Origin of the sequence: Amycolatopsis endophytica (assembly GCF_013410405.1) — a bacterium.
Taxonomy (GTDB): domain Bacteria; phylum Actinomycetota; class Actinomycetes; order Mycobacteriales; family Pseudonocardiaceae; genus Amycolatopsis_E; species Amycolatopsis_E endophytica.
On sequence record NZ_JACCFK010000001.1, the window covers coordinates 2,372,965 to 3,274,493 of the forward strand.

The window sequence follows — 901,529 nt, forward strand, 5'->3', positions numbered from 1 at the left end:
TGAACCTGGCTCCCGGCGGTGCCTGGTGAACCGCGCCGAGTTCTTCACGCCGTTGACCTTCGACTTCCTGTGGGAGGCCGCGGGGATCGGCGAGCTGCCGTACCCGCTGCAGGTGCGTTCGCACGGCGCGACCATGGACGAGCGCGCGACGCTGCGGCAGCGGGCGCACGACGAGCTGCGGGCCCGCGGCGTCCGTGATCACTACGGTCGCCTGGAACCGCAGGTCGAGGACTGGTTCCGGGTCCTGTCGCAGCCGAGTTCGAGCGTCGACGCGGTGCACATCCCGGACTTCCGGGTGCCGCCGGTGTCGATCCTCGCGGCCACCGACGGCACGCTGGGCGTCGTGGCGATCCAGGACGCCGACGGCATCTGGATCCGGCCGACCTTCGCCGAGGGGCTGGCCTCCACGGTCGTCGACCTGCTGCCGCCGGGCACCCGCGGCACCGAGGCTTCGATCACACTCCCGGTCGACGAGGCCCTGCGCATCCCGCCCACCCGGGCGGCCGTTCCGGTCGGCGCGGACGACCCGAAGCCGCGTCGACGGTCGCTGAGCGAAGCGCCGTCCGACCCGCGCGAGGCGTACGCGCGCCTGTCCGGTCAGCCCCGGCTGCGCGGTGGTCAGCTCGCCGCGAACAGCCGCTCCGAGGTGGTCGGCCGCCGCAGGTCACCGGTGCTGGGCTGGTTCGACACGGCCAGCGGCCGCTACCTGAGCCTGTCCCGGCCGGGCGCGGACGGCCGGGAGTGGGTCACCGTCTCCTCGGCGGACGCGAAAACCCTGCGTACGAGGCTTTCGGAGATGGTGGCGAGCGTCACGGCCGACCCCGGCCACTGACCTGCGCCACTTCGGGGAACCAGACCGCGGCATCGGCCGTTGACCTGCTTGAGACTCGTGCAGGTGCCCATGTCGGCCGGGCTGTACCCTGGATTGACGGGGTGTTCCTCGCACACCGCAAGTTGTTGTCTACACCGTGACGGCGGATGTGACATCTACCGCCTAGCCAGGGAGGGTCGAGGCCGAACGGCCGAGGCATATGGACCGGAAGCGCCTGCTCAGGAACCCGCTGCTGTGGATCGTCGCGGTTGTGTTGATCTTCCTCGCGGTCAACACCCTCTTCGACAGCGATCGCGGTTATACCCAGGTCCCCACTTCACAGGCGATTGCCCAGATCGACGGCAACAACGTGAAGGAAGCCAACCTGGAGGACAAGGAGCAACAGCTCAAGCTGTCGCTCACGAACAAGATCGATGTCGACGGCCAGCAGGTCGACCAGGTCATCACGTCGTTCCCCGGCGGGGCGACCGACCGGATCTACGCCAGCCTGGCCGACAAGCCGAACATCAAGTTCAGCACCACGGTGACGCAGCAGGGTTTCTTCACGCAGATCCTGTACTACATCATTCCGCTCGGCCTGCTGCTCCTGCTGCTGATGTGGATGATGAACAACGCGCAGGGCGGCGGCAACCGCGTCCTGAACTTCGGCAAGTCCAAGGCGAAGCAGCTGAACAAGGACATGCCGAAGACGACGTTCAACGACGTCGCGGGTGCCGACGAGGCGGTCGAAGAGCTCTACGAGATCAAGGACTTCCTGCAGAACCCGGCGCGCTACCAGGCGCTGGGCGCGAAGATCCCGAAGGGCGTGCTGCTGTACGGCCCGCCCGGTACCGGTAAGACGCTGCTCGCGCGTGCCGTCGCCGGTGAGGCGGCCGTGCCGTTCTACACGATCTCCGGGTCCGACTTCGTCGAGATGTTCGTCGGTGTCGGTGCCTCCCGGGTGCGTGACCTGTTCGAGCAGGCCAAGCAGAACGCGCCGTGCATCATTTTCGTCGACGAGATCGACGCGGTCGGCCGCCAGCGCGGCGCCGGCCTCGGCGGTGGTCACGACGAGCGCGAGCAGACGCTGAACCAGCTGCTCGTCGAGATGGACGGCTTCGACTCGCGCGGCGGCATCATCCTGATCGCGGCAACCAACCGGCCGGACATCCTCGACCCGGCGCTGCTGCGCCCCGGCCGCTTCGACCGGCAGATCCCGGTGTCCGCGCCGGACCTCGCCGGCCGCCGCCAGATCCTCGAGGTGCACTCGAAGGGCAAGCCGCTGGCGCAGGGTGTCGACCTGCACGCGCTGGCCAAGCGCACCGTGGGCATGTCCGGTGCCGACCTGGCCAACGTCATCAACGAGGCCGCGCTGCTCACCGCGCGCCAGAACGGGCACGTGATCACCGATTCGGCGCTGGAGGAGTCGGTCGACCGCGTGATCGGCGGCCCGGCCCGCAAGAGCCGGATCATCTCCGAGCAGGAGAAGAAGATCACCGCCTACCACGAGGGCGGGCACGCGCTGGCCGCGTGGGCGATGCCGGACCTGGAGCCGGTGTACAAGCTGACGATCCTGCCGCGTGGCCGGACGGGTGGGCACGCGCTGGTCGTCCCCGAGGACGACAAGCAGCTGATGACCCGGTCCGAGATGATCGCCCGGCTGGTGTTCGCCATGGGTGGCCGCACCGCCGAGGAACTGGTCTTCCACGAGCCGACCACGGGCGCGTCGTCCGACATCGAGCAGGCGACCAAGATCGCCAAGGCGATGGTCATGGAGTACGGCATGAGCGCCCGCCTCGGCGCCGTGAAGTACGGCCAGGACCAGGGCGACCCGTTCCTGGGCCGCTCGGCGGGCCGCCAGGCGGACTACTCGCTCGAAGTCGCGCACGAGATCGACGAAGAGGTCCGCAAGCTCATCGAGACCGCGCACACCGAGGCGTGGGAGGTGCTCAACACCTACCGCGACGTGCTCGACGACCTGGTGCTGGAGCTCCTGGAGAAGGAGACGCTGAGCCGCAAGGATCTCGAGCGGATCTTCGCCTCCGTCGAGAAGCGCCCGCACATCACCGTCTTCAACGAGTTCGGTGAGCGCACCCCGTCGGACAAGCCGCCGATCAAGACCCCGGGTGAGCTGGCGATGGAGCGCGGTGAGCCGTGGCCGCCGCCGGAGAAGAAGCCGGCGCCGCGTCAGGTGCCGACCCCGGTCGGGACCGCGCCGGGCGGTGGCGACCTGCCCGGTGGTCCGCCGTACAGCCAGCCGGAGCCGCCGTCGAACCCGTACGCGCCGCCGTCGCCCGGCGGGTCGAACGGGGGCCGTCCGTACGGCCCGAACGGCACCGGGCAGTGGCCGCAGCCCTACAACGGTGACAACCAGTCGGGCCCGCCGAACTACGGTGCGCCTCCGGGCTGGACCCCGGCGACTCAGCCGGGTGGTCAGACCCCGTGGCGCCCCGGCCAGGGCGAGCAGCCGCGGCAGGGCGACTGGTTCGGTGGCCGCGACGAGGGCCAGGGCCAGCACCGGCGGAATCCCGACGAGCAGGACGGTCAAGATCGACAGTGAGCTGACGCCCGAGGAGGGACCGGTCTTCGACCAGGCGCGTGCCGAGAAGGCGGTGCGTGAGCTGCTGGAGGCCGTGGGCGAGAACCCGGACCGGGAGGGTCTGCGCGACACTCCCGCCCGGGTGGCCCGTGCCTACCGGGAGATGTTCGCCGGGCTCTACACCGATCCCGCCTCGGTGCTGGCACGCACCTTCGACGAGTCGCACGAAGAGCTGGTGCTGGTCACCGACATCCCGATGTACAGCACGTGTGAGCACCACCTGGTGCCGTTCCACGGGGTTGCGCACGTCGGGTACATCCCGAACAGCCAGGGCAAGGTCACCGGCTTGTCGAAGCTTGCGCGGCTGGTCGACCTCTACGCGAAGCGCCCGCAGGTGCAGGAACGGCTGACCTCGCAGATCGCGGACGCGCTGGTGCGCAAGCTCGAACCGCGGGGCGTGATCGTCGTGGTCGAGGCCGAGCACCTGTGCATGTCGATGCGGGGCATCCGCAAGCCCGGTGCCCGCACCACGACTTCGGCGGTGCGGGGCATGCTGCAGTCGTCGGCGACGTCGCGGGCGGAGGCGCTGGAACTGATCAAGGGCCGTCGATGAGTTCGCCGGACCGGTGTCTGGTGATGGGCGTCCTGAACGTCACGCCGGACTCGTTTTCGGACGGTGGCCGTTATTTCGGCCTGGATGGCGCGCTGGCGCACGCCCATGAGATGTGGGAGCGCGGCGCGGACATCATCGACGTGGGTGGCGAGTCGACGCGGCCCGGTTCGTCCCGGGTGGACGCGGAGACCGAGATCGCCAGGGTGCTGCCGGTCGTGCGCGCGCTCGCGGCGGACGGTCTGCGGATTTCGGTGGACACCACGCGCGCGGCGGTCGCCGAGGCGACGCTCGATGCGGGGGCCGAGATCATCAACGACGTGTCCGGTGGTCTCGCGGACCCGGCCATGGCGAAGGTGGCCGCGACGAGTCAGGCGCCGTGGGTGCTGATGCACTGGCGCGGGCACAGCAAGGACATGAACGCGCTCGCCACGTACGACGATGTGGTCGCCGATGTGCGGGACGAGCTGGGGTCGCGGGTGGAGGCGGCGCTCGCGGCGGGTGTCGCGCCGGAGAAGATCATCCTCGATCCCGGCCTGGGTTTCGCGAAGCGCGGCGAGCACGACTGGGCGCTGCTGAACCGGCTGGACGTTTTTCAGGACATGGGTTTCCCGGTGCTGGTGGGGGCTTCGCGCAAGCGGTTCCTGGGCACGCTGCTGGCGTCGGACGGTGTGCCACGACCCCCGGCAGGCCGTGAAGACGCGACCGCGGCCGTTTCGGCGATCGCCGCGGTGCAGGGGGCATGGGGCGTGCGGGTGCACAACGTCGGCGCGTCGCTGGACGCGGTCGCGGTCGCCGCGGCGTGGAGGCGTGGACGTGCCTGACCGGATCACGCTCACCGGGCTGCGGGTGTTCGGGCGGCACGGGGTTTTCGAGCACGAGAAGCGGGACGGGCAGGAGTTCGTGGTCGACGTCGTCGCGTGGCTGGACCTGGCGCCCGCCGCCGCTTCGGACGATCTGCGGGAGACGTTGCACTACGGCGAGCTGGCGCAGCTGGCGGCGGACATCGTCGGCGGCGAGCCGTACGATCTGATCGAAAGCGTCGCGGGCCGGATCGCCGGCGAGGTGCTGGCGAAGGATCCCCGCTTGTCCGCTGTGGAGGTCACGGTGCACAAACCGTCCGCGCCGATCCCGCTGACCTTCGCCGACGTGGCGGTCACCGTGCACCGGACCCGCACGTGAGGGCGGTCCTGTCACTCGGCTCGAACCTCGGCGATCGCCTGGCTCACCTGCGCTCCGTCGTGGACGGTCTGGGACCGGCGGTGGTCGCGGTGTCCAGTGTGTACGAAACGGAACCGTGGGGCGTCGAAGACCAGCCCGACTTCCTCAACGCGGTGTGCATTGTGGACGATCCCGCGCGCGACGAGTGGGCGTGGCTGCGCGCAGGCCAGTCCCTCGAACGCGACGCACACCGAGTCCGTGAGCTGCGCTGGGGCCCCCGCACGCTGGACGTCGACATCGTGACGGTGGACGACGTACGCTCGGATGATCCGGAGCTGCTGCTGCCGCACCCCGGAACCCCCGAACGTGCCAGCGTGCTGATCCCGTGGCTGGAAATCGACCCGAACGCCATACTTCCCGGCCACGGCCCGGTCCGCGACCTGCTGGCCACGCGTCCCGAGTCGGACCGCAAGTCGGTGCGCCTCCTGCAGCCCTTCCCACGGTAAGGCGAGCGCCAGCGAGCCTGCACTAAAACGAGCTGGGTGGTCATCCCGTCGCCTGAGGCCGTCAGATCACTGTGAGCCAGGCCCGCACACTTCCAGCCCTGCCGCAGCCTAGAGATCAAAAGCGTGCGGGCCTGGCTCACAGTGATAGGCCTCAATCAGGCGACGGGATGACCACCCAGCGACCACCCACCCGAGGTGAGCCGGACTGCGAAAGCCCTGGTCATCCCGGAGCCAGCCCGTCCGGCGAGGACTCTTTTGATCTTTAAAACCGAGCGCTGCGCGCTAAAAGAACCCTGACCTGGGCTTTCCCCCGATGCGCGATCGTCTAACGGTCGAGCCACCGCGTCAAGCCGGGAAAGCGTGGCTTGACCCGGTGTCTCGACCGTTAGGGCGGCTGTGTATCGGGGGGCCGGGGGAGGTGGGGGTGAGGTGGTGGTTCCGTTGTGCGCCAGGCCGCCGGTTTTGGGGCACGGGCGCGGAGGTCTCGGCGGGGTGATTCCGTTTCGCTTCCCGGTCACCACCACACCGAAAATCCCTTCCCCTCACACGCGCAGTGCTGCCGTCAGCCACTCCACCGCCGGTACCCGAGTGGGAATGGCGCCCCACCCATTGATCGTCGCCATCAGTTGCCAGTAGCGCTCGGCCCGGTGGTCGGTGCCCACGGCGATCCGGTCGGCCACGAAGGCGCGGAAGGTGCGATCGGCCGGGTCCTGACCCTCACCGGCCCAGGTACGGGCGACGTCGTCCGCCAGTGCGCGGCCCTCCGCCGAGTCCGGGGCCAGTCCGGCGTCGAGCGCCGTCTGGGCCCGTTCGCTCCAGTCGGCCCAAGCTTCCTGCGCCGGAATGACTTCCTCACCCGCGGTCCACGTGTCCGCATGGCTCTCGCCCATTCGCCGGATCGCCGCGCGGAAATCGGCGTCCTGGATCAGCTCCGCGAGCTCGATCCACGCCTCCAGCTGCTCGGGCGAAGGGTCGTCCGGCAGGTGCGGTTTGGCCGAACTCATCCGGGCGTAGAACTCCGGATCGACCTCCAGCCCGTCGGTCACCTCCTGCCAGAACTCGTCCACCAGCCTGGCCCGCTCATCGTCGGACATCGAGGCGAGTTTGTTCATCAGTTTCACTTCCTCCAGTTCGGACTCCCGCTTCACGACCGCCCGCAACACCGCCCGCCGCAGCCGCAACCTGCGGATCTGCTCGTCGAGCGCGTCGATGTGCCGGTGTGCCAGCCGGGACACACTTGTCTCCCGCGCCAGCACCGCCGACACGTCGGCCAGACCGAGACCCAGCTCGCGCAGGGTCTTGATCAGTTCGAGCCGGGCCAGGGCCGTCACGTCGTACAGCCGGTAGCCCGAACTCGTGCGATCGGTGGGCGGGAGCAGATCCTCGTCGGAGTAGAACCGGATCGTCTTGACCGGCAGACCGGTCCGCCTGCTCAACTCCCCGATGGTGAAAGTCCCGCCCACACGAGCCATCCTGAACCCTCCAGTCACTGGAGAGTCAACTGTCGCACAACCGCGTCGGTACCGTGGCCCTATGCACTTCACCCGGCCTCGTGAGCTGGTGATCGCCGGGCTGATCGGGCTCGTCGCCGCGTACCTGCTGTTCGAGTTCGCCTACGGCGACCTGCCCCGGTTGCCCCGGCTGGCCGGCGTTTCGCTGCTCGTGCTCGCGGTGATCGAGGTCGCACTGGCGTTTTCGATGCGGTCCCGGATCAAGTCGCGGCGGGTGGTCAACGCTGTCTCGGCGGCGCGCACCGTCGCGCTCGCCAAGGCGTCCTCGCTCCTCGGCGCGATCATGCTCGGCGCGTGGGCCGGGATCACGGCCGCGCTGCTTCCCCGCGCGTCGGAGCTGGCCGCGGCGTCGAGTGATCTCCGCAGCGTCGCCATCGGGGCGGTGTGCGCGGTGGCGCTGATCGCGGCGGCGCTGTGGCTCGAGCACTGCTGCCGGACGCCCGAGGACGACGAACGTGACCCTGATCATCACCCGACCGGTTAACGCTGAGAACCGACCGCTCGAAGTACCAACCAGGTCTCAGACGGATAACTAGCGGGTACGGTGTGGTTCATGACTGGCGAGGGTGACGAGACGCGCGGCCGCGTCGTGGGCAGGCCGTGGTTTCTCATCGGCCTGGCCCTCGCGGTCGCCGCCACGATTCCGCTGGTGCTCGCCGACGACGTCCGGTATATGCGACTGGGCATCGTCGCCGCGTTGTGGGCGGCGCTGATCGGCGCTTTCCTCGCGGTGCGGTACCGGCGCCAGGCGACCAGCACCGAAGAGGTCGTCGCGCAGGCGCAGGAGGTCTACGAGCTGGAGCTCGAACGCGAGATCGCCGCGCGGCGCGAGTTCGAGCTGGAGGTCGAGGCCGAGACGCGGCAACGGGTCGAGTCCGAGTCCCGCAGCGAGCTGGACGCCCTGCGCGCCGAAATCGCGTCACTGCGCGAAAACCTGCAGGGCCTCTTCGGCGGCGAGGTGCTGCTCGAACGCGTCGCGCTGACCGCGCAGGCCACCCGGATGCGGGCGCTGCGCGAGGAGCAGAAGTTCGTCGAGTCGGGCACGAGCAAACCCGCGCAGCTCACCGCGGCGAAGAAGGAAGCCACCGACCGGCCGACCGAGTTCATCGAGCGGGTGCGGGAGAAGGAGCCGGTGCGCACCGGCGTCCGCGCCACCGCCCCCGAACCGCGTCGCCCGGAACGGTCCATGGACCTGCCGCTGCGCCGGGTCGCCAACGCCGAGCCCGCCGATCCGGAGCGGACACGGGTCCAGCCCGCCGCGAAGAAGCCGGAACGCCCGCAGGCCCGTCCCGTCGAACCGAGCCGCCCCGCGCCCAGCCGTCCCGAGCGCGTCCGCCCGGCGGCCGCGGTCCCGCCCGTGAAGCGCAAGCCGGACCCGGTGGAGCAGCCGACGCAGGTCGCGAAGGCCCTCGAACCGGACTGGACGCCGCGGGCCGAACGGTCGGCCACCGACCTCTCCGCCGCGTTCCCCACCCGCACCACCCGCCCGGTGAAGCCCGAACCCGTCCGCGCCGAGCCCCGATGGACCGAGCCGGTGCCTGCCGAGCCCGCCCGCGCCGAGCCGCGGTGGGCCGAGCCGGTGCCCGCGGAGCCGGAGTCGTCGGTCGCCGTGCCGGAGGATCACCCGGTGGTCAACGAGACGTTGCCGGTCGAGGTCCGGCGGCTGGCCCAGCAGGGCAGGCCGGGCGGACGGCGTCGGCGCGCGGAGGAGGACGAGGCGCCCGCGGGCCGCCGTCACCGCCCGGACGCGGACGAGGCGCCGCCCGGGACGCGAGTACCCGACGCCGACGAGGCGCCCCCCGGGTTGCCGCGCCTGTCGGTCGCCGGAGACGACGAGCCCGACAGCCGCCGCCCGGCCGCCGGAGCCGCGATCTCCGGTCGCCGAGCCGCCGAGCCGAACGGGCACCGCGCCGCTGACGAGGCCCGGCCCGGCGGACCGAGCGGCCGCCGGGCAGGCGAGTCGAGTGGTTTCCGCGCCGCGGCCCGCTCCGGTGAACAGCGCGGCACCCGCGCCGACGCTGAGCCGAACGGCCACCGAGCCGCGGAGGAGGCGTCGTCGGGCCGCCGTCGCCGTCCGGAAGGCGAGGCGCCGTCCTGGGTGAGCACGGGCCGCCGCGCGAAGCCCGAGCCCGAGTCCCCGCGCACGAACAGCCGCGAGACACCGGCCGAAGACACCGGTTCCCACTCCGCGGGCCGCTCGGTGAACGAACTCCTCGCCGCGAACGGCAAGACCACCACTCCACGCCGCCGCCGCCGCGCCGAGGACTGACCGGCCACCGCAGTCCCCCAATGCCACATCGGGGGAACGTCCGGCACCGCGCGGTACGTGGGTGGGGCGTGAACCAGTCACCGTAGAGTGCCGGGCTGTGACGGCACCACCTCGCAGGCTCACCGTGCTCCTGCCCGTGTTCGGCCTCGTCGTCCTGGCCGTGTGCGGGCTGACCCTGCTCGGCCTGGCCACCGTGCGGGTCGGGCCGATGGCGGTGGCCATCGGCGTCGCCGCGGCGCTCGTGCCCGTCGCGGTCGTCGTGGCGACCATCCTGTGGGTCGACCGCTGGGAGCCGGAACCCGCGAAGTTCCTGCTGGTCGCCTTCTTCTGGGGCGCGTGCCTCGCCGCGATCACCGCACTGCTGATCAACAACACCGCCGAAACGGTCGGCGACCTGCTCCTCGGCGAGGGCGGCGGCAGCAAGCTCAGCGCCCTCCTGTCCGCGCCGCTCGTCGAAGAGGCGGCGAAAGCTTCGTTCGTGCTGGCCGTGCTGGTGCGCCGCGCCGACGAGTTCGACGGGGTCATCGACGGCATCGTCTACGCCGGCTTCACCGCGGCCGGCTTCGCGTTCACGGAGAACATCTACTACTTCGGCCGCGCCTTCTCCGACTACGGTTTCGGCGACCCCACCAGCACCGGGGTGATCGCCGCGTTCGTGCTGCGCGGGGTCATGTCGCCGTTCACGCACCCGCTGTTCGCCGCGCTGACCGGCATCGGCATCGGCTACGCGGCCCGCGCGGACAGCCGCGCCGTCAAGGTCCTCGCCCCGATCGGCGGTTACCTCGCCGCCGTCCTGCTGCACGCGTTGTGGAACGGCGCGGCGGTACTCGGCGGGGCGCAGACGTTCCTCAACGTCTACTTCCTGATCATGGTCCCGATCTTCATCGCGGTCGTGCTGCTCGTGCTGCTGCAGCGTCGCCGCGAACAGCGGATCGTCGAGGCAGCCCTGCCGTCCATGGTGCGGGCGCGCTGGATCGCGCCGTCGGAGGTCGAGCTGCTGTCGACGCTGGCCGGCCGTCGCGAGTGGCGGCGGGAGGCGCGGCAGCAGTCCGGGCGAGCGGCGGCGAAGGCCGTCGCCCGCTACCAGGCGAGCGTCACCGAACTCGCGTTCCTGCGTCGCCGCACCGCCACCGCCGGACACGAGAAACGCAGGCGGGAACTGCTGACCACCCTGCGCACCGCGCGCGCCGACGCCGTCCGGCTGGCCGGTGAAGGCAGTCAAACCGGATGAACCGGGTCGGGTGAAGCTGGTCACCCGCCCCCGCGCCGGGCCGCTTCCGCGAGCTACCCTCGCCCCGTCGTCCGGTACCCGCGACCAGAGCGGGACTGGAACGAGTCGAGGAGTTCTGCTGCCATGAGCGTCCACAGGGGCACGCCGTGAGTCGTCCGGCCAGGCTCGGCGTCGGGGTCATCTCCGCCGGCCGCGTGGGCAGCGTGGTCGGCGCCGCGCTCGCCTGCACGGGACACACCGTGGTCGCCGCGTCGGGCATTTCCGCCGCTTCACGGTCCCGCGCGGAACGCATGCTGCCCGGTGTCCCGCTGAACCCGCCGGACCGGGTCGCGACCGCCGCCGACCTCGTACTCCTGGCCGTGCCCGACGACGAACTGGCCGCGCTGGTTCGCGGTCTGGCCGCCACCGGTTCGTGGCGTCCCGGCCAGATCGTCATCCACACCTCCGGCGCACACGGCCTCGACGTGCTGGCCCCCGCGGCCGAAGCCGGTGCGCTGCCGCTGGCCCTGCACCCGGTCATGACCTTCACCGGCCGCTCCGAGGACCTGGACCGGCTGGCCGCGTGCAGCGTCGGCGTCACCGCCGCGGCGGACGACGAGATGGCGTGGAGCGTCGGCGAAGCGCTGACGGTGGAGATGGGCGCCGAACCGGTCCGCGTGCCGGAAGCGGCCCGTCCGCTCTACCACGCGGCGCTCGCGCACGGCGCCAACCACCTGATCACACTGGTCGACGACTGCGTGGACCTGTTGCGGGGCGCGGGAATCGCCAACGCCGAGCGCATGATCGGCCCGTTGCTGTCGGCCGCGCTGGACAACGCGCTGCGGCACGGCGACCGCGCGCTGACCGGTCCGGTCGCCCGCGGCGACACCGGTACGCTGCGTAAGCACCTCACCGTGCTCGAAGCCACCGAGCCCGCGGTCGTGCCCGCCTACGTCTCGCTCGCCCGGCGCACCGCGCGGCGAGCCGAATCGGCGGGGCTGCTCGAACCGGGCGCCGCCGCCGAGATCACCGAACTCCTGGAAGGGCCGGGAAACCCGTGACCACACCGAAGTTCAGCCGCGGGACGCTGAACACGTACCAGACGCCCGGCGACATCCACCGGGTCACCGCCGCGCTGCACGCGGTCGGCCGCAAGGTCGCGCTGGTGCCCACGATGGGCGCGCTGCACGCCGGGCACCGTGAGCTGATCCGCCGCGCGAAGCGGCTGCCGAACACGGTCGTCGCCGTGTCGATCTTCGTCAATCCGTTGCAGTTCGGGGAGGGCGAGGACTTCGAGGCATATCCGCGTCCGCTGGAGCGGGACCTGGCGATCCTGGCCGAGGACGGGGTGGAAATCGCTTTCGTGCCGAAGGTCGGTGACCTCTACGCCGAGGGTCACGCGGTCACCCTGCACCCGGGACCGCTCGGCGACGAGCTGGAGGGCGCGCACCGCCCTGGCCACTTCGGGGGCATGCTCACGGTGGTGGCGAAGCTGTTCCACATCGTCACCCCCGACCACGCGTTCTTCGGCGAGAAGGACTACCAGCAGCTGGTGCTGGTCAAGCGGATGGTGCGGGATCTCGACCTCGACGTGCGCGTGATCGGCGTGCCGACGGTGCGCGAGTCCGACGGGCTCGCCCTGTCCTCGCGCAACGTCTACCTCTCGCCCGAGGAGCGGGAGTCGGCGATGGTGCTGTCCGCGGCGCTGGTCGCCGGCGCGCACTCCGGTCCGAAGGGGGCCGACGCGGTCCTCGCCGCCGCGCGGTCGACGTTGGACGCCCGTCCGGAAGTCGCCGTGGATTATCTCGATCTGCGGGGAACCGATCTTGGTCCCGCGCCCGTCGATGGGGAAGCACGGTTGCTGGTGGCCGCCCACGTGGGGCGGACCCGGCTGATCGACAACGTCCCGGTGACGCTGGGCGCGTCGGAGGAAGTGAGCTGACCATGTACCGCACGATGCTGAAATCGAAGATCCACCGCGCGACGGTCACCCAGGCCAACCTGCACTACGTCGGGTCGGTCACGATCGACGAGGCGCTGATGGAGGCGGCGGACCTGTTGCCGGGCGAGCAGGTGTCCATTGTGGATATCACGAACGGCGCCCGGCTGGAGACCTACGTGATCCCGGGCGAGCGGGACAGCGGGGTCATCGGGATCAACGGCGCGGCCGCCCACCTGGTGCACCCGGCCGACCTGGTCATCCTGATCTCCTACGGGCAGATGGATTCCGCCGAGGCCGCCTCGTTCCAGCCGCGGATCGTGTTCGTCGACGACGAGAACCGGATCAAGCACGAGGGCGCCGATCCCGGCCACGCACCGGCTGGCTCCGGCCTGCTCAGCGGCGCGGTGCCGGTGGTGACGCCGGACCGGGAGAACCCGTTCCCGGTGGCCGAAACCGTCGACGCGGCGAAGCTCGACGCGTTGCTGCAGGCCGAAAGCTGACGCGCGTTGCTCCTGGCGATCGACGTCGGCAACACGAACATCGTGCTCGGCCTATACGAAGGCCGCGGGGACGAGGCACGGCTCGTCGGCGACTGGCGGATGCGGACCGACGCGCAGATGACCGCCGACGAGCTGGCCCTGACCATGCGTGGCCTGCTCGGGGCGCACGCCGACGCGGTCACCGGGATCAGTGCCCTGTCCACTGTGCCCGCGGTGCTGCGCGAGATGCGGGTGATGCTCGGCCGCTACTACGCGGACGTGCCCAAGGTCGTGGTCGAACCCGGCGTCCGCACCGGTGTGCCGCTGCTGGTCGACAACCCGCGCGAGGTGGGCGCGGACCGGCTGGTGAACACGCTCGCCGCGCACCACCTGCACCGCACGGCGTGCGTCGTGGTCGATTTCGGCACCTCGACCAACGTCGATGTCATCTCGGCGAAGGGCGAGTTCCTCGGCGGCGCCTTCGCTCCTGGTATCGAGATCTCGGTGGACGCGCTCGCCTCACGTGCGGCGGCGCTGCGCAAGGTCGAACTGGCGCGGCCGCGCTCGGTGATCGGGAAGAACACCGTGGAATGCCTGCAGTCCGGCATCGTCTTCGGGTTCGCCGGCCAGGTCGACGGTCTGGTGCGGCGGATCGTGGCGGAGCTGACCGCGCGCACCCACGAGCCGGTGACCGTGCTCGCCACGGGCGGACTGGCGCCACTGGTGATCGGCGAATCGGAGACGATCACCGAGCACGTCCCCGATCTCACGCTGCTCGGTCTGCGCCTGGCCTTCGAACGGCAGACCCGCTAACGGCGTTCGCCGCGCAGCACGGTGGTCAGGAGCGGCACGTCGAATTCGCCGCCCGCCGTGGCCGGGTTCGTCGTGAGGAATTCCAGGACACGTGTCCGTGTCCGCGCGCGTTCCTCCTTGTCCGCCACGAGCAGGTGGGAATGCGTGGCGATCGTTTCGACCAGGCTTTCGGGCGTGCGCCGGTGGGTGTGCCGGAAAGTCCGCTCCGCGAACGGGCCGAAAGCGGGGTGCTCGGTCAGCTTGGCGACCGAGCTGCCGCGCTGCGTGAAACCGGAGATCCGCGCGAATTCGGCCACCCACGGCACCGACTCGTCGTTGCCGTTCCACAGCCCGGCGACCGTGCCACCGGGCCGCAGCACGCGCGCGATCTCGGTCAGCGCGGCGCCGACGTCGAACCAGTGGAACGCCTGACCCACCAGCACCGCGTCGGCGGCGGCACCGGGCAGTGGGATGCGTTCGGCCGTGCCGTCGAGGATCGGGACGTCCGGGTGGTGCCTGCCGAACTCGGCTCGCATCTGCGCGTCGGGTTCGACTGCGGTCACCTCGACGTCGAGCGCGAGCAGGCCGTCGGTGAGTTTTCCGGTGCCCGCGGCGAGATCCACCACCCGGGTCGCGCCGGGTGGCAGCGCCCAGCGCAGAGCGTCGAGCGGGTAGTCCGGACGGTGTCGCGCGTATTCCGCGGCCCGTCCCCCGAACGAACGTGACCGGCGGGACCAGAGTTCACGTTCCGCTGCCGAAGTGGCTTCGCTCACTCGGTCGATGCTATCCGGGACATCCGCAGGTCGGTACAGGTAATCCGGTTGGCCTAGTCACCGCGCGGGTTCGTACCCTGTCCGCATGACGGATTCCCCCTCCCCGGATCGCCCGGTGCCCGTTGACGACCTGCCCGAACAGATGCGGGTCCGGCGTGCCAAGCGCGATCGGCTGCTCGCGGAGGGTGCGGAACCGTATCCGGTCGACGTGCCGCGCACCCACACGCTCGCGGAAGTGCGTGCCGCGCACCCCGATCTGCCCGCCGACACGGCCACCGGCGAGATCGTCGGCGTGACCGGTCGCGTGATGGCTCAGCGCATCACCGGCAAGCTGTGCTTCGCCACACTGCGCGAGGGCGACGGCACCGAGCTGCAGGCGATGATCAGCCTCGCGAACGTCGGCGAGGAGGCGCTGGCCGCTTTCAAGGCGAACGTCGACCTCGGTGATCACCTGTTCGTCCACGGCGAGGTCATCACCTCCAAGCGCGGCGAACTGTCGATCATGGCCGACGAGTGGCGCATGGCCGCGAAGGCGCTGCGCCCGCTCCCGGTCGCGCACAAGGAGCTGGCCGAGGAGACCCGCGTCCGGCAGCGCTACGTCGATCTGATCATGCGCCCGCAGGCACGCGACGTGGTGCGCACCCGTGCCGAGGTGGTGCGCTCGGTGCGGGAATCGTTCCACCGCCGAGGCTTCACGGAGGTGGAAACGCCGATGCTGCAGACGCTGCACGGGGGCGCCTCGGCCCGGCCGTTCGTCACGCATTCGAACGCCTTCGACATCGACCTGTATCTGCGGATCGCACCGGAGCTGTTCCTCAAGCGGTGCGTCGTCGGCGGCATCGAGAAGGTCTTCGAGATCAACCGCAACTTCCGCAACGAGGGCAGCGACTCCTCGCATTCGCCCGAATTCGCGATGCTGGAGTACTACGAGGCCTACGCCACCTACGACACCAACGCGGTGATGACGCGCGAGCTGATCCAGGAAGCCGCGCAGACCGTTTTCGGTGGTCTCGAGGTGACGCTCTCCGACGGCTCGCCCTACGACCTGTCCGGTGAATGGACGTCGCTGAGCATGTACGACTCGTTGTCGGACGCGCTCGGTGAGGAAGTGACCCCGGAAACACCCGCGGGCAAGCTGCTCGGGTTCGCCGCCGCCCGCGGTCTCGAGGTCGATCCGAAACTCGGTCACGGAAAACTCGTCGAGGAACTGTGGGAGCACCTTGTCGGTGACCACCTGCACGAGCCGACTTTCGTGCGTGATTTCCCCATCGAGACCTCGCCGCTGACCCGGCAGCACCGCAGCAAGCCCGGTGTGGCCGAGAAGTGGGACCTCTACGTCCGCGGATTCGAGTTGGCCACCGGATACTCCGAGCTGGTCGACCCGGTGATCGAGCGGGAAAGATTGCTGGATCAGGCCCGCCAGGCCGCGGCGGGCGATAGCGAAGCGATGCGTCTCGACGAAGATTTCCTGCGTGCGCTCGAGTACGGAATGCCGCCGAGTGGTGGCGTGGGAATGGGCATCGATCGCCTGCTGATGGCCTTGACCGGTCTCGGCATCCGCGAGACCATCCTCTTCCCCCTCGTCCGCCCCGAATAACTTCCCGGAGACTAGTCACGGTATCGGTAACGTGATTTGCATGCTGCCGTGATTCCGGGTATTAATGTCCTAGTCAATGGCTTCTGGTCAGGGCGCCTGCCCCTGTCCGATCATTCGCGGCCGGCCTAAAACAGGAGGAAACACATGGCACAGAAGGTGCTGGTGTCGCTCATCGACGACATCGACGGCTCGGAGGCGGACGAGACCGTCGAGTTCGGACTTGACGGCGTCTCGTACCAGATCGACCTGTCGGCGGACAACGCCGAGGAGCTCCGTGACGCGCTGGCCCAGTACGTCGAGCACGCGCGGCGTGCCGGTGGCCGCAAGCGTGGCGCTCCGGGGCGTCCGCCGTCGGGCAAGGCGGCCGGTCGTTCCGCGTCGGTGGACCGCGAACAGAACCAGGCCATTCGCGCCTGGGCGCGCAAGAACGGGTACCAGGTTTCCGACCGCGGGCGCATCCCGTCCGAGGTCGTGGAGGCCTACCACAAGAAGAACTGAGCGCGGTTCGGGTAAAGAGGGCGGGAGAGGGCCGCCGGGGATTCCCGGCGGCTTTTTTCATTGACCAGCAGGTTGAACATAGTTCTATCTGGAGGAGCCATTCGCGAGCCGCTGTCGCTTTTGTTCAAGACGGCGGCCGCCTCCATTCGGCTGAATGGAGGCATGACCGACCTTCGACCGATGCTGTCCACCGCGGCGGGCGAGTTCACCGCGCTCCTCCGCGTCATCGAACCTGCGCAACTCGGCAACCGGACTCCGTGCACCGAATACGACGTCCGCGGCCTGCTCAACCACCTTCTCTATTGGGGGCCGTGGCTCGAAGCGGCCCTCCGGCGCGAGCCCGCGCCGGCCGTCTCCGGCGGCGAGCGGGACGCCGATCTCACGCAGGGTGACTGGCTGGGTGAGCTGTGCACGCTTGTGGATGGACTTGTGGATGCCTGCTCCCAGCCGGGTGCGCTGGAGGGAACGGTGAAGTTCGGACCGTCCGAGTTGCCGGCCACGTCCGTCGCGGAGATGGTGCTCGGCGAGTGGGTCGTCCACGGCTGGGACCTCGCGCGGGCGATCGGGCGGCCGTTGAACGTCGATCCGGCCACGGCGGGAGCGATGTTCACCTCGGCGCGGGCGACTGCTGAGCAGGCGCGGGAGGCCAAGGTCTACGGCCCCGAGGTGTCCTGCCCCGAGGACGCCCCCACGTTCGACCGCCTCCTCGCCCTCACCGGCCGCGACCCCGCCTGGATGGCTTGACGGCCGGCTGTGGTGAAAGTCACCGACGGCAGGTGCGGGGGCAGCCGTCGCACAGGGGCTGGTCCGGCAGCAGGTACGAGAAGCAGCAGCTCTCCCGCCGCCGGGCCCAGCCGTCGTCCGTCCTGCGCAGGCGGGTCGAGGTGGTCAGCGGCGGATAGTGCTCGCCGAGCACCAGCGCGGCGTCGGTGACACCGGCCTCCTCGTCGCCCGCGAACAACCCGGCCCACCACAGGGTGCTGTCCAGCGCATCCGTCGCCGCGGCCCACAGCATCCGGCGGCCCAGACGGCTGAGCGGGGCGTAGGCCTGCACGAACCGCGTGGCGTGCGCCGTGTAGCGGGCGCGGAGCACGGCGGCGAGTGCCTTCTCGTCGGCGACGACCGTCGCCTCGGGCAGGCCCGCCGCCGGATCGCCGGGCAGGCAGTAGAACTCCCGGCCCAGTATGGCGATCCCTTCCGGGTGCGGCCGGTCGGCGCAGAGGCGGAAGGCGAGTTCACCCGGCCGGAGCATGGGTACTCGCCGTTCGTGGTGGAGCAGCAACGCGCCGGTGAACGCCGGAACGTGCAGGTACCACGACATCACGAAGCCGGCCGTCGTCCGTTCGGGTGCCTCGCCGAAGTTGGCCCGGAGCCACTCGCCGAGCAGCTTGCGCCACACGTCGAACCGCGCGGTGTCGTCCAGGAGGTCGGAGCAGTGCTGCCAGCTCCCGGTCGCGGGCACGTCCGTGCGCACCTCCATGCGGTGCTGCAGCGCGGCGACCCGGGTGACGGACGCGTCGAGAGCGCCCAGCGCGGTGTCGATGGCGAACCTCCCTGCTCCATCCGGGTGGTTAGGTTGGCCTTACCTTACTCACTCCGGGTGAAAGCACCAGTCCGGTCCCCGGATCGGGGTGTTCGCGGTGAGCGGACAAACAGGCTCTTGCGGAATCGCCGGGAGAAGTCCCGCGTTGGACCATTACGTCAGCTACCAGCGCAGACGTCCCGCCGGAAGTCTCCGGCACTTACACCAGCTGTGACCTGAACCGCCCCAGTGGTAGTCCGGTGCGACCGCATGGCTACTACAGTGGACTCACGGTGCTGAACCCGTCGCGAGGCGATGGGTGCTCACCGCCGGCGCAGCAGTCGAGGGAGTGGGAATGTTCGAGAGGTTCACCGACCGCGCGAGGCGGGTGGTCGTCCTGGCCCAGGAAGAGGCCCGGATGCTCAACCACAACTACATCGGCACCGAGCACATCCTCCTGGGCCTGATCCACGAGGGTGAGGGTGTCGCCGCCAAGGCGCTCGAATCGTTGGGTATCGCGCTGGAAGGCGTCCGCCAGCAGGTCGAGGAGATCATCGGCCAGGGTCAGCAGGCGCCGAGCGGGCACATCCCGTTCACCCCGCGTGCGAAGAAGGTGCTCGAGCTGTCGCTGCGTGAAGCGCTGCAGCTGGGCCACAACTACATCGGCACCGAGCACATCCTGCTGGGCCTGATCCGCGAAGGCGAAGGCGTGGCCGCGCAGGTGCTGGTCAAGCTGGGCGCGGACCTGAACCGGGTTCGCCAGCAGGTGCTGCAGCTGCTCTCGGGTTACCAGGGCAAGGAGCCAGCCGAGGCCGGTGCCGGCCGCGGCGAGGGCACCCCGTCGTCCTCGCTGGTGCTCGACCAGTTCGGCCGCAACCTCACCCAGTCGGCGCGTGAGGGCAAGCTGGACCCGGTGATCGGGCGCGGCAAGGAGATCGAGCGGGTCATGCAGGTGCTGTCGCGGCGCACCAAGAACAACCCGGTGCTGATCGGCGAGCCCGGTGTCGGCAAGACCGCCGTGGTGGAGGGCCTGGCCCAGAACATCGTCAAGGGTGAAGTGCCCGAGACGTTGAAGGACAAGCAGCTCTACACGCTGGACCTGGGTTCGCTGGTCGCCGGGTCGCGCTACCGCGGTGACTTCGAAGAGCGCTTGAAGAAGGTGCTCAAGGAGATCAAGACCCGCGGCGACATCATCCTGTTCATCGACGAGCTGCACACGCTCGTCGGCGCGGGTGCCGCCGAGGGCGCGATCGACGCCGCCTCGATCCTGAAGCCGATGCTGGCCCGTGGCGAGCTGCAGACCATCGGTGCGACCACGCTCGAGGAGTACCGCAAGTACATCGAGAAGGACGCCGCGCTGGAGCGCCGCTTCCAGCCGATCCAGGTCGGTGAGCCCTCGCTGGAACACACCATCGAGATCCTCAAGGGCCTGCGGGACCGCTACGAGGCGCACCACCGCGTGTCGATCACCGACTCGGCGCTGGTCGCCGCGGCCACCCTGGCCGACCGCTACATCAACGACCGGTTCCTGCCGGACAAGGCGATCGACCTGATCGACGAGGCCGGTGCCCGCATGCGCATCCGCCGCATGACCGCGCCGCCGGACCTGCGCGAGTTCGACGAGAAGATCGCCAACGTGCGCCGCGACAAGGAGTCCGCGATCGACGCGCAGGACTTCGAGCGCGCCGCCCGGCTGCGGGACGAGGAGAAGAACCTCCTCGCGCAGAAGTCCGAGCGGGAGAAGCAGTGGAAGGACGGCGACCTCGACGTCGTCGCCGAGGTCGACGACGAGCAGATCGCCGAGGTCCTGGCCAACTGGACCGGCATCCCGGTGTTCAAGCTCACCGAGGAGGAGACCACCCGTCTGCTCCGCATGGAGGACGAGCTGCACAAGCGGATCATCGGCCAGGAAGACGCCGTCAAGGCCGTCTCCCAGGCGATCCGCCGCACCCGCGCCGGCCTGAAGGACCCCAAGCGCCCGTCCGGTTCGTTCATCTTCGCCGGCCCCTCCGGTGTCGGTAAGACCGAGCTGTCCAAGGCGCTGGCGAACTTCCTGTTCGGCGAGGACGACGCGCTCATCCAGATCGACATGGGCGAGTTCCACGACCGCTACACCGCCTCGCGGCTCTTCGGTGCCCCTCCCGGGTACGTCGGCTACGAGGAGGGTGGCCAGCTGACCGAGAAGGTCCGCCGCAAGCCCTTCTCCGTGGTCCTGTTCGACGAGATCGAGAAGGCCCACCAGGAGATCTACAACACGCTCCTGCAGGTGCTGGAGGACGGGCGGCTCACCGACGGTCAGGGCCGCACGGTCGACTTCAAGAACACGGTGCTGATCTTCACCTCGAACCTGGGCACCTCCGACATCTCCAAGACCGTCAGCCTGGGCTTCTCTTCCGGTAACGACGAGGGATCGCGTTACGAGAAGATGAAGCAGAAGGTCAACGAGGAGATGAAGAAGCACTTCCGGCCCGAGTTCCTCAACCGGATCGACGACATCATCGTCTTCCACCAGCTCACCCAGGATCAGATCATCCAGATGGTCGACCTGATGGCGACGCGGGTGGAGACCCAGCTCAAGGCCAAGGACATGGCTCTGGAGCTGACCGGCAAGGCGAAGGCGCTGCTGGCCAAGCGCGGCTTCGACCCGGTGCTCGGCGCCCGTCCGCTGCGCCGGACCATCCAGCGGGAGATCGAGGACCAGCTGTCCGAGAAGATCCTGTTCGGCGAGGTCGAGCCGGGCCAGATCGTGATCGTCGACGTTGAAGGCTGGAGCGGCAACCCCGAAGACCGCGACGACGAAGCCCGCTTCGTCTTCCGCGGCGAGGTCAAGCCCGCCGACGTCCCGGACGCCCCGCCGGTCTCGATCGGCGCGGGTTCGCACGAGGACGACGCCGAGGGCGAGCGCTGATCTCGTAGGCAGCCGAAGCGGGTGCCCCCAGGGACTGGTTCCCTGGGGGCACTTCGCGTTTTTCGGGGCAACCGCACCGGGCGGTGGACGAGTGGTTCGTGGCGTTGTGCCGAACCGACCCGCGCACCTGGTGGAAGCGGCCGTTGACGGGCGATACTGCTCGTCGCCGGGGACAAGGCCGGTAGCTGGAAGCGTTGGTACGACATGGCGGGGCGCGACGTGGAGGTGGTCCACGCGGAGGCGGCCGGGGCCTTCGGCGACCGCGACGTGACCGTGGCGGTGAGTGAACCGGCCAGCCGCTCCGCCTGAGCGCCGCAACGTCCGCGCCTCCGGTCACGACTTCCCTGGGGGCGTTCGTCCGCCCGAACCTCCTGCGCGGCGGGAGCTGACGTGGCTCGACCTCGCCGGGAGCGGCCGCCACCGCGGGACGGTCGGTTACTTCGAGCGGAGCCTCAAGCCCGCCGCCTGATCTGGAACAGTGGTACCCGTGCGGGTGACACTGCTCGGCCCGGTCCGGGCCCAGGCTGACGACGGCACGCCGATCGACATCGGTGGTGCCCGCCTGCGCATGCTCCTGGCCCGGCTCGCGCTCGACTGCGGCCGCCCGGTCGGCACCGACGCGCTGATCGACGGCCTGTGGGGTGCCGAGTCGCCGGCGGACGCGGCGAACGCGCTGCAGTCGCTGGTCTCCCGGCTGCGCCGCACCCTGGGCGGCGCCGCGATGATCAGCTCGGCCTCGGGCGGCTACACCCTCGACGCGGAGGTCGACGCCCGGCGGTTCGAGGAGCTGTCCGCGCGGGGCAGACGGGAGCTGGTGGCGGGCCGGTGCGGCGAGGCCGCCGCGCTGCTCACCGAAGCGCTCGCGCTGTGGCGGGGCGACGCGCTGGCCGACGTGCGCGACGCGCCGTTCGCGCAGGCGCCCGCCACCCGGTTGGAGGACCTGCGGTTCGCCGCGCTGGAGGACCGCTTCGACGCCGAACTGGCGCTCGGGCGGCACGCCGACGTCCTCGCGGACCTGGAGGCGGCGGGCGAGGCGCATCCGCTGCGGGAGCGACTCGCGGCGCTGCGGATGCGGGCGTTGTCCGCGGCCGGTCGCCAGGCCGACGCGCTGGCCTTGTTCGAACGCACTCGCGCCACGCTGGCCGACGAGCTGGGCGTCGACCCGTCCGCCGAACTCCGGGACGCGCACCTGGCTGTCCTGCGCGGGGAGACGGCGCCGCCGCGGGCCGAGTCGGTCCTGCCGGTCCGGTTGACCAGCTTCGTCGGGCGGGACCGGGAACTGGAGCGGGTCGCCCAGGCGCTGTCGTCGTCGCGGCTGGTCACGCTCGTCGGGCCGGGCGGCGCGGGCAAGACGCGTCTCGCGACCGAGGCCGCGGAACGCCATCCGGGGCGGGCGTGGTTCGTCGCGCTCGCCGGTGTCCGCGACGCCGGGGACGTCGCGGGCGCGATCCTGGGCGCACTGGGCTCGCTCGACTTTCACATGGCGAACGCGCGGGTGCCGCCACCGGACGCGCTGGGCCGGGTCGTGGAGCTGCTCGGCGGCGAATCGCTGCTGGTGCTGGACAACTGCGAACACGTCGTCGACACGGTCGCCGACGTGGCGTTCGAGCTGCTCGCCCGCGTGCCGGGCCTGCGGATACTGGCCACCAGCAGGGAACCGCTCGCGATCACCGGCGAGTCGCTGTGCCCGGTCGGTCCGCTGGAGGTCGCCGAGGCGGTCCGGTTGTTCACCGACCGCGCGCTCGCCGTCCGGCCGGGTTTCACGCTCGACGGGTCCACTTCGGACGCGGTCGCGGAGATCTGCGAGCGCCTGGACGGGATGCCGCTCGCGCTGGAGCTGGCCGCGGCGAAGCTGCGGTCGATGACGGCGGAGCAGATCGCGCGCAAGCTCGACGACCGCTTCCGGCTCCTCAGTTCCGGCAGCCGCACCGCGATGCCACGGCAGCGCACGCTACGTGCCGTCGTCGAGTGGAGCTGGGACCTGCTGGAGAAACCGGAACGGATCCTCGCCCGGCGGCTCGCGGTGTTCACCGGTGGCGCGACGGTGGCCGCGGCCGAAGCCGTGTGCGCCGACGAGCTGTTGCCGGCCGAGGACGTCCTCTACGTGCTGGGGTCGCTGGTCGAGAAGTCCATTGTGGATGCGGTGTCCGCGGGTGGGGAACCGCGCTACCGGATGCTGGAGACGATCCGCGTCTACGGCGCCGAACGGCTCGACGAGGCCGGGGAACGGGACGAGGTGGCGCAGCGGTTCACGGCGTACTTCCTCGCACTGGCCGAGGAGAACGAGCCGCGGATCCGCACCGGTGACCAGCTCCACGCGATCGAGGTGTTCGCCGTCGAGCAGGACAACCTGATGACGGCCCTGCGCGGCGCGCTCGACGCCCGGGACGCCGTCACCGCGAGCAGGCTGATCCTCGCCGACCTCTGGTACTGGGTGATCCGGTCCTACCACCGCGAACCGGCGCCGTTGCTGGAAGAGGTGCTGAGCCTCGGTGACGCCCTGCCCGCCGACGTGCGCGCGTGCCTGAACCTCATGTACACGATCATGAGCAGCGTTCCGCTGGTCCGGCGGCCCGATCTGGCCTCGGTGGTGGACGAGTGCGAGCGCACCGGCGCGCTGGAGCGGTTCCCGATGCTGGCGCTGGCCGTGCCGATGGTCTGTTTCCTCGGCGGGGAGGTGGAGCTGGCGAAGGAGAAGATCGAGCGGACTCTGCGGCACTCGGACCCGTGGGCCGCCGCGTGCGCGCGCTGGGCCGAGGGCTTCATGGCCGACCAGAACGGTGACCTGGTCCGCGGTGAGCGGGCGCGGGAGCTGGCGCTGGCGGGGTTCCGGGAGTGCGGCGACCGGTGGGGCACGGCGATGACGCTCTCGATGCAGGCGGAGTCGCGTTCCCTGCGGGGCGACCACGCGGCGGCCATCGCCGGATTCGAGGAGGGCCTGGCGATGGCGCGTGAGCTGGCGTCCACCGAAGACACCGTGCAGCAGTTGACACAACTGGCCGACGAGCGGATGCGGATCGGGGACACCGAGGGCGCCTGGCGGGACGTCACGGAGGCCGACCGGGTCGCGGGGGACAAGATCGACCAGCGTGCGATGGTGGCCCTGCGCCGGTGCGATCTGGCGCGCCGGAGCGGGAACTTCGCGCTGGCGCACGAGGAGCTCGACTGGCTCAGGGACAACACCCCGCGGATCCCGTTTCCGGTCGACATGGCGGGGGAGCTCATCGCGGTCAAGGGTGCGTCGCTGCTGGCGTCCGAGGGGCGGCCCGCGGAAGCCTGGCCGCTGTTGCCGCGGGCGCTGCGCTCGTCCGCCGAGCGGCGGGACCTGCCGGACGTCGCGAACATGACCGCGGTGGTGGCCCGTGTCTTCCACGCGGAGGGCGATCCGGAGCGCGCCGCGTGGGCGCTCGGGCTGACCGAAGCGGTTCGCCGCGTCTTCGACCGGGGTGACCCGGAACTGCGGGCGATGATCGCTTCGCTGCGCGCCGAACTCGGTGACGACGCGTACGAGGCGGCCTATCAGCGCGGCTCGGCCCTCACCACGGACGAGGCGATCGAGGCGGTCAAGGCCGCGATAGCCGATCGAGCCCGGTGAGTTCGGCGGAGAGCGTCCACAGCCGGGCGGCCTGCTCCGGATCGATGGCGTGCTCGCGGACGCCGGTCCACTCGCCCTCCGCCGGTGCCGGTTCGGCGATGTCGCAGTCCTCGCAGTAGAGCCCGCCCATACCGTCCAGTCGCGGTGAGGTGGCCGCCCACACCTGTGTCGCGGCGCCCTGCTCCGGCGACCGGTAGCCGGCGTCGTCGCCATCGAACCCGGCGAAATCCTCGCGGGTGAGGTGCCGCCCGAGTTCGGTGCGGATCCGCCCTGGGTGCACGGCGAACGCCCGCACGCCCCGGTCCCGCGCGAGCGTGTCCAGGTGCACGGCGAAGAGCACGTTGGCGGTTTTGGCCTGGCCGTAGGCCAGCCACTTGTCGTAGCCGTGCTCGAAGTGCACGTCGTCCCACCGGATCCCGGAGAAGTGGTGGCCGCGTGAGGAAACCATCACCACTCGCGCTCCCGGGCGGACCGCGGGCCACAGCAGGTTGACCAGTGCGTGGTGGCCGAGGTGGTTGATGGCGAACTGTGCCTCCCACCCCGGGCCGACGCGGGTCTCCGGGCAGGCCATGATCCCGGCGTTGCCGATCAGGAGGTCGATGCCGCGGCCCGACGCGAGGAAGTCTTCGGCGAAGGTGCGGACGCTGTCCTGGTCGGCCAGGTCGAGCCGTCCGACCTCGACCCCGGGCAACGCCTTCGCGGCCACTTCCGGGCGCCGTGCCGGCACCACGACGTGCGCGCCGACGGCGGAAAGCGCTTTCGTGGTCTCCAGTCCGAGGCCGGAGTAGCCGCCGGTGACGAGCGCGAGTTTGCCGCGCAGATCCACCCCGGCCAGCACGTCCGAGGCGGTGCTGCCCGCGTCGAAACCCGAGCCGATCCTGCGCTGTCCGGTCATGATCGCCAGAGTAGGAGCTGGAGTGCGCTCCAGCGCAAGCGAAAAGGGCTCCGCCGGACCCCCTGGTACCGGCGGAGCCCCCGCCCCGCGTCAGGCCACGCGCCGCTTGTAGGCGCTCATCGCCAGCGGGAAGAACACCGCGACGATCCCGGCCAGCCACGCCAGCGCCCCCAGCAGCGGCCCGGCCACCGCGCCGCCGTTGAGCAGCCCGCGCATGGTGTCGGCGAGCAGGCTCACCGGGCTGATGTCCGACCACGCCCGAAGCCAGGCGGGCATCGTGTCGGACGGGACGAACACGTTGCTGCCGAAGGTGATCGGCATCATGATCGCCACCATCACGCCCTGCACGGCGCCGGGACTGCGCATCAGCATCCCGACGAACACCGCGATCCAGCAGAAGCACAGCCCCGCCAGCAGCATCAGCGCGACGCCGACCAGCAGCGAACCGACGTCGGTGTGCAGGCGGTACCCCATGGCCATGCCGGCGACCAGCAGCACCGTGAGCGCCACCGCGTACCGCACGACGTCCGACACCACCGAACCGACCAGCGGCGCGGACCGGGCGATCGGCATGGCGCGGAACCGGTCGAACACGCCCTTCGTGACGTCGGTGTTGAGCGAGGTCCCGGTCGCCAGGCTCGCGAACACCGTGTTCTGCACCATCAGCGCGGGCACCAGCACCTCGATGTAGGCGCTGGTGTTCCCGGCGATCGCGCCGCCGAAGAGGTAGCCGAACATCAGCAGGAACAGGATCGGCTGGATCGTCACGTCGGCCAGCTGTTCCGGGTTCTTGCGGATTTTCAGCACACCGCGCCAGGCCAGGGTGAACCCGTCCTGCAGCGCCTTGGCCGGGCTGATGCGCCGGGGGAGATCGAGAACGGCGGCGGTCACACCAGGCTCCCTTCGGGTGCGGTTTCCTCGGCCGGTTTGCCGGTCAGCGCCAGGAACACCTCGTCGAGGCTGGGCAGGCGCAGTGCGAGCTCGTCCGCCGTGATGCCCGCTTCGTCGAGCTTGCGGACCAGGGTGGACATCAGGACGGGATCGCCGACGGGCGCGGTGAGCAGCCCGACGTCGGTGTCGCGCACCGGCTCCATCCCGGTCAGGGTGGTCAAGATCCGGGCCACCGCGTCGAAATCGGCCCGCGACGTCGGCCTGACCTGCACGGTCTGGCCGCCCACGCGGCGCTTCAGCTCGTCCGGACGGCCTTCCGCGACGACCCGCCCGTGGTCGACCACCGTGATGGTGTCGGCGAGCTGGTCGGCCTCGTCGAGGTACTGGGTGGTGAGCAGCACCGTCGCGCCGTCGGCGACGAGCCGCCGCACCACGTGCCACACCTCGTTGCGGGCGTGCGGGTCCAGTCCGGTGGTCGGCTCGTCCAGGTACAGCAGCTTCGGACGGCCGACCAGGCTCGCCGCCAGGTCGAGCCGCCGCCGCATACCGCCCGAGTACGTCTTCGCGGCGCGCCCGGCGGCCTCGGTCAGCTCGAACTGTTCCAGCAGCTCCGCCGCGCGGGCCCGCGCGGCGGCCCGCCGCAGCCCGAGCAGACGGCCCAGCAGCACCAGGTTCTCCGTACCGGACAGGTCCTCGTCCACCGACGCGTACTGGCCGGTCAGCCCGATCAGCGCCCGCACCCGCACCGGGTCGTCCACGACGTCGAAGCCCCCGACCGTCGCGCGCCCCTCGTCCGGACGCAGCAGGGTGGCCAGTATCCGCACCATCGTGGTCTTGCCCGCGCCGTTCGGGCCGAGCACGCCGACCACCTTGCCGGTCGGCACCTCGAGATCGACCCCGTTCAGCGCGGTGGTTCCCCCGAACCGCTTGACCAGGCCCTCCGCCTGGATCGCCAAGGTCATGAAATCCTCCTCCTGTGTCGGAACCGACTCTCCCGGGTGAACCTGACAGCGCCCGCACAGATGACTGTCAGCCGCTGTCACGGCCTGGCAGGAAGACTGGGCGCGTGGTGTTCTTCGCCCTGCTCGCCGCCGTGTTCGCGGTGTTCGCCGCGATGCGCCTGATCGGTCTGGACGGCGGGCGCCTGACGTCGGCGCTGATCGCGCTGACCCCGTACTGGGTGGTGTGCGGCCTGCTGCTCGCGGCGCTCACGCTCGCGCTGCGGCACTGGTGGATCGGCGGGATCGTGCTGGTTCTGGCGCTCGCGGTGGGCGGTGTGGTCGTGCCGCGCGCGTTCTCCTCGGAGCAGCCGGCCGTGCACGGCCGGACCCTGCACGTGATGTCGTCGAACATGTACTACGGCGAGGCCGATCCGCAGACCCTCGTGCGGCTGGTGCGGGAGAACCAGGTCGACGTGCTGAACCTGCTGGAGCTGACGCAGCAGGGGGTGGACGCGCTGGAGGGCGCCGGGCTGTTCGACCTGCTGCCCTACCGCGTGCTGCAACCCGCGCGGCGGGGAGCCGGTTCCGGGCTGGTGTCCCGGTACCCGGTGACCGAGCTGTCGCTGGCCGGGCCGTCGGAGTTCGCGCAACCCAGCGCCAGGGTGGACCTCGGTGGCGTCTCGGTCGAGGTCGTGGCGGTGCACCCGACGGCGGGTGTGGCGGACGCGGGGGCGTGGAAGGCGGAGATCGCCGGCCTGCCGCACCCCGATCCGGACGGTCCGGTGCGTGTTCTGGCGGGCGACTTCAACGCGACGCTGGACCACGCCACCCTGCGGGACCTGATCTCCACCGGCTACACCGACGCGGGCAGCGCGCTGGGTGAGGGGTTCACCTCGACCTGGCCGTCGAAGCTGCTGCCGCCGCCGGTGACCATCGACCACATCCTGGTGGACGGGCGCGCCGCGGTGACGGACTACCGGGTGTTCCCGATGCCGAACTCCGACCACAAGGCGGTGTTCGCGTCGATCACGCTTCCGTGAGCTGGACCTGTTCGGTGGCGTGCCGGACGAAGCGGGCCACGTCGGGGGACGTCGTGTTCGACGGCCAGGCGATCCGCGGCTCGCTGGCGGACAGACCGGTCACCGCCACGACGCTGACGCCGGCGGGCGGCAGGTCGGGCACCAGCGTGCGGGGCACGAAACCGATCGCCTGGCCGAGCCGGACCGCGGCCGCGTACTGGGCCGCGTCGCGCACCGTCGGGCCCGCGCGCCAGTCGTGGTGGGCGAGGTCGGTGCCGGTCCAGTACGCGGCCTCGGCCGGCGTCAGGTCCACCCACTGCGGCAGGGCCTCGCCGGCCGGCTCGGCCCGGTCGACCACCTCCCGCCCGGCCAGTGGGGGGCCTGACGCAGCACGGCCACGCGCTCGTCACGGCGGACCGTCGCTGTCCAGGCCCCGCTCGTCGAACGGTGCCAGTCGGCGACCGCCGCGCGGGCAGGCAATCCGCCCGGCGGCGGTGAAGGTGTCCTCCGACGCCACGGCCAGGAAGTAGCGCAGGTGCTTCAGATCCATTCCGCCAGCTGCCATGCCGTGACGGTATGAACTCATGTCAGCGGGGCTTTGGACGGTTTCCCGCTGCTCCGCTGAGCTGTGCGGCATGGCGGTGTCGGGCCGGGCGAAGCTGGCGTACAACCGGGAGCTGGCGGCGCGCGTCACGGGCGTCACGGTGCTCGCGGCGGACCCCGGCGCGGCGGCGACGCCCAACGCGGCCGAGATGACGCCGGAGATCCTGCCGCCCGCGCTGCGCCCGCGATCTCACGCCGTCGGCGCTGACGGACGCGCTGACCGATGAGCTGATGGCGTCGGCCCGTGCGCTGACCGAGCGGGTTCTGGGGAAGTAGCCACCTGCCTCGCTTCGCGAGCCGCGTGAACATTCCCTTGAGGCGCGTACCGGATCCGGCCGCTCGGGGGGCGTGACGGCCGGATCCGGTATGCCGGACGGCTGGACCACACGGTGGCGCCCGTGTGACCGCAGTCGTCAGATGAGAGGGTCGGAAGGTGCCGCTGGGACGCGTGGCCTCCGGGGTTCCACCCGATCGAGTGGCGACGTCAGTAGTCCTTGATCGTGTACGAGCCCACGACCTGCGCGAAATCCGCCATGCCGGATTCGACGAGTGCCTCGGCGGATTCGCTCTCCTCGGCCGCCTGCATGGTCCCGGCGCGGCGCATCTCCATGTTCGCGATGGCCATGTCCTGGTTGGCCTGGACGTAGCCGCGGAGTTCCTTCTCGTAGGCGGCGAAGGCGGCACGGTGGTCGCCGCCGGCCGCGGCCAGTTCGCCCGCCAGCACGTAGGCGCCGACCAGCGCCATGCTGGTGCCCTGGCCGGACATCGGGGATCCGCAGTAGCCGGCATCGCCGAGCAGGACGACCCGGCCGCGGGACCACGAGTCCATCCGGATCTGGGCCGCGGAGTCGAAGTGGAAGTCGCTCGCGGTCCGGGCGTACTCCAGCAGCTGGGGGATCACCCAGCTGTCGCCGGCCAGTTTCTCGGCCAGCAGTGCCTTCTGGCCCTCGATGTCGCGGTAGTCGTAGTCGACCGGCTCTTCGGAATCGAACATCAGGTACGCGCGGGCCTCGGTGTTGTGGCGGGCGCTCATCACCATGCCGCCACGCATGCCTTCGCCCGGCATCTGGTGCATGACCTGCCAGTTCTTCAGGTCGAGGAAGTTCGGCACGGTGTAGACGGCCATGTAGGTGCCCAGGTGGCTGATGAACTGCCCGGCCGGGCCGAAGACCAGGCGCCGGGTGTTCGAGTGCAGGCCGTCCGCGCCGACCACCAGATCGAAGCTGCGCCGCAGTCCGCTGTCGAACACGACCCGGACCTCGTCATCGTCCTGGTCCAGTTCCGCGATCGAATCGTCGAACAAGTACTCGATCTCCTCGCCCGCGGCTTCGGTGATGATCGCGGTGAGGTCGTCGCGGAGGATCTCGACGTCGGGGCTGTCCAGGTCGCCGCCGGTGACCGTGTGCTCGACGTTGCGGTAGACCTCGGTGCCGTCGGCGTCGACGACGGACATGCCCCCCATTTCGGTACTGGCGGCGCGCAGTTTCTCCAGCACGCCCATGCGTTCGGCCACCTCGAGCGCCGGTCCGCGCACGTCGATCGCCTGCCCGCCGGGACGGATGCCGGGGCAGCGTTCGACGACGGTGACGGAGAAGCCGTGGCGGGAGAGCCAGTAGGCGAGGGCGGGGCCGGCGATGCTGGCGCCGGAGATGAGGACCTTGTTTTTCGTCATGCCCTGACCATGCTCGGCGCCGCTTACCGGTGGCTGACCGAGCGCTGTCAGTCGCCGAGCAGGGCGGTCAGCGCCGGAAGCGCCGTGCGGGGCAGGGAAATGCCGCGGTTGTGCCGGATCTCCGGTTCACGCGGGTTGATGCGGATCAGCGAGCCGGTCGCGGCGGAGGCGAGTTCGGCGTAGCGCCGCACCGTCGGCACCGCGCGTCCCGCACCCACCTCGACGACCACCGCGTGCCGGTTCGCGCGCCGCCACTCGTTGAGCGCCCGCATCTGCGTGTCGGTGCGGTGAGGTACCCAGTCGAAGTCGCCGAACATCTGGATGTTCGGGCGGGCCAGGCTCCCGCAGTGCGGGCAGGACGGCAGCGGAGGGAGCGCGCGCAGGGACTCGTCGAGCGTCGGGGCCACGTCGTCGGCACGCCAGATGTCCGGTCCACACGGGACGGTGCACTGCAGGTGGTGGATCGATCCGTGTGCCTCGGCCACGAGTCCGAAGCCCGCGCGCTGGAACTGCCCGTCCACATTGGAGGTGAACACGGCGGTGCCGCCGGGCAGCCGGGAGCCGTGACGCAGCAGCAGGCCGAACCCGGCGTGTGGTTCGGTCCGGCGGTACATGTCCAGCCGGTGCCCGTAGAACCCCCAGGCCAGCTCGGGGTCCTCGGCGAAGTGGCGGGGGTCGGCGATCTCGGCGAAGCTCAGGCCGAGCCGCGCGTACGGCGGGTACGCCCGCCAGAAGCCCTCGTCACCGCGGAAGTCCGGCAGCCCGGAGTCGACGCCCATGCCGGCGCCCGCGCACACGAGGAGCGCGGAGGCGCCGGCGAGCATCTCGGCGGCCTTCGCCAGGCCGTCGTCGGTCACCGGTTCAGTCGAACGTGACGACCTCGAACTCCAGCAGGTTCGCCCCGCTGGCCACCGGTTTCGCGCGCTGGCCCGCGTGGGCCTCCTTGGCGGGGCCGTTCGCCCACGCCTGGTATGCCTCTTCGGACTCCCACTTCGTGTAGACGAAGTAGCGGTTCTCGCCTGCGACCGGGCGCAGCAGCTCGAAACCGAGGAAGCCGGGCTGGCCGTCCACGGAGTGGGCGCGGTTGGCGAAGCGCTTCTCCAGCTCGGGGCCTGCGCCTTCGGGTACCTCGATCGCGTTGATCTTCACGACTGCCATGGGCCCAGCCTACCGACCGGTTCTCGCTACGCTGGGATGTAATGGGGATCACAACGGAAGAAGAGCGCGTGCTCGCCCGGACTCTCGCCGGGGATCTGCGGAAGATCGTCCGCGCGGCGGCTGCCGTCGTCGACGGGGGCAACCCGGACGCCGAGCCGATCGGCAAGATCTCCGGGCACCTCGGCGTCGAGTTCCAGCACGTCGTACTGGTCGCGCAGGAGTCCCCGGCGTGGGAACACGTCAACCTGCACCGCGGGGTCGAGGCATACCTGGCCGAGCGCGGCGGCCCGGCATGTACGAACTGGGCGAGGACGACATGGCGACCGTCGCCATCGGTCCGGACGAGGCCGTGGAGGTCATCCAGTTCGGACTGGTGCTGACAGCGCGCCGGATGGTGCGCCGGTGATCGTCGCCGTCCGCGGGCTCGCCGCCCAGCACGGGCCGGTCGCGGTGTCGTCGTTCGAGGTGCCGGCCGCCGACCGGGAGGCGGCGTGTGCGCCCCGTGCGACAGCACGGTGATCATCCTGACCGGCGCGGCGATGCGGTTCATCAGCAAGGCCGCCGAGCTGGCCCGCAGGTTGCAGCCGTCGATACTGGTTGCTGTTCAGCCTCCTGGACGCGATGGACGGGATCGGCGCGGACGCCGATGTGACGTTCGTGCTGACCACCAACCGGCCGGAGGCGCTGGAGGTGGCGTTGCGGGACCGGCCGGGGCGCGCCGATCTGGAGCCGGTGATCGCCGAGACCGAGGGTGTCACCGCGTCGTTCGTGAAGGAACTGCTGCGCCGGGCGGTGCTGCACGAGGTGCGGGCCGGCGCGGAGGGCGACCCGTTGCCGGTGGGCGACAAGGCATTGGCCGCGGCGTTGCGGGACTTGCAGGATTCGCGGAACTCGCTGACCCGGTCGTTGCTGGGAAGCTGATTGAATGACGCCGTGAGCGTCGTGGATTTCGGTGGTGAGGGCAGGCCCATCGTCCTGTTGCACGGTTTGATGGGCCGGGCCCGCACCTGGTGGCGGGTGGCGCAGTGGCTGCGCCCGTACGGCCATGTCCTCGGGCTCGACGCACGCGGGCACGGCCGCGCGGCGCGGACCGGCCCGTGGACGACGGAACAGTTCGTGGCCGACGCCGCCGCCCTGGTGGAACCGCTGGGTGAACCGGCAGTCCTGATCGGACACTCAATGGGCGCCCTGCACGCCTGGTCCCTGGCGGCGGCGCACCCTGAGCTGGCTCACGCCGTGGTGGTCGAAGACATGGCGCCCGACCAGCGCGGTAGAACGGTCGAAACGTGGCGCGGCTACTTCGATTCCTGGCCGATGCCCTTCCAATCGCTCGCCCACGTCCGCGATTTCTTCGGCAGCACCGGCGACTACTTCACGGAATGCATGACCGAACGCGACGATGGTTACCATTTGATGGCAAACTTCGAGAACCTGTACGAGATCGCGGCAGAATGGGGCAGGCGCGACTACTGGCCCCTGGTGGAGTCCGTGCGATGTCCGATGCTCATCATCGAAGCCGAAAACACTTTGATGCCAGCCGGTCAGCAAGCCGAGATGGCCACACGGGCGCCCAACGCCCGCCACCTGCTGATCCCCAACTCGAACCACGTCGTCCACGACTCCGCACCAGAAACCTACCGCGGCGCAGTAGAAGCATTCCTCTCCGAAGTACTGATCCGCTGACACCCGCAACGTACGCCAGCACACGACCGCCCCAGACCTCCCCGCCCCTCATCCCCAGCCCGTCTGCCCAAGGCGCGGGTTCAAAGATCAAGGGATAGTCCTCGCCGCACGGGTCCTTTAGGGCGCTCGCCTCGGCTAATGCTCCCCGGGCAACGAAAACCGCCCGTCCCGGGTCTGCTCCACGAGCCCATCCACCAGCAGCGAATCCAGACACCGATCCCGCTGCCCGGCATCCGACCACACCACATCGAGTTTCGACTTCCACACCGGCCCCGGCGTGCCTCGCAGAACATCCAGCAACAGACCACGCACATGCCGGTCCGTCCCGGCGTACTTCTGCGTCGCCTTCGCCGGGCCGGTGTAGGCGGGACGCCCGGCTTTCTGCCAGGCGCAGTCGTCATAAATCGGGCAGTCGGCGCAGCGTGGGGAGCGGGCCGTGCAGGTCACCGCGCCCAGTTCCATCAGCGCGGCCGAGAAGCGCGCCGCCCGCGATTCGTCGTCGGGCAGCATCATCGCAACGTCCGCCATGTCCCGCGTGGTCGACGGTGGGCCCGCGTCCCCGGCCCCGTGCACCGCCCGGGCCACCACGCGCCGGACGTTCGTGTCCACCACCGGGGCTCGCTTGCCGTACGCGAAGGCCGCCACGGCGCGGGCGGTGTAGGCCCCGATGCCCGGCAACGCCAGCAGCGTGTCCACATCGGACGGCACAACGTCGTCGTGCTCGGTGGCGATCGCCGTGGCGGCGGCGTGCAGACGCAGTGCGCGGCGTGGGTAGCCGAGCTTGCCCCACGCCCGCAGCACCTCACCCTGGCTCGCGGCCGCCAGCGCCGAGGGCACCGGCCACCGCGAAAGCCACTCGTGCCAGATCGGCTCGACCCTGGCGACCGGTGTCTGCTGCAACATGATCTCGCTGACCAGCACGCCCCACGCCGTGCACTCCGGGCGCCGCCACGGCAGGTCCCTGGCGCACGAGTCGAACCAGTCGATCAGCAGGTCGGAGTCGATGGGCACCGGCCCAGGGTAGTCACTGGACTTCCGTGATCTTCCCGGTGTGCACGTCGTAGACGAACCCGCGCACCTTGTCCACGTGCGGCAGGTACGGGCTCCGCTTCACGCGCCGCACCGAACGGCGCACACTGTCCTCGACGTCCCGGAAAGCCTCGACCGACCACGTCGGGCGCACCCCGCAGTCCGCTTCCAGCTCGTCCTTGAAGTCGTCCTCGGTCACCGACGACACACCGCAACTCGTGTGCTGCATGATCAGCACCTCCTCGGTGCCGAGCTTGCGCTGCGACAGGGCCAGCGACCGGATCACGTCATCGGTCACCACACCGCCCCCGTTGCGGAGGATGTGCGCCTCGCCCTCCGCGAGCCCGAACACCTCGGGCACCCGGATCCGGGCATCCATGCAGGTCAGCACCGCGACCTTCAGGGCGGGCCGGGACTCCGACCGGTCTCCGACGGTTTCGGCGTTGTCCTTGTTGCGCTGCAGCAACGTGTCGATCGCGGTCAAGAATGCCTCCCGGGGTTCGTCCGGATTTCATTCCACCGGACCCATCAACGCCCCGCAATGAGAGAGATCACGGTCCGAACCAGTGCTGCTCCATCGTGCGTGGCGGCGCGGACGTCGTGCCCATCCGCAGCTGCGTGTTCAGCGTGATGATTCGCGGCTTGACGTGGTCACCGGAGGACAGCAGCAGCTTGCCCGCGGCGCGGCCCTTCTCCAGGACCGGCTGGTGCACCGTGGTCAGCCCGGCGCGCTCGGCTTCGGCGATGCCGTCGAACCCGGTCACCGTCAGATCCGCGGGTACCCGCAGCCCGCGCCGGCTCGCCTCGGCCAGCGCGCCCAGCGCGAGGATGTCCGAGGTGCACAGCAGTGCCGTGACCTGAGGATTCGCGTCGAGGAGTTGACGGGCCGCGGCGGCACCGTCGTCGACGTTGTGTTCGAAACGTTCCACGACCGGCACCGTCGACCAGTCGACACCGACCTTGGCGAACGCCTTCGACAGCGCCTCCAGCCGGGAGCGCTGCACGTGGAAGTGCGCGCTCTGCTGCCGGTCGAGGTAGGCGAACCCGTCGTTGCGGTCGCGTGCCAACCGCATGCACAGCACGCCGATCTGGCGATGGCCCAGGCCGATGATGTGCTCGGCCAGCGCGGTGACGGCCGTGGTGTCGTCCGGGCCGACGCGGTCCACGCCCTCGATGCGGGGCTGGTCGATGATCACCGTCGGCACCGGCCGCGCCAGCACGGCGCCCAGGTGCGGATCGTCGTCCGGCACCGAGTAGACGACGAACCCGTCGACACCCGCCCGGTGCACGGCGGCCACGTCGTCCCGGCCGGGGCTCGCGGGCACCAGGTGCAGGCCGACGCCGGCGTCCTCACAGGCCAGTGCGAGACCTTCGAGCACGCCGATCGCGGCCGGGTCGCGGAAGGCGTAGGACAGGTTCTCGGTGAGCAGCAGCCCGACCGCGCCGGCCTTGCGCGTGCGCAGCGAACGCGCCACCGGATCGGGTCCGGGGTAGCCCAGGCGGCGGGCCGTCTCCAGGACCCGCTTGCGTAGTTCGGGTGAAAGCTGATCCGGGCGGTTGTACGCGTTGGACACGGTGGTCCGCGACACGCCGAGCTCCGCGGCGAGCGACGCCAACGTCGCCTGTCGCCTCATGCGCATAGGACGCCCCATGAGGGAACCGTAACGGTTCAGAACGGAGTCGTGAAGTCGAACGCCGTCCGTGCGGCGTGTGCCACTGCGCAAGGTGACGTTCAGGCAGGAGTAACCGAGCCGGTGAGCAGTTCACTCGTTAGGGTAAGGTGATAGCGAAAACCGTTTCCAATAAAGCTGACGCTGCTTTCCACCTCGTACTTCAGGAGTGCTCGCGATGAGTTTCCCTCGCCTCCTCGGCCTCGCGTCCGCCGCGACGGCCCTCGTTCTCGGTCTCACCGCCTGTGGCGGGACTAACACCGCGAGTGAGAGCGACGACGGCAAGATCAACGTCGTCGCCTCGACGAACGTGTGGGGCAGCGTCGCCTCCGCCGTCGGCGGCGACGAGGTGGCGGTCACCTCGATCATCGACGACCCGAGCGCCGACCCGCACTCCTACGAGACCACCCCCGAGGACGCGGTCGCCGCGCAGAACGCGCAGCTGACCCTGGCCAACGGCGGCGGCTACGACGACTTCTTCGGCAAGCTCGCCGACCAGGCTGCCGACGCACGCAAGCTCGACGCCTACGAGATCGGCGCGACCGGCGACGAGAACGAGCACGTCTGGTACAGCTTCGCGACCGTCGCCAAGGTCGCCGACCAGGTCGCCACCGAGCTCGGCCAGATCAAGCCGGACGCGGCGCAGACCTTCACCACCAACGCCACGAACTTCAAGTCCCAGCTCGACCAGCTGACCCAGAAGGCCGGGCAGATCGGCACCAGCCACCCGGACACCAAGGTCCTGGTCACCGAACCGGTCGCGCACTACCTGATCGACGCCGCGAAGGTCACCGACGCCACTCCGGAGGAGTTCTCCGAGGCCGTCGAGGAGGAGACCGACGTTCCGCCCGCCGCGCTCGCCGAGGTCAACGACCTGCTGAACACCAAGCAGGTCAAGACTCTGATCAACAACGAGCAGACCACCACGCCGGTCACCGAGCAGGTCGTCGCGACGGCGAACACGGCCGGGATCCCCGTGGTCGGTGTGACCGAAACGCTGCCCGCCGGGACGAGCGACTACATTGCCTGGATGACCAGCGAAGTCGACGACCTGGCGAAGGCCCTGAACTCTTGAGCCCTGCGGTACAGATCTCCGGTGCGACCCTCGCGTTCGGTTCGCGCACCCTGTGGTCCGATCTGGACCTGTCGGTCGAGCGCGGCGAATTCGTTGCCGTGCTCGGCCCCAACGGGTCCGGCAAGACCAGCCTGCTGAAGGTGCTGCTCGGTCTGCAGCACCTGTCGCGGGGCAGCGTGCGCATCAACAGCGATCAGCCGGTCGGCTACGTCCCGCAGCAGCGGGCGATGGCCGAGGCGCTGACGTTGCGCGGGGTCGATCTGGTCGGGCTCGGGCTCGACGGGCACCGGTGGGGTACCGGGCTGCGTGGTCTGGCCGAGCGACGGCGGCGGGTGTCCGTCGCCGTCGAGGCGGTCGGCGCCGGGTCCTACGCGAAGCAGCCGGTCGGCAAGCTCTCCGGTGGCGAGCAGCAACGGCTCCGTGTCGCGCAGGCCCTGGTCGGGGAGCCGGACGTGCTGCTGTGCGACGAGCCGCTGCTCTCGCTCGACCTCGCGCACCAGCGCGCGGTCAGTGAGCTGATCGACGCCCGCCGCCGCGAGGCGGGCACCGCGGTGCTGTTCGTGACCCACGAGATCAACCCGATCCTGCCCTATGTGGACCGGGTGCTGTACCTGGTCGACGGCCGGTTCCGGATCGGGCCGCCGGGCGCGGTGATGACGTCGGAGACGTTGTCCGAGCTGTACCGGGCACGCGTCGAGGTGGTCCGCGTCGGCGGCCAGATCCACGTCGCCGGCGCGCGCAGCGCGGTCTGCGAGGACGAACCCCACCACCTGGACGAGCGCGTTTCGTGAGTACCGAAGGTCACCGCTGAACATGGACAAGCTCTTCGACTTCGGTCTGACGGGACAGCTGCTCGGGCTGTCGTTCGTGCAGACCGCCCTGCTCGCCGCGGCCGTGCTCGGTCTCGTCGCGGGTGTGCTCGGGCCGCTGATCGTGACCAGGCGGATGTCCTTCGCCGTGCACGGCACCGCCGAGCTGGCCTTCACCGGCGCGGCCGGGGCGTTGCTGCTCGGCGTCGGTGTCGAATTCGGCGCGCTCGCCGGTGCGGTGATCGCCGCGTTGCTGCTCGGCCTGCTCGGCGGGCGCGAGTCCGATCGCGACTCGGTGATCGGCGCGATCCTGTCCTTCGGGCTCGGCCTCGGCGTGCTGTTCCTGTGGTTCTACCCCGGTCGCGCGGCCAACAAGTTCGGCATCCTGGTCGGCCAGATCGTGTCCATCGAGACGACCAACCTGATCGTGCTGGTCATCGCCGCGCTGGTGGTACTGGCGGTGCTGGCCGTCATCTACCGGCCGCTGTTGTTCGCCAGCGTCGACCCGCACGTCGCCGCGGCCCGCGGGGTTCCGGCCCGCACGTTGTCCGTCGTGTTCGCCGTCCTCGTCGGCGTCGCGACCGCGCTCGGGGTGCAGATCGTCGGTGCGCTGCTGGTGGTCTCGATGATGGTGACGCCGGCGGCCGCGGCCGCGCGGCTGACGGCGAGCCCGTGGAAGGTGACGGTGCTGGCGGTCGTGTTCGCCGAAACCGCCGCGCTGGGCGGGATCATCCTGTCGCTGGCGCCGGGCGCGCCGGTCAGCGCGTTCGTCACCACCATCGCGTTCACCATCTACCTGGTGTGCCGCGTGATCGCCTACGTGCGTGATCGGGCGGCCCGCGTCACCGAGGATTCGCCTGCAGTTGCGCCTGCAGCGCCGTGAGGAACTTGTCGTCCAGGAACGGCAGCTGACCGCTGGAGACGCTGCGTTCCACGGTCTCCAGCACGACGACGTCGGAATTGACGAACATCCCGATCGCCTGCGCCTGATCGGTCTTCGGCGTGAAGTAGGCGAGCATCGTCAGGTTCGCGAACCCGGCCGCCAGGTAGCGCGAGGACGCCTTGGTGAACGAGTCGCCGTAGAACAGGGTCTTTTCGTTCACGGTCGAGGACATCGGCGAGGCGAAGCGGTAGGACGGCGTCTCGATGTCGGTGATGGTCTGCCCCGCCCTGTCGACGATTCCGTCCGGGCGCAGGTCGTACAGCACGTTCGTCTTGTCGGCCTTCTTGCCCAGCAGCGGCGGCAGGTCCGCGGCCACCGTGTAGGTGCCGACCTGCTTGCTCTGCCACGTCGCGGTGACGCCCGGCTGCACGGCCTCCGCGACCGCGCGGGTCATCGCGAGCGATCCCTCGTCGGTCCAGTGCGTGTCGTTGGACGGGTAGACCGGGCGGCCCACCCGCTGCGCCGCCGCGGTCAGCTCCGGCCGCAGGTCCAGCGCCCCGGCGTTGTCGATCTGCTGCCACGTCGGCGCTTCCGCGGCCTGGTGGCAGTCCCTGCCGGGGTAGCTGCTGGGCAGGTTCTCCGGGACCATTGTGGACTTGTCGGGCGCGACGACCCACACGAACTTGCGGCCGGACCCCTCGATCATCTCGCGCAGCCGTTGCATCCGGACCAGCGTGTCCGGCAGCACCCGGACCGGATCGCATTTGGCCTCGGCGTCGTAACCGAAGTACAGCCAGCCCGACCTGCCCTCGATCACCTGCCGGTAACCGGCCTGGTCCAGCGGGCCGGACGTGGTCGGCTCGTCGGCGCCGTCCTGCGTCTGGGCGGGCGGCGGGCTGCCCGGCAGCGGACCGGTGCCGGTCGTCCCGCCCTGGTCGCGCGGCGGGGTCTCGCCGAAGAAGGTGCGGCTGACCCAGTCCGCGGCCTCGATGGCGGCGCCGCGGAAGGTCAGCTGGTCGGTGGCCCAGCCCGGGAGGCTGGTGAAGAACGCCCAGCCGTCGCCCATGCTGGGGAACCCGGCGAGGTGCCGGTTCTCGATCTCGGCCGGGCGCGCGCCGAACACCCACAGCAGCGCCGGGGTCGTGAAGAACACGAGCGCGCAGATCAACGCGGTGAGCTGACGGCCACCGTGCCGGGGCCGGTGCAGGGAGTGCTCGCGGGGAAGCCACGCCTCGTGCACCGCGGGGAGCTGCTGCGGTTCTCGCACCCGCCCACGTTAACGGTTCACCTAGTGCAGCATCAGCAGAACCTGCAACTCACCGACGCCGAAGCCGATCACGCCGCCGACCGCGATCAGCTTCCACTCCTCCTGCCGGAAGGCCGGGCGCAGCAGGTTCTCGTACTCCTCCGGCGTCAGCGCGAGCATCCGCTGCTCGACCATGTTCGCCAGGTCCATCGCCTCGACCAGGTAGGGCTCGGCGTGCCGCAGCAGGTACGGCATCTGCGTGAGCGCCCCGGTCGCGGCCGTTTCGGTCATCTCGCGCAGCCGCTCACCGCCGACGGTCGCGGACACCAGCGGCCGGATCAGGCCGACCTGCTCGTCCACGGCCCGCGCCACCACGCGCCGCACGAGCGCGGCCAGCTTGTCCGCGCGCGGGCCGGTCAGCAGCTCGTCCAGGATGTTCGGCACGGTCAGCACCTCGCGCGCGATGATCTCGCCGTACTGGCGGGCCACCTCGGCCTTGCGGCGCTGGAACTTGCCGTGCAACGTGACCGGCCCGATCTTCACCGGACGGCGCGGCAGGAAGATCATCTTGATGGCGAGCCAGTCGGTGAACAGGCCGATGCACCCGCCGAAGGCAGGCAGTACCCACGGGTTCTTCGTCAGCGCCCACACGACGGCCTGGACGATGCCCAGGACGAACCCGAAGTAGATCCCGCACCGCGCGATGAACGCCATTTCGGGCCGGGACGTCTCGCGGATCAGCCGCACCAGCAGGGCCCGGTCGCGGGTGAGACGCTCGACGGTCATGTGCTTGACGTCGAGCACGCCGTCGAGGTTCGCGCGGATCTCGTCGAGCAGTTCCCGCACCAGCCGCGGCGAACCGGCCTGCAACTGCTTGACGATGAGGTCCTGTGCCATCGGCGGCAGCGACTCCCACAACCGCGGATGGTGCCGGGCGAGCACATCGCGGGCCAGGTCGTCGATCGTGCGCAGCAACGGCTGCTCGATCTCGCGCACGAGCCGGTCGGGCTGGACTCTCGCGAACACCTCACCGAGGTCGATCAGGTTCGCCGTCAGCAGGTCCGTCGCGATCGCCGCCATCCGGCCGCCGTGCTTGGGCACCACGCCCTGCCAGCCGAAGGCCGGGCGGATGCCGACGAACTCCAGCGGTCGGAACATCATCTCGATGGCGACGCGCTTGGTCACGTAGCCGATCACGGCGGCGATGAACGGGATCGCGGTGTAGAGCGGCCAGTGCTGCGCGAAATCGGCCAGAACCGCGTCCATCCGCCACCCCCTCCCGGCGCGAGATTAGTGGAGGAGCACGATCGCCTGCAGCTCACCCACGAGCCCGCCGATGATCGCACCGACGGCGATCAGCTTCCACTCGTCCTGCCGGAAGGCCGGGCGCAGCAGTTCCTCGAACTCGATCGGGGACAGCTGCCGCATCCGCTCGACGATCGTGTTCCGCACGTCGAGCGCGTTCACCGCGTAGTCCTCGGCGTGGCGGATGGTGTCCGGCACCCGCTCGGCCGCCTTCGCGGCGGCGACCTGCTTCATCTCCTGCCACTTGCGGGTGCCCACGGCGGCGGCGACGAGCGGTTTCACCACGCCGGCCTGCGTGTCGATGGTGCGCTGCACCTCGCGGCTGATCAGGTGGAACAGGCGGTCCGACTTGGGGCCGTTGAGGATGGCTTCGAGGAGGTTCGGGATGGTGATGATCTCCCGCGCGATCATGTCGCCGTAGTCGGCGGCCACCTGGTCGCGCCGTTTCTGGAACACGCCCTGCCAGGTGTAGAGGCCGAAGAACTCCCGCGGCTCCCGTGGCAGGAAGATCATCTTCAAGGCGAGCCAGTCGGTGAACCACCCGATGCCGAGCCCGAACAGCGGCATCACGATCGGCGACTTCGTCAGCGCCCACACGCCCAGTTGCACGCAGCCGAGTGCGAAACCGAACACCAGGCCCGAGTTGGCGATGAACCGCATTTCCGGGCGGGAGATGTCCCGGATGAGCCGGTTCAGCAGGCTCTTGTCCCGGACGAGGTTCGTCACGACCATGGTTTTGAGGTCGAGGACGTCCTCGATGTTCTCCGAGAGTTCCCGCATGATCTTCGCGATCATCCGCGGCGATTCGGCCCGGATGCGGCGCATGAGCAGTTCCTTGGCGCCCGCGGGCAGCGCTTCCCACAGCCGCGGCTGGTACTGCTCCATGACCTCCTCGGTGATCTCCTCGACCACCTGCAGGAGGGGCTGCTCGATTTCCTTGGCGAGCTGGTCCGGATCGAGCCGGGCGAAGATCTCCTTCGGATCGACCAGGTTGTTCGTGAGCATGTCGGTGGCGGTGGCCGCCATTCGCTCCGCGTTCGCCGGCAGGACACCTTGCCAGCCGAACACCGGACGGATGCCGACGAACTCGATCGGCCGGAACATCATCTCGATGGCGACGCGTTTGGTGACGTAGCCGATCAGGGCGGCGATGAACGGCATCGTGACGTAGAGCGGCCAGTGTTCGGCCAGGTCGGCCACGATCTCCTGCAGTTCCACCCGGCCCTCCTCACGGCTCCCGCCGAACCGTATCCCAGTGCCGGGCGCGGCAGTCCGGACCGGATCTTTATGATCTCGGGTAAGCGTCACCCGAAAGTATGGAAACCCAGGTCCAATAGCACTAAGGTGCCCGCATGCCTCCTGCCGAGTCCCAAGAAGCCATCCCCGGAAATCCCCTCTTCCCCCTCGTGTTCCGCGGCTACGACCGTCCCCCGGTCGACGAGCGGTTCGCCCAGCTGAACGCCGAGCTCAAAGAGACGGCCGTGTCCCGCGACGACGCGCTGTCGTCGGTCGCCGAACTGACCCGCGCCCTCAGCTATGCCCAGCAGGAGCTGAGCGAAGCCAAGCAGGCGCTGTCCCGCATGGCCAGCGACCCGTCGAGCGCCTCGACGATGACCGAACGCGTGCGCACGATGATGGCGCTCGCCGAAGAGGAGATCGCCGAGCTCAAGAACCGCGCCGACGCGCAGGCCGACGACATCCGCGCCGCGGCCGACAAGTACGACCTCGACACCCGCAAGGCCACCGACAAGATGGTCGCCGAGCGCGAAGCCGAGCTGGCCAAGCGGCGTGACGACCTCGAACTGGAGTTCCAGGAGCGGCACACCGCGCTCACCGCCGAGCACGAGAACCTGATGGCCGAGGGCCGCGCCGAGATCGCCCGCCTGAACGACGAGGCCGCCGACGAGCGTGCCCGTCTCGACGCCGAAGCCGCCGACGCGCGCGCCAAGGCCGAGAAGGCGAGCGAGGAAGAGCTGGCCCGCAAGACCGAAGAGGTCGACACGGCGCTGGCGCAGAAGACCAACGCGGTCGAGACCGCCCTGGCGCAGAAGACCGAAGAGGTCGAAACCGCCCTGGCGCGGAAGACCCAGGAGGTCGAGGCCCGCCTCGAGAAGGACACCCGGGAAACCGAGGAGCGCCTGGCGAAGATCACGGCCGACACCGAGGCCAAGATCGCCAAGGACACCGAGGAGACCGAGAGCCGCCTGGCGAGGATCACCTCGGAGACCGAGGCCCGTCTGGCCAAGCAGACCTCCGAGGCGGAAAGCCGCGCGTCGACCCTGGTCGCCGAGGCGGAGCGTCAGCAGTCCGAGGCGACGCAGGCCCGCACCGAGGCATTCGAGTTCCGCCGCGAGGTCACCGAGCGCCTCACGGCCACGCACTCGGCCCTGCAGGAGGCTCTGGACACCCTCGTCCCGGCCGACGACAGGGCCCCGGTCGCCTGAGAAGCCCACTGAACGTGAAGGCGTCGGCGCAACGGTGCGCCGGCGCCTTTTCCGTTCCGGTATGGGAAATCAGAGCCAGCCGCGCGTCACCAGTTCTTCCCGGAACCGTTGGTAGGAATTCTCCAGCGCTTCCGATTCGCGTGCATCCGGTTCGACAATGGTGCCCTCGCCGCGGACCCATTCGCCCGCTTCGGTCAGCCCGCCGGGCACTGTCGCCGCCGCAGCGAGCATCGCGGCTCCGTAACCGGTCTCGGCCTGGGGCGACACCGTCAGCTCCAGCCCGGTGACCGTCGCGCGGATCTTCGTCCACAACGGACTCCTGCTGCCCCCGCCCGCGGCGACGAGCGGCCCGCGCACCTCGATCCCCAGCGCCGCCAGCCGCTCCAGCGCCAGCCGCTCGACGAAGGCGACTCCTTCGAGACGGGCGCGGTGCAGATCGGCCTCGTCCCGCGGCTCACCGAGCACGAAACCCCTGGCGTCGGGTGTGACGAACGGAAAGCGCTCTCCGGACCGCCGCAGCGGGTAGGCCACCACGCTCGCCGGTCCGCGAGCGGCCGCCGCCGCGTCGAGCGCGGCCAGGTCCGCTGTTCCGGACACCGCTTCGCCACCGGTGTTCGAGGCGCCGCCCGGCAACCACCAGCCGTCGGGGTGCCGGTGGCTGTACATCGCGCCGGACGGGTCGCGCACCAGGCGTTCGGTGACGCCCTTGAGGACGTACGTCGTGCCCAGGATGCCCGCGAAACTGCCGGGCGTGACGGCCCCGGTGGCGAGTTGCCCGGCGCACCCGTCGGTCATGCCCGCGACCACCAGGCAGCCCGCGGGCAGCCCGGCCACCGGCCGGGGCAGCTCGCCCAGGACGGTCGTCGGGCGGACCACCTCGGGCAGCCAGGCCACGTCGAAGTCGAAGACCTCGGCCGCCCATTCCCCGCGCAACGGGTCGTACCCGCTTTTCAGAGCGTGCGAGGAGTCGGTCGCCACCGGGCGGCCGAGGAGCTTCTCGCAGATCACATCGGGCGTGTGCCGGATGCCCGCGGCGTCCGGGAACGCGCGGCGCAGCCACGTGATCCGGCCCAGCGCGGCGGTCGGGGACACGCCCATACCCAGCTCGTCCCACCGCGGCGCGCCGACCTCCGCCGCCTTCGCGTTGTCGTCCGCGCCCCGGCGGTCGTCGTACATCAGCGCCGGGCCGAGCGGTTCCCCGTGTGCGCCGACCGCGACGATCGTGCCCGACGTGGCCGACACGGCGACTGCCCGTACCGGCTCCGGCAGCGACGCGGTGACCTCCTCGAGCACCGCCTCGACCGCGGGCCACCAGGACCGCGCATCCTGCTCGCTGCGCCCGGACTCGTCCCGGACCGGGGCGGGCAACGGCCGCGAAGCCGTCGCCCGGACCGAACCGTCGCCGCCGACCGCGAAGGCACGCACTCCCGCGGTCGCGACGTCCACACCGACAACCGTCACGGGCGAGCCGCCGTCACGTCCTGCAGGCTCACGTCGTCCTTGATCGCCTTCTCGGTGGTTTCCGGCAGCTTGAGGAACCGGGTCAGCACCGCGGCCACGACGTAGAGGCCGGCGAAAATGATCACCACACCCGCCGCGCCGGCCGGGCCGAGGAACAACGACACGATCGCGGGCCCGACGAACGCCGCCGCGCCGGCGCCGAGGTTCAGCAACGCCATCGCGCCACCCTTGTTCTCCGGCGCGAGCGAGGGCAGCAGCGCCGAGATCGGGACGAACCCGGCGAGCGTGGCGCCGTAGAGCGCACCGACGAGCAGGGCCACCCAGTAGTAGTCCGCGCCCAGCGCGGTCGGCACGAAGTACAGCAGCAGGATCGAGATCGCGCATCCGATCGCGCCGAACCAGAAGATCGTCCGCTGCCAGCCGAGCTTGTCGGAGGCCACGCCGAAGATCAGGTTGAAGAAGATGTTCGTGCCGTAGATGACCGACACCAGCAGCAGCCACCTGCCCTCGCCGAAGCCGATGTCGTCGGCGAAGATCGTCGGGAAGAACACCAGCATGCCGAACTCGGGCGCGGTGTTGATGACGCGGACGAGCATGCCGACGCCGACCCGCGGGTTCTTCCACGCGATCGACACGCTGGACACCAGGCTCTGCACGGGCTTCACGCCCTCCGGTGCGAGCCGCGTGAACCCGGTCCGCTCCCGCACGCCGAGCACGCACAGCAGACCGCCGGCGAGCAGGACACCGACCGACAGCCACAGCGTGCCGTAGTGGCCGAGCACCGGGTTGGTGAAGCTCGCGACCAGCGAGCCGAGCGTCGGCAGGCCGCCGGTGAACGCGAAGTAGAACCAGCCGACCGCGGCGCCGAGCCGGGCGACCGGCGCGACCGCGGTGATCCACACCAGGAACCCGAACGCGAACATCGGGTAGCCGAAGCCGCGGATGCCGTACGTGATCAGCATCAGCGTGTAGTTCTCACTGGGCACGGCGATCGCGAGGAACAACGCGTCGAAGACGACCCAGATCGTCAGGCCGATCCACATGACCCTGCGTGGGCCCCAGAGTTCCGACAGCGCGCCGGACAGCCAGGACGCGAGCATCACGGCCACGCCGTACACGGTGATCACGTACGACGCGTGGATCTCGGTGCCCGCGCCGTTGTCCGCCATGAACGGGGCGATGAACCCGGACTCGACGCCGTCGCCGACCATGAACAGCAACAGGCCGACGTACCCGAGGAACAGTGGGGCGGGCAGCCCCCACTTGGCGAGAAGCCCGCCGAAACCCCTCTTCGGCTGGGACAACCTCGATGTTGCCGTCTGCGTCATCACGCCTCCATGAATCCGGGAACCAAAATATCATGGAGCATGTGAAATTCACACGCAAGAGTGTGAATCACTCAGACGGACGCAACATCCACCTCGGTCTCGTCCTGCAGCTCGGCGAGCAGGTAGCCGGACACGTCCGAGTCGACGATCAGCCGGTGGTAGTCGGCCACCTCCTGCAGCCGGTACAGCGCGGTGCGCGGCATCTTGCTGGAGTCCATGAGCAGCACCCGGGTTCCCGCGCTGGCCAGCATCGCGCGCTTGACCATCACGATCTCCGGTTCCTGGTGGAAGGTCATCTCCGCGTTCATCGCCGAGGTCGACACGAACGTCGCGTCCACGGTCAGCCGCTCGACCGCTTCCAGGCACGGCATGCCGAGGAACGAGTCGTGGGTGGGCGAGTAGTCGCCGCCGAGACAGATCAGGCGCAGGTCCTCGACGTTCTTGAGCACCTCGATGGCCGGCAGGTAGTTCGTCGCCACGGTCAGCGGCGTGACCTGCGGCAACAGCCGGGCGAGCGCCAATGCGGTGGTGGAGTCGTCGAGCAGGATCGACATGCCCGGTTCGACGTGGGTGAGCGCCTGCCGCGCGATCGCGGCCTTGGCCTCCACGTGCGCGTTGAGCCGGTACTCGCTGTTGCTCTCGAACACCGTCGAGGGCTGCGCGGACACCCCGCCGCGGTACTTGCGCAGCAGGCCGCGGCGGGCCAGTTCGTCCAGGTCGCGGTGCACCGTCATCACGCTGACGCCGGTCAGGTCGGCCAGTTCCGCCGCCGACGCCTGGCCCTTCCCGACCACGTAGTCGGTGATGCGCTGCTGCCGGATGTTGCGTGAACGGGCGCTGCCGCTGGACTTGTCTTCCACAAGGCCAGGTTAGGACGTGGACAGGTTGAACCGGTGCAGGCTCGTCGCGCCGCCCTCGATGCCGATCTCGGTGATCGCCGCGTTCTCCAGGCGCGGGAACACCGTGCGGTAGCCGCGGACCGGGATGCCGAGCAGCTCGCACAACGTGACCCTGATCAGCGTGTTGTGGGCGACGACCAGTACGCGACCGCCGTCCTCCGCCGCGGCGACGTGCCGTAGTGCCGCGGCACCGCGACGTGCGGCGGCATCCGTCGCCTCGGCCCCGGGGAAGGCGCCGGCCACCGGATCGGCCCGGAACGCGGCCACCACCCGTGGGTCCAGCTCGGACAGCACGCGGCCCTCGGCGATCCCGAAGTGCACCTCGCGCAGGTCCTCGCGCACCACGGGATCGAGCCCGAGTGCCCGCGCGGACGGCGCGGCGGTGACCTCGGCCCGGCCCTGCGGCGACCGGTACAGCGCGGTGACCTGCTCGCTCTCGCGCAGGTATGCGGCCAGCCGCTCCGCCTGCCACAGCCCCCGCTCCGTGAGGCCCACCTCGCTGGAGCCCGCGTAGCGGTTCTCCGCGTGCCATTCGGTCTCGCCGTGGCGGACCAGCAGCAGCCGCGCGCCCATGCACCCTCCCGTGACAAATCTCGGATCCGGTGTTAATTTAACACCAACGGCGTGAAAGGGGTTGTTCGATGGGTTTCGCCGCGGTGGTGTTCGACCTCGACGGGGTCCTGGTCGAGAGTGAACACCTCTGGGAGGAGAACTGGGTGGCGTACGCCGCTGCCCACGGTGTCGAGTGGACGCCTGCTGACACCGGGACCGTCCAGGGCATGAGCGCGCCCGAATGGGCCGCGTACCTGGCGGAGCGCAGCGGCACCCCGGAAACCCCGGAGCAGGTCGAGAAGGCCGTGGTCGACGGCATGATCGCCTCGATCGCGGCCGGCGAGGCCCCGCTGCTCGACGGTGCGGAGGCGATGGTGCGTGACGTCGCCGCCCGCGTCCCGGTCGCGCTCGCGTCCTCCGCCGCGCGCCGGGTCATCGACGCGGTGCTGGAGACGCACGGGCTGACCGGGGAGTTCCAGGCCACCGTGTCCAGCGCGGAGGTCCCGCGCGGCAAACCCAGCCCGGACGTCTACGCCGAGGCCGCGTCCCGCCTCGGCTTCCGCGGCGAGCAGTGCCTCGGCGTCGAGGACTCCAGCAACGGCATCCGCGCCGCCGCGGCCGCCGGGCTCACGGTGATCGCGCTGCCCAACCCGACGTACCCGCCGAAGCCGGACGCGCTGGAGCTGGCCGCGCGGGTCGCGGAGTCCAACCACGACGTCCGGAAGCTGCTGCTGGCCTACCTCGCCGGGGAGCTGGTGCGCTCATGACCACGCTGGGAACGGCCGCGACGTTCAAACGGGACTGGCTGGACGGCTTCGTCACCGCCTACGGCCGTGAGGTTCGCAAGGTGCCCGGCGCCTACGGCGTGCTCGGCCGCGGTGTACCCCGCCAGGGCAAGGTCGCGGTGGTCATCGGCGGTGGCTGCGGGCACTACCCGGCCTTCGCCGGGCTGGTCGGTCCCGGGCTGGCCGACGCGGCGGTGGTCGGTGACGTGTTCACCAGCCCGAGTGCCGAGCAGGTCTACCGCACCGCACGGGCCGCCGAGGCGGGCGCCGGAGTCCTGTTCGCCTACGGCAACTACGCGGGCGACGTCCTGCACTTCGGTCTCGCCGCGCGCCGCCTGGCCGCAGAGGGCATCCAGAGCCGCACCATCCTGGTCACCGACGACATCGCCAGCGGTCCGGCCGACGCGCCGGAGAAACGCCGTGGCGTGGCCGGTGACTTCATCGTCTTCAAGGTCGCCGGTGCCGCGGCCGAGCGCGGTGACGACCTCGCCGGGGTGCACGCGGCGGCGGTCAGGGCCAACGCGAACACCCGCACGTTCGGTGTCGCCTTCGGCGGCTGCACGCTGCCGGGCGCGGAGCAGCCGCTGTTCACGGTCGGTGAGTCCGAAATGGAGCTGGGGCTGGGCATCCATGGTGAGCCGGGCGTCCGCACGGTCGGCCGCCTCGGCGCCGCGGAGCTGGCCGACGAGCTGGTCGACGGTCTGCTGCCCGAGCTGCCGCCGGGCGACGGCCGGGTCGCGGTGCTGGTCAACGGGCTGGGCCGGACGAAGTACGAAGAGATGTTCGTGACCTACGGCCGCATCCACGAGCGCCTGGCCGCCGCGGGCCACACCCCGGTGCACACGGAGGTCGGCGAGTTCGTCACGTCGCTGGACATGGCCGGGGTGTCGCTGTCGGTCCTGGTGCTGGACGACGAGCTGGCCGAACTGTACGGAGCACCGTGCGACACCCCCGGCTACCGCAGCGGCGGCGCCATCTTCGAGCCGGTCGCCCTGTCGTCCACTGTGGACAAGCAGCTGGACCGGCCGGAGGGCGACGGCATCGAGGTCGTCGACCGCGTGCTGACCGCGGCCATGCGCAGCATCGAGGAGAACGAGCACGAGCTGGGCCGCCTGGACGCGGTCGCCGCGGACGGTGACCACGGGCTGGGCATGACCCGCGGGATCCGGGCCGCCGTCTCGGCCGCGCGCGAAGCGGCCGGTTCCCCGGTCGCCGACACGTTGCTGGCCGCCGGAACCGCTCTCGCCGATGCCGCGGGCGGTGCGTCGGGGGCCCTGTACGGAGTCCTGCTCGCCGAAACGGGCGCCGGGCTGCGGGCCGACGAGATCACGACGGCCGTCGTCGCCGACGCCGTGGACGGTGCGGTGCGGGCGTTCACCGAGCTGGGCAAGGCCGAGCTGGGCGAGAAAACCATGCTCGACGCGATCGAGCCGTTCCGGCAGGCGCTGCGCAAGCAGGCCGAAGCCGGTGCCGCGCTGCCGGACGCGTGGCGCAAGGCCGCGCAGGCGGCCACGCTCGCCGCCGAGGAGACCGCGAACCTGGTGCCCGCCAAGGGACGCGCGGCCCGGCTGGCGCAGCGCAGCAAGGGGCACGCCGACCCGGGCGCGACCTCGTTCGCCCTGATCGTCACGGCGATCGGGGAAGCACTGGACAAGGAGGGGAACTGATGCGGGTCGTGGTGGCCGCGGACAACGCGGGCGTGCTGCTGAAGAACGAAGTGCGGGAGCTGCTGCGTGCCGACGAGCGGGTCACCGAGGTGATCGACCTCGGGGTCGACAGCCCGGACGACGACCGCGCGTACCCGATCTTCGGCCTGGCCGCGGCGGAGAAGATCGCGAACGGCGAGGCCGAGCGCGGCGTCCTGGTCTGCGGCACCGGTATCGGCGTGGCGATCTCGGCGAACAAGGTGCCGGGTGTGCGCGCGACCGTCGCGCACGATTCATACTCTGCCGAGCGGTCCGTGAAGTCGAACAACTGCCAGATCATCACGTTCGGCGCCCGGGTCATCGGAGCCGAACTGGCGAAGAAGATCGTCACCGAATGGCTGGGATACGAGTTCGACCCCGGTTCGCCCAGCGCGGCCAAGGTCGCCCACATCACCGACTACGAGAAGGTCCACGCGGCCAGCTGAGGCCCGGCGGGTTCAAGGAGGAGCCAAAGTGCGCGTTCTGTGCGCGGGAGACGAGTTCGTCGGCAACAACCTGCTGGCCGACGCGGTCCGGGCCGAGGTGCCTGCCGAGCCCGAGTTCGCCGAGCTGTCGCTGCCGTGGCCGGTCGAGCCGTTCGGGCCGGTCGGCGGGGTGCACGAGGCCAGCGGCACCGAGGACCAGGTCATCGAGGCCCTCGCCGGTGCCGAGGTCGCGGTCACCCAGATGGCGCCGTTCACCAAGAAGGTCTTCGCCGCCGCGCCCGGCCTCAAGCTGGTCTCGGTATGCCGGGGCGGGCCGGTGAACGTCGACCTCCCGGCAGCCACCGAGGCGGGCGTCGCGGTCACGTACGCGCCGGGGCGCAACGCGACCGCCGCCGCCGAGTTCGCGATCGGCATGATCCTCGCCGCCATGCGCCGCATCTCGACATCGTCGGCGGAGCTGCTGGGCGGCACCTGGCGCGGCGACTACTACGCCTACCCGAACGCCGGTCTGGAGCTGGAGGGCACCACCGTCGGCCTGGTCGGTTACGGCGCCATCGGCTCGCGCGTGGCCAAGGTGCTGGTGGCGTTCGGGTCGAAGGTGCTGGTCGCGGACCCGTACGCGCAGCGCGAACAGATCGCCGCGGACGGCGCCGAACTGGTCGAGCTGGAGGACCTGTTGCGCCGCTGCTCCGTGGTGAGCCTGCACGCGAGGCTGACCGACGAGACGCGCCACCTGATCAACGGCGAGCGTCTGGCGCTGCTGCCCGAAGGCGCGGTGCTGGTCAACTCCGCTCGTGGCGGGCTGTTGGACTACGCGCCGCTGCCCGGTCTGCTCAAGTCCGGACGACTGGGTGCGCTCGCCCTCGACGTGTACGACGTCGAGCCGCCGCCCGCGGACTGGGCGCTACGTGACGCCCCGAACGTCATCGCGACACCGCACCTCGCGGGCGCCAGCCGCCAGACCGCGGAGCGTGCCGCGCGGATCGTCGCCGCCGAGGTCGGCCGCTACGCGCGTGGGGAGCAGCTGGCCAACGTCGCCAACCCGGATGTGCTGCGATGATCATCGGCGTCGACATCGGTACTTCACTGACGAAGGCCGTCGTCTTCGACGAGGTCGGGGTGTCGCTGCACCAGGCATGCACGCCGTCCGAGGTGCACCACCTGCCGGGCGGCCTGGTCGAGCAGGACCTCGACCAGGTCATCGGCACGGTCGCGACCGTCGTGCGCGAGGTCGCGGCGCGGCTGGACGCGCCGGTCACCGCGCTCGCGCTGACGGGACAGGGCGACGGCGTGTGGCTGCGCGACGAGGACGGCAACGCCGTGCGGCCCGCCATCTCCTGGCTCGACGGCCGGGCCAACGCGCTGCTCGCGAAGTGGCAGGCCGACGGGGTGTCCCGCGAGGTGTTCCGGCGCACCGGCTCCGGCATGTTCCCGGGCTGCGCCGCGGCGATTCTGTCCTATCTGGACACCCATGAGCCGGAGGTGCTGGACCGCGCCGTGGTCGCGGGATACTGCGTCGACGCCGTCGTGCAGCGGCTGACGGGCGCGATCACGGTCGACGTGTCGGATGCGTCCCTGCCGTTCCTCGACCCGAAGACGCGGCGGTACGACGAGGGCGCGATCGCGGCGGTCGGGCTGTCGCACCGGCGTGGCCTGCTGGCCGAGCCGGCCGCGCCGAAGGCGGTGTTCTCCCTGAACCGCCACGGCGCCGAGCTGCTCGGGCTGCCGGAAGGGCTGCCGGTGACGGCCGGTCCGTTCGACCTGCCCGCGAGCGCGATCGGCGCGGGCGTGCGCGAGCCGGGTGACGGCATCCTCACCGCGGGCACGACTCTGGCCTGCCAGGTGCTCACGGACAGCGCCGAGTTCGACGGCGAGGGCGAGCCCGCCGGGATGTTCCTGTCCACGCCGACGCCCGGCGAGTACCTGCACGCGATGCCTGCCATGGTCGGCACCGCGAGCATCGACTGGATCTGCCGCCTGCTCGGCATCGAGGTCACCGGGATCGGGCCGCTGCTCGCGCAGAGCCCACCCGGCGCGGCCGGTGTGCGGGCGTTGCCGTTCCTGTCCGCGTCGGGGGAGCGGGCGCCGTTCGTCGACGCCAGCGCGCGGGCGCAGTTCGCCGGGCTGAGCCTGGAACACGGGCGGGCGGACGTGGTGCGGGCGCTGTGTGAGTCGATCGCCTACGCGGCACGGCACTGCTTCGAGGCCGCCGGGCTGTCCGGGCGGCTCTACGCGTGCGGCGGTGGCGTGCGGTCCGCCGAGTGGACGCAGATCTTCGCCGACGTGCTCGGGCGCCCGATCGTGATCCCGAGCGATCCGGGTGTCGGGGCGCGGGGTGCCGTCCTGGTCGCGGCCGAGGCGCTGAACCAGCCGTACGACCGGGACCTGTGGGCGAGCAGCTCCCGTACCGTGTCGTTCGTGCCCGAAAACGCCGAGTTCTACCAGCGCGGTTACGCCGACTACCAGGCGTCGTTGACCGCGGCACGAGGGTTGTGGCGCCTGTGATGCTGGCCGACGAACGGGCAGCGGTGTGCGAGTACGCGCGGCGGCTGTCTTCCGACGGGCTCGTGGTGGGCACGTCCGGCAACATCTCCGCGCGATCGGGCGAGCTGATCGCGGTGACGCCGACCGGGGTCGACTACGGAGTCCTGACGCCCGAGGACATCCCGGTGGTGTCACTCGACGGGTCCCTTGTGGAGGGCCAGCTCCGCCCGACGAGCGAGATGCCGATGCACCTGGCGGTGTACACGAAGGCGACCGACCCGGACGGTGCGCCGGTCACCGCGGTGGTCCACACGCACTCGGTGCACGCCACCGCGGTATCCACGTTGGTCGACGAGGTTCCCGCGGTGCACTACATGCTGGCGACCATCGGCCCATCCGCACGCGTGGCCGGCTACGCGACGTACGGCACCGAGGAGCTGGCGTCGTCGATGCTCGCCGCACTGGAGGGCCGCCGGGGTTGTCTGCTGGGCAACCACGGCACCATCACTTACGGCGAGGGGCTCGCGGCCGCGTACAGCCGGGCCGAGCAGTTGGAGTGGCTGTGCCACGTGTGGCTGCTGGCGCGTTCGGCGGGCACTCCCCGGGTGCTGCCGCCCTGGGAGATCGCCCACGTGGTCGAGAAGTTACGAGGGTACGGGCAGAAGTAGCTGGCATGCTGGGCCGTGTGGAAGAACTCGTCACGCACGTCGAAATGGCCAGCCGTGGTGACCTGCTCCCGGCCCCGGCCGTCCCCGGTCTGTCACTGGATGTTCTGCCCGCCGGTTCGCCGCTGATCCGTACCACCACGGTCCGGATCGGCAGCCCGTACCACTGGCCGAGCACCACCTGGTCCGACGACGAGTGGGCGGACTACCTGACCCGCCCCGGACTCGCCGCCCGCCTCTTCCGGTACGGCACGGACATCGCCGGCCTGGCGGACTACCTGGTGTCCCCGTCGGGCTCCGTGGAGATCACCACGTTCGGCCTCGTACCGGAATTCGTGGGCAAGGGCCTCGGCGGCTACGCACTGACCCTGGCGGTCACCGAGGCATGGAACCTCACCCCGAACGTCCGCCGAGTCTGGCTGCACACCTCGAACCTCGACCACCCGCACGCGCTGCCGAACTACGAGCACCGCGGCTTCCGGCGGTTCCGCACCACCCAGGGACAGCGCTAGCCACTCGCGATCTTCGTTAACTCACACAGACCATCAATACCTCTTTTCGAGTAGCTTCCGGTGACTTACCGAAGTTCGCCGAATCAGCGGTACTTCGCATCACGAACCGCCGCGAAAATTTGGTAAACGGTTCACGTGCGCTCGGGTCTGGGGGCTCTGTGCGAAGAACAAGCCATTATCCGAACTGTGAGAATGCGACGAGCCGTACGTGTCGTTGTGCTTGGTGCGCCGGTACTCGACACGGTTGGGAAGGTGCTGTCCGGATCGTCGTCAAGCAGGATCCGAAGGATCTCGACGATCTCCGTCGTGGCATCGAGAAACGATGGCGGGCGGAGGTCGCGAAACGCGAAGAGAGAGGAACGAAGAAGCCGACGCGGGGGTTCAAGGCGGCGCTCGCGAATCTCTGCAAGGTTCAACTCATGTCCTGGTTGCGAGAGGACGCGGCACGGAAGCATCAGCTTGTGGCGGAGGACGACCTTCCGCGCCGGGCGCACAAGCGGGACAGCCGGCCCGTGGAGCAGCGGGAACCCAGGGAACAGCGGGAGTCGGAGGCGTCCCCCGGCCCGGCTTCCACACGACGTGATTCGCCGGAGGCCCCCGAACAGGTGTCGGCCAAAGGGTTTGGCCGAGCTGACAGGCCAGCCCGGGGCGAGAAAGGCGATGACCCCGGAGACGGACCTGAGGAGCAACCGGGCGCGTCTCAGGTCAGGCCCGCCGTTGCGCACCAGGTTGACCGTCTCGGTAAGAACTTGCACGAAAGCGTCCTGAAGGATGTCGAGAAGGACGTCGGTGACGCCCTCGATGAGAACGCTCGTCGGGCGATGGCGGATCACTTCTGGTGTGAGGTTTTCGCTCAGCTGGCCCACGCCGTGGACGAGGGGCTCAAGCTCGTGGACAAGGTGCCGGACTGGGTTGCGGAGGCGGTCATCAAAGCTCGTCAAGATGCGAACCGGATGCCGCTCGAACCCGTGATCGTGAAGTCCGTCGTGAAGAACCTCTGGAAACACGTGAAGTTGATGACAATTGCGGGGCTGATCGCCAAGGGCAAAACGATGGTTCTCGTGTTTCGGGTTCTCGCAGTTCTGATCTGCAAGAGCCCCGATCACCACCGCGCGGTCGTGGAATACTGTGTGAATCCGCTGGGTGACAAGTTGCTGGCGGATACGCGACAGCGCTTGGCTGAAGCTTTCCAGGAGTGGCTCGTCCCTGTGCGAGAGCCTTCGGCGGCGATCGGCCGGATCGGCGACCCGACAACGGCCTGAACGACACCGTCAACCCCTCGACGGCGGTTCCCCGCGCTTCCGGCGCGGGCGTCCCCTCAGAATTGGTAGTACAGGAACGGGCTGAACGTCCCGTTCGCGACCAGAATCGCCGCGTACAGGGCCCCCGCTGTCATCACTCCGATGCGCAGGCCGACCGCTCCCCGGGATCTCGCGGACTCCAGCAGTGGTCCGGTCACCGGCGTGGCAGGGAGGGCGAAGATCGCCAGTGCGCCCAGCAGGATCACCACCCGCTGGTTGGTCAGCGCCGCCTCGACGATGTCGGTCAGGCCGTCGAAGTCGGGGACGAACATGTGGCCGATCATGGTGAACGCGTGCCCGATGTCGGCCGATTTGAAGAACACCCAGCCGAACACGACGAGCACCAGCGTCAGGAACCGGCGGCCCACCCTGGAGGCCACCGCGGACGGGGTGCGGTCCCAGCCGAACCGGCGTTCGATGATCAGCAGCAGCCCGTGGTAGCAGCCCCACACCAGGAAGGTCCAGTTCGCGCCGTGCCAGAAGCCGGTCAGCACGAACACGATGCACAGGTTCCGGTACGTCTTCGCGGCGCCTGAGCGGTTACCGCCGAGCGGGATGTAGACGTAGTCGCGGAACCAGCGGGACAGCGACATGTGCCAGCGCCGCCAGAACTCGGTCACCGTCACCGACGAGTACGGCCGCGCGAAGTTCTCCGGCAGCCGGAACCCCAGCATCCGGCCCAGGCCGATCGCCATGTCCGAATATCCCGAAAAATCGAAGTACAGCTGCAGCGTGTACCCCACCGCGCCGAGCCACGCGATCGCGAACGTCATGTCCTCCGACGACGTCGCGAAACACGCCTCGACCATCGGGCTCAGCGAATCCGCGATGATCGCCTTCTTGCACAGGCCCAGCGCGAACCGTGGGAAACCGGCGGCGAGGTCGTCGAGCCGGTGTGACCGGTGCTGCGGCAACTGGTCGGCGATCTCCCGGTACCGGACGATCGGGCCCGCCACCAGCTGCGGGAACATTGCGATGTAGGTCACGAACGACACCGGGTTCCGCAGCGCCCGCCGCTCACCGCGGTAGATGTCGACGACGTAGGAGATGTGGTGGAACGTGAAGAACGAGATCCCGATCGGCAACGCCAAGTGCGCGACCGGGAACGAGCCGCCGAACAGCTGGGTGAAGTAGTCGATCTGCTGTGTCGCGAACCCGGCGTACTTCCAGACCACCAGGATGCCGACGTCGAAGCAGATCACGCCGATCAGCAGCGAACGCTTCCCGGATGACCGCTGCCGCTGCCACGGGTTCGGTTCGAGCGCCGTCCCGGCCGCGAAGTTGACCACCATGCAGGCCAGCAGCAACAGGGTGAACGCGCCGGCGCCGCTGGCGTAGAAGACCAGGCTGGCGACCGCGATGATGCCGTTCCGCCAGCTCCTGGGCAACACCAGCACGGCGAGCAGGACCGCCGGCAGGAAGTACCACAGGAACAACGGTGAAGCGAACGACATCGACCTGGAGTCCCCCCGAGTAACCGGCTCAGCGTGCTGACCTTAGCCGACGCCGTTGGCCCGAAGGAGTGAAACTCACCGCTTCGTCGCGAGGCGTGTGAGCGAGCGGCGGAGCGGCTCAGATGCGGCCGGTGACGCGGCGGCGGCGGGCGACCTCCGCCAGCAGTACCGCGGCCGCGACCGAGGCGTTCAGCGACTCCACTCCGGCGGCCATCGGGATGGACACCGTTTCGTCGCAGGTTTCACGCACCAGCCGGGACAGGCCGCGGCCCTCCGAACCGACCACGACGACCAGCGGGTCCGTCGCCAGTGACAGATTGTCGATGTCGACGGAGCCGTCGGCGTCGAGGCCCGCGATCATCACGCCCTCCTCCGCCCACAGCTTCAGCTGCCGCGTCAGGTTGGTCGCGATCGCGATCGGCATCTTCGCCGCCGTGCCGGCACTCGTCCGCCACGCGACGGCCGTGATGCCCGCGCTGCGACGGGAGGGCAGCAGCACGCCGTGCGCCCCGAACGCCGCCGCGGACCGGACGATCGCGCCCAGGTTCCGCGGGTCCGTCACCCCGTCCAGCGCCACCAGCAGCGGCGGGTCGCCGGAGTCCTTCGCGATGGCCAGCAGGTCGTCCGGGTGCTGGTACTCGAACGGCGGCACCTGCAGCCCGAGCCCCTGGTGCACCGCGCGGTTGGTCTTGCGGTCCAGCTCCTCGCGCGGGATCTCCAGGATCGAGATCCCCTTGTCCGCGGCCAGGCGCACCGCCTCGGTCACGCGGTCGTCGGCGTCGACGTTCAACGCCACGAACAGCGTCGTGCCAGGGACACCGGCCCGCAGCGCTTCGACGACCGGGTTGCGGCCGGCGATGATCTCCGGCCCCTCCTTGCGGTCACGGGCCTTCTCGGCGCGCTTCGCGGCGGCTGCGGCCTGGCGCTGCTTCGGATGCCCTGGACGCATTTCCGCACGGGGTGTCGGGCCCTTGCCCTCAAGCCCCCGGCGGCGCTGACCGCCCGAACCGACTACCGCGCCCTTCTTGGTGCCCTCCTTGCGGATCGCACCACGACGCTTCGAATTGCCAGCCATCTAAGCTTCTTTCACGGTCCACACCGGACCATCGGGAGTATCTTCGACCGTGATTCCCACCTGGAGCAGGCGGTCGCGCACGGCGTCGGCACGGGCGAAGTCACGCGCGGCGCGCGCTTCCTGGCGCTCCACGAGCATCGCCTCGACCAACTCGGCCAGTGCGACCCTCGCCGGCGTCTCCGCCGTCGAGCTCTCCGCCCATTCCGGTGCGAGCGGGTCCAGCCCGAGCACACCCATCATCGCGCGCACCGAGCCGGCGGCCGCGCGCGCCTTGTCGTCATCGCCCGAATCCAGTGCCGCGTTACCCTCGCGCACCAGGTTGTGCACGGCCGCGACCGCCGCGGGCGTGGACAGGTCGTCGTCCATCGCGGTGACGAACTCCGGAGCCAATTCACCGGGCTCGACCGCGCCGGTCCGCTGCGCCGCGCGACGCAGGAAACCTTCGATCCGCCGGTAGCCCTGCGCGGCCTCGGACAACGCGCCGTCGGAGTACTCGATCGTGGACCGGTAGTGCGGCTGCACCAGGTAGTACCGCAGCTCGGCCGCCCGGTAGTTGCGCAGCATCGCCTCGATCGACACCACGTTGCCCAGCGACTTCGACATCTTCTCGCCGGACAGCGTCACCCACGCGTTGTGCAGCCAGAACCGCGCGAACCCGTCACCGGCGGCGTTCGACTGCGCCCGCTCGTTCTCGTGGTGCGGGAAGACCAGGTCGACGCCGCCGCCGTGGATGTCGAACTCGGACCCGAGGTAGGTGGTCGCCATGGCCGAGCATTCCAGGTGCCAGCCCGGCCTGCCCTCGCCCCATGGCGTCGGCCACGACGGCTCGCCCGGCTTCGCGCTCTTCCACAGCGTGAAGTCCCGCGGGTCGCGCTTGGCCTCGGCGAGCGTCTCACCCTGCTGCACCTCGTCGAGCTTCTGGCGGGACAGCTCGCCGTAACCGGGGAAGGTCGACACGGCGAAGTAGACGTCGCCGCCGGAGGCGTAGGCGTGGCCGCCGTCGATGAGGCGCTGTATCAGCTCCACCATCTGCGTGACGTGCCCGGTCGCGCGGGGCGCGATGGACGGCGGCAGGCAGCCGAGGACCTCGTAGGCTTCCTCGAAGGCGCGCTCGTGCGTCGCAGCCCATTCCCACCACGGCCGGTCGGCGTCGGCGGCCTTGGTGAGGATCTTGTCGTCGATGTCGGTGACGTTGCGGACGAACAGCACGTCGAGTCCACTGTGGAGCAGCCAGCGACGCAGGACGTCGTAGTTCAGGGCGCCGCGGACGTGCCCGATGTGCGGGATGCCCTGCACGGTGGCCCCACACACGTACATGGACGCCGTTCCGCTACGGGCGGGATGGAATTCCCGCACGCTCCTGCTCGCGGTGTCGTACAGATGAAGGGCCACCCTGAAATGGTACGGGTCACCTTGACGCCGGTGAGGGGGTGTCCTCGGAGTCCGGCCGATGGGCTTGAAGAGCGCGGCCTGGGGCTCCGAGGACACCCCCTACACCACCCCGTAGGAACGCAGGGCCGTGAGCAGGCCGTCCGGGCGCTCGGTGGTCGGCAGCGGGTCGACGAGGGCGAACTCGCACCCGAGCGCCTTCGCCCCGCCGTCGGCCTCCTCGCTGTCGCCGACCATCAACGTGTTCTCCGGCGCGACCCCGAGCTTGTCCATGAGCAGCTGGAAGACCTGGGGCTGCGGCTTGATGAAGCCCTCCTCGAAGGAGAGCAGGAACGCGTCGATGAACTCGGTCAGGCCACGCATGGCGAACGCGGGCCGGATGTCGAAGGCGATGTTGCTCAGCACGCCGACCTTGACGCCCTTGGCGGCGGTGTCCTTGATCGCGGCCTCGGTGTCCGGGTACGGCGTCCACTCGGCGGGGTCGATCAGGCGGTCGTAGAGCGCCTCGGCCTGCCGCGGGTCGGCGATGTCGGACTTGCGCAGCACCTCAAGGTAGATCTTGCGGTGCAGCGCCGGGTCGAGGTCCCGGTTCTCCCACGCGTACTGGTACTCCGCGGACAGTTCGACGACCTGCCCGGTCGGGGCGGTCATGCGGCGCATCAGCTCGGTCTGGGCCTCGACGTCGAGCGGGGCGCCGTCCGGGGTCGTGAGTTCGGAGAGCCAGCTGGAGTTCTGCTCCAGCCGGAACAGCGTGCCGGAAAAGTCGAACATCACCGCCTGAATCGTCACAGACCTCAGGCTACCGGCGCGGCGGTCCCGTCGGCTGTGACTTCATCCGGCGGGCAGCAACAACGCCGTGGCCACCGCCGCGATGCCCTCGCCGCGACCGGTCAGGCCCAGCCCGTCGGTGGTCGTGCCGCTGACGCTGACCGCGCCGCCCGCGGCCTTGCTCAGCACGTCCCGGGCCTCGTCACGGCGCTTGCCGATACGCGGCTCGTTGCCGATGACCTGCACCGACGCGTTGCCCAGCCGCCAGCCTTCGGCCTCCACGAGCCGCCGCGCCTCGGCGACGAACTCCGCGCCGTGCGCGCCCGCCCAGCGCGGGTCGCTGGTGCCGAAGACCGCGCCCAGGTCGCCGAGACCCGCGGCGGACAGCATCGCGTCGCACAGCGCGTGCGCCGCCACATCGCCGTCGGAGTGGCCCGCGCACCCGGACACGCCCTCCCACAGCAGACCGGCGATCCAGCACTCGCGGCCTTCTTCGATCGGATGGACGTCGACCCCGGTCCCGATCCTCAACCCTGCTCCCTGAGTAGTGCCTCCGCGACGGCCACGTCGAAGGCGGTGGTGAGCCGGAGCGCGGTTGGGTGCCCGGCCACGGTCCGCACCGTACCGGGCAGGTCGATGAGGGGGTCGGCGCCGTGCGCGCAGAGCCTGGCGAGCAGGTCGGGACGGTAGCCGACGGGCGCCTGCAGCACCCGCAGCCCGTCACGGTCCGACGTTCCGGCGATCACGCCGCGCTCGACGAGTTTGACGGTGTCGGTGACGGGTAGCACCGGGATGATCGCCTCTGCCCCGGCGAACACCGCCTCGGCCACCGCGCGGACGGTGGCGGGCGGGACGAACGGACGTGCGACGTCGTGCACCAGGACGACGTCGGCGGGTCCGGCGGCCTCGATGGCCTGCCGGAGGTCCCGGTCGGGACCACAAGCCAGTACCCGGCACCGGGAACCGGCGCCGGGTACGGACCTGATGATCAGTTCACAGTCCCCGAGCAGGGACTGGGGGACCGCCGCCACCAGGCGGTCCGCGGCCCCGAGCAGACCGAGTGCGGCGTGCCGCAGCAGCGGCGCACCGTGCACGGACGCGCGTGGATCCGGCCCCTCGGGGTCGGCGATGAGGAGCGCTGCGACCTTCATCGCCGGGTGCTCACTTCGCGCGACGAGCCGCGTCCGCACAGACGTGTGCGCATCTCGCGAGGTCAGCCCGGTGCTCTAGACGGCCGCTGTTTCCAGGACCTCGTCGAGCAGTGTCTCAGCCTTGCCCTCGTCGGTGCCCTCCGCCAGGGCGAGTTCGCTGACCAGTATCTGCCGGGCCTTGGCCAGCATCCGCTTCTCGCCGGCGGACAGGCCGCGATCCTTCTCGCGCCGCCAGAGGTCGCGCACCACTTCGGCCACCTTGTTCACATCGCCCGAGGCGAGCTTCTCCAGGTTGGCCTTGTACCGACGAGACCAGTTCGTGGGCTCTTCGGTGTGCGGCGCTCGCAGCACGTCGAAAACCCGGTTCAGACCATCCTGGCCCACGACGTCCCGCACGCCGACGATCTCGGCGTTGTCTGCGGGCACGCGAACCGTGAGGTCCCCTTGCGCGACCTTGAGGACGAGGTACTGCTTCTCCTCGCCCTTGATCACACGGGTCTCGATCGCTTCGATGAGTGCGGCACCGTGGTGCGGGTAGACGACGGTCTCTCCGACCTTGAAAACCATGTGTCCTCTGCCCCTTTCGCTGCGTCCATCTTAGCACGCAGCGAGGGGGCCCACCTAGCGGGCCGAGATCGTCGTCGCAGGTCAGGGGCCATCCGGGGGGTTGACAAACCGATAAAGTGCATGCTCATGCAGGTGGCGGGGAACCCTGTCGACATTCGGGATCCGATCCACTGTGGACGGTTTTTCGGCCCCTCGGCGCACCCTCGGTGGCGGCCTTCCGCGCCACGGCTAGGTCCCGCCCGCCTGCCCACCACCACCCTCAACGGAGCCGCTTCGCGCCACAGCTAGGATCGGGCCGTACCGCTCTAGGGAGGACTGAGACCGTGAGGCTGCAGAATCGTCGTGTGGTCGGCGCGAGCGTGGTCGCCGCCGGTGCCGCTCTGGCTCTCGCCGGGTGCGGGGCCGGGCAGATCACCCAGACCGCCACCATGCTGCCCGCGGTCAACGGCGCGATGGCGCAGGTCGGCAAGCTCAACCTGCGGGACGCCGGCCTGGTCAACCGCAACGACTGCCAGCAGGCCTACGCCTCCGGGTCGAACGCGCCGCTCGCGCTGGTGATCGCCAACGACGGCGTGTCCGACGACCAGCTGGTCAGTGTGAGCAGCCCGAGCGCCGCGACCGCGACCATCGACGGTCAGCAGAACATCGTGGCGGGCAGCACGCTGGTCATCGGCCCGGCGAACACGAGCGAGTCGATCGAGCAGTCCTCCAGTTCCGCACCCACCTCCACGTCGGGTTCGGCCACGTCGTCGCCGACCTCGTCCGCCGCCGCGGGCCCGACCGGTGACGCAGCCCAGGTCGGCTTCGGATCGGTCGTGCTGCAGGGCATCAAGAGCGTCGTGTGGCCGGGCCAGAACGTGCCGGTCACCTTCACCTTCCGCGACGCCGGCCCGGTGACCGTGCAGATGCCGGTCCACGCGCCCACCGTCGAGCTGAGCTGCCAGGCGCCCGCCTCGCAGGAAAGCGGCGGTCACTAGTCCCGTTCGACGAGCGTCTGGGTGCCGAGAACGACGGCGAGCGCGAGGCGCTCGGCGTCCTCCGTACCGGGCTCGGCGGTGTAGACCGTGATGCGCAGATCGTCCAGGGCGACGATGAGCGTGTCGCAGTCGAGCGTGATCCGGCCGACCGCTGGGTGGTCGATGACCTTCCGCTTCGACGGGTCCGGCACCGGAGCCGGGGCGTCGGAATCCCAGAGTTCGGCGAAGCGCGGGCTCTTGTCCGCGAGCTCGCCGATGAGCCGCCGGATCGCTCGGTCGGCGGGATACCGGGAGGCGGTCAGACGCAGGTCACCGACGAGAAGCGCCTCGTGGTCGGCCTGCTCTGCCGCGGTGTGCACGGTGCGGATGCCGAGTCCGGCGAGATTGCGCCAGATGGCGTTGCGCTCGATCCCGCGCCAGGTCGACGTCTCGCCCATGAGCGCGTCGTAAGGCGCGTTGGCGAGGACGAGCGTCCAGGTGGCGTCATACACGACGACCGGGGTGTTCGCCAGCCGGTCGAGCAGCCGCTGCACGCTCGGGGTGACGCGCGAGGGAACGACGTCGAGTCCGGGCGCGGCGTGGCCGGCCAGCCGGTAGAGGAGGTCGCGCTCGGTGTCGGACAGGCGCAGCCCTCGTGCGAGCGCCTCCACCACCTGCGCCGAGGGCGCGGTTGCGCGCCCCTGCTCCAGCCGGGTCAGGTAGTCGGCCGAGATCCCGGCGAGCCCGGCCAGCTCCTCGCGTCGGAGCCCGCTCGCCCGGCGGCGACGTCCGACCGGAACGCCGACGGTCTCGGGCGCCACGCGATCACGCCACCGGCGCACCGTCCGGCCGAACTCCCACGACTCCACGGGTTCAGTGTGCGCGCCGGCCGCGGTCGTTGTCCTGGCCCCGGCATTCCCAGGACAAGGGGACGGCTGGCTGACCGTCCGCCGTGCTCGGAAGCTCGACCCATGACCACCACACTGATCACCGGGCCGACCCGGGGCCTTGGCCGGGCTGCCACCCTCGCCATGGCGGACCGCCCCGACGACGAACGCCCCGACCTGCTGTTGGTTGGCCGTGGCGGAACGGCGCTCACGGAAGTCGCCGACGAGGCCCGCGCACGCGGGGCGAAGGTCCACGAGATCGGCTGCGACCTGTCCCGGCTCGCCGACGCGCGGGCCGCGGCGGCAGCCGTGCGGGACTTGCTCGGTTCCGGAGCGGTACGGCCCCTGCGAGCACTGATCGCCAACGCCGGATGCATGTCGACCGACACCCGCGTCGCCTCCGCCGACGGCTACGAGATGACCTTCGCCGTGAACTACCTGGCGCACGCCCGTCTCATCGGCGATCTGCTCGGCTCACTCACCGGGCCCGCTCGCGTCGTCCTGCTCGGTTCGAACGTCTACAGCGCCAACCTCGGCCGGCGGATCCTGGGCGTGCCCGGCGCGAAGTGGCGCGACCCCGTCGAGATCGCCCGGCCCGCGACCGGAGAGAGGAATCCGGGCTTCACCGCCGCGGGTGTCGCTTACGCCAATGCCAAGCTGGCGATCCTGTACTACGCCCACGAGCTCCAGCGCCACGCCGGGCCGGGCATCAACGTGTCGGTGTTCGAACCAGGCTGGATGCCGGGCACCGGACTGGGCCGGGGCGCGCCCCCAGCGCTGCAGGCGATCGGGCGCGGCTTGGCGCGCCTGCCAGGGGTCGCCACCCCGGAACGCTCCGGGCCCGCACTGGCCTCGGTCGCGCTCGACGACAAGTGGGCGAACCTGCGCGACGGTGCGTTCGTGGTGATCGACAGGGTGACCGAGGTGCGGCCCGTCGCCCACGACCGCGACCGGGAACGCCGTCTGTGGGCGGCTACCGCCCAGCTCCTCGACGGAGCGGGCACGCCTGGCTGATCAGGGGACTGCACCGGAACTGTCGGGGGTGACCGCTAGCGTGCGGTGCATGGTCAAGAAGGGCACCAGCTACCGCTGCGGTGAGTGCGGGTACGAGGCCGCCAAGTGGGTGGGCCGCTGCCCGGAATGTCAGGCGTGGGGCACGCTCGAGGAGCGCGGTGACGCACGTCCGGCGATAGCCAGGGTGGCCGCCGGTGCGCCCAGTGCCCCGGCGCGGCCCATCGGGCAGGTCGACATCGAGGCCGCGCGGGCGCGCACCACGGGTGTCGGCGAGCTGGACCGGGTCCTGGGCGGCGGGCTCGTGCCGGGGGCGGTCGTGCTGCTGGCCGGGGAGCCCGGTGTCGGCAAGTCGACGTTGCTGCTCGAAGTGGCCTATCAGTGGGCGCGTGGCGGGTCCGGGCCCGCGTTGTACGTCACCGGTGAGGAATCCGCGGGCCAGGTCCGGCTGCGGGCCGAGCGCACCCAGAACGTCCACGAACGGATGTTTCTCGCCGCCGAAAGCGATCTCTCCGCGATCCTCGGGCACGTCGACGCCGTCAAACCGGGGGTGCTGATCGTCGACTCGGTGCAGACGATGGCCTCGCCGCAGGTCGAGGGAGCGCCGGGCAACGTCACGCAGGTCCGTGCCGTGACGGCCGGCCTGGTGGCGCTCGCCAAGGAGCGCGGGCTGCCGGTCGTGCTGGTGGGGCACGTCACGAAGGACGGATCGGTCGCCGGGCCGCGGGTGCTGGAGCACCTGGTCGACGTCGTGCTGCACTTCGAGGGCGACCGGCATTCGACGCTGCGGATGGTGCGTGGCGTCAAGAACCGGTTCGGTCCCGCGGACGAGATCGGGTGTTTCGAACTGCGCGAGGACGGCATCGTCGGCGTGCCCGATCCGTCCGGGCTGTTCCTGAACCGGCGCGAGGACGCCGTGCCGGGCACCGCGGTGACGGTCACGGTCGAGGGCAAGCGACCGCTGCTGTGCGAGGTGCAGGCGCTCGTCGGCGCCGCCGGCGCGCCGCAGCCCAGGCGTGCCGTGAGCGGGCTGGACTCCGCGCGGGTGGCGATGATCCTCGCCGTGCTGGAGAAGCGCGGAGGGATCAAGCTGGGCGATCGGGACGTGTACTCGGCGACGGTCGGCGGCATGAAGGTCACCGAGCCCGCCGTGGACCTCTCCGTGCTGCTGGCGCTCTGGTCGTCGGTGCGGGACACGGCGTTGTCGCCACGGCTGGTGGTCGTAGGCGAGGTCGGGCTCGCGGGAGAGGTCCGGCGGGTCAGCGGCGCGGGCAGGCGGCTGGCGGAGGCGGCGCGGCTGGGGTTCACCCACGCGCTGGTGCCGCCGGATCCGGGGAAGCTGCCGGACGGGATCCGGGTGCTGGAGGTGGACTCGGTGGCGGCGGCGCTGCACGCGGCGAACTACGCGTGACTTGACCTCCAGTGCACTGGAGGGACGAGGCTGCCGGCATGGAGCACATCGAGATCAGCGCACTCGTCAGCCGCCTTTTCCGGGCGCTGGACGAGCGGAAGTTCGACGGTGACTGGCACCGGGACTACTTCACCGACGAGGTGCGGATGGTGACCCCGCTCGGGGTGTCCGAGGGCGCCGAAGCCGTGCGGCACACGGCGGATTCCGTCGGACGGTTCGTCCGCACCCAGCACCTGGCCACCGACCTGCTGACCGACATCGACGGCAACGCGGCGACGGCCTCGTGGAACGCCCTGATGGTCCACGTTCACCGGGAGGCGACGCTCGAACGGCGCGGCGCGGACGCGAACCCGGTCTTCACCGTGGGCGGCCACTACGACGCGGACCTGCGGCGCACGCCCGACGGGTGGCGCTTCGACCGGATGTCCATCAGGGCGATCTGGACGACGGGACAGCCGCCGATCCTGCCGCCCGAGATCCAGCCGGTCGTCTGAACCGGAAGCGGCCCCCTCCGGACCAGCCGGAGGGGGCCGCGGCCGTCGTCGGTCAGGCGCCGGACAGCAGCTTCGCGCAGCGGATCAGGCCCAGGTGCGAGTACGCCTGCGGGTGGTTGCCCAGCGAGCGTTCCGCGACCGGGTCGTACTGCTCCGGCAGCAGACCGGTCGGGCCCGCCGCGTCGACCAGCTGCTCGAACAGCTCTTCCGCCTCGGTGCGGCGGCCGGTCAGCAAGTACGACTCGATCAGCCACGCGGCGCACAGGTGGAAGCCGCCCTCGCCGCCGGGCAGGCCGTCGTCGCGGCGGTAGCGGTACACCGTCGAACCGCTGCGCAGCTCGGCCTCGATCGCGGTCACCGTCGACTGGAACCGGTCGTCGGAGGGGTCGATCAGCCCGGCCAGGCCGACGAACAGCGAAGCCGCGTCCAGGTCGGTGCCGTCGTAGGCCGTGGTGAACGCCTGGACCTCGTCGTTCCAGCCCTGCGTCAGCACGTCCGTCGCGATCTCCTCGCGCAGCTCGTGCCAGCCCGCCGGGATCTCGCGCCCGTAGACCTCACCGAGCCTGATCGCGCGGTCGACCGTCACCCAGCACATGACACGCGAGTACACGCGGTGCCGCGGCACGTGCCGCTCTTCCCAGATGCCGTGGTCGGGCTCCGACCAGCGCCGCGTGACGGCTTCGGCCATCGCGCGCACCAGCTGCCAGTCCTCGTCCCGCAGCTCGCCGCGCACCTGCGCCAGCTCACGCACCAGCTCGACGACCGGGCCGAACACGTCCAGCTGCACCTGGTGGTTCGCCAGGTTGCCGACCCGCACGGGCCGCGACCCGGCGTATCCGGGCAGCGAGTCGATCACGGCCTCGGCACCGAGCTGGGTGCCGTTGATCGTGTACAGCGGGTGCAGCCGCTCCGGGCCCGCCAGCGTCGACAGCACGCCGTGCAGCCACCGCAGGTAGCCCTCGGCCTCGACGAGCGAACCCAGCCCGACCAGCTCGCGCACGGTGAACGCCGCGTCGCGCACCCAGCAGTAGCGGTAGTCCCAGTTCCGCACGCCGCCGATCTCCTCCGGCAGCGACGTGGTGGCGGCCGCGAGGACCGCGCCGGTGTCGGCGTTGCACAGGCCACGCAGCGTCAGGGCCGAGCGCGCGACCAGCTCCGGCTCCACGTTCGGCAACTTGAGGGTGGTGGCCCAGTCGCTCCAGTAGGCACCGGCCCGCGCGCGACGGTCCGGCTCGGACAGATCGTGCTCGGTCAGATCCGTGGTGCCGCACCGCAGTTCGAGCACGACCGGCGCGTCCTGGGCAGGCTGGACCAGCGCGGTGGCGGTGTCGTGCAGGCCGTCCGAAGTGATCTCCCACGCCACCCCTGGCGAGCGCAGCACGAACGGCTCGGACGTGCCCAGCACGCGCAGGCCCTCGGGATCCGGCACCAGTCGCACCGGCACCCCGCCGAACTCGGGCCGCGGCGCGAACACCACGGACGCGGCGGCGGTGCCCGACACCACGCGCACCAGGTCGGTGCGGTGCGGCGGGCCCTCGGGCTCCAGGTAGTCGGTGACCAGCAGTCGTGACCAGCGGGTCTCGACCGTCATCGTGTTCGGCAGGTACCGCTGGCCCAGCGGCAGGCCGTTGTGGTGCGGTTTGATCGAGAAGTGTCCCGCGCTGTTGCCGCCGAGCAGGTCGGCGAACACGGCGGGCGCGTCCGGGCCGGGGTGACACATCCAGGTCAGCCGGGCGTCCGGGGTGACCAGCGCGACCGCCCGCTCGTTGGACAGCATCGACATCCGCTCGATCGGCGGGGCCTGCTCGCCGTAGAGCCAGTTGCGCCGCTCCTCCAGCATGAAGGCGAGCACCGTCGCGACGTCCTCGGTTCCGGGCACCGCGTACGTCGCCAGCGTCTCGCCGTCGCCGACCTTCACGCCGAGGTCGGGGCCGGCCAGCCGCGCGAACGCCTTCTCGTCGGTGACGTCGTCGCCGAGGAAGATCGCCGCGGTGGCGCCCACCTGGTGGCGCAGCGTGTCCAGCGCGCGGCCCTTGTCGGTCTGCACGACCGCCAGCTCGACGACCTCCTTGCCGTCGGTCGTCGTCACACCCTCCCAGGTGCACGGTCCACTGTGGACCTCGTCGAGCACGCGGGCGGCGGCGTCGCGCTCGGCGCGGCGGACGTGCACGGCGATGCTGGCGGGCTTGACCTCCAGCGACACACCCGGCACGGCGCCGGCGATGCGCTCCAGCTCCTGCTCGACCCGCCGGTGCAGGTCGCGGGCCTGTGCGTCCAGTTCGTGCACGAAGCCGATGTCGAACTCGGAACCGTGGCTGCCCACGAGGTGCACCTCGTGCGGCAGTCGCGACAGGATGGCGAGGTCGCGCAACGCGCGGCCGGAGATGACCGCGGTGGTCGTCTCGTGCAGCCCGGCCAGCGAGCGCAGCGCGCCCACCGACTCGGATCGCGGGCGCGCCTCGTCCGGATTGGTCACGATCGGAGCCAAGGTCCCGTCGTAGTCGCATGCGACCAGCAATCGCGGCGTGCGAGCGATCTGCACGATCGCACGGCGCAGCTCAGCGGGCAGGGACTCGGCGGTCACCACTCCTCCTTAAGGAGCTCAGAAGCTTGGGGCCAGTCAGGCGGCCGGTTCGGACCCGAGCGCCTCGAGGAACGACCGTGCCCACCTGTCGACGTCGTGGGTGAGGACCTGACGCCGCAACGCACGCATCCGGCGTCTGCCCTCGGCAGGGTCGAGCGTAATGGCCGCCTCCAGCGCGTTCTTCACCCCGTCGAGATCATGCGGGTTGACGAGAAAAGCGCTGGTCAGCTCGGCGGCGGCGCCGGCGAACTCGGAGAGCACCAGTGAACCGCCGAGATCATGGCGGCACGCCACGTACTCCTTGCAGACCAGATTCATCCCATCGCGCAACGGCGTGACGACCATGACGTCGGCCGCGCTGTAGAACGCGGCGAGCTCCCGCCGGTCCACCGACTGGTGCAGGTAGTGCACCACCGGGTGTCCGACGCGGGCGAACTCGCCGTTGATCCGGCCCACCATCTGCTCGATCTCGGTGCGCATCCGCTGGTAGTGCTCGACGCGTTCCCGGCTCGGGGTCGCCAGCTGGACGAAGGTGACGTCCTCGGGCTGGACACGGCCCTCCTGGAGCAGTTCGTGCAGTGCCTGCAGCCGCAGGTCGATGCCCTTGGTGTAGTCGAGGCGGTCGACCCCGAGCAGGACGGTTTTCGGGTTGCCCAGGTCGCGGCGGATCTGGGCGGCCCGCTCCGACACCTCCTTGGTGCGGGCGAGCGTGTCGAGGCCGGCGGCGTCGATCGAGATCGGGAACGCCCCGACCCGGACCGTGCGGTTGCCGACCTGCATCATGCCGGGCCGCGACCGCACGCCGACCGCGCCGCGGCTCGGCTCCAGGCCGAGCAGGGTGCGGGCCAGCCACAGGAAGTTCTGCGCGCCGCCCGGCCGGTGGAAGCCGACCAGGTCGGCGCCGATCAGGCCACGCACGATCTCGGCCCGCCACGGCAGCTGCATGAACAGCTCGACCGGCGGGAACGGGATGTGCAGGAAGAAGCCGATACGCAGGTCCGGCCGCAGCTCGCGGAGCATGCTCGGGACCAGCTGCAGCTGGTAGTCCTGCACCCACACCGTGGCGCCCTCGGCCGAAACCTCGGCGCTGGCCTCGGCGAAGCGGCGGTTGACCTGGACGTAGCTCTCCCACCAGCCGCGGTCGAACACCGGCGGCGCGACCACGTCGTGGTAGAGCGGCCACAGCGTGGCGTTGGAGAAGCCCTCGTAGTAGTCGCGGACCTCTTCGGTGGACAGCGAGACCGGGTAGAGGACCAGGCCCTCGTCGCTGAACGGGTCGACGTCGACACCGGGCACGCCCGGCCAGCCGACCCACGCGCCCTTGCGGGAACGCAGGAACGGTTCCAGCGCGGAGACCAGGCCACCAGGGCTGGCCGTCCAGCGCTGGTTGCCGTCGGCCGTCCGTTCGAGGTCGACCGGCAGCCGGTTGGCGACGACGACGAAGTCCGCCGCACCGATTCCTGGTTCGCTCACGTAGCACCGCTCCCTTGCTCGCCTGAACACTATCTCGCGACAGCGAACCAAGATCCACCGCGCGGTGGCCGAGGACGGCTACTCCAGTCGGCGCTCGGTCGTCCGCAGCGGACCCGCCATCCGGGGGCCCGCGAGCTTCCGTTCGAGCCTGCCGAGACCGGTGCGGACCGGCTGTGCGAGGTATTCCCCGAGTACCACGCCCGCGGCCAGTGCAAGCCCGATCGCGACCGCTTTGATCAGGGTCGAGAGGTTGCCGTTGCTCTGGGTGGCCAGTTCGTAGAGGCCACGGTACGTGGACAGACCGGGCAGCAGCGGGGTGATCCCGGACACGGCCACGACCAGCGGGGTCACCTTCAGACGGCGGGCGAGCACACCCCCGGAGAAGCCGACCACGATGGCCGCCACCGCCGAGGAGGTGATGGCGTCGAAGCGGCCGACGATCAGCAGCGTCCCGTAGACACCGGCGCCGATCGCGCCCGCGGCGGCGGCCACGAGCATCGAGCGCAGCATCGAATAGCTCGCGATGGCGAAGCAGGCGGCCGCGGCCGCGCCCGCGGGCACGATCACCAGCAGGCTGTCGGCGGTCTGCGCGGGCAGGACCGGTTCGGCCGGGGTGAACCCGAGCGCCTTGGCGATGTTCAGCGCGAGCGCCACACCGGTGATCAGGCCCGCGGACATCAGGATCGTTTCCATCGTGCGGCCCGCGGCGGTGACGTTGTAGCCGGTGATCGCGTCCTGCACGGCCGAGACGGTGGACAGCCCGGACAGCAGCACGGTGATGGCCGCGGCGGCGACCAGCGTGGAGAACTTGGCGGGGACGAGGTCGGTGTTCACCGCGAACGTGGCCATCCCGGTGGCCAGCAGGCCGCCGACGACCTGCTGGAAGAAGAACGGCAGCGCGACCCGGTTCAGCAGGCGGCCGAGCCGGTCGATGAGCGCGGAGATGATCAGCGCGCCGAGCGCCACGTCCAGGGTGCCGCTGAGCAGCAGGGTGATGAAGAAAGCCATGCCGCCCCAGGCCAGCGTGGCGAACCAGCGCGGGTAGGGGTGCGGGGCCGTCGTGATCTTGTGCAGCTCGCCGTATGCCTCTTCGGCGCCGAGGTGGCCGCGCATGATCCGCTGGACCAGTATCTCCGTCTGGGACAGGCGTGTGTAGTCCAGGCTGCGCGAGCGCACCACGCGCAGCGCGGTGATCGGGTTCGCGTCGGTCCCCCGGTGGCAGGTCACCGTGATGGACGTGAAGATGACGTCCACCTCGCAGTGCGGCAGGCCGAGCGCCTCCGTCAGGGACAGGATCGTCGCGGTCACGTCGGACGCGCCCGCGCCGCTGGCCATCTGCACCTCGCCGATGCGCAGGACCAGGTCGAGGACGAAGTTGACCGTCGCCTCGTCCGGCAGGGCCGGACCGAGTTCCGTGGTGGCGTCCGGTGCCGGCTGCTCACCGGTCGGCGCCTCCAGGATGTGCCACGCCCGCCGGCGCGGCTCGGTGCTCCGCCGCCTCCGGTTGGCCTTGTCGACGCCGGGATCCGCCGGCGCCTCGAGAATGTGCCAGCCGCGCCTGCGGGTCACCGGGCCCCGGACGCGCTGGGTGCTGTTCATACGGCCGTCACCTCCTTGAATGACCTCCCGGCTGGCCCATCGCGCTGATCACGCCTACCGTTGCAAAGGGGCAACCGTGGCGTGCGCCACTTCGCCGATCATCCACGAAATCCAGGGGCCCGGCAGGGGTTGCTAGGATGACCGCGATCAGGCCGACTTAGCTCAGCTGGTAGAGCAGCTGTCTTGTAAACAGCAGGTCAGGGGTTCGAGCCCCCTAGTCGGCTCTCGTTGTGGCCGGAGTGTTCGCTTGTGGTCCGGAACACCTTGGACCGGAGCGGCCGTCGGTCCCGCCCGGATCCGTCCAGCCGCCGTGCCTCACGTACCCCGGCTGCCTTGGGGACGTCCTTCCACTCGCCGTCGTGACCGAAGCGGTGTGGCCTCCCTGCTCGGGGTCACCAGGGAGCGTTCAACGGTCTGCAGGGAACGCGTGGAACTCGCTGACGAGCGCCGCGTACTGGGAATCCTCGAAGCAACGCCGGGCTTAGCGGACTCCCTCGGTGTTCAGCCGGTCCGCCCGGTGCACCTGTTCGACCGCCTGCACCAGCTCGGTGAGGTCGGGCAGTACCGCGTCGGCGATGGACGGGTCGTCGGGCTCGGCGAGGCGGTTGATCCACACCCGTGGGATGCCGAGTTCGTGGGCTGGCCGGATGTCGTGGAAGTAGCTCTGCGCCACGTGCACCCAGTTGTCCCGGGTGGCGCCGAAGGAGTCCGCGAAGCGGTGGAAGTGGTTGTGGTGCGGCTTGTAGCTGCCCACGTCCTCGGCGGTCACCACGGCGTCGACCGCAACGGCCAGCCGTCGCTGGGTCTCGCCGATGACGTCGCGGTCGCAGTTGGTCAGCAGGGCGATCCGCCAGCCCGCGGCACGCAGATCGGCCAGCGCCAGGCGGGTGTCCGGGAACACCGGCCAGAACGGGATGCTTACCGCGAGCACCCTGGCGTCATCTTCCAGCAGGTCGAGCCCGGCTTCCCCGGCGGTGCGCCGGAGAGCTTCGGTCAGCACGTCGCGGTAGCGCATCGCCGGGAACTCCCGCTGCACCTGCGGCTCGTGCCGGTTGTAGACGTCGAGCAGTTCGGCGCCGCGGCCGGGGAACAGCAGCTCCGCGCCGGTGGCGATGCCGTGCCGCCAGTCGACCAGTGTGCCGAAACAGTCGAACGTCGCCCACCGGACCCGCGCATCCACAGTCATGACATCCAGTTGTACAGGTCACGCCGTGAAGAAGTCCCGGTTCCGCTCCGCCCACTCCACGTAGTTCGCGACCTGGGCAGGCAGCGGCCCGCAGCGCCAGCCGGCCTCGGCGACCCGCTCCGGCGACACCACCGCGTTCTTGCCGTGGTCCTCATCCGGGGCCATGTCGAACGCCGCCGCTTCGGCCACCTCGACCACGTCCTCCCCGAACAGGGACACCAGTTCGGGGACGGTGGTGCGCACGCCGGAGGCCACGTTGTACACGCCGCTCACGTCAACCAGCAGTCGCAGGGCCTCCGCCGCCTCCGTCGCGCTGAGCCAGTCTCCGGTCGCGCGCATCGTCCGCTCGGTCACCGTGAGCTTGCGGCCGCCGACGAGGGCCGCCGCGAGGTGGTAGGGCAGGGACATCGCCCGGCGCCCCAGGGTCGGGCGCTCCATCGGGCCGAACATCTTCGTCAGCCGCACGATCGACAGCGGCAGGTCGAACAGCTCGCTGTACCGCAGGGCGGCCCGTTCGGCGGCCCACTTGCTGATGCCGTACATCTCGTCCGGCGACGGTGGCGTCTCCTCGGTGACCACCCGCTCCGGGCTGTCGCCGTACACCGCGGCGCTGCTGACCAGGATGAACCGCCGGGCGTCCCGCGCCGCTTCCAGCAGGTGAGCGGTGCCCAGGACGTTCACGTCCAGGAACCGGCCGGGGTTCTCGCGTTCGGACACCGGATCGTGGGTGACCGTGGCGCCGTGCACGACCACGTCCGGCGAGACCGACCGCACCAGGTCGCGCACCGCCGGAGCGTCCCGGACGTCCACAGTGGCCAGACGCAGCCGGTCACGCACCTCCCGGAAGTGGCCTTCCAGCACGGCATCGGTGCTGTGCAGGTCCACCCCGGTCACGGTGGCGTCCGGATCGTCGCGCAGCAAGCGCTCGATGAACACGCTCATCACGAAGCCACCGGTGCCCGTCACCAGATAACGCATTTCGCCCCTCTCACACCGCCGCGCGCAGTTCGCGCACGGCATCGTCCACGGTGATGGCCCCCGGCAAGCCCAGTGCCGCGGTGAGGACCGCGGCCTGCGGCGGCCGGATGTTGGTGCCGCGCAGCACTTCCTGCTGGGCGAACACCTCACGCGGGGTGCCGTCGGCGAGCACCCGCCCCTGCCGCATCGCGATGACGCGGGTCGCGTACTCGGCCACCAGCGCCATGTCGTGCGAGATGATCACCACCGTGTGGCCGGCCGACCGGTACCGGGCCAGGCATTCCAGGATCAGCCTGGCCTCGTCCGGGTCCTGCCCCGTGGTCGGCTCGTCGATGACCACCGCGTCGGACTCCATGACCAGCACCGACGCGATCGCGAGCCGCTGCCGTTCCCCACGCGAAAGCTGGACGGGGTTGTCCTCCTCGCGCCCGGCGAGACCGACCAGCGCCAAGGTTTCGGACACGCGCCGCGCCGTCGTCGCCGGGTCCACCCCGAGGTTCGCGGGGCCGAACTCCAGCTCCTCGCGGCAGGTGTCGTGGAAGATCTGCCGGTCCGGGTTCTGGAAGACGTAGCCGACCGACGGGACCAGCTGGTGCAGCTTGAACCGGCGCGGATCGGCGAGCCCGTTCGCGGTGCGCACCCGGACCCGTCCGGCCGGGTTGGTCGGACGCAGCAGCCCGTTGAAGTGCTTGGCGAGTGTGGTCTTCCCGGAGCCGTTCTTGCCGATGACGGCCACGAACTCGCCGCGGTGCACGGACAGGCTCACCCCGTCCAGCGCCGGTTTCCCACTTCCGTAGTCGTGGACGACGTCGCTGAGCTCGATGACGACCTCGGTCACGATGCCAGTCCTTTCGCGCGCTCGTCCGACCACACCCGCACCGCGTCCGGCACGGACAGTGGCAGTTCACCCGGCCAGTACCCCTCCTCACGCAGGCGCAGCGCCACTTCGAGAACCTGCGGCCGGTACGGCGCGTGGCCGCCGACCAGCACCTCCCTCGGCGTGCCGACCTGCCGCACCACGCCTTCGTCCATGACGACCAGCCGGTCGGCGTACACCGCGAGCTCCTCCACCTTGTGCTCGACCACGATCACCGTGACCCCCTCGTCCGCGAGCACCCTGACCGCGTTCATCACGCTCTCCGTGCCCGCCGGGTCGAGCTCGGACGTGGGTTCGTCGAGCAGCATGATCCGCGGGCTCAGGCAGAAGATCGACGCGACGACGACCCGCTGCTTCTCGCCGCCGGACAGGGCGTGCGTGAACCGGTCGAGCAGCGCCTCGATACCGAACAGCTCGACCGCGCGGGCCATCCGGCGTTCGATCTCCGGCACCGGCAGGCCCCGGTTTTCCATGCCCCAGGCCAGTTCCTCGCGCACGGTCGTGTTCACCAGCTGCAGTTCCGGGTCCTGCATGACGAGCCCGACCTGCTCGGTGATGGCCGCCAGGCTCGGGAACTGTCCGAGGTCGACGCCGAAGATCTCGATCCGCCCCTTCGCCGCCGCCTCGTCGTCGTGCCGTGGAATGACGCCGGACAGGCATTTCAGCAACGTCGACTTCCCGGCGCCGGTGGGGCCGAGGATGCCGACGATTTCGCCGGGCGCGACCTCCAGATCGACCGAGTCGACGGCGCGTCGCGGCGCGCCGGTGTAGCGGGCGCTCAGCTCGTGGACCGCGAGAGCCGGGGTTGTCATGACGGGGTTCCTTCCACGAGCAGGTCGGGGGTGACCAGCGGCAACGTGACCAACGCGGCGGTGACGAGCACGACGACCACGACCACCACCGCGTCGCTGGGACGGAACCGCAGCGAGCGCAGGTACGTGCGGCGCCCCTTGAGCGCGTAGCCGCGCAACTCCATGGACAGCGCGATGTCGCCACTGCGTTTGATGGAGCCGACGAGCATCGGGAACACCATCCGCACCAGCGCGCGCCCGCGCCGGAACGGATTGGCGGTGCTGTTCTCCGAAGACCCGCGCAGTGCCATCGCGGTGAGCAGCGTCTGCGCCTCGTCCTGCAGCAGCGGCAGGAAGCGGAACGCGAAACTGGTCAGGTACGCGAACCGGTAGGGCACACCGATCCGGTTGAGCCCCAGTGCGATGTCGCTCGGGCTGGTGGTCACCGAGAACCCGTAGAAGCAGATACCCATGGCGAACAGCCGCAGGCCGATGCCGAGCCCGAGCAGCACGCCTTCGCGGGAGAGTTCGAGTCCGCCGATCGTGACGAGCGCCGGACCCTCCTGGACGAGGCTCTGCAACAGGGTCAGCAGGACGATCAACGGGATGATCAGCAGCAGCGCCTTGCCGTAGCTGCGTGGCGTGATGCGCGCGAACACGGCCAGCGCGAGCACGACGAGCACGGTCAGCACGACGAGGACGTCGATGCGGGTGGTCGACAACGCGACCACCAGCACCCCGAGGATCAGCAGGAACTTCGCCCGCGGATCGGTCCGGTGCAGGAACGACGTGCCGGGGCGGTACAGCATGGTCGCGCTCATGATCGGCCCTCCCGCCGCTTGCGCTCAGACTTCATCGATCCGCACCTTCCCGGCGCGCTCCTTCGGCGCGAGACGCGCCTGCACCAGCCGCCGCATCAGGCCGTAGGTGATCACGCTGCCCGCGAGGTAACACGGCTGCAGCACCAGGATCTGGAAGGTGATGAAATCCCACGGCAGGTGCAGGATGAGCCGGTTGCCGATGCCGAACACGACCGCGTCCGCGAGACCGCCGACCTGGCCGATCACCAGCAGTTGTGCCAGGTTCAGCCCGCGCTTGCGGGATTTCACCAGCCACACCAGCAACGCGACCGGCACGGTGTGCGCCGCGTTGGTGAGGAACAGGAACGGCGCCATCGGCTGCGAGGCGGTGAGATTGGAGATGACCGGGTTGATCCACGCGGTGATCAGCGCGCCGGTGAGCCCGTAGAACGCGGCCGAGGGAACCCAGATGAGGCAGACGACCACCGACGACACGATCGCGATCGACCCGCCGGTGAGCGCCAGGTCGAGCCGCTCCGTGATCTGCAGGACGACCGCCATGGTGAGGCCAAGGAACACGCAGGTGATGATCGTGCGCGTGTCGCGCGGCAGGATCTGGTAGCCCCAGTTGGGCAGCACGCTCCACCAGGACCGGGTGGCGGCGCGCGGCGTGGCGGTCGTCATGGGCGGTCCTCCACCGGCAGGGCCAGCGCACGGTTGACCAAAGTGGACTTCCGGACCGGCGCGCCGTCGAGGATCTCGTCCTCGGTGCAGCGAGCCAGGTAGATGCCGCGGTCGCCGAAGCGGTCGTGGTCGTACACCACGAAGATCTCGCCGTCGTCGCCGAGCGCGACATCGGGGTAGGAGATGTCCTCGCGGTCGTCGAGGAGCAGCCGGTGGGGCCAGGTCGCTCCGTCGTCGTCGCTGAGGAAGGCGGTCAGGTTGGTGCGGCCCTTCCACTCCTTGACGTCACCCTGCTGTTCGAGTTCCTCGATCGTCCGGCGTTCGCCGAAGTCGGCGTGGTTGACCAGCAGCAGACGGCCCGAGGGCAGGCGGCGGATGTGGAAGCGGGAGCACGGGCCGTCGATGTGGCTGCGCCGTCCCGGCGACCAGGTCGCCCCGCCGTCGGCCGAGAAGCTTTCGCCGATGCCGTCGAAGCACCGCACGAGCATCCACAGTGTCCCGTCGCGCTTCTCGACGACCATGTGCTCGTCGAAGCTGCGGTTGGGCACGTCGGCGCTGCCGAGCAGCGCGAACGTCTCGCCGTGGTCGTGCGTGACGTGGACGTTGGAGAACTGCTCGGCCTCCAGGCCGTGCCGCTCGGTCGGCGGGTGGCAGGCCCAGATCGCCGCCGGGAACAGCCAGGCGCCGTCGCCGCGGACGGTCGGCTTGTTCATCATCAGGCCGTTGGCCAGCCGCCGCGGCTCACTCCACTTCGGATCGTCGTCGTCCGGGTTCTCGGTGACCGCGGCCCAGACCCCGACACGAGCGTCGAAGAAGCCGCGGCTCTGGTTCCAGGTCAGCCACAGGCGATCCAGCGGATCACGCCACAGGCACGGGTCGTACACCCGGACCTCGGGGTCGTCGTGTTCCACCACGAACCGGACGCCGCTCCACGTGTCACCGTCGTCGTCGCTGGTGGTCACCACGACGAAGTTGCCGCCGGTTTCGGTGTCCATTCCGGAGTACCAGTCCACGTACAGGCGGCCGCCCGCGGTCCGTTCGATCGACGGAATGCCCTGCCACTTGCGGTGCCGGTCGGAGTAGACGGCTTCGGTGGGCCGGGACAGGATTCGTGCCGCGGTCATCGTTCCGCGAGAAGGCATGTAAGTCGCTCCCGTTGCCTCTGAGCCCGGGGCGGGTGGGCCGCCCGGATGGTGGCAACAGTCTGCGAGCCGGAAGAACGTTTGTCAATATTGACAGAGGGTCACTCGGACGGTGCGGGATGTCCGCCCGCCTCGATCCAGTCCAGCAGCCGCTGGATCAGCTGGTCGTCGCGTCCCACGACACTGGCCTCCGCGGCTGCGATCATGCTCGCGAAGTGCTCGTTCATGGCCTGCTCGGCCCCGGCCGGATCGCCGTCCGCGATGCAGGCGAGCACGCGTTCGTGCTCGTCGACCACCTCGTCCTGGGCCGGGCGGACGGCCAGGTCGAGCACCGATTCGACCCGGTCGAGGTGGGGTGCGAGCAGCATGTCCGCGGCCAGTTTCAGCATGCGGTTGGTGGCCATCGCGGCGATCTTGCGGTGGAACATCAGGCCGGGCTGGGCGATCATCGCCGCGCTGCCGACCGCGCCGCGGTGGGAGTCGTGGATCCGGCGCAGCGCCCGCAGGTCGTCCGGGTTCGCCGCCCTGGCCGCGTCGCCGGCGATCGCGCTCTCCACCGCCTGCCGCGCACGCAGCAGGTCGAGCAGGTCCTTGACGTCCCGCACGGCGACGGCCCTGGTCACGGACTCCGAACCACGGCGGGCCAGCACCGCCTCCGCCGCGCGGCGGCGTCCCTCGGCCGCGAGCACCCGCCCCTTCGTCTCGACCGACTGGGTCCACCCGCGCCGGTCCATCTCGCGCAGCAGTCGTGAGATGGAGGACTCGCTCAGGTCGTAGCCGTGTCTGCCCAGTTCGCGACGGGCGTGCCGGGTGCCCATCGGGCCTGGTGAGACGGAAAAGATCTCCACCAGCGCCAGCATGGCGCCCTCGCGGTCGTTCATCGCCCCCTCCTCGGTGACAGGGGATAGGCTATCGTTCGTCAAAACTGACAAACACCTGCCAGAGGGGACCGTGTGATGACTGACCGCTCCGGATACCCGCGCGACCTGCGCGGCTACGGCGCCACCCCGCCGAATCCGCATTGGCCGGGAGGGGCGAAGGTCGCCGTGTCGTTCGTGGTCAACGTCGAAGAGGGCGGCGAGAACAACGTCCTGCACGGCGACGCCGCGTCCGAGGCGTTCCTCACCGAGGAGCCGACGACAGCGCTGACCGGGCAGCGCAACGTCAACGTCGAATCGCAGTACGAGTACGGGACGCGGGCCGGGTTCTGGCGGCTGCACCGGCTGTTCACCGGGCGCGGCCTGCCGGTCACGGTGTTCGGGATCGCGGAGTCGTTGCGGCGCAACCCGGACATCGTCGCGGCGGCCACGGGGTCCGGCTGGGAGATCGCCTCACATTCGCTACGCTGGATCAACTACGCCGAACTCGGGGAAGACGTCGAACGCGACCACATCCGGCGTGCGGTCGAGATCCACACCGAGGTGTGCGGCGAGCGCCCGCTCGGCTGGTACACCGGACGCAACAGCGTCGACACGCGCCGGCTGGTCGTGGAGCACGGCGGGTTCCTCTACGATTCGGACTCTTTCAGCGACGACCTGCCGTACTGGGTGGACGTCGACGGGACCGCGCAGCTGGTCCTGCCGTACACATTGGACAACAACGACGGCCGGTTCGTGAACGGCTACGGCTTCGGCGCCGACTCGTTCGCCACCTACCTGGGGCGCGCCCTCGACCTGCTGCTCGACGAGGGCGCGGAGCAGCCGAAGATGATGAGCGTCGGACTGCACCTGCGCCTGTCCGGACGCCCCGGCCGGGCCGCGGACCTGCGCCGGTTCCTCGACGTGGTGGCGGCGCACCCCGACGTGTGGGTTGCCCGGCGTGCGGATATCGCCCGGCATTGGCGCGAGGTTCATCCGGCGGTGGAGGTTCTGCCCGGTTCGGTCGATCCTTTGGCGCGCTGATCAGGAGCCGGGTGGCTGGGGCTGCGGCACCTGGGTAGCAGGCGGTAGCGACTCCGGCGGGATGACCGTCCGCCACGAGGCGGCCATCCTGGCCGAATCGCGCAGCATGAGGACGGCGCGCCGCGCGGGCCGGAGGGACCTCTTCAGGATCAGGCTGATGCTCTCCGCGGTCGCGATCTGACGCGCGAGGTCGTCCATGAGCTGAGCGACACCATCGATCTCGCCCACTCCGTTGAGCGAAGCGGCGAAACTGGCACGAATCTCGTCCAGGAGAGGCGACTGGACAGCGCGGTCCAGTACGTCTTTGATCTCCCGAATCAACTGGTCGGTCTCCGTGATGTCTCGCTGGGCTCCGCTGGCGCTGGCTTCCAGTTTCCGCGCGGGCTCGCCGAGCTCCTCGGCCATCGTCAGTATGGCCGCTTTGTACGCGACGGGATCGTTTCCCTGCTCGCCCACGCGCTCGCCGTGCTCGGCCATCAACTGTGAGACGACGGTGAAATCGGCGACTGCTTTCTGCAGCGTGACCGCGGTGCTTTCCAGTGACGGCGTCAACTTCTCGACGAGTTCGAGCATGCCTGGAGAATCGGTGACCTCGTCGGAATCGAGGTCGTGCGCGGCGGGGTCGGTGACGACTGTCTCCACTGCGCGCACGATCTCCCCGGAGAGGATTTGGGGAAGCTTTTCTTCCACTCGCCGTTGCGCGTGAATCAACCGCTGGACGAGGCGGTGTATGCCCTCCATCCACTGCTGGCTGTCCCTGCCGCAGCGAATGACCTCGTGGAACGGCTCGTAGATTGCGGCGGCGATGATCCTGATAACCTCGTCCGGATCGTCCTTCGAGATGCGTTCTGGATTCGCGACGACGATGGGAAGGATGAGTTCCTTCACCCCGCGGGCCTGGCAGACCGCGTTGAACTTGAGGATCTCGTCGCGGCATGATGTGCTCTTCGTGTAGTTGGGTGTGACGATCGGGATGAAGAAGGCGGTTCTGCCGACCCCGATGTCGAGAGTTTCCTGCCAGTCCTGGCCCCAGCCGATGTCTTCCCCGTCGACGAATATCCGGAGTTCCTCGCCGGTCTCCAGTGAGTACTGAGCAGCCAAATCCTGTCGCATGTGGTCGATTCGGCCGCGCAGGTTGTCGTTGTCGCTTCGGACGTAGCTCCAGAAGCAGTCGGACCATTGCTCGGGCAGGGACATCTGCCGGCACCATCCTTCCTCGGAAGATCGATGCCGAACGAGTCGTTCCGGGCGCCATCGTTGTTACTGTGCTTCGACCACCGTGGACTCGTGTTCGTGCGTCGCGCGGTCCGTGGCCGATCGCCTCGTTCGGTTCCCACGCCGGACCCGACCCCCGCCCATGGCGGTGCAGCCGGAGCCGCTGCCGCTCAGGCGAGCACGAAGTACCGCAGCCAGAGGTAGGGAGCCGCTAGCGCCACGGTGATCAGCGTGACCACCGCGCCCTTGCGGGTGAACTCCCAGAACGTGATGGGAGTGCCCTCGCGGGCGGCGATTCCGAGCATGACGACGTTCGCGCTGGCGCCGACCGCGGTCAGGTTGCCGCCGAAGTCGGCGCCCAGCGCGAGCGCCCACCACAGCGATTGGCCCTGGCCGGGGTCCGGCAGGTCGGCCACCAGCCCGGCGACCAGCGGGCTCATCGTGGCGACGTAGGGGATGTTGTCGATCACGCCGGACAGCAGCGCCGACACCAGCAGGATCAGCATCACCGCGAGGAGGGCGTTGCCGCCGGTCGCGTCCGCCGCCCACTCGGCGAGCTGGCCGATGACGCCGGTGTGCACGAGGGCGCCGATCATGATGAACAGGCCCGCGAAGAACAGCAGGGTCTCCCATTCGACGGCTGCCAGGTAGGTTTTCGGGGTGGCGCCGGAGATCAGCACGAGCACGCCCGCGCCGAGCAGGGCCACCACCGACGGGTCGAGGTGGAACACCGAGTGGCCGATGAAGCCCGCGAACACCAGCGCCAGCACCACACCGCACTTGATCAGCAGTTTCGTGTCGCGGATGGCTTCGCGTTCGTTGAGCGTCATCACGTCGGCGATGCGTTGCGGGTCGGCGTCGAAGGAGCCGCGGAACAGCCAGCGCAGCAGCAAGGCGAAGACGGCGACCTCGATGACGACGATCGGGGCCATGTGCACGAGGAAGTCGTTGAACGTGAGGCCGGCGCGGCTGCCGATGATGATGTTCGGCGGGTCGCCGATGAGGGTGGCCGCGCCGCCGATGTTGGACGCGAACACCTCGGCGATCAGGAACGGCACGGCGCTGATGCCGAGCCGGTCGCACACGAGCAGCGTCACCGGGGCGATGAGGAGCACGGTGGTGACGTTGTCCAGGAACGCCGACGCGATCGCCGTGATCAGCACCAGCAGGACCATCACACGCAGTGGAGATCCCTTGGCGCGTTTGGCGGCCCAGATCGCGGTGAACTCGAAGACCCCGGTGCGGCGCAGGATGCCGACGATGACCATCATCCCGAGCAGCAGGAAGATGACGTCCCAGTCGACGCCGGTGTCGTGGGAGAAGAACGCCTCGTCCGAGCCGACGACGCCCGCCGCGAGCACGACACCGGCGCCGCCCAGGGCGGCGGTCGTCTTCGGGATGCGTTCGGTGGCGATGAGAGCGTAGGCGACGACGAAGACGACGATCGCGAGAACGGTCACGACTGCTCGCGCAGAGCCAGTTCGAGCAGCCGGGACGCGGTGATCACACCTTGGATGTGATCCTTCGTGGCGACCGCGACGAGCGGGCAGCGAAGCCGGGCCATGACCGCGGCGACCTCGACGATCGTGTCGTCCGGCTCGACGACCGGTAGCTCGGCGCGGTCCTCGGGCAGGAGCGCGCGCACGGTTTTGTCACGCAGCTTGGCGGCCGCGGTGTCGGCCATCGACTCCGACAGCACACCCGCGAGCGACGGGTCATCCTGGATATAACGTGGAACGAGGAAGCGAACCACCTGGGAGGCAGGCAAAATCGCCGACGGCCGATTGTCGGCCCCCGTGACGACCAACCCCGGCAACCGATTCGCGGCGAGCAACCGAGCGGCCTCCAGAGCCCCCGACTCCTCCGCGACCACCGGAAACTCCTCAACGATCTCCGACGCACGCATGCCCGCAGCGTACGACGCCTGCCCGCAAGCCGCTCGACGGTCGGTGCGTTCCCGTCAATGGCGGGTCCGGTAACGGGCGCGGGTCGTCAGGCCGTCTGGGTCTCGGCGCGCTTGAGCACCAGCCGGGCCCGTTCGAGGATCGGTTTGTCGATCATGTCCCCGCGGTCGCTGATGGTGGCGCCGTCCGTGGCCGCGTCGAGCACCGAGCGCGCCCACGCGAGAGCCTCCTCGGTCGGGGTCAGTACTTCGTGGATAACCGAGATTTGGGCCGGATGGATACACAACCGCCCGGTGAAACCGAGCCGGACCGCATGCTCGGTGTCCTCCACGAGTTTCTTCCTGTCCCTGACGGCGATGGTCACTCCGTCGAGCGGAGGCGCGGCCCCCGCGGCGGCCGAGGCGAGCACGACGGCCGAGCGGGCGTGCGCGAGCGCTACGAGATCGCCGAGATCGACGCCGAGTTCCTGGGACAGGTCGCCGTTGCCGAACGCGACTCGGACGACGCCGGGAACCTCGCAGATGGCGCGGGCATCGAGGATGCCCGCCGCGGTCTCCAGTGTCGGTACGACGCACGACCCCTCCGGTAGGCGATCGAGCAGGTCGCGAACCTGATCCGGCCCCGTCACCTTCGGCGCGAGGACGGAGCAGGGGTCGCCCTTGAGTGAGGCTACGTCGTCCTCGAACCACGGGGTGGTGGCGTCGTTGACACGCACCAGACCCGGCCCACCGGCTGAGCGCCACTGTCGGACGTTCTCCCGCGCGGCGTCCTTGTGGCCGGGCCCGACCGCGTCCTCCAGATCGAGCACGATCAGGTCTGCGCCGCTCGTGGCGGCCTTGCCGAACCGGTCGGGGCGGTCTCCGGGGACGAAGAGGACCGTGCGTGCGCGCGCGATCCGCTCGAACTCCTGCGAAACACTCTTGGCCTGGTGCGCGCCCATCTGCCGCCTTCCAAAAATGGACTGATCATGCCGCTCAATGAAACCATGATAGGTGGCAGGGACGAGGCAGGACAAGCGCCGTCCGTGTGGCCGATTATCGACGTGCGCCCGCAAACCTTTTCCGAGAGGAGCCGTGCGAATTCCGGGAGTTCGGACGGTTGAAATAGGAGCAGCCGGACCGGCGTCTCCGACCTGGGCGGACAACGCTGGTGGGGCCAGAACGAACTCGGCTGCGTATTCGGCGAAACGCCGCCGATGGCAGTGTCCGGTATCAGCAGAAAACCCGACGGAGGGTGTTGTGATGACGGCGACGTCCGAACTGCTCGCGCGGGCTCGATCAGCGCTCTTCGTCCCCGGGCGCCGACCGGATCGGTTCGAGAAGGCCGCGGCCGCGACGCCCCGGGCAGGTCGTCGACGTGGTGCGCGCGCTGGCACCAGGTTCGTGTGTGATCGCAGTTCTGGAGACAGCCGCGGGAGTTCTCAACGCTCAAACCATTTGTGCGGTTCCAGGTGTGATCAGAGCGGTGTTCGGTAACGCGGACCTCGGTCGTGAACTCGGACTGGATCCAGCGAACCGAACCTCGCTGGTCCACGCTCGGGCGCAGGCTGTACTCGGTTCCTCGTCGGCCGGGATCGTGCCGCCGCTCGACGGCGCGACGCTTGCCTTGACGGACCTGGACGTTCCGACAGCTGACGCCGCGCACGCGGCGGAGCTGGGCTTCACGGGAAAGGTCTGCCTGCATCCCCGGCAGATCGAGGTGGTCAACACCGTCTTCTCACCGTCTCCGCGGGACGTCGAGTGGGCTCGCAAGGTGGTTGCCGCCGCGAACAGCAACGGCTCGATCAAGGCGGTGGACAACCAAATCGTCGGCAAACCCATCATCGAGCGGGCGAAGCGACTGCTGGCGCGGGCGGACCGCTGACCATCCACGCTAGACGGGGCGAGAGGAGAACCTGTGCTTCAAGGCGTGTTCGATCGGCGGTCAGGTCACGAGCAGGTGGTGTTCTGCCAGGACGTCGAGGTGGGCTTGCGCGCGATCATCGCGATCTACTCGACGGCGCTCCTGCGGTCGTACGGTCGGTTCGTGGAAAGCCTCAACGGCAACTACATCACCGCCTGCGACGTGGGTACCTCGGTGCGGGACATGGATGTCGCGGCCAGCGAGAGCCAGTACGTCACAGGACGTTCACGTGCGGACGGGGGTGCCGGCGACTCGTCGGTGCTGACCGCGTTGGGTGTGTACCGGGCGATGCTCGCGTGTGTCGACTATCGCCGGGACCCCCGTCGATCAAGGGCCTCAGGGTCGCGGTTTCCGGGGTCGGCAAGGTCGGGTCGTTGCCGGCCAGGCTGCTCGTCGAACAGGGTGCTTGGGTCGTTGTGCACGACGTCGACGACGACCCGGTGCGGCGGCTTCGGCTGACGCGCCCGGAAGTTCGGGTCGCCCTCGACGGGCGAGCGCTCCTCCGGAAGAAGGTGGACATCTTCGCTCCCTGCGCGCTCGGTGGAGCACTCGACGAGCACGCCGTAGGACAGCTCGCTGCGGACATCGTCTGTGGTTCCGCCAACAACCAGCTGGCGAAGCCGGAGATCCGAGGACGAGGGCGTGCCGCCCGCGGTGGCGGCGGACCGGTTGGCGGAGCGCAGGATGACCGAAGCGTGGAGTCGTGCCGACCGTGTGGGGGAGCGGGCGCCGACTGGGTGACGGTGCGCGCCGCCCTTCTGCGGGTGTGCCCCGCACGACCGCGAACCCTGCGTGCGGCGCAGCGCCACCAACGAAGCCGCGTTCACCCTACCCAGCGAGCTGGACGCGCGATTTCCGCGCGCGGTGCGATAAGGAGTCCCCTGAGTGATGACCGGCTGACTCTGGTCTAGATCAGCCGCACCAAGGCCTGTACCGGTACGTGGTCCGACGGGTAGCGGCCGTCCACGCGGAAGGTGTTGATCGCCGCGGCCAGGACTGACACGCGTGGGTTCGTCAGGATCCAGTCGATGCGGTTCGCGTTCAGCACCGGCTCGCGGTAGTTCGGGAAGGTGCCCCACTCCGGCGTGAGCTGCTTCGCCGCGGTTCGCCATGCGTCGGACAGTCCGCTGTCGGTCAGGGTGCGGTACGAGACCGAGTCCGCGGGCGTGTTGAAGTCGCCGGTAAGCACCACCGGCAGTGCCGGGTCGAAGCCGGAGATCCGGTCGCGCACCAGGGTCGCGCTGCGCTGCCGCGAAGGTTCCGACTGGTGGTCGAAGTGGGTGTTGACGTGCACGAACTCCTTGCCGGTGCGGGAGTCCCGGAACCGGACCCAGGTGACCATCCGGACGACCGTGTTGCCCCACGAGGCCGACCCGATCACGTACGGGGTGTCCGACAGCCAGAAGTGGTCGTAGTCCAGCGGCTCGACTCGCCGGGTGTCGTAGTAGATCGTCATGAACTCGCCGCGCCCGCCACCCTCGCGGCCGAGCCCGATCCACTCGTAGTGCTTCGGCAGGTCCGCCGCGACCTGCTTGACCTGGTGGTACAGGCCCTCCTGGATGCCGAGCACGGTCGGCTGCTCGATCTCCAGGAACCGCGCCAGCACCGGGCGCCGGTCGGTCCACGAGTCGGGCGTGCCGGGCGCCGCGCCCGCGTCCATCCGGATGTTGAACGTCGTGACGTGCAGGGTGTCGCCGCCCGCCCGGCCGATGAGCGCCTTGCCGCCCGGCTGCGCCTGCGCCCCGCCCGCGGCCATCAACGTCACCGCGCCCGCGCCCGCGATGCCGAGCGCCCCTCTCCGAGTCATGTCAGACATACGCGTACTTTGTCCGTTGCGCGTGTGCCGGTGCCGACCGTCAGGCGACCTCCATGCGAACAGAGCGCGTCGATCTCACCCCAGCTCGTTGCCGCGCGTCTCCTTCAGGAACCAGACGCACACCGCGCAGATGATCGCGATCAACGCGAGATACCCGGACACCGGCAGGGACGACCCGGTCGCGGCGATGAGTTGCGTCGCGAGGATCGGGCTCACCCCGCCGCCGATCACCCCGCTCGCGTTGTACGCGATCGACGCGCCGGTGTAGCGGTAGCGCGTGGCGAACAGCTCCGGCAGGAACGCGCCCATCGGGGCGAACAACGCGGCGAACGCGATCATCCCGACGGACATCGCGAGCGCGATCAGCACCGGGTTACCGGTGTTGACCAGCGCGAAGAGCGGGAACGCCCAGACGACCGCGAGCACCGCCGCCCCGAGGCACACGCGTTTGCGGCCGATCCGGTCCGACCAGATGGCCAGCAGCGGGGTCGCCAGGCCCATGATGAGCGCGCTGATCATGGCGCAGATCAGCAGCATGTCCTTGTCCAGGTCGAGCACCGTCGTGCCGTAGGACAGCGAGAACGTGGTGATCGTGTAGAAGAGCGTGTGCGCCAGGATGAACGCGCACGTCGACAACAGCAGCGTTTTCGGCTGGCGCTTGACGACCTCGACGATCGGCACCTTCGCCTTGTCGTGCTCGGCCATCGCGCGCTCGAAGACCGGCGTCTCGGCGATCTTCATCCGGATGTAGTAGCCGATGATCACCAGCAGCGCGCTGGCCAGGAACGGGATCCGCCATCCCCAGTTGTCGAAGGACTGCTCCGACATCGTCTGGCCCAGCACCAGGAACGCGGCGCCCGCGATGATGAACCCGATCGCCGGGCCCATCTGCGGGAAGCTCGACCACAGGCCACGCCGGTTCTTCGGCGCGTACTCGGTGGCCAGCAGCACCGCGCCACCCCATTCGCCGCCGAGCCCGAACCCCTGCAGGAACCGGCACAGCACCAGCAGGATGGGCGCGCCGATGCCGATCGCGCTGTAGGTCGGCAGCGCGCCGATCGCGACCGTGCCGGTGCCCATGACCAGCAGCGACACCACCAGCATCGCCTTGCGTCCGACCCGGTCGCCGAAGTGTCCGAACACCACGGCACCCACCGGCCGCGCGATGAACCCGACGCCGAAGGTGGCGAACGCGGCCAGCGTGCCGGCGAGCGCGGAGAACGTCGGGAAGAACTGGTGCCCGAACACCAGTGCCGCGGCCGTGCCGTAGAGGTAGAAGTCGTAGAACTCGATGGCCGTGCCGATGAAACTGGCGATCGCGATCCGCGAAGCCGACACGGGGGCGGCGGACGTCTGCGCGACGGTACTCAAGCGGCTGCTCCTTCGAGGCCTGGTGGTTCGGGTCGGAGTATCGGCCCGGGTTCCTCCGGTGACGACCTACCGTGGTCGGGTTTTCCCCGCCCCGATTCCTCATTCTGTCGAAAAGGCCAGTTCAGCCGTTCACCAGGGGGAGCAGTCGCAGCCCGAGGTGCAGGGCCAGCCGGTGTTCGCCGTCGGCCAGGTCGAGTCCGGTGATCTCCTCGATCCGGTGCAGCCGGTAGTACAGCGAGGTCCGGTGGATGTGCAGCGCGGCGGCGGTGTCCAGGCTGGACCCGCCGTGGTCGAGGTAGGCGGCCAGCGTCTCCACGAGTCGTCCGCCCGTGTCGTGGTCGAGCAGGGCGCGCAGCGGATCGGGCAGGTCCGCCCGCGTCGGCTCGGGAATCCGCAGGAGCAGCGCATACGCGCCGAGGTCGGCCCAGTGCGCGATGCCGCCGAACCGGGGCAGCGTGGTCGCGGCCCGGACGGCGGTCGCGGCGCGTTCGCGGGCCGTCCACGGACGGTCGGGGTGGCTGCCGACGCCGACCACGCAGCGGGCGGAGCCCAGCACGTCCTCGACCTGCCGGATGATCGCCGCCGGGTCGCCGCCGCCGAGCAGGACGCCCTGGCGTCCGCGGACGTAGAAGGACGGCTCGCGTCCGCGTGTGGCGGCCTCCAGCGCGGTGCGCAGTGCGACTTCGACCCGGGCGTTGTCGCCGTCGGTGACCTCCGCGATCAGAACCGTGTCCGGCCAGTCGTGGGTGGCCGGTCGCTCGGCCGGGTTGCCGCTGAGCAGCCTCTGCAGTGCTCGTTCGCGGGCGGCGCGTTCCTCGTCGGCGGCCAGGAAGTCCCGGTACAGCAGCGCCGCCATCGGTTCGGCCGCGACCCTGATCGCGTCCAGCTGGGCCTCGGTCAGCGAACCGTCCGGGTCGATGACCATCAGCAGGCCGAGCAGGGTGCCGCGCCAGCGCAGCGGAACGCTCACGCGCGCCAGCATCTCCAGGTCGGGCCGCGGCGGGATGACGCCCGGGCCGGACCAGCGCGTCACGCCCTGAGCCAGGATGTGCCCGATCGCCTCGCTGCCCGCGCTGCGCTGCAGCATCGCCCGGACCCGCACGGTGTCCTCGTCGCCGAAGTGCCTGCTCGCGCAGAGCAGCCGGACCGACGGATCGTTGATGGCCACCGACCGGCCGAGATCCTCCGCCAGCGCGTCGACCCTTCGCTGCAGTTCGCTCTCGACCATGTCCCCATCATCTACCAGGCCGTTTCTCTCGTTTTCGGAATGCCCGCCGCGCGGTCTTCGACGTCGTGCGGTTCCGCCGGTCCCGGTGCGCTCCGGATACTGCGCCGCATGGGGAGACTGGCCGGGAAGGTGGCGCTCGTCTTCGGCGCGGGGTCGAGCGGCGACGGGATGAGCAACGGCAAGGCGGCCGCGCTCGCCTACGCCCGCGAGGGCGCGCGGGTCGCGGCGATCGACATCAAGCCGGACGAGGCTTCGCGCACTGCCTCGGCGATCGTCGAGGAGGGTGGTTCGGCGGTCGCGTTGACGGCGGATGCCACCGACGAGGACCAGATCGCCCAGGTCGTCGCCGCGGCCGCGGAATCACTGGGCGCGCCGACGGTGCTGCACAACAACGTCGGCGCCACCGTGGTCGGGGACGTGGTCGGCCTGACGCTGTCCGAATGGGATGGCGCGCTGGCGGTCAACCTCACCCCGGTGTTCCTGACCTGCAAACACGTCCTGCCGCGGATGCTCGCGGCAGGGGGCGGTTCGGTGGTGAACGTGTCGTCGATCGCGTCGATCCGCGACACCGGTTACGTGTATCCGGGGTACAGCGCGGCGAAGGCGGCGGTGAACCAGCTGACCGTTTCGCTCGCCCTGCGGTACGCACCGCAGGGCGTCCGGGTCAACGCGATCCTGCCGGGCCTGATCGAAACACCCCTGGTCACACGCGGTATCGCGGCCAGCCCCGGAGAGCTGGAGCGGCGGCACGCGGCCAGCCCCACCGGCCGGATGGGCAGCCCGTGGGATGTTGCGGCGGCGGCGGTGTTCCTGGCTTCCGACGAGGCGGCTTATGTGAACGGGGTGTGTTTGCCGGTGGATGGGGGGCTTACGGCTCGTTGTGCTTGATCGGCTTGCGTAGCCGCTACGCGGCGCGCTGCGCGGGTTTCTCAAGCGCCGGGCTCGCAAGCTCGCAATGGATCGGTTGGGGAGAGGAACGGCCGGTAGGCAAGGTGCCGGGCTGCCTGTCGTTGCCGGGCGCCGCCCCGGAGCGGCCAACACGGCGCCCGGAGCGGCCAACACGGCGCCCGGAGCGGCCAACACGGCGCCCGGAGCGGCCAACACGGCGCGCCGCGCCGTGTTTGCTCTTCCGGCTGGCGTGTTTGCTCTTCCGGCTGGCGTGTTGGCCCTTCCGGGACACCATTCACCCGCACAACGGCGGCCCGGCAACGGAACGCGACCCACCTGCCGCCCAGTCCTCCCCCGCACCCCGATCCTCAGCCCCTGCTCGGCCGTAGAAACGATGAAAAATCCGGGGCGGCCCCATCGACTGCGAGCTTGCGAGCCCGGCGCTTTCAGCCGCGCGCAGCGCGGAACCCGCGTAGCGAGCAGTGCCTACTTCCTGATCTGTCCCAGCGCGCGCACGACCGCGATGCAGCGATCCTCCACGTAATCCAGGCTCCCGGCCTCCGCGATCCGGCGTGCCTCGGCGGACGCGATTCCCTGCTGCAGCCACAGGGCTTTCGCCCCGATCGCGACCGCCTGCCCGGCGATGCCCGGCGCTTCGGGTGCGGGCCGGAACACGTCGACGATGTCCACCGGCTCGGGGATGTCCGCGAGGGTGCGATGGGCCTTCTCGCCCAGGATCTCGTCGGCCGAGGGGTGTACGGGGATGACGCGGAACCCGGCGGCCTGCATCGCGGCCGGGACCGAGTGCGCGGCCTTCGCCGGGTCACGGCTCAGGCCCACGACGGCGATCGTGCGGGCGGCTTTCAGGACTTCTTCGGCGTGGTCGGCCATACTCGGTCAAACCACCGCCGACCAGCCACTATTCCGTCACCAGCCCGCGCGGAAAACCGGCCGTCACCGCACCACGACGACGTGCTCGCCGCGGGGAACGAACTCGCCGATCACCGGGGCGCCCGGGATCTCGCCCGCCAGCAGGAGACCGCCCGAGGTCTGGGCGTCGGCGAGCAGCAGGGCTTCGTCCTCGGACACCGCGGACAGGTCGGTGCGCGGCCGGACCCAGTCGAGGTTGCGCCGCGTGCCGCCGCTGACGTGGCCCGCCGCGAGAGCCGCCCGTGCTCCTTCCACATAGGACACCGCGGCCGCGTCGACCACGGCGGTGACCCCGCTCGCGCGCGCCATCTTGTACAGGTGCCCGAGCAGGCCGAAGCCGGTCACGTCGGTCGCGGCGGTGATACCGGCGTCGAGCGCGGCCCGCGCGGCCGGGGCGTTCAACGTCGTCATCACCTCGATCGCTTCACCGAAGCGCTCCCCGGTCGCCTTGTGCCGCGAGTTGAGCACGCCGATCCCGAGCGGCTTGGTCAGCGACAACGGCCGCCCGGCCTGCGCGGAATCGTTGCGCAGCAAGCGGTCCGGATCACCGACGCCGGTGACCGCGAGGCCGTACTTGGGTTCGGGATCGTCGACGCTGTGCCCACCGGCGAGGTGACATCCGGCGTCCGCGCACACCTCGGCCCCGCCCCGCAGCGCCTCCGCGGCCAGCTCGAACGGCAGCACCTCACGCGGCCAGCCGAGCAGGTTCACCGCCACCACCGGCCGGCCGCCCATCGCGTAGACGTCGGAGAGCGCGTTGGCCGCCGCGATCCGGCCCCAGTCGTACGCGTCGTCCACGACCGGGGTGAAGAAGTCGGTCGTCGCGATCAGCGCCAGCCCGTCCCGGATCCGCACGGCCGCCGCGTCGTCGCCGTCGTCGAGGCCGACCAGCAGTTCGCCCGCCGGGTCGGCCGGCGTCCGGCCGACCAGACCGCGCACCACGTCCTCCAGCTCGCCGGGCGGGATCTTGCAGGCGCATCCGCCGCCGTGCGCGTACTGAGTCAGTCGGTAGCCCATGCCCACATCGTGCCCCGTGAACGCTGCGGCGGCTGGCCGGAGTTGCGATCATGGGTGGGTGGGAGACCCGCGCCGCCGCGTGCCGCGGACCGACGTGCTGCTCGCGCATCCGCGCCTCGCCGAGGCGGAGCGCGTGCTCGGTCGTGCCCTGGTGAAGGCCGTGGTCACGGACGCGCAGGACCGCGCGCGGGCCGGGGAGATCGAGCCGGAGCAGGTCGCCGAGCACGCCATCGCCGCGTTGCCGACGGCGGCGACCACCCTGCGGCCGGTGGTCAACGCGACCGGCGTCGTCGTGCACACCAACCTCGGCCGGGCGCCGTTGTCACGAGCAGCGCTGGACGCCGTGGTGACCGCCGGGCGAGCCACCGACGTCGAGTTCGACCTCGCCACCGGACGACGCGCCCGCCGTGGCCGCGGGGCGATGGCGGCTCTCGCCGACGCCGTGCCCGCGGCGGGCGGGGTGCACGTGGTCAACAACAATGCCGCCGCCCTGCTGCTGTGCGCGCTCACGCTGGCGCCCGGCAGGGAGATCGTGATCAGCCGGGGTGAACTGGTCGAGATCGGTGACGGGTTCCGCATCCCGGAGCTGCTGGAGTCGGCGGGCGCGCGGTTGCGGGAGGTCGGCACGACGAACCGGACGAGCCTGCGCGACTACTCCTCGGCGCTCGGGCCGGACACCGGGTTCGTGCTCAAGGTGCACCCGTCGAACTTCCAGGTCACCGGCTTCACCGCGGACGTCCCGATCCGTGAGCTCGCCACACTCGACGTGCCGGTGGTGGCCGACATCGGCTCCGGCCTGCTGGCCCCGCACCCGGTGCTGCCCGACGAGCCGGACGCCACGACCGCCCTGCGCGACGGCGCGGACCTGGTGACCGCGAGCGGCGACAAACTGCTCGGCGGCCCGCAGGCCGGGTTGCTGCTGGGCTCGGCGGATCTGGTGGAGAAGCTGCGCCGCCATCCGGCCGCGCGTGCGCTGCGGGTGGACAAGTTGACCCTGGCGGCGCTGGAGGCGACCCTGCGCGGACCCGAACCGCCGGTCGCGCGGGCGCTGGGCGCGGACGTGGCGGAGCTGCGCCGACGTGCGGAAGCGCTGGCCGCGCGGGTACCGGGCGCCGAGGTGGTGGCGTGTGCCGCGGCAGTCGGCGGTGGCGGGGCGCCGGGTGTCGAGCTGCCGTCGGTCGCGGTCAGCCTGCCCGAGTCGTGCGCGGAGCCGCTGCGGTCCGGCAGCCCGGCGGTGGTGGGGCGGGTCGAGCGCGGCCGGTGCCTGCTGGACCTGCGGACCGTGGACCCGGCCGACGACGAACTGCTGCTCGCGGCGGTGCGCGCATGCATGTCGTAGCGACCGCGGGACACGTCGACCACGGCAAGTCGACCCTGGTCGAGCGGCTCACCGGCACCTGGCCCGACCGGCTCGCCGAGGAGCGCCGCCGCGGCCTGACCATCGAGCTGGGTTTCGCGTGGACCGAGATCGACGGGCGGCGGCTCGCGTTCGTCGACGTGCCCGGGCACGAGCGGTTCGTGCCGAACATGCTCGCCGGGGTCGGGCCGGTGCCCGCCGTGGTGTTCGTGGTCGCGGCGGACGAGGGGTGGATGCCGCAGTCGGCCGAGCACCTGGCCGCGCTCGACGCTCTGGGCGTCCGGCATGCGCTGCTCGTCGTGACGAAGGCGGACCTGGCCGATCCCGGGCCCGCCGCGCGGGAAGCGCTTTCCCAGCTGTCCGCGACCTCGCTGGGGACGCCGGAAGTCGTGCCGATCGGACGCGGTGGCGAGCTCGAACCGGTGCGGCGGGCGCTGTGTTCGCTCGCCGACCGGTTGCCCGCGCCGGATCCGTCGGCGGACGTGCGGTTGTGGGTCGACCGCGCGTTCACCGTGCGCGGCGCAGGAACGGTGGTCACCGGAACGCTCGTGGGCGGGACCCTGCGGGCGGGGGACGAGCTGGAACTGGCCGGGCAGCGGGTGGGTGTGCGGGGCCTGCAGTCACTGGGTGCGGACGAGACCGAGGTCGCGGCGGTCGCGCGGGTGGCCGTCAACCTGCGTGGGGTGGACCGGCAGCGGGTGCGGCGCGGTGATGCGTTGCTGACGCCGGGCGCGTGGGTGCACACGTCGGAGGTCGACGTCGCGGTGCGGTCGGCGGGGGAGCTGCACCGGGAGCTGGTCCTGCACCTCGGTGCGGCGGCGGTTCCGGTGTCTGTCCGTCCATTCGGGACTGACGCGGCGCGGTTGAGGTTGCGCTCGCCGTTGCCGCTGCGGATCGGGGACACCGGGCTGCTGCGCGATCCGGGCGAGCACCGCATCGCCGCCGGGATCGAGGTGCTGGACGTGCGGCCACCGGCCCTGACCCGGCGTGGTGCCGCGCGGGCGCGGGCGGTGGAGCTGGCCGCCGGACGGGTCGTGCCGCCCCCGTTCGCGCGGGCCGGCGAGCTGCATGCGATGGGTTTTCCGTTGGCGGGCAAGCGGATCGGTGAGTGGGTCGTCGACGACGATGCCCTCGCGCGCGCCCGCGAGACGGCACTTTCGCGGTTCGACGAGTGGACGCGTCACAATCCGGTGGCGGCCGGGATGCCGATGGAAGTGCTGCGGCGGGCCGTGGACCTGCCGTCGGCCGAGCTGGTGCCCGCCGCGCTGGACGGCACGGGCCTGGAGGTCGCGGACGGGCTGGTGCGGCGGCCGGGCACCGGGTTGCCGCCGAGGCTGGAGTCGGCGCTGCGGGAGCTGGCGGACCGCTTCACCGAGCAGCCGTTCCGCGCGCCCGACGCCGACGATCTGGCCTCGCTCGGACTGGGCACGCGCGAACTCGCGGCCGGGGTGCGGGCGGGCAGGCTGATCAAGCTCGCGGACGGGGTGTTCCTCGGTCCGGACGCGGTGCCGCTCGCCGCGGCGGCCTTGGCTGAGCTGCCGCAACCGTTCACGGTCAGCGAAGCCCGGCGGGCGTTGAACACCACCCGCCGGGTCGCCGTGCCGCTGTTGGAACTACTGGACACCCGCGGCGTGACCGTCCGCGAGGCGGACACCCGACGCCGTCTGGCGTGACCTTCGGTCCGTTTTGTGAGCGGCGGAGCCGCTTGCGGTGGGCCGTGCGCTGGCACCGCTACCCGCGCCGCTCCCGAACACCACTTTCGATCAGTACTGGTCGGTGGAGTAGGGGGTGCCGTGTTCGATGCTGGGGCTGACGCGGGGGTCGCGCCCGTCCTGGCCGGGCACCGGCGAGACCACCGGGTCGTTGAGCGAATGGTCCGCGGGGCGCGGCTGGTTCATCCGCGTGTTGATCTGCTCGACGACCTGTTCCTCACGCTGCCGCGCGAGCACGGCGATGGTGATGCCGTGGGCCAGTGCCAGCACCAGCAGGAACACGCCGATGCGGCCCACGATGGCCGTCGGTGTCGTGCCGCCGGGGAAGTCGATCGTCGAGATGAGCGCGAGCACCCCCAGCGTGGCGATGTGGAACAGCACCGCCACGAGCCGGGCCATGGACGATCCGGATTCGGATTCGCCCTGCCCGTTCGCCAGGTATCGCTTCCCGCTGTGGTAGACGAACTGACCGTCGATCACGACGATGAGCGCGCCCACCACGAGGAAGGTCACATAGGCGTTCGTGTCCATGATCGAACTCCTCTCCTCACCGTGAGTCGAGTACCCGTCACGCTTCCGAGCGAAACGCCGACGGGGCCCCGGGTCGGGCTCAGAGGTCCGCGGCGCAGCGGAAGCCGAGGTTGCCGCTGGAGCTGTCCGGGCTGTTGGACGTCCGTGCCGCGACCCGGTAGCGGTTGCAGTAGGAGTCGTGACACAGGTAGGACCCGCCGCGCATCACGCGGCCTTCCGAGCGGGCGTCGAACCAGTCCGCGCACCATTCCCACACGTTGCCGGACACGTTGTAGAGCCCGAAGCCGTTCGGCTCGTAGGCGTCGACCGGGGCGGTGCCCGAGTAGCCGTCGGACGCGTCATCGCGCACCGGAAAGCGGCCCTGCCAGATGTTGCACCGGTGCCGCCCGCCGGGCGTCAGCTCGTCGCCCCACGGGTAGCGGGCCTGGTCGAGCCCGCCGCGCGCCGCGTACTCCCACTCGGTCTCGGTCGGCAACCGTCGCCCGGCCCAGGCGCAGTAGGCGGACGCGTCACGCCACGAGATGTGCACCACCGGGTGGTCCCAGCGGTCGTCCACCGCACTGCCCGGACCCTCCGGCGCCCGCCAGTACGCCCCGGAAACCCCGCACCACCAGGGCGTCTGCCGCGGACGCGGCGAAGCCCCGCGCAGCGAGCCCGGCAGGAACCTGGCGAACACGTACGTCCAGCCGAACGATTCCGCGTCGGTGGCGTATCCGGTCGCGTCCACGAACTCGGCGAACCGCGCGTTGGTCACGGCATACGGGTCGACCGCGAACGGACCGACGGTGACCTCACGAACGGGCCCTTCGTGGTCGTCCGGGAACCCGTCCGGATCGTCGGTCCCCATCCGGAACGTGCCGCCCCGCAGCACGACCATCCCACTCGTGTCGGCTGCTTTCCCACCGGGAACGGACACGGCGGAACCACCACCGGACCGCGACGGCGGGCAACAACCGGACACAGATCCCCTTCCAGCGGTTCAGGAGCAGATGGCGCCCTGCGCGGCGGACCCGACCAGCCGGGCGTACTTGGCCAGCACGCCCGTCCGGCGCGGTGGCGGCGGCATCTCCCAGCCAGCGCTCCGCGCCTCCAACTCCCCGGCGGTGATCCCCACGTCGAGCGTACGTGTCTCCATGTCGAGGACGATCGGGTCGCCGTCACGCACGAACGCGATCGGCCCGCCGTGCGCGGCCTCCGGCGCGACGTGCCCGATGCACAGCCCGGTCGTCCCGCCGGAGAACCGCCCATCCGTCAGGAGCAGGACGTCCTTGCCCAGTCCGGCGCCCTTGATCGCGCCGGTCACGGCCAGCATCTCGCGCATCCCCGGCCCGCCGCGCGGCCCCTCGTACCGGATCACCACGACGTCGCCGGGTTGCAGCGTCGGCAGCGCGTCCATCGCCGCCTGCTCGCCGTCGAACACACGCGCGGTGCCCTCGAACCGTGACGAGTCGAACCCCGCGCTCTTCACCACCGCGCCCTCCGGCGCGAGACTGCCGTGCAGGATCGTCAGTCCGCCGGTCGGGTGAATCGGGTTCGACAGCTTCCGCACGACCTCGCCGTCCAGCTCCGGCGGCGCCAGTTCGGCCAGGTTCTCGGCCAGCGTCCTGCCGGTGACAGTGAGGCAGTCGCCGTTCAACAGACCCGCGTCGAGCAGGGCCTTCATCACCACCGGCACGCCACCCACCCGGTCGACCGCGGTCATCACGTGCCGCCCGAACGGCTTGACGTCGGCCAGGTGCGGCACGCGGTCACCGATGCGGGTGAAATCGTCGAGGGTCAGCTCGACCTGCGCCTCGTGCGCGATCGCCAGCAGGTGCAGCACCGCGTTGGTCGACCCGCCGAGCGCCATCACGACGGCGATCGCGTTCTCGAACGCCTCCCGCGTCATCACGTCCCGCGCGGTGATTCCGGCGCCGATCATCGAGACCACGGCCTCGCCGCTCTCCCGCGCGAACCGGTCGCGCCGCCGGTCCACCGACGGCGGGCTCGCCGAACCGGGCAGCGACATGCCCAGCGCCTCGGCCGCGCAGGCCATCGTGTTCGCCGTGTACATCCCACCGCAGGCGCCCTCACCAGGGCAGATGGCCCGCTCGATCCGGTCGACCTCGTCCCGGGAAATGAGCCCGCGCGCACACGCGCCGACCGCCTCGAAGGCGTCGATGATCGTCACCTCACGGCCGTCGACGGTGCCCGGCAGGATCGACCCCGCGTAGAGGAACACCGACGCGACGTCCAGGCGCGCCGCGGCCATCAGCATGCCGGGCAGGCTCTTGTCGCAGCCGGCGAGCAGCACCGAACCGTCGAGCCGCTCGGCCTCCATCACCGTCTCGACCGAGTCGGCGATGATCTCGCGCGACACCAGCGAGAAGTGCATGCCCTCGTGGCCCATCGAAATCCCGTCGGACACCGAGATCGTGCCGAACTCCATCGGGAAGCCGCCGCCGGCGTGCACGCCCTGTTTGCTGGCCTGCGCCAGCCGTTGCAGCGACAGGTTGCACGGTGTTATCTCGTTCCATGAGGACGCGATGCCGATCTGGGGTTTGGCGAAGTCCTCGTCGCCCATGCCGACGGCACGCAGCATGCCGCGCGCCGCCGCGCGCTCCAGTCCGTCCGTCACGTCCCGGGATCGCGGTTTGAGGTCAGCCATGGGGAGCACGATAGGCCGGAGATCCACTCTCTACACAACATTGACGACCGAGAAGAACTTGTAGAGAATCAGGTCATGACGATGGTGTCATTCGATCGGCGGCCGGAGGACTACCGGCACTGGCGGCTCCGGATCGAACCGCCGCTGGCCTGGCTGGAAATGGACGTCGACGAGAACGGCGGCCTCGTCGAGGGGTACGAGCTCAAGCTCAACTCCTACGACCTCGGCGTCGACATCGAGCTGTACGACGCCGTCCAGCGGCTGCGCTTCGAACACCCCGAGGTGCGTGCCGTGATCCTCACCAGCGCCAAGGACAAGGTCTTCTGCGCGGGCGCGAACATCCGCATGCTGGCCGGCTCCCCGCACGAGTGGAAGGTGAACTTCTGCAAGTTCACCAACGAGACCCGCAACGGGATCGAGGACGCGACCGAGAACTCCGGGCAGATCTACCTCGCGGCGGTCAACGGCAGCTGCGCCGGTGGCGGCTACGAGATCGCACTGGCCTGCGAGAAGATCCTGCTGGTCGACGACAACTCCTCGACCGTCGCGCTGCCCGAGGTGCCGCTGCTCGGTGTGCTGCCCGGCACCGGCGGGCTCACCCGCGTCACCGACAAGCGCCGCGTCCGCAAGGACCGCGCCGACGTGTTCGCCACCCGCCCGGACGGCGTCAAGGGCCGCACCGCCGTCGACTGGCGGCTGGTCGACGAACTGGTCCCGCGCCAGGAGTTCCGGCAGGTCGTCGAGCAGCGGGCCCGCGAACTCGCCGCCCGGAGCAGCAGGCCCGAGGGCACGCAGGGCATCCGGCTCGACCCGCTGGACCGCACCGTCGAGGACGACCGCATCAGCTACCCGAACGTCATCGCCGAGCTGGACCGGACCGCGGGCGTCGTCACGATCACCGTGCGCGGACCACAGGGCGACGGCTGGCTGCTCGCCATGACCCGCGAGCTGGACGACCTGATCCTGCGCCTGCGCACCAACGAACCCGAGCTCGGCACCTGGGTGCTGCGCACCGAGGGCGATCCGGACGCCGTGCTCACCGCCGAACGGGAGGTGCTCACCGGAACCGACTGGCTGTCCAACGAGATCCTGCACTACTACAAGCGCACGCTGAAACGGCTCGACGTCACCAGCCGCAGCCTCATCGCCCTGATCGAACCGGGCAGCTGCTTCGCCGGGGTGCTGCTGGAACTGGCGCTGGCCTGCGACCGGCAGTACATGTTGGACGGTCCTCCGATCGACGACGAGGACAGCGAGGAGCGCGCCACGCTCGTGATGTCCGAGGCCAACTTCGGCGCCTTCCCGATGGGCAACGGACTGTCCAGAGTGGAATCCCGCTTCTACGGCGAGCACGACCACCTCGACTGGCTCAAGCGGGAACGCGACCGGCACCTGTCCGCCGAGGAGGCCGTCGAGCTGGGCCTGGTCACCGAGGCGCCGGACGACATCGACTGGGAGGACGAGATCCGGATCGTGCTGGAGGGCCGCGCCGCGCTGTCGCCGGACGCGCTCACCGGCATGGAGGCCAACCACCGGTTCGTCGGCCCGGAGACGATCGAGACCAAGATCTTCGGCCGCCTGACGGCCTGGCAGAACTGGATCTTCACGAGACCGAACGCCTCCGGACCGGACGGTGCGCTGCGCCGTTACGGCACCGGCCAGAAGGCGACCTACGACCGCAAGCGGGTGTGAGATGCCGACCAGGATCGACTACGACGCCAAGATCCCGAACAACGTGGAGCTGTCGGACAACCGCCGCCTGCAGCGGGCGCTGGAGGGCTGGCAGCCGAAGTTCATGAACTGGTGGGCCGAGATGGGCCCGACGCTGGAGACACAGGGCGTGTACCTGCGCACGGCGGTGTCCGTCGGTCGCGAGGGCTGGGCGCACTTCGGCCACGTCGTGCCGCACGACTACCGGTGGGGAATCTTTCTGTCCGAGCGCGATCCGGATCGCCGGATCGCGTTCGGTGAGCACCAGGGCGAACCCGCGTGGCAGCAGGTGCCCGGCGAGTACCGCGCCGACCTGCAACGGCTGATCGTCATCCAGGGCGACACCGAACCGGCTTCGGTGGAACAGCAGAAGCTGCTCGGCCTGACCGCACCCAGCCTGTACGACCTGCGCAACCTGTTCCAGGTCAACGTCGAGGAGGGCCGTCACCTGTGGGCGATGGTCTACCTGCTGCACGCCTACTTCGGCAAGGAGGGTCGCGAGGAGGCGGAGGGCCTGCTGTTCCGCAACTCCGGCAGCCCGGACACGCCGCGTATCCTCGGCGCGTTCAACGAGGAGACCGCCGACTGGCTCGCGTTCTACATGTTCACCTACTTCACCGACCGCGACGGCAAGTACCAGCTGGGCACGCTCAAGGAGTCGGCGTTCGATCCGCTGTCGCGCACCTGCGAGTTCATGCTCAAGGAGGAGGCGCACCACATGTTCGTCGGCACCACCGGTGTCGACCGGGTGGTGACACGCAGTGCCGAGCTGATCCGCGAGCACGACACGATGGACATCGCCGCGCACGGCGGCATCCCGCTCGACCTGATCCAGCGCTACCTCAACTTCCACTACACCGTCTCGCTCGACCTGTTCGGCAGCGAAACGTCCACGAACGCGGCCAACTACTACACCTCGGGCCTCAAGGGCCGCTGGATGGAGACCCGTCGCAAGGACGACCACCAGCTCACCGAGGACGCCGCGATGCTCGACAAGCCGCAGCCGGACGGGACGTGGGCGAGCGAGGAGATGCAGCGGATCCTGCTGCTCAACCTCGACCTGCGCGGCGAGTACATCGCGGACTGCGAGTCCGGGGCCAAGCGGTGGAACAAGATCCTCACCGAAGCGGGTATCGACTTCTCCTTCCGGCTGCCGCACCCTGGTTTCAACCGGAAAGTGGGCATAAACTCCGGCCACCACATCACGCCGGACGGGACGATCGTGGACGCAGCGACCTGGGAACGCGGCCGGAAGCACTGGCTGCCGAGCGACGAGGACCTGGCGTTCGTGCGGTCGCTCATGCACCCCGTGTACGAACGGGGCAAGATCGCGAGCTGGGTCGCCCCGCCGCGCCAGGGCATCAACGGCAAGCCGTCCGACTACGAGTACGTGTACCTGTAACCGGCGAAGGGCGGGCGCGATGACCGAGTTCAACGCTGCGGACTACCTGGTCGATCGGCACGTCCGGGACGGTGACGGCGACCGCACGGCGGTCGTCGCGGTCTCACGCACGCTCACCTACGCCGAGCTCTCCGACGCGATGCACCGCGTCGCGGGCGGCTTCGCGGACATCGGCGTGCGTCCCGAGGAACGGGTCATGCTGTGCATGGTCGACGGGGTGGAGATGCTGACCGGCATCCTGGGCGCGATGTGTGCCGGCGCGGTGCCGGTGCCCGTGTCGACGATGCTGACCGGCCCGGAGCTGGGCCGGGTACTGGCGGACTCACGGGCGCGGGTGCTGTGCGTATCGGACGAGTTCACGGCCGCCGCGATGGAGGCGGTCGAGCTGGCGCCGGAGGTGACCGACGTCGTGCTGGACCGCGCCGACCCGGTCCACTTCGGACGAACGGTGACGCACGACTGGGGCAAGATCGCCACCGCGGAGCCGCGGGAAGTGTCGGGGACCTGGGAAGATTCGCCCGCGTTGTGGCTGTACACGTCCGGCACGACGGGACAGCCGAAGGGTGCGATGCACCGGCACGCGAGCATCCGGGCGGTGTGCGAGACCTACGGGCGTCAGGTGCTCGGGATCCGGCCGGAGGACCGGTGTTTTTCGGTCGCCAAGCTGTTCTTCGCCTACGGGATCGGCAACTCCGCGTTCTTCCCGTTGTCGGTGGGCGCGTCGACGGTGCTCGAACCGGGACGCCCGTCACCGCAACTGGTCGCCGAACGGGTGCGGGCGGAGCGGCCGACGTTGTTCTTCGGGGTGCCGACGTTCTACTCCGCGCTGCTGGCCTCGGACCTGCCCGCGGACACGTTTTCCTCGGTGCGGCAGGCGGTTTCGGCGGGCGAGCCGTTGCCCGCGGTGTTGTTCGAGCGGTTCCGCGACCGGTTCGGTGTCGAGATCCTGGACGGGATCGGGTCGACCGAGGCGCTGCACATCTTCCTGTCGAACCGGCCGGGCGAGGTGGCGCCCGGCACGACCGGGGTGGCGGTGCCGGGCTACGACGTGGAGATCCGCGACGCGCTGGGCGCGTTGATCGAGTCGACCGGTGAGCCGGGCGAGCTGTACGTGCGTGGCCCGTCGACGGCGTTCGGTTACTGGAGCCGGTACGAGACGTCGAAGCAGGTGTTCCAGGGCGAGTGGTTGCGGACGGGGGACAGTTACGTGCGCAACCCGGACGGCACCTACACGTGTCTTGGTAGGTTCAACGACATGCTGAAGGCGGGCGGGATCTGGGTCTCGCCGTCGGAGGTCGAGCAGCGGTTGCTGCAGCACCCGGACGTGGCCGAGGTGGCGGTGGTGGCGGCGCCGGACGCCGACGGCATCGAAAAGCCGGTGGCGTGCGTGGTGCCCGCGGCCGGAAGAGTGGTGGACTCGGACGCGCTGATCGATTTCTGCCGCGCGGAACTCGCCGCGTTCAAACGCCCTCGTGCGGTGGTGGGTGTCGAGGAGCTGCCGAAGACGGCGACGGGCAAGATCCGCCGGAACGTGATCCGCGAGCTGGTCCGCGACTCGCTGCGGCCGGGGGCGCTCACGTGATCGACGGGTACCCGGTGGTCGATGCCCATGTCCACGCTCCTCGGTTGCCGACGCTGAAACCGGCGTGGCTGGAGTGGGCCGAACGCTTCTCGGGCCCGCACGACTGGCGTTCGGCCTATGACACGGAGGGGACTGTCGTACCCTCGCGACTGGACGCTCTGTTGGAGTCCGAGGGCGTCGACCGGGCCCTGTTGTTCTGCGAGTACAGCCCCCGTGCGACCGGCATCCAGCCGATCGAGGACAACCTGCCCCTGGTGGCGGGAAACCCGGAACGCTTCCGACTGGTGGCGAACGTCAATCCTTGTCTGCACCACCCGGTGGCGGCCGAGGTCGAACGTCAGCTTGACCTGGGCGCGGTCGCCCTGAAGATCCACCCCGTGCACGGTGCGTTCTCCCCGGCGGACAAGGAGCTGTACACGGCGTACCAGGTCTGCGCCGAACGCGGGGTCCCGGTGATCATCCACTCGGGCACGAGCAGCTTCCCCGGCGCCCGTGCGAGCTTCGGCAACCCGGAACTGATGTCCGACGTCGTCGAGGACTTCCCGAGCGTGCAGTTCGTGTTCGCCCACGGCGGCCGCGGCTGGTGGTACGACGTGGCAGCATTCCTGGCTCTGGCACGCGACAACGTGTGGCTCGACCTGTCCGGACTGCCACCGAAGAAGCTGCCGGAGTACTACGCCCGGTTCGACTTCGTACGCCTGGCGTCCCGCTTCATCTTCGGCACGGACTGGCCCGGTGTCCCCGGCGCAGGCCGGAATGTTCGCGCGCTGATCGACCTGCAGCTACCGGACGAAGTGCTGCGAGACGTGCTGTCGGGCAACGCCGCGAAGGTCTATCCAGGGCTGAACATCTGAGACCGCCACCCGGCAACGCAAGCCGCCCCTCATCCCCAGCCTGCTTCGCCAGCGCTCCGGGCGGATCGCGGACCAGGCGGACGAGCTTCTGCGCGAGGGCTTCGGCCGGTAGTGATCATCTGCGACACTGGGAGCGGGCCGCTTCGGCGCAGGCAACTTATGCGCAGCCGTGAGTAGTTCTCCCCTTCACCTCCCGTATCGACGAGTTGGCGGGGCAGGTCATGTGGGCCTGCGAGGGGTTCGTGCTTCTCCGGATCGGCGAGCCCGAAGAGCGGGAACACCACAACCGGCTCCACGCCGAACTCGCCATCACCCCGTGTTCGCCCCGATGGGCTGCGGGTTCAGCTGGTGCCGTTGACCTCGCGCAACGTGCGCATCGCGTCGGCCAGTGCCGCCGACGCTTCCGGGCCCAGGGGTTCCATCACCCGGCGTCGCAGGATTTCCGCGCACGCCTGCCGCGCCTTTTCCGCCACCTCGCGGCCGTGCTCGGTCAGGCACGCGAACGTCACCCGTCGGTCGTCCGGGCTCGGCTTCCGCGTGATCAGCCCCGCCGCCACCAGCCGGTCGGCGACCTTCGTGAATCCGCCGCTCGACAACGCCGCCTCGGTGGCCAGACGGGTCATCGGCATGCGGTGGCCGGGCGTGCGCACCAAGCGCAACAGGATGTCGAACGGCGCCGGCGCGAGCCCGAACCGTTCGGCGATCTCGCCCATGAGTCGATCCTGCGTCGCGAGGTACCCCTCGATCACGAGGCCCCACCAGGTCACGATCTCGTCATCGCCGGGAGTGGTCACAACCCGATTATACCGCCAGTAACTCTTCCTGGATTATTTCTTGCTGACGAGAGGTCATCTCGGTGCCCGGCGGCAACCTGCTCAGAACTCGGTGGGCCGCAGCAACGCGTCAGAACCACCGTCGATCAGGAACTGCGCGCCGTGGATGTAGCCCGCGTCCGGGCCGAGCAGGTAGCGGATCAGCGAGGCGATCTCGTCCGGTCGGCCGTGCCGTGAGATCGGCGCCCGGTAGTTGCGGATCGCATCGCCGAACCGGGAGCCCAGGCCCGCCTGCAGCAGCGGGGTGTCGACCGCGCCGGGCGCCACCGTGTTCAGCCGGACACCCGCCGCGCCCCACTGCGAAACCCGCTGCCGCACCGCGACGGTCAGCGCGTTCTTCGACCACGAGTATGCCAGGTGCCCCGCGTACTGACCTGCCTCCGCGAGCGCGGCCGCCTCCTCGCCGCGGGAGATCGGGTTCTCCGCCCACTTCGTCATCGTCGACGCGGACGACGACACAGCCACCGCCGCCCCGCGCAGCGCGGGAAACAACCCGTCCAGTACCGCGATCGCTCCGCGGTAGTTCACCTCGACGATCATCATCGGATCCGGCACGTGCGGCCCGACCCCGGCGCACACCACCAGCCCGTCCAGCTCGCCCGACCGCTCCAGTACCCCGGAAACCGCCGCCTTCCGTCCATCCACGGCAGACAGGTCGGCGCACACCTCCGCGTCCCGCAGGTCGACGCCGATCACCTCGTGTCCGATCGCACGCAACGAAGAAGCCACGGCGGCGCCGATGCCCGAAGCGGAACCCGTCACCGCGATCACGTCAGCACACATCGCGTCCCCCGGTAGATCGTCGGCATACACTTGTTGCAGTGCACGCACAACGAGCGTGCACCGTCGCGCAACCGTCGTGGCAGGTCGGGTTCCCGCAACAGCGCCCGCGCCATCGCGACGAACGCGAAACCCTCCGCCATCGCCTGATCCATCGTCTCCCGCCGCGTGATGCCACCCAGCAGGATCAGCGGCAGGTCCACCGCCGCCCGGAACTGCCGGGCCCGGTCGAGCAGGTATGCCTCCTGGAACGGGTAGCTCTTCAGAAACGCCGCGCCCGCCGCGCGAATCCCGAGGCGCACCGGCTGCGGGAACGCGGCGGCGAACTCCCGCAGCGGCGCGTCGCCGGTGAACAGGTACATCGGGTTCAACAATGAACTCCCGGCGGTCAGCTCCAGCGCGTCGACGGTCCCGTCGGCCTCCAGCCACCGTGTGACCTGCACGCTTTCGTCGAGCCAGAACCCGCCCGGAACACCGTCGTCCATGTTGAGCTTCGCCGTCACGGCGATCCGGTCGCCCACCGCGTCCCGGACCGCCCGCGCGATGTCCAGAGCCAGCCGGGCGCGGTTCTCCAGCGACCCGCCGTAGGAATCCTTGCGCCGGTTCAGCTTCGGGCTCAGGAACGAACTGACCAGGTAATTGTGTCCGAAGTGGATCTCCACTGCGTCGAACCCGGACTCGATCGCCAGTCGCGCGGCCGTGGCGTGTGCCCGCACGAGGCGGTCCAGATCGTCCACAGTGGCCGCTCGCGTCATCCGCATCCCGAGCGGGTTGGGAAACCGTCCCGGCGCCAGCGCGGGCATCCGGTTGGACGCCGCGTTCGCGACCGGCCCCGCGTGCCCGATCTGCGCGCTCACCGCGGCACCTTCGGCGTGCACGGCGTCGGTCAGGCGGCGCAGCCCGGGCACCGCCTCGTCCCGCATCCAGATCTGGTGCCGGTCGGTGCGGCCCTCCGGGGACACCGCGCAGTACGCCACCGTCGTCATCCCCACGCCACCACGGGCGGGCCGCCGGTGGAACTCGATGAGCCGGTCGGTGACCAGCGCGTGCGGGGTGGCGCCCTCGAACGTCGCGGCCTTGATGATCCGGTTGCGCAGCTGGACCGGGCCCAGTCGCGCGGGCGCGAAGACGTCGGTCATGAGCCCGCCAATCCCGCGGCGACGAACGCGCGCACCGTCTCGACAGGCACCTCGCCCGGCGTGCCCTCGGCGAAGAACTGCAGCACCAGCCCGAACGCGAGCAGCCAGCGGTGCGCGGCGCCGGACTTCGACAGTTCCGGCCGCGCGTCCCGCAGCAGCTCGATCCACGGCCCCAGCCCGAACCACCGCGAAGTCCACGCCGGTTCCCGACGTGCCAGTACGAACCGCGCCAGCAGCCGTAACCGCAACTGCCCGACCGGGTCCGCCGCCAGCTCCGCGAGCGGGGTCACCACCACGTCGACCAGCTCGGGCACGGTCGGCACCCAGCCACCGCGCCGCCGCTGCGTGACCTCGTCCAGCCGCCGCTGCCATACCGGCGCGAGCCGGGCCTCCAGCAGCGCCGCGATCAACGCGTCCTTCGAACCGAAGTGGTAATGCACGGCCGCCGGGTTCATGCCTGCCGCGCTGTTGATCGCGCGCACGGAGACCGCGTCGTAGCCGTTTTCCAGGAGCAGCCGCTCGGCGACGGTCAGCAGTCGCTCGCGGGTGGTGGCATCGGTGCTCGGCACCCCTCCAGCAGACCACATTCCCATCACCGAATCAATCACTGATTGAAAGGCATGATGGGCGCATGGCAGACGCGTTGAGCCGGTGGGCCGGGCAGCTGGCGGCCTGGGCGATCCCGGACCACATCCTCGAAGCCGCTCCCGAATCGCCCTGGGTGCTCCCGCAGCGCGTGTTCACCCGCCGTGTCGACCGGCAGCTCACCGCACCCGCGACACCGACGCACGAGTCCGTGCTGAGCGGGTTGCCGGGCTCGGTGCTGGACGTCGGCGCGGGCGCCGGCGCCGCGAGCCTGCCGTGTGCGCAGGTGATCAGCCGGGTGACGGCGGTCGACACGAGCACCGGGCTGCTGGATGAGTTCTCCCGGCGTGCCCGGTCGCTGGGCCTGCCACACCGCGTCGTCGAGGGCCGATGGCCGGACGTCGACGTCGAACCGGCCGACGTTGTGGTCTGCGCCCACGTCCTCTACAACGCTCCCGATCTGGAGCGGTTCGTGACCGCGCTGACCGCGCACGCCCGGCGGCGGGTCGTCGTCGAGGTCGCCGAGGCGCACCCGCTGACCACGCTCAACCCGTTGTGGCGCCACTTCCACGGCATCGAGCGCCCGACCGGGCCGACGGCCGACGACGCCGCCGCCGCGTTGCGTGAGCTGGGCCTCGACCCCGAGGTGGTGCGCTGGCGCAAGGAAGCGAAGCCCGAGTACGCGCATTTCGACGAGCTGGTCGATGTCACCCGGCGCAGGCTGTGCCTTCCTCCGGAACGGGCCGACGACGTCGCCGACGCGCTCCGCGGACTGGGCGTGGACGAGGGGACACCACCCGATCTGGGGTCATCGGGTCGCGAAGTGGTCACGCTGAGCTGGAGCGTTAGCCGAAGCGAGTGACATGGGCGCGCGAAATCGGACTCCGCCGCGCACAATCACTCATATGACTCACGCGCAGGGGGACGAGCCGGTCACCGGCACCCCACCCCAGCAGCCCGTGACCGAGCCGACCGCCCCGACCCGGCCGGTCAAGATCAACCGCACCCGGGTCAGTGGCACCTGGATCGCGGTCATCGTCGCGCTGATCGTCCTGATCTTCCTGCTCATCTTCATCCTGCAGAACCTGGAGTCGACGACGATCCACTTCCTCGGGATGGAAGGCAGCATGCCGCTCGCCGTGACCATGCTGTTCTCCGCCATCGGCGGCGCGCTCCTGGTGGCGCTGGTCGGCGGCGCGCGCATCGTCCAGCTGCGCAAGGCGACCCGGAAGGCGAACAAGGCGTTGCGCTGACCCGGCCGTACCATTCCCCCGGGAACGGGGTGATGTGGTTGACCAGCGAGAACCTGCCGGATTCGCCGGACGGCGGCGACGAGAACCTGCTGCGCCGCGCCGGGCGGCTCGCCGGGTGGGCGGCGCGCACCGGCTTCACGATCGGGCGCAGGCTCCCGCTGCCCGGCATCGAACTGGCTGGTGAGGGCCTCCGGCAGGTCGAACGGCAGGTTCTGACCGGGCTGCGCCGGCGCCTCGACGAGGTCGACGACCCCTACGTCGTCGCGCTCAGCGCCGCGGGCGCCGAGCACACCCCCAACGGTGACGGTGGGCTGGTCCCGGCGCGTGAGCCGTTGCGCGCGGCGATGAAGGAACTGCTCGACCGGTCCGTCGGGTTCGGCCGCGACCAGGCCCGCGAGTACCTCTACGCGACCGTGCTGCGGCAGCTCACCCCGGACGAGGCCCGCATCGTGGCCATCCTCGCCACCGGCACCGCCTATCCTGTGATCGACGTCATGGAGCGGGCTTTCCGGGGTAGCCGGACCGTCCTGCGTAATGCGTCGACGGTCGGCAAGGCGGCCGGCGTGACCCTGGCCGACGAGGTGCCCGGCTACCTGACCCGCCTGGCCGGGTTGGGGCTGGTCGAGCTGGACGGGGAGACCCCCGAGCTGGAATCGCAGTACGAGATCCTGGCGACCGAGGACCTGGTCTCCACGGCCGTGAAATCGGCTCGCCGCGCACGGCTGGTCCGGCGGACGGTCCGGCTGTCGCGATTCGGCGTGCGCTTCTGGGCCGCTTGCGATCCCGGCGAGTGGACTCGCATCCTGTGAGGGCTGCCACTACCGTGTAACGCACAGCGCCCGAAGCGCGCTGTTACGTGATAGGACCCGTCATGGCGGGCCCATACCACACGTGGGCTCGTGAACGCCAGGGATCTGTTGCCATTATCACGTGTGTTTCCGGGTTGTTGCAGGTAGTTAGCCTGTACGCGAAGCGCTGCGCTGAACGACCTAATCATCTCTGTTAGGTTGTTTTGACATGTCCGGAAAGCACTTGATCGAAAATCCGACCAAGGCCGACGGGGCGTCGCTTTGGCGAATCGCTCGCGATTCGCAGAAGCTCGATCTCAACTCGCCTTATGCCTATCTGTTGTGGTGCCGCGATTTCGCCGACACCTCGGTGGTGGCGCGGGTGGACGGCAATGCGGTCGGTTTCGTGATCGCCTACCGCCGTCCGTCGGCGCCGGACACCGCGCTCGTCTGGCAGGTCGCCGTCGACGCGTCGCAACGAGGGCAAGGGCTGGCCGGTGCCCTGCTCGACAACCTGTTCACGCGGCTGGTGGCCGGTGGCGTGCGCCACCTGGAGACCACCATCACGCCCGACAACAAAGCGTCGATCCGCCTGTTCACCTCCTTTGCGGAGCGGTGGCGGGCACAGCTGGAGAGCACCGAGCTGTTCGGCTCCGCGGACTTCCCGGACGACGGCACGCAGCACGAGCGGGAAGATCTTTACCGAATCGGCCCGCTGCATCCGAGATAACGCCGGAATTGGGCGAGGACGCCCGTGCGAATAGCTGTCGGCAAGCACAAGTGAGGGGAAAAACCCAAAGTGAGCATCTTCGAAAAGCTCGAATCCGAAGTGCGCAGCTACAGCCGGGGATGGCCGGTCGTGTTCGACCGCGCGCAGGGCAGCCACCTCTACGGCGAGGACGGACGCCCGTACCTCGACTTCTTCGCCGGCGCCGGAGCGCTGAACTACGGGCACAACAACCCCGTTCTGAAGAAGGCGCTGATCGACTACATCGAGCGCGACGGCGTCACGCACGCGCTCGACATGTTCACCGTCGCCAAGCGTGACCTGCTGGAGACCCTCGACGCGAAGATCCTCCAGCCGCGTGAGCTGGAGTACAAGGTCATCTTCCCCGGTCCCGGCGGCGCCAACGCCGTCGAAGCGGCCCTGAAACTGGCCCGCAAGGTCACCGGCCGCGAGTCGGTCATCAACTTCACCAACGCCTTCCACGGCATGACCATCGGCGCGCTGTCGGTCACCGGTAACTCGATGAAGCGCCACGGCGCCGGTATCCCGCTGGTCCACGCCACGCCGATGCCCTACGACCAGTACTTCGACGGCGTGTACCCGGACTTCCTGTACTTCGAGCGGCTGCTCGAGGACTCCGGAAGTGGCCTCAACGAGCCCGCCGCGGTCATCGTCGAGACCGTGCAGGGCGAGGGCGGCATCAACGCGGCCGGTCTCGAATGGCTGCGCGGCCTGTCCGACCTGTGCAAGCGGCACAACATCCTGCTGATCGTCGACGACGTCCAGATGGGCTGCGGCCGCACCGGCCCGTTCTTCAGCTTCGAGGAAGCCGGTATCAAGCCGGACATGGTGTGCCTGTCCAAGTCGCTGTCCGGCTACGGCATCCCGATGGCGCTCACGCTCATCCGCCCCGACCTGGACGTGTGGGAGCCGGGCGAGCACAACGGCACCTTCCGCGGCATCAGCCCCGCGTTCGTCACCGCCGCCGAGGCGATGCGCACGTTCTGGAGCGATGACGAGCTGGAGAAGTCGGTCCGTGCGAAGGGCGAGCGCATCGGCGCCGCGCTGCAGGGCCTGGCCGACGCCTACCCGGACGCGCAGCTGACCGCCAAGGGCCGCGGCCTGGCCCGTGGTTTGGAGTTCCAGAGCGGGGAACTCGCCGGCAAGGTCTGCGCGGCCGCGTTCGAACGCGGTCTGCTCATGGAGACCTCCGGGCCGGACAGCGAGGTGATGAAGCTGCTGCCGCCGCTGACGCTCAGCGACGCCGAGGTCGGCGAGGGGCTGGAGATCATCGACGCCTCCGTGAAGGCCGTGCTCGGAAAGTAGAAGAACGAGAAGGGGAGAAGTTTTGATCGTCCGCACCCTCGACGAGATCACCGACACCGAATCCGACATCAAGACGCCGAACTGGCGCTCGAAGCGGATCATCCTGGCCAAGGAAGGTGTCGGGTTCTCGGTCCACGAGACCACGCTGTACGCGGGGACCGTCAACGACTTCTGGTACGCCAACCACATCGAGGCGGTCTTCGTCTTCGAGGGCGAAGGCGAGATCGAGAACAAGGCGACCGGTGAGGTCCACCAGCTCAAGCCCGGTTCGCTGTACCTGCTGAACGACCACGACAAGCACCAGGTCCGCCCGAAGACAGACATGCGGACGGTATGTGTGTTCAACCCGCCCGTCACCGGCCGGGAGGTGCACGACGAAAACGGCGTGTACCCCCTCGTGGTCGAGGACGACGCGGAGAAGACTGCCTGACCCACCACGAACGAGGCCCCTACCGAAAGGCAAAACGCATACAAGGAGGCGAACCGTTTTGACGATCATGGAAACCGGTGTCGAGGACAGTTACCCGACCAGGGTCACTGCGAACACCGAACCCTTCGACCGTCCGGATCCCACCGTCTGGGGCGGTGAGAACGACGGTCCCGGCGACGCGGCCACACTGGCGTCGCACGACGCGAAGGGTTACCACATCGTCGAGGGCCTGCTGTCGCCCGCGGAAGTGCAGGGCTACTGGCAGGAGCTCGTCCGGCTGTCCAGCGACGAAGAGCTGAAGGCCGACGAGCGGGTCATCACCGAGAAGGCGACCGGGAGCGTCCGGTCGATCTTCGAGGTGCACAAGATCAGCGAGCTGATCGCCGAACTCGTGCGCGACCCCCGCGTCCTCGACCGTGCCCGGCAGATCCTCGGTTCCGAGGTGTACGTCCACCAGAGCCGGGTGAACTACATGCCGGGGTTCAAGGGCACCGGATTCTACTGGCACTCCGACTTCGAGACCTGGCACGCCGAGGACGGCATGCCCAAGCCTCGGGCGGTGAGCTGCTCGATCGCGCTGACCGACAACTACCCCTTCAACGGCGGCCTGATGGTCATGCCGGGTTCGCAGCGGACTTTCGTGCCCTGCGTCGGTGAGACCCCGGACGACTACTACAAGTCGTCGCTGAAGGAGCAGGAGATCGGGGTCCCCAGCGAGAACGACATCACCAAGCTCGCCGCGGAGTACGGGATCGACCAGTTCACCGGGCCGGCAGGCTCGGCACTGTGGTTCGACTCCAACATCATGCACGGGTCCGGCAACAACATCACGCCGTACCCGCGATCGAACATCTTCCTGGTGTTCAACAGCGTGGACAACGCGCTCGTCGAGCCGTTCGCCGCGGCGAAGCCCCGTCCGACCTTCATCGGCAGCCGGGACTTCACGCCTGTGACGCGGTAGACACCGGGAGAAGTGCGGGTCGGGTGTAGCCGGTTCATCGCGCTTTGTTACAGTGCCGCCACCGCGAACGGCGGCAGCATGGGTCTTCCTTGCTCGGGGTGAATCCCGTGTGACGTCGGTAGCGAAGACGTGGCGCACCCGGCCCCGTCACTTTGTTTCACCGAGTGCGGCCCCGCACCATCAGATCGGGACTGATGGTGCGGGGCCGTACTCGTTCCATGGCGCGGCGCTCGGGGAGGGGCGTGTGCTCGAGGAACCACGCATCCAGCTGCTGGGACCGGTACAGCTGTTCGCCGGTGACCGGACGGCGCCGATCGGCGGGCCCGGCGTCCGCGGGCTGCTCGCGCTGCTGGCGCTGAGCCCGAACCGGATCATCGCTCTCGACGAGCTGATCGACGTGCTGTGGAACCACGACCCGCCGCCGACGGCGCGGACGATCGTGCACGGCAACGTCTCGCAGCTGCGCCGGATCCTGCGGTCGTTCGACCCGGCGCGGATCAGGATCGACACCGCGGCGCCCGGCTACCGGCTGGTGGTCGACCCGGCGCGGGTGGATGCCCACCACGCCCGCGCGTTGTTCGAGCGGGCCAGGACGGCGCCACCCGCCGAGCGCGCCGATCTGCTGGCGCGCGCGTGTTCGCTGTGGCAGGGGCCGGAACTGGGTGGCGTGCCGGAGACGGTGCGGGCGCCCGAGCTCGCCGACCTGCGGATCGCGGTGCACGGCGCGCGGGTCGACGCCGACCTCGCGCTCGGCAGGCACGCCGATCTCATCGCCGAGCTGACCCGGATCGTGCACGAAGATCCCCGGCGTGAACGCACGACTGGTCAGTTGATGCGCGCCCTCTACTACTCCGGACGGCGCGCCGACGCCCTGGAGGTGTACCGGTCCGCGGCGCGGTTCGCGTCGGATCGGCTCGGTCTCGATCCCGGCCCGGAGCTGCGGGCGCTGCACGAACGCGTGCTCAACGACGACCTCGCGCCGGCCGCGGTGCCGGTCGACGTGACCAGGGTGGTTCCGCGGCAGCTGCCGCCCGCGGTGCCGTCGTTGTCCGGGCGATCGGCGGATCTGGCGTGGCTGGAGAGCCTCGGCGCGGGCGCTGCGGGCGCGGGCACGGATGCGGGCGCGGGTGCCGCGCGCGTGGCCGCGGGTGCCGCTGTCGCGGTGATCACCGGGCCGCCGGGGATCGGCAAGAGCGCGCTCGCCGTGTCGTGGGCGCACGGGGCTGTCGAGCGGTTCCCGGACGGGGCGCTGTTCGCCACGTTGCGCGGGTTCGACTCGCCCGTGCCGGTGGCGGAGGTGCTGGCGCAGTTCCTGCTCGGGCTCGGGGTGGCGCCCGCCGACCTGCCGGAGTCCGAACGGGAACGGCTCGCGCTGTACCGGTCGCTGATCGGCGGGCGCCGGATACTGGTCGTGCTGGACGACGCCCGGTCGGCCGAGCAGGTGCGGCCGTTGCTGCCGCCCGGGCCGGGGTCGGTGACCGTGGTGACGAGCCGGGCGCGGCTGGATGGGCTGGCGGTTTCACACGGGGCACGGGTCCGGCGGCTGGAGCCGCTGGCCCGGCCGGACTCGGTGCGGTTGATCGCGGACGTGGCGGGTCGTGGCGCGGCCGAACACCACGAGCAGCTGGCGCGGTTGTGCGGAGATCTGCCGCTCGCGCTGCGGATCGCCGGGGCGCGGCTCGCGGCGGGTCCGGCGTGGACGGTGACGGAGTTCGTGGCCGAGCTGGAGGGGGAGCGGACGCGGCTCGCGGCGCTGGACGTGGACGACGCCGGGGTGCGAGCGGCGCTGGACGTGTCGTACCGCGGGCTGCCGTCCGACGTGGCTTCGATGTTCCGGGTGCTGGGGGCCTTTCCCGGGCCCACGGTTGGTCCGTTCGTGGCGGCGGCGTTGTGCGGGGTGCCCGTGGCGGAGGCGCGGCGGCGGCTGCGCGTGCTGGCGGCGCACAACCTGCTGGCCGAAAGCGGCCCGGAGGTGTTCACGCGGCACGATCTGGTGCGGCTGTACCAGCGTGAGCTGGCTGGCGGGCTCCCGGTGCCGGGCAGGGCGATGACGTACTACCAGGCGGCGGCCGACCAGGCGCGACGCCGTTTGCTGCGGATCGTCGACCCGGTGGACTTCTCGGGCGCGCCGGTCGAGTTGCCGCCGCCGGGCGGGTTCGACGAGGCACTGGCGTGGTTCGCGGCTGAGTGGCTGAACCTCTTGGCCGTGGTGGAGGCCGCGCACGAGTCGGGCCACTGGGACGACGTGTGGCGGCTCGCGCGGGTGGCCCACACGTACCGGGTGGTGCGTCCACTGTGGGACGAGTGGCGGCGGTTGGTGTCGCTGGGCATGGCGGCGGCGGAGGCATCGGGTGATCCCGAGGCGCGGTTCTGGATGCTGATCTCGCGCTGTGCCATGTCGTTGACGTTCGACTTGGGAGGGGAGAGCCTGGCGGACGCGTCGGCCGCGGTGGCGGTCGCCGCGGACTCCCGCCGGGAGGTGATCGCGAAGATCCACCTGGGTTGTGCGCTGGACTGCTGCGGCAGGCACGAGGAGGCGATCTCGTGCCTGGTCGAGGCGGTGGAGGCGGCGTCGATGACCGGTGAGGACGAACTGCGGGGCCAGGCGCTGGCGAACTGCGCCGAAGCGTTGAAGGCGGCGGGGCGCTACGCCGAGGCGATCTCGCACCAGCTGGAGTCGTTGAAGATCGACAAGCGTCTCGGCGACGAGAGCTATGTCGTCGTGTCACTGAACAACCTCGCCGAGTCGTACTTCAGCCTCGGCGACGACGCGACGGCCGCCGACTACGCCTCGGAAGCGGTGGAGCTGGCCTCGCGGCGCGGTTTCCTGCTGCAGGAGGCCGTCGGACGCGCCTCGCTGGGCCGGATCATGCGCCGCCGCGGCGACGACGAGGGAGCGCGCCTGCAACTCGGCCTGGCGGTCGATCTGCACCGGCGGGTCAGCCCCCGGCCGGCGCCGGAGGTGGTGGCGGAGCTGGCCGCGCTCGGGGTGGAGTCGCCGGACGAACCCGGGTCGCCGGGCGCTTAGCGGATCCTTAGCGGTGGATCTTGTGCGCGGCGTAGGGTGCCGCTTGGCCGTCTGGCGCAGTGGGGGAGCGTCAGACGGCCGTCCCAGGTTGCGCTGCCCGGCCGATGGACAGCTCCACGCGTTGCGCTCCCACGTCCGATCTCCGCACAGCGATGAACGGTCCGTTCATCGCTGTGCGAGGTCGCCTCTTGCTCCGGTGGTGAGTGGTCCGTTCATCGCCGGTTGAAAGGTCCGTTCATCGCCGTGCCGGGGGCGCCTCTTGCTCCGGCGATGAATGGCCCGTTCATCGAGCGCTGAGTGGTCCGTTCATCGCGCGCTGAGTGGTCCGTTCGTCGCCGGTGTGCCACTCCACTCCTCGGTGGTGAGTGGTCCGTTCGTCGCGCCCTGAGTGGTCCCTTCATCGCCGGTTGAAAGGTCCGTTCAACCAAGCCATTCCGTGCCCCGCTCCAGTGGCACCTCAGCGAGATGTCCGTTCGTGCCGACCGGCCAGTCACACCAGCTGACCGGTCGGCCCGTCACACCAGCCAGCCGACCAGCCCGTCACCCCAGCCCGTCACACCAGCCGACGTGGCCACTTCGACAGACGGCGTGCACGAGTCCATCACTGGTCGAACAGGCTGACCTCGGGCGTGATCTCCAGCAGTTCGTGCACCGGGCGACCGCGGCGGCCGTCGATCGTCGTGGTGCGGACGACGCGCAGGCGGGCCGTCACGGGGCGGTCCAGGTTCTCCTTGATCTGGTCCAGCAGATCCGGCGCGACGGCCCCCTGGATCGTTCCCCCGGACTCGCGTTCCAGGTAGAAGATCCGGCGTCGGGTGCGCACACCGTCGAGGCGCCCGGTGACCGTCTCGTAGCCGATCTCCTCGCGGGACTCGCGCAGGCTGCTGTGCAGCACCTTCGCCTGGTCGGTCGTCATGCTGCGCGTCAGGTCCTCGCCGGCCGTCGGGGTCAGCGCCAGACCGATGCCGGTGTTCTTCACGACCGCGCTGACGATGTCGCTCACCGCGTTGCGCACCGTGTCCCGCTGCAGCAGCACGGCGTCCAGCGCGCCGTCGTCGGAGCCGTTCGCGGGCAGGAAATCGCACAATTCTTTCACCGCGCGCTCGGACAGCGTCTCGATCCCGTCGTGGATCAGGGCGTCGTCCGGCGCGGGCTCGGGGAAACCGAAGAAGATCGTGTTGCCGGCCTGCCCGCGCTGGATCAACGGCGCCTTGTCGCGATCCGCCTGCTGCACGTAGGTGATCTCGCCCTGCGGGTTGCGGATGATGTGCCCGACCTTCGCGGTCGCGTCCTGCAGCGCGCGGCTGATGTCGGAGAACGTGTACGCGTCCAGGTTCGTCGGCCCCATCACCGACACCCGCAGCAACGGCGACCTCGCCGTGCGCTCGAACTTCCAGTGCGCGGCCATCGCCGACGCCCGCGCCAGGTCGTCCAGCCACGTGCCACCCGGGATCTCGTCGGCGATCCGCCGGAAGTCCATCATCACCACACCACCTCGGGGAAGCCGCGACGGCCCCCGTACGACCAGGTGTCGGCCCACGTCTCCTCGTCGCCGGGGAAACACAGGAACCCGTCCAGCAGACCACCGACCGGTTGTACCTGATCGAGGTACATCGCAGGCTGCCCGACGATGACCCCGCGCAGGGTCAGCAACCCGTACAGCGAGTCACGCACCCGGCCCGTCATGCGCTTGAGCCCGCCCCAGTCGTCGGGAAGGAGCACGACGTCGAGGCCGCCGGGAATGTCCGGGGTGCGGGTGATGAACTGCCCGCCGACCCAGGCGCGGCCGCTCGGGATGGTCCGGGCGACCGCGCCGAGATAGCTGTTCAGAGCGCTGAACAGGATCTCGCGGGCGTTCTGGTGCGGCGCGTCGAAGACGAGACGTTCGTAGATGTCGGCCACGTCCGCCGGAAGCCGCCCGGGCGGAAGGACCCCGTCCGGGGTCCAGTGAGGCAGCGGCATGCCGGAAAACGTACCAATGGAGCAGCGTGACTCAGCTCGCCGGGGCGCGGTGCTCCGACCTCGCGCCCGCCCGGTCGTCCACCACCGGAGCGGGGGCCGCGACGAACGGCGTGAGCTGCGGCCGCTTCGGCGACAGACCGTCCCCCATGGACTCGCCCCGCAGGTGACGGCGGATCCACGGCAGCAGGTGCGTCCTGGTCCACGCCAGGTCCGACCGGCGCATCGCGATCCAGTCGGCGCGGGAGTCGGTGAGCGGCCACGGCTCGCGCCAGTCGTCGGCCGTCGGCACGCCCAGCACCTCGGCCGCGCGCAACGCGATCCGCCGGTGCCCCTCCGCCGTGAAGTGCAGCCTGTCGTCGCTCCACGCGCGTGGGTCGTGCAGCGGGTCCATCGCCCACAGGTCGACGATCTTCGCGCCGTGCCGGGCCGCGCTGGTCCACAGGTGCGCGTTGTAGATGCCGATCTTGCCGCGCAGCACGCTCATCACCGGCAGGTGCTTGGTGTCCGGTCCGTTGAACACGAGCACGTCGATGCCCGCCGCCCGCAGCTTGCCGATCACCTCGTCGAGCTGCGCCGCGATGTCGTCGACGTCGGAACCGGGCACGATCACGTCGTTGCCGCCCGCGCACAGGGTCACCAGGTCCGGCTTGATCTCGAGGGCGATCGGGACCTGCTCCTCGATGATCTCCGCGAGCATCTTGCCGCGCAGCGCGAGGTTGGCGTACTGGAAGCCAGGCCCGCCCTCGGCCAGGATCTCGGCGAGCCGGTCGGCCCACCCGCGGAAAGTCCCGTCCGGGTTCTCGTCGTTCAGACCTTCGGTGAAGCTGTCACCGAGAGCGACATAGCTGTCGTAACCCCGCACGCTGCCGTCCCCTTTCGCCAGCACCTGCTGATTTAGTTCGCCCCTCTAACAACTCAGCAGGATGCACCCGTAATCCCGACTTGCGCCACCGCCGCTTCAGCGGAAGGTCACAGTCTCTTACGTTGTCGGCCTTCTGAGCTTCTCCATTACCGCCCTTCCCCCGGTTCCCTGTGGCGAAGATCTCGATGGTAGCTGCCGGTTACGACAGTTTTGGGGCAGGCTGTAGGGGTGACCGAACAAGCTGTTCCCGAGCGGGAGTCCCTGGGCAGCATCCTGGGTGGTCGCAAGGGGGCCATCGACGCGAGCCTGCCGCCGCTGGCCTTCGTGGTCGGCTGGCTGGCCGCGGGCTCGTCGATCGCGTGGGGGTCGGTGGCGGCGATCGCCGTCGCCCTGGTCGTCGGGGTCGTCCGGCTGGTGCGCGGGGACAAGGCGCGGGCCGTCGTGGTCAGCCTCGCGGCGGTGATCGTGGCCGCGCTGATCGCGCTGCACACCGGGCGGGCCCAGGACTTCTTCCTCATCCAGGTGCTGTCGAACGTCGCGAGCGCGTTGCTGTGGGTGACGAGCGTGGTCGTGCGATGGCCGCTTCTGGGTGTCGTGGTCGGGGTGCTGCTCGGGCAGAAGACCCGCTGGCGCAGGGACCCCGAGCTGATGCGCGCCTACTCGCGGGCCAGCCTGGTCTGGTCGCTCCAGTACGTGCTGCGCGTGGTCGTCTACCTGCCGCTGTGGTGGGCGGGTGAACTCGTGGCGCTGGGCGTGGCGCGCACGGTGATGACGTGGCCGTTGCAGGCCGTGACGATCGCGGTCAGCGGCTGGGTGCTGTACCGGACGTTGCCGAAGGAGCACCCGGGCCTGCGCGTGGTGCAGGACTCCGGCCGCAAGTAGGAGCCCCCGGCGAGGGGGAGGTCCGGGGGCCGGGCCCAACATACGCCCGCACGCCCGGTTCACACTCGTGCCGCGGGCACGAAGAACGTCCGGGTTTTTGGTTCCGCCGGTCAGCCCGCCCGGCGGGCCGTGGCTTCGCCGAAGGCTTCGACCGCGGCGAGCCAGGCGGCGCCGTAGACGCCGTCGGAGCTGGTGCGGACGTCGAGTCCGGTCAGTTTCGCGCGCACCCGCTCGCCGATCCGGGTGTCCGGGCCGAGCACGCTGCCGACCAGCACGACCGGCGTTTCCTCGTCCGGCTCACGGGTCGCCAGTGCCGTGCGGACCAGCAGATCCGCGCCGCGTTCGACGATGTCCGTCGCGACCGGGTCCGTCACCGCGACCAGCGGTGCGAAGCGGGCCAGGCGGATCGGCGCCTCGGCGTTGGCGACCGTGATCAGCCGCCGCCACGCGTAGCGGCGGTCGGTGCCGTCGATACCGGCTTCGGCGAGCACAGCGGTGGCCAGCGGGCCGAGTTCCCCGTCGTGGCCGAGCGCGGCCAGCGTCGCGCGCACCGCCTCCCTGCCGAGCCAGAACCCCGAGCCCTCGTCGCCGAGCAGCCAGCCGTAACCGCCCTGCGTCGCCACCATGCGCCGCTTGCGGATCCGCCCCGCGATCGAGCCGGTGCCCGCGATCAGGACCGTCCCGTCCGGTGCGTCGGTCGCGGAGGCGAAGGCGACCTCCGCGTCGGTCAGGATCACGACCCGGTCCAGGCCGAGGTCCCGCCAGCCGCGCTCGAACAACGCCGCGAACGCCGGATCGGTGAGCTTCGACGTGCCCGCCATCCCGACGACGCAAGCGCTTGCCCGCTCCGGGAACGGGACAGCCGCGCGGATGGCCGCCGCCAGGTTCGCGACCGCTTCCTCCGGTGGGTGCGAGTTCGGGTTCGCGCCGCCGGCCCGGCCGGTGCCCAGGACGGCGCCGTCCACGCCGACGGCCAGCGCGCGCGTGGACGTGCCGCCCGCGTCGACGCCGAGGACGAACGCCGTCATCGCGTCCTGGTCACCTTGTTCAGGCCGCGCGGCCGGTCCGGGTCGAAGCCACGGGCCAGCGCCAGTCCCAACGCGATCCGCTGCACCGGCAGCACCTCCAGCACGGGGGCGAGTTCCTCGGCAACGGACGGTACCGGGACGCGGACGGCGGCCGGGACATCCCCGGCGGACGAGCCCAGCGCCAGCACGTCGGCACCGCGTTCGGCGACCGCGCTCAGCACGTCCCGCAACGCCGCACCGCCCTTGCCCGCGCCGGTGATCGCGAGTACGCCGGTCTCCTCGTCGACCGCGGCCACCGGACCGTGCAGCAGGTCCGCGCCGCTGTACGCGCGCGCGGCGAGGTAGCTGGTCTCGGCGAGCTTGAGCGCCGATTCGAGCGCGGTCGCGTAGGAGTAGCCGCGGCCGGTCGTGATGATCCGGTCGACGAAGCGGTACCGGTCGACCGCGCGCTGCACGTCGGTGTCGAGGGCCTGCTGGGCCAGTGGACCGATCTCGGCGGCCGCCGAGGAGCCACCGCCGCGGACGGCGTCGACCAGCAGGTACAGCGCGAGCAGCGTCGCCGAGTAGGTCTTCGTCGCGGCCACCGCGGTCTCGGTGCCCGCGCCGATGTCGACGGACAGTTCCGCGGCGCCAGCCAGCGGCGACGCGGGCGTGTTGGTCACCGCGACCGTGCGCGCGCCCTGCTTGCGCGCGGTCTCGGTGAACTCGAACAGGTCAGGGGAGCCGCCGCTCTGGCTGACCGACACCAGCAGCACGTCCCGCAGGTCGGGGCGGGCGCCGTAGAGGGTGACCGTGGACGGCGAGACGAGCCCCGCGGGCAGCCCGAGCAGCACCTCGATGAGGTACTTCGCGTACAGCGCCGCGTGATCGCTGGAGCCGCGCGCGGCGAGGAGGGCGAACCTCGGTGGTCGCCGGGCGATCGCGGCGGCCACCTCGGCGATCTCCGCGCGGCGGGCCACCAGTCCGCCGAGGACGGCGGGCTGCTCGGCGATTTCGGCGGCCATGTGCTGTCCGGGGTTGCTCATCCCTGATTCCCTTCGAAGGTCTAGACCAATGCTACCCCGGGCGCGTCCACATCCGGAAAGGGTAGTTTCATCCTGCGCCAGGGGCGCGGTTCGAGGAGGAGTCGGTCATGTTGGAGTCAGCCACGCGCGGTCAGCGCGAACCGAAGTACTGGGCGTTGAAGCAGCACCTGCTCGACCTGCTCGAGACGATGCCGCCGGGGTCGCCGATTCCCACCGAACGCGCGCTGGCCACCGAGTTCGCGGTCTCCCGCACCACCGTGCGGCAGGCGCTCGCGGACCTGACCGCCGAGGGCCGGCTGCACCGGGTGCAGGGCAAGGGCACGTTCGCGGCCGAGCCGAAGCTGGCGCAGCGGCTGCAGCTGTCGTCCTACACGGAGGACATGCGGGCGAAGGGGCGCGAGCCGTCGTCCCGGTTGCTGGAGGTCGAGGAGCTGACGGCGGAGCCAGAGCTGGCCAAGTTGCTCGGCGTCCGCAACGGCGCGAAGGTGCTGCGGATGCGCCGTCTCCGGCTCGCCGACGGGGAACCGATGGCGCTGGAGACCACGCACCTGCCGCTGGGCCGGTTCCGCGGCCTGCGCAAGCACGTGTCCGCCGGGGGCTCCCTGTACGCGGTGTTGCGGGAGCACTACGGAGTGGAAATGGACAGTGCCGAGGAGACGATCGAAACGGCGCTCGCGGGACCGCAGGAGGCGGATCTGCTCGGAGCCGACGTCGGCACTCCGATGTTGTTGCTGTCCCGGCATTCGTTCGCCGCCGACGGCAAACCGGTCGAATTCGTGCGGTCCATCTACCGCGGCGACCGGTACAAGTTCGTGACGACGCTCTCGCGTCCGTAGCTCCCCAAGATCCCTTGATGTCAAGGGATTGTGAACCCTGATTTGTCCAATGTGGACGATGTAGAGTGGCCTGCGTCACCTTCCGGCAACGCTGGGAGCATCTCAATCGACAAACACGTTGGACACGATGGGGTCACATCGAGAGGGAGAGCGAACACACCGCGATCATGAGCGAGGCGAAGGAAGAGAGCAGCGAGAAGAAGGCTGGGTTGTCTCCGGCGCAGGTGCTGGCGTCGGCGCTGGCGGCCGTGACGGCTGCCTTCCTGGGCTCCACGCTGGGTGTGGCGGGAACGGTCATCGGTGCCGGGGTCGCGAGCATCGTGACGACGGTGGGCGGTGAGTTGTACCTGCGGTCGTTGCGGCGCACGCGCGCGGCGGCGCGCAAGACGGCCGAGTTGCTGGCCGTGTCGGAGAACCGGCAGCAGACGCGGATCATCCCGCCGACAGCCGCGCCGCGCTCGACGCACCCGCTCATCAGGTATCAGCAGAACGGGGCGCCGCAGCGCAGACCGGCGACGCAGCTGACGGACGTGCAACGGCCGGACGTGCAACGGACGCGGATCGTGCACCCGGTTTCGGCGCCGCTGTCCGGCACCACGCGCCGCATTCCGATGGCCGGGCAGGGCGGCTCCGGGAGTGGTGAGAAGACGGTCTTCATCCCGAAACCGCAGGATGCCGGGCCGGAGACGCTGGCGGTGGGCGGTGATCTGGAGGAACCGCCGTCCGACGGGAAGAAGCCCTGGTGGAAGAACCGGTGGACCCTGATCGGGGCCACGAGTGTCGTCGCGTTCGTGGTGGGGATGCTGGCGATCACCGGCTTCGAGGCGGCGACCGGGAGCACCGTGTCCGGCGGGGACGGCACCACACTGGGCCGGGTGGTCGGCGGATCGGGCAAAAGCGTGGAGACGACGTCGACCCAGGTGACGACCGTGACGGAAAGCTCATCCGCCGACGACGAACAGGCCCCCGCGACCACCAGTGCGACGCCGACGGAGTCGTCGAGCACGGAGGAAACCGAGTCCCCCGTGACGACGACCGCCCCGAGCACGAGCGTGCCCGAAGAGCCTTCGGGCGCTTCGGAGACGGTCACCACGGCGCCGAGCAGCCCCTGAGCCGAGTGCGTGGACCGGCGCTGTGGGTAGTGGGCGCCGGTGGGATTGGGCCGTGGGAACGGGTCCTTCGCGGTTTCGGTCGCGAAGGACCCGTTTTTGTTTGTGAGTCCCGACTTCGCCCCTGGCCCCGACTTCGGCCAGCGAGCCCCCTCACAGGGCGTGGGCGGGCGCGCTTCGCGAGCGAGCGGGACCGGGCGCGGTGGGAGGTGGAGTGCTTGGCGATCTTGTCGATGAACGGTCCGTTCATCGCTCGGTGAGCGTCCCATTCAACCGGCAACGGAACCGGGCCGGGCGCCGACTCAGACGAGTCGGCGCCCGGCCGTCACCCCAGTTGGGTCCGCAACCCCCGCGCAGCTGCCTCCGGATCGGCTGCTTCCGTGATCGCCCGCACCACGACCACCCGTGAAGCCCCGGCCGCCAGCACCTCCGGCAACCGCTCGCCGTCGATGCCTCCGATGGCGAACCACGGCCGCGCGACGCCGGACTCCGCGGTCGCGCGCACCAGTTCCAACCCCGGCGCCGGGCGGCCCGGTTTCGTGGGCGTCGGCCAGCAGGGGCCGGTGCAGAAGTAGTCCACGCCCGCCTCGACCGACGCCGCGCGGGCCTGGTCCACGTCGTGCGTCGAGCGGCCGATCACCGGCTCCTCGCCGACGATGCGGCGTGCGACCGGCACCGGCAGATCGTCCTGGCCCAGATGCAGCACATCCGCCTCGACCGCGAGCGCGATGTCCGCCCGGTCGTTCACCGCCAGCAGGGCCCCGTGCCGGGCGCACGCCTCGGCCAGGATTTCCAGCGCCGCGAGTTCCTGACGGGCCTCCAGCGGGGCCCCCTCGCGCTTGTCCCGCAGCTGAACGATGTCCACCCCGCCCGCGAGCGCGGCATCGGCGAACTCGGCCAGGTCCGGCCGGTCCCCGGTACACAGGTAGAGCCGTGCCACGTCGAGGCGCTTCCTGATCTCGTCACCACTGAGCCCTGGCATGGCCCCGACCCTATCTCGCACGTTAGGGTGGAGGTGTCCGCACGGGAGCCCGAGCCACGGGCTGAGAGGGAGCTGCCAGCGCTCCGACCGTGGAACCTGATCCGGATCATGCCGGCGCAGGGAGCGTGATCTTCATGAGCAACCATCATGTGGCGGTCGTCGGCGGCGGGGTCATCGGCCTGTCCGTGGCCTGGCGCGCCGCGGCAGCCGGGCACCGGGTGACGGTCGTCGACCCCGCGCCCGGCCGCGGCGCGTCCTGGGTGGCCGGCGGCATGCTGGCCCCACTCGCCGAAGCCTGGCCCGGCGAAGAAGCAGCCCTCGCCCTCGGGGAGGAGTCCCTCAACCGCTGGCCGGAGTTCGCGCAAGCGCTTGCGGCGGACGGTGGCAACCCCGGTCTGTCGCAGGCGGGCACTGTCGTCGTGGCCCTGGACCGCGCCGACGCGGACCAGCTCGACATCCAGGCCGCGTACCTGCGCTCGGTCGGCCGCGAGGTCGAGCAGGTCACCGGCAGGTCCCTCCGCTCCCTCGAACCCGGTCTGGGCGCGGTCCGCGGCGGTCTGCTCGTGCCCGGCGACCTGGCCGTCGACAACCGCAAGCTCCTGCGCTCCCTCGAAACCGCCGCACTACGTCACGGTGCGGAGTTCACCGGCGACCGGGCGGTCGCCGTCCAACCCGGCTGCGTGCGCACGGCGCACTGCGAAGTCCGGTGCGACGCCGTCGTGGTCGCCGCGGGCGCCCGCAGCGCGGAACTGCACCCCGTGCTCGCGCGCGGTGTCCGTCCGCTCAAGGGCGAGATCCTCCGTCTGCGGGCGAGGCGCACGAGCCTGCCACCTCCCACGCGCACGGTTCGCGCTGTCGTCGAGGGGCGACCGGTGTACCTCGTGCCGCGCGAGGACGGCGAACTCGTCCTCGGCGCGACCCAGTACGAGGCGGGCTTCGACGAGACCGTCAGTGCCAAGGGCGTGCGGGAACTCATCGAGGCCGCCGAACGGATCTTCCCGAGCGTCGGCGAGTACGAGCTCACGGAAACGGCGGCGGGACTGCGTTCGGCGAGCGCGGACACGCTCCCGTTCATCGGTGACCTGGGTGACGGCGTCCTCGCCGCGACCGGGCACCACCGCAACGGTCTGCTCATGGCGCCGGTCACCGCCGACGCCGTGCTGGCCTGGCTGGCCGGGGAAAAACCGCCCGAGGAGGCGCTCGCGGCGGACCCGGCCCGCCTGGAAACCGGAGGAGTCTGATGGAAGTGCAGGTCAACGGGGCCTGGCAGGCGGTCCCCGACAACGCGACGGTGGCCGACGTGCTCAAGGCGGTCGACGCACCCGATCGCGGTGTGGCGGTCGCGCTGAACGGCGAAGTCGTCCGGCGCGGCGCGTGGCCGGAGACGGTGGTGCGCGCGGGCGCGAGGCTCGAGATCCTGACGGCGGTACAAGGTGGGTGAGATCATGTTCGACGGCGACCAGCTGGTGATCGGGGAACACAAGCTCGACTCCCGGCTGATCATCGGAACCGGGGGCGCGGCGAACCTGTCCGTGCTGGAACGGGCGCTCGTCGCGTCCGGCACCGAGCTGACGACGGTCGCGTTGCGCCGCGCCGACGCCGAAGGTGGCTCGGGTGTGCTCGACCTGCTGCGCCGCCTGGGCATCAGGCTCCTGCCGAACACCGCGGGCTGCCGCAGCGCGGCCGAAGCCGTGCTCACCGCGCGCCTGGCGCGCGAGGCGCTGGAGACCGACCTGATCAAGCTCGAGGTGCACGCCGACGAGCGCACGCTCCTGCCCGATCCGGTCGACACCCTCGACGCGGCCGAGCAGCTCGTCGCCGACGGGTTCACGGTGTTCGCCTACACCAACGACGACCCGGTGCTCGCGCTGCGGCTGGAGGAGGCCGGGTGCGCGGCGGTCATGCCCCTCGGTGCGCCGATCGGGACCGGGCTGGGCATCCGTAATCCGCACAACATCGAGCTGATCGTGGCCCGCGCGGGTGTGCCGATCATCCTCGACGCGGGTATCGGCACGGCTTCCGACGCGGCGCTGGCGATGGAACTGGGCTGTGACGGAGTGCTGCTGTCCACCGCGGTCACGCGCGCGCAGGACCCGGAACGGATGGCGTACGCGATGCGCTCGGCGGTGGTCGCGGGGCGGCTGGCGCGCGCGGCGGGCCGCATCCCGCAGCGGTTCTGGGCCCACGCGTCCAGCCCGCCGCGCTGAACCGCGCGACTTCACCACGGTTTACCGGACCGAACACGTATCGTTTAGCGCACCGCGAGCGTCGGCGAGGTGAAGGAGCCCGAGAGTGGTTGAGTCATCCGAGGATGTCGCCGGGCGGCTGTTCCTGGCCGTCGGCAGGCTGTCCCGGTCGCTGCGGCAGGCGGGCACGCCCGGTCCGGGCCACGGCTCCATCTCCGCGCTGTCGACGCTGCTCGCCCTGGGGCCGATGCGCCTGGGCGATCTGGCGGCGAAGGAGGGCGTGGCGGCGGCGACGATGTCGCGGATCGTGGCCTCGCTGGTCGACGCGGGCTGGGCCAGCCGCGAACCGGATCCGATCGACCGCCGCGCGTGGTTGGCCACCGCCACCCCCGAGGGTGAGCGCATGCTGCTCGACCTGCGGTCCACGCGGGTGCACGAGCTGCAGAAGCGCATCGACCGGCTTCCGCCCGAGCACCAGGCCGCGCTCGGGCAGTCGCTCCCGGCGCTGGAGGCCCTGCTGGCGGGCGACGAGAGCTGAACTCGCGCACGGGAGCGTGGGACTCGCGGGTCAGCGGTGCTCGGGAGCCAGGCGCCAGAAGGCGGAGACCGGGCCGACCTTCGCGCCCATCGGGTAGGAGTTCGCGACCGCGTTGCTCACGAACCATTTCCCGAACCGCGCGGCTTCCGGCATCGCCATACCGCGTGCCAGTCCCGCGGTCAGCGCGGACGCCATCGCGTCGCCGGCGCCGTGCGTGTGCGGGGTGGAGAACCGCGGCCCGGGCAGCTCGACGAACGTGCGGCCGTCGTAGAGCAGGTCGACGCACTCCGGGTCGCTCGTCAGGTGACCGCTCTTGACCAGCACGTACTTCGGGCCCAGCTCCTTCAGCGCGACGGCCGCGTCGTGCATGCCCGCGCGATCGGTCACCGAGAGCCCGGTCAGCAGCCGCACCTCGTCGAGGTTCGGGGTGATCACCGCGGCCCGCGGCAGCAGCAGGTCACGCAGGGCGGCCAGCCCCGCCTCGTCGAACAGCGGGTGACCGTGCATCGAAGCCGCCACCGGGTCGACCACGAACGGCACCTTCGTGTCCCGCCCGATCTCCGCCCGGTCACACGCGGCGGCGACCGCCTCGATGATCTCCGCGGAGGCGAGCATCCCGGTTTTCGCGGCCTGCACACCCATGTCCGCGGCGACGGCCTCGATCTGCCCGGCCACGATCCGCGGCGGGATGTCGGACCGGTCGTGCACACCGAGCGTGTTCTGCACGGTGACCGCGGTGACCGCGACCAGACCGTGCACACCGCAGGTCAGGAACGTGCGCAGGTCCGCTTGCAGCCCCGCCGCGCCACCGGAGTCGGATCCGGCGATGGTCAGGGCGGCAGGCGGACTCGCGTTCTGGCTCATGACCCCAGTGTCGCAAACCGCCCGGCTACCCGAGCCGCCAGAACGGGGACACCGGCCCGACGCCCTTGCCCAGCGGGTACGCCTCCGCCACGCAGCGTTCGATGAACCGCTTGCCCTCGTCGACGGCGTCCGGCACGCCCAGTCCCTTGGCCAGCGACGCGGTGATCGCCGAGGCGAGCGTGTCACCGCCGCCGTGGGTGTGCTCGGTGTCCATCCGCCGTCCGGTCAGCTCGATGTGCTGGATGCCGTCGGAGAGCAGGTCGACGCACTCCGGATCGTCGTAGAGGTGCCCGCCCTTGACGAGCGCCCACATCGGACCCAGGTCCAGCAAGGCCCGCGCGGCGTCCCGCTGGCTGTCCCTGCCGGTGACCTCGACGCCGGTGAGCAGCCGGACCTCGTCGAGGTTCGGCGTCACCAGCGTCGCGCGCGGGAACAGCTCGGTGCGGATCGCTTCCAGCGCCTCCTCGCGCAGCAACGCGTCACCGGTCATCGACGCCGCCACCGGGTCGACCACGAACGGCACGTCGGCGTCCCGTCCGATGTGGACCTCATCGAGCGCACTGGCCACCGCGGTGATGATCTCCGCGGTGGCCAGCATTCCCGTCTTGGCGGCGTCGACGCCCATATCGTCCGCCACCGCCTTGATCTGGGCCGACACGACGTCCGGCGGGATCTCGGTGAACCCCTGCACGCCCAGCGAGTTCTGCACCGTCACCGCGGTGACCGCGGTCATGCCGTGCACCCCGCAGGCGAAGAACGTGCGCAGATCGGCCTGGATCCCCGCGCCACCGCCGGAATCGCTTCCGGCGATGGTCAGCGCGGTCTTCGGGGTCACGCTCATTACGGCTGGACCACCGGGAGGTAGACCTGGTTGCCGTGGCTGGCGAATTCGGCGGACTTCTCCTGCATCCCGGCCTCGATCGCTTCCACAGTGGACAGTCCGTGTTCCTCGGCGTACTTGCGGACGTCCTGCGTGATCCGCATGGAGCAGAACTTCGGCCCGCACATCGAGCAGAAGTGCGCGGTCTTGGCCGGTTCGGCGGGCAGGGTCTCGTCGTGGAAGGACCGCGCGGTGTCCGGGTCCAGCGAGAGGTTGAACTGGTCGTTCCAGCGGAACTCGAAGCGGGCCTTCGACAGCTCGTCGTCCCAGTCCTGCGCGTACTGGTGGCCCTTGGCCAGGTCCGCGGCGTGCGCGGCGATCTTGTACGTGATCACGCCGGTCTTGACGTCGTCCCGGTTGGGCAGGCCCAGGTGCTCCTTCGGCGTGACGTAGCACAGCATCGCCGTGCCGTACCAGCCGATCTGCGCGGCACCGATGGCCGAGGTGATGTGGTCGTAGGCCGGGGCGATGTCCGTCGCGAGTGGACCGAGTGTGTAGAACGGGGCTTCGCCGCAGAGCCGTTCCTCCAGCTCCACGTTCTCCTTGATCTTGTGCATCGGCACGTGGCCGGGGCCCTCGATCATCACCTGCACGTCGTGCTCGCGCGCGATGTGGGTCAGCTCGCCGAGGGTTTCCAGCTCCGCGAACTGGGCGCGGTCGTTGGCGTCGGCGATCGAGCCGGGCCGCAGGCCGTCACCGAGGGAGAAGGTGACGTCGTAGTCGCGCAGGATCTCGCACAGTTCCCGGAAATGCGTGTACAGGAACGACTCCTGGTGGTGGGCCAGGCACCACGCGGCCATGATCGAACCGCCGCGCGAGACGATTCCGGTGACCCGCTTCGCCGTCAGCGGGATGTAGCGCAGCAGCACGCCGGCGTGCACGGTCATGTAGTCCACGCCCTGCTCGCACTGCTCGATCACGGTGTCCCGGTAGACCTCCCAGGACAGCTTCTCCGGATCGCCGTCGACCTTCTCCAGCGCCTGGTAGATCGGCACGGTCCCGACCGGGACGGGGGAGTTGCGCAGGATCCACTCGCGCGTCTCGTGGATCCGCTTGCCGGTGGAGAGGTCCATGATCGTGTCGGCGCCCCAGCGGGTCGCCCACACCATCTTGTCGACCTCCTCCTCGACCGAGGACCACACGGCCGAGTTGCCCATGTTCGCGTTGACCTTCACCAGGAAGTTCTTCCCGATGATCGCGGGTTCGCTCTCCGGGTGCCTGTGGTTGACGGGGATGACCGCGCGTCCCGCGGCGACCTCGTCGCGCACGAACTCGGGCGTGACCCGCTCGCGCGCGGCGATGAACTCCATCTCGCGGGTGATCACGCCCGCTTTGGCGAAGCCCAGCTGCGTGTTGTCGTCCCTGGACACGATCCAGTCCGCACGCAGCGGTGCAAGTCCATTGTGGACGTCGATCGTCACGTCGGGATCGGTGTACGGGCCGGAGGTGTCGTAGACGTCGAAGTGATCGCCGTTGGTCAGCTCGATACGACGGGCCGGAACCCGGAGCCCGTTCTCGGTGTGGTGGTAGACCTTCCGCGATCCGGTGATCGGCCCGGTGGTCACGGTCGGGGCGACGTTCGTGCCGTTTTCCAGCATCGTCACTGAAATTCCACTCCCTACGCCGGCATTACCCGGTCAGGTTCAGCGGTCGGTGACGCCGGGTCCCCACGGACACCAGTCACCCTCTCAGCCCGCCAAGGCGCGAGCTCCCGCGTTGTTCGGTTGTCCTGCCGACCATGCCACGCCGCGCGGCAGACCTCAAGGGCGCGACCGTGAAACCGCTCACCCGGGCCGGCGTTTCACACCGGTGTGAGGGCTTAGGTTGACGATCATGCGAACCTCCGCCGCGCTGATCGCGCTGGGTGCCTGCCTGTTCGTGGTCGTCACGGCCGAGACGCTCGTGATCGGGTTGCTGCCCGCGTTGTCGGCGGACCTCGCGGTGCCGGTGCCGTCGGCCGGGTTGCTGGTGGCGGGGTACGCGCTGACGGTGACCGTCGGCGGGCCGCTCGTCACGGCGGCGACCCTGCGGGTGCCGCGCAAGGCCGCGCTGCTCGGGCTGGTCGTGGTGTTCGCGGCGGGCAACGTGCTGGCCGCGACGGCTCACGGTTTCGGGGTGCTGCTCGCCGCACGGGTGATCACGGCGCTCACGCACAGCACGTTCTTCGCGATCGCGCTCGTGCTGGCCGCGTCGATGGTCCACCCGTCGAGGCGCGGATGGGCCATCGCGTTCGTCTCGACCGGCCTGAACCTGGCGACCGTCCTCGGCGCACCACTGGGCACTCTCGTCGGGCAGGCGTATGGATGGCGGATGTCGTTCTGGCTGCTGGCGGCGGTGGCGTTGCTCGCGATGGCCGCGGTGGCGCTGCTGGTGCCCGACGCCCGGACCGCGGCCCCGCGGCTGGGGCCGGAGCTGCGGGCGCTGGTGACCCGGCCGGTGCTGGTGCTGCTGGGGGTGACGCTGGTGACCGAGACCGGGTTCTTCGTGGCGTACACGTACCTGTCACCGATCCTCGGGCGGATCTTCCCGCCGGGCGGGGTGGTCGTGCTGCTGATGGTGTTCGGGGCCGGGGCGCTGTGCGGGAACCTGGTCGGCGGGCGGCTGGCGGACCGGTGGCCGTGGGCGTCGCTGCGGGCGCTGATCCTGGTGCTGGCGGTGGCCATGACGGTGTTCGCCGCCGTCGCCTCGCTGCGGGTGGGAGCGGTCGTCGGCGTGTTCGGGCTGGGGGCGGTGGCCTACGCGCTGGTGCCCGGACTGCAGACGCGGGTGGTGGTCGCGGCGGCCGGGGCGCCGACGCTGGCGGTCGCGGTCTACACGTCGATCTTCAACCTGGGCATCAGCGCGGGCGCGTGGCTCGGCGGACGGGCGCTGTCGGCCGGTGCCGGGCTGGGCGCGTTGCCGGTGCTGGGGGCGGCCGGAGTGCTCGGGGGACTGGCGGTGTCGGCACTCCACCGCCGCGACGGACGTGCCGGGGACCATGTGGCTGCCGCGGAAGACCGCGGTTGACCACGGAAAACGCCCTCCTGAGCTGCTGTTCCCATGACGGATGCCGCTCTTCTGGGGAAGCCGAGCGAGGAGGTGGGGCAGGTGAGCAGTGCCATGGTCGGTTACGGCTGGGAATGGGAAGCCCTGCTGCGTACCTGGCAGCAGCTCGACGTGCCGGAAGGGTGGCGTGCGGAGATCACCGAGGGGGGAGTGACGATGACGCCGCCGCCCGGCAACGGGCACAACAAGATCGCTAACCGGATCGACCGTGCTCTGCACCGCACGGTTCCGGATGACTGGGCCGTCCTGCAGGAACTCGGTATCGCCATCCGCGGGCTGAGCAGGCTCTAGAGCCGGACCTCGTCGTAGTGCGGGAGCAGGAGCTGTCGAACCGACCGGACAACGAGCCCGTTCCGGCCGAGACCGCCGAGCTGGTGGTGGAGATCGTCTCGAAGGGCAACGCCCGCACCGACCGGGTCGAGAAGCTGTGGGCCTACGCCCAGGCGCCGGTCCCGCTGTACCTCCTGATCGACCGCTACGCCGACCCGAAGCCGTCGCTCACCCTGTTCTCCGATCCGGTCGACGGGCACTACCGCCGGTCCGAGCAGGTCGCCTTCGGGGAGACCATCCACCTGCCCGAACCGTTCGACCTGAAACTCGGCACCGCTGCCTTCTAACCCGCCAGCTCGCTCGGCGTCGCGAACACGTCGACCATCGCGCCGTTGCGCAGCACCGTGATCGCCAGCCTCGTGCCGATCACCTCGCCGAACAGTTGTCTCTGGATGTCCTGCGCGTCGGCGATGCGTTCGCGGCCCACGGTCAGCACCAGGTCTCCCGGCCGCAGGCCCGCGTGGTCGGCCGGTCCGCCGCGCACCACCTCGACGATCCGCAGCCCGGCGCGCTGCCCGGTGTGCTCGGCGACGTCGTCCGGCAACGGCGCGGGCACTCCGACCACCCCGAGGTAGGCCCGCCGCACCCGCCCCTCCACCAGGAGCGTGTCGATGATCCGGCGGGTCGTCTCGTTCACCGGCACCGCCAGTCCCAGCCCGAAACCCGCGACCGCCGTGTTCACCCCCACGACCCGGCCCGTCGAATCCGCGAGTGCGCCGCCCGAGTTGCCCGGGTTCAGGGCCGCGTCGGTCTGGATCACGTTCTCGATCACCCGCCCGGCGCTGCGGGTGCGCACCGGCAGGGACCGGCCCAGAGCACTGACCACCCCGGCGGTCACCGAGCCCGCGAGCCCGAGCGGGCTGCCGATCGCCACCACGAGTTGCCCGACGACGAGTTTGTCCGCGTCACCCAGCCGGGCCGCGGCGGGTGCGTCCGAAGCGCGCAGCACAGCCAGATCGGACAGCGGATCCGCGCCGACCACCGTGAACCGCGCTTCGGTGCCGTCCGCATACGTCGCCACCCCGTGCGAGCCGCCGCCGACGACGTGCGCGTTCGTCACCAGGTGGCCGTCCTCCGCGAACACCACCGCCGAACCGCTGCCCCGGGGCATCCGCACGCTCGCCACGTGCGGGGTCACCTCGGCGGCCACCGAACTCACCGAACGCGAGTACGCGTCGAGGGCCTCCGTGTCGTCCACCACGACCACCACCCGTCACATCCGTGACCAGTGTGCGCTCGCGGGCACGCGGAAGCCGCTCCGTTCACCGAGGGCGAAAGCTCACTCCGAGCCGGGCAGCCAGGACAGCCCCGGCACACCCCACTTGTTGCGCTTGAGCATGCGCTTCGCCTCGCGCGCGTGACGGCCGACGAGCCGGTCGAGGTAGATGTAGCCGTTCAGGTGATCCGTCTCGTGCTGCAGGCACCGCGCGAAGTAGCCGGTGCCCTCGACCTCGACGGGGTTGCCGTCCAGATCGGACCCGGTGACCTTCGCCCACGACGCCCGCCCGGTCGGGTACGACTCGCCGGGCGCGGACAGGCAGCCCTCCCAGTCGTCGTCCGGATCCGGCATGGTTTCCGGGATCTCGGACGTCACCAGCTCCGGGTTGACGATCAGCCCCTTGTGCCGCTCGCCCTGGTCGTCCGGGCAGTCGTAGACGAAGACCCGCAGGTCGATCCCGATCTGGTTGGCCGCGAGCCCCACCCCTTCGGCCGCGTACATCGTCTCGAACATGTCGTCGGTGAGCGTGCGCAGCTCGTCGTCGAACTTCTCCACCTCGCGGGTGGGGTTGTGCAGCACGGGGTCGCCGGCGATCCGGATGGGGTGGATGGTCACAATCGGCGATCGTACCCAGCACACGACCCGTGACGCGCCGGGCCATGATCCCACAACCGCACCCTCGACCCGTGGTTGAATGGCGCCCGCGGGATCACAACCGTGTGGTTTGCGATTTGAGGAGTCAGATGGACGCCGCGTCGATGGCCGAGGGCGACCGGCCGTCGCCCGAGCCCGCCGGCGACGGGGGTGGGCTCACGCCCCGCGAACTCAAGGTGCTGGCGTTCGAACGCCAGTGGTGGCGCTACGCGGGGGCCAAGGAGCAGGCCGTCCGCGAGGAGTTCGGCCTCTCGCCCACCCGGTACTACCAGCTGCTCAACCAGCTCCTCGACAAAGAGGAAGCGATGCGCGCCGACCCGATGCTGGTCAAGCGGCTGCGCAAGATGCGCACCGCGCGGCAGCGCAAACGGGTCGCCCGGCGACTGGGGATCGAAGCGCTATGAACTTCTTGCAGGGTCTGTCCCGCCCGCTGCGCCTGGCCGGCGTGGTGCTGATCGGGGTCGCTCTCGTGGCGGTCGTCATCGGCGGCATCACCATGCTGGACGGCAACGGCGACAACGGCCAGACCGCGGCGCCGAGCCCGACGACGACCGGTGGGACGTCCGAGCCGACCGAGACCACCAGCCCGGCCGAGCCGACGCCGACGAGCCCCGCCGAGCCGACCGGCACCGGGACCGCGCCGGGCCAGGAGCCCACCGGCACCGCCACCGCGGGCGCGCCGGGCGGCACGGCGACCCAGCCGGGCGGCACCGCGGGCGGGCCCGGGCAGGGGCAGGACGGCGGCGTGCCCGCCGACGCGGCCGCGGCCCAGTGGGTGCCGGTGCGCGTCTACAACAACAGCACCATCCACGGCCTCGCCGCCCGCGCCGCCGACGAGCTCAAGGCGAACGGCTGGAACGTCGTCGAGGTCGGCAACTACCCGAGCGGCATCATCCCGACGACCACGGCCTACTACACGCCGGGCACCGACGAGGAGACCGCCGCGCGAGCGCTCGCGACGGCGTTCGGCATGAAGGTGGAGCCGCGGTTCCAGGGCATCGAGGACGCCAGCCCCGGCGTCATCGTCATCGTCACCAACGACTACCAGGGCTCCCAGGTCAAGGGTTCCTGACCCCCGGTGGCCGGGGTCCTCAGGTGCGGGTTTTCGCGTAGTTCTCCAGTGCCGCGAGCTGTGCCGGGTCCAGTGACGGGCGGACCGTGGTCCTGGCCGTCTCCAGGTGCGCCGCCGTGACCTCGCTGGCCTCCAGTGATTCGCGCATCGCGGTCAGCGCCGCTTCGCGGATCAGTGCGGCGCAGTCCGCGGCCGAGTAGCCGCCCAGGCCCGCCGCGACCTCGTCGAGGTCCACATCGGACGCCAGCGGCGTGTGCCTGGCCGTGGCGCGCAGGATGTCGGCCCTGGCTTCGGCGTCCGGCGGTGGCACGTACACCAGCCGCTCCAGCCGTCCGGGCCGCAGCAGGGCCGGGTCGACCAGCTCGGGACGGTTGGTCGCGCCGAGCACGACCACGTCCCGCATCGGCTCGACGCCGTCCAGTTCGGTCAGCAACGCGGCGACCACCCGGTCGGACACGCCGGAGTCGCCGGACTGACCCCGGCGCGGCGCGAGCGCGTCGATCTCGTCGAGGAACACCAGCGACGGCGCGGCGTCGGCGGCCTTGCGGAACAGTTCCCGCACCGCCCGCTCCGACTCGCCGACCCACTTGTCCAGCAGTTCGGCGCCCTTGACGGCGAACACGTTCAGGGCGCCGGTGCCCGCGAGCGCCCGCACCAGGAACGTCTTGCCACCGCCGGGCGGGCCGTAGAGCAGGACCCCGCGCGGCGGTGCGACGCCCAGCCGCGCGAACGAGTCCGGGTAGCGCAGCGGCCACAGGACGGCCTCGGTCAGCGACTGCTTGACCTCGGCCATGTCGCCGACGTCTGCCAGCGACAACCCGCCGGTCGCGAGGCTGTCCGAAGTGGACATCGAGATCGGGCGGACGGACTGGAGCGCGTCGAGCAGGTCCTGCTGCGCGATGCGTGGTTCGTCGACCTCACGCTGGCGCAGCGCGGCCCGCACAGCGGCGTCACGGCGCAGGGCCAGCAGGTCCGCCGCGACGAAACCTGGTGTGCGATCCGCGATCCCGCCCAGGTCCACAGTGGATTCCAGTGGCACGTCCCGCAGCAGCACGCGCAGCAGTTCGGTGCGCACGCGGGCGTCCGGCTGCGGGATCGCCAGCTCGCGGTCGAGCAGGTCGGCGGCCCGCAGCCGTGGGTCGCACGCCTCCGGCCGGGCCGTGGTGGCGACGACCGCGAGGTCCGGCCGGGTGAGCGCGCCGCGCAGTTCGTCCAGCACCACGGTGGCGACGGGCGGCGGCTGGGTGGCGGGCAGCAGCGTGTCGATGTCGGTGATCAGCAGCACCGCGGGCCCGCCGGAGTCCGCCTGGTCGATCGCTTCACGCAGACGGGTGGCGATCGTGTTCGGGTCCAGCACCGCGATCGACGGCGCGGCCAGCGTGACCAGGCGGAGGTTCTCGGCCGCGGCGACCGAGCGCACCAGCGTCGTCTTGCCGACGCCTTCGGCGCCGGACAGCAGCACGCCGAGCCGGGCGGAGGTGCCCAGCCGGGCGAGCAGGTCCGGGCGCTTGAACGTGAGATCCACCCATTCGGCGAGCGTGCGGGCCTGGTCGTGCGCGCCGCACAGGTCGCTCACCGGCGGCGCGGGCTCTTCGGGTTCCGAGACGACCTCGGGCTCGACGCGCGGCGGTGCCGCGGCCACGGCGGGCGCACCGGTGCTCGCGCCCTCCCGCCAGCTGACCACAGTGGACGGTCCGATGACGACCGGTCCGCCGGGCTCGGTCGAGGTGACCGTGAGCAGCTCGGTGGTCCAGCCGGCGCCGATCGCGCGGGACAGCTGACCACGCACGGTGGTGGCGTCGGAACCGGGCGCGGGGGCGAGGTCCTGCGGGAGCAGCGACACGGCGTCACCGACCGTCAGGACCTTGCCGGTCAGCGCGAGCCGCAGCGTGTTCGGCGACAGCGACGCACTGGCCAGCCTCGATCCGGCGACGGTGACCGAGCGGGCCTGCGTGACGTCCGCGGGCGCGACGACGACCTCCGAGCCCTCGGTGACGCCGAGGTTGGACAGTGTCACGTCATCCGCGTGGATCACCCCGGGCGTGCCGCCCGCGTCCCCTGGCGCGGCGAGCGCGGCGCTGACCCTGGCGCCGGTCAGGTGCACGGCGTCCCACGCGCGCAGGCCGAGCGCGTCGAGCACCTCCGGGTGCAGGCGGACGATGCCGCGCCGCGTGTCGAGGGCCGACGGGGTGTGCCGGATGGTCAGCGTGATCTGGGGTGCGCTCACGCCTTCACTCTAGGGAAACCACGGCCGGGATGGCGGCGAAGGCGCGCTCGACCAGGACCGGCAGCCGCTCGCGGTCGCCGGACGGGCTCCACTCGGCGAGCGCGACGTGCCACGCGCCGACCGCGATCTCGACCAGCAGGCGCCGTTCGAGCGTGGGTTCGCCGGGCAGCAGGCGGACCATCTCCTCCTGGATCCCGGTGCAGTAGCGCAGCGAGTACCCCTGCAGCGCGGGGTGCGTCTCGACCAGCCGGACGGCGGGCAGGAACTGCCGGTACCAGTAGTCGTCCATCCGGTCGATCGCGGTGAGCAGCGCGTCCTTCAGCCCGTCCAGCCGGGGCGACGGGCGCTCGGCCACCACCTCGAGGACGGTGTCCCACAGCTGTTTGACCGCCGTCGTCGCGACGTCCTCTTTGGACGCGAAGTTGCGGAAGAAGGTCCGCTTGGAGACCTCGACCGCCTCGACCAGCTCGTCGAGCGTGGTCGAGTCGAAGCCGCGCTCGGTGAACATGGCGACCGCGGTCTCGGCCAGCGCCTGGCGGGTGCGCAGCTTCTTGCGTTCGCGCAGGGGCAGCGGCTCCTCGGTGGTCGTCATCGCGGCCAGTGTAGCGGGTGCCACTTGAAGGCAAGTGCCACTCAGTGGCACGATGGCGGAACAAGATCACGACGGAGGAGAGAACATGCGTGCGCTGGTCGTCGACCGTTCCGCGGAGTCCCGCTTGGCGCTGGCGGAGGTGCCCGATCCCGAGCCCGCGCCCTACGAGGCGCTGGTCCGGGTCGAGGCGATCTCGCTCAACTACGGAGAGACGTTCATGGTGAGCACGGGCCAGCTGCCCGACGGGACCGTGCCGGGCTGGGACGCGACCGGCGTGGTGGTGCGGGCCGCCGCCGATGGATCCGGCCCGGCCGTCGGCACGCGCGTGGTCACGCTCGGCATGACCGGCGCGTGGGCGGAGCTGCGGGCGGTGCCGACCGCGACGATCGGCACTGTGCCGGAGGGGGCGGACGGCGGTGCGATCAGCACGATCCCGGTCGCCGCGCTGACCGCGCTGCACGTCCTGCGGCGGTTCGGGCAGACGCTGGGGCGGCGGATCATGATCACCGGGGCGTCCGGTGGCGTCGGCCGCTTCGCCGTGCAGCTCGCGGTACGGGCCGGTGCCGAGGTCGTGGCCGTCAGCGCGGACCCGGCGCAGGTGGCGGTGCTCGAAGCGCTCGGCGCGCACGAGGTGGTCAAGCACCCGGCCGAGGTGAGCCGTCCCGTGCACGGGGTGCTGGACAACGTGGAGGGCGAGCAGATGGTCGCCGCGTTCGGGGCGCTGGCCGCGGGCGGATCGCTGGTCAGCGTCGGGCACTCCGCGAACCAGGACGTGGTGTTCCCGGTCGGCTCCTTCATCCCGGTCGACGGGCGCCACGACCGGTCGATCAGCACGTTCTTCCTGCTGGCCGACCCACACGCCGACGTGAGCGCCGACCTCACCTGGCTGGCGGGCGAAGTGGCCGCCGGCCGCCTCGACCCGGGCATCACGTGGCGCGGCGACTGGACCCGCCACCACGAGGCGACGGCAACACTGCTGGGCCGCCGCCTGCGCGGCAAGGCGGTGCTGGAAGTCAGCTGACGCGCTCACCCCACCGGTCGAGGTAGGTGATGTCCTCGACCGGTGGCCGCGCGGCCGGGCGGAAGTCCCGCTGGGTGGTGTAGGCGACCGGCAGCAGGGCGACCTGGGTGGAGTCCGCCGGGATGCCGACCACCCGCGCGACCTCCTCCTCGTGCCCGAACAGGTGGTAGCCGGTGATCGTGCTGCCCAGGCCGCGGGCGCGCAGCGCGAGCTGGAAGCTCCAGATCGCCGGGTAGATCGAGCCGTAGAACCCGGTCATCTCGGCGTTGCCACCCCCCGGACGCCCGGCCAGGCAGGCCAGCACGAGCGCGGGGACGCGGTGGATGTTGTCCAGCAGGAACTTCGCCGACTCCAGCGAGCGTGGCGCGACGAGGTGCCCGTACTCGCGCTGGGCGGCCTCGCCGACCTTGCGGATCGGCTCGGCGATTCGGGCCTTCAGCTCGGGGTCGCGGACCACGAGCCAGCGGATGGCGCCCAGCCGGTTGCCTGCGATCGGCGCTTGCATCGCGATCCGCAGGCACTCGGTGATCACCTCCGGCTCGACCGGCCGGTCCAGGTCCAGCTTGCGCCGCACCGAGCGGGTGGTGGTCAGCAACGTGTTCGCGTCCATTCGCGTCCTCTCCGAGACTTACGCTGTAAGTACTTACACTGTAAGGCGTGGCTCTGACGCGAGAAAGAGTGCTCGACACGGCACTGCGGCTGGTCGGGGAGAACGGCCTGAACGGCCTGTCGATGCGCAAGCTCGCGGCCGAACTGGGCGTGGAGGCGATGTCGCTCTACAACCACGTCGCGAACAAGCAGGACCTGCTGGACGGCGTCGCGGCGCGGGTCTTCGAGCAGGTCGCGCTACCGGATCCGCGGCTGCCGTGGGACGAGCGGCTGCGCGCGCTCGGGCTGAGCGCGTTCGAGACGCTCAACCGGCACCCCGCCGTGGTTCGCGCGCTGACCGCCGAGCGGGCCAACCCGCTGTCCGAGGGTTCGGTCCGGCTGATGGACGCCATCCTCGGCGCGCTGCTGGACGCCGGGCTCGACGAGTACCACGCGGCCCGCGGCTACCGGTCGCTGATCGGCATGGTGTTCGGTGCGGTGCTCGTCGGCGCGGGAGGGCTGGCGCCGGAACGGGACGAGCCCGCCGTCGGCTGGTTCCGCCGCACGGTCAGCCCGCGGCGGCACCCGAACCTGCACCGGGTCCTGCCCGCACTGGCCGGGATCGACTGTGTCCAGGACTTCCGCTACCAGCTCGACCTGTTCATCAGGGGCCTGTCTTAGCGGTTGCGCTGCCGGAGCCCGAGCCGCCGCCAGCTGCGCCGCCGGGAGCGGTCCTGGCTGTCCGACGGGTAGGTGCGCACGCCGCGCACCACGTGCCCCGAGGTCCGGCGCACGGCCAGCCGCTGGTTGCCCGCGACCCGCGGGAACCTCGGCCGCCGCAGGCGCAGGCGGCTCGTGCTGCGCCGGATCGCCCGGCGCTCGCGCAGCGGCACACCCCACGCCTCGGGGTGGTTGGCCAGCCAGTGGTAGCGCCGCACGGCGTAGGGGATGTGCACCAGGTAGACCAGCAGCGCGACGGCCAGCGCGACCAGCGGGTACTGGATGATCGCGGCCGCCGCGAGGCCGACGCCCACCAGCAGCGGCGCGGCGGCCTTCGCCGGGACCCGGACCGTTTTCAGCGACAGCGTCGGGATCCGGCTGATCAGCAGCAGCGCGACGGCCACCGTCCACAGCCAGACGACGACGTCGGAGGACCACCAGCCCTCGCCGAACTCCAGTGTCAGGATCAGCGGCAACAGGGCGCAGAGACCACCCGCCGGAGCGGGCACACCGACGAAGAACTCCTTCGCGTACGGCGGCTGCTCGACGTCCAGCAACGTGTTGAACCGGGCCAGCCGCAGCACGATGCAGACCGCGAAGGTCAACGAGGCGATCCAGCCGAAGCCGGACGTGTCGCCGAGCCAGATGTAGAGCACCAGCGCGGGTGAGACACCGAAGGAGATGGCGTCGGACAGCGAGTCCAGTTCGGCGCCCATCTTCGACGTCGCGTCGAGCAGGCGCGCGATCCGGCCGTCCAGGCTGTCCAGCACGGCGGCGACGCCGATCGCGCCGATCGCCAGCACGAACTGGCGGTTGAGCGCGAACTGCGCGGCCGACAGCCCCGCGCACAGCGCCAGTACCGTGATCGCGTTCGGCAGCAGCCGCACCGACGGTGTCATCACGCGGACCATTGTCAGGCTCCCCGCTCCGGCAGCGCAGCCAGCGGTGTTTCGCCGCCGATCGTCCGCTGACCCGTGCGGACCAGCACCTCGCTGCCCGGGGGCAGATAGATGTCGACGCGCGAGCCGAAGCGGATCAGGCCGTAGGTGTCGCCGGCCGCGACCTTCTCGCCGTCGGCGACCTGGCACAGGATCCGCCGCGCGACCAGGCCGGCGATCTGCACGACCACCAGCTCGTGCCCGGACTCGGTGCGCAGCAGCACCGAGTTGCGCTCGTTGTCGTCGCTGGCCTTGTCCAGGTCGGCGGAGAGGAACTTGCCGGGCCGGTAGGCGACCCGTTCGACGACCCCGCTCGCGGGCACGCGCTGGACGTGCACGTCGAAGACCGACAGGAACACGCTGACCCGCATCCGCGGCTCGGCGGGCAGGCCCAGCTCGGGCGGCGGCGCGGCCTCCTCGATGAGCGACACGAGCCCGTCGGCGGCGGCGAGCACCAGGCCCGCCCGTTCCGGCGGCACCCGCTTCGGCTCGCGGAAGAACGCCGCGGTGGCCAGCGTCGCCAGCGCGCCGACGGCGCCCAGCGGCTTCCAGACCCGCCGCAGCAGCAGCGTGGCCGCCACCCCGGCGGCGACGAACGGCCGCCCCGCGGGGTGCATCGGCGGCAGTGTGTCGCGGGCCAGGTTCAGGGCATGGGTGATCGGATTGCTCGCCTCGTCCGGCGCAGTGCTGCTCATCGAATCGGAGTCCCGGGTCTTTCGTGTCCAGAGTGTGACCGGTCCGTGATGCCAGGCCAGGCGTGGCGAATCACCGATCCGGGTAACCACGCTACCGCCAGGTCCGCGCGGGCCGTTCCGCGTCCCGTCGAAACCGCCACCTGCCGCTCGCGCAGTGCCGCGAAGGCGGCCGCGGACCGTAGTGACAGCAGAAAGGACAACGGTCATGCCGGCCCCGGAGCGCATCCGTGAAGAGCGCCTTTCCGAGCTGTTCCAGGCATGGCGCGACGACGTGAACAGTGTCCCGTTACCCCGTCTGGTGTCGCCCGAAACCGCGGTGGCCCTGGTGCGGTGCACGAAAGCGGCCGGTGCTTCGCGCCGGGCCGCTGAACCCCCCGACGGCCCAGCGGCCCGGCGCGGGCGGGTGACGCAAGGGGATGAATTTTAGCTTCCGCAAGCGAATTTGTAACCAGCCGTAGGGCAACTGTTACAAGAAGTCACGCTGAAGCACCATCGGGAAGCAGCAGCACGTCGACCTCGCTGCCTTCGGGCGCCTCGACGACATCCTCCGGGAGTTCGATCAGGCAGTTGGCGTGCGCGAACGCGTTGAGCAGGTGGGAGCCCGGTCCGCCGCGCGGGCCCACCCGGCCGGTCACCTCACCGTCCGCGTGGGAGTAGAACCCGCGCCGGAACTGGCGACGTCCCGCTGGCGAATCCAGGCTCTCGGTCAGCCGGGCCCGCACCCGCTGCCGGTCGACGTCGCGGTGGCCGAGCGCGGTCAGGATCGCGGGGCGCAGGAACACCTCGAACGACACCAGCACGCTCACCGGGTTGCCGGGCAGGGTCACCACAGGCACCCCGTTCCAGCGCCCGTTGCCCTGCGGTCCGCCGGGCTGCATCGCGACCTTGACGAACTCGACGCCCGCCCCGGTCAGCGCGTCCTTCACCACCTCGTAGGCGCCCGCGCTGACCCCGCCGGAGGTCACCACCAGATCGGTGTCCGCCAGCCGCGGCTCGATGACCGCGCGGAACTCCTCGACGTCGTCGACCACGCTGCGCACGATGTCCACGCGGCAGCCGAGCCCGCGCAGGCCCGCGGCGAGCATGATGCTGTTCGACTCGTAGATCTGGCCGTGGCGCAGCTCGCCCGGCGGCGTCACCAGCTCCGAACCGGTCGACACGACCAGCACCCGGGGCGGCGCGTGCACGGTCAGCCGGTCCAGCCCGACCGCGGCGGCCAGCCCGAGCTGCGCGGGCCCGAGCACCGTGCCCGCCCGCAGCGCGACCGTGCCCGCTGCGACGTCCTCACCGGTGCGGCGCAGGTGGGTGCCCACCGCGGCGGGCTCACGGATCGACACCTTCTCGGTGCCGCCGTCGGTGTCCTCGACCTTCACCACCGCGTCCGCGCCCGACGGCATCGGCGCGCCGGTCATGATGCGGTGCACGGTGCCCGGCAGCAGCGGCGGCACGTCGGTGCGCCCGGCCGGGATGTCCCCGGCGACCGGCAGCTCGACCGGCGTCGCCGCGGTCGCGGAGGCGACATCGACGGCGCGCACGGCGTAGCCGTCCATCGCCGAGTTGTCGAACGGCGGCAGCGAGACGCCGGCGGGGACGTCCTCGGCCAGTACCAGCCCGGCGCACCCGGCCAGCGGGAGCGTGGTGTGCGGGGCGGCGCCGAGCAGCTCGGTGACGGCGGCGCGGTAGGTGTCCACGGAAATCACGCGGACCATCCTCCCCCGCGCTGGCGTCCGTGCAACACTTCCCCCGCTTGTCGATCTGGAGGGGAAGCATGCAGGTCCGCACCCGGCACACGCCCGCGTTCGGCGTCGCCCGAGTGATCCTGGGTCCCGGCGAGGCGGTGCAGGCCAGGGGCGAGTCGATGTTCGCCAGCAGTTTCGGGCTCACCGAGGTGACGAACGGCAGGAAGTCGCCATCCGTGTTCACCGCGCCGGCCGATGGCGGCTGGCTCGACCTCGCGCCCTCCGGGGCCGGTGACGTCTACCCGCTGGAGTTCGACGGCCGCACCGGCTGGTGCGTCGCACGGGACGCGGTGCTCGCGCGACCGGCGTCGGTCCGGTCCGACGCGTGGCCGGGCCTGCAGGCGATGTTCGGCACCGAGCACGGGTTCCTCGACCATTACGCCGGAACCGGACCACTGGTGCTGGCCTGCGCCGGTCCGGTGGACCAGTTCCAGCTGGCCGCGGGCGAGCTGGTTTCCGTGCGCCCCGGCCATCTGCTGGCCTACCCGGACAAGGTGCAGTGCCGTCTGCGGGCGTTGGACCCTTCGGGGCAGCAGTCGATCCGGACGGGCGAAGGACTGATGCTCGACTTCGCCGGACCGGGATCGCTTTTGGTGCAGACCCGTAAATCTCGCTGAACCTTATTGATCCGGCGCGTTTCTCCGGTACCGTTACCTCCACTTCGGGGGCCGGGCGGGCACGGCTCCCGGTGGTTTTTCGCAAGGAGGAAACCGTGGCTGTTGGCACGGTCAAGTGGTTCAATTCCGAAAAGGGCTACGGCTTCATCGCGTCCCCCGAGGGACCCGATGTGTTCGTGCATTACTCGGCCATCCAGTCGGATGGATTCCGGACACTGGACGAGGGGGATCAGGTCGAGTTCCAGATCGAGTCCGGTCGCGACGGCCGGACACAGGCGGCGGACGTCCGCAAGGTGTCCTAGCGGCCGGCAGTAGGCTGCCCCGTGTGACAGGCGATGTGTCGGGGGACCTCACCGGTCGCCGGCTGGGCAACTACCGCATCGACGGTGTGCTCGGCAAGGGTGGCATGAGCGTCATGTACAAGGCCACCGACGTGCGGCTCGGTCGCAAGGTGGCCCTGAAGGTGATCGGCGAGCACCTGGGTGCCGACGCCGAGTTCCGCGAACGTTTCGTGGACGAGGCGCGCAACACCTCCGCCGTGGACCACGCGAACGTCGTACCGCTGTACGACTTCGGTGAACTCGACGGGATGCTCTACATCGCCATGCGCCTGGTCGACGGTGCCGATCTGGCGAGCCTCATCGCGGGCGGGCCGATCGCGCCCGACCGCGCGCTCAGGCTGCTCGACCAGGTCGCCGACGCACTGGACTGCCTGCACGAACGCGGGCTCGTCCACCTGGACGTCAAACCGGCCAACGTGCTGGTCACCAGCCGGGAGTCGGCGCGCGAGCACGTCTACGTGGCCGACTTCGGGCTGACCCGGCGCGGTGCCACGGGACATCGCACCCGCGGTGGCGACTTCCTCGGGTCGCCGACCTACGCCGCGCCCGAACACCTGCGCGGGGAACCGCTGGACGGGCGCACCGACCAGTACGCGCTGGCGTGCGTGCTGTACGCGTGCCTCACCGGCCAGCCCCCGTTCAGCGGCGACGTGCCGACGGTCATCAAGGGACATCTGGCCGTCGAACCACCCGCCGTCTCCGGCGTCGTCGGGCTGCCCGCCGGCGTCGACGAGGTCGTGCGCAAGGGGATGGCCAAGAACCCGCCGGACCGCTACGACAACTGCGTCGAGCTGATCACCGCGGCGCGCAAGGCGCTCGGCCCGGCCGCCGCTTCGACCACACCGCCGGGCCCGCCCCAGGCCGAGGCCCAACGGGAGGCCGGAATGCAGCCGTACCCACCGCAGGGCCAGCCGGGGCAGTCAGGTCAGGGTCAGCCCGGCCGGGCCGGTCAGCCCGCCCGGGGCGGACCGGGCCAGGGCGGTCTCCCCGGTCAGCCGGGACAGGGCGGCCAAGCCGGGCCGCACGGCCCCGGTCAGCCGGGTCCGCAGAACCAGCCCGGCCCGCAGGGCGGCCAGGGCCCGCTTCCTCCGGGACAACCGGGCCAGCCGCACCCAGGTGGCCCCTACGGCAACCCGGGGATGCAGAGTCACCCCGGCATGCCGATGCCACCCCGGTTCGCGCCGAACACCCCGCCCCAGAACTGGGCCGCGCAGCAGCAGCAGCAGGGCTGGCAGCAGTACCAGCAGTCGGGCTACCCGCCCCAGCAGCCCTACGGCTACGCCCCGCCGAAGCGGAGCGGCGGCCTCAAGTGGCTGTGGGCGGGCATCGCGGGTCTGGTCGTGGTGGCGGCCGTCGTCGTCACGCTCGTACTGGTGAACCGGGACAGCGGCACCTCGCCCGCGCCGACCACCGCGCCCAACATTCCCGTCGGCCCGTCCGGCGGATCGACCGCGCAGTCCACCGGCGGCGGCCCGCCCCCGGCGACGATCTCCATCCGGCCGAGCTCCTGACGTGCTGTTCTTGCACTCGCATCCGGAGAGTGCTAAACAGGCGTTGGCACTCGGCAGTGTCGAGTGCCAGAAGCACATGGTCGGGACGGTGAGGCCGGTTCGGGGCTCCGAACAGGTCGTCCGTCGCGGGCACCGAGCCTGGCCGAGCTAAGTGTCCTGCTGCCAGTCCTGAAGCGGGTCGTGGCAGCGACCTATACCGGAGGACAACACCGCAATGGCCAAACTGATCGCGTTCGACGAGGACGCCCGCCGCGGACTCGAGCGCGGGCTCAACACCCTCGCCGATGCCGTCAAGGTGACGCTTGGCCCCCGTGGCCGCAACGTCGTGCTCGAAAAGAAGTGGGGCGCGCCGACGATCACCAACGACGGTGTCTCCATCGCCAAGGAGATCGAGCTCGAGGACCCGTGGGAGAAGATCGGGGCCGAGCTCGTCAAGGAAGTTGCCAAGAAGACCGACGACGTCGCGGGTGACGGCACCACCACCGCCACCGTGCTGGCCCAGGCGCTCGTGCGCGAGGGCCTGCGCAACGTCGCCGCCGGCGCCGACCCGATCGCCCTGAAGCGGGGCATCGAGCAGGCCGTCGAGGCCGTCGTCGAGCAGCTGCACAAGGCCGCCACCGAGGTCGAGACCAAGGAGCAGATCGCCGCCACCGCGTCGATCTCCGCCGCGGACCGCACCATCGGTGAGCTGATCGCCGAGGCGCTGGACAAGGTCGGCAAGGAAGGCGTCGTCACCGTCGAGGAGTCGAACACCTTCGGGCTCGAGCTGGAGCTCACCGAGGGTATGCGCTTCGACAAGGGCTACATCTCGGGCTACTTCGTCACCGACGCCGAGCGTCAGGAAGCCGTCCTGGAGGACCCCTACATCCTCCTGTTCGGCTCGAAGATCTCCAACGTCAAGGACATGCTCCCGGTCCTGGAGAAGGTCATGCAGTCGGGCAAGCCGCTGCTGATCATCTCCGAGGACGTCGAGGGCGAGGCCCTGGCCACGCTGGTCGTCAACAAGATCCGCGGCACCTTCAAGTCCGTCGCCGTCAAGGCGCCCGGCTTCGGTGACCGCCGCAAGGCGATCCTGCAGGACATCGCGATCCTGACCGGTGGCCAGGTCATCTCCGAGGACGTGGGCCTCAAGCTGGAGAACGCGGACCTGAACCTGCTGGGCAAGGCCCGCAAGGCCGTCATCACCAAGGACGAGACGACCATCGTCGAGGGTGCGGGCGACGCGGACCAGATCCAGGGTCGCGTGAACCAGATCCGCGCCGAGATCGAGAACTCGGACTCGGACTACGACCGCGAGAAGCTCCAGGAGCGTCTGGCGAAGCTGGCCGGCGGCGTGGCCGTCATCAAGGCCGGTGCCGCCACCGAGGTCGAGCTCAAGGAGCGCAAGCACCGCATCGAGGACGCGGTGCGCAACGCCAAGGCCGCCGTCGAGGAGGGCATCGTCGCCGGTGGTGGCGTGGCTCTGCTGCAGGCCGCCGAGGCCGCGTTCGCGGGCCTGAAGCTGTCGGGTGACGAGGCCACGGGCGCGAACATCGTGCGCGTCGCCGTCGAGGCCCCGCTCAAGCAGATCGCCGTCAACAGCGGTCTCGAGGGCGGCGTCGTGGCGGAGAAGGTCCGCAACCTGCCCTCCGGCCACGGCCTCAACGCCGCGACCGGTGACTACGAGGACCTGCTCAAGGCCGGCGTTCCGGACCCGACGAAGGTGACCCGTTCGGCGCTGCAGAACGCGGCTTCGATCGCGGGCCTGTTCCTGACCACCGAGGCCGTCGTCGCCGACAAGCCGGAGAAGGCTGCCGCCGCTCCGGCCGGTGACCCGACCGGTGGCATGGGCGGCATGGACTTCTGATCTCCTGAGTCCAGGCGGAAGCCCGGGTGCGCCTCGCGCGCATCCGGGCTTTTTGCTGTTCAGTCCCGAGGCATGACGGCCCAGCAGATCGCGTAGATCAGGATCGGCGCGCCGAACCCGAGCAGCGTCGCGGCGGCGAGGACGATGCGGATGATCGCGGCGTCGACGCCGAGCAGCTGGGCCCAGCCGCCGCAGACACCGGCGATCCACTTGTCGGTCGTGCTGCGGCGGAGTTTCCCAGTGGTCACGTTGTTCGTCATGCCCCCATCCTGGGTCGCGCGGGCGTCGCGCACATCGGGGACCAACCCCGAGTGGACCCGGAAAACCTGGTTCGGGGACCTCGGGTGTGTATAGGGTCGATCACATGGCGGGATCTTTGCTCGGTACCGAGGTCCGGCGGGTCGAGGACCCGGATCTGGTACGTGGTCGTGGAACCTTCGTCGACAACCTGAAGTTCGAGGGCGTCTGCTACGTCGCTTTTGTACGTTCGCCGTTCGCGCACGCGCTGATCAACGGCATCGACACCACGGAGGCCGCCGCGGCGCCCGGGGTGCTCGCGGTCTACACCGCCGCGGATCTGGACCTGGCCGAACTGCCGGTCTTCATGGACCTCAACCCGCACGCGAAGCGGTACGCGCTGGCTTCCGACCGCGTCCGGTTCGCCGGGGAACCGGTGGCTGCCATCGTCGCCGAGAGCGCGACGGCAGCGGCGGACGCGCTCGAACTCGTCGACGTGGACTACGAACCGCTGCCTGCCGCGGTGGACGTGGAGCAGGCGCTGGAGCCCGGTGCGCCGGTGCAGTTCCCGGACATCGGCTCGAACATCGCGGCGGGTCAACGGGACGAGGCCGGTGCCGAGGTGCTCGACGGTGCCGACGTGGTGGTCCGGGCCAGGATCGAGAACCAGCGGCTGGCGGTCGCGCCGATGGAGGGCAACGCGATCGTGGCCCTGCCCGGTGATGACGAGTTCGACCTGACGGTTTACGTGTCGACCCAGATGCCGCACGGTTTCCGGGCGGCCGCGGCCAAGCTGTTCGGCTACGACCGCGACCGGATCCGGGTGGTGGCGCCCCACGTCGGAGGTGCGTTCGGCGGCAAGGTCGGGGTCATCGCCGAGCACGCGGTCGTGATCGAGGCGGCCCGCCGGTTCGGGCGTCCGGCGAAGTGGACGGAGACCCGATCGGAGAACCTGCAGGCGTCGCCGCAGGGGCGCGCGCAGGTGCAGTACGCCGAACTCGGGGTGCGCCGGGACGGAACGATCGTCGGCCTGCGGTGCCGGGTGATCGGCGACGCGGGTGCCTACGCCGGTTTCGGTGGTGGGCTCGCGCTCGGGCCGACACGCACGATGGCGCAGGGCGTGTACCGCATCCCGGAGATCAGCTACGCCGCGATCGCCGCGCTCACCAACACCGCGCCGGTCGGGGCGTTCCGCGGCGCGGGGCGCCCGGAGGCGACGGCGATGCTGGAGCGGCTGATGGATCTGGCCGCGGCCGAGCTGGAGATGGACCCGGCGGAGATCCGGCGGCGCAACTTCCTGCGCCCGGAGGAGTTCCCGTACACGACGTTCAGCGGTGCGAGCTACGACAGTGGCGACTACGACGTGCCGTTGCGCAAAGCCCTGGAGGTGGCCGGTTACGACGAGCTGCGTGCCGAGCAGAAGCGGCGGATCTCGGCGGGCGAGCCGCGGTTGCTGGGCATCGGCGTGAGCGCGTACGTCGAGATCACCGGCGGTGGCAGCGGCGAGTTCGCTTCCGTGGAGGTCCGGGCGGACGGGACGGCGGCCATCAAGGTCGGCACGTCCGGGCACGGGCAGGGGCACGCGACATCGTTCGCGATGCTCGTGTCCGACGCGCTGGGGATTCCGCTGGAGTCGGTCGAGTTCGTGCAGTCCGATACGGCCGCGGTGCCGCGCGGCGCCGGAACGGGTGGGTCGCGTTCGCTGCAGGTGGGCGGAAGCGCGGTGCGTGAGGCGGCGGGCCTGGTACTGGAGCGCGCGCGGGAGCTGGCCGCCTCGCGTCTGGAGGCGGGCGTGGACGACATCGTTCTGGCGGATGGCCGTCTCGGCGTGGCGGGCGTCCCGCAGGCGACGATCGGCTGGGCCGAACTGGCCGAGGCGGCTTCGGCGGAGGGGCGCCCGCTGGCGGAGACGACGGACTTCAAGCCGGACGGGGCGACGTTCCCGTTCGGGGCGCACGTGTCGGTGGTCGAAGTGGATGTCGAGACGGGTTTCGTGAAACCGTTGCGGCACATCGCCGTGGACGACTGCGGGCGCGTGCTGAACCCGATGATCGTGCGCGGGCAGCAGCACGGCGGGGCGGTGCAGGGGATCGCCCAGGCGCTGTGGGAGCAGGTGTCCTACGACGAGGACGGCAACCCCGTGACAGCCACGTTCGCCGACTACCACCTGCCCTCGGCGGCCGACGTGCCGGCGCTGGAGGTGTCGAACACGGAGACGCTGACGGACCGGAACCCGCTGGGCGCCAAGGGAATCGGCGAGTCGGCGACGGTCGGCTCGACCCCGGCGGTGCAGAACGCGGTGGTCGACGCCCTGGCGCACCTCGGTGTGCGGCACATCGACATGCCGGCCACACCGCAACGCGTGTGGCGCGCGGCGCGGGGCCTGGCGCCGGACCAGTGGCGCGAACCGCCCGCGGTGTTCGACACGTTGCCGGTGCGTGAATCGGGAGCGTCGGCCGACGCCGACGAGGCTGTCGCCTAGCTGTTCACCAGCTGGGAGACGCGGTCGAGGCGACGTCGCCACTGTTCTGCGGTGGCGTCGTCCGCCTCGTTTTCGTGCGCCCGGTCCGGCTCCGGAGGGGTGGTCAGAACGGGCAGATAACCGTCCACAGGGGACAGTGCCGCGCTGGTGGTGTCACTCGTCAGCAGGGACATCGTGCCCAGCCCGCACGCGAAGTCGAGTTCGGGAAGGGCCCCGGCGAGCGCGAGCCCGGCCGCGAGCCCGACGCTGGTCTCGACGGCCGAGGAGACGACACACGGAAGCCCGCACGCTTCGGCGACCTGCAGTGCCCGCCGGACTCCGCCGAGGGGAGCGACCTTGATGACGGCGACATCGGCGGCGTTCGCGACGGCCACCCGGAGCGGATCCTCGGCCCGCCGGATGGACTCGTCCGCCGCGATGCGCACGTCGGTTTTCCTGCGTACGGCAGCGAGTTCGTCGATGGACGGACAGGGCTGCTCGACGTATTCGAGGCCCCCGGCGGCCTTGTCGAGCTCCCGGACGGCCTTCACGGCGGTGTCGACGTCCCAGGCGGCATTGGCGTCCACGCGGATGGCCCCGTTGCTGCCCAGAGCATCCCGCACCGCCGCGACGCGATCACAATCGTCCGAAAGGGACGTACGTGGATCCGCGACCTTCACCTTGGCCGTACGGCACCCGGACTCGGCGGCCAACTGGTACGCCTTCTCGGCCTCGACGACAGGCACAGTGGTGTTGACCTCGACCCGGCGCCGCACCGGCGCCGGCCACCCCTCGCGAGACGCCTCCAACGCGGCCCGCAGCCATGGCACGCTCTCCTGATCGCCATAGTCGGCGAAGGGACAGAACTCGCCCCAGCCCGCGGGGCCGCGCACAAGAACCCCTTCGCGCACGGTGACCCCCCGGAACCTGTTGCGGAGGGGGATCGCGTACACCAGAGGCTCACTCACGCCCCCATCGTCGCACGGCTGCCGGGCCGGGCTGCTCAGTGCTGTTCTGGTCGCCCAGTAACCGGGGCCGTGGATGTCACGCTGTTCCGGAGCTGCTGGCGCCACTTCGCGGTGGTGCTGCTGGGACGCTCAACCCCGCCCAGCTCTCGCTGCTTCCACCTGACACCGCCGCTCGGCCCAGCGCCGCACTCGTCTCTGGCGGCTCCACGAATGTCACTCCGCCCAACGCGGCGAGCGGACCCGATTGCCCCCGGACCGACCGACCTCAGCCCACCCCTGCTCACTCCACCCCGCCATGCCGCTCACCCCAGCCACCCTGCCGCTCATGCCAGCTGTCCAGTCGGGCAGGGCCGGCTTGGAGCCGACCCTGCCCGACGTCGAAGCTGCTTCCCACCCGCAGGCAGCTAATGGACTGGATGGTTAATTAGCGGTTAGCATGCGAAGTGCGGACACGTGGAGGTAAGTGATGAAGGCCGTTGTGCTGGCCGAGCCAGAAGTGCTGCGGCTCGTCAACCTGCCGGAACCCGAGGTCGGGCCCCGCGACGTGCTCGTGCGCATGCGGGGGTTGGGGCTGTGCGGGTCGGACCTGGGCGTTTATCGCGGCGCGCGCGAGGTGCCGGAGCGGCCGTGGCTGATGGGGCACGAAGGGGTCGGCGAGATCGTGGCTGTCGGCGCGGACGTTGCGGACCGGGCCGTGGGGCAGCAGGTCGCCATCGAGCCGAACTACTGTTGCGGCCGGTGCGCGGCTTGCGCCAGCGGTTTCACTTCCGCTTGCACTGCTCGGGTGATCGTCGGCATGAACCATCCGGGTCTGCTGGCCGAGTACGTGGCCGTTCCGGCGGAGTTCACCTGGCCGGCGGCGGAAACGGTCGCCCTCGAGGATCTCGTCTGCACCGAGGCACTGACCGTCGCCCGTTCGGCCATCCGCCGGTCAGATGTCGGCCCTGGTCAGCGCGTGCTGGTGGTCGGCGCTGGATCGCAGGGGCTCCTGCTGTGCCTCGCGTTGCGCGCGCTCGGCGCGACGGTCGCCGTTCAGGAGCCGCACGAGGGACGCGCGGACCTGGCCCATTCGTTCGGTGCCGAGACCGACGCCGAGGGCGAGTTCGATCTGGTCTTCGAGACCTCCGGTGTTCCGCAGGCACTTCGCGCCGGGCTGGCACGACTGCGCCGCGGCGGCACAGCCCTGCTCGTCGGGATCGACTCGCGTCCCCTCGAACTGACCAGCGCCGACCTCGTCTACCACCAGCACACGCTGAAGGGATCGCTGATCTACGACCACCCGGTCGACTTCGAGACGACCGTCGACCTGCTCAACCGTGACGACGTCCGCCCGGGAAAGGTGCTGCAGGCCCGCTTCCCGCTCGAGGAGTCGGCCGAGGCGTTCGCGTCGGTCCGGTCGGTTGCGGGCAAGTCCTGGATCAGCTTCGACTGAGGCACCTCACTCCGGAAGCTTCGCCAGGTCCGCCTCGATCGACCAGGCTGCGCGCAACAGCTCGGGCACGTAGTTCCGCTCCACCACGCCGTGACCGAGCCGGTCCGGGTGCACCGTCGCGTTGACCGCCGCGATCACCCGCCCGCGGCGGTGCCGCACGGGTGCCGCGACCGCTCGCAGGCCCCCGCCGAGGTCGTGCTCCGCCATCGACCACCCGCGTTCCCGGACCTGCTCGATCTCGATGAGCAAGCCGGGAACGTCCTGGACCGAGTCCAGCCATCGGGCGAGGTCCTCCTCGGGCAGGCCCGCGAGCAGCACCCTGCCACCCGACGTCGGGTGAGCCGGTTGGCGTGTGCCGACGGTCAGCGTGGGCGGACCATGCCGGTGCCCGGGCACGACGGCGAGATGGACCACGTCACCCGCGTCGAGCACGGTCAGCGATGCCGTCTCGGCCAGCCTGTGTGCGAGATCGTGCAGGTGCGGGTGCGCGATCTCGGGCAGCGCGAGCCCCGACAGGTACCCGTACCCCAGATCCAGCGTCCGTGGCGTGAGCCGGAACGCCTGGCCGTCGTAACGCACGTAACCCAGGTCGGTGAGGGTGAGTAGCAGCCGTCTCGCGGTGGCCCGGTCCAGACCGGTCCGCTTGGCCGCGGCACTCGCCGTCAACGCGGGACTGTCCGCCCCGAAACACCCGAGGATCGCGAACGCGCGACCGACGGCCTGCACGAAATGCGGGCCGTGGCCAGGTCCTTCGTCGGCTGCCGCGTTCGTCATCGAACCCTCCGACTGCCACCCGATCGGCTCGCCCCCATCGTACGTCCGGATGTTTCGCTCCCGTCGTAGCGCGGGTAGTTCACGGACTGAATCCCCTGAACGGAAGGAGGGCAATCGTGGCGAACACACTCTCCGGTAAGCGAGTGGCCTTCGTCGTGGCACCCGAGGGCACCGAGCAGGTCGAGCTGACCGAGCCCTGGAAGGCGGTCCAGGACGCGGGCGGCCAGCCGGAGCTGGTGTCCACTTCGCCGGGCAGCATCCAGGCGTTCAACCACCTCGACAAGGCTGACACCTTCCCGGTCGACAAGGTCGTCACCGACGTCTCGCCGGACGACTTCGACGCGCTCGTCCTGCCGGGCGGCGTGGCGAACCCCGACTTCCTGCGCACCGATCCGGACGCGGTCCGCTTCGTGCGCGGGTTCTTCTCCCAGCAGAAGCCCGTCGCGGCGATCTGCCACGCGCCGTGGACCCTCATCGAGGCCGACGTGGTGCGCGGCCGCCGGATGACCTCCTGGCCGAGCCTGCAGACCGATCTGCGCAACGCCGGTGCCGAGTGGGTGGACGAGGAGGTCGTGACCGACTCCGGCTTCGTCACCAGCCGCAAGCCCGACGACCTGCCCGCCTTCTGCGGCAAGCTCGTCGAGGAGATCGCGGAGGGCAAGCACCGCGCCCAGGCGAAGAGCGTCTGACCCGGCCGCCGTCCGGGCTGTCAGCGCTCAGCCCGGTCCGGCGCGGACCCATTCTCAGGACGCCCGGTCGACTTGTCAGGACGGCAGGTCGATCGGGCGGCCCTCGACCCCCAGCCGGGTCGCGAGCGAGATGGCGTCTCCGGGCGCCTTCACCTTGATGTCGTTGTCGAAGTACACGTACGCGTCGCTCGTCTTCTTGCCGCGCCGCCGCCATCGGCGGATCTTGTCGGCCCACTCGTCCAGGGCCTTCCCGGTGTACCCGCTCGCGTAGAGTTCCTCGTCACCGTGTAGCCGGACGTAGACGAAGTCCGCGGTCACCTCCTCGAAGCTGGGCCAGGTTCCGGCCGAATCAGCCGCAACCAGGGCGATGTTGTTGTCCTGCAACAGCTTCCGGCACTCGTCCGAATGAAAGCTCGGATGTCGCGGTTCGAGCGCGTAACGGAGCCGCCGGTTCTTCCCGGTGTCCGTATGGGCCTCTCCCTTCAGTTTGTCGTCGTGCTTCCCGGCCAGCACCGCTGCCGCGTGGGTATCGCGGGGCAGGGTCCGGAAAAACCTGTCGAACCGGTCGGGCTCGAATGCGAAGTTCGCGGGCAGCTGCCACAGGATCGGCCCGAGCTTGTGGCCCAGCGCGAGCACTCCCGAGGCGAAGAAGTTGGCCAGGGGGGTTTCCGTGTCCCGCAGACGCTTCATGTGGGTGATGAAGCGGCCGCCCTTCACGGCGAACACGAAGTCGTCCGGCGTCTGCTCCACCCAGGCGCGGTACCGCTCCGGGCGCTGGAGTGAGTAGAACGAACCGTTGATCTCCGCGGAGTTCACCTGCCGCGAGAGGTACTCCAGCTCGCGGCGCTGCACCAGGCCCTTCGGGTAGAACGTGCCCCGCCACGGCGGGTACCGCCAGCCCGAAGTGCCGACCCGGATCTCGGCGATGGTGACCTCCTTCTTCCGTTGGTCAGTCCCAGGAGAACCTCCAATGGCGCCGGTGCTCCAGTCCCGCGGCGTACTCCCGGAGCGTGCCCGGCTGGCCGGAGAAGCTCCGCAGGCTGAACGCTCGGTGCTCGGCGGCGAGGATGAGCGACCGGCCCTGGTTGCGTGGTGGCGCCGCCACCGAGAACTCCAGCTCGTCGAATCCGAGCACGATGAGCGTGGCCCCGAAGCGCTCTTCCCAGCTGCGCAGCACCGCGGACAGCGCCGCCACCTGGTCGGTCGACTTGATCATCCCGGTCCAGCCGAGCGTCGCGGGGATGTCGGCGGGCCGGTCGACGGGCACCAGTGCCAGCCGGTAGGGCCCACGCCGGGCGAGGATCGAGCCGGTGTTGCCCGCCTCGGCGAACGGATCCACCCGCAGCGAGGATTTCTTGGCCAGTCCGGGAAAGTTCGCACCGTACGGTCGCAGGCAACCCGTCCCGTTCGGACAACAGAACGGATCCCACCACCGTGCCAGCGTTTCGCCCACGTCGACATCGTCGACGCGGTGCACGGCCGGTGCGAGCCGGCCCCGGTCGACCAGCCAGTCCTCGCCGTTGGCGTCGAACCGCGGGTCGTGCGGGATCAGGACGGGCCACAGACCCGAGCGTTCGAACTCGGCGACACAGGCCCGGTAGAGGCCGGAATCGGTCAGTGCGCCCGCCGAGACCCACATCGGCCCGACCCACCGGCCGGACGGCAGGTCGATGCCCGGGAGGGGCTCGGTGAAGAGGCTTTCTTCGGGTGTGGCTGCGGTGGTCACGGGACCTCCTCGGGATGGATGGCGTCGATGAGGTCGAACAGTAGTTCGAGGGTACGACAGTTTCGGGTCCCGAGGATCAGTTTTCGCCGCTTCACTCGAATGGTCGAACGGGTGTTCGAGATCCGTGGTAGCTTCGGTCATGGGCGGGTCGTATCCCGCTCCTGAGCTGGGGTTTTCCGGTCCGTCGATGCACGCAGGTGCGTGCCGAGGGCCAGTAGCCAGACCCCGGTCAGCGCCACCGCGAGCGGCAGCAACACGTACAGGTGCCGCCACGTGATCCCCATCGAGATCGAAGCCAGGAGACAGAGAACCAATGACACCGGCACCAGACGCGGGAAGCGGTACGCGGCCACGACCGGCGCGGCGGACAACACCAGGCCGCCGAGGCCTGTCAGCGCCTTCGCTTCACCGCCGGAGAGCCACAGGACCAGCCACACCGTGCTCGGCACCGCGGCCAGCACGAAACCCGTCCACGCCCACGCCCGCGACACGCGACGCAGGCCCGCCGGGCTCGCGTCCCGCGAACGCCGCACCACCGCCGCAGCCGCCACGAGGAGCGCCACGACGACGAAGACCACTCCTGCCGCCACCACGGGACAGGGGTTCCACCATCCGTCCCGCTCTATGCCTGGCCGCGGGAATCGTTGCCCGCGCGGCGTTACAGGTAGGCGTCCGCGTCGTGGATCGTGTACGCGTAGCCCTGCTCGGCGAGGAACCGTTGCCGGTGGGCGGCGTACTCGGTGTCGAGCGTGTCGCGCGAGACGACCGAGTAGAAGTGCGCCTGCCTGCCGTCGGCCTTGGGGCGCAGGAGCCTGCCGAGCCGCTGCGCCTCCTCCTGCCGGGATCCGAAGGTTCCCGAGACCTGGATGGCGACGGTGGCCTCCGGCAGGTCGATCGAGAAGTTCGCGACCTTGGACACGACGAGTTTGTCGATCTCGCCGCGCCGGAACGCGTCGAACAGCGCCTCGCGTTCCTTGTTCCGGGTGGATCCCTGGATCACCGGCGCGTCCAGCTCGGCTCCCAGTTCCTCGAGCTGGTCGAGGTAGGCGCCGATGACGAGCGTCTGGTCGCCGGCGTGCTTGTCCAGAATGGACCGCACGACCGGGATTTTCGTCCTGGCGGTCGCCGCCAACTTGTACTTGTCCTCGGCTTCGGCCGTGGCGTAGAGCAGGCGCTCGTTGTCGGTGAGGGTCACCCGCACCTCGATGCACTCGGCGGGCGCGATCCATCCCTGCGCCTCGATGTCCCGCCAGGGCGCGTCGTAGCGCTTGGGGCCGATGAGCGAGAAGACGTCGCCCTCCCTGCCGTCCTCGCGTACCAGCGTCGCCGTGAGCCCGAGGCGCCGACGGGACTGGAGGTCGGCGGTCATCCGGAACACCGGCGCCGGCAGCAGGTGCACCTCGTCGTAGACGACCAGGCCCCAGTCCCGCGAGTCGAACAGTTCCAGGTGCTTGTACTCGCCCTTCGACTTGCGGGTGATCACCTGGTACGTCGCGATGGTGACCGGGCGGATCTCCTTCTTCTCGCCGGAGTACTCGCCGATCTCGTCCTCGGTCAGCGAGGTACGGGCCACCAGTTCGCGCTTCCACTGCCGCCCGGCCACCGTGTTGGTGACCAGGATGAGTGTCGTCGCCTGCGCGCGCGCCATCGCGGCGGCGCCGACGAGGGTCTTGCCCGCGCCGCAGGGCAGCACGACCACGCCGGAGCCGCCCGCCCAGAACGCCTCCGCGGCCTGCCGCTGGTAGTCCCGCAGGCCCCAGCCGGTTTCGGCGAGGTGCATCGGATGCGCTTCGCCGTCGACGTAGCCGGCCAGGTCTTCGGCGGGCCACCCGACCTTGAGCAGCGCCTGCTTGAGCCGTCCCCGCTCCGAGGGGTGCACCGCGACGGTGTCGTCGTCGATGCGTGTGCCCAGCATCGGGCTGATCTTCTTGTGGCGCAGCACCTCTTCCAGCACGGCGCGGTCGGTCGTGGTCATCACGAGACCGTGTGCGGGATTGTTGGCGATCTGCAGCCGGCCGAAGCGGGCCATCGTGTCGATGATGTCGATCAGCAGGGGCTGCGGCACCGGGAACCGCGAGTACGTGGTCAGTGCGTCGACCACCTGCTCGGCGTCATGGCCCGCCGCACGGGCGTTCCACAACGCGAGAGGGGTGACCCGGTAGGTGTGCACGTGCTCGGGGGCCCGTTCCAGCTCGGCGAACGGGGCGATCGCGATCCGGGCGTCGTCGGCCATGGCGTGGTCGACTTCGAGCAGCACGGTCTTGTCGGATTGGACGATCAACGGGCCATCGGTCACGTATTCCTTTATACGGCGTTGCTGAGGTCCTGGCCGTTCTGGTCGTTCGCGGCGCCGAACCAACGGGCCAGAGCCGCGTCCAGAGGTCCGCCGCCGGGTGACCAGCACCGGTACCCGTCCGGACGGATGAGCAGTGCCGGGTCGGTGAGCTGATTGTCCGGTTTGGCCCGGACGCGGTCGACGCGGTCGGCCCAGCCCGGCGGCAGTGGGTGATCGCCGGTGAGGTCGAGCAGGAGGCCCCGGCCGGTGCGCAACAGGGCGGACAGGCGAGTGGTGCCATGGTCGGTGACGAGGTCGGCATCAGGCACGCGGTCCGCGGTGTCCAAACCGGACATCATCCCGGCCAGGTGCCGGTTGGCGTCGGGCAGGCGCAGGAGGTCGATGAAGATGTCGCGCAGCGCGGCGACGTCTTCGGACGGGTGCGGCGTCGCGAGCACGCGCTGGGCCGAGGTGTGGTGCAGCACCCGAGCAGCCGCGGGGTGCCGTTCCTGCTGGTAGGTGTCCAGCAGGTTGTCCGGGGCCCAGCCGTGCAGGGTGGCCGCCAGCTTCCAGCCCAGGTTGACGGCGTCCTGCACGCCGAGGTTCAGGCCCTGGCCGCCCAGCGGGGGGTGGATGTGCGCCGCGTCGCCGGCGAACAGGACCCGGCCGTGCCGGTACTGCTCGAGCTGTCGTGTCGCATCGCTCCAGCGGGACGCGGTGAGGACCTGCGCCAGCCGGACGTCCTCGCCGTAGACCGCGGTCAGGGCTTCGACGATCTCGCTCTCCGGCACCGGGCCGGAGGCCGTGGCCTGGGTCTCCCCGGCGAACGTGAACCGATAGCGGTCACCACCGACGGGCACGAACATCGACCAGTAGCCGTTGGCTGTCCGCGTCAGATCGCTGATGTGCCCGGACCGCTCGGGCACGAGCGGGGACACCGAGGCGAGCCTGATTTCGGCGAGCACGGCCTGGTAGGTGCCGGGCCGGCCGGGGAAGGGGAGACGAAGCAGTTTGCGGACGGTGCTGTGCCCACCGTCGCAGGCGACGAGATAGCGCGCGCGGAGGGTGCGGTCGGCCACCGTGACGGTCACGCCGTCGGCGTCCTGTTCGACGGCAGTGACCGGGTGGCCTCGCCGGAGTTCGGCGCCACGGGTGAGGGCGGCCTGCTCCAGCACCTCCTCGACGAGGTCCTGGCGGATGGAGAGCGGAAAGGGGTGACGGGTCGGCCAGACCGAGTAGTCCAGCGGTACGGGCAGCGTCGCGAAGTGGCCGCCGACCGGTTCACGCTCGTGAGCCCGTGCTCGCATGGCGTCGAACAGGCCGCGCAGTTCGAGCAGTTCCGCGGTGCGGGGCTGGATCGTGCCGCCCTTGGTCTGCTCGATGCGCTCGGTCAGGGGCTCGATCACGACGGTCGAGGCCCCGGCCAGCGCGAGTTCGCAGGCGAGGGCCAGCCCGGTCGGGCCGGCTCCCGCGATGATCACGTCGGCGTCCACAAGTCCTCCTCGGTGCAAAAGTAGACTGAGTGCAGAGTAGCACTGAGTGAAAGGAGATTGGTAGTCTGGACTGGTGAACGAAGCAGGCGGCCTCCGTGAGCGGAAGAAGCAGCGCACGCGCGAAGCCATCTCGAACGCGGCGATCGAGCTGTTCTTCGAGCACGGGTTCGACCAGGTGTCGATCGCGCAGATCGCCGACGCGGCGGAAGTGTCGCGTCGCACGCTCTTCGCGTACTTCCCGACGAAGGAAGCGCTGGTCGTGCACCGGTTCGCCGATCACGAGACGGAAAGCGCGCGGGTGGTTCGCGGCCGGCCGGACGGTCAGGCACCGTTGGACGCGCTCCGCGACCGTTTTTTCGACGGGCTCGACCGGAGGGATCCGATCACGGGTCTCAACGACCAACCCGAGGTTCTCGCGCTGTACCGGATGATCTACGCCACGTCGAGCCTGCTCGCCCGGATGCTGGAGTTCAACCACATCGCTTCGGCGGCCTTGGCCGAAGCTCTCGTCGAGACCGCCGCGGTCGGGGACGTCGAGGCGCGGATGGCCGCGGCGGCCATCGTCGCGGTGCTCTCGGAGCTGGCGCAGGAGAACCACCGGGCCGTCTCGGCGGGAAAGCCTGCCGACCAAGTCTTTCCGCAGGCGAAGACGGCTGCGGAGGAGGCTTTCGCGTTGCTGGCCGGCGGGTTCGGCGGAGTCGGCGCGAAGTAGGGCGTGGCCTGGCACACACGGCGGAACGCCACGGTCGGTACACGACGTCTCGCCCAGCGAAAGATTTCGCGTCGTGGGTGGAGCGGGCGGTCCGCGGCCAATACGATCGCCGACGGACTGCATCACGAGCAGCGCGGGCGGGGCCTGTGTGTCCGGGGTCGCTACCCTCTCGGGGGTTGGCGACTCTGCCGGTGCCGATCCGAGACCGGCAAAGACGGCTAGAGAAGGAAGTCAGGTGGCCCGGCGGTACAAGCGTCCCGAAAGCGATGAGGCGCTGGACCGGCGACCGGACACCCGGGCAGGCAGCCGGTGGCGGCTGCGGAACTGGCGACTGCGCACCAAACTGATCGCCGTCCTGCTCATCCCGATGCTGACCGTCCTCGCGCTCATCAGCCTGCACGTGCGCGCCGATCTGGAGCATGCCGGCCAACTCGTCGAACTGGCCGCGCACAGCCGGGTCGACGCGGGTGTCAACGCGGTGGTCAGCGAGCTGCAGCGTGAGCGGGACCTGACCGTTCGCTATGTGGCCGGGGAACGGCGGACCGGACTGGACGAGGTCCGCGACCAGCGCAGTCGCGTGGACCAAGCGGCCGGGGCGTTCGCGCAGAACCTTGCCGAACAGCAGTCCATGTTGTCCCCGGCCAGTGCCGCGGAACTGAAAGAGGCGCAGTCACGGCTCGACGCGCTGCCCGGGCTGCGTTATTCGGGTGAGTTCTCGAACTCGTCGGCGGATTCGGTCCTGACTTCGTACAGCGATCTGATCTCCGGCATCCTCGACCTGTCCGACCAGGCCGTGGCGGAGATCGCCGACGCCGAAGTCGCGCGCCTCCGGTTGGCGGGCAACGCGCTGGCCCGGGTGAAGGACCAGATGTCGGTCAAGCGCGCGGTTCTCGGGCAGGCGTTCGCGGAGGGGGAGGTCTCCGACGACCGGTTGCGGGCGCTGCTCGGCGCGGACGCCCAGCTGGTCGCCGCGCAGAACGACTACCGCAAGTTCGCCACCCCGGCCGAGCAGCGTTCCTACGAGCAGACGGTCGCCGGTCCCGACGTGCAAACCGCGAACACGCTGTTCGAGCTCGCGATCACCAGGACCGAGAACGGGCAGCGGTTGTCCGGTCTCGACTCGGGCCAATGGGACCAGGCGATCAGCGGCACCGTCGACCTCGCCTACCAGTTCCAGCAATCGCTGCAGGTGCAGACGCAACAACGGTGTGACGCGCTGGCCACCGACGCCCGCCGCTCCGCCATCGTCAACGCCGCGGCCGTGTTCGGTGCGCTGCTGCTGTGCGCGGTGCTCGCCGTGGTCATCGGCCGCTCGCTGCTGCGGCCGCTGCGGATCTTGCGCAACAACGCGTTCGACGTCGCCGAGCACCGCCTGCCCGCGGCGGTCGACGAGATCCTCGCCGATCCGCACCCCGACTTCATGGCCGTGCACCGCGGTGTCGCACCCGTCCCGGTGTTCACCCGCGAGGAGGTCGGTCAGGTGGCCCGCGCGTTCGACGCGGTGCACGGCCAAGCGGTCCGGCTGGCGGGTGAACAGGCGTTGCTGCGGGAGAACATCAACGCGATGTTCGTCAACCTTTCCAAGCGCAGTCAGGATCTTGTGGAACGCCAGCTCGGTGTGCTGGACCGGATGGAGGCGGACGAGCAGGACCCGGACACCCTCGGCGGCCTGTTCGAACTGGACCACCTCGCCACGCGGATGCGCCGCAACAGCGAAAACCTCCTTGTTCTGACCGGACACGACTTCGGTGACGCGCAGACCGAACCGGTGGCCGCCGAGGAGATCATCGGCGCCGCGCTGTCCGAGGTCGAGCACTACCAGCGCATCGAACTGACCGCGATGCCCGAGATCGCCGTGCGCGGTGAGGCGTGCAACGACCTCGTGCACGTCATCTCCGAGCTGCTGGAGAACGCGACCCTCTACTCGCCGTCGGAGAAGACGGTCACGGTGATCAGCTCGCTCGCCGCGGACGGCGCCTGGCACGTGCACATCACCGATCAGGGCGCGGGTATGCCGCAGCCGGAGATCGACCGCGCCAACAAGCGGTTGGCGAACCCGCCGGAGGTGGATGTCGAGGTTTCGCGGCGGATGGGGCTCTTCGTGGTCGCCACGCTCGCGAACCGGCACGACATCCAGGTTCGGTTGCGGTCCGCGGACGGAGGCGGCCTGGTCGCGACCGTCGTCGTGCCCAGCGGGTTGGTGATCGAACACGTCGCGCCGGTGCCGGAACCGCTGCCCGCGCCGGAGCCGCCACCGGCGCCGGTTCCGTTGCCGTCGCTGGCGCCGATCCCCCTGCCGGAACCGGAGGAGGAACCGGAGTCCGAGCTGGACGACACGGTGTCGATTCCGGTGGTGCGTGACGAGCCGCGCCGCGCGCCGTCACAGCCGGACGAGGTGGACTGGCCGACCTCCGACAAGGATGCCTTCCCGCCGGAGGAAGAGGAGCCGACCGAGCGGATGCCGGCGTATCAGAAGGTGCTGTCGCAGTGGTTCACGACGGGCGAGCACTGGCCGGTCAGCCGCCGCGTTCCGGCCGAGCCTGCCCAGGCGCCGGAGTGGCCTGCCGAACCGGAGTGGCCGTCGGCCGACGATGACGAGGTGGTCGACGGGCGCCGGTCGCACCTTCCGCACCAGGTGCGGCGCCGGGCGAAGGTGTTCGACCCGCCTACGCTCTCGCTCGATCCCGACGAGGTGCGTCATCGGATGTCGCGGTTGCAGAACGGATTCGCCCGAGCCCGCGACGTGCGGGGGACGGAGAACTGACCGGTTCGAACCGTCCGGCTTGCCGCTGGCGTGCGTCGATGGCGCGGGCGAGGCGGGACAGCGCGTAGTTGATCGCGAAGTAGAGCAGTGCGATCACCAGGTAGGTCTGGATCAGGAGACGGTTGTACCCGGCGAGAACCTTGCCGCTCTGCAGCAGTTCGGCGTAGCTGACGACGATCCCGAGCGAGGTGTCTTTGACGACGCCGGCGGTCTGGCTGATGAGTGCCGGGACGACGCGGCGGATGGCCTGCGGAAAGATCACGTACCGCATGGACTGGGCGGGCCGCATGCCGAGCGCGGCGGCGGCTTCGCCCTGGCCCGCTTCGAGTGAACGGAAGCCGCTGCGGAAGATCTCGGCGAACTGCGCCGAGCGGGAGACCGCGATCGGCAGGACGAGTTTCCACAGCAGGGGAAGGTCGAGGCCGTAGCGGGGGAGCGCGAACATCGCGAAGTAGATCAGCAGGAGCAGCGGGATGATCCGCACGACCTCGACGTACGCCCGGGACGGCGCGCGGCACACGAACAGCCGCGAGATCCGCCCGAACGCCGCCAGCAACCCGACTGCCATCGCGAGCACGACAGCGAGCACCGCGGCGAGTGCCGTGCCACCGAGGCCGCCGAGCAGGTACCGCCACATCGGCCAGGACCCGTACGGCGCCCAGCGTTCCGCGGTGAGTTCCCCGTTGATCGCGAACTGCCGCACGGCCAGCGCGACCAGCACCAGACCGACCACGATCGCGACGACGGTCGCGATGCGGGTCCGGCGCCGGGCACGTGGACCGGGGACGTCGAAGAGTACGGAGGTCATGGCGAGCCTGCCTGGTTCAGCACGATGGGGCCGTTCGTGGCGCGGTCGAAGCGGTAGTCATGATGGGGCCGATGACGGGAGAAGTCGCTCCGGACGCGCGAGTGTGCCAACCGTCCGACCGCCATCGCCCGCCGTGCGGGCGCCGGGCGCCGTCCCGGCCGCTCATCGGGGCAGCACCAGCTTCCGATCCACCAGCCCGGCCACCCCGGAAATGATCAGCGCCAACGCGGCGTAACAAACCCCGGCACCGACGTACAGCGGCAGCGGCTCGGCCAGGGCGAGGTTGACCCTGTTCGTCGCCTCGGTCAGTTCGATCACGCCGACCGCCGCGGCGAGCGCCGTGTTCATCAGCAGCTGGATGGTGACGTTCCCGAGCGGCTGGACGATCGTGCGCAGCGCTTGCGGCAGGATCACGCAGCGCAGCGTCTGGCCGAACCCGAGCCCCAGCGCGCGCGCCGCCTCGGCCTGGCCCGTTCCGATTCCGTTGATTCCGGACCGCAGCGTTTCCGCATAATACGAAGCCATGTACAAAGCGGTGGCGACCACCGCCGTCGGGAACAGGGCGAACTGGATTCCGACCACCGGCAAAGCGAAGACGAACAGCACCAGCCAGACCGCGAGCGGAATGTTCTGGAACAACTCGACATAACCCGTGCCGAACGCGCGTAACGGGCGAACAGGACAAATCCGGAAGGCCGTGATCACCACGGCCACGACGATCGCGCCGAGTGCGCTGAACACGGTCAGCAGAACCGTGTTCAGCGCACCTTCGGCGAACTCACCGACGAAGTCGGTCCACCCGGTCACGAGCCGGGAACGGAACCCGTCGCGGGCGGCGCGGGCGCGTCACCGGGGATGACCGTCCCGAGCGTCTGCTTGTACGCCTCCTGCCAGAGCCCCGCGGCCTGGATCTTCTTGAGCCAGTCGTTGATGAACTGCTTGAACGTCTCGTCGCCGTGGCGAATGCCGACGCCGTACGGGTCCTGCCCGAACGTACCGCTGTTGACCTGCACCTTGTCGTTGGTCACGGCGTTGCCGGCGAGCTGCGTCAGGTCGTTCACGTACGCGTCCGCGCGCCCCTGCTCCAGCGCGGCCATGCACTCCGAGTTCGAGCTCAGGGTGATGATCTGCTCGGGTTCGTACTGCGGCAGCAACGCGGCGCCGGTCGAGTTGGTCACCGCGAGAACCTTCTTGCCCTTCAGGTCCTGCGGTTTGGTCACGGCGGAATCGCCCTTGCGTGCCATGATCGCGGGCCCGGACACGAAGTACGGCCCGGCGAAGGACACCTTCTCGGCGCGGGTCGGGGTGATTGAATAGGTGTGCAGGACCACGTCGACGGTGCTGTTCTGCAGCAGCGCCTCCCGGATCTGCGACGTCGAGTTCACGATCTTCGTGTTCGGCCTGCCCAGGATGTACTTCGCGAGCAGGCGGCCGAGGATGGCGTCGAAACCCTCGGTCTGGCCGGTGGTCGGGTTCTGCTGGGAGAGCAGCGGCGTGTCCAGCTGACTGCCGATGAGGATCTGCCCGCGCTGCTTGATCGCCTGTGCGGTCGGGCTGGTCGCGAGGTCCGCCTCCGACGCGACGGGCGCGCGGTCGAGGAGGCTCTGCTCCTGCCCCGTGCCGCTGTCGGTCGGCACCGCTCCTTCTCCCGAGGAGCAGGCTGTCACCGTGCCCAGTGCCACTGCTGTGAGCAGGGCAGCGAGGCGTCGTCGCCGAACTGATGCCGTCATGGTGTGCGGGGTCCCTCCTGGCCGTATGAGCCTTGTTGTCCCTATCTACTCTCGGTAACGCAAGGGGTACCCGAACGGGTGGGAGTAGATCACGGGTTACGGCGCAGGATTGTGCAGGTCCAACGGCTGAGTCAAGTCACGGTTAGGTGTTCCCGGCCGCTGTGGGACATTCACCGCCCACGTGTCACAGAACCGCCGTCTCTTCCGGATAGTGAGATAGGTAACACTGATCAACCCCCGGTGCGATTCACGCAGCGTGATGCGTCTTCGCCTTCTCGTTGGGACAGTTGGTGAGAATTCGTCACCCGGGGGACCGGCAAAGTTCGTGGTGAGCGGCCTCTGCCCGGCTTCCTTTTCGTCCCGGCAGCCGATAGCCTCTACCCCCGATCGGGTGGCCCCGTGTTAACCATTCACGTCCTGGTTCTCATGGCGTGGGACCCGAGAGCGGAAACGCGGAAACTGGACAGCACGAACCGGGAAGGAAGTCCTCGGTGCCCCAGCCCACGAGCGGGGAGCGCGGTCGCAAGGCAGTGTCCCCGGCGGAGTCGCCTGTCGCGCAGAGTAACGACGTCGGCGTGCAGGACAACGCGATCGGAGCATCGACCGGTGGTGGCTCCGGGCGTCGCGTGCGCGGCCTGGCGAACTGGCGCGTCACCGCGAAGATCGCGGCGGTGGTCGCCGTACCGACCGCTGCCGCGCTGTCGCTGGCCGGCCTGCGCGTCTACGACAGCTTCGCGACGATGACCGTCTACCAGCACGCCGAACAACGCATCGAACTCAGCCAGAAGGTGGCTTCCGAGGTCGATGCGCTGCAACGCGAGCGGGACGCGATGTCGGCCTGGATCGCCTCCGGGCGCCCCGCCGACCGGACCGAGCTCGACAACGCCATCAGTACCGCCGAGACCGCCGCCGACACCGTCCGCGGCGCGGTCGGGGATGTCGCCGCGATCAGCGACGAAGCCACCTCCGCCCGCTACCAGCAGGGCCTCGCGCGGCTCGACGGTCTCAGCCAGCTGCGGTCCTCGGCGGGTGCCGCCGAGTTCCCGAGCCTCGCCGCGCAGGCGGGCTACACCGGGGTCATCGACGCGCTCCAGCTGATCGCCGACGAGTTCGACGCCGACGTCACCGACCAGGGCCTGCAGGACCGCCACGAAACGCTCGGCTTCCTCGCCGACGCCAAGGAGTACTCCGCGCAGCAGAACTCCTACCTCCGCAGCGCGGCCATCCGCGGCAAGTTCGACCCGGCCGAGTTGAAGAACCTGACGACCGCGCAGTCGAACCTGGTCGCCGCGATCGACCGGTTCAACGCCGTCGCCACGCCCGAGGCCCAGCTGGACTACTCGACGACCCTGTCCGGGCCGGAGGTCTCCCAGCGGTTCACCCTGCAGCAGCTCGCGTTGCTGCGTGCCCAAGCGAACCCGCCGCTCGCGCTGGCCATCGACCCCGGCGCCGTCGCGCAGTCCTCTTCGGACACCCTCGACCTGATCAGCCAGGTCCAGGACAGGCTGCTGGACGGCGCCTCGTCCTACACCGACGGCCTGATCAGCGCGCAGCAGCAGAGCCTGCTGATCACGATCGCGATCATTCTCGCCGGACTGCTGCTCGTCCTCGTGCTGATGTACGTCGTGGCCCGTTCGCTGATCGGGCCACTGCGCACGCTGCGCACCACCGCGCTGCAGGTCGCCGAGGTGCACCTGCCGGACGCGGTGGAACGGATCATGAACGAGGCGAACCCGACCGAGGCCGCCGCGAAGGCGATCGCGCCGGTGCCGGTGCGCACCACGGAGGAGATCGGGCAGGTCGCCCGCTCGTTCGACGTCGTGCATGGGCAGGCGGTCCGGCTGGCGGCCGAGCAGGCGCTGCTCCGCGAGAACGTCAACGGCATCTTCGTCAACCTCTCGCGCCGCTCCCAGCGTCTGGTGGAGCGCCAGCTCGCGGTGATCGACCTGCTGGAGGCCGACGAGCAAGACCCCGATCACCTCGCGAGCCTGTTCGAGCTGGACCACCTGGCGACCCGGCTGCGCCGCAACGGCGAGAGCCTGCTGGTGCTGTCCGGCGCGGGGCTGAGCAAGTCCGTGCCCAAGCCGGTGTCCGCGGCCGACGTCATCGGCGCCTCGGTGTCGGAGATCGAGCAGTACGCGCGGGTCGACGTCGGCACGATCCCCGAGGTCGCGGTGCGCGGGCCGTCCGTGCACGATCTCGTTCACCTGCTCGCCGAGCTGCTGGACAACGCCACCTACTTCTCGGAGCCGGAGACGAAGGTCAGTGTGCGCGCGGTGGTGACCCGCAAGAAGGCGCTCGCCATCCAGATCACCGACCGCGGTGTCGGGATGTCGCCCGAGCAGGTCACCGAGGCCAACAAGCGCCTCGCCGATCCGCCGGACCTGGACGTGTCGGTGACGCGGCGGATGGGTCTGTACGTGGTCGCGCGACTGGCCCAGCGGCAGGGCATCGAGGTGCGCCTGCGGGAGAACGAGGACATCGACGGCGGTGTCATCGCCCGCGTCGTCGTCCCGCCGGACCTGCTGGGCCCGGTTGCGAAGGAGCCGGCGCCGCGCCCGGCCGAGACCTCGTCGCCGAGCCTGCCGCCGGTCCCGGCCCAGCGCACGCCGGCCAACCTGGCCCGCCGCGAGCCCGCCGAGCAGCCGCTGCCCCAGGAGCAGACGCAGACCGGCGTCCTGCGGCCGCTCGACCAGCCGATCAGCCTCGACGACCTGGTCGCGGGCTCGTCCGACGCGGCGTTCCTCAGCCGGGGCAAGCCGCGGGCCGACCAGCCGCGCCCGGACCAGGCGCAGGAGCGGCCCCGCGTGGATCAGCCACCCGCCGAGCAGCCGCGGGCGAACGGCTTCCCGTCACGGCGCGGGGAGGAACAGGACCGGTTCGGGCAGCTGGCACTGCCCAAGCGGGAGCCGCAGTACATCCCGGTGACCGAGCAGCCAGCCGAGGAGCCGCTGCCGCCGAACGAGAGCATGTTCGACGACGACGTGCCCACGAAGCGCCTGCCCATCTACCAGTCGGTTGTGTCGCGGTGGTTCAGTGAGGAGGGGGACGAACCGGACGTGGTCATCGGCAAGCTCGACGAGGAACCGGCACCGGCGGCCGAGGAAGTTGTTCCGGCCGAGGACAAAACCGGGGATCTTTGGCACAGTGTTTCCGACGACGGCTGGCGCGCGGCGCAGTCACTGCTCGAGTCGCGGGAGGAGGAGATCACTCCGGCCGGTCTGCCGAAGCGGGTGCCCAACGCCCATCTCGTCCCGGGGTCGATCTCGTCGGGCGAGCCCGACGCCTTCACCGACACGACCGCCGGCAGGCCGGGGCGGGTCGCGATGGCCCGCTCCGCGGACACGGCACGCGAACGCATGGCGAGTTTCCAGCGCGGCTACACCAGTGGCCGTCACGCGCTGCAGGAAAGCACGCCGGGCCCCTCCGACCAGGGAGCCCAGGTGAGTGGCGGGGAAACCACCCCGCCGGATGAGGCAGTGAGGAGTGAGGAGTGACACGGGCGGGATCGCTTCAGCCGGGAGGCTCGACGCCGCAGGCGCCGCGGAACGGTTTCGCGTGGCTGATCACGGACTTCGTGCACCGGGTGCCAGGCGCGGCGCACGCCGTCGTGGTTTCGGCGGACGGGTTGCTGCTGGCCGCGTCACGCGGGCTGCCGAAGGACCGGGCGGACCAGCTGGCCGCGGTGGCATCGGGTCTGACCAGCCTCGCGCGGGGCGCGTCGAAGGTGTTCGAGGGCGGGCCCGTGGCGCAGACCGTGGTCGAGATGGCCAACGGTTTCCTGTTCCTCATGTCGGTTTCGGACGGTTCGTGCCTGGCCGTACTGGGGTCCCCTGACAGCGACATCGGCCTCGTGGTGTATGAGATGACGCTTCTGGTGGATCGCGTTGGCCAGCAGATGACGCCCGAAATGCGGGCACAGCTCCAGGGAGCCGCGCGCGGTTGAGCGCGCCGGGCACGAGAGGGACTGCAGTGGACGGTGGGCAGCCGACGGGCTTGGGCTCGGGCCGGCTGGACGACGACGCCGAGACCGACTGGCCCGACGAGGCGCAGGCGGCGCGGACCGAGGACTGGACCAGGTTCCGGGCCAAGGTCGATCGTGCCTGGCGCCTGCGACGGGCCTCGGCGGGCGAGAGGCAGTCCAGCGACCTCGCCGGCGCCGAGCCACCGGGCTATGGCGCGACCGAGTATCCGGAGTTCTCCACCGAGCGGCTCCTGTCCGGTCCCGCGGCGGATCTGTTCGGTGACTACAATGGGCCGCTGGCCCCGGCCGGTGAGCTGCCGACGCCCACCTCGGAGAGCCATCCCAGCTTTCCGCCGGTACCGGCGCCGGTGGCCGCCGAGGAGACGTCCTCGGGTCTGGTCCGTCCGTACTTCCGGACGCGCGGCCGGACCCGCCCCAGCTACGATCTGGCGATCGAGGCGCTCGTCTCGACCAGTGAGCGGGGACGGATGCTCGAACGGGTGCGGGTGGCCGAGCACCGGTCGATCTGCGGCCTGTGCCTGGACACACGCTCGGTGGCGGAGGTGGCGGCGTACCTGCGCATGCCCCTCGGGGTCGCCCGCGTGCTGATCGGCGACGTCGTCGACCAGGGCCTGGTCATGATCCATTCCACGACGTCGGTCGTCGGCGATCGTCCCAGTATCGAGTTCATGGAGAGGGTGCTCAGTGGGCTTCGGAGAATTTGACTCCGACGCGAACACGTCGGCCGCGGCGGGACCGACGCAGTCGGCCAAGATCGTGGTCGCCGGCGGCTTCGGTGCGGGCAAGACGACGCTGGTCGGTGCGGTCTCGGAGATCGATCCCCTGACCACCGAGGCGGTCATGACCGAGGCGAGCGTCTCCGTCGACGACGTCTCCGCGACCCCGAACAAGGCGACCACGACGGTCGCGATGGACTTCGGGCGCCTTTCGCTCGACGACGACCTCGTGCTCTACGTCTTCGGCACGCCCGGTCAGCACCGGTTCTGGTTCATGTGGGACGACCTGGCCGTCGGCGCGATCGGCGCGGTCGTGCTGGTCGACACGCGGCGGCTGTCGGACGCGTTCCCGTCCATCGACTTCTTCGAGAACCGGAACCTGCCCTACATCGTGGCGATCAACTGCTTCGACCGCCTGCTCCACCACCAGATCGAGGACGTCCGGCACGCGCTCACGATTTCCGAGGCGGTGCCGATCATCGCGTGCGACGCGCGTGAGAAGCAGTCGGCCAAACAGGTGCTCATCACCGTCGTCGAGCACGCGATCAACCGGGACCGCGCGTTACAACCGGGGTGATCGGGTAACACTGCCGCCGGAAGGGTGAATCGGTGTGAGATGACCCCGCGCGGCAGTTCGCCAGGGCACGGTTCGGCAATACCCTGGTCGGAATAATCGCAGAGCAGGCTCGACCGGTGAGGAGGCACATGACGGCATCGGCACAGCAGTCGAGCGGTTTCGGCTGGCTGATCACCGACTTCGTGCGACGGGTTCCGGGCGCGGCACACGCCGTGGTCGTCTCCGCCGACGGCCTGTTGCTGGCCGGTTCGCAAGGGCTGCCGAAGGACCGCGCGGACCAGCTCGCCGCGGTCGCCTCCGGGCTGGTGAGCCTGACGACCGGTGCCGCCCGGTGTTTCGAGGCCGGCTTCGTGAACCAGACCGTCGTCGAGATGGAGCGCGGCTACCTGTTCCTGATGTCGATCAGCGACGGGTCCAGCCTGGCCGTGCTGGCCGCGCCGAACTCCGACATCGGGACGGTGGCGTACGAGATGACGCTGCTCGTCGACCGGGTCGGCATGCAGATGACGCCGGAGCTGCGGAGCCAGCTCCAGGGTGGCGTGCGGTAGCCGATGAGGGGACCTTCGAAGGGAACCGGCCGCGCCGATGCCTGGGACCGGCTGCACCAGGGCACCGATCGCGAGGGGCTGGACTCGCCCGCGCGGTTCAAGCTGACCAAGAAGCCGGTCGTGCTGCAGGTGCGCACGCCCGCCCGTCCCGTGGTTCCGCCACCCGACGCTGAGCCCGCGTGGCCGTCGTCGGCGCCGGTGGAGACGGCGCCGCGAGGAGTTCCGGCCGGTGCGCGCGCGGTTCCGCCTGCGCAGTCGCGGGGCAGGGCGGCGTCCTCGGTCCGTACGCGGATGATCATGCGCCCCTACGCCCGCACGGGTGGCCGGACGCGCCCGGACTACGAACTGGCACTCGAAGCGCTGGTGTCGGTCACCGAGCGGGGACGCGCGCCGCGGGCCGTGGCCGGTGTGCAGCACCGGCGGATCTGCGGGCTGTGCGCGGAGCCGCGGTCGATCGCGGAGATCGCCGCGTACCTGAGCCTGCCGCTGAACGTGGTGAAGGTGCTGGTCAGCGACCTCGACAGCGCCGGTCTGGTGTTGATCCACCAGTCCGGGCTCTCGTTCGGGGATCGCTCTTCGCGCGAGTTCATGGACCGGGTGCTGCAGGGGCTGCGGCGCCTCTGAGGGTGCCCGGCCGTCAGTCGACCAGCGCCGCCGACGTGATCCGGTGCAGCGGGTAGCGTTCGCCGTCCGTGCTGGTCAGCACCCCGCCGCCGACGTGCGTCGGCGTGACGACCCGCTGCGACGCCAGTCCGTGAGCGTCCACGAACCCGATCCACACCTCGCGGCCTTCGCGCTGGGCACGCGCCAGCAGGGCCATGGTCGCCGCCGTGTCGGAGCCTCCTCCGCCGCCGGGGAGCCGCACCGCCGTCCCCTTGCGGCTCGTCGCCGCGCGGTCGCCCGCCCTGATGTGCGTGACCACCGATGCGGCCTGCTCCCCGCTCAGCCCGGCCTCGGGGACGACCCTCCGCGAGTTCCGTGGCCGCGCCGGGATCCGGCGTCCGGACGGGCGCAGGTCCATCACCCGGCCGTCCGGCCCCTCGGCGGCCGGGGCGAAACCGGCCGCGCGCAGCCCGTCCAGCACTTCGGCCAGCGGATACGGGCTGATCAGCACCGTCGGGGCGATCTTGCGCAGCTCGTAGGAGTCCGCGGCGGGGGTGCCCAGCACCTCCGCGAGCAGCACCTCGTCGTCACACCGCAGGAACGAGCCCGCCGCCCCGCCGCGCAACCGGCCGTGCCGCCTGGCGACGTCGTCGATCAGGTAGCTCAGCGACTGCGGTACCTCCGTCGCGGAGCGTTTCCGGAACAGTTCGTGCAGCTCGTCGGCGGTGCGCCCGGTGTCCAGCGCACGCCGCACGGACGCCTCCGTGATCCGGTAGACCGTCGCGTGCCCCGCCGATTCGACGTCGGCCACCGCCGCGATCTCGGCGGCCAGGTCCATCTCCAGCGGGCCCGGCGCGACGACCGTCAGATCGGCCTGCACCAGCACGTACCCGATCGGCTTGGGCATCGCGTCGTACATCGCGTTCAGCGCGCCCGGACGGTCGCCGTCCAGCAGCGCGGCGGACGCCGTCGTCACCGCGCCCAGCGCGATCACGCCCAGCGCCGACGCCTCGGCGAAGGTCCACCGCACCGTCTCGTCCCGCAATCGCCCGCCACGTCGCGGCGCGCGCCAGGCGAGCAGTTCGACGAGTGCGTCGGCGCCACTCACACCCGCACCGCTGGGCAGTTCGCCGAGCGTGCCGAGCACCCGGCGCCGGACCGTGGGCGCGAGCGGCCGCCGCAGGTCGTCCGACAGCGGAACGACCGGCTTGTCCTTCGCGTCGCGCTGACCGGCCAGTGCCGGCAGTCGCGGCAGGTCCAGCCACGCGTCGGCCAGCACGACCCAGCGGTGCGCGGGTTCGGACGCGAGCCAGGAATCGGCCAGTGTCGTCGGCACCCACTCCGGGGTACCGCTCTGACTGTCCGCGACCAGGCCCGCCGCCACCACCAGCTCGGCCAGCAGCGTCGCCCTCGTGTCGTCGGTGTCCAGCTCGCGCGCCAGCTTTCGCAGCTCACGCACGCCGAGCCCGCCGGATTTCAGCACCGGCGGCGGCTGCTCCGACCACTGGGTGAGCAAGGATTCCACCTGCCGCAGGAACTCCATCGCCTCACCGGCGGCGGCCTCGTCCACAGTGGACTGCTGATGCGGGCTGGTCGGCAGGTCCGGCTCGTGCAGCGCCTTCGGCGAGCAGACCCGGCCGCCGCGCAGCGCGATGGCCACCTCGCGGGGCAGCTCGACGGTCTCGTCGTCGCGGCGCAGCAGGAGTCCGCGCGCGAACAACTTCTGCACCGCCGTCGCGTCCTCGGTGAGCGAGGGTTCGGCGCTCGCGTCACGGGTACGCCCGATCGGAGGGCCGGCGGCGAGGGCGCCGAGCAGGCCGCGTTCGTCGTCACCGACCTCGGCGAGCGCGGACTCGACGTCCACGCCGGGTGCGGACGCGCCGAGCCCGGCCGGGAACGGCCCGGCCAGCTCACGCGTCGCGGGGACGACCCGGATCGCGTCGTCGTCGCCCCAGGCCAGCACCCGCGAGCGCAACCGGTCCACGGCGGGCCGCACGTCGGCGCCGACCAGCGCGGCGATCGTCGTCAGCGGCACGGCTTCGGTGTCGGCGTCGGCGACCAGCAGGGCGTCGAGGACCGAAAGGGTGAAGGTGTCCAGATCCTCCATCGCCCTGGCGGCTGATCCGGCGGTGCCGGCACGGGTGGCCAGCACCGTGCTGTCGGAGGGCGGCGGGGTCGCCAGGTCACGCCGGGCCCGCAGGAGCGCGGCCAGCTCGTCGTCGGACGCGGCACGAAGCCAGTCCGCCAGGGAGGTCGCGGGCATCACAGTGAGGATACCCGCCCTGACCATCGGGTTCGGGTGACTGTGAGGCAAACTGAACGCCGTAGGTGCGCGAACCCTCGGGAGGACGAAGTGGCGAAGGGCGACAAGGACAAGAAGAGCGGGCGCATCGACCCGACCTGGCCGCATCTGCCGGACGGGGAGCACCCGGTCACCGAGCTCTCCTCGGACCGCCAGGGCGCGCTGTCCCCGTTCGGGAACGTGACGTTCCCCCTCGACGCCGTGCCGTACGTGCACCCCGAGACCGAGATCAACAAGTAGACAGCAGGGGGTTACTGCCGTGCCGGTTCCCGGCCCCGGGTATTCGATCACCGTCCGTGTCGAGGCGCCGCCGTCCGCGAGCGCCGCGGGCGACCTCACCTCGGCGGTGGGCCGGGTCGGTGGCGTGCTGACCGCGTTCGACGTCGTCGAGTCCCACGCGGACGCGATCGTCGTCGACATCACGGCGAACGTCTCCAACGCCGACCACGTCGAGGTCGTCACCGACGCACTCGACGCCCTCCCCGGGGTGCGGGTGCGCAAGGTCTCCGACCGCACCTTCCTCATGCACCTCGGCGGCAAGCTGTCGGTGTCGCCCAAGGTGCAGCTCCGCAACCGTGACGACCTCTCCCGCGCGTACACGCCGGGTGTGGCGCGGGTGTGCCAGGCGATCGCGGCCAACCCGGCCGACGCGCGACGGCTGACCATCAAGCGCAACACGGTCGCCGTCGTCACCGACGGTTCGGCCGTGCTCGGCCTCGGCAACATCGGCCCGGCCGCCGCGCTGCCGGTGATGGAGGGCAAGGCGGCGCTGTTCAAGAAGTTCGCCGACGTCGACGCGTGGCCGGTGTGCCTGGACACCCAGGACACCGAGGAGATCATCAAGATCGTCAAGGCGCTGGCGCCGGTGTACGCGGGCATCAACCTCGAGGACATCGCCGCGCCGCGCTGCTTCGAGATCGAGAAGCGGCTGCGCGATCAGCTCGACATCCCGGTGTTCCACGACGACCAGCACGGCACCGCGATCGTCGTGGTCGCCGCCCTGCGCAACGCGCTGCGCGTGGTCGGCAAGGAGATCGAGGACTGCAAGATTGTGGTGAGCGGAGCCGGCGCGGCCGGGTCGGCGATCATGCGGCTGCTGATGCACAAGAAGCCGGGCGACATCATCGCCGCCGACATCAACGGCATCGTCCACCTCGGCCGGTCCGATCTGGACGACAACCTGCGGTGGCTGGCCGAGAACACCAACAAGGACAACGTCTCCGGCAGCCTGCACGACGCGCTCGCCGGCGCGGACGTGTTCATCGGGGTCTCGGCGCCGAACCTGTTCGGGGCCGAGCAGGTCGCCACCATGGCCGCGAACCCGGTGGTGTTCGCGCTCGCCAATCCGGACCCGGAGATCGACCCGCTCGAGGCGCAGAAGCACGCGGCGGTCGTGGCGACCGGGCGCAGTGACTACCCGAACCAGATCAACAACGTGCTCGCGTTCCCCGGCGTGTTCCGCGGTCTGCTCGACGCGCAGGCGCACGAGATCACCGACGACATGCTGATCGCGGCCGCCAACGCGATCGCCGACGTGGTGGACGACCGGCTCAACGCCTCCTACATCGTGCCGAGCGTGTTCGATTCGGCGGTGGCTCCCGCGGTCGCCGACGCCGTCAAGTCCGCGGCGCGGAAGTCCGGCGCGGCCGGCTGACGCGATGAGCCGCGCCGTCGAGGAGTCCAATCGCCGCATGCTGCGGGCCCGGGACGCCATGGACCGGGCCTACGCGCAACCCCTCGACGTCGCGGCACTGGCGCGGATGGTGCACGTGTCGGAGGCGCACTTCATCCGCACCTTCCGCGCCACCTTCGGTGAAACGCCGCACCGCTACCTCCAGCGCCGCCGGGTCGAGCGGTCGATGTTCCTGCTGCGGGAGAGTGGTCGCAGCGTCACCGACATCTGCATGGCCGTGGGTTTCACGAGCCTGGGCACGTTCAGCCGCACCTTCCGCGAGATCGTGGGCCGGTCGCCGAGCGAGTACCGCCAGGCCGGGGGCTCGGTGGCGGCCCCGACGTGCTTCGCGATGGCCTGGACCAGGCCGAGCAGTTTCGGAGAAGCCAAGGGCGTTTCGCGCTGAATAGGCTTCCTGACATGTTCAACGCGATCACACTTTCCCAGATTTTCGTCACCGACCAGGACGAGGCGCTCGACTTCTACGTCGGCAAGCTCGGGTTCGAGGTCAAGGTCGACCAGGACCTCGGCTTCATGCGGTGGCTGACGGTGGCGGTCCCCGGCGAGCCGGGCCGCGAGATCCTGCTGGAAAAGCCCGGCCCGCCGGCGATGGACGAGGCGACCGCCTCGCAGGTCCGGGAGCTGCTGGCGAAGGGCGCGACCGGCGGCTGGATCGGCCTCAAGACCGACGACTGCCGGAAGACCTACGAGACGTTGCTGGCCAAGGGCGTGGAGTTCACGCAGGAACCGACCGAGCGCCCGTACGGCATCGACTGCGGCCTGCGGGACCCCTTCGGCAACGCGATCCGCATCAACCAGCCCGCCTCCCTCGACTGACGTTCCCCGATGTGGCGTCTGACGCCACCGATGCCACATTGGGGAACTGCGGTGGGAGGTCGAGGGGGGTGGGCGATTAGCCTTGTCGGCGTGAGTGAACTGAGCCACGTCGACGCCGCGGGTGCCGCGCGGATGGTCGATGTCTCCGGCAAGGAGGCCACCGCGCGCACCGCGGTCGCCACCGGGACCGTTCGCACCACGGCCGAGGTCCTCGACCTGCTGGCCCGGGACGGGTTGCCCAAGGGCGACGCCCTCGCGACGGCCCGGATAGCCGGGATCATGGGGGCCAAGAAGACCCCGGAGCTGATCCCGCTCTGCCACCAGATCGCGCTGTCCGGAGTCAAGGTCGACTTCGAACTCGGCGACGCCGAGGTGCGCATCACCGCGACGGCCAAGACGAACGACCGCACCGGGGTCGAGATGGAGGCGCTCACCGCCGTCGCCGTCGCGGGACTCACCGTGCACGACATGATCAAGGCCGTCGATCCCGCCGCCACCCTCGACGGCGTCCGGTTGGAACGCAAGCTCGGCGGCAAGTCCGGAGAGTGGGAGCGGCCATGACTGACACCAGGCGCGGGGCGCGGGTGATCGTCGCCTCGAACAGGGCTTCGGCCGGGGTCTACGAGGACCGCACCGGGCCGGTGATCGTCTCCTGGCTCGCCGAGCGCGGGTTCGACGTTCCGGAACCGCGGGTCGTGCCAGACGGGGAGCCGGTCGCGAACGCGCTGCGGGAGGCGCTGAACGACGAAGTGCACGTCGTCATCACCACTGGTGGCACCGGCATCTCACCGACCGACCGCACACCGGACGTCACGGCGCCGCTGCTGGACCACCAGCTGCCGGGCCTCGCCGAGGCGATCCGGTCGGCCGGGCTGCCGAAGGTGCCCACGGCCGTGCTGTCGCGGGGTCTCGCCGGCGTGGCGGGCCGGACCCTCGTGGTGAACCTGCCCGGCTCCCGCGGCGGGGTCAAGGACGGGCTCGGAGTGCTCGACGGGGTGCTCATCCATGCCGTGGACCAGCTGGCGGGCGGGGACCACCCACGCCCGGCCACCGAGCCGACCGCGGCGACTGAGAACTCGGTGCACATCGCGCGGACCGAGGTGACCGAGCAGCCGCTGTCCGTGGAGGAACACGCGGCCCTCGTGGACGACCAGTCCGCCGGGGCGGTGGTCACGTTCAGCGGTGTCGTGCGGGACCACGACGGGGGCAAGGGCGTGAAGGCCCTCTTCTACGAGGGGCACCCGAGCGCGGCGGACGTGCTCACCCGGGTGGTCACCCAGGTCGCGGGCCGCCGGGCGGGGGTGCGGGCTGTTGCCGTGAGCCACCGGCTGGGGGCGCTGGAGATCGGCGATGTGGCGCTGGCGTGCGCCGTGTCGGCCGACCACCGGGGCGAGGCTTTCGCGACCTGCGCGGAGCTGGTCGACGAGGTGAAGGCCCAGCTGCCGGTCTGGAAGCACCAGCACTTCACCGACGGCTCGGACGAGTGGGTCAACTCGCCCTGAAAAACCGTGGCCCGGAGTGACCGCTGGGCGTCGGCAACCCCACCACCCGGGGGAATGCGGTGGGGTTGCCGGACGCCCGCGACGTCACTTCGTGGCGATCTTCTGCCCGACCACGATCATGTCGGGGTTCGAGATGTACTGCGCGTTCAGCTCCTGCAGCTTCTGGTAGCCGCCGGCGATGTTGAACTTCTTGGCGAGCCCGGAAAGGGTGTCGCCCGCCACGACGGTGTAGTCACCGTTCGGGTTCGAAGTCGGCACGCTCACGGCCGGGGCCGGGGTGCTCTTCTTGGTGGTGGACTTCGGGGTCGTGGCCTTCTTCTTCGGCGTGGAGGAGGTCGACTTCTTCGAGGTCGAGCCCTGGGTGTTGGAACCCTTGTAGCTCGCCGAAGAGCCGGCCTTCTTGCCGCAGACCGGCCAGGCGCCGATGCCCTGGCCCTGCAGGACGCGCTCGGCGACGGCGATCTGCTGCTCACGCGAAGCGTTCGACGCGCTGCCGGTGCCACCGTAGGCCTTCCAGGTGCTCTGCGAGAACTGCAGACCGCCGTAGTAGCCGTTGCCGGTGTTGGTGCTCCAGTTGCCACCGCTCTCGCACTGCGCGATGGCGTCCCAGTTGACGCTGGAGGCCTGCGCGGGGGTCGCGGCGATGGCCAGCGGGGTGCCGACCGCGATGCCCGCGACGGCGACGCGAGCGATGTTGCGAGCGGCCGGGGACATCTTGCGGTGCTTGCCTCGGTAGGACATTCCTTCAACTCGGCCTTCGCGCCGACGAGCCGCGTGCGGCTGCGAGGCGGACCCTCACGGGTCCTGCTCCACCCGGCGGGGTCCGGGCGAGCCAGTCGGGCCTTCGCGTGGTGCTCGGGCTCGACCCTCTCCGTCCCTGTCCGGAAAACCTACTTTCGCTCGGGGTATGGCCGGGATCCCGCCGGACAGGATTTGGCGCTCGGGATCCCGGTGTTGCTCGGCCGGTCGGGGCCAGCCGAAAAGCGACGGTACGTAACGGGAAGCGTGATCGGAAATTATTCGGGACGTGACCTACATCACAGTAACATCGAGCAACCTGCGCCGATCACGATGTTTTTCCTGGTCAGACTGCCGTTACCTCGCCGTTTCCAAGTCGAGATAATTCACCGTTCGTGAGGCTTGGATCACGTCGATTCGCCGCCGTTGGGCCGTTCGTGGAACCGGCTCATCCGCCCGCGAAGGGCGGCAAGACGTCGAGTTCGGACCCCTCCGGCAGGGGCCGCGAGGGGTCGCGGACCGCCACGCCGTCGACGAGGAAGCTGGCCGCACGGAGGATCCGCGGGAGGCTGTCCGGATGAAGATCACGGAGAGCGACGACGGCCTCCGCGACCGAGGCACCGGCGGGAAGGTAAACCACCTCTTCTTCTACGCCCGCGGCCGCGCGCGCGGACGCGAAATAGCGCACCAGCACACTCATGGTCAAGATCTATCCCCCGATCGCGCTCATGGGCCGGATCGGCTGGGCGAAGCCGGCGTCGTTGATCTCGTGGCCGGCGAGCTTGCCCCACATGGTCGCCCGCCAGGCCCCGGCGATCTCCTCGTCGTCCGCCCCGCCGCGCAGCAGCGCGCGCAGATCGGTCTCGTCGTTGCTGAACAGGCACGACCGCACCGCGCCGTCCGCGGTCAGCCGGGTGCGCTCGCAGGCCGCGCAGAACGGGCGCGTGACCGAGGCGATGATCCCGACGTCGGCCGGGCCGCCGTCCACCAGCCAGCGCTCGGCCGGAGCCCCGCCGCGCTCCTCCGGGCTGGGCGTGAGCGTGAACTCCTTGCTCAGCAACGAGAAGATCTCCTCCGCGGTGACCATGTCGGAGCGGTTCCAGCCGTGCTGGGCGTCCAGCGGCATCTGCTCGATGAAGCGGAGGTGGTAGCCGTGGTCGAGGCAGAACCGCAGCAACGGGGCCGCCTCGTGCTCGTTGACCCCGCGCAGCAGCACCGCGTTGACCTTCACCGGGGTCAGTCCGGCTGCGCGCGCCGCGGCCAGCCCGTCCAGCACGTGCGAGAGCCGGTCGCGCCGGGTGATCCGCGCGAACGTCTCGGGGTCGACGGTGTCGAGCGAGATGTTGATCCGGTCCAGGCCGGCTTCGGCGAACGCGCGGGCCCGCTTGGCGAACCCGATCCCGTTGGAGGTCATGGAAAGCCGGGGACGCGGGCGCAACGCGGTGATCTCCGCGACCAGGTCCTCCAGTCCCGGCCGCAGCAGCGGTTCGCCGCCGGTCAGCCGGATGTCGGTGACCCCGAGGCGTTCCACCGCCACGCGCAGCAGGCGCACCAGTTCGCCGTCCGTGAGCACGTCGTCACCCGGCATCCACGGCAGGCCCTCGGCGGGCATGCAGTACGTGCAGCGGAGGTTGCAACGGTCGGTGAGCGACACGCGCAGATCCGTCGCGACGCGGCCGAACGTGTCGACGAGGGCGGGATTGTCAGGACGGGGCTCGCTGTTCCCGCGTGTGCCCGGCACGCGGGGAAGCCCGAGATTTACCGCACTCATTGACACCAGCCTAACCCGCCGGAGGACGCGGGGATCCTCACTAGAATGTCTCGTGAGCAGAGTGTTTCAACCACGAAGACGACTGGGGAAGGGGCGCGCCGGATGCCCGAGGGGAAAAGGTACCCGGTGCCCCCCGAGGTGCTCGCCCGCTTCGCCGAGATCGGCCGCGAATCGAGCACCCTCGCCGTTCTCCGGCACGCCCGGATCGCCGAGAAGATGGGCCTGTCCGGCACCGACCACAAGGCCCTCGACCTGGCCTCGCGCGCCGAAGGACCGTTGACGGCCGGCGAGATCGCCAAGCTCACCGGCCTGTCCACGGGCGCGGTCACCGGGGTGATCGACCGCCTGGAGCGCGCGGGTTTCGTGCGCCGCGTCCGCGACGGCAGGGACCGTCGCAAGGTTCTCGTCGAGGTCCTGCCGCTGGACGAGGAGAAGGTGGCGCCGTTGTTCGAGTCGGCGCTCGTCGCCACGGAGAAGGTGCTGGAGAAGTTCACGCCCGCCGAACGGGACGTCATCGAGCGCTACCAGAACGAGATGACGGTGTTGATGCGTGAGGACATTCTCGGCGGCAACCCATAGCTTTTCCGCAAAAGCGGGGATAATGTCCCTGCCATGCCGCAATTCCGGTTATCCGAGGCTGCCGAACTGCTCGGTGTGAGCGATGACACCGTCCGGCGGTGGGTCCGTGGTGGACAGCTGACCGCCACCACCGACGCGGCCGGGCGCAAGGTCGTCGACGGGGCCGGGCTGGCCGCGTTCGCCCGCGAGCAGGCCGCACGGCCCGCCGACCCCTCCGGTGTCGGGCGCTCGGCCCGCAACCGGTTCGTCGGCCTGGTCACCGCGGTGACCACGGACAGGGTGATGGCCCAGGTCGAGATGCAGTGCGGCCCGTTCCGCGTGGTGTCGCTGATGAGCACCGAGGCGGTGCGGGAGCTGGGGCTGGCGCCCGGATCACTGGGGGTCGCGGTCGTCAAGGCCACCACGGTGGTCGTCGAGACTCCAGGAGGACAGAGTTGAAGAAGCCAGGGGCCCTCGTCGCCGCGGCGGCGCTGCTGATCAGCGGCTGCGGATCCTCCTCGGGCGGGAGTGAGAGCCAGACCCTGACCGTGTTCGCGGCCGCCTCGCTCACCGAGTCGTTCGGGGCGATGAAGACCGCGTTCGAGTCCGCCCACCCCGGCACCGAGGTCAAGTTCAACTTCGCGGGCTCGTCCTCGCTCGTGCAGCAGATGTCGAACGGCGCCAAGGCCGACGTGTTCGCCTCGGCCGACGAGACGAACATGGACAAGGCCGTGCAGGCCGGCGTGATCGACGGCTCGCCGTCCCTGTTCGCGACCAACAAGCTGACCATCGCGGTCGCGCCGGGCAACCCGAAGGGCATCACCTCCTTCGCCGGCCTCGTCCAAGACGGGCTCAACGTCGTCGTCTGCGCCCCGCAGGTCCCGTGCGGGTCCGCGACGGAGAAGGTCGAGCAGAACACCGGTGTGACGCTCGAGCCGGTCAGCGAGGAGCAGGACGTCAAGCAGGTGCTGAACAAGGTCGCCTCCGGGGACGCCGACGCCGGGCTGGTCTACGTCACCGACGCCACCAGCGCCGCGGACAAGGTCGCCGAGGTCGACTTCCCGGAGGCGGCCACGGCGATCAACAACTACCCGATCGCCGTCGTGAAGGACGCGCCGCGGACCGATCTGGCGAAGCAGTGGATCGAGTTCGTGCTCGGCGAGCAGGGCAAGGCCGAGCTGCAGAAGGTCGGTTTTGGCGCTCCGTAGGACCCGGCGGGTGCCGTGGGTTCTGTGGGTACCCGCGGCACTCGCCCTCGCGCTCGTCGTACTGCCGGTGGTCGGTCTGCTGGTGCGGACCGACCTCCGGCGCGTTCCGGGCCTGATCGTCTCCGACGCCTCGCTCGCGGCGCTGCGGTTGTCCCTGGAGACCGCGGCCGTCTCGACGGCGGCGTGCATCGTGCTCGGGGTGCCGCTGGCCGTGGTGCTCGCCCGGTCCGCGGTGCCCGGCATCCGGGTGCTGCGGGCGGTCGTACTGCTGCCGCTGGTCCTGCCACCCGTCGTCGGCGGGCTCGCGCTGCTGTACCTGCTGGGCCGCAAGGGTTTCCTCGGCTACGTACTGGACGTGACCGCGGGTGTGCAGATCCCGTTCACCACGGCGGCGGTGATCATCGCGCAGACGTTCGTCGCGATGCCGTTCCTCGTGGTGAGCCTGGAGGGGGCGCTGCGCAGCGGTGGAGACCGCTACGAGCAGATCGCCTCGACGCTGGGTGCGCGGCCGTGGACGGTGTTCCGCCGGGTCACGCTGCCGCTGCTGCTGCCGGCGCTCGGGTCCGGCGCGGTGCTCAGCTTCGCCCGTGCGCTCGGCGAGTTCGGCGCGACGATCACCTTCGCGGGCAGCCTGGAGGGCGTGACCAGGACGCTGCCGCTGGAGGTCTACACGCAGGCCGAGGTCGATGTGGACAGCGCGGTCGCGTTGGCGTTGCTGCTGATCGTCGTGGCGATCCTGGTCATCGCGGTCGCGCGGCCACGTGCGCTGGAGGGGAACGCGCGGTGAGCCTGCACGCCGAGATCGACCTGACGCGGGGCACGTTCGAGCTGTCGGCCGCCTTCGACGTGCCCGCGGGGACCGTACTGGCGATCCTGGGGCCCAACGGTTCCGGCAAGTCGAGCATCCTCGGCAGCCTGGCCGGGCTGTTCCGGCCGGACCACGCGGTGATCACCCTCGACGGCCGGAAGCTGCACGAACTGCCCGCGCACGATCGCGCGGTGGGGCTGCTGTCCCAGGACGCGCTGCTCTTCCCGCACCTGTCCGTTGTGGACAACGTGGCGTTCTCGCCGCGTTCGAAGGGCAAGAGTCGCAACGAATCGCGGGAGATCGCCCGGCGGTGGCTGGCCGAGGTGGACGCCGCCGAGTTCGCCGAGCGCAGACCCGCGCAGCTTTCCGGCGGCCAGGCACAGCGCGTCGCGGTCGCCCGTGCCCTGGCCGGAAGCCCGGACCTGCTGTTGCTCGACGAGCCGTTGGCGGCGCTCGACGTGGACGCCGCGCCGGCGATCCGCGGTCTGCTTCGGCGGGTGCTGGCCGCCGATCCGAACCGCGCGACCGTGCTGGTCACGCACGATCCGCTCGACGCGCTCGCGCTCGCCGACCACGTGGTGGTGCTCGCCTCGGGCCGGGTGGTCGAACGAGGACCGACCCGCGAGGTGCTGGCCGCGCCGCGAACGGCGTTCACCGCGCGCATCGCCGGGCTGAACCTGGTGCCCGGCACCGCCGTGGCCGAGGGCCTGCGGACCGGGGACGGCGGGCTGGTCGCCGGGATGCTCTCCGCCGACGCGGTCAGCGGCGAGCCCGCGGTCGCGGTGTTCGAGCCGAGCGCGGTGTCGGTGTATCCGGCGGATGACGGGCTCACGGGTAGTCCGCGCAACACGATCGGAGCAGTCGTCGGGGCACTGGAACCACACGGACCGGTGATCCGGGTCCGTGCCGCGGGGGACGGCTGGGCGAGCGGGCTGTCCGCCGACCTCACCCCGGCCGCGGTCGCCGACCTGCGGCTCGAACCGGGTTCGCGGGTCCGGCTGGCGATCAAAGCCACCGCGGTGACGGTCCACCCGGCTAGTCTTCAGGCATGAGCCGTTGGACGTATCTGACCGACATGGACGGCGTGCTGGTGCACGAGGAGCACCTGGTGCCGGGCGCCGACGAGTTCCTCGCGGAACTGCGGGCCAACGACACCCCGTTCCTGGTGCTGACCAACAACTCCATCTACACCCCGCGTGACCTGCGGGCGCGGCTGCAGCGGACCGGCCTGGACGTGCCGGAGGAACGCATCTGGACCTCGGCGCTGGCGACCGCGAAGTTCCTGCACAGCCAGCGTCCCGGGGGATCGGCGTTCGTCATCGGTGAGGCCGGGCTGACCACCGCGCTGCACGAGGCCGGGTACGTGCTGACCGACCGCGACCCGGACTACGTCGTGCTCGGCGAGACCCGCACCTACAGCTTCACCGCGATCACCCGCGCCATCCGCCTCATTGAGGCCGGGGCGAAGTTCATCGCGACCAACCCGGACGCGACCGGGCCCAGCCTCGAAGGCAGTCTTCCCGCCACCGGTTCGATAGCCGCTCTCATCGAGCGGGCGACCGGGCGGCAGCCGTACTTCGTCGGCAAGCCGAACCCACTGATGATGCGGTCGGCGCTGCGCAGCCTCGGCGCGCACTCCGAGGGCACGCTCATGATCGGCGACCGGATGGACACCGACGTGCACTCCGGCATCGAGGCGGGTCTGCAGACGGTGCTGGTGCTGACCGGGATCTCGACCAAGGAGTCGGCCGAGCGGTACCCGTACCGGCCGACGATGGTCGTCGACTCGATCGCGGACCTGGTCGGCCGCACGCAGGACCCGTTCGGGGACGGGGCGGTGCTCAGCTGACCTGCGGTGAAGGCTTATCGTCGGAGGGATGAACGACCACCAGCACCCCCGGACCCATGTCGTCGGCGACGTGCACGGGCACCGGGACCCGCTGGTGGCCGCGCTGCGCCGCGCCGGGCTGGTCGACGAGGCCGGTGACTGGTCCGGCGGTGACGCGCACCTGTGGTTCCTCGGCGATTTCGTCGACCGCGGCCCGGACGGCATCGGTGTGATCGACCTGGTGATGCGGCTGCACGAGCAGGCCGCCGAAGCAGGCGGTTCGACGCGGACGCTGCTCGGCAACCACGAGATCCTGTTGCTGGGCATGCACCGCTTCGGCGACACGGAGGTGCCGTCGGACTTCGGGCCGCGCAGCTTCGCGCGCAGCTGGGAGATCAACGGCGGGCAGCCGTCCGATCAGGACGCCCTGACCGACGAGCACGTCGAGTGGCTGTACGACCGGCCGCTGATCGCGCACGCGGCGGACCACCTGCTGATGCACTCGGACACCGTCGAGTACCTCGACTGGGGCGACGACGCCGAGGACATCAACACGACCGTGCGAGAAATCCTCACCGGAGATGACCTGGTCGAGTGGTGGGACGTGTGGCGCCGGATGACCACGCGCTACGCCTTCCGCGGTCCGCACGGTCCCGACATCGCCGACTACCTGCTGGACCAGCTGGGCGGTGAGCGGATCGTGCACGGGCACAGCGTGATCGCCGACCAGCTCGGCATCCACCCGAGCCAGATCGAGGCGCCCTACCTGTACGCGGGCGGGAAAGCGCTCGGCATCGACGGCGGGCTGTTCGTGGGCGGGCCGTGTCTGGTGGTGGAGCTGCCCTGGAAGCCGGAGGACTGAGGCAGGCTTCGCCGCGCCGGCTGTCCGGTCCGGCCTCAGCACCGGGCGGGTCGCGGGCAGGGCGGCCAGCCACGGGTGGCCTAAGACCATGGCGCGGTGTTCGCAGGCGATCGCTCGCAGGTCCACCTGCCAATCGCCGGTCGGCGGCGGCGACCCGGATGGCCGCGGCCGCGATGTCGGCTCGGCTGCGGGCCTCCGCTGACGGGACCGTCACTACGGTGCGGTACGGGAGGTTGAAGACGTTCGGGCGCTGGTCGCGGCGACCGGGGGCGGCATCACGTTTTTCCGGCCTGAGTTCCGGGGCGCTTGCCGCGTGCGCCGCGGCAGGTTCGCTTCCGCGCTGGTCACCGCCTTGAAGGGGCTGGCGGTCGCGCCGGTGCTCGGCCGGTTCCCGCGCTTCGTGCTCGTGCGGCTGGTCGAGGAGATGACCGACACGGCACGGGACTACGCGAAACTCGGCTCACGAGTTCTGCTGCTCGGTGGCGTCAAGAGTCCGGCGTTCCTCAGAGCCGCGCTGGACGAGCTGTCCGTCGTCCTCCCGCACGCGCAACGGATCACCTTCCCCGGGCTGGGACACTCGGGCCCGGATGACGACGGCCACCCGTGCCGTGTCGCGGACGCCCTCCGCGCCTTCTTCACGGCCTGACACCCCGGATTCAGGGCCGGTAGTAGGCCGCCGTGCCGCGGTCCACCGGCACGATCACCTTGCCCAGCGGCATCAGCGAGATCGGGATCAGTTTGAAGTTCGCCAGGCCCAGTGGGATGCCGATGATGGTGATGCACAGGGCGATGCCGGTCAGGACATGGCCGATCGCGAGCCAGATCCCGGCGAAGATGATCCAGATGACGTTGCCGATGAGCGACCCGGCACCGGCGTCGCGGCGGTCGACGACCGTCCGGCCGAACGGCCAGAGCGCGTAGTTCGCGATGCGGAACGACGCGATGCCGAACGGGATCGTGACGATCAGGATGCAGCAGAGGATCCCGGCGGCCACGTAGGCGAGCGCCATCCAGAAGCCCGCGAAGATCAGCCAGATCAGGTTCAGGATGATGCGCATCAGGCGTGCAGCTCCCCACTGACGACGGTGACGGCCTGCCCGGCGAGCGTCACCCGGTCTCCGTTCAGCTGGACCCGGACGATCCCGCCGCGTTCCGAAGCCTGCTCGCCGACGAGCTTGCCGCGTCCCAGTTTCTCCGCCCAGAACGGCGCGAGCAGGCAGTGCGCCGAACCGGTCACCGGGTCCTCCGGCACTCCGACGGCGGGCCCGAAGACGCGGCTGACGAAGTCGACGTCGTCCCGGTCGCCGGGCGCGGTGACCACGAAGCAGCGCGCGTCCCAGCCCGCGACGACGTCCAGGTCCGGTTTCAGGTCGCGCACCTGGGTGGCGTCGCTGAGCTGGACGAGGATGTCCCACCTGCCGCGGGCGACGCTCTTGATCGTGGCGCCCGCGAGTGCGTCGAGGACGTCGTCTTCACTGGGGCGTGGCGGGTCCGCGGGGAAGTCCATGCTGACCCAGCCGTCCTCGGCGCGGGTGCGCAGCTCACCGCCGCGGGTCGTGAACACCTGCTCGCCGCCGAGGACGTGCCCGGCCGCGAGGGTCGCGTGGCCGCACAGGTCCACTTCGACCGTCGGGGTGAACCAGCGCAGCGGCTTCGGGCCCTCGCCGGAGGTCTCGACGAACGCCGTCTCCGAATGCCGCAGCTCCGCCGCCACCGACTGCATCCACGACGTCTCGGCCGGCTCGTCGAGCAGCACCACGCCCGCCGGGTTGCCGGCGAACGGGGTGCCGGTGAACGCGTCGACGATCGAGAGCCTCATGCCACCCACTCTAGGGGGTGTCCGGAGCGGGCCGGGATTTCTAGACTCGGCGGCAGTCAGTGTCGACCGTGTCCGAGGAGGCGTCATGCCAGCCGTGCCGAGTTATGCGTCGGGGATCTCCGAGGTACCCCTCCTCGGGGACACCATCGGCGGGAATTTCGACCGGACCGTGGCGGCGTTCGGTGAACGCGACGCGCTGGTGGACCGCGCGAGCGGCCGCCGGTGGACCTACCGCGAGCTCGCCGCGGAGGTGGACGCGCTGGCGGCCGGGCTGGCCGGGCACGGGATCGTCAAGGGTGACCGGGTCGGCATCTGGGCACCGAACTGTGCGGAATGGACGTTCCTGCAGTACGCGACGGCGAAGATCGGCGCGATCCTGGTCAACATCAACCCCGCCTACCGGTCGCACGAGCTGGAGTTCGTGCTCAACCAGGCCGGGGTGCGCGTGCTGGTGGCCGCGCGCTCGTTCAAGACGTCGGACTACGCGGCGATGATCGACGAGGTGCGGCCGCGGTGCGCGGGGCTGGAGCAGGTGGTGCTGCTCGGGTCGGACGAGTGGGATTCGCTGTTGTCCTCGGGGCGCGGTCAGGCGTTGCCGGACGTGGGGTTGTCCGCGGACGACCCGATCAACATCCAGTACACGTCGGGGACGACCGGTTTCCCGAAGGGCGCGACCCTGTCGCACCACAACATCCTCAACAACGGCTTCTTCGTCGGCGAGCTGTGCCACTACACCGAGGCGGACCGCGTGTGCATCCCGGTACCGTTCTACCACTGCTTCGGCATGGTGATGGGCAACCTGGCCGCGACCTCGCACGGCTCGTGCATGGTGATCCCGGCGCCCGCCTTCGATCCGAAAGCCACGCTGAAAGCGGTGGAGGACGAGCGGTGCACGTCGCTGTACGGGGTGCCGACGATGTTCATCGCGGAGCTCGCCGATCCGGGCTTCGAGGATTACGACCTGTCGTCACTGCGGACCGGCATCATGGCGGGTTCGCCCTGCCCGGTCGAGGTGATGAAGCAGGTCATCGACCGCATGGGCATGGCCGAGGTGTCGATCTGCTACGGCATGACGGAAACGTCACCGGTCTCCACCCAGACCCGCGCGGACGACTCGATCGAGCGCCGGGTGTCGACGGTGGGACGGGTCGGGCCGCATCTGGAGGTGAAGATCGTCGACCCGGAGACGGGCCTGACGGTGCCGTGCGGCGAGCCCGGCGAGCTGTGCACGCGGGGCTATTCGGTGATGCTCGGTTACTGGGACCAGCCCGACAAGACCGCGGAGGTCATCGACGCGGCGCGCTGGATGCACACGGGCGATCTGGGCGTGATGGACGACGACGGCTACATCCAGATCACCGGACGGATCAAGGACATGGTCATCCGCGGCGGCGAGAACATCTACCCGCGCGAGGTCGAGGAGTTTCTCTACACCCATCCGGACGTGCTGGACGCCCAGGTGATCGGCGTCCCCGACGACCGGTACGGCGAGGAGCTGATGGCGTGGGTCCGGTTGCGGGAAGGCGCGGGGGAGCTGACGGCGGAAGCCTTGCGGGAGTTCTGCACCGGGAAACTGGCGCACTACAAGATCCCCCGGTACGTGCACATCGTGGAGGAGTTCCCGATGACGGTGACCGGCAAGATCCGGAAGGTCGAAATGCGCGAGAAGGCAAGGACAATCCTCAACCTCGGCTGACGCGCCTTCGGCAACACGCCGCCCGGACGGCCAACACGCCGACGTGAGCGGCCAACACGCGGACGTGAGCGGCCAACACACTGACGGGAGCGGCCAACACGCCGCCGCCGTCGTGTTTGCCGCTCCGGGCACCGTGTTTGCCCTTCCTGGCGGCGTGTTTGCCGTTGCGGGCGGCGTGTTTGCCCGCCGGGGCAGCACGCGTACCCCAGGCAAGCTGCCACCCGGCAACGCAAGCCAGCTTCGACCGGCCCGGACCTCCCCCGATCCCAAGCCGATCTTTGGTCGCCGATCAGCGGGGTCAAGGTACTCTTTCCCGCCTTGACGCCGCTGCTCGGCGACCGATAACAATCCCACGGAGGGGGCGGGGGCGGTCGACCCCAAGGTGACCACCTATCGCCCGCCAGCGCGCCCAGCCGTCAGCCGGGCGGCCCAGCCGCCCGCCAGCGCGCCCGACCCCCAGCGCCCCAGCGCCCTGCGGTCCAGCGCCCTGCGGTCCAGCCACGCAACGCGCCCGGCCGCCCGACGGCTCTGCGGCCCCAGCGGCCCGGCGGTCCAGCCGCGCAACGCGCCCGGCTGCCCAACGCCCCGGCGGCCGGTCCGCTCTGCGGCCCCAGCCGCCCGACGGCCCAGCCCGCTCAGGACACGATGTTCGCCAGCGCTTTCGCGTCCTCCTCGCCGAACGTTTCCTCCAGCTGCTCCGGCGAGTAGTCCAGGTCGATCTGCCCGACCGGCACCCCGCGCGCCGATTCGATGGCGCCCAGCCGCCGCTGTGCCCGGTCGGCCGCGTAGTCGAGGAATTCCTGCGGATCGTTGTCGAAGGGGCGGGGTTCCTCGAACTGGTCCTGCACCCATTGGATCATCCCCAGCGCGTGCGGCAGCAGTTCGCCCATGCGCTGCTGCACCGCGTCCCACAGTGAGTCGTCCGCGGCGATGTGCCTGCGGCAGGTGAAGGTACCCCACGCCATGTGGCGGCGTTCGTCGTCGCCGATGTGTTTCACCAGTTGCTGCATGCCGGGCAGGATCCCGCGCGTGGTGCACACCTTCTGCCAGGCGTAGTAACCGGTCAGGGCCAGGCTGCCCTCGATCACGTGGTTGTAGGTGACGCTCGCCCGGATCTGGTTGAGCGGGCTGGGATCGTGCTCCAGCACCGCCAGCGACTCCGGCAGCTCCTCGTAGAACAGCTTGCGGTAGTGCGGGTTCTCGCTCACGAACGGCGTCAGGTCATCGGTCAGGCCGACGGCGTCCATCCAGCGGCGGAAGACCTCGGTGTGCTTGGCCTCCTCGAAGCAGAACTGCGTCAGGTACATCTCGTCGCCGAAGCGGCCCTCCGTGGCCATCGCCTTCATGAACGGCTGGATGTCCTCCGTCACCGCCTCCTCACCGGCGATGAACTGCGCGCACAGGTACGTCGACGAGCGGCGTTCCTCGTCGGTCAGCGTCTGCCAGTCCTCGGCGTCCTGGCTGAAATCGATGTCGGCCGGGTTCCAGAACTTCCGGTTCCCCTTGACGAACAGGCGCAGCGGGAACGAGTCCCAGTTCAGTCCGCCGCGGCGCAGTGAGGCGAATCCGGTGCGGTGCAACGTTTCGGTCATGCGTGTTCACTCCGTTGTGGACGAATAGTGGGTGATGGCCGGTGCGATCGCGGCGCAGACCAGGTCGGCCGCCTCGGTCGCGGAGTGGGTCGGCAGCACCAGATGGCTCAACGAGAGCCGCACGGCGGTCTCGGCGAGCAGGTTCGCGGCGCCGGTGCTGAGGGTGGGCAGGAACTCGCGGTAGTGCGTCGCGGCGGTCGCCATCGCCGCCGACAACACGGGCTCACCCCTCGTGGTGAGCAGCGGCAGCAGATCTTCACCCCGTGGGGTGCCGAGTGCGGAGGCGACCAGCCGGTTCTCCCGTGCATGTTCGATCGTGTAGGTGACCGCTTCGCGGATGCCCGCCAGCAGATCGGGCGCGGAGGCGAACCGCTGGTGGATGCCGTCCAGGAACTCACCCGTCGTGCGCAGGACGACCGCCTGCACGAGCGCGTTCTTGTTGCCGAACTCGTTGTAGACCGTCTGGCGGCTGACCCCGGCCGCCGACGCCACGTCCGCCATCCGCAGGGCCGCGTGGCCCCGCCGCGCCAGGATGTCGGCCGCCGCGTCGAGCAGTGTCTCGCGGAGTGAGGTCCTGGTGCGCTCCGCGAACGAGTCAGTGATCCCAGTCACAGGTTCAGCTTGACATAAAAGTCGTTCCTGTCAAGCAGCTTGACCTGATCGGCGGTGATGTAAAGCTGTCGGTGGTTCCGGCTACCGTGGCAGGTGTGGGGATCGTCGTCGGATTCGACCTGGACATGACACTCATCGACCCGCGGCCGGGCATGGTCGCGGTGATGAACGCGCTCGGCGAGGAGGCGGGCCTGCCGCTGGACGGTGAGCACTTCGCCGCCAACCTCGGCCCGCCACTGGACCACGTGCTGCGTGACTTCGGCGCCCCGGAAGACCGGATCAACGGGCTCGTCGACCGGTTCCGGCGGCTGTACCCGGAGATCGTGGTGCCGGAGACGGTCGCGTTGCCGGGGGCGCACGAGTCGCTGGCCGCCGTCCACGAGGCGGGCGGGCGCACGGTCGTGGTCACCGGCAAGTACGGGCCCAACGCCGAGCTGCACGTCAAGGCGCTCGGCCTGGCCGTCGACGTCCTGGTGGGCGAGCTGTGGTCGGACGGCAAGGCGGTGGCCCTGCGCGAGCACGGCGCGTCGGTCTACGCCGGCGATCACCTGGGGGACGTGCGGGGCGCGCTCGCCGCCGGCGCGGTGCCGGTCGGGGTCACGACGGGCCCGTGCGGCCGGAAGGAGTTGCTCGACGCCGGAGCGGAGGTCGTTTTCGCCAGCCTCGACGAGTTCCCCGCCTGGCTCAGCCGGCGGCCGCTTTCCGGTGCTCGCGCACCAGCGAGATGAGGGAGAGGGCGATCCCGAGCGGGGTCGCCACACCGGCCAGCGCGCTCAGCCACACCGGGAGGTCGCGCAGGCCGAAGGCGAACAACACGAACACGGCCAGCACGGCCAGCACGCCGACGGCGAACACGCCGATCCCGAGCCGCATGAGGAACGGCTTGCGCGGGGAGGTCTTGGCCGGAGTATTCATGGCACAAGGTTAGAACCCCTATCTCCTTCACCCCAGAGCGCATACCGGGATAGGCTGGCGGATACGCGTCCTGGGTACGCCCCAGGGCGCGTTCGTCGTGCGGGGCGCCTCAGGTGCGCGCCCGGTACGCGAGATGACGTAGTGCGGAGCAAAGGAACGGTGAGGGCAGTGCCGACCGGCAAGGTCAAGTGGTACGACGCGGAGAAGGGGTTCGGTTTCGTCACCCAGGACGGCGGCCAGGACGTCTACATCCGCAAGACCGCGCTCCCCCAAGGGGTCGAGGCACTCAAGGCAGGCCAGCGGCTGGAGTTCGGCGTCGCCGACGGCAGGCGCGGTCCGCAGGCACTGTCCGTCCGCCTGATCGACAGCCTGCCCTCGGTCGCCGAAGCGCGCCGCCGCCCCGCGGAGGAGCTGCACGGCCTGGTCGAGGACATGATCAAGCTGCTGGAGATGAAGGTGCAGCCGGACCTGCGCCGCGGCCGCTACCCGGACCGCAAGAACACCAAGCGCATCGCCGAGGTGATGCGTGCGGTCGCGCGGGACCTCGACCCGTAAATCCGTGCGGCAGTGGGCCTCCTCACACGAGGAGTCCCACTCAGCCGGGCTGCACCTGCAGCGACCACACCCCGCGCGCCACGAGCTGCGGGTTGCCGTTCTCGTCGAGGATCGGCTCGTTGGTCGCCTTGTCCACCGCGTAGGCGGCGCCGAGCTGCTGCACCTCGACCACCACCAGCTGGTCGTCCGGTGCGGCGCCGGTCGCGGTGTAGGCGAGCTTGTCGCCCGGCGAGAAGAACTCCTGCTTGATCGGCTGCGGCTCGCCCTTGGCGTTGGTGTACTGGACGTTGACCAGCCAGGGCGTGTCACCGACCTCGGAGGGCACGGAGATCTGCACCGGTTTGCCCGGCCGGACCTTCAGCGTCGCGGCGGCTTCCGGGGACTCGTCGCACTGCGACACGATCGCGTCGCAGTGCATGATCGGCTCGGCGTTCACCGTGTGACCGTCGCCGAAGAAGGTGACCTCGGGGGGTCCGACGGAGGCGGAGCATCCGGTCAGTGCCAGCGCTCCGGCAGCCAGCAACAGCAAGGTTCGCCGCATGGCAGGAACACTACGGGTCGGTTCACTGCACGCGCGGAGCGGCCCCGTTGCCGGTGCGCGCGGGCATGCGCACACGCTTGCCGCCCAGGCCGGGCACCAATGACGTACCTCTCGACAGCAGGAACGTCTGCGCCAGCCCCAGTGCGAGCAGGATCGACACGACGAGGAACCCGATCCAGTACGTCGGCGGCAGCAGCAGGCCGACCGCGCCACCGAACACCCACGCCAGCTGCAGCACGGTCTCCGACCGGCCGAACGCCGACGCCCGCGACTCCTCCGGCAGGTCGCGCTGGATCACCGCGTCGAGGCTGATCTTGGCCAGCGCGCTGGCCGTCGCCCCGACGAGCCCGACGATCGCCGCGGTGACGATGCCGGACATGAGCGTGGCGAGAATCGTCGATGCCAGCGTCGCGCCGATGCAGCCGAGGATCACCTGGCTCGCGTGGCCGAAACTCAGCCGCGAGCCGAGCGCGTTGCCGACGAACCCGCCGAGCCCGGCCGCGCCACCGATCAGCCCGAGCAGCAGCAGCTGCATGAAGGGGCTCTGCCCGGTGCCTTCGGCGTGTGCCTTGACGGCGAAGGCGGCGAACATCATCAGGAACCCGGTGAGGATGCGGATGGTCCCGTTGCCCCACAACGAGAGCACGACATCGCTGCCCAGCGGCTGCCGTTTCTTCTTCTGCGCGGGGTGGGCCTTGAGGGTGGCCGGGACCTCGCCCTCGGTCACCTCGACCCACGCCGGGATTCGCATCGCCTGCCACGCCCCGGCCGCGCAGATGGCGCCGGTGAACCACAACGCGCCCGCGGACCCGAAGACCGAGTTCACGCCGGAGGCGATCGCGCCGAACACGCCGCCGGCCGCGAGCCCGAACACGGTCAGGCGCGCGTTGGTCTTCGACAGCGTGATGTCCGGCGGCACGACCCGCGGGGTGACCGCGGACTTGAGGACCGTGAACGACTTGGACAGCACCATCTTGCCGAGCGCGGCGGGGTAGAGGCCCCAGTCGTTGAAGTGCAGTGCCATCAGCACGGCCATCAGCACCTGGCCGACCGAGGTGAGGCACATCGCCAGGCGGCGGCCGCGCTGGATCCGGTCCAGCAGCGGGCCGATGACCGGCGCGACGAGCGCGAACGGCGCGATGGTGATCAGCAGGTACAGCGCGACCTTGCCGCGGCCCTCGCCACTGGTGGCCGCGAAGAACAGGGTGTTGGCCAGCGCGATGGCCATCGCCGCGTCGCTGGCGTAGTTCAGCATCACCGCGTACGTCAGCGACGTGAGGCCGGACTTGTCGGCCCCGTCAGCCTTCGTCGCGCGCTGGAACGCGCCGACCGCCTTGCCGCCGAGCTCGCGGCTGCGCAGCGCGGCGACCCGCGTGACCGTCAGCTTCTTCGGTACGCGCGGCAGCGGGCCTGCCGTGGCCTCGGTGCGGTGCTCGGTGGTCTCTTCGGCTTCCGGCCGGGGCGGTGTCTTCTGGTAGCCGTCAGTGTCGTAGTGCTCGTAGAGCGGTTCGGTGCGGCGTGGGGGCGGCGGTTCGCTTCGCGGCGGCTCGCTGTGCCACGGGCGCTGCGGCGGCGGTGGCTGACGCGGCGGGTACGGCCGCGCGCCGCGCGGAGGTTGCTGCGTGCGGTCGCCTGCCGGGAAGGCGCTCGTCGGCGCCTCGTCGGCGTCCGGGACCGGAGCGGACTCCGGGTAGAAGCCGCCCTGGGCGCGCCACGAGTGACCGGCCCCCGGTGCCGGTGTCCACTTCCGTTTGCGACCCACGGGTCAATCTTGCCGTATGCCCGGGCCCGCGCGCTGGGCGATCAGGAAGCAGGGACGAATTTCACCCGGAACATGGACGGCCAGAGCTTCCCGGTGATCAGGAACTCGTCGGTGCCGGGGACCGCGGCGATGCCGTTGAGGACGTCGGCGGAGGACTCCTGGGCCGCGGTGAGCAGCCCGGCCGCGGTGATCTGCGCGGTCACCTCGCCGGTCGCCGGGGCGATCCGCAGGATGCGGTCGGTCTGCCAGACGTTGGCGTACACCGCGCCGTTCACGCACTCCAGTTCGTTGAGCTGCGCGAACGTCTGGTCACCCGAGTGCACGGTGACCTCGCCGGTGACGGCGAAGGTCGCCGGATCCCGGAAGGTCAGCCGGTCCGAGCCGTCGCTGGCCACCAGCCGCCCGCCGTCGTGGCACAGTCCCCAGCCCTCGCCGTCGTAGGACACGCGCCGCAGCTCGGCCAGCGTCCGCGCGTCCCGCTCGATCGCGACGCCGTTCTGCCAGGTCAGCTGCCACACGGTCGGACCGGTGACGGTGATGCCCTCACCGAACAGCGGCGACGGCAGGTCGACGCGCGTCACCGGCGCCTGCCCGGCGGGTCCGGCACGCAGCGACGACTGCCCGACCAGGCCGGTGCCCTCGTACAGGGTGCCGCCCTCGAACTCCAGCCCCTGTGTGAACGCGGCCGGATCGTGCGGCAGCGTCTCCAGCACCTGCACCGTGAGCTGCGGAACGGTGGCCGGTGCGGGCGGTGTGGACGCCGCGCAGCCACCCAGCGTGACGGCCGCGGCGAGGATCGAAGCGATCAGCGTGCGCACCGCTCCACCCTGGCACGGCCGTTCAGAGCGCGCGGGGCACAATTGGGGTATGACGCTGCTGCTCACCCTGGACGACGGCTCGGTGGAGCGCGCCCTCGCCGAGGCGGTCGACCTCGCCCGCGAGGCCGCTGTCGAAGACGTGGGTGCCGGGCAGGTGGGGGCGCACGTCGGCGTCTCGCGTGAGGACGCGGTGTCGGCGAGCCACCTGTTCGAGGCCGAGGTGCCCGGCTACCGCGGCTGGCGCTGGTCGGTGACGGTCGCGAACGCGGGTCAGGACACGCCGGTGACGGTCAGCGAGGTCGTGCTCGTGCCGGGGCCGGACGCGCTGATCGCCCCGCAGTGGGTGCCGTGGGAGCGGCGGGTGCGGGCCGGTGACCTCGGCGTCGGCGACATCCTCCCGCCGGACAAGGACGATCCGCGCCTGGTGCCCGCGTACCTGCAGTCCGACGATCCGGCGGTCGAGGAGGTCGCGCACGAGGCCGGTCTTGGCCGGGTGCACGTGCTGTCCCGGTACGGCCGCGAGGACGCCGCCACGCGCTGGAACCGCGGCGAGTTCGGCCCCCGCTCGGACATGGCGCGCAGCGCGCCGGCCCACTGCGGCACCTGCGGTTTCTACCTCCCGCTCGCCGGTTCGCTGCGCGCGGCGTTCGGCGTGTGCGGCAACGAGATCGCGCCCGCCGACGGCAACGTCGTGCACGCTGAGTACGGCTGCGGCGCGCACTCCGAGGTCGAGGTCGAGGTGACTTCGTCGGTGCCGGTCGCCGAGCTGGTCTACGACGATTCGCTGCTGGACATGGAGCCGGTCGAGGAGCCGAAGGCGGAGACCGGGGTCACCGCGGACGCCGAGACGGCGGGTGACTGATCCCTTCGGCACCGGGGCCCTGCGGAACTCGGTGCTGCGGGCCTGGCAGGACTCGCCGACCCGGTTCACCGAGGACACCAACGCCGAGCAGGATCTGCGGGTCGGCGGTTACCGCGACCGGTTGTTCGTCGAGCTGGCCCAGAACGCGGCCGACGCCGCTGCTGCCGCCGGGACGCCGGGCACGCTCCGCGTTTCCCTGACCGACGGCGAGTTGCGGGTCGCCAACACCGGTGCACCGCTGGACGCGGCCGGTGTCGCCTCGCTGGCTTCGCTGCGAGCTTCGGCCAAGCAGGGCGGCGCCGTCGGCCAGTTCGGCGTCGGGTTCGCCGCGGTGCTCGCGGTCACCAGCGAGCCGCGGGTGATCTCGCGCACCGGTGGCGTGGCGTTCTCCGAGACGCGGACACGGGAAGCGGCCGGGCGCGACGGGGCGGTGCCGGTGCTGCGCCTGCCGTGGCCGTCGGACGAGGACGTGCCCGAGGGTTTCGACACCGAGGTTCGCCTGCCGTTGCGCGACGACGTGGATGCCGCGGACCTGCTGGCACGGCTGGGCGACGAGGCCGCGGACCTGCTGCTGTCCCTGCACTGGCTGGCGCGGATCGAGGCGCCGGGGGCGGTCTGGACCCGGTCCGAAGTGGACGGTGTGGTCGAGCTGGGTACTCCGTCCGGCACGGTCCGGTGGCTGACCCAGGCCGGTGAAGGTGCGGTGTGGGCGAAGCCGGTCGACGGGCGGTTGACCGAGGACGTGCTGCACGCGCCGACCCCGACCGACGAGCGGTTGTCGCTTCCCGCGCGGCTGATCGCGACCGTGCCGCTGGAACCGTCCCGTCGCCGGGTGCTGCCCGGTGCGGACGCCGCGCTCGCCGCGGCCGCCCGCGAGTACCCGGCGCTGGTCCGCAGGCTCGCCCCGGGGGACCGGCTGGAACTGGTTCCGGAGGCCGGTTTCCCGCTGTCCGAAGTGGACGGCACACTGCGCGAGCTGGTGAGTCGTCAGCTGGCCACGCAGGCGTGGCTGCCCGCCGCTCGCGGCGACGATCTGGTGCCCTCCGGGGCCCGTGTGCTGTCCGTCGAGTCGCCGCGGCTGCTGGAGCTGCTCGCCGACGTCGTGACCGGGCTCGCCGGGATCAGCGGGTACGAACCGGCCCAGGTCCTGGCGACCGTCGATGCCGACCGCCTCGACGTGTCCGAGCTGGTCGACCTGCTCACCGGTGCCGACCGGGGTCCGGAGTGGTGGCGCGCGCTCTACGACGCGTTCCTGCCGCTGCTGGACAACCACGAGGTGACCGCGGACGAGCTGGGCGCGCTGCCCGTGCCGCTGGCCGACGGTCGTACGCTGCCCGGGCCTCGCGGTGCGCTGCTGCTCGGGCCGTCCGAACTGCTGGACCTGCTGGCGGACGCGGATGTCGGCGGGTTGCGGCTGGTGCACCCGGACGCCGCGCACCCGCTGCTGGAGCGCCTCGGCGCCAAGCAGGCGGGGGCCACGGATCTGCTCGAAGCGCCAGCGCTGCGCGAGGCAGTCGAGCGTAGCGTGACCGACGCGGAGTCCGGTTTGGACACCGAACCGCTCGCGAAAGCCGTGCTGCGCCTGGCCTCCGACACCTCCGGGGAAGGGCTCGGCGCGCTCGCGCTGCCCTCGGCGGACGGCTGGCGCCGGGCGGACGAGCTGGTGCTGGCGACCTCACCGTTGCGCGAGGTCTTCGATCCGGAAGTGTTCGAAGAGGACGGCCCGTTCTCCGTGCTGGACGCGGAGTTCGCACAGCAGTGGCCGGTGCGGGTGCTGACCGAGCTCGGCGTCCTCGACGAGTTCCTGGTCGTGGACAACGAGGACGAGCGGCCGGAGATCCGCGACCTCGACCTCGTGGCCGACGACGCCTGGCCACGCGCGCTGGCGCTGATCGCCGGGCAGCGCGAGACGTGGCAGGCGCTGACGATGCGGGGCAGCCCGAGCGCGGCGTGGCTCGGACGCAACGCGCTGCTGGCCGGGCGCGCGCCCGCCGACTGGCGGCTGCCGGACGCGGAGGGCCTGACCGGCCTGTACGACCCGGTGCCCGACGTGGAAGTGCGTGCGGACGTGCTCGCCGCGGCCGGGGTCCGGTCGGCGCTGGCCGTGCGCACCCTCGACGACGCCGCCGACCTGCTCGACCGGCTCGGGGACCCGGACCGGGTGGTGCCGCCGGGGCTGATCCTGCGGGCGCACGCCGTGCTCGCGGCGGCCGACCTGGAGTGGAGCGAGCTGGACGCGCCGGAGCGGGTCCGCACGGTCGACGGATCGGTGGTGGACGCCGAGCGGACCGCGGTGCTCGACCAGCCGTGGCTCGGCGCGGTGTGGGCGCCGGAACGCCTGGTCGCGGCGTCTCCGGGCGCGGACGCGGCGGCGCTGGCCGAGCTGCTGGACATCCCGCTGCTGTCCGAGCACGCGGACGCCCGCGTGAGCAGCGAGGGCGAGTTCGTGCCGTGGCCGGAGATGACCGCGCTGGTGCTGGCCGCGGAGCTGCTGGACATCTCGCTGCCGGACGGCGGTCTCGTGGTGCACGACGAGCTGACGGTCGAGATGGACGGCGTCAAGCGCGCCACGCCGTGGTGGTGCGAAAGTGGGAAGTTTCACGGGGAACATCACGCCGAGGACTCACCCGAGGGCCTGGCCCGCGCCTTCGCCTGGGCCACCGGCCGGTGGTCCGAGCGCCACCTCGTCGAAGCCGTGCTGAACGACCCCGCGACGACGACGTTCCTGCTCTAGAGACCCGTCTGGGCGCTGCGGGAGCCGTGGGAGCGGGCGTAGCGCTGCCAGCTCATGATGCCCATCCCGATCAGGCCGAGAACACCGCCGGACAGGCACGTCCACATCCAGACGCTCGCCGGTCCGCCCGTCCCGAACAGGCGGACCGCGCCGAGGACGAGGAACCCCGCGAACCAGGCGAGTGTGCCGACGACGACCACCGGGTAGAGGGTCACCAGTCGCCGCGGTAACTCGGGCACCGGAAGCAACGGACGTTTAACATCCCCGGCGTTGATCGGATCGGCCACGTCAGGAAGGCTACCCGCGGGTCATCCCAGTATCACCAGGTAAGGCAGGTTGCATGGCTGTGCAGGGCGGCAGGACCGGGCTCGACCGGTTCTTCAAGATCACCGAGCGCGGGTCGAGCGTCGGCCGCGAGGTGCGCGGCGGTCTGGTCACGTTCGTGACGATGGCCTACATCGTCGTGCTGAACCCGCTGATCATCGGCAGCTTCTCGGCCCAGGACGCGGGCGCGCACAAGGACCTGTTCGGCAACATCCTGCCGGTTCCGCAGGTCGCGGCGGTCACCGCGCTGGTCGCCGGCGTGATGACGATCCTGATGGGGATCGTGGCGAACTACCCGTTCGCCGTCGCCACCGGCCTGGGCATCAACTCGATGCTGGCGGTCACCATGGCGCCGCAGATGAGCTGGCCCGCCGCGATGGGCCTGGTGCTGGTGAACGGCATCGTGATCCTGATCCTGGTGCTGACCGGGGTGCGGACGATGGTGTTCCGTGCCGTGCCCGCCCCGCTGAAGGCGGCGATCGCGGTCGGGATCGGCCTGTTCATCACCCTGATCGGCCTGGTGGACGCCGGGTTCGTGCGCCGCATCCCGGACGAGGCGGGCACCACGGTGCCGGTCGGGCTCGGCATCAACGGCTCGATCGCGAGCTGGCCGACGCTGGTGTTCGCGATCGGGTTGCTGATCACCGGTGTTCTCGTCGCGAAGAAGGTGCGCGGCGGGATCCTGATCGGTGTACTGGCGACCACGGTGATCGCGATCGTCCTGGAGGCGATCGTCGACGCCGGGCCGTCGAACGGGACGAACCCGCGGGGGTGGAACCTCGGCTACCCGGCACTGCCCGATCAGGTGGCAGGCCTGCCGGACCTGTCGCTGCTGGGCCAGGTCAACTTCGACGCGTGGGTGCAGGTGCCCGCGCTGACCGCCACGCTGCTGGTGTTCACGCTCATCCTGACCGACTTCTTCGACACCATCGGCACGATGACCGGGCTGGGCAAGGAAGCCGGGCTGCTGGACAAGAAGGGTGAGCTGCCCAACACCGGCAAGGCGCTGTTCGTGGACAGCCTGGCCGCGGTGGCGGGCGGTGCCGCGTCGTCCAGTTCGAACACGGTGTTCGTCGAGTCCGCGTCCGGTATCGCGGAGGGTGCGCGCACGGGACTGGCGAACGTCGTCACCGGTCTGCTGTTCCTCGCCGCGATGTTCTTCACGCCGCTCTACGAGGTGATCCCGGTCGAGGCCGCGGCGCCCGCTCTGGTGATCGTCGGTGCGCTGATGATCAGCCAGGTGCGGGAAATCGACTTCGGCGACTTCCGGATCGCGCTGCCCGCGTTCCTGACGATCGTGGTCATGCCGTTCACGTACTCGATCACCAACGGCATCGGCGCCGGGTTCATCTCCTACGTGGTGATCCAGGCCGTGACCGGCGGGGCGCGCAAGGTCCACCCGCTGCTGTGGATCATCGCGGTCGCGTTCGTCGCCTACTTCGCCGTCGGCCCGATCCAGGACGCGATCGGCTGAGGTCAGGGGAGCACGAGCCGCTCGACGGCGGTCTTGATCAGTTTTTCGCGCTCGGCTTCGGAGAACACCTCGGGCAGTGTGAGCTGCTCGACGATGAGCCAGTTGAACGTGAGGATCAGCAACCGCACCGCCATCGCGTCACCGGGCAGCCCGGACGACTCGTGGTAGGTCACGTTGGCGTCGACGTCCGCGCGCACCCGCTGCGTCAGGACCTCGCGCAGCTTCGGGCGCCGCGTGGCCTCCAGGCGTAGTTCGAGCAGCGCCAGGTAGCCGCTGCGAAAGTCGCTGACCCGCTCGACCAGTTCGCGCATCAGCTGGGTGTAGGTCTCGCGCGTGCGGTCGGACGACAGCTGCCGCGCGATCGTCGCCTCGTCGGGCTGCAGCCGCTCGTAGAACCGCTCCGCGACCTGGTGCAGCAGGTCGTCGCGGTTGGCGAAGTAGTTGGAGGCGGTGCCGGTCGGCACGCCCGCCTTCGCATCGACGGCCCGGAAGGTGAGGCCGCGGGCGCCCTCCTCGGCCAGCACCTCGATCGCGGCGTCGGTGAGAGCCGCGCGCCGTTCGGGATTTCTGCGCATCATTGACACCACTCCATCTGTAGTACTAATCTACGAACCACTACAGACATAGTACTTCAGAAGGAGTTGTTCATGCGAGAGCTGGTCTACTACATGGCAGTGAGCATCGACGGCCGCATCGCCGGCCCCGGTGGCGAGTTCGACTTCTACCCCGAGGGCGAGGGCGCCCAGTTCGACGAGTACCGCGGCTGGATGCTGAAGACCTTCCCGGAAACCGTGCCGACGCTCGCGCGCCAGGCGTCCGGGATCGCCGATGTCCCGAACGAAAACATCGACACGCTGGTGATGGGACTCGGCACCTACCGGTCGGCGCTGGACATGGGCGTCACGAGCCCGTACGCGCACCTGCGGCAGTACGTCGTGTCGAGCACCCTGCGCGAAAGCCCGGACCCCGCGGTGACAGTGGTGCACGGAGATCCGCTCGGCCTCGTCCGTTCGCTCAAACGGGAGGAGGGCAAGGACATCTGGCTGTGCGGCGGCGGCAAGCTCGCCGGTGCGGTCTGGCCGGAGGTGGACCGGCTGGTGATCAAGAGCTACCCGGTGGTCGCCGGTGACGGAATTCCGTTGGTGGACGGGAAGTTCGACCCGACGCGGTTCGACGTGACCGATCGCAGGGTGTTCGGCAACGGCGTGGTCGTGAGCTGGTTCAGCCGAAAGTAGGGTGCGACCGATTTCACCCGGCCGCCACCTTGATCGTAAGGTATGCTAACTATGTGTCCGATATGCGGGAACGTGCACTCGCGAGCCGGTTGCGGCTCGCGGTGGTGCGGCTCAACCGCAAGCTCCGGGCGCAGCGCACCGACGAGAACGTCTCGCTCACGCAGCTGGCCGCGCTGTCCACGCTGCACAAGTGCGGGCCTCTCACCCCGGGCAAGCTCGCGGCAAGGGAAGGCGTCCAGCCACCGTCGATGACCCGCGTCATCGCGGCGCTGGAGGACTTCGGGTTCGTCGAGCGCAGCCCGCACCCCACCGATGGGCGGCAGTCGATCGTCACGCTGACCGAACGGGGACTGGCGTTCGTCGGCGAAACGATCTCGGTGCGCGAAGCCTGGCTGGACCGGAAGCTGGCAGAACTGAGCGGCGACGAGCGAGAAGTCCTCGCCCGCGCCGCCGAGATCATCGACAGGATGGCGGGGAACGAATAACGGTGCGGGCCAACACGGGTACCGAAGGACAGACCGATCCGGCGACCACGGCTACCCGAGGCCAGGCCCCACCATCCGGGGCCGACCGCTCGTCCTGCACAGCCCCTGCCGGGCGCCTGGCCGACGGCACTCGCACAACCTCCGAGCCCCCGGAAGCGCCCGCGGAGAAGCCCGAGCCCAAGCTGAGCATGTTCGCGTCCCTGCGGGTGCGCAACTACCGGCTGTTCTTCTCCGGCCAGGTCATCTCGAACATCGGCACCTGGATGCAGCGCATCGCGCAGGACTGGCTGGTGTTCACGCTGTCCGGCAACAACCCGGTCGCGCTCGGCATCGCGGTGGCGCTGCAGTTCCTGCCGACCCTGATGCTGTCCCTGTGGGCGGGCGTACTCGCCGACCGCGTCGACAAGCGCAAGCTGTGCATCGCGATCCAGAGCGGGATCGGGGTGCAGGCGCTGGTGCTCGGGCTGCTCGACGTGAGCGGCGTGGTGACGCTGTGGCAGGTGTACCTGCTGTGCTTCGTGCTCGGGATCTTCAGCTCGCTGGACGTGCCCGCGCGTCAGTCGTTCGTCGCGGAAATGGTGGGGCGCAAGCAGATCACCAACGCCGTCGCGCTGAACTCGTCGGTGTTCAACATGGCGCGGATCGTCGGGCCCGCCATCGCCGGCTTCGCGATCACCTGGGTCGGCACCGGCTGGATGTTCCTGGCCAACGCGGTCAGCACGCTCGCCGTCATCACCGGCCTGCTGCTGATGAACCCGGACAAGCTCTTCCGCGGCCCGGCCGTGGCACGGGCGAAGGGGCAGCTGCGTGAGGGCCTGGCCTACGTGCGCGGCCGCGCGGACCTGGTGTCGCTGATGGTGCTGGTGTTCTTCGTCAGCACGTTCGGGATCACGTTCTTCACGTCGCTGGCCATCGTGGCGGGCAACGTCTTCGGTACCCAGGCCGACGGGTACGGCCTGCTGTCCACGCTGCTGGCGGTCGGCACGTTCACCGGTTCGCTGATGGCGGCCCGCCGCGGGGTGCGCGGCAGGCCGCGGGTGCGGCTCCTGCTGATCGCGGCGTTCAGCCTGGGCGCCGTCGAGGTCGTCGCCGCGTTCATGCCGACGTACCTGGCCTTCGGGATCGCGCTCATCCCGCTCGGCTTCGCCACGATCACGTTCCTCAACACCGCGAACTCGCTCGTCCAGACGTCGGTCTCGCCGGAGATGCGCGGCCGCGTCATGGGGCTCTACGTGCTGGTGCTGATCGGCGGCAACCCGATCGGCGGCCCGATGGTCGGGTGGATGGCCGACACGTTCGGTGGCCGGTCGCCGTTCTACATCGGCGGCACGATCTCCGCGATCGCCGCCGTGGCCTGCGCGATCGTGCTCGCCCGTCGGGGCGGCATGGCCCGGCCGGTCCAGCTGGCCGGGCTGCGCGTGCTCAGCGCCCGAGGAGCGCGGGCAGGACGGACTCGGCGAGCGCTCTGAGGTCCCGGCCGGTGCCGGTGAAGGACAGTTCCTGGCTGGTGTCGTCGTCGAGCTTGACCGCCACCACGTCCGGCGTGATCAGCGCGGGACGGCCGGCGAGGGTGTCCGGGTAGGCGCGCGGGGTCACGTCGTCGCTCAGCGCGGCCTGCACCGTGCGGACCGTGCAGCGGCCGTCGAACTTCGGCTTCGCGGAGGTGGTGCTGGTCTTCATCGCCTCGGCCAGGCTGGTGCACAGCTGCCACGAGACCACCGGCCACGGCGAGTCGAGAATGCCGTACCCCGGCACCGGTTCGGTTGCCTCCATCGCGATCACGCCGTTCTGGTTCGCCCGCGGCAGGTCCGGTCCCGGCGCCATGGTGGAGTCGATGACGTCGCGCGCGATCGAGGTGGCGAGCTCGTCGAGCGCGAGACCCGGACGGGTGACGGCGTAGCGCGTGATCTCCACCCGCAGGTAGGGGTGGATCTCCCCGCTGGGCTGGTCGTCGACCAGATGGGCGTTGAGGCGCGCGTTGACCGTGCCGCTGGACTCGACCTCGGCGGCGCGCCCGGAGACGGTCAGCGTCTGCGGGGAGCGAAGCTGCGCGGGCAGGTTGTCGAGCCGGAGGACGACGTCGAGGCTCCCGGTCACGATGTGGCAGCCGCCGCCGCGGACCTCGCGGAGCGTGGCGCCACCGAGCACGGCCTGCCAGCGCTGCTCGGACAGCGCCTGGCACAGCACGTGGCCCGAGCTGTCGGACGGCAGCGCGGCGATCATCTCGCCGGAGGGCATCGGGACGCGCCGGGGCAGCTCGCCGTCCTTGGTCGGCCAGACGGCGGGCAGGCCCGGCGCGGCGGGTGGCGCGGCGCTGCCCTGCGACCAGATGTAGCCGGCCGCACCGGCGACGGACGCGAAGGACAGCAGAACGCCGATCACGATGGCGATCACTGTGGACGTCTTCACGCGCGCAACGCTATCCGGTGACCGAGCGAGTTCGAGCAGTGATCCCCTTCCGGAGCGTTAACGTGGGTGGTGCACGACTGGCGTCGGGTGGACAACCACCAGGGAGTGCAGGTCGAGAAGGGACGAGACCGCGGAGCGCGTCCGCGCGCTGGGCCGCCCACCGGTGCTGGCCACGGTGCTCGTCGGCGACGACCCGGCCTCGCGCAGCGTCGAGCTGCCCGAGACCACGACGACGGCCGAACCCGTGGCTCGCGTCGGTGAGCTGTCCGCCGATCCGGAGGTGGACGGGATCCTGCTCGCGCGGGACGCCACCGTCACCTACTGCCACTCGAAGACGCGCGAACTCGCGGAGGTGGTGCGCGAGGCCGACGTCGTCGTGGCCGCGATCGGGCGGCCCGAGTTGGTCCGCGGGGAGTGGATCAAGCCGGGTGCCGTGGTGGCGGACGCGGGGTACCACCCGGGCGGCGTCGGCGATGTCGAGTTCGCGGCGGCGGCCGAGCGCGCCGCCGCGATCACGCCCGTTCCCGGCGGCGTGGGCCCGATGACCATCGCCGTGTTGCTCGCCCGGACGGTCGACGCCGTGGCCGCCACGATCGAGTGAACGAAGGGCCACTTGCGGACGGCAGTGAAGTTAGGCTAACCTAATGCTTGTCCGCTTCGTGGTGGGAGCGGCAGTCAGTTCGGGAACGGGCGGAGCCCCGGTGCCGGGAAGTTTCCCAGCGCCGGGGCTTCGTTCATGTCGAGGCCGAAGTGCACCCGGTACGCCTCGAGCTTCTCCCGCTCGTCCAGATCCCGCACGGCTCGTTTGCCGTCGACCGTTTCGATCAGCTTGTCGCCCGCGATCGTGATCCGGCCGGACGGCGTGCAGATCGCGCACAGCACGTTCTGCGTGAAATGCGAGTCCGGCGAGGTGGCCTGGAACCAGCACGACGGGACGAAGTCGGCGAGTTCCCGCGCCCGCGGCTCCAGCCGGTAGACCGGCTCGCCGTTGTGCCGGACCTCGATGTCACTGCCGGGCAGATCGAGCACCAGGAACTCGCCCTCGACGTCCTCCTGCGGTGCGCACGCGTTCAGGCGCAACGGCTCCCGCGCGAACCTGCCGAAGCCGACATCGGCCAGCCACGGCTCGTCCAGGTCGACCCGCAGGGCCAGGTGGTCGAACGGGGCGCCCCACTGGCCGCCGCCGTAGACGCGTCCCGCCAGCAGCGTCACCGTGAACCCGAGCTCGCGCAGCAGTGCGGCGAAGAGGCCGTTCAGCTCGTAGCAGAAGCCGCCACGGCGCCGCCGTACAACCTTGTCGAACAATGATTCCTCGTCGAGCACGATTCGCTCGGGCAGGTGAACGGAGAGGTTCTCGAACGGCACCGTCAGCAGGTGGGCCACGTGCAGCTCACGCAGCGCCGTCACGTTCGGAACGGCGGGCCGGGCGGCCCCGATACGGGCCAGGTACGCGTCGACGTCCATACCGTCAGCCTGCACCCTCCACTGTGGTCGAGGTCAAGGCAAAAAAAGAAGGGCCCTGTCCGCGCGGGCGCGCGGAAGGACCCCTCGTGGGCTAGCCCTCCTCAGAGGAGCAGGCCGTTGCCGCCGGAGACGGCGTTGTCGAAGCGCTTGCTGATCTCGCCCCAGTTGTAGACGTTCCACAGCGCCTTGACGTAGTCCGCCTTGACGTTCTTGTAGTCCAGGTAGAACGCGTGCTCCCACACGTCGACCAGCAGGATCGGCACGGTCGGCAGGATGAGGTTGTTGTGGTGGTCGCGCAGCTGCTGCGTGATCAGCGTCTTGCCCACCGGGTCCCAGGACAGCGCGGCCCAGCCGTTGCCCTGGATGGTCGTGGCGACCGCGGTGAACTGCGCCTGGAACTTGTCCCAGGAACCGAACGACTCGTCGATCGCGGACGCGAGGTCACCGGTCGGCTTGTCGCCACCCTCCGGGGACAGGATCTTCCACCACACCACGTGGTTCGCGTGCCCGGCCAGGTTGAACGCCAGTGTGGTCTCGAGGCCGACGATCGACCCGAAGTCGCCCTTGTCCCGAGCCTCGGCGAGCTTGTCCAGGGTGTCGTTGGCGCCCTTGACGTAGGTCGCGTGGTGCTTGCTGTGGTGCAGCTCGTTGATCTCACCCGAGATGTGCGGAGCGAGCGCGCCGTAGTCGTAGTCGAGTTCGGGAAGCTCGTAGCGGGCCATCAGCCCTCCTTCTTGTGCGACGCAAAGTCCCTTGCCGTATCAGAACCTAGTCCTCGCGGGCGCACGTGGCTAACTGGGGAGCCGCTGTCCGCACTGCGGGAACCGGTCATGCCGCAAGCCTGCAACCTCCAGCTTGATCGAGGTCAACAGCGGTGTGCCGATGATCACTGCGCCAGGTCGTCGAGCACTGCGATGTTGAACTCGAACGCGACCAGCGTCTCGGTGACGATCCGGGAGCGCTCGGCCCCGGTCCACGGTGTGTCGTCGAGCAGCGCCTTGTACTGCTTGCGGAACGCGGGCACGTTGCCGATGTCGTCGAAGTGGTAGAACGTCGCGCCCGGCCCCTCGACGCCGTGGGCCTTGGCCAGCAGCTTCCGCACCGCCTGCCCGCCGGCGAGGTCGCCGAGGTAGCGGGTGTAGTGGTGGGCGACGTAGCCGCCCGCCCAGTCGAAGGCCACCGCACGGATGCGGTGCACGTAGTCCTCGGTGGCCGCGACCGGCTGGACGTGCTCACGCCAGTGCTCGCCGTAGAGGAACTCCAGGTCGACCGTCAGCGACGGCAGGCGGCGCAGCTCGTCGAACACGAACCGGCTGCCGACCGGATCGCGGCGCATCGCGTCGGCGGCCTGCTCGATCGCCTCGTAGATGAACCAGTACTGCGCGGCCAGCCGCGCGTACTGCGACAGGTCGAGGTCGCCGCTGAACAGCTCGCGCATGTACCGCGAGTGGTGCGCCCGGTCGTGCGCGCGCCGCGTCGACTCCCGCAGCGTGGTCGAAAACGGGGTCCGGTCGGAATCCAGGTCAACCGTGAGGGGAGCCACCATGACAGGCAGCCTAAGCGACATCGGTCACTTAGGCTACCCTAAGAAGCCGGTATTGACCCGAACAGAGCCATGATCACGCAGCGTCGACGGGCCAGGTGTGCACGGCCTCGCCACCGCGGCTCAGTTCGAGGTAGCGGCTCAGCATCGCGGTCAGAGCCGATTCCCGCTCGGCCCCGCGGGCCTCCGACTCCGCGACCACCGCGCGCTGCCACCACGCCCCGTTGCGGCGCGTCAGGCAACGCTGCTCGATGACGCCGAGGTAGCGGTCGATGGCGGCCTCCGACACATCGGCGCTGCGCAGGCCGCCTGCCGCGAGCGGCAGCAGCACGCGGAGCACCAGCTCGTCCGGCGGGACCCAGCCCTGGCCCGGCCAGTAGAGCTGCGCGTCGAACCCGTTGCGGGCACCGGCGTAGAGGTTCTCCTCGGCGGCCTGGAACGACATCTGTGTCCACACCGGACGCTCCGCCTCCGCCAGCGCCCGCTGTGCACCGTAGAAGAACGCCGCGTTGGCCATCATGTCCAGCACCGTCGGCCCGGCGGGCAGGACGCGGTTCTCCACGCGCAGGTGCGGTTTGCCGTCGACCACGTCGTACACCGGGCGGTTCCAGCGCCACACCGTGCCGTTGTGCAGCATCAGCTCCGTCAGCTGCGGCGCCTGCCCGTTCTCCAGCGTGTCCAGCGGGTCCTCGCGGTCGGTCTGCGGCAGCAGGCCGGGGAAGTACCGCACGTTCTCCTCGAACAGGTCGAAGATCGACGTGATCCAGCGTTCGCCGAACCACACGCGCGGCCGCACGCCCTGGTTGCGCAGCTCTTCCGGCCGCGTGTCGGTGGCCTGCAGGAACAACGGGATGCGGGTCTCGTGCCAGAGCGCCTTGCCGAGCAGGAACGGCGAGTTCGCGCCGACCGCGACCTGCACGCCCGCCAGGCACTGCGCGGCGTTCCAGTGCGTGGCGAACTCCTCGGGCGCGACCTGGACGTGCAGCTGCACCGACGTGCACGCGGCCTCCGGCAGGATCGACTCCGAGTAGGTGCGCAACCGCTCCGGGTTGTGCCCGGTGAGCGCGGCGCCGTCCATCGACAGCGCGATGTCCTCACCGCGGGCGGCGAAGATCTGGTCGTTGAGCAGCGTGTAGCGCGTGTTGTTGGTGATCCACTTCTGGTCGAAGTGGTGCTGCTCCAGCGTGGGCAGGATGCCGATCACGGCGAGCCGCGCGCCCGCGGTGTGCGCGTGCGAGTCCGCGCCGGCGAGGTAACCGACGAGGTCGTCCTCCAGATCGATCGCCGACCTGCCCGCGAGCGGGCGCGGCGGGACGTTCAGTTCGATGTTGTGCTGCGACAGTTCCGTCGTGAACGACTCGTCGTCCAGTGATTCCAGCACGGTACTGTTCGACATGGACGGAGTCAGCCGCTCGTCGACGAGGTTCAGCTCGACCTCGAGTCCGATGTGTCTTCGCGGGAACGAGAAGCTGTTGTCGGCGAGCATCCGGGCCAGGGTGTCCAGACACCGCTGGAGCTTGTGCCGGTAGCGTGCCCGGTCCCGTGGGGTGAAGCTGTCCGCCGACACTTCCTTGCCCATGCCATCCTTCTTCTGGAGTCCGGGCCGCGGCTGGTGATCGCCTCGGCGTGTTCGGCCGACCACCGTCGCACAACGATCGTTCCGCGGTCATCGTCCAAAACGGTGGCCTCGCCGTGACGTGCTGCACTTCGTCTCGTGCTGCTCCATTCGGTCCAGTGGTACCGAGTCCGTTCGGAGTACCCACCCCGACTACGGAGGGTTTACCCCGAAGTCGCAAACTTCATGCCGTGGCCCAGATCGTGCGAACCGACAACGAGAGTGATCCGCGGCTCGACGACTTCCGGGACCTGTCGACGGCGGACCGGCGGCCGGACCGGCCGGGCGGGCGCGGACTGGTGATCGCGGAGGGCACGGTGGTCGTGCGCCGCCTGCTCGCCTCGGCGTACCCGCCGCGGGCGTTGCTGGGGGTCGAGCGGCGGATCGGCGAGCTGGCCCCTGAGCTGGCCGGGGTGCCGGTGCCCGCGTACGTGACGTCGGCCGAGGTGATGGCCGCGGTGGTCGGCTTCCACCTCAACCGCGGCGTGCTGGCGGTGGCCGATCGCGCGCCGCAACCGGATGTCGACGAGATCCTGGCGCGGGCCCGCGTGATCGCGGTACTGGAGGGCGTTGGCGACCACGAGAACCTCGGCGCGTTGTTCCGCAACGCGGCCGCGCTCGGGGTCGACGCGGTGCTGCTCGGCGCCGGGTGTTCCGATCCGCTGTACCGGCGCAGTGTGCGGGTGTCGATGGGCAACGTGCTGCGGGTGCCGTTCGCCGCGTTGACTCCGTGGCCGTCCGGGTTGGAGCGGGTGCGGGCGGCGGGGTTCCGGATCGCGGCGATGACCCCCGGAGCCGACGCGGTGAGCTTGCGCGAGGTGGCTTCGGGTGGTGGACGGACGGCGCTGCTGCTCGGTTCGGAGGGGCCGGGGCTCACCGCCGAGGCGCTGGCGAGCGCCGATGTCGCGGTCCGGATCCCGATGAGCGAGGGGGTCGACTCCCTCAACGTGGCCACTGCCGCGGCCGTGGCCTTCTACGAACTCGCGGCAGCGGTAAATTGACGGCGGAGTGGGGTGCCGAGCCGGAAAGGTGCATGCGTGGAACTGCGGGTCCGCGGCGACCGGGCCGTGCTCAAGGGGCACGGCGAGCTGTACACGCGCGAAATCGACCCGCACAGCCTCGCGCTGGGCGTCGACCTCGCCGACGCGCTGCACGAGTGGGCGCAGGTCGCGGCGGCTCTGCGCCGGTCGGCGAACGACCCGAACGAGGCGGGGACAGTGGTGTCCCGGCGCGGGCAGCAACTGGCTTCCCGGGTCGCGAGCGTGATGGGCACACCGGTGCACTACGTGGACCCGGTGACGGGCGAGCAGGTGGTCGTGCCGCCCCCACCCCCGTCCGCCAAGCCCCGCCGGTTGTTCGCGGCCGTCGGTGACGAGCCCACCCCCTGGGGGACGGGCCTGATCGTGGCCGGTTTCGTGGCGGCGGTCGTGATCGTGGCGATGATGGCGCTGGCGATCGCGCTCGCCGCGGAGACCGCCGGATGGCTGGTGCTGGTCGCGGCCGTCGTGGTCACCGGGGGAATCGCGCCGTCGCTGTGGTTGGCGCGGAAGCTGCCGATCATCCGGTGGATCGCGCTCGGGGCCGCGGGCGGGGTCGTGATTTCGTGGATCGGTGTGCTGGGGGTGGTTTTTTGACGGGGTGTGTGGCGCCGGAAGGGGCGGCTCCAAAGATCAAGGGAATGGTCCTCGCCGGACGGGCTGGCTCCGGGATGACCACCCAGCTCAATTTGCGGGCAGCTCGCTGGCGCTCGCCGCGTAAAGATCAAGAGCACGGTGCTGGCGCGCCGCTCCGGATGCTGGTCAGCGTTCCCACGACGTGGATGGTGCGGATCAGGCGAGGAACGGGAGACGCCGCACGCGTAGCCACTCATCCGCGAGCACCACTACTGCGCCGTTCTCCAGGTCGTCGAGCACAGTCGGCAGTTTGGCGAGTATGACCGCGTCTGCTCGGCAGCCCTGCGCCCCACCAGTAGCACTGATGGCTTGACGGCGTGTTCCCGGGCCAGGAGGGTGCCGAAGTCGGTGTCCGCTGAGATCGGCACTCTGTTCTCGTCGCGAGCCCGTGCCAGTACGACCGGGTCCGGAGCCGCTTGCATCTCGTAGTCACGCAGGTGGGCCGCATCGTGCCCGGCCTCGTTGAGGAGCTCGGCGACCACAGGCGACAGGTTGTTGTCGACCAGAAACCTCACGCCATGTGCCTCAGAGGCAACTCCCGTTCACGGACGGCCTCGGCGGCGAATCGGAGTGACTCCACCACGTCGTCGGTCGTGAGATCCGGCAACTCGGCGACGATCTCGTGGATCGTGATGCCATCAGCAAGCATGGCCACGACCGTGGCCACCGGAATCCGCAGGCCACGGATGCACGGCTGACCCCCCCATGAGATCAGCGTCGACGGTGATCCGTTCGAACGTCACATCATCAACGGTAGCCGGGCTTGCGGATTTTGCGGAATCACGCCGTCAGCCGCGCTGGCTGCGCACTCCCAGCAGCACGTCTTCCCACGCCGGGACCGCCGGGTGGTTCTTCTTCGACTTCGGCTTCGGTTTGGCGGCCGCCGGGTCGGGGTGGGCGTCGATGTCGAGCGTGGGCTGGGCCTCGTCCACCGGCTGCTCCGGTTCGGGCTCCGGGGCCGGGAGCGGCTCGGGTTCGACCGCGCGCAGCGTGCGTGGTGTGCGGTGCGGGTCCAGCAGGTCCTCGGCGTGCTCGTCGAGCGCGGTGACCGTTCCGCCGTGCGCACCGGCCGCGAACTGCCAGTGCGCGGCGTTGTCGGAGCGGCCCGCGGTCCACCGGAGCGCCACGATCCACCGGCCGTCGTCACTGCGCCAGGCGTCCCACGAGGACTGGGAGTAGTCCTGCCCCCGCACCCCGAACGCGTACGCGACGATCTCCCCGAGCGTCCGGACATCGGGACCGTCCTCGCGGACCGGGTGCGCCGACTGGGCCAGCTCGGCGGTGCGGGACCGCTCCAGCAGCACCGGATAGGCGAACCGCTCGACCCGCTCCACCGTCGTGCCCGCCGTGTCCGCGACCTGCTGCACCGACTCGCCGGCCCGGATGCGGGCCTGGATCTCGCGTGGTCGCATCTGGCTCTCCGTCTCGATTTCGATCTGCCCGAGCCGTGGGACATCGCCCCGGACAGCCGCGCGCAGCTTCTCATCGGCGGGCAGGAGGAAACGCTCGCGCCGCGCCGGGTCTTCGCACACGATGGACTTACCGTCCTCGTGCAGCCCGACCACCCTCAGCGTCCGCATCCGCCGCCTCCTCCTGACTTCACCTCTACAGGTGTTCACGGTAGGTCGGCGCGTCCGCTTGACGAGTCAGGCGCGCCGACACTTTTTGGTTGATCTTGCAGGAATTCCGCCCGTTCGGCCACCCGGTTGGCGCAGTTGTGACGGGTATCCGCGAGGATTGCGCGGTGGGGCGGAGGGTTCTGGCCACGGGAGTGGCGATCGAGGTCGTGCTGATCGGGATCCTGCTGGCCTGGAAACGGTTGGACGGCCTCGATCTCGACGTCTACCGCCTCGGCGCGCGGGCCTTGTTCGACCACGGTGACCCGTACGGCGCATTGCCGCCTACGCGCAACGGAACATTCCTGCCGTTCACCTATCCGCCGTTCGCCGCCTTCGTTTTCGCGCCGTTGCTGGTGATTCCGCCCGATGTCGCACTCGCCGGGATCACCGTCGTCTCCGTGCTCGCGCTCGGCGCCGTGCTCGCGTTGTGCTTCGCCCGCCACGACCGCCGGTTGCACGTCTTCGGCGGCATCGCGCTGATCGTGCAGGCCGTCGCGCTGTTCAGCGAACCGGTGCGCGCCACGCTCGGCTTCGGGCAGGTCAACCTGCTGCTGATGCTGCTCGTCACGGTCGACGCGCTCGCCCCGGTCCGCCGGGGCGGGTTCCTCGTCGGCCTGGCCGCGGCGGTGAAGCTGACGCCCGCCGCGTTCGTGCTGTTCTTCTTGCTGCGCAAGGACTTCCGCGCCGCCGCCCGAGCGGTCGCCACCTTCGCCGGGTGCGCGTTGCTCGCCTGGGTCATCGCGCCACGGGCGTCGGTGACGTACTGGACGAAACTCGTCTTCGCCGGAGACCGCGTCGGCGACCCCGGCTACATCGGCAACCAGTCCCTGCGTGGCCTGTTCGCCCGCCTCGGCGCGCCCACCTGGGCGTGGGCGGTCGCCGTGGTCGTCACGCTCGTCGTCACCGTGCTGGTGATGCGCGGAGCCGACCGCGTCGTCGCGTTGCTCGCGTGCGCGCTCGGCGCGCTGCTGGTCTCGCCGGTGTCCTGGACGCACCACTGGGTGTGGGCGGCGCCGGTGATCGGGATCCTGACGTGGCGAGGGCGGCGGCTCCGGCCACTCGTGCTCGGAACCGCCGCCCTCGCGACAGTCGTGTTCGTGCTCAGCCCACTGTGGGACCACCGGAGCGTCTGGCCGCTCGCCGAGAGCTACGTGCTCACCGGCGTGCTGCTGCTCCTCGCGCTCCGGTCAGTCGCCCAGCCGCTCGACGACCCACTCGATGCAGCTGGTCAGCGCCGTGACGTCGCCCGGCTCGATCGCGGGGAACATGCCGACCCGTAGCTGGTTGCGGCCCAGCTTCCGGTACGGCTCGACATCGACGATGCCGTTCGCGCGCAGCACCTTCGCGACCTTCGACGCGTCGATCTCGTCGACGAAGTCCACCGTGCCCACGACCTGCGAGCGCAGCGCCGGGTCCTTCACGAACGGCACCGTGTAGCTGGTCTCCTCGGCCCACTCGTACAGCCGCGTCGAGGAGTCCTTCGTGCGCGAGACCGCCCAGTCCAGGCCACCGTTGCCCAGCATCCACTCGATCTGGTCGGCCAGCAGGAACAGCGTCGCCACCGCCGGGGTGTTGTACGTCTGGTCCTTGCGCGAGTTGTCCACCGCCGTGGTCAGCGACAGGAACTCCGGAATCCACCGGCCGCTCGCGCCGATCTTCTCCACCCGCTCCAGCGCCGCGGGCGACATCAGCGCCAGCCACAGGCCACCGTCGGAGGCGAAGCACTTCTGCGGCGCGAAGTAGTAGACGTCGAAGTCCTCGGCCTTGACCGGCAGGCCGCCCGCACCCGAGGTGGCGTCGATCGCGACGAGCGCGCCCTCGCTGCCGGCGGGGCGGCGCACCGGCACCGCGACACCGGTCGAAGTCTCGTTGTGCGCCCAGCCGACCAGGTCCGCGCCCTGCTCGTAGGCGATTTCCGGGGCGCTGCCCGGCTCGGCCCGCACGACGATCGAGTCACCGAGGAACGGCGCGTCCGAGGTCACCTTCGCGAACTTCGACGAGAACTCGCCGTAGGTGAAGTGCTGCGCGCGCTCGTTCACCAGGCCGAACGCCGCCGCGTCCCAGAACGCGGTGGTGCCGCCGTTGCCGAGTACGACCTCGTAGCCCTCGGGCAGCGAGAAGAGCTGGGACAGACCGGAGCGGACCCGCCCGACCAGGGACTTCACCGGCTTCTGCCGGTGGGAGGTGCCCATGAACGCGGCGCCCTCGGAAGCGAGGTTCGCCAGCTGCTCCGCCCGGACCTTGGACGGCCCGCAGCCGAAGCGCCCGTCGGAGGGCTTCAGTTCAGCCGGAATGGTCAGCTCATCGGTCATGCGCCCAGTCTCGCAGGTCGCGTCTCCGCCGCGCGACGCCGGTGGCGGCTCCCACTATGCGGTACGCCAGCCCTCCGGGTCGACGCCGCCGGGCACGGGCGCCGCCGGGTCGTACGGGGTGCGGGTGAAGACGAACGTGGCCAGGTCCAGGTGCCGCGGGGTGCCGTCCGCGGCACGGTGGACGCGCAGCGTCTCGCCGGCGTAGTAGCCGTCCAGGCCGAGCCACTCGTCCTCGGCGACCGGGCGGAAGCGGGACGCACGGCCCGAGCCACCGGCCGGGTACAGGCTGAGCATGCCGCCCGGAATCAGCCGAAGGTGGTACGGCGTCGGGCCCCAGTGCCACAGGCCGGTCAGCGGCAGCAGCGACCGGTCCACCTCGGTGGGCCGCCACTCATCGGGCAGGTTCGGCTCGTGCTCGTCGGCGATCCCGATCAGGTCGGCGACCAGGCCGAGGATCGCTGGGCCCGTGGTGGTGTTGGCGAAGGTCAGCGCGCCGGTGCCGGTGCCCTCGTCGACCAGGGTGCAGGCGAGGAAACCGGGCATCGAGCCGGTGTGCCCGGCCAGGCGGCGGCCCTGGTGCCGCACGAGCTGCAGGCCGAGGCCGTAGCCGGAGGTCCAGGCGTCGCCGTCGTCGACCGTGGCGAGCGCGCGCATCTCGGCGACGGTGTCCGGGCTCAGCACGTCACCTGAGTCGCCGCCGACGAACGCGGTCCACCGGCCCAGGTCCCGCACCGTCGACCACAGCTGACCCGCGGGCGCCATCGCGCCGGCGTCCGGGCTCGGCTCGGGCAGCAGCAGATCGGCGAACGGGTGCACCGCCCAGCCCCGGGCGTGCTTGCCGCGCGGGTGCGGGGTCGTGCGGGTCATGCCCAGCGGATCGAGGACCTCGCGGGTCAGTGCGGTGAGCCAGTCCGTGCCGCGGTGCCGCGCGATCAGCTCGCCGAGCACCCCGTAGCCGACGTTGGAGTAGTGGAACCGGCTGCCGGGACGGTTCTTCAGCGCGTCCGTGGCGAGGCTCGACTCCAGCGCCGCCCAGTCGCCGCCCTCGCTGCGCTCCCACCACGAGCCCGGCGACTCGGAGGTCAGGCCGCCGGTGTGGGACAGCAACTGGCCGACCGTCGAGGAGCCGAAACTGGTGCCGGGGACGTGCTTGTCGAGCGGATCGTTGAGGTCGAGCCTGCCCTCGTCGCGCAGGCGCATGACGAGCGCGGCGACGATCGACTTGGTGATCGAGCCGAGCCGGTACTGCGTGTCGTCATCGGGTGCCGCGCCGTCGACCGCGCCGCGCCCGGCCCACCAGACCACCTCGCCGTCGCGCACGACCGCCGCGGTCATCGACGGGGCGCGCCCGTTCACCTGCTCAAGGGACAGGCGGCGGAGCAGGGCGAATTCGGTGCTGGGCAGCATGCCGTCATTCTGCCGTGCGCGGGGTGAGCAGCTCGGTGAGGGCGAGTTCGAGCGAGCCGAGCAGCCGGCGGTGCAGATCGGAGCCGGGTGGCGCCTGCAGCAGGTGCTGGGCGAAGCCGTCGGTGAGGGCGGCGACGACGTCGGCGAGTTTCCCGGCGTCCAGGTCGTCGCGAACGTGCCCCTGGTGCTGGGCCTGGCCGAGGAAGTCGGCGGTCTGCGCGCGCATGAACTCGTAACCCTCACGCAGGTGGCCTGCCCAGTCGGGGAGGACCGCGGCGCGCGCGGTGAAGGCGAGGATCACGATCACCTCGGCCCGGCGCTGGTCGTCGAGCGGCAGTGCTTCGGCGACCAGTGTCCGCAGCATGGTGAGCAGGTGGTCCCGCGGCGTCCGGTTCCAGCGCTGCTCGATGTACTCGCCGGTCAGGTCGAACGCGAAGTGGAACAGCTCGTCGCGGGTGGAGAAGTACTTCTGCACGGCGCCGGCGGACAGACCGGCCTCCGCGGCGACCGTGCGGACGCTGACGGTCTCGATGCCCTCCCGCGCGATGAGCCGGAGCAGGGCTTCGGCGATCTCCCGGCGGCGCTGGGACCGGTCGACGATCTTGGGCACGGTTGCCATCCTAGGTCTGCCCGTTTTAGGATACGATCGTATCTTGAAACGGGGGGATCGGTGATGACGAGCACTGCGCTGGGGAAGCGGCGGTCGAGGCAGAACGAGCTGGCCGCGGCGCTGACGGCGGGTCCGGTCGAGGTCCTGGACTTCTTCCTGCCGCTGTGGGCGGGCAGTGCGCTGGGGGCGAGCGCGGCCGGGGTGGGGGCGCTGACCGCGCTGGAGACGCTGGTGTCGTTCGCGGTGCGGCCGGTGGCGGGCGCGCTGGCGGACCGCTTCGACCGCGGGCGGCTGGCGGCCGTCGGCGCTGTCCTCTATGGACTGTCGTTCGCCGGGTACGCCGTCGCGCCGGGGCTGGGGGCGGCGTTCGTGGCGGCGGTGCTCGGTGGTGCCGGCGGCGCGGTCTTCTGGGTGGCGTTGCGGGCTCGCGTGGGGGAAGGGCTCGGTGACGACAGGTCCGCGTTCGCCAGGCTGTTCTCGGCCGAGGGCGGCGGCACGTGGATCGCGTTCGTGGTGGCGCTGTGGCTGGTGTCGCGCATCGACTATCGCGGCGTCTTCTGGATCGGCGCGGCGGCGTGCGCGGTGGCGGCGGTGGTGATGCTCGCGCCGGCATCCGCCCCGGGCGCCGTCACCGCCCCGGCCGGGCCCGGGTTCCGCCACCTGGGGCGGCGGCTGCGGCCGATGCTGCTGCTCGTGGTCATCACCGCGCTGGCGGAAGCGGGCGTCGCGCTGTTGCTGCTCATGCACCTGCAGCGCGGGCACCACCTGGAGCTGCACCAGATCGCGGGGGTGTTCCTGCCGGGGTTCATCGTCTACACGACGTTGCCGGAGTACCTGCACCGGGTGACCGGGCGGCTGGGCCGTGCGCGGGTACTGTCGCTGGCGATGGGGTCCAGCGCGGTGTTCGCCGTGGGGTTGTCGTTCGCGCCGAACCCGTTTGTGCTGACCGGGTTGTGGGTGCTCTCCGCGGCCGCGTTCGCCGCGGCGATTCCCGTCGAGCAGGAGATCGTCGCCGAGGCGGCGGGCGTGAGCCTCGGCCGCGCGATGGGCGTCTACGAAAGCGCGAACCTGCTCGGCGCCACGATCGGCACCTTCGCGGCCGGGTTGCTCTACGGCACCGGCTTCGGGTGGCAGGCGGCCTGCGTCGGCGCCGGCGTGATCCTGCTCGGCGGCGCGGCGCTGGTGCGCCCGGTGCTGCGCACCGTCGCACGGGAAAACCCCGGAACCACGGCGGGTTCCGGGGCTCCCAGGCCACCTACAGCGGCTTGACCGCCGACCAGCCCTCGACCTCCTCGGGGGAGCGCGGGCCCGGTCCGACGTAGCTCGCGGAGGGGCGGACCAGCCTGCCGGTCTGCTTCTGTTCCAGGACGTGCGCCGCCCAGCCCGCGGTGCGCGCGGAGGTGAACATGGCGGGCATCATGTGCGTCGGGACCTGCGCGAAGTCCAGGATGACCGCCGCCCAGAACTCGACGTTCGTTTCGATCGCGCGGTCCGGACGGCGCTCGCGCAGCTCGGCCAGTGCTGCCTGCTCCAGGGCGGCGGCCACCTCGAACCGGGCAGCGCCCAGCTCACGGCAGGTGCGGCGGAGCACCCGTGCCCGCGGGTCCTCCGCCCGGTACACCCGGTGCCCGAAGCCCATCAGGCGCTCCTTGCGGTCCAGGATCCCCTTGACCACCTTCCGCGCGTCGCCCTCCTTCTCGACCGCCTCGATCATCGGCAGCACCCGCGCCGGGGCGCCGCCGTGCAGCGGACCCGACATCGCGCCGATCGCGCCCGACAACGACGCCGCGACGTCCGCGCCCGTCGACGCGATGACCCGCGCGGTGAACGTGGAGGCGTTCAGACCGTGCTCGGCCGCCGACACCCAGTACGCGTCCACCGCTTTGACGTGCGCCGGATCCGGCTCGCCGCGCCAGCGCACCATGAAGCGTTCGGTGATCGTGTGCGCCTCGTCGACGCGGGCCTGCGGCACGGCCGGCTGCGCGGTCCCGCGCGCGGACTGGGCCACATAGGACAGTGCCATCACCGAGGCGCGCGCCAGATTGTCGCGTGCCTCCTCGTCGCTGATGTCCAGCAGCGGGCGGAAGCCCCAGATCGGGGCGACCATCGCGAGCGCGGCCTGCGCGTCGACCCGGACATCGCCGGTGTGCACCGGAATCGGGAACGGCTCGGCGGGCGGCAGCCCGGTGCCGAACCGGCCGTCGACGAGCAGGCCCCACACGTCGCCGAAGCTGACCTTGCCGGCCAGGTCCTCGATGTCCACGCCCCGATAGCGCAGCGCGCCGCCGTTGCGATCGGGCTCGGCGATCTCGGTGCGGAAGGCGACGACGCCTTCCAGCCCGGGTTTGAAACCGTCGTCCGGTTCGGTGTTGTTCGCAACGGGCGCTGAGGTAGTCACAGGTGGAGACCTTTCGCTGCGCAATTCCCCGACAGAGGTTGTTACGCGCGCGTGACGCGATCGTGGGCGCCCCGTCGCGCGGTGACCACACCATGCCCCTCGAACGGTCCAGGAGCAATCGAAGAAAGCGGTGGTTTCGGTCACGATTACGAGAACGATCCAGCCACTCCGGGCCGTTCGCACGTAAATCCTGTGTTTCGCGCGAGCGTGTCGCGCTCTTCGCGGTGATAGACCTGGCGCATGCACCTGAGCCCACAGGAGCGCGACAAGCTGCTCGTCCACGTCGCCGCGGACGTGGCACGCAAGCGGCTGGACCGCGGAGTCCGCCTCAACCACCCGGAGGCGGTCGCCCTCATCACCGACCACGTGCTCGAAGGCGCCCGCGACGGCCGCACGGTCGCCGACCTGATGTCCAGCGGCCGCTCGGTGCTGTCCCGCGGGCAGGTGCTCGACGGCGTGTCCGAGATGATCGACTCGGTCCAGGTCGAGGCCACCTTCCCGGACGGCACGAAGCTCGTCACCGTGCACGACCCGATCGTCTGAGGAGCGCGAGTGCGTCCAGGGGAGATCATTCCGGCCGAATCACCCGTCGAGCTGAACCCGGGACGTCCGCGGGAGCGCGTCAGGGTGAGCAACACCGGCGACCGGCCGGTGCAGGTCGGCTCGCACTACCACTTCGCGGTGACCAATTCCGCGCTCGAATTCGACCGTTCGGCCGCACGCGGTCACCGGTTGGACATCCCGGCGGGCACCTCGGTCCGGTTCGAGCCGGGCGTCGAGCGCGAGGTCGACCTGGTGCCGCTGGCCGGCACGAAGACGGTTCCCGGCCTGCGGAAGGACGGCGAGTGAGCAGCATCGACCGCGAGCGCTACGCCGAACTGTTCGGTCCCACCGCGGGCGACCAGGTCCGGCTGGCCGACACCGACCTGCTCATCGAGGTCACCGAGGACCGCAGCATGGGCGCGGGTTCCGGTGACGAGGTGCTGTTCGGCGGCGGCAAGGTGATCCGTGAGTCGATGGGCCAGGGCATGGCGACCCGCGCCGAGGGCGCGCCGGACCTGGTGATCACCGGCGCGGTCGTGCTCGACCACTGGGGTGTGGTCAAGGCCGACGTCGGCGTGCGGGACGGCCGGATCGTCGGCATCGGCAAGGCGGGCAACCCGGACACCATGGACGGCGTCGACCCGAACCTGGTCATCGGCCCCGCGACCGAGATCCTGTCCGGCAACGGGAAGATCCTCACCGCGGGCGGCATCGACTGCCACGTCCACTTCATCTGCCCGCAGCTCGTCGACACCGCGCTCGCGTCCGGCCTGACCACGCTCGTCGGCGGCGGCACCGGCCCGTCGGAGGGCACGAAGGCCACCACCGTCACGCCCGGACCGTGGAACCTGGCCAGGATGCTGCGGGCGATGGACGGCCAGCCGGTCAACGTCCTGTTGCTGGGCAAGGGAAACACCGTCCGTCCGGAGGCGCTGCGGGAACAACTGGCTGCCGGTGCGGGCGGGTTCAAGCTGCACGAGGACTGGGGCAGCACCCCGGCCGCGATCGACGCGTGCCTGTCGGTCGCCGACGAGTCGGGCGTGCAGGTGGCGATCCACACCGACACGCTCAACGAGGCCGGGTTCCTGGAGTCCACTGTGGACGCGGTGGCCGGCCGCTCGATCAACGCCTACCACACCGAGGGGGCGGGCGGCGGGCACGCGCCGGACATCATCAAGGTCGCCGGGCTGGCGAACTTCCTGCCCTCGTCGACCAACCCGACCCGCCCGCACACCGTCAACACCCTCGACGAGCACCTCGACATGCTCATGGTGTGCCACCACCTCAACCCGTCGGTCCCCGAGGACCTGGCCTTCGCCGAGAGCCGGATCCGCCCGGGCACCATCGCGGCCGAGGACGTGCTGCACGACCTGGGCGCGATCTCGATGATGAGCTCCGATTCGCAGGCGATGGGCCGGATCGGCGAGGTGATCATCCGCAGCTGGCAGACCGCGCACGTCATGAAACGCCGCCGTGGCGCACTGCCCGGCGACGGCGCGGCCGACAACCTGCGGGCCCGTCGCTATGTCGCCAAGTACACGATCAACCCGGCGATCGCGCACGGCATGGACGGCGAGATCGGTTCGGTCGAGGTCGGCAAGCTCGCCGATCTCGTGCTGTGGGAGCCGAAGTTCTTCGGCGTCCGGCCGCACGTCGTTCTCAAGGGCGGGTTCGTCGCGTGGGCCGCGATGGGCGACGCCAACGCGTCGATCCCGACCCCGCAACCCGTGCTGGCCCGGCCGATGTTCGGCGCCGCGCCGTCCGTGGCCGCCGCGAGCAGCCTGTACTTCGTCGCGCCCGAAGCGCTCGACACCGATCTCCCGGTGACCCGGCGAGTGGTGCCGGTGCGCAATACGCGGCGTGTGACCAAGGCGGACATGGTGCTCAACGACGCGCTGCCGGACATCCAGGTCGACGCGGACAGCTTCGCGGTGCACGTCGACGGCGAGCTGATCGAACCGCAGCCGGTCGCCGAACTGCCGATGGCCCAACGGTACTTCCTGTTCTGATGGGTATCTCCGCGATCCTGCTGGCCGACTCCCGGTTCCCTGGCGGCGGCCACGTGCACTCCGGTGGACTGGAGGAGGCCGTTTCCCGTGGCCTGATCCGCGACGCGCGCGACTTGCCGGGCTTCCTGCACGGCCGCTTGTGGACAGCCGGGTACCTCGTCGCGGTCTTCGCCGCCGCATCTGTCGTGTGTAGACAGTGGCAGCGGCTGGACGAGGAACTCGACGCCCGCACGCCGTCCGCGGCCCAGCGGGAAGCCTCACGCGCTCAGGGGCGTGGCACCGCGCGCGCCGGGCGGATCGCCTGGCCGTCGCCGGTCATCGACGAGTTGCTGACCGCCACCCCACGCCCGCACCACCCGATCATCACCGGCGCGCTCACCGGCGTTTCCGGTGGCACGCCGCGGGATGCGGCGCTGGCCGTCGCCTACCTCGCGGTCAGCGGACCGGCCAGTGCGGCGGTGCGGCTGCTGGGTTTCGACCCGTTCACCGTCAACGCGATGGTGGCCGCGCTCGCCACGGATCTCGAAGCCGTGGCGGAAAAGGCGGCGGGCTTCGCCGGGACCGACCCGGCACGACTGCCGTCACCCGGATCACCGGCGCTGGATCTGCTCGCCGAAGCACATCTGCGCCAGCACAAGGAAGAGGTGCGTCTCTTTGCCAGCTGAACACGGACACGGACACGGACACGGTCACGTGCACCCGGTCAACTTCGACCCCACGGCCACCGAACCCGACCGGTACGAGGCGCCGGCCGCGCGCGGCCGCGCGTTCCGGCTCGGCATCGGCGGCCCGGTCGGCAGCGGCAAGACCGCGCTGACCGCCGCCCTGTGCCGGGCACTCGGGGACGAGGTGCACCTCGCCGTGGTGACCAACGACATCTACACCACCGAGGACGCCGACTTCCTGCGCAAGGCCGGGGTGCTCGACCCGGCGCGCATCGAGGCCGTGCAGACCGGCGCCTGCCCGCACACCGCGATCCGCGACGACATCACCGCCAACCTCGACGCGGTCGAACGGCTCGAAGACCGGTTCGACGGCCTGGAGCTGGTGATCATCGAAAGCGGCGGGGACAACCTGACCGCGGTGTTCAGTCGCGGGCTGGCGGACAGCCAGATCTTCGTGGTCGACGTCGCGGGCGGCGACAAGGTGCCGCGCAAGGGCGGACCGGGTGTGACGACCGCGGACCTGCTGGTCATCAACAAGATCGACATCGCGCACCTGGTGAACGCCGACATGGACGTGATGACCTCCGACGCCCACCGCATGCGCGGCGAGCTGCCGGTGATCACGCAGTCGCTGGTGCGCACCCCGGACGCGCCCGACGTGGCGGCCTGGGTGCGCAAGCAGCTGGCCGGGTGAAGGCGCACGCCCGGCTCGTCGCCGAGGTCGCCGACGGCCGGACGGTGCTGCGTGAGCTGAGGTCGATGGCGCCGCTGACCCTGGTGCCGCGACGCGGGGCCGGGCCGGCACGGGTGCACCTGGTCAGCTCGGCGACCTCGCCGCTCGGCGGGGACGAGCTGGTCCTGGAGGTCTTCGTCGGACCGGGCGCGGACCTGCGCCTGTCCGGGGTCGCCGCGACGCTCGCCCTGCCCGGGCCGGGTGGGGCGGACAGCACGTCGTCGGTGCGCGTCGAGGTCGCCGGCTCCCTGGAGTACCTGCCGGAGCCGACCGTGGTCACCGCCCGCGCCCGGCACACCGCGGAGCTGGTCGCGACCCTCGATGAGGGCGCACGTTTCCGCACCCGTGAGGTGCTGGTCCTCGGCCGCGCGGGTGAGGCACCGGGGCGGTTCACCACGTCGCAGCGCGTCACCCTCGGTGGCAGGCCGGTGCTGGACCAGACGCTCACCGTCGGCGATCCGGCCCTGGACGCGAGCCTCGCGGTACTGGCCGGTCACCGGGTGCTGGCGACCGAACTGCTGGTCGGCGGCTCGACGGTCGGGGCCGCTTCCGGTGACTGGTGGGCGGTGACCCCGCTGCCCGGGGGCGGGGGCCTGACCACCGCGCTCGCCTCCGACGCCGTCACCGCCGAGGCGCTGCTCCGGAAGGCGCCTCGCGGCTGACACCTTCGTGGCAGGTGTCACCGTTCGCTGGCTTTCGGAGCGGCCGGACAGGCCCTAACGTGGACTGTTACGGGTGAGTAAGCGGGTCGGAGGTTGGCACATGCCAGAGGTCGAGAACGTCGACGACGTAGCGGTACGCCTTCCGGGCATGCGGGTGGCCTACAACAGCGCGGCGCTGGACGAGGCCGACCTGGCCGCAGGCTGGACCGAGCAGTTGCAGGACTGGCTGAACCAGGCCATCGCGGCCGGGGTCGCCGAACCCAACGCGATGGTGCTGGCCACCGCCGACGCCGAAGGCCGTCCGTCCTCCCGCACCGTGCTCTGCAAGGGCCTCGACGAGCGCGGTGTCGTGTTCTACACGAACTACACCTCCAAGAAGAGCCACGACCTGACCGTGACCCGGTACGCGTCGGCGACCTTCCCCTGGTACGCGCTGCAGCGGCAGGTCACCGTGCGGGGCGAGGTCGAGAAGGTCAACGTCAAGGAGACGGCCGAGTACTGGAAGCAGCGCCCGCGCGGCTCGCAGCTCGGTGCCTGGGCGTCGCCGCAGTCGAAGGTCGTGTCCGGGCGTCGTGACCTGGACGTGGCGCTGTCGTCGATCGAGCGCCGTTTCGGTGACGTCGAGGACGTGCCGCTGCCGCCGCACTGGGGCGGGTGGCGCATCCGGCCCGAGATCGTCGAGTTCTGGCAGGGACAGCGGGACCGGCTGCACGATCGGCTGCGGTACGTGCGGAACCATGACGGGTGGCGCGTGGAGCGAGTTGCTCCTTGACGTTGCTTGCGTAGCCGCTACGCGGGTTGTTGCGCTGCGCGCGGCTGAAAGCGCCGGCTTCGCTTCGCTACGCCCGATTGGGCCGCCCCGATTTTTCATTGTTTCTACGGCCGATCAGGGGCTGTCAAGGCGGGAAAGAGGTACCTTGACAGCCCCTGATCGTCCGGAGAACCGGGCTGTGGATCGGGGTGCGGGGGAGGTGCGGGCGGCTGGGTGGCTGGTTGCGTTGCCGGTCGCCGGTTGTGTGGGTGAGTGGTGTCCCGGAAGAGCAAACACGCCGCCCGGAAGAGCAAACACGCCAGCCGGAGCGGCCAACACGCCGCGCGCCGCGGCGTGTTGGCCGTTCCCGGCGCCGTGTTTGCCGCTCGCGGCGGCGTGTTGGCTGCTCCGGGGCGGCATCCGGCAACGGTAGGCAACTTGGCGCCTTGTCTGCCGGGCTTTCCTCTCCCGCAGCCGATCGCTACAACACTGAAGGATCGGGTCCGGGAGGGGCAATCGGGGCGTAGCGAAGCGAAGCCGGTGCCCGAGGTACTCGCGTAGCGCGCCGCGCAGCGGCCACGGCACCACCGCACGAACGCGAACGTGGAACTCACCTCCGCGAACGTGGGACCCGCCGACGGGAGCGTGGGACTCGCCGAGCCCGCCCGCGAGTTCCACGTCCGGGGCGGCGGCGAGCTAAATCACCGCGACCTGCTTAGTTAGCCCGGCTAAGCTGGTTGGTTGTGGGTGTCGAAGCTGGGGTGCAGCGCGGCAAAAAGCGCAAACTTCTGAAATCCGTGGTCGTGGACGTGCGGCCGCTGCGCACGCCGTCGTTCCGGCGCCTGTTCACCGGTACTGCGATCACCGCGATCGGCAGTCAGCTCACCACCGTCGCCGTGCCGAAGCAGGTCTTCGACCTCACCGGCTCGTCGGGGTACGTGGGGTTGACGGGCGTCGTCGCGCTCGTGCCGCTTCTGGTGTTCGGCCTGTGGGGTGGGGCGATCGCCGACACCGTCGATCGTCGCAAGCTGCTCATCTTCGGGAATGCCGGGATCGCCGTCGTGTCCGCCCTGCTGTGGGCCCAGGCGTTCTTCGGCGTCGGCTCCGTGTGGCTCGTCTTCGTGCTCCTGGCGTTCAACCAGGCATTCTTCGCGATCAACATGCCCACCCGCAGCGCGATCGTGGCCCGGCTGATCGAACCCGAGCTCCTCCCGGCCGCCGCCGCGCTCTCCGGCACCGTCAACACGTTCGGCATGGTGTTCGGGCCCATGGCGGCCGGTGCTCTGATGCCGGTGATCGGCCTGCCCACGTTGTACCTCGTCGACACGATCGCCCTGGTCGTGGCGCTGTACGCGGTCTGGCGGCTGCCGTCGCTGCCACCGCTGTCGGGCACCGTGCGCACCGCCGGGTTGAAGGACGTCCTCGACGGGTTCCGCTACATGGGCACGCAGAAGGTGCTGCTCGCGTCGTTCGTCGTGGACATCATCGCCATGGTGGCAGGCATGCCGCGGGCCCTGTTCCCGGAGATGGCGGAGCGCACGTTCGGCGACCCGCCGGGTGGTGGGCTCGCCCTGGGCTGGTTGTACGCCGCGATCCCGATCGGCTCGGTGGTCATCGGGCTCTTCTCCGGCTGGCTCGGTCGCGTCCGGCGCCAGGGGGTCGCGGTGACGGTCGCGATCTGCGCGTGGGGCGTGGCGATCGTCGGGTTCGGGCTGTCGAACTCGCTCTGGCTGGCCATCGTGTTCCTGTGCCTGGCGGGCGCCGCGGACATGGTCAGCGCCATCTACCGCCAGGCGATCCTGGTGATGGCCGCGACCGACGAAATGCGTGGCCGCATGCAGGGCGCCTTCACGGTCGTCGTCGCGGGCGGACCGCGCCTGGCCGACCTCACGCACGGGTGGACGGCCGCCGCGGTCGGCACCGCCGCCGCCTCGGCCGGCGGTGGTGCGCTGGTGATCGTGCTGATCGCGGTCGCCGTCGCCCTGCTGCCCGCGTTCTGGCGGTACCGCGCCGCGGCCGTCGCGAACTAGTACCTCTTCAAGGAACGTTGACGTGGTAACCGTGTCGCGTGGACATCCGGGCGGGTGAGCGCGAGGCTTGCCAGTGGAGGTGAGTCATGGCACGTGCGCCGGAGGTGTTCGCGCGGTCGTTGGAGCCCGAAGAGGCCCAGCGGCTGGTCAAGATCACGAGGTCGACCCGGGATCGGGTGCGGCTGCGACGGTCCGGGATCGTGCTGGCCTCGACCCAAGGCCGGTCCGCGGGCGAGATCGCAGCGATGTTCGCCGCGAGCGAGGGGTATGTGCGGGAGGTGATCCACGCGTTCAACGACTCCGGGTTCGCGGCGTTGTCCCCAAAATGGAGGGGCGGCCGCCCAGCTAAGTTCGGGCCGGCCGCCCGGGATCAGATCTGCCGCATCGCCGCCTGCCAGCCCGCTGAGCTTGGGTTGCCGTTCACCACCTGGAGCCTGACCAAACTGGTCGAGTATTTAGCCGAGCACGCGTGGATCAGGGCGAGCACCGAGACCGTCCGGCAGATCCTGCGCAAGGAAGGCGTGTCCTGGCAGGCGACGAAGACCTGGAAAGCCAGCAAAGACCCGGACTTCGTGGCCAAGAAGACTCGCATCCTCGACCTGTATGACCGACCACCCACGGACGGACGGGTGATCTGCGTCGATGAGTTCGGGCCGCTGAACCTGCAGCCCCGTCCCGGTCGCGGCTGGTTCCCTCGCGGCCGACCGGCCCGCCTGCGCGCGACCTACACCCGCACCAAGGGCATCCGGCACATGTTCGCCGCACTCGACCTCGCCACCGGGCAGATGTTCTACCGGTTCCGTGACCGCAAACGCTGGCCCCAGTTCCTCGACTTCTGCAAACAGCTACGCCGACGCTTCCCGGCCGGGAAGCTCTACCTGGTCTGCGACAACTACGGACCACACGGCAAGGCCGAGGTCACCGCGTGGTGCGCGGCCAACGGGATCGAGCTGGTCTACACACCCACCAACGCCTCCTGGCTGAACTGGATCGAATGCGAGTTCACCGCGGTCCGCTACTTCACCCTCGACGGCAGCGACTACCCCAGCCACGCCGCCCAAGAGGCCGCCATCGCCGGCTACCTGCGCTGGCGCAACCGCCACTGCCACCCAAAGCGTCACTTCGCCGTCAACTCCAAGATCCGCCGACCGGATTACCTACCCAACGTTGCTTGATGCGGCACTAGGACAGGAAGCGGCCGCTGCGGCTCCTACCGTCGGGACATGAGCCACGTCGACACCAACCAACCCGAGGGCACCCCGACCTGGATGGCCCTCACCGTCCCCCGGCCCGGTGAAGCGGCCCGCTTTTACGGTGCCGTGTTCGGGTGGACCGTCGAGGACGACCTCTTCCTGCTGGGCGACCGGGTCGCCGCCGGGTTCGCGGAAGGGCCCGCGGCCTGGACGGTCAGCCTCGCCACCGGCGACTGCGACGCGACGGCCAAGCGCGTCGCCGCCGCGGGCGGCACGATCGCCGAAGGACCCAGCGAGTTCGGCGACCGCGCCCGTGTCGCCGTCGCGGTCGACCCGGTCGGCGCCCGGTTCGGCCTGTGGCAGGGCCGCGAACTGCCCGGCTGCCAGGTCGTCAACGAACCCGGCGCCCTCGTCCGCAACGACCTGACCACGGACCGGCCCGAGCACGCCCGCGCCTTCTACTCGCAGGTCTTCGGATTCACCCTGGACGGCAACGCCGACCTGCCCGAGCTGGACTTCACGTTCCTGCGCCGCCCGGACGGGCACGAGATCGGCGGCATCATGGGCAGCACGTCCGGGTCGGGGTGGGCGACGACGTTCGAGGTCGCCGACACCGACGAGACGATCGCGCGGGCCGTCGGGCACGGCGGGCGGAGCACCGAACCCGAGGACTTCGTCTACGGGCGGATGGCGACCATCACCGATCCGTTCGGCATCGAGTTCGGCGTCATCGCCCGCCGCTGAACGCCTCTGCCCCCGCCTGGACGCGGTGCGGCTCCAGCACCGCGCGCTGGCGGGCGGCCCGTTCGAGGAGCACGTCGAAGTCGACGCCCGGCACCTCGTCCGCGAGACCAGCCAGATCGCGCAGGGTCGTCCACAGCTGCTTCTTCCCGTCGATTCCCATCGTCAGCACCTCGAGTTCGAGGAACCGGCTCAGTGGTGAGTACTCCCGCAGGCGGCCGTTGGGTTTGAGGCGGGCGATCCGTTCGGCGCCGAACACCGCGGCCGTCTTGAGCGGGTTCTGCCGGACACCGAGGTGGTCCATGATGGTGCGGAAGGTGCCGACATCCTCCGCGATCTCCGTCGCCACCCGTTCGAGCGCTTCGCCCGCCGGGCTGCCGCGGTTGTTGCCCGCGGCCCGCCGGGCGAGTTCGCGCCAGCCGACGCCGAGTGCGAGCTGGTCGTTGAGGTAGATCGCCAGGAAACCGTCCACGGTTCCGGTTACCCCGGCCCAGGCCGGTCACGCATCCGGGGCCGGAATCACCCCTCGACGTTGATCCATAAGAAGGGCTTTCGCCCGGAAGTGTGGCCGGGCACGGCGAATTGCGGAACACTTTCCGGGCATGGCGGAGGCGAGCAGGACCCGGGAACCGGCGCTCAAACGGGTGATGGGCCCGAAGCTGCTGTTGTTCTTCGTGGTCGGGGACATCATCGGCACCGGCGTCTACGCCCTGACCGGGCAGGTCGCCGGCCGGGTGGGCGGCGCGCTGTGGCTGCCGTTCCTGCTGGCATTCGTGGTCGCGTTCATGACCGCGTTCAGCTACCTGGAACTGGTCGGGAAGTACCCGAAAGCGGCAGGCGCCGCCCTCTATACCAACCGCGCGTTCAAGATCCCGTTCCTGACCTTCATGGTTGCCTTCGCGGTGATGTGCTCGGGCATCACGTCCGCCTCCTCGGCGGCGATCGCGTTCTCCGACACCTACCTCAAGGAGTTCGTCGACTTGCCGGGCTGGCTCATTGCCCCGCTGTTCATCGTGGGACTGGCCGCCATCAACTTCCGCGGCGTCAGCGAGTCGGTCAAGACGAACGTCGTGCTCACCTGCATCGAGCTGTCCGGCCTGCTGATCATCATCGGGGTCGGGGTGTGGGCGGTGCTCAACGGCTCCGGCGACGCGGCCCGTCTGGTCGAGATCGACACCGCCGACCAGACCGCGCTCGTCGCGATCACCTCCGCGACCTCGCTGGCGTTCTTCGCGATGGTCGGGTTCGAGGACTCGGTCAACATGGCCGAGGAGTGCCGCGATCCGGTGCGCATCTTCCCGAAGGCGATGCTGTGGGGGATGGTCGTGGCGGCCACGATCTACGTGCTCGTTTCGCTGACCTCCTCACTGCTGGTTCCCGCCGGCGAACTGTCCGCCGCGAAGAGCGACGCCCTGCTCCGGGTGCTCGACGTCGGCGCGCCCGGCTTCCCGCGTGAGGTGTTCTCCGCGATCGGCCTGTTCGCGGTCATCAATTCGGCCCTGATCAACATGCTGATGGCCAGCCGCCTGCTCTACGGGATGGCGAACGAGCGCATCATCCCGAAGGCGCTCGGCACCGTGCACCCGTTCCGCCGCACGCCGTGGGTGTCGATCGTGTTCACCAGCGTCATCGCGATCATTTTGGTGTCCACCGTGGACATCAGTGTGCTCGGCGGGACGACGGCGCTGCTGTTGCTGGTGGTGTTCGCCATCGTCAACACCGCGGTGCTGGTGCTGCGTCGGGAGAAGGTGGACCACCCGCACTTCCGGGCGCCCACGCTCATTCCGGCGCTGGCCGCGATCTTCTGCCTGTACTTGGTGAGCCCGTTGTCCGGCCGCCCGGCGCGCGACTACGGGATCGCCGCGATCCTGCTCGGCGTCGGCGTGGTGCTCTGGATCGTCAACTGGCTCGCGATGCGTGCCGCAGAAAATAGGGATCGTGAGCGGACAGCACCGTGACCTGGTCGCCGTGGTCGCGCACCAGGTCGCGTAGCCGCTGGTGGTTGCCGTGCCGCGCGCCCTTCACGGTCTCGACGCGCGACTCGAACCAGGCGAGTCCGGGTGTGGTGTGCGGCCGGACCGGGTCGATCTGGCCGTGGTGGAAGAACGAGTCGCCCGCGTGCAGGATCCAGCCGTCGCCGGTGTCCACGGCCACGCCGGCGTGGCCGCGCGTGTGCCCGCCCAGCGGGACGAGCAGGATCTCCGGCGGCAGGTCCTTGAGCTGGCGCACCGCGTCGAACCCGAACCACTTCTCGCCGGTGTCCGGATAGCTGCTCCATTGTGGACCATGTGCGAAGTGGAGTTGCTTGTACCGCCAGCGTTCCTTGGCGTCCCGTGGTTCTTGCAATGCGCGCAGTTCCTCCGCGTACACGTGCACGGTCGCGTGCGGGAAGTCGACGAGCCCGCCGGCGTGGTCGAGGTCGAGGTGGGTCAGGACGATGTGCCGCACGTCCTCGACCCGGTAGCCCAGCGCGCGCACCTGCTCGGCGGCGGTCTCCTCGACCGACGTCCGCATGCCGACCATGCGGACGAACTTCGCGCCCAGCCACTCGTCCGCCCGGTCGACGGCCGGTGAACCCACCCCGGTCTCGATCAGGACCAGCTGGTCGCCCGTTTCGACGAGCAGGCAGTGGCAGACCAGCTCGGCGCGGTGGCCGAACCCGCCGCGGCCGTCGACCAGACGGCCGCCCGGTGGGCGCATCGTTCCGCAGTTGAGGTGGTGGACCTTCATGACAGCTCCCGTTCGATGGTGGCCCGCAGGTGCTCGCCGACGGCGTGCAACGGCGCGAGATCGCGCTGGGTCTTGGCCAGGAGAAGGGCGCCTTCGATCGCGCTGAGCGCGATGGTGCTCAGCGTGGCCGCGTGAGCGGAGCCGAGGCCCTGTCCGGTGAGGTACTCGGTGATGACGGCGTGCCAGGACGTGTACCCGTCCGTGCAAGCCTGGCGGATCAGGTCGCTGTCCCCGGCGTCGAGCGCGACCGTCGCGATCGGACAGCCGCACCGGTAGCCCGTTTCGGTGAGATTGCGCCCCAGCGCTTCGATCACCCGGGTGATGCCCGTTCCCGCATCGGGTGCCGTGGCGAGCACTTCACGCAGCAGCCCGGCCATGGAGTCGCTGGAATGCGCGACCGCCTCGGCCGCGAGCTGCTCCTTGCCGCCGGGGAAGTGGAAGTACAGCGAGCCCTTCGGCGCGCCACCGGCGCTGACCAGCTGGTTCAGCCCCGTCGCGTGGTAGCCCTGCGCACGGAACAGCTCGGCGGCCGAGGTGACCATGCGGTTGCGGGTGTCGGTTCTGCGGACCATGGTGATCACCGTAGCGCAAACTAAGACGACCGGTCTAGTGAGTTTCGATATCGCTAGGGTTTGAGCATGGCCAACCCCACGGGACAGCAGTTCGAGATCGTCCGCGGCAACGCGCGCGCCGTCGTCACCGAGATCGGTGCGGGCCTGCGGGCGTTCGAGATCGGCGGCGTGCCCTACCTGGAGACGTTCGACGCCGGCGCGCGTCCGCCCAAGGGCGCCGGGCAGATCCTGCTCCCGTGGCCCAACCGCACCAAGGCGGCGCAGTGGACCTACCAGGGTGAGAAGCAGCAGCTGGAGGTCACCGAGGAGGCGCGCGGCAACGCGATCCACGGCCTGACCCGGCACCGCGAGTGGACCCTGGTCGAGCACGCCGAATCGTCGATCACCTTCGAGATCGACGTCGAGGAGCAGCCGGGCTGGCCGGTGCCGCTGCACGCGCGCATCACCTACGACCTCGCGCCACGCGAGCTGACCGTGACCCACGAAATCCGCAACGAGGGCGAATCGTCGATCGGCGTCGGCGTGGGCGCGCACCCGTACTTCCGCATCGGCGACGTCCCGACCGACGAGCTGACGCTGACCCTCCCGGCGACGCGCGTGCGCCCGTACGCGGCCGACGAGCAGCTTCCCTACGCCGACGAGCGCGACGCGACGGGCGAGTACGACTTCCGCGACGGCAAGGTGCTCGCCGAGGTCGACCTCGACACCGCGTTCGGCGGCCTCGTTCCCGGCGACGACGGCCGGTTCCACCACGTCCTGTCCCACGGCGACCGCGGCGTCGACGTGTGGGCCGGGCCGGACTTCCGCTGGGTGCAGGTCTTCACGCCCGCCGATCTCGTCGGTCGCGGCCGCGCGGTCGCGATCGAGCCGATGACCTGCCCGGCCGACGCGCTCAACTCCGGCACCGACCTCGTCGAGCTGGACCCTGGCACGTCCTGGACCGGCAGCTGGGGCGTCAAGGTGCACGGCTGACCCGGTCCGGCTCGGCGAGGCAGACACGGGCGAGCTGCTCACCCTGCGGCGCGCCGCGTTCGTCACCGAGGCGCGTGGCCCCGAGGCGCACTACCACCTCGTGCACCTGGAGAAGAGTTTCCGTTAGCGTGTCTAACCATGGTGAGCGCGATTGTTGGCGGATACGTGGTACCGGTCGAGGGCGACCCGATCGACGGCGGCACGGTCCTGATCGAGAACGGCAAGATCACCGCGGTCGGCACTGACGCGGATGTCGACGTCCCGGAGGACGCCGAGCTGATCGACGCGTCCGGCACGTGGGTCCTGCCCGGGTTCGTCGACGCCCACTGCCACCTCGGGGTGCACGAGGAGGGCGAGGGCTGGGCCGGCAACGACACCAACGAGATGACCGACCCGAACGGCGCCCGCTTCCGCGCGATCGACGGCATCGACCCGTTCGAGGTCGGCTTCGACGACGCGCTGTCCGGCGGTGTCACCAGCGTCGTGATCAAGCCCGGTTCCGGTAACCCGATCGGCGGGCAGACCGTCGCGGTGAAGACGTGGGGCCGCACCGCGCTCGACATGGTCTTCGACGAGGCGGTCAGCGTGAAGAGCGCGCTCGGCGAGAACCCGAAGCGCGTCTACGGTGACAAGGGGCAGACGCCCTCGACCCGGCTCGGTGTCGCCGCGATCATCCGCGAGGCGTTCACGAAGGCCCGCAACTACGCCGCCCAGCGTGACCACGCCCGGTCCGAGGGCAAGCCGTTCGACACCGATCTGACGCTGGAGACCTTGGCGAAGGTTCTCGACGGCGAGCTGTACTGGGACCAGCACGTGCACCGCGCGGACGACATCGTCACCGCGCTCCGGCTGGCCGACGAGTTCGGGTACAAGCTGGTGGTCAACCACGGCACCGAGGGCCACCTGATCGCCGACGTGCTGGCGGAGAAGGACGTCCCGGTGATCCTCGGGCCCCTGTTCACCACGCGGTCGAAGGTCGAGCTGCGCCACCGCACGCTGCGCTCGGCGGGCATCCTCGCGCGCGCCGGGGTCAAGATCGCGATCACCACCGACCACCCGGTCGTGCCGATCAACTTCCTCGTCTACCAGGCCGCGCTCGCCGTCAAGGACGGGCTGGAACCGGAGGTGGCGCTGCGGTCGCTGACCGTGAACCCGGCGGCGATGCTGTCGCTGGACGACCGGATCGGCTCACTCAAGCCGGGGCTGGACGCCGACATCGTGCTGTGGTCCGGCGATCCGCTGGACGTCATGAACCGCGCCATGCGGGTCTTCGTGCGGGGCCGCGAGGTCTACCGCTTCGACGACGTGCGCGGCGAGGGCGCGGTGACCTCCCGCCGCTACAGCGAGTAGGTCACGCCTTCTTGAGGTGGCGCGCGATGACCATGCGCTGGACCTGGTTGGTGCCCTCGAAGATCTGCGGCACCTTCGCCTCACGCATGTAGCGCTCCACCGGGAAGTCGCGGGTGTAGCCGGCGCCGCCGAGGACCTGGACGGCGTCGGTGGTCACCTTCATGGCCGCGTCGGTCGCGACGAGCTTCGCCACCGACGCGGCGCGCCCGAACGGCATCCCGCGGTCCCGGCGCCGCGCGGCGTCGAGGTAGGTCGCGCGGGCCGAGTCGACGGCGGCCGCCATGTCGGCGAGCAGGAACTCCAGGCCCTGGAAGTCGATGACCGGCCTGCCGAACTGCGTCCGCCCCTTGGCGTAGGAGACCGCCTCGTCGAGTGCGGCCTGCGCCAGACCCACCGCGCAGGCGGCGATCCCGAGCCGCCCGGAGTCCAATGAGGACAGCGCGATCCGCATGCCCGAGCCCGCCGGACCGATGAGCCGGTCAGCCTCCACCCGGGCGTCGGAAAAGATCATCTGCGTCGTCGTCGATCCGGTCAGGCCCATCTTCCGCTCCGGCGGCGCCGCGGTCAGGCCCGGCGTGTGCCCGTCCACCAGCAGGCATGAGATCTCGTCCTCGCCGGTGCGGACCATCGTGGTGTAGAAGTCGGCCTGCCCGCCGTGTGTGATCCACGCCTTCGTGCCGTTCACGACGTACGCGGCGCCGTCGAGCCGCGCCCGTGTCGACAGCGCCGCCGCGTCCGACCCGGCGTGCGCCTCCGACAAGGCGTACGCGCCCAGCAGTTGCCCTTCGAGCATCGACGGCAGCCACCGGTCGCGCTGCTCGTCCGTGCCGTGGTGGGCCAGCGCGAAGCAGGACATCGTGTGCACCGACAGCCCGACGCCCACCGACATCCACGCGGCCGCGATCTCCTCCAGGACCTGCAGGTAGACCTCGTAGGGCACGTCGCCGCCGCCCCAGCGCTCGGGGTAGGGCAGCCCGAGCAGGCCGGACTTGCCGAGCAGCCGGAACTGGTCCCGCGGGAAGCGCTCGGCCTCCTCGTACTCGGCCGCGAGTGGTTTCAGCTCGTCGCGGGCGAGTTCGGTCGCCAGCGCGAGCAGGTCGGTGTACTCGCGGTCGGGAAGCAGGCGCTCGACCGGCATGGCAGCCTCCGGTGTACTCAAAACAGTACTCTGTAACTATCTCCAGTACACCACATACGGTGGTTCGATGACCAGTCGCGAGGCGCTCCGGGCACCGGGCGGCAAGGCGCTGACCGCCCGGCAACGCGCGCTGCTCGCCGAGCTGGAGGAGTTGTTCCTGGTCGAGGGATTCGTGCAGTTCACGCTGGACGACCTGGCCGCCAAGACGCACTGCTCGAAGTCGACGCTCTACGCGCTCGCGCCGAGCAAGGAGCAGCTCGCCGTCCGCGTGGTCGCGCACTACTTCAAGGGCGCCGCCGACCTGCTCGACGAGCGGATCGCCGGCATCGAGGACGCGCGCGAGATTATCGGCGTGTATCTCGACGGCATCGCCGAGTACCTGAACCGCGCGCACGAGCCGTTCATGCGGGACATCAACGACTTCGCCCCGGCCCGTGCCGCCTACGAGCTGAACAGCAGGGCCGCGGCGGCGAAGATCCGGTCGTTCATCCGGAAGGGCGTCGCGGACGGGGTGTTCCGCGAAGTGCACGCGACGCTCATCGCCGAGATGGCGGGAGTGCTCATCGAGGGGATCCAGACCGGGGTCATCGGCTCACGGACCGGTGTCTCGGACGCCGAGGCTTTCACGGCGCTGTCTGAGCTGTTGCTCGGCGGGCTGGCAACGCGCAGCGTTTCCGCTGAGGGTGGTGGCGGGTGACGGGTGGGGCGTTAGCATCTCGCCCGTGATCGTGGTGGGTGGCGAGGCGCTGGTCGACATGGTGCCGGGAGCCGAGAAGACGAACGACGGCCTGACGTCCCTGGTGCCGCGCCTCGGCGGCGGCCCGTACAACGTGGCACTCGCGGCCGGGCGACTCGGGACGCCGACCGCGTTCCTGTCCCGCGTCTCGACCGACCGGTTCGGTCAGGCGCTGCGGGATCGGCTGATCGCCTCGGATGTCGATATATCGATGGTCCAGGAGGGTCCGGAGCACACGACGCTCGCCGTGGTGGCCCTCGCGCCGAACGGGTCGGCGAGCTACACCTTCTACACCGAGGGCTCGGCCGACCGGCTCGTGGAAGATCCCGGCCCGCTCCCGGAGGACGTCAAGATCCTCTGCCTCGGCACGCTCGGGATGGTCCTGGAGCCCGGCGCGACGAACTACGAGACCGTGCTGCGCCGCGAATCCGCGCGCGGAGTGCTGACCGCGCTCGACCCGAACATCCGCGCCGCGCTCATCGCCGACGCCGACGCCTACCGCCGCCGGTTCCTCTCCTGGCTGCCCGACGTGCGGCTCCTCAAGCTGTCCGACGACGACGCCGAGTGGCTCGCCGGGACCGACGACCTCGACGCGGCCGTCAAGTCCTGGCTCGACGCCGGGGTCGACGCCGTCGTCCTGACCCGTGGCGGCGACGGGCTGGCCGTCCACACCGGATCCGTGACGGTTCCGGTACCGTCCGCGCCCGCGCGGCTGGTCGACACGATCGGCGCCGGCGACACCGTTCAGGGCGCGCTCCTGTCATGGCTGCACGAGAAGAATGTGGGCACGCTCACCGGCCTGGGCGAGACGGAGTGGCGCGAAGCCTTGACTTTCGCGGCCAAGGCTGCCTCGATCACCGTCTCGCGGAGTGGTGCCGAGCCGCCGACCGCCGCCGAGATGGTGTGAACCTGATCCCAACGGTTTGCTCTAGGTAACACAATGGCTGCGCGAAGGCCCGTTGTTCGACTAGCGTAATGGGAAGAATTAATACCCCAGCGGGGCGGTGTGCGCGGACTTTTTCCGGTCTCGCGCGTCTACGACAGCTGCCTGTGTGACCTGCAGGAGCTACCGGCCCCGTGTGACCGTGAGAGGGACGACCTGCATGTCCGACGCGACTGCGGCGACCGGTGGCGGCACCGTATCGCTGCGCCTACCGACTGGCGAGCACGAGCTGAAGGTTGTCAATGCCGTCGAGGGTGCTCCCGGCATCGAGCTGGGGAAGCTGCTGGCGTCGACCGGGTACATCACCTACGACCCGGGTTTCGTCAACACCGGGTCGTGTTCCTCGGCCATCACCTACATCGACGGCGACGCCGGGATCCTCCGCTACCGCGGCTACCCCATCGAGCAGCTCGCCGAGCGCTCCAGCTTTCTTGAGGTCTCCTACCTGCTGATCTACGGCAGCCTGCCGACCCAGGCGCAGCTGGACGACTTCACGCAGAAGATCAACCGGCACACCCTGCTGCACGAGGACCTCAAGCGCTTCTTCGACGGCTTCCCGCGTGACGCGCACCCGATGCCGGTGCTGTCCTCCGCGGTGTCCGCGCTGTCCACCTTCTACCAGGACTCGCTCAACCCGTTCGACGAGCCGAACGTCGAGCTGTCCACGGTCCGGCTGCTGGCCAAGGTGCCGACGCTGGCCGCCTACGCCTACAAGAAGTCGATCGGCCAGCCGTTCCTGTACCCGGACAACTCGCTGGGCCTGGTGGAGAACTTCCTGCGCATGACGTTCGGCCTGCCCGCCGAACCGTACGAGGTCGACCCCGAGGTCGCCAAGGCGCTGGACCTGCTGTTCATCCTGCACGCCGACCACGAGCAGAACTGCTCCACCTCGACCGTGCGCCTGGTCGGCTCGTCCGAGGCGAACATGTTCGCGAGCATCTCGGCGGGCATCATGGCCCTGTTCGGCCCGCTGCACGGTGGCGCCAACAGCGCGGTGCTGGACATGCTGAACGGCATCAAGGCCGACGGCGGTGACGTCGCGAACTTCGTCAGCCGCGTCAAGAACAAGGAAAAGGGCGTGCGCCTGATGGGCTTCGGCCACCGGGTGTACAAGAACTACGATCCGCGCGCCAAGATCATCAAGAAGACCGCGGACCAGATCCTCGGCAAGCTCGCGCCCAACGACGAGCTGCTCGACATCGCCAAGCGCCTCGAAGAGACCGCCCTGTCGGACGACTACTTCATCGAGCGCAAGCTGTACCCGAACGTCGACTTCTACACCGGGCTCATCTACCGGGCGCTCGGCTTCCCGACGCAGTTCTTCACGGTGCTGTTCGCGCTCGGCCGGCTTCCCGGCTGGATCGCGCACTGGCGCGAGATGATCCAGGACCCGCAGACCAAGATCGGCCGCCCGCGGCAGATCTACGTCGGCGAGAAGGAGCGCGAGTACACCGCGATCTCCGAGCGCTGATTTCGCTGGTCGTAGGACGGCGCGTCCCCTCGTGGGGCGCGCCGTTTTTTCGTTTGCCGCAGGATGGTTGCCGAGCCGAATCGGACCGGATCGCCTAGAGTCGGTCGACGTGAGTACCGCGGTGTTGTGGTTTCGGCGCGATTTGCGGCTCGCGGACCTTCCGGCCCTGCTGAGCGCCGGTGAACGCGCTTCGCAGGTCCTCGCGTTGTACGTCCTGGACGACGCACTGTTGCGACCGTCGGGCAAGCCTCGTGTCGCTTTCCTCTACGGGTGCCTGAAAGCTCTGTCGGACAGCCTCGACGGCCGGTTGATGGTGGTGCACGGCGATCCGGTGCGTGAGGTGCCGCGTGCCGCTGCCTCCGTTGGCGCGGAAAGCGTGCACGTCAGCACCGAAACCGCTCCGTATGGCAGTCGTCGTGATCGTGCTGTGGCCGAGGCGCTGGGCGATGTCGAATGGGTGGAGACCGGTTCGCCCTACGCCGTGACTCCGGGCCGGATCACGAAGCCGGACGGCGATTCCTACCGGGTGTTCAGCCCGTTCTACCGGGCCTGGTGCCGTCACGGCTGGCGCGCGCCCGCCGCCGGGTCCACAGTGGAGTGGATCGAGCCGGAGAGGCCCGGCAGGATCCCGGAAGCGCCAGACCTCGGGGCGACGCCCCTGCCCCCTCCCGGGGAAGCCGCCGCCCACGATCTGTGGGAGTCGTTCCTCGACGACGACCTCCGCGGTTACGCCACCGACCGCGACCGCCCCGACCGCCCCGCCACGACGAGGTTGTCGCCCTACCTGCGCTGGGGCTGCATCCACCCACGGACGCTACTGGCGGACCTGGAGGCGCGCCACGGCAAGGATGTCGAGTCACTGCGCAGCGAAATCGCGTGGCGCGAGTTCTACGCCGACCTGTTGTTCCACCGCCCGGAAACCGCGCGGCGGAACTACGATCGCCGGTTCGACGACCTGCGGTACGACAAGCCCGCCACCACGTTCGACGCCTGGCGCGACGGCCGAACCGGCTACCCGATCGTCGACGCCGGGATGCGCCAGCTGCTGGCCGAAGGCTGGATGCACAACCGGGTGCGGATGATCGTGGCAAGCTTTCTGGTGAAGGACCTGCACCTACCGTGGTGGCTGGGCGCACGGCACTTCATGCGGCATCTGGTCGATGGTGACCTGGCGTCGAACCAGCTGAACTGGCAATGGGTGGCGGGCACGGGCACCGATCCGGCGCCGTTCTTCCGCGTCTTCAACCCCACCACGCAGGGCGAAAAGTTCGACCCACACGGGGACTACGTGCGCCGGTACGTGCCGGAGCTGCGCGAGATCGGTGGCAAAGCGGTCCACCAGCCGTGGAAACTCCCTTCGCTGCCCAGGGGCTATCCGGAGCCGATCGTCGACCATGCCGAGGAACGAAAAATCGCACTGACCCGCTTCAACGCCATCGGCAAGTGACGGCGAGGACTTGGTTCGGCTTGTGCTGCCGGGCGCAGATCTCCGGGTGTCAACCGTGCAGGGCGGCGCGGAGCTTGACTCGCGTTCCGGTGTGCAGCACCGCGTTTCGGTAGATGCGGCCGCTCACTCCGGTCAGCAGTGCGCCGAAAGCCACGGTGAGCAGCAGCGCCAGAACGATCTCCCATCCGACGGCGACCCCAGCCGCGATGCGGCCCGGCATGAGGATCGGGGAGAAGATCGGCACCAGTGACAGAACCCGGGCGCCCGCCGAATCGGGGTCCTGGATGAGAACGTTGAAGCCTGCCACGAAACCGACTGTCAAGGTAAGACTCACGGGCGTCACCACGGATGCGGTGTCCTCCTGCCGCGACACCAGTGAACCGGCTGCGGCGTAGACCATCGCGTACAGGAAGAAGCCCAGCAGGTACCACAGCAAACCCCACAAAGCGGTACCGATCGCGACGCTGGAGAGGGTGAGGGCGCCGCTCAGCGTCGCCATTCCGAGACCCACCACGACGAAGATCGCCAGCTGCACGAGACCCACCAAGCCGAGTCCGATGACCTTGCCCAGCATCAGCTGCCACGGGCGCAGCGTGGAGAGCAGGATTTCGACGACACGGCTCGCCTTCTCCTCCACCACTCCCTGCGCCACCATGCCGCCGTAAGCCTGGATCCCGAAGAACAACAGGAACACGATCACGATCCCGATCGCGAGCCGCTGATCGGCGTCCGCCTCGCGGGGATCCAGCTCGGTCACCTGCACCTGGGCTTGCGTGACCTCACGCATCACCTGCGCCGGATCCAGGTCGGCTTCCACGAGCTTCGCGTCCAGCACCTGCTGTTGCGCGATGGCGTTGAGCACCGCCCGCAGCTGCTGGTCCAGCTCCGACTTCACCGTCACCCGCAGATCGGCGGCGCTGCCCGACAGTACCGCGTCCAGGTCACCGTCACGGACCTGCCGCGTGCCCTGCTCGGGGCCCTCGACCGGGACGGTTTCGACGGTTTCGCCGACGGCCGCGGACGCTGTTCGCAGCTGTTCCGCGACGCCGGTGGTCTGGCCGGCCAATCCGATGCGCGCCGTGTTGGCGCCGCTGATGAGCGTCGCCTGCAGCAGGAGGTAACCGGCCAGCACCACGAGGATCACGACGGTCCCCACCACGAACGACCGGGTGCGCAGGCGCGTGTTCAGCTCCCGCCGCGCGACCAGTGCCACGCCCCTCACCGGTGGGACGGTCATGACTCGCTCCCCGTGACCACGTTCCGGAACAACTCGGCCAGGCTCGGCCGCTGCCACCGGAATTCTCGCACCGGTCCGGCAGCCAGCGCCGCGGCCAGCACGATCTGGTCATCCACCCCGGAACCGAGCGCGAGCACCGTGCGCCCCGGCTCGTCGGACACCACCCGTACCCCGGCCAGCGTGTCGGCCCAGCCCGGCGCGGCGGCCGAAACCACCAGGTGCGAACCCGTGGCGGTCAGCTCCGCAACCGTCCCGCACGCCACCATCCGTCCCTTTTGGACGATGCCGACCCGGTCGCACAGCCGCTCCACCAGGTCCAGCTGGTGACTGGAGAACACCACCGGCACCCCGGAAGACGCTTTCTCCCGCAGCACATCGCTCATCACGTCCACCGCGATCGGATCCAGCCCGGAGAACGGCTCGTCCAGCACCAGCACCGCCGGATCGTGCACGAGCGCCGCCGCCAGCTGGACGCGCTGCTGGTTGCCGAGACTCAACTTCTGCACTTCGTCCTGCCGCCGCCGCGCCAGCCCCAGCCGCGCGATCCAGCTCTCCGCCGCCCGGTGCGCCCGAAGGTTGTCCATCCCGTGCAGCTCCGCGAGGTACACGAGCTGGTCGAGCACCCGCATCTTCGGGTACAGGCCCCGTTCCTCCGGCATGTACCCGATCCGCGTGCGGGTGTCGTGCGTGACCGGTTCCCCGGCGAACCGCACCTCACCGCTGTCCGCCGCGAGCACACCCAGCGCGATCCGCATCGTCGTGGTCTTGCCCGCGCCGTTGCTGCCGACGAAACCGAACAGCTCGCCGGACCCGACCTCGAACGAGATCTCGTCCAAAGCCACCACCGAACCGTAGCGTTTGGACACCCGGTCGATCGTCAGTGCCGGCGCGCGCACGGTCACAGCGGCCGCAACGCCGCGTTGAGGTGGTGGGCCAGCTCGCCGAGCAGCGTCTCGGCCGCGACATCCGCCGTGGCCGGCCGCATCGACAACACGAACGACTGCACCACCAGCAGCACCGACCGAGCCTGAACCGGCGTCGCGGCACGCCGGATCGAGCCGTCCCGGTGCCCGGCCTCCAGCAGCGCGACGATGAACTTCTCGCCGAGCCGCTGGGTGCCGCCGAGCCGTTCCAGCACGTACGGCACGACCAGCGCCGTGTCGACGTCCAGAACCGTCCGCATGAGCGGATCGGCGTTGAGCAGCCGCACCGCGGCCACCGAGCTGCGCACCAGTCGCGCCCGCGCGGTCGGGGCGTCCGCCCCGCTCACCGTGGCCTGGTGCAGCACCGCGCCGAACTCGCGCGTCATCAGCGCCGACAACACGCTGCGCACGTCGGGGAACCGGCGGTACAGCGTCATCCGGCTGACCTTCGCCGTCCGCGCGATCTCGGCCAGCGTCGTGCGCCTCAGCCCGGACGCCAGCACGCACCGGCGCGCCGCGTCGAGGAGCACGTCATCCGACACGCGCGCGGCCGTGGGGCGTCCGCGCGCGTTCGCGAGCGCGCTGGAGGGCCGGACCCGTCCGATCACACTGCGACTCTCATCGTCCATGGGTCGCACTGGAGCCCGTCATTGTTGACCACCATGCCTCGTGGTTCGCCTGCCCCCACCGGTTCCGAGAGTATCGGGAAATCCGGTGTGAGGCGCGGTGCCTTTTGTAGGCGGGCGATATTAGACGATCCGGAACGAGGCGTCGCGGATGACCCGAACGGGTTCACCAGTTACCAGTAGCCGCGACCTTACGGAAATTCGACCACACTGCGGAGCACCTCACCGCGGTGCATCTTGCCGAAGGCGTCCTCGACCCCGTCGGCGCCGATCCGTTCGGTGACGAACCTGTCGAGCGGGAGGCGTCCCTGCAGGTAGAGGTCCACGAGCATGGGGAAGTCCCGCGAGGGCAGGCAGTCGCCGTACCAGGCGGACTTGAGCGAGCCGCCGTGTGAGAAGAAGTCGATGAGCGGCATGTCGGTCAGCCGCATGTCCGGTGTGGGCACGCCGACCAGGACGACCGTGCCGGCCAGATCGCGTCCGTAGAAAGCCTGTTTCCACGTTTCCGGCCTGCCGACGGCGTCGATGACGACATCGGCGCCGAATCCGCCGGTGTGGTCCTGAATGGCCTCGATGACCTCGTCCTGCGATTTCCCGCGCGAGTTCACGGTGTGGGTGGCACCGAAGCCGGTGGCCCACTCCAGTTTCGCGTCGTCCACGTCGAGCGCGATGATCGTCGACGCACCGGCCAGCCGCGCGCCCGCGATCGCCGCGTCGCCGACCCCGCCGCAGCCGATGACCGCGACCGAATCGCCGCGGGTCACGGCACCGGTGTTGATGGCCGCGCCGATGCCCGCCATGACACCGCATCCGAGCAGCCCGGCGACCGCCGGTTCGGCCCGCTCGTCGACCTTCGTGCACTGCCCGGCGTGGACGAGCGTCTTCTCCAGGAAAGCGCCGATCCCGAGCGCCGGGGACAGCGCGGTGCCGTCGGCGAGCGTCATCGGCTGCGACGCGTTGTGGGTGCTGAAGCAGTACCACGGCTTACCGCGCCGGCATGCCCGGCAGGTCCCGCACACGGCACGCCAGTTGAGGATGACGAAGTCGCCCGGTTCGAGATCGGTCACCCCGGGACCGACCTGCTCGACGTACCCGGCGGCCTCGTGACCGAGCAGGAACGGGTACTCGTCGTTGATGCCGCCGTCGCGGTAGTGCATGTCCGTGTGGCAGACCCCGCACGCCTTCACCGAGACGACCGCCTCGCCGGGACCGGGATCCGGGACCACGACCGTCTCGAGCGTGACCGGTTCACCCTTCGCCCGTGAGACGACACCCTGTACTTCGTGCGGCATTCGGCGTACCTGCCCTTCGCATCTTCGCGCCTGATCCGAGCCTGCCATGGATGCACGGATCACGATAGGTCCTCAGGGGGTGATCAGGTAGACCACACCGCCCGGACCGCTCGCGACCGAACCGTCCTCGGCGTGCCGCTTGGTGCGCAACCAGATGTTTTCGAACTGTGCCCGCTGGTAGACGGTGCGTACGTTGTCGTTGCTGTTGGCCGCCGGATCGTTGGCGATCACGTCGCCGTCCGCCGTGAACCCGACGACGACCATGATGTGCCCGGCGGTGCCGTAGCCTGCGCCGTCGAGTTCGCTCGCCAGGAAGGACTGGGACGTGGTGACCGGGATGCCGCGGGCGATGTAGTCCTCCAGTTCGGTCAGCGAGTGCAGCCGCGTCACGTGCCCGCGCAGCCCGAAGGTGGCCGCGTAGGCGGTGTTGAACGGCCAGTTCCCGGTGCCCTCGTAGGAGTGGTCGTAGGTGTTGCGCGCGGCGTAGTCGACGGTGCGGTCCGGGTAGCCCGCCGGGATCCAGGACATGTCCTCCTCGCGCGGGCGGCGGCCCCAGTACTCGACCACCATTTCGGTGGATGTCGGGCTGCACCAGCTCTCGCCGCCCCCGCCGTACTCCGGGAAGTGTCCCTTGTGGAGGTTCTGCGCGTAGGCGGGCACCGGCAGCTCGATGCCGGAAGCCCGGCCGGGTGGCGAGACCGGAACCTCGAACCGTTCCGGCACGTTCGACGTCATCGCCCCCACGGACGTCACGGTGGGCATCGCGTGGCTGCCCTCGGCCCGGTAGAGCGAGACGCGCAGCCGGTAGGAGCGCAGCAGGACGCCGGGTTTCATGACGAGCGTGTCGACGGAGACCTGCGCGTGCGCGTCGTCCTGGCCCGCGACGCTCGTCCGCTGGATGTCGCCGTCGCCGCTGGCCCACCGACCCATGACGTACCACGCGGTCTCCTCGCCCGTCGCGGTCCGCGCCTGTGCCTCGACCTGGATCCACGTCCGCGGCGGCGTCCGCGCGTTCCACGACGCGATCAGCTCGGTGGCGTCGAAGCCGGGTTCGTGGAACGGCGAGGTCCACTGCGACCGTTCGTAGTCACGCCCGTCGTGGCTGACGACCCCGGCGGGCGCGAACGGTCCGGAGCGGGACCACTCGTGGTAGTCGATCGCCTCGTCGTCGGACCGGGACGGCGAGGCGGCGACGGGCTGGACGGTCACCGTCGCCATCATCGCGGCGGCGAGCACGGCGAGCAGAGCGCGGGTCATCAGTGAATTCTCACCCGCGCCCGAGGTGGTGTAAACCACTTACCAACTAAAGGACGGCCTGGCTCTGGGTCACCTTGGCGACGAGCTTGCCCGCGTCGTCGTGCAGTTCGGTCTCCACCACGATCACCTTCCGCCCGGTGTGCAGCGGCTTCGCGGTCGCGACCACGTGCCCCTCGCGCACCCCGCGCAGGAAGTTGGTCTTCGACTCGATGGTCGACGTGCCCTGCGCCCCCTCGGGCAGGTTGAGGAACGCGCACACCGCGCCCGTCGAGTCGGCCAGCGCCATCAGCGCGCCGCCGTGCAGGACACCGCCGATCGTGCACAGCGTGGCGTCCCACGCCAGCCGCGCTTTCACGATGTCCTTCGAATGCTCCAGCACCTCGATTCCGAGCCGTTCGGAGAACGGCATCGACTGGTGGAACAGCGCGGTTCCGGCAGAGTCAGTCATGATCCGGTTTTAGCGCAAGGGATGCGCGATCAACAACTCCGTGTTGTGGTCGCCCGCCGAACCGACGTGCCCCGGGTCGGCGTGCAGGTCGTTGAACGACAGCTCCCGGTACAGCGACGCGAGCGCGGTGGGCGAGGTGTCGCCGTAGCCGGCCGAGTACGGCGCCCGCGCCTCGATCAGGGTGGTGAACAGCGACAACGTGCCGTCGGCGTTGTCGGCCACCTCGATCACGCGGGCGTGCTGCGGGAAGTCGACGTGCGAGGCCGTGTTGATCTCCCAGAACCCCTGACCGGGCGTTGCACCCGGCCGCGCGGTGATCTTGTTGCTGTGCGTGTGCCCGTTCACCCACGCCAGCACGTTGGGGAACCGGTGCAGCAGCGCGACGAATGCGTCGCCGGCCAGGCGCGGCTCCAGCGGATGCCGCGCATCCGGCAGAACGTTGCCCATCGTGTCCGAGGTGTGGTGGCTGAACAGGACGAACAGCTCGTCGGTGACGCTGTGTGTGACCCTGTTGCCCCAGAAATCGTAGTAGACCGAGCTGCCGCGCTTGAGCGTCTGCTCGACCCACAGGTACTGCCCGAGCCCGATCGACCCGTCGGCGAACCCGGCGAGCGTGGTGGTGTCCAGGCTGATGCCGGTGACGCCGGGCGCGATGCGGAACGTGTAGTAGACGTCGACGCCGTCGGCGTTGCTGCCGGTGAATCCGTGGCCCTCCGGGCCGGGACCGGTGTTGGCCGGGTCGAGGTGCGCCTGCACGAACCCGGCGGTGGTGAAGGGCCTGCGCCGCTCGTCCGGGGTGATCTCGCGGATCGTGCCGCTGCCGCCGAACAGTTCGGACGCCGGGACGCTCGCGCCCGGCGTCCGGACGGCCCGCGCGAGCTTCACCGTGGTCTGCGAGTCCTTGCCGATCACCTTGTACCGGCCGGTGTACCAGTGCTCCATGCCCGGCAGGTCCGGCAGGCTGCCCGCGATGCTGTCGTCGTGGTTGCCGAAGGTGCAGTACCACGGCACGTCCAGGCCCGCGGAGGTGAACGGGCGGGTGCCCGCGGTCAGGATGCCGGGGATCACCGGGAAGGCCGACCAGTCGCCATCGAGGCGGCGATCCGGGTTCCAGTACAGCGGGTGGCCGGATGCCTGCACGCCCTCGTGGGCGTTCGGGTCGCCGGAGTTCGGCGTGACTTCGCCGCCGTTGAGCACGCCGAGGAACCACGCCAGTTCGAGCTGCTCATGGTTGTCGGTGTTGTCGCCGGTGGTCATGACGAAGTCGAACGGCCGCCCGGTGAACGGGCCACGCCGCACACTGTTGACGCGGTCCACGAGCGCGGCCGTGGCGACCGGGCCCAGTGTCTCCTGTGGCCGGTGGGCGGAACCGATCAGCGGGTGCAGGTACTCGAACCGGGCGGGCGATTCGGAATCGGTGATGTGCAGATCGGTGAACTGGACGAACGAGGTCAGCGCGACGCGGCGGTCGTCCCGGCCGCCCCGCGCGGCCACCAGGTCCTCCCGCGCCACCAGCGGCCAGCCCGGACCAACGGTCAGGCGCGTGTACGCGGCAGTGCCGTCGACCGGGGTCGCGACGGACTCCAGCGTCGTGCCCGCCGGGGTCACGGCCCGCTTCGTGGTTTCCCGCAACGCCCGGTCGATCGCCTCCGCCGACGGCGTCCCGACGGCCACGCCGAGCCCGGCCACCCCGGCGGCGGTCAGCACACTACGCCTGCTGAGTCCCATGCGTCCCCCAGATCGTGTGAGAAGGCCATCCGCATCCAACACGACGCGGATGGCCTTCAGGCGAACATCAGAAGTGCGTGACGTCGAGCTTTCCTTGCGAGTGGAAGGCGCGCAGGCGCTTCTTGTCGAACTTGCCGACGCTGGTCTTGGGCACCTCGTCGACGAACGTCCAGTGCTCCGGCAGCTGCCACTTCGCGACCTTGTCGCTCAGGAACTCGCGAAGCTCCTCCGCGGTCACGCTCTGGCCTTCCCGGACCACGACCGCGACCAGCGGCCGCTCGTCCCACTTCTCGTCCGGCACGCCGACCACCGCGGCCTCAGCGACCGCCGGATGGCTCATCACGGTGTTCTCCAGATCGACCGACGAGATCCACTCGCCGCCGGACTTGATGACGTCCTTCGCGCGGTCGGTCAGCGTCAGGTAGCCGTCCGGGCTGATCTTGCCCACGTCACCGGTGCGCAGCCAGCCGTCGTGGAACTTCTCCGGATCGGCCACGCCGTGGTAGCCGCCCGCGATCCACGGCCCCGCGACCTCCAGCTCCCCGACGGCCTCGTTGTCCCACGGCTGCTCGTTGCCGTGGTCGTCGATGAGCCGGGCACGCACCGAGGCGGGGAACCGGCCCTGCGAGTACCGGTACTGCCAGGCCCGCTCGCCGGTCGCGCCCGCGGGCGGGCGCGCCACGCTGCCCAGCGGCGAGGTCTCGGTCATGCCCCAGGCGTGCAGGATCGGGACGCCGTAGCGCTCTTCGAAGGTGTGCATCAGCGACGGCGGGCACGCCGAACCGCCGACGACCACCTCGCGCAGGTGCGAGATGTCCTGCGGCTCGGCTTCGAGCTGCTGCAGCAGGCCCTGCCAGATCGTCGGCACCGCACCGGCGAACGTCGGCTTCTCCGACGCCAGGATCTGCGCGAGCGGACCCGGCTGCAGGAAACGGTCCGGCATGAGCAGCGACGCGCCGACCATGAACGCCGCGTACGGCATGCCCCACGACATCGCGTGGAACATCGGCACGATGACCAGCGCGTTGTCCTCCGGCCCCAACCGCATGCTGTCGCTCATGCACACCTGCATCGAGTGCAGCCAGATCGAGCGGTGCGAGTAGACGACACCCTTGGGGTCACCCGTCGTGCCCGACGTGTAACACATCGCCGCCGCGGAGCGCTCGTCGATGTCCGGCCAGTCGAACGTGTCGGGCTGAGCGGCCAAGAGCGCGTCGTAGGAGTGCACCTCGATGCCTTCGGGTGCCTGCAGCGTGGCCGCGTCCCCGTTGGCGACGATGACGTGCCGGACGGTCTTCATCTCGGGCAGCTGCTTGGCCAGCAACGGCACCAGCGACCCGTCGACCAGCACGACCTGGTCCTCGGCGTGGTTGGCGACGAACGTGAGCTGCTCCGGGAAGAGCCGGATGTTGAGGGTGTGCAGCACGGCGCCCATCGCGGGGATCGCGAGGTAGGCCACGAGGTGCTCGGCGTTGTTCCACATGAAGGTGCCGACCCGCTGGTCCCCGGTGACACCGAGACCACGGAGCGCGTTCGCCAGTCGCGCTGCGTTACGACCGAGGTCGGCGTAGGTCTCACGGCGCGGCCCCTGATCGGTCCACGTGGTCACCTGACTGGTGGCGTGCGCCCGGCTGCCGTGTTGCAGCAGGTTGGCCAGGGAAAGGTGTCCGTCCTGCATCGTGCTCAACATGGCCACTCCCGCGTGACGAAGTTCGACGGTGAACGTGTTGTGGTCACTCTAAGTGGAAGATGCGCCCCATCGCCAGGACTGATCGCGCCCGCCCCGACCGGGGGTTTCCTCGCGTGTCGGTGTCGCGGCATCGGCCCAGGTGGCGTTTACTGGGCGCGTGGACCAGACGGCCTGGCCAGCGCTTGCGCGAGCAAGCACCGTGCTGGGTGCCAGCCGTCGCCGCGAGAGCGGATATCCGACACACGGAAGGACTACTACGTTGGCTCTGCCCACGTTGACCCCGGAGCAGCGGGCGGAAGCCCTGGCCAAGGCGGCCGAGGCCCGGAAGGCTCGCTCCGAGCTGCTCGCGTCGATCAAGTCCGGTCAGCAGACCATCGACACGGTGCTGTCGAAGGCCAAGGACGACAAGACGATCGGCAAGACCAAGGTCACCCAGCTGCTCAAGGCGGTGCCGGGACTCGGCGCCGTCAAGGTCGCCGCGCTGCTGGAGAAGGCCGGGATCGACCCGGACCGGCGGGCAGGCGGGCTCGGCGAGCGTCAGCGCGCGGCGCTGATCGACGCCCTCAAGTAGGCGTTTCCGCAGGTCGGCGGGAAGTGTTGCGCGAGTGACACTTCCGCTCGCCGACGCCTGAGCGGGCGCACAATGGGGGCGTGGATGCCGTAGAGCTGATCGAGGACTACACGCCGGGCGACTTCTGGTTCGCCACGTCACGGCACACGATCCTCGGCTCCGGCTCACGGCTGACCTTCACCGATACCGACGTGCCGGCGCTCGGTGACGCGGTCCCGGCCGCTCTGGCCGGGTCCCCGGGCTCACTCGCGGTCGGTGTCCTGCCCTTCGACACCACCGCGACGCCCGGGTACCTCGTCGTGCCCTCGGTGGCGCGGGTATCCGGCCCGGCGCATCCCTCGGCCGCTGCGCTGCCCCGGCTGACCATCGACGGCCCGTCCGCGGTCCGGGCCGTGCCGGAGCCGGTCGCCCACGTCGAGGCGGTCGCGCGCGCGGTACGGGCGTTGCAGGACCGCGGCCTCCGCAAGGTCGTGCTCGCCCGCGCGCTGGACCTGGAGTTTCCCGGCGAGGTCCCGGCGAAAGCCGTGCTGCGCAACCTGCTGAAGGACAACTCGCACGGCTACACGTTCGCCGCGGCCCTGCCCGGCGGACGATCACTGCTCGGCGCGACGCCCGAGCTGTTGCTGTCCCGCAGCGGCCGGCGCGTCGTGTCGCACCCCCACGCCGGTTCCGCACCGCGCTCGGCCGACCCGGTCACGGACCGGGAGAACGCGGACCGGTTGTCCTCCTCGCGCAAGGACCACGTCGAGCACGCCGTCCTGAGCGAGGCGATCGTCGAAACGCTGCGGCCGTTCTGCCGCCGGTTGAGCGTGCCGCGCACCCCGTCACTCGTGTCGACGCCGACGATGTGGCACCTGAGCACGATGGTGACCGGGGAGCTGGTCGATCCGGACGTGACCGCCCTGCACCTGGCCGGTGCGCTGCATCCGACGCCCGCGATCTGCGGCTCGCCGACTGTGGAGGCGCGTGAACTCGTCGGCGAGCTGGAGCCGTTCGACCGCGGGTACTACGCCGGGACGGTCGGGTGGATGGATGCCTCCGGGGACGGCGAATGGGCGGTGTCCATTCGTTGTGCGGAGGTTTCTTCCTCGCGGATGCGGTTGTACGCGGGCGGGGGGATCGTGCCTGCTTCGGATCCGAAGGCCGAGTTGGATGAGACCTCGGCCAAGTTCCGGACTTTGCTGCGCGCTATGGGGTTGGAGTAACGCTGCGCGTGCTTGGCGCTACGCGTATCCAGGGCGTCGGCTTCGCAAGCTACGCCCGGGCGCTGGCGCGCCCGGCGGATTGGCCCTGCCGCTCGGGTTGCGGGAGAGGGCTGGTTCGGGGGTGGGTGCGGTGCGTTGCCGGGTGGCGGTTGCGAGCGTGGGGATCGCGCGCGTGAGTTCTGCGGTGGGCGCGGGGGCTATGCGGGTGTCCACCAGTGTTCGGTGACTTTCAGGTCCTCGTCGGCCAGTACGGCGAGCGTCGCGCGGTACCCCTCGCCGGGGTCCAGATCGGCGATGCGCGTTCGCCGGGGGTCCAGTGCCGGGTCTTGTGACGCGACCAGCCGTGGCGCCTCCCCGGGCCCGGCCAGGGTGATGCTCTTCAACGGGATCCGCAGCCCGCGCCCGGTCGCCTTCATCACCGCCTCCTTGCCCGTCCAGTAGCGGAAGAACGCGTCGGTCCGCTCGGCCTCGGAGAGACCCTCCAGTGCGCGGCGCTCGGTGTCGTTCAGGGCGTAGGCGATCAGGGAGTCGTCCGTCTTGCGGGTGGCGGTTTCGACGTCCAGTCCGACCGGCACACCGCTGGTCACCGCGACTCCGATCCGTTCCCCGGAGTGCGAGATGGACAGGTCGAACGCCGCCCCGGGCACGCGCGGCCTGCCGTGGGGCTTGCCGCAGTCGTCGCACGTCGCGTCGAAGGTGACGTCCGCGGGGGCGCGTCCGAGCAGCTGCCCGGCCACCGTCTTGGCGAGCACCCGGCCGGTGAGGAACCGGCGCTGGTCGATCTCCTGCCGGTAGCCGCCGTGCCTGCCGCGCTCGACGTCGTCCAGCAGGCCGAGGTAGGAGGCATCGTTCGGCAGCGGAACCGCCCACCACACCACGCACTCGATCACGGAATCCAACCTACGCGGTCGGTCGCACCGAACGCGATTCTGGTGACGGGCCGAGGCGTGCGCTAACCTGACAGGTAAGCAAGCGCTTAGTAGGAGGGCCGACGATGGACTTCAGCTTGAGCACCGAGGAGCGGGAGGTGCGCGACTGGGTGCGCACGTTCGTGCAGCGTGAGCTGATGCCGCTCGAACAGGAGGTGCTGCGCCGCGAACGCCGCGGCGAACCGGGCCTCACCTCCGACGAGCTGACCGCACTGCAGCTCAAGGCGAAGGAGTCCGGCTTCTGGGGTGTGCAGACGCCCGAGGAGTACGGCGGCATGGGCCTGTCGGCCATCATGACCGCCCTGCTGGAGGCCGAACTCGGCCGCACGTTCGTGCCGTTCCGCTTCGGCGGCGCCGCGGACAACATCCTGTTCCACGCCAACGAGGAGCAGAAGCAGCGCTACCTGCTGCCGACGATCTCCGGCGAGCGCAAGTCGTGCTTCGCGATCACCGAGCCGGGCGCCGGTTCCGACGCCAAGAACATCCGCACGTCGGCCCGCAGGGACGGCGCGGACTGGATCATCAACGGCGAGAAGACCTTCATCACCGGCGGCAACGAGGCCGACTTCGTGATGGTCTTCGCGGTCACCGACCCCGAGAAGGGCGCGAACGGCGGGGTCACCTGCTTCCTCGTCGACCGGGACATGGGCTGGAAGTCCGAGCCGATCGACACCATGGGCGAATGGGGCCCGGCGGCGCTCGTCTTCGACAACGTGCGCGTGCCGGAAAGCCAGATCCTCGGCGAGGAGGGCCAGGGTTTCGCGCTGGCGATGCAGTGGATCGGCCGCGGCCGCTACCTGCTTCCGGCCCGTGCCATCGGTTCCTGTGAACGGCTCATCTCGATGGCGATCGAGCACGCCAACACGCGGGAGACGTTCGGAGCACCGATCGCGACGCGCCAGGCCATCCAGTGGATGATCGCCGACTCCGGCGTCGAGCTGGAAGCCCTGCGCTGGCTGGTGTTGCACGCCGCCTGGCAGGTCGATTCCGGAATGGACTCACGACACGCGCAGTCGATCGCGAAGCTGTACGGCGGTCAGAAGGCGAACGAGATCGTCGACCGCGTCCTGCAGATCCACGGCGGCATGGGCTACACACGGGAACTGCCGATCGAGCGGTGGTACCGCGAACTGCGCCTGCTGCGGATCTATGAGGGAACCGACGAAATCCAGCGGCGCACGATCGCCCGCAACCTGCTCAAGGGGCATGCGAAGGTCGGCGGTTCGCTGGGCTAGCGGTTTCGAGCGCACCCCTCGGGGCCGTCTCCGCGGTTTCACGGAGGCGGCCCCGAGGTCTTGCTTACCGGGAATTCAGAGTTGGGCGTTGGCGTCGCGCAGTGCGCGCGGTGCCCCGGCCAGGTCTTCCTCGTTGCAGAGGACCTTCAGGTCGTAGTACGGCGCGCCTTCGCGGTCGTCGTAGTCGAGGTGGATGGCTACCACGTCCACCGGCTCGCCGAGCCAGTCCTGTGCCGACTTGAGCCAGTTCGCGCACCGCTCGAGCGCGGTGGGCAGGTCGTCGTCGCGGAACTGGACGGGGCGGTAGGGCACATCATGTACATGATCCTGAGGGTGAGACGGAGCCGGGAGTCCCAAGGCGAGACCCGACTCGTCCAATTCCAGCTGGATCGTTCGCTCAGTCACCCTTCGAGGGTCCCTCAGCCCGGCCGAGTCGGCAAGACCCCAGCTAGGGCCGTATGCGCCACACCCGGGTAGCGACCTCGCGGGCCCGTTCCGCGGCCGTCTCGCCCCCGGTCGGCGGGCCTCCCAGCATGCGCAGCGCGAGCTGGGCATATCGGTCAGCGAGGCCGTCGAGGGACAACGCACCACGTGGTGAGTACCAGCGCGCGACGCCGGTGCACATTTCCAGCAGCGCGAGCCTGGTCACGGCCGGTTCCGGCACGTCGAACACGCCGGCGGACACCCCCTTCTCGATCGCGCCGGCCCAGATGGCCTCGTACTCGTCCCGCAGGCCGACGACGACGCGGCGCCTGCCGCGGGACAGTGCACCGACCTCGTTGTCCACCACCCGGGTCTCGGCCGGCTGCGCGGCGTGGGCCATGACGTGCAACGTGACCAGGGCGGAGAGCTGTCCGGCCGGGTCGTCGACGGTGTCGAGGGTCTGGCGCGCGGCCAGCAGGAGCCGGTCGAGGCACTCCCGCATGATGGCGGCGAGCAGGTCCTCCTTGGTGCCCATGTAGTGGTAGAGGCTCGCCGGGGAGATCTTGGCGGCCTGGGCGAGGTCCCGGATCCCGGTGCCGTGGAAGCCCTTGGCGGCGAACAGCTTGACCGCGGCCCGCCGCACGCGCTGCTCGGTGGTCAGAGCCATGCCTGCGCCGTCCGGTCGTACACCGGGTCGTCGATCGCGGCGAGCCGGCCCTTGGCGATGCGTTCGGACGGGGTGCGCGGCAGATCCGCGGTGAAGGTCCAGTAGCGGGGGACCTTGAAGTAGGCGAGCTGGGTTTCGCAGAACGCGGCCAGCTCGTCCGCGGTGGTTTCCCCTGCGGCCACGATGAAAGCCTTGATCTCTTCACCGCGCAGGTCGTCGGGAACGGCGGTGACGGCCGCCAGCTCGACGGCCGGGTGCAGCAGGAGGGCGCGCTCGACCTCGTCGGCGGAAACGTTCTCGCCGCTGCGGCGGATCATGTCCTTGGTGCGGCCGACGTAGGAGATGCGTCCTTCGGCGTCCATTGTGGCCAGATCGCCCGTGTGGAACCAGCCGTGGCGGAAGGCGCGCTCTGTCGCCTCGGGGTCGTCGTGGTAGCCGTGCATGAGGCCGACGCCGCGGAGGAGCAGTTCGCCGGTCTCGCCGCGGGGTACCGGACGGCCGGAGCCGTCGGCGATCATCGCCTCGCGGTCGCGGAGGGGGCGGCCGATGCGGCCGCTGCCCGGGCGGTGGTCGTCCGGGTTGTCGCGGATGTCGCCGCCGGTCTCGGTCATGCCGAACGCCTCGTACCAGGGCACGCCCCAGCGGTTTTCGAGTTCGGTGTGCAGGTCGCGGGGGATGGCGGAGGCCATGACCGAGCGGACGTGGTGGTTCCGGTCGTCCGGGTCCGCGGGCTGGCGCAGGAGGAGGGTGGGCATCAGGCCGAGGCAGTAGAACCAGGTGATCTCGTGCTCGCGGACCTTGGCCCAGAACGTGCTGGGGTGGAAGCGGTCGAGGACGATGAGGGTGGCGCCGGCGGCCAGCCCGGCCGCGACGTTCCACTGTGGATCGATGTAGTGGAACGGCTGGGCGGTGAGGATACGGTCGTCTTCGTTCAGGTTCGGGAACTCGTCGACGAGGCTGCGGGCGAGGGTGGTCCAGTAGCGGTGCGGCAGGACGCACCCCTTGGGTGCGCCGGTGGTGCCCGAGGTGTACTGGATGTTGGTGGGTGTTTCGCCTGGTGTTTCTCGGTGCGGTGCCGCGCCGGTGGGTATCTCGTGGGGTGTGAGGACGCGTTCGAGTGTGGTTTCGGGGGCGATGCGGGTGAGCAGTGCGGTGAACTCGGGTGCGGCGATGGCGAAGCGGGCGCCGGAGTGGCGCAGGACGTGGGCCCCGTCGAGTTCGCGGTAGTTGGTGTTGACGGGTACGAGGGTCGCGCCGAGTTTCGCGAGGGCCAGCCAGAGCAGCGGGAAGGCGGGTTCGTTGCGGAGCATGACCGCGACGCGGTCGCCGGGCCGGGTGTTCATCGCGGCGAGGCCGCCGGCGAGGCGGTCGGTCTCCCGGTCGACGTCGGCGAAGGTGAAGCGGTCGCCGGTCTCGTCGAACACCCAGGCGGTGCGGTCGGGCCAGCGGTGCGCGGCGCGACGGACGAGGGCCGCGAGGTCGTCGGGGATCATGCCCGGCTGCCGAGGGCGTTCTCGGGGAGGTGCTCGGTGATCAGGGCGTGGCTGACCTCGAGTTCGAGGGCCTGTTCGAGTGCGCTGTCGATTCCCGCGTCGAGCGCGCGCTTGGCGAGCGTGGTGGCCGGATGCGCGGGTACACGACTGGCCCACTCGCGCGCCGTCCGGTGCACGTCGGGGACGACGGCGTTGACGAGCCCGAGCCGGTGGGCGGTGCGGGCGTCGACGCGTTCGCCGAGCAGGAGGAGCTCTTTCGCCTTGAGCGGCCCGACGATGAGGGGGAGCAGCCGGGATGCCGCGCCGGTCACGCTGAGGCCGAGGCTCGCTTCGGGGAACGCGAAGATCGCGTCCTCGGCGGCGAGCACGAGGTCACAGCCCAGCGCGAATTCGGCCCCCGCCCCGATGGCATACCCGTGCACGGCGGCGATCACCGGCTGCGGAAGGTTCCGCAGGCGGCGGGTCACTTCCTGGAGCCGCTCGATGCGGGCGCGGGAGTCGCCCTCGGGGTTCTCCTTGAGGTCGTGCCCCGCGCAGAACGCCCGCCCCCGCCCCCCGAGGACGACGGCTTTGGTGCTGGTTGCCCGATCCAGCGCCGTGAGGAGGTCATCGACCAGCACGGGTGCCACGGCGTTGAGCCGGTCCGGCCGGTTGAGCCAGATGTGCGCGATGTCGTCTTCGATCTCGAGGTCCACCGAGGTCATGGGGTCGAGGATAGCCGTTCGATCGATCGATCGGTCAGGTCCGTTCGATGGTTGTTCTTCTCGTTCCGCCTGTCTGGTCTTTGGTTGGGACCGTCCCAGCTTGTTGGGCTCACCCCACTGCGGACGGCAGTCGTGCGGTGATGGCGGCACCAGTCGCGTCGCGGCGACTGCGCTTTTCGTGGGTGCACGGCGGCGTTCTTCGTGCTGCTTGGAGTGTCCAGCCAGCGCTGGGGCTGGCTTTGTGGCGGCGGGTTTCGTTTCGCGCTGCCACGAACGGCCCCTTCGTGCGCTGATGTCGGCTTCGCCAATGTCGGTTCGGAGGCCGCGCTCGTGGCGCCTTGCCGCATGCATGGTGCCTTTTGGCGAAAGGGCCAGTCGTGTTGCTGTCAGCGTCCCATTCGGGGGGGATGGCAGTTGTCTGGTCTCGCTGTCGGCGAGCGGTGTCGGTGAACGGTCCCTTCATCGCTGCATCATGGTGCCGTTCGCGCTGCCACGAACGGCCCCTTCGTGCGCTGATGTCGGCTTCGCTAACGTCGGTTCGGAGGCCGCGCTCGTGGCGCCTCGTCGCATGCATGGTGCCTTTTGGCGAAAGGGCCAGTCGTGTTGCTGTCAGCGTCCCATTCGGGGGGATGGCGGTCGTCTGGTCTCGCTGTCGGCGAGCGGTGTCGGTGAACGGTCCCTTCATCGCTGCATCATGGTGCCGTTCGCGCTGGCACGAACGGCCCATGCATCGGCCTACGGCGATGCCACTGACACCAGCACAGGGTGGGGCTCAGCGAAGCTCGCGGCGCAACTCGTCGAGCCGGTCGGCCACGTCGGACGCGGTGGCTGGGGCGAAGTACAGGAGGTGGTCGTCGTAGTGGGGCTTGGTGAGGACGGTCCACCGGCCCTCGGCATTGTCGTACACGCGCAGCGGGAAGCGCGGTTGCCGCGGCTGGCCGCTCTGGTCGCGGACCTCGGCGTGCAGTTCGGCGATGAAGTACGGCTCGAGCGAGGCGAGGTAATCGGCGCGCATCACGGCGCGGCTGGGGCGCTTGCCGTTCAGTTCGGTTTGCTTGGCGTCCCGGACCTCGCTGCGCAGGACGGTCAGCGACGGCTCGGGGGACTTGCGAACATTCTGCGGGAGGGCGTCGGCGAGGACTTTGCTCAGCCGGTCGCGTTGGAACATGCGTACGGCGACTTCCTGCTTTTCCCGCTCGGCGACGACCCCGAAGTGGGCGTTCGCGGCGACGAGGGTGGCCCGGTGGACGCCGGTCGTGGTGTCCGACAGCCAGCCGAAGCGCGCTTCGTCCGGGGTGGTGAGCAGGCGTGCGACGTCGACGAAGGTCGGCTCGTCGCGGGTGGGGCGGTGGTAGCGCGCGAGGGCTGCGTCCACGGCGCGGCCGAAGGCCGATTGTGCTTCGTCCGGGCGCCACACGGCCTGCGGGACGAGCGCGATGTGCAGTTCGTGCCCGGTGACCTTGGCGACCATGGCCGCGAGGAGGTCGACCGGGAACCGTTCCGGCTGGGCGAACCACATGGCGTTACTGGCCGAGGACCGGCGGCGAGACGGTCATCCCCGTGATGGGGTCGACGGCCTTCTCGCCCTCCGCGGTGAGCTGGAAGTGCTCGTCCTCGTCCACGATGTACTTCCGCTGGTGCTCGCCGTCGTCCTCACCCTTGCCACGGTTGCCGGCCCCGGCGCCCATGCCACCGGGGCTGCCAGCAGTGCCGTTGCGGCCAGCCGCGCCAGCGCCGCGGCCGAACGATTCGCCTGCCGCGGCCGTGTTCCCGGCACCGAACCGCTTGCCGTCGGTGAGCGGATTGCTCCCGCTACCGCCGGGACCGAAGCCACGGCCCGCGCCGCCACCGGCCGATCCGCCGCGCCCGTACGAGCCGCCACCCGCTCCGCCACCGAAGCGGCCGCCGCCCTGGGCGGTCCCGCCGCGGGGGACGGCCCCGCCGGGATAGCCGGGGTTGTTCCCGTAACCGCCGGGCATGCCGTAGCCGTTCGGTGTGCCGTAGCTGCCGCCGTGGCCACCCTGCTGCGGCACGTTCGGGCTGTAGCTGCCGGGTGCCGGTGGCGTGTACGCGGCATCCGAAGCGACGGTGCGCCCGTCGACCGGGATCTGCCCGGTCGGAGCCTGATAGGGCGCACCGCCCGACAGCGACGAGGTCCCCCCAGTGACCGCGCCGCCGCCTCGGGAGGCACCCCCAGTGCCCCCGAGACTCGGTCCGTTGCTGGTCGCCCCGCTGCCGATGTCGCCGCCGGGCTGCGTACCGCCCTGGGTGACACCGAGGACGCCGGCGTCGAGGGTGCCGTACGTGGTCGGCATCCTCGCACCATTGTCACCGGAGGTCGTGGACCAGCTCGTCATGGCCTCCACATTCTGCTTGGAAGCCGAATTGGCCGCCGCAACCCGGGCGGCCTGCGACCAGCCCCCATCGCTGTCGCCCAAGATCTCCTTGATCGAGGGCGGCATTTCGGGCACTTCCGGGACCGGGACGACCTTGTTCTTCGTGTCGAAGAAGGCTTGACTTTGGTTTTCGATGAGGTCGTTGGCCGTTTTCATCGCCGTTGCGGCATCGGTGTGGGTAGCAGCCAGCTGGGTGACGCTCTGGGATGCGATATCTGAGGCGCTACCAGTCCAACCTTCCCGCATTGCGGTGACTAACGAAGAAACTTGCGTCCCGCGAACTTCGTACTTCTTCATCACAGTCTGCAGATTGTGTCGAGCCTGTTGGAGGCCGCCAGGGCCGCGCGCTGTGTGAAAGTTTTCGTAGATTTGCTGGCCGCTCATCGCCACGGATGAAGGCGCAGAACCCAGCACCGCTCCCGTCACCACTACCCCCCGGTCCTGATGGTTTTGATCACGTTAGCAGCCACTGTCGTGGCCGCCTTGCAGTTGTCCTCGCCAGCCTGGCCCGTGACGGTCACGTGGAAGATCGTGTCGCCACCGATTCCCACATTCAGGTCGCAGGTGCCGCTTGCTCGAAAATCCGAGAGGTTGCTGAAGACTGCGGGATAGTCGGAGACAGAGGTCGGCTCGAAGTACCCGCCATGGTCGTAGAAACCTGCGGAATTCTTGTTGTAGTCGTTCTGCAAGCCGCCAGTGACTGTTGCGTAGAACAGTTGCACTGTCCATTCGAGATTGGCGCCGAACTCCCAAGTGCAATCGTTAGGTCCAGCTTGCTCATTGCGCTCCGTGATCGTGAGGTCGCGCGTCTGTTGTTCAGTCAAGCTCTTACAGGGGGTCGTGATGAACTGCGACGCATCAAGCGGCTCGTGGACTGCGGGTGCAACTTCGGTGGTTTCTGACGTTTGGGAAGTCGTGCTGCCAACTGGTGCGCCGCTCGTGACGCCGGGGAGCTTGGTATCCCCTGACGAGCAGGCAGCTAAGCCTAGTAGTGCAATAGTGGAAACAACCACGGCCTGGATTCGTCGCCTCATGGTCCAGCTCTTCCCCTATCAGTACAGACCGTGTCCGCTGGTGTCGCCGCTGTTACCATACAACCCCCGCGTGGCTTCCTGATCCTGCTGCGTGTAGGTGCCGTTGGCCTTCTTCAGGTTGTCGATCCAGCTCTGGGCGTAGTTCAACATCGCCCTGTTGTGCTCGATCGCAGCCTGAACGGACGCGAGTGTCTGGGTCGCGTTCTGGATGGCTGGTTGGTCGGGCGAGGGGGCAATGACTTGCGCCGCGGCTTCTTGAAGCTTCAAATAGTCATCCCTGATGTTGTCCCGGAACTCCTCCCACTTGGGGATCAGCGCCGCGATCTGGTCTGGATCGAAGCTGTACCCGGCACCGCCCACGGCGCTCAATCCGGCGCCGATCGTTGGCCCGATCGGTGCTCCGTTGCCATCCGTCATTGCTTCCCTACCCCCTGTGCGGAACGCAGTTCAAGGGAGATCTTAGCGCCACCGGATCATGTGTGGCGTCCGGTTGGAGCAGATGCCCCGCATAGCATGGGTCACATGCCGGTACGAGAAGCCGAGGTGGCAGACGTTGAGGAGATCTGCGCGCTCATCGAGGAGCACGCTCGTTTCGAGGGCAATGACGCCTTGATCCTGGATCGCGCGGAGATGACCAAGCATCTTTTCGGTCCGGAGCCCAAGGCGTGGGTCCTCATCGCCGAGCCGCCGGGGGAGGACGCGGTCGCGGGGATGGCCTTCTGCTCGTGGAACTTTTCCACCTGGGAGGGGCGGCCGGGGATCTGGCTGGACGATTTGTACGTCCGTCCGCAGCACCGCCGCCACGGGCTGGGCAACGAGCTGCTCTCCGCGTTGCGCGCCCGCACCGACGGGCGCGTCGAGTGGGACATGCAGGAGGGCAACGATCGCGCAGCCGCCTTCTACGGGCAGCTCGGGGCGCAGCCGGTGCCGGGCTGGATCCGCTACCGCTGGTCACCGGAAGTTAGGCAAGGCTGACTCCCACCGAGACCGCACGTAGAGTTATTAGTATGCCTGACAGTCCGCACCGCAGTGCCTCGTCGTCGATCGAGGACTACATCCGGGTCATCTACGGCCTGGTCGAGCGCGGTGAGGCCGTCACGAACACGACACTGGCCGGGCGCCTCGAGGTGAGCCCCTCGTCGGCGTCCGGCATGGTCACCAAGCTCGCCCAGCAGGGACTCGTCGAACACGTCCCGTACCGCGGCATCGAGCTGACCCCGGACGGCCGCCTCCTGGCGCGCGGCGTGCTGCGACGCCACCGCCTCGTCGAGACGTACCTGGTCCAGGAATTGGGTTACACCTGGGACGAGGTCCACGCGGAGGCCGACGCGCTCGAGCACGCTGTCTCCGACCGGCTGGTCGAGCGCATCGCCGCGAAGCTCGGCAATCCGGTGCGCGATCCGCACGGCGACCCCATCCCGGCGGCCGACGGCAGCGTCGAGGAGGTTCCGACCCGTCTTCTCGACGAGATGGACCCCGGCGCCGTGGGGCAGATCGTGCGGGTGTGGGACACCGATCCGGACATGCTGCGCTACCTGGCCGATCACGCGATCGCTCTCGGTGAGCGGATCGAGGTGGTGGAGCGGCAGCCCTTCGGTGGGTCGCTGGTGGTGAAGGTGGGGTCCGGGCCGGGGGCGGTCACGCATGCGCTGGGTAAGGAGATCGCGCAGGCGTTGAGCGTGGCGGTGTTCTGATCCGCGCTTCTCGACGTAGGTACGAGAGCCGACTCCGGGCGGACGCGGTGACGAGCCCGGCGAGGACACCATCGACCGCATGACGGGCAAACCCTTCCGCTTCGGCCTCGTGGCCGGGCAGATCACCCACCTCGCCGACTGGACCGCCCTCGCCCGGCGCGCCGAAATCCGGGGCTTCGACACGCTCCTCTCACCGGACCCGCTCGACGGCCTCGATCCCTTCACCACCCTCTCCGCCGCCGCGGCCGTCACCACCGAACTGCACGTCGGCACCTTCGTCGCCGTCAGCAAGTTCCGGGACCGGCGCCTGCTGGCCTGGCAGGCGGACAGCCTGCACAGGCTCACCGACGGCCGCTTCGAGCTCGGGCTGGGCACGGGACGCCCGGGAGCCGAGGGCACGCTGGACCGGCTCGGCATCGGCTTCGGCACGCCCGCCGAACGGGTCGCGCAGATCACCGAGACCGTTGCCCACCTCAAACAGGCCACGGACCGTCCCAGGCTTCTCCTCGCGGCGGGCGGACCCAGGATGATGGATCTGGCCGGCCGCGAAGCGGACATCGTCACCATGGCGTGGTGCCCCGCCACCACCGAAGACGACGCGCGCGGAATGGTCCGCGCCGTCAGGGAAGCCGCACCCGACCGTGATGTCGAGCTGGCCATGAACCTGCTCGCGGTGGGCGACGAACCGGCGCCCTGGCTCGAACACCACATCGGGGCGAGCGTCGCCGACCTGATCGCGGGCAACTCGCTCAGCGTCCTGCCGGGCACGCCCCGGCAGGCGGCCGACGTGCTCCTGCGCAGGCGTGACGCGCTCGGACTGTCCTACATCACGATCAACTCCGGGTACGCCGACCGGTTCGCCCCGGTCGTGGAGCTGCTCAAGGGCCGCTGACGGCACGTAGGGTGTCGGGGTGCGCGCAGTCGTCTACCACGAGTTCGGGGCAACACCGCAGGTCCGCGAGGTGCCCGATCCGGAACCGGCGCCGGACGGGGTGGTCGTCGCGGTCGAGGCGACCGGCGTGTGCCGCAGCGACTGGCACGGCTGGCGCGGGCACGACAGCGGCATCGCGCTTCCGCACGTTCCCGGGCACGAACTGTCCGGTCGTGTGGTCGCCACCGGGAAACGGGTGCGCCGGTGGGCCGTTGGTGACCGGGTGACTGTCCCGTTCGTCTGTGCCTGCGGGACCTGCACTCAGTGCGCCACCGGCAACCAGCAGATCTGCGCGAACCAGACCCAGCCCGGTTTCACGCATTGGGGATCCTTCGCCGAGCTGGTCGCGCTCGATCACGCCGACGTCAACCTCGTCCGCCTGCCCGGCAGCCTGGACAGCACGACCGCCGCGGCGCTCGGGTGCCGGTTCGGCACCGCGTTCCGTGCCGTTCTGCGGCAGGGGCGGGCCCGGCCGGGGCAGTGGGTCGCGGTGCACGGCTGCGGGGGCGCCGGGCTTTCGGCCGTCCTCATCGCTGTCGCCGCGGGCGCACGGGTCGTCGCTGTCGACGTCGCACCCGAAGCGCTGGACCTGGCCACGAAGATGGGTGCCGAAACCGTCGTCCAGGCCGGCGACGACACGGCTGCCCGCATCCGCGACATCACCGGTGGTGGTGCGCACCTCTCCCTCGACTGCGTCGGCCTTCCGCGGACCTGCGTGGCCTCCATCGAAAGCCTTCGCAAACACGGCCGCCACGTCCAAATCGGACTGATGCCCGAGGACCCGCCGATCCCGATGCACCGCGTGATCGCCGACGAGCTGACGATCCTGGGCAGTCACGGCCTCCAGGCGCACGAGTACCCGGAGATGCTCGCGCTCATCGAGCGATCCACAATGGACCTCCAAGCCCTCGTCGCCAGGCGGATCTCGCTCGATGAAGCACCACAAGCGTTGACAGCCATGGACGATCCGGTCGGCGGCGCCGGTGTCACCGTCGTGGAGATGCGGGTGTGAAGGCGCCGGGGAGCTACCAGGAGCTGGCGGAGCTGCTCCGCGCCCGGCTGCCGAAACTGGCTTCCGGGCAGCTGCGCATCGCCCACCTGCTGCTCGCCGATCCGGAGGGGACGGCCTACCGCGGCATCTCCGAGGCCGCGCGGCAGCTGGAGGTCCGCGAGTCGACCGTGCAGCGGTTCGCGAACTCACTGGGACTGCCCGGATATCCGGACATCATGGAGCTGTGCCGCACGTGGGTCGCCGAGCAGGCGCAGCTCGCGCGGCGCGCCGAGCACGCGAACGAAACCGAGTCGCCCGGCGGGCTGCTGTCCGCGACCCTGCGGCAGGAACAGACCAACCTCGCCCGCACCTTCGGCAACCTGGAGCGGCCGTCCTGGTCGCGCGCGGTCGAACTCCTCGCCACGACGCCGCGCGTGCACGTGATGGGGCTGCGGGAGTGCGGGGCGGTCGCCGACCTCGCCGCCCAGCGGCTGCGCGAGATCCTGCCCGCCGTGCACCGGCTCGGCGGCGGCCCGCTGCCCGACGAACTGAAAGAACTGTGCGAGGACGAGGTCCTGCTCGCGATCTCGGTGCGCCGCTACGCCGCCGACACCGTCCGCGTCGCGGCCTACGCGCGGGAAACGGGTCTGCCGGTGGTGGCGCTGACGGACAACCCGGCCTCGCCGCTGGCGGAGTCCGCCGAGGTCGCGCTCTTCGCCGAAACCGACGGCGTTTCGCGCAGCCGTTCGCTGACCGCTCTCACCGCGCTCGCCCAGGCCCTCGTCACCGAGGTCGCGCTCAGCCTGGGTGACCCGAAGCCGGACCACCGCCTGCTCGACACCCTCCACTTCTACTACTGACGAACGAAAAAGACCGCCCTCCCCGGTGAACCGAGGAGGGCGGCCCGTCATCCGATCAGATCAGTACCGCCGGTCGACGACCGTCCCGTTCGGGTACCACTGGATGTAACCCCACTGGAAGTTGTTCCGGCGCCCACCGTCGAACGCGAACTCGCCCGACGTCGGGTAACCGAGGTAGGAGGTCTCCCAGCCCAGCGCCGACCAGCGGGCCCGGATCGCACCGTAGATCTCGTGCGCCCCGGTCGCCGGCGAGAAGTAGATCGACGCCGCCTTGTCGAAGTGGTTGTAGCGGCCCACTCCGTCCGGGGTGACCAGTTCGTCGGTCGCCGGGTAGCCCATCGGCCCCGCCTCCCAGCCGGTCTGCTGCCAGACCGTCCGGATCAGGCCCCAGATCGAGTGGGCGCCGTTCGCCGGTGACCAGTAGATCGAGCCGTCCTTGCTGAAGTGGTTGTAGCGGCCGATGCCGTCGGGCGTGACCAGCTCGTCGGTGACCGGGTAGCCGAGGGGGCCCGCCTCCCAGCCCTTCTCCGCCCACTTCTCGCGGATGGCGCCCCAGATTCCGAACGTGCCGGTGTTCGGCGAGTAGTACACCGACGCGGTCAGCGAGCCCGGCGTGCCGATGAAGTGGTTGTAGCGGCCCACACCGTCGGGTGTGGTCAGCTCATCGGTCGTCGGGGCGCCGAAGCGGGTGTGACCGCCCAGCTCCAGATACCTGGCGAGGATCGAACCGTGCACCTCGTGCACCCCGGTGTCCGCCGACCAGTACATGCGGCCGTACTGGTAGACGCGGTAGTGGACGTTGCCGTCCTGCACCTCGGGTTCGGTCGGCGCGCCGAGCAGCGCCGCCACCGCGGGGTCGCTCGCGTAGCGCTGATCGATCGGCGTCGAATAGTTCGCCGTCAAAGTGATGTCCGAGCCGCCGATGGTCAGCGTCCGGGTCCGCTCGGTGGGGCCGTCGGCCCATGCCGAGAAGGTGGACGCGCCGTCGGAGGCGATCTCGGCGGCCACCACGTCGAGCGTGGTGCCCTCGGTGACCAGCGCGGAGTTGCCCCCGCCCTCGGCCGGGATCTGCAGCGACGCGGGCACGTTCGACTGCAGGGTGAGGCGGTGCCGCCTCGGCCAGGCCGTGTAGCTGGTGCTGGCGGAGACGCCCGCGCTGTCGGTCACCGTCGCGGTCAGGAGCATCCGCGAGTCCGGGTGATCGGTGAACGGGACGGTGAACGACGCACCACTGGCCCCCACACCCGGATGCGAGTGGCAGGTCGCCTCCTCCGGGCAGTGCAGCACGGTGCTGGTCCAGGTGACCTGCAGGTCCCCGTCCTCGGCGTCGGTCGCGGTGGCCGACACCGACACCTCGTCGCCGATCGCGAACTGCACGTCGCCGGGGTCGGTCAGCGTGATCACCGGCGTGTGGTTGGCGGGTGCGACGGTGAACGTCTTCGTGCCGGCCGCGCCCAGCGGGTCGCGCACGGTCAGCTTCGCCGTGTACGGGCCGTCGCCGTCGTAGGTGTGCGTCGCGGTCACGCCGTTACCGGTCGTGCCGTCGCCGAAGTCCCACTCGTACGTCAGAGTGTCACCGTCGTAGTCGGAGGACTGCGACGCGTCGAAGGTGACGGTGCGGGACGCCGGGTCGGTGGTCGTCGTCGCCTCCGCCACCGGCGTGGAGTTGCCGGTCGGGTAGCTGAGGCGGCGCAGGTTGCCGGTGTAGATGTCGGCGTAGACGATGTCGCCGTTGGGGGCCGCCGCGAACTTGACCGGTCCGCCGATGTCGGTGGCCAGCGGCGGGTTCTGCGGGGCCTGGGTCAGCGTGCCCGCGTCGTTCCAGCGCGCCGTCCACAGCTTCTTGCCGACGTAGTCGCCGAAGAAGAAGGCGCCCTGGTACTCCTCGGGGTAGCTGTTGCCGGTGTAGACGATGCCGGCTGTGATGCTGTTGCCTTGGTCGGAGGCACTGCCGTGGTGGTACTCCCACAGCGGCGCGGTGTTGGTGACGGACGCGCAGCCGGGCAGCTCGGCGTAGCCCGGGGTCAGGTGGTTGCCCTCCCAGCACGGCCAGGCGTAGTTGCGGCCCGGCTGCACCAGGTCCAGTTCCTCCCACTCGTTCCAGCCGACGTCACCGGCGACCGGCAGGCCGCTGCTGGGGTCGAGCGTGAACCGGAAGGGGCTGCGGAACCCGCTGGCGAACACCCGGCTGCGGGCCGAGGTCGGGTTGGCCGCGTCGTAGTACGGGTTGGTCGCGACGCCGCGGCCGTCGGCCGTGAGGTGCAGAATCTTGCCCTGGAGGCTGTTGACGTCGACGGCGCGGAGGGCGGCCTCGTCGACGCGGGTGTAGTCGGAGTTGTCGCCGATCGACAGCCACAACGTGCCGTCGTCCGCGGCGATGATCCCGGTCATCCCGTGCACGTCGGAGGTACCGGGCAGGTCGATCAGCGTCGTCTCACCGCTGATGCCGGTCGGCTCGGGCGATCCGGTGACCGTCCACTTGGCCAGCCGCAGCGTGAACGACGTGCCGCTGGGCACCGAGCGGATGAGGTAGATGGTCTTCGAGGTGGCGTAGTCGGGCGCCACGGCCACGCCCACCAGACCCAGGTCGCCCTCGGTGCGGACGCTGAGGGTCCGCAGGGTGCGGGTGGTCGAGCCGTCGGTGGACGTCCAGTTCAGCTTGCCGCTCTTGCCGGTGCTCAGGAAGCTCCCGTCCGGCAGGTAGGCGAAGTCGGTGAGGTCGAAGGCGTTCTGGCCGGTCGGCTGGTCGAGCAGCACGAAACCGGGTGGTGGTGCGGCGGCGGCCTGCGGGGCCGCGATCGCCGTGACCAGCCCCAATGTGATCAAGCCGGTCCCGATGAGCGCAAGAAAGCGCCTGACTAACCACCGAGAGTGCATGTATCCCCCTTCCAGGCGTACGCCTTCTCTTCGCCCGGAAGGGGGATTTCGTTGCTCACAGTTACGGATCTGTAATGCGAAAAACTTACACGAAGGCACTCTGCCCGGTGATCGCCTTGCCGACGATCAGGGTGTTCATCTCGCGGGTGCCCTCGAACGAGTAGATGGCTTCCGCGTCGGCGAAGAACCGGGCCACGTCGTAGTCCAGCACGATGCCGTTCCCGCCGACCAGCTCGCGGCACCAGGCCACCACCTCGCGCATCCGCGAAGTGACGAACGCCTTGGCCAGCGAGGACTGCTCGTCGCGGAAGATCCCGGCGTCCTGCAGCCGGGCGAGCTGCACGAGCATGCCCCACGACGCCGTGATGTTGCCCAGGCTCTTGACCAGCAGATCCTGCACGAGCTGGAAACCGGCGATGGGTTTGCCGAACTGCTTGCGCTCCCTGGCGTAGGCGAGCGCCGTCTCGTACGCGCCGAGCATCACGCCCAGCGCCTGCCACGCCACGCCGCCGCGGGTCGCGCGCAGGATCTCGGCGACGTCGCGGAACGAGCCGATGTTCTGCAGCCGGTTCGCCTCCGGCACCCGGACGTCGGTCAGGGTGATCTCGGCGTTCTCCACGATCCGGAACGCGACCTTGTTCTCGATCTTGGCCGGCACGAACCCCTCGGCCGGGGTCTCCACGACGAACCCCTTGACGCGGTTGTCGTCGACGTCTCGCGCCCACACGATGACCAGGTCGGCGAAGGTGGCGTTGCCGATCCACCGCTTGGCGCCGTTGAGCACCCAGGTGTCGCCCTCGCGCTTCGCGGTGGTCCGCATACCGCCCGCGACGTCGGAACCGCCGAGCGGCTCGGTCATCGCGAACGCGCCGATCTTGTCCATCGCCGCCATCGCGGGCAGCCACCGGTCGCGCTGTTCCTGATCGCCACCGGCGTACACGCTGTACATCGCGAGTCCGTTGTGGACACCGAAGAACGTCGCCACGGACGCGTCGACACGTGAGTACTCGGCGGCGAGCATCCCGGCCAGCAGGTGGCTGCCGCGCGGGAGCGGGTCGCCGTATCCCTCGTAGGCCACCCCGGCCAGGCCCAGCTCGCGGAACTTGCCGATCAGCTCACGCGGGAACTCGCCCCTGGCCCAGTACTCGTTGACCATCGGCTTGACCTCGCTCTGCATGAAGTCACGCGCCTTGAGCAGTGTCTTGCGCTCCTCCTCGGACAGCAGGTCCTCGTAGCCGTAGAAATCGCCGTTCATTCTTCGTCTCCTTGCTGGCGTGCGGCGAGGATCGCGAACTGCCTGCGGTCGCGGTCCGCCGCGAGATCGGTGTATTCCCTGCCGCCGTAGGCTTTTTCCACGGCTTCGATGACGCGCTCGGTCGCTTCCGGGCTCGGGTCCGGCCGCCCGAGCGTCATCCGGTGCATCGACGCGCCGATGTGCGTGGTCAGATGCCGGTAGCCGCCCGGGCCGCCGCCGAGGTGCGAGCCGAGGAACGGGCCGACGGCCGCCCAGCGCAGACCGAGCGAGTTGAGCACGACCTCGTCGAGGCCCGCGGGGTCGACCACGCCCTCCTGCACCAGGTGGATCGCCTCGCGCTGCAGGGCGTTCTGCAGGCGATTGCCGACGAAGCCGGGAACCTCCTTGCGCTCGACGACCGGGACGCGGCCGAGCGAGCGGTAGAACTCCACGGCTTTGCCGATGGTCTCCTCCTTCGTGCGCGGGTTGGGCACGACCTCCACCAGCGGCATGACGTGCGGCGGGTTGAACGGGTGTCCGATGAGGACCCGGGAGGCGTCGATGTCCCGGGTGAACTCGCTCGACGGGATCGCCGAGGACGAGCTGAACAGCAGCGCGTGCTCCGGCGCCTCCGCGACGAGCCGGGCGAACAGGTCACGCTTGAACTCGACACGCTCGGGACCGTTCTCCTGCACGACATCCGCGTCTCGCACGGCCTCGGTGACCGACTCCGCGATATGGACGCGGCCGATGAGCTCGCCCAGCGCTTCGGCCAGGTCCGGCCGCGGGTCGCTGATGCGCACGTCGTGCCCGTGCGCGGCGAACAGGGTGGCCCAGGACAGGCCGATGGTGCCGGCGCCGATCACGGCGATCTTCATGACACCTCCAGGTAGTCGTGCACCGGGGTGACCGGTGCGAGGGTGAGGTCGGTGAGCACGTGGCTCGCCGACACGACCTCCCGGACCGGCAGATCCGCCAGTGGGGCGAGGACGTGCTCGAACAGCTGCAGCCGCGCGGGGCCGGTCCACGCCTCCTTCACCGTGACGTCGGTGATCCGCGTGCGGACCAGTTCCGCGACCCGCGGGCGGCCGTCGTAGCCGGGGATGATCTTGAGCATGAACGTCGGAACCGCGATCTGCTCGCGGGCCGCGCCGGGATCGAGCTGGTGGTGCTTGTAGCCCATGGTCGCCGTCGCGACCCGGAGCGTGCCGTAGTCGAGCGTCCCGACGAGAGCGCCGTGGTCGACGGACAACCGTGGTGTGCCGACGTTTTTCGGGTATGCGCTGACCTCCCGGCCGGACGCGGTGGCCGGGAAGTTGTCCAGGTACATCGCGTGCAGGTACTCGCCGTGCTCGTCGCCGAAGCGGACCGGGATCGCCTGGCCAGCCTCGGTGTAGGGGCCGTACCCGCTCACGTCGCCCATGCGCATCACCTCGAAGCGCACCAGCGGCTCGTCGATCTCCAGCGGTTCCGGCACGACGGCGCGCAACGCGTCGAAGTCCGTGCGGTACACGATGTTGAGGTATTCCCGATCGGTGAACCGCGGGATCGTGGGCGCGTAGGCAGGGCTGGTCAGCGGAGTCGTGCTGTGCTGGACGACATCGACGGCCTTCATGCGCTCCTCCAAACCGGATCGCGGCGCTCGGCGAAGGCACGCATGCCCTCACGCATGTCGTCGGACGCCTTGAGAGCGGCCAGTTCCTCCGCCTGCGTGGCGAAGGCTCCGGCCTCGTTGTTCAGGCCTCGCACGACCCGTTTCACGGCCGCCAGCGCGAGCGGCGCGTTTCCGGCGATCCGCTGCGCGAGTTCCGTTGCGGTCGCGGCGGTTTCGCCCGGTGCGACGAGCCGGTTGACCAGCCCGAGTTCCGCGGCACGGCGTCCATCGACCGGATCGCCGGTGAGCAGCAGCTCCATCGCGAGGTGGTGCGGGATCCGCTGGGGCAGCCGGATCGCGCCGCCGCCACCGGCGATGAGGCCGCGCTTGACCTCGGGCAGCCCGAACTTGGCGTCCTCGGCGGCGACGATCAGATCGCAGGCCAGCGCCAGTTCGAACCCGCCGCCCAGCGCCCAGCCCTCGACAGCGGCGACCAGCGGTTTCGTCATCTCCGCCTGGGCGAGTCCGGCGAACCCGCGGCCCGGCACGTCGGGGGACTGCCCGGCCAGTGCGGCCTTGAGGTCCATGCCGGCGCTGAACGTTCCGCCCGCGCCGGTCAGCACACCGACCCGCAGGGCGTTGTCCTGCTCCAGCTGGTCGACCGCGTCGGCGAGTCCGTGAGCGACCGCCGCGTCGACGGCGTTGCGGGTTTCGGGACGGTCGATCGTGATCAGCAGAACCGGTCCGGATGTTTCCGTTCGCACGCTCATCGAATGCTCACCTCGCGCAGCACGTCCTCGGTGTCCTGGCCGGGAGCCGACGGCAGACGGCGGATCGAGGCCGGTGTCGCGGAGAAGCGGACCGGGATGCCGACCGACCGGATCGCGCCCTCCGTGGGGTGTTCGACGACCTGGACGAGATTGCCCTCGCGGACGTAGGCGTCCTCGTCGGCGTGGTCGAGTTCCAGCACGGGCGCCATCGGGATGCTGTGCTTGGCGCACACCTCCGCCCACTCCTCGGTGGTCAGCGCGGGGGCGCACTCCTCGATCAGGTCGGCGAGCGCGTCCTTGTCCGCCGAGTCGACGTAGTCGCCGTTCACGCGCGGGTCCTCGGCCAGCTCGGGCCGCCCCGCCGCGGCGAAGAAGTCGCGGAAGTTCCGCGGGTTGTAGGGGATCACGCAGGCCAGGCCGTCCTTGGTGTGCACGGCGCGGTGGCCCTGCCCCATCGACAGCGGGAACCCGGTGGGCGACGACGGCGGCTCGAACGTGTGCCCGGCGAGGTGCTCGACCAGGTTGAACGCGATCAGCGTGTCGGTCATCGGGACCTCGATGTGCTGGCCCTCACCCGTCTTCTGCTGGTGCAGCAGCGCCGCGAGCACGGAGTAGGCGATGGTCAGCGCGGAAACCTTGTCGCCGAGGATCGTCGGCAGGTACACCGGCTTGCCCAGCGCGCGGTTCGCGATGTCGACCAGACCGGAGGCGGCCTGCACGGTCTCGTCGTAGGCGGCGTGGCCCGCCCGGTCGGAGTCGCTGCGGAAGCCCTGCGCGTGCGCGTAGACCAGCTTCGGGTTGCGGCGCGACAGTTCGTCGTAGGTCAGACCCAGCCTGCCGAGCGCGCCCGGCCGCATGTTGGTGATCAACGCGTCCGCGGTGTCGATCAGTTCGAGCGCCCGCGCGCGCTGCTCGTCGTCCTTGAGGTTCAGGGCGACGCTGCGCTTGTTCCGGTTCACGGCCATCGCCAGCGCGGTCATGCCCGGCGTGGTGCGGTAGTGCCCGTTGCGGGCCGTGTCACCGGGCGCCTCGATGCGGATCACGTCCGCCCCCAGGTCGCCGAGGATCTGCGCGGCGTAGGGGCCCATCACCACCGTCGACAGGTCGATGACCCGGATACCGTCGAGTGGACCACTCATCACTGCTCCTCGTTCTCGTCCTCGCCTGACAATTCGACGGTAGGTCGGAAAACGCGGAAAGGGAATGATCAATGAACGAACAATGGTATGACCGCAGCGGTCATACCATTTGTGCGAAGATCTCCCGAGCGTCCGAGATGAGCCCGGCCAGCTCAGCGCCGTCGCCGGCCCGGTCGCGTCGCCAGATCAGTCCCGTCCGCAGCTCCGGGGCAAAATCCGTGATCGGGAGCACGGCCACGTTCTCGACGCTGTAGTTGCGCATCGGGCTCTGCGGATCGAGCATCGACAGCGTGAATCCGAGCCCGCTCGCGACGATTTCGGCAACCCCTGAATAATCGGTGCGCGGCGGTTTGAGGCGCTTCTTTATGCCAGCTACACGCAATTCCTGGTCCAGTTGTTCGAAAAAGACCGGCTGCGCTTCCGCGGGCACCGGGACGTAGGGCAGGTCGGACAGGTCGGACAAGCTCACCTCGTCCCGCCTCGCGAACCGGTCCGCGGGCAGGACCGCGCCGAGCCGTTCGGAGAGGACCTGCGCGACTTCGAGCGCGGGGTCGGACACCGGCAGCCGCACGAGCGCGAGGCTCAGCTGCCCGTCGTGCACGGCCTCGATCAGGTCGGTGGTGCGGCCGGGCCAGCGTTTGAGGTCGAAGCGGTCGCGGCAGCGTTCCTCCAGCTGCTGGACGCGGGCACGCAAGTCGGGGTGCAGGCCGGCGGGCACGCCGATGAGCGCCATGCGGTGACGCGGGCCGAGCGCCTCACGCAGGCGCCACGGGATCGAGTTGAAGTGTTCGAGGGTTTCCCTGGCGAGCGGCAGCAGGGCGGCACCGGCCTCGGTGAGTTCGACGGTGTGCGTGCTGCGGCGGAACAGCTGGTGGCCCAGTTCGCGTTCGAGATCCTTGATGCGCTGGCTCAGCGGGGACGCCGCCATGTGCAGCTTGCGTGCCGCCTGGGAGAAGTTCAGTTCCTCGGCTACCACCACGAAGTAGCGCAGGTGAAACACCTCCACCCGGCTCAGCCTACGCAGATGATTCCCAGCAGGCAGCTCGGCGGGGTCCACGGTGGGGTGGTGGTCGTGGTGGTGTTGCCGCCCGTCGCGGTGCCGGTCTGGCCGGTGCTGCTCGGGCCGCCGGGACCGCTGCCGGGGTCGGTGCTCTCGGCAGGCGGCTGGTCCGAGCCGGTGACGGTGACCGTCTCGGTCTGCGAGCCGTCGCGCGGGCGCGTCTCCCAGGGCAGAACGCTGTCGTCGCCGTCGTCCGCGCCGGGGGACTCGTTGGTGACCACGACCTGGGATGAGCTGTTGGTGCGCTCGTGGGAGTTCTGGTTCGGCAGGCCGCCGCCGGCGAGGCCGCCGGTCGGGCTGTGCGGGAGGTTGAACACCGCGGCCTGGTCGTCGGTCTGCGTGTCCGCGCCGACCTTGACGAGGATCGCCGCGAGCCCGCATCCGAGTACGACGGCCAGCATGACCGCCACGACCTGGAACCGCGGCCGCGGCTTGCGATCCTGCTCGGTCCATCCCTCGCGCGCGAGCAGTTCGGTCACCGACACTTCGTCGTTCACCGGACCCACCTTTCGGACGCGAAGGCATACCGACAGTTGCGCGTCTTTGTACCGCAACCGGGTGAAGCGGACGCGAGCGGGGCGGTGAAACGGCGTCTAAATCACTGTCAGTGTTGGGAATTCGCTCGATTCGACTCTGTTAGTCACCGTCAAGCAACTGCCCCACGCCTTCGATCGCGCGCTCGAACGGCTCCGGTTCGTTCGCTGCGCGGGCGAGTACGTAGCCACCCTGCACCACGGCGGCGATCATGGCGGCGGTCGCTTCCGGGTTTGTGGTTTTGCGCAGTTCGCCGCGCCGCTTGCCTTCGGAGATCACCTCGCTGAGCCGTCGCTGGAGCCATTCGAGAGTCTCCTGCACCGGCTGGCGAAGCTCCGCGCTGGCGATGATGTCCGGATCCTGCGCGAGCCGCCCGATGCGGCATCCACGCAGAACGTCCCGCTCGCGCCGAAGGTACGCGCCGATCTTTTCTCGCGCGGTGCCCGGCCCCGAGAGAGCCGCCTCCGCTTCGGCGCGCAACTCCTCGGCGCTGCGCCGGATCGCGGCGAGCGCGAGATCGGACTTGCCCGCGAAATGGTGGTACATGCTGCCCTGGCCGGCCTCCGCGTGCTGCTGGATGGCCTTCGGACTGGTGCCGACGTAGCCGCGGTCCCATAGCAGTTCCTGCGTGCTGCGGATCAGGCGCTCCGAGGTGTCCACGTGGTCACTGTACCTACTGGTAGGTACTTGCTGGTGTGATCGATGTGCTCGTCTCAGTGATCGGTGTGTGAGTGGGACGGTCGTGGTGCGGGGGTGCCGTTCGTGGGTGAGCGGCTGGGTATCTCGTGGGGGCGTGAACGGACCGTTCATCGTTGCGCGGTTGGGGACGGTCGCGTAGGTGGCAGTCCCGTTGCGGGTGCCGCTGCCCTGTCGGTCCCGGTGCCGGTGTCGGCGGGTTTGGGCCGGTGTGGTTGGGCATCTCGTGGGGCGTGAACGGGCCGTTCGTCGGTGCGTGGTTGGGCCGCTCGCGCCGCTGCCCGTGCGGACGTGGCGGGCTTGTGTCAGCGTGGTGGACAACCTCGCTCAGGCATGAACGGACCGTTCATCGACGCGCAACCGGGCCGCTCGTGTCACCGCACCTCCGCGAGCGGGTACTTCGTCGGCGCATGAGCGGGACATTCGTGCAGCGTCGGCCGCGCGGACGTGCTACTCGGCCGCGCGGGCGCGCTACGGGACCCGCCCCCTCACAGCAGCTCGGGCGCGTGCTCCCGCACCGCGTGCAGCACCTCGTCCACGCTCGGGTTCACCATGGCCACCGGGCCGATGATCACGGTCGGCACCGTTTCGTTCCCGTCGGCGACCTCGCGGACCCGTTCGGCGGCTCCCGGTTCCTCCCAGATGTTGATCTCGGTGAACGGGACCCCGGCGCGTTGCAGGCCCGCACGCAGCGCCATGCAGAAGCCGCAACCCGGACGCCAGTAGAACTCGACGTGCTCAGTGTTCATGCTTTCAGGTTAACCAGCGCGGGCGGCGTGATCACGGGACGATCTTGCGTCCTCCAGGAAGTCCCGCTGGTCAGCAGCGAACTCCGGCGCCACGTCCGGCGTCGTTCATGCCCAGCGGCGGCCGGTGATCCGCTCGTAGACCTCGATGTAGCGGCTGCGGGTGGTCTCGACGACATCGCCGGGGATCTCCGGCGCGGGCGGGGTCTTGTCCCAGCCGGTGCCGCTCACCCAGTCCCGCACGTACTGCTTGTCGAACGAGAACTGCGGGCGGCCCGGCTCCCAGCGGTCGGCGGGCCAGAACCGGGACGAGTCGGACGTGAGGACCTCGTCGCCGAGGGTCAGTGTGCCGTCGGTGTCCCAGCCGAACTCGACCTTCGTGTCCGCGACGATGATCCCGTTGGCCGCGGCCCGTTCCGCGCCGGTCCGGTAGATCTCCAGCGTCAGCTCGCGCAGCCGCTCGGCCGTCGCGCGGCCTTCCTGGGCGATGACGTCGTCGAAGGTGATGAACTCGTCGTGCCCCTCGGTCGCCTTCGTGGTCGGCGTGAAGATCGGCTCGGGCAGCCTGCTGCCCTCGACCAGGCCCGGCGGCAGCTCGACGCCCGAAACCGTGCCCTGCTTCTGGTACTCCTTGAGCCCGAGCCCGGTCAGGTACCCGCGCGCGATGCACTCGACCTGCACCATCTTCAGCGGCTTCACGCGAATGGCGCGGCCCGCGAACTCCTCCGGCACATCCGTGGACCGGACGTGGTTGTCCACGATTCCCGCCAGCTGCTCGAACCACCACAGTGACAGCTGGGTGAGCAGCTTGCCCTTGTCCGGGATCGGTGTGGGCATCACCACGTCGTAGAGCGAGATCCGGTCGGACGCGACGAGCAGGATGTCCTCCCCGTCCTGGTAGAGCTCCCGAACCTTGCCCGCGTAGATGTGCTTCATCGTCCCGTCCCTGTCGCTGTTTTCGCCGCACTCATCCTACGGTGCTGCTCAGCGGACCTCGGGCTCGACGTTGCTGGAGGTTTGTCGCGCCAGGTGCGGCCGCCGGTCCGCCACCGTCCGATGGGGACGGTCCGCTCGTCGTGGTGCGCACCCGCCGGGGAGCGGACCCGCGGACCACCGCATTCGCCGATGTTCTCCGCCGAAAAGCGATTCTGTTGCCGATCCAGGCGAGCGATGCCTGAATGAGACGACGGCGGACCGGAATCGGGTTATCCTCCAGCCTGCCGATCGACTGGAGGGTGCATGCAGGAGAGCCGCCGGCTGTCCGACGACCAGCTCCGGGCCTGGGTGCAGTACCTGGGCGCGCAGACGGTCGTGCAACGCGCGCTCGAGCGCCACCTGCACGAGGCCGCCGGGATTTCCCATGCCGAGTACGAGATCCTGACCCGCCTGGACGGTGCGCCGGACCGTCGCATGCGCATGGGCGAGCTGGCCGCGGTGCTGTTCTCACCGGGCAGCAGGCTGAACTACCGGATCACGCGCCTGGCCGGGCTCGGCTGGATCCGCCGGGAGCAGCACCCGACGGACCGGCGCGGCCTGTACGCCGTGCTCACCGACGACGGGGCCGAATTCCTGCACGGCGTGACGCCCGGATACCGCCAGGCCGTGCACGACCACGTGATCGGCCCGCTGACGGACGACGAGTTCGCCGAGCTGGGCCGGATCAGCCGCAAGCTGTTCCAGCACCACCTCGGGCGCGACTAACCAAGGCCGTCGAGGAACTTCGCGAGCGCCGCGTTGAAGTCGTCCGGGCGTTCGAGGTTCGGCAGGTGCGCCGCGCCCTCGACGATCACCAGTTCGGCGTCCGGGATGAGCGAGTGCGTGAACTCGGCCTCGGCGATCGGGGTGTACTCGTCCTGGTCGCCGACCACCACGAGCGCCGGCACCCGGATCTCGGGCAGCATCGGCACGTAGTCGGGGCGCTCGGCCCGTCCGCGCAGCGCCGCGGCCGCGCCCTGCGGCGAGGTCGTGCGCATCATGCGGTGTACGTGCTCGGCGACCTCCGGCAGCGCCTTCACAGTGGCGGGCGACACCATTTTCGTCAGGACCTCGTCGGCGTACGGCCGGAGTCCTTCGCGGAGCAATCGCTTCGCCATCTCGGTGCGATTTCGCCTGCCCTCGGCGGTCTCCGCGCGCGGTGAGGTGTCGGCGAGGATCAGCGCGCGGATCCGCTCCGGGAAGAGCCGGTGGACCTCCATCGCGATCTGGCCGCCCATCGACAGCCCGGCGAGGACGAACCGGTCGGTGCCCAGCTGGTCGAGCAGGCCGGTGATGTCCTTCGCAAACGTTTCCAACGGGGTCTTTTCGCCGTCGGCAGCGTGTTTGCCGTAGCCGCGGAGGTCCGGGGCGACGACCCGCCACCCGCGGTCGCCGAAGTGGTCCAGTTGCGGTCGCCACATCGACCTGTCGAACGGGTGTCCGTGAATCAGGACCAGTGCGGGTCCGGAGCCCTTGTCGTCGTACGCGGTGGTCATGTTCCCGACGCTAAACCGCTGCTAGGGTCGGTGCAATGAAAACATTGATCTCGGAGCAATAATGCGGGACTACCGGTTGATCGCCGACGCGATGGCGGCCGACATCGCCGCGGGACGGCTGCGGCCGGGCGACCGGCTTCCGCCGCAGCGCCGGTTCGCCCGGCAGCGCGGCATCGCGGTGTCGACGGCGTCGCGTGTCTACGGCGAGCTGGTCCGACGCGGGCTGGCGGTCGGGGAGACCGGGCGGGGCACGTTCGTCCGCGCCGGGATGCCGAAACCGGAGCCGGCGCTGGCCGAGCCGTCCGCGGCGCCGGTCGATCTGGAGCTGAACTTCCCCGTGCTGCCGTCGCAGGCCGAGGCGATCGCGGCGAGCCTCGGTCCGCTGATGCGCCCGGATGTGCTCGGTGAGGCGCTGAAGCCGTCGCTCGTGACGGGAACGGCCGCGGCCAGGGACGAGGCCGCGCGGGTTCTGGCCCGTGGGGCGTGGTCGCCGGATCCCGCGGACCTAGTGTTCACCGGCAACGGACGGCAGGCGATCGCGGCCGCCGTCGCCGCGCTGGTGCCGCCCGGGGAGCGGCTGGGCATCGAGGCGATGACGTACCCGGTGGTCAAGGGCATCGCAACGCGGCTCGGGATCACGCTGGTGCCGCTGGAGATGGACGCGGACGGCGTGGTGCCGGAACTCCCGCCGCGGTTGCGCGCGGTCTACCTGCAGCCGGTGCTGCACAACCCGCTCGGGATCACGATGCCCGCCGCGCGGCGAGCAGCGCTGGCCGAAGCCCTGTGTGCGCGGGACCTGCCGCTGATCGACGACGGGATCAACAGCTTCCTGCACCCGGAGATCGCGCCGGTGGCGGAGATCGCGCCGGAGCGGACGATCGTGCTCGACAGCCTGTCGAAGCGGTTGGCGCCGGGATTGTCGCTCGGTTTCGTGGTCGCGCCGCGGGCGTTGCGGGAGCGGCTGGTCGCGGCCGTGCGGTCGGGCGGCTGGGCGGCCGGGCAGTTCGCGCTGGCGGCGGCGACGCGGCTGATGGGCGACGGGACGCTGGCGCGGATCGAGGCCGCCAAGCGGGCGGACGCGATGGCGCGGCAGGAGGTGGTGCGCTCGCGGCTGACGGGTTTCGCGCCGCGGGCGGATCCGCGGGCCTACTACTGCTGGTGGGAGCTGCCGGAGCCGTGGCGGGCGGAGACCTTCGTGGCGGCCGCCGCCCGGCGTGGCATCGCGGTGTCGCCGGCCGCGGCGTTCGCCGTGAGCCCCGGCAGGGCACCGAACGCGGTGCGGTTGGCGTTGGGGTCGCCGGGGATGGCGGAGCTGGCTGAGGCGTTGGAGGTGCTGGCCGGGGTGGCGCGGGCGCGTCCGGAGGATGTCGGAGTGGAGTGAGGTGAGGCTCGGAGGTGTGGAAGGTGCGCCGCGGGGCAGTGCGGCTGCGTCGGCTGTGGCGTTCGCCGTGACTCGGCCGGGCGGCAGTGGGACGGCGCGGTCCGCTCCGGTGAGGGCGTCCCGGGACCGGGTGAACGTTCGGCGGGCAGGGTGCCGTCCACCGGCTTAGGTTCGGCCCATGACCACCGAAGAAGCCGGACCGCGCGGCCTCGCCGCCGATCTCCGTGACGCGATCGCCCCGCGCACCGTCCTGCTCGTGCTCGGCGTGCTGCTCCTGCAACTCGGTTTCATCCTGTCCTACGTCGGCGCGTTCCACAGCCCTGCGCCACACCGGATCCCGGTGGCCGTCGTCGGTCCACAACAGACGGTCGAGCAGATCGACGCCATCGCGGACCAGCCGATCGAGGCTTCGGTGAGTCCCACCGCGGACGAGGCGCGGCAGCGAGTCCTCGACCGCGACGCCGAAGCGGCCTACGTCATCGACACCGCGGGCACCACCGACACCCTCTACGTCGCCACGGCGGGCGGGCCCGCGCTCGCCACCGCCGTCGAGCAGGTGTTCACCCAGCTCGACACCGCCCAGAACCGCACCCTCGCCGTCACCGACCTCGTTCCGGCGCAGCCCGGCGACGCTCGCGGGCTCAGCGCGTTCTACGCCGTCGTCGGCTGGCTGGTCGGCGGGTACCTCGCGGCCGCCGCGCTCGGCATCGCCAAGGGCGCGCGCCCGGCGACGTTGCGGCGCACGGCGATCCGGCTCGCCGCGATGGTGCCTTACGCGATCGTGTCCGGGTTGGGCGGCGCGCTCGTCGTCGACCAGGCTCTCGGCGCGCTGACCGGGCACTTCCTGTCGCTGTGGTGGATCGGTGCGGCCCTGACCTTCGCCGCCGCCACCGTGACCATGGCCTTCCAGGTGCTGTTCGGCGTCATCGGTGTCGGCATCACGGTGCTGATCTTCGTGATCCTCGGCAATCCGAGCGCGGGCGGCGCCTACCAGAAGGAGCTGCTTCCCCCGTTCTGGCGCGCGATCGGTGACTTCCTGCCGAACGGCGCCGGTACCACGGGGATCCGCAACGAAGTGTACTTCGGTGGCAACGCGACCGGCGGCCCGATCCTCGTGCTCGTCGTGTGGGGCGTGGCCGGACTGGTCGTCACGCTGGTGGCTTCGGCGCTGCGCATCCGCAAGGAAAACGCCGCTGCTTCGACTACCCTGGCCGGATGACGGAACGCTCCCTGCCCAGCGGAGAAGAAGCGCAGGCCATGATCGCCGAGGCGCGCAAGGCGCTGTGGGTCATGGTCGGGTTCCTCGCCCTCATCTGGATCGTCCAGATCTTCAACTGGGCCGCCGACTACCGGCTCAGCTTCGACTTCGGTATCGAGTCCCGCAACGTCGGCTCGCTGCCGGAGATCTTCACCGCGCCGTTCCTGCACGGCAGCTGGGGGCACATCGAGGGGAATTCGGGGCCGCTGTTCATCTTCGGGTTCCTCGCCGCCTACCGCGGGGTGCGCAAGTTCTTCGCCGTCACGGCGCTCATCATCGTCGGCAGCGGGCTCGGCGTCTGGTTCATCGCGGGCGAGAACACCGTGACGGTGGGCGCGAGCGGTGTCGTGCTCGGCTACTTCGGTTACATCATCGTGCGTGGCCTGTTCGACCGCCGGCCGATCGACATCGTGATCGGGCTCGTCATGGCGTTGTGCTTCGCCTACCAGTTCGCCGCGCTGCTGCCCGCCGAGGAGGGCATCAGCTGGCAGGGGCACCTGTTCGGATTCGCGGCGGGTGTCATCGGTGGCTGGGTGTTCCGGGAGCGCAGGCGCAAGCAGGTCGAGCCGGCGCCGGCGGGCCCGACGATCACCCTCGATCCGCCGACGCCCTGATCCCGGCGAACAGATCGTCCTCCGGCGGGTCGGCGGGGACCAGTGACCGGGCCAGGACGTAGTCCTCGGTCGGCCACACCTCGCGTTCGAGGTCGCGCGGGTGGCGCAGGAACGGGTGGTCCGGATCGACCTGGGTCTCGTGCGCCAGCAGCGCGCGGTCCCGCACGGCGAAGTAGTCGGCGCACGGGATCCGCGTCGTGACCGGGATTTCGGTCTCCGGCAGGCCGGCCAGCACCTCGGTCATCCCGGAGTCCAGACCGCGGACGGTCATCGCGTCGTGCATGGCCTGGAACCACGGGCGGGTCAGCGCGACCAGGTAGTACAACTTCGTTATCCGCCAAGGCGTTCCGGCGACGGCGTCGAAGGCGGCGACCGCGACCTCGTGGGTCCGGATGTGGTCGGGGTGCGGGTAGCCACCGGTTTCGTCGTAGGTGACGAGCACGTCCGGGCGGAACTCGCGGACGACCTCGACGAGCTTGCGGACGGCGGTTTCGAGCGGTTGCCGCGCGAAACCGTCGGCCGGCGGGTCGCCGGTCAGGCCGGAGTCGCGGAAGCCCAGGAACCGTTGCCGTACACCGAGGATCTCCCGTGCGCGGGCCATCTCGCGACGCCGGATTTCCGGCAGGTGCGCGCGGGTCTCCGGGGTATCGAGACGCGGGTTGAGCACGTCGCCGCGCTCACCGCCGGTGCAGGTGACCACCAGGACCTCGGCGCCTTCCGCGGCGTAGCGGGCCAGCGTGGCGGCACCCTTGCTGGACTCGTCGTCGGGATGGGCGTGGACGGCCATCAGGCGCATCGGACCTCCTCTTGGGTTCGACCTAATTTAGGTTGAACCCAATATTGTGTCAAACCTAATTTATTTCTAAGGTGTGCGTGTGGAGCGTGGGCAACGGAAGCAGCGGACCCGGCAGACGATCTCGGATGTCGCGACGTGCCTGTTCATCGAACGGGGCTTCGACGAGGTGACGATCGCGCAGGTCGCGGCGGCGGCCGAGGTGGCGAAGATGACCGTGACCAACCACTTCGCGCGCAAGGAGGACCTGGTCTTCGACGTGCACGAGGAGTTCGTGGCGGTGCTCGCGTCCGTGCGTGGCCGTCCGCTGGTCGCCGCCCACCGGCGGGCCTGGTTCGACGGCCTGGAGCGTCGTGACGCGCTGCTCGGGTTCTCCGGGCCGGAGTTCGCCGGGATGATCGTCGGAAGCCCTACCCTGCTCGCCCGGCTGCGGGAGCTGCACGAGGAACGGGAGAAGGCGCTGGCGGAGGCATTGCACGCGACGGTGGACGTGCCTGCCGGTGTGGTGCGGGCCGCGGCCGCGCAGATCGCCGGGGTGTACCGCCTGCTGTTCGATGAAGTCCTTCGGCGCACCGCAGAACGGGAGGATGAGGCGGAGATCGTGCGGGCGGTGGAGGCGCTGGCGGGGCAGATGTTCGATCTGCTGGAGACCGGATTGGGGAAGCTCGGCTGAGCCGAAGTGCACCCGGGGAGAGACGGTATCCGTCGCGGTCAGCCTGCGTTGCCTGTCGAAGCCTGCTTCGCTCGTGCGATCAGCACTTCGCGTTCCCGTGCGTTGCGCGTCAGCTCGGCGGCCCGTGCGAACTCGGCCTTCGCTTCCTCGAACCGGCCGACCTTCGCCAGGAGATCGCCGCGGACGGTGGGCAGCAGGTGGTACCGCGCGAGGGTGGGCTCGGCGGCCAGCGCGTCCACCAGTGGCAACGCGGCCTCGGGACCTCGCGCCATCGACACGGCCACCGCGCGGTTCAGTTCGACCACCGGCGACGGCATCACGTCGGCCAGCTCGCCGTACAGCGCCGCGATCCGCGCCCAGTCCGTGTCCTCCGGCGCACCCGCACGGGCGTGGCACGCGGCGATCGCGGCCTGCAGCGTGTACGGGCCCCGCCGGGCCTCACCGGCCAGTGTTTCGGCCCGCGCCAGCGCCGCCAGGCCGTGCCCGATCAGCAGCCGATCCCACTTCGCGCGGTTCTGGTCCAGCAGCAGGATCGGCTCGCCGTCCGCGGTCACCCTCGCCCGCGCCCGCGACGCCTGCAGTTCCATCAGCGCCACCAGACCGGACACCTCCGGCTCCCGCGGCGCGAGCCCGGCGAGGATCCGGCCCAGCCGGATCGCGTCGGCGCACAACGCGGGGCGCATCCAGTCGTCGCCGGCGGTGGCGGAGTAGCCCTCGTTGAAGACCAGGTACACGACCTCCAGCACGGACCCCAGCCGCTCCGCCAGCTCGGCCCCGACCGGTACCTCGTAGGGCACCTTCTTCCGCGCGAGCGTCCGCTTCGCCCGCACGATCCGTTGCGCCACCGTTGTTTCCGGCACCAGGAACGCGCGCGCGATCTCGTCGGTCGTGAGGCCGCCCAGCAGGCGCAGGGTCAACGCCACCCGGGCCTCCGTGGACAGCACCGGGTGGCATGCCGTGAAGATCAGGCGCAGCAGATCGTCGGGAACCTCGTCCGGCTCGACCTCGATCGCGTCCTGGGTGGTTTCCAGGTCGAGCCCGAGCTCCTCGTGCTTGCGCTGCGCCATTTTCCGGTGCCGGAAGTGGTCGATGGCACGGCGCTTGGCGATCGTCATCAACCACGCGCCGGGGTTGGACGGCACACCGGAGGACGGCCACTGTTCGAGCGCGGCGACCAGCGCGTCCTGCGCCAGCTCCTCGGCCAGTCCGACATCCCGCACCATGCGCGCCAGTGCCGCGATCAGCTTCGCCGACTCGATGCGCCACACGGCGTCGATGCTGCGATGTGCCTCGGTGACCGTCACGGTCACCGAGCACACCACCTCGCTCCGGCGACGGCAAGACCTCTTACGAGCCGTGCCGCTCCTCGACCTGCCTGCGCATCCGCTCCTCGCGCTCACGCAGCTCCGGCGTCATGGCGTCGCCGAAGTCGTCCTCGGAGGCGACCTGCCGGATCTCGATCGTCGTGTCACGGAACGGCGCCCGCTTCATCCACTCGATGACCTCCGCACGCGAGGACACCTCAAGGATCCAGAAGCCCGCGATCAGCTCCTTGGTTTCGGTGAACGGGCCGTCGAGCACCGTCGTGCCCTGGTCCGAGTAACGCAGCCGGGCGCCCTTCGAGCTGGGGAGCAGCCCCTCGCCCGCGAGCATCACGCCTGCCTTGACCAGCTCCTCGTTGAACTTGCCCATCTCGGTGAGTTCCTGCTCGGTGGGCATCGCGCCGCCCTCGGTGGTCTCGTCGGCCTTGACCAGAACCATGAACTTCATCGTCTTCTCCCTGCTCTCGTGGGACGTCACGATGACATCGATCGAGGACCGGGCGAATCGACAAAGCCGGACAATTTTCTTTCGCGAACTCTCCCGGCGGGCGCCGTAGGGTCTCCAGCGTGTCCGTCCGTGAACTCGTCGTGCTGGGAACCGGCAGCCAAGTGCCGACCCGCACCCGCAACCACAACGGTTACCTGCTGCGCTGGGACGGTGAAGGTCTGCTGTTCGACCCCGGCGAAGGCACCCAGCGGCAGATGCTGTTCGCCGGGGTGGCCGCCAGTTCGATCACGCGCATCTGCCTGACCCACTTCCACGGCGACCACTGCCTGGGCGTGCCGGGTGTGGTGCAGCGGTTGTCGCTGGACGGCGTGCGGCACCCGGTCATCGCGCACTTCCCCGAGTCCGGCGCCGAGTACTTCGCGCGGCTCCGGCACGCGAGCGTGTTCCACGAGACGGCGGAGCTGGTGGAGTCGCCGGTGTCGGGGCCGGGTGTGATCGCGACGGGCGGCTTTGGTCACTTGGTGGCGCGGCGACTGGAACATCCGGTGGAGTCGTTCGGGTACCAGCTGGTCGAGCCGGACACGCACCGGATGCTGCCGGAGCGGTTGACCGCGCTCGGTCTCCACGGCCCGTCCGTCGGCAGGCTGCGGCGTGAGGGCGCGATCGAGGTCGGCGGGCGCAGGGTGGAGCTGGCGGAAGTCAGCGAGCCCCGCCGCGGGCAACGGTTCGCCTTCGTGATGGACACCCGGTTGTGCGACGGGGTGTTCGAGCTGGCCGAGGGTGCCGACCTGCTGGTGATCGAGTCGACGTTCCTCTCCGCGGACGCCGCGCTGGCCGCTGAGTACGGCCACCTCACGGCGGCGCAGGCCGGACGGGTGGCGGCCGAGTGCGGGGTGCGGAAGCTGGTGCTGTCGCACTTCTCGCAGCGGTACGCCGACCCCGGACTCTTCCGGGTGGAGGCGGCGGAAGCCTTCGGTGGCGAGATCGTGGTCGCGGAGGACGTCAGCCGCGTGCCGGTGCCGGTCAGGAGCCCGGGGCGGGCCCGGCCGGACTCCCGCGGCGACGAGGCGCGTATCACACATGTGGGGGATATGCGCAGGTAGTAGAGGTGTGGGGCCACCGGACCTGGGTAGCCACTGGATCGAAAGCGCTTCAGAAACGGGGCGCGGGTTGCTCCTGCAACGGGAAGGGAGAGAGGCCAGTGGCAACGTCCAACCTGGCGGCGGTCGACTTCGGCCAGGGTGTGTCCAACGCCTGGAGCGCGGTGGCGACCTTCGTGCCGAAGTTCATCGCGTTCCTGGTGATCCTCGCGATCGGCTGGTTCATCGCCAAAGCACTGGGCAAGCTCGTCGGCAAGATCCTCGGGCGGGTCGGGTTCGACCGGGTGGTCGAGCGGGGCGGCATCAAACAGATGCTCGCCAAGAGCAAGTACGACGCGTCCGACATCATCGCCAAGCTCGTGTACTACGCGGTGCTGCTGATCACCCTGCAGTTCGCCTTCGGCGTGTGGGGCCCGAACCCGGTGAGCGGGCTGCTGTCGGGCATCGTCGCGTGGCTGCCGAAGGCCGCGGTCGCGATCATCATCGTGGTCATCGCCGGTGCGATCGCCCGCGCGGTGAAGGACATGATCGGCAGCGCGCTGAGCGGCCTGTCCTACGGCAAGACGCTGGGCACGATCGCCGCGGTGTTCATCTGGGCGCTGGGCATCATCGCGGCGCTGAACCAGATCGGCGTCGCCACGACCGTCACCACACCGGTGCTGGTCACCGTGCTCGCGATGGTCGCCGGTGTCGTCATCGTCGGTGCCGGTGGTGGCCTGGTGCGGCCGATGCAGCAGCGCTGGGAGCGCTGGCTGGGCCGTGCCGAGGAGCAGATCCCGGCGGCACGCGCGCACGCCGAGGCATACCAGCGGGGACGTGAGGACGCCAGCCGCGCGACCACCGCCCCGACCGCCGAGGAGGCCACGCAGGAGATGCGCAGCCCGACCGGTTCGGTGAGCTCCGAGACCGGCACCATGCGCCCGCCGGAGAGCTTCCGGTAAGCCAGGGGAGCACAGGGAGAGACGGCCGGTCCGGCGACGGACCGGCCGTTCCCCGTGTCAGCGCGGTTCGAGTTCGGCGCCGTACCGCGGGGCGTCCATCGAGGTGGCCAGCGAGCAGACCGCGAGCAGCCGGAAGGTGAGCCAGTCCATCGGGCCGGACTCGGGCCCGTGCGGCACGGTGAGCCGCCATCCGGCTTCGCGCGCGTGGTCGAGCAGCCCGCGTGCGTAGCCGGCGAGCAGCACGACACCTCCGACCGCCGCGGAACTTTCCACGCCGGCGGCGAGGATGTCGCGCACCGCCGCCGAGTGCTGGTCGACGACCGCGGCCAGTCCCGGCGCGGTCGCGACGGCGGCGACGAGCCCCGCGGCACCGAGCTGACTGTGCAGGTGATCCAGTGTCCGGCGGGACGATCGTTCCGCCCAGACCGCGGCCAAACCGAACATGACTTCCACGGTAGCTCTCGATTTCCGTGCCGTGGACGCGGGTTTGCACGATCGACATGGTTCCGTTCCTCGGCGCGGGAACGGGCTGTGAGCGGCGGATCACCGGAAGCTTCCGCCGCGAGTGCCCAACGTCACCAAGCGCTCGGCGGCGGCAGCCGCGTCACGCAGCGTCACCGTTGTCGACCGGGTGAACGGGGCTCCTCCAGCAGCATCGCGCGCAGGAGTTCGACCGCCTGGCGGCGGATCTGCACCGAGTCACCGTGACCGCCGATCGTCCAGAGCAGCTCGGCCAGCGCGCAGCCCGCCGTCTTCTGCAGCGAACCCAGGTACAGCGCGAAATGGTGCGCCCAGCGGCCGTGCAGGGTCACCAGCAGTTCATCGCCGAACTGGTTGCGCAGCAAGATCGTCTCGCCCTCGCGCGCCTCGGTCCAGAACGGCAGCGCGCCCGCCGTCGAGCGCCACCCCTCCGCCAGCTCGGCGATCCGTTTCCGCTCCAGGCGGTCTTCCTCGTCCTGCCGGTTCATCGTGCACTCCCTACCCTCCGTGCACGACGCTAGAACAGGTGTTCGATGATCACAAGCTCGGGGTGGGTGCCGTCTCAGGGGCGGTTTCCGGCTCCGCGGGCCGCACCTGGACCTCGAAACCGTACCCGGCCGACGCCGGGAAACCGCCCTCGCCGATGGCCTGGATCGCGACGCTGTCGCCGGGGAAAAGGTAACCGGAACCCTGGACGGGACCGGGAATCGTGCCACACGGGAACATTTCCGTGTGCCAGTCCTCGCGTGGCGAGCGGTAACGCACCCCCATTTTCGGCGTGCTCAACATCTGCGCGGACGGGCATGTGCCGGAAAGGTTCAGCTCGATCGAATAGGCCTGGTCGCCGTCCTTCGTCACGCTGCCGTCGATGCGCAGGCTCCACCCGTTGGCGTAGTACGACGTCAGGAAGACCGGCTCGGCGGAAGCGGGCGCGACGGCGAACAGGGACGAGCACGCGGCGGCGGCCAGTACGGCGATCTTTCGCATGATTCCGACGGTGGCAAGCCGGTGTGGGGTACGCAAACCGCACGTGTCCCTCGAAGGAGGGTCACTTCCAGTGTGCCGCTCCGAGCGCGATCAGTTTCAGTCGTTTCTCCGCGGTCGCCAGAACGCGTTCGTCGGTTTCCGGCACCGTTTCGATCAGTTCCAGCGCGGTGGCCAGGAGCATGGTGACGATCAGCTCGGCCAGCATCCGCAGGTCCTCGTTGCGCCATGAGCGCAGGCAGCCGAACCGGGCGAGGTCGATGGCCAGCTCTCCGGCGAACAACCGCAACTCGGTGCGCGCGGCCTGCGGCACGGCGCCCGTCCCGCCGTGCCGTTCCCGGGTGAGGAAACGGAAGTGCGTCTCATGTTTGCGGGTGTAGTCGTGCAGTGTGGTGACGACCGTGTGGACGACGTCGTCGAGGTCGGTGCCCGCGTCCCGCGCCGTGTCCAGCATCCGCCGCAGGATGTCCATCGACTGCCCGAGCAGGACCAGCCCCAGCTCGTCCATCGAGGTGAAGTGCCGGTAGAAGGCGGTCGGCACGATCTCGGCCCGCTTGGTCACCTCGCGCAGGCTCAGTACCGCGAAGGGCCGGTCGGCGAGCTGGGCGAGCGCGGCGTCCAGCAGCGCCTGGCGGGTGCGCTGCTTGCGCTCCTGCCTGCTCACCGGTTTCACGGGCTCGGCCGACACGTCGGCGATCCTACGTCCGGCTTCGGGTGCGACCTCCGTCACGCCGTACCTCCCTGGGTTGACAGCGACCCTGCCGGGTGCGCCACCATTGAGTGTACAAGTGTTCTCCGAAATCGATCCCCCGTGGAGGAACCATGCGGCTCGCCGCGCTGGCCGAGGCGCTGCTCACCCCGCACGGCATCGACCGCTACCTCGAACTCGTCCACCCGATGCTCGTCCGCCGTGAGCTCCGGGGCGAGGTCACGGCCGTCGAGCACCAGACGGCGGACACGGTCACCCTGACCCTGCGGCCGAGCTCCGCGTGGCGCGGTTTCCAGGCCGGGCAGTACGTGCGGGTCTCGGTCGACATCGACGGCGTCCGGCGCACCCGCTGCTACTCGCCCGCCGGGTCGCAGCACCGGGCCGGGCAGCTGGAGCTGACGATCAAGGAGCAGGGCCTGGTGTCCGGGCACCTCCAGCGGATGCGGCCGGGGCAGGTCGTCGGGCTGTCCCAGGCCGACGGCGCGTTCACCCTGCCCGGGCGGCGTCCCAAGCGGCTGCTGATGATCAGTGGCGGCAGCGGGATCACGCCGCTGATGGCGATGCTGCGCACGCTCGCCGACGAGGGTCACGACGGCGAAGTCGTGTTCCTGCACTACGCCAACACCCCCGCGGACCTGCTCTACGCAGGCGAACTCGCGCGCCAGGCGCCGAACGTGCGCGTCGTGACCGCGTACACGCACGCGGGCGACGGGTTCTTCTCACGGAAGCACCTGGTGGCGGCAGCCCCGTGGTACGCCGACGCGCCCGCCTACGTCTGCGGTCCGGCGCCGCTGATGGACGCGGTGCGGGCCGTCTACGACCGGGAGAAGTTGGGTGCACAACTGATCACCGAAGAGTTCACGCCGCCGGAACTGGTGATCGACGAAACCGCCGCCGAGGGCACCGTGCGGTTCGCCCACAGCGGCGTCGAGTTCCCCAACTCCGGCCGCCCGCTGCTGGAACAGGCCGAGGAGGCCGGGCTGTCCCCGGAGCACGGGTGCCGCATGGGCATCTGCTTCTCCTGCACCAAGGTCAAGGCCCGCGGCCGGGTGCGCAACGCGAAGTCGGGCGAGGTGTCCGGCGAAGACAACGAAGAGATCCAGCTCTGCATCTCAGTCCCCGCCGGGGACGTCGAAATCGACGCGTAAAGGAGACCTCATGACCGGCCTGCAGGACCGGCTCACGCCGGAGCAGATCGAGGCGTTCGGCCGCGAGATGGACGCGATCCGGCAGCGGATCGTCGCCGATCTCGGCCAGGACGACGTCGACTACATCATGAACGTCATCAGGACCCAGCGCGGACTGGAGGTCGCCGGGCGCGCCCTGCTGTTCGCCGGGTTCTTCCCGCCGGCGTGGCTGGCGGGCGTCGGTGCGCTGTCGCTGGCCAAGATCCTCGACAACATGGAGATCGGCCACAACGTCATGCACGGTCAGTACGACTGGACGCGCATCCCCGAGCTGAGCTCGCAGAAGTTCGAGTGGGACACGATGGCGCCCGCCGAGAACTGGCGGCACTCGCACAACTACATCCACCACACGTTCACCAACGTCCTCGACAAGGACCGCGACATCGGGTACGGCATCCTGCGCATCGACCCGGCGCAGAAGTGGCACCCGTACTACCTGGGCAATCCGGTGTACGCGACCGTGCTGGCGTTCATCTTCCAGTGGGGCGTGATGCTGCACGACCTGGAGTTCGACCGGATCGTCCGCGGCGAGCGGAAGTGGTCGGACCCGGAGCTCAAGCAGATGCGCGCGCGGATGGCGCCGAAGGCGGTGAAGCAGGTCGGCAAGGACTACGTGCTGTTCCCGCTGCTCACCGGCCCGCTCGCGCCGCTGACGTTCCTCGGCAACGCGACCGCGAACCTGACCCGCAACCTGTGGGCGTTCGCGATCATCTTCTGCGGCCACTTCCCCTCCGACGTGGAGAGCTTCACCGAGGAGGAGACCGAGAACGAGTCGCGTGGTCAGTGGTACCTGCGGCAGATCCTCGGCTCGGCCAACATCACCGGCGGGCCGCTGTTCCACATCCTGAGCGGGAACCTGTCGCACCAGATCGAGCACCACCTGTTCCCGGACATCCCGGCGCGGCGGTACCCGCAGATCGCGGCCGAAGTGCGTGCCATCTGCGAGAAGTACGGCTTGCCGTACAACACCGGCCCGTTGCGCAAGCAGCTGTGGTCGGTGGCGAAGAAGATCGTCAAGTTCGCGTTGCCACCGAAGCCGCAGCGCAGCGCTCCCGAGCCCGATACGCTGGCGCGCGACAAGGTTTCTCGAGCGGCGTGAAGGGCTGAGTGATGGTCGACCCCATCGAGAGCGGGAAGGACACCGTCCAGGTGCTCACCGAATCGGCAGCCACCCACATCGGCAACATCGCCACCATCCTCACCGGCGCGGTGCGCGACATCGCCCGCGAGACGGGCGACTGGATGAGCGACCTGTTCGAGATGCGCGAAGCAGCCCGCCGCGCGAACGCCGACACGCGCCACGACGACTGACCCGCCGCGAGTCCCCCGCTCCCGCGCGCGAGTCCCACGTTCCGGCGGGTGCCGCGACGGCGGATTGCCCGCGAGCGTGGAACTCGCCGTCGGGAGTGTGGGACTCGCGGTCGGGAGTGTGGGACTCGCGCGTGTGCCGGGCGCGGTCGGCGTCAGCGGTGGTGGCGCCCGTCGCGGTCGTGGTCCCAGTCGTGGCCCCAGTCGCGGTCGTGGCGGTTCCGGTCGTCCCAGTCGCCGTACCGCGGCGGGTCGAAGTGGGGCACCGTGTACTGCGGGATGTCGAACCGCGGCATCTGCACGCGCGGCATCTGCCGCTGTTGCCGCGTCTGCTTCGGCGCGGCCTGCCGAGTCGTCTTCTTCGTGGTCGTGGGAGATGACGTCTTCGGTGCCTCGGTCTGCTGCGGCGCGGCGACCTGCTTCGTCTCGGCGACCGGGAGGATGCCGCTGAACCGGCCCTCGGTCGCGAGGATCTCGGCCTGCTCACCCGGATCGCTGACCGTCGGCTCCTGCGGTGCGGCGTGCCCACCGGCGAGGCTGACCGGCTCCGGGGTGCCCGGCCCGGAGATCCATCCGCCGACGAGCATCGCGCCGGCGAGGGTGAGCCCGGCGCCCGCGGTGGCCAGGACCAGCGGCCGGTGGCGCCGCTCCTTGGCAGGTGGCGTGTCGGCCTCGACGGACACGATCAACGGCTCGGCGGGCGAGTCCCCGGACGGCCCGTCGATGACCGCCGCGTCCGGCACGACGGCGTCGAAGACGATGGTCTCGGACGTCGAAGCCTCGACGGGCGCTGCGGGAGCCGCCGGCGGTGACGCCACCGGCGTGGTGGCCAGCGCGGCGGGCGTCGCCTCGCCGCTCATCCGGCCGGGCGCAGTCGTCCGCCCGGTGCGGTCGCCTTCGTCGCTGCCGCGCGACGTCGCCCCGACCGTGCCGGCCGAACCGAACGAACCGGTCCCGAACACCCGCATCCCGGCGGCGCCCGCGACGGGCGGGCGCTCCAGACGGCGCGGGGACTTCGAGTCGAGCACGGAGATCGCCGCGACCATGTTCGGCATCGTCATCTCGACCGGCGAGGGCTCGGGGACCCCGGCGCGGGAGTGACGCTGACGCACCGGGCGATCACTGCGAGCGAGCAGATCGGCGACGGTGGTCGTCCCGCTTCCGGCTCCCTTGCTGTGGGCACCCGTAGTCACAGGGCGTACCTTCCTCGTCACTCGTTCAGTGTCGCGCTCGGGATGACCTGACGCGCCTTGTATCGCCCGGGCCTCCAGTATCGGTACCACGGTGTGACGCAGGTCGCTCCATCGCGCGATCACAAACCCCTCAGGAGTGAAAGGGCACCACACTCCCGGGCCGCGCGCAAGCCCGGCCGAGGGCAGGTCCCTGTGGCAGGGTGAGGCCCGTGGCCACCCGCATTCGCTCCTGGCTGACCGACTGGACCATCCTCGCCCCTCTGGTGGCCATCGTCGCGCTGTTGTTCAGCTGGGGCCGGACGTTGCCGTTGCCGCTCGTCATCGTGGTCGCGCTGTGCCTGGCCGCGGCCGTGCTCGCCGCCGTCCACCACGCGGAGGTCGTCGCGCACCGGATCGGTGAGCCGTTCGGGTCACTCGTGCTGGCCGTCGCCGTCACGGTGATCGAAGTCGCCTTGATCGTCACTCTGATGGCTGACGGCGGTCCGAAAAGCGCCACTCTCGCGCGGGATACGGTGTTCGCCGCCGTGATGATCACCTGCAACGGCATCCTCGGTGTCTCACTGCTGGTCGGTGCGCTGCGGCACCGGGTCGCGGTGTTCAACGCCGAGGGCGCGGGTGCCGCGCTGGCGACCGTGGCGACGCTGGCCACGCTGAGCCTGGTCCTGCCTGCGTTCACGACCAGCCGTCCCGGTCCGGAGTTCTCGCCGGCGCAACTGGCCTTCGCGGGCGTGGCGTCGCTCGTGCTGTACGGGTTGTTCGTCGCGATGCAGACCTACCGGCACCGCGACTACTTCCTCCCGGTCAAGCAGGGCGCCGACGAGCACGCCGAACCACCCAGCGCCGGCGCGGCCTGGACGAGCCTGGCCTTCCTGCTGATCGCGCTCGTGGCGGTGGTCGGTGACGCGAAGGCGGTGTCCCCGGCGATCGAACGCGGGGTGGACAGCGCCGGACTGCCGCACGCGGTGGTCGGCGTGGTGATCGCGCTGCTCGTGCTGTTGCCGGAAACCCTCGCCGCGCTGCGGGCCGCCCTGCGCGACCGGATCCAGACCAGCCTCAACCTCGCGCTCGGTTCGGCGATGGCGAGCATCGGCCTGACCATTCCGGCCATCGCGCTCGCCTCGATCTGGCTGCCCGGCACGCTCGTGCTCGGCCTCGGCAGCACCCACCTGGTGCTCCTCGCGCTCACCGTGGTGACCGGCGTGCTGACCGTCGTGCCCGGCCGCGCGACCCCGCTGCAGGGCGGAGTGCACCTCGCGCTGCTGGCCGCGTTCATCTTCCTGGCGGTGAATCCCTAGCCACGCCACCACGTCGTCCACCGTGCCTCCTAGGTCGCCAGGATCGTGACCACCATCGCCGCGGTATCGCGGCCCAGGAAACCGCCGCCGTTTTCGGCCAGCGCGACACGGGCGCCGGGGACCTGGCGCGGCCCGCACCGGCCGCGCAGCTGGTCGGTCAGCTCCACGAGCTGGCCGCACCCGGTGGCGCCGATGGGATGTCCCTTCGCGAGCAGCCCGCCGCTGGGGTTGACCACGCAGCTGCCGCCCAGCCGGGTCTGCCCGGACCGCAGCAGCGCCGCCCCCTGGCCCTCGCCGCAGAGCCCGAGATCCTCGTACACCATCAGCTCGGCCGGGGCCGCCGCGTCGTGGATCTCCAGCACGTCCAGGTCCTCCGGGCCCAGCCCGGCGGAGTTGAACGCCCGCGTCGCCGCGCGCTGCAGCGAGCCCTTTTCGCCGTCGCCGGACACCAGCGCGCAACCCCGCACCCGCACACCCGAAACGCCGAGCGCGCGGGCACGGGCGGCCGAGCACACGACGATCGCGGCGGCACCGTCACCGAGCGGCGAGCACATGAGCACGGTCAGCGGTTCGGACACCAGACGGCTCGCCAGCACCTCGCCCGCGGTGACGCGTTCCCGGTACTGCGCCTTCGGGTTCAGCGACGCGTGGTCGTGGCTCTTCACCGACACCTCGGCGAAGTCGGCCGCGGTCGCGCCGGTGCGCGCCATGTACGCGCGGGTCTGCGCGGCGTAGATGTCCATGAACAACGAGCCCCTGCCCGCGCACTCGGTGTCCGTCCACTGCCTCAGCTCACCCGGTTCCAGCTGGTCGACAGCCGTGGCGATGGCGGCGAACGACTTCGTCTTGTCGTGGTGGGTCAGCTTTTCCACGCCGACCGCGAGCGCGACGTCGACGGCGCCACCCGCCACCGCGGTCACGGCGAGGTGGAACGCGGTGGACGCCGACGCGCAGGCGTTCTCGACGTTGACGATCGGCGCGCCGAGCAGCCCGGTGTGCCGCAACGCGACCTGGCCGCGGATCATCTCCTGACCGGTCAGCATCCCGGCCGCGGCGTTGGCGAAGAACACCATGCCGACCTCGGCCGGGGTCAGTCCGGCGTCGGCCAGCGCGTCGGACACGGCCTCCTCGGACAGCGACCGGATCGTGCTGCCGCCGAACTTCCCGAACCGGGTCATCGCGGCGCCGGCGATCACGACATCGGTCATGCTTGCCTCCTCTGCACGGACAGCGTCGCCCGTTCGCGGTCCCACGTCGAGAGGGTGTTGCCACGTGCGCGAAGAGCGGCGTACTGGTTGCGTCCAGTGGGAGCCTTGACCTGCCGTGGTTCAACGTTGGCATGAACACCGGAAAGAATGTGAAACGTTTTCTGGCGGCCGGTGCGATCACCGTGACCTCGCTCGGCGTCCTGCTGGGCACCGCGGGTACGGCGGCCGCCCAGGACCCGTACGGCAAGTACTCGACGAAGGCCAAGTGCGAGGCGGTCGGCAAGCCGCTGGTCTACGTCGGGGGCCACCGTGCTTACGAATGCGACTACCACGAATCGAGCCCGGCGAGCCAGCGGTGGTGGCTCTACGTCATCTGACGGGCGGCGCTCGCCGCGGCCAGCTCGGTGCGGTTCGTGACGCCGAGCTTGGCGTAGATGTGGGACAGGTGCGTCTTGACCGTGCTGCGGCTCATGAACAACCGGGTGCCGATCTCCGGGTTGCTGAGGCCCTGCACGGCCAGGCGCACCACACTCTCTTCGGTCGGGGTGAGGCTTTCCCAGCCGCTCGCCGGCCTGCCGCGCTTGCCACGGGGCCGCCGGGCGTAGGCGATCGCGTCCTGCAGTGACATGGCGGTGCTGGGCACGTCGCCGTGTGGCAGGCCCATCTCCCGTCGCGCGCGCTCGCATGCGTGCCGTAACGGTTCGTCGTGGGCGGAAAGTGCTTCCAGACTGCGCACGCAGGACAACCACAACCCGCGCTCGGCGCGGATCGCGAGCGCTTCGTGGTGCAGGTCGGCGGGATCGTCCGCGAGGTACGCCGACTGTTCGAGCGCGTCGGCGATCACCTTCGGCATGCCGGCCCGGCGGGCCGCGGTGAGGGCACGTGCACAGGCCGTGGCCGCCGCTTCGCGATCACCGGCCAGCCGGAGGGCCTCGGCGAGCCCGACCAGGGTGGGCGGAGTGAGGTGCTCGTCGTCGGCCTCGCGGCGGAACCACCCGATCGCCTCGGACGGCTCGCCCGACCACAGGTGCAGGTAGCCCTTCGCCCTGGCCAGACCCGGTACGAACGGCGGTGACTCGGCGCCGTCGACGAGCCGGACCATCGGGTCGAGCACCGCGCGGGCCTCGTCGATCCGCCCCGCGGTGCCCTCGATCGTCGCAAGGACGCTCGTCGCGGAGCCGATGCGGTGGTAGTCCTCCAACGGCCTCGCCACCCGCACGCTTTCGGTGGCGAGCTCGCGGGCCCGCTCCATCTGTCCGATGTGGAGCGCGGTGCTCGCCAGGAAGGCGAGCGCGGTCGAGGCCACCCCGCGGTCGTTGCGCCGGAGCAGCCCGTCGATCGCGTTTTCCAGCAGGGGAACGGCCTTTTCGTGGTCGTCGCGCAGGTGGTGGATGATGCCCAGCAGCGCGGTGGCCCCATCGCGGACGAAACCGTCGTCGCTCGTGCGTGCCCGGCCGGCGAGCGCGGCGGCGGAGTCGAAGTCACGAACGAGTTCGCTGAGCGCGTGCAGGAGCGTGGCCAGTCCGTCGTCCGGGACGATGTCGAGCGCGGCCCGTGCCGCGTCGTGTTCCACCGGCTGGGTGGTGTCGGCGACGAGGGCGAGTCCGGTCAGCAGGCGCGCCTGCAGTGCGGTGCCGTCGGGGCCGCGGTCGATCGCGTGGCGCAACAGCGTCAGGCCCTCGTGGCCACGGCCGCCCAGGTGCCACAGCCACGCCAGCGACGCGGCCAGCCGCCGCCCGCGGTCCGGATCGTCCGCGGCCAGGCCGAACTCGATCGCCGCACGCAGGTTCTCCTGGTCGGCGGCCACGATCGCGCGCCGCGCGTCCTTGTCCTTGCCGAGCAGGGGTTCGGCTTCCTCGGCGAGCGCCAGGAACGTGCCGAGGTGCCGCTCACGGACGTCCTGCTCCTCCCCGGAGGACACCAGCTTCGCGAGGGCGTACTGGCGGACCGTTTCCAGCATCCGGTACCGCGTGGAGGACCCGGCGGTGTCCGCGACGACGAGCGACTTGTCGACCAGCCGCCCGAGTCCGGTGAGGACTTCCATCCGAGCCGGACCGCACACGCCGGTGGCGGTACCGAGCGTGAAGCCGCCCCGGAACACGCCGAGCCGCCGGAACAACACGCGGTCGGGTTCGTCGAGCAGGTCGTGACTCCACGCCATGGACGCCGCGAGCGTCTGATGCCGTGCCGTCACCCCGCGCGGGCCGCGCACGAGCAGGGTGAACCGGTCGTCGAGGCCCCGCAGGATCTCGGGCACGGTGAGCGTGCCGGACCAGGCCGCGGCCAGCTCGATCGCCAGCGGAATCCCGTCCAGCCGCGCGCACAGCGTGCTCGTCGCGGTGTTCTCGCCGGTGCCCGAGCGGGCCCGGAAGAGCGCGACGGCGTCGGCGGCGCTGAGCGGGGGCACCCGCCAAACCCGTTCGCCCGGGATGCCGAGCGGTTCCCGGCTGGTGGCGAGGACGGTGACGTTCGGGCAGGCGGCGACCAGTTCGAGGGTGACTTCGGCGGCCGCGGCGAGCACGTGCTCGCAGTTGTCCAGGCACACCAGAACCCGGCGGTCGCCGATCTGCCGGGGCAGCGAGCCGTGGTCCGGGGTGAGCAGCGTTCCGGTCGCGGCGGCGAGCAGCTTCGGCACGACCGACGGATCCGCGGTGGCGGTGAGGTCGGCCCAGCACACGTCGTCCTGCCGCGCGGCGACCCGCAGCGCCAGCCGCGTCTTGCCGCACCCGCCCGGCCCGGCCACGGTGACCAGGCGGTTGGCCGCGAGTTCCGCCGTGAGCGCGTCCGGTTCCGGACCGCGCCCGACGAACGGGGTGACCTGCGGCGGCAGGGTGGCTGACATCGCGGATCAGTCTGCCACCTCCGAACGTGGCCAGGTGGCCGATATTCCCGGCCCGTGATCCGGGCAGATTGGGGCATGTCCGGTTCACGAGACGAAGGAGAACGAGAAATGAGCAAGGTCATCGCCAACATGTCCATGTCGCTCGACGGGTTCATCGCCGATCCCGGCGACGGCATCGACCTGCTGTTCGGCTGGATGGGCAACGGCGAGGTCGAGGTGCCGACCGCGGTGGAGTGGGCGACGTTCCGGATGTCGCCGTCGAGCGCCGAGTACATGAAGGCCGCGCTGGCGGGCGTCGGCGCGCTGATCGCCGGCCGCCACCTGTACGACATCACCCAGGGCTGGGGCGGCAGACACCCGATGGGCGTCCCGGTCGTGGTGGTCACCCACGAACCGCCCGCGGACGGGCCGTCGGACTTCCGCTTCGTGTCCGGCGTCGAGGAGGCGGTGCGGGTGGCGACCGAGCTGGCGGGCGGGAAGAACGTGGTGGTCGCGAGCGCGAAGATCGCCCAGCAGGCGCTGGACGCCGGACTGCTGGACGGCATCCACGTCGACCAGGTGCCGGTCCTGCTCGGCGAAGGTGTGCGCTGGTTCGAGAACCTGGGGAAGGCGCCGGTGCGCCTGGGCAACCCGACCGTCGTCGAGGGCAACGGGGTCACGCACCTGGCCTACGAGGTCACGCGGAGCTGAGGGGCGCGACGCGAGACCCGGTGCACTAGTGCGCATCGGGTCTACCTCAGGGATGGAGTGGGGTTTACCCCCGTTTTCGGTCGGTTTCCTTGCCAGGCTTCGCCTGCCATTCGTACGTTGTACGCATGGCCATCACGCCGATCGAAGTCCTGACCGCGGCCTTCCGCGACGATCCGCTGGCGCACTGGTTGTTCCCTGACGACGAGATGCGCTCGCGGGCCATGCCGTTCGTCTTCGGCGACGCCGTCGAGCGCTCCGCCGCCACCGGCGAGCTGATGGTGGACGGACCGGGCGTCGCGGTCTGGCTGCGGCTGGCGGCCGGTGAGCCGCCGTTCGGCGAACCGGATCCCCGCGAGCCGCGGCTGGCCGCGTTCACCGAGCTGCTGCGAGCCCGCCACCCGCACGATCGCGAGCACCTGTACCTGCCGTTCCTCGGTGTCGCGGAACCCGGTCGCGGGATCGGTTCGGCGCTGCTGACCAGCCGGCTGTCCCGCGCGGACGCGGAGGGGCTGCCGGCGTACCTGGAAGCGAGTTCGCCGAGGAGCGTGCCGCTGTACCGGCGGCACGGCTTCGAGTTCCTCGGCGAGCCGGTCACCCTGCCCGACGGCCCGCGGCTGTGGCCGATGTGGCGCGAACCCCGAGGAGAGAACCCATGACCGCGACCACGATCGCCGGCGGCCCCGGCGACTTCATGACCGTGCGGCTGCTGGAGCAGACCGGATCGCAGGAAGCGATCGGCGCCCGGCTGGCCGCGGAAGCCCGGACGGCCTACGGCTGGGCGCCGGTGGCGGCCGACCCGCGGATGGCTCGCGCGCGGTGCCGGTGGTTCGCCGAGCACTGGCCGCAGCACCACGCCCGGATCGCGGGCGCGGCCGATGCCCTCAGCGTCTCGGTGGAGACGCATCACCTGGACGGGCTCACCGGCGTGCCGCGGGGTTCAGCCTGCACGGTGACTTTCCTGCCGCCGTCGGTCACCAAGGAGGGGCATGGGCTGTTCGGCCGCAACTACGACTTCTTCACCACGAGCGCGACGGAGTTGTTCGCCCTGTTGTCGGGCGAGGCGGTCCGGTCCGGCGAGGCGCCGATGGCGTCGCGGCCGTACGTGCTCCGGACCCCCGGCGTGGTGGCGTTGACGATGAACGAACTCGACGGCTGCATGGAGGGCGTGAACTCGGCCGGTGTGACCGTGGCCCTGCTGATCGCCGACGCCGAATCGGCGAGCGCGCCCGTGCCCGCGGGCCCGCAGGTCGGATTGAGCCCGGTCCAGCTGCCGCGGTTCGTGCTGGACACCTGTGGCAGCGCGGAGGAGGCGCGGACCGCCCTGTTGCACGCCAAGCAGTACGACCTGGGCACCCCGTTGCACTACCTGATCGCCGACGCCTCGGGCGACGCGTTCGTGTGGGAGCGGGCGCCCGGCGGCGCCGAGTACATCCACGACCTCGCGGACGGCCCGCTGTGCCTGACCAACCACCCGCTCCACCGCTACCCGGCCGCCTCGGACCTGCCGCCGGACAACGAGGAAACGATGCGGACCTTCCACCGCTACCGCACGATCGCCGAGGAGGTCGGCGAAGGGCTCCAGTCGGCCGAATCACTGCGCGAGGCGCTTTCGAAGGTCGCCATCACGGCCGCGACCGCCGACGGGCTCCCGGCTCGCACCCTGTGGCGCTCGGTCTTCGACGTGCCCACCGCGACCATGTCGACGCACTTCTACCTGGGCGACGCCGAGGACGGAATCCCGCGCTACAGCGAGGAGCTGAGTTTCCGGGCTGGCTGAGGGGTCGGCCTGAGGCCGCTCGATCAACGGACAGTGCGCATCGTCTGAATCCCTGTACGCCCCGACCGTTTCCTGGTAGCGTTTTGTGCACTGGGGTATGTGTGACCGTCCGTGGGGACGGGTGGTCACGCATTGTTTTCTATCATTTTGGGGGAGTTGCACACATGTCGATTCAGCACGGCTATTTGTCCCGTGGTCTGTCCATTCCGCCCGGCTCACAGGGCACGGCGGGCGCGTTCGGCCGAATGTTCCCGACGTTGCAGGCCCGCAAGGCGACCGGTTTGGAGATGGCGAAGAAGTTCGGCCTTCCCGGTGGTCTGATGGACGGCGGGCAGACCACCGACGACCAGCAGAACCACGGTTTCCCTTCGGGTTTCACGTATTTCGGCCAGTTCATCGACCACGATCTGACGCTCGACGCGACGTCGTCGTTCGACCGCCACGCCCAGCCGGACGGTCTCGTCGACTTCCGGTCGCCGCGGCTGGACATGGACAACGTGTACGGCACCGGCCCGGTGGTGAGTGCGCATTTGTACGATCCGGCCTCGTTTTCGACGAAGTTGGCGATTTCGAAGGACGGCGTCGACCTCGCCCGCACCGCGGACGGGGTGGCGTTGATCGGGGATCCGCGCAACGACGAGAACATGCTGCTGGCGCAGCTGCACCTCACGTTGATGAAGTTCCACAACCGGGTCGTGGACCTGTTGCGGGACGGGAAGATCACGGACGCGCTCGGCGAGTTCGTCCCGCCGAAGCCTCCGGACGAGCCGGACCACGAGCAGCCGACGGCGACGCTCGACCAGTTGCTGGACGTGGAAAACTACTACAACGACGTGTTCGCGAGCGCCCAGCAGCTCGTGCGGTGGCACTACCAGTGGATCATCGTGCACGAGTTCCTGCCGACGGTGGCGGACGAGAAGGTCGTCCGCGACATCGAGCGGCACGGCCCGCGGTTCTACCGTCCCGGCGACAGGCCGTTCATCCCGGCGGAGTTCGCGGTGGCGGCGTTCCGCATGGGCCACCCCACGATCCGTTCGAGCTACCGGGTGAACGAGAACTTCGCCGGCAAGATCTTCCCGGACGATCCCGAGGCCCCGACCGCGCCCCGCACGGACCTGCGAGGCGGCCCGGTCGACGCCGAGCACGCGGTCGACTGGCGTTTCTTCTTCGATGTCGGTCAGCGCGGCGACCTCCAGTTCGCCAAACGCCTCGACGCCACCCTCAACACGCAGCTGCTGGACCTCCCGGTCAGTGCCGTGCCCGGTGCGAAGGAAGGTGCCCTGGCCCGCCCGGTCGCCTCGCTCGTCGTGCGGAACCTGTTGCGCAGCGAAGCCCAGGGCCTCCCGTCGGGCCAGGACGTGGCCCGCAAGATCGGCGAGACGCCCCTGACGGACGAGCAGCTGGGCACCGACGGCCCGATCTATTTGTGGTACTACATCCTCAAGGAAGCCGAGGTGCTTGCCGACGGCCGTCACCTGGGCCCGGTGGGAAGCCGCCTGGTGGCCGAGGTCCTGATCGGACTCCTCGACGCCGACCCGACGTCCTACCGGTCTGCTTTCCCGGCCTGGCAACCCACCCTCGGACGCCGCGAGGGCTCGTTCGGTATCGCCGACCTGCTCCGGGTGGCGGGAGTGCTGGACGAGCACTGAGTCAGGCGCCGAATCCCGGAATCAGCCCCGGTCGCACCCGCGGCCGGGGCTGATTTGCTGCCTGGGCGGTTCCGGTATCCACCGCTCCTGCCCTCGGTGTCCTCGCCGCGGTTCGTGACGGTGATGGTGCGCTGCTCGGCCGGACTGCTCACGGCGGGACCGATGAGCGGCGGGGAGAATGGTGATCCGTGCTCGGCACAGTGCGGGCATGGCACACGAAATAGAAGCAAACGCTATGGCGACACGGCTTCGCCCCCGGCACCGACGGCAACCACCGCATCGACGGCGACGAGTTGACCTTCCACCCGCACACCCGGAAGAGCCCAGCGTGATGTGGCGCGAGATGTGCAAGCCCATGTCACTCTCCTTGACTTGAAATGGGTGGATATTGGGTCAGCCGGGCGGCGACTCGATCGGCGTCGCCAGGGCGGAACGCGGCACAGACGTAGCGGTCCGGCCGGACCAGGAGCAACAGCGGCTCGCCGTTCGCGGGGAACGGCAGCATCTCCTCGGTGTGTGCCGGTTCCCTAGTGCTCGAATCGGCGGTCCCCCTCGCAGACTGAAGCACTGGGATCGCGGCACTGATCGGTCACAGGAGTACGCAGCCACCTCGACTGGTGCAAAGGAAGCCGCCCGGACACTCAGTCACGATGCCCCAGCACGCGAGAACCGGCGGCGACTCACCGCGCGTCCGCAGACTCCGCCGAGACGCCGTCGGCGAGGCAGCTCGTCGCCGGCTGGAGGCGGAAGCGGCCAGGCGACACTCCGTACTCGCGGCGGAACGCGCCGGCGAACGCGAACTCGGTCGCGTACCCGACCCGTCGGGCGATCGAAGCCAGTGGAGCGTCGGTGTCCCGCAGTAGCTGCGCACCACGGCTCAGCCGCCAGCTGATCAGGTAGCTCATCGGCGGTTGCCCGACAGCAGCGGCAAAGCGCCTGCTGAACGCCGTTCGCGACAGTCCTGCGGTCTCGCTGAGCCGCTGCACGGTCCACGGCCGCTGTGGGTTGTCATGGATCGCTTGCAGAGCCGCGTCGATCCGCGGGTCGTCGGTCCGGGGCCACTCGCCCATGTCGTTCTGCTCAGACCATTCGCGCAACACGTGCACCAGGATCAGATCCAGCAATGCGGGCAGCGTCGCGCCGGTACCGGTCCGCGCGCCGGAAAGGTCTGCGCCGAGCAGGTCGACCAGTGCCCGCATCTCGGGGTGCCGGTCATAGTCCGGCGACACCACGATCAGGTCGGCCAACGCTCGCAGATACGGCGAGGACTGACCATGTTCGAGTCGATAGGCACCACACACGAACTCGAACGCATACGGTCCAGGCGGCGAGTCCGTACCCGGCACCAAGGCCGGCAGCGCGTCCAGCGCGCATGGGAAGGGACTGAGGCTGTGCTCCCCGCCGGACGACGTGAGTACGACGTCGCCGGGCTTCAGAGCGACCGGTTCCTCGTTCTCCGTGATCAGCCAACAGTCACCGTGGAGAATGATGTGAAACCCGGTGCCCTTGAACGCGGGAAGCTTGATGCCGCTGGACATCGGCTGCTTGATCACGCGCCCGCTTGCGCTACCGACCCGGACGGTGCGGATCACAGCACTCAACAGGTCCATACAACCGATGCTACCGACGCGCACAGGCTCGTATGAACGTGCGCGGGTCGCGTATGGCCCCCTTCACGAGGTCGCTGCTTTGATCGATGCCGTGATCGACTACTCCTCAGCCGACGAGATCGTCGGCGTTTTGCGCGCCCAGGCCGAGAAGACCGAACAGGGCGCCCGCCCGACCGTGGAGAGTCTGGCAGCCGTGCGCGAGAACAAGGCTCTGGCGCTGCGGACACCTCGGGAGTTGGGAGGCGTTTGGGCCGGCGCGGAGACCATGGCCACAACCCTGGCCAGCCTCGGCCGGGGCTGCCCGTCCACGGCCTGGGTCGTCGGTACCTGCGTGACCGCCAAGAACATCGCCGCCAAGTGTTTCCCGGGCTCGCTGGCGAGCGAGGTCTTCGCCGACCCGGACGCGCTCTTCTGCGGATCAGGTATCCCCGCCGATGCCTCGCGGGTGCCCGAGGGCGTCCGCGTCACGGGCCGCTGGCCCAACGTGTCCGGATGCGAGGACTCGGCGTGGGCAGTGCTCGGTCTGCAGGTCGAAGGCACGCTCTGCTTCGCGCTGGTTCCCGTGGCGGAGTTGACCATCGAGCGCACCTGGCGTGTGGCCGGCATGCGAGGCACGGGCAGCCACACCCTCGTCGCCGACGACCTTCTGATCCCGGCCGCTCGGGTCGCGGCGACGGCGTCTTTCTCGCTTGCCGACCTACTGCTGCACGCGCTCACAGTGCTCGGGCCGATAGTGGGCGCCGCCCGTGGCGCGCTCGACGCGATCGTCACGATGTTCGGCTCGGGCCGCAAGCCCTTCACGACCAGCTACACCAGGATGGGAGAGTCACCAGGAGCCCGGCACTGGCTCGCCGAGGCCGTCCACCTCGTCAACCGCGCCGAGACCACGATGCTCGCCGTCGCCAGGGCTGCGGACTCCGTCGAGCTGTCTGAGGCGGACCGATCGAGCCTGCACATGGACCTCGCCGACGCCGGCCGCGACTGCCGGTCCGCGGTCGAGCGAATGCTCGATCTCCACGGGATGAGCGGATTCCAGAACACGAACGCGCTCCAGCGGTACTGGCGCGACATCTCCGTCGGCAGCCGCCACCCCCACCTGAACCCGTACCTCGCCGCCGAGAGGTTCGGCGTCACGATGGCCGGAGAAGACCTCCCGGCGTGACCGGCTGTCGCCGACAACGTCAAGCGCGATCGGCTCCCGACTGGGTCATGGACGGCGACATCGAGTGCTCAGTCTCACCTGAGTTGACACAGTTTGTGTCTCGGGGCTTGCGACACACCTGGTTGGGTGGTGGTGCGGGTTCTGTCGCCTGATTGGCGTTGTGGTTTTGGCCATGGCGCGGAAAGAGGCGATGATGCGGCTGATCGAGGCCCCCCACTCGTCCTCACCCACCACGAACACGGCCGCATCACATAAAGTCGCTGAGATCACCTCGCTGTCACGAAAAGTAGTGGTTGTTTGATCACCCGGCGACGGTGAGGAGCGGAACTGCACGGTTACTGGGTCTGCGGCGTCCGTGGGTGGTGCCCAAAAAGGGCCACCACCCACGGGCGCTTATTCAGGCGTTGTGGTTGTAGCGCTTGGTGACAGCGAAAGCGGTATTGGCCAAAGTCTCGCCGACGGGGGTTCGCGTCCAAATCTCCAATTGCTCTTGACTCGTGGCGAGTTTGAGCAGTGCGACGACATCGGTGATGCTTGGTCGGTCGGTGAGCACGCAGCGGATGACCGGTTCGCCATGTGAGTCCGTGGGGTAGCCCTCGTCGTCCCTTTCGTCTGCCTCCCATCGGTCGATTGCCACGCCCCACTGCACTCGGTTGTATTTGCCGCTAGGCAGCGGAGCCTCTACGTTGAGGAAGAAGCCGTCAGGATTCTCCGGTTCCGCGATGATCGACAGATCGTCCAGCTGGAGTTGAAGGTCGCCGATGTCAAGCTGTGCGTAAACGTCAAGCAGCAGCCGCAGATCCACGATAGCGTCGTCGAGTTCTTGGCCGGTGGCGTCTGCTTCGAGACGGTCCAGGATTTCGCGGTCCCGGCGGCCGAGCCCGACCCATCCACCGTCGTAGGCGACGAACGGGTCCTCAAAGTGCCACACGCGCTGGGTTTCGTCGTCGGGAACCTCGACGCCCTCTCTGTATTCGGCCAGCGCGGCACGGAGCCAGCGGGCTTCGGTTTCCAGTTCCGCGTCTATGGCCATGCGGATCGGCGCCGGTACCGACACCGTTGCATCATCGAGGTCCGTCAAAGCCTCATGGAGAACCCACATCACCTGCTCGTACCACAGGCTGTGCGTGCCTTCGAGCAGGCTGGCGCGCGCATCTCGATCGGTCAGCGCGGCGAGGTGCCCCGTTGGGTAGTGGTTGAAGTCGCTGCCGCGCATGTCGTACACGCTCACCGGAACCGACGCGCAAGCAGAGATCTGGTTGAGGGCGTCCACGATCGGTGCCGCCGTCAGGGCGGAATCAACGCTGGTCACGGTTGACGACACCACACCGCACGGTGCGCGGTAGCAGGCCAAGATCTGAACCTTCCCCCGCTGGGGATGTTGAGAGTAGATGGTCATCGTCGACGTGTCCTTCCGATCAACGTCCCCGCTGGACACGTTGACCTGCCGTGAGAGGGAAAAGGCTGGACAGCGGTAGCGCAGGCACGATCCCGCGCTCCTTGCTGCAGAGTGGAAGTCGGCGGTGGTTCAGGCGCAATCCCGAACCCCTTGCCAGCATGTGACGGTACCCGAACCGCGGCGACCCGACAACTACCTGCGGTGGCTCGGCGACGTGACCACTTCGAACCTGTTCGACCGAGCTGAGCCGAAGTCGGCATTGAGCTGACGCCCTGGTCCACCGGACGCGAAGTAACGATCGAGTCATCATCGCTGGTCGTGCTGCAAAAGTTCGTGCAGTTCGAGCACTGGCTCGTTTGTGCCCCCGGCAGGATTCGAACCTGCGACACCCGCTTTATGGGGGAACGTCTGCTGTCGTTGCTGGTCAACTGCCGACAGCGTACGTGATCTGGCCTGATCGCTTCTGCAAATCAGTATCGCTCGCCCTCGGGTGAGGTCATCTGCCGTTGATTGGCGAGGGTAAAGCGTGGGAGGCAGGGTCGTGCAGGCGCTAGCCGAACCAGGTCACGTTGAGCACGTCGACCCGGTCCTGATCCTCAAGGACGAGGTAGGTGAGGAAGCCGCGACCCTCGTGGAGGTCGAGGTGTCGCATCCACCCGTCGGGCTCGGCTGCGTTGTAGGGCCGGCCGTTCCACGGAGTCAGTTCGAGGACGCTCATCGCCTCGGCGATCATCGGCAGTGCCTCGGCGGGTAGGGCGCGGATCTGGTCACGGACGCGCGAGTCCGTCACGATGCGGTAGGCCACGTGCGGGTCAGACGCCCAGCTCAGTCCGGAACTGGTTCCAGTCGACCGCGTCGTCGGGCAGCTGCCCGGTGCTTCGTGTCCGCTTCGCCTGCGCCAGCATCCTGCGGTGGCCGGCGGGGTCAGCCTGGGTCATCTGCGCGATGCGCCGCCAACTCGACAGCGTGTGTTGCAGGGCCTCAAGGCTCAGGGTCTCCGAAGCCAGCTTGAGGGCCTGCTGGTACGCCGCATCGAAGGCACCGACCTCCTCGGGCAGCAACGCAGCCCGAATCTCCCGAGGCGAGTCGAAACGCCCCTGGTCGGGAGTGGGGCCGTGGTTCGCAGCAGCGGCAGTCACGTACACAGGGTACCCAGCAGGTGCCAGATGCTGAAGCGGAACGCTGGGGGACCTGGAAGAAGGCCCAGGCTGGCGGTATCTCACGACACTGATGAGGTGCACGTGTGATCGCTGCTAGCGGTGAAGCGCAAAGCGCGGCCGGCTCAAATTGTCACAGGCGCGCAGTAGCCTGGTATTCGACCATGCACGCAGAGTGACTAACAGTTCGTGAGTGACTCACCGAATCGGGAGCAACGATGTCAAACGCTACTTCATACTTGACAAGTAGCCGAACGTATGTTCGACTCCTTGCGGATAACAGATGGCGGCGGTGATCTTCTTGACGGGTTACCAGCAATTGCGAGACGCTCTTAGTCTGATCGACGCGACTGAGGGTGGAAAATTGACTGCGTATGGCTACAGAGTGATGGAAGTTTACGCGACGCCACTTCGGAAGACTGACCGGATTGCGTTTACGGAGCCGGAATCTAAGGGCGGGCTTCGTGTGACGGTGCTTGAAGCGGCTGAAACTGCTAAAGCTGCGGGGCAAAAAGATGAGAAGCGCGGACACTATACGCGAATCTCAGGAGTGCGAAGCAGTGCGTGGGGAGTCCTGCTTACAACCAAAGGCGGGGAATTCGGCGAACCTCGCGAGGTGATCGACGTCGATGCAGAAGATATTGAAGAGGCCCCGAGGCTGATAAAGCGTTCTGATGCTGTTCTTAGTGATTTCTATATGCTTCTCATAATTCCGCCATATGGTGATCGAGGGCTCCTGATTTCAGAGATTAAGGGGCGCTCGCATCTGACCGCGCAGACTCTTCGGCAAATCAACTTTCACTTGCAACCTTCTGGACTGAAGCTTCGGGTCACGTCGGATACTGTCGATGCTAATGCTTGGAACGAATTCCTCAGTGAAGACAATGTGAATGTGACATCGATTGAGTTAGTCCAGTCAAATAAAGCTAATGACCGTACGCACTTTACGACGGAGAATTTCAAGCGTGCACGGCTGCAGATTGATCTGGTAGACAACTCTGAGCCGAAGAGAAAAATCACTAAGGTCTTGAAGGAGATCGCCAAAAATCCGTCACAGAGGCCGCGGCTTGCTGGAATAGTTGGCGTAATTTCACCGTTTGGTGACGATGACTTCGATGAAGAAAACATTGTTACCGTTAAAGATGGGCGAGAGAGAAAGCTGGAAGTCTCGTCGGGATGGCCGAAATTCACCTACCCAATTGAGACTGATGAACGCCTGAGTGAAAGCGAGTTTGTCGACGAGGTCCTTCCTGTAGCGCATGACTCGCTGGTCTTGCTCAACGTGGACGTTGCTGCCGACTGGCGTCCAAAGATTGCCGATTAGGACTTACGCGAGATGGATAAGCTGCAGCGTTTCAATCCATGGCCCATTTTTCTTTACAATAGCCGAGCGACTCATGGGCCTGACTCTCGTCGGTTGAATTGGGCAGAGCGCGGTCTTCTCTATGGATTTCCAACCGCAGCTTTGGTTACTTTCATTGCATTTCGATTGCAACTCGGCGGTGTCCCGCAGCTTCTTGCTGCGACCTCCCTCCTTGTCGGAACCATGCTTAGCGCTTTCGTTTACCTTTCTAACCTCCGAATAAAGATCCAGGAAACGGCTGACTATCGAACGCGTGTCAGGCTTAAGGAACTCGTGGCGTCATCCGCAGTTGGAGCTCTCCATGTTTGCGTCATCGCTATGGTGCTTGCTCTGATGCTTGCGCTGATGGCTTCCTGGCCGGAACTAACAAGCGATTCGGTCGTCGCGAACATCGCATCCGGAATCGCTGTTTGGCTACTGCTCCACCTGCTTGTTTCTTTCTCTTCTGTCTTGCGGAGACTTCTTGGAATTTACGTTGAATTGTTCATGTCTGACTTCATGGCGAAACCCGATTCGGAACCAGTTCCTCGCAGGCCCGCATAGTGCACTTAAGGCTCTTACAGAGATCGCGCTTGGTGGTCATCCCGTCGCCTGATGGCGTCTCGATCACGCCGTGTTGGGGCCGCAACCTTCGTGCTCATCCGCCGGCCGAACTTGCCAACCTTGCGGCCCCAACGCGGCGTGATAGCCATCAGATCAGGCGACGGGATGACCACCAAGCGCCCACCCTGCCAGCGCAACGTGGCCTGCGGTCCCTGCTCATCCCGGAGCCTGCCTGCCCGGCGAGGGCATCTTGGTTTTTCCTCTTGCGGCGGCTGTGGGGCCGCCCGGCCTCCGTCGAACCGCCACGCGGGACCGGCGCCAGCCGCACGCCCGCGTCTGGCGGTTCGACAGGATGGGGGCCGGATCAGCGGCCCCGCAGGGGCCGCCTTGAACAAGTAAGGAAACTCTGAACACGCACGCCGTGGCCCAAGGCCGGGAAGCTCCGGGGGCTCCGTGGTCAACCGGCTCAGGAACTCAGCCGCACAGCAGCGATGGCCTTGTCGTCGTGCCGCTTGGCTCGGGGGAACTGGCGCGCATCGGGGTCCTGGTCCCGTTCCCACTGCTGGCAGCGTTCAAGGATGGCGGCAAGCTCGTCGGCGCTGCTCTGTGAGATCGCGGGCCAGTCGGTCACGCCAGTGTGGGTCATCGTGTTGAATGCGCCGTCAGTCGCGAGGACGGCCCAGGGCACAGCGGACGCCGGGTGATGCCTCACGAGGGCGTGCTGAGCGGCTTCCGGTGAGGCTTCCGCGATCCAGAACCCGCCGTCCTGGTTGCGGTACCTGCCCTGCTGGGTCTGTAGCTCTCGCAGCAGGGCCCGGTGCGTCTCGTCGTAACCCCCGCCGTCCGCCAGCCGCTGCCGGTACTCCCGCCGCGGAGTGAGGTCCAGGTCGTCCATCCGCTCGTCCGTCAGGACCCCCTGCGGCAGCACCGCCACGCTATCGCCCAGACGCAGCACATCGACCACACCGTTGGACTCACGGAGCATCGTCACGGTGCTGGACGGTGACTTCCCCGGCTCCAGCTCAAGAGCCTTGGCGGACTGCTCAATGGCCTCGGCCAGCACCGCTCGGAGATCTGCCTCCGGGTGCGCGGTCAAGCAGGCGACGAGTTCGCGCCCGAGGCAGTCGGCGTAGGTCGAAGCTGGAACCGGCACCGGCACGAAAGCGGATGCGCCATCGAGCACGATGACGGCGTTCGAGGTCGTGAAGATCTTGTCGTCGCTGTCCTCACTGGGTGGGAGCTGGGCCGTGGCTACTCGCATCACTCACCAGACGTAGGGACCGGCGGCAAGCTCGCTGCCGGTGATGGTCAGTCCTTCGTATGTCGCACGCACCGCCAGGGAACAGCTTTGGTCCCCCACCTGCGCGAACACCTCGGCCAGATGCGCGGTCAAGTAGTGCGTGGCCCCCAGGGAGCCAATCCCATGGATGCCCGCGATATGGACGATCACACGTTCCGCCTCGTGGTGGCGTGCCACATAAGCCACATCCGCTGACCGCGGCTCCGGCTCGTCGCTCGGCGACCCGTACCGCTCCCCCGTCGGACGGTGCTCGATCCACCAGCGTCCATCCGCCTTGACCATCCCGAGCACCGGGTCCCGGGACATCAGGTCCGCGCCGACGGGTGCCGACTTGGGACCGCACACGACCACGGAGTCACCGGCCGGCGGCTCTTCCCGGTCCGGCTCGATCTGGTACCGGGTGACGGCGAGCGTCAAGCTGTCGAGCAGCCGTTCCAGCTCTTCGCCGGTCTGGGCATCCTCAGCAGCGATCAAGGGTCGCTCACGGTCGGTCGTCTGGTAGCGGTACGGAACGCCAATGCTGACCGGGCCAACGCCGAAGAACGCTCGCTCGCGCGGAGGGGCACTGCTCCGAATCTGGGTAACTCGCCCCTTGGTGATCCCGAGTGCTGCGGCGATCTCGGTGTAGCTCAGTCCGCGCTCACGGTGCGCCTCCTCGATCGCAGCCTTCCGCAGACGAGCCAGCTCCGTAGCGCGCTGTTGGTAAAGCATGAGCAGCGATGAGGCACGTTGACCTCGGCGAATCGGGTCGGGGTCCATGCGGACACTCTCGAACTCGCTCTCGCTGTCCATAGCGGGAGTTTAGACCCCCTTGACACCGAGCGCGAGGGTGCCTATCTTCGTGTTTAGACCCCCTCAACAACGACAGACGACTACCTGCCTCGGGAGTTTAGGGGGACTACACCGACCCGGGGTCAGCACTTGGAGGACGACAGCAATGCAAGACATCTCGATCAACCTGGGCAACTACCGGCTGATGGTCACGGAGGCCCCGACCATGAAAATGCGGGAGAACGCACAGACCGGCGAACTGGAGACGGTGACCAACCGCAAGGGCGAGGTCCAGTTCGTAGTGGTGCTGTTCGCCAAGCCGATCGCTCAGCCTGGCAAGCGTCCGGGCAAGGGTGAGGAGATCCGCGTCAACCTCGCCGCGGACCCGGGCGACGGGTTCGAAGAGGGCGGATACGTCGAGCTGATCAACCCCGTGCTCAACACCTACGAGATGCGGGACGACAACGGCCGCATCACCGCCTCGGGCCTGTGGTTCAAGGCGGACGGTCTCAAGCCTGCCGGGCAGCGCGGTCTGTCGTCCGCCGCGTAGCCCGGCATAGACCGGCGGGCGTCCGGTCGCGATCGCACTCCAACGCCCTGGAGCGCTGCCCGTGTGTGCGGCTGCCCGTTCGAGTCGGGCCAGCGCACTTTTTCGTTGTTTGAGAATTACACAGTGGGCCGATCCATGCCAAAATTCGCGCCTTTTGTGGTGGCGCGCCTTGATTCCCGGCGTGTTCGTCCGGGGATCTTGGGGTTCTACCACGATATGAATCGAGGTATTGGAATATGCGGAATCGGGACTGGATCGACGGTGATGACTGGTACTGCCAGGAGGAGAGCAAGCCGGGTGGGCTGTCGACGTTCGACCCGCACGGGCCGCAGCGGGCGGCGTGAGCGCGCTGTGCTGGATGTGGACAACACGAGGGATTGCCCTTGTGCAGACCGGTGTTCTCATTGTGGTGGTGACGATGACCTCGCGGTCGCCACCTACTCAACCTTGGTCGGCGTCTTCTGCGCCACGGTCTGTCCGGCTTGTGTCGAGTACGGGCCGGACGCACTGACCTGGTTCAGCGCCGCGGAACTGGTTCTCGCGCATTGTGAACATCTCGGCTGCGATTTGGACGCGATGGCTGATGCGCTCGACATGGAAAGACGAAAGGAGTGAGGTGAATGCAGATCCAGGCAATCAACAAACGGGCGCGGGAGCGTTACGGAAATTTCGTGACCGCGATGGACCTGGTGTTGGAAGCGCTGGAGGGCCTGACCGGGCTGATCGAGAAGGTCGACGACAAACACCAGGACGAGGGCTCCGGCTGGGCGGTGGCCACGCAGGACGAGCTGAAGGGGTTCCGCTCGCAGGCCACCGATGAGCTGGAGCGTCTGCGGACGGTGGCGAAGAAGTACGAGACCGAGCTCGTCTCCCGTGATTGGAGGGTCTGAGGTGGCAGGGCATCAGGTGGACCGGGCGCTCGATGCGGTGGATGCCGCGATGCGGCAGCTCCGGCAGGCGATCAAGGGCATTCCGGTGCGACGGGAGGGCTTCAAGGGCCACCACGACCGGATGGCCAAAGCCGTCGCCAAGCTGACCGTCGCACTGTCGGACTCCCGCGCCGCGATCAAGGACTAACCACAACGACACAGCAGCAGGGACCGGCTCGACCACCAACAACCACGGGGGTGGCGGGCCGGTCCCTTTTTGTCTCTGGAAGGGACTTCACAGCAATGGCTACGGAATTCTCCAAGCGCGCCAAGGGCGCGGAGGTCAAGGCAGTCGCGTGGATCGGCCGGCACCCGGGAAGCATCCTCACCCCGGCCGCGGTGACCGCCTCCGGTCTCGAACTCGGCTGGGCCACCACCGGCGGCATCCTCGGCGGCACCGCGGCCGGTCTGGGCGCCTGGTATCGAGCACACCCGGACACCTTCGACCGGTTCGCCGCACCGCGGATGCGGGCCTGGCGTCGCCGTTGGGTCACCTACCTCGGACGGCGCTGGCGCAACGCCCTGATCGCGTGCGACCTGTTCACCACCAACCGCAAGACCGGCGAACTGCACATCCCGCGCCTGGTTCGAATCCGCTCGTACAGCCCGAGCGTGGACACCCTCTACGTCAAGCTGCACCCGGGGCAGCACTTGCGCCAGTTCGAAGCCAAGCTGCCGGAGCTGACCGAGGCGCTCAAGGTCGAGCGGATCGCGATTGAGCGGGTCAAGCCGCTGCTGATCGCCCTGGTCGTCGAGCGCTCCGAGTCCTTCACTGAGGTGATCGAGGCACCCGAGATGCCCTACGACTCGGATGCGGTGGAGCTGACCAGCCTCTACGTCGGTGAGACCGAGTACGGCGTGGACTGGCGGCTCGCGACGTTGGGGCAGCACCTGTTCGTCGCGGGCACCACCGGGGCGGGCAAGAACTCCGTGGTCAACGCCCTGCTGCGGGGGCTGGCTCCGATGATCCGGGACGGGTCGGTGCGGCTGTGGATCTGCGACCCGAAGCAGATGGAGTTCGCGAAGCTCGCCGGGATCGCGCACCGCTACGCCACGGACGAAGGCGAGTGTGCCGCGCTGGTCGAGGAGTACGTGGAGGACATGCAGGCTACCCAGCGGAGCCTGGCCGAGCAGGGCAAACGCAAGATCACCCCGTCGCCGATCACGCCGCTGAACTTGCTGATCCTCGACGAGATGGGCGCTCTGCTGGCCTACGGTGACGGCGGCACCGCCCGCAGTCTCAAGCGTCAACTGGCCCTGGTCGGCTCCCAGGGACGGGCTACCGGGCACTCGATGATCGGGCTGGTGCAGGAACCGACCAAGGACACCGTGCCCGTGCGGGACCTGTTCACTACCAGGGTGTGCCTGCGGGTCACTTCGGCCGCGCACGTGGACATGGTGCTCGGTGAAAACGCTCGCCTCCGTGGCGCGCTGGCCGACGAGATCCCCAACGTCGCGGAGACCTCGGGCATCGGCTACGTCATCCGTCAGCGCTCCCGCGTTCCCATGCGCGTCCGGGCCGCCTACGTCGATGACCGGGAGCTGGATGAGCTGGTGGAGTTCGTGCGGGCTGGTTGGCGCGGTGCTGACCTGCGGGTGGTGGCCTGATGCTGACCCTGCGGTTCCTGTGGTCCTGGACCAAAGTCACCGGCCTCGGCTTCCTGGCCTTGGTCATCGAACGGGCGGTGATCACCGGTTTCTGGGGCTTCACACTCGCCGCCGCGATCACGATCGGCGTCTGGGCTGTGATCACCGTGGGCCTGTACCGGGAGTGGAGAGCGCACGGCACCGGCTACCGGCACGAGGTCAACGAATGGGTCGCGGGCCGACCTGACCGGCGGCCGTGATGGTGAACGACCAGTTCGGCCTGTTCGCCCCGTCGACCACCGACACACCCGCACCGGCACGGCCGTCCCTGCCGCCGCGGCCCCGCAAGCGCACACGTTCCATGGTGAACCCGGGTGTTGCTCAGGATGTGCTGGCGGAGGTGCAGGACGGCCGGTACGGGCTGCTGGACGACTCCGATCGGGTCGTGCTGTTCGAGGACACCGACCGCGTGCGGATCGCCACCGACGAAGACGCGGTACACGCCCTCCTGGCGGGCCGCTATGTCGAACGTTGCCCCGCCCGCGACACCGTGTCCTGCCTCCACGGAGCCATCCGGCGGCCGGTCTCGCCGCTGCGGCTTACCAGGCAGGGCAGGAACCTGCTGTCGCGTTGGTCCGCGCTCAAACCCTACTGACGGAAGGAGAATCACCGTGTCCAAGGCGGACACCCTGCGGGGCACCGGCACTCGGCTGGTGGAGGTGGTGCGGGTGCTGGTCACCGTCGTGCTCGGTGGGATCGGCGCGGCTGCCGGGTTCACCCACACCCACGACTGGGCCGTCCACCACGGACAAGCCGGGTGGCTCGCCTGGGCCGACGCCGTGGTCATCGAAGGCATCGCCATCGTGGCCGGGTTCGAGGTCCGCCGTGACCACCAGCGCGGCAACACCCGGTTCCTCACCTTCCCGATGGTCGTCCTGGTGGCCGGGTTCGGGATTCAGATGACCGCCCAGGTCGCCCTGGCCGAACCGACCCCTGGCGGCTGGCTGCTCGCCGCGATGCCCGCTCTGGGATTCCTGGTGGTGGTGAAGCTCCTCATGCGTCGCGCACCCGCCGACACCGCACCTGAGCCCCCGGCGGCACCCGCACCGGCCACATCCACGGCACCGGCTCCGCCCTCGACACCTGCACCGGTGCGGGGCTCGACGCTGGCGAAACTGCCGGCCGGAGTCCGCGACACCGTCACCCGCACCACCGAGGCCGCGCACGCCGCGGGACGCCCGGTCACCGCCGACGAGTTGTCCACCGCGGTGAAACTGCCCGACGCGATGCTCACCGCCCTGCTCGACGAGCTGAACACCCGCGTCAACCACCACCCCGTCACCACCTGACCAGGGGCTTCCGGGGGCGCGCTGTTTGGCCCCCGAAAGCCACAAGATCACTACCCCGTCCGCTCGGCGCTAACCGCGCCGCGCACCACGAAGGGCGGGCCACCGGCACCAACCGCCGCGCTGGCCCGCCCTTCCTCACGTCTGCACAACCTCTGGAGGCTGTCCATGCCCCATGTATCCCTCAACCTCGACCTCGCCGCTCGGATCCAGCAGCGGCTCACCGCCCCGGACTACCGGCGCTGGCGGTCACGAGTCGAGGCCACCGGCGGGTGCCTCAAACCCGTCCACCTCTCCGGCTTCCGCAAGCTCATCGACCGCACCACCGGCACCGTGCTCGACCGGCTTGCCGGAACGATCTACGCCCCGTGCGGCAACCGCCGCGCCTCGGTCTGCCCGGCCTGCTCCGACCGCTACGCCGGAGACGCCTTCCAGCTCATCCGCGCCGGAGTCGCCGGAGGCAAGGCCATCCCCGCCGACGTAGCCGACAAGCCGCGGCTGTTCGTCACCCTCACGGCTCCGAGCTTCGGCGCGGTCCACACCCGGCCGACGACCCGGCACGGCAAGCCCCGTCCCTGCCCGTGCGGCAGGTTCCACCACGACGACGACCCCGGACTGGGCACCGCGATCGCGCCGGACGCCTACGACTATCGCGGCGCGGTGCTGTGGCAGGGACACGCGGGGGAGTTGTGGCACCGCTTCACCATTCGCCTCCGCCGTGAGCTCGCCACCGCCGCCGGAATCCGCGTCAAGGACTTCCCGCAGCACGCCCGCCTGTCCTACGCCAAGGTCGCCGAGTACCAGCGCCGCGGGCTCGTCCACTTCCACGCCGTCATCCGCCTCGACGGCCCGGAGGGACCCGACGACCTGGCACCGAACTGGGGCGACACAGACTCGCTCGAACACGCCGTGCGCGCCGCCGCGCAAACCGCGCAGGTCACCAAGACCCTCGACCTCGACGGGCAGACCGAAGAGCACACGTTCACCTGGGGCCAGCAGCTCGACATCCGCGTCATCCATCGCCCCGAGCAGGTCGAGGACGGGCACGGCAACCTGACGGACCAGGCGCTGGCGGGCTACATCGCCAAGTACGCCACCAAGGGCACCTCGACCAGCGAGACCCCCGACCGGCGGGTGCACTCCGAACGCCACATCGAGCACCTCAAGGTCCACCCGCACCACAAGCGCATGATCCGCACGGCCTGGCAGCTCGGCGGTAACGAAGACCTCGCGTTCCTGCGCCGCTGGGCACACATGCTCGGCTTTCGCGGTCACTTCCTCACCAAAAGCCAGCGCTACTCGCTGACCTTCACCCAGCTCCGCGGCGTCCGTCGCACCTTCCAGCACCACGCGGCGCTGGAAGCCCTCGGCGTCGAGCCCGGCTCCGTGGTCGTGATCAACCACTGGAACTACACCGGCAACGGCCACGCCGACGACGCAGAACGTGAACTCGCCGAAGCCATCTACCAGCGCAAACGCGACAACCGTGTGACCAAGAAGGAGGACCAGCCATGACCCGCAAACTGCTGTCCATTGAGGACGTCGCCGCATACCTCGGAGTCCCCAAAGGCACGCTCTACCAGTGGCGCACCAAGGGCTACGGGCCGCAAGGCCGGCGGATCGGCAAGTACGTGCGCTACCGCCAGGAGGACGTGGACGCCTGGGTCGATGAACAGGGGGCGGCCTGATGGGCAGGCCACCGCTGCCGCTCGGCACCTGGGGCAAGATCCGTGCGTACAAGATTTCGGACCGCACCTGGCGCGCCATCGCCAACTACAAGGACTTCGACGGCGTGACCCGCCCGGTCGAAAGGGTCGGCGAGACCAAGGCGAAGGCCGCGAACAACCTCCTGGAGGCGCTGCGCGATCGAGCGCGCCGCTCCTCGGACGGCGAGATCAAGCCCGAGACCAAGGTCGCGGTCGCTGCCGACATGTGGCTCAGGGATGTTGACGAGTCGGATAAGGCCGCCCGGACGAAGCGGGAGTACCGGGACACGTGGAATCGCTATCTCCGGGATGCCGTTGGCCAGTTGCGGGTGAACGACGTCCGGGTCTCGACGATCAACCGGATCATCACGACCGTTCGTGACCGGCACGGCAGGGGAGCGGCATCCCACACCAAGGTCGTCCTGTCGGGGATCTTCGCGCTCGTGGTCCGACACGATGCCCTGGACAAGAACCCCGTGCGGGAGATCGAGAGCCTGGGCAAGAAGAACCGCAAGAAGGAACGCTTGGTCAACGACAAGACCATCAACCGCGTGCTCGGTGTCTTCCACGCTTCCGAGGAGGCGCAACGCTGGGATCTCGTGGACATCGTCGACGTCCTGTCCGGTCTCGGCTGCCGGATAGGCGAGCTGCTGGCGCTCGATTGGAGGACGTCGATCGACTTCGAGGCCGGCACCGTTCGCTTCCACGGCACGGTCATCCGTGTGACCGGCAAGGGGTTGTTCGTCCAAGACCACACCAAGAGCCGGGCAGGCATGCGGACCGTCCGCCCGCCGACTTGGGTCCTCGACATCCTCAAGCGGCGCTACGCGGAGTCGGATTCGCCCTGGGTGTTTCCCTCGGCGACCGGCACACTGCGGGACCCGGACAACACCCGATCTCGGATCCGTGCCGTAGTGGCAGGGACGCCGTTCAAGGGGCTGCACCCGCACGACTTCCGGCACTACGTGGCGGGCGTGCTCGACTCGGCGGGCCTGACCGCGCGAGAGATCGCCGACTACCTCGGCCATGAGCGGATCAGCACGACCCAGGAGGACTACATGGAGCGCGGAGTCGTGGGGGAGAGCGCTGGCCCCGCGTTGGCGGTTCGTCCCCCTGCCGAGAAGCCGAAAAGCGAGGGTTAAGCATGGGGAGGAACAGCACAAAGCCCCTGGTCAACGGAACTACCAGGGGCTTTGTGCCCCCGGCAGGATTCGAACCTGCGACACCCGCTTTAGGAGAGCGGTGCTCTATCCCCTGAGCTACGAGGGCTGGCCGACCCAGCGTAGCGGGTCCCGCCGCTGCCCATGAGCGTGACCTTCGCCTCCGCGGCGGGCAACAGTCGCGGGCGGTCCGACGAAAGGCACAACCGGCCTGGGTGATCAGCGTATCGACTCCCGCGCTACCACTGGGTAACCTTCCGTGACCGGGATGCGGACACCCCCGCTCCACCGACCGTTCGGAGGGCTTAGTTGATCAAGCTCATGTTCGCCGACGACGAGGATCTCGTGCGGGCCAGCCTGAGGGGCATGATGGCGGGTGCGCCGGACATCGAGGTGGTCGGTGAGGCGAACGACGGGCGATCCGCGGTGGAGACAGCCCGGCGCCTGCATCCGGACGTCGTGCTGCTCGACATCAAGATGCGGGCGCCCGACGACGGGATCCGGGCGCTCCGCGCGATTCTCGAACTGCCCAACCCGCCGAGCGCGGCGATGTTGACCACCTTCGACATGGACGAGTATGTCAGCCTGGCCCTGCGGCTGGGCGCGAACGGGTTCCTCCTCAAGGATATCGAGCCCGCCGCGCTGCTCAGGGCGATCCGCGACCTCGCCAAGGGAGGCGCCGTCCTCGATCCGGGCGTCGCGGCGCGCATGGTGCGCGCGCATCGCGAGGGGCAGCGTGCCGCGCAGCCCGCGCGCAAGTTACTTGCCTCACTTTCCGAGCGGGAGCGTGAAGTCGTCAGCCTGATCGGGCAGGGCCTGTCCAACGCCGAGATCGGCGGCAAGCTCCACCTGTCCGAGGCCACGGTCAAGGGCTACGTGTCGGCCGTCCTGTCGAAGATCGGCGCCGCGAACCGGGTCCAGGCCGCGCTCCTCGCCTACCGCGGCGGGCTGCTGGACCAGTAGCTTCTCAGGCGGGTCTCAGCACCGTCCGCAACACTGTCCACATGCGCATTCTCGTTGTCGACGACGACCGGGCCGTCCGGGAGTCCCTGCGGCGGTCGCTGGAGTTCAACGGCTACCAGGTGGAACTCGCCGGCGACGGCGCGCAGGCACTCGAACGCGTCATCGCCGACCGGCCGGACGCCATGATCCTCGACGTCATGATGCCCCGCCTCGACGGGCTGGAGGTGGCCCGGCGCCTGCGCAGCACCGGGGACGACCTGCCGATCCTCGTGCTCACCGCACGTGACACGGTGTCCGACCGCGTGTCCGGCCTGGACGCCGGCGCCGACGACTACCTGCCGAAGCCGTTCGCGCTGGAGGAACTCCTCGCCCGCCTCCGCGCGCTCCTGCGCCGCGCCTCCCGAGAGGCCCAGACGCCGCCGGACGCCGAGAAGCTCACCTTCGCGGACCTGACGCTCGACCCGGGTACCCGCGAGGTCCGCCGCGGCGACCGCGACATCAGCCTCACCCGCACCGAGTTCGCGCTGCTCGAACTGTTCATGTCGTACCCGAAACACGTGCTCACGCGCGGCCGCATCCTCGAGGAGGTGTGGGGCTACGACTTCCCGACCTCGGGCAACGCCCTCGAGGTCTACGTCGGCTACCTGCGCCGCAAGACCGAAGCCGGTGGTGAGCCGCGGCTGATCCACACCGTCCGCGGCGTCGGCTACGTCCTGCGGGAAACGCCACCGTGAGCCAAGCCGTGGCCGAGCCGGTGCCCGTGATCCGCGTCGACCAGGAGACGCAGCCGGCCCCGCGGCGGATGTCGCTGCGAGCGCGTGTCTCGCTCCTGGCGGCCGCGTGCGTCGCGGGCGTGCTCGCGCTGGTGTCGATGGGTGCCTACATCACCGTCTACAACAACCTCTACCAGCAGGTCGACGACGGGCTGGTGCAGCAGGCGAACAGCGTCATCAACGATCCGCAGGTGGTGCAGACCGGCGGCCTGCGCATCCCCACCTACATCACCCGCCTGGTCGACGTGCGCTTCGACCTGATCGTCGCCGACGGCTCGTCGGCGTTCGAGTCGGCGCCGTCCATGCGGCCACCGGTCAGCGGTGACGAGCGGGAGGTCGCCAGCGGCCAGCGGGCGTCGTCGTTCCGGACCGACCAGGCCACCGACTCGCGGGTCCTCGCCGTGCCCTACCGCTACCAGCCGGGCGTCGCGCTCGTGTTGTCGCAACCACTCGACGCGACCAAGCAGACCCTGCGCGAGCTGGCGGTGGTGCTCGCGCTGATCGGCGGCGGCGGGATCGTGGTCGCCGCGCTCGCCGGCACGGCCGTGGCGCGCACGGGACTGCGGCCAGTCGAACGGCTGACTTCGGCGACCGAGCACATCGCACGCACGGGTGATCTGCGCCCGATCCCGATCAGCGGCGACGACGAACTGGCCCGGCTCACGCACAGCTTCAACGTGATGCTCGGCGCCGTCGCCGATTCCCAGGAGCGTCAGAGACAGCTGGTCGCCGACGCCGGCCATGAGCTGCGCACCCCGCTGACGTCCTTGCGCACCAATCTGGAGCTGCTGCTGTCGGCGAGCCGCTCGGGCGCGCCGTCGCTGTCGGAGAAGGACCGCGCCGACATCGAGGCCGACATCAAGGCCCAGCTGGACGAACTGACCCAGCTCATCGGCGACCTCGTCGAGCTGGCCCGCCAGGACGAGCCGCGCACCGCGTTCGAGCGCGTCGAGCTGGTCGAGGTCGTCGAACGCGCCCTCGACCGGGCCCGTCGTCGCGCCGGCGAGATCGAGTTCGACGTGGCGCTGCAGCCGTGGAACGTCATCGGCGACGCCGGTGCGCTGGAACGAGCGGTGCTGAACCTGCTGGACAACGCGGTGAAGTTCTCGCCGGACGGTTCGCGCGTTCGCGTGCGGATGTATCCGCTGGGCGACGGGACGGCCGTCATCGAGATCGCCGACTCCGGCCCCGGCATCGCCGACGAGGATCTGCCGCGTGTGTTCGACCGCTTCTACCGCTCGTCGGAGGCTCGCACGCTGCCCGGTTCCGGTCTGGGACTGGCGATCGTCAAGCAGGCGGCCGAACGGCACGGCGGAGTGGCCTACGCCGGCCGCGCGCCCGAGGGCGGTGCGCTGCTGAGCCTGCGGCTGCCCGGCACACCCGGCTGACCCCCGAACACCACCCACGCCACACGTGTTGATTCGTGTAGGATTTTGTGTAGTTGATGGGGCGATGGGAGTGACGGGTGCTGGCGCGGCAGCGGCAGGCGATGATCCTCGAAGAGGCTCGGCGGACCGGCGCTGTCCGGGTGAGTGACCTGGTCAGCAGGCTCGGCGTGTCCGATATGACCATCCGCCGCGATCTGGACGTGCTCGCCGGGCGCGGTTTGGTGGAAAAGGTCTACGGCGGCGCGACCGCCGTGGTCGGCCCGAGCACCGACGAGCCGGGGTTCGAGGCCAAGTCCGTGCGGCAGCGGGCCCAGAAGGAGGCCATCGCGACCGCCGCGGCTGAACTGGTCCGGCCCGGCACGGCGATCGGCCTGTCCGCGGGCACCACCACATGGACCCTCGCCCGCGCTCTCGGGGACGTGCCGGGACTGACGATCGTCACGAACTCGATCCAGGTCGCCGACGTGCTCCGCGCGTCGACCGCGCCGGATCGCACCGTCGTGCTCACCGGTGGCGTCCGCACGCCCTCCGACGCGCTGGTCGGCCCGGTCGCGGTGCACAGCCTGCGCCGCCTGCACCTGGACCTGGTCTTCCTCGGCGTGCACGGGGTGGCCGAGGGCCCGGGGTTCACGACGCCGAACCTGACCGAGAGCGAGACCGACCGGGCGCTCGTGGAGGCCGGGCGCCGGCTCGTCGTGCTGGCCGACTCCTCCAAATGGGGGGTCGTCGGCATCTCCACCATCGCCGAACTGGATGAGGCGCACGTCGTGGTGACCGACGACGGCCTCGGAGAGGCGGCGCGTGACGTCTTGGCCGAGCATGTGGGTGAACTGAAGGTCGCACCCGTCAACGAGGACACGGAGGAAGAGTGAAGCGGACGCTTCGCCACCTTGCCGACGGCAGGGAGATCATCTACTTCGACGAGGGCGAGGACACCGCGCCGCGGACCGCCGAGGACACGCGTGACCTGCCCGCGGTGGCCGCCAGCTCGGAGATCCGCCTCGACCCGCTGACCGGCGAGTGGGTCGCGATGGCCGCGCACCGGCAGACCCGCACCTACAAGCCGCCCGCCGACCTGTGCCCGCTGTGCCCGAGCAAGCCCGGCAAGCCCAGCGAGATCCCCGAGCCCGACTACGACGTGGTCGTGTTCGAGAACCGCTTCCCCTCGTTCGAGGAGGGTGCGAGCGGTCCTCAGTCCACACTGGACGATCTCGGTCTGGTGCGGACCGCGCCGGGCAAGGGGCGCTGCGAGGTCGTCTGCTTCACCAGTGACCACAATGGATCGTTCGCGGGCCTGAGCGCGTCGCGGGTGCGGACCGTCGTCGACGCGTGGGCCGACCGCACGGCGGCGCTGTCCGGGATCGACGGCCTCGAACAGGTCTTCCCGTTCGAGAACCGGGGCGAGGAGATCGGTGTCACGCTGAGCCACCCGCACGGGCAGATCTACGGCTATCCGTTCGTCACCCCGAAGACCCGGCGCATGCTCGACGTGGCCCGCGCCTACTCGGAGGAGCACGGCCGTCATGTCCTCGGCGACGTCCTCGCCGCGGAACGCCAGGTGGGCACGCGCGTGATCGCGGAGGGCAGGCACTGGACCGCGTTCGTCCCGCCGGCCGCGCGGTGGCCGGTGCACGTGCAGATCGTGCCGCACCGGCAGGTTCCGGACATCCCCGCGCTGACCGGCGCCGAGCGCGACGACTTCGCCGAGGTCTACCTCGACGTCCTGCGCCGCTGCGAAAAGCTCTACGACCGCCCCCTGCCCTACATCGCCGGATGGCACCAGGCGCCGGTCCGGATCGACCGCGAGCTGGGCTGGCTGCACTTCGAGCTGTTCTCGATCCTGCGTGCGCCGGACAAGCTGAAGTACCTGGCGGGGTCGGAATCGGGCGAAGCGGTCTGGATCAACGACGCCACGCCGGAGCAGATCGCGCAACGCCTCCGCGCGGCGGGCTGAATCCGGCGGCATACTCATGCGTGACCCTCAGGCTGGGCTCAGCCCCCTCTCAGGACCGACACGCATGGTAGGGACATGACCGAGAACGACCCCAGCGCACCGCACGACGGCGGTGCCCAGCGGGACCCCGGCACGCCGCAGTCGCCGGAGGACGCGAAGACGCCGCCGCGCGGAACGCCGCTCGGCTCCGGACTACAGCAGCAGCCGAGCCCGTGGTCGGCGCAGGGTGCCGCGCAGCAGGCCGCCCAGCCCACGCCGTACCAGGCCGGTGGGCAGCACCAGACGGGCGAGTCCGCCGGGCAGCAGACCGGCGGTTATCCGTGGGCGCCACCGGGTTCGCCGCAGCAGTCGCACTCGCCGTACGCGACCGCGGCGATGACGGCGCCGTCGGTTCCGCAGCAGCGTCGCGGGCCGGGCAAGCTCGTGGCCGGTGTCGCGGCGCTCGCGTTGCTGGTCGGCGGTGGGGCAGGTGCCGCCGGGGGGTACCTGACCGCGCAGAACAGCGGCGGCGGCTCGTCGTACAACGCGCTCGACCAGCCCGCGCCGGCACAGCAGACGACGACGGCGCAGGCCGGTTCGGTCGAGGCGGTGGCGCAGAAGTTGTCGCCGAGCGTTGTCGAGCTGCAGGTTTCGGGACAGGGCGCCCAGGGCGAGGGGTCCGGGTTCGTGCTGTCGACGGACGGCTACATCCTGACGAACAACCACGTCGTCGAGGTCGCCGCGGACGGCGGGTCGATCCAGGCGGTGTTCCAGGACGGCACCAAGGCGAACGCGTCGATCGTGGGCCGCGACCCGACCACGGACATCGCCGTGGTGAAGGTCAGCGGAGTGCGGAACCTGACGCCGGTGACCCTGGGCAATTCGGACAACATGAGCGTCGGGCAGCCGGTGGTGGCGATCGGTTCGCCGTTCGAGCTGGCCGGGACGGTCACGTCGGGCATCGTGAGCGCGCTGCACCGGCCGGTGCAGGCCGGCGGCAGCGAGGACGACCAGACGACGGTGATGAGCGCGATCCAGACCGACGCGGCGATCAACCCCGGTAACTCGGGAGGCCCGCTGGCGAACCTGCAGGGCCAGGTCATCGGCATCAACTCGGCCATCTACAGCCCGCAGTCGTCCAGCGGAATGGGCCAGACCGAGGCGACGAACGCCGGTATCGGTTTCGCGATCCCGATCAACCAGGCGAGGCGCACGGCCCAGGAGATCATCGACACCGGCAAGGCGACGCAGACCTACATCGGCGCGAGCGTCAGCGATGCCCAGCAGGGCGGCGCGCAGATCGCGGGCGTGCAGTCGGGCAGCCCGTCCGAGCAGGCGGGCCTGAAACAGGGCGACGTGGTGACGAAGGTGGAAGACCTCGTCATCAAGGACGCGGACGGCCTCATCGCGGCGGTGCGGACCCGCGCCCCCGGCGACAAGGTGACGTTCACGCTGAGCGACGGGCGGACGGTCCAGGTGACCCTGGGCGGTCAGGCGGTGCCGACCAACTGAGGCCGGGGAGTTTCCGGCCGCGGGGTGGCCGGAGGGGAATGATGAGGCGCTCGGCCGCTCGGGGCGGCCGAGACCACTTGACCGGCTTCACGGGGACGAGCCGGTAACCGGACCGCGTGCGACTGGCTTTCAGGCCGGTCGCGCGCGGTTTTCTCGTGGCCGGGGCCGCATCCCTCAGGCCCGCATCAGTTCCGCGAAATGACGTCGGCCGTGGGCGGCTGTCCAGGTGAGCCGCAACCCTGCCGCGAGCGCGACCCCGGTGAGCGCGTCCACCCCCAGCCACGCCCACGGGAACCACGGGCTGCCGTCGATCCGCACGCGTTCCCGTCGCACGGTGCGGCCGGGCGGGTCGACCTCCACCAGTGCCCGGCCGCCCGGGCCGAGCACCTCGAACACCCGCCGCAGCAGGGAAACCGGTTCGCCGCCGATGCCGATGTTGCCGTCGGCCAGCAGGGCGTGCCGCCAGCGTCCCTCGCCGGGGAGGCGCTCGAACACGTTCCGCCGCAGCGCCACCCCGCCGCGCTGCCGGGTCAGCCGCACGGCGGTGCCCGAAACGTCGATGCCCAGCGACGGGACGCCCCGCTGTGCCAGCGCGGCGGTCAGACGCCCCGGGCCGCACCCGATGTCGAGCGTCGGGCCGGAGCAGCGGGTCAGCAGCAGCTCGTCGCCCTCGCCGGGATCCCGGATCCAGCGCTGGATGGGCAGGTCGACATGTCCGCCGTCGGCCAGTTCGAGGCGGCAGTGCCTGCCCAGCAGCCCCGCGTCGAACGGACCGTTCATCGGCCCACCGCCGCGACCGCGCGCGGGAACCGGCCCCCGCACTGGCGCGCGACCCGCCGCGCGTCGGACATCGTGTCCACATCGGACAGAACGCGCAGCGGGGCGGGTGCGAGACCGGCGCCGGCCAGCGCGGCGTGCGTCCGGTCGCCCGTGTCCGGCCGGGACATCGGCACGTCGGCGAGCACGCGGGCCTTGCACGGGTCACGCAGGCCCAGCGCCCACCAGCCGCCGTCCTCGGCGCGCCCCAGTACCGCGTCCCGTCCCAGCAGCCCCCGCGCGGAAGCCGTCAGCAGTTCGGCCGTGACCTGCGGTGTGTCCATCCCGATCTGCAGCACCGGCAGGCCGGGACAAGCCGCCGCCGCGTCGGCATGAGCGTTCGCCAGCCGCTCGCCGAACGAGTCACCGCGCTGCTGGAGGACCCGCATCTCCGACAGCGACCGGTCCAGCTGATCGTTGTGCGCCGCACGGGTGAAATCGCCGGTCGACGCGACCACCGGAACGGCTCCCGGGGTGGCGGCGACCGCGTCGAGCGTGTCCAGCAGCGCGGCCGCGGCGATCTCGGCGGCCTGCCGCGGCGTGGCCGGCGGGCACAGCCGCGTCTTCGCGAACCCGGGAACCGGCGCCTTGGCCACCACGAGCACGCAGAACGCCTCCGTCATCCGCGCAGCACCCGCCCCATGTCGCGCGCCGCGCGCAGCGTGCCCCGCACCGAACCGGACACTTTCGACTTCCCCGCCGTCCGCGGCCGGTAGGTCACGTCCACCTCGCGCACGGACCAGCCTGCCCGGCCGGCGCGCACCAGAAGCTCCAGGGGGTACCCGAACGCGCGATCCCGCACGCCGAGGTCGAGCAGCGCCCGCCGCCTGGCCACCCGCATCGGCGCGATGTCGTGCACCGGCAGCCCCTGTCGCCGCAGCAGAGCCGCGAGCAGGGCGTTTCCCGCCCGCGCGTGCCACGGCCACGCGCCCGGCACCGGACGGCGGCGTCCCGCGGCGAGATCGGCCCCCCGCGACACCTCCGCCTGCAGCTCCGTCAGCTGCGCGGGGTCGAGCGACCCGTCGGCGTCCAGGAACGCGACGAGATCCGACGTCGCGTGCTCCAGTCCGGTGTGCACGGCCGCGCCGTACCCTCGGCGCGGCTCGAAGACGACCTTCGCGCCCGACGCGGCGGCGACCTCGGCTGAACCGTCGGTCGACCCGTTGTCGACCACGATCGCCCGGGAACCGGATGGCAGTGCGGCCAGCACGCCGGGCAGCGCGCCCGACTCGTTCAGGCAGGGCAGGATGACGTCCACGAACACGGACGGTAAGTCCACCGTGGACGAAGAGAAAGCCTTTCGGGCCTTACCAAAGAATGACGGACCATCAAATCTTACCTACTGGTGACGAACCCCGGTTCCGGCTTTCCCCCTCGATCGGCTGCCGTTATCGTGCGCGGGGTCGGTGAGAGACAAGGGGGCGTGCATGCAACTCGGGACCCTTCGCGCTCCGGACCGCATCCGGCGCCCGAAGCGTTCCTGGGACGTGGTGGCCGTCGTGGCGGCCGGTGTCGTGGTCGCCGCCGCGGTCGCCGTCGGCGCCTATCTGAACCGGCCCGGGTCCGGCGTCAACCTGCTGGCCCCGGCCGCTCCGCTGTTCGGCCACTGGCTGCCGCACACCGGTCCGGGAACGGTGTTCGCACTGGTGATCGCGCTGGTAGTGGTCGGAGGGGGACCACCGCTGGCGCGCTCGATGCGGTGGTGGCCGCTGCTCGGGCTCGGCTACCTGACCGCGGTCGCCTGGACGTTCGCGCTCGCGATGGTCGACGGCTGGCAGCGCGGCCTCGCCGATCGCCTCACCAACCCCAACGAATACCTGCGCGAGGTCCCGGGGATCACCGACATCCCGGCCATGGTGCGCGGGTTCTCGTCCCGGATCCTCGACTTCCAGCCCGACTCGTGGACCACCCACGTGTCCGGTCACCCGCCGGGCGCGACGCTGGTGTTCGTCTGGCTCGACCGCATCGGGTTGTCCGGCGGCGGCTGGGCGGCCGTCGTCTGCGTACTCGTCGGCTGTCTCGCGGCCGTCGCCGTGCCGCTGACGTTGTCCGCGCTGCACCAGTGCGACGCCGCGCGCGCGACCGTGCCGTTCGCCGTGCTGTTCCCCGGCGCGGTGTGGGTCGGGGCGTCCGCCGACGGCCTGTTCGCCGGGCTCACCGCGGTCGGCGTCGCCGTGCTGGCCTACGCGACGCACGGCTTCCGCACCGGACGCTGGTTCGCGGTCCCGTACTCGCTGCTGGGCGGCGCCCTGCTCGGGTTCGGGATCTTCCTGTCCTACGGGCTCGTGCTGCTGGGCGTCGTCGGGATCGCCGTGATCGTCGCCGGTCGCGGCCTCACCAGGGTGCTGCCGCTGGCGATCGCCGGCGCGCTCGTGCCCGTCGTGGCCTTCGCGCTGGGCGGCTTCTGGTGGCTCGACGGCTACCACCTCGTCGTCGAACGCTACTACCAGGGCATCGCGACGGAACGGCCGTACGCGTACTGGGTATGGGCCAACCTCGCGTGTCTGGCCCTGTCCGCCGGGCCCGCGGTGATCGCCGGAGTGCGCCGGAGCATGACCGACACCTTCCTGGCCAAGGGCCGGATCCGCGCCGAGCCGGCGCTGCTCCTGGTCGGGGCAGCGGTGGTCGCGATACTGATGGCTGACCTTTCCGGGCTGTCCAAGGCCGAAACCGAGCGGATTTGGCTACCGTTCACGGTGTGGTTGGTGCCCGCGGTGTCGTTGCTGCCGGGCGGGCGTCGTGGATGGCTCGCCGCCCAGGCGGTGCTGGCGCTCGCGGTGAATCACCTCGTGCTGACCTACTGGTAGGGCGAAGTGTCTGAAAATGGCCGGATCCTCGTGGTCGACGACGACGAGACGGTCCGTGACGTGGTGCGGCGGTACCTGGAGGCGGGCGGGTTCAGCGTCGAACTGGCCGGTGACGGCGTCGACGGGTTGCGCCGCTTCGGCGAACGCGAGCCGGACCTCGTGGTGCTCGACGTGATGATGCCCGGGCTCGGCGGACTCGAGGTGTGCCGCCGGATGCGGGAGACCAGCCAGGTCCCGGTGGTCCTGCTGACCGCGCTCGGCGAGGAGGAGGACCGGATCGCGGGGTTGCGGCTCGGTGCGGACGACTACGTGACCAAGCCGTTCAGCCCGCGCGAGCTGGCGTTGCGGGTGTCCTCGGTGCTGCGGCGCGCCCGGCTGCCGGCGCGGGAGCCGGTGGGGAGCGTGCTCGTCGACGGTGGGTTGCGGCTGATGCCGGACGCGCACCAGGCGGTGCTCGACGGGCGGGTCCTGCCGCTGACCACCCGCGAATTCGACCTGCTGGCGTACTTCCTGGCGCATCCCGGGACGGCGTTCTCCCGCGAGGAGCTGCTGGAGAAGGTCTGGGGCTGGAGCTTCGGCGACCAGTCCACCGTGACCGTCCACGTGCGACGGCTACGGGAGAAGATCGAGACCGACCCGGCGAAACCGGCGCGCATCGCGACGGTGTGGGGCGTCGGCTACCGCTACGACCCGGTGCAGCCGTGATCGAACCGAGTGAATCGTTCCCGGACATGCTGACGCATGCCTGGCACATCCTGCCCTTCGCGATGCTGTTCGCGCTGCCGGTCGTCGTCGCGGGTGGCGTGGTGCTGTACTTCCTGCGGCGTGGTTCACCGGCGACCACGTTGACGGTGCTGGTGCTGATCCCGGTGTTGTCGACGCTGGCCGGCGTGCTCGGTGTCAGCGGGTTCATGTTCACCCCGGCGCTGACGACGATGCTGCTGGTCTGCCTGCTGGTCGGCGTGTGGACGGTGCCCACGGCGATCGTGCTGGGCCGCGCCATCGGGCGGCGGACGGTGTGGGAGCGGGAGGCGCGTGAGCGGGAACGCGCGGCCGAGGCCGCGCGACGGGACCTGGTCGCGTGGATCAGCCACGACCTGCGCAGCCCGCTGGCCGGGATCCGGGCGATGGCCGAGGCGCTGGCCGACGGGATCGTGTCCGAGCAGCGCGAGGTCGCCGACTACGCGCAGCGGATCAGCGGCGAGAGCGAGCGGTTGTCCGGGATGGTGAACGACCTGTTCGAGCTGTCCCGGATCACCGCGGGAGCCCTGCGGTTGTCGCTGTCGGCGGTGCCGCTGCGCGACGTCGTCAGCGACGCGTTGGCCACGCAGGCGCCGCTGGCGCAGCAGAAGCAGGTGCGGGTGCGGGCGGAGGCGGACGCGTGGCCGGTGGTGTCCGGCAGTGATCCGGAGCTGGCGCGGATCGTGCAGAACCTCGTGTCGAACGCCATCCGGCACACCCCGCCGGACGGCACGGTGGCCGTGCGGGTGGCCGTGGAGGGCGACGACGCCCTGCTCGCGGTGGACGACTGCTGCGGCGGCATCCCGGAGGACGAGATCACCCGCGTGTTCGACGTGGCCTTCCGTGGCACGGCGGCACGCACGCCGGACCGTTCGGGCACCGCAGGCGGCGGACTGGGGCTGGCGATCGCGAAGGGCCTGGTGGAGGCCCATCACGGGCACATCGGGGTGCGCAACCACGGTGAGGGTTGCCGCTTCGAGGTGCGGTTGCCGCTGGCCGCGGGGTGAGTGCCTCACCGGAGGACTTGATAGCGCAGGTGCGTGACCCCCTGGCCCTCGATGCTCCGGACGAGCCGCAGCTCGGCGGTCTCGGCCCCGAAGAGGCGGCGGCCCCCACCGAGCAGGACCGGGACGAGGTGGACCTCCAGCTCATCGAGCTGACCGGCCGCCAGCAACGCTTGCGCGGCGCCCGCGCCGTGCACCATGACGGCGCGTCCGCCCGCCGCGGCCCGTGCGTCGGTGGCGGCCGCGACGACGTCGGTGTAGAACTTCGCGCTGCCCGGCGGCTCGTCGGCGGGGTCGATGTGGTGGGTCAGCACGTGGATCGGGACGCCGTCGTGGTGGTCGCCCTGCCAGCGGCCAGCCAGTTCGAACGTGCGCCGCCCGGAAATGAGCGCGCCGGTGGCCAGCGCCTCGCTGAATATCTGCCCGTCCGGGCCGGGGTCCAGCCGGTGGTCGAGCCAGTCGAACAGACGGCCGCCGCCGCGTCCGAGTTCCTGCCCGGGGCGGTCATCGGGCCCGGCGATGTAGCCGTCCAGCGACATCGACATGTACAGGCGGATCGGTGTGCTCTGTGCCATGAGCGGAGTCCCTTCGGTCCGGTGTCTCACCACCACGTCGGACGAAGGGGCCGCCGTTCGACAGTCAGACGCGCAGCGGTGCCGCGGCGAAGCTCGTGATGCCCTCGTCGAAGGGGATCCGCGCGGTGAAGCCCAGCAGCTCGCGGGCGCGGGCGGGATCGGCGACCACGTGGCGGACGTCGGCGGAGCGGGCGCCGCCCGCGACGACCGGTGCCGGTCCGCCATATGCGCGGGCCAGCTCGGTGGCCAGCTCGCCGACGGTGTGGGGTGTACCGGAACAGACGTTGACCGGCGTCAGCTCTCCCGGCTGCCCTGGCGTCTTGAGGGCGAGCAGATTCGCCTCGGCGACGTCCTCCACGTGCACGAAGTCGCGGCGCTGGCGGCCGTCCTCCAGCACGGTCGGCGGCTCGCCCCGCTCGAGTGCCGAGCGGAAGAGCGCGGCGACCCCCGCGTAGGGCGTGTTCCGGGGCATGCGCGGCCCGTACACGTTGTGGTAGCGCAGCGCCCACACGTGCCCGCCGGTCTGCCGTGCCCAGGCGCCCGCCAGGTGCTCCTGCGCCAGCTTCGTGGCGGCGTAGGTGCTGCGCGGCTCCAGTGGTGCGTCCTCGGGCACGAGGAGCGGTTCGAGGTCGGCGCCGCACCGGGGGCACGGAGGTTCGAACCTCCCGTTCTCGATGGCGGACGGGGGACGGGCCGCGGGCGCGACGACGCCGTGTTCGGGACAGCGGTAGCGGCCCTCGCCGTAGACGACCATCGACGACGCCAGCACGAGCCGGGTCAGCCCGGCCGCGTACATCCCGGCCAGCAGCACCGCCGTGCCGTAGTCGTTGTGCAGGGCGTAGGTGGGCGCGTCGGCGGGATCGAGGCCGTGCCCGACCACCGCCGCCTGGTGGCAGACGACGTCCACTTCGGACAACAGCTCGCGCAGCAGCGCCGCGTCGGTGACGGCGCCTCGCACGAACCGGTGAGCCGTGGTGTAGCCGGGTACCTCCTCGCCGCCGTGGGCCTGGGGCAGGAGGTCGTCGAGCACCACGACGTCCCAGCCGGAGGCGTTCAGGAGGTCGGCGACATGGGAACCGATGAACCCGGCTCCGCCCGTGACGAGTACGCGCACGCCGGTCACGCTACGGCTGCCGCGGCTGGCACGCAGTAGTGGCGACGTGCCCGTCAGACTTCGGTAACAACCGGATACCGTGTGCTCATGGAACGCAGTGCACAGCGGCTGGGCCGCGCGCTCGTGGTGATCGTGGACGACCGCGCGGCGCACGGCGAGCATGAGGACACCTCGGGCCCCCTGGTTCAGGAGCTGCTGGAGGAAGCCGGCTTCATCGTGGACGGCGTGGTGCTCGTGCACGCCGACACCGTGGCGATCCGCAACGCGCTCAACACCGCCGTGATCGGTGGCGTGGACCTCGTCATCACGGTCGGCGGCACGGGCGTGTCGCCGCGCGACGTCACCCCGGACGCGACGGTCGGTGTGCTGGACCGCCCCATTCCCGGAGTCGGTGAGGCGCTGCGCTCCTCCGGGCTGGCCGCCGGTGCGGTGGACGCGGGCATCTCCCGCGGCCTGGTGGGCGTCTCGGGCAGCACGCTCGTGGTCAATCTCGCCGGCTCACGCGCCGCGGTGCGCGACGGCATGGCGACGCTGTCCTCGCTCGTGCCCTACGTGATCGACCAGCTCTCCGGGCTCGACGAGTCCTGATGCCGGCGGACGACCGGGAGCGCAGGACTCCCCGTGACCGCGACCGGCGCAAGCTGGACGAGGTCTTCGGGGAGGTCCTCCCGGACACCACGTCCGACGAGCGGGAGCCGGAGCGCCCCACGCGCGATGACGACGCCTGGTACCGCGAGAACCGGCCCCCGCACCACGGCGGCTAGAGACTGTTTCGGACGTGGCTTGCGTGGCGGCGCGGGCCCTGTTCAAGGCGGCCCCTGGCTGTGGGATCGCCTCCTCATGAACTCCCGCCCGCCAGCCCGACCACTTCCCTGAACGGACGCGCTCCGCGCGACCCGCCGAGTCAAACCCGCGGCGGGGCCAGCGCACGGCCCACAGCAAGCGGCTCCGCCGCTGATGAAACGGGCGCTGGCGCCACCGTCCGCCCAGCACCACTGTCGCCCGGCGTTGGCAGGACGGCGGCCGGGGTGGCCCGGCGCGGTGCGGGAACGGCGAGGTCTCGAGATTCCCGGGCTCCCGGGGCCGGACCCCGGGAGCGCCGACATCACTCGCGGTTCTCGACCTTGGTGGCGGTGCTGCCGCCGACCTCGGTGTCGACCTGACCGTTGGAGCCGTTCCGCTGGCGCAGGAGATCCCGGATCTCCGTCAGCAGCTCGACGTCCGTCGGCTCGGACGGGCCCGCTTCCTGCCCGCGCTTGCGGCGCTCCTGGATCTTCTTCATCGGCAGCACCAGCAGGAAGTACACCACCGCGGCGACGATCAGGAAGTTGATCGCCGCGTTGATGACACCGCCGAAGTCGAGGAACGTGGAGTCGTTGGCGCTCAGGACGTTGAACCCCAGCCCCTTGGCGGCCTCGGTGCCACCGATCGCGTTGATCAGCGGCTTGATGAGCCCGTTGGTGAACGCCGTGACGATCGCGGTGAACGCCGTTCCGATGACGACCGCGACCGCCAGCTCGATGACGTTGCCGCGCATCAGAAAGTCTTTGAAGCCCTTGAACATGTGCACTCCTCTCACCCGGAAACGGCTAACGGAGGGTAACCGCTACCGGATTGCGGAGTGACAGGGCGGCCACCTCCCTCGCCGTGTCCTCGGGCAGCGACAGCACGACGAGCGGACCGTCTCGTGCCGCGGCCAGGCGCCCGCCGGACGTCGGCGGCGGACGCACGGTCAGGACGGTGGCCATGCTGGCCAGCACCTTCCGGATCTGTTCCGACTCGTCGAAGGTGACCACGTCGACGCGCATACCGGGACTGAGCAGGTCGGCGACACCGGTGTCCGCGAGCCGGACGGGCACCGCGGCGAGGGCAAGATCACCCGTGAAGGGGACCGGTGCGGACGGGGGAGGCGGCGCGGCACGTGGTTCGGGCGCGTCCGGGCGCGCGGCCATCACCGCCGCGGCGATCAACAGTGCCGTGGCGACCAGCTTGCGCAGCCGGTTCCAGCGGCGTCCACCGAAGCGGGGCCGCAGGCGGTTCCAGTGGGCGCGCGGATCGAAGCGCATGGCGGAGCACCCCCAGTCGTCGAGTGCGACGGCGGTCTGCCGTCGACGAGATCGACGCTAGGGGTGCCGTCAGCCGGCAGAACAGATGCGGATCCGGCAGCTGTGGATAACTGGGTACTTGTGGATAACTCGGCGGTCAGGAGGCCGCGGCGGCGGTAGTTGTCGTACCCCCGGAGGAGGATGAGGAACCGGAGTCCGAGCTGCTGCTCTTGCTCTCGCTGGAAGTGCTCGACGAGTTGGAAGAGGACGAGGAGGACGACGTCGATGACGACGAAGAGCGCGAGTCGTTCCGGTAGAAGCCGGAGCCCTTGAAGATCACGCCGACCGCTCCGTAGAGCTTGCGCAGCGGGCCGGTGCACTCCGGGCACTCGGTCAGGCTGGCTTCGGAGAACGACTGCACGGCCTCGAAACGGTGGCCGCACTCCTTGCAGGCGTACTGGTACGTGGGCACAGGTGCTCCTTCGCGCATTGGCACTCGATCCGCAAGAGTGCTAACGCAATTGTGCTGGACACCATTCCCCCAGTGCAAACAAGGGTTGGTCACAGTGGCAGTCGCACGTGCCCGCGGCCAGGGGTGAGGGCCCCGGTCACGAGCACGTCGTGGTCCTCCGCGGGCAGGTGTTCGACCAGCTCAGCGTCCCGGACGACGGCCACCAGGCCGGTCCCGGGCGCGGCGTGCGCCAGCGACCGGTCGTAGTGCCCGGCGCCCCGCCCCAGGCGCACGCCGCGGTGGTCGACCGCCATGGCGGGCAGCAGGACCAGTCCGGCGCCGGCCAGGGCGGCCGGACCCAGCCGCGGTCCGGTGGGTTCGGGGATGCGGCGGAACCTGCCCGGGGCGAGGCTCGCGCTGCCGGTGTACTCCGCCCAGTCCAGCGGCCCGGGGCCGGCGGGAATCGCCGGGAGCAGCACCCGCGCGCCGCGCTCGCGCAGCACGTCGAGCAGGCCGATCGAGCCCGGTTCGGTGTCGAACGGGACGTAGCAGCAGACGGTGTCCGGCAATGGCATCGCGGACACCGCGCGGGTCAGCGCGCCGGCCTCGGCGACCCGTTGCTGCACCGAGAGGGCGGCACGGGCGGCGGACAGTTCCGTGCGCCACTCCGCCTTCGTCACCTCGTCATTGCGCTGCGCACACATGTACGCAGGTTAGGCTTGGCGCCTATGACGGGCGCCTTCGACAACCACTCGTTCCGAACCGCGATCGTGCCGGCCGCCGGGCTGGGCACGCGGTTCCTGCCGACGACCAAGGCCGTTCCCAAGGAACTGCTTCCCGTGGTGGACACCCCGGGCATCGAGATCGTCGCGAGCGAGGCAGCGCAAGCCGGGGCGAAGCGGCTGGTGATCGTCACTTCGCCGGGCAAGGAGTCGGTCGTCAGCTACTTCCGTCCCGCACCGGAGCTGGAGGCGAACCTCGAACGCAAGGGCAAGTCCGGCCTGCTGGAGAAGGTCCGGCGCGGTCCGGAACTGATCGACGTCGAGGTCGCGATCCAAGAGGAGGCGCTGGGCCTCGGGCACGCGGTGGCGCAGGCCGAGCCGAACCTGACCGACGAGGACGAGGCCGTCGCGGTGCTGCTGCCCGACGACCTGGTGCTGCCCGCGGGCGTGCTCTCGAAGATGGCCGAAGTGCGGTCGAAGCACGGCGGCAGCGTGCTGTGCGCGTTCGACATCCCGAAGGAGCAGATCTCGCCCTACGGCGTGTTCGACGTCACGGACACCGCGGACGCCGACGTCAAGCAGGTCCACGGCATGGTCGAGAAGCCCTCCCCCGAGGAAGCGCCCTCCACCTACGCCGCCGCCGGCCGCTACCTCCTCGACCGGGCGATCTTCGACGCCCTGCGTCGCATCGAGCCCGGAGCGGGTGGTGAACTGCAGCTCACCGATGCCGTCGCGCTGCTGATCGAGGAGGACCACCCCGTGCACATCGTCGTCCACCACGGCGGACGGCACGACCTGGGCAACCCCGGCGGCTTCCTCAAGGCGGCCGTGGACTTCGCCCTCGACGATCCGGACTACGGTCCCGAGCTGCGGACCTGGTTGACCGAACGACTCGGGACCGAAAGCTGATGACCGAACCCACCCCGGAGCTCGACCAGGCCGAGCAGGACCTCCGCTCGGTCGACGAGCAGATCGCCCGCGTCCTGCAGGCCGCGGTGCGCCCGCGCCCCGTCCGCGTCGCGATCTCCGAAGCGCAGGGCCTGCTCTGCGCCGAAGAGGTCGTGGCCGAGCACGCGCTGCCCGGTTTCGACCAGGCCGCCGTAGACGGCTACGCGGTGCGCAGCGTCGACGTGCGCGCCGAGGGCGACGAACCCGTGCAGCTCCCGGTGGTGGGGGAGATTCCGGCCGGGTCGCGGCAACCCCGGAGGCTGCAGCCCGGGCAGGCCGTCCGGGTCGCCACCGGCGCACCGCTGCCGACACTCGCCGACGCGGTCGTGCCGACGGCCTTCACCGACGGCCACCCGGCCAAGGTGACGGTCCACCGCTCGGTGCCCTCGGCGGGCTACGTGCGGCGCACCGGAGAGGACGTGCAGATCGGCGACGTGGCCGTCCGGCAGGGCGACACGATCGGCGCGGCGCAGGTCGGCCTGCTCGCGGCGGTCGGGCGGTCGAAGGTGCTGGTCTACCCGCGGCCGCGGGTGTCCATCGTGTCGGTGGGCGATGAGCTGGTCGACGTCGACCGCACCCCGTCCACCGGCCAGGTCTACGACGTCAACTCCTATGCCCTCGCCGCCGCGGCACGCGACGCCGGTGCCGAGGTCAGCCGTGTCGGGATCGTGCCGAGTGATCCGAAGCGGCTGCGTGAGACCGTCGAAGGACGGCTGCTGATGTCCGAGGTCGTGGTGGTCGCCGGTGGCGCGGGTGGCAGCGCGGGCGACGAGGTGCAGGCCGCGCTGGCCGACCTCGGTCGCATCGACATGGCCCGGGTCGGCATGCACCCCGGCTCCGCCCAGGGGTTCGGGCGGCTCGGTCCGGACTCGGTGCCGACGTTCCTGATCCCGGCCAACCCGATGAGCGCGCTGGTCGTGTTCGAGGTCCTGATCAGGCCACTGATCCGGGCGGCGCGTGGCACCCGCAACCCGCACCGCCGGACGGTCAGCGCGCGACTGCTGTCGCCGGTGTCGTCGACCAAGGGGCGCCGAGGCTTCCTGCGCGGGCAGTTGCTGCGGGACGAAAGCACCGGCGAGTACCTGGTGCAGCCCCTCGGCACCTCCGGCGCGCACCTGCTCGCCTCCCTGGCCGAAGCCAACTGTCTGGTCAACGTCGACGAGGACATGACCGAGGTGCCCGCCGGTGAGCAGGTCAAGGTGACCTTCCTGGCTCAGCGGGGCTAGAACTGACGGGTGCAGCCAGCAGCGTATGACCTGGAGTCCCGCCACCCAGGGTGGCCGGCCCGGCTGGGACCGCTTCGCGTGGCCGCCGGTGACCTCGCGATCCGGCCGATCCGCCTGCGCGACGCCGGTGATTGGAGCCGCATCCGGCTGCGTGACCAGGAACACCTCGAACCGTGGGAGCCCACCGGTCCCGGTCCGTGGCGCGATCGCAACAGCTTCTGGTCGTGGCCGCCGCAGTGGACCGCGTTGCGCTCACTGGCCAGGCGGGGACAGTGTCTTCCGTTCACGATCATGGTCGACGGGGAGTTCGCCGGGCAGATCACGATCGGTAACGTGATTCGCGCCTCACTGCGCTCCGCGTGGGTCGGGTACTGGGTGTCCTCGTCGATGGTCAAGGGCGGGGTCGCGACGGGCGCCGTGGCGCTCGTCGTCGATCACGCGTTCGCCGTGGCCGGCTTGCACCGCATCGAGGCGACGGTGCGACCGGAGAACGCGCCGAGCATCAAGGTCCTCACCAAGGCGGGGTTCCGGCAGGAAGGCCTGTTCAGGCGGTACTTGGACGTGGCGGGCGACTGGCGGGACCACTACAGCTACGCCGTCACCGCCGAGGAAACCGGGCCGGGCCTCGTCGCCCGCCTCGTCGCCACCGGACGCGCCGAATATCGGTGACGGGATTCGTTACCTAACCGCGAGTTTTTCACTGGATCCGGTGACCCTTTTTCTGATCGCAGACGGCGTGGCTCCGTCCCATCTGTTACTCCTGTGACTAGCGTGACGACATGTAGCAGTGAACGGGGGAGGTGAGAGGGGATTGCCCAGCTCGCTGATCATCGTCGCCTTGGCCGCGGCCTGGCTCGTCGTGCTCGTGCCCATGGTCGCCCGCAAGCGCCAGGCCGTCACACGGACAGCCGATGCCGAACTGGCCGCCCGAGTGGTCCGCAGTGGGGGCGGCGCAGACGACGCGGAGGAGGAGTTCGCGATGTCCGAGTCCACCCAGCAGGTCACCGAGGCCGACGACCGCGACCACGACGACCGGGCCGAGTACGACGACGTCGAAGAGTTCGAGGACTTCGAGGAAGAGACGCCACGCGTGGCGCGCGAGTCCGCGTCGGAACGCCGCTACCGCCCGGGCCGCGGAGGGTTCGACCCGGAGGCCGCCGAAATCGCCGCGCGCGCCAAGTACGCGTTCCGCCAGCGGGTCGTCCTCTGCCTGTTCCTCGTCGCGATCGTCACGGCCGCGGGTGCGGGTTTCCTGACCTCGTCCCTGTGGTGGCTGCACGGGGCCGTCGACCTCACCCTCGTCGGGTACCTCGCCTACCTCCGACGGCAGGTGCGCATCGAGGCCGAGATCCGTCAGCGCCGCATGGCCCGGCTCGGTTCCCGTCCGGCCGGCCGCCCCGTGCGGCGCGAGCGCCCGGTCGAGGACGTCGTCGAGCCGCCACGCGAGATCCCCGGTGTCGAACGCAGGCCGTCGCCCGCCATGCGACTGCGCGGATCGGCGGTCGTCGTCGACCTCGAAGACGAGGACCCCGCGTTCCACGACCTGGACGACCCGGACCAGCTCCCGTTCCGGCGCGCGGTCGGCGAGTAGACCCCCTCGCAGACCGCCTCCGGACGGTTGCTATGCTTCTGGAGCTTCCTTCGGGAAGTCCAGTAAGGGGCTGTAGCGCAGTTGGTAGCGCGTCTCGTTCGCATCGAGAAGGTCAGGGGTTCGATTCCCCTCAGCTCCACCCTAGGGTTCTTAGTAGAACAAGTGCCTGAATGATGGCCATGAAGTAGGACCGTGACGCCTGACGGCGAGCAAGGACCACCCGCACTGTGGGTGGTCCTTTTGTTTGTGCTACCCGCGCTCGTTGCTGCGGTCCGCAGATCTTGGATGGCGTGGAGTTCGCCGAAGGCTCATGAAGTTCACCGTCTGTGGTCTTGTCGTGCTCGATGTAGAGGGCTTGGAAGATCGCCTGGTTGAGGAGGCGGTGCTGGTGGTCGTTGCAGCGTCGGTACAGCTGGTCGGGCTGTTCGAGGAGGGCAAGGCGGGAGTTGACGAGCTGGGCGCTGTTGGTGAGGTCGGCGTTGGCTGTGTCGAGGTGCTCCTCCAGTCGGCGGCGCTCGTGGGCGATGTCGCGTAGCTTCTCCTTGACCTTGGTCTGCGGCAGTGCGCTGTCGGCGGCGAGGTCGATCAAGTTCTCCTCCTTCGTGTCGAGTTCCTTGAGCTGGGCGGTGATTTGCCTGCGCAGCAGGCGCGCGGATTTTTCCTGCTCGCCGAGCACGGCATCGATCTGGTCGCGCATGTCAGCGATGAATGGCTGGCTGAAGCGAATCGCCGCGTAGCGGCGTTCGACGGCGTCCTCGACGAGCGTGACGTTGACATAGGGCGCTTGGCACGCCTCCTTCTGCCGGCCACGGCAGAAGAAGTACAGGTACTCGGCGCCTTTGGAGTTGATGGTCCGTTGGATGATCATCCGCCGTTTGGTGCCGTCGCGTTGGCAGCGTCCACAGAAGAGCGATCCCTTGAGGTAGTGGTGGTGGACGCGACGGCGTTCTTGTGCTGTCGTGCGGGATTCGAGGATCTCCTGGACGGTGTCGAAGAGGTCCTCGTCGATGAGGGGTTCGCGCCGCCCTTGGATTTCTTCGCCGTCGTACTCGACGTATCCGAGGTAGTAGCGATCGCGCAGCATTTGCGAAATCTTGTTCTCGGAGACCTTCTTCCGGACTTGCCCGGTCGAGGACACGCGCGGGTAGATCACTGCGCGAGTGCCGGGGGCAAGATCGTCCATCGGCGGCTGGATAGGGAGGGTGACGTCCGGCTGCAGTTCATCGATGAAGTCGGCATAAGCGCTGGTCATGACGCCTCCTTCTGAGGGCGGCCTGGACGGCGTACCGAAGTGCGAGTTTCGCGTTCCCGAGCACGTCATTCGCCATCCGGACCCTGGGGCCCAACCCGTGAACCCGCGCCGACGCGAACGGGCCACTCACCGCGAGCCTCGTCCCCAGGAACGCGAATGACGCGCTCCGGACCACCCGATCGCACCCCGCGCCCCCGGACTTTGCCGGGGCACTGACGTACGACGTGGCGAAGGTGGCCTTCCCGAGCTTCCGGCCGTACACCCGCCGTCTTCGCGTTCAGGTGCTCCGCGGGCCGGTGCCCGCCCACATCGGCAACCAGCGCTGGGCGGGCCAACAGGGGTTCGACGACGTCGGCACGGCGCATCGCCGAGGCGCCGAGCACATCGAGCGGCCGGTGGCGTGATGCGAGTACCTCGGTGTCGGCAACCTCACCATCGGCTACGGGAGCAGGGGGAACTGGTCGACGCCGTCCGCGACCTGCTTCTGGAACAGGGCGCGGCCGGATGGTCCCTGGCCGAGATCGCCGAGTCGGTCACGCCCGACGCCATCGCGGCCATCTCTGCGCCAGGTTAATAAATGAACGTTCCTTTACAAACTCTCTGGGGGTACGTACCCTCGGCGACGTGCCACGACCGAGGACGACCAGCGACGAGGCGATTCTGCACGCCGCGGGGCGAACGATCGCCGAACACGGCCCCGCCGGCCTGACTCTGGCGGCCGTCGCGCGCGAGGCAGGGCTCTCGCCGCCGACGCTGGTCCAGCGCTTCGGCTCCAAGCGCGGCCTACTGCTGGCGGTGGCCGAACGGGCCACTCGGTACACCGGTGAGCTGTTCGACCGGGTCCGCGGCGAACACCCTTCGCCACTGACCGCACTGCACGCGGCGCTCGGCGAGCTGGCCGACGTCGTCGAAGCACCTCACCACCTCGCCAACAGCCTCGCCTTCCTGCAGCTCGACCTGACCGACCCCGACTTCCGCGCACACGCTGCCGCCCAGGCGGACCGGATGCGCGCGGAGATCACGGCGTTGCTCACCGAGGCGGTCCGCGTGGGCGAGCTGACCGGCGACCCGGCGCGAATGGCCCGTTCGGTCCACATCGCCTACAACGGCGTCGTGATCGTGTGGGCGCTGCACGGCGACGGCCCGCTCGCCGACGCCCTCCGCGACGAAATCGACCAGCTTCTGACCGATCGGAGTCCCACATGACGTTCACAGCCGCGGCGTTCATCGCCACCAGCCTCGACGGCTTCATCGCCCGCCCGGACGGCGACCTCGAATGGCTCACCAGTCGCAATGAACAGGCAGGCGACACGGGGTACGAGAAGTTCACCGCGGGCATCGACACGGTCGTCCTCGGCAGGGCCAGCTACGAGGCGGTCCTCGGCTTCGGGACCGACGTCTGGCCCTACGCGGGCAAGCACGTCGCCGTTCTGAGCACCCGGTTGGCCACCGACGCCGACCCGCGCATTTCCGTCCACCGCGATCTCGACGAACTCGTCGCGCACCTGACCGATCGCGGCGCGAAACACGTGTACGCCGACGGCGGCCAGGTTGTCCAAAGCTTCCTGCGGGCGGGCTTGCTGACCGAGCTGACCATCACCACCGCGCCCGTGCTGCTGGGCGCCGGACTGCCGTTGTTCGGCGAGCTGTCCGCCGACATCGAACTCATCCACGAGTCGACGACCACCTACGACGCCGGTTACGTCCAAACCACCTACACCGTCCGCAAGTGATCGGCGTCGGACAAATTTTTGTATGCGTATGGCTCGAAAATTTTCCTAGCATCGCGTCCGGAATCGACAGTTCTGGAGGATCCGATGATCCCGCAATGGTTCGACGACGCGAAGTTCGGCATGACGGCCTTGACGATGGTGGCTCCGTCCAAACCTGATCGAGTTGACATTGCTGGGGGCCGGGTCATCGGTGGTCACCTGCGTCGACGCGCGGACTCCCGTGGGTGTCTCGTGTGGGGATGCCGCGTTCGCGCAGCTTGTTGAGCACGGTGGTGTGGTTGACGCCCAGGTGTTCGCCGACTCGTGCCAGGGACCAGCCGAGGTTGTACAGGTGGATGGCGTCGTTGACCTGGTCGTCCGAGAGGCCGCGGCGGCGCATCGGGACGCCGTGCCGATGGAGGATGGTGCTGACCGTTCGCCGTTCGATGTTGAACCGGTCACCGAGTTGGTACACCGTCGCGCCGGACTGGTAGTCGGAGATCAGTTGCTCGACTTGATCGGGGCCCGAGTTGTCGGGCGTGGCCGGGGCGGTCGCGCTTGATCGCCGGGGGCTCGGGTGTATCGAGGCTGGGAAGCTTCTCGCAGAGCTCTTCCAGTGCTCTGACCTGGTCTTCTATGTTCGAGTAAGGTCCCCCAACGTCCACGCATCGGTGGCCCGTGCCCGCGGAGGGCGCGGGCCTTTTGCGTTTCGCGTGTCTCGTGGGGGCGCAGCCCCCACACCCCGCTCGGGGGCGAGCCCCCGAACCCCCGTCGTGGTTGCGTTGTTCGGGTCAGGTTCCTGAGCCTCCACGTGTTGGTGGGCTGTGCCGGTGGCCGCGGAAACGGTGTAGCAACTCCATCCGCACCCGCGCCGCCTCACCCTGCACTACCCGTGTCAGGAGCCGGTCCTTCTCGGAGACCAGCAGGCCGGCCACCCAAGCGGCGAGGCCATCGGAATCGTCTGCCGTCTCGGCCAGCGCTGGAGACGCCTGTGCCGCGATCGCGATCAGGTCGCCGTCGAGGCGCAGGAATTCCGCCAGTACCCGCTGAGCCGCAGTGAGCGCGCCCAGAGCAGGAGGCACCGGTGGTTCGACGTGGCCATCGAAGTCGGACTCACCGGGGTCGTCTTCGCCGGTGACGTCGAGCACGATGTACTCGGCCGTTCTCGATTTCGTCGGGGCCTACTGCGTCGGCGACCAGCTCTTGAAGTCGCCCCAGTGGCATTCGCTCACTGCCCATCCACTCGGCCGGCACCGGTGAAGGGCTCTGCCCGCAACGTCGAGTCGTCGCCCAGGTGGAAGAACAAGTGGCCCTCGATCTTCTCGTCTTCGACGAGAACCGCCCAGCCGCGTCCGCCGACCTGATCGCCCTCGTCGACACCCTCCCGGGTGAACTCGACCGCGGGCCGTCCGTCCCGTTCGGCCGGGCGGCAGTCCAGCCGGCCACTGACGGCGATGAAAGCTGGTTCGACCGAGTCGATGGCATCGCGGTCCCAGTTGCTCATCTCCACGATCCGCCACCGTCCGGCCATCCGCGCCATGGACTTCGGAGACTTGGCCATGGGGTCAGAGTAGTCAACCGAAATGCACGAAAGGCACATCGATCATGCCTGACACGTCCAGTGCCACCGACACCGCCGCGTCCGAGGGCCGGCCGCACCGCGTGCGCGTCGGCGTCCAGCTGTGGCCCGGTGGCACGCCGGACTACGCGACCTGGCGCCGAGCGGTGCCGCACGCCGAGGAACTGGGCGCCGACGTCGTCTTCGGCTACGACCACCTCCACAAACCCTTCATCGACATGGTCGACGGTGTCCCGCGACTGCGCGACGAGCAGCCGGATGTCAACAACTTCGAAGGGTGGACCGCTCTGGCGTCCTGGGGTGAGATCACCAGCAGGCCGGAAATCGGGCTCCTGGTGTCGGCCGTGGCCTTCCGCAACCCGGACCTGCTCGCCGACATGGCACGCACGGTCGACCACATCAGTGGGGGCCGGCTCATCCTCGGCCCTGGCGCCGGCTGGTACCAGAAGGACTTCGAGGTCTACCAGTACGACTTCGGCACGATGAAATCGCGCTTCGACCATTTCGAGGAAAGCCTGGAGCGGATCAAGAACCGGCTGCGGCAGCTGACTCCGCCCCCGGTGCGTGACATTCCCATCCTCATCGGCGGTGGCGTCGAGCGCCGTACCCTGCCGATCGTGGCGCGCTACGCCGACATCTGGCACAGCTTCGAAACCATCGAGGAGTTCCGCCGCAAGAACGACCTGCTCAAGGGGCTCGACGAAGAGGCCGGACGCGACGAGGCGGCCATCGAACGCGGAATCGACTGGACCGACGAGGTCACCGCTGACGCCTTCGTCGCCGAGGGGGCCACCCTGTTCACCACGGAGATCCACCCCGACGAGAACGGGTACGACTTCTCCGAACTGGAGAAGATGCTCGCGTGGCGGGGCCGCTGACCGCTTCCGGCGGCCGTCCGTTCATCGTCCAGTGCTTCACTGGTGGGGGCAAGCACGGCCGGATGCCCACCGGTTCCGTGGTGGCTGATGGAAAGTGATGCCCGGATGACTGAGCGCGGATTCTACTGTGGACTGGACGCCGCACTGTCCGTCGTCGGGGGCAGGTGGAAGTTCCTGGTGCTGTGGCAGCTCGCCGTGCACGGTCCGCAGCGGTTCGGCCGGCTGCGCCGTCTCGTCGACGGGGTCACCGAGAAAATGCTGATCAGCGCGCTCAAAGACCTCGAGGCAGCCACGTAGTCGTCCGCAAGGACTTCCAGGAGCTTCCCCCGCACGTCGAATACTCCCTGACACCGTACGGCTCGGGGCTCACGGAAGCGCTGCGCCCGCTGGGCGAATGGGGATACGCCCGCAGGGACCGGCTCGGGGCGCCGGGGAGCCAACCCGTCGGGGCCTGACGGGCCTCGTCGCCATCGGCCGGCGATGGCGACGAGGCCGGGGTGTCTCAGACGAGGCCGAGCGCCAGCATCGCGTCGGCGACCTGGATGAAGCCCGCGATGTTGGCGCCGACGGTGTAGTCGCCGGGCACGCCGTACTCCTCCGCGGTGGCGTAGCAGCGGGCGTGGATGCCGACCATGATCTGCTCGAGCCGTTGCTCGGTGAACTCCCTGGACCACGAGTCGCGCGAGGCGTTCTGCTGCATTTCCAGCGCCGACGTCGCGACACCACCGGCGTTGGCCGCCTTGCCGGGGGCGAACGCGACACCGGCCTCGCGGAACACGCCGATGCCCTCGGGCGTCGTCGGCATGTTGGCGCCCTCACCGACGGCGATGCAGCCGTTGCGGACGAGCAGCTGCGCCTCCTTGCCGGTGATCTCGTTCTGCGTCGCGCTGGGCATCGCCACGTCGCACGGCACTTCCCACACCTGGCGCTGGGCGATGTGCTTGCCGCTGGGCCGCCGCGACGGGTACTCGGCGAGCCTGCCCCGCTCGATCTCCTTGAGCTGCTTGACGAGCGCGACGTCGATTCCGGACTCGTCGACGACATAGCCGTCGGAGTCGGAGCAGGCGACGACGAGCCCGCCGAGTTCCTGGACCTTCTCCATCGTGTAGATCGCGACGTTGCCGGAGCCCGAAACGATCACGCGTTTGCCGTCGAAGGACTCACCGCGCGCGGCGAGCATCTCCCTGACGAAGAACGCCGCGCCGTAACCCGTCGCCTCGGTGCGGATGTGGGAACCGCCGAACGCCTCGGCCTTGCCCGTCAGCACGCCGGACTCGTACCGGTTCGTGATGCGCTTGTACTGACCGAACAGGTAGCCGATCTCGCGGCTGCCGACGCCGATGTCACCCGCGGGGACGTCGGTGTACTCGCCGAGATGCCGGTAGAGCTCGGTCATGAAGCTCTGGCAGAACGCCATGATCTCCCGGTCCGAGCGGCCCTTCGGATCGAAGTCGGAACCACCCTTGCCGCCACCGATCGGCAGCCCGGTCAGCGCGTTCTTGAAGACCTGCTCGAAGCCGAGGAACTTGACGATGCCCTGGTACACCGACGGGTGGAAACGCAGTCCGCCCTTGTAGGGGCCCAACGCGCTGTTGAACTCGATCCGGAAGCCCCTGTTGATGTGGACCTCGCCGTGGTCGTCCTGCCACGCGACGCGGAACGTGATCTGCCGTTCGGGCTCGCAGATGCGTTCGATGATCTTGGCGCGGGCGTATTCGGGGTGCTTGCCGATGACGCGTCCGACGCTGTCCAACACCTCCCGCACCGCTTGGTGGAACTCGACTTCTCCCGGATTGCGGCCGACCACCTGGTCGTAGACCGGCTCCAACGTCTCGTGCACCAGCTCGTGTGTCCTTTCTCTGCGATCGTCGGCAGACTACGCCGGATCCGGCGTAGCGGAACCGGCCGGATCCGCGGGACGGTCGCTGTGGTGGCGTGTCTCGTCGAGCCCGCGAACGCGCGTGATTGCCATCACCTGTCCCGGAAGTTCTCGGGGCGGCGCGAAGGCACGCTGTCAGACCTGGCCGATCCCGCCGTCGACGGGCAGGTCGATTCCGCTCACGAAGCTGGAGTCCGCGGACGCGAGGAACAGCGCCGCGGTGGCGATTTCGCGTTCGGCGCCGAGACGGCCGAGGGGCACCAGCGTGGCGATCTGATCGCGAAATCCGGGTGGGAGGTCCGCGAACGCCGGAGTGTCGATCGCGGCGGGGCTGAGGACGTTGACCCGGATTCCCCGCTCCTTCAGGTCGGTGGTCCAGGTGCGGGCGAACGACCGCAGCGCGGCCTTGCTCGCCGCGTAGATCGTGGTTCCCGGATCGCCCTTCTCGGCGGCACCCGAGCCGACCAGCACGATCGAGGCGCCATCGGACAGCAGCGGCAGGAGTTTCTGCACGGTGAAGAACGTGCCGCGCACGTTCACGCCGAACACGGCGTCGAACGACTCCTCGGTCACGTCGCCGATGTGCTCGTTCCAGTTCCAGACCCCGGCGCTCGCGACGAGGACGTCGACCCGGCCCAGTTGGGCCGCCACGACGTCGGCGAGGCGGACCACGTCGGCGATCTCACCGACGTCACCGACCACGCCGGTCACGTCGTGGCCGATCGCGGCCGCCGCGGCGTCCAGCCGGTCCTGGCGCCGACCGGTGATGACCACGTGCGCGCCCTCCGCGACGAACAGCTTCGCCGTCGCCAGTGCCAGTCCCGAGGTCGCGCCGGTGATCACCGCGACCTTCCCGTCAAGTTTCGCCATGCCGGTCTCCTCCATAAAATGAGTGTGTTCTCATTTTCGACGCGAGAGCAAGCTAGCAAAGATGAGACAATGCTCAAAGTTGAGGCATATCACACTTTTGCTACGGTGACCTCATGTCCTCCCGTGACGCTCCGCCGTCCGCGCGCAGGGATGCGCACCGCAACCGTCAGCGGCTTCTCGAATGCGCCCGTCGCGCGTTCGCCGAACGAGGTGCGGAAGCCGCGCTCGACGGCATCGCCAGGGAGGCGGGCTTGGTGGTCGGCACCCTCTACCGGCACTTCCCCACGCGCCTGGAACTCCTGTGGACCGTGCTCGAACCGAAGCTGCGCCGCGTGATCGACGAGATGACGGCCTCGCTCGGCCAGGAGGACCCGTGGGAGGCGTTTCGCGGTCTGCTGGAAGTGCTGTGTACGGCGCAGGCCGGAGATCGGGCGTTCGCCGACTTCCTGGCGCGCCGGTTCCCCGGCGACAACCGCACCGAGGTCGCGCACAACGAGATCTGCGGGCTCGCGCACCAGGTTCTGCTGCGCGCGCAGGAGGCGGGCGCGGTACGTCCCGACGTCACGGGCGCCGACCTGCTCGTGTTGCTGTGGGCGAGTGGCTGTGTCTCCGAGACCACGCAGCACGTCGCACCGTCGATGTGGCGCAGGCACCTGCACCTGGCGATGGACGGGTTGCGGGCGTCGAACCGGTCCGACCTGCGGGAACCCGCGTGGGATCTGGAGTTGCTGAGCCGGGCGCTCCCGGGTCGGCAGGCGGTCTCTCGCTCAGCGTCCGGTTGAGTCGTCCAGTCCCGCGAAGACTCCGGCGACGCCCTGGATCGCGATGTCGACGGCCGCGTCGAGTCGGGCGGTGAAGGCGCCCGGCGGGGCGGGGGCGTCGCGCATCCAGCGCCAGAGCACTCCCGGGTAGACGTCGTAGAGGATCTCAGCGGCGAGCTCGGACCTGGCGGTGGCCCCGGTCGGTCCGTGGCCGGCCAGCCCTCCCCGCAGCTCCTGGGCCATCGGCGTGCGGTTCAGGACCGGTCCGCCGGCGCGCAGGTAGCCGAAGAGCATCTCCCGGGTTTCGGCCGGCCGGCGCCTCGGTGATGGTGGCGAGCTCGTGGAAGTAGGCGCGAAGGCGGTCGAGCACACCGCCGCCCTGCGCCATCGTCGCCTTGGCGGCGTCCGACGCCTGCGCACGTCGGCGAGAGCCCATTCGACCGCGACGTCGCTCTTCGTCGCGAAGTGGTTGAACGCGGTGCGCGCCCGTCGGTGGTGCCCGTCGTGACCACTCCAGCCGCCTGGACATTTTGCACACCAGTGCAACAGCGACGAGGACACTATCCGCACTTGAGTGCAAAGACCGCTCGGAGAACAGGATGACGACGTGAGCCGCTTCGACGAGACCAACACGAAGGTCATCGCCGAGTTCCGGCGGAGCGGTGGCAGGGCGGGCGGTGCAGTCGACGGCGTGCCGCTGTTGTTGCTGCACCACGTCGGCGCGAAATCGGGTGCACGGCGAACCACTCCGCTCGTGCCGTTGGTGGAGGCCGGCCGGATCTACGTCTGGTCGCCCGGCCGGTCACCGGCGCCGAGCGTGACCGCCTCTACGCGAAGCTGGCCGCCACGCTGCCCCAGTTCGACTACCAGCACAGAACCAGCCGGGTCATCCCGGTGCTCGAACTCCGGCGAGTGGACGCCTGACCGGCGACGGGCCCGTGCTCCTGCGGGGAAACCCGGGCCCGTCGGACTATTCCGCGGCCGCGGCGGTGACGCGCTGGATGGCCTGGACGGCGACGTCGGGCTGGTCGACGTAGATGTAGTGGCCGCTGGCCGACGCGGTGGAGGGCTCGCTGCGGCTGGACAGATCGAGCCACTTGTCCTGGCCCTCGGCCCACGCCCGTTCCAGCGCGTCCCCGTACTCGGGGATCTCGGCGAGGTAGTGCTGCCCGTGCTGGATCACTTCCACCGGGATGTCCCCGGCGTAGCCCACCTCACCGTCCTCGATGGTCAGCTGCTCCGGGTTCTGCCCGCCGTACACCGCGAGGCTCTGCGCCCGCAGCTCGGCCGCCGGACCGGTGGCCGATTCGGGGATCGCGGCGGTGGTGTCGGCGAGGATGGTCGAGGGGGTGGCGTCCATCAGCACCAGTCCCGCGACCCGGTCCTGGTGGCCGGGGGCGTAGCGGGCGGCGATCAGCCCGCCCAGGGAGTGCCCGGCCAGCACGACCGGTTCGTCACCGGCGACGCGGTCGAGCACCCCGGTGAGGATGGCGCCGGAACTGTCGAAGGTCTGCACGCCCCCGGGCTGGTCGCTCGCGCCTTCGCCGAGCCGGTCGTAGGAACAGGCCCGGCCCTTCTCGCTCAGCGTCTGCTGCAGGCCCGCCATCTTGTCCAGGCCGTCCCCGAGCCCGGCCATCAGGACCACGACCGGCGTGCCGTCGACCGGAGTACCCGAACAGGACACGTTCACCGACCGGCCGGCGACGGTGATCTTCGTCGTCCCGGAGATCGGCTCTCCAGCGGTGTCACCGGCCGCGCTCACCGGCGCCGGGGCATCGGCCTCCGAAGCCTCGTCGCACGCTGTCAGCGCCGACCCGGTCAGTGCGCAGAACAGTGCGGCGACAGCGGTTGACTTGGCGTTGCGGAACATCAGTACTCCACGAGTGGGTCGGTGAACGTGCGTTGGTTCCCAGCGGCAGCCTGAGCGCTGCGGTTGCCCGAAACGCTAGGGAAAACCACGGCCCGGGTCGTCACCGCGCGGTGGACACTTCGCTGTAGCTCGCACGGGGGACGCCACCTGCCGGGTCGCTAGGCGTCGTTCAGCCGGAACAGGTGCTCCGCGTTGCGGTGGGTGATCTTCTCCCGTTCCCCGGCCGTGAGGTCGAGGTCGTCGAGGAACTCGCGCGTGCCGTCGAGGTGGAGGAAGGGGTAGTCGACCGACCAGATCAGCCGGTCGAGTCCCAGCACCGTGCGGATGAAGTCGAACTGGGGCCGGTGGAACATCCCGCTCGGGGTGACCCACACGTTCGAGCGGTAGGTCTCGGTGATCGTCCGCGACAGCCCGGTGTCGCCCGGGGACAGGACGTCGTCGAGGCGGCTGAGGTAGAAGGGGACCATCTCGCCCCAGTGCCCACTGATGACCTGCAGGTGGGGGAGGCGTTCGAAGACGCCCGCGAGGATGAGCCGCAGGACGTGGATCCCCGCCTCGTGGTGCCAGCCCCATCCGCCCAGCGAGAGTTCCGCGCTCACCTTGTCGGCGAAGCCCGCGTAGTACGCCTGCTGGACCTGCGGAACCGGGTAGAACGGGTGCACGTAGAGCGGCACCCGCAGCGCGGCGATGCGGTCCAGGACGGGCTGGTACACCGGATCGTCGAGGAAGCCGGTGCCGGGGCGTCCCAGGATCAGGACGCCGCGCAGGCCGAGGTCGGTCACGGCGCGGTCGAGCTCGTCGACCGCGGCGGTGGGCTGTTGCCACGGCAGGGCCGCCAGCCCCTGGAGCCGGCCGGGGCGCGCGGCGACGGCCTTCGAGAGTCTGTCGTTGGCCGCTCGGCACAGGCCGATCGCCTGGTCGCCGGGAACCAGCTGGATCGGGCTGGTCCAGGAGACGATCTGCATGTCGATGCCGTGCTCGTCCATCCGGTCGATGCGTTCCTGCCCCAGGTCGGTGCCGAGGCGGATCGCTTCCGGCATGTCGACGGCGGTGCGACGGCCTGGCCCCGGCCGCACGGGGGAGGAGCTGGAGCTCTGCATGCGCAGGTACGGCGCTTCACGGGCGAGGACGGGGCCGGCCGCGTCGGCGATCGGCTGGTCGATCGCGTGCTCTTCGATGCAGATCAGTGTCATCGGTCGTCCCTGGGTGGAGTGGTGGCGCGTTCGCCCGCGATCTGCCCGGTGGGGCCGCTAATCGCAATCATGGATGATGACTCCCGTCAGCACTGGAACCGAGGTAAACTCGACTGTACCGTATACTTGAGGTGGATGTCATGGCCCGACGCGGGGAAGCGCTGCGCGAGCACATCCTCGACACGGCGAAGCTCGCGTTCCTGGAGGACGGCTTCGAGCGGACCTCCATGGACGCGCTCGCGGCACGCGCGGAAACGTCGAAGCGTTCCCTGTACGCGCACTTCCCGACCAAGGACGCGCTGTTCCTCGCCGTCGTCGAGCGCATCCGTGTCCTGTTCGGAGCGCGGATGGGGGCGCCCGCCGAGTACTCCGCGCATCCACCGGAAGCGGTCGTGCGGTACTGCGGGCGCTTCGTCCAGCTGTTGCGGTGGTCCTCGGTCGCCCGGATGCTCCGTCTCGGCATCGCCGAGGCGGACCGGCTGCCAGACCTGGCGGCGGGCCTCCATGACGCGGTTTTCGGGGCCACGGCCGACGCTCTCGCGTCACACCTGGTGGCGAGCTCGGGTCTCCCGGCCGACCAGGCGGAGGTCGCGGCGAACGAACTGATCGGCCTCGCCATCCACCCGACGCTCCCCCGCCTGCTGTTCGGCATCGAACCCCTCGTGGACGAGATGCCGGAGGAGAACCGGCTGGAGACCGACGTCGACCTCGACCGGATCCGGCGGCTCCTCCACACCGTCATGCCGCCGACGGCAGCGTGACGCGGGCCGGGGAAACATGGAGTTCGACGAACTCGACTTCCTGCGCCGCAACGATCCGGCGTGGCGGTTGACCCGGGTCGATTCTCTTCGGGCACGGTCGTTCGTCGGCACCGAATCCCGGCTGAACAATCTTCGAACCGAACGCACCCAGGCGACGGCGCGGTTGCTGTCGGAACAGCTGCGCACGTTCCTCGACGACCAGGTGTGGCTGGAAAAACCGCCGCGTGATGGACATCCTGTCCCCCATCGAGTCGTCCGCCCCGCCCCGGCGCTCACCTTCGAATTCGACGGCACGGCGCCGTGCTCGGGGTGCGGCGGGACGTGCGGACCGGAGGAGCGCGTCGAGCACAGCAGACCGCCGTCCGATTTCGCGGGCCGGTACCGCTTCCGCCAGAAGCCCGCCTGCGTCCGGTTTTGCCGCCTGTCCGGCGGTGAACTCGCCGTCCGGGTGGCGGAACCGGCCGTCACGCCGCCGGCGGCGCGCACCGTGTTCGTCGTCGAGAACGAGAACACCCATGTGGCTTCCCCGCCCGTCGAGGACGCTGTGATCTTCGGCGAGGCTATGCGGCGTCCCGGCCGCGGCCGGCCGGCCGTGACATCGACACGCACGGGGTTCGCGATCATGAACAGCGTGCACCGCACCTCGAGGGGCCGCTCCATGCTCATGGACCGCGCGACGCTGCTCGCCCACGAAGGTCAATGGGTGAACGAGCCCAACCCGACGAACGAGCACCTCGAAGCGCTCCTCCCGGACGAGGCCGACCTCTACACAGACCTGGTGGAGGGTGCCCTGGGCAGCTCCGTCCGGCTGGAGCAGGAACGCATCTCGTACGCCGCCATCCGGGAAGCCACCCGCCGGTACCACTGAGCCGGCCGGCCTCCTCCGTGTCAGCGGCCGTGTCAGGGTCGTGGCGGTCCCCTGTCAGCGCGGGCGCCGATGGTGGTCGCATGAACACTCCAGCGATCGCGGTCTCCGGACTGCGCAAGACGTTCGGGGACAAGGTCGTGCTCGACGGCATCGATTTCGAGGTCCGCGCGGGCTCGGTCTTCTCCCTGCTCGGCCCCAACGGGGCGGGCAAGACGACAACGGTCAACGTGCTGACCACGTTGACGAAAGCCGACGGCGGGACGGTCCGCGTCGCCGGGCACGACATCGCCACCGAGGCCACGGCGGTGCGCGCGGCGATCGGGGTCACCGGCCAGTTCGCTGCCGTGGACGAGCTGCTGACGGGTCAGGAGAACCTGCAGCTGATGGCCGACCTCAACCGCGCCGTCACGGGCAGGGGCGATCGGATGGTCGCCGATCTGCTGGAACGCTTCGACCTGGTGGACTCGGCGCGCAAGCCCGCGTCGACGTACTCCGGTGGCATGCGGCGGAAGCTCGACCTGGCGATGACGCTCGTCGGCCACCCGCGGATCATCTTTCTCGACGAGCCGACGACCGGGCTGGACCCCCGCAGTCGCCGCACCATGTGGACGATCATCCGTGAGCTGGTGGCCGACGGCGTCACCATCTTCCTCACCACCCAGTACCTCGACGAGGCCGACCAGCTCGCCGACCGGATCGCGGTGCTGGACAAGGGCAGGCTCGTCGCCCAGGGGACCCCGGACGACCTGAAACGGCAGGTCCCCGGGACGCACGTCCGGCTCCGCTTCACCACCGTGGCCGAACTCGACGCGGCCGCGCTGGCCTTCGCCGGCGCCACCCGCGACGACGAGGCACTGGCCCTGCGGGTGCCCAGCGACGGCGGATCGCAGTCGCTGCGTGCCTTGCTGGACAGGCTCGACGAGCACGCGATCAGCGCCGAGGAGTTCTCCGTCCACACCCCCGACCTCGATGACGTTTTCCTCGCCCTGACGGGCCACGACACGGAGGCAGTCGCGCCATGAGCACCCAGTCCCACTCCCTGGTGATGTTGCGCCGCAACTTCAAGCACCTCGCCCGCAACCCGACCTCGGTGTTCAACGCGGTCCTGATGCCGATCGTGGTCATGCTGATGTTCGTGTACATGCTCGGCGACGCGTTCAGCGTCGGCGTCGACTACGTCGACTACGCGACACCGGGCCTCATGCTGATGGCCGTCTGCTACGGGCTCGGCGGCGTGGCAACGTCGGTGAACTCCGATATGACGAAGGGGATCATCAACCGGTTCAAGGTCATGGACGTCTCCCGCGGCGCGGTCCTGACCGGGCACGCCGTCGCCAGTCTGCTGACCAACCTGATCGCCATCGTCGCGCTCGTGGGGGTGGCGTTGCTGCTGGGATTCAGCCCCGCGGCGGGTTTCCTCGACTGGCTCGGCGTGGCCGGGATGGTCGTGCTGCTCGGCCTCGCGGCCGGCTGGTTCACCATCGCGCTGGGCCTGGCGGCGAAGACCCCCGAAACCGCGGGCATGGCCGCCGTGCCGCTGGTGCTGCTGCCGTTCTTCAGCAGCGCGATCGTGCCGGCGGAGAAGATGGGGCCGGGTCTCCGGGAGTTCGCGGAGTACCAGCCCTTCACGCCGATCATCGAAACCCTGCGCGGGCTGCTCAACGGCGCGCCGTCCACCGGTTACGCGATCGCCGCCATCGCCTGGTGCCTCGGCATCGCCATCGTCGGGTACGCGTGGGCGCTGTCCACGTTCAAGAAGCGAGCGTGACCTCGACGAGCTGGTTCCAGTTCGTCTCCGCACCCTCCCCGGCCGCCTCGGCGTACCTCGTGTCGCCGAGGCGGCTTCGCGCTGCCTGCTCGATCCGCGCCACGTCCGGAAGGGACCGGTCCTGCAGTCCGCGGACCGCGGCGCTCGCCGCGAGCAGCCGCGCCGCCTGCTCGTACTGTTCCTGCCGCAGGGCCAGATCCGCGACACCGATGAGGACCAGCGCGATCACCGGCGGATGCCCCGCCTCGGTCGCGGCCGCACAGGCCGCGGCGCGGTGCCGGCGCGACTCGGCGAGATCGTCGGCGAGGTAACCCCGCGCGTCGCAGGTGATGGCGCGGATGTTCGCCTGTTTCGCTTCCTCGCCCGGCAGAGACGTGGCGGAATCGAGCTGCCGGACCGCTTCCGCCGAGTCGCCCCGCCAGCGGGCGAGGTCCGCCTCCGCGAGCGCCAGGATCACCAGCGCGCTCGGCCACGTGACCCGTTTCCCGCACCGCTGGGCTTCCGCCAAGGCGGCCGCGCTCGCTTCCTCTTCGCCCTGCAGCCAGTACAGCTGGGCCTGCCGCGCCCGCAGCCGGATGACGTCCTCGGTGGAACCGACTTCGGTGACGACCGCGACCGCCTGTTCGTAGTACTCACAGGCCGCGGCGAAGTCGCCGCGGGTGGCCATCCGTTCGGCCAGCTCGCCCAGGGCGAACGAGATCCCGAACCGCTCGCCCAGCGCCCGGAACTCGGCGAGCGCCGTCTCCAGGTACGTGTCCGCTTCCCGGCCGGGGTGACCGAGCACGATCCGAATCTTGCCGAGGTGCAACCGCGCCAGCGCGCGCGCCCACGGATCCTCGTTGTCCAGCAACGATTCCCACGCGGGAATGACCTCCTCCGGCGCCCGCAACATGCGCTCCAGCGGGACGACCAAGCCGATCAGCGGGTGCACGTCCGCGTTGCGCGTGCCGATCTCGTACGCCTTGTGGATCCACTCCGCCACGAGGCGCTCGTCGCCGAGACCGGAACTCATGAACTGCACGACGAGCCCGTACACCATGGCCCGGATCTCGTCGGGAACCTCCCCCGGCAGGTCGATGGCCGCCCGGATCAGCTCCATGCCTTCGGCCCGGTGCCCGCTGAGCCACCAGTACCAGCCCGCCGCCGCCGCGAGCCGCATCGCCGGTCGCGCCTCGCCCGCCGCGAGCGCGCCCCGCATCGCGGCGCTGATGTTGTCGTGCTCGGCGGTGAGCGTGGCGAGCCAGGCCACCTGGTCCGCGCGGCGGAGCCGTTGGTCCGCGGCCTCGTTGAGCCCCGTGAAGTAGGCGAGGTGCGCCCGGCGCGCCAGTTCCGTCTCGCCCGCCTCGGCCAGGCGTTGCGCGGCGTACTCCTTGATGGTGCCGAGCATCCGGTAGCGTGGCGCGTCCCCTCCGGCGGCGACCAGCAGTGATTTCTCGGTCAGCGCGGTGAGCAGGTCGAGAACGTCCTCCGGCTCGACGGCTTCGCCCGCGCAGACCTGTTCGGCCGCTTCCAGACTCGCGCCGCCCGAGAACACCGAGAGCCTGCGCAGGACCGTCCGTTCCGCGCCGGTCAGCAGTTCCCAGCTCCAGTCGACCATCGCGCGCAGCGTCCGGTGCCGGGGCAACGCGGCGCGGCTGCCGCCGGTGAGCAGACGGAACCGGTCGTCGAGCCGCTTGGCGAGCTGGTCGAGGGACATGGTGCGCAACCGGGCCGCGGCCAGTTCGATCGCCAGAGGCATCCCGTCCAGCGCCCGGCAGACGCGCAGCAGTGTCGACGAGGTACGGGCGTCGAGTCGGAGGTCCTTGCGCACCGCGCCGGCCCGCTCCCGCAGCAGCCGGACCGCGGGCGCGGCCTCGATCGCTTCGGATCCGGCGTCCCCGTCCGGCAGGGCCAGCGGCGCGACCGGCCACAGCGCCTCACCGGTGATGCCGAGCGGTTCCCTGCTCGTGGCCAGTATCCGCAGCCGGCGGCACTCCCCGAGCAGCCGGTGGGTGAACTTCGCCGCCGACTCGATCACGTGCTCGCAGTTGTCCAAAACCAGCAGCGTCTCCCGCTCGCGGAGCGCCGCGACGAGTCGCTCCGTCGGCTCCACGTTCGACGCGTCGACGAACAGCGCGTCCCGGAGATCGAGCCCCGCGAGCGTCGCCTGTGCGATGTTGTTCTCGCTGCCCCCGAGGCCGCTCGCCTTGTCGCCGTCCGCGGCGACGGGGGCCAGCTCCACCAGCCAGACCCCGTCGCGCAGGTCCCCGAGCAGGGTGCGCGCGGTCTCCGTGGCCAGCCGGGTCTTGCCCGAGCCACCCGGCCCGATCAGGGTGGTGAGCCGGTGCCCGGCCACGAGTTCCCGGACCGCGGCGACGTCCGCCTCCTTACCGACGTAACTGGTCAGCTCGGCGCGCACATTGGTCCGTCGAGGTTCCTCCCGCCGCCCCAGCTCGCCCCGCAGCAGCGCGACGTGCACCTCGGACAGCTCCGGTGACGGGTCGACGCCCAGCTCTTCGGCCAGCGCTTCGCGCGTGCGCTGGTACACGAGCAGCGCGTCGGCGTCCCGCCCGGCCGCGACGAGGGCACGCATCAGCGCGGCGGCGAGCCGTTCCCGCATCGGATGAGCGGCCGCCACGTCGGTCAGCTCCGCGACGACCTCCGCACCGCGACCGAGGCCCACCTCGATCTCGAACCGGTCCTCCAGCGCGGTCAGGCGCAGCCCTTCGAGCCGGGTGACGACGGCGTCGAAGGCCGCGCTCTCCGTGAGATCGATGTCCTGCATCGGAGCGCCGCGCCACAGGGAAAGGGCTTCCCGCAGCAGCTTCGCCCGCCGCGGCCCCTCATCGTCGCGGGCCAGGCCGACGAGCCGTTCGAACCGCACCGCGTCGACGGCGTCGGGTTCGACCATCAGCCGGTAGCCGCCGGTCTGCCCCTCGACCAGCCCGTCGGGCAGCGCCTTCCGCAGCCGGGAAACCAGACGCTGCAACGCGTTCGCCGCTTCCGCTGGCGGCTGCTCACCCCAGATCCAGTCGACGAGCGTCGCCTTCGGAACCACCCGCCCCGGCTCCAGCGCGAGAGCGGCCACCAGCGCACGCAACCGGGCGCCCGGCACGTCGGCGAAAGCGCCCTCCGCCGTGCGAACCTCGAACGGTCCCAGCATCCCGATCTGCACGTGCTGATTTTGCCACGAGGTACCGACAGGTCTCCTTTCGCTGATGGTCAGGCGCCGGTCAGAGCTTGCTTTCGCGCGTCCGCCACCTGGCGCGGCTTCCGGCGAGCGCCGCGAGACCCGCCGGGACCGCCGTGGCCACGTAGATCCGCCCGCTCCACCGGTGCGCCGCAGGCCGGGTCCGCCGCAGCCACGGCCACAGTTGCAGCGCCGCGGTCACCAGCACGACGCTGCCCAGCAGGATGCGCGTCACCAGCAGCGGGTAGTGGAACCCACGTCCGGACGTGTCGGCACACGTGATCGCGCCGGGTCCAGCCCGAGGTAGGGCGGCAGTGCGCAGGCGAGGAAAGCGACCGTGACGAGCCCGAGTCCGATGAGCGGCGGGCGGATCCGCGTCGGAGCACCCGTACCGGCAGTCTTCGCGGAGCGGGTGCGGAGATCCCTGCGGCGCACCGGCCGGTTCGCGGTCGGGTTGTCCCTACCGCCGGATCAGGAACGGCTCCAGCAGGCCCGGTTCCGCGGCGTCCGCCAGTGCGACCGCTTCCGTCGCCGGAATGTCGACACCCGTGTAGTGCTGCCTGCCCGCCGCCGTGGTCGCGGTCAGCGACAGGAGTCCCGCGCGCCGCTGGAAGAACGACCGGTGGAACACCCAGCCGATCACACCGTCCGTCGACAGCACCTGCCGCCGCCGCACCAGGCTGCCCTGCCGGAACACCAGTTTCCCGCCGGTCAGCGCGTGCCCGAGGTTGCGGTAGCGGTCCTCGGCCAGCAGCGCGCCGGCCGGGAACAGGACGAGCGCGACCTGCCACGGCCACGCCGGCCAGTCCGCGAGCCGCCACAGCACCACGAGCGCTGCCGTCACCCCCGTCGCGAACAGAAACGCCCTGGTGTACCGGCGGAGGTGAGCCCGCGGGCCGTGCCTGGTCAGCTCGTCCGACGAAGCCGCCGGGTCGTCCAGGACATCGCTCACGACGCGATGCGCCACCGGCCGTGGCGCGGGCGGCAGCAGCACCGAACTGCTGTGCTCACCGCGCAGCCCCGTCGTGATCGCCGAGCACCGTGCGCCTTTCGCGGCCCGCAGCAGCAGCGGTTCGCTGATCTCGGCCCCGCGCAGACGGCGCAGTTCGATCGTGGTCTGCCGGGTGGTGAGCAGGCCACGCGTCACCCGCAGCGTGCCCTCGCCGCGCGCCAGCCGGAAGTTCCAGAACGCGAGGACGTACGCGACCACCGACAACACGGACACCAGCACCGCGGTCAGCACCACCAGCCCGATCACCAGGACCCACACCGGCGCCGACGCGACCCGCCCCAGAAACGACTGGAGCATCCCGAAATCGTCCTCGTCGAGGCGCACCTCGTTGAACAGGTTGGCCAGCGACCCGACCACGACACCGATCGCGGCGATCCCGGACAGCGTGAACGGACCGAACCGCACCCACGACGGCTGCAGTTCGGCCAGCACGTCGACCAGCCCCGCGGTCGGCTCGGTGCGCCGGTGCAGCAGCTCTTCGCGCAACCGCGACGCCTCCGCCGTCGCCAGCGAGTCGAGCGTGACACCCTCCGACCCCGTCCGGTCGGCGCGCCCGGTGCCGATCACGACCCGGCTCAGTCCGAGAATCCGTTGCAGGGGACGGGAAGTCAGGTCCACCGTGCGGATCCGGTCCCGCGGCACGGACAGTTCCTTGCGGCTGAGCAGGCCGCGCCGCACGCGGACGTGGTCGGCGGTGATCTGGTAGGTCGTGGTGAACCAGCGCAGCAAGCCGGCCGCGATCGCCAGGCCCAGGCCGACGAGACTCCAGATCTGGCCCTGCCCGCCGCGGCCGATGAACAGCACACCGATCAGCACGGGCAGCAGTCGCACGACCTCTTGGACCGGGTGGACCGCGAGCATGCGCGCGTTCAGGCGGTTCCACTCGCCGTTCACGTCGCGTCCCCTGGCGTGTCCTGCGTGTTGGTCGCCAGTTCCTGGGTCAGGCGCTGGGCGAGGTCGTAGTCCAGGCCGTGGATCTGCACCGGACCACGCGCCGACGCCGTCGTGACCGTCAGATTCGCCAGCCCGAACAGCCGCTCCAGCGGACCGCGCTCGGTGTCGACCGTCTGGATCCGGGACACCGGCGCGATCCGGCGCTCCTGGTTGATCCATCCGGACTGTGTGTAGACGACCTGGGCCGTGGTCTCCCACCGGTGCACGCGGAACCGCCACCGTGGCATGACCGCCAGGTGCGCGATCGCCAGCACCGCGGTGACGACCAGGACGACGACGAGCGGGAACCAGCCGGTCAGCGCGAGCCACACGCCTTCACCGGCGAGGACGACGACCCAGCCGATCGCCGCCCGCGCGGTCCAGAACGGCACGGCCTTGCGACTGACGAGGTTCGCGGGCGGGCGCAGATCGACAACGGCGTTCACGGGACCACTCTGCCAGCCCGGCGGCCCGGATGTCCGGAAGTCACGGCCGCAGGTACGTGTTGAGCGTGACGGCGAGCGTGTGCTCCACATCGGCGGACTCGGCGGCCGACGCGAGTCCGCCGCGCAGCCACAGTGCCGCGAGGCCGTGCAGCGCCGCCCACAGTGACGCGGCCAGCGGGCGAGACGCCGTTCCCCGGCGCCAGCCGACCTCCTGAGCCCGGGTCACGAGGTCCAGGAACTGCTCGAACACCGCGCCGCTCACCCTCGCCAGCCCGGGGTCCCGCACGTCGATCAGGTCGGGCCGGAACATCAGCTCGAACATCGCCGGGTTTTCCAGCGCGAAGTCGAGGTAACGACGGCACGCGGTCAGCAACCGTTGCTGCGGACCGTTTTCCGGCAGGTCGGCGGCGCGCCGGTGCAGTTCCGCGAATCCGGACGCCGCCACGGCCGCGAGCAGTTCGGATCGCCCGGCGAAGTGCCGCAGCGGAGCGCCGTGCGAAACGCCTGCCTCGCGCGCGATCCGGCGGAGGGTCACGGCTTCGACGCCCTCGCTCGTGAGAACGGCGACGGCGCTGCCGATCAGGCGTTGCCGGGGATCGTTTTCCACAGGGCCAACTCGTCGGCGATGACGGGCAGCAGGTCGGGGCGCTTCGGCGCGAAGCCGTCGCCGGGGGAACGGCCGGTGAACCAGTTGCGCGTGCGTGTTGCCATCACCGGCAGCACCTCCCGCCACACCCAGCCGACGTGCCCGCGCAGGCCGGGGCGCAGCGGATCACCGGGCAACGGTTCGAGCCACGCCGGCTCGTAGTCGACGCCCAGCCGGGTCAGCAGGTGCGCGGCGAGCCTGCGGTGGCCGTACTCGGACAGGTGCAGCCGGTCAGGGCCGAAGTACCGCAGGTCGTCGACCGCCTCCTCACCCCACAGGTCGACCACCTGGGCGCCGTACCTGGCCGCCGAGGTGTGGATGGCCTCGTTGAGCGCCTCCAGGCGGCGGCGGATGCGCAGCAGGCCCGGCACCCGGCCGGAGATGTCGCTGAGGGTGAAGACGACGACGGTGGGCGTGTTCCGGGTGAGCATCCGGATCGCCGCGTCCACCCGTTTCGCGACGACCTCCGCGCGGTACGTGCGGGTCATGACGTCGTTGGCGCCGCCGAAGAGCGCCACCAGGTCCGGCTGGAGGTCCAGCGCCGACGGGATCTGCTCGACGATGATCTGGTCCAGGCGACGGCCGCGCACGGCCAGGTTGGCGTAGCGGAACGCCGGATCGTCCGCGGCCAGTGTGGCGGCGGCGAGGTCGGCCCAGCCCCGGAAGATGTTGGTGCCGGGGTAGGGGTCGTGGAGTCCCTCGGCGCAGCTGTCGCCCACGGCGACGAACCTCTGGTAGCCCATGCAACCCTCCGACATCCGCTGTTCACCCGGTAGACACTGTCCATCAAGATTAGTAGACGGTGTCTACCAGGTGAACAACAGGTTCGAAGGTGTTACCGCGCGTCTACCGCCAGTCGACCTGGGGTGACCGGTAGAAGTCGATTCCCTGCACCTCCCATCGCGGCGCCTGCTGCGCCAGCCGTTCGCGGTAAGCGGCCCAGTCGTGGGTGGACTTCGGCGACCAGCCGATCTCCGCGATACCGGGCAGGCGCGGGAAGGCCATGAACTCGATGTCGTCGCTGTCGGTCAGGGTCTCCGACCACAGTGGAGCCTCGACGCCGGCGACGGATGATTCGCCGACCCCCTGCACGGCCGTCGACGGGTCCCAGTCGTAGGAGTCGTCGACCTCGCTGTACCCGGCCCAGTGCAGGCCGAGCGGGCTGTTCTCGTCGTACTTCTGGTCGATGTAGGCCTTGTTCGCGGGAGACATCAGGATCTTGTTGCCCGCCGCGGCCGCGGCGGTCGTACCGGCGTCCACACCGTCGGTGTCCCAGAACTGCGGCACCGCGGACACCGGCAGGTTCGTCTGGGCGATCTCGTGCCAGCCCTGCGCGAGCTTGCCGTGCTTCGCCACGATCGGCAGCACCCGGTCCATGAACTTCCGGTAGTCCTCGGGCGTCGTCGAGTGGGCCTCGTCGCCGCCGATGTGCAGGTACTGCCCCGGGGTCAGGGCGGCCAGCTCGCCGATCACGTCGTCGAGGAACTCGTAGGTGATGTCCTTGTTCACGCAGAACGAGCTGAACCCGACCTCGATACCGGTGTAGAGCGGCGGGGCGACCCCGTCGCAGTTCAGCTCCGGGTAGGAGGCGAGCGCGGCGTTGGTGTGCCCCGGCATGTCGATCTCCGGGATCACCGTCATGTGCCGGGAGGCGGCGTAGGCGACCAGGTCCGCGTACTGGTCCTGCGTGTAGTACCCGCCGGGACCGCCGCCGACCTCGGTGCTGCCGCCGTAGGTGGCCAGTCGCGGCCAGCTCTTGATCTCGATGCGCCAGCCCTGGTCGTCGGCCAGGTGCAGGTGCAGCCGGTTGATCTTGTACTGCGCGATCTGGTCGATGTACCGCTTGACCTCGTCGACCGAGAAGAAATGCCGTGCCACGTCGAGCATCGCGCCGCGGTAGCCGAAGCGCGGGTAGTCGGTGATCTCGCCACCCGGCAGGGTCCACGGGCCACGCTGGACCTGTCGCGATTCGATCTTCGCGGGCAGCAGCTGGCGCAGCGTCTGCACTCCCGCGAACAGGCCGTCGCTGGTGTTCGCGCGCAGGGTCACGCCGTCGCGGGCGACCGACAGCTGGTAGCCCTGGTCGCCGACCTGCGCGGTCGGTCCGAGTTCGAGTGCGATCGAGGGTGCCTTGGTGCGGCTGACGACCGGCAGGCGGTACCCGGTCGACGGCCGCAGCACGCCCGCGAGGTAGTCGGCCACCTGCCGGGCGCCGCGGTCCGCCTCGATCGCGGTGGCGGGGGTCAGCCGGAAGCCGGCCCTCGGATCGGCCTTCGCCGACGCCGGCGCCGGGATGACGTCGGCCAGCGCACGGGTGGCCGGGTGGTTGGCGGTGGCCTGCTGGCTCGCCACGGCGGGTTGGGTGAGGGCGGTCAGCACGAGCGCGGTTGCGCCGAGCAGTCCCGCCAGGGATCTGCGCATGGGATCACTCTCCGCGGGGTTGGGGAGCGGGTCCCTTAAAGGTGTAGACCACTGATTCGGCGCACGCAAGACTCAATGCGGCGATCCGTGCGAACCGCCTTGCTCCAGACGGGTGATCGGACTCGTTCGACTCGATCGGGTGGCGATCTTGTGGCTGGAGCGCCGTTTTTGTCGGTGCGGCTCTCTAGTGTGGCGGCATGACCTTCAAAGCCATCGCAAAAGTCGCCGTCGGTCTCAAGTGGACGGTGAATCGGACTCTGTCACGAGTCCCGCAGGATCGTGCGCAGGCTGTCGAGCACCGAGGCGTCCTCGATCGTCGACGGGACGGGCTCGTCGCGGCCCTCCGCAAGGCCGCGCATCGTCTTGCGGAGGATCTTGCCAGAGCGCGTCTTCGGCAATGCGTCCACAATAGACACATGTCGGAACGCGGCGACGGGGCCGATGTCCCGGCGCACCGCCGCCACCAGTTCCGCCCTGAGGTCGTCCTCGTCGACGTCCACTCCGGACTTGAGCACGACCAGCCCGTGCGGCAGCTGCCCCTTGAGCTCGTCACGCACCCCGATCACCGCGCACTCGGCGACGGCGGGATGCGCGGCGAGCACGGCTTCCATCGAACCGGTCGACAGGCGGTGCCCGGCCACGTTGATCACGTCGTCGGTGCGGCCCATGACGAACAGGTAGCCGTCCTCGTCGAGGTAGCCCGAATCGCCGGTGAGGTAATAGCCGTCGTACCGCGACAGGTACGCCTCGACGTAGCGCTCGTCGTCGCCCCACGGCGTCGGCAGCGTGCCAGGGGGCATCGGCAGCTTGAGGCAGATCGCGCCTTCCTGCCCGGCGGGCAGCGGGTTCCCGGCCTGGTCCAGGATCCGCACGTCGTACCCGGGAGCCGGTTTGGTCGCCGAGCCGGGCTTCACGGGCATCGGTTCCAGTCCACGCGGGTTCGCCGCGATCGGCCAGCCGGTCTCGGTCTGCCACCAGTGATCGATCACCGGGACGCCCAGCTTGTCCGCGGCCCAGTTCAGGGTCTCCGGATCGAGGCGTTCCCCAGCCATGAACAGCGTCCGGAAGGCCGACATGTCGTACTTCGCGAGTTCCCTGGCTTCCGGGTCGACGCGCTTGATCGCGCGCAGCGCGGTCGGTGCCGTGAAAAGGGCTTTGGCCTTGTGCTCGCTGAGGACGCGCCAGAACGCGCCCGCGTCCGGGGTGCCGACCGGTTTGCCTTCGTACATCACCGTCGTCGCGCCGATCAGCAGCGGTGCGTAGACGATGTAGGAGTGCCCGACGACCCAGCCGACGTCGGAGGCGGTCCACCAGATGTCGCCGGGCTGGATGTCGTACACCGCGCCCATCGACCACGCGAGCGCCACCGCGTGCCCGCCGGTGTCGCGCACGACGCCCTTCGGTTTTCCGGTCGTGCCGGAGGTGTAGAGGATGTAGAGCGGATCGGTGGCGGCCACCGGCACCGGGCCCACCGGAGTGGCGTCCGCGATCAGCTCCTGCCAGTCGGTGTCGCGCTCGCCCAGCGTCGCCGCCGCCGCTTCGCGCTGGAGCACGACAACCCGGTCCGGCTGGTGCTCCGTGACGGCGAGAGCCTCGTCGATGATCGGCTTGTACTCGACCACCCGGTTCGGCTCGATGCCGCAGGACGCGGCCACGATCACCTTCGGCTTCGCGTCCTCGATGCGTGCCGCCAGCTCCTTCGGCGCGAACCCGCCGAACACCACGGAGTGCACGGCGCCGATCCGGGCGCAGGCGAGCATCGCCACCACCGCTTCGGGCACCATCGGCAGGTAGATGATCACCCGATCGCCCTTGCCGACCCCGAGCGAGCGCAGCGCTCCGGCAAAGCGGGCGACCTCGTCCCGCAGCGCGGAGTAGGTGTAGGCGCGCTTGACGCCGGTCACCGGCGAGTCCCACATCAGCGCGGGCTGCTCGCCGCGACCGCGCTCGACGTGCCGGTCGAGCGCGTTGTAGGAAGTGTTCAGCTCACCGTCCGGAAACCAGCGGAAGAGTGGGGCCCTCGACGAGTCCAGAGCCTGGGACGGTTCGCGAGTCCAGTCGATCGCCTTGGCCGCGTCCAGCCAGAACCCCTCCGGGTCGGTCAGGCTGCGCTGGTGTTCCTCCGCGTGACGGCCCATGGGGCAGACCTCCTCGTCGTCGAGTCCGTGCTGCCCCACATCATGGCTCACAAAGTGGCCGTCAGCGCACAGTCCCGCCCGCCGATTCGCGCCCCGCCTCGTTCACCGGATCGTCCTTTCCTGCATCGGAGTTGAGGGTCGGAACCATCCCGAGCCGGCGGGCAACTCAGTGTTCTCCCGGCTCACCGGACCCCGGCATCAGTGGCCTCGCGGGCGACACTTCGTACACAAGCGAGCACGGAGGGTTATTGCGCTGTGCTGCGGGGGCCTGCCGGATCGTCGAGCCGGACGTGCCGGCGCCCGTCGGACCGCTGGTCCCATACGCTGCTGTCCGAGCTGGTGGGTGAGTGTGGATCGGGCAGGGCCGGCCCGCCGCGGTCGTGACCGGCAGCGGCCCCGTGGACGGGGCGTGGTCAGCGCGTCCTGCCGGCGGTGCGGGTCCCGGGCTTCCGGCGCGAGCGGCGGCGCGTCCAGGACGGGCGCCCGGCCGTGGTCTGGCGCCCCGGGGCGTCCGACGCGCGCACTCGCCCGGGTGGGTGCCTCGGACCCCGGCCGCAACCCGCCCGTCCCCTGTCGCGTCCAAGGTGCGAATAGGGTGGGAGGCCGGAAGAAGTACCCGATCACGAAGGGACCCGGGCAGTGAACGCGTTCGCGGAACGGCTGCTGGCCCTGGCGCACGCCCTCTTCAACCCGGGTTTCTGCCCGGGGGACTGGGTCTGGGCCACGGTGGCGGCGGGCGCGCTGACCGGCTTGTTCCCGGTGGCCGGTGCGGTCCTGGTCGCGCTGATGCGGAAGTTCACCGGCAACAGGTACGAGACCGGCCAGGTCGCGGCCATCGCCGCCATCGCGTTCGTCTTCGTGCTGGGGCTGCCGTGGCTGGCGTTCAACGGCATCTCCGGGATCTACCGCGCCGCGGTCGAGGGCAGCTCCCCGCTGTCCGCGGCCGATCTGGCGACGTTGAACCGCGAGTACTGCTCCTTCATCGGCACCCAGAGCGAGTACCTGGGCGGCGGCCAGAACATCTTCGAGACGATCTTCTACCCGTCCGGCAACGTGCTCGCCTACGGCTACTACCTGGGTGCTCTGGTCGGGCTGCCGCTGCTTGCGCTGCTGTTCATGATCCTGCAGGCGCGCACGGCGATGCGCCGCGGCCCGAAGTGGCCGGGCCGTCTGCTGTGGGTCGCGTTCGTACTGTTCGTGGTGTTCTCGGTGGGCGTCTCGTCCAACACGGGCGTCTTCCTGTGGCTGGGGTACCTGCCCATCGCGATGCTCGGGATCATCCCGATCGCGCTGGTCGGGCCGCCCTCGTGGTCGGTCATCAACCGCCCGGAACGCCGGCCGGAGCCGCGGCGGGAGCCTTCGCCGCCGGTGCAGCAACAGCCGCCGCCCCCGCCCCCTCCGCAGCCGAAGCAGTACGCGCCGACGGCTCTGGCGCCGGCGGCCCAGGAGCTGGCGGCGGCGCCCGGCCCGGTTCCCGTGCCGCCCGGGTCGACGGCCAACGGCAGCGGCCGGTACCGACGGATCAAGCGCCTCGGTCACGGTGGGTTCGGCACGGTCTGGCAGGCCGTGGACAACCAGCTGGGCCGCACCGTCGCGTTGAAGATCGCGCACGCGCCGGACCGGGACACCGAGGAACGCATGCGCCGCGAGGCCCGCGCTCTGGCGATGGTGGACCACCCGAACTGTGTGCGGGTCTACGACCTGGTCGAGGAGCCGGACGGGCTCGCCCTGGTCATGGAGTACCTGGAGGGCCAGTCGCTGGCTTCGGCGGTGGACACGATCGGCCCGCTCGACGACGTCGCCGCGGGCCGCCTGTGGGCCACGACCGCGGGTGCGCTGGCCGCGGCGCACGAGAAGGGTGTGCTGCACCGGGACGTCAAGCCGTCGAACGTGATCCTGGACCCGGAGGGTGTGCCGCACCTGATCGACTTCGGCATCGCACGCAGCCGCGGCGACTCCACGATGACCGCGACCGGGATGATGATCGGCACTCCCGATTTCGTCGCCCCGGAACAAGCGGCCGGCGCGGCGGCTTCCCCGGCCTCCGACGCCTGGCAGCTGGCCGCGACGGTGAGCTACGCGCTGTCCGGCTACCCGCCGCGTGGTACCCGTGAGACACCGATGGCCGCGTTGATGGCGGCGGCCCGCGCGGAGCCCGTGTCGAGGCTGCCGCAGCGTTCCGCGCACGCCCGCCTGCTGATTGCCTCGCTCGACAACGAACCCCGCCGCCGTCCGACGCTGCACACGGTGGTGCGCGAGGTGGAAGGCTTCCTGTCGCGCTCGGGCAAGTCAATGGACGGCCCGGTGACGCGAATCGTGCCCCGCCAGGGTGGCACCACCCGCGCAATGCCCCCACGCCGCTGACCGCGGGTTCCCCACCGTGGCATCGGTGGCGTCAAGCGCTACCAATGCCACGGTGGTGGCGTCGGGCGCTACGGATGCCGCGTTGGTGGCGTCGGACGTTACGAATGTGGCATTGGGGAACGCGCGGCGGTGCCCTTTCGGGCGAGGAGGATCGCCTGGGGGTGTTTCGTGCCGGCCAGGTCGACGCGTGCGGTGAGGTCGAAACCGGCGCGTTTGAGCAGTTTCGCGACGTGGTCGGGTGGAAGCAGGTAGGCGTCGTAGTTCACGGGCTGGCCGTAGGCTGCCTCGGGGTGCAACTGGGCATTCCCGGCGTGGAAGCCGATCAGCAGATGGCCGTCGGGAGCCAGTGTGCGGGCGAAACCGGCCAGCACCGCCGGCAGCACGGCGGGCGGCACGTGGAAAATCGACCACCACGCGACGATCCCGCCCAGCTCGCCGTCGGGCAGGTCGAGCGCTGTCATGGAGCCCACGTCGAACCGCAGGTGCGGATAGGTGCGGCGGGCGACCGCGACCATCTCGGGCGACAAGTCGACACCGAACACGTCGGTGCCCAGGCCGTCCAGATGCGCCGTCACGTGGCCGGGGCCGCAGCCGACGTCGGCCACCGGACCGGTGACCAGCTCGGCGAAGGCGCCCAGCATCCCGCGGCCCACCGCGTCCGCCGCGAACCTCGGCCGGACGAACGAGGCGTAGGACTCCGCGACCCGGTCGTAGGAATCCCGGGCGCGCTCCAGGAAGTCCGTCATCGCCAGGACGGCAGCCACAGCTCCGCCTGCCAGCGGGCGTTGCTGATCGGGTCGCCGTTCAGGATCGGCCACAGCCACGCGAAGTTCGCGACCACCAGGCCGACGTACAACGCCACCACCAGCAGCCCGGTTCCGCGCCGTTCGAAGCCGCGGCGGGCGCTGCCCAGGATCTGGCCAAGGCCGAGCGCCAGGCCGAGCGCGAGGAACGGCGCCATCGGCGTCGCGTAGAAGAAGTACATCTGCCGGTCGATGTTGGTGAACCAGGGCAGGTATCCGGCGAAGTAGCCGACCAGCACCGCCGCGTACCGCCAGTCGAACCGGAACAGCCACCGCCACAGGCCCCACCCGAGCATCGGCAGCGACAGCCACCAGGTCGCTGGCGTTCCGATCAGCATCGTCGCCTGGATGCAGTCGCCGCTGCCGCACGTTCCGCCGCCGGACTCGTACGAGTAGAGCATCGGCCGCAGCCCCATCGGCCACGTCCACGGCTTCGACTCCCACGGGTGCGGGTCGTTCTTGGGCGTGACGAGGCTTTCGTGGAAGTGCAGCACGTTCAGCGAGTAGTCGCCCAGCGACCGCAGCGCCGCGGGCACCCAGCCCCAGAAACCGGGGTCGATGCCCTCCATCTCCACGTAGTGCCGGTCGGTGCCGGACTCGCTCGCGAACCACGCCCACCAGCTCGCCAGGTACAGCAGCGCGGGAATCGCGACGATCGCCCACAACGCGGGCAGCACGTCCCGGCGCAGCGCGCCGATCCACGGCCGCGGCACCCCGGCGGCCCGGCGCGCGGCGACGTCGAAACCGACGCACAACAGCCCGAAGAACGCCATGTAGTACAAGCCCGACCACTTCACCGCGAACGTCAGGCCCAGGCACACCCCGGCGGCGAACCGCCACCACCGGAACCCCAGCCGCGGACCCCACGGCGACTCGTCGGCCCAGCCCTCGGCGACCGCCACCGCGAGCCGCTGCCGCACCTGGTCGCGATCGCACAGCAGGCACGCGAACGCGGCCAGCGCGAACAGGGCGATGAAGATGTCCAGCATGCCGATCCTGGCCTGCATGAACAGCACGCCGTCGCAGATCACCAGAATCCCGGCGATCCCGCCGAGCAGCGTCGACCGGGTCAGGCGCCGCGCGATGCGGATGGTCAGCAGCACGATGATCGTGCCCGCCACCGCCGCGCTGAACCGCCAGCCCCAGCCGTTGAACCCGAACATCCACTCGCCGAGCGCGATGATCTGCTTCGCCAGCGGCGGGTGCACGATCACCTCGTAGCCGGCGTTGTCCTCGAACCCGCCGTTGCGCAGCATCTGCCACGCCTGCACCGCGTAGTACTTCTCGTCGAAGACCGGGGTGCCCTTGTCGGTGGGGACCCCGAGGTTCTGGAAGCGGGTGACCGCCGCGACCAGCGTGAGGACGATCGTGACCACCCAGCCGCGCAGCCGGTCGTCGGGCATCGGCCGTCCGAGCAGCGTGGCGGCACGGTCGGTCGGCGGGCGGAGGTCCGCCCGGTCCGGTCGCGTCAGCAGTGCGGTCACGAGGTGATACTAGGGGGCGTCCGCGGAGTCTCAATCGCGCTCTCCCGCGCCCAAGCGGCCCCCACCTGGATCACGAAGCCCATCGATCAGACCCCGCGGACGCCCCCTGGGACCCACGGGTGAACTCGGAGTTCCCGCGCGGCGAATAGGGTGAAGGCCATGCCACTCGTCCTAGCCGCGACTCCGCTCGGTGACTCCCGTGACGCCTCGCCGCGCCTGGTCAGCGCCCTCGCCGAGGCGGATGTCGTCGCCGCCGAGGACACCCGTCGGCTGCGGTCGCTCGCCACGGCACTGGACGTGACTCCGCGTGGGCGGGTGATCAGCTTCTACGAGGACGTCGAGGAGTCCCGGCTGCCGAAGCTGCTGGAGTCGCTGCGGGCCGGGGAGACGGTGGTGCTGGTCACCGACGCGGGAATGCCGAGCGTGTCGGACCCGGGGTACCGGCTGGTCGCGGCGTGCGTCGAGGAGGAGTTGCCGGTCACCTGCCTGCCGGGTCCGTCGGCGGTGACCACCGCGCTGGCGCTGTCGGGGCTGCCGAGCGACCGGTTCTGCTTCGAGGGGTTCGCCCCGCGCAAGCCCGGGGAGAAGGGCCGCTGGTTCCGGGAGCTGGCGAACGAGCCGCGGACCGTCGTGTTCTTCGAGTCGCCGCACCGGCTGGCGGCCACGTTGACCGAGGCCGCGTCCGCGCTGGGCGACCGGCGGGCGGCGGTGTGCCGGGAGCTGACGAAGACCTACGAGGAGGTCCGGCGCGGCACGCTGCCCGAGCTGGCGGACTGGGCCGCCGACGGCGTGCGTGGCGAGATCACCGTGGTCCTGGAGGGGGCCCGGCCGCGGGCCGTGGCGGTGACCGACCTGGTCGCGGAGGTGTCGGCGCGCGTCGCGGAGGGCGAGCGGCTCAAGTCCGCCGCGGCGGAGGTCGCCGAGGCGGCGGGCGTGTCGAAAAAGGAGCTGTACGACGCGGTGCTGGCTGCCCGCCGCGCCTGAGCCGGGACTGCGAGAAGCGCGCCGCGTCTAACCCGTCAGCAGGGTCTCCAGCGGCGCGGCCTTGTGCAGGCATTCCTGCCACTCCGCGTCCGGATCCGAATCCGCGGTGATGCCGCCGCCCACGCCGAGCGCGATCCGGTCGCCGTGGAGCTCGAAGGTGCGGATCGCGACGTTCAGTTCCAGGCCGGCCACCGGTGAGGCCATCCCGATGGCGCCCGTGTAGACACCACGAGGCCGTGGCTCCAGTTCCGCGATGAGGTCGAGCGCCCGGATCTTCGGCGCGCCGGTGACCGAACCGGGCGGGAACGCCGCGGCCAGCAGGTCGGCGTCGGAACCGGTGAGCCGTCCCTCGACGGTCGACTCCAGGTGCCACACGCCGGGCGCGGGCCGGACCCGCAGCAGCTCGGGCACCCGGACGCTGCCCGTCGCGCACACGCGGCCCAGGTCGTTGCGCACCAGGTCGGTGATCATCACGTTCTCGGCGACGTCCTTGGCCGATTCGCGCAGCCGCTGGCGCAGCGCATCGTCGGCCGGGCCGCGGCGGGGGAGCGTGCCCTTGACCGGCGTGGAGCGGACGTGGTCGCCGTGCCGGGCCAGGAACAGCTCCGGCGAGAACGACACGACACTGCCCCAGTCGCCGGTCAGGAAGGCCGCCCGGCGTGGCTGGAGCCCCCGGACGCCCGCCGCGAACAGTGCCGCCGGTGAGCCCGCGAACGAGCCTGCGAAGCGGCTGCAGATGTTGGCCTGGTACAGCTCGCCCGCCTCGATCGCGTGCACGCAGGTCTTGACCGCGTGCCCGTGTTCGGCGGGCAACGGACGGTCGAGCGGGCCCGCGCGCCAGGACGGCGCGGGGGCCGGGAGGCTCAGCAGCCGTTCGAACTCGGCGGCGGTGACGTCCGAGTCGAGTGATTCGAACCACCACCAGCCGTCGGCGTCGAGGCGCAGGACGTGGTCGGCCCAGCCCCAGACCGCTTCCGGCAGGTCCGCGCGGCGGCCGGAGGGGTCGGCGAGGTCGTAGGACAGGTAGCCGATCCAGCCTCCGCCGACGGCACCGTCCACGCGCTCGACGCGTGGTTGCAGGTCGGGCACCTCGAACGGGTCGCTGACCGGGCGGAGCTGAACCTCGGGCGCGAGGACCGCGCGCGAACCGAACCAGTCGCCGCTCAGGCCGGCGGCCGTGCCGATGCCCCGGAACCGGGCGCGCTCGTCCAGCAGGAGCAGTACCTCATCCGGTGTTCTTCCCCGGCCCAGCCTCGTTCGTGTGACCCGCACGGGGACATTGTCACCTACGGTCGGGATCATGGTTCACGTCGTCGACACTGAACAGATCTGCAAGGTCACCGGGGCCGATTCGGTCAACCGGACGGATCGGCTGGCGATCCACGGCACCGATCTCGGCATCCTGTGGGACGGCGGTGACGGCCGGGTGTTCGTGCTGTTCGGGGACACGTTCGGTGCGGGCTGGGGCGGCGACGGCGGTGGCCCGAACAGCGCGGACTGGCGCTGCAACGTGCTCGGCTTCTCCACCACCACGGACCTGGCCCGCGGCCTCACCCTCGATGGCGTGGTGACCCGTCCGGACGGCACCGCGGCGCAGGTCATCGCCAGGGACGAGCGGCCGGACGAGGTCACCGTCATCCCGAACTCGGGACTCGCGGTCGGCGGGACGCAGGTCGTGCACTACATGTCGGTCCGTCAGTGGGGGCCGCCCGGCAAGTGGACCACCAACTACTCCGGGCTCGCGGTCTCCGGCGACGGCGGGGTGACCTGGGAGAAGCCGTGGGCCGCGCGCTGGATCAACCGCGCGGAACGGGACGATCCGTTCCAGATGTGCGCGCTGACCCGGGAGGGTGAGCACGTCTACCTCTTCGGTACCACCAACGGGCGGCACGGCGACGCCTACCTGGCCCGCGCGGCGGTCCCGCGGATGCTCGACGCCTCCGCGTACGAGTACTTCGACGGACACGGCTGGACCCGCGACGAGTTCGCCGCCGCGCCGGTCATCCCCGGGCCGGTCGGGGAGCTGTCCGTCGCCTACGACGTCCACCTCGGACAGTGGCTGGCGATGCACCTGGACGATCCGGGTGGCGCGATCGTGCTGCACTCCGCCGACCGGCTCACCGGCCCCTGGTCACCCGGCGAGGTGGCCGTGCCGGGACACCGGTACCCCGGGCTGTACGGCGGTTACCTGCACCCGTGGGCGCTGGACGGCCCGGACATCTACTACCTGATGTCGCAGTGGGGTCCGTACAACGTGTTCCTGATGCGCAGCCGGCTAGAGCAGTAGATCCGCCAGGGTGAAGGGGTAGACGAGCGCGTCCATGCCGATCGGCCCGGACACGCCGGACATCGGCGGCACCGAACTGTGCTCGTGCAACGCCAGGCGCGGGTGGAACCAACCCGGGCGGCCGGGGATGTCGTTGTGCCGCGCCACCCACAGCAGCACCTCGCGGTCGGCCCACTTCTCCGGGTGCAGCCGCCGCAGCCAGAGCCCGTAGTCGGCGTACACGACGACCCGCTGGATGCCCGCCGCCTGCCGCACGGTCTTCACCCACGCCCGCACGAACCGGTCGTCGACGCCCTCCGCCTCGACCTCCAGTGTCGGCGCGAGCGATCCGGGGCCGAACACGCCGAGCCCCCGCCCGGCCCGCACGCACAACTCGGCCTGGTCCTGGGGCGCGCCGGGACGCGCGTAGTGGCGGATGCCGGTCCGGACGCCCGACTGCTGCGCGGCTTCGATCTGTTCGCCCGCCCCGCGGTCGAGCCAGTTCGTGTTCTCGGTGACGGTGATGGAGGCGAACGAGACGGAACCGGATCGGACCGCGTCCCAGTCAGCCACCGTCGCGTGGAGCGCGAGGTTGATCCCGCGTTCCGTGCTGCCCTCCGTCAAACCGCCGCCTTCACACCGCTGAATTGGACACTGTGTAGTCACCATAAGCGCGAAAAGCCCCGGTTGCCGTATCGACGCACCACTCGAAAGCGGTGTGACACACAGCAAGTACACAGGTCACCGGAACGGTTTCCGCGACCGGCAGGGTGGAAAGCGGCTGCACGGCGGATGTTTCTTCAGCACGTCCGGTGAGGTCGAACCGACCGACGTGGCCGTGGGTGACGTCGTGACCAAGGGGCAGAAACTCGCCACGCTCGATTCCGTGGAAGCCGACCAGCAACTGGCCGTCGCGGAGAGCAACCTCGCGGTCGCCGAGGAAAACCTGGGCAACGCGGGCAGCGCCGCGCAAGGGAGCCAGGGCGCGTCCGAGAGCACCACGTCGCTGCAGGCGAAGGTCGACTCCGCCGAGCTGGCACAGGACGCGGTCGACGCGACCACGCTGACCGCGCCCGGTGACGGCACGGTCACCGCGATCAACGGTGCCGAAGGCGAGCAGACCGGCAGTTCCAGCTAGTCCGGGGCCGGCACGAGCAGCAGCGCGTTCATCGTGCTCACCGACTGCAGAGCCTGGTGGTCACGACATCGGTCGCCGAGGTCGACGTCAGCAAGGTCAAGGCCGGTCAGGTGGCGACACCACCGCGGAGGCCGACGTACGCGGCGAGTCCACAGTAGAGATCAAATCCGGGCTCACGCAGGGGGAGAAGGTGGTGCTTACCGTGACCGCAGCCGCCACCGGGAGCACCGGCATCCGCACCGGCGGCCAGGGCGGCATGATGCCCGGTGGCGGTGGCTCCGGCGACCCCGCCGCGCACGCCTGCGCGGGGTGGATCTGACCGTGATGCCCCGGGAGTACGTCGCGATCATGGGCGCGTCCGGTCGGGAAGCCGACGCCGCTGAACATCCTCGGCTGCCTCGACACCCCGGCCGCCGGGCGGTACCGGCTCGACGGGTTCGCGGTCGGCGACCTCAACGAGGCGCGGCTGTGCCTGCGGCGCAACCGCAAGATCGGGTTCGTCTTCCAGTCGTTCAACCTGCTGGCGCGTGCGACCGACTTGTCCGATGTGGAGCTTTCGCTGGGGTACTCGGGGTTGCGGCGCAAGGCGCGCCGGGAACGGGCGCTCGACGATGCCGGGCGGCTTCCGGCAGGGTTCGTCCGGCCACGGTTAACGGAGAGCGCCCTGGCCGAAGGCGGCCGTGAGCGCCTCCGCGATCAGACCGGGCAGTGCGGTCCGCCCGTCCTCTTCGGCCCCCAGGGCGTAGTTGTTGTCCTTGGCTCGCAGGGCCGGGGTCGAGATCATGAGCTGGAGGCGGGCGAGCAGGAACTTGCCGTCGTCCGTGAGTTCCGCACCGCCGCCGGTCAACGTCGTGACCGAGTCGATGAGCGCGCTGCCGATGCGGTGCACCAGCGGCTGTTCCGCGGGCGTCGCGGCGATCCGTTCGGCGACCAGTCGGCCGTTGTGGTCGAACAGCACGAGGTCTCCCTTCGTGGGGAAGTGCCGGTAAACGGTCATCGGCGACACCCCGGCGGCCTCGGCCACATCGGCCACGGTCGTGGTGTCGTACCCCCGCTTGACGAACAGCCCTGGTCGCCGGGGCCTCGCGGGGCATCGGGCAGGCGATCGCGATCCGGCTGGCGGCGCAGGGGGCGGCGGTCTTCGTGCACTTCGGCACCGACGAGCGTGGTGCGGCCGAGACGGTCGGCGAGATCGATCGCGTCGGCGGGACCGCGTTCGCGGTCCGGGCGAAGCTGGGCCGCTCGACATCCTCGTCAACAACGCGGCTGCCCCTCCCGCGGGCTCGCTCGGGGCCACGACGCGGAAGGAATTCGACCACCTCTTCGCGGTGAACGTGCGGGCGCCGTACTTCATCATCCAGCGGGCCCTGCCGCTGATGCCGGACGGCGGCCGCATCGTCACGATCTCGTCCGTGGCGACCCGGATGGCCAACCCCGCCCAGACGTCCTTCGCGATGACGAAGGGAGCGATCGAGACCATGTGCCTGACGCTGGCCAACGAGCTCGGGGCCAGGGGGATCACGGTGAACGCGGTCGCGCCCGGCGCCACTCGGACACCAGCGAACGGAGCGGTGTTCGAGACGCCTGGCCTGGCCGAGCTCATCGCCGGGACCACGGCGCTCAACCGGCTCGGCGACGCCGGAGACGTCGCCGAGGTGGTCGCGTTCCTCGCTGCTGACGGCGCGCGCTGGATCACCGGTCAGGTGATCGACGCCAGCGGTGGGTTGTTCCTCGGGCCACGCGTCTGAGCTGCTAACCGCCGACGCCGGAGGCGCGGGCGGCCGCCACGATCACCGCCGCGTCCTCCGGCAGCAGGTGACCCGCGGTGACCGAGGACTGGGCCGCTGCCTGGACCTTGGCGACGTAATCGGCGGTGGTCGGGTACAGGCGGCTCAGCACGGGCTCGGTGGTGCGCGGGAACGACGGGTCGGACGGGTCACCCGCGTCGTGCTGGTCCCACGCGTCGGCGTCGCCGTTCCACGGGTCGCGGGCGCCGTAGAGGCCGCAGAAGACACCACTGTCGGTCGTGTCCCGCTCGCCGCTGAGGGTTCGGGTGGGCACGGCGACATCGGGCAGCCGGATGCCGCCCACGGCGAGGCCGGTGCTCCGGTCGCGGAGGTCGGTGTTGAGCAGTGCGCCCTTGGCCGGGCGCGGCCCGCCCTGTGCCCACGTCGTCAGTGACCGCAGCGCGGCGTTCATGGCGTAGTGGCCGGGGCCGTCGTTGAACGGCGCCGAGCCCGCGGCGCAGTCCGGCTGCGGCGCGGCCGAACCGACCGACTTCCGCAACGTCGGACCGCCGAGGTCGAAGGCCCACTGGTCGCCGTGCGCGGTCCCGGCCAGCTCCCAGTGCACGACCCGGCCGGTGTCCGGCTGCCGTGCCGCGGACGCGCCCGGCACGTCGGTCTCGGTGAGGACGACGAACACCGGCACGGCCGAATCGGTCCGGATGCGGCTCGGGTTCGGCATCGTCAGTATGTCGACCAGCCTGCCGCTGATCGGCGACGCGACCGCGCTGTTGCTGTGGATCATCAGCCCGTCGTAGACCCGCGCGACCGGCTGGACCGCGTTGGCGTAGGTGGTCATGAACCCGGCCGACTGCGATTCACCGTCGGCGAGCAGGGTTGTCACCTCCAGCCCGCCGAGCGGGTCCGGCCCGTCCGGGCTGCGCAGCGCCTGGCCTGCCTGGGAGAAGATGTCGTAGGCGTAGGCGTCGCCGGGGTGGACGAGGCTGCCGTAGCGCGCCGGGTCCCAGCCCCGCAGGCCGGCGATGTCGCCGAGCCCGCCGTTCACGCCGACCGCCTGCGCGGACACGCCGGCCCACGCGTAACCCTGGCGCAGCAGCTCGTCGCGCAGGAACCAGTAGTCCGGGGACAGCTCCAGCTGGGCGCTGACGTTGAGCCATTCGACGACGACGGTGCCGTTGAACTTCGCCGGATCGCTGGGACGGCGGACCAGCAGCCGCGTCCGGTAGTCGGCCCGCGTGGTGGGCCGGACGTCCCAGCGGCCGCTGGAGGTCCACAGCCCGGACTTGGCGTAGGCGGTGGCCGTGCCCGAGAGGAAGTACTCGTTCTCGGTGTAGCCGAACGAGCCGAGATCTTCGGCGGCGGCCAGGAAGGGGAAACCGTGACCGCCCGCGGGCGGCACGGTGATCGCCGGGACGGCGGCCTGGGCTGCCGTGGCGGGCAGCATCGCGGCGAGCACCGCCAGGAGCACGGCGAGGATTGTTGTGCGCACTGGTCACCTCCGATGACGTCGGGGAGGCACAGTGTGCGGCCGCGGCCCGCGTGGCGGCATCGGTGAAATCGCCGGTGTTCACCCGCGCAACACGTGTTCGTGACCGCGGTGTGCCGGGGTTGCGCCCCGCGGCGGGAAGCTGGTCACCGATCTGTCCACACCGGACAATGGAGCGCGCCCAGAACGGCGCCGGCCCGCAGGACGGCGACAGCGTGCCGGGCGCCGTCTTCCGGCCGACGCCCGGTTCGCCGCTGGCGCGGCTCAACGACGCCCCCGACCACTGGTGTGTGGACGTCGAGGTGCCTCGCCGCTAAGCGTTCTCCTTCTGGAAAACCCGCGTTCCCCAGAACACCGCCAGCACCGTCATCACCACCAGGACGATCGAGCCGGTCATCAGCGCGTCCATCGTCAGATCCCCGCGGAACGCGGCTCGCTCGGCGTCGACGACGTGGGTGAACGGGTTGATCCGCGAGATCGTGTACAGCCAGTCCGGCGCGAGGATGCTGGTGATCGGCAGCAGGATGCCGGACAGCAGCAGCACCGGCATGAGCACGGCGTTGAGCAGCGCCGGGAATGCCTGCTCACTCTTGAGGGTGAGCGCGACCGCGTACGACGCCGACGCCAGCGTGGCCGCGACGAGCGCGACGATCACCAGGCTCAGCAGCACCCCGCCGACCGGCGCGTCCAGTCCGAACGCGACGTAGGCCAGCACCGTGATCAGGATGGCCTGGATGATCGCCTGGATCACGTTGTTCGCCACCTTGCCCAGCAGCAGCCCGCCCCGGCTGGCCGGTGTCACCCGCAGCCGTTCCAGCACCCCGCTGCGGTAGTCCATCAGCAGTGAGAACCCGGCGAACGACGAGCTGAACAACGCCAGCTGCACGATCAGCGCCGGCGTCAGGATGGTCCAGCTGCTGCCCGGCGGGAAGCCCGGTGTGCTGCCGACGACCTTCTCCATCAGCGGCCCGAACAGCACCAGGTACAGCACCGGCTGCATGATGCCGATCATGACCCACGCGGGGTTGCGCATGGACAACGTCCAGTCCCGCTTGAAGATCAGCCACGTGTCACGCAACATGGGCGGCCTCCTCGTGGGTCCGCGGCTGCTCGGCGTCCCGCAGTGAGCGACCGGTCAGCGTCAGGAACACGTCATCCAGCGTCGGCCGGTGCACCTGCATCGAGGTCATCGGGATGCCCTGGGAATCGAGGTGCCGCAACAGTTCCGGCAGCGCGGTGTCCCCGCGCGGCACCCGGAACCGCACCACGTCGTCGCCGAGGGTCACTTCGTGTGCCCCTTCCAGGTGCCCGGCGAGCTCCGCCGCCGCGCCGACGAACTCCGGTGCGACGCCGATCGTGACCCCGTCACCGGACACACGGGCTTTGAGCGAGTCCGGCGTCCCCTCGGCGACGATCTCACCGTTGTCGATCACCAGGACCCGATCGCACAGCGAGTCGGCCTCGTCCAGGTAGTGCGTGGTGAGGAACAGCGTGACCCCGCGCTCCGCGCGCAGCCGGCGGATGTGGTCCCACAGGTTCGCCCGGCTCTGCGGGTCGAGTCCCGTGGTCGGTTCGTCGAAGAAGATCAGCTTCGGGTCGTGGACCAGGCTGAGCGCGATGTCCATCCGCCGCCGTTGCCCGCCGGAGAGCGTCTTCGTCAGCCGCTGGTCCAGGTTCACCAGGTCGAGTTGCTCGACCAGCTCCTGGCCGCGGCGCCGCGCGTCGGCCTTGCTCATGCCGTAGAGGCGGCCCTGGAGCTCGATTTCCTCGATCACCCGCATTTCCGGCGTGACGCCACCGCCCTGGGCGACGTAGCCGATCTGCCTGCGCACCCCGACCGGATCGGCGAGCAGATCGCGCCCGGCCACCTGCGCCTCGCCCGCGGTGGGCCGCAGGAGGGTGGTCAGCATGCGCAGGGTCGTGGTCTTCCCCGCGCCGTTCGGGCCGAGGAACCCCACCAGCTCACCCTCGGTCACTTCGATGTCGACGCCCTTGACGGCCTCGACGCTGCGGCCGCGCGCGGTGAACGTCCGCGCCAGGCCGCGTGCCCTGATCATGCGATCCCCCTTCGAGTAGTCAAATTTGACTAGTGATGGTGGCCACTCTTACTCAGGTATCGCGTCGTAGTCAAATTTGATTACTTGATCAGCGCGGTGGCTCGCCGAAGCTGCGACCCGGGTCGTCGGCCATCACGTACTCGCCTTCTTCGAGCCGTTTGACCAGATTGCGGACCCACTCCATGGTCGCCGAGACGTTCGCCGCCCACAGCCGGTACAGCTCGTTCACGTGGGCGGGCTGCCCCCACTCCGTGCCGTGTCCCAGCACGTGCCGCACCGAGGCGAGCTGGCCCTCCATCTGCGTGAGCCGGTGCTGGAGGAGCGAGATCGTGCGCCGCCGGGGCAGGCAGGTCAGGAACGTCAGCGCCGCGGCGAAGCCGAACGCGTTCTGCGCGTCGTTCTCGCCCAGCTCGCTCAGCATCTGGCTCAGCCGGACCACGAACTCGCTCTCACCGTCGTCCGTCAGCCGGTAGGCGACCCGGTCCGGGCCGCGGCCATCGGGCTCCTCGGCCACCGCCTCCAGCAGTCCTTCGGCGGCCATCTTCTTCAGCGCGTGGTAGATCGATCCCGGCTGGACGTTCGCCCACCGGTCGGCGGACCAGGTCAGCAGCTCGCGCCGCACCTGGTAACCGTGCGCCTTGCCGTACATCCGTACGACGCCGAGCACCAGCAACCGCGTCGGCGACACCGGACCTCCTTAAGCCTTCCCGGTAACAATGCACGAGACGCCATCCGTACGCTAAACAGGCATGAGCATCCCTGTGTTGACGGCGGTGGCCTGGCCTTATGCCAACGGGCCCCGTCACATCGGCCACGTCTCCGGTTTCGGCGTCCCGTCCGACGTGTTCTCGCGCTACCAGCGAATGGCCGGCAACCGGGTGCTCATGGTGTCCGGGACCGACGAACACGGCACGCCGATCACGGTTCAGGCCGACAAGGAGGGCCTCACCTCCCAGCAGACCGCCGACAAGTACACCCGGCAGATCGGCCAGGACCTGCAGGGGCTCGGGCTGACCTACGACCTGTTCACCCGCACCAGCACCGGCAACCACGCCGAGGTCACGCAGCAGATCTTCCTCGCGTTGTATCGCAACGGCTATGTCGTGCCCAAGACGACGACGGGCGCGATCAGCCCGTCCACCGGCCGGACGCTGCCCGACCGCTACATCGAGGGCACCTGCCCGATCTGCGGTTACGACGGCGCCCGCGGCGACCAGTGCGACAACTGCGGCAACCAGCTCGACGCCGCCGAGCTGATCAACCCGAAGTCGCGCATCAACGGCGAGACGCCGAAGTTCGTCGAGACCGAGCACCTGTTCCTCGACCTGCCCGCCTTCACCGAGAGCCTCGGCAAATGGCTGGCGACGAAGACCTTCTGGCGGCCCAACGTCGTCAACTTCACCAAGAACCTCCTCGACGACATGCGGCCCCGTCCGATCACCCGTGACCTGGACTGGGGTGTGAAGATCCCGCTGGACGGCTGGCGCGACCAGCCGCTCAAGCGGTTCTACGTGTGGTTCGACGCGGTGATCGGCTACTTCTCGGCCAGTGTCGAGTGGGCGCGGCGCAGCGGGGACCCGGACGCGTGGCAGGAGTTCTGGACCAACCCGGACGCCCGCGCCTACCACTTCATGGGCAAGGACAACATCACCTTCCACGCCCAGATCTGGCCGGCGTTGTTGCTGGGTCACAACGCCGAGGGCGACCGGGTCGCTCCTGGTGGCGGGGTCGGCCCGTACGGCAGGCTCAACCTGCCGTACGAGATCGTCTCCAGTGAGTTCCTGACCATGAGCGGGTCGAAGTTCTCCACCTCGCGCGGCACCGTCATCTACGTCAACGACTTCCTGCGCGAGTTCGGACCGGACACGCTGCGCTACTTCATCGCGGTGGCGGGCCCGGAGACCCAGGACACCGACTTCACCTGGGACGAGTTCGTGCGCCGCACCAACTTCGAGCTGGCCAACGAATGGGGCAACCTGGTCAACCGCTCGATCTCGATGGCGCACAAGAACAACGGTGCCATCCCGGCCCCGGTCAAGCCGGCCGCCGCGGACGAGGAGTTGAAGGCGCTGTCCCGCAAGGCGTTCGAGACCGTGGGCGGGCACCTGCAGCGGTCCCGGTTCAAGCTGGCCGCCGGCGAGGCGATGCGGGTCGTGTCCGCGGCCAACCGGTACCTGTCCGACCAGGAGCCATGGAAGCTCAAGGACGATCCGGAGCGGCGCGACGCGGTGCTGCACACCGCGTTGCAGGTCGTGTCGGACGCGAACACGCTGCTCACGCCGTTCCTGCCGCATTCGGCGCAGAAGGTGCACGAGGCGCTGGGTGGCACCGGCGTGTGGGCGGCGCAGCCGGAGCTCAAGGACGTCGAGGACCTCGACATCCCGGACCGGATCAACCCGATCCTGACCGGTGACTACGCGGCCGAGCAGGCGCGCTGGGAGTCGGTGCCGGTCGAGGTGGGCCGTCCGCTGGCGAAGCCGACGCCGTTGTTCGCCAAGCTCGACCCGAAGCTGGGCGAGACCGGCCCGGAGTGGGCCCCGATCGCGCCGTGAGCAGGACGGAACGGCCCCCGGTGCCGGAGCGTCTTCCGGCGCCGGTGGTCGACTCGCACACGCACCTGGACGCCTGCGGCGCGGTCACGGCGGCCGACGTGGCCGAGCGGGCCGACCGCGCCGAGGCGGCCGGGGTGACGCGCATGGTGACCGTCGCCGACGATCTCGACGCCGCCCGCTGGGCCGCCGAAGCATCCACTTGGGACGCGCGGGTGTGGGCGGCGGTCGCCATCCATCCCACGCGCACCAAGGACTTCGGCGAGCCGGAACGGTCCGAAATAGAGCGTCTGGCGCGGCGGGACCGGGTGGTCGCGGTCGGTGAGACCGGCCTGGACTACTACTGGGACTACTCGCCGCCGGAGGCCCAGCAGGAGGCGTTCCGGTGGCACATCGACCTCGCCAAGCGCGTGGGCAAACCGCTGATGATCCACGACCGGGACGCGCACGAAGACGTGCTCCGGATCCTGGACGAGGAGGGCGCGCCGGAGACGGTGGTGTTCCACTGTTTCTCCGGCGACGAGGACATCGCGCGCCGGTGCGTGGACGCCGGTTACGTGCTGTCCTTCGCCGGCACGGTCACGTTCCGCAACGCCCGTGCTCTGCAGGCCGCGGCGAAGCTGGTGCCGTCCGGGCAGTTCCTCGTCGAGACCGACGCGCCCTTCCTGACACCCCATCCGTACCGCGGACGCCCGAACGAACCGTATTGCACCGCCTACACGGTCGCGTTCCTCGCCGACCTCCGGTCGGAGCCGCTGGAACAGGTCTGTTCGGCGGTATCCACCGCGGCCGAACGCGTCTTCCGGCTCCCGTCCGTCACATCGAGTTGAACCGGCTGCGACATTCGTGGAAATCAACCATCCAGCTGGCGGAGTGACGAACGCCACGACATTCCATCCGGTGTTTGCGCAACCCGGCGAGGTCCGTTACTGTCCCGTGACCGTGCCGCATGATCGCTCCAACCGGGCGAAGCGGGACACCCGGAGTCAAGCCAGTGCAGGTCGGGATCGGGGATGGCGACGACTCGCGGGAGCCGTAGTGCGAAAGGGATCGACCTGCTGTGACTGGTAGTAGATGGGCCGACGCGCGCCCGACTGAGGCGATGGACTGGTTCGAGTCCAGCCGTGGCGGCGCCGTGGGCACCCTCGACTGGCCCGAAGCCGAGTTCTCGGACGACCTGGCGGTCACCGAGCACGACATCCGCACGGTGCTGGGCAACGACGCCGACGATCTGATGGCCGAGGCCGAGATCGACGTCGACGAGCTGATCCGGCTGATCAACGCCGAGACCACGATGCTCCCGGCACTCGCCATCCCGGACGCACTGGCCGAGGACCGCACCGCGGTCGCGGAGGCCGAGCCGGAGCCGGAGAAGGCGCTCGTCAGCGCGGTCAAGACCTGGAAGCGCCGGTTCCTCCGTGGCTCGGTCCTGGCTCTGCTGATCAGTCTCACCGGTGGCGGCGCGGCGGCGCTGGCCATGAACAAGAGCGTGACCGTCGACGTCGATGGTCATACGCAGACCGTGCACAGCTTCGGCCAGACGGTCGGCGAGGTTCTGGAGGACGCCGGTCTCACCGTCGGTGAGCACGACGCGCTGTCTCCCTCGCCGCAGGCGCCGGTCGGTGACGGTGGCGTCATCAAGCTCGAGCGCGGCCGCAAGCTGAACCTGGTCGTCGACGGCGTGGCGCGCGAGTCGTGGGTCCGCGCGTCGAGCCTGCAGGAAGCGATCTCCCAGCTGGGCCTGGCCGAGAAGTTCGGCGCGGGCACGGCGTTCTCGATGCCGCTGGACGCGGAGCTGCCCCTGGAGGGCGCGACCGTCGAGGTCAAGACCCTCAAGCACATCACGCTCTACGACGGCGACGCCGCTCCGCGCCCTGTCGACACCACGGCCGTCACCGCGGAGGAGTTCCTGTCCCAGCAGGGCCTGTCGCTCGGTGCCGACGACGAGATCGACGGTGGTCTCGACCTCAAGCTGGCCGACGGCGCCGAGGTGCGTATCTCGCGCACCGGCGTGTCGGTGATCAACCAGGAAGAGGAGATCACGCCCGAGGTCGAGGAGATCAAGGACTCGACCCTCGAAGCGGGCAAGGAGATCGTCGAGGATCCGGGCACCGCGGGCAAGAAGCTGGTGACCTACCGGATCACCAAGCGCAACGGCAAGGAGACCGACCGCGAGGAGCTGTCGACCAAGGTCCTGGTCGAGGCCAAGAACAAGGTCGTGCGGGTCGGCACGAAGCAGCCGGTGATCAGCGACGGCGCCATCTGGGACCGCATCGCGCAGTGCGAGTCGACCGGCAACTGGTCGATCAACAACGGCAACGGCTACTACGGTGGGCTCCAGTTCGACAAGCAGACATGGGACGCCTACGGCGGCGACGCCTACGCGGCCTACCCGCACCAGGCCACGCGCGAACAGCAGATCGCGATCGCGACGAAGGTCCGCGACGACCGCGGCGGCTACGGCGCCTGGCCGGTCTGCGGCAAGAAAGCCACCAGCTGACCCTCGCCGACCTCCCATGATGACCCCGGCCCAGGCCGGGGTCATCTGCTTTTTTTCACGCACACTTCCGCGCACGAACGTGGAACTCACGCACGCAACCCCCACCCGGCAACGCACCGCGCCCACCCTCCGAACCACTCCTCTCCCGCAACCCGATTCCCAGCCAAGCCGCACACCCGCCAAGCCGCGCACCGCAACCGCGCGTCAAGCAACCCCACGCGGCGGCTACCATCAGCGCGTGACTGCACTGCTCGGACCGGCCGAGATCCGTGGGCTGGCCGCCGAGCTGGACATTCGGCCGACGAAGAAACTCGGCCAGAACTTCGTCCACGACCCGAACACGGTCCGCCGCATCGTGGACCTCTCAAAGGTCAGCGACACCGACCACGTCCTCGAAATCGGCCCCGGCCTCGGCTCCCTGACTCTGGGGCTCCTGGGCTCCGGCGCGCGGGTCACCGCGATCGAAATCGACCCGGTGCTCGCCACCCGACTGCCGGTCACCATCGCCGAGCGTGCTCCCGAAGCGCGGTTCACCGTCCGCACCCAGGACGCCCTCAAGCTCGCCGCCGCGGACCTGCCGGACCCGCCGACACACCTCGTCGCGAATCTGCCGTACAACGTCGCCGTGCCGGTCGTGCTGCACCTGCTGGCCGAGTTGCCGTCGCTGGCGCACGGGCTGGTGATGGTGCAGACCGAGGTCGCCGACCGCATGGCCGCGGGGCCCGGCAGCCGGATCTACGGGGTACCGAGCGTGAAGATCGCCTGGTACGGGACGGCCCGCAAGGTGGCGCCCGTGCCCCGTGCCGTGTTCTGGCCGGTACCGAATGTCGACTCCGCGCTGGTGTCCTTCGAGCGCGCCGCGGAGCCGGCCGCTGACCGGGGCGAGGTGTTCGCCGTCGTCGACGCCGCCTTCGCCCAGCGGCGCAAGACCCTCCGTGCCGCGCTGTCTTCGTGGGCCGGTTCGGGTGAGCGGGCGGAGGCGATCCTGCGTGCGGCGGGCATCGATCCGCGCACGCGCGGTGAGCAGCTCGAAGTAAGGGACTTCGTGCGGATCGCTGAGGGCAGGGCCTTACCACCGTCCGTGTGATCTCGCACCCTGATCCGCGTCGGAGACTTGCCAAGAAGACGTGAAGTCCGTTCTACTCTGTGGAGTATCCATCCCGAGCGGCTGAGAGACCTGGCTCGCCGAAGCCGCAGCAACCACCCCACCGGGGCAGGTGCTACCGCCAGGACCGATGGAGGACCCTGTGTACCGCACAATGCTCACGAGGCGCCGCGTCGTCGACGAATGTCGTCGCACGGTCTGTGCGTGTCGTCGCTGACCGTTTTCCCCTAACCCCTTTGCCTGTCTTCGCCTGACTGTCCTCAGTGGACGGTCTCCTTGGTGTGCGGTCGGCGCGTTCGCGCCCGTTGTGCTGGAGCCATTCGTGATCACTGTCGAAAACCTGACCAAGTCCTATACCGGTGCCGCTGCGCCCGTCCACGCTCTGCGGGACGTCAACGTCGAGGTGCCCGCCGGCGCACTCTTCGGCGTCGTCGGCCCCGCCGGCTCCGGCAAGTCGACCCTCGCCCGCTGCATCGCGCTGCAGGAGAAGCCGGACCGGGGCGTGGTGCGCCTCGACGGACTGAGCACCGCCGGACTGGAGGGACGGCGGCTGCGTGAGGTGCGCCGCCAGGTCGCGGTGCTGGACGCTCAGCCCGTGCTGCACGCCGAGCGCACCGTGGCGGGCAACGTCGCGGTGCCGCTGGAGCAGCTGGGCGTCGAGGGGCCGCAGCGTCGCAGCCGGGTGGGCCGCCTGCTCGACCTGGCCGGCCTGACTCAGCGTGCCGCGCTGCGGCCGAGCGAACTCACCCCCGGTCAGCGGCGTCGCGTCGCGCTCGCCCGTTCGCTCGCCGCGGCCCCGGCCGTGTTGCTCGCCGACGATCCGACCGGCGGGATCGCGGCCGAGGAGAGCGGCGGTGTGCTGACCGTCCTCGATCGCGCGCGGGCCGAGCTCGGCGTGACCGTGCTGCTGACCACGCAGGACGGTGCCACCGTGCGCCGCGTCTGCGATGGGGTCGGTCTGCTGGATAACGGGCGTCTCGTCGAGCAGGGCACCGTGCTGGAGCTGCTCGCCGACCCGTCGAGCCGGATCGCGCGGAGCCTGCTGCCCGCGATCGACACGCCGCGGTCCCAGTCGGCGGGCTACGACCGGTCCGCCGATGTCGTGCTGATCGGTTTCGCGGCCGTCGGCGCGCTGCTGCCGGAAGCTTCGGCGCGGTTCGACGTCGAGCTGGCCACCATCGGCGGCGGCCTGACCCGGGTCGGCGACACCCCGGTGGCCCGCTTCCGGATCGGCGTGAACGGCACGCAGGCCGACACCGCGCTGGCGTGGATCGCCGACCGCGGCGCGCACGTCGTGCAGCCGAAGGAAGGCCCGAAGAGCGTCGTCGCGGCGTGAGGACGGGGGCGCCCCGCAGGGCGCCCCCTCGTTTCACTTGCGGCGGGCGAGCAAACCGACGGCGATCGCGCCGAGCGCCACGATCCCGGCGGCCCAGCCGTTGGCGACCGCGTAGCCGTGCACGGTCGCGGCGGGCAGGCTCAGGCCCACCACCGAACCGGTCGCGCTCGCGGCGATCGTGTTCAGCGATGCCGTGCCCAGTGACGCGCCCACCTGCTGCGACGTGGTGATGAACGCCGAGGCGACTCCCGCGTCCTTCGGCTCCACCCGCGCGGTCGCGATGTTCATGACCGTCGGCATCGCCAGCCCGGCGCCCGCGCCGAGCACCAGCTCCATGGGCAGGATCAGCGACGCGTACGAGGTGTCCACGGACAGCTGGGTCAGCGTCGCGAGTCCGGCGGCCATCAGCAGGAGCCCGGTCACCAGGAGCGGGCGCGGCCCGGTCCGCGGGATGAGCCGTCGCGTCAGCAGCGTCGAGACCGTCACGTTGGCCAGCATGAACGGCAGGAAGGCGAGACCGGCGCCGAGCGCGCCGAAGCCCATGATCGCCTGCAGCTGGTAGGTGATGAACAGGAACATCCCGAACATGCCGAACGCGGCGACCGCGATCGTCAGGAAGCCGGACGAGCGGGCCCGGTCGGACAGGATCTGCAGCGGCAGCAACGGGTTGCCCACGCGGCTCTGCCGGATGACGAACGTGGCCAGCAGCACGACGGCACCGGCCAGGCAGCCGAGCACGACGGCCGAGCCCCAGCCGCGGGTGGCGGCCTCGGACAGGCCGTAGACCAGGCCGGCGATCCCGGCGCTGCCCAGGATCCCGCTGGTCCAGTCCAGCCGCGTGGAGCGGTGGCCGGGCACGTGCGGCAGGACGAACCAGCCGGCGACGGCCGCGGCGATCGCGATCGGCAGGTTCACGTACAGGCACCAGCGCCAGGACGCGTACTCGGCCAGCGCGCCGCCTGCCAGCAGCCCGAGCGCGCCGCCGGACATCATGATCGCGCTGAAGATCCCGAACGCCTTCGCGCGTTCCTTCGTCTCGGTGAACGTGATGGTCAGCAGCGACAGCGTGGACGGGGCGAGCAGCGCGGCGAAGACCCCCTGGGCCGCGCGGGCGGCGATGAGGAGACCGGGACCGGAGGCCATCCCGCCGAGCGCGGAGGCCGCGGCGAACCCGAGCGCGCCGACGATGAGCGTGTTCTTGCGGCCCAGCCGGTCGGCGAGCCGCCCGCCGAGCAGCAGCAGGCCGCCGAAGGCCAGCGTGTAGGCGCTGATGGTCCACTGGCGGGCGACGTCGGACATGCCGAGGTCGGCCTGCGCGGTGGGCAGCGCGATGTTGACGATCGTGGTGTCGACGATGACCAGCAGCTGGGCGAGCCCGATGACGGCGAGTGCCCACCACCGTCTCTGGTCCGCGGGCGCCGCGACCGGCGCCGAAGTGGTTGTCGTCATGATGGAACCCCCTGGTGGACGACTGGGTTAGACTTGGGATCAACCATTGCTAGTCGGCCGACAAGTAATGGCTGACCGCACGGTAGGCGCATTGCTAGCCGGGCGTCAAGCAAGTTTGAGAGTTCCTCAGGAAGGACGGTCATGGCGGGGCGGCGGACCGACACGCGCGAGCGCATCCAGCGGGTCGCGCTCGACCTGTTCGTCGAGCAGGGCTACGAGAAGACCTCGCTGCGGGAGATCGCGGAGAAGCTCGAGGTCACCAAAGCCGCGCTCTACTACCACTTCCGGACGAAAGAGGACATCGTCCACAGCCTGATCGAGGACATCGGCAGCTCGCTCGACGAGATCGTGGCGTGGGCGGGTGAGCAGGACCGCTCGGTGCGGACCAGGCAGGAGGTCCTGCGGCGGCTCTCCGCGCTGATCCAGGGCCGGTTCGGACCGGTCATGCGGTTCATGCAGGAGAATCAGCCCGCGCTCAAGGAGCTGCACGCCGGGCACGTCCTCGCCCAGCGCATGAAGTCGTTGTTCACGCTGCTGGGGCCCGACGACGCCGATCCGGCGGACCAGCTGCGCGCGCGGCTCGCGCTGGTCGCCCTGATGATCGGCAACAACCCGCAGTTCCTGGACGAGAACCCGGCCGCCGGGTCGTCCGAGGTCGCGTTGCAGGTCGCACTGGAGCTTGCCTCTCCGAGGTCCGGAGCGGGCACGTAGGCTTGACGGGTGCTCGCCGTCGTACCGCCACCCGTCACCGTCAGGGTGCCGTCGAAGATCAATCTGCACCTGTCGGTCGGCGACCTGCGCCCGGACGGGTTCCACGACCTGACCACCGTGTTCCACGCGCTGTCGCTGACCGACGAGGTCACCGTCGCGCTCGCCGAGGAGCCGGGTGTCGAGGTCTACGGCGAGGGTGAGCAGGTGGTTCCGACGGGTCCCGGCAACCTCGCGTGGCGCGCCGTGGAGGCACTGGCAGCGCATGTGGGCAAGGCCGACGGTGCGTCCAACGTCCGGGTGGTCCTCCGCAAGGGGATCCCCGTCGCGGGTGGGATGGCGGGCGGCAGCGCCGACGCGGCGGGCACGCTCGTGGCGCTGTCGTCACTGTGGAAGCTGGAGATCGGGCGGGACGAACTCGCCGAGATCGCCGCGAAGCTGGGTTCGGACGTGCCGTTCGGCCTCTACGGCGGCACCGCGCTCGGCACCGGACGCGGCGAGCAGCTGGTGCCGGTCCTGTCGCGGCACACGTTCCACTGGGTGCTCGCGTTCGACCAGCGCGGACTGTCCACACCGCGTGTCTTCACCGAACTCGACCGGCTTCGCGAGGCGGGTAATCCGCCGCGCGTGGGTTCGCACGCGCCCGTCGTCGAGGCGCTCGCTTCGGGTGACCCGCGTCAGCTGGCCCTGTTGCTCGGTAACGATCTGCAGGCCGCCGCGGTGTCGCTGCGGCCAGGTCTGCGCCGCACGTTGCGCGCCGGGGTGAACGCCGGTGCGCTGGCAGGCACGGTCTCCGGGTCCGGTCCGACGTGCGCGTTCCTGTGCTCCGACGCCGAATCCGCGCTGGAGGTCGCGGCCGAGCTGGCCGGGGCCGGGGTGTGCCGGACGGTGCGGGTCGCGCACGGCCCGGTGCCCGGCGCGCGACCCGTCGGCGGCGACGAACACCGGCCCACTCCTCCGCAGGTGCACGCATGACCAATTTGATCAACCTCGAGGCCGTGTCCAAGTCCTACGGGGTCCGCCCGCTGCTGGACAACGTCTCCCTCGGTGTCGGCGAAGGTGAGCGCATCGGCGTCGTCGGGCTCAACGGTGGCGGCAAGACCACGTTGCTGGAGGTCCTGGCCGGGCTCGCGCCACCGGATTCCGGGCGGGTCAGCCAGGTGCGCGGGCTGCGGCTGGCGGTCGTCACCCAGCGCACGGAACTCGCCGAAGGCAGCACGATCCGCGAAGCCGTGCTCGCCGGTTACGCCGCCGAGCACGAGTGGGCGGCCGACGCGCGGGTCAGGTCCATTGTGGAAGGGCTGGGGATCACCGCGCTGGGGCTGGACAATCCCACCGCGACACTGTCCGGAGGGGAGCGTCGCCGGGTCGCGCTGGCGGCCGCGCTCATCGGCGACCTCGACCTGCTCGTGCTCGACGAGCCGACCAACCACCTCGACGTCGAAGGCGTGCGCTGGCTCGCCGACCACCTGCTGGCGCGGCGGTCCGCGCTCGTCGTCGTCACCCACGACCGGTGGTTCCTGGACACCGTGTGCGGCCGCACCTGGGAGGTCGCGGACGGCAGGGTCGAGCAGTACGAGGGCGGATACGCGGACTGGATCTTCGCGCGCGCCGAGCGAGCCCGCCTCGCGGCCACGATGGAGGAGAAGCGGCGCAACCTCGCGCGCAAGGAGCTGGCCTGGCTCCAGCGCGGCGCGAAGGCCCGCACCTCCAAGCCGCGCTATCGCATCGAGGCGGCCGAGGCGCTGATCTCGGACGTGCCTGAGCCGCGGAACGCGGCCGAGCTGATGAGCTTCGCGCGCCGCCGTCTCGGCAAGACCGTGCTGGAGCTGGAGGACGTCACCCTGTTCGCCGGGGACAAGCCGGTCGTCGAGGGGCTGACCTGGCGGATCGGGCCCGGCGACCGGTTCGGGCTGGTCGGCGTCAACGGTTCGGGCAAGACGACGCTGCTCAAGCTGCTGGCCGGGGAGCGTGAACCGGCTGCGGGCAAGCGGATCGAAGGCAAGACGGTGCGGCTGGCGCACCTGTCGCAGGAGCTCGACGAGCTGCCGGGCCGGTTGCGGGTGCTGGAGGCCGTGGAGGAGGTCTCGGCGCGGGTCGTGCTGGGCAAGCAGGAGCTGTCGGCCTCACAGCTGGCGGAGAAGCTCGGTTTCCCGCCGGCGCGGCAGTGGACGCCGGTCGAGGACCTTTCCGGTGGCGAGCGGCGGCGCCTCCAGCTGGCGCGTCTGCTGATGGCCGAGCCGAACGTGCTGCTGCTCGACGAGCCGACGAACGACCTGGACATCGACACGCTGCAGCAGCTGGAAGACCTGCTGGACTCGTGGCCGGGCACGATGGTCGTGGTCTCGCACGACCGCTACCTGGTGGAACGCGTGACGGACGCGGTGTACGCCCTCTTCGGCGACGGCCGGATCACCCACCTGCCCGGCGGCATCGACGAGTACCTGTCCCGGCGCGCCGCGGTGCGTGTCCCGGCCGCGGCCCCGAAGCCCGCGCAGAAAACGTCGAGCGCGGCGGAGTTCCGCGCGGCGCAGAAGGAGCTGTCCCGCCTGGAGCGTCGGCTGGACCAGCTGCACACCCGCGAAACGAAGCTGCACGAGCAACTCGCCGAGCACGCCACGGACCCGGACAAACTGGTCGAGTTCAACACCGAACTGAAAACGGTCCGCGCCGAGATCGAGGACGTCGAGGCGCGCTGGCTGGAGACCTCCGAGCTGGTCGAGTAGCCCGCTCTCAGGCGCGGGCGTAGTCGCCGAAGGACGCTTCGAGGAGGGCGAACGCCTGCTCGGCCTCTTCGCCGGCCACGGCCGCGATCTCCGGGCCGCCGCGCCCGGCGAGCGTCAGCTCCTGGATACGCGCGAACACCACCCGGTGGACCCCACCGAACACGGCCGCCGCGGCCCGTGGCGTGATGTCCCCGGCCGTGGCGCCCGTCGCCGCCACGAGCGCGGCGGCGAGGTTGTCCTCACGCAGGTCGTGCAGGCTACGCAGGCAGACCGACAACGTCGGGCTGTCGGCGATCATCCGGCTGAATTCCGGCCCGGCGAAGCCGGCCACCGGGTCCTGCCGGGCGATCGCGTCCAGGCAGCCGCTCCGGAGCGCGCCGAGAGCGGACTCACCGGGCCCCCGCGCCACGACCGTACGGGCGAGGCTTTCGACGAACTCCTCCTGGTGGTCGAACGCCAGGTCCTCCTTGCGCGGGAAGTAGTTGGTCACGGTCTTCTTGGCTACGCGCGCCGCTTCCGCGATCTCCGCGATCGTCGTGTGTTCGAAACCCTTCGCCAGGAACAGCCCGGTCGCGCGGTCGGAGATCAACTGCCGCGTCTCGCGCTTCTTGACTTCGCGGAGCCCGGTGACGGTCATGAGCGAATCTTACCCCGGTCCTACTTTTTATCTTGACAAGCATCGTGTAACGAGCATAAGTTTACGTCGATAGTAAATTTACTTCTGTGAGGTGTCGTGCCAGATCACATCCTCTACGCCTACGGGCCGGAGAAGCCGGTCATCGGGAAGTCCTGCGCGATCATCGCCGCGGGCGCGGTCGTCACGGCCGACGTGCCCGCGTACACGATCGTCGGTGGCAACCCGGCCGATATCGCGGCCATTGAGGAGGCGCGAGTATGACTTCCGACGTCACCGCCGAATTCGACCGCCAGGTCGCCAACCTCGTCGACCGCGGTTACCCGGCGCTCGCCGGGCTCGACGAAGAGGGCTTCCGCGCCCTGGTGGGACCGCTGCGGTCCGCGGCGCGGTCCGGTGCGCCGGATCCGGACGCGGGCCGCGTGCCGTTCCTCCTCGTCGTGACCCGCAAGGTCGTGCCGATCGAGGAGACGATGCCGCGCACGACCCTGCACCGCGGGCGCTTGCCCGGGTTCGTCGACCACTCCTTCGAACCGGGGTCGCTGGAGCGGTTCGCCGCCACTGTGGACCTGCCCGCTCCGGACGCCTACCTGCTGTTCGACGTCGAGCGTGGTGAAGAGTTCTGCGGCGTAGTCCCGAACGACGCGATGGAGACCATCGCCGGGCGGGAACGGACCCCGCTCACCATCGAGGAGGGCATCGCACTGGTGACGCACTTCCCGGAGGTGCTGGTCAAGAACAAGTGCTTCTCGGTGGGCGGTTCACGGTGCGGTGACCGGCGGGTGCCCGCGATCTGGATCAGCAAGCGTGCGCCGAAGCTCGGCTGGTGCTGGCAGGGCAATCCGCACACCTGGCTCGGCGTGGCCTCGGCGGGCGCGCGCGGCGCCTGATCCGGTAGTACCTCCGTGCCGTGGCGGGCCGTCCAGAAGCTGGCCACTCGATCGTGGCAGGCCGCCGATAAGGTGAGCGCCATGAGTCGGTTCGTGGAAACGCTCGTCCGCACCGCTGCGGAGGGTGGTCAGTTGCGTGGCATGGTCACCGGGGAGCCCAAGGAGCCGGTGCGCCGGACCTGGGCCGAGGTCCACGAACAGGCACGGCGCATCGCCGGTGCACTCGTCGCCGGGGGATTGGAGCCGGGCAGCGCCGTCGCGGTCCTGGCCGGGGCGCCCGCGTTGATCGCGCCCACCGTGCAGGGCGTGTGGCTCGCCGGCGGCAGCGTGACGATGCTGCACCAGCCGACCCCGCGCACCGACCTCGCCGTGTGGGCCGAGGACACCGTCAAGGTCCTCGGCATGATCGACGCCAAGCTGGTGGTGCTCGGCGAGCCGTTCGACGCGCTCGCGCCCGTGCTGACCGAGCACAACATCGGCTTCCGGATGATCACCGATCTCTTCGACGGCGAACCGCTCGCCGAGCCGGTCGCGCGCGACGAGGAAGACCTCGCGCTGCTGCAGCTCACCAGCGGTTCGACCGCCGACCCGAAAGCCGTGCGGATCACCCACGGCAACCTCTACACCAACGTCAAGGCCATGGTGGAGCGCGCGGAGTTCGACTTCGCGAAGGACATCATGGTGTCCTGGCTGCCCACCTTCCACGACATGGGCATGGTCGGCTTCCTGACCGTGCCCATGACGTTCGGCGTGGAGCTGGTGAAGATCACCCCGGCCGAGTTCCTCACCGGGCCGCTGATCTGGCCGGAGCTGATCACCAAGTACGGCGCCACCACCACCGCGGCACCGAACTTCGCCTACGCGATCGTCGGGAAGCGGCTCGCGCGGGTCGAGGACGAGAACGCCTACGACCTGTCGACGCTGCGCATCGCGCTGAACGGGGCCGAGCCGATCGACGAGTCCGCCGTGCAGTCGTTCGTCGAGGGTGGCTCCCGGTTCAAGATGCCCGCGGAATGCGTTTTCCCGGCCTACGGCATGGCCGAGGCGACACTCGCGGTGTCGTTCGCGCCGCTGTTCACCGGCCTCACCCTGGACGTCATCGAGGCCGACGCGCTCGAAGCCGACAACCGGGCCGTGCCGGTTCCGGAGGGTGACTCGCGCCGCGGAACCGAGGAGGTCCGCTCGTTCGCCGTGCTCGGCCGTCCGCTGGACGGGCTGGAGGCGCGGATCGTCGGCGACGGTGGCAAGGTGCTCGGCGAGCGCGAGGTCGGCGAGATCCAGCTGACCGGTCCCGCGGTGACACCCGGGTACCTGACGATGGACGGCCCGAAGCCGACGCAGGACGACGAGGGCTGGCTGGCGACCGGCGACCTCGGCTACCTGATCGGCGACCAGATCGTGATCTGCGGCCGTCGCAAGGACGTCATCATCATGGGCGGCCGCAACATCTACCCGACCGACATCGAGCGTGCCACGACGTCCGTCGAGGGTGTGCGAGCCGGCAACGCGGTGGCGGTCCGGATCGACGCCGGGACCCGGCGCGAGCGGTTCGCGGTCGTGCTGGAGTCGAAACTGGCGGGCGACACCGACGCCGAGCGCCGCCTGCAGAAGGAGGTCGCGGCCCGGGTCCGCGACGCCGTCGACGCCCGCCCGTACGCGGTGGTCGTCCTGCCCGCGGGCAGCCTGCCGAAGACGCCGTCGGGCAAGGTGAAGCGCGCCGCCACCGCCGCCCAGTACTCCGACGCGATCGCCCGCAACGCCTCCTGACCGCCGTCGCCCGGGAGGACCTGCTCCCGGGCAACTCGGCTGACTCAGTCGGTGGTGACGGGGGTCGGCGCGTCGGTGGAAGTGGGGGTGCGCGGCGCGGTCGCCTGGGTGGCGGCGCGGGCCTCCGGCACCGGGTAGGGCCGGCCGCCACGGCGGGCGAACTCGTCCTCCACCTCGTCGAGGAACTCGTCGACCGCGCGTTCGTCGTAGCCCCGCTTCCCGAGCAGGGGCTTGCTGAACATCACGTGGTGCACCTCGGCCGCGGTGAGGTCGTCCTCGCCCACCAGTGTTTTGGCGATGCGTTCGACGAACTCGTCGACCTCGTGCTTGGCGTACCCGCGCCTGCCGATGGGGGCGTTATCGAACTCGACTCGATAAACGTCTTCGGCGGTAAGGGACATGAAGTACTCCAGTTCAGCTTGGACGGGACACTTCCCTTATCCCGTCCTAGCCGTCCGGGTAAACGTCCGGAAGGCCCCTCAGACCGGTGAAACTCCATGGAGCGCAATGCCGCACACCTGTGGGTGACGGCTGCTCACCCAGCGTGGAAGTCGTTCTGGGCCGCTGTCAGTCCTTTGCCGATCAGCGCTTCGACGGCGTCGGCGCACCGGTCCAGTTCCAGCGGGAGGTCCTTGCGCTCGACCGTGGAGAAGTCCTTGAGGACGAAGTCGGCCGGGTCCATGCGGCCCGGTGGGCGGCCGATGCCGAAGCGCACGCGATAGTAGTCACGCGTGCCGAGGGATTTGCTGATCGACCGCAGCCCGTTGTGACCGCCCTCGCCGCCGCCGATCTTGAGCTTGAGGCCGCCGAAGGGCAGGTCCAGCTCGTCGTGCACGACGACGATCGCGCTGGGATCGATCTTGTAGAACTTGGCCGCGCCCGCGACCGGTCCGCCGGAGACGTTCATGAACGACCGCGGTTTGACCAGCACGACACGGCTTCCGGCGAGGCGGCCTTCGAGGACTTCCGCGCCGGACTTGTGGGTCTTGAACTTGCCGCCGACGCGGGCGGCGAGTTCGTCGAGCACGAGGAAGCCGACGTTGTGCCGGTTGCCCGCGTACCGGGGCCCGGGATTGCCGAGGCCGACGAGCAGGACGTGCTCGCCGGCCCCGGGAACGTCCGAACTCACTTACTCTTCGGTGCTCGCCTCGGCGGCGGGCTCCTCGCCACCCTCCTCGGCGGGCTCCGCGCTGGTGGCCTGGGCCTCGCCGACCGCGACGACCAGGCTCTCCGGGTCGGTCAGCAGGGTCGCGCCCTGGGGCAGCGGAACCTGGGAGGCGAGGATCTGGGTGCCTGCCTCGGCGCCCTCGATGGACACCTCGACCTGCTCGGGGATGTGCAGCGCCTCGACCTCGACCGACAGCGTGTCGATGTCCTGGACCTGCAGGGTGCCGGGGGCCGGGTCGCCGGTGACGACGACGGGGACGTCGACGGTGACCTTCTCGCCCCGCTGGACGACCAGCAGGTCGACGTGCTCGATGTAGTTGCGGATCGGGTGCACGGTGACGGTCTTGGTGAGCGCCAGCTCGGTGCCGCCGTTCAGGCTCAGGGTGAGGACGGCGTTGCTGCCGTTCTCGCGGATGACCCGGGCGAACTCCAGTGCGGGCAGCGCCAGGTGGCGCGGGTCGGTACCGTGGCCGTAGAGCACGGCGGGAACCTTGCCAGCGCGACGGGTGCGGCGCGCGGCGCCCTTGCCGAACTCGGTGCGTGGCTCGGCGGACAGACGTACCTCGGACACGGTGTAGCACTCCTTCAAACAATTGCGTGGCGGCGCAGATGGCGGGTGGTCATCTTCGGCGGCGAGTTCCACGACATGCTCGAGCAGCAGACCTCAAGCCGCCGCGTCGATCACGTTCGGGCACCGGGTGCAGCATGGAGCCCGCCTCGCCGAGACAACCTGTTCAGTGTAAGCGCCCCGTACTGGCGGACTTGCGTGGGGTGGCAAGACGCGCTATCCGCACGGCGCGACGGCGCCGTAGGCGAGCGCCAGTAACACCCAGAGCTGGGTGGTCATCCCGTCGCCTGACACCGGACGATCACTTTGGCGTGGGGCCGCAACCCGGGCTCTCTCGCGAGATGACATGCCAACCTTGCGGCCCCACGCCAAAGTGATATGCCCAAACCGGAAGGCGACGGGATGACCGCACAGCGACCACCTCGTTGAGGTGAGCCGGGCTCGAAAACCCCTGGTCATCCCGGAGCCTGCCTGTCCGGCGAGGGGGCTTTTGATTTTTAGAGCCGCGCTTCGGCTGGCGAGGTGGCCGCTGGGCGCTTGGGCGGCCGGTAGTCGGTCGGCTTGGGGGCGACCTCCCCCGCCCCTCCAGTTGGAGGGTTTCAGTCGCTGAGCAGCGGCGTCACGGCGGGAAAGCGCACCTTGACCCCGCTGATCAGCGACCAAAGCGGGCTGGGGATCGGGGCGGGGGAGGTCCGGGCACGTCTTGGTTCGGCTCGCGTTGCCGGGCTGCGGTTTTCGAGGGGCGCCCCGGTTGCGTTGCCGGGTGGCGGCTGTCCCGGAAGGGCAAACACGCGAGCGGGAACGGCAAACACGCTGCCCGGAAGGGCCAACACGCCGACGGGAGCGGCCAACACGGGCGTGTTGGCCGCTGCGGGCGCCGTGTTGGCCGCTGGGGGCGGGGGTGGCCTGCCTGCGACGTAAACCGAATGGATGACGCGTCTTCCTGGGTGGAACGCTGGAACGTGAATCGGCGTCTCATCACCAACTGGCGGTTCCGGGAGTGAGAGCGGGGGGCAGATGCGGCTGCGCGGTCTCGCGGTGCTCGTCGTCTTCCTGACTTTTCTCGCTGGGTGTGAGGCGCCCCGACACGCGGCCGCGCCGGATCCACGTGCCGTTGTCGATGGGGCGATCGCGGCGCTCGCCGCCGAGGCCGCTGTCGAGTATCGGCTGCCGGGGAGCACCTTCGCCGTGACACGTGGGGGGCTTGCGGAGGGGCATCTGCCGCTGCGGGGCGAGCAGGTGAAGGCTCTGCGGGTCGGTGGAGCGTTGTATGTGTCCGCTTCGTCCGCGTACTGGCGGGGGCAGGGGATGTCCGCGCCGCGTGCCGCGCAGTTCGGGGGGCAGTGGGCCAGGGCGGATCGGGGCGTGCCGTTCGATCCGGGCCGGGACATGGCGCCTCAAGCCGTGGCGACGGCACTGCGGGCGGCGTTGCCTGCGACAGCGGCGCCGGTCAAGGTCGGGGACGCGTTCGATCTCGCCGGGCTGCGGGTGACCACGACGGCGCCGTACCGCGTGCTGAGCTTTCCGCCACGGCTGCTCGGACCGGAGGCGGCGGAACTCGGACCGGGCGAGATCGGGCTCGACGACGTGCATCTCGCCGAACTGCGGACACGCCTCGACGACGGGGTCGACGGGCTCGGGCAGCCCCTGATCGCGGGACCGGCCGTCGCCGCGAACGTCACTGACCATGATCTCCACTGCACGTCCAACGGTGCCTGCACCGACACCGTCCGCGTCGCGAACCGGCTGCTCGGCACGGCTCCCAGCGCCGCCGCCCGCGTGCAGCTGGACTCGGTCGTCACCTCCGACGCGCTGGGGGCCCGTACCTGCGCGCACGAAGCGGTGCTGCCCCTGGGCACCTCCGCCGACCTCTCCTGCTCGGTCAGGTTCACCCTGCCCCGCGCGGACGGCGCGACGAAACTCCACGCCGCGCCGACCGTCAGCGCCGAACCGGTGGCCGTCGTCGACCCCGGCGCGCTGAAACAGGGCGTCGCCGCCGAGCTAGGACCGTAGCAGCGCGACACCGGCGCGACCTCCTCCAGGAACGGTTCGAACACCGTGAAATAGGTGAACCCGAACAACTCCAGCGGCCGGGCGGTGGCGGAACGCACGAAGCCGACCCGTTCCTCCAGTTCGTCGGCCATCGCCAGATCGAACGTGCCCGGCGGGAAGCCGCGGGCGTGCTTGAGACCCGCGAAACCGGCGATGTCCGCGTGCTCGGCCGCCAGCCGCAGCACGCCCTCGCTGTTTCCCGCGATCAGCAGCGGCGGCAGCGGATCCAGGCGCTCCCGCAGCACATGCTCCGACGCTACGAACGACGAAGCCCTTCCGTCACCGGTTTCGCCGGTGGCGGAAGGGCTTCGCGGACAGCGATCAGGCGTTGCCGTCGAACAGGCTGGTGACCGAACCGTCCTCGAACACCTGCTGGATCGCCTCGGCGAGCAGCGGCGCGATCGACAGGACCGTCAGGTTCGCGAAGTGCTTCTCCGGTGCGATCGGCAGCGAGTTGGTGACGATCACCTCGCGCGCCTTGCAGTTGGACAGCCGCTCCGTGGCCGGATCGGACAGGATGCCGTGCGTGGTCGCGATGACGACGTCCGCGGCGCCCTCCGCGAGCAGCGCGTCGGTGGCCTTCACGATCGTGCCGCCGGTGTCGATCATGTCGTCGACCAGGATGCAGAGCTTGCCCTCGACCTGGCCGACGACCCGGTTCGCGACCGCCTGGTTCGGCTTGTCCGGGTCACGGGTCTTGTGGATGAACGCGATCGGCCGGTCGCCCAGCTGCTGCGCCCACTTCTCGGCCAGCCGCACACGGCCCGAGTCCGGTGAGACGACGGCGATGTCGGCGTCGCCGTAGGTCTTCCGGACGTGGTCGGCGAGCAGGGTCTGCGCGAACAGGTGGTCCACCGGACCGTCGAAGAAGCCCTGGATCTGGGCGGTGTGCAGGTCGACCGTCATGATCCGGTCGGCGCCCGCGGTCTTGAACAGGTCGGCGATCAGCCGGGCCGAGATCGGCTCGCGGCCCTTGTGCTTCTTGTCCTGCCGCGCGTACGGGTAGAACGGAATGACCACGGTGATGCGCTTGGCGCTGGCGCGCTTGAGCGCGTCCACCATGATCAGCTGCTCCATCACCCACTCGTTGATGGGGTTGGTGTGGCTCTGGATGACGAAGGCGTCCGTGCCCCGGACCGATTCCTCGAAGCGCACGAACAGCTCGCCGTTGGCGAAGGTGTGCGCCGTCTGCGGGGTGATCGTCACGTTGAGGTGCTGCGCGACCTCCTCCGCGAGTTCCCGGTGTGCGCGGCCGGAGAAGAGCATGAGGTTCTTCTTCGGCGTGCCGGACTTAGGACTCATCAGACGACTCCCGCTCGGTCTCTTCCGTGTTTTCCTTGGCGGCGAGCGCGGCCTGCGCCGCCTCTGCCGCTGGGGTACCCGGCCTTCGCCGCGGCACCCAGTCCTCAATATTGCGCTGTGGTCCAGTCGACACCGCCAGCGCCCCCGGCGGAACGTTTCGCCTGATCACAGTGCCAGCGCCCGAGTACGCACCGTCACCAACCGTGACCGGGGCGACGAACATGTTGTCCGATCCGGTCTTGACGTGCGAGCCGATCGTGGTGTGGTGCTTGCGCACGCCGTCGTAGTTGACGAACACGCTGGAGGCGCCGATGTTGCTGTATTCGCCGATCGTCGCATCCCCGACGTAGGTCAGGTGCGGCACCTTCGTGCCGGTGCCGATGTCGGCGTTCTTGGTCTCGACGAACGTGCCGATCTTGCCGCTCGCGCCGAGTTTCGTGTTCGGCCGCAGATAGGCGAACGGGCCGACGCTGGCGCCCTCGCCGATCTCGGAGTCGGAGCCGTGCGTGCGGATCACCTGGGCTCCGGCGCCGACGGTGACGTTGGTCAGCGTCGTGTCCGGTCCGACCACCGCACCCTCGCCGACCTTCGTGGTGCCCTTGAGCTGCACGCCGGGCTCGATCACCACGTCACGCGCCAGTTCCACGTCCGCGTCGAGCCACACCGACGCCGGGTCCACCACGGTGACGCCGTCACGCTGCCAGCGCTGGAGGATCCGCCGGTTCAGCTCCGCGCCGAGCGTGGCCAGTTGCACGCGGTCGTTGACGCCCTCGGTCATCCACGGATCGCCCGCCACGAGGGCGCCGACACCGCGGCCGTCCTGGCGGGCGATGCTGAGCACGTCGGTGAGGTACAGCTCGCCCTGGGCGTTGTCGGTCGACAGCCGGGTCAGCGCGTCGGCGAGCACGGCCGCGTCGAACGCGTAGACCCCGGAGTTGATCTCGTCGATCGCCAGCTGGTCCGGCGTCGCGTCCTTCTGCTCGACGATCGCGGCGACGCTCCCGCCGGTGTCGCGAACGATCCGCCCGTACCCCGTGGGGTCGGCGACGACGGCCGCCAGCACGGTGACCGCGTGCCCGTTGTCCCGGTGCTCGGTCAGCAGGGCACCCATGGTTTCGGTGTCCAGCAACGGGACGTCGCCGTAGCTGACCAGGATCGTGCCGGAAAGTCCTTCGGGCAGAACGGACAAAGCGCAGGAAACCGCGTCACCGGTGCCGTTCTGCTTCTCCTGCACCGCGGTCCCGACCGGGCGGCCGAGCGCTTCCCCGACCGTGGCGAGGTGCTCGGCGACGGCCTCCCTGCCATGCCCCACGACCACGACGAGGTTGTCGGGCGAGAGACCGGCGGCGGCCCGCACGGCGTGCTCGACCAGTGGTCTCCCGGCGATCGGGTGCAGCACCTTCGGGGTGTTCGAACGCATCCGGGTGCCCTCGCCCGCGGCGAGGATGACAGTGCTCAGCGGGCCGGTCACGGCACTCCCAACGAATCCGGGACGGGTGGTGGCGGGCCCCGATCCTACGGGTCTTCCCCGGCAGTCGACGGCGGGTCGGCTTCGGGGGCGGGTTCGGCCTCGTAGGCCAGGAACTCGCCGGTGCCCGACTGGGCCGTCGCGACCTGGTTGCCGCCACCCCGTTTCGCCTGGTACATCGCGGCGTCGGCGCGGGCCAGCACCTGGTCGGCACGCTCCTGCGGGCGCAGCGAAACCAGGCCCACCGACAGGGTCACGCCGTGCGAGAGGTGGTGGGGCAGCATGTCGACCGCGGTGACCGCGCGGCCGAGCGCCTGCTTCGCGGCCGACACCGGCGCACCGGGTAGCAGCGTGACGAACTCGTCACCGCCGTAGCGGGCCACGATGTCATCACCGCGCAGGGCATCCCGCAGCGTCGAGGCGACCACGCGCAGCACGTCGTCGCCCTCGGCGTGCGAGTGCTGGTCGTTGACGCCCTTGAAGCCGTCGAGGTCGATCAGCGCGACCGCGAGCGGCTGCGCCGTGGTCGACGCCGACAGCGTGCGCAGGTGCTCGTCGAGCGCGCGGCGGTTGGGCAAGCCGGTCAGCGGGTCCTGCAGCGCCTGCTGGCTGATCGCGCCGTGCTGGGCCGAGAGCCGCTCGTGCTCACGGCGGGTGTCCAGCGTCGCCAGCTGCGATTCGCGCATCGCCCACAGCTCGACTTCGAGCGCGGCCGAGTAGTCCGTCAGCGCGCGGGAGGCGTCGATGTCCGGTTCGCTGTCCAGCCGGGCGATCTCCCGCATCAGGTGCAGGTTCATCGACGGCATCGAGTTGTCCTCGGCCAGGGTGAGCTTGGTCGCGTGCAGCGCCTTGAGCGCGTCGTCACGCTGTCCGGCCTGTTCCAGGCAGCGGGCCAGCGCGATCGTGACGATGACCTGCTCGTGCGGGTAACCCGGCTCGATCAGCAGCCGCTGCAGCCGGTCCACGTTCGCCCCGTCCGGCGCGGCCAGCGCGAGCGCGGCCGCCAGCACGCCGACCTGGTCGACCGCGGGCACACCGATCTTGCGCGGGAACAACGACTCGGCGAAGGGCGCTTCGACGGCGACGGCCATCGACGCGGCGGTGCTGAACTTCGCCGCCGCCTCCTCGTGCCTGCCGACCCGCTCCAGCCGCAGGCCCCAGCCCAGCAGCATCTTGATGCGGTTCATCAGCTGCAGCGTGATCTCGTGCGGACCGGCGGTCTCCCGGATCGCCTGGTGGGCCCGGGCGATCACCTCCTCGGCCGCCTCGTACACGCCGAGCTGGTTCAGCACGATCCAGCAGTCGACGAGCGCGCTGGACTGCGCCTTGGCCCACTCCCGCCGCGACATGTGCATGTCCGGGGAGTTCGAATCGTCCAGGATCGCCAGCGCGCGGGCGATCTCGGTCAGCGCCGCGTCCTCCTGCTTCGCCAGCACCAGACGGCGGCCGCGCAGCGCGTGCGCGTCGGCCCGGAACAACGCGAGGCCGTGGCGGCGGGTGTGGGCCAGCATCTCGTCGAGCAGTGGCTCCGCCTCGGCGGCCAGGCCGCGGGTGACCAGCCTGCCCAGTGACGTGGCCCGCAGGAGCTGGGAGACCAGCACCGGCTCACCGCGGCGCTGGGCCTCTTCGAGCAGCTGGTCCAGCGTGCGGTTGATGTCGAGTTGCTCGCCGTGCTCGGTGTGCTGCACGGCAGCGATCAGTTCCCGGCCGCGACCGGCCAGCCAGGCGTCGGAGAGCTCGGCCAGTGCCGGCCGCCTGTTCTTCTGTTCGCTCTCGCCTTGCAGCGTCGCGCACCCCCTTCGGGTACGTCGGGGTAGGGCACGGCAGCTCCGCCGCCAGGACTCGAACCTGAACTATCAGAACCAAAATCTGAGGTGCTGCCAATTACACCACGGCGGATCGTGCCTGGTCAGGATAGCGACGTCGAAAAATCGTGCCAGTGCAGGGGTTGTGTCCGAGGTTTCAGTGTCTCCCCAGGGGGTAAAACCTCCTGTACCGTAACTTACGGAAACGTAGGTAAGGTTGCCCTTTCCCAGGGTTCGCCCAGGTAGGAAGAAGTGTTGCGCATGACATCCACCCCGGTGATGGAACCACCGAAGGCCAAGGGGCCGAAACCGGTCATCGACGGACAGCGCGGGGCCGGCGTCCAGTTCTCCGTGTACCTGGGCGTGATCCTGCCGCTGGCCGCACTCGTCGTCGCCGTTCCGTTCGCCTGGGGGTGGGGACTGAGCTGGGTCGACGTGGGCCTGTTCATCGGCTTCTACGTCATCAGCGGTCTCGGCATCACGGTTTCGTACCACCGCTACTTCACGCACGGCTCGTTCAAGGCCAAGCGGTGGCTGCGCGTAGCGCTGGCGATCGCGGGCAGTCTCGCGGTGCAGGGTCCGGTGATCACCTGGGTGGCCGACCACCGGCGCCACCACGCCTTCTCGGACCGTGACGGAGACCCGCACTCGCCGTGGGCGTTCGGCACCACCCCGCTGGCCATCGCCAAGGGCTTCTGGCACGCGCACATGGGCTGGCTGTTCGAGCGCGACAAGAGCAACGCCGAGCGCTTCGCCCCGGATCTGCTCAAGGACCCGGCGATCAAGAAGGTCGACGAACTGTTCTGGCTGTGGACCCTGCTCACGCTGACCGTGCCCGCCCTGCTCGGTGGTCTCATCACGTGGTCGTTCTGGGGCGCGGTCACCGCCTTCTTCTGGGCCGGGCTCGTGCGGGTCTGCGTGCTGCACCACGTGACCTGGGCGGTCAACTCGGTCTGCCACATGATCGGTGAGCGGCCCTTCGCCGCGCGCGACAAGTCGGCGAACTTCTGGCCGCTGGCGATCCTGTCCTTCGGTGAGTCCTGGCACAACCTGCACCACGCCGACCCGACCTCGGCGCGGCACGGTGTCAAGCGCGGTCAGATCGACATCTCCGCCCGCGTGATCTGGGCGTTCGAGAAGCTGGGCTGGGTCAGCAACGTGCGCTGGCCGACGCCGCAGCGGCTCGAGCGACTGGCATCCGAATAGGGCCGGCCCGCCACCCTCAACGGAAACGCTTCGCGTTGCAGTTAGGCTCTCGAAGTGGCGGGACGACGTCGAGCAAAGCGAGAAGCCACCGGAGCACGGCCTCCGGCTCCGGTTCCCCGCGTCCGGATGACGGGTGCGGAACGCAGGCAGCAACTGCTCGACGTCGCCCGCAAGCTCTTCGCGGAGAAGGGTTTCGACGGGACGTCCATCGAGGAGATCGCCCACCGGGCCAACGTCTCCAAGCCCGTCGTGTACGAGCACTTCGGCGGCAAGGAAGGCATCTACGCCGTCGTCGTCGACCGCGAGACCCAGTCGCTGCTCGACCGTATGGTGTCCACTTTGCACGGTGGGCATCCGAGGGCGATGCTGGAACAGGCCGCCGGGGCTTTGCTGGCCTACGTCGAGGAATCGCACGACGGATTCCGGATCCTGGTGCGTGACTCGCCGGTCGCCAGCGCCTCCGGCACGTTCTCCACGTTGCTCAACGACATCGCGATGCAGGTCGAGCACATCCTCGCGCAGCAGTTCGACGCACGCGGCTACAGCGACAAGCTGGCGCCGCTGTACGCGCAGGCGCTCGTCGGGATGGTCGCGCTGACCGGCCAGTGGTGGCTGGACGCGCGCCGCCCCAAGCGCGACGAGGTGGCGGCGCACCTGGTCAACCTCGCCTGGAACGGGCTTTCCGGCCTGGAGCACAAGCCGAAGCTTCGCCTGAACTGACCGGTTTCCTGCTACCCTCAGCGACGGTTCGTGGACGTGGCGTCAAGACGGGGGCGGCGACCAGTGGCGGATGACCGGCTCCGGCTTTCCGTGCTCGGCCCTCTTCGCGCGTGGCGCGGCACCCGTCAGCTCGACCTCGGCCCGACGCGGCAACGGGCGTTGCTCGCCGCCCTCGTCCTGCGTCCGGGCAGGACGGTCAGCGCGGACGAACTCCTCGACGACGTGTGGGGCCTGGAACCGCCGGGCACCGGCCGCCGCGTCATCCCCACCTACGTGTTCCGGTTGCGCAAATGCCTGCGCGCCACGGAAGACGCACCCGCGGACGCCGTGATCGCCCGCGGCAGCAGCGGATACCGCTTCGCCGACACGACGGCCGAGGTGGATGCGGCGTCGATGGAACGTCTCGCCGCCGAGGCCGCGGCCGCCGAGCGGTCCGGTGACCTGATCGCCGCCGTCCGCGCTGCCTCCGCCGCGCTCGACACGTTCCGGGGTGAGCCGTTGACGGGGTTGCCAGGGCCGTTCGCCGAGGGGCACCGGTTGCGGCTCGCCGAACGCCGGATCGCGCTCCAGCTCGACAGGGCCGCGTGGCAGTTGCGGCTGGGCCGTCACCGCGAAGTGGTCGACGAGCTGGCTGCGCTGACCGGAATCCACCCTCATCACGAGGCGCTGGCGGCGTTGCTGATGCGGGCGTTGCACGGCGCGGGCAGGCGGGCCGACGCACTGGCCGTGTACACGACGTTGCGCCGTCGGCTCGTCGACGACCTCGGGGTCGAACCGGGCCGCGAGCCGCGCCGGGTCCATCAGGCGGTGCTGCGTGGTGAGGACGAAGCACTCGGCGTGCCCGTGCGCTGGGAACGCAAGCCGCGCAACGAACTTCCCGCGGATGGCGGCGAGCTCGCGGGACGCGAAGCGGAACTGGCCCGTCTCGCCGAAGCAGGCGATCCCGCTGTCGTCACCGTGGTGGCGGTGGACGGGGTGCCGGGCGCGGGCAAGAGCGCGCTCGCCGTGCGCGCGGCGCACCGGTTGCGCTCCGGCCATCCGGACGGATGCCTGTTCATCGACCTGTACGGCCACACCGAGGGCCACGAACCGTTACGGCCGGACCAGGCGTTGCCCCGGCTGTTGCGGGCGATCGGTGTCGACGGCGCGCACACCGCCGACGTCGACGAGCTGGCGGCGTCCTGGCGGTCGGCGACGGCATCGCTGCGCCTGTTGTTGTTGCTGGACAACGCGAAAAGTGCCGCGCAGGTGCGCCCGTTGCTGCCGTCGGGGCCGGGCAGCAGGGTGCTGGTGACGAGCCGTCAGCGGCTGACCGGCCTGTCCGCGGATCGCCGGGTCTCCCTCGACGCCCTGGAACCCGAGGCCGCGCACGGATTGCTGCGCAGGGTCGTGGGCGCGGACCGCGTCGACGACGAGCCGGTCGCGGCGCGCGAACTGGCCAGGCTGTGCGGCGGACTGCCGCTCGCCCTGCGCATCGCGGCTGCCCGCCTGCAGAACCGTCCGACGTGGACGTTCGGGTACCTGGTCGCGCGGCTGGCCGACGACGAGCGCAGGCTCGGCGAGCTCACGGCGGAGGACCACGGCGTCGAGGCGGCGCTGCGGTTGTCCTACCGGCAGCTGCCGGAGGGGGAACAGCGCACGTTCCGGATGCTCGGCCTCGTGCCCACTCCCGAGTTCGAACCGCTGGCGGTGGCGGCGATCCTGGGCTGCTCCGCCGCGGAAGCCGAGCGGTCGCTGGAAAACCTCGTCGACGCGAGCCTGCTCCTGCAACCGGCGGGCGGACGTTACCGCCTGCACGACCTGCTCGGGGTGTACGCGCGGCGGCTCGCGTCCGGCGAGCCGCACGACGTGATCGCCGCGGCGCGCGGCCGGGTGCTGCGCCTCTACGCGGTGGCCGCCCGGCTCGCGAGTGACTGGGGCGTCCACGATCCCGCGACCGGTCCGTCGATGGCGGACGCGCCGTTCGCGGACTGGACCGAGGCGACGGCCTGGCTCGACGCGGTTGGCGGTGATCTGACCGAGGTTGTCGGCTACGCGGCGCGTGCCGGTGAAGCGGACTACGTGTGCTGGATCGCCGAGGGACTGGTCGAGTACCTGATCCGGCAGGGCCGTTACGAGGAGTGCCGCACCGGCATCGGACTCGCGCTGCCGCTGGCCGAAGCGAGCACGGACCGGCGGATGCGCGCGGCCCTGCGGCGGGGTTTCGGTGTCGCGGAAGGGATGCAGGGGCGTTACGAGAGCGGGCGGCCGTGGTGCGAAGAGGCGTTGCGGATCAGCCGCGAGGTGGGTGACCGGCACGAAGAAGCCCGTGCGCTGGCGATGATGGGGACGCTGGATTCGGTGACCGGCGAGGCCGAGCGGGCGCTCGCCGTGCTGCGGGAGGCGAACACGCTGGGGCGCTCGCTCGACGACCCGTACATCGTCGGCATGTCGATCGCCAACACCGGCATGGTCCACGCCCGCATGGGCAGGATCGAGGAGGCGCGGAGCTTCCTGGAACAGGGGGTGGTGTTCGCGGAGAACATCAACCGGCCGCGGCCCATCGCGATGGCGCTGGGCAGCCTCGGCAAGTTCCTGCTCGGACTCGGCGAGCACGGGGACGCTGTCCCGTTGTTGCGGCGCGCGGCCCGTGCGGCCGAGGAGTCCGGCGACATCGACCTCAACGCGGACTGCCTGTCGTTGTGGGGTGCCGCCGAATCCGGGCTCGGCAATGTGGAAACGGCGGTCGGGTTGCAGCGTCGCGCGTTCGGCCTGCTCTCCGAGCACACCCGGCCGCAGCTGGAGCTGGCGATCCGCAACCGGCTGGCGGCGGGGCTGTTCGCGGCGGGCGATGTGGCCGGGGCGCGGGAGCAGTTCCGGGTGGTGCTGGCCAGGACCGAGGCCAGCGGGCACCACACCGAGCGGGCGTGGGCGCTGGCGGGTGTGCGGGCCTGCTGACCTGCCGTTCCGGCCGGCTTGGACGAGCGAACCGGTCACCCCCGCGCGCGCTGCCGGATCTCCGTCAGGTCGGCGAGCAGTCGGCGCAACAACCCGGCCGGCGTGGTGCGCTCCTCGGGCGTCAGCGCGCGCAGCAACCCTTCCTCGTGCGTGAGCAGGTCGTCCACCGTGTGCTCGATCGCCGCGTGGCCCTGGGCGGTCAGTTCCACCAGCACGCCGCGCCCGTCCTCCGTGGACCGCAGGCGCCGCACGTGACCCTCCCGTTCGGCGCGCGCCACCCGTTGTGAGATCGCGCCCGCGGAGACCAGTGACCGCCGCGCCAGTTCGCCGGGCGGCAGACGGTACGGCTCGCCCTCGCGGCGCAGCGTGGACAGCAGGTCGAGCGTCGCCGCGTCCATGCCCGTGCGCTGGTGCGTGGCCCGGCGCTCCTCGTCCAGCAGTTTCCCGATCCACCAGATCCGCGTGATCACCCCGATCGATCCGACCGGCGTGCCCGGCCGCTCGCGCAGCCAGGCCTGCTGGATCGCGTCGACCCCGTCGCGTCGGGGTTCGCCGGGGCCGGTGACGCGGTGACCATCACCGGGCGGCGCGAGGACGTGCTGGCCGAGGCCGCGGCCCTGCTCGGCGCCCGGCACGTCGCCTTCGACGCATCCGATCCGGCGCAGGTGACGAAAGCGCTGACCGGCCTTCCGGAGCACGTCGACGTCCTCGTCAACAACGCCGGCGGCAATCCGGCGTTCGACCGCAAAGGCGACGACCTGGAATCCGTCCGGGCGGAATGGCTCGCGAATTTCGAGGCGAACGTCCTCACCGCGGTCCTGACCACCACCGCGCTCACGCCGCGCCTGGCCGATCACGCCCGGACAGTCACGATCGGTTCCATCGCCGCCCGGCAGGGCTCGGGTTCCTACGGTGGCGCCAAGGCCGCGCTGGAGGTGTGGACCGCGACGATCTGCCGCGACCTCGGCCCCCGCGGTATCACCGCGAACGTCGTCGCCCCCGGACTGGTCGAGGGCACCGGGTTCTTCCGCGGCACCCTCACCGACCAGCGCCGCGGCACGCTGATCGCGAACACCCAGACCGGCCGCGCCGGGAACCTCGACGACGTCGCCGCCACCGTGGCGTTCCTGGCGTCCCCGGAGGCGGGCCACATCACCGGACAAATCGTGCACGTCAACGGTGGTGCCTACCTCGGCCGCTGAGGTTCCGGCTAAGGTCCGGACCAATGACGACCGGCATCGAAGGCGGAGGGGCATGAGCGACCAGGGAACCGACGAGGGCTACGCGCGCGGCCTGAAGAACCGCCAGATCAGCATGATGGCGATCGGCGGGGCGATCGGCACCGGGCTGTTCCTGGGCGCGGGCGCGGCGATCGAGACGTCCGGTCCCGCCCTGATCGTCTCCTACGCCGTCGCGGGCGCGGTCATCTTCCTGATCATGCGCGCGCTCGGCGAGCTGCTGATGTACCGGCCCGTTTCGCGTAGTTTCGTCGACTACGCCGAGGAGTTCGTCGGCCGCTTCGCCGGTTTCGCCACCGGATGGGTGTACTGGCTGATGTGGGTGGTCACCGCGATGGCGGAGATCACCGCGGCGGGGATCTACGTGCAGTACTGGTTCCCGGACATCCCGCAGTGGGTCACCGCCGCGGTCGTGCTCGGGCTGCTGTTCCTGGCGAACCTGATCTCGGTCAAGGTGTTCGGCGAGTTCGAGTTCTGGTTTTCGATGATCAAGGTGGTGACCATCGTCGGGGCGATCGTGCTCGGCCTCGCGGTCATCATCTTCGGTCTCGGTCCCGCCGGTGAGCACGCGTCGTTCGCGCACCTGGTCAGCGACGGCGGATTCCTGCCGCACGGCGCGGGCAGCGCGCTGCTGGCCTTGCAGAGCGTGATGTTCGCCTACCTCGGCGTCGAGCTGATCGGCCTGACCGCGGGCGAGGCGGAGAACCCGCGGGTGGTGCTGCCGAAGGCGATCAACAGCGTCATGGTGCGGATCGGCGTGTTCTACGTCGGGGCGCTGGTCGTGCTGCTGTCGCTGGTGCCGTGGACGGAGTTCCACGGCGGTGAGAGCCCGTTCGTGCGGGCCTTCGACGCGGTGGGCATTCACGGCGCCGCCGGGATCATCCAGTTCGTCGTGCTGACCGCGGCGCTGTCGTCGTGCAACTCGGGCATCTACTCGACCGGCCGGATGCTGCGGACCCTCGCGGTCCACCGCGCCGCGCCGAAACGGTTCACGCGGCTGTCCGGCCGCCAGGTGCCCGCCGCGAGCATCACCGTGTCCGCGCTCGTGATGGCGCTCGGGATCCTGCTCAACGCGTTCGTGCCGGAGAAGGCCTTCGCCTACATCACCAGCGTCGCGACCGTCGGTGTGCTGTGGATTTGGGGGATCATCGTGGTGTGCCAGCTGATCTACCGCCGCCGCAGCGACCGCGGCGAGCTGCCCGCGTCGGAGTTCCGCATGCCGGGCGCCCCCTGGACCGGTTACCTGGCGCTCGCGTTCCTCGCGCTGGTCGTGGTGCTGCTCGGGTTCAGTGAGGACACCCGGGTGGCCCTTTACGTGACCCCGATCGTCGCGGTGGTCATCGCGGTGGGCTACCTGCTCAGCAACCGGTCCGCGAAGGCTAAGCAGCCGGCGTGATGCGCAGCAGCTTGTCGTCGCTGCCGTCGGACGTCGTCACGTACAGGGCGCCGTCCGGGCCGCTGCGGACGGCGCGCAGCCGTCCGTAGGCGTCGTCGAACTCCGGCGGCAGGTAGACCTCCGTCACGGCACCTGCACCGTCCACGGTGAACATCAGCATCTTCTGCCCCTTGAGCGCCACGACGGCCAGCGTGCCCTCCAGCGGGCCCCACTGCGGGCCGGACACGAAAGCCGCGCCGCAGATGGCCTCCGTGATCTCGCCGGAGGTCCACAGTGGCCGGACGGCGTCCGGGAACCGTTGCAGGTCCGTCATCGGCACGCTCTCGTCGTAGGAGTCGACGGTGCCGCCCTGTGACGGATCCCAGCCGTAGTTGCCACCGGCCCGGATCAGGTTGATCTCGTCGTCGAACGTCGGCCCGTGCTCGCCGGTGAAGACCTGCCCGGTGCCCGGCCGCACGGCGACGCCCTGGATGTTGCGGTGGCCGTAGGTGTAGATCCGCTGCTCGTTCGGGTCCGGCGAGGAGATGAACGGATTGTCCGGCAGCGGCGCGCCGGTGTTCGGATCGATGCGCAGCACCTTGCCGCCGAGGCTGTGCCTGTCCTGCGACACGTCGGGCTGCGCCGTGTCGCCGGTGCCGACCAGCAGTGCCCCGTCGGCGGCGATCTCCGGGCGGCACCCCGAGTGCCGCCCGCTCTGGTTGACGGGCAAGCCGGTCAGCAGGTCGCGGACCTTCGTGGCGCTGCGCTTGTCCGCCGACAGCGTCCAGGTGACCAGCCGGATGTCGACCGCGCGGCCGTCCTCCTGATGCGTCTGGCAGGTGGTGAACCGGCGGCTGGTGGCGAAGTCGGGGTGGACGACCATCCCCATCAGACCGCCCTCGCCGCGTGCCCACACGTCGGAGAAGTCGGCGGCGACCTCGCTGACCGCGGTGCCCTCCACCAGCGCGAGCCGCCCCGGCCGCTGGGTGACCAGCATCGAGCCGTCGGGCAGGAACCCGACGTCCCAGCCGTGTTGCAGCCCCCCGGTCACGACGTCCACCCGCAACCCGGGGCTCTGGCCGGCGACGGTCGCCGGGGCGGGCACGGTGGCAGGCGTGGTGGGCAGGTCCTGGGCGGGCGAAGGCGTGCAGGCCGTGACGGCTAGGACGGCGAGCAGAACGACCCCGATGCGGCGCATGTCGTCATTGTGCCCTTCGCGCCGTGTGCTCCGGGGCGAATCAGGCGACGAGCACCGTCGCGACAGGCGTCGCCGCCCGCGCCCGTCCCGGAGGGCACTTCCGTATGCCGTCGTCACCGCGCATGCTTACTACCGGAAGCGCGCTGCCCGCCATTCCCGGCAGGGAATGATCCTGGAGGAGGTGCCGTGACCGAACGGTTCACTGACGAGGAGCTGGCCTTCCTCCGCTTCGCGCGATTCGGCGAGCTGCCACCACGCGTGCTGCCGGACGACTTCGTCGAGGTCGTGGAAACGGAGCAGCCGGACCTGCCGGTGCGCCAGGCGTTCGAGATCGGGCCGGGCGGCCCCGCCTGAGCCATTCCCCGGCCGGGCTCACCGCCGTCGCGCAGACCACCGGGACCGCCCGGACGCCGTCCTCGCCCTCGATCCGCGCGTCATCGACCACCAGCTCGCGGGACTCGCCGAAATTTTGTCGCCCCTGCGACGTACTCTGGAGGACGAGAGCCCCTGAACCCTCCTGAGCCTGGGCAGGGGTGTGCCCGCGTGCTCCAGGGAGATCGTTTCCGTGTCCGATCCGCAGTTGTCCGGCCTGCTCTCCGCCGTCCTGCCCGACCCCGCCCTGCGTGCAGTGGTCGAGCGGGCCGGCGCGCCCCTGCTGGAACTCGAAGGCGCCACGGCCACCCGTCAGCTGGTGGTCGCAGCCCTCGCCTCCGACGCCGGGGCGGGCCGTCCGGTCCTGGCCGTCACCGCCACCGGCCGCGAGGCCGAGGAGCTGACCGCCGCGCTGGCGAGCCTGATCGGCGAGGAGGCGGTGGCCGATTTCCCGTCCTGGGAGACGCTGCCGCACGAACGCCTTTCGCCCCGCGCGGACACCGTCGGCCGTCGGTTGGACGTGCTGCACCGCCTGCACACCGACAACGCGCCGCGCGTGGTGGTCGCCACGATTCGCAGCCTGATCCAGCCGATGGCGCCGGGCCTGGGCGGCCTCGCCCCGGTCGAGCTGACCGTCGGCGAGGAGGAGGAGTTCGAGCCGCTGCTCGAACGGCTCGTCGAGCTGGCCTACACGCGCGTCGACATGGTCGAGAAGCGCGGCGAGTTCGCCGTGCGCGGCGGCATCCTGGACCTCTTCCCGCCGACCGCGGACCACCCGTACCGCGTCGAGTTCTGGGGTGACGAGGTCAGCGAGGTCCGCGCGTTCGCGGTGTCGGACCAGCGGTCGCTGCCCGGCGAACTGTCCCACGTGTATGCCCCGCCGTGCCGCGAGCTGCTGCTCACCGCCGACGTGAAGGCCCGCGCCGGTGAGCTGGCCGAGCAGTACGAGGCCGACGCGCAGCTGGCCGAGATGCTCGCCAAGCTGGCGGGCGGCATCCCGGTCGAGGGCATGGAGGCCCTGATCCCGGTGCTGTGCCAGGGCGAGCTGGAGCTGCTCACCGACGCCATGCCCGAGGGCACCCACGTGCTGCTGGCCGATCCGGAGAAGATCCGCGCCCGCGCCGCCGACCTGGTGCGCACCGGCCAGGAGTTCCTCGAAGCGTCCTGGATGTCCGCGGCCGGCGGAGGGCAGGCGCCGATCGACCTGGGCGCCTCCGCCTACCGGAACCTGGAGGAGGTCGCCAAGCACGCGGGCGAGACCGGCCGCGCGTGGTGGACCCTGTCGCAGCTGACCAGCGAGGACGCGGACGTCGTCCAGGTCGGTGTCGAGGCGTCGCCCGCCTACCGGGGTGACCTGGAGCGAGCGGTCGCGGACCTGCGCGGCCACCTCGCCGCGGAGGGCACGGCCGTGCTGGTCGTGGCAGGCCACGGCACCGCGGCCCGCGCGGTCGAGCAGCTGTCGGCGGCCGGGATCTCCGCGACCCACGCCGCGGATGGTCTGTCCGGCCGGCCCGCGCAGGGCATCGTGACCGTCGCCTGCGGCGGGCTCGCCGAAGGCTTCGTCGCGCCGGAGCTGCGCCTGGTCGTGCTCACCGAGGCCGATCTGACCGGCCGCGGCGCCACCGCCGGATCGACCACGCGCGATCTGGGCGCGAAGATGCCCTCGCGCCGCCGCAACGCGGTCGACCCGCTGGCGCTCAAACCGGGCGACTACGTGGTGCACGACCAGCACGGCATCGGCCGGTTCGTGGAGATGGTGCAGCGCACCGTCGGCGGCGCCACCCGCGAGTACCTGGTGCTGGAGTACGCCTCGTCCAAGCGCGGCCACCCCGGCGACCGGCTGTTCGTGCCCAGCGACCAGCTCGACGAGGTGTCCCGCTACGTCGGCGGCGAGCTGCCCACGCTCAACAAGCTCGGCGGCTCGGACTGGAAGAACACCAAGGCCAAGGCGCGCAAGGCGGTCAAGGAGATCGCGGCGGAGCTGGTGCAGCTCTACGCCGCCCGTCAGGCCTCGCCGGGTCACCCGTTCGGCCCGGACACGCCGTGGCAGCGGGAGCTGGAGGACGCGTTCCCGTTCACCGAGACGGGCGACCAGCTGGCCGCGATCGACGAGGTCAAGTCCGACATGGAGCGCGGCGTGCCGATGGACCGCGTCATCTGCGGTGACGTCGGGTACGGCAAGACCGAGATCGCCGTGCGTGCCGCGTTCAAGGCGGTCCAGGACGGCAAGCAGGTCGCGGTGCTGGTGCCCACCACCCTGCTGGCGCAGCAGCACCTCAACACGTTCAGCCAGCGGATGGCGTCGTTCCCGGTGAAGATCAAGGGACTGTCCCGGTTCACCGACAAGACCGAGTCCGAGGCGACGCTGGCCGGACTCGCCGACGGTGAGATCGACATCGTGATCGGCACGCACCGCCTGCTGCAGACCGGCATCCGCTACAAGGACCTCGGCCTGGTCATCGTCGACGAGGAGCAGCGGTTCGGCGTCGAGCACAAGGAGCACATCAAGGCGCTGCGCACGCACGTCGACGTGCTCACCATGTCGGCCACGCCGATCCCGCGGACGCTGGAGATGTCGCTGGCGGGCATCCGCGAGATGTCCACGATCCTGACCCCGCCGGAGGACCGCCACCCGATCCTCACCTACGTCGGCGCCTACGACGACAAGCAGGTCGGCGCCGCGATCCGGCGCGAGCTGCTGCGCGACGGCCAGGTGTTCTACGTGCACAACCGGGTCTCCTCGATCGAGAAGGCCGCGAAGCGCCTGCGTGAGCTGGTGCCCGAGGCGCGCGTGGTGACCGCGCACGGGCAGATGAACGAGGAGAAACTCGAAAAGATCATCCAGGGCTTCTGGGAACGCGAGTACGACGTGCTGGTCTGCACCACCATCGTCGAAACGGGCCTGGACATCTCCAACGCCAACACCCTGATCGTCGAGCGCGGTGACCTGCTCGGGCTGGCGCAGCTGCACCAGCTGCGTGGCCGCGTCGGCCGCGGACGCGAGCGCGGGTACGCCTACTTCCTGTACCCGCCGGAGAACCCGCTCACCGAGACCGCGCACGACCGGCTGGCGACCATCGCGCAGAACACCGAGCTGGGCGCGGGCATGGCGGTCGCGATGAAGGACCTGGAGATCCGCGGCGCGGGCAACATCCTGGGCGCGGAGCAGTCCGGGCACATCGCGGGCGTCGGGTTCGACCTCTACGTCCGGCTGGTCGGCGAGGCGGTCGACGTGTTCCGCCGCAGCGCCGGTGACGCGCCCGCCGAGGAGGAGGAGCTGCGCGAGGTGCGGGTCGACCTGCCGATCGACGCGCACATCCCGCACGACTACGTCCCCGGCGAGCGGCTGCGCCTGGAGGCTTACCGCAAGATCGCCGCGGCGGTCGACGACGGCGAGCTGCGCGCGGTCGAGGAGGAGCTGGTCGACCGCTACGGCCAGCCGCCCGCGCCGGTGCGGCGGCTGCTGGCGGTCGCCCGGTTCCGGCACGTGTGCCGGGCCGCGGGCGTCACCGAGGTGTCCGCTCAGGGCAGCAACATCCGCTTCGCGCCGCTGGAACTGATGGACTCGCAGATGGTCCGGCTCAAGCGGCTGCACCCGAAGGCCACCTACAAGGCGGCGATGCGCACGGTGTCGCTGCCGAAGCCGACCGAGGGCCCCGCGGGCGGCCGGATGGGCGCACCCGCCCTGCGTGACGACGCGTTGCTGGAGTGGTGCACCAAGCTGCTGACGAACTTGACCAAGAAACCCGCCCCCGTCGGTTAGGAGACCCCGTGGTCACGCGGAACGAAGAGAAGAGCCGATACGAGATCTTCGTCGAGGACAAGGTGGGCGGGTTCGCCGAGTACCGGGAGCGCGGCGACAACGTGATCTTCACGCACACCGAGATCGACGGCGCCTTCTCCGGCCAGGGCCTCGGCTCGAAGCTGGCCAGGGGTGCGATCGAGGACGCGGTCGAGCGCGGCAGGACGATCGTGCCGCTGTGCCCGTTCATCGCGGCGTACCTGCGCAAGCACCCCGAGCACGACGCGCACGTGCGGTGGCCGGAAGGACAGTGACGTTCCGGCCACCGGGCGGGCACGGGGTCAGTGGTCGTTGAAAAACGAGGCCATCGTGTCCCCGGAGCTGTTGTCGCCGCCGAACCAGAGGTAGATTTTCTGGTTCGTCTCCGGGAGGTTGTACTTGCCCCCTTGAGAGGCGCTGTGCACGGAGCAGTTTCCCTTACCGCCGGTAGCGCGTGCCGTGTACCGCAGCGGCCCATTCACTCCGACGTAGACGTGCACGTGGGCGGAGTCGCCGTTGGCCTTGGTGTCGCAGATGGAAATCAGGTCACCATGCTCCTCGACGTAGAGTTTCGCGGTTCCGTCCTTCGCCGTCCACACGTGGTCCCAGCTGTCTCCAGGTGGAGTGGGGGCCGCTGAGGCGGTGCCGATGCCGGTGAGCGCCACTGTCGCGGCGATCGCCAGTGTGGTCGCCGCCAGTGCGGCTTTGCGCCGTTTCACGTTCGATTCCTCCCGGTTCGGAAAATGGATGCCGGGAACGTAGCGTGTCCGTGACCGATCCCACAAGAGGATTGTTGAACGATCCTGTTTCCGATGTGGAGAACCCCGCCCGGCGTGCAGGTGTGAGAGGGTGTGGCCTGTGATGCGGATCATGGGTCGTCCCCGGTCGCTGCTCGCCGCGCTCGCCGCCTGTCTGCTGCTCGCGGGCTGTGGTTCCGGACCGGGCCAGGCCGGTTCGGCCGTCATCTTCGGCGACCACCAGGTGACGATCGACCAGGTCCAGGACCTGCTGGACAAGGCGGTCCAGGAGCAGCCCGCCGCGCGGCAGCTGTCCCAGCAGCACAAGCTGGACCTGCTCGGCCGCGAAATCGTGCGGCAGACCGTGGTCCACGAGGCGATCACGCGCGCCGCCGGGCGCGAGGGCCTCGTCGCGGACCGGACTCTGCTGGAGCAGACCCTGGCCGACGACCCACTGGCCAGCCCGGTCTCGACCACCAGCACCGATCCGTCCGTGCTGGCGCAGCAGATCGCCTACCGGGTGCGCGACCACCGCGAGGTGGTCACCGATCAGCTCCTGCTGCAGGCGCTCGGGCAGAAGTACCTGGACACCACGGCCGTCACCTTCGACTACACCTCGGTGGTGTCCGACGACGGCGGCGCCCAGCCCGTGGACCGCCGTGACAAGGCCATCGCCAAGGCCGAGCAGATGGCCGCGAGCCCGACGGCCGCCGCCGAGGTCATCCGTGCCGACGCGGCCGCGGGGGAGCAGACGAGCGTCGGCGAGCGCGTGCCCGCGGTGCAGGCGCCGGACCTGGCCACGATGGTCCTGTTCGGGGTGCGGCCGGACACGGTAGTGGCGTTCCAGCCGAGCCAGGAGCAGGAGGTGTGGATCGTCGCGATCGTGCGGGAGCGTGATCTGAACACGCCGTCGGCCGCCGATCAGGCCGCGGAGCCGTCCGTCGGTCAGCTCGCCGCGATCGGTCAGCGACTGCTCCAGCCGTACGTCGCCGAGGCGGGCGTTCGCATCAACCCGCGCTACGGCGTATGGGATCCTGTCGGTATGAACCTCGCTCCGAGCAGCGCCGAGACCGCCGGTGTCGTCGTGCCGGTGAGGGGTGTCGCGCAGTCGTGACGGTCGTGCTCCTGCCGTACCCGGACGCCGGGATCCCGCCGTCCGCCGTGCCCTACTTGCGCGGTGCTCGCGCGGTCTACGCGTCCGGTATCGACTCCGGGCTGGCCGATCTGCTGGGCGCCAAGCCCGCACCCGAGGACCTGACCGCGGAGTCCGAGATCGTCCTGATCGCCGCGGACGCCGCGGACCCCGTCGTGGAAGCGCTGGTGCGGGCGGGTTCGCGGGTGATCGCGCAGCCCGCCGGTGCCGGTCTCGTCGAGGCGGCGCAGGTGATGGACCGGTTGCGCTCGCCCGGCGGCTGCCCCTGGGACGCCGAGCAGACGCACGACTCGCTGCGGCAGTACCTGGTGGAGGAGACCTACGAGCTGCTGGACGCCATCGAGGAGGGCGACCGCGCCGCGATGCGCGAGGAGCTGGGCGACGTGCTGCTCCAGGTGCTCTTCCACGCGCGGGTCGCGGCGGAGGGCGCCGGGGAACCGTTCGACATCGACGCGGTGGCGTCCGCGCTGGTGGCCAAACTGGTCGGACGGCACCCGCACGTGTTCGGCGACGCCGAGCACGTGCACAACGCGGCGCACCAGCAGGTGCGCTGGGAACAGCTGAAGCAGGCCGAGAAACGCCGTGAGTCCAGTGTGGACGGTGTGGCGCTGGGGCAGCCCGCGGTGGCGCTGGCGGGCAAGCTCGGGCAGCGCACCGGCCGGGTGGGCGTGCCGGAAGACCTGTTCCCCGCCGACGACTCGACCGCCACGCACCTGTTCCGGACGGCTGCCGCGGCACGCCGCGAGGGCATCGACCCCGAAGGTGAACTGCGCGCGGTGGCCAAGCGCTTCGCGGCCGACGTCCGGGCGGCCGAGAGGTCGGCCAGGGAGGCGGGCCTCGATCCGGCGGCACTGGACGCGCAAGCGTGGCGCGCGCACTGGCCGCGCTGACCTCTCGTCGCATGCGGACACCACCCGTAGGAGCGAATGGATAACCTGTTCGGGTGGCAGAACCCACTCGACCGGGTGAGGTGCGGGTCCGGCGGCTTCCTCTGCGGCTCCTCCTCGGAGCGGCGGTGGTCGGCACCGGGCTCGTGTTGATCCTGACCATCGGCGTGACGCGTCCCGACGAGGTGTCATCGGCCCCGGACGTGCCCGCCGCGCCGACCGGGGCCCCGCCCGCGGGCGCCACGGCTCCCGTGCCCGCCCGGCTCGCGCCCGAGGACCGGCCGAGGGAGTCGGACCTGGCCGAGCTGGACTCGTGGTCGAACGAGGTCGCCTCCGCCACGAAGGTGCCCGCCCGCCTGCTCGCCGGTTACGGCCGCGCGGAGATGTGGATGCGCGGGGAGTGGCCGGGATGCCACCTGTCGTGGGCGACGCTCGCCGCGATCGGTCAGGCGGAGGCCGTGGGCACCGGCCCGCTGCCGGTGACCGAGGAAACCTGGAAGAAGTGGTCGGCGCGCGCCAGCGGCGACGGCAAGCAGCCCGTTCCCACCGACATCGACGACGCCGCGCTGACGACGGCCCGCGCCCTCTGCTCCACGGGCGCCGACCTGGCCACGGCGCAGGGCTGGTGGGCCGCTGTCCTCGGAGCGCCGTCACTGGCCCCGGACGCCCAGATGATCATCACCACCGCGAACGGGTTCGCCACGGCCGTCCCGCGCTAGCCGGCGTCAGCCCTCCTGCAGGCGCACCCGCGCGTTCACCTCGGACAACGCGTCCTGGTACTCCGGCACCGGGTTCATCGCCCAGGCCATGCGCAGTTGTCCCAGAGCTTCGACCAGCCGTCCCAACCTCTGGAGCGTGCGGCCGAGCACGAAGCGGGCGTAGTGGTCGGACGGATCGAGTTCGAGCACCCGCGTGAGCGCCTGCTCGGCGCGGTTGAGCTGGGCGGAGTGGAAGTAGGCGCGCCCGGCCAGCAGCTGGACGCTCGGCTTGTCTCCTTCGGCTTCCAGCACGGGCTGCAGCGCCTTGAGCGCGTCCAACGGACGACGCCTCTGGACGAGATCTTCTGCCTCGCGGAACGCGTGGAGCGGGTGCCGGCCTGCTGTTCCCCACGGGGTCTCTGAGTCATCCATCTTCTGATCGACGTTACCCCCGGGAAGCCCGTTTCGGCAGGGGCGATCGGGGTGGCTCGGGGCGGCATGATGCACTAACCGGTCATGAGCGAAGAACCGCGCTATCTCGGCCTCTCGCCCTACCTGTACTACACGGACGCGACGGAGGCGCTGGACTGGCTGGTCCGCGTGTTCGGCTTCACCGAGAAGGTCCGCTACGTGGACGCCTCCGGCCTGGTGTTCCAGGCGGTGGTCGCGGCCGGTGACGCCGAGATCCTGCTGGCCGGGGTGGGGGCCGACTACTGGGAGGCCAAGGGCGTGGACCGTCCGGTCGGGCAGCTCAACGTGGTGTACGTGCCCGACGCCGACGCGCAGCACGAGCGGGTCTGCGCGGCGCTGGGCGAAGGCTGCGACGTGCCCGAACCGCAGGACCAGCCCTACGGGGCCCGCGTGTTCACGGTCCTCGACATCGGTGGCAACAGCTGGACGTTCTGGCAGCAGATCTCCGACACCGCCGAACTGCCTTCGGGCTGGCAGGAGGTCAGGGCCCAGTGACGCGTGCCTCCACCGGGTGAACCGCCACGGCAGCTACGCTGGTCGCGTCTTCGCAGGGCGAACCGATGAGGAGCAGTTGTGGCGGTCATTGAGCAGGTAGGCGCACGCGAGATCCTTGATTCGCGTGGCAACCCGACCGTTGAGGTGGAGGTGGCTCTCGACGACGGCACGCTGGCCAGGGCCGCCGTTCCGTCGGGCGCGTCCACCGGCGAGCACGAAGCCGTCGAGCTGCGCGACGGGGACCCCAAGCGCTACAACGGCAAGGGTGTCGAGCGCGCGGTGGCCGCGGTGCTCGACGAGATCGGCCCCGAGCTGGCCGGTGTGGACGCGGTGGACCAGCGGATCGTCGACCAGAAGCTGGTCGACCTCGACGGCACCCCGGACAAGTCCCGTCTCGGCGCGAACGCGCTGCTGGGTGTGTCGCTCGCCGTCGCGAAGGCCGCCGCCGAGTCGGCCGAGCTGGAGCTGTTCCGCTACCTGGGCGGCCCGAACGCGCACGTGCTGCCGGTGCCGATGCTCAACATCCTCAACGGTGGCGCGCACGCCGACACCGACGTGGACATCCAGGAGTTCATGATCGCCCCGATCGGGGCCGATTCGTTCCGCGAGGGGCTGCGGTGGGGTTCCGAGGTCTACCACTCGCTCAAGTCCGTGCTGAAGGGTCGCGGCCTGGGCACCGGCCTCGGTGACGAGGGCGGGTTCGCGCCGAACCTGTCCAGCAACCGCGAGGCGCTGGACCTGATCACCACGGCCATCGAGAAGGCCGGGTACGTGCCGGGCCGCGACGTGGCGCTGGCGCTGGACGCCGCCGCCACCGAGTTCTTCTCCGCCGGGGCCTACACCTTCGAGGGCAGCAAGCGCACGGCCGAGCAGATGAGCGCCTACTACCGGGAACTGGTGGAGGCGTACCCGCTGGTGTCGATCGAGGACCCGCTGTCCGAGGACGACTGGGACGGCTGGATCACGCTGACCAGGGACCTCGGCGACCGCGTCCAGCTGGTGGGCGACGACCTGTTCGTCACCAACCCGGACCGTCTCGAGGACGGCATCAACCGCGGCGCGGCGAACGCCCTGCTGGTGAAGGTGAACCAGATCGGCACGCTGTCGGAGACGCTCGACGCGATCGCGCTGGCCACCTCCAGCGGCTACAAATCGATGATGAGCCACCGCTCCGGCGAGACCGAGGACACCACGATCGCCGACCTCGCCGTCGCCACCGGTGTCGGCCAGATCAAGTCCGGTGCCCCGGCCCGCAGCGAGCGCGTCGCGAAGTACAACCAGCTGCTGCGCATCGAGGAGGCGCTCGGTGACGCCGCCCGCTACGCCGGTGAGCTGGCGTTCCCGCGCTTCTCGACGGAGAGCTGACCGGCGTAGATGACGCAACGCGGATCACAGCGCGCGCGGCGCCCCCGTCGCACGGAGGGCTCGCCGGCCCGTCGTGCGGAGGGGGCGCCGGCGCGCCGTCCGCAGCTGGCCCGGCGGGTGGCCGCCGGGAAGCCGGGCCTGCGCCGGAACCCGGGCAAGCCGGGCGCCGGTGCGGCGCGGGTGCTCGGCATGTCCACCACGCGGCGGGCGGCGGTGCTGGCCATCGTCGTGTGCGCGCTGGCGTTCACGGTCGCCGTGCCGTTGCGCACCTACCTTTCGCAGCGGGCCGAGGTCGCCGAGCAGGAGCAGCGCCAGGCCCAGTTGCAGCACGACGTGGCGTTGCTGGAGCAGCGCAAGGCCGCGGTGTCCGATCCGGCGCAGGTCGAGGCGGAGGCACGTCGGCGTCTGCGGTACGTCATGCCCGGTGAGACGCCCTACATCGTGCAGCTCCCGGAGGACGCGCCGCAGCCCCAGCAGCCCGCCCAGCCCGACCCGGTGCGGTCCGGGGAGTCGGCCTGGTACCAGCAGTTGTGGAGCACCGTCGGCGGCTGATGTCGCGGCACTTGCGACAATGGGCGGGTGAGCACGACGGACCTCCCTTCGTTCGACCCGGTCACCGAAGCCGACCGGCTGGTGATTTCCGAGCAGCTGGGCCGCCCGGCGCGGGCACTGCGCGCGGTGGCGGCTCGTTGTCCGAGCGGGCACCCGTCGGTCGTGCAGACCAATCCTCGTCTGGAGAACGGCACCCCGTTCCCGACCCTGTACTACTTGACCTGCCCTCGGCTGACATCGTTGGTGGGGCGGCTCGAGGCGTCGGGGATTATGAAGGAGATGACCGAGCGCCTCGCGGTGGACGAGGAGCTGGCCGCGGCCTACCAGCGGGCACACGAGTCGTACCTGGCCCAGCGGGACGCACTGGAACCGCTCGGACACCAGGTCACCGCGGGCGGCATGCCGGGGCGCGTCAAATGCCTCCACGTGCACCTCGCCCACACCCTCGCGGTCGGCCGGGGTGTCAATCCGTTCGGTGACGAAACCCTGGACCTCCTGCAGACGGACTGGCCCTCCGGCGACTGCGCCTCCTGAGCCGGTTCGCGGGTTTTCGCTTCTTTCGGTGCTTCGTACTTTCGGTGCTTGGGCTTGTTGGCGCCTGGATGTGTCGGGGCTCGGATGTGTCGGTGCTCTCGGCACTCGGCCCTTGCGGGCAGTCTTCGGCCGGGCTTTTGGTGCCTGTTCCACCGGACACGGTCACGCTCGTGGTTCGCGGGTCGTGGGTCGCGAGTCGCGGGTCGTCAGTCGTGAGTCGTCAGTCGTGAGCCGTCAGTCGTGAGCCGTCAGTCGTGGGCCGCGGTTCGCGACGAGAGCCGTTCGCGTGCGATTGAGACGAGAGCCGTTCGCGCGCGATTGAACGGTCCTTTCAAGCGCCGACGGCAGTGATTCTCGTGCTCGCACGAAGTGCCTACTCGCGCCTGCACAGGGGCCCGTTGGTGCTCGCGCGAGGTGTCCGTTCGTGTGGGCGGCGGGCGTGAGGTGCCCGCTCGTGCTCGCGCGAGGTGCCCGTTCGCGCCGCCACGAAAAGTCCCACTCGCTCGGGCACACGAAAGTCCCACTCGCTCGCGCGCACACGAAACTCCCACTCGCGCACGCGCCATGAGCCCTCCTGAGCTTGCCCCCACAGCTCGGACACCTGCTGTCCACCGGCCGCACGAACGGCCCAACCGTCAGCCGCCGAAAGTCCCGTTCGTGGGCCGAAAATCCGCACCCGCACACACATCCGCCTCGAAGAACCACGAAACTTCCGGCTAACACTTTCCCCGCCGCGCCGCGATACCAGAGCGCGTAACACGGGCTTCACATCCGCGGGTTCAGCATCGGAACGTGTCGCCCACAGGGGAGGGATGAGGATGTGCGCCGGAGTCGCGTGAAGGCCGCTCGCCGCAAGGCACGAAGAATCGGCCTGGCCCACAGGACCACGCTCGCCGCGATGGGCGGCGTTCTCGCCGTGATCCCGGCCGCTCTGGCGAGCGGTGGCACGGAAACCTGGTCCGCGGCCACCCCGGTCGACAACACCCTCGACATCGGACCGATCCAGGGCGTGCCACCGGAGATCCTCCGGCTCAGCGTCAACGGCGAGTTGCCGCAACCACCCGAGCCGGTGCCAGCCGAGGAACTGCCCAGCGGCCCGCTCGGCATCCCCGGCACCGCGCTGAAGGCCTACCGGAACGCGGCCGACCTCATGGCGATCGAGCAGCCGGCCTGCCACATCGACTGGGCGCTGATCGCCAGCATCGGCCGCATCGAGTCCAACCATGCGCGCGGCGGCTACGTCGACGCGAACGGCACCACACGCGAACCGATCCTGGGCCCACAACTCAACGGTGTCGGCCCGGTGGCGGCGATCCCGGACACCGACGGCGGCCGCTGGGACCGCGACACGGTGTGGGACCGCGCGGTCGGCCCCACCCAGTTCATCCCGACGACCTGGAACTTCTACGGCGCCGACGGCAACCACGACGGCGTCGCCGACCCGAACAACATCTACGATTCCACCCTGGCCACCGCGCGGTACCTGTGCTCCGGCGGACTCGACCTCGCCGACCCGGCCCAGCTGCGCGCCGCGATCTATCGCTACAACAACTCCGACGCCTATGTCGAGACGGTGATCCGCTGGGCCGACGCCTACCGCAGCGGTGTGGCCGTGCTCTCCGACAGCGAGGTGCCCGTCGGGGCGCCCAGCGCCACCGCCGTGCCGACCCCGCCCGCCGTCATCGCGCCGCCGTCGATCGTCGCGCTGCCACCGACACCCACCAGTCCCGCGCCGACGACGTCTGCGAGCCGCACTGACATCGGCACCACCACGACCACGGGCGGCACCACCACGACGACACCCCCGACCACGACGACCACCGCACCAACGGACACCTCGCCGACGTGCGAAAGCACCACTTCGCCGACCCCGACAACGCCGACCACGCCCACGTCGGAGACACCGTCGCCGTGTGACCCGTCCGAGACGAGCGGCACGTCCCCGACCACGGAGCCGACGACCGGCCCGACCCCGTAGGGTGGGTGCATGCCCCGTGTTGCCGCGATCGACTGTGGAACGAACTCGATCCGTCTGCTGGTCGCCGAGCTGACCGAGCGTCACGACGGCACCTTCGACCTGCGCGACCTGCACCGCGAGATGCGGGTCGTGCGGCTCGGACAGGGAGTGGACGCCACCGGGCGGCTCGCTCCCGAGGCGTTGCAACGCACCCGCGACGCGCTCAAGGACTACACGATCGCCGCGCGGCGCAAGGGCGCGGAAAAGGTCCGCATGGTCGCCACATCGGCCACCCGCGACGCGAGCAACCGCGCCGACTTCTTCGCCATGACCCGCGAGGTGCTGGGCGTCGAAGCCGAGGTGATCTCCGGTGACGAGGAGGCCCGGCTGTCGTTCACCGGCGCGGTCGGCGAGCAGGACCCGGACGACGGCCCGTTCCTGGTCGTCGACGTCGGCGGCGGTTCGACGGAGCTGGTGCTCGGCGAATGGGACGGCAAACGCGCCTCGGTCACCGCGGCGAAGTCCGTGGACATCGGCTGCGTGCGGATCACCGAACGGTCGCTGAAGTCGGACCCGCCCACGTCGAACGAGATCGTGGCGGCCCGCGAGTTCGCGACCGACGTGCTGGCCGGGGCGTTCGACGTGGTCGACGTGTCGAAGGCACGCACGTGGATCGGCGTGGCGGGCACGGTCACCACTCTTTCGGCGGTGTCGCAGGAGCTGCCCGAATACGACTCGGAGCAGACGCACCTGTCCCGCCTCTCCCCGGCGGACATCACGCGCGTGTCCGGCCACCTGCTGGAGGCCGACCACGAGGCGCGCGCCGCGAACCCGGTGATCCACCCCGGCCGCGTGGACGTCATCGGCGGTGGCGGGCTGATCGTGCAGATCCTCGCCGAGGAGATCGGCAGGCGGGGCGGGCCGTCCGAACTGGTCGTCAGCGAGCACGACATCCTCGACGGCATCGCCCTGTCGCTCGCCTGAGCGCCGTCCACACCCGACGAAGGTAGGGTTTTCGTACCGGATGGCCGGTTCCGGCGGGTAGGTTCCTCTTCACCCTGTGGTGAGGAGGAGTTCCTTGAGAAGAACCAGGTTGCTCATCGCGGCGCTCGCGGTTCCGCTGATCAGCGGGACCGTAACCCTGCCCAGCGCGGGTGCGCAGCCCGTCACGGTGTCCGGCCCGGCCACGGAGTTCACCGTGCTGGCCGCCGGTGAGCAGGGCGTCGCCGCAGCCGAAGACGCCATCCGCGAGGCCGGCGGGACCGTGGTGCGCACCAACACCGCGGTCGGCCTGATCACGGCGAGCGCCCCCGCGAACGGTTTCGCACAGCGGGTGTCGGCGGACGACGCGGTGTACGGGGCGGCGAAGGCGACCGCGATCGGCTCGGCACCGACGGGCAAAGTGACCCCGAAGCGGCCGGACGTGGAGAAGGAATCCCGCCAGGCGCCGCGCAGCAGCGACAAGAAGACCGGCACCACCGGCACCGACCCGCTGGACGACCAGCTGTGGGGCCTGAAATCGGTCCGCTCGGACATGGCACGCGCCGTGCAGCCGGGCGACAAGCGCGTCAAGGTCGGCATCATCGACACCGGGGTGGACGGTTCGCACCCCGACATCGCCCCCAACTTCGACCGGGCCGCATCCCGCAACTTCACCCGCGACATCCCGAACGATCCGACGGGCGCCGTCGTGGACGGGCCGTGTGAGTTCCGCGGCTGCGTCGACCCCGCGGACCACGACGACAACGGTCACGGCACGCACGTCGCCGGCACGATCGCCGCGGCCGCCGACGGGTTCGGCATCTCCGGCGTCGCGCCCAACGTGTCGATCGTGAACCTGCGCGCGGGCCAGGACTACGGCCTGTTCTTCCTCCAGCCGGTCGTCGACGCCCTCACCTACGCCGGTGACGCGGGGATCGACGTGGTCAACATGTCGTTCTACGTGGACCCGTGGCTGTACAACTGCGCGTCCAACCCGGCCGACACACCCGAACAGCAGCTGGAGCAGCGCACGATCACCGAGGCGATGACGCGGGCGATGAACTACGCGCACCGCAAGGGCGTCACCGAGGTCGCGGCACTGGGCAACCAGCACACCGACCTGGGCGCGCCGCAACCCGACGAGACGAGCCCCGACTACCCGGCGTCGTCGGCGCACCCCCGGACGATCGAAAACTCGAGCTGCCTTTCGTTGCCGGTCGAGGGTCCGCACACCATCGGTGTGTCGGCGTTCGGCCCGTCCGGCGCGAAAGCCGACTACTCGAACTACGGTCCGGAGCAGATCTCGGTGTCCGCGCCCGGCGGTTTCTACCGGGACGGTTTCGGGACGGACTGGTACCGCACCAACGAAAACCAGATCCTGTCGGCGTACCCGCAGAACGTGGGCGTCGCGGAAGGCATGATCGACGCGGACGGCAACGTCACCCCCGAGGGCGCCGAGCTGGGCGTGCAGAAGGCGGTGACGAAGGACGGCCGCGCAGCGTACTACCAGTTCCTGCAGGGCACGTCGATGGCCACCCCGCACGCGACGGGCGTGGCGGCGTTGATCGTGTCCGAGTACGGGAAGAACAGCCGCGGCGGGATCACGATGAACCCGGACGCCGTGCAGCGGGTCATCGAGGGTACGGCCGCCGAGATGGCCTGCCCGGTTCCCGCGACGGTCGATTACCTGGACGAGGGGCGGGACGAGTCGTTCACCGCTACCTGCGAGGGATCGCCGTCGTTCAACGGGTTTTATGGGAACGGTGGCGTGGATGCTTATGCGGCGGTGACTCGCGGGCGGGGGTACGTGCGCGCGTGAGGGGCCCGCGCCTCAGGTGGTGAACCGCTGGGCGCGTGGTGGCTGGGCGCGTTGGTGGCCGGTAGGTGGTTGCGTTGGGTGCGACCGCCCCCGCCCCTCCTCGCGGAAGGGGCTTGGGATGAGGGGCAGGGGGAGGTCTGGAGCGGTCGTGGTGGGGCGGGCTGGGGCGCGAGGCGGCTGTGGTCAGCTGTCGGTGTACTTGATCGCTGTCAGGGTGATCGTCGTGTCTGCCGGGACCTTGGTGCCCGCTGGGGGTTCCTGTCCGGTTTGGACCCAGTTGCTGTCGACGACCAGCATCCGGCCGAGGCCCTTTCCGTCGACCTCGCGCAGGTGGTACAGGCCGGCTGCCTGCATGGTGTCCTGCGCTTCCTGATGGTTCATCCCGGACACGTCCGGCACCGTGATCAGCTCCGCCGAAGCGGAAGCCGAAGCCGACGTACCGGGTGCTGACGAGCTGGGTGCGGGTGCGCTGCTCTCGGTCTGCCCGCCGGGTGTGGTGGGGCTCGCGCCGCATCCCGCGACGAGAGTGAGGAGTGCGAGTCCGCTCGCCCATCCCGTGGTGTGCCTGATCAGGTCGGTTCGCAACAGTTGCCTCCTGGCGTCGGATCTTCGCGGACCATGTCGGCTGCCGGGACAACGGTGTTTCGCCGGGGCGGGCACCGTTCTCGATCCGTTATCGCCACAAGAGGGGACCGTGGGGCCACCGCCGAGCCGGGGTGGCCCCACGAATCCGCACGAACTACCGGTTCGAGCCGTTCGCCACGAAAGCCGCCAGGTCCTTCGACTGTTGCACCCGCGAGGGCTCATGCACGTACATCATGTGCCCGGCGGGGTAGTACGCCGATTCGATGTTGGACCGCAGGTCGTCCGGGATCTGCAGGTGCGCCAGCACGTGCTCGGCCGCGTAGTAGGGCGTCGCGCCGTCGTAGTAGCCCAGCGCGACGTGCACCTTCAAATGGGGATTGCCGCGCATCGCCGCGCTCAGCGCCTCCACAGCGGACACCGCGCGGCCCTCGAACTCCGAATAGGACCAGTTCCGCACCACATCCATGGACAGGACCTCGTACGGCAGATCGTTCTCGTACCCCAGCTCGGACCGTACATAGTGGTTGAAACCGGCCGAATAGGCGCCGATGATGCGAGACACGGAGGCGTCGTCGCTCATCAGTTCGCGTCCGCCGTCCGGCTCCCACGTGGTGAAGCGCCCGTCCATCCGGCCCGTCGTCAGGCCGCGCTCACGCAACAACTCGGTGAAGAACCGCACGTGCTCGATCCGCAGGTTGACCCGGTCCACATAGGACTCGTCGAGGCCGGTCAGCGACGCCAGCTTCGCGACCGCCGTTGCCTTCTCCTCGGCGGTCAACCGTGAACCGCGCGACAGCGCCCACGGCAGCTCGCGCGCGGCGAACTCCTCGGCCTCGGCCAGCACGTCCGGCAGCTTCCGCTTGCCGTGCTTGCCGTGGTAGTGCGCGATCGCCGCGTACGTCGGCACGAACAGCGGGTACGGCTGGTCGTTGCCCTCGGTGAAGCGGATCGTGCCGAAGTCCAGCACGCTGGAGATCAGCATCAGGCCGTTGAGGTAGAACCCGTGCCGCTCCTGCAGGTGCCCGGCCAGCGCGGCCGCACGCAGCGTGCCGTACGACTCGCCTGCCAGGTACTTCGGCGACAGCCACCGGCCGTTGCGCGACGTCCACAGCCGGATCACCTCGGCGACGGACTCCACGTCCGCGGTGAAGCCGTGGTAGTCCTTGGTGCTCTCGCCCTTCTTCGGCCGCGAGTACCCGGTGGACACCGGGTCGATGAACACCAGGTCGCTGTGCACGAGCAGCGTCTCGGGGTTGTCGACCACGCGGTAGGGCGGCGGCTCGGGCGAGTCGACGTCGCCGGACACCACCCGGCGCGGGCCGAGCACGCCCATGTGCAGCCACACGCTCGCCGATCCGGGACCGCCGTTGAAGGCGAACGTCACCGGACGCGAACCCGGCTCCGCGCCGTCCAGCGTGTAGGAGGTGACGAACACCTCGGCCTTGGCGGTGTGGCCGTCGAACTTGCCGTCGGTGTGCACCTCCTTGCGCAGCACCATCCGCCCGGTCTGGGCGGTGTAGTCCAGCTTGCGCCGCTTCACGGTGAGCGTGTGCTGGGTGGTGACCAGGTCGTCGGTCGGTTCCGGCGCGGCCTCGGTCTGCTTCTCCTCATCGGGGGTTTCCGGCATGCTCGCCAACCTATCGGGTACCACTGACAAAATGCCGCGACGAAACCTCCGGACACTGGCCGAACTGGACAGCGCCGTGCCCGGATGCCACCGTTGTCCGCGTCTCGTGGCGTGGCGTGAGGAGGTCGCCGCCACCAAACGGGCCGCTTTCGCCGACTGGACGTACTGGGGCAAGCCCGTGCCCGGCTTCGGCCCGGCGAACGCGTCGCTGGCCATCGTCGGGCTGGCGCCCGCCGCCCACGGCGCGAACCGCACCGGCCGGATGTTCACCGGTGACCGTTCCGGCGACTTCCTCTACCAGGCGCTTTACGACATCGGACTGGCATCGCAGCCGCACGCGACGCACATCGGCGACGGGCTCGAACTCCACGGTGTCCGCATCACGTCCCCGGTCAAGTGCGCGCCGCCCGCGAACAAACCGCTGCCCTCGGAGCGGGACAACTGCAGGCCGTGGCTGGTGCGGGAGTTCGAACTGTTACTTCCGACACTCCGCTCGGTCGTCGTGCTCGGCCAGTTCGGGTGGCAGGCGCTACTGCCGGTGCTCGCCCAGACGTGGCCGGTGCCGAAACCCGCGCCGAAGTTCGGCCACGGCGCTCACTTCGTCCTGCCCGGAGCCCCCGAACTTCACCTTTTCGGGTCATTCCACGTCTCGCAGCAAAATACTTTCACCGGACGCCTCACCCCCGCCATGCTGCGCGACGTGCTGAGCCGCGCGGCCGGGGTGGCGGGGCTCCTCTGAATCGTTTCGTTCTGGTACGCGACCCTGGTCACAGGTGAGGAGGGTCTGCGAGCGCCCAGCCCGGGGCAGTGGGAAGATGGATGCATGGCCGTAGCGAAGTCGGAACCGACTCGGATCCTCATCCTGGGTGGCGGGTACGTCGGGCTCTACACCGCGTTGGGACTCCAGAAGAAGCTCCGCGCCAATGAAGCCTCCGTGACGATCGTCGATCCTCAGCCGCACATGACCTACCAGCCGTTCCTGCCGGAAGCGGCGGCTGGGGCCATCGAACCGCGCCACGTCGTGGTGCCGCTGCGGCGGGTGCTCAAGCGTTGCCACGTGCTCACGGCGCGGGTGAACAAGATCGAGCACGATCGCAAGACCGTCACGGTCGAAGCCGCCGACGGGCACATCGAGCAGCTGAACTACGACGTGCTCGTGGTCGCGCTCGGCGCCGTCGCCCGGCTGCTGCCGATCCCCGGCCTTGCCGAGGAAGGCATCGGCATCAAGACCATCGGCGAGGCCATCTACCTGCGCAACCACGTGCTGACCAAGCTCGACGAGGCGGCCAGCACGCTCGACCCGGAGCTGCGCAAGCGCTTGCTCACGTTCACCGTCGTCGGCGGCGGGTTCGCCGGCATCGAGGCGCTGGCCGAGCTCGAGGACATGACCCGGTTCGCGACGCGCTACTACGAGAACATCCAGCCCGACGACATCCGCTGGGTGCTCGTCGAGGCCGCCGGCCGGATCCTGCCCGAGGTGCGCGAGACCCTCGGCGTGTGGACGGTCGAGCAGCTGGAGCGCCGCGGCATCGAGGTGTTCCTGTCGACCGCGGCGAAGTCGTTCGAGAACGGGCACATCGTGCTCTCCGACGGCACCGAGTTCGACAGCGACACGATCATCTGGACCGCCGGTGTGAAGGCCAACCCGGTGCTGGCCAACTCGGACCTGCCGATCGACAAGCGCGGCCGCGTCGAGGCGACGGCCGCCCTGCAGGTCGTCGGCCACCCGGACGTGTGGACGGCGGGCGATAACGCCGCCGTCCCGGACCTGTCCCGCACCGAGTCCGACCCGACGGCCACCTGCCCGCCGAACGCGCAGCACGCGGTCCGCCAGGCGCGCCACCTGTCGAAGAACATCATCAAGGTGCTGCGCGGCGGCCAGCCGACGGACTACTTCCACAAGAACCTCGGTGCCGTGGCCGGGCTGGGCCTGCACAAGGGTGTCGCGGACGCGCTCAAGTTGAAGATCAAGGGCTTCCCGGCCTGGATCTTCCACCGCGCCTACCACCTCAAGGCGATGCCCACGTTCAACCGCAAGGCCCGCATCCTGCTCGACTGGACCCTCGGCGGCCTGTTCCGCCGCGAGGTCGTGTCGCTCGGGCAGATCAACAACCCGAAGGAAGAGTTCGCGCGGGCTTCGAAGTCCTGACCTTCGCTGGGACGGCGGGCACCGTTCGCCTAGGCTGACGGTGCCCCCGTAGCCCAACCGGCAGAGGCAGTCGACTTAAAATCGATTCAGTGCGGGTTCGAGTCCCGTCGGGGGCACTGGTGCGCAGTTCCGGGGAAAAACGCGCAGGTCAGGTCGCCTGCTCCCGCAGGTCCGTGCGCGGATTCGCGCTCTTCCCGCCGAGATGTTGCCCCTGCTCGCCGAAGCGGTGAGCGTCCTGGAGCTGACCCGTGGAACGGTCGGCCGTACAACGAGGCCGATCCGGACGGCTGGATGCGGCAGTTCGATTTCGCTGATGACCGTGGCTTCGTCACCTACCTGGTCTTCGACGATCAGGACCCGGGTCGACCTGCTGAACGTGACCTGGTTCGGGTAGTGGACGGCCCAGATCGTGATCGCGGTGTCGCGTGCGTCCGGTCATTCCGGCCGGTAGGGGCGTTGAGCTCGCTCGGGGCCGCACCGGGTCGGTAGGCGCGGCTTCCGGTCATGGAGGCCATGGCGATGCGGTTCGGCAGGCGCGCGTCGCCCAGGTCGGACGAGGTCGTCATCGTCGGGGTGATCAGGCTGGGGTGAGGACGGTTTTGCCCGCGAGGCGGCCGGACGCGGCTTCGTCGTGGACGGCGGGGAGGTCGGCGAGTGGGCGGTGGTCGGCGATGTCGATGTGCAGTTCGCCGTGGTCGACGCGGGTGACGAGTTCGGCGAGCTGGCCGGGTTTGCTGAGCACGAACACGCGTGCCGTGCGGATGCCGCGTCCGGGGTTGTCCGGTGGCGGAGTGGTGGTCGAGACGAGTGCGCCGCCGTCGGTGACGAGGTCGGCGAGTGCGGCGGTTTCCTCGGGAGTGGTGGTGACGAGGTTGACCACGACGTCGAAGGGGGCGCCCTCGGCGGTGAGGGGACTGGCCGTGTGGTCGAGGTGGCCGATGACGCGGTCGGCGCCGTGGCGATGAAGCCGCTCGGTGTGGCGCGGGCTTGCGGTGCCGGTGACGTGGGCCCCGGCCTGGTGAGCGAGTTGGACGGCGTAGCCGCCGACCGCGCCCCCGGCTCCATTGATCAGGACGGTCTGCCCGGTGCGCAGGTCGGCGTGCTCGAACAGCGCCTGCCAGGCGGTCAGCCCGCCCACCGGCAATGCGGCGGCGTCGGCCAGTTCGACGGTGCGCGGCGCGGGGGCCAGGACCTCGGCGGGTGCGAGCACGTAGTCGGCGGCGGCGCCGTCGGCGTTCATCGGCAGAAACGCCACCACGGTGTCGCCGACCTGCCGGCCCTCGACCCCGGCGCCGAGTTCGGCGACCGTTCCCGCGACGTCGATGCCCGGCGTGTGCGGGAACTCCACCGGGAACACCTCCCGCAGGGCACCGGCGCGGATACCGATGTCGACCGGGTTGAACGTGGTGCCCGCGACCTGGACCAGCACCTGCCCCGCGCCGGGCACCGGCCGCTCGGCCTCCTCGTGCACCAGCACGTCACTGCCGCCGTAGCTGTGGTACCGCACAGCCTTCATGACCGCCTCCTCGAAACTGTTTCGATGTCGAAGTGACTCCACGCTAGCTCACTTCGAACTCGAAGCAAATCGTCCGCGCGGTGAAGTGGGTCACTTATGTTTCGAACTCGAACCAACTCGAGGGGGAGGGCCCGGCCGACGGAGACGTGCTCCGTTGGCCGGGCGGAGTGTCGACGAGGGTCAGGAGTGCGGTGCGTGAGCGCAGGTGCTGGCGCGGACCTACCCGGACAGCGCCGCCCGCAGGGACTCCAGCACCGACGGGTCCTCGATCGTCGACGGGGTCGCTTCCGCGCGGCCCTCGGCGATGGCGCGCATCGATTTGCGGAGGATCTTGCCCGAGCGGGTCTTCGGCAGGGCGTCCACGACCGTGACCTGCCGGAACGCCGCCACAGCGCCGATGTCGCGGCGCACGGCGGCAATCAGGTCGTCCTCCAGGCCGTCGGCGGAGGCGCCCGACTTCAACACCACGAAACCCCGCGGCAGCTGGCCCTTCAAACCATCACGCACACCGATCACCGCGCATTCGGCCACCGCCGGGTGCGCGGCCAGCACCGCTTCCATCGCCCCCGTCGACAACCGGTGGCCCGCCACGTTGATCACGTCGTCGGTGCGGCCCATGACGAACAGGTAGCCGTCCTCGTCGAGGAAACCGCCGTCGCCGGTCAGGTAGTAGCCGTCGAAGCGGGAGAGGTAGGAGGCCACGTAACGGTCGTCGTCGTTCCACAGGCCCAGCAGGGTGCCGGGTGGGAGGGGCAGCTTGAGGCAGATCGCGCCCTCCTCGCCCCGCGCCACGGGCGTGCCCGACTCCGCCAGGATCCGCACGTCATACCCCGGCATCGGCACGCTCGGCGAGCCGGGCTTGAGCGCCAGGGGCTCCAGGCCACGGGGACTGGCCGCGACCGCCCAGCCCGTTTCGGTCTGCCACCAGTGGTCCACCACCGGCACGCCCAGCGAAGACGAAGCCCAGTGGTACGTCTCCGGGTCCAGACGCTCCCCGGCCAGGAACAACGTCCGCAGCGAAGGCATGTCCCGGAGCAACGTGCCCGACGGATCGACCTTCTTGATCGCCCGCATCGCCGTCGGAGCGGTGAACAGTGCCTTCACGCCGTGCTCCGAAATCACCCGCCAGAACGCCCCGGCATCGGGCGTGCCCACCGGTTTGCCTTCGTACAGCACGGTTGTCGCACCCACCAGCAAAGGTGCGTACACGATGTAGGAATGTCCGACCACCCATCCGACATCGGAGGCCGTCCACCACACGTCACCCGGCCCGATGTCGTAGATGTTCGTCATCGACCACGCCAGCGCGACCGCGTGGCCGCCGTTGTCGCGCACCACGCCCTTCGGCCTGCCCGTCGTGCCGGAGGTGTAGAGCACGTACAACGGATCGGTCGCCGCAACCTCCACACAGGACACCGGGGAGGCTCCGGCCATCAACGAGTCCCAGTCGTGGTCGCCAGGTCCCAGCGAAGCCCGCAGCTCGTCCCGCTGGAACACCACAACGGAAGGCGACTCGCCGGACAGGGAAATCGCCTCGTCCACAATGGGCTTGTAGGCGATGACCCGCGTCGGCTCGATGCCGCACGAGCCGCACACCACGACCTTCGGCTTGGCGTCGGCGATGCGTGCCGCGAGCTCCTTCGGCGCGAAACCGCCGAACACCACCGAATGCACCGCACCCAGCCGCGCGCACGCCAGCATCGCGACCACCGCCTGCGGCACCATCGGCAGGTAGATCACCACCCGGTCACCCCGGCCCACGCCGAGGCCGCGCAGCGCGCCCGCGAACCGGGACACCTCGTCCAGCAACTCGGCGTAGGTGTAGCGGGCGGACGACCCGGTGACCGGCGAGTCGTGGACCAGCGCGAGCCGGTCACCGTGCCCGGCCGCCACGTGCCGGTCCAACGCGTTGTAGCAGGTGTTCAGCCTGCCGTCGGGGAACCACCGGTACCAGGGCGGGCGCTCGGCGTCCAGCGCGCGCGACGGCTCGCGCGACCAGCTGACGGCCGAAGCCGCGGAGAGCCAGAACCCCTCCGGATCGCGCAGACTCTCCTCGTAGACGCCGGCGTACCCGCCCATTCCCGTCCTCTCAGTCCAGTTCGGACAACTCATCGTCGGTCAGCAGACGTGACCGGATCAGAAACCGCACGCCCTCCGGTGCCTCCAGCGAGAAACCGCTTCCCCGGCCGGGCACCACGTCGATCGTCAGGTGCGTGTGCTTCCAGTACTCGAACTGCGCGGCCGACATCCACACCGCAACCGGGTCCGGCACCTCGGCGACCGTGAGATCGCCGAGGTGCACATCGGACGCGCCGGTGCGGAACTCGCCCGCCGGGTAACACATGGGCGCACTGCCATCGCAGCATCCACCGGACTGGTGGAACATCAGTGGCCCATGTGTCCCCGCCAGCCGCCGCAGCAGGGCGGCGGCGTCCTCGGTGAGATCCACCCGGCCCATGGCTTTAGAAGAAGCCCTGGGCGTTGGGCGAGTAGGACACCAGCAGGTTCTTGGTCTGCTGGTAGTGGTCGAGCATCATCTTGTGGTTTTCGCGGCCGATACCGGACTGCTTGTAACCACCGAACGCCGCGTGCGCCGGGTAGGCGTGGTAGCAGTTCGTCCACACGCGACCGGCCTGGATGTCGCGGCCGGCGCGGAACGCGGTGTTTCCGTCACGTGACCACACACCGGCGCCCAGCCCGTACAGGGTGTCGTTGGCGGTCTTGATCGCGTCGTCGTAGTCGTCGAACTTCGCGACCGACACGACCGGGCCGAAGATCTCCTCCTGGAAGATCCGCATCTTGTTGTCCCCGGCGAACACGGTCGGCTTGATGTAGTAGCCGCCGGACAGTTCGCCGCCGAGGTCGGCCTTCTCGCCACCGGTGAGGACCTTCGCGCCCTCCTGCCTGCCGATGTCGATGTAGGACAGGATCTTCTCGAACTGGTCGTTGGACGCCTGCGCGCCGATCATCGTGTCCGTGTCCAGCGGGTGACCCTGCTTGATCTTCTCGACCCGCGCCACACCGTCGGACATGAACTGGTCGTAGATGGACGACTGCACCAGCGCCCGTGACGGGCAGGTGCACACCTCGCCCTGGTTGAGGGCGAACATCGCGAAGCCCTCCTGCGCCTTGTCGTAGAAGGCGTCGTTGGCGGAGGCGACATCGGCGAAGAAGATGTTCGGGCTCTTGCCACCCAGCTCCAGCGTGACCGGGATGATGTTCTCGCTGGCGTACTGCATGATCAGCCGCCCGGTGGTGGTCTCACCGGTGAACGCGACCTTGCGGATGTCGCGGTGCTGCGCCAGCGGCTTGCCCGCCTCGACACCGAACCCGTTGACGATGTTCAGCACACCGGCGGGCAGCAGGTCCGCGATCAGGCCGAGCAGCACGTGGATCGAGGCCGGGGTCTGCTCGGCGGGCTTGAGGACCACGCAGTTCCCGGCCGCCAGCGCGGGCGCGAGCTTCCAGGTGGCCATCAGGATCGGGAAGTTCCACGGGATGATCTGGCCGACCACGCCGAGCGGTTCGTGGAAGTGGTAGGCCACGGTGTCCGCGTCGAGCTGCGAAATACCGCCCTCCTGGCCGCGGATGGCGCCGGCGAAGTAGCGGAAGTGGTCGATGGCCAGCGGGATGTCGGCGGCCAGTGTCTCGCGCACCGGCTTGCCGTTCTCCCACGACTCGGCGACCGCGAGCTTTTCGAGGTTGGCCTCCATCCGGTCGGCGATCTTGTTGAGGATCACGGCGCGCTCGGCGGGGGAGGTGCGGCCCCACGCGGCGGCGGCACCGGTGGCGGCGGCGACGGCGCGGTCGACGTCGTCGGCGGTGCCGCGGGCGATCTCGGTGAAGGTCTTGCCCGTCACCGGCGTCGGGTTCTCGAAGTACTCGCCCTTGGCCGGCGGGACGTACTCGCCGCCGATGAAGTGGTCATAGCGCGGTTCGAACGCGACGACGCTGCCGGTTTCGCCCGGCGCGGCGTACTTCGTCATGTGCCTGCCTCCTGGTCGACTCTGCGGTGCGTACGTCTTCGGCGCACCGCGCGCCAAAGCTAAGGCGGGTGACGTTGCAGCGCCGTTGCAACGGTTGCCGAACGCGGGTGCGGCCCGGCATGCTGCGGGGACCGATCCGCCGACGCCGCCGGAGTGCTCCATGGACACCGAGACGCTGAACACCACCCAGACGGCGCTGAACCTGGCGCCGGACCCGCTCGTGCAGTTCGATGTGCTGCAACGGGTTCACGAAGCAACGCTGAGCGGTTCTCGGTCGCCGCTGTCACCCCGTCCGGTGATTTCCGAATCCTGGGAACGGTCACTGGCGGCGCACATCGACCCGGATGACTTCCGGCCGCCGATCGTCTACCAACCGGACGAGGTCGCCGAGGTCCGCTCCGCCCACCCGTTGCACGCCGTTCTGCCGCCGCTGCGGGAGCTGCTGGTCAGCATCGCCGACGAGTCCCGGCACGTCATGATCGTCACCGACGCCGAGGGCATCATCCTGTGGCGCGAGGGGCCGGCGAACCTGTGCAGCCAAGCCGACCCGGTCGGGTTGTGCGAGGGCACCGGCTGGTCCGAACGAGCGATCGGGACCAACGCGATGGGCACCGCGCTCGCGGTGGACGCGCCGGTGCAGATCTACTCGGCCGAGCACCTGGTGCGCACCTACCACGGGTGGTCGTGCGCGGCGGCCCCGATCCACGATCCGGACACCGGTGAGCTGCTCGGCGCCATCGACGTCAGCGGCCTGCTCGACGCGCTGCACCCGGCGATGTTTTCGCTGGTCAACGCCACCGCGCAGCTTGCCGAGAACCACCTGCGGCGGCGCATGGAGTGGCTGGACGAGCAGCTGCTGACCAAGAACATGCCGCACCTCGCGCGCCTGCGCGGTGAGCCGGGCGCCCTCCTCACGCCCACCGGGCGGGTCATCGCCGCCGACCGGTTGAGCCGCTGGCCACGCCGGATCGCGGTGGACGCCGAGCGGGTGCTGCTCGACGACGGCAGGGAAGCCCAGGTCGAGCCGTTGGCGGAGGGGTACCTGCTGCGGGTTCCGGAGACCCGGGCATCGCGGCGGCCGACGCTGGAGCTGTCGTTCCTCGGCGACAACCCGGCCGCGGTGATCAACGGGCGCAAACTGCCGCTCACCCTGCGCCGCGCCGAGATCCTGGCGCTGCTCGCCCTGCACCCGTCCGGGTTGACCGCCGAACAACTGGCCTTCCAGCTCTACGGTGACGACGGCAACCCGACGACGGTGCGTGCCGAGATCCACCGGTTGCGTGGTCAGCTCGGCGGGCAGGCGATGCGCGCCAAGCCGTACCAGCTGTGCGCCGAGGTCGAGGCCGATTTCCTGACCGTGCGCGACGCGCTCAACGCCGGGGACGCGGCCGCGGCGGTCGCGGCGTGCCCGGCGCCGCTGCTGAGCCGGTCCGACGCCCCGGCCATCCGCGCCGAGCGGGAACAGCTGGTCGTGGCCGTGCGCACCGCGGTGCTCGGGCATCCCGACCTGGACGTGCTGTGGCAGTTCGCGCAGAGCGGGACCGGCCGGGACGACGTCGAGGTGTTCGAACGGCTCACACGTGAGCTGCCGGCCAGCGACCCCAGGCAGGCCGTCGCCACGGCCCGCCTGGACTGGCTGCTCGGCGAGGACTAAGACGTGGTGAACTTCTCCTCCGCGACCTGGCGTGCGTGCAGCACGTCGCCGATGAAGAAGTCGTACAGCAGGGCGCCGAGGACACCGCCGACGAGCGGCCCGACGATCGGCACCCACAGGTAGCTGCTCATCGCCGTGTCGCCCCAGCCGGCGAAGAACGCGAACAGCCGCGGCCCGAAGTCACGCGCCGGGTTGATCGCGTAACCGGCGTTGGCGCCGTAGGACAGGCCGATCGCCGCCACGGTGAACCCGATCAGCAGCGGGCCGGTCTTCGGCGACATCGCCTTGCTGCGTGCGTCGATCAGCGCCAGCACCACGGCGAGCAGCACCGCGGTGCCCACGACCTGGTCGAGCAGCGGCCCGAACCAGCCGGAGAAGTACGGCGCCGGAACGGTGGCGAAGATCGAGAAGGTGGTCTCGCCCTTGGATTCTCCCGCCGCGGCTTCGAAGGCGCTGATCGCCGGGTGGTAAACGGCGTACACGAGTGCGGCCCCTGCGAACGCGCCGGCCAGCTGCGCACCCCAGTAGCCGGGCACCTTGCGCCACGGGAAGCGGCGGCGCACGGCCATCGCCAGCGTGACGGCCGGGTTCAGGTGCGCACCGCTGACCCCGCCCGCCACGTACACCGCGAACGCCACGGCGAACGCCCAGCCCCAGACGATCAGCAACCAGTCGCCGGAGCCCTGGAAGATCGTGGTGGCGCCGGCGGTGCGGCCGGAGCCGGGCAGGCCCGCGACGGCCATCGCGACGCACGCGTCGCCGAGCGCGATGAGCAGGAACGTGCCGAAGAACTCGGCGAGCAGATCGCCGCGCCTACCGGTCAGCCGGTTCAGGGCGGTCGGGCGGCGCAGGGGTGCCACGTCGGTCACTGGGTCCTCCTTGACGCAGTCGGTTGCCGCCCAGATTGCGAAGCCGTGGGTTGCACCGACGTTGCGCCGCTGCCGGGAACGGGGAACTCGCGCGCCGGAACGTGGGACTCGCGGGGGGCGTGGGTGCAACGTCGATGCAACGTGACCGTGCTTACGGTCCGGCCCGTGACTACTCCGAGCCAGGTGGACCTCGACCCGGGCCGGGACTACCCGCTCGCGGCGCGGCGCCCCGAACTGCTGAAAACCCCGACCGGCAAACGCCTCGACGACCTCACCATGGAGGCCGTCCTGGCTGGTGACGTCGCCGCCGAGGACCTGCGCATCGCGCCGGAAACCCTGCGGCTGCAGGCGCAGATCGCGGACCGCATGGGCCGTCCGCAGCTCGCGCAGAACTTCCGCCGCGCGGCGGAGCTGACCGCGTTGCCCGACGAGCTGGTCCTGTCGTTCTACAACGCGCTGCGGCCGCGCGCCTCCACCAAGCAGCAGCTGACCGCGATCGCCGACGAGCTGGAGTCGAAGTACTCCGCCACGCTGTGCGCGGCGCTCGTCCGCGAGGCGGCCGACGTCTACGAGCGGCGCGACATCCTCGCGCCCGGAAAGGGCACGCGATGACGGCAGCGAAGCAGTCGAAGCGGACCGAGGCACTGGAGCAGCGGCCGGTCAACCTGGACGGGTTCGTCGAGGAGTGGCCCGAGGTCGGCATGGTCGCGATGGACAGCCCCTTCGACCCGGAACCGTCGGTGCGGGTCTCCGACGGCGTGATCGTCGAGATGGACGGCAAGCCGCGGGCCGAGTTCGACTTCCTCGACCAGTTCATCGCCGACCACGCCATCGACGTCGCCGTCACCGAGCAGGCGATGGCCCTTCCCGCCGTCGACATCGCGCACCTGCTGATCGATCCGCGCGCGACCAGGGCCGATGTGCTCGGGGTGTCGCGCGGGCTCACACCGGCGAAGCTGCTCGAAGTCGTCAAGACCATGAACGTGGTCGAGATGATGATGGCGCTGCAGAAGATGCGTGCCCGGCGGACCCCGGCGAACCAGGCCCACGCGACCAGCGCGCGGGACAACCCGGTGCAGGTCGCGGCCGACGCGGCGGAGGCGTCGCTGCGCGGGTTCCGCGAGCTGGAGACCACGCTCGGTGTCGTGCGGTACGCGCCGCTGGTGGCGATCGCGCTGCAGGTCGGCGCCCAGGCGGGCACGCCGGGCGTGCTCACCCAGTGCGCGCTGGAAGAAGCGACCGAACTCGAACTGGGCATGCGCGGGATCACCGCCTACGCCGAGACCATCTCGGTGTACGGCACCGAGCCGGTGTTCTGCGACGGTGACGACACTCCCTGGTCCAAGGCGTTCCTCGCCTCCGCCTACGCCTCGCGCGGCATCAAAATGCGGTTCACCTCCGGCACCGGGTCCGAGGTGCAGATGGGCAACGCCGAGGGCAAGTCCATGCTGTACCTGGAGATCCGCTGCATCCTGGTGACCAAGGGCGCCGGGGTGCAGGGCCTGCAGAACGGCTCGATCAGCTGCATCGGCGTGCCCGGCGCGGTGCCGGCCGGAATCCGCGCGGTGCTCGCGGAAAACCTGATCGCCAGCACCGTCGACCTGGAGTGCGCATCCGGCAACGACCAGTCGTTCTCGCACTCCGACATGCGCCGCGTCGCGCGGTTGCTGCCACAGCTGTTGCCCGGCACCGACTTCGTCTGCTCGGGTTACTCCTCGACGCCGAACTACGACAACATGTTCGCCGGTTCCAATGTGGACGCCGAGGATTACGACGACTGGAACGTCCTCCAGCGTGACCTTCAGGTCGACGGCGGTCTGCGGCACGTGCCCGAGGCGCAGATCCTCGCCGCGCGCAACCGGGCGGCTCGTGCGCTGCAGGGTGTGTTCGCCTACCTCGACCTGCCGCCGATCTCCGACAAGGAGGTCGAGGCGGTCACCTACGCGCACGGCAGCAAGGACCTGCCGCTGCGGGACGTGCTGGAGGACCTCAAGGCGGCGCAGTCCGTGATGGACCGCGGCGTGACCGGTCTGGACATCGTCAAGGGACTGGACGCGGCCGGGTTCGGGGACATGGCGCAGACGTTGCTGGCCGTGCTGCGGCAGCGGGTGTCCGGGGACCTGCTGCACACGTCGGCGATCCTGACGCCCGAGCTGGAAACCCTGTCCGCGGTCAACGACACCAACGACTACGCCGGACCGGGCAGCGGCTACCGGCCCTCCGGGGCCCGCTGGGAAGAGATGAAGCGGCTCCGGCACGTCGTCAGCGCCCAGAATCCCGAGCAGGAAGTCGGCTGAGGAGAGCGAGCATGAACGACACCAGTGTGGGCAGCCGCCGTACGCTCGCCCTGACCGAGCGCGGTGAGGCCGGGCCGGGTACCCGCAGCGACGAGGTGGTCATCGGGATCTCGCCCGCGTTCGGCGATTTCTTCACCAAGACCATTGTGGACATCCCGCACGCCGAGGTGCTGCGCGAGCTGCTCGCCGGTATCGAGGAGCAGGGTGTGCACGCCCGGGTCATCCGGTTCCGCGGCGGCGCGGACCTCGCGGTGATCGCGCACGCCGCGGCGAAGCTGTCCGGTTCGGGTATCGCGATCGGCGTGCTGTCGCGTGGCACCACGATGATCCACCAGAAGGACCTCGTGCGGCTGTCCAATCTGGAGCTGTTTCCGCAGGCGCCGCTGATGGACCTGGAGACCTTCCGCAAGGTCGGTCGCAACGCCGCCCGCTACGCCAAGGGTGAGTCGCCGGAGCCGGTGCCCGCGCGCAACGACTTCATGGCCCGCCCGCGCTGGCAGGCCAAGGCGGCGCTGCTGCACATCAAGGAGACCGAGTTCGTCGTACCCGGGGCCGCTCCGGTGGAGCTGGACGCGCGCATCCGGCTGGCCGACGCGGGCTGATCGCGATGGCGCTGGTAGCGGGCGTCGACATCGGGAACTCGACCACGGAGGCATGCGTCGCCGAGATCGGTCCCGGTGGGCGGGTCGAGTACCTGTCCGGCGCCCTCACCCCGACGTCCGGGGTGAAGGGCACCGCCGACAACGTGCCCGGGGTCGTGGAGGTCGTGCGGCGCGCGCTCAAGGAGGCCGGGCGCGGCGTGCGGGACCTGAGCGCGGTGCTGGTCAACGAGGCGACCCCGGTGATCAGCGGGCTGGCGATGGAGACGATCACCGAGACGATCGTGACCGAGTCGACGATGATCGGGCACAACCCGGACACCCCCGGTGGCGCCGGGCTCGGTGCCGGGACGACCGTCGCGTTCGGATCGTTGACGGAATGCGGGCCGGGTGACGAGGTGATCTGCGTCGTCGGGTCCGGTGTGGACTTCGAGGACGCCGCGGACGGGATCAACGCGGCGCTCGCGCGGGGCGTCGAGGTCACCGGGGCGATCGTGCACGCCGACGACGCGACGTTGATCACGAACCGGCTCACGAAACCGATTCCGGTGGTCGACGAGGTGACCCTGGTGGAAAAGGTTCCGCTCGGCATGGCGGCCGCCGTCGAGGTGGCCGAGCCGGGGCGGACGATCCGGACGTTGTCCAACTCCTACGGCATCGCCACCGTGTTCGGCCTCGACGCCGAGCAGACCCGGATGATCGCACCGGTCGCGCGGGCGCTGGTCGGCAACCGCTCGGCGGTCGTGGTGCGCACGCCCAGTGGCGACGTGACCGACCGGCGGATCCCGGCTGGCAGTCTCACCCTGGTGGGGGAGCACAACAAACGGTCCGTGGGGATCGAGGCCGGAGCAGGCGAGATCATGGCGGCGTTGCGGCGGGTCCGCCCGCTGACCGACGCGTCGGGTGAGGCGGGCACGCATGTCGGTGGCATGCTGGCACGGGTCCGCGACACGATGTCGGAGCTGACCGGGACCTCGGCGGAGGCGGTGCGGATCCAGGACGTGCTGGCCGTGGACACGTTCGTACCGCAGGAGGTGACCGGTGCGCTGGCCGGGGAGTTCGCGCTGGAGAACGCGGTCGCGCTGGCCGCGATGGTGCGGACCAGCCGCGGGCCGATGCGCCTGCTGGCCGAGCGGTTGCGCGAGGCGCTCGGCGTCGAGGTGCTGATCGGCGGGGTCGAGGCGGACATGGCGGTGCTGGGTGCGCTGACCACGCCGGGCACCGGGCGGCCGGTCGCGATCCTCGACCTCGGCGGCGGGTCGACCGACGCGGCCGTGGCCGGTGACGGTGCGGTGCGGTCGGTCCACCTGGCCGGGGCCGGTGACCTGGTGACGAAGCTGATCGACTCCGAACTCGGGCTGGACAACCGCGAGCTGGCCGAGGACATCAAGAAGTACCCGCTGGCCAAGGCCGAGAGCTTTTTCCACGTGCGGATGGAGGACGGCACCGCGCGGTTCTTCGACCAGCCGCTGCCCGCGGAGGCGTTCGCGCGGGTCGTCGTGCTGTCCGACGACGGGATGCGCCCGGTGCCGACGCGGCACAACCTGGAGAAGATCCGGCAGGTGCGGCGCGCGGCGAAGCACAAGGTGTTCGTGGTGAACGCGTTGCGGGCGCTGGAGCAGGTGGCGCCGGGCGGGAACCTGCGGCAGATCGGGTTCGTCGTGGTGCTCGGCGGGTCCGCTTTGGACTTCGAGATCCCGGATCTGATCGCGGAAGCCGTGGCGGGCATGGGCATCGTGTGCGGCACGGGGAACGTGCGCGGCACCGAGGGGCCGCGCAACGCGGTGGCGACCGGTCTGGTCGCGAGCCATGCGCTGGACCTGTCGCTGGAAAGTGCGGGCTGATGCAGGGGCCCGCCGTGGTGGTGCGCTGTCGCGACGCCTCGTCGCCCTGGCTGCGGGAGATCCTGGCCGGGATGGAGGAGGAGGGTGTGCCGGTGCTGGTCGAAGAAGTGTCCGAAGGGGACGGTGTGGCGCTGGCGTTCGCCGCGGCCCGGTTGTCCTCTTTGGATGTCGGCGTGGGGGTGGCGGACGAGGTGTGCGTCCACCACGCCAAACGTCCGGCCGGTTCGCCCGCGCTGACCGGGCCGCTCGCGCGGGCGCGGGTGCTCGGGCAGAACGCGGCGCGGCTGGTCGTCGGAATTCCGCTCAAGTGAAGGAGGACATGTGGCACCACGTCTCGCTCTGGCCGATGCCCAGCGGGTGCTCGACGCCGCGCTGGCGAAGGCGCAGGAGATCCGGCAGCCGATGAACGTCGCGGTGGTCGACGACGGCGGCCACCTGCTCGCGTTCGCCCGGCAGGACGGCGCGATCCTCGCCAGTGTCGACATCTCGATCCGCAAGGCGCGCACGGCGGCGCTGTTGAAGATGACGACGGCCGACGTCGGCGCGGCGGCGGCGCCCGGGGCACCGCTGTACGGGATCGAGGTGACCAACGGCGGTCTTGTCATCTTCGGTGGCGGGATTCCGCTGGTGCGCGGACGGGAGGTCGTGGGGGCGATCGGGGTGAGCGCCGGTTCGGTCGAGCAGGACACCGAGGTCGCGGAAGCGGGTGTGGCGGCGTTCCGGCGGCGCTAGAGTCCGGCCCATGAGCATCTGGCCGGTCCTGCACTACGACGACACCTCCGCGGCGCTGCGTTTTCTCGTCGATCTCGGGTTTTCCGAGGTCGTCGCGGCACGGGACGACGAGGACGACGTCGTGCACGCGGAGGTGTCCTGGCTGGGCGGCGGGCGGCTGGTGTTCGGCTCGACGAAGCACGTCGAGAGCGTCCACGGCCGGATGCGCGCGGGCAGCGGCGCGGTGTACGTGGTGACGGACGACGTGGAAGCCGTGCACGCGCGGGCTCTCGCGGCTGGCGCCTCGGTGCTGGAGCCACCGCAGGACGCACGCTTCGGCTCCGGCGCCGAATCGCGGATCTGCACGATCGCCGATCCGGAGGGCAACCTGTGGACCTTCGGGACCTACCGGTGACCATCCGCTCGGTCGAGGACGTGCTGCGGCTGCTGGACGGGATGGTGCCGCCGGGCACCGCCGGAGTGGCCGACGAGTCCGTGGACAAACCGGACGAAAACCTGGCGGCGTGGATCTCGCAGGGAGTTGTCGAGCCGGGTCGGGCGCTGGACCTGGGGTGCGGGCCGGGGCGCAACGCGCGGTACCTGGCGTCGCTCGGGTTCGAGGTCGACGCCGTCGACGCCTCGCCGGTCGTGATCGAGCGGGCGCGGGAGCGCGCCGGGGACGCCCGCGTGTGGTTCCACTGCGGGAACGTGTTCGAGCTGACCCTGCGCGGCGGGTACGACCTGGTCTACGACTCCGGGTTCTTCCACCACCTGGCGCCGCACCGGCGGCCGAGCTACCTGGAGCTCCTGCAGCGGGCTCTGATGCCGGGCGGGCACTTCGGGCTGGTGTGCTTCGGGTCCGGCGGCGCCGCGTTGTCCGATGCCGACGTGTACCGGGTGGGCGATCTGGGTGCTGGCCTGGCGTACACGGAGGACTCGCTGCGGGAGATCTTCGGCGGGCTGGCGGAGGTCGAGCAGCGGGGGATGGTCGAGCAGGCGGACGACTCGCCGCTGTTCGGGAAGGCCGTCCTGTGGACGGCGCTCTTCCGGTTCCCCGGCTACCGGAAGGCGGCTGAGGCACGGGCGAGGGTGCTGCGCGGGCTCATGACGGTCGCCGACCGGCGCCGCGAACTGATCGACGCGCTGTGGGAAACGACCGGTCCGGCCTCGGCGGAGGAGGCCGTGCAGCGCGTGCTCGGGGTCGACGAGGTGCAGGCACGGGCCGTGCTGGACCTGCAGGTGCGGCGGCTGACCCCCTGGCAGATGGCGATGATCCGGAAAGAACTGGACCAGGGCGCCGACTGACGCCCGAGATCCCGGTCAGTGGGCTGATCGGTCATCGCGTGCGCGTCCGTTCGGGTGAATTGAACGTTGATCAGTCACGTCGGTGGCCCGTGCGGCGATCTTCACTCGCGGTGGCACGGGAGGCTTCTGGTGCCGTGTGCCGACAGGTCCGTACGCCCGTCATCGCGAGGGGGATCCAGCGCAGATGGACACACGCCGAATCACCGTCGTCACGAGCAAGGCCGACGAGTGGCGCACCAGGCTCATCGACCTCAGCTACCGCAACACCCTGCTGTACTTCCGCGACACTCGACCTCACCCACGCCGATGCCGCGGCGCTGACCGACCTCGAATCGCCGGGCCAAGGTCCGCTTGCGCGCGCTCGTCCCGGACGATGGGCTTCCAGCGGCGGGGGCGGTTGGCCAGGATGGTTCGCCGCGCGTGCCGTGGCTGCGGGAGCAGTTCGAGAAGCGCCGGGAAACCTCGCCGAGATCGAACGACTGCTGTGCCGCGTGTGCGACCCGGTCGAATACGACGACGGCGCGGCCAGCGCGGAAGACTTCCGCGACGCGGCCACAGTGGACGTTCTGATGGGCCGGGTCGAGGAGACCAGGATCTGCTTTTCCGACGGTGCCTACCGGATGGCCACGATCGGCATCGGCACCTTCATCGAAGGACTGTTGCTCTCGGTGCTCCTCGAGGGGACGAAGATCTGCGCGACACGGTGATGCTCTGCTGGGGCCCGGTCCAGGCGCTGCTCAACGATCTGGAGCAGAACCTGCCGTCGGTGTGACCGCGGCGCGGGCCACCCGGCCTATGCCGGCATCGACATCGCCCTGTGCATCAGGTGTTCGAGCAGCGTTTCGAGCACCAGCTTGGCCGAGTGGCGGTCACGCACGTCGCACAGTTGCATCGGCACACCGGGGTCGAGGTCGAGCGCCGCGCGGACCTCGTCCGGCTCGTAGAGGTCCGCGCCGTCGAAGCAGTTCACCGCGACGACGAAGTCGATGCCGCGCGATTCGAAGAAGTCCACCGCCGGGAAGCAGTCTTCGAGGCGCCTGGTGTCGGCCAGCACCACGGCGCCCAGCGCGCCGACCGACAGCTCCTTCCACATGAACCAGAACCGGTCCTGTCCCGGGGTGCCGAACAGGTAGAGCACAACCTTCGGGTTGATGGTGATCCGCCCGAAGTCCAGCGCCACGGTGGTGGTGGTCTTGTTCTCCACGCCGTTGAGGTCGTCCACCGCCGCGCCGAGTTCGGTGAGCCGTTCTTCGGTGCGCAGCGGCCGGATCTCGCTGACCGACGAGACGAGGGTGGTCTTGCCGACCCCGAACCCGCCCGCGATCAGCAGCTTGACGGCCTCCACCCCGTCGAGCTCGGGGTCGCCGACCGGATCAGAGTTTTCGTACGCCATCAAGCACCGCCCGCAACAGTTCGATATTGGGCCGCCGGTTGTCCGAGGGGACGGGTGGCGACCGGAAGATGAGGTGTCCCGACGCGATCAGATCGCTGACCAGGACCTTGACCGCGGCCAGCAGCAGGTTCAGCTGGGCCGCGATCTCGGCGAGGGACATCGGCCTGCCCTGGCACATCCGCAGGATCTCGCCGTACTCGCGGTCCAGCGTCATCACGTCGGACGCCGGCCGGACGGCCACCACGAGCGTGATGAGGTCGAGCTTGTGCAGATCCCTCCCGGCGCGACCGCGGGTGACCGCGAACGGCCGGACCAGCGGGCCCGGGTCGTCGTCGCGAGTCCAGGAGGTGTCCTCGTGTTTCACGGCGCCTGGGGAATCGGCGCCCTACGCGGTGGAGCCGACAGGTTCGTCCCGACCTGCCCCACCAGCACGTTCATCTCGTAGGCGACGACCCCCAGATCGGCGCCGGGGCCGGCGATCAGCGCCAGGCAGGCGCCCTCGCCCGCCTCGGTCACCACCAGGTAGCCGCGTTCGAGCTCCACCACGGTCTGGTGCACCGAGCCCTTGTCGAACTGGCTGCCGACGCCGCGGGCCAGACTGCGGAACGCCGAAGCCATCGCGGAAAGGTGCTCGCCGGATTCCCGGTCGAGGTCGGCGGACCGGCCGAGGGTCAGGCCGTCGGCGGAGAGCACCACCGCCTTTTCGGCCCCGGAAAGCCGTTTCACCAGGTCGTTGAGCAGCCAGTCCAGCCAGGGGCCCTGAGGTTTGCCTGCCACGTCTTCGTTCATCGCCGGACCATCCGTCTTCATCGATCTCATCTCGGACTACTGCACGCTGTCGCGACTGCCACGGCCCTGCCACGTTCCCCGCTGGAACGCGGACATGGTGCTGCGGGCCTCGTCGGGGCTGCGGAGCTGGAACCGCGGTGCGGCATCGGGTGCCGATGGCTGCTCTGCCTGCAGTTGCGGGGCGAGGTGCGCCTGACGCCGACGGCGTGGAAGCGGTTTCCGACCCGGCGAAGCGGCGCGCGCCGCGACGCCTTCGGGAAGGGCGCGTTCCTCGACGGTCCGCGTGCGCGGAGCCGGTGGGGCCGCATCCAGCGCGGGTTCCTCCTGCGGCCACTGCCGCGGGTCGAAATCGGCGTCGGCCCGCGGCAGTCTGGGCACCGGGTCCGGCGCCGCTTCCGGGACGAACGACGGGACCCGGGCGTGGCGAGCCCGGCGCAGCGCGCTGAGTCCGGCCCGGTTCCCGTCCTCCGGTGGCTCCGCGACCTCCGGCTCCCCGGTGTCGAGGATCTGGGCCGGGATCAGCACGATCGCCTTGATCCCGCCGTAGGCGGAGTCCACGAGGTTGACCACGATGCCGTGCTTGCGCGCCAGCGTACCGATCACGAACAGGCCGAGGTTGCGTTGCCCCGCCAGCGCCATCTCCTGGAAGTCCGGCGGGTTGCGCAGCCGCTCGTTGAGTTCTTCGCGCTCTTCGAACGGGATGCCGAGGCCCTGGTCCTCGACCTCCACCACGACACCCTTGCCGACCAGGTTGCCGCGCACCGCCACCGGCGCGTCCGGCGGGGAGAACGAGGTCGCGTTGTCCACCAGCTCCGCCAGCAGGTGCAGGATGTCGGCGACCGCGGTCCCCACCACCTTCACCTCCGGCAGCCGGACCGCGCTGACCCGCGCGAAGTCCTCGGTCTCGGAAATGGCGCTGCGCACGACCTCCTCGAGGGCCACCGGGTTGCGCCACTTCCGGCCCGGCTGGCTGCCGCCCAGGATCAGCAGGTTCTCCGCGTTGCGGCGCGCCGCGGTGGTGAGGTGGTCGAGCTGGAACAGCAACTCCAGGTGCTCGGGGTCGCTCTGCTTCGCCTCCGCGACGTCCAGCACGTCGAGCTGCCTGTGCACGACGACCTGGCTGCGGTGGGCGATGTTGAGGAAGACCTTGTTGAGGCCGCCGCGCGTCCTGGCCTCCGCGGTGGCCGCCGCGATCGCGGTTCGCTGCGCCGCGCTGAACGCCTCGGCGACCTGTCCGATCTCGTCGCCCCCGCGGTCGATCGGGGTCACCGCGGCGTCGACGTCCACCTGTTCGCCCGCGTGCAACCGGTCGACCAGCTCGGGGAGCTGCACCTCGGCCAGGTCCATGGTCTGTGACCGCAGCCGCCGCAACCTGCGAACCAGCGCGTTGGCCAACCGCACGGACACGACGAACGCGGTGACGGCGACGAGCAGGGTCGCGACGCCGGCCAGGATCGACTGCAGCAGCGTGGTGTCGGCGGCCTCGCCCGCGATGTCCGCCCCGTAGGTGAAGTGGTCGGACCACAGGCCGAGCAGTTCGGTGGCCACTTCGCTTTCCGCGGCGCGGAAATCGGCCAGCGGGATGCGCAGCGAACCCGTCGTGCTCAGCGAGTCCTCCGCCGCGGTGGCGACCTTCCACGCGTCGCTGCCGACGAGCCGGTTGTAGCGGGCCTGCTCGGCTTCGGGAAGGCGGTTGAACTGGCCTTCGAGCTGCTGGCGGTAGTTGCCGGTGAACTGGGTGAAGGAGACCCGTTCGGCCGGGGTCAGCTGGGACCGGGTGGTCAATACCGCGGCCACGCCGTTCGCGCGCCCGTGCGCCTCCATCACCCGGAACAGGTCGACGGTGGTGATCTGCTCGCGGGCGGCCGCCGCGTGCGAGGTGGTGCGCGCGGAGTCGGCGATGCCGTTCATGACCGCCCGGCCGAGCCCGGTGTAGAGGGCGTCGACGTCACCGGGGGAGACCTGGAACTGGTCGATGCCCTGGCGGACGACCGGGAGTTTGGCGGCCAGTTCCGCGAACTCGGCGTTGGTCCTGGCGACGCCTTCGGGGTTGAGCTTCCCGGTGATCCCGGCCAGCACGGTGAGCTGCGAGAGCACGACGTTGGTGCGGTCGCGCACGCCCGGCAGTTCGGTCCGCGCCTGCGCGTCGCCGGCCAGCGCCCGCGTGCTGGTGGCGAGTTCCTGCTGGACCGTGGCCTCGAAGGCGATGCACGGCGGGATCGCGGTCTTGAGGATGTCCGCCCAGTTCCGCGCGGCGACACCGGAGGACACCAGCGAACCGGCCACCGCGGCGCCCGTGATCAGCAGGACCGCGCTCGGGATGAGCGCGATGGCCAGCACCCGGGTGCGGATGCTGCGCCGCCCGCCGGTGCGGGTGAATCTGTTCAGTCGGTCCCGCCACTTGCCCGCGTCGCGGGGTGCGGGTGTCGGTTCGCGCAAGTTACCGCCCTGTCCTTGCCAGTTCGCAGAACTCCGGTACCAGCGGACGGAGACCAGCGCGCCGACGGTTGTTTTCCCGTTTCCCGGCAACAGTTCTTCCGCGCCCGGCGACGCGGGCTCGTGCCCACGGCCACCTACTCGTCGGTACTTTTCCCGTAGCGCAGGAAAAATCCCGGCGAGACAGCGGTATCCGGCCCCAGTCCGACAGCTCGATGAAGTGCCGTCACCTTATCCATGGTGTCAACACTCCGATCGTGAGCCCGAAAACCGGCCCGGACGAATCCGATCCAACAAGGGCTGTCAACCCCCGTCGCGGAAACCGGTGGACTCACGCTACGGTGTCGCATCCGCGCCGCCCGGCGGTGCGGACGAACGACATTCCTCCTCCCCACCCCAGGGGTGTGCGACGTACCCCTGTTCCCCGACAAGGAGTCGAAGGCCAGATGGCGGATTCATTGCTGACGGGCAAGAGCGCGCTGATCACCGGCGCGGCGCAGGGGATCGGCGCGGCGATAGCGCGGCTGTTCGCCGCGCAGGGCGCCAAGGTCGTGATCGCCGACATCAACGAGGAGGGCGGCGCGGAAACGGCCGCGCACATCACGAAGGACGGCGGTGACGCGACATTCCTGCGCACCGATGTCACATCTGCCGCCGATCTCGACGCGGCGGTCCGTGCCACGGTCACCGCGCACGGAAAACTGGACATCGCCGTCAACAACGCCGGCATCGAAGAGCAGGGTTCCGCCCTGCACGAAATCACCGAAGAAGCGTGGGACAGGCTGGTTTCGGTGAACCTCAAGGGCGTTTGGCTGTCGATGAAATCCGAGATCACGCAGATGCTGGCGCAGGGAGGAGGCACGATCGTCAACATGGCCTCCGTCGCCGGCCTTGTCGGCCTGCCGCTGGGGATCGCCGACTACTCGGCGGCCAAGGGCGGTGTGATCGCGTTGACCCGTACGGCGGCGATCGAGTACGTCAAACAGGGCATCCGGATCAACGCCGTCTGCCCGGGCGTCGTCCGCACCGCCTTGCTGGACAACGCCATCACGACCGGGATGTTCACCGAGGCGGAAGCAGCCGCCCTGCACCCGAGCGGCGTACTGATCGATCCGGCGGACGTCGCCGAGACGTTCCTGTTCCTCGCCTCCGGCGCGTCGAAGCACATCACCGGGCAGGCGCTGCCCGTCGACGCGGGATTGGCGGCCGGCTGAGCCCCGGAACGGCCAACACGCCGCCCGGAACGGCCAACACGCCGCCCGGAACGGCAAACACGGCGGCGCCGTCGCGTGTTTGCCGCCGGGGGCGCCGTGTTTGCCGCCGGGGGCGGCGTGTTGGCCGCTCGTGACGATCGAAGCGGGGCCCGGCAACGCAACCCGGCCCGAAGGCCGCCCAGCCCTCCCCCGCACCCCGCCTGCTCGGCCGGAGAAACCATGAAAAATCGGGGCGGCCCCAGTCCATGGCGAGCTTGCGAGCCCGGCGCTTCCAGCCGCGCGTAGCGTTGAAACGCGCGTAGCGCCTACGAGGGCCGCGTTCCGAGCAAATGGTGCGCCTCCAGGGCGATCTGCATGGTCAACCGTTCCTCGGGCTCGCCCAACCGGTCCCCGAACAGTTCGGTCAGTTGCGAGACCCGGTACCGCACCGTCTGCGGATGGATGTCCAGCAGCCGCGCGATGTCCACAGTGTTCCCGTTGCACTTGAGCCACGCCAGCAGCGTCTCGGCCAACCGCAACTGCTGCTTGGGTGTCAACGAAGCGAAGGGCGCCAACGTCCGGGAAGACAGTTCCTCCAGCAGGAACCGGTCCTGCAACAACCACAACGTCGTCAGGTGGTCCGAACTGTGCACCACCGGACCACCGGAAATCAACCCGGCCCGAACCAGCTCCAGTGTCCGGCGCGCCCAGTACAAGGACGTCGCGGCATCCGTCAGCCGGACACGGGGGCCGACCGCCGCCCGCCAGTTCGGCATTTCCGACTCCAGCACGGGAATATCCCGGGCAGGTACCGGGGTGATCAGGCACGGCTCGGCGCCTTCCAGGTCCAGCAACACGTCCTCGCTCAGGGGCGGAACGAAATGCTGCTCCTCCAACGGCTCCAGCGCGACGACGGTGACCCATTCCGGCACGTCCCACTGCGCGGCGCGGGCCATTGACGACACGGCCGACGGTGAGGACGGGGGTGTGGCGAGGATCAGTTCCAGCAGCCGGTGCCGCCGCCGTTCGAGTGTGCCCGTCGCCCGTGCCTGGGCCAGGGTGTACCCCTCGACCGAGTAGGACGATATTTCGTCGACGTAGGCGAAAATGGCTTCGGCGCTGACGCACAGCATCGGCACCGGCAGGCGCATCGACTGACCGAAACCGGAAACGTAACGCCACGCCGCCTGCCCACCGGCGCGGTAGGCGGCCTGCAACGAGTTCAGGCTGCCGCCGTCGTGGTAGACGCGCTTGCCGACCTCGTGGAACATCTTGCCCCAGCGGTCCTGTGCGGCCTGCAGGTCCTCGATGCTGTCCAGGCAGCTCAGCACCGCCTGTTCGATCGCGCGCACGATGACCTCGCCGAACTGGCCCTCCAGCGGCTTGGCGTACTCGGGCACGGTGTGCTGGATCTCGTCGAGGATCTTCGTCGCCAGACGGTCCGCGTGCGGGCGGAACCGGCGGGCGAGCTCTGCGGGCAGCGAGAACCACAGTCTGCGTGCCTGACTGGTTCCGGCCACCGTCCCCGCTCGCGGCGAGGCATCACTGCCGACACTAGCCATGCCCAGCATCAACCCACATCCGCACAGCCCGCGCAACGATCACTCGCCCGACTGTCACGCCTGGACGGACCGGAGCCGGAAAATCTGTCACCGGTAAGCGAAAAAACACGTCACCCCTGTTCGCGGACGGGTGGCCGTTGTTAGCGTGGCGACCCGCCGGCCGACGGGAGGAGGGATGGCAGGACTCGCGTCGCGGTGCTTCCGGCACGCGCCCTGGGTGATCGCGGTGTGGTTGCTGGCGCTCACTGGGCTCGTGCTAGCCGCGCAGCACTCCGGTGCGGCGTACCGGGACACGGTCGCCCTGCCGTCCGCGGACAGCACGGTCGCGTCGGCCATGCTTCCTCCCGGCGACCAGGAACGCGTGGTCGTCGAAGCCGCGGGCACGATCGATACGGTCCGCGACCGCATCGAACCGCTGCTCGGTGAGCTGGCGGGTCTCGACCACGTCACCGGCGTCGTTTCGCCCTACGCCGCACCGGAGCTGGTGTCCGCGGACCGCCGGATCGCGGTGATAGCGGTGAGTTTCGACGCCCCGGCGGAGGAACTCGGCCCGGAACCGGCCGCCCGGCTCGTCGACACCGCGCGGGCCGTCGAGGGGGACGGCCTGACGGTCGGCGTGTCCGGTCAGCTCGCCGCGATGACGGTGGGCGCGCCGAACCTGGGCAACGCCGGGATCGGCCTGCTCGCCGCGGCGCTCGTCCTGCTGATCACCTTCGGCTCGATCGCGTGCGTGATCCTGCCGGTGGTGACCGCCGCGGTGTCGGTCGGCTCCGCGCTCGCCGTGGTCGTCGTGGTTTCGCACGTGATGACCGTTCCGAAGATCAGTACGGAGATCGCCGCGCTGCTCGGGCTCGGGGTGGGCGTGGACTACGCGTTGTTCGTGCTCACCCGCTACCGGCAGGGCCTGCGTGAAGGTCTGCCCGCGGTCGAAGCGCTGGAACGCGCGGCCGCGACCTCGGGCCGCAGTGTGGTCTTCGCCGGTGTCACGGTCTGCGTTTCGCTGGCGGGGATGTTCACCGTGGGCATGGCGTTCCTGAACGGCATCGCCATCACGTCGGCGATTTCGGTCGCCCTCACCATGCTCGCGGCGCTGACGCTCCTCCCGGCGCTGCTCCGCTTCGGTGGCATGCGCACGCTGCCCAGGCACACCGCGTCCGGCGGGGGCTGGTCCTGGCTCGCGCGTTCCGTGACGCGGCGGCCCGCGCCCTACGCGATCGTCGCGGTGCTGGTCATCGCGGTACTGGCGGCGCCGGCACTGGGCCTGCGCCTGGGTATGCCGAGCGCGGGGCACGATCCGCCGGGCAGTCCGACACGCGTGGCCGACACGCTGCTCACCGAGGGTTTCGGCCCGGGCGCGAACGGGCAGCTGGTGCTCGTCGCCGAACGGCCCGATCCGGCGGCGACGACCGCCGTGCGCGAGATCGTCGCCGAGCGAGCTTCCGTCGGACCGCCGCAGGGTCCGGTCCTGACGGTCACTCCGCGCACGGCTCCGGACGACCCCGCCACCGCGCAGCTGGTGTCGTGGCTGCGCGAGGTCGCGGGCCCCGGGTGGCACGTCGGTGGCGCGGTGGCGGTGCAGACGGACTTCTCGGCGACCGTCACCAGCAGGCTGCCGCTGTTCCTGGCCGCTGTCGTGGCGATCTCCGTGCTGCTGCTGGCGCTGGTGTTCCGCAGCGTGCTGATCCCGCTGACCGCGGCGGTGATGAACCTGCTCACCGCGGCCGCCACGACCGGTGTGGTGGTGGCGGTGTTCGGCGGGCCGATCGAGCCGTACCTGCCGGTGTTCCTGTTCGCGGGCCTGTTCGGGTTGTCGATGGACTACGAGGTCTTCCTGATCTCCCGCATCCAGGAGGAATGGCGCCGCACCGGCGGCACCCGCACGGCGATCGTCGAAGGTCTCGTCTCGACCGGGCGGACCATCACCGCGGCCGCGTTGATCATGGCGCTGGTGTTCGCGGCGTTCGCGTTCGTGGACAGCCGGGTGGTGCGGGAGGCGGGTGTCGGGCTGACCGCGGCCGTGCTGCTCGACGCGGTCGTGATCCGCTGCCTGCTGGTGCCCGCCGTGATGGTGCGGCTGGGCCGGGCGAACTGGTGGCCCTCGCGCCGACGTGAGCATCCGGCCGCGCCGATTCCTGTCCCGCGTGACAAAGCCGGGCGGATCCATTGAGCAGCAAAGGTTTGATCGTTAGCGTCGGCACGATGAAACACCGCGTGACCGCTGTCGTTCTCGCGTTGCTGGGCACCTTCCTGCCGGGTCTGTCCACTGCCGCCGACGGGTTCGGCACGGAATTCCTCGACATCCCCGCCGCCGACGGTGTCGCACTGGGATCGATGGTGATGGAGCCGTCCTCGCCGGGACCGCATCCGCTGGCCGTCCTCATCGGAGCGTGGGGCGGCGGGCGCACGCAGAACATCATCCCCGCCAAGGAACTCGCCGACCGCGGTTACGTCGTCATCTCCTACGGCGCGCGCGGGTTCGGCGAATCCACCGGTGAGGTCGAGGTCGCGGGCACCGAGGACATCACCGACGTCTCCACGGTGATCGACTGGGCGCTGCGCAACACCGATGCCGACCCGTCCCGCATCGGCGTCGGCGGCGTGTCCTACGGTGCGGGCATCGCGATGATCGCCTCCGGGTTCGACGCGCGGATCAAGGCCGTCGCCTCGCTCAGCGGCTGGGCGGACCTGGTGGCGTCGCTGACGACGAACGACACCCGGCACGGGCTTGCCGGACTGGTGCTGTACCTGTCCGGCAAGGCCAACGGCACGCTCAGCGCCGAAACCGACACCATGCTGCGGAAGTTCCTCGAACCACGCATCTCCGACGCCGACTCCGAGGCGGTCATCGACTGGGCGGAACCCCGCTCACCCGTCACGTACCTGGACCGGATCAACGCCAACCACCCGGCGGTACTGGCGATCCAGACGTGGAGCGAGACGGTGTTCCCGCCGGACCAGATGGTGGACTTCTACCGGCGCCTGACCGGCCCGAAGCGCGCGGAGTTCGTGCCGGGCGACCACGCCGCGACCGAGTCCGGCGGCCTGCTCGGCCTGCCCAGTGACACCTGGACCTCGGTGTACCGCTGGTTCGACGCGCATGTGGCGGGCACCGACACCGCGATCGAGGACGAGCCGCCCGTGGTCACCCGCGCCCGGCCCGGTATGCGGCAACCCACGTACCAGTCCACTTGGGACGATGTGGTCGGCACACCGGTCCGGTCGTATCTCGGCGAAAAGACCCTCCAGCCGCAACCCGCCGAGTGGAGCCGGACCGTCGCCGCGAACCGCGACACCGTCGCGAACGGCGGGATCCCGCTCGCCACCTACAGCCTGGAGGCGCTGACCGGGAACCCGCCGAACATCTTCCTGCCGCAGGTCGACCGTGGCAGCGCGGGGGTCTGGCACCAGGAGCCGGGGGAAGCGCCGGTGGAGATCCGCGGTTCGATGCACGCGCACCTGACCGTCGTCCCGCCAGGGGCGACCGGCACCGCCGTGGCCTACGTCTACGACGTCGACCCGTTCGGCGTCGGCAGCCTGATCAACTACCTGCCCTACAGCTGGAAGAACGCGACACCGGGACAACCGCTGGCGGCCGACTTCCACTTCGCGCCGACCGCCTACACCGTCGCGGCCGGGCACCACCTCGCGCTCGTCGTCGACTCGAAGGATCCGCTGTTCCTGGACTGGAACTCCGGCGACGGGCGGCTCGGTTTCGCCTCCACCACGGCCGATCCGGCCTGGCTCGACGTAGCAGTGCACACCGGGAGGGCTTGAGTGACCACGACCATCCGAGAGGACTTCACCGCGCTGCGCGCCGGTGGCCTCAACTGGGACGTCCTGCCGTTGCGGCTGTTCGCCAAGGGCAACGCGAAGTTCTGGAACCCGGCCGACCTCGACTTCGGCCAGGACGCGAAGGACTGGGCCGCCCTGTCCGACGCCCAGCGCTTCGCCGCGACCATGCTGTGCGCGCAGTTCGCCGGTGGCGAGGAAGCCGTCACACACGACATCCAGCCGTTCCTGTCGGCGATGGCGGCCGAGGGCCGCTTCGGCGACGAGATGTACCTGACCCAGTTCTGCTTCGAGGAAGCCAAGCACACGCAGGTCTTCCGGTTGTGGCTGGACGCGGTCGGGGTCACCGGCAATCTGCACGAGCACGTCGAGGACAACCCGGGCTACCGGGCCATCTTCTACGACGCGCTGCCCACCGCGCTGGAGCGGCTCAAGCACGATCCGAGCCCGGCCAACCAGATCCGCGCGTCGGTGGTCTACAACCACGTCGTCGAGGGCGTGCTCGCGCTGACCGGCTACTTCGTGTGGAACCGGGCGTGCCGCGCGCACGGGATCCTGCCCGGGATGCAGGAGCTGATCCGCCGCATCGGCGACGACGAGCGGCGGCACATGGCGTGGGGCACCTTCACCTGCCGTCGGCATGTCGCGGCCGACGACCGCAACTGGCAGGTCGTGCAGGACGAGATGCAGGCCCTGCTGCCGCATGCCATCGCGCAGATCGAGTGGACCACCAAGAAGCTCGACGGTGACCCGTTCGACCTGCGGCTGGACGGCGTGATGGAGTACGCCGCCGACCACGCGATGCGGCGGCTGAAGGCGATCGAGTCGGCCCGTGGCACGCCGGTGGCCCAGATCGACCTGGACTACAGCCCGGAGCAGCTGGAAGAGGACTTCCACGACGAAGACGCGGCGAGGTGAGCGGCCGTGAACCCGGGCCGCACGCTGCTGATCGTCGCACTCGGCGCGTTCATCACGACGCTGGACAACACGATCATCGCCGCCGGTGTCCCCTCGATCGGGCACGCGCTGTCGCTGGACCTGGCGACGCTGCAGTGGGTCAGCATCGGCTACATGCTGCCGTTCGCGGGTCTGCTGCTGGTCGCGGGCACGCTGGTGGACCGGTGGGGGCAGCGGGCCACGCTGGCGGGCGGGCTGATCGCGTTCGGGCTGGGTGCCGCGGCTGGTGGCTTCGCGACCAGCGCCACGGTGCTGATCGCCGCGCGGGTCGTGCAGGGCCTGGCCGCGGCGTTCCTGGTGCCCGCCCTGCTCAGCCTGCTGCGCACCAATCTCGACAGCAGGCAGCGCGCCATCGGGGCGACGCTGTGGACGGCGTGTCTCGCGGTCGCGCTGGCGCTCGGCCCGACGATGGGCGGGCTGCTGTCCGAGTACCTGGGCTGGAGCTGGATCTTCTTCAGCAACCTGCCGTTCGTGCTGGTCATGCTGGTGCTGCTGCCCGCGACCGCGGGGACCGGCCGGGCTCGCGAGGCGCGACGGCCCGCCGTGGCCGCGATGGTCCTGGTGACGGCCGGGCTGGTGCTGGTGGCCGCCGCGCTGGTCGGGCTCGGTGACGACGCGCGGCTCACCGAGACCGCGCCACTGCTCGGCGGTCTCGCCCTGATCGCCTGGTTCGCCATCCGGGAACGCCGCGCCCGCGATCCGCTCGTGCCACCGGACCTGACGCGGGAACGGGTTTTCACCGGCGCGCTGGCCGTGCAATTGCTGTGGGGACTCGGGGTGTCCGGGATCTTCTTCTTCACACCGTTGCTGCACCAGGATTCGCTGGGCCTGAGCCCGGTGGGCGCGGGGTTGCCGCTCGTCCTGGTCGCCGTGGCGATCGTGGCGGTCACGCCTGCCGTGCCGTGGCTGATGGCACGTCTCGGTCCACATCGGACGGTCTGCGTCGGGTTGCTGACGGTGGCGCTGGGATTGCTCGCGGTGGCCGCGATCAACCACATCCCCGAGGTGCCGCCGCGGATCCCGGGGCTGCTGCTGATCGGCGCCGGCTCGGCGCTGACCACGCCGCTGACGTCGTACTCGCTGGAGATCGTCGAGGAGCGCCACGCGGGCACGGCGTCGGGCCTGCTGACCGCGTCCAGGGAACTGTCCAGCGCCATGGGAGTCGCGCTGATCGGCGCGGTGCTGACGGCCGTGCGCGGCGCACGGCTCGGGGAAGGAGCGCTCGGGGGACCGGCGCTCGCCACGGGGTACACGGCCGGGCTACTCGTGGCAGCCGCTCTGGAAATCGCCGGTGCGGTGCTCGCGCTGTGGGTTTTCCGAGCCCATGTGGAAAAAGTTCTTCCCGTCGTGACAACGGGGTCCGCTGGATCCTCGTCCCGCGGTGAGTAAGCCGGCCACGCCCGATTGACACCTGTAACAGTCCGAAAATAACCTCCGGCGCACGGATTTTCGGGCACGGAATCTTCCCGAGGGACTCATGAAAGAGAATTCTTCGTTCGCGACCATGCTCGGATACTGGGCCCAGGCGCAGGCCGACGAGACCGCCGTGACGTTCCTGGACCACCGCACCAGTGCCGACGGGCACGCGATCTCCCTGACCTGGCGTGAACTCGACGAGCGGGTGACCGCGGTCGCGTTGCACGCCCGCGAACTCGCGGCGCCGGGCGACCGGGCCGCCGTCCTGGTCGCCCAGTCCGTGGACTACGTCGTGGCCTTCCTCGGCGCGATCCGCGCCGGACTGGTGGCCGTGCCGCTGTTCGCCCCCTCGCTGCCCGGCCACGGCGACCGGCTCACCGCGGTGCTCGACGACTGCGAACCGGCGCTGGTGCTGACCACCGACGACGAGCGCGACGACGTGAAGGGCCTGGTGTCGGGCCCGAAGATCCTGGTGGTGGACACGATCCCGGCGGAGCCGGGAGAACACGAGTGGCCGGACCCGGAACCCGACGACCTGGCCTACCTGCAGTACACCTCGGGTTCCACGCGCGCCCCGGCCGGCGTCATGCTGACGCACCACAACGTCGTCACCAACGCTCGGCAGGCGCTGCGGGCGTACGGCGGGGAGCGCGGCACCACCTCGGCGGTGAGCTGGCTGCCGCTGTTCCACGACATGGGCCTGATCCTCGGCATCGGCGCGCCGGTCGTCGGCGGCCTGACCTCGGTGCTGATGGATCCGCTGGCGTTCCTGGAGCGTCCCGGGCGCTGGCTGCGCGCGTTGTCCGCGAGCCCGGGCGCGATCAGCGCGGCCCCCAACTTCGCCTACGCCTACAGCGCTTCGCGGGTTTCCGAGCGCGAGAAGAGCTACCTGGAGCTGAGCCGCGTGGTGTCGCTCATCAACGGCAGCGAGCCCGTTCTGCCGTCCACGGTCGCGAAGTTCCAGGAGTCCTTCGCCGAGTGCGGGTTGCAGCCGGAGGTGCACCGCGCGTCCTACGGGCTGGCCGAGGCGACCGTGCTGGTGTCGGTCACCGACGCCGGGCAGCCGTCGCGGCAGGTCACGTTCGACCGGGACCGGCTCGCCGCGGGCACCGCCGTCCCCGCCGCCGGTGGTGCGACGACGACCCTGGTGTCCTGCGGCCGGGCGGTCGACCAGGAGATCCGCATCGTCGATCCCGGCGGTGCGGTGGTGCCGGACGGCACGGTCGGGGAGATCTGGGTGCACGGGCCGAACGTCGGGCAGGGCTACTGGAACCGCCCGGACTCGGTCTTCGGCCGGAGCCTGCCCGGCGCGGGCGGTGACTGGCTCGCCACCGGTGACCTCGGGGTCGTCTTCGAGGGCGAACTGTTCATGACCGGACGGCTGAAGGACCTGATCATCGTCGACGGCCGCAACCACTACCCGCAGGACGTCGAGCAGACCGTCGAAGCGCACCCCGTCGTCCGGCCCCACTCGGCGGCCGCCTTCTCGGTGCCGGGCGAGGACGGTGAGGTCGCGGTGGTCGTGCTGGAACGGGCGCGGCAGGCCGAGGCCGACTTCGACGAGGTCGCGGCGTGGCTTCGGGCCGAGGTGTCCGCGGTGCACGGACTGCGGTTGCGTGAGGTCGTGTTCACCGAACCCGGTGAGGTGCCCCGCACGTCGAGCGGCAAGATCAGCCGCGCGCTGTGCAGGCGGCGTTACCTCGACGGATCGCTCGACGCGCGGCGGCTCGCATGACCGGCCTCCGTGCCTGGCTCGTGGACCGGGTGGCCACGACGCTCGGCGTACCCGCCTCCGAAGTGGACCCCGGCAAGCCGCTGCAGGAGACCGGACTGTCCTCACGGGACGCGATGACCCTGACCGGCGATCTGGGGCAGCTGCTCGGTCGTTCGCTGCCCGCGACGCTGGTGTGGGAGCACCCGACGATCAACGAGCTGGTCGCGGCGTTGTCCGAGGTGGACACCGGCGGCGGAGCGCAGTGGACGCCGGAGCCCGGTGAACCGATCGCCGTCGTCGGGATCGGCTGCCGGATGCCCGGCGGTGCCTCGTCGCCGGAGGAGTTCTGGCGATTCCTCGAAACCGGCGTCGACGGCATCAGCGAGGTCCCGGAAGGCCGCTGGGAGTCGTTCGCGCCCGCCGGTGCGATGGCCGGGCTGCCGCGCCGGGGCGGGTTCCTCGACGACGCCATCGGCTTCGACGCCGCCTTCTTCGGCATCACACCGCGTGAAGCCGAGGCGATGGACCCGCAGCAGCGGATGTTGCTGGAGGTCGCGTGGGAGGCGCTGGAGCACGCGGGCATCGCGCCGTCGTCGCTGCGTGGCACGCGGACCGGTGTGTTCGTCGGGTTGTCCGCCAGCGAGTACGGCTACCTGACGATGACCGACGTCACGGCCATCGACGCGTGGTCCGGCACCGGCGCGGCGGCCAGCATCGCGGCGAACCGGCTGTCCTACCTGCTCGACCTGCGCGGTCCGAGCCTGACGATCGACACCGCGTGCTCGTCGTCGCTGGTCGCGCTGCATCAGGCCGTGCAGAGCCTGCAGCGCGGCGAGATCGGCACCGCGCTGGTCGGTGGCGTGAACCTGCTGCTCTCGCCGGGGATCACGGCGAACTTCGCCGAGGCCGGGGTGCTCGCCGCGGACGGCCGGTGCAAGCCGTTCGACGCCGGTGCCGACGGCATCGCGCGTGGCGAGGGCTGCGGTGTGGTCGTGTTGAAGCCGCTGCGCGCGGCCCGCCGGAACGGTGACCGGGTGCTGGCGGTGGTCCGGGGCAGCGCGGTCAACTCCGACGGCCGGTCCAACGGCATCACCGCGCCGAACCCGGAAGCGCAGGCAATGCTGCTGCGCGACGCCTACGCCGCCGCGGGTCTCGACCCGTCCGTCGTGGACTACGTCGAGGCGCACGGCACCGGGACGTTGCTCGGCGATCCGATCGAGGCATCGGCCCTGCGGCGGGCGCTGGGCCGGGACGCGAACCGTCCGCTGCTGCTCGGCTCGGTCAAGAGCAACCTGGGCCACCTGGAGGGCGCGGCGGGAATCGCCGGCCTGATCAAGGTCGTGCTCGCGTTGTCGCGGCGGCGGTTGCCGCCGAGCCTGAACTACCGGGAGCCCAACCCGCACATCGACTTCGACGGGCTGCGGGTGGTCACCGAGTCGTCCGGCTGGCCGCGGTACTCGGGTGTCGCGCGCGCGGGCGTGTCCGCGTTCGGCTTCGGCGGCACGAACGCGCACGTGGTGCTGGAGGAGTGGCCCGTCACTCCACGGTTCACCGAAACCGGCGGGCCGCACGTCTTCGCCGTGTCCGACCGGTCCGCCGACGGCCTGCGGGACCGGGCCGGAGAGTTGGCCCGCTGGGTGGAGTCGTCGGACGTGCCGCTGACCGCGGTGGCCTCGACGCTCGCGCACCACCGGGAGAACCTGCCGGTGCGCGGCGCGGTCGTGGCGTCCACCCGGGACGAGCTGGCGGCGGCCCTGCGTGGCCTGGAACCGGGGCAGGGCAGGCTCGACGGGGTCGTGTTCGTGTTTTCCGGCTACGGTTCGCAGTGGACGGGCATGGGTCGCGCACTGCTGGACACCGAACCGTCGTTCGCGGCCGAGGTCGACCGGCTCGACCCGGTGTTCCGCGCGGAGGCCGGGTTCTCGTTGCGGGAGGCGCTGGCCGGTGAGCCGCCGGACCTCGCCGCGACCCAGCTGACGTTGTTCGGCATTCAGGTCGCGCTCGCCGGGCTGTGGCGCGCGCACGGCGTGACGCCCGCCGCGGTGCTGGGCCAGTCGATGGGTGAGGTCGCGGCGGCCGTGGTCGCCGGGGCACTAGACCTCGCCGACGGGTTGCGCGTGATGGCGTCCCGCGCGCGGCTGCTCGGCGAGATCGACGCGGCGGGTGCCGGATCGATGGCCGTCGTCGAGGCGTCCGCGGCCGAGATCGAGGAGTTCCCCGGTGTCGCGGTCGCGGTGTACGCGTCGTCGACGCAGTGCACGGTGACCGGCGAGGCCGACGCGGTCGCGGCGCTGGTGTCGCATGTGGATGGGCAAGGACGGTTCGCGAAGCTGCTGCCGGTCAGCGGCGCCGGGCACTCGCCCGCCGTCGACGCGATCCTCGACCGGTTCCGGGCCGGGTTGAGCGTGCGCGCGGGCGGCCCCGAAGTGCCGTGCTACACCAGCGTGCTCGACGATCCGCGGGACAAGCCACTGTTCGATGTGGACTACTGGGCCGCGAACCTGCGCCGTCCGGTGCGGTTCGCGCAGGCGCTGGCCGCGGCGATCGAAGACGGTTACGGCACGTTTGTCGAGATCTCCCCGCACCCGGTCGCGCTCGCCGCCGTCGAACAGGCCGGGGGAACCGGGCTGCCCAGCGCCAGCCGCAGGACCGACGAGCGGCTCGCGTTCCTCACCAGCCTGGCGCGGCTGCACGTGCTGGGGCATCCGTCCGCGCTGCTGGCCCGCGAGCCGAAGCAGCCGGTCGCGGACCTGCCCGGCAAGGTGTGGCGTCACGAGCGGTTCTGGCCCCGGCGGCGGGTTGTGGGCGACCACCCGCTGCTGGGTGTGCACGCGGAGGTGCCCGGCTCGTCGCAGCGCGTGTGGCGTGGCGAGGTCGGCACCGAGCGGCATCCGTGGCTGGCCGACCACGCGGTCTGGGGCACGCCGATCTTCCCGGCGACCGGGTTCGTGGAGCTGGCGCTGTCGGCCGCGGGCCGCTACCTCGCCGACGTCGAGCTTCGGCAGGTGCTGCCGCTGCCGCCCGAGCAGGAGGTCACGACATCGCTGGCCGACGGCGTGATCAGCGTGCACACCAAACCTGGTGACTGGGTGTGCCACGCGACCGCCCGGGCAGCGGACGAGACAGCGCTGGAGCCGCTGGGCCGCGTCGAGGGTGAACCGGTCGACCTGTACGCCGCGCTGGACGCGATGGGCATGAGCTACGGGCCCGCGTTCCGGCTGTTGCGTGAGGTCAGCGCGGTGTCCGGGCGGGCGTCGGCGTCCATCGACACGCCGAAGGCCGCTGGTCACGTCCTGCACCCGGCGCTGGCCGACGCGTGCCTGCACGCGCTGGCCGCCGCGACCGGAGCGGCCCTGCGGGAGGCGGACGGGCTGTTCCTGCCGCTGGCGATCGGGGCGGTCTCCGTCGCCGGTGACCCGCTCGCGGGCGTGCGAGTGGACGCGGTCGTGGACTCGCTGTCCGGCGACGATCTGCGGGGAACGGTGCAGCTCGTCGCGGCCGACGACACGGTGGTGGTCGAGTTCCGTGACGTGCACGCCCGCCGGTTCCAGCGCACCGCGATGCCGGTTCCGTTGCCCGCCAAGCTGTTCGAAGCGACCTGGACGCGCACCGATCTGCCGGACGCGGTCGAGGAGGACCGGACCTGGATCGTCCTGCACGACGGCGACCCGGGCCTGCCGCACGGTGAGGACCGCGTTGTGGTGGTTCCGCCGCACGACCGTCAGACGCTGCGTGCCGCGCTGGCGACCCGGCCCGATGGTGTCGTGCTGTTCGCCCGCACCGAGGGGCCGGACCTGGTCCACGAGGTGAGTCAGGTGGTGGCCGAAGTGGCTGAGTCACCGACCCGCTTGTGGCTGGTCACCGGTTCGGCCACCGCGGTCGAGGACGGTGAGGCGGGCCGGCCGGAGCTGGCGTGTCTGCGGGCGCTGGTCCGGGTACTCGCCTTCGAACACCCCGAGTTGCACGCGAGCCTGGTCGACGTCGACGCCGAGTCGTTGCCCGCCCTGTTCGACGAGCTGCGCGCGGACGGCCCGGACGACGAAATCGCCTGGCGTCGCGGCGTCCGGCACACCCGGTGGCTGACCCGGCCGCACCTCGGGTCGCCGGAGCGGCCTGCCGTGCGTGAGGGCGCGTACGTGATCACCGGTGGACTCGGCGGGCTGGGCCTGGTCGCGGCGCACTGGCTGGCCGAGCGTGGCGCGACCAGGATCGTCCTGTCCGGACGCACCGCGCGGGAGGTCGACGTGCCCGGCGCTGTCGTGGTAGCGGGTGACATCGCCGAACCCGGTGTCGCGGAACGGCTTGTCGAAGCCGCGACCAGCGGAGGAGTTCCGCTGCGTGGAGTCCTGCACGCGGCGGGTGCGCTCGCCGACGGTGCCGCGGCCGCGCTGACCCCCGAGCAGGTGGCGAAGGCGTGGCGCCCGAAGGCGGAGGGCGCCTGGCGGCTGCACGAGGCCACCCTGGACCACGACCTGGACTGGTGGCTGGTCTACTCGTCGGCCGCCGCGTTGTTCGGCTCGCCGGGACAGGCGGCCTACGCGGCCGCGAACGCCTACGCGGACGCGCTGGTCACGTGGCGACGTGCCCACGGCCTGCCCGCCGCGACGATCAACTGGGGCGCGTGGGGCGAGGCCGGGGCCGCGGTCGGCACGACCAACCCGGTGCTCGAACCGCTCGGCACCGCTGAGGCGATGGAAGCGCTGGAGGCGGTGCTGACCCGCTACCGTGTGGCCACCGGCATCGCGCGACTCGACGCGGAGGCAGTGCTCGACCTGTTCCCGAGGCTCGTCGAGCGGCCGTTCTTCGACCTGCTCGTGCCCCGCCGCGCGGCGGCCTCCGCCTGGTCCGGCCTGGATGCGCTGGAACCGTCGACCGCGCACGCCGCCATCGCCGACCACCTGACCGCACTGGTCGCCGGGCTGATGGGTTTCGCACCCGAGCAGGTCGACCGGCACGTACCGCTCACGCAGCTCGGGCTGGACTCGCTGCTCGCGATGCGCGCTCGCGGTGCGGTCGAGCGGGACTTCGGCCTGCCGCTGCCGGTGCCGATGCTGCTGCGGGGCGCGAGCCTCGCCGAGCTGGCCGCGCACCTCGCGGAACAGGCCGGATTCGAGAGCGGCCCCGCCACCGTGACCGAGGTCGTCATCGGGCCACGGGATCCCGCCGAACGCTGGGTCGCCCGGCACTGGCAGGACGTGCTCGGCCGCGTGCTCGGCGTGCACGACGAGTTCCCTGGCGACCGGAACCGGCTGCGGCAGGCGATGGCGGCCGAACTGGAGACGGTGCCGGAGAACCTGTTCGAGCGGCCCACGATCGCCGCGATGGCCGACCTGCTGCGGGGCGCGATCGAAGGCGACGGCCCGATGCGGTGCCTGCGGAAGGGAACCGGTACGCCGATGTTCCTGTTCCACCCCGCGGGCGGCCCGGCAAGTGTCTACACGCGACTGGTCCACGACCTGCCCGGTGACTGGCCGGTGTACGGGTTCGAACGCCTCGACGACCTGGACACCGTCGAGGCCAAGGCCACTCGCTACCTGGAGATGATCCGCGAGATCCAGCCGCACGGGCCGTACCGGCTCGGCGGGTGGTCGTTCGGCGGATGCCTCGCCTACGAATGCGCGAAGCAGCTCGACGAGCCGGTCGAGCTGGTGTTCCTGATCGACACGATCCTGCCGCTGCCCAGCGACGCGCCGGCCGAGGACCTGCTGCTGGACCGGTTCGACCGGTTCGCCACGCACATCGAGCAGACCTACGGTGTCGCGCTGGACATCCCGCGCGACGAGCTGGCGCGGCTCGGCGAGGGCGAGCAGATCGGGCTCGTCATGCGTCAGCTCGAAGAGAAGGTGCCGGGTCTCGGGCAGGGTGTGCTGCACCACCAGTACACGTCCTATGTGGACGCGCGCGTCGCCGAGCGGTACACCCCGCAGCCGTGGGACGGCCGGGTGGTGTTGTTCCGCGCCCAGCAGCCGCACCCGCTGACGACCACGCTCGACCCGCGCTACCTGCGCGACGACGAGGCGCTGGGCTGGGACGAGTTCTGCCCCGGCCTGGAGATCGTCCGGGTCCCCGGCGACCACGTCTCGATGATCGACCCGCCGCACGTGACCGTGATCGCGGACGCGCTCGCCGACCGGATCACAGGGAAGAGGTGAGGACGCGGTGGACATCCCGTTCGCCCCGACGACGGCCTACCGGATCGCCGATCTGGCCGCGCGCCACGATGAGGCCGTGCGCATCGCCGAAAAGCGCGCGATCGACCGGCAGCACGCCAAGGGCAAGCTGACCGCGCGTGAGCGCATCGAGCTGCTCGTCGACGAAGGCTCCTTCGTGGAGCTGGACCAGTTCGCGCGGCACCGGTGCACCGAGTTCGGCATGGAGGGCAACCGGCCCTACGGGGACGGTGTCGTGACCGGTCACGCCACCGTGGACGGACGGCAGGTCTGCCTGTTCTCGCAGGATTTCAGCGTGTTCGGCGGCAGCATGGGCGAGGTGTTCGGCGAGAAGGTCCTCAAGGTGATGGACCTGGCGCTCTCGCTCGGCTGCCCGGTGATCGGCATCAACGACTCCGGCGGCGCACGTATCCAGGAAGGCGTGGTGTCGCTGGCCTACTACGCCGAACTGGGGCGGCGCAACGCCCACGCGTCCGGCGTGATCCCGCAGATCTCCATGATCATGGGTCCGTGCGCCGGTGGCGCGGTGTACTCGCCGGCGATCACCGACTTCACCGTGATGGTCGACGACACCTCGCACATGTTCGTCACCGGACCCGACGTCGTGCACGCCGTCACCGGTGAGCGGGTCACCGCGCAGCAGCTCGGTGGCGCGGCGGTGAACAGTGAGATCTCCGGCAACGCCCACCACCGCGCGGCCGACGAGCGCGACGCGATCGACTGGGTGCAGACGCTGCTCGGGTACCTGCCGCTCAACAACCTCGACGCGCCACCGGAATACGACGACGACACCGTCCACGAGATCACCCCGTCCGACCTCGAACTGGACCGCCTCGTGCCGGACTCGCTCAACCAGGCCTACGACATGGCCGAGGTGATCAGGCGGATCGTCGACGACGGCGAGTTCACCGAGATCCACAGCGCGTTCGCGCCCAACATGATCTGCGCGTTCGGCCGGGTGGAGGGGCGTTCGGTGGGGATCGTGGCGAACCAGCCGCGGTACCAGGCCGGGGTGATCGACATCGACGCGTCCGAGAAGGCGGCCCGGTTCGTGCGGTTCTGCGACGCGTTCGGCCTGCCGATCCTGACGCTCGCCGACGTGCCCGGTTACCTGCCCGGCACCGATCAGGAACGGCAGGGCGTCATCCGCCGTGGCGCGAAGCTGATCTACGCCTACTCCGAGGCGACGGTGCCGAAGGTGACCGTGGTGACGCGTAAGGCGTACGGCGGCGGTTACGCGGTGATGGGGTCCAAACACCTCGGCGCAGACGTGAACATCGCCTGGCCCACCGCGGAAATCGCGGTGATGGGGGCGGAAGGTGCGGTCGGCGTGCTGCACCGGCACGAACTGGCGCGGCTGTCCACTGAGGAGCGTGAGGTGGCGCGGCAGCGGTTGACCGAGGAGTACCGCAAGCACCACGCGAGCCCGTACCTGGCCGCGGAGCGCGGGTACGTGGACATGGTGATCCCGCCGTCGCAGACGCGCCTCCAGGTCGCCCGTGCACTGCGGACGCTGCGCACGAAACGGCAGACGCTCCCGGCGAAGAAACACGGCAACATCCCACTCTGAAACCCGCGAGGAGAACGAATGAGAACCGTTCGGGCCGGGCGCCGACGACGCCGCTGGGCCTCGCTGCTGACGCTGCCCGTCGTCGCCATGATCGCCGGTGCCGCGCTGGCCGCACCGGTGTCCGCCGCCACGGTCAGCGCCGACGATGGAGCGAAAGTGGTCACCGAGACCTGGATCGACGACCGCACGGTCGATCTCGAGATCGATTCGCCCGCGCTGGGCACGACCGGCATGGTCCGGCTGATCGTGCCGGTGAACTGGCGCGCCGAACCGACGCGGACGTGGCCGACGTTGTGGTTGCTGCACGGGTGCTGCGAGCCGGTGGACTACCGGTCGTGGGACCAGTTCACCGACGTCAAGGCGTTCACCGCGGACAAGGACGCGATCGTCGTGATGCCCACGGACGGTCCGGCCGGCATGTACACGAAGTGGTGGAACTTCGGGTTGAAGAGCACGCCCGACTGGGACCGGTTCCACACCGAGGAGGTCCGGCAGATCGTCGAGCGCGGCTACCGCGGCGGCACGAAACGGGCGATCGCGGGTGTGTCGATCGGCGGTTACGGCGCGCTCGCGTATTCCTTCCTGCACAAGGGAATGTTCGGTGCGGCGGCCTCGTACAGCGGTATCCCGAACACGTTGTTCCCCGGCACGCCCGAGGTGATCCAGGGAATCCTGGTGCGGGCGGGGCACTACAACTTCTTCGACCTGTGGGGCGACGAGAAGGCGAGCTTCCCGATCTGGTGGTCGCGCAACCCGTACAACCACATCGACGACCTTCGCGGGGTCGAGCTCTACATCTCCTGCGGTGACGGCCGGACCGGCCCGCTCGACCCGCCGGGGCAGTCCGATCCGCTGGAACCGGCGGCGCTGCTCACGTCCAGGAGCTTCACAGACAAGCTGAAGCTGATGGGCGTTCCGGCCACTGTGGACTACTACGGCGCGGGCACGCACAGCTGGCCCTACTGGGAACGGGCACTGCACGACTCATGGCCGGTGCTCGCTCCCGCGCTCGGTTTGTAACGGGAATCTCCGGAGGTATTTTGTGATGAAGAACCGCAGTTTCCGGCGGCGGCTGCTGGCCGCGCTGGTGGGGGTGGCGCTCGCGGCGGGCGGCGCGGTGGCGACCATGACGGCGCCGGCCGCGGTGGCGGCCGGCCCGGTGATCCCCGGCCCGCTCGACGACTCGTTCTACAGCCCGCCGTCACCGCTGCCCGCGGGCCAGCCGGGTGACGTGATCCGCTGGCGCCCGTCGGTGCCGATGATGAACGCGGCGAACGCGGACGCGTGGGAGGTGATGTACCTGTCGACGAACGCGCTGGGGGAGCGCAACGCCGTCACCGGCACGATCATGGTGCCCAAGGGCGTGGACCCGTCGACGGCGCCGATCGTCGGGTTCGCCGTCGGGACGCAGGGCCCGGCCTTCAAATGCACCCCGTCGAAGGCCATCTCGCGGGGGACGCTCTACGACCAGCCGGCCATCAACGACTCGCTGAGCAGCGGGTACGCCGTGGCGGTGACCGACTACGAGGGTTACTCCCCGAACACGGTGCCGACGTACATCACCGGCCAGTCGATGGGCCCGGCCGTGATCGACTCGGTGCGGGCCGCCCAGCGCCTCGCACAGGCGGGCCTGTCCGAGGACTCGAAGGTGATCTTCCAGGGCTACTCCCAGGGCGGCGGCGGCGCGCTGTGGGCCGCCGAGAAGCAGCCGTCGTACGCACCGGAGATGAACCTGGTCGGCGTGGCGGCAGGCGGTGTGCCCGCGGACCTGACCGAGGTCGCCAAGGGCCTCGACGGCTACCTCGGGTTCGGCTTCCTGGCCTTCGCCGCGGTCGGCCTGGACGCGGCCTACCCGGAGCTGGACCTGGACTCCTACCTGAACGACACCGGCCGCACCGAACTGGCGGACGCCAAGGCGAACGCGTGCGTGGTGGAACTGCTGGCCAACTACCCGTTCAAGAAGATCAGCGACTACACCACGTCCAACCCGCTGGACACCCCGCAGTGGCAGGCGCGCCTGGCGGAGAACAAGCTGGGCTCGGCACCGCCGCGGGTGCCGGTGTTCCAGTACCACGCGGCCACCGACGAGATCGTCAACACGCCCCAGGCGGACGCGCTGCACAAGCAGTACTGCGCGGCGGGGGTGACCGAGCAGTGGCAGACCTACGTGTCCGACCACCTGAGCGGGATCTTCGCGGGCAACGGGGACGCCCACCAGTGGATCGTGGACCGGTTCGCGGGCGAGGAAGCGCCGTCCAACTGCTGAGGTGCCGATGACGCCGGGCGGCCCGGTTCCTGCCGGGCCGCCCGGTCTTTCACGCCGCGAGCACCTCGGACTTCTCCGCGCCCTTCACCAGCAGCATCCGGTACTTCGCCACGTGCTTGGCCGCCCCGAACCCGGCGACCGCGACGAACCGGTCCCCGGCGAAGTACCCCACGACGGTGCCCTTCACCGGCCCGCCGGACAGGCCCTCGCCCTGCAGCGGCTGCACGGTGCCCGCCAGTTGCGGGCGCCCCGCCATCTGGATCTTCAACCCGAACTGGTCGGACCAGAAGTACGGCACGGCGGGGGCGGTCTGCTCGCCGCCGAGGATGTCGCGTGCCACCACGGTCGCCTGGTCGGTCACGCTGGTCCAGTGTTCGTACCGGAAGCGGCCGCCGTGGCCGGGGTCCTCCCACGCCGCGACGTCCCCGACCGCCCACACGCCGGTCGTGCCCAGCACGCGGCCGGTGGTGTCGCAGGCCAGTCCGTTGCTCACGTCCAGGTCGGGGTTCGTGCTCAGCCAGTCGAGCCGGGGCGCGGCGCCGATGCCGACCAGCACCACGTCCGCCGACACTTCGCTCCCGTCGGCGAGCCGGACCGTGTGAGCGTCCACGAAACCGGTCATCTTCGTGCCGAGCCGCAGGTCGGCCCCTGCCTCGCGGAGCAGCCGCGCGCACAGCACCCCGACTTCGGGACCCAGCGCCCGCTCGCACGGCACCGGCCCGGCCTCCAGCACCGTGACGTCCAGCCCCTGGTCGCGGGCCGCGCTGGCGACCTCGGCGCCGATGAACCCGGCACCGACGACGAGCAGCGAAGACGCCTTGCCGAGCGCCGACCGCAGCGCGAGCGCGTCGTCCAGGGTGCGCAGCGTGTGCACGGCCTCGGGCTGGCCCGGCAGCCTGCGCGCGTCCGCGCCGGTGGCGATGACGACCGCGTCCGCGGGCAGCGTGGTCCCGTCGGCGAGTTCGACGGCCCCGGTCCGCAGTCCCGCGGCCGGCACGCCGAGGTAGGTGTCCACGTCGAGCCCGGTCAGCGCGTCGGCGTCCTTGAGCACGATGCGCTCGGGTGTCCAGGCGCCGGTCAGGATCTGCTTCGACAGCGGCGGCCGGTCGTAGGGCGCGTGCGGCTCGGCCCCGACGAGGCTGATCCGGCCCCGGTAACCCTGGTTGCGCAGCTGCTCCGCGGTGCGCACCCCGCCCAGCCCGGCCCCGACCACCACGACGCGCTCGACCACAGACACTCCTTCGCTCGACGATCACCACCATGATCGGGGCAGGCGGCCCGGTTGGCGAGACCCGTCCGGAGGCAAGCGTTTGCGCGGGGTTTCGCGAGGACCCTCGGACGCGTCATGGTGTCCTCATGAAGGTCTTCGTCACCGGGGGAACCGGCGCGATCGGCGGGCACGCCGTTCCCGCGCTGATCGAAGCAGATCACGTGGTCACGGCCCTGTCCCGCAGCGTCGCGAAGGACGCCGTTCTCGAACGGCAGGGGGCGAAGCCGGTGCGGGTGGACCTGTTCGACCGCGCCGCGCTGGCGGAGGCGATGTCCGGGCACGACGCCGTGGTGAACCTGGCCACGGCACTCCCGTCGATGGCGAAGTTCCTGTCGCGGGCCGCGCACCGGGACAACACCCGGATCCGCACGCAGGGTTCGGCGACCCTGGTCGATGCCGCGATCGACGCCCGTGTCGGGCGGTTCGTGCAGGAGTCGGTCAGCATGCTCTACCGCGACCGCGGCGCCGAATGGGTCGACGAGGACTGGCCGGCCGACCACTACCCGATGGCCCGGGGCAATCACGCGGCCGAGGCCAACGCGCGGCGCTTCACCGAGGCCGGTGGCGTCGGAGTGGTGCTGCGGTTCGGCTGGTTCTACGGTCCGGGCGCGGCCCACGCGGAGCAGATGCTGGCCGCCGCGCGACGGCACGTGGGCCTGATGCTCGGCCCGCCGGGCGGTTACCTGTCCACGATCCACCTGGCCGACGCGGCGACCGCGGTGGTCGCCGCGCTGGCCGTGCCAGCCGGGACGTACAACGTGGTGGACGACGAGCCGCTCACGAAGCGCGAGTTCACGCGGGCGATGGCGCACGCCGCCGGGGCCCGGACCTGGGTGCGCGGCCCGGGCAGCGTGGCGCTGCTGTTCGGCTCGCGAATGACCTCGCTGACCCGCTCGCTACGCGTGAGCAACGCCCGGCTGCGCGAGGCGAGCGACTGGCGGCCCCGCTACCCGAGCGCACGGGAAGGCTGGACCGCGACGGCCACCCACCTCCACCCCTGACCCGCGAGTCCCACGTTCCCGCGCGCGAGTTCTGCACTCGTCACCGCCACCCGGTCACGCGACCGGCCGTGCGCCCGAGCCACCCCCTCGTCGGCTCGGACCGCCGGAAATCGCCGCGCCGGAAAACACCCGTGCGGGTGAGGAAAACGGAGGCCCGGAACGACCGGCTCCAGGGTTTTCGGCCGTTCCGGGCCTCCAGGCGCTCACTCGGCGGGAGCGTCCCGCCGGTGGTGCCGTCCAGTGGGGGACAGGTGGTGGCGCCATCTCGCCGGGCGGTCGGTCTCGTGCGTGTTGCCCGATCTCGAGCCGCTCCCGAGCACGTCCGCGGCCGTGACCAGGCGTTGTCCGCCGTCCTGATCGGTCACGGGCACCAGCAGCCCCTTTGTCGCGTCGGTCCGGCAGTCACCGGACACGACACCCACGCGCACGGTCACCTCGGGTCCGTCGTCGTCGCGGTCGAGGTACATGAGCCTCCGCCCGACCGGGAAGGCGTCTGCCTGCCGATGGTGGTCGTGGGACGTGGTCGTCATCCGGTTCTCCCCTCGCTTGAACGAAATCCAACAGCGCGCACCGCCGGGGTCCGGAGCGGATGGTCCGCCGTCTGCCTGCCTCTGGCGACGGCGGAACCCGATGCTAACCGGCAAATCGCGCGAACACGACCCCTTGTTTCTCAGAAGTCCTTCGCGCGCACCGGGTCGCGGCCCTCGACGACGGCGCGTGCGAGATCCGCGACACGCTGATTGTGGTCCCGCGCGTAGCGCCGTAGCCCCTCGAACGCCGTGTCCACACCGATCTTGTGCCGTTCGGCGAGCATGCCCTTCGCCTGCTCGATGACAATGCGGCTGTCCAGTGCGGCCTGCAGGTGCCGCAGCCGCACGTCGAGCTGGTGCAGATCCCGTTGGTGCGCCAGGCGAAGCGCCGCCACGGAGGCGAGGCGCGTTCCGGTGTCGGCGAAATTGCCCACGGGATCGAACAGGCACAGCACGCCGGACGCGCCGATGGGCACCGCGTGTACCGACGAGTAACCGGCTTCCGCGCAGGCAGCGGAAAACCGCGGCCACGAATCGCCCGTCGATGATCCACTATGGAGGTAGCCGGGTACGGGACCTTCGTCGTGATCGAACTGGAACTTCACGAGCGCGGCCGCCGATCCCGTGCCGGCGATGACCGGCCCCGCGGTGTCGGCGAGCAACACCCCGGCGTCCCGCGCCGGGACGCGCGCGACGGCGTGCTCCGCCAGCCGCCGCGCGTACTGGTGCGCGTCGAAGTCGCCGGCTTCGGGTGCCATCAGGTCGAGCAGCGTGTCGATCAGTTCCGTGCGCATGGGGCCCGCCCTTTCCGGGCTGTCCTAGAAGCCCTACCCGCGCGCGGACCCCGAGAACTGGGCTGATCGGGTGAACCACGGACCGTCGCCGAACGGTTCTCCGCCGTTCTTGACCAGTGTTCTCGTCGCCTCGGTCAAGGGGCGGCGAGGTCGGCCGGGTTGTACTTGCACCCCGCGTTCCACAGCAGGAACGAGTCCATCCCGTTCTCGCGCGCGCCGTCGAGCTGGGCGCGGATCTCCTCGGATCCATAGTGGACCTTCATGCTGAACGCCTGGATCCAGGGAATGATCACGGCTTGCGTGCCCGCCGTCCGTTCGGCGAACGCGGCCAGCGAGCGTTGCGTGATCTCGTGTGGCTGCGACTCCGGATCGGCCACCCCGTACTCTCCCGCGCCCCAGTGCGACGGGTAGATCATCGGTGCGATGTAGTCGACCCGCCGGGCCATCAGGGAAATGTCCTGCCCGATCTGCGTCGGACGGCTGACCGCGATCCCGAACACCGACGCCCCCACGAACGCGCCTTCGGCCCGCACGGCGTTGCGGCTCTCGGCGAGGAAGTCCGCGACCTCCTCCTCGGGCGTGGTGTCCAGGCCGGGGAACCGCAGTTGCTCGATGGCCCCCTCCGGCCGCCGGATGTAGTCGTAGAGGATGTCGTCGAAACCGGCGCGGGCGGCCTCGACCGCGAGCGCGATGTTGTACTCGCGCACCTCCTCGTTCGCGAAGTTGGTGAAGGCGTACTCGCCGTACCCGCTGGCCCAGGGCTGCCCGTCGGCGCTCTGCACGACCCGGTCACGCTCGCCGGACTCCCACGACGCACGGGCCAGGACCGGATCGCGGAACGCGACCAGCCGCCCGACCACCCGGATCCCCTCCTTGTGCAGCTCTTCGACGACGGCGTGCAGGTCGTAGTAGTTCTTCGCGGCCCCGATCTCCCGGGCGAGCGGAACCTCCGAGGCGTAGCCGACCTCGCCGCTCTCGTCCTTGATGTCCAGCTCGACCGTGTCGATCAGCCCGTCCCGCGCCATCTGCAGCACCGGTTCGCGCAGCGCCGGCGCCGTCCACGCCTGCGCGGTCATGTGCACGCCCCGCATGCCGGGGTGCCGCGCCCGCACCGGTGCCCGCCCGGCCGCGCGGTTGCCCGCCGCGTCCTGCGCGCCGATCTCGATCTTCGCGGGCGGGGTCGGGATGGTCGCGGTGAAGTTGCCGAACTCGTTGACCTTGACCTCTTCGCCCTGCACGGTGACCTTGTCGGCGCCCTTGGCCGTGCCACGTACGGTGACCGGCTTGCGGGGATCGCTGATGTCGATCGGCTGGAAGGACAGCTCCGGTGGGGTGTTGTCCACGTGGAACGTGCGCGAGACCTCGGCATCCGGCAGGCCGGGGATCTCGTTCGGCAGCCGGGCGACGAGTTCGTGCTTGCCGTCGTCGATGTCGAGCGGCGGGAGGACGAGCCTGCCGCCCTCACGCTTCGTGGCCACCGGCTGGTCGTCCACGGTGACCGCCACCTGGCCGAGATCGCTGTCGCGCGCCGCGAGCACGCGGATGTCCCGCAGGGACTCGGCGTTCGTGGTCACCCCGTCGCCGAGCCCCTGTATCGCGAGCCCGAACGGCAGCGACCGCACCATGAACGGGGTCGCGACGATGGCGACGGTGGCGATCGCGGCGACGAGGATCAGAACCGGATTCGCCGACCGCGTGCGGTGTGTGCCCATGAACCCCTCCCGCGCCGATGTGCCCAGCAGAGGGCACATTCCCCGGTTCGATCGGGGTATGCGGAAGTCCATCCGTTCGGGTTACACCCCGTTGCCGCCGCGCTACTGAGGGCGCACGTTGGAAGGCGTGACACCCAAGCTGGTTTCCCTCGTCGCGGTCCTGTTCCTGGTCACCGGATGCACGACCGTCGTGAACGGGCAGGCGCACGAGCCGGGTGACGACGGCCAGGAGTGGGCCGCGTTCGCGCCGCTGCACGAGCCCGCCGCGGCCCCGGCCGCCCCGGCTCCGGCCGCTCCGGCCGAGGTCGGGGCGAACGAGCTCGGCCGCGTGCCGGTGCTGATGTACCACCGCATCGTGGCCGAACCGGAGTCGGTTTACGACCGCACCCCCGAGGACTTCCGAGCCGAGCTGGAACGTCTCGACCGCGAGGGCTACTTCCCGGTGCCGGCCGCCGATTTCACCGCGGGCCGGATGGACGTGCCCGCGGGCAGGCACCCGGTGGTGATCACCTTCGACGACGGCGACCCGAGCCAGCTCACGCTCGGCCCGGACGGCAAACCGGTGCCGGGAACGGCCGCGGCGATCATGCTCGACGTCGCCCGCACCCACCCGGGTTTCCGCCCCACGGCGACGTTCTACGTCAACGCCGACCCGTTCGGCGAGCCCGGTGGAACCCGCACCATCCCGTGGTTGCTGGCCAACGGTTTCGACGTCGGCAACCACACCATGACGCACGCGAACCTGCGCGACTCCGACGAGGACACCACCCGCACCGAGATCGCCGACCTCGACGCGCTGATCCGCCGGGCCGCGCCCGCGGCGACCCCCACCACCATCGCGCTGCCGTTCGGCATCCACCCGAACCCGCCGGAACTGGCGATCGAGGGTGCCGGGTACCACTACCAGGGCGCGTTCCTGGTCGGCTCGAACCCGTCGGCGTCCCCGTTCACCACCGACTTCGACCCGCTGAACATCCCGCGCATCCGCTCGCAGGGCCCGGACGGCGAGGAAGCAGAATACGGTTCGACGGTGTGGCTGGACAAACTCGGGCAGAACCGCGACAGTCTGTACACATCGGACGGCGACGCGGCGCGGATCTCCTATCCGAAGTCCGATGAGGACGAAGTCGTGCCGGAGTTCCGCTCGCGGGCCAACCCTTACTGACTCACCAGCCGCCGGGCGCCGGACGCGTCGGTTCCAGTGACGCGTTCGGCCGCGCGTTCGCCATCACGTGCTGCATCAGGATCACCAGCACCTGCTTCGTCGATTCACGATCACGCGCGTCACACAGCAGGATCGGGACCGTGTCGTCCAGTTCGAGAGCCGCGCGGACCTCTTCGGTGCCGTACCGGTAGGCGTTGTCGAAGCAGTTGACGCCGACCACGAACGGCAGACCGCGCTGTTCGAAGAAGTCCACCGCCGGGAAGCAGCTCTCCAGCCGCCGCGTGTCGGCCAGCACCACGGCGCCCAGCGCGCCCTGGGCGAGCTCGTCCCACATGAACCAGAACCGGTCCTGCCCCGGCGTGCCGAACAGGTACAGGATCAGCTCGGGGTTGATCGTGATGCGGCCGAAGTCGAGCGCCACCGTCGTGGTCGTCTTGCTCTCCACGCCGGTCAGATCGTCCACCCCGGCGCTGGCCTGGGTGATCGCCTCCTCCGTCCGCAGCGGGGAGATCTCGCTCACCGAACCGACCATGGTGGTCTTGCCGACCCCGAAACCGCCTGCGATCAGCAGTTTCACCACGGTGGCGGATACGTTCCGCCGAGGCTCAGAGCCTGCGAATGCCATCGAGAACCGCCTGGAGTACGTGTTGGTCGGGGGTGTCGTTGATGGGCTGGGACGTCCGGTAGATCACGTGACCGCGCTCGACGAGGTCGGCGAGCAGCACCTTCACGATCGGCACCGGCAGGTCGAGGTGGGCCGCGACCTCGGCGACCGACAGCGGCCGCTGGCACAGCCGCACGATCCGGGCGTACTCGGGCGCCATGGTGGCCGCCTCGGCGAGCCCGGGCAGGGCGACCACCAGCGACAGCAGCTGCAGGTCGATGTCGCCGGCGTGCGTCCGCCCGCCGGTGATCGTGTACGGCCGGGCGATCGGGCCCGCCGCGTCATCGAACCAGGTGTCGTCCTCCCGCGGGAACATCATGGTGCACTTTGCTGCTCAACCCGTGGTGCGGCGCTCAGCGCGGCACCGACCCGCTTCACCATCATGTTCATCGCGTACGCCACGAGTCCCATGTCGACGTCGGCGGCGGTCAGCAGCGCGAGGCAGGCGCCGTGCCCGGCCGTGGTGACGAACAGGAACGCGTGGTCCATCTCGACGACGGTCTGGCGCACCGCGCCGCCGCCGAAGTGCCGCCCGGTGCCCTTGGCGAGGCTCTGGAACGCCGACGCTACGGCCGAGAGGTGCTCACCGTCCTCTTCGGACAGATTGGTGGACCGGCCGATCAGCAGTCCGTCCGCCGACAGCACCACGGCCCGGTCCGCGCCGACGACCTGCTGGAGGAGGTCGTCGAGGAGCCAGTCCAGTTCGTTCATTCCCGCGTTCGGCATCACGTGTGCTCTCCCAGAATGTCAGTGGTGCTCGGATCCTGTTCACGAGCGCGGCGAGTGCCCTGCTGGAACGCCGAGAGCCGGCTGCGGGCCTGCTCCGGGCTGTCGTCCGGCGCGGGGCTGCGGTCCGGTGCGGCGCCGAAGGTGGCGGTCTGCTCTTCCTTTCTCAACTGCGGGGCCATGCTCTGCTGCTTCCGCCGTCGCGGCAACGGCGGCCGGTCGGGTGAGATCGCGCCTCCCTGTTGCGGCGGCCGCGACTGGGGCGGCCGGGTGTCGACGGGCATCCGCGAGTCCAGCGGCGGCCGGGAGTCCAGCGGGGGCCTCGACGGCAACGGCGGGCGCTGCGGCGGGGTGTGCTGCCGGACCGGCGGTTGCGGGGGTGCCTGCGGTTCCGGTGGTGCGACCGGGACGTTGGGGCGGAACAGGTCCACCCGCGGCGCCACCTCCTCGCGGTGACCGTTGGTGCTGGGCGGTTCCGGCGGGGTGTCGGCCTCCTCGGGCCAGCGGTGCGCGGGCACGCTCTGCGCGGGCACCAGCGTCTCCTCGGCGGGCGGCGAGTCCTCCGGCTGCGGCACCGGGGCGAGCAGGTCGGAGCGGACCAGCACGATCGCCCGCGTCCCGCCGTAGGCGGAATCCCGCAATGTCACCGAAATCCCGTGCCGGGACGCCAGCCGCGCGACCACGAACAGGCCGAGGCGCGGCTCCGCGGACAGCGCCATGACGCTGAAATCCGGGGGTTCGTGCAACATCGCGTTCAGCTCGTCGGCCTGGTCCGGCTCGATCCCGAGACCCTGGTCCTCGATCTCGATGACCACGCCCTTGCCGACGACGTCGCCGAACACCTCGACCCGGGAGGTCGGCGGCGAGAACGACGTGGCGTTGTCGAGCAGCTCGGCCAGCAGGTGTACCAGGTCGGCCACGACCGGACCGCTGATCGCGACGTTCGGCAGCCTGCCGACCGTGACGCGGGCGTACTCCTCGGTCTCGCCGGTGGCGCCGCGCACCAGGTCGGCCAGCGCGACCGGATTGCGCCACTGCCGTCCCGGCCGCTCGCCGCCGAGGATGATCAGGTTCTCGGCGTTGCGGCGGGCGCGGGTGGACAGGTGGTCCAACCGGAACAGCATGTCCAGCTGGTCCGGGTCCTCCTGCTTGCGCTCGGCTTCGTCGAGGGCCTTGAGCTGCCGGTGCACGAGCACCTGGCTGCGGTGGGCGATGTTGAGGAAGACCTTTTTGGTGCCCTCACGGGTTTTGGCCTCGTCCACGGCGGCCGCGATCGCGGTCTGCTGCGCCTTGTTGAACGCGTCGGCCACCTGACCGATCTCGTCCTCGCCGTGGTCGAGCAGCGACACCTCGGAATCGAGGTCGACCGCCTCACCGGAGCGGACCCGGCCGACGAGGTCGGGCAGCTGCGTCTCGGCGGCCTCCAGCGTCTCCTCGCGAAGGCGGCTCAGGCGCCGCACGAGGCGGTTGGACAGGCGCCACGCGACGAAGAAGACGGCGAACGACACGAGCAGCGCGGCGGCGCCGGCGATGATCGAGGTGACCAGCGTGCGGTCACCGCTTTCCAGCCCGACGTTGGTGGCGTTGGAACTCTGCTCGATGTAGAGGCCCATCAGCGCGTTCCCGACCTGGGTCGCGGCGTCGCGCCACTGCGCTTCGGTCACCGGCAACGACTCCTGGTTGCCGCGGAGGAAAGCGTTTTCAACGGTGCTCAGCGTGTCCCATGGCGGGCTGGCCAGCAGTGCCTCGTACTTCTGCCGCACCGACGGGATCATCTGCGCCGCGGCCACTTCCAGCTCACCGTGGTAGGCGCCGATCTGCCCGATGTAGGTACGGAACTCCTCCTCGGTCAGCCCACGACCGGCGACACCGGCGGCCGCCAGCGCGTCACCCCGCGACATCGCGTCGGCCGCGGTGAACAGCGGCATCGCGGTGACGCGGAGGAAGGCGGTCTCCGCGTCCGGCGCGCCCTCGGCGACACCGTTCAGTCCGGCGGCGAACTCGTCGATGATGCGGTTGTAGAAGGCGTACGCCTCCAGCGGGGAAGCCTGCCTGCTGTCGACCCGCTGCCGCAGTTCGGGCAGCTGAGCGAAGTTCGCGCTGGTCTTGGCGATGCTCTGGCGCACCGACTCCGGCGCGTCGTCGACCATGTCCTGCAGCACCGACGCCATCCGCGCGGACGTGGCGTCGGTCTTCGCGCGCGCCTGCACGAGGTCCGCGCCGGGCGCGGCGTTGCTCGCCAATGTGCGCAGGGTCAGCACGCGCTCGGCACGCACGGCACCGAAGAAGAGTGCGCCCGGCTCGGCCGAATCGTGGACCTTGGTCGCGAACGTGCGTGCTTCGACGGCCTGCACGACCAGGTAGCCCGCGAGCGTGACGCCCGCGAGCAGGAGGGCGACACTGGGCACGATCGCGATCGCGAGCACCCTCGACCGGATCGAAGCACGCCGCCTACGTGTTCCGAATGCCTTGTTCAACGCTCTGAGGAGCCTTCCCGCAACTCGATGTAATGGCCTCGGCCCCCGGACCCGAGTTGACTCTGCGCGCGGAAACCCGCCAGGGCTCTGCGACCGGAAGAGTGAACCAGCCCGGACAAGTGTGAGTCAACTTCACGTTCTGTCCGCGCCGGATACCTTCTGTCAAGGGTCCGGAAACGGTCGCGCCGCGCCGATATCGTCGCGCGGCTCTATGATCTCGTTACGTCCCTTGTGCCGGGCCCGAGCTGTTCCACCGAATGGTCTGGACCGCTGCACCGAATGGACGTGCGAGTCCCTTCTGTTCGCCTTCTTCCTGTGATGTGCCGCACCTGGATCGATGAGGGGTTCCGGATACCGAACCGGATTCTAACGGCCGGGCAAGGGGATCCGGGCGGGGGCGATCCGGCCCTGCCCGCGCCGGCCCACTTCGGAGTACCGGACTGAGCAGCCCTTCTCACCTTGCGCGAGGAAGCAGGTACGGTTCGTGGCTGAGCGATCGTGACATATCCGACATTGCCCGGCTGTGGTTCCCTGGCTTGCGAGCACCGGGCGTGCTTGCCCGGTCACCCTCCCGGTGCGGATGATCGAGAATTGCGGTTTCGCAATAGCACCAATGCGATGCCTGGTCACCCGTTTTCCCGGCGATAGGCTGTGATCATGGTGCTGACGGCGAAAGCGCTGGCCCGTGCGGTGCGGGCCGGGGAAATGGATCCGGAACACGAGACCGGGCGCGTGATCGCGGGAATCGAGGCCGCCGACCGGATCGTCGGAGCGTTTCGCAGGGTGCGCTCGGCGGAAGCGGTGGCCGAGGCCCGTGCGGTCCGGGAGCGCGGCGATCTGGCCGATCTGCCGCTGGCCGGGGTGCCGGTCGCGGTGAAGGACGTCGCGGAGGTCGCGGGCGAGACCGTGACGCGCGGATCGCGTGCCGGCGCGGGAATCCCCGCTGGTTCGGACCACTTCGTGGTGCGGCGGCTGCGGGCGGCGGGCGCGGTGATCGTCGGCGTCACGCGCGTACCGGAGCTGTGCATCTGGCCGATGACCGACTCCCCGGAGGCCGTGACACGCAACCCGTGGGCGCCGGAGTACACGGCGGGCGGTTCGTCCGGCGGGAGCGCGGCGGCGGTGGCGGCCGGACTGGTGCCGGTCGCGCACGGCACGGACGGCCTGGGCTCGATCCGGCTGCCCGCCGCGATGTGTGGTCTGGTCGGGATCAAGCCGGGCGCCGACGTGCTGGCCGAGGACGGCTGGTTCGGGATGTCGGCGCACGGCAGCCTGGCGACGACGGCCGAGGACGCGGCGTTGCTGTTGTCGGTGCTGGCGGACCGGCCCGATCTCGCGGAGGCCGGCGAGCCGGGGCACCTGCGGGTCGCGGTGTCGACGGAGGTGCCGCTGACGCACGCGCCGGTACCACGACCGCTGACGGCGGCGGTGGAGCACGTCGCGGACCTGCTGGCGGCGTCGGGCCACGCCGTCGAGCGGGCGCGGCCGCGCTACGGCGTCGAGCCGTTGGCCGGGATCCTGGAACGCTGGTTCGCGGGCCCGGCCGAACAGGCCGAGGCGCTGGACCGCTCGCTGTTGCAGCCACGCACGCAACGGCACGTGCGCATCGGGCACGCGGTGCGGAAACTGGTGCGCCCCGGAACCGCGCGACGCTGGATCGAGCGAGCGGCGGAGTTCTTCACCGCCCACGACGTCCTGATCACCCCGACACTGGCCACCCTGCCGCCGAAGGCCGCCGAGTGGCACACCCGGTCCTGCGCCGCGAACGCGGTGCCGTCCATCGCCTTGGCGGGCTTCACCGGTCTGTGGAACCTGGCGGGCTACCCCGCGATGTCCCTCCCCGCCGGCCGCCACCCGAACGGCCTGCCGATCGGGATCCAGCTGGTGGCCCCACCCGGCGGCGAAGCACGGCTCCTGGCGCTGGCCGCCCGGCTGGAGGCACTCAACCCCTGGCAGCGCCTCCCGTAACCAAATCGGGTGGGGCTACTTCCGCTTCGGCGGCCGCGGTGTCTCCTGCGCCGCCGGGCCGGCGAGCGCGGCGGGCGGCTTCCCGGTGACGGGGCGTGCGGCAGGCTTGGTGTCGCCGTTCCTGCTGGGCTTCGCGTTGCCGGTGGAGGTCGGCTTCGCGTCGCCGGACGGGGAAGGCTTCCGACCGCTGGGCTGGGGGAGCTTCTGGCCGCCGGGCTGCGCGGGCTTCGGCGCGGCCGACGTCGCCGGGCCCGCCGGCGTCGCCGAAGCCGGGGGCTTGTGCGCCGCATCCGCCGGACCGGCGGGCTTGGCCACCGGGGCGGCACCGCCCGTCGGCTTCACCGGGGGCTGCACCGCGGGCACCGTCTGCTGACCCTCCGGCGCGGGCACCTCGACCACGCGGCTCATGTCCACGACGGACTCTTCCCGCAGCGGCTCCAGCGAGACCTGGCTGCGTGCCAGCACCTCGTCGGTCTTGCGCAGCCGTCCGGCGACCTCCGTGCTGACCCTGGTCAGCCGGTCGACCAGCGCCTTTGCCTCGCCTTCGCGCTTCTCGGCCTTCGCCGTGGCCTCCGAGACCAGCTTGCGGGCCTGCGCCGTCGCCTCGTCGACGAGCCGCTTCGCCTCCGCCGTCGCCTCCGCGATGCGCCGCTCGGCCTGCTGCTTGCTCGCCGTCTGCTGGTCGGCGACCTGCTTCTCCAGCGTGGCCCGCTGCGACGCGAGGGACTGCTCGAAATCGTGCTGCATCGTGCGGCGCTTGCGCTCGGCGTCGATGTCCAGCTGGGTCCGCCGCCGCGCGGCCTCCGACGTCAGCCGCTCGACCTCGGCCTTGGTCGCCTCCAGGGCACGCTTGTGCTCGGCCTGCAGAGCCTGGCCGTGCGTGTCCAGTTCGGCCAGCAGACCCTGGTACCGCTCACGCAGCTTCCCGGACAGCTCGGTGGTGGCGCTCCAGTGCTCCTCCGCCGCGACCTGCGCGCGCGAGGTGATCTCCTCGGCCCGCATCTCGGCGAGCTCGACCGTGCGCTGCATGCGCTCGTCCAGGTCCTCGACGCGCTCCGGCGGCCGCTTGAGCTCCTCGACCCGGTTGCGCAGGCGGGCGATCTCACCACGCGCGCCCTCCAGCTCGCGCGACAGGTTGTTCGCCTGGGACATCGCGTTGTCGCGATCAGCCATCACCCGGCGCAGGTTCGCCTCGACGTGGTCCAGGTACTGCAGCACCTGGCCGCGGTCGAAACCGTGCCACACCTGGTTGTAGTCGCGCCTCAACGGCAGCAGGCTGTCGCGCTCGGGAACCATGCGAAAACCGTACCCGCGCACAGCGTGTTAACACGGTCAGGCCACGCCCGGTGTGTCACTCACCAGTGGAATCCCCTGGTCAGCTTGATCAGGGTGTTCGCGGCGCGGGACAGGTGCCGCTCACCCTTGCCGATGCGTAGTTCACCGCTGCCGCCCGCCGCCGTCGAATCGGGGAAGACGCGGTAACCCTCGTAGGCGACGGTGTCGACCAGGCCCGGCACCAGCGTGTACGCCGCCTGGATCAGGTACCCCTCTGGCGTGCCGATGTGCTTGGGGCGGGTCTTGAGCGCCCGCAGCACCATGTCCGCCGCCTGGTCCGGCGACTTCGTCGGGAACGCGTCGTAGATCTTCGTCGGCCGGATCATCGGCGTCCGGACCAGTGGCATGTGGATGGTCGTGAACGTGATGCCGTCGCCCTGGGTCTCGGTGGCGGCGATCTTGCTGAAGTAGTCCAGCGCGGCCTTCGACGCGACGTAGGCCGAGAACCGCGGCGCGATGCCCTGCACCCCGATCGACGACACGTTCACCACGTGCCCGAACTTCCGCTCCGCCATGTGCGGCAGCACCGCGAGGATCAGCCGCACCGCGCCGAAGTAGTTGATCGCCATCGCGCGCTCGTAGTCGTGGAACCGGTCGAACGACAGCTTGATCGACCGGCGGATCGACCGGCCGGCGTTGTTGACCAGCATGTCGATGCGGCCGTGGTCGCTCAGCATCCGGTCGACGATCTTGCGCACGGCCTCTTCGTCGGTGAGATCGGCCGGGTAGATCGAGGCGTACCCGCCCGCCGCGATGATCTCCTCGCGGACCTCCTCCAGCTCCGCCTCGCGCCGGGCGACGAGCAGCGGCACACCGCCCTCCGCCGCGACCTTCAACGCGGTCGCCCGCCCGATGCCCGACGACGCGCCGGTGATGATCACGCGGCGGCCGTCCAGCTGCCCGCGCGGCCCGTGCTTGCGGGCGCGGAACGGGTCCAGGTGCTCGCGCCAGTACCGCCACAGCGTGGCGGCGTAGTCCTCGATGCGCGGCACCTCGATGCCGCTGGACGCCAGCTCCTTGCGCGTCGCCGAGGACGCGAAGACCGACGGGAAGGCCAGCGTGTCCAGGAGGACCGCCGGAATGCCCAGTCGCTCCAGAAACGCGTCGCGGGTGATCGTCACCCCGGGCACGTGCTCGCTCAGCCGGACCAGTTTCAGCAGGCCGCGGGACAGGCGCCGGTCCAGCTCGACGTCGACGGTCGGCGCACCGGCCGCGCGGGCGAAGGCGTTGTAGACCGACAGCACCGACTGCGGTTCCTGGCTGACCAGGTGGAACGCGCGCCCGTCGAGGCCGGGCTTGACGACGAGTTCCAGCAGTGCCCTGGCCACGTAGTCGACCGGGACGACGTTCGTGTCGCCGAGGTCCGGCCCGGCCAGCGGGACGTTCGGCAGCGCGGCGAGCCTGCTGATCGCGGGGAACAGGTAGTAGGGGCCGTCGATCTTGTCCATCTCGCCGGTCCGCGAGTGGCCCACCACCACGGCCGGCCGGTACACCCGCCACGGCACCTCGGACTGCTGCCGGACCAGCCGCTCGGCCTCGAACTTCGTGCGGTGGTAGGGCGTCGGCAGGCGCTGACCTGTGTCGAACATGTCCTCGGTGAACACGCCCTCGTGGTCGCCGGCCACGGCCACCGACGACACGTGGTGCAGACAGCCCGCGCCGATGTCCGCGGCCAGTTCGAGCACGTGGCGCGTGCCGTCGACGTTGGCCTTCACGCTCGTCGCGTCGTCGGCGGTGAGGTCGTAGAGCGCGGCCAGGTGGACCAGACCGGTCACGGCTCCGCGCAGCTCGTCGCGCGTGTCCTCGTCGACGCCCAGTCCCTCCCGGCCGATGTCGCCGTCGACCAGTGTCACCTTCTCCGGATGCGGCCAGGCGTTCACCAGGCCGGTCAGCCGCTCCCGCGATTTCTCCCTGACCAGGAGGAACACGCGGTCGACGTCATCCCGCGCCAGCAGCAGCGGCGTGAACTGGCGGCCGATCAGCCCGGTCGCGCCCGTCACGAGATACCCGGTCATATGCCCTCCCGCCGTTGCGGCCCGTGCTGCATTGTGCGCCCACCAGGGCGTCGTGACCACAGTCATAGTGCACGGGGGCCCGGAAACGATCAGCGGGCGCGAGTAAAGTCGCCTTTACTTGACGGGAACCGGCAGGGCGCTGCCGACGTTGTAACCGATGCAGGTGCCAGTAGATCCAGGAGGATCAAGGTGCGTTCCACAAGCAACCCAGCGTTCCGCAACCTGCCGACAGGCAGCGCGGGGCACGGCTCGTACGGGCCGAACGTAGGCTTCAACCAGCCGCAGGGCATGCCCGGTTACGGCATGCCGTCGGGCTACGGCACGCCGCAGGCGCCGCCCACCGAGCGTCCCATGACGGTCGACGACGTCGTCATCAAGACCGGGCTGAGCCTGGGCACCGCCCTCGTCACCGGCGTGCTCGCCGCGATCTACGCGATGGGGCAGGCCGGGGCGAACAACATCGGCCCGATCATCGGGCTGATGGTCGGCGGCATGCTCGTCGGCCTCGTGCTGTCGCTGATCATGATCTTCCGGCAGAAGCCCAGCGGCCCGATGACGTTGATCTACTCGGCCGCCGAAGGCGTGTTCCTCGGTGCGATCACCGGGCTGTTCGAGTTCATCTACGAAGGCATCGCGCTGCAGGCGATCCTGGGCACCGCGGGCGTGTTCATCACGATGCTGGTGGTCTACAAGACCGGCGCCGTGAAGGTCACCCCGAAGCTCACCAAGTGGATCATCGGCGCGACGGCCGGTGTCGCGATCCTGATGCTCGCCAACCTCGTCCTCGGCCTGTTCGGCGTGAACATGGGCCTGCGGGACGGCGGGGCGCTCGCGATCATCTTCAGCCTGGTCGTGATCGGCATCGCGGCGTTCAACTTCCTGCTCGACTTCGACATGGCGGACCAGATGATCCGCCAGGGCATGCCCGCCAAATGGGCCTGGTTCGCCGCGTTCGGCCTCATGACCACCCTGGTCTGGCTCTACCTGGAGATCCTCCGCCTGTTGTCTTACTTGCAGGGCAACGACTGACGGCCGCTGGCTGACTCCATCAGAAGGACACTCGGTGATCGCCGGGTGTCCTTCTGTCATGTTCTCACCCTTTTGGCGGGGTCGTGATCGTCCCGTTGACTACGCAGTGTTGGATACGGACATCTGTCGTCCCGTTTACACCTGTGAGGTCCGCGTGAGCGTCCCCCCGCCGCCGGCTGCGCCTGGAGGGCAGCCGGCGCCGTTCGGCAACCAGCCTCCCGGCCAGCCCGGCCCCGGAAACCAGGGCGGCTTCGGCGCGCCCGGCCAGCCCGGCCAGTTCGGCCCGCCGCCGGGTCAGCCGGGCCAGCCGGGCCAGCCCGGCGGGTTCCCGCCCCCGGGCCAGCCGGGGCAGCCCGGTGGGTTCCCGCCGCCCGGCCAGCCCGGCGCCTTCGGCCCGCCCCCGGGTCAGCCGTTCGGCCCGCCGCCCGGTCAGCCCGCCAAGAAGAACAAGCTGGGCTGGCTGCGGATCGTCCTGCCGATCGTCGTCGTCGCGATCGTCGGCATCGTGGCCATCGTGAACTTCGTCGGATCCCCCGACTCCGCCGCGGTCGGCGACTGCCTGCAGGTCAAGACGTTCTCCAGCAGCGAGGAACCGAGCAAGATCGACTGCTCGGACGACGGCGCGAACGTCAAGATCGCCGCCAAGCTCGACAGCGCGTCCGCCGACTGCCCCGGCGAGAACTACGACACCTACAGCGTCACGGGCAGCAGTTCCTACCGGCTCTGCCTCATGATCAACGCCAGGGAGGGTGACTGCTTCGCGAACATGAGCAGCTCCACCCAGGACGGCTACAAGCGCGTCCCGTGCACCGACCCCACGGCCGAGATCGAGTTCGTGAAGGTCGTCACCGGACAGGCCGCGGAGTCCGTGTGTGACGCCGTGGACGGGAGCATCCCCGTCGTCTTCCCCGAGCCCGCGACCACGATGTGCGCGGTCGGCAAGGACGGTTCGAGCGCCTGACCACCCGTAACGAAAAGGCCCGGCGCACCCTCGCGCCGGGCCTTCTTCGCGTACGGGGTCAGCTGAGGCGCTCGAGCACCATCGCCATGCCCTGGCCGCCGCCGACGCACATCGTCTCCAGACCCCACTGCTTGTCGTGGTGCTGGAGCGAGTTGATCAGCGTCGAGGTGATGCGCGCCCCGGTCATGCCGAACGGGTGGCCGACCGCGATCGCGCCGCCGTTGACGTTCAGCCGGTCGATGTCGATGCCCAGGTCCCGGTACGAGGGGATGACCTGCGCGGCGAACGCCTCGTTGATCTCGACCAGGTCGATGTCACCGATGGTCTTGCCCGCACGGGCCAGGGCGCGCTGCGACGCCTCGACCGGGCCGTAACCCATGATCTCCGGCGACAGACCGGAGACCCCGGTCGACACGACCCGGGCCAGCGGCGTGATCCCGAGCTGCTTGGCCTTCGTGTCGGACATGATCACCAGCGCGGCCGCGCCGTCGTTGAGCGGGCAGCAGTTGCCCGCGGTGACCCTGCCGTCGGGGCGGAACACCGGCTTGAGACCGGACACGCCCTCCAGCGTGACACCGGCGCGCGGGCCGTCGTCCTTCGCCACGACCGTGCCGTCGGGCAGCGTCACCGGCGTGATGTCCTTGGCCCAGAACCCGTCCGCGATGGCCTTCTCGGCCAGGTTCTGCGACCGCACACCGAACTCGTCCATCTCCTCGCGGGAGACGTTCTTGAGTCGCGCCAGGTTCTCCGCGGTCTGGCCCATCGCGATGTAGACGTCGGGGATCTGGCCGTTTTCGCGCGGGTCGGTCCAGGAGTCGGCGCCCTCGGCCGCGGTCTTCGCGGTGCGCGCCTCCGCGTCGGCGAAGAGCGGGTTGTGCGTGTCGGGCCAGGAGTCCGAGCTGCCCTTCGCGAAGCGCGACACGGTCTCCACGCCCGCCGAGACGAAGACGTCGCCCTCGCCCGCCTTGATCGCGTGCAGCGCCATGCGGGTGGTCTGCAGGCTGGAGGAGCAGTAACGGGTGATGGTGCAGCCGGGCAGGTGGTCGTAGCCGAGTTCGACCGCCACGGCGCGGCCCATGTTGAACCCGGACTCGCCGCCGGGCAGGCCGCAGCCCAGCATCAGATCGTCGATGTCCTTCGGGTCCAGCTGCGGGACCTTGTCCAGCGCGGCGCGGACCATCTGGACGGCCAGGTCGTCCGGGCGCATGCTGACCAGCGAGCCCTTCCCGGCTCGGCCGATCGGTGAACGCGCCGCGGAGACGATGACGGCTTCGGGCATGGCGGGACACTCCTTCGGGTCGGACTAAGCGCGTGCTTACCCACATCCTGCCCCTTCCGGGCGCGCCGTCAAACCCCTGAGCGACGAGAACCACCTCTACTGTGGGGGGCGTGAAATACGTCGAGCACATCGTCGACCTCGTGGGCGACACCCCGCTGGTCAAGCTGAACTCCCTGACCGAGGGCCTGGCGCCGCTGGTGCTGGCGAAGGTGGAGTACTTCAACCCCGGCGGCAGCGTGAAGGACCGCATCGCGCTGCGGATGGTCGAAGCCGCCGAGGCATCCGGCGAGCTGCGGCCCGGCGGCACGATCGTCGAGCCCACCTCCGGCAACACCGGCGTCGGCCTCGCGATGGTCGCCCAGCGCAAGGGCTACGAGTGCGTCTTCGTATGCCCGGACAAGGTCAGCGAGGACAAGCGCAACGTGCTCAAGGCCTACGGCGCCCGCGTCGTGGTGTGCCCGACCGCCGTCCCGCCCGAGCACCCGGACTCCTACTACTCCGTCTCCGACCGCCTGGTCACCGAGATCGAGGGCGCCTGGAAACCCAACCAGTACGCCAACAAGGAGAACCCGGCCAGCCACTACCACTCGACCGGGCCCGAGATCTGGGAACAGACCGAGGGCAGGATCACGCACTTCGTCGCGGGCGTGGGCACCGGCGGCACCATCTCCGGCACCGGCCGCTACCTCAAGGAGGCGTCGCACGGCCGGGTCAAGGTCGTCGGCGCCGACCCGGAAGGCTCGGTGTACTCCGGCGGCACCGGTCGCCCCTACCTGGTCGAGGGTGTCGGCGAGGACTTCTGGCCGGACACCTACGACCGCGACATCGCCGACGAGATCATCGCGATCTCCGACGCCGAATCCTTCGCGATCACGCGCCGCCTCGCGCTGGAGGAGGGCTTGCTCGTCGGCGGCTCGTGCGGGATGGCCGTGGCGGGCGCGCTCAAGCTCGCCGAGCGGCTCGGCCCGGACGACGTGATCGTCGTGCTGCTGCCCGACGGGGGCCGCGGCTACCTCGGCAAGGTGTTCAACGACCAGTGGATGGCCGGGTACGGCTTCCTGTCCCCGGACTCCTCGGGAGCCACGGTCGGCGACGTGCTGCGCGCCAAGACCGGATCGCTGCCCGACCTGGTCCACACGCATCCGAACGAGACGGTCGCGGAGGCCGTGGCGATCCTGTCCGAGTTCGACGTGAGCCAGATGCCGGTCGTCAGCGCCGAACCGCCGGTGATGGCCGCCGAGGTCGTCGGCGCGGTCAACGAGCGGGAGCTGCTGGACGCGTTGTTCACCGGGAAGGCCCAGCTGGCGGACCGGCTGGACAAGCACATGTCGCCCGCGCTGCCGACGATCGGTGCCAGTGAGGGCGTCGGCGCGGCGATGGAGGCGCTCTCCGGTGCCGACGGCGCGCTCGTACTGGTCGACGGCAAGCCCGCGGGGGTGGTCACCCGCCACGACCTGCTCGGTTTCCTCGCCGGACGGTGATCTGGATGTCATCGCGCGGAACCCCCGGGGCGTTACGAGCGTCTATGACCGGTATCCGATAGCGTGTGGCCAGCCGGACCAACGTGAATACGCATTGTCAGTCCTCTCGAGGGGGTTCAAGACCCACATGAGCGCTCCGCAGCCGCCTAACCAGCCGTGGGGTGGCGGCCAGCCGCCTCAGGGCCCGCCGAGCGGTCCCCAGCAGCAGCCAGACAACCCGTTCGGCTCGTCGGAGCCGACCCAGGTCGTGCAGCCCGGCCAGACACCGCAGCCGTCCGAGGGCGGCTCGTTCGGCGAGACCGCGGAGCCGACCCAGGTCGTCCAGCCCGGTGGCGACCCGAACGCCACCCAGAAGGTCAACCCCGGTGACCAGCCGGGTGCGGAGTCCACGCAGCTGGTGCCTCCGGGCTCGCAGCCGCCGGCCATCCCGTACGCGCCGCCGCCGAGCGCCGCGGACAACCCGGGCGCGGTCAACCCGCAGCAGGGCTTCGGGCAGCAGGGTTTCGGCCAGCAGCAGCCCGGTTTCGGGCAGCAGCAGCCCGGCCCCTACGGTCAGCCGCCGCAGGGGTTCGGCCCGCCCGCACAGCCGGGTGGCTTCGGCCAGCCGCCGCAGCAGGGTTTCGGCACCCCCGGCTACGGCGCCCCGCAGGGCGGCGGCGCGGGCGGCAACGCCCAGCTGTTCGGCTGGATCGCCGGTGGCCTCGCCGCGCTGCTGGGCCTGCTCGGCCTGATCTTCGCGCTGGTCGACTTCGGTGACCTTGGCGACTACTCGTCCCAGTACGACTCGTTCAAGGAGCAGGCGGCACAGCTCGGTCTGCCCTCGCCGGGGCTCGTCTGGTTCTACGCGATCATGCTGCTGATCGGCGGTCTCGCGGCGCTGGCGGGCGGGGTGCTGATCGCGCTCGCGGGCAAGCTGTCCGCGTCGCTGAAGAAGATCGCCCCGATCCTCACCGCGGTCGGCGGCTTCCTCATGCTGCTGTTCGGCATCCTGATGATGACCGCGTTCCCGAGCGAGATCGACGACTACCCGGGCACGCCGGTCGCGCAGATCATCTTCGGCATCGTGGCGCTGGCCATCGGTGTCGCCGGGATCGTCCCGGCCACGCAGCAGTTCGTCGGCCTCGGCGGTCCCGGCCAGGGCGGTCCCGGTGGCCCCGGCGGGTTCGGTGGCCCCGGCGGCTACGGCCCGCCGAGCGGTGGCTTCCAGCAGCCGGGTCAGTACGGCCAGCCCGGCCAGTTCGGGCAGCAGCCCGGCGGTCCGAACCCGCAGAGCGGTGGGTTCCAGCAGCCGGGTCAGCCCGGCCAGTTCGGCCAGCAGCCCGGGTACGGCCAGCCGCCGCAGCCGGGTCAGTACGGCCAGCCGCCGCAGCAGCCCGGCTACGGTCAGCCCGGCCAGTTCGGGCAGCAGCCGGGTCAGCCGCAGCCCGGCCAGTACGGCCAGCCGCCGCAGCAGCCCGGCTACGGCCAGCCCGGCCAGCCGCCGCAGCAGTGGTGACCAGCTGACTGAAATTCGATGCCCCCGGCCGCGCGGCCGGGGGCATCGTCTTTTTCCCAGTTGATGCCCCTGAGCTGGGAAGGCGGCTAGGGTGGCGCCGAAAGAGGTCCGATCCCCTGGGGGCGCTGTGACGAGTCCGGTCGGCCGCGAGCCGCGCCCCAACGGCACCACCGCGATCCTCGCCGGGGTGTTCGGGCTGCTCCTGGCCGTCCTGCTGGGCTACCTGCCGTTGAAGTTCTTCGTCGACTACAGCTTCGACGGGATGGACGGCAGGGTGCGCGGCGTGCTCGGGATCTACGCGGCGGCGGCGCTGGTCCTGCTGGCCGGTGCGCTGGTCACGTTCTTCCGCGCGGTGACGGGTGCGGTGCTGTTGCTGGTCGGCGGGTTGCTGGCGGTCGCGGCGGTCGTGCTGGAACCCGTGCTGCTCTACCCCGGCTACTTCGGGGACTTCTTCTCCGCGATGTTCCGGTTCGCGCCCGACGACGCTTTCGTGCGGGTCGGGGCCGCGGTCGGCGGGCCGGTCGTGTTCGTGCTCGCGGTGCTTCCGTGGACCTTCCGGTACCTGCGGCACCGCCCGGCTGGTAGTTGGTAGTGGTGATCTTCTCGTCTCACTCCGAAGCCGCCGCGACTTCCCGCGGCGGCGGCACCGGTATCACCGCGGCCGTCCTGGCCCTGCTCGGCGGCCTGTTCCACCTGGTCGGCGTCGCGGGCGGCGCGGTGCTGCTGGCAGGTGACTACGACCTCGGCCGTGGTCTGCTCACGTTCGCCACGCACCTGCTGCTGGCCGCCGCCCTCATCACCGGCGGGGTCGGGCTGGTGCTGGCGAAGGAGTTCGGCCGCGTCGCCACGATCATCGGTGCGGTCGCGGCGCTGGTGGTCTACGTGCTGGTGCTGGTGCTCGGCGCGTTCGGGGTGTACTTCCTCGGGCTCGTGGACGCCGAGGTCCCTGTCGTCTACATCGCGGTCCTGTGCGTGCCCGCGGTCGGCACGCTGGTGCTCGCCCTCCTGCCGACCACCGCACGGTGGGTGACCGGGGGCTGGTCGTAGGCTGGGGGCATGACGCACGACCTGTCCCGCTCCGGCTTCGAAACGCGCGCCATCCACGCCGGTCAGGAGCCTGACCCGCGCACGGGCGCGGTCATCGTGCCGATCTACCAGACCTCCACCTACGCGCAGGACGGCGTCGGTGGCACCCGTGAAGGTGACTACGAGTACTCCCGCACGGCGAACCCGACGCGCACGGCGCTGGAGCAGGCGCTGGCCTCGTTGGAGGGCGCCCGGCACGGCCTGGCGTTCGCGTCCGGCATGGCGGCCACCGACGCGGTGCTGCGGACCGTGCTGCGGCCCGGTGACCACCTGGTCCTGGGCAACGACGCCTACGGCGGCACCTTCCGGTTGATCGACAAGGTCCTCAAGAACTGGGGCGTCTCCTACGGCGTCGCGGACCTGTCGAACGTGGACGAGGTGCGCGCCGCCGTGCGTCCGGAAACCAAGCTGATCTGGTGCGAGACGCCGTCGAACCCGCTGCTGGGCATCGCCGATCTCGCGGTGCTGGCGGAAATCGCCCATGGCGCCGGTGCCAGGCTCGTCGTGGACAACACCTTCGCCACGCCGTACCTGCAGACGCCACTGGCACTGGGGGCGGACATCGTCGTCCACTCGACCACCAAGTACCTGGGCGGCCATTCCGACGTGGTGGGTGGCGCGGTCCTGACGAACGAGGACGAGCTGCGTGAGCAGCTGTTCTTCCTGCGCAACTCGGCGGGAGCCGTCCCCGGCCCGTTCGACGCGTGGCTGACCCTGCGCGGGTTGAAGACGCTGGCCGTGCGGATGGACCGGCACTGCGACAACGCCGAGCAGATCGCCGAGATGCTGTCCGCGCACCCGAAGGTCGCCGAGGTCTACTACCCGGGCCTGACCGCCCACTCCGGGCACGACGTGGCGGCCAAGCAGATGCGCCGCTTCGGTGGCATGATCTCCTTCCGCCACGCCGACGGCCGTCAAGCCGCGCTGGACACCGCGTCCCGCACGGAGCTGTTCATCCTGGCCGAGTCGCTGGGCGGGATCGAGTCCCTGATCGAGCACCCTGGCCAGATGACGCACGCCAGCGTGGCAGGCTCGATGCTCCAGGTCCCGGCTGACCTGCTGCGTCTGTCGGTGGGCATCGAGGACGTACGCGACCTGAGCGAGGACCTGCGCGCGGCGCTGGGGTAGCGGCGCGCGCCGTGTCCACCGCTGGGTGGTCATCCCGGAGCCAGCGCTGCGCGCAAAAGTGCCGTGGCCCGGGCTTTCCCCCGACGCCTGATCGTCAGGGCGGCTTTGTATCGGGGGCGGGGGAGGTGGTGGTCCTGTTTGGTGCCAGCGCGCCGGTTCTCGCTGGTTCCTTGGCTCAGGGGCGGTAGTTCCGCACTTCCGCGTTCTTCGCGTCCCCGCTCGTGGTTCCCGTGCGGGTGCCCTGGAGGTCCGGGCCGTGGACGCAGCCGCCGACCAGTTCCACATAGTTGTCGTGCCGGATGTACTGCGCCGGGTCGCCGCAGTTGGCTCTGTCGACCGTGTACACGGCGGCTCCGGTCAGGGCGAGTGCGGACGTGACGCCCGCGACCAACGGCAGCAGGCCCGCCGAACGCGTGGCACGTCGGACTCTGCCGCCCGATTCGCTCCGCGATGGCATGGCTACTCCCGATTCGCCGAAACTGACCGCTCCCAGGGTACCGAAACCCCCGGACCGAGGGTGGCATGATCCGGCATATGGATCTGGTGAACGTCGACCGCATCCGCGAGGCGCGGAAACTCCTCGAAGGAATCATCCGCGTCACGCCGATGGAGCACGCGCGTGACCTGGAACGCCTGCACGACGGCGCCGTTCATCTGAAATGCGAGAACCTGCAGCGCACCGGCTCGTTCAAAATCCGCGGCGCCTACACCCGGCTGCACGGGCTCAGCGCGGAGGAACGGGCCAGGGGAGTCGTCGCCGCCAGCGCGGGCAACCACGCGCAAGGTGTGGCTCTCGCCGCTTCACTGCTGGGCATCTCGTCGACCGTTTTCATGCCCACCCGTGCGCCGCTGCCCAAGCTGGCCGCGACCCGTGGGTACGGCGCGGACGTACACCTGCACGGGGACGTCCTGGAAGAGGCGCTCGCCGAGGCCATCGCGTTCGCCGAGCGCACCGGGGCCGTGTTCATCCACCCGTTCGACCACGCCGACATCATCGCCGGGCAGGGAACCGTCGGACTGGAAATCCTGGAGCAGGTACCGGAGGCGGCCACGGTCCTGGTGCCCACCGGCGGCGGCGGGCTCGTCGCGGGCGTGGCGTGCGCGGTGAAGGCCCTCCGGCCGGACGTGCGCGTCGTCGGGGTGCAGGCCGAGGAGGCGGCGGCGTTCCCGCTGTCGCTCGCGGCGGGCGGGCCCGTGCGGCTGCCGCAGATGCAGACGATGGCCGACGGCATCGCGGTCGGCCAGCCCGGCCCCGTGAGCTACGCGCACGTCGCGGTGAAGGTCGACGACGTCCTCACGGTGTCGGAGGAATCGCTGTCCCGCGCGGTGTTGCTGTGCCTGGAACGGCGCAAGCTCATCGTGGAACCGGCGGGCGCGGCGGCCGTGGCGGCCCTGCTGCAGTATCCCGGCGAGTTCGACGGGCCGGTGGTCGCCGTGGCCTCCGGCGGCAACGTGGACCCGTTGCTGCTGTTGCAGATCATCCAGCACGGCATGACGGCGGGCGGCCGCTACCTCGCGCTGCGGCTGCGGGTACCGGACCGGCCGGGATCGCTGGTGTCGGTGCTGTCGCGCGTACGGGACCTGGGCGCGAACGTCCTCGACGTCGAACACTCCCGGATCTCCGGCACGCTCGCCCTCGGCGAGGTCGAGATCGCGCTCAAACTGGAAACGCGCGGCCCCACGCACTGCGAGGAGGTCCACACCGAACTCCAGCGCGCCGGGTTCACCGTCGTCCCCTGACAAAGCTCCCCACCGTGGCATTGGTGGTGTTCGAGGAGGTCCACGTGGATGCGCTTGACGCCCGGCTGTTGCTGCTGCTCACCGACGCGCCGCGGCTCAACGTCCTGGAGTGCGCGCGCAGGCTCGGCGTCGCGCGCGGCACTGTCCAGGCGCGCCTGGACCGGCTGACCGAACGGGGCATCCTCGGCGGCTTCCCGCCGGAGCTGAACCTCGCCGCCATGGGGTACGGGCTCACGGCGTTCGCGTGGCTCGAAATCGCGCAGGGCCGGCGCTCCGCGGTGGCGGAAGCCCTCACCGCGATCGAGCAGGTCTGCGAGGTGCACGCCACCACCGGGCAGGGTGACCTGTTCGTCCGGATGGTGGCGCGCGACCACGACGACCTGCAACGGGTCATCGACGCCGTGGTCAGCGTGCCCGACGTGCGGCGGACGTCGACGTCACTGGCCCTGTCGACGCCCGTGCCGCCGCGGGTCCGCCCGCTGCTGGAGCGGCTCGCCTACGACACGAACTCCAGGTAGCGCCTGGCCGAGCGCTGCACCACGTCGTGGCCGTTCTGGCGCACGACCGCGTCCCACCACGCGCCGTAGACGGCCTCGAACTCGTAACCGGCGAGGATCTCCGCCGCCTGCCGCACGATCGCGGGCCGCTCCGGGATGAGGTTCGGGTAGCTGTACATGAAGGCCACGAACTCACGGTCCGGGATGACCTGCACGATGTCGCCGGACAGCAGCGCGCCGCGCCCCTGCTCACCGCCCGACCAGTGCAGGACCGTGCCGCCGGTGAAGTGCACCCCGAGGTTGACCAGGGTGAGGTCGTCGCCGACCCGCTTGGTCCGCCCGCCCCACAGTTCGATCCGCTCGTCCGGGCGGCCGATCCACTCCCGGTCGCCCTCGTGCAGGTAAACCGGCACGTCGAAGGCACGGGCCCACTCCACGCAGGTCGTGTAGTAGTGCGGATGGCTGATCGCGATACCGGTGATGCCGCCGCGGGCCTTCAGATCGGCGACCAGATCGTCGTCGAGGTAGGCGGTCAGGTCCCAGAGGAAGTTGCCCCCGGCGGCTTCGACGAGCAGCGCCCGCTGGCCGATGCCGAGCTTGCCCGTGGTGCCGATGCCGGTGATGCCCCCGCCCTCCGGCCTGACGAGGGGGTCGAATTCGGCCTGGATCGCGGCCAGGTCGGTCCACTGCTGGCCGGAAGCCGGGACGTACTGGCGCTCGTCCTCGCAGATGGGGCAGTCCACGCGCGGGGCGTCGTACTGCATGGTGCACGTCACGCAGATGGGGTTCATGCCCGGACGCTACCGCCCGGGCGGTGCTGTTCCGGGTGCGAAGAGGCGGTCGTTCCGGGCGGTGCTCGTCCCGCCCGGAACCGGCCGCTGCGAAAAAGAGTCCGGGGATCAGCCGGCGTACGGGACGGCCTTGACCAGGGTCACCTTCTGCGTGCTGCCGTTGGGCAGCTCGTACTCACGCGACTCGCCCTCCTTGGCGCCGAGCAGGGCCTTGCCCAGCGGCGACTCCGGGGAGTACACGTCGAGGTCACCCTCCGAGGCGCCTTCCTCGCGCGTGGCGAGCAGGAACTTCTCGTCCTCGTCGTCGCCCTCGTAGCGCACGGTGAGGACCTTGCCGGGGCCGGCGAGACCGTCGTTCTCCGGAGCTTCGCCGACCTTCGCGGAGCGCAGCAGCTCCTGGAGGTGCCGGATGCGCGCCTCCTGCTGGCCCTGCTCCTCACGGGCGGCGTGGTAGCCCCCGTTCTCCTTGAGGTCGCCTTCCTCACGGCTGTCGTTGATCTTCGCAGCGATGACCGGACGATTCTCGATCAGCTCGTCGAGCTCGTGCTTGAGCCTGTCGTAGGCTTCCTGGGTCAGCCAGGTCACCTGGGTGTCGCTCACGGCCACCATCTCCTCGTCGTGCCTGCCGGACATGGGTATGCATGCCGGCAGCCGCACTCCGCCGAGTGCGGCTGGATAAAGGAAAAACACGGCCCGTTCGGGCCGTGCCGGTAGACCAGAGTAGCACGCCACAGCAGGTCAGCGCCGGTCCTTGTGCCAGAAACCGGGCATTCGCCGCGTCATTCACCCCGTTGGCCGCTAACTCCTTGACAAATATTGTGGGATGTCGTAGGAGCAGCCGTACACGTCCGCGGTGACCGGGCGGCCGATGCTCTTGACGACGGTGTCGACCCGGCTGTCGTCGGCCGGGATGTAGACCTCCTTGCGCCCGCTTTCGGCACCGCTGAGGTCGCGCGTTCGCACGATGCACACACCCGGTTTCTCCGGGTGATCGCGCGTCACGTTGAGTGAGATCGTCATCGTGTTCCCCGGCAGTTCTTCGAACGTGACGCGTTCCGCGCTGATCGGCGCCGCCCCGAGGTTGACGTAGCCGACCCACGCCACGGCACCGCTCACGACCAGCGCGACGGCCCCGAAGGCCCACATCCGCCAGCGGCGGCTCGCCCTGCGGGGCCTGCCGTAGCGGCCTTCCGGCAGTGACGGCGGGGCGCTGGCGGTGCTCAAGCCGGGCCTCCGATCGAAGTTGTCGTACCCCCGGGGACAATGGGGTGCATCCGCAGTATCTCTCCGGGGCGGAATAGGGATTCAGAAGGGGTCGTTGGACGCATGGTGGGTTCTGACGAGCTGATGTCCGGATCGGGATCGCGCCTGCGTCTCATGGCGGTGCACGCCCATCCCGACGACGAATCGAGCAAGGGCGCGGCCACGATGGCCCGTTACGTCGCCGAGGGTGCCGAGGTCATGGTCGTGACCTGCACCGGAGGCGAGGCGGGCAGCATCCTCAACCCGGCGATGGACCGGCCCGACGTGCTGGCCAACATGAGCGCCATCCGCCGCGAGGAGATGGCCAGGGCCGCCGAGATCCTGGGCGTGCAGCACCGCTGGCTGGGCTTCGTGGACTCCGGTCTGCCGGAGGGCGACCCGTTGCCCCCGCTGCCGGAGGGCTGCTTCGCGCTCACGCCGATCGAGGAGCCGGTGCGGGAACTGGTCAAGGTCATGCGCGAGTTCCGCCCGCACGTCGTGCTGACCTACGACGAGAACGGCGGTTACCCGCATCCGGACCACATCCGCACCCACGAGGTGTCCATGGCGGCCTTCGACGCCGCCGCCGAGCCGGACAAGTTCCCGGAGGACGGCGAGCCGTGGCAGGCGTTGAAGCTCTACTACATGCACGGGTTCTCCCGGGCCCGCATGCAGGCGTTCCACGACGCGCTCGTCGAGGCCGGCATCGAGTCGCCGTACGCGGAGTGGCTCGGCAAGTGGGATCCGGACCGCGCCGACGTCATGGAGCGCGTCACCACGCAGGTCGAGTGCGCCGAGTACTTCCCGGTGCGTGACGAGGCCCTCAAGGCGCACGCCACGCAGATCGACCCGAACAGCCGCTGGTTCGTCGTGCCGCTCGACATCCAGCAGAAGCTGTGGCCGACCGAGGAGTACGAGCTGGTCCGGTCGCTGGTGGACAGCACGCTGCCCGAGGACGACCTGTTCGCGGGCGTCCGTGAGAAGGTGAGCACATGATTTTCTCGTTGCCGGTGACGGCGCCGGTCGCCACGACCGCCCTCGTACTGGCGCAGCAGCCGGGCAACGGCGACAACGGTGGCCAGGGCGAGGACTTCGGCAAGTCCTCGCCACTGGGGTTCCTGATCCTGCTGCTGTTCCTCATCGCGGTCGCGCTGCTGGTCCGCTCGATGACCAAGCACCTCAAGAAGGTCCCGGCCACCTTCGACCCGGAGGAGCAGGCCGCCGCCGATGCGGCGGAGAAGGACGGCGCCGGGGCCGCGGACAAGCCTGCCGAGGCACCCGTCAAGGAGCCGGAGAAGAGCGAAAGCAGCTAGCGCGGCGACGCTCGAAGCGGCGTGACACCCTGGTGCCATGGCCAACCGACTCGCCGACGCGACGAGCCCCTACTTGCTGCAGCACGCCGAGAACCCGGTCGACTGGTGGCCGTGGAGCGCGGAGGCGCTCGCGGAGGCCCGGCGCCGGGACGTGCCGATCCTGCTCTCCGTCGGGTATGCGGCCTGCCACTGGTGCCACGTCATGGCCCACGAGTCCTTCGAGGACGCCGAGACCGCGCGCCTGATGAACGACAACTTCGTCAACATCAAGGTGGATCGCGAGGAGCGTCCCGATCTCGACGCGGTCTACATGACCGCGACGCAGGCGATGACCGGCCAGGGCGGCTGGCCGATGACCTGTTTCCTCACGCCCGGCGGTGAACCGTTCCACTGCGGCACCTACTACCCGCCGCAGCCGCGTCCGGGGATGCCGTCGTTCCAGCACCTCCTCGTCGCCGTGGCGCAGGCGTGGCAGGAGCGCCGTGACGAGCTGACCGAGGGCGCCGGGAAGATCGTGGAGCACCTCGCCGGGCAGCTCGGGCCGCTGGAGCCCGCGCCCGTCGACGAAGGTGTGCTGGACGCGGCGATGCTCAAGCTCACCGGGGAAGCCGACCCCGAGCGTGGTGGATTCGGTGGTGCGCCGAAGTTCCCGCCGTCGATGGTGCTGGAGTTCCTGCTGCGCCACCACGAACGCACCGGGTCCGCCGAGGCACTGTCCTTGGTGGAATCGTGCGCGGAGGCGATGGCCCGCGGCGGTATTCACGACCAGCTCGCCGGCGGCTTCGCCCGTTACTCCGTGGACGCCGCGTGGGTCGTGCCGCACTTCGAGAAGATGTTGTATGACAACGCTTTGCTGCTGCGGGTGTATGCGCACCTGGCCCGCCGTACCGGATCCGCGTACTTCTCCGAGGTCGCCCGGCTGACCGGGAACTTCCTGCTCGGCCGCCTGCGCACCAGCGAAGGCGGGTTCGCCGCGTCGCTCGACGCCGACACCCTCGGTGAAGAGGGGGCGACCTACGTGTGGACGCCACGGCAGTTGCGCGAGGTGCTGGGCGACGAGGACGGCGCGTGGGCCGCGAACCTGTTCTCCGTCACGGAAAACGGGACGTTCGAGCACGGCACTTCGGTCCTGCAGCTGCTGCGTGACCCGGACGACCACGACCGGTTCGAGCGGGTCCGTGCCGCGCTGCTGGTGGCGCGCGATCAGCGTCCGCAGCCGGGCCGCGACGACAAGGTGATCGCGTCCTGGAACGGACTGGCGATCACCGCGTTGTGCGAGGCGGGCGTCGCGCTCGACGAACCGCACTGGGTGTCGGCGGCGCAGCACGCCGCGTCCACGGTGCTCGGCATCCACTTGCGCGACAACAGGTTGCGCCGCAGCTCGCGGGACGGGGTCGCCGGTGACGCGGCGGGTGTGCTGGAGGACTACGGCTGCCTCGCCGACGGTCTGCTCGCCCTGCACCAGGCTACCGGTGACCCGCGCTGGCTCGCCGAAGCGACGAACCTGCTGGATATCGCCCTCGACCGGTTCGCCGTCGACGACACCCCCGGCGCCTACCACGACACCGCCGACGATGCCGAGGTGCTCGTGCACCGGCCGTCGGATCCGACGGACAACGCGAGCCCGTCCGGCGCGTCGGCACTGACGAACGCGCTGGTCACGGCCTCGGTGCTGGTCGGAGCCGACCGCTCCGCGCGGTACCGGGAGGCGGCAGGGCAGGCGGTGCACCGCTCCGGTCAGCTTGCCGGGGCGGCGCCCCGGTTCGCCGGCCACTGGCTCACCGCGGCCGAGGCGATGCTGGCCGGGCCGGTCCAGGTGGCGATCGCGGGACCGGACTCGACCGAGCGCGATCTGCTGCGCACCGTGGCCGCGCGGCGGGCGCACGGCGGTTCGGTCGTGCTGGCGGGCGAGCCGGGCGCCGACGGTGTGCCACTGCTCGAGGACCGGCCGATGGTGGACGGGAAGAGCGCGGCCTACGTCTGCCGCGGGTACGTCTGCGACCGGCCGGTGACCAGCCCTGATGACCTGGTCTCAGCATTGTCCGCCGGCAGTGAACACGGGGTCTGAGGCGGCGGTTCCGGCGTAGCGTGTTGCTGTGTAATCAAGTAATCGTCGTGGAGGCGATCATGCGCACACACGCACACTGGGGACGGGGACGCGGACAGGCCGAGGTGCCTCCGGCGGACGATGCGGCGGGCTGGTTCACCGGACGCCTGCCGGACGGCTGGTTCACCGGCACCCCGGACATCACGGTCGACCGCGAGGAAATCCTGATCGTCGGCGAACTGCCGTCACTGACCGGCGACTTCGCCGACGACGCCGCCCGCGCCGCCGCCGAATCCGGCCGCATCAGCCGGTTCCGGGAGGAGACCCGGGACCACCGCATCGAGATCGCACGGCAGGCCGAGCACCGGTACCGGCGCAAGGTGTCCTGGGGCGCGCGTCTCGGGGGCACGGAAGAGTTGTTCACCACACAGTCGGTGCCGGTGATGACGCGTCTGCGCCAGCCCGAGCGGCTGGTGCTCGACACCCTCGTCGACGCCGGGGTCGCGCGGTCCCGTTCGGATGCCCTGGCCTGGGCTGTTCGCCTCGTCGGGCAGCACGCCGAGGAATGGCTGGGCGAGCTGCGCGAGGCCATGTCGAAGGTCGACGAACTCCGCAAGGAGGGGCCGGATCTGGCCTGAGGTCGAAGCCGCACCGCGACCGTGTGGACTCTGCTGATCCGGCCAGAAGTAGGCGGTACGGTCCGCAGCGAATCTGCTCGTAAAGACCGTCGCCGCCGTGGCTGTGGTCGGATTGGCAGCAAGAGGCGCAGTACGCCAGAGTAGGGATATGAACCCCGATGCGTTGACCGCGGTACTGGACGGGCAGTGGGCCCCGCTGCGCCGGGAGATTCGCGCCCAGTTCCAGGACTACTCCCTCGACGAACCCTATGACCTCAGCACCGAGGAGTACCGGGCGTGGGTGCTGGAGCGCCTGCGCGAGCTGGCCAAGAGTGGCTGGCACCGGACCGGGTTCGCCGAGGAGTACGGCGGCGGTGGTGACATCGGCGGTTCGGTCGTGTCGTTCGAAATGCTCGGCTACGGCGATCTGTCGCTGATGGTCAAGTCGGGCGTGCAGTGGGGCCTGTTCGGCGGCGCGATCCAGTTGCTGGGCAACAGGTCCCACCACGAACGCTACCTGGCCAGGGTGATGGATCTGGACCTGCTCGGCTGCTTCGCGATGACCGAGACCGGGCACGGGTCCGACGTGCAGCACCTGCGCACGACCGCGACCTACGACCCGGCCACCCGCGAGTTCGTCATCGACACCCCGGACGAGCAGGCGCGCAAGGACTACATCGGCAACGCGGCCCGGCACGGGCAGGCTGCGGTGGTGTTCGCCCAGCTCGTCACGGGTGACGAAAGCCGTGGTGTGCATGCGTTCTTCGTGCCGGTCCGGGACGAGTCGGGCGCGCCGTTGCCGGGCGTGGAGATCGGTGACGACGGCCGCAAGGCCGGGCTGAACGGCGTCGACAACGGGCGCCTGGCCTTCCACTCGGTGCGGGTGCCGCGGGAGGCGCTGCTCAACCGCTACGGCGACGTGACCGAGGACGGCACCTACACCAGCCCGATCGAGAGCGACAACCGCCGGTTCTTCACCATGCTGGGCACGCTGATCCGCGGCCGGATCAGCGTGGCGGGCGGCGCGATCCACGCCACCCAGCGGGCGCTGGCGCTCGCCACGCGCTACGCCGAGAAGCGCAGGCAGTTCGGCCGTCCCGACGGCTCGGGCGAGACTCTGCTGCTGGACTACCGGGCGCACCAACGGAAGCTGCTGCCGGCGATCGCGCGCACCTACGCGCTGCACTTCGCGCAGGAGGAGCTCGTCCGGACGCTGCACGACATCCAGGGCTCGGACGACGCCGAGGAGCGCGCGCAGCGGGAGCTGGAGTCGCGGGCCGCCGGGATCAAGGCGGTCGCGACGTGGAACGCGACGCGGACCATCCAGATGGCGCGGGAGGCGTGCGGCGGCGCGGGATACCTGTCGGAGAACCTGCTGCCCGCGTTGAAGGCCGACACCGACGTCTTCACCACGTTCGAGGGTGACAACACGGTGCTGCTGCAGCTGGTCGCGAAGGGACTGCTCACTGGCTACCGCGATCACTTCGCCGACCTGAGCCCGCTGGCGACGGCCCGCTTCGTGGCCGAACAGTTCGTCGGCGCGGTGGTCGAGCGGACGGCCGCGCGCAAGGTCATCGACCGGCTGGTCGACGCCGCACCCGGCCGGGACGACGACACCGTGCTGTTCGACCGTGGCTGGCAGGTGAAGCTGTTCGAGGACCGCGAACAGCACGTGCTGGAGGGCTGCGCGCGGCGGCTGCGCCAGGCGGCGGAGGCGGACCCGTTCGAGGTCTTCAACGACGCCCAGGACCACGTGCTGCGCGCGGCGCGGGTGCACGTCGACCGGATCGTGCTGGAGGCGTTCGTCGCCGCCATCGAGCGCTGCGAGGACCAGGAGACGCGCGCACTGCTGGAGCGGGTGTGCGATCTCTACGTGCTGTCGAACGTCGAAGAGGACCGCGCGTGGTTCCTCGAACACGGGCGCCTGACCTCAGCCCGGTCGAAGGCGGTGATCGCGGCGGTGAACGACCTGTGCGCCGAACTGCGCCCGCGGGCCCGGCTCCTGGTGGACGGCTTCGCGATCCCGGAGCCGTTCCTGCGGGCGGCGATGCTCCGCTGACAAATGTCATGCCAGGGACGGGAAGTTCGGCCTGATCGCCGCGCCCGCTCCCGGGCGAGGCTGGGGGCATGACGAACAAGGCGAAGAACGCCGTATTCGAGAGTTTCGGTCCGCTGGTCATCGACGCCGGTGTGCCGGTCGCGATGTACTACGTGCTGTCCGGGCCAGGGGGCATGAGCACTCTCGCCGCGCTGGCCTGGAGCAGCGCGCTGCCCCTGGTACGCACGTTGTGGAGCCTGGCACGGGGCCGGGTCAACCTGCTCGCCGTGGCGATCCTGCTCGTCAATGTCACGGGACTGGCACTGAGCCTGGTGGTCGGTGACCCGCGGCTGATGCTGGCCAAGGACAGCGCCGTGACCAGTGTCCTGGGGCTGGCGGTCCTGGTGTCGGTGGCGCTGGGCAGGCCCCTGATGACCGCGGGCCTGAAACCGTGGGTCACCAAGGGCGACCCCGCTCGCGTCGAACGGTGGGAACGGCTGTCCGGGTCCTCGGCGAGTTTCCGGAACGCCGAGCGCGCGTTCTCGCGCATCTGGGGCGCCGCGCTGCTTGTCGAGTGCGCTGTCCGGCTGGTGGGAGTGTGCCTCCTCCCGGTGGAAACCATGGTCTGGCTGGGCCCGGTGATCCTCGGGGTGTCCCTCACGCTCGCCACGCTGGTGGCCGGAGGGCGCGCTGCCGTCCCCATGGAGCGCATGGTGGCGGCGAAGTGACCAGGCGGCGTGAACGGGCCGAGAGCCCGGACGACGAGTGCCGGGTCGTCTTCGCGGGTTCGGGCGTGCCGCACCGGACGCGACGCATCAGGCGTAGAGCGCCAGCCAGACCGCGATGTAGTGCGAGACCGCGGCCAGCACGGTGCAGGCGTGGAAGAACTCGTGGTACCCGAAGGTGTTCGGCCAGTAGTTCGGCCACTTGACGGCGTAGAACACCGCGCCGATGGTGTAGAACAGGCCGCCCACCAGCAACAACACCAGCGCGGTCACGCCCGCGTGCGTCGCCAGTTCGGGCAGCACGAAGATGGCCACCCAGCCGAGCGCCACGTAGATCGGCACGCCGAGCCACCGTGGCGCGCCCGGCCACAGCATCTTCAACGCGACACCGGCGAGCGCGCCGCCCCAGACCACCGCCAGCACGACGTACCCGGTGGGCTTCGACATCGACAGGAGCGTGAACGGGGTGTACGTGCCCGCGATGAACAGGAAGATCATCGAATGGTCGGCACGCTTCATCCACTGGTAGCCGCGCGGGCTCCACAACCGGCGGTGGTAGAGCGCGCTGACGCCGAACACGCCGAGCACGGTCAGCCCGTACACGGACGTGGCCAGCGCCGCCAGGCCGGACGCCGTCGCGCCGGCGAGGGCGACCAGTGTCGCGACGCAGGCGAGCGCGCTGAAAAACGACCAGAAGTGGATATGTCCGCGGAGCCGGGGTCGGGTGTCGACGAAGGACGGCGGTTCGGTCTCTACGGTCACACCAACCAGGTTACGGCGACGTAGGTTCCGCGCCAGTCAAGCGTGGCCCGGCCCACGTCGCTCGGGGCGGCTGCGTACATTGGTTGGACGTGAGTCTTCGCTCCTTCGGGTCCCGGGTCGTCTACAGCATCTACGGCCGTCGCCTCATGCAGCAGGCCGCGGGCAAGCACCCGCGACATATCGCGATCATGCTGGACGGCAACCGCAGGTGGGCGCGGGAGGCGGGTTTCACCGACGTCGCCGACGGGCACCGCGCGGGCGCTCGCAAGATCGCCGACTTCCTCGGCTGGTGCCGCGAGGCCGACGTCGAGGTCGTGACGATGTGGCTGCTGTCCACCGACAACCTCAGCCGCGCGACCGAGGAGCTCGAACCACTTCTGGAGATCATCGCCGACGTCGTCGACGAGCTGGCCCACCCCGGCAACCCGTGGCGTATCCGTGTGGTGGGCGCGCTGGAGCTGCTGCCCGGCCCCATCTCGAAGCGCCTGCAGGCCGCCCAGGCCAGCACCGAGGGACGCGCCGGCATGGAGGTCAACGTCGCCGTCGGGTACGGCGGCCGCCAGGAGATCGCCGACGCGGTCAAGAAGCTCCTGCTCCAGCACGCCGACGAGGGCACCTCCATTCGCGAGCTGGCGAAGATCCTCGACGTCGACCACATCTCCGAACACCTCTACACCTCGGGCCAGCCCGATCCGGACCTGATCATCCGCACCTCCGGTGAGCAGCGGTTGTCCGGTTTCCTGCTGTGGCAGTCCGCGCACTCCGAGTTCTGGTTCACGGAAGCATACTGGCCCGCGTTCCGGCGCGTCGACTTTCTCCGCGCGGTTCGTGACTATGCGTGGCGTCATCGCCGGTTCGGTACTTGACAACACGTTCAGTGTCGATTCGCTGATTTGTTCTCTACCGACGGTGAGATGACGACTCGGTGAATCACCTGCCTGGCTGCCTGCACGAAACGGCGAACGCAGGTAACTTCCGAAGTGATGGCTCGTGACCTTGCGGACCATCACGGGAGGCCCTGGTAGTGGCGGTTGTAGAGCAGACGGCGCGCAAGCCGTTCGCGATACCCACGAGGGGGCCGGCACCCGGCCCTCGTGGCCCTGCCCGCTGACGTTCCGGCGTCAGCGAAGCGGACCAGCCAGGGTGGTGCCCGGCCCAGCGAGTGTGGGCGTGGTGCCACGTCCACGAGGGAGATGCCGTCGTGACTACGCAGCGTTCGCCCCGTAAGGCCTCCGGCCGCTCACCGAATTCCGCGGAGGGCACCGCAGAACCCCCGAGTCCCGTTCCCGGACAGCACACCTATGTCCTGGACACCTCGGTTCTGCTGGCCGACCCGTGGGCCATCACGAGATTCGCTGAGCACGCCGTGGTCCTGCCGTTGGTCGTGATCAGTGAACTGGAGGCGAAACGGCATCACCCGGAACTGGGCTGGTTCGCGCGGGAATCGCTGCGCAGGCTCGACGACCTGCGGCTCAAGCACGGCCGCCTGGACGCGCCCATCCCGATCGGGGACTCCGGCGGCACCCTGCACGTCGAGCTGAACCACTCCGACCCGACGGTCCTGCCGCCCGGCTTCCGGACCGACTCCAACGACCACCGGATCCTGGCCTGCGCGCTCAACCTCAAGGTCGAGCGCACGACCGTCACCCTGGTCACGAAGGACATCCCCCTGCGCGTCAAGGCCGGTGCGGTCGGCCTCGACGCCGACGAGTACCGCGCGATGGAGGTCACGCCGTCCGGCTGGACGGGGATGCTCGACCTGGACGTCCCGCAGGAGGCGGTCGACACGCTGTTCCGCGACGGAGTCGTGGACCTGGCCGAGTACGGCCTGCCGGAGGTCGGCGAGTCGCCGTGCCACACCGGTCTGCGCATGATCGCGGGTTCGGGCAGCTCCAGCGCGCTGGGCAGGCTGACGCCGTCGAAGAAGGTCAAGCTGGTGCGCGGCGACAAGGAGGCGTTCGGCCTGCACGGCCGCTCCGCGGAGCAGCGGATCGCGCTGGACCTGCTGCTCGACCCGGACATCGGCATCGTCTCGCTCGGTGGCCGGGCAGGCACCGGCAAGTCCGCGCTCGCACTGTGCGCCGGGCTGGAGTCGGTGATGGAACGCCGCGAGCACCGCAAGGTGGTCGTGTTCCGGCCGGTGTACGCCGTCGGTGGGCAGGACCTCGGCTACCTGCCGGGGTCGGAGTCGGAGAAGATGCAGCCGTGGGCGCAGGCGGTGTTCGACACCCTCGGTGCCCTGGTCAGCCAGGACGTGCTGGACGAGGTGTTCGACCGCGGCATGCTCGAGGTGCTGCCGCTGACGCACATCCGCGGCCGCTCGCTGCACGACTCGTTCGTGATCGTCGACGAGGCGCAGTCACTGGAGCGCAACGTGCTGCTGACCGTGTTGTCGCGGCTGGGCACGGCGTCCCGCGTGGTGCTCACGCACGACGTGGCGCAGCGCGACAACCTGCGCGTCGGGCGGCATGACGGCGTGTCCGCGGTGATCGAGAAGTTGAAGGGTCACCCGCTGTTCGCGCACGTCACGCTGACCCGTTCGGAGCGCTCGCCGATCGCCGCGCTGGTCACCGAGATGCTGGAGGACCACGGATAGTGACCGGTGGGGCCGCCTCCCGCGCGGAGGCGGCCCCGCTTCGTCACCAGCCCGCGGGCAGCGGGCGGCCTTCGGCGAAACCGGCGGCGGACTGGATGCCCAGCACCGCGCGCTGGTGGAAGTCCTCGATGTCACGCGCTCCCGCGTAGGTGAACGCGGAGCGGACACCCGAGCAGATCTCGTCGATCAGGTCCTCGACACCGGGGCGGGCCGGGTCGAGCAGCATCCGCGAGGACGAGATGCCCTCCTCGAACAGGGCCTTGCGCGCCCGCTCGAAAACGTTGTCGGTGCGCGTGCGAGCGCCCACCGCCCGCTTCGACGCCATCCCGAACGACTCCTTGTAGGGGCGGCCGTGCTCGTCGTAGCGCAGGTCGCCGGGCGATTCGTGGGTGCCGGCGAACCACGAACCGACCATCGCGGCCGAGGCGCCCGCCGCCAGCGCCAGCGCGACGTCCCGCGGATGCCGGACACCTCCGTCGGCCCACACGTGTTTGCCCAGGTCACGGGCGGCTTTCGCGCACTCCAGGACGGCGGAGAACTGCGGCCGTCCGACGCCGGTCATCATCCGTGTCGTGCACATCGCGCCAGGGCCGACGCCGACCTTGATCACGTCGGCACCGGCGTCGATGAGGTCCCGCGTACCCTCGGCGGTCACCACGTTGCCCGCGACGACCGGGATCGCGGGCGACACCGAACGGACGGCCTTGAGCGCGGCGAGCATCTTTTCCTGGTGGCCGTGCGCGGTGTCGACGACGAGCGTGTCGATGCCTGCCGCGAGGAGCGACTCGGCCTTCGCCGCGACGTCGCCGTTGATGCCGACGGCCGCGGCGACCCGCAGCTTTCGCTGTGCGTCGACGGCCGGGGTGTAGATGCCGGCGCGGAGCGCGGAGGTCTGGGTGAGGATCCCGGCGAGCTTGCCGTCGGCGTCGACACCCAGCGCGACCTGGGCGCCGGCGGCGTGCAGGTGCTCGAACACCTCGCGCGGGGGCGTGTCCAGCGGGCAGGTCACGGCCGGTTCGAAGGCGACCTCGGAGACCCGCGCGAAGCGGTCGACGCCGGTGCAGGCGGCTTCGTCGAGGATGCCCTCGGGGCGGCCCTGCTCGTCCACCACGACGACGGCGCCGTGCGCGCGCTTGCCGATCAGGTTGAGGGCGTCGGCGACCGCGTCACCGCCGGTGAGGACCAGCGGCGTGTCCCAGGTGGTGTGCCGGCTCTTGATCCAGCTCACGATGTCGGCGACCGCTGCCGGGTCGACGTCCTGCGGAAGGACGACGAGCCCGCCGCGCCGGGCGACCGTTTCGGCCATCCGCCGCCCCGCGACGGCCGTCATGTTGGCGACGACCAGCGGAATCGTCGCACCCGTGCCGTCGACGGTGGACAGGTCGACGTCGAACCGCGACTCCACGGCCGAGCGGCTGGGCACGAGGAAGACGTCGTCGTAAGTCAGGTCGTGAGCGGGCCCGTGGCCATCGAGAAAACGCACGAGTCCCCAGACTACGGCACAATCGGGGCCATGGCCGATCGGGACCGCGACACCGAGGGACGCCCACGCAACGCCCGCCCGCGCGACGGGCTGGGCCGGCCGCTGCCGTACGGGGCGGCGGGGGTGGAGCGCCAGCCGGAGGGTGTGGTGCGGACGCCGCCGGAGACCGTGGCGGAGGCCCAGCGCCTGCTGGACGCCGGACGGCCCTTCCACGCGCACGAGGTGTTCGAGGACGCGTGGAAGTCGTCGGACGGCCCGGACCGCGCGCTGTGGAAGGGGCTGGCGCAGTTGGCGGTGGGCCTGACGCACGCCGCGCGGGGCAACCTGGCGGGCGCTGCCTCCTTGCTGACGCGCGGCGCCGAGGCGATCGCGCCGTACGCGGAGGAGGCCCCGCACGGGCTCGACGTGGCGGGCTTGGTCGCGTGGGGCCGCGCCGGCGCGGCTGCGCCCGAGGAACTGGCCTCGCCACACCTCACCTAGCCACACGCCGCCCGGAGCGGCAAACACGGCGCCCGGAGCGGCAAACACGGCGCCCGGAGCGGCCAACACGGCGCTGGGCGGCGTGTTGGCTGTTCCGGTTGGCGTGTTGGCCGTTGCGGGCAGTGTATTGGCTGTTCCGGGCGCCGTGTTGGCTGTCCGGGTGGGGCGAGAAGCCGGGTCAGGGCCAGTCGCTGGAAGCTGCCTTTTCCGCGCCGATCGTGGTGGACTCGCCGTGGCCCGTGTGGACGGTAGTTTCCTCGGGCAGTGTGAAGAGCCGCTCGCGGATCGATCGCACGATGGTCGGGTAGTCGGAGTAGGACCGGCCGGTCGCGCCGGGGCCTCCGTGGAAGAGCGTGTCGCCCGTGAAGACCGTTCCCAGTGACGGCGCGTGGAGGCACACGGCGCCCGGCGCGTGGCCCGGGGTGTGCCGCACCGTCAGCGCCGTGCCCGCGATCTCCAGCACCTGCCCGTCGGCCAGCGCGCCGTCGGGTGCCCGGTCCGGGTGGGTGAGGTCCCACACCACCCGGTCGTCCGGGTGCAACAGGACCGGGGCCCCGGTCAGCCGGGCCAGTTCGGGCGCGGCGTTGACGTGGTCGTTGTGCGCGTGGGTGCACACGATCGCCCGCACCCGCGCGTCGCCGACCGCCCCGGCGATCGCGGCCGCGTCGTGCGCGGCGTCGATGACCAGCACCTCGTTGGCGTCACCGACGATCCACACGTTGTTGTCCACGTCCCACGAACCGCCGTCGAGTTCGAAGACGCCCGAGGTCACCACGTTACGCACCGTTGCAGCCATGCCCGTGAACTTAGACGACCTAGCGCGATGTCTCCAGGCTGGCGGCCAGGTTGCCGATCCTGCGGGCCTGGGCGAGGTAGTCCATCGAGGCGACGTGATGTTCGTTCAGGTTCTGGACACGCGCTGTACCGACGTCCGGCTCGCGGAGGTCACCCGCGGCTGGTGGCATAGCCCCATGTGCATGGGTTGCGGGGTTTCCCGACGCGGTTTCCTGCAGGCGGCATCCGTGGCGGGGGCGGTGACCCTCGCGCCGGTCACCTTCGCCGGAACCGCCGAAGCCAGTGAAACCACGCAGGGCCGGACCGAGACGAAGGTCCTCACCGGACGGTTCGAGCCCGGCACGGAAGACTTCGTGTACCTGCCGGTGGAGGTCCCGGCGGGCGTGAGCCAGCTGTCGGTCGTCTACAGCTACGACAAGCCGACCGTGCCCAGCGGGACGCCCGGAAACTCCTGCGACATCGGCATCTTCGACCATCGCGGCACCAGGCTGGGCGGCGACGGGTTCCGCGGCTGGTCCGGCGGCTTCCGGGACCGTTTCTCCATCAGCCGCACCGAGGCGACACCCGGCTACCTGCCCGGCGACGTCACGCGCGGTACCTGGAACATCGTCCTCGGCCCGTACACGATCGCGCCGCAGGGCATGAACTACCGCGTCGAGGCGACCCTCACCTACGGTCCCGCGGGCCCCGCGTACCAGCCGAACTATCCGCCCGAGCGGACGCGCGTCCGCGGCCGCCGCTGGTACCGCGGCGACTGCCACCTGCACACCGTCTACTCCGACGGCAAGCGGTTGCCCGCCGAGGTGGCCGCCGGTGCGCGCGAAGCCGGGCTCGACTTCATCACCTCGACCGACCACAACACGTCCTCGTCCCACGGGGTGTGGGGCGAATTCGCCGGCGACGACCTGCTGATCGTGCTGGGCGAAGAGGTCACCACCCGCAACGGCCACTGGCTCGCTCTCGGCGTGCGGCCCGGCCAGTTCGTCGACTGGCGGTACCGGTCCCGCGACAACGAGATCGACGAGTACCAGCGTGCGGTGCACCGTTCCGGCGGCCTCTGCGTCGCCGCGCACCCGTACTGCCCGTGGGTCGGGTGCAACTTCAAGTTCGGCTACGACGGCTTCGACGCGGTCGAGGTGTGGAACGGCCCGTGGACGTGGGACGACGACGCCGCCGTGTCCGAATGGGACAACACTCTGGTGGAATCCGTGCGCGGCAAGGGAAGCTTGCTGCCCGCGATGGGCAACAGCGACGCGCACAACCCGGGCCAGGTGATCGGCCTGCCGCAGACCGTCGTCCTCGCCGACGCGCTCACCCGCGACGCGATCCTCGACGGGATCAAATCGGGGCGCAGCTGGATCGCCGAGTCCGCCCGGGTGCAACTGTCACTCGCGGCGACCGGGCCGCGCGGGCAGGCCGCCGGTATCGGCGATCGTCTCTCCGTGGCCGCCGGGGACAAGGTGGCCGTGCGACTGGACGTCTCCGGTGTACCGGACGGAACCGTCCGCCTCATCACCGATGAGGGACAGGTGTTCCAGCAGAGCCTTCCCGCTTCGGGGAGCGGCAGCGTGACGTGGCTGACCACGCCCGCGGTGTCGGCTTATGTGCGTGCTGAGGTGCGTCACCCCCTTCCCGATGGATCCGCGGGCGCTCCCGCGTTGTCGCCCGGTCTGAACTTCGGGGCGATGGCGGCGATGACGAACCCGGTCTTCCTCGGCCGGGTCTGATCGCCGCCGCGCCCCCGCGCTCGAATCCGTATGGGCCTCACCCCTTCAAGGTGGCGCGGACGGCGTCGATGGTGTCGGCGTCGGCCGCCTCCTTGTCGGGGCGGTAACGCACCACGCGGGCGAAACGCAGTGCGACACCGCCCGGATAGCGGGTGCTGACCTGGGCGCCGTCCAGTTCGATCTCGACCACCAGCTCGGGCCGGACGTGCACGGCCCAGCGGTCGCGGTGGGACTCGATCTCCTGGAGCGTCGTGGTCTGCCACGCCAGGAGCTCGTCGGTGAGCCCCTTGAACGTCTTGCCGACCATGATCGGCGGTCCGCCGTCCGGATCGCGGGCGCCGAGGTGCAGGTTGGACAGGTAACCCGTGCGCCGGCCGTGGCCCCATTCCGCGGCGAGGACGACGAGGTCGAGCGTGTGCACCGGCTTCACCTTCAGCCACGCCCGGCCCCGCCGCCCCGCCGCGTACGGCGAATCGAGGGCCTTGACCATCACGCCCTCGTGTCCGGCTTCGAGGGCGGCCGTGAGGATCGCGCCCGGATCGGGCGGGTCCGTCCGGCCCGGGATGAGGTGCTCGCCCGCCACCCGGCGCAGCGCCTCATTGCGGTCCCGCAACGGCTCGTCCAGCAGGTCCTGACCGTCCAGGTGCAGGCAGTCGAAGAAGTACGGCCGCAGCAGCAACGCGCGCACCTGCTCCTCGCGCGTGCTGCCGAACCGGCTCATCGTCTCCTGGAACGGCCGTGGCCTGCCGTCGTCGGTCAGCGCGAGCGTCTCGCCGTCGAGCACCACCGACCGGCACGGCAGCGCTCGCACCAAAGACACCAGCTCGCCCACGTGCTGGGTGATCTCGCGCAGTGTTCTCGTGTACACGTGGACCTCGTCGCCCTCGCGGTGCACCTGAATCCGCGCTCCGTCCATTTTGTACTCCACGATGGCGGACGGGTGTTCCCGCACCGCTTCGTCGAGCGACTCGGCCGGGGACGCCAGCATCGGCCGCAGCGGACGCCCCAGTTCGAGCCGGAACTCCCCGAGCGCGGCCTCGCCACCGGTGACCGCCGCCGAAGCGGTGACCGGCAGCCGCCCGGAGAGCATGAACGCGCGCCGGACGGCTTCGGCGGGCACCCGCGCTGCCGCCGCGATCCCGTCCAGCATCACGCCTTCCAGCGCTCCCTGCCGCAGCTCGCCGGTGAGCAGGCGGAACAGGAACTGCTGCTCGCCTTCGGTGGCGCGGGTGAACAGCTCCGTCAGCAGAACGGTGCGGCGTTTCGCCGATCCGCTGCCGGAAGCCGCTCCCACCGCGCCGAGGGCGTCGTCGACCTCGGCGACCGTCAGGTTCGCCCGGCCCGCCGGGCTCGCGCCCAGCTCGGCCAGCGTGCGCCATCCCGTCCCGATGCGGCCCTGGGTGGGCTGACCGGTCAGGAAGGCCACGACGGCGGGCAGTTCCCGCTCGCCGGCGCGGTTGAGCAGGTCTGCCAGCGTCGCGATCTTCGCCTTGCGCGAGCGGGTGGCCGCTAGCGCGGCGGAGGCGGTGACGACGTCGGCGAGCAACATGCGGACATCATCTCCCGCCCCACCGACAATTTCCGGGAACTGCGCAGGACCAGCCCGACCGCACCCAGGCAGACGAGCAGCCCGAGCAGGCCACGCACAGTGATCGTGTCACCGAACATGATCCAAGCCATGACCATCGTCGTGGGCGGTGTGAGGTACAGCAGGGTCGAAACCGTTGTCAGGGAGCTACGACGCAGCACCAGCCAGTAGCAGCCGTACCCCCCGAACGTGGAAAACAGCACGACCCACCCGATCGCGTACCAGAATCCGGAATTCACCGGCGGAACCAGCTGACCGGTGGCCGCCGCGATCCCGCTGAACAGGACCGCGCTCGTCGCGCACTGCACGACCAGGCCGTCCACGAGCGGGACGTCCGAAGCCGTCTTGCGCTCGATCAGCGTCGCGGTCACCAGCGCGAGCATCGCCAGGAAGGGCAGCCCGTACGCCAGCGCGGGTGTGCCCGGGCGTCCCGACAGGTCGCCGCCGACCACGAGGGCGACCCCGCCGAGCCCGACGACCAGACCGGTCCAGCGCAACGTCCCGGCCCGTTCGCCGAGCACGAACTGCCCGAGTACCACCGCCACGATCGGCTGCAGGGCGGCGATCAGCGCGGAAGTCCCCGCGCCTACACCGAAATCGGCCGCCGCGTAGACGCAGTAGAGGTACGCGCCCTGTGAGAGCAGCCCGAGACCGGCTTGCACGGCGACGTCGCGCGGTCGCATCGAACGCCGCCGGTACACCCACCACGCGCCGAGCAACAAGGCCGCGATCACGAAGCGCCAGGCGAGCAGCGTCACCGCGCCGCTGGACCGCGATCCGAGCGTCGCTCCCACGAATCCCGAGCTCCAGAACAGCACGAACCCGGCTCCGGCGATGGCGTTGCCCCGCATCCGGCCCTCCTTCGCGGTATACCGATCTGTATAGCCCACCGTAGCTATACCGACCTGTATACTCAACTCGTGGAGACGGAGAAGCCGCTGACGCCCGCCGCGGAACGGATCCTCACCGTGGCCGGGAAGTTGTTCTACGGCAACGGGATCCACGCCGTGGGCGTGGACACGATCGCCGCCGAGGCCGGCGTCACGAAAAAGACGCTGTACGACCGCTTCGGTTCGAAGGCCGAGCTGGTCGCGCTCTACCTGCGCCGCCGCGACGAGCGCTGGCGCGAGTGGGTGCGGTCCCGTGACGACCCGCGCGCGACACCCGCTCGGCGGATGCTGCGCGTTTTCGACGCGCTGGCCGAGTGGATGGTCAAGGAGAATTCACGAGGGTGCGCTTTCGTCAACGCGCACGCGGAACTTCCGTCGGCCGACCACCCCGGGCGGCGCGTGATCACCGCGTCGAAGGAGTGGCTGCTCGAACACCTGCGTGACCTGGCTGCCGAGGCCGGGGCGCGGAACCCGCGGCGGCTGGCGGAGACCCTGCTGATCCTCGTCGAAGGAGCGACGGTCACGGCGTCGCTGGAGGTGGTTCCGACAGCCGTGACGACGGCGAAGCGGGTCGCGCAATCGCTGATCGACGAGGCGACGGGGTCAGCCGAGTGACGCGGTCCGCCCGGTGGAACCGAGCGCGGACGTCAGGTCCTCGCGCGCCCGGAACACCCGGGACCGGATGGTGCCGACCGCGCAGTCGCACACCTGCGCCGCGTCGGCGTAGGACAGGCCGATGACCTGCGTGAGCACGAACGCCTCCCGGCGCTCCGGCTCCAGTTCGGCGACCAGCTCGCGCAGCACCACGAGCCGCCCGTGGTCCGGCGTCCGCGCGCCGCTCTGCTCCGCCGCGGCCACCCAGTCCTCGACCTGGCTGGTCCGCGGTCGCCGCCGCGAAGTGCGCAGGTGGTCGGCCGCGACGCGCTTGGCGATCGACAACAGCCACATCCGGGCCGGTGAGCGTCCCTCGAACGACGGCAGCGCGCCGAAGGCCCGCAGGTAGGTCTCCTGCGTGAGGTCCTCGGCCACACCAGGATCGGACAGGTAGGTCAGCAGCCGGTGCAGCTGGCGCTGCGTGGCGGCCACGAAACGCTCGGCGGCCGCACGATCGCCGCGCGCCGCCGCGAAGGCGTGCCGCGTGATCTCCTCGTCGTCCACGTCGCGTTCCTCCCGGTGCGGGCCTGGGCGAGAACCTTATGGCCTCGGGCGCGGCCGGCGTCAATGGGACAGCACGGTTTCGGCAAATCCCACTCGTCCCACAGTGCGGACCGGTGCGGCGGAACTATCGTGCGTCACTCGGCGACAATGCAGGTATGGACTGTGCAACCGCGCGGGAGGCGATCTCGGCGACCCTCGACGGGGAGGAGCCCGGGGTCGACGCGGCGGCGCTGGACCAGCACGTCGCGCGCTGCCCGGCCTGCTTGGCCTGGCAGGACGACGCGGCGGCCGTGACCAGGCTCGCCCGTCTGGAGCCGGCCCTGCCCTCGCCCGACGTGACCGGACGGGTGCTCGACCACCTGCCGTCGCCGCCGGCGAAGGTGGACTGGCCGCGGTGGACGCTGGTTTTCGCGGCGATCGCCCAGCTGTCCCTCGTCGTCTCGCAGCTGTTCCTGCCACAACCGATGGCGGGCGGGATGACGGTCCAGCCCGGATCGCACCTCGAGCACGAGGCCGTGGCGTTCAACTTCGCCATCGCCGTCGCGCTGCTGTGGGCGGCTTCGCGGCCGCGTCAGGCCCGCAGCCAGCTGCCGGTGCTGCTCAGCTTCACGGTCGTGCTCGTCGCGTTGTCGCTGTTCGACGTGCTCGGTGACCGGGTCGGCTGGCAACGGCTGGTCAGCCACGTGCCGCTGCTGCTCGGGGTGCTGTGCGCGCTGCTGGTCGCGCGCCGCGACGGCCGCAGGCCCTGGCCCGGCGCCCGCGCGAAATCCGGGCAGGCGGTCGATGCCGCCACCGACGGTGGCAGGTACGAGACCGCCGGACCGGGCGCCCGGTCCCGCGAGCGTCAGCCTCCGGCGGCGCGGCGCAACGTCGCCTGATCGACGTGCGGTGATCCCGGCGTGGAGGCCACCGGCGGTGGCCTCCACGGAAATCACTTGCCGCCGCGTGCCATCCGAAGCACGTCGAGGGCCTCGTCGAGCTGGGCCTCGGTGAGTTTGCCCTGCTCGAGGTAGCCGCGTTCGACGACGACCTCCCGGATCGTCTTGAGCTCCTTGAGGGCCTGCTTGGCGACGGCGGCCGCCTCCTCGTAACCGAGGTAGGCGTTCAACGGGGTCACGATCGACGGCGAACCCTCGGCGTAGGCCCGAGTGCGGTCCTCGTTGACCGTGATCCCGGCGATCACCTTGTCGGCCAGCAGCCGGGACACCGCGGCCAGCAGGCGCGCCGACTCCAGCACGTTGCGCGCGATCACCGGCAGGTTCACGTTGAGCTGGAAGTTGCCCTGCGAACCGGCGTAGGCGACGGCCGCGTCGTTGCCGATCACCTGCGCGACCACCTGCAGCGTCGCCTCCGGGATGACCGGGTTGACCTTGCCCGGCATGATCGACGAGCCGGGCTGCAGGTCCGGTAGCGCCAGCTCGGCCAGACCGGTACGCGGGCCGGAGCCGAGCCACCGCAGATCGTTGGCGATCTTGGCCAGCGACACCGCGACCGTCCGCAGGTGACCGGAAGTCTCGACCACGCTGTCCTGGCTGGCCTGCGCCTCGAAGTGGTTGCGCGCCTCGGTCAGCGGCAGCCCGGTGACCTTCGCCAGCTCACCGGACACCGCGGCGCCGAACCCGTCCGGCGCGTTGAGACCGGACCCGACCGCGGTGCCGCCGATCGGCAGCTCACCCAGACGGCCCAGCCCGGACTCCAGCCGCTCGATGCCGAAGCGGACTTGCGCCGCCCACGCCCCGGCCTCCTGGCTCAGGGTGATCGGCACCGCGTCCATCAGGTGCGTGCGGCCGGACTTCACGACGTCCTGCCACTCCGCGGCGCGTGCCTCGATCGTCTCGGCGAGGTGCTTGAGCGCCGGGATGACGTCGGCCAGCACCGCCTCCGTGGCGGCGATGTGGATCGTCGTCGGGAACGTGTCGTTCGACGACTGCGAGGCGTTGACGTGGTCGTTCGGGTGCACGTCCCGGCCCAGCGTCCGGGTCGCCAGCGTCGCGATGACCTCGTTGGCGTTCATGTTCGACGAGGTGCCGGACCCGGTCTGGAACACGTCGATGGGGAAGTGCGCGTCGTGCTTGCCCTCGGCGACCTCGTCGGCGGCGTTCGCGATCGCGCTCGCGAGGTCGTCCGCCAGCACGCCGAACCGGGCGTTGATCCGGGCCGCGGCGGCTTTGAGCAGGCCGAGCGCGCGGATCTGGGCGCGCTCGAGGCCACGGCCGGAGATCGGGAAGTTCTCGACGGCGCGCTGGGTCTGGGCCCGGTACAGCGCGGCCGCCGGCACCTTCACCTCGCCCATCGTGTCGTGTTCGATCCGGTATTCCTGTTCAGCCATGACACGAGTCTGGCCCTTTCCCGCCACGGACGCTCCGTGTGTTTGAGCACCCGGAATGGTTAGATCGAAGGTGACCCTGATCACGGCGGAAGGGCGGCGGCCCATGGACCTGTCAGTCGACGTGCTGATCGTCGGAGCCGGGCCGACCGGCTTGTTCGCCGCGTACTACGCCGGGTTCCGCGGGTTGTCGACGGCGATCGTGGACTCACTGCCCGAGGCGGGAGGGCAGGTCACCGCGATGTACCCGGAAAAGCTCATCTACGACGTCGGCGGTTTCCCCGCGGTGCGCGGCCGCGACCTGGTCAAGGGCCTCGTCGAGCAGGCCGCGCCGTTCGACCCGCGCTACCTGCTCGGGCGCAAGGCCGAAGAGCTGCGCCACGGCGACGACGGGCTGGACGTGGTGCTCGACGGCGGTGAGGTCGTGCACGCCGGAACCGTGCTGATCACGGCGGGCATCGGCGAATTCACCCCGCGCCCGCTGCCCGCCGGTGACGGATGGCTGGGCCGCGGCATGGTCCACTTCGTGCCGGCGCTCGACGCGCACGCGGGGCAACACGTGGTGGTGGTCGGCGGTGGTGACTCGGCGTTCGACTGGGTGCTCGCGCTGCACCCGCTCGCGGCGAGCGTGACGCTGGTGCACCGTCGCGCGAAGTTCCGTGCGGCCGAGTCGATCGTCGGCCAGGCTCGCGAGATCGGTGCCCGGATCATCACCGACGCGGAGGTCACCGCGCTGCGGGAAGGGCCGGACGGAGCGCTCGCCGAGGTCGAGGTGCGGGTCAAGGGTGAGGACCCGGTCGTGCTGCCCGCGCAGGCCGTGGTCGCCGCGCTCGGGTTCACCGCCGACCTCGGGCCCATCGAGAACTGGGGCCTCGACATCCACCAGCGGGCCATTCGTGTCGACTCGACCATGGCGACCGGCATCGAGCGGGTGTTCGCGGCCGGGGACGTCGCCGCCTACCCGGGCAAGGTCAAGCTGATCGCGACCGGGTTCGGCGAGGCCGCGACCGCGATCAACAACATCGCCGTCACCCTCGACCCCGAGGCCCACCTGTTTCCCGGGCACTCGAGCAACGCTTGACTACCCCGGAGGCGGCGGCGGGGCGGAGGTCGAGGTGGTGGTCGGCGTCGAGCTGGGCGGTGGCGGCGGTGCGGGGGCCGATGAGGGCGTCGGCGTCGGGCTCGGCGTCGAAGTGGGCGCAGGCTCGGGAAGGGGCGGCGGTGCCGGCGTGGGAGTCGGCGTTGGCGCGGGCACCGGTGGCGTCGTGGGCGGCGGAGCCGTCTGCTCGGTGATCCACCGCGTGTACGCGACCGCCGAGGTGTAGATCGACGGAGCCGTCGTGCAGGCCGGATCGTCGTTGCCGGACCGGCTGGTCAGGCCCAGCAGCAGCCACCGGTCACCCGCCCTGGCCAGCTCCGGGCCGCCGGAGTCGCCGTAGCAGGCGCCCGACTTGCCGCCGGGCGAGTCCGTGCACAGCTCCGAGGTCGCGTCGATGGACGCGCAACGCGCCGCGTCGACGAGGCTGGTGTCCAGCTGCTGCAGGTCGACCGGTGCCACTCCGCAACCCGGCGTCGGGCAGGTCTGGCCCCAGCCCAGCAGCCGCACCGAGGTCCCGACGTCCGTCGAGGTCCCGAGCCCGACCGGCGCGGCCTCCACCGGCGCGGCCAGGTGGACCAGTGCGATGTCCCCGCCAGGACCGCTCGGGTTGTAGTTCGGGTTCACGATGATCCGGTCGGGCTTGGCGACCTCGCCGCCCTGCGTGCGGTCGTTGCTGCCGATCCGCGCGAGGAACGCGTCCGGCGTCTTCTCCTGCACGCAGTGCGCGGCGGTCAGCAGCCACTGCGGCGTGATCAGTGACGCGCCGCAGAAGTGCCGTCCCGAAGACGTCTGCAGCGACGTCACGAACGAGTAGCTCTGGTCGGCGGACACACCGCCGACCAGGTCCGGCCTGGCCGCCGCCGACTGCGCGACCGTCCCGAAGACGAGCAGGCACGCGGCGGCGATCAGCAGGAGGCGTTTCACGGCAGCGGAGGCACCACATCGTCGTCGGGGATGTCGGTCAGGACTCCGTCGAAGTCGACGGAGGAGTACGCACGGAGCTTCGTCAGACGGTGATAGCCGTCGATCAGCCGCACCGTGCCGGACTTCGAGCGCATCACGATCGACTGCGTCGTCGCGCCACCCGAGCGGTAGTGCACGCCACGCAGCAGGTCGCCGTCGGTGACCCCGGTCGCGCAGAAGAACACGTTGTCACCGCGCACCAGGTCGTCCGTGCTGAGCACGCGGTCCAGGTCGTGCCCGGCTCCGAGCGCCTTCTCGCGCTCCGCGTCGTCCTTGGGCCACAGCCTGCCCTGCAGCTCGCCGCCGAGGCACTTCATCGCGCAGGCGGTGATGATGCCCTCCGGCGTGCCGCCGATGCCGAACAGCATGTCCACACCGGTGGTCGGGCGGGCCGCGGCGATCGCGCCGGCCACGTCACCGTCGGAGATGAAGCGGATCCGGGCGCCGGCCTCGCGGACCTCCTTGATCAGCTGCTCGTGCCGCGGCCGGTCGAGGATGCAGACCGTGACGTCCGAGACGTCGGTGTGCTTGGCCTTCGCGACCCGGCGGATGTTCTCCGCGACCGGTGCGGACAGGTCCACGACCCCCGCGGCCTCGGGCCCCACGGCCAGCTTCTCCATGTAGAAGACCGCCGACGGGTCGAACATCGCCCCGCGCTCGGCGACCGCCAGTACCGCCAGCGCGTTCGGCATGCCCTTCGACATCAGGGTCGTGCCGTCAATCGGATCCACGGCGACATCGCACGCCGGGCCGTCCCCGTTGCCCACCTCTTCGCCGTTGTAGAGCATCGGGGCTTCGTCTTTTTCGCCCTCGCCGATGACCACGACGCCGCGCATCGACACGGTCGAGATCAGCTGCCGCATCGCGTCGACGGCAGCACCGTCGCCCGAGTTCTTGTCACCCTTGCCGACCCACCGCCCGGCGGCCATCGCCGCGGCCTCGGTGACGCGCACCAGTTCCATCGCGAGGTTGCGATCCGGCGCTTCCTTGCGTCTGGTCGTGTCCGGGGACGGGGTGCCGCTGGTCATTGCTGCCCTCCAGGTTGCTGCCGGCGCGGGTAACGATTCTCGCAGACTCGCGCGAACTCGCAGGGCAGCGAGGCGATGGGGAATGTCACCCTTCGTCGTTGTTTCCGTCCTCGACGGACTTCAAGGCGTCCTCGATGCGCTCGCGCGCCCCCTCCAGGTGACGTTCGCACAGCTTGGCGAGGTGCTCGCCCTTCTCCCACAGCGTGAGCGACTGCTCCAGGGACAGACCACCCGCCTCGAGTTCGCGAACGACCTCGATCAGCTGGTCGCGGGCCTGTTCATAGCCGAGTTCTTCGGTCACCGGGTTGTGCTCCTCGCGGGTCGACGAGCGCACACTACCGCGCTGGCCATCGCGTGGTCGTACCCGGCGAAGGCGCTGGCGAACTCCTGGCCATCACCCTCCGTGATCGCGAGCTCGATCGAACCCTGCGCCCGCGCGACACGCCGACGGTGCGGGGTGCCCTCGTTGAACCACCACCTGGTGCCCACGTACGCCGAGGTCGCCTCGGACAGCCGGCGCAGCCGTCCGTCCAGGTCCCAGCGGCCCGGCACGGCGCACCCGGCCAGCAGCGACGCCCAGCACGCCCCGGCCGCGGCCTCGGCGGCACCGGCGCGGTCGAGAATCGTCCGGGCGCCCACCCTGGCCGCGGCGTCCGTGGTGAGCGGGAGGAACGTGGCGCGACGCAGCACGGGCCTACTCTCCTGGTTCGGTGGACTTCGTCACCGCATGCACCGCTCCGTCGACGACGCGCACGCGCAGCGGAGTTCCCTCCGCTACTTCAGAGATGTGCCGGAGCACCTGGAGGTTGCCTGCCTCGTCGCGATACTGCACGACCGCGTACCCGCGCTCGAGCGTCGCCGCGGGACCGAGCGCGGTCAGCTTGCCGCGGGCGCCGGAGATCGCGGCCTGCTCGTGCGAGACGAGGTTGAGCATGGCGCGCCGCCCGCGTTCCCGGTGCAGTTCGATCTCGTCGGCACGCCGGTTGACCGGGCCGAGCGGATCGGCCAGGACCGGGCGGCTGCGGAGCTGGTCGAGCAGGCGGCACTGAGTGTCGACCCAGCCGTGCAGCGCGCGGCGGGCACGGTCCCGCATCTGCCGGACGCGCTCGTTCTCCTCCTTCACATCCGGCACGATGCGCTTGGCGGCGTCGGTCGGAGTCGAGCAGCGCACGTCGGCGACGTGGTCGAGCAGCGGGGTGTCCGGTTCGTGCCCGATCGCGCTGACCACCGGCGTCCGCGCCGCGGCGACGGCGCGGCACAGGGTCTCGTCGGAGAACGGCAGCAGGTCCTCGACGCTGCCGCCGCCGCGCGCGATCACGATGACCTCGACCGACGGGTCGGCGTCGAGCATTTTCAGCGCCTTGACGATCTGCGGCACCGCCTGCACACCCTGCACCGCGGTGTTGACCACCTGGAACGGCGCGGCCGGCCAGCGGTTGTGCGCATTGACCAGCACGTCCCGCTCGGCGGCCGACGCGCGGCCGGTGATCAGGCCGATGCCCTTGGGCAGGAACGGCGGGCGGCGCTTGCGCTCCTGCGCGAACAGGCCCTCCGCGGCCAGCAGGCGGCGCAGGCGTTCGATGCGGGCGAGCAGCTCACCGATACCGACCGCGCGGATCTCCGTCGCGCGCAGCGAAATGGTTCCGCGGCCCAGGTAGAAGGTGGGTTTGGCGTAGACGACGACGCTCGCGCCGTCCCGCAACGGCGGTTCGATGCCGCGCAGCAGGCCCGCCGGGCAGGTCACGGTCATGGACACGTCGGCGGCCGGATCGCGCAGGGTGATGAACGCGGTCGACGTGCCGGGCCGCGCGTTGATCTGCGTGACCTGGCCCTCGACCCAGACCTGGCCGAGCCGGTTGATCCACTCGGCGATCTTGCGGGCGACCGTGCGGACCGGCCACGGGTTCTCCGCGCTGGTGGGTTCGGCGCTCACTCGGCGTCGGCGTCCCCGGTGGCGTTGGCGCGCTGCACGTTGGTGATGCGGCGGGCCAGCATGCCGACGAACTGCGCACGGTTCTCGTGGGCGCGCTCGTAGGCCAGCAGCTCCTCCAGCTCCTCCAGGGAGAAGCGGCGCAGGCGGGCGCGCAGCTGGGGCAGGCTGAGCTCGTCGTAGTTGCCGAGGCCGAGCGGGCCGGCGGAGGTGTCGGCCGGGCTGTCGAACTCGCCCTCGACGTGCTCCTCACCCAGGGCGCGTTCCTCCTGCTCCCAGGGGCTGTCGCCGACCTCGGCGAGTACGGCGTCCGGGCGGTGGCCGTTGGTGCGGGACTCCTCGGCGACGGGTTCGGTCGGCCGACTGGCCAGGTCCTCGTCGAACGTGGCCCAGCTGGGCTCCTCCTCGACGGGCCGCAGCGAGGCGAGGGCGTCGTCGCCCCGGATGGCCAGCTCGGTGACGTGCTGCTGCATGCGCATGGAGAACTGGAGCACGCCGGAGATCACCGTGACGGGCAGGCCGAGCAGTGTTTTCGGCAGGTCGCGGGCGCGTTCCGCGGCGGTCACGGCCAGGCCCGCCGCGACGCGGAGGGGAAGCGGGAGTGGCTTCATGCCTACAGCGTGCCGCACTCGGGCCGTTCAGCCCAACCGGTGCGCCGCCGCGGGGTGATCGGACGCACAGAATTCACGGTGGCGGGGCCCCGGTGGGGGCCGGGTCCGGGTCCGCCGCGGCCCGTACCCTGGGAGGTATGACTGCTGCCTCCAAGCGTGTGTTGCTGGCCAAGCCGCGTGGTTACTGCGCTGGTGTGGACCGCGCCGTGGTCGCCGTGGAGAAGGCCCTGGAGCTGTACGGACCGCCGGTGTACGTGCGCAAGGAGATCGTGCACAACCGGCACGTCGTGGACCGGCTGCGGGAGCGCGGCGTCATCTTCGTCGAGGAGACGTCCGAAGTGCCCGAGGGGGAGCTCGTGGTGTTCTCGGCGCACGGTGTGTCGCCTGCCGTTCGCGCCGAGGCGGAAGAACGCAACCTGCGCACCATCGACGCGACGTGCCCGCTGGTCACGAAGGTGCACAAGGAGGTCAACCGGTTCGCCGGGCAGGACTACGACATCCTGCTGATCGGCCACGAGGGGCACGAAGAGGTCGAGGGCACCGCCGGTGAGTCGCCGTCGCACGTGCAGCTGGTCGACACGGCGGAGGACGCGGCGAACGTCGAGGTGCGCGACCCGTCCAAGGTGGTGTGGCTGTCGCAGACGACGCTGAGCGTCGACGAGACGATGGTCCGGGTCAACCAGCTCAAGGACCGCTTCCCGACGCTGGCGGACCCGCCCAGCGACGACATTTGTTATGCCACGTCCAACCGTCAGACGGCGGTGAAGGCGATGGCCCCCGAATGCGATCTGGTGCTGGTGGTGGGATCGACGAACTCGTCCAACTCGCAGCGCCTGGTGGAGGTGGCCAAGCAGGCCGGTGCCCGTGACGCCCACCTGATCGACTACGCCCGCGAGGTCGACGAGTCGTGGTTGGACGGTGTCACCACCGTCGGCGTGACGAGTGGCGCGTCGGTCCCGGACGTGCTGGTGATGGACCTGCTGAGCTGGCTGGCCGACCGCGGCTGGGGCGAGGTGCAGGAAGTGACGACCGCCAACGAGAAGATCGCCTTCGCGCTCCCGCGCGAGCTGCGCGGGGTGTAGTCAGCGCTTCTGGACCGGGTTGCCGTGGGCTGGGTCGGTTTGCCGTCGGCGCCTTTCCAGTGACCTGGTTGCTGTTGGGTAGTTCCGACTTCCGGCGCCCCTGGACCGTTTTTCCGTTTCAGGGGCGCTTGTCGTGTTCCGGCTCAGTCCTCTGTGGCTTGTTCGCCAGCCCTGCCCCCTCGTCTGGGCGAGATGCATGGCGAGGCTGTGGGACCCAGGTGGTGCGGGCCGCCGGTGCTGCGTGATCGAGTGAGAGCGCCGACCGTGTCACCTCATCCGGGCCAGATCGGCGCGAAGGCGGCCGGACGTGGCTGGCGCGCCCTGCGGTCGCGGTGCCGGAGTGGTGCCGGGTGAGGTGGCGACACCTCAGGCGCCGTCGTCCCAGGGGCGACGGCGTGGGGGTGTTCCGCGGCGGCCGTTGGGGGCTCGGCGAGGGTCGCCCGCTGGTGGCGGGACGCGCCGGGGGCGCTCGGCCGCCGGACCGCCGCCACGGGACTCTTCCGGCGGGAGCCCACCGCGCTGCCGCGGGCGGCGTCCCGGCGGCGGGACCTTGCCGCCCCGGCCACCGGCCTCACGGCGCGGATCGTCCTCCACCGGCCGTCGCGCGGCACGACGCTCATCCTCCGGGCCACGGCGCCTGCCACCGCGAGGCGCCTCGCCCGGACGGCCGTCGTCGAGGTCGTCGCTCACACCACGGCGGCTGGCGCGGCGCGGATCGTCCTCGGCACCACGACGCCCGCCACTCCGGCGAACATCATCGCGCCGACGGCGGAGATCGTCCTCGGCGGGAGGCCGCGCCGGACGCCGCGCGGCAGGACCAGCCACCGCGCCCGCGGCAGCCGCGCCCGGGCGCCCCTCGCCGCGCCCTTCGACGGGCTCGCCACGGTCGGCAGGACGACGGCCCCGCGGAGCGTCGCCGCGTGCCCCGGCACCACCGCGTGCGGCACTACCCGGCCGCTTCGGGTCGGTGGGGCGCTTGCCGTCGGCAGCCGTCGGCTTCGCGTCCGGGTCGCGCTCGCGGTAGATCCGGACGATGCCCAGCACGAGTGTGCAGGCGGTGGTGATCGCCATCGTCGGGAAGCCGTTGATCAGCGGTGTGCCGACGGCGAGCGCCTTCGACAGCGTGTCGCTGTCGTCCGGCAACCCGGACACCAGCAGCACCACACCGGGCACGGTGATGCCCAGGATCAGCGGAGGCTGCACCATCGGCCCGAACAGGCTGCGCCGCTGCACGGCACACACCGCGCCGACCGATCCGATGAAGTACGCGCCCTTGAACAACCAGCCGAGCGTGTCCTGCGTCTGCATGTCGATGACCGCGCCGATCACCGCCAGCCCGAAGGCGCCGAGCACGGCACCCCACCACGGCAGGCCCCGGCGCTCACCGACGATGGGACGCTGATCCCACGGCACGGGGATGTCGTCGGCGTCGGATTCGCTCCGGCGATCGGGAATGGCGGTCACAGGGCAACACCGTAACCTGTAGCCGCCGTCACCGGCGCCCCATCCCGCGAGGATGCGGTTCAGACCACTGCGTCAGCTGCCGTGGCACCTGCTGTGAGCAGCGTTTTCGCCGCCGGCGGTCCTGTTGGCAACGTGCCGGTTACACAGCTTTTTCTCAGCTCGCGGCCATCTCGTCCCCCCTTCGGATGGGAGCCACCTCGGTCGGGCTCGCCGCCGCGTCCGACAGCGGTGCCACAGCCGTCCGGAACCCTTCGAGCGCGTCGAGCTCACGTCGCCGCGCCGACAGGAACCGCTGCAGGTGGGTGCTACTGAGGTTGAGCGCCTCGACGGCGTTGCCCGCGGCCCGGTGTGCGGCCGCCGCGCCGGCTCGTACCCGCTCGATGTCCTCCACGACCGCCCGGTCGCTCGCGGCGAACAGCGCGGCCGACGCCACCACCGCGAACCCGGTCGGCCCGCACAGGAACACCCGCCGGTCGAGCATCCACCGCAACAGTTCGGGATCGGTGTCCAGCGCCGCCACCACGGCCGCGTCCGATGGTACGAACATCACCGTGCCGTAGATCGCGTCGGCCCAGCGCTGGTACCCCTTGCCCGCCAGTTCCGCCGCCCGCGAGCGGAGATTCCGGACGTGCACCCGCAGCGCGTCCATGCGCTCGTCGGGATCGTCGGTTTCGACCGCTTCCGCCCAGCACGCCAGACTGGCCTTCGCGTCGACCGGCACCGCTCTGTCACCGCCGACCCGGAGCACCATGTCCGGTTTGGCCGATCCACCTCCGGCGAGGTCGGTCTGCAACGTGTAATGCAGACCCTCGCGCAGTCCCAGCGCGCGCGCCGTCTCCGCCAGCACCTGCTCGCCCAGCTCACCCCGGCCGCTGATCGATGCGAACGCCACCTCGTAGCGGCGCAACGCCGCCTGCTGCTGGTCCACGCGTGACCGCTCGGCTTCGACCTGACGGGCCGCGGCGTCCGCGCGCCGCATGGTGTCGCCGTAGAGGCGCCACAGCAGGACGACCGCCACGACGAGCACCAGAGCGATCGCGACGGCTGCCGTGCTGATCACGGTGGGGGCCACTGCCGCCCCTCCTTTCTTGATCGTCGACAACGTGCTCGCATCATGACGGAGGGCACCGACAAAAACGGTGGGCCTCCGTCCCGATCCACACCGAACACACGTTCGGGTGAAGGTTTGCGGTGTGTCTGCGGGATTCTGTCGGACCCCCCTCCTAACTTGGGCCACGTGAGACTCCTGCACACCTCCGACTGGCACGTCGGACGCACCTTCCACGGCCTGGACCTGCTCGCCGATCAGGACGCCGTGCTCGCTCACCTCGCGGATGTCGTGGCCGCCGAGGGGGTCGACGTCGTCCTCGTCGCGGGCGACATCTACGACCGCGCCGTGCCGTCGGCCGAGGCTGTGCAGGTGGCCAACCGCGCGCTGAGCCGGTTGCGCCGGGCGGGAGCCGAACTCGTTCTCACGTCGGGCAACCACGATTCGGCGCCGCGGCTGGGGGCGTTCGGCGAGTTCGCCGCGGCCGGTGGCCTGCACCTGCGTACGACGATCGACCGGATCGACCGGCCGGTCCTGCTCGACGACGCCCACGGACCGGTCGCCGTCTACGGCATTCCTTACCTGGAGCCGGAACCGGCCCGGCACGCCCTCGGGGTCACCGGAGCGCGAGGACACACGGGAGTGCTGACCGAAGCGATGCGCCGTGTCCGCGCCGATCTCGCCGGGCAGCCGCCAGGCACCCGTTCCGTCGTGCTCGCGCACGCGTTCGTCACCGGTGGCGAGGCGACGGAGTCGGAGCGGAAGATCGCGGTCGGCGGGGTCGAACAAGTGCCGGGTGCGGTGTTCGACGGCCCCGACTACGTCGCTCTGGGGCACTTGCACGGTCCGCAGACCCTGGCCGAGCACCTGCGGTATTCGGGCAGTCCCGTCGCCTACTCGTTCTCCGAGGCGCTGCAACGCAAATCGGTCTGGATCGTCGATCTCGACGCCGCCGGGCTGGCGGACGTCCGCCGGCACGAGCTTCCCGTTCCGCGCCGACTTGCCAAGATCAGCGGGCGACTGCCGGAACTGCTGGAAGATCCGGCGCACGACGAGCTGGTGGACTGCTACCTGTCGGTGGCGCTCACCGACGCGGTGCGCCCGGTGGACGCGATGCGGCTGCTGCGCGAGCGATTCCCGCACGCCGTGCACCTGGAATGGCAGCCGGAGAACGGAAAGACCTCGGCGGCGCTCCGCTACGCGACGGCGGTCCGGGGGCGCACGGACCAGGAGATCGCCCGTGGTTTCCTGGACGACTGCCGGGGAGCGCCGCCGAACGAACGGGAAACCGGGCTGCTGCGGACGGCGCTGGAAAAGGCCGGCAGGGAGGACGCGGCATGAGACTCCACCTGCTCGAGGTGGCGGCGTTCGGCCCGTACCGGGGCCGGGAGACCGTCGACTTCGACGCGCTCGGCGCCGACGGGCTGTTCCTCCTCCACGGCGACACCGGCGCGGGCAAGACGACGCTCCTGGACGCGGTGGCGTTCGCGTTGTTCGGCACCGTTCCCGGTGCACGCGGTCAGGTCAAACGGCTGCGGTGTGATCTTGCGGGGCCGGACGACGCCACCGAGGTCGTGCTCGAACTGACCGTGCAGGGGCAGCGGTTGCGGCTGTCCCGCAGCCCCGAATACCAGCGCCCGAAGCGGCGTGGCGAAGGCACGACGACGCAGCAGGCCAAAGCGGTGCTGCGCTGGGTAGGTGAGCCGCCCGCGGGTCAGCCGGCCGAGGGGCTGACGCGGATCGACGAGGTCGGCCGCACGGTGGAGCGTTTGCTGGGAATGAGCGCCGCGCAGTTCTTCCAGGTGGTGCTGCTGCCGCAGGGCGAATTCGCCCGGTTCCTGCGCGCGGACACCGACGAGCGCGAGAAGCTGCTGGAGAAGTTGTTCGGCACGAAGCGGTTCGCCGATGTCGAAGCCTGGTTCCGCGAGCGGAGAACCGAGCAGCGCCGGAAGCTGGAGGAGCAGCGTCAGGATCAGCAGGTCCTGACGGCACGGTTCGCCCAGGTGGCCGGAGAGGACGTGCCGGAGGAGGACGTCGCGGACTGGGTCATGCGCACCGGTGAACGTATCCGCACAGCTCTGGAACAGGCGCAGAACAGGGAACAGCACGCGCAGGCCACGCGTGAGGTCACCGAGAAGGTTCTGGCGGAGCGCCGCGCAGCTGCCGATCGCGTTCGGCGCGTCCGGGCAGCGCACCAGCGGCTTTCCGTTCTGGCCGAACAGAAAGAGGAGCGTGACCGGTGGGCCGATGAGCTGCGGGCGGCCCGGCGGGCGGCGACGGTCGTGGGCGTCGCCGCCCAGGCGGAACGTTGCGTCAAGCAGCTCGACGAGGCTCGCCGCGCCGAAGCGCGTCACGCGGAAGCGCTCACGGCAACGGGCTTCGCTGACGCCGAGGCGGACACCGACCAGCTGCGCCGCCTGTCCGGGCGGCTGCGCGAGGAGGCCGGTGCGCTGGCCGGCCTGGTCGCGGAGGCCGAACAGCAGGACAGGGACCGACGGGACATCGAACGGTTCGGGGACACCGCGACGGGGGCACGCGCGCAAGCCCGGTTGCTCGGGGAGAAGCTGGCGGGCATCCCCGAGCGTGCCCGGGAGCTGCGGGAAAGACTCGACGCCGCGATCGACGCCGAGGCGAAGCTCGGGGACAAACGCGAGCGGGAGGCCGAACTCGTCACCGCGGTTCAGGACGCGGCGTGCCTGCCCGCGGCTCTTCGTGCGGCAAGCGATGCCGATGCTTCGGCCCGTGAGGCCATCGACCGGCACCAGGAGGCACGTGAGCGGTTCCTGGAGTTGCGGAGGTGGCGGCTCGACGGCATGGCAGCAGAGCTGGCCTCCCGGTTGACGCCCGATTCGCCCTGCCCGGTCTGTGGTTCCGGTGATCATCCGGCTCCGGCGCTGACCCGCCCCGAGGCGGTCTCGCCCGAGCAGGAGCAGGCTGCCGAGGACGCGGAGAGCCGGGCTGAGGGACACCGCAAGACCGCGGAGGCGGCCAAGTACGACGCGGAGAAGAAGCTCGCCGCGCTGCGGGAACGCCTGCGTGGACGCGACGGCGAGCAGCTGAACGCGGAGCTGTCGGCGCTGCGCGAGGAGATCGCGGGCCTCGACGCGCTGGCGAAGCAGCGGGCGCGGCTCGCGAAACTGTTTGAGGCGACCGAGGCCGAACACCGGGACCTGGAAGAGAAGCGGTCGAAGGAGCTGCAGACGGCCACGGCCGCCGAAACGCAACGCGGGACGTTGACAGCCAGGGTGGAAGAACGTGCCCGGCGTCTCGACGAGGCGCGCGGCGAGCATCCCGATGTCGGTGCCCGCCGCAACCATCTGGCGGGGATCGTCGCCGCGCTCGACGCTCTGGCCGAGGCGCGCTCAGCGACCAGGAACGCCGGCGAGCAGCTGGAGCGTCAGCGCGCCGAGGTGCGGAAAGCGCTGCAGCGGGCCGGTTTCGGGACGACCGAGGAGATGCGGGCCGCCGCCCGTGACGAGTCGACGGTACGGGATCTGGAGAAGCGGCTGACCGAGGCCGGTGAGGCGGAGGCCGCTGCACGGGCCACGCTGAACGAGCCCGAGCTGTTCGGGGTGGCGCCGGACGACGAGGTCGATGTCGAGTCGGCACGGGCCGAAGCGGAAGCCGCGCGCGAGGCCGCGGAGAGCGCGGTCGCCGTGCGTCAGTCCGCCGCCAAACAGGCGCGCGATCTCGGGTCGCTGGCCGAACGCCTGGCGGCGGCCACCGAGCGGTTGCGGCCGCTCGAGGAGGAGTTCGCGGAACTGGACGCGCTGACCGACGTGGTCAACGGACGCGGGCAGAACGCGCGGAAGATGTCGCTGCGGTCGTACGTGCTGGCGGCGCGGCTGGAAGAAGTGGCCATCGCGGCAACGGCGCGGTTGCAGACGATGAGTCAGGGCCGGTACTCGTTCGTGCACTCCGATGCGGCCGGATCGCACGGGACGAGGGGCGGTCTGGGACTGGACGTGCTCGACGACTTCTCGGGCACGATCCGGCCGGCGAAAACACTGTCCGGAGGGGAGTCGTTCCTCGCGTCGCTGTCGCTGGCCCTCGGGCTGGCGGACGTCGTCGCGGCGGAGACCGGTGGCTCGTTGCTGGACACGTTGTTCGTCGACGAAGGTTTCGGGACGCTCGACTCCGAAACCCTCGACGTGGTGATGAACATCCTCGACGAGTTGCGGGCCGGGGGCCGGGTGGTCGGTCTCGTATCCCACGTGGAGGAACTGCGACAGCGGATCCCGACCCGGTTGCGGGTGCGCAAGTCTCGCACCGGGTCGAGTCTGGAGTTGCAGATGGCGTGAATTCAAGCGCGGTAAGGGGTTTCGTGGTCGAGCAGCCATCGCTTGACGTCGATGCCCCACCGGAACCCGCCCAGTGCGCCGCCGATGCGGAGCACGCGGTGGCAGGGCACGAACAGCGCCGCGGCGTTGCGGGCGCAGGCCGAGGCCGCGGCGCGGACGGCCGCGGGACGGCCGGCGAGCGAGGCGTACTCGGTGTAGGTGACCGGTTTCCCGGCGGGCACCGTGCGCAGCACGTCCCACGCGTGTTGCAGGAACTCGCCGGAACGCTGCCGCACGGGGATGTCGTCGATGGCGTCGAGTTCGCCCTCGTGGTAGCGGCGGATCGCGGTGCTGACGGCGCCGAGGTCACGCTTCTCGCGAAGCTCGGACGGGAGCAGAGAGGGGGATATTTGAGGGGTCAGTTCGTCGAGGTCGGCTGTCCAACCTGAGGCCAGGACGGCGCCGTCGGCCGCGACGATCGCGGTGAACGGGCCGACGCGGGTGTCGGTCGTGGACCAGTGGGCGATGCTCATGTCGGTTCTCCTTATGCGGTTCGGGCCTGGCTGGAGCGCCACAGGTACATGCCGGCGTAGGACCGCCAGGGCCGCCACGCCTGGGCGCGCTCGGTGAGGGCGGGGATGTCGTCGGCGATGCCGAGGGCGGACGCGCCTTTGCGGAGCACGAGGTCGCCGGTGAGGAGCACGTCCGGGGCGCCGAGGACGCGCATCAGCACGTAGTCGGCCGTCCACGGCCCCACGCCGGTGAGGCCGAGCAGTTCGGCGCGGAGCTCGGCGGCGTCGCGTCCGACGTGCACGTCGATGTCGCCTGAGGCGACGGCGGCGGCAGCGCTCAGGATGGCGTCGATGCGGCGCTTCGGTCCCCGGAGCACCTCATGCCCGCGTTCTGCCACCGCTTCGGCGGTGGGGAACAGCAGGGTGTCCTTCTGCCACGGAACCGGATCGCCGAGCGCGGCGGTGAGCCTGGCCGCGGCGGTGCGTGCCGCGGCGACCGAAATCTGCTGCCCGAGCATCGCGCGCAGCACGAGCTCGAAGCCGTCCGCGGCGCCGGGCACGCGGATGCCCGGGGCCGCCGCGACCGCGGGGGCCAGCGCCGGGTCGGCGCCCAGCACTCTGGCGACGGCCTCGGGATCAGCGTCGAGATCCAGTAGGCGGCGGGCCCGGGTGACCGCGGCGCCGAGATCCCGGACGTCGGCGAGCCGCAGGTCGCAGCGCACATGTCCGTCCTGCGGCGTCAGCGTCACTGACGCGGCGCCGTGTGGGAGCCGCAGGGTGCGGGCGTAGCTGTGTTCGTCCGCTGCTTCGACGCCGGGCACGGCCCGCGCGGCGAAGAAGCCGAGGATGCCTCCGGCATCGAACGGTGGGCGGAAGGGCAGTCGCAGGGACAGGCGCGTGCCGGCAGCGGTTCCCGCCTCGGGGCCGGTGTCGCCCTTCGGGCGGCGCGCCTCGGGGCCGGTGTTGCCTTTCCGGCGGCGCGCCTCGGGGTCGGCAGCGCCGGACCGGCGGCGTGCTGCGGACGCGGCCGTCCGCAGCTGGGACGGTGTGCGGGCGAAGACGTCGCGGATCGTGTCGTTGAACTGCCGGACGCTCGTGAATCCAGCCGCGAACGCGACATCGGCCAGCGGTAGCTCGGACAGCTCGATGAGCAGCCGCGCCGAATGGGCCCGGTGGGCGCGGGCCAGTGCGAGCGGTCCCGCGCCCAGTTCGGCGGTCAGGACCCGGCCGAGTTGCCGCTCGGAGTAGCCGAGGTGGCGGGCCAGGCCGGGGACGCCGTCACGCTCGACGACGCCGTCGGCGATGAGCCGCATGGCACGAGCGGCCAGGTCGGCGCGCACGTCCCACAGTGGCGAGCCGGGCACGGCGTCGGGCAGGCAGCGGCGACACGCGCGGAAACCGGCGGCCTGCGCCGCCGCGGCGGTCGGGTAGAACCGCACGTTCTCCTGCCGTGGCGTGAGCGCCGGGCAGGATGGCCGGCAGTAGATGCCGGTCGTGCGCACCGCCGTGATGAACTGGCCGTCGAAACGGGCGTCGCGGGACGTGACGGCGCGGTAGCAGCGCTCGGTGTCACGCCAGAGCGCCTGCTCGGCTGGTGCGGCGGTAGCTGTCATGGGTTCGATCCTGCCAGCAGGTCAGCCGCCTGACTGGCGGAAATCCGACATGGGCGTGCACGGGCGGCCGGGCCGGGGCGGGTGCCCGCCCCGTAGACTGCGGGCCGTGAGTCTGACCCTCGGTATCGTCGGCCTGCCCAACGTCGGCAAGTCGACCCTGTTCAACGCGCTGACCCGCAACGACGTGCTCGCGGCCAACTATCCGTTCGCCACGATCGAGCCCAACGTGGGTGTCGTGCCGCTGCCCGACGAGCGGCTGGACAAGCTCGCCGAGATGTTCAGCTCCGCGAAGACCGTTCCGGCCACGGTGTCCTTTGTGGATATCGCAGGCATCGTGAAAGGTGCCTCCGAGGGGGCCGGCCTCGGCAACAAGTTCCTCGCGAACATCCGCGAGGCCAACGCGATCTGCCAGGTCATCCGCGTGTTCGACGATCCGGACGTGGTGCACGTCGACGGCCGGGTCGACCCGTCGTCGGACATCGAGACGATCAACACCGAGCTGATCCTCGCCGATCTGCAGACCCTGGAGAAGGCGCTGCCACGGCTGGAGAAGGAAGCCCGGACGAAGAAGGAGAACCGGCCCGCGCTGGAGGCCGCGCAGACCGCGAAGGACATCCTCGACGGTGGCCGGACCTTGTTCGCCGCGCAGAAGGAGATCGACACCGCGTTGCTGCGGGAGCTGAGCCTGCTCACGCTGAAGCCGTTCCTGTACGTCTTCAACGCCGACGAGGGCATTCTGACCGACGAGGCGAAGCGCGAGGAGCTGACGAAGCTGGTCGCCCCCGCCGACGCCGTGTTCCTGGACGCGAAGGTCGAGGCGGAGCTGCTGGAGCTGGACGACGAGGAGTCCGTGCGCGAACTGCTGGAGTCGGTCGGCCAGACCGAGCCCGGCCTGCACGCACTGGCTCGCGCCGGGTTCCACACCCTGGGCCTGCAGACGTACCTGACGGCGGGCCCGAAGGAGTCGCGCGCGTGGACGATCCCGCAGGGCGCCACCGCGCCGCAGGCCGCGGGTGTCATCCACACCGACTTCGAGCGTGGTTTCATCAAGGCCGAGGTCGTGTCCTACGACGACCTGATGGAAGCCGGCTCGATGGCCGCCGCGCGCTCCGCCGGCAAGGTCCGGATGGAAGGCAAGGACTACACCATGGCCGACGGCGACGTGGTGGAGTTCCGCTTCAACGTCTGATCCGGCGGACGCCGCTCGTTCAGCGGGCAGCCGCATCGGACGACACCGTCCGCGGCGGCGCGGATCTCGGGACTGCCGGCATCCGGCTGTCCAGGACCTTGAACAGCGCCGCGAACACCAGCGCCACCACCAGAAGTGTGGTGCGGCTGTCCAGAAGCCCAGCCGCACCACGTCGAGGAACGGGTACGGGTACCAGTCGGTGAAGGTGCCCTGCGTGAAGATGTAGATGAGCCAGACCACGGGCCACACGAAGGTGCTCGCCACCGTCGGCCAGGTCAGGGCGCGGAAGGGGCTGAAGAGCAGCCACGCGGCCACGGTCGCCGCCCACGGGGCGACGTAGTGGAACCGATGGTGGCCACCAGGGCGGCTCCGGTGAGGTGCACCTGCGGCGCCGGCACGATGGCGTACACCAGCCCGGTGATCAGGATCCCGAGCAGTGCGTCCAGGCGCACGACGCGCCACAACGGACCCCCGAAATCGGGGCGCCGGGCCAGCGCCACGGCGGCCGTCAGGACGATCAGGTTGCTTTCGATCGTGAAGTAGCTGAACAGCCGTCACAGGCGGGCGCCCAGGCTTACAGCATCGCCAGCCTGTCCGGAGTTCGCGTCGGCGCCGCCGGTGAAGAGCAGCGCCGGCTGGACGACCAGCGAAGCGAGCACGACGGCCGCGATGAGGCCGTCCACCAGCGGGAACGGTTCGAGCGGTGCCGGAAGCCATCGGGACGGAACATGACCCGCCTCGAATGCCGGAAGCCGAGGCGTTCACCTCATCGGTGCAAAAAGGCGAACCGCCCAGGCCGGGGGTGCCTGGGCGGTTCGTGAAAGAAACACCGGATCAGCAGGTCACGGACACCGAACCGCTCGATTCGAAGGACACGTGGACGTGGTCGTAGTGGTTGGCCGTGGCGCCGCCACGGTCCTCCATCGTCGACCAGCCGCTGCCGTCGTTGTAGCGCTGCCGCCAGATCACGTATTTGACGTTGAAATCCGACTGGTTCGCGAGAATGTACTCGGCGATCTGATTGCCCGTCGCGGTGTCGACCATGAAGTCGAGGGCCAGGCCGCTCGGGTGGTCGCTCGTGCCGGAACGGCCCGCCTTGCCGCCGATGTCGTCGACGTCGAACTTCTCCGCCACGTGGTTGCCCACCTGCGCGACGTGCGGCTTCGTGCCGGACAGGACCGTCGAGCAGGCGTTCGCGGCCTTCGTCGTGGTCTTCGGCTTCGTCGTGGTCGACTTCGGGGCCGACGTGGTCGTCGTCTCCGGTGGGGGCGGCGGAGTCGTGGTCGTGACCGGGGGAGGAGGCGGGGCCGGGGTGCTGCTCGACGTGCTCGCGGGGGCCGAGGACGCGGGCAGCGGCGCCATCTGCGCCGCCATGCTGGAGGTGTCCTGCCGGCTGAAGTTGCCGGTCAGCCACACCGCGAAGCCGAGCACGAACGCCGCGGCGACGCCGATCGCCAGTGGAACTCTCAGGGATTTCTTCTTGGATCTATGTCGGCCCACCATTGCGGAAGATCACCATTTTCGGGGAGGGGACTTGTCCGGCCGTTCGGGGGATGGCCGCCGGTCAGATTACGAATCGGACACGGGAAAGTCACCAACGAGTGTTCATCGACACAGATCAACAGAGCAGGAAAAAGGCCCGCCGGACACCGGCGGGCCTTGGACCTGCGGGGCTGTCAGCCCAGCAGGGCGAGCACGAGGACGGCGAGCAGGACGACGGCGGTGGCCACACCGTTGACCCAGGCGCGCTGGACGGACGAGATGACGGGCGTACTGTTCATGGCGACCTCGGGAGTGAGCAGGACCTTTCGCGCGTGACAGCGCACGCGGAGGCCCTACTGTTACTGCTCGCGAAACAGTGTGACCTAAATCACTCCGATGACTGCCGGTGGCGGGCCGTGTACCAGAACACGCCGCCCGCCGCGACGATCATCACCCCGAACGCCAGCGCCCCGACGACGACGGCCCGCGTCTCGCCCGGCGGGTCGACAGCGACGCTTCCCTGGCTGGTCCGTTCCGCGGGCGACGGAGTTTCGACCGCCTGCGCCGGCCCGGCGAGCAAACCCAGCAACACGGCGACGGCGGCGAACACACCGGCCAGTCGCGCGACAACCTTTCCCATACGTCTCCCTCCAACCGGAGCAACGCACGGGACCGGCCGCTCTGTTGCCGGTTCGCCCTAAATCACAGTGCGTCGATCGTGTTGTCGATCTGCTCGGCCAGCGATACGTCCTTCCCGGTGATCCCGCCCGCGGAGTGCGTGCGGCACCGGAAGGTGACGGTGCGCCAGCGGATGTCCATGTCCGGGTGGTGGTTGGCGCCCTCCGCGAGGTCCGCGACCCGGTTGACCACGGCGATGGCCTGCGGAAAGTCGGCGAGTTCGGCCGTGCGCTCCAGTGCGTCGCCCGCGCGCTGCCAGTACGGCAGCTTGTTGAGGGCCTCGGTGATGTCGGTTTCGCTGAGTAGTTCCGCCATGTTCTCCATGGTGGTACGGCAGCGGGTACGCTGCACGGTTGCCACGGGAGTCCGGTGATCCGGGCTGAGAGGCGGGTTCGTCCCGCGACCGTCCGCACCTGATCCGGATCATGCCGGCGCAGGGAGGCCCGACCTTTCTCGCCGGCCCTAGCGAGGAGTGGTCATGAGATTCCGCACGGGCGTTCTGATCGGCATGGTCGCCGCCCTGACCGCGGGCTGCACCCTGGCCGGCAACGACACGGACGACGCCGCGTCGACCGTCACGCTCGTCACCCACGACTCGTTCGCCGCGCCGCAGCAGGTGCTCGACGCCTTCCAGCAGCAGACCGGCATCACGGTCAACGTCGTCAAGAAGGGCGACGCGGGCGCGCTCACCAATGCGCTGGTCCTGACCAAGGCCGACCCGATCGGCGACGCGGCCTTCGGCGTCGACTCCACCTTCGCCTCGCGCGCGCTGGCCGAGGGCGTCTTCGCGCCCTACACCAGCCCGGAAGCCGACCGCGGCCCGCAGCGCTACGCCGTCGACTCGGAGCACCGCCTGTCCGCGGTGGACCTCGGCGACGTGTGCGTCAACATCGACACCACCTGGTTCGCCGAGCGTGGCATCCCGGAGCCCGCGACCTACGACGACCTGGTCAAGCCCGAGTACAAGGACCTTCTGGTCGTGGAGAACCCGGCGACCAGCTCGCCCGGCCTGGCGTTCCTGCTCGGCACCGTCGCCCGCTACGGCGAGCAGAACTGGCAGGGCTACTGGACCCAGCTCCGCAACAACGGCGTGCGCACCGCCGCGGGCTGGGAGGAGGCATACAGTCAGGACTTCTCCGGTTCCTCCGGCAAGGGACCGCGGCCGATCGTGGTGTCCTACGCGTCCTCGCCCGCGGCCGAGATCGGCGACGACGGCAAGCCGCGCACGAAGGCGCTGCTGGACACCTGCTACCGCCAGGTCGAGTACGCCGGTGTGCTGGCGGGTTCGCCCAACGCCGACAAGGCGCAGAAGGTGATCGACTTCCTGCTGTCGCAGCAGTTCCAGGTGACGGTGCCGGAGAACATGTACGTCTACCCGGCGCGTGCGGGTGTCGCGTTGCCCGCGTCGTGGACGGCGGCGGCCCCGTTGCCGCCGAATCCGGCGAGCCTGCCCGCCGAGACCGTGCAGGCCGGGCGTGAGCGGTGGATCGAGCAGTGGCGCTCCTTGCTCGGCCAGTGAGCCGCGCCGGGCTCGGGCTGGCGGCGCTCGCCGCGGTGCCGCTCGGGTTCCTGGTGGTCTTCTTCGCCTGGCCGGTCGGGGCGATCCTGCGGCTGGGTTTCGTCGACGGCGGTGTGCTCGACGCGCTGACCGAGGGCGAGACCTGGCGGCTGGCCTGGTTCACCGTCGCGCAGGCGGCGGGTTCGACGCTGATCGCGGTGGTCGCCGGGCTGCCGGTGGCGTTCCTGCTGGCGCGCGTCCGGCTGCCGGGTGTGGCCGTCGTGCGCACGCTGGTGCTGGTCCCGTTCGTGCTGCCGACCGTGGTGGTCGGCCTGGCCTTCCGTGCCTTGTGGACGGACGGCGGCTGGATGTCGATCGTGCTCGCCAACGCGTTCTTCAACGTCGCCGTCGTCGGCCGCACGGTCGCCGGGCTGTGGGCGCTGCTCGACACGCGCGCGGAGGACGCCGCCCGCGCGCTCGGCGCGTCCCGCTGGCGTGCGTTCCGGTCGGTGACGCTGCCCGCGCTGATGCCGGCGATCACGTCCGCGGCGGCGGTGGTGTTCCTGTTCTGCGCCACCAGTTTCGGTGTCGTGCTGATCCTCGGCGGTGCGCGGTACCGGACGCTGGAGACCGAGATCTACCTGCGCACCGAGAACCTGCTCGACCTGACCGGTGCCGCCGCGCTGTCGCTCGTGCAGATCGCCGCCGTGCTCGCCGCGCTGCTGCTCGGCGCGGCCGCGCGCAGGCGCCGGGAGAGCGCGCTGCGGTTGCGGTCGCGGCGGGAGACCGCGCGGCGCCCGGTCGGCGGTGAGTGGGCCGTGATCGGCGGAGCGGTCGTCGTGCTCGGGTTGCTGCTGACCCCGATCGTCGCGCTGCTCGTGCGCTCGGTGTCCACCGAGGACGGCTGGAGCCTCGCCGGGTACCGGGCGCTGTCGAGCACCGGCAACGACGGCACGTTGCAGGTGTCCGGCTGGGAGGCGGCGATGAACTCGCTGCGCACCGCCACCGACGCGACCGTACTGGCGATGATCATCGGGGTGTCGGCGTCGGTGCTGCTCGTGGCTCTGCGCCGCGCTCCGGGACGGCTCGCGCGCGGCGTCGGCGAATCGATGGACGCCGCGTTGATGCTGCCCCTGGGCGTGTCCGCGGTGACCGTCGGCTTCGGGTATCTCATCACGCTCGACGCGCTGCCCGGCGATCTGCGCACGTCGCCGCTGCTGGTGCCGCTGGCACAGGCACTGGTGGTGATCCCGCTGGTGATTCGCACCGTCCTGCCGGTGGTGCGCTCGATCGACGACCGGCTCAGGCAGGCCGCGGCGACCCTCGGGGCGAACCCGTTGCGGGTGTGGCGCGAAATCGACGTGCCGCTGACCCTCCGCGCCGTCGTCGCGGCGGCCGGGTTCGGGTACGTCGTCGCGCTCGGCGAGTTCGGCGCGACGAGTTTCCTCGCGCGCCCGCAGACCCCGACGCTGCCGGTCGCGATCGCGTCGCTCATCGCGCGTCCGGGGCAGCTCAACAACCAGATGGCGTACGCGGCGTGCGCGTTGCTCATGCTGGTCACTGCCGCCGCGGTGATCGTGATCGACCGGCTCGCGTCCGGCCGGGTAGGGGAGTTCTGACCATGGCGTTGTCCGTGTCCGGCCTGACCGTGCGGTACGGCTCGTTCACCGCGGTGTCCGGCGCCGGCCTGGAGATCGCGGACGGTGAGGTGCTCGCGCTGCTCGGCCCGTCCGGTTCGGGGAAGTCGACGTTGCTGCGCGCGATCACCGGTCTGGAGCCGATCGCCGCGGGCAGCGTCCGCTGGGACGGCGCGGACCTCGCCCGCGTGCCAGTGCACAAGCGCGGGTTCGGGCTGGTGTTCCAGGATGGGCAGCTGTTCCCGCACCGCGACGTGGCGGGCAACATCGCGTTCGGGCCGCGCATGCACGGCATGACCGGCCGGGCCGAGCGGGTGCGCCGCCTGCTCGACCTCGTCGGCCTCGCCGGGTACGAGAAGCGCCGCGTGACCGAACTGTCCGGCGGTGAGGCGCAACGCGTCGCGCTCGCCCGCGCGCTGGCGCCCGAACCCCGGCTGCTCCTGCTCGACGAGCCGCTTTCCGGCCTGGACGCGGGGTTGCGCGAGCAGCTGGCCGTTGATCTCGCCGAGGTGCTGCACGGCGCGAAGATCACCGCGCTGCTGGTGACGCACGACCAGGAGGAAGCCTTCACGCTCGCCGACCGCGTCGCGGTGCTGCAGGCGGGGGAGATTCGTCAGGCCGGTGCCGTGCGTGAGGTGTGGCGGCGGCCCGTCGACGAGGGCGTCGCGCGGTTCCTCGGTGTGACCACGGTGATCGACGGCGAGGCCACGGACGGCGTCGTGCGATGCGCCTTCGGTGAGGTGGTGGTGCCCGAGGCGGCCGACGGCCCGGTGCGGCTGGGGTTGCGCCCCAGCGGGCTTCGGCTGGCTGAGGGCGACACGGCCGAGGTGCTGAGCAAGGTGCACCGCCGCGACCACGTCCGCCTCGCCGTCCGGACGACGGCGGGAACGGTGGACGCGGTCGCGGCGGTGTCCGCGGACGTCAACCCGGGCGACGAGATCGGCCTCGCCCTCGACCCCGACGGCGTGGCGCTGCTCGGCTAACCGTCCCTCGTGGAAAGCCGGGCGTAGGCCAGCGAAAGGCCGATCACGATGTAGCAGACCGCGCGGATCGCGCCCTCGCCCAGCTGGTCGGCCGGGATCGGGTCGCGCAGGATGTCGGCGATGGCCTGCCACGACCGCGGCAGCAGGAACGGGTGCAGCCAGTCCACCGCGGACAGCAGGAGCAGCACCGACGACACGACCACACCGGCCAGCATCGACACCACCACGAGCATCGGGTGGTCGGTGCACGCCGAAATGGCCAGCGCGACCGCCGCGACCGCCCACAGCTGCAGCGTCACCCACAGCGCCGCCAGCGCGACCCGGCCGAGCGCGTCCACGAAGGACAACGTGTTGCCGGACAACGTGAACAGCGACCCGTTTCCGTTGATCACCAGCCCGGTGGCCATCGCGACCACGGCCATCAGCAACGTCGCGGCCAGCGTGAACGTGGCGACCCCCGACGCCTTCATCATCAGCAGCCTGCCCCGGCTGACCGGGGCGAGCATCAGCCCCCGCAAGGTGCCGAACGACGCTTCACCGGCGAGCGCGTCACCGGCCGAACTCGCCGCGATCAACGGCAGCAGCAGGTTCAGCGTGAAGCCGAGCGCGGCCAGCGGGAGGACCAGCGCGTTGCCAGCCGCGGCGGGAAGCAGCGAGTCGCCGCCTCCGCCGCCGCTGGGACCGCCCGCGCTGTCCCCCGCGATCGTCAGCCCGATGCCGATGATGACGGGGATCAGTGCCAGCAGACCCAGCACGATCAGGGTCCGCGGGCGGCGGAAGATCCACCGCAGTTCGGCGCGGTAGAGCCGGTGGAACGGCACACTCCACCGCTCCACCGGCGCCGCGTCCAGTGTCGCCGTCATGACGCCCCCTCGTCCACATCCCGCGGGCCCTCGATTTCGGAGTCCCGCTGGGTCAGCCGCGCGAACAGGTCCTCGAGCCCGGTGCGGGCGCGTTTCGCCTCGTGCACCGCGATTCCGGCACGCACCAGGGTTTCGATCACCTGCGGCGCGGTGGCCGCGGTCAGATCCGCGCGCACACCATCCGGTGTCAGGCGGCCCGCGATGCGGTTGTCCCGCAACGCCGTCAGCGCCCTTTCACTGTCCGGTGTGGACACTTCGAGCGACGGTGAGCCGGATTCCAGCAGCTCGTCCAGTTCGCCCTGCGCGACCACCGTGCCGTCGTGCAGCACCGCGACGTGCGTGCAGGTCGCTTCGACCTCGGCGAGCAGGTGCGAGGACACCAGCACCGTGACGCCCTCGGCGTGCAGCTCGGCGATGATCTTTCGGATCTCCCGGGTGCCTGCCGGGTCCAGTCCGTTCGTCGGCTCGTCGAGTACGACCATCCGCCGCGGCACGAGCAGCGCGGAGGCCAGCCCCATGCGCTGCTTCATGCCGAGCGAGTACCCCTTGTAACGGCGGTGCGCCGCGTGCGTCAGCCCGACCCGCTCCAGCGCGGTGTCCACCGCGCCCGGGATCGCGGCCGACGACAACCGCGGTTCGGCGAACGCGACCCGGCGCAGGTTCTCCCGTCCGGACAGGAACGGGTGGAAGCCCGGCCCCTCGACCAGCGCGCCGACGTGCGGCAGCGCGCGGCCCGCGGCGTCGGGCATCCGGTGACCGAGCAGTTCGACCTCGCCCTCGGTCGGGCGGACCAGGCCGAGCAGCATCCGGATCGTGGTGGTCTTGCCCGAGCCGTTCGGCCCGAGCATGCCCAGCACCGCGCCCTCCGGCACGTCCAGATCGACCTGGTCCACCGCGACCGCGGTCCGGTACACCTTGCGCAACCCCCTGGTTCGCGCCGCGAGCGCCGGACCCGCGGTGGGTGCCCCGGCCGGGGCACCCACCGACAGCGTCTCCGTCATTTCGCACCCAGCGCGTCGATGAGGACCTGCTCCGGCACGGCACCGGCGGCGAACCGGCCGTCGTCGGTGACCAGCGCGGTGACGACCTTGGTGGTGATCACGTAGCCGGTGCCGAACGCGCCGCTGACCGGCTTGCCGAACTGCGCCAGCAGGGCCTGCGGGTCGACGCTCTCCCCGCGGCCGTCCTGCTGCGGCTGGAGCGACTCGGCCGGGAAGGTTCCGGTGACGACGGTGTCCCAGCCGTCGCCGGTGGTCGTCAACGCGTCCTTGGCGGCCTCGCGGTCCGGCGTCTGCGCGGGCGCCTGCTCCTCGGTCACCTTCGCGCCCTGCGGCGGGGTGAACTGGAACTCGCTCGCGGGCTGCGGCGCGAACGCGATGTCGCTGAACGCCACCTGGAACGCGGGGTCGGCGGTGCCGTAGGTCATCACGGCCAGCCGCAGCGGGACCCGCTGCTCGGCGTCGACCGCGACGCGCACCTCACGCAGCAGCGTGCGCTCGGTCGGCTTCGGCGTCAGCACCATCTCGTAGGCCGCGCGGCCGGCGACGCGTGCCGTGCCCTCGACCGTCACCGTGCTGCTCTCCCGGACCTTCGCCAGCAGCTGCGTCGCGGCCGTGGCGGGGTCACTCACCTCGAACTCGCCGGACTGCTGCTGCAGCGCCTCGGCGGGCACCGTCAGTTTCGTCGCGGTGTTGTCGCTCGAGTCGTACGACCAGACCGTGTTCCCGTTGCGGACCACCGTCCGCTCGTTCGCGCCCTGCTCGACGGACAGTTTGCTGTTGCCGGCGCCGTCGCCCAGCACCCGCGCGCCGTCGATGTCGAGACTCGTGCCGTCCGGCAGGCTCGACACCGGCAGTCCCAGGTTGTTCTCGACGTCGACGGTGCCGTTCAGCGCCGGGGTCTTGGTGGTGAGCACCGACTGGACCAGTTCCTCGGCGCTGACCGGCGGCAGCTGCGGCGCTTCCCCCGCCGTCGCGGGCATCGCCAGCCAGGCGAGCCCGGCGACGCCCAGCGCGGAACCCGTGACCGCCGCGGTGATGGCCTTCGTCTTCGGCTGCATGTGTGTCTCCCTGTGTCGCGAGCACCAGTGTGCTCTTTCCCCGCCGTCAACACTCGCAACCGGCTCCTGAGATCGGCCTGAGATGCTGAGAGACCGCTGAGAGCGCGCGCCCGAGCAGGAAAAACCGGGCATGCTTGTCAACTGTGAACCCTCGGATCCTCGTGGTCGACGACGAGCCCGGTGTGCGGAAGGCGCTGCACCGCGGGCTGCGCGCGGAGGCCATGGACGTCGTCACCGCCCCGGACGGGCCCACCGGCCTGCGGCTGGCCCAGACCGGGTCGTTCGACGTGCTGCTGCTCGACATCATGCTGCCCGGCCTGTCCGGTTACCGGGTCCTGCAGGCGCTGCGCGCGCAGGGCGTCACGACGCCGGTCCTGCTGGTATCGGCCAAGGACGGCGAGGTCGACCAGGCCGACGGGCTCGATCTGGGCGCCGACGGGTACCTGGTCAAGCCGTTCTCCTTCGTCGTGCTGGTCGCGCAGATCCGCGCGGTGCTGCGCCGGGCCTCGGCCGAGGGGACGCGCGGGCCGCTGCGCATCGGCGGGCTCGTGGTCGACCGCGCGACCCGCGAGGTGCGCTGGAACGAGGATCCGGTCGCGTTGAGCCCGCGTGAGTTCAGCCTGCTCGAAGTGCTGGTCGGACGGGCCGGGACGGTGGTCACCAAGGACGAGCTGCTGCGCGCGGTGTGGGGCGACGAGCAGGCCGCGACCCGCAACGTGGTCGAGGTCTACGTCGGTTACGTGCGCCGCAAGCTCGACGCCGTCGGGGCGGGCGCGCTGGTGCGGACCGTGCGCGGACACGGCTACCTGGCCTCCGACGCGGCGCTGGACGAGGTCCTGCCCGGGTGAGGTTCGTCCGACGGTGGTGGGAGCGCCGGTCCATGCAGTTCCGGATCACGGTGCCTGCCGCCGCGGTCACGCTGGCGTTCCTGCTCGGTCTGGCGATCGTGGCCGGGCGGGGGCTCGGGCCGCTGCGGGACTCGTCGGTGGACACCGAGCTGACCGCAGCGCTGAACCCGGCGGCCGCCGTCGTCTCGGCCGGGCGGACGCCCGCGCAACCCGATGGGGTGACCCTGCGCGTGCTCGACACCGCCGGAACGCCTGTCGACGGCCGCGGGCCGACGGGGCTGGGGCCGGGTGACGTGCGTGCGCTCAAGGCTGGGCAGCAGGTCACGGTGTCGCGGATGCGGTGGCTGGGCTCGGTGGTGACCGCGCCGGACGGGCAACAGCGCCTCGTCGCGGCCGGGACCGGTCTGCTCGGACAGGACCTGACCGTCGAGAAGGCGGCGCGCTGGCTGCTCTTCGCGGCGGCCATCGGCGCGGTGCTCGCGGCCATCGCGACCTGGCTGGTGGTGCGGTTCGCGCTGCGGCGGGTGAGCCGGATGCGGCGGACGGTCCGGGCGTTGCCGACCGGGGAACGGCTGCCGTTGCCCGAGGCCGACGACGAGCTGCGCGCACTGGCCGCGGACTTCAACGCGCTGCTGTCGCGCCAAGAGGACATCAGCCGCAGGCTCCGGCGGTTCACCGGCGACGCCGCGCACGAGCTGCGGTCGCCGGTCGCGTCGATCCGCGTGCAGGCCGAGGTCGCGGTCGCCAACCCCGATCCGGAGCTGGCGCAGGAGACGCTGGCCGACATCCTCGAGGAGGCCGAGCGGCTCTCCGCGCTGCTGGACGGGCTGCTGACGCTGGCGCGCTCGGACGCCGGGGAACTTCCGCCCGCCGAAGCGGTCGAGCTGCTGACCGAGGCCCGCGCCGCCGCGGACCGGCTGCCGCCGGGATCGCCGCCCGTGCGTGTCACCGGTGTGGCCGGGCAGGTGTGGGCGCACGCGGCGCATTCCGAAGTGGAGCTGGTGCTGAACAACCTGCTGCGCAACGCGTGCCGGTACGCGTCCTCGCAGATCGTGGTTTCCGTGCTGCCGGGGCATTCGCGGGTGCGGCTGGTCGTCGACGACGACGGCCCCGGCATCCCGCCCGAGCACCGGGAGCGCGTGTTCGACCGGTTCTACCGGGTCGGCGACGACCGGGCGCGCACGTCCGGCGGGACCGGCCTCGGGCTGGCGATGGTCGCCGAGACGGTGCGGCGACGTGGCGGCGCGGTCTCGGTGGGCGAGTCCCCCGAGGGCGGCGCCCGCTTCCAGGTCGTGTGGCGCGCGAGCGGTAACGTCTCCGGTTCGTGAGAGTGATCGTGGGAGCGGCCATCGTGCGGGGCGCATCCCTGCTCGCCCAGCAACGCGCCTACCCGCGCGAAGTCGCCGGACTGTGGGAGCTGCCCGGCGGCCGTGTCGAACCGGGCGAGTCCGAAGTGGACGCCCTGCGGCGCGAGTGCGTCGAGGAGCTCGGCGTCGAGGTCTCGGTCGGCGCGCGGGTGGGGCCCGACGTGCCGCTGCGGGCCGGCCTCGTGCTCCGCGTGTTCGCCGCCGCCCTGACCGACGAGCGCGCGCGGCCCGAGGCGCTGGACCACAAGGCGCTGCGGTGGCTCGACGAGGAGGGCCTGGACGGCGTCGACTGGCTGCCTGCGGACCAGGAGCTGCTCCCGGCGCTGCGGCTGCTGCTGGCCCGATGAGGGTGTACACTCGACTGCTACGGGGGTACACGAGAGTGGGACAGCCATGGCGACGCATGGGACCAAGGACTACCGCCGCGACATGGCGGCGATCCACGAAGAGGTCGTCAGCACCGGTGAGGCGGCCATCATCACCAAGGACGGCAAGCCGTACGTGAAGGTCGTGCCCGTCGGTGAGGAAGACGTTCTCGCGGAACTGCGCCGCAGGGGCGACATCGTGTGGCCGACGGCGGTCCGCGTCGAAGTAGAGCCGATCCACGCGGGGGCCGACGACACGACGGACGTGATCGCGGGCAGCCGCCGGTGATCCTCGTCGCGGACGCATCCTTCGCCGCGAAGGTGCTCCTCGACGAGCAGGGCAGCGACATCGCCCGGTGGTGGTGGCGCAACGACGACGCCACCTGGCTCGCCCCGGCGATCATCGCGGCCGAGGTCGAGGCCGCGTTCGGCGTGCACCACCGGCGGCACCCGAAGGACTTCGGCGCGCAGCGGCGCAAGCTCGCCTCGACCACCTGGGCCGCGATGCTCGACGGGATCGTGCTGCACAAGCTGGACCGGACGGTGACGGACGAGGCCGTGCGCCTGATCCAGGACCACGGCCCACTGCGCGGCGCCGACGCCTGCTACATCGCCGTCGCGGTCCTGCTGGCGCGTGAGCCCGGCGTCGATGTGGTGCTCGGTTCGTTCGACCACCAGCAGCGACGAGCCGCCCTGGAGGCGGGTGTGCCGCTCACGAAACCACTGCCCTGAGCGGCCATCCCGCGCTAGGTGCCCGCCCCGATCAACCGCATGGCGGAGTTCAGCCGGTGCTCGCCGCGCTCCGCCGCACGCGCCGCGCCCGCCTTGCGGACCCGGTCCAGCTCGCCCGGGTCCGCCAGCAGCTCGGCAGTTCGTTCGCGGATCGGGCGCAGGGTCTCGATCACCGCGTCCGCCACGGCCTCCTTCAACGCTCCGTAAGACGAGAACTCCGTGGCCAGGTCGGCGGGGCGGGCGTCCCGGCAGCCGGCCAGGATGTCCAGCAGGTTCGCGACCCCGGAGCGCTCCTCCGGCGCGTATGCGACCTCCGTGAAGGCATCCGTCACGGCGCGCCGCACCTTGCGGCGGATCAGGTCGGGCTCGTCGAGCACGAACACCACGCCCGCCGCGTCCCGCGCCGATTTCGACATCTTCCGTGCCGGATCGGCCAGGTCGCGTACCCGCGCGCCGGTCGGCGGCAGCACCGGACGGGGCACCGTGAACACCTCGCCGTAGGCGCCGTTGAACCGCCGCGCCAGCGCTCGCGCCAGCTCGACGTGCTGGTTCTGGTCCTCGCCCACCGGAACCTCGTCCGCGCCCTGCAGCAGGATGTCCGCCGCCATCAGCACCGGGTAGGTCAGCAGGCTCAGCCGCACGCCCGCCTGTCCGCTGCCCTTCTCCTTGAACTGGATCATCCGCGCGGCCTCGCCGTAGCTGCAGGTGCACTCCAGGACCCAGGTCAGCGCACTCAGCTCGCGCGCCAGATCCGACTGCACGAACACCTGTTCGGCCGGGATCCCGGCCGCCACCAGCACGGCCAGCATCTCGCTCGTCCGCGCCCGCAGCCCGCCCGGGTTGTGGGTGGTCGTCATGGCGTGCAGGTCGGACACGAAGTAGAGGTCGCCGGGCCCGCCGTCGGAGGCCCAGCGCCGGATCGCGCCCAGGTGGTTGCCGAGGTGGGGGTGGCCGGACGGGGTGATCCCGGAGAGTCGCATCGTGAGTTCCTCGAGGTCGGTGGCCACCCCGCCACGGCCCCGGGAACGACGAAGGCCGCCTGCGCGGGCGGCCTTCGCGGGTGCTGGGTGTCAGCGCACGTCGGAGGAGCCGCCTGACGGCGGCCACCAGAACGTCACGATCGTGCGCATGCGGACAGCGTAGCACCCGCCCGAAAGCAATATTTCCATTACCTTCGGAAAAGCAATTCTTGAGAATGGTGTACTTCTGTCGCGCAAATTACAGGATCATGGCCGCGAAACATTTTCCGGGGGTCCTCGGCAGGTCTACCGTGAAGGTATGTACATCGTGCTGATCGACTACACGGCCCCGGTGGAAGAAGTCGACTACCACCTGGCCGACCACTCGAAATGGCTGGACCGGCACTTCCGGTCGGGCGAGTTCCTGACCGCGGGGCGGCGCACCCCGCATTCCGGTTGCGTGATCATCACTCGGCCGATGGCGCGAGTCAAACTCGAGGCGGTTCTGGCGTCGGACCCGCTACGGGAACACCATCTGGCCCACTACGAGATCGTCGAATTCGGCGCCACCCGGACGGCGCCCGAGTTGCGCCTCGTGAACGAAGCGCTCGCCGTCTAGGCAGCCTTCTTCAGGTCCGCCTTCGCCCGCTGCAGTGCGAGGACCGGGCACTTCTTGCAGCGCGGCTTCGACCGGCAGCACTTCTTCTTGACCTTGCCGGCCTTCATGAGCTTGCGGACCTTCTTGCGCGGGTCCGCGTCCTTCTTGCCCACGCCACCAACTCCACGACTCCGGGGCCCGCCCTCAGGTTAGGTGGACCTCAGCGTTCACCTACCGTGTCCCTGGTCACAACGTGGTACGGGGTATCCTGATGGGGATCGCGTATGCCAGAGCGGGCCCGCGATTCATCCCTTCGAAATGTTCAGGAGCCCTCGCGTGCCCACAGCCACCGCCGAGAAGGTCCGCACCGACCTGCGCAACGTCGCCATCGTCGCGCACGTCGACCACGGGAAGACCACCCTGGTCGACGCCATGCTGCGGCAGTCGGGCGCGTTCGCCGAACGCGCCGAACTCGTCGACCGCGTGATGGACTCGGGCGAGCTGGAACGTGAGAAGGGCATCACGATCCTCGCCAAGAACACCGCGATCCGCCGTCAGACCGACGAGGGCCCGATCACCATCAACGTGATCGACACGCCCGGCCACGCCGACTTCGGCGGCGAGGTCGAGCGCGGACTGGCCATGGTCGACGGCGTGGTCCTGCTGGTCGACGCCAGCGAGGGGCCGCTCCCGCAGACCCGGTTCGTGCTGCGCAAGACCCTGGAGGCCGGTCTGCCGGTCGTGCTCGTGGTCAACAAGGTCGACCGGCCGGACGCGCGTATCGCCGAGGTCGTCGAGGAGACCCACGACCTGCTGCTGGACCTCGCGGGTGACATCGAGGACGCCGATCTGGACGCGGTGCTCGACCTCCCGGTCGTCTACGCCTCCGCCCGCGCGGGCAAGGCCAGCCTGGAACAACCCGCCGACGGTGCGCTGCCGGACAGCGAGAACCTCGACCCGCTGTTCGAGACCCTGCTGCGGCACGTGCCGCCGCCGGTGGCCGATCCGGACAGCCCGCTGCAGGCACTGGTCACCAACCTCGACGCGTCGAACTTCCTCGGCCGCATCGCGCTCATCCGCATCCACGCGGGCAAGCTCCGCAAGGGCCAGACCGTCGCGTGGCTGCGCGAGGACGGCACCGTGCAGAACGTGCGGATCTCCGAGCTGCTGGTCACCGAGGCGCTGGAGCGTGTGCCCGCGCAGGAGGCCACGGCGGGTGATCTCGTCGCGATCGCGGGCATCCCCGACATCACCATCGGCGACACGCTGGCCGACACCGAGAATCCGGTGGCGCTGCCCCGGATCACCGTCGACGAGCCCGCCATCTCGATGACCATCGGTGTGAACACCTCGCCGATGGCCGGCCGCAACGGCGGCGACAAGGTCACCGCGCGCCTGGTCAAGGCCCGGCTGGACCAGGAGCTGATCGGTAACGTCTCGATCCGCGTGCTGCCCACCGAGCGCCCCGACACCTGGGAGGTGCAGGGCCGTGGCGAGCTGGCGCTGGCGATCCTGGTCGAGCAGATGCGCCGCGAGGGCTTCGAGCTGACCGTCGGCAAGCCGCAGGTGGTCACGCGGACCATCGACGGCAAGCTGCACGAGCCGTTCGAGCGCCTCACCCTGGACATCCCGGAGGAGCACCTGGGCGCGGTCACGCAGCTGCTCGCCGCGCGCAAGGGCCGCATGGAGGACATGGGCGGGCACGGCACCGGCCGGATCAAGCTCGAGTTCGTGCTCCCCGCGCGTGGCCTGATCGGGTTCCGGACGGACTTCCTGACCGAGACCCGCGGCACCGGCATCGCCAACCACGTGTTCGAGGGCTACCACCCGTGGGCGGGCGAGATCCGCACCCGGCACAGCGGCTCGCTGGTCGCCGACCGGTCCGGTCCGGTCACCTCCTACGCGATGATCCAGCTCGCCGACCGCGGCACGTTCTTCGTCGAGCCGGGTGCCGAGGTGTACGAGGGCATGGTCGTGGGCGAGAACCCGCGCGCCGAGGACCTCGACATCAACATCACCAAGGAGAAGAAGCTCACCAACATGCGTTCGTCCACCGGTGACGAGCTGGAGCGCCTGGCGCGCCCGCGCAAGCTGGGCCTGGAGGAGGCGCTGGAGTTCTGCGCCGCCGACGAGTGCGTCGAGGTCGCGCCGAACGCGGTGCGTGTGCGGAAGGTGACGCTGGAAATCACCCAGCGTGCCAAGGAGCGCTCGCGGGCCAAGTCGCGCGGCTGACCTTCTCGCGACCGGGGGGACGTCCATCACGGTGGGCGTCCCCTTTGTTCTGCCCAGCTGGAACCCGGCCACGCTTCGCGACGTCAACCCTTTGGCGGTACCTGATCCGGTGACGGCGGGTTCTCGCCGGTCTGGCAATCTCGGTGTCGCGGCTACAGGCCTTGTGACACCATCATGGGCTCATCAGGGGAGGCAGTGTGCGGAAGAGCGGTATCGCGGCGGCACTGGTCACGGTGCTGCTGACCGCGCTGGCCTGCACCAACACCCCGCCACCGCCGGTCGTGACCTCACCGGTGGCCCAGTCGTCGACTGCCGCGGTGCCGACGGCGTCGCAGATCGTCATCGGCGTCGACGACATCACCGGCGGCTACAACCCGCACAACCTCGCCGACCAGTCCACGATCACCACGGCCCTGTCGCAGCTGCTGCTGCCGTCGGTGTTCCGGCCGAACGACGAGGGAACCTACGAGCTGGACCCGACGCTGATGCGCTCGGCCGAGGTCACCTCGACCGACCCGTTCACGGTCACCTACCAGATCCGGCAGGACGCCTCGTGGTCCGACGGCGCGCCGATCGCGGTGGAGGATTTCGTCTACCTCGCCGACGCGATGCGTGACCAGCCCGGTGTCGTGCAGCCCGCCGGGTACCGGCTGATCAGCAGTATCCAGCCCAGCGAGGGCGGCAAGGGTGTGCAGGTCCAGTTCTCGGAGCCGTACCCGGGCTGGCAGACGCTGTTTTCGAACCTCCTGCCGCAGCACCTGCTCAAGGACGCACCCGGCGGCTGGCAGGGCGCGCTGCAGGACAGTTTCCCCGCCTACGGTGGCCCGTTCTCGATCAAGACGCGGGACAACGCGCGTGGCGAGATCATCCTGGAGCGCAACGAGCGGTACTGGGACAAACCGGCGGCGGTCGACCAGCTGGTGCTGCGCCGGTCGGACGCCACGGGCCTGGCCGGCGCGCTGCGCAGCGGCAATGACCAGTTCGTTCTGTCGCGGACGGACAGCGCCGGTCTGAACCAGTTGCAGGCGCTCGGGCCTTCGGTGCAGCTGCAGACCGTGGCGAGCCCACGCGTGGCCGAGGTGCTGCTGCGCCCGGCGAACGGCGCGCTGGTCGATGATCAGGTCCGCGAGGCCGTGTCGGCGCTGGTGGACCGCAACAAGCTGATCGACGAGGGCGCCGGCGGTGGACCGTCGGCCGGCCTGCGGGCCGAGGCGCAGGTGCTGCCCCCTTCGGCGGACGGGTACGCGCCGACGATTCCGGCGGGCTACGGCGTGCCGGACCCGGCGAAGGCGGAGTCGTTGCTGACCGGTGCGGGTTATGTGAAGGAAGCGGGTATCTGGCGCAAGGACGGCAAGGCGCTCACGCTCGTCGTGGCGTCGCCAGGGCAGCAGGAGCCGTACGCGAGCATGGCGAAGGAACTGAGCAACCAGCTCGTCGCGGCGGGCATCCAGGTGAACACGCTCAACCCGCAGCCGCGTGACCTGTTCGCCAACCTGCTGGCGTTGCCGGTGAGCCAGGGCACGCAGGCGTCGGCGGGCAACGCGGGCGCTGTCGGCGTCGACATCGCAGTGGTCCCGCTCCCGGCCGGTGGCGACGCGGCAACCGTGCTCGCCTCCCGCTTCGGTTGCCGACCCGGCCAGTCGACCCCGTCGTCGAACGTGGCGGTCATCCCGGCCAACCCGACAGCCGTCTGCGACGAGAACCTGCAGACGACGATCGACGAGGCATTGACCGGAACGAAGCCGATGGCGGACGCACTGGCGGAACTGGAGCCCGAGTTGTGGGCCCAGCACACGGCCATCCCGCTGTTCCAGCTGGCCGACACCCTGGCGACGGGGCAGGGAATCTCCGGCATGACCGCCGGGCCCCCTCTGCTGGGCCCCTTCGGCAACGCCGTGAACTGGACCCGCAGCGGCCGCTAGCCCCTCTCCCCGGCGCACGGGAACGCAGATTTCGCGCGCACGTTCGGCGAGTCCCACACTCACGCACCAAACCGCCACCCGGCAACGCAACCCGCCCACCCCCCGAGCCACCCCTCTCCCGCAACCCGATCCCCCGCCAGAGACAATGAAAGATCGGGTTCGGGAGGGACAACGCCGGCGCGAAGCGCTCGGCCCGGGGCGTAGCGAAGCGAAGCCCGGCGCAGTAGATACGCGCGTAGCGCAAAGCCGCGCGCAGCGCCCAGCCGCGTAACGCAAAACCCGTGCACAGAAAGGGCCTCCAGCTCGAAAGCCGGAGGCCCTTCCGCGATGTCGAAAATCAGATCAACTGCCTCGCCTGTGCGTAGTGGCAGGCGGAAGGATGTCCCTGCCCCCGGTCGACGAGCAGCGGCTCCTCGTCCACGCACTTGGTCCGCTCCGCGTCCGTCAGCTCGTTGGCGAACTTCGGGCACCGGGTCCGGAACCGGCACCCGCTGGGCGGGTTGGCCGGGCTGGGCACGTCGCCGGTGATGACGATGCGCTCCCGTGACCGTTCCTTGCGCGGGTCCGGCACCGGGATGGCCGAGATCAGCGCCTGCGTGTACGGGTGGGCGGGGTTCTCGAACAGCTCCTCGGACGGCGCCGTCTCCACGATCTTGCCCAGGTACATCACGGCGATCCGGTTGGCGATGTGCCGGACCACGGACAGGTCGTGCGAGACGAACAGGTACGACAGCCCGAACTCCGCCTGCAGGTCCTGCAGCAGGTTGAGCACACCGGCCTGAATGGACACGTCCAGCGCCGACACCGGCTCGTCCAGCACCAGCAGCTTCGGCCGCAACGCGAGCGCCCTGGCGATGCCGATGCGCTGGCGCTGTCCGCCGGAGAACTCGTGCGGGTAACGGTTTCCGTGCTCGGGCCGCAGACCGACCGTGGCCAGCAGCTCCCGGACCCGCTCGCGGCCGCCCTTCTCGTACAGGCCGTGGATCCGCAGCGGCTCGGCGATGATCTCGTTCACCGGCATGCGGGGGTCGACCGAGGCGTACGGGTCCTGGAACACGATCTGCATTTCGCGGCGCAGCCGCTGCAGTTCCTTGCGGTTCAGCTTGCCCAGCTCGGTGCCCTCGAAGCGCACCTCGCCGTCGGTGGCTGGCTGCAGGTTCAGCACCACCCGCGCGGTGGTCGACTTACCGCAGCCGGACTCGCCGACCAGTGCGAGCGTTTCCCGCTCGTAGATGTCGAACGACACCCCGGACACGGCCTGCACCTCGCCGATCTGGCGCCGGATCAGGCCGCCGCTGCGCACTGGGAAGTGCTTGACGACGCCACGGGCCGACAGGACCGGGGTCTGCTGGTTCTGCTCCGGCAGCACATCTGCCGCGCTCTGGCTCATTCGTTCTTCTCCCCGGCGGCCACGGCTTCGGCGTCGTCCACCGAAGTCGGGTTGAACAGGTCAGTGGGTTCGCGGCCGGCCAGCTCGTCGCGGAAGTGGCAGGCGGACACGTGCAGTCCGTCCGTCGTCGGTTCGAGCGACGGCTCCTCCTTCTCGCAGATCTCGGCGGCCAGCGGGCAGCGCGGGCTGAACGGGCAACCGGGCGGCATGTTGACCACGGACGGCGGGGAACCGGCGATCGGCGTGAGGCGGTCGGTCTTGATGTCCAGCCGCGGCAGGCTGCCGAGCAGGCCCAGCGTGTAGGGCATGCGCGGGGTGTAGAAGATGTCGTCGACCGTGCCTGCTTCGACCACCTTGCCCGCGTACATGACCTGCACCCGGTCGGCCTGGCCCGCGATGACCCCGAGGTCGTGGGTGATCAGCACCATCGCGGCACCGGTTTCCTGCTTGGCCGCCTGCAACGCGTCCAGCACCTGCGCCTGCACGGTCACGTCCAGCGCCGTGGTCGGCTCGTCGGCGATGATCACCTCGGGCCGGTTGGCGATCGCGATCGCGATGACCACGCGCTGCCGCATGCCGCCCGAGAGCTGGTGCGGGTACTCCGTGGCCCGCTGCTGCGGGTTCGGGATCTTGACCAGGTCGAGCAGCTCCACGGCCTGCTTGCGGGCCACGTCCTTGCGCACGTCGTGGTGCGCGGTGATCGCCTCGGCGATCTGGTCGCCGACCGCGTACACCGGGTTGAGCGAGGTCATCGGGTCCTGGAAGACCATCGCGATGCCGCTGCCACGGACCCGCGTCATCTCCTTCTCGGAGAGCTTGAGCAGGTCGCGGCCCTTGAAGTTGATCGTGCCCTCGACGCGGGCCGTGCGGGGCAGCAGCCCCATGATCGCCATCGAGGTGACCGACTTGCCGGAGCCGGACTCACCGACCACGCCCAGCACCTCGCCGCGGCCCAGCTGGTAGCTCACGCCGCGCACGGCCTGCACGAGGCCGTCGTCGCTGGGGAACTTGACGGTCAGGTCCTCCACCGAGAGGACGGGGTCGGCCGTCGTCTGGGAGTCGAACGTGGTCATGCGCGCACCTTCGTCTGCTGGGGGTCGAACGCGTCGCGGAGCCCGTCCCCGATGAAGTTGATCGTCAGCGCGATCAGGATGATGAACAGGCCAGGGAAGTAGAACAGCCACGGGCGGGTGTCGATCGCCGTCTGCGCGCTGCTCACCAGCAGGCCGAGCGAGGTGTCCGGCGCGCGGACGCCGAAGCCGAGGAACGACAGCGCGGTCTCCAGCAGGATGCCGATGGACACCAGGATCGTCGCGTTCACGATCACCGAGCCGAGCGCGTTGGGCACCAGGTGCCGGAAGATGATGCGCCCGTCCCCGGCGCCGAGCGCGCGGGCCGCCTCGATGAACTCCTTCTCCCGCAGCGACAGCACCACACCGCGCGCGACGCGGGACACGTAGGCCCAGTACAGGCCGGCGATGACCACGGCGATCAGCCACCAGCTGCCACCGGCGTTGTGGCCGAGCACGGCGGCGACGGCGAGCAGCGGGAGCGTGAGCACCAGGTCGGAGATGCGCATCAGCACCGTGTCGATCCAGCCGCGGTAGTAGCCGGCGACCGCACCCCAGATGGTTCCGACGACCGTGGAGAAGATCGCCACCAGCACCGAGATCTGCAGCGAGATCTGGGTACCACGCAGCACGTTCGCGAGCATGTCCTTGCCGACCGCGTCGGTGCCGAACGGGTGCGCGAGTGACGGGCCCTCGGAGTTGTCCGGGGTGATGTCCTCGGGGTTGTACTTCCACAGCCAGCCGCCGACGTAGGCCAGCAGCACGATCAGCAGCAGGACGATCAGGCTGACCACCGCGAGGCGGTGCTGGAAGAACCGGCGCAGGACGAGCTGGAACTGGCCGCGTTCCTGGACGGTGAACTCGCGCTCGACGGTGCCCTTCGGGCCGTTCCGCAGCTGGGCCGTCGTGGCGGTTTCGGTGGTCGAAGGCTCAGGCATGGCGGATCCTCGGGTCGAGCACGCCGTACAGCAGGTCGGCGACAAGGTTGAACAGGATGACGAAGGTCGCCGAGATCAGCAGCCACGCCTCGACGGCGTACACGTCGCTCTGGGCGATGGCGTCCAGCAGGAACGTCCCCGCGCCCTGCCACTGGAAGACCTTCTCGGTCACCACGGCGCCGGAGATGATCGAGGCGAGGTCCAGCGCGGTGACCGTGGTCAGCGGGATGAGGGCGTTGCGCAGCGCGTGGCGGCGCATCACAACGCCGCGGGACAGGCCCTTGGCGCGGGCCAGCCGCACGTAGTCGCTGTTGAGCACTTCGAGCATCGACGCCCGCTGGAACCGGCTCCACGAGGCGTAGGAGATCAGCGCGAGTGAGATGGTCGGCAGGATCATGTGCCCCAGCACGTCCGTGAGGTGGGCCCAGAACCCGCCCTGCACGTAGATCGAACTGGCGCCGATCGTGTAGAAGACCTGATCACCGACCGACGTGTTGATGCTGATGCCCGCCTGCTTGAGCAGCACCGCGAGCCAGAACGAGGGCATCGACAGGAAGAGGAAGCCGAAGAAGGTGGCCGTGTAGTCCAGCTTGGAGTACTGTTTCACGGCGCTGACGGCGCCGACCACGATCGCCAGGATCAGCGCGATGACCATCGCGAGGAAGATCAGGCGGAACGTGACGCCGAAGCGGGAGATCACCTCGGACCCGATGTCGGTGGTCGAGTTCACCGAGGGACCGAAGTCACCGCGGAAGATGCCGGTGATCCAGTTCCAGTACCGCTCCATGAGCGGCTGGTCCAGGTGCAGGCGGTGCCTCTCGGCCGCGATGGTCTGCGGGGGCGGTGGCGGATTTCGCGCGATGAGGTTGCTGAGTGGGTTGGCCGACAGCGACACCATCACGAAGACGACGAACGTCGACACGATGAGGATCGGCACCGACACGAGCAGCCGGCGCAATGCGAAGGCGAGCATGGAGGTCTTCCTGCTGAGTTCGACCAGCACGCCGCTCGTGACGGCGGACCGGGCGGCGCGAGAAGTCTGTCTGTGGTGGTTTTGTGGTGGTGAGTGATGGGGGAGACCGGCGACGCCGGCCTCCCCCACCGAATTACTTCTCGGTAATGTACTCCGGCCGGACGGTCAGCCCTTCCGGATGCCCCAGTCCTGCATGTTGTAGACCGGTCCGTCGAGGGTCGAGTTGTTGCGGATGTTGGCGATGTTGTCGTACGCCGCGATGAACGTCGGCTTCTGGTACAGCGGGAGCACGTACGCGTCGTCAGCCATGATCTGGTTGGCCTGGTTGAGCAGGTCGGCCGCCTTGGTCTGGTCGGTCTCGCCGTTGGCCTGCGCGATCAGGTTGTCCACCTCGGGGTTGACGTACTTGCCGTAGTTGCTTTCCGACTGCGAGTTCCACAGCTGGATCGCACCCGAGTACGGGTACGGCGAGTTGACCCACGCGAACACGATGATGTCGAAGTCGCCGTTGCTCGTGGTGTCACCGAGGTCGTCGGTGGGGATGATGTCCACCTTGACGCCCAGCTGGCTGGCGGCTTGCTGGAACAGCTCGCACTCGTTCTGGCGGATCTGGTTGCCGACCGTGTAGCGCATCCGCAGGGTGGGAACCGGCGCGCCGTTCGGGTCGATCAGCTGCTCGCCCTGGAGCTTGTAGCCGGCGTTGGTCAGGATCTGCTTCGCCTTGTTGATGTCGCCCGTGCCCTGGCCGGTGGACGAGATGACGTCCTTGTAGCCCTCCTGGCCCGGCACGAAGTTGTGGTTCATCAGCGGCTTCACCTTGTCGGTGAACTGGCCGACGGTCTTGTTGATGACACCCTGGACGTCAACCGCGGTGTAGAGGGCCTGACGCAGGGCCTTGTTGGCCAGCGCCGGGTTCTTCAGGTTGAAGTCGTAGTGCTCCCAGGTCAGCCCGAGGCCGATGTAGGAGGACACGTTCGGGATGTTGCGCACCTGGTTGACCAGGTCGACCTGCGGCTGCGGGTAGATGACCTGCACCTCGTTGTTCTGCAGGGCGGTCGGCTCCTGCGAGGCGTCGGTGATGATGCGGAAGATCACCCGCGAGAGCTTCGGCTTGGCGCCCCACCAGGAGGGGTTCGGCACCATCGTGATCGACACGTTGTTCTGGAAGTTGTCGATCTTCCACGGGCCGCCGGTCCAGGTCGGGAGGGTCTCGCCGAACCACTTGTAGGACTCGGCCAGGCCGGCCGGGGTGTTCTGGTCACCGTGCTGGGCGGCCAGGTGCGCCGGGTACATCGCACCGGTCGAGCTCCACAGGACCTTCCAGTCGGTGAACGGCGAGCTGAAGGTCACGGTGACGGTCTTGCCGTTGTCCGAGCCCACGACGGAGTCGACCACGTCGTAACCGCCGGTGCTGGCCGGTGCGCAGTCCGGGCAGTCCCTGCCGTTCTGGACCTTCCAGTTGTAGATGAAGTCGTCCGCGCTGATCGGCGTCCCGTCGGACCACACGGCCTTCGGGTTGATCTTGTAGACCACCGTCTGCGGGTTGGTGCTGGTGATCTCGGCCGACTCCATGAAGTCGGTGTTCAGCGTCGGCTCGAGGTTCGGCGTGGTGTAGAAGGTGTAGGGCAGGATGCCCTTGGTCACCATGCCGGTCTCGAAGACGTTGCCTTCGGAGGAGGTCACATTCCAGTTGGGGATGTTCTTCTCGATCGCGAAGGTGACGTCACCGCCGTCCTGCAGCTGGTCGGCCGCGGCCGAGTTGCACGCGTTGACGTTGGAGTCGCATTCGGCGAACGCCTGGCCCGTCTGCACGCCACTGTTGTCACCACCGCCTCCGCCACAAGCGGCGAGCACCAGCGCGGCGGTAGCTGCGAGCGCGCCGATTCTGGCGCGACGCAACTTGGTCTTCCCTAGCATTCATTCTCCTTGCTCGACGCCGTCGTGGGTTACGAGGCGGCCTCGTCCTGTGGCGGCGAACTGTCGAGGTGATCGAGTTTGCTCACCGTAGTCGTGCAACCTAGGCAGCGGAACAGGTCAGACGGCCACTCAGCGTGAGATTGTGATGGAACAGTGACGCAGCTTCCCTACCTCGAACGGGTGACCTTCGTCGCTGCTCGTGGCCGCTCGACCTCCCCACCGGCACTCGGTGCACAGGCGCCCCTTCTCGGATATCCCCTGCTACGGCGCGGTGCGTAGCTCGGGGGAGAATAACCGACGCATCCCACTTTGTGGACCCCACGAAAGGACTAGTCATAAGCCTGTGACAGGAACGCCACACAATCTTCTAATTAGCCTGAAGACGTGACCGCTTCCTCCGCACGCAGACTTCTGCTCGTCCACGCCCACCCCGACGACGAGAGCATCACCACCGGCGGGACCATCGCCCGCTACGCCGCCGAGGGGGTCGACACAACCCTCGTGACCTGCACTCTCGGCGAAGAAGGGGAGATCATCCCGAAGGGTCTGGACCAGCTCGGCGCGTGGGCGGCGGACCAGCTCGGCGGGTACCGCGTGGGGGAGCTGACCTCCGCCGGCGCGGCCCTGCGCTTGACCCGTCAGTGTTATCTCGGAGGTATCGGGCGATGGCGCGATTCGGGCATGGCGGGCACGCCGTCGGCTGATCATCCGCGGGCGTTTTCCGGAGGTGATCCACTGGAGCAGGCCGCCCAGTTGCGCGCGGTGCTCGACGAGGTGCGCCCCCAGGTGGTCGTCACGTACAACGCCTTCGGCGGATACGGCCACCCGGATCACATCCGGGCACACGCAGTAACCATGATCGCCGTCCGGGACGCCCCTTACCTCGACCGGGTCTTCCACATCGCGGCTTCGCGTGACGCGCTCGCCCGTGGGCTCGCGAGGCTGCGCGAAGAGCCCGGCCTGCCGTGGCGGCTGCCGCACGACGGCGAGTTGCCGACCACCCCGGACGAGGAGATCACCACCGCGATCGACGTCGGCGACCACCTGGAGGCGAAAATCGCCGCGCTGGCCGCGCACGAGACGCAGATCAGCGTGCGGCCGCCCGCGTTCGCCTTGTCGAACGGCATCGCGCAGCCCATCGAAGCGGTCGAGCACTATGTACTGGTGCACGGCCCGGCCGAGGGCGCGGAGCGCGATCTGTTCGGAGGGCTGTAGATGACCAGGCTGCTGCTGGTGCTGCTGATCGTCGACGCGGCACTGCTGGCCGTGCTCGAACTGTTCTTCCTGCCGCTCTACGTCGGCGGGACCGTCCCGTTCCCGGTGACCGTGCTCGTCGCGGCCGTCACCACCCCGCTGCTGGTCCGGCTGGCGGGGCGGCTCGTCGCGCCACGCGCGGCGTTTGCCCCGTTGGTGGCGTGGGTACTGGTGATCGTGGTCGTCGGGCTGTTCGGACCCGGCGGCGATCTCGTGCTGCTGCAGGACTGGCGAGCATTGCTGCTCATCGCGGGCGGGGCGCTTCCGGCCGCGATGAGCCTGGGTGGCGTGCTCGCGGTCCCGCCGAAGGAGGGTGCGACCGCCCGTGGGTGAAGCCATCTCCGACCGTCAGGTCGTCGCCGTGCTGCGGCCGGTCGTGCGCGCGTCCGGTCCCGTGCTGCACGCGCTGCGCACGCCCGGTCGTCTCGAAGGGCTGGCGTCGGTGCGCGTGCCCGGGTCGGTGGCTTGGGAGGAGATGGACCGCGAGCGGCACGTCGACTGGTGGGTCAACCGGCTGGGCAGGCTGACCTCGCTGGTCACCGCGATCCCCGGTCTCGGCGGCGCGCTCGCCGACCGGCTGCCGGTGCAGGACGCTCTGGGCACGGCCGCGCAGGCGCTGCTGCTGACCGCGATGGCCGAGGAACATGGCGTCACCGACATCGGCGAGCGGGTCCGGCTGGTCGCGTGGGTGCTGTTCGAGCGTGACGTGGACCCCGCGCTGGCGGCCGGGAAGAAGGAGGACTCGGCCGACGAGGACGCCGAGACCGCGAAGCTGGCGGGCGAGTTCTCCCAGGTGGAGCACCGCTCCCGGCGCATCACGCTGAAATCGGCCGGCGGCACGCTGTGGCGGATGGGCCGCTCGCTCCTGGCGATCACCGACGAACTGGACAAGCGGCCCCACGGCCGGTTCTACCACCGGGCCGTGGGGATGCTGCCGGTCGTCGGCATGGTCGGCGACTACCTCGGCGAGCGCAGCGGCCTCAAGCGGGTCGTGCGCCGCGCGGACGCCTGGTTCGCCCGCGCGGCCTGACCTCAGTGCCGCCAGAAGAGGAACGCGTACTGGCCGACAGCCGCGGCGAGGTCGTCGCCGCCGCAGACTCCGTACAGGAACTGCACCAGGTCCCAGAACGCGTCGCCCACCGCGGGGACCGCGAACAGCAGCGCGAACAGCACCAGCGGCGCCCACGGCCGCGCCTTGGCTCCGAACTCGCGGGCCTCCGGCGACAGGTACGGCTCGATCGCGCCGTAACCGTCGAGCCCGGGCACCGGAAGGATGTTCAGCACGAAGGTCGCGATCTGCAGCAGCGCCAGGAAGGAAAGCCCGGCCAGCAGGCCGACCGGCATCGGGATCAGCTGCACGGCCACGGCGAGCACGATGCCGATCAGCAGGTTGCTCAGCGGGCCCGCGAGCGACACCCACGACGCGACGCTCCGGGTGCGCAGCGCCCACCGGTTGATCCACACCGCGCCACCGGGCAGCGGGATGCCGCCGATGAGCAGGAAGACCAACGGCAGCACGATGGACAGCACCGGATCGGTGTAGTGCCGGACGTCCATCGAGAGGTAACCCTTCGAGGCGACCTCGTAGTCACCGCCCTTGAAGGCGACGAAGGCGTGCCCGAACTCGTGCAGCGTGAGTGAGAGCACCCATCCCGCGACCACGAGGATGAAGATGCCCGCTACCACCATCGGGTCTTGGTCGGTGCTCAGCAGTGTGCTCGCGTCACCGAACGCGGCCAGTAGGCCACCCACTACGGTGAGTGCGAGGATGCCGAAGAAGACAGGACTGGGTCGGACCGCGGATCGTTGCACGGGGTCCAGTCTGTCGCATCCCGGCGAGTTGATGTTCGGCGTGTCCGCTTGCGCGTTCGGGAAGAAGCATCCCCCAACCTCGCTACTCCGCTTGACCTAGCCTCATTACACGGGTGTAATCACAGTGCTGTTATTCGTTGCTGCAAGGGGGCGACGGAGACGGCGATGCAAGACCGCCAGCCTGGGGAGTGCGTGGAAGCAGAGGAGGCGGACATGCGGTTGGAATCCGACGGAAGGGATTGGGGGAACGTCGTGGAGTGGCGAGAAGGCCCGGAGGTGGAGCTGGGCGAGCTCGTCGACCTCTTCGACAACGACGAGCCCCCCGAGTGGCAGGACCGCGCCCTGTGCGCGCAGACCGATCCCGAGGCGTTCTTCCCGGAGAAGGGCGGCTCGACCCGCGAGGCCAAGCGGATTTGTCAGGGCTGTGAAGTGAAGGGCGAATGCCTGGAGTACGCACTGGCCCACGACGAGCGCTTCGGCATCTGGGGCGGTCTGTCCGAACGGGAGCGTCGCAAGCTCAAAAAGCGGGCTGTGTAAGGGATTTTTTACACCTGCTTCACAACGAGGTGACAGGTTTCCGGGTACTCGTGCGGGTGCGCGGAGTCACGATCGGCTCAGCTAGGCTGCGGCGGAAGATCCTCGATGATCGTCGCCGCCCACTGGAGAAGCCTTGCCCGACAACGTGAACGTCCCGGACAAGACGTCGAAGGTGGCCAGGATCGTCCCCGTGGCGGGCGTTTTCGTGGTGCTGGCCGCGCTGGGCCTCTCGGTGAACGCGGGACGGCTCGGTTTCGACCTCGCGGGCGGCCGGTTGCTCGAAACCGGTTCGCTGGGCGAGGTCTGGTCCGCCTACCTCGCCGGCTGGCACGCCGTGGACGGTGGCACCGCGAGCGCCGCCCCGGCCGCACTGGCCGTGCTCGGGATCTTCGGTGCGATCTTCACGCCGCACGGGTTCGTGTCACTGCTGATGATCGCCGACGCTCCGCTGGCGGGGGCGTCGGCGTACTTCGCGACGCGGCGCCTGCCGGTGCGGCGGCCGGTCCGCGCGGTGATCGCCGCGGCCTACGGTCTGCTGCCCGCCGCGACGGCCGGGGTGACGCAGGGGCGTCTCGACGTGGTGGCCGTGCACATCCTGCTGCCGGCGGTCATCGCCGGAATCGCCGGGGTGCTGGCTGATCCGGGGCAGCGGTGGCTGCACACGTCGTCGTTGTGTGCTTTGGGCCTGGCGTTGCTGGGCGCGTTCTCGCCGCTGGCGCACCTGCTCGCGCTGGCCGGGCTGGTCATCGGGTTCGTCGTGCTGCCCTCGCCCGCTCCGCTGCTCAAACGGGCCGCGGCGGTGGTCATCGTGGTGCTGGTGCCGCTGGCGTTGCTGATGCCGTGGCCCACCGTGCTGGTCAACCATCCGGCGCTGGTGCTGCACGGCCTGAGCGGTCCGGGTGATCCGGTGACGGCGGTCGACCTGGCCGGGCTGGACCCCGGTGGTTCCGGCGCGCTGCCGGTGGGGCTCGCCATGCTGCTGGCCGCCGTGATCGCGTTCGCGGTGCGGCCCTCGCGCGCGGCCGGTGCCGGTTTCGCGGTCGTCGTCCTCGGCGTCGCGGCCCTGCTGGTCGTGCGGCTGGTGACGGTGACCCCGCTGCAGGGCGGGGAGGCGGCGCCCGGGTTCGCTGGCGTGCCGCTGCTGGTCATCGGGGCCGGGTTGCTGTGGATCGTGGCTTCGGCGTGCCGCGGCGAGGTCGGAAAGCCCTTTCTCGGCGGTGGCGCGGTGCTGGTCGTGGCGCTGGCGGTGGGTGTCGTCGTGACCGGCAGCGGTGGTCCGCTGCACTCCGGCGGCGGCCCGGCGCTGGCCGGGGACCAGGCGGCCGAACTGGCCCGCACCGGCCGGTCGGTGCTGGTCCTCGACGCCGGTGACGCACAGGCCCTGCAGACGGGCGGCCGGATGCCGCGCTTCGGTGACGACCAGCTCGCGGTCAGCGCGGCGTCCCCGGCGCGGCTGGCCGAGTGGCAGGACGCGCTCGCGAACCCGGAGCCCACGCGGGCCCGCGCGGCCCTGTCCGGTGCCGCGGCCTCCGGGGCGCTGTTCGTGGTGCTCCCGGCCGGTGCGGACGCCGGTGCGATCGCCGGAATGGCACCCGACCTGGCGTCGGCGGTGGCGCCGACCAGCGATGGGCGCTCGGTGCTGCGGCTGCTCGAACCCGGTGGTCAGGTCGTCCTGATCCCGCCCGGCGTCGCGCGCCAGGCGGTGACCGCACCGGCGCCGACGAGCACGCTCGGCGTGACGCCGGTCGCCGCGCGCCTGCCGGACGTGCGGGTGCGGGTGTCCGAGGGCGTGCCGGGACGGCTGCTGGTGCTGGCCGCCGAGCACGAGGACGGCTGGCGCGCGCAGGTCGACGGCAAGCCGGTGCCGATCGTGCCGGCCTGGGGCCACCAGGTGGCGGTCGCGGTGCCGACGACGCAGGCCGAGGTGACGCTGGAGCACCCGTCGACGCTGCGGGACGTGCTGCTGCTGGTCCAGATCGCGGCCGTGCTGTTCACCCTGCTGACCGCGGTGCCGACGCGGCTGCGCCGCGAGGAGGACGAGGACTACTCGCCGCCCTCGATGATGTCCGGCTCGACTCCCAGGTAGCCCGCCACCTGCTCGACGAGCACGTCGTGCACGAGTTCGGCCAGCTCACCGGGGTCCTTCGCGCGGGCCTCCAGCGGCCGCCGGTACAGCACGATCCGGGCGCGCGTCGGCATCCCCACGCGGTCCACGCCCGCCGGGGCCAGCCGGGACAGCGGCACCATCCCGTCGTGCAGCACCCCGTCGTCGGCCGGTGCGCTGCCGTGCCGGATCTCGGGCACGTCGTCGACCGCCACGTCGAGCTTGGTCAACTGGTCGCGCCAGCGGGCCTCGATGGGCTCCAGCGCGTCGAGCACGAGCTGGTCGAACTTCTCCGCGCGGCTGGCCGCGGCGGGCAGGGTCGCCGGGTACAGCGGCCCGCGCAGCCCGCGGCCGTGCCGGTCCCGGCGGACACGCCGCCGGTAGCGGGAACTTCGAGCCATGGACACATCCGGAAGGTTACGCGTTGGCCTCGGTCGGTGGCCTCCACCGGTGCGCCTGCGCGCACTTGCCCGGGGGAAGCGCTATCGTCTGCGATCGTGTCGAGCGTACGAAAGTGTTCGCGAACAGGGTGCCTGAACCCGGCCGTCGCCACGCTGACCTACGCCTACAGCGATTCGACCGCGGTGGTCGGTCCCCTCGCGACGGCGTCCGAGCCGCATTCCTACGACCTGTGCGAGGAGCACGCGCTCCGCCTGACCGCGCCCCGTGGCTGGGAGGTCGTCCGGCACGAGGGCGAGTTCGCCGCCCCGGACCGGTCCGACGACGAGCTGACGGCGCTGGCCGAGGCCGTCCGCGAGGCCGGGCGCTCCGACAAGCCCGCCCCGCCGCCGGAACCGGAGGGCCCCTCCGGCCGTCGCGGGCACCTGCGCGTCCTGCCCGATCCGATCTCGTAGGTCACGCCACATCCACCGAGCGTTCCCCCGGTAGGCTCTCGGGTATCCGAAGCCCATGGACAACTCCCGGGGAGAGCGCGTGTCAGACCTGTCGGCCATCGTCAAGGCCTACGACATCCGTGGCGTAGTCGGCGAGCAGCTCGACGCCGGCCTCGTACGGGACTTCGGTGCCGCGTTCGCGCTGCTCATCAAGCCGGAGTCGCCGTCGGTGGTGATCGGTCACGACATGCGCGACTCGTCCCCGGGCCTGGCCGCCGCGTTCGCCGACGGTGTCACCTCGCAGGGCCTCGACGTCGTGCAGATCGGCCTGTGCAGCACCGACGAGCTGTACTTCGCCTCCGGTTCGCTGAACATGCCCGGAGCGATGTTCACCGCGAGCCACAACCCGGCCAAGTACAACGGCATCAAGCTCTGCCGCGCGGGCGCCGCCCCGGTGGGGCAGGAGTCCGGGCTGGCCGAGATCCGCGACACCGTCGAGCAGGGCGTGCCGGAGTTCGCGGGCCAGCCGGGCGGCGTCACCGAGCGGGACGTGCTGCCGGACTACGCCGCGTACCTGCGCAAGCTGGTCGACCTGTCGGGCAGCCGTCCGCTGAAGATCGCCGTCGACGCGGGCAACGGCATGGGCGGCCACACGGTCCCGACCGTGTTCGAGGGACTCCCGATCGACATCGTGCCGATGTACTTCGAGCTGGACGGCAGCTTCCCCAACCACGAGGCCAACCCGCTGGACCCGAAGAACCTGGTCGACCTGCAGGCCAAGGTGCGCGAGGTCGGCGCCGACGCCGGCCTGGCCTTCGACGGCGACGCCGACCGCTGCTTCGTTGTCGACGAGAACGGTGACCCGGTGTCGCCGAGCGCGATCACCGCGCTGGTCGCGGTGCGCGAGCTGGCCAAGGACCCGGGCGGCACGATCATCCACAACCTGATCACGTCGCAGGCGGTGCCGGAGATCGTCGCCGAGAACGGCGGCAAGCCGGTGCGCACCCGCGTGGGGCACTCGTTCATCAAGCAGGAGATGGCCTCCACCGGCGCGATCTTCGGCGGCGAGCACTCGGCCCACTACTACTTCCGCGACTTCTGGCGCGCCGACACCGGAATGCTGGCCGCGCTGCACGTGCTGGCCGCGCTCGGCGAGCAGGAGCGCCCGCTGTCCCAGCTGACCGAGGCGTACTCCCGCTACGCGGCGTCCGGCGAGATCAACTCGACGGTCGAGGACCAGGTCGCCAAGCAGCTCGCGGTCAAGGACGCGTTCGCGAACCGCTCCGGCGCCGAGATCGACGAGATGGACGGCCTGACCGTGAAGCTGCCGGGCAAGGCGTGGTTCAACCTCCGCCCGTCGAACACCGAGCCGCTGCTGCGGCTCAACGTCGAGGCCGCCGACGAGGAAGCGGTTCGCGCCCTCACCGAAGAAGTCCTCTCGATCGTTCGCAGCTAAGGAGGTTTCAATGGCTGTCGCGCTCGATGCCCAGTTGCTGGAGATCCTCGCGTGCCCGTCCGACGACCACGCGCCGCTGCGCGCCGGGACGGCGGGCGACCCCGAGGCCGACGCGCTGACGTGCACGTCCTGTGGTCGCGAGTACCCGGTCCGGGACGGCATTCCGGTGCTGTTGCTCGACGAGGCCACGATCCCGGGTGAGTCCCGTGCCGACGGTGCTTGACGACACCCTCCTGGACGACCCCGCGCGGCTGGCGGAGGCCGACACGGCAGGACTGCTGCGGGCCGCGGCGATGGCGGGTGCCCAGGTGCGTTCCACCGCCGAGGTCGCCGGGGACGCCGAGCTGGCCGACCGGCTCGACCTGGGCCGCCCGCGTGCGCTCGTGCTGGTCGTCCGGCCCGGGGTGGGCCGCAGCGTCGCCCGGCTGCTGCACGCGCTGCTCGCGCCCGCCTGCCCGGTTCCGGTGGTGGTCAGCGACGCGGTGCCGCCGTGGATCGGTGCGCTCGACGTCGTCTTCGCCCACACCGACGACCCGTTCGACCGCGAGCTGGCCGCCGGCATCGAGCGGGCCGCGCGGTTCGGGGCGACGGTCGTGCTGTCCGCGCCCAACGAGGGCCCGGTCGCGGCGTCGGTCGCGGGCAAGGGCATCCAGCTCGTCCCGCGCGTCCCGGTGCCGCCGGAGATGACGTTCGCCCGTGGACTGGCCGCGGGCCTGCTCACCGCGAACGCGCTCGGGCTGCTGGTCGCCGACGTGCAGGCACTGGCCGATCAGCTCGATTCCGAGGCCGAACGCGGTCACCTCGGTCGGGACTCCTTCGCCAATCCCGCCAAGGCGCTCGCGCTGCGCGTCGCCGACCGGATTCCGCTGCTGTGGGGCCTGGACCCGATCGCCGTCGCGGTCGCCGGGCACGCGGGTTTCGCGTTCGGCGCGTTCGCGGGCGTGGTCGCGGACGTCTCCGACTACCGGCAGGCGCTGACCCGTCGCGCTCTGCACCGGGCGGCCGTGAGCAGTTCGGGTGAGCGCGACATCTTCGCCGACCCCGATTTCGACACCGAGCTGCCGGACTACCGCCCGCTGCTGCTGGCCGTGCACAGCGGCCAGGCAGCCGACGCGGCGCGCCACGACGCTTCGCATACGCTTCCCGGGGCCGGAGTGGTCGCGCCCGCGGACGAGATCGTCGGTGATGAACCCGTTCGCGCGGGGGTGCTCGCACTGCGGTTCGAGCTGGCCGCGGTCTACCTCGGGCTGGCGACCGGCACCTCGGGTGGTGCCGGGCACTACGAGCCGGTGACCGCCTGACGCCGGTTCGGGAGCCCGAATCCGCGGGATCGGGCGAGGGTTGTAGAGCCAAGGAGTTGAGAAGACAGTGGAGCTGCTGCGCAATGCGGTGCGGCCCTACGCCTGGGGGTCCCGGACGACCATCCCCGAGCTGCTGGGCCGCGAGGTGCCCGCGCCGCACCCGGAGGCGGAGCTGTGGATGGGTGCCCACCCCGGTGACCCGTCGCGGCTGATCAGTCCGGACGGTGACGAGCGCAGCCTGCTGGAACTCGTCGAGGCCGATCCGCACGGGCAGCTGGGCCGGGAGTGCGCCGAGCGCTGGGGCAACCGGCTGCCGTTCCTGCTCAAGATCCTCGCCGTCGAGGAGCCGCTGTCGATGCAGGCGCACCCGTCGGCCGAGCAGTCGGCCGAGGGGTACGCGCGCGAGGAGGCCGCGGGTATCCCGCGCGACGCGGCCAACCGGAACTACCCGGACCCGACGGCGAAGCCCGAGCTGGTGTGCGCCCTGACCGAGTTCCACGCGCTGGCCGGGTTCCGCGAGCCGGAGCGCACCGTCGAACTGCTCCGCGCGATCGAAACCCCCGGTCTGGCGAAGTACACCGAGCTGCTGGCCGCCCAGCCGGACTCGGCCGGTCTGCGTGCGCTGTTCACCACGTGGATCACGCTGCCGCAGCCGGTGCTGGACGAGCTGCTGCCCGAGGTACTCGACGCGTGCGTGCTGCACGTCAAGGACCACGGCCGGTTCGACGTCGAGTGCCGAACGATCCTCGAACTGGGCGAGGCGCACCCGCGTGACGCGGGCGTGCTGGCCGCGCTGCTGCTCAACCGGCTCGTGCTGAGCGCGGGCGAGGCCATCTACCTGCCCGCCGGGAACCTGCACCTGTACCTGCACGGCACCGCCGTGGAGATCCTGGCGAACTCGGACAACATCCTGCGCTGCGGTCTCACGCCGAAGCACGTGGACGTGCCCGAACTGCTCCGCGTCGTCGACTTCACCTGCGCCGACATGCCGGTGCTGCGTGGCGAGCCGTCGGCGTGCGGCGAGGTCTACACCACCGACGCGCCGGAGTTCGAGCTGTCCCGCTGCGAGTGGGCGGCGGGCGAGACCGGTTCGCTGAAGCTGGACAACGGCAAGCCGCAGATCCTGCTGTGCACGCAGGGCTCGGTGCGGGTGAAGGCGGAGAGCGGGCAGGAGATCGAACTGCGCCGCGGCCAGTCGGTGTGGGTGCCTGCTTCGGATCCGGCGGTGGCCCTGCACCCGGCGGAGAGCGGGCGGACGCAGCTGTTCCGCGCCACTTCCGGTTGCCTTTGACCATGACCGAGGACCTGTGGCCGCTGGTGCACGCCGAGCGGGCCGCGCTGGCGGATGATCTTTCTCGTCTGGACGACCAGCGTTGGGGGACGCCGTCGCTGTGCAGTGGGCTGACGGTGCGCGAGGTGCTCGCGCACCTCACCGCTTCGGCGAGCCTGACCCCGGTCCGGTGGCTGGCGGGGGTGATCCGTTGCCGCTTCGACTTCGACAAGCAGGTCGCCCTGCAGATCGCCAGGCACCTCGGCGATTCGCCGGGAGACACCTTCGCGCGGTTCCGCGGGGTGCTGACCAGCCGGACGAAGCCGCCGCTGCCGGTGATCGCCCTGCTCGGCGAAACGGTCGTGCACGGCGAGGACATCCGGCGTCCGCTGGGTGTTTCGCGCGCCTACCCGCCCGAGGTGCTGGCCCGGGTCGCCGGGTACTACGCGGGCACCGACCTCGTCGTGGTCGCGAAGGGCCGGATCAACGGCCTGCGGCTGGTGGCCACGGACGGCGCGTTCACCAGCGGCGACGGGCCGCTGGTGTCCGGCTCCACGCTGGCGCTGATCATGGCCATGACCGGCCGTGGCGCCTACTGCGACGAACTCGACGGCGACGGGGTCGCGCTGCTGCGGGGCCGCTGCTAGGCGGGGTCGATCACGCGGCTGCGGATGTGTTCGTAAATGACGTTGGTGCGGACGTCGGCGACCTCCTGGCGCTGGGTCAGCCGGTCGATGACGAAGGCGTACAGGCTGTCGTTGTCGGGGACCGCGACGTGCACCAGGAAGTCCTCGCCGCCGGTCACCACGAACACACCGACGGTTTCCGGTAGCAGCGTCGCCCATTCCCGGAACGCTTCGATGACCGGCCGGGACGGCGGGCGGATCCGGACCGCGATGAGCGCCTGCACCGGACGGCCGATCTTGCCCAGGTCGAGGTCGACGTTGTAGCCGCGGATCACGCCGCGCTCGCGCAGGGCGCGCACCCGCTCCAGCGACGTCGACGGCGAAACGTGCGTCGCCGCGGCCAGTTCGCGGTTGGTGCGCCGCCCGTCGCGCTGCAGTTCCCGCAGCAGCGCCTGATCTAGTTCGTCCAACCCGGCCAAATCCGGCCTCCCGTCGAATTAAGTTCGGCATTGCTGGCGATGCCGCAGATCTCTGCCTAGCTTAGGCGTCTGTGAGCACAGAACATCAGGTCGAGGTTCAACTCGACGCCACCACCCGCACGGCCAAGGTGAAGTGGGTGATCGTCGCCGACCCGTCGCTGGGGCCGGGTCTGGTCGCGAACGCCACCGCCTGCCTGGGCGCCGCCGTCGGCAAGGTGATGCCGGAGCTGGTCGGCCCCGACGTCACCGACGCCTCGGCACGCCCGCACACCGGACTGCCCTGGACCGGCTGCTCGATCCTGGCGGCGGATGCGGCGAAGCTGCTGCAGATCCGCACGAAGGCGGCCAACCGCGAGGGGATCTTCATCGCCGACATGTCCAAGCACGCGCAGGCCAGCCGCTCCTACACCGAGTACACCGAGGCGATGGCGAACACCGACGAAGAGGCGTTCGAGTACTACGCGGTCGCCCTGGTCGGCCCGCGCAACAAGATCGACAAGCTCGTTGGCGGACTCCCGCTGCTGCGCTGACGGCCCAAGCCTTAGGCTCATCCCGACAATTCGGGAAGACTCAGCAGGGGGTCAGCGTGTCGGCAAGTGGCGGAACGAAGGCGATCCTCGCGGCACTCGGCGCCAACGCCGGGATTGCCGTGGCGAAGTTCGTCGGGTTCCTGGTCACCGGGTCGTCGTCCATGCTCGCCGAGTCGGTGCACTCGCTGGCCGACACGTCCAACCAGGGCCTGCTGCTGCTCGGGCAGAAACAGGCGCGGCGGCGGGCCACCCGCGAGCACCCCTTCGGCTTCGGCCGGGAGCGGTACTTCTGGTCGTTCGTCGTGGCGCTGATGCTGTTCACGCTCGGGTCGGTGTTCGCGCTGTACGAGGGCATCCACAAGATCGAGCACCCGGAGCCGCTGACCAGTCCGCTGGTCGCGGTGGTCATCCTGGTCGTCGCGATCGGCCTGGAGAGCTACTCGTTCGTCACCGCGATCAAGGAGTCGCGCAAGATCAAGGGCGACGCGACGTGGTGGCAGTTCATCCGCCAGTCGCGGACCCCCGAGCTGCCGGTGGTGCTGCTGGAGGACACCGGCGCGCTGCTCGGCCTGGTCTTCGCGCTGGCCGGGGTCGGGCTGTCGGAACTGACCGGCGACCCGGTGTGGGACGGCATCGGCACCGTGATGATCGGCGCGCTGCTCGGCATCATCGCGATCATCCTCATCGTCGAGATGAAGAGCCTGCTGATCGGCGAGGGCGCCACCGACCGCGAACTGACGAGCATCGTGGACGCGCTGACCGGCGGCCGGGTCGAGCGGGTGATCCACATCCGCACCCAGTACCTGGGCCCGGACGAGCTGCTGGTCGCCGCGAAGCTCGCGCTCGCGCCGCGGCTGGAGCTCGCCGAGGTGGCGTCCGAGATCGACGCCGCCGAGGCCAGGGTTCGCGAAAACGTGCCTGCCGCGCGGCTCATCTACCTCGAGCCGGACCTGGACCGTCAACCTGTCTGACCTCCGATTCGCCTGCTCCACCCGTTCGGGTTAAGGTGACCAACCGGACCTGAGACCCAGGACACCGGGAGGAGACACCCTTGCCAGGCAACGGGCTGTGGCGCACGAAGTCGATCGAGCAGTCTATTAAGGACACCGACGAGCCGGACACGAGGTTGCGCCGCAACCTGTCCGCTTGGGACCTCACGGTGTTCGGCGTAGCGGTCGTGATCGGCGCCGGCATCTTCACGCTGACCGCTCGCACGGCGGGCGACTACGCCGGACCCTCGGTGTCGCTGGCGTTCGTGTTCGCCGCGATCGCGTGCGGGCTCGCGGCGCTGTGCTACGCCGAGTTCGCCTCGACGGTGCCGGTGGCGGGAAGCGCGTACACGTTCTCCTACGCCACGTTCGGCGAGTTCATGGCCTGGATCATCGGCTGGGATCTGGTGCTGGAACTGGCCGTCGGCGCGGCCGCGGTGTCCAAGGGCTGGTCGGTCTACCTGGAGACGGTGCTCGGCTACATCTTCGGCGACGGCGCGAAGACGACGTTCGACATCGGCGGCGTCACGATCGACTGGGGCGCGCTGATCCTGGTGCTCGCGCTCGCCGCGGTGCTGACCATCGGCACGAAGCTGTCCTCCCGGGTGTCGATGGTGATCACCGCGGTCAAGGTCGGCATCGTCCTGTTCGTCATCGTGCTCGGCCTGTTCTACATCAAGGGCGACAACTACACGCCCTACATCCCGCCGGGCGCCGGGGCGTCCGCGGGCGAGAGTGGTGTGGACCAGTCGCTGTTCTCGGTGATCGCGGGCGGGGCGAGCAGCTCGTTCGGCATGTTCGGTCTGCTGGCCGGTGCTTCGCTGGTGTTCTTCGCGTTCATCGGGTTCGACATCGTGGCCACCACGGCGGAGGAGACGAAGAACCCGCAGCGCTCGGTGCCGCGCGGCATCTTCGGGTCGCTGGCGATCGTCACGGTGCTGTACGTGGCGGTGTCGCTGGTGGTCGTCGGGATGGTGCCCTACACGGAGCTGGCGACCGACGCCGGCGACGGCAGCCACAAGACGCTGGCGACGGCGTTCGCCGCGAACGGCGTCAACTGGGCGGCGAACGTGATCTCGATCGGTGCGCTGGCCGGTCTGACGACCGTGGTGATGGTACTGATGCTCGGCCAGGTCCGCGTCCTCTACGCGATGTCGCGCGACGGCCTGCTGCCGCGTGGCCTGGCCAGGACGAGCGAGCGCGGAACGCCGTCGCGGGCGACGATGCTGGTCGGCCTGCTGGTCGCCATCGCCGCGACCTTCTTCCCGGCGGACAAGCTGGAGGAGATGGTCAACGTCGGCACGCTGTTCGCGTTCGTCCTGGTGTCCGCGGGTGTGCTGGTGCTGCGCCGGACGCGCCCGGACCTGCCGCGCGCGTTCCGCGTGCCGTGGGTGCCGGTGGTGCCGATCGTCGCGATCCTGGCCTGCCTGTGGCTGATGCTGAACCTGACCGTGCTGACCTGGCTGCGGTTCCTGGCGTGGATGGTGCTCGGCGTGGTCATCTACTTCGCCTACAGCAGGCGGCATTCCCTGCTCGGCAAGCGGGCCACGGAAACCCCGATGCCGGTCGACGGCGCCGATCCGAAGAAGCCCTAGTCCTTCGACAGCGGAGCCGCCTCGCCACCCGAGCAGCTTGCACCGCCACCCGCACCGGGAAGCAAGCTGTTCAGCGTGCCAAATTCAGGTGGAACCGGGGGAGGTCGGGGAACAGGGGAACCTGCTCGGCCTCCCCGCGGACCGGTTTGCCGGGGAACTCCAGCCCCGCCGCGATCGCGACGGCCTGGTCCCATTCGGGGTCGACGAGGTAGTCGGCGTGCCCGAGCACCCCGGCGGCCCAGCGGCGGGCGCCCGACGGTGGGTGCACCGGGTCCGGCAGCCAGTGGTCACCGCCGAGGACGAGGGCTCCGGTGGGTCCCGGTGCCGCGGGTGGCAGCGCGCCCCAGCCGCCCTCCGGCAGGTAGCCCTCACCGGTCAGCTTGTCGCCGTCGACCTGGTGGCGCCACGTCGTGACGCCACCGCCGAAGATGTCCGTGCCCCGGGCCAGCCCGCGCCACCGTCCGTCGAGCGAACCGTGCAGCGCCGCGAGCGCGGCGTGCGGCAGCACCGCGGGAAAGGCCCGCTGGTAGCCCCACTGCAACGGTGAACCCGCGCTGAGCAGGCCGACCCGTTCCCGCTCGGCAGGCGTCAGGGTGTGCACGAGCCGCGCGGTCGCGATCACCGCCAGCACGCTGCCCAGCTTCTCGCCGCCCAGCACGACCCGCGTGTTCGGTTCGGTTAGGTGCTCCTTCGCGCGGGCCGCGAGGTCCGGAACCACTTTCAGCGCGTAACACGGCGGTACCGCCGGATGCGCCGCGCGCGGCCAGAAGCACACGAGATCCGCCAGCGCGCCCAGGTGCCGGTTGCGGCCCGGCTTCGTCGCGGCGGTGTAGACCACCCGCAGCAGCCCGACGGCCAGCACGCCGAGACCGAACACGCCGACCCCGGACAGCGTGTCCAGCCAGGCGGGCAGCGCGCCGAACCCGTACCAGGCGGCCAGCAGCGCCGCGCCGCCCAGCGACAGCCCGGCGATGACGCCGAGCGCCAGGTGGTGCAGGTGCCGCCGTTCCCACGCCGACCGCGCCCACGCGGCCGCCGCGGCCTGCTCGTCCGCCGGTGACTGCAGCATTCGCACGACGTCCGGGACGCCGCGACGGCGCCGCCGCAACGGCACACCGACCGCGAAACCGAGCACGCCCAGCACGACGGCGAGCACCAGACCGGCGCCCCACAGCGACGTCACCAGCCGGTAGCTGTCCGGCAGCCGGACATCGCCGGTGCCGGCCAGCCGTCGCAGCCCGGTCGCCAGCCCCGCCCCGAACCCGCCGCCGAGCAGCGCGGCCAGGGCGAGCGCGGGCGCCGCCGCCCAGCCACCCGCCCACGGCCGCAACCGCCGCGGCAGCTCCCGCCAGGTCCGGCGGGCCAGCAGCGCGGACGGAACCAGCAGCAGGGCGAACACCAGCCACGCGCCGATCAGGGCCGCGCCGACGCCTTCGACCGTCGCGTCCGAGCCGGTCGCGACCCCGCCGCGCGCGCCGACCGCGACCAGCAGCGCGGCCGACACCCACAACAGCCCGCCGCGAGCCCACTTCGGCAGTTCACGGACCCCCGTCGCCGTGGTCACGAGAGCCACGCCGATCAGCACCAGCGAAGCGGCCCACAGAAGGCGTGCGGTGACGTCGCCGGGAACCACGAACGGCCCGCCCATCGCGAGCAGGCCCACCGTGCCCAGCGCGGCGACCGCGTGCAGGCAGCGCAGCACCGGCGAATCCGTGTCGCCGCGCAGGACGTCACCGGGCAACGTGTCGCCGGGCGGCGGGGGCTGGTGCGCGCGCACGGTCCAGTTCGTCCCGGACACCCGGTACAGCACGAAGACCACCACGGCCGCGGGCAGCAGACCCGCGCCGAGGCGGACCTGGCCGACATCGCGCACCCAGCCCGGCAGCCAGGTCAGGCACTGCCGCCCCGGCGCCAGGCACTGCGCCGCGAACAGGTCCAGTGTGACGACGGCGACCTGCGCGATGAGCAACATGGTCAGCAGCAGTGCCGCGATCCGCAGCACACCGCGGCACAGCCCGCCGAGGACCGCGGCCGCGCGACTGCCGCCCGGAACCGGCGGCAGCATCCAGTGCGCCACGTTGGCGAGCGAGAACGGGAACAGCAGCGCCCACGCGGCCTTCGCGGCGCCGCCGGAGGTCATGCCGCTCCACAGGTAACCCTCGAGGGTGCGGGGGACCGACCGGCCGAGCGCGGGGAGCACCGGGCCGGGCGCGGGACGCCGCAGCCGGTCCGACGGGCGGATGATCCGGCCCACACCGTCCCCGGCGACTTCCACCGTGCCGGCGGCGTCCAGCAGCTCTTCGCCGCTGGTACCGGACAGGCCCGGCACGCGTAGTTCGACCACTCGGGTGTCGGGACCAGGAAGCGGCACGTCGGCTGTCTCCTTTTCCGGGTGTCCTGCGATGAACGGACAACGGTACTGTTCAGGTGGAGCCGATCGTTGGAGGAAATGCCGCTATGACCCCCGAAAGCGTTGCGAAGTGGCACGACACCCGCAACGGGGTGGAATTCGCCGTCGCGGATCTGGAGCTGGCCGAGTTCGGTCGTAAGGAGATTCGCCTGGCCGAGCATGAGATGCCGGGGTTGATGGCGCTGCGCCGCGAGTACGCGGAGGTGAACCCGTTGCGCGGCGCGCGGGTGACCGGTTCGCTGCACATGACGGTGCAGACGGCGGTGCTGATCGAGACGCTGGTCTCGCTCGGTGCTGAAGTTCGCTGGGCGTCGTGCAACATTTTCTCCACGCAGGACCATGCGGCGGCGGCGATCGTGGTGGGCCCGCACGGCACGCCGGAGGAGCCCAAGGGTGTGCCGGTGTTCGCGTGGAAGGGCGAGTCGCTGGAGGAGTACTGGTGGTGCACCGAGCGTGCGCTGACCTGGGCCGAGGGTGGTCCGAACATGATCCTCGACGACGGTGGCGACGCCACGATGCTGGTGCACAAGGGCACCCAGTACGAGGCCGCGGGCGTGGTGCCCCAGCCCGAGGACGACGACCCCGACGAGTGGAAGGTCGTGCTGGAGCTGCTGCGCGCCTCGCTCGCGGCGGACGGGCAGAAGTGGACCAGGGTCGGCCAGGGCGTGCGCGGCGTGACCGAGGAGACCACCACCGGCGTGCTGCGGCTGTACCAGCTGGCGGCGGCCGGTGAGCTGCTGTTCCCGGCGATCAACGTGAACGACTCGGTGACGAAGTCGAAGTTCGACAACCGGTACGGCATCCGGCACTCGCTGATCGACGGCATCAACCGCGGCACCGATGTGCTGATCGGCGGCAAGGTCGCGGTGGTGTGTGGTTACGGTGACGTGGGCAAGGGCGCGGCGGAGTCGCTGTCCGGGCAGGGCGCGCGGGTGATCGTGACCGAGATCGACCCGATCTGCGCGTTGCAGGCGGCGATGGACGGCTACCAGGTCAAGACGCTGGAGTCGGCGCTGGGCGAGGCCGACATCGTCATCACCACGACCGGGAACAAGGACGTGGTGCTGGCCGAGCACATGGCCAAGATGAAGCACCAGACGATCGTGGGCAACATCGGCCACTTCGACAACGAGATCGACATCGCCGGCCTGACCCGCTACCCCGGCGTGCGGCGGATCAACATCAAGCCGCAGGTCGACGAATGGGTCTTCCCGGATGGGCATTCGATCCTGGTGCTGTCCGAGGGCCGCCTGCTGAACCTGGGCAACGCGACCGGGCATCCCAGCTTCGTGATGTCGAACAGCTTCTCCAACCAGGTCATCGCGCAGGTGGAGCTGTTCACCAAGCCCGAGGAGTACGACAACGAGGTCTACCGCCTGCCCAAGAAACTGGACGAGAAGGTGGCCAAGATCCACCTCCAGGCCCTGGGCGGCGAACTGACCAAGCTGACCAAGGACCAGGCCGAGTACATCGACGTCGACGTCGAGGGCCCGTTCAAGTCCGACCACTACCGCTACTGACCGCGTCCTGCCGCTCTGCGGTGCTATCATCCGTTCGGGTTTGTGATAGCATCGTGGGGTGAAGCAGCAACTGATCCTCAGGGTCGACCCCGAACTGCACACCCGGTTGAAGGCCAGAGCCGAGGCCGAGGGGCGCAGCGTGAACGAACTGGCCACGGAGTGGCTCCGCGCCGGCGTGGGACAAGAGGAGACGCCGCAGGAGTGGCACCGGCGGCTCCTCGCAGATGGGAAGCTCGTCACCTTCGAGCCCGACGGGCCCGCTCCGGGCCACGACGAACTTGAGCGCGTGTCGGCGGGATGGGGTACCTCGGTGAGCGAGGCCCTGGACTGGACGCGTGGTGAGTGGTGACCGTCGTCTACGCCGACACGAGTGCGATCGTCACCGCTTACCTCGCGGACGAACCCGGACACGCCGAGCTGCGTGAGCTGTTGCTGAGCGGGCGTTGCAGGGTGCTCACGAGCGAACTCGCCCGCGTCGAGTTCGCCAGCGCCATGACCACCGCGAAGCGTGCGGGCCGCATCCCCGACGGACGCCAGTTCCTGAACCAGTTCGACGTAGACGCCCGGTCCGAGCTGCTCGGGGTCATTCCCTTGGTGCCGTCCCGGATCCTGCCCGCCGCACGGCGGCTCGTGACCGAGAACCACCCGCTGCGGACCCTGGATGCCATCCATCTCGCGGTGGCTCTGAACGACACCGTGCCGCTGACCCGCGGCGAGCCGGTCGTGATGGTCACCCGTGATCAGCGCCAGGCCGAGGCGGCCAAGGCCCACGGCCTGGAAGTGCGCTGACGGCATCCCGTTAACCTGACCGCGTGGGAAAACTCGTGGTCATCGAGGGGCTCGACGGGGCGGGCAAGCGCACGCTGGCCGACGGCCTCACCAAGGCGTTGCACGACCAGGGGCACACGGTCGCCACCTTCGCCTTCCCCCGGTACGGCCGCAGCGTCCACGCCGATCTGGTCCGCGAGGGCCTGCACCGCCGTCACGGGGACCTCACCGACTCCGTCTACGGCATGGGCCTGCTCTACGCCCTCGACCGCCGCGAAGCCGCGCCCGAAATCCGCGCCGGCCTGTACACCCACGACGTCGTCCTGCTCGACCGGTATGTCGCCTCGAACGCCGCCTACGGCGCGGCCCGCCTGCGGCAGCGCGCCGACGGCGAGTTCGTCCGCTGGGTTCGGGAGATCGAGATCGACCGTTTCGGCCTGCCGGTCCCGGACGCGCAGATCCTGCTGAAAGTCCCGACCGCCGTCGCCGCCGAGCGGGCCGAGAAGCGGGCCGCCGCGGAGGCCGGCCGGGCCAAGGACGCCTACGAGTCCGACGACGACCTCCAGGCCCGCTGCGCGGCCGTCTACGACGAGCTCGCCGCGCTGTCCTGGTTGTCCGGTTGGCGGGTCGTGGACGGCGCGGCGGGCGTCGACCACGGTGCCCTCGTCGGCGGGCTGGTCCATCCGGGCTAACCGGCGTGCGGGTTCGTGAGCCGTTCGCAGGGTCGGCCGTCACGAACGGTCTCCGTAGTGCGAATATGTGGTCATGAAGGCACGTGTGTTGGTCGTCGACGACGACCCCGCTCTCGCGGAGATGCTCACCATCGTGCTGCGCGGCGAGGGGTTCGACACCGCGGTGGTGGCGGACGGCTCCCGGGCGCTGCCCGCCCTGCGGGAGCTCAAGCCCGATCTCGTGCTGCTCGACCTGATGCTGCCCGGCATGAACGGCATCGACGTCTGCAAGGCGATCCGTGCCGAATCGGGCGTGCCGATCGTCATGCTCACCGCCAAGAGCGACACGGTCGACATAGTGCTGGGCCTGGAATCCGGCGCCGACGACTACGTCGTCAAGCCGTTCAAGCCGAAGGAGCTGGTCGCGCGCGTGCGGGCGCGGCTGCGGCGCACCGAGGCCGAGCCTGCCGAGACGCTGACGATCGGCGACCTCGCCATCGACGTGCCCGGCCACGAGGTGACCCGCGAGGGCAAGGCCATCCCGCTCACCCCGCTGGAGTTCGACCTGCTGGTCGCCCTGGCCCGCAAGCCGCGCCAGGTCTTCACCCGCGAGGTCCTGCTGGAGCAGGTGTGGGGCTACCGGCACGCCGCCGACACCCGCCTGGTCAACGTGCACGTGCAGCGGTTGCGCTCGAAGGTCGAGAAGGACCCCGAGCACCCCGAGGTCGTCCTGACCGTCCGCGGCGTCGGGTACAAGGCCGGCCCGCCGTAACACCCCGATGAAGCGAAGAGTCCTGGCCTTCGTCCGCGCGGTGCTGCGGCTGGCCCCCCGCGCGGGCTCGTACGCCCGCGGCCGTGCCGTCGCGTTCGGCGTGCTGTGGCGGCGGTCCCTCCAGTTCAAGGTGACCGTCTCGACCCTCGCGTTGTCCTCGGCGGTGGGGCTCGTGCTGGGCATGGTGCTGCAGAACCAGATCACCCAGCGCCTCACCGAGACCAAGCGCCAGGCCGCCATCGCGCAGACCCTCCAGGTCGTGCGCACGGCGGAGAACGAGCTGGTCGGCATCAGCGACCAGGACCAGCTCGCCGACCGGCTGCAGAACGCGCTGAAAAAGATCACCAGCAGTTCATCGGAGGACCAGGGCACGGCCGCGTCGGCGGCGGGCGCGTTCGAGCCGGTCCTGACCGCGGGCGGTGAGGACTCGGCCGAGTCGGCGGGGCCGATCACCAAGGTGCCCGACGGGCTGCAGCGGTTCGTGGAGAACAACCAGGTCGCCTGGCAGATCAACACCGACATCGACGAGGACGGCGTCCGCACGACGCACCTGATCATCGGCGCCCCGGTCACCAGCACCGGCCGCCCGATCCAGCTGTACCTGCTGTTCCCGATGACCGCGGAGCAGAACACGGTCCAGACGGTGCAGAACACCCTGCTCGTCGGCGGGCTGGTGTTGCTGGTGCTGCTGGCGGGCATCGCGAACCTGGTCACCCGCCAGGTCGTGCGCCCGGTGCGGCAGGCCGCGGCCGCCGCGGCCCGGTTCGCCGGCGGTGAGCTGGACGAACGGCTGCCGGTGACCGGCGAGGACGACCTGTCCAAGCTCGCGGTGTCCTACAACGAGATGGCCGCGAGCATCCAGCACCAGATCCGGCAGCTGGAGGAGTTCGGCACGCTGCAGCGCCGGTTCACCTCGGACGTTTCGCACGAGCTGCGCACCCCGCTGACCACCGTGCGCATGGCCGCGGACGTGCTGCACGCCTCCCGCGAGCAGTTCCCCGCGGGACTGGCCCGCTCCACCGAGCTGCTGGTCGACGAGCTGGACCGGTTCGAGGCGCTGCTCGGTGACCTGCTGGAGATCAGCAGGCTGGACGCCGGTGTCGAGGAGCTGGCCGCCGAGTTCATCGACGTGTCCTCGATCGCGCGGCGCGCGGTCGAGCAGGTCCGGGTCATCGCGGGCAACGCCGAGACCGAGATCGAGCTGGCGCTGCCGCCGGACGAGACGCTCGCCGAGATCGACGCGCGCCGGGTCGAACGGATCCTGCGCAACCTGCTGGCCAACGCCGTCGACCACAGCGAGGGCAACCCGGTGCGGCTCACGCTGGCCGCCGACGAGCACGCCGTCGCGATCACGGTGCGGGACCACGGCGTCGGCCTGCGGGCCGGAGAAGCCGATCTGGTGTTCAACCGCTTCTGGCGTGCCGATCCCTCCCGCAACCGCCGCACCGGCGGCACCGGGCTGGGGCTGGCGATCAGCCACGAGGACGCCCGCCTGCACGGCGGGCAGCTGGAGGCGTGGGGCGCGCCGGGCCACGGCGCGTGCTTCCGGTTGACGTTGCCGCGCAGGCAGGACGAGCCGTTCGAGGAGAGCCCGCTGCCACTGGTGCCGGACGACGCCCCGGCGACCAACGGGCACCTGCAGGTCGGGCTGCCGACCGAGTACACGATCACGATCGGTGAGATGCACAAGGAGGACGCGTGAAGCTCCCGGCTCGCCTGTTCGCCCTGGTCGCCTGCCTGGTGCTCGCGGCGGGGTGCGCGAACGTGCCCGAGGAGTCGCAGCCGGTCGCCGTCCCGCAGCAGGAGCTGGGGCAGCAGGTCAACCCGGACGTGCCGCAGCCGGCGAAGGACCTGGACGCGCTGACCGTCGTCCGCGACTTCGTGCGCGCCAGTGCCCAGCCGATCAGCAACAACGCCGCCGCGCGCATGTACCTCGACGACGCGGCCGCCAAGGCGTGGACGCCGGGCAAGCTCATCACGATCATCGATGACGTGTTCGCGACCGTTCCGGCGACGGGCCAGGACACCACCGCGAACCCCAACGAGGTCAACGTCGTGCTGCGTGGCACCGGCCTCGGCACGCTGCGCGAGGACGGCGGGTTCATCTCGCTGCGCGCGCCGGTGGAGTTGAAGCTGCTGGTGCGCCGCCAGTCCGACGGGCAGTGGCGCATCACGAACCCGCCGCCGAACCTGGTGATGCCCAACAGCGACTTCAACGCCAACTACGTCCGGGTGCAGGCGTTCTTCTTCGCCCAGGACTCGAACACGGTGGTGCCCGATCTTCGTTACGTGGCAGGCAAACCGCAGTCCGGGCTGGCCGGCCGGGTGGTCGGGCTGCTGCTGTCGGGGCCGTCGTCGAGCCTCGTCGGAGCGGTGCGCAACCTACTGCCCGAGGACGCGACCACCGAGGGCAACGTGACGACCGCGGCGGACGGAGCGCTGGTCGTCGCGCTGACCGGGGTGGCGGACCAGACGGCGGACGTGCGCCGGCTGATCGCCGCGCAGATCGTGTTGTCCCTGCAGTCGGTGACGACCAACCGGGTGCGGTTGCTCTCCGACGGCGCCCCGCTGGTGGACGGGCACGAGGAGTGGGTGCCGAGCGACCTGCCGTCCTACACCGCGCTCGCGTCGCCGAGCGCGGACCAGCCGGGGCTGGTCACGGTGAACGGGCGGGTGCGGTCGCTGGGGGACGGTTCGCTGATCTCCGGTCCGGCAGGCCAGGGCAGCGGGTACCAGGTGGCGAGCGCCGCGCAGTCGATCGACGGCCGTCAGCTGGCGGTCGTGGAGTACGCCGACGAGCGTCAGCGGTTGCGGGTCGGGCAGTTCGGCAAGGACGCCCCCGCGGTCGATCTGGCCGGCGCGACGATGACCCGCCCGACCTGGCGACCCACGGCGACCGCGGACGGTTCCGGTGAGGTGTGGACCGTCGTGGACGGACAGACCGTGGTCCGCGCGCTGCGCATTTCGGACGGCAGCTGGGTGCCGCAGGTGGTGAACGCCGACGAGATCCTGCAGGTCGGGCCGATCAGCGTGCTGCGGTTGTCGCGGGACGGCGCGCGGGCCGCGGTCGTGGCGGGCGGTCAGCTGCTGGTGGCGTCGGTGGTGCGGGCGCAGGACTCGGTGACGCTGCGGGCGCCGCGGATCCTGCAGGGCGGCACGCTGGGCGGCGTGATCGACGTGGACTGGCTGAGCCAGGACACCCTGGTCGCCGCCACGACCATGCCGTCGCAGCCAGTGGTCAAGATTTCGATCGACGGCCTGCGGCTGGACCCGTTCAACATCTCGAACCTGACGTTGCCGGTGCACGCGATCACCGCGGCGCCCGGCCGGTCGATCGTCGTGGCCGACGACGGGGGCCTGTGGACGGCCTCCGACATCGGCGAGGTGTGGCGGCCGCACCCGCACAGCTTCGGCGGCAATGCGTCGCCGTTCTACCCGGGCTGAGGACGCCCGGGCAGAACGACGGGTTTCAGCCGGAGACGATCGTCCCGGCCTGGATGATGTGGCGGAAGTTCTCCGGCTCGGCCAGGACGCCCACATCGGCCAGCGGGTCGCCGTCGACGACGAGCAGGTCGGCGTGCGAACCCGGCCGCAGCGTGCCGATTTCGCCGGACAGGTTCACCAGCTCCGCCGCCACCGAGGTCGCCGAGCGGATGATCTCCAGCGGCGACTGCACCTCGGCCCGCAGGCGGAACTCGTGGTTCTGGTGCCGGTGCATCCCGCCGAGCAGGTCCGTTCCGTACACGATCCGCACCCCGCCGCGCACTGCCCGCTCCAGGGCGGCCAGTCCCGCGCCGAGCACGTCGTCGACCTTGCGCCAGCTCGATTCGGGCAGGCCGAACTCGCGGCCCTCGTTCTTGAGCGCCCAGTACGTCACGAGCGTCGGCACCAGGAACGCGTCGTGCTCGCGGAACAGTTCGACGCTGCGGTCGTCGATGAGGTTGCCGTGCTCGATCGACCGGATTCCCAGCGACAGCGCGCGGTTCACGGCCCGCGCGGTGTAGGCGTGCGCGGCGACGTACCGGTTGGCCGCCTCCGCCTCCTCCACGATCGCCCGCAGTTCGTCGGCCGAGTACTGCGTGGAGTCGATGCGGTCGGTCGGCGAGGCGACGCCGCCGGAGGCCATCACCTTGATGTGGTGCGCGCCCTTGCGCAGCTCGTCCCGCGCCGCCTCGCGCACCGCGTCCACGCCGTCGGCCACGCGACCGAGACCGGCGCAGCAGGGATGGTCGTCGTGCACGCGGGTCCCGCGGTTGCGGTTGTCGCCGTGCCCGCCGGTCTGGCTCAGCGCGCGCCCGCAGAACAGCAGCCGCGGACCGCGGAACAGCCCCTCGGCCTGCGCGTCGGCCAGACCGTAGTCGGCGCCGGACGCGTCGCGCACCGTGGTGAACCCGCGGTGCAGCATGTCGCCCATGATCCGCGCGCTGTGCAGGGCCGCGTACGTCGGTGACGTGGACGGCAGCGAGCCCAGGTCCGCGGTCGACGCCGTGACGTGCACGTGCGCGTCGACCAGCCCGGGCATCACGACCGCGCCCCGCACGTCCTCCACCCGCGCGTCCCCGGCGCTCAGTCCGGGCCCGGTTTCGACGATCCGGCCGTCGGCGCACCGCAGGTCGCCTTCGGTGTAGTCACCGGTCTCCGGATCGAGCAGCACAGCGTTGCGCAGCACCAGGTTCATCGCGTGACCTCCCGCAGCGCGGGGACGGCCAGCGGAGCCAGCTCGACCGCGGCGGCCATCGAGGTCTCGTCGTAGCTGCCTTCCGCGTCGAGGATGTTCAGCGCTCCCAGCGTCTTCCCGCCGTCGACCACCGGCACGTTGATCACCGCGCCGCAGCCGAGCGAGTCGATCAGGTCCGCGTCGGCGAACACCTCGCGCACCCCGGCGCGGTCCGCGCCCAGGTAGGGCTGCTGCTTCCCGATGCACTGCTCCAGCCATCCCGCGGCGATTTCGACGGTCTTCTCACCGCCCACCGGGTACTGCTCCGGATGGCTGCTGTACACCCGGCGCATCGCGCGACGCTCCGGGATCCAGGCGAGCACCGTGAACAGCCGCACGCCGATCGTCTCGGTCACGCGCCGTTCCACTGTGGACAGGTCGGTCACTTCGTCATCTCCTTCGTGGCGGCGACGGGCGCGCCGTCCTCGGTCAGCTCTTCCAGCGACCGGCCCGCGGTGGACAGGCCGAACACCATCACGCACAACACGCCCGCCGCGAGCACCGCCGTGGTCAGGCCGAACACGCCGGCGAAGCCGAGGCTCGCCGCGGAGACGCCGATGATCGTCGGCGCGAGGATGCTGCCGACCCGGCCGAACGCGCTGGACAACCCGGTTCCGGTGGCACGGATCCAGGTCGGGAACACCTCCGGCGTGTAGGAGTAGACGCCGGCGTACGTGCCGTTGAGGAAGAACGAGAGCACCGCGCCCGCGAGCGTGATCGACCACGGCGCGCTCATCTGGCTCAGCCAGAACGCGCTGACCGCGGAACCGGCGAGGTACAGCGCGATGGTGTGCTTGCGGTCCAGGCGTTCGGACAGCCACGCCGCGGAGAAGTACCCCGGGACCTGGGCGAGGTAGATGATGATCGAGAACTCGAAGCTCTTGGTCACCGTGATGCCGCGCTCGACCAGCAGGGTCGGGATCCAGGAGAAGAAGCCGTAGTAGGAGAACGTGATCACGAACCAGACGGCCCAGATCACCGCGGTGCGGCGCGCCATCTTCGGGCTCCACAGGAACTTCAGCGCGGTGAACAGCCCGACCTTGGGTGTCTTGGTCAGCGGTTCGGTGACGGTCTCCGGAACCGGGGGCAGTGGTTTGCCGGTCGCCTTCTCGACGTCCCGTTCGATCTTGGCGACCACGCGTTCGGCCTCGTCCGTGCGGCCCTGGGTGAGCAGGAACCGGGGCGACTCCGGCAGTGAACGCCGCCACCACAGCAGGAGCACGATCGGCAGCGCGGTGACCACCTGGGCGACCCGCCAGCCCTCGGGGACCGCGGACACCACGAACCGGCCGATCAACGCGGCCGCGACGAAACCGAACGAGAAGAACCCGGCGAGCGCGCCGACGAACCAGCCACGCCGCTTCGCGGGCACGAACTCGGACAGGAACGGCGCGATGATCGCGCTTTCCGCGCCCGCTCCGGCACCGGCGAGGATCCGCGCGACCAGGAAGACCTCGTAGTTCGGGGAGAAGGCGCCGACGACGGAGAACACCGCGTAGAAGGCGAGCGCGTACATCATCACCTTCTTGCGGCCGATGCGGTCGCCGAGCAGGCCCGCCGCGATCGCGCCGAAGAGGAACCCGAACGGCGTCGCGGACCCGATGAGGCCGAGCTGCCCGTTGCTGAGCCCCCAGACCTCCTTCGCGCTGGGCAGCAGGAACGCGACGACCGCGGAGTCCATGCCGTCGAAGGTGTAGCCGAGCCCGCCGATCAGCAGCAGGAGGTAGTGGGGGCGGCTCAGGGGGAGCCGGTCGAGCCGTGCCAGCAGGGTCATGACACGCCTTCCGTTTCGGTGACGGGGTCGGGTCAACGTAGCCTGCAAAACGAATAAACTGCAATACGCTTTGCATGGCTGTAACAAGGCGGGCGTGGGATACGGTGAGCGCCGTCAGGAGGGGCGATCGGTGGCGGACGAGGGCTTCGAGGAGTGGCTGCGCGAGCGGACACCGGCGCGCGGGTTGCGGCCGAAGTCCGCCTCGGTGCTCGAGGTGCTGGTCTCGCACCCACGGCAAGCGTCCTTCGGATCCACCGGTGACCTGGCGAAGCTGGCCGGGGTGAACGTGGCGACGGTGACCCGGACGGCGCAGGCGCTCGGCTTCGCCGGATGGCCCGCGCTGCAACAGGAGTTGCGGGCGCGCTACCTGTCCTCGCTGAGCGCGCCGCAGGTGGCCGAGGAGCACCACAGCGCCGGTTCGCCCGCGTCGGCGTCACTGCGGCGGGACCTGGACAGCCTGGCGCTGGTCAACCGCCGGTTCGACGACGAGGACCTGCGGGCGGTCGCCGAAGCGGTCGCCGCGGCCGGCCGCACGGTCGTCATCGCCGACGGGAGCTACGCGGCCGTGGGAATCGCCTTCGCGCACAACGCCCGGCTCGCCGGTTACGACGTGCACGCGGTGACCGCGGGCGACGCCGAACTGGCGAACGTGACGGCGAAGATCACCTCGGACGACGTGCTGGTGGCGATCAGCTTCTGGCGCCTCTACGAAAGCACCGTCCGAGCCGCGAACGAGGCGCACGACCGGGGCGCCCGGGTGTTCGCCATCAGCGACGCCGCGAGCCCCGCGCTGACCGCGGCCGCCGAGCGGGTGCTGATGGTGCCGGCCGAAGGGGTCACGTTCTTCCCGTCGATGACCGCGGGAATGGCGCTGGTGCAGGCGATCGTGGCCCAGCTGGCGGCGGTCGACCCCGCGCGCACGGGCAGGTCGATCGAGGCCGCGGAGGCGATGTGGTCCCGCTTCGAGTTGCTGCACCGGCGGCCGACGGGCGCGCGGCGGGCGGAGGATCGCTGAGTTCGGGTTCGGCGGGCGGTTACTCCATTTGATCTACATTCCGGCCCGGGGACCGGGAGGGACCCGAAACTGTCGGCGCCGGTGCGCACACTCTCCGCATGAACCTCGGAAGTCTCGCCCTCGACCTGTTGCTCCCCGCCCTCTGCGCCGGTTGCGGCGCTCCCGGTGCCGCCTGCTGCCCGGCCTGCCGTGGCGACCTCAGCCGCCCGCAGCCGGCGCCTCGCAGCACCGTCGCTGTTCCCGTGCACGCCCTCGCCCCCTACAGCGGGATCCCGCGCAGCCTCGTGCTGGCCTACAAGGAACGGGGCCGCCGTGACCTCGCCGATCCACTGGGCCGCGCGCTGGCCGAAGCGCTGCCCGGCCTGCCCGGGGCGCGAGCCGCGCCGGAGGGAACGTGGTGGCTCGTCCCCGCGCCGTCCCGCCGCCCGGCATCCCGCCGCCGCGGCGGCGCACACCTGCTGCGACTGGCCCGCCGGTGCGCCCACCACCTCGCACGTGCCGGTCACGGCGCCGCCGTCGCCCCGGTGCTGCGGCTGTCCTCGGGCGCCCGCGACGCGGTGGGCCTCGACCGCGACCAGCGAGCCGCCAATCTGGCCGGTCACGTCCGGCTCGACGAACGGGGCCGCCCACCGCCCGGAGCCCCCGTCGTCCTCCTCGACGACGTCATCACCACCGGCGCCACGATCGCCACGTGCGCCCGCATGCTCGCCGCCGCGGGCTGGGAGGTGGGCGTGGCGCTGGTCCTCACGTCGGCGGGCTGAGCGCCCGGCGGTCCCGTCGAGCCGTTCGCGCTGACCGTTGTTCAACTCCCGCCGCGAAACCTGCGCGCCCCGGGCGCGCCGCCTTTACCGGTGATCACCGGTAAAGGCGGCGACGGCACCGCCGCCCGCAAACCCGGATGTCACCCAACCGGGCACACCTCGCCGGGAACGCGGGCACGCTCGCGGCCGTTGTCCGGACATGAGGCCCTGGAACGCCGGAGCGGCTCGACCGCAAGCGCCCAGGGGAGTGCTGCGGCTCGCGCACCCGATCGTCACCCACCGAGCGGGACGCCGGGAATCGTCGCGATGTCAAGGTGAAAACCGGCCCCTCGTTCTGCTCCGAACGGAGCAGCAGGTCATCGTGCCTGGACGGGTTCAGACGCGCACGGTCACCGGATCCCGCTGGGTGACATCCCCCGGCTCGGGGGGTTTTGTGATCCGCGTTACCGCGCTAGCGTGCAGCGCTATAGCAAGTCCCGCCGGCAGGGAGGTGAACAGCCGATGACCCTGGCGCCGACGGAACATTGACCCCCGGTTCTGCCATCAGGCCGGTGGGGAGGGAGCGGCGTCGGCGCCGTCCATGAGAGCTCTCGAACTCGTTTCCGCAATGAGGGAGGTCGCGTATGGAAATCGTCGTCAAAGGCCGTAACGTCGAGGTGCCGGAGCACTACCGCGCGCATGTCGGTGAGAAGCTCGAACGCCTGCAGCGCTACGACAAGAAGGTCTTCCGCTACGAGGTGGAGCTCCACCACGAACCGAATCGCCGCCAGCTGAAGAACTGCCAGCGCGTGGAGATCACCGGCCGTGGCAAGGGCCCGATCGTCCGGGCGGAGGCTTGCGCGGGCGATTTCTACGCCGCGCTCGACACCGCACTGAACAAGCTCGAGAACCGCCTCCGCAAGATGCACGACCGCCGGCGTGTCCACTACGGCCGCCGCTGCCCGGAGTCCGTCGCCGAAGCGACGTCGAGCGCCACCGCCGCGGGAGCGACGCCGGCCACGAGCCGGGCGTCCACCGCAGTGCTCGAGGCGCCCGCTCCCGTGATCGAAGAGGTCTCCGCCGCCTCGGCGGAAGAAATCGAGCTGCCCATCCAGCAGCGCTGGGACGACGAGGCCGCCGAACACCTCCCCGGCCGCATCGTCCGGGAGAAGAACCACTCTCCCAAACCCATGACCATCGACCAGGCCCTCTCCGAGATGGAGCTGGTCGGGCACGACTTCTACCTGTTCAACGATGTCGAGGCCGGCGTCCCCAGCGTCGTCTACCGGCGCAAGGGCTTCGCCTACGGAGTGATCCGCCTGGCCCACTGACGGCGCCCGAAAACGGCCCGCGCGCGTCTCGCGCGCGGGCCGTTTCGCGCATGTTCGCACGTTGCGTGCGCGTACGCACGCTGCTTCCCTACGATGGAGGGTGCGCACGACCCGCACCACGGGTCGGACAGGGTTCGGACACGGCGCGGTCCCGGGACAGAGCCTGGGTGCGTCCCAACAGCTAGTGAGGTCGACCGGATGGTTCTCAACCGCCTGCTGCGTGCGGGCGAGGGCAAGATGATCAAGCGGCTGCGCAACATCGCCGACCACATCAACTCCCTCGAAGACGAGGTGAAGGACCTCACCGACGACGAGCTGCGCGCGAAGACCGTCGAGTTCCGCGAGCGGCACGACGGCGGCGACGGCGAGTCGCTGGACGACCTCCTGCCCGAGGCGTTCGCGGTCGCCCGCGAGGCCGCGCGCCGGGTGCTCGGCCAGCGCCCCTACGACGTCCAGCTGATGGGTGGCGCCGCGCTCCACCTCGGCCAGGTCGCCGAGATGAAGACCGGTGAGGGCAAGACCCTGACCTCGGTGCTGCCGGTGTACCTGAACGCCGTCTCCGGCAAGGGCGTCCACGTCGTCACCACCAACGACTACCTCGCCAAGCGCGACTCGGAGTGGATGGGACGCGTCCACCGCTTCCTCGGTCTCGAGGTCGGCGCGATCCTCGCCGAGATGACGCCCGCGGAACGCCGCGCGGCCTACCACGCCGACATCACCTACGGCACGAACAACGAGTTCGGCTTCGACTACCTGCGCGACAACATGGCCTGGACCCTGGACGACTGCGTCCAGCGCGGGCACAACTTCGCCATGGTCGACGAGGTCGACTCGATCCTGATCGACGAGGCCCGCACACCGCTGATCATCTCCGGTCCGGCGGAGCAGTCGGCCCGCTGGTACGTCGAGTTCGCCCGCATGGCGCCGTTGATGAAGCGCGACACCCACTACGAGGTCGACGAGCGCAAGCGCACCGTCGGTGTCACCGAGAAGGGCGTCGGCTTCATCGAGGACCAGCTCGGCATCGACAACCTCTACGAGTCGGCGAACACGCCGCTGGTCGGCTACCTGAACAACGCGCTCAAGGCCAAGGAGCTGTACAAGCGCGACAAGGACTACATCGTCCGCGGCGGCGAGGTCCTGATCGTCGACGAGTTCACCGGCCGCATCCTGGCGGGCCGCCGCTACAACGAGGGCATGCACCAGGCGATCGAGGCAAAGGAAAGCGTCGAGATCAAGGCCGAGAACCAGACGCTGGCCACGATCACGCTGCAGAACTACTTCCGCCTCTACGACCGCCTCGCCGGCATGACCGGTACCGCCGAGACCGAGGCCGCGGAGTTCCACCAGACCTACAAGCTGGGTGTGGTGCCGATCCCGACGAACCGGCCGATGATCCGCAAGGACCAGCCGGACCTGATCTACAAGACCGAGGAGGCGAAGTTCGAGGCGGTCGCCGAGGACATCGCCGAGCGGCACGCCAACGGCCAGCCGGTGCTGGTCGGCACCACCAGCGTCGAGAAGTCGGAGTACCTGTCGAAGCTGCTGGTCAAGCTGAACGTCCCGCACGAGGTGCTGAACGCGAAGTACCACGACCGGGAAGCGCTGATCATCGCGCGCGCCGGGCGCAAGGGCGCGGTCACGGTCGCCACCAACATGGCAGGCCGCGGTACCGACATCGTGCTGGGCGGCAACCCGGACATCATCGCCGACGAGCGGCTGCGTGAGCGCGGTCTGGACCCGGTCGAGAACTCCGCCGAGTACGAGGCCCTGTGGCCGAAGGTGCTCGAGGAGGTCAAGTCCGAGGCCAAGGCCGAGGCCGACGAGGTCCGTGAGGCGGGCGGCCTGTACGTGCTGGGCACCGAGCGGCACGAGTCGCGCCGCATCGACAACCAGCTGCGTGGCCGGTCCGGTCGTCAGGGCGACCCCGGTGAGTCGCGGTTCTACCTGTCGCTCGGCGACGAGCTGATGCGCCGGTTCAACGCGGTGATGGTCGAACGGGTCATGACCACCATGCGGCTGCCGGACGACATGCCGATCGAGCACAAGATGGTGTCGCGGGCCATCAAGAGCGCTCAGACGCAGGTCGAGCAGCAGAACATGGAGATCCGCAAGAACGTCCTCAAGTACGACGAGGTCATGAACCAGCAGCGCAAGGTCATCTACGCCGAGCGCCGCCGGGTGCTCGAGGGTGAGGACCTGTCCGAGCAGATGCAGCACATGCTGCTGGACGTGCTGACCGCGTACGTCGAGGGCGCCACCGCCGAGGGGTACGCCGAGGACTGGGACCACGACAAGCTGTGGACCGCCTTGAAGCAGCTCTACCCGGTGTCGGTGGACTGGGAAGAGCTGATGGAGGAGCACGACGACCTCGGTTCCGACGTGCTCCGGGACGCGCTGGTCGAGGACGCGAAGTCGGCTTACGCGAAGCGTGAGGCCGATATCGACGCCAAGGTCGGCGAGGGCGCGATGCGCCAGCTGGAGCGGCAGGTGCTGCTGTCGGTGCTGGACCGCAAATGGCGTGAGCACCTCTACGAGATGGACTATCTCAAGGAGGGCATCGGCCTGCGGGCCATGGCGCAGCGCGACCCGCTGATCGAGTACCAGCGCGAGGGCTTCGACATGTTCGGCGCGATGCTGGACTCGTTGAAGGAGGAGGCCGTCGGCTTCCTGTTCAACCTGCAGGTCGAGGCGGCGCAGCCGCAGGAGGCGGCGGCACCCGCGCCCGCCGCGGCCGCGCCCGTGACGGCGAACGGCCGCCACGCGCAGGCCGTGCCGGAGCAGCAGCCCGAACCGGCCCGCCCCGCGGTGCCGAACGCGTTGCGCGGCAAGGGACTCGGCAACGAGAACCCGCAGCAGGGCCTGACCTTCTCGGGCCCCGCCGAGCAGGGCGGCGTCCAGTCCCGCGGCACGGCGACCGCCTCGTCCGACGGGGAAGCCGCCGGTGGCTCCACCCGCCGCGAGCGCCGCGCGGCTGCCCGCACCCAGGCGAAGAAGGGCAAGAAGCGCCGCTGAGCAGCGCCCTCCGACGGGCCGGCACCCGCCCGGTGCCGGCCCGTCCCCCAACGTCACAGCGGGGAAGCGCGTGTCAGGGGCTGGGCTGCGGCTGTACCAGCAGGAAGAAGCTGCACCGCCATCCCAGTTCCGTCTGTTCGAACTTCGCCATCACGGCGGAGGCCCGCTGGTCCGCGTGGGCGGTGCCGCACACCTCGACCCGGCCTTTCGCGCTTTCGCTGGCCCGCACGGATTTCACCGTGTACCGCGGGCCTCGCGACGGCGGCGCTGCCCGCAGGTACTGGTACATCCGCGGCGTGAGGACCGGCCGCAGCTGGCCCGGCGACCGCCGCCCCGTGCTGACCTCCAGGATGGCCGTCAGTACGGCCCGAGCGTGCCGCAACTCCAGTGGCTCCCCGGCGCGGCCCAGCATTCGCGCGAGCGGTGGGCGGCTCTGCTCGGGCATCAAAACCGGCGCCGGTGCGCCCCGGTTCGGTTCGTACGGGTGCACTGGCAGCAGGTGTGTCCTCGTCAACGATCCCCCTCGAATCGGCAGGCACCGAGTTGTGCCGCTCCTTAGAGCGCCCCAGCGGTCCGTTCCGGACAGCCGTGCCTCGAAGGGGTGACCCGGCCGATAGGGTCGGGCTCGTGCTGCGTGGACTGATCCTGGATTTCGCCGGTGTCCTGACCGACCCGGACGCGAAAGATCTTCTCGCAGTCGTCGACGACCTGCGCCGCAAGCGAATCCGCACCGCGCTCCTGTCCAATGCGGACGGTCGCGGCGGGAACGGTCCGCTCGCCCGCCACTTCGATGCGCTCGTCTTCTCCGGTGAGGTCGGTCTCGCCAAACCGGATCCGCGTGTTTTCCTCCTCACCGCCGAGCGTCTGGGTCTCCCGGCACCGGCGTGCGTGATGGTGGACGATTCGCGCCGGAACATCGAGGGCGCGACGGCCGCGGGCATGGTGGGCGTGCACCATACGTCGGTCGAGGGCACGCTCGCCGAACTCAGTGCGTTGTTCCCCGCCTGACCAGTTCGAAGCACAGGACGGCCGCGGCCGCGGAGACGTTCAGCGATTCGACCTCGCCGGGCATCGGGATCGACAACCAGCCGGTCACCAGTGACGCGACCTCCTCGCTCACCCCGCCCGTCTCCCCGCCCAGCACGAACGCGGCCCGCTCCGCCAGCGGCGCCTCGAACAGCGATTCCGCGCCACCCGCGCCCAGTGCATACAGCCCGTATCCCGCCTCGACCAGCATCGATGCGGCCTCCGCGGCGGTCGCGCACCGCAGGACCGGCGCCCGGAACGCCACCCCCGCCGACGCCTTCACGACCAGCGGGTCCAGCGCCGCCACGCCCCGCCGCGGAACCACGATCCCGCCGAGCCCGGCCGCCGTCGCGGTGCGCAGGATCATCCCCACGTTGGCGGGCGTCGTGATGCCGTCCAGCAGCAGCACCCGGGCCGGTGCGTCGGCCAGCGCCGTGCTGAGCGGCTTCATCCGCGGCGCCACCACGTCGGCCAGCACGCCCTGGTCCTGCTTGCCGTTGCCCGCCAGCACCTTCACCCGGTGGGCGCTCGCCCGCTGCACCGGTACGCCCGCCGCCTTCGCCGCGCGCTGGATCTCCGCCGCGGCAGGGCCGCGGGCGGTGTCGGCGAGGATGACCTTGTCCACCCGCAGGTCCGGGTCGTCCAGGGCCTCCAGCACGGGTTTGCGACCGTAGACGGTCAGGAAACGGTCTTTCGGGGAGACGGTCGTTTCAGCCACCCGCGAAAGCCTAGTAACGCGCAGCGTTTCCGTTGAGGGCGGTGGCGGGCTGACGGGTGGGGCAAGTGAACCAGTATGTGTCAGGATCGCTGCATGCCCGACCGCCTGTCCGCCCTCGACGCGTCGTTCCTCTACCTGGAGGACGCGGCGACGCCGATGCACGTCGGTGGCGTCGCCGTCTTCGAGCGCCCGCGGGACGGCTTCGACTACGAGCAGGTGCTGTGCCTGATCGGCCAGCGGCTCGCGTTCCTGCCGCGCTACCGCCAGCGCGTCCTGAACGTGCCCGGTCACCTGGCCCGCCCGGTGTGGGTGGACGACGTCGACTTCGATCTGAACTACCACGTCCGCCGCTCCGCGCTGCCCGCACCCGGCACCGACGACCAGCTCCACGACCTGGTCGCCCGCCTGATGGCGCGCACGATGGACCACGAGCGCCCGCTCTGGGAGGCCTACTTCGTCGAGGGGCTCTCCGGCGGCCGGGTCGCGCTGGTCACCAAGACACACCAGTCCGTCGTGGACGGCGCCGGTACCGTCGAGCTGGGCCAGCTCATCCTCGACGCGACGCCGCAGGCGTGCGAGCCGTACGAGGACACGTGGACGCCGCGCCGCCTGCCCACCGCCACCCAGCTGGTGCTCGACGCGGTCAGCGAAACCGTCCGCCGTCCGGGTGAGCTGGTCGAGAACGCGCGTGACGTGCTCAGCGACCTGTCCGCCACGGTCGGCAAGGTGGCCGACGCGGTCGGCGGGGTCGCCGCGTCGCTCGACCGGATCTTCTCGCCCGCTCCGTCGGGGCCGCTCAACCGGCACGTCACCGGCGGCCGGGTGTTCGCCGTGGTGCGCACGCGCCTGGAGGACTACCGCAAGGTCCGCGCCGACCACGACGTGACGATCAACGACATCGTGCTCGCCGCGATCACCGGCGCGCTGCGGGACTGGCTGCTCTCCCGTGGCGAGGGCGTGTCCGCAACGTCCACCGTCCGCGCGCTGGTGCCGCTGGCCGTGCTCGACGCGGACACCGTCGATTTCTCCCCGGCGGGCCTGGTCAACAACGAGGTCGAGCCCTACCTGGTGGACCTGCCGGTCGGCGAGCCCAATCCGGTGCTGCGCCTGCAGCACATCAGCCACACGCTGCGCGCGCACGCCGACTCCGGCCGGTCGGTGGCCGCGCGCGCGATGCTCAAGGTGGGCGGGTTCGCCCCGGCGACGATGCACGCGCTGGCCGCCCGCGCCGCGGGCTCGTTCTCCGGGCGCATCTTCAACCTGCTGGTCATCAACTCGCCGGGGCCGCAGGTGCCGCTCTACGCGGGACAGGCGAGGATGGCGGAGATGTTCCCGGTGATCCCGCTGGCCCGTAACCAGGCGCTGGCGATCGGGGTCACGTCGTACCACGGCGGCGTCTACTTCGGACTGAACGGTGACCGTAAGGCCCTGTCCGATGTGGACGTCCTCGCGGGCATGATCGAGGATTCACTGGAAGAGCTGAAGGGTGCGAGCTGGTGAGGGTCTACCTTCCGGGCACGATCGGAATGCTGCGCAGACTGGTGGCGGACGGCGGGCTGCAGCCGCCCGGCGGGACGGGGTTCGCCCTCACCCCGGCGCTGCGTGAGTCCTACACCAGTGGCGACACCGAGGAGCTGGAGTACGCCGCCCTGCTCGATGCCGCGCGCGCCTCGCTGCGGTTGATCGGCGCGGCCGAAGACGATGCCAAGGAGCTGCCCCGGCGAGTGGTGATCTCGGTCGACGTCGAGACCGCCACGCCGCGGCCCGACCTGGACGCGCCGGTCGTGAAGCTGTCCGGGCCGATCAGCTACGACGATGTCGCGGCCGTGCACGTCGACGCGGAGGAGGCCGAGGAGGCCGTCCGCGCGGCGGCGCACGTCATCGACGCCGCCGACCTCGGTGACCCGGACGCCGAGTTCACCCTGGGCGAGGCCGAGGACCACGAACTGGCCTGGTACGCGCCTCAGGAGCTGCCGTTCCTTCTCGACCTGCTCTAGCGTTGACGACGAGAGTCGTCGCAGAGGAGGCAGGAATGGACGCCGTCACCATCGTGCCGGACCCGGTCAACGAGCCCGTCCGGACCTACGCGCCGGGCAGTCCCGAGCGCGAGTCCCTGCAACGCAGGATTGCCGAGCTGGAGGGCGACAAGCACGAGCTGCCGCAGACGATCGGCGGCCGGAAGCGGTTCGCCGGTGGTGAGGCGTTCGACGTCGTCCAGCCGCATGACCACGGGCATGTCCTGGGCACCTCGGCGCAGGCGACCACGGAGGACGTGGCCGACGCGGTGACCGCCGCGAAGGAGGCGTCACCCGCGTGGCGTGAATTGCCCTTCGACGAACGTGCCGCGGTGTTCCTGCGCGCGGCCGACCTGATGGCGGGCCGCCACCGCGACACCCTCAACGCCGCGACGATCCTCGGGCAGTCGAAGTCGGTGCAGCAGTCCGAGATCGACGCCGCGTGCGAGCTGATCGACTTCCTCCGCTTCAACGTCCACTACGCGCGCCGCATCCTCGCCGAGCAGCCGAACTCGGTGCCCGGCACGTGGAACCGCATGGACTACCGGCCGCTGGACGGGTTCGTCGTGGCGATCACCCCGTTCAACTTCACCGCCATCGCCGGGAACCTGCCGAGCGCGCCCGCGCTGATGGGCAACACGGTGGTGTGGAAGCCGACGCCGACCCAGCAGCTGGCCGCGCACTACACGATGGAGGCCTTCGAAGAGGCCGGCCTGCCGCCCGGCGTGATCAACCTGGTCACCGGTGACGGGCAGGCGGTCAGCGAGGTGGCGCTGGCCGATCCCGGGTTCGGCGGCCTGCACTTCACCGGCTCGACGGGCACGTTCAAGTTCCTGTGGCGGCGCATCGCGGAAAACCTCGACACCTACGGCAGTTACCCGCGGATCGTGGGGGAGACCGGCGGCAAGGACTTCATCGTCGCCCACGCCTCGGCGAACCGCGAAAAGCTGCTCGCCGGGCTCGTGCGGGGCGCGTTCGAGTACCAGGGCCAGAAGTGCTCGGCGGCGTCGCGCGCGTACGTGCCCCGGTCGCTGTGGGAGAGCGGGCTGCGGGACGAGCTGGCCGACCTGACCCGGACGGTGAAGTACGGCGACGTGACGGACCTGTCGGTGTTCGGCGGGGCGGTGATCGACGCGCGCGCGTTCGCCAAGCACAAGCGGCTGCTGGACGGCGTCGGCGGCGACAACGACCTCGACGTGCTGGTCGGCGGCCACTGCGACGACTCGATCGGGTACTTCGTCGAGCCGACGGTGCTGGTCTCGGCCGATCCGGCGCACACCGCGTTCGCGACGGAGTACTTCGGGCCGATCCTGGCCGTGCACGTCTACGACGACGCGTCCTACGGCGACATCCTGGAGCTGGTCGACCGCACCTCGCCGTACGCCCTGACCGGCGCCGTCTTCGCCGACGACCGCGCCGCGGTGCAGCAGGCGCACCGGGCCCTGCGGTTCGCGGCGGGCAACTTCTACGTCAACGACAAGCCCACCGGATCGGTCGTGAGCCAGCAGCCCTTCGGTGGCTCGCGCGGCTCCGGGACGAACGACAAGGCCGGGTCGATGTTCAACCTGCTGCGGTGGGCGAGCCCGCGGTCGGTCAAGGAGACCTTCGACGCGCCCACCGCGATCGGCTACCCCCATATGGGTTAGCCGATCGCCAGCTCACCGACCTGATCGGCTGGTGGGGCCTCGACGGTGATCGGCGCGCCCCAGTCGCGGTAGCGCACGGCCGTCGTGGCGTTCAGCAGCTCGGCCGGGGCGCCGGATGCCTGCATCACGGACGTCAGGTTCTGTGTCACCTGCACCGGAAGCTGGTCGGCGTCGAGCCACAGCTCCATCGGGAAGGTGACGGTCAACCGCTCCCGCTGCTCGGGCGACAGGCTCATCAGGCCGAGTTCCCCGGCCTTCGCGACGTCGATGGTGACCCAGTAGTGGCTGACCTGTTGCCCGTCGAGCGTGGTCAGCTCGCTGCGGTCGATGGTGCCGGCCTGCCGCACCTGCTCCAGCGTCTTGGCCGGGTTGTTCGCCTTGGCCTGTTCGATGCTCGTGCCGAGGGATTTCGCCGCTTCGCTGCCCTCGGGAAGCGTGGCCCACGGCTTGCCGCCGGTCCTCGACCGGGAATCCTCGGGCAGCTGGAAGTAGATCACCTCGTCGACCACCCGCATCTCGGCGGTCCGGCCGCCGGTGGTCACGGTCAGGGCCATCGCGGTGTCCGGGCCCGTGAAGGTTCCCTCACCGGTGCCGGTGATCTCCTCACCCGCCATGGACATCGTCATCGTGAACCGGGCGGTGCGGACCTGGTCGGCCTTCGCGCTCGCCGCCCGGACCAGTTCCCGCGCGTCCCGAACAGCTCGGGGCCCCCGGAGCCGGACTGCCCGCCACACGCGGTCAATCCGAGCGTCAGCGCCACGAGCCCGGAGACCACGGTCGTTCTTTTCATGCGGGTGAGTCCCCCTCGGCCGGTTCACCCACTTCCGGGTGACTACCGGAGATATGTCCGAGGGAGACTTCCGCGTTACGGCGTCAGCGCACCGTCTTGAGTTCACCCACCTGGTCGGCGGGCGGGGCCGCGACGTTCACCGGGGCGCCCCAGTCGTGGTAACGCATCGTCATCGTGGCGTTCTGCTGCTCGGCCGGGACACCGGCGGCCTGCATCACCGGCGAGAGGTCCTGCGTCACCTGCACCGGCAGCTGGTCGGAGTTGAGCCACAGGTGCCCGCTTCCTCGATCTGGTCGAGGATCTGCGTCGGGTCACCCTGTGCGGCCTGGTCCATGCTCGCGCCGATGGCCTTGCCCGCTTCGCTGTCCTCGGGGACCTTCGCCCACGGTTTGCCGCCCTCGACCGCCTGTGCCGCCGCCTGCGGGGGCAGTTTCAGGTACAGGACCTTGTCGACGATCCGCATTTCCTGGCTCTGCCCGGCCGCGTTCATCGTCATGGCCATCGCGGGCGAGGCTCCGGTGAAGCGGCCCTCGCCGGTGGCCTCCATCGTCTGGCCCGCGATCGAACCGGTGAGCGTGAACTTGGCCGTCCGCACCTGGTCGGCCTTGCCGGACGAGGCCAGCACCAGTTCGTGGGCATTGCCGAACAGCGCGGGCTGCTGCTGGGCGGCCTGCCCGGACTCGGTGCCCTGGCCGGAATCGGCGGTCGAACCACACGCGGTCGTGCCGGCCACCAGGGCCAGCGCGCCCGCCAGAAGAGCGATCTCGCGCATGTCAGCGATCCCTCGGTTCGGCGTCCCCCAAGCGGGTCTGTCACCGGACTGGGTGGTCACAACGAATAAATCTCAAACCTCGAGGCCCGCGCGGGACGCCAGGAGGCGCCGCAGGGACGACAGGCGACGCCGGTCCCCGACCTCGTCGAGCATGCAGTCCGGATCCTCCGGCGGGCCGAGGTGCCCGCAGCCGGGCGGGCACTCCTCGGCGGCTTCGGCGAACTCGTCGAACGAGGCCACGATGTCGTCGGCGGTGACGTGGGCCAGACCGAACGACCGCACGCCAGGGGTGTCGACCACCCAGCCGCCGCCGGGCAGCGGCAGCGCCACCGCCGCGACGGACGTGTGCCGTCCCTTCCCGATCGCGCTGACCTCGCCGGTGGCCAGTTCCGCGTCCGGCACCAGGCGGTTCACCAGTGTCGACTTGCCGACCCCGGAATGCCCGACGAGCGCGGACACCCGGCCGTGCACGGTGTCCGCGAGCGGCAGGGAGTCCTCGTCGTGACGGGTCACCACGGACGGCACGTCCAGTTCGGCGTAGCGGGACAGCAGGTCCTCGGGGCTGGCCAGGTCGGCTTTGGTCAGGCACAGGACCGGCCGCAGGCCCCCGGTGTAGCAGGCGACCAGGCAGCGGTCGATGAACCCGGTCCGCGGCGGCGGATCGGCCAGGGCGGTCACGATCAGCAGCTGGTCGGCGTTGGCGACGACGACCCGCTCGTAGGGGTCGGTGTCGTCGGCCGTGCGGCGCAGCAGGCTGGTGCGGTCTTCGACCCGCACGATCCGGGCGAGCGTGCCCGCGTCACCGGTGGTGTCGCCGACCAGGCCCACCTGGTCGCCCACGACGACCGGGGTGCGGCCCAGTTCGCGGGCCCGCATGGCGGTGACCAGGCGTTCCGGGTCGCTCTCGACCGCGCAGGTCCAGCGGCCGCGGTCGACGGCGATCACCATCGCGGGCGTGGCGTCGGCGTGGGTCGGGCGCCGCTTGCTGCGCGGGCGCGAGCCCTTCCCCGGGCGCACGCGGACGTCGCTCTCGTCCAGATCGCGCCACGTCCTGCCAGCCAAGCCCGCACCTTCCTTCCGCTCCCCCGATGATCCCCCATCCCGCTCGCCAGAGGTGCGCCGCCCGTGTCACGATGGGTTCTCAGCAGGCGTTTCCGAAGGAGTTGGGCGACATGTGCGGCCGCTACGCCGCGAAGAAGAACCCGGCCGACCTGGCCCAGGAGTTCGACGCCGTGGACGAGACGGACGGCAAGGCACGCGACGCGGACTACAACGTCGCCCCGACGAAGAACGTCGTCACCGTGGTGCAGCGGCATCCGCGCGACGACGAGGGGCAGGTGCTGGAAGACGAGCCCGCCGTGCGCAGCCTGCGGGTGATGCGGTGGGGACTCGTGCCGTTCTGGGCCAAGGACGTGTCGGTCGGCAACCGCATGATCAACACCCGCGCGGAGACGGCAGGGGAGAAGCCGGCGTTCAAGAAGTCGCTCGCGCGACGGCGCTGCCTGGTGCCCGCCGACGGCTGGTACGAGTGGCGGCGCACCGGCAAGCAGAAGGAACCGTTCTTCATGACCCGGCCGGACGGGCACTCGCTGTCCTTCGCCGGGATCTGGGACACCTGGCGCGACCCGAAGGACGCCGATGCTCCGCAGCTGATCACGTTTTCGATCATCACGACGAACGCGGCCGGGCGGCTCACCGAGGTGCACGACCGGATGCCGCTGGTCATCGACGAGCACCGCTGGGCGGACTGGCTCGACCCGGACCGCACCGAGGTCGGCGAGCTGCTGGCCCCGCCGCTGGGGCTGATGGACACGATCGAGCTGCGGCCGGTGTCCGACCGGGTCAACAACGTGCGCAACAACGGCCCCGACCTGCTCGAATGCGTCGAGCAGGCCACCGACCTCGACGCCTCCGAAGCGCTCTTCGACCTGCCGAAGTCATGACCCGGATCGAGATCGCGACGCCCCACGGCCCGGCCAGGGCCGAGCTGCACTGCGCCGCCGACGGTGAAGCGGTGCTCCTGCTCGGGCACGGCGCGGGCGGCGGCATCGACGCGAAGGACCTGGTCGCGGCCTGCCGCGCCGGTCAGGCCGCCGGAGTGCACGTCGCGCTGGTCGAGCAGCCCTACCGGGTGGCCGGCCGCCGCGCGCCGGCGCCGGCAGGCCAGCTGGACACCGCGTGGCTCGCGGTCGCCGAGGACCTGTCCGGCCGGTTCGACGGCCTGCCGCAGGTGTTCGGTGGACGCTCGTCGGGCGCGCGGGTCGCCTGCCGCACGGCCGCCGCGGGGCAGGCGGTCGGGGTGCTGTGCCTGGCGTTCCCGGAGCACCCGCCGGGCAAGCCGGAGAAGAGCAGGCAGGCCGAGCTGGACGCGGTCGAGGTCCCGACGCTGGTGGTGCAGGGCGAGACCGACGCGTTCGGCTGCCCGAAGCCGGGACCGCACCACGAGGTGGTCGTCGTCCGCGGCACCCACGCGCTGGACGCCGATCTGGAGTCCGTTCACCGGACCGTCCACGAATGGCTGGCGAAGGTCCTGCGCCCGCTCACCTGATCAGGCGCGGATGGCGGCCACCGTCGCCGACGTCAGGCGCACCAGATCGGCGGGGGACAGCTCCACTTCCAGGCCACGGCGGCCCGCCGAGCAGTAGATGGTCTCGTACTTCCCGGCCGTGGAGTCGATCACGACGGGCAGCCGCGAGCGCTGGCCCAGCGGGGAAATGCCGCCGAGCACGTAACCGGTCGCGCGTTGCGCCGCCCCGGCCTCGGCCATCTTCGCCCGCTTGCCACCCGCGGCGGCGGCGAGCGCCTTGAGGTCGAGCTGGCCGGTGACCGGGACCACGCCGACCGTGAGCTTTCCGTCCACTTCGGCCACGAGCGTCTTGAACACGCGGTCCGGGTCGATCCCCAGTGCCTCGGCCGCTTCCAGCCCGTAGGACTCGTGCTTCGGATCGTGGTCGTAGGCGTGCAGCTCGTGCGCGATCTTCCGCTTCGCGAGCAGCGCGGTCGCGGGCGTTCCCTTCCCAGCCATGAGCAGGACGGTAACGGGGAAACGCAACTCCTTTTCCGGGGGCGGGGAATGTGACCGGATCGGGCGGTGTTGTGGAGGACGTGCCGTCAAAACTTGCTGAACGCCTTCCCCGCGTGCAGGGAGTCACCCTCCCGGGGCAGACCGGTGTACCCGGCCCCGCCGGGCCCGCCCGCGTATCCTCGAAGGGGTCGTATGCGTACCCGGCCACGGGTACCGACCGCTTCGACGCGGATGGGAAAGGGAACGGTTTGCCGAGCACGCAGAACTCCGCGGTGCCCGAGTCCGGCTCCGAGCAGGAGTCGGCCGAAGTGCGCGCCGAGCGCTTCGAGCGCGACGCGATGCCGCTGCTGGACCAGCTGTACTCGGCCGCGCTGCGGATGACGAGGAACCCGGCCGACGCCGAGGACCTCGTCCAGGAGACCTACCTCAAGGCCTACGGCGCGTTCGCCTCCTTCAAGGCGGGCACGAACCTCAAGGCCTGGATGTACCGGATCCTCACCAACACCTACATCAACGGGTACCGGAAACGTCAGCGTCAGCCCGTGCAGCAGCCCACCGAGGAGATCACCGACTGGCAGATCGCCCAGGCGGAGAGCCACACCTCCAGCGGGCTGCGGTCGGCCGAGGTCGAGGCGATGGACCGGCTGCCGGACAGCGACGTGAAGAACGCGCTGCAGCAGCTGCCGGAGGAGTTCCGCCTCGCCGTGTACCTCGCCGATGTCGAGGGCTTCGCCTACAAGGAAATCGCCGAGATCATGGACACGCCGATCGGGACCGTGATGTCCCGCCTGCACCGTGGCCGCGCGCAGCTGCGGAACCTGCTCGCCGATGTCGCGCGTGAGCGCGGCTTCATCCGCGGCGCACGGCAGGAGGTAGTGCGATGAGCGCGGACCGTGAGCCGCACAAGGACGACGTCCGCTGTTCCGAGGCGCTCGCCGAGATCTACCTGCTGCTGGACCGCGAGTGCAGCCCGGAGCGGGACGCGGAGCTGCGCAAGCACATCGAGGACTGCCCGCCGTGCCTCGAGGAGTACGGCATCGACGAGCAGCTCAAGCATCTGCTGCACCGCAAGTGCGGCGGGGACACGGCGCCCGACGAGTTCAAGCAGAAGCTGCGGGCGTCGATCCACAAGACGGTGCAGCGGCGCGGTGACGTGACCGTCGAGACCACCGAGGTCCGCCTCGAACAGAAGACGGAATAGCCGACACGAAAAAGGCCCCGGTGCTCCGCACCGGGGCCTTTTTCGTGCCCGAACTCAGCAGTTGGGCTTCTTGCCGTGGTTGGCGCCGTTCTTCCGGCGGTCGCGGCGCTTGCGGGCTCGCTTCGACATGCCTGCTCCTTCCCGTGTCGCGTCTCCCACCAGTGTCTCAGGCCCGCCCCGCCGGGTGCTGGGAAGGTCCCGCTCTGGTTGACTTGAGCTGCCCGGAGAAGGAGTACCAGCGTGACCACACTTTCCGACCTGCTGGCCGACAACACCGGCCTGTCCGGTGAAGCCGCCGACCACCTGCAGGCCGTGGTGGCCGAGTGGCAGTTGCTCGCCGACCTGTCGTTCGCGGACTTCCTGCTGTGGGTTCCGGTGTCGCCCGAGCACAACGAGCAGGGCGGTGACTTCGTGTGCGTGGCGCAGGCCCGCCCGACCACGGCGCCGACCGCGCACCCGGAGGATGTCGTCGGCACCCGGTTCACGGTCGCCGAGCACCCGCAGCTGGCGCGCGCGATCCGCGAGGTGCGGATCTGCCGCGAGGAGGACCCGCACTGGTACCGCGACCTGCCGATGCGCCGCGAGGCGATCCCGGTGACGTTCGGGGCGTCCGTGATCGCGGTGCTGTCCCGTGAGACGAACCTGGCCGCGCCACGGGTGCCGAGCCCGTTGGAGGTCGCCTACCTGGGCAGTGCCGGTGATCTGTGCCAGATGATCGTCGACGGCACGTTCCCGCACGTCGACAGCCAGACCGACGTGCACACGAGCCCCCGCGTCGGCGACGGTCTGATCCGCCTGGACGCGGCGGGCAACGTGGTGTTCGCCAGCCCGAACGGCCTGTCGGCTTATCACCGCATGGGTCACGAGTCGGATCTGGTCGGCACGCGGCTGGCGCCGTTGACGCGTTCGCTGATCCGCGACCCGTTCGACGCGACGGAGGTCGCGCACCGGATCCTGGACTCGCTGGACGGCAAACCGGGCAGCCGCACCGAGGCCGAATCGCGACGGGGTGCGGTGGTGTTGTTCCGGGCGTTGCCGCTGCGCCCGCACGGTCAGCCGGCGGGCGCGCTCGTGTTGTGCCGGGACGTGACCGAAGTGAAGCGGCGGGACCGCGCGCTGCTGTCGAAGGACGCGACGATCCGCGAGATCCACCACCGGGTGAAGAACAACCTGCAGACGGTCGCGGCTCTGCTGAGATTGCAGTCCCGGCGCACGTCGAACCCGGAGGCGCGGCAGTCCCTGACGGAGTCCGTGCGAAGGGTCGCGTCGATCGCGATGGTGCACGAGGCGCTCTCGGTGTCCGTCGACGAGCGGGTCGACCTGGACAAGCTGCTGGACAACGTGCTGCCGATGGTGGGCGAAGTCGCGACGGCGGAGTCGAGGGTGAGCATCAGCCGGTCCGGTTCGTTCGGAGTCGTGGTCGCCGAGATCGCGACGCCGCTCGTGATGGTCCTGGCCGAACTGGTGCAGAACGCGGTGGAGCACGCTTTTCCGGACGGCAGGCCGGGAAAGGTGGAGATCGCGGTCAGCCGCTCCGCGCGCTGGCTGGATGTGCTGATCAGTGACAACGGGCGCGGGCTGCCGTCGGGTTTCTCGCTGGAGCGCGCGGACGGGCTGGGCCTGCAGATCGTGCGCACACTGGTCGAATCGGAGCTTCGGGGTTCGCTCTCGTTGCGCAAACTACGCGACGGCGCGAGTCGCGGCACGGAGGCCGCCCTGCGCTTGCCACTGGGGCGACGGCCGTAGTTCCGTTTTGCCTGGTGTGAATCGGCCCGGTGTGAAGGCCCGGCGCGAATGGGCCTGGTGTGCAAGCCCGCTGCGAATGGGCCGTTGATGGGCGCTGCCGCTGGCCACTCCTACCCGTGCGAAGGGGTATTTCCCGCGCGAAGGGGTATTTCGTGTGGGCGCCGGTGGCGGCGGGGCGGGTGGTCCGTTGGTGGTGGCGAGAGTGGACGTTTCGTGCGGGCGCCGGTGGTGGTCGGGCGAGCGGTCCGTTGGTGGTGGCGCGAACGGGCCGTTGGTAGTCGCGCGGAGGGGTATTTCGTGTGGGCGCCGGTGGCGGTTGAGCGAAGGTGCCAGTGGTGCCGGTGCGAGCGAGCTGGCGGTGATGCCGCGAGTGGTGGCGGCACGAGTGGTGGCGACACGAACGGGCACCTCGTGCGAATGCCACCGCACCTCGCGCGAACGCAGCGTGCAATCGGGTAGGAGTGATTCGCGGCAACGACCCCAACGACCGGCGGCGACCGATCCCGACGACCGGTGACGACCCAACCGAACACGCGACAAAAAGCCTGCTCAGAACGTTCGAAGGCCCGGTACCCGCGGGAAGTGGGTACCGGGCCTTCGAACGTTGGGTGGGGGCGTGTGAGCCCCTGCTTCGGGTCCGCGTACTCTCGTGAGAGACGCGTTAAGCGAAGCCGCAGCGCGGAGAGGTCAGGCGGTGCGCATGCCGATGTGAGCACGACGGCGCTTCAGGGCACGGCGCTCGTCCTCGCTCATCCCGCCCCAGACACCGGAGTCCTGACCACTGGCAAGGGCCCAGGCCAGGCACTCGGCCGCTGCCGGGCAGCGGTGGCATACGGCTTTCGCCTCGGCGATCTGCAGCACGGCGGGACCGCTGTTCCCAACGGGGAAGAACAGCTCGGGGTCCTCGTCGCGGCAGGCAGCGTCGTGGCGCCAGTCCATTTCTGTGAGCTCCTTCTCGGGGCGCAGGCGTGCTGCGCCACAGGTCGTCATGGCGGATCGTTTCTTGGGGTGCTTGTGAATGCTTTCACGAAGCACCGCTTTCGACAAGTGTTTTCGCAACATCGGTGAGTCAGCTCACCTGGTCAGGCGACCCCGCTGACCTGCGGTTTCTCTCCGAAACGGCCTCTGCGGGGGAAGGACGATGCGGTGAGTGGACCGTGAGCGTCGACGAACGGCAAGTTGCAGTTCGCTGAGCCGATCACCGCGCCAGCACGGTCAGCACGTCCGGCACGCTCGCGAAATCGACGCGGGTCCGGCGGCCGATCAGGTCGCCGTCGACCTGGAAGTTTACCGGCTCCTCGGCCGTCACGCTGAGTTTTGCCAGGTCGTCGTACTTGACCAGGGCCCGCCCGCGGTGCTTCGCCTCGGTGCGCAGCGCCTGCCGCACATGCCGGAACACCACCGGCAACGTCAGCTTCCGCAGCGCGAACAGCCCCAGGCCAGCGTCGAACGAGCTGCCGGTGTTGAGGTGAACGGGCCGTTCACCGAGATAGCTCCACGGATCCGTGTTGGACACGAACGCCATCCGCACCTGCTCCGGCTCCTCGCCCGGCACGTGCACGGTGAGCGGCAGCCGTCCGGATCGCGGCCGGAAGTAGGAGGTCACCGCCGCCCGCATGTACAGCAGCGCGTTGGTCTGCTTACCGCGCCGGTCGGCGACCGTCGCGACCACGTCGGCGTCCCAGCCCAGTCCGGCGTTGAAGGTGAACCAGTGCCCGTCCGCCAGGCCGAGCCCCACCCGGCGGCTGTGACCGGCCTCGATCGCGGACAGCAGCTGGTGCGTGGCCTCCACGGGATCGTGGGAAACGCCCAGAGCGCGGGCGAACACGTTGGCCGAACCGCCGGGCACCACACCCAGCGCGGGCAGCGGACCACTCGGGCCGTCCGTGAGCAGGCCGTTGACGACCTCGTTGACGGTGCCGTCACCACCGTGGGCGACGACCAGGTCGACACCGTCCCGGGCCGCGTCACGGGCCACCGCGAGCGCGTGGCCGCGGTAGTCGGTCTCCACGACCTCCAGCTTCACCTGGCTCGCCAGGGCGTGCGCGAGCACGTCCCGCCCACCGGCCGTGGTGGAGGTGGCCTGCGGGTTCACGACCAGAATCGCGCGCATGCTCGCAGGGTAGGCCAGAACCTGGCCTCCCAGGCGCGAGCGCGAACCTCGTCACTGCGAAAAGCCTGCCGGCTGACCTCCCGTCGTTCGGCACGGTCCGTTCGTCGTGACAAGTGCACCCCGGGCGTCCGCCGGCTCATCGACGACACCCAGATCTTGACGCGGATGGCCGCGGTTCGAAAACGGCCGACCGGGTGGCTTACTATCGAGGGCGTTCACACACGGTCACCCGTGTCGCATATCCGCTGGTGGAAGGCCCTTCGCGATGGCGCTCGCCGACAAGATTTCACCCGCTCCGCGCGAGGTCCGGGGGGCGGGCGCGCTGACGATCCTGCCGGGGATCGGCCTGCTGGTGTTCGGGATCCTGCTGTTCGCCTCGCCCGGCGAGAGCCTGCCGTTGACCAGCGTGCTCGCCGAGGGCGCGTTCTACGTGCTCTTCGCGCTGGCGGTGATCGGCTGCGCGATCGGCCTGCTGTTCGGTCACACCTGGGCCCGCTCGCCCGGGGTGGTCATGGCGCTCATCACGGCGGGCGTCGGCTGGTACATGGCCGGCCCGTCGGGGCAGCCCGCGTTCGGGGTGCCGATCGTGATCCTCGGGGTGGTCATCCTCGTGTTGCTGTTCCGCCGTCCCGCGCGGGCGTGGGCGCTGGGACAGCACGAGGACGAGACCGAGGAGGAGGCCGCGGAGCGCGGCGGGCTCGCCGGCCGCCGCCGCGAACGCGGCGAGGACGACTAGCGCCTGCTCTTACGAGCCGCTTCCCCGACGCTTCTCAGCCGAGGCGGGCGAGCTTGTCCAGTGCCGTGTCGGTGAGGCGGTAGACGGTCCACTCGTCCATCGGGATCGCGCCGAGTGACTGGTAGAAGCCGGTTGCCGGGTTCCAGTCCAGCACCGACCACTCCAGCCGGGCGAAACCGCGGTCGACGCATTCTTTCGCCAGCGTCGCCAGCAGCGCCTTGCCCAGTCCGGAGCCGCGCAGTTCGGAGCGCACGAACAGGTCCTCGAGGTAGATGCCGTGCACTCCGCGCCAGGTGGAGAAGTTCAGGAACCACAACGCGAAACCGACGATCTCGCCGTCCTGTTCGGCGACGTGCCCGAACACCGCCGGGTCCTCGCCGAACAACGCGGTGCGCAGGCGTTCGGCTGTGAGCTGGCAGTCCTGCGGCGCCTTCTCGTACGCGGCGAGGTCGTGCACGAGCTGCGCGACGGCGTCCACATCGGACTCTCGGATTCGGCGGATGCGGCTGTCGGGCATGGCGGACCCCAAGGTATCGGCGGGAGCGGTGTCGCGTCGATACTGCCAGGGTCAGCCCCCGGGCCAGACCCGTCCCGCGACGAACACCGTGAGGTCCAGCTTACGGCGCTGGTCGTCCCAGGTCAGGGGGTTGCCCTTGACTTCGGAGGCGAAGCCGCACTGCGGGCTGATCGCCAGGTTCTCCAGTGGCACGATGCGGGCGGCCTCGGCCACGCGGCGCGCGAGCCCGTCGGGGTCCTCCAGCTCACCGGTCTTGGTGGTGATCAGCCCCAGCACGACACCGGTGCCGTCGGGAACGTGGTGCAGCGGCTCGAAGGTGCCCGCCCGCTCGGTGTCGTACTCCAGTAGCCAGTGGTCCACTTCGATGCCACCGAACACCTCGGCCGCGATCTCGTCGTAGAAGCCCTCGTTGAACCACTGGCCACGGTAGTTGCCCCGGCAGATGTGCATGCCGACTCCGACCCCGCGGTCGCGCAGCAGCCGGACGACGGCGGCATCGGCGTCGATGCAGCGGCGCAGCAGGGCGCGGGCGTCGATGCCCTCCGATTCGAGCAGCGCCAGGATGCGGGGGTTGGCGAAGGCGATGAAGCACGGGGCGTCGATCTGGACGTGGCGCACGCCGTCCTCGGCCAGCGCGGCCGCTTCCTGGAGCAGCACGTCGGCCAGGTCCTCGACGATGTCCGCCCTGCTGGGGTAGTGCGGTCCGCTGACCTGCGCGTCCCAGTTGGCCACCACGAAGTTGGTGACCTCGGGCAGCGAGATCTTGAACGGCCCCGGCGCGTGCGCGGCGAGGACCGCCGCTTCGCGGTCGGTGAACCGCTCGTGGTAGGTCAGCTTGCCACCGACCAGCCGGAGGATGCTGTCGTCCTCCCCGTGGTGGTCGCCCGACCGCCACTCCAGCGATGGCGCCTGCTCGGCGAAACCGTCGACGTGCTCGGTCAGGCGACTCATGAAGTCGGTGCGCAGATACTCGCCGTCGGTGTAGACGCCGATGCCGCTGTCCCGCTGGGCCTGCAGTGCGAGGAGGATCGACTCCTGCTCGATCCGGTGCAGCTCGTCCGCGCGGAGGCGGTTCGCGGCGTGGTCTGCCCGCGCCTTGAGCAACCGGGGCGGTCGCAGGAGGCTGCCGACGTGGGTGGCCCGCGGGAATGTCGTCATGGGCACAACGCTAAGCGGCGCGGTCGGCGCGTGGCTGTCCTCGTTGGCCTTGTTTTCCCGGAGGCCCACGCGCCGCTGGTACGGGAACGGTACGGGTCCGGTCAGGACGGTGGGATGTTCAGATTTTCGATCTTGGGCTCGCCGCGTTCGTCGCCGAGTACCGTGACGCCGGCCGGGTCGAGTCCGAAGTGGACGCCGGCGGTGGCGGGCAGCCCGATCCAGCGCGCGATCAGCACCCGGCTGAAATGACCGTGCCCCACCAGGATCACCTCGGTGTCGGCCAGCGCGGCCCGCACCCGCGCCAGCAGCGCGTCCGCCCGCGCGGTCACCTGCTCGGCGGTCTCGCCGCCGGGCATCCCATGTGTCCACACGGTCCAGTCCGGCACCTTTTCGCGGATCTCCGGGGTGGTGACGCCCTCGTAGTCGCCGTAGTCCCACTCGGCGAGGTCCTCGGTCTGCTCGTCGATCGGCAGCCCGGCCAGCTCGGCGGTGCGCACCGCGCGTTGCCGCGGGCTGGTCAGGACCAGCGCGGGCCCCTTGCGCAGCGACTGCAGGGTCAGGCCGGCCGCGCGCGCCTGGTTCTCCCCGGCGGGGGTGAGCGGGATGTCGGTGCGGCCGGTGTGCTTGCCGTTCACCGACCACTCGGTCTGCCCGTGGCGGAAGAGGAAGAGCTCGTGGTCCACGTTTGCGAATATAGCCACCGGCCTGGTTTGCTACCCGCAGGTAACATCGGAGGTGTCGTGGTTTCCACTTACTCGTTGTGGCGGCGGCTGAGCGCGCTGCCCGGTGGCGGACGGTTGTTCTCGACGGCGATCTGCCTGCGTGTGCCCTATTTCGGGTCGGTTCTGCCGACTGTCAGGGAGCTGCGTCCCGGCTACTGCGAGGTGACCGCGCCGAAGTGGTGGGGTGTCCACAACCACATCGGTACTTTCCACGCGATCGCGGCATGCAACCTCGCGGAGATCGCGATGGGCATGCTCGCCGAGTCGACGCTGCCCGCCACGCACCGCTGGCTACCCAAGGGCATGGACGTGCGCTACCTGGCGAAGGCGGAGACGGGTCTGCGCGCGGTCGCCGAGCTGCCGGAGATCCCGGAGTTCGGGGACGAGGGCGTGGAGCTGCCGGTGCCGGTCGTCATCAGTGACAAGGCGGGCACGCCCGTCGTCGCCGCGACCATCACGATCTGGGTGACCCGAAGGCGTCAGTAGTCGCGCAGGCGGACCGTGGTGGTCTGCTCGTAGGAGGCCGGCGCCGCGGGCAGGCCAAGGCGGTGGTCGACCAGACGCCCCAGGGGGCCGCAGTGCTCGGTCGCGGGCACGGTCAGCTCGTGGTCGTAGGTGGCGAAGCGCAACGTCAGTGGCTCGGTGGACACGACCTCGGTGGGCCCGTCGGCCCGCAGAACCGAGTGGATGACGCCGGTCGCGCAGTGGCGCGGCAGGTACGGCGCGTCGAACTCGGCGACCAGGTCCATCTCGCCCTTGCGCTCGTCGTTCGACTGGAAGTCGGAGTACCCGCCGTAGCCGAAGCGGAGAGTCGTTCCCGGTGGTCCGGGCACGGCGACGGGTTCGGACCTGAGCGCGCCGAACACCTGGGCGTACTCGCCGTCGAGCTGTCCCTCGGCAAACGTCAGCCGCATGGGGCCGAGCGCGAGGTCGTGCACGGTGCCGAAGGAGAAGGTCGCGGACGAGTCGAGAACCTCGCAGCGCCACTGGGCCGGGTCGGCGCCCGCGGGCAGGGCGGGGCAGTCGGCGAACGTCGTTTCGGACGCTCGCGCGGTGGCGGCCCCGGTGGTCAGGGCGAGTGCGGTGACGGCGGCGGCGATCAGTGCCTTGTTCATGATCGAAAGCCTTGTCGACCAGCGTGTTCCCCGGTATCGGGGAACACCCGGACCACACCCTGGGATTGGCCCACTAGGGTGAACTTAACGCCGTTTACCAAAAACCCGAATATGGTTCGCGTCATGTCGCATCTCTCCCGACGCCGGTTCCTCGGCCTGACCGCGCTCAGCTCCGCCGCCACGCTCGGGCTGACCACGATCTCGACCCGGACCTCCGCCGCGGCGGCCACTTCCGACTTCTCACCCGCCGTGGTCGTCGGTACCGGTTACGGCGCCGCCGTGACCGCGCTGCGCCTCGGCGCCGCCGGGATTCCCACGGTCATGCTCGAAATGGGGCAGCTCTGGAACACGCCCGCCGAGGACGGCGCGATCTTCTCGGACATGCTCACGCCGGACCGTCGCTCGTCGTGGTTCACAAGCCGCACCGAAGCACCGCTCGCCTCGTTCCTGTGGCTCGACATCGCCAACCGGAACATCGACCCCTACGCCGGGGTGCTGGACCGCGTGCACTTCGGGGACATGTCGGTCTACGTCGGGCGCGGCGTCGGCGGCGGATCGCTCGTCAACGGCGCGATGGCCGTGACGCCGAAGCGGTGGTACTTCGAGGAGATCCTGCCCGGGGTCGACGCCGACGAGATGTACGGCACGTACTACCCGCTCGCCAACTCGATGCTGGGCACCAACAACGTCGACCCGGCCTGGTTCGAGACCTGCAAGTCCTACCAGTTCGCCCGCGTCTCCCGGAAGCACGCGCAGAAGGCCGGGCTGACCACCACGTTCGTGCCCAGCGTCTACGACTTCGACTACATGCGCCGCGAAGAAGCGGGCGAGGTGCCGCGCTCGGCGCTGGCCTCCGAGGTCATCTACGGCAACAACCACGGCAAGCGCTCACTCGACAAGAGCTACCTGGCGGCCGCGCTGGGCACCGGCAACGTCACCATCCAGACGCTGAGCGAGGTCCGTGACATCGCCCAGCAGCAGGACGGGACCTACACGCTGACGGTCCGGCGGATCGACGCGCACGGCACCGTGCTGGGCGTGCGTCAGCTCGGGACGAAGTACCTGTTCCTCGGCGCGGGCAGCCTCGGCTCGACCGAGCTGCTCGTGCGGGCGCGCGACACCGGCAAGCTGCCGGACCTGGGCGAGGAGGTCGGCCAGGGCTGGGGCACCAACGGCAACGTCATGCTGGGCCGCGCCAACCACGTGTGGGACACGGTCGGCGCGGTCGAGTCGGGCATGCCCGCGCTGGGCATCGACGCGTGGGACGATCCCGTGAACCCGGTCTTCGCCGAGATCGCGCCCGTGCCCGCGGGTCTGGAGACCTGGGCGAGCCTGTATCTGGCGATCACGAAGAATCCCGAGCGTGGCTTTTTCTCCTACGATCCGGGAGCCGATCGGGCAGTCCTGCAGTGGGACATCGCGCAGGGTCAGCGGTCGATCGACGCCGCGAAGAGCCTGTTCGACCGCATCAACAAGGCCAACCGCACCATCTACCGCTACGACCTGTTCGGCGACACCCGCGTGTTCGAGAACCGCTTCACCTACCACCCGCTGGGCGGACTGGTCCTCGGCAAGGCCACTGACCTGCATGGACGCGTGAAGGGGTACCGCAACCTCTACGTCACCGACGGCTCGCTGATACCCGGCAGCACGGGCGTCAACCCGTTCGTCACGATCACCGCGCTCGCCGAGCGCAACATCGCCCGCGTGCTGGCGGAGGACTTTTAGCCAGAGCAGGGTCGGTTGTCAACGAAGATCACGCTGTGGTGGGATGGCGCGCGGTGGAAAATCGCCGCTTCGGTGTTCTGTTGGTCGGAAACACGCGGGCGGCGATCGGGGTTGCAACGAAAGGTTTCTTCGTGTTCCGAACCCTTCGCGCGAAGGTGGCGCTCGGCGCGACCGTCGTCGTCGCGGCGGCCGGCGCCATGCTGGCACTCACCCTGCCCACGGGCGCGGGTGCCGTCGCGGGCGGCGAGGCCGCGGCGGACGGTCAGTTCCCCTTCGCGGTGAAGTTCCTGATGACCGACATCCCCAAGGCCGACGGCACGACCTACGACAGCGCGTGCTCCGGTGCCCTGATCGACGAGCAGTGGGTGATCACGGCGGGCCACTGCTTCCACGACGTCGACCGCGTGCCGGTGAGCGGTCCCGTGCCGTACAAGACGACGGCGATCATCGGCCGCACCGACGACGAGAACACCGACGAAGGCCATGAGATCCAGGTCACCGAGGTGCGCCAGTCGTCGGTCAACGACGTCTCGCTGGCCAAGCTCGCCGAGCCGGTCACCGATGTCAAGCCGCTCAAGCTGCGCAGCACGGCTCCGGAGGTGGGCGAGACGCTGACGCTCGCCGGCTGGGGCGGGGCGAGCGCGGACACCACCGTGCCCGCGACGCACCTGCAGATCGGGCAGATGACGGTGCACTCCGTCGAGGACGTGACCGCGACGGTGACCGGGCTGTGGCCGCGGGCGGACACCAGTGCCTGTCCCACCGACTCGGGCGCGCCCTACTTCAACGACGGTGAGCTGGTGTCGCTGGAGAGCGACGGTCCCGCCTGCCCGCACTCCCAGCCGGAGACGACGTCGCGGGTCGACGTGATCGCCGACTGGATCGAGGAGCAGATCTCCCAGGACTGACTCAGCCCGCGCGCAGCTTCTCGTAGTGCGCGACGCAGTCCGCGTACGCGGGCAGCAGGCCGGACGAGGCGGCCTCGGCGAGAGCCGGGGCCGCCTCGTCCTTTTCGGACAGAATCGGGGTCAGGTCCGCGGGCCACGGGAGATCGAGCTCCGAGTCCATCGGGGTGATTCCGTGTTCCCCCGACGGGTTGTATCCGGTGGAGCACAGGTAGGTCATCACGGTGTCGTCTTCGAGCGCCACGAAAGCGTGACCGAGGCCCTCGGCGACGTAAACGGCCCGGTAGTTCTCCGAGTCGAGCCGCACCGCGTCCCACTTGCCGAACGTCGGCGAGCCCACGCGCACGTCCACCACGACGTCGAGCAGCGCACCCTGCGGGCAGTAGACGTACTTCGCCTGGCCGGGCGGGGTGTCGGCGAAATGGACCCCTCGGATCGTTCCCCGCCGCGACACGCTGTGGTTCGTCTGCGCCACGTGCAGCGGGTGCCCGATCGCTTCGACGAAGACGGCCTCCTGGAACGGCGCGACGAAAAGGCCGCGGTGGTCGGGGAAGGAGCGCGGGGTGAACTCGTAGGCGTCGGGGACGGCGAGCTGGCGGACCTGCATGCCCCGAAGATAGAGCAGCGCGAAGCGCTTCCGCTGAGGGCGGTGGTGGGCGAGGGGCTGGCCCTACTGAGGGACAACCAAGCCGGACGGTCGTCTTGCTAAAGCCCTGTGACCTCCCCTTTTTGTGACATGAGCCGCACCTCGGCCACACAACCACGGGCGGGCCTGCAACACTGGGGGGACCGCCGCGTCCGCGGCCGTCGCCTCACCAAGGGCTCCGCACGGCCGAGACGGACGCCGAGCCGGCTGCCTGCGCCACCGCGCACTGGCTGCCGAGCTGCGAGATCAACCAGTGCCACTGGGGGTGGGGAGCAGTGTCCCCGCACACGGTCCCGGGAGGGATTCCTTTTCATGACTTACGCTCAGACCTCTGGTACGAGGGCAGGAACAGCGATGAACGACGAGGTCAGCAAGAGCACGGCGGCGGAGGCGGCGCCGCCGACGGGCACCGACACGACGCCGGTGACCGACGCCGAGATCTTCCGCGGTCACGAGGGCGGCAAGCTCTCGGTGGCGGCGACGCGCCCCATCTCGCAGCCGCGTGACCTTTCCATCGCGTACACGCCGGGTGTGGCGAAGGCGAGCCGCGCCATCGCGGAGAACGCGCGGCTGGCGCGGCAGTACACCTGGGCGCACCGGCTGGTGGCCGTGGTCAGCGACGGCACCGCCGTGCTCGGGCTGGGCGACATCGGTGCCAGCGCGTCGCTGCCGGTCATGGAGGGCAAGTCGGTGCTCTTCAAGACCTTCGGCGGGCTGGACTCGATCCCGCTGGTGCTCGACACCAAGGATGTCGACGAGATCGTCGAGACGCTGGTCCGGCTGCGCCCGTCCTACGGTGCGGTGAACCTGGAGGACATTTCGGCGCCGCGCTGCTTCGAGCTGGAAGACAAGCTCAAGGCGGCGCTGGACTGCCCGGTCATGCACGACGACCAGCACGGTACGGCGATCGTGACGCTGGCCGCGCTGCGTGGCGCGAACCTGGTGCTCGGCCGGGACATCGCGCGGCAGCGGGTGGTGATCTCCGGTGCGGGCGCGGCGGGTGTGGCGTGCGCGAAGATCCTGCAGGAGGCGGGTGTCGCCGACGTCACCGTGCTGGACTCGCGCGGCATCATCCACTCCGGCCGGGACGGGCTGAACCCGGTCAAGGAGAAGCTGGCCGAGACCACGAACAAGTCCGGTCTGCGTGGTGGCCTTGCCGACGCGCTGCGGGGCGCGGACGTGTTCCTCGGGCTGTCCGGTTCCACGATCGAGCCGGAGCTGCTGGGTGACATGGCCGACGATCCGATCGTGTTCGCGTTGTCCAACCCGGACCCGGAGGTCCACCCCGAGGCGGCCGGCAAGTACGCGGCGATCGTGGCCACCGGGCGCAGCGACTTCCCGAACCAGATCAACAACGTGCTCGCCTTCCCCGGCGTGTTCCGTGGCGCGCTGGACGCGGGTGCGCGGGCGATCACCGAGAACATGAAGCTGGCCGCGGCGGACGCGATCGTCGCCGTCGCGCAGGACGATCTGGGCCCGGACCGCATCGTGCCGAGCCCGCTCGACCCGCGGGTCGCTCCCGAGGTGGCCGCGGCTGTGGCGAAGGCCGCCGTCGAGGACGGCGTCACGGGCTAAGCTGGGCACTCCCGGGGGCGCGAGTGGCGTCCCCGGGAGGCTTTTTCGCTGGGAGGGCGTGTTGATCGAGTTCGACGGCGTGTCGAAGCGCTATCCGGACGGCACGCTCGCCGTCGACGAGCTGAGTCTGACCATTGAGGACGGCACCATCACGGTGTTCGTCGGCCCGTCGGGCTGCGGGAAGACCACTTCGCTGCGGATGATCAACCGGATGGTCGAGCCGACTTCGGGCCGGGTTCTGCTCGACGGCAAGGACATCCGCGAGTCGGATCCGCCGGTGCTGCGGCGCGGGATCGGGTACGTGATCCAGAACGCCGGGCTGTTCCCGCACCGGACCGTGCTGGACAACGTCGCCACCGTGCCGGTGTTGTCCGGGTGGGGCAAGCGCAAGGCCCGTGCCCGTGCGTCGGAGCTGCTGGAGATCGTCGGTCTCCCGTCGGAGCTGGCCAAGCGTTACCCCGCACAGTTGTCCGGCGGGCAGCGCCAACGGGTGGGCGTCGCCCGCGCACTGGCGGCGGATGCCCCGGTGCTGTTGATGGACGAGCCGTTCTCCGCTGTGGACCCGATCGTGCGTGAGGGCCTGCAGGACGAGCTGTTGCGTCTGCAGTCCCAGCTGGGCAAGACGATCGTCTTCGTGACGCACGACATCGACGAGGCGGTGCGGCTCGGCGACAAGGTGGCCGTGCTGCGGGTCGGTGGTCGTCTGGCCCAGTACGGCACACCCGCCGAGGTGCTGCGTCACCCGGTGGACGATTTCGTGGCATCCTTCGTGGGCCGCGATCGCGGTTACCGTGGTCTGTCTTTTGTGGACTCCACCGGGGTGGAGATCCGGGACGTCGCCACAGTGTCGTTGGGGGACACCGTTCCCGCTGGTGACGAGTGGCTGTTGGCGATCAACGACGCCGGTCAGCCTCGCGGATGGCTCTCCCCGGGCTCCACTGTGGATGGTGCACTGTCCGAGTCGGACCTCGTGGCAGGGGGTTCGCTCTACCGGCGCGGCACGGCGATCCGTGGCGCACTGGACGCCGCGCTGTCCTCACCGGCCGGACTCGGCGTGGTGGTGGACGAGACGGGCAAGGCCGTCGGAGCGGTCACGGCGCGGCAGGTGCTGGACGTTATCGAGAAGGTACCGGCGCCAAGGCAGTGAGCGGCGGCGAGCTGCAGTAAACCCCGAGCGGGGTGAACCGGCGCCTTCGACTGGTGAGGTGACCGCTGGGCGCGCTGGCGGCCGGTAGCCGGTCGGCTTGGGGGAGGTCCGGGCCGGTCCTGTGTCGGCTCGCGTTGCCGGGTGCCGGTCCTTGTTTCCGCCAACAGAAGAAGGCGCCCCCTCCCGTGCAGGGAGCGGGCGCCTTCCTCTGTTCAGATCAGCTGAACGCCTTCGCGATCAGGGCCTTCTGCTCCACCTCGTGCACCTTCGACGAACCTGCCGACGGGGCGGCCATCGGGCGGCGGGAGACGACGTCCAGCTTGCCGAGGACGTCCGGGAACAGCCGGGGCAGGTTGAGGCCGAAGAACGGCCACGCGCCCTGGTTCTCGGGCTCCTCCTGGACCCACGCCACCTCGGCGCCGGTGTAGCGCTCCAGTGCGGCCAGCAGCTTCTTCTTCGGCAGCGGGTAGTACTGCTCGATGCGGACGATCGCGACGTCGTCGGCCTCGCGCTTGGTGCGCTCCGCCACCAGTTCCCAGTAGAGCTTGCCGGAGGTCAGCAGCACCTTCCGCACCTTGCCGGGCTCCACATGCGCGTCGTCGATCACGGACATGAACTTCGAGTCGCCCGTGAAGTCTTCGACGCCCGAGGTGGCCGCCTTGTTCCGCAGCATCGACTTCGGGGTGAAGACGATCAACGGGCGCTGGATGCCGTCCAGCGCGTGGCGGCGCAGCAGGTGGAAGTAGTTCGCCGGGGTGGACGGGACGGCGACGGTCATCGAGCCCTCGGCGCACAGCGACAGGAACCGCTCGATGCGGCCCGACGTGTGGTCCGGGCCCTGGCCCTCGTGGCCGTGCGGCAGCAGCAGCACGACATCCGAACGCTGGCCCCACTTGGCCTCACCCGACGAGATGTACTCGTCGATGACCGTCTGGGCGCCGTTGACGAAGTCACCGAACTGCGCTTCCCACAGCACGAGCGCGTCGCTGTTGGCGACCGAGTAGCCGTACTCGAACCCGACCGCCGCGTACTCCGACAGCGCCGAGTCGTAGATCATGACCCGGCCCTGCTCGTCGGCCAGCGTCTGCAGCGGCGAGTACTCCCGGCCGGTCTTGCGGTCGATCAGCACCGAGTGGCGCTGGGTGAAAGTGCCGCGGCGCGAGTCCTGACCGGACAGTCGCACCAGGCGGCCCTCCAGCGCCAGCGAACCGAACGCGAGCAGCTCACCGAAGGCCCAGTCGATGCCGCCTTCGCGGGACATCTTGAGCCGCCGCTCCATGACCGGCTTCACGCGCGGGTGCGGCGAGAAACCCTCCGGGACGTCGACGAACGAGTCGCCGATCCGCTCGATGACCTCGGCCGGCACCGCGGTCGGCACCTTGGCGGGCACCTGCTGCTCCTCCTCGACCGAGGGGCTCGGCGCGATCGGGTGCTTCTCCAGCTCGCGGACCTCGTTGAAGACGTGCTCCAGCTGGCTGGAGAAGTCCCGCAGCGCGGCCTCGGCCTCGTCGACGGAGATGTCACCACGGCCGATCAGCGATTCGGTGTAGGTCTTGCGCACCGAACGCTTCGTGTCGATGATGTCGTACATCGCCGGCTGCGTCATCGACGGGTCGTCGCCCTCGTTGTGGCCGCGGCGGCGGTAGCAGATCATGTCGATGACGACGTCCTTGTTGAACGCCTGGCGGTAGTCGACGGCCAGCTTGGCCACCCAGTGCGCCGCCTCCGGGTCGTCGCCGTTCACGTGGAAGATCGGGGCGCCGATCATCTTCGCCACATCGGTCGCGTACTGCGAGGAGCGGGCGTGCTCCGGCGCGGTGGTGAAACCGACCTGGTTGTTGATGATGATGTGCACGGTGCCGCCGGTGCGGTAACCACGCAGCAGCGCCAGGTTCAGCGTCTCCGCCACCACGCCCTGGCCCGCGAACGCCGCGTCACCGTGCAGCAGCACGGGCAGCACCGAGAAGCCGCCGGTGTCGCTGTCGCCCTTGTCGAGGATGTCCTGCTTGGCGCGGACGATGCCCTCCAGGACCGGGTCGACGGTCTCCAGGTGCGACGGGTTCGACGCCAGCGACACCCTGGTCTCGCCGTCACCGAACATGCGGAAGTACTTGCCCTCCGCGCCCAGGTGGTACTTCACGTCACCGGAACCGTGCGCCTGGCCCGGGTCGAGGTTGCCCTCGAACTCCTGGAAGATCTGCGAGATCGGCTTGCCGACGATGTTGGCCAGCACGTTCAGGCGGCCGCGGTGCGGCATGCCGATGACGACCTCGTCGAGCTCGTGCTCGGCGGCCTTGTCCAGGACCGTGTCCAGCAGCGGGATGACGGTCTCGCCGCCCTCCAGCGAGAACCGCTTCTGGCCGACGTACTTGGTCTGCAGGAACGTCTCGAACGCCTCGGCCGCGTTCAGCTTCGACAGGATGTACTTCTGGACGTTGGGGTCCGGCTTGGCGTGCGGGATCTCCACGCGGTCCTGGATCCAGCGGCGCTCCTCCGGGTCCAGGATGTGGGTGTACTCGACGCCGACCGTGCGGCAGTAGGAGTCGCGCAGCACGCCGAGCACGTCGCGCAGCTTCATCTTGTCCTGGCCGGCGAACCCGCCGACCGCGAACTCGCGGTCCAGGTCCCACAGGGTCAGGCCGTGGGAGAGGACGTCGAGGTCCTCGTGGCGGCGCTGACGGTAGTTCAGCGGGTCGGTGTCGGCCATCAGGTGGCCGCGCATCCGGTAGGCGTCGATCAGTTCGAGCACCCGGGCGGTCTTGTCGATCTCGCCCTCGGGGATGTCGGAGACCCAGCGGACCGGCTCGTAGGGCAGCCGCAGCGACGTGAAGATGTCGTCGTAGAAGCCGTCCTCGCCGAGCAGCAGCTCGTGGATGCGCTTGAGGTACTCGCCCGACTCGGCACCCTGGATGATGCGGTGGTCGTAGGTCGAGGTCAGCGTCATGATCTTGCTGATGCCCAGCTTGACGAGGGTTTCCTCGCTGGTGCCCTCGAAGTGCGCGGGGTACTGCATCGCGCCGACACCGATGATCGCGCCCTGTCCGGCCTGCAGCCGCGGCACCGAGTGGTTGGTGCCGATACCGCCCGGGTTGGTCAGCGAGATGGTGGTGCCCGCGAAGTCGTCGGCCGTCAGCTTGTTGTTGCGGGCCTTCTTGACGATGTCCTCGTAGGCCTGCCAGAACTGCCGGAACGACATGTTCTCGGTGTTCTTGATCGACGCCACGACCAGGGTGCGGCCGCCGTCCTTGCCCTTCATGTCGATCGCGAGACCGAGGTTCACGTGCTCCGGCGTGACCGCGTGCGGCTTGTTCTCGACCAGCGCGTAGTGCCGGTTCATGTTCGGGAAGTCCTGCAGCGCCCGCACCATGGCGTAGCCGATGAGGTGCGTGAACGAGATCTTCCCGCCGCGGGTGCGCTTGAGGTGGTTGTTGATGACGATGCGGTTGTCGGCCATCAGCTTGGCCGGGACCGCGCGCACGCTGGTGGCGGTCGGCACGGCCAGCGAGGCGTCCATGTTCTTGGCGATCGCGGCCGCGGCGCCCCGCAGCTGCTTGCTCTCGTCACCGCTCGCGGCCGGCTTGGCGGCGGCAGCGGGCTTGGCGGCGGCGGGCTTGGCGGGCTGGGCCGCGGGCTTCGGGGCCGTCTTCGGCTGGGCGGGCGCGGCCGGGGCAGTCGCAGCCTGGTTGACCTGGCCGTTGCCCGGCTTCGACGCGGGCTGCTCACGGACGGGCGCGGGTGCGGCGTCCGGCTTCGACTCGGTGGTCTGCGTCGGCTTGAAGTCCGAGAAGAACTCGTGCCATGCGGCGTCTACTGACGAGGGGTCGGCGAGGAACTGGTCGTACATCTCCTCGACGAGCCATTCGTTGGGGCCGAACTGTGACGCAGGGCTGCTGCTGGACACGGCAGGGACTCGCCTCTATCCATATCTCGATCTTGTTGTCCGCTTGATGCGCCTACCAGGCTAACCCCCTCCCGTTCGGCGATGTGACCGAAGTGGCCCAAGTCCCTGGCCTGGGGTTTGGGATTGCTCACTTAATCGGTCCAGGGCTGGTCCGGCCGAGTATCGGACCTGCGGAACCACGGTACGGGAACGGTATGGAACCGGTACGGTCGCCGGACCGTCTGCAAGGAAGGGCGAAAGGGGTCTCCGGTGGCGGATCTGTCGGACATCGAGCGCATGGTCGACGACTGGGAGCGCAACGCGGTCGAGAAGTCGCAGCGGTTCCAGGCGATGCAGTACGAGGTGGAGCAGATCTCGATCACCGAATCGGTGGCCAACGGCGCCGTCAGCGTCACCGTCGGCAACAACGGGATCCCGACCGACGTGCGGATGACCGACGGGGTCCGGTCGATGAGCCCGGACGAGATCGCGGCGAACGTGCTCAAGGCGATGCAGAAGGCCCAGTCGAAGTATCCGCAGGTCATCCAGGAGATCGTGGCAGGCACGGTGGGCGAGTCGGACAGCGCGGCGCAGCACATCGTGCAGACCGCGGTGGACAACTTCCCGGAGCCGCCCGTCGAGGAGGAAGAGGCTCCGCCCGCTCCCGGCCGCCAGCTGCGGATCGAAACCGAGGCCGACGACGAGGCGCCACAGCAGCCGCGCCGCCCGCCTCAGCGCCCGTCCAGGCGCGACGACGACGGCGACGACGGGGATTTCGGGGACCAGTCCTACCTGCGACGCGACTAAGGGGGAGTCATGACCAGCAGCTTCGCGCGGGGTGCCGCGGCGAGGGCGGGTGGATCCGCGTCGCGGGGGGCCGCCAACGGCTACGAGGTGCTCACCGATGAGCTCGGCACGCACGCAGGCAAGGTCGACGGGCTGGCGGATCGCTTGCAGACCGCTGTCGACGCGGCCCGCCAGGTGAGCATGGACAACGGTGCTTTCGGGGTGATCTGCCAGCCGTTCGCGATGTTGCTCGACCCGTTCGAGCAGATGGGCATCCAGGCGCTGGAGGCGGCGAAGGAGTCGGTGAGCGGAACCGCGGGCAACGTCCGCACGGCGGTCACCAAGTACGAGGGCCAGGACGAGGGCACCCGCCAGGCGCTCAAGCAGATGGGTGAGCCGCTGACATGAGCAATCCGCTGGTTGCTCAGGCTCAGTCGACGACGACCGGGGTTACCGGGATCGGGATTGTGGAGTCGGCGCAGGATTTGTCCAATGGGGTGAAGGACGGGTCGTGGGTCGAGGGTGGTCTCGGGGCGCTGGGTGTGGGTCTCGAAGTGTTGTCGATGGTGATCGATCCGTTGGGGACGTTGGCCCAGTACGGGGTGGCGTGGTTGATCGAGCATGTGCGGCCGTTGAAGGAGGCGTTGGACTGGTTGGCGGGTGATCCGCCGGTGATCCAGTCGTTTTCGGATACGTGGGCGAATGTGGCGGCCGAGGTGGGCACGGTCGCGGGGGATCTGGGCAATGAGGTGAGCAACGGTACGGCGGGTTGGTCGGGTGCGGGTGCGGACGCCTATCGCGGTGTGGGTGCGGAGCAGGCGGAGGCGATCGCGGGGGCGGCGTCGTTGGCGGAGGGGATTTCGGCCGGTGTGATGATCATGGGCACGGTGGTGGGGTTCGTGCGCGAGATGGTGCGCGACATCGTGGCCGAGTTGGTGGGGAAGCTGATCACGTGGGCGTTGGAGGCGGCGTGCACGTTGGGGTTTGCGACGCCGTTGATCGCGGCGCAGGCGACGACGGCGATTTCGGGTGCGGTGACGCGGATTTCGGATTTCATCCGGAAGCTGGTCAAGACGATCGGGAACGTGTCGCCGCGGATCGGCCGGATCATCGAGAAGCTGGATGAGATCATGCGGGCCCTGCGCAGGCTGGGCCGCAAACTGGGTGGCGGTGACGGTACTTCCCCGTCGGCGGCCCCTGGTGGCGGGAAGGTCGACACCCCGGACCTGGACGGCCCTGCCAGCCCCGACACACCGAACAGCCCCGACGGCACCTCGCCGAGTTCAGCTCCCAGCAGGCCGGGCGACCCCGTCGACACGAAGACGCCGGAGACCGCTCGCCGGTGCGAGAACGATCCGGTCGATGTCGCGACCGGCGAGATGGTGCTCGGGCAGACCGACGTGGAACTCGGCGGGCTCCTGCCGCTCGTGCTCCGCCGTACCCACGTCTCCAGCTACCGCGCCGGGCGTTCGTTCGGCCGGACCTGGGCCTCCACCGTCGATCAGCGGCTCGAGTTCGACGGGCTAGGTGTCGTGTACGTCGCCGACGACGGGATGCTGCTCGTCTACCCGGTGCCCCCGGCGACCGGTGAGGTGCTGCCGAGCCTGGGGCCGCGGTGGCCGATGAGCCGCACCGAGGACGGGTACGAGATCCGGCGCCCGGAGACGGGTCAGACCTGGTGCTTCGGCCGTGCGCCGGGCGCGTGGCTGCGGACGGTCCGCGACCGCAACGGCGCACGGATCGACTTCGACCGCGACGACGACGGCCGGTTGTCCGCGGTGCGTCATTCCGGTGGCCACCACATCGACGTCGACACCGCCGACGGCCTGATCACGCGCCTGCGCCTGCGCAATCCCGCCGGGGCGGACATCGAACTGACCCGCTACGCCTACGACGACGCGGACCGGCTCGTCGAGGTGCTCAATTCCTCCGGCGCGCCACTGCGGTTCGACTACGACGGCGACGGCCGGATCACGCAGTGGACCGACCGCAACGGCGAGTGGTACCGCTACGTCTACGACGACCGCGGCCGCTGCGTCGCCAACGTGGGATCCGGCGGTGCCCTGGACGGCACCTTCGACTACGGCGAAGGCGTCACCCGGTTCACCGACGCGCTGGGGCAGACGACCACCTACCACCTGGACACGGCCCGGCGGGTCGTGGCGGAGGTGGATCCGCTCGGCAACCGGATCACCCGGGAGTGGGATGACCACGACCGGCTGCTCGCCGAGACGGACCCGCTGGGCAACCGCACCACGTTCGACTACGACGAGCAGGGCAACCTCATCCGTCTGACTCGCCCGGACGGCAGCGTCATCGAGGCCGGGTACGAGTCGCCGGACCGGATGACCCGGCTGACCGAGCCCACGGGCGCGGTCTGGCGGTGGACCTACGACGACGCGGGCAACCTCGCGACCGCGACCGATCCGCTCGGCGCGACCACCCGCTACGAACACGACTCCCGTGGTCACCTCAGCGCGGTGGTCGACGCGGTGGGCAACACCCGCCGGATCGAAACCGACGCGGCCGGGCTGGCCGTCCGCGTGATCGATCCGGCCGGCGCCGTGAGCCGCTACGTGCGGGACGCCTTCGGCCGGATCGCCGCGATCGAGGACCCCCGCGGCGGCGTGACGAGGTTCGGGTGGACCGTCGAGGGCAAGCCGGGGTGGCGGACCCTGCCGGACGGTACGACGGAGCGATGGCGGTACGACGGTGAAGGCAACCAGGTCGAGCACGTCGACCCGCTGGGCCAGGTCACCCGGACCGAAACGACGCACTTCGACCTGCCCGCCGCCCGGATCGCGCCGGACGGCGCGCGGACCGAGTTCAGCTACGACGGCCTCATGCGGCTCACCGCCGTGACCAATCCGCTGGGCCAGGTCTGGCGCTACGAGTACGACGCCGTCGGCAACCTCGTGCGGGAGACGGACTTCAACGGGCGGAGCATCGAGCAGGACCACGACGCCGCGGGCCGGGTGGTGCGCCGCCGCACTGGTCCGGACCAGGTGGTGGACTACATCTGGGACGCGCTGGGCAACGTCGTCGAGACCCGGACCGGGGACGGCGACCGCGCGGTGTTCCGGTTCGACGCGGCGGGAAACATGGTCGGGGCGGTCAACGGTTCCGCTGAGATCGTTTTCGAGCGTGATCTCCTCGGCCGGGTCCTGCGGGAGACCGTCAACGGCCGTTCGGTGGTGTCGGCCTACGACCCGCTGGGGCGGCGCGTGGAGCGGGTCACGCCGTCCGGTGCCACGAGTACGTGGAGCTACGACGGCAACCACCGGCCGACGTTGCTCAGGACGGCCGGCCGCACGATGTCGTTCGGGTACGACCCCGCGGGCAACGAGGTCGAAAGGCTCGTTGACACGGGCACGATCCTCGCGCAGGCGTGGGACGCCAACCACCAGCTCACCAGCCAGACGCTGTCGGCGTTGCCGGGGCCCGCGCGCCGGCCGAACCAACTCCAGCAGCGCAGCTACCGGTACCGGCCCGACGGTTACGTGCAGGCGATCGGTGACCGGCTGGGCGGTTCCCGGCAGTTCGACCTGGACCCGGTCGGCCGGGTGACGGCGGTCCAGGCGCACGGCTGGGGCGAGCGGTACGCCTACGACGCGGGCGGCAACCTGACCGGTGCCGCCGGCGGAACGGGCGAGACCCAGGGCGGCCGGTCGTACGCGGGCACGTTGCTGACCACCGCGGGGAACACCAGCTTCGGGTACGACCGGCAGGGCCGGATGATCATGCGGCGGCGCGTCCGGTTGTCCAGGAAACCGGACGTCTGGCACTACCGCTGGGATTCCCACGACCGCCTCGTGGGTGTTGTGACCCCGGACGGCGCGCGGTGGCGGTACCACTACGACGCGCTCGGCCGGCGCATCTCGAAGGCGCGTGTCGACGAGAACGGCGCCGAACTCGACCGGGTCGATTTCGTGTGGGATGGCACCGAACTCGCGGAGCAGTACGCCGGTGCGACGGGCGCGGTCACCACCTGGGACTGGGAACCGGGTGGTTTCCGCGCCCTCACCCAGGTCGAGCGGACCGGTGCGAAGTCGGCTCCGCAGGACTGGGTGGACGAACGGTTCTACGCCATCGTCACCGATCTCGTCGGCAGCCCCACCGAACTCGTCGACACCAGCGGCCGGATCAGCTGGCAGTCCCGGACCACGTTGTGGGGCGAGGAACTCCAGGGGCACGGCGGGGCGGCGACGACCCCGCTGCGTTTCCCCGGTCAGTACTTCGACCCGGAGACCGGGTTCAACTACAACTACCACCGTTACTACGATCCGAGCACCGGTCGCTACGGCAGTCCGGACCCGCTCGGGCTGGCCGGTGGACACACACCGCACAACTACGTCGCCAACCCGGTCAGCTGGTTCGACCCGCTGGGGCTGACCGCGTGCGACCGCTTGAACTGGTCACCCCGGAAGAACAAGACGCCGGCGCAGAACGCCTACGGGCACTGGAAGAAGCACGGCAAGGAGTTCCCGCACCTGCAGAACGCGCGGCAGTACGTGCGCGAGGCGCACGGGTACATGGACAGCCCGCCGCCGGGTTCGCTGAGCAGGCGCGTCCAGATCTGGGACGGCTCGCACAACATCGAAGTGTGGGACCCCGCGACCAACCGTCTCGGTGTCCGTTCCGAATCGGGTGTGATGCGCACCTACCACGTCGTCGATCCCTCCCATCCCAGCTACAGTCAGATCGTGGCGAACTTCTCATGACGACTCCCGCCGATTGCCCCGACTACCCGTGCCGCGTGTGCGGCTACGACCTGGAAGAGCCGCCGTGGGGGCCGGACGACGCCAGCCCCAGCTACCTCATCTGCGACTGTTGCGGTGCCGAAGCCGGGCTGGACGATCTCGACCGGGCGGCGGCCACGCACTACCGGGACAAGTGGCTCGCGGACGGCGCGTCCTGGTTCGATCCCCGTGCCCGGCCGCCGGACTGGGATGTCCAGGCGCAGCTCGCTTGCGTTCCCCCCGGGTTCCGGGCGTTGTAGTCCGCGTCTCACCTGTTGACGTTGTGACCTGGGGCATCGTGGTCGGAGCGGTAGCCTCGCTGTGGAGGTAATGATGGAATCCCCGACTTTGGTGGCTGCGCTGCGGCAGGCCGTTCCCGCTGACCGGGTGGTCGACGACCCGGCCGTGGTCGAGTCGTATCTGCAGGACCACGCGGAGTGGGCCGAGTACGGGCGGGCCGTCGCGGTGGTGCGGCCGCGGTCGACGGGCGAGGTCCAGGCCGTCGTGCGGTTGGCCGGGGAGCGCGGGGTTCCGGTGGTTCCGCGCGGGGCCGGGACGGGGCTGTCGGGCGGGGCGAACGCGCTCGACGGCTGCGTCGTGATCTCCTTCGAGGCCATGGACGCGGTACTGGAAATCGACCGCGCCGAGCGTCTCGCGGTCGTGCAGCCGGGTGTGGTCAACAACGATCTGCGGGCGGTGTGTGCCGAGCAGGGGCTCTGGTACCCGCCGGATCCGGCGAGCGCGCCCTGGTCGACGATCGGCGGGAACGTGGCCACCAACGCGGGCGGGCTGTGCTGTGTCAAATATGGTGTGACCAGGGATTACGTGCTCGAACTCGAGGTCGTCACCGGGCGCGGTGACGTGGTCCGGCTGGGGCGCCGCACCGCCAAGGGCGTCGCCGGGTACGACCTGTGCGGCCTGATGGTCGGCTCCGAGGGCACGCTCGGCGTCATCACCGAGGTCACCGTGCGGCTGCGGCCGCAGCGAGAGCCCGAGCGCACCATCGCCGGATACTTCGATTCGGTCGTCGCCGCGGGCGAGGCCGTCAGTGCCGTCACCGCGTCGGGCGTGATCCCGTCCGCGCTGGAGCTGGTGGACCGGCACTGCCTGGAAGCCGTGGACGCCTGGAAGAACATGGGCCTGTCCACGGAGGCGAACGTCGTCCTCCTGGGCCGCGTCGACACCCCCGGCCACGCCGGCGAGGAGGAGGCCCGCACGGTGCTGCGCTGCTTCGAGGACGCGGGCGCGTCCTGGGCGGCGCTGTCCACGGACGAACAGGAAGCCGAAGCCCTCTTCGACGCACGTCGCCTGGCCTACCCCGCGCTGGAACGCCTCGGCCCGGTTTTGACCGAGGACGTGTGCGTCCCGCGCGCCCTGGTGCCGGAAATGCTGGCCCGCATCGAAAAGGCGGCCACCGCACACGACACCCTCATCGCGAACATCGCCCACGCGGGCGACGGAAACCTGCACCCGCTGCTGATCACCCCCATCGGCGACGAGGCCGCACGTCTCCGCGCACAAGCCGCCTTCGAGGACATCATTTCCGACGCCATCGAACTGGGCGGCACGGTGACCGGCGAGCACGGAATCGGCCTGCTGAAACGGAACGGCCTGCGAGGCGAGGTCAGCGCCGAGGTGCTGGACATGCACCGAGCGGTGAAGACAGCACTCGACCCACTGGGAATCCTCAACCCAGGCAAGGTTTTCGTCTAGGACGACGAAGATTGGCGGCCGTGTCATCGCGGAAACCGCCGTCCGGCAACGCAAGCCGCACGCGACCGGCCCAGACCTCCCCCGCCCCTCATCCCCAGCCCGCTTTGGTCGCCGATCAGGCGGGTCAAGGTACTCTTTCCGGCCTTGACGCGTCTGCTCGGCGACTGAAACCATCCGCGAGGAGGGGCGGGGGAGGTCGAACCCAAGCCGACTGACTACTGCACGCCAACGCCACCAGCGGTCACCCCGCCGCGCGAAGCACGGCTCTAAAGATCAAGAGCGTCCTCGCCGGACAGGCAGACTCCGGGATGACCAGGGGTTTTCGAGTCCGGCTCACCTCGGGTGGGTGGTCCGCTGGGTGGTGCGCTTGCGCACCCTTCACGCTCCCGTGCGCCACAGTTGTGCGTACTGGCCGTCCGCCGCCAGCAGTTCCTCGTGTGTGCCCTGCTCCACGATGCGGCCGTGGTCCAGTACGACGATGCGGTCGGCGCGGGAGGCCGTTGCCAGCCGGTGGGCCACCACGAAAGTCGTGCGGCGCTTGGCGACCGTTTCCGTCGCGGCGAGGACCGTGGCCTCTGTGGAGGGGTCCAAGGCGGCCGTCGCCTCGTCCAGGAGTAGGACGTCCGGGTCCACCAGCTCCGCCCGCGCCAGTGCGACCAGCTGGCGCTGGCCCGCGGACAACGATCGGCCCCGCTCGCCGACCGGTTGGTGGAAGCCCTGCGGCAGGGCGGCCACGGCGGAGATCGCACCGACCGCCCGGACGGCGGCTTCCACTTCGGCATCATTCGCTGAGGGGGAACCGTAGCGGACATTGTCGGCCACCGTGCCCGAGAACAGGTGCGCCTCCTGCGGCACCACGCCCATCCGCTGGTGCAATCCGGCCAGATCGTAATCCCGGACATCGACGCCGTCGATACTCACGGTACCACCCGTGGTGTCGTAAAATCGCGCGGCGAGTTTGACCACAGTGGACTTACCGGCACCCGTCGCGCCGACCAGTGCCACCGTCTCGCCGGGTGACACCTTCAGCGAAACATCGCTCAGTGCCAGCGTATCCGTGCCGGTGTAGGAGAAGGCGACCGCGTCGAACGTGACGTCGCCGCGCAGGCGTTCGGGCACCGGTACCGGATCCGTGGGCGGCGGCACCGAGGTGGGCGTGCGCAGCAGGTCGCCGATCCGGCGCAGACCGACCTTCGCCTGCTGGTAGCTGTCGAACACCGAAGACAACTGCTGGATCGGGGAGAAGAACAGGTTCAGGTACAACAGGAACGCGAGCAGCACACCGACCGCGAGCGTTCCCTCCGCGACCCGCGTGGCGCCGGCCACCAGTACCACCGCTTCCGCGACACCGGAAAGCAGTGTCACGAAAGGAAAGTACGTCGCGACATACCGCTGAGCCCGCAACCGCGAACGGCGGTAGGCATCGCTGCGGGAGGCGAACACCTCAGCGGAGCGCTCCTCGCGGCTGTACGCCTGCGCGACCCGCAGACCGCTCACGTTCTCCTGCATGTCGGCATTCACCAGGCTGACCTTCTCGCGCGCCTCGGTGTAAGCCGCGCTCGACAGTCGCCGGAAGATCACCGTCGCGACCACGAGCACCGGCACCACGGACAGCGCGTACAACGCCAGTGAAGCGTCGGTGATCAGCAACGCGCCGGTGATGCCGACCAGCGTCAGCGCGCTGATCACGGCCTGGGCCACACCCGTCTGCAGGAACGTCGACAGCGCGTCCACGTCCGTCGTCATCCGCGTCATGATCTTGCCGGACAGTTCGCGCTCGTAGTAGTCGAGCCCGAGTCGCTGCAGGTGCGCGTAACTGCGGACCCGCAGCGAGTACAGCACCGTCTCACCGGCCCGCGCCGTGAGCCGGGTCTGCGCCGCGATCACGAACCAGTCGACGACGATGATCGCAGCCCCGATCCCGGCGGTCAGCCACACCACCCACGCCAGACCGGGACGCACACCGTGGTCGACGCCCTGCTGGTACAACGCGGGCAACGCGATCGAGGCCGCCGCGTCGAGCCCGACCAGCAGCACCACCGCGATCAGCAGGGTCCGCACCGGCCGCAACGCCGACCGCAGCCGGAACCCCGGATCGGGCCGGGTGGCCGCCTCCGCGGGAATCTCCGGCCGGTCCACGGCGGGCGGCAGCTTGCGCACGCCCTCCAGCAGTTCGGGCGTCGGCGGCGTGCTCAGGGCGCCGTTGCCCATCCCGCCACCGGGCATCGGCGCCGGCGCGTTGCGCTGCTGGGCCGACTCGGCCATCACGTCGACCGCGTCCCGTTCCCCGGTGTCCGGCCACAACGCCGGCGTGATCCCGGTTTCCGGGCTGGACAGGCAGTCCCGCTTGTGGACCTGCTCGACGCCCTCGCCCGGCCCGGCGATCAGCTCCCGGAACAGCTCGCACCGCTCCTCCAGCTCGGTCGCGGTGCCGACGTCGACCACTCGGCCCGCGTCGAGCACCGCGATCCGGTCCGCCAGTGACAGGGTCGACTTGCGGTGCGCGATCAGCAGCGTCGTGCGGGTCGCGGTGACCGAGCGGAGCGTGTCGTAGATGGCGGCCTCGGTGACCGTGTCCACGGCCGACGTGGCGTCGTCCAGCACCAGCACCCGCGGATCGGTCAGCAATGCTCTGGCGAGCCCGAGCCGCTGCCGCTGACCACCGGAAAGGGTCAGACCGCGCTCGCCGACCTCGGTGTCATAGCCGTCCGGCAGCTCGGAAATGAAGTCGTGCGCCTCGGCCGCCTTCGCCGCCGCGACGACCTCCTCGTCGCTCGCGTCCGGACGGCCGTAGGCGATGTTGTCGCGGATCGACGTGGAGAACAGGAACGCCTCCTCGAACACCACGCCGATGGCCTTGCGCAGATCGGCCAGCTTCACGTCGCGCACATCGCGGTCACCCAGCCGGACGCTGCCCGAGTGCGCGTCGTAGAACCGGGGCAGCAACAGCGAGATCGTCGACTTGCCGGACCCCGCCGTGCCGACCAGCGCCAGCGTCTCACCCGGCTCGGCACGCAGGTTCAGCCCGTCCAGCACCGGTTCCGAGCGTGTGTACCCGAACCGCACGTCGTCCAGTTCGATGCCGAGCGGTCCCTCCGGCAGCGGCCGCGGATCGGCCGGATCGGTGACCTCGGGCTGCGCGTCCACCAGCTCGTACACCCGCTCCGCGCCCGCGCGGGTCAGCTGCGCCTGCACCACCAGGGCCGACATCATCCGCGCCGGTCCGATCAGACCGGACACGTAGCTGGCGAACGCGAGGAACGTGCCGAGCGTGACCTGGCCGTTGAGGGCCAGGATGCCACCGAACGCCAGCACGGCCACCTGACCGGCGGCGGGCAGCGCGGACGTCGTCGCCGTCGGGACCGCGGCCAGCCGCGCCGCACGCAGCCGCTCGGCGAACAGCCGCCGCGCGGTTCCCTCCAGGCGCGCGACCTCCCTGGCCTCCTGGCCGAACCCCTTCACCACGCGCACGCCGGTGACGGTCTCCTCGACGTGCTGCGCCACGTCCGCCGCCCGCTGCTGCGCCGACCAGGTGGCGGGGAACAGGCGCTTGCGGGCGACACCCGCGACGATCGCCACCGCGGGCACCACGATCAACGCGATCAGCGTCAGCCCCGGCGACATCCAGAGCATCGCGGCGACCGAGAACAGCGCGAACACCACCGAGCCCGCCGACAGCGGCACCACGAACAGCAGCGACACGACCAGCTGCAGATCGGTGATCGCCCGCGATACGACCTGGCCGGTGCGCAGCGAGTCCTGTTTGCCACCGTCCAGCCGCGACACCGCGTCGAACACCGACTGCCGCATGTCGTGCTGCACGTCCAGGGCGAGCCGCCCGCCCAGGTAGCGCCGGACGAACGCGGTGACGAACATCAGCAGCTGAACGCCGATCAGACCCGCCACGAGCATCCCGAGCCGCCCGGTCTGCGACGCCACGGCGTCGTCGACGGCGACCTTCACGAGCAGCGGGCTCGCGGCCTGCAGCCCGACGCTGAACACGGCGGCGGCCAGTGAGAACACGACAAGGGCCGGATGCCGCCAGCAGGCCTTGAACAGCCGACGGATCCAGCCCTTGTCCGGAGTAGCGCGTGGTGGTGCAGCAGTCACCACCCCAGGTTATGCGCGGGTGATTACGTGATGTCGCGCCGCTGGTTGGAGGCCCAGCCGCCCATGAAGAACACCATGGTCCAGGCCAGGAAGACCAGCGCGGCGGCCCACCACGAGATCACGCCGGGCGCGCCCGCGGCCAGTTGCAGGCCCAGCTTGTCCCAGTGCTCGACCGAGCCGGGCAGGTTGATCGAGCTGATCCCGAACGCCTCCGCGGCGATACCGCCCACGATGCCGTTCGCGGTGCCGTTCGGCAGGATCGCCCCGAAGATGTCCGAGGTGTTCCACAGCGCGATGACCAGCACGTTCTCCACGATCAGGAAGTACCCGATCAGCAGGATCACGGCCAGCACGACCTTGTTCAGCACCGCGCCGAAGCCGATCCCGAACAGCGTCACCAGGATGTAGGCGAGCACCGTGCCGCCGAACGCCGCGAGCCATTCGCCGCCGCTGGGCAGCCGGTCGGAGTCGACGGTGATCGCGGTGGCCAGCGCCGAAACGGCGAAGCTGAGCAGGCCGTACAGCGCGCCCCACAGGATGTAGGTGATCATCTTCGCGGTCAGCGCCGACACCCGGTTGGGTGCCGTCAGGAACGTCGTGGTGATCGTCTTGCTGCTGTACTCACCGGCCAGCGCGAACACGCCGAAGATCGCGGGGATCAGCTGGGCGATGTTCACCCCGTGGGCGATGCTCAACATGCCCACCGGCAGCGCGTCGGCCGACACCCCGGCCTGCTCGGCGATGATGCGGGCGGTGCCGCTGCCGATGTAGTCGGCGAAGTCGTTGGTGATCTTGCCCCAGGCGTAGGACATCCAGAAGGCGACCAGCACCAGCGGGATGATCAGGATCCACCAGGTGTTGAGGCTGAGCGTCTTGCGGAACTCCGCCTTGATCAACCGGCCCATCAGGACTGACCTCCCCAGCCGCCGTGGCCCTGCTGCGGCGGTGCTTGCTGGTACTGCTGCTGCGGTGGATATCCGGGCGGTGGCGGACCTCCCCAGCCGCCCTGCTGCGGCGGCCCGCCGTAGGGCTGCTGCGGCGCACCCGCGTACTGCGGGCTGGTCAGCTGGAAGAACAGCTTCTCCAGGTCGGCCCGCTCCTCCTCGATCCCGTAGACCGCGATGCCGGACTTCGCGACCAGGTCACCGATCTGCTGGCGGGTCGCGCCGATCACGGCGACACGGCCGTCCGGTGTCGGCTCGACCTGCGTGAACCCGGCTTCCTGAAGCGCTTTCACGAGCGCGTTGGCGTCGGCCGCCTGCACGAGCACCCGCGACTGCTGGCCGCTGCGCAGCTGGTCCAGCGGACCGTAGTAGCGCGTCACGCCGTGGCTGATGATGACGACCTGGTCGATCGTCTGTTCCACCTCCGACAGCAGGTGACTGGACACCAGCACGGTCCGGCCCTCGCGGGCGTAGGCGCGCAGGAAGTTGCGCAGCCACACGATGCCCTCCGGATCCAGGCCGTTGGCAGGCTCGTCGAGCACCAGCACCTGCGGGTTGCCCAGCAGCGCGGTCGCCAGGGCGAGCCGCTGCCGCATGCCCAGCGAGAACCCGCCAGCGCGCCGGTCGGCGGCCCCGGACAGGCCGACGAGGCCGAGCACCTCGTCGATGCGCTGGTCCGGCGCGCCGATCGCCGCCGCGTACACGCCGAGGTGGTGCCGCGCGGTGCGCTTCGGGTGGAAGCCCTCGTTCTCCAGCACCGCGCCGACGACCTGCGCCGGGTTGCCCAGCTGGTGGTAGGGGCGGCCGTTGATGGTGGCGACGCCCGCCGACGGCGCCACCAGGCCCAGCAACATGCGCAGGGTGGTGGTCTTGCCCGCGCCGTTCGGGCCGAGGAAGCCCGTCACCGAGCCCGGCCGGACCTCGAAACTCAGGTTCTGCACCGCGGCGACGGGGCCGAAGTGCTTGCTCAGGTTCTGCACGAAAATCCGGCCGCTGCCGTCGTGTTGCATGCGCGCCCCTCCCGGCCACGGTGAACATGATCGCGGGGCACATAGTGCCCTACTCGTGTCCGGTTCGAGGCCGCCGGGGTCGCGTGTCGGAACAGGTCCGGTGAAAAGGGGCGGCCCGCTCAACCAGCCTGGGGGTCACTGGGAGCGGGCCGCCACCAACCAGCTTAGGTGGTATCGCCGGACTTCGCCCACGCGGGGGCGGAAAACTTCTTCACGGGTTGTGCCAGTGGAACGGCGCTCCCCGACGCCACCTCACGCCAGGACGTCGGCCAGCGGCGTGTGCGGCAGTTCGTGGGCCTGCGCCACTGGTCCGTTCGTGAGCGCGCCGCCGTGGACGTTGAGGCCCAGCGACAGCGGCTGGTTGCCGCCCAGTGCCGCCCGCCAGCCGTGGTCGGCCAGCTGGACCGCGTAGGGGAGCGTCACGTTGGTCAGCGCGTAGGTGCTCGTGCGCGGAACCGCGCCGGGCATGTTCGCCACGCAGTAGAAGACCGAGTCGTGCACGGTGTAGGTCGGCTCGTCGTGGGTCGTCGGGTGCGAGTCGGCGAAGCACCCGCCCTGATCGATGGCGATGTCCACCAGCACACTGCCCGGCTTCATCCGCGCGACCAGTTCGGTCGAAACCAGCTTCGGTGCCCGCGCGCCCGGAACCAGCACCGCGCCGACCACCAGATCGGCCTCCAGTACGGCCTGTTCGACGGAGAAGGCGTTGGACGTGACCGTGCGGATGCGGCCGGCGAAGTCGTGGTCGATCTGACGCAACCGGTCCACATTGGTGTCCAGGATCTCGACGTCGGAACCGAGACCGAGCGCGATGCGGGCCGCGTTCAGGCCGGCGACACCACCGCCGATGACGACCACCCGCGCCGGATGCACGCCGGGCACGCCGCCGGGCAGCACGCCGCGCCCGCCGCTGGGCTTCATCAGCGAGTAGGCGCCGACCTGCGGCGCGAGACGCCCGGCGACCTCGGACATCGGCGCCAGCAGTGGCAGCGCGCCGGAGGGCTGCTGGACGGTTTCGTAGGCGATCGCGGTGGTGCCCGCCTCGATCAGGGCCTGGGTGAGCGGGCGGTCGGCGGCGAGGTGGAGGTAGGTGAACAGGACCTGGTCCCGGCGCAGCCGCGGGTACTCCTCGGCGATCGGCTCCTTGACCTTGAGCACCATCTCGCCCTCGGCCCAGACGTCGTCGGCGGTGGCCAGGATCTTCGCCCCGGCCGCGACGTACTCGTCGTCGCCGATGGCGGACCCGACTCCGGCGCCGGTCTCGATGAAGACCTCGTGGCCCCGCGTCGTCAGCTCGTGCACCCCGGCCGGGGTCACTGCGACGCGGTATTCGTGCTTCTTGACCTCGCGGGGGACGGCGATGCGCACTGGTTCCTCCTGCTGGTGGCGAACGTGGTGCCGACCACGGTGAACCACCCGGATGGCGGTGTCATCGTGCCTCGCCGACAATTCTCCCGGCAGCCGATGGTGCTCGCACGACAAGCACTTGACCTCCACCTTGCTGGAGATCGCACGCTGGTCGTCATGAGAGCCGTGTGGTTGACGGAGTTCGGCGGGCCCGGCGTGCTGCGGCTGGGGGAGGCGCCGGATCCGGTGCCCGAGCCGGGACAGGTGCTGATCGGCGTCACGTTCGCCGGCATCACGTTCGTGGAGACGCAGTTCCGCGCCGGGATGCCGGGGCCCTACCGGGCGGAGCCGCCGGTGATCCCGGGCAACGGGGTCGGCGGCGTGGTGCTGTCGGGTCCCGCGGACCTGGTCGGGGCGCCGGTCGTGACGAGCCTGAACGGCAGCGGCGGGTACGCGGAGCGGGTCGTGGTGGATGCGAGAGCGCCGTTCCGGGTGCCGGACGGCCTGGCGCTGGACGACGCGGTGGCGCTGCTGGCCGACGGCCGCACCGCGACGGCGCTGATCCGCGCGGCGGAGGTGTCGGCAGGGGAGCGGGTGCTGGTGGAGGCCGCCGCGGGCGGGGTGGGGAGCCTGGTGGTGCAGCTGGCCGCCGCCGCGGGCGCGTCGGTCGTCGCGGCGGCGGGCGGCGCGCGGAAGATCGCGGTGGCGGCGGACCTGGGGGCGCACGAGACGGTCGACTACACGCGGCCGGACTGGGCTTCCCGGGTGGAACCGGTGGACGTCGTGTTCGACGGCGTGGGTGGCGCGGTGGGGGGCCGCGGCGTTCGGCCTGGTGCGGCCCGGCGGGCGGTACTTCGGCTACGGCCTCGCCGGTGGTTCGTGGGCGGAGGTCCCGGCGGACGCAGGTGTGACGGTGCATCGCGGGTCACTGGGCAGCGCGGCGGATCTGCGCGCCTGCACGGAGTGGATTCTCACGGAGGCGGCGGCCGGACGGGTGAAACCCCTTGTGGGACAACGCTTCCCACTGTCCCGCGCCCCGGAAGCCCACCGCGCGATCGAGTCCCGCGCGACGATCGGCAAGACACTGCTGGAGATCTGAGCGTCAAGCGACGGGCAGTTCGTCGTAGGGTGGCCTCCGCTCGAGCTGTTGAGCGGTCCGGAGGATCCGCCGGATCGTCGCCCGCCGCTGGGGATGTTGTACGCGGAGCACGAGGCCGGTCTGGAAACGCGCCCACCAGCGCAGGTCCGGGTACAGCAGGTGCACGACGCGCAGTAGGGTGTCCTCGTTCCTGCTCAAGGGCTGGTCGGCTCGCCTCGACCGGCTCGATGCCGCGAGCTTGGCGAGGTGGGAGAACATCCGCTCACCGAAGTCGGGATCCTGCACGACTTCGCCGGTCAAGGTCCGGATCGTCTTCGGGTACTGCTCACCGAGGTTCGTCCGGTTGAGAGGTAGATCGGCGGCCTCGGGCAGGACTCCGACGACCCACATCGCCAGTTCGAGTCCGACCTGCCGAAGGTTCGCGTTCTTCCGGTTCGCCTTGCCGGCGTCGACCCAGCCCGCGACCGTCTTCAATACCAGCTCGTGGCGACCGGGCAGGGCGAGTATGCCCAGAACGGCGCCGACGACAGTACTGCGAACCTGCCAGCTGTCGGAACGCCCGATCTTGCCCAGTTGTTCAAGTGTGCGTTCGAGATCGTCTCTGCCGTATCGCGAGGCGTACACAAGTGCTGCGGTGCGTTGACGATTGACCGAACCGGTGACCCAGTTCTCGACCGTCTGCTTCACGAGCGCAGTCATCTTGTGCACGTAGACGAGACGGGTCAACGTGCGGACGGCCAGACGTCGCTGAAGATGGCTGTTGCTTGCCGCCAGATTGTCGAGCTGACGGAGTGGATCGCGAGCCGGCACCTGGAGGATGACAGTGCAGAGCGCCTGTACGGCAGCTTCCTCCATTCCGGTGCCGCACATCCAGTTCAACAGGATTCGGTGTTCCAGGTGGTACTGCTGCCAGAAGCGGCGCAGCACGGCGGCCGCGAAGTCGGGCCGGAGGAAACGAACGGTTTGCTCCTTCAGGCCGGCATGACGTGGATGGTCGCGGGTCTCGGTCGTTGCTCGTATCTGGCGGAGTAGCTGGTCCTTGGGGTGAGCGAAAACCCGGCGCGGCCGGAGTGTCTTGTCCTCGGGAAGTTCCTGCGCCCGGACCAGTTCGTCGAGTTTCGCCGCGTGATGGGCGGCGTCGTCGAACGGTTTGTCGTGGAAGAAGGCGACCGAGAGCAACATCGTGTAGACGACGGTCGACCAGGAGGTGTCGATGATGTCTTCGAGCGCTTGGTCGACGCTCTCGGTCAGTTCGCGAAGCGCGGTGACTGAATCGAGTTCGCCTTCGTCGATGAGGATCGCCAGTTCGGCAGCGCGGGCGGCTTTGTAGGGCGGATCACCGACTGCAAGATGCGCCGCCAGGTGATCGTCGAGGACATCGTGCGCCGCACGCGTCGCATGCTCGAAATCGAGTGTTCGGTGCGCCACCGCGAACGGATCCGGCGCTTTCAACTCGACACTCAGCTGGCCCGCCTCAGCCGGGATCTGGGAGCTGTAGTTGACGATGATCACCAAACGAGCCGATTTGTCACTGACCAATGAGAGCATGTGCCGGAGGTCCGGTGTCGGCAGCGGTGTGCCCTCCAGGCCGACACTTTCCCACAGGTAACCGTGGTTCGGCTCGAGCTCCTCGTCCTTGATGCTGCCAAGGGTGCGGTCGGAGCTGAGGTGAACGAGCTGCTGATAGCCGGCGTCGAGGAGGAGCCGGAGGCCGGCAGTGGTCCGGCCGGTGCCTGGGCAGTGCAAGACGACAACCGAGTAGTCGCGCAGAACACGGGAAGCAGGTTCGAAACTCGTCGGGCTGACGAAGCACTCCTGAACCCTCTCGAGCTCGGATTCGCTCACCCGCCGGTCGAACAACTCGGGCGGCTTGTTGCCGCGCACCGTGTAGAACGAATTGAAGACCACGTCGCCGTGGACCTCCTTGGCCTGCACGCCCCGCATTTCGCCGTGCACCTCGTTGTGTGGCTTCGACGGCTCACTGTTCTCCGGAGTCACAGCGACCCCTCACCGAACGTGACCGATCCGTGGATCACGCCCGCCTGTAGACCGCGCATGATCCCGTTCACCTGGTTGTGGACCGATTGCGGGTGTTCTCCCCTGGCTGACGCGCTGGGCTGTGGTGCGGGCAATGGTTGCGAGAAGGCTGTGAGAGTTCGCGCGTCGAAGCCGGGCACGCGGATCCACGCTTGTTCGCGAAACTCCTTCTCGTGGATGGTCAACTCCGCGAACTCCGCTCGCCGGACGGAGTGCACGTAGTCGGCGGCGAAGGTCTCCCGGAACGCCGCACCCGACAGGATCAGTCCGGTGTTCGGCGCTTCGGAGTCACCCTCTTCGAGGCATCGTCCGAGCACCCTGCGGAAGGCTCCTGCATTCAGCAACCTGCTGTGGCTGATCTTCGGCCCGTAGTAGCCGGGGGAATCTCCCACGGCACCGACTTCAACGGCCAGTCGGAGGCGGAGGTCTGGCCGGTGCCAACGATTGTGCTCGCCGGCCCGCCGTTCCAGGTACTGGGTCAAGTCGACTACCGAACCGAGCCTGGTGCTCGGGAGGGTGTAGAGCGCGCCGTCACCGGTGTACTCGTGATCAATGACCTCTTCCGGCCCGATGCCGCTTTCTGACAGTGCAGCTTCCAGCATCCGGTTGAGGGCCGCCCACAACGCCCGGCGATAGTGCCCAGGCTGAGCCGCCGAACCGATCACGTCGACTCCCAGCAGCACACGGCTCTCCGGCATGACGGTCACTGCGAACCTCCCCGATCAAGACTGTTTGCGGGGAGTGTGTGATGTCGTGCCGAGGCGCTCCACCTGAAATCAGGGAGAAGGCGTGGCGCCGGGCCGCCATCGTGGCTGGGTGAGCAGGTATTCGAGCCGGTTCGGGTCGAGGAGGTGGAACCTGAGCCGGGACGTGCTCACGAGACCGTCGGCACGTAGCGCCCTGAGGGCGGAGTCGACGGACTTCTCGGATGCGACGACCGCCCGCGCTAGATCGCTCTGGGGAATTCCGCGCAGCAGTAACCCGGCGCCCGCCGGTTCACCCAGCGTCCTGGCCCAGGCGAGCAACTGCGTCGCGACCCGCGTCGCGACATCCTGCGAGGCGATCGCGAGCTGGCGTTTGTCAGCGTTGTGCAGGCGATCGCGCAGCGTCACGTTGATCAGGACCATGACGTCCTGGTCCCGGCCGGCGAGGTCGCGGAACACCTGCGCCGGAACCCGGATCGCGGTTCCTCGCTGGTTCGCGACCACGGTCGCGCTCCTCGGCCGCCCTTCGAGCACGCCGAGTTCGCCGATGAGCTCGCCGGGACCGTATGGCCCGGTGACCACCTGGGCGCCGTTGTGCTCGGACAGGATGACCTTGATCGTCCCCGACTCGATCAGGAGCACGCGGTCGCTGGCCGCGCCGAACGACATCAGCGTCTCTCCTCGGTCGAAGTCGACCAGTCGTCCGGCAGCTCGCAGACGCCGGCGAGCGCGCCCCAGCGGGTGATCGAGCACCAGGACATCGTGACAATTCCAGGGTCCGGCGATCGACAAGGTTGAACGATGTTCACCCGTTCAGCCGAGTGATGACGCGATGTGTTGCGCGGTAGCTATGACCAGCGCACCGCGACCAGCTGGACCAGCAGCGCCAACCGCACATCAGGATCATCCAGATCCAACGGCGCGAGCTCGAGCACGCGCCGCATCCGGTACCGGAACGTGTTGGGGTGGATCCGCAACGCCCGTGCCGCCGAGCGCGGATCGCCGGGGTGCCGCAGCCATTCGTAGAGCGTGCCGACGTAGTCCGTGCGGTTGGCCCGGTCGTACTCGCGCAGGAGGTCCAGCGGGCCGAGTCCGGTCACGCCCGCCGCCGCCGCCGCGGTTGCCGTGCGGTGCAACGCCAGCGCCGTCCACACGCCGTCGAAGCTGCCGGACGGGCCGTCGATCACGCCCGCGCGCAGCAGGCTCAACGTCTCCTCCGCCTCGGCACGCGACCGGGGCAGCTCGCCGATCTTCACGGCGCTTCCGGCCGCCACCCGTGGCGCGCCGCGTGAAGCCAATGACGGCCAGTCCGCGCCGTCCGGCACGACCGCGTACAGCAGCCCGCCCATCTCCGTCACGACCGGGCGCCGCCCGATGCCCTGCGACATCCGTTCCAGCAACGCGAGCCGCAGCCCTTCGTCGTCGCCGGGGGTGTCGATGACGACCACCCGGTGGGGCTCGTCGGTCAGTTCCAGCTCCGCAACCGCCGCGCGCGGCCCGGCTTTGCCCTCCAGCACCGCGCGCAGCAACTCCGCTGACGCGCGTCGCTGGGCGTCCGCGTGCGCCCGGCGGCGCAACAGGTGCAGCGCGACCACGGGCGCGGTGTCGGCGAACGCGGACGCCCGCTCGTCGGACACCGGCCCGCGCACCACCGCCCACATCGATCCGAGCAGTTCCCCGCCCATCCGGATCGGCACGATGAGCCGTGGCAGCGTGCCATCCCGTTGTGCCGGAACGAAAATCGTCTGACGCCCGCGGGACAGCTCGCGGAACACCCCGCGGGACCGGAACTTCGCGAGCACGTCGTCCGGGATGCGCCGCCCCATGATCGTCGACACGCGTGCCGGGTCGGTGATGTCCTGCCGCGCCGAATAGGCCAGGACACGCGAGTTGGTGTCCTCGATCGTCACCGGCGCGTCCACGACCGCGGCGACCGCGTCGGCGAGCCGGAACAGGTCACCCGAACCGGGATCGCCCTCCAGTGACTCGGGTTCCTCGGCCGCCGCGTCGAGCACCGTGCGCAGCAGCCACACCAGCTGCGCCCACGCCGTCGCCGCACGCACCTCGACCAGTGCGATCCCCGCCGACCTGGCCGCACGCCGCACCGCGGGTTTCCGGGCCACCGGCGGTTTCAGCAGTACCGCCGCGGCCCCGGATTCCGCGCTGTGCCGCAGCAGTTCCACCGCCGCGTCCGCGTCCGCGCTGGCGACGCCGAGCACCAGGTCGCCCGCCGCGAGCTGAGCGGGCGCCCCTGGCTCGGCGATCACCACGTCCCCGACGGCCGGGCAGGGATCCGGGAGGTGCACGGCGTGCAGCAGCGTCGGCCCCACCCGGTCCACCACGCTGCGCACCGACACCATTCGCGCAGAATACGGCCTACCTGCCCAGAACACGGGCCAGCACGTCCCACAGCGTGCCCGCCCGGTCTTCGGAGCTGCCGCGCCACGCCACGATCCCGTCCGGCCGCACCAGGCTCGCCCCGTCCGCGCCCAGTCCGAACACGTCGCCGGGATCGTCGAAGTCGGTGCCGCGTTCCCGGTGCTCCAGAGCGATCCCGGTTTCCGCGCGTACCGCCTCGACCGCGTCCCGCCACCCGCCCGCGGCGAACACGACCCAGCCGCGCCCGAGGAAGTCCCCGGTGGAACCGGCGGCAGTGGGCAGGTGCGGGGCGCGGAAACCGGGACGGCCGGAGGGTTCGAGCGGGTTCTCCAGGCGGTCTTCGTCGTCCGCCAGCGCCGCGCCCGAGCGGTAACGGAACCCGAGGGTGAGCGCCAGCGGGTCGACCGGTTCCGGCGTCCCCGACAGGTCGAGTCCGGGCAGCATCCGTTCCCTGGCGTTGTGCAGGGACGTCGCCACCACCATCTCCGCGATCGGTTTGCGCTCGGCCTCGTAGCTGTCCAGCAGCGCGGGTCCGGCGTCGCCGCGGAGGACGGCCGCCAGCTTCCACGCGATGTCGTGCCCGTCGCCGACGGCCGTGTTGCCGCCCATGCCCCCGGTGGGCGGTGTGACCTTCGCGGCGTCCCCGACCAGGAACACCCGTCCGGCGGAGAAGCGCTCGGCGATGCGCGCCGCCATCTCCCACGCCCCGGTCCAGCGAATGCGCGGTTCGAGTCCGGGCAGGTCGGTTCCGGCCCGGATGAGCCCGGTCAGCCGCTCCTCCGGGAAGTCGGCGAGCGTCTCACCGCGCTCGGGGTGGAGATCGACCGCGAACACGTACCGTCCGGGAATGTCGGTGTTGACGAGTGCGCCGGTGAACTCCGCGTTCTGCAGGTAGTACAGGTCGGTCACGTCGGCCTGCAGGTGGTCGCCGAGGTCGGCGTCGAACACGACCCCCACCGAATGACCGATGGCGCCGACGCCGGTGGCCGCGATGCCCAGCGCCTCGCGGATGCGGCTCCGCCCGCCGTCCGCGGCGACCAGGTAGGACGCGCGCACCGTTTCGCCGTCGCTCAGGACCGCGGTCACCCCGTCCGCGTCCTGCTCGAACGACACCAGTTCGGTGGAGAACCGCACGTCGGCGCCCGCCTTCCGGGCCCGCTCCAGCAGGATCGGCTCGACCACGTCCTGCCCCGCCATTCCCCACGGCGCCGTGGTCGCGGTGCTCAGATCGATCTCGCCGAGGTCCTCGACGACGCGGTGGAACACCTGTCCCCGCAGGCTGGACGCGACCGTGACCCGCAGCCCCCGCGAGGCCCGCTCGCTGACGCCGAGCACCTCGTCGTCGATCCCGGCGAACCGGTACAGCTCCATCGTCCGCGGCGTCTGCCCGGACGCGCGCGGGTGCAAGGACGTGCCCGGATGCCGTTCCACGGTCAGCACGTCCGCGCCCTCGATGGCCAGGAACATGCTCGCGGACAGCCCGCCGAGGCCGGCCCCCACGACCAGAACGTCGGTTCTCTTCACGTTTTCTCCCTCGTAGTGGAAATCTCCTTGGGAAAGTATCTTAGACTCTAAGAGATTTGACAGGCAAGGGAGATTTACTCTCATTGAGTGGGACCTGTTGGGCGGGACGGTTCGCCCTCGCTAGCTTCGGTTCCGGCGCCCGACGACAACCACCCCAGCACGAGGAGCACGACGATGACCGAATCGCAGGCTTGGTCGTTCGAGACCAAGCAGATCCACGCGGGCGCGAGCCCCGATCCGGCCACCGGAGCCCGCGCCACGCCGATCTACCAGACGACGTCGTACGTCTTCCGGGACAGTCAGCACGGCGCCGACCTGTTCAGCCTCGCCGAGCCGGGGAACATCTACACCCGCATCATGAACCCGACCCAGGACGTGCTGGAGCAGCGCGTCGCCGCCCTCGAAGGCGGTGTGGCCGCACTGGCGTTCGCGTCCGGATCAGCGGCCACGACGGCGGCCATCCTCACCCTCGCCGGCGCGGGCGACCACATCGTGTCCAGCGCGAAGCTCTACGGCGGCACCTACAACCTGTTCCGGTACACGCTGCCCAAGCTCGGCGTCGAGGTGTCCTTCATCGAGCAGCAGGACGACCCGGAGCAGTGGCGCGCCGCGGTGCGGCCGAACACCAAGGCATTCTTCTCCGAGACCCTGGCCAACCCGGGCAGCGACGTGCTCGACATCCGCGCCGTCGCCGATGTCGCGCACGAGGCCGGCCTGCCGCTGATCGTCGACAACACGATCCCGACCCCGTACCTGCTGCGCCCGATCGAGCACGGCGCGGACGTCGTCGTGCACTCGGCGACGAAGTACCTCGGCGGTCACGGCACGACGGTCGCCGGTGTGCTGGTGGACGGCGGCACCTTCGACTTCGGTGCGTACCCGGAGCGCTTCCCCGGGTTCTCCGAGCCGGACCCGAGCTACCACGGTCTCAAGTACTGGGAGGCGCTCGGCCCTGGCGCCTACGCCGCGAAGGCACGCGTGCAGATCCTGCGGGACACCGGCGCCGCCATCTCGCCGCTGAACAGCTTCCTGATCCTGCAGGGCATCGAAACGCTGTCGCTGCGCCTCGAACGGCACGTCTCGAACGCCGCGGCCCTGGCCGAGTGGCTGGAGCAGCGCGACGAGGTCGAGCGCGTCTACTACGCGAGCCTGCCCTCCAGCCCGCACCACGAGCGCGCGCGGAAGTACCTGCCCAAGGGTGCGGGCGCGGTGCTGTCGTTCGACCTGCGCGGAGGGGTCGAGGCCGGGCGCCGGTTCGTGGACGGCACCGAGCTGCACAGCCAGCTGGTTAACATCGGGGACGTGCGCAGCCTCATCGTCCACCCGGCCAGTACCACCCACAGCCAGCTCACCCCGGAGGAGCAGCTCGCCAGCGGCGTCACGCCCGGCCTGGTGCGCCTCGCCGTCGGGCTGGAGGGGCTGGCCGACCTCCAGGCCGACCTCGAGTCCGGCTTCCGGGCGGCGAAGGCGGCCCAGTGACGGATCCGTCCACTGCGGATCTCCCTCCGGCCACCGGTGCGTGGCGGGAGGGAGATCCGCCCGGACGGCGGCAGTGGGTCACCGGCGGACGGCTGGAGCTGGACGCAGGCGGCACGCTGCCGGAGTACCGGATCGCGTACGAGACGTGGGGAAACCTCAACTCCGACGGCTCGAACGCGGTGCTGGTCGAGCACGCCCTCACCGGCGACAGCCACGCGGCCGGTGAGCCAGGGCCCGGCCATCCCACGTCCGGATGGTGGGACGGCCTGATCGGGCCGGGGCGCGCGCTGGACACCGATGAACTGTTCGTCGTGGTGCCCAACGTCCTCGGCGGCTGCCAGGGCTCGACCGGTCCGGCGTCGCCCGATCCGGACGGGCGGACGTGGGGCAGCCGGTTCCCGCGGATCACCATCCGCGACCAGGTCCGCGCCGAAACCGTGGTCGCCGACCACCTCGGCATCGAGCGGTGGGCGGCGGTGCTCGGCGGGTCGATGGGCGGCATGCGGGCGCTGGAGTGGGCGGTCACGTTCCCGTCCAGGGTGGCGGGTTTGCTGGTGCTGGCCGCGCCCGCGGCGTCCTCGGCCGACCAGATCGCCTGGGCCGCCCCGCAACTGCACGCGATCACCGCCGACGCCGGCTGGCGCGGTGGTGACTACCACGACCTTCCGGCCGGTGAGGGGCCGCACCGCGGGCTGGGCGTCGCGCGGCGGATCGCGCATACGACCTACCGCAGCGGCCTCGAACTGGACCAGCGTTTCGGGCGGTCGCCGCAGGGCGCCGAGAACCCGTTGGCGGGCGGCCGGTACGCGATCGAGTCCTATCTGGACCACCACGCGGACAAGCTGGTGCGGCGTTTCGACGCGGCTTCGTACGTGCTGCTCACGCAGTCGATGAACACGCACGACGTCGGCCGGGACCGCGGCGGTGCCGCCTCGGCGCTGGCCGCCGTGACCGCCCGCGGCGTGATCGCCGGCGTCGACAGCGACCGCCTCTACCCGATGCGGCAGGCCCGCGAACTGGCGGCGGCGACCCCGGGCGCGGGGGAGGCGGCGGAGATCACCTCACCCTACGGGCACGACTCGTTCCTGATCGAGACGGCGCAGGTCGCGGCTCTGGTCAAGGCGTTGCTGCACTAGGCGTACCGCCGCAGGCCCGAAGCGATGACGCGGTCGAGGAGCCGGTCGGGGAGGACGCGGGTGAGACGGGTGATGAGGCCCGCGTCGCGGCCGATGGTGAAGCGGGTGCGCGGGCGCCGCGTGGTGGCGGCTCCGGCGACGATGGCTCCGGCCTTGTCCGCGGCCACACCGTTGCGGGTGTGCGCCAGCGACTGGGCGACGACGGCTTCGACGAGCCCGCCGTACCGCTGCCGGTGTTCCGGGTTCATCCGCCCGGCGAGGTCGTTGGCGGTGGCGGCGCCGCGCTCGCCCATCTCGGACCGCACGGCGCCGGGTTCGACGACGACCACCTGCACCCCGTGCGGGGCGAGTTCGCGGCGGAGCGCGTCGCTGACCGCTTCGAGCGCGAACTTCGTGCCCCCGTAGGCCCCGTACGTGCCCATCGCGACCTTGCCGCCGACCGAGCTGATGTTGACGATCCTGCCGCGACTCGAATGGAGGAACGGCAGCAGCGCCTGCGTGACCGCGACATGCCCGAACAGGTTGACCTCGAACAGCCGCCGCCACTCGTCCAGGTGAAGGGCTTCGGCCGCCCTCGCCGACCGCGTCGGCGCCGAGAAGCGCCCACTCCGCGCCGTCGTGAACAACGCGGGTATCCCGGTCAACGCGCCGAGCCGTCGCGGCGCCCATGCCCGTGGACGCGCCGGAGACGACCATGATCTCCGATTCATATGACGTTGTCATATGAACACCGTGCGTCACTCATGTGACGCTGTCAACTAGACTGGCGGCATGGTGACGCGCGCTGAGACCGCCGCGGCGACCCGGAGCGCCCTGGTGCGTGCCGCGTCCGACCTGCTGGACGAGGGCGGGCGCGAGGCGGTGACGCTCCGCGCGGTCGGAGCCCGTGCCGGGGTCTCCCGCGGCGCCCCCTACGGGCACTTCGACCACAAGGCGCACCTGCTGACCGAACTGGCGATCAACGCCTGGAACTCCGTGGCGGACGAGGTGGAACAGCTGCGTGCCGACCCCGGTGCCGATCCGGGCACCCGGCTCGAACGGGCCCTGATGGTGCTCATCACACTCGGCAGGCGGCACCCGCACCGGTACGCGCTGATGTTCAGCACCCCGGCCGACGATCCGGCGGCCACCGCGGCGGCGGCCCGTCTGGAGAACCAGTTCCTCACCATCGTCGCCGACCTGGTCGGCGACGCCGACGCGCGCCGCTACGGGGCGTTGCTGATGGCGAGCGCGCACGGGATCGCCGGACTGGAATTCAGCGGGCACCTGGACCGGGAGAAATGGACGGTCGGCGGTGAGGAGCTCGCGCACATGCTCGTCGAGGGCATCCGGCCCGGCGGCACTTCCTAGGCCAGCGCCTCGGAGATCCACTCGGTGACCGGCAGATCGCGCTCCAGGCATTCGGTCGACAGCCGGATCGTCCAGCGCAGTGCCTGCAGGGTCAGGCTGTCCACCTCGTCCCGGTTGGCGCTCGCCAGCGCGATCTCCACCTGTTCCGCGGCGGCTTCGGTGTTGCCGTGCACCTCGGCCAGCAGCGTCCGGACCGCGGTGCGCACCGGTGGATCGGCCTGGTCGATCGAGACCTCTTCGCCGGTCTCGTCGAACACCTGCACCTTCACCGGCGCGCTGCCCCCGTCACCGAGCGTGGTCACCAGCGTGCTGCACTCCTCGAACAGGAGCAGCATCAGTTCACGCGTCTCGTCGTGGCTCGACGGGGCCACTTCGTCGAGCGCGTCGTCGTCTCGGCCGAGCTGCATCGCCACGAGGGCGCGCTGCGCCCGCGAGATCAGCTCCTGCCGGTCCTGGGTCACGGGATCTATCAAAGCGGGGGAAAGGCGTTCAAGGTAGTGGGAAAAACGAGTGACGTGATGATCACGCCGCGGACCGCAGCGCGCCCAGGGCCAGTCGCCGCAGCAGGACGGCCAGTTCGTCGTCGTCCAGATGGCGGTTGTACGGAGTCGAGTTGATCAGGCCGAACACGGCGTGTGCCGCCGACCGTGCCTGGCGTTCCCCCACTTCGGGGACGGCGTCACGAATCACCTTCACCCATACCTCTACGTAACGACGCTGCAGAGCGCGCACCTGCCTGCGGTCGGCGTCGGTGAGGTTCGCCAGGTTGCGCTCCTGAACCGTGATCAGCGACGGGTGGGTCAGGGCGAAGTCGACGTGGAACTCGACGAGCGCCGCCAGCGCCTGCTCGGGATCGCTGGTCTCCTCGACGCGGGCCGTGCCGCCGTCGAGGAGGTAGTGGCTGATCGAGTTCAGCATCTCCCCGAGCATGGCGTCCTTGCCGCGGAAGTGCCGGTAGAGCGCCGGACCGGAGATGCCGACCGCCGCCCCGATGTCGTCGATGCCGACGCCGTGGAACCCGTGCCGCGCGAACAGTTCGGCGGCCGCGGTCAGGATCTGCTCGCGGCGGGTGGTCTTCTCGCCGGAGACCAGCGGAGTGGGGCTCGTCGACACCGGAACATCGTATCGACTCAGGTTAGCGAGCGCTAACGTCTGCCGTTCGTCACCTGTTGGTAGCCAAAGTGCCTCCTAAAAGGGGCTCCCTTGTGGGCATTGCACCTGGTAATCGTTCAGTGAGTTGATTACTCACGAAGGGTGGTCCCCGCTGTGCTGAAAAGGCTTGCTGCCACCGTCGTCGCGGCCCTCGCCGCGATCGGCCTGACCTCCGGAGTGGCCGCGGCGGCCACCCTCGACTACGTCGCGCTCGGCGACTCCTACTCCTCCGGGGTGGGTGCCGGGAACTACCTCGACTCCTCCGCCTGCAAGCGCAGCTCGAACGCCTACCCGGCGCTCTACGCCGGGCAGACTTCGGCCTCGCTGGACTTCCAGGCATGTTCCGGCGCGAGGACCTCGGACGTGCTGAACAACCAGGTCGCCGCGCTGTCGGACGAGACCGATCTGGTGACGATCAGCGTCGGTGGCAACGACGCCGGTTTCGCGGACGTGATGCAGGACTGCATCCTCGGCGGCGACTCGGGCTGCAAGACGGCGATCGACAACGCGACGGCGTTCGTCAACGGCACTCTGCCCGGCCTGCTGGAGAACACCTACAGCGAGATCCGTTCGCGCGCGCCCGAGGCGACGGTGATCGTCCTGGGATACCCGCACTTCTACCAGATCGGCGGCTCCTGCTCGGTCGGGTTGTCCGACACCTCGCGCGGTTACATCAACGGTGGGGCGGACGCGCTGGACACGGTCACCCAGAAGGCGGCGTCCGCGGCCGGGTTCGCCTTCGCCGACGTGCGCCCGGCCTTCACCGGGCACGAGATCTGCTCGGGTGACGCGTGGCTGCACAGCGTGACGTACCCGATCGACGAGTCCTACCACCCCACGGCGACCGGACAGGCGCAGGGCTACTACCCGTCGCTGGTGGCCGCGCTCGGCTGACTCGTGGTGCCGACCTCGTCCGGCGCTGGACAGTGCACGTTAGTCGTGGTTAACATCGAGCCTGACGTTAACGACGACTAACCATGTCCGGCGCTGGACGAGGAGGGTCATGGACTACCCGGTGCTCGGCACCTCCGCGGACCCGCGAAGTGAGCAATACACACGAAACGCGACCAGTCACGCGGAGCTGGCCGAGGATCTGCGCAAGCGTCTGGCGGTGGCCCGCACGGGCGGCTCGGAGAAGGCGCGTGCCCGGCATGTGGAACGCGGCAAGCTGCTGCCGCGCGACCGGGTGGACGCCCTGCTCGACCCCGGCTCGCCGTTCCTGGAGCTGTCGCCGCTGGCCGCCAACGGTCTCTACGACGACGAGGCTCCGGCCGCCGGGATCATCACCGGCATCGGCCGCGTGTCCGGCCGCGAGTGCGTGATCGTCGCCAACGACGCGACCGTCAAGGGCGGCACGTACTACCCTATGACTGTCAAGAAGCACCTGCGTGCGCAGGAAGTCGCGCTGCACAACAACCTTCCGTGCGTCTACCTGGTCGACTCCGGCGGCGCGTTCCTGCCGCGGCAGGACGACGTGTTCCCGGACCGCGAGCACTTCGGCCGCATCTTCTACAACCAGGCGACCATGTCGGCCCGCGGCATCCCGCAGATCGCGGCCGTGCTCGGCTCCTGCACCGCGGGCGGCGCCTACGTCCCGGCGATGAGCGACGAGGCCGTCATCGTCCGCAACCAGGGCACGATCTTCCTCGGCGGCCCACCGCTGGTGAAGGCCGCGACCGGTGAGGTCGTGACGGCCGAGGAGCTGGGTGGCGGCGACGTGCACGCCCGCCAGTCCGGCGTCACCGACCACCTCGCCAACGACGACGCCCACGCGCTCACCATCGTCCGCTCGATCGTCGCGACCCTCGGCCCGCGCAGCCCGCGCCCGTGGGAGGTCAAGCAGGTCGAGGCCCCCGCCGTCGACCCGCAGCAGCTCTACGGCGCGGTGCCCACCGACTCAAGGACCCCCTACGACGTCCGCGAGGTGATCGCGCGCATCGTCGACGGGAGCCGCTTCAACGAGTTCAAGAAGGAGTACGGCGCCACCCTCGTCACCGGTTTCGCCCACATCCACGGCCACCCGGTCGGAATCATCGCGAACAACGGCGTCCTGTTCGCCGAGTCGGCGATGAAGGGCGCGCACTTCATCGAGCTGTGCGACAAGCGCTCGATCCCGCTGGTGTTCCTGCAGAACATCAGCGGTTTCATGGTCGGACGCGACTACGAGGCCGGCGGTATCGCCAAGCACGGCGCCAAGATGGTCACCGCCGTCGCGTGCGCCCGCGTGCCGAAGCTGACCGTCATCATCGGCGGCTCGTTCGGCGCGGGCAACTACTCGATGTGCGGGCGCGCGTACTCGCCCCGCTTCCTGTGGATGTGGCCCAACGCCCGCATTTCCGTGATGGGCGGCGAGCAGGCCGCGTCCGTGCTGGCGACCGTGCGCCGCGACTCGATCGAGGGCCGCGGTGGCGAGTGGGCCGCCGAGGAGGAAGAGGAGTTCAAGGACCCCATCCGCCGCCAGTACGAGGAGCAGGGCAGCCCCTACTACTCGACCGCGCGGCTGTGGGACGACGGCGTGATCGACCCGGCGGACACCCGCATGGTGCTCGGGCTCGCGTTGTCGGTGGCGGCGAACGCGCCGCTGGAACCGGTCGGCTACGGCGTTTTCCGGATGTGAGGGGCATGTTCGACACAGTCCTGGTCGCCAACCGCGGCGAGATCGCGGTCCGCGTCATCGGCACACTCCGGCGGCTGGGCATCCGCTCGGTCGCGGTCTACAGCGACGCCGACGCGGACGCCCGGCACGTGCACGAGGCCGACACGGCGATCCGCATCGGTCCCGCTGAGGCGGCGCGCAGCTATCTGTCCATTCCGGACATCGTCCGCGCCGCCGCCGACTCCGGCGCGCAGGCCGTTCACCCCGGCTATGGCTTCCTCGCCGAGAACGCCGAGTTCGCGGCGGCGTGCGAGAAGGCCGGGCTGGTGTTCATCGGTCCGCCGGTCGCGGCGATCGACGGGATGGGCGACAAGATCCGCGCCAAGGCGACGGTGTCGGCGGCAGGCGTGCCGGTCGTCCCCGGATTGTCCGATGTGGACGATTTCGCGGCCGCTGCCGACGAGGTCGGTTACCCGTTGCTGCTCAAGCCCTCCGCGGGTGGTGGCGGCAAGGGCATGCGCCTGGTGACCGAGCCGGGTGAGCTGGCGGCCGCGATCGAGTCCGCGCAGCGCGAGGCCCGCTCGTCCTTCGGCGACGACCGGCTGCTGCTGGAACGGTTCGTCACCACGCCCCGGCACATCGAGATCCAGGTGCTCGCCGACACCCACGGCACGGTGCTGCACCTCGGTGAGCGCGAGTGCAGCCTGCAGCGGCGGCACCAGAAGATCGTCGAGGAGGCGCCGTCGGTGCTGCTCGACGAGGCGACGCGCGCGCGGATGGGGGCCGCCGCCGTCGAGGCCGCCCGCTCGGTCGGCTACGTCGGCGCGGGCACCGTCGAGTTCATCGTGTCGGCGCACCGGCCGGACGAGTTCTTCTTCATGGAGATGAACACCCGGCTGCAGGTGGAGCACCCGGTGACCGAGATGGTGACCGGGCTCGACCTCGTCGAATGGCAGGTGCGGATCGCCGCGGGTGAGCCGATTTCCCTGGCACAGGAAGACATCCGGCTGAACGGGCACGCCGTCGAGGCCCGCGTCTACGCCGAGGACCCGTCCCGGGGGTTCGTGCCCACCGGCGGCACCGTGCTCGCGCTCGACGAGCCGGGTGGACAGGGCGTGCGGGTCGACTCCTCGCTGGCCGAGGGCCTGGCGGTGGGGTCGAACTACGACCCGATGCTGGCCAAGGTGATCGCGTGGGGCCCGGACCGCGCGTCGGCGCTGCACCGGCTGGACCGGGCACTGGCCGGCACGTCCGTACTGGGCGTGACGACCAACGTGACCTTCCTGCGGGCGCTGCTCGACGATCCGGACGTGCGGTCCGGGAAGCTCGACACCGGGCTCGTCGAACGCCGTCTCGGCGATCTGACCGCGGTGGCCGTTCCGGACGAGTTCTTCGTCGCGGCCGCGATGGACCGGTTGCTGGGCCTGATGCCTGCCGACACCTCCGACCCGTGGGCGGTGCCGAGCGGGTGGCGGCTCGGCGGGCCGGGCGGCGTGACGTTCCGGTTGCGGGCCGGGGACACCGAAGCGCTCGTCACCGTCGAGGGTTCGCGGGTGAGTGTGGACGGCGCCGAACCGGTCCCGGTTTCCGCGCAGCGCAAGGGGAACCGGCTGGAAGTGCACTACGGCGGCGAGTTCCGCCGGTACCTGCGGGCGGACGCGCCGGACGACCGGGTGTGGCTCGGCCGGGACGGGCACGGCGTCGTGGTCGGCGAGCGTCCCAACCTGCTCGCCGCGCACGGCGAGGCGAGCGCGGCGGGCCCGGTGGTCAGCCCGATGCCCGGCACGGTGCTGGTGGTCAAGGTCGCGCAGGGCGACGTGGTGAGCGCGGGCGCGCCGCTGCTGGTCGTCGAGGCCATGAAGATGGAACACACGCTGACCGCCCCGGTCGACGGCGTGGTCGAAGAACTCCGCGTCCAGGTGGGCCAGCAGGTGGCCCTCGACGAGACGCTCGCGGTGGTCAAGGAGCAGAAATGATCGACTTCCGGCTCGGTGAAGAGTACGAAGCGCTGCGCAAGAGCGTCCACGACTTCGCGCAGAAGGAGGTCGCGCCCGTCATCGGGGGTTTCTACGAGCGCGAGGAGTTCCCGTACGAAATCGTGCGCGGGATGGCCTCGATGGGCCTGTTCGGGCTGCCGTTCGCCGAGGAGTACGGCGGGATGGGTGGCGACTATTTCGCGCTGTGCCTGGCGCTGGAGGAGCTGGCCAGGGTCGACTCGTCGGTCGCGATCACGCTCGAAGCCGGGGTGTCGCTGGGTGCGATGCCGCTGTACCGCTTCGGATCCGCCGAGCAGAAGGAACGCTGGCTGCCGCAACTGTGCTCGGGTGCGGCCCTGGGCGCGTTCGGCCTGACCGAGCCCGGCGGCGGTTCGGACGCGGGCGCGACCCGCACGACGGCGCGCGTCGACAACGACGAGTGGGTGATCAACGGCAGCAAGTCGTTCATCACCAACTCCGGCACCGACATGACGCAGCTGGTGACCGTGACCGCGGTGACCGGTGAGAAGCAGGGCGGCGGCAAGGAGATCTCGGCGATCATCGTGCCCGCCGGCACGCCCGGGTTCACGGTCGCGCCGAAGTACTCGAAGGTCGGCTGGAACGCCTCCGACACCCACGAGCTGTCGTTCGCGGACTGCCGCGTGCCCGCGGAGAACCTGCTCGGCGAGCGCGGCCGCGGGTACGCCCAGTTCCTGTCCATCCTGGACGAGGGCCGGGTCGCGATCGCCGCGCTCAGCGTCGGGCTCGCGCAGGGGTGCGTCGACGAGTGCCTGCGGTACGTGGGGGAGCGGGAGGCGTTCGGGCACCGCATCGGCGAGTACCAGGCGATCCAGTTCAAGATCGCGGACATGGAGGTCCGCGCCCACACCGCCCGGTTGGCCTACTACGCGGCCGCGTCGAAGATGCTGCGCGGTGAGCCGTTCAAGAAGGAAGCCTCGATCGCGAAGCTGGTCTCGTCGAACGCGGCGATGGACAACGCCCGCGACGCGACGCAGATCTTCGGCGGCTACGGCTTCATGAACGAGTTCCCGGTCGGACGGTTCTACCGGGACGCGAAGATCCTGGAGGTTGGCGAGGGCACCAGCGAGGTGCAGCGCATGCTCATCGCCCGTGAGCTGGGGCTTCGCTGAATCAGGTGAGCTGAGGCAACCTGCCGCGCCTTTCGCGCGTGTACCGCCCGGACGAGCCGGGACGGCTCACGGTGCAGGGGGCGCGGTGGACGAGGACTTCGCGGAGTTCGTGCGGGTGGCATTACCCGGCCTGCTCCGGTACGGGCATCTCCTCACCGGCAACCCGCACGACGCCGCCGACCTGGTGCAGATCGTGCTGGAGAAGATCGGTGTGCGCTGGGGGACGCTGCGCGCCGCGGAGAGCCCGCTGCCGTACGTGAAGCGGGCCATGGCGAACACGCACGTCAGCCGGTGGCGCAGCAGGCGGCGGGAGAACCTCGTCGCCGACATCCCGGAACCGCCCCCGGTGGCGCCGGTCGACCGGCTCGAGCACGAGCCGCTGTGGCAGGCGCTCGCTGCTCTGCCGCCACGGCAGCGGGCGGTCGTGGTGCTGCGCTACTACGAGGGCTTGTCCGAGGCGGAGATCGCGGATGCGATGAAAATCAGCCCGGGGACGGTCAAGAGCCAGGCCAGCAAGGCGCTGGCGGGTCTGCGGGGCAAACTGGGGAGCCTGGCCTTGGCGGGGGACGCGTGGTGAATTTCGAAGACGAGCTGAACCGGCTCTTCCAGGACGAACGCGTCGACATCCCCGTGCGCCCGGGCGCGGAGCTGGCCGTGGTGGCAGGCGCCCGCCGACGCCGTCGGCGTCGTCACGCGGCCGCTGTCACGGGTGGTGGCCTGACGATCGCCGTGCTGGCCGTGGCCGGCATCGCGCTGGGCGGCGTCGGCGGCGGACGACAGGACACCCTGCCCGCGACACACCCCCCGGTCACGACGGTCCCGACGAGCGCCGAATCGCTGGTCCAGCCCCCCGCGTCGCCGACGAGCCCGGTGAGCCCGCCACCCCTTTCGTCGAGCGCTGGGACCGCGACGACCACCTCCGGCGCGTCCGGCGGCGGCCAGCGCACCTCCCGAAGTTCCGGCCCCGCAACAAGCTCGCAGCTGCGCGCGGCTTCCACCGACAGGACACTGGGCCCCACCGGATGGGGACGCCTGACGCTGGGCATGAGCGAATCAGCGGCACTCGCCACGGACGAGTTCGACCTGTCGGAAGGCGTGTCGGGCAGCCCGTGTCACCGCTACTGGCTCCGCAACGGCGGCAGCACGCCGGTCGACATCTCCCCGACGTACGGTGTCGCACGCATCCCGGCGAAACCGGACGTGACGACACCGGAAGGATTCGGACGCGGCTCGACCGACGCGGAGGTCATGGCCGCCTACCCCGACGCGACCATCACGAACTACACCATCACCACCCCGGTTCCCGGCAACGCGAAGGCCGTGTACATCTTCAACACCAGCCCTGCGCAAACGATCTCCAGCCTGCGCCTCGAACTGCTGACACACAACTGCTGACGCCCAACACGCCGCCCGCAGCGGCAAACACGCGCGTGTTTGCCGCTCCCGTCGCCGTGTTGGCCCTTCCGGTCAGCGTGTTGGCCGTTCCCGCTGGCGTGTTGGCCCTTCCGGGACACACCACCCAGCAACGCAAGCCGGGCGCCCCTCGGAAACCGCCACCCGGTAACGGAAGCCGAACCGCGACGTGCCCGGACCTCCCCCGCCCCGATCCCCAGCCCGCCTTTGGTCGCTGATCAGCGGGGTCAAGGTACTCTTTCCCGCCTTGACGCCGCTGCTCAGCGACTGAAACCATCCGCAAGGAGGGGCGGGGGAGGTCGCAAGGTGACCACCTACCGGCCGCCCAAGTAACCAGCGGTCACCGAGCCAGCCGCAGGCTCGGCTCTAAAGATCAAGAGCGTCCTCGCCGGACAGGCAGACTCCGGGATGACCACGGCTCCCGCAGCCCAGCTCACCTCAAGTGGGTGGTCCGCTGTGCGGTCATCCCGTCGCCTTCCTGTTTGTGCATATCACTTTGAGCCAGGCCCGCAAGGTTTTGCTCTTCGACCGCCGGTGAGCACGGATGTTGCGGGCCTGGCTCAAAGTGATCGTTCCGTTGTCAGGCGACGGGATGACCACCCAGCTCTGGGTGTTACTGCAGCTCGCTGGCGCTCGCCTTCGGCACGGCGCTGGCGCACCGCTTCGCCCGTGGCTTCTCTCCGTCCGGATCTTCGAACAGCGGGTGTGACATCTCTGGCGCAGATGTAAGTTACCGGGCAGTATGGCTGGCATGGCAACGTTGCACGGCAAGGTCATCGTCATCACGGGCGGCGCGCAGGGAATCGGCGCCACCACGGCGCGTGCCCTGGTGGGCAGGGGTGCGAAGGTCGCGATCGGCGACCTCGATCCGGTTCTCGCCGAGAAGACCGCGGGTGAGCTGGACGGGGACACCATCGCCCTGCCGCTCGATGTCGCGGACCACCGGGGATTCAGTGAGTTCCTCGACGAGGTCGAGCGTCGCCTCGGGCCGATCGACGTGTTGATCAACAACGCCGGCGTCATGTTGCTCTCGCCCCTGGCCGACGAGGACGACGCGGCCACCGCGAAGCAGATCGAGGTCAACCTGGGCGCGGTCATCCACGGCACACGCGAGGCGGTCCGGCGCATGCGGCCGCGTGGGGCGGGGCACATCGTGAACGTGGCGTCGATGGCGGGCAAGATCGGGTTCCCCGGCGCGGCTACCTACTGCGCGACGAAGCACGCCGTCGTCGGGCTGTCCGAGGCGGTGCGGCAGGAACTGCGCGGGTCGGGGGTGGACATCACGTGCGTGATGCCCGCGGTCGTGCGCACCCACCTCGCCGACGGTCTGCCCGAAACGAAGCTGTTCCCGTCACTGCGGCCCCAGGACGTCGCGAAGGCGATCGTCGAAGCGCTGGAGAAGCCGCGTTTCGACGTGTTCGTCCCCAGGTCGCTGGACGTGAGCGGCCGCGTCGGCCGGTTGCTGCCGCGGCCGCTCACGGAGTGGTTCATGCGCGCGATCGGCGCGGACAAGGTGTTCACGCAAGCGCATGCGGGCGCGCGGGCGGAGTACGAGGCAGGAGTGCGGCGGCCGTGAAGTAGCGTCGGCGGGCAGGGCCGAGAGGACGGGAACGGAGTTCGACTGATGCTGACACCTCCGGTGGTCGCGATGGCGGAGAACGCGCTCGGGGTGCTGCGTGGCGGCCTGGCCGATCTGCGCCCGGTGCCGCGCGCACTGGTCGACCAGGGGCCGAACCGGTCGCTGTACCGGATGAGCCCGGCCGCGGACGGCGATCCGGTGCTGCTGGTGCCGCCGCTGGCCGCGCCGGCGCTCTGCTTCGACCTGCGCCGTGGCTGCAGCGTCGCCGAGCACCTCGTCGAGCGCGGGAACCGCACCTACCTGGTGGACTACGGCACCGTCGCGTTCTCCGACCGCCGCCTCGGTATCGAACACTGGATCGACGAGGTGCTGCCGCGGGCCATCCGCAAGGTCAGCGAGGACTCCGGCGGCCGCGGCGTGCACCTGGTCGCGTGGTGCCTCGGTGGGCTGTTCTCGCTGCTCACCGCCGCCGACCAGGCCGACCTGCCGATCAAGTCGATCACCACGATCGCGTCACCAGTGGACTTCACCGCCATCCCCCTGGTCGCGCCGTTCCGGCCGCTGGTCGACCTCACCGGCGGGTACCTGCTCACGCCGCTGTACCGGATGCTCGGTGGCGCACCGTCCTATGTGGTCGAACGCGTGTTCTGGGCGACGGGGATCAACAAACAGCTCACCAAACCGCTCGCGATCCTGCAGAACCTGGGCGACAAGGACTACCTCGCGCAGATCGAGGCGGTCGACCACTTCATGGACAACATGATCGCCTACCCCGGCCGCACGTTCGGGCAGATCTACCACCGGTTCTTCCGCGCCAATGACCTCGTGGAGGGCGGGCTCGACCTGAACGGCCGCATCATCTCGCTGTCGGGCGTGAAGGTGCCGACGCTCGTGATCGCCGGCCACAACGACACCATCGCCCCGCGGCGCGCCGTGGAGCGGCTGGTGCCGTTGCTGGAAAACGCGCCGTCCGTGCGGTTCGAGACCGCACCCGGCGGGCACCTCGGCGTGCTCACCGGACGCCGCGCCCGCGACACGACGTGGCACTGCATCGACGAATTCCTGGACGAGCAGAGGAAACCCTAGCGGAAATACCGGCGACGGGACTGCGATGACCCGTCTAGAATTCCGGGATGACCATGGTGATCCGCGAGTGCGACGGCGAGGTCGCGGTCCACCTGCGCGGAGCGACGTCCCAGCACGGTTTCGTCACCTTCGGCGTGGAGATCTCGGGTTCCGGCCCTCGCGCGGAGACCTACGGTGTCACGGCTGACGGAACCGTCGGCGACCTCAGCCACGACCTCGATGCGTTCGTCCGCCAGCTGGCCGAGGGCTTCCGCGGTTGGCCGGGCGCCCGCTCGTGGTCAGCGCTCAGCGGAAACCTGACGGTGATCGCCGAACACCGTCCAGGCGGCCACGTCGATCTCACCTGGACGATCGGCTCCACCTGCCGACAGGGCGCCGCTCGGTGGAACGCCTCGGTCGTGATCACGGTCGACGCCGGTGAGGATATGCGGCACCTGGCCGCCGATCTGCAAGCTTTCCTGCACTCGAGTTGACAAACCGTCCGGCTCTCTGCCTCACGAGAGCCGGACGGTTTCCGTTCCCGCACAAGCTATTTCAGCTCGGCCGAAGTCTTCCCCAGCAACCGGCGCGCCACGATGAGCTGCTGGATCTGCTGCGTGCCCTCAAAAATGTCCAGGATCTTCGAGTCCCGCGCCCACTTTTCGAGCAGCATGTCTTCGGTGTAGCCGAGCGTGCCGATCAGTTCGACGCACCGCAGGGTGATGTCGACGACCGACCGGCCGGCCTTGGCTTTCGCCATCGAAGCCTGCAGCGAATTCGGCTTGCGGTTGTCGGCCATCCAGGCCGACTCCAGCGTCAGCAGGTACGCCGCTTCGTAGTCGGCTTCCAGCTCCAGGTACACCGCCGCCGCGGCGTGCTGCTGGTGCGCGGGGCGGTCGTAGTCCACCACGACGCCCGCTTCGGCGAGGATCCGCGCCGTCTCCTCCAGCGCGGCGCGCGCCAAGCCGACGGCCATGGCGGCCACCAGGGGACGTGTGTTGTCGAAGGTCTGCATGACGCCCGCGAAACCCTTGGAGGTGTTGACCTCCGGCGAGCCGAGCAGGTTCTCCTTCGGCACGCGGCAGTTGTCGAACCGCAGCACCGCCGTGTCCGACGCGCGGATCCCGAGCTTGTGCTCCAGCCGCACCACCTCGAACCCGGGCATGCCCTTCTCCACCACGAACGACTTGATCGCCGCGCGCCCGGCGCTCTTGTCCAAAGTGGCCCAGACGACCACCGCGTCCGCGCGGTCGCCGGAGGTCACGAAGATCTTCTCGCCGTTCAGCACGTAACAGTCGCCGTCTTCGGTGGCCGTCGTGGTGATGTTCGCCGAGTCCGAACCGGTGTCCGGCTCGGTGATCGCCATCGCGGCCCACGTCTTCGCGAACCGGGTCAGCTGCTCGTCGTTCGCCACCGACGCGATCGCCGCGTTGCCCAGGCCCTGCCGTGGCATCGACAGCAGCAGACCGACATCGCCCCAGCACATCTCGATCGTGCCGAGCACCGTGGACAGGTTGCCGCCGTTGCGGTTCCCGGTCTGCTTCTCCTTTTCGTTGCGCCGCACGCCCGCGGCGCCCGCGCCACCCTCTCCGGAGGAGTTCAGCCCGTCCAGCACCGCGGCGAACATGTCCAGCTCGACCGGGTACTCGTGCTCGGCGCGGTCGTACTTCCGCGAAACCGGCCGCAGCACTTCCGACGCCGCCTGGTACGCCTGGTTGATCAGCGCCCTGGCCTTCTTCGGGGTTTCCAGATTGATCATGATGACCTTCCCAGGCTTGTCAGAGGAGGACGACGCCCTCGAGCACACCGATCGCACGCAGGTCGCGGTACCACCGCTCGACCGGGTGCTCCTTCACGAACCCGTGCCCGCCGAGCAGCTGGACACCGGCGCTGCCGATCCGCATCCCCTTGTCCGCGGCCAGTTTCCGGGCCAGCGCGACCTCACGTGCATACGGCTTGCCCTGTTCCGCCCGAGCCGCCGCGCGCAGCGTGACCAGGCGCATTCCCTCCAGCTCGATCGCGATGTCGGCGACCGAGAACGCGACCGCCTGACGGTGGCTGATCGGCTCACCGAACGCGGTTCGCTCGTTGACGTAGGGGATCACGTAGTCCAGCACGGCCTTTGCGGTGCCGGTGGCCAGGGCCGCCCACCCGAGGCGGGACAGTCGCACGGCCTCGGTGAAGACGTCCGGTGAGCCGCCGCCCAGGAGCGCGCCCGCGGGCAGCGACACCTTCTCCAGGTGCAGCTTCCCGGTCGCCGCGCCACGCAGGCCCATCGCCGGGTCGGCCTCGATGGACACGCCCGCGGTCGAGGACTCGACGAGGAACAGCGCGGGACCGCGCCCTTCGAGGTCGGCCGAGACGATGAACAGCTCCGCCTGCCCCGCGCGGGGGACCAGCGACTTCACGCCGTCGAGCTGATAGCCCTTCGGGGTGCGACGCGCCCTGGTGGCGGGCTTGAACGGGTCGAACAGCGGCTTGGCCTCCAGCAGCGCGAGCGCCGCGGCAGGCACGTTCTCGCCGACGAACTCCGGCAGGTAGTCGGCCTGCTGCTGGGCGTCGCCCCACAGGACGAGCGCGTTGCTGACCGCGGACGGCGCCAGCACGGCGACCGCGAGACCGAGGTCGCCGTGCGCGAGGGCCTCGGCGACCAGGGCGTTGGTGACGACCGAGCGCTCCGCCCCGGCGCCACCCAGCTCCTCCGGGATGCCGATGAGCGTGACGCCCAGCTCGGCGGCGCGGGTGAGCAGACCGTCCGGCGGGCTGAGTTTCTCGTCTGCCTCGGCGGCCGCGGGCCGCAGCTGCTCGGCCGCGAACTCGCCCACCGTCTCGACGATCATCTGCTGGTCTTCGGACGGTGTGAGGTCGAAGAGGCCCTTGTCCTCGGCCGGTGCCGGGCGGGCCGCGTCGCCGCCACGCTTCCGGGACGAGGCGAAGGTCCGGCTCGCCGCGCCGGCGGCCTTGAAGCCGCCCTTGGTCGCCGCGGACACCAGGTTCTGCACCGGCTGCCTCAGCCCGGTGCGTTCCAGGGTCCTGCTGCCCGCGAGCCGGGAGAGGGCGGCCAGGCCGAGGCCCATCACGTCCCGTTTCCGCCCGCTGTTCTCCCTGAGCGCTGCCACGTCGCACTCCCATCGCCGTTACCTACTCACGAGTAGGTTAGCGTATCAGGGCTGCTCGGCGCCAGCGGGCGTGGTCAGGGGTGCCAGGTCGGCAACACCGGCACGGGCGGACGCAGCGACGAGGGCGGCGGGCCGACGGCCCCGGAGACGAGCCGGAGCACGGCGATGCCGTCCCGGACCTCGACCACCTGCATCGCGAGCACCCCGTCGACCGGCTTCGGCTTCTCCGGCTCGCCGCTGCTGCAGCTGGAGCCGCTGCCGTTCTCGTAGAGAGTTGACACGCAGCCGGGCGTGAGGGAGCCGGTCCCGCCGCCGTCGGTGGCGAAGTCGATGCCGTCGGCGGTGACGGCCGCGACGGAGAGCTGGTGGAGACCGCCCTGCCCGGTCAGCGCGATGTCGACCGGACCATCGACCATGACTTCACAGGTGCCGTCCGCGCAGGCGTTGTAGTCGCGCCCGTCCGCGGCGGTGAGGGCCGGTGGCGCGGACGACGAGGGGGTCGCAGCCGACGACGAGGGGGCCGCGGCCGGGGTGGCGGGCTGCTCGTCGCCACTGCAGCCGGCCAGTAGCACGAGGAGGACCAGAACTGCGGCACGTTTCACGTCGATCACGCTAGTGCGGATCGGTGCGATCAGGAGGCGGATCGGCAGGATGCGGTCAGCTCGGACGCAGCTCGGTCGAGGCTCGGCGCGGGCGGTTCCCGAGGTGGGTGGTGCGGTGAAACGCGCTCCGCCGCGCCCCATTGCCTTGTACGCTGTGTAGGCGAGGTATCACTGATGGGGGCAAGGTGGCTGAGGACGGCGAGGCAGTCGAGCAGGTCGGTAGTGCGATCCCGGGCATGCCGATGAGCCCGGTGCGCACCGAAGCTGGGCAACGACGAGTACGCCCTTCGCGTTTCCGAGCACATGCGGATGGCGATGGATTCGGACGATCGCTCATTGGTGCCGGTCTTCCACGCCTTGATGGAGGGGTTGGATAGCCTCCTGGACGCGTTGGATGTGGCGATGCGCAACTACGAAGACGCGGACGCCGCTGCTGAGGACCAGCTCAGGCAGTTCGAGGACTGAGGACACGTGACTCGTATGGTTCGCGCCGTCGGCCTCCTGGCATGCGCCGTCGCGGTTGTGGCGATCTCCGGTTGCGCGAGCACGGTGAATGGCAGTCCTTCGCCGGATCCGCAGGCGGCCGCGCCGTCAGGGAGTGCGGATTTGGGGGCCCTCGACGCGTGCACAATCCTCAATCAGCTGCTCACCGGTCAGGGCTTCGACCCAGGGGAACGCAAGACCGTGCGCAACGAGTGTGTCGCGACGAAGATCGACTCCGGTGCTCGCGGTATCGCGTTGGATCCCGCGCAGGGCCTCGCCGAGTATCCAGCGCAGGTGCCTGGCGCGGTTCCCGTCGAGGTCAACGGGCGGAAAGCTCTGCAGGGGGCGCCGACCGGTGACAGTTCGTGTGAGGTGGCGCTCGCGGTGGGCGAGAATGCCCGAGCCCTGGTCACGGCGGTGATCTCCGGTACGGCACATGCTCAGGTCTGCGCCGCCGCGCAGGAGCTAGCCGCTGACCTCGAACCACTGCTTCCCGGAAGCTGATCAGCTTCCAGGCCCGGAGCTCGGCGGAGGCGCTGGAAGTGGCGCCGACGAAGCCGCGACGCAGCATCTGGGGTGATTCAAGGACTGAGGATCACGTGACTCGTACGCTACGCGTCGTTCGGCCGTTGGTTGCTGCAACTGTTGCGTTGACGCTGGCCGCCTGTACCGCGACGGTCAGCGGAACTCCGTCGCCGGAGCAGCGGCCTTCCGAGGCGCCAGGTGCCGGTGATGCCTTGAAGTCACTCGATGCCTGCACCGTTCTCAACCAGCTGCTCGCTGATCAGGGTTTCAACCCGGGTGAGCGCAAGACCGTGCGCAACGAGTGCGTCGCGACGAAGATCGAGTACGGCGCTCTCGGGATCGCTTTGGATCCGGTGCAAGGGTTGGACGACCTGGCGGGCCAGCTGGCGGGAAGCGCGACGCTCGAGGTCAACGGGCGGAAAGGAATCATCGGTCAACCGAGCGGCGAAGGATCGTGTGAGGTGGGTCTTGAGGTCGGTGAGCACGCACGGGCCGTAGTCATCGCGTCCATTTCCCGCTCTGACCTCCGAGCCCAGGTCTGCACCGCCGCTCAGGAACTCGCCGCCGAGCTCGAACCGTTGCTTCCCCGGGGCTAACCGAGGTCCAGCACCGCCGCCATCAGCACCCTCAGCTCGGCCGCCAGCGAAGCCCTCTGGTTGACCCGCCGCGTGCGGGACAGATCGTTGGCGATCGTCAGCGCGGCGTGGACCGTGATCTTCGCTTCGCGCGCGTTCAGTGCGGGGCGCGCGGCCCCCAGTAGCGCCACCCACTGCGACACGTAGTCCCGCTGGATGCGGAGTAGTTCGGCGCCCTCCTCCGTCGTGTAGGTGAGCGCGTCGGTGGAAAACGACACCGCCAGTTCGACCGAGCCGGTCAGGACCCGGACATAGGAGTCGATCAACCCGCGCAGCGCCTCGACCTCGTCGGCGCTGGCCAGGCGGACCCGTTCGGCGTCCAGCAGCAACCGGTCGGCCGCACGGCGCGCGATGGCGCTCAGCAGGGCCGCCTTGCTCGCGAAATGCCGGTACACGCTGGGGCCCGCGATGCCGGCGGCGGCCCCGATGTCCTCCATGCTCACCGCGTGGAAACCCCTGCGGTGGAACAGTTCCGCGGCCGCCGACAGCAGCTGCTCACGCCGGGACAGGACGCCGAGACCACCGGGAACCGGCCCTTCGGGCGATGCTTCCGAGGGTAACCGCACGTGCAGCACGCGCCGGGCCAGCTCCGCCAGCAACTCGGCGAACCGTTTGCGCGCCACCGCGGTCCGGTGCACCGAGACGCTACCGAACACGCTCAGCGCGGCCCAGCACAGCAGCTCCGCGTCCTCGGGTCCCAGATCGGGCCGCAGGGCCATCAGCTCCTTGGCCCACGACGTCAGCAATGCCGTCGACCGGCGCCCGATCTCCCGCTGGTCCTCCGGCGCCAGGTGCCTGCCCTCCCACCGCCACAGCGCGGCCACGTCCCGTCGCTCCACCGACGACTCCGCGATGCCCCGCAACAACCGGTCGACCTCGGCGCCGTCCGGCCTGCGCAGCGTCGACAACGCGGCCGCCGTGGCGTCCTCCATCTCCTGCACGCCGCCGAGCAGCACGTACGCCAGGATCGCCTGCTTGTCCGCGAAGTGCCGGTACACCGCGGGCCCGGTGATGCCCGCCGCCGCGGCGATGTCGTTGATGCCCACGCCGTGGTAGCCGCGAGCCCGGAACAGCTCGGCGGCGAGGCCCGCGAGCTGGCTCCTGCGGTCGGGGTGACGACGGGAAATACTCGGCATGGTGATCCCACTCTAGCCCGAGTGACAACCGGCGCAAGCGGTTGACACCAGGGGATTCAGGGGGGCTATGTTAGTGGTGATTAGCGTCAGACCCAGACGGATGCAGTAAGCAGGAAGGACCGTCGGTGTGAGCAACGAGGCATACATCTACGAGGCGATCCGGACGCCTCGTGGCAAGAACAAGGGCGGTGCCCTGCACGGGGTCAAGCCGATCGACCTCGTGACCGGACTGATTCACGAGCTCCAGGCGCGGCATCCGGGCCTGGATCCGGCCGCGATCAACGACATCGTCCTCGGTGTGGTGTCCCCGGTCGGTGACCAGGGCGCCGACATCGCGCGTGCCGCCGCCATGGCTTCCGGGCTGCCCGACACCGTCGCCGGCGTCCAGCTCAACCGCTTCTGCTCCTCGGGTCTGGAGGCCGTCAACCAGGCCGCCGCCCGCGTGCGGTCCGGGTGGGAGAACCTGATCATCGCCGGTGGTGTGGAGTCGATGTCGCGGGTGCCGATGGGCTCCGACGGCGGCGCGATGTTCACCGACCCGGCCACGAACTACGACACGTACTTCGCGCCGCAGGGCATCGGCGCGGACCTGATCGCCACCATCGAGGGCTTCGGTCGTGAGGACGTCGACGCCTTCGCGGTCCGCTCGCAGGAGAAGGCCGAGGCAGCCTGGTCCGGCGGCTACTTCGCGAAGTCCGTGGTGCCGGTCAAGGACGTCAACGGCGTCACGATCCTCGACCACGACGAGCACCGCCGCCCCGGCACCACGCTGGAGAGCCTGGGCAAGCTCAAGCCCGCCTTCGAGGCGATCGGCGAGATGGGCGGCTTCGACGCGGTGGCACTGCAGAAGTACCACTCGGTCGAGAAGATCAACCACGTCCACACCGGCGGCAATTCCTCCGGCATCGTCGACGGGGCCGCGCTGGTGCTGCTCGGCAACGAGCAGGTCGGCAAGGACCTGGGCCTGACCCCGCGCGCCCGCATCGTGGCCGCCACGATCACCGGCTCCGACCCGACGATCATGCTGACCGGCCCGACCCCGGCCACGAAGAAGGTCCTCGACATCGCCGGCCTGACCACCGACGACATCGACCTGTTCGAGCTGAACGAGGCGTTCGCCTCGGTCGTGCTCAAGTGGATGAAGGACCTGAAGCTGCCGGACGAGAAGGTCAACGTCAACGGCGGGGCGATCGCGATGGGCCACCCGCTCGGTGCGACCGGTGCGATGATCCTCGGCACCATGGTCGACGAGCTGGAGCGGCGCCAGGCGCGGCGCGCGCTGCTGTCGCTGTGCATCGGCGGCGGAATGGGTATCGCGACGATCATCGAGCGGGTGTGACCATGACCAACACTATTCGCTGGGACTCCGACGCCGACGGCATCGTCGTGCTCACCCTGGACGACCCCAACCAGTCGGCCAACACGATGAACGCCGACTTCCGCGAGTCGTTCAAGAACATCGTCGAGCGCCTGGAGTCCGAAAAGGACTCGATCACCGGTGTGGTGATCGCCTCGGCCAAGAAGACGTTCTTCGCGGGTGGTGACCTCAACGACCTGATCCAGGCGTCGCCGGAGCTGGCCGAGGAAATCACCAACAGCACCAACGCGATGAAGGACCAGCTGCGCCGACTGGAGACGCTGGGCAAGCCGGTCGTTGCGGCGATCAACGGCGCCGCGCTCGGTGGTGGCCTGGAGATCGCGCTGGCCACGCACCATCGCATCGTCGCGGACGTCCCGGGCTGCGTCGTCGGCCTCCCCGAGGTGAGCCTGGGCCTGCTGCCCGGCGGTGGGGGCATCGTGCGCACCGTCCGGCTGCTCGGCATCCAGAGCGCCGTGCTGAACGTGCTGGTGCAGGGCCAGCGGCACAAGCCCGCCAAGGCGCTGGAGATCGGTCTCGTGCACGAGGTCGTGTCCAGTGTGGACGAGCTGCTGCCGAAGGCCAAGGAGTGGATCAAGGCCAATCCCGAGGCGCAGCAGCCGTGGGACGTCAAGGGCTACAAGATGCCCGGCGGTTCCCCCACGAATCCGAAGTTCGCGGCGAATCTGCCCGCGTTCCCGGCGAACCTGCGCAAGCAGATCAAGGGTGCGCCGATGCCCGCGCCGCGGGCGATCCTGGCCGCTGCGGTCGAGGGTGCGCTGGTCGACGTCGAGACCGCGACGCAGATCGAGACCCGGTACTTCGTCAGCCTGGCCACCGGTCAGGTCGCGAAGAACATGACGAAGGCGTTCTTCTTCGACTTGCAGCACATCAACTCGGGGGGCTCGCGGCCCGACGGGTACGACAAGTACAAGGCGCAGAAGGTCGGCGTGCTGGGCGCGGGCATGATGGGCGCCGCGATCGCCTACGTGTCGGCGAAGGCGGGCATCGACGTAGTGCTCAAGGACGTCTCGCAGGAGGCGGCCGAGAAGGGCAAGGGCTACGCGGTCAAGCTCGAAGAGAAGGCGCTGTCCCGTGGCAAGACCACGAAGGAGAAGTCGGACGCGCTGCTGGCGCGCATCAAGCCGACGGGCGACCCGGCGGACTTCGCGGGCGTCGACTTCGTGATCGAGGCCGTGTTCGAGAGCCAGGAACTCAAGCACAAGGTCTTCGGCGAGATCGAGGGCGTCGTCAACCCGGATGCCGTGCTCGGTTCGAACACGTCCACCCTGCCCATCACCGGCCTCGCGCAGGGTGTGCAGCGGCAGGAGGACTTCATCGGCATCCACTTCTTCTCGCCGGTGGACAAGATGCCGCTCGTGGAGATCATCCGCGGTGAGAAGACCTCGGACGCGACCCTGGCGAAGGTCTTCGACTACACCCTGCAGATCAAGAAGACCCCGATCGTCGTCAATGACAGCCGTGGTTTCTTCACCAGCCGGGTGATCGGCACGTTCATCAACGAGGCCGTGGCCGCGGTGGGTGAGGGTGTCGAACCGGCGTCGATCGAGCAGGCTGGTTCGCAGGCGGGCTACCCGGCGCCGCCGCTGCAGCTGATGGACGAGCTGACCCTGACCCTGCCGCGCAAGATCCGGCAGGAGACGAGGGCGGCCATCGAGGCGGCGGGCGGCACCTGGCAGGCGCACGCCTCCGAAGCGGTGATCGACCGCATGATCGAGGAGTTCGACCGCAAGGGCAGGTCGACGGGCGCCGGTTTCTACGAGTACGAAGACGGCAAGCGCACCCGCATCTGGCCGGGCCTGCGTGACGCGTTCAAGTCCGGCAGCGGCACCGTACCGTTCAAGGACCTGCAGGAACGCATGCTGTTCGCCGAGGCGCTGGAGACCGTGAGGTGCTTCGACGAGGGTGTGCTGACCTCGGTGCAGGACGCCAACATCGGCTCGATCTTCGGCATCGGTTTCCCGGCGTGGACGGGTGGTGTCATCCAGTACATCAACCAGTACGAGGGCGGCCTCGCAGGTTTCGTCGCACGGGCCGAGGAACTGGCCGCGAAGTACGGCGACCACTTCCAGCCGCCGGAGTCGCTGGTGAAGAAGGCCGAAGCAGGCGAGAAGTTCGAATAGCCCAGACCTAGCAACACAAGTGCCCCTTCCGCGCAAGCGGGAGGGGCACTTTTCGTTGTCCGGCAACGAAAGCCAAGTACCCGACCGCCCCAGACCTCCCCCGCCCCGATCCCCAGCCCGCTTCGGTCGCCGATCAGACGGGTCAAGGTACTCTTTCCCGCCTTGACCCGTCTGCTCGGCGACTGGAACCATCCGCGAGGAGGGGCGGGGGAGGTCGTGAGGTGACCGACTACTGCACGGCAGCGCGCCCAGCGGCTCGCCTGCCCCACGCGCCGGTTCAAAGATCAAGGGATAGTCCTCGCCGGACGGGCTGGCTCCGGGAGGACCGCTCAGCTTCGGGGTTACTGCAGCTCGCTGGCGCTCGCCGCTAAAGCAACGGCGGAATGGCCGCGTCGATCAGGTGCGGGCCGGGCTCGTCCACGGCCTTTCGGAACTGCTCCGCCAGCTCTTCGGCCGTCGTAGCACGGGTGGCCGGGACGCCCATTCCCTCGGCGATCTTCACGAAGTCCAGGTCGGGGCGCGCGAGGTCCAGCAGGTCCTTCGCCTTGGGGCCGGCCGCCTCGGCGCCCACGCGCTGCAGTTCCATCCGCAGGATCGCGTACGCGTGGTTGTTGAGGATCACCGTCGTCACGTTCAGATTTTCCCGTGCCATCGTCCACAGCGCGGAGATGGTGTAGAGAGCGCTGCCGTCGGCCTGCAGGGCGATCACCGGGCGGTCCGGTGCGGCGATGGCTGCGCCCACCGCCGCGGGCAGGCCCTGTCCGATCGCGCCGCCGGTCAGGGTGAGCACGTCATGCCGGGGTGCGCCCGCCGTGGCGCCCGGTAACAGCAGGCCCGAAGTATTGGCCTCGTCGGAAATGATCGCGCCCTCCGGCAACAGCGCGCCGATCACGTCGACCCAGTTCTGCACCGTCAACTCACCGCTGGGCAGCTCGGGCCGGGATGGGGCCTGCAACACGGGCTCGGTGTCGGGGGCGACCTCGTCGGCCAGCGCTTCCAGTGCGGCGACGACGTCCTGGTCCAGCCCGGCCAGCGTGTGGACCTGCGCGCCCTCCGGAACCAGGTCGCTGGGCTTGCCGGGGTAGGCGAAGAACGACACTGGCGCCTTCGTTCCGGCGACGACGACGTGCTTGATGCCTTCCAACTGCCAGGCGACCTGCTCGGCCAGGTACGCCAGGCGCTCGATGGTGGGCAGACCGGCGCCGCGTTCCAGGCGGGCCGGGAAGGTTTCCACGAACGGCTTGCACCCGGTGGCCGTGGCGATGCGGCTCAGGGCGCGGAGGCCGGGCTCACGGCACGCGGCGCCCCCGATGAGCAACGCCACCGGCTCCCCGGAGCGCAGCACCTCGGCCACCGACTTGACCGTAGTGTCGCCGACGGTCTGCGGGACGCGTGGCGGCACCGGCTTCACGGCGACCCCACCATCGCCCCACGAGACGTCCGCGGGCAGGATCAGGGTGGCGACCCGGCCCGGTGCCTCACGTGAAGCGGCGACGGCGAAAGCCGCGTCGGCCCCGACCTCGGCACTGCTCACCGACCGGCGCACCCACCCTTCGAGGGAACCGGCGATCGCCTCGATGTCCGACTCCAGCGGCGCGTCGTACTTCTTGTGGTAGGTCGCGTGATCGCCGATCACGTTCACCACCGGCACGTGCCCGCGCCGGGCGTTGTGCAGGTTCGCCAGGCCGTTGCCCAGCCCCGGCCCCAGGTGCAGCAGCGTCGCCGCCGGTTTGCCCGCGATCCGCGCGTAGCCGTCCGCGGCACCGGTCACCACGCCCTCGTACAGGGCGAGCACACCGCGCATCTCGGGAACCGAATCGAGCGCGGCGACGAAATGCATCTCCGAGGTGCCGGGGTTGGAGAAGCACACGTCGACACCCGCGTCGACGAGCGTGCGGATCAGGGACTGCGCGCCGTTCATCTCACTCCTCAGTCGAACAGGACATCCGGGTTCAGGATGCCCTTCGGGTCGAAGGCCTGCTTGATCCGGCGCAGCAGCGCGACCTTGGCCGGGTCTTCGAGCGCGAGAAAGTGGTCCTTCTTCGCCTGCCCGATGCCGTGCTCACCGGAAATGGCCCCGCCCACCGCCACCGCGACGGCGAAGATGCCGTGCAGCAGCTTGTGCCGCTTCTCCGTGTCCTTGCAGAAGATCGCCAAGTGGACGTTCCCGTCGCCGGCGTGCCCGCAGCCGATCGCCCCCGCTTCCGCGGCCGCCGCGAGTTCCCGCGCCTTCGCGAGGAAGCCGGGCATTTCGGAACGCGGCACGACGACGTCGATCACGTCGTCGGCACCGGCGGCCTTCGCGGTCCAGAACGCCTTTTCGCGGGCCTCGATCAGCTTGCGGGCCGAACCGCCGTCGAGCACGTACACGTCGCTCGCGCCCAGATCGCCGAGCAGTTCCCCGGCCCGCTGGACGTCACCGTCGAGACGGTCGCCGTCGCGGTTTTCCAGGCCCACCACCAGATACGCCTGGGTGGCGTTGCGGACCTCCTCCGGGACGCCCAGTTCCAGCTTCTCGTTGTAGCTGATCGCGGCCATGGTGAGGTTGTCGATGTATTCGAGGATGCTGGGGGTCAGCCCGCTCGCGATGATCTCCGGGACGGCCCGCATCACCTGGTCGAGATCGCCGAACGGGGCGAGCAGCGTCGCGGCGTGGGGCAGGCGCGGGTACAGCTTGACGGTGACCTCGGTGACCAGCGCGAGGGTGCCCTCCGAGCCGATGATCAGCTGGGTCAGGTCGTAGCCGCTGGAGATCTTGGACGTCTTCCCGCCGGTCGTGATCACCTCACCGCCGGGCAGGACCGCCTGCAGGCCCACGATGTTGTGCCGCGCCACGCCGTACTTGACGGCGCGCATGCCCCCGGCGTTGGTGCCGACGTTGCCGCCGACGCTCGCGCTCAGCTCACCCGGGTAGACGGTGTAGGCGAGACCGGCTTCCCTGGTGGCCTCGTCCAGCTCCGACAGGGTGACTCCGGGCTGCACGACCGCCACCTGATTGGCGGTGTCGATCGCCAGGACCGCGTTCATCCGCTCGAACGAGACGACCAGGCCGTCCTCGCGTGGGCGAGCCGCCCCGGACAGCCCGCTGCCGGAGCCACGCGCCGTGACCGGGATTTCGTGCTCGGCGGCGAGGGCCAGCAGCGCCGAGACCTCGTCGGCCGTGGACGGCTTGGCCACGTACGCGGGCTTCGCGGCGCCGACCGTCAGGGACTCGTCGTGCGCGTAGTCCTCGGGAACCGCGTCACCCGTGAGCAGGTTGCGCTCGCCGACGATCTCGGCGATCCGCGCGGTTACGTCGCCCATGACGTGCCCATCCTTTCCTGCGCCTGCCGTTGACCCGCAGCGTAGTACGAGGCGGCGGCGGACCGGAAGCGAAGGAGATTCATGTCTTGGCGGGCGCGCGCGGTGGCACCATCTCGGTATGCGTATTCGTCCTGCCGTACCCGGGGACGTACCGGGAATCGCGGAAGTGCACGTGCTGGCCTGGCAGTCCGGCTATCGCGGGTTGCTCCCGGACGAACTGCTCGACGGGCTCGAACCCGCGCAACGGTTCGAGAGGTGGACGGACATCGTTGCCACGAACGCGCTGCCGGACCGGGGCACGCTCGTCGCCGTGCAGGAGGGGCGCGTCGACGGGTTCGTGCACCTGGGGCCCAACCGTGATGAGGGGCTCCCGGAAAGCGTGGGGGAAATCTGGTCGTTCTACGTCCGGCCTGCGACCTGGCGGGGAGGCGTCGGACGGAAATTGATGGCCGAGGCTCTGCGGAACCTCTCGTCGGCGGGGTTCGAGGCCGCGACATTGTGGGTGCTCGACGGCAACGACCGCGCCATGAGCTTTTACCGCGCCTGTGGATTCGAACCGGACGGAGCAGTCAAGGCGGATTACCGGGGGGGCGCGCTCCGGAATCTGCGGTACCGCCGCGGTTTGTGAGCGCGGGGCCGGTCCGCGCCAACGTACCGGCCCCGCTTACCTGGCTGGATCAGACCAGCCAGCCGAGGACGTGCGCGAGGCCGGCCAGGATGTTGCTGACGATGTCGTGGCCGTGGTGGAAGTGCGCGGCGAACATTCGGAGGGGCTCCTTAGTAAATCAATTCTTGCCGAAATCTGACTGCTTTCGAAAGCAAGGAAAGATTTTCAGCTCGCCCGGGAAGTGTCAAACGGCCCGGGAAAGCAGGAAGCCCCGTCATCGTGCGGGGGGAAAATCCCGACAGCCTAAACATGTAACACTTTCGGGTCTGCGGGCGGGGTGGCATTGCGCCGCCGGTAGCGCGATCGGGCGGGGTCACCTGGGACGATGCCGATCTTGATCCGGCACCCCGGGTGACTCCCGCCCGATCGGGTGAGAGTTACTGCCACGTAAGGTGATTCCCCATGATCACGCTAATGAGTGACGGGGATCTGGGGTTGATCCCCTAACGACCGCAGGTCGAGCGTCACTCCGCGCGGGCGAACGAGAGGGTTTCGCCCTCGACGCCGCGCAGCCAGAGGTCCTGGGCGGCCTCCGCCATTTCCGGCAGTCCCTCCACGATCGTGGCGAAGACGTTGCCCGGGACCCAGCCCGCGTCGCCGTTGATCAGGAGGTTGTTCCGGCCGTAGAAGATGGCCAGATCGGTCGCGCCCTGATCGCTGTGAGCCTCGCTGCTGTCCTCGTACCCGTACGCCGGATTACCGATTTCCCACGCCTCGAATCCGAAATAGACGACGTCGCCGGGAATGGGGGTGATGGTCGGGTTCTCGCGGCCCGGCTTCGGCTCGGCGAACGGCGGGACCAGTGTGTAGACCTCGTTGCGGGCGTACTTCGCGTGGTAGGCCGATCCGCTCTGTGGCAGCGCGTCCCACACCGCCTGGCAGGTCCGCGGCGCCTCCGCGTCCAGCAGCACGGCGCGGCAGGACACGCCACGCTTGTCGAGCGAAATGGTGATGTAGCGGGACAAAGTACGTTCTCCCTACTTGGAACCGGTGACGGTCGCGACGGTCTCGGCCCAGATCGCCAGTGCGTCGTCGATCTGCTCGGCGGTGACCACGAGCGGCGGGATCATCCGCACGACGTTCGAGTACGCTCCGCAGGTCAGCAGTAGCAGACCGCGCCGCGCCGCCTCCTGCTGCGCCGCCGCGGCCAGCGCGGTGTCCGGCGTGCCGTCGGCCTTGGTGAACTCCGACCCGACGAGCAGACCCAGCCCGCGCACCTCGCCGATCTCGGGCGTCTTGTCGGCGATCAGCCGGGCACCCTCGATCAGCTGCGTACCGCGTGCGGCCGCGTTTTCGACCAGGTTCTCCTCCTCGATCACGTCGAGGGTGGCCAGTGCGGCCGCGCACGAGACCGCGTTGCCGCCGTACGTGCCGCCCTGCGAACCCGGGAACGCCTTGGCCATCAGCTCCTTGGACGCCGCGATGCCGGACAGCGGGAAACCGCTCGCCAGGCCCTTCGCGATCAGCACGACGTCCGGCTTGACGTCGAAGTGGTCGTGGCCCCAGAACCGCCCGGTGCGACCGAACCCGGTCTGGATCTCGTCGAGCACCAGCAGGATGCCGTGCTTGTCCGCGCGCTCACGCAGCCCGGCCATGAACTCCGGGTTGGCGGGCACGTATCCGCCCTCGCCGAGCATCGGCTCGATGAAGAACGCGGCCGTCTCGTTCGGCGCGCTCATCGTCTGGAACAGGTAGTCCAGCTCGCGCAGCGCGAACTTCGTGGCGGTCTGCTCGTCCCAGCCGTAGTGGTAGGCGTAGGGGAAGGGCGCGACGTGCACCCCGCCCATGAGCGGCGAGATGCCCGCGCTGAACCGGGTGCCGGAAGTGGTCATGGAGGCGGCGGCAACCGTGCGGCCGTGGAACCCGCCCTGGAAGACGACCACGTTCGGCCGTCCGGTGGCCTGCCGGGCCAGCCGCAGCGCGGCTTCGACGGCCTCGCTGCCGGAGTTGGCGTAGAACAGCGAATCCAGCCCGGCGGGCAGCACGTCGCCGAGCCGCTCGGTCAGCTTCAGCAGCGGCTGGTGCATCACCGTCGTGTACTGGGCGTGGATGACCTTGCCGATCTGCTCCCGCGCGGCCGCGACCACCTTGGGGTGGCAGTGGCCGGTGCTGGTCACGCCGATGCCCGCGGTGAAGTCGAGGTGACGGTTGCCGTCGACGTCGTAGAGGTAGGCGCCTTCGCCGTGCTCGACGACGACCGGAGTGGCCTGCTTGAGCAGGGGGGAGAGCTGGGCCATGACGGCATGACTCCTAACGCGGTGAAGGCTTGTAGATTGTTGACAATCTGTCTAGCATGGCCGGTGGACAGGCGCAAGGTTGATCAGGAGGACTGGATGGGCGAGCTGACCGAAACGGGTGTCGTGGACGCCGTCGGCAAGGAGCTGTTCATCGGCGGGAAGTGGGTCCCGTCGAGCACCGGCAGGACCTTCGCCGTCGAGGACCCGGCAACTGGGCAGGTCCTCTGCGAGGTGGCCGACGCCTCGCCCGAGGACGGCAGGGCCGCCCTCGACGCGGCCGTCGCGGCACAGGCCGACTGGGCGAAGACGCCCCCGCGCGAGCGCAGCGAAATCCTGCGCCGCGCCTACGAACTGCTCAACTCGCGGGCCGACGAACTGGCGCTGTTGATGACCCTCGAAATGGGCAAACCGCTCGCCGAGGCGAAGGGCGAGATCGTCTACGCCGCCGAGTTCTTCCGCTGGTTCTCCGAGGAAGCCGTACGCATCGACGGCGGCTACCAGGTCGCCCCGAACGGCGCGGGCCGGTTCCTGGTCACCAAGCAGCCGGTCGGGCCGTGCCTGCTGATCACGCCGTGGAACTTCCCGATGGCCATGGGCGGCCGCAAGATCGGACCCGCGATCGCCGCGGGCTGCACGATGGTGATCAAGCCCGCCGAGCAGACGCCGCTGTCGATGCTCGCGCTGGCCGCGATCCTCACCGAGGCGGGCTTGCCCGCGGGCGTGCTCAACGTCGTCACCACCAGCGACCCCGGCGGCGTGATGGAGCCGATGATCAAGGACGGCCGCGCGCGCAAGCTGTCGTTCACCGGGTCCACCGCGGTCGGCCGCAAGCTGCTCGAACAGTGCGCGGACAAGGTGCTGCGCACGTCGATGGAGCTGGGCGGCAACGCGCCGTTCCTGGTCTTCGACGACGCCGACCTGGACGCGGCCGTCGAGGGTGCGATGCAGGCCAAGATGCGCAACATCGGCGAGGCGTGCACGGCGGCCAACCGGTTCTACGTGCAGCGCGGAGTGGCCGACGAGTTCGCCCGCCGCCTCACCGAACGGATGTCCGCGCTGCCGCTGGGCCGCGGCACCGAGCCGGGCGTCGTGGTCGGCCCGCTGATCGACAACGACGCGGTCGCCAAGGTGACCGAGCTGGTCACCGACGCCACGCAGCGCGGCGCGAAGGTGCTCACCGGTGGGACCACTGTGGACGGTCCGGGCAACTTCTACCAGGCCACGGTGCTGACGGACGTGCCGCGGGACGCGCGGATGGCGAGCGAGGAGATCTTCGGCCCGGTCGCGCCGATCAGCGTGTTCGACGACGAGGACGAGGCGGTCGCGGCCGCCAACGACACCGAGTACGGCCTGGTCAGCTACGTCTACACCAACGACCTCAAGCGCGCGCTGCGCGTGTCGGAGTCGCTGGAGGCCGGGATGATCGGCCTGAACCAGGGCATCGTGTCCAACCCGGCGGCGCCGTTCGGCGGGGTCAAGCAGTCCGGGCTGGGCCGCGAGGGCGGCACCGTCGGCATCGACGAGTTCCTGGAGACCAAGTACGTCGCGGTGAGCCTGTGAGCACCTACCGGATCGCGAGCATCCCCGGTGACGGCATCGGGGTCGACGTCACCGCGGAGGCGCGCCGGGTCCTGGACCGGGCGGGCGAGCTGCACGGCTTCGGTCTGGAGTGGACGGAGTTCGACTGGAGCTGCGAGCGCTACACCAAGACCGGCCGGATGATGCCGGAGGACGGGATCGAGCGGCTGCGGCCGTTCGACGGGATCTTCCTCGGCGCGGTCGGGTTCCCCGGCGTTGCCGACCACGTTTCGCTGTGGGGCCTGCTGATCCCCATCCGGCGGGCGTTCGCGCAGTACGTGAACCTGCGGCCGGTGCGGCTGCTGCCCGGCACGACGTCGGTGCTCGCGGGACGTGGCGCCGACGAGCTGGAGATGGTGATCGTCCGGGAGAACACCGAGGGCGAGTACTCGCAGATCGGCGGGCGGCACAACCCCGGCCAGCCGAACGAGTTCGCGCTGCAGGAGTCGATCTTCACGCGGGTCGGGGTCGAGCGGATCGTCCGGTTCGCCTTCGAACTGGCGCGGACGCGGAGCCACCGGGTGACCTCGGCGACGAAGTCCAACGGCATCATCCACACGATGCCGTTCTGGGACGAGGTGTTCGCCGAGGTCGCCGCGGAGTACCCGGACGTCCACAGTGAACAGACGCACATCGACGCGCTGGCCGCCCGCATGGTGCAGTACCCGGACCGGCTCGACGTGGTGGTCGGGTCGAACCTGTTCGGCGACATCCTGAGCGATCTGGCGGCGGCGGTGACCGGCGGGCTCGGCATGGCGCCCTCCGGCAATGTGAACCCGCCGGGCGAGTTCCCGTCGATGTTCGAGGCCGTGCACGGTAGCGCCCCGGACATCGCCGGGCAGGGCATCGCGAACCCGGTGGCCCAGATCCTGGCGGGCGCGATGATGCTCGACCACCTCGGCGAGAAGGCGGCCGCGGCGGCGGTCAACGCCGCGGTCGAGCAGGTCCTCGCCGCCGGTGAGGTCGCCACGCCCGACCTCGGTGGCAAGTCCACGAGCACCGAACTGGGCGCCGCCATCACCGCCGCACTCGCCTGAGCGCTGCCGGGGCTGCCGCACCGGTGGCCCCGGCACGCATATCTTCACCCGGAACGGGCAATACCCAGCACCTGGTGACGTCGAGGTGCGGGAGTGTTCATGGAGTTGCTGGGTGTCCGCGTGCCCGGTCCGGGGTCGGTGGTGAAGGGGCTGGCGGGTGCCGTGCGGGCTCCGCTGAGCCGGCCGCGCCGCCGGGTCTGGTCCTGCCCCGGCCGGCTGCACATCGAGGCGCACGGGGTGCACGGCCCGGGCGGTGAGGCCGTCGCGCGGCGCATCGAGCAGGCGGTGCAGAGGCACCCGGGCGTCGCGTGGGCGCGCGTGAACGCGCCGTCGTCGCGGGTGATCATCGGCGTCGACGACCCCGCGCCGGACAGCGCCGAGCTGATCAGCGTCATCGAGCAGGCCGAAGGCGAGCCAGCCGGCATCGCCGAGGAACTGGCCGAGGACGAGCTGCACCACCCGGCCGACGGCCTGCGCGGTACGCGCCTGCTGCCGACGCTCGCGGCGGACACGCTCGGGCTGGGGTTGTCGCTGTTCACCCGGATCGCGCCGTGGGCGCCGTTGCCGACCGAGATCGCCGCCCTGCACAACGTCATCGACCTGCACCCGCGCCTGCGCGAACTCGCCGGTGAGCGGGCGGGCAGCCGGGAGAAGGCCGACTCCGCCACGTCCTCGTTCGGCGCGCTGGCCCAGGGGCTCGCGTCCGGCGGCGAGGGCACGGTGGTCGACATCCTGCAGCGCGCCGAGCAGTGGCGCGAAGCCCGCGCGCACGAGCGGTTGTGGTGTCAGGCCGAGAGCCGCCTGATTCACGGCCCGGACGACGCGGCGGCGGGCCCGGTCGTCGTCGAGCGGCCGAGGGAGATCCCGGACGGTCCGGTCGAGAAGTACGAGCGGCGCATCCTCAACCTCGGCGCGGCCGCGGCGGCCGTGTCGCTGCCGTTCGCGCGCCCGCGCCGCGCGCTGGGCATCGGGCTGGCCGCCTTGCCGAAGGCCGCCGAGGCCGGGCGCACCGCGTTCGGTTCGCGGCTGGGCCGTGTGCTGGCCACCGAGGGTGTGCTGGTCATGGATCGCGCGGTGCTGCGCCGTCTGGACGCGGTCGACGTACTGGTCCTCGACGAGCAGGCATTCGACACCGGACGCATGGTGCTCAACGACCTCGTCGCGCTCGGCGGCGACGCCGACGAGCTGGTCGAACGAGCCTGGCAGCTGTTCGACGCGCACACGCCGTCCAAGGTGCACGAAGATGACGGCTGGCGGCTCGGCCCGCTCGGCGAACTGGGTGTCGACGCGGGCGCGGACGAGCGTGCACAGCTGGAGAAGCGCGGCGCGGCCGCCGTCCTCGGGCTGGTGCACGAGCAGCGGCTCACAGCGGTCATCGGTCTCGGCAGGCAGGTGCCGCCGGGCGTGGCCGCGGTGATCGCCGCCGCGCGCCGCTCGAACATCGAGGTGGTCAGCGCGAACGGTGGGCACGCCGCGTTCGAGGCCGACCGGCTGATGCCCGGCGGTGACCGTCTCGTGTCGACCGTGCGGGAGCTGCAGGGCGAGGACCGCGTCGTGATGCTGGTGTCCGACAACCGGCAGGCGCTCGGCGCGTCCGACTGCGGCATCGGCACCCAACGGCCCGGCGAAACCCCGCCGTGGGGCGCGCACCTGCTGATCGGCGAGGAGATCGGCGTGACCGCGCTGGTCGTCGACGCCATCGCCGCGTCCCGCGAAGTCAACCGCGACAGCATCTGGCTCGCCCAGGGCGCGACCGGTGTCGGTGCCGTCAGCGCACTGCAGCCCGGTCGCCGCAGCCCGGCGAACCGCAGCATACGCGCGGTCAACCTGGGCGCGGCCGTCGCGCTCGCCAACGCGCACCGCCGCGCGAAGAAGCTCGCGGAGCGGGACCTGAGCCTGGCGGGCGATGCCGCGCCGTGGCACCTCATGCCGGTCGACGTGGTGCTCGACCGCCTCGGCACCGACCCCGACGGACTCGCCGACGACGACGCGCAGCGCCGCGCCAAGGCCCGCGGAACCGGCAGCGGTGGCCGGACGAGCCTGATGCAGGCGTTCATCGACGAACTGTCCAACCCGCTCACCCCGGTCCTGATCGGGGGTGCCGCGCTGTCGGCGTCGGTCGGGTCACCGGTGGACGCCGCGCTGGTCGCCGGGGTCACCGGCGTGTCCGCGCTGGTCGGCAGCGTCCAGCAGGTCCACACCGAGAAGCAGCTGGCCGAGCTGCTGAGCCGGTCGGCGATCACCACCACCGTGGTCCGGGGTGGCCGGGACAGCGTGGTCAGCGCGGACGACCTGGTGCCCGGCGACGTCATCAAGCTGACCTCCGGCGACGTCGTGCCCGCCGACTGCCGTCTGCTCGAAGCCGACGGGGTCGAGGCGGACGAGTCCTCGCTGACCGGCGAATCGCTGCCGGTGGGCAAGGATCCGCGTCCGGCGATCGCGGCGGACGTCGCCGGTCGGTCGTCGATGCTCTTCGAGGGCACCACGATCGCGGCCGGGGAAGCGGTCGCGATTGTCGTGGCGACCGGTGCCGACACCGAGGCCGGCCGCAGCATGGCGATGGCCAGGGAGAACGCGCCGGTCACCGGTGTCGAGACGCGCCTGACGGAGCTGACGTCGAAGGCGATGCCGCTCGCCGTCGGGTCGGCGGCCGCGGTCGCCGGCGCCGGGCTGCTGCGCCGGGTGCCGTTGCGGGAGAGCCTGTCCGCCGCGGTCAACCTCGCCGTCGCTTCGGTGCCGGAAGGGCTGCCGTTCCTGGTCAGCGCCGCGCAGCTGGCCGCCGCCCGTCGCCTGGCCGGGCACAACGCGCTGGTCCGCAATCCACGCAGCATCGAGGCGCTGGGCCGGGTCGACGTGCTGTGCTTCGACAAGACCGGGACGCTCACCGAGGGCAAGCTGTCGGTCCACGAGGTCGACGACGGGCGCAGGCGCACGAAGATCGAGGATCTGGACGGGGACACCGAGGCCGTGCTGCGCACCGCGTTGCGGGCGACACCGCAGGCGGACGACCCGTCGGACCTGCCGCACGCCACGGACCGGGCGATCGTCGAAGGGGCGCAAGGGATTTCCGTCGATGTCGGCGACTGCGAACTGGTCGACGCGATCCCGTTCGAGCCCTCCCGCGGCTACCACGCGTCACTCATGCGCAACGGCGGCGGGATGGTGCTCAGCGTCAAGGGCGCGCCGGAGTCGGTGCTGCCCCGGTGCGACCTGGACGAGGGCCGCCGCAAGAAAATGGCCGGGCGCATGAAGAAGCTGACCAGGTCGGGGCAGCGCGTGCTCGCGGTCGCCGAGTCCACACCGGACAGCTCGGAGATCGACGAGGATGCGGTGCAGGGTCTGCGGTTCAAGGGTTTCGTGGCGATCGCCGACCCGGTGCGGGGGAGCGCGGCGGGCGCCGCGGCGGACCTGCGGGCGGCGGGTGTGCAGATCGTGATGATCACCGGTGACCACCCGGACACCGGTGAGGCGATCGCTGGCGAGGTCAGCGAGGACGGCGCCGACCTGCACGTGGTGACCGGCGCCGAGCTGGACGCGATGGACGACGAGCAGCTGGCGTCGGCGCTGGAGACCGTCGACGTGGTGGCCCGGTGCAGCCCGGCGCAGAAGGTGCGGATCATCAAGGCGTACCAGAAGCACGGCCACACGGTCGCGATGACGGGCGACGGCGCGAACGACGCCCCCGCGATCCGGCTCGCGGACGTCGGTATTGCGCTCGGCGGGCACGGCGCCCCGGCGGCGCGCGCGGCGGCCGATCTCGTGGTCACCGACGACCGCCTGGAGACGATCATCGCCGCGCTCGTCGAGGGCCGCGCGATGTGGGCGTCGGTGCGGCAGGCGCTGGCGATCCTGCTCGGCGGGAACCTCGGCGAGATCGGGTTCAGCGTCCTGGGTGCGACGCTGACGGGCCGGTCCCCGTTGGGGGCGCGGCAGTTCCTGCTGGTCAACCTGCTGACCGATCTGGCGCCGGCGCTGGCGATCGCGTTGCGGCGGCCCGAGGACGGCTCGGATCTGCTCAGTGAGGGCCCGGAAAGCTCGCTGGGCAAGCGCCTGCAGAAGGACATCGGCGTGCGGGCGGGGGTCACCACACTGGGCGCGACCACCGCGTGGACGCTGGCGCGCGCGACGGGCCGCGGCCGCCGGGCGAGCACGGTCGCGCTCGCCGGGCTGGTCGGCACGCAGCTGGGCCAGACCCTCGCCACCGGCGGGATGAACCGCTCCGTGCTGGCGACCTCGCTCGGCTCGGTGGCCCTGCTCGCGGCGGTGATCCAGACGCCGGGCGTCAGCCAGTTCTTCGGCTGCACCCCGCTCGGCCCGATCGGCTGGAGCATGGCACTGGGCAGCGCCGGCGCCGCGACGGTCGCCGGAGCGGTGGTGGGCCGGGCGATCGAGGGGTGAGTCCAGGCGCGGACCGCGCGGCGGCCAGGAGGCGGCCGACCCGCGGAGGCTCCGCGTCCGCAGCTCGTGACCGTGGAGATCCCGCCGCGCGGACAACCCCGGACTCGCCGGAAGTGGATCTTCCGTTACGGCCGGAGTCAGGTGTAGAGGCTGGTTCCCGGCGCGAGGCGCTGCACCGCGTCCTCCATGTGCGCCTCCAGCAGTGCCGTCGTCTGCTCCTCGTCGCCGGAGGCGAGCGCTTCGGCGATGCGCTTGTGCTCGGTCACGCGCTCCTCGTTGGTCGCGTAGGTCCGGTGCAGCGCGGACAGGCACATGCGGGTCTCGATCAGCAGCGTCCGCGCCATGCGGCCGAGCCGTTTGCTGCCGGAGGCCGCGACCAGCTCCTCGTGGAACCGGACGTCCGCCTCCGCCACCGCGTCCCCGTCGGACGCGGTCGCCATGTCCTCGACCGCGGACATCAGCCGGAGCGCCACCGCTTCGCCGTCGCCGTGGCGCAGCACCCGGATCACCGCGGCCCGCTCGATGGCGAAGCGCGCCGAGTAGATGTCGTGCACGTCGTCCGGTTCGAGGTCGATCACGAACAGCCCGCGGTGCCGCTCGCTGCGCAGCAGGCCCTCCGACACCAGCCGCTGCATCGCCTCGCGCAGCGGTCCGCGGGACACCTGGAACCGGCCCGCCAGTTCGGTCTCACCGAGCTGCGTGCCCGGCGCGAACGTGCCGTTCATGATGGCTTCGCGGAGCTGCCGCGCGATGATCGCCGCGGTCGACTCCCGGCTCACCGGTTCGATGTCGGTCAGGGCCATGGTTCACCTGCCTTCTGCGAACAGCCTGCCCAGCCGTTCGCACGGGGGCACCTGGCCGGTCAGCCGGAGCCCTTCCCAGATCGTGACCTGGTTCGCGGTGAGCACGGGCTTGCCCAGCCGCTCCTCGATCGCGCCCAGCACGCCCAGTGTGCGCATCGCCGTGTCGGGGACCAGGACGGCGTCGGCCGCCGGGTGATCATGCGCCACCGCCAGCTCGACGACCGCCTCGGGCGCCAGCCTGCCGACCTCGGCGGCCGTGTCGATGTCCTCGCTCGACATGGCGACCACCTCGACACCCCCGCGGTCGAGGAACTCCACGAACAGCTTCGCCACGTCGTCCGGGTAGCTCGCGGCCACCGAAACCCGCTTGAGGCCGAGCGCCCGCGCGGCCCGGACGAACGCGAACGACGTGCTCGATGCCGGCTTGTCCGCGGCCGCCGACAGCTTCGCCACCTGCTCGTGCGCGCCGTCCCAGCGGTAGACGAAGCTGCCGCTCGTGCAGGCCCACACCACCGCGTCCGGCTCGTGCTTCGCGAGCAGTCGCGCGCCCTCGGCCAGCCGTTCCTCGCTGCCCAGGTCGAGCAGTTCGGGCACGGCGTGCAGGTCGGTGCCGTAGATGTGCTCGACCGGAAGCCGCTGCCCCAGCAGCTCCTCGGCGAAGGGGTAGTCGTCCTCCGCGGCGTGGTCGGGGTAGATGAAGCCGACGGTCGTCATGCACCAACCTCCAGGAAATTGTAGACAATCCTACATTATCGGTCTCAGGACACTTCGCGCAGCCATGTGCCGGGGCCGACGATCGGCAGCTCCATACGTCTCAGGCAGGCCCACATCGTGAGCTGGTTCGCGGTCAGCACGGGCTTGCCCAGTGCCGCCTCCAGCGGATCGATGACGTCGTACGTGGGGAGGTTCGTGCAGCTCACGAAAATCGCCTCGGCGTCGGGGTGGTTCGCGCCCAGGATCCGCTCGGCGATGGTGCGGTAGCTGACCTTCCAGATCCCGCCGCCGAGCCCGAGGTGGTCACTGGACACGGTCTCCACGTTCAGCTCCGACAGGAACTCGTGCAGGCTCGTCGTCAGATCCGCGTCGTAGGGGGTGATGACCGAAACCCGGCTGACGTCGAGCAGGTGCAGCACCTCGGCCAGCGCGCCCGACGTGGTGACCGCGTCGGGTGCGCCGGCGTCGCAGATCGCCTTGCGCAGCGACCGTTCGTAGTCGACGCCGTTGACGAAACTCCCCGACGTGCACAGGTACGCGACCACCTCCGGCTCGACGTGCAGCACGTCGCGCGTGGCCGCGGCCAGGTGCTGGTGGTTGCTGACCAGCTGGGCCATCTCCATGCTGACCGGCACCGGTTCGTACGGCGTGCGCGCGAGGTGCAGGGACACCTCGCCGGGGATCCAGCGCCAGAGCTCGCGCTCCAGGGCCAGGTCGAAGGGTGCGATGACTCCGATGCCTCGCTGCGCCAGGGGCCCGTCGAAGACAGGGAAGTCGAAATCCAAGGCTCAGCCTCCGAAGGAAGTGCTCTCAAGGAAGCCTCCGGGGTGGCTCCTCGGATTGTTGACAATCATACGACCGGCTCATACCGTGTCAACGGTGATCGGCATGGAGAAACCGGTGCTGGCGGTACTGTGCGGTGACGACCAGGCCCGGGAGCTCGCCGAATCGCCCGCTGTGCAGGGCATCGAATCGTCGGCCGTCGTGCGTTACACCGGGGAAGCCGGGCTTGCCGACGCGCTGCGGGACGCCGATGTCCTTTTTGTCTACGACTTCCTTTCCCGTGCGGTGCCGGACGCCTGGCACGCGGCGAACAAGCTGCGCTGGCTGCACATCGCGAGCGCCGGGGTGGACCCCGTGATGTTCCCGGGGATGCGCGACAGCGACGTCGTGCTCACCAACTCTCGGGGCGTGTTCGACGACTCGATCGCGGAGTACGTGCTGGGGGTGATTCTCACCTTCGCCAAGGACCTGCACGGCTCGCTCGACCTGCAGCGCGAGAGCCGCTGGCAGCACCGGGAGAGTGAGCGGATCGCCGGGCGCGAAGTGCTCGTCGTGGGCACCGGGCCGATCGGGCGGGCGATCGCGCGGATGCTGACGGCCGTCGGGATGACCGTGTCCGGTGCCGGGCGCCGTGCCCGCGAGAACGACCCCGACTTCGGCACGGTCCACGCTTCGGCCGTGCTCACCGACCACCTGCCCGCCTACGACTACGTCGTCGCGGTCGCGCCGCTGACCGGGCAGACCAAGGGGATGTTCGACAGCGCCGCGTTCGCCGCGATGAAACGCACCGCCCGGTTCGTCAACGTCGGCCGCGGCGAACTGGTCGTCACCGCCGACCTGGTCGGGGCCCTGCGGGCCGGTGAACTGGCCGGTGCCGCGCTCGACGTGTTCGACACCGAGCCGCTGCCCCCGGAAAGTCCCTTGTGGACCATGAAGAACGTGCTGGTCTCGCCGCACATGTCGGGTGACTTCACCGGATGGCGGGACACGCTGGTCGAGGTGTTCGCGGACAACTGGTCGCGCTGGCAGACTGGCGCCCCACTTCGGAATGTCGTGGACAAAGAGCTGGGGTACGTGCCGTCGGATCGGTGAGGAGTCACCATGAGCACCCTGTTGACGGCGAGTGAGCTGGTCGCCGCGTTCTCCACCGGCGAGATCAGCCCGGTGGAGGCGACCGAGGCCGCGCTCCGCTCGATCGAGGAGCGCGACGGGGAGTGCAACGCGTACTGCCTGGTCGACCCGGACGTGGCCCGCGACGGCGCCAAGGCGTCGGAGACCCGGTGGCGTGAGGGCAACCCGATCGGCTCGCTGGACGGGGTGCCGACCTCGATCAAGGACATGTTCCTCACCCAGGGCTGGCCGACCTTGCGCGGCTCGACGTGCATCGACCGCGACCAGCCGTGGGACACCGACAGCCCGGTCACCGCGCGGCTGCGGGAGAACGGGCTGGTCCTGCTCGGCAAGACCACCACGCCGGAGCTGGCGTGGAAGGGCGTCACGGACAACCCGCTGACCGGCGTCACCCGCAACCCGTGGAACCCGGCGATGACCCCGGGCGGATCCAGCGGCGGCAGCGCGGCGGCGGTCGCGGCCGGGATGGGTGAGCTGTCGGTCGGCACCGACGGTGGCGGTTCAGTGCGGATTCCCGCGTCGTTCTGCGGCATCGTCGGGCTGAAGCCGACGCACGGCCGCATCCCGCTGTTCCCGGCCAGCCCGTTCGGGCCGCTGTCCCACGCGGGGCCGATGGCGCGGTCGGTGTCCGACGTCGCGTTGATGCTGGACGTGCTCGCGCTGCCCGACCACCGCGATCCGGCCGCGCTGGAGCCGCCACTCGGCTCCTACCGGGAGGCCGTGCGGCGCGACGTTCGCGGCCTGTACGCGGCGTTCTCACCGACGCTCGGCTGGGCGCGGGTGGACCCCGAGGTCCGCCGCATCGTCACCGAGGCCGTCCGGGCGCTGGACGAGGCCGGGTTGCGGGTCGAGGAGGCCGACCCCGGGTTCGCCGACCCGCGCGAGTCGTTCGACGTGCTGTGGTCGGCCGGTGCGGCGCAGTGGCTGAACACGTTCCCGCCCGGCTCCGAGGCGAAGATCGACCCGGGGCTGCGGCAGGTGTGGGAGCAGGGCCGCACGTACTCGGCCTCGGACTACCTGGCGGCGACAGCCGAGCGTGCCGCGCTGGGCATCCTGATGGGCGAGTTCCACACCCGGTTCGACGTGCTGATCACCCCGACCGTGGCGATCCCGCCGTTCGAGGCCGGGTTCGACGTGCCGCCGGGCAGCGGGATGACCGGCTGGCCGGACTGGACGCCGTTCACGTACCCGTTCAACATGACGCAGCAACCGGCGATCAGCGTGCCGGCCGGGGTCACCGGGGACGGGTTGCCGGTCGGGTTGCAGATCGTCGGGCCGCGTCATTCGGACGACCTCGTGCTGGCTGTCGCGCGGCTGGTCGAGGAGATCCGTCCGTGGCCGACCGATCGGCCCGCGGGGCGCTGAGGACGGGGCCGGCGTCGCTCGTACCGTTTCGTGCGGCGATGAACGGTCGGTTCACCGCCGCGCGAGTGGGAACCTCGTGGTGGCCGGTCAGGCGTGCCGGGGTGAGTTGTCCGCTGGTGGCCGCTGATTTTCGCCGTCCACATCGGACCTCCCGGGTGCGGTGTGGAGTTTTCGGGTCGTGCGTGCCGCGATTTCCTGTGCTGTGCTTGAGGCATGCGTAAAACGACTTTGGGCAAGAGTGGCCTCGATGTTTCCCGGATCGCCTTCGGTACCTGGCAGCTGAGCGGCGAGTGGGGATCCTTCGACGAGGACGCTGCCGTCACCGCCGTCCAGCACGCCCGCGAACTGGGCGTCAACTTCTTCGACACCGCGCAGGCCTACGGTTTCGGCAAGTCCGAGGCGTTGCTCGGCCGCGCGCTGCGGGAGGAGCTCAAACGCGATCGCGACAGCCTGGTGATCGCCACGAAGGGTGGTATCAACCCGGGCAGGTCACGACCACGCGACGCCGGCCGGGCATGGTTGCGCAAGGGCGTCGAGGAGAGCCTGCGTTTCCTGGACCTCGACCACATCGACCTGTACCAGGTGCACTGGCCGGATCCGGACACGCCACCCGAGGAGACGGCGTCCGCACTGCAGGAGCTGGTCGACGAGGGCAAGATCCGCCACGCCGGCGTCTCCAACTACGACGCCGCACAGCTCGCCGCCTTCGACCGGACGCGCCCGGTGGAGACCCTGCAGCCGCCGTACCACCTCTTCCGCCGCGGGATCGAGCAGGACCCGTTGCCGTACTGCCGCGAACACGACATCGGTGTGCTCGTCTACAGCCCGCTCGGCAGCGGGCTTCTCACCGGCGCGCTCACTCCGCGAACCACCTTCGACGCCGACGACTGGCGAGCGAAGTCCAGCGCCTTCCAGGGCGCGAACCTGCAACGGAACCTGGAGGTGGTGGAGCAGTTGAAGAACCTGGCCGCCGAGAAGGGGGCCACCGTCAGCCAGCTCGCCATCGCGTGGACACTGCACCAGCCCGGGGTGCACGTGGCCATCGTCGGCGCCCGCCGCGCGGCCAACATCGAAGACAGCCTCGGAGCCGCGAACCTGGACCTCACCGCCGACGACCTGACCCGCATCGCCGACCTCACCTCCCACGGGGTCCAGATCGAGGGCGCCAGCCCGGAGGGCATCGCATGACCGCGACGAGGCTCGCCCGGCCCCCGCCCCGGCCGTGGTGGCGAGCGTGACGGGTATCGCGTCACGGCGTGCGGAGGCGCCGCCACGGCATCGATCGCCCTGTCCGGTTCCGGGCGCGGTCCGCCGTCCCGGGCGCCGAACCTCAACCCACACCCACAGCAGTCCCGGGGGTCAGCGCGCGGCGAACTCCAGCTCTTCGAGCGCGGTGTCCAGGTGGGTCAGCAGCCGCTGCAGGTGCGGGACCGATCGGCGGCAGCCAGTGATGCCGAAGTCGAGGTTGTCGCCACTGTTGGTCAGCGTGATGTTGAGCGCCTGACCGTCCAGCAGCACCGACGCCGGGTAGATGCCGTCGAGCTTCGCGCCGTTCCAGTACATCTGCTCGCGCGGTCCGGGAACGTTGGAGATCACCAGGTTGAACGGCGGGCGGGTGTTGTTGACGAACCCGGGCACCGGCGAGACGCCCAGCTGCGCCACGTTGATGCCGGACAGCAGCAGCGCCTGCAGCGGCGTCAGCTCCTTGAAGATCCGCTTCGCATCCCGCATGGACTGGTGGATCGTCATCAGGCGCTTCGCCGGGTCGCTCTGGTCGGTGCCCAGGTTGCACAGCACGGCGCCGATCTGGTTTCCCGCCGCCTCACCGGTGTCGGTCGGCTTGCGCATGGACACCGGCACCATCGCGACCAGCGGCGCGTCCGGCAGGGCACGCTGTTCGATGAGGTAGTCGCGCAGCGCGCCGGAGCACATCGCGAGCACCACGTCGTTGCGGGAGGTTCCGGTGGCGGTCGCGATCGCGCGTACCCGCTTGAGCGGCCAGGACTGGGCGGCGAAGCGGCGGGCACCGCCGATCGGCACGTTGAAGATCGTCTTCGGGGCCTGCATCGGGAGCAGGAGCGTGTGCTCCCGGAACGCCTCACGGGCGACCCTCGCCGCGGCAGGCGCGATCGTCGCGATCTGCTTCAGCGAGTCGCTGCCCGTCCGCACGAGTGACCGAGCGTTACGGGGCGGCTTGCCGCGCTGCATCTGCCGCGACCCCCAGGGCGGCGGGCAACTCCGGTCGTCCGGGTCGTCGGACAGCGTGCCCTGCAGGTGCCGCAGTGCCGAGACGCCGTCCATCAGGGCGTGGTGCACCTTGCTGTACATCGCGAACCGGCCGTCCTGCAGCCCTTCCACCAGGTGGATCTCCCACAGCGGCCGGTGCCGGTCGAGGAGGGTGCTGTGCCAGCGGGACGTCAGCTCCAGCAGTTCCCGGATCCGGCCGGGGTAGGGCAGGGCGGAGTGCCGGAAGTGGTAGTCGATGTCGAGGTCGTCGTCGCCGGCCCAGGCGGCGTAACCGAGAGTGTTCACCGGGCGGGCGACGCGCTGCCGGAACAGGGGGCGGATGTCGGTGTTCTTGACCAGGTCCTCGCGCAGGCTCCGGAGGTAGGTGTGATCGGCGCCGTCGGGAGTCCGGAAGAGCTGCAGGCCACCGACGTGCATCGGATGCTCGCGGCTTTCCACCAGCAGGAACATGGAGTCGGTGAAGGGCATCAACGGCATCGGTGACCACCTCTTCCAGTCCAGGACGATAGTGCCCCAGGGGAGTCGAGTCTACGCGTACTGCTACGGCGCGGAACACAACCTACGCTGAGGGAATGACCATCCCGACGGACCCGGAAACGGGCGAGTTCAAGCGGTCGCCGAACCGTTTCACCGCGCGGATCACCGCCGACGGAGGTGACGGCTGGCCGGTCGAGGCGGGGCGTTACCGGCTCGTCGTCAGCCGCGCGTGCCCGTGGGCCAGCCGCGCCCTGATCGTGCGGCGGCTGATGGGACTGGAGGAAGCGCTCTCCGTCGCGGTCGCCGACCCCATCCAGGACGATCGCAGCTGGCGGTTCACGCTCGATCCGGACGGCCGCGATCCGGTGCTGGGCATCGAATTCCTCGGCGAGGCATACCGTGCCGCCGTGCCGGACTACGACGGCGGCATCAGCGTGCCCGCGATCGTCGACATACCCAGCGGACGGCTCGTGACCAACGACTACCCGCGGATCACGCTCGACCTGGACACCGAGTGGGGCGCCCACTACCGGCACGGTGCGCCGGACCTGTACCCGGAGGAGCTGCGCGACGAGATCGACGAGATCAACCGGCACGTGCACCGCGACGTCAACGCGGCGGTGTACGAAGCGGGGTTCGCGACGAAGCAGCCGGCCTACGACGACGCCTACCGCCGCCTGTTCGCGCGGCTCGACTCGCTGTCGGACCGGCTGTCGGGGCAGCGTTATCTGGTCGGGGACACGATCACCGAAGCCGATGTCCGGCTGTTCACGACACTCGTCCGGTTCGACGCCGTGTACCACGGCCACTTCAAGTGCAACCGGAACAAGCTGACCGAGATGCCCGTGTTGTGGGCCTACGCCCGGGATCTGTTCAGCACGCCCGGTTTCGGGGACACCGTGGACTTCGACCACATCAAGCGGCACTACTACCAGGTGCACGAGCAGGTCAACCCGACCCGCATCGTGCCGAATGGTCCGGACCTGTCCGGCTGGGCGGAGCCGCACGGCCGCGAGGACCTGGGCGGACGTCCGTTCGGGGACGGTACGCCCCCGGGCCCGCCGCCGGAGAACGAGGTCGTGCCGCCGCAGTGGTGAGGCGGTGCCCTACGCTGGCCGCGTGACGAAGACCGGCGCCCAGCACCTCGCGGATGCGCTGCTCGAACTCGGGGCCGAGGTCGTGTTCGGTCTCCCGGGCGTGCACAATCTGCCGATCTGGGAGGCGCTCGCGGACAGTCCGCTGCGGCTGATCGGCGTCCGGCACGAGCAGACCGCCGGCTACGCCGCGGACGGGTTCGCCAGGGCGACCGGCAGGCTCGGTGTCGCGATCGTGACGACCGGCCCTGGCGCGGCGAACACGATCGCGGCGGTCGGCGAGGCGATGGCGTCGGGTTCGCCGGTGCTGGTGATCGCCACCGACATCCCGGCGAGCCTGCGGCGACCCGGCATGGTGCGCGGGGTGCTGCACGAGACCAGCGACCAGGCGGCGTTGTTCGCGCCGGTGACGAAGGCGGCGTTCACAGTCGAGAAGCCCGAGGACCTGGCGCCCACGGTGCTGCGCGCCGCGCGGCTGGCGCTGCGCCCGCAGAGCGGTCCCGTATATGTCGGTGTTCCGGCGGACTTCCTGCGGCACAACGGTTTCCGCGGCGCGGACCCGGAGTTGACGGAGCCGTTCCCGGCGTTGGCGTTGTCGGATCTCGACGCGGCCCGGCGCATGCTGGCGATGGCGTCGAAACCGTTGATCTGGGCCGGTGGTGGCGCGGTGCGTGCCGGGGCCGGGCAGGCGATCGGGCAGCTGGCGGAAAAGCTGGCGGCGCCGGTGGTCACGACCTTCGCCGCTCGTGGCCTGCTTCCGCCCGCGCACCCGTGTGCCGCGCCGAACCCGGTGCACGCGCCCGAGGTGGGGGTGCTGTGGGACGAGGCCGATGTGGTGCTGGGAATCGGTACCGATTTCGACGGGCTCATGACGCAGAACTGGCTGATGCCCAAGCCGCCGAAGCTCGTCGTGATCAACGTCGACCCGAAGGACGCGGCCAAGAACTACCCGCCCGACATCACGCTCGTCGGCGATGCACGGGATGTGGTGCCGCAGTTGCTGCAGGGGTTGCCGGCGCGGCCGGGGCTGGCGGAGCTGACCGAGCGGTTGCGGCGGATCTCGGATCAGGTGCGCCGCCGGGTTCGCGACGAGGAGCCGCAGGCCGCGGATTTTCTGCGCACGCTGGAGGAAACGCTACCGGAGCGCGCGATGCTCGTGGCGGACATGTGCATCGCCGGATACTGGGCAGGCGGTTTCCACCGGGTGCCCGCGCCGCACCGGTTCGCCTATCCGATGGGCTGGGGCACGCTCGGCTTCGGTTTCCCGGCGGCGATCGGCGCGGCGGCCGCCGGGGCGGGCAGGGTGGTGTGCATCAGCGGCGACGGTGGTTTCCTGTACGGATGCGGTGACCTGGCCACGTTGGCGCAGGAGTCGCTGCCGGTGACCGTGATCATCGTCGATGACGGCGGCTACGGCATGCTGCGTTTCGACCAGGACCGGGAGGGGCTGCCGCAGCGCGGGGTCAACCTGCACACACCGGATTTCGTGGGCCTGGCCCGCTCCTTCGGCGTCGACGCGGGCCGGGTGGACGGCTTCGGCCGCGCCTTCCGCCGGCTCCTGGGCGAGTTCGTCCGCAGCGACGAGCCCAATGTCCTTGTCGTGCGAGCCGCGCTGAAACCCCCGGTGAACACCTCGCCGCGCTGGTACCGCGCGCGCCGTTCGGGCCGCTGACCGGGCTGCTCAGTCCTCGCCGCGGTCGACCGAGGCGGGTACCGGGTTCTCCCGCAGTGCGACGGCGGTCGCGTAGAGGTTCTTCGCCATCAGGCCGGCGACCTGGTGTGCGTACTGGTGGCCGTGGTCGGTGTCGGTGTAGCTGGGTCCCGGCCCCGGGCCCATGTTCCAGTAGACCCATGCCTGGCCGGGGATGGTGAAGCCGATTTCGTTGAGGCCGCCGCTGATCTCGCTGATCACGTGGTGGGCGCCGTCCTCGTTGCCGGTGACCACGACGCCGGCGACGCGATTGTAGGCGACCGGGGTGCCGTCGTCTTTGGTCTCGGACAGCATGGCGTCCATGCGCTCTAGCATCCGCTGGGCGATCGACGAGGGGTGACCGACCCAGGTCGGCGTGGCCACGACGAGGATCTCGGAGTTGAGAACCTCCTCCCGGATCCGCGGCCAATCGTCTCCCTCGCCCATGTCGCTGCTGACGCCGGGTTTGATGTTGTGGTCGACCAGCCGGATGGTGCGAATCTCGGTACCGAGTTGACGCAGGCCGGCGGCGACGACCTCGGCCAGGGCGTCGGTGTTCGACTCCTCCGGTGAGGGCTTCAAGGTGCAGTTCAGGATGGTCGCGCGCATGGTGACGGACTTCCCGCACGAGCCGATCGCGAAACGGACGACTGAGTGGCGAATGCGTGGGTAGCCCCCCGTGCGACGAACCGACGAGGAAAGGAGCGCGACAATGTCGACGCCGAATCCGATTCAGATGCAGAAGTTCCTGTCCGGAGTGGACTACCCGTGCCAGCGGGACGAGCTGGTGGACCACGCGCAGAGCCAGGGCGCGCCGGACGACATCCTGGACCACCTGCGGCAGCTGCCGGACCGCGAGTACGACGGCCCGAACGCGGTGTCCGCCGAGTTCTCGAACACCTGACCGCGGAGGCAGGCGCGGCGTCGTGGCGACCACGGCGCCGCGAGCGCTGCCCGCCGCAGCGCAGGTGGAGGCAGGCGGACGGAGGTCCGCCCCAGCCACACGCCGGGAGGGGCGCCAAGGCGGTGCCGTGAGGGGCGAACGCGGTGCCGGGAGCGGCCAACACGGCGCCCGGAGGGGCCAACACGGCGGCGGGAGCGGCCAACACGGTGCCCGGAGGGGCCAACACGGCGGCGGGAGCGTGTTCCGGGCAGCGCCCGGCTGCGGCGGCGGGTGCTGCCGTGCGCGCGGGGGCTGGGGTGGCTCAGAAGGCTCCCAGGTGCTCCAGCAGTAGCGCGGTCAGGACCTCCGGCACCTCCTCCGGGACCCAGTGCGACACGTCCTCCAGCATCTGGAACGAGTACGCCCCGGTGACCCAGTTCTCGGTGTCCAAGGCGGCCGTGGAGCCCAGTGCGACGTCGTCGGTGCTCCACACGTAGAGCGTCGGCACCGAGACCTTGCCAATCTCGGCTCGGGGGCGGTTGGCCCGGTACCAGTTCAGGGCCGCGGTCAGGGCCCCGGGCTCGGACAGGCGCCTGAGGTATTCGTCGACCCGGCTGGGTGGGACCTTCCACTCGAACATGCGTCGCAGGGCTTCGGCGTTGTTGGCGAGCATGCGCTTTTCCGTGCCGCTCGAACGCCAGTCCCGCATGTACTGCGAGCGCATCTGCTGGTCCTCGTCCGTCCGCAACGCCGCGCTCAGTGCGCCGGGGTGCGGGGTGGACACCGCGGTGAGCGTACGCAGCCGTCCGGGGTGTTCGGATGCCGTCCACCACGCGGCGGCCCCTCCCCAGTCGTGGCCGACCAGGTCGAAGCGGGGCCACTCCAGTGCGTCGGCGATGGCGAGGACATCGCCGACGATCTCGTCCATGCCGTACTCCGCGGCCGTGTCCGGGCGCACGCCCGGGGAGTAGCCGCGCTGGTCCGGCGCCACCGCCCGGTACCCGCGGTCGCCCAGCACCGCGACCTGGTGTTCCCACGAGATGGCGGCCTCGGGGAACCCGTGCAGCAGCAGGACGGGCCTGCCGTCGGCGGGTCCGGCGGCGATCGCGTCGAACGAACCGGCCGCGGTCGGGATGCTCAGGTAGTCCATCACGCCCCGAACCCTACGGCCTCCCTCCGACAGTTATCCGGCCATCCCGTGCCGCGCCAGGAAGTGCTGCACCCGTTCGGGTGTCGCGAGGATGTCCCATTGCCGGTCGGGGTGGGCGAAGTTGTCGGTGAACGTGTCCGCGACCGCCTGGTTCGCCGACATCGCTCCGAGCATCCGCAGCAGGTGCGGCGCGGGCGGGGTGCGGACCATCAGGTTGGTCCAGTCCGCCGTCGCGTGCACGACGTTTTCCCTGCGCAGCGCCACCTTTCGGCAGAACCGCTCGTCGAACCCCCGGTCTTCGAGGATGGTCTGTCCCAGCTCCCACGCCGAGTACGACGCGCAGTTCGCGCCCTGCCCGACGACCGGGTCCACCACCACGTGCGCGTCACCGAGCGCGACCACGTACTTCCCGTTCGGCAGCCGCGTGTAGTCCTCGCGCACGGACGGCAACACCCCGCCCTGCAACAGGTCCAGCGGTCCGGTCAGCCGGAACCGGGCCGGGTCGATGCGCTCGAACGTCCGCGGGTGGTGCCGCCGCGTCTTCTCCAGTACCAGCTTCTCGAAACCGGCCGGATCGTCGTCGTAACGCGTCTCCGCGAGGATTTCCGTGTCGCCGCCCGGAATGTTCTCGAACAGCAGCGCCGTCACGTGCCCGGCGAAGGAGAAGAGCGGAATCTCCAGCAGTTCCCCGTTGCCGGGCGAAATGCTCATCGTGACACCGCGTGGTTCGGAGTGTGCGATGCCTTCGTAGAGCCCGGCGCACAGCTTGCGCTGCGGGCTGTCGTAGGGCGACTTGCCGGCCCGGCGCGGGAACATCGCGCTCAGGCTGCCTCGCCCGGACGCCACCACGACGAGGTCGTGCCGTTCCGACAACTCTGTCACGTCGGCCGGGTCGACCGGCCGGATCCGCAGGTTCCCGCCGCGCTCGACGAAGTCTTCGAGGAGCCGCGGCAGGTAGATGCGGTAGTCCAGTGCCCGTGACGGCGCGCTGAAGAAACCGGGGAACGACAACGGCTCCGGCAGGCCGAGGTAGTGGTGGTGTCCGAAGTAGAAGTACTCGTCGGCGTCCCAGTGGTCGACACCGAGCAGCCGCTCGCGGGCGACCGTCGTGTGGTGGTGCGCGACGCTGTTGGGCAGCCGCCCGCCGGAGAGCTGTTCGATCGTCCGGTCGCTGTAGATCGTGACGTCGACGTCGTGCTGCCGCAGCTGCAGGCCCAGGTGCAGGCCGGCCACCCCGGCCCCGACGATCCCGATTCCCGCCATGACAACTCCTCCAGGTCAGTGCAGTGCGCGATAGGAACCGGTGAAGAAGACCAGCGGTTCGGCGTCCGAATAGGACAGTTGGGTCACGCGGCCGAGGAACAGCAGGTGGTCCCCGGCCGGATACACCTCGACGACATCGCAGCCGATGTGGCTGAGCGCGCCGTCGAGGAACGCGAAGCCGTCGTGGTGGTGGAACTCCGGACGCAGCCCGTGCACCGGTTGCCCGGCGAAATGCCGCGAGTGATCCTGCTGGTCGTCGGCCAGGACGCTGACCGCGTACCGGCCGGTGTGGCGCAGCAGTCCGGCCATGCGCGAGCGGCGGCCGAGTGACACCAGGACCAGCGGCGGATCCAGGGACACCGACAGGAATCCGTTGGCGGTCATGCCGTGCACGTGCTCACCGTCGACCGTGGTGATCACGGTGACGCCGCTGGTGAACCGTCCCATGGTGCGGCGGAAGCGCGTGGGGTCGACGGCCGAGTGGTCACCGAGTGACGTCCCGGGCACGAAGCCTCCCACCAGCTCGAATACCGAGCGCCTAACGCTGTTCCAAGCTCGATATGCGAGCAGCTTACCGTGTTAGGGTGACCCGGGCAACGAAGGGGAGCGGGGTGGAGGCCAAGCCGGGGGTCCGTGCGCAGACGCTGGACCGGGCGCTCGACGTACTGGACGTCCTCGCCGACGGGCAACCGCGCACGAGCCACCAGATCGCCGACGCGGCCGGGCTGCACCGCTCGATCGTCTACCGGATCCTGCGCACGCTGGAAGACCGCCAGCTCGCCCGCCGCACCGCCGAGGGCCGCTACACGCTGGGGCTCGGCCTGCTCGTCCTGTCGCGCACGGTTCTCGGTGACGTGCAGGCGCGCCTGCACGAGGTGCTCGGTGAACTCGCCGACAGCGTGGGCGCGACGGCGTTCTTCGCGGTGCCACGAGGTGGTCAGGTCGTGGCGGTGGTGACCGTCGAACCCACCCGGGTCACCGTCGCCTACCGGCCGTGGACGCGGGCGCCGCTGGACCGCGGGGCGTGCGGGCTGGCGATCCAGTCCACGGGTCCCGCGCATCCGGACGAGCGTCCCGAGGTCGGCCTGGCTCGCCAGACCGGGTATGTGCGCACGGTCGGCGAGATCCACGCCGGGCTCACCGAGATCGCCGCGCCGGTCCGGCTCGCCCACGGCGCCGCAGGCAGCGTGGCCGTGGTGTTCGTGCCGGGTGACGTGGACGAGGAGAGGGCCGTGAACGCGGTGCGGCGCACCGCGATCCACCTCACCCAGCCGGAGTCCGAGGTCTGGGAGCTGTAGGGCTCAGGCCGCTTCTTCCTCGCCGACCAGTTCGTCCCAGTGCTGCTGCGCCGCCGGGCGCCACTCGACGTGCCTGCGGTGGAACAGTTCGGCCGCCTTGGCGCCGCTCCAGTTCGCGGGCAGCAGGCGGCCGGGCAGGCGCGGGTCGAGGAACGGGAAACGGCGCCACTCGTGCACCAAACGGGTCTGCGCGTGCAGCACCGCCTCACCCGATGCGGGCGCCAGCGCGGCGAACTCGTCGATGAACCCCTCGTACCGCTCGTCCAGCGCGGTCAGGTCCCAGGCGCGGGCGACCATCGCTTCCTCGTCGCCGATCTGCCCGTAGGACGCGACGAACGACATCGCCTCGGCGTCCAGGCCGAGGTCCCGCACGATCGAATCCGCCTCGCACTGGCGGCTCGGGTCCGGGCTGATCCACACGCCCGGCGTCGGCGAACCGAACCCGGCCCACGTCAGACGCGTGCGCAGGCTGTGCCGCAGGTCCCGTTTCGTCTCGGGCACGGACACCAGCAGCATCAGCCAGGTGCCGTCCCACGGCGTGGCCTCGCGGCCGAAACCGTAGATGCGCTCGGCGCCTTCGGTCAGCAGCCGCCTGCCCGGCGGGGTGAGCGACCACCGCACGCGGCGGCCCTGCCGCTCGGACACCAGCCAGCCCTCCGCGGCGGTGCGGGCGAGCGCCTGGCGGGCCGACTTCTCCTCGATGCCGAACGTGGCCAGCACGTCGACGAGGGTGGAGGTCCAGACCGGCCGCTCGCGGGGCAGGACGAACTCGCCGAGCACGGTCATCAGGACCGACCGCGCGCTCGTGTGGCTGACCTCGCGCCGCCTGCTCACGGTGGGGCCGGCAAGGGTGTCCGCGATCGCCGCTCACCTCCCGTGAAGCTGACCTGACGCCGTTGGCGTGCTCAGGTTAGCCCATTCGGAAGGGCTCGCCGATCTCGGTAGGTCAATGCAGGAAATACGACAGGTCCTGCACCAGATCCCATTCGGCGCGGTGCGCTGCGGGGGGTCCGGTCCACGGTTCGTGAATGATCCGCTCATCCCGGGCGCATTGCCCGCACAGCGGGTGGCCCTGGGCGTCGAAACACCATTCCTCGTCGGCGGGTGTCTGCTCGTGCGGAACCAGGCAGCCGTAGCAGCTTTCAGCGGGGCGGAAATCAACGTGAGTCGTCATGATCGCATCCCGTGGGTCGCAGTTGAACCATGGTAGGCACGGGTGAGAGCGCTCACGAAGACACGTCATCCGAATGTAGCAAACCGCTGTCTCGGCTGCTGAAACTCCGTTGAACCTTTTATTGACCGGCACGCTCGGCGGGTGCCGGAAACGCCTGGAAATTGACCGAGACCGCCTGTGTTCCGGCCCGTTCCGGGATGCGATCCTGATAATGCTTGATCAGTTTCCGCACTGACACGGCGAGATCATTCCGCTCCGCGGGTGTCAGGTGCAGCGTGGCGGAGAACGCTTCGCCACCGGAACCTTCGGCGTGGAGATCGAATTCCGCGGATTCCGTCTCCGATTCCCATCGCAGCCGCCATGGTTTGACCCGGCCGCGGCCCCGCGGCGCTTCCTCGATCAGGCCCAGCCGGGCGAGCTGACGCAGGTGGAAGGAGCACAGGCCGGAGCTGTGCCCGAGGCGCCGGCTGGCCTCGTTCGCGGTCACGGTGCCCAGGTCGGCGAGCAGGTCCAGGAGCGCGACCCGGATCGGGTGCTCGGGCAGGGGGTTCTCGGGTCGGTTCTCCACTTTGCAAAGTGTGCTACTTTGCAAAGTCGTTGACAAGGGTTGCGGAGGCGAGATGGCCGTTTACGTGCAGGGACGTCCGGTCGGGGACTGCCCGCGGGTGCTGCCGGAAGCCGAACGGGGTACGCCGCGGCGGATCACCGAGATCGGCGAGCCGATCCTCGCGCGCCCGTGCCGCACGGCGACCGAGTTCGGGACCGCGGAGCTGGCCGCCCTGATCGACGACATGTTCGCGACGCTGTACGTCGCCGAGGGCGCCGGTCTCGCCGCCAACCAGGTGGACGTCGACCTGCGGTTGTTCGTGTGGGACTGCTGGGACGAGTACGGCGACCGGCACATCGGCCACATCCTCAACCCGGTGCTCGACGAGGAGCCGGTGTCCTCCCGTCGCCTGCTCGAAGCGCCCGAAGGCTGCTTGTCGGTGCCCGGACCGTATGCGAAGCTGCCGCGGGCCGAGCACGCCGTGGTGCGCGGCGTCGATCAGGACGGCAACTCGCTGGTAGTCGAGGGGCGCGGGTACTTCGCGCGATGCCTGCAGCACGAGTCCGACCACCTCGACGGCGGCCTCTACGTCGACCGGCTGCCGCAGCGCAAACGCAAGTCGGTGATGCGGGAAATGCAGAAGTCACGCGACGAGGTGATGGCCCGTCGCGCGGAACTCACCCGATCTCGTTCACCAGAAGGTCGCTGAGGTCCGCGCCGGGACGCAGTTCGGCCGGTTCCGAGCCGCGCTGGAACAGCCGCGCGCCCGGTGCGTCGCCGCCCAGGGTGAGTTCCCGGTCCTCGCGGCGAAGCCAGGTGCCTTCGCGCATGCCGAGCACCGGGACGTCGTTCTCCTCGAGGAACTGTTCGATGCGTTCCTCACGCGTTTCGCCCATGTGGGTGGAGTTCGTGTCGGGGTCGGTGTAGTGCGGGTTGATCTGGAACGGCACGAACCCGGCCGCGTCGAACGCGGGCGGTTGCACGATGGGCATGTCGTTGGTGGTGCGGATGGTGGGGCAGGCGACGTTCGTGCCCGCGCTCGATCCGATGTAGACGGTGCCGTGCGCGACCCGGTCGCGGATCGGGGCCAGCAGTTCGCGGCGGTAGAGCTGGCGCAGCAGCCGGAACGTGTTGCCGCCTCCGGTGAACACGGCCTGGGCGGAGTTGAGGAGCTTGATGGGATCGTCCTGGTGTGCGCCGGCGACCTCGACGCCGAACGGGGCGAGGGCCTTGGCGACGGTCGAGGTGTAGCCGTCGTGGTCGGCGAGGGCGAACGGCACGAACACCAGACGCCGCACGTCGGCGAGCACTTCGGCCAGCGCGTCGGTGGCGTGCTCCAGGTAGCCGCGTCCGGGCGCGGTCGAGTTGGACAGCAGCAGCAGACGCATCGACGTTCCCTTTCCCGGCGCACGCTTTCCGCATGCCTATCACGGGCGGTGTGCGAAGTTCCGGCGGAAGTGAGCCCGACCACTTACGCCGGGCGACATGGCAGGTGACGTGCTTCCCGACGCGGACAGCCCGTTCGGGCGACGAGTCCGCGAACGACTCGACACTGAACGGGTGATCTGGTTGACCACGGTGGGCGCCGACGGCACCCCGCAACCGAACCCGGTGTGGTTCCTGTGGGCTGACGGCGGTTTCCTGATCTACAACCGCCCCGACGCGAAGCGTCTCGACCACGTCCTGGACCGGCCCCAGGCCGCGCTCCACTTCAACAGTGACGACGGTGGCGGGGACATCACCGTGTTCCGGGGCCTGGCCCGCCCCATCGACACCCAGCCCGCGGCCCACGAGAACCCCGCGTACCTGGCGAAGTACGGCGATGCGATGCAGCGGATCAGCGGCAGCGTGGAGAAGTTCGGTGAAACCTATTCGCGGGTGCTTCAGGTCCGGGTGAACGGGGTGCGCGGCTTCTAGTACCTCTTCAAGGAACGTTGACGTGGTAACCGTGTCGCGTGGACATCCGGGCGGGTGAGCGCGAGGCTTGCCAGTGGAGGTGAGTCATGGCACGTGCGCCGGAGGTGTTCGCGCGGTCGTTGGAGCCCGAAGAGGCCCAGCGGCTGGTCAAGATCACGAGGTCGACCCGGGATCGGGTGCGGCTGCGACGGTCCGGGATCGTGCTGGCCTCGACCCAAGGCCGGTCCGCGGGCGAGATCGCAGCGATGTTCGCCGCGAGCGAGGGGTATGTGCGGGAGGTGATCCACGCGTTCAACGACTCCGGGTTCGCGGCGTTGTCCCCAAAATGGAGGGGCGGCCGCCCAGCTAAGTTCGGGCCGGCCGCCCGGGATCAGATCTGCCGCATCGCCGCCTGCCAGCCCGCTGAGCTTGGGTTGCCGTTCACCACCTGGAGCCTGACCAAACTGGTCGAGTATTTAGCCGAGCACGCGTGGATCAGGGCGAGCACCGAGACCGTCCGGCAGATCCTGCGCAAGGAAGGCGTGTCCTGGCAGGCGACGAAGACCTGGAAAGCCAGCAAAGACCCGGACTTCGTGGCCAAGAAGACTCGCATCCTCGACCTGTATGACCGACCACCCACGGACGGACGGGTGATCTGCGTCGATGAGTTCGGGCCGCTGAACCTGCAGCCCCGTCCCGGTCGCGGCTGGTTCCCTCGCGGCCGACCGGCCCGCCTGCGCGCGACCTACACCCGCACCAAGGGCATCCGGCACATGTTCGCCGCACTCGACCTCGCCACCGGGCAGATGTTCTACCGGTTCCGTGACCGCAAACGCTGGCCCCAGTTCCTCGACTTCTGCAAACAGCTACGCCGACGCTTCCCGGCCGGGAAGCTCTACCTGGTCTGCGACAACTACGGACCACACGGCAAGGCCGAGGTCACCGCGTGGTGCGCGGCCAACGGGATCGAGCTGGTCTACACACCCACCAACGCCTCCTGGCTGAACTGGATCGAATGCGAGTTCACCGCGGTCCGCTACTTCACCCTCGACGGCAGCGACTACCCCAGCCACGCCGCCCAAGAGGCCGCCATCGCCGGCTACCTGCGCTGGCGCAACCGCCACTGCCACCCAAAGCGTCACTTCGCCGTCAACTCCAAGATCCGCCGACCGGATTACCTACCCAACGTTGCTTGATGCGGCACTAGCGCCCTGCCCTGCCCTGAATCGAGCTGGGTGGTCGTCCCGTCGCCTGACAACGGGATGACCGCACAGCGGACCATGCACCCGAGGTGAGCCGGACTGCTCTTCCGTCATCCCGGAGTCTGCCTGTCCGGCGAGGACGTTCTTGATCTTGAAGGCCGCGCTTTGCGCGGCGGGGTGACCGCTGGGCGCGTGGGCTACCGGTAGTCGGTCGGCTCGTGCGCGACCTCCCCCGCCCCTCCTCGCGGAGGGTTCCAGTCGCCGAGCAGACGCGTCAAGGCGGGAAAGAGTACCTTGACCCGCCTGATCGGCGACCGAAGCAGGCTGGGGATGAGGGGCGGGGGAGGTCCGGGCACGTCTTGGTTCGGCTTCCGTTGCCGGGTGGCGGTTTCCGGGGGGCGCCGGGCTTGCGTTGCCGGGTGGTGTGTCCCGGAAGGGCAAACACGCCAGCGGGAACGGCCAACACGCTGACCGGAAGGGCCAACACGGCGGCGGGAGCGGCCAACACGCGCGTGTTGGCCGCTCCGGGCCGCGTGTTGGCCGCTCCGGGTGGCGTGTTGGCTGCTGCGGGCGGCGTGTTGGCTGCTGCGGGGGCGGTGGTTGTGCTCACCCGTGCCGGTCGTCCAGTAGCTCTGCCGGGTGCACTCCCAGTGCCTCGGCCATCCGGAACAGGGTGTCGAGCGTGATGTTGCGCGTCGGGCGTGGTGCTCCTTGCGCCAGCCGCGATCGTTCCAGTTCGGCGACCACCGAGCGCGATACTCCGGCTCGTTCGGCGAGGTCGGACTGGCTCAGGTCGCGGTCCCGGCGCAGTTTGCGGATTCGCGTCGCCAGTGCGCGCAAGCGCGTGTCCAGTGTGTCCTCGGCAGTCACGGTCGGGCAGCCTACCAACGATCGAGTTTGCCCTACTTTTTGTCTTTTCTATGGTACCGTGGAGGAGTGAGCAGAGAACTCGTCACCCACGGTCCGGCCTACCTCTACCGCCTCGTCGCGGACGATCTCGAGCGGCGCATCGAGAGTGGGGAACTGGAGGTCAACAAGCCGCTTCCCGCGGAACAGGCGCTCGCCCGCGAGTACGGCATCTCGCTGGGCACGAGCCGTCACGCGACCAGGATTCTGCGCGAGCGGGGGCTGGTGTGCACGATCCCGTCGAAGGGCACGTTCGTGACGGAGCGTCCGCGCCGGAACCGGGTGTACTGCCTCGACGCGCTCCGGCACGTGAGCTGAGAAGCGCTCACACCACTTGGGCGCGCACCGTCCGCAACAACCGTACGTCGACGTGGGACGGCTCGGCCGCCAGCCAGTCGCCGATCACCTGCACGAACTGGTCCGGCGTCATCGGCGGGGCGGGGGCATCGAAATCCTCGTCGGTGGTGATTTCGCCCGTGCGGCTGGGATACACGATCAGAGCGCCCCGCACCTCGGCACCCGGCAGGAGGGCGCGGAAGGCGTCCAGGGCCTCCGGCAACTGCGTCGCGCCGCCCAGGAAACGACGATCGTCGCGCCACAGATCGCCGTCCTCGTCAGCCGCGTAGTGGCCGGGCAGCCACGTCTTCGACTCGATCAACACCAGACGCCGACCCGCCAGCACAGCGTGATCGATGTCGGCGAACACCGAACCCGGCCACGCGAGCCCGTGAAAAATCCGGGCACCCGGAAGGCGAGTCAGATACCGCTCCAGCAACTCCGCGGTCAGCCGCTCACCCCACTGGTCCGGCTCACCGCCCGGCGCCCCGAACACCACCGTGCCACCGAACTCGTCATCCAGCGCGCGCTCCGCACGCCCCAACTCCCGATGCCGCCGCACCAGCCAGATCGCCACCGCCGAAGCCACCAGCAACCACACCGCCACCGCGAGCGTCCCCGCCATGATCGGCAACACGACCAGCAACAACCACACCAACAACAACACCGCGGGCGCGTGCCCCGGCGCGGCACCCGGCCGTGCTCGTCCGCGCGCCGCGTCCCACCAGTCCAGCGCATCGGGATCGAGCACAGGCAACTCGGCCGTGAAACCCGGGTCCTCACCCAGCTTCCGGCCCGGCCGCCGCGCCCGCGCCGGACTCGCCGTCGCCGCCGCCCGCGCCAGCGCCCGGTCATAAGCCGCGCGCTGCAAGGGATCGATCAGAACCTCGTACGCCTGCCGCAACGCCTGGAACTCGTCCGGCGAACCACCGGCATCCGGGTGCGCGAGCCGCGCCTTCTGGCGGTACGCCGACTTGATCTCCGTCGTCGAGGCACGCCGGTCCACACCGAGCAGGTCGTAGTAGCCCTCGCCGCGCACGCGGTCACTTTATGTGGTCTCCGATTTCCCGCCACATCTGGCTAGAGTCACCCAGTGGTCCTCGACATCGCGGGCAGACTGGGCATCCGCACCGGCCGCCTCGTCGCGCCCACCGGGATCGCGGCCACCATCGCCGGTGCCGCGCTCTTCGTCCTCCCACCCCACAGCACCCTCGCCGCCATCGCACTCGGACTGGCCGGCATCGCGGCCTTCGCACTCGGCACCGCCCGGCAGGCCCACGGCCGCTGGTGGGCACTCGCCGCCGGAGCGATCAGCGCCGCCCTGCTGTTCGCGGCCCTCACCGTCGCCGGCCGCGGCATCGCGCTGCACGCATTCGGCACCGCCGAAACCTGCACGGTCACCGACCGCACCATGAACGAAACCGGAGTGCGCTACCACCACTACGGCTTCGTGCACACCCTCACCTGCGAAACCGGCACCCGCACCCTCCGCACCGACCCCGGTGACCGCGCCGCCACCGGGTCCACCGTGACGCTCCTGACCGACCGTGGCGGCCTCCTCGAACCCGACTTCGCCGCCCGCCACCCGCTGCTGCTGGAAGTGCCCGCCGTGCTCGCAGGCATCGCCCTGACCACGGCGACCATCGTGCTCGCCCGCCGATCGGTCAGGTCAGCGAACTAGGGTCGGCCGGCACGTCGACCGCATGCCGTCGCAACGCCTCCAGCGGAACGATGTCCAGCGCCCGCTCATGCGTCGACGCCAGCACCACCGGCGCCGCCGCCCCCGACTCGTACGCCTGCCGCCACCGCGCGGCGACCACGCACCACCGGTCACCCGGCTGCAGACCGGGGAAGCCGTACTCGGGGCGGGGCGTGGACAGGTCGTTGCCGACCCCGCGCTGGAACTCCAGGAACTCCTTGGTCACCACGGTGCACACGGTGTGGCTGCCGAGGTCGTCGTCACCCGTCGTGCAGCACCCGTCCCGGTAGTAGCCGGTCATCGGATCGGTGCCGCAGGGCTCGAGGTCCCCGCCCAGAACATTGCGATCGGTCGTCATGGCAGTCCGTGCTGTCGCTTCCCGTCGGCCTGGGTCAGAGCGTACTCGACGTCACCGTGTTGGCGCCCGGAACAGTCCTACGCCGGAGCGCCGCCAGGGGAGGTTACCGAGACCCTTCCGTCGTCGCTGTTCCTGCGGCCGAGGTCGGCCGTCGGGACGCGGTGGTTGTCCCGGCCGGTCAGCACCGCGATCACGTTCACCAGGCACAGTCCCGCGGTGAAGATCGCGACGCCGGCCCAGTTCGCGGACTTGTCACCGGCGATCGCGGCCGCGATCGCCGGCGTGAAACCGGCGATCGCGAACCCGATCTGCGTGCCGATGGCCATGCCGGACAACCGCACCCGCGCCGGGAACATCTCGCCGTAGAAGGCGGGCCACACCGCGTTCGTCGCGCTGTAGACGATGCCGAACATCAGGATGCCCGTCGCGAACACGAGTACGTAGTTGCCGGACGCGATCGCGCCGAGATAGGCGAAGATCAGCACCGCGCAGCCGAGCGAGCCGCCGATGAACACCGGCTTGCGCCCGATCCGGTCGGCGAGCATCGCCCACAGTGGAATGGCGCCGAGCGCGACGACGTTGGCCAGCACACCGACCCACAACATGGGGGTGCGGGCGAGCCCGGCCGAGTTGACCGCGTAGGACAGCGCGTAGACGGTGAAGATCGTGCTCACCGCGGCGATCACGGCCGCGAAGACGACCCGCAGCACATCGGCCCAGTGGTCCCGGAACAGCACCGCGACCGGCAGCTTCGCCTGCTCCTTTCCGGCGACCTCGCGCTCGAACACCGGCGTCTCGTCCAGCTTGCGCCGGATGACGAACGCGGCGACCACCACCACCGCGCTGGCCCAGAACGGCATCCGCCAGCCCCAGCTCCGCAACGCCTCCGTCGGCATGGCCGCGACGGGCAGGAAGACCGCGGTCGCCAGGATCTGCCCGGCCTGCGTGCCCGACAGGGTCCAGCTCGTGTAGTACGAGCGCCGGTCCTCCGGTGCGTGTTCGAGCGACATCGAGTTGGCCCCGGCCTGCTCACCCGCGGCCGACAGACCCTGCAGCAGCCGCAGGACCACGAGCAGCACCGGCGCGAGCACGCCGACCTGCCCGTAGGTCGGCAGGCAGCCGACCAGGAAGGTCGAGGCACCCATCAGCAGCACGGTGAAGACCAGGACCTTCTTGCGGCCGAACCGGTCGCCGACGTGGCCGAGGATGAACGCGCCGACCGGACGGGCGACGTAGCCGACGCCGAACGTGGCCAGCGCCAGTAGCGTTCCGGCCGTGGGGTCCGAGCTGGGGAAGAAGACCTTGCCGAAGACCAGTGCGGCGGCGGTGCCGTAGATGAAGAAGTCGTAGTACTCCAGCGCGCTGCCTACCCAGGCCGCCACCGCGGCTTTGCGGGGCTTTCCGTGCTCGACCACGTCGATACTCCTGTCGCGTCGGTGCTCCGTTGCGGGCGCGATTAATGTACCGTTTGGTTACGTACCAGATGGTGAGTTAGCGTGAGTGGCCTGTCAACCCGCGGAAGGGACGAAACGCTCAGTGCGCGGTCAGGTACTCGACCAGCAGGTCGCCGAGCATCTTCCGGTAGTGCTCGCGCCGGCCGGGGTCGAGCATGTCGCGCTCGAAGATGGCGTTGAACGTGTACCGGTTGGCGGTGCGGAACACGCAGAACGCGCTGATCATCATGTGCACGTCCAGCGCGTCGACGTCGTCGCGGAAAGTGCCGTCGGCACGCCCGCGCCGCAGGATGCGGGTCAGCACGTCCAGCGCGGGGTTGGCGAGTTTCGACAGCACCTCGGACCGGCCGATGTGCTCGGCGTTGTGGATGTTCTCGATGCTGACCAGCCGGATGAAGTCGGGGTGCGACTCGTGGTGGTCGAAGGTCAGCTCGGCCAGCTGCCGCACCGCCTCGACCGGGTCGAGGTGGTCGACGTCGAGCTCCTGCTCCCTGGCCCGGATGCCGGAGTAGGCGCGCTCCAGTACCGCGATGTAGAGCCCTTCCTTGCTGCCGAAGTAGTAGTAGAGCATCCGCTTGGTGGTGCGGGTCTTCGCGGCGATCTCGTTGACCCGTGCCCCGGCGTAGCCCTGGTCGGCGAACTCGCGGCTGGCCACGTCGAGGATCTCGGCGCGGGTGCGCTCGGCGTCGCGGCGGCGTTCGGCGCTCTCGGTCGGCATAGGCGCACCGTAGGACTCACCGTTCGGTTCAACCAACACCGGCCCGTGCGAGAGGAGCCCCGGCGATGAGGCGAGGGATCGCGACCGTGTGCCTGTCCGGCACGATCGAGGACAAGCTGACCGCGGCGGCCGCCGCCGGGTTCGACGGCGTCGAGATCTTCGAGAACGACCTGATCGTCTCCACGCTCTCCCCGGGCGAGGTTCGCCGCCGCTGTGACGACCTCGGCCTGTCGGTGGACCTGTACCAGCCGTTCCGGGACTTCGAGGCGGTGCCGCCGCCGGTGTTCGAGGCGAACCTGCGCCGTGCCGAACGCAAGTTCGACGTGATGGAGCAGCTCGGCACCGGCACGATGCTGGTGTGCTCGTCGGTGTCCCCGGACGCCGTGGACGACGACGACCTCGCGGCCGAACAAGTGCATGCGCTCGGTGTACGGGCTGCTCGGCGCGGGATGCGCATCGCGTACGAGGCGCTGGCGTGGGGCCGGTTCGTCGACACCTACGACCATTCGTGGCGCATCGTGCGGCGGGCGGACCACCCGGCGCTGGGCCTGTGCCTGGACAGCTTCCACGTCCTGTCGCGCGGGAGTGACCTGTCGCTGATCCGGACGATCCCCGGCGAGAAGATCTTCTTCCTGCAGCTGGCGGACGCGCCCCGGCTGCACATGGACGTGCTGCAGTGGAGCAGGCACCACCGGCTGTTCCCCGGGCAGGGCGCCTTCGACCTGACCGCGTTCGTCGGGCACGTGCTGGCCACCGGGTACGACGGGCCGCTGTCGCTGGAGGTGTTCAACGACGTGTTCCGGCAGTCCGATCCGGGCCGGGCCGCGGTGGACGCGATGCGCTCCGTGCTCGGGCTGGAGGAGTCGCTGGGCGAACCGGCGATCGCGGCGCCGGAGCTGACCGGGCACGCCTTCACCGAGCTGACCGTCGATCCGGTCACGGGCCCGCAGCTGGTGCGGGCGCTGACCGCGATGGGCTTCGCGCGCACCGGGCAGCACCGGTCGAAGCCGGTGCAGCTGTGGACCCAGGGTGCGGCGCGGGTGCTGCTGAACGAGACCGGTGGTCCGGCGGAGATCGGCGCGCTGGCGGTGGAGAGCGCGGATCCGGCGCGCTCGGCGTCGCGGGCGGAGTACTTCCACGCGCCCGTGTTGCCGCGTGAACACCGTGCGGACGAGGCGGACCTCTCCGCCGTCACGGCCCCGGACGGCACGGCGGTGTTCTTCTGCCGCGACGGGTGGCAGGCCGACTTCGAGCCGACCGGAGCGACCGCCGCGGGCGCGGGGCTTTTGGCGACCGACCACGTGTCGCTGAGCCAGCCGTTCGACAACTTCGACGAGGCCGCGTTGTTCTACCGGACCGTGCTCGGGCTGGACCCGGAGATGCCGACGGAGTTCGCCGCGCCGTTCGGCCTGATCCGCAGCCGCGCGGTGACCAACCCGTCGAACACGGTCCGGGTCGCGCTGAACGTGGCGCTGCTGCGGCGCGGCGACTGGGCGCCGGGCGTGCCCGACCCGCAGCACATCGCCTTCACCAGCGACGACCTGATGGCCAGTGCCAAGGCGATGCGCGCCGCCGGTGCGCCGCTGCTGGAGATTCCCGCCAACTACTACGACGATCTGGACGCCGGGCTGGCCCCGACGCCCGGCCTGCTCGCGGCCCTGCGCGAGTACTCCGTGCTCTACGACCGCGACGAGCACGGCGAATACCTGCACTTCTACACGGAGGTGCTGGGTTCGCGGGTGTTCTTCGAGGTGGTCCAGCGGATCGACGGCTACCGCGGCTACGGCGCGGCCAACGCCCCCGTGCGCATGGCGGCGCACCGGAGGCAGCGGCTGTCGCGCCAGGCGGACTGAACCGCGGATTCCGGCAGGACACCCATCCGATTCCCGTGCCGCTCCGAACAACGGGTGTCGGCAGCAGGGAGGATGACGGGATGGACGACTCGGTCCGGGCGATGCGCTCGGCCTCGGGCCCGGTGAGCCCTACGCCCGAGGACCTGATGACGCAGGTCGCGCGGGGGAGCGAGGCGGCGTTCGAGCAGCTCTACGACGTCGTGGCCGGACCGGTGTTCGGGGTGGTGCGGCGGGTGGTGCGCGACGTCGCCCAGTCCGAGGAGGTCGCGCAGGAGGTCCTGGTGGAGCTGTGGCGCACCGCGGCGCGCTACGACCGCGAGCAGGGCAGCGTGCTGAACTGGACGCTGACCCTGGCGCACCGCCGCGCCGTCGACCGGGTGCGCTCGGCGCAGGCCCGTACCGACCGGGAGCAGCGTGCGGGCGCGACGGCACCCGGACGCGAGTTCGACGAGGTGCTGGAGGCGGTCACCGCCCGGCTGGAGCGCGAACAGGTGCGGCGCTGCCTGGCCGGTCTCACCGAGCTGCAGCGCGAGTCGATCATGCTGGCCTACTACGGCGGCCACACCTACCCGGAGGTGGCCGAGCTGCTGAACAGTCCACTGGGGACGGTCAAGACCCGGCTGCGGGACGGCCTGATCCGGCTGCGCGACTGCCTGGGGGTGACCCGGTGAACCCGGATGTGCACATGCTGACCGGCGCTTACGCGCTGGACGCGCTCGACGAGCTGGAGCGGCGCCGGTTCGAGGCGCACCTGGCCGAGTGCGCGGACTGCGAGCGCGAGGTCGCCGAACTGCGCGCGACCGCGGCGCGTCTGGGGGCCGCGATCTCGGAGACACCGCCCCCGGCGCTGCGCGGCCGCGTGATCGAGCGGGTCGCCCAGGTCCGGCAGGAGCCGCCCGGGCGCGGCTCCGCTGTGCACGGGACGAGGAACTGGGCGATGCGGCTGGTGTCGGCGGCGGCTGTGGTGGCGATCGCGGCGGCCGCGGTCGCCGGGGTGCTGGCGGTGCGGGCGGACCGGCAGCTGGACAGCGCGCAGGCGCGGCTGGAACAGGAGCAGACGCAGCTCGCGGCGCTGACCGACCTGCTGTCGGCACCCGACGTGCGCACCCTGTCCGGCACGGACGCCGGCATCCCCGGCGACGCGCGGATGATCATGTCGCTGACCCGCGACCGCGCGATGCTGACGATGACCGGCCTGCCCGACCAGTCCGCGGACTCGACCTACCAGGCGTGGACGATCGACGAGACCGGCCCGCACTCCGCCGGTGTCATGGGGAACGCGGGCACCACGGAGGCGCCCCTGGTGTTCGCGGGCGTGCAGGGCGTGCGCACGGTCGCGGTGACCGTCGAACCCGCGGGCGGATCGGCCGCGCCGACGACGACGCCGGTCGTGGTGTTCACGATGCCGGTGTGAGACCCCGTGGTGACCGGAGCAGCCGCCTGCGGCCGAGGGCCGGGCCGAGGCCGGACCGCCACCAGGCCAGCCACGATCCCGGCCGCAGCGCGACGGCCGCCGCCACGGGTGCCGAGTCGAAGAACGAGTCCCGCCGGACGACCCAGCCGTCCGCGCTCAGCCACAGCTCGTCGACGGCGCGGAAGGCGAGCGGTTTACCGCGCAACGTGCCCGCCAGCCGCAGCTCGATGAACAGGCGGTCCTCCCGGCCCGCCCACGCGAGCACGTCGCCACGCAGGTCGGGCAGGAAGCCGAGGAGCCGTTCGGCCTCGCCCCACCACGCCGCGCGGCCCCGTGCGGGCGGGACCATCGGCTGGTTCAGCTCGGCGTTCTCGGCCAGCATGCCGTCCCAGGCGTGCCGGTGCGGCCGTGCCCATCCCGCGGCGAAGGCCGTCACGACCTTCTGGTGAATGGCGGGCCAGTCGGTCATGGTCCGATCCCTTCTTGTAAGCGTTGCAAGAAGCATATCGCGGCCCGGACGGCGGTGTCCGGAAAGCGCTGTGCCGACTAGCCTGTTTCCGTGCCAGTGGATGTGAGCACCGTCCCCGGAACGGGACGCCGTTAGTGCGCCGCCGCCCGGTTTCGTCGAGCGCGCTCGCGTCCGTCGGCTACGACAGGACGCGGCACGTTCTCGAGGTCGAGTTCCACCACCACGGCATTTACCGGTACCTGGGCGTGGAAAGCGCTATCCACCGCGCGCTCCTGGACGCGGAGAGCAAGGGTCGGTACTTCCAGGCCCGCATCCGTGATCGCTACCCCTGCGAGCGCCTGGTCTGAAGGTTCGCCCGGCGTTCGCCTGAACGTCGTCTCCGGGCTTCGCCGGGGTCGGAATGGGCGGTTTGGATCTCCCGGCACGGTTCCCACCACAGGAGGTCGGCATGGCTTCACTTTCCCGGCGTGATCTGCTGCGCACCGGCGCGGCGAGCGGTCTCGGCATCGTCGTCGCGGGCAGCGTCGACGCGATCGCGGCTCCCGCCGCCGCCGCGCAGGTCCGGCGCGAGGCCGGTTACGGTGCACTCGTGGACGACCCGGCCGGTCTGCTCGCGCTGCCCAAGGGGTTCCGCTACCGGGTCGTGGCGCAGGCGGGTGTGACGAAGCTGGACACCGGCGAACCGACCCCGAGCGACGCCGACGGAACGGCGTGCTTCCGCCACGGCCGCGGGTTCGTGCTGGTCAACAACCACGAGATCGACGGCGGCGAGGACCACCCCGTGCCCGCGCTGCCCGGCCTCACCTACGACCCGGGTGCCGGTGGCGGCACGACGAACATCGTCGTGGACCGAGACGGCAACCGGCAGTCGGAGTACGTCAGCCTGGCCGGCACGCACAACAACTGCGCCGGCGGCGTGACCCCGTGGGGAACGTGGCTGACCTGCGAGGAAACCGAGCAGCGCGCCGGCGGCGTCTACCAGAAGGACCACGGCTACGTCTTCGAGGTGGACGCGTTCGACCGCGACGCCAACCTCGAACCGATCCCGCTCAAGTTCCTCGGCCGCTACTCGCACGAGGCGCTCGCCGTCGACCCGCGGACCGACGCGATCTACCTGACCGAGGACGCGAGTGGCCCCAACGGCCTGTACTTCCGCTGGCTGCCGCCGAAGCACTTCCGCGGCGGCAAGGGCGCGCTGCGGAAGCTGGCGCTCGCCGAGGGCGGTGACACGGCGGGCACGTTGCAGGCGATGAGCTGCTTCAAGGGCAGCCGCCACATCGACGACCTGTCCGAGGCGACCACGCCCGGCACGAAGTACAAGGTCCGGTGGGTCGACGTGCCCGACCGCGACGCGAAGAGCGTGTCGGTGCGCAAGCAGTTCGAGACCGGGCAGGTGACCCACAGTCGCAAACTGGAGGGAGCGTACTGGGGCGACGGCGGCGCCTACTTCGTCGCCAGCTACGCCCGGATCGACGACGGCAGCGTCAACGAGCACGACGGGCAGGTGTGGTTCTACGACCCGCGCTCGGAGACGGTCGAGTTGAAGACCATCTACGGCGTGAACCCGGACCCGGAGGCCGACACCAACTACGACGGCCCCGACAACATCACGGTGTCCCCGCACGGCGGCCTGATCCTCGCCGAGGACGGCGAGGGCCTGAGCCACCTCGTCGGCGTCACGGCGCGCGGACAGTCGTACCCGATGGCGCGCAACGAACTCAACGACAGCGAGTTCACCGGCCCCACGTTCAGCCAGGACGGGCGCATCCTGTTCGCCAACATCCAGAGCCCGGGCCACGTCTTCGCCATCACGGGCCCCTGGGGTCACTGAGTGCCCGCGTGGCCTCCCCGGTGGCGGCCGGGGAGGCCACGTTGTGGCCTTCACACCGGTGTGAAGCTCTACCTTGGACCGCATGAGCGATTTCGTCGTGCAGCGCAATGGCAGGCCCGCCACGGTCGAGGACCTGGCTCCGCTCGCGTTCGCCGGGTACGCCCACTTCACCGCGATGCAGGTGCGCGGCCGCCGGATCCGGGGGCTGGACCTGCACCTGGACCGGCTGCGGTCGGCGTCGGCGGAGATGTTCGGGCGGCCGGTGCCGGACGAGGCCGTGCTGGCCTGCCTGCGCGCCGCGGTCAAGGACGGGCCGGAGGACGTTTCGCTCACGGCCACGGTCTACTCCGACGACGACGTGCTGGTCCGCACCCGCCCGGCGGCCTCGCCCCCGGCGGGCCCGCTCGCCCTGACCGCCGTCGAGTACGAGCGGGTCCTGCCGGAGTTCAAGCACGTCGGCGAGGTCGCGAAGACCTACTATCCCCGGCGCGCCGACGGCTTCGACGACGTCGCTTTCGTGGACCGCCGCGGCCACTTCACCGAGGCGTCGATCTGGAACCTCGCCTTCTGGGACGGCAGCGCCGTCGTGTGGCCGGACGCGCCCATGCTGAAAGGCACCACGATGAACATCCTGCGCCGCAGACTGGACCGGCTCGGCGTGCCGCAGCGTTCCCGGGTCGTGACGCCCGCCGACCTGCCGTCACTGCGGGGCGCGGTGGTGATGAACTCGTGGACCCCGGGAGTGGCGGTGAGCCGCATCGACGACGTCGAGCTGCGCACGCCGGAGTCGTTCGTGAAGCTGCTGCACGACGCTTATGAGGAGGAGCCGCTCGTGGCGCCGTAGCGCGGACGACTGCAGGTCGGAGCCGCGCGGTGCGCCTGCGTAGAGAGTCGGAGAACCTTTCCCCGGCACTGAGAGCCGTAGCTTCGTGCTGATCACGCGGTACTTACCGGCGTCATCAGAGGCCGTCTGAGCTCTCGATCACCGACTCGCGGGGTCGGCTGGTGCGCTCGGTTGGGACAGCTCAAACCTGGTGAGCTCGGCTCGGGTGGACGAGCTGGTGTCGCTGTACCGAGAGGGCATGACCCTTGCCGACCTCGGCTCGAGGTTCGGCATCTATCACCGCACTGTGACCGCGCATCCGGTCCGTCGCTCGGTTCCGCTTCGCAAACGGTGCTTGGCACGAAACAGTCGCGGATCGCCTGGTGGCTGGAGCGCGTTTTGAGTCCTACGACGGCGCCGATACCGCATATTGGCTGTGTCGGGTTCGTGTGACACCGCTTGTCGGTCTCGTTCGACACCGTTTGGTGGAGGACTCGTTCGACGCGATGGCGACCGATGCCTTCTCTTCTCTCTCGGTGAGGACTTGGAACAGCAACTCTGCGCCGCGTCGGTCGAGCTGCATGTAGCCGAGCTCGTCGATGCAGAGAAGGTCGACCCTGCCGTAGCGGGCGATGATCTTTGAGAGGATCTTCTCGTCGGCGGCTTCGACGAGCTCGTTCGCGAGCGTGGTCGCCAGGGTGTACTTCACGCGGTGGCCGATCATCGCGGCCTCGGTGCCAAGGGCGATGAGCAGGTGGGACTTTCCTGTTCCGGAGTCGCCGATGAGACACAGCGGCTGGCCCTTCTTTACCCATTCGCATTTGGCGAGGGTGTGGACTGCTGCCGGGTCGATGTTGGGGTTGGCGTCGAAGTCGAACGCGCGAAGGGACTTCTCTCTGGGGAACCGTGCGGCTTTGATGCGGCGCTCACAGCGTCGGCGGGCTCGGTCGTCGCATTCGGCGAGGAGCAGTTCGGCGAGGAATCCTCGGTAGGACATCTGCTCGGCTGCGGCGCGGTCGGCCTGGTCGGGAAAGTCCTGTCTGACGGTGGGTAGGCGGAGCATGCGGCAGGCGTGATCGATGGCCGCGTCAGCAGCCTCTTCGGTCATCCCGCGATGGCGGCTGGTCATCAGGTTCCTCCTTCGTTGGTGCGGCGCGGGCGGCGCAGCAGCTGGTCGTACTGGGTGACGGTCGGCAACGGGCGTGGATCGTCGGGCGGGGGCCTGCGGAGTCGGCGTTCGGTGAGCGACGAGATGCCCTCGGTGTCGTTGGCTGCCTGAGCGGTCGTGCCGTTGTCGATGTCGTCATTCCCGGCGGTGTCGTTGGCTTTGCGGGCTTCGAGTGCAACAACGTCGGCCGTGTACCCGCCGGCTTGAAGTGCGGCGGCGAGGCCGGCGACGACGTGCTCGTGCGGGAGGTGGCGGTGCAGCAGCAGTACCTCAATCAACGCCCGGGTTCCGTCGGCATCGCTGTGGGCCTTACGTGCGCCAGCCCACCATTCGTCGTGGATCGGGGTGAACCTGCCTGCCTTCCGAGCCTGGTCGAGCGCGGTCGCTCCGGGTAGTGCGACGGGCTTGCGGAGGAGCATCTCGAGGTAATGATCCAGGTCGAGCTGGCTTCCGCCCTTGGTCATCAGGCGCTCGTGTCGAGCAACGACAGTTTGGTCGCCGTGGACGACCAGCTCGGACGCGTGCAGCAGCACCCGGAGTTTCCTGCCGACGTAGCGGGCGGGGACGGAGTACATGTTCATCCGAACCGTGACTTGAGCGAACCTGTCTACCCGTGGGGTGAACCAGCGACCCGTTTCAAAAGATTCGTCCGGGAGCGGCGCGAGGAGCGGTTGTTCGGTGCCGAAGTGCTCGCCGACCGTGTGGACGCGCGACGCGATCCGCCGGTCGTCGTCGGCGGCGTCCCAGGCGTCGATCATGGCGTTGAGTTCGTCGATCGAGTCGGCCTCGGGGATGGGGACGAGGTGCTTGCGGCGGACCCAGCCGATGTCGCCCTCGACCCCGCCCTTCTCGTGCGCGCCCTGGATTCCGGGCTGTCAGTAGAAGGCATCGATGCCGTAGTGCGACCGGAACGCGGTCCAGCGATCGGTCTCAACCCGCTGCCGGGAGAATCCGATCACCCTGGCCACGGCGGCCTTGAGATTGTCGTAGCGGATCTTCCCCGTCGGCACCCCGCCCAGGATGCTGAAGGCGTGAGCGTGGCCCTCGAAGAACGCTTCCTGTCCAGCCGAAGCGCTGATGCGGTGGACGGCCTTGCCGGAGTACGACAGCCGCAGGCTGAACATGGTGCACGTCGCCAGCTCGCCACGCAGTCGAACTACGATCCCGCCGAAGTCGACCTCGGCCTCACGGCCAGGCAGGTGGGTTTGCGGGATGAACGTGTTCGCGGGCTCGCGGCTGGCTTCGATGCGGATCTCGCGGCGGCGGGTCGCGACGTAGTCGCGCACCATCCCGTACGAAACAGCCCCGGCAGCGCCGTGCTCGTCCAGGAGTCGGTCGAAGATGCGCTTCGCGGTGTGGCGCTGCTTCCTCGGCGCGTCCAGGTCGTCTCGCAGCCAGCGGTCGATGACCTCCCGGTACGGGTCGAGGCGGGATCCGCATTTCGGTGGTGGTTTCGGCTGCTTGGGCCATGCAGACTCCAACGCCGCAGCAACAGTGCGGTAACCGACACCGTGCTTGCGCTGCAGCGCGCGCCATGTGCTGCTCGGGTCCAGCTCAGTGGCAGGTCAGTTCGCCTCTTGGGAGACGTCCGTCCCATGCTCGGCGAACGCCTTGAAGTCCTGCATGTGCTGCCGTGATTGTTTGCGGAAGGTGCCGGGCATCAGACGTCCCATCAGCCGCATCAGCAACCCGTCCAACCGGAACTCGCTCTCGCTCTCCCACAGAGTCGTGTTCGGACCAGCGTCGGTGATTCGGTCTCGTTGAGCCTGCCACGTACCCCCGCCGACAATCTCGCGGTCGTAGTGCACGGCAACCGAACTCGGGATGGCGTGCAGATCTGCGGGTTCCAGGCGCGTGATGGTCTCGGTCGCCTCCATCCTCTGCTTCCCCATTTGAAACACGACTCGCGAGGTGGTGCCGAGCTGCCCGTGTACCCCGTTGACCGGCTCGTGCAGTACCAGGCCACGCAGCCACTTCGGCATCTGCGCCGGGTCGGAGATCAGGTCGACCACCTTCTGGCGAGGCAGGGCGATCTCGATCGAGGTCGTGTACTTCATCACTCGTTGCCTCCAGGGGCGTAGAACGCGGTGGTGGCCGCCACCGCGGCCGCCACGTGATTCGGATCGCCGCCGCCGGCCAGATGAGCTTCGCCCCATGCCGCGGCGCTGCGCCGAGCGAACTCGCGCCCTTCGGGCAAGGCCCGGAACTCGTTGTGGTCGAGGGTCTCGCCATCGGCGAGGAACCCGGCCAGGGTGAGTAGATGCAGGTCCCAGCCGACGCCGCCGGCACCGGGTCCGTAGGTCGGGAACATGGGCTCCCCGACGGCTGCTGCATGGACAAGTTCGAACTCGGTGCCCCCGGATTGGCCGCGGGACAGGCGAACCTCGACCTCGCTCGTCCCCGGCCACTCATCGGCCTCCGGCCCGAACAGCCAGGACACTCGCAGCCGCTGCGGTGGGTCGCAGGCGAGGATCTCGCCGTGCTCACCGCCGTCCAGCTCGAACGATCCACCCAGCCGCAGGTCCCCGGTCACAGGCTTCAACCAGCGGCCCAGTCGCTCGGGGTCTGTGATGGCGTTCCACACGTCGTCGACCGGCGCGTCGTAGTGACGCCGCAACTCGATCGTGTACGCGTCGCCGGCGGGCAGGGTCGCTGAGCCCATCGTCCGGCGTGCAGCGGCCAGCTCGTCCAGTACGTCCTTCACTTCATATTCCTTTCGCTGGCCGATCGGCCTGGCCATCGCCTCGGGGACGGGATGCACGCTTGCCGCGGGCCAGCTCGGTTCCGAGGGCATCGAGCCGCTGATCCCAGAACCCGCGAAATCGGTCCAACCACACGTCGACCTCGCTCAGCGGGGAGGGGTCGACGGCATAGAACCGACGTGCCCCCTCAGCTCGAACCGACGCGAACCCGTTCTCACGAAGGACGCGCAGATGCTGGGAGACCGCTGGTTGAGACAGTGCGAACTCGGACCGGATCACCTCTGTGATCGCGCCAGAGGTGTGCTCGCCATCGGCGAGCAGCTCCAGGATGCGCCGGCGCACCGGGTCACCGAGGATGTCGAACGCGTGCACACCCGAATCGTACCAGTTATGGTTTATATAAGCCACGGCTGGCATGCTCGGCGAGCGGTGTTGGCTCCCATCGACATCCGATCCGTCTCACCAATGCTGGAGTTGACCGAGACCGACATCCGGTGTCAGGTGAGACCGACATAGCCAGCATATCGCCGGCATATCCAAAAAGACATACGTGCAGGCAACATCGCTCCGCCTTGACTGGAGACATGCCGGATCGCGACTCACCCCGCACAACAGCCCAAGTTCTGGCGGCTTCCTCTCCATCCACATGAGCCTGACCGTTTGTTCGATCAGCGGGGCCGGCCGCTTGGCCTTCATCCGAACACAGCGGAAAGCCAGCTTCTTCCAAACGCCGGCTTGGGGTCGCGTCAAGACCGAATGGCACAGCGATTCCCTTGGCTGGTACGACCGCCCGCGGCTGGTCGGGGCAGGTCTGGTTCTGTACCGGCCGGTGCCAAGGTTAGAGCGCTGGAGGCTGACCTATCTGCCTTGGGGTGGCATTGCTGACCCGACAAGGAAACGACTCACTCAGATGCCGAGCGAGGAGGAAGACCTCGTCGGTACTCAGGTGGTCAGCCAGCTCGCGGAGGCGGGTTGGCTACTGCAAAGCCCAGAAGACGGCTTCGGAGCCGGGCAGCCCCAGTTCACCTACGAGATTACGCTGCGTCATCCCAGCGGCACCATGAGGACGGAGGATGACCTGCTCAGCGGCATGAACCAGTTGTGGCGTCGCAATATCCGAGATCTCCATGAACCACCGCGAGCGCATGAGGCGACGCGGACGATGAAGCTCCAGTTGATCGGGGTTGGACATGATTCCGCTCAGTCTCGAAGAGATCGCCAGGGTTGCCGGCGGCACAGTCGAGGGCGATCGTGCGGTGACGGTGACCGCCCCTGCCGTGCTCGACGGTCGTGCGGCGGAACCGGGTGGACTCTTCGTGGCATTCGCCGGTGAGCATGTCGATGGCCACGACTATGCCGGTCAAGCCGCACGTGCCGGTGCGGTGGCGGTGATCGGCACGCGGCCCACCTCGCTGCCGACCGTGGTGGTCGAGGATGTCCAGGCTGCGCTACAGGCGCTCGCCCGTCACGTCGTGGCCCGGCTCCGCGATGGACTCACCGTTCTCGGGGTGACTGGCTCCCAGGGCAAGACCAGCACCAAGGACCTGCTGACGGCCGTGCTGTCGAGTAGTGCTGCCACTGTCGCAACCGTGGGCTCGCTCAACAACGAGTTCGGTGTGCCACTGACCATGCTGCGCGCTGACCCGACCACGCGATTCCTCGTCCTTGAGATGGGGGCCCGTCATGTCGGCCACATTGCTGCTTTCGCCGATCTCGTCGCCCCCGATATCGCGGTGGTTCTCAACGTCGGCACTGCTCACCTCGGCAAGTTCGGATCGCAGGCAGCCATAGCCAGGGCCAAGGGCGAGTTGGTGCAGGGGCTGGCTTCTGGTGGCACTGCGGTTCTCAACGCGGACGACCCCCGAGTGGCTGCGATGCGGACGCTCACCAATGGCCCGGCGCTGACGTTCGGACAAGCCAGGCACGCTGACGTGCGCGTACACGATCTGGTGCTGGACCGGCTCGCCCGAGCATCGTTCACACTGCGGACTGCCGAGGCATCCGCACCTGTTGCGCTGTCGATCCTCGGTGCCCACCAGGCACTCAACGCCTCAGCCGCCGTAGCAGCGGGGCTGGCTGCTGGCGTTCCTCTCGGGGTGGCTGCGACAGCGTTGTCCACCGCCTCGGTGTCGAAATGGCGGCTGGAGATGCGCGATCTTGCCAACGGCGCGAGGCTGCTCAACGACTCCTACAACGCGCACACCGAGTCGATCCTCGCCGGGCTGGACACGCTGGCCGCGATCGAAGGGGGGCGACGTATCGCTGTTCTCGGCGAGATGCTGGAGCTTGGCGAGAACAGCGAGCGCGAACATCGAGTCGTCGGTGAGTATGCCGCCGCACGCGCTGATGTGGTGCTCGTCATCGGAGACGCTGCCCGGCCGATTGCTGAGGGGGCTGGGGACCGAGGGGCGTCGCTGGCCGACAACGACGCGGCGGTCGATTGGCTGCGCCGCAATCTCACCGCCGGTGATGTCGTGCTTGTGAAGGCATCGCGCGGGGCGCGTCTCGACGAGGTCGCCTCTGCACTCACCTAGTGCCGTGTCATGCAACGTTGGGTAGGTAATCCGGGCGTCGGATTTCCGAGTCGGGTGCGAAGTGGCGTTTGGGGTGGCAGTGCCGGTTGTGCCAGCGGACGTAACCGGCGGCTTCCTGGGCGGCGCGAGTGGGGTAGTCGCTGCCGTCGAGGTGAAGTAGCGCAGGGTGGTGAACTCGCATTCGATCCAGTTGAGCCAGGACGCGTTCTTTGGGGTGTGGACCAGCTCGATGCCGTGTGCCGCGCGCCGGGCGGTGACTTCGGCTTTGCCGTGCGGGCCGTGGTTGTCGCGGATTGGATAGAGCTTGCCTGTGGGGTAGCGGCGGCGGAGTTGTGTGCAGAAGTCCAGGAATTCCGGCCAGCGTGTGCGGTCGCGGAACGGGTAGAAGATCTGCCCCGTCGCGGAGGTCCTGCGCGGCGAACAGCTGCCGGATCCCGGCGTGACGGTTGTGGGTCGCGCGGCGGCGGGCTGGGTGTCCGCGGCGGAACCAGCCGTGTCCGGGTCGGGGTTGCAGGTTCAGCGGCCCGAACTCGTCCACGCAGAGCACTCGCCCGTCGGCGGGTGGATGGTCGTAGAGGTCGAGGACGCGGGCCATCTTCACGGTGAACTCGGGGCCCTTGCTGGTTTTCCAGGTTTTCGTGCGCTGCCGGGAAATTCCCGCTTCATGCAGAAGCGGTCAGCTTGTTCGGGCTCCCTCCGGCCCGACGCAACCGGACACGGTCGCGTGTCGACCTGGTGATCTTCACCAGGTTACCTCCGCGACCATCCGGGGCACGACTCTAGCGTTCGGGGCCGGTGTATCGGCCGCATATCGAAAATCGCATACGTGCTGGCAACGCCCGGCCCTCTTGACTTGAGGCATGGCCTACAGCGAACGGAGTTTGGTCGACAGTGAAGCGCCAGCCGACAGTCCGAACCGCGCAACAGCCGCGCGGGCTACCTCTGGCCCGTCCGCTATGAGTCTTACGGTCTTCGGCTGTTGCCGGGACGAAGCCACCTTGTTTCGAGAGATGGGCCGTCGTCTTGGGGTGAGGTTGACGATCACCGAGGCCGCGGTCTGTGAAGGCAACGCTGCGGTGGCGCGTGGAAGCCGGTGCATCAGCGTGAGTCATAAGACTCAGATCACCAAGTCGACGATTCTGGCGCTGAGCCGCGCGGGCGTGGAATACATTTCCACCAGAAGCATCGGATACAACCACGTCGACGTGGAGTACGCGGCGAGTGTCGGCATCACTGTCGGCAATGTCGATTACTCACCCGACAGCGTGGGCGACTACACCCTGATGTTGATGCTGATGGCCGTCCGCAACGCGAAATCCATCATCCGCCGCACCGACGCCCATGACTACCGGTTAGACCAAACGCGCGGCAAAGAACTACGCGACATGACCATCGGGGTCATCGGAGTGGGGAAGATCGGCACAGCAGTCATTGACCGGCTGCGCGGTTTCGGCTGCCGCGTGCTCGCCCACGACAGCCAGCCCCACCTCCCCGGGGGCGACAGCGTTTCGCTCAGTGAACTGTTTCAGAACAGCGACATCGTCTCCCTTCACACGCCCCTGACTCCGCGGACACATCACCTCCTCAATCGCGAACGCATCGAGCAGATGAAGCACGGCGCCTACGTCATCAACACCGGGCGCGGACCGCTCATCGACACTGCGGCCCTTCTTGCCTCCTTGGAGAACGGTCACCTGGGCGGTGCGGCGCTGGACGTCCTCGAAGGCGAAGAAGGCATCTTCTACGCCGACTGGAGAGACAAGCCCGTCGAGAACCAGGCCCTCCTGAGGCTCCAAGCGATGCCGAACGTGCTCATCAGCCCCCACACCGCTTACTACACCGACCACGCCCTGGCCGACACGGTCGAAAACAGCCTTGTCAACTGCATGAGCTTCGAGAGGAAGAGGACAGTATGAGCAAATTGAAGATCGGATTCATCTTCGGCGGTGTATCCGAAGAGCATCCCGTCTCGGTCAAGTCCGCACGTGAGGTCGCGGCGAATCTTGACACCGAGAAATACGAACCGTTCTGGATTGGCATCACCCGCGACGGCGAGTGGAAACTGTGCAACGACGCTCCCGGGGAAGCCTGGGAAAGCGGCGATTCGCGCCGGGTCACGCTGTCACCGGATCGCGACGTACACGGGCTGTTCGTTATGGAGTTTGATTGCTACGAGACGATCCGTCTCGATCTGGTCTTCCCCATCCTGCACGGCAAGCTCGGCGAAGACGGGGCCATCCAGGGCCTACTCGAACTGTCAGGCATCCCCTACGTCGGCTGCGACATCCCGAGCTCCGCGCTGTGTATGAACAAAGCCTTGGCCTACACGATCACCAGAAGCGCCGGAATCTCCACACCGAACTTCCGGGTCATCGAAGGTGACGAGAAGGCCGACCCTGCCGAGTTCACCTATCCGGTCTTCGTGAAGCCGGCTCGCTCCGGCTCCTCGTTCGGTGTCAGCAAGGTCACCGGAGCCGACGAGCTGGCAAGCGCGCTGGAAGACGCCCGCCAGTACGACACGAAGGTGCTGATTGAAGATGCCGTCGCCGGCAGCGAGATCGGCTGCGCGATCCTGGGGGAGCGTTTCGGCCTGGTCGCGGGCGAGGTGGACCGCGTCGCCCTCTCGCACGGCTTCTTCAGAATCCACCAGGAGGACTCTCCGGAGACCGGCTCGGAGAACGCGTCGTTCATCGTGCCCGCCGACATCCCGGCGGACTCGCGTCGACTCGTCCAGGAAACTGCCAAGGCCATCTACCTTGCCTTGGGTTGCAGGGGACTCGGGGTCTATCCCGTGATCGGTGTTTCCGGCGGTTCGGTTAGTAGGTTTCGGCTCCCGGCCAGCGGTCACCGAACGTGATGGCGAACGCGTTGATGACTGGCTTCCAACGCATTGTCCATCGGGCGCGGCCGGTCCCGGTCGGGTCCAGGCTGCGAGTCACAAGATACAGACACTTCATCGCGGCTTGCTCGGTGGGGAAATGTCCACGCGCGCGGATCGCCCGCCGGTAGCGGGCATTCAGTGATTCGATTGCGTTCGTCGAGCAGATCATGCGCCGAATTTCAACATCGTAGTCCAGGAATGGCACGAATTCTTCCCACGCGTTGCGCCACAGCCGAACCATCGCACCATATTTCTTGCCCCATTTCTGCTCGACTTCATCCAACGCGGCAAGTGCAGCATCAGGAGTCGGGGCCGTGTAGATAGGTTTGATGTCCCGCTTGATCTCGTCCCAGTGTTGCCGCGCCGCCAACCGGAAAGTATTGCGGATCAAATGAACGATGCACGTCTGAACGATGGTCTGCGGCCACACGTTCGTGACAGTCTCCGGCAGACCTTTGAGGCCGTCACAGACGAGGAAGAACACGTCGCGGATCCCGCGGTTCTTCAGATCGACCAGCACGCTCATCCAGAACTTCGCGCCCTCGCCACCGACGCCCATCCACAGACCCAGCACGTCCTTCTGCCCGTCCACGGTCACGCCGATGGCCGCGTAGACCGGCCGGTTGGCGACCTGACCGTCCCGAACCTTGACGTGGATAGCGTCGATGAACACCGCCGCGTAGATCGCGTCGAGTGGGCGGCTGGCCCAGTCCTGCATCTCGGCGACAACCTTGTCGGTGATCCGCGAGATCGTCTCCTTGCTCACCGACGCCCCGTAAATCTCGCCGAAATGGGCGGAGATCTCGCCCGTGGTCATCCCTTTCGCATACAACGACAACACGATCTCGTCCACGTCGGCAAGCCGCCGCTGCCGCTTCTTCACGATCTGGGGCTCGAACGTGCTTTCCCGATCCCGCGGAACCTCGACCCGCACCTCGCCGGCAGCATCCGAGATCACGGTCTTCGGCCGAGTCCCGTTCCGCACGTTGGTCGATTCCCGGTCCGGCTCCGCCTGATTCTTCTCATGGCCGAGGTGCTCGGTCATTTCCTCGTTCAGCGCCGTTTCCAGCACGTTCTTGGTGAACAGCTTCAGCAGGCCGTCCGGGCCGGTCAACGCCAACCCTCGCGCCTTGGCCTCGGCCACCATCGCCGCCGCGGCGGCCTGCTCGGGCGACAGCTGCGCCGGCTTCTGGTCACGCTTGCGTGGACTCACAAGATCCGATGTCATCACTCACAGTGCCCATCCCGCCGGACCTCAGCCCGGCGTGTCGGGCCAGAAACACCGATCTTGGAACAGTCCCGGGACTCGCTCGCGTGGATCTGTTCCTCACCGACGACGGGCAGGTGGTGCTCAACGAGGTCAACACGCTGCCTGGTCTGACCTCCTACAGTCGCTACCCCCGGATGATGGCCGCCGCCGGAATACCGCTGTCAGACCTGATCGACCGACTCGTCTCGATGACTCTGCACGGGAAGAAGCAATGAACGCCGACTTCGCGTACGTCGACGAGCTCGTGCCCGGCATCCGCTGGGATGCGAAGTATACAACCCACGACAACTTCACCGGGAAACCAGTCGACGGGTACCTCACCAACCGCATCGTCGGCACGCGAGCACTGTGCACCGCTCTGGTCCATGCGCAGGAGCAGGCCGAATCCCTCGGCTTCGGTCTGTTCTTGTGGGACGGATACCGGCCTCAACGCGCCGTCGAGTGCTTCTTGCGCTGGTCACAGGAGCCCGAAGACGGCCGGACGAAGCAGCGCCACTACCCCCGTATCAACAAGTCCGACATGGTGAAGAAGGGATACGTGGCGAGAAAGTCGGGCCACAGCCGGGGAAGCACCGTGGACCTGACCCTTTACGACCTCGCCACCGGAGAGCCTGCTCGCATGGGTGGTGACCATGACCTCATGGACCCGATCTCGCGCCACGAAGCCAGCGAGGTCACACCGGCCGAAACCTTCAACCGCGAGCGACTTCGCCTCATCATGGAGGAATCCGGATTCGCTCGGTACGACTGCGAGTGGTGGCACTACACGCTGGAAAACGAGCCCTTTCCCCATGACTACTTCGACTTTCCCGTCGCATGATCCGCGTCTCCACTGCGTACTCGCAGTGGGGGCACATGGAGCGCAACGACGAGGTCGTCATGCGGCGCACCGACTCATCAGGGATAGAAGTCTTCCTGCGGCCCAGCGATTCATCGGTGCTGCACGACTGGGCTTCCGACGGGTATCGCTCGCATGAGGAGTTCCTGTTCTGGTCCCGCAAGGTCTGCGGCTTGGCATGTCTCCAGTCGTTGCTTCATGGGTGGACCGATGTCCGGCTCTCGATGGGCGAGCTCCTCACGCTGGCCCTGGAGTGGGGTTGCTACGTCGTGGAGCCCTCGGGCAAGGTCCAGGGACTGATCTACCGGCCCTTGATGGAATGGGTCAGCACGCAGTTCGGATTTGGTTGCCAACTCATTGAGCACACGCCGATTCAGGCATCCGCCCGAGAGGTGCGACGCGGGCAGGTCCTGATCGCATCGGTGTCCCCCGAGATACGCGACCCCGACACCCGCGACCCGCAACGAGGAGGCCATCTCGTGCTCGTCCATGCGGTTGATGGCGGGGCGGTGCGATTCCACAATCCCTCCGGGTACTCCCACAACTCCGACAATGCCGTGCTGCCGATGCCTGTGTTCGAGCGGTTCCACGCCGACCGAGGAATCCTGATCCGAAGGGCTTCGTGATGACAGACGGCCCACCGCCGCGCGTGGTTGTCGCAGGTGGTCATTCGGCCGGGCACATTGAACCTGCGATGAACTTCGCCGACGCGCTGCGTCGAGTCGAGCCCGCGGCCGAGATCATCGCTCTCGGCACTGTGCGGGGCCTGGACACGACGCTCATCCCCGCACGCGGCTATCCGCTGGAGCTCATTCCCCCGGTGCCGCTGTCGCGCAAGCTCAACCGGGCTCTGCTGCAAACGCCGGTCAGGTTGCGCGACTCGGTGCGGGCGGCCGGTGCAGTGCTCGACCATGCGCGGGCTGAGATTGTGGTGGGTTTCGGCGGCTATGTAGCCATGCCTGCCTACCTCGCTGCCCGCCGGCGAGGTCTGCCGGTCGTTGTGCACGAGGCGAATGCCAAGCCCGGAGTGGCGAACCGGGTGGCGGCCAACATGACGACGCATGTGTTCACTGCTACCCGGAATGTCCGGTTGGCCCACGCCGCAGCCATCGGAATCCCGCTACGGCGAGCGATCAGCGGGCTTGACCGGACCGTGTTGCGTGACACCGCTCGGCGCCGATTCGGCCTACGGCCGGACGGGCCGGTACTGCTCGTCACCGGAGGTTCGCAGGGAGCGGAGGCCATCAACGGCGCGGTGTCCGGCGCGGCCGCGACCCTGAGGGCGAACGGCGTGCAGGTGCTGCATATCTCCGGGCAAGGCCGCGCGGTTGAGGTACCCGATGGTGATCCGCCTTATGTCGTTGTGCCCTATGTCAGCGAGATGCAATACGCCTACGCCGCGGCCGACTTCGCGATCTGCCGCTCGGGAGCAATGACATGCGCTGAGCTGGCCGCCGTGGGCCTCCCGGCCGCGTATGTCCCGCTGCCGATGCGTGGTGGAGAGCAACGACTGAACGCCGTCCCTGTCGTCAACGCCGGCGGAGCGCTCCTCGTTGACGACGCCGACCTCGACCCGGCCTGGATCGAGACAATCCTGATCCCGGTACTGACCGATTCTCAGTGCATCGCGATGATGTCGGCCCGCACCTTGGCCCGCACACCCGACGCGGGCGATGTCCTAACCCGGCACGTCCTCACACTGATCGCTGAACGACGGGCATCCGCACCGTGACGGTCAGCCCACCATCCTCGCGCGGGCTGAGCGAGAGCGTTCCGTCGTGCGCTCGCACGATGCTCTTGACGATCGCCAAGCCGAGGCCGACCCCGGCGTGACCACCACGTACGCGTTCCGTGCCTCGCTGAAAGGGCTCCGTAAGGGTCGTCACGATCTGCGGGCTGAGCCTCGCGCCGGTGTTCTCGACCGTGAGCACTACCGATTCGGGTTCGACCGCGGTGGTGATCTGTGCGGTACCGCTCTCGGGGAGGTTGTGGACGATGGCGTTCTGCAGCAGGTTCATGGTCAGTTGCAGCAGAAGAGGGTGCGATCCGCTGGTGAACGCTGAGACGCCGGAGGTCTCGACGGCGACACCGCGCTTCTCCGCTAGAGGAAGAAGTGTCTCGGTAGCTTCCTCAGCAAGGAGGGATAGGTCGACGCATTCGCGCACGAAAGATCGCTGATCGGCCCGGCTCAGCAGCAACAACGCCTCGGTGAGCTCGATCGCTCGGCCGTTGACGGCACGAAGCCGTTCATCGAGCTCGCCACCGTCGCGGGTTGGATCGTTGCGGGCGACATCGAGAAGCGTCTGCGTGATCGCCAATGGCGTGCGCAGTTCGTGGGAGGCGTTCGCAGCGAACCTTTGCTGCTCGGCATCGTGCGCTTCGAGTCGAGCAAGCATGGCGTCGAAGCTGTCAGCGAGCTCACGAAACTCGTCTCGACGGCCTTCCATCTCGATTCGATGCGACAGAGAACCTTCGGCAGCCGTGCGAGTGGCAGCCGTGATGCGCGCCAGCGGAGCAAGCATTCGGCCGGCGAGAATCCATCCGCCCACCAGGCCGAACACCAAAAGGAACGCCATCACGAGGATAGCCGAGGAGCCGAAGGCGAGCGGGCCGAAGTTGTGGGGATCGAGGGAGCGCCAGAAGTCGGCGGGTGCGGGAATGAGTTTGTCGAGGGGGAACTGGCGCAAGAGGAACAGCCATGCCGCTGCCAGCAGCAAGAAGACCGGTACCAAGAGGAAGCCGGCATAGGAGAGGGTGAGCTTGAGTCGGACACTCAGGCCGCGTGCTCTACCCATCGGGGCGTTCCTGCCCTTCGGTGTCCGCGCCGGTGTCGATGCGGTAGCCGACGCCGGGGACCGTGGCGATGAGCGAGGTCTCGTCCCAGGCGCGTTCGAGGAGGTCCTCGGGGCGAATCACACCGCCCTCGGCGGCGACGAGCACTTCCAGCACTGCAAACTGCTTCCGCGTGAGCGCGACAGAGCGACCGTCGCGGAAGACCTCGCGTCGGAACGGGTCCAGTCGCAGCCTGGTCACCTCGCGCGCAGGTGGCCGGTGATGTCCGCGGCGACGGTCGGGTGGCCTGACACGGAGGACCAGCTCCCGCAACTCGAAGGGCTTGGTGAGGTAGTCACCTGCACCGAGCTCGAAACCAGTTGCCTTGTCGTCGAGCCTGTCGGCGGTGAGCATCAGGATCGGCAGACCGCTGCCGGAGGTGACGATGCCTTGCGCCACCTCGTCACCAGACGGGCCGGGAATGTCGGGGTCGAGGACAACGAGGTCGTGGTCGTTGATGCTGAGCAGCTCCAGAGTGGTCTCGCCGTCGCCAGCGATGTCGGCTGCGATCGCTTCCAGGCCAGCCCTTCCCGGATCGCCTCCGCCATGAAGAGTTCGTCCTCAACAACCAAGACACGCACGCTCTCGATGTTAGCGGCCGGCGGATATCGCCAACGTATCGAAAGCCGCATACATGGTGGCGACAGTGCAGTGCCTTGACCGACCGCCATGAGCGGAGAGCAGCACGACCGCCGAAGAACTCTTGGCACCGACAGCGCTCTCGCGTTCGCCGTGATGGCCCGTTCGACCTTCCCGGCCTCAACCTCGACGTCCCGGGGTCGCCGGGCATGTGTGGGCTTCCACGCGCCGCAGGACAGTGGTGCCTCGTCGCAGCAGCGGCCCGGGCCTACCATGCGGGAAGGACCGAAGCCGCTCAGGCCGTAGTGAGCAGCACCGGAGGGCTTCTTCCAGCCCATTGCGGCGCGTACGGATCAACGCCAACGCCCTCACCCGGGCCGCCGACACAGACAAGGCCCGAACCCTGGCCATTGATTCGTCGGGCCAAGGTTCGACCCTGGTGCATCAGGTGCGCCCGGAGAGACTCGAACTCTCACTGGCATGGACCTAAACCATGTGCCTCTGCCAATTGGGCTACGGGCGCGCGGGCACCAGCCTAGTCCCAGCGCCTCCTACGGCGTGGCCGGTGCCGCTCGTGCGGGGCGGTGATCTACGGTTGTGCCCTGCGAAGGTGAGGAGGACCTGTGGCCCGCGACCCGGACACCATCGAGCGTGAGATCGTGAAGGCCCGCGAAGCGCTCGCGACCACGCTGGATCAGCTCGGCGAGAAGGCCAGCCCCAAGCGGCTGGCCGACAATGCCAAGACCACCGTGCGTGGCAAGCTCGACGACCCCAAGATCAAGTTCTCGCTGATCGGGGCAGGCGTGCTCGTCGCCGCACTGCTGGTGCGCAAGCTCTTCCGCTGAGTCAGGCCCGCGCGGCCGGCGTGCTCGCGCCCGCCGCCACCTTGATCGACGAGGTGGCCGGCGGTGCCGAGGGCGTCGGCTTCGCGGTCTCCAGCGCGTCTCCGATGTTCGCGGTCAGCTTCGCCTTTGGCTTCTTGTCCGGCTTCGGCGCCGGTTGCGCTGGTACCGCATCCGGTTCCGCCGCCGGTTCCCCCGCGGCCTTCGCCTCGGATTCCGCGGGCCTCGCCGGCTCGGGCACCTCGACCGGCGCCTGTTCCGGCCTGGTCAGCCGTGCGGTCATGTAGGCCGCGGTGAACTCCAGCGCACTCCCGTTGAGCAGGTGGACGACGGTGGCCCCCTTCGCCTCCGCGCCCAGCTCCTCGACGAACTGGTCGACCTGGTCACGTGCGGCGATGATCCCGGGCGCCCGCGCGGTCAGGCTCCGGCCCGCGCCGGTCACGCTCACCGCCCAGTCGTCGTTCTCCGGCACGTAGATGGCCGTGATCGGTACCGCCATGAGTCTCACACCCCTGCTGCTCTCGGCTGCATACTCCACACTGAGGGAGCACTCCGAAGCCTCGTCATGACGCCGATCGCCTTCATCCGATCGGGCGTGCTTCTGCGGCCATTTGCCTAACGCTCTGTCAACGTCTATCGATACATCAACAGAACTCTGTGTGACAAGCGATGGGCGCGAATGTGCTGTGCGTGACGGCCGGATGGAGCAGTCGTCAGCGGAAACGCGCGATCACTCAGCGCGAAGACCCAGTCCCGACCAGAGGACTTCCATGGCCAGCTCGGTCGCCATATCGGGTGACACTTCGTCGTGCCGCTCGCACCAGATGGCGAGCCGCTCGCAGGCTCCGACGACGAGTTCGGCCGTCGCTTCGAGCAGTGCGGGTCCCGCCTCGCCGGCGAAGTAGTGCGCCATCAGCGTCGCGATGAGGTCCGTCTGCTGGCGCCGCGTGTCCTCCAGCGCGTCGGACGCCGACGTGCCGATCAGGGCCATTTCGTGCCGCAGCAACGACCAGCCCTGCCTGCGCTCCCGCGCGAACACGAAGAACGCCCGGAACCCGTCACGCAGGGCCTCGCGTGCATCTGCCTGACCCGCCACCGCGCGCTCGGTCGCTTCACGCAGCTCGGCGCGCGCCTGCGCGACGCAGGCGAGCAGCAGCCCCTCCTTGGAGTTGAAGTACTCGTACAGCATCGGCTTGGACACGCCGACCCGTTCGGCGATCTCGTCCATCGACGCGGCGGCGAAACCGCGTTCGGCGAACACCGCCTCCGCGACCTCGAGCATCTGCTGTTCGCGCTGCGCTCGGGGCATGCGTTTGCGGCGGGTCGGCCCGGTCATGGAAACGACACTACCGGAAGTAACCTACTCCGAGTAAGATGGACTCGCGGTAACACCTAATGCTCAGTGTGGAGGAAGGTACATGGCAGAGCACACGCGAACGGGCGTGATCATCGTCGGCACCGGGTTCTCCGGTCTGGGCATGGCGATCCAGCTGCGCAAGGAGGGTCGCGAGGACTTCGTGATCCTGGAGAAGGCCGGCGATGTCGGCGGCACCTGGCGCGACAACACCTACCCGGGCTGCGCCTGCGACATCCAGTCGCACATGTACTCGTTCTCCTTCGAGCAGAACCCGAACTGGACCCGCTCGTTCTCGCCGCAGCCGGAGATCTGGGACTACCTGCGCGGTGTCGCCCGCAAGTACGACCTCTACGCCCGAACGCGGTTCGGTCAGGAGATGACCGGTGCGCGCTGGGACCCCGACGAGCAGCGCTGGCACGTCACCACCAAGAGCGGTGACACGTTCAGCGCCCGGTTCCTGGTCAACGGCGTCGGCGCGCTGCACCTGCCGCAGATCCCGGACCTCAAGGGCATCGAACGCTTCCAGGGCCGCACCTTCCACTCGGCGCAGTGGGACCACGACTACGACCTGCGTGGCAAGCGCGTCGCCGTCGTCGGCACCGGCGCCAGCGCGATCCAGTTCATCCCGGCCATCGCGCCCGAGGTCGGGCAGATGCACGTCTTCCAGCGCACCCCGGCCTGGGTGATGCCGAAGCCGGACCACGCGATGCCGCGATGGGCCAAGTCGGTGTTCGCGAAGATCCCCGGCGCGCAGCGCGCCTACCGCAACCTCCTGTACTGGATGCTGGAGGCCCGCGCGATCGGCTTCAACGGTCACCAGGGGCTGATGAAGGTCGCGCAGAACCTCGCCAAGTCCAACATCGACAAGCACGTCGACGACCCGGTGTTGCGCGCGAAGCTGACGCCCGACTACGTGATGGGCTGCAAGCGGGTCCTGATTTCCAACGACTACTACCCCGCGCTGAACAGGGACAACGTCGACGTGATCACGCACGGGGTCGCCGAGGTGACCGAGCACGGGGTCATCGACACGACCGGTGTGGAGCGCGAGGTCGACGTGATCATCTTCGGCACCGGCTTCCACGTCACCGACGCCTTCGATGATCTGGCGATCATCGGGCTGGAGGGCCGCAAGCTCAACAAGGAGTGGGCGGCCGAGGGCATGCGGACGCACCTGGGCATCACGGTCAACGGGTTCCCGAACATGTTCTTCCTGCTCGGGCCGAACACCGGACTCGGCCACAACTCGGTCGTGTTCATGATCGAGTCGCAGATCCGCTACGTCGCCGGGGCGATGCGGCTGGTCGAACAGACCGGCGCGGGTGCGCTGGAGCCGCGGGCCGAGGTGCAGGAACGCTTCAACGCCGAGATCCAGCGCAAGCTGGAGCGCGGCGTGTGGACGCAGGGTGGCTGCAAGAGCTGGTACCTCGACGCGAAGGGCGTGAACCGGACCATCTGGCCCGGTTTCACCTGGCGGTACTGGCTCAACACCCGCAAGCTGCGGCCGTCGGACTTCGAACTCGTCGGCACGCGCTGAGGGGACTCAGGGAAGGGCGGCTCCCAGGTGGAGCCGCCCTTCGCCGTGTCTAGTCGTCCTCGACGCCGGAGATCGCGCGGAGGCGGTCGAGCAGGCCGGGCACGTCGAGGCCGCACAGCTGGGCCATCCAGCTGAGCGCGGCCCGGTCCAAGCGGACGTCTCTCGGTGCGCCCGTGTGCCGCAGCCGGTCTTCCGCCCACCGGCGCAGCGGCAGGAGTTCGGCGCGGTCGTCGGCGACGATCCGGCTCAGATCGAGGCGGATCTTGCCGGGCTCGTCGGCGAACACGCGGCGGTGCACGCGGGCGAGCAGGTCCTGCGGTAGTTCGTCCATCGCGAGGCACAGCTCCACGAGACGGACCACCGAGCACTGCCGGGTGCCCAGTTCGTAGGTGGCCAGCGTTTGCAGCGAGATGTCGCTCTGGAGGTGCTGGTTCAGTTCCTTGCGTGTCCAGCCCCGTCGCCGGCGCAGCTTGCGAAGTTCCTCCCCCAGAACTCGCTGGTAGAGGTCATTGTCGATGCGCACTCCTCGTCCCCTGCCCTGACCACGTGTCGTACCGGGCCCCTGCTCCGGCACATCCGGTCGAACTCCAGCGGTGTTCACGGGTATGTAAGTCGCTGGGCGCGCGTTCCTTACGCGACTTCTGCGGAACGGTTGTGCTCGACGGCCGTTATTACGCCGATCGGGCTAACCCGGGGCGGGCTGGACGGTGTGGTCAGTTGACGCAGGTGATGCCGTCGGCGGTGATCGGCTCGTCGTCGGTCGCGGCTGGCGCCTGCGTGGTCGGCGCCGCCGCGGCCTGCTGGACGACCCGCGACGGTTCCGTCGAGAAGTCACTGCCGACGAGCACGACCACGTGCCCTTCGCTCACGGTCGGATCGGCCTCGACCGTGGCACCCGAGCCGAGGGCATCGGCGACCTGCTGGGCCCCGGCCTGCCCACCGGCCGGGTACCGGACGACCGTGGACTTGCGGGAGGTCGTGTTGGACGTCTCGCCACCGGTGAAGCCCTGGCCCGTCAGGTTCTGCAGAACCGACGAGGCGAGACCCGAGCGGCCGGTTCCGTTCCGGACGTCCACGGTGGTCGCCGACTTGGCGGGACCCGCGTCGGCGGGCGGCGCGGCCGGGGTGGTCACGCCCTGCACGAAGTCACGGATCTCGCTCGGGTCGACCTTGACCGCCTTGCCGTCCTCCGGGGTGCTGTAGTCCGGGTCGACCACGGGGATGGTGCGGAACTCCAGCTGGCCGCCGGTGAGGCCCTTCATCTGCTGGGCGAAGCCGAGGATGTCCCAGCCCTGGTTGAGCACGACGGACTTCTTGATGGCGTCGGTGAGGCCGCTGAGCTTGCCCGGATCGGCCAGTGTGCCCGCGGAGAGCACCTTGCGGGCCATGCCGGCCATGAAGACCTGCTGGCGCACGACCCGGTCCAGGTCGCCGCGGGGCAGTCCGTGCCGCTGGCGGACGAACTCCAGCGCTTCGACGCCGGAGATCGTGTGCTGTCCCTTGGTGAACCTGGCGCCCGAGTACGTGTCGTTCACGTCGTCCTTGAGGCAGACGTCGACCCCGCCGATGGCCTTGGTGATCTCGGAGAAGCCCAGCAGGTTGATCGAAGCGTAGTTGTCGATGGTCGAGCCGGTCAGCTGTTCGACGGTCTGGATGAGCGTCTTGGCGCCGGCCTGGTTGCTCCGCACCTCGATGGTCCTGGCGTCGCTCTCGCCGTCGTCCTGCAGCTTCTTGCGCTCCGCCGCCTTCGCGCGGGCGTACGCGGAGTTGATCTTGTGAGTGCCGAAGCCGGGAATGGTGACGTAGGAGTCCCGGGGCAGCGAGATCGCGACGGCTTTGCTGCCGTCGTTGGGGATGTGGACCATGATCAGCGTGTCGGTGTTCTCCTCGCCGTCCGCGACACCGGCGCGGAGTTCGGCGAGGAGGTCCTCCGGCAGGGGGTTGCCCTGCGCGTCGGTGCGGCTGTCCATGCCGACCAGCAGGATGTCGCGGGCGCCGTCCGCGGGCTGGTTGGCGTCGATCACATCGGTGGTGGTGAGGCCGCTGACCAGGCCCTGCATCGCGGCCCACGCGTAGCCGGTGAGGCTCATGACCAGCAGGGACACCAGCCCGACGGCGATCTTCGCGCCGCGCCGGGACCTGCGTGGCGGTGGCGGCGGTCGTCGGCGGACCCGGGGTGGCGGTGGGCGCCGGTCGCGGGACGCGGGTGGCCGGCCGGCCGCCGTCCGGTTGCCCGGCGTGGTCCATCCGCCCGGCGCGGCGCGGTTGCCGGGCGGACGACCCCGGCCGGGTGGGATGCGCTCGGAGGGCGCGCGCTCACTCGGCCTGCGCTCGGCGGGGGTGCGCCGGACCGGGCCTTCGTAGCGGGCGTCGATCTGGCGTGGCTGCCGGGGCCGTCCGGGCCGGCCGGTCCCACGATCGTTCCGCGGGTCGTCCACGCCAGGTGCTCCTTTCGCCACAATCGTTCACCTACTTGGCCGTAGCGTCGCATACGGCCCACCGGAAGTGGTTCACAACACTCGCTTACGTGTTTTGTGCCACCGCCTTGGTGGGCACCAGCGTGCTGGCCACCGCCGCGAGCGCGACCAGTGCGGTCACGCCGTGGACCGCCACCGTGACCGGATCGGCCGCCGACAGCAGAGCCGGGACACAGGCGACCCCGATGACGATCCACGTGCTTCGTGCGCCGCTGAGGCCCGTGCGCACCGTGTGCAGGAGGAATACCCCGATCAGCAGCTGGATAAGGTTCTGGATCGGGTCGACGGGCAGGCCGATGATCGTGCCTTCGTCGCCGCCGAACCGGGTCAGCGCGAACCCGAACAGCCCCACCGCGGCGAACCCGATGCCGAGCACGGTGGCGGCGTGGGCGAGCCAGCCACCGGAGCCCGGGTGGTCGGCGACCGGGACCGCGGTCTCGCGGGGGTGGCGTTCGAACCACCAGAAGACCATTCCGGCCGGGACCGCGAGTAGGGCGAGGGCGACCCACGTACGCGGATCGCCGAGCCAGGTGAAGATCGCGGCCGGGTGATCGGGCAGGTAGACGAGTGCGACGACGAGCAGCATCGCCGCGAGGAAGCCCAGGTACAGGCTCATCGGCGCGCGCATCGCGAGGCGGGCGGGTGCCGCGAGGCGGGTGGTGAGCCGCGCCAGCGGTTTCGAGGCGAGGCCGAGCAGGCCGATCTGCGCGGCGCCGAGGAGGAGGACCGGCAGGGCCGGCGCGGACAACGCAGGCGGGGCGCCCGGCGCGCCGAGCAGGTCACGGCTGATGCCGCCGACCGTGGTGAGCAGCACGAGGCCGGTGACGCCCAGCGCCGCGGCGAGCGCGAGGAGCAGCCGGCTGGAGGTGCGGATGCGGCCGAAGGCGACCTGCTGGGCGAGCAGGGCCAGGCCGAACGCCGCGAGGTAGCGCGGGATCGGCGAGCCGAGGGCGCGCGCGCCCAGCTCGGCCAGCACCACGAGTGCCGCCAGCCCGGTGACGGACGCGGTGGCCGCGCGCCGGTGCAGCGCGAGCATGAGTGGTGTGGCGACCACGGTGAGCAGGTAGATGCCCAGCAGCCACAACGGGTGCAGCGCGATGCGCATGATCGCCGTGTTCGTGCCTTCGGGGATGCCGAGCAGTTCGAGCGCGAGCGGGACGACGAGCGCCACGACGACGAAGATCAGCGCGGGCCGCAGCAGCCAGCTCGCGCGGTGGGCGAGGTACTGGCGGTATCCGCCGCCGCTGTCCCGGGTCGCGCGCCAGCCCGCGGCGTTGGCCCGGCCGCCTGCGAAGAAGAAGACGGGCGCGAGCTGGGCCGCCCAGGTGAACGGCCAGAGCCATTCCGCGCCCGCGCCCGCCCACCGGGCCAGCGCGATCGCCGATTCGCCGAGGATCAGGAGCACCAGGCTGGCCGCACCGAGCGTCACCCAGGGCGACAGTGGCGCGGCGGGGGCCGTCGTCGGCGCGGGCGCCGGAGCGGCGACGCGGGCGTGCCGGTGCTGGAGCCAGCCGCGCAGGCGGAAGACCAGGAGACAGCCGATCACGGCGACCCCGGCGAGCAGCGGTCCGATCGGGTCACCGACCGGGGGGCCCCAGCGCTGGTGCCAGGAGTTCACGTCCAGGCCCGCGGTGAAGAGGGTGGCCACGAGGCGGCAGGTGCGCGGCGAGTCCATCGGGTTGATGTCGCAGGCCGCGTGCATGTCGGTGGAGAGGCGGTGGTCGAGTGCCGCGCGGACGTCGGGCCCGAGCGGGTGACCGACGGCCGCGGCGTAGCGGAGGAGGTCGTAGCCCAGGTCGTGGGCCTTGCAGGGGACGCCGTAGTCCCATTTCGTGTTGTCGTCGCCCCACGGGGCCGAGCAGCCCCCGTCGGTGTGCACCGCGCGGACCGTGCCGTCCCGTGCCTGCTGCTGTCCGGGAACGATGCCGGTGACCTGCGTGAAGTCGGCGGGCAGGAGCGCGAGGGCGCTCGGTTGGGGCCCGGGGTGGACCAGCGCCTCGATCGCCTGCTGGGCCTGCAGGGCCCCGCCCGTGGGCGGCCCCTGATCGGCCGGGGCCGCCGGTCTCGACGCGACGAACCCGAAGGTGACCACGGCCAGCGACAACACCAGCAGCCAGGCGGACGTGGCCAGGCGGCGGCGCACCCGCGGCATCGCCGGTGCCTGCTGCACGGGCGGCGGGTGGTCGGTGTAGGTCGCCGGAGTGATCATCGCCTCCCAGGGTGGCAGGGGAGCGGCCTCGGAGGCCACCAGGGAATTCCCTGATCGTGGACTTTCGAGGGCGCCACTCTAGTGGGTGAACGGGTGGTGGTCGGGATGCCGGGGTCGCGCGTGACGGGGAAAGTGCTGGTCGGAGTGGGTGTGGGTGCAGGTCCGGCCGGACGAGGTGCGTGAGTGGGCTGGTCGTGACAGTGCGGGTGGGCCGCTGCTGCGGGTGCGGGTGGCCCTTTGGTGGACGCGCGAGTGGGGCCGGTGGTGGCTCGTGGTGAGACGGTTCTCTCACCGCCGCGCGAGTGCGCCGGTGCGCGCCACTCCTGGGTGCCCGCGGCAGGCGGCGGTCACACGCGGCGAGGGGTACCGAGTGGATCAGCTGCCCCCGTACCGGCGGGGAAGCCTCAACGGCTGAGGTGATCGATCTCACGTTCGGGCGCCTGCCCGTCTGGAGCGCCCGGCCCGGACGCCGGCGCCGCGCGGGCGATCCGGACCTGGTTCCGCCCGCCTTCCTTGGCCTCGTAGACCGCGGCGTCCGCCGCCTGCATGACGGACGCCAGGGTCTCGCCGTGGTCGGGGAAGACGGCCACGCCGATGGAAGCGGTGCGCCCGGACACCACGGTCTGGTCGCCGCGCTTGGTGGTGGTCACGATCCGCAGTCCGGCGACCGCGGAACGGATGCGTTCGCCCGCCACGGTGGCCGCCGCCTGGTCGGTGTCGGGAAGCAGCACGAGGAACTCCTCACCCCCGAAACGGCCCACCACGTCGCTCGGGCGGGTCACCTCGTCCAGTAGCTGCGCCAGGTTGCGCAGCACGTCGTCGCCGGCGGGGTGCCCGTACGTGTCGTTGATCCACTTGAAGTGGTCGAGGTCGATCATCAGGACCGCCATCGGATCGGCCGCCTTGGTGGCCCTCGCCAGCGCGCGCTCGGCCGATTCGGTCCAGCCGCGCATGTTCGCGACCTGCGTTTTCGGGTCGGTCCGGACGTCGGCCTGGAGTTGTTCGATCTCCGCGAGCCGGTTGAAGACCACCGTCACCACGGCCATGATCGCGACCGTCGGCGGCATGATCACCAGCAGCAGCGCGGTCACCGCGCCGAGGCCGATCGTGATCGCCTCCAGCACGTTGTCCGCCGGGCTGCCGAGCACGCTGCGGACGTTCGCGTTCTCCGGCGCGGACAGCGCGATCACGGTCCCGATGTAGAGGATCTGCACGACCTCGTAGATCAGCCCGGCCACCAGCAGCCAGCCGAACTCGGCCAGCGACGCCCCGAAGCTCAGCGCGCCCCAGTCGTGTGGACCCAGCTCGACGTAGACCTGGTGGGCCAGCGTCGCGGCCAGCATGTGCGCCACCGTGGAGTACACGAAGTTGTGCGCGGGCCGCCGGGCGACGAACCAGCGCTGGGCCCGCACCAGTCCCACCACCAAGATCGTCAACGGCGCCGGAAGAATAATCGCGGCCGGAACGATCCAGACGGCGGTGAGGTCGATCAGGACCCGGCCGCCCGCATTTCGCCGACGTTCTTCCTGTCTACGCGTAAGTTGAATGTGCGCCGTCGCCCCCGCGGTGAGAATCGCGAACCGTGCCCAATCCAGACCGCTCGGAAGGGTCGCGTTCACGAATGCGACGACGAGCCACGCGACCGCAATCAGCTCGGAGACGAGCAGGAATGCGACGAATCGTTTCGGCCGGCGCCACAATGCCCAATTGCGCGGCGACAGGGCGCGGCGCGTACTCAACGCATCACGCTTGGTGTTCGGCTCCGCGCTCACGGGCGCCGACTGGCGGGGTACCGAATTTCGCTCCTCGATGGACTGAACGCCCTCCTTGGGATGCGGATCGCCGTGGAGTGTAGGCGATCGCCGACGGGCCTTCGGCAGAGGCACCGGCTCACCTTCCCTCGACATCACGGCCCGCCGCCGGGTAACTTTGCGGTGCCCGGAACGACGCCGGGTACTTTCCACCAAGAGCTATCATCTCACCGCACGCGAAGCTCCGCGTACCAACGCCACGAGCGGCAGTACCGGCGCATCGCGTCCCGGCCACAGGAACCGAATGGAGGTGTTCCTCGTGTCTGACCGCGACTTCTGATCCCCCGGCGTGAATCCAGTTCGTTTTCGTTACCGAGGGAAGGGTGTTCGTCGTGCGCGACCGTGACTTCTGAGCTGCCGTCGATTTGTGTTTGTTTCCGCCCCGACAACGGGAGGTGAATGGTTGTGCGTGACCGTGACTTCTGATCTTCCGAATGCAGCAACCCCCACTGCTGCGCTCAGTCGGTGCCGGCCGCATCGCTGCCCGCATCCAGTACCCGTCCCCACGACACCGCGAGGGGAACGCCGAGGACCACCCCCGCCGCGCCCGCGATCATGATGGCCGTCGTCGCCGCGCCCGACCACTGCGCGACGACACCGCCGATCGCCACGCCGACGCCCTGCGCGACCCGCAGACCGGTCCGGTACAGCCCGCCCGCTCCACCACGGAGGTCGTTGGGCACCCACGTGATGAACGTGGCCCCGACGGTGATGATGTACGCGCCCGCCGCCCCGGCGAGCGCGAGGACGGCGAGGGCGAGAACCAGGTCCGGTTTCAACCCGAACGCGAGCAGCAGTGCCGTCGGGACGACCGCGAGCACGCCGACCGACCGGCGGCGCGCCGAGGCCGAGACGTAGCGGGAGAGCAGGAACACGCCGAGTGCGAACCCCAGCGGGTCCGCCGCCAGCAGCCACCCCACGGCCGCGTCGGGTGCGCCGATCTCCTTCGCCAGCGGGGCGGCCAGCCCTGCCGGCACCATGGCGAGCCCGACCAGCCAGGACAGGCCGAGCAGCACGCGTAGCCTGCGCTGCCCGGCGACCCAGTGGATGGCGCCGAACCACGAACCATCGCCGTCGCCTGCCGCCGGGCGTGACCGCACCCAGCGGTGCAGCGCCGCCGCGGCGAGCGCGAACGTCAGCGCGTCCAGGCCCAGTGCCAGTGACGGCCCCGCGGCCGTGACGATGACGCCGCCCAGCGCCAGGCCGATCAGCATGGTGGTGTTCGTGGTGATGCCACGGATGTCCTGGCTGCGCAGGTACAGCTCGTCGTCGGTGAAGATCTCCCTGGTCAGCGCGTTCTGGGCCGCGTTGGACGGCGCACCGGCCAGGCGCGCGAGCATCACGAGCGCGCACAGCGCGACGACCGGCATGCCCGGAATCGCCATGATGCCGATGAAGACCGCCTGCAGCAGTGCCGTGACGACGAGGACCGTGCGGCGCGGGTACCGGTCGGCCAGCTGGGCCAGGCCCAGTCCGCCCGCCAGCGCGGGCAGAAAGGTGAGCCCGTAGGCGACCGCGGACCACAGAGCCGAGCCGGTGCGGTGGTAGACCGTGAGCGCCAGCGCGACGGTTGTCAGCTGGTCGCCGAGCACCGACTGGGCCTCGGCCAGCCACACGGTGCGGAACTCGCGGTTCGCGAGCGCCGCACCCATGGATGGGCGAGTCGTGGTCTTCACACCTTTCCCCACTTCCCCCTCGTCGGGTGGCCACACGCGCTCACTGACTCTGTCGCTGCCCGCCCGGTTCCTGTGACGGCAGTCACGAAGGTGACACATTCCGCAACTATCAGTATGCCGCTCACTACACGCAGGCGAACAGTCACAGCGCGACGGTATCGCCTTATTGGGCCCGTACGGTCGTAGGCGTTCTTACTTTCGGATTACGACGAACGGTGGAAAGTTTCGGCTTCCGTGACCGTCGGCGGGGTCAGTGCGGCCGATCAGAGATCACTCGTTCGGCGCAGTGAGCTGACCGTTCGTCGGTGTGCGCCCACCACCAGCGGCTCCGTGCGCGAAGACTGGACCCACAGGCCAGGAAGACAGCCGAGGACGGGCTGAAGCTCGGGGACTGGCCGGTGGGGAGAAAACGATGAGCATGCTGATGCAGGACCGCGCGGTCGTGGTCACCGGCGGCGGCCGGGGTCTCGGCGAGGCGTTCGCCGTGCACCTCGCGCAGGCGGGCGCCGCGGTCGTGGTGAACGACATCGACGCCGAGCTGGCCGAACGCGCCGCCGCGAACATCCGCGCGCACGGCGGGCGGGCCGTGGCCAGCGGGCACACGGTGACCGATCCGGCCCAGGCACAGGCGGTCGTCGACCTGTGCGTGTCCGAGTTCGGCGCGATCGACGGCCTGGTGAACAACGCCGGACTGAACTACGAATCCCTGCCCTGGGAGGAAGACCTCGACGAGGTGCGCGAACTGGTGGAGGTCAACGTACTGGGGGTGATGTACACCGGCATCGCCGCCGTGAAGGCCATGGTCGGCCAGGGCCGGGGCGGCTCGATCGTCAACATCTCCTCCGGCGCCTCGCTCGGGCAGCGCAAGCTCGGCGTGTACGCGGCGAGCAAGGGCGCGGTGGCGTCGCTGACCTACTCGTGGGCACTGGACCTGGAGGAATCCGGCATCCGGGTCAACGCCGTGTGCCCGCTCGCGCACACGCGCATGGTCTGGAAGTCGGAACGGTCGCTGCGCAACTGCCCGCCCGACCGGACGCCGTCCCGGATCGCGCCCGTCGTGCTGTTCCTGCTCAGCGACGACGCCGAGGGCATCACCGGCCAGATGGTGCGGTGCAACGGACCGCAACTGCACATCGTCGGCCAGCCCTACCTCAAGGCGCCCATCCTGGAACGGCAGACATGGGACACCCAGACCGTGCGGGAGGCGTTCGACGAGGTGTTCGGCGCGCACCTCGAACCCTACGGCCTGGAGAAGCGTGTTCCACCCCGTCTGCGCAAGTGGACCACGCCCCTCCGCTCGGCGTAGGAACCGTTCGACGCGGTTTGCGGGGCGGTGCGGGTAGCGGAAGCCCGCACCGCCGTCACGCGCGCCGCTGAAAGACAGCGGCCCCTACTGGTCGGCGGTGTAGAGGGCGGCGATGTCGGTCGCGTAGCGGTCGTTGATGATCCGGCGCTTGAGTTTGAGCGTCGGGGTCACCTCACCGCTTTCCGGGGTCCACGCCTTGGCGAGCACCTGGTACTTCTTGATCTGTTCGACGCGCGCCAGCCGCCCGTTGGCGGACTCGACCGCGCGCTGGATCTCCTCGCGCACGGCCGGGTGCTCGGCGAGCACCACCGGGTCGGTGCCCTCGATGCCCTGCCGCGCGGCCCAGCCGGGCAGGAACTCGTCGTCGAGCACGATCAGCGCCGTGACGTAGGGCTTGTCGTTGCCGATCGCGACCGCCTGGCCGATCAGCGGGTGCTCCTTGAGCAGACCTTCGATGCGGGTCGGTGCGATGTTCTTGCCGCCCGAGGTGATGATCAGTTCCTTCTTGCGGTCGGTGATCGTGACGAAACCGTCGTCGTCGATGGTGCCGATGTCGCCGGTGTGGAACCAGCCGTTCTCGTCCAGCGCGGAGGCGATCGTGCCGTCCTCCTGCAGGTAGCCCATGAACACGAGCGGACCGCGCACCAGCAGCTCACCGTCCGCGCCGACCTCGATCTCGGTGTCGGCAAGCGCCTTGCCGACCGTGCCGGCACGGAACGCCTTCGCGCAGTTCGACGTGATCGCGCCGGAGGTCTCCGACAGGCCCCACACCTCGTGGATCTCGACACCGAGGCCGGCGAGGAAGTACAGCACCTCGACCGGCAGCGCGGCCGCGCCGCTGGAGCAGAAGTGCAGCTTGTCGAACCCGAGCAGCGCGCGGACCGGGGCGAGCACCGTGCGGTCGGCCTCGGCGATCTTCTCCGCCAGCTCCGGCGGCACCTCCGCACCGGCGTTGCGCAGTTCGTAACCCTCCCGCAGCAGGTCGCTCGCGCCCAGGAGCGCGTCGCGGCGGTCCTCCGGCAGGCTGGGCAGCATCGCCTTGAGCCCGGCGGCGATCTTCTCCCATACCCGTGGCACGCCGAAGAAGCCCTGCGGGTGGACGCGGCCGAGCGCGCCCGCGACGGCGGTCGGATCGGCGAGCGTGTGGACGTGACCGGCGTGGACGATCGGCATGTAGATCGAGATCTCCCGCTCGGCGATGTGCGCGAGCGGCAGGTACGCGACGTTCGACAGGTGCAGCGGCGACTCGTGCAACGCGTGCACCGCGTAGGCCTCGAAGATGACGTTGTGGTGGGACAGCACCACGCCCTTCGGGTCGCCGGTCGTGCCGGAGGTGTAGATCATCGCGACCGGGTCCTCGGGCCGGATCGAGGCCCAGCCGTCCTCGAACACCCGGGGTTCGGCGGCGTGCAGTCCGGCGCCGCGGGCGCGGAGTTCGGCGAGGCTGACGAACCGTTCGTCGCCCGCGGGCACGGCTGCCGCGTCGATCATCACGATGCGCCGCAGCGCGGGCAGTTCGTGCAGCACCTGCTGCCAGCGTTTCAATTCGTCCATGCCCTGCAGCACGACGACCGGGGTCGCGCTGTGCCGGGCCACGTAGGAGATCTGGTCGGGGCTCAAGGTGGCGTACGCCGTGCAGGAAATCGCGCCGAGGTGCGTCGCGGCGAGGTCGGCGACGATGTGGTCGGGCGAGCTGGGCGCCATGATCAGCATGCGCTCGCCGCGGCGCAGGCCCAGATCGGCCAGACCGCGGGACACGGCGGCGATGTCTTCGCGGAACGCCGACCAGGTCAGCGTTTCGCGGTCCGGGTCGTCCAGCGACGTGAGTGCCGGCAGGTCGCCGTGTTCCCGCGCGTTGCGGCGGAGGAGCATGGGGATGGTCAAGCCCTCGGCCTGCTCAGCGACGGACGGTTGGCTGGTCAACTGCGACCTCCTCGTGATCTGCTGGCGGGGACACCACTCTATGTGACCGTCAACACAGGGCGATAGAGAGAAAGGGACACGATGTCACTGCGCGACGAAGCGCGTGAGCTCGACGCGATGGACCCGCTCGCCGGGAAGCGCGCGGAGTTCGATCTCGACCCGGACGTGTCCTATCTGGACGGAAATTCACTGGGCGCCCCACCCCGTGCCGTCGCGGAGCGGTTGACGGAGGTGGTCGGCAAACAGTGGGCCGGACGGCTGATCCGGTCGTGGGACGAGGGCTGGTGGGCCGCGCCGGAACGGATCGGCGACCGCGTGGCGCCGCTGGTGGGTGCCGCGCCGGGGCAGGTCGTGGTCGGCGATTCGACGACGGTGAACCTGTTCAAGGCCCTGGTCGCGGCCGTGCGCCTGAATCCGGGCCGCCCGGAGATCCTGCTCGACGACGGCACCTTCCCGACGGACGGCTACATCGCCGACAGCGCGGCCAGGCTGACGGGCCACGTGGTGCGGCGGGTGCCGGTGCACGAGATGGCCGACGTGGCCAGCTCCCGCACCGCGGTCGCGCTGGTCAACCACGTCGACTACGTGACGGGGGTGCTGCACGACCTGCCCGGGGTGACGGCCGCGCTGCGTTCGGCGGGGGCGCTCACGGTGTGGGACCTGTGCCATTCGGTGGGCGCGGTGCCGGTGCACCTCGACGCGTGCGAGGTGGATTTCGCGGTGGGGTGCACGTACAAGTTTCTCAACGGTGGTCCCGGTTCGCCCGCTTTCCTGTACGTGGCAAGGAAGTGGCTGGATTCGTTCGATCAGCCACTGACCGGGTGGGCCGGGCACGCCGATCCGTTCGCGATGACCGCGGGGTACGCGGGCGGGAGCGGGATCCGCCGCGCCCGCGCGGGTACGCCGGACATCCTGTCGATGCTGGCGCTGGATGCCGCGCTGGACGTGTGGCTCGACGTGACGGTCGATCAGGTGCGGGCGAAGGGCTTGGCGCTCGGGGACTTCTTCCTGCGGTGCCTGGACGCGGGAGCGCCGGGCGTGCGGGTGGTGACGCCGCGGGATCACCGGCGGGGGAACCAGATCTCCGTGGCGTGGCCCGAGGCCGCGGCGGCCCGGACGGTGATGTCGGCACTGACCGACCGCGGCGTCATCGGCGATTTCCGGCCACCCGACGTGCTGCGGTTCGGGCTGGCCGGGCTGTACGTGCGGTACGCGGACGTGTTCCGGGCGGCGGAGGAGTTGCGGGCTCTGTCGGAAACCTAGTCCCGCCCCTGCCAGGTCGTCACGCACGCCTCGTTCCCGTCAGCGTCGGCGAGGACCCAGAAGGCGGGCGCGGTGGTGTCCGAGCGCAGCTCTCCTCAGGCGGCCAGCGCGGCTTCGATGCGGTGGGGGGCCTCGTCGTGGGGCACGGACACGTCCAGGTGGATGCGGTTCCTCTGGGGCCTCGGCTCGGTCATCTGCTGGAACCAGATCGCCGGGCCCTGTCCGCGTGGGTCGACCAGTCCGGGTGGCTCGGGGCCGTCGACGATGCGGGCGGCCAGCGAACCCGCCTCCCGCGTCGAGGACACCGAGACCATCGTGCTCAGCCCGTTCAACACCGAACGCCAGCCCGAACCGTGGACCGCACCGGAGATCTCCGCGCCGTTCAACGGGTCCATGGCATTCCACTGTAGACAGTAGTTGACCGGAGCAGCGGGAGGGGTGGGAGGCCGCTGCTCCGGCCGGTTGTCTCAGTTCGCGGCGACCGGCGCGGACCGAGAATCTTCATTTGTGACCTCCTCACCTTCGCCGAACCACGACCGGCCCAACAGGGTCCAATGGCCCTGTTTGACGGCCTCAGGTGTCACGCCGCCGGGTGGCGTAGACCGCGGCTTCCGTGCGCCGCTCGAAACCCAGCTTGTGCAGCACGGACGACACGTAGTTCTTGACCGTCTTCTCGGCCAGGTGCAGGTGCTGTGCGATCTGCCGGTTGGTCAGGCCGCCGGCGATCAGGTCCAGCACACGCCGCTCCTGGGGGCTGAGCTGCTCGTATCCAGGATCGGCCCGGCCGCTCCCGCCACGCAACCGGGTCAGGACCGTGGCGGTCAGCTCCGGATCGAGCAGCGAACCGCCCGCCGCGATCCGCCGCACCGAACCGAGGAGGTCGTTGCCGGACACCTGTTTGAGCAGGTAACCCGCCGCCCCGGCCATGATCGCCCCGAAGAGAGCCTCGTCGTCGGAGTACGAGGTCAGCATGAGGCACGCGGGCGCGGGATCCACCGACGACCGGATCTCGCGGCACACCCCGATCCCCTCCCCGTCGGGCAGGCGCACGTCGAGGATCGCCACATCCGGTGTCAGCGCCGGGATCCGGGACAGCGCACCGGCGACCGTGCCCGCCTCGCCGATCACGCGGATGTCGCCATCGGACTCCAGCACCGCTTTCAGCCCGGTCCGCACCAGTTCGTGGTCGTCGAGCAGGAACACCGAAATCATCGCGCCCCTCCGTTCAGCCCCGCTGTCCACACCAGCGTCGTGCCCCGCTCGCCCCGCTGTTCCCAGGAACAGCGCCCGCCCCAGCGGGCCGCGCGGTCGGCCAGATTGGCCAATCCGCTGCGCCTGCCGGAAACCACGGGAATGCCGACACCGTCGTCGGAAACCGTCAGCGTCAGCGAACGGCCCGCGCGGTCCACCACCACGTCGACCGAGACCGCGGCGGCGCGCGCGTGCCGGGCCACGTTCGACAGCGCCTCGCGCACCGTCGCCGTCAGATCGGACCGCACACCCGGCGGGACCGCCGAGTCGACCGGGCCGCTGAACCCGAGCCGCGGCGCGAAACCCAGCACCGGAGTGCAGTCCTCGGTGAGCCGAACCAGCTCCGAGCGCAGGCTGTCGCCGGGCTCGTCCGGTTCGGTGAGCGAAAAGATGCTGTTGCGGATCTCCCGGATCGTGCGGTCCAGCTCGTGCACGAAGCCGCTCAGCCGGTCCGCCACCTCGGTCTGCGCGACCAGCGGGCGCAGCCCCTCCAGTCCGAGCCCGGTCGCGAACAGCCGCTGGATGACCAGATCGTGCAGGTCACGGGCGATCCGGTCGCGCTCGGTGAGCACGGCCAGCCGCTGCCGGTCCTCCTCGGCGCGGGCGAACTCCATGGCCAGCGCGGCGTGGCCGGCGAACGTACGGGCCAGCTGCACCTCGTCGCCGGTGAACGGGGCGACGTCACCGAAGCGGGCGACCAGCAGCACGCCCAGCGTCTCGCCACCGACGATCAGCGGCACCGCGACCGCGGAGTCCAGCGCCGTCACCAGCTCGGGCATCTCCTTGTCGACCTTGGCCTGCTCCTTGGCGGCGAACCGGCCGTAGTCGCGCACGACGACCGGCTCCCGGCTGCGGAACGCCTCACCGCTGGCCGTGCCCTCGACCGGCACCGTCAGCCCGGTGAGTCCCGGCGGAGCCTCCTCGCCCGCCGCGACGACCTCGAACACCAGCGTGGCCGCGTCGTCCTCGCTTGGCACGGCGACGGCGGCGGCGTCTCCCCCGGACACGACACGCGCGCGCTCGGCGATCAGCTGCAGCGTGTGCCGCGGATCCTCGCCGGTCAGCAGGGCCGCGGTCACTTCGTGCGAAGCCTCCAGCCAGCGCTGCCTGCTGCGTGTCCGCGAGTAGAGCGTGGCGTTGTCGATGGCCATCCCGGCGGTGGCGACCAGGGTGACGACCGCCTGCCGGTCCGCTTCGGTGAACCCGCCGTCCTTGCCGGTCAACCGCAGCTCACCGAACCGGCCGCCGCGCGCGTGCAGCGGCATCGTCAACGGCGGACCGGGCGCCCCCGGATCACCGGAACCGACCGGCGCGGCGTCGGGGACCTGGATGCGGGCATGGCGCGCGCCGGTGAGATCGCGGGCGCTGATGACGATCTTGCCCAGGATTTCGGGCACGCTGAGGTCGGCCGCGATCCCGACGACGGCTTCGAGAAGTCCGCGTGCGCTCGGTTCGATCACCAGTGCCCTCTTCCGGCAGGGCCCTCCCTGCTGGTAGAGGTCGCGCCGGACGGCCCGCGCGTTACCGGGCGAGCCGCCGCCCCGACACCACGTCGAGCGGGATGCTGATCCACCGGTCGTCGGACGTGGTCGCCGGCCAGGCGCGGGCGGGCTCCCCGGTCGACCGGGCCCGGCCCAGCACCGTCACCCACCAGCCCGACTCCAGGGCCTCGTCGAACGCGTCGGCCTCGAACGCCACCACGCCGTCGTCGGCGGCGGCGAACAACGGACTGCCTGCCGGGGCACCGAAGATCACCGCGGCGGTCTCCAGCACGAACCGCACCGGCTGGACGGCCGGCAGTCCCCGCGCGGTGAACACGACACGGCCGATTCCCGCGGTGGCCAGCAGGGACAGGCACTGCTCCCGGCCGAGAACTTCGAGACCGAAGGGATCGAACATCGATGTGACCGGTCTTTCGCGCGCGGGGAACGTCACGCGCACCACGATCACCCGCGCGGCGTCCGCGCCGGTAGGGCCATTGGGCCCGGTGCCGGCCGGCTCAGCCCCACGTCAGGAACCGGTAGTGCAGACCGGTCACCGACTCCTGCCACTCGCCGGTGACGTCCGGGGGGCGGCCGACGCCGGGGGCGTGCGTGTCGCCGTCGAAGGGCTCCCGGATCTCGGTGACCACGATCCGGTCGGCCAGGGGCAGCGCCGCCCGGTAGACCGCCGCCCCGCCGATCACCCAGACGTCGCCGGACACCGCGGCCAGCACGTCCGGCAGCCCGGGGAAGGTCTCACAGGACTCCTGGGGCGTGCGCGACAGCACGAGGTTGCGCCTGCCCGGCAACGGCCGGAACCGCGGCGGCAGCGACTCCCACGTGCGGCGGCCCATGAGCACGGTCGCGCCCGCGGTCAGGGTGCGGAAGTGCTTCAGGTCCTCCGGAAGGTGCCACGGCAGGGCGCCGTCGCGGCCGATGACGCCGTTCGAAGACTGTGCCCAGACGAGCCCGATCACACCGCCACCGGTGCCTTGATGCCGGGGTGCGGATCGTAGCCGCTGAGAGCGATGTGCTCGTAGGTGTAGTCGAACAGGCTGTCCGCCGGTTTCAGGTGCAGCGTGGGGAACGGACGCGCGTCGCGGGCGAGCTGCGTGCGGACCTGGTCCACGTGGTTGTCGTAGATGTGGCAGTCGCCACCGGTCCAGACGAAGTCGCCGACGCCGAGGCCGACCTGTTCGGCGATCATGTGGGTCAGCAGGGCGTAGCTCGCGATGTTGAACGGCACGCCGAGGAACAGGTCCGCGCTGCGCTGGTACAGCTGGCAGGACAGCTTCCCGTCGGCGACGTGGAACTGGAAGAACGCGTGGCACGGCGGCAGCGCCATCCGCGGGAGGTCGGCGACGTTCCACGCGGACACGATGATGCGGCGGGAGTCGGGGTTCTCGCGCAGCGTGCGCAGCACCTCGGAGATCTGGTCGACGTGCCCGCCGTCCGGGGTCGGCCAGGACCGCCACTGCACGCCGTAGACCGGCCCGAGGTCACCGTCCGGTGCCGCCCACTCGTCCCAGATCGTGACGCCGTTCTCGCGCAGCCACCCGACGTTCGCGTCGCCGCGCAGGAACCACAACAGCTCGTAGGCGATCGAGCGGAAGTGCACCTTCTTGGTGGTGACCAGCGGGAAGCCGTCGGACAGCCGGTAGCGCAGCTGGTGGCCGAAGATCGAGCGCGTGCCCGTGCCGGTGCGGTCCGCCTTGCGGGCACCCGTTTCGAGCACGTGGCTGAGCAGTTCTTCGTACTGCGTGTCCGGCATGCCGCGAGCCTAACCCGGACCTGCGCCGGCGACGGTGGCGGTCGCCGGCGCCTGGCGGACGCCGGGGTGGAGGAAGGTGAACAGGGCCAGCCCCGCCAGCACCACGGTGCCGAGCAGGTACGGGAGCGCGGGCGCGATCCCGTACAGGCCGTTGCCGATGAGCGGGCCCACCATGAAGGTCAGCGCCGTGGTCGCGCTGACCAGGCCGGCCACCGAACTCTGCTCCTCACGTGTGGCGAGCAGGGTCGGCGCGGACATGAACCCGGGCATCCCGAACCCCATGCCCGCGCCGAGCACGGCGACGCCCAGCCCCAGCAGGAGGGTGTCCGAGGCGACGGTCACGACGACCATGCCGCCGGTCATGACGAGCGCGCCGGCCCGGAGGAGGCGCACCGGCGTCCAGCGCAGCCGCGGGACGACCGCGGTCTGCACGACGACGATCATCGCGGCACCGGCCAGCATGATCAGGCCGGTCCGCACCCCGGTCTGCCGCGCGGTGAGGTGCAACCGGTCCTGGAGCAGGAAACCGGCCGTCATCAGGACGATCGTGAGGGCGAGGTACAGGCCGAACCCGGTCGCCAGGAACGGCCACATGCGACGGTCGAACGGGCTCACCCGCGCCGTCGGCGGGCGTTCCCGGTGGGCGGCCGGCCTGGGCAGGCCGATCCACAGCACGACGGCGATCACCGCGAGGACGACCGGCGCGACGTAGACCGGGGCCAGGAGGTCGGCCCCGCTCAGCAGCCCGCCGATCGCCGGTCCGACGGCCAGCGCCAAGCCCTGCGACGCGCCGATCATCGACATCCCCTTGATCCGCTCGGCTTCGCCGTCCGTCGAATCGGCCACATAGGACTGTGCGGTGACCGGCGTCGCGGCCCAGGCGAGGCCGAACACGAGACCGCGGCTGAGCAGGACCAGCACGAACAGCAGCGGCACGGCGAGCGCTCCGGTCAGCCCGATCCGGGCGATGACCGCGAACGCCAGCAGTCCGGCCGTGGCGCCGGTCAGCGAGACCAGCAGGACCGCCCGGTGGCCCCAGGACACCGCGCGCCGTCCCCAGAACGGGCTGACCAGCACCACGCCGGACGCGCCGACGGCCATCACGAGGCCCAGCGCCAGTTCGCTGAACCCGAACTCACGGGTGAGCGGGGCCAGCACCGGGTTGATCATCTGCTGCCCGGTCATCAGGCCGAACACGGCCAGGCACACCAGCAGCACCGGGCGTCCGTTGTTTTCGAACATGTTCCGAAAGTAGCACTGCCGGATCGGCGTTGTCGAGGCGCCGGGCATGATGGGGAGATGCCACCCACCGAAAGCCGCACCGGCCGCCCGCCCGTGACGTCGCGGGCGGAGATCCTGACGGCCGCGAGCAGGCTCATCGACCGGGACGGCTGGCCGAAACTGACCATCCGGCGGCTGGCCGCGGAAATCGGCGTCGGAGCGACGACCCTTTACCACCACGTGCGGGACAAGGAAGACCTGCTCCTCCAGCTGTTCAGCCACTACGCGGAGCAGATCCGGCGCCCGGAGATGCCCGGCGATGCACGCGAACGCATCGTCACGGCGGCGACCGTCATGCACGACTCGCTCGCCGCCTGGCCCTGGGCCGTCGAAGTGCTCACCGCCGACGACCTGCTCTCCGAGTCCGCGCTGTGGATGGTCGAGGCGATCGTCGGCGGCGCGATCGAGGCCGGGTGCACGGAGGAGCAGGCGGTCGACCTCTACCGGGGGGTCTGGTACTACACGGTGGGCGAGATCCTGGTGCGTGCCAACGCGGCGCGCCGCCGGGCCGACGACGAGCGGCCGACCTACCGGGAACGGGTGTTCGGCAGCCTCGATGGCGCGCGGTTGCCACACCTGGCCGCCATCGGGGAGCGCTGGACCGAGCTGGCGGGGCGCGACACCTACGCGGAAGGGCTGCGCGCGTTCGTGGACGGGGCGCTGGCGCGCTGAACCGGGGTCAGCCCAGCACCGTGGCGGCGAGGTCGTCGGCCAGGGCGCGGGTCGCGGCGGCGATCCCGGACCAGCGGCGCGTCAGGTCCGGGTCGATCTCCAGCGGGCGGCCGTGCACGTCGATCACCGCGCCACCGGCCGCGGGCACCGTGACCATCGCGGTCGCGAGGTCGACCAGGCGGTGGGTGTCCGAGCCCGGATCGCAGAACGCGTCGACAGAGCCTTCGGCGACCAGCGCGCATTCGAGCACCGTCGTGGACAGGATCCGCACCCGCTGGGCGCGGCCGGCGACCCGCATCCAGGCGTCGGCGTTGCGCCGGTGCGGGCGGAGCAGGTTGACCGTCGCGCCGGCGAGCGCGGTGCGGCCGGTCGTGCGGTAGGGGACCGGCTCGCCGGTGCGGGCGTGCCAGGCGCGACCGGTGTCCAGCCAGACCGTGAGCGCCTCGGTGGCCTTGCCGTCGACCGCGACCGTGCCGCCGAAGCAGCTCAGCGGCACACCGGAAGCGGCGTTGTTGGAGCCGTCGACCGGGTCCACGACGAGCGTGACGGCGGAGCCGTTGTCGATGAAGCCGGCTTCCTCGCTGAGCAGGTTGACGCGATGCCGGTGCGCCTCCTCGGCGATCGCGTTCTCCACGATCTCGTCGACGCGCATCGTCGGGGTGCCGTCCGCGCCACCGGCGACCTCCTCGGCGAGTTCGGCGCGGGTGTGCTCCCGGCGGGCCGCACCGTAGGCGACGCTGGCGGCGCGGGCCATGGCGGCGAGGGCGGGGTGGACGTCGCCGGGCAGACCCGGTGCGGGCACCGGCCACGGGATCTTCGTGCTCATCGCCGCCGATCGTAATTCAGTTGCCGGGTGGTGGCGCGGGAACGGATCATCACCACCGTGCGACCACTGGACGAGAACCGGATCCGCGGTTCGTTCATCAACTGCTCGAAGGGCGAGGCGCGGCGGCTGACGCTGCCGAGGCTGACGGAGATCGACTGGTCCGAAGTGGACTTCCTCGGCTGGCGCGATCCGAAGGCCGCGCACAACGCCTACCTCGTCACGCCCCGCGGCGGTGAGGTGATCGGCGTCGCGTTGCGTGCGGCGGAAAAGCACCGCAGCGCGGTCAAGCAGTCGATGTGCGCCTTCTGTGGAACGATCCACGCGGCGACGGACGTGACGCTCTTCGCGGCGAGGCGGGCCGGGGCGGCGGGCAGGCTCGGCAACACCGTCGGGACGTACGCCTGCGCCGACCTCGCTTGTGGCCTGTACCTGCGCGGCAAGCGCCGCCCCGCGGTGCACAACCCGGTGGATCGTGCCCCGCTGGAGCAACGGATCGAGCGGACGCTGGACAACCTGGCCCGCTTCCTGGACGAGGTCACCACCGACAACGCCCGCTGACACCCCTCCCGCGCGACCGGGAGCGGCAAACACGCCGCCCGGAGCGGCCAACACGCCGGTGGGGGCGGCGTGTTTGCTCCTGGGGGCGGTGTGTTGGCCGCTCCGGAACGCTCAGCTCACGATCGGGAGGGACAACGGGCGCCGGACGGCCTGGGCGACGCCGTCGGAGGCCAGTGCGGCGGCGATCCGGTCCGGTGACGGGCGGCCGTACGTCGTGGTGCGCTGCACCAGTGGGCGGCCGATCGGCGCGACCATCCGCTCCAGGTCGCTGATCGTCTTGTAGGAGCCGTTGTCGGCGCCCGCCATGCGGCTGATCGTCTCCTCCATCAGCGTTCCGCCGAGGTCGTTCACGCCGCCGTTGAGCACGTCGCGGCAGGTGTCCTCGCCCAGCTTCACCCACGAGGTCTGGATGTTGTCGATCAGGCCGTGCAGCAGGATCCGCGCCAGCGCGTGCACCGCGCGGTTCTCGCGGCGCGTCGGGCCCGGACGTGACAGCCCGGCCAGGTAGATGGGCGCGTTCTGGTGGATGAACGGCAACAGCACGAACTCGGTGAACCCGCGCCGCCCGGTCTTCTCCAGCGCGCGCCGCTGCAGGTCGGCGATCAGCTTGATGTGCCCGACCCAGTGCGCGGGCGTGTCGACGTGGCCGTACATCATCGTCGACGTCGTCGGGATGCCCAGTTCGTGCGCCGTGGACACGACCTCGATCCAGCTCGACGCGGGCAGCTTGCCCTTGGTGAGCACCCAGCGCACGTCGTCGTCCAGGATCTCCGCCGCGGTGCCGGGCAGGGAGTCCACACCGGACTCGTGCGCGCGCGTCAGCCAGTCGCGAATGGACAGATTGGTCCTGGACGCGCCGTTGACGACCTCCATCGGGCTGTAGGAGTGCAGGTGGATGTCCGGCTGCCGCCGCTTCACCTCGGCCGCCAGGTCGAAGTAGGCCGTGCCGGGCATGTCCGGGTGGATCCCGCCCTGCATGCAGATCTCCGTCGCCCCGGCCTCCCACGCCTGGTCGACCCGGTCGCCGACCTGGGACAGCGACAACGTGTAGGCGTCCGCGTCCGTCCGCCGCTGCGCGAACGCGCAGAACCGGCAGCCGGTGTAGCAGACGTTGGTGAAGTTGATGTTGCGCGTGACCACGAAGGTGACGTCGTCGCCGGTGACGTCGCGGCGCAGTCCATCGGCCAGTGACGTCAGCGCTTCCAGCTCCGCGCCGTCCGCGTGCAACAGCGCGAGCGCGTCCTCATCGGACAGTCCCGAGGGGTCACGCTCCGCGCGCCGCAACGCTTCCGCGATATCGGTGTCCATCCGGCGCGGAGCCGTCGGAACCTGCGAAGCGAGTTCGGACCAGTCGCCGTACACCGAGTCGAAGTCGCTGCGCCGGTCCTCGGTCCGGCCCGTGGTGTCGACCTCGACGTGCAGATCCGTCCGGCCGGTGCCTGCCTGGTCCTGCCAGCCACCGTCCGGCTCCTGCCACGGACGGCCCTCGACAACCACGTCCTCGCGTGCGAGACCGGTCGCCGGATCGGCCAGCGCCGCGACGTGACCGGTGATGCGCGGGTCCAGCCACGGCTCACCGGCGACCACGTACTCGGGGTAGACCGGCAGCCGCTCCCGCAGTGTGTAACCGGCCTTCTCGGTCTGCCGCGTCAGCTCGTCGATGTGCGGCCAGGCCCGCTCGGGGTTGACGTGGTCCGGCGTCACCGGCGACACCCCGCCCCAGTCGTCGATACCCGCGCGCAGCATCAGGTCGTACTGGCTGCCGATCAGGTTCGGCGGCGCCTGGATGCGCATCTTCGGGCCGAGCACGAGCCGCGCGACGGCGATCGTCGCGGCCAGTTCCTGCAGGTCGGCGTCGGGGGTGGCGCGCATCTTGGTGTCCGGCTTGGCGCGGAAGTTCTGCACGATGACTTCCTGGATGCTGCCGTACTGGCGCGCCACCTTGCGGATCGCGAACAGCGAGTCCGCGCGCTCGGAGTAGTTCTCGCCGATCCCGATCAGGATGCCGGTGGTGAACGGCACCGACGTCCGGCCCGCGTCCTCCAGCACGCGCAGCCGCACGGCCGGGTCCTTGTCCGGTGAGCCGTAGTGCGGGCCGCCGCGCTCGCTCCACAGCCGGGTCGCGGTGGTCTCCAGCATCATGCCCATCGACGCGGCGACCGGCTTGAGCCGCTGCAGGTCCTGCCAGCTCATCACGCCGGGGTTGAGGTGCGGCAGCAGGCCGGTCTGCTCCAGCACCAGGATGGCCATCGCGCGCACGTACGACAGGGTGTCGTCGTAGCCGTGCGCGTCGAGCCACTCGCGGGCCTGCTTCCAGCGGTCCTCGGGGCGGTCACCGAGCGTGAACAGGGCTTCCTTGCAGCCCATCGCCGCGCCTTCGCGGGCGATCTCCAGCACCTCGTCCGGCGACAGGAACGGGGCGTCCAGTTTGCCCGGAACGGTGGCGAACGTGCAGTAGCCGCAGCGGTCGCGGCACAGGCGGGTCAGCGGGATGAACACACTGCCGCTGTAGGTGATGACGCCTTCGCGGCCGGCTTCGGCCAGACCGGCGTCACGGATGCGGGAGGCGTGCTCGGACAGCGTTTCGAGGTCTTCGTCGCGCGCGTGCAGCAGCACGGTCGCCTCGGCGATGTCGAGGGTCTTGCCGTCGCGGGCGCGAGCCAGCGCGCGACGCATCGCGGAGGCGGTGGGAGCGGATGCCATAGGAGGAACGCTAGGACCGGCTCCGCCGCCCTGCCAGGACCGGAACGCACAAGATCGGCCACACCGTGCGGGTCCGGCCGTATTTGCCCTGCTCACCGCGGTCTTCGTCGTTGCGCGATGGGGAGCGGAAGCGTATTACCTAAAGTGTGGCTTCGGTGATCGGCAAACGGGTCGGCGGCAGGACCTACTACTACCTCGCGCAATCCGGGCGGGTGAACGGCCGACCGCGGATCACCTCGCAGCGTTATCTCGGCACCGCCGACGACATCGAGGCGGCACTGGATGGTGCGGCAGGAAACCCGGACGGGACACGGCATCTCGCGTTCGGTGACGTCGCGGCGGTCTGGTCCACCCTGGAGCGGCTCCAGGTGCGTGCGACGATCGACGAGGTTCTGGGATCCCGCAAAGCGAAGGTGTCGGTCGGGACCTACCTCGTGCTGTCCGTGCTGCACCGGGCGACCGCACCGGGCACGGATCTGGCCCAGTGGTGGGCGGACAGTGCGGCGAGCCGGTTCGTGCGGCCGCGGATCACAGCGGCGGCGGTGCGCGATGACGAGTTCTGGCGCGCGGTGCGGCGGCTCACCCGCCCCCAGCTGGAACGGATCGAGGAGGCGGTGTCGGCGCGGGTGCGTGCGCAGCTCGGCGAGCCGATCCTGCTCGCGGTGGACGTGCCGAACTTCGCGACGTACGCCGAGTCGGAGACAGCGGTGGCGGCGCCTGCCGGGCTGAGCACGGTGGTGACGCGCGACGGCGCGATCCCGCTGGCCTCGACCGTGTACCGGCGCGAGGGCGCGGTGCCGTTCGGGGTGGCGGCCGAGCGGCTGTCGGCGCGGGCCGCGGGCCCGGTGACGCTGGTGTTCGAGACCGGTCAGCACGCGCAGCTCGACCTCGACGACGGCAGGCCCTTCGTCGGCGCGCTGCCGCTGGGCGACTACCCGGAGCTGCTGGCTCGTCCCGCGTCCGCGCGCCGTCCGGTGGATTCGGCCCGGTTCGCCGGGGTGACCGCGCTCGACACGCACGCGACGGTGTCCGGTGCGAGCCACCGCGTCGTCCTCACGCACTCGGCCAAGTTGCACGCGGCGCAGGCCCGCGGGTTCGCGCAGGCGCTGAGCAGCGCGACGCGCCAGCTGGACGGGCTCGCGCTGGCGCTGGAGGCGGGCACCAACCGGCGGCCACGCGAACAGGTGATGACCGAGATGGCCCGGATCACCCGGGTGCGGTGGGTCGACCGGGTGCTCTCGACCCGCCTGACCGGCACCCGTCCGGCTGATCTGCGGCTCGACTGGCGGGTCGACGAGAACGCCCGCGCGCGCCTGGACGAGGAGTTCTTCGGCAAGCAACTGCTGGTCACCGACCACGACTGGCCGGTCGCCGACGTCATCACCGCCTACCGTGCGCGCTACCACCTGGACTCCACGTTCCGGCAGCTCAACGGACCGTTCGTGGCGGCGACGGCGCCACGGCGGAACTGGACGGATCACCGGATCGGGGTGCACTCGCTGGTGAGCGTGCTCGCGACCGCGGTCACGCACGTGATGCGTCAGGACGCCGACCGGGCCGGGCTGGACCTGTCGGTGCGCGAGCTGCTGGACCTGCTTTCGCGCATCGGCGAAACCGTGCTGCGCTACCCGTCGACCGGCGGGCGGCCCCGCACCCGCCGGCTGCTGACCTGCCGGGACCCGGTTCAGCAGCGGCTGTTCGACCTGTTCGGGCTGGGCTCGTACGCGCCCTGAGCGCGCGGCAGCAGCAACGGTGTGGCCAGGAGCAGGACCCCGGCCAGCGCGATCGCCGTCCGCGGGCCGGTGAGCTGTGCCAGGAAACCCCACAGCATGGTGAGCGCGGCGATGCTCGCGCTGCTGGTGATCGACCACGCGGTGAGTACGCGGGCGTGGTGTCCGGTCTCGGTGTGGTCGAGCCGGTACGCCGCGAACACCGAGTTGAACAGCGACGCGCAGATGATCAGGCCCAGCTCGGTGACCATCACGATCACCAGACCGGCGGTCCCCGGCTGGACGAACGCGAGCCCGAGCGGCCAGCACGCGCGGAGGACGCCGAAGACCCGCAGCACCTTCCGGTCGCCCCAGTGGGCGGCGACCCGGCGGGCCAGGCGCGACCCGACCAGACCGCCGATGCAGGGCACCGCGAATGCCAGCCCGTACTGCCACGCCGGGAACCCCAGGTGGGCGAGCATCAGCACCGCCAGCACCGGCTCCGCGGCCATGATCAGCCCGTTCACCAGCACGGTGTTGAAGAAGAACCGGCGCAGCGTCGGGTGGGCGAGGATGTAGCGCCACCCTTCGGCGACATCGCTCCACCGCCGCGTCTTCGCCGGATCCGGGCGCCGCTCGCGCTCCCGGATCGCGGTGATGCCCAGCGCCGAGAGCAGGTAACTCACGGCGTCCATGGCGATGGTGGTGACCGGCCCCACCAGCCCGATGGCGGCGCCGCCCAGTGGTGGTCCGATGATCGTCGCCGACCAGGTGGTGGACTCGAAGCGGCTGGTGGCCACCAGGAGGTCGTCCCGGGACACGACGGTGCGCAGGTAGGCGCCGCTCGCGGCGGTGAACGCGATCTTCGCCGCCGCTGCGACGATCGAGACAACCAGGAGATGTGCGAAGGACAGCACGCCCAGCCAGTAGGCGAGCGGGACGGACGCCAGCGCGGCGAACCGGAACACGTCCACGGCGATCATGACCGGCCGCTTGGCGCGGAATTCCATCCAGGATCCGAGCGGCACCGCCAGCAGCGCGCCGATCGCGAGCCCGGATGCCGACAAGGCCGCCACTTCCGCCGATCCGGCGTGCAGTACCTGGACGGTGACGACCGAGAACGCCCCGAACCCGAGCCCGGTGCCGTACGCGCTGACCGCGTAGGAGGCCCACAACCACCCGAACGTCCGACCCAACTTTCGCATGGGCAGAGGAAAGCGGTAACGGGCCCGGCGGCACCAACAACGGACTGGGCGGCGCGTCACAACCCGGCGTTGTGGGCGTAGGTTCTCCCTCGTGGATCTCGACGCGGTTCGCACGTTCGTCGCCGTCGCGGAGACGGGCCGGTTCCAGGCCGCGGCGGACGATCTGGACCTCACGCAGCAGGCGGTCTCGAAACGGATGGCCAGCCTGGAGCGGGAGTTCGGCGTGCGGCTGTTCGCGCGGACCGCCCGGGGCGCGCGGCTCACCGTGGACGGCCAGGCGCTGCTGCCGCACGCGCGGGAACTCCTGCGTGCCGCTTCGCGTGCCGTGGCGGCCGTGACCCCGGGGCGCCGGGCGCTGCGGATCGATGTCGTCAACCGCCGGATCGTCACCTCGAAGGTGCTGCGCGCCTTCTACCAGCAGCGCCCGGACATCGACCTCGACGTCGTCACGCTGTCCAACCTGGACGCGCCGTCGGCGCTGGCCGAGGTGGCGGGCGGAACCGTCGACGCCACGTTCCGATCGCTGCGGGACACGGCGTTGCCGCGCGGCCTCCGGGCGGCGCGCGTCATCGACGACCGGCACGAACTGCTGGTCGGCCCGCGGCACCCGTTGGCGAACGCCGGTACCGTGACGCCGGCGGACCTCGCCGGCCACCCCATCTGGATGCCCGGCATGACCGATCCCGAGCCGATCGGCTACTACGAGGACCTCGCCGCGGCGTTCGGGCTGACCATCGACACGGTCGGCCCGATGTTCGGGATCGAAACGCTGCTCGCCGAGATCGCCGACTCGTCCCGGCTCGCCTTCCTCGCGGGCGAGGGCTCGCGGTACCTGTGGCCGGAAAGCTACGACCTGCGCCGGATCCCGGTCGTCGGCCCGGCCCCGGTGTACCCGCTGTCGGTGGTCTGGCGGGCGGACAACCCGCACCCCGTGCTGGCGGATTTCCTCGGGTACCTCCACGCCCGGTACCGCGAGACCGCGGACGACGTGTGGACCCCCGCCTGGTGCCGGTGATCAGCGGGGGATGTCGACGTGGGCGTGGTCGAGGGCTTCGGAGAGCAGCGTCAGTGCCTCGACCACCGGCTGTTTCTCCGCCAGGCCCGCGAACAGTTGTGACTCGATCGCCACGCCCTGGACGCGCTTGAGCAGCCCGGCGATTTCCATGGCGGAGGTGTCCGGGTCCGGGTACCGCGCGGACCACTGGGCCCGGATCGTCGTGGGCTCGGGAAGCACGGCGCCCCTCATTGCGTGGCGCTGACCACCGACATGTACGTCCCCGGCTTCCCCCGCATCGGCGAGGCGTTGCGCACCAGCAGTTCCGCGGTCCAGGTCACGATGACCGCGTTCCTGGCCGGGCTGGTCGCCGGTCAGCTGGTGATCGGGCCCCTCTCCGACCGGATCGGCCGCCGCGGCCTGCTGACCGGCGGCGGCGTCGCGTTCATCGTCTGCTCGGTCGCGTGCGCGTTGTCGCCGACGATCGGGGTGCTGATCGCCGCGCGGTTCCTGCAGGGGGTCCCGCATCCGCGAACATGGTGCTCGCCAGGGCCGTGATCATCGACCGGTTCCACGGTCCGCGGATCCCGCGCTACTTCGCGGCTCTCTCGCAGATCCTGAGCGTCGCGCCGATCGCCGCGCCCGTTCTCGGCGGCGCGATCCTGTCGGTCTCGACCTGGCGCGCCGTGTTCTTCGTGCTGGCCGCGGTCGGGGTGCTGCTGCTGGCGGGCGTCCCGGTCAAGGTGCCCGAATCGCTGCCGCCGGAGCGCCGCCACCGGTGGTCCCGGCGAAACGTTCCGTGCCATGGGAAGCCTGGCCCGCACCGCGCCGTTCCTCGGTTTCAGCCTGGTGCTCGGCCTCGCCTCCGCGGCGCTGTTCACCTACATCAGCGGCTCCAGTTTCGTGTTCGAGAGCCTGCACGGCGTCTCCGCGAGCACCTATTCGCTGATCTTCGCCGTCAACGCGGTCGGCATGCTGACCGCGGGGGCCACGTTCGCGCGGCTGTCCCGCCGGAACCCGCAGAACACCGTGCTGGCCGCCGGTGTCGCCCTGTCCGCGGTGGGCGCGCTCGCCCAGGTGCTGGCCGTCCGGGTGATCGGGGAGAGCTTCGCCGCCACCTGGATCACGTTGTTCGTGATCCAGTTCGGCATCGGGCTGATCATCCCGTCGGCCATCAGTCTCGGGCAGACACCGGGCCGCGCGACGCCCGGTGCGGCCTCGGCGCTGCTCGACGGCCTGCAGTTCACGCTCGGAGCCCTGGCCTCGCCGCTGGTCGGCCTCTTCGGGGAGGACAGCTCGCTGCCGATGGCCGCGCTCATGCTGATCGCGCTGGTCCTGGCCGTGCTGGCGCTCGTGTTCCTGGTCCGGCCCGCGCGGGGGCACGGGGAGGTCACTCCTCGGTGAGCAGACGCCGCTCACGCACCGCGGGCAGTGACAACGAGCGGTATCCGGCCTCGTCGAACAACACGGTGACCTTGTCCGCCTCCCGGTGCACGATCCGGCCGGTGCCCCACTCGGCGTGCCGGACCGCGGCGCCGGGCTGGAACTCGCCGTCGGCCGGGGCGTGGTCCCGCGCGGTGCCCGCCTCGCACGTGTCGCAGAAACGGCACGGCTCGTCCAGTGTCTCGCCGAAGTAGCCGAGCAGGAACTGGCGGCGGCACGAGGACGTCTCGGCGTACTCCCGCATCACCTCGACGCGGGTCCGGTCGAGTTTCCCGCGCTGCTCGGCGACTTCGGCGGCGCGCTCGGTGGCCTTGCGCGGATCGCCGCCGGAATAGCTGAACCTGCCCTGCCCGGTTTCCTCGACCAGCCCGGTCTGCTCCAGCAGGTTGAGGTTGTTCATCGCGCGGCGGTGCGACTGGCCCACCTCGCCGTCGATCTCCTGCGGATCGGACGGGCTGTCCTGTTCGCGCAGCGTCTCGGCGACCTCGCGGACACCGTCGTCGTCGAAGCGCCGTGAGGTGAGGAACTTCTGCAGGCCCAGGTCTTCCGGGCGGTAGAACAGGATCGCGTCGGCGCGCTCGCCGTCCCGTCCGGCTCGCCCGATCTGCTGGTAGTAGGAGTCGACCGATTCCGGGACGGAGGCGTGCACCACGAACCGCACGTCCGGCTTGTCGATGCCCATCCCGAACGCCGAAGTCGCGACCACGACGTCGGCCCGGCCGTCGAGGAAGTCGTCGTGCACGCGCCGCCGGTCGGCCGCCTTCATCCCGGCGTGGTAGGCGAGTGCGCCCAGCTCCTCGGCGTAGCGCTCGCTGTCCTTGCGGGTGGCGGCGTAGACCAGGCCGGGCTTGGGGGCGTCGCGGACCCAGGCCAGGACCGCGTCGCGCTTCTCGTCGTCGCCGGTGGCGCGGTGCACGGCGAGGTGCAGGTTGGGCCGGTCGAAACCGGAGACCACCAGGACCGGATCGCGCAGCCCCAGGTGCTCGACGATGTCGTCGCGCACCGGACCGCCCGCGGTCGCGGTCAGTGCCAGCACCCGGGGACGGCCGAGACGTTCGATGGCGTGGCCGAGGCGGAGGTAGTCGGGGCGGAAGTCGTGGCCCCAGGCCGAAACGCAGTGCGCCTCGTCCACGACGAACAGGCTCGGCCGGATCTCGTCCAGCTGCTCCAGCACCTCGGTCTTGGCCAGCTGTTCCGGCGCCAGGAACAGGTATTCGGCATCGCCGTGGGTGACCGAATCCCACGCCCGATGCGTGGTGCGGGCGGACTGCGTGGAGTTGACGGCCACGGCGGCCGGCGCGTCACTGTCCTCGATCTGGCCGACCTGATCGCGTTGCAGCGCCGTCAACGGCGACACGACGAGCGTCGGACCGTCCAGCAGCAGCGCGGGAACCTGGTAGATCGCCGACTTTCCCGATCCGGTCGGCATCACGGCGAGCACGTCGTGACCGTCGAGCAGAGCCGCCATCGCGGTCAGCTGGTCGTCGCGCAGTTCCGGCCAGCCGAAGGTTTCCCGTGCGGTGCGGCGGATTTCGTCGGTTCTGGACACCGGCGGGGTGTTCCCGCCCATCCCGTCCGGAAACGTCGGTACGCTGCGGGCATGCTGGAGGGATACCGCCCGCGGGGCGAGGTGGAAGAAGCCGACGTGTCGCGGATCCGCGATCTGCTGGGTTCAGCGGACGATCCGTTCTCGCGCGAGATTCCCCTGCACGTCACGGGTTCGGCGGTGATCGTCCACGACGGCCGGGTGCTGTTGCGCTGGCACGAGCGTCAGCAGGCGTGGCTGCAGGTCGGCGGGCACGGCGACCCGGGGGAGACGGACCCGCTGGCCATCGCGTTGCGCGAGGGACGTGAGGAGACGGGGCTGAGCGACCTGACGCCGAGGGGTGACCTGCTGCACGCGGTGATCGTGCCGGTGCCCGCCAAGGGTGCCGAGCCCGCGCACGAGCACGCCGACCTGCGGTACGTCCTGGCGACCGCGCGACCGGAGGAGGCGCGCCCGGAAAAGCCGACGGCACCGCTGAAGTGGCTGGCTCTGGACGAAGCGATCGACGCCGTGTCGGAGGACAACCTCCGCGAGACGCTGCGCCGGGTGCCCGAGCGCCTCTGAAGCACGCTTCCCCAGGCCACATCGCGGGCTTGCGGTCAGGCGCGGCCGCGGTGCGGGGTCTGGTCGGCGACGCCGTGGCGGAGCGGGGTGCCGGGCTCGGCCGCGGTCTGCTGCTTCGCCGGGGAGCCGCCGCTGTGGCTGGTGACCTCGGGGATCTCGGTGTGCTCGCCGCCCGACGGTTCGGCGCCCTCGTCGAGCTGGCGTTTGCGGACCCGGAACAGTTCGAGCACCGGCAGCCGGTTGGCGTGCTGGAGCTCGTAGGTCATGAGCCTGTCGAGCTGGTCGTGGTCCAGCGACCGGATGCGGTGCTGCAGCGACGCCAGAGGCAGCTCATCGTATTCGGGCAGCGGTAGGTCGGTCATGCGCAAGACCTACCCGCGGCGGCGCCGGGCAAACGGTTGGACGCGGCCCCGCCGGGGTACGACCACGACATGACCCGAGCCCTGGACATGCTGCGGACCCACCCCGCCGACCTCGGCGGCCTCGACCCGGAGGCCATCGCCGCGTGCCTGGCGGAGTGCCTGTCCTGCGCCCAAGCCTGCACGTCGTGCGCCGACGCCTGCCTGTCCGAAGAAGACCCCGCCGCACTCGGCCGGTGCATCCGCCTCGACCTCGACTGCGCCGAGATCTGCACCGCGACCGCACGCGTGCTGTCCCGCCGCGGCGATCCGGCCGGGATCGCCTCCGAGCTGGTGGCACTGTGCGAAAAGGTCTGCCGGGCGTGCGCGGAGGAATGCGAGCGGCACGCCGGCCACCACGAACACTGCGCCGTGTGCGCGGAGGCGTGCCGTTCCTGCGAGGACGCCTGTCAGCAACTCCGCCAGCACCTCGGCTAGGGCGTGTCTCCAAAAGTTTGTTCTGGTTGTAGGTGATGATCGGCCGGTGGTTCGTGCTGGGGTGATCTCGGATGAGTTGTGGGCGTTGGTAGCGCCGCTGATGCCTTCGCGGGAGGGCCTGCGTGGCCGGCCACTGTCCGATCACCGCCGGATACTGGAAGGGATTGCCTGGCGATTCCGGACGGGGTCGCCGTGGCGGGACCTGCCGGAGGAATTCGGGCCATGGCAGACGGTTTGGAAACGGCACCACAGGTTCTCCATCGACGGCACCTACCAGCGGATGTTCGATGTGGTGCGGTCAAGGTGCGGCATCGACGCGAACGACGATCTCGCCGAGTTACTGTCGATCGATTCCTCAGTCGTGCGGGCACACCAGCACGCCGCGGGAGCGCCGACCATCCCGGGCCGAGCCCTGGCCGCAGCCACCGACCACACAGGGGGCAGCCTCGAATGACACGAATCCGGCCTACGAGCCCGACGATCACGCGCTGGGCCGCTCCCGGGGTGGACTGACCACCAAGATCCACGCGCTGGCCGGCGCGGCTTGTGACCTGGTCGCGGTGCGACTGACCGCCGGACAAGCCGGAGACAACCCCCAGTTGCTGCCCCTGCTGGATGACTACCTCGCCTCCGCGTTCACCGACGCCGGGCCGCGCGATGTCCGGCTGTTGGCCGACAAGGCCTACTCTCACCCCTCGACCCGCCAAGAACTGCGCCGACGCCGGGTCAAGCACACGATCCCTGAACGCCGTGACCAGCTCGCCACCCGGAAGGCCAAAGGCTCCGCCGGCGGCCGACCACCGGCGTTCGACGAGGAGATCTACAAGCAGCGCAACACCATCGAGCGGGCATTCGGCCGTGTGAAGCAGTGGCGCGGGGTGGCCACCCGCTACGACAAGTACGCCCTGACCTTCCTCGGCGGCGTCCTCCTGGCAGGAGCAATCATGATCTCCCGCACCGCTGCCCGGAATTAGGAGACGCACCCTAGACCGCGAGCCACACCGCCGCGTCCGGGGGCAGCTCGTCGCCCGGTTCGCCGCTGGCGAGCAGGACCTTCCGGTGCGGCGGCAGGGCGGCGGGCTCCTCGCCCAGGTTCACCACGCACACCACCCCCGGCTCCCGGCGGAACGCCAGCACCTCCGGCGGACTGTCCAACCACGACAGTGCCCCGTCCCCGAATGCCGGGTTTTCCTTGCGGATCCGCAACGCCTCGCGGTATAGGTTCAGCGTCGAGCGCGGGTCGGCGTCCTGCGCGGACACCGTTTTCGCCGACCAGCGGGCCGGTTGGGGCAGCCACGGTGTCCCCGTGGAGAACCCGAACGGTGGCGCGGCACCGGACCACGGCAACGGCACCCGGCACCCGTCGCGGCCACGCTGGGTGTGCCCGGACCGTTCCCACTTCGGGTCCCGCAGCACCTCCTCCGGCAGATCCTCGACCTCCTCCAGGCCCAGCTCCTCGCCCTGGTACAGGTACGCCCCGCCGGGCAGCGCCAGCATCAGCAGCAGCGCCGCCCGCGCGCGGGGCAGCCCGCCGCCGTAGCGCGTCACGTGCCGCTTGACGTCGTGGTTGGACAGCACCCAAGTGGCAGGCGCGGCGCCGAGCGCCTCGACACTGGAGTCGATCACCGAGCGCATCCGGCCCGCGTCCCACGGACAGCGCAGGAAATCGAAGTTGAACGCCGTGTGCAGCTCATCCGGCCGCACGTACCGCGCCAGCCGCCGCGGGCTGTCCACCCACGCCTCGGCCACGAAGATCCGGTCGTCGCCGTAGTGGCGGGCCAGTTCCCGCCAGGACCGGAAGATCTCGTGCACGCCCGGCCGGTCCCAGTGCGGATGGTCGCCGCGGTCCGGCGGCTCCACCAGCCCCTCGTGGTCCACGCCGAGGTCCGGCAGCGCGGGATCCTTCACCATGCCGTGCGCCACGTCGATGCGGAAGCCGTCCACCCCGCGGTCGAGCCAGAACCGCAGGATGTCCAGGAACTCCTCGCGCACCCGCGGGTCGTCCCAGTTCAGGTCCGGCTGCGTGGCGTCGAACAGGTGCAGGTACCACTGGCCGTCCCCGGCCCTGCTCCACGCGGAACCGCCGAACACGCTGCGCCAGTCGTTGGGCTCGTCGCGGAACACGTACCGCTCGCGCTCGGGCGAGCCGGGCCCGGCGGCGAGCGCGGCCTGGAACCACGGGTGCCGGTCGCTGGTGTGGTTGGGCACGATGTCGACGATGATGCGCAACCCGTGCCGGTGCGCCTCCCGCAGCAGGGCCTCCGCGTCGGCCAGCGTGCCGAACACCGGGTCGATGTCGCGGTAGTCGGCGACGTCGTACCCGCCGTCGGTCATCGGCGACGGGTACCAGGGCGTGATCCACAGCGCGTCCACGCCCAGGCCGGCCAGGTAGGGGAGCTTCGCGCGGATACCGGCCAGGTCTCCGACGCCGTCGCCGCTGCCGTCGGCGAAGCTGCGGATGTAGACCTGGTAGATGACGGCATCGCGCCACCACGCGCCGTTCACGCGTGCAGGAGGTCGTGGGTCCAGGACACGAGGTGGACCAGCGCGTCGACCTGACCGCACGGATCCGGGTCCGAGGCGATGAACTCCAGTTGCGCCGCCACGCCTGCCGGATCGTGGTTGAGTTCGGCGAGCACGGCGCGCAGAACGGCGCGAAGCGGCGGTTGCACCTCGTCGATGCCGACTTCGGCGTCCCCCTCGTCGCTCAGCGCCACGGTGAACAGGTCACCTCGATCCGACGTGGCCCGCGCCAGCACGAGACCCGCGATCGCCGTGACCAGCTCCGCGCACAGCGGCCGGAGCAGGCCCGCTTCCGGCGCCCCGGTGCCGACCATCCGGGGCAGCAGACGGGACACCGACGCGAAGTCCTGCCTGCCGAGGTCGTCCACGAGCTGGTCCGCCAGGCGCCGGACGTCTCGCTGGGTGTTTTCGTGGCTCATCGGAACAAAGGATTCCCCTGCGGGCGCCGACGAAACTCACGGCCAGCGTTGCGCGGCCGGGCGTCCCAGCGGGGGATGGGACGGGGTGCCGGCGACAGCGACGTCGGCACCGCCGTGCCAGTCCACGCCGAGACCGCGGAGCGTCACCGCGCGGCTGATGTCGGACGGCGAAATGATCCCCACGAGCCGGTCGGCGTCGAACACCAGCGCCCGCCCGTCGGCGCAGCCGGACATCCGCGGCAGCAGGGCCAGCAGCGGCTCGTCCGGGGTGGCCCGCGGGATTTCCGTTGGCGGACAGGCGATTTCCCCCAGCAGCGTGTTCGGCCGGTGTTCCAGCGGGACGGCCCGCATCCGGGTCAGCGTGACCAGTCCGGCGAACCGGCCGACCGGGTCGACGAGCGGATAGCCGGAGTGCTGACGCAGCATCGCGTTGTCCCGCAGGAAGGTCGCGACCGTCGTCGCGGCGGGCGCGGTGGCGGGTCGCAGGGTCATCACGTCGCGGACCCGCATCGCGGCCAGGCTCGTGCCCAGTTCCGCGTCGCGTTCCTCGGCCAGCGCCAGGTTCACGACGAACAACCCCACCAGCAACGGCCACACGCCCAGCCCGACCGGACCGCGCAACAGGGTCAGCACACCGAGACCGATCACCGCGAACCCGACGTACCGTCCCGCACGGGCGCTGCCGAGGGTCGCACGATGGCGGTCGCCCCACGCTCCCCACAGGATCGACCTCAGGATGCGGCCGCCGTCCAGTGGCGCGACCGGGATCAGGTTGAACACGCCCAGCGTCAGGTTCAGCACCGCGAGGTAGCCGAGCACGGCGCCGGACAGCGATCCGCCCATCGGCGAGGTCATCCACGTGCCGAAGCCGAAGATCGCCGCCAGCAGCAGGCTGATCAGCGGGCCCGCGACGGCGACGCGGAATTCCACCTTCGCCGACCGGGGCTCACCACGCAGCCGCGCCACCCCGCCGAGCAGCCACAGCGTCACCTCGTGGATCTCCAGACCGGACCGCCGCGCGACGAACGCGTGCGCCAGTTCGTGGGCGGCCAGCGACACCGCGAACAACACCGCGGTGATCACACCCGCCACGACGTAGGCGAACGCACCCTGCCCGGGCGCGAGTTGCGCCCACTGCGTGAACGTCAGCGCGACGACCAGGATCCCGGCCATCGCGAGGACACTCCAATGCAGACCCACCCGGATTCCCTCGAACCGGCCCAGCCACACCGTCGACGCCATGCTCGCTCCCCTTCCCCGTGTCCCCGCACCTCCACCTACCCGCGCCGCACCGTTACTGAACGTTTCTCCCGGAACGGTTTGGTCTCGGCGGGGAACGGGAACGCTGAACCACCAGACCGGCGTCGAAGAGGGACCGGTGAACATGGATGTGTCTCGGGACAGCCAGGTGAGGGCCAGCTGCGGGGGACTGGCCGACCAGGCGCAGCGCGCGACCCGCGGGTTGTACCACCGCGCCTCCGGCGTCGGTGGCGACGCGGGCATCAACGGTGCCGCGGAGATCTCCGAAGTGCTCGGCTCACTCAAGATGCTCTCGCAGAACGTCGCGCGGAGCCTGCCCGAACTCGGCACCTGGCTGGAAAAACAGCTGTGGCGGGGAAACCTGGACGTGCCGGGTGACCAGGGCGGCTACGAAACCCTGATCACCTCGGTCTTCGACGCCACGGCCGCGCTGGCCCGTGCGCAGGAGATCACGGTGCAGCTGTGCCAGGAGCTGGCCACCGCCCACGCGGCGGCCAAGGAGATTTCCTGCTGATTCCCGCGCGGTGTCAGGGAGTCCGCGGCGCTGGCAACCGCGCAGCGGTGTCCGGGAACGGGGTGTGCGCCCGGCAGTTCGTGCACACCAGCAGCGTCGCCAGCGGCTCGTCGGCTTCGTTGACGAGCTTGGCGATCCGCAGGGCGGGGTAACCACATTCCTCACACGGCACGGGAGGTGCCGCGCGGTCGGGCGCGATGAGTATCCGGGTGGCCGGTCGGGGCTGGCTGAGGGTCATGTCTGCTTCCGCGACTCGAGGATGCCGGGGGTGAGCCGGGGTCGGCCCCCGGCGTGTTCGGTGGTGCTCGCCGCTGCCGCGACCGCCGCGTGCGCGGCGGTGCGCAGGTCCTGACCGCGCGTGAAGGCACAGGTCAGGGTCGCGACCAGGGCGTCTCCCGCGCCGGTGGTGTCGACGACGTGCGCGTCACCGTGCGGGAGGAACTCGTAGCCGGCCCGGCTGACGAACACGTTGCCGTGGCCTGCCACGTCCAGTACTGCCAAGTCGAGCCCGTGCGCGAGCAGCATAACGCCCGCCTTGACCCCTTCCGCCACATTCCCGACGGGCTGCCCGGTGAGAATTTCGGCTTCGTTCGCGTCCGCGCGCAGGATGTCGGCGAGGGAGAGCAGTTCGCGGTCGGGCGGGACGCCGTCGAGGACCACTCGCGCGCCGCCTTCGCGGGCGAGCCGGGCGGCCGCCATGACGGTCGGCGCGGGCTGCTGGAGCTGGAGGATGACCGAGGACGCGTGGCGCACGAGGTCGCCTGCGGCGAGCACGTCGTGCTCGGTGGTGAGGACGTCTTCGGGGATGTCTTCGAGGTAGCGCCACTGTCCGCGGTCGTCGACGACGTCGACGATGAGCGCGGAGCGGGCGTGTTCACGCACCACGCAGTGTGAAACGTCGATGCCGTCGGCGGCGGCGTGGGCGAGCAGATCGTGCCCCGCGCGGTCGTCGCCGACCACCGCGAGCAACGCGACGGGCGTGCCGAGCTGGGCGACGCCGACGGCCTGGTTCGCGCCCTTGCCGCCGAGCACCTCGTCCCGGGACCGCACGGCGGACGACCGACCGGCCGCCGGGGCTTCCTCCACGCGCAGGACGAGGTCACGGGCCATCTGGCCGACCACGACCACCTCTGGTCTCACGGCCGGAGCTGTACCCGGTCCCGTTTCGGGCTAATCACCCCGAACGGGCACCGTCTCGATCAGGGCGCGGCGGTGACGACCTCGTCGCTGAGAGCGCCTTCAAAGGGCTGGGTGATCGCGTCGTCGTCCGGCCGCGCGTGACGGGCAGTAGCGTCGCGCCGCGGTCCGCTGGTGAGCGCCGGACCGCCCCACCTCGGGTGCGTGCCGGCCTCGTCGATGCGGTGCCTGCCCATGGTGTGTCCTTCCCCGGGTTCGTACCTGGGCCGGGAATACCCCTCGGGCGTTCCTCGTACACCTCCCCCGGACGGGTGTCAGCGGCGGCGTTTGCGCACGGTGGCGGCGAAGGTGGCGGCGGTGACGAAGCCGTACGCCACGTGCGGCACGACGTCGCTGAGCCAGTCGGAGGCGCTCCAGTCGCGGGGGTCGGTGATGCCCAGGACGACCATCGGCCCGTTCGCACCGGCCAGTGCGGCGCCGGTGGCGGCGAACCCGCCGGTCAGCAGACCGGGACGCCAGCCGGCGCCGTGCAACGCACCGTACGCCGCGCCGACCGCGGTGCCGGTGACCAGCCCCAGCAGTGCGCCGAGACCGCTTTCCCGCGCCTGCCGTTGCTGCTCGTCACCGGGGATTCCGAGGCCGGCGGTGGCCGCGATCTTCCGCACCGACTGCTCCGGGGTCGAGCTGGCCGGACGCCCGCGCAGGACCATGTCGGCGTAGGTCACGGCGTTGAGCGCGGTGGCGCCGGCCGCGCCGGCGGCGGCGCCCCGCAGGATCGCTTTCAGCATCCGTGCCGGATACCCGCGCGCGGCGGGGGCAACCGCCTTGACCTCTCGGTCCGGGCGAAGGAGCATCGGGCGGGGCCGGAGGTGCACCCGTACGGGCGATCGCGTGTGAGTGATCGGGAAACGGGTAGCTACTCCTGGTACGCCGACTACGTGGGGTGGCGATGGAACGCCTGAACGTGGCGATGGTGGTGGACAACGATGCGTTCGGCAGTAGCGAGGCCTACGTCCGGCGGCTGCTGCGTTTTCTGCCGCCGTGGGTCGCGGCGAGTCTCGTGGTGAGCGAGAACCTGGCGGGCGCTTTCCCGATGTCCGCGCAGGTGGTGCCCCCGGCGCGGGACGCTTTGTGGGCGCCGCGGGTCGAAGCGGCGTTGCGGGCGGTGTCGCCGGACGTCGTGCACGTCAACCTGCCGGGGGCCGGGGACAACCTGGCGGCGGTGCAGGCGGCCGAGACGGTCGCGCCCACGGTTGTCACCCTGCACCGGGCCGAGGGTGCGCCCGAGTCGAGCGCGGTGTGGGATTGCTACCGGCGGCTGGCCGGCGCGATCGCGCCGTCGCGGGCGGTCGGAGCGCGGCTGCGGGAGCTGGGGACGCCCGCCGAGCGGATCAGCCACATCCGGCCCGGGGTGGCGCTGCCCGCCGAGCCGGTGCCGCTCGCGGACCGCAGGCCGGTGGTCATCGGCGCGATCGGCGGGCTCGACCTGCTGCCCGCGGTGGCGGCCCTGCACCGCCGGGGGCGTGCCGTGCAGGTGCTGGTGGCGGGCGACGGGCGGGAGCTGGCGGAGCGGTCCCGCGGCCTGCCGGTCCGAGTCCTGGGGCGGTTGCGGGAGGTAAGCGCTTTCCTGCGCGGGCTGGACGTGTTCTGCCTGCCGTCGCGGCGGGAGGTGGTGTCGACGGCGGTGCTGGAGGCGATGGCGCACGGGCTGCCGTGCGTGACCACCGCGGTCGGGGACGCGGTGGCGGAACTGGCCGGCGCGGCGATGATCGTGCCGCCGGGTGACGCGGGCGCCCTGACGGCGGCGCTGGATCGCGTCTGCACGGACGGCGCGCTCCGCCGCAAACTCGCCACCGCGGCCCGCGCCCGTGCCGAACGCGACTACGACGTGCGCCGGACGGCCACCGCCACCGCCGAAGCCCTCGCCGCCGCCCACACCCTGAGCGCCTCGCGCCCCTGACCCCGCGCCGCCGGGAGCGGCCAACACGCGCGTGTTTGCCGTTCCGGGCGCCGTGTTTGCCGTTGCGGGTGCCGGGGAGGGGCGTGGGATGCTGCGGTCATGACCATGACGCTCAGCGAGTCCGACTTCACCGTCCCGATCGACCAGCGCTACTTCGAGGACTACACACCGGACGCGGTGTACGAGTACGGCCACGTCTCGGTCACCGAGAAGGAGATCCTCGACTTCGCCGGGCAGTTCGACCCGCAGCCGATCCACGTCGATGTCGACTGGGCGCGCACTGGTCCGTTCGGGGGGCTCATCGCCAGCGGCTGGCACACCAGCGCGCTCCTCATGCGCCTGTTCGCCGACCACTACCTCTCCCGCGTGGCGAGTCTGGCGTCGCCGGGGATCGACGAGCTGCGCTGGCCCACCCCGGTCCGTCCGGGTGACTCGCTCCGCCTGCGGACGACCACCCTGTCGGCGCGGCCGTCGAAGTCGAAGCCGGACCGTGGCCTGGTCCACACCCGCGGTGAGCTGTTCAACCAGGACGACCAGGTGGTGCTGAGCCTCGTCGCGATGAACCTTTTCGCCCGGCGGCCCTGACTCGCGTTTCGGCGCGCCCGGCGGGGCTAATCCGAAGGGACCAGCCCGTCCCGAAGGAGTAGTCATGACCGGGCGTTCCGCAACCACGGCCACGGCGCGGCGGCCGGTGCAGGCCGCTGCCGCCGTCGTCGCCGCGGTGTTCCTGCTGGTCGGTGTCCTCGGGTTCATCCCGGGCATCACCAGCCACTACGAGCACCTCAGCTTCGCCGGGCACCACTCCGGGGCGCTGCTGCTGGGCGTGTTCGAGGTGTCGGTCCTGCACAACATCGTGCACCTGCTGTTCGGGGTGGCCGGCCTCCTGCTCGCGCGGAGCCCGGGCGCGGCGCGCGGGTACCTGGTGCTGGGCGGGTTCGTGTACCTGCTGCTGTGGATCTACGGCCTGGCCATCGACCAGAACAGCGGCGCCAACTTCGTGCCGGTCAACAGCGCCGACAACTGGTTGCACCTGGGTCTCGGCGTCGGCATGATCGCGCTCGGCTGGGGACTGACCGCGGTCGAGCGGCGCCGCGAGGACCGCGCCGCCTGATTTCGACCGGAACTGTCGGTGGGGGCGCGTAACCTTCGGTGCGTGGCGACACAGGGCTTCGCGGTGTTCGGGACGGCCATCGGGCACTGCGGCATCGTTTGGGACGAACACGTGGTCATCGGGAGCCAGCTGCCCGAGGGCGACGAGGGCCGCACGCGCGCCCGTGTGCGGCGGAGCTTCCCGGACGCGGTCGAGCAGACGCCGCCGGAGTGGGTGCGGCGGTACGTCGACGGTGTCCAGGCCCTCCTTCGCGGCGAGGGCGCGCCCGAGCTGCCGGAGCTGCCGCTCGATCTGAGCCGCGTGCCACCGTTTTATGCACGCGTCTACGAGGTCGCGCGAGCCATCCCGGTCGGCGAGACGATGACGTACGGCGAGATCGCCCAGCGCCTGGGCGATCCGGGTTCGGCGCGGGCGGTCGGGCAGGCGATGGGGAGCAACCCGTTCGCGCCGATCGTGCCCTGCCACCGTGTGATCGCCGCCGGCGGCGGGAAGGGCGGTTTCTCCGCACACGGCGGCACGCGGACCAAGGTGCGGATCCTGGAGATCGAGGGGGTGCACCTGGAGGAGCCGACGCTGTTCGACCTGTAGCCGGGTCGGTGACGCGCGCGTCAGCGCCCCCTCGTCCTGAACCGCCCGTCGCCCGCCTGGACATCCCTCTAATCGAAGAAGCGGGCCAGGTGCGCGGCGTCCGGCGCCTCCGCCGAACCGTCCTTCACCGGGCGCAGTTCGGCGAAGATGCTGGCTCCGTCGCAGCCCGCGTGCAGCGGGAACCAGGTTCGCGGGGAGCCGGGGCGACGGCAGATGCCCTTGATCGTCTGCACGTCCAGCAGTCGCACGTGCGTCGGATCGGCCACCGCGTTCACGTAGCGCCACCACGGCGACAGGATGAACGCGGCACCGTCCGGCCGCAGCACCCGGTGCACCTCGTCGACCAGCGGCAGGAAGTCGATCAGGTGTTCCAGGATGTGCACGAGGAACACGCGGTCCGCACACGAGTCGGCGAACGGCAGCGGCCGGGACAAATCGGCCAGCACGTCCACCTCGCCGGTGCTCATCAGGTCCACGCCGAGGTTGCCGGGGTACTGCTTCTGCCCGCCGCAGCCCAGGTCCAGCACCAGCGGCTCCCGGCCGCCGACGCGCACGCGGTCCCAGACGCCGAACACGCCGTCCAGGCGCCCGATCAGCTCGCGGGCGGTGTCCAGGTGCGCGCGTTCGGGGACGGAGCCGGTCAGGTGCGCGACGCCGCCGTCGAACCGCACCTCCAGGTCGAGGTCGCGGACACGCTCGTCGTGCTTGAACAGTTCCTCGGCGGCCCGCCGCAGGAACTCGTCGCGGAGCCGGAGTCGTTGCGGGGAAACGAGTTCAGTCATGATCCTCACGGGGAGACGACGTCGAATGCTTCGGTGTCCCTGTTCACCACCGTGGTCGGTGACTCCAGGTGCACGGCGCCGGTGGGCAGGATGCCCGCCGCGCCGTACTTGGCGGCGACCTTGAGCTGTGCCAGCACGTCCTCGCCGCAGTGCTCGGGCGGGAGTTCGCGCCAGAAGCCGAACCCGCCGACGCTCACCAGCGCCTCGCGGTCGAACATCACGCACCCGCCGATCCACGCCACCTTGTACGCCGTCCACCGGGGACGGTCGGCGACGCGTTCGGACAGGTGGCTCGGGTTCGCCGCGTTGTGCAACGTCCAGCGCCGCCATTCGCGTGTGCCGGGCGTGACCTGCTCCGGCTCGGGACGTCCCGGCCACTCTTCGTAGGGCTCCAGCTCGTGTGGCCGCCGGTCGTCCACATAGGACAGTCCGGTGACCGCGTTGCCGACCACGCCGCAGTCCAGCTCCGTGATCGCCGAGTGCAGCCGTGTGATCACGTCCGGTTCGAGCCACACGTCGTCGTCGAGGAAGAGCACGTGGTCCGCGCTCGACTGCTCCAGCAGGTAGAACCGCTGCTGCGCCAGCCCCCGGCGCGGCAGGTTGCGGCTGAGGTGAACCGGGTGGCCGCGGTGCCGCAGCACCCGGACCATCGCCTGGGCGGGCGCGGCGTCGTAGGAAGCGTCCTCTTCGGACTGGTCCGCGACGTGCACGCCGAAGTCCGCGAAGTCCTGCGCGGCCAGGCCGGACAGGGTCACGGCCAGTTCGGACGGCCGGTTCCGGGTGGGGATGAGGACGTCGACGCTCACGCGCCCTCCCCGACCGGGGCCGATGTCCGGATCTTCTCGATGACCGACGTCGTCGAGTGGTCGGCGACGTAGCCGAGCACTCGCACCTCGCCGCCGTAGGAACGCACGGTCGGCGCCTCCGGCAGCATGTTCTCGGTGTAGTCGCCGCCCTTGACGTAGAGCTGCGGCCGCAACAGGTCCAGCATCGCCACCGGGGTGTCCTCCTCGAACACCGCGACGTGGTCGACGCAGCTGAGCGCGGACAGCACCGCGGCACGGTCCTGCGCCGTGTTCACCGGGCGGTCCGGTCCCTTGAGCCGTTGGACGCTTTCGTCCGAGTTGACCGCGACCACCAGCACGTCGCCGAGCCGCTTGGCCTCGTTGAGGTAGGTGATGTGACCGCGGTGCAGCACGTCGAAGCAGCCGTTGGTGAACACGACCCGACGGCCCGCCTCGCGGTGCGCGACGACCGCCCGCGCCAGTTCCTGCGCGGGCACCGCGGCTTCGCGTTCCCGGCTCAGCGCCAGGGAAAGCTCGGCGGGCGTGCAGATCGCGGTGCCGTCCTTGTGTACCACCACGTCCGCCGCCGACTGCGCCAGCTCGATGCAGCTGGTGGTGGGCAGGCCCGCCGCCCGCGCCAGCACGAGAGCCGCGGCGAAGGTGTCCCCGGCCCCACTGGCCTGGCTTTCCGGCGCGGGATCGGCCCACGTGCGGTAGCCGCGGCCTTCGCCGGTGAGCAGCATGGCGCCGTGCCGGTCCATGGTCACGACGGCGGCCGCGGCACCGGTCTTGTCGAGCAGGGTGCCGCGCTCGTCCTCGAACAGGCGCGCCCGCGCTTCGCCGTCCTCCGGCAGGTCCGCGCCGAGCAGGCTCGCGGCCTCGGCGGCGTTGGGTGTGACGAGGTCGGGACGGGCGTGCTGCCACTGCTCGAAGTCGTGGGCGTCGACCACCAGCAGCGGAATGTCCGCCCGCCACCGTGCCACCGCCTGGCGCGGTGCGGTCCCGAGCAGGCCGTTGGCGTAGTCGCACACCATGAGCGCGTCCGCGCCGGCCAGCGCCCGTTCGAGGGCTGCCGTCAGCCGGTTGGCCTCGCCCGACGGCAGGTCGTCGCGCTCACCCTCGTCGAAACGCAGCAGGACCTGGTCGTCGGCGACCACGCGTTGTTTGCTGATGGTGCGCCGTGACGACGCGGTGAGCAGGTTGCCGGTGTCCACGCCGTGCCGCTCCAGCAGCGCGGCCAGTTCGCGACCCGGCTCGTCGTCGCCGACCACGCTGACGAACTTCACCCGTGCGCCCAGCGCGGCCAGGTTCGCGGCGGTGTTGGCCGCCCCACCGGGTGAAGTGGCGCGCGCTCCCACGTCGACCACCGGTGCCGGGGCCTCCCGGCAGATGCGTTCGCAGTGGCCGGACAGCCACACGTCCAGGATCGCGTCGCCGAGCACCACGACCGTGGGCGCGGTCTCCGACACCAGCCGGACGAGGTCCGGCGTGATGGGGGCCACGTCCTTGGTCTCGCCTGCCATGTCCACCTCCACTCCTTCTCCTCCTCCACCAGTAGCCGGATCTTGGCTCGCGAAACATTTCCGTTTGCTGCCTGCGGAAACGGGCACCTTCCGCTCGTGGTGAACTCGGAGCACGGGCCGTCGGTCGGCCCGATCGAAGCGAAGTGGCCCGACGTGCGCAGGATCGCCGTGCTGCGCGGCGGTGGGCTGGGCGACCTGCTGTTCGCGGTGCCCGCCATGACCGCGCTGCGCGCCGCCTACCCCGCCGCGGAGATCGTGTTGCTGGGCACGGAACTGCACCGCGCGCTGTTCGACGGGCGCCCCGCGCCGGTCACCGAGGTGTGGCCGCTGCCGCCCTACCCCAACGTGCACGAGCCCGCCGGACAGCCGTTCGACGAGTCGGAGCAGCAGGCGTGGTTCGACGCGCTGAAACCGGTCGACCTGGCCGTGCAGCTGCACGGTGGCGGGCGGAACTCGAACCCGTTCCTGCGGAAGCTGGACCCGAAGTACCTGGTCGGCGCCCGCACCCCGGACGCGGCGGAGGCGGACCGCTGGCTGCCGTTCCGGTACTACCAGCACGAGGTCCTGCGTGCGCTGGAGGTCGCGGGGCTGGCGGGCGCGCCGCCGGTCGAGCTGGAACCGTCCATCGCGGTGACGGACGCGGACCGCGCTACCGCCGACGAGGTCCTCGACGGTCTGCCCGATCCGCTGGTCGTGTTCCACCCCGGCGCGGGCGATCCGCGCCGCCGCTGGCCGGCGGAACGCTTCGCGGAGGTCGCGGCGAAACTCGCCGGCGCCGGTTGCGGCGTCGTGGTGATCGGCGCGCCGGACGAACGGGACCTGGTCGAGCGGGTCGCGTCGCAGGCCGGGGCGCGGCCGCTGACGTCGCTGAGCATGTCCGCGCTGATCGGCGTCCTGGCCAGGGCCAAGGCGTTCGCGGGCAATGACAGCGGGCCACGCCATCTGGCGGCCGCGGTCGGCGCGCCGACGGTCAGCGTCTACTGGATGGGCAACGTGGTGAACGCGGGGCCGTTGGGCCGTTCGCGGCACCGGGTGCTGATCTCGTGGACGTCGCGGTGCCCGGTGTGCGGGGTCGACTGCACACGCGAGGACCTGCCGCGCTGCGAGCACGACGATTCGTTCGTGGCCACCGTGCCCACGGCCGAGGTCCTGAGCGAGATGGAGGAACTGCTCGCGGGCCGTTAACGCGGGGCGGCGGATTCCAGTACGCGGGTGGAGCGGGCGACCGCGAGCAGTGCGGCGTCCTCGGCTTGGCGGGCCACGGTCGTTTCCCGGTCCAGGCGCACCCACCGGGCCAGCTCGCGGTGGCGTGCCGAGACGTGGTCGAGGTGCCGGGGCAGCTCGCCGAGCCGGTCCTCGGACTGGTCCAGGCAGGCGACCGCGTCGGCGAGTTCGTCGAGCAGCTGGGCGTAACCGGCGATGAAGTCCGGATCGAGATCGTCGTGCTGGCTCGCGGTCACGAGGGCTTCGGCGATGCGTTTGACCTGCTCGGAGACTTCCTTCAGGACGCTCAGGGGCGATTCGAAGGACGAGGGCAGGGGAGTGTGCCAGCGGTGGCGGCGGACCAGCCAGCGGATGTTGAAGCGCACGCTCTCGCGCCCCCAGCTGACGGCCTCGTCGGCCCGCGCGACCGTCGAGTCGAGACGGCGGGCGTGCCGCAGCCAGCGGGAGGCGGTGTCGGCGTCCCAGTCGTCGGTCAGGTCGTCCGCCATCGAATGCAGCAGGTCGCGCACCTCACCGGCCAGCGCCGTGACCGCCTCACGCGTGTGCCGCAGGTGAACCGGCGGCAGGATGACCGTGTTGACCGCGAGGCCGATCGCGGCGCCGAGCAGGCTTTCGCCCATCCGCTCCGCGAGGTAGAGGAGGTTGCCCGCGGTGCCGTAGGAGATCATCAGCAGCGCGGTGACACCGACCCAGATACCGCTCTCGCCGAACGAGTGCCACTGGCCCAGCAGCATGCCGACGAACACCGCGACCGCGAGCGCCACGGCGGGCTGCGGGATCAGGTGGGCCGCGAAATAGGCGACCGCGAGCCCGAGCAGGAGCGCGCTGGTCTGCTGCACGGCGTTGGTGACCGAGCGGTAGACCGTCGTGGTCATCAGGAACACCGCGGCGTAGGGCGCGATGAACGACTGCGGCGACGGGATCACCAGGCGCGAGAGGAGCCACGCCAGTACGGCGGCCAGCGCCATCTTGAGCGCCTGCTGGACGGCCTCCCGTTCCCGGCCCGGGAACCGGCAGGCGCGTCCGAGCCAGTACCAGGGGGACAAAAATCGTGACATCGAGGGGGTGCTACCCCGCCACACTGTGGTCATGCGCATCCGAGCGGCCGATCCGGCCGACTTCACACACCTGCCGGAGATCGAACGCTCCGCGGGCGAGTGCTTCCGGGACATCGGAATGCCCGAAATCGCCGACGACGACCTGCCCACGCCGGAAGAGCTGGCGCGCTACCCGTTCGCGTGGGTGGCGGTGCTGACCGATCCCGTCGCGTACCTGGTGGCGGCGCCGGTCGATGGTGGTCTGCACATCGAGCAGGTGTCCGTGCACGCCTCCGTGGCGCGGCGCGGGATCGGGCGGGCGCTGATCGAGGAGGCGGCCCGGGCGGGCCACCCGGCGCTGACGTTGACGACGTTCGCCGAGGTGCCGTGGAACGCGCCGTACTACGAGCGGTGCGGCTTCGTGCGCCTGGGTGCGGACGAGCTTTCGCCAGGGCTGCGCCGGATCCGCGAGGAGGAGGCGGCGCGGGGCCTGGACCGCTGGCCCCGCGTGACCATGCGACGGCCAGCCGCCCCACCCCGTTGACCGCTGACCCGTCGCGAACGGCCAACACGGCGCCGGGAACGGCCAACACGGCGCCGCGAACGGCCAACACGGCGCCGGGCGGTTCAGCGGGACCGCACGGAGTCCAGCAGGGCGATCGCGACCTGACGGAGCTTGGTGTTCTGCCGCTGCGACTGGTCCACCAGCCGGTCGAATGCCTCGGTCGCGCTGATCCCGTGCACCGCCATCAGCACGCCCTTGGCCTGGTCGATCTCCGCCCGCGAGGTCAGGGCGTTCTCCAGGTGCCGGATCTGCTGACGCGCGTGGTACCACCGGCGCGCGTTGCTGATGGCCGCCGAGGCCGCGCCGGTGAACAGCCGCATCAGCTTCTGGTCGAACGGGTCGAAGGCGCCGTCGACGCGGCTGTACAGGTTCAGGGATCCGACCAGTTCCTCGCCGTCCTGGTTGCCGGTGCCCAGCAGCAGGGGCACCGCGAGGTAGGCCAGCACGCCGCACTCCTGTGCGGCGGCGGCGAAAGCGGGCCAGCCACCGTCCGGTTTGGACACCGCGCGGACCGGCTCGTGTGTGCGGACCGCCAGCAGGCACGGCCCCTCACCCGCGGTGTACTGGGCCTGGTCGATGCCGATCAGGTCGTCGTGGGTGATGGCCGCCGTGTGCGGCCCGGTCTCGTCGAGGACGGTGACGCTGACCGCGTCGGCGTCGGAGATCGCGTTGACCGCGGTCTCGGCGAGCCGCTGCAGGACCGCGTCCAGCGGTTCCTCTTCGTCGATGCCGCCGCGCAGGTTCTCCAGCGCGGCGGTGACGTCGTCGAGCCTGGCCAGGGGTGCCTGCCGCTCGGGTCTGTTCATGTGTCGGTTCTCTCCGCGTGTGCGCTGCTGCCGGGCACACCGCCGGGCCGCCGCGGAAGGGCGGGCGGTGGACGGGTGCCGCGAAGTGGGGGGGGCCGGGATCAGCGGGGGGATCGGAACCGGGGCCCAGGGGGTGCGGCTACGCGCGGGCAGGGCGGTGTGCGCCGGAACTCGTTCATCGTCAAGCCTCTCGCCTCAGTAGGGCCGTCCGCCGGTGAACGGCGGTGGCGCGCCGGCTGCTTGACGCTGGCGAGATCATACGTGGCGCCGGGGCGAGCGCGAACAGAAGCCCGGAGAAGCGGGCCGGACCACGCTCCCCACTGTGGCATCGGCGGCGTCCGACGCCACGAAGGTGGCATGGGGGCGCCGGGTGTCCACTGTGGAATGGAGTGCGGGGGTGAGCGGGATGGTTAGGGTGGCTCCGCGGGTGGAACACGGCTGGCATGAGGGTCGTGGTGACGGGTGCGTCCGGGAACATCGGGACGGCCTTCCTGCGTGCGGTGTCTCGGCGTCCGGACTGGGACGTGGTGGGGCTCGCGCGCCGGAAGCCGGAGGGGGGCCCGCCCTACGACGCGGCGGAGTGGGTCGACTGCGATCTGGGCTCCGACCAGGCCCCGGACGTGCTGCCGAAGGTGTTCGCGGGGGCGGATGCGGTGGTGCACCTGGCGTGGGCGATCCACCCCGGCGCCGACGAGCCGCCCCGCGGCCGGACCAACGTCGAAGGCTCCCAGGAAGTGCTGGCGGCCGTCGCCGGCGCCGGGGTGCGGCACCTGGTCTGCGCATCGTCAGTTGCCGCCTACACGCCGGGCCCGCGCTGGACACGGGTCGACGAGGACTGGCCGCGCACCGGCGTTCCCGGCAGCGCCTACAGCCGGGACAAGGCCCGGCTGGAACGCCAGGTCGAGCTGTTCGCCCGTCAGCACCCGCGGGTCCGCGTCGCGGTGTTCCGGCCCTGCGCGGTCGCCCAGCACGACTCCGGTGCCCAGCTCGCGCGCTGGACGCTGAGCCCGCTGGTGCCCACCGCGCTGATCGGCGACCGCCGTCTGCCGGTGCCGCTGTGGAGCGGGTTGCGCGGCCAGGTCGTGCACGCCGACGACGTCGCCGATGCGATCTGCCTCCTGCTGGAGCGGCGCGCGGAGGGCGCCTACAACCTGGCCGCCGAACCGGTGCTGGGGGTGCACGACCTCGCCGGGCTGCTGGGCGGGTTCCGGGTGCCGGTGCCACGGCGGCTGGTCACCGGCGTGGCCCTGCCGACGTGGCGATTCGGTCTCCAGCCGATGCATCCCGGCTGGCTCGCGCTGGCCGATCAGGTCCCGCTGGTCGACACCAGCCGCGCCCGCGCCCACCTCGGCTGGCAACCGCGCCACGACGCGACGGAGGCACTGGCCGAGGTGATCGCCGGAATGCGCGACGGCAGCGGAGCGGGCAGCGGGCCACTGGCGCCACGGGATGCGCGATCGTGGCTGGGCAGGTTGGCTGACATCCGGCTGGGTCGTCCCAGCCGCCAGACCCAGGCTTGAGGGGGCGTTGTGACCGAAACCGTCGACGCGGTCGTCGTGGGGGCGGGCCAGAACGGGCTCGTCGCGGCCAACGTGCTCGCCGACGCCGGATGGAGCGTGCTGGTGCTGGAGGCCCAGCCCGAGCCGGGCGGTGCCGTGCGCAGCGCCGAGATCACCGCGCCCGGGTTCCGCAGCGATCTGTGCAGCGCGTTCTACCCGCTCGGCGCCGCGTCCCCGGTGCTGCGGGAGCTGGGGCTGGACTCCTACGGTCTGGTGTGGAAGCACGCGCCGCTGGTGCTCGCGCACGTCCTCGCCGACGACCGGTGCGTGACGTTGTCGCGGGACGTCGACGAGACGGCCGCTTCGGTGGCTGGGTTCGCGGCGAAGGACGCCGACGCGTGGCGCGCCGCGTTCGATCAGTGGCAGCGGGTGCGCCACGATCTGCTGGAATCCGTGCTGCGGCCGTTCCCGCCGGTGCGGTCCGCGTCGAAGCTGGTGCGCCGGATCGGGGTCGCCGAAACGCTCCGCCTCGTCCGGATGGTGACGCTGCCGGTGCGGCGTCTCGGTGAGGAACTGTTCGACGGCGAGGGCGCGAGGCTGCTGTTCGCCGGAAACGCCCTGCACACCGATCTCGGCCCGGACAACGCGGGCAGCGGGGTGTTCGGGTGGCTGCTGGGGATGGTGGGGCAGGATGTCGGTTTCCCGGTGCCGGAGGGCGGCGCGGACCGCCTGATCGCTGCCCTGGTGCGCCGGCTCGCCGACCGTGGTGGGCGGGTCGAGTGCAACCGGGCGGTGCGCAACGTGCTGATCGGGGGCAACCGGGCGATGGGCGTGCGGGACGTGCACGGCGAACTGGTCCGGGCCCGGCGCGCGGTCCTGGCCGACGTGCCTGCACCTGCCCTGTACCGCGATCTGGTCGGCGAGGACCACCTGCCGTCCCGGCTGCTGTCCGATCTGGAACGCTTCCAGTGGGACAACGCCACGATCAAGGTCGACTGGGCGCTGTCCGGGAAGATCCCGTGGACTGCGGAGGAGGCGCGGCGATCGGGCGTGGTGCACCTCGACGCCGACCTCGACGGCCTCACCGGTTACGGCGCCGACCTGGCTCGCGCGCGCGTGCCCGACCGTCCGTTCCTGTTGCTGGGCCAGATGACCACGACGGACCCGGCGCGTTCTCCCGAGGGCACGGAATCGGTGTGGGCCTACACGCACGTGCCGCGAGGCGGACGCTGGGACCGGTCCCGCCTGGAGGCTTACGCGGATCGGATGCAAAATGTCGTGGAGCAGCGCGCACCCGGGTTCGGGGACCTGATCCGGGGAAGGTGCGTGCAGGGTCCCGCCGAGCTCGAATCACACGACCGGAACCTGTCCGAAGGCGCCATCAACGCCGGCACGGCGGCGATCCACCAGCAGTTCGTCTTCCGCCCGGTCCCCGGCCTCTCGCGCGCCGACACGCCAGTGGACAAACTCTTCCTGGCCGGCGCATCGGCCCACCCTGGCGGCGCGGTGCACGGAGCCGCAGGCGCCAACGCGGCCCGCGCGGCCCTGGCCAGGAACGGCGTTGCCGGTGGCCTCTACGGCGCGACGATCAAGGCCGCGAACCGCATGATCTACTCCTGACGGGCGGAAACCGCCGCCCGGCAACCCAAGCGAGCCAAGACCGGCCCAGCGGTCACCTCGCCGCGCGACGGCGCGGTCCGGAGATCAAGGGATAGTCCCCGCCGGGCGGGCCGGTGACGGGATGACCACCCAGCGGGCTTCGTGCACGGCGCTGGCGCCGCTAATCGCGGTGTACGGCGATGTCCGCCAGGCGCTTGAGCGCTTCGGTGTTACGTGGGGCCAGCATCGCGGCCTGCACCGCGTTCGGCAGCACGCTCAACGGCCCCCGGATCAGCTTCTCGCCCATGGAGATCTCCGTGCCGCCCCCGTGATCGGCGGTCAGGGTGAGGGTGATCTTCGCGGCGCCGACCGGCCACAGGCGGGCCTCCAGTTCGAGCAGCTCGTTCTCCTCGACCGCCAGCACGCACGTCACGTCGCGGACGTTGACCGGCCACGGGCCGACGCTGTGATGGATCCGCGAACCGGTCCGGGGCCAGTGGCTGTCCACCTGCCTGATGTGCGCGGCGCCGACCACCCAGCTCGCGTAGGTCCAGCCGTCGGCCAGCACGGTGAACACCCGCTCGGGCGGGACGGGGACCTGACGACTCACCACGACCATGTCTGGGCTCACCGGTGGCGAGTACCCCGGCCGCGCGGAAAGCAATCAGCTCGCTTCGGTCGCGGGCGGGGCCACGGCCTCGTCCAGGGAACCCGTGATCCGCAACTGCTCGTCGAGCCGGGTGACCTCCAGCGGGCGCAGCACGGCACGGCTGGTGGCCACCACCCGCAGCTCCAGCGAGTTTTCCTGGCACTTCTGCTGCGCGCTCACCAGCAGGCTCAGCCCGATGCTCCCCAGGAACGACACCCCCGACAGGTCGACCACCACGGGGCCGGGTGGCTGGGCGTCGGCACAGGCGGACTGCACCTCGGCCTCCAGGTCCGGCGCACTGGTCAGATCGACGTCACCGACCGCCGAGACCACGATGGCTCCGTCGATGAGGCGTCGCGTGACACGCAACTCGGTGGTCACCCGAGATACCTCCTACCGTCGTCGTTCGCCGCGTCCTGCCGTCGGCGGGCCCAGAAGGAAGCTGCACGGTCACCCGGGGAACCGCCGCCACGGCAACAGGCTGGCGGCTCAACCGTCCGACGATCCTAACCGGCACTCACCGCGAGTGAGGACCGGGTCGGAATGTGTGTATCCATCCCCCGATGGGGAACCACCGAGGTAGACGCATGGCGAGCAGGAACCACTGGCGGGAGGACCGGGAGGACACGTGAGGACCGACGGTGCCCATCGCCCGACTCAGCACCATACCGAGCCGTTCCCGTGGCGGCGCGCCGTGACGCGGTTGCCGGAGGACGCACCGGCGGCCGGGCAGGCCAGGGAGTTCGCCACCTCGGCGCTCCAGGTGTGGAAGATCCCGGACGACACCCGCGACGACATCGTGCTGGCGGCCTCCGAGCTGGTCACCAACGCGGTCGAGCACGGCCGCGGCGAGGTCACCGTGGTGCTGCGGCAGTGCGAGGACCGGCTGACGCTGCGGGTGTGGGACTCCGACGCGCAGGTCCCGGTGCCCCGCCCCGCCGAGCAGGACCCGGTGCGCGGCAACGGCCTGGTGATCGTCGAGGCGCTCAGCGAGGCGTGGGGATACGAGACCGGCGCGGACGGCAAGTGGGTGTGGGCGGAGTTCGCCGTCCCGGGCTGAGCTTCACCGCGGAGCGGACGCGCGCCGCGCACCGTGACGCGCCGGCGGCCCCGATCGCGCCGACCACCGGCACAGCAGCAGGCACACGTCGTCGTCGTGCTCGTCCTGGCCCAGCATCTCGGCGAGGATCCGGTCGCCCGCCTCGTCCGTCGGCAGGTCGCGGATCGCGCGGAACGCGCCGGTCAACCGGTCCAGGCCGTCGTCGAGCACCTCGGCGCGGCGCTCGACCAGCCCGTCGGTGTAGAGCAGCAGATCGCAGCCCGGCTCGATCGTCTCCTCGTGCTCCTCGATGGCGAACGCGAACGGCACGCCGAGCATCGGCGCGTTGGGCCGTTCCAGGAACCGCAATCCTCTCCGGCCGCGGATCAACATCGGCAGATGCCCGGCGCTGGCCCAGCGGATCCGGCCGTTCTCCGGCGTCAGGTCGGCGACCACGGCGGTGGCGAACAGGTTGCTGTCCAGGCCACGCAGCACGTGGTGGGTGAGCCGCAGCGCCTCCGCCGGGCCGTGGCCCTCGGCGGCGTAGGCACGCAGGGCGTTCTGCAGCTTCCCCATGACCACGGCGGCATCCAGCCCGTGACCGGTGACGTCACCGACGGTGAGCACGATCGTGCCGTCCGCGCGGGCGAACGCGTCGAACCAGTCACCGCCGATGTTCACCCCGGTCGCGGCGGGCCGGTACCGGGCGCACAGCTCCAGATCGTCCGGGGTGGGCAGGGTGGGCAGCATCGCGTGCTGGAGCCGCTCGGCCAGCTCCCGTTCCCGCTCGTACTCGTTCGCGTTGCGCAGCCCGACCGCCGACCGGGCGGCGACCTCGGTGAGGAACGGGATCTCCTCCTCGGTGAACGCGACGTCGCGGTGCAGTTCGAGCACGCCCAGCAGGTGCGGGCCCACGGTCAGCGGCAGCAGCAGCCGCTTCGGTTCGACGTGCGGCTGCCGGCTCGCCGCGACCCGCTTGACGTCGGAGTCCGGCACGCTGCCCGGATGGGGCAGCCGCTTGAGGCCGCGGCTCTCCGGCGCAGCCAGCCAGACCCCGGCGCAGCCGGCCAGGTTCTCCCGTTCGATGAGCGCGATCAGCGCCTCCACGACCTCCCGGCCGCGCAGCGAGGCCGACACGCTGCGGCCCACCTCGTCCAGGAACGCGGAACGCTGCCGCTGCAGTTCGACCTCGGCGTGCAGGGCCAGCAGCCCGGCGTTGGTCTTCTCCAGCTCGGACTGGTGCAGCCGCAGCTCCTTCTCCTGCCGCGCGATGGTTTCGCGCAGGTCCCGGAGCACCTCCTCGGCCGTCTCGTCACGCTGCGTCGTCATCGCCCGCCTCCCGTGACCACGACCACGCAGGCGTCGTCCCGTCCGCGGCCGCGCTGGCCCAGGATCCACCCGGCGATCGTGGCGGGATCGTGGTGGAACAGACCGGGCCAGTCCGAAGTGCTCCACTTGTCGGTGATGCCGTCGCTGTGCAGGACCAGCCAGCTGCGCGCGGACCACTCGTACGCGGAGTCGGACGGGCGCGGGCGCGCGGCGACACCGACGATGCCGTGGCGGGACACGATGCGCTGCACGGGGCCGCCGGGCTCCGGATAGAAGCGGGTGGACACGTTGCCCACGCCGCAGAAGCGCAGGCGCCCCTCCGACGGCGTCATCTGCGCGACGGCCACGGTCGCGCCGCGGGTGGAAGCGAGGGACGGCTGCATCAGCTCCAGGATACGAGCCGGGCGCAGCTCGGTGTGCGAAGCGACGGTGGAGATCGCCGCGTCACTGGCCCTGGCCGCCAACCGTCCGTGGCCGAGCCCGTCACTCACCGCGACGGTCACGGTGTCGTTCGTGGAGACCGCGGTCCACTGGTCGCCGCACTCGGTCTCGCCCGGCGCGGTGAGGATGGCGCTGCCGATCCGCACCCCGCCGGGCAGCCGGACCGGATCGCCGTGCCACCGCGCGAGCACCGCGGTGCCCTGGCCGCGCCTGCTGTAGACGTCGAACACGTCGGCCGCGCGGCGGACCGCGCCGAGGCCACCGCCGAGCGTGCCGACGGTCGAGTAGCCGTCCCGCATGCTGTCCTCGACCCGGCCGATCCCGGGCCCGGTGTCGACCGCCAGTACGTCCAGCCCGCCCGGTGCCCGCACCACGCTGAAAATTCCGCGACCAGCGTGTTTGAGCAGGTTGGAGGCCAGTTCGGTGGCGGCGAGCGACACCCGGTGCACCCGGTCCAGCGGCAGCCCGGCGCGGGCCGCGGCCGACGCGGCGATCACCCGCGCGCGTCCCACGTGGCTGGATTCGGTGACGACGAGGTCGTCGCGGTTCACGGGCCGGCGATTCGCCGCACGGACATGCTGATCTCCACCCTGGTGCCGTGGCCGGGGCTGGACTCGATCCGGAAGTGGTCGGCGAGCCGCTTGGCGCCGCCGAGGCCGAGACCGAGGCCGGAACCGGTGGTGAACCCGTCCGCCATGGCCGCGTCGATGTCCGGGATGCCAGGGCCCTTGTCGGTGAAGGTCATCCGGACCGTCGGATTGCCGGTGAGGTCCTCCGTGGCGATCTCCGCCTGACCGCCACCGCCGTAGACCAGGGCGTTGCGGGCGAGTTCGCTGGCGGCGGTGACCAGCTTCGTCTGCTGCACGAGGCTGAACCCCGCGGTGGAGGCCGCCTCCCTGGCGGCGTGCCGCACGTGCACGATGTCGTACTCGTCGTGGATGGCGACCGTGCTCGACGAAGGCGCGCGTGTCACCGCAGCGCCGTCCGCGCGGGCCCCGGAGGCGGGGCGAGAAGCGAAAGACCCTCCTCGACGGAGAGCGCGGTGTCCAGTCCGGGCAGTGTCAGCCCGAGTTCGACGAGGGTGAGCGCCACCGCAGGACGCATCCCGACCACCACGGTGCGCGCGGCCATCAGCGACGTGATGGCCGCGATGTCGTGCAGCGTGCGGGCGAGGAACGAGTCGATGATGTCCAGCACGGACACGTCGATGAGCACGCCCCTGGCGCGGGTCTCGACGACCTTTTCGGTGAGTTCCTCTTCGAACTCGGCCACCGACCGGTCGAGGAGCTCTTCCTGGATGGTGACCAGCAGGACACCGTTCAGGTTGACGATGGGGACGGCGGACATCAGACCACGCCCGGCCCCGCCGCGGCGCCGACCTGCAGGCCCAGGCGGTTCAGGGCGTAGGCGAGCGCGTCGGCCAGCCGGGCGCGGGTGGCGACCTCGCCGAGGTCGATGCCGAGCTGCACCATGGTGTTCGCGATCTGCGGCCGGATACCGCTGATGACGCATTCGGCACCCATCAGCCGGGCCGCCATCGCCGTCTTGAGCAGGTGCTGCGCCACCATCGTGTCGACCGTCGGGACGCCGGTGATGTCGAGGATCGCGACCTTCGCCTGCTGGGTCATGATCGCCTGCAGCAGGCTTTCGGTGGCGACCTGGCTGCGCATGCTGTCCAGGGTGCCGATCAGCGGGATCGCGAGCACGCCGTCCCACAGCTTGATGACCGGGGTGGACAGCTCGGTCAGCTGCTCGCGCTGGATCGCGAGGGTGTCCTTGGCCGCGGCGAGCGCGGCTTCGACGAGGACGAGCCGGAGGGTGTCCACGGCGCTGGACAGCAGCAGGGCGCCCGCGGTGAGCAGGTCGGCCTCAGCCGTCTCCTGCCACAGGCGCAGCAGCGGCTGCTTGAGCTCGCTCACCTGCACCGCCGTGCGCGGGGTCACGCCTTCGTTGCCGTCGAGCTGGGAGGCGAGCGCGGTCAGCAGCGAACGCAGCTCCTCGAACCCCTCGGCGGCCGGACTGTCGGCGTCCCCGGCCGTGATCGCCTTGCGCAGCCCCCGCAGGATCTCGGCGCTGTCGCCCGCCGCTTGATCGGAATCCTGGGCCACCGAGCGGAAGAACGGTGAGTCCGCCCACTGCGTCACGATCGTTTCCTTTTGAGCGTCCAGGAATTCGCTCACCGCGGACGTGGTCTGGCGGTCGGAGGTTGTCGTCATCGCTCCCAGGCTCCAGCATGGTGGAAGGTCGCAGGCACGCGAGCACGATCCACGAGATCCATTGCGTTGCGGCAAACTTATTGCACACGGGCGCCGGGCGACAACCGGGGCCGAAGCCGACGCCACGATTTTGGAGAGAGTTCGACCATGACGACGGACGAAGGCGCGACCAGGTCTGCCACGGCTTCCGTGGTGCGCACGGAGACCGGTGGTGACACCGGACGGGTGCTGCTGCTCGGCGAGATCGACCACGGGGCTGTCGACCAGCTGGACCAGGCGGTGGAGAAGCTGCTCGGGTCGGGTGTGGTCCACCTGGTGCTCGACTTCGAGGGCCTCAAGTTCTTCGACTCGGCCTGCATCAGCGCGCTGATCAGGGCGAAAACGCACGCGGAGGACAAGGGCGGGACGGTCAGGCTGGCCAACGTGGACCGGTACGCGCGGCGGATCCTGGACATCACCGGTCTGCTCGGCTCGTTCACCATCGAGGGTGAGGAGTCACCCAGCCAGAAGGCGTGATCATGGCCACGTGCACCCACCGTGAGAAAGCGGGTTTGACCGTCGCGCATCCGGGGTAGTCCCGCTGGGCCATGAGCGGTTTCAAACCCGTCAAGGGGCCGGTTTCCGGCGCGGCGCCGCCGAGGAGCGGTGCGGCGCGCCGGTCAGCTGGTGGGTGGAGTGCGAGGGTAGATGTACCTGGAATACGAGGACGCACAGGCACGGGGATTGCGACGTTATGTGCGACTGGTGACCGAGGCGCTGGGATTGCGCGGCAACGCCTATTTCGTGCAGTTGGACCCACCACCGGCGAACGCCTATCTGGCTCTGGAACGGCGGTTGCCGCGGTTCCGCGACCGCGACGCCGCGCTCATCTGGAGCGAGGACACCGGCTGGTCGCTGGTCGTGGAGTCCCACTGCGGTGAGGACCTGATCGTCCTGTCCTATCTCGGCTCCGATGTGCTGCCCGCGCCGCGGGTGGTGGCGCGGTTCGCCGAGGACCTGTGTGACGGCGTCTCCAGCGGGGTTCTCGAACCGCCGGTCCGGGATCCGGCGGACGTGCGGGAGCGGCTGGCGGCCTACGCCGCGCCCGCGCTGGCGGGCTGAGGCCGGTTCCGGAGCCATGCCGATCTCCCGGTCCCGCACTAGGCTGATCGCACCAGGAGCAGGCCCGTCGCGTGTCCCGGAGGTTCCGTTGTCCGAGGAAGTTTTCGCGGTGCGTCACCGCGTGACGCCGGATGCGGTCGTGGTCACGGTGACCGGCGGTGTGGACCTGTGTTCCGCGCCGGCCCTGATCAGTGAGCTGGATCAGGCGCGGGGCGCGGCGCGGGCGCCGCGGCCGGTGGTCGTCGACCTGTCCGGCGTGGACTTCCTCGGCTCGGCCGGGCTGTCCGTGCTGGTGGAGGCCGAGCAGCGGTGCGCCGAAGGGGGCACGCCGTTGCGCCTGGTCGCCTCCAGCCGAGTGGTGCTGCGGGCGCTGGAGGCGGCAGATCTGCGGCAGGTGTTCACGGTGTCCGAATCGGTCGACCGCGCCCTGACCCAGGGTGAGGGTTGAGCGGATCGATGGCACGACCGGCACGCAAGTCCACTGTGGACACACTGGGGGACATGGGGGCGATGATCGCGGGCCGGGACTGGTCGGCGACCCCGGTGGGCCCGGTCGAGGACTGGCCCGCGGACCTGCACGCGGCGCTGCGGATGGCACTGTCGTCGCGGTTCCCCATGCTCGTGTGGTGGGGGCCGGAACTGACGGTGTTCTACAACGACGCCTACCGGCCCGCGATGGGCGAGAAGCACCCGCGTTACCTCGGCCGCCCGGCGTCGGAGTGCTGGGCGGAGGCGTGGGCCGAGCTGGGCCCGCTGGCACGGCACGTGATGGCGGGCAGGGGCGCCACCTACTCCGAGGACCAGCTGCTGTTCCTGGACCGCCACAACTACCTGGAGGAGACCTACTGGACCTTCTCCTGCAGCCCGATCGGCACCGAAGAGGGCGACGTACTGGGAGTCCTGGTCGCGGCGCAGGACACGACGGTGCACGTGATCCGGCAGCGGCGGCTCGCGGTCCTCAACGATCTCGGTGAGGTCTCCGCCGCCGCGTCGGTCTCCCAGGCGGGCCGGTCCGCGATCACCGCCCTGAGCGGGCACGGCGGGGACCTGCCGTTCGCGCTGGCGTACCTGTTCGACGACGGGCAGGCGTCCCTGGCCGCGTCCTACGGCGTCGGGCCGGGGGAACGGGCCGCGCCCGCGGTGCTCCACCGCGACGCCGGGCAGGTGTGGCCGTTGTGGGACGGCGAAACCCGGGTCTGCTCCGGACTGCGCGCGCGGTTCGGGGCGGACTTCGTCGAGCCGGTGGTGGTCGGGACCACGGCGCCGGACGAGGCCGTGGTGCTGCCGCTGATCGCCGCAGGGCGTCCCGAACCGGCCGGTGCGCTGGTGCTCGGGGTGTCGGCCTACCAGGCGCTCGACGCCGACTACGTGGCCTTCCTGGAGCTGGTCGGCGGTCAGGTGTCGAGCGTGATCACCGACGCGCTCGCCTACGAGGGCGAGCGGCGCCGGTCGGAGGCGCTGGCCGAACTGGGCCGCGCCAAGAGCGAGTTCTTCGCCAACGTCAGCCACGAGTTCCGTACCCCGCTCACCCTGATCGCCGGACCGGCCGAGGACGCGCTCGCCGATGAGACCGAGCCGCTGCCGCCGGGGCAGCGCGAGCGGCTGGAGCTGGTGCACCGCAACGCGCGGCGCCTGCGGCGCCTGGTCAACGACCTGCTCGACTTCGCCAAGATCGAGGCGGGGCGGCTGCAGCCGGACGCCGCGCCGCACGACCTCGCCGCGCTGACCACGGAGATCGCGGAGAGCTTCGCCCCGGCCGTGCGCCGCGCGGGACTGAGGTTCGAGATCGACTGTCCCCCGTTGTCCCGCGCGGTCAGCGTCGACCCGGAGATGTGGGAGAAGATCGTCCTCAACCTGCTGTCCAACGGGCTCAAGTACACCCGCGAGGGCAGCGTCGCGATCCGGCTGCACGACAGGGACGGACGCGCGGAACTGACCGTCACCGACACCGGCGCCGGTATCGCCGCCGACGAGCTGCCGCGGTTGTTCCAGCGGTTCCACCGCGTTCGCGACCGGGAGGGCCGGTCCCACGAGGGCGCCGGCATCGGGCTGGCGCTGGTGCGGGAACTGGCGCGGTTGCACGACGGTGCGGTTTCGGCCGAGTCGGCCGAGGGCTCCGGCAGCACCTTCACCGTGCGGTTGCCGCTGGCGGCCGGCCCGCCGCCCGCGTCGGCCGAGCACACGCTCACCGCGGCCCCGGCCTACCACGACGAGGCCCTGCAGTGGCGCGTCGACGGTGACGCACCGGAGCCGCCAGCGGACGAGGCGGCCCCGACACTGCTGGTGGTCGAGGACAACACCGACCTGAGCCGGTTCATCGCGCGGCTGCTGCGCCCGCTCGGGCGGGTGCTGACCGCGCGGGACGGTGCCGAGGGACTGGAGCTGGCGCGCCGCCACCGGCCGGACCTCGTGCTCTCCGACGTGATGATGCCGCGCCTGGACGGGTTCGGGCTGTTGCGGGCGCTGCGCGCGGAACCGGCCACGAAGTCCGTGCCGATCCTGTTTCTCTCGGCGCGGGCGGGGGTCGAGGCCGCGGTGTCCGGGCTGGAAGCAGGCGCCGACGACTACCTGCCGAAGCCGTTCTCCGGCGTGGAACTGCTGGCACGGGTGCGGGCCAACCTCGCGCTCGCCGCCCTGCGGCGCAACGAGTCGGAGTTCCGCAGGGCGATGGTCGAGTCGTTGCGGGAGGGCGTGTTCGTCGCGGACGGACGCGGCACGATCGTCGAGGCGAACGAGGCGTTCGCGACGATCACCGGGTACGACGCGGAAAGCCTGCCGATGTCCTGGCCGTACCCGTGGGTGGACGGCGACGACGTGGCGGACCACGACCTGGTGTCCTACGTCGGGGACGGCCGCGAGGCATCGCTCGGGATCGAGCGCCCGGACGGCAGCGGGGTGTGGGTCGCGCTGACGGTCACGAGGGCCGACGGCGGCTGGCTGGTCGGCACGCTGCGGGACGTGACGGTGGAGAAGCAGGTGGCCGACCGGGAGGCGGTGCTGGCCGCGTTCACCGCGGAGCTGGCGGCGGCCACCGACGTGGCCGAAGTGCTCGACGCCGGTGTCGCCGCGCTGCGGTCCGTCCTCGACGCGACCCGGGTGGTGGCAGCGATCTGGCCGGGCCTGGAGAGCGAGGGGCTGGTCGCGGGCGCTTCGGGGGCGGGGTCGTTCGACGAGCTCGACCCGGAACTGTACGAGCGGCTGGACGCGGCACGTGCGCGGGCGCCGGGCCGGATCTGGCCGGGCACCACCGGCACCGAGCTGGGCACCACGCTCGGCGACGACGACGCCGTGGTGTGGGCCGAACGCGTGAACCGGCCGCTGGAGGGCGAGGACAGCGCCCTGTTCGGGATGCTCGCCGCCCAGCTCGCGCAGGCGCTGGGCCGGGCGCGCAGTTACGACCAGGCACGCGCGGTCGCCCTGACGCTGCAGCACGCCATCCTCGGCCCGACCGATCTGCCCGGCGGGTTCGCCGTCCGGTACGAACCCGCGGTGCGCCCGCTGGAGGTCGGTGGCGACTGGTACGACGTGTCCCGCCTGCCGGACGGCCGGATCGCGGTGGTCGTCGGCGACTGCGTCGGGCGCGGTCTCGCGGCGGCGGCGGTGATGGGGCAGCTGCGCAGCGCGTGCAGCGCGCTGTTGCGCAGTTACGGCGACCCGGCGCGGGCGCTGGACCAGCTCGACGGGTTCGCCCGGCAGATCCCGGGAGCGTTGTGCACCACGGTGTTCTGCGCGGTGGTCGACCCCGACGCCGGTGTGGTGACCTACTCCAGCGCCGGGCACCCCTCGGCGGTGCTCAGCCACGACGACGGCACGGATTCGTTACTGGATCAGGCGTTGTCCGTGCCGCTGGCCGTGCGCCGGTCCGCGGACCGTCCACGCGCGACGGTGCCGCTGCGGCCGGGATCGGTGCTGCTGCTCTACACCGACGGCCTCGTCGAGCGTCACGGGCTGCCGATCGACGAGGCGATCGAGAACGCCCGCGCGACGGTGCGTGAGGTGCCCGCCCGCAGGCCCGCGGAGATCACCGAGCACCTGCTGGCCAAGCTGCTCCCGGCCAGTGGGCACAACGACGATGTCGCCGTGCTGGTCTACGTGCACCCGCCGGGGCCGCTGCGGCTGGATCTGCCCGCCGAACCGTCGAGCCTGGTGGACATGCGGCGGGAGTTGCGGCGGTGGCTGGCGGAGTCGAACGTGCCGGACGAGCCCGCCGCCGACGTGATCCTGGCCGTGGACGAAGCCTGCACGAACTCGATCGAGCACGGGTACGCGGGGCGGCCGGACGGGTTGCTGACCCTGACCGCGGCGGTCGGTGAGGACGGGTTGGAGATCGTCATCACCGACGACGGCACGTGGCGTACGCCGCCGTCCGACCCCGGCATCCGTGGCCGCGGGGTCGGGTTGATGCGGGCGTTGATGACCGAGGTGGAGATTTCGCCGGGGGACGACGGGAGCCGGGTGCGGATGACCCGGTCGTTGGCGGATCCGGCGCCGTAGGCGCTAGAGATCGGCGAGTGCGGACAGCGGGTTTTCCACCGCGTCCGCGACGAACCGGAGAAAACCCGCCGCCGTGCCGCCGTCGCACACCCGGTGGTCGAACACGAGCGACAACTGCGTCATCCGGCGCGGCACGATCTGCCCGTCCACCACCCACGGTTTCGGCACGATCCGGCCCATGCCGAGGATGGCGACCTCGGGGTGGTTGATGATCGCCGCGCTGCCGTCGACGCCGAACACGCCGTAGTTGTTGAGCGTGAACGTCCCTGGCGCTTCGGGGGCGGCGCCGTCGCGAGCCGTGGACACGACCCGCCGGATCTCGGGGTCCAGTTCGCGGGCGCTCAACCGGTCGGCCCGCCGCACCACGGGCACGACCAGGCCGCGCTCCGCCTGGGTCGCGATACCGAGGTTGACTCCGTCGAACTGGACGATCTCGTCGTCGTCCACCCGCGCGTTCAGGTCCGGGAACCGCGCCAGCCCGGCGACCACGAACCGGGCCACCAGCGCGAGCAGACCCGTCCCCGACAGGGACTCGCGCAGTTCCACCAGCGCGGTGGCGTCGGCGTCGACCCAGGTGGTCGCCTCGGGGATTTCGCGGCGGCTCCGGCTCAACGTGGTCGCGATCGCCTTGCGCATGCCCCGCAGCGGGACGCGTTCCCGGATGCCGAGACCGGTGCGGTCGTCGCCGTCCGGACGCGGAGCCGTGGCGCGTTCCACGTCGGTGCGGGTGATGAGGCCGTCCGTGCCGGTGCCGGTGATCCCCGTCAGGTCCACACCACGTTCGCGGGCCAGCTTCCGGACGATCGGCGACTGCGTGCGTGGCCGGTCCAGCACCACGGTCCGGAGTCCGGCCGGCCTGCGGCGGCGCCGTCGCCCGTTGGTCTGAGCGCTGGTCCCGTAGCCGATGAGGACGTTGCCCGAACCGGCCCGCTCCTCCTCGGCGTAGGTGGCGGCCGCGGGCCGGCCGACGGTGATCAACGGTTCGCCGACCTGCACGGTGCCGCCGGGTTCGCCGTGCAGCTCGGTGACGACACCGCCGTAGGGCGAGGGGACCTCGACCATCGCCTTCGCGGTCTCGACCTCGGCGACCGGCGCGTCGACGGCGATCGTGTCGCCGACCGCCACCAGCCAGCGCACCAGCTGGGCCTCGGTGAGCCCTTCGCCGAGATCGGGGAGGGTGAACGTGTCGCTCATGCGCGGTCCCAGTTCAGCTCGTCGACGGTGTCCAGGATCCGGTCCACCGAGGGCAGGTGGTGGCGTTCGAGTTTCGGTGGCGGGTAAGGGATGTCGAAGCCGCCGACCCGGCGGACCGGCGCCTCCAGATAGGGGAAGCACTGCTCGCTGACCCGTGCGGCGATCTCGGCCGCGACGGAGGCGAAGCCCTGCGCCTCGGCCACGACGACGGCGCGCCCTGTCGCGGCGACGGCCCGCGCGACGGTGTCGTCGTCGAACGGGACGATCGAGCGGACGTCGACGACCGCGAGGTCCCGGCCCTCCGCGGCGGCCTGCTCGGCGGCGGCGAGCGCGACCGGCACGGACGGGCCGTAGGCGATGAGGGTCGCGTCCCGGCCGGGACGGCGTACCACCGCTCGTCCGATCGGGGGAACGGCGCGGTCGACGTCGACCTCCTCACGGGTGAAGTAGTGCTTCTTCGGTTCGAGGAAGATCACCGGATCCGGGTAGGCGATGGCCGCGCGGAGCAGACCGTAGGCGTCCTCGTTGGTCGCCGGGGCGACGACGGTCAGGCCCGGGGTGTGCGCGTAGTAGGTCTCGGAGGAGTCGCAGTGGTGCTCGACACCGCCGATGCCGCCGGCGTAGGGGACGCGCACGACCACCGGCAGCCGCACGCGGCCGCGGGTGCGGTTGCCCATCTTCGCCAGGTGACTGGTGATCTGCTCGAACGCGGGGTAGGCGAAGGCGTCGAACTGCATTTCGACCACGGGCCGGAAGCCGTTCATCGCCATCCCGATCGCCAGTCCGACGATGCCGGACTCGGCCAGCGGCGTGTCGAAGCAGCGCTGCTCGCCGAAGGTCTCGGTGAGCCCGTCGGTCACCCGGAAGACGCCGCCGAGCGGGCCGACGTCCTCGCCGAACACGACGACGGACGGGTCCTCGGTCATGGCGTCGCGCAGGGCGGTGTTGAGGGCCTGCGCCATGGTCAGCTTGGTCGCGGTCATGCCGGCTCCTCGTCGGCTTCGAGTTCGGCGCGCAGAAGGTCGGCCTGCGTGGTCAGCTGCGGGGTCGGGGTGGCGTAGACGTGGGCGAACAGCTCCGCCGGATCGGGCGCGCTCTCGGTGGACAGCCCGGCCCGCAGGCGCGCCGCGAGTTCCTCGGCGTCGTCCCGGAACTCGTCGCCGGACAGGCCGAGATACGACCGCATCCGGACCAGCGGGTCGCGGGGCCGCCATTCGTCGACCTCGGCGTCGGTGCGGTAGCGGGTGGCGTCGTCGGCGTTGGTGTGGGCGTCGATGCGGTAGGTGTCGGCCTCGACGAGGGTCGGGCCCCCGCCGGACGCGGCGCGTTCGACGGCCTCGCCCAGCACGGCCAGCAGTGCCGCGAGGTCGTTGCCGTCGACGAGCGCGGACGGGACGCCGTAGCCGATTCCCTTGTCCGCCAGCGATTTCGCGGCGGACTGGCGGGCCAGCGGGACGGAGATCGCGTACTTGTTGTTCTGCACCAGGAAGACGACCGGGGCGCCGAAGACCGCGGCGAAGTTGAGGGCTTCGTGGAAGTCGCCCTCGCTGGTGGCGCCGTCGCCGCAGAGGGCCATCACCACGGTGTCCTCGCCCTTGAGCGTGGCGGCGTGCGCGACGCCGACGGCGTGCAGGAGCTGCGTGGCGAGTGGCGTCGACTGTGGTGCGACGTGGTGTGTGGCCGGGTCGTAGCCGCAGTGCCAGTCACCGCGCAGCATCATCAGGACCTCGACCGGGTCGACGCCGCGTTCCACGACGGCGACGGTGTCGCGGTAGGTGGGGAAGAGCCAGTCACCGGACCGCAGCACGGCGGCCGCCGCGACCTGGCAGGCCTCCTGCCCGAGCGATGACGGGTAGACCGCGAGCTTGCCCTGCCGGACGAGCGCTCCGGCCTGCTCGTTGAGGCGCCGGCCCAGGACGAGCGAGCGGTAGCGGGCCCGCAGCTCGGCGGGGTCCGGCATCGCGTAACGCTCGTCGGGGTGGACCGTGCCGTCGGGGTTCAGGAGGCGGACTGCCTCGGTCATGCGCACCTCCAGCGAAGACAGAACGTCTCGATTCTGCTTTCATGGGGGACTGTTGAACAGCTGGAGCAGGACAAGTCGAGACGGATCGAGTGCGATGTCGGGTTCTTCGAACGATGTGTCCAGCCAGGGGGCCACCGCGACGCCACGGCCTGGACGGTTGGCACCCGCGCTCGACGAGATCGACCAGCGGATCGTGCGCGAACTGACCACTGACGGGCGGCTGTCGGTGCGCGTGCTGGCCGAGCGGGTCAACATCTCGCGCGCGAACGCCTACAGCCGCTTGGCGCGCCTCGTGGAGACCGGTGTGCTGACCCGCTTCACGGCGAGGGTCGATCCGGCGAAGGTCGGTTTGTCGACCTCGGCCTACGTGACGCTCAACGTGCGGCAGAACTCGTGGCGGCACCTGACCGAGCATCTGCGGCGCATTCCGGAGGTCGAGCACATGGCCCTGGTCGGCGGCGAGTTCGACGTGATGCTCCTGGTGCGCGCCACGGACAACGAACACCTGCGGCACGTGGTGCTCGACCGGCTCCAGGACATCCCCGGCGTACTCGGCACGCACACCACCCTGATCTTCGAGGACATCGACAACCACTGACCCGACCCGCAAACCCCGGAACGCAGAACTCGCGCACACCTCCGGCGAGTCCCACACTCAGCACCCCGAACCCCACGCTCGCCAACCGCGCCCGGCAACGCAACGCACCCCACCCCTGAACCACCCCTCTCCCGCAACCCGATCCCCAGCCAACTCGGTTGCCGAGCCATCGAGTCAAGCCACGCTTTCCCGGCTTGACGCGATGTCTCGGCAACCGAACACTGAAAGATCGGGTTCGGGAGGACCAAAAGCCGGGGCGCGCCAGCGCCCACGGCCCGAGGCGTAGCGAAGCGAAGCCCGGCGCCCCCAGCCGCGCGCAGCGCGAAACCCGCGTAGCGGCCCCCGAAACGCAGCACTCGCCCCCACGAACGCAGAACTCACCCGCCGGAACGCAGAACTCACCCGCGGGAACGTGGGACTCACCCGCGGGAACGTGGGACTCGCGCGCGGCAGGTCCGGAGCGAGCGCGGCTAGGCTCGGCGGCATGGTCGAGCCGGTCGAGCGGGACAGTCGCGGCATCCTGCATCCGGGTGAGGGGCTGCGGCGCTTCGAGCTGACCCGGTTTCCGCCGTCGGCGGGGGTGGGGCGTTTCGTGGACCGCTACTGGCTCGTCTCCTGGGACCTGACCGGCACCTACGAGCAGCATGTCCTCGCGCACCCGGTGGTGAACGTGGTGTTCGAAGTCAGTGGCGGCACGGTGAACGGCGTGCAAACCGAGCGGTTCACCAGACAACTGTCCGGGCGGGGGCGTGCGCTGGGCGTGATGTTCCGGCCGGGCGGGTTCCGTCCGTTCCTCGGCCGGGCGCTGGCCACGATCACCGACACGGTGCACCCGGTCGTCGACGAGTTCCCGGCGCTGCACCCGGCCGAGCCTGCCCTGGTCGAGGCCCTCAGGAACGGCACCGGCGGCGCCGAGATCGCCGAACTGGCCGATGACGCACTCGCCGGGCTGGTCCCGGACGCGCGCCATCCGGCCGAGGACACGATCGCGCTGGCCGAGCTCGCCGCCAAAAAACGCGACCTGCGGCGCGTGGAGGATCTGGCCGCACTCGCCGGGACGAGCGTGCGTGCGTTGCAGCGTGCGTTCCACGATCACGTGGGCGTCGGCCCGAAGTGGGTGCTGCGGCGGTACCGGCTCTACGACGCGGCCGAACGTGCGGCGCGGGCCGAGGCCGTCGACTGGGCGGCGCTCGCGGTCGACCTCGGCTACGCCGACCAGGCGCACCTGACCCGTGAGTTCACGTCGGTGGTGGGCGAACCGCCCGCCCGGTACGCACGCCGCTCCTGACCCGGAACCTCTCCGAACCGCCACCTGGTATATTGCAACACCAACAACGTCATTGCAATATCCGCAACGGAGGCGAGCGTGGACGTGCTGACGGTCGGCGAGACCATGGTCATGGTCACGCCCGAGGCGGGTGGCAGGCTGACCACCGAGAGCCGCTTCCTGCTGCGGCCGGGCGGCGCCGAGTCGAACGTCGCGGCCCTGCTGGCCCGGCTCGGGCACAAGGCGGCCTGGGCGAGTGCGCTGGGGGCGGATCCGCTCGGTGACCTGATCCTCGGCGACCTGGAGCGACACGGCGTCGACGTCTCCCTGGTCCGCCGCGACGCGGGGCGGCCCACCGCCGTCTACTTCAAGGACCCCACCCCGCACGGCACCCGCGTCTACTACTACCGCGCGGGTTCGGCCGCCGCCGCCATCACGCCCGCCGATGTCGAAGCGTGGACAGCGCACTCGCCGCGCCTCGTGCACGTCTCGGGCATCACCGCCGCGCTGTCCGAGCAGGCGCGTGACGCGACCCGCGCGCTCGTCCGCCGTCCCGGGCTGGTGAGTTTCGACGTCAACCACCGCGCCCAGCTCTGGTCCGGTGACGCTCCGGAAGTCCTCTTGGGACTGGCTCAGGACAGCGACATCGTCTTCGTCGGCCGGGACGAGGCCGAAACCCTGTGGGGCACCGCGGATGCGGAGAGCGTGCGTGCCCTCATCGACCGGCCGCGGTACCTCGTCGTCAAGGACGCGGCGATCGAAGCCGTGTCGTTCACGCCCTCCGGTGTCCACCGGGTACCGTCCACAAAGGTCACGGTGGTCGACGCCGTCGGCGCGGGGGACGCCTTCGCCGCAGGGTGGCTGAGCGGTTTCCTCGACGACCGCGACGAGACGACCCGCCTGCGTCTGGGCCACTACGCCGCGGCACGCGTGCTCGAATCCCCGTCGGACTTCGCCGATCTGCCGCCCGCGGGCGAGATCGAAGTCGGCTGATGTCGCAGACCGTCGCCCGCGCGATCGACATCGTCGCGTTCGTCTCGCGGCGTCACCGCACGCTCGGGGAGATCGCCGAGCACCTCGGCGTCCACAAGTCGACCGCGCTGCGGATCCTGCAGACCCTGGACGAGGGCGGGTTCGTGCGGCGCGTGCCGGACAACCGCTACGCGATGGGGTTCCAGCTGATCGCCTACGGGCAGCTCGCGCTGGACCAGGTCGAGGCGCGCACGCTGGCCCGCCCGGTGCTGCAGGAGCTGAGCGAACGGTCCGGGCACACCGTCCACTTCGCCGAGCTGGCCGGTGACCAGGTGGTCTACGTGGACAAGATCGACGGCCGTGGCAGTGTCGCGATGGGATCGCGGATCGGCCTGCCCGCCATCATCCACACCGCCGGCGTCGCGAAGGTGATCCTCGCGCACCAGCCGGACCGGTCCCGATGGCTGTCCACCTGCGACTTCGAACGCTTCACGCCCACCACGGTCGCCGGGCGGGCGGAGCTGGAAGCCCAGCTGGACGACGTCCGGGAGCGCGGCTGGGCCGAGGACGACGGCGAGCACGAGGACTACCTGAACTGCGTGGCGCTGCCGGTGTTCGACGCCCGCGGCCGGGTGACGCACAGCCTGTCCGTCACCGCGCTGAAAACCGTCGCGCCGCTGGACGAGCTGCGCGCACACCTCGACGAGTACCGCACCGCCGCCCGCCGGGTCTCCCGGGCACTGGGCTGGGGAGGAGACGAAAATGGACGCCGCTGACTTCTTCGCCGAGCACCTGGACCGGAACCCGGTACTGGGCATCTTCCGTGGCCTCGATCCGCAGGACACTGTGGACATGTGCGTGCGGGCCTGGGACTTCGGGGTGGATCTGGTGGAGATTCCGGTGCAGACGCCCGACGCGCTGCCCTCGCTGCGCGCTGCGGTAAAGGCCGCGGCCGAGCGGGGCCGGAGCGTGGGCGCGGGCACGGTGACGACGGTCGAGCAGCTCAGCGCGGTCAGGGAGATCGGCGCCGAGTTCACGGTCGCCCCCGGCCTGCACCCCGAGGTGGTCGCGGCATCGCGGCGGGCCGGTCTGCCGCACCTCCCTGGTGTGGCGACGTCGACCGAGATCGCCGCGGCGCTGGCGCAGGGGTGCAGCTGGCTGAAAGCGTTTCCGGCGCGGCAGCTCGGACCGGGCTGGATCACGGCGCAGCTCGCGCCGTTCCCGTTGGTCCGGTTCGTCGCGACCGGTGGGATCGACGCCGGGAACGCCGCGGATTTCCTGGCGGCCGGGTGTCGTGGCGTGGCGGTCGGCTCGGCGCTCGCGGACCCCGATGCCCTCGCGGCGCTGAGGGAAGCGGTCAGTGCAGGCTGAGCAGGTCCACCACGCCGGTCAGCGAGCCCGTCCGGTCGTACGTGCGGCGCTGGCGCTGGGCGCCGTTGCCGTGTTCCGAGATCCAGGCCAGTGAGCCGGTGACGAAGTCCAGGTCACCGGCGTCGGTCAGTGGGCCACGGACGTGGTCGACGAGCTGGCCCAGCAGGGACGGCACCGGGGTCAGGCGGCCGGTCGCCGGGTGCGGGACGGCGCCGTCCAGGCCGTCGCGGGCGGCACGCCACAGGTTGGCCCGCAGGACCTCTCCCGGAATCGGTGGTGGCGGGTGGTCCAGTTCGGACAGTGCCGTCACGACGAGTGCGCGTGCCAGTACCGCGAGTGTGGTCGCCTCCCGCGCGCTGGCGGCGACATCGCTGATCCGGAACTCCAGCGTCGGCTGCTTGTCGGACAGCCGGATGTCCCAGTAGAGCATCCCGCGGTCGAGCATCGCGCCCGATTCGAGCATCGCGGCGACGCGGGACTCGTACTCGTCCAGCGACGCGAACAGCGGTGGCGGCCCCGCCGACGGCCACCGGGACCACAGCACGTGCCGCCAGCTGCTGTACCGGGTGTCGTCCCCGCTGTCGAACGGCGAGTTCGCCGTCAGCGCGAGCAGCACCGGCAGCCACGGCCGGACGTGGTTGCTCGCCCGCACGCCGGTGCCGCGGTCCGGGATCCGGACGTGCACGTGGCATCCGCACGTCGTGCCGGTGCGGGCGAGCATGCCGAAGTGCTCACCCATGCGCCGGTACCGCGGGGTGGGGGTGATTTCCGGCGGACGGTCCTCGGTCAGCACCGGGGTGCCCGTCGCGACCAGCCGCAGCCGTTTCCCGCCCGCTTCGGCGGCCAGCCGCGCGCGGAACCGGGTGAGCTGGTCGAGGAGTTCGCCCGCGTCGTGACAGACGGACGTGGCCAGTTCGACCTGGCTGCGCGCGAGCTCCCGCTGCACCTCACCTTCGGGCCGGTCGGCCGCCTCGACGATGTCCGGCCCGCGATCCGACAGACGGCCACGCTCGTCGACGAGCAGGAACTCCTCCTCGACGCCGAACGTCGGAATGCTCGTCACCGTCAGCCCTTCCCTCGCCGGTGGCCCTGTTTACCCCGCTTCGCGCCGGTTCACGCCGGCCGGGAACGACGGGATTTGCCAAACCCGCAAACTTTCTTGTCACCCTTCGGTCGCGCGCGGATAGTCGCTCGTGGGATCCACGAGCGGAGGGACGAACAGGGTGAACGAGACGTACGACGTGGTCGTCGTGGGTGGTGGCGCGGCCGGACTGTCCGGGGCGAAGGCCCTGTCGAGGGCGCGCCGGTCGGTGCTGGTCGTCGACGCGGGTGAGCCGCGCAACGCATCCGCCGGGCACGTGCACAACTACCTGGGCCGCGAGGGGACGCCGCCGGGTGAGCTGGTCGCGATCGGCCGCGACGAGGTCCGCGAGTACGGCGGGGAGATCGTCGAGGCAACCGTGACGGCGGCCGTCCGGGCAGGCGACGGTTTCCGGGTCACGCTCGCCGACGGCCGGTCCGTCGGTGCGCGCAGGCTGCTCGTGACGACCGGGCTGACCGACGAGCTGCCCGACATCGGGGGCCTCGCCGGGCGGTTCGGGCGCGACGTGCTGCACTGCCCGTACTGCCACGGCTGGGAGGTACGCGACCAGGCCATCGGTGTGGTCGGCAGCAATCCGATGGCCGTCCACGCGGCGCAGATGTGGCGGCAGCTGAGCGCGGACGTGACGTTGTTCCGGCACCGCGTCCCGGAGCTGACCGGTGGGGAACGGGAGGAGCTGGCCGCGCGCGGTATCCGGGTGGTCGAGGGTGAAGTCGCCGCCGTCGAGGTCGAGGACGACCGGCTGACCGGGGTGCGGATGCGCTCCGGTGAGGTCGTGCCGCGGCAGGTGGTGGTCGTCGCGCCGCGGTTCACCGCCAACAGCGGGCTGCTGACCGCGCTCGGGCTCGAACTGACCGACCAGGTCATGCAGGGGCACGTCGTGGGTTCGTTCGTGGCCGCGGACCCGACCGGGGCGACCTCGGTGCCGGGCGTGTGGGTGGCGGGCAACGTCACGAACCTCATGGCGCAGGTGGTCGTGTCCGCGTCGGGCGGGCTGATGGCGGGCGTGGCGATCAACGCGGACCTCATCGCCGAGGACACCCGCGCCGCGGTCGCCGCGCACCGTGCCGGGGTGTTCGACGGCGAGAGCGAAGTCAGCGAACTGGTGCTGGGGGCGCGCCGCCATGGGATCTGACGCGTTCGGGGAGGAGTTCTGGGAGGAGCGGTACCGCTCGAACTCGTCCGTCTGGAGTGGACAGCCGAACGCGCAGCTCGTCGCCGAGGTCGCGGACCTGCCCCCGGGCAGGGTGCTCGACGTCGGCGCCGGTGAGGGCGCGGACACCTGCTGGCTCGCCGGACGCGGGTGGCAGGTGACCGCGCTGGACTTCGCCGCGACGGCACTGCGGCGCGGAGCCGAGCACGCCTCGCGGGCAGGGCTCGCGGACCGCGTGGAGTGGGTGCACGGCGACGTGACCACCTGGGATCCGGGCGAGCGCCGGTTCGACCTGATCTCGGCGCACTTCCTGCACCTGCCGAAGCCCGAGTTGCGCACGGTGCTCACCCGGCTCGCCGGAGCGGCCGCGCCGGGCGGCACGTTGCTCCTGGTCCAGCACCACCCGTCGGATCTGGAGACCACGGTCGGGCGCCCGAACCTGCCCGAACGGTTCACCACCGCCGAGGAGGCGGCGGCCTGGCTGCCCGCCGGATGGACCACCGAGGTGGCCGATGCCCGCCCGCGCACGGCCACGGACGGCGACGGAAACGAGGTGACCATTCACGACGCCGTGCTGCGCGCTCGATGGGGCTGAGGAGTCAGCACGATGCGACCGAAGACCTCACCGGCGTCCATCCTCCGGTGCGCCGAGGCGGCCTGCGCCAGCGGCAGCACATCGTGCACCACGGCACGCAACTCGCCGTTGGCGGCGGCGGTGAGCTGCGCCGCACGCACGGAGGCCCGCTCGGCGGCCGGAACCGTGTCCGCGCTGAAAGTCGCGAACGACAGTGACTTCCGGAAGGCAGCCATGATCTCGGTGCCGAAGTCGGCGGGTGGCTGACCGCCGACCGCGCCGACCACCACCAGGCGGCCGTTCGGGTTGAGTCGCCTGAGGAAGGACGGCAGGTCCGCGCCGGCCACGACGTCGAGGATGAGGTCGTAGCCGTCCGGGCCGCCGCCCTCGCCGGAGCGGTCCAGCACGTGGGTCGCGCCGAGGTCGCGTAGCCGGTCGCCGCGTTCCGCCGACGAGGTCGTGACGGCCACCGCTCCGGCGATGCGGGAGGCGAGCTGCACGGCCATGATCCCGATGCTGCCCGATGCCCCGCGCACCAGCACCGCATCACCAGATTCCAGAGTGGACAGTCCGAAATGGGCCACCACGCCGGAGCTTCCGAGTGCCACGGCGTCCACGGCGGACAGCCCGGCGGGCAGGGCCAGGACTTCCCCGGCCGGGGCGAGCGCTTGCTCGACGTAGCCGCCGCCCGTCCCGGGGGACGCCCATACCCGCTGACCGACCCACGCGCTGTCGACATCCTCGCCGACCGCCGTCACGGTGCCCGCCACCTCCCCACCGGGGATGTGGCCCTCCGTGAAGCCGTAGGCCGCGAGCGCACCGCTCCGGATCAGGGTGTCGGCACCGCTGACGCCGATCGCCTCGGTCGTGATCAGCACCTGCCCGCGTCCGGGAGCGGGTACGGGCACGTCGACGACCGCCAGGCCGTCGGGGTCGCCGAACGAGCGGATCTCCACTGCCTTCATCGTGGTGGACATGCCCCGACGTTAACGAGATCCGAGGGCCCGCCGCCCGAAGTGAGAGCGCGAGCCGGCGAGTTCTCTCACTAGCGCGGAAACCCCACCCTGGCGGGCGGACCACCGGCGGAACCCGCATTCGCGCGGTCGACGGCGTGATCAGGTGCGGTAGGCCCGGGTGAGGCGCGCGTAGGCGACGACGTTGTCCTCGTAGTTGCGGGTGGACCGGTCGAAGTCACCGCCGCAGGTGATCATGCGCAGTTCCGGTCCGGCGGTGTCGCCGTAGACCTTCTCGGTCGGGAACGCCGACTTCGGGTACCGCTCGACGCGGTAGACGGTGAAGACGGCGGTGGTCCCGTCGGCGCGGCGCACGGTGGCCTCGTCTCCGGGTTTCAGGTCCTTGAGGCGGTTGAAGGTGCCGGGCACGTGGTTGTAGTCGACGTGCGCCGCGAGCACGGCGGGCCCGGTCTGGCCGGGGGACGGCCCGCCGGTGAACCAGCCGGTCGTCACGGCGTCGCCGGGCACTTCGAGCGCGCCGTCGCCGGTCAGCCCTAGTTCGATGATCGGCCCGGTGCTGACGTCGATCGCGGGCACCTCCAGCGCGACCGGTCCGGATCGCGGCAGCGGTCCCTCGACCGCCGTGACGGGCGCGCTCGTGGTGGGCGCGCTCGCCGGTGCCGGGGTCGGCGGGGCCGCCGCCGGGGGCTGCGGGGCGGGCGAGCCGCAGGCGGTGAGGGCGGCGCCGATGACCGCGAACGCGAGCCATCGGCGCCATCGCACGGTGGTCATCGGCCGGCGCGCCGCCGGACCAGCAGGACGGTGCCGGCGCCGCCGCCGAGCAGCACCAGCGCGCCGATCGCCACGGCCGGGCCCGCGTCGGTGCCGTCGTCGCCGCCACCGGTGTCCACGCCACCGGCGGGCTTCACCTTGACCTGGCCGCCGGTCGACTTCTCGCCGAACCTGGACTCACACGCGATGCCGTCCTTGTCGGCGTCCAAGCGGTGCGGGTCGCTGCGGTCGGCGTCGAGGACCGCTTGGGCCTGCGCCTGGGTCGCGAAGTCGGCGCAGTCCAGATCGGACGGGGTCGTCGTGGCGGCCGGGGCTTGCGCGGAGGTGCCGGAGGGCTGGCTGACTGGCTTGTGCGGCAGGCTTTCGCAGGCAATTCCGTCGTTGTCGTCACCGTCGAGATTGTTCGGGTCCGACGGGTCCGCGTCGTAAACGGCCTGCGCGTCTTCCTGGTATTCGAAGTCGGAGCAGTTCTTGTCGGTCGATTCCGTGGCGAACACCGCGGGAGCGGGGCCCAGCAGTGCGATACCCGCCACCGCGACCGCGCCGAGCACGCGTCTGATCAGGGACATGGGGGGCGTCCTTTTCCGGGAAAGAATGAAGCACGATAATACGGCCGCTTTGTCGTTCCGGAATGGACGAACGTTACCGCGAATTCGGGGAAATTGCTGTCCGGATAATTGCGGTATCCGGGCTTTGATCACCGTCCGGGCCGGAGTCCGTCCATCAGGAGGTCCAGCAGGCGAGCCGCCAGCGCTTCGTGCCCGGGGGAACCGGCCACGGTGAAGATGCCGATGAGGGCGGCGGCGATGTCCCCGGCGGGGACGTCGCCGCGGAGTTCCCCGCTCGTGCGGCCCGCTTCGAGAATGGCGTCGATGGCCGCGAGCAGCTCGGTCCGGGTGTGGGCGTGGGCGATCTCGCCCGATTCGACCATCGCGCGCAGCGTGTCGAGCATCCCGTTCTTGGTCGCGATCCACTCCCCGAACAGATCCATCCACCGTCGCAGCGCGGCGGGTGGGTCGAGGCGGGCGAGCAGTTCACGGGCGCCGGTGGTGAGCCGTGAGACCTGGTCCCGGTAGACCGCGTCGACCAGTGACTCGCGGGTGGGGAAGTGCCGGTAGAGCGTGGCGATGCCGACCCCGGCTTCGTTGGCGATCGCGCGCATCGACGGCTCGGCCTCGGCCGAGGCGAACAAGCGGGTCGCCACGTCCAGGAGCTGCCGTCGGTTGCGGGTCGCGTCCGCCCGTGGTCCACGAGTCTTCCCGGCAGCCAAAACGGATCACGCTCCAGTTGTGGTAGGTTGACGGTACTAACCGAAGCGTAGTCCGTTTAGGCGCGCTCCAGGAGAGCAGGAGAACATGGCAGAACCGAGCGTCACCACGTCAGCGGGCATGAGCCGGGCGGTCCGGTTCGAGTCGTTCGGCGGACCGGAGAACTTGAACGTCCGCGAGGTACCCGCGCCACAGGCCGGCCCGGGGCAGATCCGGGTGCGGGTCAGCGCGGCCGGCCTGAACCCGATGGACTGGTTCATGACCTCCGACGCGGAAACCGCCGCGCGATTCGGCTTGAGCCTGCCCTGCGGATTCGGCACCGACTACGCCGGGACCGTGGATCAGGTCGGTGACGGCGTGAGTGAGTTCGCGGTCGGTGACCGCGTGTTCGGCGGCGCCCTGTCCCGCGCGGTCGCCGACCACGTCATCGTGGACGAAGCCGGAACCATCGCGGTGGGCGGCGAAGCGCACCGCACCCCGGACGGCGTCGACGACCGCACCGCCGCGGTCCTCGCCATCGCGGGCTGCACAGCGGCCGCGGCGCTGGCCGTGGTCGAGCCGGGCCCGGGTGACACGGTGCTCATCGGCGGCGCGGGCGGCGGCGTAGGCGTGTTCGCCGTCCAGCTCGCGCGCCTCGCGGGGGCGCGCGTGATCGGGACGGGGTCGGCAACCTCGGCCGAGGCGCTGCGCGCCCTGGGGGCCGAGCCGGTCACCTACGGCGATGGTCTGGTCGACCGGGTCCGTGCGCTGGCTCCCGCGGGCGTCACCGCCGCCATGGACCTGCACGGGACGGACACCGTGCGGGCGGCACGCGAACTCGGCGTGCCCGACGAGCGCATCACCACCATTGCCGGGCAGGTCGACGGGATCACGTCGGCGAACGGCGCCAACGCGGCACCCGGCGCCATCGAGGAGATCGCCGGCCTGGTCGCGGCGGGCCGTCTCCGGGTCCCGATCGCGGCGAGCTTCCCGGTCGAGCGGATCCGTGCCGCGGTCGAGCTCCAGGCGGGGCGCCACGTGCACGGAAAGGTCGTCATCGACCTGTAGGCACTCCTCAGCCGGTGCCGCCCAGCACGTAACCGACGCCCCGCACGGTGTGCAGCACCGGCGGTGGCCCCAGCTTCCGGCGCAGTCCCGCGATCAGCACGTCCAGCACGTTCGACGCGGGCGGCACGTACTCGTCCCACGCCGCGGCTATCAGGTCGGCCCGGCGGACCGCCCGTCCGCCCGCCGCGAGGAGCCGTTGCAGCACGACGAACTCCTTCGTCGTCACCGGCAGCAGGGCACCCGCCCGGCGGACCTCGTACCGGCCCGTGTCCAGTTCGAGGTCGCCGTGCCGCAGCACCGGGGCGATCCGGGCGGCTCCGCGGCGGCACAGGCTGCGCACCCGCACCACCAGCTCCGCCATCTCGAACGGTTTGACCAGGTAGTCGTCGCCCCACGCCAGACCGGCGATGCGATCGTCGACCGTGTCGCGCGCGGTCAGGAACAGCACCGGTACCGCCCACCCGCGCTGCCGCAACGCCGACACGAAGCGCAGCGAGTCGCCCGAGGGGAGCATCCGGTCGAACACCGTGCAGTCGTAGGAGTTGACGCTCACGGCCTCGTCCGCGCCACCCAGGTCCAGCGCCACGTCCACCGCGAACCCGGACCCGCGCAACGACCCCTCCACGGCCACCCGGAGGTTCTCGTCGTCCTCGGTGACCAGCACACGCACTTGATCAGCCTATCGCCGTGCGGCGGCCGGTTCCTGCCAGATTCGGCAAAACGGTCTAAGCGCACCCGGATGGACGCTAAGCTCCCGGTGCGACGCTCCCTGTGACGAAGGACTGGACGAGCACGGTGCCCTCCTCTTCGATGCCCCGGCAGCCGGCCCGGGTACTGGTGGTCGAGGACGACGAGGACCTGCGCGTGGCCGTGACCGCCGAGCTGACGGCGGCGGACCTGCGGGTCGAGGCGGCAGGCGATCTCGCGGGTGCCACCGCGGCGCTCGACGGGGCCGATCCGGACTGCGTCGTCTTCGACCGCATGCTGCCCGATGGTGACGCCATCGGGTACGTGCACCGGCGCCGCCAGTCCGGCTGGGCGGTCCCGGTGCTGTTCCTCACCGCGCGCGACACGGTGCACGACCGCATCGCCGGGTTCGAGCACGGCGGCGACGACTACCTGGTCAAACCGTTCGCGGCGGCCGAACTGGCCGCGCGGGTTCTGGCGCTGTGCCGCCGCTCCGGCGGCGGGCGGCCCTCCGTACTCCGGCACAGCGACCTCGAACTGGACTGCGCCCGCCGGGAGGTCCGCCGCGGCGGCACGCTGCTGACCGTGTCCGGCAAGGAGTTCGCCGTGCTCGAGTACCTGATGGCGCGGCCGGACGGGGTGGTCAGGCGGGACGAGCTGATCGAGCACTGCTGGGACTCCAGCTCCGACCCGATGTCCAACGTGGTCGACGTGGTGGTGCGGCGGCTGCGGCGCAAGCTCGGCGAACCGGAACTGGTGCACACCGTCCGCGGCGTCGGCTACCGGATGGCACCGTGACGAGCCCGCGCCCCGGTTCCGCGGCGGAGCGGCTGCGGCGCCTGCGCTGGGTGCTCACCGGTCTGTTCACCGCCCTCAACGCGGTCGGCCTGCTGGTGTTCGCCGTGCTGGTGGTGCAGGCCGACGGCGACCGCGGCGAACAGGCGCTGGACGGCGAGCTGCGGCGCGTCACCTCCACGATGTCCCGCGTGCTGCAGTATGACGACGCGCTGATCACGGCCTTCCTCGCCGAGGACGAGCTGAGCACCAAATGTCCCCAGTTCGCGGTGCTGCCCAGCGGGGTCGAGCCGTTCGACCCGTTCTTCAGCCAGCGCAGCTGCGTGCCGGTGGACAACGCGGTGCTGGGTGGCCTGGCCCAGCGCGCCGCCCAGTCCGGCGCCCTGCTGGAGGGCAACGTGCGTGCCACCGACGGCCGTCTGGTCCGGATCGGCGCGGAGCCGTTCCGCAACTCCAGCGGCCAGTACATCGGCGCGGTGGTCGCGGTCATGGACGCCGAACCGGAGCAGTCGCGGCACGAGCAGGTGGTGCTGATGGTGATCGGCGGATGCGTGCTGCTGCTCGCCGCGGTCGCGGTGGCCGGGTACGCGTTGTCCGGCCGCGCGATCCGGCCCGCGTCGGCGGCGCTGGAACAGCAGGAGGTGCTGCTGGCGGAGACCGCGCACGACCTGCGCACCCCGGTCGCGGCGCTGCGGGCGCTGGCCGAGACCGCGACGCGGCACCCCGACCAGGGCGCCGAACTGCTGCCGCGCACGGTCCGCCTGGCCGGGCGGATGGGCTCGATCATCGACGGTCTGCTGGTGCGGGCCCGCCTCGCCGCCGGGGTCGAGCGGCTCGCGATCCAGCCGGTGTGGCTGGACCAGCTGGTCGCGGGGGTGGTCGAGGAGACCCCGACCGAAGGCTCGCGGGTGACCCTCACGACCGCGCCGACCCGTGTCGACGCCGACCCGGCGCTCGTCCAGCGCGCCATCAGCAACCTGCTGGACAACGCGCTGCGGTACGGGCGGCAGCCCGGCGCCGAGGCGCTCGTGCACATCACCGTGGCGGGCGGCAGGGTCACCGTCGCCGACCACGGGCCCGGCATCGATCCCTCCGTGGCCCGGGAGAACTTCGACCGGTTCACCAGTGGGGGCGGCTCCAGCGGCCTCGGATTGTCGATCGTGCGGTGGGTCGCCCAGGCGCACGGTGGCATGCTGCGGGTGTACAACGCCGACGAGGGCGGCGCGATCTTCGAGCTGGTGCTGCCGGTCAGCGCCGGCGATCCGGCGGTGCCGATGTACGGCCAGTACCGAGGGCAGGTCTGAAATGGACGATCAGGCTCCGCGCACGAGAACGGGTCTGCGCCGCAGGCTGCCGATGGCGCTGCTGGTCGCGGTCGTGGTCGCCGGTGTCGCGGTCGCGGTCTCGGCCGCGGGCAGGCCGCTGACCGGTCTGTACCTGGCGCAGGCCGGGCACTGGGTGGCGTTCCCGGAGCTCAACCGCGTCTACCACATCAACGGCGCGGCGCGGACCGTCGACGCCTCGGCCGAGGTGCCCGGGATGGAACCGGGCAGCCAGGTGGTGCAGGGCGAGACCAGCGGCTACGTGGTGGGCCGGTCGCGGATCTACGAGTTCGGCAAGTCCAGCCTCAGCGTGGAGCGGAGCCTGGCGCCGCCGACGGGTGAGGTGCCGGTGGCGATCGAGGCGCCGGGCGGCCCGTACCTGGTGTACCGGGAGGCGGGCAGCGTGGTGCGGCTCGGCGACGTGTCGGCGACGATCCCGGCCGGTGGCGCGCTCGGCGATCCGGTCGCGACCCCGGACGGCACGCTGTGGCTGCACCGGCTCGACTCCGGGGTGCTGTGCCAGCTGCCGAAGGGGGCCGACCGGATCTCCTGCCCTGCCGCGACGACGCCGGGGCACAGCGGATCGCTGACGGTGGTCGGGCAGCGCGCCGCGTTCGTGGACACCACCGCCGACACCCTCCGCCTCGTGTCCGGTGACGGGCTCGGCGAGCCGGTCCCGCTGCGCGTGGACGCCCCACCGGACGCGAAGGTCTCCCCGGCCGACGCGGACGGGCGGGTCGCCGTGCTCGACCCGTCGAACCGGCGGCTGCACCTCGTCGACTCCGCGGGACTGGACGCGCGGCGCCCGCCGGCGCCGCCGATCAGCGTTGGATTGGTCGAGGGCGACTACGCCGGTCCGACGGTCAGCGGATCGTCGGTCGTCCTGCTCGACCTCACACGGGGTTCGGTGCTCACCTACACCAGCGCGGGCCGTCCACAACGGACGATGGCGGTACCGCCGGAGGCGGGCGAACCGCGGTTGTCCCGTGGCGAGGACGCCCGCGTCTACGTGGACGGCGCCGAGGGACGGCACGTGATGGTGGTCGACCACGACGGCGCGGTGAACCAGGTGCCGGTGGTCGGGCCGCCGCCGGACACGTCGAGCGTTCCGGTCCAGCCACCGCCGGAGCCGGAGGTGCCCGTCGTGCCGCCGGAGACGAACACCCCGGCCCAGCCTCCCGTCCCGCCCGCGCAACCACCCGCGCAGCCCGGTGGCGGGAACTACCAGCAGCAGGGACCCGTGCAGCCACCGGCCACGCGGACCCCGCCGCCTGCACCACCGCCCGCACCGCCACCTGCCCCGCCGCCGCAGCCGCCACCGGCCCCGGCGACCCCGCCCGGTCTGCCGCCGGGCCTGCGTGCCGTCGTGCAGGGCACGGACGTGCAGCTCACCTGGGGTGCGGCGCCGGGCAACGGGGCCGCCGTGACCGCGTACCACGTGTCCTGGCAGCCCGCCTCGGGCACGGGCGGATCGATGACCCGCGCGGGCGGCGCCCGGTCGGCCACGCTGTCCGGGCTGCGGGAAGGCGTCACCTACACCGTCACGGTCGTGGCCGAGAACAGCGCCGGGCGCGGTGCCCCGGCGACGGTGCAGACCCTGGTTCCCGTGCAACGGCAACCGAAGATCACGGTGACCAGGGGCGAGGACACCACCTACGAAGGCTGCGATGACGACTGCGCGTACATGCGCGTCGAGATGACCGGGTTCGAGCCCAACACGTTCTACGAGGTCGAGGTCCACTCCACCAACACCGACTACGACAATCCCGGGCGAGGCATCACCACCGACTCCGAGGGCAACGAAGTCTTCGAGGACTTCCCCTTCGAGAGCACGGGTTATGAGGTCTGGGTGTCGGTGAACGGCATCGAATCCGCACACTACGTATGGCCGGGAGGATCGTGAACGGCATGACACGGGCGGGCGAGGTCGCCGGCCTCATCGCGAACAACGTGCAGCAGGTGATCCGCGGCAAGCCGGAACTGGTCCGCCTCGCGGTGGCCGCGATGCTGGCCGAGGGGCACCTGCTGATCGAGGACGTGCCGGGTCTGGGCAAGACGACGCTGGCCCGGTGCCTGGCCCGCAGCATCGGCGGGCAGTGGAGCCGCATCCAGTTCACGCCGGACCTGCTGCCCGGCGACATCACCGGCGTCAACGTCTTCCACCAGAAGGACGAGGAGTTCGGGTTCCACCAGGGCGCGGTGTTCGCGAACATCGTGGTCGCCGACGAAATCAACCGCGGCACCCCGAAGACGCAGTCCGCGCTGCTGGAGGTCATGTCCGAGCGGCGGGTCACCGTGGACGGTGTGGCGCACGAGGTGCCGCGGCCGTTTCTCGTGGTGGCGACGCAGAACCCGATCGAGATGGAGGGCACCTACCGGCTGCCCGAGGCGCAGCTGGACCGGTTCCTCATGCGGCTGTCGGTCGGTTATCCGGACGTGGCCTCGGAAGTGCTGGTGATCATGAGCGAGTGCGCCGGCGTCACCGCGGACGAGCTGCCGACCGTGGTGGACATCGGCGTGCTGCGCCAGGCGATCGAGGACGTGCGACGGTCGCATTTGGACCGCGCCGTGGTCGACTACGCGGCCCGGCTCGCGGCGGCGACCCGTGAGCACGCCGCCGTGCGGTACGGCGCCAGCCCGCGCGGCAGCATCGCGCTGGTCCGGACCGCGCAGGCGCTGGCCGCGACGCAGGGCCGGGCGTTCGTCACCCCGGACGACGTCAAGGACGTGGCCGTGCCGGTGTTGTCGCACCGGCTGATCCTGACCACCGACGCCGAGCTGAACGGTCGCCGCACGGCGGAGATCGTCGACGAGGTCACCTCCGCCACCCCGGCACCGGCGGTCAGCACGGCCGTCCGATGACGATGCGCCTCACCGGACGTGGCGTGGCCGTGCTGGTCGCGGCCGTGCCGTTGCTGGTGTTCGGGCACTGGGGCGGATATCCGTTGCTGCGCGCGCTGGGGGCGGTGGCGCTGGTGGCGGTGCTCGCGGCGGTGGTGATCACCGCCCGCGGGCTCAAGGTGGAGGTGCGCCGCGACGTGTACCCGGACCGGGTCGAGCGGGGCAGTGCCGCGCTGGCCCGGCTGCGCGTGAAGAACCCGGGCGAGGGCCGTCAGCCCGCGGCGCTGGCGACCGACGGGCTCGGCGGGCGCACGCAGACCGTGCGGATCCGGCCGCTGGCGCCCGGCGCGGAGGCGGCCTACCACTACGAACTGCCCACGGGCGCGCGCGGCAGGCACCCGGTCGGCCCGCTGACCCTGCACCGCACCGATCCGTTCGGCCTCTCCGCCAACCGGTTGCCGACCGGGGAAACCTCGACGCTGTGGGTGCATCCGCGGCAGCTGCCCGCGCGGGTGCTGGTCAGCGGTCATCCCCGGCACCACCACGAGGGCGCGCGGACCGACGATTCACTGCGGGGTTCGGTCGACCTGCAGGACGTGCGCGAGTACCAGCCCGGCGACGAGGTGCGGCACGTGCACTGGAAGGCGACCGCGCGCAGTGGGCGGCTCATGGTGCGCGATCTGATCGACCCGGAGCAGCCCCGGTTCACACTGCTGCTCGACACTCGCGCCGACGCGCTCCCGCCGGAGGGTTTCGAAGAGGCCGTGGACGTCGCCGCGTCCCTGCTGGTGGCCGCGGCCCGCGCCGGTTCGCCCGCGCGACTGGTCACTTCGTCGGGGATCGACCTGCCCACGCCCGGCGGCCTGCCCGCGACGCGCCAGCTGCTCGACGAACTGTGCCAGGTGCGGCAGACCGGCCCGGACGACTCGCTGGTCCCGGCGGCGCTCGCGGCACGCAGCGGATCCGGCGGGTGCCTGGTGATGGTGACCTCGGCCGGGGTGGGGTTGCCCGCGTTGAGCTGGCTGAACGACCGGTTCGCGTCGATCTTCCTGATCGCGCTGGGAGCGGGCCGGCGAGCCGGAGCGGTGGCCGGTGCACGCGTACTGGGCGCGCCCGACGCGGCGGCCGCGGTGCGGCAGTGGAACGAGGTGGCCGGATGAACACCCGTGCCGCCGGACTTCCCCCGGTGGGGGCGTTGGTGAGCGCGCGGGTGGTGGGGGCGGGATGGGTGACGCTGGCCGCCGTGCTCGTCGGGTTGTTGTTCGCGCCGGTGTTCGGCGTGGGGGCGCTTCTGCTGCCGGTCGTGGTGCCCGCGGTCGTCGTGTTCGGGGTCGCGTGGCTCGCCTCGCGGGGCGGGCTCGTGCCGTGGCGGCCGCTGTTCACCGTGCTGGCCGGGCTGGTGGCGGTCGCCGCGACCACCCTGTGGCCCGCCGGGGTGCCGATCGCCGCGACACCGGGTGCGCTGGCAGGCGGGGTGACCCAGTCCTGGCAGCTGGCCCTGCAGTCAACCTGGCCCGCCCGCCCGGAACCGGCGGTGCTGCTCTTCGTGCCGTTGCTGGTGCTGGTCGCGTCGGTGCTCGGGGCCGAGCTGGTGCTCCGGCAGACGAAACCGCTGGTGGCGCTGCTGCCGAGTCTCGCCGTCGGGGTGCTCGGCCAGTTCTACGTGGCGCTGTCCGGCTGGCCCGCGGTGCTCGCCGCCGGGGCCTACGCGCTCGCCGCGGGCGGTCTGCTCGCGACAGTCCGCAATGGACCGCAGCGGCCCGGGCTGGCGATCGTGCCGGTGGCGTTGTGCGTGGCGTGCGCCGTCCTGGCCGGGGTGCTGCTGCCGTCACCGCAGGCCCGGTACTCGCTCAAGGACGAGCAGCTGGCGCCGCTGGCCCCGGTGCGGGTCGCCAACCCGCTGGACGAGATCGCCTACCGCCTCGCACATCCGACCGCACCCGTGTTCACGGTGCGCGGCGGCGCCGGGGTGGACCGGTGGCCGGTGGTGGTATTGGACGAGTTCGACGGGGTGAACTGGTCGCCGGGCGGCCGCTACCGCACGCTCGGCACCGAACTGCGGCCGAGCCCCGAGGTGACCGTGCCGGTGGAGCAACGGAACGCGCGGATCGAGTCGCTCGACCTCGGCGGCCCGTGGCTGCCCAGCCAGACCTGGCCCGCGGGCGTCTCCGGCGCCGCGCCGCTGGTCGAGGAGCAGCAGGGCACGCTGCTGGTGCCGGACGACGGCCGGGCCACCGGTTACGACCTCACCTGGTGGGCCCCGCGGATCCCGGCGGGGTCACTGCTCGGCGCGAACATCGACGCCACCGCCCCCGGCGGGCTCTCCGGCGTCGGCGCCGTCCCGCCCGGCATCGCGGAGCTGGCCGAGCGCGCCGTGAGCGGCATCCGGCCGACCTTCCAGGCGGCGCTCGCCCTGGAACGGTACTTCCGCGAGAACTACCGGCTGGCGACCGGGCAGAACCTGCCGACCGGTCACGCCTGGCCGCAGCTGACGGAGTTCCTGACCGGCAGCAAGCGCGGCACCAGCGAACAGTTCGCCGCCGCGTACGTGGCGCTGGCCAGGGTGCGGGGCATCCCGGCACGCCTGGTGGTCGGCTACCGGGCGCCTGCCGCGGATCCCGCCGGTACGCAGGTGGTGCGCAACGGCGATGTCCTGGCCTGGCCGGAGGTCGCCGTCGAGGGCGTCGGATGGGTGCCGCTGGATCCGACGGGCACGGCGATGTCCGCCGGGACCTCGGAGGTCGGTCTGGCCGCCGCGACGGCGGGCGCGCGGGCGCAACTGCCCGCCTCGCAGGACCTGCAGAACCCGCCGGTGGCGCCGGGCGGGGAACCGGTCGAGGGCGGCTCCGGCGGATTCGACTTTCCCTGGCTGGTTTCGCTCGCCGCTGTGCTCGCCGTCGTGGTGCTCCTGGTGCTCGGCATCCCGGTGACGAAGGCGGTGCGCGCCTGGCGGCGACGGCGGCGTCCCGGGGCGGCGGCGGTGGTCGGCGCGTGGGAGGAGGCGCGTGACCGGCTGCGGGCCCACGGTGTGGCGGTGACGGCGGGGATGACGGTGCGCGATCTGGCCTCCGCCGCCACTCGCGTGGTGGATCGTTCCACTGTGGACGAACTGTTGTCGTTGGGGCGCACCGTCGACGTGGCTCTGTGGTCCGGGGCGGCACTGGAGGAGGGCCGGGCGGCGCACGCGTGGGAGTCGGTTCGGCGGGTGCGGCGTGGCCTGGCCCGGCGGGGTGTGCGGGCGCGGGTGCGGGCCGCGCTGGAGCCGTGGACGTTGCTGCGGGCTAGCTGACGCAGCTCGCGCCGCGGAAAGGTTTGACCTGGCTCTCGAAGATCTGCGGGCCGCCGTCGGTGCCCTTGATCTGGAAGCAGTACTTGAGCACGGGGTCCACGCGCAGGCGGTAAGTGGTGTTGCGCTGCACGAGGATCGTCGCGGTTTCCTGGCCCTCGGCGGCGACCACGAGCGCGAAGTCCAGCGCCTCGCTGCTCTGCCAGGACAGTTCGACGTAGTCACCCTGGTCCACCGGCTCGTTCAGGATCAGCTGCACGGCCCGGCTCGGGGGCGCGGTCAGGGTGGGCGCGCCGATGACCGGGGGCACCTCCGGCACGTCCAGCTCCTCGGGCGTGTTGACCAGCAGCAGCACGGCGGCGATCGCGAGGATCGACAACCCCGCCAGCGCCGCCACGAACGACGCCGTCCGCCGGGGCCGCCGCCGCGGTGTGGTGTCCGGCCCGTACACGACGAGCGGTTCGCCCAGGTGGGGGGCGGGTGCCGGAGTGAACGCGGGTGCGCCGGGCGGGGGGAAACCGTGCGTGCTGGGCGGCTGCGCCGCGGGCACCGCCTGCGGCATCACCGGCGCTTGCCCTTGTGGCACCGGCACCGGCATCTGCCCCTGCGGCGGCCACGGCTGCCCGGACACCGGCACCCGCGGCACCCACCCCGCGGCGGCGAAGTCATCGAACGCGGCACCCCCCGCCGCGGGTGGCGGCGGCCCGAGCACCGTGCCCAACCGCGCGGCGACCGTCGCCGCGTCCAGCGGCCGGGCGTCCGGGTCCTTGGCGAGCAGCGACGCCACCAGCGCCCCCAGCCCCGCGGGCAGATCGTGCCGGTCGAGCGGCGGCACCGGCTCCCGGAGGACCCGCAGCACCAGTTCGCCCTCCTGCTCGCCGGGCCGTCCCTGGTGCGGTGACCGGCCGGACAGTGCCAGGTACAGCACCGCGCCCAGCCCGTACAGGTCGGACCGCTCGTCGGCCGTGCCGTCGCGCAGCGTTTCCGGCGCCAGGAAGTCGTGCCCCGGTTCGCGCGGGAAAGCGCGGCGCAGCGTGAGGCCGAAGTCCGACAGCACGGCCTCGCCGGAGGCGCGGAACAGGACGTTGCCCGGTGTGACGCCGCCGTGCACCTGGCCGGCGGCGTGCGCCGCGGCCAGTGCGGTCGCCAGCGAGCGGCCCAGGCCCAGCGCGTCACCGGCCGTCATCGGACCGAACGCGCCGATCAGTTCCGGCAGGGACTGCGCGCACAGTTCCATCCGCAGCGCGCACCGCCCGTCGGGCAGCGACTGCACGGCGTCGGCCACCAGGACCGGGGCCCGGCCGCGCACCGCGGTCAGCGCCGCCAGTTCGCTGTCCAGCTGCGAACGCGTGCCGCGGTCGAGACGCCCGGGGTAGACCTTGAGCGCGAACGCGGCGTTCTCGTGCACCCCGGCGAACACGGTGGCGCTCGGCCCGTCACCCAGGGGCACCAGGTCCCCGAAGGTCCGCTCAGTCGCCATCGTGGTGCTCATCCTCGTGATCGCCATCGCCTCGCCGGTTCATCGTAGGAGGTGACGCCCGCCCCGCGCCGTGGTTCACCAGGACGGCTGCCCGGACTCGATGGCCGCCAGCACGTCGTCCACCCGGATCCGGCGCAGCTCGTCGGCGTCCGGGACCCGGCCCAGCCCGCGCAGACGCCCGGACTGGGTCTTGCGCATGCCCTCGAACAGTTTGCGCGCGTCGCGGGCGTTGCCGAAGCCGGGCGAGGCCGAGATGTGGCGGAAGTGCTCGGCGAGCGCGGGCCCGGACCGCGGGTCCAGTTCGTAGTCGCCCGCCGTCACCATCCGGCCGATGATGCCGGTCAGCTGGTCCGGCGTGTAGTTCTCGAATTCGACGGTCTTGGCGAACCGCGAGGACAGGCCGGGGTTCGCGGCGAGGAACTGGCGCATCTCGGCGGTGTAGCCCGCGACGATCACCGCGATCTCCTCGCGGTGGTCCTCCATCAGCTTGACCAGCGTGTCGATGGCTTCCTGGCCGAAGTCGCTGCCCGCGCCCGCCTGCCGCGACAGCGTGTACGCCTCGTCGATGAACAGCACGCCGCCGAGCGCCTGCTCGAACACCACCGCGGTCTTCTCGGCGGTGTGCCCGACGTACTGGCCCACCAGGTCCCGTCGCGACACCTCGCGGAACTCGCCGCGCGGCAGCACACCCAGCTCACGCAGGAGCTTGCCGTAGGTCCGCGCCACCGTGGTCTTACCGGTGCCCGGCGCGCCCGCGAAGATCAGGTGGTGGCTCAACGCGCCGGTGGACAGACCGGCCCGCGAGCGCCACGCGTTGACCTGGATCTCGTCGACCAGCGACCGGACCTCGGCCTTGACGCCGGGCAGGCCCACCATGCCGTCGAGTTCCGCGAGCAGTGTGTCCAGCGGGCTGGAGCCACTCGTCTCGGCGGTCGGTTCGGCGACGACCTCCGCGGTGGCCGTGCCTGCCAGCCGCACCGCGGGTTCGGCGGTGTTGGCGACGTCGCACGCCTCGACCGAGCCGCCGCAGTTCGCGCCCACGTCGATGCCGACGCCGCCCGCGTCCCGCACGGACACGCGCCGCAGCACGGGCGCGCTCCGGTGTGCCACCAGGATCCCGGCCTGCGCGGTGCGGCTGATGCGGCAGTTCTCCACCACCGGACGCGCGTGCTGGTAGACGTAGAGGCCGCGCTGCCCGCACCCGCCGATCGTGCACGAGCGGATCACCGGGTCGGCGCCGAGCCCGACGATCATCCCGTCGGCGGCGACGTTGTCGATGGTCACGTTCTCCACGATCCCGGACGTGCCCTCCAGGACCAGCCCGTGTTCGGCGCCCGTGATGGTCACGCCGGTGACCGTCAGCGGACCGGGACCGCGGACACCCACCGCCGGCCCGCGCCCGGCCCGCACGGTGCAGTCGTCCAGGGTCAGCTCGGCGTTCTCGGCCTGGATCGCCGCGGCGTTCCCGGCCTGCACGGTCACGCCGTGCACGGCGAGCGTGCCGCCACGCGCGAGCAGCACCGGCACGTCGGCGCCACGGCCGTCGAACACCACCTCGGCGCCCTCGGCCGCGCGCAGGGTGAGGGCGCGGTCGAGCAGTTCCAGCGTTTCCGCGTAAGTGCCCGCGGCGATGGAAACGGTCGCGCCGTCGGGGGCGCCGAGCACCGCTTCGCCGACGGTGGCGTAGGCGCCGTGCCTGCCGGGATCGACGAGGAGCGTGCGTCCGGTGGACGTCGTCATCAGCTCGCCTTCCCCGCCAGCCAGCCGTGGCCCGCGGCCTTGACCCCGGCCTGGAACCGGCTGCGCGCGCCGAGACGGTTCATCAGGCTCGACACCATCCGCCGCACGGTGCGTACGGAGACGCCGAGCGCCGCGGCGGCCGACTCGTCGGTGCATCCCGCGGACAGCAGGGACAGCAGTTCGCGATCGCGGCCCGCCAGTTCGCTGGTCACCGGCGAATCCGTGGGGACGAGCGGCACCGCGGCGGGCCAGAGCCGGTCGGCCAGTTCCAGGAAAGTGGCGACGACGGCGGGCAACCGGAGCACGGCGATGTCGGCCTGCCTGCCCCGGTCCTCGGCGGGCACGATCGCGAGCGCGCCGTCCACGATCAGCGCCTCGACCGGGACGGCGGGCATCGTCCGGACCTCCGCACCGGCCTGCGCCAGCTTCACGAGCTGGCGCGCGGGCCCCGGCCGCGTGCGCGCCGCGTCGGGGACCAGGACGCGGTAGCGGACGCCGCGTGCCAGGTTCGCGACGTCGACCGGGCGGAACGGGTCGCCCGGCCCGCCGGACAGCGAGCTGAAGACCAGCACCTCGCGCCGCGCGGCGGCCAGTTTCGTGGTCACGCGGGCGTGCCGGGACACCAGCGGGCCCGTCGAGTGTCCGTTCAGGACCGACAGCCGGGGCGGTGCCTGGTGGGCGTGGGTGATCATCGGTTTCCTCCGATCGGCAACGACGCGGCGACGGCCGGTGCGTGCTGGTTGTCCATTCGTTCGAGGCGCAGCCCGTGGGGCGGCATCCACAGCAGCCGCGCGACGGCCGTGTCGGCGGCGTGGTCGGTGGTGGCCGCGACGCGCAGCACGGCTTCGTGCCCGGTGATCGCGACGGTGCGGGCGGTTCCCGGGGCGGCCGCGAGCAGTCCGTGCAGTGCCTGGACCGCGGTCCGCCCCGGACGCAGGCCGGTGACGCGGAGGCCGACCTGCGTGATCGGCCCGGCCCGCCAGTACCGCCGGTCTTCGCGGACCGCGCCGCGGCCGGATCCGGTGTGGGTGAGCGCGACGAGCGTCGCCGACACCTCCTGCTCGGTCAGCGCGGACGCGTCCAGCCCGGCCTTGCGGAGTGTGCGGTGGAGCTTGCGCACGACGTTGCCGAGCACGACGAGCAGCTCGGTGTCGGTGGCGAAGCCCGGCTCGCGCAGCGCACGCACCGCCAGCCACATCCGGATGCTGTCCGTCTGGTGTGGGCCGCGGTGCAGGACGAGCTGCAGTTTGACGACGGGCGTTTCGGTCGTCTCGACGGGCAGCGCTTGCCCCACGAGCGTGGCCGGATCGCCGTGGGCCCGCAGGACGGCGACCAGCTCCTCGCGGCGGCTGATCACCGCCGCCGGCGTTCCGGCGACTTCGACGGTCCGGATCGTCGCGCCAGGGGCGAGGGTCTCCAGGAGCGCGTGGCCGCTGGCGGCTTCGTGCCCGCGACGGCGGAGCCGCCGGCGCGCGCGGAGCACCAGCTCGTCCGAAACCCACCGGCCCCGCACGCGCAGAGCCGTGCAGGCCAGCAAGGTCGCGGCGGCCAGCAGCAGGCCGACGACGACCGGCCACGGCCTGCCGATGGCCGCGAACGCCAGCACCACGGCCAGTTGCCAGCACACGATGCGCAGCGCGGGCAGCGCCGCGCGCTCCTCCCGGTGCGGCTCGGGCGCGGGCGGCTCGGGACTGGCGATCACCGGGGCGGCGGCCCGCGGTACCGGTGCCGGCCTCGGTGCGGGTGCCGACGCGGGTTTCGGCGGCAGGGACCGCACCCGTTCCGCGGCCCCCGCGACGGTGGCGACCGGCCGCGCGGCGACCCGGGGCGCGGCCTGCCACGTCTGTGGGGCGACGGTGTGCTGTCGCTGCTGTGCGGTCATGCCACAACCCTGGCGGCACGAACATGAGGATCGGATGACAACGGTGGCCGGTACCTGCCGGAGCCGTTCCCGCACCCCGTCGTCGCGCCCAGGCTGGGCGCATGTCGACCACGAACCTGGTCCGGGTGACCATCGACGCGCCTGCCCGCAGGCTCGACCTGGCGTTGCCCGAGCGGTCCCCGGTGGCCGAGATCCTGCCGGGCCTGCTGCGCCGCGCGGGGGAGGCCCTTCCCGACGACGGTGTGGCGCAGGGTGGCTGGCTGCTGCGCCGCGGCGACGGCACCCCGCTCGACCTGGGCCGGACGCTGAGCACCTACGGCGTCCGCGACGGCGAGGTGCTGCACCTGGTGTCCCGTCGCCTGCACTGGCCGGAACTGGAGTACGACGACCTCGCCGACACCATCGCGAAAGGCGCGGGCCGCACCGGCCGCCAGTGGGGGCCGTCGGACACCCGCGCGGCCGGTCTGCTGACGGGTGCGGTCGCCGCGCTGCTGGCCCTGCTCGCGGTGGTGCGGGCCGGACCGCCGTGGGATGTACCGGCATTGGCCGCGCTCGGCGGCGCCGCGCTCCTGCTCGCGGCGGGCACCGTGCTGGCCAGGGCGCTGGGTGACGCGGGTGCCGGCGCGGTCGTGGCCGCGCTGGCGTTGCCGTTCGCCTTCACCGGGGGCGGGCTCCTGCTCGCGGGCGGACCACAACCCGCGGGACTCGGGGCGCCACATGTGCTGGCCGGGTCGTCGGCGCTGCTGATCGCGTCGGTGCTCGGCTACTTCGCCGTGGTCGAGCGTGCCGCGGTGTTCATCGGCGGTATCGCCGCGGGCGCGGTGGGGGTGCTCGCGGCGGTGCCGTCGACCATGGACGCACTGGACGGGGTCGACGGCGCGGCGGTGGCGGTCGTGGTGGTGTTGCTGTTCTCCCCGTTGTCCGGCCCGCTCGCGATCCGTCTCGGCCGCGTCCCGATGCCGGTGCTCCCGCGCACCACCGCGGACCTCGTGCGCGACGATCCGCAGCCACCCCGGCGCGCCGTCTACGCCGCGGTCCTGCGCGCCGACCAGATCCTGACCGGCCTGATCGGCGGCGCGACGACGGTCGCCGTGCCGTGCCTGTTCGTCATCGCGTGTGAGCCGGGCACGTCGGTCATCGTGCTGCTGTCCGTGCTGGCGGTGGGGTTCTGCCTGCGTGCCCGGCTCTACCCGGCACTGCGGCACCGCGCCCCGCTGCTGGTCACCGGCGTGGCGAGCGCGGCCGCGCTGGTGACGACGTTCGACTCCGCGGCCGTGACCGCACCGGTCCTGATCGTGGTGGGCGGCCTCGCCGTCCTCACCGGACTCAGCCACAGCAAACGCTTGCCGAGCCCGTTCCTCGGCCGGTACGCGGAACTGCTGGAGGTCGCGATCGTGCTGGCCTGCGTGCCCGTGCTGTGCGGGGTGCTCGGCGTGTACGGCCTCGCGCGCGGAATGGCGGGCTGAGCCGTGGCGTCCAAACGCGACCTCCTGCAGGCACACCAGTTCCTCGCGCAGCGGGCCATCTCCGCGCTCGTGACCCGTGATCCGGACCCCGAGCAGCCACCGTTCCGCCGCCCAGGGGGCGCGGCCGTCGGCAGCATCGTGATCGGGGTGCTGGCGCTGGTCGCGGTCGGGGTGTACGGGCTGATCAACCCCGGCGGCAACACCACCTGGCGGGACAAGCCCGCGGTGATCGTGGCCAAGGAGTCCGGCACGCAGTACGTCTACCTCGGCGGGGTGCTGCACCCGGTGGAGAACTACGTGTCGGCGCTGCTGGCGCTGGGTGAGCACGCCGAGACGGTCACGGTGTCCAGCGATTCGCTGGCCGGTGTCCCGCGTGGCCCGCGCATCGGGATCGACGACGCGCCCGACTCGCTCCCGGCGCCGGACCACCTCCTCACCGGCGGCTGGAGCCTGTGTTCCCGGCCGGTGCCGGATCCCAGCGGGTCCACGGTGGACGAGTCCGTGCTCCTGGTCGGTTCCGGCGCGCCCGGTGGCCGCCCGCTGGGGGACGCCGCGCTGCTCGTGGAGGTCCCGGACAGCGGTGACCAGTACCTGATCGTGAACGGCTACCGGCACCGGATCCGCCAGGCCGACACGGTCGCGGTCGGGCTCGCGTTGCAGTCCGCCCCGAAGGCCCGCACCGGTATGCCGGTGGTCGACGTGCTGCCCGCGGGCGACCCGATCGCGCCGATCCGGATCGCCGGTGCGGGATCGCCGTCGTCGGCGGTGCCAGGGCGGGCGGACGTCCGGGTGGGTCAGCTGCTCGTCATGGAGGCGTCCGGGAACCGCGAGTACTACCTCGCCGACACCGACCGCCTGCGGCCGATTTCCGCGCTGCAGTACGAAATCCAGCGCGCCGATCCGGCGTCACGGCAGGCCTACGGCGGCGGGCAGCCGGCCGGGGTCGCGCTGGGACCCGCCGAACTGGCCGAGGCGCACGTCGCGCTCTCGGCGGAGGCCGGGCCGGGATCGGTGCCCGCGCAGCGGCCGCGCTTCGCCGGTGGTGGCACGATCTGCGTCACGTATGAGCCGGGTGCCCTGACGCCGATGGTCCAGTTCGACCCGCGGATGCCCACCGCCGCGACGGTGACGGCTGGCCGCACGGCATACGGCATGCCGATGGCCGACCGGGTCTTCGTGGAGCCGGGCCGCGCGGCGCTGATCGAGGTCATGCCCAGCGCCGACGCCTACGCCGGAACGCTGATGCTGGTGACCGACCAGGGCCGGGCCCACCCGCTGGCCGGGCGTGTCGTGCTGGACGTGCTCGGCTACGGCGAGGCCGACCCCGTCCGGCTCCCCGCCGGGATCGCCAGCCGCGTCCCTCTGGGCGGCGCCCTCGATCCGGCACGCGCCCTCGCGGCGTGAGCGGGTTTCCGCGTGAACGAGCCCGGCCGGGATGTCCCGGCCGGGCCTCGCTACGCGGGGTCAGCGATCCGCCGGTGGGGGCGGCACCAGGAACATCTCCTCCGGCAGCTCGTCCCGCGCCGGAGCGGCGGGCGGTACCACCGCGCGCCGTGGTTGCCAGCGCGAACGGCGTCCGCGGATCAGTACCACCGCCGCACCCGCGCCCAGCACCGCGACGGCCACCGTGAGCACCGCGAACAGTCGCGCGTCCGACACGCTCTCCGCCCACCAGGCCGACACCCGCACCTGCTCGGCGTCCGGCACGGGATGCCGCACCGCCGGTAACGCGGCCGGTGCCGCGGAGACCAGCCCGTCCGTCAGCGCGCGGTAGGGGTTGACCATCCCGGTCCCGTAGGCGGCCTTGTCTCCGGGCGCGGGCGTCGTGGTGGCCAGGATGCGCTGGGTGACCTCACGTGCCGACATCCCGGGCCAGGCCGAGCGCACCAGTGCGGCGGTCGCGGAAACGAACGGCGCGGCGAAGCTGGTGCCGTCACGGTACTGGTGCCCGCCCGCCCGCGCCGCGCACAGGACGCCCCCGCCGGGCGCGACCACGTCCACCTGCGGCCCGATCTGCGAGCTGTCCAGCCGCGTTCCCGTCATGTCCACCGCGCCGACCCCGATCACGCCGTCGTAACCCGCGGGGTAGGTGACCGGGCCGGGCGCGGTGCCCTCCTGCCCGTTGCCGACCGCCGCCACCACGACCACGTCCAGGTCGACGGCGTGCCGGATCGCGTCGCGCACGAACGGGTTGTCCAGTTCACCCGCCACGGACAGGTTGATCACCTCCGCGCCATGGTCGGCCGCGAACCAGATCCCGCGCGCCAGCGCCTCCGGGTCGATACCCTCCGCGGCGCCGTCGGTCGAATCGCTTTCGCTGACCCGGACCGGCAGGATCGTGGCGTCCGGTGCGAGCCCGGCGAACCCGATCCCGGAAACCGGCCGGGCGGCGATGATGCTCGCCACCCCGGTGCCGTGCGAAACGCAGTCGAACCCGCCGGGGAGATCGCCGACGAGGAAGAAGTCCTGACCGCGCAACACCTTCCCGGCCAGTTGCGGGTGGTCGGCGTCCACTCCGGAATCGACCACGGCGACCACCACACCCGCGCCGGTGGCGTGTTCGTGCACCGACCGCGCGTCGAGCGTCTTCTGCGCCCACGGCAGCTCGGTGACCGCCGGGCTCGCCGGTGCCGGGTTGCCGCACGCGCCGGGCGGCGGGGCGGCCGTGGCGACACCCGGACAGACGACGACGGCCGCCGCGATCGCGACGGCCGTCACCAGTTTCGGAGCCCCGTTCATCGTTCGTCCGTGCCGGTCAGCCTCCGGACCGTGCCGGCGCCCTCGTTCTCGGCGGAGCGGTAGTCCGCGACGCAGCCCATCGCGTCGTCGCACAGGCGGCCGTAGGAGGTGGGGATGGCATCGGCCCTGGCCGTCAGCTCCTCCGCGACCGGCAGGTACTTCGCCAGGAACGTCTGCGCCAGCAGGTCACTGCCCACACTCGACTGTCCGGACTGGATCGAGCGCTTGTGGTTCTCCCACGCGCTGCCGAACGTCTCCCCGGCGGCCCGCAGCTGGTTGATGCTGCGCGTCACGGCGTCCGGGTCCATGTCGTAGTCGGCCATCACAACTCCCCTCTGATCTTCCGGTCGAGCTGGTGCAGGAACGGCCCGGTGTGGACGTCGGTGTTCTCCAGTTTCGCCCCGGGGGGCAGGTACTGGCGGGTGATGTCGAACAGCTGCTCCCGCGTCTGCCCGACCGCGTCCTTGATCGTGTCCACGATGGACTTGGCCAGCGCCTTCGAGTCCGTGGTGCGGTAGATCCGCGGGTCGAGGTACAGCTCGCTCAGCTCACCGCGGCCGACCACCGTGGCGCTCACGAGGCCGTCGGGGGAGTCCGCGGTCGCCTCGATGTCCGCGATCCTCGCCTTGACCTCGAGCAGATCGTCACGCAGCCGTTCGTAGTCCGCCCGCCGCCGGGCCGGGTCGATCATCGGTCGTGCCATGGTTCCTCCTCGCTCTCCGTGCTTTCCCCGGATACCGGCTGGACGGTGCCGAGGAACTGCTGGAAGTCGCCCACCAGCGTGGTGATGTGCTCCCGGGGAGTGCTCATCACCATCCGCAGCACCACGCGTCTGCTGGTGTCCTCGACATCGGGAACCGCGAGGAACGACTGGCACTGCACGGTTTCGCCGACGCGCAGCAACTGCGCGTAGCCCGGCGCCGCCGGTGTGCCCATCTCCTCCTGTCGCAGCACCTCGACGCCGTCGCCCAGCGCGGTGACGGTCGCTTCGGCGAGCTGACGCAACGACACGTCGTCGTCACGGAACCCGCCGTCGGCCACGATGACGCCGTTCTGCCCGGGGTGTACGGCGACGACCGTGCCGAGTGGCGAATCGGTCTCCGCGGGGTCTGGCGCGCGCCAGCCCGCCGGGATCGTGTACTCGATGGGAAAGGGCATGGTCATCTCCTCCTCAGATCGCGCCCGCGGGCAGCCCCGCCGGCGCGGACTGGCCGCCGAACATGCCGCCGACCCAGTCGCCGAACGCCTTGCCGGTGTCGCTGAGCGTCTGGCCCACCTTGGCGGGGTCGATCACGATCGAGCCCTCGACCTTGGCGCCGACGCCGAGCGTGAGACCCGCCTTGCCGCCGATCACCCACTTGCCGTCCTTCTGGCCGATGCTGAAGCCCGCCTCGGCCCCGAGCCCGGCCCGCACCTCGGCCTTCGCGCCCGCCCCGATGCCCCCGATGTCGGCCGAGCCGCTCAGTCCCGCCCTGGCGCCGGCGAACCCGCCTGCTTCCGCGCCGACGTACTTCCCGGTCGCACCGAGGTCGAGACGTCCCTTGACTTCGGCCCCCGCCATCGCGTCGGCACCGAGGCTCGCGGTGACGGCGCCGACATCGAGCCTTCCCGCGGCGGTGCCCCCCGCGCCCCAGGCGCGTTTTTCGTCGAAGCGGGCGCCCTTTTCGGTCGCCGTGCCGCCCGATTCGGAGTACAGCGAATCCGTGGGCAGGCCGGTGCTGGCCCAGCCCGAGGCAGAGCCCTTGAACTGCACCGGCACGTCCTTGCCCGCCAGTTCGAGGTTCTGCAGTCCGGTGTCGACCTTGCCGACCGCGTCCGCCACGGAGCTGTAGTCGCGGGTGACCGCGGTGCTGCCTCCGATCGCGGGACTGATGTAGTTCTTGGACCGCAACGGCGTGTAGTGATCGCCCTTGCGCGCCACCCCCGGCCGCGTGGGGTCCTCGGCTTTGCCGCCGAGCCCCCACCCCTTGTGCATCTGCTCCTTGCCCTGGTGGGATGCCTCGTCACCGGGTCTGCGGTAGGCGGGCAGCTTGTTCTCGCTGTCCGGCACCTTCGTCTTGATTTCCACCTTGGACGGTGTGGTGACCGGCCCCTGTTCGGTCTGCCCGGTGAACCAGTCGCCGATGCCCTGCATGTTCTGGGCACCCTGCTGCGTCACCTGCTGACCGCGGTTGACCGCGTCGTGGACCATGCGGTCCTGGGTGGCGCCTGCCTCGATCGGGTCGCTGAGGCCGGCCAGCTCGTAGATCGGGCCGCCCTGCGCGATATCGTCCTTCCGCTGCTGGGTGACGGTGTCGACGGTGTTCGCGGCGTGGTCGACGTCGTCGGCGAGTTTGGTCATGTCCTCGCCGGTTTTCCGGGCGTTCTCGGTCTCCGCGGCCAGCCGCGAGCCCAGCTCCTCGCCGGGCTGTCCGCGGAAGTTCTCGCCGGTGTCCTTGGTCACGCGCGTGGCCTCGTCGACGGCTTCCTGGCCGCGGGTTCCGGTCGTGCGCAGGTCCCTGGCGATGGCACGCATGCCCTCGGTGTCCGAGTCGGGAAGCGGGGACTCGGCGCGGACCCGTGCACCGAACTCGCCGTCGTTTTCCTGGGATTCATCGGTTTTCTGCCCACCGGGAGTTTTCTCGGGCTGCTTCTCGGTGGACTCGGCGGGCTTCTCGTCCGCCGGTTGTTGTTCGGCTGGTTTGTCCTCGGCGGGCTGTTTTTCCGCGGACTGCTGGTCGGCGGGCTGCTGTTCCGGGGCACTGTCGCCCTTGTCCCCGGCGGGTGCGGATTCGGCGGGCGCCTTCTCCGCCGGTGCTTTGTCCGGGGCGGGCTCGGCGGGCGCGGGCGACGAGGGTTCGGCGCCGCCGCCCGGGGAGGGTTCGGCCATGCTCGGCACTCCTGTCTCGGGGGAAGTCCCGGTGCGCGCGGGCACGCACCGGGACGCTCCACTGTGGTCAGGCCGAGCCGAGCCGGCCGCAGGACCGCTGCACCGCGGCCATGTTCTCCTGGTTGCAGGACTGCACGCCGTGGTTCATGGCCTGGACGAGTTCCTGCCCGGCGGCCATCACCTGCTGGCAGGCACGGCTGATCTCGGCGAACTGCCCACCGGCCTGGTCGAGCCAGTCGGACTCCGTCATTCCCGAGGCCTGGCCCCAGGAATCGATGGACTGCTGCACACCCTGGACGCAGCCGTTCATGCTGGACGACAGACCGTCCAGCGCACCGAACATCGCGAGCTTACGCATTGACCGTTCACTCCTTTCCGTGGTGTCAGAGGGCGCGGAGCACACCGGCGAACGCGTAGGACTGCCCGGAGGAACCACCGAGGCTCCCCAGGCTCGCGCCGCCGCCCGATCCCTGCATGTCGCCGGCGCCGCTGAAGCACTGCGCGCCCTGCTCGTCGGTGTCGAGGTAGTCGTTCATCGCGAACTGCGTGTCCTCGCCCAGCTTCTGCAGCTTCTGGCACAGGTTGCGGATCGCCTCGTCCCACTTCTTGTGGGCGACGACCAACGCCTGCGACTGTTGCATGTCCCACTGCGCGGGGATCACGGAGTTCACCTCCCCTTCGAGCTTCCCGCGGTGCGACTCGATCTCCTGCACCACGACCGTCGCCATCTGGACCACCCGGGCGAGTGTGTCCGTGTTGGCATCCATCAGACCGCTACCGGTCACCGGATTCTCCCTTCGTCGACGCGATCCACGTCGAGGCGAAGCTAGCCCGGGCGAAGCTGCCGAAAGGTGTGCGCGGCACTTTCCTGCCAATCCCTGGCGGACCGTGCGCCACCAGCGCGAAAGTGCTTCGGACAGGCTGTTCCCGTGCGATCGAGGGGGTCCGGCAATGCCCGATGGTTCATCTCCGGCCTCCGCGCCGTCGGATCCGAAGCCCGAGGCTGGAGCCGCACCGGCCGACAAGCCTGGCGGCACGCAGAACGAGCAGCCGGAGGGCGAGCCGCATGCCGAACAATCGCGGAACGAGCAGCCCGAGGCTGGAGCCGCGCCGACAGACAAGTCCGACGACGCGCGGAACGAACAGCCGGAGGGCGAGCAGCCGCGAAACGAGCAGCCGCAGGGCGAGCGGCCGCGGAACGAACAGCCACGGAACGAGCAGCCGCGGGACGAGCAGCCGAAGGGCGAACTCGAGCAGCGGGTGAACGCGGCCGCGCCGCCGCCGGACGAAACGCCGGTCCAGGAACTGAGCGACTCCTGGCGCCGCGCGGGCAAGGATTTGGGCGACGCGAGCGACGCCGCCCAGCACGCCGCCAACGAACTGCCCGGCAACTGGAAAGGCGAGGCCGGCGACCGGATGCGGGAACGCACGTCCGCCGAAGCCACGAAAGCCGGTGACGGCGAGAACGCCGCCCGCGCGGTCAGCGATCAGCTGGGCGAGACGACCGCCGATATCGCCAACGCCAGGCAGCAGGGCCAGGACGCGTCGCGGGACCGCGAGGGCCTGTACCAGGTGGCCAGTACCAGCCCGGACGCGGAGGGGCAGCTCATCGCCGCGCGGCTGGAGCACGACGCGGTGCGCGAGGTCAACGAGATCAACACCGTGACGGCGCGGAAGGTCGGTCAGGACTGGGAGAAGCTCGCGGCTTCGCAGCAGGCACACGAACCAGCGCCGGAGCCGGGGTCGGAGGAGGCCCCGAACGCCGACATGCTCGACGCCACGGAGTCGGTCGCCCAGGCGGGCATCGATCTCAGCCGCGCCAGCCAGGACCTCGAAAACCAGTCCGACGCGGCGGCGGACACAGCCCGGAACTGGCTCACCGATCTCGGCGGGACCGTCGGCGGCTGGCTGGGCGGGCAGACGGGCGAGGGCATCGGGCGCCGGCTCGGCGAAGGGGCCGGCGACGACGTGGCGTCGTTGATCCGCGGTGCGGGCGAGCTCGTCGAGGGTGGGGGCCGGTACCTGGGCAATGCGATGGAATCGGGCGGTAACGCCGCGCGGGAGATCGTGTTCAACGCGGGCGAGCAGGACGGCCTCGGCGCCATCTACGGGGCCGCCACCGAGCTGGGGGAGGGCATCGGCGACGGTGTCCTCATCGCCGGGGAAACGGCCGGCGAGGCGGCGAGCGAACTGGCCGGCCAGGCGTACGCGGATTCGGCGGCGGCCCTCGAAGACGCGCAGGAGACACTGGACGGGGCGGGCAAGAACGACCCCGGCGCGCCCGCGCAGGGCGACGGCCCCGTCGTGTTCTACCCCCGCCAGGACTTCACCCCGCAGCAGATGGCGGAAATGCGGGAGCACGTGCGGATCGCCAACGAAGCGCTCCAGCGGGGACGGACCTCACCCACGGGCCGGGTGTCGACGAAGGGTGAACTGCGCAGGCAAGCGAGCGAAGCGGCCCGCCGGGAAGGCGCGCGCAGGCCCTACAACGGCGACGTCGGGCACGCGCCCGACACGACCTGGGCCGGGTATCCGGAGGCGTACCAGTGGCACGACGAAGAACACCGGGTCAACTCCGCTCTGGGCGGGCAGGCGCGCCGGTACCCGATAGGCTGGGAACCCACGGAGTTCGTCATGGGTCCGCCGATACCCCGCGGACAACCACTGCCGCCGAGATAGCGGAAGGACACCACAATGGACGATGACGGGCTGGGCTGGCACGAACTCATCGGGTTCATGTACCAGGTGCGGGAAAAGCTCTCCGTGGTCAAGCCGGACGTGTATCCGCTCACGCTGCCGAACCCCGGCGCGACCGGGACGAAGCTGGCCGCGTTCGGTGACAGCCTGGACGCGCAGTACCGCGACTTCCTCGGCTACGCGGATGGATGGGCCGAGTTCTTCCGTGACGTGTACCTGCTCGGCACCGGCGACCTCGCGGGCGGCCCGGCCGTCGACGCGGGTGAGCGGCTGCTGGACGGGTACTTCCGCCGGGCGGAGGTGCCGGCGGACTTCCCGGAGAAGAAGGACCTGATCCCGATCGCGGTCGGCACCGAGGACATCGACGTGTTCGTGCTGTGGCGCACGGGCCCGGTCACCGAGGGGGGCCACCCGGTGCTGTGGCTGGCCGACGAGGAGATCGACCGGTTCGCCAACTTCCGGGAGTTCTTCCTGTCGATCCACGAGCACCTGAAGCGTTCTCTCGCCGAAGGCCCCTGACGCGGCACCTTCCTGCCAACCGGCCCCCGAGCACCTCTCGCCCGGTCAGACTGGGGTTCACCAGGCACGGGAGAGGGGTTCGCGATGGCGACGGTGGTCGTGCGGAGGCCGGTTCGCCGTCCGGCGCCGGAGCAGCCTTCGGGGGAGCTGATCCTCGATCCGCCGCCGGAGATTCCGCGGCCCGGCGGGCGTCAGTGGACTCAGGTTCTCATGGTGATCCCGATGATGGCGATGATGGCCGCGATGATGCTGATGTTCTCCGGGAACTTCGGGCGCGGCACGGGGCCGCTGCGCCTCGTCGTGTTCGGGCTGTTCGGTGTCGGGATGCTGGGCATGCTCGTGGTGTCGCTGCTGAACTCCGCGGGGCCCAGCAAACGCGAGATGGGGCAGGAACGCCGCGGCTACCTACGGCATCTGGGACAGCACCGGCTCCGGCTGACGCGTGCCATCCACCAGCAGCGCGACGCGATGGTGTACCTGCACCCGGAGCCCGAGGCGCTGCTGTCGCTCGTGGCGAGCCACCGGTTGTGGGAGCGGCGGCCGATGGACGCGGACTTCGGCGTCGCCCGCATCGGGACCGGGCCGCAGCGTCCGGCGATGACCCTCGTGCCGCCGGAAGCCAAACCGCTGGAACAGCTGGAACCGTTGTCCGCGCTCGCGTTGCGCCGGTTCCTCACCACCTACACGGCCATCCCCGGGCTCCCGCTCGCCATGGCGGTCAACGGGTTCAGCCGCATCCACGTCACCGGCGACCGCGCGCGCTCGGTGGCACTGGTGCGGGCGATCCTCGTGCAGCTGGCGTCCCTGCAGTCGCCGGACGACCTGCGCGTCGCGGCCTGCCCGTCCGCGGGCGAGCAGCAGTGGGACTGGCTCAAGTGGCTGCCGCACGCCCTGCACCCGGAACGGACGGACGCCGCGGGCCCGCTCCGGCTCGTGGCGACGTCGATCGTGTCGGTCGAGGCGATGATCGACGACCTGCTCGGCGAGCGGAAGCGGTTCGACCCGTCCTACGACAACCGCGAAGCGCTGCCGCACGTCGTCGTGGTGCTGGACGGCGGGTCGACAGCCGGATCGGACGAGCTGATGGCCGACGGCGGCCTTGAGGGGGTCACGATCGTCGACCTCCGCACCCCGCCGCCCCGCGCGCTCGACCCGGCGACGATCGTGCTGCACGTCGGCGAGGACGGTGCCCTGTCCAGCGAAACCATCGACGGCGCGGTCGAGCTCGGCGAAGCGGACGCACTGGACCTGTCCGCGGCGGAAGGGATCGCGCGCCAGCTCGCGCCGCTGCGCGCCACCGCCGCCGGGCGCGGCGAGCAGCCCCTGAGCACCGATCTCGACCTCGCCGAGCTGCTCGACATCGGCGACCCGCGCACCTACGACCCCGCCGACACCTGGGTGCAGCGGCCGACCAGGGACCGGCTGCGGATCCGGTTCGGCATCGGCACCGACGGGTCCCCGGTCGAGCTGGACCTGAAGGAGTCGGCGCAGGACGGTATGGGCCCGCACGGTCTGCTGATCGGCGCCACCGGTTCCGGCAAGAGCGAACTGCTGCGGACGCTCGTGCTCGCGCTCGCGGTGGCGCACCCGCCGAGCTCGCTGAACTTCGCGCTCGTCGACTTCAAGGGTGGCGCCACTTTCGCCACGCTCGACAAGCTTCCGCACACCAGCGCGGTCATCACCAACCTCGCCGACGAGCTGCACCTGGTCGACCGGATGACCGACGCGATCAACGGCGAGCTGTTGCGCCGGCAGGAACTGCTGCGCGCGGCCGGGAACTTCACGTCGCTGCGCGAGTACGAACGGGCCCGCGCCACGGGTGCGCCGCTGCCGGAAGTGCCGACGCTGTTGGTGATCTGCGACGAGTTCAGCGAGCTGCTGTCCGCCAAACCCGATTTCATCGACATGTTCGTCCAGGTCGGACGCGTCGGTCGGTCGCTCGGCGTGCACCTCCTGCTGGCCAGCCAGCGTCTGGAGGAAGGGCGGCTGCGGGGCCTGGAAACCCACCTGTCGTACCGGATCGGGTTGCGCACGTTCTCCGAGATGGAGAGCCGGACGGTGCTCGGCGTGGGGGAGGCGTTCAAGCTCCCGCGCGCGCCCGGGCACGGTTTCCTCAAGACGGACAACGAATCCATGCTGCGGTTCCGGTCGGCCTACGTTTCCGGCACGCACCGCGCGCCGCTCGCGGGCCCGGCCGACCTCCGCGACGACGACGCACTCGAACTGCTCGAATACTCGACCCGGTACCTCGCTCCCGCGGTCGGCGACACCGACTCCGTCGCGGAAACCCCGGACGAGGACGCGGTCGGGGAGAGCCTGCTGGACATCCTCGTCGACCGGATGCGCGGCCGCGGCACGCCCGCGCACCAGGTGTGGCTGCCCCCACTGGCCGAATCGCCCACGCTGGACCAGCTGCTGCCGGACCTGGACCGCCGCGACGACCGCGGGTTCGGCAGCACGCGGCTCGCCGGCGCGCTGCAGGCCGTGATCGGCATCGTCGACCGGCCGCTGGAGCAGCGCCGCGATCCGCTGGTGCTGGACCTGTCCGGTTCGGCGGGGCACGTGCTGGTGATCGGCGGGCCGCGGTCGGGCAAGAGCACGGCGCTGCGGTCGGTGGTCACCAGCCTCGCGCTGACCCACACCCCGCGTGAGGTCCAGTTCTACTGCCTCGACTTCGGTGGCGGCACGCTGAACACGCTGCGCGGGCTCCCGCACGTCGGCGGGGTCGCGGGCAGGCAGAACGCCGGGGCGGTGCGGCGGACGATCGCCGAGGTGCGGACGTTGATCGCGCAACGGGAACGTGCCTTCGCCGAGCACGAGATCGACGGCATGCAGTCCTTCCGTGCGCGTCCGGGCCTCGACGCGCACGGCGACGTGTTCCTCGTCGTCGACGGCTGGGCGACCCTGCGCAACGAGTTCGACGACCTGGAGGCGGCGGTCACCGACATCGCCGCGCGCGGGCTGTCCTACGGCGTCCACGTGATCGCCTCCGCCGCGCGCATGTTCGACCTGCGCATGAACGTGCGGGATCTGTTCGGCAGCAAGCTCGAACTCCGCATCGGCGATCCGGTCGACAGCATGGTGGACCGCGCGTCCGCGATCAAGGTGCCGGAGGGCGCGCCGGGTCGCGGTGTCACGACGAGCAGGCACCAGATGCTGATCGCGCTGCCCCGGATCGACGGCGTGGACGACCCGATCGACCTCGCGAACGGGGTGCGCGAGCTGGTGGACACGGTGGCGTCGGCGTGGCAGGGCCCGCCCGCACCGGCCGTGCGGCTGCTGCCCGCGGAACTGCCCTACGCCCGGCTCGCCGGGGAACACGAGGCGAACCGCCTGGCGATCGGCATCGCGGAGGACGACTTCGGCATCGTCCACCTCGATTTCGGCGCCGACCCCCACCTGCTGCTCCTCGGCGACACCGAGTCCGGCAAGACGACCTTCCTGCGCTCGCTGGCCCGCGCCATCACCGACGGTCACGAACCGCGTCAGGCGCGGATGATCATCGTCGACCACCGGCGCGGCCTGCTGGGCGACGTCACCACCGAGCACCTGATCGGCTACGGCACCGACCGCGATTCGACGAGCAGGCTGATGCGGCAGGTGGCGGAGGAGATGAGCGTGCGGCTGCCCGGTCCGGACGTGACGCCGGAACAGCTGCGCACGCGGAGCTGGTGGCAAGGGCCGGAGCTGTTCGTCCTGATCGACGACTACGACCTGGTCGCGAGCCAGATGGACAACCCGTTCCTGCCGCTGCTGGAGTTCCTGCCGCAGGGCCGCGACATCGGGCTGCACGTCGTGCTGGCCCGCCGCACCGGTGGCGCGAGCCGGGCGCTGTTCGAGACGTTCGTGTCGCGGCTGCGGGACGTCGGCACGCCGGGCCTGCTGATGTCCGGTGACAAGGACGAAGGCCCGCTGCTGGGCGGGCTCAAGGCGGAACCGCTTCCGCCGGGACGGGCGTGGCTGACCGGCAGGCGGCACGCGCCGCGGCTCGTGCAGCTCGCCTGGCTGCCCTCGGAGGAGAACGCGTGAACGGAGGAGCCATGTGCCGACGGGAGATGCACGGGGATCCGGAGGCGATGCGGTCGTTCGCCGCGCGCCTGGCCGGGCTGGACACGGAGGTCGATCCGCCGGAGCCGACGCCGTGTCTGGAAGGCATGGAGGCGTGCGGGACGTTCGCCGCCGCCGACGCGGTCGCGACCCTCGCGCTCGCCCAGTTCCTCGCCGAGACCGGGGAAGCGGTCGCGGCGTTGAGGTCGGCGGCGAACGAGGCCGCGGAGGACTACGAGGCCACCGACCGGGCGGGCGCGCTGACCATCGCGGTCGTCGCCGTGGAGGACTGACCGTGGACTACACGCGGCTGCCCGGCATGGTCCAGTTCGCGCTGGTCGATGTCGAGGCACATGCCCATCTCGCGCGGGTCGCGGACGCCGCCCGGATGTGGCGGCGGGTCGCGGCGGAACTGCGCGAACTGTCCGACTCGCTGCGGCACGAGCTGGATCACCTCCGACTACAGTGGACGGACACGACGGGCGCCGGTTTCGTGCGCCAGGCGGAGCAGCGCAAGGCGTCGATCGACGAGATGCTGGGGCGCGTCGAGGCGCACGAGCCGTGGCGCGCGCTCGACGACCTCGCCCGGCAGCTGCTCCTCACCCGCGGCCGGGTCACCGACACGGTGGAGCGCGCCACCGAGACGAGCCAGAGCGAAGCGGCCGTGTACCTCGTCGAGCTGGACCGTTATTTCCTCGCGGCCGCGGAGGCGGTGCTCGGCGCGGTCGGCGGGCACGAGACCGCCACGGTCACCTTCCAAGGCGGACCGGAACCCGGCACGGGTTCGTCGGGTTCGTCGTTGCCACCGGGGAGCGTGTCGATGCCGGGACTCGTCGCCGTCCCCCTGACGGGCGGGGTCGTGCCGCGGGGCGGGGTGTCGCGGCCCGCGTTCGATCCGCGCGGCGTCGCGGGAGGATCGCTGGGCGGACGTCGTGGTACCGGGGGGAAGTCCCCGGCGCACACCGCCGGTCTCGGCGGTTCGGCCGGGCGCGGGTCGACTGGGCCGAACCTCCCGTCGCGGATCGAGCGCGCGGCCGACCCCGTCCCGCTCACCGAAGCGCAGGCCGTTCCCCAGGCACCGCAGCCACCTGCGCAACCGGGCGCGGCGAAACCCGCCTCGACGGGCGCGGGAGGCGGCATGATCCCGCCGATGATGATGCCGCCGATGGTGCCGGGAACCGCCCGGTCGACGCTGGGCAGGCGCTCCGGCGGTCCACCCGCGACCGAGCGCCGCACGAAGGGACCGCAGGCGACCCCGGGCGTCCCGGCGCGGCTGCGCGGCCGGTCGGCGCTCGACAACCCCGCCGCCGCCGGTTACCGTCCGGTGAGCACGTCCGGCGCGAAGACCGCTCCCGAAGAGCCGCTCGACCGCGAGGTCTGGGACGTGACCGATCCCGCTCCCGCGTCCCCGTTGAAGCCGGAAACTCCGGAGCCGGAACCGAGGAGGCTGCGACGGCCGCGAGCATGAGACGACGGGACCTGCTGGTGATGGCGGTGGTGGCGGCCGTCGCGGTGGCCGTGGTCGCCGCAGGCGTGGCGCTCGTCTGGCTCACCCTCGACGGGACGATCCGGCTGAGCGCGCGATACGGGGACGGCGAGCGCCCGAACTCCCCGGCCGAAGCGGTGTTCCTCGTCGCCGTCGGGGTCGGCATGGTCGTGTGTGTGCTGGTGCCGCTGGGCAGGATCCTCACCCGGCGGCTCCGGCCCGGTCCGCGGCGCTGACCGGGCCGGACCGGCTCACGCGTTGGGGTCGAAGGAGATCCCGGCCGGCTTGGCCTTCGCGAGGTTGCCCGCGAAAGCGCTGTCCTTGATGCCGAAGCTCGCGGAACCGAAGTCCGCGCCCATCAGCTTGTCCCGGATGCCCGAGGGGTAGTTGTCCCAGCTGACGAGGTCCGGGTACTGCCAGGTGCCGTAGTGGTTCTCCGGTGTCTCGGTCATGCTCGCGAGCCGGAAGCAGTGGGTGCCGGCGCCGTCCTTGTGGTAGATGACCTTCGCGTGGGTGCCTTCCCAGCCGACCTCGGAGCGCGGGTAGGTGGAGAAGTTGCCGTGCGCGGAGGTGGACACGTACTGCGCCTCGCCGTTGCGCACCCACACCACGACGTGCTCGATGTCGTGGCGGTGGCCGCAGCAGTCGAGGCCCGGGACGGCCTGGTCCTTCTCGAAGTACAGGTCGTACATGTAGGCGCACCAGCCGTTGTCGCACTTGGACCGCGAGTACGAGTTGGTGTTGTCCAAATCGGACTGGTCGTGGCAGTTCCCGTTGAGGGCGCCGGAGTTGTTCAGGCCAGGGTTGAGCGTCCCGTCCGGGCCGATCGCCGGTGCCGGGTAGCAACCGTCACCGTCGTAGTCGAAGGCGGGCTGCCACTTGCCGTCCTCGGCCGCGTAGCTCGCCGGGAGCGCCGACGGCGGCTCCGCCCACGCGGCGGCCGGGAGGAGAACGGTGAACAGGGCCGCGAACACCGTGACGACGGCGGTTCTTCCCACACGCATCTCTGGCCTTTCCCTCCGGAGTCAAGATCGTGTGAAAAAGTACCGGGAACGGGGCGGGAGTGGTCAACGTCCGAAAGTCGTGACCACGAACAGGGGCTTACGCGTTGCGAACATGACCTGCGGGGCGCTCGCGGCGGTCGCCCTGCTCACCGCCTGCGACACCGGAGACGAGGCGGCGCTCTCGGCAGATGCGCTGCGGCAGGCCGCCACCCGGGCCGACCCCGCGAAGTGCCCGGTCGACTTCGACGTGCCCGCCGCGTTGACGGCCGCCGGCGTCGACGGGACAGCGGAGTTCGACTCGGCCGAAGCGCAGACATCGGCCACCACGACTCCCGCCGACGATCCGCTCACCGCGCAGCAGCGGGACGGGATGACCCCGCTCGACGCGGTCGCCGGTACCTACATCGAGTGCGACTACCGCGTCGGCGGTGACACCCTGTCCGTCCGCCTGGTCACGACCCGCGTCAACGCCGCGGTGAACCTGCTGGTCCCGCAGATCGTGCAGGACGCGCGACTCCGGCTCACCGACGTGGACCCGCTCATCGCCCCGCCGCCCGCCGCCGGTGAGGTCAGGCGTGCGGGCAGCACGGTCGCGGTCGGCGGCCTGGCCGTGGACGGCGGCGACGGTGCCCTCATGGTGTCCTCGAAGGTGCCTGCCTTGCACGACGACGCCCTCGCCAAGGCCACCGGCTCGCTTCTCTTCGGTTTGAAGTTCTAACCGGCCCGGTCCAGCCCGGCCTCGGTCAGGATCGATGCGATGACGCCCAGTTCGACGTCGTCGAGCGGGTGCAGCGGCACGTTCGTCGCGGCGTGGTCGATCACGCCGCGCCACGCCAGCGCCGCCTTGAACGAGCCGAGCGCGCCCGCGGTGAACCCGATGCGCCGCAGGTCGGCGACGGAGACGATGCGGAACAGCCCGGCGAGCCGGTCCTGCTCCGCCTTCGCCGCCGCGAAGTCGCCGTCGCGGGCCGCGCGGTAGAGCCGCACGTACCCGTGCGGGTCGACGTTGCCCAGCCCGGGCACGAGACCGGCGGCGCCGAGCGTCATCGCGGTGTCCGCCAGCAGCTCGGACCCGGTGAGGGCGGGCAGGTCGGTGCTCCGCAGGATCTCCCGGAACGTGGCGAGATCGCCGCTGGAATCCTTGAGCGCCACGACGAACTTGGACTCCGCCAGTTCGGTGACGATGTCCGGGGTCAGCCGGGTGCGGACCGCGGAGGGGATGTCGTAGGCGACCACCGGCACGTCCACCGCGGCGTGCACGTGCCGGAAGTGCGTGACGACCTCGGCGGGGTGCGGCTCGACGTAGAACGGCGCGGTCACGACCACGGCGTCCGCGCCGAGCGCCGCGGCCTGGCGGGCGTGCTCGGCCACGCGCCGGGTGCCGGTGTCGACGGCGCCCGCGAGCACGGGCACGGCCCCGGCGACGGCGCCGACCGTGACTTCGAGGAGCGCCTTGCGCTGGGCGGTGTCGAGCAGCGCGATCTCGCCGCTCGACCCGCCGACGAACACGCCGTCCACACCCGCGTCGAGCTGGAACGCCAGCAGCCGTTCGAGCGAGCGGCGGTCCACCTCGCCGTTCTCGTCGAGCGGGGTGACGAGCGGGGGAACGACACCGTGCGGATCGAAGGTGGTGTCAGAGACCACTGACGGCTTTCCTTTCCTTGGGCGCCAACGCGGGTGCGTCGGAGCTGATCTTGAGTGCCCGCCCGATCCGGGCGGGCACGTCGAGGCCGATCATGAGCGCGACGACGACGGTGAGGGATCCGGCGAGGACCATCAGAGCGGTGCCGAGGCTGCCCAGATCGTCGGCGATCGCGGCACCGGCCAGCGGCGCGACCGCACCGCCCAGCGCGCCGACGTTGTAGGTGAACCCGAGCCCGGCGGCACGCAGCCGCGTGGGGAAGTGGTCACCGACGTACTTGGGCAGCAGGCCCGAGATGCCCTGACTGGTGGCCTGCATCGCGAACAGCAGCACCCACAGCAGCACGATGTTGTCCGAGGGCAGGGCGAACACGGGGAACACGAACGCCAGCGACACGAACAGCCCGAGCACGTACGTGGGCCGCGTGCCGAGCTTGTCCCCGACGACGCCCGCGAGGCACGTGCCCGCGGCGTAGCCCAGGCCGGCCCAGGTCAGGGCGTTGGACACCTGGCTCGCGTCGAAGCCGAGGTCCGACTTGAGGTAGGTCGGCAGCAGCGACTGGATCGGCCACGAGTAGAGGAACGCGCAGAACACCGTGACCATGACGGCGATCATCACCGGCCACAGGCGCCCGGCCAGCTGGACCGCGAACCCGGCGAGGCCGAGCACGGTCACCGCGATCAGGTACGGCGCGGCCGGTCCGGCGAGGCCGGTGAAGATCAGCACCAGCGCGGCGGAAACCACGACGGCCAGCGCGGCGTTGGGCAGACGGCGGCGCGGCGAGAACAGCACCGACGAGGTGGTGACGTCGTCCTTCCCGGCGACCTCCTGCTCCCATTCGGCGGCCTCGGGCAGCGACCGGCGCAGGTAGAGGGTGAGCGCGACCGGGATGATGCCCACGTAGAACAGCCAGCGCCAGCCGCCCGCGGGCACGATGAACTCGTAGGCGAGCGCGGCGATCACGGTGCCGATGGGGTAGGCGGAGAGCAGGAAGCCGGTCGCGCGGTTGCGCATCGACTTCGGCCACGACTCCATGACGTAGGTGGCGCTCGACCCGTACTCGCCCGCCATGCCGATGCCGACGAGCGCGCGGAACACGAACAGCGACCAGTAGCCCCACGCGAAACCACACAGCCCGCTGCCGACCGAAAACGCCAGGATCGCGATGATCATCGCCGGTTTGCGCCCGTACCGGTCGCCGATGGCGCCCAGGACGAGACCGCCGAGCCAGCGCGACACGAACGCGGCCGAGACCAGCGTCGCGGCCTTGGTGAGGCTGAGGTCGAACTCGTCGGCGATCTCGGTGAGGATCAGCGTGATCAGGATGAAGTCGAAGCCGTCGAGCAGGTAGCCGAGCCAGGCGGCGAAGAATGCCTTGCGCTGTGCTCCGCTGAGCTGCCGGAACGACCCCGGTGTGGTGGGCGGCGGCGTTGCCATGGACTGGACCTTCCGTGAAGTCGAGACGTAGGATGTCCTACGTCACCCCGACGGTAGCCCTCCGAAGGAGCCTCATGCAACCTCTCCGTGCCGAGAACCTCACCGGTGTGTGGGGTGCCGTGCTGCTGCCGGTGAACGCCGACGACAGCATCGACTTCACCCGCCTCGGGCAGGCCGTGGACGCACTCCTGGAGTCCGGTGTGCACGGTGTGTACACGAACGGCACCGCGGCCGAGTTCTTCACCCTCACCGACGCCGAGTACGACCGGTTGCACGAGCTGGTCGCCGAGCGCGCGACGGCCGCGGGTGTGCCGTTCCAGCTCGGCGCGAGCCACCCGAGCGGTCAGCTGTCCCGCGAGCGCGTGCGCCGCGCCGCGGCCCTGCGGCCGGGCGCCGTCCAGATCGTGCTGCCCGACTGGCTCCCGCTGCGCCCCGGCGAGACGGTCGCCGCCGTGCGCGGCCTGGCGGACGCGGCGGACGGCGTCCCGCTCGTGCTGTACAACCCGCCCTACGCCAAGACCCAGGTGGGCCCGGACCTGCTGGCACGGCTCGCCGGTGAGGTGCCGGAACTGATCGGGATCAAGGTGCCGGGCATCGACGTCGCGTCCGGGCTGACCGACCGGCTCGCGGTGTTCGTCGCGGGCCACACCCTGGCGTCCGGCCACGCCCGTGGTGCGGCCGGTTCCTATTCGAACGTGGCCTGCCTGAGCCCGGCGGGCGCCGTGCGGTGGTGGAACCTCATGCACACGGACCCGACGGCGGCCCTCGACCTCGAACGACGGCTGCGTGACTTCATCACCGGCCACATCGTCCCGCTCGGCGCCGCCGACCCGGCGCTGGACAAGACCCTCGCCGCGATCGGCGGCTGGGCCCCGATCGGCACCAGGGTGCGCTGGCCGCTCGGTTCCGTTCCGGAGGAGTCGGTGCCCGGCCTGCGGTCGCTGGCGGAGGAGACGCTGGCCGAGCTGCTCGCCGACCCGCTGGGCCGGAGCTGACTCCGGCTCAGGTCGTGCCCGTCAGCGGGCCGTGACCGGGACGAGCGCGATCACCGGAATGATCCGGTCGGTCTTGCGCTGGTATTCGGCGAAACCGGGGTAGCGTTCGGCCTGGACGCGGTACTTCTCGTCGCGCTCGGCCCGCTCCAGCTCGACCGCCCGCACCTCCACCGTCCGGTCGCCGACCTCGATCCACGCCTCGGGGTTCGCGCGCAGGTTCCAGTACCAGTCGGGGTTGCTGTCGGCGCCGCCCTTCGACGCGAAGACGAGGTAACGGTCCCCGTCGGGCAGGTACACCATCGGGTTGATCCGGGGCTTGCCGCTGCGGGCGCCGGTGGTGTGCAGCAACAGCAGGGGAGCGCCCGCGAACGGTCCGCCGACCTTTCCGCCGTTCTCCCGGAACTCGGCGATGGTGCGGTTGTTGAAGTCGGTCACGTCGTCCATGGTCATGACTGCCTCCTCGAATTGTTTCGACCTCGAAGTGGTTTCCAGGCTAGTCCGCCGTGAGGTCGAAGCACATCACTCGACAGGTGAGACAGGTCACGGTGCTTCGAACTCGAAGCAAGTAAACTGGGGAAGTGGCAGAATCGCTGGAACCCGAGCAGCTCGACACCTACTTCGCGCTCATGGAGTCGGTCAGCCTGCTGCACCACGCCGTCGAGCAGCAGGTGCGTTCGGCGGGCGGGCTCAGCTACATCCAGTTCCAGCTGCTGGCCCGGCTCGCCGGCGCCCCGGACCGGCGCCTGACGATGACCGCGCTCGCCGATGGTGTCGTCTACAGCCGCAGTGGCCTGACCCACCAGGCGGGGCTGCTGGAGAAGGCCGGATTGATCACCCGCGCTCCCAGCACGGAAGACCAGCGCGCCACGCTGGTCACGATCACCCGGGACGGCTTGGACCGGGTCGCCACGATCCTGCCCGGGCACATCGTGCTCGTCCGCGATCTGCTGTTCGCGCCGCTGTCCGGCAAGGACCTGCGCACGCTCGGCGACACCATGACCCGGGTCCGCGACCACATGCGCGCCCAGCCGCCCCGCTCGGTCGCCACCCGCAAACGCCAGACCTGAGCCGTCAGCCGGGTTCGCGCGTGACCGGTGACAGCGCGGCGAGCAGCTCGTCCGCCGCCGTGTACGGGTCCAGCTCGCGGCCGACGACCTTCCGCGCCACCGTCGGCAGGTGCCCGCCACCGTGCAGGTCGGCCAACCGCGCCTGCAACTCACGCAGCGCGATGGCCTCCACCTCGCTCGCCGCGCGGACGATGCGGCGGCGGGTCAGCTCGCCGTGCGCGGTGAGCCAGTCGTGGTGCCCGGACAGCGCCTTGACGACGTCCTGCACGCCCTCGCCGCGCGCCGCGACCGTCCGCACGATCGGCTGCCGCCAGCTCTCGCCCCGGATCTCGCGGCGCGCGTAGGCGATCATCTGCTTCAGATCGCGCACCACGGTCTCCGCGCCCTCGCGGTCGGCCTTGTTCACCACGAACACGTCGGCGATCTCCAGCACCCCGGCCTTGGCCGCCTGGACCCCGTCACCGAGACCGGGCGCCAGCAGGACCACGGTGGTGTCCGCGAGCTTCACGACGTCCACTTCGGACTGTCCGACCCCGACGGTCTCGATCAGCACCACGTCGAACCCGGCGGCGTCGAGCACCCGTACCGCCTGCGGCGTCGCCCAGGACAGGCCGCCAAGGTGGCCGCGTGTGGCCATCGACCGGATGAACACGCCGGGATCGGTCGCGTGCTCGGTCATCCGGATCCGGTCGCCGAGCAACGCCCCACCGGAGAACGGCGACGACGGGTCGATCGCCAGCACGCCGACGCGCTTGCCCTCGGCCCGCAACGCGGACACCAGCGCGGACGTCGAGGTCGACTTGCCGACCCCGGGCGGACCGGTCAGGCCGATCACCCGCGCGTGCCCGGTGTAGGGCGTCAGCGCCGCCGCCACCTCACGCAGGCGCGGGTGCGCGTCCTCGACCAGCGAGATCAGTTTCGCGATCGCGCGCGGCTGTCCGTCCCGCGCGCGATCGACGAGGTCCCCGACGTCCAGCCGCACTACAGCGCGGGCACCTTCAACAGCAGCGCGTCGCCCTGGCCACCGCCACCGCACAGCGCGGCCGCGCCGAGACCGCCACCGCGGCGCCGCAGCTCGTGCACGAGGTGCACGGCCAGCCGGGCGCCGGACGCCCCGATCGGGTGGCCCAGCGCGATCGCGCCGCCGTCGACGTTGACGATCTCCGGGTCGAGGCCCAGCTTCTCGGTCGACACCAGCCCGACCGCGGCGAACGCCTCGTTGATCTCCACCAGGTCCAGCGCGCTCGTGTCGAGCTTCGCCTTCGCCAGCGCGGCCTTGATCGCGTTGGCGGGCTGCTCGTGCAGGCTCGCGTCCGGCCCGGCGACCACCCCGTGCGCGCCGATCTCGGCCAGCGGCGCCAGGCCCAGCTCCTCGGCCTTCGCGCGGCTCGCGACGATCACCGCGGCCGCGCCGTCGGAGATCTGCGACGCCGAGCCCGCCGTGATGGTGCCGTCCGGGGCGAACGCCGGGCGCAGCTTGGCCAGGCTCTCGGACGTGGTGTCGGCACGCACGCCCTCGTCGGCGTCGAAGACCACCGGGTCACCCTTGCGCTGCGGGATCGACACCGGCGCCAGCTCGGCCTTGAACCGGCCGGCCTCGGTCGCCGCCACCGCGAGCCGGTGCGAGCGCGCCGAGAACTCGTCCTGCTGCTCGCGAGTGAGGCCGTAGCGGGAGTTGTACTTCTCCGTCGCCGCGCCCATCGCGCACTGGTCGAACGCGCAGAACAGGCCGTCGTAGGCCATGTGGTCGACCAGTGTGGTGTCGCCGTACTTGAAGCCGGACCGCGACTTCGGCAGCAGGTGCGGCGCCTGCGTCATCGACTCCTGGCCGCCTGCCACCACGAGGTCGAATTCACCGGCGCGGATGAGCTGGTCGGCCAGCGCGATCGCGTCCAGGCCGGACAGGCACACCTTGTTGATCGTCAGCGCGGGCACGTCCATCGGGATCCCGGCGGCCACCGCGGCCTGCCGCGCCGGGATCTGGCCCGCGCCCGCCGTGAGGACCTGGCCCATGATCGTGTACTGGACGGCGTCCGGCGACACCCCGGCCTGCTCCAGGGCGGCCTTGATGGCGATTCCGCCCAGCTGCGCGCCGGTGAAGTCCTTCAGTGAACCGAGCAGACGGCCGATCGGGGTGCGGGCGGCACCCAGGATGACGGAACCGGACACAGGAGCCTCCAAGACGACAACAACGGCGGTCGATCCGACGATACCCGGAGGGTCCGCCCAGTACAGGTGTGAGCCGTGGCACCCACTCACCCCGGTGCCAAGCTCTATCCTCACCACTATGAATGACGCGCTGAAGCCGTTCGTGACGACCATCGACCACGTCGGCATCGCCGTCGCCGACCTGGACGCCGCGATCGACTTCTACGCGGCGAACTTCGGCATGATCGCCACGCACTCCGAGGTCAACGAGGAGCAGGGCGTGCGCGAGGCGATGCTGCACGCCCCCGGTGACGAGTCGGGACCGGCGATCCAGCTGCTCGCGCCGCTGCGCCCGGACTCGGCGATCGGGAAGTTCCTCGACACCAAGGGACCGGGGCTGCAGCAGGTCGCCTACCGGGTCACCGACGTCGAGGCCGCTGCCGAGTCGCTGCGGGCCAAGGGCCTGCGCCTGCTCTACGACAAGGCCAAGCGCGGCACCGCGAACAGCAGGGTGAACTTCGTGCACCCGAAGGACGCCGGCGGGGTGCTCGTCGAACTGGTCGAGCCCGCCGCCGCGCACTAACCGGGCGCCGGGCGGGCCATCAGCGCTTCGGCGATGAAGTTCAGCTCCCGCTCCATCAGGTCCGGCGGATCGTCCGCGACGTGCCGCGCCACCGAGTGCCGGTAGCTGACCGCGAGCGCCAGCAGCCCGGCCGCGCTGTCCACGTCCGCCACCGCGAGATCCCCTTCACCCGCCGCGATGATCACCGCCCGCACCTGCCGGACCAGTTGCTGGAACCGCTCGTGCAGCGCGTCCCGCACGGCGCGGTGCGTGTCGGCCTCCCGCCACAGCAGGTGCGACAGCATCCGCGAGTCCGCCAGGCGCGTGTCGAGCGCGGACACCAGCCGCCGCAGGCTTTCCGCGATGTCCCCGGCGACCACGACGTGCGCGGGATCGATCTGCTCGTCGGGCAATCGTTTGATCAGCGCGCTCAGCAGATCGGACTTGCGGCGGAAGTAGTAGTGCACGAGCCCCTTCGGCACGCCCGCCCGGTCGGCGATCCGGGACGTCGGAGTGGCGTCGAAACCGCTTTCCGCGAACAGTTCCTCGGCCGCGCGGAGGATCCGCTCCCTGGCCGGGAGATCGTCCCCGGAATCCGACCGCGCCACTCCGCCCGCCTCTCGTGCCGATCCGGTCCACGTTATCCGAACGCGGGCCGCCCCGGAACGGTGCCGCTCAGTGCGCGGTCGTCGCTCCGCCGCGGTGCACCGCGTTCGCCACCGGGAGTGCCGCCAGCCCGGCGACCGCGGTCAGTGCGCCGATGATCCAGGAGGACCACGCCGCCACGTCCAGCTGGGTGTAGGTCATCACCCACGGGGCGATGAACAGCAGCGCGCCCAGGACGACCTGGGCTCCTTCGCCGTAGACGAGGCCGGGCATCGAGAGCGACAGCAGGCCGTCCAGCGCGATGACGGCGCCCAGCACGACCATCGTCCACATGGCGGTGGTGTCGGTGTCCGCCCACAGTGGCGTCAGGAGCGCCACCACCCCGAGCACGACCTCGGCCCAGTCGTGCGGACGGGTCCACGACCGCATCGGACGTTCAGCCATTCGTGATCACCTCCGGCATCCGGGGAGACCGCGCTGGTGCAGCCTCCACGTCTGCGATTGTGCGCCTTGGTTGGCCGGCCGGTCAATCACGTGTGCATTACGGCGAACCGGTCGAACCGGACGGGTGGGACCCGTCTTCCGCCGCAGTGGTGGCGCTGGACGTTACTGGCCAGTAATGTCATGCTCCCCGAACCAGCGCAGGAGGCGGACATGACGCTCACGGACATCCGGGATGCCATCCTCACCGGTGACACCACCGCGGTGGGCGACCTGCCGGTGCCCGAGACCTATCGCGGCGTCACCGTGCACGAGGACGAGGCGGGAATGTTCGACGGGATGCCCTCCCGCGACAAGGACCCGCGCAAATCGCTGCACGTCGACGAGGTGCCCACCCCCGAGCCGGGTCCGGGCGAGGCGCTCATCGCAGTGATGGCCAGCGCCATCAACTACAACACCGTGTGGACGTCGATCTTCGAGCCGATCTCCACGTTCAAGTTCCTCAAGCGCTACGGCAAGCTGTCGCCCCTGGCCCAGCGCCACGACCAGCCCTACCACGTGGTCGGGTCCGACGCGGCGGGCGTCGTGCTGCGCACCGGGCCCGGCGTGCACCGGTGGAAGCCCGGCGACGAGGTCGTCGCGCACTGCCTCAACGTCGAACTGGAGGGCCCGGACGGGCACAACGACACGATGCTCGACTCCGACCAGCGCATCTGGGGTTTCGAGACGAACTTCGGCGGGCTCGCCGAGCTGGCGCTGGTCAAGGCCAACCAGCTGATGCCCAAGGCGGACCACCTGACCTGGGAGGAGGCCGCCTGCCCCGGCCTGGTCAACTCCACCGCCTACCGGCAGCTGGTGACGACGAACGGCGCGAACATGAAACAGGGCGACGTCGTGCTGATCTGGGGTGCCTCCGGCGGGCTCGGGTCCTACGCCACCCAGTTCGCGCTGAACGGCGGCGCCATTCCGGTGTGCGTGGTGTCCAGCCCGGAGAAGGCCGAGATCTGCCGCCGGATGGGCGCCGAGCTGGTGATCGACCGCAACGCGGAGGGTTACCGGTTCTGGAAGGACGAGAACGACCAGGACCCGAAGGAGTGGCAGCGCTTCGGCGCGCGCATCCGCGAACTGACCGGCGGCGAGGATCCGGACATCGTGTTCGAACACCCGGGCCGGGAGACGTTCGGCGCTTCGGTTTACGCGGCGCGTCGCGGCGGAATCATCGTGACATGCGCTTCCACGTCCGGTTATCTGCACCAGTACGACAACCGCTACCTCTGGATGAACCTGAAACGGATCATCGGCTCGCATTTCGCGAACTACCGCGAGTCGTGGGAGGCCAACCGGCTGATCGGCAAAGGTCTGATCCACCCGACGCTGTCGAAGACGTATCCGATGGCCGATACCGGGCAGGCCGCGCTGGACGTGCATCGCAACGCCCACCAGGGCAAGGTCGGCGTGTTGTGCCTGGCCCCGGAGGAGGGGCTGGGCGTGCACGACCAGGAGATGCGCGAGAAGCACCTGACGCGGATCAATTTGTTCCGCGGAGCCTAAGTAGTCTGGCGTCATGAGCCTTGGCGACGAACGAGAGCTTGTACCGCTCGGCGCGGGATTCGACCTGGCCAAACGCGGTTACGACCGGCACCAGGTCGACGAGCACCTCGAACGGCTGGACAGCGACCTGAAAATGCTCGCCGCCGACCGGGATGCCGCCATCTCGCAGGCCGGCGACCTCGCCCGGCAGCTGGAGCAGGCTCGCGGCGAGATCGAGAACCTGCGCGGGCAGGTCGAGCGGCTGGGGCAGCCGCCCACGACGGTCGAGGGCCTGTCCGAGCGGTTGCAGCGCATGCTGCGGCTGGCGCAGGAGGAGGCGGCCGACACCCGTGCCCGCGCGGAGGCCGAGGCCGGGCACATCCGGGCGAAGGCCGAGTCCGACGCCAGCGCCATGCGCGCCCGCTACGAGCAGCTGCTGTCGGAGCTGGACGCGCGGCGCAAGGAGATGGAGGCCGAGCACCGCAAGGTCCTGGAGACCGCGCGCGCCGAGGCCGAGTCGATCACGACCAAGGCGAAGGACGAGCGCGACCGGCTCGACCGCGACGCCGAACAGCGCCGCACCCAGGTCGAGGAGGACTTCGAGATCGCGATGGCCTCCCGCCGCACCGAGGCGATGCGCGTCCTGGCCGAGCAGGAGGCCACCAGCAAGGCCGAAGCGGAGCGCCGTGTCCGCGAAGCGTCGGACGAGGCGGCGGCGATCCGCAAGAAGGTCGCCGACGAGGAGGCGTCCGCGACCGCCGAGATCCAGCGCCGCCGTCGCGAATCGGTCGAGGACGCCAACCGCCGCAAGCAGGAGTCGATCACCGAAGCGAACGCCCGCCTGGCCGAAGCGGCGGACGAGGCGGCCCGCCGCGTCCGCGAAGCCACGGAAGAGTCGACCCGCCGCATCAACGCGGCCGCCGACCGGGTCGAGGCGCTGCGCAAGCTGCGCGCGGGGATCGCGGAGCAGGTCAAGGCGGCACGCGAGGTGCTGGTCGAGGCGAACGCCGCACTGGGTGAGGCCGAGCCGGTGATCGAGCCGCTGCCGGAGGAGCGTGAGGCCGCGTCGGCGGGCAAGCCGTCCGGGCGGCAGTAGGTCGGGGAGTCGGGGGCCCGTGGACGAGCGCGTTGCGTAAGTTGCGTGTGGGATGCGCGGGGCGGGTCAGGGCGGCCCGTGAGCTGTTGGTTGAGGTGAACGCCGCGCTGGGTGAGGCCCTGCCGGTGATCGAGCCGCTGCCGGAGGAGCGTGAGGCCGCGTCGGTGGGTAAGCCGTCCGGGCGGCAGTAGGTCGGGGAGTCGGGGGTCCGTGGACGAGCGCGTTGAGCTGTTGGTTGAGGCGAACGCTGCGCTGGGTGAGGCCGAGCCGGTGATCGAGCCGCTGCCGGAGGAGCGTGAGGCCGCGTCGGCGGGCAAGCCGTCCGGACGGCAGTAGGTCGGCGGGGCCCGAGGCGACCACGGCCACCTGCCCTCCGGCCGGGTACCGGTACCCAGTCGAGGTTCCACGTCCGCACTGATGGCCAGGGGTCGGTGCCGACCGCCGGTCGCCCGGCTTCGCGCATGATCGTCGCAGGCCGGGCTCCGGTTTCCGGGTGCGGGTGAGAAAGGTGGAACGTTCCCCGGTGGCGGGGCTGCGCAGAAACCGACTGGCGAGTAACCTTGGGCGCCACTTGCGAAAGCGCACAGGCGCGCACCCTTGCCGGAGGTATTGGGATGGCTGCATACCGGACCGTGGTTGTCGGTACGGACGGTTCTGATTCATCGTTCCGAGCTGTGGACCGGGCGGCGGCGGTGGCCGCGGATTCCGGCGCCACGCTCGTCATCGTGTGCGCCTACTACCCGGCGACCAGGCAGGATGTCGAGAAGGCCCAGGACGTGCTCGGCGAGGAGGCGTACCAGGTGGTCGGCTCGGCGCCGGCCGAGGACACGCTCCGCTCGGCGCGTGACCGTGCGGTCAAGGCGGGTGCGGGCAACACCGAGACGGCGGCCGTCGTCGGGGAGCCCGTCGAGGCGTTGCGCAAGATCGTGTCCGAGCGGTCGGCCGATCTGCTGGTCGTCGGCAACCGGGGGCTGAACACGCTGACCGGGCGGTTGCTGGGGTCGGTGCCGTCCGAGGCGGCGCGCAAATCGAAGGTCGACGTTCTGATCGTGCACACCACGTAGGCCGGCGTGGACTCCGAACACCTCGAGAGCGTCCTGCTCGGCGGCAAGCGCCGCTACACCCGGCTCGAGGTGGCCGAGAAGGCGGGCGTGCCGATCGAACGGGCCGCCCGTCTGTGGCGTGCGCTGGGGTTCGCCACCGTCGGCGACCACGAGGTGGTCTTCACCGACGCCGACATCGACGCGGTGCGGACCGCGGACCAGCTGATCTCGTCCGGCCTGCTCGATCGGGGGCTGGAGGCGCCGGTCGCGCGCACGCTCGGCCTGCACCTGTCGCGTCTGGCGGAGTGGCAGGTCCGCATGCTGTGGACCCTGATCACCGAGAACGAGCATCTGGGCCGGGACGACGCGCAGACCGTGATGCTGGTCGAACGTCTGCTGCCGGAGCTGCAACGTGTGCAGGACTTCGTGTGGCGACGGCATCTGGCCGCCTTCGCCGGGCGGGCGCTGGCCTCACCGGACGAGGACCTGGAGGCGCGGACGGAGGTCGTCGGGTTCGTCGACATGGTCGGCTACACGCGGCTGACCCGGAGCTTGGACGAGGGCGCGCTGTCCGCCGTGCTGGAGGGGTTCGAGCTGCTCGCGACGGAGGTGATCGCCGATCATCACGGCCGGGTGGTGAAGATGATCGGCGACGAGGTCCTGTTCGTCGCCGACGCGCCCGCCGACGCGGCCGGGATCGCCCTGACGCTGACCGAGCGCACGACCGCCGACGAGGACCTGCCGGAGGTGCGGGCCGGCCTGGCCGCGGGGCGCATCCTGAGCCGGTTCGGCGACGTGTACGGCTCGGTGGTGAACGTGGCCGCCCGGCTCACCTCGCTGGCCCGTCCGGGGACGGCGCTGATCGACCGGGCACTCGCCGACGAGGTCGCCGAACTCCCGGGCTTCGCGGTGCGCTCCCTGCGCCCGGTCACCGTGCGCGGCTACACGCGCCTCCACCCATACGTCCTCCGCCGCGCCTGACGCACCGACCACAAGGCGGCAGCCCCCGCGCCGCGACCCGCAACCGCGCGCCGACGGAACGCATGCGGCGCGCGACTGATCCCCGCGCACTCGCCGAAGCACTTACTGACAGGCGTGCGGCCCGGACGGATGCTCGACCGCCACACCCGCGCCACTCCTGCGTCAGGAGACCACTCGGACGAACGCCGCGGGAGCGCCGGCTGTCACGCTCGCCGCGGCAGCGGTACGCCCGCATGCCACGCCTCGCTGCTCCCGCGCCACTCCTGCGCCACGAGTGGCCACCCGGACGGAACCCGGAGCGCCGTCGTCACGCGGACGCGGCAGTCCAGCAGTGCTCGGGCGTCAGCGGTCCGCAGGCAGGACGGCGTACTGGCGTACGTACAGGTCGGTGTACGTGACCGGGCCGCGCGGGCCGGGTACCCGGTCCAGGTTGATGCCCGTCTCCGGCACGGCGAGCAGCTTGAAGCCGTCCAGCAGCCGGGTCGGGGCGTTCCAGAACACGCCGGTGCCGGTGTAGCCGTCGAAGAACGCCGTGGCCGTTTCGGCGTTCTCGGTCGCGATGCCCGCCGCCAGCCCGGAGGTCTGCTCGTTGGCGATGGTGACCGCTTCGGCCAGGCTGCCGACCTGCGCGACCGTGACGGTGGCCTCGTGGTCGGAGTCCAGCGCCCACTCGTAGCCGATCGCGTGCTCGTGCGGCGGCAGGGACGGCGTCACCTTCCGCTCGGCCATCGCCGCGGAGATCACGGGCCACAGCTGGTCGTGCACCGCGGAATGGATCAGCAGCAGGTTCAGCCGGTTGCAGACACCGAGCCGGTCCAGGCTGTCGAACACCAGCTCGCGCGCCTTCTCCGCATCGGCGGCCTCGTCCACGTACAGCACGCCACCACCGTCGGCGTGGGCGAGCGTCCGGACCCCGTGCTGGGCGGCTTCCAGCGCCAGCGCGCGGGTGCTCTCGCCGCTGCCGCGCAGGATCACCAGCGGCACCAGGTCCGGGAACCGCACCAGTGCCGCCGCCGCCTCCCGTTCGACGCGTGGCACCAGCTGCACCACGCCCGGGTCGATGCCCGCGTCGGCCAGCGCCGGCGCGATCACGACCTCGAGCAGCCGCTGCGCGGACCCCAGCGCGGCCGAACCGGTGCGCAGCACCCCGCCGTTGCGGGACTTGACCAGCTGCGACGCGACGTCCACTGTCACGTTCGGCCGGGCTTCGTAGTTCGCCCCGATCACGCCGACCGGGCGCCGCCGCTCGACCAGCCGCAACCCGCCGGACAGCGAGTCGCACGGGATCTCGCGCTCCGGATGGGGCGCCCCGGCGAGCAGGCGGAGCTGCTCGGCCATACCGGTCAACCGCTCTTCGGTGATCGTGAGCCGGTCGAGCAGTCCGGCGCTCATGCCGTCCTGCCGCGACTTCGCCACGTCGGCCCGGTTCGCCTCCAGCACCGCTTCACGTGCGTCGAGGAGACGGCTCGCCATGCCGGTCAGTGCGGCGTCGATGGCCTCGTCGGACGCGGTGGCCAACGACGGCGCCGCGGCCTTGGCCGCCCGCGCGCACTCCTCAACAGCCTTCGCCACCACGTCGGACACCGCTACCTCCACACTGGGAACTCGAGAGCTTCCAGTGTGCCGCACGGGCAGGTCAGGGCTGCAGCGCGGGTTCGAGCAGCCAGGCCCCGCCGACGACCAGACAGGTCACCGCGATCACCCCGAGCATCAGCATCCACAGCGACGCCGGCACCCCGGTCAGCCGGGCGAGCTGATCCGCGTCGGAGTCCCTCGCCGCACCGCGGCGCCGCTTGATCTGCAGCTCCACGACCGGACGGAACCCGCCGAGCAGCAGGAACCACGTGATCAGGTAGATGAACCACGCCTGCACCTGCGGTCCAGCGACGAGCGCGACCGCGGCGAGCCCGGCGGCCGTGAGCACCACGGTCAGCACGCCGTAGGCGTTGCGGACCATGACCAGCACACCGAGCAGCAGCACCGCGGCGAGCACGAGCATCACCGTGATGCGGCCCGCGGCCAGCAGACTCGCGAAGACCAGCCCGAGGATCCCCGGAGCCGGGTAACCCGCGAGCGCCGTCAGCACCATCCCCGGGCCCTCGGGCTTCCCCCGCGAGACCGTGACCCCCGAGGTGTCCGAGTGCAGCTTGATGCCCTGCAGCCGCCGCCCGGCCAGCACCGCGATCAGCGCGTGGCCCGCCTCGTGCACGATCGTCACCACGTTGCGGGCCAGCCGCCACGGCGCGCCGGAGAGCACCAGCAGGAGCGCCACACCGCCGGTCACCAGCGGCACCGGGATGGACGGGTCCGGCTGGGCCCCGAAGAGACCCGCCAGCACGTCGAGCTCAGCCGTCGCCTCGTTCACGCGCGAAGCTCACCACACACCGGGTGCGCTCCCTGTTATCACCCCCATCTCGTTCACAGCTCCTTCACTGGTAGTTCCCGGGCCCGTGCCGCGAAACCGCTCGCCGCGCCAGGCGGCCACTGTTAGCTTGCGGCCGTGGATCTCTTCTCCCGCTCCTGGGCAGCGTTGCGCAAGGCGGTTGCCGACCTGTCGGACGAGGACCTCGCCCAGCCGTCCGGCTGCGCCGGCTGGCTGGTGCGAGACCTGGTGTGTCACCTGATCATCGACGCGCAGGACGTCCTGATCACCCTCGCCACCCCGGCCGACGCGGAACCGACCCGCGACGAGGTGACCTACTGGGACGTCACCGGCACGCCGCCCACCGGTGAGGACCCCCTCGACGCGCTGACCGTCCGGCTGGCCGCCGCCTACGGGGAGTCGTGGCTGCTCAAGTTCCACCTCGACGACCTCGGTTCCGCCGCGGGCCGAGCGGCGGGGCACGCCGACCCGCGCGCCCGGGTCAGCACCCGCGACGAGGTCCTCACCGTCGGCGACTACCTCTCCACCTACGTCATGGAGTGGACGCTGCACCACCTCGATCTGATCCGGCATCTCCCGGACGCGGCCGAGCCGCCCGCGGAAGGGCTCGCCCGCTCGCGCGAGATGCTGGAGAAGATCGCCGGAACCGCGTTTCCCGCGTCGCTGTCCGACAAGGAGGCGCTGCTGATCGGCACCGGCCGACGCCGGCCGAGCGACGCGGAGAAGGCTGAGCTGGGCGAACTGGCGACGAAGGTCCCGTTCGTCCTCGGGTGATCGTTCCGGCTGAACGAGCCCGTCCGGCGGACGTCAGCACCTCGCGGCATCGCGGCTCCGGTCAGGCTGCCTTCCCGGGCACCACCCCTTCCGGCCGCTTCCGCGAGGAGCCGGCGGTGCGGCGGTCGCGGTCGAGGCGGAACAGGAGCGCGGCCCAGCTCCGGTACGGGGCCCACGCGTCGGCGACCGCGGACAGCTCGGCCGTCGACGCGCCGGGGCGGTCGTAGATCCTGCGCATCTCCTCCAGCAGGTATCGCTCGCCCGCGGGGAAGACGTCCGGATGGCCGGCTCCGCGGATCAGGACCAGCTGTGCCGAGAACGCGCCGATGCCCGGCAGGGCGCGAAGGGCGTCCAGCGCGTCTTCCGGCTCCCCGGCGCGCAGGGCGACCGGGTCGAGTACCCCGTCCAGCGCGGCCTCGGCGACGACACGCAGACGGTCCACCTTGATCTCCGGCAACCACGGTGGCGCGGGTATCTCCAGCAGTTCGGCCGGTGCCGGGAACGACCACAACGGACATCCGTCGACATCGAGGCGCGTGCCGTGCCCTTCGGCGATGCGTTGCTTGAACAGCGCCGCCTGGCCGAACCGGATCCGCTGAGCGATGATCGCCCAGCAGGCGGCTTCATAGGGCGAGGTGAACAACACCGGCCGCAGCCCGGGGTACCGCGCCTGCAGCCCTCCCACCACCGGATCGCGCTCCCCGACAGCGGTGAACCCGGCGCCGTCGACATCCAGTGACAGGATCCGCTGTACCTGTCTCGCGACCTCGGCAACCTCGGCATGCCCTGTCACCACCGACACTTCCAGCGAGCCGGGCGCGCGCTGCCGGACTCGCACCCCGGTGTGGCGCCAGCTGCCCGGCATCGGGAAGGCCAGCCGCAGGACGCCCGGATCCCCGGCCGCGTCCGGTCGCGACGCCGGCGCGAAACCCTCCAAAAAACCCGCGGCCGCGGTGAGGTCGAACGGACCCGGCACGGCGATCTCCACGGTGCCGGTGACTGTGCTCGTCATCGTTGTTCTCCTTCGGTCGGACGATGATGGTGTGACGGTAGCGGCACCCACCGACAGTTTTCGGAAAACCGCTTGCCCGCACCGCTAACGTGGAGCGCATGGCTACCTTGTGCCAGTCCCGCGCGGCGTTCGCCCGGTTGCGGCGCGCCTGACGCGGCGGCTGCCTCTTCCGCGCTTCTCCCGGCCCGTCAGCCGCCGCGTCATGAGCTCCTGCCCGCTCTCATGACGTGGAGTACCCATGCCTTCGGCACCCCGTGCCGCGCGGTCGAGCGGTGTGCATTTCCTTGCCACACCGGCGATCGCGGCACAGCTCGTCCAGTCCTGCGCCATCGGCGGCGACGATCTCGTCCTGGAGATCGGCGCCGGACAGGGCGCCCTCACCGGTCACCTCGCCGCCACCGGTGCGCGCATTCTCGCGGTCGAGCGAGATGACCATTTCGTGCGCCGTTTGCACAATCGCTTCCGTGACCGTCCGAATCTCCGTATCGTTCACGCTGATGCACGCGAAATCTCCTTGCCCCGGCGCCGTTTCTTCGTCGTGGCCAACCTGCCGTACGCCCTGTCGACGACGCTCTTCCGCCGTCTGCTCAGCCCGCACACCGCGCTCCACCGGGCCGCGGTGATCGTCGAATGGGGCTTCGCCAAACGCGTCTGCGCGACCGTGCCGCGACAGCTCGAACAGGCATGGTGGGCGTCACGCTTCGACCTGGAACTGGTGTCGCGCATCGGATCCCGGCACTTCTCGCCGCCACCGCGCGTCGACTCGGCACACCTGGTGATCCGCCGCAAGCCGTTCCCGCGATCCGCCGAACGTGCACTGTGGACGGTCCTCTCGGCCGCCTACCGGCAGCCGGCCGCACCGGCACACACCCTGTTCGACCGACGTGCCCTGCGGCGCGCCGAAATCCGTCCGAACGAGATCAACGCCGACATCTCACCCGATCGGTGGGCGCGACTGGCTCGTGACCTGTCTCCCGGCCGGCCCTGGCCCGCCCTGCCGAAACGGTTGCGCCCCTGAGGTTTCTCAGGAAATGCTTCTCAGCTGATTATCGGGTTGCTCCACAGGATTCTCACAAGAAAGGGGACGAATCTCGATGCCATGAACGAGAACGAGTTCCGGGCAAGCCAGGCCGGCGCGCAGCCGCCGACCCACAGTCACCCCCACTACCAGCAGCCGGTCGCGGCCGCGCCGGTTCTCACGCCACCGCGGCCGAAGAAGAAGCGCGTCGCGGCCCTCGTCACCGCGAGCACCCTCGCGGCGGCGGTGATCGGCGGCGCCGGCGGCGCGGCCATCGTCGGCCTCGGCGACGGTTCCCAGACCAGCGCACCCTCGTCGGCGACCACCGTGTCCACCTCCACCACGGCCAACACCGACGTCAGCGCCGTCGCGGCCAAGGTGCTGCCCAGCGTCGTGCAGGTCAACGTCACCACCCGCCAGGGGGAGGCCATCGGTTCCGGAGTCATCCTGTCCTCGGACGGCAAGATCCTCTCCAACGCCCACGTCGTCTCCGATGCCGTCGGCGACGTCACCATCACCCTCTCGGACGGCACCGAGTACCAGGCCACCGTGCTCGGCTCCGACACCACAGCCGACATCGCCGTCCTCCAAGCCCGCAACGCCAGCGGCCTCACCGCCGCCACCCTCGGCGACTCCAGCCAACTGCAGGTCGGCGAAGAAGTCGTCGCCGTCGGCTCACCCGGCGGACTGCAGAACACCGTCACCACCGGCATCGTCAGCGCACTCGACCGTGATCTCTCCGACATCTCCCGCGGTGAACCCGACACCCCCTTCGGGCAGACCGCCAACACCAGGAACGAACGCCCGAGCTACACCGCCATCCAAACCGACGCCTCCATCAACCAAGGCAACTCCGGCGGCCCCCTCGTCAACATGAACGGCGAGGTCATCGGCATCAACTCCGCCCTCTACAGCCCGTCGTCCACCTCCACCGGCTCAGTCGGCATCGGCTTCGCCATCCCCATCGACGACGCCAAGACCATCATCGACCAGATCGAGAACACCTGACGAACGAACCGGGCGGGCCGCCACCAACGGCCCGTTCACCCCAGCCGGAGGGCCGCCACGCGCGGCCCGCGTTAGGGTTTCCCGGTGACCGACCGTCTTGTCTGGATCGACTGCGAGATGACAGGGCTCGACCTGGCCAAGGATGCCCTCATCGAAATCGCCGCGCTGGTGACCGACGCCGACCTCAACATCCTCGGCGACGGCCTCGACCTCGTCATCCACGCCGACGAGGACAAACTCGCCGGCATGCCCGACGTCGTGCGCGACATGCACGCGCGCTCCGGGCTCACCGAAGAGGTCCGCCGCTCCACCACCACACTCGAGGAAGCCGAACAACGCGTCCTCGACTACATCCGCACCCACGTGCCCGAACCCAACAGCGCGCCACTCGCAGGCAACTCCATCGCCACCGACCGCGGCTTCATCACCCGCGACATGCCCGCACTCGACACCCACCTGCACTACCGCATGGTCGACGTCTCCTCGGTCAAAGAACTCGTCCGACGCTGGTACCCGCGCATCTACTACGCCAAGCCCGAGAAGGGCCTCGCCCACCGGGCACTCGCCGACATCCGCGAATCCATCAGCGAACTCGACTACTACCGGCGCACCGCCTTCGTGCCCATGCCCGGCCCCAGCACCGAAGAAGCCCGCAGCGCGGCCACCGAAGTGCAGCACAAACACACGACCTGACCCCCCGCGCACCCCGTCCCCACGGCCACGCTACGATATCCCGGCTGGTGGCGATCGCAAGACGCCCCAACATGGTGGGTGTAGCTCAGCTGGTAGAGCACCTGGTTGTGGTCCAGGAAGTCGCGGGTTCAAGTCCCGTCACTCACCCCACAAGCCCCACCCCTGCTCGGTCGCTGTGCGACCTCGCCGGGGTGGGGTTCGTCGGGTCTATCCCGTGATCGGTGTTTCCGGCGGTTCGGTTAGTAGGTTTCGGCTCCCGGCCAGCGGTCACCGAACGTGATGGCGAACGCGTTGATGACTGGCTTCCAACGCATTGTCCATCGGGCGCGGCCGGTCCCGGTCGGGTCCAGGCTGCGAGTCACAAGATACAGACACTTCATCGCGGCTTGCTCGGTGGGGAAATGTCCACGCGCGCGGATCGCCCGCCGGTAGCGGGCATTCAGTGATTCGATTGCGTTCGTCGAGCAGATCATGCGCCGAATTTCAACATCGTAGTCCAGGAATGGCACGAATTCTTCCCACGCGTTGCGCCACAGCCGAACCATCGCACCATATTTCTTGCCCCATTTCTGCTCGACTTCATCCAACGCGGCAAGTGCAGCATCAGGAGTCGGGGCCGTGTAGATAGGTTTGATGTCCCGCTTGATCTCGTCCCAGTGTTGCCGCGCCGCCAACCGGAAAGTATTGCGGATCAAATGAACGATGCACGTCTGAACGATGGTCTGCGGCCACACGTTCGTGACAGTCTCCGGCAGACCTTTGAGGCCGTCACAGACGAGGAAGAACACGTCGCGGATCCCGCGGTTCTTCAGATCGACCAGCACGCTCATCCAGAACTTCGCGCCCTCGCCACCGACGCCCATCCACAGACCCAGCACGTCCTTCTGCCCGTCCACGGTCACGCCGATGGCCGCGTAGACCGGCCGGTTGGCGACCTGACCGTCCCGAACCTTGACGTGGATAGCGTCGATGAACACCGCCGCGTAGATCGCGTCGAGTGGGCGGCTGGCCCAGTCCTGCATCTCGGCGACAACCTTGTCGGTGATCCGCGAGATCGTCTCCTTGCTCACCGACGCCCCGTAAATCTCGCCGAAATGGGCGGAGATCTCGCCCGTGGTCATCCCTTTCGCATACAACGACAACACGATCTCGTCCACGTCGGCAAGCCGCCGCTGCCGCTTCTTCACGATCTGGGGCTCGAACGTGCTTTCCCGATCCCGCGGAACCTCGACCCGCACCTCGCCGGCAGCATCCGAGATCACGGTCTTCGGCCGAGTCCCGTTCCGCACGTTGGTCGATTCCCGGTCCGGCTCCGCCTGATTCTTCTCATGGCCGAGGTGCTCGGTCATTTCCTCGTTCAGCGCCGTTTCCAGCACGTTCTTGGTGAACAGCTTCAGCAGGCCGTCCGGGCCGGTCAACGCCAACCCTCGCGCCTTGGCCTCGGCCACCATCGCCGCCGCGGCGGCCTGCTCGGGCGACAGCTGCGCCGGCTTCTGGTCACGCTTGCGTGGACTCACAAGATCCGATGTCATCACTCACAGTGCCCATCCCGCCGGACCTCAGCCCGGCGTGTCGGGCCAGAAACACCGATCTTGGAACAGTCCCGGTTCGTCATTTTGTCCGGGGGCCGAGCCCCCGGGGCCCCACGGTGCGTGCTTCTTGCGTTGGCAGGTGAGGAGCGTGGAGTGGTGACCAGCTGGGCCCGGACGCGGTCGCTGGGGCGACCGCGTCGGGCGGGGGTCAGGTTGTGGGGGTTGTCCAGGCGGGCCACGGGAGTTGCCAGACCGACCAGCCGTCCGTGGGTTCCAACTGCTGGCCGCCGCTGTTGGTGACCGTGAAGAGATCGCCCTTCTTGGACAGGTCCATCAACCACTTGGCGTTGTCGTTCGAGAGATTGATGCAGCCGTGGCTCACGTTCCGGTGGCCCTGCGAACCCACCGACCACGGCGCCGAGTGGTAGAAGATCCCGCTGTTCGACAGGCGCACCGCGTACTTGACGAAGGTTCGGTACCCGCCAGGAGTGTCCGCCGGAACACCATAGGTGCCGGAGTCCATCGTGTAGCCGACGTGCTCGCTCATCACCGTGTAGGTGCCCGCGGGCGTGGTGTGGCCCGGCTTCCCCATCGAAATCGGCATGGTCCGCACCTCGGCGTCATTCACCGACACCGTCAACTGGTGCGAACCACCATCAGCGACGACGGTCACCTTGTCACCCACCGTGACGGATGCCGCACGGTCCTCCAAGCCATAGGCGCCCCCGCCCAGCGGCTTGCCGTAGATGGCGGCGTCCACGGAGATCTTCGTGCCCGGCCGCCAGTAGTCCTTCGGACGCCAGATGACCGTGTCGTCACGCGTCCAGCGGAAAGCGCCCTCCGTCACCGGCTCGGTCGCCACCTTCAGAGCGCGCTCAGCCGCCTGCCGGTCGGTGACCTTCGACGAGAAGGTGAAGATCAACGGCATGCCCACGCCGACCGTCTCGCCCTCCTGCATGTTCAGCGAAACGGAAATCGTCCGGCGCGGCTTGCCGATCGTGGTGAACGTGGAGGTCGACGTGACCGGCTTGCCGTCGGCGCCCACGGCGACGGCGGTGAGCGTGTACTGCTTGCCGTAACCCAGACCGTCGGTGAACTCCCACGAACCGCCGTCGGCCGCCAGCACCCCCGGAACCACCTCACCCGCCGGGTTGCGCAGGGTGACCTCGGTCAACCTGCCATCGGACGCCGTCACCGAAACGGGTTCCCCTGGCGCGATGTCGCTTGCCCCGGTCGCGGGAACCGTCGCGATGGTCACCGGCTTGGCCACCTCGGCCGTCGCGGACGAGGGCGCACCCTGACCGCCCGTACCCCCGCTACCGGGTTCCGAAGTGCAGCCCGCCAGCAGCCCGGCGACCAGTACCAGGCAGGCCCAGCCGCCCACCACCGCCGAACGTCTCATCCCAGCCTCCCCCGATCGTGTGAAGAACGCCCGCTTCGTGCCACTCCGTTCCAGTCTGCCCGATCACAGCCCGCGCAGGGGCGCGACCTGCTCAAACGTGATTTCCCGACCCTCCGTCAGGAGGCATCCGGACGCGTGCTAATCTTTTCCAGTCGCCAGGGAGAACCGGCGGCAAACGCCAGCGCCATTAGCTCAACTGGCAGAGCAGCTGACTCTTAATCAGCGGGTTCGGGGTTCGAGTCCCTGATGGCGCACAGTCACCCCAGGTCAGAGACCTGGGGTTTTTCTTTGTTGATCTTTTGCGCCGTTCCGCGACACTCACTACGGGCTCCGTTCGTGCAGGCGTGCCGAACGCCGTGGGTGATCTACCTACGTGCCGTCACCGTGCCGCGGCCGCGACGCACCACCTGGTGATAGCGGTGATGGTGGGAGGGCTGGCGCCGTGCGCGGGACCTGCGGCGGCCTTGCTCGCGTCGTCCGAGATGCTGTGGCGGTGGATCCCGAACAAAGACGCCAAGCCCTATCCGCGCGACAGCTCTGACGACGAGCGTAACCGGCACACCGATCCACCAGGTAACAACGCTCGCGATGGCGAATACCACGGCGGCCGCTCCGTCGGCAGTCTCGCCCCGGTACGTCCCGTCGAGGCCAAGTACGCCTTCACCGGGACCGAGCGCCCCCGCAAGGTCACCGTGTCCTCGATGGGTGGCTCCAAGACCGCCACCTTCGTCGAATAGGTCGCACCACGCCACGGACCGGTCGGTCGCCGCGGCGAGCATCCCCGCTCGCGCGGGGAAGACTTCGCGCCGCACCGCCGTCTTGAAAACCGTGGAGCTAAGTGGACCTTACTCGAACATAAAAGACCAGGTCAGGACCCTGGAAGAGCTCCGTGAGGAGCTCCCCAGCCTCGATACAAGAGCCGCCGTCGATGAAGCGCGACCGCCCCGGCCGCGCCCGGCAACTCGGCTCCGATCAGGTCGAGCAGCTGATCGCCGGCTACCGGTCCGGCGCGACGGTGTACGAGCTCGGTCACCGGTTCGGCATCGAACGGCGGACGGTCAGCAACATCCTCCGCCGGCATGGCGTGCCGATGCGTCGCCGCGGCCTCTCCCCTGAGCAGGTCGACGACGCCATCCACCTCTACAACCTCGGCTGGTCCCTCGCACGAGTCGGCGACCACCTGGGCGTCAACCACACCACCGTGCTGAACAAGCTGCGCGGGCGCGGCGCCCCCACACGGGACACCCATGGGCGTCCACGCGTCGAAGCAGGTGGTACCCGATGACTCGGCTGGCGGACGAATTGTCTAGTTCATCCGGATCAGGTGCAGCCACCGTCGTTCAGGCCGTCACCGTGATCATGGGCGTGGTCGTCGGTCTCACTTTCCTCTTCGGCTTCGGCAACGTCCTCAACCTCGCACTCCGGCTCGCCGTCCCCGTCTGGGTCGCTCCACTCGTCGCACCGGCCGTCGACCTCTCGATTCTCGGACTCCTACTCGGCAGCTAGCCCTGGCCGGGGCAACCGCGCTACTACGACCAGCTTGCCGCCTTCGGCGCCGTAGGCCCGTTGCTGCTGATCGGCTGGGCCGAGGTCGGCCCGGATCTGCTGAAGGAACTGACAGTCATACATCGACGAACGACGCGAGGTCCGACGACGTGGAGCGGATTGAGGCGCGTTTCGCCGACGAACCGGGCGTTACCCGACAGGCGGCGCCGGAGTTGTCCAGGCATGACGCGAAGCCCGAGGACACTCCGGCCGAGAGGCAGAATGGCCTTCCAGCTTCGACCATGATTGACAACGATCTGCTTCAGCGGGCGAGAGAGACGGACGCGCGCCACGGGGACGAGCATCGCCGACCGATCTCCGCAGACACCCTTCGACGGAACGCTGCGCATCGGTGCCGCTCGATCCAGGTTGCTCGTAGCGATCACCCGGGCCGACGGGCGACAGCGACCAACTCCAGACCGGGTAGCTCAGGTCGGGGGTGAACCCCGATGATCGCCGGAGTCCCACCGGGTCCGGTGGTAATGCTGGTACAGCCAGGCATCCACCCCACGGGCGAACCCCGCCGCACTGTGTCCGGTACTGCGGCTGCCGCCTCGTTGAGTGCTTGCTGGCGGAACGCTGCTTCCTCGCCGCTGAGATGAGTTTGGTCGTGCCGGTCAGCACCTCGCGTGGTTGACGCCTTGTGGCGATGCTCAGATGACTGACGTAGTCATCAGTATCTGGCGAGGTGCATCTATGACCAAGCCCGTGATCACCGGAGCCGGCACGACAACGTTTGGCAGGTTCCCGGGTCCACCGTCCGTGCACGGGCCGATGATGCCGCTCAAAGCGCCCTTCTCGACGCCGGGGTGGCGGCGAACCAGATCGATCAAGTCTTCTTCAGCGACGCAACCTCGGGCCTGCTGATCGGACAGGAGATGATTCGTGAGCGGGTCGCGCTGAGAGATCTCGGCCTGTCGGGGTTCCGGTCGTCAACGTGGAGCACGCGTGCGCCTCGGGATCGACCGCTGTTCATCTTGCGGCGACGTCGATTGCTGCCGGCGAGCGGAGATCGTTCTCGTCGTTGGTTCGGAGAAGCTCACGCATGAGGACAAAGCACGCACATTCGCGGCACTCGGGAGTGCGGTCGACCTCGAACGTCTGGACGAGGTGAAGGCCGGCCCGTACGAGGAGAACTGGGCCAGGGCCGGTAACCAGTCGTTCTTCATGGATGTTTACGCCCACATGGCGACGACCTACATGAAGGAGTCGGGTCCACCGAAGACGACTTCGCCGCGGTGGCCGCCAAGAGCCATCGGAATTCTGCGCTCAGTCCGTACGTCGCGGCCCCTGGCACCGTGTCGGCCGAAGATGTTGCCCGCAGCCGGCAGATCAGCGGTCCGTTGACGCTTCTGATGTGCTCGCCCATCAGTGATGGAGCTGCCGCCCTCGTCATGATGTCCGAGGGCAAGCCGCACAGCTGGGCCTGGACCGTGTTTTCGTCCGCGCGTCGGCCGCGGCTTCAGGGCTCGGCCCCGAGGACCCCGCCTTCTCGCATCAGGTGCCACCGCCATCGGTGGCCGGATCCCGGTGAATCCGAGTGGCGGTCTGGTCGGTAAGGGGCCACCGGTGTCGCTCAGCTCGTCGAACTCGTGGACCAGCTTCGGCAGCGCGCTGGAAATCGCCAGGTGCCGTCGGCTCGTGTCACTCTGGCAGAGAACGGCGGCGGCTACCTGGGCCCGAACCCGGCGGCAGCCACCATCACGGTGCTGTCCGTCTGAAGGACGGACGAGCCGGCCGGACCGGCGTGCTGGGCGGATGAGCGCGAGTCCGGGCGCGCGCCAGGTGACAGTAGACTGATAGTCGTGGCCACGCAAAAAGAACGCAACGCCGAGACGCGGCGACGGTTGCTGTCCGCGGCCAGAGAGGTGTTCGCCGAGAAGGGCTACGCTCCTGCCACGGTGGCCGACATCGTCAAATGCGCGGGTCGCTCACACGGATCGTTCTACTTGCATTTCACCAACAAGGAGGCGGTCCTTCGGGCGCTGCTCGAGGACGCCATGGCTCAGGTGGCGATCGAGTCGAAGACGCTGTGGCGGTGGGACGAACCCGGCGCGAGCGTGCGCAAGACCGTCCGCAGGTTCATCGAAGAGTTCGGCGAGGATCGTGATCTGTGGCTGCTCCTCGACCAGCGCAGCAGCATCGAGCCGGTCTTCAAGGAGCTGAGCGACCAGTGGTTCCAGCGACTCGCCGGCGGCATAGCACGCGAGATGGTGGCCACCGAGACCCCCGGACTCCTGCGCGGTCTCGATCCGGAGATTCTCGCGCAGGTCTTCGCCGCGATGCTGTCCGACAGCACCCGAGCCGCCTACCAGGAGGGTTACAGCTGGACCGGCGACGAAATGGCGGACGAGATTTCGTCCATCTGGTCACGCACACTCGGATACACCGAGATGACCGCCTCGGCCGAGGACGGCGCTACGAGGCCTGCAAACCGCCGTCGACGGCGAACACCTGACCGGTGATGTAGGAGGCCGCGCCGGAGGCGAGGAAGGCGATCAGCGGCGCCACCTCCTCGGGCTTGCCGAATCGTCCGGCTGGGATCTTACGGACGTACTCCTGCCACAGGTCGTGGTTGTCGCGTAGGCCCTCGGTGAGATCGGTGTCGATGTAGCCGGGGGCCACCGCGTTCACCCGCACGCCGCGATCGGCCCATTCCACCGCCAGTGTCCGGGTCATCGCCTCCACCGCACCCTTCGTTGCGGTGTACGGAATTCCGCGCTTCGTCCCCACCGACGCCGTCACGGAGGAGACGACGACGATGCTGCCGCCACCCGCCGGCAACATGCGGCGCGCGGCTGCCTTCACCGCGAAGAACACGCCGCGGCTGTTGACCGCGTTGATGGCGTCCCAGACGTCGGTTCCGAGGTGCTCCGGGCGTCCGAGATAGGTATTGACACCAGCATTCGCCACGAGGATGTCCACCGAGCCGTGCTGTTGCGCCACGCGTTCCATCGCGTCTTCACTCGCCGCGGGGTCGGCGACGTCGAAAGCCAGTGGTGTCGCGTCGCCGCCCACCTCGGCGATCAGCGCCGCGGCGCGGGCCGCGGATTCCTCCGTGCGCCCGGTGGGTACGACGACGGCTCCCGCCTCAGCCAGCGCGAGCGCTGTCTGCAGCCCGATGCCCCTGGTGCCGCCGAGGACGACGGCGACCTTTCCCTCGCACGATCTCCTCACGAGGCATCGCCGAGGGTGTGCCCGCCGACGAAGGCACGTGCGACGACCATGTTCTGGATCGTCGGCGTTCCTTCCTCGAGCCAATTGAGGCGCGCGTCCCGGTACAGGCGCTCGATGCTGTGGGCGCGGGTGTAGCCGACTCCGCCGAAAGTCAACAGTGCACGGTCTGTCACCCGGCCGACGGCTTCGAGCCCGAAGTTCTTCGTCATGGATGCCTCCGCGGGAATGCGGCGGCCGGCATCCCATTTTCGCGCGCAGTCACCGAGCATCAGTTTGAGCGCGTACACGTCCTGAGCCATCTCGGCGATGTAGCGCTGGACCGCTTGACGTTGCGCCAGCGGCTTGCCGAACGTGATTCGGGTGCGGGAGTGCTCCACCGCGAGTTCGAGGGCCCGTTCGGCGGTGCCGAGCGACGACGCGGCCACCAGCACGCGGCTCAGTTCGAGAGTCTCCTCCAACTGGGCCACCCCTTGCCCTTCCTGGCCGAGGAGGTTCCGGGCGGGCACCCGGACATCGGTTGCGGTGATCCGGCCGTGTTCACCTCCCTTGCAGCCCATCGTGTGCGGCAACGGCTCGATGTCGAATCCGCTCGTGCCGCGCTCCACCAGGAATGCGCTGACACCCAGCTCGCCGGCATCCGGATCGGTCTTCGCGAAGTAGATGAAATGACTGGCGAAGTCGGAGTTCGAGATCAGATGCTTGTGTCCGTTCAGGACGTACTCGTCGCCGTGACGGACGGCCGTGCTGCCGAGGTCTGCTCCGGTACCGAAGTCCGGCTCGGTCAGGGCGAAAGCGACCGACATCGTGCCGGCCGCGACCCCGGGAAGCACAGCTCGCCGTTGTTCCTCGGAGCCGATGACGGACAGAGCATGGGCATTGGAGTTGTGGACGTGCAGGACAACTCTGATCCCGCCGTGGATCTTGGACAGTTCCGACAGGATCGGAAGGTACTGACTGACGGTGAGCCCCAGCCCGCCGTACTCCTCCGGGACCATCAATCCCCACAGGCCGAGATCGGTGATGATGGGATTGACTTCCGCGTACGGGATCTGTTCCTCCCTCTCGATCCTGTCTTCGAACGGAGCGAGCTCGGTCCACATTCGCTCGAAAACGTCCTTGCGGAATGCCTCATACCGGACGTCGTCCACAGTTGCAGCTCCTTATGACTCTGGTTCGAGGTGTTGGCTCAACGTCCGGGAAAAACGGGTGACCGGCCCTCCTTGAACGCCGTCAGGCCCTCGGCGAAATCCTCCGAATGGGCATGTGCCTCGGACGTCAGCAGTTCCAGCCGCACCCCGGTGGGTACTTCCTGTGCCATCCCGTCCCGGACCAGTTGCTTGAGTCGGGCGAGACCCACCGGGCTCTTGGTTGCGATCACCTCGACGATCTCGGCCACCCGGGTCTCGAGCGTGTCCGCGGGCACCACCTCATTGACGAGCCCGCACGCGACGAGCCTGGACGCGGGGAGGAACTCGCCGGTGAAGAAGAGGTAGTTGGCCATCGTGGGCCCGACGGTGCGTGGCAGTCTCACCGAAGCACCACCTCCGGGGAGAAGGCCGTAGTTCGCGTGGGCGTCGCCCAGCTTCGCGGTTTCCGACGCGATGACCAGGTCGCCGCAAAGGATGAGTTCGAGGCCACCGGCCAGTGCCAGCCCGTTCACCGCCGAGATGACCGGCTTGGGGAACATCTCGACCGCGTCGAACACCTTGTGCGCGCAGGCCAGGAACTCCCGATGCCCTCGTACCAGTTCCGCGCCGCGGAACGACAGGATCTTCTTGAGGTCGGCACCGGCACAGAACGCCTTGCCGGTGCCGGTCAGCACGACGGCGCGCACGGCTTCGTCTTCGCGGGCTTTCTCCAGGCCCGCGATGATGCCTTCGAGGACCTCGACGCTCAGCGAGTTCATCGCTTCCGGGCGGTTGATGCGGATCCACGCACCGCTCGCCCGGGTTTCGTAGACCACCTCGGTCATGAGTCGGAGCCCTCCTTGAGCCCGAGTGCTTCGGACAACGTCACTCCACCGTGGTAGCGGGGGAACAAGGTCTCGTGGTGCCGGCGCCGGGCCGGCTCCATCACCTCGTCGGCAGGCAGGTGCCAGAACATCTCCCGCGCGTGGACGGTCTCGTAGAACCCCGGCCGCGCGTGGCGGTCGACCACGACATTGACCACCGAGGTACGACCGGATCGAAGGGACCGCTCGAGAGCTCCCTGCAACTCGGCGAGCTTCGTCACGAATTCCGTGTGACAGCCCAGAGGCGCGAACATCTGGTCGTAGCGCACGTCGGCGGTCAGGTTGAAGCCCTCGCGGGCCTTGGCTCCGAGGATGGAGTAGCCGGGCCCGTAGGCGTACTCCTCCATTCCACTGCCGTAAGCGCTGTTGTTGGAGACGACGAAGACAACGGGCAACTGGTAGCGGACAGCGGTTTCGATGTCGCCGCCGCCGAGTCCGACGCCGCCGTCCCCCAGCACCGACACCACCGGACCGGCGTCCGACGCCATCGAAGCGCCCAGTGCCATGCCGACTCCGTGCCCGAACGCCGCCGACAGACCGGCATCCATGACGCGTCCGGATACCTTGGGCTGCAGGAACTCGGCCAGGAACCCGGAAGCGGTGAACGAGTCCAGGATGATCGGCACGTCGTCGGGCAACAGCCGGGACAGTTCGCTTGCGAAGGCCATGGGGTGGATGACCTCTCGGCCGAGAAGGTCGCGTACGCCGGCATCGCGCCGGGCTCGCCACCGCGCCACGTCTTCCCGGCAGGCGTCCGCCCACGGCAGGGACGGACGAGGCCGGCCGGCGGGCAGGTCCGCGGCCAGGAGGTTCATCTGGCGCAGGAATGTGGTCTGGTCGGCAGTGATCTCGACGAGGGTCCGGAGGTTCACCGCGACGTCGGACGGATGGCGGCTGACTTGGATGAAACCGGCTGACGTCTTCCAGTCCCCGAAACCTTCCAGATAGCTCAGATGCATCCCCAGCAGCATGACGACATCCGCATCGGCCAGCGCTTTTTTCCGCGCGGGCGCGGGGATCACCAGCGGATGGTCCTCGGGAACGGCACCCCGGCCGTGCCGTCGCAGGGACAGGGGCACCGAAAGCTTCTCGACCAGCTCACGCAGGCCGGCTCCTGCGTCGTCCCAATGCACACCGTCCCCCGCGATGATCAGCGGACGTTCCGCTTCGGACAGTGCCTCGAAGGCGGAAGCCACCCCTTGCGGATCGCCCGCGACCGCAGGCGGTCGTCCCAGGTGCACGCCGGCTCCGGGCCAGCCGATCCGGGATTCGGGCGGAATCGGATGGTCATTGAACAGATCGTTGGGGAACTCGATCGCCACGGGTCCATAAGGGAAGGTCATTGCCTCTCGGAACGCCATGCGCACGTAGAGATCGGCCTGTTCCGGAACGGTGACGCGGCGGAACGACTTGGTGACCGAGGCGAGAACGGAGCGGGCGTCGGCCTCCTGCATCGTGGCCCGGCCCTCCTCGCGAACCTTGTGACCACCGAGCAGGAGCACAACAGGCGTGCGGTTGACATACGCCATGTGCATGGCCGTCACGGTGTTCGTCATGCCCGGCCCGGCCGTCGCGAAGCAGACACCAGGGCCACGCGTCGCGCGGGCGTACCCATCGGCGGCGTGCACGGCTGCCTGCTCGTGACGTACCTGGAGGACGTCGATTCCCGCGCGGTAGGCGAAGTCCTGAATGGATGCGATGTGTCCGCCGATGATGCCGAACATCGCGCGAACGCCTTCGCGCTGCAGCGCTTCCACGACCAGTTCGGCAGGCCACTGGCTTCTCGGCATGGTCTTCGTCCTTCCGCCGCTTCGCGGTGTCGTCAGCCCCGCCCTGAGGGGTGTTCACCGTGCGAGAAGCCAGGCTGATCAGACACCTGAAGATCGGAAGACCCTCTCAGTGCCTCGATCGAGCAATGACTTGCCAGCACCTCGTTCTGCCTCACATACTGACACGGCTATCACTAAGTGTCCAGACCTCGATGGATGGACGAGCCTGCCTGAGGAGTCCTCATGTCCGATCTTCTGAACCTCGACGGAAAGGTGGCCCTCGTGACCGGGGCCGGCCAAGGCGTGGGGGCCCAGATCGCGCGGAACCTGGCGAACTGCGGTGCCGCCGTCGTGGTCAACGACTTCTACGGCGAGCGCGCAAAGGCGGTCGCCGTGGAGCTGACCTCCGCGGGCGCTACCGCCGTGGACGTCGCCTCGGACGTGTCCGACTACAACGACGTCCAGCGAATGTTCACGACCGCCGAGGAACACTTCGGGCACGTCGACATCCTGGTGAACAACGCAGGCAACGCCGGGCCGTCCGAAAGCATCGTGGAAACCGTCCCGTTCTGGGAGACGTCGCCCGGCGACTGGGATCGATGGATGAAGGTAAACTATTATGGGGTGCTCAACAGCACTCGCCTCGCACTGCCGGGCATGGTCGAGCGTCGATTCGGTCGGATCATCACGATCGTGTCGGACGCCGGCCGCGTCGGTGAACCGAACTTCGTCGTCTATTCCGGCGCGAAGGCCGGCGCGATGGGTTTGACACGTTCGGTGGCCAAGGCCGTCGGCCGCTACCAGATCACCGCCAACTCGATCGCCCTGGCGACGATCGAAACTCCGACCACCGCGCCCGTGATCCAGAACGAAGCGGTTCGCAAGGAGATGCTGAAGCACTACACCATCAGGCGGCTCGGGCAACCGGCCGACGCCGCCGGACTCGCACTTTTCCTGGCCAGCGACGCCGCTTCGTGGATCACCGGTCAGACGTACCCCGTCAACGGTGGTTACTCGTTCTCCCTCTGACCGGCCCACTCCCCACCCACGGACCCAGCTCGATCGACAACTATTCGAGGAGTCAACGATGACGACATACGTACTGGTGCATGGTGGCTGGCGCGGGGGGTGGGTCTACCAACCGCTCGCAACCATGCTCCGGGCTCGGGGCCACGTGGTCTACACGCCATCCCTTTCCGGGAGCGCGGAGCACAGCCACCGCCTGAATGGCGACATCACCTTGTCCACGCACGTCGAGGACCTCGTCAACCTGATCAAGTGGGAGCAGTTGGACGACATCGTCCTTGTCGGACATTCCTACGGCGGCATGGTGATCACCGGGGCGGCCGATCGGGAACGCCGGCATGTGCGAGGTCTGGTCTACCTCGATGCGGTCGTGCCTTCTCCCGGGAAGTCCATGGTGGAGGATTACCCGGCCTGGCGGACTGCCTTCGTCGAGGCGGCCTCGGGGAACCGGGGGCTTTACATGGATCCGCTCCCGGCCAGCTTTTTCGGCGTGCGGCCGGAGAACCAGAAATTGGTGGACGAACTCAGCACGCCGTTCCCCTTGGCCACGGCGATCGAGAAACTGGCCTTCTCGCCCGAGACCCTGGAGAACCTGCCGAAGACATTCGTCCTGGCCGAAGGGTGGGACGCCAATCCCTATGTGATCAACAAGGGGCTGGCGGAAGATCCCGCATGGTCGTTCCACACCGTGCCGGTCGGGCATGACCTCATGCTCGATGCGCCGGACCTCGTCGCCGACGTGTTGACGGGCCCGGGCGCGCGAACCACCTTGCTGCCCGCTCCGTCGTAGGTGGCGCACCCGGACAGAAGGACTGGCATGGAGGGGCGGGTCGGGTTCGGTCCGCCTCTCCACGGTTGCTGCTCGCCGGGCCGCCGGGCAATACCGTTCGCGCGACACTAGTTCGTCGCGAACATGTCGCGCAGCTTGTCGAGATCCGTTTCGGTGATCGGCTGCCCGATGGCTCGGCACCAGACGACCGTCATGTGCAGCGCGGTGACGTCCGGGGAGGCGGGGAGACTCCCAGTCCGAGCGAAGTGCAGACCCATCGATGCCAGCAGGTCTGCCACCAGCTCGATGTTCGGTGCGCGAGATGCGAGTCCGTCCGGGTGCTCCTGGAGACCACGCAGGATCGGCTCGACGTAGAGGCGCCGGAGCCTTGACCTCAATGGCGCCGCGTCCTCTTCGAGCGCCACCACCTCCTCGAGCAACGACCACAGGCCGCGATCCGGCGAGATCCGGGCGAGGAAGTCGCGAAGTCCCAACCAGATCGCATCGACCTGGGGTGCGGCGCGCCAGATCTCACGAGCATGCCGCCGGGCCTCATCGGCCATGTCGTCGAGCAGGACCGAGACGAGATCTCGCTTGTTCTTGAAGTGCAGGTAGAACGTTCCGTGCGCCCGGTTCGCCCGGCGAGTGATCTGAGCGACCGAGGTGCGGGCGTAACCCACTTCCCGGAGCAGCGAGCTTCCCGCCTCCAAGAGTGCCCGGCGGGTCTCTTCGTTTCGTTCCTTCTGCGTACGCGGCACCGTTCACTCTCCCCCGTTCGCCTGTGTCCGAAGGTTACCCGGCGAGTCCCATCGAGCGGAGCCGTGGCCGGAGTTCAACGATCCCGCGCGTTCTCCTCCTCCCGGTCTTGACACGCACGCGACGTGTGGACATAGTCAGGTCATCATTTTATGATACGCATGTCAGTAAGTACCCTCGGCGTTCGACCGAGCCGGTGACCAGCAGGCATCTGCCGAAGGGACCCTCATGGCCATCACCCGAGCGGACACGCTCCTCACACCAGAGTTGATCGAGAAATACACCGCCGCCGGCTACTGGACGGACACCACCCTCGCCGACATGTTCCGGCGCAACGCCCGCGAGCTCCCGGACAAGATCGCGTATGTCGATGACCGGTCGGAGATCACGTGGGGCGCGCTGTGGCGCATCAGCGGCGAAGTCGCCTCCGGCCTGGCCCACCGGGGTGTCCGGCGCGGAGATGTCGTCGCGGTCCAGCTCCCGAACCGGCTCGAGTTCGTGTACGTGCTCGCCGCCGTGGTCCGCCTGGGCGCGGTGTTCTGCCAGTTCCCGCCGGACTATCGCGCCCGCGAGCTCGAGTTCATCCTCCGGTTCTCCGAAGCGCACACCTTGGTGGTGCCGGATCGGTTCCGCGCCTTCGACCACGTCGAAATGATCGACGGGATCCGGTCCCGCCTCCCCGAACTGGTCAACACAGTCGTCGTGCCCACCGGTGAATCCCAGGCCGCTTTCGACAAGAGCACGTGGGCCACGCTCGACCAGATCCGCGAGGATCCAGATCCCGCCGACCGCGCACCCGACCGGCCCAGCGGCGCGAACGACGTCATGCGCATCGCCTTCACCTCGGGAACCACCGGAGAACCCAAGGCGGTGATGCACACCGCGAACACCACCCTGTTCACCATTCAGCGCGAGATCGACGAGCGGGGTGTCGACGGCGACTCCACCATTCTCGTGCTTCTGCCTGTCGGATTGAACGCCGGTTTCTTCGCGATCGTCGAGACCGCGATCGCGGGGGCCCGCGCCGTCCTCATGGAGAAGTTTCACCCGACTGCCACACTGGACCTCGTGGAACGGTACGCGGTGACGACGTTCCTCGCCGCACCTACCGCCCTCATCGCGATCCTGGCCGAGGAAAGCCTCGGTGACCGGGATCTGTCGTCCTTGACCGTCGTGCAGACCGGCGGATCCTCGACACCCGGGAAAGTGCTCCAGGAGGCCAACGAACGGCTGGGCTGCCCGGTGGTCGACCTGTACGGCATGCTCGAATCCGGACTCACCTCGTGCACCTCGCAGGAAGAGTCCTATGAGGAATGGGTGGGCACGGTCGGACGACCCTATCCGTGGCAGCACGTGCGCGTCCTCGACGCGGACGATGCGGATGTACCCACCGGGACCGAGGGCGAGATCGTGAAGACCGGCCCGACGATCATGGTTGGGTACTACCGCAACCCGGAGAAGAACGCCGAGAGCTGGACCGCGGACGGGTGGTTCCGGTCCGGGGATCGAGGTTACCTCGATGCCGCGGGCAGGCTCACGATCTCGGGCCGGTCCAAGGACATGATCATCCACGGCGGCGCCAACATCTGGCCCCGAGAGATCGAGGAAGTGCTGGCCAAACACCCGGACGTCGCCGAGGTCGCGATGGTCGGCGTTCCCGACGACTACTTCGGCGAGAACGTGTGCGCCTGCGTCATACCCCGGCCCGGTACCGGCCTCACGCTGGAGGACGTCATCGCCTTCATGAAGAACGACGTGGCCAAGTACAAGTTGCCCCAGCATCTCGAACTGTTCGAAGCCTTTCCCCTGGGACCGACGGGGAAGGTCCTCAAACGGGAACTCACCGAACAGGTCAAGACCCGCCGCACGGCGTCGGCCTCGGCAACCCATCAAGAAAGGTCTCCGCGTTGAGCGCAACCACGCCCCGGCTGATCGACTTCCACTCCCATTGGGGCACCGAGCGAGGCTGGAAAGGCAGTCCCTTCGAGAACGCCCAGAATCGGAAGGCGTTGCAGGGCTACTTCAAGTGGGAAATGAGCTTCGTCAGCGAGGAGGAGCAGGCCGCCCAGTTTCGTCAGGCCGGCGCCCGGGTGATGCTCGACCTCGCGTACACGTACAAGATGGATGTCGGCGCGGTGCGGGATCAGCACGACTACGCGTTCGACTTCGCACGCACGCATCCCGACGTTGTTCTCGGCAACTGGATCGGCATTGATCCGTCGCGGCCGGAACACGTCAAGGAGTTCGAGCGCTGCCTGAGTGACGGGCCGGGGCTGGTCGGGCTGTCGGTCCACCCGTTCGCCCCGGCCGCCGGCCTACCGGACGGGCCGGCGTGGGAGGCCTGCCTGAATCTGTGCGTCGAGGCCCGTCGTCCGGTGTTGATGCTCGTGGGTACGACGGGACTGGGCGCCGGGACTCGTGGGGGCATGGGCATCACGCTCGAGGACTGCCATCCCCGCTACGTCGACCGCATCGCGGCCCGCTATCCCGAGCTGAACGTGATCGCGGGCCGGGTGGCGTGGCCGTGGCAGTCGGAGATGATCGCCATCGCGCTGCACAAGGCGAATGTCTGGATGGAGCTACACGGGTGGTCTCCCCGCTACTTCTCCGACGAGCTCAAACGTGAGATCGGGAAGCGGCTGCGCAAGCGGGTGTTCTTCGGGGCCGACTACCCGATGCTCAGCCACGAACGACTCGCGGACGAATGGCGTGAGCAGGGCTTCGCCCCGGACGTTCTCGACGACGTCTTCCACGGCAACGCGCAATCGTTCCTGGCCTCGATCGGAGTGGACTGATGGACCTGGGACTGACCGACAAGGTCGCCATTGTCGGCGGCGGCAGCGACGGCTTGGGATTCGCGATCGCAGATCGTCTCCTAAGCGAAGGTGCCCTCGTCACGATCTTCGCGAGACGCGCGGAGAAGATCTCGGACGCCGCGGGACGCCTTGCCGGTAAGTACGGCGAGGAACGGGTCCTGGGACTGGCCGCCGACTGTTCGGACGCCGCCGACCTCGACCGGGTCACGGCCTCGACGGTCGCCCGGTTCGGCCCAGCCGTGCACGTTCTGGTCACCAATGATGGCGGTCCGCCGATCGGCCGCATCGCAGAACTCACCGACGACACCTGGATGCGAGCGTTGGCACGCCACTTCTTCTACGTGGTGCGATCCGTGCGAACGACACTGCCGCACATGACGGCCGAAGGCGGCAGCATCCTGAACGTGGTCTCCGGCATCGTCGAGCGCCCGGCCATCGGCATGGCAGCGTCCGTGGCGGTGTGGTCCGCGGTCATCGGTTACGCCAAGACCCTTGCCCTGGAGGTCGGGACGCACGACATCACCGTCAACACCCTGTTGTCCGGGTTCTTCGATACCCCCCTGTTGAGCAAGACGCTGGACAGACAGCCGGAGCTTTCGAAGGCTGGTCTCGGGATCGGGCTACCGATGGGACGGGTCGGCGAGCCTCGCGAATTCGCCGACCTGGCCGCGACGCTCGTGTCGCCGCACCTGAAGTTCGTCACCGGAGCCGTGGTCCCGATCGACGGCGGGGCCGGCATCGGGACGAGCGGGAGCTTGAACACCCCGTCCAGGTCCTGACCGCAGGAGGCTTCGAGTGGATTTGACTGAGGTTTCGGTTCTCGACGCGCTCGACCATTGGGCTTCGGAAACCCCCGAAAACGCCTTCATCCAGTGGCGGGACGAGGCGCCCCAGACGTATGTGGAATTCCACGAACGAACGCGGCGTCTTGCCGGCGGATTGCGGGAACTGGGAGTTGCTGAGGGCGATACCGTTCTGGTGATGCTTCCCAACGGGCTCGAAATCGTCTATTCCTGGCTTGCCTGCAACGCGCTGGGTGCCATCGAGGTTCCCGTCAACACATTCCTTCGCGGCGCCTTCCTGCAGCACATCCTCGAGGATTCACAGGCAGCTGTGATGATCGTTGACGCCGCGTCCCTGCCGCACCTGGCGTCATTGGACCTGCCGGAGCGACTGCGCACCCTCGTGGTGGCCGGTGACGACGCCCCCGTCGCGGTCGGTCGAGTTCCGGCCGTCGCCTACGAGACCGTGCTCGCATCCGCACCGATAGCGGGTTTGCGCAAAGCCGAGTTCAGCGACCTGAGCGCGATCTTCTACACGTCCGGAACCACCGGTCCCGCCAAAGGAATCATGTTCACCTACGGCCAGGGATGCGTGTCGGCACGCAACTACCTGCGTGCCGCCGGCGCCGGTCACGATGACGTGTTTTTCTGTTGCATGCCGCTGTTCCACAGCAATGCCCAGATCTTGCAGATTGCCGCACCGTTGATGGCCGGCGCGCGGATCTCGATCTGGCCCGAGTTCAGTGCCTCACGGTGGCTGAATGAGGTGCGATCGGTCGGCGCGACGGTGTCGAACATGCTCGGAGTCATGACCGAGTTCGTGTACCGTCAACCCGCTCGCGACGACGACGCTGACAATCCGCTGCGAATCCTGCAAACCGTTCCCGCTCCAGCGGCGATCGTCGGCGACTTCGAACGACGGTTCGGGGTCACGTGCATCGACGGATACGGGCTGACAGATGCGGGCATGGTCGCCTTTCGCCGCCACGACGAGCCGCTCGTTCCGGGAAGTAGCGGCCGCCCGGTCGACGACTTCGAGGTCGTCATCGGTGACCCCGTCACAGACGTCCAGCTCCCGGTCGGCACGGTAGGGGAGATCCTGATACGCCCTCGGGTGCCGTTCGGGTTCATGCGCGGGTACTGGCGTCGTCCCGACGTGACGGTCGAAGCATGGCGGAACCTCTGGTTCCACACCGGCGACGCGGGCATGATCGACGAGGATGGAAATCTCCATTTCCGGGACCGGATGGGCGATTCGATCCGCGTCCGCGGCGAGAACATTTCGTCGAGCGAAATCGAGGCGGTGCTCAACGCGCACCCGAGTGTGCGCCAGTGCGCCGCCGTGGCGGTGACGGCTGAAATCGGCGACTACGACATCCTCGTCGCAGTAGTTCCGGCGCCGGGCGCATCGATTGATCCGGGCGCGCTTCTTCGTTACTGCGAAGGGCGAATGCCTTACTACGCCGTCCCGCGTTATGTCGACATCTTGTCAAGCCTTCCCATGACGGCTACTCAGAAGGTTCGGAAGGTCGAGTTGCGGCAGCGAGGCGTGGGCCCCTCGACCTGGGATCGGATGAACGAGGGTTACTCGGTTCCCCGGGCCTGACGGGATCACGCTTGAAGGGCTGTCCGCCGCCCGGTGTCCCGCTTTCGGGGCGGTTTCGTCGTGGGGCCTCGCGCACGCGAGGCCCCACGACGAGGATCAGATGGTGAGGACGAGCTTGCCCTGGAGGTGGCCGGCATCGAGCAGCCGGTGCGCGTCGGCGACGCGCTCGAACGGAAACGTCTGCTGCACGTGGACTCGGAGCTTGCCCTGTTCCACGAGGTCGACGAGACCGCGCAGGGCGACCGGATCGGGATCGACCGCGATGCCGCTGAAGCGCATGCCGGCCGCCTCGAATTTGGCGGCGAGCTCCGAATCCTCTTCGGCGACCGCGGTCACCAGGTGCCCTCCTGGACGGAGCACTGCGAGGGACCGCTCGACGGTGTCGCCACCGATCGTGTCGAGAACGACATCGACGTCACGGACCGTCTCGGCGAAGTCGACCCTGGTGTAGTCGACCACCTCGTCAGCGCCGAAGCTCTCGACGAATTCCCGCTTGCTGCCGCTGGCGGTCGTGATCACGTGCGCGCCGAGTGCTTTCGCGATCTGCACCGCGACGTGGCCGATTCCGCCCCCTCCGCCGTGGACCAGGACGCGGTCACCCTCGGTCACGCCGCCGAGGTCGACGAGGCCCTGCCACGCCGTCAGCCCGACGACCGGCAATGCCGAGGCCTCGACGTGCGGGAGCGACGCGGGTTTGCGCGCCAGGTGCAGTGCCGGCGCCGACACGAACTCGGCGTAGGCGCTGGCCGGCCGCGGGAACAGCGGCATCCCGAACACCTCGTCACCGGGCCGCCACCGGTACGTCTGTGCCGCTTCGACCACCCCACTGATGTCCCATCCGAGCACGAACGGGAGCTGGCCGGGCAGCGGGAACTCACCGGAGCGAAGCATCGCCTCCAGCGGGTTCAGCCCGATCGCTTTGACGCGGACGAGGACCTCGGTCGGCAGTGGCTTGGGCGCGGGCGCGTCCACAATGGTGAGCATTTCAGGACCGCCGAGCTTGGGCAGGGTGATGACTCGCATGACTCTCCTGGTTTCGAAGGGAACAGGATCCAGGCTATGTTTCCGATAGGAACGAGCAGGTACCCTTTGGCGTCATGAGTGGTTTCGGCCCCGGTGATGCCTTTCTTGCCGACTGCCCGGGGAGGCTGGCGGTCGAGTTGATCGCCGACAAGTGGACGGTGGTCGTACTCGCCGGCCTCAGCAAGGGCCCGGTGCGACACGGCGATCTGATCAAGCTGATAGGCGGCATCTCCCGCAAGATGCTCACCCAGACGCTTCGACGGCTCGAAGCGCACGGACTCGTCCGCCGCCGCGCGCATGCCGAGGCGCCGCCCCGCGTCGAGTACGAGCTCACCCCGCTCGGAGCGACACTGATCGATCCGATCCACGCACTGACCGAGTGGGCCAGAGCAAACGGCGACGCGGTCCTCGACGCGCTCGACGCCGGTCTCGAACAGACCGCGGGTAACCACTGAGGACCCGATTGGCGGGCCCCTGGATCAACTTCTCGAACCCGATGTCAGCAGCCCAGGTTCAGGTTCGGAAGATCAAGCGCAGCCGGTGTTGAAGCCGCAGTTTCCGCACGAGTAGCAGCTGCCGGCGCACCAGCGCTCCATCCTGGCTCCGCATAGGTCCAGAGCGCGCATGACGATGCCCACCCTCCCCCCTACACGCCACGTGGTCAGCCGGGCTTAGCGCCGACGTTCACCACGTGCGGACACGCAACTGTCGCGGAAGCCCGCTGCTACTTGCCAGTCTCGAAGCGACAGAGGCATCGCGTCGATCTCGGCGTTTAACCGGGCAATCCTGTGCTGCGGCGTTCCTGATCAGGCACCGATCGAACTGGTTTGGTCAACGACATCGGCTCAATTTACAGCCGCATTGTCCAAAATACGTCGGTGGAGCTAAGGGGACTCGAACCCTGACCCCCACACTGCCAGTGTGGTGCCCTAGCCCACTTGACCTGCAACTTTGGAGAATCCGCTGGTCGACTGGGGCAGTTCGGGGCAGCCCAGTGCCGTTCGATGCCGTTGACCGTCGTTGCGACCGCCCCGTGCCCCAGTTTCGCCCCAGGGGCAACAGGGTAAGGCGGGCGACCGTCCGGAATGACGTCGGTCCCGCTTGGACCGCGTCACCCCGGCCATTCCCGCTCGCGCGGGAAAGACACGCCCGACGACGTGCCGACCCTGGTCCGTGAGGGACCATCGCCGCCCGCACGGGGGAGACGCCTACCGCGGCGTCGACGGCCGCGCGCCGGGCCATGTTGGGTGACCGCGTTCGGCGGCATTGTTCAACTGCCGCGCAAGTCGGTGCCCTTCGTCTCCGGGATGCCTTTCAGCAGGACCGGGAGCGCGATCAGGGCGACGACGCTCGCGTAGATCGCCGGCGCCAGCAAGCTTCCTGTGCCGCCCACCAGCAACTCACTGACCAACGGTGCGGTCCCGCCGAAAACCGCGTACGCCGCGTTGTACGGCAACGCCATCCCGCTGAAACGGACGCCAGTCGGGTAGAGCTCCAGCACCGACAACGCGCCCATCTGCAGCAGGGAGACGGCGAACACGAACACGAGCAGCGCCGCGACCACGGCGAGCACGCTCCCGGTACCGATCAGCAGATACGCGGGCACGACCAGGACGACCGCGGCGACCGCGCCGAGGCGGATCTGGACCCGGCGGCCGTGGCGGTCGGCCAGGACGCACAACCACAAGGCGACCGGGATCGACACCACGTTCGCCGCGGTGGTCAACGCCAGCACCGTCGTCGCGCGCATCCCGATCGCTTCGTTCAGGTACGTGGGCAGGTAACCGAGGAACATGTGCGTCAGCAGCCCCAGCACCCCGAAGTAGGCGAACAGCACCAGCAGCGTCTTCCAGTGGCTCCGCACCAGATCGCGGAACGGCCGCGCCGGGGCCGGTGCCCGCTGATCACGCATCGCCTCGAAGACCGGGCTTTCGTCGACCCGCAAACGCAGCACCAGGCCGACGACGGCGACCACCCCGGCGAGGATGAACATCCACCGCCAGCCCTCGGTCGCGAACCGGTCGCCGAACGCCGACCGGAAAACCAGGGCGACGGCCGTCGCCCCGACGGCACCGAGCATCGTCGACGATCCGACCAGACCCATGTACCACGCCCGGCGGTGGTCCGGGGCGTGCTCGACGGTGAAGGTGAGCGCCCCCGTGTACTCACCGCCCGCGGAAAATCCTTGCACCAGACGGCAGACGAGCAGCAGCACCGGGGCGAGCACGCCCACGGACGACCACCCCGGCAACAGGCCCATCAGCGCGGTCGCCGCGCCCATGATCAGAATCGACGCCCCGAGCGCGGTCCGCCTGCCGCGCCGGTCCCCGATCCGCCCGAACACGACCGCCCCCAGCGGCCGCGCGACGAACGCCACGCCGTAGACGGCGAACGCACCGAGCAGCGCCGCGGCCCGGTTCCCCGGCGGAAAGAACGTCAAGGCGATCACGCTGGCGGCGTAGCCGTACAACGTGAAGTCGAACCACTCGACGAAGTTGCCGACCGACGACGCGAAGAGGACCCGGCGCCGCATCTTCACGCTGCGCACCCCGTCGGACGACATCACCCTGGCTGGCTGGCTCATCAGGCCTCCATTGGTGGCGCTCGCTCAAGTCGTTCGAGTGTGCGGCGGCGGCACCGGCCCGGACCAGCGGCGGATGTCGCGTCCGGACCGCCGCGCGGGCGACGTTCGTCGATACTCAGGCGCCCAGGTGGTCGCGATAGGCCGCGGCGATGATCCGCAGCTTGAGCCCGAGGTGCAGCATGAGCCGGTCGTCCCCGGAGTCCAGGCTGCACCCGGTGATCTGCTCGATCCGTTTGAGCCGCTGGTACAACGTGGCGCGGTGGACGCGCAGCGAGTCGGCGGTGCGCTGGATGTTGCCGCCGTGGTCGAAGAACCCGGTCAGCGTGGGGATCAGGACGTCATGGGTGTCCTCCCGCTCCACCGCCGCGAGCGCCGGCACCTGCGCGGCGTTGCGGAGGTCTTCGGGCGGCAGCTTCAGCAGCAGTTCGTAGGGACCCAGTTCGCCCCAGCGGGCGAGCGCCCCGAAACCGGGCAGCAGCAGGGCCGCGCGGGCGGCCAGCAATGCCTGCCGGTAGGACGTGACGACGTCGCCGAGTGCCGTCACGGTGCCCCCGAGCCCGAACACCGGTTGGGCGCGCTCGTCACCGAGCCGCCGGAACCGGGCCGTGGTCCGCTCGGCGATCGCGTCGACCAGTACCCGGGACGGCGGCACCCGCTGCACGAGCAGGATCCACGCGCGCGACCGGTTCGCCGCCATCAGCACGACGTCGTCGGCAGCGGCTCGGGCGCCGTCCTCGACCGCCGCCTCGAAGGCGACCTCCTGCGGCGCCGTCGCGGTCTTCGACACCGGGCACTGCACGGCGAGCACGGTGAAATGGGCGCTCTCGTCGCCGAAGAGCTGTTCGGCACGCAGGTCTTCGATCGCCTGCGCCCGCACCGCGGGGTCACCGGAGACGAGCTCGCGCAGGATGCCTTCCTGACGCGCCTTCGACCGCTCGTGCAGCAGCAGACGACGCAGGAGCATCGCCCCGGCGGTGGCGGCCACCTCGCCCGCGGCGGCCACCTCGTCTTCAGTGAACGTGCCGTTCCTGTCGATCAGCCACAGATAGCCGAGCAGCATGCCGTTGCAGCGCACCGGCGCACACAGCCGCGGCAGCGCACCCTCGACGTCGACGACGCCGGGCGCGACCCAGCGGCTGATGCCCTGCGCGAGGATGTGGTCGACGATCCGCGGTTCCACCGCCCGGTTCATGACCGAGCTGACGCGCAAGGGGTCCTCGTCACCGAAGTGGCGGCTGGCGGCGAGCAGGCGGATCGCCGGATCGTCGATCGCCACCGACCGCCGCAGGCGCTCGGCGAGTTCGTCCACGATGGACTGCAGATCGCGGTCGGACACGGCGCCCCTTCCACTCGGCGGCTGCCGTCCACGGTAGCCCGATGCTCAGCCCATCACCGTGCCGGAACTGCCGGTGTTGCGTTCGCGTTTGCGGGAGAACGCGCCGAGATCGATCTCCAGACCGGTGTGGGCGCCCTGGTAGCGAACGGGATCGGTGTCGTGGTCGGCCCCGGACTCCACCCGGTCGATCAGCGTCGTCATCAGCCTGCCGACGACGGGGGCGTTCTTGAACTGGTTGCCGCTGGTGCCCATCGCGACGTAGTACCCGGGGAGTTCGGTGCGGTCATAGATCGGCGTCCAGTCGTCGGCGGCGTCGTACACGCCGACGACCCCGCGGGCCCGGTTCGGCACCCGCAGCCCGGGCAGCCGGCGCGCCGCCCGCGTCACCTGGGCTTCGAACACCGCCATGGTGGGGTGCAGCCCGGCGTCGTCGGGGTCGTCGAGCCAGTGCAGCGGATCGCACGCCGGCTCGGTACCGCCGACGAGCAGGCCACCGCCGACCTCACCGCGGAAGTAGGTGCCCAGGTCCATGTCGGCCATGGCCGGGCCGACGCCGCCGGGCGGGTGGTAGCCCTCGGGCGCGAGCACGTGGGCGACCTCCTGGCGCAGGGGCCGCACGCCGATCGTGAAGTCCGATCCGACCCCGGCCAGCCTGTTGAGCTTGCCCGACCAGGGACCGGCGGCGTTGACCACGACCGGCGCGGAGATCACCGTGCCGTCGGCGAGCACCACGGCACTCACTCGCCCGTGGCGGGATTCCACTCCGGCCACCGTGGCGCGGAACAGGAACCGCGCGCCGTCCCGCGCGGCAGCGTCCGCCAGGTTCCGCGCGGCCAGCTGGGGGTCGGTGACGTACCCGGCATCGGGGGTGTAGACCCCGCCGAGCGCGCCCGTGGCATCGGCCCAGAAGGAGTCGTCGTCGATGCGCTTGGGCGGCCAGAACCGGCCCGCGTCGATCCCGGGAACGCGTTCGCGCAGGGTCGCGGCGTCCCATTCCTGGTAGGGCACCCCGACCGCGTCGAACAGCGGCAGCCAGCCCGCCCGTGGAGCGGCTTCGACGTCGAGCATCACCAAGCCGCTGCGTTCGAAACGGGCCAGGTCGCCGACGTCGTGGTCGAGGTGTTCGGCCCACGCCGACCAGCAGAAATGTGACTCCCAGGCGGTCGCCACGCCCGCGAGCGTGGAGAAGTTGTACCGCACCACGGCACTCGACGCGCTCGTCGAGCCCTGCCCGGCGCCCCCGGCGCGATCCACCACGACCACCCGGCGCCGCGTCCTGGCCAGCTCGAGCGCGATCGCCGATCCGATCACGCCCGCGCCGACCACCACGACGTCCGCGACTTCCGAGCTCATCGTCTTCGTCCTCCCTGTGTTCCCGGCTTTCCAGTGTGCGGAGCCCGGCTCCCGCCGTCGCCCGACACCTGTCGCGATCCGGACTCGGCGCGCCCGACGGATGTCCATTGACGCCGCGACTGGTCACGGCGGAAAGTGACGAGGGGAGAACAGCGCGAACGCCCCGTTGATCCGCCACCCGAGGAGGACCATGACCACCGTCGCCGCCGAACCGGGCCGGGTCGGTCCGAAGGAGCCCGTGACCGGACGGCGCGCCGTCGCGTCGAGCCAGCACCGGATCGTCACGGACACGATGCTCGACACGCTGCGCGCGGGCGGCAACGCCGTCGACGCCGCGATCGCGGGCAGCCTGGTCCAGGCCGTCGTTCAGCAGGACATGACCAACCACACCGGAACCGTCACCGCGCTCGTCCACGACGCGAAGACCGGCGAGGTCGCCGAGCTGAACAGCATGGGCACCATCGTGCCCGGCCTCGCGCCGTTCGCCCCGATCCCGGCGGGCAAGGGGTTCTACGCGGTGGTGCCCGGCACGCCACGCGCCGTGACGCCGGGCTTCATGCCGGGGATGAAAGCGCTCTACGAGAGGTTCGCGACCCTGCCCTGGGCGCGGTTGTGCGAGTCCGCCGTCCACTGGGCCGAAGAAGGTCACGTCGTGACGTCGTTCGAGCACCTGGTGATGGCGCAGACCGTCGACTTCTTCCTCTACACCGAATCCGGTCGCAGGCACTTCACCCCCGACGGGCACCTGCCGCAGGTCGGCGACCGCTGGGCGTCGCCGGAACTGGCGGAGACCATGCGCGCACTCGCGGCCGAGGGCCCGGACCACTTCCTCACCGGGAAATGGGCGCAGGACTTCGTGGCGCGCGGCAACGCACTGGGCTGGGACGTGAAACTGGAGCATCTGACGGCGATCCCGCCGCGGTGGTCGTCAGGGCACCGGTGGGAGCACAAGGGGTCCACGGTCGTGCAGCAGTCGGCGCCCGAACGCCAGGGCATCTTCTGCCAGATCGTGCTCGGCATCCTCGACGAACTGGACATCACCTCCGTCGGGCACTGGTCGGAGAACGCCGAGGCGCTGTACTACCTCGCCCACGCGCTGCGCCGCGCGACGCTGGAGACGGGGATCCTCAACGACCCGGCGGTTTTCGGTGACACCACCGGCCCGCTCACCTCGCCCGCGCTGATCAGGGGTTTCGCCGACATCCTGCGCAACGCCAGGGCCCGCGTCGACCTCACCGAGCACGTCACGCTGACTCGCGGGATGCCCGCCATGGCGGCGTCGGGGGCGTCCAAGCAACCGGCGGGCAGCTGCGAGCTGACGGTCGTGGACGAGCAGGGCAACTGGGTGCAGCTGATGAACACCCTGCAGAGCGGCGGCATCCCCGGCGAGGTCGTCGGCGGCGTCCCGATGGTCGGCAGCCACGCGATGAACAGCCTGACCTCGCCCATCGAGGGCTGGGTGACGGGTGGCGGCCGGATGCGCTCGATCCTGTCCAACACGATGGTCCTGCGCGACGGGAAACCATGGCTGTCGCTGGGTTCGCCGGGCAACGTGCACTGCACGGTGCCGCAGGTCCTGTCGAACATCCTCGACTTCGGCATGGACCCGTACGCGGCCGACGACGCCCCGCGCTGCCTCCCGTACGAAGACGACCACACGATCTCGGTCGAGTCCCGCGTCGCCCCGGACGTTCCGGCGGGGCTGGCGAAGCTGGGCGTGCTGACCAATCCGCTGCCCGAGTACGACTACCACATGGGCACCTACCAGATGGCCTGGCGCGACGAGGACGGCAGCCTGGGCGCCTGCACCGGACCACGGCGTGAGGGCGTCGCCGACGGATTCTGACGACGCGGGGGACACCGGCCCTCGCCGCGCCTCGGCATCAGGATGACCACCTTCGAGCAGTGGGCTCGTAAGCGCGCACGGAGTCACCCTGGCCGCCGGATGTCCCGCGGGACGGGCTACCGGTGCCGGAGCCGGACGTGCTCGGGGCCCAGCTCGCCGATGCGCCCGACGCCCAGCAGTTGCAGGGTTCGCGCCGTCTCGTCGCGCAGGATCCGCAGCGCGCGGTCGACTCCACGTTCACCGCCCGCCATCAGCCCGTAGAGGTACGCCCGGCCCACCATGACACCGGTGGCGCCGAGCGCGACCGCCGCCACGATGTCGCCGCCCGTGGTGATGCCGGTGTCGACCAGGACGTCCGCGCGGTCGCCGACCGCCGCGACCACCTCCGGGAGCAGCTCGATCGGCGTTCGCGCCCGGTCGAGCTGGCGGCCGCCGTGGTTGGACACGACGACCGCGTCGGCGCCGGCGTCGACGACCATTTTCGCGTCCTCGACGTCCTGGATGCCCTTCACCACCAGTGTGCGGGGCCAGGTCTGCCGAAGCCATTCGAGGTCGGTGACGGTCGCGCTCGGGTCGAACATGTGGTTCACCAGCTCGCCGACGGTGCCGTTCCACGTCCGCAGTGACGCGAACTCGAGGGGATCGGTGGTGAGCAGGTTGAACCACCAGGCGGGGTGCAGTGCCATGTTCGCGAACGTCCGGGGGTGCAGCGACGGGGGGATCGTCATCCCGTTGCGGACGTCCCGGAGGCGGGCACCGGCCACCGGTGTGTCCACGGTGAGCACGAGGGTGTCGTAGCCCGCCCGCAGCGCCCGCTCGACGAGGTCCTTGCCCGCGGCGCGATCACGCCACAGGTACAGCTGGAACCACCGCCTGCCCTCCGCCGAGGCCGCCGCGACGTCCTCGATCGATCTGGTGCCCATTGTGGACAGTGTGTACGGGACGCCCGCCCGTGCGGCGGCCGCGGCGACGGCGATCTCGCCCTCGTGGTGCATCATGCGCGTGAAGCCGGTGGGAGCGAGCACCAGCGGCAGTGCGGCGGGCCCGCCGAGAACGCTCGTGCCGGTGTCCACCTCGGCGACGTCGCGCAGGACGCGCGGCCGGAACTCGATCGCCCGGTAGGCCGTCCTGGCGCGCCGCAGGCTGACCTCCGCTTCCGCGGCGCCGTCGACGTAGTCGAAGACCGAGCGCGGGACACGCCGACGGGCGATCGCTCGGAGGTCGTCGATCGTCGTGGCGCGGCTGAGGCGGCGCTCGGTCGCGTCGAACACGACCTCGCGGGGCGTCACGAGGGGTCGCAGTTCCGACCACCGTGGCATGCGGCGCGGGATGGCCCTTCGCCGTCGAACGTTCATCGCGCTGTTCTCCCATCACCATTGCAGGAGCGACCTACGGGAGAGATTGTGACACAATTTACGTGGCGAGTGTGTCTCGAACCGGCAGCTTGTCACCGGCCGATCAGGCGCGCGCTCTCCTCGGCGCGCCGCAAGGCGGTCAGCAACGCCGCCCGGCCCGCGCCGTCGATGTCGGCGATGAGCGCCTCCGTCGCGACCTGCCCGCCCAGCGCGAGCTTGTCGATCAGTTCACGGTGGACCACGGCGAGGCGGGCGGCGTCGAAGTCGGGCCGGATGAACGTGAGCAGCAGCCGCACTTCGTCCTCGCAGCGCTGATAGCTGTCCAGCAGGTGCTGGTTGCCCGCCGCGGCGACGATCGCCCGGTGGATGGCGCTGTGCACGCCCGTCAGTTCCCGCCAGGACGGACCGTGCGTGCGCCGGGCCAGCGCTTCGAGCCGCCGCACCTCACGCAGCGCCTGGCCGAAATCGGCGTTCCTGGCCAGCGCCATGTCCAGTGCGCCGAGTTCCAGCACCTTGCGGTAGTCGAACACCTCGTCGATGCGCCGCCTGCTCAAGGGTGCGACGACCGCGCCCCGGTTCCGTTCGTGCACCACCAGCCCGCGTTCGACGAGCAGCCGCAGCGCTGAGCGGACCGTGTGCCTGCCGACGTCGAACCGCTTGGCCAGGTCCTCCTCGCGGAAGCGGCTGCCGACGGGATGGGCGCCGTCCAGCAACTCGTCGCGCAGCACGCCGGCGACACGCTCGGGCGCGGACTGGGTGGCGATCCGCTCCGCCGATGACGCGGCCATGAGCAGCTACGATACACGGCTAAATTGTGTTACAATTACTTCCTTTCGTTGTTGCTCAACCTCGCGGGTTCCCGACTTCGACGAAGGAGTACCAATGACGGTACTGAGCGAGACCGCCGTACACCCTTTCCCACGGCATCGGCGAGTCGTACCTGTTGCGGCACCGGCTGTTCCGCTACCTGGTGGAGCGACACGGGTTCACGGCCTTCGTCATGGAGTCCGGCTTCGTCGAGGGTGCGATGGTCGATGGCTGGGTCAAGGGCGACGACACCCATCCGGTCGCAACGGTGCTGGCGGACACCGTGCGGTTCCTGGCGGAGCGGGAGAAGCGGATCGTGGTGGCCGCGCACAACGGCCACGTCCAGCGGTGGCCGCTCAGCCTCACCGACCCGCCCGCGACAACGCTGGGGGTGTTCCTCGCCGCCACCCGGGGTGCGGACTACCGGGTCATCGGCACCACGAGCGGGCGCGGCCGGACGTTGAGCATGGCCTTCCACGCGGGCCCGATGTCCACCGACCTGGATCCCGCACCGGACGCACGATCGACGGCTCCAGACACCGGGAACCCCGGACCCGGACGCGATGTCGGTGGCGCCGGAAGAAGTGCGGGCCAAGCTGCGGGACGTCGTTCCCGCCGGCTGAGTGTGGCACTGTCTGATCAACACGGGGGCACACGCACACCGACTCGCCGGGAGGTCACCCTTGAGCACGACGTTGTTCCGGGACGCGAACATCTTCGACGGCACCAGCCCCGGTCTGCGTCCCGGGCACGTCCTCGTCGAGGACGGCGTGATCCGTGAAATCTCCGATCGCCCGTTCAGCGGAGCCGACGTGACCGTGCCGGTGGCCGGGCGCACGCTGATGCCCGGCCTGATCGACCTGCACGTGCACATCTGGGCCGCGGACCTGGACGTCACCGCGCTGGCCCAGCAGCCGACCGAGTACTACTCGCTGTTCGCCGCCCGGTTCCTGCAGACCAGCCTCGACCACGGTTTCACCACGCTCCGCGACGCGGGCGGCACCGACGCCGGCTACGCCCGCGCCCTCGAACGCGGCTGGCTCGCGGCACCCCGGTTCTTCCACTCCGGCCGGTACATCTCGCAGACCGGCGGGCACGGGGACTTCCGCGCCGGTTCGCAGCAGGACCTCACCGGCTGCGAGTGCTGCCCGCCGCGGCACGAACGCTTCACCGCGATCGCCGACGGCGCCGACGCGGTGCGCCGCGCCGTCCGGGAAGAGTTCCGCCGCGGCGCCCGCGCCATCAAGATCATGGCGTCCGGCGGCGTGGCCTCGCCCAGCGATCCGATCGACGCGCTGCAGTTCACCGACGACGAGATCCGCGCCGCCGTCGACGAAGCGAACGCCAGGGGCAGCTACGTCTTCGCGCACTGCCATCCGGACGCGGCCATCCGCCGTGCTTCCGAACTCGGGGTGCGCTGCATCGAACACGCGACCTTCCTGACCCGGGAAACGGCGGAGTTGCTCGCCCGCAACGGCACCTTCGCCGTGCCGACCCTGGCGGTGGTCAAGGCGCTGGAGGACGACGGGGCCGCGCTCGGGCTGCCCGAGGTCAGCGTGCGCAAGCTCGCCGGCACCTACGACGCGATGCTGCACGCGCTGACGCTGCTCAAAGCCGCGGGCGTCCGGACCGGGTTCGGCACCGACCTGCTGGGCGCGCACCACGAGCGCCAGGGCAGCGAGTTCGAGCTCCGCGCCGAAGTGCTCGACCCGTACGACATCCTCGTCTCCGCGACGAGCGTCGCCGCCGAAATCCTGCAGGAGGAAGGCAGGCTGGGCGTCATCGCCCCCGGCGCGCACGCGGACCTGCTCGTCGTCGACGGCGACCCGTTGGGCGACATCGGCATCCTGGGCCGCCGGGGCGCCACCATGCCGGTGATCATGAAGGCGGGGGAGTTCCACAAGAACGAACTGTGAGCGCGACACCCGCCCGGCGGGTGAATCCGCTCAGGGCGTGACCGACCGCAACCCGGCCACCAGCGCCTCCACCGCCGGGCCGAACGCGTGCTCGGCCGGAGTCGCGTACCCGACGACGATCCCGCCGGGGCCGGGCCTCATCCGGTAACGGCTCAGCCGGTCGACAGCCACCGAGCGTTTCCGCAGCGCGCGCAGGACCACCTCCTCCTCGCCGTGCGGACGCAGGACCAGGTGCAGTCCCGCGGAGACGCCGTCCGGTTCGAACGACGGCGGCAGCGCGGCGAGCAATCGGTCACGGCGACGGCGGTACGCGGTGCGGCGCTGCCGGACGTGCCGGTCGTAGGCGCCGGAGGTGAGCAGGTCGGCGAGGATCAGGTGATCCAGCACCGGCGTGCGCCAGCCGAGCGCCGCCATGGTTTCGCGGACCGGACCGACCAGGTGCCGGGGCAGGACCAGCCATCCGATCCGCAACGCGGGCGAGAGCGTCTTGCTGACCGTGCCGGCGTAGATGACCCGTTCCGGCGCCAGGGACTGCACCGCGCCGACCGGTTGCCGGTCGAACCGGAACTCGCCGTCGTAGTCGTCCTCGACCACCAGACCGCCGCCCGCGGCCCAGCCCGCCAACGCGGCGCGGCGCTCCGGTGCGAGCGTCACACCCAGCGGGTACTGGTGCGCGGGCGTCACGACGGCGACCGGACTGTTCAGCTCGGACACCCGGATCCCGCGGTCGTCCACCGGCGCCGGTACGACCTTCGCGCCGCCCCGCGCCGCAGCGTCACGGAACTCCGGCAGCGACGGGTCCTCGAAGGCGAACTCGCCGAACAGGTGCCCGAGCACGGTGATCGCGTGCAGGTACCCGCCGCACACCACGATGCGGTCCGGATCGGCGAGGACACCGCGGCTGCGCGCGAGGTACCGGGCCAGCGCGCCACGGAGGACGGCTGCCCCGGCGGGGTCGCCGTAGTCGAACGAGCCGGCGGGGATCCGCTGCAGCACCCGCCGCGCCGCGGACGCCCACATCGTGCGCGGGAACGAGGACAGGTCGGGGCGGCCGGGGAACAGGTCCCAGCGGGCGTCGCGGAGCCGCGCCGGCGTGTCCGGGCCGGTCTGCTCGCGGGGTTCGGCCGTGGTGCGCGTGCCGGCGGCGACGCGGGTCGCCGCACCCTGGCTGGTGCTGAGGTAGCCCTCGATGGCCAGGTCGCCGTACACGCGGGTCACCGTGCCGCGGGCGATGCCGAGATCGGTGGCGAGCGCGCGGGTGGACGGCAGGGGCGTGCCGGGCGACAGACGTCCCTCGCGGATGGCGCGCCGGAGCGCGTCGGCCAGGCCGCGCCTGCCGGTCGACGGGATCCAGTCGAGGTGGAGGTCGGAACTGGACCACGAACTTGTCATGTCACTGGACCATACCTGTGGGCCAGCGCGGGCTAGCGTGATCGCCATGACGAAGCGAATCCAGTTGTCCTCCGCGCTGCCCGAGGCGTACAAGTCGATCGTGGGCCTGCACACGGTCGTCGAGAAGGCGGCCGTGGACGCGGGACTGGACCAGCGCCTGATCGAGCTGGTCAAGATCCGCGCGTCGATGCTCAACGGCTGCGCGTTCTGCCTCGACATGCACTCCAGGGACGCCCGCGAACTGGGCGAGAGCGAGCGGCGGATCGTCATGCTCGGCGCGTGGTGGGAGACCGACCTCTACACCGAGCAGGAGCGCGCCGCCCTCGCGCTGACGGAATCGATGACGCGGCTGTCGCAGCACCAGGACGTGCCCGACGACGTGTACGAGCGGGCGACGACCGTCTTCACCGAAGCGCAGTACGTCGCGGTGGCCTGGGCCGCGACCGTGATCAACGCGCTGAACCGGCTCGGCGTCACCAGTCACAAGCCGCTGCCCGCGGACCCGAGGTGACCGCCGAGACGCTGCGGGCGTTGCACGTCCCCGGCCGGCCGCTGGTCCTGCCCAACGCCTGGGACGCCGACACGGCGCGCCTGGTCGAAGAGGCCGGTTTTCCGGTGGTGGCGACGTCCTCGGTCGCCGTCGCCGCGGCGCTGGGGTACCCGGACGGGGAGAAGGCGCCGGTCGAGGAGATGTTCGCGGCGGCCGCGCGGATCGCGCGGGCCGTGTCGGTGCCGGTGACGGTCGACGCGGAGGGCGGCTACCGACTGACCGGCGCCGAGTTCACGCAGCGGCTGCTCGCGACCGGCGCGGTCGGGTGCAACTACGAGGACACCGACCACACCGCGGGCGGACTGCGCCCGGTCGACGAACAGGCGGCGCGGCTGGCGGTGGTGCGTGCGGCCGCGGGACCGGACCTGGTGATCAACGCGCGCATCGACGTCTTCTTGGGAGCGCCGGACGAGCGTGCGGCACTGCCCGAAGCGATCGCGCGGGCGCGGGCCTACCTGGCGGCCGGGGCGGACTGCGTGTACCCGATCCTGTTGCGGGACACCGAGGTGCTCGCCGAGTTCGTGGCGGCGGTGAGCCCGGCCGCGGTCAACGCGAACGGTGCGGACTTTGCGGCACTGGCCGGACTGGGCGTCGCCCGGATCTCCCTGGGCGCCGGCCTGTGGCGCGCCACGCGCGCCTGGATGGCAGGGCACCTCAAGACGCTGCGCTGAACGCCGGGAAGGTGCGTACCCCCAGGGGCGCACCTTCCCGGCTCCCCTCAGCAGGACTGCTTGTAGAAGTACTGCTGGTTCGCGTCCATGTTGTCCTTCGTGATGGAGTGCAGCGGCGCGGTCAGGTTGCGCGTCACCGGCTTGCCCTCCAGCGCCGCCACCGCCTGCTGCACGCCCTGCTGCCCGATCGTCGCCGGGTCCTGGGCGATCAGCGCCTGGTACTCGCCGTTGCGCAGACCCTCCACTTCGGACGGGCTGGCGTCGAAGCCGATGAGGTTGACCTGGCCCACCTTGCCCGCGTTGCGCAGGCCGGTCGCGGCGCCCTCACCGGTGTTCAGGTTCGTCGCGAAGATCCCCACCAGGTCCGGTGTGGACGCCAGCGCCGCGGTCACCTTCGACGCGGCCTGCTCCGGCTCGTTCTGCGTGAACTGGATGCCGGCCGACTTCAGGTTCGGGTACTTCTTGAGCTGGTCCTCGAACCCGGCCGCGCGCGCGTTCGTCGTCGAGGTGCCCGCGATCGTGTCCAGCACCAGCACCGAACCGGACTTGCCCGCGGCCAGCTGCGCCAGCGTGTCCGCCGCCATCTGCCCGCCCTGCGTGCTGTCCGACGAGATCGACGACTGGGCCACGCTCGTGTCCTGCAACGCCGTGTCGACCTCGATGATCTTCACGCCGCGCGAGGCGACCTGCTGGATCGGTGCGAGCATCGCGGTGTCGTCGGTCGGGGCGATGAGCAGCGCGGCGGGCGGGTTCGAACCGAGCGCGTTGACCTTCTCGGTCTGCATCGCGGCGTCGAACTTCTGCGGTGCCGAAGTGTCCAGCGTGTACCCGAGCTTCTGCGCCTCGGCCTGCGCGCCGCACTGCATCGAGATGTAGAACGGCTCGGCCTGCACGCCGGGGATCAGCGTGATCCGCTTGTTGTTCTCCGCCGAGGTGCCGCCGGAATCGCCGACCTGCCCCGACCCGCACGCGGCGAGCAACACCGCGGTCGCCGCCAGCGCACCGGCG

881 protein-coding genes, 8 tRNA genes, 12 pseudogenes and 4 riboswitches (2 of these 905 only partly in view) are annotated in these 901,529 nt (G+C 70.3%); of the genes and pseudogenes, 471 read left to right on the top strand and 430 right to left on the bottom strand.

Going from position 1 to position 901,529, the window contains the following annotated elements; genetic code table 11:
• The 7 genes from HNR02_RS11800 to folK all read left to right on the top strand — a co-directional run.
• Positions 1–29: the end of an ESX secretion-associated protein EspG gene (locus HNR02_RS11800; RefSeq protein WP_179773239.1), read on the top strand. Its footprint begins 772 nt before the window's first position; the window shows 29 of its 801 coding nt (coding positions 773–801); its start codon lies off the left edge, out of view; it ends in the stop codon at positions 27–29.
• A complete protein-coding gene (locus HNR02_RS11805) occupies positions 26–832 on the top strand; it encodes an ESX secretion-associated protein EspG (protein ID WP_179773240.1) in 807 nt (268 codons plus the stop codon). Before HNR02_RS11800 ends, HNR02_RS11805 begins: the two co-directional genes overlap by 4 nt.
• 199 nt (positions 833–1,031) lie before the next feature.
• Entirely contained in the window at positions 1,032–3,371 is a 2,340-nt protein-coding gene (gene ftsH / locus HNR02_RS11810) for an ATP-dependent zinc metalloprotease FtsH (protein ID WP_179773241.1), read from the top strand.
• Complete coding sequence (gene folE / locus HNR02_RS11815; RefSeq protein ID WP_312861142.1) at positions 3,361–3,963, top strand: GTP cyclohydrolase I FolE; 603 nt, start codon at positions 3,361–3,363, stop codon at positions 3,961–3,963. The genes ftsH and folE overlap by 11 nt, the downstream gene beginning before the upstream one ends.
• Entirely contained in the window at positions 3,960–4,784 is an 825-nt protein-coding gene (gene folP, locus HNR02_RS11820) for a dihydropteroate synthase (protein ID WP_246338543.1), read from the top strand. Before folE ends, folP begins: the two co-directional genes overlap by 4 nt.
• Positions 4,777–5,142 (top strand): dihydroneopterin aldolase, encoded by a 366-nt coding sequence (gene folB / locus HNR02_RS11825; RefSeq protein ID WP_179773242.1) that lies wholly within the window; start codon positions 4,777–4,779, stop codon positions 5,140–5,142. Before folP ends, folB begins: the two co-directional genes overlap by 8 nt.
• Complete coding sequence (gene folK, locus HNR02_RS11830; RefSeq protein ID WP_179773243.1) at positions 5,139–5,627, top strand: 2-amino-4-hydroxy-6-hydroxymethyldihydropteridine diphosphokinase; 489 nt, start codon at positions 5,139–5,141, stop codon at positions 5,625–5,627. The genes folB and folK overlap by 4 nt, the downstream gene beginning before the upstream one ends.
• A gap of 542 nt (positions 5,628–6,169) precedes the next feature.
• Here the strand turns inward: folK and HNR02_RS11835 are convergent.
• Positions 6,170–7,099 carry a helix-turn-helix domain-containing protein gene (locus tag HNR02_RS11835; protein WP_179773244.1) on the bottom strand — a complete coding sequence of 310 codons (930 nt, stop codon included), beginning with the start codon at positions 7,097–7,099 and terminating at the stop codon, positions 6,170–6,172.
• Positions 7,100–7,160: 61 nt separating this feature from the next.
• On the opposite strand from HNR02_RS11835, the gene HNR02_RS11840 reads away from it, so the two are divergent.
• The 7 genes from HNR02_RS11840 (at position 7,161) to HNR02_RS11870 (ending at position 13,851) form a co-directional block, all read left to right on the top strand.
• A complete protein-coding gene (locus tag HNR02_RS11840) occupies positions 7,161–7,622 on the top strand; it encodes a DUF3180 domain-containing protein (RefSeq protein ID WP_179773245.1) in 462 nt (153 codons plus the stop codon).
• A 69-nt stretch (positions 7,623–7,691) separates the two neighbouring features.
• Positions 7,692–9,407 (top strand): DUF6779 domain-containing protein, encoded by a 1,716-nt coding sequence (locus HNR02_RS11845; protein WP_179773246.1) that lies wholly within the window; start codon positions 7,692–7,694, stop codon positions 9,405–9,407.
• A gap of 124 nt (positions 9,408–9,531) precedes the next feature.
• Positions 9,532–10,638, top strand: a complete 1,107-nt coding sequence (locus HNR02_RS11850) for a PrsW family intramembrane metalloprotease (protein WP_179775864.1) — start codon at positions 9,532–9,534, stop codon at positions 10,636–10,638.
• Positions 10,639–10,733: 95 nt separating this feature from the next.
• On the top strand, positions 10,734–11,678 hold the full coding sequence (locus tag HNR02_RS11855) for a Rossmann-like and DUF2520 domain-containing protein (protein WP_218903817.1): 945 nt from the start codon (positions 10,734–10,736) through the stop codon (positions 11,676–11,678).
• Positions 11,675–12,559: a pantoate--beta-alanine ligase gene (gene panC, locus HNR02_RS11860; RefSeq protein ID WP_179773248.1), complete on the top strand. Its 885-nt coding sequence runs from the start codon at positions 11,675–11,677 to the stop codon at positions 12,557–12,559. The genes HNR02_RS11855 and panC overlap by 4 nt, the downstream gene beginning before the upstream one ends.
• A 2-nt stretch (positions 12,560–12,561) precedes the next feature.
• The gene (gene panD, locus HNR02_RS11865) at positions 12,562–13,059 is read left to right on the top strand and encodes an aspartate 1-decarboxylase (protein ID WP_179773249.1); all 498 of its coding nucleotides are present in this window, start codon (positions 12,562–12,564) and stop codon (positions 13,057–13,059) included.
• A 6-nt stretch (positions 13,060–13,065) separates the two neighbouring features.
• Positions 13,066–13,851 (top strand): type III pantothenate kinase, encoded by a 786-nt coding sequence (locus tag HNR02_RS11870; protein WP_179773250.1) that lies wholly within the window; start codon positions 13,066–13,068, stop codon positions 13,849–13,851.
• Here HNR02_RS11870 and HNR02_RS11875 read toward each other — a convergent pair.
• Positions 13,848–14,603, bottom strand: a complete 756-nt coding sequence (locus HNR02_RS11875; RefSeq protein WP_179773251.1) for a class I SAM-dependent methyltransferase — start codon at positions 14,601–14,603, stop codon at positions 13,848–13,850. The genes HNR02_RS11870 and HNR02_RS11875 overlap by 4 nt on opposite strands.
• A gap of 85 nt (positions 14,604–14,688) precedes the next feature.
• Between HNR02_RS11875 and lysS the strand changes: the two genes are divergently transcribed.
• From lysS to HNR02_RS11890, 3 genes are all read left to right on the top strand, one after another.
• Positions 14,689–16,200 (top strand): lysine--tRNA ligase, encoded by a 1,512-nt coding sequence (gene lysS, locus HNR02_RS11880; protein ID WP_179773252.1) that lies wholly within the window; start codon positions 14,689–14,691, stop codon positions 16,198–16,200.
• Between the two features lie 144 nt (positions 16,201–16,344).
• Positions 16,345–16,698 (top strand): histone-like nucleoid-structuring protein Lsr2, encoded by a 354-nt coding sequence (locus HNR02_RS11885; protein ID WP_179773253.1) that lies wholly within the window; start codon positions 16,345–16,347, stop codon positions 16,696–16,698.
• Positions 16,699–16,860: 162 nt separating this feature from the next.
• A complete protein-coding gene (locus tag HNR02_RS11890) occupies positions 16,861–17,442 on the top strand; it encodes a TIGR03086 family metal-binding protein (protein WP_246338544.1) in 582 nt (193 codons plus the stop codon).
• A 19-nt stretch (positions 17,443–17,461) separates the two neighbouring features.
• On the opposite strand, the gene HNR02_RS11895 is transcribed toward HNR02_RS11890, so the two are convergent.
• The gene (locus HNR02_RS11895; protein ID WP_179773254.1) at positions 17,462–18,178 is read right to left on the bottom strand and encodes a (2Fe-2S)-binding protein; all 717 of its coding nucleotides are present in this window, start codon (positions 18,176–18,178) and stop codon (positions 17,462–17,464) included.
• A gap of 397 nt (positions 18,179–18,575) precedes the next feature.
• Here HNR02_RS11895 and HNR02_RS11900 point away from each other — a divergent pair, with 397 nt between their 5' ends.
• Both HNR02_RS11900 and HNR02_RS11905 read left to right on the top strand, forming a co-directional pair.
• Positions 18,576–21,128 carry an ATP-dependent Clp protease ATP-binding subunit gene (locus HNR02_RS11900; RefSeq protein ID WP_179773255.1) on the top strand — a complete coding sequence of 851 codons (2,553 nt, stop codon included), beginning with the start codon at positions 18,576–18,578 and terminating at the stop codon, positions 21,126–21,128.
• A gap of 487 nt (positions 21,129–21,615) precedes the next feature.
• A complete protein-coding gene (locus HNR02_RS11905; protein WP_179773256.1) occupies positions 21,616–24,723 on the top strand; it encodes an AfsR/SARP family transcriptional regulator in 3,108 nt (1,035 codons plus the stop codon).
• Here HNR02_RS11905 and HNR02_RS11910 read toward each other — a convergent pair.
• From HNR02_RS11910 to HNR02_RS11920, 3 genes are all read right to left on the bottom strand, one after another.
• Positions 24,692–25,621, bottom strand: a complete 930-nt coding sequence (locus HNR02_RS11910; protein WP_179775866.1) for an SDR family NAD(P)-dependent oxidoreductase — start codon at positions 25,619–25,621, stop codon at positions 24,692–24,694. The genes HNR02_RS11905 and HNR02_RS11910 overlap by 32 nt on opposite strands.
• A gap of 87 nt (positions 25,622–25,708) precedes the next feature.
• Positions 25,709–26,509 (bottom strand): ABC transporter permease, encoded by an 801-nt coding sequence (locus tag HNR02_RS11915; RefSeq protein ID WP_179773257.1) that lies wholly within the window; start codon positions 26,507–26,509, stop codon positions 25,709–25,711.
• Complete coding sequence (locus HNR02_RS11920) at positions 26,506–27,471, bottom strand: ATP-binding cassette domain-containing protein (protein WP_179773258.1); 966 nt, start codon at positions 27,469–27,471, stop codon at positions 26,506–26,508. Before HNR02_RS11920 ends, HNR02_RS11915 begins: the two co-directional genes overlap by 4 nt.
• A gap of 104 nt (positions 27,472–27,575) precedes the next feature.
• On the opposite strand from HNR02_RS11920, the gene HNR02_RS11925 reads away from it, so the two are divergent.
• Positions 27,576–28,490 (top strand): endonuclease/exonuclease/phosphatase family protein, encoded by a 915-nt coding sequence (locus HNR02_RS11925; RefSeq protein WP_179773259.1) that lies wholly within the window; start codon positions 27,576–27,578, stop codon positions 28,488–28,490.
• Here HNR02_RS11925 and HNR02_RS11930 read toward each other — a convergent pair.
• Both HNR02_RS11930 and HNR02_RS11935 read right to left on the bottom strand, forming a co-directional pair.
• A complete protein-coding gene (locus tag HNR02_RS11930; RefSeq protein ID WP_179773260.1) occupies positions 28,477–28,827 on the bottom strand; it encodes a hypothetical protein in 351 nt (116 codons plus the stop codon). The two genes, HNR02_RS11925 and HNR02_RS11930, sit on opposite strands and share 14 nt — an antisense overlap.
• A 48-nt stretch (positions 28,828–28,875) precedes the next feature.
• The gene (locus tag HNR02_RS11935; protein ID WP_179773261.1) at positions 28,876–29,034 is read right to left on the bottom strand and encodes a hypothetical protein; all 159 of its coding nucleotides are present in this window, start codon (positions 29,032–29,034) and stop codon (positions 28,876–28,878) included.
• Between the two features lie 70 nt (positions 29,035–29,104).
• On the opposite strand from HNR02_RS11935, the gene HNR02_RS11940 reads away from it, so the two are divergent.
• Complete coding sequence (locus HNR02_RS11940; protein WP_246338545.1) at positions 29,105–29,299, top strand: hypothetical protein; 195 nt, start codon at positions 29,105–29,107, stop codon at positions 29,297–29,299.
• Positions 29,300–29,556: 257 nt separating this feature from the next.
• On the opposite strand, the gene HNR02_RS11945 is transcribed toward HNR02_RS11940, so the two are convergent.
• From HNR02_RS11945 to HNR02_RS35410, 4 genes are read right to left on the bottom strand one after another with little or no spacing between them, the layout of a single operon-like run.
• The gene (locus tag HNR02_RS11945; RefSeq protein WP_179773262.1) at positions 29,557–30,744 is read right to left on the bottom strand and encodes an FAD-dependent monooxygenase; all 1,188 of its coding nucleotides are present in this window, start codon (positions 30,742–30,744) and stop codon (positions 29,557–29,559) included.
• 47 nt (positions 30,745–30,791) lie between these two features.
• The gene (locus HNR02_RS11950; RefSeq protein WP_179775867.1) at positions 30,792–31,568 is read right to left on the bottom strand and encodes an SIR2 family NAD-dependent protein deacylase; all 777 of its coding nucleotides are present in this window, start codon (positions 31,566–31,568) and stop codon (positions 30,792–30,794) included.
• A 37-nt stretch (positions 31,569–31,605) separates the two neighbouring features.
• Positions 31,606–31,902 (bottom strand): antibiotic biosynthesis monooxygenase family protein, encoded by a 297-nt coding sequence (locus tag HNR02_RS11955; protein WP_179773263.1) that lies wholly within the window; start codon positions 31,900–31,902, stop codon positions 31,606–31,608.
• A 26-nt stretch (positions 31,903–31,928) separates the two neighbouring features.
• On the bottom strand, positions 31,929–32,141 hold the full coding sequence (locus HNR02_RS35410) for a hypothetical protein (RefSeq protein WP_246338546.1): 213 nt from the start codon (positions 32,139–32,141) through the stop codon (positions 31,929–31,931).
• A gap of 358 nt (positions 32,142–32,499) precedes the next feature.
• Between HNR02_RS35410 and HNR02_RS35415 the strand changes: the two genes are divergently transcribed.
• Positions 32,500–32,823: a hypothetical protein gene (locus tag HNR02_RS35415; RefSeq protein WP_246338547.1), complete on the top strand. Its 324-nt coding sequence runs from the start codon at positions 32,500–32,502 to the stop codon at positions 32,821–32,823.
• A 12-nt stretch (positions 32,824–32,835) separates the two neighbouring features.
• Positions 32,836–33,585: an alpha/beta fold hydrolase gene (locus HNR02_RS11965; protein ID WP_312860977.1), complete on the top strand. Its 750-nt coding sequence runs from the start codon at positions 32,836–32,838 to the stop codon at positions 33,583–33,585.
• 135 nt (positions 33,586–33,720) lie between these two features.
• Here the strand turns inward: HNR02_RS11965 and HNR02_RS11970 are convergent, their stop codons facing one another.
• From HNR02_RS11970 to HNR02_RS11980, 3 genes are all read right to left on the bottom strand, one after another.
• On the bottom strand, positions 33,721–34,596 hold the full coding sequence (locus tag HNR02_RS11970) for an iron-sulfur binding domain-containing protein (RefSeq protein ID WP_179773264.1): 876 nt from the start codon (positions 34,594–34,596) through the stop codon (positions 33,721–33,723).
• Positions 34,597–34,609: 13 nt separating this feature from the next.
• Positions 34,610–35,098 (bottom strand): beta-class carbonic anhydrase, encoded by a 489-nt coding sequence (locus HNR02_RS11975; RefSeq protein WP_179773265.1) that lies wholly within the window; start codon positions 35,096–35,098, stop codon positions 34,610–34,612.
• 67 nt (positions 35,099–35,165) lie between these two features.
• A complete protein-coding gene (locus HNR02_RS11980) occupies positions 35,166–36,266 on the bottom strand; it encodes a LacI family DNA-binding transcriptional regulator (RefSeq protein WP_179773266.1) in 1,101 nt (366 codons plus the stop codon).
• 196 nt (positions 36,267–36,462) lie between these two features.
• Between HNR02_RS11980 and HNR02_RS11985 the strand changes: the two genes are divergently transcribed.
• From HNR02_RS11985 to HNR02_RS11995, 3 genes are read left to right on the top strand one after another with little or no spacing between them, the layout of a single operon-like run.
• Positions 36,463–37,359 carry a metal ABC transporter solute-binding protein, Zn/Mn family gene (locus HNR02_RS11985; RefSeq protein ID WP_179773267.1) on the top strand — a complete coding sequence of 299 codons (897 nt, stop codon included), beginning with the start codon at positions 36,463–36,465 and terminating at the stop codon, positions 37,357–37,359.
• Positions 37,356–38,150, top strand: coding sequence for a metal ABC transporter ATP-binding protein (locus tag HNR02_RS11990; RefSeq protein ID WP_179773268.1), 795 nt, complete (start codon positions 37,356–37,358; stop codon positions 38,148–38,150). The genes HNR02_RS11985 and HNR02_RS11990 overlap by 4 nt, the downstream gene beginning before the upstream one ends.
• A gap of 22 nt (positions 38,151–38,172) precedes the next feature.
• Entirely contained in the window at positions 38,173–39,051 is an 879-nt protein-coding gene (locus tag HNR02_RS11995) for a metal ABC transporter permease (RefSeq protein ID WP_179773269.1), read from the top strand.
• Here the strand turns inward: HNR02_RS11995 and HNR02_RS12000 are convergent.
• The 3 genes from HNR02_RS12000 to HNR02_RS12010 are packed head-to-tail and all read right to left on the bottom strand — an operon-like array spanning position 39,011 to position 42,820.
• Positions 39,011–40,318 carry an alginate O-acetyltransferase AlgX-related protein gene (locus HNR02_RS12000; RefSeq protein ID WP_179773270.1) on the bottom strand — a complete coding sequence of 436 codons (1,308 nt, stop codon included), beginning with the start codon at positions 40,316–40,318 and terminating at the stop codon, positions 39,011–39,013. The genes HNR02_RS11995 and HNR02_RS12000 overlap by 41 nt on opposite strands.
• 21 nt (positions 40,319–40,339) lie before the next feature.
• A complete protein-coding gene (locus HNR02_RS12005) occupies positions 40,340–41,563 on the bottom strand; it encodes a DUF445 family protein (RefSeq protein ID WP_179773271.1) in 1,224 nt (407 codons plus the stop codon).
• A 24-nt stretch (positions 41,564–41,587) separates the two neighbouring features.
• Positions 41,588–42,820, bottom strand: coding sequence for a DUF445 domain-containing protein (locus HNR02_RS12010; protein WP_179773272.1), 1,233 nt, complete (start codon positions 42,818–42,820; stop codon positions 41,588–41,590).
• 134 nt (positions 42,821–42,954) lie between these two features.
• Here HNR02_RS12010 and HNR02_RS12015 point away from each other — a divergent pair, with 134 nt between their 5' ends.
• Positions 42,955–44,046, top strand: coding sequence for a coiled-coil domain-containing protein (locus tag HNR02_RS12015; protein WP_218902800.1), 1,092 nt, complete (start codon positions 42,955–42,957; stop codon positions 44,044–44,046).
• A 69-nt stretch (positions 44,047–44,115) separates the two neighbouring features.
• Here HNR02_RS12015 and HNR02_RS12020 read toward each other — a convergent pair whose 3' ends face one another.
• From HNR02_RS12020 to HNR02_RS12035, 4 genes are all read right to left on the bottom strand, one after another.
• On the bottom strand, positions 44,116–45,507 hold the full coding sequence (locus HNR02_RS12020; protein ID WP_179773273.1) for an FGGY-family carbohydrate kinase: 1,392 nt from the start codon (positions 45,505–45,507) through the stop codon (positions 44,116–44,118).
• Positions 45,504–46,835 carry an MFS transporter gene (locus HNR02_RS12025; protein ID WP_179773274.1) on the bottom strand — a complete coding sequence of 444 codons (1,332 nt, stop codon included), beginning with the start codon at positions 46,833–46,835 and terminating at the stop codon, positions 45,504–45,506. The genes HNR02_RS12020 and HNR02_RS12025 overlap by 4 nt, the downstream gene beginning before the upstream one ends.
• 71 nt (positions 46,836–46,906) lie before the next feature.
• Entirely contained in the window at positions 46,907–47,695 is a 789-nt protein-coding gene (locus HNR02_RS12030) for a DeoR/GlpR family DNA-binding transcription regulator (RefSeq protein WP_179773275.1), read from the bottom strand.
• 9 nt (positions 47,696–47,704) lie between these two features.
• Positions 47,705–48,307: a histidine phosphatase family protein gene (locus tag HNR02_RS12035; RefSeq protein ID WP_179773276.1), complete on the bottom strand. Its 603-nt coding sequence runs from the start codon at positions 48,305–48,307 to the stop codon at positions 47,705–47,707.
• Between the two features lie 68 nt (positions 48,308–48,375).
• Here HNR02_RS12035 and HNR02_RS12040 point away from each other — a divergent pair, with 68 nt between their 5' ends.
• From HNR02_RS12040 to HNR02_RS12075, 8 genes are all read left to right on the top strand, one after another.
• The gene (locus HNR02_RS12040) at positions 48,376–49,053 is read left to right on the top strand and encodes an HAD family hydrolase (RefSeq protein WP_179773277.1); all 678 of its coding nucleotides are present in this window, start codon (positions 48,376–48,378) and stop codon (positions 49,051–49,053) included.
• Positions 49,050–50,738: a dihydroxyacetone kinase subunit DhaL gene (gene dhaL, locus HNR02_RS12045; RefSeq protein ID WP_179773278.1), complete on the top strand. Its 1,689-nt coding sequence runs from the start codon at positions 49,050–49,052 to the stop codon at positions 50,736–50,738. The genes HNR02_RS12040 and dhaL overlap by 4 nt, the downstream gene beginning before the upstream one ends.
• A complete protein-coding gene (locus HNR02_RS12050; protein WP_179773279.1) occupies positions 50,738–51,202 on the top strand; it encodes a ribose-5-phosphate isomerase in 465 nt (154 codons plus the stop codon). The genes dhaL and HNR02_RS12050 overlap by 1 nt, the downstream gene beginning before the upstream one ends.
• A 28-nt stretch (positions 51,203–51,230) precedes the next feature.
• Entirely contained in the window at positions 51,231–52,262 is a 1,032-nt protein-coding gene (locus HNR02_RS12055) for a 2-hydroxyacid dehydrogenase (protein ID WP_179773280.1), read from the top strand.
• Positions 52,259–53,707: an FGGY-family carbohydrate kinase gene (locus tag HNR02_RS12060; RefSeq protein ID WP_179773281.1), complete on the top strand. Its 1,449-nt coding sequence runs from the start codon at positions 52,259–52,261 to the stop codon at positions 53,705–53,707. Before HNR02_RS12055 ends, HNR02_RS12060 begins: the two co-directional genes overlap by 4 nt.
• On the top strand, positions 53,704–54,354 hold the full coding sequence (locus HNR02_RS12065; protein ID WP_179775870.1) for a class II aldolase/adducin family protein: 651 nt from the start codon (positions 53,704–53,706) through the stop codon (positions 54,352–54,354). Before HNR02_RS12060 ends, HNR02_RS12065 begins: the two co-directional genes overlap by 4 nt.
• A 5-nt stretch (positions 54,355–54,359) precedes the next feature.
• A complete protein-coding gene (locus tag HNR02_RS12070) occupies positions 54,360–54,863 on the top strand; it encodes a GNAT family N-acetyltransferase (protein WP_179773282.1) in 504 nt (167 codons plus the stop codon).
• A 749-nt stretch (positions 54,864–55,612) separates the two neighbouring features.
• Entirely contained in the window at positions 55,613–56,125 is a 513-nt protein-coding gene (locus HNR02_RS12075) for a hypothetical protein (RefSeq protein WP_179773283.1), read from the top strand.
• Positions 56,126–56,181: 56 nt separating this feature from the next.
• Here the strand turns inward: HNR02_RS12075 and HNR02_RS12080 are convergent, their stop codons facing one another.
• From HNR02_RS12080 to HNR02_RS12110, 7 genes are all read right to left on the bottom strand, one after another.
• On the bottom strand, positions 56,182–57,618 hold the full coding sequence (locus HNR02_RS12080; protein WP_179773284.1) for an MBOAT family O-acyltransferase: 1,437 nt from the start codon (positions 57,616–57,618) through the stop codon (positions 56,182–56,184).
• Between the two features lie 118 nt (positions 57,619–57,736).
• On the bottom strand, positions 57,737–58,693 hold the full coding sequence (gene rlmB, locus HNR02_RS12085) for a 23S rRNA (guanosine(2251)-2'-O)-methyltransferase RlmB (protein ID WP_179773285.1): 957 nt from the start codon (positions 58,691–58,693) through the stop codon (positions 57,737–57,739).
• Positions 58,694–60,085 carry a cysteine--tRNA ligase gene (gene cysS / locus HNR02_RS12090; protein ID WP_179773286.1) on the bottom strand — a complete coding sequence of 464 codons (1,392 nt, stop codon included), beginning with the start codon at positions 60,083–60,085 and terminating at the stop codon, positions 58,694–58,696.
• A gap of 99 nt (positions 60,086–60,184) precedes the next feature.
• Positions 60,185–60,871, bottom strand: a complete 687-nt coding sequence (locus tag HNR02_RS12095) for an HAD family hydrolase (protein WP_179773287.1) — start codon at positions 60,869–60,871, stop codon at positions 60,185–60,187.
• Positions 60,872–60,913: 42 nt separating this feature from the next.
• Complete coding sequence (ispF, locus tag HNR02_RS12100; RefSeq protein WP_179773288.1) at positions 60,914–61,381, bottom strand: 2-C-methyl-D-erythritol 2,4-cyclodiphosphate synthase; 468 nt, start codon at positions 61,379–61,381, stop codon at positions 60,914–60,916.
• A complete protein-coding gene (locus tag HNR02_RS12105) occupies positions 61,378–62,001 on the bottom strand; it encodes an IspD/TarI family cytidylyltransferase (protein WP_179773289.1) in 624 nt (207 codons plus the stop codon). The genes ispF and HNR02_RS12105 overlap by 4 nt, the downstream gene beginning before the upstream one ends.
• 75 nt (positions 62,002–62,076) lie before the next feature.
• On the bottom strand, positions 62,077–62,568 hold the full coding sequence (locus HNR02_RS12110; RefSeq protein ID WP_020417039.1) for a CarD family transcriptional regulator: 492 nt from the start codon (positions 62,566–62,568) through the stop codon (positions 62,077–62,079).
• A 323-nt stretch (positions 62,569–62,891) separates the two neighbouring features.
• On the opposite strand from HNR02_RS12110, the gene HNR02_RS12115 reads away from it, so the two are divergent.
• Positions 62,892–63,545, top strand: a complete 654-nt coding sequence (locus HNR02_RS12115; RefSeq protein WP_312860978.1) for a copper chaperone PCu(A)C domain-containing protein — start codon at positions 62,892–62,894, stop codon at positions 63,543–63,545.
• Here HNR02_RS12115 and HNR02_RS12120 read toward each other — a convergent pair.
• Positions 63,542–64,393, bottom strand: a complete 852-nt coding sequence (locus tag HNR02_RS12120) for a helix-turn-helix transcriptional regulator (RefSeq protein ID WP_179773290.1) — start codon at positions 64,391–64,393, stop codon at positions 63,542–63,544. The genes HNR02_RS12115 and HNR02_RS12120 overlap by 4 nt on opposite strands.
• A 102-nt stretch (positions 64,394–64,495) precedes the next feature.
• On the opposite strand from HNR02_RS12120, the gene HNR02_RS12125 reads away from it, so the two are divergent.
• The 3 genes from HNR02_RS12125 to HNR02_RS12135 are packed head-to-tail and all read left to right on the top strand — an operon-like array spanning position 64,496 to position 67,327.
• Positions 64,496–65,425 carry an SDR family NAD(P)-dependent oxidoreductase gene (locus tag HNR02_RS12125; RefSeq protein ID WP_179773291.1) on the top strand — a complete coding sequence of 310 codons (930 nt, stop codon included), beginning with the start codon at positions 64,496–64,498 and terminating at the stop codon, positions 65,423–65,425.
• A 49-nt stretch (positions 65,426–65,474) separates the two neighbouring features.
• A complete protein-coding gene (gene radA, locus HNR02_RS12130; RefSeq protein ID WP_179773292.1) occupies positions 65,475–66,833 on the top strand; it encodes a DNA repair protein RadA in 1,359 nt (452 codons plus the stop codon).
• Positions 66,834–66,871: 38 nt separating this feature from the next.
• Positions 66,872–67,327: a nuclear transport factor 2 family protein gene (locus HNR02_RS12135; RefSeq protein ID WP_179773293.1), complete on the top strand. Its 456-nt coding sequence runs from the start codon at positions 66,872–66,874 to the stop codon at positions 67,325–67,327.
• Positions 67,328–67,379: 52 nt separating this feature from the next.
• On the opposite strand, the gene otsB is transcribed toward HNR02_RS12135, so the two are convergent.
• The 3 genes from otsB to HNR02_RS12150 all read right to left on the bottom strand — a co-directional run bounded on the left by otsB (position 67,380) and on the right by HNR02_RS12150 (position 72,983).
• The gene (gene otsB / locus HNR02_RS12140) at positions 67,380–69,911 is read right to left on the bottom strand and encodes a trehalose-phosphatase (protein ID WP_179773294.1); all 2,532 of its coding nucleotides are present in this window, start codon (positions 69,909–69,911) and stop codon (positions 67,380–67,382) included.
• Between the two features lie 36 nt (positions 69,912–69,947).
• The gene (locus HNR02_RS12145) at positions 69,948–71,384 is read right to left on the bottom strand and encodes an alpha,alpha-trehalose-phosphate synthase (UDP-forming) (protein ID WP_179773295.1); all 1,437 of its coding nucleotides are present in this window, start codon (positions 71,382–71,384) and stop codon (positions 69,948–69,950) included.
• 78 nt (positions 71,385–71,462) lie between these two features.
• Positions 71,463–72,983, bottom strand: coding sequence for a threonine/serine exporter family protein (locus HNR02_RS12150; RefSeq protein WP_179773296.1), 1,521 nt, complete (start codon positions 72,981–72,983; stop codon positions 71,463–71,465).
• A gap of 151 nt (positions 72,984–73,134) precedes the next feature.
• Here HNR02_RS12150 and HNR02_RS12155 point away from each other — a divergent pair.
• Positions 73,135–73,207: transfer RNA gene (locus tag HNR02_RS12155), tRNA-Thr, on the top strand.
• A gap of 257 nt (positions 73,208–73,464) precedes the next feature.
• Here the strand turns inward: HNR02_RS12155 and HNR02_RS12160 are convergent.
• The 8 genes and pseudogenes from HNR02_RS12160 to HNR02_RS12195 all read right to left on the bottom strand — a co-directional run bounded on the left by HNR02_RS12160 (position 73,465) and on the right by HNR02_RS12195 (position 80,322).
• Positions 73,465–74,169, bottom strand: coding sequence for an HAD-IA family hydrolase (locus HNR02_RS12160; protein ID WP_179773297.1), 705 nt, complete (start codon positions 74,167–74,169; stop codon positions 73,465–73,467).
• Between the two features lie 18 nt (positions 74,170–74,187).
• Entirely contained in the window at positions 74,188–75,147 is a 960-nt protein-coding gene (locus HNR02_RS12165; RefSeq protein ID WP_179773298.1) for an NAD-dependent epimerase/dehydratase family protein, read from the bottom strand.
• Positions 75,148–75,157: 10 nt separating this feature from the next.
• Positions 75,158–75,985 carry an energy-coupling factor ABC transporter ATP-binding protein gene (locus HNR02_RS12170; RefSeq protein ID WP_218902802.1) on the bottom strand — a complete coding sequence of 276 codons (828 nt, stop codon included), beginning with the start codon at positions 75,983–75,985 and terminating at the stop codon, positions 75,158–75,160.
• Positions 75,982–76,785: pseudogene (locus tag HNR02_RS12175) on the bottom strand (energy-coupling factor ABC transporter ATP-binding protein); the annotation flags it as partial. The gene HNR02_RS12170 and the pseudogene HNR02_RS12175, both read right to left, overlap by 4 nt.
• A 47-nt stretch (positions 76,786–76,832) precedes the next feature.
• Positions 76,833–77,636 carry an energy-coupling factor transporter transmembrane component T family protein gene (locus HNR02_RS12180; protein ID WP_179773300.1) on the bottom strand — a complete coding sequence of 268 codons (804 nt, stop codon included), beginning with the start codon at positions 77,634–77,636 and terminating at the stop codon, positions 76,833–76,835.
• Positions 77,637–77,660: 24 nt separating this feature from the next.
• The gene (locus tag HNR02_RS12185; protein WP_179773301.1) at positions 77,661–78,299 is read right to left on the bottom strand and encodes a hypothetical protein; all 639 of its coding nucleotides are present in this window, start codon (positions 78,297–78,299) and stop codon (positions 77,661–77,663) included.
• Complete coding sequence (locus HNR02_RS12190) at positions 78,296–79,441, bottom strand: sialidase family protein (RefSeq protein ID WP_218902804.1); 1,146 nt, start codon at positions 79,439–79,441, stop codon at positions 78,296–78,298. The genes HNR02_RS12185 and HNR02_RS12190 overlap by 4 nt, the downstream gene beginning before the upstream one ends.
• A gap of 101 nt (positions 79,442–79,542) precedes the next feature.
• Positions 79,543–80,322, bottom strand: a complete 780-nt coding sequence (locus HNR02_RS12195) for an FCD domain-containing protein (protein WP_179773302.1) — start codon at positions 80,320–80,322, stop codon at positions 79,543–79,545.
• 75 nt (positions 80,323–80,397) lie between these two features.
• Between HNR02_RS12195 and puuE the strand changes: the two genes are divergently transcribed.
• Positions 80,398–81,342: an allantoinase PuuE gene (puuE, locus tag HNR02_RS12200; protein ID WP_179773303.1), complete on the top strand. Its 945-nt coding sequence runs from the start codon at positions 80,398–80,400 to the stop codon at positions 81,340–81,342.
• On the opposite strand, the gene HNR02_RS12205 is transcribed toward puuE, so the two are convergent.
• The 4 genes from HNR02_RS12205 to HNR02_RS12220 all read right to left on the bottom strand — a co-directional run bounded on the left by HNR02_RS12205 (position 81,343) and on the right by HNR02_RS12220 (position 85,476).
• Complete coding sequence (locus HNR02_RS12205; RefSeq protein ID WP_179773304.1) at positions 81,343–82,539, bottom strand: toll/interleukin-1 receptor domain-containing protein; 1,197 nt, start codon at positions 82,537–82,539, stop codon at positions 81,343–81,345.
• Between the two features lie 188 nt (positions 82,540–82,727).
• A complete protein-coding gene (locus tag HNR02_RS12210) occupies positions 82,728–84,017 on the bottom strand; it encodes an ArsB/NhaD family transporter (RefSeq protein WP_179773305.1) in 1,290 nt (429 codons plus the stop codon).
• Entirely contained in the window at positions 84,014–84,463 is a 450-nt protein-coding gene (locus HNR02_RS12215) for a CBS domain-containing protein (protein WP_179773306.1), read from the bottom strand. The genes HNR02_RS12210 and HNR02_RS12215 overlap by 4 nt, the downstream gene beginning before the upstream one ends.
• Positions 84,464–84,549: 86 nt before the next feature.
• On the bottom strand, positions 84,550–85,476 hold the full coding sequence (locus HNR02_RS12220) for an HpcH/HpaI aldolase/citrate lyase family protein (protein WP_246338548.1): 927 nt from the start codon (positions 85,474–85,476) through the stop codon (positions 84,550–84,552).
• 371 nt (positions 85,477–85,847) lie between these two features.
• Here HNR02_RS12220 and HNR02_RS12225 point away from each other — a divergent pair, with 371 nt between their 5' ends.
• Positions 85,848–86,324: an HpcH/HpaI aldolase/citrate lyase family protein gene (locus tag HNR02_RS12225; protein ID WP_218902805.1), complete on the top strand. Its 477-nt coding sequence runs from the start codon at positions 85,848–85,850 to the stop codon at positions 86,322–86,324.
• Positions 86,325–86,357: 33 nt separating this feature from the next.
• Positions 86,358–86,822, top strand: coding sequence for a hypothetical protein (locus tag HNR02_RS36755; protein WP_376772852.1), 465 nt, complete (start codon positions 86,358–86,360; stop codon positions 86,820–86,822).
• A 448-nt stretch (positions 86,823–87,270) separates the two neighbouring features.
• Here HNR02_RS36755 and HNR02_RS12235 read toward each other — a convergent pair whose 3' ends face one another.
• From HNR02_RS12235 to HNR02_RS12245, 3 genes are all read right to left on the bottom strand, one after another.
• Positions 87,271–88,179: an endonuclease/exonuclease/phosphatase family protein gene (locus HNR02_RS12235; RefSeq protein ID WP_179773307.1), complete on the bottom strand. Its 909-nt coding sequence runs from the start codon at positions 88,177–88,179 to the stop codon at positions 87,271–87,273.
• A gap of 75 nt (positions 88,180–88,254) precedes the next feature.
• Positions 88,255–89,550, bottom strand: a complete 1,296-nt coding sequence (locus HNR02_RS12240; protein ID WP_179773308.1) for an MFS transporter — start codon at positions 89,548–89,550, stop codon at positions 88,255–88,257.
• A gap of 121 nt (positions 89,551–89,671) precedes the next feature.
• Positions 89,672–90,778, bottom strand: a complete 1,107-nt coding sequence (locus HNR02_RS12245) for a PucR family transcriptional regulator (RefSeq protein ID WP_179773309.1) — start codon at positions 90,776–90,778, stop codon at positions 89,672–89,674.
• A gap of 108 nt (positions 90,779–90,886) precedes the next feature.
• Between HNR02_RS12245 and HNR02_RS12250 the strand changes: the two genes are divergently transcribed.
• Positions 90,887–91,666 (top strand): SDR family NAD(P)-dependent oxidoreductase, encoded by a 780-nt coding sequence (locus HNR02_RS12250; RefSeq protein WP_179773310.1) that lies wholly within the window; start codon positions 90,887–90,889, stop codon positions 91,664–91,666.
• Between the two features lie 486 nt (positions 91,667–92,152).
• On the opposite strand, the gene HNR02_RS12255 is transcribed toward HNR02_RS12250, so the two are convergent.
• On the bottom strand, positions 92,153–92,557 hold the full coding sequence (locus HNR02_RS12255; RefSeq protein ID WP_179773311.1) for a CoA-binding protein: 405 nt from the start codon (positions 92,555–92,557) through the stop codon (positions 92,153–92,155).
• Positions 92,558–92,620: 63 nt separating this feature from the next.
• Entirely contained in the window at positions 92,621–93,613 is a 993-nt protein-coding gene (gene selD / locus HNR02_RS12260; protein ID WP_179773312.1) for a selenide, water dikinase SelD, read from the bottom strand.
• Between the two features lie 79 nt (positions 93,614–93,692).
• Here selD and selA point away from each other — a divergent pair, with 79 nt between their 5' ends.
• A complete protein-coding gene (selA, locus tag HNR02_RS12265) occupies positions 93,693–94,952 on the top strand; it encodes an L-seryl-tRNA(Sec) selenium transferase (RefSeq protein ID WP_446680333.1) in 1,260 nt (419 codons plus the stop codon).
• Positions 94,940–96,643 carry a SelB domain-containing protein gene (locus tag HNR02_RS12270; RefSeq protein WP_179773314.1) on the top strand — a complete coding sequence of 568 codons (1,704 nt, stop codon included), beginning with the start codon at positions 94,940–94,942 and terminating at the stop codon, positions 96,641–96,643. The genes selA and HNR02_RS12270 overlap by 13 nt, the downstream gene beginning before the upstream one ends.
• 90 nt (positions 96,644–96,733) lie before the next feature.
• Here HNR02_RS12270 and HNR02_RS12275 read toward each other — a convergent pair whose 3' ends face one another.
• The 3 genes from HNR02_RS12275 to ilvD all read right to left on the bottom strand — a co-directional run bounded on the left by HNR02_RS12275 (position 96,734) and on the right by ilvD (position 99,860).
• Positions 96,734–97,213, bottom strand: coding sequence for a hypothetical protein (locus HNR02_RS12275; protein WP_179773315.1), 480 nt, complete (start codon positions 97,211–97,213; stop codon positions 96,734–96,736).
• A 79-nt stretch (positions 97,214–97,292) separates the two neighbouring features.
• Positions 97,293–98,174 (bottom strand): formylglycine-generating enzyme family protein, encoded by an 882-nt coding sequence (locus HNR02_RS12280; RefSeq protein ID WP_446680326.1) that lies wholly within the window; start codon positions 98,172–98,174, stop codon positions 97,293–97,295.
• A gap of 18 nt (positions 98,175–98,192) precedes the next feature.
• Positions 98,193–99,860 carry a dihydroxy-acid dehydratase gene (gene ilvD, locus HNR02_RS12285; RefSeq protein WP_179773316.1) on the bottom strand — a complete coding sequence of 556 codons (1,668 nt, stop codon included), beginning with the start codon at positions 99,858–99,860 and terminating at the stop codon, positions 98,193–98,195.
• A gap of 75 nt (positions 99,861–99,935) precedes the next feature.
• Between ilvD and boxC the strand changes: the two genes are divergently transcribed.
• Genes boxC through HNR02_RS12305 form a run of 4 tightly spaced genes read left to right on the top strand, consistent with a single transcriptional unit; the run spans position 99,936 to position 105,408 of the window.
• A complete protein-coding gene (gene boxC, locus HNR02_RS12290) occupies positions 99,936–101,552 on the top strand; it encodes a 2,3-epoxybenzoyl-CoA dihydrolase (protein WP_179773317.1) in 1,617 nt (538 codons plus the stop codon).
• A gap of 1 nt (position 101,553) precedes the next feature.
• Complete coding sequence (gene boxB / locus HNR02_RS12295) at positions 101,554–102,972, top strand: benzoyl-CoA 2,3-epoxidase subunit BoxB (protein ID WP_179773318.1); 1,419 nt, start codon at positions 101,554–101,556, stop codon at positions 102,970–102,972.
• A 19-nt stretch (positions 102,973–102,991) separates the two neighbouring features.
• A complete protein-coding gene (locus HNR02_RS12300; protein ID WP_179773319.1) occupies positions 102,992–104,554 on the top strand; it encodes a benzoate-CoA ligase family protein in 1,563 nt (520 codons plus the stop codon).
• The gene (locus tag HNR02_RS12305) at positions 104,551–105,408 is read left to right on the top strand and encodes an amidohydrolase family protein (RefSeq protein ID WP_179773320.1); all 858 of its coding nucleotides are present in this window, start codon (positions 104,551–104,553) and stop codon (positions 105,406–105,408) included. Before HNR02_RS12300 ends, HNR02_RS12305 begins: the two co-directional genes overlap by 4 nt.
• A 341-nt stretch (positions 105,409–105,749) precedes the next feature.
• Here the strand turns inward: HNR02_RS12305 and HNR02_RS12310 are convergent, their stop codons facing one another.
• From HNR02_RS12310 to HNR02_RS12325, 4 genes are all read right to left on the bottom strand, one after another.
• Positions 105,750–106,202: a MarR family winged helix-turn-helix transcriptional regulator gene (locus HNR02_RS12310; protein WP_179773321.1), complete on the bottom strand. Its 453-nt coding sequence runs from the start codon at positions 106,200–106,202 to the stop codon at positions 105,750–105,752.
• A gap of 81 nt (positions 106,203–106,283) precedes the next feature.
• Complete coding sequence (locus HNR02_RS12315) at positions 106,284–107,024, bottom strand: SDR family oxidoreductase (protein ID WP_179773322.1); 741 nt, start codon at positions 107,022–107,024, stop codon at positions 106,284–106,286.
• Positions 107,009–108,160, bottom strand: a complete 1,152-nt coding sequence (locus tag HNR02_RS12320; RefSeq protein ID WP_179773323.1) for an NADH:flavin oxidoreductase — start codon at positions 108,158–108,160, stop codon at positions 107,009–107,011. Before HNR02_RS12320 ends, HNR02_RS12315 begins: the two co-directional genes overlap by 16 nt.
• Positions 108,157–108,729: a TetR/AcrR family transcriptional regulator gene (locus HNR02_RS12325; protein ID WP_179773324.1), complete on the bottom strand. Its 573-nt coding sequence runs from the start codon at positions 108,727–108,729 to the stop codon at positions 108,157–108,159. The genes HNR02_RS12320 and HNR02_RS12325 overlap by 4 nt, the downstream gene beginning before the upstream one ends.
• 62 nt (positions 108,730–108,791) lie before the next feature.
• Between HNR02_RS12325 and HNR02_RS12330 the strand changes: the two genes are divergently transcribed.
• The 8 genes from HNR02_RS12330 (at position 108,792) to HNR02_RS12365 (ending at position 117,258) form a co-directional block, all read left to right on the top strand.
• Positions 108,792–109,607: a class I SAM-dependent methyltransferase gene (locus tag HNR02_RS12330; RefSeq protein WP_179773325.1), complete on the top strand. Its 816-nt coding sequence runs from the start codon at positions 108,792–108,794 to the stop codon at positions 109,605–109,607.
• Positions 109,608–109,650: 43 nt separating this feature from the next.
• On the top strand, positions 109,651–109,998 hold the full coding sequence (locus tag HNR02_RS12335) for a LapA family protein (RefSeq protein WP_179773326.1): 348 nt from the start codon (positions 109,651–109,653) through the stop codon (positions 109,996–109,998).
• 32 nt (positions 109,999–110,030) lie between these two features.
• Positions 110,031–110,807: an Abi-alpha family protein gene (locus tag HNR02_RS12340; protein ID WP_179773327.1), complete on the top strand. Its 777-nt coding sequence runs from the start codon at positions 110,031–110,033 to the stop codon at positions 110,805–110,807.
• Positions 110,808–111,015: 208 nt separating this feature from the next.
• Complete coding sequence (ectA, locus tag HNR02_RS12345) at positions 111,016–111,516, top strand: diaminobutyrate acetyltransferase (RefSeq protein WP_179773328.1); 501 nt, start codon at positions 111,016–111,018, stop codon at positions 111,514–111,516.
• A gap of 69 nt (positions 111,517–111,585) precedes the next feature.
• Complete coding sequence (ectB, locus tag HNR02_RS12350; RefSeq protein ID WP_179773329.1) at positions 111,586–112,839, top strand: diaminobutyrate--2-oxoglutarate transaminase; 1,254 nt, start codon at positions 111,586–111,588, stop codon at positions 112,837–112,839.
• A gap of 22 nt (positions 112,840–112,861) precedes the next feature.
• Complete coding sequence (locus HNR02_RS12355) at positions 112,862–113,269, top strand: ectoine synthase (protein ID WP_179773330.1); 408 nt, start codon at positions 112,862–112,864, stop codon at positions 113,267–113,269.
• Between the two features lie 67 nt (positions 113,270–113,336).
• Complete coding sequence (gene thpD / locus HNR02_RS12360; protein WP_376772925.1) at positions 113,337–114,230, top strand: ectoine hydroxylase; 894 nt, start codon at positions 113,337–113,339, stop codon at positions 114,228–114,230.
• Positions 114,231–114,474: 244 nt separating this feature from the next.
• Positions 114,475–117,258 carry an AfsR/SARP family transcriptional regulator gene (locus HNR02_RS12365; RefSeq protein WP_179773332.1) on the top strand — a complete coding sequence of 928 codons (2,784 nt, stop codon included), beginning with the start codon at positions 114,475–114,477 and terminating at the stop codon, positions 117,256–117,258.
• A 601-nt stretch (positions 117,259–117,859) separates the two neighbouring features.
• On the opposite strand, the gene HNR02_RS12370 is transcribed toward HNR02_RS12365, so the two are convergent.
• The 3 genes from HNR02_RS12370 to HNR02_RS12380 are packed head-to-tail and all read right to left on the bottom strand — an operon-like array spanning position 117,860 to position 120,082.
• Complete coding sequence (locus HNR02_RS12370; RefSeq protein ID WP_179773333.1) at positions 117,860–118,744, bottom strand: hypothetical protein; 885 nt, start codon at positions 118,742–118,744, stop codon at positions 117,860–117,862.
• A complete protein-coding gene (locus tag HNR02_RS12375; RefSeq protein WP_179773334.1) occupies positions 118,741–119,220 on the bottom strand; it encodes a DUF6932 family protein in 480 nt (159 codons plus the stop codon). The genes HNR02_RS12370 and HNR02_RS12375 overlap by 4 nt, the downstream gene beginning before the upstream one ends.
• A gap of 31 nt (positions 119,221–119,251) precedes the next feature.
• Positions 119,252–120,082, bottom strand: coding sequence for an SGNH/GDSL hydrolase family protein (locus HNR02_RS12380; RefSeq protein ID WP_179775876.1), 831 nt, complete (start codon positions 120,080–120,082; stop codon positions 119,252–119,254).
• A 228-nt stretch (positions 120,083–120,310) separates the two neighbouring features.
• Here HNR02_RS12380 and HNR02_RS12385 point away from each other — a divergent pair, with 228 nt between their 5' ends.
• Positions 120,311–120,964: a DUF3159 domain-containing protein gene (locus tag HNR02_RS12385; RefSeq protein WP_179773335.1), complete on the top strand. Its 654-nt coding sequence runs from the start codon at positions 120,311–120,313 to the stop codon at positions 120,962–120,964.
• Positions 120,965–121,074: 110 nt separating this feature from the next.
• Here HNR02_RS12385 and HNR02_RS12390 read toward each other — a convergent pair whose 3' ends face one another.
• Both HNR02_RS12390 and HNR02_RS12395 read right to left on the bottom strand, forming a co-directional pair.
• Entirely contained in the window at positions 121,075–121,992 is a 918-nt protein-coding gene (locus tag HNR02_RS12390) for an N-acetylglucosamine kinase (RefSeq protein ID WP_179773336.1), read from the bottom strand.
• Positions 121,989–122,996, bottom strand: coding sequence for an SIS domain-containing protein (locus tag HNR02_RS12395; protein ID WP_179775877.1), 1,008 nt, complete (start codon positions 122,994–122,996; stop codon positions 121,989–121,991). Before HNR02_RS12395 ends, HNR02_RS12390 begins: the two co-directional genes overlap by 4 nt.
• A gap of 128 nt (positions 122,997–123,124) precedes the next feature.
• Between HNR02_RS12395 and HNR02_RS12400 the strand changes: the two genes are divergently transcribed.
• On the top strand, positions 123,125–123,853 hold the full coding sequence (locus HNR02_RS12400) for a GntR family transcriptional regulator (protein WP_179773337.1): 729 nt from the start codon (positions 123,125–123,127) through the stop codon (positions 123,851–123,853).
• A gap of 167 nt (positions 123,854–124,020) precedes the next feature.
• Complete coding sequence (locus tag HNR02_RS12405) at positions 124,021–124,965, top strand: hypothetical protein (RefSeq protein WP_179773338.1); 945 nt, start codon at positions 124,021–124,023, stop codon at positions 124,963–124,965.
• A gap of 322 nt (positions 124,966–125,287) precedes the next feature.
• On the opposite strand, the gene thiE is transcribed toward HNR02_RS12405, so the two are convergent.
• A complete protein-coding gene (thiE, locus tag HNR02_RS12410; protein ID WP_179773339.1) occupies positions 125,288–125,944 on the bottom strand; it encodes a thiamine phosphate synthase in 657 nt (218 codons plus the stop codon).
• A 31-nt stretch (positions 125,945–125,975) separates the two neighbouring features.
• A riboswitch (TPP riboswitch) is annotated at positions 125,976–126,084 on the top strand.
• Between thiE and thiO the strand changes: the two genes are divergently transcribed.
• The 4 genes from thiO (at position 126,079) to HNR02_RS12430 (ending at position 128,668) form a co-directional block, all read left to right on the top strand.
• Positions 126,079–127,185, top strand: coding sequence for a glycine oxidase ThiO (gene thiO / locus HNR02_RS12415; protein WP_179773340.1), 1,107 nt, complete (start codon positions 126,079–126,081; stop codon positions 127,183–127,185). (Overlaps the previous riboswitch by 6 nt.)
• Positions 127,185–127,385, top strand: a complete 201-nt coding sequence (gene thiS, locus HNR02_RS12420; protein ID WP_179773341.1) for a sulfur carrier protein ThiS — start codon at positions 127,185–127,187, stop codon at positions 127,383–127,385. The genes thiO and thiS overlap by 1 nt, the downstream gene beginning before the upstream one ends.
• Positions 127,386–127,389: 4 nt before the next feature.
• Positions 127,390–128,151 carry a thiazole synthase gene (locus HNR02_RS12425; RefSeq protein ID WP_179773342.1) on the top strand — a complete coding sequence of 254 codons (762 nt, stop codon included), beginning with the start codon at positions 127,390–127,392 and terminating at the stop codon, positions 128,149–128,151.
• A gap of 85 nt (positions 128,152–128,236) precedes the next feature.
• Positions 128,237–128,668, top strand: a complete 432-nt coding sequence (locus HNR02_RS12430) for a MarR family winged helix-turn-helix transcriptional regulator (protein ID WP_179773343.1) — start codon at positions 128,237–128,239, stop codon at positions 128,666–128,668.
• 30 nt (positions 128,669–128,698) lie between these two features.
• Here the strand turns inward: HNR02_RS12430 and thiD (HNR02_RS12435) are convergent, their stop codons facing one another.
• The 3 genes from thiD (HNR02_RS12435) to thiC all read right to left on the bottom strand — a co-directional run bounded on the left by thiD (HNR02_RS12435) (position 128,699) and on the right by thiC (position 132,016).
• Positions 128,699–129,532, bottom strand: a complete 834-nt coding sequence (thiD, locus tag HNR02_RS12435; protein ID WP_179773344.1) for a bifunctional hydroxymethylpyrimidine kinase/phosphomethylpyrimidine kinase — start codon at positions 129,530–129,532, stop codon at positions 128,699–128,701.
• 25 nt (positions 129,533–129,557) lie between these two features.
• Complete coding sequence (gene thiD / locus HNR02_RS12440; RefSeq protein ID WP_179773345.1) at positions 129,558–130,373, bottom strand: bifunctional hydroxymethylpyrimidine kinase/phosphomethylpyrimidine kinase; 816 nt, start codon at positions 130,371–130,373, stop codon at positions 129,558–129,560.
• Complete coding sequence (thiC, locus tag HNR02_RS12445) at positions 130,373–132,016, bottom strand: phosphomethylpyrimidine synthase ThiC (RefSeq protein ID WP_312860980.1); 1,644 nt, start codon at positions 132,014–132,016, stop codon at positions 130,373–130,375. Before thiC ends, thiD (HNR02_RS12440) begins: the two co-directional genes overlap by 1 nt.
• A riboswitch (TPP riboswitch) is annotated at positions 132,011–132,137 on the bottom strand. It overlaps the preceding gene by 6 nt.
• 108 nt (positions 132,138–132,245) lie before the next feature.
• Between thiC and HNR02_RS12450 the strand changes: the two genes are divergently transcribed.
• The 3 genes from HNR02_RS12450 (at position 132,246) to HNR02_RS12455 (ending at position 134,074) form a co-directional block, all read left to right on the top strand.
• Positions 132,246–133,418: an MFS transporter gene (locus HNR02_RS12450; RefSeq protein ID WP_179773346.1), complete on the top strand. Its 1,173-nt coding sequence runs from the start codon at positions 132,246–132,248 to the stop codon at positions 133,416–133,418.
• Between the two features lie 81 nt (positions 133,419–133,499).
• Complete coding sequence (locus tag HNR02_RS35420; RefSeq protein ID WP_246338550.1) at positions 133,500–133,748, top strand: PDDEXK family nuclease; 249 nt, start codon at positions 133,500–133,502, stop codon at positions 133,746–133,748.
• 17 nt (positions 133,749–133,765) lie between these two features.
• Positions 133,766–134,074, top strand: a complete 309-nt coding sequence (locus tag HNR02_RS12455; protein WP_312860981.1) for a Uma2 family endonuclease — start codon at positions 133,766–133,768, stop codon at positions 134,072–134,074.
• Here HNR02_RS12455 and HNR02_RS12460 read toward each other — a convergent pair.
• Together HNR02_RS12460 and HNR02_RS12465 are read right to left on the bottom strand one after the other, a co-directional pair.
• Positions 134,071–134,985 (bottom strand): S1C family serine protease, encoded by a 915-nt coding sequence (locus HNR02_RS12460; RefSeq protein WP_179773347.1) that lies wholly within the window; start codon positions 134,983–134,985, stop codon positions 134,071–134,073. The genes HNR02_RS12455 and HNR02_RS12460 overlap by 4 nt on opposite strands.
• A gap of 81 nt (positions 134,986–135,066) precedes the next feature.
• Positions 135,067–135,621, bottom strand: a complete 555-nt coding sequence (locus HNR02_RS12465) for a peptide deformylase (RefSeq protein ID WP_179773348.1) — start codon at positions 135,619–135,621, stop codon at positions 135,067–135,069.
• Between the two features lie 128 nt (positions 135,622–135,749).
• Here HNR02_RS12465 and HNR02_RS12470 point away from each other — a divergent pair, with 128 nt between their 5' ends.
• Positions 135,750–136,064, top strand: coding sequence for a DUF3263 domain-containing protein (locus HNR02_RS12470; RefSeq protein WP_179773349.1), 315 nt, complete (start codon positions 135,750–135,752; stop codon positions 136,062–136,064).
• Positions 136,061–136,732, top strand: coding sequence for a LytR C-terminal domain-containing protein (locus HNR02_RS12475; protein WP_179773350.1), 672 nt, complete (start codon positions 136,061–136,063; stop codon positions 136,730–136,732). Before HNR02_RS12470 ends, HNR02_RS12475 begins: the two co-directional genes overlap by 4 nt.
• A 19-nt stretch (positions 136,733–136,751) precedes the next feature.
• Here HNR02_RS12475 and HNR02_RS12480 read toward each other — a convergent pair whose 3' ends face one another.
• Complete coding sequence (locus tag HNR02_RS12480; RefSeq protein WP_179773351.1) at positions 136,752–138,959, bottom strand: AAA family ATPase; 2,208 nt, start codon at positions 138,957–138,959, stop codon at positions 136,752–136,754.
• Positions 138,960–138,963: 4 nt separating this feature from the next.
• Positions 138,964–139,551 (bottom strand): TetR/AcrR family transcriptional regulator, encoded by a 588-nt coding sequence (locus tag HNR02_RS12485; RefSeq protein ID WP_179773352.1) that lies wholly within the window; start codon positions 139,549–139,551, stop codon positions 138,964–138,966.
• An 85-nt stretch (positions 139,552–139,636) separates the two neighbouring features.
• Here HNR02_RS12485 and HNR02_RS12490 point away from each other — a divergent pair, with 85 nt between their 5' ends.
• Positions 139,637–140,572, top strand: a complete 936-nt coding sequence (locus HNR02_RS12490; protein WP_179773353.1) for a zinc-binding dehydrogenase — start codon at positions 139,637–139,639, stop codon at positions 140,570–140,572.
• Here the strand turns inward: HNR02_RS12490 and HNR02_RS12495 are convergent.
• On the bottom strand, positions 140,565–141,182 hold the full coding sequence (locus tag HNR02_RS12495; RefSeq protein ID WP_179773354.1) for a nitroreductase family protein: 618 nt from the start codon (positions 141,180–141,182) through the stop codon (positions 140,565–140,567). The genes HNR02_RS12490 and HNR02_RS12495 overlap by 8 nt on opposite strands.
• Before the next feature lie 47 nt (positions 141,183–141,229).
• Between HNR02_RS12495 and HNR02_RS12500 the strand changes: the two genes are divergently transcribed.
• The gene (locus HNR02_RS12500; protein WP_179773355.1) at positions 141,230–141,841 is read left to right on the top strand and encodes a TetR/AcrR family transcriptional regulator; all 612 of its coding nucleotides are present in this window, start codon (positions 141,230–141,232) and stop codon (positions 141,839–141,841) included.
• Here the strand turns inward: HNR02_RS12500 and HNR02_RS12505 are convergent.
• The 3 genes from HNR02_RS12505 to moeA form a co-directional block, all read right to left on the bottom strand.
• The gene (locus HNR02_RS12505; RefSeq protein WP_179773356.1) at positions 141,838–142,791 is read right to left on the bottom strand and encodes a CDP-alcohol phosphatidyltransferase family protein; all 954 of its coding nucleotides are present in this window, start codon (positions 142,789–142,791) and stop codon (positions 141,838–141,840) included. The genes HNR02_RS12500 and HNR02_RS12505 overlap by 4 nt on opposite strands.
• Before the next feature lie 2 nt (positions 142,792–142,793).
• Positions 142,794–143,513: a phosphatidylserine decarboxylase gene (locus HNR02_RS12510; RefSeq protein ID WP_179773357.1), complete on the bottom strand. Its 720-nt coding sequence runs from the start codon at positions 143,511–143,513 to the stop codon at positions 142,794–142,796.
• A 476-nt stretch (positions 143,514–143,989) separates the two neighbouring features.
• On the bottom strand, positions 143,990–145,213 hold the full coding sequence (gene moeA / locus HNR02_RS12515; protein ID WP_179773358.1) for a molybdopterin molybdotransferase MoeA: 1,224 nt from the start codon (positions 145,211–145,213) through the stop codon (positions 143,990–143,992).
• A gap of 68 nt (positions 145,214–145,281) precedes the next feature.
• Between moeA and HNR02_RS12520 the strand changes: the two genes are divergently transcribed.
• The 4 genes from HNR02_RS12520 to groL all read left to right on the top strand — a co-directional run bounded on the left by HNR02_RS12520 (position 145,282) and on the right by groL (position 149,567).
• On the top strand, positions 145,282–145,869 hold the full coding sequence (locus tag HNR02_RS12520) for an AIM24 family protein (protein WP_179773359.1): 588 nt from the start codon (positions 145,282–145,284) through the stop codon (positions 145,867–145,869).
• A gap of 95 nt (positions 145,870–145,964) precedes the next feature.
• Positions 145,965–146,171 carry a cold-shock protein gene (locus HNR02_RS12525; protein WP_094005748.1) on the top strand — a complete coding sequence of 69 codons (207 nt, stop codon included), beginning with the start codon at positions 145,965–145,967 and terminating at the stop codon, positions 146,169–146,171.
• Positions 146,172–146,194: 23 nt separating this feature from the next.
• On the top strand, positions 146,195–147,721 hold the full coding sequence (locus tag HNR02_RS12530; protein WP_312860982.1) for a serine/threonine-protein kinase: 1,527 nt from the start codon (positions 146,195–146,197) through the stop codon (positions 147,719–147,721).
• Between the two features lie 214 nt (positions 147,722–147,935).
• Complete coding sequence (groL, locus tag HNR02_RS12535; RefSeq protein WP_179773360.1) at positions 147,936–149,567, top strand: chaperonin GroEL; 1,632 nt, start codon at positions 147,936–147,938, stop codon at positions 149,565–149,567.
• A gap of 59 nt (positions 149,568–149,626) precedes the next feature.
• Here groL and HNR02_RS12540 read toward each other — a convergent pair whose 3' ends face one another.
• Positions 149,627–149,827 carry a PspC domain-containing protein gene (locus HNR02_RS12540; RefSeq protein ID WP_179773361.1) on the bottom strand — a complete coding sequence of 67 codons (201 nt, stop codon included), beginning with the start codon at positions 149,825–149,827 and terminating at the stop codon, positions 149,627–149,629.
• A gap of 104 nt (positions 149,828–149,931) precedes the next feature.
• On the opposite strand from HNR02_RS12540, the gene HNR02_RS12545 reads away from it, so the two are divergent.
• Positions 149,932–152,286 (top strand): xanthine dehydrogenase family protein molybdopterin-binding subunit, encoded by a 2,355-nt coding sequence (locus HNR02_RS12545; RefSeq protein ID WP_179773362.1) that lies wholly within the window; start codon positions 149,932–149,934, stop codon positions 152,284–152,286.
• Here HNR02_RS12545 and HNR02_RS12550 read toward each other — a convergent pair.
• A complete protein-coding gene (locus HNR02_RS12550; RefSeq protein WP_179773363.1) occupies positions 152,283–153,233 on the bottom strand; it encodes an o-succinylbenzoate synthase in 951 nt (316 codons plus the stop codon). The genes HNR02_RS12545 and HNR02_RS12550 overlap by 4 nt on opposite strands.
• Before the next feature lie 466 nt (positions 153,234–153,699).
• On the opposite strand from HNR02_RS12550, the gene HNR02_RS12555 reads away from it, so the two are divergent.
• Complete coding sequence (locus tag HNR02_RS12555; RefSeq protein ID WP_179773364.1) at positions 153,700–154,665, top strand: zinc-dependent alcohol dehydrogenase; 966 nt, start codon at positions 153,700–153,702, stop codon at positions 154,663–154,665.
• A gap of 6 nt (positions 154,666–154,671) precedes the next feature.
• On the opposite strand, the gene HNR02_RS12560 is transcribed toward HNR02_RS12555, so the two are convergent.
• Positions 154,672–155,439 carry an IclR family transcriptional regulator domain-containing protein gene (locus tag HNR02_RS12560; protein WP_218902818.1) on the bottom strand — a complete coding sequence of 256 codons (768 nt, stop codon included), beginning with the start codon at positions 155,437–155,439 and terminating at the stop codon, positions 154,672–154,674.
• Between the two features lie 116 nt (positions 155,440–155,555).
• On the opposite strand from HNR02_RS12560, the gene HNR02_RS12565 reads away from it, so the two are divergent.
• Positions 155,556–156,128: a type 1 glutamine amidotransferase domain-containing protein gene (locus tag HNR02_RS12565; protein ID WP_179773365.1), complete on the top strand. Its 573-nt coding sequence runs from the start codon at positions 155,556–155,558 to the stop codon at positions 156,126–156,128.
• 75 nt (positions 156,129–156,203) lie between these two features.
• Here the strand turns inward: HNR02_RS12565 and HNR02_RS12570 are convergent, their stop codons facing one another.
• From HNR02_RS12570 to HNR02_RS12590, 5 genes are all read right to left on the bottom strand, one after another.
• The gene (locus HNR02_RS12570) at positions 156,204–157,055 is read right to left on the bottom strand and encodes a DUF72 domain-containing protein (RefSeq protein ID WP_179775881.1); all 852 of its coding nucleotides are present in this window, start codon (positions 157,053–157,055) and stop codon (positions 156,204–156,206) included.
• A 22-nt stretch (positions 157,056–157,077) separates the two neighbouring features.
• Positions 157,078–157,854, bottom strand: a complete 777-nt coding sequence (locus HNR02_RS12575) for a DUF4253 domain-containing protein (protein ID WP_312860983.1) — start codon at positions 157,852–157,854, stop codon at positions 157,078–157,080.
• A 137-nt stretch (positions 157,855–157,991) separates the two neighbouring features.
• Positions 157,992–158,447 carry a hypothetical protein gene (locus tag HNR02_RS12580; RefSeq protein WP_246338551.1) on the bottom strand — a complete coding sequence of 152 codons (456 nt, stop codon included), beginning with the start codon at positions 158,445–158,447 and terminating at the stop codon, positions 157,992–157,994.
• 65 nt (positions 158,448–158,512) lie between these two features.
• Positions 158,513–160,150 (bottom strand): DNA repair helicase XPB, encoded by a 1,638-nt coding sequence (locus tag HNR02_RS12585; protein WP_179773366.1) that lies wholly within the window; start codon positions 160,148–160,150, stop codon positions 158,513–158,515.
• An 8-nt stretch (positions 160,151–160,158) separates the two neighbouring features.
• Complete coding sequence (locus HNR02_RS12590; protein ID WP_312860984.1) at positions 160,159–161,622, bottom strand: FAD-dependent monooxygenase; 1,464 nt, start codon at positions 161,620–161,622, stop codon at positions 160,159–160,161.
• Positions 161,623–161,695: 73 nt separating this feature from the next.
• On the opposite strand from HNR02_RS12590, the gene HNR02_RS12595 reads away from it, so the two are divergent.
• Both HNR02_RS12595 and HNR02_RS12600 read left to right on the top strand, forming a co-directional pair.
• A complete protein-coding gene (locus tag HNR02_RS12595; protein WP_179773368.1) occupies positions 161,696–162,334 on the top strand; it encodes a TetR family transcriptional regulator in 639 nt (212 codons plus the stop codon).
• Between the two features lie 235 nt (positions 162,335–162,569).
• On the top strand, positions 162,570–165,098 hold the full coding sequence (locus HNR02_RS12600) for a sensor histidine kinase (RefSeq protein ID WP_179773369.1): 2,529 nt from the start codon (positions 162,570–162,572) through the stop codon (positions 165,096–165,098).
• Here the strand turns inward: HNR02_RS12600 and HNR02_RS12605 are convergent.
• The 3 genes from HNR02_RS12605 to HNR02_RS12615 all read right to left on the bottom strand — a co-directional run bounded on the left by HNR02_RS12605 (position 165,001) and on the right by HNR02_RS12615 (position 167,636).
• Entirely contained in the window at positions 165,001–165,906 is a 906-nt protein-coding gene (locus HNR02_RS12605) for an amino acid ABC transporter permease (RefSeq protein ID WP_179773370.1), read from the bottom strand. The genes HNR02_RS12600 and HNR02_RS12605 overlap by 98 nt on opposite strands.
• A gap of 162 nt (positions 165,907–166,068) precedes the next feature.
• On the bottom strand, positions 166,069–166,713 hold the full coding sequence (locus HNR02_RS12610) for an amino acid ABC transporter permease (protein WP_179773371.1): 645 nt from the start codon (positions 166,711–166,713) through the stop codon (positions 166,069–166,071).
• Positions 166,710–167,636 carry a glutamate ABC transporter substrate-binding protein gene (locus HNR02_RS12615; protein ID WP_179773372.1) on the bottom strand — a complete coding sequence of 309 codons (927 nt, stop codon included), beginning with the start codon at positions 167,634–167,636 and terminating at the stop codon, positions 166,710–166,712. The genes HNR02_RS12610 and HNR02_RS12615 overlap by 4 nt, the downstream gene beginning before the upstream one ends.
• 530 nt (positions 167,637–168,166) lie before the next feature.
• Between HNR02_RS12615 and HNR02_RS12620 the strand changes: the two genes are divergently transcribed.
• The 6 genes from HNR02_RS12620 (at position 168,167) to HNR02_RS35425 (ending at position 174,086) form a co-directional block, all read left to right on the top strand.
• Positions 168,167–171,133 carry a sensor histidine kinase gene (locus HNR02_RS12620; protein WP_179775884.1) on the top strand — a complete coding sequence of 989 codons (2,967 nt, stop codon included), beginning with the start codon at positions 168,167–168,169 and terminating at the stop codon, positions 171,131–171,133.
• Complete coding sequence (locus HNR02_RS12625; protein ID WP_017985274.1) at positions 171,130–171,582, top strand: roadblock/LC7 domain-containing protein; 453 nt, start codon at positions 171,130–171,132, stop codon at positions 171,580–171,582. Before HNR02_RS12620 ends, HNR02_RS12625 begins: the two co-directional genes overlap by 4 nt.
• 26 nt (positions 171,583–171,608) lie before the next feature.
• Entirely contained in the window at positions 171,609–172,325 is a 717-nt protein-coding gene (locus HNR02_RS12630; RefSeq protein WP_179773373.1) for a DUF742 domain-containing protein, read from the top strand.
• Positions 172,306–172,914, top strand: a complete 609-nt coding sequence (locus tag HNR02_RS12635) for a GTP-binding protein (RefSeq protein ID WP_179773374.1) — start codon at positions 172,306–172,308, stop codon at positions 172,912–172,914. Before HNR02_RS12630 ends, HNR02_RS12635 begins: the two co-directional genes overlap by 20 nt.
• A gap of 128 nt (positions 172,915–173,042) precedes the next feature.
• Complete coding sequence (locus HNR02_RS12640; protein WP_179773375.1) at positions 173,043–173,462, top strand: roadblock/LC7 domain-containing protein; 420 nt, start codon at positions 173,043–173,045, stop codon at positions 173,460–173,462.
• A gap of 3 nt (positions 173,463–173,465) precedes the next feature.
• Positions 173,466–174,086, top strand: coding sequence for a DUF742 domain-containing protein (locus tag HNR02_RS35425; RefSeq protein ID WP_246338552.1), 621 nt, complete (start codon positions 173,466–173,468; stop codon positions 174,084–174,086).
• A gap of 13 nt (positions 174,087–174,099) precedes the next feature.
• Here the strand turns inward: HNR02_RS35425 and HNR02_RS12650 are convergent, their stop codons facing one another.
• Positions 174,100–176,328, bottom strand: coding sequence for a helicase-associated domain-containing protein (locus HNR02_RS12650; protein ID WP_179773376.1), 2,229 nt, complete (start codon positions 176,326–176,328; stop codon positions 174,100–174,102).
• Positions 176,329–176,418: 90 nt separating this feature from the next.
• On the opposite strand from HNR02_RS12650, the gene HNR02_RS12655 reads away from it, so the two are divergent.
• From HNR02_RS12655 to HNR02_RS12680, 6 genes are all read left to right on the top strand, one after another.
• Positions 176,419–176,607, top strand: a complete 189-nt coding sequence (locus HNR02_RS12655; protein WP_179773378.1) for a hypothetical protein — start codon at positions 176,419–176,421, stop codon at positions 176,605–176,607.
• Positions 176,608–176,626: 19 nt separating this feature from the next.
• Positions 176,627–178,021 (top strand): NAD-dependent malic enzyme, encoded by a 1,395-nt coding sequence (locus tag HNR02_RS12660; RefSeq protein WP_179773379.1) that lies wholly within the window; start codon positions 176,627–176,629, stop codon positions 178,019–178,021.
• Between the two features lie 4 nt (positions 178,022–178,025).
• Entirely contained in the window at positions 178,026–178,445 is a 420-nt protein-coding gene (locus HNR02_RS12665) for a helix-turn-helix domain-containing protein (protein WP_179773380.1), read from the top strand.
• Between the two features lie 14 nt (positions 178,446–178,459).
• Positions 178,460–178,876, top strand: a complete 417-nt coding sequence (locus HNR02_RS12670; protein WP_179773381.1) for a VOC family protein — start codon at positions 178,460–178,462, stop codon at positions 178,874–178,876.
• A gap of 90 nt (positions 178,877–178,966) precedes the next feature.
• The gene (moaC, locus tag HNR02_RS12675) at positions 178,967–179,437 is read left to right on the top strand and encodes a cyclic pyranopterin monophosphate synthase MoaC (RefSeq protein ID WP_179773383.1); all 471 of its coding nucleotides are present in this window, start codon (positions 178,967–178,969) and stop codon (positions 179,435–179,437) included.
• On the top strand, positions 179,434–180,378 hold the full coding sequence (locus HNR02_RS12680) for a molybdenum cofactor biosynthesis protein MoaE (protein WP_179773384.1): 945 nt from the start codon (positions 179,434–179,436) through the stop codon (positions 180,376–180,378). Before moaC ends, HNR02_RS12680 begins: the two co-directional genes overlap by 4 nt.
• A gap of 84 nt (positions 180,379–180,462) precedes the next feature.
• Here HNR02_RS12680 and HNR02_RS12685 read toward each other — a convergent pair whose 3' ends face one another.
• From HNR02_RS12685 to moaA, 3 genes are all read right to left on the bottom strand, one after another.
• Positions 180,463–181,119 (bottom strand): LysM peptidoglycan-binding domain-containing protein, encoded by a 657-nt coding sequence (locus tag HNR02_RS12685; protein ID WP_179773386.1) that lies wholly within the window; start codon positions 181,117–181,119, stop codon positions 180,463–180,465.
• A 445-nt stretch (positions 181,120–181,564) separates the two neighbouring features.
• On the bottom strand, positions 181,565–181,816 hold the full coding sequence (locus HNR02_RS12690; RefSeq protein ID WP_179773387.1) for a MoaD/ThiS family protein: 252 nt from the start codon (positions 181,814–181,816) through the stop codon (positions 181,565–181,567).
• Positions 181,817–181,825: 9 nt separating this feature from the next.
• The gene (gene moaA / locus HNR02_RS12695; protein ID WP_179773389.1) at positions 181,826–182,887 is read right to left on the bottom strand and encodes a GTP 3',8-cyclase MoaA; all 1,062 of its coding nucleotides are present in this window, start codon (positions 182,885–182,887) and stop codon (positions 181,826–181,828) included.
• A 102-nt stretch (positions 182,888–182,989) separates the two neighbouring features.
• Between moaA and HNR02_RS12700 the strand changes: the two genes are divergently transcribed.
• The 8 genes from HNR02_RS12700 (at position 182,990) to HNR02_RS12740 (ending at position 188,797) form a co-directional block, all read left to right on the top strand.
• Positions 182,990–183,466 (top strand): MarR family transcriptional regulator, encoded by a 477-nt coding sequence (locus HNR02_RS12700; protein ID WP_179773390.1) that lies wholly within the window; start codon positions 182,990–182,992, stop codon positions 183,464–183,466.
• Positions 183,467–183,499: 33 nt separating this feature from the next.
• Complete coding sequence (locus HNR02_RS12705) at positions 183,500–183,904, top strand: TOBE domain-containing protein (RefSeq protein WP_179773392.1); 405 nt, start codon at positions 183,500–183,502, stop codon at positions 183,902–183,904.
• On the top strand, positions 183,901–184,653 hold the full coding sequence (gene modA, locus HNR02_RS12710) for a molybdate ABC transporter substrate-binding protein (RefSeq protein WP_179773393.1): 753 nt from the start codon (positions 183,901–183,903) through the stop codon (positions 184,651–184,653). Before HNR02_RS12705 ends, modA begins: the two co-directional genes overlap by 4 nt.
• 10 nt (positions 184,654–184,663) lie before the next feature.
• The gene (locus HNR02_RS12715; protein WP_179773394.1) at positions 184,664–185,440 is read left to right on the top strand and encodes an ABC transporter permease; all 777 of its coding nucleotides are present in this window, start codon (positions 184,664–184,666) and stop codon (positions 185,438–185,440) included.
• A complete protein-coding gene (locus HNR02_RS12720; RefSeq protein WP_179773395.1) occupies positions 185,437–186,513 on the top strand; it encodes a sulfate/molybdate ABC transporter ATP-binding protein in 1,077 nt (358 codons plus the stop codon). Before HNR02_RS12715 ends, HNR02_RS12720 begins: the two co-directional genes overlap by 4 nt.
• Positions 186,510–187,310, top strand: a complete 801-nt coding sequence (locus HNR02_RS12725) for an HAD-IIA family hydrolase (protein WP_179773396.1) — start codon at positions 186,510–186,512, stop codon at positions 187,308–187,310. Before HNR02_RS12720 ends, HNR02_RS12725 begins: the two co-directional genes overlap by 4 nt.
• A 28-nt stretch (positions 187,311–187,338) precedes the next feature.
• A complete protein-coding gene (locus HNR02_RS12730; protein WP_179773397.1) occupies positions 187,339–188,151 on the top strand; it encodes a metallophosphoesterase family protein in 813 nt (270 codons plus the stop codon).
• A gap of 313 nt (positions 188,152–188,464) precedes the next feature.
• Positions 188,465–188,797 carry an alpha/beta fold hydrolase gene (locus tag HNR02_RS12740; protein ID WP_179773398.1) on the top strand — a complete coding sequence of 111 codons (333 nt, stop codon included), beginning with the start codon at positions 188,465–188,467 and terminating at the stop codon, positions 188,795–188,797.
• Between the two features lie 10 nt (positions 188,798–188,807).
• Here the strand turns inward: HNR02_RS12740 and HNR02_RS12745 are convergent, their stop codons facing one another.
• Positions 188,808–189,209 carry a YccF domain-containing protein gene (locus tag HNR02_RS12745; RefSeq protein WP_179773399.1) on the bottom strand — a complete coding sequence of 134 codons (402 nt, stop codon included), beginning with the start codon at positions 189,207–189,209 and terminating at the stop codon, positions 188,808–188,810.
• A complete protein-coding gene (locus HNR02_RS12750) occupies positions 189,209–189,970 on the bottom strand; it encodes a PhzF family protein (RefSeq protein WP_179773400.1) in 762 nt (253 codons plus the stop codon). Before HNR02_RS12750 ends, HNR02_RS12745 begins: the two co-directional genes overlap by 1 nt.
• Positions 189,971–190,055: 85 nt before the next feature.
• On the opposite strand from HNR02_RS12750, the gene HNR02_RS12755 reads away from it, so the two are divergent.
• On the top strand, positions 190,056–191,666 hold the full coding sequence (locus HNR02_RS12755) for an AMP-binding protein (RefSeq protein WP_179773401.1): 1,611 nt from the start codon (positions 190,056–190,058) through the stop codon (positions 191,664–191,666).
• Positions 191,667–192,301: 635 nt separating this feature from the next.
• Here the strand turns inward: HNR02_RS12755 and HNR02_RS12760 are convergent.
• Together HNR02_RS12760 and HNR02_RS12765 are read right to left on the bottom strand one after the other, a co-directional pair.
• Positions 192,302–193,258 (bottom strand): R2-like ligand-binding oxidase, encoded by a 957-nt coding sequence (locus HNR02_RS12760; RefSeq protein ID WP_179773402.1) that lies wholly within the window; start codon positions 193,256–193,258, stop codon positions 192,302–192,304.
• Between the two features lie 6 nt (positions 193,259–193,264).
• Positions 193,265–193,870, bottom strand: coding sequence for a TetR/AcrR family transcriptional regulator (locus HNR02_RS12765; RefSeq protein WP_179773403.1), 606 nt, complete (start codon positions 193,868–193,870; stop codon positions 193,265–193,267).
• Between the two features lie 95 nt (positions 193,871–193,965).
• Here HNR02_RS12765 and HNR02_RS12770 point away from each other — a divergent pair, with 95 nt between their 5' ends.
• Positions 193,966–194,598: an HAD family hydrolase gene (locus tag HNR02_RS12770; RefSeq protein WP_179773404.1), complete on the top strand. Its 633-nt coding sequence runs from the start codon at positions 193,966–193,968 to the stop codon at positions 194,596–194,598.
• Here HNR02_RS12770 and HNR02_RS12775 read toward each other — a convergent pair.
• Positions 194,555–194,785 carry a hypothetical protein gene (locus tag HNR02_RS12775; RefSeq protein WP_179773405.1) on the bottom strand — a complete coding sequence of 77 codons (231 nt, stop codon included), beginning with the start codon at positions 194,783–194,785 and terminating at the stop codon, positions 194,555–194,557. The two genes, HNR02_RS12770 and HNR02_RS12775, sit on opposite strands and share 44 nt — an antisense overlap.
• 168 nt (positions 194,786–194,953) lie before the next feature.
• Between HNR02_RS12775 and HNR02_RS12780 the strand changes: the two genes are divergently transcribed.
• Entirely contained in the window at positions 194,954–195,340 is a 387-nt protein-coding gene (locus tag HNR02_RS12780; RefSeq protein ID WP_179773406.1) for a cold-shock protein, read from the top strand.
• Between the two features lie 40 nt (positions 195,341–195,380).
• Here HNR02_RS12780 and HNR02_RS12785 read toward each other — a convergent pair whose 3' ends face one another.
• The 3 genes from HNR02_RS12785 to HNR02_RS12795 are packed head-to-tail and all read right to left on the bottom strand — an operon-like array spanning position 195,381 to position 198,461.
• Entirely contained in the window at positions 195,381–195,881 is a 501-nt protein-coding gene (locus HNR02_RS12785; protein ID WP_179773407.1) for a DUF2771 family protein, read from the bottom strand.
• 22 nt (positions 195,882–195,903) lie between these two features.
• A complete protein-coding gene (locus tag HNR02_RS12790) occupies positions 195,904–197,643 on the bottom strand; it encodes an MFS transporter (protein WP_179773408.1) in 1,740 nt (579 codons plus the stop codon).
• Between the two features lie 41 nt (positions 197,644–197,684).
• Positions 197,685–198,461, bottom strand: coding sequence for a glutaminyl-peptide cyclotransferase (locus tag HNR02_RS12795; protein ID WP_179773409.1), 777 nt, complete (start codon positions 198,459–198,461; stop codon positions 197,685–197,687).
• Positions 198,462–198,510: 49 nt separating this feature from the next.
• On the opposite strand from HNR02_RS12795, the gene HNR02_RS12800 reads away from it, so the two are divergent.
• A complete protein-coding gene (locus tag HNR02_RS12800) occupies positions 198,511–199,323 on the top strand; it encodes a DUF3027 domain-containing protein (RefSeq protein WP_179773410.1) in 813 nt (270 codons plus the stop codon).
• Positions 199,316–202,057: a sacsin N-terminal ATP-binding-like domain-containing protein gene (locus tag HNR02_RS12805; RefSeq protein WP_179773411.1), complete on the top strand. Its 2,742-nt coding sequence runs from the start codon at positions 199,316–199,318 to the stop codon at positions 202,055–202,057. Before HNR02_RS12800 ends, HNR02_RS12805 begins: the two co-directional genes overlap by 8 nt.
• On the opposite strand, the gene HNR02_RS12810 is transcribed toward HNR02_RS12805, so the two are convergent.
• The gene (locus HNR02_RS12810; RefSeq protein ID WP_179773412.1) at positions 202,054–202,296 is read right to left on the bottom strand and encodes a DUF2530 domain-containing protein; all 243 of its coding nucleotides are present in this window, start codon (positions 202,294–202,296) and stop codon (positions 202,054–202,056) included. The genes HNR02_RS12805 and HNR02_RS12810 overlap by 4 nt on opposite strands.
• A 101-nt stretch (positions 202,297–202,397) precedes the next feature.
• On the opposite strand from HNR02_RS12810, the gene HNR02_RS12815 reads away from it, so the two are divergent.
• Positions 202,398–203,855: an NCS2 family permease gene (locus HNR02_RS12815; protein WP_179773413.1), complete on the top strand. Its 1,458-nt coding sequence runs from the start codon at positions 202,398–202,400 to the stop codon at positions 203,853–203,855.
• A 2-nt stretch (positions 203,856–203,857) separates the two neighbouring features.
• Here the strand turns inward: HNR02_RS12815 and HNR02_RS12820 are convergent, their stop codons facing one another.
• On the bottom strand, positions 203,858–204,433 hold the full coding sequence (locus HNR02_RS12820; protein ID WP_179773414.1) for a TetR/AcrR family transcriptional regulator: 576 nt from the start codon (positions 204,431–204,433) through the stop codon (positions 203,858–203,860).
• Positions 204,434–204,502: 69 nt separating this feature from the next.
• On the opposite strand from HNR02_RS12820, the gene HNR02_RS12825 reads away from it, so the two are divergent.
• The 3 genes from HNR02_RS12825 (at position 204,503) to HNR02_RS12835 (ending at position 207,044) form a co-directional block, all read left to right on the top strand.
• Entirely contained in the window at positions 204,503–205,090 is a 588-nt protein-coding gene (locus HNR02_RS12825) for a dihydrofolate reductase family protein (RefSeq protein WP_179773415.1), read from the top strand.
• Between the two features lie 62 nt (positions 205,091–205,152).
• Positions 205,153–205,575 carry a MarR family winged helix-turn-helix transcriptional regulator gene (locus HNR02_RS12830; RefSeq protein ID WP_179775886.1) on the top strand — a complete coding sequence of 141 codons (423 nt, stop codon included), beginning with the start codon at positions 205,153–205,155 and terminating at the stop codon, positions 205,573–205,575.
• 188 nt (positions 205,576–205,763) lie between these two features.
• Positions 205,764–207,044 carry an MFS transporter gene (locus HNR02_RS12835; protein WP_179773416.1) on the top strand — a complete coding sequence of 427 codons (1,281 nt, stop codon included), beginning with the start codon at positions 205,764–205,766 and terminating at the stop codon, positions 207,042–207,044.
• Here HNR02_RS12835 and HNR02_RS12840 read toward each other — a convergent pair.
• Positions 206,998–207,984: a hypothetical protein gene (locus HNR02_RS12840; protein ID WP_179773417.1), complete on the bottom strand. Its 987-nt coding sequence runs from the start codon at positions 207,982–207,984 to the stop codon at positions 206,998–207,000. The two genes, HNR02_RS12835 and HNR02_RS12840, sit on opposite strands and share 47 nt — an antisense overlap.
• 163 nt (positions 207,985–208,147) lie before the next feature.
• On the opposite strand from HNR02_RS12840, the gene HNR02_RS12845 reads away from it, so the two are divergent.
• Positions 208,148–208,585 carry a hypothetical protein gene (locus HNR02_RS12845; protein ID WP_376772854.1) on the top strand — a complete coding sequence of 146 codons (438 nt, stop codon included), beginning with the start codon at positions 208,148–208,150 and terminating at the stop codon, positions 208,583–208,585.
• Between the two features lie 74 nt (positions 208,586–208,659).
• On the opposite strand, the gene HNR02_RS12850 is transcribed toward HNR02_RS12845, so the two are convergent.
• The 4 genes from HNR02_RS12850 to HNR02_RS12865 form a co-directional block, all read right to left on the bottom strand.
• Complete coding sequence (locus tag HNR02_RS12850; RefSeq protein ID WP_179773418.1) at positions 208,660–209,448, bottom strand: arylamine N-acetyltransferase family protein; 789 nt, start codon at positions 209,446–209,448, stop codon at positions 208,660–208,662.
• 101 nt (positions 209,449–209,549) lie between these two features.
• Positions 209,550–210,170 (bottom strand): superoxide dismutase, encoded by a 621-nt coding sequence (locus HNR02_RS12855; protein ID WP_179773419.1) that lies wholly within the window; start codon positions 210,168–210,170, stop codon positions 209,550–209,552.
• Between the two features lie 164 nt (positions 210,171–210,334).
• Positions 210,335–210,994: a biliverdin-producing heme oxygenase gene (locus HNR02_RS12860; protein WP_179773420.1), complete on the bottom strand. Its 660-nt coding sequence runs from the start codon at positions 210,992–210,994 to the stop codon at positions 210,335–210,337.
• A gap of 73 nt (positions 210,995–211,067) precedes the next feature.
• Positions 211,068–212,570 (bottom strand): glutamate-cysteine ligase family protein, encoded by a 1,503-nt coding sequence (locus tag HNR02_RS12865; protein WP_179773421.1) that lies wholly within the window; start codon positions 212,568–212,570, stop codon positions 211,068–211,070.
• 227 nt (positions 212,571–212,797) lie between these two features.
• Between HNR02_RS12865 and HNR02_RS12870 the strand changes: the two genes are divergently transcribed.
• On the top strand, positions 212,798–213,607 hold the full coding sequence (locus HNR02_RS12870) for a TrmH family RNA methyltransferase (protein WP_179773422.1): 810 nt from the start codon (positions 212,798–212,800) through the stop codon (positions 213,605–213,607).
• A gap of 36 nt (positions 213,608–213,643) precedes the next feature.
• Positions 213,644–214,240, top strand: a complete 597-nt coding sequence (locus HNR02_RS12875; RefSeq protein WP_179773423.1) for a DUF2537 domain-containing protein — start codon at positions 213,644–213,646, stop codon at positions 214,238–214,240.
• A gap of 248 nt (positions 214,241–214,488) precedes the next feature.
• Here HNR02_RS12875 and HNR02_RS36760 read toward each other — a convergent pair whose 3' ends face one another.
• From HNR02_RS36760 to sepH, 3 genes are all read right to left on the bottom strand, one after another.
• Positions 214,489–214,794, bottom strand: a complete 306-nt coding sequence (locus HNR02_RS36760; protein ID WP_218902822.1) for a DUF5615 family PIN-like protein — start codon at positions 214,792–214,794, stop codon at positions 214,489–214,491.
• The gene (locus HNR02_RS12885) at positions 214,791–214,946 is read right to left on the bottom strand and encodes a DUF433 domain-containing protein (protein WP_218902823.1); all 156 of its coding nucleotides are present in this window, start codon (positions 214,944–214,946) and stop codon (positions 214,791–214,793) included. The genes HNR02_RS36760 and HNR02_RS12885 overlap by 4 nt, the downstream gene beginning before the upstream one ends.
• A gap of 121 nt (positions 214,947–215,067) precedes the next feature.
• Positions 215,068–215,859 carry a septation protein SepH gene (gene sepH / locus HNR02_RS12890; protein WP_179773424.1) on the bottom strand — a complete coding sequence of 264 codons (792 nt, stop codon included), beginning with the start codon at positions 215,857–215,859 and terminating at the stop codon, positions 215,068–215,070.
• Positions 215,860–216,023: 164 nt separating this feature from the next.
• Between sepH and HNR02_RS12895 the strand changes: the two genes are divergently transcribed.
• Complete coding sequence (locus tag HNR02_RS12895) at positions 216,024–217,178, top strand: glycosyltransferase 87 family protein (protein ID WP_312860987.1); 1,155 nt, start codon at positions 216,024–216,026, stop codon at positions 217,176–217,178.
• Here HNR02_RS12895 and serC read toward each other — a convergent pair.
• Genes serC through HNR02_RS12910 form a run of 3 tightly spaced genes read right to left on the bottom strand, consistent with a single transcriptional unit; the run spans position 217,086 to position 220,236 of the window.
• Positions 217,086–218,210: a phosphoserine transaminase gene (gene serC, locus HNR02_RS12900; RefSeq protein WP_179773425.1), complete on the bottom strand. Its 1,125-nt coding sequence runs from the start codon at positions 218,208–218,210 to the stop codon at positions 217,086–217,088. The genes HNR02_RS12895 and serC overlap by 93 nt on opposite strands.
• Before the next feature lie 54 nt (positions 218,211–218,264).
• Positions 218,265–219,617 carry a serine hydrolase domain-containing protein gene (locus HNR02_RS12905; protein ID WP_179773426.1) on the bottom strand — a complete coding sequence of 451 codons (1,353 nt, stop codon included), beginning with the start codon at positions 219,615–219,617 and terminating at the stop codon, positions 218,265–218,267.
• 4 nt (positions 219,618–219,621) lie between these two features.
• Complete coding sequence (locus HNR02_RS12910; protein ID WP_179773427.1) at positions 219,622–220,236, bottom strand: TetR/AcrR family transcriptional regulator; 615 nt, start codon at positions 220,234–220,236, stop codon at positions 219,622–219,624.
• Positions 220,237–220,290: 54 nt separating this feature from the next.
• Between HNR02_RS12910 and HNR02_RS12915 the strand changes: the two genes are divergently transcribed.
• Positions 220,291–221,496: an MFS transporter gene (locus tag HNR02_RS12915; RefSeq protein WP_179773428.1), complete on the top strand. Its 1,206-nt coding sequence runs from the start codon at positions 220,291–220,293 to the stop codon at positions 221,494–221,496.
• Here HNR02_RS12915 and HNR02_RS12920 read toward each other — a convergent pair.
• Positions 221,483–222,625, bottom strand: a complete 1,143-nt coding sequence (locus tag HNR02_RS12920) for a citrate synthase 2 (RefSeq protein ID WP_179773429.1) — start codon at positions 222,623–222,625, stop codon at positions 221,483–221,485. The two genes, HNR02_RS12915 and HNR02_RS12920, sit on opposite strands and share 14 nt — an antisense overlap.
• A 240-nt stretch (positions 222,626–222,865) precedes the next feature.
• Here HNR02_RS12920 and HNR02_RS12925 point away from each other — a divergent pair, with 240 nt between their 5' ends.
• From HNR02_RS12925 to HNR02_RS12970, 10 genes are all read left to right on the top strand, one after another.
• Positions 222,866–223,168, top strand: a complete 303-nt coding sequence (locus HNR02_RS12925) for an urease subunit gamma (protein WP_179773430.1) — start codon at positions 222,866–222,868, stop codon at positions 223,166–223,168.
• A gap of 9 nt (positions 223,169–223,177) precedes the next feature.
• The gene (locus HNR02_RS12930; protein WP_179773431.1) at positions 223,178–223,474 is read left to right on the top strand and encodes an urease subunit beta; all 297 of its coding nucleotides are present in this window, start codon (positions 223,178–223,180) and stop codon (positions 223,472–223,474) included.
• Positions 223,471–225,177 carry an urease subunit alpha gene (locus HNR02_RS12935; protein ID WP_179773432.1) on the top strand — a complete coding sequence of 569 codons (1,707 nt, stop codon included), beginning with the start codon at positions 223,471–223,473 and terminating at the stop codon, positions 225,175–225,177. Before HNR02_RS12930 ends, HNR02_RS12935 begins: the two co-directional genes overlap by 4 nt.
• Positions 225,177–225,842 carry an urease accessory protein UreF gene (locus HNR02_RS12940; protein WP_179773433.1) on the top strand — a complete coding sequence of 222 codons (666 nt, stop codon included), beginning with the start codon at positions 225,177–225,179 and terminating at the stop codon, positions 225,840–225,842. The genes HNR02_RS12935 and HNR02_RS12940 overlap by 1 nt, the downstream gene beginning before the upstream one ends.
• The gene (gene ureG / locus HNR02_RS12945) at positions 225,832–226,536 is read left to right on the top strand and encodes an urease accessory protein UreG (RefSeq protein ID WP_179773434.1); all 705 of its coding nucleotides are present in this window, start codon (positions 225,832–225,834) and stop codon (positions 226,534–226,536) included. Before HNR02_RS12940 ends, ureG begins: the two co-directional genes overlap by 11 nt.
• Entirely contained in the window at positions 226,533–227,237 is a 705-nt protein-coding gene (locus HNR02_RS12950) for an urease accessory protein UreD (protein WP_179773435.1), read from the top strand. Before ureG ends, HNR02_RS12950 begins: the two co-directional genes overlap by 4 nt.
• A gap of 100 nt (positions 227,238–227,337) precedes the next feature.
• Entirely contained in the window at positions 227,338–228,009 is a 672-nt protein-coding gene (pdxH, locus tag HNR02_RS12955; RefSeq protein ID WP_179773436.1) for a pyridoxamine 5'-phosphate oxidase, read from the top strand.
• 722 nt (positions 228,010–228,731) lie between these two features.
• Positions 228,732–230,018, top strand: a complete 1,287-nt coding sequence (locus HNR02_RS12960) for an MFS transporter (RefSeq protein ID WP_179773437.1) — start codon at positions 228,732–228,734, stop codon at positions 230,016–230,018.
• Between the two features lie 86 nt (positions 230,019–230,104).
• Entirely contained in the window at positions 230,105–231,193 is a 1,089-nt protein-coding gene (locus tag HNR02_RS12965; RefSeq protein ID WP_179773438.1) for an IS630 family transposase, read from the top strand.
• A 48-nt stretch (positions 231,194–231,241) separates the two neighbouring features.
• Positions 231,242–231,955, top strand: a complete 714-nt coding sequence (locus HNR02_RS12970) for a VOC family protein (RefSeq protein WP_179773439.1) — start codon at positions 231,242–231,244, stop codon at positions 231,953–231,955.
• Here the strand turns inward: HNR02_RS12970 and HNR02_RS12975 are convergent.
• Positions 231,939–232,424 carry a hypothetical protein gene (locus HNR02_RS12975; RefSeq protein ID WP_179773440.1) on the bottom strand — a complete coding sequence of 162 codons (486 nt, stop codon included), beginning with the start codon at positions 232,422–232,424 and terminating at the stop codon, positions 231,939–231,941. The two genes, HNR02_RS12970 and HNR02_RS12975, sit on opposite strands and share 17 nt — an antisense overlap.
• 130 nt (positions 232,425–232,554) lie before the next feature.
• Here HNR02_RS12975 and HNR02_RS12980 point away from each other — a divergent pair, with 130 nt between their 5' ends.
• Positions 232,555–233,910 carry an APC family permease gene (locus tag HNR02_RS12980; protein WP_179773441.1) on the top strand — a complete coding sequence of 452 codons (1,356 nt, stop codon included), beginning with the start codon at positions 232,555–232,557 and terminating at the stop codon, positions 233,908–233,910.
• Here HNR02_RS12980 and HNR02_RS12985 read toward each other — a convergent pair.
• Positions 233,852–234,682, bottom strand: a complete 831-nt coding sequence (locus tag HNR02_RS12985; protein ID WP_179773442.1) for an MBL fold metallo-hydrolase — start codon at positions 234,680–234,682, stop codon at positions 233,852–233,854. The genes HNR02_RS12980 and HNR02_RS12985 overlap by 59 nt on opposite strands.
• Positions 234,679–235,254 carry a TetR/AcrR family transcriptional regulator gene (locus HNR02_RS12990; RefSeq protein ID WP_179773443.1) on the bottom strand — a complete coding sequence of 192 codons (576 nt, stop codon included), beginning with the start codon at positions 235,252–235,254 and terminating at the stop codon, positions 234,679–234,681. The genes HNR02_RS12985 and HNR02_RS12990 overlap by 4 nt, the downstream gene beginning before the upstream one ends.
• A 66-nt stretch (positions 235,255–235,320) precedes the next feature.
• Between HNR02_RS12990 and HNR02_RS12995 the strand changes: the two genes are divergently transcribed.
• Positions 235,321–236,226: an aldose 1-epimerase family protein gene (locus HNR02_RS12995; protein WP_179773444.1), complete on the top strand. Its 906-nt coding sequence runs from the start codon at positions 235,321–235,323 to the stop codon at positions 236,224–236,226.
• Here the strand turns inward: HNR02_RS12995 and HNR02_RS36085 are convergent.
• Entirely contained in the window at positions 236,210–236,332 is a 123-nt protein-coding gene (locus HNR02_RS36085) for a hypothetical protein (RefSeq protein ID WP_281377215.1), read from the bottom strand. The two genes, HNR02_RS12995 and HNR02_RS36085, sit on opposite strands and share 17 nt — an antisense overlap.
• A gap of 32 nt (positions 236,333–236,364) precedes the next feature.
• On the opposite strand from HNR02_RS36085, the gene HNR02_RS13000 reads away from it, so the two are divergent.
• Positions 236,365–237,576: an amidohydrolase gene (locus HNR02_RS13000; RefSeq protein ID WP_179773445.1), complete on the top strand. Its 1,212-nt coding sequence runs from the start codon at positions 236,365–236,367 to the stop codon at positions 237,574–237,576.
• Between the two features lies 1 nt (position 237,577).
• Here the strand turns inward: HNR02_RS13000 and HNR02_RS13005 are convergent, their stop codons facing one another.
• Entirely contained in the window at positions 237,578–238,714 is a 1,137-nt protein-coding gene (locus HNR02_RS13005; protein WP_179773446.1) for an acyl-CoA dehydrogenase family protein, read from the bottom strand.
• 67 nt (positions 238,715–238,781) lie between these two features.
• Here HNR02_RS13005 and HNR02_RS13010 point away from each other — a divergent pair, with 67 nt between their 5' ends.
• From HNR02_RS13010 to HNR02_RS13025, 4 genes are all read left to right on the top strand, one after another.
• Positions 238,782–239,411 carry a TetR/AcrR family transcriptional regulator gene (locus tag HNR02_RS13010; protein WP_179773447.1) on the top strand — a complete coding sequence of 210 codons (630 nt, stop codon included), beginning with the start codon at positions 238,782–238,784 and terminating at the stop codon, positions 239,409–239,411.
• A 25-nt stretch (positions 239,412–239,436) separates the two neighbouring features.
• A complete protein-coding gene (locus HNR02_RS13015) occupies positions 239,437–240,357 on the top strand; it encodes a carbohydrate kinase family protein (protein ID WP_179773448.1) in 921 nt (306 codons plus the stop codon).
• A gap of 196 nt (positions 240,358–240,553) precedes the next feature.
• A complete protein-coding gene (locus HNR02_RS13020; protein WP_179773449.1) occupies positions 240,554–241,864 on the top strand; it encodes a citrate synthase in 1,311 nt (436 codons plus the stop codon).
• A gap of 109 nt (positions 241,865–241,973) precedes the next feature.
• The gene (locus HNR02_RS13025; protein WP_312860988.1) at positions 241,974–243,311 is read left to right on the top strand and encodes a cryptochrome/photolyase family protein; all 1,338 of its coding nucleotides are present in this window, start codon (positions 241,974–241,976) and stop codon (positions 243,309–243,311) included.
• Positions 243,312–243,360: 49 nt separating this feature from the next.
• Here the strand turns inward: HNR02_RS13025 and HNR02_RS13030 are convergent, their stop codons facing one another.
• The 8 genes from HNR02_RS13030 to HNR02_RS13065 form a co-directional block, all read right to left on the bottom strand.
• A complete protein-coding gene (locus tag HNR02_RS13030) occupies positions 243,361–244,548 on the bottom strand; it encodes an ABC transporter permease (RefSeq protein ID WP_179773450.1) in 1,188 nt (395 codons plus the stop codon).
• Positions 244,545–245,444: an ABC transporter ATP-binding protein gene (locus HNR02_RS13035; RefSeq protein ID WP_179773451.1), complete on the bottom strand. Its 900-nt coding sequence runs from the start codon at positions 245,442–245,444 to the stop codon at positions 244,545–244,547. The genes HNR02_RS13030 and HNR02_RS13035 overlap by 4 nt, the downstream gene beginning before the upstream one ends.
• Before the next feature lie 2 nt (positions 245,445–245,446).
• Positions 245,447–246,100: a TetR/AcrR family transcriptional regulator gene (locus tag HNR02_RS13040; protein WP_218902830.1), complete on the bottom strand. Its 654-nt coding sequence runs from the start codon at positions 246,098–246,100 to the stop codon at positions 245,447–245,449.
• A gap of 188 nt (positions 246,101–246,288) precedes the next feature.
• On the bottom strand, positions 246,289–247,389 hold the full coding sequence (locus HNR02_RS13045; RefSeq protein ID WP_179773452.1) for an S-(hydroxymethyl)mycothiol dehydrogenase: 1,101 nt from the start codon (positions 247,387–247,389) through the stop codon (positions 246,289–246,291).
• 72 nt (positions 247,390–247,461) lie between these two features.
• The gene (locus HNR02_RS13050; RefSeq protein WP_179773453.1) at positions 247,462–248,646 is read right to left on the bottom strand and encodes a C39 family peptidase; all 1,185 of its coding nucleotides are present in this window, start codon (positions 248,644–248,646) and stop codon (positions 247,462–247,464) included.
• A gap of 46 nt (positions 248,647–248,692) precedes the next feature.
• Positions 248,693–249,094: a PaaI family thioesterase gene (locus tag HNR02_RS13055; protein ID WP_179773454.1), complete on the bottom strand. Its 402-nt coding sequence runs from the start codon at positions 249,092–249,094 to the stop codon at positions 248,693–248,695.
• A 9-nt stretch (positions 249,095–249,103) separates the two neighbouring features.
• The gene (locus HNR02_RS13060; protein ID WP_179773455.1) at positions 249,104–250,822 is read right to left on the bottom strand and encodes a TIGR03767 family metallophosphoesterase; all 1,719 of its coding nucleotides are present in this window, start codon (positions 250,820–250,822) and stop codon (positions 249,104–249,106) included.
• A 67-nt stretch (positions 250,823–250,889) separates the two neighbouring features.
• On the bottom strand, positions 250,890–252,512 hold the full coding sequence (locus HNR02_RS13065) for a long-chain fatty acid--CoA ligase (RefSeq protein WP_179773456.1): 1,623 nt from the start codon (positions 252,510–252,512) through the stop codon (positions 250,890–250,892).
• Positions 252,513–252,771: 259 nt separating this feature from the next.
• Between HNR02_RS13065 and mihF the strand changes: the two genes are divergently transcribed.
• A complete protein-coding gene (gene mihF / locus HNR02_RS13070; RefSeq protein ID WP_179773457.1) occupies positions 252,772–253,083 on the top strand; it encodes an integration host factor, actinobacterial type in 312 nt (103 codons plus the stop codon).
• A gap of 80 nt (positions 253,084–253,163) precedes the next feature.
• Positions 253,164–254,288, top strand: a complete 1,125-nt coding sequence (locus tag HNR02_RS13075) for an isochorismate synthase (RefSeq protein WP_179773458.1) — start codon at positions 253,164–253,166, stop codon at positions 254,286–254,288.
• 197 nt (positions 254,289–254,485) lie between these two features.
• Here HNR02_RS13075 and HNR02_RS13080 read toward each other — a convergent pair whose 3' ends face one another.
• The gene (locus HNR02_RS13080) at positions 254,486–255,178 is read right to left on the bottom strand and encodes a 4'-phosphopantetheinyl transferase family protein (RefSeq protein WP_179773459.1); all 693 of its coding nucleotides are present in this window, start codon (positions 255,176–255,178) and stop codon (positions 254,486–254,488) included.
• Between the two features lie 104 nt (positions 255,179–255,282).
• Here HNR02_RS13080 and HNR02_RS13085 point away from each other — a divergent pair, with 104 nt between their 5' ends.
• Positions 255,283–256,452 carry an acyl-CoA dehydrogenase family protein gene (locus HNR02_RS13085; RefSeq protein WP_179773460.1) on the top strand — a complete coding sequence of 390 codons (1,170 nt, stop codon included), beginning with the start codon at positions 255,283–255,285 and terminating at the stop codon, positions 256,450–256,452.
• Positions 256,453–256,527: 75 nt separating this feature from the next.
• On the opposite strand, the gene HNR02_RS13090 is transcribed toward HNR02_RS13085, so the two are convergent.
• The 6 genes from HNR02_RS13090 to HNR02_RS13115 all read right to left on the bottom strand — a co-directional run bounded on the left by HNR02_RS13090 (position 256,528) and on the right by HNR02_RS13115 (position 262,054).
• Positions 256,528–256,857: a hypothetical protein gene (locus tag HNR02_RS13090; protein WP_179773461.1), complete on the bottom strand. Its 330-nt coding sequence runs from the start codon at positions 256,855–256,857 to the stop codon at positions 256,528–256,530.
• A 43-nt stretch (positions 256,858–256,900) separates the two neighbouring features.
• Positions 256,901–257,542 (bottom strand): TetR/AcrR family transcriptional regulator, encoded by a 642-nt coding sequence (locus HNR02_RS13095; protein ID WP_179773462.1) that lies wholly within the window; start codon positions 257,540–257,542, stop codon positions 256,901–256,903.
• Positions 257,533–259,035: an AMP-binding protein gene (locus tag HNR02_RS13100; RefSeq protein WP_179773463.1), complete on the bottom strand. Its 1,503-nt coding sequence runs from the start codon at positions 259,033–259,035 to the stop codon at positions 257,533–257,535. Before HNR02_RS13100 ends, HNR02_RS13095 begins: the two co-directional genes overlap by 10 nt.
• Positions 259,032–259,739: an enoyl-CoA hydratase/isomerase family protein gene (locus HNR02_RS13105; protein ID WP_179773464.1), complete on the bottom strand. Its 708-nt coding sequence runs from the start codon at positions 259,737–259,739 to the stop codon at positions 259,032–259,034. The genes HNR02_RS13100 and HNR02_RS13105 overlap by 4 nt, the downstream gene beginning before the upstream one ends.
• A gap of 772 nt (positions 259,740–260,511) precedes the next feature.
• Positions 260,512–261,258 carry an ESX secretion-associated protein EspG gene (locus HNR02_RS13110; protein ID WP_179773465.1) on the bottom strand — a complete coding sequence of 249 codons (747 nt, stop codon included), beginning with the start codon at positions 261,256–261,258 and terminating at the stop codon, positions 260,512–260,514.
• A 4-nt stretch (positions 261,259–261,262) separates the two neighbouring features.
• Complete coding sequence (locus tag HNR02_RS13115; protein ID WP_246339251.1) at positions 261,263–262,054, bottom strand: hypothetical protein; 792 nt, start codon at positions 262,052–262,054, stop codon at positions 261,263–261,265.
• Here HNR02_RS13115 and HNR02_RS35430 point away from each other — a divergent pair.
• Positions 262,044–262,256, top strand: coding sequence for a hypothetical protein (locus tag HNR02_RS35430; protein WP_246338554.1), 213 nt, complete (start codon positions 262,044–262,046; stop codon positions 262,254–262,256). The genes HNR02_RS13115 and HNR02_RS35430 overlap by 11 nt on opposite strands.
• A gap of 8 nt (positions 262,257–262,264) precedes the next feature.
• Here HNR02_RS35430 and HNR02_RS36955 read toward each other — a convergent pair.
• From HNR02_RS36955 to HNR02_RS13125, 3 genes and pseudogenes are all read right to left on the bottom strand, one after another.
• Positions 262,265–262,519, bottom strand: a pseudogene (locus tag HNR02_RS36955) (hypothetical protein); the annotation flags it as partial.
• Between the two features lie 44 nt (positions 262,520–262,563).
• Positions 262,564–263,169, bottom strand: a complete 606-nt coding sequence (locus HNR02_RS13120) for a DUF3558 family protein (protein ID WP_179773466.1) — start codon at positions 263,167–263,169, stop codon at positions 262,564–262,566.
• 18 nt (positions 263,170–263,187) lie between these two features.
• Entirely contained in the window at positions 263,188–263,586 is a 399-nt protein-coding gene (locus tag HNR02_RS13125; protein ID WP_179773467.1) for a hypothetical protein, read from the bottom strand.
• Between the two features lie 105 nt (positions 263,587–263,691).
• Here HNR02_RS13125 and HNR02_RS13130 point away from each other — a divergent pair, with 105 nt between their 5' ends.
• The 5 genes from HNR02_RS13130 to HNR02_RS13150 all read left to right on the top strand — a co-directional run bounded on the left by HNR02_RS13130 (position 263,692) and on the right by HNR02_RS13150 (position 267,645).
• The gene (locus HNR02_RS13130) at positions 263,692–264,144 is read left to right on the top strand and encodes a GNAT family N-acetyltransferase (protein ID WP_179773468.1); all 453 of its coding nucleotides are present in this window, start codon (positions 263,692–263,694) and stop codon (positions 264,142–264,144) included.
• 32 nt (positions 264,145–264,176) lie between these two features.
• A complete protein-coding gene (locus HNR02_RS13135) occupies positions 264,177–264,863 on the top strand; it encodes a metal-dependent transcriptional regulator (RefSeq protein WP_179773469.1) in 687 nt (228 codons plus the stop codon).
• Between the two features lie 79 nt (positions 264,864–264,942).
• Complete coding sequence (locus HNR02_RS13140; RefSeq protein ID WP_179773470.1) at positions 264,943–265,755, top strand: LLM class flavin-dependent oxidoreductase; 813 nt, start codon at positions 264,943–264,945, stop codon at positions 265,753–265,755.
• Positions 265,756–265,774: 19 nt separating this feature from the next.
• Positions 265,775–266,806 carry a zinc-dependent alcohol dehydrogenase family protein gene (locus HNR02_RS13145; protein WP_179773471.1) on the top strand — a complete coding sequence of 344 codons (1,032 nt, stop codon included), beginning with the start codon at positions 265,775–265,777 and terminating at the stop codon, positions 266,804–266,806.
• On the top strand, positions 266,803–267,645 hold the full coding sequence (locus tag HNR02_RS13150; protein WP_179773472.1) for a MurR/RpiR family transcriptional regulator: 843 nt from the start codon (positions 266,803–266,805) through the stop codon (positions 267,643–267,645). Before HNR02_RS13145 ends, HNR02_RS13150 begins: the two co-directional genes overlap by 4 nt.
• Before the next feature lie 60 nt (positions 267,646–267,705).
• On the opposite strand, the gene HNR02_RS13155 is transcribed toward HNR02_RS13150, so the two are convergent.
• The 11 genes from HNR02_RS13155 to HNR02_RS13205 all read right to left on the bottom strand — a co-directional run bounded on the left by HNR02_RS13155 (position 267,706) and on the right by HNR02_RS13205 (position 279,231).
• Positions 267,706–270,462: a PQQ-dependent sugar dehydrogenase gene (locus tag HNR02_RS13155; protein ID WP_246338943.1), complete on the bottom strand. Its 2,757-nt coding sequence runs from the start codon at positions 270,460–270,462 to the stop codon at positions 267,706–267,708.
• 145 nt (positions 270,463–270,607) lie between these two features.
• Entirely contained in the window at positions 270,608–271,777 is a 1,170-nt protein-coding gene (locus HNR02_RS13160; RefSeq protein WP_179773474.1) for an acyl-CoA dehydrogenase family protein, read from the bottom strand.
• Positions 271,774–272,634 carry a 3-hydroxyacyl-CoA dehydrogenase NAD-binding domain-containing protein gene (locus tag HNR02_RS13165; RefSeq protein WP_179773475.1) on the bottom strand — a complete coding sequence of 287 codons (861 nt, stop codon included), beginning with the start codon at positions 272,632–272,634 and terminating at the stop codon, positions 271,774–271,776. Before HNR02_RS13165 ends, HNR02_RS13160 begins: the two co-directional genes overlap by 4 nt.
• Entirely contained in the window at positions 272,631–273,371 is a 741-nt protein-coding gene (locus HNR02_RS13170; RefSeq protein WP_179773476.1) for an acetoacetate decarboxylase, read from the bottom strand. Before HNR02_RS13170 ends, HNR02_RS13165 begins: the two co-directional genes overlap by 4 nt.
• Positions 273,368–274,120 (bottom strand): crotonase/enoyl-CoA hydratase family protein, encoded by a 753-nt coding sequence (locus tag HNR02_RS13175; protein ID WP_179773477.1) that lies wholly within the window; start codon positions 274,118–274,120, stop codon positions 273,368–273,370. Before HNR02_RS13175 ends, HNR02_RS13170 begins: the two co-directional genes overlap by 4 nt.
• Positions 274,117–275,259, bottom strand: coding sequence for a CaiB/BaiF CoA transferase family protein (locus tag HNR02_RS13180; protein WP_179773478.1), 1,143 nt, complete (start codon positions 275,257–275,259; stop codon positions 274,117–274,119). Before HNR02_RS13180 ends, HNR02_RS13175 begins: the two co-directional genes overlap by 4 nt.
• Positions 275,260–275,359: 100 nt before the next feature.
• Positions 275,360–276,265, bottom strand: coding sequence for a LysR family transcriptional regulator (locus tag HNR02_RS13185; RefSeq protein WP_179773479.1), 906 nt, complete (start codon positions 276,263–276,265; stop codon positions 275,360–275,362).
• 5 nt (positions 276,266–276,270) lie between these two features.
• Positions 276,271–276,816 (bottom strand): hypothetical protein, encoded by a 546-nt coding sequence (locus HNR02_RS13190; protein WP_179773480.1) that lies wholly within the window; start codon positions 276,814–276,816, stop codon positions 276,271–276,273.
• Between the two features lie 139 nt (positions 276,817–276,955).
• Positions 276,956–277,513 carry a TetR/AcrR family transcriptional regulator gene (locus HNR02_RS13195; RefSeq protein WP_179773481.1) on the bottom strand — a complete coding sequence of 186 codons (558 nt, stop codon included), beginning with the start codon at positions 277,511–277,513 and terminating at the stop codon, positions 276,956–276,958.
• 524 nt (positions 277,514–278,037) lie between these two features.
• On the bottom strand, positions 278,038–278,298 hold the full coding sequence (locus HNR02_RS13200) for a glutaredoxin family protein (RefSeq protein ID WP_179773482.1): 261 nt from the start codon (positions 278,296–278,298) through the stop codon (positions 278,038–278,040).
• Positions 278,299–278,403: 105 nt separating this feature from the next.
• Positions 278,404–279,231: a phosphoribosylaminoimidazolesuccinocarboxamide synthase gene (locus tag HNR02_RS13205; protein ID WP_179773483.1), complete on the bottom strand. Its 828-nt coding sequence runs from the start codon at positions 279,229–279,231 to the stop codon at positions 278,404–278,406.
• 303 nt (positions 279,232–279,534) lie between these two features.
• Here HNR02_RS13205 and HNR02_RS13210 point away from each other — a divergent pair, with 303 nt between their 5' ends.
• Entirely contained in the window at positions 279,535–279,996 is a 462-nt protein-coding gene (locus HNR02_RS13210) for a MarR family winged helix-turn-helix transcriptional regulator (RefSeq protein ID WP_179773484.1), read from the top strand.
• Here HNR02_RS13210 and HNR02_RS13215 read toward each other — a convergent pair.
• Entirely contained in the window at positions 279,993–280,766 is a 774-nt protein-coding gene (locus HNR02_RS13215) for an alpha/beta fold hydrolase (RefSeq protein WP_179773485.1), read from the bottom strand. The two genes, HNR02_RS13210 and HNR02_RS13215, sit on opposite strands and share 4 nt — an antisense overlap.
• A 61-nt stretch (positions 280,767–280,827) precedes the next feature.
• On the opposite strand from HNR02_RS13215, the gene HNR02_RS13220 reads away from it, so the two are divergent.
• The 3 genes from HNR02_RS13220 (at position 280,828) to HNR02_RS13230 (ending at position 284,019) form a co-directional block, all read left to right on the top strand.
• Positions 280,828–282,147, top strand: coding sequence for an aminotransferase-like domain-containing protein (locus tag HNR02_RS13220; protein ID WP_179773486.1), 1,320 nt, complete (start codon positions 280,828–280,830; stop codon positions 282,145–282,147).
• A gap of 178 nt (positions 282,148–282,325) precedes the next feature.
• Positions 282,326–283,366, top strand: a complete 1,041-nt coding sequence (locus HNR02_RS13225; protein ID WP_179773487.1) for an ABC-2 transporter permease — start codon at positions 282,326–282,328, stop codon at positions 283,364–283,366.
• The gene (locus HNR02_RS13230; RefSeq protein ID WP_179773488.1) at positions 283,363–284,019 is read left to right on the top strand and encodes a rhomboid family intramembrane serine protease; all 657 of its coding nucleotides are present in this window, start codon (positions 283,363–283,365) and stop codon (positions 284,017–284,019) included. The genes HNR02_RS13225 and HNR02_RS13230 overlap by 4 nt, the downstream gene beginning before the upstream one ends.
• Here the strand turns inward: HNR02_RS13230 and mca (HNR02_RS13235) are convergent.
• A complete protein-coding gene (gene mca, locus HNR02_RS13235) occupies positions 283,994–284,815 on the bottom strand; it encodes a mycothiol conjugate amidase Mca (RefSeq protein WP_179773489.1) in 822 nt (273 codons plus the stop codon). The two genes, HNR02_RS13230 and mca (HNR02_RS13235), sit on opposite strands and share 26 nt — an antisense overlap.
• A gap of 79 nt (positions 284,816–284,894) precedes the next feature.
• Between mca (HNR02_RS13235) and HNR02_RS13240 the strand changes: the two genes are divergently transcribed.
• On the top strand, positions 284,895–285,485 hold the full coding sequence (locus HNR02_RS13240) for a TetR/AcrR family transcriptional regulator (protein WP_312860990.1): 591 nt from the start codon (positions 284,895–284,897) through the stop codon (positions 285,483–285,485).
• A 38-nt stretch (positions 285,486–285,523) separates the two neighbouring features.
• Here HNR02_RS13240 and HNR02_RS13245 read toward each other — a convergent pair whose 3' ends face one another.
• Both HNR02_RS13245 and HNR02_RS13250 read right to left on the bottom strand, forming a co-directional pair.
• Positions 285,524–286,789, bottom strand: a complete 1,266-nt coding sequence (locus HNR02_RS13245) for an RNA polymerase sigma factor (protein WP_312861143.1) — start codon at positions 286,787–286,789, stop codon at positions 285,524–285,526.
• Positions 286,790–286,832: 43 nt separating this feature from the next.
• Positions 286,833–287,255, bottom strand: a complete 423-nt coding sequence (locus HNR02_RS13250; RefSeq protein WP_179773492.1) for a YciI family protein — start codon at positions 287,253–287,255, stop codon at positions 286,833–286,835.
• A gap of 119 nt (positions 287,256–287,374) precedes the next feature.
• Here HNR02_RS13250 and HNR02_RS13255 point away from each other — a divergent pair, with 119 nt between their 5' ends.
• Both HNR02_RS13255 and HNR02_RS13260 read left to right on the top strand, forming a co-directional pair.
• On the top strand, positions 287,375–288,358 hold the full coding sequence (locus HNR02_RS13255) for a ribonuclease Z (protein ID WP_179773493.1): 984 nt from the start codon (positions 287,375–287,377) through the stop codon (positions 288,356–288,358).
• A gap of 98 nt (positions 288,359–288,456) precedes the next feature.
• Entirely contained in the window at positions 288,457–289,296 is an 840-nt protein-coding gene (locus HNR02_RS13260; RefSeq protein WP_179773494.1) for a mechanosensitive ion channel family protein, read from the top strand.
• A 57-nt stretch (positions 289,297–289,353) separates the two neighbouring features.
• Here the strand turns inward: HNR02_RS13260 and HNR02_RS13265 are convergent, their stop codons facing one another.
• The 4 genes from HNR02_RS13265 to HNR02_RS13280 form a co-directional block, all read right to left on the bottom strand.
• The gene (locus HNR02_RS13265) at positions 289,354–289,740 is read right to left on the bottom strand and encodes a DUF6401 family natural product biosynthesis protein (protein ID WP_179773495.1); all 387 of its coding nucleotides are present in this window, start codon (positions 289,738–289,740) and stop codon (positions 289,354–289,356) included.
• A 170-nt stretch (positions 289,741–289,910) separates the two neighbouring features.
• Complete coding sequence (locus tag HNR02_RS13270) at positions 289,911–290,264, bottom strand: hypothetical protein (RefSeq protein WP_179773496.1); 354 nt, start codon at positions 290,262–290,264, stop codon at positions 289,911–289,913.
• A 49-nt stretch (positions 290,265–290,313) separates the two neighbouring features.
• Entirely contained in the window at positions 290,314–290,763 is a 450-nt protein-coding gene (locus tag HNR02_RS13275; RefSeq protein ID WP_179773497.1) for a hypothetical protein, read from the bottom strand.
• Positions 290,764–290,824: 61 nt separating this feature from the next.
• Positions 290,825–291,490, bottom strand: a complete 666-nt coding sequence (locus HNR02_RS13280; RefSeq protein ID WP_312860991.1) for a TetR family transcriptional regulator — start codon at positions 291,488–291,490, stop codon at positions 290,825–290,827.
• Between the two features lie 92 nt (positions 291,491–291,582).
• Here HNR02_RS13280 and HNR02_RS13285 point away from each other — a divergent pair, with 92 nt between their 5' ends.
• From HNR02_RS13285 to HNR02_RS13295, 3 genes are read left to right on the top strand one after another with little or no spacing between them, the layout of a single operon-like run.
• Complete coding sequence (locus HNR02_RS13285; protein WP_179773498.1) at positions 291,583–292,617, top strand: ferredoxin reductase; 1,035 nt, start codon at positions 291,583–291,585, stop codon at positions 292,615–292,617.
• 10 nt (positions 292,618–292,627) lie between these two features.
• Positions 292,628–293,755, top strand: a complete 1,128-nt coding sequence (locus tag HNR02_RS13290) for a fatty acid desaturase family protein (protein ID WP_179773499.1) — start codon at positions 292,628–292,630, stop codon at positions 293,753–293,755.
• Positions 293,756–293,766: 11 nt separating this feature from the next.
• Entirely contained in the window at positions 293,767–293,967 is a 201-nt protein-coding gene (locus HNR02_RS13295; RefSeq protein ID WP_179773500.1) for a hypothetical protein, read from the top strand.
• Positions 293,968–294,119: 152 nt separating this feature from the next.
• On the opposite strand, the gene HNR02_RS13300 is transcribed toward HNR02_RS13295, so the two are convergent.
• The gene (locus HNR02_RS13300) at positions 294,120–295,157 is read right to left on the bottom strand and encodes a hypothetical protein (protein WP_179773501.1); all 1,038 of its coding nucleotides are present in this window, start codon (positions 295,155–295,157) and stop codon (positions 294,120–294,122) included.
• A 209-nt stretch (positions 295,158–295,366) separates the two neighbouring features.
• On the opposite strand from HNR02_RS13300, the gene HNR02_RS13305 reads away from it, so the two are divergent.
• On the top strand, positions 295,367–296,452 hold the full coding sequence (locus HNR02_RS13305; protein ID WP_179773502.1) for a calcium:cation antiporter: 1,086 nt from the start codon (positions 295,367–295,369) through the stop codon (positions 296,450–296,452).
• 29 nt (positions 296,453–296,481) lie between these two features.
• On the opposite strand, the gene HNR02_RS13310 is transcribed toward HNR02_RS13305, so the two are convergent.
• Positions 296,482–297,660, bottom strand: coding sequence for a thiolase family protein (locus tag HNR02_RS13310; protein WP_179773503.1), 1,179 nt, complete (start codon positions 297,658–297,660; stop codon positions 296,482–296,484).
• Positions 297,661–297,809: 149 nt separating this feature from the next.
• Here HNR02_RS13310 and HNR02_RS13315 point away from each other — a divergent pair, with 149 nt between their 5' ends.
• Positions 297,810–298,037 (top strand): hypothetical protein, encoded by a 228-nt coding sequence (locus HNR02_RS13315; RefSeq protein WP_179773504.1) that lies wholly within the window; start codon positions 297,810–297,812, stop codon positions 298,035–298,037.
• On the opposite strand, the gene HNR02_RS13320 is transcribed toward HNR02_RS13315, so the two are convergent.
• Entirely contained in the window at positions 298,025–300,502 is a 2,478-nt protein-coding gene (locus tag HNR02_RS13320) for a helix-turn-helix transcriptional regulator (protein ID WP_179773505.1), read from the bottom strand. The genes HNR02_RS13315 and HNR02_RS13320 overlap by 13 nt on opposite strands.
• Before the next feature lie 108 nt (positions 300,503–300,610).
• Here HNR02_RS13320 and HNR02_RS13325 point away from each other — a divergent pair, with 108 nt between their 5' ends.
• The 4 genes from HNR02_RS13325 (at position 300,611) to HNR02_RS13340 (ending at position 304,618) form a co-directional block, all read left to right on the top strand.
• Entirely contained in the window at positions 300,611–301,192 is a 582-nt protein-coding gene (locus tag HNR02_RS13325; RefSeq protein WP_179773506.1) for a dihydrofolate reductase family protein, read from the top strand.
• A 125-nt stretch (positions 301,193–301,317) separates the two neighbouring features.
• Entirely contained in the window at positions 301,318–301,848 is a 531-nt protein-coding gene (locus HNR02_RS13330; protein ID WP_179773507.1) for a GNAT family N-acetyltransferase, read from the top strand.
• Positions 301,845–302,969 carry a C45 family autoproteolytic acyltransferase/hydrolase gene (locus HNR02_RS13335; RefSeq protein WP_179773508.1) on the top strand — a complete coding sequence of 375 codons (1,125 nt, stop codon included), beginning with the start codon at positions 301,845–301,847 and terminating at the stop codon, positions 302,967–302,969. Before HNR02_RS13330 ends, HNR02_RS13335 begins: the two co-directional genes overlap by 4 nt.
• Before the next feature lie 164 nt (positions 302,970–303,133).
• Complete coding sequence (locus tag HNR02_RS13340) at positions 303,134–304,618, top strand: peroxidase family protein (protein ID WP_218902837.1); 1,485 nt, start codon at positions 303,134–303,136, stop codon at positions 304,616–304,618.
• 680 nt (positions 304,619–305,298) lie between these two features.
• Here the strand turns inward: HNR02_RS13340 and HNR02_RS13345 are convergent.
• On the bottom strand, positions 305,299–306,228 hold the full coding sequence (locus HNR02_RS13345) for an AraC family transcriptional regulator (RefSeq protein ID WP_179773509.1): 930 nt from the start codon (positions 306,226–306,228) through the stop codon (positions 305,299–305,301).
• A gap of 7 nt (positions 306,229–306,235) precedes the next feature.
• Here HNR02_RS13345 and HNR02_RS13350 point away from each other — a divergent pair, with 7 nt between their 5' ends.
• The gene (locus HNR02_RS13350) at positions 306,236–307,390 is read left to right on the top strand and encodes an acyl-CoA dehydrogenase family protein (protein ID WP_218902839.1); all 1,155 of its coding nucleotides are present in this window, start codon (positions 306,236–306,238) and stop codon (positions 307,388–307,390) included.
• A gap of 397 nt (positions 307,391–307,787) precedes the next feature.
• Here HNR02_RS13350 and HNR02_RS13355 read toward each other — a convergent pair whose 3' ends face one another.
• From HNR02_RS13355 to HNR02_RS13365, 3 genes are all read right to left on the bottom strand, one after another.
• Entirely contained in the window at positions 307,788–308,789 is a 1,002-nt protein-coding gene (locus tag HNR02_RS13355) for a hypothetical protein (RefSeq protein ID WP_179773510.1), read from the bottom strand.
• Positions 308,790–309,339: 550 nt separating this feature from the next.
• A complete protein-coding gene (locus HNR02_RS13360; protein WP_312860992.1) occupies positions 309,340–309,579 on the bottom strand; it encodes a hypothetical protein in 240 nt (79 codons plus the stop codon).
• A gap of 22 nt (positions 309,580–309,601) precedes the next feature.
• Entirely contained in the window at positions 309,602–309,928 is a 327-nt protein-coding gene (locus HNR02_RS13365) for a DUF6247 family protein (RefSeq protein WP_179773512.1), read from the bottom strand.
• Positions 309,929–310,229: 301 nt separating this feature from the next.
• On the opposite strand from HNR02_RS13365, the gene HNR02_RS13370 reads away from it, so the two are divergent.
• Positions 310,230–311,270 carry a hypothetical protein gene (locus HNR02_RS13370; RefSeq protein ID WP_179773513.1) on the top strand — a complete coding sequence of 347 codons (1,041 nt, stop codon included), beginning with the start codon at positions 310,230–310,232 and terminating at the stop codon, positions 311,268–311,270.
• Between the two features lie 12 nt (positions 311,271–311,282).
• Positions 311,283–311,852, top strand: coding sequence for a hypothetical protein (locus HNR02_RS13375; protein WP_179773514.1), 570 nt, complete (start codon positions 311,283–311,285; stop codon positions 311,850–311,852).
• A 466-nt stretch (positions 311,853–312,318) separates the two neighbouring features.
• Here the strand turns inward: HNR02_RS13375 and HNR02_RS13380 are convergent, their stop codons facing one another.
• Together HNR02_RS13380 and HNR02_RS13385 are read right to left on the bottom strand one after the other, a co-directional pair.
• Complete coding sequence (locus HNR02_RS13380) at positions 312,319–313,113, bottom strand: hypothetical protein (RefSeq protein ID WP_179775895.1); 795 nt, start codon at positions 313,111–313,113, stop codon at positions 312,319–312,321.
• A gap of 3 nt (positions 313,114–313,116) precedes the next feature.
• Positions 313,117–313,944 carry a hypothetical protein gene (locus tag HNR02_RS13385; protein WP_179773515.1) on the bottom strand — a complete coding sequence of 276 codons (828 nt, stop codon included), beginning with the start codon at positions 313,942–313,944 and terminating at the stop codon, positions 313,117–313,119.
• 145 nt (positions 313,945–314,089) lie between these two features.
• On the opposite strand from HNR02_RS13385, the gene HNR02_RS13390 reads away from it, so the two are divergent.
• From HNR02_RS13390 to HNR02_RS13435, 10 genes are all read left to right on the top strand, one after another.
• Positions 314,090–314,473, top strand: a complete 384-nt coding sequence (locus HNR02_RS13390) for a hypothetical protein (protein ID WP_179773516.1) — start codon at positions 314,090–314,092, stop codon at positions 314,471–314,473.
• A 620-nt stretch (positions 314,474–315,093) separates the two neighbouring features.
• Entirely contained in the window at positions 315,094–315,363 is a 270-nt protein-coding gene (locus HNR02_RS13395; RefSeq protein WP_179773517.1) for a hypothetical protein, read from the top strand.
• Between the two features lies 1 nt (position 315,364).
• Positions 315,365–315,550, top strand: a complete 186-nt coding sequence (locus HNR02_RS13400; RefSeq protein WP_179773518.1) for a hypothetical protein — start codon at positions 315,365–315,367, stop codon at positions 315,548–315,550.
• Positions 315,551–315,645: 95 nt separating this feature from the next.
• Entirely contained in the window at positions 315,646–317,010 is a 1,365-nt protein-coding gene (locus HNR02_RS13405; protein ID WP_179773519.1) for an FtsK/SpoIIIE domain-containing protein, read from the top strand.
• Positions 317,010–317,249: a hypothetical protein gene (locus HNR02_RS13410; protein WP_179773520.1), complete on the top strand. Its 240-nt coding sequence runs from the start codon at positions 317,010–317,012 to the stop codon at positions 317,247–317,249. The genes HNR02_RS13405 and HNR02_RS13410 overlap by 1 nt, the downstream gene beginning before the upstream one ends.
• A complete protein-coding gene (locus tag HNR02_RS13415; RefSeq protein WP_179773521.1) occupies positions 317,249–317,644 on the top strand; it encodes a hypothetical protein in 396 nt (131 codons plus the stop codon). Before HNR02_RS13410 ends, HNR02_RS13415 begins: the two co-directional genes overlap by 1 nt.
• A 16-nt stretch (positions 317,645–317,660) precedes the next feature.
• A complete protein-coding gene (locus HNR02_RS13420; RefSeq protein ID WP_179773522.1) occupies positions 317,661–318,338 on the top strand; it encodes a DUF2637 domain-containing protein in 678 nt (225 codons plus the stop codon).
• Between the two features lie 165 nt (positions 318,339–318,503).
• Positions 318,504–319,850, top strand: coding sequence for a replication initiator (locus HNR02_RS13425; protein ID WP_179773523.1), 1,347 nt, complete (start codon positions 318,504–318,506; stop codon positions 319,848–319,850).
• Positions 319,847–320,023 carry a helix-turn-helix transcriptional regulator gene (locus HNR02_RS13430; protein WP_179773524.1) on the top strand — a complete coding sequence of 59 codons (177 nt, stop codon included), beginning with the start codon at positions 319,847–319,849 and terminating at the stop codon, positions 320,021–320,023. The genes HNR02_RS13425 and HNR02_RS13430 overlap by 4 nt, the downstream gene beginning before the upstream one ends.
• A complete protein-coding gene (locus tag HNR02_RS13435; RefSeq protein ID WP_179773525.1) occupies positions 320,023–321,183 on the top strand; it encodes a site-specific integrase in 1,161 nt (386 codons plus the stop codon). The genes HNR02_RS13430 and HNR02_RS13435 overlap by 1 nt, the downstream gene beginning before the upstream one ends.
• Positions 321,184–321,237: 54 nt before the next feature.
• Here the strand turns inward: HNR02_RS13435 and HNR02_RS13440 are convergent.
• Positions 321,238–321,310: transfer RNA gene (locus HNR02_RS13440), tRNA-Arg, on the bottom strand.
• A gap of 200 nt (positions 321,311–321,510) precedes the next feature.
• Between HNR02_RS13440 and HNR02_RS13445 the strand changes: the two genes are divergently transcribed.
• From HNR02_RS13445 to HNR02_RS13470, 6 genes are all read left to right on the top strand, one after another.
• Positions 321,511–322,164 (top strand): response regulator, encoded by a 654-nt coding sequence (locus HNR02_RS13445; RefSeq protein WP_179773526.1) that lies wholly within the window; start codon positions 321,511–321,513, stop codon positions 322,162–322,164.
• 41 nt (positions 322,165–322,205) lie between these two features.
• On the top strand, positions 322,206–322,898 hold the full coding sequence (locus HNR02_RS13450) for a response regulator transcription factor (protein ID WP_094004502.1): 693 nt from the start codon (positions 322,206–322,208) through the stop codon (positions 322,896–322,898).
• Positions 322,899–322,966: 68 nt separating this feature from the next.
• Complete coding sequence (locus tag HNR02_RS13455; RefSeq protein WP_179775896.1) at positions 322,967–324,325, top strand: sensor histidine kinase; 1,359 nt, start codon at positions 322,967–322,969, stop codon at positions 324,323–324,325.
• A 77-nt stretch (positions 324,326–324,402) separates the two neighbouring features.
• Entirely contained in the window at positions 324,403–325,197 is a 795-nt protein-coding gene (locus HNR02_RS13460) for a DeoR/GlpR family DNA-binding transcription regulator (protein ID WP_179773527.1), read from the top strand.
• The gene (gene galT, locus HNR02_RS13465) at positions 325,194–326,279 is read left to right on the top strand and encodes a galactose-1-phosphate uridylyltransferase (RefSeq protein ID WP_179773528.1); all 1,086 of its coding nucleotides are present in this window, start codon (positions 325,194–325,196) and stop codon (positions 326,277–326,279) included. The genes HNR02_RS13460 and galT overlap by 4 nt, the downstream gene beginning before the upstream one ends.
• A 75-nt stretch (positions 326,280–326,354) precedes the next feature.
• Complete coding sequence (locus HNR02_RS13470) at positions 326,355–327,770, top strand: S1C family serine protease (protein WP_179773529.1); 1,416 nt, start codon at positions 326,355–326,357, stop codon at positions 327,768–327,770.
• 174 nt (positions 327,771–327,944) lie between these two features.
• On the opposite strand, the gene HNR02_RS13475 is transcribed toward HNR02_RS13470, so the two are convergent.
• Genes HNR02_RS13475 through HNR02_RS13485 form a run of 3 tightly spaced genes read right to left on the bottom strand, consistent with a single transcriptional unit; the run spans position 327,945 to position 329,844 of the window.
• Positions 327,945–328,550 carry a class I SAM-dependent methyltransferase gene (locus HNR02_RS13475; protein WP_179773530.1) on the bottom strand — a complete coding sequence of 202 codons (606 nt, stop codon included), beginning with the start codon at positions 328,548–328,550 and terminating at the stop codon, positions 327,945–327,947.
• Positions 328,547–329,209, bottom strand: coding sequence for a TIGR04282 family arsenosugar biosynthesis glycosyltransferase (locus HNR02_RS13480; protein ID WP_179773531.1), 663 nt, complete (start codon positions 329,207–329,209; stop codon positions 328,547–328,549). The genes HNR02_RS13475 and HNR02_RS13480 overlap by 4 nt, the downstream gene beginning before the upstream one ends.
• Complete coding sequence (locus HNR02_RS13485) at positions 329,206–329,844, bottom strand: glycosyltransferase family 2 protein (RefSeq protein ID WP_179775897.1); 639 nt, start codon at positions 329,842–329,844, stop codon at positions 329,206–329,208. The genes HNR02_RS13480 and HNR02_RS13485 overlap by 4 nt, the downstream gene beginning before the upstream one ends.
• A 169-nt stretch (positions 329,845–330,013) precedes the next feature.
• Between HNR02_RS13485 and HNR02_RS13490 the strand changes: the two genes are divergently transcribed.
• Genes HNR02_RS13490 through HNR02_RS13500 form a run of 3 tightly spaced genes read left to right on the top strand, consistent with a single transcriptional unit; the run spans position 330,014 to position 333,141 of the window.
• Positions 330,014–331,393 carry a hypothetical protein gene (locus tag HNR02_RS13490; protein ID WP_179773532.1) on the top strand — a complete coding sequence of 460 codons (1,380 nt, stop codon included), beginning with the start codon at positions 330,014–330,016 and terminating at the stop codon, positions 331,391–331,393.
• A 6-nt stretch (positions 331,394–331,399) separates the two neighbouring features.
• Positions 331,400–332,098, top strand: a complete 699-nt coding sequence (locus HNR02_RS13495; RefSeq protein ID WP_179773533.1) for a response regulator transcription factor — start codon at positions 331,400–331,402, stop codon at positions 332,096–332,098.
• Positions 332,095–333,141, top strand: coding sequence for a sensor histidine kinase (locus HNR02_RS13500; RefSeq protein WP_179773534.1), 1,047 nt, complete (start codon positions 332,095–332,097; stop codon positions 333,139–333,141). Before HNR02_RS13495 ends, HNR02_RS13500 begins: the two co-directional genes overlap by 4 nt.
• Before the next feature lie 5 nt (positions 333,142–333,146).
• On the opposite strand, the gene HNR02_RS13505 is transcribed toward HNR02_RS13500, so the two are convergent.
• Complete coding sequence (locus HNR02_RS13505) at positions 333,147–333,713, bottom strand: dihydrofolate reductase family protein (protein ID WP_179773535.1); 567 nt, start codon at positions 333,711–333,713, stop codon at positions 333,147–333,149.
• Positions 333,714–333,777: 64 nt separating this feature from the next.
• Positions 333,778–334,827: an NAD-dependent epimerase/dehydratase family protein gene (locus HNR02_RS13510; protein ID WP_179773536.1), complete on the bottom strand. Its 1,050-nt coding sequence runs from the start codon at positions 334,825–334,827 to the stop codon at positions 333,778–333,780.
• An 87-nt stretch (positions 334,828–334,914) separates the two neighbouring features.
• Here HNR02_RS13510 and HNR02_RS13515 point away from each other — a divergent pair, with 87 nt between their 5' ends.
• On the top strand, positions 334,915–335,415 hold the full coding sequence (locus HNR02_RS13515; protein ID WP_179773537.1) for a MogA/MoaB family molybdenum cofactor biosynthesis protein: 501 nt from the start codon (positions 334,915–334,917) through the stop codon (positions 335,413–335,415).
• Entirely contained in the window at positions 335,415–335,591 is a 177-nt protein-coding gene (locus tag HNR02_RS13520) for a hypothetical protein (RefSeq protein WP_179773538.1), read from the top strand. Before HNR02_RS13515 ends, HNR02_RS13520 begins: the two co-directional genes overlap by 1 nt.
• Before the next feature lie 341 nt (positions 335,592–335,932).
• Here the strand turns inward: HNR02_RS13520 and mscL are convergent, their stop codons facing one another.
• The 4 genes from mscL to HNR02_RS13540 all read right to left on the bottom strand — a co-directional run bounded on the left by mscL (position 335,933) and on the right by HNR02_RS13540 (position 338,027).
• A complete protein-coding gene (gene mscL / locus HNR02_RS13525; protein WP_179773539.1) occupies positions 335,933–336,391 on the bottom strand; it encodes a large-conductance mechanosensitive channel protein MscL in 459 nt (152 codons plus the stop codon).
• 25 nt (positions 336,392–336,416) lie between these two features.
• Positions 336,417–336,893, bottom strand: a complete 477-nt coding sequence (locus HNR02_RS13530) for a hypothetical protein (RefSeq protein WP_179773540.1) — start codon at positions 336,891–336,893, stop codon at positions 336,417–336,419.
• Positions 336,894–337,029: 136 nt separating this feature from the next.
• Positions 337,030–337,344, bottom strand: a complete 315-nt coding sequence (locus tag HNR02_RS13535) for an FmdB family zinc ribbon protein (RefSeq protein WP_179773541.1) — start codon at positions 337,342–337,344, stop codon at positions 337,030–337,032.
• Positions 337,345–337,433: 89 nt separating this feature from the next.
• Positions 337,434–338,027, bottom strand: a complete 594-nt coding sequence (locus HNR02_RS13540; RefSeq protein ID WP_179773542.1) for a 5-formyltetrahydrofolate cyclo-ligase — start codon at positions 338,025–338,027, stop codon at positions 337,434–337,436.
• Between the two features lie 24 nt (positions 338,028–338,051).
• Between HNR02_RS13540 and HNR02_RS13545 the strand changes: the two genes are divergently transcribed.
• The 5 genes from HNR02_RS13545 to HNR02_RS13565 all read left to right on the top strand — a co-directional run bounded on the left by HNR02_RS13545 (position 338,052) and on the right by HNR02_RS13565 (position 341,949).
• Positions 338,052–338,954 (top strand): UTP--glucose-1-phosphate uridylyltransferase, encoded by a 903-nt coding sequence (locus HNR02_RS13545; RefSeq protein WP_179773543.1) that lies wholly within the window; start codon positions 338,052–338,054, stop codon positions 338,952–338,954.
• On the top strand, positions 338,954–340,219 hold the full coding sequence (gene glp / locus HNR02_RS13550) for a molybdotransferase-like divisome protein Glp (RefSeq protein WP_179773544.1): 1,266 nt from the start codon (positions 338,954–338,956) through the stop codon (positions 340,217–340,219). Before HNR02_RS13545 ends, glp begins: the two co-directional genes overlap by 1 nt.
• Before the next feature lie 9 nt (positions 340,220–340,228).
• On the top strand, positions 340,229–340,888 hold the full coding sequence (locus HNR02_RS13555; RefSeq protein ID WP_179773545.1) for a GNAT family N-acetyltransferase: 660 nt from the start codon (positions 340,229–340,231) through the stop codon (positions 340,886–340,888).
• A gap of 142 nt (positions 340,889–341,030) precedes the next feature.
• Positions 341,031–341,810 carry a divisome protein SepX/GlpR gene (gene sepX, locus HNR02_RS13560; protein WP_179773546.1) on the top strand — a complete coding sequence of 260 codons (780 nt, stop codon included), beginning with the start codon at positions 341,031–341,033 and terminating at the stop codon, positions 341,808–341,810.
• A gap of 66 nt (positions 341,811–341,876) precedes the next feature.
• Positions 341,877–341,949: transfer RNA gene (locus HNR02_RS13565), tRNA-Ala, on the top strand.
• Here HNR02_RS13565 and HNR02_RS13570 read toward each other — a convergent pair.
• A complete protein-coding gene (locus HNR02_RS13570; RefSeq protein WP_246338556.1) occupies positions 341,941–343,062 on the bottom strand; it encodes a recombinase family protein in 1,122 nt (373 codons plus the stop codon). The two genes, HNR02_RS13565 and HNR02_RS13570, sit on opposite strands and share 9 nt — an antisense overlap.
• 233 nt (positions 343,063–343,295) lie before the next feature.
• On the opposite strand from HNR02_RS13570, the gene HNR02_RS13575 reads away from it, so the two are divergent.
• The 3 genes from HNR02_RS13575 (at position 343,296) to HNR02_RS13585 (ending at position 344,795) form a co-directional block, all read left to right on the top strand.
• Positions 343,296–343,466, top strand: a complete 171-nt coding sequence (locus HNR02_RS13575; RefSeq protein ID WP_179773547.1) for a hypothetical protein — start codon at positions 343,296–343,298, stop codon at positions 343,464–343,466.
• Positions 343,467–343,686: 220 nt separating this feature from the next.
• Positions 343,687–344,268, top strand: a complete 582-nt coding sequence (locus HNR02_RS13580) for a TetR/AcrR family transcriptional regulator (protein ID WP_179773548.1) — start codon at positions 343,687–343,689, stop codon at positions 344,266–344,268.
• Positions 344,265–344,795 (top strand): dihydrofolate reductase family protein, encoded by a 531-nt coding sequence (locus HNR02_RS13585; RefSeq protein ID WP_179773549.1) that lies wholly within the window; start codon positions 344,265–344,267, stop codon positions 344,793–344,795. Before HNR02_RS13580 ends, HNR02_RS13585 begins: the two co-directional genes overlap by 4 nt.
• Before the next feature lie 184 nt (positions 344,796–344,979).
• On the opposite strand, the gene HNR02_RS36765 is transcribed toward HNR02_RS13585, so the two are convergent.
• The 3 genes from HNR02_RS36765 to HNR02_RS13600 form a co-directional block, all read right to left on the bottom strand.
• Positions 344,980–345,174, bottom strand: coding sequence for a helix-turn-helix domain-containing protein (locus tag HNR02_RS36765; RefSeq protein WP_246338559.1), 195 nt, complete (start codon positions 345,172–345,174; stop codon positions 344,980–344,982).
• Positions 345,175–345,565: 391 nt separating this feature from the next.
• Positions 345,566–345,922 (bottom strand): hypothetical protein, encoded by a 357-nt coding sequence (locus HNR02_RS13595; RefSeq protein ID WP_179773551.1) that lies wholly within the window; start codon positions 345,920–345,922, stop codon positions 345,566–345,568.
• 80 nt (positions 345,923–346,002) lie between these two features.
• Positions 346,003–346,335 (bottom strand): hypothetical protein, encoded by a 333-nt coding sequence (locus HNR02_RS13600; protein WP_246338560.1) that lies wholly within the window; start codon positions 346,333–346,335, stop codon positions 346,003–346,005.
• Positions 346,336–346,379: 44 nt separating this feature from the next.
• Between HNR02_RS13600 and HNR02_RS13605 the strand changes: the two genes are divergently transcribed.
• The 3 genes from HNR02_RS13605 (at position 346,380) to HNR02_RS36470 (ending at position 347,686) form a co-directional block, all read left to right on the top strand.
• Positions 346,380–347,231, top strand: a complete 852-nt coding sequence (locus HNR02_RS13605) for an LLM class F420-dependent oxidoreductase (protein ID WP_179773552.1) — start codon at positions 346,380–346,382, stop codon at positions 347,229–347,231.
• Between the two features lie 105 nt (positions 347,232–347,336).
• A complete protein-coding gene (locus HNR02_RS36465; RefSeq protein WP_312860993.1) occupies positions 347,337–347,528 on the top strand; it encodes a winged helix-turn-helix transcriptional regulator in 192 nt (63 codons plus the stop codon).
• A 47-nt stretch (positions 347,529–347,575) separates the two neighbouring features.
• Positions 347,576–347,686 (top strand): hypothetical protein, encoded by a 111-nt coding sequence (locus HNR02_RS36470; RefSeq protein ID WP_312861144.1) that lies wholly within the window; start codon positions 347,576–347,578, stop codon positions 347,684–347,686.
• A gap of 47 nt (positions 347,687–347,733) precedes the next feature.
• On the opposite strand, the gene gdhA is transcribed toward HNR02_RS36470, so the two are convergent.
• Together gdhA and HNR02_RS13620 are read right to left on the bottom strand one after the other, a co-directional pair.
• A complete protein-coding gene (gene gdhA, locus HNR02_RS13615; RefSeq protein ID WP_179775899.1) occupies positions 347,734–349,074 on the bottom strand; it encodes an NADP-specific glutamate dehydrogenase in 1,341 nt (446 codons plus the stop codon).
• Positions 349,075–349,245: 171 nt separating this feature from the next.
• Complete coding sequence (locus HNR02_RS13620; protein ID WP_179773553.1) at positions 349,246–349,980, bottom strand: SDR family oxidoreductase; 735 nt, start codon at positions 349,978–349,980, stop codon at positions 349,246–349,248.
• Positions 349,981–350,093: 113 nt separating this feature from the next.
• Here HNR02_RS13620 and HNR02_RS13625 point away from each other — a divergent pair, with 113 nt between their 5' ends.
• A complete protein-coding gene (locus tag HNR02_RS13625; protein ID WP_179773554.1) occupies positions 350,094–350,762 on the top strand; it encodes a TetR/AcrR family transcriptional regulator in 669 nt (222 codons plus the stop codon).
• On the opposite strand, the gene HNR02_RS13630 is transcribed toward HNR02_RS13625, so the two are convergent.
• Positions 350,748–351,035 carry a hypothetical protein gene (locus tag HNR02_RS13630; protein ID WP_179773555.1) on the bottom strand — a complete coding sequence of 96 codons (288 nt, stop codon included), beginning with the start codon at positions 351,033–351,035 and terminating at the stop codon, positions 350,748–350,750. The genes HNR02_RS13625 and HNR02_RS13630 overlap by 15 nt on opposite strands.
• Positions 351,036–351,432: 397 nt before the next feature.
• Here HNR02_RS13630 and HNR02_RS13635 point away from each other — a divergent pair.
• Positions 351,433–351,665: pseudogene (locus HNR02_RS13635) on the top strand (nitroreductase/quinone reductase family protein).
• A gap of 46 nt (positions 351,666–351,711) precedes the next feature.
• Here HNR02_RS13635 and HNR02_RS13640 read toward each other — a convergent pair.
• Together HNR02_RS13640 and HNR02_RS13645 are read right to left on the bottom strand one after the other, a co-directional pair.
• Positions 351,712–352,611, bottom strand: coding sequence for an alpha/beta fold hydrolase (locus HNR02_RS13640; RefSeq protein ID WP_179773556.1), 900 nt, complete (start codon positions 352,609–352,611; stop codon positions 351,712–351,714).
• Positions 352,612–352,769: 158 nt separating this feature from the next.
• On the bottom strand, positions 352,770–353,804 hold the full coding sequence (locus HNR02_RS13645; RefSeq protein WP_179773557.1) for an amidohydrolase family protein: 1,035 nt from the start codon (positions 353,802–353,804) through the stop codon (positions 352,770–352,772).
• Positions 353,805–353,944: 140 nt separating this feature from the next.
• Here HNR02_RS13645 and HNR02_RS13650 point away from each other — a divergent pair, with 140 nt between their 5' ends.
• From HNR02_RS13650 to HNR02_RS13665, 4 genes are all read left to right on the top strand, one after another.
• Positions 353,945–354,565, top strand: a complete 621-nt coding sequence (locus tag HNR02_RS13650) for a TetR/AcrR family transcriptional regulator (RefSeq protein WP_179773558.1) — start codon at positions 353,945–353,947, stop codon at positions 354,563–354,565.
• Between the two features lie 16 nt (positions 354,566–354,581).
• Positions 354,582–355,433 (top strand): Wadjet anti-phage system protein JetD domain-containing protein, encoded by an 852-nt coding sequence (locus HNR02_RS13655; protein WP_179773559.1) that lies wholly within the window; start codon positions 354,582–354,584, stop codon positions 355,431–355,433.
• Positions 355,434–355,513: 80 nt separating this feature from the next.
• Entirely contained in the window at positions 355,514–356,455 is a 942-nt protein-coding gene (locus HNR02_RS13660; protein ID WP_179773560.1) for an ATP-binding cassette domain-containing protein, read from the top strand.
• Positions 356,452–357,201, top strand: coding sequence for an ABC transporter permease (locus HNR02_RS13665; RefSeq protein WP_179773561.1), 750 nt, complete (start codon positions 356,452–356,454; stop codon positions 357,199–357,201). Before HNR02_RS13660 ends, HNR02_RS13665 begins: the two co-directional genes overlap by 4 nt.
• Here HNR02_RS13665 and HNR02_RS13670 read toward each other — a convergent pair.
• The 8 genes from HNR02_RS13670 to HNR02_RS13705 form a co-directional block, all read right to left on the bottom strand.
• Positions 357,185–360,355, bottom strand: coding sequence for an ATP-binding protein (locus HNR02_RS13670; RefSeq protein WP_179773562.1), 3,171 nt, complete (start codon positions 360,353–360,355; stop codon positions 357,185–357,187). The two genes, HNR02_RS13665 and HNR02_RS13670, sit on opposite strands and share 17 nt — an antisense overlap.
• Positions 360,356–360,413: 58 nt before the next feature.
• Positions 360,414–360,605 carry a DUF2306 domain-containing protein gene (locus tag HNR02_RS13675; RefSeq protein WP_179773563.1) on the bottom strand — a complete coding sequence of 64 codons (192 nt, stop codon included), beginning with the start codon at positions 360,603–360,605 and terminating at the stop codon, positions 360,414–360,416.
• Between the two features lie 225 nt (positions 360,606–360,830).
• Positions 360,831–362,276: a PH domain-containing protein gene (locus tag HNR02_RS13680; RefSeq protein WP_179773564.1), complete on the bottom strand. Its 1,446-nt coding sequence runs from the start codon at positions 362,274–362,276 to the stop codon at positions 360,831–360,833.
• Complete coding sequence (locus tag HNR02_RS13685) at positions 362,273–362,761, bottom strand: PH domain-containing protein (protein WP_179773565.1); 489 nt, start codon at positions 362,759–362,761, stop codon at positions 362,273–362,275. Before HNR02_RS13685 ends, HNR02_RS13680 begins: the two co-directional genes overlap by 4 nt.
• Before the next feature lie 40 nt (positions 362,762–362,801).
• The gene (locus HNR02_RS13690) at positions 362,802–363,368 is read right to left on the bottom strand and encodes a TetR/AcrR family transcriptional regulator (RefSeq protein ID WP_179773566.1); all 567 of its coding nucleotides are present in this window, start codon (positions 363,366–363,368) and stop codon (positions 362,802–362,804) included.
• Entirely contained in the window at positions 363,341–364,150 is an 810-nt protein-coding gene (locus tag HNR02_RS13695; RefSeq protein ID WP_179773567.1) for an SGNH/GDSL hydrolase family protein, read from the bottom strand. The genes HNR02_RS13690 and HNR02_RS13695 overlap by 28 nt, the downstream gene beginning before the upstream one ends.
• Positions 364,151–364,253: 103 nt before the next feature.
• On the bottom strand, positions 364,254–365,828 hold the full coding sequence (locus tag HNR02_RS13700) for a beta-N-acetylhexosaminidase (RefSeq protein WP_179773568.1): 1,575 nt from the start codon (positions 365,826–365,828) through the stop codon (positions 364,254–364,256).
• Positions 365,829–366,088: 260 nt separating this feature from the next.
• Positions 366,089–367,966, bottom strand: coding sequence for a propionyl-CoA synthetase (locus tag HNR02_RS13705; protein ID WP_179775900.1), 1,878 nt, complete (start codon positions 367,964–367,966; stop codon positions 366,089–366,091).
• Positions 367,967–368,605: 639 nt separating this feature from the next.
• Between HNR02_RS13705 and HNR02_RS13710 the strand changes: the two genes are divergently transcribed.
• The gene (locus tag HNR02_RS13710; RefSeq protein WP_179773569.1) at positions 368,606–370,330 is read left to right on the top strand and encodes a serine/threonine-protein kinase; all 1,725 of its coding nucleotides are present in this window, start codon (positions 368,606–368,608) and stop codon (positions 370,328–370,330) included.
• Between the two features lie 98 nt (positions 370,331–370,428).
• Here HNR02_RS13710 and HNR02_RS13715 read toward each other — a convergent pair whose 3' ends face one another.
• Together HNR02_RS13715 and HNR02_RS13720 are read right to left on the bottom strand one after the other, a co-directional pair.
• The gene (locus HNR02_RS13715; protein WP_179773570.1) at positions 370,429–371,076 is read right to left on the bottom strand and encodes a class I SAM-dependent DNA methyltransferase; all 648 of its coding nucleotides are present in this window, start codon (positions 371,074–371,076) and stop codon (positions 370,429–370,431) included.
• Entirely contained in the window at positions 371,073–372,617 is a 1,545-nt protein-coding gene (locus HNR02_RS13720) for a dolichyl-phosphate-mannose--protein mannosyltransferase (RefSeq protein ID WP_179773571.1), read from the bottom strand. The genes HNR02_RS13715 and HNR02_RS13720 overlap by 4 nt, the downstream gene beginning before the upstream one ends.
• Positions 372,618–372,776: 159 nt before the next feature.
• Between HNR02_RS13720 and rsmI the strand changes: the two genes are divergently transcribed.
• The gene (gene rsmI / locus HNR02_RS13725; RefSeq protein WP_179773572.1) at positions 372,777–373,601 is read left to right on the top strand and encodes a 16S rRNA (cytidine(1402)-2'-O)-methyltransferase; all 825 of its coding nucleotides are present in this window, start codon (positions 372,777–372,779) and stop codon (positions 373,599–373,601) included.
• Between the two features lie 27 nt (positions 373,602–373,628).
• Here rsmI and HNR02_RS13730 read toward each other — a convergent pair whose 3' ends face one another.
• Positions 373,629–374,873 carry an aminodeoxychorismate synthase component I gene (locus tag HNR02_RS13730; protein WP_312860995.1) on the bottom strand — a complete coding sequence of 415 codons (1,245 nt, stop codon included), beginning with the start codon at positions 374,871–374,873 and terminating at the stop codon, positions 373,629–373,631.
• 28 nt (positions 374,874–374,901) lie between these two features.
• Between HNR02_RS13730 and HNR02_RS13735 the strand changes: the two genes are divergently transcribed.
• Positions 374,902–375,888 carry a glycoside hydrolase family 183 protein gene (locus HNR02_RS13735; RefSeq protein WP_179773574.1) on the top strand — a complete coding sequence of 329 codons (987 nt, stop codon included), beginning with the start codon at positions 374,902–374,904 and terminating at the stop codon, positions 375,886–375,888.
• Here HNR02_RS13735 and HNR02_RS13740 read toward each other — a convergent pair.
• Positions 375,877–376,491, bottom strand: coding sequence for a glycoside hydrolase family 25 protein (locus tag HNR02_RS13740; RefSeq protein ID WP_179773575.1), 615 nt, complete (start codon positions 376,489–376,491; stop codon positions 375,877–375,879). The two genes, HNR02_RS13735 and HNR02_RS13740, sit on opposite strands and share 12 nt — an antisense overlap.
• Positions 376,492–376,717: 226 nt before the next feature.
• On the opposite strand from HNR02_RS13740, the gene HNR02_RS35435 reads away from it, so the two are divergent.
• Positions 376,718–377,005 carry an efflux RND transporter periplasmic adaptor subunit gene (locus tag HNR02_RS35435; RefSeq protein ID WP_312860996.1) on the top strand — a complete coding sequence of 96 codons (288 nt, stop codon included), beginning with the start codon at positions 376,718–376,720 and terminating at the stop codon, positions 377,003–377,005.
• A gap of 649 nt (positions 377,006–377,654) precedes the next feature.
• Here HNR02_RS35435 and HNR02_RS13750 read toward each other — a convergent pair.
• On the bottom strand, positions 377,655–378,002 hold the full coding sequence (locus tag HNR02_RS13750; RefSeq protein ID WP_246338561.1) for a hypothetical protein: 348 nt from the start codon (positions 378,000–378,002) through the stop codon (positions 377,655–377,657).
• A gap of 119 nt (positions 378,003–378,121) precedes the next feature.
• Here HNR02_RS13750 and HNR02_RS13755 point away from each other — a divergent pair.
• A pseudogene (locus HNR02_RS13755) lies at positions 378,122–378,753 on the top strand (SDR family oxidoreductase).
• A 4-nt stretch (positions 378,754–378,757) separates the two neighbouring features.
• Here HNR02_RS13755 and HNR02_RS13760 read toward each other — a convergent pair.
• Positions 378,758–380,239, bottom strand: a complete 1,482-nt coding sequence (locus tag HNR02_RS13760; protein WP_312860997.1) for an alpha/beta hydrolase domain-containing protein — start codon at positions 380,237–380,239, stop codon at positions 378,758–378,760.
• A gap of 167 nt (positions 380,240–380,406) precedes the next feature.
• On the opposite strand from HNR02_RS13760, the gene HNR02_RS13765 reads away from it, so the two are divergent.
• Complete coding sequence (locus HNR02_RS13765; protein WP_179773576.1) at positions 380,407–380,553, top strand: hypothetical protein; 147 nt, start codon at positions 380,407–380,409, stop codon at positions 380,551–380,553.
• Here HNR02_RS13765 and HNR02_RS13770 read toward each other — a convergent pair.
• From HNR02_RS13770 to HNR02_RS13780, 3 genes are all read right to left on the bottom strand, one after another.
• Positions 380,550–381,317 (bottom strand): ABC transporter permease, encoded by a 768-nt coding sequence (locus tag HNR02_RS13770; RefSeq protein WP_179773577.1) that lies wholly within the window; start codon positions 381,315–381,317, stop codon positions 380,550–380,552. The genes HNR02_RS13765 and HNR02_RS13770 overlap by 4 nt on opposite strands.
• Positions 381,307–382,293, bottom strand: coding sequence for an ATP-binding cassette domain-containing protein (locus HNR02_RS13775; protein ID WP_179773578.1), 987 nt, complete (start codon positions 382,291–382,293; stop codon positions 381,307–381,309). Before HNR02_RS13775 ends, HNR02_RS13770 begins: the two co-directional genes overlap by 11 nt.
• An 88-nt stretch (positions 382,294–382,381) precedes the next feature.
• Positions 382,382–382,981, bottom strand: coding sequence for a PadR family transcriptional regulator (locus HNR02_RS13780; RefSeq protein ID WP_179773579.1), 600 nt, complete (start codon positions 382,979–382,981; stop codon positions 382,382–382,384).
• A 61-nt stretch (positions 382,982–383,042) separates the two neighbouring features.
• Here HNR02_RS13780 and metG point away from each other — a divergent pair, with 61 nt between their 5' ends.
• The 5 genes from metG (at position 383,043) to HNR02_RS13805 (ending at position 389,783) form a co-directional block, all read left to right on the top strand.
• Positions 383,043–384,845 (top strand): methionine--tRNA ligase, encoded by a 1,803-nt coding sequence (gene metG / locus HNR02_RS13785; protein ID WP_179773580.1) that lies wholly within the window; start codon positions 383,043–383,045, stop codon positions 384,843–384,845.
• The gene (locus tag HNR02_RS13790; RefSeq protein ID WP_179773581.1) at positions 384,842–385,672 is read left to right on the top strand and encodes a TatD family hydrolase; all 831 of its coding nucleotides are present in this window, start codon (positions 384,842–384,844) and stop codon (positions 385,670–385,672) included. The genes metG and HNR02_RS13790 overlap by 4 nt, the downstream gene beginning before the upstream one ends.
• Positions 385,673–385,944: 272 nt before the next feature.
• Positions 385,945–387,342, top strand: a complete 1,398-nt coding sequence (locus HNR02_RS13795) for a resuscitation-promoting factor (RefSeq protein ID WP_179773582.1) — start codon at positions 385,945–385,947, stop codon at positions 387,340–387,342.
• Between the two features lie 238 nt (positions 387,343–387,580).
• Positions 387,581–388,429: a 16S rRNA (adenine(1518)-N(6)/adenine(1519)-N(6))-dimethyltransferase RsmA gene (gene rsmA / locus HNR02_RS13800; RefSeq protein ID WP_179773583.1), complete on the top strand. Its 849-nt coding sequence runs from the start codon at positions 387,581–387,583 to the stop codon at positions 388,427–388,429.
• 65 nt (positions 388,430–388,494) lie between these two features.
• A riboswitch (SAM riboswitch) is annotated at positions 388,495–388,584 on the top strand.
• 185 nt (positions 388,585–388,769) lie between these two features.
• Positions 388,770–389,783: a methionine ABC transporter ATP-binding protein gene (locus HNR02_RS13805; RefSeq protein ID WP_179773584.1), complete on the top strand. Its 1,014-nt coding sequence runs from the start codon at positions 388,770–388,772 to the stop codon at positions 389,781–389,783.
• Positions 389,784–389,816: 33 nt separating this feature from the next.
• Here the strand turns inward: HNR02_RS13805 and HNR02_RS13810 are convergent, their stop codons facing one another.
• Positions 389,817–391,232, bottom strand: coding sequence for an MFS transporter (locus HNR02_RS13810; protein WP_179773585.1), 1,416 nt, complete (start codon positions 391,230–391,232; stop codon positions 389,817–389,819).
• 141 nt (positions 391,233–391,373) lie between these two features.
• Here HNR02_RS13810 and HNR02_RS13815 point away from each other — a divergent pair, with 141 nt between their 5' ends.
• The 3 genes from HNR02_RS13815 to HNR02_RS13825 are packed head-to-tail and all read left to right on the top strand — an operon-like array spanning position 391,374 to position 394,666.
• Complete coding sequence (locus HNR02_RS13815; RefSeq protein WP_179773586.1) at positions 391,374–391,943, top strand: TetR/AcrR family transcriptional regulator; 570 nt, start codon at positions 391,374–391,376, stop codon at positions 391,941–391,943.
• Positions 391,944–391,952: 9 nt separating this feature from the next.
• Entirely contained in the window at positions 391,953–392,915 is a 963-nt protein-coding gene (locus HNR02_RS13820) for a 4-(cytidine 5'-diphospho)-2-C-methyl-D-erythritol kinase (RefSeq protein ID WP_179773587.1), read from the top strand.
• Entirely contained in the window at positions 392,912–394,666 is a 1,755-nt protein-coding gene (locus HNR02_RS13825; RefSeq protein WP_179773588.1) for an ABC-F family ATP-binding cassette domain-containing protein, read from the top strand. Before HNR02_RS13820 ends, HNR02_RS13825 begins: the two co-directional genes overlap by 4 nt.
• Positions 394,667–394,673: 7 nt before the next feature.
• On the opposite strand, the gene HNR02_RS13830 is transcribed toward HNR02_RS13825, so the two are convergent.
• Positions 394,674–395,303, bottom strand: a complete 630-nt coding sequence (locus tag HNR02_RS13830) for a TetR/AcrR family transcriptional regulator (RefSeq protein ID WP_179773589.1) — start codon at positions 395,301–395,303, stop codon at positions 394,674–394,676.
• 96 nt (positions 395,304–395,399) lie between these two features.
• On the opposite strand from HNR02_RS13830, the gene HNR02_RS35445 reads away from it, so the two are divergent.
• From HNR02_RS35445 to HNR02_RS13845, 3 genes are all read left to right on the top strand, one after another.
• Positions 395,400–395,564: a hypothetical protein gene (locus tag HNR02_RS35445; protein WP_179771174.1), complete on the top strand. Its 165-nt coding sequence runs from the start codon at positions 395,400–395,402 to the stop codon at positions 395,562–395,564.
• A complete protein-coding gene (locus HNR02_RS13840; protein WP_179773590.1) occupies positions 395,561–396,190 on the top strand; it encodes a DUF5701 family protein in 630 nt (209 codons plus the stop codon). The genes HNR02_RS35445 and HNR02_RS13840 overlap by 4 nt, the downstream gene beginning before the upstream one ends.
• An 81-nt stretch (positions 396,191–396,271) precedes the next feature.
• Positions 396,272–397,957, top strand: coding sequence for a fatty acyl-AMP ligase (locus HNR02_RS13845; protein ID WP_179773591.1), 1,686 nt, complete (start codon positions 396,272–396,274; stop codon positions 397,955–397,957).
• 44 nt (positions 397,958–398,001) lie between these two features.
• On the opposite strand, the gene HNR02_RS13850 is transcribed toward HNR02_RS13845, so the two are convergent.
• From HNR02_RS13850 to HNR02_RS13860, 3 genes are all read right to left on the bottom strand, one after another.
• Positions 398,002–398,358, bottom strand: a complete 357-nt coding sequence (locus HNR02_RS13850; RefSeq protein ID WP_179773592.1) for a DivIVA domain-containing protein — start codon at positions 398,356–398,358, stop codon at positions 398,002–398,004.
• 134 nt (positions 398,359–398,492) lie between these two features.
• Positions 398,493–399,086, bottom strand: coding sequence for an aminoacyl-tRNA hydrolase (gene pth, locus HNR02_RS13855; RefSeq protein WP_179773593.1), 594 nt, complete (start codon positions 399,084–399,086; stop codon positions 398,493–398,495).
• On the bottom strand, positions 399,087–399,695 hold the full coding sequence (locus tag HNR02_RS13860) for a 50S ribosomal protein L25/general stress protein Ctc (protein WP_179773594.1): 609 nt from the start codon (positions 399,693–399,695) through the stop codon (positions 399,087–399,089). It lies immediately after the preceding gene.
• Between the two features lie 1,185 nt (positions 399,696–400,880).
• Between HNR02_RS13860 and HNR02_RS13865 the strand changes: the two genes are divergently transcribed.
• Positions 400,881–401,705: a hypothetical protein gene (locus HNR02_RS13865; RefSeq protein ID WP_312860998.1), complete on the top strand. Its 825-nt coding sequence runs from the start codon at positions 400,881–400,883 to the stop codon at positions 401,703–401,705.
• A gap of 360 nt (positions 401,706–402,065) precedes the next feature.
• Here the strand turns inward: HNR02_RS13865 and HNR02_RS13870 are convergent, their stop codons facing one another.
• From HNR02_RS13870 to HNR02_RS13885, 4 genes are all read right to left on the bottom strand, one after another.
• Positions 402,066–403,046 carry a ribose-phosphate diphosphokinase gene (locus tag HNR02_RS13870; protein WP_179773596.1) on the bottom strand — a complete coding sequence of 327 codons (981 nt, stop codon included), beginning with the start codon at positions 403,044–403,046 and terminating at the stop codon, positions 402,066–402,068.
• Positions 403,036–404,517 carry a bifunctional UDP-N-acetylglucosamine diphosphorylase/glucosamine-1-phosphate N-acetyltransferase GlmU gene (gene glmU / locus HNR02_RS13875; protein ID WP_179773597.1) on the bottom strand — a complete coding sequence of 494 codons (1,482 nt, stop codon included), beginning with the start codon at positions 404,515–404,517 and terminating at the stop codon, positions 403,036–403,038. The genes HNR02_RS13870 and glmU overlap by 11 nt, the downstream gene beginning before the upstream one ends.
• Before the next feature lie 44 nt (positions 404,518–404,561).
• Positions 404,562–406,259, bottom strand: a complete 1,698-nt coding sequence (locus HNR02_RS13880; RefSeq protein WP_179775903.1) for a GGDEF domain-containing protein — start codon at positions 406,257–406,259, stop codon at positions 404,562–404,564.
• 82 nt (positions 406,260–406,341) lie between these two features.
• A tRNA-Gln gene (locus tag HNR02_RS13885) sits at positions 406,342–406,413 on the bottom strand.
• Between the two features lie 185 nt (positions 406,414–406,598).
• Here HNR02_RS13885 and HNR02_RS13890 point away from each other — a divergent pair.
• The 3 genes from HNR02_RS13890 (at position 406,599) to HNR02_RS36475 (ending at position 411,182) form a co-directional block, all read left to right on the top strand.
• Positions 406,599–407,525, top strand: coding sequence for an acyl-CoA desaturase (locus tag HNR02_RS13890; RefSeq protein WP_376772926.1), 927 nt, complete (start codon positions 406,599–406,601; stop codon positions 407,523–407,525).
• 126 nt (positions 407,526–407,651) lie between these two features.
• Positions 407,652–408,245, top strand: a complete 594-nt coding sequence (locus HNR02_RS13895) for a TetR/AcrR family transcriptional regulator (protein ID WP_179773599.1) — start codon at positions 407,652–407,654, stop codon at positions 408,243–408,245.
• 63 nt (positions 408,246–408,308) lie between these two features.
• Positions 408,309–411,182, top strand: coding sequence for an AfsR/SARP family transcriptional regulator (locus tag HNR02_RS36475; protein ID WP_218902847.1), 2,874 nt, complete (start codon positions 408,309–408,311; stop codon positions 411,180–411,182).
• Between the two features lie 35 nt (positions 411,183–411,217).
• Here the strand turns inward: HNR02_RS36475 and HNR02_RS35040 are convergent, their stop codons facing one another.
• Positions 411,218–411,706 carry a MarR family winged helix-turn-helix transcriptional regulator gene (locus HNR02_RS35040; RefSeq protein ID WP_376772927.1) on the bottom strand — a complete coding sequence of 163 codons (489 nt, stop codon included), beginning with the start codon at positions 411,704–411,706 and terminating at the stop codon, positions 411,218–411,220.
• A gap of 45 nt (positions 411,707–411,751) precedes the next feature.
• Between HNR02_RS35040 and HNR02_RS35045 the strand changes: the two genes are divergently transcribed.
• Together HNR02_RS35045 and HNR02_RS13910 are read left to right on the top strand one after the other, a co-directional pair.
• A complete protein-coding gene (locus tag HNR02_RS35045) occupies positions 411,752–412,384 on the top strand; it encodes an SDR family NAD(P)-dependent oxidoreductase (RefSeq protein WP_312861000.1) in 633 nt (210 codons plus the stop codon).
• A gap of 52 nt (positions 412,385–412,436) precedes the next feature.
• Positions 412,437–413,816, top strand: coding sequence for an amino acid permease (locus HNR02_RS13910; protein WP_179773601.1), 1,380 nt, complete (start codon positions 412,437–412,439; stop codon positions 413,814–413,816).
• Here HNR02_RS13910 and HNR02_RS13915 read toward each other — a convergent pair.
• Positions 413,800–414,993, bottom strand: coding sequence for a PQQ-dependent sugar dehydrogenase (locus tag HNR02_RS13915; RefSeq protein WP_179773602.1), 1,194 nt, complete (start codon positions 414,991–414,993; stop codon positions 413,800–413,802). The genes HNR02_RS13910 and HNR02_RS13915 overlap by 17 nt on opposite strands.
• A gap of 186 nt (positions 414,994–415,179) precedes the next feature.
• Here HNR02_RS13915 and HNR02_RS13920 point away from each other — a divergent pair, with 186 nt between their 5' ends.
• The 3 genes from HNR02_RS13920 to HNR02_RS13930 all read left to right on the top strand — a co-directional run bounded on the left by HNR02_RS13920 (position 415,180) and on the right by HNR02_RS13930 (position 419,421).
• Positions 415,180–415,347: a hypothetical protein gene (locus HNR02_RS13920; protein ID WP_179773603.1), complete on the top strand. Its 168-nt coding sequence runs from the start codon at positions 415,180–415,182 to the stop codon at positions 415,345–415,347.
• 226 nt (positions 415,348–415,573) lie between these two features.
• A complete protein-coding gene (gene mfd / locus HNR02_RS13925) occupies positions 415,574–419,128 on the top strand; it encodes a transcription-repair coupling factor (protein WP_179775905.1) in 3,555 nt (1,184 codons plus the stop codon).
• Between the two features lie 8 nt (positions 419,129–419,136).
• Positions 419,137–419,421: a GNAT family N-acetyltransferase gene (locus HNR02_RS13930; RefSeq protein WP_179773604.1), complete on the top strand. Its 285-nt coding sequence runs from the start codon at positions 419,137–419,139 to the stop codon at positions 419,419–419,421.
• A 27-nt stretch (positions 419,422–419,448) separates the two neighbouring features.
• Here HNR02_RS13930 and HNR02_RS13935 read toward each other — a convergent pair whose 3' ends face one another.
• Positions 419,449–420,018, bottom strand: a complete 570-nt coding sequence (locus HNR02_RS13935; protein ID WP_179773605.1) for a hypothetical protein — start codon at positions 420,016–420,018, stop codon at positions 419,449–419,451.
• Here HNR02_RS13935 and HNR02_RS13940 point away from each other — a divergent pair.
• Genes HNR02_RS13940 through HNR02_RS13950 form a run of 3 tightly spaced genes read left to right on the top strand, consistent with a single transcriptional unit; the run spans position 420,017 to position 422,642 of the window.
• A complete protein-coding gene (locus HNR02_RS13940) occupies positions 420,017–420,997 on the top strand; it encodes a hypothetical protein (RefSeq protein ID WP_312861001.1) in 981 nt (326 codons plus the stop codon). The genes HNR02_RS13935 and HNR02_RS13940 overlap by 2 nt on opposite strands.
• A complete protein-coding gene (locus HNR02_RS13945; protein ID WP_312861002.1) occupies positions 420,994–421,926 on the top strand; it encodes a nucleoside triphosphate pyrophosphohydrolase in 933 nt (310 codons plus the stop codon). Before HNR02_RS13940 ends, HNR02_RS13945 begins: the two co-directional genes overlap by 4 nt.
• Before the next feature lie 53 nt (positions 421,927–421,979).
• Entirely contained in the window at positions 421,980–422,642 is a 663-nt protein-coding gene (locus tag HNR02_RS13950) for a lysozyme family protein (protein WP_312861003.1), read from the top strand.
• 6 nt (positions 422,643–422,648) lie between these two features.
• Here HNR02_RS13950 and HNR02_RS13955 read toward each other — a convergent pair whose 3' ends face one another.
• Positions 422,649–423,053, bottom strand: coding sequence for a tetratricopeptide repeat protein (locus HNR02_RS13955; protein ID WP_179773608.1), 405 nt, complete (start codon positions 423,051–423,053; stop codon positions 422,649–422,651).
• Between the two features lie 84 nt (positions 423,054–423,137).
• On the opposite strand from HNR02_RS13955, the gene HNR02_RS13960 reads away from it, so the two are divergent.
• From HNR02_RS13960 to HNR02_RS13990, 7 genes are all read left to right on the top strand, one after another.
• Positions 423,138–423,587, top strand: a complete 450-nt coding sequence (locus HNR02_RS13960; RefSeq protein WP_179773609.1) for a VOC family protein — start codon at positions 423,138–423,140, stop codon at positions 423,585–423,587.
• Between the two features lie 78 nt (positions 423,588–423,665).
• On the top strand, positions 423,666–424,952 hold the full coding sequence (gene eno / locus HNR02_RS13965; protein ID WP_179773610.1) for a phosphopyruvate hydratase: 1,287 nt from the start codon (positions 423,666–423,668) through the stop codon (positions 424,950–424,952).
• 9 nt (positions 424,953–424,961) lie between these two features.
• The gene (locus HNR02_RS13970) at positions 424,962–425,504 is read left to right on the top strand and encodes an FtsB family cell division protein (protein ID WP_179773611.1); all 543 of its coding nucleotides are present in this window, start codon (positions 424,962–424,964) and stop codon (positions 425,502–425,504) included.
• Positions 425,505–425,531: 27 nt separating this feature from the next.
• Positions 425,532–426,038, top strand: a complete 507-nt coding sequence (locus HNR02_RS13975) for a DUF501 domain-containing protein (RefSeq protein WP_179773612.1) — start codon at positions 425,532–425,534, stop codon at positions 426,036–426,038.
• An 835-nt stretch (positions 426,039–426,873) separates the two neighbouring features.
• Positions 426,874–428,016, top strand: coding sequence for a lytic transglycosylase domain-containing protein (locus HNR02_RS13980; RefSeq protein WP_179773613.1), 1,143 nt, complete (start codon positions 426,874–426,876; stop codon positions 428,014–428,016).
• A gap of 9 nt (positions 428,017–428,025) precedes the next feature.
• Positions 428,026–428,979, top strand: a complete 954-nt coding sequence (locus HNR02_RS13985; RefSeq protein ID WP_179773614.1) for a Ppx/GppA phosphatase family protein — start codon at positions 428,026–428,028, stop codon at positions 428,977–428,979.
• Positions 428,980–429,073: 94 nt separating this feature from the next.
• Positions 429,074–430,795 carry a S8 family serine peptidase gene (locus tag HNR02_RS13990; RefSeq protein WP_446680327.1) on the top strand — a complete coding sequence of 574 codons (1,722 nt, stop codon included), beginning with the start codon at positions 429,074–429,076 and terminating at the stop codon, positions 430,793–430,795.
• Positions 430,796–430,978: 183 nt separating this feature from the next.
• Here the strand turns inward: HNR02_RS13990 and HNR02_RS35450 are convergent, their stop codons facing one another.
• Positions 430,979–431,380: a PASTA domain-containing protein gene (locus HNR02_RS35450; protein ID WP_246338562.1), complete on the bottom strand. Its 402-nt coding sequence runs from the start codon at positions 431,378–431,380 to the stop codon at positions 430,979–430,981.
• Between the two features lie 154 nt (positions 431,381–431,534).
• On the bottom strand, positions 431,535–433,007 hold the full coding sequence (locus HNR02_RS14000) for a S10 family peptidase (RefSeq protein ID WP_179773616.1): 1,473 nt from the start codon (positions 433,005–433,007) through the stop codon (positions 431,535–431,537).
• Between HNR02_RS14000 and HNR02_RS14005 the strand changes: the two genes are divergently transcribed.
• The 3 genes from HNR02_RS14005 to HNR02_RS14015 all read left to right on the top strand — a co-directional run bounded on the left by HNR02_RS14005 (position 433,006) and on the right by HNR02_RS14015 (position 435,272).
• Complete coding sequence (locus tag HNR02_RS14005) at positions 433,006–433,746, top strand: uracil-DNA glycosylase (protein ID WP_179773617.1); 741 nt, start codon at positions 433,006–433,008, stop codon at positions 433,744–433,746. The genes HNR02_RS14000 and HNR02_RS14005 overlap by 2 nt on opposite strands.
• Before the next feature lie 84 nt (positions 433,747–433,830).
• Positions 433,831–435,156, top strand: coding sequence for an NAD(P)/FAD-dependent oxidoreductase (locus HNR02_RS14010; protein WP_179773618.1), 1,326 nt, complete (start codon positions 433,831–433,833; stop codon positions 435,154–435,156).
• 42 nt (positions 435,157–435,198) lie between these two features.
• A tRNA-Leu gene (locus tag HNR02_RS14015) sits at positions 435,199–435,272 on the top strand.
• A 461-nt stretch (positions 435,273–435,733) separates the two neighbouring features.
• Here the strand turns inward: HNR02_RS14015 and HNR02_RS14020 are convergent.
• The 4 genes from HNR02_RS14020 to adh all read right to left on the bottom strand — a co-directional run bounded on the left by HNR02_RS14020 (position 435,734) and on the right by adh (position 440,658).
• Positions 435,734–436,672: an NADP-dependent oxidoreductase gene (locus HNR02_RS14020; protein ID WP_179773619.1), complete on the bottom strand. Its 939-nt coding sequence runs from the start codon at positions 436,670–436,672 to the stop codon at positions 435,734–435,736.
• A gap of 219 nt (positions 436,673–436,891) precedes the next feature.
• Positions 436,892–438,751, bottom strand: coding sequence for a propionyl-CoA synthetase (locus HNR02_RS14025; RefSeq protein WP_179773620.1), 1,860 nt, complete (start codon positions 438,749–438,751; stop codon positions 436,892–436,894).
• Positions 438,752–438,761: 10 nt separating this feature from the next.
• Positions 438,762–439,130, bottom strand: coding sequence for a DUF779 domain-containing protein (locus HNR02_RS14030; RefSeq protein WP_179773621.1), 369 nt, complete (start codon positions 439,128–439,130; stop codon positions 438,762–438,764).
• 4 nt (positions 439,131–439,134) lie between these two features.
• Positions 439,135–440,658, bottom strand: coding sequence for an aldehyde dehydrogenase (gene adh, locus HNR02_RS14035; RefSeq protein ID WP_179773622.1), 1,524 nt, complete (start codon positions 440,656–440,658; stop codon positions 439,135–439,137).
• 160 nt (positions 440,659–440,818) lie between these two features.
• Here adh and HNR02_RS14040 point away from each other — a divergent pair, with 160 nt between their 5' ends.
• Positions 440,819–442,312 carry a helix-turn-helix domain-containing protein gene (locus tag HNR02_RS14040; RefSeq protein WP_179773623.1) on the top strand — a complete coding sequence of 498 codons (1,494 nt, stop codon included), beginning with the start codon at positions 440,819–440,821 and terminating at the stop codon, positions 442,310–442,312.
• Here the strand turns inward: HNR02_RS14040 and HNR02_RS14045 are convergent.
• Positions 442,309–443,181 carry an MIP/aquaporin family protein gene (locus HNR02_RS14045; RefSeq protein ID WP_179773624.1) on the bottom strand — a complete coding sequence of 291 codons (873 nt, stop codon included), beginning with the start codon at positions 443,179–443,181 and terminating at the stop codon, positions 442,309–442,311. The two genes, HNR02_RS14040 and HNR02_RS14045, sit on opposite strands and share 4 nt — an antisense overlap.
• Positions 443,182–443,346: 165 nt before the next feature.
• On the opposite strand from HNR02_RS14045, the gene HNR02_RS14050 reads away from it, so the two are divergent.
• The 9 genes from HNR02_RS14050 (at position 443,347) to HNR02_RS14090 (ending at position 450,644) form a co-directional block, all read left to right on the top strand.
• A complete protein-coding gene (locus HNR02_RS14050) occupies positions 443,347–443,793 on the top strand; it encodes a diol dehydratase small subunit (RefSeq protein ID WP_312861004.1) in 447 nt (148 codons plus the stop codon).
• Entirely contained in the window at positions 443,790–445,478 is a 1,689-nt protein-coding gene (locus HNR02_RS14055; protein ID WP_179773625.1) for a propanediol/glycerol family dehydratase large subunit, read from the top strand. The genes HNR02_RS14050 and HNR02_RS14055 overlap by 4 nt, the downstream gene beginning before the upstream one ends.
• A gap of 11 nt (positions 445,479–445,489) precedes the next feature.
• On the top strand, positions 445,490–446,080 hold the full coding sequence (locus HNR02_RS14060; RefSeq protein WP_179773626.1) for a propanediol/glycerol family dehydratase medium subunit: 591 nt from the start codon (positions 445,490–445,492) through the stop codon (positions 446,078–446,080).
• Positions 446,081–446,085: 5 nt separating this feature from the next.
• A complete protein-coding gene (locus HNR02_RS14065) occupies positions 446,086–447,921 on the top strand; it encodes a diol dehydratase reactivase subunit alpha (RefSeq protein WP_179773627.1) in 1,836 nt (611 codons plus the stop codon).
• Positions 447,921–448,232, top strand: a complete 312-nt coding sequence (locus HNR02_RS14070) for a glycerol dehydratase reactivase beta/small subunit family protein (RefSeq protein WP_179773628.1) — start codon at positions 447,921–447,923, stop codon at positions 448,230–448,232. The genes HNR02_RS14065 and HNR02_RS14070 overlap by 1 nt, the downstream gene beginning before the upstream one ends.
• 10 nt (positions 448,233–448,242) lie before the next feature.
• Positions 448,243–448,653, top strand: a complete 411-nt coding sequence (locus HNR02_RS14075; RefSeq protein ID WP_179773629.1) for a GlcG/HbpS family heme-binding protein — start codon at positions 448,243–448,245, stop codon at positions 448,651–448,653.
• Between the two features lie 10 nt (positions 448,654–448,663).
• The gene (locus HNR02_RS14080; RefSeq protein WP_179773630.1) at positions 448,664–449,047 is read left to right on the top strand and encodes a VOC family protein; all 384 of its coding nucleotides are present in this window, start codon (positions 448,664–448,666) and stop codon (positions 449,045–449,047) included.
• A complete protein-coding gene (locus tag HNR02_RS14085) occupies positions 449,044–449,937 on the top strand; it encodes a class I SAM-dependent methyltransferase (RefSeq protein ID WP_312861005.1) in 894 nt (297 codons plus the stop codon). The genes HNR02_RS14080 and HNR02_RS14085 overlap by 4 nt, the downstream gene beginning before the upstream one ends.
• 425 nt (positions 449,938–450,362) lie before the next feature.
• On the top strand, positions 450,363–450,644 hold the full coding sequence (locus tag HNR02_RS14090; RefSeq protein ID WP_179773631.1) for a hypothetical protein: 282 nt from the start codon (positions 450,363–450,365) through the stop codon (positions 450,642–450,644).
• Between the two features lie 86 nt (positions 450,645–450,730).
• Here the strand turns inward: HNR02_RS14090 and HNR02_RS14095 are convergent, their stop codons facing one another.
• From HNR02_RS14095 to HNR02_RS14110, 4 genes are read right to left on the bottom strand one after another with little or no spacing between them, the layout of a single operon-like run.
• Positions 450,731–451,330 (bottom strand): GTP-binding protein, encoded by a 600-nt coding sequence (locus tag HNR02_RS14095; protein WP_179773632.1) that lies wholly within the window; start codon positions 451,328–451,330, stop codon positions 450,731–450,733.
• Entirely contained in the window at positions 451,311–451,694 is a 384-nt protein-coding gene (locus HNR02_RS14100; protein ID WP_179773633.1) for a DUF742 domain-containing protein, read from the bottom strand. The genes HNR02_RS14095 and HNR02_RS14100 overlap by 20 nt, the downstream gene beginning before the upstream one ends.
• Positions 451,691–452,140 (bottom strand): roadblock/LC7 domain-containing protein, encoded by a 450-nt coding sequence (locus tag HNR02_RS14105; protein WP_246338563.1) that lies wholly within the window; start codon positions 452,138–452,140, stop codon positions 451,691–451,693. The genes HNR02_RS14100 and HNR02_RS14105 overlap by 4 nt, the downstream gene beginning before the upstream one ends.
• Positions 452,141–452,155: 15 nt before the next feature.
• The gene (locus HNR02_RS14110; protein WP_179773634.1) at positions 452,156–454,558 is read right to left on the bottom strand and encodes a sensor histidine kinase; all 2,403 of its coding nucleotides are present in this window, start codon (positions 454,556–454,558) and stop codon (positions 452,156–452,158) included.
• A 443-nt stretch (positions 454,559–455,001) separates the two neighbouring features.
• On the opposite strand from HNR02_RS14110, the gene HNR02_RS14115 reads away from it, so the two are divergent.
• Positions 455,002–455,769: a glucose 1-dehydrogenase gene (locus tag HNR02_RS14115; RefSeq protein ID WP_179773635.1), complete on the top strand. Its 768-nt coding sequence runs from the start codon at positions 455,002–455,004 to the stop codon at positions 455,767–455,769.
• A gap of 305 nt (positions 455,770–456,074) precedes the next feature.
• Here HNR02_RS14115 and HNR02_RS14120 read toward each other — a convergent pair whose 3' ends face one another.
• On the bottom strand, positions 456,075–457,268 hold the full coding sequence (locus tag HNR02_RS14120; RefSeq protein ID WP_312861006.1) for a PucR family transcriptional regulator: 1,194 nt from the start codon (positions 457,266–457,268) through the stop codon (positions 456,075–456,077).
• 217 nt (positions 457,269–457,485) lie between these two features.
• Here HNR02_RS14120 and HNR02_RS14125 point away from each other — a divergent pair, with 217 nt between their 5' ends.
• From HNR02_RS14125 to HNR02_RS14165, 9 genes are all read left to right on the top strand, one after another.
• Positions 457,486–459,477, top strand: a complete 1,992-nt coding sequence (locus HNR02_RS14125) for an MMPL family transporter (RefSeq protein ID WP_179773636.1) — start codon at positions 457,486–457,488, stop codon at positions 459,475–459,477.
• A 32-nt stretch (positions 459,478–459,509) separates the two neighbouring features.
• Positions 459,510–461,084, top strand: a complete 1,575-nt coding sequence (locus HNR02_RS14130; protein ID WP_179773637.1) for a CocE/NonD family hydrolase — start codon at positions 459,510–459,512, stop codon at positions 461,082–461,084.
• Entirely contained in the window at positions 461,085–462,017 is a 933-nt protein-coding gene (locus HNR02_RS14135) for a R2-like ligand-binding oxidase (protein ID WP_179773638.1), read from the top strand.
• Positions 462,018–462,023: 6 nt separating this feature from the next.
• Positions 462,024–463,445 carry an MFS transporter gene (locus HNR02_RS14140; RefSeq protein ID WP_179773639.1) on the top strand — a complete coding sequence of 474 codons (1,422 nt, stop codon included), beginning with the start codon at positions 462,024–462,026 and terminating at the stop codon, positions 463,443–463,445.
• Between the two features lie 88 nt (positions 463,446–463,533).
• Entirely contained in the window at positions 463,534–465,207 is a 1,674-nt protein-coding gene (locus tag HNR02_RS14145; RefSeq protein WP_179773640.1) for a fatty acyl-AMP ligase, read from the top strand.
• A complete protein-coding gene (locus HNR02_RS14150) occupies positions 465,204–471,338 on the top strand; it encodes a type I polyketide synthase (RefSeq protein WP_179773641.1) in 6,135 nt (2,044 codons plus the stop codon). The genes HNR02_RS14145 and HNR02_RS14150 overlap by 4 nt, the downstream gene beginning before the upstream one ends.
• Before the next feature lie 7 nt (positions 471,339–471,345).
• Positions 471,346–472,926 (top strand): acyl-CoA carboxylase subunit beta, encoded by a 1,581-nt coding sequence (locus tag HNR02_RS14155; protein WP_179773642.1) that lies wholly within the window; start codon positions 471,346–471,348, stop codon positions 472,924–472,926.
• An 18-nt stretch (positions 472,927–472,944) separates the two neighbouring features.
• Positions 472,945–473,946, top strand: coding sequence for an alpha/beta hydrolase (locus HNR02_RS14160; protein ID WP_179773643.1), 1,002 nt, complete (start codon positions 472,945–472,947; stop codon positions 473,944–473,946).
• A 25-nt stretch (positions 473,947–473,971) separates the two neighbouring features.
• The gene (locus HNR02_RS14165) at positions 473,972–475,192 is read left to right on the top strand and encodes a lipase family protein (protein ID WP_179773644.1); all 1,221 of its coding nucleotides are present in this window, start codon (positions 473,972–473,974) and stop codon (positions 475,190–475,192) included.
• Positions 475,193–475,241: 49 nt separating this feature from the next.
• On the opposite strand, the gene HNR02_RS14170 is transcribed toward HNR02_RS14165, so the two are convergent.
• The gene (locus tag HNR02_RS14170; protein WP_312861007.1) at positions 475,242–476,423 is read right to left on the bottom strand and encodes an NAD(P)/FAD-dependent oxidoreductase; all 1,182 of its coding nucleotides are present in this window, start codon (positions 476,421–476,423) and stop codon (positions 475,242–475,244) included.
• Positions 476,424–476,548: 125 nt separating this feature from the next.
• Here HNR02_RS14170 and HNR02_RS14175 point away from each other — a divergent pair, with 125 nt between their 5' ends.
• Complete coding sequence (locus HNR02_RS14175) at positions 476,549–477,463, top strand: NAD-dependent epimerase/dehydratase family protein (RefSeq protein WP_179773646.1); 915 nt, start codon at positions 476,549–476,551, stop codon at positions 477,461–477,463.
• Between the two features lie 203 nt (positions 477,464–477,666).
• Here HNR02_RS14175 and HNR02_RS14180 read toward each other — a convergent pair whose 3' ends face one another.
• The 3 genes from HNR02_RS14180 to HNR02_RS14190 all read right to left on the bottom strand — a co-directional run bounded on the left by HNR02_RS14180 (position 477,667) and on the right by HNR02_RS14190 (position 480,499).
• On the bottom strand, positions 477,667–477,993 hold the full coding sequence (locus tag HNR02_RS14180; protein WP_179773647.1) for a hypothetical protein: 327 nt from the start codon (positions 477,991–477,993) through the stop codon (positions 477,667–477,669).
• A 140-nt stretch (positions 477,994–478,133) separates the two neighbouring features.
• On the bottom strand, positions 478,134–478,787 hold the full coding sequence (locus tag HNR02_RS14185) for an ANTAR domain-containing response regulator (RefSeq protein ID WP_179773648.1): 654 nt from the start codon (positions 478,785–478,787) through the stop codon (positions 478,134–478,136).
• 134 nt (positions 478,788–478,921) lie between these two features.
• The gene (locus HNR02_RS14190) at positions 478,922–480,499 is read right to left on the bottom strand and encodes a putative glycoside hydrolase (RefSeq protein WP_179773649.1); all 1,578 of its coding nucleotides are present in this window, start codon (positions 480,497–480,499) and stop codon (positions 478,922–478,924) included.
• Between the two features lie 127 nt (positions 480,500–480,626).
• Between HNR02_RS14190 and HNR02_RS14195 the strand changes: the two genes are divergently transcribed.
• Positions 480,627–481,664, top strand: coding sequence for a polysaccharide deacetylase family protein (locus HNR02_RS14195; RefSeq protein WP_179773650.1), 1,038 nt, complete (start codon positions 480,627–480,629; stop codon positions 481,662–481,664).
• A 1-nt stretch (position 481,665) separates the two neighbouring features.
• On the opposite strand, the gene HNR02_RS14200 is transcribed toward HNR02_RS14195, so the two are convergent.
• The 4 genes from HNR02_RS14200 to HNR02_RS14215 are packed head-to-tail and all read right to left on the bottom strand — an operon-like array spanning position 481,666 to position 485,480.
• Complete coding sequence (locus HNR02_RS14200) at positions 481,666–482,289, bottom strand: GTP-binding protein (RefSeq protein ID WP_179773651.1); 624 nt, start codon at positions 482,287–482,289, stop codon at positions 481,666–481,668.
• Positions 482,270–482,644, bottom strand: a complete 375-nt coding sequence (locus HNR02_RS14205) for a DUF742 domain-containing protein (protein WP_179775912.1) — start codon at positions 482,642–482,644, stop codon at positions 482,270–482,272. Before HNR02_RS14205 ends, HNR02_RS14200 begins: the two co-directional genes overlap by 20 nt.
• The gene (locus HNR02_RS14210; protein WP_179773652.1) at positions 482,644–483,054 is read right to left on the bottom strand and encodes a roadblock/LC7 domain-containing protein; all 411 of its coding nucleotides are present in this window, start codon (positions 483,052–483,054) and stop codon (positions 482,644–482,646) included. The genes HNR02_RS14205 and HNR02_RS14210 overlap by 1 nt, the downstream gene beginning before the upstream one ends.
• Positions 483,054–485,480 carry a sensor histidine kinase gene (locus HNR02_RS14215; protein WP_179773653.1) on the bottom strand — a complete coding sequence of 809 codons (2,427 nt, stop codon included), beginning with the start codon at positions 485,478–485,480 and terminating at the stop codon, positions 483,054–483,056. The genes HNR02_RS14210 and HNR02_RS14215 overlap by 1 nt, the downstream gene beginning before the upstream one ends.
• A 708-nt stretch (positions 485,481–486,188) precedes the next feature.
• On the opposite strand from HNR02_RS14215, the gene HNR02_RS14220 reads away from it, so the two are divergent.
• Positions 486,189–487,499 (top strand): amidase, encoded by a 1,311-nt coding sequence (locus HNR02_RS14220; protein ID WP_179773654.1) that lies wholly within the window; start codon positions 486,189–486,191, stop codon positions 487,497–487,499.
• Positions 487,500–487,514: 15 nt separating this feature from the next.
• On the opposite strand, the gene HNR02_RS14225 is transcribed toward HNR02_RS14220, so the two are convergent.
• Together HNR02_RS14225 and HNR02_RS14230 are read right to left on the bottom strand one after the other, a co-directional pair.
• Positions 487,515–488,795, bottom strand: coding sequence for a coiled-coil domain-containing protein (locus HNR02_RS14225; protein WP_179773655.1), 1,281 nt, complete (start codon positions 488,793–488,795; stop codon positions 487,515–487,517).
• A 59-nt stretch (positions 488,796–488,854) separates the two neighbouring features.
• Entirely contained in the window at positions 488,855–490,849 is a 1,995-nt protein-coding gene (locus HNR02_RS14230; RefSeq protein WP_179773656.1) for an SDR family oxidoreductase, read from the bottom strand.
• 189 nt (positions 490,850–491,038) lie between these two features.
• Between HNR02_RS14230 and HNR02_RS14235 the strand changes: the two genes are divergently transcribed.
• A complete protein-coding gene (locus HNR02_RS14235) occupies positions 491,039–491,878 on the top strand; it encodes a Bax inhibitor-1/YccA family protein (RefSeq protein ID WP_179773657.1) in 840 nt (279 codons plus the stop codon).
• Between the two features lie 154 nt (positions 491,879–492,032).
• On the top strand, positions 492,033–492,839 hold the full coding sequence (locus HNR02_RS14240; protein ID WP_179773658.1) for an LppU/SCO3897 family protein: 807 nt from the start codon (positions 492,033–492,035) through the stop codon (positions 492,837–492,839).
• A 58-nt stretch (positions 492,840–492,897) separates the two neighbouring features.
• Here HNR02_RS14240 and HNR02_RS14245 read toward each other — a convergent pair whose 3' ends face one another.
• A complete protein-coding gene (locus HNR02_RS14245) occupies positions 492,898–494,118 on the bottom strand; it encodes an acetyl-CoA C-acetyltransferase (RefSeq protein WP_179773659.1) in 1,221 nt (406 codons plus the stop codon).
• A gap of 110 nt (positions 494,119–494,228) precedes the next feature.
• Here HNR02_RS14245 and HNR02_RS14250 point away from each other — a divergent pair, with 110 nt between their 5' ends.
• The 5 genes from HNR02_RS14250 to HNR02_RS14270 all read left to right on the top strand — a co-directional run bounded on the left by HNR02_RS14250 (position 494,229) and on the right by HNR02_RS14270 (position 499,308).
• Positions 494,229–495,599 carry a cystathionine beta-synthase gene (locus tag HNR02_RS14250; protein ID WP_179773660.1) on the top strand — a complete coding sequence of 457 codons (1,371 nt, stop codon included), beginning with the start codon at positions 494,229–494,231 and terminating at the stop codon, positions 495,597–495,599.
• A 127-nt stretch (positions 495,600–495,726) separates the two neighbouring features.
• Positions 495,727–497,094 carry a hypothetical protein gene (locus tag HNR02_RS14255; protein WP_218902856.1) on the top strand — a complete coding sequence of 456 codons (1,368 nt, stop codon included), beginning with the start codon at positions 495,727–495,729 and terminating at the stop codon, positions 497,092–497,094.
• 127 nt (positions 497,095–497,221) lie between these two features.
• Positions 497,222–497,686, top strand: coding sequence for a hypothetical protein (locus tag HNR02_RS14260; RefSeq protein ID WP_179773661.1), 465 nt, complete (start codon positions 497,222–497,224; stop codon positions 497,684–497,686).
• Positions 497,687–497,688: 2 nt separating this feature from the next.
• On the top strand, positions 497,689–498,141 hold the full coding sequence (locus HNR02_RS14265) for a hypothetical protein (RefSeq protein WP_312861008.1): 453 nt from the start codon (positions 497,689–497,691) through the stop codon (positions 498,139–498,141).
• Positions 498,142–498,150: 9 nt separating this feature from the next.
• Positions 498,151–499,308 (top strand): cystathionine gamma-synthase, encoded by a 1,158-nt coding sequence (locus HNR02_RS14270; RefSeq protein WP_179773663.1) that lies wholly within the window; start codon positions 498,151–498,153, stop codon positions 499,306–499,308.
• A 175-nt stretch (positions 499,309–499,483) separates the two neighbouring features.
• Here HNR02_RS14270 and HNR02_RS14275 read toward each other — a convergent pair whose 3' ends face one another.
• The gene (locus tag HNR02_RS14275; protein WP_179773664.1) at positions 499,484–499,765 is read right to left on the bottom strand and encodes a hypothetical protein; all 282 of its coding nucleotides are present in this window, start codon (positions 499,763–499,765) and stop codon (positions 499,484–499,486) included.
• Between the two features lie 77 nt (positions 499,766–499,842).
• On the opposite strand from HNR02_RS14275, the gene ilvA reads away from it, so the two are divergent.
• Both ilvA and HNR02_RS14285 read left to right on the top strand, forming a co-directional pair.
• Complete coding sequence (gene ilvA / locus HNR02_RS14280; RefSeq protein ID WP_179773665.1) at positions 499,843–501,048, top strand: threonine ammonia-lyase; 1,206 nt, start codon at positions 499,843–499,845, stop codon at positions 501,046–501,048.
• A 44-nt stretch (positions 501,049–501,092) separates the two neighbouring features.
• Positions 501,093–501,566 (top strand): Lrp/AsnC family transcriptional regulator, encoded by a 474-nt coding sequence (locus tag HNR02_RS14285; RefSeq protein WP_179773666.1) that lies wholly within the window; start codon positions 501,093–501,095, stop codon positions 501,564–501,566.
• Here HNR02_RS14285 and HNR02_RS14290 read toward each other — a convergent pair.
• The 3 genes from HNR02_RS14290 to HNR02_RS14300 form a co-directional block, all read right to left on the bottom strand.
• Positions 501,545–502,336, bottom strand: a complete 792-nt coding sequence (locus HNR02_RS14290) for an MBL fold metallo-hydrolase (protein ID WP_179773667.1) — start codon at positions 502,334–502,336, stop codon at positions 501,545–501,547. The two genes, HNR02_RS14285 and HNR02_RS14290, sit on opposite strands and share 22 nt — an antisense overlap.
• A gap of 108 nt (positions 502,337–502,444) precedes the next feature.
• Positions 502,445–502,945, bottom strand: a complete 501-nt coding sequence (greA, locus tag HNR02_RS14295; RefSeq protein WP_179775914.1) for a transcription elongation factor GreA — start codon at positions 502,943–502,945, stop codon at positions 502,445–502,447.
• A gap of 189 nt (positions 502,946–503,134) precedes the next feature.
• On the bottom strand, positions 503,135–503,560 hold the full coding sequence (locus tag HNR02_RS14300; RefSeq protein WP_246338564.1) for a DUF4307 domain-containing protein: 426 nt from the start codon (positions 503,558–503,560) through the stop codon (positions 503,135–503,137).
• A gap of 102 nt (positions 503,561–503,662) precedes the next feature.
• Here HNR02_RS14300 and mca (HNR02_RS14305) point away from each other — a divergent pair, with 102 nt between their 5' ends.
• The 6 genes from mca (HNR02_RS14305) to HNR02_RS14330 all read left to right on the top strand — a co-directional run bounded on the left by mca (HNR02_RS14305) (position 503,663) and on the right by HNR02_RS14330 (position 510,321).
• On the top strand, positions 503,663–504,574 hold the full coding sequence (gene mca, locus HNR02_RS14305) for a mycothiol conjugate amidase Mca (RefSeq protein WP_179773668.1): 912 nt from the start codon (positions 503,663–503,665) through the stop codon (positions 504,572–504,574).
• The gene (locus HNR02_RS14310; RefSeq protein ID WP_179773669.1) at positions 504,571–504,891 is read left to right on the top strand and encodes a hypothetical protein; all 321 of its coding nucleotides are present in this window, start codon (positions 504,571–504,573) and stop codon (positions 504,889–504,891) included. Before mca (HNR02_RS14305) ends, HNR02_RS14310 begins: the two co-directional genes overlap by 4 nt.
• A 37-nt stretch (positions 504,892–504,928) precedes the next feature.
• On the top strand, positions 504,929–506,959 hold the full coding sequence (locus HNR02_RS14315; RefSeq protein WP_179773670.1) for a thioredoxin domain-containing protein: 2,031 nt from the start codon (positions 504,929–504,931) through the stop codon (positions 506,957–506,959).
• Positions 506,960–507,018: 59 nt separating this feature from the next.
• Positions 507,019–507,576, top strand: coding sequence for an ATP-binding transcription factor AbmR (gene abmR / locus HNR02_RS14320; protein ID WP_179773671.1), 558 nt, complete (start codon positions 507,019–507,021; stop codon positions 507,574–507,576).
• Positions 507,577–507,724: 148 nt separating this feature from the next.
• Complete coding sequence (locus tag HNR02_RS14325) at positions 507,725–509,614, top strand: acyl-CoA dehydrogenase family protein (protein WP_179773672.1); 1,890 nt, start codon at positions 507,725–507,727, stop codon at positions 509,612–509,614.
• A gap of 68 nt (positions 509,615–509,682) precedes the next feature.
• Positions 509,683–510,321 (top strand): VC0807 family protein, encoded by a 639-nt coding sequence (locus HNR02_RS14330; RefSeq protein WP_179773673.1) that lies wholly within the window; start codon positions 509,683–509,685, stop codon positions 510,319–510,321.
• Positions 510,322–510,408: 87 nt separating this feature from the next.
• On the opposite strand, the gene trhA is transcribed toward HNR02_RS14330, so the two are convergent.
• Complete coding sequence (trhA, locus tag HNR02_RS14335; protein ID WP_179773674.1) at positions 510,409–511,080, bottom strand: PAQR family membrane homeostasis protein TrhA; 672 nt, start codon at positions 511,078–511,080, stop codon at positions 510,409–510,411.
• Positions 511,081–511,169: 89 nt separating this feature from the next.
• Between trhA and HNR02_RS14340 the strand changes: the two genes are divergently transcribed.
• Together HNR02_RS14340 and phoH2 are read left to right on the top strand one after the other, a co-directional pair.
• Positions 511,170–511,946 (top strand): isoprenyl transferase, encoded by a 777-nt coding sequence (locus tag HNR02_RS14340; RefSeq protein ID WP_179773675.1) that lies wholly within the window; start codon positions 511,170–511,172, stop codon positions 511,944–511,946.
• A 335-nt stretch (positions 511,947–512,281) separates the two neighbouring features.
• Positions 512,282–513,676: an RNA 5'-3' helicase PhoH2 gene (phoH2, locus tag HNR02_RS14345; RefSeq protein ID WP_179773676.1), complete on the top strand. Its 1,395-nt coding sequence runs from the start codon at positions 512,282–512,284 to the stop codon at positions 513,674–513,676.
• Between the two features lie 43 nt (positions 513,677–513,719).
• Here the strand turns inward: phoH2 and guaB1 are convergent, their stop codons facing one another.
• Positions 513,720–515,159 carry a GMP reductase gene (guaB1, locus tag HNR02_RS14350; RefSeq protein WP_179773677.1) on the bottom strand — a complete coding sequence of 480 codons (1,440 nt, stop codon included), beginning with the start codon at positions 515,157–515,159 and terminating at the stop codon, positions 513,720–513,722.
• Positions 515,160–515,189: 30 nt separating this feature from the next.
• Here guaB1 and HNR02_RS14355 point away from each other — a divergent pair, with 30 nt between their 5' ends.
• On the top strand, positions 515,190–515,639 hold the full coding sequence (locus tag HNR02_RS14355) for a DUF309 domain-containing protein (RefSeq protein WP_179773678.1): 450 nt from the start codon (positions 515,190–515,192) through the stop codon (positions 515,637–515,639).
• Positions 515,640–515,817: 178 nt separating this feature from the next.
• Here the strand turns inward: HNR02_RS14355 and HNR02_RS14360 are convergent, their stop codons facing one another.
• Positions 515,818–516,435 carry an MBL fold metallo-hydrolase gene (locus HNR02_RS14360; protein ID WP_179773679.1) on the bottom strand — a complete coding sequence of 206 codons (618 nt, stop codon included), beginning with the start codon at positions 516,433–516,435 and terminating at the stop codon, positions 515,818–515,820.
• A 19-nt stretch (positions 516,436–516,454) separates the two neighbouring features.
• Positions 516,455–516,604: a hypothetical protein gene (locus HNR02_RS14365; protein ID WP_179773680.1), complete on the bottom strand. Its 150-nt coding sequence runs from the start codon at positions 516,602–516,604 to the stop codon at positions 516,455–516,457.
• A gap of 57 nt (positions 516,605–516,661) precedes the next feature.
• Here HNR02_RS14365 and HNR02_RS14370 point away from each other — a divergent pair, with 57 nt between their 5' ends.
• A complete protein-coding gene (locus HNR02_RS14370) occupies positions 516,662–518,161 on the top strand; it encodes a CehA/McbA family metallohydrolase (RefSeq protein ID WP_312861009.1) in 1,500 nt (499 codons plus the stop codon).
• A gap of 37 nt (positions 518,162–518,198) precedes the next feature.
• Here HNR02_RS14370 and HNR02_RS14375 read toward each other — a convergent pair whose 3' ends face one another.
• Positions 518,199–519,710, bottom strand: coding sequence for an ATP-dependent DNA ligase (locus tag HNR02_RS14375; protein ID WP_179773682.1), 1,512 nt, complete (start codon positions 519,708–519,710; stop codon positions 518,199–518,201).
• Positions 519,671–520,600 carry a DMT family transporter gene (locus HNR02_RS14380; protein WP_179773683.1) on the bottom strand — a complete coding sequence of 310 codons (930 nt, stop codon included), beginning with the start codon at positions 520,598–520,600 and terminating at the stop codon, positions 519,671–519,673. The genes HNR02_RS14375 and HNR02_RS14380 overlap by 40 nt, the downstream gene beginning before the upstream one ends.
• 69 nt (positions 520,601–520,669) lie before the next feature.
• Here HNR02_RS14380 and HNR02_RS14385 point away from each other — a divergent pair, with 69 nt between their 5' ends.
• The gene (locus HNR02_RS14385) at positions 520,670–521,254 is read left to right on the top strand and encodes a TetR/AcrR family transcriptional regulator (RefSeq protein ID WP_179773684.1); all 585 of its coding nucleotides are present in this window, start codon (positions 520,670–520,672) and stop codon (positions 521,252–521,254) included.
• Here HNR02_RS14385 and HNR02_RS14390 read toward each other — a convergent pair.
• Positions 521,243–521,797: a sigma-70 family RNA polymerase sigma factor gene (locus HNR02_RS14390; protein ID WP_179773685.1), complete on the bottom strand. Its 555-nt coding sequence runs from the start codon at positions 521,795–521,797 to the stop codon at positions 521,243–521,245. The genes HNR02_RS14385 and HNR02_RS14390 overlap by 12 nt on opposite strands.
• Positions 521,798–521,952: 155 nt before the next feature.
• Here HNR02_RS14390 and HNR02_RS14395 point away from each other — a divergent pair, with 155 nt between their 5' ends.
• Positions 521,953–522,675, top strand: coding sequence for a zf-HC2 domain-containing protein (locus HNR02_RS14395; RefSeq protein ID WP_179773686.1), 723 nt, complete (start codon positions 521,953–521,955; stop codon positions 522,673–522,675).
• A gap of 53 nt (positions 522,676–522,728) precedes the next feature.
• On the opposite strand, the gene HNR02_RS14400 is transcribed toward HNR02_RS14395, so the two are convergent.
• Positions 522,729–524,126, bottom strand: coding sequence for a class II fumarate hydratase (locus HNR02_RS14400; RefSeq protein ID WP_179773687.1), 1,398 nt, complete (start codon positions 524,124–524,126; stop codon positions 522,729–522,731).
• Between the two features lie 103 nt (positions 524,127–524,229).
• On the opposite strand from HNR02_RS14400, the gene HNR02_RS14405 reads away from it, so the two are divergent.
• Positions 524,230–525,204: an NAD(P)/FAD-dependent oxidoreductase gene (locus HNR02_RS14405; RefSeq protein ID WP_179773688.1), complete on the top strand. Its 975-nt coding sequence runs from the start codon at positions 524,230–524,232 to the stop codon at positions 525,202–525,204.
• Here HNR02_RS14405 and HNR02_RS14410 read toward each other — a convergent pair whose 3' ends face one another.
• The 6 genes from HNR02_RS14410 to HNR02_RS14435 all read right to left on the bottom strand — a co-directional run bounded on the left by HNR02_RS14410 (position 525,205) and on the right by HNR02_RS14435 (position 529,754).
• Positions 525,205–526,146, bottom strand: a complete 942-nt coding sequence (locus tag HNR02_RS14410) for a S1 family peptidase (protein WP_179773689.1) — start codon at positions 526,144–526,146, stop codon at positions 525,205–525,207. It lies immediately after the preceding gene.
• Complete coding sequence (gene glpX, locus HNR02_RS14415; protein ID WP_179773690.1) at positions 526,143–527,213, bottom strand: class II fructose-bisphosphatase; 1,071 nt, start codon at positions 527,211–527,213, stop codon at positions 526,143–526,145. The genes HNR02_RS14410 and glpX overlap by 4 nt, the downstream gene beginning before the upstream one ends.
• 85 nt (positions 527,214–527,298) lie before the next feature.
• Positions 527,299–527,514 carry an exodeoxyribonuclease VII small subunit gene (locus tag HNR02_RS14420; RefSeq protein ID WP_179773691.1) on the bottom strand — a complete coding sequence of 72 codons (216 nt, stop codon included), beginning with the start codon at positions 527,512–527,514 and terminating at the stop codon, positions 527,299–527,301.
• On the bottom strand, positions 527,511–527,903 hold the full coding sequence (locus tag HNR02_RS14425) for a hypothetical protein (protein ID WP_179773692.1): 393 nt from the start codon (positions 527,901–527,903) through the stop codon (positions 527,511–527,513). Before HNR02_RS14425 ends, HNR02_RS14420 begins: the two co-directional genes overlap by 4 nt.
• 4 nt (positions 527,904–527,907) lie before the next feature.
• Positions 527,908–529,146: an exodeoxyribonuclease VII large subunit gene (xseA, locus tag HNR02_RS14430; protein ID WP_179773693.1), complete on the bottom strand. Its 1,239-nt coding sequence runs from the start codon at positions 529,144–529,146 to the stop codon at positions 527,908–527,910.
• On the bottom strand, positions 529,143–529,754 hold the full coding sequence (locus HNR02_RS14435; protein ID WP_179773694.1) for a lipid droplet-associated protein: 612 nt from the start codon (positions 529,752–529,754) through the stop codon (positions 529,143–529,145). Before HNR02_RS14435 ends, xseA begins: the two co-directional genes overlap by 4 nt.
• Positions 529,755–529,891: 137 nt before the next feature.
• On the opposite strand from HNR02_RS14435, the gene HNR02_RS14440 reads away from it, so the two are divergent.
• Positions 529,892–530,836, top strand: coding sequence for a 4-hydroxy-3-methylbut-2-enyl diphosphate reductase (locus HNR02_RS14440; protein WP_179773695.1), 945 nt, complete (start codon positions 529,892–529,894; stop codon positions 530,834–530,836).
• 366 nt (positions 530,837–531,202) lie between these two features.
• Here the strand turns inward: HNR02_RS14440 and HNR02_RS14445 are convergent, their stop codons facing one another.
• Both HNR02_RS14445 and rmuC read right to left on the bottom strand, forming a co-directional pair.
• Positions 531,203–532,300, bottom strand: a complete 1,098-nt coding sequence (locus HNR02_RS14445; RefSeq protein ID WP_179773696.1) for a DUF6542 domain-containing protein — start codon at positions 532,298–532,300, stop codon at positions 531,203–531,205.
• Positions 532,301–532,454: 154 nt separating this feature from the next.
• Positions 532,455–533,372: a DNA recombination protein RmuC gene (gene rmuC, locus HNR02_RS14450; RefSeq protein WP_179773697.1), complete on the bottom strand. Its 918-nt coding sequence runs from the start codon at positions 533,370–533,372 to the stop codon at positions 532,455–532,457.
• Positions 533,373–533,537: 165 nt separating this feature from the next.
• On the opposite strand from rmuC, the gene HNR02_RS14455 reads away from it, so the two are divergent.
• Together HNR02_RS14455 and HNR02_RS14460 are read left to right on the top strand one after the other, a co-directional pair.
• Entirely contained in the window at positions 533,538–534,689 is a 1,152-nt protein-coding gene (locus tag HNR02_RS14455) for an exonuclease SbcCD subunit D (protein WP_179773698.1), read from the top strand.
• Positions 534,686–537,649: an AAA family ATPase gene (locus HNR02_RS14460; RefSeq protein WP_179773699.1), complete on the top strand. Its 2,964-nt coding sequence runs from the start codon at positions 534,686–534,688 to the stop codon at positions 537,647–537,649. The genes HNR02_RS14455 and HNR02_RS14460 overlap by 4 nt, the downstream gene beginning before the upstream one ends.
• A 2-nt stretch (positions 537,650–537,651) precedes the next feature.
• Here the strand turns inward: HNR02_RS14460 and HNR02_RS14465 are convergent, their stop codons facing one another.
• Together HNR02_RS14465 and HNR02_RS14470 are read right to left on the bottom strand one after the other, a co-directional pair.
• Positions 537,652–538,161 (bottom strand): methylated-DNA--[protein]-cysteine S-methyltransferase, encoded by a 510-nt coding sequence (locus HNR02_RS14465; protein ID WP_179773700.1) that lies wholly within the window; start codon positions 538,159–538,161, stop codon positions 537,652–537,654.
• An 11-nt stretch (positions 538,162–538,172) separates the two neighbouring features.
• Positions 538,173–539,753, bottom strand: coding sequence for an AlkA N-terminal domain-containing protein (locus tag HNR02_RS14470; RefSeq protein ID WP_179773701.1), 1,581 nt, complete (start codon positions 539,751–539,753; stop codon positions 538,173–538,175).
• A 106-nt stretch (positions 539,754–539,859) separates the two neighbouring features.
• Here HNR02_RS14470 and ychF point away from each other — a divergent pair, with 106 nt between their 5' ends.
• Positions 539,860–540,942: a redox-regulated ATPase YchF gene (ychF, locus tag HNR02_RS14475; protein WP_179773702.1), complete on the top strand. Its 1,083-nt coding sequence runs from the start codon at positions 539,860–539,862 to the stop codon at positions 540,940–540,942.
• Positions 540,943–541,155: 213 nt separating this feature from the next.
• On the opposite strand, the pseudogene HNR02_RS36770 reads toward ychF, so the two are convergent.
• The 5 genes and pseudogenes from HNR02_RS36770 to HNR02_RS14495 all read right to left on the bottom strand — a co-directional run.
• Positions 541,156–541,500, bottom strand: a pseudogene (locus HNR02_RS36770) (hypothetical protein); the annotation flags it as partial.
• Positions 541,497–541,625: a hypothetical protein gene (locus HNR02_RS36105; protein WP_281377222.1), complete on the bottom strand. Its 129-nt coding sequence runs from the start codon at positions 541,623–541,625 to the stop codon at positions 541,497–541,499. The gene HNR02_RS36105 and the pseudogene HNR02_RS36770, both read right to left, overlap by 4 nt.
• Positions 541,626–541,776: 151 nt before the next feature.
• The gene (locus HNR02_RS14485; RefSeq protein ID WP_179773703.1) at positions 541,777–542,445 is read right to left on the bottom strand and encodes a VldE C-terminal domain-containing protein; all 669 of its coding nucleotides are present in this window, start codon (positions 542,443–542,445) and stop codon (positions 541,777–541,779) included.
• A gap of 367 nt (positions 542,446–542,812) precedes the next feature.
• Positions 542,813–543,064, bottom strand: coding sequence for a hypothetical protein (locus tag HNR02_RS14490; protein ID WP_179773704.1), 252 nt, complete (start codon positions 543,062–543,064; stop codon positions 542,813–542,815).
• 62 nt (positions 543,065–543,126) lie between these two features.
• On the bottom strand, positions 543,127–543,417 hold the full coding sequence (locus tag HNR02_RS14495) for a 4a-hydroxytetrahydrobiopterin dehydratase (protein ID WP_179773705.1): 291 nt from the start codon (positions 543,415–543,417) through the stop codon (positions 543,127–543,129).
• A 33-nt stretch (positions 543,418–543,450) separates the two neighbouring features.
• A riboswitch (TPP riboswitch) is annotated at positions 543,451–543,559 on the top strand.
• Between the two features lie 21 nt (positions 543,560–543,580).
• Between HNR02_RS14495 and HNR02_RS14500 the strand changes: the two genes are divergently transcribed.
• From HNR02_RS14500 to HNR02_RS14510, 3 genes are read left to right on the top strand one after another with little or no spacing between them, the layout of a single operon-like run.
• Positions 543,581–544,621, top strand: a complete 1,041-nt coding sequence (locus HNR02_RS14500) for a thiamine ABC transporter substrate-binding protein (protein WP_179773706.1) — start codon at positions 543,581–543,583, stop codon at positions 544,619–544,621.
• Positions 544,618–546,219, top strand: coding sequence for an ABC transporter permease (locus HNR02_RS14505; RefSeq protein ID WP_179773707.1), 1,602 nt, complete (start codon positions 544,618–544,620; stop codon positions 546,217–546,219). Before HNR02_RS14500 ends, HNR02_RS14505 begins: the two co-directional genes overlap by 4 nt.
• 2 nt (positions 546,220–546,221) lie before the next feature.
• On the top strand, positions 546,222–547,220 hold the full coding sequence (locus HNR02_RS14510) for an ABC transporter ATP-binding protein (protein ID WP_179773708.1): 999 nt from the start codon (positions 546,222–546,224) through the stop codon (positions 547,218–547,220).
• Here the strand turns inward: HNR02_RS14510 and HNR02_RS14515 are convergent.
• From HNR02_RS14515 to HNR02_RS14525, 3 genes are read right to left on the bottom strand one after another with little or no spacing between them, the layout of a single operon-like run.
• Positions 547,217–548,083: an ABC transporter permease gene (locus tag HNR02_RS14515; RefSeq protein ID WP_179773709.1), complete on the bottom strand. Its 867-nt coding sequence runs from the start codon at positions 548,081–548,083 to the stop codon at positions 547,217–547,219. The two genes, HNR02_RS14510 and HNR02_RS14515, sit on opposite strands and share 4 nt — an antisense overlap.
• Positions 548,080–549,084, bottom strand: a complete 1,005-nt coding sequence (locus HNR02_RS14520; protein WP_179773710.1) for an ABC transporter ATP-binding protein — start codon at positions 549,082–549,084, stop codon at positions 548,080–548,082. The genes HNR02_RS14515 and HNR02_RS14520 overlap by 4 nt, the downstream gene beginning before the upstream one ends.
• Complete coding sequence (locus HNR02_RS14525) at positions 549,081–550,142, bottom strand: LolA family protein (RefSeq protein WP_179773711.1); 1,062 nt, start codon at positions 550,140–550,142, stop codon at positions 549,081–549,083. The genes HNR02_RS14520 and HNR02_RS14525 overlap by 4 nt, the downstream gene beginning before the upstream one ends.
• Positions 550,143–550,285: 143 nt before the next feature.
• Between HNR02_RS14525 and HNR02_RS14530 the strand changes: the two genes are divergently transcribed.
• The 5 genes from HNR02_RS14530 to HNR02_RS14550 are packed head-to-tail and all read left to right on the top strand — an operon-like array spanning position 550,286 to position 553,454.
• Positions 550,286–550,990, top strand: coding sequence for a response regulator transcription factor (locus tag HNR02_RS14530; RefSeq protein WP_179773712.1), 705 nt, complete (start codon positions 550,286–550,288; stop codon positions 550,988–550,990).
• Positions 550,991–551,022: 32 nt separating this feature from the next.
• Positions 551,023–552,318: a sensor histidine kinase gene (locus HNR02_RS14535; protein ID WP_179773713.1), complete on the top strand. Its 1,296-nt coding sequence runs from the start codon at positions 551,023–551,025 to the stop codon at positions 552,316–552,318.
• Positions 552,315–552,704, top strand: a complete 390-nt coding sequence (locus HNR02_RS14540; protein WP_179773714.1) for a (deoxy)nucleoside triphosphate pyrophosphohydrolase — start codon at positions 552,315–552,317, stop codon at positions 552,702–552,704. The genes HNR02_RS14535 and HNR02_RS14540 overlap by 4 nt, the downstream gene beginning before the upstream one ends.
• 46 nt (positions 552,705–552,750) lie before the next feature.
• Complete coding sequence (locus tag HNR02_RS14545) at positions 552,751–553,011, top strand: type II toxin-antitoxin system Phd/YefM family antitoxin (RefSeq protein WP_179773715.1); 261 nt, start codon at positions 552,751–552,753, stop codon at positions 553,009–553,011.
• Positions 553,008–553,454, top strand: a complete 447-nt coding sequence (locus HNR02_RS14550) for a PIN domain-containing protein (RefSeq protein WP_179773716.1) — start codon at positions 553,008–553,010, stop codon at positions 553,452–553,454. The genes HNR02_RS14545 and HNR02_RS14550 overlap by 4 nt, the downstream gene beginning before the upstream one ends.
• 14 nt (positions 553,455–553,468) lie before the next feature.
• On the opposite strand, the gene trpS is transcribed toward HNR02_RS14550, so the two are convergent.
• A complete protein-coding gene (gene trpS / locus HNR02_RS14555; protein ID WP_179773717.1) occupies positions 553,469–554,434 on the bottom strand; it encodes a tryptophan--tRNA ligase in 966 nt (321 codons plus the stop codon).
• Positions 554,435–554,732: 298 nt separating this feature from the next.
• Here trpS and HNR02_RS14560 point away from each other — a divergent pair, with 298 nt between their 5' ends.
• The gene (locus HNR02_RS14560) at positions 554,733–555,032 is read left to right on the top strand and encodes a YciI family protein (protein WP_179773718.1); all 300 of its coding nucleotides are present in this window, start codon (positions 554,733–554,735) and stop codon (positions 555,030–555,032) included.
• Here the strand turns inward: HNR02_RS14560 and HNR02_RS14565 are convergent.
• Positions 555,029–555,184, bottom strand: a complete 156-nt coding sequence (locus tag HNR02_RS14565) for a hypothetical protein (protein ID WP_179773719.1) — start codon at positions 555,182–555,184, stop codon at positions 555,029–555,031. The two genes, HNR02_RS14560 and HNR02_RS14565, sit on opposite strands and share 4 nt — an antisense overlap.
• A gap of 145 nt (positions 555,185–555,329) precedes the next feature.
• Between HNR02_RS14565 and typA the strand changes: the two genes are divergently transcribed.
• Positions 555,330–557,243, top strand: a complete 1,914-nt coding sequence (gene typA, locus HNR02_RS14570) for a translational GTPase TypA (protein ID WP_218902866.1) — start codon at positions 555,330–555,332, stop codon at positions 557,241–557,243.
• Positions 557,244–557,476: 233 nt separating this feature from the next.
• Positions 557,477–559,165 (top strand): ABC transporter family substrate-binding protein, encoded by a 1,689-nt coding sequence (locus HNR02_RS14575; RefSeq protein WP_179775916.1) that lies wholly within the window; start codon positions 557,477–557,479, stop codon positions 559,163–559,165.
• 337 nt (positions 559,166–559,502) lie between these two features.
• Here HNR02_RS14575 and HNR02_RS14580 read toward each other — a convergent pair whose 3' ends face one another.
• From HNR02_RS14580 to HNR02_RS14600, 5 genes are all read right to left on the bottom strand, one after another.
• Positions 559,503–560,555 carry an ABC transporter ATP-binding protein gene (locus HNR02_RS14580; RefSeq protein WP_179773721.1) on the bottom strand — a complete coding sequence of 351 codons (1,053 nt, stop codon included), beginning with the start codon at positions 560,553–560,555 and terminating at the stop codon, positions 559,503–559,505.
• Positions 560,552–561,628: an ABC transporter ATP-binding protein gene (locus HNR02_RS14585; RefSeq protein WP_179773722.1), complete on the bottom strand. Its 1,077-nt coding sequence runs from the start codon at positions 561,626–561,628 to the stop codon at positions 560,552–560,554. Before HNR02_RS14585 ends, HNR02_RS14580 begins: the two co-directional genes overlap by 4 nt.
• Positions 561,625–562,563, bottom strand: a complete 939-nt coding sequence (locus tag HNR02_RS14590) for an ABC transporter permease (protein WP_179773723.1) — start codon at positions 562,561–562,563, stop codon at positions 561,625–561,627. Before HNR02_RS14590 ends, HNR02_RS14585 begins: the two co-directional genes overlap by 4 nt.
• Positions 562,556–563,536 carry an ABC transporter permease gene (locus HNR02_RS14595; protein WP_179773724.1) on the bottom strand — a complete coding sequence of 327 codons (981 nt, stop codon included), beginning with the start codon at positions 563,534–563,536 and terminating at the stop codon, positions 562,556–562,558. Before HNR02_RS14595 ends, HNR02_RS14590 begins: the two co-directional genes overlap by 8 nt.
• Before the next feature lie 165 nt (positions 563,537–563,701).
• Positions 563,702–565,453 (bottom strand): ABC transporter family substrate-binding protein, encoded by a 1,752-nt coding sequence (locus tag HNR02_RS14600; protein ID WP_179773725.1) that lies wholly within the window; start codon positions 565,451–565,453, stop codon positions 563,702–563,704.
• A 384-nt stretch (positions 565,454–565,837) separates the two neighbouring features.
• Between HNR02_RS14600 and mshB the strand changes: the two genes are divergently transcribed.
• Genes mshB through HNR02_RS14615 form a run of 3 tightly spaced genes read left to right on the top strand, consistent with a single transcriptional unit; the run spans position 565,838 to position 567,737 of the window.
• Entirely contained in the window at positions 565,838–566,668 is an 831-nt protein-coding gene (gene mshB / locus HNR02_RS14605; protein WP_179773726.1) for an N-acetyl-1-D-myo-inositol-2-amino-2-deoxy-alpha-D-glucopyranoside deacetylase, read from the top strand.
• Positions 566,669–567,040: a hypothetical protein gene (locus HNR02_RS14610; protein ID WP_179773727.1), complete on the top strand. Its 372-nt coding sequence runs from the start codon at positions 566,669–566,671 to the stop codon at positions 567,038–567,040.
• Positions 567,033–567,737 (top strand): hypothetical protein, encoded by a 705-nt coding sequence (locus HNR02_RS14615; RefSeq protein ID WP_179773728.1) that lies wholly within the window; start codon positions 567,033–567,035, stop codon positions 567,735–567,737. The genes HNR02_RS14610 and HNR02_RS14615 overlap by 8 nt, the downstream gene beginning before the upstream one ends.
• A gap of 2 nt (positions 567,738–567,739) precedes the next feature.
• Here HNR02_RS14615 and HNR02_RS14620 read toward each other — a convergent pair whose 3' ends face one another.
• The gene (locus HNR02_RS14620; protein WP_179773729.1) at positions 567,740–568,519 is read right to left on the bottom strand and encodes a site-2 protease family protein; all 780 of its coding nucleotides are present in this window, start codon (positions 568,517–568,519) and stop codon (positions 567,740–567,742) included.
• Between the two features lie 213 nt (positions 568,520–568,732).
• On the opposite strand from HNR02_RS14620, the gene HNR02_RS14625 reads away from it, so the two are divergent.
• Both HNR02_RS14625 and HNR02_RS14630 read left to right on the top strand, forming a co-directional pair.
• Positions 568,733–569,056: a WhiB family transcriptional regulator gene (locus HNR02_RS14625; protein ID WP_026153473.1), complete on the top strand. Its 324-nt coding sequence runs from the start codon at positions 568,733–568,735 to the stop codon at positions 569,054–569,056.
• A 133-nt stretch (positions 569,057–569,189) separates the two neighbouring features.
• Positions 569,190–571,142, top strand: a complete 1,953-nt coding sequence (locus tag HNR02_RS14630; protein WP_179773730.1) for a hypothetical protein — start codon at positions 569,190–569,192, stop codon at positions 571,140–571,142.
• Here the strand turns inward: HNR02_RS14630 and HNR02_RS14635 are convergent.
• On the bottom strand, positions 571,100–571,561 hold the full coding sequence (locus tag HNR02_RS14635) for a metallopeptidase family protein (RefSeq protein WP_179773731.1): 462 nt from the start codon (positions 571,559–571,561) through the stop codon (positions 571,100–571,102). The genes HNR02_RS14630 and HNR02_RS14635 overlap by 43 nt on opposite strands.
• Positions 571,562–571,657: 96 nt before the next feature.
• Between HNR02_RS14635 and HNR02_RS14640 the strand changes: the two genes are divergently transcribed.
• The 6 genes from HNR02_RS14640 (at position 571,658) to HNR02_RS14665 (ending at position 576,667) form a co-directional block, all read left to right on the top strand.
• Positions 571,658–572,014, top strand: coding sequence for a DUF3499 domain-containing protein (locus tag HNR02_RS14640; RefSeq protein WP_167111432.1), 357 nt, complete (start codon positions 571,658–571,660; stop codon positions 572,012–572,014).
• 79 nt (positions 572,015–572,093) lie between these two features.
• The gene (locus HNR02_RS14645; RefSeq protein ID WP_179773732.1) at positions 572,094–573,449 is read left to right on the top strand and encodes a phosphomannomutase/phosphoglucomutase; all 1,356 of its coding nucleotides are present in this window, start codon (positions 572,094–572,096) and stop codon (positions 573,447–573,449) included.
• Between the two features lie 10 nt (positions 573,450–573,459).
• Positions 573,460–573,672: a Trm112 family protein gene (locus HNR02_RS14650; RefSeq protein ID WP_179773733.1), complete on the top strand. Its 213-nt coding sequence runs from the start codon at positions 573,460–573,462 to the stop codon at positions 573,670–573,672.
• Positions 573,656–574,750 carry a hypothetical protein gene (locus HNR02_RS14655; protein ID WP_179773734.1) on the top strand — a complete coding sequence of 365 codons (1,095 nt, stop codon included), beginning with the start codon at positions 573,656–573,658 and terminating at the stop codon, positions 574,748–574,750. Before HNR02_RS14650 ends, HNR02_RS14655 begins: the two co-directional genes overlap by 17 nt.
• A 67-nt stretch (positions 574,751–574,817) precedes the next feature.
• A complete protein-coding gene (gene manA / locus HNR02_RS14660) occupies positions 574,818–576,041 on the top strand; it encodes a mannose-6-phosphate isomerase, class I (protein ID WP_179773735.1) in 1,224 nt (407 codons plus the stop codon).
• Between the two features lie 2 nt (positions 576,042–576,043).
• Entirely contained in the window at positions 576,044–576,667 is a 624-nt protein-coding gene (locus HNR02_RS14665; protein ID WP_179773736.1) for a maleylpyruvate isomerase family mycothiol-dependent enzyme, read from the top strand.
• Here the strand turns inward: HNR02_RS14665 and HNR02_RS14670 are convergent.
• Positions 576,664–577,116: an Lrp/AsnC family transcriptional regulator gene (locus HNR02_RS14670; RefSeq protein ID WP_179773737.1), complete on the bottom strand. Its 453-nt coding sequence runs from the start codon at positions 577,114–577,116 to the stop codon at positions 576,664–576,666. The two genes, HNR02_RS14665 and HNR02_RS14670, sit on opposite strands and share 4 nt — an antisense overlap.
• Positions 577,117–577,196: 80 nt before the next feature.
• On the opposite strand from HNR02_RS14670, the gene HNR02_RS14675 reads away from it, so the two are divergent.
• From HNR02_RS14675 to HNR02_RS14685, 3 genes are all read left to right on the top strand, one after another.
• Positions 577,197–577,655: a DUF2000 domain-containing protein gene (locus tag HNR02_RS14675; protein WP_179773738.1), complete on the top strand. Its 459-nt coding sequence runs from the start codon at positions 577,197–577,199 to the stop codon at positions 577,653–577,655.
• 56 nt (positions 577,656–577,711) lie between these two features.
• Positions 577,712–578,626 carry a cation diffusion facilitator family transporter gene (locus HNR02_RS14680; RefSeq protein ID WP_179773739.1) on the top strand — a complete coding sequence of 305 codons (915 nt, stop codon included), beginning with the start codon at positions 577,712–577,714 and terminating at the stop codon, positions 578,624–578,626.
• 80 nt (positions 578,627–578,706) lie between these two features.
• Positions 578,707–580,239 (top strand): APC family permease, encoded by a 1,533-nt coding sequence (locus tag HNR02_RS14685; protein ID WP_179773740.1) that lies wholly within the window; start codon positions 578,707–578,709, stop codon positions 580,237–580,239.
• Between the two features lie 70 nt (positions 580,240–580,309).
• Here HNR02_RS14685 and HNR02_RS14690 read toward each other — a convergent pair whose 3' ends face one another.
• The gene (locus tag HNR02_RS14690; protein ID WP_312861010.1) at positions 580,310–582,610 is read right to left on the bottom strand and encodes a hypothetical protein; all 2,301 of its coding nucleotides are present in this window, start codon (positions 582,608–582,610) and stop codon (positions 580,310–580,312) included.
• Between the two features lie 86 nt (positions 582,611–582,696).
• On the opposite strand from HNR02_RS14690, the gene ahcY reads away from it, so the two are divergent.
• The 7 genes from ahcY to HNR02_RS14725 all read left to right on the top strand — a co-directional run bounded on the left by ahcY (position 582,697) and on the right by HNR02_RS14725 (position 589,824).
• Entirely contained in the window at positions 582,697–584,169 is a 1,473-nt protein-coding gene (ahcY, locus tag HNR02_RS14695) for an adenosylhomocysteinase (RefSeq protein ID WP_179773741.1), read from the top strand.
• Positions 584,170–584,227: 58 nt separating this feature from the next.
• On the top strand, positions 584,228–584,518 hold the full coding sequence (locus HNR02_RS14700) for a toxin-antitoxin system HicB family antitoxin (RefSeq protein ID WP_179773742.1): 291 nt from the start codon (positions 584,228–584,230) through the stop codon (positions 584,516–584,518).
• Positions 584,515–584,958 (top strand): type II toxin-antitoxin system VapC family toxin, encoded by a 444-nt coding sequence (locus HNR02_RS14705; RefSeq protein ID WP_312861011.1) that lies wholly within the window; start codon positions 584,515–584,517, stop codon positions 584,956–584,958. The genes HNR02_RS14700 and HNR02_RS14705 overlap by 4 nt, the downstream gene beginning before the upstream one ends.
• A gap of 23 nt (positions 584,959–584,981) precedes the next feature.
• Positions 584,982–585,629 carry a dTMP kinase gene (locus tag HNR02_RS14710; protein WP_312861012.1) on the top strand — a complete coding sequence of 216 codons (648 nt, stop codon included), beginning with the start codon at positions 584,982–584,984 and terminating at the stop codon, positions 585,627–585,629.
• Between the two features lie 73 nt (positions 585,630–585,702).
• A complete protein-coding gene (mtrA, locus tag HNR02_RS14715; RefSeq protein WP_179773744.1) occupies positions 585,703–586,380 on the top strand; it encodes an MtrAB system response regulator MtrA in 678 nt (225 codons plus the stop codon).
• Positions 586,381–586,387: 7 nt separating this feature from the next.
• On the top strand, positions 586,388–588,082 hold the full coding sequence (mtrB, locus tag HNR02_RS14720; RefSeq protein ID WP_218902869.1) for an MtrAB system histidine kinase MtrB: 1,695 nt from the start codon (positions 586,388–586,390) through the stop codon (positions 588,080–588,082).
• Complete coding sequence (locus tag HNR02_RS14725) at positions 588,079–589,824, top strand: LpqB family beta-propeller domain-containing protein (protein WP_179773745.1); 1,746 nt, start codon at positions 588,079–588,081, stop codon at positions 589,822–589,824. Before mtrB ends, HNR02_RS14725 begins: the two co-directional genes overlap by 4 nt.
• Before the next feature lie 25 nt (positions 589,825–589,849).
• Here HNR02_RS14725 and HNR02_RS14730 read toward each other — a convergent pair whose 3' ends face one another.
• From HNR02_RS14730 to HNR02_RS14740, 3 genes are read right to left on the bottom strand one after another with little or no spacing between them, the layout of a single operon-like run.
• The gene (locus HNR02_RS14730) at positions 589,850–591,058 is read right to left on the bottom strand and encodes a metal-dependent hydrolase family protein (RefSeq protein ID WP_179773746.1); all 1,209 of its coding nucleotides are present in this window, start codon (positions 591,056–591,058) and stop codon (positions 589,850–589,852) included.
• Positions 591,055–591,483, bottom strand: coding sequence for a GAF domain-containing protein (locus HNR02_RS14735; RefSeq protein WP_179773747.1), 429 nt, complete (start codon positions 591,481–591,483; stop codon positions 591,055–591,057). The genes HNR02_RS14730 and HNR02_RS14735 overlap by 4 nt, the downstream gene beginning before the upstream one ends.
• Positions 591,480–592,871: an MFS transporter gene (locus tag HNR02_RS14740; protein WP_179773748.1), complete on the bottom strand. Its 1,392-nt coding sequence runs from the start codon at positions 592,869–592,871 to the stop codon at positions 591,480–591,482. Before HNR02_RS14740 ends, HNR02_RS14735 begins: the two co-directional genes overlap by 4 nt.
• Positions 592,872–592,965: 94 nt before the next feature.
• Between HNR02_RS14740 and HNR02_RS14745 the strand changes: the two genes are divergently transcribed.
• From HNR02_RS14745 to secA, 4 genes are all read left to right on the top strand, one after another.
• A complete protein-coding gene (locus HNR02_RS14745) occupies positions 592,966–593,886 on the top strand; it encodes a MurR/RpiR family transcriptional regulator (protein WP_312861013.1) in 921 nt (306 codons plus the stop codon).
• 98 nt (positions 593,887–593,984) lie between these two features.
• Positions 593,985–594,647: a ComF family protein gene (locus HNR02_RS14750; RefSeq protein WP_179773749.1), complete on the top strand. Its 663-nt coding sequence runs from the start codon at positions 593,985–593,987 to the stop codon at positions 594,645–594,647.
• A gap of 623 nt (positions 594,648–595,270) precedes the next feature.
• Complete coding sequence (gene hpf, locus HNR02_RS14755) at positions 595,271–595,957, top strand: ribosome hibernation-promoting factor, HPF/YfiA family (protein ID WP_179773750.1); 687 nt, start codon at positions 595,271–595,273, stop codon at positions 595,955–595,957.
• A gap of 198 nt (positions 595,958–596,155) precedes the next feature.
• The gene (gene secA / locus HNR02_RS14760) at positions 596,156–598,972 is read left to right on the top strand and encodes a preprotein translocase subunit SecA (RefSeq protein ID WP_179773751.1); all 2,817 of its coding nucleotides are present in this window, start codon (positions 596,156–596,158) and stop codon (positions 598,970–598,972) included.
• Between the two features lie 73 nt (positions 598,973–599,045).
• Here secA and HNR02_RS14765 read toward each other — a convergent pair whose 3' ends face one another.
• The gene (locus HNR02_RS14765; protein WP_246338567.1) at positions 599,046–599,486 is read right to left on the bottom strand and encodes an Rv3235 family protein; all 441 of its coding nucleotides are present in this window, start codon (positions 599,484–599,486) and stop codon (positions 599,046–599,048) included.
• Positions 599,487–599,599: 113 nt separating this feature from the next.
• On the opposite strand from HNR02_RS14765, the gene HNR02_RS14770 reads away from it, so the two are divergent.
• Positions 599,600–599,980, top strand: coding sequence for an HAD-IA family hydrolase (locus HNR02_RS14770; protein ID WP_179773752.1), 381 nt, complete (start codon positions 599,600–599,602; stop codon positions 599,978–599,980).
• Here HNR02_RS14770 and HNR02_RS14775 read toward each other — a convergent pair.
• Positions 599,958–600,716 carry a TrmH family RNA methyltransferase gene (locus HNR02_RS14775; RefSeq protein WP_179773753.1) on the bottom strand — a complete coding sequence of 253 codons (759 nt, stop codon included), beginning with the start codon at positions 600,714–600,716 and terminating at the stop codon, positions 599,958–599,960. The two genes, HNR02_RS14770 and HNR02_RS14775, sit on opposite strands and share 23 nt — an antisense overlap.
• A gap of 93 nt (positions 600,717–600,809) precedes the next feature.
• Here HNR02_RS14775 and HNR02_RS14780 point away from each other — a divergent pair, with 93 nt between their 5' ends.
• The 3 genes from HNR02_RS14780 to pruA are packed head-to-tail and all read left to right on the top strand — an operon-like array spanning position 600,810 to position 604,377.
• Positions 600,810–602,216 carry a WS/DGAT/MGAT family O-acyltransferase gene (locus HNR02_RS14780; protein ID WP_179773754.1) on the top strand — a complete coding sequence of 469 codons (1,407 nt, stop codon included), beginning with the start codon at positions 600,810–600,812 and terminating at the stop codon, positions 602,214–602,216.
• A complete protein-coding gene (locus HNR02_RS14785; RefSeq protein WP_179773755.1) occupies positions 602,213–602,713 on the top strand; it encodes a DUF6912 family protein in 501 nt (166 codons plus the stop codon). Before HNR02_RS14780 ends, HNR02_RS14785 begins: the two co-directional genes overlap by 4 nt.
• Before the next feature lie 35 nt (positions 602,714–602,748).
• On the top strand, positions 602,749–604,377 hold the full coding sequence (pruA, locus tag HNR02_RS14790; protein WP_179773756.1) for an L-glutamate gamma-semialdehyde dehydrogenase: 1,629 nt from the start codon (positions 602,749–602,751) through the stop codon (positions 604,375–604,377).
• Here the strand turns inward: pruA and HNR02_RS14795 are convergent.
• The 4 genes from HNR02_RS14795 to rsgA form a co-directional block, all read right to left on the bottom strand.
• Entirely contained in the window at positions 604,374–605,111 is a 738-nt protein-coding gene (locus tag HNR02_RS14795) for an SCO4651 family lipoprotein (protein ID WP_246338569.1), read from the bottom strand. The two genes, pruA and HNR02_RS14795, sit on opposite strands and share 4 nt — an antisense overlap.
• Positions 605,112–605,250: 139 nt before the next feature.
• Positions 605,251–605,406, bottom strand: coding sequence for a hypothetical protein (locus tag HNR02_RS35455; RefSeq protein ID WP_246338570.1), 156 nt, complete (start codon positions 605,404–605,406; stop codon positions 605,251–605,253).
• Positions 605,403–605,939, bottom strand: coding sequence for an SCO4651 family lipoprotein (locus HNR02_RS14800; protein ID WP_246338571.1), 537 nt, complete (start codon positions 605,937–605,939; stop codon positions 605,403–605,405). The genes HNR02_RS35455 and HNR02_RS14800 overlap by 4 nt, the downstream gene beginning before the upstream one ends.
• A 72-nt stretch (positions 605,940–606,011) precedes the next feature.
• On the bottom strand, positions 606,012–607,001 hold the full coding sequence (gene rsgA / locus HNR02_RS14805; protein ID WP_179773757.1) for a ribosome small subunit-dependent GTPase A: 990 nt from the start codon (positions 606,999–607,001) through the stop codon (positions 606,012–606,014).
• 110 nt (positions 607,002–607,111) lie between these two features.
• Between rsgA and HNR02_RS14810 the strand changes: the two genes are divergently transcribed.
• Together HNR02_RS14810 and HNR02_RS14815 are read left to right on the top strand one after the other, a co-directional pair.
• Positions 607,112–607,882 carry an SOS response-associated peptidase gene (locus HNR02_RS14810; protein WP_179773758.1) on the top strand — a complete coding sequence of 257 codons (771 nt, stop codon included), beginning with the start codon at positions 607,112–607,114 and terminating at the stop codon, positions 607,880–607,882.
• The gene (locus tag HNR02_RS14815; RefSeq protein ID WP_179773759.1) at positions 607,879–608,487 is read left to right on the top strand and encodes an alpha/beta hydrolase family protein; all 609 of its coding nucleotides are present in this window, start codon (positions 607,879–607,881) and stop codon (positions 608,485–608,487) included. The genes HNR02_RS14810 and HNR02_RS14815 overlap by 4 nt, the downstream gene beginning before the upstream one ends.
• On the opposite strand, the gene ybaK is transcribed toward HNR02_RS14815, so the two are convergent.
• Complete coding sequence (gene ybaK, locus HNR02_RS14820) at positions 608,488–608,964, bottom strand: Cys-tRNA(Pro) deacylase (protein ID WP_179773760.1); 477 nt, start codon at positions 608,962–608,964, stop codon at positions 608,488–608,490. It lies immediately after the preceding gene.
• Between the two features lie 248 nt (positions 608,965–609,212).
• On the opposite strand from ybaK, the gene HNR02_RS14825 reads away from it, so the two are divergent.
• Both HNR02_RS14825 and rsrA read left to right on the top strand, forming a co-directional pair.
• Complete coding sequence (locus HNR02_RS14825; RefSeq protein WP_179773761.1) at positions 609,213–609,848, top strand: sigma-70 family RNA polymerase sigma factor; 636 nt, start codon at positions 609,213–609,215, stop codon at positions 609,846–609,848.
• A complete protein-coding gene (rsrA, locus tag HNR02_RS14830) occupies positions 609,845–610,165 on the top strand; it encodes a mycothiol system anti-sigma-R factor (RefSeq protein WP_179773762.1) in 321 nt (106 codons plus the stop codon). Before HNR02_RS14825 ends, rsrA begins: the two co-directional genes overlap by 4 nt.
• Positions 610,166–610,219: 54 nt before the next feature.
• On the opposite strand, the gene HNR02_RS36775 is transcribed toward rsrA, so the two are convergent.
• Positions 610,220–610,294 carry a 50S ribosomal protein bL37 gene (locus HNR02_RS36775; protein ID WP_370876672.1) on the bottom strand — a complete coding sequence of 25 codons (75 nt, stop codon included), beginning with the start codon at positions 610,292–610,294 and terminating at the stop codon, positions 610,220–610,222.
• A gap of 111 nt (positions 610,295–610,405) precedes the next feature.
• Between HNR02_RS36775 and HNR02_RS14835 the strand changes: the two genes are divergently transcribed.
• On the top strand, positions 610,406–611,911 hold the full coding sequence (locus HNR02_RS14835) for a sensor histidine kinase (RefSeq protein WP_179773763.1): 1,506 nt from the start codon (positions 610,406–610,408) through the stop codon (positions 611,909–611,911).
• 687 nt (positions 611,912–612,598) lie between these two features.
• Here HNR02_RS14835 and HNR02_RS14840 read toward each other — a convergent pair.
• Both HNR02_RS14840 and HNR02_RS14845 read right to left on the bottom strand, forming a co-directional pair.
• Positions 612,599–612,850 carry a WhiB family transcriptional regulator gene (locus tag HNR02_RS14840; protein WP_179773764.1) on the bottom strand — a complete coding sequence of 84 codons (252 nt, stop codon included), beginning with the start codon at positions 612,848–612,850 and terminating at the stop codon, positions 612,599–612,601.
• A 259-nt stretch (positions 612,851–613,109) separates the two neighbouring features.
• A complete protein-coding gene (locus HNR02_RS14845; RefSeq protein ID WP_179773765.1) occupies positions 613,110–614,024 on the bottom strand; it encodes a diacylglycerol/lipid kinase family protein in 915 nt (304 codons plus the stop codon).
• 265 nt (positions 614,025–614,289) lie between these two features.
• Here HNR02_RS14845 and HNR02_RS14850 point away from each other — a divergent pair, with 265 nt between their 5' ends.
• Positions 614,290–614,760, top strand: coding sequence for a hypothetical protein (locus HNR02_RS14850; RefSeq protein WP_179773766.1), 471 nt, complete (start codon positions 614,290–614,292; stop codon positions 614,758–614,760).
• Positions 614,761–614,794: 34 nt separating this feature from the next.
• On the opposite strand, the gene HNR02_RS14855 is transcribed toward HNR02_RS14850, so the two are convergent.
• The 3 genes from HNR02_RS14855 to HNR02_RS14865 all read right to left on the bottom strand — a co-directional run bounded on the left by HNR02_RS14855 (position 614,795) and on the right by HNR02_RS14865 (position 617,118).
• Positions 614,795–615,277: a GNAT family N-acetyltransferase gene (locus tag HNR02_RS14855; RefSeq protein ID WP_179773767.1), complete on the bottom strand. Its 483-nt coding sequence runs from the start codon at positions 615,275–615,277 to the stop codon at positions 614,795–614,797.
• Between the two features lie 51 nt (positions 615,278–615,328).
• Positions 615,329–616,435, bottom strand: coding sequence for a cobalamin-independent methionine synthase II family protein (locus tag HNR02_RS14860; RefSeq protein WP_179773768.1), 1,107 nt, complete (start codon positions 616,433–616,435; stop codon positions 615,329–615,331).
• 101 nt (positions 616,436–616,536) lie between these two features.
• The gene (locus HNR02_RS14865) at positions 616,537–617,118 is read right to left on the bottom strand and encodes an acid phosphatase (RefSeq protein WP_179773769.1); all 582 of its coding nucleotides are present in this window, start codon (positions 617,116–617,118) and stop codon (positions 616,537–616,539) included.
• 57 nt (positions 617,119–617,175) lie between these two features.
• Between HNR02_RS14865 and HNR02_RS14870 the strand changes: the two genes are divergently transcribed.
• Entirely contained in the window at positions 617,176–617,643 is a 468-nt protein-coding gene (locus HNR02_RS14870) for a hotdog fold domain-containing protein (protein WP_179773770.1), read from the top strand.
• On the opposite strand, the gene HNR02_RS14875 is transcribed toward HNR02_RS14870, so the two are convergent.
• Positions 617,637–618,272: a hypothetical protein gene (locus HNR02_RS14875; RefSeq protein ID WP_179773771.1), complete on the bottom strand. Its 636-nt coding sequence runs from the start codon at positions 618,270–618,272 to the stop codon at positions 617,637–617,639. The two genes, HNR02_RS14870 and HNR02_RS14875, sit on opposite strands and share 7 nt — an antisense overlap.
• Before the next feature lie 123 nt (positions 618,273–618,395).
• On the opposite strand from HNR02_RS14875, the gene HNR02_RS14880 reads away from it, so the two are divergent.
• A complete protein-coding gene (locus tag HNR02_RS14880) occupies positions 618,396–620,000 on the top strand; it encodes a GMC oxidoreductase (RefSeq protein WP_179773772.1) in 1,605 nt (534 codons plus the stop codon).
• A 197-nt stretch (positions 620,001–620,197) separates the two neighbouring features.
• Positions 620,198–620,908 carry a S1 family peptidase gene (locus HNR02_RS14885; RefSeq protein WP_179775923.1) on the top strand — a complete coding sequence of 237 codons (711 nt, stop codon included), beginning with the start codon at positions 620,198–620,200 and terminating at the stop codon, positions 620,906–620,908.
• A gap of 1 nt (position 620,909) precedes the next feature.
• Here the strand turns inward: HNR02_RS14885 and rfbC are convergent, their stop codons facing one another.
• Complete coding sequence (gene rfbC / locus HNR02_RS14890) at positions 620,910–621,512, bottom strand: dTDP-4-dehydrorhamnose 3,5-epimerase (protein ID WP_179773773.1); 603 nt, start codon at positions 621,510–621,512, stop codon at positions 620,910–620,912.
• A 393-nt stretch (positions 621,513–621,905) separates the two neighbouring features.
• On the opposite strand from rfbC, the gene HNR02_RS14895 reads away from it, so the two are divergent.
• Together HNR02_RS14895 and HNR02_RS14900 are read left to right on the top strand one after the other, a co-directional pair.
• Positions 621,906–623,126, top strand: coding sequence for an NAD(P)-dependent malic enzyme (locus tag HNR02_RS14895; protein ID WP_218902874.1), 1,221 nt, complete (start codon positions 621,906–621,908; stop codon positions 623,124–623,126).
• Between the two features lie 58 nt (positions 623,127–623,184).
• Positions 623,185–624,273, top strand: a complete 1,089-nt coding sequence (locus HNR02_RS14900; protein ID WP_312861015.1) for an ABC transporter ATP-binding protein — start codon at positions 623,185–623,187, stop codon at positions 624,271–624,273.
• Between the two features lie 217 nt (positions 624,274–624,490).
• Here HNR02_RS14900 and HNR02_RS14905 read toward each other — a convergent pair whose 3' ends face one another.
• Positions 624,491–628,174, bottom strand: a complete 3,684-nt coding sequence (locus HNR02_RS14905) for a multifunctional oxoglutarate decarboxylase/oxoglutarate dehydrogenase thiamine pyrophosphate-binding subunit/dihydrolipoyllysine-residue succinyltransferase subunit (RefSeq protein ID WP_179773774.1) — start codon at positions 628,172–628,174, stop codon at positions 624,491–624,493.
• A gap of 249 nt (positions 628,175–628,423) precedes the next feature.
• Between HNR02_RS14905 and HNR02_RS14910 the strand changes: the two genes are divergently transcribed.
• The 5 genes from HNR02_RS14910 to HNR02_RS14930 all read left to right on the top strand — a co-directional run bounded on the left by HNR02_RS14910 (position 628,424) and on the right by HNR02_RS14930 (position 635,391).
• The gene (locus tag HNR02_RS14910) at positions 628,424–628,960 is read left to right on the top strand and encodes a YbaB/EbfC family nucleoid-associated protein (RefSeq protein ID WP_179773775.1); all 537 of its coding nucleotides are present in this window, start codon (positions 628,424–628,426) and stop codon (positions 628,958–628,960) included.
• Between the two features lie 9 nt (positions 628,961–628,969).
• The gene (locus HNR02_RS14915; protein ID WP_179773776.1) at positions 628,970–629,347 is read left to right on the top strand and encodes a type VII secretion target; all 378 of its coding nucleotides are present in this window, start codon (positions 628,970–628,972) and stop codon (positions 629,345–629,347) included.
• Entirely contained in the window at positions 629,344–633,660 is a 4,317-nt protein-coding gene (locus HNR02_RS14920; RefSeq protein ID WP_179773777.1) for an RHS repeat-associated core domain-containing protein, read from the top strand. The genes HNR02_RS14915 and HNR02_RS14920 overlap by 4 nt, the downstream gene beginning before the upstream one ends.
• Entirely contained in the window at positions 633,657–633,938 is a 282-nt protein-coding gene (locus HNR02_RS14925; RefSeq protein WP_179773778.1) for a hypothetical protein, read from the top strand. Before HNR02_RS14920 ends, HNR02_RS14925 begins: the two co-directional genes overlap by 4 nt.
• Before the next feature lie 73 nt (positions 633,939–634,011).
• A complete protein-coding gene (locus HNR02_RS14930) occupies positions 634,012–635,391 on the top strand; it encodes an FAD-binding oxidoreductase (protein ID WP_179773779.1) in 1,380 nt (459 codons plus the stop codon).
• Between the two features lie 378 nt (positions 635,392–635,769).
• Here the strand turns inward: HNR02_RS14930 and HNR02_RS14935 are convergent, their stop codons facing one another.
• The 4 genes from HNR02_RS14935 to ald all read right to left on the bottom strand — a co-directional run bounded on the left by HNR02_RS14935 (position 635,770) and on the right by ald (position 642,823).
• Positions 635,770–639,504 (bottom strand): ABC transporter ATP-binding protein, encoded by a 3,735-nt coding sequence (locus HNR02_RS14935; RefSeq protein ID WP_179773780.1) that lies wholly within the window; start codon positions 639,502–639,504, stop codon positions 635,770–635,772.
• Between the two features lie 20 nt (positions 639,505–639,524).
• Positions 639,525–640,406 (bottom strand): ABC-2 transporter permease, encoded by an 882-nt coding sequence (locus HNR02_RS14940; protein WP_179773781.1) that lies wholly within the window; start codon positions 640,404–640,406, stop codon positions 639,525–639,527.
• Complete coding sequence (locus HNR02_RS14945) at positions 640,406–641,455, bottom strand: ABC transporter ATP-binding protein (protein ID WP_179773782.1); 1,050 nt, start codon at positions 641,453–641,455, stop codon at positions 640,406–640,408. Before HNR02_RS14945 ends, HNR02_RS14940 begins: the two co-directional genes overlap by 1 nt.
• A gap of 252 nt (positions 641,456–641,707) precedes the next feature.
• Positions 641,708–642,823, bottom strand: a complete 1,116-nt coding sequence (ald, locus tag HNR02_RS14950; RefSeq protein WP_179773783.1) for an alanine dehydrogenase — start codon at positions 642,821–642,823, stop codon at positions 641,708–641,710.
• Between the two features lie 156 nt (positions 642,824–642,979).
• Here ald and HNR02_RS14955 point away from each other — a divergent pair.
• Positions 642,980–643,901: pseudogene (locus HNR02_RS14955) on the top strand (zinc-binding dehydrogenase).
• A gap of 3 nt (positions 643,902–643,904) precedes the next feature.
• On the opposite strand, the gene HNR02_RS14960 reads toward HNR02_RS14955, so the two are convergent.
• From HNR02_RS14960 to rdmE, 5 genes are all read right to left on the bottom strand, one after another.
• Positions 643,905–645,899, bottom strand: a complete 1,995-nt coding sequence (locus HNR02_RS14960) for a hypothetical protein (RefSeq protein ID WP_179773784.1) — start codon at positions 645,897–645,899, stop codon at positions 643,905–643,907.
• Positions 645,896–646,645 carry a hypothetical protein gene (locus tag HNR02_RS14965; protein ID WP_179773785.1) on the bottom strand — a complete coding sequence of 250 codons (750 nt, stop codon included), beginning with the start codon at positions 646,643–646,645 and terminating at the stop codon, positions 645,896–645,898. Before HNR02_RS14965 ends, HNR02_RS14960 begins: the two co-directional genes overlap by 4 nt.
• Positions 646,646–646,714: 69 nt before the next feature.
• On the bottom strand, positions 646,715–647,434 hold the full coding sequence (locus tag HNR02_RS14970; RefSeq protein WP_179773786.1) for a Crp/Fnr family transcriptional regulator: 720 nt from the start codon (positions 647,432–647,434) through the stop codon (positions 646,715–646,717).
• Positions 647,435–647,490: 56 nt separating this feature from the next.
• Positions 647,491–649,002, bottom strand: a complete 1,512-nt coding sequence (locus tag HNR02_RS14975; protein WP_179773787.1) for a PucR family transcriptional regulator — start codon at positions 649,000–649,002, stop codon at positions 647,491–647,493.
• Positions 649,003–649,018: 16 nt separating this feature from the next.
• On the bottom strand, positions 649,019–650,545 hold the full coding sequence (rdmE, locus tag HNR02_RS14980; protein ID WP_179773788.1) for an aklavinone 12-hydroxylase RdmE: 1,527 nt from the start codon (positions 650,543–650,545) through the stop codon (positions 649,019–649,021).
• 174 nt (positions 650,546–650,719) lie between these two features.
• On the opposite strand from rdmE, the gene HNR02_RS14985 reads away from it, so the two are divergent.
• Complete coding sequence (locus tag HNR02_RS14985; RefSeq protein ID WP_179773789.1) at positions 650,720–652,024, top strand: bifunctional o-acetylhomoserine/o-acetylserine sulfhydrylase; 1,305 nt, start codon at positions 650,720–650,722, stop codon at positions 652,022–652,024.
• Complete coding sequence (metX, locus tag HNR02_RS14990; protein WP_179773790.1) at positions 652,021–653,160, top strand: homoserine O-acetyltransferase MetX; 1,140 nt, start codon at positions 652,021–652,023, stop codon at positions 653,158–653,160. The genes HNR02_RS14985 and metX overlap by 4 nt, the downstream gene beginning before the upstream one ends.
• Here the strand turns inward: metX and HNR02_RS14995 are convergent.
• Complete coding sequence (locus HNR02_RS14995) at positions 653,157–653,804, bottom strand: SDR family NAD(P)-dependent oxidoreductase (protein ID WP_246338572.1); 648 nt, start codon at positions 653,802–653,804, stop codon at positions 653,157–653,159. The two genes, metX and HNR02_RS14995, sit on opposite strands and share 4 nt — an antisense overlap.
• A 127-nt stretch (positions 653,805–653,931) precedes the next feature.
• Between HNR02_RS14995 and HNR02_RS15000 the strand changes: the two genes are divergently transcribed.
• Complete coding sequence (locus HNR02_RS15000; protein WP_218902878.1) at positions 653,932–654,510, top strand: TetR/AcrR family transcriptional regulator; 579 nt, start codon at positions 653,932–653,934, stop codon at positions 654,508–654,510.
• Here HNR02_RS15000 and HNR02_RS15005 read toward each other — a convergent pair.
• Together HNR02_RS15005 and HNR02_RS15010 are read right to left on the bottom strand one after the other, a co-directional pair.
• Positions 654,507–654,971, bottom strand: a complete 465-nt coding sequence (locus HNR02_RS15005; protein ID WP_179773792.1) for a hypothetical protein — start codon at positions 654,969–654,971, stop codon at positions 654,507–654,509. The genes HNR02_RS15000 and HNR02_RS15005 overlap by 4 nt on opposite strands.
• Before the next feature lie 61 nt (positions 654,972–655,032).
• A complete protein-coding gene (locus HNR02_RS15010) occupies positions 655,033–655,623 on the bottom strand; it encodes an SACE_7040 family transcriptional regulator (protein ID WP_179773793.1) in 591 nt (196 codons plus the stop codon).
• A gap of 153 nt (positions 655,624–655,776) precedes the next feature.
• Between HNR02_RS15010 and HNR02_RS15015 the strand changes: the two genes are divergently transcribed.
• The 9 genes from HNR02_RS15015 to HNR02_RS15055 all read left to right on the top strand — a co-directional run bounded on the left by HNR02_RS15015 (position 655,777) and on the right by HNR02_RS15055 (position 665,936).
• Positions 655,777–656,556, top strand: a complete 780-nt coding sequence (locus HNR02_RS15015; protein ID WP_179773794.1) for an SGNH/GDSL hydrolase family protein — start codon at positions 655,777–655,779, stop codon at positions 656,554–656,556.
• Between the two features lie 109 nt (positions 656,557–656,665).
• Positions 656,666–658,279 carry a carboxyl transferase domain-containing protein gene (locus tag HNR02_RS15020; protein ID WP_179773795.1) on the top strand — a complete coding sequence of 538 codons (1,614 nt, stop codon included), beginning with the start codon at positions 656,666–656,668 and terminating at the stop codon, positions 658,277–658,279.
• A 5-nt stretch (positions 658,280–658,284) separates the two neighbouring features.
• Positions 658,285–660,234 carry an acetyl-CoA carboxylase biotin carboxylase subunit gene (locus HNR02_RS15025; protein WP_179773796.1) on the top strand — a complete coding sequence of 650 codons (1,950 nt, stop codon included), beginning with the start codon at positions 658,285–658,287 and terminating at the stop codon, positions 660,232–660,234.
• On the top strand, positions 660,231–661,385 hold the full coding sequence (locus HNR02_RS15030) for an acyl-CoA dehydrogenase family protein (protein WP_179773797.1): 1,155 nt from the start codon (positions 660,231–660,233) through the stop codon (positions 661,383–661,385). Before HNR02_RS15025 ends, HNR02_RS15030 begins: the two co-directional genes overlap by 4 nt.
• 85 nt (positions 661,386–661,470) lie before the next feature.
• Positions 661,471–661,962, top strand: coding sequence for a SigE family RNA polymerase sigma factor (locus HNR02_RS15035; RefSeq protein WP_179773798.1), 492 nt, complete (start codon positions 661,471–661,473; stop codon positions 661,960–661,962).
• Positions 661,959–662,780: a hypothetical protein gene (locus tag HNR02_RS15040; RefSeq protein ID WP_312861016.1), complete on the top strand. Its 822-nt coding sequence runs from the start codon at positions 661,959–661,961 to the stop codon at positions 662,778–662,780. Before HNR02_RS15035 ends, HNR02_RS15040 begins: the two co-directional genes overlap by 4 nt.
• 760 nt (positions 662,781–663,540) lie before the next feature.
• Positions 663,541–664,374: an SDR family oxidoreductase gene (locus HNR02_RS15045; RefSeq protein ID WP_179773800.1), complete on the top strand. Its 834-nt coding sequence runs from the start codon at positions 663,541–663,543 to the stop codon at positions 664,372–664,374.
• A 48-nt stretch (positions 664,375–664,422) separates the two neighbouring features.
• Positions 664,423–665,463 carry an alpha/beta fold hydrolase gene (locus tag HNR02_RS15050; protein WP_179773801.1) on the top strand — a complete coding sequence of 347 codons (1,041 nt, stop codon included), beginning with the start codon at positions 664,423–664,425 and terminating at the stop codon, positions 665,461–665,463.
• A 47-nt stretch (positions 665,464–665,510) separates the two neighbouring features.
• On the top strand, positions 665,511–665,936 hold the full coding sequence (locus HNR02_RS15055; protein WP_179773802.1) for a DUF6228 family protein: 426 nt from the start codon (positions 665,511–665,513) through the stop codon (positions 665,934–665,936).
• 56 nt (positions 665,937–665,992) lie between these two features.
• On the opposite strand, the gene HNR02_RS15060 is transcribed toward HNR02_RS15055, so the two are convergent.
• The 3 genes from HNR02_RS15060 to HNR02_RS15070 form a co-directional block, all read right to left on the bottom strand.
• Positions 665,993–667,201: an acyl-CoA dehydrogenase family protein gene (locus tag HNR02_RS15060; RefSeq protein WP_179773803.1), complete on the bottom strand. Its 1,209-nt coding sequence runs from the start codon at positions 667,199–667,201 to the stop codon at positions 665,993–665,995.
• A 19-nt stretch (positions 667,202–667,220) separates the two neighbouring features.
• Entirely contained in the window at positions 667,221–668,519 is a 1,299-nt protein-coding gene (locus HNR02_RS15065) for an acyl-CoA dehydrogenase family protein (RefSeq protein WP_179775927.1), read from the bottom strand.
• A 116-nt stretch (positions 668,520–668,635) separates the two neighbouring features.
• Positions 668,636–669,163: a hypothetical protein gene (locus HNR02_RS15070; protein ID WP_312861017.1), complete on the bottom strand. Its 528-nt coding sequence runs from the start codon at positions 669,161–669,163 to the stop codon at positions 668,636–668,638.
• Between the two features lie 309 nt (positions 669,164–669,472).
• On the opposite strand from HNR02_RS15070, the gene HNR02_RS15075 reads away from it, so the two are divergent.
• From HNR02_RS15075 to HNR02_RS15085, 3 genes are all read left to right on the top strand, one after another.
• The gene (locus HNR02_RS15075) at positions 669,473–669,628 is read left to right on the top strand and encodes a hypothetical protein (protein ID WP_179773805.1); all 156 of its coding nucleotides are present in this window, start codon (positions 669,473–669,475) and stop codon (positions 669,626–669,628) included.
• 15 nt (positions 669,629–669,643) lie between these two features.
• A complete protein-coding gene (locus tag HNR02_RS15080) occupies positions 669,644–670,150 on the top strand; it encodes a DUF3558 domain-containing protein (protein ID WP_179773806.1) in 507 nt (168 codons plus the stop codon).
• A gap of 146 nt (positions 670,151–670,296) precedes the next feature.
• The gene (locus HNR02_RS15085; RefSeq protein ID WP_246338573.1) at positions 670,297–670,767 is read left to right on the top strand and encodes a DUF3558 domain-containing protein; all 471 of its coding nucleotides are present in this window, start codon (positions 670,297–670,299) and stop codon (positions 670,765–670,767) included.
• Here HNR02_RS15085 and HNR02_RS15090 read toward each other — a convergent pair.
• Positions 670,764–671,942, bottom strand: coding sequence for a TetR/AcrR family transcriptional regulator (locus HNR02_RS15090; protein ID WP_179773807.1), 1,179 nt, complete (start codon positions 671,940–671,942; stop codon positions 670,764–670,766). The two genes, HNR02_RS15085 and HNR02_RS15090, sit on opposite strands and share 4 nt — an antisense overlap.
• Positions 671,943–672,069: 127 nt before the next feature.
• On the opposite strand from HNR02_RS15090, the gene HNR02_RS15095 reads away from it, so the two are divergent.
• Together HNR02_RS15095 and HNR02_RS15100 are read left to right on the top strand one after the other, a co-directional pair.
• Positions 672,070–673,281, top strand: coding sequence for an acetyl-CoA C-acetyltransferase (locus tag HNR02_RS15095; RefSeq protein WP_179773808.1), 1,212 nt, complete (start codon positions 672,070–672,072; stop codon positions 673,279–673,281).
• Positions 673,278–675,443 (top strand): 3-hydroxyacyl-CoA dehydrogenase NAD-binding domain-containing protein, encoded by a 2,166-nt coding sequence (locus HNR02_RS15100; protein WP_312861018.1) that lies wholly within the window; start codon positions 673,278–673,280, stop codon positions 675,441–675,443. Before HNR02_RS15095 ends, HNR02_RS15100 begins: the two co-directional genes overlap by 4 nt.
• Positions 675,444–675,810: 367 nt before the next feature.
• On the opposite strand, the gene HNR02_RS15105 is transcribed toward HNR02_RS15100, so the two are convergent.
• Both HNR02_RS15105 and HNR02_RS15110 read right to left on the bottom strand, forming a co-directional pair.
• Positions 675,811–677,364 (bottom strand): acetolactate synthase large subunit, encoded by a 1,554-nt coding sequence (locus tag HNR02_RS15105; protein ID WP_179773810.1) that lies wholly within the window; start codon positions 677,362–677,364, stop codon positions 675,811–675,813.
• Between the two features lie 8 nt (positions 677,365–677,372).
• Complete coding sequence (locus HNR02_RS15110) at positions 677,373–678,746, bottom strand: FAD-binding oxidoreductase (protein ID WP_179773811.1); 1,374 nt, start codon at positions 678,744–678,746, stop codon at positions 677,373–677,375.
• 166 nt (positions 678,747–678,912) lie between these two features.
• On the opposite strand from HNR02_RS15110, the gene HNR02_RS15115 reads away from it, so the two are divergent.
• Positions 678,913–679,374 carry a GNAT family N-acetyltransferase gene (locus HNR02_RS15115; protein ID WP_218902882.1) on the top strand — a complete coding sequence of 154 codons (462 nt, stop codon included), beginning with the start codon at positions 678,913–678,915 and terminating at the stop codon, positions 679,372–679,374.
• A gap of 503 nt (positions 679,375–679,877) precedes the next feature.
• Here HNR02_RS15115 and HNR02_RS15120 read toward each other — a convergent pair.
• Positions 679,878–680,378, bottom strand: a complete 501-nt coding sequence (locus tag HNR02_RS15120) for a DUF3830 family protein (RefSeq protein ID WP_179773813.1) — start codon at positions 680,376–680,378, stop codon at positions 679,878–679,880.
• Between the two features lie 12 nt (positions 680,379–680,390).
• Positions 680,391–681,650 (bottom strand): aspartate aminotransferase family protein, encoded by a 1,260-nt coding sequence (locus HNR02_RS15125; protein WP_179773814.1) that lies wholly within the window; start codon positions 681,648–681,650, stop codon positions 680,391–680,393.
• Between the two features lie 96 nt (positions 681,651–681,746).
• On the opposite strand from HNR02_RS15125, the gene HNR02_RS15130 reads away from it, so the two are divergent.
• From HNR02_RS15130 to HNR02_RS15140, 3 genes are all read left to right on the top strand, one after another.
• Complete coding sequence (locus HNR02_RS15130; RefSeq protein ID WP_179773815.1) at positions 681,747–683,210, top strand: NAD-dependent succinate-semialdehyde dehydrogenase; 1,464 nt, start codon at positions 681,747–681,749, stop codon at positions 683,208–683,210.
• Entirely contained in the window at positions 683,207–684,265 is a 1,059-nt protein-coding gene (locus HNR02_RS15135) for a tartrate dehydrogenase (protein ID WP_179773816.1), read from the top strand. The genes HNR02_RS15130 and HNR02_RS15135 overlap by 4 nt, the downstream gene beginning before the upstream one ends.
• 99 nt (positions 684,266–684,364) lie before the next feature.
• Positions 684,365–688,663 carry a cation-translocating P-type ATPase gene (locus tag HNR02_RS15140; protein WP_179773817.1) on the top strand — a complete coding sequence of 1,433 codons (4,299 nt, stop codon included), beginning with the start codon at positions 684,365–684,367 and terminating at the stop codon, positions 688,661–688,663.
• Between the two features lie 137 nt (positions 688,664–688,800).
• Here the strand turns inward: HNR02_RS15140 and HNR02_RS15145 are convergent, their stop codons facing one another.
• The 3 genes from HNR02_RS15145 to HNR02_RS15155 are packed head-to-tail and all read right to left on the bottom strand — an operon-like array spanning position 688,801 to position 690,965.
• Complete coding sequence (locus tag HNR02_RS15145; RefSeq protein WP_179773818.1) at positions 688,801–689,466, bottom strand: GntR family transcriptional regulator; 666 nt, start codon at positions 689,464–689,466, stop codon at positions 688,801–688,803.
• Positions 689,467–689,469: 3 nt separating this feature from the next.
• On the bottom strand, positions 689,470–690,180 hold the full coding sequence (locus HNR02_RS15150; RefSeq protein WP_179773819.1) for a maleate cis-trans isomerase family protein: 711 nt from the start codon (positions 690,178–690,180) through the stop codon (positions 689,470–689,472).
• A gap of 44 nt (positions 690,181–690,224) precedes the next feature.
• The gene (locus tag HNR02_RS15155; protein ID WP_179773820.1) at positions 690,225–690,965 is read right to left on the bottom strand and encodes a maleate cis-trans isomerase family protein; all 741 of its coding nucleotides are present in this window, start codon (positions 690,963–690,965) and stop codon (positions 690,225–690,227) included.
• A 103-nt stretch (positions 690,966–691,068) separates the two neighbouring features.
• Between HNR02_RS15155 and HNR02_RS15160 the strand changes: the two genes are divergently transcribed.
• The 3 genes from HNR02_RS15160 to HNR02_RS15170 all read left to right on the top strand — a co-directional run bounded on the left by HNR02_RS15160 (position 691,069) and on the right by HNR02_RS15170 (position 694,647).
• Positions 691,069–692,055 (top strand): D-2-hydroxyacid dehydrogenase, encoded by a 987-nt coding sequence (locus tag HNR02_RS15160; RefSeq protein ID WP_179775929.1) that lies wholly within the window; start codon positions 691,069–691,071, stop codon positions 692,053–692,055.
• Between the two features lie 9 nt (positions 692,056–692,064).
• Positions 692,065–693,459, top strand: a complete 1,395-nt coding sequence (locus tag HNR02_RS15165) for an amidase (protein ID WP_179773821.1) — start codon at positions 692,065–692,067, stop codon at positions 693,457–693,459.
• 213 nt (positions 693,460–693,672) lie between these two features.
• Positions 693,673–694,647, top strand: a complete 975-nt coding sequence (locus HNR02_RS15170; protein WP_179773822.1) for an aldo/keto reductase — start codon at positions 693,673–693,675, stop codon at positions 694,645–694,647.
• Between the two features lie 171 nt (positions 694,648–694,818).
• Here HNR02_RS15170 and HNR02_RS15175 read toward each other — a convergent pair whose 3' ends face one another.
• On the bottom strand, positions 694,819–696,183 hold the full coding sequence (locus tag HNR02_RS15175) for a WS/DGAT/MGAT family O-acyltransferase (protein ID WP_179773823.1): 1,365 nt from the start codon (positions 696,181–696,183) through the stop codon (positions 694,819–694,821).
• A 95-nt stretch (positions 696,184–696,278) separates the two neighbouring features.
• Between HNR02_RS15175 and HNR02_RS15180 the strand changes: the two genes are divergently transcribed.
• Together HNR02_RS15180 and HNR02_RS15185 are read left to right on the top strand one after the other, a co-directional pair.
• On the top strand, positions 696,279–697,280 hold the full coding sequence (locus HNR02_RS15180; protein ID WP_179773824.1) for a glutathione S-transferase family protein: 1,002 nt from the start codon (positions 696,279–696,281) through the stop codon (positions 697,278–697,280).
• 22 nt (positions 697,281–697,302) lie between these two features.
• Positions 697,303–698,949, top strand: coding sequence for a thiamine pyrophosphate-binding protein (locus tag HNR02_RS15185; RefSeq protein ID WP_179773825.1), 1,647 nt, complete (start codon positions 697,303–697,305; stop codon positions 698,947–698,949).
• Between the two features lie 9 nt (positions 698,950–698,958).
• On the opposite strand, the gene HNR02_RS15190 is transcribed toward HNR02_RS15185, so the two are convergent.
• On the bottom strand, positions 698,959–699,576 hold the full coding sequence (locus HNR02_RS15190) for a flavodoxin family protein (protein WP_179773826.1): 618 nt from the start codon (positions 699,574–699,576) through the stop codon (positions 698,959–698,961).
• Between the two features lie 103 nt (positions 699,577–699,679).
• Here HNR02_RS15190 and HNR02_RS15195 point away from each other — a divergent pair, with 103 nt between their 5' ends.
• A complete protein-coding gene (locus tag HNR02_RS15195) occupies positions 699,680–699,871 on the top strand; it encodes a DUF2795 domain-containing protein (protein ID WP_179773827.1) in 192 nt (63 codons plus the stop codon).
• A 301-nt stretch (positions 699,872–700,172) separates the two neighbouring features.
• Here HNR02_RS15195 and HNR02_RS15200 read toward each other — a convergent pair whose 3' ends face one another.
• The 3 genes from HNR02_RS15200 to HNR02_RS15210 are packed head-to-tail and all read right to left on the bottom strand — an operon-like array spanning position 700,173 to position 702,770.
• Complete coding sequence (locus HNR02_RS15200; protein WP_179773828.1) at positions 700,173–701,003, bottom strand: alpha/beta fold hydrolase; 831 nt, start codon at positions 701,001–701,003, stop codon at positions 700,173–700,175.
• A 30-nt stretch (positions 701,004–701,033) separates the two neighbouring features.
• Positions 701,034–702,263 carry a styrene monooxygenase subunit StyA gene (styA, locus tag HNR02_RS15205; RefSeq protein ID WP_179773829.1) on the bottom strand — a complete coding sequence of 410 codons (1,230 nt, stop codon included), beginning with the start codon at positions 702,261–702,263 and terminating at the stop codon, positions 701,034–701,036.
• Between the two features lie 15 nt (positions 702,264–702,278).
• Entirely contained in the window at positions 702,279–702,770 is a 492-nt protein-coding gene (locus HNR02_RS15210; protein WP_312861020.1) for a flavin reductase family protein, read from the bottom strand.
• Between the two features lie 77 nt (positions 702,771–702,847).
• Here HNR02_RS15210 and HNR02_RS15215 point away from each other — a divergent pair, with 77 nt between their 5' ends.
• Positions 702,848–703,561, top strand: coding sequence for an IclR family transcriptional regulator (locus HNR02_RS15215; protein ID WP_312861021.1), 714 nt, complete (start codon positions 702,848–702,850; stop codon positions 703,559–703,561).
• Between the two features lie 3 nt (positions 703,562–703,564).
• On the opposite strand, the gene HNR02_RS15220 is transcribed toward HNR02_RS15215, so the two are convergent.
• From HNR02_RS15220 to HNR02_RS15230, 3 genes are all read right to left on the bottom strand, one after another.
• Complete coding sequence (locus tag HNR02_RS15220) at positions 703,565–704,395, bottom strand: PaaX family transcriptional regulator (protein ID WP_312861022.1); 831 nt, start codon at positions 704,393–704,395, stop codon at positions 703,565–703,567.
• A gap of 112 nt (positions 704,396–704,507) precedes the next feature.
• Positions 704,508–704,735, bottom strand: a complete 228-nt coding sequence (locus tag HNR02_RS15225; RefSeq protein ID WP_179773830.1) for a hypothetical protein — start codon at positions 704,733–704,735, stop codon at positions 704,508–704,510.
• Positions 704,736–704,853: 118 nt separating this feature from the next.
• Positions 704,854–705,303, bottom strand: coding sequence for a winged helix-turn-helix domain-containing protein (locus HNR02_RS15230; RefSeq protein ID WP_312861146.1), 450 nt, complete (start codon positions 705,301–705,303; stop codon positions 704,854–704,856).
• 52 nt (positions 705,304–705,355) lie between these two features.
• On the opposite strand from HNR02_RS15230, the gene def reads away from it, so the two are divergent.
• Positions 705,356–705,991, top strand: a complete 636-nt coding sequence (gene def, locus HNR02_RS15235) for a peptide deformylase (protein WP_179773831.1) — start codon at positions 705,356–705,358, stop codon at positions 705,989–705,991.
• Here the strand turns inward: def and pepE are convergent.
• Entirely contained in the window at positions 705,960–706,670 is a 711-nt protein-coding gene (pepE, locus tag HNR02_RS15240; RefSeq protein ID WP_179773832.1) for a dipeptidase PepE, read from the bottom strand. The genes def and pepE overlap by 32 nt on opposite strands.
• Before the next feature lie 97 nt (positions 706,671–706,767).
• On the opposite strand from pepE, the gene HNR02_RS15245 reads away from it, so the two are divergent.
• Positions 706,768–707,199 carry a TIGR03667 family PPOX class F420-dependent oxidoreductase gene (locus HNR02_RS15245; protein ID WP_179773833.1) on the top strand — a complete coding sequence of 144 codons (432 nt, stop codon included), beginning with the start codon at positions 706,768–706,770 and terminating at the stop codon, positions 707,197–707,199.
• 86 nt (positions 707,200–707,285) lie between these two features.
• Positions 707,286–708,374: an IS630 family transposase gene (locus HNR02_RS15250; protein WP_179773438.1), complete on the top strand. Its 1,089-nt coding sequence runs from the start codon at positions 707,286–707,288 to the stop codon at positions 708,372–708,374.
• Positions 708,375–708,986: 612 nt separating this feature from the next.
• Here the strand turns inward: HNR02_RS15250 and HNR02_RS15255 are convergent.
• Positions 708,987–709,250: a helix-turn-helix domain-containing protein gene (locus HNR02_RS15255; RefSeq protein ID WP_179773834.1), complete on the bottom strand. Its 264-nt coding sequence runs from the start codon at positions 709,248–709,250 to the stop codon at positions 708,987–708,989.
• A 66-nt stretch (positions 709,251–709,316) separates the two neighbouring features.
• Between HNR02_RS15255 and HNR02_RS15260 the strand changes: the two genes are divergently transcribed.
• On the top strand, positions 709,317–709,604 hold the full coding sequence (locus HNR02_RS15260) for a GntR family transcriptional regulator (RefSeq protein ID WP_179773835.1): 288 nt from the start codon (positions 709,317–709,319) through the stop codon (positions 709,602–709,604).
• 7 nt (positions 709,605–709,611) lie between these two features.
• Here the strand turns inward: HNR02_RS15260 and HNR02_RS15265 are convergent, their stop codons facing one another.
• On the bottom strand, positions 709,612–710,661 hold the full coding sequence (locus tag HNR02_RS15265; protein ID WP_179773836.1) for a J domain-containing protein: 1,050 nt from the start codon (positions 710,659–710,661) through the stop codon (positions 709,612–709,614).
• A gap of 54 nt (positions 710,662–710,715) precedes the next feature.
• Between HNR02_RS15265 and HNR02_RS15270 the strand changes: the two genes are divergently transcribed.
• Positions 710,716–711,303 carry a hypothetical protein gene (locus tag HNR02_RS15270; RefSeq protein ID WP_179773837.1) on the top strand — a complete coding sequence of 196 codons (588 nt, stop codon included), beginning with the start codon at positions 710,716–710,718 and terminating at the stop codon, positions 711,301–711,303.
• Here the strand turns inward: HNR02_RS15270 and HNR02_RS15275 are convergent.
• The 3 genes from HNR02_RS15275 to HNR02_RS15285 all read right to left on the bottom strand — a co-directional run bounded on the left by HNR02_RS15275 (position 711,287) and on the right by HNR02_RS15285 (position 713,851).
• Positions 711,287–711,679, bottom strand: a complete 393-nt coding sequence (locus tag HNR02_RS15275; protein ID WP_179773838.1) for a DUF2237 family protein — start codon at positions 711,677–711,679, stop codon at positions 711,287–711,289. The genes HNR02_RS15270 and HNR02_RS15275 overlap by 17 nt on opposite strands.
• A 77-nt stretch (positions 711,680–711,756) precedes the next feature.
• A complete protein-coding gene (locus tag HNR02_RS15280) occupies positions 711,757–713,094 on the bottom strand; it encodes an MFS transporter (protein WP_312861023.1) in 1,338 nt (445 codons plus the stop codon).
• A 118-nt stretch (positions 713,095–713,212) separates the two neighbouring features.
• Positions 713,213–713,851, bottom strand: coding sequence for a TetR/AcrR family transcriptional regulator (locus HNR02_RS15285; protein ID WP_179773839.1), 639 nt, complete (start codon positions 713,849–713,851; stop codon positions 713,213–713,215).
• A 65-nt stretch (positions 713,852–713,916) separates the two neighbouring features.
• Here HNR02_RS15285 and HNR02_RS15290 point away from each other — a divergent pair, with 65 nt between their 5' ends.
• From HNR02_RS15290 to HNR02_RS15300, 3 genes are all read left to right on the top strand, one after another.
• A complete protein-coding gene (locus HNR02_RS15290) occupies positions 713,917–715,704 on the top strand; it encodes a bifunctional sugar phosphate isomerase/epimerase/4-hydroxyphenylpyruvate dioxygenase family protein (protein WP_179773840.1) in 1,788 nt (595 codons plus the stop codon).
• Positions 715,705–715,784: 80 nt separating this feature from the next.
• Complete coding sequence (sigK, locus tag HNR02_RS15295; protein ID WP_179773841.1) at positions 715,785–716,375, top strand: ECF RNA polymerase sigma factor SigK; 591 nt, start codon at positions 715,785–715,787, stop codon at positions 716,373–716,375.
• Positions 716,372–717,118: an anti-sigma factor gene (locus tag HNR02_RS15300; RefSeq protein WP_179773842.1), complete on the top strand. Its 747-nt coding sequence runs from the start codon at positions 716,372–716,374 to the stop codon at positions 717,116–717,118. Before sigK ends, HNR02_RS15300 begins: the two co-directional genes overlap by 4 nt.
• Here HNR02_RS15300 and HNR02_RS15305 read toward each other — a convergent pair.
• Positions 717,102–717,587 (bottom strand): nuclear transport factor 2 family protein, encoded by a 486-nt coding sequence (locus tag HNR02_RS15305; RefSeq protein ID WP_179773843.1) that lies wholly within the window; start codon positions 717,585–717,587, stop codon positions 717,102–717,104. The genes HNR02_RS15300 and HNR02_RS15305 overlap by 17 nt on opposite strands.
• A gap of 134 nt (positions 717,588–717,721) precedes the next feature.
• Here HNR02_RS15305 and HNR02_RS15310 point away from each other — a divergent pair, with 134 nt between their 5' ends.
• The 3 genes from HNR02_RS15310 (at position 717,722) to HNR02_RS15320 (ending at position 720,262) form a co-directional block, all read left to right on the top strand.
• Entirely contained in the window at positions 717,722–717,934 is a 213-nt protein-coding gene (locus HNR02_RS15310) for a KTSC domain-containing protein (RefSeq protein ID WP_179773844.1), read from the top strand.
• 101 nt (positions 717,935–718,035) lie between these two features.
• A complete protein-coding gene (locus tag HNR02_RS15315) occupies positions 718,036–719,418 on the top strand; it encodes an alkaline phosphatase PhoX (protein WP_179773845.1) in 1,383 nt (460 codons plus the stop codon).
• An 82-nt stretch (positions 719,419–719,500) separates the two neighbouring features.
• Complete coding sequence (locus HNR02_RS15320) at positions 719,501–720,262, top strand: aminotransferase class IV family protein (RefSeq protein ID WP_179773846.1); 762 nt, start codon at positions 719,501–719,503, stop codon at positions 720,260–720,262.
• 385 nt (positions 720,263–720,647) lie between these two features.
• Here the strand turns inward: HNR02_RS15320 and HNR02_RS15325 are convergent, their stop codons facing one another.
• From HNR02_RS15325 to HNR02_RS15350, 7 genes are all read right to left on the bottom strand, one after another.
• Positions 720,648–721,370 carry an ATP-binding protein gene (locus tag HNR02_RS15325; RefSeq protein ID WP_218902888.1) on the bottom strand — a complete coding sequence of 241 codons (723 nt, stop codon included), beginning with the start codon at positions 721,368–721,370 and terminating at the stop codon, positions 720,648–720,650.
• A complete protein-coding gene (locus HNR02_RS35050; RefSeq protein ID WP_218902889.1) occupies positions 721,370–722,167 on the bottom strand; it encodes a Mu transposase domain-containing protein in 798 nt (265 codons plus the stop codon). Before HNR02_RS35050 ends, HNR02_RS15325 begins: the two co-directional genes overlap by 1 nt.
• Positions 722,168–722,284: 117 nt before the next feature.
• Positions 722,285–722,890, bottom strand: a complete 606-nt coding sequence (locus HNR02_RS35055; protein ID WP_218902891.1) for a hypothetical protein — start codon at positions 722,888–722,890, stop codon at positions 722,285–722,287.
• An 84-nt stretch (positions 722,891–722,974) separates the two neighbouring features.
• Positions 722,975–723,466, bottom strand: a complete 492-nt coding sequence (locus HNR02_RS15335; protein ID WP_179773847.1) for an SRPBCC family protein — start codon at positions 723,464–723,466, stop codon at positions 722,975–722,977.
• Positions 723,466–724,113, bottom strand: a complete 648-nt coding sequence (locus HNR02_RS15340) for an SRPBCC family protein (RefSeq protein WP_312861024.1) — start codon at positions 724,111–724,113, stop codon at positions 723,466–723,468. The genes HNR02_RS15335 and HNR02_RS15340 overlap by 1 nt, the downstream gene beginning before the upstream one ends.
• Position 724,114: 1 nt before the next feature.
• A complete protein-coding gene (locus tag HNR02_RS15345; RefSeq protein ID WP_179773849.1) occupies positions 724,115–724,483 on the bottom strand; it encodes an ArsR/SmtB family transcription factor in 369 nt (122 codons plus the stop codon).
• A gap of 604 nt (positions 724,484–725,087) precedes the next feature.
• Positions 725,088–725,303, bottom strand: a complete 216-nt coding sequence (locus HNR02_RS15350) for a hypothetical protein (protein WP_179773850.1) — start codon at positions 725,301–725,303, stop codon at positions 725,088–725,090.
• Here HNR02_RS15350 and HNR02_RS15355 point away from each other — a divergent pair.
• The gene (locus HNR02_RS15355) at positions 725,302–726,645 is read left to right on the top strand and encodes a UDP-N-acetylmuramoyl-tripeptide--D-alanyl-D-alanine ligase (protein WP_179773851.1); all 1,344 of its coding nucleotides are present in this window, start codon (positions 725,302–725,304) and stop codon (positions 726,643–726,645) included. The genes HNR02_RS15350 and HNR02_RS15355 overlap by 2 nt on opposite strands.
• A 219-nt stretch (positions 726,646–726,864) precedes the next feature.
• On the opposite strand, the pseudogene HNR02_RS35460 reads toward HNR02_RS15355, so the two are convergent.
• A pseudogene (locus HNR02_RS35460) lies at positions 726,865–727,035 on the bottom strand (IS630 family transposase); the annotation flags it as partial.
• A 566-nt stretch (positions 727,036–727,601) separates the two neighbouring features.
• Between HNR02_RS35460 and HNR02_RS15365 the strand changes: the two are divergent.
• Together HNR02_RS15365 and HNR02_RS15370 are read left to right on the top strand one after the other, a co-directional pair.
• The gene (locus tag HNR02_RS15365) at positions 727,602–728,561 is read left to right on the top strand and encodes a D-isomer specific 2-hydroxyacid dehydrogenase family protein (RefSeq protein WP_179775935.1); all 960 of its coding nucleotides are present in this window, start codon (positions 727,602–727,604) and stop codon (positions 728,559–728,561) included.
• Positions 728,558–729,424, top strand: a pseudogene (locus HNR02_RS15370) (D-alanine--D-alanine ligase); the annotation flags it as partial. The gene HNR02_RS15365 and the pseudogene HNR02_RS15370, both read left to right, overlap by 4 nt.
• A 37-nt stretch (positions 729,425–729,461) precedes the next feature.
• Here the strand turns inward: HNR02_RS15370 and HNR02_RS15375 are convergent.
• Complete coding sequence (locus HNR02_RS15375) at positions 729,462–730,754, bottom strand: IS256 family transposase (protein ID WP_179773853.1); 1,293 nt, start codon at positions 730,752–730,754, stop codon at positions 729,462–729,464.
• Between the two features lie 74 nt (positions 730,755–730,828).
• Here HNR02_RS15375 and HNR02_RS15380 point away from each other — a divergent pair.
• The 4 genes and pseudogenes from HNR02_RS15380 to HNR02_RS15395 form a co-directional block, all read left to right on the top strand.
• Positions 730,829–731,011: pseudogene (locus HNR02_RS15380) on the top strand (D-alanine--(R)-lactate ligase); the annotation flags it as partial.
• A complete protein-coding gene (gene vanX, locus HNR02_RS15385) occupies positions 731,008–731,616 on the top strand; it encodes a D-Ala-D-Ala dipeptidase VanX (RefSeq protein ID WP_179773854.1) in 609 nt (202 codons plus the stop codon). The pseudogene HNR02_RS15380 and the gene vanX, both read left to right, overlap by 4 nt.
• 35 nt (positions 731,617–731,651) lie before the next feature.
• Positions 731,652–732,260 carry a hypothetical protein gene (locus HNR02_RS15390; RefSeq protein WP_179773855.1) on the top strand — a complete coding sequence of 203 codons (609 nt, stop codon included), beginning with the start codon at positions 731,652–731,654 and terminating at the stop codon, positions 732,258–732,260.
• Positions 732,260–733,366 (top strand): UDP-N-acetylglucosamine--N-acetylmuramyl-(pentapeptide) pyrophosphoryl-undecaprenol N-acetylglucosamine transferase, encoded by a 1,107-nt coding sequence (locus tag HNR02_RS15395; protein ID WP_179775936.1) that lies wholly within the window; start codon positions 732,260–732,262, stop codon positions 733,364–733,366. The genes HNR02_RS15390 and HNR02_RS15395 overlap by 1 nt, the downstream gene beginning before the upstream one ends.
• Here HNR02_RS15395 and HNR02_RS15400 read toward each other — a convergent pair.
• From HNR02_RS15400 to HNR02_RS15410, 3 genes and pseudogenes are all read right to left on the bottom strand, one after another.
• Positions 733,329–734,429, bottom strand: coding sequence for a sensor histidine kinase (locus tag HNR02_RS15400; RefSeq protein WP_179773856.1), 1,101 nt, complete (start codon positions 734,427–734,429; stop codon positions 733,329–733,331). The genes HNR02_RS15395 and HNR02_RS15400 overlap by 38 nt on opposite strands.
• Positions 734,422–735,047 (bottom strand): annotated as a pseudogene (locus tag HNR02_RS15405) (response regulator transcription factor). Before HNR02_RS15405 ends, HNR02_RS15400 begins: the two are co-directional and overlap by 8 nt.
• 447 nt (positions 735,048–735,494) lie before the next feature.
• Positions 735,495–735,568, bottom strand: a tRNA-Leu gene (locus HNR02_RS15410).
• Positions 735,569–735,668: 100 nt separating this feature from the next.
• Between HNR02_RS15410 and HNR02_RS15415 the strand changes: the two genes are divergently transcribed.
• Positions 735,669–735,890 carry a DUF3618 domain-containing protein gene (locus tag HNR02_RS15415; protein WP_179773857.1) on the top strand — a complete coding sequence of 74 codons (222 nt, stop codon included), beginning with the start codon at positions 735,669–735,671 and terminating at the stop codon, positions 735,888–735,890.
• Between the two features lies 1 nt (position 735,891).
• Here the strand turns inward: HNR02_RS15415 and HNR02_RS15420 are convergent, their stop codons facing one another.
• Entirely contained in the window at positions 735,892–736,386 is a 495-nt protein-coding gene (locus HNR02_RS15420) for a hypothetical protein (protein ID WP_179773858.1), read from the bottom strand.
• A gap of 231 nt (positions 736,387–736,617) precedes the next feature.
• On the bottom strand, positions 736,618–737,169 hold the full coding sequence (locus HNR02_RS15425) for a TetR/AcrR family transcriptional regulator (protein ID WP_179775937.1): 552 nt from the start codon (positions 737,167–737,169) through the stop codon (positions 736,618–736,620).
• 136 nt (positions 737,170–737,305) lie between these two features.
• Here HNR02_RS15425 and HNR02_RS15430 point away from each other — a divergent pair, with 136 nt between their 5' ends.
• Positions 737,306–738,781: a flavin-containing monooxygenase gene (locus HNR02_RS15430; protein ID WP_179773859.1), complete on the top strand. Its 1,476-nt coding sequence runs from the start codon at positions 737,306–737,308 to the stop codon at positions 738,779–738,781.
• A gap of 49 nt (positions 738,782–738,830) precedes the next feature.
• Here the strand turns inward: HNR02_RS15430 and HNR02_RS15435 are convergent, their stop codons facing one another.
• From HNR02_RS15435 to HNR02_RS15455, 5 genes are all read right to left on the bottom strand, one after another.
• Positions 738,831–739,304: a helix-turn-helix domain-containing protein gene (locus tag HNR02_RS15435; protein WP_179773860.1), complete on the bottom strand. Its 474-nt coding sequence runs from the start codon at positions 739,302–739,304 to the stop codon at positions 738,831–738,833.
• A gap of 190 nt (positions 739,305–739,494) precedes the next feature.
• Positions 739,495–741,219, bottom strand: a complete 1,725-nt coding sequence (locus tag HNR02_RS15440) for an LCP family protein (protein WP_179773861.1) — start codon at positions 741,217–741,219, stop codon at positions 739,495–739,497.
• Positions 741,220–741,304: 85 nt separating this feature from the next.
• Positions 741,305–743,467: a phospholipase gene (locus tag HNR02_RS15445; protein WP_179773862.1), complete on the bottom strand. Its 2,163-nt coding sequence runs from the start codon at positions 743,465–743,467 to the stop codon at positions 741,305–741,307.
• 404 nt (positions 743,468–743,871) lie between these two features.
• A complete protein-coding gene (locus HNR02_RS15450; RefSeq protein WP_376772928.1) occupies positions 743,872–745,167 on the bottom strand; it encodes a GGDEF domain-containing protein in 1,296 nt (431 codons plus the stop codon).
• 569 nt (positions 745,168–745,736) lie between these two features.
• On the bottom strand, positions 745,737–746,930 hold the full coding sequence (locus HNR02_RS15455; protein ID WP_179775938.1) for an MFS transporter: 1,194 nt from the start codon (positions 746,928–746,930) through the stop codon (positions 745,737–745,739).
• A gap of 436 nt (positions 746,931–747,366) precedes the next feature.
• On the opposite strand from HNR02_RS15455, the gene HNR02_RS15460 reads away from it, so the two are divergent.
• The gene (locus tag HNR02_RS15460) at positions 747,367–748,260 is read left to right on the top strand and encodes an SDR family NAD(P)-dependent oxidoreductase (RefSeq protein ID WP_179773863.1); all 894 of its coding nucleotides are present in this window, start codon (positions 747,367–747,369) and stop codon (positions 748,258–748,260) included.
• Between the two features lie 84 nt (positions 748,261–748,344).
• On the opposite strand, the gene HNR02_RS15465 is transcribed toward HNR02_RS15460, so the two are convergent.
• Complete coding sequence (locus HNR02_RS15465; RefSeq protein WP_179775939.1) at positions 748,345–750,132, bottom strand: AMP-dependent synthetase/ligase; 1,788 nt, start codon at positions 750,130–750,132, stop codon at positions 748,345–748,347.
• 132 nt (positions 750,133–750,264) lie between these two features.
• Here HNR02_RS15465 and kynU point away from each other — a divergent pair, with 132 nt between their 5' ends.
• Positions 750,265–751,446: a kynureninase gene (gene kynU / locus HNR02_RS15470; RefSeq protein ID WP_179773864.1), complete on the top strand. Its 1,182-nt coding sequence runs from the start codon at positions 750,265–750,267 to the stop codon at positions 751,444–751,446.
• 95 nt (positions 751,447–751,541) lie between these two features.
• Here the strand turns inward: kynU and HNR02_RS15475 are convergent, their stop codons facing one another.
• The 7 genes from HNR02_RS15475 to HNR02_RS15505 all read right to left on the bottom strand — a co-directional run bounded on the left by HNR02_RS15475 (position 751,542) and on the right by HNR02_RS15505 (position 757,191).
• The gene (locus tag HNR02_RS15475; RefSeq protein ID WP_246338577.1) at positions 751,542–751,841 is read right to left on the bottom strand and encodes a VOC family protein; all 300 of its coding nucleotides are present in this window, start codon (positions 751,839–751,841) and stop codon (positions 751,542–751,544) included.
• Between the two features lie 178 nt (positions 751,842–752,019).
• Positions 752,020–752,658, bottom strand: a complete 639-nt coding sequence (locus HNR02_RS15480) for a response regulator (RefSeq protein WP_179773865.1) — start codon at positions 752,656–752,658, stop codon at positions 752,020–752,022.
• Positions 752,655–754,160 carry a GAF domain-containing sensor histidine kinase gene (locus tag HNR02_RS15485; protein ID WP_218913863.1) on the bottom strand — a complete coding sequence of 502 codons (1,506 nt, stop codon included), beginning with the start codon at positions 754,158–754,160 and terminating at the stop codon, positions 752,655–752,657. Before HNR02_RS15485 ends, HNR02_RS15480 begins: the two co-directional genes overlap by 4 nt.
• A 58-nt stretch (positions 754,161–754,218) precedes the next feature.
• A complete protein-coding gene (locus HNR02_RS15490; protein ID WP_218902893.1) occupies positions 754,219–754,596 on the bottom strand; it encodes a pyridoxamine 5'-phosphate oxidase family protein in 378 nt (125 codons plus the stop codon).
• A 100-nt stretch (positions 754,597–754,696) separates the two neighbouring features.
• Complete coding sequence (locus HNR02_RS15495) at positions 754,697–755,155, bottom strand: dihydrofolate reductase (protein ID WP_179773868.1); 459 nt, start codon at positions 755,153–755,155, stop codon at positions 754,697–754,699.
• On the bottom strand, positions 755,152–755,949 hold the full coding sequence (locus HNR02_RS15500; RefSeq protein ID WP_179773869.1) for a thymidylate synthase: 798 nt from the start codon (positions 755,947–755,949) through the stop codon (positions 755,152–755,154). Before HNR02_RS15500 ends, HNR02_RS15495 begins: the two co-directional genes overlap by 4 nt.
• Positions 755,950–755,958: 9 nt before the next feature.
• Positions 755,959–757,191, bottom strand: a complete 1,233-nt coding sequence (locus tag HNR02_RS15505) for an MFS transporter (RefSeq protein WP_179773870.1) — start codon at positions 757,189–757,191, stop codon at positions 755,959–755,961.
• Positions 757,192–757,248: 57 nt separating this feature from the next.
• Here HNR02_RS15505 and HNR02_RS15510 point away from each other — a divergent pair, with 57 nt between their 5' ends.
• Entirely contained in the window at positions 757,249–757,902 is a 654-nt protein-coding gene (locus tag HNR02_RS15510; RefSeq protein WP_179773871.1) for a TetR/AcrR family transcriptional regulator, read from the top strand.
• 7 nt (positions 757,903–757,909) lie between these two features.
• On the opposite strand, the gene HNR02_RS15515 is transcribed toward HNR02_RS15510, so the two are convergent.
• Positions 757,910–758,728, bottom strand: a complete 819-nt coding sequence (locus HNR02_RS15515; RefSeq protein ID WP_179773872.1) for an inositol monophosphatase family protein — start codon at positions 758,726–758,728, stop codon at positions 757,910–757,912.
• A 30-nt stretch (positions 758,729–758,758) separates the two neighbouring features.
• Between HNR02_RS15515 and HNR02_RS15520 the strand changes: the two genes are divergently transcribed.
• Complete coding sequence (locus tag HNR02_RS15520; protein WP_312861148.1) at positions 758,759–759,286, top strand: FBP domain-containing protein; 528 nt, start codon at positions 758,759–758,761, stop codon at positions 759,284–759,286.
• A 111-nt stretch (positions 759,287–759,397) separates the two neighbouring features.
• On the opposite strand, the gene HNR02_RS15525 is transcribed toward HNR02_RS15520, so the two are convergent.
• The gene (locus tag HNR02_RS15525; protein ID WP_179773873.1) at positions 759,398–761,989 is read right to left on the bottom strand and encodes a bifunctional FO biosynthesis protein CofGH; all 2,592 of its coding nucleotides are present in this window, start codon (positions 761,987–761,989) and stop codon (positions 759,398–759,400) included.
• Positions 761,990–762,135: 146 nt separating this feature from the next.
• Between HNR02_RS15525 and HNR02_RS15530 the strand changes: the two genes are divergently transcribed.
• Positions 762,136–763,722 (top strand): IS1634 family transposase, encoded by a 1,587-nt coding sequence (locus tag HNR02_RS15530; protein WP_179773874.1) that lies wholly within the window; start codon positions 762,136–762,138, stop codon positions 763,720–763,722.
• On the opposite strand, the gene HNR02_RS15535 is transcribed toward HNR02_RS15530, so the two are convergent.
• Complete coding sequence (locus HNR02_RS15535) at positions 763,674–764,903, bottom strand: MFS transporter (protein ID WP_179773875.1); 1,230 nt, start codon at positions 764,901–764,903, stop codon at positions 763,674–763,676. The genes HNR02_RS15530 and HNR02_RS15535 overlap by 49 nt on opposite strands.
• A 91-nt stretch (positions 764,904–764,994) precedes the next feature.
• On the opposite strand from HNR02_RS15535, the gene HNR02_RS15540 reads away from it, so the two are divergent.
• Entirely contained in the window at positions 764,995–765,918 is a 924-nt protein-coding gene (locus HNR02_RS15540; protein ID WP_179773876.1) for a LysR family transcriptional regulator, read from the top strand.
• On the opposite strand, the gene HNR02_RS15545 is transcribed toward HNR02_RS15540, so the two are convergent.
• Positions 765,919–766,137: a hypothetical protein gene (locus HNR02_RS15545; RefSeq protein WP_179773877.1), complete on the bottom strand. Its 219-nt coding sequence runs from the start codon at positions 766,135–766,137 to the stop codon at positions 765,919–765,921.
• Positions 766,138–766,152: 15 nt separating this feature from the next.
• On the opposite strand from HNR02_RS15545, the gene HNR02_RS35060 reads away from it, so the two are divergent.
• The 3 genes and pseudogenes from HNR02_RS35060 to HNR02_RS35070 all read left to right on the top strand — a co-directional run bounded on the left by HNR02_RS35060 (position 766,153) and on the right by HNR02_RS35070 (position 767,301).
• A complete protein-coding gene (locus HNR02_RS35060; protein ID WP_218902894.1) occupies positions 766,153–766,455 on the top strand; it encodes an MFS transporter in 303 nt (100 codons plus the stop codon).
• Positions 766,434–766,610: pseudogene (locus HNR02_RS36780) on the top strand (Bcr/CflA family drug resistance efflux transporter); the annotation flags it as partial. The gene HNR02_RS35060 and the pseudogene HNR02_RS36780, both read left to right, overlap by 22 nt.
• A 91-nt stretch (positions 766,611–766,701) precedes the next feature.
• Positions 766,702–767,301: an MFS transporter gene (locus HNR02_RS35070; protein WP_218902895.1), complete on the top strand. Its 600-nt coding sequence runs from the start codon at positions 766,702–766,704 to the stop codon at positions 767,299–767,301.
• Here the strand turns inward: HNR02_RS35070 and HNR02_RS15555 are convergent.
• Entirely contained in the window at positions 767,288–768,910 is a 1,623-nt protein-coding gene (locus tag HNR02_RS15555; RefSeq protein WP_179773878.1) for a RecQ family ATP-dependent DNA helicase, read from the bottom strand. The two genes, HNR02_RS35070 and HNR02_RS15555, sit on opposite strands and share 14 nt — an antisense overlap.
• A gap of 30 nt (positions 768,911–768,940) precedes the next feature.
• Between HNR02_RS15555 and HNR02_RS15560 the strand changes: the two genes are divergently transcribed.
• Positions 768,941–769,450, top strand: coding sequence for an NUDIX hydrolase (locus HNR02_RS15560; RefSeq protein ID WP_179773879.1), 510 nt, complete (start codon positions 768,941–768,943; stop codon positions 769,448–769,450).
• 35 nt (positions 769,451–769,485) lie between these two features.
• Here the strand turns inward: HNR02_RS15560 and HNR02_RS15565 are convergent, their stop codons facing one another.
• A complete protein-coding gene (locus HNR02_RS15565; protein WP_179773880.1) occupies positions 769,486–769,812 on the bottom strand; it encodes a DUF8129 domain-containing protein in 327 nt (108 codons plus the stop codon).
• 69 nt (positions 769,813–769,881) lie between these two features.
• Between HNR02_RS15565 and HNR02_RS15570 the strand changes: the two genes are divergently transcribed.
• Positions 769,882–770,286, top strand: coding sequence for a four-helix bundle copper-binding protein (locus tag HNR02_RS15570; RefSeq protein ID WP_179773881.1), 405 nt, complete (start codon positions 769,882–769,884; stop codon positions 770,284–770,286).
• A gap of 46 nt (positions 770,287–770,332) precedes the next feature.
• Positions 770,333–771,274: pseudogene (locus HNR02_RS15575) on the top strand (IS5 family transposase).
• On the opposite strand, the gene HNR02_RS15580 reads toward HNR02_RS15575, so the two are convergent.
• The 3 genes from HNR02_RS15580 to HNR02_RS15590 are packed head-to-tail and all read right to left on the bottom strand — an operon-like array spanning position 771,271 to position 774,470.
• A complete protein-coding gene (locus tag HNR02_RS15580; RefSeq protein WP_179773882.1) occupies positions 771,271–772,791 on the bottom strand; it encodes a glycoside hydrolase family 13 protein in 1,521 nt (506 codons plus the stop codon). The pseudogene HNR02_RS15575 and the gene HNR02_RS15580 overlap by 4 nt on opposite strands.
• Positions 772,788–773,228, bottom strand: coding sequence for a hypothetical protein (locus tag HNR02_RS15585; protein WP_179773883.1), 441 nt, complete (start codon positions 773,226–773,228; stop codon positions 772,788–772,790). The genes HNR02_RS15580 and HNR02_RS15585 overlap by 4 nt, the downstream gene beginning before the upstream one ends.
• Before the next feature lie 36 nt (positions 773,229–773,264).
• The gene (locus HNR02_RS15590) at positions 773,265–774,470 is read right to left on the bottom strand and encodes a site-2 protease family protein (RefSeq protein ID WP_179773884.1); all 1,206 of its coding nucleotides are present in this window, start codon (positions 774,468–774,470) and stop codon (positions 773,265–773,267) included.
• Between the two features lie 142 nt (positions 774,471–774,612).
• Between HNR02_RS15590 and HNR02_RS15595 the strand changes: the two genes are divergently transcribed.
• Complete coding sequence (locus HNR02_RS15595) at positions 774,613–775,002, top strand: hypothetical protein (RefSeq protein WP_179773885.1); 390 nt, start codon at positions 774,613–774,615, stop codon at positions 775,000–775,002.
• A 13-nt stretch (positions 775,003–775,015) separates the two neighbouring features.
• On the opposite strand, the gene HNR02_RS15600 is transcribed toward HNR02_RS15595, so the two are convergent.
• The 4 genes from HNR02_RS15600 to HNR02_RS15615 form a co-directional block, all read right to left on the bottom strand.
• Positions 775,016–775,240 (bottom strand): hypothetical protein, encoded by a 225-nt coding sequence (locus HNR02_RS15600; RefSeq protein ID WP_179773886.1) that lies wholly within the window; start codon positions 775,238–775,240, stop codon positions 775,016–775,018.
• Complete coding sequence (locus tag HNR02_RS15605; RefSeq protein WP_312861026.1) at positions 775,237–776,142, bottom strand: PfkB family carbohydrate kinase; 906 nt, start codon at positions 776,140–776,142, stop codon at positions 775,237–775,239. Before HNR02_RS15605 ends, HNR02_RS15600 begins: the two co-directional genes overlap by 4 nt.
• 59 nt (positions 776,143–776,201) lie before the next feature.
• The gene (locus HNR02_RS15610) at positions 776,202–776,375 is read right to left on the bottom strand and encodes a hypothetical protein (RefSeq protein WP_179773887.1); all 174 of its coding nucleotides are present in this window, start codon (positions 776,373–776,375) and stop codon (positions 776,202–776,204) included.
• A 78-nt stretch (positions 776,376–776,453) separates the two neighbouring features.
• Positions 776,454–776,927, bottom strand: coding sequence for a hypothetical protein (locus HNR02_RS15615; protein ID WP_179773888.1), 474 nt, complete (start codon positions 776,925–776,927; stop codon positions 776,454–776,456).
• Positions 776,928–777,088: 161 nt separating this feature from the next.
• Between HNR02_RS15615 and HNR02_RS15620 the strand changes: the two genes are divergently transcribed.
• From HNR02_RS15620 to HNR02_RS15635, 4 genes are all read left to right on the top strand, one after another.
• On the top strand, positions 777,089–778,099 hold the full coding sequence (locus HNR02_RS15620) for a glycosyltransferase family 4 protein (protein WP_179773889.1): 1,011 nt from the start codon (positions 777,089–777,091) through the stop codon (positions 778,097–778,099).
• Positions 778,100–778,198: 99 nt separating this feature from the next.
• Entirely contained in the window at positions 778,199–778,684 is a 486-nt protein-coding gene (locus tag HNR02_RS15625; RefSeq protein WP_179773890.1) for a MaoC family dehydratase, read from the top strand.
• 64 nt (positions 778,685–778,748) lie between these two features.
• Positions 778,749–779,210 (top strand): DUF4383 domain-containing protein, encoded by a 462-nt coding sequence (locus HNR02_RS15630; RefSeq protein WP_179773891.1) that lies wholly within the window; start codon positions 778,749–778,751, stop codon positions 779,208–779,210.
• 42 nt (positions 779,211–779,252) lie between these two features.
• The gene (locus HNR02_RS15635; protein WP_179773892.1) at positions 779,253–779,798 is read left to right on the top strand and encodes a methylated-DNA--[protein]-cysteine S-methyltransferase; all 546 of its coding nucleotides are present in this window, start codon (positions 779,253–779,255) and stop codon (positions 779,796–779,798) included.
• 68 nt (positions 779,799–779,866) lie between these two features.
• Here the strand turns inward: HNR02_RS15635 and HNR02_RS15640 are convergent, their stop codons facing one another.
• The 3 genes from HNR02_RS15640 to rfaE2 are packed head-to-tail and all read right to left on the bottom strand — an operon-like array spanning position 779,867 to position 782,888.
• Positions 779,867–780,580: a methyltransferase domain-containing protein gene (locus HNR02_RS15640; RefSeq protein WP_179773893.1), complete on the bottom strand. Its 714-nt coding sequence runs from the start codon at positions 780,578–780,580 to the stop codon at positions 779,867–779,869.
• A 5-nt stretch (positions 780,581–780,585) separates the two neighbouring features.
• Positions 780,586–781,386, bottom strand: a complete 801-nt coding sequence (locus HNR02_RS15645) for a glycosyltransferase family 2 protein (protein ID WP_179773894.1) — start codon at positions 781,384–781,386, stop codon at positions 780,586–780,588.
• Positions 781,383–782,888 (bottom strand): D-glycero-beta-D-manno-heptose 1-phosphate adenylyltransferase, encoded by a 1,506-nt coding sequence (gene rfaE2, locus HNR02_RS15650; RefSeq protein WP_218902896.1) that lies wholly within the window; start codon positions 782,886–782,888, stop codon positions 781,383–781,385. Before rfaE2 ends, HNR02_RS15645 begins: the two co-directional genes overlap by 4 nt.
• A gap of 96 nt (positions 782,889–782,984) precedes the next feature.
• Between rfaE2 and HNR02_RS15655 the strand changes: the two genes are divergently transcribed.
• Positions 782,985–784,073 carry a glycosyltransferase family 9 protein gene (locus tag HNR02_RS15655; RefSeq protein WP_179773896.1) on the top strand — a complete coding sequence of 363 codons (1,089 nt, stop codon included), beginning with the start codon at positions 782,985–782,987 and terminating at the stop codon, positions 784,071–784,073.
• Here the strand turns inward: HNR02_RS15655 and HNR02_RS15660 are convergent.
• A complete protein-coding gene (locus tag HNR02_RS15660; RefSeq protein ID WP_179773897.1) occupies positions 784,070–785,170 on the bottom strand; it encodes an FUSC family protein in 1,101 nt (366 codons plus the stop codon). The two genes, HNR02_RS15655 and HNR02_RS15660, sit on opposite strands and share 4 nt — an antisense overlap.
• Before the next feature lie 31 nt (positions 785,171–785,201).
• Here HNR02_RS15660 and HNR02_RS15665 point away from each other — a divergent pair, with 31 nt between their 5' ends.
• Positions 785,202–785,693 (top strand): GNAT family N-acetyltransferase, encoded by a 492-nt coding sequence (locus HNR02_RS15665; protein WP_179773898.1) that lies wholly within the window; start codon positions 785,202–785,204, stop codon positions 785,691–785,693.
• A gap of 83 nt (positions 785,694–785,776) precedes the next feature.
• Here the strand turns inward: HNR02_RS15665 and HNR02_RS15670 are convergent, their stop codons facing one another.
• Positions 785,777–786,520 (bottom strand): ANTAR domain-containing response regulator, encoded by a 744-nt coding sequence (locus HNR02_RS15670; protein WP_179773899.1) that lies wholly within the window; start codon positions 786,518–786,520, stop codon positions 785,777–785,779.
• A gap of 443 nt (positions 786,521–786,963) precedes the next feature.
• Here HNR02_RS15670 and HNR02_RS15675 point away from each other — a divergent pair, with 443 nt between their 5' ends.
• The gene (locus HNR02_RS15675; RefSeq protein ID WP_179773900.1) at positions 786,964–788,040 is read left to right on the top strand and encodes an NAD-dependent epimerase/dehydratase family protein; all 1,077 of its coding nucleotides are present in this window, start codon (positions 786,964–786,966) and stop codon (positions 788,038–788,040) included.
• 9 nt (positions 788,041–788,049) lie between these two features.
• Positions 788,050–789,639 (top strand): phytoene desaturase family protein, encoded by a 1,590-nt coding sequence (locus tag HNR02_RS15680; RefSeq protein WP_179773901.1) that lies wholly within the window; start codon positions 788,050–788,052, stop codon positions 789,637–789,639.
• 160 nt (positions 789,640–789,799) lie between these two features.
• Here HNR02_RS15680 and HNR02_RS15685 read toward each other — a convergent pair whose 3' ends face one another.
• Complete coding sequence (locus tag HNR02_RS15685) at positions 789,800–790,237, bottom strand: SRPBCC family protein (protein WP_179775942.1); 438 nt, start codon at positions 790,235–790,237, stop codon at positions 789,800–789,802.
• A gap of 45 nt (positions 790,238–790,282) precedes the next feature.
• Entirely contained in the window at positions 790,283–790,648 is a 366-nt protein-coding gene (locus HNR02_RS15690) for an STAS domain-containing protein (RefSeq protein ID WP_179773902.1), read from the bottom strand.
• 247 nt (positions 790,649–790,895) lie between these two features.
• Between HNR02_RS15690 and HNR02_RS15695 the strand changes: the two genes are divergently transcribed.
• Entirely contained in the window at positions 790,896–791,327 is a 432-nt protein-coding gene (locus tag HNR02_RS15695; RefSeq protein WP_179773903.1) for an ATP-binding protein, read from the top strand.
• Between the two features lie 3 nt (positions 791,328–791,330).
• On the opposite strand, the gene HNR02_RS15700 is transcribed toward HNR02_RS15695, so the two are convergent.
• Genes HNR02_RS15700 through HNR02_RS15720 form a run of 5 tightly spaced genes read right to left on the bottom strand, consistent with a single transcriptional unit; the run spans position 791,331 to position 795,292 of the window.
• The gene (locus HNR02_RS15700; protein WP_179773904.1) at positions 791,331–792,635 is read right to left on the bottom strand and encodes a PP2C family protein-serine/threonine phosphatase; all 1,305 of its coding nucleotides are present in this window, start codon (positions 792,633–792,635) and stop codon (positions 791,331–791,333) included.
• On the bottom strand, positions 792,632–793,627 hold the full coding sequence (locus HNR02_RS36480; protein WP_179773905.1) for an ATP-binding protein: 996 nt from the start codon (positions 793,625–793,627) through the stop codon (positions 792,632–792,634). The genes HNR02_RS15700 and HNR02_RS36480 overlap by 4 nt, the downstream gene beginning before the upstream one ends.
• Positions 793,624–794,049 (bottom strand): anti-sigma regulatory factor, encoded by a 426-nt coding sequence (locus tag HNR02_RS15710; RefSeq protein WP_179773906.1) that lies wholly within the window; start codon positions 794,047–794,049, stop codon positions 793,624–793,626. Before HNR02_RS15710 ends, HNR02_RS36480 begins: the two co-directional genes overlap by 4 nt.
• The gene (locus HNR02_RS15715) at positions 794,046–794,423 is read right to left on the bottom strand and encodes an STAS domain-containing protein (RefSeq protein ID WP_179773907.1); all 378 of its coding nucleotides are present in this window, start codon (positions 794,421–794,423) and stop codon (positions 794,046–794,048) included. Before HNR02_RS15715 ends, HNR02_RS15710 begins: the two co-directional genes overlap by 4 nt.
• The gene (locus HNR02_RS15720; protein ID WP_179773908.1) at positions 794,423–795,292 is read right to left on the bottom strand and encodes an STAS domain-containing protein; all 870 of its coding nucleotides are present in this window, start codon (positions 795,290–795,292) and stop codon (positions 794,423–794,425) included. The genes HNR02_RS15715 and HNR02_RS15720 overlap by 1 nt, the downstream gene beginning before the upstream one ends.
• 147 nt (positions 795,293–795,439) lie before the next feature.
• Here HNR02_RS15720 and HNR02_RS15725 point away from each other — a divergent pair, with 147 nt between their 5' ends.
• The 4 genes from HNR02_RS15725 (at position 795,440) to HNR02_RS15740 (ending at position 800,887) form a co-directional block, all read left to right on the top strand.
• On the top strand, positions 795,440–795,808 hold the full coding sequence (locus tag HNR02_RS15725) for an STAS domain-containing protein (protein ID WP_179773909.1): 369 nt from the start codon (positions 795,440–795,442) through the stop codon (positions 795,806–795,808).
• 171 nt (positions 795,809–795,979) lie between these two features.
• Positions 795,980–796,393, top strand: a complete 414-nt coding sequence (locus HNR02_RS15730; RefSeq protein ID WP_179773910.1) for a DUF6292 family protein — start codon at positions 795,980–795,982, stop codon at positions 796,391–796,393.
• A gap of 88 nt (positions 796,394–796,481) precedes the next feature.
• Entirely contained in the window at positions 796,482–796,841 is a 360-nt protein-coding gene (locus tag HNR02_RS15735) for an STAS domain-containing protein (protein WP_179773911.1), read from the top strand.
• Between the two features lie 8 nt (positions 796,842–796,849).
• Complete coding sequence (locus HNR02_RS15740; protein WP_246338578.1) at positions 796,850–800,887, top strand: SpoIIE family protein phosphatase; 4,038 nt, start codon at positions 796,850–796,852, stop codon at positions 800,885–800,887.
• Between the two features lie 3 nt (positions 800,888–800,890).
• Here the strand turns inward: HNR02_RS15740 and HNR02_RS15745 are convergent, their stop codons facing one another.
• From HNR02_RS15745 to HNR02_RS15755, 3 genes are read right to left on the bottom strand one after another with little or no spacing between them, the layout of a single operon-like run.
• Entirely contained in the window at positions 800,891–802,081 is a 1,191-nt protein-coding gene (locus tag HNR02_RS15745) for a dihydrolipoamide acetyltransferase family protein (RefSeq protein WP_179773912.1), read from the bottom strand.
• Positions 802,078–803,064, bottom strand: a complete 987-nt coding sequence (locus HNR02_RS15750; protein WP_179773913.1) for an alpha-ketoacid dehydrogenase subunit beta — start codon at positions 803,062–803,064, stop codon at positions 802,078–802,080. Before HNR02_RS15750 ends, HNR02_RS15745 begins: the two co-directional genes overlap by 4 nt.
• Positions 803,061–804,104, bottom strand: a complete 1,044-nt coding sequence (locus tag HNR02_RS15755; protein ID WP_179773914.1) for a thiamine pyrophosphate-dependent dehydrogenase E1 component subunit alpha — start codon at positions 804,102–804,104, stop codon at positions 803,061–803,063. Before HNR02_RS15755 ends, HNR02_RS15750 begins: the two co-directional genes overlap by 4 nt.
• 94 nt (positions 804,105–804,198) lie before the next feature.
• Here HNR02_RS15755 and HNR02_RS15760 point away from each other — a divergent pair, with 94 nt between their 5' ends.
• The 5 genes from HNR02_RS15760 to HNR02_RS15780 all read left to right on the top strand — a co-directional run bounded on the left by HNR02_RS15760 (position 804,199) and on the right by HNR02_RS15780 (position 808,312).
• Positions 804,199–804,702, top strand: a complete 504-nt coding sequence (locus tag HNR02_RS15760) for an Lrp/AsnC family transcriptional regulator (RefSeq protein WP_179773915.1) — start codon at positions 804,199–804,201, stop codon at positions 804,700–804,702.
• A 484-nt stretch (positions 804,703–805,186) separates the two neighbouring features.
• Positions 805,187–805,990 (top strand): helix-turn-helix domain-containing protein, encoded by an 804-nt coding sequence (locus HNR02_RS15765; protein WP_179773916.1) that lies wholly within the window; start codon positions 805,187–805,189, stop codon positions 805,988–805,990.
• Between the two features lie 78 nt (positions 805,991–806,068).
• Positions 806,069–806,962, top strand: coding sequence for a sugar kinase (locus tag HNR02_RS15770; RefSeq protein WP_179773917.1), 894 nt, complete (start codon positions 806,069–806,071; stop codon positions 806,960–806,962).
• Complete coding sequence (locus HNR02_RS15775; protein ID WP_179773918.1) at positions 806,962–807,717, top strand: IclR family transcriptional regulator; 756 nt, start codon at positions 806,962–806,964, stop codon at positions 807,715–807,717. The genes HNR02_RS15770 and HNR02_RS15775 overlap by 1 nt, the downstream gene beginning before the upstream one ends.
• Positions 807,704–808,312, top strand: a complete 609-nt coding sequence (locus HNR02_RS15780) for a bifunctional 4-hydroxy-2-oxoglutarate aldolase/2-dehydro-3-deoxy-phosphogluconate aldolase (protein ID WP_179773919.1) — start codon at positions 807,704–807,706, stop codon at positions 808,310–808,312. The genes HNR02_RS15775 and HNR02_RS15780 overlap by 14 nt, the downstream gene beginning before the upstream one ends.
• On the opposite strand, the gene HNR02_RS15785 is transcribed toward HNR02_RS15780, so the two are convergent.
• On the bottom strand, positions 808,299–809,375 hold the full coding sequence (locus HNR02_RS15785; RefSeq protein WP_179773920.1) for a carboxylate-amine ligase: 1,077 nt from the start codon (positions 809,373–809,375) through the stop codon (positions 808,299–808,301). The two genes, HNR02_RS15780 and HNR02_RS15785, sit on opposite strands and share 14 nt — an antisense overlap.
• A gap of 160 nt (positions 809,376–809,535) precedes the next feature.
• Between HNR02_RS15785 and HNR02_RS15790 the strand changes: the two genes are divergently transcribed.
• Positions 809,536–810,549, top strand: coding sequence for an NAD(P)/FAD-dependent oxidoreductase (locus tag HNR02_RS15790; RefSeq protein ID WP_179773921.1), 1,014 nt, complete (start codon positions 809,536–809,538; stop codon positions 810,547–810,549).
• Positions 810,539–811,162 (top strand): class I SAM-dependent methyltransferase, encoded by a 624-nt coding sequence (locus tag HNR02_RS15795; protein WP_179773922.1) that lies wholly within the window; start codon positions 810,539–810,541, stop codon positions 811,160–811,162. Before HNR02_RS15790 ends, HNR02_RS15795 begins: the two co-directional genes overlap by 11 nt.
• Here HNR02_RS15795 and HNR02_RS15800 read toward each other — a convergent pair.
• The 4 genes from HNR02_RS15800 to HNR02_RS15815 form a co-directional block, all read right to left on the bottom strand.
• Positions 811,129–812,106, bottom strand: a complete 978-nt coding sequence (locus HNR02_RS15800; protein ID WP_179775944.1) for a zinc-dependent alcohol dehydrogenase family protein — start codon at positions 812,104–812,106, stop codon at positions 811,129–811,131. The two genes, HNR02_RS15795 and HNR02_RS15800, sit on opposite strands and share 34 nt — an antisense overlap.
• A gap of 150 nt (positions 812,107–812,256) precedes the next feature.
• Positions 812,257–812,886, bottom strand: coding sequence for a class F sortase (locus HNR02_RS15805; protein ID WP_179773923.1), 630 nt, complete (start codon positions 812,884–812,886; stop codon positions 812,257–812,259).
• A complete protein-coding gene (locus HNR02_RS15810; RefSeq protein WP_179773924.1) occupies positions 812,883–813,455 on the bottom strand; it encodes an excalibur calcium-binding domain-containing protein in 573 nt (190 codons plus the stop codon). Before HNR02_RS15810 ends, HNR02_RS15805 begins: the two co-directional genes overlap by 4 nt.
• A gap of 128 nt (positions 813,456–813,583) precedes the next feature.
• Positions 813,584–814,156, bottom strand: coding sequence for a TetR/AcrR family transcriptional regulator (locus HNR02_RS15815; RefSeq protein ID WP_179773925.1), 573 nt, complete (start codon positions 814,154–814,156; stop codon positions 813,584–813,586).
• An 85-nt stretch (positions 814,157–814,241) separates the two neighbouring features.
• On the opposite strand from HNR02_RS15815, the gene HNR02_RS15820 reads away from it, so the two are divergent.
• Positions 814,242–815,201: an NADP-dependent oxidoreductase gene (locus tag HNR02_RS15820; RefSeq protein ID WP_179773926.1), complete on the top strand. Its 960-nt coding sequence runs from the start codon at positions 814,242–814,244 to the stop codon at positions 815,199–815,201.
• A 7-nt stretch (positions 815,202–815,208) separates the two neighbouring features.
• Here the strand turns inward: HNR02_RS15820 and HNR02_RS15825 are convergent, their stop codons facing one another.
• Positions 815,209–815,871 (bottom strand): response regulator transcription factor, encoded by a 663-nt coding sequence (locus HNR02_RS15825; RefSeq protein WP_179773927.1) that lies wholly within the window; start codon positions 815,869–815,871, stop codon positions 815,209–815,211.
• A gap of 140 nt (positions 815,872–816,011) precedes the next feature.
• Here HNR02_RS15825 and HNR02_RS15830 point away from each other — a divergent pair, with 140 nt between their 5' ends.
• From HNR02_RS15830 to HNR02_RS15855, 6 genes are read left to right on the top strand one after another with little or no spacing between them, the layout of a single operon-like run.
• A complete protein-coding gene (locus tag HNR02_RS15830; RefSeq protein WP_179773928.1) occupies positions 816,012–816,686 on the top strand; it encodes a response regulator transcription factor in 675 nt (224 codons plus the stop codon).
• Complete coding sequence (locus tag HNR02_RS15835) at positions 816,683–817,987, top strand: sensor histidine kinase (RefSeq protein ID WP_179773929.1); 1,305 nt, start codon at positions 816,683–816,685, stop codon at positions 817,985–817,987. Before HNR02_RS15830 ends, HNR02_RS15835 begins: the two co-directional genes overlap by 4 nt.
• A 1-nt stretch (position 817,988) precedes the next feature.
• A complete protein-coding gene (locus HNR02_RS15840) occupies positions 817,989–819,908 on the top strand; it encodes a fibronectin type III domain-containing protein (protein ID WP_179773930.1) in 1,920 nt (639 codons plus the stop codon).
• A 5-nt stretch (positions 819,909–819,913) separates the two neighbouring features.
• Entirely contained in the window at positions 819,914–820,867 is a 954-nt protein-coding gene (locus HNR02_RS15845; protein ID WP_179773931.1) for an AAA family ATPase, read from the top strand.
• Entirely contained in the window at positions 820,864–822,006 is a 1,143-nt protein-coding gene (locus tag HNR02_RS15850; protein WP_312861027.1) for a DUF58 domain-containing protein, read from the top strand. Before HNR02_RS15845 ends, HNR02_RS15850 begins: the two co-directional genes overlap by 4 nt.
• Complete coding sequence (locus HNR02_RS15855; protein ID WP_179773932.1) at positions 822,003–824,135, top strand: transglutaminase TgpA family protein; 2,133 nt, start codon at positions 822,003–822,005, stop codon at positions 824,133–824,135. The genes HNR02_RS15850 and HNR02_RS15855 overlap by 4 nt, the downstream gene beginning before the upstream one ends.
• On the opposite strand, the gene HNR02_RS15860 is transcribed toward HNR02_RS15855, so the two are convergent.
• The 4 genes from HNR02_RS15860 to HNR02_RS15875 all read right to left on the bottom strand — a co-directional run bounded on the left by HNR02_RS15860 (position 824,128) and on the right by HNR02_RS15875 (position 829,234).
• Positions 824,128–825,612: a serine/threonine protein kinase gene (locus tag HNR02_RS15860; protein ID WP_179773933.1), complete on the bottom strand. Its 1,485-nt coding sequence runs from the start codon at positions 825,610–825,612 to the stop codon at positions 824,128–824,130. The two genes, HNR02_RS15855 and HNR02_RS15860, sit on opposite strands and share 8 nt — an antisense overlap.
• Positions 825,613–825,687: 75 nt before the next feature.
• Entirely contained in the window at positions 825,688–827,352 is a 1,665-nt protein-coding gene (locus HNR02_RS15865) for a right-handed parallel beta-helix repeat-containing protein (protein WP_179773934.1), read from the bottom strand.
• Positions 827,352–828,044 carry a helix-turn-helix transcriptional regulator gene (locus HNR02_RS15870; protein ID WP_179773935.1) on the bottom strand — a complete coding sequence of 231 codons (693 nt, stop codon included), beginning with the start codon at positions 828,042–828,044 and terminating at the stop codon, positions 827,352–827,354. Before HNR02_RS15870 ends, HNR02_RS15865 begins: the two co-directional genes overlap by 1 nt.
• Positions 828,041–829,234 (bottom strand): type VII secretion EccE family protein, encoded by a 1,194-nt coding sequence (locus tag HNR02_RS15875; protein WP_179773936.1) that lies wholly within the window; start codon positions 829,232–829,234, stop codon positions 828,041–828,043. Before HNR02_RS15875 ends, HNR02_RS15870 begins: the two co-directional genes overlap by 4 nt.
• Positions 829,235–829,335: 101 nt before the next feature.
• On the opposite strand from HNR02_RS15875, the gene eccD reads away from it, so the two are divergent.
• Both eccD and eccB read left to right on the top strand, forming a co-directional pair.
• Positions 829,336–830,700: a type VII secretion integral membrane protein EccD gene (gene eccD / locus HNR02_RS15880; protein ID WP_179773937.1), complete on the top strand. Its 1,365-nt coding sequence runs from the start codon at positions 829,336–829,338 to the stop codon at positions 830,698–830,700.
• A 3-nt stretch (positions 830,701–830,703) separates the two neighbouring features.
• Entirely contained in the window at positions 830,704–832,104 is a 1,401-nt protein-coding gene (eccB, locus tag HNR02_RS15885) for a type VII secretion protein EccB (RefSeq protein WP_179773938.1), read from the top strand.
• Positions 832,105–832,164: 60 nt separating this feature from the next.
• On the opposite strand, the gene mycP is transcribed toward eccB, so the two are convergent.
• From mycP to HNR02_RS15920, 7 genes are all read right to left on the bottom strand, one after another.
• Entirely contained in the window at positions 832,165–833,439 is a 1,275-nt protein-coding gene (gene mycP, locus HNR02_RS15890; RefSeq protein WP_179773939.1) for a type VII secretion-associated serine protease mycosin, read from the bottom strand.
• Positions 833,436–833,762 (bottom strand): hypothetical protein, encoded by a 327-nt coding sequence (locus tag HNR02_RS15895; RefSeq protein ID WP_179773940.1) that lies wholly within the window; start codon positions 833,760–833,762, stop codon positions 833,436–833,438. The genes mycP and HNR02_RS15895 overlap by 4 nt, the downstream gene beginning before the upstream one ends.
• On the bottom strand, positions 833,762–834,142 hold the full coding sequence (locus HNR02_RS15900) for a YbaB/EbfC family nucleoid-associated protein (protein WP_179773941.1): 381 nt from the start codon (positions 834,140–834,142) through the stop codon (positions 833,762–833,764). The genes HNR02_RS15895 and HNR02_RS15900 overlap by 1 nt, the downstream gene beginning before the upstream one ends.
• Positions 834,127–834,597: a hypothetical protein gene (locus tag HNR02_RS15905; protein WP_179773942.1), complete on the bottom strand. Its 471-nt coding sequence runs from the start codon at positions 834,595–834,597 to the stop codon at positions 834,127–834,129. Before HNR02_RS15905 ends, HNR02_RS15900 begins: the two co-directional genes overlap by 16 nt.
• 13 nt (positions 834,598–834,610) lie before the next feature.
• Entirely contained in the window at positions 834,611–836,308 is a 1,698-nt protein-coding gene (locus HNR02_RS15910; protein WP_179773943.1) for a WXG100-like domain-containing protein, read from the bottom strand.
• A 67-nt stretch (positions 836,309–836,375) separates the two neighbouring features.
• On the bottom strand, positions 836,376–836,666 hold the full coding sequence (locus tag HNR02_RS15915) for a hypothetical protein (protein ID WP_179773944.1): 291 nt from the start codon (positions 836,664–836,666) through the stop codon (positions 836,376–836,378).
• Positions 836,667–836,691: 25 nt separating this feature from the next.
• Complete coding sequence (locus HNR02_RS15920) at positions 836,692–837,093, bottom strand: WXG100 family type VII secretion target (protein ID WP_312861028.1); 402 nt, start codon at positions 837,091–837,093, stop codon at positions 836,692–836,694.
• 166 nt (positions 837,094–837,259) lie between these two features.
• Here HNR02_RS15920 and HNR02_RS15925 point away from each other — a divergent pair, with 166 nt between their 5' ends.
• From HNR02_RS15925 to HNR02_RS15950, 6 genes are all read left to right on the top strand, one after another.
• Complete coding sequence (locus HNR02_RS15925) at positions 837,260–838,987, top strand: WXG100-like domain-containing protein (protein WP_179773945.1); 1,728 nt, start codon at positions 837,260–837,262, stop codon at positions 838,985–838,987.
• 15 nt (positions 838,988–839,002) lie between these two features.
• Positions 839,003–839,524 carry an SMI1/KNR4 family protein gene (locus HNR02_RS15930; RefSeq protein ID WP_179773946.1) on the top strand — a complete coding sequence of 174 codons (522 nt, stop codon included), beginning with the start codon at positions 839,003–839,005 and terminating at the stop codon, positions 839,522–839,524.
• A gap of 84 nt (positions 839,525–839,608) precedes the next feature.
• On the top strand, positions 839,609–843,553 hold the full coding sequence (gene eccCa, locus HNR02_RS15935; RefSeq protein ID WP_179773947.1) for a type VII secretion protein EccCa: 3,945 nt from the start codon (positions 839,609–839,611) through the stop codon (positions 843,551–843,553).
• Positions 843,550–843,864, top strand: coding sequence for a hypothetical protein (locus HNR02_RS15940; RefSeq protein WP_312861029.1), 315 nt, complete (start codon positions 843,550–843,552; stop codon positions 843,862–843,864). The genes eccCa and HNR02_RS15940 overlap by 4 nt, the downstream gene beginning before the upstream one ends.
• Positions 843,865–843,866: 2 nt before the next feature.
• The gene (locus HNR02_RS15945) at positions 843,867–845,039 is read left to right on the top strand and encodes a WXG100 family type VII secretion target (protein ID WP_179773948.1); all 1,173 of its coding nucleotides are present in this window, start codon (positions 843,867–843,869) and stop codon (positions 845,037–845,039) included.
• Complete coding sequence (locus tag HNR02_RS15950; RefSeq protein ID WP_179773949.1) at positions 845,036–845,293, top strand: hypothetical protein; 258 nt, start codon at positions 845,036–845,038, stop codon at positions 845,291–845,293. Before HNR02_RS15945 ends, HNR02_RS15950 begins: the two co-directional genes overlap by 4 nt.
• Positions 845,294–845,308: 15 nt before the next feature.
• On the opposite strand, the gene HNR02_RS15955 is transcribed toward HNR02_RS15950, so the two are convergent.
• On the bottom strand, positions 845,309–846,061 hold the full coding sequence (locus HNR02_RS15955; RefSeq protein WP_179773950.1) for an NPP1 family protein: 753 nt from the start codon (positions 846,059–846,061) through the stop codon (positions 845,309–845,311).
• 79 nt (positions 846,062–846,140) lie between these two features.
• Between HNR02_RS15955 and HNR02_RS15960 the strand changes: the two genes are divergently transcribed.
• Positions 846,141–846,779, top strand: coding sequence for a hypothetical protein (locus HNR02_RS15960; protein ID WP_179773951.1), 639 nt, complete (start codon positions 846,141–846,143; stop codon positions 846,777–846,779).
• Here HNR02_RS15960 and HNR02_RS15965 read toward each other — a convergent pair.
• Together HNR02_RS15965 and HNR02_RS15970 are read right to left on the bottom strand one after the other, a co-directional pair.
• Positions 846,776–847,705, bottom strand: coding sequence for a dihydrodipicolinate synthase family protein (locus tag HNR02_RS15965; protein ID WP_179773952.1), 930 nt, complete (start codon positions 847,703–847,705; stop codon positions 846,776–846,778). The genes HNR02_RS15960 and HNR02_RS15965 overlap by 4 nt on opposite strands.
• Positions 847,695–849,140, bottom strand: a complete 1,446-nt coding sequence (locus HNR02_RS15970; protein WP_179773953.1) for an MFS transporter — start codon at positions 849,138–849,140, stop codon at positions 847,695–847,697. The genes HNR02_RS15965 and HNR02_RS15970 overlap by 11 nt, the downstream gene beginning before the upstream one ends.
• Before the next feature lie 74 nt (positions 849,141–849,214).
• Here HNR02_RS15970 and HNR02_RS15975 point away from each other — a divergent pair, with 74 nt between their 5' ends.
• Entirely contained in the window at positions 849,215–850,135 is a 921-nt protein-coding gene (locus HNR02_RS15975) for a dihydrodipicolinate synthase family protein (protein ID WP_179773954.1), read from the top strand.
• 21 nt (positions 850,136–850,156) lie between these two features.
• Here HNR02_RS15975 and HNR02_RS15980 read toward each other — a convergent pair whose 3' ends face one another.
• The gene (locus HNR02_RS15980) at positions 850,157–850,585 is read right to left on the bottom strand and encodes a nitroreductase family deazaflavin-dependent oxidoreductase (RefSeq protein WP_312861030.1); all 429 of its coding nucleotides are present in this window, start codon (positions 850,583–850,585) and stop codon (positions 850,157–850,159) included.
• A 128-nt stretch (positions 850,586–850,713) separates the two neighbouring features.
• Between HNR02_RS15980 and HNR02_RS15985 the strand changes: the two genes are divergently transcribed.
• Positions 850,714–851,202 (top strand): MarR family winged helix-turn-helix transcriptional regulator, encoded by a 489-nt coding sequence (locus tag HNR02_RS15985; RefSeq protein WP_179773955.1) that lies wholly within the window; start codon positions 850,714–850,716, stop codon positions 851,200–851,202.
• A gap of 4 nt (positions 851,203–851,206) precedes the next feature.
• Here the strand turns inward: HNR02_RS15985 and meaB are convergent, their stop codons facing one another.
• Together meaB and HNR02_RS15995 are read right to left on the bottom strand one after the other, a co-directional pair.
• A complete protein-coding gene (gene meaB / locus HNR02_RS15990) occupies positions 851,207–852,184 on the bottom strand; it encodes a methylmalonyl Co-A mutase-associated GTPase MeaB (RefSeq protein ID WP_179773956.1) in 978 nt (325 codons plus the stop codon).
• Positions 852,184–853,371 carry an acetyl-CoA C-acetyltransferase gene (locus HNR02_RS15995; RefSeq protein ID WP_179773957.1) on the bottom strand — a complete coding sequence of 396 codons (1,188 nt, stop codon included), beginning with the start codon at positions 853,369–853,371 and terminating at the stop codon, positions 852,184–852,186. Before HNR02_RS15995 ends, meaB begins: the two co-directional genes overlap by 1 nt.
• A gap of 118 nt (positions 853,372–853,489) precedes the next feature.
• Between HNR02_RS15995 and mce the strand changes: the two genes are divergently transcribed.
• Entirely contained in the window at positions 853,490–853,933 is a 444-nt protein-coding gene (gene mce, locus HNR02_RS16000; protein WP_179773958.1) for a methylmalonyl-CoA epimerase, read from the top strand.
• On the opposite strand, the gene HNR02_RS16005 is transcribed toward mce, so the two are convergent.
• Together HNR02_RS16005 and HNR02_RS16010 are read right to left on the bottom strand one after the other, a co-directional pair.
• Entirely contained in the window at positions 853,930–854,520 is a 591-nt protein-coding gene (locus HNR02_RS16005) for a TetR/AcrR family transcriptional regulator (protein WP_179773959.1), read from the bottom strand. The genes mce and HNR02_RS16005 overlap by 4 nt on opposite strands.
• A gap of 67 nt (positions 854,521–854,587) precedes the next feature.
• A complete protein-coding gene (locus HNR02_RS16010; RefSeq protein WP_179773960.1) occupies positions 854,588–854,962 on the bottom strand; it encodes an SPW repeat protein in 375 nt (124 codons plus the stop codon).
• A 210-nt stretch (positions 854,963–855,172) separates the two neighbouring features.
• On the opposite strand from HNR02_RS16010, the gene ccrA reads away from it, so the two are divergent.
• The 5 genes from ccrA to HNR02_RS16035 all read left to right on the top strand — a co-directional run bounded on the left by ccrA (position 855,173) and on the right by HNR02_RS16035 (position 859,609).
• Positions 855,173–856,510 carry a crotonyl-CoA carboxylase/reductase gene (gene ccrA / locus HNR02_RS16015; protein ID WP_179773961.1) on the top strand — a complete coding sequence of 446 codons (1,338 nt, stop codon included), beginning with the start codon at positions 855,173–855,175 and terminating at the stop codon, positions 856,508–856,510.
• Positions 856,511–856,523: 13 nt separating this feature from the next.
• On the top strand, positions 856,524–857,585 hold the full coding sequence (locus tag HNR02_RS16020; protein WP_179773962.1) for a coiled-coil domain-containing protein: 1,062 nt from the start codon (positions 856,524–856,526) through the stop codon (positions 857,583–857,585).
• Positions 857,586–857,795: 210 nt separating this feature from the next.
• Entirely contained in the window at positions 857,796–857,921 is a 126-nt protein-coding gene (locus HNR02_RS36120; protein ID WP_281377233.1) for a hypothetical protein, read from the top strand.
• Between the two features lie 278 nt (positions 857,922–858,199).
• Positions 858,200–858,649, top strand: a complete 450-nt coding sequence (locus HNR02_RS16030; protein WP_179773963.1) for a universal stress protein — start codon at positions 858,200–858,202, stop codon at positions 858,647–858,649.
• Positions 858,650–858,655: 6 nt separating this feature from the next.
• Positions 858,656–859,609 (top strand): adenylate/guanylate cyclase domain-containing protein, encoded by a 954-nt coding sequence (locus HNR02_RS16035; RefSeq protein WP_179773964.1) that lies wholly within the window; start codon positions 858,656–858,658, stop codon positions 859,607–859,609.
• 342 nt (positions 859,610–859,951) lie between these two features.
• On the opposite strand, the gene HNR02_RS16040 is transcribed toward HNR02_RS16035, so the two are convergent.
• Together HNR02_RS16040 and HNR02_RS16045 are read right to left on the bottom strand one after the other, a co-directional pair.
• Entirely contained in the window at positions 859,952–861,193 is a 1,242-nt protein-coding gene (locus tag HNR02_RS16040; protein ID WP_179773965.1) for an aldehyde dehydrogenase family protein, read from the bottom strand.
• Between the two features lie 52 nt (positions 861,194–861,245).
• Positions 861,246–861,974: a M50 family metallopeptidase gene (locus HNR02_RS16045; RefSeq protein ID WP_179773966.1), complete on the bottom strand. Its 729-nt coding sequence runs from the start codon at positions 861,972–861,974 to the stop codon at positions 861,246–861,248.
• A gap of 135 nt (positions 861,975–862,109) precedes the next feature.
• Between HNR02_RS16045 and HNR02_RS16050 the strand changes: the two genes are divergently transcribed.
• Positions 862,110–862,766 carry a maleylpyruvate isomerase N-terminal domain-containing protein gene (locus tag HNR02_RS16050; RefSeq protein WP_179773967.1) on the top strand — a complete coding sequence of 219 codons (657 nt, stop codon included), beginning with the start codon at positions 862,110–862,112 and terminating at the stop codon, positions 862,764–862,766.
• 61 nt (positions 862,767–862,827) lie between these two features.
• Here the strand turns inward: HNR02_RS16050 and HNR02_RS16055 are convergent, their stop codons facing one another.
• Entirely contained in the window at positions 862,828–863,778 is a 951-nt protein-coding gene (locus HNR02_RS16055) for a DNA-3-methyladenine glycosylase family protein (protein ID WP_179773968.1), read from the bottom strand.
• Positions 863,779–864,016: 238 nt separating this feature from the next.
• Here HNR02_RS16055 and HNR02_RS16060 point away from each other — a divergent pair, with 238 nt between their 5' ends.
• The 4 genes from HNR02_RS16060 (at position 864,017) to HNR02_RS16075 (ending at position 866,647) form a co-directional block, all read left to right on the top strand.
• Positions 864,017–864,796, top strand: a complete 780-nt coding sequence (locus HNR02_RS16060) for a ribosomal RNA small subunit methyltransferase A (RefSeq protein WP_218902900.1) — start codon at positions 864,017–864,019, stop codon at positions 864,794–864,796.
• 81 nt (positions 864,797–864,877) lie between these two features.
• Positions 864,878–865,804, top strand: coding sequence for a S1C family serine protease (locus HNR02_RS16065; protein WP_179775950.1), 927 nt, complete (start codon positions 864,878–864,880; stop codon positions 865,802–865,804).
• 84 nt (positions 865,805–865,888) lie between these two features.
• A complete protein-coding gene (orn, locus tag HNR02_RS16070; RefSeq protein WP_179773969.1) occupies positions 865,889–866,497 on the top strand; it encodes an oligoribonuclease in 609 nt (202 codons plus the stop codon).
• A gap of 74 nt (positions 866,498–866,571) precedes the next feature.
• Positions 866,572–866,647, top strand: a tRNA-His gene (locus HNR02_RS16075).
• A gap of 89 nt (positions 866,648–866,736) precedes the next feature.
• On the opposite strand, the gene HNR02_RS16080 is transcribed toward HNR02_RS16075, so the two are convergent.
• Together HNR02_RS16080 and HNR02_RS16085 are read right to left on the bottom strand one after the other, a co-directional pair.
• Positions 866,737–868,029, bottom strand: coding sequence for an IS256 family transposase (locus HNR02_RS16080; RefSeq protein WP_179773853.1), 1,293 nt, complete (start codon positions 868,027–868,029; stop codon positions 866,737–866,739).
• A 208-nt stretch (positions 868,030–868,237) separates the two neighbouring features.
• Positions 868,238–869,431, bottom strand: coding sequence for an Ig-like domain-containing protein (locus HNR02_RS16085; protein ID WP_179773970.1), 1,194 nt, complete (start codon positions 869,429–869,431; stop codon positions 868,238–868,240).
• Between the two features lie 181 nt (positions 869,432–869,612).
• Here HNR02_RS16085 and HNR02_RS16090 point away from each other — a divergent pair.
• From HNR02_RS16090 to HNR02_RS16110, 6 genes are all read left to right on the top strand, one after another.
• Positions 869,613–869,685 (top strand) — tRNA-Lys (locus HNR02_RS16090).
• A gap of 156 nt (positions 869,686–869,841) precedes the next feature.
• Positions 869,842–870,168, top strand: a complete 327-nt coding sequence (locus HNR02_RS16095; protein WP_179773971.1) for a hypothetical protein — start codon at positions 869,842–869,844, stop codon at positions 870,166–870,168.
• Positions 870,169–870,359: 191 nt separating this feature from the next.
• Positions 870,360–870,716, top strand: coding sequence for a helix-turn-helix domain containing protein (locus tag HNR02_RS16100; protein WP_179773972.1), 357 nt, complete (start codon positions 870,360–870,362; stop codon positions 870,714–870,716).
• A complete protein-coding gene (locus HNR02_RS35470; protein ID WP_246338580.1) occupies positions 870,713–870,937 on the top strand; it encodes a hypothetical protein in 225 nt (74 codons plus the stop codon). The genes HNR02_RS16100 and HNR02_RS35470 overlap by 4 nt, the downstream gene beginning before the upstream one ends.
• A gap of 1,631 nt (positions 870,938–872,568) precedes the next feature.
• The gene (locus HNR02_RS36785) at positions 872,569–872,697 is read left to right on the top strand and encodes a hypothetical protein (RefSeq protein WP_376772864.1); all 129 of its coding nucleotides are present in this window, start codon (positions 872,569–872,571) and stop codon (positions 872,695–872,697) included.
• 84 nt (positions 872,698–872,781) lie between these two features.
• Positions 872,782–873,441 carry a TetR/AcrR family transcriptional regulator gene (locus HNR02_RS16110; protein WP_312861031.1) on the top strand — a complete coding sequence of 220 codons (660 nt, stop codon included), beginning with the start codon at positions 872,782–872,784 and terminating at the stop codon, positions 873,439–873,441.
• Here the strand turns inward: HNR02_RS16110 and HNR02_RS16115 are convergent.
• From HNR02_RS16115 to HNR02_RS16130, 4 genes are read right to left on the bottom strand one after another with little or no spacing between them, the layout of a single operon-like run.
• Entirely contained in the window at positions 873,395–874,153 is a 759-nt protein-coding gene (locus tag HNR02_RS16115) for an SDR family NAD(P)-dependent oxidoreductase (RefSeq protein WP_179773974.1), read from the bottom strand. The genes HNR02_RS16110 and HNR02_RS16115 overlap by 47 nt on opposite strands.
• Positions 874,150–875,301 carry an acyl-CoA dehydrogenase family protein gene (locus HNR02_RS16120; RefSeq protein WP_312861032.1) on the bottom strand — a complete coding sequence of 384 codons (1,152 nt, stop codon included), beginning with the start codon at positions 875,299–875,301 and terminating at the stop codon, positions 874,150–874,152. Before HNR02_RS16120 ends, HNR02_RS16115 begins: the two co-directional genes overlap by 4 nt.
• 38 nt (positions 875,302–875,339) lie before the next feature.
• A complete protein-coding gene (locus tag HNR02_RS16125; RefSeq protein ID WP_179773975.1) occupies positions 875,340–876,125 on the bottom strand; it encodes an enoyl-CoA hydratase/isomerase family protein in 786 nt (261 codons plus the stop codon).
• Positions 876,122–877,921, bottom strand: coding sequence for a thiamine pyrophosphate-binding protein (locus HNR02_RS16130; protein ID WP_179773976.1), 1,800 nt, complete (start codon positions 877,919–877,921; stop codon positions 876,122–876,124). The genes HNR02_RS16125 and HNR02_RS16130 overlap by 4 nt, the downstream gene beginning before the upstream one ends.
• A gap of 285 nt (positions 877,922–878,206) precedes the next feature.
• Here HNR02_RS16130 and HNR02_RS16135 point away from each other — a divergent pair, with 285 nt between their 5' ends.
• The gene (locus HNR02_RS16135; RefSeq protein ID WP_312861033.1) at positions 878,207–878,962 is read left to right on the top strand and encodes an SDR family NAD(P)-dependent oxidoreductase; all 756 of its coding nucleotides are present in this window, start codon (positions 878,207–878,209) and stop codon (positions 878,960–878,962) included.
• Between the two features lie 58 nt (positions 878,963–879,020).
• Entirely contained in the window at positions 879,021–879,749 is a 729-nt protein-coding gene (locus HNR02_RS16140; protein ID WP_179773978.1) for an alpha/beta fold hydrolase, read from the top strand.
• A gap of 107 nt (positions 879,750–879,856) precedes the next feature.
• Here HNR02_RS16140 and HNR02_RS16145 read toward each other — a convergent pair whose 3' ends face one another.
• Positions 879,857–880,486, bottom strand: a complete 630-nt coding sequence (locus HNR02_RS16145) for a TetR/AcrR family transcriptional regulator (RefSeq protein ID WP_179773979.1) — start codon at positions 880,484–880,486, stop codon at positions 879,857–879,859.
• A 226-nt stretch (positions 880,487–880,712) separates the two neighbouring features.
• Between HNR02_RS16145 and HNR02_RS16150 the strand changes: the two genes are divergently transcribed.
• From HNR02_RS16150 to HNR02_RS16165, 4 genes are read left to right on the top strand one after another with little or no spacing between them, the layout of a single operon-like run.
• Positions 880,713–882,395: a class I adenylate-forming enzyme family protein gene (locus tag HNR02_RS16150; protein WP_179773980.1), complete on the top strand. Its 1,683-nt coding sequence runs from the start codon at positions 880,713–880,715 to the stop codon at positions 882,393–882,395.
• Positions 882,392–883,279 (top strand): amidohydrolase family protein, encoded by an 888-nt coding sequence (locus HNR02_RS16155; RefSeq protein WP_179773981.1) that lies wholly within the window; start codon positions 882,392–882,394, stop codon positions 883,277–883,279. The genes HNR02_RS16150 and HNR02_RS16155 overlap by 4 nt, the downstream gene beginning before the upstream one ends.
• On the top strand, positions 883,279–884,079 hold the full coding sequence (locus HNR02_RS16160) for an SDR family oxidoreductase (protein WP_179773982.1): 801 nt from the start codon (positions 883,279–883,281) through the stop codon (positions 884,077–884,079). Before HNR02_RS16155 ends, HNR02_RS16160 begins: the two co-directional genes overlap by 1 nt.
• Positions 884,080–884,095: 16 nt before the next feature.
• Positions 884,096–885,688 carry an AMP-binding protein gene (locus HNR02_RS16165; protein ID WP_179773983.1) on the top strand — a complete coding sequence of 531 codons (1,593 nt, stop codon included), beginning with the start codon at positions 884,096–884,098 and terminating at the stop codon, positions 885,686–885,688.
• Positions 885,689–885,784: 96 nt separating this feature from the next.
• On the opposite strand, the gene HNR02_RS16170 is transcribed toward HNR02_RS16165, so the two are convergent.
• The gene (locus tag HNR02_RS16170) at positions 885,785–886,711 is read right to left on the bottom strand and encodes an NADP-dependent oxidoreductase (RefSeq protein WP_179773984.1); all 927 of its coding nucleotides are present in this window, start codon (positions 886,709–886,711) and stop codon (positions 885,785–885,787) included.
• Between the two features lie 74 nt (positions 886,712–886,785).
• Here HNR02_RS16170 and HNR02_RS16175 point away from each other — a divergent pair, with 74 nt between their 5' ends.
• Positions 886,786–887,166: a winged helix-turn-helix transcriptional regulator gene (locus tag HNR02_RS16175; protein WP_179773985.1), complete on the top strand. Its 381-nt coding sequence runs from the start codon at positions 886,786–886,788 to the stop codon at positions 887,164–887,166.
• An 815-nt stretch (positions 887,167–887,981) separates the two neighbouring features.
• Here HNR02_RS16175 and HNR02_RS16180 read toward each other — a convergent pair.
• The 3 genes from HNR02_RS16180 to HNR02_RS16190 all read right to left on the bottom strand — a co-directional run bounded on the left by HNR02_RS16180 (position 887,982) and on the right by HNR02_RS16190 (position 891,984).
• A complete protein-coding gene (locus tag HNR02_RS16180) occupies positions 887,982–889,295 on the bottom strand; it encodes an MFS transporter (protein WP_179773986.1) in 1,314 nt (437 codons plus the stop codon).
• 115 nt (positions 889,296–889,410) lie between these two features.
• Complete coding sequence (locus HNR02_RS16185; RefSeq protein WP_179773987.1) at positions 889,411–890,631, bottom strand: PucR family transcriptional regulator; 1,221 nt, start codon at positions 890,629–890,631, stop codon at positions 889,411–889,413.
• A gap of 45 nt (positions 890,632–890,676) precedes the next feature.
• Entirely contained in the window at positions 890,677–891,984 is a 1,308-nt protein-coding gene (locus HNR02_RS16190) for an NAD(P)/FAD-dependent oxidoreductase (RefSeq protein WP_179773988.1), read from the bottom strand.
• 190 nt (positions 891,985–892,174) lie between these two features.
• On the opposite strand from HNR02_RS16190, the gene HNR02_RS16195 reads away from it, so the two are divergent.
• Positions 892,175–893,830 (top strand): gamma-glutamyltransferase, encoded by a 1,656-nt coding sequence (locus tag HNR02_RS16195; protein ID WP_218902904.1) that lies wholly within the window; start codon positions 892,175–892,177, stop codon positions 893,828–893,830.
• 116 nt (positions 893,831–893,946) lie between these two features.
• On the opposite strand, the gene HNR02_RS16200 is transcribed toward HNR02_RS16195, so the two are convergent.
• On the bottom strand, positions 893,947–895,149 hold the full coding sequence (locus HNR02_RS16200) for an alpha-hydroxy acid oxidase (RefSeq protein WP_218902906.1): 1,203 nt from the start codon (positions 895,147–895,149) through the stop codon (positions 893,947–893,949).
• Between the two features lie 128 nt (positions 895,150–895,277).
• The gene (locus HNR02_RS16205) at positions 895,278–895,973 is read right to left on the bottom strand and encodes a GntR family transcriptional regulator (RefSeq protein ID WP_179773990.1); all 696 of its coding nucleotides are present in this window, start codon (positions 895,971–895,973) and stop codon (positions 895,278–895,280) included.
• Positions 895,974–896,212: 239 nt separating this feature from the next.
• Here HNR02_RS16205 and HNR02_RS36790 point away from each other — a divergent pair, with 239 nt between their 5' ends.
• Together HNR02_RS36790 and HNR02_RS16215 are read left to right on the top strand one after the other, a co-directional pair.
• Positions 896,213–896,773 (top strand): erythromycin esterase family protein, encoded by a 561-nt coding sequence (locus HNR02_RS36790; protein WP_376772929.1) that lies wholly within the window; start codon positions 896,213–896,215, stop codon positions 896,771–896,773.
• Positions 896,676–897,908, top strand: a complete 1,233-nt coding sequence (locus tag HNR02_RS16215; protein ID WP_179773992.1) for a metal-dependent hydrolase family protein — start codon at positions 896,676–896,678, stop codon at positions 897,906–897,908. Before HNR02_RS36790 ends, HNR02_RS16215 begins: the two co-directional genes overlap by 98 nt.
• 30 nt (positions 897,909–897,938) lie before the next feature.
• Here the strand turns inward: HNR02_RS16215 and pdxR are convergent, their stop codons facing one another.
• Positions 897,939–899,300: a MocR-like pyridoxine biosynthesis transcription factor PdxR gene (gene pdxR / locus HNR02_RS16220; protein ID WP_179773993.1), complete on the bottom strand. Its 1,362-nt coding sequence runs from the start codon at positions 899,298–899,300 to the stop codon at positions 897,939–897,941.
• Between the two features lie 46 nt (positions 899,301–899,346).
• Here pdxR and HNR02_RS16225 point away from each other — a divergent pair, with 46 nt between their 5' ends.
• A complete protein-coding gene (locus HNR02_RS16225; RefSeq protein ID WP_179773994.1) occupies positions 899,347–899,811 on the top strand; it encodes a carboxymuconolactone decarboxylase family protein in 465 nt (154 codons plus the stop codon).
• Complete coding sequence (locus HNR02_RS16230; protein ID WP_179773995.1) at positions 899,808–900,521, top strand: isocitrate lyase/PEP mutase family protein; 714 nt, start codon at positions 899,808–899,810, stop codon at positions 900,519–900,521. Before HNR02_RS16225 ends, HNR02_RS16230 begins: the two co-directional genes overlap by 4 nt.
• A gap of 47 nt (positions 900,522–900,568) precedes the next feature.
• Here the strand turns inward: HNR02_RS16230 and HNR02_RS16235 are convergent, their stop codons facing one another.
• Positions 900,569–901,529: the 3' portion of an ABC transporter substrate-binding protein gene (locus HNR02_RS16235; RefSeq protein ID WP_179773996.1), read on the bottom strand. 23 nt of this gene lie beyond the right edge of the window; the window shows 961 of its 984 coding nt (coding positions 24–984); its start codon lies off the right edge, out of view — the gene reads right to left on this strand; the stop codon is at positions 900,569–900,571.

Bases quoted from the DNA above. Each gene is read 5' to 3' on its own strand.
- ftsH (WP_179773241.1), top strand. From the start codon at position 1,032: ATGGACCGGAAGCGCCTGCTCAGGAACCCGCTGCTGTGGATCGTCGCG.
- folP (WP_246338543.1), top strand. From the start codon at position 3,960: ATGAGTTCGCCGGACCGGTGTCTGGTGATGGGCGTCCTGAACGTCACG.
- HNR02_RS11835 (WP_179773244.1), bottom strand. From the start codon at position 7,099: ATGGCTCGTGTGGGCGGGACTTTCACCATCGGGGAGTTGAGCAGGCGG.
- HNR02_RS11840 (WP_179773245.1), top strand. From the start codon at position 7,161: ATGCACTTCACCCGGCCTCGTGAGCTGGTGATCGCCGGGCTGATCGGG.
- HNR02_RS11845 (WP_179773246.1), top strand. From the start codon at position 7,692: ATGACTGGCGAGGGTGACGAGACGCGCGGCCGCGTCGTGGGCAGGCCG.
- panD (WP_179773249.1), top strand. From the start codon at position 12,562: ATGTACCGCACGATGCTGAAATCGAAGATCCACCGCGCGACGGTCACC.
- lysS (WP_179773252.1), top strand. From the start codon at position 14,689: ATGACGGATTCCCCCTCCCCGGATCGCCCGGTGCCCGTTGACGACCTG.
- HNR02_RS11885 (WP_179773253.1), top strand. From the start codon at position 16,345: ATGGCACAGAAGGTGCTGGTGTCGCTCATCGACGACATCGACGGCTCG.
- HNR02_RS11890 (WP_246338544.1), top strand. From the start codon at position 16,861: ATGACCGACCTTCGACCGATGCTGTCCACCGCGGCGGGCGAGTTCACC.
- HNR02_RS11895 (WP_179773254.1), bottom strand. From the start codon at position 18,178: ATGGAGGTGCGCACGGACGTGCCCGCGACCGGGAGCTGGCAGCACTGC.
- HNR02_RS11900 (WP_179773255.1), top strand. From the start codon at position 18,576: ATGTTCGAGAGGTTCACCGACCGCGCGAGGCGGGTGGTCGTCCTGGCC.
- HNR02_RS11920 (WP_179773258.1), bottom strand. From the start codon at position 27,471: ATGACCTTGGCGATCCAGGCGGAGGGCCTGGTCAAGCGGTTCGGGGGA.
- HNR02_RS11935 (WP_179773261.1), bottom strand. From the start codon at position 29,034: ATGGCAGCTGGCGGAATGGATCTGAAGCACCTGCGCTACTTCCTGGCC.
- HNR02_RS11940 (WP_246338545.1), top strand. From the start codon at position 29,105: ATGGCGGTGTCGGGCCGGGCGAAGCTGGCGTACAACCGGGAGCTGGCG.
- HNR02_RS11945 (WP_179773262.1), bottom strand. From the start codon at position 30,744: ATGACGAAAAACAAGGTCCTCATCTCCGGCGCCAGCATCGCCGGCCCC.
- HNR02_RS11950 (WP_179775867.1), bottom strand. From the start codon at position 31,568: ATGCTCGCCGGCGCCTCCGCGCTCCTCGTGTGCGCGGGCGCCGGCATG.
- HNR02_RS11955 (WP_179773263.1), bottom strand. From the start codon at position 31,902: ATGGCAGTCGTGAAGATCAACGCGATCGAGGTACCCGAAGGCGCAGGC.
- HNR02_RS11980 (WP_179773266.1), bottom strand. From the start codon at position 36,266: ATGGGGCGTCCTATGCGCATGAGGCGACAGGCGACGTTGGCGTCGCTC.
- HNR02_RS11985 (WP_179773267.1), top strand. From the start codon at position 36,463: ATGAGTTTCCCTCGCCTCCTCGGCCTCGCGTCCGCCGCGACGGCCCTC.
- HNR02_RS11995 (WP_179773269.1), top strand. From the start codon at position 38,173: ATGGACAAGCTCTTCGACTTCGGTCTGACGGGACAGCTGCTCGGGCTG.
- HNR02_RS12005 (WP_179773271.1), bottom strand. From the start codon at position 41,563: ATGGACGCGGTTCTGGCCGATTTCGCGCAGCACTGGCCGCTCTACACC.
- HNR02_RS12015 (WP_218902800.1), top strand. From the start codon at position 42,955: ATGCCTCCTGCCGAGTCCCAAGAAGCCATCCCCGGAAATCCCCTCTTC.
- HNR02_RS12025 (WP_179773274.1), bottom strand. From the start codon at position 46,835: ATGACGCAGACGGCAACATCGAGGTTGTCCCAGCCGAAGAGGGGTTTC.
- HNR02_RS12035 (WP_179773276.1), bottom strand. From the start codon at position 48,307: ATGGGCGCGCGGCTGCTGCTGGTCCGCCACGGCGAGACCGAATGGCAC.
- HNR02_RS12040 (WP_179773277.1), top strand. From the start codon at position 48,376: ATGGGTTTCGCCGCGGTGGTGTTCGACCTCGACGGGGTCCTGGTCGAG.
- dhaL (WP_179773278.1), top strand. From the start codon at position 49,050: ATGACCACGCTGGGAACGGCCGCGACGTTCAAACGGGACTGGCTGGAC.
- HNR02_RS12050 (WP_179773279.1), top strand. From the start codon at position 50,738: ATGCGGGTCGTGGTGGCCGCGGACAACGCGGGCGTGCTGCTGAAGAAC.
- HNR02_RS12060 (WP_179773281.1), top strand. From the start codon at position 52,259: ATGATCATCGGCGTCGACATCGGTACTTCACTGACGAAGGCCGTCGTC.
- HNR02_RS12070 (WP_179773282.1), top strand. From the start codon at position 54,360: ATGCTGGGCCGTGTGGAAGAACTCGTCACGCACGTCGAAATGGCCAGC.
- HNR02_RS12080 (WP_179773284.1), bottom strand. From the start codon at position 57,618: ATGTCGTTCGCTTCACCGTTGTTCCTGTGGTACTTCCTGCCGGCGGTC.
- rlmB (WP_179773285.1), bottom strand. From the start codon at position 58,693: ATGGCTGGCAATTCGAAGCGTCGTGGTGCGATCCGCAAGGAGGGCACC.
- HNR02_RS12105 (WP_179773289.1), bottom strand. From the start codon at position 62,001: ATGAAGGTCGCAGCGCTCCTCATCGCCGACCCCGAGGGGCCGGATCCA.
- HNR02_RS12110 (WP_020417039.1), bottom strand. From the start codon at position 62,568: ATGGTTTTCAAGGTCGGAGAGACCGTCGTCTACCCGCACCACGGTGCC.
- HNR02_RS12125 (WP_179773291.1), top strand. From the start codon at position 64,496: ATGACCACCACACTGATCACCGGGCCGACCCGGGGCCTTGGCCGGGCT.
- radA (WP_179773292.1), top strand. From the start codon at position 65,475: ATGGTCAAGAAGGGCACCAGCTACCGCTGCGGTGAGTGCGGGTACGAG.
- HNR02_RS12135 (WP_179773293.1), top strand. From the start codon at position 66,872: ATGGAGCACATCGAGATCAGCGCACTCGTCAGCCGCCTTTTCCGGGCG.
- HNR02_RS12150 (WP_179773296.1), bottom strand. From the start codon at position 72,983: ATGAACAGCACCCAGCGCGTCCGGGGCCCGGTGACCCGCAGGCGCGGC.
- HNR02_RS12160 (WP_179773297.1), bottom strand. From the start codon at position 74,169: ATGACTGTGGATGCGCGGGTCCGGTGGGCGACGTTCGACTGTTTCGGC.
- HNR02_RS12165 (WP_179773298.1), bottom strand. From the start codon at position 75,147: ATGCGTTATCTGGTGACGGGCACCGGTGGCTTCGTGATGAGCGTGTTC.
- HNR02_RS12180 (WP_179773300.1), bottom strand. From the start codon at position 77,636: ATGAGCGCGACCATGCTGTACCGCCCCGGCACGTCGTTCCTGCACCGG.
- HNR02_RS12185 (WP_179773301.1), bottom strand. From the start codon at position 78,299: ATGACGACCGCCACGCCGCGCGCCGCCACCCGGTCCTGGTGGAGCGTG.
- HNR02_RS12190 (WP_218902804.1), bottom strand. From the start codon at position 79,441: ATGCCTTCTCGCGGAACGATGACCGCGGCACGAATCCTGTCCCGGCCC.
- HNR02_RS12195 (WP_179773302.1), bottom strand. From the start codon at position 80,322: ATGAACGACCGCGAGGGCGCCATGCTGGCGCTGGTGGAGATCTTTTCC.
- puuE (WP_179773303.1), top strand. From the start codon at position 80,398: ATGACTGACCGCTCCGGATACCCGCGCGACCTGCGCGGCTACGGCGCC.
- HNR02_RS12205 (WP_179773304.1), bottom strand. From the start codon at position 82,539: ATGTCCCTGCCCGAGCAATGGTCCGACTGCTTCTGGAGCTACGTCCGA.
- HNR02_RS12215 (WP_179773306.1), bottom strand. From the start codon at position 84,463: ATGCGTGCGTCGGAGATCGTTGAGGAGTTTCCGGTGGTCGCGGAGGAG.
- HNR02_RS12235 (WP_179773307.1), bottom strand. From the start codon at position 88,179: ATGTCTGACATGACTCGGAGAGGGGCGCTCGGCATCGCGGGCGCGGGC.
- HNR02_RS12245 (WP_179773309.1), bottom strand. From the start codon at position 90,778: ATGGTCGAGAGCGAACTGCAGCGAAGGGTCGACGCGCTGGCGGAGGAT.
- HNR02_RS12250 (WP_179773310.1), top strand. From the start codon at position 90,887: ATGGGGAGACTGGCCGGGAAGGTGGCGCTCGTCTTCGGCGCGGGGTCG.
- HNR02_RS12255 (WP_179773311.1), bottom strand. From the start codon at position 92,557: ATGGCCGACCACGCCGAAGAAGTCCTGAAAGCCGCCCGCACGATCGCC.
- selD (WP_179773312.1), bottom strand. From the start codon at position 93,613: ATGGGCTACCGACTGACTCAGTACGCGCACGGCGGCGGATGCGCCTGC.
- HNR02_RS12270 (WP_179773314.1), top strand. From the start codon at position 94,940: ATGCATGTCGTAGCGACCGCGGGACACGTCGACCACGGCAAGTCGACC.
- HNR02_RS12275 (WP_179773315.1), bottom strand. From the start codon at position 97,213: ATGGACACGAACGCCTATGTGACCTTCCTCGTGGTGGGCGCGCTCATC.
- ilvD (WP_179773316.1), bottom strand. From the start codon at position 99,860: ATGGCTGACCTCAAACCGCGATCCCGGGACGTGACGGACGGACTGGAG.
- boxC (WP_179773317.1), top strand. From the start codon at position 99,936: ATGACGATGGTGTCATTCGATCGGCGGCCGGAGGACTACCGGCACTGG.
- boxB (WP_179773318.1), top strand. From the start codon at position 101,554: ATGCCGACCAGGATCGACTACGACGCCAAGATCCCGAACAACGTGGAG.
- HNR02_RS12300 (WP_179773319.1), top strand. From the start codon at position 102,992: ATGACCGAGTTCAACGCTGCGGACTACCTGGTCGATCGGCACGTCCGG.
- HNR02_RS12315 (WP_179773322.1), bottom strand. From the start codon at position 107,024: ATGTGTGCTGACGTGATCGCGGTGACGGGTTCCGCTTCGGGCATCGGC.
- HNR02_RS12320 (WP_179773323.1), bottom strand. From the start codon at position 108,160: ATGACCGACGTCTTCGCGCCCGCGCGACTGGGCCCGGTCCAGCTGCGC.
- HNR02_RS12330 (WP_179773325.1), top strand. From the start codon at position 108,792: ATGGCAGACGCGTTGAGCCGGTGGGCCGGGCAGCTGGCGGCCTGGGCG.
- HNR02_RS12335 (WP_179773326.1), top strand. From the start codon at position 109,651: ATGACTCACGCGCAGGGGGACGAGCCGGTCACCGGCACCCCACCCCAG.
- HNR02_RS12340 (WP_179773327.1), top strand. From the start codon at position 110,031: ATGTGGTTGACCAGCGAGAACCTGCCGGATTCGCCGGACGGCGGCGAC.
- ectA (WP_179773328.1), top strand. From the start codon at position 111,016: ATGTCCGGAAAGCACTTGATCGAAAATCCGACCAAGGCCGACGGGGCG.
- thpD (WP_376772925.1), top strand. From the start codon at position 113,337: ATGGAAACCGGTGTCGAGGACAGTTACCCGACCAGGGTCACTGCGAAC.
- HNR02_RS12375 (WP_179773334.1), bottom strand. From the start codon at position 119,220: ATGCCGCTGCCTCACTGGACCCCGGACGGGGTCCTTCCGCCCGGGCGG.
- HNR02_RS12390 (WP_179773336.1), bottom strand. From the start codon at position 121,992: ATGACGGCGTTCGTCCTCGGCGTCGACGCGGGCGGCACGTCCACGCGC.
- HNR02_RS12395 (WP_179775877.1), bottom strand. From the start codon at position 122,996: ATGGCCGCCGAAATCGCCGAGCAGCCCGCCGTCCTCGGCGGACTGGTG.
- HNR02_RS12400 (WP_179773337.1), top strand. From the start codon at position 123,125: ATGTTGGAGTCAGCCACGCGCGGTCAGCGCGAACCGAAGTACTGGGCG.
- HNR02_RS12405 (WP_179773338.1), top strand. From the start codon at position 124,021: ATGAGCGAGGCGAAGGAAGAGAGCAGCGAGAAGAAGGCTGGGTTGTCT.
- thiE (WP_179773339.1), bottom strand. From the start codon at position 125,944: ATGCCAGGGCTCAGTGGTGACGAGATCAGGAAGCGCCTCGACGTGGCA.
- thiO (WP_179773340.1), top strand. From the start codon at position 126,079: ATGAGCAACCATCATGTGGCGGTCGTCGGCGGCGGGGTCATCGGCCTG.
- thiS (WP_179773341.1), top strand. From the start codon at position 127,185: ATGGAAGTGCAGGTCAACGGGGCCTGGCAGGCGGTCCCCGACAACGCG.
- HNR02_RS12425 (WP_179773342.1), top strand. From the start codon at position 127,390: ATGTTCGACGGCGACCAGCTGGTGATCGGGGAACACAAGCTCGACTCC.
- thiD (WP_179773344.1), bottom strand. From the start codon at position 129,532: ATGAGCCAGAACGCGAGTCCGCCTGCCGCCCTGACCATCGCCGGATCC.
- thiD (WP_179773345.1), bottom strand. From the start codon at position 130,373: ATGAGCGTGACCCCGAAGACCGCGCTGACCATCGCCGGAAGCGATTCC.
- HNR02_RS12450 (WP_179773346.1), top strand. From the start codon at position 132,246: ATGCGAACCTCCGCCGCGCTGATCGCGCTGGGTGCCTGCCTGTTCGTG.
- HNR02_RS12470 (WP_179773349.1), top strand. From the start codon at position 135,750: ATGGACGCCGCGTCGATGGCCGAGGGCGACCGGCCGTCGCCCGAGCCC.
- HNR02_RS12475 (WP_179773350.1), top strand. From the start codon at position 136,061: ATGAACTTCTTGCAGGGTCTGTCCCGCCCGCTGCGCCTGGCCGGCGTG.
- HNR02_RS12485 (WP_179773352.1), bottom strand. From the start codon at position 139,551: ATGACGACCACCGAGGAGCCGCTGCCCCTGCGCGAACGCAAGAAGCTG.
- HNR02_RS12490 (WP_179773353.1), top strand. From the start codon at position 139,637: ATGCGTGCGCTGGTCGTCGACCGTTCCGCGGAGTCCCGCTTGGCGCTG.
- HNR02_RS12495 (WP_179773354.1), bottom strand. From the start codon at position 141,182: ATGGACGCGAACACGTTGCTGACCACCACCCGCTCGGTGCGGCGCAAG.
- HNR02_RS12505 (WP_179773356.1), bottom strand. From the start codon at position 142,791: ATGGTCCGCGTGATGACACCGTCGGTGCGGCTGCTGCCGAACGCGATC.
- HNR02_RS12510 (WP_179773357.1), bottom strand. From the start codon at position 143,513: ATGAGCAGCACTGCGCCGGACGAGGCGAGCAATCCGATCACCCATGCC.
- HNR02_RS12520 (WP_179773359.1), top strand. From the start codon at position 145,282: ATGCAGGTCCGCACCCGGCACACGCCCGCGTTCGGCGTCGCCCGAGTG.
- groL (WP_179773360.1), top strand. From the start codon at position 147,936: ATGGCCAAACTGATCGCGTTCGACGAGGACGCCCGCCGCGGACTCGAG.
- HNR02_RS12540 (WP_179773361.1), bottom strand. From the start codon at position 149,827: ATGACGAACAACGTGACCACTGGGAAACTCCGCCGCAGCACGACCGAC.
- HNR02_RS12545 (WP_179773362.1), top strand. From the start codon at position 149,932: ATGGCGGGATCTTTGCTCGGTACCGAGGTCCGGCGGGTCGAGGACCCG.
- HNR02_RS12555 (WP_179773364.1), top strand. From the start codon at position 153,700: ATGAAGGCCGTTGTGCTGGCCGAGCCAGAAGTGCTGCGGCTCGTCAAC.
- HNR02_RS12560 (WP_218902818.1), bottom strand. From the start codon at position 155,439: ATGACGAACGCGGCAGCCGACGAAGGACCTGGCCACGGCCCGCATTTC.
- HNR02_RS12605 (WP_179773370.1), bottom strand. From the start codon at position 165,906: ATGACCTCCGTACTCTTCGACGTCCCCGGTCCACGTGCCCGGCGCCGG.
- HNR02_RS12615 (WP_179773372.1), bottom strand. From the start codon at position 167,636: ATGACGGCATCAGTTCGGCGACGACGCCTCGCTGCCCTGCTCACAGCA.
- HNR02_RS12640 (WP_179773375.1), top strand. From the start codon at position 173,043: ATGACGGCATCGGCACAGCAGTCGAGCGGTTTCGGCTGGCTGATCACC.
- HNR02_RS35425 (WP_246338552.1), top strand. From the start codon at position 173,466: ATGAGGGGACCTTCGAAGGGAACCGGCCGCGCCGATGCCTGGGACCGG.
- HNR02_RS12650 (WP_179773376.1), bottom strand. From the start codon at position 176,328: ATGCCCGCGACCTCCCTGGCGGACTGGCTTCGTGCCGCGTCCGACGAC.
- HNR02_RS12665 (WP_179773380.1), top strand. From the start codon at position 178,026: ATGAGCCGCGCCGTCGAGGAGTCCAATCGCCGCATGCTGCGGGCCCGG.
- HNR02_RS12670 (WP_179773381.1), top strand. From the start codon at position 178,460: ATGTTCAACGCGATCACACTTTCCCAGATTTTCGTCACCGACCAGGAC.
- HNR02_RS12680 (WP_179773384.1), top strand. From the start codon at position 179,434: ATGACTGACACCAGGCGCGGGGCGCGGGTGATCGTCGCCTCGAACAGG.
- HNR02_RS12685 (WP_179773386.1), bottom strand. From the start codon at position 181,119: ATGTCCTACCGAGGCAAGCACCGCAAGATGTCCCCGGCCGCTCGCAAC.
- HNR02_RS12690 (WP_179773387.1), bottom strand. From the start codon at position 181,816: ATGAGTGTGCTGGTGCGCTATTTCGCGTCCGCGCGCGCGGCCGCGGGC.
- moaA (WP_179773389.1), bottom strand. From the start codon at position 182,887: ATGAGTGCGGTAAATCTCGGGCTTCCCCGCGTGCCGGGCACACGCGGG.
- HNR02_RS12700 (WP_179773390.1), top strand. From the start codon at position 182,990: ATGCCCGAGGGGAAAAGGTACCCGGTGCCCCCCGAGGTGCTCGCCCGC.
- HNR02_RS12705 (WP_179773392.1), top strand. From the start codon at position 183,500: ATGCCGCAATTCCGGTTATCCGAGGCTGCCGAACTGCTCGGTGTGAGC.
- HNR02_RS12725 (WP_179773396.1), top strand. From the start codon at position 186,510: ATGAGCCGTTGGACGTATCTGACCGACATGGACGGCGTGCTGGTGCAC.
- HNR02_RS12730 (WP_179773397.1), top strand. From the start codon at position 187,339: ATGAACGACCACCAGCACCCCCGGACCCATGTCGTCGGCGACGTGCAC.
- HNR02_RS12745 (WP_179773399.1), bottom strand. From the start codon at position 189,209: ATGCGCATCATCCTGAACCTGATCTGGCTGATCTTCGCGGGCTTCTGG.
- HNR02_RS12750 (WP_179773400.1), bottom strand. From the start codon at position 189,970: ATGAGGCTCTCGATCGTCGACGCGTTCACCGGCACCCCGTTCGCCGGC.
- HNR02_RS12755 (WP_179773401.1), top strand. From the start codon at position 190,056: ATGCCAGCCGTGCCGAGTTATGCGTCGGGGATCTCCGAGGTACCCCTC.
- HNR02_RS12760 (WP_179773402.1), bottom strand. From the start codon at position 193,258: ATGACCGAAACGTTGCACCGCACCGGATTCGCCTCACTGCGCCGCGGC.
- HNR02_RS12775 (WP_179773405.1), bottom strand. From the start codon at position 194,785: ATGAATACTCCGGCCAAGACCTCCCCGCGCAAGCCGTTCCTCATGCGG.
- HNR02_RS12785 (WP_179773407.1), bottom strand. From the start codon at position 195,881: ATGCGGCGAACCTTGCTGTTGCTGGCTGCCGGAGCGCTGGCACTGACC.
- HNR02_RS12800 (WP_179773410.1), top strand. From the start codon at position 198,511: ATGACGCTGCTGCTCACCCTGGACGACGGCTCGGTGGAGCGCGCCCTC.
- HNR02_RS12815 (WP_179773413.1), top strand. From the start codon at position 202,398: ATGGCTGTGCAGGGCGGCAGGACCGGGCTCGACCGGTTCTTCAAGATC.
- HNR02_RS12820 (WP_179773414.1), bottom strand. From the start codon at position 204,433: ATGATGCGCAGAAATCCCGAACGGCGCGCGGCTCTCACCGACGCCGCG.
- HNR02_RS12825 (WP_179773415.1), top strand. From the start codon at position 204,503: ATGCGAGAGCTGGTCTACTACATGGCAGTGAGCATCGACGGCCGCATC.
- HNR02_RS12830 (WP_179775886.1), top strand. From the start codon at position 205,153: ATGCGGGAACGTGCACTCGCGAGCCGGTTGCGGCTCGCGGTGGTGCGG.
- HNR02_RS12835 (WP_179773416.1), top strand. From the start codon at position 205,764: ATGTTCGCGTCCCTGCGGGTGCGCAACTACCGGCTGTTCTTCTCCGGC.
- HNR02_RS12850 (WP_179773418.1), bottom strand. From the start codon at position 209,448: ATGGACGTCGACGCGTACCTGGCCCGTATCGGGGCCGCCCGGCCCGCC.
- HNR02_RS12855 (WP_179773419.1), bottom strand. From the start codon at position 210,170: ATGGCCCGCTACGAGCTTCCCGAACTCGACTACGACTACGGCGCGCTC.
- HNR02_RS12860 (WP_179773420.1), bottom strand. From the start codon at position 210,994: ATGGTGGCTCCCCTCACGGTTGACCTGGATTCCGACCGGACCCCGTTT.
- HNR02_RS12865 (WP_179773421.1), bottom strand. From the start codon at position 212,570: ATGGGCAAGGAAGTGTCGGCGGACAGCTTCACCCCACGGGACCGGGCA.
- sepH (WP_179773424.1), bottom strand. From the start codon at position 215,859: ATGCGGACGCTGAGGGTGGTCGGGCTGCACGAGGACGGTAAGTCCATC.
- serC (WP_179773425.1), bottom strand. From the start codon at position 218,210: ATGACCGATGAGCTGACCATTCCGGCTGAACTGAAGCCCTCCGACGGG.
- HNR02_RS12905 (WP_179773426.1), bottom strand. From the start codon at position 219,617: ATGCTGCCCAGCACCGAATTCGCCCTGCTCCGCCGCCTGTCCCTTGAG.
- HNR02_RS12910 (WP_179773427.1), bottom strand. From the start codon at position 220,236: ATGGCAACCGTGCCCAAGATCGTCGACCGGTCCCAGCGCCGCCGGGAG.
- HNR02_RS12915 (WP_179773428.1), top strand. From the start codon at position 220,291: ATGACGAGCACTGCGCTGGGGAAGCGGCGGTCGAGGCAGAACGAGCTG.
- HNR02_RS12925 (WP_179773430.1), top strand. From the start codon at position 222,866: ATGCACCTGAGCCCACAGGAGCGCGACAAGCTGCTCGTCCACGTCGCC.
- HNR02_RS12940 (WP_179773433.1), top strand. From the start codon at position 225,177: ATGGGTATCTCCGCGATCCTGCTGGCCGACTCCCGGTTCCCTGGCGGC.
- pdxH (WP_179773436.1), top strand. From the start codon at position 227,338: ATGCCAGAGGTCGAGAACGTCGACGACGTAGCGGTACGCCTTCCGGGC.
- HNR02_RS12965 (WP_179773438.1), top strand. From the start codon at position 230,105: ATGGCACGTGCGCCGGAGGTGTTCGCGCGGTCGTTGGAGCCCGAAGAG.
- HNR02_RS12970 (WP_179773439.1), top strand. From the start codon at position 231,242: ATGAGCCACGTCGACACCAACCAACCCGAGGGCACCCCGACCTGGATG.
- HNR02_RS12980 (WP_179773441.1), top strand. From the start codon at position 232,555: ATGGCGGAGGCGAGCAGGACCCGGGAACCGGCGCTCAAACGGGTGATG.
- HNR02_RS12985 (WP_179773442.1), bottom strand. From the start codon at position 234,682: ATGAAGGTCCACCACCTCAACTGCGGAACGATGCGCCCACCGGGCGGC.
- HNR02_RS12990 (WP_179773443.1), bottom strand. From the start codon at position 235,254: ATGGTCCGCAGAACCGACACCCGCAACCGCATGGTCACCTCGGCCGCC.
- HNR02_RS12995 (WP_179773444.1), top strand. From the start codon at position 235,321: ATGGCCAACCCCACGGGACAGCAGTTCGAGATCGTCCGCGGCAACGCG.
- HNR02_RS13000 (WP_179773445.1), top strand. From the start codon at position 236,365: ATGGTGAGCGCGATTGTTGGCGGATACGTGGTACCGGTCGAGGGCGAC.
- HNR02_RS13005 (WP_179773446.1), bottom strand. From the start codon at position 238,714: ATGCCGGTCGAGCGCCTGCTTCCCGACCGCGAGTACACCGACCTGCTC.
- HNR02_RS13010 (WP_179773447.1), top strand. From the start codon at position 238,782: ATGACCAGTCGCGAGGCGCTCCGGGCACCGGGCGGCAAGGCGCTGACC.
- HNR02_RS13020 (WP_179773449.1), top strand. From the start codon at position 240,554: ATGTCCGACGCGACTGCGGCGACCGGTGGCGGCACCGTATCGCTGCGC.
- HNR02_RS13030 (WP_179773450.1), bottom strand. From the start codon at position 244,548: ATGACCGTCCCACCGGTGAGGGGCGTGGCACTGGTCGCGCGGCGGGAG.
- HNR02_RS13040 (WP_218902830.1), bottom strand. From the start codon at position 246,100: ATGGACGATGAGAGTCGCAGTGTGATCGGACGGGTCCGGCCCTCCAGC.
- HNR02_RS13045 (WP_179773452.1), bottom strand. From the start codon at position 247,389: ATGCCGCACGAAGTACAGGGTGTCGTCTCACGGGCGAAGGGTGAACCG.
- HNR02_RS13050 (WP_179773453.1), bottom strand. From the start codon at position 248,646: ATGACCCGCGCTCTGCTCGCCGTGCTCGCCGCCGCGATGATGGCGACG.
- HNR02_RS13055 (WP_179773454.1), bottom strand. From the start codon at position 249,094: ATGACTGACTCTGCCGGAACCGCGCTGTTCCACCAGTCGATGCCGTTC.
- HNR02_RS13060 (WP_179773455.1), bottom strand. From the start codon at position 250,822: ATGGGACTCAGCAGGCGTAGTGTGCTGACCGCCGCCGGGGTGGCCGGG.
- HNR02_RS13065 (WP_179773456.1), bottom strand. From the start codon at position 252,512: ATGTTGAGCACGATGCAGGACGGACACCTTTCCCTGGCCAACCTGCTG.
- HNR02_RS13085 (WP_179773460.1), top strand. From the start codon at position 255,283: ATGGACTTCAGCTTGAGCACCGAGGAGCGGGAGGTGCGCGACTGGGTG.
- HNR02_RS13095 (WP_179773462.1), bottom strand. From the start codon at position 257,542: ATGGCTCTGACCACCGAGCAGCGCGTGCGGCGGGCCGCGGTCAAGCTG.
- HNR02_RS13100 (WP_179773463.1), bottom strand. From the start codon at position 259,035: ATGATCCCCGACGACCTCGCGGCCCTCGTCCGTCGCGCCGCGCACCGC.
- HNR02_RS13105 (WP_179773464.1), bottom strand. From the start codon at position 259,739: ATGACCTCGGTGGACCTCGAGATCGAAGACGACATCGCGCACATCTGG.
- HNR02_RS13110 (WP_179773465.1), bottom strand. From the start codon at position 261,258: ATGTGGTTCGCCCAGCCGGAACGGTTCCCGGTCGACCTCCTCGCGGCC.
- HNR02_RS13115 (WP_246339251.1), bottom strand. From the start codon at position 262,054: ATGCCGACCACGTACGGCACCCTCGACGCCGGCGTCCTCGGTGTCACC.
- HNR02_RS13120 (WP_179773466.1), bottom strand. From the start codon at position 263,169: ATGAGGCGACGAATCCAGGCCGTGGTTGTTTCCACTATTGCACTACTA.
- HNR02_RS13125 (WP_179773467.1), bottom strand. From the start codon at position 263,586: ATGACGGATGGCAACGGAGCACCGATCGGGCCAACGATCGGCGCCGGA.
- HNR02_RS13130 (WP_179773468.1), top strand. From the start codon at position 263,692: ATGCCGGTACGAGAAGCCGAGGTGGCAGACGTTGAGGAGATCTGCGCG.
- HNR02_RS13135 (WP_179773469.1), top strand. From the start codon at position 264,177: ATGCCTGACAGTCCGCACCGCAGTGCCTCGTCGTCGATCGAGGACTAC.
- HNR02_RS13140 (WP_179773470.1), top strand. From the start codon at position 264,943: ATGACGGGCAAACCCTTCCGCTTCGGCCTCGTGGCCGGGCAGATCACC.
- HNR02_RS13160 (WP_179773474.1), bottom strand. From the start codon at position 271,777: ATGAACGGCGATTTCTACGGCTACGAGGACCTGCTGTCCGAGGAGGAG.
- HNR02_RS13165 (WP_179773475.1), bottom strand. From the start codon at position 272,634: ATGAAGATCGCCGTGATCGGCGCCGGCACCATCGGCCTGTCCTGGGCC.
- HNR02_RS13170 (WP_179773476.1), bottom strand. From the start codon at position 273,371: ATGAAGGCCGTCGATGTCGTCCAGCACAGCACGACTCCGCTGACCAGC.
- HNR02_RS13175 (WP_179773477.1), bottom strand. From the start codon at position 274,120: ATGAGCGTGCGAACGGAAACATCCGGACCGGTTCTGCTGATCACGATC.
- HNR02_RS13180 (WP_179773478.1), bottom strand. From the start codon at position 275,259: ATGAGTGGTCCACTCGACGGTATCCGGGTCATCGACCTGTCGACGGTG.
- HNR02_RS13200 (WP_179773482.1), bottom strand. From the start codon at position 278,298: ATGAACACTGAGCACGTCGAGTTCTACTGGCGTCCGGGTTGCGGCTTC.
- HNR02_RS13205 (WP_179773483.1), bottom strand. From the start codon at position 279,231: ATGAAGCACATCTACGCGGGCAAGGTTCGGGAGCTCTACCAGGACGGG.
- HNR02_RS13210 (WP_179773484.1), top strand. From the start codon at position 279,535: ATGCAGGAGAGCCGCCGGCTGTCCGACGACCAGCTCCGGGCCTGGGTG.
- HNR02_RS13215 (WP_179773485.1), bottom strand. From the start codon at position 280,766: ATGACCACCGCGTACGACGACAAGGGCTCCGGACCCGCACTGGTCCTG.
- HNR02_RS13220 (WP_179773486.1), top strand. From the start codon at position 280,828: ATGCGGGACTACCGGTTGATCGCCGACGCGATGGCGGCCGACATCGCC.
- HNR02_RS13225 (WP_179773487.1), top strand. From the start codon at position 282,326: ATGACCACCGAAGAAGCCGGACCGCGCGGCCTCGCCGCCGATCTCCGT.
- HNR02_RS13230 (WP_179773488.1), top strand. From the start codon at position 283,363: ATGACGGAACGCTCCCTGCCCAGCGGAGAAGAAGCGCAGGCCATGATC.
- mca (WP_179773489.1), bottom strand. From the start codon at position 284,815: ATGCGCCTGATGGCCGTCCACGCCCATCCCGACGACGAGTCCAGCAAG.
- HNR02_RS13250 (WP_179773492.1), bottom strand. From the start codon at position 287,255: ATGAAGTTCATGGTTCTGGTCAAGGCCGACGAGACCACCGAGGGCGGC.
- HNR02_RS13265 (WP_179773495.1), bottom strand. From the start codon at position 289,740: ATGTTCGGTTTGGCCGCGGTCTGGGCGGAACGATCGTCCCGCCGGACA.
- HNR02_RS13270 (WP_179773496.1), bottom strand. From the start codon at position 290,264: ATGAACCGGCAGGACGAGGAAGACCGCCTGGAGCGGAAACGGATCGCC.
- HNR02_RS13275 (WP_179773497.1), bottom strand. From the start codon at position 290,763: ATGCGAAAGATCGCCGTACTGGCCGCCGCCGCGTGCTCGTCCCTGTTC.
- HNR02_RS13285 (WP_179773498.1), top strand. From the start codon at position 291,583: ATGCGGCTCGCCGCGCTGGCCGAGGCGCTGCTCACCCCGCACGGCATC.
- HNR02_RS13290 (WP_179773499.1), top strand. From the start codon at position 292,628: ATGACCGGCCTGCAGGACCGGCTCACGCCGGAGCAGATCGAGGCGTTC.
- HNR02_RS13295 (WP_179773500.1), top strand. From the start codon at position 293,767: ATGGTCGACCCCATCGAGAGCGGGAAGGACACCGTCCAGGTGCTCACC.
- HNR02_RS13310 (WP_179773503.1), bottom strand. From the start codon at position 297,660: ATGACCGATGTCGTGATCGCCGGCGCCGCGATGACCCGGTTCGGGAAG.
- HNR02_RS13320 (WP_179773505.1), bottom strand. From the start codon at position 300,502: ATGTCAGCCACCCTGCCGCCGCAGGTCACCCCGTTCGTCGGGCGCGGT.
- HNR02_RS13325 (WP_179773506.1), top strand. From the start codon at position 300,611: ATGAGCAAGGTCATCGCCAACATGTCCATGTCGCTCGACGGGTTCATC.
- HNR02_RS13330 (WP_179773507.1), top strand. From the start codon at position 301,318: ATGGCCATCACGCCGATCGAAGTCCTGACCGCGGCCTTCCGCGACGAT.
- HNR02_RS13335 (WP_179773508.1), top strand. From the start codon at position 301,845: ATGACCGCGACCACGATCGCCGGCGGCCCCGGCGACTTCATGACCGTG.
- HNR02_RS13340 (WP_218902837.1), top strand. From the start codon at position 303,134: ATGTCGATTCAGCACGGCTATTTGTCCCGTGGTCTGTCCATTCCGCCC.
- HNR02_RS13345 (WP_179773509.1), bottom strand. From the start codon at position 306,228: ATGGACCTGTTGAGTGCTGTGATCCGCACCGTCCGGGTCGGTAGCGCA.
- HNR02_RS13350 (WP_218902839.1), top strand. From the start codon at position 306,236: ATGCTACCGACGCGCACAGGCTCGTATGAACGTGCGCGGGTCGCGTAT.
- HNR02_RS13355 (WP_179773510.1), bottom strand. From the start codon at position 308,789: ATGACCATCTACTCTCAACATCCCCAGCGGGGGAAGGTTCAGATCTTG.
- HNR02_RS13370 (WP_179773513.1), top strand. From the start codon at position 310,230: ATGGCGGCGGTGATCTTCTTGACGGGTTACCAGCAATTGCGAGACGCT.
- HNR02_RS13375 (WP_179773514.1), top strand. From the start codon at position 311,283: ATGGATAAGCTGCAGCGTTTCAATCCATGGCCCATTTTTCTTTACAAT.
- HNR02_RS13380 (WP_179775895.1), bottom strand. From the start codon at position 313,113: ATGCGAGTAGCCACGGCCCAGCTCCCACCCAGTGAGGACAGCGACGAC.
- HNR02_RS13385 (WP_179773515.1), bottom strand. From the start codon at position 313,944: ATGGACAGCGAGAGCGAGTTCGAGAGTGTCCGCATGGACCCCGACCCG.
- HNR02_RS13390 (WP_179773516.1), top strand. From the start codon at position 314,090: ATGCAAGACATCTCGATCAACCTGGGCAACTACCGGCTGATGGTCACG.
- HNR02_RS13395 (WP_179773517.1), top strand. From the start codon at position 315,094: ATGCAGATCCAGGCAATCAACAAACGGGCGCGGGAGCGTTACGGAAAT.
- HNR02_RS13405 (WP_179773519.1), top strand. From the start codon at position 315,646: ATGGCTACGGAATTCTCCAAGCGCGCCAAGGGCGCGGAGGTCAAGGCA.
- HNR02_RS13410 (WP_179773520.1), top strand. From the start codon at position 317,010: ATGCTGACCCTGCGGTTCCTGTGGTCCTGGACCAAAGTCACCGGCCTC.
- HNR02_RS13415 (WP_179773521.1), top strand. From the start codon at position 317,249: ATGGTGAACGACCAGTTCGGCCTGTTCGCCCCGTCGACCACCGACACA.
- HNR02_RS13425 (WP_179773523.1), top strand. From the start codon at position 318,504: ATGCCCCATGTATCCCTCAACCTCGACCTCGCCGCTCGGATCCAGCAG.
- HNR02_RS13430 (WP_179773524.1), top strand. From the start codon at position 319,847: ATGACCCGCAAACTGCTGTCCATTGAGGACGTCGCCGCATACCTCGGA.
- HNR02_RS13435 (WP_179773525.1), top strand. From the start codon at position 320,023: ATGGGCAGGCCACCGCTGCCGCTCGGCACCTGGGGCAAGATCCGTGCG.
- HNR02_RS13450 (WP_094004502.1), top strand. From the start codon at position 322,206: ATGCGCATTCTCGTTGTCGACGACGACCGGGCCGTCCGGGAGTCCCTG.
- HNR02_RS13455 (WP_179775896.1), top strand. From the start codon at position 322,967: ATGTCGCTGCGAGCGCGTGTCTCGCTCCTGGCGGCCGCGTGCGTCGCG.
- HNR02_RS13470 (WP_179773529.1), top strand. From the start codon at position 326,355: ATGACCGAGAACGACCCCAGCGCACCGCACGACGGCGGTGCCCAGCGG.
- HNR02_RS13475 (WP_179773530.1), bottom strand. From the start codon at position 328,550: ATGAACGGTCCGTTCGACGCGGGGCTGCTGGGCAGGCACTGCCGCCTC.
- HNR02_RS13480 (WP_179773531.1), bottom strand. From the start codon at position 329,209: ATGACGGAGGCGTTCTGCGTGCTCGTGGTGGCCAAGGCGCCGGTTCCC.
- HNR02_RS13490 (WP_179773532.1), top strand. From the start codon at position 330,014: ATGCAACTCGGGACCCTTCGCGCTCCGGACCGCATCCGGCGCCCGAAG.
- HNR02_RS13505 (WP_179773535.1), bottom strand. From the start codon at position 333,713: ATGGCACAGAGCACACCGATCCGCCTGTACATGTCGATGTCGCTGGAC.
- HNR02_RS13515 (WP_179773537.1), top strand. From the start codon at position 334,915: ATGGAACGCAGTGCACAGCGGCTGGGCCGCGCGCTCGTGGTGATCGTG.
- HNR02_RS13520 (WP_179773538.1), top strand. From the start codon at position 335,415: ATGCCGGCGGACGACCGGGAGCGCAGGACTCCCCGTGACCGCGACCGG.
- mscL (WP_179773539.1), bottom strand. From the start codon at position 336,391: ATGTTCAAGGGCTTCAAAGACTTTCTGATGCGCGGCAACGTCATCGAG.
- HNR02_RS13530 (WP_179773540.1), bottom strand. From the start codon at position 336,893: ATGCGCTTCGATCCGCGCGCCCACTGGAACCGCCTGCGGCCCCGCTTC.
- HNR02_RS13540 (WP_179773542.1), bottom strand. From the start codon at position 338,027: ATGTGTGCGCAGCGCAATGACGAGGTGACGAAGGCGGAGTGGCGCACG.
- HNR02_RS13545 (WP_179773543.1), top strand. From the start codon at position 338,052: ATGACGGGCGCCTTCGACAACCACTCGTTCCGAACCGCGATCGTGCCG.
- glp (WP_179773544.1), top strand. From the start codon at position 338,954: ATGACCGAACCCACCCCGGAGCTCGACCAGGCCGAGCAGGACCTCCGC.
- HNR02_RS13570 (WP_246338556.1), bottom strand. From the start codon at position 343,062: ATGACCAGCGCTTATGCCGACTTCATCGATGAACTGCAGCCGGACGTC.
- HNR02_RS13585 (WP_179773549.1), top strand. From the start codon at position 344,265: ATGACGTTCACAGCCGCGGCGTTCATCGCCACCAGCCTCGACGGCTTC.
- HNR02_RS36765 (WP_246338559.1), bottom strand. From the start codon at position 345,174: ATGCGCCGCCGCGGCCTCTCGGACGACCAGGTCAACGACGCCATCCAC.
- HNR02_RS13600 (WP_246338560.1), bottom strand. From the start codon at position 346,335: ATGGCCAAGTCTCCGAAGTCCATGGCGCGGATGGCCGGACGGTGGCGG.
- HNR02_RS13605 (WP_179773552.1), top strand. From the start codon at position 346,380: ATGCCTGACACGTCCAGTGCCACCGACACCGCCGCGTCCGAGGGCCGG.
- HNR02_RS36465 (WP_312860993.1), top strand. From the start codon at position 347,337: ATGACTGAGCGCGGATTCTACTGTGGACTGGACGCCGCACTGTCCGTC.
- HNR02_RS13620 (WP_179773553.1), bottom strand. From the start codon at position 349,980: ATGGCGAAACTTGACGGGAAGGTCGCGGTGATCACCGGCGCGACCTCG.
- HNR02_RS13625 (WP_179773554.1), top strand. From the start codon at position 350,094: ATGTCCTCCCGTGACGCTCCGCCGTCCGCGCGCAGGGATGCGCACCGC.
- HNR02_RS13630 (WP_179773555.1), bottom strand. From the start codon at position 351,035: ATGCTCTTCGGCTACCTGCGCGCCGGCGGACCGGTCCTGAACCGCACG.
- HNR02_RS13640 (WP_179773556.1), bottom strand. From the start codon at position 352,611: ATGTTCCGCAACGCCAAGTCAACCGCTGTCGCCGCACTGTTCTGCGCA.
- HNR02_RS13645 (WP_179773557.1), bottom strand. From the start codon at position 353,804: ATGACACTGATCTGCATCGAAGAGCACGCGATCGACCAGCCGATCGCC.
- HNR02_RS13650 (WP_179773558.1), top strand. From the start codon at position 353,945: ATGGCCCGACGCGGGGAAGCGCTGCGCGAGCACATCCTCGACACGGCG.
- HNR02_RS13655 (WP_179773559.1), top strand. From the start codon at position 354,582: ATGGAGTTCGACGAACTCGACTTCCTGCGCCGCAACGATCCGGCGTGG.
- HNR02_RS13660 (WP_179773560.1), top strand. From the start codon at position 355,514: ATGAACACTCCAGCGATCGCGGTCTCCGGACTGCGCAAGACGTTCGGG.
- HNR02_RS13665 (WP_179773561.1), top strand. From the start codon at position 356,452: ATGAGCACCCAGTCCCACTCCCTGGTGATGTTGCGCCGCAACTTCAAG.
- HNR02_RS13695 (WP_179773567.1), bottom strand. From the start codon at position 364,150: ATGGGCTACCAGAGGTTCGTCGCCGTGGGCGACAGCTGCGCCGAGGGA.
- HNR02_RS13700 (WP_179773568.1), bottom strand. From the start codon at position 365,828: ATGCGCAGATCCCTGGCGGGACTGCTCGGCGCAACCGCGCTCGTGCTG.
- HNR02_RS13705 (WP_179775900.1), bottom strand. From the start codon at position 367,966: ATGGGCCGTCACGCGGAGGAACACCAGCGCAGCCTGACCGACCCGGAG.
- HNR02_RS13715 (WP_179773570.1), bottom strand. From the start codon at position 371,076: ATGACGGACTTCCTGGAGCGCGCCCGGGATTCCTACGACCGGGTCGCG.
- rsmI (WP_179773572.1), top strand. From the start codon at position 372,777: ATGCCACTCGTCCTAGCCGCGACTCCGCTCGGTGACTCCCGTGACGCC.
- HNR02_RS13735 (WP_179773574.1), top strand. From the start codon at position 374,902: ATGGTTCACGTCGTCGACACTGAACAGATCTGCAAGGTCACCGGGGCC.
- HNR02_RS13750 (WP_246338561.1), bottom strand. From the start codon at position 378,002: ATGACCGTTTACCGGCACTTCCCCACGAAGGGAGACCTCGTGCTGTTC.
- HNR02_RS13765 (WP_179773576.1), top strand. From the start codon at position 380,407: ATGGAGCGCGCCCAGAACGGCGCCGGCCCGCAGGACGGCGACAGCGTG.
- HNR02_RS13770 (WP_179773577.1), bottom strand. From the start codon at position 381,317: ATGTTGCGTGACACGTGGCTGATCTTCAAGCGGGACTGGACGTTGTCC.
- HNR02_RS13775 (WP_179773578.1), bottom strand. From the start codon at position 382,293: ATGATCAGGGCACGCGGCCTGGCGCGGACGTTCACCGCGCGCGGCCGC.
- metG (WP_179773580.1), top strand. From the start codon at position 383,043: ATGAGCATCCCTGTGTTGACGGCGGTGGCCTGGCCTTATGCCAACGGG.
- HNR02_RS13795 (WP_179773582.1), top strand. From the start codon at position 385,945: ATGGACTGGTTCGAGTCCAGCCGTGGCGGCGCCGTGGGCACCCTCGAC.
- HNR02_RS13810 (WP_179773585.1), bottom strand. From the start codon at position 391,232: ATGACGACAACCACTTCGGCGCCGGTCGCGGCGCCCGCGGACCAGAGA.
- HNR02_RS13815 (WP_179773586.1), top strand. From the start codon at position 391,374: ATGGCGGGGCGGCGGACCGACACGCGCGAGCGCATCCAGCGGGTCGCG.
- HNR02_RS13825 (WP_179773588.1), top strand. From the start codon at position 392,912: ATGACCAATTTGATCAACCTCGAGGCCGTGTCCAAGTCCTACGGGGTC.
- HNR02_RS13830 (WP_179773589.1), bottom strand. From the start codon at position 395,303: ATGACCGTCACCGGGCTCCGCGAAGTCAAGAAGCGCGAGACGCGGCAG.
- HNR02_RS13840 (WP_179773590.1), top strand. From the start codon at position 395,561: ATGACTTCCGACGTCACCGCCGAATTCGACCGCCAGGTCGCCAACCTC.
- HNR02_RS13845 (WP_179773591.1), top strand. From the start codon at position 396,272: ATGAGTCGGTTCGTGGAAACGCTCGTCCGCACCGCTGCGGAGGGTGGT.
- HNR02_RS13850 (WP_179773592.1), bottom strand. From the start codon at position 398,358: ATGTCCCTTACCGCCGAAGACGTTTATCGAGTCGAGTTCGATAACGCC.
- HNR02_RS13870 (WP_179773596.1), bottom strand. From the start codon at position 403,046: ATGAGTCCTAAGTCCGGCACGCCGAAGAAGAACCTCATGCTCTTCTCC.
- HNR02_RS13890 (WP_376772926.1), top strand. From the start codon at position 406,599: ATGGAACCACCGAAGGCCAAGGGGCCGAAACCGGTCATCGACGGACAG.
- HNR02_RS13895 (WP_179773599.1), top strand. From the start codon at position 407,652: ATGACGGGTGCGGAACGCAGGCAGCAACTGCTCGACGTCGCCCGCAAG.
- HNR02_RS13910 (WP_179773601.1), top strand. From the start codon at position 412,437: ATGAGCGACCAGGGAACCGACGAGGGCTACGCGCGCGGCCTGAAGAAC.
- HNR02_RS13915 (WP_179773602.1), bottom strand. From the start codon at position 414,993: ATGCGCCGCATCGGGGTCGTTCTGCTCGCCGTCCTAGCCGTCACGGCC.
- HNR02_RS13940 (WP_312861001.1), top strand. From the start codon at position 420,017: ATGGGTCGTCCCCGGTCGCTGCTCGCCGCGCTCGCCGCCTGTCTGCTG.
- HNR02_RS13935 (WP_179773605.1), bottom strand. From the start codon at position 420,018: ATGATCCGCATCACAGGCCACACCCTCTCACACCTGCACGCCGGGCGG.
- HNR02_RS13955 (WP_179773608.1), bottom strand. From the start codon at position 423,053: ATGGATGACTCAGAGACCCCGTGGGGAACAGCAGGCCGGCACCCGCTC.
- HNR02_RS13960 (WP_179773609.1), top strand. From the start codon at position 423,138: ATGAGCGAAGAACCGCGCTATCTCGGCCTCTCGCCCTACCTGTACTAC.
- HNR02_RS13970 (WP_179773611.1), top strand. From the start codon at position 424,962: ATGACGCAACGCGGATCACAGCGCGCGCGGCGCCCCCGTCGCACGGAG.
- HNR02_RS13985 (WP_179773614.1), top strand. From the start codon at position 428,026: ATGCCCCGTGTTGCCGCGATCGACTGTGGAACGAACTCGATCCGTCTG.
- HNR02_RS14005 (WP_179773617.1), top strand. From the start codon at position 433,006: ATGCTCGCCAACCTATCGGGTACCACTGACAAAATGCCGCGACGAAAC.
- HNR02_RS14000 (WP_179773616.1), bottom strand. From the start codon at position 433,007: ATGCCGGAAACCCCCGATGAGGAGAAGCAGACCGAGGCCGCGCCGGAA.
- HNR02_RS14010 (WP_179773618.1), top strand. From the start codon at position 433,831: ATGGCCGTAGCGAAGTCGGAACCGACTCGGATCCTCATCCTGGGTGGC.
- HNR02_RS14020 (WP_179773619.1), bottom strand. From the start codon at position 436,672: ATGAAGGCTGTGCGGTACCACAGCTACGGCGGCAGTGACGTGCTGGTG.
- HNR02_RS14025 (WP_179773620.1), bottom strand. From the start codon at position 438,751: ATGGGCGGGTACGCCGGCGTCTACGAGGAGAGTCTGCGCGATCCGGAG.
- HNR02_RS14030 (WP_179773621.1), bottom strand. From the start codon at position 439,130: ATGGGCCGGGTGGATCTCACCGAGGACGCCGCCGCCCTGCTGCGGCGG.
- adh (WP_179773622.1), bottom strand. From the start codon at position 440,658: ATGACGAAGTACGCCGCGCCGGGCGAAACCGGCAGCGTCGTCGCGTTC.
- HNR02_RS14040 (WP_179773623.1), top strand. From the start codon at position 440,819: ATGGACACCGAGACGCTGAACACCACCCAGACGGCGCTGAACCTGGCG.
- HNR02_RS14055 (WP_179773625.1), top strand. From the start codon at position 443,790: ATGACGGCAGCGAAGCAGTCGAAGCGGACCGAGGCACTGGAGCAGCGG.
- HNR02_RS14060 (WP_179773626.1), top strand. From the start codon at position 445,490: ATGAACGACACCAGTGTGGGCAGCCGCCGTACGCTCGCCCTGACCGAG.
- HNR02_RS14065 (WP_179773627.1), top strand. From the start codon at position 446,086: ATGGCGCTGGTAGCGGGCGTCGACATCGGGAACTCGACCACGGAGGCA.
- HNR02_RS14070 (WP_179773628.1), top strand. From the start codon at position 447,921: ATGCAGGGGCCCGCCGTGGTGGTGCGCTGTCGCGACGCCTCGTCGCCC.
- HNR02_RS14080 (WP_179773630.1), top strand. From the start codon at position 448,664: ATGAGCATCTGGCCGGTCCTGCACTACGACGACACCTCCGCGGCGCTG.
- HNR02_RS14095 (WP_179773632.1), bottom strand. From the start codon at position 451,330: ATGGCGTACGAAAACTCTGATCCGGTCGGCGACCCCGAGCTCGACGGG.
- HNR02_RS14105 (WP_246338563.1), bottom strand. From the start codon at position 452,140: ATGAAGACGGATGGTCCGGCGATGAACGAAGACGTGGCAGGCAAACCT.
- HNR02_RS14115 (WP_179773635.1), top strand. From the start codon at position 455,002: ATGGCGGATTCATTGCTGACGGGCAAGAGCGCGCTGATCACCGGCGCG.
- HNR02_RS14125 (WP_179773636.1), top strand. From the start codon at position 457,486: ATGGCAGGACTCGCGTCGCGGTGCTTCCGGCACGCGCCCTGGGTGATC.
- HNR02_RS14130 (WP_179773637.1), top strand. From the start codon at position 459,510: ATGAAACACCGCGTGACCGCTGTCGTTCTCGCGTTGCTGGGCACCTTC.
- HNR02_RS14145 (WP_179773640.1), top strand. From the start codon at position 463,534: ATGAAAGAGAATTCTTCGTTCGCGACCATGCTCGGATACTGGGCCCAG.
- HNR02_RS14150 (WP_179773641.1), top strand. From the start codon at position 465,204: ATGACCGGCCTCCGTGCCTGGCTCGTGGACCGGGTGGCCACGACGCTC.
- HNR02_RS14160 (WP_179773643.1), top strand. From the start codon at position 472,945: ATGAGAACCGTTCGGGCCGGGCGCCGACGACGCCGCTGGGCCTCGCTG.
- HNR02_RS14165 (WP_179773644.1), top strand. From the start codon at position 473,972: ATGAAGAACCGCAGTTTCCGGCGGCGGCTGCTGGCCGCGCTGGTGGGG.
- HNR02_RS14175 (WP_179773646.1), top strand. From the start codon at position 476,549: ATGAAGGTCTTCGTCACCGGGGGAACCGGCGCGATCGGCGGGCACGCC.
- HNR02_RS14180 (WP_179773647.1), bottom strand. From the start codon at position 477,993: ATGACGACCACGTCCCACGACCACCATCGGCAGGCAGACGCCTTCCCG.
- HNR02_RS14185 (WP_179773648.1), bottom strand. From the start codon at position 478,787: ATGCGCACGGAACTGATCGACACGCTGCTCGACCTGATGGCACCCGAA.
- HNR02_RS14190 (WP_179773649.1), bottom strand. From the start codon at position 480,499: ATGGGCACACACCGCACGCGGTCGGCGAATCCGGTTCTGATCCTCGTC.
- HNR02_RS14200 (WP_179773651.1), bottom strand. From the start codon at position 482,289: ATGGCATTCGCAGGCTCTGAGCCTCGGCGGAACGTATCCGCCACCGTG.
- HNR02_RS14205 (WP_179775912.1), bottom strand. From the start codon at position 482,644: ATGTTCCCGCGGGAGGACGACACCTGGTTCGATGACGCGGCGGGCCCG.
- HNR02_RS14210 (WP_179773652.1), bottom strand. From the start codon at position 483,054: ATGCCGAACGCGGGAATGAACGAACTGGACTGGCTCCTCGACGACCTC.
- HNR02_RS14220 (WP_179773654.1), top strand. From the start codon at position 486,189: ATGGTGCTGACGGCGAAAGCGCTGGCCCGTGCGGTGCGGGCCGGGGAA.
- HNR02_RS14225 (WP_179773655.1), bottom strand. From the start codon at position 488,795: ATGGTTCCCGAGCGCGACAGCCTGCTGCCGTTGAGGCGCGACTACAAC.
- HNR02_RS14230 (WP_179773656.1), bottom strand. From the start codon at position 490,849: ATGACCGGGTATCTCGTGACGGGCGCGACCGGGCTGATCGGCCGCCAG.
- HNR02_RS14245 (WP_179773659.1), bottom strand. From the start codon at position 494,118: ATGCCCGAAGCCGTCATCGTCTCCGCGGCGCGTTCACCGATCGGCCGA.
- HNR02_RS14255 (WP_218902856.1), top strand. From the start codon at position 495,727: ATGAGCGCTCCGCAGCCGCCTAACCAGCCGTGGGGTGGCGGCCAGCCG.
- HNR02_RS14270 (WP_179773663.1), top strand. From the start codon at position 498,151: ATGACGCACGACCTGTCCCGCTCCGGCTTCGAAACGCGCGCCATCCAC.
- HNR02_RS14275 (WP_179773664.1), bottom strand. From the start codon at position 499,765: ATGCCATCGCGGAGCGAATCGGGCGGCAGAGTCCGACGTGCCACGCGT.
- ilvA (WP_179773665.1), top strand. From the start codon at position 499,843: ATGGATCTGGTGAACGTCGACCGCATCCGCGAGGCGCGGAAACTCCTC.
- HNR02_RS14290 (WP_179773667.1), bottom strand. From the start codon at position 502,336: ATGAACCCCATCTGCGTGACGTGCACCATGCAGTACGACGCCCCGCGC.
- greA (WP_179775914.1), bottom strand. From the start codon at position 502,945: ATGGTGGCCGTGAGCGACACCCAGGTGACCTGGCTGACCCAGGAAGCC.
- mca (WP_179773668.1), top strand. From the start codon at position 503,663: ATGGTGGGTTCTGACGAGCTGATGTCCGGATCGGGATCGCGCCTGCGT.
- HNR02_RS14310 (WP_179773669.1), top strand. From the start codon at position 504,571: ATGATTTTCTCGTTGCCGGTGACGGCGCCGGTCGCCACGACCGCCCTC.
- HNR02_RS14315 (WP_179773670.1), top strand. From the start codon at position 504,929: ATGGCCAACCGACTCGCCGACGCGACGAGCCCCTACTTGCTGCAGCAC.
- abmR (WP_179773671.1), top strand. From the start codon at position 507,019: ATGCGCACACACGCACACTGGGGACGGGGACGCGGACAGGCCGAGGTG.
- HNR02_RS14325 (WP_179773672.1), top strand. From the start codon at position 507,725: ATGAACCCCGATGCGTTGACCGCGGTACTGGACGGGCAGTGGGCCCCG.
- HNR02_RS14330 (WP_179773673.1), top strand. From the start codon at position 509,683: ATGACGAACAAGGCGAAGAACGCCGTATTCGAGAGTTTCGGTCCGCTG.
- HNR02_RS14355 (WP_179773678.1), top strand. From the start codon at position 515,190: ATGGCCGATCGGGACCGCGACACCGAGGGACGCCCACGCAACGCCCGC.
- HNR02_RS14360 (WP_179773679.1), bottom strand. From the start codon at position 516,435: ATGGCTGCAACGGTGCGTAACGTGGTGACCTCGGGCGTCTTCGAACTC.
- HNR02_RS14365 (WP_179773680.1), bottom strand. From the start codon at position 516,604: ATGCCACCAGCCGCGGGTGACCTCCGCGAGCCGGACGTCGGTACAGCG.
- HNR02_RS14375 (WP_179773682.1), bottom strand. From the start codon at position 519,710: ATGTTGCTCGCCGACGTCGTCACCGCCTCCGCCGCGCTAGCGGCCACC.
- HNR02_RS14380 (WP_179773683.1), bottom strand. From the start codon at position 520,600: ATGCGGGGCAACGCCATCGCCGGAGCCGGGTTCGTGCTGTTCTGGAGC.
- HNR02_RS14395 (WP_179773686.1), top strand. From the start codon at position 521,953: ATGGACTGTGCAACCGCGCGGGAGGCGATCTCGGCGACCCTCGACGGG.
- HNR02_RS14400 (WP_179773687.1), bottom strand. From the start codon at position 524,126: ATGGCTGAACAGGAATACCGGATCGAACACGACACGATGGGCGAGGTG.
- HNR02_RS14405 (WP_179773688.1), top strand. From the start codon at position 524,230: ATGGACCTGTCAGTCGACGTGCTGATCGTCGGAGCCGGGCCGACCGGC.
- glpX (WP_179773690.1), bottom strand. From the start codon at position 527,213: ATGACCAGCGGCACCCCGTCCCCGGACACGACCAGACGCAAGGAAGCG.
- HNR02_RS14435 (WP_179773694.1), bottom strand. From the start codon at position 529,754: ATGAAGCCACTCCCGCTTCCCCTCCGCGTCGCGGCGGGCCTGGCCGTG.
- HNR02_RS14440 (WP_179773695.1), top strand. From the start codon at position 529,892: ATGACTGCTGCCTCCAAGCGTGTGTTGCTGGCCAAGCCGCGTGGTTAC.
- HNR02_RS14460 (WP_179773699.1), top strand. From the start codon at position 534,686: ATGAGACTCCACCTGCTCGAGGTGGCGGCGTTCGGCCCGTACCGGGGC.
- HNR02_RS14465 (WP_179773700.1), bottom strand. From the start codon at position 538,161: ATGAGCATCGCCCACTGGTCCACGACCGACACCCGCGTCGGCCCGTTC.
- HNR02_RS14470 (WP_179773701.1), bottom strand. From the start codon at position 539,753: ATGACAGCTACCGCCGCACCAGCCGAGCAGGCGCTCTGGCGTGACACC.
- HNR02_RS14485 (WP_179773703.1), bottom strand. From the start codon at position 542,445: ATGGTGGGCCGACATAGATCCAAGAAGAAATCCCTGAGAGTTCCACTG.
- HNR02_RS14490 (WP_179773704.1), bottom strand. From the start codon at position 543,064: ATGGGAAAGGTTGTCGCGCGACTGGCCGGTGTGTTCGCCGCCGTCGCC.
- HNR02_RS14495 (WP_179773705.1), bottom strand. From the start codon at position 543,417: ATGGCGGAACTACTCAGCGAAACCGACATCACCGAGGCCCTCAACAAG.
- HNR02_RS14500 (WP_179773706.1), top strand. From the start codon at position 543,581: ATGAGATTCCGCACGGGCGTTCTGATCGGCATGGTCGCCGCCCTGACC.
- HNR02_RS14510 (WP_179773708.1), top strand. From the start codon at position 546,222: ATGGCGTTGTCCGTGTCCGGCCTGACCGTGCGGTACGGCTCGTTCACC.
- HNR02_RS14515 (WP_179773709.1), bottom strand. From the start codon at position 548,083: ATGACGGCGACACTGGACGCGGCGCCGGTGGAGCGGTGGAGTGTGCCG.
- HNR02_RS14520 (WP_179773710.1), bottom strand. From the start codon at position 549,084: ATGACGGAGACGCTGTCGGTGGGTGCCCCGGCCGGGGCACCCACCGCG.
- HNR02_RS14525 (WP_179773711.1), bottom strand. From the start codon at position 550,142: ATGCAGCCGAAGACGAAGGCCATCACCGCGGCGGTCACGGGTTCCGCG.
- HNR02_RS14535 (WP_179773713.1), top strand. From the start codon at position 551,023: ATGCAGTTCCGGATCACGGTGCCTGCCGCCGCGGTCACGCTGGCGTTC.
- HNR02_RS14545 (WP_179773715.1), top strand. From the start codon at position 552,751: ATGGCGACGCATGGGACCAAGGACTACCGCCGCGACATGGCGGCGATC.
- trpS (WP_179773717.1), bottom strand. From the start codon at position 554,434: ATGCGACTCTCCGGGATCACCCCGTCCGGCCACCCCCACCTCGGCAAC.
- HNR02_RS14560 (WP_179773718.1), top strand. From the start codon at position 554,733: ATGTACATCGTGCTGATCGACTACACGGCCCCGGTGGAAGAAGTCGAC.
- typA (WP_218902866.1), top strand. From the start codon at position 555,330: ATGTTCAGGAGCCCTCGCGTGCCCACAGCCACCGCCGAGAAGGTCCGC.
- HNR02_RS14580 (WP_179773721.1), bottom strand. From the start codon at position 560,555: ATGAGCCAGAGCGCGGCAGATGTGCTGCCGGAGCAGAACCAGCAGACC.
- HNR02_RS14585 (WP_179773722.1), bottom strand. From the start codon at position 561,628: ATGACCACGTTCGACTCCCAGACGACGGCCGACCCCGTCCTCTCGGTG.
- HNR02_RS14590 (WP_179773723.1), bottom strand. From the start codon at position 562,563: ATGCCTGAGCCTTCGACCACCGAAACCGCCACGACGGCCCAGCTGCGG.
- HNR02_RS14595 (WP_179773724.1), bottom strand. From the start codon at position 563,536: ATGCTCGCCTTCGCATTGCGCCGGCTGCTCGTGTCGGTGCCGATCCTC.
- HNR02_RS14600 (WP_179773725.1), bottom strand. From the start codon at position 565,453: ATGCTAGGGAAGACCAAGTTGCGTCGCGCCAGAATCGGCGCGCTCGCA.
- HNR02_RS14610 (WP_179773727.1), top strand. From the start codon at position 566,669: ATGACCAGGCTGCTGCTGGTGCTGCTGATCGTCGACGCGGCACTGCTG.
- HNR02_RS14625 (WP_026153473.1), top strand. From the start codon at position 568,733: ATGCGGTTGGAATCCGACGGAAGGGATTGGGGGAACGTCGTGGAGTGG.
- HNR02_RS14635 (WP_179773731.1), bottom strand. From the start codon at position 571,561: ATGGCTCGAAGTTCCCGCTACCGGCGGCGTGTCCGCCGGGACCGGCAC.
- HNR02_RS14650 (WP_179773733.1), top strand. From the start codon at position 573,460: ATGGCTGTCGCGCTCGATGCCCAGTTGCTGGAGATCCTCGCGTGCCCG.
- HNR02_RS14665 (WP_179773736.1), top strand. From the start codon at position 576,044: ATGACCGAGGACCTGTGGCCGCTGGTGCACGCCGAGCGGGCCGCGCTG.
- ahcY (WP_179773741.1), top strand. From the start codon at position 582,697: ATGACCCCCGAAAGCGTTGCGAAGTGGCACGACACCCGCAACGGGGTG.
- mtrA (WP_179773744.1), top strand. From the start codon at position 585,703: ATGAAGGCACGTGTGTTGGTCGTCGACGACGACCCCGCTCTCGCGGAG.
- mtrB (WP_218902869.1), top strand. From the start codon at position 586,388: ATGAAGCGAAGAGTCCTGGCCTTCGTCCGCGCGGTGCTGCGGCTGGCC.
- HNR02_RS14730 (WP_179773746.1), bottom strand. From the start codon at position 591,058: ATGAACCTGGTGCTGCGCAACGCTGTGCTGCTCGATCCGGAGACCGGT.
- HNR02_RS14740 (WP_179773748.1), bottom strand. From the start codon at position 592,871: ATGACCCTGCTGGCACGGCTCGACCGGCTCCCCCTGAGCCGCCCCCAC.
- HNR02_RS14750 (WP_179773749.1), top strand. From the start codon at position 593,985: ATGAACCTCGGAAGTCTCGCCCTCGACCTGTTGCTCCCCGCCCTCTGC.
- hpf (WP_179773750.1), top strand. From the start codon at position 595,271: ATGGAAATCGTCGTCAAAGGCCGTAACGTCGAGGTGCCGGAGCACTAC.
- secA (WP_179773751.1), top strand. From the start codon at position 596,156: ATGGTTCTCAACCGCCTGCTGCGTGCGGGCGAGGGCAAGATGATCAAG.
- HNR02_RS14780 (WP_179773754.1), top strand. From the start codon at position 600,810: ATGCCCGACCGCCTGTCCGCCCTCGACGCGTCGTTCCTCTACCTGGAG.
- pruA (WP_179773756.1), top strand. From the start codon at position 602,749: ATGGACGCCGTCACCATCGTGCCGGACCCGGTCAACGAGCCCGTCCGG.
- HNR02_RS14800 (WP_246338571.1), bottom strand. From the start codon at position 605,939: ATGCGCGAGATCGCTCTTCTGGCGGGCGCGCTGGCCCTGGTGGCCGGC.
- HNR02_RS14810 (WP_179773758.1), top strand. From the start codon at position 607,112: ATGTGCGGCCGCTACGCCGCGAAGAAGAACCCGGCCGACCTGGCCCAG.
- HNR02_RS14815 (WP_179773759.1), top strand. From the start codon at position 607,879: ATGACCCGGATCGAGATCGCGACGCCCCACGGCCCGGCCAGGGCCGAG.
- ybaK (WP_179773760.1), bottom strand. From the start codon at position 608,964: ATGGCTGGGAAGGGAACGCCCGCGACCGCGCTGCTCGCGAAGCGGAAG.
- rsrA (WP_179773762.1), top strand. From the start codon at position 609,845: ATGAGCGCGGACCGTGAGCCGCACAAGGACGACGTCCGCTGTTCCGAG.
- HNR02_RS14840 (WP_179773764.1), bottom strand. From the start codon at position 612,850: ATGGACTGGCGCCACGACGCTGCCTGCCGCGACGAGGACCCCGAGCTG.
- HNR02_RS14845 (WP_179773765.1), bottom strand. From the start codon at position 614,024: ATGCGCGCGATTCTGGTCGTGAACCCGCAGGCCACCTCCACCACGGCC.
- HNR02_RS14850 (WP_179773766.1), top strand. From the start codon at position 614,290: ATGGCGCTCGCCGACAAGATTTCACCCGCTCCGCGCGAGGTCCGGGGG.
- HNR02_RS14855 (WP_179773767.1), bottom strand. From the start codon at position 615,277: ATGCCCGACAGCCGCATCCGCCGAATCCGAGAGTCCGATGTGGACGCC.
- HNR02_RS14860 (WP_179773768.1), bottom strand. From the start codon at position 616,435: ATGACGACATTCCCGCGGGCCACCCACGTCGGCAGCCTCCTGCGACCG.
- HNR02_RS14875 (WP_179773771.1), bottom strand. From the start codon at position 618,272: ATGAACAAGGCACTGATCGCCGCCGCCGTCACCGCACTCGCCCTGACC.
- HNR02_RS14880 (WP_179773772.1), top strand. From the start codon at position 618,396: ATGTCGCATCTCTCCCGACGCCGGTTCCTCGGCCTGACCGCGCTCAGC.
- HNR02_RS14885 (WP_179775923.1), top strand. From the start codon at position 620,198: ATGCTGGCACTCACCCTGCCCACGGGCGCGGGTGCCGTCGCGGGCGGC.
- rfbC (WP_179773773.1), bottom strand. From the start codon at position 621,512: ATGCAGGTCCGCCAGCTCGCCGTCCCCGACGCCTACGAGTTCACCCCG.
- HNR02_RS14895 (WP_218902874.1), top strand. From the start codon at position 621,906: ATGAACGACGAGGTCAGCAAGAGCACGGCGGCGGAGGCGGCGCCGCCG.
- HNR02_RS14915 (WP_179773776.1), top strand. From the start codon at position 628,970: ATGACCAGCAGCTTCGCGCGGGGTGCCGCGGCGAGGGCGGGTGGATCC.
- HNR02_RS14920 (WP_179773777.1), top strand. From the start codon at position 629,344: ATGAGCAATCCGCTGGTTGCTCAGGCTCAGTCGACGACGACCGGGGTT.
- HNR02_RS14925 (WP_179773778.1), top strand. From the start codon at position 633,657: ATGACGACTCCCGCCGATTGCCCCGACTACCCGTGCCGCGTGTGCGGC.
- HNR02_RS14930 (WP_179773779.1), top strand. From the start codon at position 634,012: ATGGAATCCCCGACTTTGGTGGCTGCGCTGCGGCAGGCCGTTCCCGCT.
- HNR02_RS14940 (WP_179773781.1), bottom strand. From the start codon at position 640,406: ATGGGCCGGTTGATCAAGGCGGAGTTCCGCAAGACGCTCAGCCTCAAC.
- HNR02_RS14945 (WP_179773782.1), bottom strand. From the start codon at position 641,455: ATGCAACACGACGGCAGCGGCCGGATTTTCGTGCAGAACCTGAGCAAG.
- HNR02_RS14975 (WP_179773787.1), bottom strand. From the start codon at position 649,002: ATGGTGTCGGTGCGCAGCGTGGTGGACCGGGTGGGGCCGACGCTGCTG.
- HNR02_RS14985 (WP_179773789.1), top strand. From the start codon at position 650,720: ATGACCGAATCGCAGGCTTGGTCGTTCGAGACCAAGCAGATCCACGCG.
- HNR02_RS15000 (WP_218902878.1), top strand. From the start codon at position 653,932: ATGGTGACGCGCGCTGAGACCGCCGCGGCGACCCGGAGCGCCCTGGTG.
- HNR02_RS15020 (WP_179773795.1), top strand. From the start codon at position 656,666: ATGGACTACCCGGTGCTCGGCACCTCCGCGGACCCGCGAAGTGAGCAA.
- HNR02_RS15025 (WP_179773796.1), top strand. From the start codon at position 658,285: ATGTTCGACACAGTCCTGGTCGCCAACCGCGGCGAGATCGCGGTCCGC.
- HNR02_RS15030 (WP_179773797.1), top strand. From the start codon at position 660,231: ATGATCGACTTCCGGCTCGGTGAAGAGTACGAAGCGCTGCGCAAGAGC.
- HNR02_RS15045 (WP_179773800.1), top strand. From the start codon at position 663,541: ATGGCTGGCATGGCAACGTTGCACGGCAAGGTCATCGTCATCACGGGC.
- HNR02_RS15050 (WP_179773801.1), top strand. From the start codon at position 664,423: ATGCTGACACCTCCGGTGGTCGCGATGGCGGAGAACGCGCTCGGGGTG.
- HNR02_RS15055 (WP_179773802.1), top strand. From the start codon at position 665,511: ATGACCATGGTGATCCGCGAGTGCGACGGCGAGGTCGCGGTCCACCTG.
- HNR02_RS15060 (WP_179773803.1), bottom strand. From the start codon at position 667,201: ATGATCAATCTGGAAACCCCGAAGAAGGCCAGGGCGCTGATCAACCAG.
- HNR02_RS15065 (WP_179775927.1), bottom strand. From the start codon at position 668,519: ATGGGCCTCGGCCTGGCCGCCCTCTCCCGGCTCGCGGGCAGCAGGACC.
- HNR02_RS15075 (WP_179773805.1), top strand. From the start codon at position 669,473: ATGGCGATGGATTCGGACGATCGCTCATTGGTGCCGGTCTTCCACGCC.
- HNR02_RS15080 (WP_179773806.1), top strand. From the start codon at position 669,644: ATGGTTCGCGCCGTCGGCCTCCTGGCATGCGCCGTCGCGGTTGTGGCG.
- HNR02_RS15090 (WP_179773807.1), bottom strand. From the start codon at position 671,942: ATGCCGAGTATTTCCCGTCGTCACCCCGACCGCAGGAGCCAGCTCGCG.
- HNR02_RS15105 (WP_179773810.1), bottom strand. From the start codon at position 677,364: ATGAACGGCGCGCAGTCCCTGATCCGCACGCTCGTCGACGCGGGTGTC.
- HNR02_RS15110 (WP_179773811.1), bottom strand. From the start codon at position 678,746: ATGGGCGACGTAACCGCGCGGATCGCCGAGATCGTCGGCGAGCGCAAC.
- HNR02_RS15125 (WP_179773814.1), bottom strand. From the start codon at position 681,650: ATGGCCCAGCTCTCCCCCCTGCTCAAGCAGGCCACTCCGGTCGTCGTC.
- HNR02_RS15130 (WP_179773815.1), top strand. From the start codon at position 681,747: ATGGGCGAGCTGACCGAAACGGGTGTCGTGGACGCCGTCGGCAAGGAG.
- HNR02_RS15140 (WP_179773817.1), top strand. From the start codon at position 684,365: ATGGAGTTGCTGGGTGTCCGCGTGCCCGGTCCGGGGTCGGTGGTGAAG.
- HNR02_RS15145 (WP_179773818.1), bottom strand. From the start codon at position 689,466: ATGGCCCTGACCGACATCGAACCGGTGAGCCGGGAGTCGACCGCGGCG.
- HNR02_RS15150 (WP_179773819.1), bottom strand. From the start codon at position 690,180: ATGACGACCGTCGGCTTCATCTACCCCGACCACGCCGCGGAGGACGAC.
- HNR02_RS15160 (WP_179775929.1), top strand. From the start codon at position 691,069: ATGGAGAAACCGGTGCTGGCGGTACTGTGCGGTGACGACCAGGCCCGG.
- HNR02_RS15165 (WP_179773821.1), top strand. From the start codon at position 692,065: ATGAGCACCCTGTTGACGGCGAGTGAGCTGGTCGCCGCGTTCTCCACC.
- HNR02_RS15170 (WP_179773822.1), top strand. From the start codon at position 693,673: ATGCGTAAAACGACTTTGGGCAAGAGTGGCCTCGATGTTTCCCGGATC.
- HNR02_RS15175 (WP_179773823.1), bottom strand. From the start codon at position 696,183: ATGCCGTTGATGCCCTTCACCGACTCCATGTTCCTGCTGGTGGAAAGC.
- HNR02_RS15180 (WP_179773824.1), top strand. From the start codon at position 696,279: ATGACCATCCCGACGGACCCGGAAACGGGCGAGTTCAAGCGGTCGCCG.
- HNR02_RS15190 (WP_179773826.1), bottom strand. From the start codon at position 699,576: ATGCGCGCGACCATCCTGAACTGCACCTTGAAGCCCTCACCGGAGGAG.
- HNR02_RS15195 (WP_179773827.1), top strand. From the start codon at position 699,680: ATGTCGACGCCGAATCCGATTCAGATGCAGAAGTTCCTGTCCGGAGTG.
- styA (WP_179773829.1), bottom strand. From the start codon at position 702,263: ATGGCGGGAATCGGGATCGTCGGGGCCGGGGTGGCCGGCCTGCACCTG.
- HNR02_RS15225 (WP_179773830.1), bottom strand. From the start codon at position 704,735: ATGACGACTCACGTTGATTTCCGCCCCGCTGAAAGCTGCTACGGCTGC.
- def (WP_179773831.1), top strand. From the start codon at position 705,356: ATGGCCGTTTACGTGCAGGGACGTCCGGTCGGGGACTGCCCGCGGGTG.
- pepE (WP_179773832.1), bottom strand. From the start codon at position 706,670: ATGCGTCTGCTGCTGCTGTCCAACTCGACCGCGCCCGGACGCGGCTAC.
- HNR02_RS15245 (WP_179773833.1), top strand. From the start codon at position 706,768: ATGGCAGGTGACGTGCTTCCCGACGCGGACAGCCCGTTCGGGCGACGA.
- HNR02_RS15250 (WP_179773438.1), top strand. From the start codon at position 707,286: ATGGCACGTGCGCCGGAGGTGTTCGCGCGGTCGTTGGAGCCCGAAGAG.
- HNR02_RS15275 (WP_179773838.1), bottom strand. From the start codon at position 711,679: ATGACGACCGATCGCAATGTTCTGGGCGGGGACCTCGAGCCCTGCGGC.
- HNR02_RS15285 (WP_179773839.1), bottom strand. From the start codon at position 713,851: ATGCCGACCGAGAGCGCCGAACGCCGCCGCGACGCCGAGCGCACCCGC.
- HNR02_RS15290 (WP_179773840.1), top strand. From the start codon at position 713,917: ATGAGGCGAGGGATCGCGACCGTGTGCCTGTCCGGCACGATCGAGGAC.
- sigK (WP_179773841.1), top strand. From the start codon at position 715,785: ATGGACGACTCGGTCCGGGCGATGCGCTCGGCCTCGGGCCCGGTGAGC.
- HNR02_RS15305 (WP_179773843.1), bottom strand. From the start codon at position 717,587: ATGACCGACTGGCCCGCCATTCACCAGAAGGTCGTGACGGCCTTCGCC.
- HNR02_RS15315 (WP_179773845.1), top strand. From the start codon at position 718,036: ATGGCTTCACTTTCCCGGCGTGATCTGCTGCGCACCGGCGCGGCGAGC.
- HNR02_RS15320 (WP_179773846.1), top strand. From the start codon at position 719,501: ATGAGCGATTTCGTCGTGCAGCGCAATGGCAGGCCCGCCACGGTCGAG.
- HNR02_RS15325 (WP_218902888.1), bottom strand. From the start codon at position 721,370: ATGACCAGCCGCCATCGCGGGATGACCGAAGAGGCTGCTGACGCGGCC.
- HNR02_RS35050 (WP_218902889.1), bottom strand. From the start codon at position 722,167: ATGATCGACGCCTGGGACGCCGCCGACGACGACCGGCGGATCGCGTCG.
- HNR02_RS15335 (WP_179773847.1), bottom strand. From the start codon at position 723,466: ATGAAGTACACGACCTCGATCGAGATCGCCCTGCCTCGCCAGAAGGTG.
- HNR02_RS15355 (WP_179773851.1), top strand. From the start codon at position 725,302: ATGATTCCGCTCAGTCTCGAAGAGATCGCCAGGGTTGCCGGCGGCACA.
- HNR02_RS15350 (WP_179773850.1), bottom strand. From the start codon at position 725,303: ATGTCCAACCCCGATCAACTGGAGCTTCATCGTCCGCGTCGCCTCATG.
- HNR02_RS15365 (WP_179775935.1), top strand. From the start codon at position 727,602: ATGAGTCTTACGGTCTTCGGCTGTTGCCGGGACGAAGCCACCTTGTTT.
- HNR02_RS15375 (WP_179773853.1), bottom strand. From the start codon at position 730,754: ATGACATCGGATCTTGTGAGTCCACGCAAGCGTGACCAGAAGCCGGCG.
- vanX (WP_179773854.1), top strand. From the start codon at position 731,008: ATGAACGCCGACTTCGCGTACGTCGACGAGCTCGTGCCCGGCATCCGC.
- HNR02_RS15390 (WP_179773855.1), top strand. From the start codon at position 731,652: ATGGAGCGCAACGACGAGGTCGTCATGCGGCGCACCGACTCATCAGGG.
- HNR02_RS15395 (WP_179775936.1), top strand. From the start codon at position 732,260: ATGACAGACGGCCCACCGCCGCGCGTGGTTGTCGCAGGTGGTCATTCG.
- HNR02_RS15400 (WP_179773856.1), bottom strand. From the start codon at position 734,429: ATGGGTAGAGCACGCGGCCTGAGTGTCCGACTCAAGCTCACCCTCTCC.
- HNR02_RS15420 (WP_179773858.1), bottom strand. From the start codon at position 736,386: ATGGCGGTACCGATCACGGCCATCTACGTGCCGGAGAACGACGACTGG.
- HNR02_RS15425 (WP_179775937.1), bottom strand. From the start codon at position 737,169: ATGCTCGAGGTCGCGGAGGCGGTGTTCGCCGAACGCGGTTTCGCCGCC.
- HNR02_RS15430 (WP_179773859.1), top strand. From the start codon at position 737,306: ATGGCAGAGCACACGCGAACGGGCGTGATCATCGTCGGCACCGGGTTC.
- HNR02_RS15445 (WP_179773862.1), bottom strand. From the start codon at position 743,467: ATGATCACTCCGGCGACCTACACCGACCACCCGCCGCCCGTGCAGCAG.
- HNR02_RS15455 (WP_179775938.1), bottom strand. From the start codon at position 746,930: ATGGGTGCGGCGCTCGCGAACCGCGAGTTCCGCACCGTGTGGCTGGCC.
- HNR02_RS15460 (WP_179773863.1), top strand. From the start codon at position 747,367: ATGAGCATGCTGATGCAGGACCGCGCGGTCGTGGTCACCGGCGGCGGC.
- HNR02_RS15465 (WP_179775939.1), bottom strand. From the start codon at position 750,132: ATGCTCCTCCGCCGCAACGCGCGGGAACACGGCGACCTGCCGGCACTC.
- kynU (WP_179773864.1), top strand. From the start codon at position 750,265: ATGTCACTGCGCGACGAAGCGCGTGAGCTCGACGCGATGGACCCGCTC.
- HNR02_RS15475 (WP_246338577.1), bottom strand. From the start codon at position 751,841: ATGGACCCGTTGAACGGCGCGGAGATCTCCGGTGCGGTCCACGGTTCG.
- HNR02_RS15480 (WP_179773865.1), bottom strand. From the start codon at position 752,658: ATGATTTCGGTGTTCCTGCTCGACGACCACGAACTGGTGCGGACCGGG.
- HNR02_RS15490 (WP_218902893.1), bottom strand. From the start codon at position 754,596: ATGTTCGATCCCTTCGGTCTCGAAGTTCTCGGCCGGGAGCAGTGCCTG.
- HNR02_RS15500 (WP_179773869.1), bottom strand. From the start codon at position 755,949: ATGCCGGACACGCAGTACGAAGAACTGCTCAGCCACGTGCTCGAAACG.
- HNR02_RS15505 (WP_179773870.1), bottom strand. From the start codon at position 757,191: ATGTTCGAAAACAACGGACGCCCGGTGCTGCTGGTGTGCCTGGCCGTG.
- HNR02_RS15510 (WP_179773871.1), top strand. From the start codon at position 757,249: ATGCCACCCACCGAAAGCCGCACCGGCCGCCCGCCCGTGACGTCGCGG.
- HNR02_RS15515 (WP_179773872.1), bottom strand. From the start codon at position 758,728: ATGAGCACGAAGATCCCGTGGCCGGTGCCCGCACCGGGTCTGCCCGGC.
- HNR02_RS15525 (WP_179773873.1), bottom strand. From the start codon at position 761,989: ATGGCATCCGCTCCCACCGCCTCCGCGATGCGTCGCGCGCTGGCTCGC.
- HNR02_RS15535 (WP_179773875.1), bottom strand. From the start codon at position 764,903: ATGCGAAAGTTGGGTCGGACGTTCGGGTGGTTGTGGGCCTCCTACGCG.
- HNR02_RS35070 (WP_218902895.1), top strand. From the start codon at position 766,702: ATGGGAAGCCTGGCCCGCACCGCGCCGTTCCTCGGTTTCAGCCTGGTG.
- HNR02_RS15555 (WP_179773878.1), bottom strand. From the start codon at position 768,910: ATGGGCGGGAACACCCCGCCGGTGTCCAGAACCGACGAAATCCGCCGC.
- HNR02_RS15560 (WP_179773879.1), top strand. From the start codon at position 768,941: ATGCTGGAGGGATACCGCCCGCGGGGCGAGGTGGAAGAAGCCGACGTG.
- HNR02_RS15565 (WP_179773880.1), bottom strand. From the start codon at position 769,812: ATGACCGACCTACCGCTGCCCGAATACGATGAGCTGCCTCTGGCGTCG.
- HNR02_RS15570 (WP_179773881.1), top strand. From the start codon at position 769,882: ATGACCCGAGCCCTGGACATGCTGCGGACCCACCCCGCCGACCTCGGC.
- HNR02_RS15585 (WP_179773883.1), bottom strand. From the start codon at position 773,228: ATGAGCCACGAAAACACCCAGCGAGACGTCCGGCGCCTGGCGGACCAG.
- HNR02_RS15590 (WP_179773884.1), bottom strand. From the start codon at position 774,470: ATGGCGTCGACGGTGTGGCTGGGCCGGTTCGAGGGAATCCGGGTGGGT.
- HNR02_RS15595 (WP_179773885.1), top strand. From the start codon at position 774,613: ATGGATGTGTCTCGGGACAGCCAGGTGAGGGCCAGCTGCGGGGGACTG.
- HNR02_RS15600 (WP_179773886.1), bottom strand. From the start codon at position 775,240: ATGACCCTCAGCCAGCCCCGACCGGCCACCCGGATACTCATCGCGCCC.
- HNR02_RS15610 (WP_179773887.1), bottom strand. From the start codon at position 776,375: ATGGGCAGGCACCGCATCGACGAGGCCGGCACGCACCCGAGGTGGGGC.
- HNR02_RS15615 (WP_179773888.1), bottom strand. From the start codon at position 776,927: ATGCTGAAAGCGATCCTGCGGGGCGCCGCCGCCGGCGCGGCCGGCGCC.
- HNR02_RS15620 (WP_179773889.1), top strand. From the start codon at position 777,089: ATGGAACGCCTGAACGTGGCGATGGTGGTGGACAACGATGCGTTCGGC.
- HNR02_RS15625 (WP_179773890.1), top strand. From the start codon at position 778,199: ATGACCATGACGCTCAGCGAGTCCGACTTCACCGTCCCGATCGACCAG.
- HNR02_RS15630 (WP_179773891.1), top strand. From the start codon at position 778,749: ATGACCGGGCGTTCCGCAACCACGGCCACGGCGCGGCGGCCGGTGCAG.
- HNR02_RS15640 (WP_179773893.1), bottom strand. From the start codon at position 780,580: ATGACTGAACTCGTTTCCCCGCAACGACTCCGGCTCCGCGACGAGTTC.
- rfaE2 (WP_218902896.1), bottom strand. From the start codon at position 782,888: ATGGCAGGCGAGACCAAGGACGTGGCCCCCATCACGCCGGACCTCGTC.
- HNR02_RS15660 (WP_179773897.1), bottom strand. From the start codon at position 785,170: ATGTCACGATTTTTGTCCCCCTGGTACTGGCTCGGACGCGCCTGCCGG.
- HNR02_RS15665 (WP_179773898.1), top strand. From the start codon at position 785,202: ATGCGCATCCGAGCGGCCGATCCGGCCGACTTCACACACCTGCCGGAG.
- HNR02_RS15670 (WP_179773899.1), bottom strand. From the start codon at position 786,520: ATGAACAGACCCGAGCGGCAGGCACCCCTGGCCAGGCTCGACGACGTC.
- HNR02_RS15675 (WP_179773900.1), top strand. From the start codon at position 786,964: ATGAGGGTCGTGGTGACGGGTGCGTCCGGGAACATCGGGACGGCCTTC.
- HNR02_RS15685 (WP_179775942.1), bottom strand. From the start codon at position 790,237: ATGGTCGTGGTGAGTCGTCAGGTCCCCGTCCCGCCCGAGCGGGTGTTC.
- HNR02_RS15700 (WP_179773904.1), bottom strand. From the start codon at position 792,635: ATGACGACGCAGCGTGACGAGACGGCCGAGGAGGTGCTCCGGGACCTG.
- HNR02_RS15715 (WP_179773907.1), bottom strand. From the start codon at position 794,423: ATGTCCGCCGTCCCCATCGTCAACCTGAACGGTGTCCTGCTGGTCACC.
- HNR02_RS15720 (WP_179773908.1), bottom strand. From the start codon at position 795,292: ATGACGACAACCTCCGACCGCCAGACCACGTCCGCGGTGAGCGAATTC.
- HNR02_RS15725 (WP_179773909.1), top strand. From the start codon at position 795,440: ATGACGACGGACGAAGGCGCGACCAGGTCTGCCACGGCTTCCGTGGTG.
- HNR02_RS15730 (WP_179773910.1), top strand. From the start codon at position 795,980: ATGTACCTGGAATACGAGGACGCACAGGCACGGGGATTGCGACGTTAT.
- HNR02_RS15740 (WP_246338578.1), top strand. From the start codon at position 796,850: ATGGCACGACCGGCACGCAAGTCCACTGTGGACACACTGGGGGACATG.
- HNR02_RS15745 (WP_179773912.1), bottom strand. From the start codon at position 802,081: ATGAGCGACACGTTCACCCTCCCCGATCTCGGCGAAGGGCTCACCGAG.
- HNR02_RS15750 (WP_179773913.1), bottom strand. From the start codon at position 803,064: ATGACCGCGACCAAGCTGACCATGGCGCAGGCCCTCAACACCGCCCTG.
- HNR02_RS15755 (WP_179773914.1), bottom strand. From the start codon at position 804,104: ATGACCGAGGCAGTCCGCCTCCTGAACCCCGACGGCACGGTCCACCCC.
- HNR02_RS15760 (WP_179773915.1), top strand. From the start codon at position 804,199: ATGTCGGGTTCTTCGAACGATGTGTCCAGCCAGGGGGCCACCGCGACG.
- HNR02_RS15765 (WP_179773916.1), top strand. From the start codon at position 805,187: ATGGTCGAGCCGGTCGAGCGGGACAGTCGCGGCATCCTGCATCCGGGT.
- HNR02_RS15775 (WP_179773918.1), top strand. From the start codon at position 806,962: ATGTCGCAGACCGTCGCCCGCGCGATCGACATCGTCGCGTTCGTCTCG.
- HNR02_RS15780 (WP_179773919.1), top strand. From the start codon at position 807,704: ATGGACGCCGCTGACTTCTTCGCCGAGCACCTGGACCGGAACCCGGTA.
- HNR02_RS15795 (WP_179773922.1), top strand. From the start codon at position 810,539: ATGGGATCTGACGCGTTCGGGGAGGAGTTCTGGGAGGAGCGGTACCGC.
- HNR02_RS15800 (WP_179775944.1), bottom strand. From the start codon at position 812,106: ATGAAGGCAGTGGAGATCCGCTCGTTCGGCGACCCCGACGGCCTGGCG.
- HNR02_RS15805 (WP_179773923.1), bottom strand. From the start codon at position 812,886: ATGACCACCGTGCGATGGCGCCGATGGCTCGCGTTCGCGGTCATCGGC.
- HNR02_RS15810 (WP_179773924.1), bottom strand. From the start codon at position 813,455: ATGTCCCTGATCAGACGCGTGCTCGGCGCGGTCGCGGTGGCGGGTATC.
- HNR02_RS15820 (WP_179773926.1), top strand. From the start codon at position 814,242: ATGGCAGAACCGAGCGTCACCACGTCAGCGGGCATGAGCCGGGCGGTC.
- HNR02_RS15830 (WP_179773928.1), top strand. From the start codon at position 816,012: ATGCCCCGGCAGCCGGCCCGGGTACTGGTGGTCGAGGACGACGAGGAC.
- HNR02_RS15840 (WP_179773930.1), top strand. From the start codon at position 817,989: ATGGACGATCAGGCTCCGCGCACGAGAACGGGTCTGCGCCGCAGGCTG.
- HNR02_RS15845 (WP_179773931.1), top strand. From the start codon at position 819,914: ATGACACGGGCGGGCGAGGTCGCCGGCCTCATCGCGAACAACGTGCAG.
- HNR02_RS15850 (WP_312861027.1), top strand. From the start codon at position 820,864: ATGACGATGCGCCTCACCGGACGTGGCGTGGCCGTGCTGGTCGCGGCC.
- HNR02_RS15855 (WP_179773932.1), top strand. From the start codon at position 822,003: ATGAACACCCGTGCCGCCGGACTTCCCCCGGTGGGGGCGTTGGTGAGC.
- HNR02_RS15860 (WP_179773933.1), bottom strand. From the start codon at position 825,612: ATGGCGACTGAGCGGACCTTCGGGGACCTGGTGCCCCTGGGTGACGGG.
- HNR02_RS15865 (WP_179773934.1), bottom strand. From the start codon at position 827,352: ATGACGACGTCCACCGGACGCACGCTCCTCGTCGATCCCGGCAGGCAC.
- HNR02_RS15870 (WP_179773935.1), bottom strand. From the start codon at position 828,044: ATGATCACCCACGCCCACCAGGCACCGCCCCGGCTGTCGGTCCTGAAC.
- HNR02_RS15875 (WP_179773936.1), bottom strand. From the start codon at position 829,234: ATGACCGCACAGCAGCGACAGCACACCGTCGCCCCACAGACGTGGCAG.
- eccD (WP_179773937.1), top strand. From the start codon at position 829,336: ATGTCGACCACGAACCTGGTCCGGGTGACCATCGACGCGCCTGCCCGC.
- mycP (WP_179773939.1), bottom strand. From the start codon at position 833,439: ATGAACGGGGCTCCGAAACTGGTGACGGCCGTCGCGATCGCGGCGGCC.
- HNR02_RS15895 (WP_179773940.1), bottom strand. From the start codon at position 833,762: ATGGCCGACTACGACATGGACCCGGACGCCGTGACGCGCAGCATCAAC.
- HNR02_RS15900 (WP_179773941.1), bottom strand. From the start codon at position 834,142: ATGGCACGACCGATGATCGACCCGGCCCGGCGGCGGGCGGACTACGAA.
- HNR02_RS15905 (WP_179773942.1), bottom strand. From the start codon at position 834,597: ATGCCCTTTCCCATCGAGTACACGATCCCGGCGGGCTGGCGCGCGCCA.
- HNR02_RS15910 (WP_179773943.1), bottom strand. From the start codon at position 836,308: ATGGCCGAACCCTCCCCGGGCGGCGGCGCCGAACCCTCGTCGCCCGCG.
- HNR02_RS15915 (WP_179773944.1), bottom strand. From the start codon at position 836,666: ATGCGTAAGCTCGCGATGTTCGGTGCGCTGGACGGTCTGTCGTCCAGC.
- HNR02_RS15925 (WP_179773945.1), top strand. From the start codon at position 837,260: ATGCCCGATGGTTCATCTCCGGCCTCCGCGCCGTCGGATCCGAAGCCC.
- HNR02_RS15930 (WP_179773946.1), top strand. From the start codon at position 839,003: ATGGACGATGACGGGCTGGGCTGGCACGAACTCATCGGGTTCATGTAC.
- eccCa (WP_179773947.1), top strand. From the start codon at position 839,609: ATGGCGACGGTGGTCGTGCGGAGGCCGGTTCGCCGTCCGGCGCCGGAG.
- HNR02_RS15950 (WP_179773949.1), top strand. From the start codon at position 845,036: ATGAGACGACGGGACCTGCTGGTGATGGCGGTGGTGGCGGCCGTCGCG.
- HNR02_RS15955 (WP_179773950.1), bottom strand. From the start codon at position 846,061: ATGCGTGTGGGAAGAACCGCCGTCGTCACGGTGTTCGCGGCCCTGTTC.
- HNR02_RS15970 (WP_179773953.1), bottom strand. From the start codon at position 849,140: ATGGCAACGCCGCCGCCCACCACACCGGGGTCGTTCCGGCAGCTCAGC.
- HNR02_RS15975 (WP_179773954.1), top strand. From the start codon at position 849,215: ATGCAACCTCTCCGTGCCGAGAACCTCACCGGTGTGTGGGGTGCCGTG.
- HNR02_RS15980 (WP_312861030.1), bottom strand. From the start codon at position 850,585: ATGACCATGGACGACGTGACCGACTTCAACAACCGCACCATCGCCGAG.
- mce (WP_179773958.1), top strand. From the start codon at position 853,490: ATGAATGACGCGCTGAAGCCGTTCGTGACGACCATCGACCACGTCGGC.
- HNR02_RS16010 (WP_179773960.1), bottom strand. From the start codon at position 854,962: ATGGCTGAACGTCCGATGCGGTCGTGGACCCGTCCGCACGACTGGGCC.
- ccrA (WP_179773961.1), top strand. From the start codon at position 855,173: ATGACGCTCACGGACATCCGGGATGCCATCCTCACCGGTGACACCACC.
- HNR02_RS16020 (WP_179773962.1), top strand. From the start codon at position 856,524: ATGAGCCTTGGCGACGAACGAGAGCTTGTACCGCTCGGCGCGGGATTC.
- HNR02_RS16030 (WP_179773963.1), top strand. From the start codon at position 858,200: ATGGCTGCATACCGGACCGTGGTTGTCGGTACGGACGGTTCTGATTCA.
- HNR02_RS16055 (WP_179773968.1), bottom strand. From the start codon at position 863,778: ATGACGAGCACAGTCACCGGCACCGTGGAGATCGCCGTGCCGGGTCCG.
- HNR02_RS16060 (WP_218902900.1), top strand. From the start codon at position 864,017: ATGCCTTCGGCACCCCGTGCCGCGCGGTCGAGCGGTGTGCATTTCCTT.
- HNR02_RS16065 (WP_179775950.1), top strand. From the start codon at position 864,878: ATGAACGAGAACGAGTTCCGGGCAAGCCAGGCCGGCGCGCAGCCGCCG.
- HNR02_RS16080 (WP_179773853.1), bottom strand. From the start codon at position 868,029: ATGACATCGGATCTTGTGAGTCCACGCAAGCGTGACCAGAAGCCGGCG.
- HNR02_RS16085 (WP_179773970.1), bottom strand. From the start codon at position 869,431: ATGAGACGTTCGGCGGTGGTGGGCGGCTGGGCCTGCCTGGTACTGGTC.
- HNR02_RS16100 (WP_179773972.1), top strand. From the start codon at position 870,360: ATGAAGCGCGACCGCCCCGGCCGCGCCCGGCAACTCGGCTCCGATCAG.
- HNR02_RS35470 (WP_246338580.1), top strand. From the start codon at position 870,713: ATGACTCGGCTGGCGGACGAATTGTCTAGTTCATCCGGATCAGGTGCA.
- HNR02_RS16125 (WP_179773975.1), bottom strand. From the start codon at position 876,125: ATGACCGAGGTGGTCTACGAAACCCGGGCGAGCGGTGCGTGGATCCGC.
- HNR02_RS16140 (WP_179773978.1), top strand. From the start codon at position 879,021: ATGACGACATACGTACTGGTGCATGGTGGCTGGCGCGGGGGGTGGGTC.
- HNR02_RS16150 (WP_179773980.1), top strand. From the start codon at position 880,713: ATGGCCATCACCCGAGCGGACACGCTCCTCACACCAGAGTTGATCGAG.
- HNR02_RS16160 (WP_179773982.1), top strand. From the start codon at position 883,279: ATGGACCTGGGACTGACCGACAAGGTCGCCATTGTCGGCGGCGGCAGC.
- HNR02_RS16170 (WP_179773984.1), bottom strand. From the start codon at position 886,711: ATGCGAGTCATCACCCTGCCCAAGCTCGGCGGTCCTGAAATGCTCACC.
- HNR02_RS16175 (WP_179773985.1), top strand. From the start codon at position 886,786: ATGAGTGGTTTCGGCCCCGGTGATGCCTTTCTTGCCGACTGCCCGGGG.
- HNR02_RS16180 (WP_179773986.1), bottom strand. From the start codon at position 889,295: ATGAGCCAGCCAGCCAGGGTGATGTCGTCCGACGGGGTGCGCAGCGTG.
- HNR02_RS16190 (WP_179773988.1), bottom strand. From the start codon at position 891,984: ATGAGCTCGGAAGTCGCGGACGTCGTGGTGGTCGGCGCGGGCGTGATC.
- HNR02_RS16195 (WP_218902904.1), top strand. From the start codon at position 892,175: ATGACCACCGTCGCCGCCGAACCGGGCCGGGTCGGTCCGAAGGAGCCC.
- HNR02_RS16200 (WP_218902906.1), bottom strand. From the start codon at position 895,149: ATGCCACGGTGGTCGGAACTGCGACCCCTCGTGACGCCCCGCGAGGTC.
- HNR02_RS16205 (WP_179773990.1), bottom strand. From the start codon at position 895,973: ATGGCCGCGTCATCGGCGGAGCGGATCGCCACCCAGTCCGCGCCCGAG.
- HNR02_RS36790 (WP_376772929.1), top strand. From the start codon at position 896,213: ATGGTCGATGGCTGGGTCAAGGGCGACGACACCCATCCGGTCGCAACG.
- pdxR (WP_179773993.1), bottom strand. From the start codon at position 899,300: ATGACAAGTTCGTGGTCCAGTTCCGACCTCCACCTCGACTGGATCCCG.
- HNR02_RS16225 (WP_179773994.1), top strand. From the start codon at position 899,347: ATGACGAAGCGAATCCAGTTGTCCTCCGCGCTGCCCGAGGCGTACAAG.